746 protein-coding genes, 4 tRNA genes, 16 pseudogenes and 2 riboswitches (2 of these 768 only partly in view) are annotated in these 922,746 nt (G+C 72.9%); of the genes and pseudogenes, 408 read left to right on the forward strand and 358 right to left on the reverse strand.

Going from position 1 to position 922,746, the window contains the following annotated elements; genetic code table 11:
• Positions 1–610 carry the 5' portion of a right-handed parallel beta-helix repeat-containing protein gene (locus AS857_RS08745; protein ID WP_063804207.1) on the reverse strand. Its footprint begins 2,207 nt before the window's first position, so 610 of the gene's 2,817 nt are visible here — the first part of the coding sequence; its start codon is at positions 608–610; the stop codon falls past the left edge of the window.
• Between the two features lie 63 nt (positions 611–673).
• Complete coding sequence (locus AS857_RS08750; RefSeq protein ID WP_144440761.1) at positions 674–9,175, reverse strand: putative T7SS-secreted protein; 8,502 nt, start codon at positions 9,173–9,175, stop codon at positions 674–676.
• A 208-nt stretch (positions 9,176–9,383) separates the two neighbouring features.
• Here AS857_RS08750 and AS857_RS08755 point away from each other — a divergent pair, with 208 nt between their 5' ends.
• On the forward strand, positions 9,384–10,373 hold the full coding sequence (locus AS857_RS08755) for a hypothetical protein (RefSeq protein WP_058044008.1): 990 nt from the start codon (positions 9,384–9,386) through the stop codon (positions 10,371–10,373).
• Between the two features lie 61 nt (positions 10,374–10,434).
• Positions 10,435–10,737 (forward strand): hypothetical protein, encoded by a 303-nt coding sequence (locus tag AS857_RS08760; protein WP_058042560.1) that lies wholly within the window; start codon positions 10,435–10,437, stop codon positions 10,735–10,737.
• Positions 10,738–10,796: 59 nt separating this feature from the next.
• Here the strand turns inward: AS857_RS08760 and AS857_RS08765 are convergent, their stop codons facing one another.
• The 3 genes from AS857_RS08765 to AS857_RS08775 are packed head-to-tail and all read right to left on the reverse strand — an operon-like array spanning position 10,797 to position 18,075.
• Positions 10,797–15,458: an FtsK/SpoIIIE domain-containing protein gene (locus AS857_RS08765; RefSeq protein ID WP_058042561.1), complete on the reverse strand. Its 4,662-nt coding sequence runs from the start codon at positions 15,456–15,458 to the stop codon at positions 10,797–10,799.
• Positions 15,455–17,542, reverse strand: a complete 2,088-nt coding sequence (locus tag AS857_RS39865; protein ID WP_058042562.1) for a hypothetical protein — start codon at positions 17,540–17,542, stop codon at positions 15,455–15,457. The genes AS857_RS08765 and AS857_RS39865 overlap by 4 nt, the downstream gene beginning before the upstream one ends.
• Before the next feature lie 2 nt (positions 17,543–17,544).
• Complete coding sequence (locus AS857_RS08775; RefSeq protein WP_144440762.1) at positions 17,545–18,075, reverse strand: hypothetical protein; 531 nt, start codon at positions 18,073–18,075, stop codon at positions 17,545–17,547.
• 509 nt (positions 18,076–18,584) lie between these two features.
• Here AS857_RS08775 and uriT point away from each other — a divergent pair.
• Positions 18,585–20,045, forward strand: a complete 1,461-nt coding sequence (gene uriT, locus AS857_RS08780; RefSeq protein ID WP_058042564.1) for a uridine transporter UriT — start codon at positions 18,585–18,587, stop codon at positions 20,043–20,045.
• Positions 20,046–20,139: 94 nt separating this feature from the next.
• On the opposite strand, the gene AS857_RS38735 is transcribed toward uriT, so the two are convergent.
• The 10 genes from AS857_RS38735 to AS857_RS08830 are packed head-to-tail and all read right to left on the reverse strand — an operon-like array spanning position 20,140 to position 38,716.
• Entirely contained in the window at positions 20,140–21,309 is a 1,170-nt protein-coding gene (locus AS857_RS38735) for an aromatic ring-hydroxylating oxygenase subunit alpha (RefSeq protein ID WP_058042565.1), read from the reverse strand.
• A 47-nt stretch (positions 21,310–21,356) separates the two neighbouring features.
• Positions 21,357–24,062 carry an undecylprodigiosin ligase RedH gene (gene redH, locus AS857_RS08790; RefSeq protein WP_058042566.1) on the reverse strand — a complete coding sequence of 902 codons (2,706 nt, stop codon included), beginning with the start codon at positions 24,060–24,062 and terminating at the stop codon, positions 21,357–21,359.
• A 38-nt stretch (positions 24,063–24,100) separates the two neighbouring features.
• A complete protein-coding gene (locus AS857_RS08795) occupies positions 24,101–25,171 on the reverse strand; it encodes a class I SAM-dependent methyltransferase (RefSeq protein ID WP_058042567.1) in 1,071 nt (356 codons plus the stop codon).
• Positions 25,159–26,043 (reverse strand): thioesterase II family protein, encoded by an 885-nt coding sequence (locus AS857_RS08800; RefSeq protein WP_058042568.1) that lies wholly within the window; start codon positions 26,041–26,043, stop codon positions 25,159–25,161. The genes AS857_RS08795 and AS857_RS08800 overlap by 13 nt, the downstream gene beginning before the upstream one ends.
• Entirely contained in the window at positions 26,030–27,091 is a 1,062-nt protein-coding gene (locus tag AS857_RS08805; RefSeq protein ID WP_058042569.1) for an NAD-dependent epimerase/dehydratase family protein, read from the reverse strand. Before AS857_RS08805 ends, AS857_RS08800 begins: the two co-directional genes overlap by 14 nt.
• Positions 27,092–27,095: 4 nt before the next feature.
• Entirely contained in the window at positions 27,096–33,962 is a 6,867-nt protein-coding gene (locus AS857_RS37405) for a type I polyketide synthase (RefSeq protein WP_058042570.1), read from the reverse strand.
• An 11-nt stretch (positions 33,963–33,973) separates the two neighbouring features.
• Positions 33,974–35,581, reverse strand: coding sequence for a D-alanine--poly(phosphoribitol) ligase (locus tag AS857_RS08815; RefSeq protein ID WP_058044009.1), 1,608 nt, complete (start codon positions 35,579–35,581; stop codon positions 33,974–33,976).
• 20 nt (positions 35,582–35,601) lie between these two features.
• Positions 35,602–37,446 (reverse strand): aminotransferase class I/II-fold pyridoxal phosphate-dependent enzyme, encoded by a 1,845-nt coding sequence (locus AS857_RS08820; RefSeq protein ID WP_058042571.1) that lies wholly within the window; start codon positions 37,444–37,446, stop codon positions 35,602–35,604.
• Positions 37,443–37,706, reverse strand: coding sequence for an acyl carrier protein (locus tag AS857_RS08825; protein WP_058042572.1), 264 nt, complete (start codon positions 37,704–37,706; stop codon positions 37,443–37,445). Before AS857_RS08825 ends, AS857_RS08820 begins: the two co-directional genes overlap by 4 nt.
• 14 nt (positions 37,707–37,720) lie before the next feature.
• Positions 37,721–38,716 (reverse strand): beta-ketoacyl-ACP synthase III, encoded by a 996-nt coding sequence (locus AS857_RS08830; RefSeq protein ID WP_058042573.1) that lies wholly within the window; start codon positions 38,714–38,716, stop codon positions 37,721–37,723.
• Positions 38,717–39,010: 294 nt separating this feature from the next.
• Here AS857_RS08830 and AS857_RS08835 point away from each other — a divergent pair, with 294 nt between their 5' ends.
• From AS857_RS08835 to AS857_RS08860, 6 genes are all read left to right on the forward strand, one after another.
• Positions 39,011–39,256, forward strand: a complete 246-nt coding sequence (locus AS857_RS08835; RefSeq protein ID WP_058042574.1) for an acyl carrier protein — start codon at positions 39,011–39,013, stop codon at positions 39,254–39,256.
• Complete coding sequence (locus AS857_RS08840; RefSeq protein ID WP_058042575.1) at positions 39,253–40,479, forward strand: beta-ketoacyl-[acyl-carrier-protein] synthase family protein; 1,227 nt, start codon at positions 39,253–39,255, stop codon at positions 40,477–40,479. The genes AS857_RS08835 and AS857_RS08840 overlap by 4 nt, the downstream gene beginning before the upstream one ends.
• Positions 40,480–40,611: 132 nt before the next feature.
• Entirely contained in the window at positions 40,612–41,502 is an 891-nt protein-coding gene (locus AS857_RS08845) for a DUF6206 family protein (protein WP_058042576.1), read from the forward strand.
• Entirely contained in the window at positions 41,489–42,295 is an 807-nt protein-coding gene (locus AS857_RS08850) for a 4'-phosphopantetheinyl transferase family protein (RefSeq protein WP_058042577.1), read from the forward strand. Before AS857_RS08845 ends, AS857_RS08850 begins: the two co-directional genes overlap by 14 nt.
• 11 nt (positions 42,296–42,306) lie before the next feature.
• Complete coding sequence (locus tag AS857_RS08855; protein WP_058042578.1) at positions 42,307–43,491, forward strand: nitroreductase family protein; 1,185 nt, start codon at positions 42,307–42,309, stop codon at positions 43,489–43,491.
• Positions 43,492–43,890: 399 nt separating this feature from the next.
• Positions 43,891–44,553, forward strand: coding sequence for a response regulator transcription factor (locus tag AS857_RS08860; protein WP_058042579.1), 663 nt, complete (start codon positions 43,891–43,893; stop codon positions 44,551–44,553).
• Between the two features lie 21 nt (positions 44,554–44,574).
• Here AS857_RS08860 and AS857_RS08865 read toward each other — a convergent pair whose 3' ends face one another.
• The 7 genes from AS857_RS08865 to AS857_RS08895 all read right to left on the reverse strand — a co-directional run bounded on the left by AS857_RS08865 (position 44,575) and on the right by AS857_RS08895 (position 54,581).
• Positions 44,575–44,892 carry a RedY protein gene (locus AS857_RS08865; RefSeq protein WP_338058262.1) on the reverse strand — a complete coding sequence of 106 codons (318 nt, stop codon included), beginning with the start codon at positions 44,890–44,892 and terminating at the stop codon, positions 44,575–44,577.
• 82 nt (positions 44,893–44,974) lie between these two features.
• The gene (gene redW / locus AS857_RS08870; protein WP_058042581.1) at positions 44,975–46,138 is read right to left on the reverse strand and encodes an L-prolyl-[peptidyl-carrier protein] dehydrogenase; all 1,164 of its coding nucleotides are present in this window, start codon (positions 46,136–46,138) and stop codon (positions 44,975–44,977) included.
• Positions 46,135–48,978, reverse strand: a complete 2,844-nt coding sequence (locus AS857_RS08875) for a beta-ketoacyl [acyl carrier protein] synthase domain-containing protein (protein ID WP_079110185.1) — start codon at positions 48,976–48,978, stop codon at positions 46,135–46,137. Before AS857_RS08875 ends, redW begins: the two co-directional genes overlap by 4 nt.
• Before the next feature lie 141 nt (positions 48,979–49,119).
• Positions 49,120–49,905 carry an AfsR/SARP family transcriptional regulator gene (locus AS857_RS08880; RefSeq protein ID WP_245699708.1) on the reverse strand — a complete coding sequence of 262 codons (786 nt, stop codon included), beginning with the start codon at positions 49,903–49,905 and terminating at the stop codon, positions 49,120–49,122.
• A 306-nt stretch (positions 49,906–50,211) separates the two neighbouring features.
• Positions 50,212–50,940: a response regulator gene (locus AS857_RS08885; protein ID WP_058044011.1), complete on the reverse strand. Its 729-nt coding sequence runs from the start codon at positions 50,938–50,940 to the stop codon at positions 50,212–50,214.
• Positions 50,941–51,108: 168 nt separating this feature from the next.
• Entirely contained in the window at positions 51,109–52,446 is a 1,338-nt protein-coding gene (locus AS857_RS08890) for a sensor histidine kinase (protein WP_058042583.1), read from the reverse strand.
• 26 nt (positions 52,447–52,472) lie between these two features.
• Complete coding sequence (locus tag AS857_RS08895) at positions 52,473–54,581, reverse strand: MMPL family transporter (protein WP_079110187.1); 2,109 nt, start codon at positions 54,579–54,581, stop codon at positions 52,473–52,475.
• A 352-nt stretch (positions 54,582–54,933) separates the two neighbouring features.
• Between AS857_RS08895 and AS857_RS08900 the strand changes: the two genes are divergently transcribed.
• Positions 54,934–55,842 carry a DMT family transporter gene (locus AS857_RS08900; RefSeq protein WP_058042585.1) on the forward strand — a complete coding sequence of 303 codons (909 nt, stop codon included), beginning with the start codon at positions 54,934–54,936 and terminating at the stop codon, positions 55,840–55,842.
• Between the two features lie 809 nt (positions 55,843–56,651).
• Positions 56,652–57,194 carry an inorganic diphosphatase gene (locus tag AS857_RS08905; RefSeq protein WP_058042586.1) on the forward strand — a complete coding sequence of 181 codons (543 nt, stop codon included), beginning with the start codon at positions 56,652–56,654 and terminating at the stop codon, positions 57,192–57,194.
• Positions 57,195–57,213: 19 nt separating this feature from the next.
• On the opposite strand, the gene ssgD is transcribed toward AS857_RS08905, so the two are convergent.
• Both ssgD and AS857_RS08915 read right to left on the reverse strand, forming a co-directional pair.
• Positions 57,214–57,627 (reverse strand): spore wall synthesis regulator SsgD, encoded by a 414-nt coding sequence (ssgD, locus tag AS857_RS08910; protein ID WP_058042587.1) that lies wholly within the window; start codon positions 57,625–57,627, stop codon positions 57,214–57,216.
• A 327-nt stretch (positions 57,628–57,954) separates the two neighbouring features.
• The gene (locus AS857_RS08915) at positions 57,955–59,142 is read right to left on the reverse strand and encodes a sensor histidine kinase (RefSeq protein WP_058042588.1); all 1,188 of its coding nucleotides are present in this window, start codon (positions 59,140–59,142) and stop codon (positions 57,955–57,957) included.
• A gap of 172 nt (positions 59,143–59,314) precedes the next feature.
• On the opposite strand from AS857_RS08915, the gene AS857_RS08920 reads away from it, so the two are divergent.
• Complete coding sequence (locus AS857_RS08920; RefSeq protein ID WP_058042589.1) at positions 59,315–60,433, forward strand: WD40/YVTN/BNR-like repeat-containing protein; 1,119 nt, start codon at positions 59,315–59,317, stop codon at positions 60,431–60,433.
• Positions 60,434–60,460: 27 nt separating this feature from the next.
• On the opposite strand, the gene AS857_RS08925 is transcribed toward AS857_RS08920, so the two are convergent.
• Positions 60,461–60,760, reverse strand: coding sequence for a YciI family protein (locus AS857_RS08925; RefSeq protein ID WP_058042590.1), 300 nt, complete (start codon positions 60,758–60,760; stop codon positions 60,461–60,463).
• 44 nt (positions 60,761–60,804) lie between these two features.
• On the opposite strand from AS857_RS08925, the gene AS857_RS08930 reads away from it, so the two are divergent.
• From AS857_RS08930 to AS857_RS08960, 7 genes are all read left to right on the forward strand, one after another.
• A complete protein-coding gene (locus AS857_RS08930; protein WP_058044012.1) occupies positions 60,805–61,503 on the forward strand; it encodes an endonuclease V in 699 nt (232 codons plus the stop codon).
• 130 nt (positions 61,504–61,633) lie between these two features.
• Positions 61,634–62,569 carry a dihydrodipicolinate synthase family protein gene (locus AS857_RS08935; RefSeq protein ID WP_058042591.1) on the forward strand — a complete coding sequence of 312 codons (936 nt, stop codon included), beginning with the start codon at positions 61,634–61,636 and terminating at the stop codon, positions 62,567–62,569.
• Between the two features lie 101 nt (positions 62,570–62,670).
• Complete coding sequence (locus AS857_RS08940) at positions 62,671–63,048, forward strand: MmcQ/YjbR family DNA-binding protein (protein WP_058042592.1); 378 nt, start codon at positions 62,671–62,673, stop codon at positions 63,046–63,048.
• 189 nt (positions 63,049–63,237) lie between these two features.
• Positions 63,238–64,377, forward strand: a complete 1,140-nt coding sequence (locus AS857_RS08945) for a CaiB/BaiF CoA transferase family protein (RefSeq protein ID WP_058042593.1) — start codon at positions 63,238–63,240, stop codon at positions 64,375–64,377.
• Positions 64,374–65,516 (forward strand): acyl-CoA dehydrogenase family protein, encoded by a 1,143-nt coding sequence (locus AS857_RS08950; RefSeq protein WP_058042594.1) that lies wholly within the window; start codon positions 64,374–64,376, stop codon positions 65,514–65,516. The genes AS857_RS08945 and AS857_RS08950 overlap by 4 nt, the downstream gene beginning before the upstream one ends.
• 43 nt (positions 65,517–65,559) lie before the next feature.
• The gene (locus tag AS857_RS08955) at positions 65,560–66,777 is read left to right on the forward strand and encodes an acetyl-CoA C-acetyltransferase (RefSeq protein WP_058042595.1); all 1,218 of its coding nucleotides are present in this window, start codon (positions 65,560–65,562) and stop codon (positions 66,775–66,777) included.
• Positions 66,778–66,845: 68 nt separating this feature from the next.
• Complete coding sequence (locus AS857_RS08960) at positions 66,846–69,008, forward strand: 3-hydroxyacyl-CoA dehydrogenase NAD-binding domain-containing protein (protein WP_079110419.1); 2,163 nt, start codon at positions 66,846–66,848, stop codon at positions 69,006–69,008.
• Positions 69,009–69,152: 144 nt separating this feature from the next.
• Here AS857_RS08960 and AS857_RS08965 read toward each other — a convergent pair whose 3' ends face one another.
• Both AS857_RS08965 and AS857_RS08970 read right to left on the reverse strand, forming a co-directional pair.
• On the reverse strand, positions 69,153–69,878 hold the full coding sequence (locus AS857_RS08965; RefSeq protein WP_058042597.1) for a MerR family transcriptional regulator: 726 nt from the start codon (positions 69,876–69,878) through the stop codon (positions 69,153–69,155).
• 211 nt (positions 69,879–70,089) lie between these two features.
• Positions 70,090–71,601, reverse strand: a complete 1,512-nt coding sequence (locus AS857_RS08970) for a M1 family metallopeptidase (RefSeq protein WP_058042598.1) — start codon at positions 71,599–71,601, stop codon at positions 70,090–70,092.
• Positions 71,602–71,789: 188 nt separating this feature from the next.
• Here AS857_RS08970 and AS857_RS08975 point away from each other — a divergent pair, with 188 nt between their 5' ends.
• Entirely contained in the window at positions 71,790–73,748 is a 1,959-nt protein-coding gene (locus AS857_RS08975) for a Xaa-Pro dipeptidyl-peptidase (RefSeq protein WP_245699710.1), read from the forward strand.
• A gap of 99 nt (positions 73,749–73,847) precedes the next feature.
• A complete protein-coding gene (locus AS857_RS08980; RefSeq protein ID WP_058042599.1) occupies positions 73,848–75,485 on the forward strand; it encodes an ABC-F family ATP-binding cassette domain-containing protein in 1,638 nt (545 codons plus the stop codon).
• 66 nt (positions 75,486–75,551) lie between these two features.
• On the opposite strand, the gene AS857_RS08985 is transcribed toward AS857_RS08980, so the two are convergent.
• Together AS857_RS08985 and AS857_RS08990 are read right to left on the reverse strand one after the other, a co-directional pair.
• Positions 75,552–77,960 carry a Tex family protein gene (locus AS857_RS08985; protein WP_245699711.1) on the reverse strand — a complete coding sequence of 803 codons (2,409 nt, stop codon included), beginning with the start codon at positions 77,958–77,960 and terminating at the stop codon, positions 75,552–75,554.
• A 137-nt stretch (positions 77,961–78,097) separates the two neighbouring features.
• Positions 78,098–78,973, reverse strand: coding sequence for an SCO6745 family protein (locus AS857_RS08990; protein WP_058042600.1), 876 nt, complete (start codon positions 78,971–78,973; stop codon positions 78,098–78,100).
• 122 nt (positions 78,974–79,095) lie between these two features.
• Between AS857_RS08990 and AS857_RS08995 the strand changes: the two genes are divergently transcribed.
• Together AS857_RS08995 and AS857_RS09000 are read left to right on the forward strand one after the other, a co-directional pair.
• Positions 79,096–80,076, forward strand: a complete 981-nt coding sequence (locus tag AS857_RS08995) for a GlxA family transcriptional regulator (protein WP_058042601.1) — start codon at positions 79,096–79,098, stop codon at positions 80,074–80,076.
• Between the two features lie 50 nt (positions 80,077–80,126).
• Positions 80,127–80,777, forward strand: a complete 651-nt coding sequence (locus tag AS857_RS09000) for a DJ-1/PfpI family protein (RefSeq protein WP_058042602.1) — start codon at positions 80,127–80,129, stop codon at positions 80,775–80,777.
• Positions 80,778–80,804: 27 nt separating this feature from the next.
• Here AS857_RS09000 and AS857_RS09005 read toward each other — a convergent pair whose 3' ends face one another.
• Positions 80,805–81,605: an enoyl-CoA hydratase/isomerase family protein gene (locus tag AS857_RS09005; protein ID WP_058042603.1), complete on the reverse strand. Its 801-nt coding sequence runs from the start codon at positions 81,603–81,605 to the stop codon at positions 80,805–80,807.
• Positions 81,606–81,857: 252 nt separating this feature from the next.
• Here AS857_RS09005 and AS857_RS09010 point away from each other — a divergent pair, with 252 nt between their 5' ends.
• Positions 81,858–82,355 (forward strand): ATP-binding protein, encoded by a 498-nt coding sequence (locus AS857_RS09010; protein WP_058042604.1) that lies wholly within the window; start codon positions 81,858–81,860, stop codon positions 82,353–82,355.
• Here the strand turns inward: AS857_RS09010 and idi are convergent.
• The 3 genes from idi to galE form a co-directional block, all read right to left on the reverse strand.
• Positions 82,330–82,941 carry an isopentenyl-diphosphate Delta-isomerase gene (idi, locus tag AS857_RS09015; RefSeq protein WP_058042605.1) on the reverse strand — a complete coding sequence of 204 codons (612 nt, stop codon included), beginning with the start codon at positions 82,939–82,941 and terminating at the stop codon, positions 82,330–82,332. The two genes, AS857_RS09010 and idi, sit on opposite strands and share 26 nt — an antisense overlap.
• Before the next feature lie 56 nt (positions 82,942–82,997).
• Positions 82,998–83,945, reverse strand: a complete 948-nt coding sequence (locus AS857_RS09020) for a cation diffusion facilitator family transporter (RefSeq protein ID WP_058042606.1) — start codon at positions 83,943–83,945, stop codon at positions 82,998–83,000.
• A gap of 175 nt (positions 83,946–84,120) precedes the next feature.
• Positions 84,121–85,119: a UDP-glucose 4-epimerase GalE gene (galE, locus tag AS857_RS09025; RefSeq protein ID WP_058044015.1), complete on the reverse strand. Its 999-nt coding sequence runs from the start codon at positions 85,117–85,119 to the stop codon at positions 84,121–84,123.
• 289 nt (positions 85,120–85,408) lie between these two features.
• Here galE and AS857_RS09030 point away from each other — a divergent pair, with 289 nt between their 5' ends.
• From AS857_RS09030 to AS857_RS09110, 17 genes are all read left to right on the forward strand, one after another.
• A complete protein-coding gene (locus AS857_RS09030) occupies positions 85,409–87,355 on the forward strand; it encodes a DUF5941 domain-containing protein (protein ID WP_079110189.1) in 1,947 nt (648 codons plus the stop codon).
• Complete coding sequence (locus tag AS857_RS09035; protein WP_058042608.1) at positions 87,352–88,089, forward strand: phosphocholine cytidylyltransferase family protein; 738 nt, start codon at positions 87,352–87,354, stop codon at positions 88,087–88,089. The genes AS857_RS09030 and AS857_RS09035 overlap by 4 nt, the downstream gene beginning before the upstream one ends.
• Positions 88,077–89,138: an iron-containing alcohol dehydrogenase family protein gene (locus tag AS857_RS09040; protein ID WP_058042609.1), complete on the forward strand. Its 1,062-nt coding sequence runs from the start codon at positions 88,077–88,079 to the stop codon at positions 89,136–89,138. The genes AS857_RS09035 and AS857_RS09040 overlap by 13 nt, the downstream gene beginning before the upstream one ends.
• The gene (locus AS857_RS09045; RefSeq protein ID WP_079110420.1) at positions 89,116–89,901 is read left to right on the forward strand and encodes a CDP-alcohol phosphatidyltransferase family protein; all 786 of its coding nucleotides are present in this window, start codon (positions 89,116–89,118) and stop codon (positions 89,899–89,901) included. Before AS857_RS09040 ends, AS857_RS09045 begins: the two co-directional genes overlap by 23 nt.
• Positions 89,898–90,803, forward strand: a complete 906-nt coding sequence (locus tag AS857_RS09050; protein ID WP_058042611.1) for a glycosyltransferase family 2 protein — start codon at positions 89,898–89,900, stop codon at positions 90,801–90,803. Before AS857_RS09045 ends, AS857_RS09050 begins: the two co-directional genes overlap by 4 nt.
• A gap of 78 nt (positions 90,804–90,881) precedes the next feature.
• Complete coding sequence (locus AS857_RS09055) at positions 90,882–91,817, forward strand: ABC transporter permease (RefSeq protein ID WP_058042612.1); 936 nt, start codon at positions 90,882–90,884, stop codon at positions 91,815–91,817.
• On the forward strand, positions 91,810–92,622 hold the full coding sequence (locus AS857_RS09060; protein ID WP_173864738.1) for an ABC transporter ATP-binding protein: 813 nt from the start codon (positions 91,810–91,812) through the stop codon (positions 92,620–92,622). The genes AS857_RS09055 and AS857_RS09060 overlap by 8 nt, the downstream gene beginning before the upstream one ends.
• A 463-nt stretch (positions 92,623–93,085) precedes the next feature.
• Entirely contained in the window at positions 93,086–93,961 is an 876-nt protein-coding gene (gene hpnC, locus AS857_RS09065) for a squalene synthase HpnC (protein ID WP_173864764.1), read from the forward strand.
• Positions 93,958–94,908 carry a presqualene diphosphate synthase HpnD gene (gene hpnD, locus AS857_RS09070; protein WP_058042615.1) on the forward strand — a complete coding sequence of 317 codons (951 nt, stop codon included), beginning with the start codon at positions 93,958–93,960 and terminating at the stop codon, positions 94,906–94,908. The genes hpnC and hpnD overlap by 4 nt, the downstream gene beginning before the upstream one ends.
• An 82-nt stretch (positions 94,909–94,990) precedes the next feature.
• A complete protein-coding gene (hpnE, locus tag AS857_RS09075; protein ID WP_058042616.1) occupies positions 94,991–96,451 on the forward strand; it encodes a hydroxysqualene dehydroxylase HpnE in 1,461 nt (486 codons plus the stop codon).
• 116 nt (positions 96,452–96,567) lie between these two features.
• A complete protein-coding gene (locus tag AS857_RS09080; RefSeq protein ID WP_173864765.1) occupies positions 96,568–97,587 on the forward strand; it encodes a polyprenyl synthetase family protein in 1,020 nt (339 codons plus the stop codon).
• Positions 97,588–97,704: 117 nt separating this feature from the next.
• A complete protein-coding gene (gene shc / locus AS857_RS09085; protein ID WP_058042618.1) occupies positions 97,705–99,738 on the forward strand; it encodes a squalene--hopene cyclase in 2,034 nt (677 codons plus the stop codon).
• Positions 99,738–100,388, forward strand: coding sequence for a phosphorylase family protein (locus tag AS857_RS09090; RefSeq protein ID WP_058042619.1), 651 nt, complete (start codon positions 99,738–99,740; stop codon positions 100,386–100,388). Before shc ends, AS857_RS09090 begins: the two co-directional genes overlap by 1 nt.
• Before the next feature lie 5 nt (positions 100,389–100,393).
• A complete protein-coding gene (gene hpnH, locus AS857_RS09095) occupies positions 100,394–101,416 on the forward strand; it encodes an adenosyl-hopene transferase HpnH (RefSeq protein WP_058042620.1) in 1,023 nt (340 codons plus the stop codon).
• A 5-nt stretch (positions 101,417–101,421) separates the two neighbouring features.
• Entirely contained in the window at positions 101,422–102,588 is a 1,167-nt protein-coding gene (gene ispG, locus AS857_RS09100) for a flavodoxin-dependent (E)-4-hydroxy-3-methylbut-2-enyl-diphosphate synthase (RefSeq protein WP_420823924.1), read from the forward strand.
• A 77-nt stretch (positions 102,589–102,665) separates the two neighbouring features.
• A complete protein-coding gene (gene dxs / locus AS857_RS09105) occupies positions 102,666–104,594 on the forward strand; it encodes a 1-deoxy-D-xylulose-5-phosphate synthase (RefSeq protein ID WP_058042621.1) in 1,929 nt (642 codons plus the stop codon).
• Positions 104,591–106,006 (forward strand): aspartate aminotransferase family protein, encoded by a 1,416-nt coding sequence (locus AS857_RS09110; RefSeq protein ID WP_058042622.1) that lies wholly within the window; start codon positions 104,591–104,593, stop codon positions 106,004–106,006. The genes dxs and AS857_RS09110 overlap by 4 nt, the downstream gene beginning before the upstream one ends.
• A gap of 4 nt (positions 106,007–106,010) precedes the next feature.
• Here the strand turns inward: AS857_RS09110 and AS857_RS09115 are convergent, their stop codons facing one another.
• Positions 106,011–106,799, reverse strand: a complete 789-nt coding sequence (locus tag AS857_RS09115) for a tyrosine-protein phosphatase (protein ID WP_058042623.1) — start codon at positions 106,797–106,799, stop codon at positions 106,011–106,013.
• 228 nt (positions 106,800–107,027) lie between these two features.
• Here AS857_RS09115 and AS857_RS09120 point away from each other — a divergent pair, with 228 nt between their 5' ends.
• On the forward strand, positions 107,028–107,819 hold the full coding sequence (locus AS857_RS09120; protein WP_058042624.1) for an SGNH/GDSL hydrolase family protein: 792 nt from the start codon (positions 107,028–107,030) through the stop codon (positions 107,817–107,819).
• A gap of 48 nt (positions 107,820–107,867) precedes the next feature.
• Here AS857_RS09120 and AS857_RS09125 read toward each other — a convergent pair whose 3' ends face one another.
• Entirely contained in the window at positions 107,868–108,353 is a 486-nt protein-coding gene (locus tag AS857_RS09125; protein ID WP_079110191.1) for an ATP-binding protein, read from the reverse strand.
• Positions 108,354–108,468: 115 nt separating this feature from the next.
• Between AS857_RS09125 and AS857_RS09130 the strand changes: the two genes are divergently transcribed.
• From AS857_RS09130 to AS857_RS09140, 3 genes are all read left to right on the forward strand, one after another.
• Entirely contained in the window at positions 108,469–109,335 is an 867-nt protein-coding gene (locus AS857_RS09130; RefSeq protein ID WP_058042626.1) for a helix-turn-helix domain-containing protein, read from the forward strand.
• 3 nt (positions 109,336–109,338) lie between these two features.
• Positions 109,339–109,596, forward strand: coding sequence for a DUF397 domain-containing protein (locus AS857_RS09135; protein ID WP_058042627.1), 258 nt, complete (start codon positions 109,339–109,341; stop codon positions 109,594–109,596).
• Positions 109,597–109,693: 97 nt separating this feature from the next.
• Positions 109,694–110,527, forward strand: a complete 834-nt coding sequence (locus AS857_RS09140; RefSeq protein ID WP_058044017.1) for an SAM-dependent methyltransferase — start codon at positions 109,694–109,696, stop codon at positions 110,525–110,527.
• Here the strand turns inward: AS857_RS09140 and AS857_RS09145 are convergent.
• Positions 110,524–111,105, reverse strand: a complete 582-nt coding sequence (locus AS857_RS09145) for a carboxymuconolactone decarboxylase family protein (RefSeq protein ID WP_058042628.1) — start codon at positions 111,103–111,105, stop codon at positions 110,524–110,526. The two genes, AS857_RS09140 and AS857_RS09145, sit on opposite strands and share 4 nt — an antisense overlap.
• A gap of 151 nt (positions 111,106–111,256) precedes the next feature.
• Between AS857_RS09145 and AS857_RS09150 the strand changes: the two genes are divergently transcribed.
• Positions 111,257–111,904: an alpha-ketoglutarate-dependent dioxygenase AlkB family protein gene (locus AS857_RS09150; RefSeq protein ID WP_058042629.1), complete on the forward strand. Its 648-nt coding sequence runs from the start codon at positions 111,257–111,259 to the stop codon at positions 111,902–111,904.
• Between the two features lie 301 nt (positions 111,905–112,205).
• The gene (locus AS857_RS09155; protein WP_058042630.1) at positions 112,206–113,381 is read left to right on the forward strand and encodes an MBL fold metallo-hydrolase; all 1,176 of its coding nucleotides are present in this window, start codon (positions 112,206–112,208) and stop codon (positions 113,379–113,381) included.
• 195 nt (positions 113,382–113,576) lie between these two features.
• Here AS857_RS09155 and AS857_RS09160 read toward each other — a convergent pair whose 3' ends face one another.
• Positions 113,577–116,813 carry an amidohydrolase family protein gene (locus AS857_RS09160; protein WP_058042631.1) on the reverse strand — a complete coding sequence of 1,079 codons (3,237 nt, stop codon included), beginning with the start codon at positions 116,811–116,813 and terminating at the stop codon, positions 113,577–113,579.
• 246 nt (positions 116,814–117,059) lie between these two features.
• Here AS857_RS09160 and AS857_RS09165 point away from each other — a divergent pair.
• Positions 117,060–117,133, forward strand: a tRNA-Pro gene (locus tag AS857_RS09165).
• A 59-nt stretch (positions 117,134–117,192) separates the two neighbouring features.
• Here the strand turns inward: AS857_RS09165 and AS857_RS09170 are convergent.
• From AS857_RS09170 to AS857_RS09200, 7 genes and pseudogenes are all read right to left on the reverse strand, one after another.
• Positions 117,193–118,290 carry a PP2C family protein-serine/threonine phosphatase gene (locus tag AS857_RS09170; RefSeq protein WP_058044018.1) on the reverse strand — a complete coding sequence of 366 codons (1,098 nt, stop codon included), beginning with the start codon at positions 118,288–118,290 and terminating at the stop codon, positions 117,193–117,195.
• An 85-nt stretch (positions 118,291–118,375) separates the two neighbouring features.
• A pseudogene (locus tag AS857_RS09175) lies at positions 118,376–119,517 on the reverse strand (FAD-dependent monooxygenase).
• Positions 119,518–119,840: 323 nt separating this feature from the next.
• A complete protein-coding gene (locus AS857_RS09180; RefSeq protein ID WP_079110192.1) occupies positions 119,841–120,278 on the reverse strand; it encodes a DUF2834 domain-containing protein in 438 nt (145 codons plus the stop codon).
• Positions 120,265–121,788, reverse strand: coding sequence for a flavin-containing monooxygenase (locus AS857_RS09185; RefSeq protein WP_058044019.1), 1,524 nt, complete (start codon positions 121,786–121,788; stop codon positions 120,265–120,267). The genes AS857_RS09180 and AS857_RS09185 overlap by 14 nt, the downstream gene beginning before the upstream one ends.
• Before the next feature lie 23 nt (positions 121,789–121,811).
• The gene (locus AS857_RS09190; RefSeq protein ID WP_058042633.1) at positions 121,812–122,714 is read right to left on the reverse strand and encodes a 1,4-dihydroxy-2-naphthoate polyprenyltransferase; all 903 of its coding nucleotides are present in this window, start codon (positions 122,712–122,714) and stop codon (positions 121,812–121,814) included.
• Positions 122,711–123,451 carry a methyltransferase domain-containing protein gene (locus AS857_RS09195; protein ID WP_063804208.1) on the reverse strand — a complete coding sequence of 247 codons (741 nt, stop codon included), beginning with the start codon at positions 123,449–123,451 and terminating at the stop codon, positions 122,711–122,713. The genes AS857_RS09190 and AS857_RS09195 overlap by 4 nt, the downstream gene beginning before the upstream one ends.
• A gap of 166 nt (positions 123,452–123,617) precedes the next feature.
• Complete coding sequence (locus tag AS857_RS09200) at positions 123,618–124,361, reverse strand: AraC family transcriptional regulator (RefSeq protein ID WP_058042635.1); 744 nt, start codon at positions 124,359–124,361, stop codon at positions 123,618–123,620.
• 54 nt (positions 124,362–124,415) lie between these two features.
• Here AS857_RS09200 and AS857_RS09205 point away from each other — a divergent pair, with 54 nt between their 5' ends.
• Positions 124,416–125,699, forward strand: a complete 1,284-nt coding sequence (locus AS857_RS09205) for an MFS transporter (protein ID WP_058042636.1) — start codon at positions 124,416–124,418, stop codon at positions 125,697–125,699.
• Positions 125,700–125,782: 83 nt separating this feature from the next.
• On the opposite strand, the gene AS857_RS09210 is transcribed toward AS857_RS09205, so the two are convergent.
• Positions 125,783–126,574, reverse strand: coding sequence for a helix-turn-helix transcriptional regulator (locus tag AS857_RS09210; RefSeq protein WP_058042637.1), 792 nt, complete (start codon positions 126,572–126,574; stop codon positions 125,783–125,785).
• A gap of 354 nt (positions 126,575–126,928) precedes the next feature.
• Between AS857_RS09210 and sbnA the strand changes: the two genes are divergently transcribed.
• The 12 genes from sbnA (at position 126,929) to ssuE (ending at position 140,497) form a co-directional block, all read left to right on the forward strand.
• Entirely contained in the window at positions 126,929–127,912 is a 984-nt protein-coding gene (gene sbnA / locus AS857_RS09215) for a 2,3-diaminopropionate biosynthesis protein SbnA (protein ID WP_058042638.1), read from the forward strand.
• Positions 127,909–128,979, forward strand: coding sequence for a 2,3-diaminopropionate biosynthesis protein SbnB (gene sbnB / locus AS857_RS09220; protein WP_058042639.1), 1,071 nt, complete (start codon positions 127,909–127,911; stop codon positions 128,977–128,979). Before sbnA ends, sbnB begins: the two co-directional genes overlap by 4 nt.
• Positions 128,976–130,697, forward strand: coding sequence for an amino acid adenylation domain-containing protein (locus tag AS857_RS09225; protein ID WP_058042640.1), 1,722 nt, complete (start codon positions 128,976–128,978; stop codon positions 130,695–130,697). The genes sbnB and AS857_RS09225 overlap by 4 nt, the downstream gene beginning before the upstream one ends.
• Positions 130,694–131,908 (forward strand): acyl-CoA dehydrogenase family protein, encoded by a 1,215-nt coding sequence (locus AS857_RS09230; RefSeq protein WP_079110193.1) that lies wholly within the window; start codon positions 130,694–130,696, stop codon positions 131,906–131,908. The genes AS857_RS09225 and AS857_RS09230 overlap by 4 nt, the downstream gene beginning before the upstream one ends.
• Before the next feature lie 379 nt (positions 131,909–132,287).
• Positions 132,288–132,860 carry a hypothetical protein gene (locus AS857_RS09235; RefSeq protein WP_058042641.1) on the forward strand — a complete coding sequence of 191 codons (573 nt, stop codon included), beginning with the start codon at positions 132,288–132,290 and terminating at the stop codon, positions 132,858–132,860.
• Positions 132,861–132,906: 46 nt separating this feature from the next.
• Positions 132,907–133,140 (forward strand): hypothetical protein, encoded by a 234-nt coding sequence (locus AS857_RS09240; RefSeq protein ID WP_058042642.1) that lies wholly within the window; start codon positions 132,907–132,909, stop codon positions 133,138–133,140.
• On the forward strand, positions 133,133–133,888 hold the full coding sequence (locus tag AS857_RS09245; RefSeq protein WP_160330201.1) for a thioesterase II family protein: 756 nt from the start codon (positions 133,133–133,135) through the stop codon (positions 133,886–133,888). Before AS857_RS09240 ends, AS857_RS09245 begins: the two co-directional genes overlap by 8 nt.
• Positions 133,878–134,741 carry a PAS domain-containing protein gene (locus AS857_RS09250; protein ID WP_058042644.1) on the forward strand — a complete coding sequence of 288 codons (864 nt, stop codon included), beginning with the start codon at positions 133,878–133,880 and terminating at the stop codon, positions 134,739–134,741. The genes AS857_RS09245 and AS857_RS09250 overlap by 11 nt, the downstream gene beginning before the upstream one ends.
• A gap of 138 nt (positions 134,742–134,879) precedes the next feature.
• Positions 134,880–136,226 (forward strand): nitrate/nitrite transporter, encoded by a 1,347-nt coding sequence (locus AS857_RS09255; protein WP_058042645.1) that lies wholly within the window; start codon positions 134,880–134,882, stop codon positions 136,224–136,226.
• 10 nt (positions 136,227–136,236) lie between these two features.
• Positions 136,237–138,321, forward strand: coding sequence for a molybdopterin oxidoreductase family protein (locus AS857_RS09260; protein WP_058042646.1), 2,085 nt, complete (start codon positions 136,237–136,239; stop codon positions 138,319–138,321).
• Entirely contained in the window at positions 138,318–139,874 is a 1,557-nt protein-coding gene (locus AS857_RS09265; RefSeq protein ID WP_063804209.1) for an FAD-dependent oxidoreductase, read from the forward strand. Before AS857_RS09260 ends, AS857_RS09265 begins: the two co-directional genes overlap by 4 nt.
• Before the next feature lie 89 nt (positions 139,875–139,963).
• Positions 139,964–140,497 (forward strand): NADPH-dependent FMN reductase, encoded by a 534-nt coding sequence (gene ssuE / locus AS857_RS09270; protein ID WP_058042647.1) that lies wholly within the window; start codon positions 139,964–139,966, stop codon positions 140,495–140,497.
• 62 nt (positions 140,498–140,559) lie between these two features.
• Here ssuE and AS857_RS09275 read toward each other — a convergent pair whose 3' ends face one another.
• Positions 140,560–141,231 carry a hypothetical protein gene (locus AS857_RS09275; protein WP_245699713.1) on the reverse strand — a complete coding sequence of 224 codons (672 nt, stop codon included), beginning with the start codon at positions 141,229–141,231 and terminating at the stop codon, positions 140,560–140,562.
• Positions 141,232–141,469: 238 nt separating this feature from the next.
• Here AS857_RS09275 and AS857_RS09280 point away from each other — a divergent pair, with 238 nt between their 5' ends.
• Positions 141,470–143,518, forward strand: a complete 2,049-nt coding sequence (locus tag AS857_RS09280; RefSeq protein WP_058042649.1) for an NADPH-dependent 2,4-dienoyl-CoA reductase — start codon at positions 141,470–141,472, stop codon at positions 143,516–143,518.
• Between the two features lie 53 nt (positions 143,519–143,571).
• Positions 143,572–144,129 carry a PadR family transcriptional regulator gene (locus AS857_RS09285; protein WP_058042650.1) on the forward strand — a complete coding sequence of 186 codons (558 nt, stop codon included), beginning with the start codon at positions 143,572–143,574 and terminating at the stop codon, positions 144,127–144,129.
• Here the strand turns inward: AS857_RS09285 and AS857_RS41860 are convergent.
• Genes AS857_RS41860 through AS857_RS09305 form a run of 4 tightly spaced genes read right to left on the reverse strand, consistent with a single transcriptional unit; the run spans position 144,083 to position 154,459 of the window.
• On the reverse strand, positions 144,083–145,156 hold the full coding sequence (locus tag AS857_RS41860) for a DUF6114 domain-containing protein (RefSeq protein ID WP_063278418.1): 1,074 nt from the start codon (positions 145,154–145,156) through the stop codon (positions 144,083–144,085). The genes AS857_RS09285 and AS857_RS41860 overlap by 47 nt on opposite strands.
• The gene (locus AS857_RS09295; protein WP_063804210.1) at positions 145,147–145,761 is read right to left on the reverse strand and encodes a DUF6230 family protein; all 615 of its coding nucleotides are present in this window, start codon (positions 145,759–145,761) and stop codon (positions 145,147–145,149) included. Before AS857_RS09295 ends, AS857_RS41860 begins: the two co-directional genes overlap by 10 nt.
• 14 nt (positions 145,762–145,775) lie before the next feature.
• Entirely contained in the window at positions 145,776–146,891 is a 1,116-nt protein-coding gene (locus tag AS857_RS09300) for an SDR family oxidoreductase (RefSeq protein ID WP_058042651.1), read from the reverse strand.
• Positions 146,888–154,459, reverse strand: coding sequence for a type I polyketide synthase (locus AS857_RS09305; RefSeq protein ID WP_058042652.1), 7,572 nt, complete (start codon positions 154,457–154,459; stop codon positions 146,888–146,890). The genes AS857_RS09300 and AS857_RS09305 overlap by 4 nt, the downstream gene beginning before the upstream one ends.
• A 308-nt stretch (positions 154,460–154,767) precedes the next feature.
• Here AS857_RS09305 and panD point away from each other — a divergent pair, with 308 nt between their 5' ends.
• The 4 genes from panD (at position 154,768) to AS857_RS09325 (ending at position 158,732) form a co-directional block, all read left to right on the forward strand.
• Positions 154,768–155,139: an aspartate 1-decarboxylase gene (panD, locus tag AS857_RS09310; RefSeq protein WP_058044023.1), complete on the forward strand. Its 372-nt coding sequence runs from the start codon at positions 154,768–154,770 to the stop codon at positions 155,137–155,139.
• A gap of 332 nt (positions 155,140–155,471) precedes the next feature.
• The gene (locus AS857_RS09315; RefSeq protein ID WP_058042653.1) at positions 155,472–156,656 is read left to right on the forward strand and encodes a L,D-transpeptidase family protein; all 1,185 of its coding nucleotides are present in this window, start codon (positions 155,472–155,474) and stop codon (positions 156,654–156,656) included.
• Positions 156,657–156,997: 341 nt separating this feature from the next.
• Positions 156,998–158,020, forward strand: a complete 1,023-nt coding sequence (locus AS857_RS09320; protein WP_058042654.1) for a terpene synthase family protein — start codon at positions 156,998–157,000, stop codon at positions 158,018–158,020.
• An 85-nt stretch (positions 158,021–158,105) separates the two neighbouring features.
• Positions 158,106–158,732 carry a trimeric intracellular cation channel family protein gene (locus tag AS857_RS09325; protein ID WP_338058249.1) on the forward strand — a complete coding sequence of 209 codons (627 nt, stop codon included), beginning with the start codon at positions 158,106–158,108 and terminating at the stop codon, positions 158,730–158,732.
• A 34-nt stretch (positions 158,733–158,766) separates the two neighbouring features.
• Here AS857_RS09325 and mtnB read toward each other — a convergent pair whose 3' ends face one another.
• The 5 genes from mtnB to AS857_RS09350 all read right to left on the reverse strand — a co-directional run bounded on the left by mtnB (position 158,767) and on the right by AS857_RS09350 (position 162,729).
• A complete protein-coding gene (gene mtnB / locus AS857_RS09330) occupies positions 158,767–159,378 on the reverse strand; it encodes a methylthioribulose 1-phosphate dehydratase (protein WP_058042656.1) in 612 nt (203 codons plus the stop codon).
• Positions 159,375–160,100, reverse strand: coding sequence for an acireductone synthase (gene mtnC, locus AS857_RS09335; RefSeq protein WP_058042657.1), 726 nt, complete (start codon positions 160,098–160,100; stop codon positions 159,375–159,377). The genes mtnB and mtnC overlap by 4 nt, the downstream gene beginning before the upstream one ends.
• Complete coding sequence (locus AS857_RS09340; RefSeq protein WP_058042658.1) at positions 160,097–160,681, reverse strand: 1,2-dihydroxy-3-keto-5-methylthiopentene dioxygenase; 585 nt, start codon at positions 160,679–160,681, stop codon at positions 160,097–160,099. Before AS857_RS09340 ends, mtnC begins: the two co-directional genes overlap by 4 nt.
• A gap of 105 nt (positions 160,682–160,786) precedes the next feature.
• The gene (locus AS857_RS09345) at positions 160,787–161,575 is read right to left on the reverse strand and encodes a 2OG-Fe dioxygenase family protein (protein WP_058042659.1); all 789 of its coding nucleotides are present in this window, start codon (positions 161,573–161,575) and stop codon (positions 160,787–160,789) included.
• Between the two features lie 167 nt (positions 161,576–161,742).
• Positions 161,743–162,729: a beta-ketoacyl-ACP synthase 3 gene (locus AS857_RS09350; RefSeq protein ID WP_245699715.1), complete on the reverse strand. Its 987-nt coding sequence runs from the start codon at positions 162,727–162,729 to the stop codon at positions 161,743–161,745.
• 318 nt (positions 162,730–163,047) lie between these two features.
• Here AS857_RS09350 and AS857_RS09355 point away from each other — a divergent pair, with 318 nt between their 5' ends.
• The 14 genes from AS857_RS09355 to AS857_RS09420 all read left to right on the forward strand — a co-directional run bounded on the left by AS857_RS09355 (position 163,048) and on the right by AS857_RS09420 (position 179,003).
• On the forward strand, positions 163,048–163,857 hold the full coding sequence (locus AS857_RS09355) for a thioesterase family protein (RefSeq protein ID WP_245699716.1): 810 nt from the start codon (positions 163,048–163,050) through the stop codon (positions 163,855–163,857).
• 104 nt (positions 163,858–163,961) lie between these two features.
• Entirely contained in the window at positions 163,962–165,743 is a 1,782-nt protein-coding gene (locus tag AS857_RS09360) for a fatty acyl-AMP ligase (RefSeq protein WP_245699718.1), read from the forward strand.
• A gap of 13 nt (positions 165,744–165,756) precedes the next feature.
• Positions 165,757–166,722, forward strand: coding sequence for an acyl-CoA desaturase (locus tag AS857_RS09365; protein WP_079110195.1), 966 nt, complete (start codon positions 165,757–165,759; stop codon positions 166,720–166,722).
• Positions 166,723–166,733: 11 nt separating this feature from the next.
• Complete coding sequence (locus AS857_RS09370; protein WP_058042661.1) at positions 166,734–167,681, forward strand: acyl-CoA desaturase; 948 nt, start codon at positions 166,734–166,736, stop codon at positions 167,679–167,681.
• A gap of 106 nt (positions 167,682–167,787) precedes the next feature.
• Positions 167,788–168,087 (forward strand): acyl carrier protein, encoded by a 300-nt coding sequence (locus AS857_RS09375; RefSeq protein WP_058042662.1) that lies wholly within the window; start codon positions 167,788–167,790, stop codon positions 168,085–168,087.
• Between the two features lie 14 nt (positions 168,088–168,101).
• Positions 168,102–169,205: a fatty acid desaturase gene (locus tag AS857_RS09380; RefSeq protein ID WP_058042663.1), complete on the forward strand. Its 1,104-nt coding sequence runs from the start codon at positions 168,102–168,104 to the stop codon at positions 169,203–169,205.
• A complete protein-coding gene (locus AS857_RS09385) occupies positions 169,202–170,065 on the forward strand; it encodes an alpha/beta fold hydrolase (RefSeq protein WP_058042664.1) in 864 nt (287 codons plus the stop codon). The genes AS857_RS09380 and AS857_RS09385 overlap by 4 nt, the downstream gene beginning before the upstream one ends.
• The gene (locus AS857_RS09390) at positions 170,062–170,244 is read left to right on the forward strand and encodes a rubredoxin (RefSeq protein ID WP_372504645.1); all 183 of its coding nucleotides are present in this window, start codon (positions 170,062–170,064) and stop codon (positions 170,242–170,244) included. Before AS857_RS09385 ends, AS857_RS09390 begins: the two co-directional genes overlap by 4 nt.
• A 27-nt stretch (positions 170,245–170,271) precedes the next feature.
• Positions 170,272–171,498, forward strand: a complete 1,227-nt coding sequence (locus tag AS857_RS09395; protein WP_058042665.1) for a cytochrome P450 — start codon at positions 170,272–170,274, stop codon at positions 171,496–171,498.
• Between the two features lie 250 nt (positions 171,499–171,748).
• Complete coding sequence (locus tag AS857_RS09400) at positions 171,749–172,366, forward strand: hypothetical protein (RefSeq protein ID WP_058042666.1); 618 nt, start codon at positions 171,749–171,751, stop codon at positions 172,364–172,366.
• A 183-nt stretch (positions 172,367–172,549) separates the two neighbouring features.
• Positions 172,550–173,953 (forward strand): MFS transporter, encoded by a 1,404-nt coding sequence (locus AS857_RS09405; RefSeq protein WP_058042667.1) that lies wholly within the window; start codon positions 172,550–172,552, stop codon positions 173,951–173,953.
• Between the two features lie 532 nt (positions 173,954–174,485).
• Positions 174,486–175,556, forward strand: a complete 1,071-nt coding sequence (locus tag AS857_RS09410) for a hypothetical protein (protein WP_058042668.1) — start codon at positions 174,486–174,488, stop codon at positions 175,554–175,556.
• 447 nt (positions 175,557–176,003) lie between these two features.
• Complete coding sequence (locus AS857_RS09415) at positions 176,004–177,074, forward strand: hypothetical protein (protein WP_058042669.1); 1,071 nt, start codon at positions 176,004–176,006, stop codon at positions 177,072–177,074.
• Positions 177,075–177,203: 129 nt separating this feature from the next.
• Positions 177,204–179,003: a S9 family peptidase gene (locus AS857_RS09420; RefSeq protein WP_058042670.1), complete on the forward strand. Its 1,800-nt coding sequence runs from the start codon at positions 177,204–177,206 to the stop codon at positions 179,001–179,003.
• Between the two features lie 285 nt (positions 179,004–179,288).
• Here the strand turns inward: AS857_RS09420 and AS857_RS09425 are convergent, their stop codons facing one another.
• The 3 genes from AS857_RS09425 to AS857_RS09435 form a co-directional block, all read right to left on the reverse strand.
• Positions 179,289–180,002 (reverse strand): RraA family protein, encoded by a 714-nt coding sequence (locus AS857_RS09425; protein ID WP_058042671.1) that lies wholly within the window; start codon positions 180,000–180,002, stop codon positions 179,289–179,291.
• Between the two features lie 89 nt (positions 180,003–180,091).
• Positions 180,092–180,403 (reverse strand): AzlD domain-containing protein, encoded by a 312-nt coding sequence (locus AS857_RS09430; protein WP_058042672.1) that lies wholly within the window; start codon positions 180,401–180,403, stop codon positions 180,092–180,094.
• Entirely contained in the window at positions 180,400–181,122 is a 723-nt protein-coding gene (locus AS857_RS09435) for an AzlC family ABC transporter permease (protein ID WP_160330202.1), read from the reverse strand. Before AS857_RS09435 ends, AS857_RS09430 begins: the two co-directional genes overlap by 4 nt.
• 121 nt (positions 181,123–181,243) lie before the next feature.
• Between AS857_RS09435 and AS857_RS09440 the strand changes: the two genes are divergently transcribed.
• The 5 genes from AS857_RS09440 to AS857_RS09460 all read left to right on the forward strand — a co-directional run bounded on the left by AS857_RS09440 (position 181,244) and on the right by AS857_RS09460 (position 185,539).
• The gene (locus AS857_RS09440) at positions 181,244–181,774 is read left to right on the forward strand and encodes a CGNR zinc finger domain-containing protein (RefSeq protein WP_058042673.1); all 531 of its coding nucleotides are present in this window, start codon (positions 181,244–181,246) and stop codon (positions 181,772–181,774) included.
• A gap of 116 nt (positions 181,775–181,890) precedes the next feature.
• Positions 181,891–182,838 carry an ABC transporter ATP-binding protein gene (locus tag AS857_RS09445; RefSeq protein WP_058042674.1) on the forward strand — a complete coding sequence of 316 codons (948 nt, stop codon included), beginning with the start codon at positions 181,891–181,893 and terminating at the stop codon, positions 182,836–182,838.
• Positions 182,835–183,830, forward strand: a complete 996-nt coding sequence (locus AS857_RS09450) for an ABC transporter permease subunit (protein ID WP_058042675.1) — start codon at positions 182,835–182,837, stop codon at positions 183,828–183,830. Before AS857_RS09445 ends, AS857_RS09450 begins: the two co-directional genes overlap by 4 nt.
• 48 nt (positions 183,831–183,878) lie before the next feature.
• Complete coding sequence (locus AS857_RS09455; RefSeq protein ID WP_058042676.1) at positions 183,879–184,265, forward strand: GntR family transcriptional regulator; 387 nt, start codon at positions 183,879–183,881, stop codon at positions 184,263–184,265.
• 74 nt (positions 184,266–184,339) lie between these two features.
• Positions 184,340–185,539 (forward strand): hypothetical protein, encoded by a 1,200-nt coding sequence (locus AS857_RS09460; protein ID WP_063804213.1) that lies wholly within the window; start codon positions 184,340–184,342, stop codon positions 185,537–185,539.
• A gap of 12 nt (positions 185,540–185,551) precedes the next feature.
• Here AS857_RS09460 and AS857_RS09465 read toward each other — a convergent pair whose 3' ends face one another.
• Positions 185,552–186,376, reverse strand: a complete 825-nt coding sequence (locus AS857_RS09465) for an SAM-dependent methyltransferase (RefSeq protein WP_058042677.1) — start codon at positions 186,374–186,376, stop codon at positions 185,552–185,554.
• A 168-nt stretch (positions 186,377–186,544) separates the two neighbouring features.
• Here AS857_RS09465 and AS857_RS09470 point away from each other — a divergent pair, with 168 nt between their 5' ends.
• From AS857_RS09470 to AS857_RS09485, 4 genes are all read left to right on the forward strand, one after another.
• A complete protein-coding gene (locus tag AS857_RS09470; RefSeq protein ID WP_063804214.1) occupies positions 186,545–187,240 on the forward strand; it encodes an RNA polymerase sigma factor in 696 nt (231 codons plus the stop codon).
• A complete protein-coding gene (locus tag AS857_RS09475) occupies positions 187,240–187,929 on the forward strand; it encodes a hypothetical protein (protein WP_058042678.1) in 690 nt (229 codons plus the stop codon). The genes AS857_RS09470 and AS857_RS09475 overlap by 1 nt, the downstream gene beginning before the upstream one ends.
• Before the next feature lie 97 nt (positions 187,930–188,026).
• On the forward strand, positions 188,027–188,575 hold the full coding sequence (locus AS857_RS09480; protein WP_058042679.1) for a cupin domain-containing protein: 549 nt from the start codon (positions 188,027–188,029) through the stop codon (positions 188,573–188,575).
• Positions 188,572–189,723, forward strand: a complete 1,152-nt coding sequence (locus AS857_RS09485) for a serine hydrolase domain-containing protein (protein ID WP_058042680.1) — start codon at positions 188,572–188,574, stop codon at positions 189,721–189,723. Before AS857_RS09480 ends, AS857_RS09485 begins: the two co-directional genes overlap by 4 nt.
• 22 nt (positions 189,724–189,745) lie before the next feature.
• Here the strand turns inward: AS857_RS09485 and AS857_RS09490 are convergent, their stop codons facing one another.
• Complete coding sequence (locus tag AS857_RS09490) at positions 189,746–190,555, reverse strand: ABC transporter ATP-binding protein (protein WP_058042681.1); 810 nt, start codon at positions 190,553–190,555, stop codon at positions 189,746–189,748.
• A gap of 174 nt (positions 190,556–190,729) precedes the next feature.
• Between AS857_RS09490 and AS857_RS09495 the strand changes: the two genes are divergently transcribed.
• Positions 190,730–191,731 (forward strand): ABC transporter substrate-binding protein, encoded by a 1,002-nt coding sequence (locus tag AS857_RS09495; RefSeq protein ID WP_058042682.1) that lies wholly within the window; start codon positions 190,730–190,732, stop codon positions 191,729–191,731.
• Positions 191,732–191,841: 110 nt separating this feature from the next.
• On the opposite strand, the gene AS857_RS09500 is transcribed toward AS857_RS09495, so the two are convergent.
• Entirely contained in the window at positions 191,842–192,975 is a 1,134-nt protein-coding gene (locus AS857_RS09500) for a M20 family metallopeptidase (protein WP_079110197.1), read from the reverse strand.
• Positions 192,976–193,117: 142 nt separating this feature from the next.
• Here AS857_RS09500 and AS857_RS09505 point away from each other — a divergent pair, with 142 nt between their 5' ends.
• The 3 genes from AS857_RS09505 to AS857_RS09515 are packed head-to-tail and all read left to right on the forward strand — an operon-like array spanning position 193,118 to position 201,958.
• Positions 193,118–200,323 carry an amino acid adenylation domain-containing protein gene (locus tag AS857_RS09505; protein WP_058042683.1) on the forward strand — a complete coding sequence of 2,402 codons (7,206 nt, stop codon included), beginning with the start codon at positions 193,118–193,120 and terminating at the stop codon, positions 200,321–200,323.
• Positions 200,324–200,327: 4 nt separating this feature from the next.
• The gene (locus tag AS857_RS09510; RefSeq protein ID WP_058042684.1) at positions 200,328–200,531 is read left to right on the forward strand and encodes an MbtH family protein; all 204 of its coding nucleotides are present in this window, start codon (positions 200,328–200,330) and stop codon (positions 200,529–200,531) included.
• A gap of 5 nt (positions 200,532–200,536) precedes the next feature.
• Positions 200,537–201,958, forward strand: coding sequence for a DHA2 family efflux MFS transporter permease subunit (locus AS857_RS09515; protein ID WP_058044029.1), 1,422 nt, complete (start codon positions 200,537–200,539; stop codon positions 201,956–201,958).
• 198 nt (positions 201,959–202,156) lie between these two features.
• Here AS857_RS09515 and fes read toward each other — a convergent pair whose 3' ends face one another.
• The 3 genes from fes to AS857_RS09530 all read right to left on the reverse strand — a co-directional run bounded on the left by fes (position 202,157) and on the right by AS857_RS09530 (position 206,308).
• A complete protein-coding gene (gene fes, locus AS857_RS09520) occupies positions 202,157–203,386 on the reverse strand; it encodes an enterochelin esterase (protein ID WP_058042685.1) in 1,230 nt (409 codons plus the stop codon).
• 103 nt (positions 203,387–203,489) lie between these two features.
• Positions 203,490–205,685, reverse strand: coding sequence for a Fe(3+)-hydroxamate ABC transporter permease FhuB (fhuB, locus tag AS857_RS09525; protein WP_058042686.1), 2,196 nt, complete (start codon positions 205,683–205,685; stop codon positions 203,490–203,492).
• A gap of 14 nt (positions 205,686–205,699) precedes the next feature.
• Entirely contained in the window at positions 205,700–206,308 is a 609-nt protein-coding gene (locus tag AS857_RS09530; protein ID WP_058042687.1) for a histidine phosphatase family protein, read from the reverse strand.
• 285 nt (positions 206,309–206,593) lie between these two features.
• On the opposite strand from AS857_RS09530, the gene AS857_RS09535 reads away from it, so the two are divergent.
• From AS857_RS09535 to AS857_RS09565, 7 genes are all read left to right on the forward strand, one after another.
• Complete coding sequence (locus AS857_RS09535; protein ID WP_058042688.1) at positions 206,594–206,818, forward strand: CbtB domain-containing protein; 225 nt, start codon at positions 206,594–206,596, stop codon at positions 206,816–206,818.
• A 21-nt stretch (positions 206,819–206,839) separates the two neighbouring features.
• The gene (locus AS857_RS09540; RefSeq protein WP_058042689.1) at positions 206,840–207,604 is read left to right on the forward strand and encodes a CbtA family protein; all 765 of its coding nucleotides are present in this window, start codon (positions 206,840–206,842) and stop codon (positions 207,602–207,604) included.
• Positions 207,605–207,841: 237 nt separating this feature from the next.
• Positions 207,842–208,786, forward strand: a complete 945-nt coding sequence (locus tag AS857_RS09545; protein WP_079110198.1) for a D-alanyl-D-alanine carboxypeptidase family protein — start codon at positions 207,842–207,844, stop codon at positions 208,784–208,786.
• A gap of 515 nt (positions 208,787–209,301) precedes the next feature.
• Complete coding sequence (locus tag AS857_RS09550; RefSeq protein WP_063804215.1) at positions 209,302–211,368, forward strand: ABC transporter ATP-binding protein; 2,067 nt, start codon at positions 209,302–209,304, stop codon at positions 211,366–211,368.
• A gap of 657 nt (positions 211,369–212,025) precedes the next feature.
• Complete coding sequence (locus AS857_RS09555; RefSeq protein WP_058042690.1) at positions 212,026–212,676, forward strand: DUF4360 domain-containing protein; 651 nt, start codon at positions 212,026–212,028, stop codon at positions 212,674–212,676.
• A gap of 353 nt (positions 212,677–213,029) precedes the next feature.
• Positions 213,030–213,563, forward strand: coding sequence for an ATP-binding protein (locus tag AS857_RS09560; RefSeq protein ID WP_058042691.1), 534 nt, complete (start codon positions 213,030–213,032; stop codon positions 213,561–213,563).
• A 223-nt stretch (positions 213,564–213,786) separates the two neighbouring features.
• Positions 213,787–215,895 carry a SpoIIE family protein phosphatase gene (locus AS857_RS09565; protein ID WP_058042692.1) on the forward strand — a complete coding sequence of 703 codons (2,109 nt, stop codon included), beginning with the start codon at positions 213,787–213,789 and terminating at the stop codon, positions 215,893–215,895.
• On the opposite strand, the gene AS857_RS09570 is transcribed toward AS857_RS09565, so the two are convergent.
• The 7 genes and pseudogenes from AS857_RS09570 to AS857_RS09605 form a co-directional block, all read right to left on the reverse strand.
• Positions 215,849–217,108, reverse strand: a complete 1,260-nt coding sequence (locus AS857_RS09570; RefSeq protein ID WP_058042693.1) for a cytochrome P450 family protein — start codon at positions 217,106–217,108, stop codon at positions 215,849–215,851. The genes AS857_RS09565 and AS857_RS09570 overlap by 47 nt on opposite strands.
• A 55-nt stretch (positions 217,109–217,163) precedes the next feature.
• A complete protein-coding gene (locus tag AS857_RS09575; RefSeq protein ID WP_144440763.1) occupies positions 217,164–217,628 on the reverse strand; it encodes a hypothetical protein in 465 nt (154 codons plus the stop codon).
• Between the two features lie 169 nt (positions 217,629–217,797).
• Positions 217,798–218,718 carry a ribokinase gene (rbsK, locus tag AS857_RS09580; protein ID WP_107105609.1) on the reverse strand — a complete coding sequence of 307 codons (921 nt, stop codon included), beginning with the start codon at positions 218,716–218,718 and terminating at the stop codon, positions 217,798–217,800.
• Between the two features lie 25 nt (positions 218,719–218,743).
• A pseudogene (locus AS857_RS41175) lies at positions 218,744–220,638 on the reverse strand (ABC transporter permease/substrate-binding protein).
• Positions 220,628–222,196: a sugar ABC transporter ATP-binding protein gene (locus AS857_RS09595; protein ID WP_058042698.1), complete on the reverse strand. Its 1,569-nt coding sequence runs from the start codon at positions 222,194–222,196 to the stop codon at positions 220,628–220,630. Before AS857_RS09595 ends, AS857_RS41175 begins: the two are co-directional and overlap by 11 nt.
• A 55-nt stretch (positions 222,197–222,251) precedes the next feature.
• Positions 222,252–223,253 carry a LacI family DNA-binding transcriptional regulator gene (locus AS857_RS09600; protein WP_058042699.1) on the reverse strand — a complete coding sequence of 334 codons (1,002 nt, stop codon included), beginning with the start codon at positions 223,251–223,253 and terminating at the stop codon, positions 222,252–222,254.
• A gap of 143 nt (positions 223,254–223,396) precedes the next feature.
• Positions 223,397–225,793, reverse strand: a complete 2,397-nt coding sequence (locus AS857_RS09605; RefSeq protein ID WP_058042700.1) for a phosphoketolase family protein — start codon at positions 225,791–225,793, stop codon at positions 223,397–223,399.
• A 384-nt stretch (positions 225,794–226,177) separates the two neighbouring features.
• Here AS857_RS09605 and AS857_RS09610 point away from each other — a divergent pair, with 384 nt between their 5' ends.
• Positions 226,178–226,984 (forward strand): SigB/SigF/SigG family RNA polymerase sigma factor, encoded by an 807-nt coding sequence (locus AS857_RS09610; protein WP_058042701.1) that lies wholly within the window; start codon positions 226,178–226,180, stop codon positions 226,982–226,984.
• Between the two features lie 163 nt (positions 226,985–227,147).
• On the opposite strand, the gene AS857_RS39870 is transcribed toward AS857_RS09610, so the two are convergent.
• Complete coding sequence (locus tag AS857_RS39870) at positions 227,148–227,312, reverse strand: hypothetical protein (RefSeq protein ID WP_160330203.1); 165 nt, start codon at positions 227,310–227,312, stop codon at positions 227,148–227,150.
• Between the two features lie 94 nt (positions 227,313–227,406).
• Positions 227,407–227,649, reverse strand: coding sequence for a chaplin (locus tag AS857_RS09615; protein WP_058042702.1), 243 nt, complete (start codon positions 227,647–227,649; stop codon positions 227,407–227,409).
• 255 nt (positions 227,650–227,904) lie between these two features.
• Here AS857_RS09615 and AS857_RS09620 point away from each other — a divergent pair, with 255 nt between their 5' ends.
• The 5 genes from AS857_RS09620 to AS857_RS09640 all read left to right on the forward strand — a co-directional run bounded on the left by AS857_RS09620 (position 227,905) and on the right by AS857_RS09640 (position 233,695).
• A complete protein-coding gene (locus AS857_RS09620) occupies positions 227,905–229,398 on the forward strand; it encodes an SDR family NAD(P)-dependent oxidoreductase (protein WP_058042703.1) in 1,494 nt (497 codons plus the stop codon).
• Positions 229,399–229,404: 6 nt separating this feature from the next.
• Complete coding sequence (locus tag AS857_RS09625) at positions 229,405–230,088, forward strand: PhzF family phenazine biosynthesis protein (protein ID WP_058042704.1); 684 nt, start codon at positions 229,405–229,407, stop codon at positions 230,086–230,088.
• Between the two features lie 258 nt (positions 230,089–230,346).
• Positions 230,347–231,627 (forward strand): bifunctional cobalt-precorrin-7 (C(5))-methyltransferase/cobalt-precorrin-6B (C(15))-methyltransferase, encoded by a 1,281-nt coding sequence (locus AS857_RS09630; protein WP_058042705.1) that lies wholly within the window; start codon positions 230,347–230,349, stop codon positions 231,625–231,627.
• The gene (gene cobM / locus AS857_RS09635) at positions 231,624–232,394 is read left to right on the forward strand and encodes a precorrin-4 C(11)-methyltransferase (RefSeq protein ID WP_058042706.1); all 771 of its coding nucleotides are present in this window, start codon (positions 231,624–231,626) and stop codon (positions 232,392–232,394) included. The genes AS857_RS09630 and cobM overlap by 4 nt, the downstream gene beginning before the upstream one ends.
• Before the next feature lie 74 nt (positions 232,395–232,468).
• Positions 232,469–233,695, forward strand: coding sequence for a serine hydrolase domain-containing protein (locus tag AS857_RS09640; protein WP_058042707.1), 1,227 nt, complete (start codon positions 232,469–232,471; stop codon positions 233,693–233,695).
• Here the strand turns inward: AS857_RS09640 and AS857_RS09645 are convergent.
• Positions 233,692–234,876, reverse strand: a complete 1,185-nt coding sequence (locus AS857_RS09645) for a cobalt-precorrin-5B (C(1))-methyltransferase (protein WP_058042708.1) — start codon at positions 234,874–234,876, stop codon at positions 233,692–233,694. The two genes, AS857_RS09640 and AS857_RS09645, sit on opposite strands and share 4 nt — an antisense overlap.
• A 108-nt stretch (positions 234,877–234,984) precedes the next feature.
• Between AS857_RS09645 and AS857_RS09650 the strand changes: the two genes are divergently transcribed.
• Positions 234,985–235,746, forward strand: a complete 762-nt coding sequence (locus AS857_RS09650; protein WP_058042709.1) for a cobalt-precorrin-6A reductase — start codon at positions 234,985–234,987, stop codon at positions 235,744–235,746.
• A gap of 277 nt (positions 235,747–236,023) precedes the next feature.
• On the opposite strand, the gene AS857_RS09655 is transcribed toward AS857_RS09650, so the two are convergent.
• From AS857_RS09655 to AS857_RS09665, 3 genes are all read right to left on the reverse strand, one after another.
• On the reverse strand, positions 236,024–237,538 hold the full coding sequence (locus AS857_RS09655) for a precorrin-2 C(20)-methyltransferase (protein WP_058042710.1): 1,515 nt from the start codon (positions 237,536–237,538) through the stop codon (positions 236,024–236,026).
• Positions 237,535–238,161 carry a precorrin-8X methylmutase gene (locus AS857_RS09660; protein WP_058042711.1) on the reverse strand — a complete coding sequence of 209 codons (627 nt, stop codon included), beginning with the start codon at positions 238,159–238,161 and terminating at the stop codon, positions 237,535–237,537. Before AS857_RS09660 ends, AS857_RS09655 begins: the two co-directional genes overlap by 4 nt.
• A 77-nt stretch (positions 238,162–238,238) precedes the next feature.
• Entirely contained in the window at positions 238,239–239,798 is a 1,560-nt protein-coding gene (locus AS857_RS09665; RefSeq protein ID WP_245699720.1) for a cobalamin biosynthesis protein CobG, read from the reverse strand.
• A gap of 185 nt (positions 239,799–239,983) precedes the next feature.
• Positions 239,984–240,057, forward strand: a riboswitch (cobalamin riboswitch).
• A gap of 112 nt (positions 240,058–240,169) precedes the next feature.
• Between AS857_RS09665 and cobN the strand changes: the two genes are divergently transcribed.
• The 7 genes from cobN (at position 240,170) to AS857_RS41180 (ending at position 249,408) form a co-directional block, all read left to right on the forward strand.
• A complete protein-coding gene (cobN, locus tag AS857_RS09670) occupies positions 240,170–243,847 on the forward strand; it encodes a cobaltochelatase subunit CobN (protein ID WP_058042712.1) in 3,678 nt (1,225 codons plus the stop codon).
• A 168-nt stretch (positions 243,848–244,015) separates the two neighbouring features.
• The gene (locus AS857_RS09675; protein WP_160330204.1) at positions 244,016–244,609 is read left to right on the forward strand and encodes a Crp/Fnr family transcriptional regulator; all 594 of its coding nucleotides are present in this window, start codon (positions 244,016–244,018) and stop codon (positions 244,607–244,609) included.
• Positions 244,610–244,741: 132 nt separating this feature from the next.
• Positions 244,742–245,611 carry a hypothetical protein gene (locus AS857_RS09680; protein ID WP_058042714.1) on the forward strand — a complete coding sequence of 290 codons (870 nt, stop codon included), beginning with the start codon at positions 244,742–244,744 and terminating at the stop codon, positions 245,609–245,611.
• Entirely contained in the window at positions 245,608–247,686 is a 2,079-nt protein-coding gene (locus AS857_RS09685) for a hypothetical protein (RefSeq protein ID WP_058042715.1), read from the forward strand. Before AS857_RS09680 ends, AS857_RS09685 begins: the two co-directional genes overlap by 4 nt.
• Positions 247,683–248,537: a hypothetical protein gene (locus tag AS857_RS09690; protein WP_058042716.1), complete on the forward strand. Its 855-nt coding sequence runs from the start codon at positions 247,683–247,685 to the stop codon at positions 248,535–248,537. The genes AS857_RS09685 and AS857_RS09690 overlap by 4 nt, the downstream gene beginning before the upstream one ends.
• Positions 248,537–248,737 (forward strand): hypothetical protein, encoded by a 201-nt coding sequence (locus AS857_RS38740; RefSeq protein ID WP_058042717.1) that lies wholly within the window; start codon positions 248,537–248,539, stop codon positions 248,735–248,737. The genes AS857_RS09690 and AS857_RS38740 overlap by 1 nt, the downstream gene beginning before the upstream one ends.
• Positions 248,734–249,408 (forward strand): restriction endonuclease, encoded by a 675-nt coding sequence (locus AS857_RS41180; RefSeq protein ID WP_245699723.1) that lies wholly within the window; start codon positions 248,734–248,736, stop codon positions 249,406–249,408. The genes AS857_RS38740 and AS857_RS41180 overlap by 4 nt, the downstream gene beginning before the upstream one ends.
• Here AS857_RS41180 and AS857_RS09705 read toward each other — a convergent pair.
• Complete coding sequence (locus AS857_RS09705) at positions 249,394–249,744, reverse strand: YbaY family lipoprotein (protein WP_107105544.1); 351 nt, start codon at positions 249,742–249,744, stop codon at positions 249,394–249,396. The genes AS857_RS41180 and AS857_RS09705 overlap by 15 nt on opposite strands.
• Positions 249,745–249,829: 85 nt before the next feature.
• On the opposite strand from AS857_RS09705, the gene legP reads away from it, so the two are divergent.
• The 3 genes from legP (at position 249,830) to AS857_RS09720 (ending at position 252,776) form a co-directional block, all read left to right on the forward strand.
• Positions 249,830–250,648, forward strand: coding sequence for a Dot/Icm T4SS effector Zinc-dependent metalloprotease LegP (legP, locus tag AS857_RS09710; protein ID WP_058042719.1), 819 nt, complete (start codon positions 249,830–249,832; stop codon positions 250,646–250,648).
• 86 nt (positions 250,649–250,734) lie between these two features.
• Complete coding sequence (locus AS857_RS09715) at positions 250,735–252,015, forward strand: VWA domain-containing protein (protein WP_058042720.1); 1,281 nt, start codon at positions 250,735–250,737, stop codon at positions 252,013–252,015.
• Positions 252,015–252,776: a hypothetical protein gene (locus tag AS857_RS09720; RefSeq protein WP_058042721.1), complete on the forward strand. Its 762-nt coding sequence runs from the start codon at positions 252,015–252,017 to the stop codon at positions 252,774–252,776. Before AS857_RS09715 ends, AS857_RS09720 begins: the two co-directional genes overlap by 1 nt.
• A 70-nt stretch (positions 252,777–252,846) precedes the next feature.
• Here AS857_RS09720 and AS857_RS09725 read toward each other — a convergent pair whose 3' ends face one another.
• Positions 252,847–253,785: a trypsin-like serine peptidase gene (locus AS857_RS09725; RefSeq protein ID WP_245699725.1), complete on the reverse strand. Its 939-nt coding sequence runs from the start codon at positions 253,783–253,785 to the stop codon at positions 252,847–252,849.
• 200 nt (positions 253,786–253,985) lie between these two features.
• On the opposite strand from AS857_RS09725, the gene AS857_RS09730 reads away from it, so the two are divergent.
• Complete coding sequence (locus tag AS857_RS09730; protein WP_058042722.1) at positions 253,986–254,405, forward strand: hypothetical protein; 420 nt, start codon at positions 253,986–253,988, stop codon at positions 254,403–254,405.
• A 233-nt stretch (positions 254,406–254,638) separates the two neighbouring features.
• On the opposite strand, the gene AS857_RS09735 is transcribed toward AS857_RS09730, so the two are convergent.
• Complete coding sequence (locus AS857_RS09735; protein WP_058042723.1) at positions 254,639–257,803, reverse strand: AfsR/SARP family transcriptional regulator; 3,165 nt, start codon at positions 257,801–257,803, stop codon at positions 254,639–254,641.
• Between the two features lie 235 nt (positions 257,804–258,038).
• Between AS857_RS09735 and AS857_RS09740 the strand changes: the two genes are divergently transcribed.
• Entirely contained in the window at positions 258,039–260,441 is a 2,403-nt protein-coding gene (locus AS857_RS09740) for a tetratricopeptide repeat protein (protein WP_245699727.1), read from the forward strand.
• 24 nt (positions 260,442–260,465) lie between these two features.
• On the opposite strand, the gene AS857_RS09745 is transcribed toward AS857_RS09740, so the two are convergent.
• Both AS857_RS09745 and AS857_RS09750 read right to left on the reverse strand, forming a co-directional pair.
• Positions 260,466–261,023: a hypothetical protein gene (locus tag AS857_RS09745; protein ID WP_058042724.1), complete on the reverse strand. Its 558-nt coding sequence runs from the start codon at positions 261,021–261,023 to the stop codon at positions 260,466–260,468.
• Positions 261,020–262,270: a hypothetical protein gene (locus AS857_RS09750; RefSeq protein WP_058042725.1), complete on the reverse strand. Its 1,251-nt coding sequence runs from the start codon at positions 262,268–262,270 to the stop codon at positions 261,020–261,022. Before AS857_RS09750 ends, AS857_RS09745 begins: the two co-directional genes overlap by 4 nt.
• Before the next feature lie 376 nt (positions 262,271–262,646).
• Here AS857_RS09750 and AS857_RS09755 point away from each other — a divergent pair, with 376 nt between their 5' ends.
• From AS857_RS09755 to AS857_RS09770, 4 genes are all read left to right on the forward strand, one after another.
• Positions 262,647–263,129 (forward strand): helix-turn-helix domain-containing protein, encoded by a 483-nt coding sequence (locus AS857_RS09755; RefSeq protein WP_058042726.1) that lies wholly within the window; start codon positions 262,647–262,649, stop codon positions 263,127–263,129.
• Positions 263,126–263,803, forward strand: a complete 678-nt coding sequence (locus tag AS857_RS09760) for a hypothetical protein (RefSeq protein ID WP_058042727.1) — start codon at positions 263,126–263,128, stop codon at positions 263,801–263,803. The genes AS857_RS09755 and AS857_RS09760 overlap by 4 nt, the downstream gene beginning before the upstream one ends.
• Positions 263,796–265,007, forward strand: a complete 1,212-nt coding sequence (locus AS857_RS09765) for an MAB_1171c family putative transporter (RefSeq protein ID WP_058044034.1) — start codon at positions 263,796–263,798, stop codon at positions 265,005–265,007. Before AS857_RS09760 ends, AS857_RS09765 begins: the two co-directional genes overlap by 8 nt.
• 225 nt (positions 265,008–265,232) lie before the next feature.
• Positions 265,233–266,435, forward strand: a complete 1,203-nt coding sequence (locus AS857_RS09770; protein WP_058042728.1) for a cytochrome P450 family protein — start codon at positions 265,233–265,235, stop codon at positions 266,433–266,435.
• Between the two features lie 199 nt (positions 266,436–266,634).
• On the opposite strand, the gene AS857_RS09775 is transcribed toward AS857_RS09770, so the two are convergent.
• Together AS857_RS09775 and AS857_RS09780 are read right to left on the reverse strand one after the other, a co-directional pair.
• A complete protein-coding gene (locus tag AS857_RS09775) occupies positions 266,635–267,237 on the reverse strand; it encodes a hypothetical protein (protein ID WP_079110203.1) in 603 nt (200 codons plus the stop codon).
• An 11-nt stretch (positions 267,238–267,248) separates the two neighbouring features.
• Entirely contained in the window at positions 267,249–268,811 is a 1,563-nt protein-coding gene (locus tag AS857_RS09780) for an APC family permease (RefSeq protein WP_079110204.1), read from the reverse strand.
• 170 nt (positions 268,812–268,981) lie between these two features.
• On the opposite strand from AS857_RS09780, the gene AS857_RS09785 reads away from it, so the two are divergent.
• Positions 268,982–270,220: an FAD binding domain-containing protein gene (locus AS857_RS09785; protein ID WP_058042729.1), complete on the forward strand. Its 1,239-nt coding sequence runs from the start codon at positions 268,982–268,984 to the stop codon at positions 270,218–270,220.
• 81 nt (positions 270,221–270,301) lie between these two features.
• Positions 270,302–270,518: riboswitch (cobalamin riboswitch) on the forward strand.
• Positions 270,519–270,549: 31 nt separating this feature from the next.
• Positions 270,550–271,668 carry a Nickel transporter NicT gene (gene nicT / locus AS857_RS09790; protein ID WP_058042730.1) on the forward strand — a complete coding sequence of 373 codons (1,119 nt, stop codon included), beginning with the start codon at positions 270,550–270,552 and terminating at the stop codon, positions 271,666–271,668.
• A gap of 96 nt (positions 271,669–271,764) precedes the next feature.
• Here the strand turns inward: nicT and AS857_RS09795 are convergent, their stop codons facing one another.
• Together AS857_RS09795 and AS857_RS09800 are read right to left on the reverse strand one after the other, a co-directional pair.
• Entirely contained in the window at positions 271,765–272,970 is a 1,206-nt protein-coding gene (locus AS857_RS09795; RefSeq protein WP_058042731.1) for an MFS transporter, read from the reverse strand.
• Between the two features lie 111 nt (positions 272,971–273,081).
• Complete coding sequence (locus AS857_RS09800; protein ID WP_058042732.1) at positions 273,082–274,575, reverse strand: alpha/beta hydrolase; 1,494 nt, start codon at positions 274,573–274,575, stop codon at positions 273,082–273,084.
• A gap of 247 nt (positions 274,576–274,822) precedes the next feature.
• Here AS857_RS09800 and AS857_RS09805 point away from each other — a divergent pair, with 247 nt between their 5' ends.
• The 10 genes and pseudogenes from AS857_RS09805 to AS857_RS09855 all read left to right on the forward strand — a co-directional run bounded on the left by AS857_RS09805 (position 274,823) and on the right by AS857_RS09855 (position 287,271).
• Positions 274,823–276,079 (forward strand): ATP-grasp domain-containing protein, encoded by a 1,257-nt coding sequence (locus AS857_RS09805; RefSeq protein WP_058042733.1) that lies wholly within the window; start codon positions 274,823–274,825, stop codon positions 276,077–276,079.
• Positions 276,076–276,894 (forward strand): annotated as a pseudogene (locus tag AS857_RS09810) (Rossmann-like domain-containing protein); the annotation flags it as partial. The gene AS857_RS09805 and the pseudogene AS857_RS09810, both read left to right, overlap by 4 nt.
• 404 nt (positions 276,895–277,298) lie before the next feature.
• The coding region (locus tag AS857_RS09815) for a PLP-dependent cysteine synthase family protein (protein ID WP_144440875.1) at positions 277,299–278,444 on the forward strand (1,146 nt) is incomplete at its 3' end.
• Between the two features lie 375 nt (positions 278,445–278,819).
• Positions 278,820–279,989 carry a dipeptide epimerase gene (locus AS857_RS09825; protein ID WP_079110207.1) on the forward strand — a complete coding sequence of 390 codons (1,170 nt, stop codon included), beginning with the start codon at positions 278,820–278,822 and terminating at the stop codon, positions 279,987–279,989.
• Positions 279,986–281,230, forward strand: a complete 1,245-nt coding sequence (locus AS857_RS09830) for an MFS transporter (protein WP_058042735.1) — start codon at positions 279,986–279,988, stop codon at positions 281,228–281,230. Before AS857_RS09825 ends, AS857_RS09830 begins: the two co-directional genes overlap by 4 nt.
• Before the next feature lie 17 nt (positions 281,231–281,247).
• Complete coding sequence (locus tag AS857_RS09835) at positions 281,248–282,027, forward strand: class I SAM-dependent DNA methyltransferase (protein WP_058042736.1); 780 nt, start codon at positions 281,248–281,250, stop codon at positions 282,025–282,027.
• Positions 282,028–282,405: 378 nt separating this feature from the next.
• Positions 282,406–283,977 carry an ABC transporter substrate-binding protein gene (locus AS857_RS09840; RefSeq protein ID WP_058042737.1) on the forward strand — a complete coding sequence of 524 codons (1,572 nt, stop codon included), beginning with the start codon at positions 282,406–282,408 and terminating at the stop codon, positions 283,975–283,977.
• Positions 283,974–284,918: an ABC transporter permease gene (locus AS857_RS09845; RefSeq protein WP_420823925.1), complete on the forward strand. Its 945-nt coding sequence runs from the start codon at positions 283,974–283,976 to the stop codon at positions 284,916–284,918. The genes AS857_RS09840 and AS857_RS09845 overlap by 4 nt, the downstream gene beginning before the upstream one ends.
• Before the next feature lie 26 nt (positions 284,919–284,944).
• Positions 284,945–285,748 carry an ABC transporter permease subunit gene (locus tag AS857_RS09850; RefSeq protein WP_058042739.1) on the forward strand — a complete coding sequence of 268 codons (804 nt, stop codon included), beginning with the start codon at positions 284,945–284,947 and terminating at the stop codon, positions 285,746–285,748.
• 65 nt (positions 285,749–285,813) lie between these two features.
• Entirely contained in the window at positions 285,814–287,271 is a 1,458-nt protein-coding gene (locus AS857_RS09855; RefSeq protein WP_058044036.1) for an ABC transporter ATP-binding protein, read from the forward strand.
• Positions 287,272–287,284: 13 nt separating this feature from the next.
• On the opposite strand, the gene AS857_RS09860 is transcribed toward AS857_RS09855, so the two are convergent.
• Positions 287,285–287,497, reverse strand: a complete 213-nt coding sequence (locus AS857_RS09860) for a hypothetical protein (protein ID WP_144440764.1) — start codon at positions 287,495–287,497, stop codon at positions 287,285–287,287.
• Between the two features lie 171 nt (positions 287,498–287,668).
• Here AS857_RS09860 and AS857_RS09865 point away from each other — a divergent pair, with 171 nt between their 5' ends.
• The 3 genes from AS857_RS09865 (at position 287,669) to AS857_RS09875 (ending at position 293,479) form a co-directional block, all read left to right on the forward strand.
• Entirely contained in the window at positions 287,669–290,077 is a 2,409-nt protein-coding gene (locus AS857_RS09865) for an excinuclease ABC subunit UvrA (RefSeq protein WP_079110208.1), read from the forward strand.
• Between the two features lie 875 nt (positions 290,078–290,952).
• Positions 290,953–292,110, forward strand: coding sequence for an FAD-dependent monooxygenase (locus AS857_RS09870; protein WP_058042741.1), 1,158 nt, complete (start codon positions 290,953–290,955; stop codon positions 292,108–292,110).
• Between the two features lie 505 nt (positions 292,111–292,615).
• Positions 292,616–293,479, forward strand: a complete 864-nt coding sequence (locus AS857_RS09875; protein ID WP_058042742.1) for an Fpg/Nei family DNA glycosylase — start codon at positions 292,616–292,618, stop codon at positions 293,477–293,479.
• A 9-nt stretch (positions 293,480–293,488) separates the two neighbouring features.
• Here AS857_RS09875 and AS857_RS09880 read toward each other — a convergent pair whose 3' ends face one another.
• Positions 293,489–294,931: an amino acid permease gene (locus tag AS857_RS09880; protein ID WP_058042743.1), complete on the reverse strand. Its 1,443-nt coding sequence runs from the start codon at positions 294,929–294,931 to the stop codon at positions 293,489–293,491.
• 99 nt (positions 294,932–295,030) lie between these two features.
• A complete protein-coding gene (locus AS857_RS09885) occupies positions 295,031–297,358 on the reverse strand; it encodes a GH92 family glycosyl hydrolase (protein ID WP_079110209.1) in 2,328 nt (775 codons plus the stop codon).
• Positions 297,359–297,565: 207 nt separating this feature from the next.
• Here AS857_RS09885 and AS857_RS41865 point away from each other — a divergent pair, with 207 nt between their 5' ends.
• Positions 297,566–298,288 (forward strand): (2Fe-2S)-binding protein, encoded by a 723-nt coding sequence (locus AS857_RS41865; protein ID WP_058042744.1) that lies wholly within the window; start codon positions 297,566–297,568, stop codon positions 298,286–298,288.
• On the opposite strand, the gene AS857_RS09895 is transcribed toward AS857_RS41865, so the two are convergent.
• Positions 298,219–298,917, reverse strand: a complete 699-nt coding sequence (locus AS857_RS09895; protein WP_079110426.1) for a PAS domain-containing protein — start codon at positions 298,915–298,917, stop codon at positions 298,219–298,221. The two genes, AS857_RS41865 and AS857_RS09895, sit on opposite strands and share 70 nt — an antisense overlap.
• Before the next feature lie 277 nt (positions 298,918–299,194).
• On the opposite strand from AS857_RS09895, the gene AS857_RS09900 reads away from it, so the two are divergent.
• Both AS857_RS09900 and AS857_RS09905 read left to right on the forward strand, forming a co-directional pair.
• Positions 299,195–300,517 (forward strand): NAD(P)/FAD-dependent oxidoreductase, encoded by a 1,323-nt coding sequence (locus tag AS857_RS09900; RefSeq protein ID WP_058042745.1) that lies wholly within the window; start codon positions 299,195–299,197, stop codon positions 300,515–300,517.
• Between the two features lie 134 nt (positions 300,518–300,651).
• Complete coding sequence (locus tag AS857_RS09905) at positions 300,652–301,695, forward strand: phosphatidylinositol-specific phospholipase C domain-containing protein (protein WP_058042746.1); 1,044 nt, start codon at positions 300,652–300,654, stop codon at positions 301,693–301,695.
• Between the two features lie 79 nt (positions 301,696–301,774).
• Here the strand turns inward: AS857_RS09905 and AS857_RS09910 are convergent, their stop codons facing one another.
• On the reverse strand, positions 301,775–302,554 hold the full coding sequence (locus AS857_RS09910) for a PaaX family transcriptional regulator C-terminal domain-containing protein (protein WP_058042747.1): 780 nt from the start codon (positions 302,552–302,554) through the stop codon (positions 301,775–301,777).
• A 103-nt stretch (positions 302,555–302,657) separates the two neighbouring features.
• Between AS857_RS09910 and AS857_RS09915 the strand changes: the two genes are divergently transcribed.
• The 4 genes from AS857_RS09915 to AS857_RS09930 all read left to right on the forward strand — a co-directional run bounded on the left by AS857_RS09915 (position 302,658) and on the right by AS857_RS09930 (position 306,850).
• Positions 302,658–304,304, forward strand: coding sequence for an acyl-CoA dehydrogenase family protein (locus tag AS857_RS09915; RefSeq protein WP_058042748.1), 1,647 nt, complete (start codon positions 302,658–302,660; stop codon positions 304,302–304,304).
• Positions 304,301–305,092, forward strand: coding sequence for a crotonase/enoyl-CoA hydratase family protein (locus tag AS857_RS09920; protein ID WP_173864739.1), 792 nt, complete (start codon positions 304,301–304,303; stop codon positions 305,090–305,092). Before AS857_RS09915 ends, AS857_RS09920 begins: the two co-directional genes overlap by 4 nt.
• Positions 305,093–305,291: 199 nt before the next feature.
• Positions 305,292–305,912, forward strand: coding sequence for a hypothetical protein (locus AS857_RS39875; protein WP_058042749.1), 621 nt, complete (start codon positions 305,292–305,294; stop codon positions 305,910–305,912).
• A 182-nt stretch (positions 305,913–306,094) separates the two neighbouring features.
• Positions 306,095–306,850 (forward strand): bestrophin-like domain, encoded by a 756-nt coding sequence (locus AS857_RS09930; RefSeq protein ID WP_058042750.1) that lies wholly within the window; start codon positions 306,095–306,097, stop codon positions 306,848–306,850.
• Here the strand turns inward: AS857_RS09930 and AS857_RS09935 are convergent.
• Complete coding sequence (locus AS857_RS09935) at positions 306,828–308,129, reverse strand: cytochrome P450 (RefSeq protein ID WP_245699733.1); 1,302 nt, start codon at positions 308,127–308,129, stop codon at positions 306,828–306,830. The two genes, AS857_RS09930 and AS857_RS09935, sit on opposite strands and share 23 nt — an antisense overlap.
• A 95-nt stretch (positions 308,130–308,224) precedes the next feature.
• Between AS857_RS09935 and egtA the strand changes: the two genes are divergently transcribed.
• The 10 genes from egtA to AS857_RS09985 all read left to right on the forward strand — a co-directional run bounded on the left by egtA (position 308,225) and on the right by AS857_RS09985 (position 316,663).
• Positions 308,225–309,559, forward strand: a complete 1,335-nt coding sequence (gene egtA, locus AS857_RS09940) for an ergothioneine biosynthesis glutamate--cysteine ligase EgtA (RefSeq protein WP_058042751.1) — start codon at positions 308,225–308,227, stop codon at positions 309,557–309,559.
• A complete protein-coding gene (gene egtB, locus AS857_RS09945; RefSeq protein WP_058042752.1) occupies positions 309,556–310,881 on the forward strand; it encodes an ergothioneine biosynthesis protein EgtB in 1,326 nt (441 codons plus the stop codon). The genes egtA and egtB overlap by 4 nt, the downstream gene beginning before the upstream one ends.
• Positions 310,881–311,636 (forward strand): ergothioneine biosynthesis protein EgtC, encoded by a 756-nt coding sequence (gene egtC / locus AS857_RS09950; protein WP_058042753.1) that lies wholly within the window; start codon positions 310,881–310,883, stop codon positions 311,634–311,636. The genes egtB and egtC overlap by 1 nt, the downstream gene beginning before the upstream one ends.
• Complete coding sequence (egtD, locus tag AS857_RS09955) at positions 311,633–312,601, forward strand: L-histidine N(alpha)-methyltransferase (protein WP_058042754.1); 969 nt, start codon at positions 311,633–311,635, stop codon at positions 312,599–312,601. The genes egtC and egtD overlap by 4 nt, the downstream gene beginning before the upstream one ends.
• A gap of 69 nt (positions 312,602–312,670) precedes the next feature.
• Positions 312,671–313,120 (forward strand): universal stress protein, encoded by a 450-nt coding sequence (locus AS857_RS09960; protein ID WP_058044041.1) that lies wholly within the window; start codon positions 312,671–312,673, stop codon positions 313,118–313,120.
• A gap of 73 nt (positions 313,121–313,193) precedes the next feature.
• Complete coding sequence (locus AS857_RS09965) at positions 313,194–313,436, forward strand: hypothetical protein (protein WP_058042755.1); 243 nt, start codon at positions 313,194–313,196, stop codon at positions 313,434–313,436.
• Between the two features lie 90 nt (positions 313,437–313,526).
• On the forward strand, positions 313,527–313,742 hold the full coding sequence (locus tag AS857_RS09970; RefSeq protein WP_058042756.1) for a dodecin: 216 nt from the start codon (positions 313,527–313,529) through the stop codon (positions 313,740–313,742).
• Positions 313,743–313,932: 190 nt separating this feature from the next.
• On the forward strand, positions 313,933–314,631 hold the full coding sequence (locus AS857_RS09975; RefSeq protein ID WP_058042757.1) for a response regulator transcription factor: 699 nt from the start codon (positions 313,933–313,935) through the stop codon (positions 314,629–314,631).
• A 17-nt stretch (positions 314,632–314,648) separates the two neighbouring features.
• On the forward strand, positions 314,649–316,112 hold the full coding sequence (locus AS857_RS09980; protein ID WP_058044042.1) for an ATP-binding protein: 1,464 nt from the start codon (positions 314,649–314,651) through the stop codon (positions 316,110–316,112).
• Positions 316,109–316,663 carry a hypothetical protein gene (locus tag AS857_RS09985; protein ID WP_058042758.1) on the forward strand — a complete coding sequence of 185 codons (555 nt, stop codon included), beginning with the start codon at positions 316,109–316,111 and terminating at the stop codon, positions 316,661–316,663. Before AS857_RS09980 ends, AS857_RS09985 begins: the two co-directional genes overlap by 4 nt.
• A gap of 18 nt (positions 316,664–316,681) precedes the next feature.
• On the opposite strand, the gene AS857_RS09990 is transcribed toward AS857_RS09985, so the two are convergent.
• The 7 genes from AS857_RS09990 to AS857_RS10020 form a co-directional block, all read right to left on the reverse strand.
• Positions 316,682–317,431, reverse strand: coding sequence for a polysaccharide deacetylase family protein (locus AS857_RS09990; RefSeq protein WP_058042759.1), 750 nt, complete (start codon positions 317,429–317,431; stop codon positions 316,682–316,684).
• Between the two features lie 130 nt (positions 317,432–317,561).
• Positions 317,562–319,829, reverse strand: a complete 2,268-nt coding sequence (locus tag AS857_RS09995) for a heavy metal translocating P-type ATPase (RefSeq protein ID WP_058042760.1) — start codon at positions 319,827–319,829, stop codon at positions 317,562–317,564.
• Positions 319,830–319,985: 156 nt separating this feature from the next.
• A complete protein-coding gene (locus tag AS857_RS10000; RefSeq protein WP_058042761.1) occupies positions 319,986–320,492 on the reverse strand; it encodes a MarR family winged helix-turn-helix transcriptional regulator in 507 nt (168 codons plus the stop codon).
• 72 nt (positions 320,493–320,564) lie between these two features.
• Positions 320,565–322,190 (reverse strand): FUSC family protein, encoded by a 1,626-nt coding sequence (locus AS857_RS10005; RefSeq protein ID WP_058042762.1) that lies wholly within the window; start codon positions 322,188–322,190, stop codon positions 320,565–320,567.
• A 22-nt stretch (positions 322,191–322,212) separates the two neighbouring features.
• Entirely contained in the window at positions 322,213–323,235 is a 1,023-nt protein-coding gene (locus tag AS857_RS10010) for an acyl-CoA dehydrogenase family protein (RefSeq protein WP_058042763.1), read from the reverse strand.
• Positions 323,236–323,299: 64 nt separating this feature from the next.
• On the reverse strand, positions 323,300–324,460 hold the full coding sequence (locus AS857_RS10015; RefSeq protein ID WP_058042764.1) for an acyl-CoA dehydrogenase family protein: 1,161 nt from the start codon (positions 324,458–324,460) through the stop codon (positions 323,300–323,302).
• Positions 324,460–325,353, reverse strand: coding sequence for an enoyl-CoA hydratase (locus AS857_RS10020; RefSeq protein ID WP_058042765.1), 894 nt, complete (start codon positions 325,351–325,353; stop codon positions 324,460–324,462). The genes AS857_RS10015 and AS857_RS10020 overlap by 1 nt, the downstream gene beginning before the upstream one ends.
• A 45-nt stretch (positions 325,354–325,398) precedes the next feature.
• Between AS857_RS10020 and AS857_RS10025 the strand changes: the two genes are divergently transcribed.
• Genes AS857_RS10025 through AS857_RS10035 form a run of 3 tightly spaced genes read left to right on the forward strand, consistent with a single transcriptional unit; the run spans position 325,399 to position 328,022 of the window.
• Entirely contained in the window at positions 325,399–326,214 is an 816-nt protein-coding gene (locus AS857_RS10025) for an SDR family oxidoreductase (protein ID WP_058042766.1), read from the forward strand.
• A 14-nt stretch (positions 326,215–326,228) separates the two neighbouring features.
• Entirely contained in the window at positions 326,229–326,843 is a 615-nt protein-coding gene (locus AS857_RS10030) for a TetR/AcrR family transcriptional regulator (RefSeq protein WP_058044043.1), read from the forward strand.
• 21 nt (positions 326,844–326,864) lie between these two features.
• Entirely contained in the window at positions 326,865–328,022 is a 1,158-nt protein-coding gene (locus AS857_RS10035; RefSeq protein ID WP_058042767.1) for an acetyl-CoA C-acetyltransferase, read from the forward strand.
• 3 nt (positions 328,023–328,025) lie between these two features.
• Here the strand turns inward: AS857_RS10035 and AS857_RS10040 are convergent, their stop codons facing one another.
• Genes AS857_RS10040 through AS857_RS10055 form a run of 4 tightly spaced genes read right to left on the reverse strand, consistent with a single transcriptional unit; the run spans position 328,026 to position 331,496 of the window.
• Positions 328,026–329,084 (reverse strand): NAD(P)H-dependent flavin oxidoreductase, encoded by a 1,059-nt coding sequence (locus tag AS857_RS10040; RefSeq protein WP_058042768.1) that lies wholly within the window; start codon positions 329,082–329,084, stop codon positions 328,026–328,028.
• Positions 329,081–329,851 (reverse strand): CoA-transferase subunit beta, encoded by a 771-nt coding sequence (locus tag AS857_RS10045; RefSeq protein WP_058042769.1) that lies wholly within the window; start codon positions 329,849–329,851, stop codon positions 329,081–329,083. The genes AS857_RS10040 and AS857_RS10045 overlap by 4 nt, the downstream gene beginning before the upstream one ends.
• Positions 329,848–330,696, reverse strand: coding sequence for a CoA transferase subunit A (locus tag AS857_RS10050; protein WP_058044044.1), 849 nt, complete (start codon positions 330,694–330,696; stop codon positions 329,848–329,850). The genes AS857_RS10045 and AS857_RS10050 overlap by 4 nt, the downstream gene beginning before the upstream one ends.
• A 14-nt stretch (positions 330,697–330,710) precedes the next feature.
• Positions 330,711–331,496 (reverse strand): enoyl-CoA hydratase family protein, encoded by a 786-nt coding sequence (locus AS857_RS10055; RefSeq protein ID WP_058042770.1) that lies wholly within the window; start codon positions 331,494–331,496, stop codon positions 330,711–330,713.
• A 90-nt stretch (positions 331,497–331,586) separates the two neighbouring features.
• Between AS857_RS10055 and AS857_RS10060 the strand changes: the two genes are divergently transcribed.
• The gene (locus AS857_RS10060) at positions 331,587–332,420 is read left to right on the forward strand and encodes an SDR family oxidoreductase (RefSeq protein WP_079110211.1); all 834 of its coding nucleotides are present in this window, start codon (positions 331,587–331,589) and stop codon (positions 332,418–332,420) included.
• Positions 332,417–333,331: an SDR family oxidoreductase gene (locus AS857_RS10065; RefSeq protein ID WP_058042771.1), complete on the forward strand. Its 915-nt coding sequence runs from the start codon at positions 332,417–332,419 to the stop codon at positions 333,329–333,331. The genes AS857_RS10060 and AS857_RS10065 overlap by 4 nt, the downstream gene beginning before the upstream one ends.
• Before the next feature lie 52 nt (positions 333,332–333,383).
• Here the strand turns inward: AS857_RS10065 and AS857_RS10070 are convergent, their stop codons facing one another.
• The 3 genes from AS857_RS10070 to AS857_RS10080 all read right to left on the reverse strand — a co-directional run bounded on the left by AS857_RS10070 (position 333,384) and on the right by AS857_RS10080 (position 337,698).
• On the reverse strand, positions 333,384–334,247 hold the full coding sequence (locus AS857_RS10070; protein ID WP_058042772.1) for an ABC transporter permease: 864 nt from the start codon (positions 334,245–334,247) through the stop codon (positions 333,384–333,386).
• Between the two features lie 5 nt (positions 334,248–334,252).
• Positions 334,253–336,979 (reverse strand): alpha/beta fold hydrolase, encoded by a 2,727-nt coding sequence (locus AS857_RS10075; protein ID WP_058042773.1) that lies wholly within the window; start codon positions 336,977–336,979, stop codon positions 334,253–334,255.
• A gap of 134 nt (positions 336,980–337,113) precedes the next feature.
• Positions 337,114–337,698, reverse strand: coding sequence for a DUF1697 domain-containing protein (locus AS857_RS10080; RefSeq protein WP_063804218.1), 585 nt, complete (start codon positions 337,696–337,698; stop codon positions 337,114–337,116).
• Between the two features lie 49 nt (positions 337,699–337,747).
• Between AS857_RS10080 and AS857_RS10085 the strand changes: the two genes are divergently transcribed.
• Positions 337,748–338,836, forward strand: a complete 1,089-nt coding sequence (locus AS857_RS10085; protein ID WP_058042775.1) for an alpha/beta hydrolase — start codon at positions 337,748–337,750, stop codon at positions 338,834–338,836.
• On the opposite strand, the gene AS857_RS10090 is transcribed toward AS857_RS10085, so the two are convergent.
• The 6 genes from AS857_RS10090 to AS857_RS10115 all read right to left on the reverse strand — a co-directional run bounded on the left by AS857_RS10090 (position 338,833) and on the right by AS857_RS10115 (position 348,441).
• Complete coding sequence (locus AS857_RS10090) at positions 338,833–341,856, reverse strand: alpha-mannosidase (RefSeq protein ID WP_058042776.1); 3,024 nt, start codon at positions 341,854–341,856, stop codon at positions 338,833–338,835. The two genes, AS857_RS10085 and AS857_RS10090, sit on opposite strands and share 4 nt — an antisense overlap.
• Positions 341,857–341,869: 13 nt before the next feature.
• A complete protein-coding gene (locus AS857_RS10095) occupies positions 341,870–343,921 on the reverse strand; it encodes an endo-beta-N-acetylglucosaminidase (RefSeq protein ID WP_058042777.1) in 2,052 nt (683 codons plus the stop codon).
• 86 nt (positions 343,922–344,007) lie between these two features.
• Complete coding sequence (locus tag AS857_RS10100; RefSeq protein ID WP_058042778.1) at positions 344,008–345,267, reverse strand: glycoside hydrolase 5 family protein; 1,260 nt, start codon at positions 345,265–345,267, stop codon at positions 344,008–344,010.
• 107 nt (positions 345,268–345,374) lie between these two features.
• A complete protein-coding gene (locus tag AS857_RS10105; RefSeq protein ID WP_058042779.1) occupies positions 345,375–346,205 on the reverse strand; it encodes a carbohydrate ABC transporter permease in 831 nt (276 codons plus the stop codon).
• Entirely contained in the window at positions 346,202–347,137 is a 936-nt protein-coding gene (locus AS857_RS10110) for a carbohydrate ABC transporter permease (RefSeq protein ID WP_058044046.1), read from the reverse strand. Before AS857_RS10110 ends, AS857_RS10105 begins: the two co-directional genes overlap by 4 nt.
• Entirely contained in the window at positions 347,134–348,441 is a 1,308-nt protein-coding gene (locus tag AS857_RS10115) for an ABC transporter substrate-binding protein (protein ID WP_058042780.1), read from the reverse strand. The genes AS857_RS10110 and AS857_RS10115 overlap by 4 nt, the downstream gene beginning before the upstream one ends.
• A 205-nt stretch (positions 348,442–348,646) precedes the next feature.
• Here AS857_RS10115 and AS857_RS10120 point away from each other — a divergent pair, with 205 nt between their 5' ends.
• The 6 genes from AS857_RS10120 to AS857_RS10145 all read left to right on the forward strand — a co-directional run bounded on the left by AS857_RS10120 (position 348,647) and on the right by AS857_RS10145 (position 354,808).
• Complete coding sequence (locus AS857_RS10120) at positions 348,647–349,699, forward strand: LacI family DNA-binding transcriptional regulator (protein WP_058042781.1); 1,053 nt, start codon at positions 348,647–348,649, stop codon at positions 349,697–349,699.
• Between the two features lie 68 nt (positions 349,700–349,767).
• Positions 349,768–351,360 carry an ABC transporter substrate-binding protein gene (locus AS857_RS10125; protein ID WP_058044047.1) on the forward strand — a complete coding sequence of 531 codons (1,593 nt, stop codon included), beginning with the start codon at positions 349,768–349,770 and terminating at the stop codon, positions 351,358–351,360.
• 32 nt (positions 351,361–351,392) lie between these two features.
• Positions 351,393–352,358 carry an ABC transporter permease gene (locus AS857_RS10130; RefSeq protein ID WP_107105613.1) on the forward strand — a complete coding sequence of 322 codons (966 nt, stop codon included), beginning with the start codon at positions 351,393–351,395 and terminating at the stop codon, positions 352,356–352,358.
• On the forward strand, positions 352,351–353,199 hold the full coding sequence (locus AS857_RS10135; protein ID WP_058042783.1) for an ABC transporter permease: 849 nt from the start codon (positions 352,351–352,353) through the stop codon (positions 353,197–353,199). The genes AS857_RS10130 and AS857_RS10135 overlap by 8 nt, the downstream gene beginning before the upstream one ends.
• Positions 353,151–354,146 carry an ABC transporter ATP-binding protein gene (locus AS857_RS10140; protein ID WP_058042784.1) on the forward strand — a complete coding sequence of 332 codons (996 nt, stop codon included), beginning with the start codon at positions 353,151–353,153 and terminating at the stop codon, positions 354,144–354,146. Before AS857_RS10135 ends, AS857_RS10140 begins: the two co-directional genes overlap by 49 nt.
• Complete coding sequence (locus tag AS857_RS10145; protein WP_058042785.1) at positions 354,134–354,808, forward strand: ABC transporter ATP-binding protein; 675 nt, start codon at positions 354,134–354,136, stop codon at positions 354,806–354,808. The genes AS857_RS10140 and AS857_RS10145 overlap by 13 nt, the downstream gene beginning before the upstream one ends.
• Positions 354,809–354,883: 75 nt before the next feature.
• Here AS857_RS10145 and AS857_RS10150 read toward each other — a convergent pair whose 3' ends face one another.
• Together AS857_RS10150 and lysX are read right to left on the reverse strand one after the other, a co-directional pair.
• Entirely contained in the window at positions 354,884–355,825 is a 942-nt protein-coding gene (locus AS857_RS10150) for a DMT family transporter (RefSeq protein ID WP_063804219.1), read from the reverse strand.
• A gap of 102 nt (positions 355,826–355,927) precedes the next feature.
• Entirely contained in the window at positions 355,928–359,287 is a 3,360-nt protein-coding gene (gene lysX / locus AS857_RS10155; RefSeq protein WP_079110212.1) for a bifunctional lysylphosphatidylglycerol synthetase/lysine--tRNA ligase LysX, read from the reverse strand.
• Between the two features lie 154 nt (positions 359,288–359,441).
• Here lysX and AS857_RS10160 point away from each other — a divergent pair, with 154 nt between their 5' ends.
• Complete coding sequence (locus AS857_RS10160; RefSeq protein WP_058042787.1) at positions 359,442–359,636, forward strand: hypothetical protein; 195 nt, start codon at positions 359,442–359,444, stop codon at positions 359,634–359,636.
• A 126-nt stretch (positions 359,637–359,762) separates the two neighbouring features.
• On the opposite strand, the gene AS857_RS10165 is transcribed toward AS857_RS10160, so the two are convergent.
• From AS857_RS10165 to AS857_RS10175, 3 genes are all read right to left on the reverse strand, one after another.
• Entirely contained in the window at positions 359,763–361,169 is a 1,407-nt protein-coding gene (locus tag AS857_RS10165; protein WP_058042788.1) for a family 2B encapsulin nanocompartment shell protein, read from the reverse strand.
• 105 nt (positions 361,170–361,274) lie between these two features.
• Positions 361,275–362,687 carry a family 2B encapsulin nanocompartment shell protein gene (locus AS857_RS10170; protein WP_058042789.1) on the reverse strand — a complete coding sequence of 471 codons (1,413 nt, stop codon included), beginning with the start codon at positions 362,685–362,687 and terminating at the stop codon, positions 361,275–361,277.
• A gap of 134 nt (positions 362,688–362,821) precedes the next feature.
• A complete protein-coding gene (locus tag AS857_RS10175) occupies positions 362,822–364,042 on the reverse strand; it encodes a phosphodiester glycosidase family protein (protein ID WP_058042790.1) in 1,221 nt (406 codons plus the stop codon).
• 248 nt (positions 364,043–364,290) lie between these two features.
• Here AS857_RS10175 and AS857_RS10180 point away from each other — a divergent pair, with 248 nt between their 5' ends.
• Both AS857_RS10180 and AS857_RS37410 read left to right on the forward strand, forming a co-directional pair.
• Entirely contained in the window at positions 364,291–365,175 is an 885-nt protein-coding gene (locus tag AS857_RS10180) for a phosphatidylinositol-specific phospholipase C/glycerophosphodiester phosphodiesterase family protein (RefSeq protein ID WP_058042791.1), read from the forward strand.
• A gap of 92 nt (positions 365,176–365,267) precedes the next feature.
• On the forward strand, positions 365,268–365,693 hold the full coding sequence (locus tag AS857_RS37410; protein WP_079110213.1) for a hypothetical protein: 426 nt from the start codon (positions 365,268–365,270) through the stop codon (positions 365,691–365,693).
• Between the two features lie 33 nt (positions 365,694–365,726).
• On the opposite strand, the gene AS857_RS10185 is transcribed toward AS857_RS37410, so the two are convergent.
• The 3 genes from AS857_RS10185 to AS857_RS10195 form a co-directional block, all read right to left on the reverse strand.
• A complete protein-coding gene (locus AS857_RS10185; RefSeq protein WP_058042792.1) occupies positions 365,727–366,608 on the reverse strand; it encodes a YceI family protein in 882 nt (293 codons plus the stop codon).
• 123 nt (positions 366,609–366,731) lie between these two features.
• A complete protein-coding gene (locus tag AS857_RS10190) occupies positions 366,732–368,012 on the reverse strand; it encodes an SWIM zinc finger family protein (protein WP_058042793.1) in 1,281 nt (426 codons plus the stop codon).
• The gene (locus tag AS857_RS10195; protein ID WP_058042794.1) at positions 368,009–370,891 is read right to left on the reverse strand and encodes a DEAD/DEAH box helicase; all 2,883 of its coding nucleotides are present in this window, start codon (positions 370,889–370,891) and stop codon (positions 368,009–368,011) included. The genes AS857_RS10190 and AS857_RS10195 overlap by 4 nt, the downstream gene beginning before the upstream one ends.
• A 235-nt stretch (positions 370,892–371,126) precedes the next feature.
• Here AS857_RS10195 and AS857_RS10200 point away from each other — a divergent pair, with 235 nt between their 5' ends.
• Both AS857_RS10200 and AS857_RS10205 read left to right on the forward strand, forming a co-directional pair.
• Positions 371,127–372,161: a fatty acid desaturase family protein gene (locus tag AS857_RS10200; RefSeq protein ID WP_058042795.1), complete on the forward strand. Its 1,035-nt coding sequence runs from the start codon at positions 371,127–371,129 to the stop codon at positions 372,159–372,161.
• A 67-nt stretch (positions 372,162–372,228) separates the two neighbouring features.
• Positions 372,229–372,411: a hypothetical protein gene (locus AS857_RS10205; protein ID WP_058042796.1), complete on the forward strand. Its 183-nt coding sequence runs from the start codon at positions 372,229–372,231 to the stop codon at positions 372,409–372,411.
• Between the two features lie 17 nt (positions 372,412–372,428).
• Here AS857_RS10205 and AS857_RS10210 read toward each other — a convergent pair whose 3' ends face one another.
• From AS857_RS10210 to AS857_RS10225, 4 genes are all read right to left on the reverse strand, one after another.
• Complete coding sequence (locus tag AS857_RS10210; RefSeq protein ID WP_058042797.1) at positions 372,429–373,445, reverse strand: TolB family protein; 1,017 nt, start codon at positions 373,443–373,445, stop codon at positions 372,429–372,431.
• Between the two features lie 18 nt (positions 373,446–373,463).
• Entirely contained in the window at positions 373,464–374,750 is a 1,287-nt protein-coding gene (locus AS857_RS10215; protein WP_058042798.1) for an MFS transporter, read from the reverse strand.
• A 2-nt stretch (positions 374,751–374,752) separates the two neighbouring features.
• Entirely contained in the window at positions 374,753–375,649 is an 897-nt protein-coding gene (locus tag AS857_RS10220; RefSeq protein ID WP_476718232.1) for an alkaline phosphatase family protein, read from the reverse strand.
• A 310-nt stretch (positions 375,650–375,959) separates the two neighbouring features.
• Positions 375,960–376,223 (reverse strand): hypothetical protein, encoded by a 264-nt coding sequence (locus AS857_RS10225; RefSeq protein WP_245700065.1) that lies wholly within the window; start codon positions 376,221–376,223, stop codon positions 375,960–375,962.
• A gap of 125 nt (positions 376,224–376,348) precedes the next feature.
• Here AS857_RS10225 and AS857_RS10230 point away from each other — a divergent pair, with 125 nt between their 5' ends.
• A complete protein-coding gene (locus tag AS857_RS10230) occupies positions 376,349–377,263 on the forward strand; it encodes an oxygenase MpaB family protein (RefSeq protein WP_058042800.1) in 915 nt (304 codons plus the stop codon).
• Here the strand turns inward: AS857_RS10230 and AS857_RS10235 are convergent.
• Complete coding sequence (locus AS857_RS10235) at positions 377,246–377,773, reverse strand: PadR family transcriptional regulator (RefSeq protein WP_058042801.1); 528 nt, start codon at positions 377,771–377,773, stop codon at positions 377,246–377,248. The two genes, AS857_RS10230 and AS857_RS10235, sit on opposite strands and share 18 nt — an antisense overlap.
• A 101-nt stretch (positions 377,774–377,874) precedes the next feature.
• Here AS857_RS10235 and AS857_RS10240 point away from each other — a divergent pair, with 101 nt between their 5' ends.
• Positions 377,875–378,645: an alpha/beta fold hydrolase gene (locus AS857_RS10240; protein ID WP_058044050.1), complete on the forward strand. Its 771-nt coding sequence runs from the start codon at positions 377,875–377,877 to the stop codon at positions 378,643–378,645.
• 70 nt (positions 378,646–378,715) lie between these two features.
• On the opposite strand, the gene AS857_RS10245 is transcribed toward AS857_RS10240, so the two are convergent.
• On the reverse strand, positions 378,716–379,369 hold the full coding sequence (locus tag AS857_RS10245) for a class I SAM-dependent methyltransferase (RefSeq protein ID WP_058042802.1): 654 nt from the start codon (positions 379,367–379,369) through the stop codon (positions 378,716–378,718).
• A 125-nt stretch (positions 379,370–379,494) separates the two neighbouring features.
• Here AS857_RS10245 and AS857_RS10250 point away from each other — a divergent pair, with 125 nt between their 5' ends.
• Both AS857_RS10250 and AS857_RS10255 read left to right on the forward strand, forming a co-directional pair.
• Complete coding sequence (locus tag AS857_RS10250; protein WP_058042803.1) at positions 379,495–379,881, forward strand: roadblock/LC7 domain-containing protein; 387 nt, start codon at positions 379,495–379,497, stop codon at positions 379,879–379,881.
• A gap of 151 nt (positions 379,882–380,032) precedes the next feature.
• A complete protein-coding gene (locus tag AS857_RS10255; RefSeq protein WP_245699745.1) occupies positions 380,033–381,019 on the forward strand; it encodes a DUF6397 family protein in 987 nt (328 codons plus the stop codon).
• 27 nt (positions 381,020–381,046) lie between these two features.
• Here the strand turns inward: AS857_RS10255 and AS857_RS10260 are convergent, their stop codons facing one another.
• Positions 381,047–381,910, reverse strand: coding sequence for an acyl-CoA thioesterase (locus AS857_RS10260; RefSeq protein WP_058042805.1), 864 nt, complete (start codon positions 381,908–381,910; stop codon positions 381,047–381,049).
• Between the two features lie 49 nt (positions 381,911–381,959).
• Positions 381,960–384,473: a DEAD/DEAH box helicase gene (locus tag AS857_RS10265; RefSeq protein ID WP_058042806.1), complete on the reverse strand. Its 2,514-nt coding sequence runs from the start codon at positions 384,471–384,473 to the stop codon at positions 381,960–381,962.
• A 134-nt stretch (positions 384,474–384,607) separates the two neighbouring features.
• Between AS857_RS10265 and AS857_RS10270 the strand changes: the two genes are divergently transcribed.
• Positions 384,608–385,399 (forward strand): metal-dependent hydrolase, encoded by a 792-nt coding sequence (locus tag AS857_RS10270; protein ID WP_058042807.1) that lies wholly within the window; start codon positions 384,608–384,610, stop codon positions 385,397–385,399.
• Between the two features lie 37 nt (positions 385,400–385,436).
• On the opposite strand, the gene AS857_RS10275 is transcribed toward AS857_RS10270, so the two are convergent.
• A complete protein-coding gene (locus AS857_RS10275) occupies positions 385,437–387,218 on the reverse strand; it encodes an ABC transporter ATP-binding protein (RefSeq protein WP_058042808.1) in 1,782 nt (593 codons plus the stop codon).
• Positions 387,215–389,038, reverse strand: a complete 1,824-nt coding sequence (locus AS857_RS10280) for an ABC transporter transmembrane domain-containing protein (protein WP_058042809.1) — start codon at positions 389,036–389,038, stop codon at positions 387,215–387,217. Before AS857_RS10280 ends, AS857_RS10275 begins: the two co-directional genes overlap by 4 nt.
• Before the next feature lie 149 nt (positions 389,039–389,187).
• Here AS857_RS10280 and AS857_RS10285 point away from each other — a divergent pair, with 149 nt between their 5' ends.
• On the forward strand, positions 389,188–390,804 hold the full coding sequence (locus AS857_RS10285) for a peptide-N4-asparagine amidase (RefSeq protein WP_058042810.1): 1,617 nt from the start codon (positions 389,188–389,190) through the stop codon (positions 390,802–390,804).
• 32 nt (positions 390,805–390,836) lie between these two features.
• On the opposite strand, the gene AS857_RS10290 is transcribed toward AS857_RS10285, so the two are convergent.
• Positions 390,837–391,277: a MarR family winged helix-turn-helix transcriptional regulator gene (locus tag AS857_RS10290; RefSeq protein WP_058042811.1), complete on the reverse strand. Its 441-nt coding sequence runs from the start codon at positions 391,275–391,277 to the stop codon at positions 390,837–390,839.
• Positions 391,278–391,388: 111 nt separating this feature from the next.
• On the opposite strand from AS857_RS10290, the gene AS857_RS10295 reads away from it, so the two are divergent.
• Positions 391,389–393,215 carry an ABC transporter ATP-binding protein gene (locus AS857_RS10295; RefSeq protein WP_058042812.1) on the forward strand — a complete coding sequence of 609 codons (1,827 nt, stop codon included), beginning with the start codon at positions 391,389–391,391 and terminating at the stop codon, positions 393,213–393,215.
• Between the two features lie 182 nt (positions 393,216–393,397).
• A pseudogene (locus AS857_RS10300) lies at positions 393,398–394,661 on the forward strand (MFS transporter).
• Here AS857_RS10300 and AS857_RS10305 read toward each other — a convergent pair.
• The 5 genes from AS857_RS10305 to AS857_RS10325 form a co-directional block, all read right to left on the reverse strand.
• Positions 394,643–395,839 carry a CaiB/BaiF CoA transferase family protein gene (locus AS857_RS10305; protein WP_245699746.1) on the reverse strand — a complete coding sequence of 399 codons (1,197 nt, stop codon included), beginning with the start codon at positions 395,837–395,839 and terminating at the stop codon, positions 394,643–394,645. The pseudogene AS857_RS10300 and the gene AS857_RS10305 sit on opposite strands and share 19 nt — an antisense overlap.
• 100 nt (positions 395,840–395,939) lie before the next feature.
• The gene (locus AS857_RS10310; RefSeq protein WP_058042814.1) at positions 395,940–396,620 is read right to left on the reverse strand and encodes a LutC/YkgG family protein; all 681 of its coding nucleotides are present in this window, start codon (positions 396,618–396,620) and stop codon (positions 395,940–395,942) included.
• A complete protein-coding gene (locus AS857_RS10315; RefSeq protein ID WP_058042815.1) occupies positions 396,617–398,104 on the reverse strand; it encodes a lactate utilization protein B in 1,488 nt (495 codons plus the stop codon). Before AS857_RS10315 ends, AS857_RS10310 begins: the two co-directional genes overlap by 4 nt.
• A complete protein-coding gene (locus AS857_RS10320; RefSeq protein ID WP_058042816.1) occupies positions 398,101–398,898 on the reverse strand; it encodes a (Fe-S)-binding protein in 798 nt (265 codons plus the stop codon). Before AS857_RS10320 ends, AS857_RS10315 begins: the two co-directional genes overlap by 4 nt.
• Before the next feature lie 35 nt (positions 398,899–398,933).
• Positions 398,934–400,028, reverse strand: coding sequence for an NAD(P)-binding domain-containing protein (locus AS857_RS10325; RefSeq protein WP_058042817.1), 1,095 nt, complete (start codon positions 400,026–400,028; stop codon positions 398,934–398,936).
• Positions 400,029–400,111: 83 nt separating this feature from the next.
• On the opposite strand from AS857_RS10325, the gene AS857_RS10330 reads away from it, so the two are divergent.
• Positions 400,112–400,543: a secondary thiamine-phosphate synthase enzyme YjbQ gene (locus tag AS857_RS10330; protein WP_058042818.1), complete on the forward strand. Its 432-nt coding sequence runs from the start codon at positions 400,112–400,114 to the stop codon at positions 400,541–400,543.
• 91 nt (positions 400,544–400,634) lie between these two features.
• Here AS857_RS10330 and AS857_RS10335 read toward each other — a convergent pair whose 3' ends face one another.
• The 6 genes from AS857_RS10335 to AS857_RS10360 all read right to left on the reverse strand — a co-directional run bounded on the left by AS857_RS10335 (position 400,635) and on the right by AS857_RS10360 (position 407,570).
• Positions 400,635–401,555, reverse strand: a complete 921-nt coding sequence (locus tag AS857_RS10335) for a D-alanyl-D-alanine carboxypeptidase family protein (protein ID WP_058042819.1) — start codon at positions 401,553–401,555, stop codon at positions 400,635–400,637.
• 138 nt (positions 401,556–401,693) lie between these two features.
• Positions 401,694–402,176, reverse strand: a complete 483-nt coding sequence (locus AS857_RS10340) for an Lrp/AsnC family transcriptional regulator (protein ID WP_058042820.1) — start codon at positions 402,174–402,176, stop codon at positions 401,694–401,696.
• Between the two features lie 70 nt (positions 402,177–402,246).
• Positions 402,247–403,881 (reverse strand): ABC transporter ATP-binding protein, encoded by a 1,635-nt coding sequence (locus AS857_RS10345; protein WP_058042821.1) that lies wholly within the window; start codon positions 403,879–403,881, stop codon positions 402,247–402,249.
• Between the two features lie 289 nt (positions 403,882–404,170).
• Complete coding sequence (locus tag AS857_RS10350; RefSeq protein ID WP_058042822.1) at positions 404,171–405,016, reverse strand: ABC transporter permease; 846 nt, start codon at positions 405,014–405,016, stop codon at positions 404,171–404,173.
• Positions 405,013–406,020 carry an ABC transporter permease gene (locus tag AS857_RS10355; protein ID WP_420823926.1) on the reverse strand — a complete coding sequence of 336 codons (1,008 nt, stop codon included), beginning with the start codon at positions 406,018–406,020 and terminating at the stop codon, positions 405,013–405,015. The genes AS857_RS10350 and AS857_RS10355 overlap by 4 nt, the downstream gene beginning before the upstream one ends.
• Positions 406,017–407,570, reverse strand: a complete 1,554-nt coding sequence (locus tag AS857_RS10360) for an ABC transporter substrate-binding protein (RefSeq protein ID WP_058042824.1) — start codon at positions 407,568–407,570, stop codon at positions 406,017–406,019. The genes AS857_RS10355 and AS857_RS10360 overlap by 4 nt, the downstream gene beginning before the upstream one ends.
• A gap of 353 nt (positions 407,571–407,923) precedes the next feature.
• On the opposite strand from AS857_RS10360, the gene AS857_RS10365 reads away from it, so the two are divergent.
• From AS857_RS10365 to AS857_RS10385, 5 genes are all read left to right on the forward strand, one after another.
• Positions 407,924–408,916, forward strand: a complete 993-nt coding sequence (locus AS857_RS10365; protein ID WP_058042825.1) for a TauD/TfdA family dioxygenase — start codon at positions 407,924–407,926, stop codon at positions 408,914–408,916.
• 71 nt (positions 408,917–408,987) lie between these two features.
• On the forward strand, positions 408,988–410,013 hold the full coding sequence (locus tag AS857_RS10370; RefSeq protein WP_079110215.1) for an ornithine cyclodeaminase family protein: 1,026 nt from the start codon (positions 408,988–408,990) through the stop codon (positions 410,011–410,013).
• Positions 410,004–411,461: an alanine racemase gene (locus AS857_RS10375; RefSeq protein WP_063804220.1), complete on the forward strand. Its 1,458-nt coding sequence runs from the start codon at positions 410,004–410,006 to the stop codon at positions 411,459–411,461. The genes AS857_RS10370 and AS857_RS10375 overlap by 10 nt, the downstream gene beginning before the upstream one ends.
• An 88-nt stretch (positions 411,462–411,549) precedes the next feature.
• Positions 411,550–412,575 carry a cysteine synthase family protein gene (locus AS857_RS10380; RefSeq protein WP_058042826.1) on the forward strand — a complete coding sequence of 342 codons (1,026 nt, stop codon included), beginning with the start codon at positions 411,550–411,552 and terminating at the stop codon, positions 412,573–412,575.
• An 8-nt stretch (positions 412,576–412,583) separates the two neighbouring features.
• Positions 412,584–414,044, forward strand: coding sequence for an MATE family efflux transporter (locus AS857_RS10385; RefSeq protein WP_173864740.1), 1,461 nt, complete (start codon positions 412,584–412,586; stop codon positions 414,042–414,044).
• On the opposite strand, the gene AS857_RS10390 is transcribed toward AS857_RS10385, so the two are convergent.
• The 10 genes from AS857_RS10390 to AS857_RS10435 all read right to left on the reverse strand — a co-directional run bounded on the left by AS857_RS10390 (position 414,024) and on the right by AS857_RS10435 (position 423,257).
• Positions 414,024–415,532, reverse strand: a complete 1,509-nt coding sequence (locus tag AS857_RS10390; RefSeq protein WP_058042827.1) for an FUSC family protein — start codon at positions 415,530–415,532, stop codon at positions 414,024–414,026. The genes AS857_RS10385 and AS857_RS10390 overlap by 21 nt on opposite strands.
• Positions 415,533–415,765: 233 nt before the next feature.
• Positions 415,766–416,917 carry a CynX/NimT family MFS transporter gene (locus tag AS857_RS10395; protein WP_058042828.1) on the reverse strand — a complete coding sequence of 384 codons (1,152 nt, stop codon included), beginning with the start codon at positions 416,915–416,917 and terminating at the stop codon, positions 415,766–415,768.
• A 248-nt stretch (positions 416,918–417,165) separates the two neighbouring features.
• Entirely contained in the window at positions 417,166–417,948 is a 783-nt protein-coding gene (locus AS857_RS10400) for an MBL fold metallo-hydrolase (RefSeq protein ID WP_058042829.1), read from the reverse strand.
• A 28-nt stretch (positions 417,949–417,976) separates the two neighbouring features.
• Positions 417,977–419,434, reverse strand: a complete 1,458-nt coding sequence (locus AS857_RS10405) for a catalase (RefSeq protein ID WP_058042830.1) — start codon at positions 419,432–419,434, stop codon at positions 417,977–417,979.
• A 106-nt stretch (positions 419,435–419,540) separates the two neighbouring features.
• The gene (locus tag AS857_RS10410) at positions 419,541–420,359 is read right to left on the reverse strand and encodes an SAM-dependent methyltransferase (protein ID WP_058042831.1); all 819 of its coding nucleotides are present in this window, start codon (positions 420,357–420,359) and stop codon (positions 419,541–419,543) included.
• A 29-nt stretch (positions 420,360–420,388) separates the two neighbouring features.
• Positions 420,389–420,859 (reverse strand): MaoC family dehydratase, encoded by a 471-nt coding sequence (locus AS857_RS10415; RefSeq protein ID WP_058042832.1) that lies wholly within the window; start codon positions 420,857–420,859, stop codon positions 420,389–420,391.
• Positions 420,859–421,098: a holo gene (locus AS857_RS10420; protein WP_058042833.1), complete on the reverse strand. Its 240-nt coding sequence runs from the start codon at positions 421,096–421,098 to the stop codon at positions 420,859–420,861. Before AS857_RS10420 ends, AS857_RS10415 begins: the two co-directional genes overlap by 1 nt.
• Positions 421,070–421,510, reverse strand: coding sequence for a holo-ACP synthase (locus AS857_RS10425; RefSeq protein WP_058042834.1), 441 nt, complete (start codon positions 421,508–421,510; stop codon positions 421,070–421,072). The genes AS857_RS10420 and AS857_RS10425 overlap by 29 nt, the downstream gene beginning before the upstream one ends.
• Positions 421,507–422,340 carry a class-II aminoacyl-tRNA synthetase family protein gene (locus AS857_RS10430; RefSeq protein WP_058042835.1) on the reverse strand — a complete coding sequence of 278 codons (834 nt, stop codon included), beginning with the start codon at positions 422,338–422,340 and terminating at the stop codon, positions 421,507–421,509. The genes AS857_RS10425 and AS857_RS10430 overlap by 4 nt, the downstream gene beginning before the upstream one ends.
• Complete coding sequence (locus AS857_RS10435) at positions 422,337–423,257, reverse strand: diiron oxygenase (RefSeq protein ID WP_058042836.1); 921 nt, start codon at positions 423,255–423,257, stop codon at positions 422,337–422,339. Before AS857_RS10435 ends, AS857_RS10430 begins: the two co-directional genes overlap by 4 nt.
• Before the next feature lie 363 nt (positions 423,258–423,620).
• On the opposite strand from AS857_RS10435, the gene AS857_RS10440 reads away from it, so the two are divergent.
• The 3 genes from AS857_RS10440 (at position 423,621) to AS857_RS10450 (ending at position 426,108) form a co-directional block, all read left to right on the forward strand.
• Positions 423,621–424,568, forward strand: a complete 948-nt coding sequence (locus AS857_RS10440) for a LysR family transcriptional regulator (RefSeq protein ID WP_058042837.1) — start codon at positions 423,621–423,623, stop codon at positions 424,566–424,568.
• A 57-nt stretch (positions 424,569–424,625) separates the two neighbouring features.
• A complete protein-coding gene (locus AS857_RS10445; RefSeq protein WP_058042838.1) occupies positions 424,626–424,934 on the forward strand; it encodes a DUF2180 family protein in 309 nt (102 codons plus the stop codon).
• Positions 424,935–424,998: 64 nt separating this feature from the next.
• Positions 424,999–426,108 (forward strand): lactonase family protein, encoded by a 1,110-nt coding sequence (locus tag AS857_RS10450; protein ID WP_079110219.1) that lies wholly within the window; start codon positions 424,999–425,001, stop codon positions 426,106–426,108.
• Positions 426,109–426,306: 198 nt separating this feature from the next.
• Here AS857_RS10450 and AS857_RS10455 read toward each other — a convergent pair whose 3' ends face one another.
• From AS857_RS10455 to AS857_RS10470, 4 genes are all read right to left on the reverse strand, one after another.
• Positions 426,307–427,245 carry a sirohydrochlorin chelatase family protein gene (locus AS857_RS10455; protein WP_079110220.1) on the reverse strand — a complete coding sequence of 313 codons (939 nt, stop codon included), beginning with the start codon at positions 427,243–427,245 and terminating at the stop codon, positions 426,307–426,309.
• Positions 427,246–427,351: 106 nt separating this feature from the next.
• Positions 427,352–428,398, reverse strand: coding sequence for an N-acetylglucosamine kinase (locus tag AS857_RS10460; protein ID WP_058042840.1), 1,047 nt, complete (start codon positions 428,396–428,398; stop codon positions 427,352–427,354).
• Between the two features lie 79 nt (positions 428,399–428,477).
• Positions 428,478–429,155 carry a uracil-DNA glycosylase gene (locus tag AS857_RS10465; protein ID WP_058042841.1) on the reverse strand — a complete coding sequence of 226 codons (678 nt, stop codon included), beginning with the start codon at positions 429,153–429,155 and terminating at the stop codon, positions 428,478–428,480.
• 212 nt (positions 429,156–429,367) lie between these two features.
• Complete coding sequence (locus AS857_RS10470) at positions 429,368–430,462, reverse strand: NADH:flavin oxidoreductase/NADH oxidase (protein WP_058042842.1); 1,095 nt, start codon at positions 430,460–430,462, stop codon at positions 429,368–429,370.
• 173 nt (positions 430,463–430,635) lie between these two features.
• Here AS857_RS10470 and AS857_RS10475 point away from each other — a divergent pair, with 173 nt between their 5' ends.
• The gene (locus AS857_RS10475) at positions 430,636–431,004 is read left to right on the forward strand and encodes an ArsR/SmtB family transcription factor (protein WP_058042843.1); all 369 of its coding nucleotides are present in this window, start codon (positions 430,636–430,638) and stop codon (positions 431,002–431,004) included.
• 25 nt (positions 431,005–431,029) lie between these two features.
• Here AS857_RS10475 and AS857_RS10480 read toward each other — a convergent pair whose 3' ends face one another.
• From AS857_RS10480 to AS857_RS10490, 3 genes are all read right to left on the reverse strand, one after another.
• The gene (locus AS857_RS10480; RefSeq protein ID WP_058042844.1) at positions 431,030–432,391 is read right to left on the reverse strand and encodes an FAD-dependent oxidoreductase; all 1,362 of its coding nucleotides are present in this window, start codon (positions 432,389–432,391) and stop codon (positions 431,030–431,032) included.
• 119 nt (positions 432,392–432,510) lie between these two features.
• Positions 432,511–433,128, reverse strand: a complete 618-nt coding sequence (locus AS857_RS10485) for a TetR/AcrR family transcriptional regulator (protein ID WP_058042845.1) — start codon at positions 433,126–433,128, stop codon at positions 432,511–432,513.
• 148 nt (positions 433,129–433,276) lie between these two features.
• Positions 433,277–433,972: an HAD family hydrolase gene (locus AS857_RS10490; protein WP_058042846.1), complete on the reverse strand. Its 696-nt coding sequence runs from the start codon at positions 433,970–433,972 to the stop codon at positions 433,277–433,279.
• Positions 433,973–434,349: 377 nt separating this feature from the next.
• Between AS857_RS10490 and AS857_RS10495 the strand changes: the two genes are divergently transcribed.
• On the forward strand, positions 434,350–434,886 hold the full coding sequence (locus AS857_RS10495) for a hypothetical protein (RefSeq protein WP_058042847.1): 537 nt from the start codon (positions 434,350–434,352) through the stop codon (positions 434,884–434,886).
• A gap of 43 nt (positions 434,887–434,929) precedes the next feature.
• Here the strand turns inward: AS857_RS10495 and AS857_RS10500 are convergent, their stop codons facing one another.
• The 3 genes from AS857_RS10500 to AS857_RS10510 all read right to left on the reverse strand — a co-directional run bounded on the left by AS857_RS10500 (position 434,930) and on the right by AS857_RS10510 (position 437,393).
• On the reverse strand, positions 434,930–435,631 hold the full coding sequence (locus tag AS857_RS10500) for a phosphatase PAP2 family protein (protein ID WP_058044053.1): 702 nt from the start codon (positions 435,629–435,631) through the stop codon (positions 434,930–434,932).
• Positions 435,632–435,773: 142 nt separating this feature from the next.
• Complete coding sequence (locus AS857_RS10505) at positions 435,774–436,724, reverse strand: M56 family metallopeptidase (protein WP_058042848.1); 951 nt, start codon at positions 436,722–436,724, stop codon at positions 435,774–435,776.
• Between the two features lie 78 nt (positions 436,725–436,802).
• On the reverse strand, positions 436,803–437,393 hold the full coding sequence (locus tag AS857_RS10510; RefSeq protein WP_058042849.1) for a DUF5134 domain-containing protein: 591 nt from the start codon (positions 437,391–437,393) through the stop codon (positions 436,803–436,805).
• 225 nt (positions 437,394–437,618) lie between these two features.
• Between AS857_RS10510 and AS857_RS10515 the strand changes: the two genes are divergently transcribed.
• On the forward strand, positions 437,619–438,161 hold the full coding sequence (locus AS857_RS10515) for a GNAT family N-acetyltransferase (RefSeq protein ID WP_058042850.1): 543 nt from the start codon (positions 437,619–437,621) through the stop codon (positions 438,159–438,161).
• Positions 438,162–438,268: 107 nt separating this feature from the next.
• Here AS857_RS10515 and AS857_RS10520 read toward each other — a convergent pair whose 3' ends face one another.
• Genes AS857_RS10520 through AS857_RS10530 form a run of 3 tightly spaced genes read right to left on the reverse strand, consistent with a single transcriptional unit; the run spans position 438,269 to position 440,900 of the window.
• A complete protein-coding gene (locus tag AS857_RS10520) occupies positions 438,269–439,039 on the reverse strand; it encodes an amino acid ABC transporter ATP-binding protein (RefSeq protein WP_058042851.1) in 771 nt (256 codons plus the stop codon).
• Complete coding sequence (locus AS857_RS10525; protein ID WP_058044054.1) at positions 439,036–439,905, reverse strand: amino acid ABC transporter permease; 870 nt, start codon at positions 439,903–439,905, stop codon at positions 439,036–439,038. The genes AS857_RS10520 and AS857_RS10525 overlap by 4 nt, the downstream gene beginning before the upstream one ends.
• A 44-nt stretch (positions 439,906–439,949) precedes the next feature.
• Positions 439,950–440,900 (reverse strand): ABC transporter substrate-binding protein, encoded by a 951-nt coding sequence (locus tag AS857_RS10530; RefSeq protein ID WP_058042852.1) that lies wholly within the window; start codon positions 440,898–440,900, stop codon positions 439,950–439,952.
• 379 nt (positions 440,901–441,279) lie between these two features.
• On the opposite strand from AS857_RS10530, the gene AS857_RS10535 reads away from it, so the two are divergent.
• The 3 genes from AS857_RS10535 to AS857_RS10545 are packed head-to-tail and all read left to right on the forward strand — an operon-like array spanning position 441,280 to position 444,541.
• Positions 441,280–442,677: a DUF6421 family protein gene (locus tag AS857_RS10535; RefSeq protein ID WP_173864742.1), complete on the forward strand. Its 1,398-nt coding sequence runs from the start codon at positions 441,280–441,282 to the stop codon at positions 442,675–442,677.
• Positions 442,678–442,700: 23 nt separating this feature from the next.
• On the forward strand, positions 442,701–443,462 hold the full coding sequence (locus tag AS857_RS10540) for an SDR family NAD(P)-dependent oxidoreductase (RefSeq protein ID WP_058044056.1): 762 nt from the start codon (positions 442,701–442,703) through the stop codon (positions 443,460–443,462).
• Entirely contained in the window at positions 443,459–444,541 is a 1,083-nt protein-coding gene (locus tag AS857_RS10545) for a threonine aldolase family protein (RefSeq protein ID WP_107105547.1), read from the forward strand. Before AS857_RS10540 ends, AS857_RS10545 begins: the two co-directional genes overlap by 4 nt.
• Positions 444,542–444,659: 118 nt before the next feature.
• On the opposite strand, the gene AS857_RS10550 is transcribed toward AS857_RS10545, so the two are convergent.
• Entirely contained in the window at positions 444,660–445,391 is a 732-nt protein-coding gene (locus AS857_RS10550) for a lysophospholipid acyltransferase family protein (RefSeq protein WP_058042854.1), read from the reverse strand.
• A gap of 327 nt (positions 445,392–445,718) precedes the next feature.
• Here AS857_RS10550 and AS857_RS10555 point away from each other — a divergent pair, with 327 nt between their 5' ends.
• From AS857_RS10555 to AS857_RS10575, 6 genes are all read left to right on the forward strand, one after another.
• Complete coding sequence (locus AS857_RS10555; RefSeq protein ID WP_338058263.1) at positions 445,719–446,045, forward strand: TlpA family protein disulfide reductase; 327 nt, start codon at positions 445,719–445,721, stop codon at positions 446,043–446,045.
• Positions 446,046–446,123: 78 nt separating this feature from the next.
• Entirely contained in the window at positions 446,124–446,204 is an 81-nt protein-coding gene (locus tag AS857_RS42325) for a putative leader peptide (RefSeq protein WP_372504660.1), read from the forward strand.
• 53 nt (positions 446,205–446,257) lie between these two features.
• Positions 446,258–446,761 carry a flavin reductase family protein gene (locus AS857_RS10560; protein ID WP_058044057.1) on the forward strand — a complete coding sequence of 168 codons (504 nt, stop codon included), beginning with the start codon at positions 446,258–446,260 and terminating at the stop codon, positions 446,759–446,761.
• Between the two features lie 188 nt (positions 446,762–446,949).
• Entirely contained in the window at positions 446,950–447,738 is a 789-nt protein-coding gene (locus tag AS857_RS10565; protein ID WP_058042856.1) for an electron transfer flavoprotein subunit beta/FixA family protein, read from the forward strand.
• Between the two features lie 57 nt (positions 447,739–447,795).
• Positions 447,796–448,758, forward strand: coding sequence for an electron transfer flavoprotein subunit alpha/FixB family protein (locus tag AS857_RS10570; protein WP_058042857.1), 963 nt, complete (start codon positions 447,796–447,798; stop codon positions 448,756–448,758).
• Between the two features lie 202 nt (positions 448,759–448,960).
• Positions 448,961–450,235, forward strand: a complete 1,275-nt coding sequence (locus AS857_RS10575; RefSeq protein WP_058042858.1) for a DUF6986 family protein — start codon at positions 448,961–448,963, stop codon at positions 450,233–450,235.
• A 22-nt stretch (positions 450,236–450,257) separates the two neighbouring features.
• Here AS857_RS10575 and AS857_RS10580 read toward each other — a convergent pair whose 3' ends face one another.
• Complete coding sequence (locus tag AS857_RS10580; RefSeq protein ID WP_058044058.1) at positions 450,258–451,247, reverse strand: LacI family DNA-binding transcriptional regulator; 990 nt, start codon at positions 451,245–451,247, stop codon at positions 450,258–450,260.
• 189 nt (positions 451,248–451,436) lie between these two features.
• Here AS857_RS10580 and AS857_RS10585 point away from each other — a divergent pair, with 189 nt between their 5' ends.
• On the forward strand, positions 451,437–452,408 hold the full coding sequence (locus AS857_RS10585; RefSeq protein ID WP_058042859.1) for an ROK family protein: 972 nt from the start codon (positions 451,437–451,439) through the stop codon (positions 452,406–452,408).
• A 207-nt stretch (positions 452,409–452,615) separates the two neighbouring features.
• Positions 452,616–453,653 (forward strand): NUDIX hydrolase, encoded by a 1,038-nt coding sequence (locus AS857_RS10590; RefSeq protein WP_058042860.1) that lies wholly within the window; start codon positions 452,616–452,618, stop codon positions 453,651–453,653.
• Between the two features lie 51 nt (positions 453,654–453,704).
• On the opposite strand, the gene AS857_RS10595 is transcribed toward AS857_RS10590, so the two are convergent.
• Positions 453,705–455,102, reverse strand: coding sequence for a dipeptidase (locus AS857_RS10595; protein WP_058042861.1), 1,398 nt, complete (start codon positions 455,100–455,102; stop codon positions 453,705–453,707).
• A gap of 176 nt (positions 455,103–455,278) precedes the next feature.
• On the opposite strand from AS857_RS10595, the gene AS857_RS10600 reads away from it, so the two are divergent.
• The 3 genes from AS857_RS10600 (at position 455,279) to AS857_RS10610 (ending at position 458,997) form a co-directional block, all read left to right on the forward strand.
• Positions 455,279–456,508: a geranylgeranyl reductase family protein gene (locus tag AS857_RS10600; RefSeq protein WP_058042862.1), complete on the forward strand. Its 1,230-nt coding sequence runs from the start codon at positions 455,279–455,281 to the stop codon at positions 456,506–456,508.
• Positions 456,509–457,055: 547 nt separating this feature from the next.
• Positions 457,056–458,279, forward strand: coding sequence for a sensor histidine kinase (locus tag AS857_RS10605; protein WP_079110224.1), 1,224 nt, complete (start codon positions 457,056–457,058; stop codon positions 458,277–458,279).
• Positions 458,280–458,307: 28 nt separating this feature from the next.
• Positions 458,308–458,997, forward strand: coding sequence for a response regulator transcription factor (locus AS857_RS10610; protein ID WP_058044060.1), 690 nt, complete (start codon positions 458,308–458,310; stop codon positions 458,995–458,997).
• 71 nt (positions 458,998–459,068) lie between these two features.
• Here the strand turns inward: AS857_RS10610 and AS857_RS10615 are convergent, their stop codons facing one another.
• Entirely contained in the window at positions 459,069–459,968 is a 900-nt protein-coding gene (locus tag AS857_RS10615; RefSeq protein ID WP_058042863.1) for a DUF2797 domain-containing protein, read from the reverse strand.
• A gap of 78 nt (positions 459,969–460,046) precedes the next feature.
• Positions 460,047–461,267 carry an MFS transporter gene (locus tag AS857_RS10620; RefSeq protein ID WP_058042864.1) on the reverse strand — a complete coding sequence of 407 codons (1,221 nt, stop codon included), beginning with the start codon at positions 461,265–461,267 and terminating at the stop codon, positions 460,047–460,049.
• A 17-nt stretch (positions 461,268–461,284) separates the two neighbouring features.
• Here AS857_RS10620 and AS857_RS10625 point away from each other — a divergent pair, with 17 nt between their 5' ends.
• The 4 genes from AS857_RS10625 to AS857_RS10640 all read left to right on the forward strand — a co-directional run bounded on the left by AS857_RS10625 (position 461,285) and on the right by AS857_RS10640 (position 466,421).
• Positions 461,285–462,505 carry an ROK family protein gene (locus AS857_RS10625; protein ID WP_058042865.1) on the forward strand — a complete coding sequence of 407 codons (1,221 nt, stop codon included), beginning with the start codon at positions 461,285–461,287 and terminating at the stop codon, positions 462,503–462,505.
• A 240-nt stretch (positions 462,506–462,745) separates the two neighbouring features.
• The gene (locus tag AS857_RS10630; RefSeq protein ID WP_058042866.1) at positions 462,746–463,036 is read left to right on the forward strand and encodes an SHOCT domain-containing protein; all 291 of its coding nucleotides are present in this window, start codon (positions 462,746–462,748) and stop codon (positions 463,034–463,036) included.
• Complete coding sequence (locus tag AS857_RS10635) at positions 463,033–463,842, forward strand: ABC transporter ATP-binding protein (RefSeq protein WP_058042867.1); 810 nt, start codon at positions 463,033–463,035, stop codon at positions 463,840–463,842. The genes AS857_RS10630 and AS857_RS10635 overlap by 4 nt, the downstream gene beginning before the upstream one ends.
• Positions 463,839–466,421: an ABC transporter permease gene (locus tag AS857_RS10640; protein WP_058042868.1), complete on the forward strand. Its 2,583-nt coding sequence runs from the start codon at positions 463,839–463,841 to the stop codon at positions 466,419–466,421. The genes AS857_RS10635 and AS857_RS10640 overlap by 4 nt, the downstream gene beginning before the upstream one ends.
• A 38-nt stretch (positions 466,422–466,459) precedes the next feature.
• Here AS857_RS10640 and AS857_RS10645 read toward each other — a convergent pair whose 3' ends face one another.
• Positions 466,460–467,026, reverse strand: coding sequence for an ATP-binding protein (locus AS857_RS10645; protein WP_058042869.1), 567 nt, complete (start codon positions 467,024–467,026; stop codon positions 466,460–466,462).
• A gap of 197 nt (positions 467,027–467,223) precedes the next feature.
• The gene (locus tag AS857_RS10650) at positions 467,224–467,556 is read right to left on the reverse strand and encodes a hypothetical protein (protein WP_058042870.1); all 333 of its coding nucleotides are present in this window, start codon (positions 467,554–467,556) and stop codon (positions 467,224–467,226) included.
• Between the two features lie 132 nt (positions 467,557–467,688).
• Here AS857_RS10650 and cds1 point away from each other — a divergent pair, with 132 nt between their 5' ends.
• The gene (gene cds1, locus AS857_RS10655) at positions 467,689–468,864 is read left to right on the forward strand and encodes an L-cysteine desulfhydrase Cds1 (protein WP_245699749.1); all 1,176 of its coding nucleotides are present in this window, start codon (positions 467,689–467,691) and stop codon (positions 468,862–468,864) included.
• An 89-nt stretch (positions 468,865–468,953) separates the two neighbouring features.
• Here cds1 and AS857_RS10660 read toward each other — a convergent pair whose 3' ends face one another.
• Positions 468,954–469,448, reverse strand: a complete 495-nt coding sequence (locus tag AS857_RS10660) for an SRPBCC family protein (protein WP_058042871.1) — start codon at positions 469,446–469,448, stop codon at positions 468,954–468,956.
• Between the two features lie 45 nt (positions 469,449–469,493).
• Positions 469,494–470,354 (reverse strand): DeoR/GlpR family DNA-binding transcription regulator, encoded by an 861-nt coding sequence (locus AS857_RS10665; RefSeq protein WP_058042872.1) that lies wholly within the window; start codon positions 470,352–470,354, stop codon positions 469,494–469,496.
• 306 nt (positions 470,355–470,660) lie between these two features.
• Between AS857_RS10665 and AS857_RS10670 the strand changes: the two genes are divergently transcribed.
• Positions 470,661–472,940: a hypothetical protein gene (locus AS857_RS10670; protein WP_420823927.1), complete on the forward strand. Its 2,280-nt coding sequence runs from the start codon at positions 470,661–470,663 to the stop codon at positions 472,938–472,940.
• On the opposite strand, the gene AS857_RS10675 is transcribed toward AS857_RS10670, so the two are convergent.
• The 6 genes from AS857_RS10675 to AS857_RS10700 all read right to left on the reverse strand — a co-directional run bounded on the left by AS857_RS10675 (position 472,910) and on the right by AS857_RS10700 (position 480,211).
• A complete protein-coding gene (locus AS857_RS10675) occupies positions 472,910–475,339 on the reverse strand; it encodes a right-handed parallel beta-helix repeat-containing protein (protein WP_058042873.1) in 2,430 nt (809 codons plus the stop codon). The two genes, AS857_RS10670 and AS857_RS10675, sit on opposite strands and share 31 nt — an antisense overlap.
• 106 nt (positions 475,340–475,445) lie before the next feature.
• Positions 475,446–476,093 carry an Rv1733c family protein gene (locus tag AS857_RS10680; RefSeq protein WP_063804222.1) on the reverse strand — a complete coding sequence of 216 codons (648 nt, stop codon included), beginning with the start codon at positions 476,091–476,093 and terminating at the stop codon, positions 475,446–475,448.
• 151 nt (positions 476,094–476,244) lie between these two features.
• A complete protein-coding gene (locus AS857_RS10685) occupies positions 476,245–477,078 on the reverse strand; it encodes an MOSC domain-containing protein (protein ID WP_058042875.1) in 834 nt (277 codons plus the stop codon).
• Between the two features lie 138 nt (positions 477,079–477,216).
• Positions 477,217–477,720, reverse strand: a complete 504-nt coding sequence (locus AS857_RS10690; protein ID WP_058042876.1) for a DUF6643 family protein — start codon at positions 477,718–477,720, stop codon at positions 477,217–477,219.
• Between the two features lie 270 nt (positions 477,721–477,990).
• Positions 477,991–479,451: an NADP-dependent phosphogluconate dehydrogenase gene (gene gndA / locus AS857_RS10695; protein WP_058042877.1), complete on the reverse strand. Its 1,461-nt coding sequence runs from the start codon at positions 479,449–479,451 to the stop codon at positions 477,991–477,993.
• Between the two features lie 571 nt (positions 479,452–480,022).
• The gene (locus tag AS857_RS10700) at positions 480,023–480,211 is read right to left on the reverse strand and encodes a hypothetical protein (protein WP_058044063.1); all 189 of its coding nucleotides are present in this window, start codon (positions 480,209–480,211) and stop codon (positions 480,023–480,025) included.
• Positions 480,212–480,355: 144 nt separating this feature from the next.
• On the opposite strand from AS857_RS10700, the gene AS857_RS10705 reads away from it, so the two are divergent.
• Positions 480,356–482,821: a tetratricopeptide repeat protein gene (locus tag AS857_RS10705; protein ID WP_058042878.1), complete on the forward strand. Its 2,466-nt coding sequence runs from the start codon at positions 480,356–480,358 to the stop codon at positions 482,819–482,821.
• A 162-nt stretch (positions 482,822–482,983) separates the two neighbouring features.
• Here AS857_RS10705 and AS857_RS10710 read toward each other — a convergent pair whose 3' ends face one another.
• Positions 482,984–483,259 (reverse strand): helix-turn-helix domain-containing protein, encoded by a 276-nt coding sequence (locus AS857_RS10710; protein WP_063804223.1) that lies wholly within the window; start codon positions 483,257–483,259, stop codon positions 482,984–482,986.
• Positions 483,260–483,864: 605 nt separating this feature from the next.
• Here AS857_RS10710 and AS857_RS10715 point away from each other — a divergent pair.
• Together AS857_RS10715 and AS857_RS10720 are read left to right on the forward strand one after the other, a co-directional pair.
• Positions 483,865–484,662 carry a DUF5655 domain-containing protein gene (locus AS857_RS10715; protein WP_245699753.1) on the forward strand — a complete coding sequence of 266 codons (798 nt, stop codon included), beginning with the start codon at positions 483,865–483,867 and terminating at the stop codon, positions 484,660–484,662.
• 1,163 nt (positions 484,663–485,825) lie between these two features.
• A complete protein-coding gene (locus tag AS857_RS10720; RefSeq protein ID WP_058042879.1) occupies positions 485,826–487,178 on the forward strand; it encodes a glutamate-cysteine ligase family protein in 1,353 nt (450 codons plus the stop codon).
• A 42-nt stretch (positions 487,179–487,220) separates the two neighbouring features.
• On the opposite strand, the gene AS857_RS10725 is transcribed toward AS857_RS10720, so the two are convergent.
• Positions 487,221–487,308: transfer RNA gene (locus AS857_RS10725), tRNA-Glu, on the reverse strand.
• A gap of 228 nt (positions 487,309–487,536) precedes the next feature.
• Between AS857_RS10725 and AS857_RS10730 the strand changes: the two genes are divergently transcribed.
• Complete coding sequence (locus AS857_RS10730; protein ID WP_144440765.1) at positions 487,537–489,390, forward strand: B12-binding domain-containing radical SAM protein; 1,854 nt, start codon at positions 487,537–487,539, stop codon at positions 489,388–489,390.
• Between the two features lie 42 nt (positions 489,391–489,432).
• On the opposite strand, the gene AS857_RS40615 is transcribed toward AS857_RS10730, so the two are convergent.
• Complete coding sequence (locus AS857_RS40615) at positions 489,433–489,585, reverse strand: hypothetical protein (protein WP_216823962.1); 153 nt, start codon at positions 489,583–489,585, stop codon at positions 489,433–489,435.
• A gap of 404 nt (positions 489,586–489,989) precedes the next feature.
• Here AS857_RS40615 and AS857_RS37420 point away from each other — a divergent pair.
• The 3 genes and pseudogenes from AS857_RS37420 to AS857_RS39505 form a co-directional block, all read left to right on the forward strand.
• A pseudogene (locus tag AS857_RS37420) lies at positions 489,990–490,657 on the forward strand (serine hydrolase); the annotation flags it as partial.
• Positions 490,658–490,972: 315 nt separating this feature from the next.
• On the forward strand, positions 490,973–491,707 hold the full coding sequence (locus AS857_RS10745) for a class I SAM-dependent methyltransferase (protein ID WP_058042883.1): 735 nt from the start codon (positions 490,973–490,975) through the stop codon (positions 491,705–491,707).
• A gap of 14 nt (positions 491,708–491,721) precedes the next feature.
• Positions 491,722–491,922, forward strand: a complete 201-nt coding sequence (locus AS857_RS39505) for a hypothetical protein (protein ID WP_144440766.1) — start codon at positions 491,722–491,724, stop codon at positions 491,920–491,922.
• A 3-nt stretch (positions 491,923–491,925) separates the two neighbouring features.
• Here the strand turns inward: AS857_RS39505 and AS857_RS10750 are convergent, their stop codons facing one another.
• Positions 491,926–492,669: a siderophore-interacting protein gene (locus AS857_RS10750; protein WP_058042884.1), complete on the reverse strand. Its 744-nt coding sequence runs from the start codon at positions 492,667–492,669 to the stop codon at positions 491,926–491,928.
• Positions 492,670–492,871: 202 nt separating this feature from the next.
• Here AS857_RS10750 and AS857_RS10755 point away from each other — a divergent pair, with 202 nt between their 5' ends.
• The 3 genes from AS857_RS10755 (at position 492,872) to AS857_RS10765 (ending at position 496,249) form a co-directional block, all read left to right on the forward strand.
• Positions 492,872–494,428, forward strand: a complete 1,557-nt coding sequence (locus tag AS857_RS10755; protein ID WP_058042885.1) for an FAD-binding oxidoreductase — start codon at positions 492,872–492,874, stop codon at positions 494,426–494,428.
• A gap of 134 nt (positions 494,429–494,562) precedes the next feature.
• Positions 494,563–495,075, forward strand: coding sequence for a winged helix-turn-helix domain-containing protein (locus tag AS857_RS10760; RefSeq protein WP_058042886.1), 513 nt, complete (start codon positions 494,563–494,565; stop codon positions 495,073–495,075).
• Positions 495,076–495,229: 154 nt separating this feature from the next.
• Complete coding sequence (locus AS857_RS10765) at positions 495,230–496,249, forward strand: 3-dehydroquinate synthase (protein ID WP_058044066.1); 1,020 nt, start codon at positions 495,230–495,232, stop codon at positions 496,247–496,249.
• A 101-nt stretch (positions 496,250–496,350) separates the two neighbouring features.
• On the opposite strand, the gene AS857_RS10770 is transcribed toward AS857_RS10765, so the two are convergent.
• The 13 genes from AS857_RS10770 to AS857_RS10830 all read right to left on the reverse strand — a co-directional run bounded on the left by AS857_RS10770 (position 496,351) and on the right by AS857_RS10830 (position 511,215).
• Positions 496,351–497,196 (reverse strand): methyltransferase domain-containing protein, encoded by an 846-nt coding sequence (locus AS857_RS10770; protein WP_245699755.1) that lies wholly within the window; start codon positions 497,194–497,196, stop codon positions 496,351–496,353.
• A 103-nt stretch (positions 497,197–497,299) separates the two neighbouring features.
• On the reverse strand, positions 497,300–498,904 hold the full coding sequence (locus AS857_RS10775; protein WP_058042887.1) for a serine hydrolase domain-containing protein: 1,605 nt from the start codon (positions 498,902–498,904) through the stop codon (positions 497,300–497,302).
• 5 nt (positions 498,905–498,909) lie between these two features.
• Positions 498,910–500,043, reverse strand: coding sequence for an LLM class flavin-dependent oxidoreductase (locus AS857_RS10780; RefSeq protein ID WP_144440767.1), 1,134 nt, complete (start codon positions 500,041–500,043; stop codon positions 498,910–498,912).
• The gene (locus tag AS857_RS10785) at positions 500,040–500,759 is read right to left on the reverse strand and encodes an HAD-IA family hydrolase (RefSeq protein ID WP_058042889.1); all 720 of its coding nucleotides are present in this window, start codon (positions 500,757–500,759) and stop codon (positions 500,040–500,042) included. The genes AS857_RS10780 and AS857_RS10785 overlap by 4 nt, the downstream gene beginning before the upstream one ends.
• On the reverse strand, positions 500,750–501,664 hold the full coding sequence (locus AS857_RS10790) for a transglutaminase-like domain-containing protein (RefSeq protein ID WP_058042890.1): 915 nt from the start codon (positions 501,662–501,664) through the stop codon (positions 500,750–500,752). The genes AS857_RS10785 and AS857_RS10790 overlap by 10 nt, the downstream gene beginning before the upstream one ends.
• Positions 501,665–501,750: 86 nt before the next feature.
• Positions 501,751–502,890, reverse strand: a complete 1,140-nt coding sequence (locus AS857_RS10795) for an LLM class flavin-dependent oxidoreductase (protein ID WP_058042891.1) — start codon at positions 502,888–502,890, stop codon at positions 501,751–501,753.
• A complete protein-coding gene (locus tag AS857_RS10800) occupies positions 502,890–504,050 on the reverse strand; it encodes a Gfo/Idh/MocA family protein (protein ID WP_058042892.1) in 1,161 nt (386 codons plus the stop codon). The genes AS857_RS10795 and AS857_RS10800 overlap by 1 nt, the downstream gene beginning before the upstream one ends.
• The gene (locus tag AS857_RS10805) at positions 504,050–504,823 is read right to left on the reverse strand and encodes an SDR family oxidoreductase (protein ID WP_058042893.1); all 774 of its coding nucleotides are present in this window, start codon (positions 504,821–504,823) and stop codon (positions 504,050–504,052) included. The genes AS857_RS10800 and AS857_RS10805 overlap by 1 nt, the downstream gene beginning before the upstream one ends.
• Positions 504,823–507,111 carry an AMP-binding protein gene (locus tag AS857_RS10810; protein ID WP_058042894.1) on the reverse strand — a complete coding sequence of 763 codons (2,289 nt, stop codon included), beginning with the start codon at positions 507,109–507,111 and terminating at the stop codon, positions 504,823–504,825. Before AS857_RS10810 ends, AS857_RS10805 begins: the two co-directional genes overlap by 1 nt.
• Before the next feature lies 1 nt (position 507,112).
• Positions 507,113–508,258 carry a radical SAM protein gene (locus AS857_RS10815; protein ID WP_058042895.1) on the reverse strand — a complete coding sequence of 382 codons (1,146 nt, stop codon included), beginning with the start codon at positions 508,256–508,258 and terminating at the stop codon, positions 507,113–507,115.
• A gap of 26 nt (positions 508,259–508,284) precedes the next feature.
• Complete coding sequence (locus AS857_RS10820; protein WP_079110230.1) at positions 508,285–509,055, reverse strand: PIG-L deacetylase family protein; 771 nt, start codon at positions 509,053–509,055, stop codon at positions 508,285–508,287.
• Positions 509,052–510,050 (reverse strand): glycosyltransferase family 2 protein, encoded by a 999-nt coding sequence (locus AS857_RS10825; protein ID WP_079110231.1) that lies wholly within the window; start codon positions 510,048–510,050, stop codon positions 509,052–509,054. Before AS857_RS10825 ends, AS857_RS10820 begins: the two co-directional genes overlap by 4 nt.
• A 4-nt stretch (positions 510,051–510,054) precedes the next feature.
• The gene (locus AS857_RS10830; protein WP_058042898.1) at positions 510,055–511,215 is read right to left on the reverse strand and encodes an aminotransferase class I/II-fold pyridoxal phosphate-dependent enzyme; all 1,161 of its coding nucleotides are present in this window, start codon (positions 511,213–511,215) and stop codon (positions 510,055–510,057) included.
• A gap of 644 nt (positions 511,216–511,859) precedes the next feature.
• On the opposite strand from AS857_RS10830, the gene AS857_RS10835 reads away from it, so the two are divergent.
• The 6 genes from AS857_RS10835 to AS857_RS10860 all read left to right on the forward strand — a co-directional run bounded on the left by AS857_RS10835 (position 511,860) and on the right by AS857_RS10860 (position 518,589).
• The gene (locus tag AS857_RS10835) at positions 511,860–513,422 is read left to right on the forward strand and encodes an alkaline phosphatase family protein (RefSeq protein WP_160330205.1); all 1,563 of its coding nucleotides are present in this window, start codon (positions 511,860–511,862) and stop codon (positions 513,420–513,422) included.
• Positions 513,423–513,514: 92 nt separating this feature from the next.
• The gene (locus AS857_RS10840; protein WP_058042900.1) at positions 513,515–513,775 is read left to right on the forward strand and encodes an acyl carrier protein; all 261 of its coding nucleotides are present in this window, start codon (positions 513,515–513,517) and stop codon (positions 513,773–513,775) included.
• A complete protein-coding gene (locus tag AS857_RS10845; RefSeq protein WP_058042901.1) occupies positions 513,772–515,187 on the forward strand; it encodes an alkaline phosphatase family protein in 1,416 nt (471 codons plus the stop codon). The genes AS857_RS10840 and AS857_RS10845 overlap by 4 nt, the downstream gene beginning before the upstream one ends.
• Positions 515,187–517,022 (forward strand): B12-binding domain-containing radical SAM protein, encoded by a 1,836-nt coding sequence (locus AS857_RS10850; RefSeq protein ID WP_058042902.1) that lies wholly within the window; start codon positions 515,187–515,189, stop codon positions 517,020–517,022. The genes AS857_RS10845 and AS857_RS10850 overlap by 1 nt, the downstream gene beginning before the upstream one ends.
• On the forward strand, positions 517,016–518,122 hold the full coding sequence (locus AS857_RS41870) for a DUF4346 domain-containing protein (protein WP_058042903.1): 1,107 nt from the start codon (positions 517,016–517,018) through the stop codon (positions 518,120–518,122). Before AS857_RS10850 ends, AS857_RS41870 begins: the two co-directional genes overlap by 7 nt.
• A 29-nt stretch (positions 518,123–518,151) precedes the next feature.
• A complete protein-coding gene (locus AS857_RS10860) occupies positions 518,152–518,589 on the forward strand; it encodes a type II 3-dehydroquinate dehydratase (protein ID WP_058042904.1) in 438 nt (145 codons plus the stop codon).
• Between the two features lie 27 nt (positions 518,590–518,616).
• On the opposite strand, the gene AS857_RS10865 is transcribed toward AS857_RS10860, so the two are convergent.
• Both AS857_RS10865 and AS857_RS10870 read right to left on the reverse strand, forming a co-directional pair.
• On the reverse strand, positions 518,617–519,108 hold the full coding sequence (locus AS857_RS10865; RefSeq protein WP_058042905.1) for a hypothetical protein: 492 nt from the start codon (positions 519,106–519,108) through the stop codon (positions 518,617–518,619).
• Between the two features lie 24 nt (positions 519,109–519,132).
• Positions 519,133–519,897, reverse strand: coding sequence for a phytanoyl-CoA dioxygenase family protein (locus AS857_RS10870; protein WP_079110233.1), 765 nt, complete (start codon positions 519,895–519,897; stop codon positions 519,133–519,135).
• Between the two features lie 119 nt (positions 519,898–520,016).
• Between AS857_RS10870 and AS857_RS10875 the strand changes: the two genes are divergently transcribed.
• On the forward strand, positions 520,017–520,823 hold the full coding sequence (locus tag AS857_RS10875; protein ID WP_058042907.1) for an LLM class F420-dependent oxidoreductase: 807 nt from the start codon (positions 520,017–520,019) through the stop codon (positions 520,821–520,823).
• Positions 520,824–520,888: 65 nt separating this feature from the next.
• Here AS857_RS10875 and AS857_RS10880 read toward each other — a convergent pair whose 3' ends face one another.
• Entirely contained in the window at positions 520,889–521,728 is an 840-nt protein-coding gene (locus tag AS857_RS10880) for an LLM class flavin-dependent oxidoreductase (protein WP_063804224.1), read from the reverse strand.
• Between the two features lie 107 nt (positions 521,729–521,835).
• Here AS857_RS10880 and AS857_RS10885 point away from each other — a divergent pair, with 107 nt between their 5' ends.
• Entirely contained in the window at positions 521,836–523,215 is a 1,380-nt protein-coding gene (locus AS857_RS10885; protein ID WP_058042909.1) for an alkaline phosphatase family protein, read from the forward strand.
• Positions 523,216–523,262: 47 nt separating this feature from the next.
• On the opposite strand, the gene AS857_RS10890 is transcribed toward AS857_RS10885, so the two are convergent.
• The 7 genes from AS857_RS10890 to AS857_RS10920 form a co-directional block, all read right to left on the reverse strand.
• The gene (locus AS857_RS10890; protein ID WP_058042910.1) at positions 523,263–524,777 is read right to left on the reverse strand and encodes an aldehyde dehydrogenase family protein; all 1,515 of its coding nucleotides are present in this window, start codon (positions 524,775–524,777) and stop codon (positions 523,263–523,265) included.
• A 107-nt stretch (positions 524,778–524,884) separates the two neighbouring features.
• Complete coding sequence (locus AS857_RS10895; RefSeq protein ID WP_058042911.1) at positions 524,885–526,303, reverse strand: FAD-binding oxidoreductase; 1,419 nt, start codon at positions 526,301–526,303, stop codon at positions 524,885–524,887.
• 109 nt (positions 526,304–526,412) lie between these two features.
• On the reverse strand, positions 526,413–527,618 hold the full coding sequence (locus AS857_RS39880) for a cytochrome P450 (protein WP_058042912.1): 1,206 nt from the start codon (positions 527,616–527,618) through the stop codon (positions 526,413–526,415).
• Complete coding sequence (locus AS857_RS39885) at positions 527,615–529,036, reverse strand: hypothetical protein (RefSeq protein WP_160330206.1); 1,422 nt, start codon at positions 529,034–529,036, stop codon at positions 527,615–527,617. Before AS857_RS39885 ends, AS857_RS39880 begins: the two co-directional genes overlap by 4 nt.
• A gap of 467 nt (positions 529,037–529,503) precedes the next feature.
• Positions 529,504–529,902: a VOC family protein gene (locus tag AS857_RS10910; protein ID WP_058042914.1), complete on the reverse strand. Its 399-nt coding sequence runs from the start codon at positions 529,900–529,902 to the stop codon at positions 529,504–529,506.
• Positions 529,903–530,097: 195 nt separating this feature from the next.
• A complete protein-coding gene (locus AS857_RS10915; protein WP_058042915.1) occupies positions 530,098–531,429 on the reverse strand; it encodes an alkaline phosphatase family protein in 1,332 nt (443 codons plus the stop codon).
• Between the two features lie 117 nt (positions 531,430–531,546).
• Complete coding sequence (locus AS857_RS10920) at positions 531,547–531,918, reverse strand: MmcQ/YjbR family DNA-binding protein (RefSeq protein ID WP_058042916.1); 372 nt, start codon at positions 531,916–531,918, stop codon at positions 531,547–531,549.
• A 487-nt stretch (positions 531,919–532,405) separates the two neighbouring features.
• Here AS857_RS10920 and AS857_RS10925 point away from each other — a divergent pair, with 487 nt between their 5' ends.
• The 10 genes from AS857_RS10925 (at position 532,406) to AS857_RS10970 (ending at position 543,537) form a co-directional block, all read left to right on the forward strand.
• Positions 532,406–533,446 (forward strand): methyltransferase, encoded by a 1,041-nt coding sequence (locus AS857_RS10925; RefSeq protein WP_058042917.1) that lies wholly within the window; start codon positions 532,406–532,408, stop codon positions 533,444–533,446.
• Positions 533,447–533,500: 54 nt separating this feature from the next.
• Positions 533,501–535,141: a carbamoyltransferase family protein gene (locus AS857_RS10930; protein ID WP_063278419.1), complete on the forward strand. Its 1,641-nt coding sequence runs from the start codon at positions 533,501–533,503 to the stop codon at positions 535,139–535,141.
• A 37-nt stretch (positions 535,142–535,178) separates the two neighbouring features.
• Positions 535,179–536,864, forward strand: coding sequence for an FAD-dependent oxidoreductase (locus tag AS857_RS10935; protein ID WP_058042918.1), 1,686 nt, complete (start codon positions 535,179–535,181; stop codon positions 536,862–536,864).
• Positions 536,861–537,445, forward strand: a complete 585-nt coding sequence (gene cysC, locus AS857_RS10940) for an adenylyl-sulfate kinase (RefSeq protein ID WP_058042919.1) — start codon at positions 536,861–536,863, stop codon at positions 537,443–537,445. Before AS857_RS10935 ends, cysC begins: the two co-directional genes overlap by 4 nt.
• Positions 537,442–538,362, forward strand: coding sequence for a sulfate adenylyltransferase subunit CysD (gene cysD, locus AS857_RS10945; RefSeq protein WP_058042920.1), 921 nt, complete (start codon positions 537,442–537,444; stop codon positions 538,360–538,362). Before cysC ends, cysD begins: the two co-directional genes overlap by 4 nt.
• Positions 538,359–539,633, forward strand: coding sequence for a sulfate adenylyltransferase subunit 1 (locus tag AS857_RS10950; protein WP_058042921.1), 1,275 nt, complete (start codon positions 538,359–538,361; stop codon positions 539,631–539,633). The genes cysD and AS857_RS10950 overlap by 4 nt, the downstream gene beginning before the upstream one ends.
• Positions 539,634–539,785: 152 nt before the next feature.
• Positions 539,786–541,231 (forward strand): MFS transporter, encoded by a 1,446-nt coding sequence (locus AS857_RS10955; protein WP_058042922.1) that lies wholly within the window; start codon positions 539,786–539,788, stop codon positions 541,229–541,231.
• Positions 541,228–541,725: a MarR family winged helix-turn-helix transcriptional regulator gene (locus AS857_RS10960; RefSeq protein ID WP_058042923.1), complete on the forward strand. Its 498-nt coding sequence runs from the start codon at positions 541,228–541,230 to the stop codon at positions 541,723–541,725. The genes AS857_RS10955 and AS857_RS10960 overlap by 4 nt, the downstream gene beginning before the upstream one ends.
• Before the next feature lie 52 nt (positions 541,726–541,777).
• On the forward strand, positions 541,778–542,629 hold the full coding sequence (locus AS857_RS10965; protein ID WP_058042924.1) for a shikimate dehydrogenase family protein: 852 nt from the start codon (positions 541,778–541,780) through the stop codon (positions 542,627–542,629).
• Positions 542,626–543,537: an ROK family protein gene (locus AS857_RS10970; RefSeq protein ID WP_058042925.1), complete on the forward strand. Its 912-nt coding sequence runs from the start codon at positions 542,626–542,628 to the stop codon at positions 543,535–543,537. Before AS857_RS10965 ends, AS857_RS10970 begins: the two co-directional genes overlap by 4 nt.
• A 10-nt stretch (positions 543,538–543,547) precedes the next feature.
• Here AS857_RS10970 and AS857_RS10975 read toward each other — a convergent pair whose 3' ends face one another.
• The 3 genes from AS857_RS10975 to AS857_RS10985 form a co-directional block, all read right to left on the reverse strand.
• The gene (locus tag AS857_RS10975; RefSeq protein WP_058042926.1) at positions 543,548–543,841 is read right to left on the reverse strand and encodes a hypothetical protein; all 294 of its coding nucleotides are present in this window, start codon (positions 543,839–543,841) and stop codon (positions 543,548–543,550) included.
• On the reverse strand, positions 543,829–544,161 hold the full coding sequence (locus tag AS857_RS10980) for an HIT domain-containing protein (RefSeq protein WP_245699757.1): 333 nt from the start codon (positions 544,159–544,161) through the stop codon (positions 543,829–543,831). The genes AS857_RS10975 and AS857_RS10980 overlap by 13 nt, the downstream gene beginning before the upstream one ends.
• Positions 544,162–544,308: 147 nt before the next feature.
• On the reverse strand, positions 544,309–544,704 hold the full coding sequence (locus tag AS857_RS10985; protein ID WP_058042927.1) for a cupin domain-containing protein: 396 nt from the start codon (positions 544,702–544,704) through the stop codon (positions 544,309–544,311).
• A 52-nt stretch (positions 544,705–544,756) separates the two neighbouring features.
• On the opposite strand from AS857_RS10985, the gene AS857_RS10990 reads away from it, so the two are divergent.
• The 6 genes and pseudogenes from AS857_RS10990 (at position 544,757) to AS857_RS11015 (ending at position 549,967) form a co-directional block, all read left to right on the forward strand.
• On the forward strand, positions 544,757–545,749 hold the full coding sequence (locus tag AS857_RS10990; protein ID WP_058042928.1) for a GlxA family transcriptional regulator: 993 nt from the start codon (positions 544,757–544,759) through the stop codon (positions 545,747–545,749).
• A gap of 272 nt (positions 545,750–546,021) precedes the next feature.
• A complete protein-coding gene (locus AS857_RS10995; RefSeq protein WP_144440770.1) occupies positions 546,022–546,516 on the forward strand; it encodes a hypothetical protein in 495 nt (164 codons plus the stop codon).
• Between the two features lie 82 nt (positions 546,517–546,598).
• Entirely contained in the window at positions 546,599–547,144 is a 546-nt protein-coding gene (locus AS857_RS11000; protein ID WP_063804298.1) for a hypothetical protein, read from the forward strand.
• A gap of 681 nt (positions 547,145–547,825) precedes the next feature.
• On the forward strand, positions 547,826–548,281 hold the full coding sequence (locus tag AS857_RS11005; protein WP_058042931.1) for a hypothetical protein: 456 nt from the start codon (positions 547,826–547,828) through the stop codon (positions 548,279–548,281).
• 302 nt (positions 548,282–548,583) lie between these two features.
• Positions 548,584–549,051, forward strand: a complete 468-nt coding sequence (locus AS857_RS11010; RefSeq protein WP_245699759.1) for an anthrone oxygenase family protein — start codon at positions 548,584–548,586, stop codon at positions 549,049–549,051.
• Between the two features lie 129 nt (positions 549,052–549,180).
• Positions 549,181–549,967, forward strand: a pseudogene (locus AS857_RS11015) (Rossmann-fold NAD(P)-binding domain-containing protein).
• Here the strand turns inward: AS857_RS11015 and AS857_RS40235 are convergent.
• From AS857_RS40235 to AS857_RS11040, 5 genes and pseudogenes are all read right to left on the reverse strand, one after another.
• Positions 549,925–550,365, reverse strand: coding sequence for a hypothetical protein (locus AS857_RS40235; RefSeq protein WP_058042933.1), 441 nt, complete (start codon positions 550,363–550,365; stop codon positions 549,925–549,927). The pseudogene AS857_RS11015 and the gene AS857_RS40235 overlap by 43 nt on opposite strands.
• 288 nt (positions 550,366–550,653) lie before the next feature.
• Positions 550,654–552,246 (reverse strand): CATRA conflict system CASPASE/TPR repeat-associated protein, encoded by a 1,593-nt coding sequence (locus tag AS857_RS11025; protein ID WP_144440771.1) that lies wholly within the window; start codon positions 552,244–552,246, stop codon positions 550,654–550,656.
• Between the two features lie 16 nt (positions 552,247–552,262).
• Positions 552,263–552,637: a hypothetical protein gene (locus AS857_RS11030; RefSeq protein WP_058042935.1), complete on the reverse strand. Its 375-nt coding sequence runs from the start codon at positions 552,635–552,637 to the stop codon at positions 552,263–552,265.
• Positions 552,627–555,596, reverse strand: coding sequence for a CHAT domain-containing protein (locus AS857_RS11035; protein ID WP_144440772.1), 2,970 nt, complete (start codon positions 555,594–555,596; stop codon positions 552,627–552,629). Before AS857_RS11035 ends, AS857_RS11030 begins: the two co-directional genes overlap by 11 nt.
• 540 nt (positions 555,597–556,136) lie before the next feature.
• Positions 556,137–556,695: pseudogene (locus AS857_RS11040) on the reverse strand (IS3 family transposase); the annotation flags it as partial.
• A 268-nt stretch (positions 556,696–556,963) separates the two neighbouring features.
• Here AS857_RS11040 and AS857_RS39890 point away from each other — a divergent pair.
• The 4 genes from AS857_RS39890 (at position 556,964) to AS857_RS11055 (ending at position 561,454) form a co-directional block, all read left to right on the forward strand.
• Positions 556,964–557,119 carry a hypothetical protein gene (locus tag AS857_RS39890; RefSeq protein WP_160330207.1) on the forward strand — a complete coding sequence of 52 codons (156 nt, stop codon included), beginning with the start codon at positions 556,964–556,966 and terminating at the stop codon, positions 557,117–557,119.
• 954 nt (positions 557,120–558,073) lie between these two features.
• Positions 558,074–559,171, forward strand: a complete 1,098-nt coding sequence (locus tag AS857_RS11045) for an ABC-three component system protein (protein WP_063804225.1) — start codon at positions 558,074–558,076, stop codon at positions 559,169–559,171.
• The gene (locus tag AS857_RS11050; RefSeq protein WP_058042937.1) at positions 559,168–559,629 is read left to right on the forward strand and encodes an ABC-three component system middle component 2; all 462 of its coding nucleotides are present in this window, start codon (positions 559,168–559,170) and stop codon (positions 559,627–559,629) included. Before AS857_RS11045 ends, AS857_RS11050 begins: the two co-directional genes overlap by 4 nt.
• Positions 559,622–561,454, forward strand: a complete 1,833-nt coding sequence (locus AS857_RS11055) for a hypothetical protein (protein ID WP_058042938.1) — start codon at positions 559,622–559,624, stop codon at positions 561,452–561,454. The genes AS857_RS11050 and AS857_RS11055 overlap by 8 nt, the downstream gene beginning before the upstream one ends.
• Before the next feature lie 913 nt (positions 561,455–562,367).
• Here AS857_RS11055 and AS857_RS11060 read toward each other — a convergent pair.
• Together AS857_RS11060 and AS857_RS11065 are read right to left on the reverse strand one after the other, a co-directional pair.
• Entirely contained in the window at positions 562,368–562,550 is a 183-nt protein-coding gene (locus AS857_RS11060) for a hypothetical protein (RefSeq protein ID WP_144440773.1), read from the reverse strand.
• A gap of 14 nt (positions 562,551–562,564) precedes the next feature.
• On the reverse strand, positions 562,565–563,743 hold the full coding sequence (locus AS857_RS11065; protein ID WP_058042940.1) for a hypothetical protein: 1,179 nt from the start codon (positions 563,741–563,743) through the stop codon (positions 562,565–562,567).
• Between the two features lie 792 nt (positions 563,744–564,535).
• On the opposite strand from AS857_RS11065, the gene AS857_RS37430 reads away from it, so the two are divergent.
• The 4 genes and pseudogenes from AS857_RS37430 (at position 564,536) to AS857_RS11080 (ending at position 567,648) form a co-directional block, all read left to right on the forward strand.
• Complete coding sequence (locus AS857_RS37430) at positions 564,536–566,203, forward strand: mycolysin (protein WP_245699760.1); 1,668 nt, start codon at positions 564,536–564,538, stop codon at positions 566,201–566,203.
• Positions 566,204–566,462: 259 nt separating this feature from the next.
• Positions 566,463–566,628, forward strand: a pseudogene (locus AS857_RS40330) (IS5/IS1182 family transposase); the annotation flags it as partial.
• Between the two features lie 132 nt (positions 566,629–566,760).
• Entirely contained in the window at positions 566,761–567,390 is a 630-nt protein-coding gene (locus AS857_RS11075) for a hypothetical protein (RefSeq protein WP_058042942.1), read from the forward strand.
• 108 nt (positions 567,391–567,498) lie between these two features.
• Positions 567,499–567,648, forward strand: coding sequence for a hypothetical protein (locus AS857_RS11080; protein ID WP_245699762.1), 150 nt, complete (start codon positions 567,499–567,501; stop codon positions 567,646–567,648).
• 72 nt (positions 567,649–567,720) lie between these two features.
• Here the strand turns inward: AS857_RS11080 and AS857_RS11085 are convergent, their stop codons facing one another.
• Positions 567,721–568,806 carry a hypothetical protein gene (locus tag AS857_RS11085; protein ID WP_058042943.1) on the reverse strand — a complete coding sequence of 362 codons (1,086 nt, stop codon included), beginning with the start codon at positions 568,804–568,806 and terminating at the stop codon, positions 567,721–567,723.
• 239 nt (positions 568,807–569,045) lie between these two features.
• On the opposite strand from AS857_RS11085, the gene AS857_RS11090 reads away from it, so the two are divergent.
• Positions 569,046–569,657, forward strand: coding sequence for a DUF6461 domain-containing protein (locus AS857_RS11090; protein ID WP_144440774.1), 612 nt, complete (start codon positions 569,046–569,048; stop codon positions 569,655–569,657).
• A 50-nt stretch (positions 569,658–569,707) separates the two neighbouring features.
• On the opposite strand, the gene AS857_RS39895 is transcribed toward AS857_RS11090, so the two are convergent.
• From AS857_RS39895 to AS857_RS11110, 5 genes are all read right to left on the reverse strand, one after another.
• Positions 569,708–569,854, reverse strand: coding sequence for a hypothetical protein (locus AS857_RS39895; RefSeq protein ID WP_160330208.1), 147 nt, complete (start codon positions 569,852–569,854; stop codon positions 569,708–569,710).
• A 12-nt stretch (positions 569,855–569,866) separates the two neighbouring features.
• Complete coding sequence (locus AS857_RS11095; RefSeq protein ID WP_058042945.1) at positions 569,867–570,637, reverse strand: alpha-ketoglutarate-dependent dioxygenase AlkB; 771 nt, start codon at positions 570,635–570,637, stop codon at positions 569,867–569,869.
• Complete coding sequence (locus tag AS857_RS11100; RefSeq protein WP_058042946.1) at positions 570,621–571,850, reverse strand: hypothetical protein; 1,230 nt, start codon at positions 571,848–571,850, stop codon at positions 570,621–570,623. Before AS857_RS11100 ends, AS857_RS11095 begins: the two co-directional genes overlap by 17 nt.
• A gap of 688 nt (positions 571,851–572,538) precedes the next feature.
• Positions 572,539–573,375, reverse strand: a complete 837-nt coding sequence (locus tag AS857_RS11105) for a hypothetical protein (protein WP_338058264.1) — start codon at positions 573,373–573,375, stop codon at positions 572,539–572,541.
• Between the two features lie 403 nt (positions 573,376–573,778).
• Entirely contained in the window at positions 573,779–574,708 is a 930-nt protein-coding gene (locus tag AS857_RS11110) for an NADP-dependent oxidoreductase (RefSeq protein WP_058042947.1), read from the reverse strand.
• Between the two features lie 98 nt (positions 574,709–574,806).
• On the opposite strand from AS857_RS11110, the gene AS857_RS11115 reads away from it, so the two are divergent.
• Positions 574,807–575,187, forward strand: coding sequence for a winged helix-turn-helix transcriptional regulator (locus AS857_RS11115; protein ID WP_058042948.1), 381 nt, complete (start codon positions 574,807–574,809; stop codon positions 575,185–575,187).
• A gap of 254 nt (positions 575,188–575,441) precedes the next feature.
• Here the strand turns inward: AS857_RS11115 and AS857_RS41210 are convergent.
• Positions 575,442–575,567, reverse strand: a pseudogene (locus tag AS857_RS41210) (hypothetical protein); the annotation flags it as partial.
• A gap of 204 nt (positions 575,568–575,771) precedes the next feature.
• Here AS857_RS41210 and AS857_RS41215 point away from each other — a divergent pair.
• Complete coding sequence (locus tag AS857_RS41215) at positions 575,772–576,641, forward strand: LLM class flavin-dependent oxidoreductase (RefSeq protein ID WP_245699764.1); 870 nt, start codon at positions 575,772–575,774, stop codon at positions 576,639–576,641.
• Positions 576,642–576,789: 148 nt separating this feature from the next.
• Positions 576,790–576,933, forward strand: a complete 144-nt coding sequence (locus AS857_RS41220) for a hypothetical protein (RefSeq protein ID WP_245699766.1) — start codon at positions 576,790–576,792, stop codon at positions 576,931–576,933.
• A gap of 333 nt (positions 576,934–577,266) precedes the next feature.
• Here the strand turns inward: AS857_RS41220 and AS857_RS37440 are convergent, their stop codons facing one another.
• On the reverse strand, positions 577,267–578,583 hold the full coding sequence (locus AS857_RS37440; RefSeq protein ID WP_245699768.1) for a DUF4334 domain-containing protein: 1,317 nt from the start codon (positions 578,581–578,583) through the stop codon (positions 577,267–577,269).
• Between the two features lie 393 nt (positions 578,584–578,976).
• Between AS857_RS37440 and AS857_RS11135 the strand changes: the two genes are divergently transcribed.
• From AS857_RS11135 to AS857_RS11145, 3 genes are read left to right on the forward strand one after another with little or no spacing between them, the layout of a single operon-like run.
• The gene (locus tag AS857_RS11135) at positions 578,977–580,497 is read left to right on the forward strand and encodes a prenyltransferase/squalene oxidase repeat-containing protein (RefSeq protein WP_058042951.1); all 1,521 of its coding nucleotides are present in this window, start codon (positions 578,977–578,979) and stop codon (positions 580,495–580,497) included.
• Positions 580,498–580,500: 3 nt separating this feature from the next.
• Entirely contained in the window at positions 580,501–581,865 is a 1,365-nt protein-coding gene (locus AS857_RS11140; RefSeq protein WP_058042952.1) for a cytochrome P450, read from the forward strand.
• Between the two features lie 32 nt (positions 581,866–581,897).
• Positions 581,898–582,707 (forward strand): SDR family NAD(P)-dependent oxidoreductase, encoded by an 810-nt coding sequence (locus AS857_RS11145; RefSeq protein ID WP_079110236.1) that lies wholly within the window; start codon positions 581,898–581,900, stop codon positions 582,705–582,707.
• 60 nt (positions 582,708–582,767) lie between these two features.
• Here the strand turns inward: AS857_RS11145 and AS857_RS11150 are convergent, their stop codons facing one another.
• On the reverse strand, positions 582,768–584,633 hold the full coding sequence (locus AS857_RS11150; RefSeq protein ID WP_058042953.1) for an RICIN domain-containing protein: 1,866 nt from the start codon (positions 584,631–584,633) through the stop codon (positions 582,768–582,770).
• 191 nt (positions 584,634–584,824) lie between these two features.
• Here AS857_RS11150 and AS857_RS39900 point away from each other — a divergent pair, with 191 nt between their 5' ends.
• On the forward strand, positions 584,825–585,292 hold the full coding sequence (locus AS857_RS39900; RefSeq protein WP_160330209.1) for a helix-turn-helix domain-containing protein: 468 nt from the start codon (positions 584,825–584,827) through the stop codon (positions 585,290–585,292).
• A complete protein-coding gene (locus AS857_RS42330) occupies positions 585,229–585,864 on the forward strand; it encodes an IclR family transcriptional regulator domain-containing protein (protein WP_079110239.1) in 636 nt (211 codons plus the stop codon). The genes AS857_RS39900 and AS857_RS42330 overlap by 64 nt, the downstream gene beginning before the upstream one ends.
• Here the strand turns inward: AS857_RS42330 and AS857_RS11160 are convergent.
• On the reverse strand, positions 585,833–586,594 hold the full coding sequence (locus AS857_RS11160; protein WP_058044073.1) for an oxidoreductase: 762 nt from the start codon (positions 586,592–586,594) through the stop codon (positions 585,833–585,835). The genes AS857_RS42330 and AS857_RS11160 overlap by 32 nt on opposite strands.
• A gap of 101 nt (positions 586,595–586,695) precedes the next feature.
• Positions 586,696–587,187, reverse strand: coding sequence for a Rossmann-fold NAD(P)-binding domain-containing protein (locus AS857_RS11165; protein WP_245699775.1), 492 nt, complete (start codon positions 587,185–587,187; stop codon positions 586,696–586,698).
• 789 nt (positions 587,188–587,976) lie between these two features.
• Here AS857_RS11165 and AS857_RS11170 point away from each other — a divergent pair.
• Positions 587,977–588,711, forward strand: a complete 735-nt coding sequence (locus AS857_RS11170) for a MerR family transcriptional regulator (RefSeq protein ID WP_058042955.1) — start codon at positions 587,977–587,979, stop codon at positions 588,709–588,711.
• Between the two features lie 801 nt (positions 588,712–589,512).
• On the opposite strand, the gene AS857_RS11175 is transcribed toward AS857_RS11170, so the two are convergent.
• From AS857_RS11175 to AS857_RS11185, 3 genes are read right to left on the reverse strand one after another with little or no spacing between them, the layout of a single operon-like run.
• Positions 589,513–590,382, reverse strand: a complete 870-nt coding sequence (locus tag AS857_RS11175) for a hypothetical protein (RefSeq protein ID WP_058042956.1) — start codon at positions 590,380–590,382, stop codon at positions 589,513–589,515.
• A complete protein-coding gene (locus tag AS857_RS11180) occupies positions 590,379–592,244 on the reverse strand; it encodes a GMC family oxidoreductase (RefSeq protein WP_058042957.1) in 1,866 nt (621 codons plus the stop codon). The genes AS857_RS11175 and AS857_RS11180 overlap by 4 nt, the downstream gene beginning before the upstream one ends.
• Positions 592,241–592,714 carry a hypothetical protein gene (locus AS857_RS11185; protein WP_245699777.1) on the reverse strand — a complete coding sequence of 158 codons (474 nt, stop codon included), beginning with the start codon at positions 592,712–592,714 and terminating at the stop codon, positions 592,241–592,243. Before AS857_RS11185 ends, AS857_RS11180 begins: the two co-directional genes overlap by 4 nt.
• A gap of 488 nt (positions 592,715–593,202) precedes the next feature.
• Here AS857_RS11185 and AS857_RS11190 point away from each other — a divergent pair, with 488 nt between their 5' ends.
• The gene (locus AS857_RS11190) at positions 593,203–593,595 is read left to right on the forward strand and encodes a hypothetical protein (protein WP_058042958.1); all 393 of its coding nucleotides are present in this window, start codon (positions 593,203–593,205) and stop codon (positions 593,593–593,595) included.
• 222 nt (positions 593,596–593,817) lie between these two features.
• Here the strand turns inward: AS857_RS11190 and AS857_RS11195 are convergent, their stop codons facing one another.
• On the reverse strand, positions 593,818–594,375 hold the full coding sequence (locus tag AS857_RS11195; RefSeq protein ID WP_058042959.1) for a DUF3291 domain-containing protein: 558 nt from the start codon (positions 594,373–594,375) through the stop codon (positions 593,818–593,820).
• Between the two features lie 596 nt (positions 594,376–594,971).
• Here AS857_RS11195 and AS857_RS39910 point away from each other — a divergent pair.
• Entirely contained in the window at positions 594,972–595,349 is a 378-nt protein-coding gene (locus AS857_RS39910) for a hypothetical protein (RefSeq protein WP_058042960.1), read from the forward strand.
• A 139-nt stretch (positions 595,350–595,488) separates the two neighbouring features.
• Here AS857_RS39910 and AS857_RS11205 read toward each other — a convergent pair whose 3' ends face one another.
• The gene (locus tag AS857_RS11205) at positions 595,489–597,855 is read right to left on the reverse strand and encodes an ATP-binding cassette domain-containing protein (protein WP_058044075.1); all 2,367 of its coding nucleotides are present in this window, start codon (positions 597,853–597,855) and stop codon (positions 595,489–595,491) included.
• 338 nt (positions 597,856–598,193) lie between these two features.
• Between AS857_RS11205 and AS857_RS42335 the strand changes: the two are divergent.
• From AS857_RS42335 to AS857_RS41230, 3 pseudogenes are all read left to right on the forward strand, one after another.
• A pseudogene (locus AS857_RS42335) lies at positions 598,194–598,538 on the forward strand (condensation domain-containing protein); the annotation flags it as partial.
• Between the two features lie 95 nt (positions 598,539–598,633).
• Positions 598,634–599,788, forward strand: a pseudogene (locus AS857_RS37465) (AMP-binding protein); the annotation flags it as partial.
• Between the two features lie 64 nt (positions 599,789–599,852).
• A pseudogene (locus tag AS857_RS41230) lies at positions 599,853–600,478 on the forward strand (NF041680 family putative transposase); the annotation flags it as partial.
• On the opposite strand, the gene AS857_RS11220 reads toward AS857_RS41230, so the two are convergent.
• The 8 genes from AS857_RS11220 to AS857_RS11250 all read right to left on the reverse strand — a co-directional run bounded on the left by AS857_RS11220 (position 600,453) and on the right by AS857_RS11250 (position 605,919).
• Positions 600,453–601,148: a hemopexin repeat-containing protein gene (locus tag AS857_RS11220; RefSeq protein WP_058042963.1), complete on the reverse strand. Its 696-nt coding sequence runs from the start codon at positions 601,146–601,148 to the stop codon at positions 600,453–600,455. The pseudogene AS857_RS41230 and the gene AS857_RS11220 overlap by 26 nt on opposite strands.
• Before the next feature lie 236 nt (positions 601,149–601,384).
• The gene (locus AS857_RS11225) at positions 601,385–602,074 is read right to left on the reverse strand and encodes a class I SAM-dependent methyltransferase (protein ID WP_058042964.1); all 690 of its coding nucleotides are present in this window, start codon (positions 602,072–602,074) and stop codon (positions 601,385–601,387) included.
• Positions 602,075–602,104: 30 nt separating this feature from the next.
• Entirely contained in the window at positions 602,105–602,668 is a 564-nt protein-coding gene (locus tag AS857_RS11230; protein WP_058042965.1) for a class I SAM-dependent methyltransferase, read from the reverse strand.
• 2 nt (positions 602,669–602,670) lie between these two features.
• Positions 602,671–603,945, reverse strand: coding sequence for an MFS transporter (locus AS857_RS11235; RefSeq protein WP_058042966.1), 1,275 nt, complete (start codon positions 603,943–603,945; stop codon positions 602,671–602,673).
• A 16-nt stretch (positions 603,946–603,961) separates the two neighbouring features.
• Positions 603,962–604,990 (reverse strand): ATP-binding cassette domain-containing protein, encoded by a 1,029-nt coding sequence (locus tag AS857_RS11240; RefSeq protein ID WP_058042967.1) that lies wholly within the window; start codon positions 604,988–604,990, stop codon positions 603,962–603,964.
• Positions 604,990–605,145, reverse strand: a complete 156-nt coding sequence (locus AS857_RS39915) for a hypothetical protein (protein WP_160330211.1) — start codon at positions 605,143–605,145, stop codon at positions 604,990–604,992. Before AS857_RS39915 ends, AS857_RS11240 begins: the two co-directional genes overlap by 1 nt.
• Positions 605,142–605,699: a P-loop nucleotide/nucleoside kinase family protein gene (locus AS857_RS11245; RefSeq protein WP_058042968.1), complete on the reverse strand. Its 558-nt coding sequence runs from the start codon at positions 605,697–605,699 to the stop codon at positions 605,142–605,144. Before AS857_RS11245 ends, AS857_RS39915 begins: the two co-directional genes overlap by 4 nt.
• A gap of 25 nt (positions 605,700–605,724) precedes the next feature.
• A complete protein-coding gene (locus AS857_RS11250; protein WP_058042969.1) occupies positions 605,725–605,919 on the reverse strand; it encodes a hypothetical protein in 195 nt (64 codons plus the stop codon).
• A gap of 5 nt (positions 605,920–605,924) precedes the next feature.
• Between AS857_RS11250 and AS857_RS40240 the strand changes: the two genes are divergently transcribed.
• The 3 genes from AS857_RS40240 (at position 605,925) to AS857_RS11265 (ending at position 608,965) form a co-directional block, all read left to right on the forward strand.
• Complete coding sequence (locus AS857_RS40240) at positions 605,925–606,119, forward strand: hypothetical protein (protein ID WP_058042970.1); 195 nt, start codon at positions 605,925–605,927, stop codon at positions 606,117–606,119.
• A 219-nt stretch (positions 606,120–606,338) separates the two neighbouring features.
• Positions 606,339–607,745, forward strand: coding sequence for an MFS transporter (locus AS857_RS11260; protein WP_058042971.1), 1,407 nt, complete (start codon positions 606,339–606,341; stop codon positions 607,743–607,745).
• Entirely contained in the window at positions 607,742–608,965 is a 1,224-nt protein-coding gene (locus tag AS857_RS11265; RefSeq protein WP_058042972.1) for an FAD-dependent monooxygenase, read from the forward strand. The genes AS857_RS11260 and AS857_RS11265 overlap by 4 nt, the downstream gene beginning before the upstream one ends.
• Position 608,966: 1 nt before the next feature.
• Here AS857_RS11265 and AS857_RS11270 read toward each other — a convergent pair whose 3' ends face one another.
• The 5 genes and pseudogenes from AS857_RS11270 to AS857_RS11285 form a co-directional block, all read right to left on the reverse strand.
• Positions 608,967–609,638 carry a response regulator transcription factor gene (locus AS857_RS11270; RefSeq protein WP_058042973.1) on the reverse strand — a complete coding sequence of 224 codons (672 nt, stop codon included), beginning with the start codon at positions 609,636–609,638 and terminating at the stop codon, positions 608,967–608,969.
• Positions 609,635–610,947 (reverse strand): annotated as a pseudogene (locus AS857_RS11275) (sensor histidine kinase). Before AS857_RS11275 ends, AS857_RS11270 begins: the two are co-directional and overlap by 4 nt.
• A 2,451-nt stretch (positions 610,948–613,398) precedes the next feature.
• Complete coding sequence (locus AS857_RS39520; protein ID WP_144440777.1) at positions 613,399–613,812, reverse strand: hypothetical protein; 414 nt, start codon at positions 613,810–613,812, stop codon at positions 613,399–613,401.
• Between the two features lie 521 nt (positions 613,813–614,333).
• A complete protein-coding gene (locus AS857_RS11280; protein ID WP_079110242.1) occupies positions 614,334–614,981 on the reverse strand; it encodes a TIGR03560 family F420-dependent LLM class oxidoreductase in 648 nt (215 codons plus the stop codon).
• Between the two features lie 59 nt (positions 614,982–615,040).
• Entirely contained in the window at positions 615,041–615,385 is a 345-nt protein-coding gene (locus AS857_RS11285; RefSeq protein WP_058042974.1) for an EthD domain-containing protein, read from the reverse strand.
• Positions 615,386–616,009: 624 nt separating this feature from the next.
• Here AS857_RS11285 and AS857_RS42065 point away from each other — a divergent pair.
• The 4 genes and pseudogenes from AS857_RS42065 to AS857_RS41875 form a co-directional block, all read left to right on the forward strand.
• A pseudogene (locus AS857_RS42065) lies at positions 616,010–616,776 on the forward strand (transposase family protein); the annotation flags it as partial.
• 980 nt (positions 616,777–617,756) lie between these two features.
• Positions 617,757–618,422 (forward strand): hypothetical protein, encoded by a 666-nt coding sequence (locus AS857_RS11295; protein WP_144440778.1) that lies wholly within the window; start codon positions 617,757–617,759, stop codon positions 618,420–618,422.
• A gap of 168 nt (positions 618,423–618,590) precedes the next feature.
• The gene (locus AS857_RS11300) at positions 618,591–618,956 is read left to right on the forward strand and encodes a hypothetical protein (protein WP_058042976.1); all 366 of its coding nucleotides are present in this window, start codon (positions 618,591–618,593) and stop codon (positions 618,954–618,956) included.
• Between the two features lie 1,096 nt (positions 618,957–620,052).
• Complete coding sequence (locus AS857_RS41875; protein WP_275477353.1) at positions 620,053–620,178, forward strand: hypothetical protein; 126 nt, start codon at positions 620,053–620,055, stop codon at positions 620,176–620,178.
• 266 nt (positions 620,179–620,444) lie between these two features.
• Here AS857_RS41875 and AS857_RS11305 read toward each other — a convergent pair whose 3' ends face one another.
• From AS857_RS11305 to AS857_RS39525, 4 genes are all read right to left on the reverse strand, one after another.
• The gene (locus AS857_RS11305; RefSeq protein ID WP_058042977.1) at positions 620,445–620,834 is read right to left on the reverse strand and encodes a methyltransferase family protein; all 390 of its coding nucleotides are present in this window, start codon (positions 620,832–620,834) and stop codon (positions 620,445–620,447) included.
• Between the two features lie 217 nt (positions 620,835–621,051).
• Entirely contained in the window at positions 621,052–626,145 is a 5,094-nt protein-coding gene (locus AS857_RS11310) for an SDR family NAD(P)-dependent oxidoreductase (protein ID WP_079110244.1), read from the reverse strand.
• 9 nt (positions 626,146–626,154) lie between these two features.
• Complete coding sequence (locus AS857_RS11315) at positions 626,155–628,575, reverse strand: type I polyketide synthase (RefSeq protein ID WP_160330212.1); 2,421 nt, start codon at positions 628,573–628,575, stop codon at positions 626,155–626,157.
• An 858-nt stretch (positions 628,576–629,433) separates the two neighbouring features.
• A complete protein-coding gene (locus tag AS857_RS39525) occupies positions 629,434–629,808 on the reverse strand; it encodes a hypothetical protein (protein WP_144440779.1) in 375 nt (124 codons plus the stop codon).
• Positions 629,809–629,811: 3 nt separating this feature from the next.
• Between AS857_RS39525 and AS857_RS11320 the strand changes: the two genes are divergently transcribed.
• Entirely contained in the window at positions 629,812–631,464 is a 1,653-nt protein-coding gene (locus tag AS857_RS11320) for an APC family permease (protein WP_058042980.1), read from the forward strand.
• A gap of 644 nt (positions 631,465–632,108) precedes the next feature.
• On the opposite strand, the gene AS857_RS11325 is transcribed toward AS857_RS11320, so the two are convergent.
• Positions 632,109–632,870, reverse strand: a complete 762-nt coding sequence (locus AS857_RS11325; RefSeq protein ID WP_058042981.1) for a MerR family transcriptional regulator — start codon at positions 632,868–632,870, stop codon at positions 632,109–632,111.
• A 341-nt stretch (positions 632,871–633,211) separates the two neighbouring features.
• The gene (locus AS857_RS11330) at positions 633,212–634,627 is read right to left on the reverse strand and encodes an amino acid permease (protein WP_058042982.1); all 1,416 of its coding nucleotides are present in this window, start codon (positions 634,625–634,627) and stop codon (positions 633,212–633,214) included.
• Between the two features lie 333 nt (positions 634,628–634,960).
• Between AS857_RS11330 and AS857_RS11335 the strand changes: the two genes are divergently transcribed.
• The 3 genes from AS857_RS11335 to AS857_RS11345 all read left to right on the forward strand — a co-directional run bounded on the left by AS857_RS11335 (position 634,961) and on the right by AS857_RS11345 (position 638,357).
• Entirely contained in the window at positions 634,961–636,346 is a 1,386-nt protein-coding gene (locus AS857_RS11335; RefSeq protein ID WP_058042983.1) for a radical SAM protein, read from the forward strand.
• A gap of 186 nt (positions 636,347–636,532) precedes the next feature.
• Positions 636,533–637,873 (forward strand): erythromycin esterase family protein, encoded by a 1,341-nt coding sequence (locus AS857_RS11340; RefSeq protein WP_079110246.1) that lies wholly within the window; start codon positions 636,533–636,535, stop codon positions 637,871–637,873.
• 67 nt (positions 637,874–637,940) lie between these two features.
• A complete protein-coding gene (locus AS857_RS11345; protein WP_058042984.1) occupies positions 637,941–638,357 on the forward strand; it encodes a cytidine/deoxycytidylate deaminase family protein in 417 nt (138 codons plus the stop codon).
• Between the two features lie 15 nt (positions 638,358–638,372).
• Here AS857_RS11345 and AS857_RS11350 read toward each other — a convergent pair whose 3' ends face one another.
• The 3 genes and pseudogenes from AS857_RS11350 to AS857_RS11360 all read right to left on the reverse strand — a co-directional run bounded on the left by AS857_RS11350 (position 638,373) and on the right by AS857_RS11360 (position 639,828).
• A complete protein-coding gene (locus tag AS857_RS11350) occupies positions 638,373–638,648 on the reverse strand; it encodes a DUF1876 domain-containing protein (RefSeq protein ID WP_058042985.1) in 276 nt (91 codons plus the stop codon).
• Between the two features lie 26 nt (positions 638,649–638,674).
• Positions 638,675–639,307: pseudogene (locus tag AS857_RS11355) on the reverse strand (phosphoribosyltransferase); the annotation flags it as partial.
• A gap of 95 nt (positions 639,308–639,402) precedes the next feature.
• On the reverse strand, positions 639,403–639,828 hold the full coding sequence (locus AS857_RS11360) for an HIT family protein (protein WP_058042987.1): 426 nt from the start codon (positions 639,826–639,828) through the stop codon (positions 639,403–639,405).
• A 125-nt stretch (positions 639,829–639,953) separates the two neighbouring features.
• Between AS857_RS11360 and AS857_RS11365 the strand changes: the two genes are divergently transcribed.
• The 4 genes from AS857_RS11365 (at position 639,954) to AS857_RS11380 (ending at position 645,600) form a co-directional block, all read left to right on the forward strand.
• The gene (locus tag AS857_RS11365) at positions 639,954–640,718 is read left to right on the forward strand and encodes a DUF72 domain-containing protein (RefSeq protein WP_058042988.1); all 765 of its coding nucleotides are present in this window, start codon (positions 639,954–639,956) and stop codon (positions 640,716–640,718) included.
• Positions 640,719–640,859: 141 nt separating this feature from the next.
• Complete coding sequence (locus tag AS857_RS41245) at positions 640,860–642,521, forward strand: serine/threonine-protein kinase (RefSeq protein WP_058042989.1); 1,662 nt, start codon at positions 640,860–640,862, stop codon at positions 642,519–642,521.
• A gap of 275 nt (positions 642,522–642,796) precedes the next feature.
• Positions 642,797–644,200 carry a DUF6777 domain-containing protein gene (locus AS857_RS11375; RefSeq protein ID WP_144440780.1) on the forward strand — a complete coding sequence of 468 codons (1,404 nt, stop codon included), beginning with the start codon at positions 642,797–642,799 and terminating at the stop codon, positions 644,198–644,200.
• An 80-nt stretch (positions 644,201–644,280) separates the two neighbouring features.
• Positions 644,281–645,600 carry a TerD family protein gene (locus AS857_RS11380; RefSeq protein ID WP_058042991.1) on the forward strand — a complete coding sequence of 440 codons (1,320 nt, stop codon included), beginning with the start codon at positions 644,281–644,283 and terminating at the stop codon, positions 645,598–645,600.
• Between the two features lie 13 nt (positions 645,601–645,613).
• On the opposite strand, the gene AS857_RS11385 is transcribed toward AS857_RS11380, so the two are convergent.
• Positions 645,614–646,783 (reverse strand): glycosyltransferase, encoded by a 1,170-nt coding sequence (locus AS857_RS11385; RefSeq protein ID WP_058042992.1) that lies wholly within the window; start codon positions 646,781–646,783, stop codon positions 645,614–645,616.
• Positions 646,784–646,917: 134 nt separating this feature from the next.
• Between AS857_RS11385 and AS857_RS11390 the strand changes: the two genes are divergently transcribed.
• The 4 genes from AS857_RS11390 to cynR all read left to right on the forward strand — a co-directional run bounded on the left by AS857_RS11390 (position 646,918) and on the right by cynR (position 649,932).
• A complete protein-coding gene (locus AS857_RS11390) occupies positions 646,918–647,715 on the forward strand; it encodes a glutamate racemase (RefSeq protein WP_058042993.1) in 798 nt (265 codons plus the stop codon).
• A 68-nt stretch (positions 647,716–647,783) separates the two neighbouring features.
• Entirely contained in the window at positions 647,784–648,389 is a 606-nt protein-coding gene (locus AS857_RS11395) for a hypothetical protein (protein ID WP_058042994.1), read from the forward strand.
• A gap of 74 nt (positions 648,390–648,463) precedes the next feature.
• Positions 648,464–648,943 carry an NUDIX hydrolase gene (locus AS857_RS11400; RefSeq protein WP_058042995.1) on the forward strand — a complete coding sequence of 160 codons (480 nt, stop codon included), beginning with the start codon at positions 648,464–648,466 and terminating at the stop codon, positions 648,941–648,943.
• An 89-nt stretch (positions 648,944–649,032) separates the two neighbouring features.
• On the forward strand, positions 649,033–649,932 hold the full coding sequence (gene cynR, locus AS857_RS11405) for a transcriptional regulator CynR (RefSeq protein WP_058042996.1): 900 nt from the start codon (positions 649,033–649,035) through the stop codon (positions 649,930–649,932).
• On the opposite strand, the gene AS857_RS11410 is transcribed toward cynR, so the two are convergent.
• Positions 649,880–650,608, reverse strand: coding sequence for a DedA family protein (locus AS857_RS11410; protein ID WP_058042997.1), 729 nt, complete (start codon positions 650,606–650,608; stop codon positions 649,880–649,882). The two genes, cynR and AS857_RS11410, sit on opposite strands and share 53 nt — an antisense overlap.
• A 78-nt stretch (positions 650,609–650,686) precedes the next feature.
• A complete protein-coding gene (locus AS857_RS11415; protein ID WP_058042998.1) occupies positions 650,687–651,055 on the reverse strand; it encodes a hypothetical protein in 369 nt (122 codons plus the stop codon).
• A 613-nt stretch (positions 651,056–651,668) separates the two neighbouring features.
• On the opposite strand from AS857_RS11415, the gene AS857_RS11420 reads away from it, so the two are divergent.
• The 3 genes from AS857_RS11420 to AS857_RS11430 all read left to right on the forward strand — a co-directional run bounded on the left by AS857_RS11420 (position 651,669) and on the right by AS857_RS11430 (position 656,773).
• Positions 651,669–653,021, forward strand: a complete 1,353-nt coding sequence (locus AS857_RS11420) for an MFS transporter (RefSeq protein WP_079110248.1) — start codon at positions 651,669–651,671, stop codon at positions 653,019–653,021.
• 283 nt (positions 653,022–653,304) lie between these two features.
• The gene (locus AS857_RS11425; protein WP_058042999.1) at positions 653,305–654,714 is read left to right on the forward strand and encodes an NADP-dependent succinic semialdehyde dehydrogenase; all 1,410 of its coding nucleotides are present in this window, start codon (positions 653,305–653,307) and stop codon (positions 654,712–654,714) included.
• Positions 654,715–654,880: 166 nt separating this feature from the next.
• On the forward strand, positions 654,881–656,773 hold the full coding sequence (locus AS857_RS11430; protein WP_058043000.1) for an ABC transporter ATP-binding protein: 1,893 nt from the start codon (positions 654,881–654,883) through the stop codon (positions 656,771–656,773).
• A 94-nt stretch (positions 656,774–656,867) separates the two neighbouring features.
• Here AS857_RS11430 and AS857_RS11435 read toward each other — a convergent pair whose 3' ends face one another.
• The 3 genes from AS857_RS11435 to AS857_RS11445 form a co-directional block, all read right to left on the reverse strand.
• Complete coding sequence (locus tag AS857_RS11435; protein WP_058043001.1) at positions 656,868–658,283, reverse strand: NAD-dependent malic enzyme; 1,416 nt, start codon at positions 658,281–658,283, stop codon at positions 656,868–656,870.
• Between the two features lie 90 nt (positions 658,284–658,373).
• Entirely contained in the window at positions 658,374–659,810 is a 1,437-nt protein-coding gene (gene aspA, locus AS857_RS11440) for an aspartate ammonia-lyase (RefSeq protein WP_058043002.1), read from the reverse strand.
• Positions 659,811–659,895: 85 nt separating this feature from the next.
• Positions 659,896–660,915: an asparaginase gene (locus tag AS857_RS11445; RefSeq protein WP_058043003.1), complete on the reverse strand. Its 1,020-nt coding sequence runs from the start codon at positions 660,913–660,915 to the stop codon at positions 659,896–659,898.
• 162 nt (positions 660,916–661,077) lie between these two features.
• On the opposite strand from AS857_RS11445, the gene AS857_RS11450 reads away from it, so the two are divergent.
• From AS857_RS11450 to AS857_RS11565, 24 genes are all read left to right on the forward strand, one after another.
• The gene (locus AS857_RS11450; protein ID WP_058043004.1) at positions 661,078–661,533 is read left to right on the forward strand and encodes an Lrp/AsnC family transcriptional regulator; all 456 of its coding nucleotides are present in this window, start codon (positions 661,078–661,080) and stop codon (positions 661,531–661,533) included.
• 160 nt (positions 661,534–661,693) lie between these two features.
• Positions 661,694–663,220 carry an alpha/beta hydrolase gene (locus AS857_RS11455; RefSeq protein WP_058043005.1) on the forward strand — a complete coding sequence of 509 codons (1,527 nt, stop codon included), beginning with the start codon at positions 661,694–661,696 and terminating at the stop codon, positions 663,218–663,220.
• 294 nt (positions 663,221–663,514) lie between these two features.
• Positions 663,515–663,703, forward strand: a complete 189-nt coding sequence (locus AS857_RS11460; RefSeq protein ID WP_058043006.1) for a hypothetical protein — start codon at positions 663,515–663,517, stop codon at positions 663,701–663,703.
• 41 nt (positions 663,704–663,744) lie between these two features.
• Positions 663,745–664,281: an RNA polymerase sigma factor gene (locus AS857_RS11465; protein ID WP_058043007.1), complete on the forward strand. Its 537-nt coding sequence runs from the start codon at positions 663,745–663,747 to the stop codon at positions 664,279–664,281.
• Positions 664,278–664,991: a hypothetical protein gene (locus AS857_RS11470; protein WP_058043008.1), complete on the forward strand. Its 714-nt coding sequence runs from the start codon at positions 664,278–664,280 to the stop codon at positions 664,989–664,991. The genes AS857_RS11465 and AS857_RS11470 overlap by 4 nt, the downstream gene beginning before the upstream one ends.
• A 259-nt stretch (positions 664,992–665,250) precedes the next feature.
• Positions 665,251–666,921 carry a phage tail sheath family protein gene (locus AS857_RS11475; protein ID WP_058043009.1) on the forward strand — a complete coding sequence of 557 codons (1,671 nt, stop codon included), beginning with the start codon at positions 665,251–665,253 and terminating at the stop codon, positions 666,919–666,921.
• Positions 666,922–666,967: 46 nt separating this feature from the next.
• Positions 666,968–667,492: a phage tail protein gene (locus AS857_RS11480; RefSeq protein ID WP_058043010.1), complete on the forward strand. Its 525-nt coding sequence runs from the start codon at positions 666,968–666,970 to the stop codon at positions 667,490–667,492.
• A 7-nt stretch (positions 667,493–667,499) separates the two neighbouring features.
• A complete protein-coding gene (locus AS857_RS11485) occupies positions 667,500–668,228 on the forward strand; it encodes a hypothetical protein (protein ID WP_058043011.1) in 729 nt (242 codons plus the stop codon).
• A 797-nt stretch (positions 668,229–669,025) separates the two neighbouring features.
• A complete protein-coding gene (locus AS857_RS11490; protein WP_058043012.1) occupies positions 669,026–669,274 on the forward strand; it encodes a hypothetical protein in 249 nt (82 codons plus the stop codon).
• Entirely contained in the window at positions 669,271–670,473 is a 1,203-nt protein-coding gene (locus AS857_RS11495) for a Pvc16 family protein (RefSeq protein ID WP_058043013.1), read from the forward strand. The genes AS857_RS11490 and AS857_RS11495 overlap by 4 nt, the downstream gene beginning before the upstream one ends.
• The gene (locus AS857_RS41250) at positions 670,470–672,707 is read left to right on the forward strand and encodes an ATP-binding protein (protein WP_079110249.1); all 2,238 of its coding nucleotides are present in this window, start codon (positions 670,470–670,472) and stop codon (positions 672,705–672,707) included. The genes AS857_RS11495 and AS857_RS41250 overlap by 4 nt, the downstream gene beginning before the upstream one ends.
• Positions 672,704–673,057: a hypothetical protein gene (locus AS857_RS11505; protein WP_058043014.1), complete on the forward strand. Its 354-nt coding sequence runs from the start codon at positions 672,704–672,706 to the stop codon at positions 673,055–673,057. The genes AS857_RS41250 and AS857_RS11505 overlap by 4 nt, the downstream gene beginning before the upstream one ends.
• Positions 673,054–673,695: a hypothetical protein gene (locus AS857_RS11510; protein ID WP_058043015.1), complete on the forward strand. Its 642-nt coding sequence runs from the start codon at positions 673,054–673,056 to the stop codon at positions 673,693–673,695. The genes AS857_RS11505 and AS857_RS11510 overlap by 4 nt, the downstream gene beginning before the upstream one ends.
• Before the next feature lie 24 nt (positions 673,696–673,719).
• On the forward strand, positions 673,720–674,046 hold the full coding sequence (locus AS857_RS11515) for a hypothetical protein (protein ID WP_058043016.1): 327 nt from the start codon (positions 673,720–673,722) through the stop codon (positions 674,044–674,046).
• The gene (locus AS857_RS11520; RefSeq protein ID WP_058043017.1) at positions 674,043–675,164 is read left to right on the forward strand and encodes a hypothetical protein; all 1,122 of its coding nucleotides are present in this window, start codon (positions 674,043–674,045) and stop codon (positions 675,162–675,164) included. Before AS857_RS11515 ends, AS857_RS11520 begins: the two co-directional genes overlap by 4 nt.
• The gene (locus AS857_RS11525; RefSeq protein WP_058043018.1) at positions 675,161–675,694 is read left to right on the forward strand and encodes a phage baseplate assembly protein V; all 534 of its coding nucleotides are present in this window, start codon (positions 675,161–675,163) and stop codon (positions 675,692–675,694) included. Before AS857_RS11520 ends, AS857_RS11525 begins: the two co-directional genes overlap by 4 nt.
• 9 nt (positions 675,695–675,703) lie before the next feature.
• Positions 675,704–676,042: a hypothetical protein gene (locus AS857_RS11530; protein WP_058043019.1), complete on the forward strand. Its 339-nt coding sequence runs from the start codon at positions 675,704–675,706 to the stop codon at positions 676,040–676,042.
• A 7-nt stretch (positions 676,043–676,049) separates the two neighbouring features.
• Positions 676,050–676,412 (forward strand): GPW/gp25 family protein, encoded by a 363-nt coding sequence (locus AS857_RS11535; RefSeq protein WP_058043020.1) that lies wholly within the window; start codon positions 676,050–676,052, stop codon positions 676,410–676,412.
• Positions 676,409–679,543, forward strand: coding sequence for a putative baseplate assembly protein (locus tag AS857_RS11540; RefSeq protein WP_058043021.1), 3,135 nt, complete (start codon positions 676,409–676,411; stop codon positions 679,541–679,543). The genes AS857_RS11535 and AS857_RS11540 overlap by 4 nt, the downstream gene beginning before the upstream one ends.
• Positions 679,540–682,899: a putative baseplate assembly protein gene (locus AS857_RS11545; RefSeq protein ID WP_058043022.1), complete on the forward strand. Its 3,360-nt coding sequence runs from the start codon at positions 679,540–679,542 to the stop codon at positions 682,897–682,899. The genes AS857_RS11540 and AS857_RS11545 overlap by 4 nt, the downstream gene beginning before the upstream one ends.
• The gene (locus tag AS857_RS11550; protein ID WP_063804227.1) at positions 682,896–685,181 is read left to right on the forward strand and encodes a hypothetical protein; all 2,286 of its coding nucleotides are present in this window, start codon (positions 682,896–682,898) and stop codon (positions 685,179–685,181) included. The genes AS857_RS11545 and AS857_RS11550 overlap by 4 nt, the downstream gene beginning before the upstream one ends.
• Before the next feature lie 50 nt (positions 685,182–685,231).
• Positions 685,232–686,692, forward strand: a complete 1,461-nt coding sequence (locus tag AS857_RS39530; RefSeq protein ID WP_058043023.1) for a DUF6519 domain-containing protein — start codon at positions 685,232–685,234, stop codon at positions 686,690–686,692.
• Between the two features lie 125 nt (positions 686,693–686,817).
• Positions 686,818–688,152 (forward strand): TolB family protein, encoded by a 1,335-nt coding sequence (locus AS857_RS11560; RefSeq protein WP_058043024.1) that lies wholly within the window; start codon positions 686,818–686,820, stop codon positions 688,150–688,152.
• 189 nt (positions 688,153–688,341) lie between these two features.
• Positions 688,342–689,448, forward strand: coding sequence for an alpha/beta hydrolase (locus tag AS857_RS11565; RefSeq protein ID WP_058043025.1), 1,107 nt, complete (start codon positions 688,342–688,344; stop codon positions 689,446–689,448).
• 21 nt (positions 689,449–689,469) lie between these two features.
• Here AS857_RS11565 and AS857_RS11570 read toward each other — a convergent pair whose 3' ends face one another.
• A complete protein-coding gene (locus AS857_RS11570) occupies positions 689,470–690,417 on the reverse strand; it encodes an SMP-30/gluconolactonase/LRE family protein (protein WP_058043026.1) in 948 nt (315 codons plus the stop codon).
• Positions 690,418–690,528: 111 nt separating this feature from the next.
• Between AS857_RS11570 and AS857_RS39920 the strand changes: the two genes are divergently transcribed.
• Positions 690,529–690,672, forward strand: coding sequence for a hypothetical protein (locus tag AS857_RS39920; protein WP_160330214.1), 144 nt, complete (start codon positions 690,529–690,531; stop codon positions 690,670–690,672).
• Here the strand turns inward: AS857_RS39920 and AS857_RS11580 are convergent.
• Positions 690,656–691,870: an MFS transporter gene (locus tag AS857_RS11580; RefSeq protein WP_058043028.1), complete on the reverse strand. Its 1,215-nt coding sequence runs from the start codon at positions 691,868–691,870 to the stop codon at positions 690,656–690,658. The genes AS857_RS39920 and AS857_RS11580 overlap by 17 nt on opposite strands.
• 79 nt (positions 691,871–691,949) lie before the next feature.
• Between AS857_RS11580 and AS857_RS11585 the strand changes: the two genes are divergently transcribed.
• The 7 genes from AS857_RS11585 (at position 691,950) to AS857_RS11615 (ending at position 700,191) form a co-directional block, all read left to right on the forward strand.
• Positions 691,950–692,351: a MerR family transcriptional regulator gene (locus tag AS857_RS11585; RefSeq protein ID WP_058043029.1), complete on the forward strand. Its 402-nt coding sequence runs from the start codon at positions 691,950–691,952 to the stop codon at positions 692,349–692,351.
• A gap of 221 nt (positions 692,352–692,572) precedes the next feature.
• Entirely contained in the window at positions 692,573–694,183 is a 1,611-nt protein-coding gene (gene dacB, locus AS857_RS11590) for a D-alanyl-D-alanine carboxypeptidase/D-alanyl-D-alanine endopeptidase (RefSeq protein WP_058043030.1), read from the forward strand.
• 467 nt (positions 694,184–694,650) lie between these two features.
• Positions 694,651–695,220, forward strand: coding sequence for a GTP cyclohydrolase II (locus tag AS857_RS11595; RefSeq protein ID WP_245699784.1), 570 nt, complete (start codon positions 694,651–694,653; stop codon positions 695,218–695,220).
• A 25-nt stretch (positions 695,221–695,245) separates the two neighbouring features.
• On the forward strand, positions 695,246–696,022 hold the full coding sequence (locus tag AS857_RS11600; protein WP_058043031.1) for a flavin reductase family protein: 777 nt from the start codon (positions 695,246–695,248) through the stop codon (positions 696,020–696,022).
• Between the two features lie 186 nt (positions 696,023–696,208).
• Positions 696,209–698,071: an outer membrane protein assembly factor BamB family protein gene (locus tag AS857_RS11605; protein WP_079110250.1), complete on the forward strand. Its 1,863-nt coding sequence runs from the start codon at positions 696,209–696,211 to the stop codon at positions 698,069–698,071.
• Positions 698,072–698,083: 12 nt separating this feature from the next.
• A complete protein-coding gene (locus AS857_RS11610) occupies positions 698,084–699,352 on the forward strand; it encodes an MFS transporter (RefSeq protein WP_107105557.1) in 1,269 nt (422 codons plus the stop codon).
• A 239-nt stretch (positions 699,353–699,591) separates the two neighbouring features.
• Entirely contained in the window at positions 699,592–700,191 is a 600-nt protein-coding gene (locus AS857_RS11615) for a TetR/AcrR family transcriptional regulator (RefSeq protein ID WP_058043034.1), read from the forward strand.
• A 71-nt stretch (positions 700,192–700,262) separates the two neighbouring features.
• Here the strand turns inward: AS857_RS11615 and AS857_RS11620 are convergent, their stop codons facing one another.
• From AS857_RS11620 to AS857_RS11635, 4 genes are all read right to left on the reverse strand, one after another.
• Positions 700,263–701,852, reverse strand: a complete 1,590-nt coding sequence (locus AS857_RS11620) for an alpha/beta hydrolase (RefSeq protein ID WP_058043035.1) — start codon at positions 701,850–701,852, stop codon at positions 700,263–700,265.
• Complete coding sequence (locus AS857_RS11625) at positions 701,849–703,132, reverse strand: serine hydrolase domain-containing protein (protein ID WP_420823928.1); 1,284 nt, start codon at positions 703,130–703,132, stop codon at positions 701,849–701,851. The genes AS857_RS11620 and AS857_RS11625 overlap by 4 nt, the downstream gene beginning before the upstream one ends.
• A 123-nt stretch (positions 703,133–703,255) precedes the next feature.
• On the reverse strand, positions 703,256–704,806 hold the full coding sequence (locus AS857_RS11630; RefSeq protein WP_058043036.1) for a carboxylesterase/lipase family protein: 1,551 nt from the start codon (positions 704,804–704,806) through the stop codon (positions 703,256–703,258).
• A gap of 513 nt (positions 704,807–705,319) precedes the next feature.
• Positions 705,320–707,188 carry a DUF1380 domain-containing protein gene (locus AS857_RS11635; RefSeq protein WP_245699785.1) on the reverse strand — a complete coding sequence of 623 codons (1,869 nt, stop codon included), beginning with the start codon at positions 707,186–707,188 and terminating at the stop codon, positions 705,320–705,322.
• A gap of 166 nt (positions 707,189–707,354) precedes the next feature.
• On the opposite strand from AS857_RS11635, the gene AS857_RS11640 reads away from it, so the two are divergent.
• Positions 707,355–707,849, forward strand: a complete 495-nt coding sequence (locus AS857_RS11640; protein ID WP_058043037.1) for a macro domain-containing protein — start codon at positions 707,355–707,357, stop codon at positions 707,847–707,849.
• Here AS857_RS11640 and AS857_RS11645 read toward each other — a convergent pair.
• Positions 707,834–708,148, reverse strand: coding sequence for a hypothetical protein (locus tag AS857_RS11645; protein WP_144440781.1), 315 nt, complete (start codon positions 708,146–708,148; stop codon positions 707,834–707,836). The genes AS857_RS11640 and AS857_RS11645 overlap by 16 nt on opposite strands.
• Before the next feature lie 352 nt (positions 708,149–708,500).
• On the opposite strand from AS857_RS11645, the gene AS857_RS11650 reads away from it, so the two are divergent.
• The 6 genes from AS857_RS11650 (at position 708,501) to AS857_RS11675 (ending at position 715,194) form a co-directional block, all read left to right on the forward strand.
• Positions 708,501–709,730 carry a sedoheptulose 7-phosphate cyclase gene (locus AS857_RS11650; RefSeq protein ID WP_058043039.1) on the forward strand — a complete coding sequence of 410 codons (1,230 nt, stop codon included), beginning with the start codon at positions 708,501–708,503 and terminating at the stop codon, positions 709,728–709,730.
• Positions 709,727–710,476 carry an SDR family NAD(P)-dependent oxidoreductase gene (locus AS857_RS11655; RefSeq protein ID WP_058043040.1) on the forward strand — a complete coding sequence of 250 codons (750 nt, stop codon included), beginning with the start codon at positions 709,727–709,729 and terminating at the stop codon, positions 710,474–710,476. Before AS857_RS11650 ends, AS857_RS11655 begins: the two co-directional genes overlap by 4 nt.
• An 86-nt stretch (positions 710,477–710,562) precedes the next feature.
• Positions 710,563–712,134: a GMC family oxidoreductase gene (locus tag AS857_RS11660; protein WP_058043041.1), complete on the forward strand. Its 1,572-nt coding sequence runs from the start codon at positions 710,563–710,565 to the stop codon at positions 712,132–712,134.
• Complete coding sequence (locus tag AS857_RS11665) at positions 712,131–713,186, forward strand: Gfo/Idh/MocA family protein (protein WP_058043042.1); 1,056 nt, start codon at positions 712,131–712,133, stop codon at positions 713,184–713,186. Before AS857_RS11660 ends, AS857_RS11665 begins: the two co-directional genes overlap by 4 nt.
• Complete coding sequence (locus AS857_RS11670; protein WP_058043043.1) at positions 713,183–714,589, forward strand: sugar porter family MFS transporter; 1,407 nt, start codon at positions 713,183–713,185, stop codon at positions 714,587–714,589. Before AS857_RS11665 ends, AS857_RS11670 begins: the two co-directional genes overlap by 4 nt.
• 8 nt (positions 714,590–714,597) lie before the next feature.
• Positions 714,598–715,194: an HAD family hydrolase gene (locus AS857_RS11675; RefSeq protein ID WP_058044081.1), complete on the forward strand. Its 597-nt coding sequence runs from the start codon at positions 714,598–714,600 to the stop codon at positions 715,192–715,194.
• Here AS857_RS11675 and AS857_RS11680 read toward each other — a convergent pair.
• Positions 715,181–717,607 (reverse strand): Orn/Lys/Arg family decarboxylase, encoded by a 2,427-nt coding sequence (locus tag AS857_RS11680; RefSeq protein ID WP_058043044.1) that lies wholly within the window; start codon positions 717,605–717,607, stop codon positions 715,181–715,183. The genes AS857_RS11675 and AS857_RS11680 overlap by 14 nt on opposite strands.
• Before the next feature lie 181 nt (positions 717,608–717,788).
• Positions 717,789–718,709: a hypothetical protein gene (locus tag AS857_RS11685; protein WP_058043045.1), complete on the reverse strand. Its 921-nt coding sequence runs from the start codon at positions 718,707–718,709 to the stop codon at positions 717,789–717,791.
• A gap of 181 nt (positions 718,710–718,890) precedes the next feature.
• On the opposite strand from AS857_RS11685, the gene AS857_RS11690 reads away from it, so the two are divergent.
• On the forward strand, positions 718,891–719,166 hold the full coding sequence (locus AS857_RS11690; RefSeq protein ID WP_058043046.1) for a hypothetical protein: 276 nt from the start codon (positions 718,891–718,893) through the stop codon (positions 719,164–719,166).
• Between the two features lie 95 nt (positions 719,167–719,261).
• Positions 719,262–720,545: an APC family permease gene (locus AS857_RS11695; protein WP_058043047.1), complete on the forward strand. Its 1,284-nt coding sequence runs from the start codon at positions 719,262–719,264 to the stop codon at positions 720,543–720,545.
• 204 nt (positions 720,546–720,749) lie between these two features.
• Here AS857_RS11695 and AS857_RS11700 read toward each other — a convergent pair whose 3' ends face one another.
• Both AS857_RS11700 and AS857_RS11705 read right to left on the reverse strand, forming a co-directional pair.
• Positions 720,750–721,196 (reverse strand): EF-hand domain-containing protein, encoded by a 447-nt coding sequence (locus AS857_RS11700; protein WP_144440782.1) that lies wholly within the window; start codon positions 721,194–721,196, stop codon positions 720,750–720,752.
• Positions 721,197–721,297: 101 nt separating this feature from the next.
• Positions 721,298–722,023: a TetR/AcrR family transcriptional regulator gene (locus AS857_RS11705; protein ID WP_079110252.1), complete on the reverse strand. Its 726-nt coding sequence runs from the start codon at positions 722,021–722,023 to the stop codon at positions 721,298–721,300.
• A gap of 123 nt (positions 722,024–722,146) precedes the next feature.
• Here AS857_RS11705 and AS857_RS11710 point away from each other — a divergent pair, with 123 nt between their 5' ends.
• Together AS857_RS11710 and AS857_RS11715 are read left to right on the forward strand one after the other, a co-directional pair.
• Positions 722,147–723,076, forward strand: a complete 930-nt coding sequence (locus tag AS857_RS11710; protein WP_058043049.1) for a zinc-binding dehydrogenase — start codon at positions 722,147–722,149, stop codon at positions 723,074–723,076.
• 89 nt (positions 723,077–723,165) lie between these two features.
• Positions 723,166–723,933 carry an SDR family NAD(P)-dependent oxidoreductase gene (locus AS857_RS11715; protein WP_058043050.1) on the forward strand — a complete coding sequence of 256 codons (768 nt, stop codon included), beginning with the start codon at positions 723,166–723,168 and terminating at the stop codon, positions 723,931–723,933.
• A gap of 109 nt (positions 723,934–724,042) precedes the next feature.
• Here AS857_RS11715 and AS857_RS11720 read toward each other — a convergent pair whose 3' ends face one another.
• The 5 genes from AS857_RS11720 to AS857_RS11740 form a co-directional block, all read right to left on the reverse strand.
• Entirely contained in the window at positions 724,043–725,308 is a 1,266-nt protein-coding gene (locus tag AS857_RS11720; protein ID WP_079110253.1) for an aminotransferase-like domain-containing protein, read from the reverse strand.
• Positions 725,309–725,602: 294 nt separating this feature from the next.
• Positions 725,603–726,991 carry an erythromycin esterase family protein gene (locus tag AS857_RS11725; protein WP_063804228.1) on the reverse strand — a complete coding sequence of 463 codons (1,389 nt, stop codon included), beginning with the start codon at positions 726,989–726,991 and terminating at the stop codon, positions 725,603–725,605.
• A gap of 115 nt (positions 726,992–727,106) precedes the next feature.
• Positions 727,107–728,303, reverse strand: coding sequence for a cytochrome P450 (locus tag AS857_RS11730; RefSeq protein ID WP_058043052.1), 1,197 nt, complete (start codon positions 728,301–728,303; stop codon positions 727,107–727,109).
• Between the two features lie 174 nt (positions 728,304–728,477).
• Entirely contained in the window at positions 728,478–729,728 is a 1,251-nt protein-coding gene (locus tag AS857_RS11735; RefSeq protein WP_058043053.1) for a threonine synthase, read from the reverse strand.
• A 24-nt stretch (positions 729,729–729,752) separates the two neighbouring features.
• Positions 729,753–730,670, reverse strand: a complete 918-nt coding sequence (locus tag AS857_RS11740; protein ID WP_058044083.1) for an AraC family transcriptional regulator — start codon at positions 730,668–730,670, stop codon at positions 729,753–729,755.
• Between the two features lie 106 nt (positions 730,671–730,776).
• Here AS857_RS11740 and AS857_RS11745 point away from each other — a divergent pair, with 106 nt between their 5' ends.
• Positions 730,777–731,745: an MBL fold metallo-hydrolase gene (locus AS857_RS11745; protein ID WP_058043054.1), complete on the forward strand. Its 969-nt coding sequence runs from the start codon at positions 730,777–730,779 to the stop codon at positions 731,743–731,745.
• Positions 731,746–731,820: 75 nt separating this feature from the next.
• On the opposite strand, the gene AS857_RS11750 is transcribed toward AS857_RS11745, so the two are convergent.
• Genes AS857_RS11750 through AS857_RS11760 form a run of 3 tightly spaced genes read right to left on the reverse strand, consistent with a single transcriptional unit; the run spans position 731,821 to position 733,731 of the window.
• On the reverse strand, positions 731,821–732,240 hold the full coding sequence (locus tag AS857_RS11750) for an arsenate reductase ArsC (protein ID WP_058043055.1): 420 nt from the start codon (positions 732,238–732,240) through the stop codon (positions 731,821–731,823).
• Entirely contained in the window at positions 732,224–733,339 is a 1,116-nt protein-coding gene (gene arsB, locus AS857_RS11755; RefSeq protein WP_058043056.1) for an ACR3 family arsenite efflux transporter, read from the reverse strand. Before arsB ends, AS857_RS11750 begins: the two co-directional genes overlap by 17 nt.
• On the reverse strand, positions 733,336–733,731 hold the full coding sequence (locus AS857_RS11760; protein WP_058043057.1) for an ArsR/SmtB family transcription factor: 396 nt from the start codon (positions 733,729–733,731) through the stop codon (positions 733,336–733,338). The genes arsB and AS857_RS11760 overlap by 4 nt, the downstream gene beginning before the upstream one ends.
• Positions 733,732–733,852: 121 nt before the next feature.
• Here AS857_RS11760 and AS857_RS11765 point away from each other — a divergent pair, with 121 nt between their 5' ends.
• Positions 733,853–734,344 (forward strand): ArsI/CadI family heavy metal resistance metalloenzyme, encoded by a 492-nt coding sequence (locus AS857_RS11765; protein ID WP_058043058.1) that lies wholly within the window; start codon positions 733,853–733,855, stop codon positions 734,342–734,344.
• A 111-nt stretch (positions 734,345–734,455) separates the two neighbouring features.
• Positions 734,456–736,003, forward strand: a complete 1,548-nt coding sequence (locus tag AS857_RS11770; RefSeq protein WP_063804229.1) for an alpha/beta hydrolase — start codon at positions 734,456–734,458, stop codon at positions 736,001–736,003.
• Positions 736,004–736,377: 374 nt separating this feature from the next.
• Here AS857_RS11770 and AS857_RS11775 read toward each other — a convergent pair whose 3' ends face one another.
• Together AS857_RS11775 and AS857_RS11780 are read right to left on the reverse strand one after the other, a co-directional pair.
• Positions 736,378–737,136: an ArsR/SmtB family transcription factor gene (locus tag AS857_RS11775; protein ID WP_058043060.1), complete on the reverse strand. Its 759-nt coding sequence runs from the start codon at positions 737,134–737,136 to the stop codon at positions 736,378–736,380.
• 152 nt (positions 737,137–737,288) lie between these two features.
• Positions 737,289–738,695, reverse strand: a complete 1,407-nt coding sequence (locus AS857_RS11780; protein WP_058043061.1) for an MFS transporter — start codon at positions 738,693–738,695, stop codon at positions 737,289–737,291.
• A gap of 194 nt (positions 738,696–738,889) precedes the next feature.
• Between AS857_RS11780 and AS857_RS11785 the strand changes: the two genes are divergently transcribed.
• On the forward strand, positions 738,890–739,450 hold the full coding sequence (locus tag AS857_RS11785; protein ID WP_058043062.1) for a CGNR zinc finger domain-containing protein: 561 nt from the start codon (positions 738,890–738,892) through the stop codon (positions 739,448–739,450).
• A gap of 15 nt (positions 739,451–739,465) precedes the next feature.
• Here the strand turns inward: AS857_RS11785 and AS857_RS11790 are convergent, their stop codons facing one another.
• The 5 genes from AS857_RS11790 to AS857_RS11810 all read right to left on the reverse strand — a co-directional run bounded on the left by AS857_RS11790 (position 739,466) and on the right by AS857_RS11810 (position 748,090).
• A complete protein-coding gene (locus tag AS857_RS11790) occupies positions 739,466–740,863 on the reverse strand; it encodes an APC family permease (RefSeq protein WP_079110256.1) in 1,398 nt (465 codons plus the stop codon).
• 165 nt (positions 740,864–741,028) lie between these two features.
• Complete coding sequence (locus AS857_RS11795) at positions 741,029–744,541, reverse strand: NB-ARC domain-containing protein (protein WP_063804230.1); 3,513 nt, start codon at positions 744,539–744,541, stop codon at positions 741,029–741,031.
• 220 nt (positions 744,542–744,761) lie between these two features.
• Positions 744,762–746,696 (reverse strand): asparagine synthase-related protein, encoded by a 1,935-nt coding sequence (locus AS857_RS11800; protein ID WP_063804231.1) that lies wholly within the window; start codon positions 746,694–746,696, stop codon positions 744,762–744,764.
• A gap of 24 nt (positions 746,697–746,720) precedes the next feature.
• The gene (locus AS857_RS11805; RefSeq protein ID WP_160330215.1) at positions 746,721–746,927 is read right to left on the reverse strand and encodes a lasso RiPP family leader peptide-containing protein; all 207 of its coding nucleotides are present in this window, start codon (positions 746,925–746,927) and stop codon (positions 746,721–746,723) included.
• A 176-nt stretch (positions 746,928–747,103) separates the two neighbouring features.
• A complete protein-coding gene (locus tag AS857_RS11810) occupies positions 747,104–748,090 on the reverse strand; it encodes an NADP-dependent oxidoreductase (RefSeq protein ID WP_058043065.1) in 987 nt (328 codons plus the stop codon).
• A 160-nt stretch (positions 748,091–748,250) separates the two neighbouring features.
• Here AS857_RS11810 and AS857_RS11815 point away from each other — a divergent pair, with 160 nt between their 5' ends.
• Complete coding sequence (locus AS857_RS11815) at positions 748,251–749,222, forward strand: GlxA family transcriptional regulator (RefSeq protein WP_058043066.1); 972 nt, start codon at positions 748,251–748,253, stop codon at positions 749,220–749,222.
• Between the two features lie 125 nt (positions 749,223–749,347).
• Here the strand turns inward: AS857_RS11815 and AS857_RS11820 are convergent, their stop codons facing one another.
• Positions 749,348–750,172, reverse strand: a complete 825-nt coding sequence (locus AS857_RS11820) for a MerR family transcriptional regulator (RefSeq protein ID WP_338058251.1) — start codon at positions 750,170–750,172, stop codon at positions 749,348–749,350.
• Positions 750,173–750,703: 531 nt separating this feature from the next.
• Here AS857_RS11820 and AS857_RS41880 point away from each other — a divergent pair.
• The 6 genes and pseudogenes from AS857_RS41880 to AS857_RS11845 form a co-directional block, all read left to right on the forward strand.
• A pseudogene (locus tag AS857_RS41880) lies at positions 750,704–750,910 on the forward strand (aminotransferase class I/II-fold pyridoxal phosphate-dependent enzyme); the annotation flags it as partial.
• Positions 750,911–750,996: 86 nt separating this feature from the next.
• On the forward strand, positions 750,997–751,707 hold the full coding sequence (locus tag AS857_RS11825) for an aminotransferase class I/II-fold pyridoxal phosphate-dependent enzyme (RefSeq protein WP_275477354.1): 711 nt from the start codon (positions 750,997–750,999) through the stop codon (positions 751,705–751,707).
• A 50-nt stretch (positions 751,708–751,757) separates the two neighbouring features.
• The gene (locus AS857_RS11830; protein WP_058043068.1) at positions 751,758–752,042 is read left to right on the forward strand and encodes a TauD/TfdA family dioxygenase; all 285 of its coding nucleotides are present in this window, start codon (positions 751,758–751,760) and stop codon (positions 752,040–752,042) included.
• Between the two features lie 50 nt (positions 752,043–752,092).
• Positions 752,093–752,443, forward strand: a complete 351-nt coding sequence (locus tag AS857_RS11835) for a hypothetical protein (protein WP_144440783.1) — start codon at positions 752,093–752,095, stop codon at positions 752,441–752,443.
• Positions 752,444–752,466: 23 nt separating this feature from the next.
• Entirely contained in the window at positions 752,467–753,282 is an 816-nt protein-coding gene (locus AS857_RS11840; protein ID WP_058043070.1) for a hypothetical protein, read from the forward strand.
• Between the two features lie 215 nt (positions 753,283–753,497).
• Positions 753,498–754,472, forward strand: a complete 975-nt coding sequence (locus tag AS857_RS11845; RefSeq protein WP_058043071.1) for an FG-GAP repeat domain-containing protein — start codon at positions 753,498–753,500, stop codon at positions 754,470–754,472.
• Between the two features lie 30 nt (positions 754,473–754,502).
• Here AS857_RS11845 and AS857_RS11850 read toward each other — a convergent pair whose 3' ends face one another.
• From AS857_RS11850 to AS857_RS11875, 6 genes are all read right to left on the reverse strand, one after another.
• Positions 754,503–755,036 (reverse strand): hypothetical protein, encoded by a 534-nt coding sequence (locus AS857_RS11850; RefSeq protein ID WP_058043072.1) that lies wholly within the window; start codon positions 755,034–755,036, stop codon positions 754,503–754,505.
• Between the two features lie 235 nt (positions 755,037–755,271).
• Positions 755,272–755,661 carry an alpha/beta hydrolase fold domain-containing protein gene (locus AS857_RS42340; protein WP_058043073.1) on the reverse strand — a complete coding sequence of 130 codons (390 nt, stop codon included), beginning with the start codon at positions 755,659–755,661 and terminating at the stop codon, positions 755,272–755,274.
• The gene (locus AS857_RS42345) at positions 755,654–755,806 is read right to left on the reverse strand and encodes a hypothetical protein (RefSeq protein ID WP_420823929.1); all 153 of its coding nucleotides are present in this window, start codon (positions 755,804–755,806) and stop codon (positions 755,654–755,656) included. The genes AS857_RS42340 and AS857_RS42345 overlap by 8 nt, the downstream gene beginning before the upstream one ends.
• A gap of 144 nt (positions 755,807–755,950) precedes the next feature.
• Complete coding sequence (locus AS857_RS11865; RefSeq protein WP_338058252.1) at positions 755,951–757,306, reverse strand: MFS transporter; 1,356 nt, start codon at positions 757,304–757,306, stop codon at positions 755,951–755,953.
• Positions 757,303–758,490: a PLP-dependent cysteine synthase family protein gene (locus AS857_RS11870; RefSeq protein WP_079110258.1), complete on the reverse strand. Its 1,188-nt coding sequence runs from the start codon at positions 758,488–758,490 to the stop codon at positions 757,303–757,305. The genes AS857_RS11865 and AS857_RS11870 overlap by 4 nt, the downstream gene beginning before the upstream one ends.
• Positions 758,491–759,037: 547 nt before the next feature.
• The gene (locus AS857_RS11875; protein WP_144440784.1) at positions 759,038–759,499 is read right to left on the reverse strand and encodes a hypothetical protein; all 462 of its coding nucleotides are present in this window, start codon (positions 759,497–759,499) and stop codon (positions 759,038–759,040) included.
• A gap of 359 nt (positions 759,500–759,858) precedes the next feature.
• On the opposite strand from AS857_RS11875, the gene AS857_RS11880 reads away from it, so the two are divergent.
• Positions 759,859–760,965, forward strand: coding sequence for a DNA polymerase III subunit beta family protein (locus AS857_RS11880; protein ID WP_058043076.1), 1,107 nt, complete (start codon positions 759,859–759,861; stop codon positions 760,963–760,965).
• 290 nt (positions 760,966–761,255) lie between these two features.
• A complete protein-coding gene (locus tag AS857_RS11885; protein ID WP_058043077.1) occupies positions 761,256–761,486 on the forward strand; it encodes a hypothetical protein in 231 nt (76 codons plus the stop codon).
• A 118-nt stretch (positions 761,487–761,604) separates the two neighbouring features.
• Here AS857_RS11885 and AS857_RS11890 read toward each other — a convergent pair whose 3' ends face one another.
• Positions 761,605–762,153: an RICIN domain-containing protein gene (locus AS857_RS11890; RefSeq protein ID WP_144440785.1), complete on the reverse strand. Its 549-nt coding sequence runs from the start codon at positions 762,151–762,153 to the stop codon at positions 761,605–761,607.
• A gap of 362 nt (positions 762,154–762,515) precedes the next feature.
• On the reverse strand, positions 762,516–762,644 hold the full coding sequence (locus tag AS857_RS41885) for a hypothetical protein (protein WP_275477355.1): 129 nt from the start codon (positions 762,642–762,644) through the stop codon (positions 762,516–762,518).
• Positions 762,645–762,678: 34 nt separating this feature from the next.
• On the opposite strand from AS857_RS41885, the gene AS857_RS11895 reads away from it, so the two are divergent.
• Positions 762,679–763,872, forward strand: coding sequence for a saccharopine dehydrogenase family protein (locus AS857_RS11895; protein ID WP_058043079.1), 1,194 nt, complete (start codon positions 762,679–762,681; stop codon positions 763,870–763,872).
• Positions 763,873–764,004: 132 nt separating this feature from the next.
• Here AS857_RS11895 and AS857_RS42540 read toward each other — a convergent pair whose 3' ends face one another.
• The 9 genes from AS857_RS42540 to AS857_RS11930 form a co-directional block, all read right to left on the reverse strand.
• Entirely contained in the window at positions 764,005–764,082 is a 78-nt protein-coding gene (locus AS857_RS42540) for a 50S ribosomal protein bL37 (protein ID WP_372504737.1), read from the reverse strand.
• Between the two features lie 85 nt (positions 764,083–764,167).
• Entirely contained in the window at positions 764,168–764,851 is a 684-nt protein-coding gene (locus tag AS857_RS11900) for a DUF899 family protein (protein ID WP_173864744.1), read from the reverse strand.
• Positions 764,852–765,053: 202 nt separating this feature from the next.
• A complete protein-coding gene (locus tag AS857_RS39535; protein WP_420823930.1) occupies positions 765,054–765,230 on the reverse strand; it encodes a hypothetical protein in 177 nt (58 codons plus the stop codon).
• Between the two features lie 89 nt (positions 765,231–765,319).
• Positions 765,320–765,976 (reverse strand): DUF5701 family protein, encoded by a 657-nt coding sequence (locus AS857_RS11905; RefSeq protein WP_058043080.1) that lies wholly within the window; start codon positions 765,974–765,976, stop codon positions 765,320–765,322.
• A gap of 412 nt (positions 765,977–766,388) precedes the next feature.
• Positions 766,389–767,288 (reverse strand): alpha/beta fold hydrolase, encoded by a 900-nt coding sequence (locus AS857_RS11910; protein WP_058043081.1) that lies wholly within the window; start codon positions 767,286–767,288, stop codon positions 766,389–766,391.
• Positions 767,289–767,467: 179 nt separating this feature from the next.
• Positions 767,468–768,451, reverse strand: a complete 984-nt coding sequence (locus AS857_RS11915) for an asparaginase (protein ID WP_058043082.1) — start codon at positions 768,449–768,451, stop codon at positions 767,468–767,470.
• 136 nt (positions 768,452–768,587) lie between these two features.
• A complete protein-coding gene (locus AS857_RS11920; RefSeq protein WP_058044088.1) occupies positions 768,588–768,998 on the reverse strand; it encodes a VOC family protein in 411 nt (136 codons plus the stop codon).
• Between the two features lie 87 nt (positions 768,999–769,085).
• Positions 769,086–769,445: a helix-turn-helix domain-containing protein gene (locus tag AS857_RS11925; protein WP_058044089.1), complete on the reverse strand. Its 360-nt coding sequence runs from the start codon at positions 769,443–769,445 to the stop codon at positions 769,086–769,088.
• A 111-nt stretch (positions 769,446–769,556) separates the two neighbouring features.
• The gene (locus tag AS857_RS11930) at positions 769,557–770,426 is read right to left on the reverse strand and encodes an SDR family oxidoreductase (RefSeq protein ID WP_058043083.1); all 870 of its coding nucleotides are present in this window, start codon (positions 770,424–770,426) and stop codon (positions 769,557–769,559) included.
• A 308-nt stretch (positions 770,427–770,734) separates the two neighbouring features.
• On the opposite strand from AS857_RS11930, the gene AS857_RS11935 reads away from it, so the two are divergent.
• Positions 770,735–772,618 (forward strand): ricin-type beta-trefoil lectin domain protein, encoded by a 1,884-nt coding sequence (locus AS857_RS11935; RefSeq protein WP_079110259.1) that lies wholly within the window; start codon positions 770,735–770,737, stop codon positions 772,616–772,618.
• A gap of 49 nt (positions 772,619–772,667) precedes the next feature.
• Here the strand turns inward: AS857_RS11935 and AS857_RS11940 are convergent, their stop codons facing one another.
• The 3 genes from AS857_RS11940 to AS857_RS11950 all read right to left on the reverse strand — a co-directional run bounded on the left by AS857_RS11940 (position 772,668) and on the right by AS857_RS11950 (position 778,784).
• Entirely contained in the window at positions 772,668–773,063 is a 396-nt protein-coding gene (locus AS857_RS11940; protein WP_058043085.1) for a hypothetical protein, read from the reverse strand.
• Positions 773,060–776,668: a tetratricopeptide repeat protein gene (locus AS857_RS41890; RefSeq protein ID WP_144440786.1), complete on the reverse strand. Its 3,609-nt coding sequence runs from the start codon at positions 776,666–776,668 to the stop codon at positions 773,060–773,062. Before AS857_RS41890 ends, AS857_RS11940 begins: the two co-directional genes overlap by 4 nt.
• 232 nt (positions 776,669–776,900) lie before the next feature.
• On the reverse strand, positions 776,901–778,784 hold the full coding sequence (locus AS857_RS11950) for a B12-binding domain-containing radical SAM protein (RefSeq protein ID WP_058043087.1): 1,884 nt from the start codon (positions 778,782–778,784) through the stop codon (positions 776,901–776,903).
• Between the two features lie 259 nt (positions 778,785–779,043).
• Between AS857_RS11950 and AS857_RS11955 the strand changes: the two genes are divergently transcribed.
• The 4 genes from AS857_RS11955 (at position 779,044) to AS857_RS11970 (ending at position 783,082) form a co-directional block, all read left to right on the forward strand.
• On the forward strand, positions 779,044–780,342 hold the full coding sequence (locus AS857_RS11955; protein WP_058043088.1) for an MFS transporter: 1,299 nt from the start codon (positions 779,044–779,046) through the stop codon (positions 780,340–780,342).
• Positions 780,343–780,389: 47 nt separating this feature from the next.
• Positions 780,390–781,001 carry a PadR family transcriptional regulator gene (locus AS857_RS11960; RefSeq protein ID WP_058043089.1) on the forward strand — a complete coding sequence of 204 codons (612 nt, stop codon included), beginning with the start codon at positions 780,390–780,392 and terminating at the stop codon, positions 780,999–781,001.
• Positions 780,982–781,977, forward strand: coding sequence for a glycoside hydrolase family protein (locus tag AS857_RS11965; RefSeq protein ID WP_058043090.1), 996 nt, complete (start codon positions 780,982–780,984; stop codon positions 781,975–781,977). The genes AS857_RS11960 and AS857_RS11965 overlap by 20 nt, the downstream gene beginning before the upstream one ends.
• A gap of 70 nt (positions 781,978–782,047) precedes the next feature.
• Positions 782,048–783,082 (forward strand): cation diffusion facilitator family transporter, encoded by a 1,035-nt coding sequence (locus AS857_RS11970; protein ID WP_058043091.1) that lies wholly within the window; start codon positions 782,048–782,050, stop codon positions 783,080–783,082.
• A gap of 78 nt (positions 783,083–783,160) precedes the next feature.
• Here AS857_RS11970 and AS857_RS11975 read toward each other — a convergent pair whose 3' ends face one another.
• The 3 genes from AS857_RS11975 to AS857_RS11985 form a co-directional block, all read right to left on the reverse strand.
• On the reverse strand, positions 783,161–784,102 hold the full coding sequence (locus tag AS857_RS11975; RefSeq protein WP_058043092.1) for an amidohydrolase family protein: 942 nt from the start codon (positions 784,100–784,102) through the stop codon (positions 783,161–783,163).
• A gap of 199 nt (positions 784,103–784,301) precedes the next feature.
• Positions 784,302–784,688 carry a peptidase inhibitor family I36 protein gene (locus tag AS857_RS11980; protein ID WP_058043093.1) on the reverse strand — a complete coding sequence of 129 codons (387 nt, stop codon included), beginning with the start codon at positions 784,686–784,688 and terminating at the stop codon, positions 784,302–784,304.
• 94 nt (positions 784,689–784,782) lie between these two features.
• Positions 784,783–785,706 carry a CPBP family intramembrane glutamic endopeptidase gene (locus AS857_RS11985; protein WP_058043094.1) on the reverse strand — a complete coding sequence of 308 codons (924 nt, stop codon included), beginning with the start codon at positions 785,704–785,706 and terminating at the stop codon, positions 784,783–784,785.
• Positions 785,707–785,869: 163 nt separating this feature from the next.
• Between AS857_RS11985 and AS857_RS11990 the strand changes: the two genes are divergently transcribed.
• Positions 785,870–787,156, forward strand: a complete 1,287-nt coding sequence (locus AS857_RS11990) for a sensor histidine kinase (protein ID WP_079110433.1) — start codon at positions 785,870–785,872, stop codon at positions 787,154–787,156.
• A complete protein-coding gene (locus AS857_RS11995) occupies positions 787,153–787,887 on the forward strand; it encodes a response regulator transcription factor (RefSeq protein WP_058043095.1) in 735 nt (244 codons plus the stop codon). Before AS857_RS11990 ends, AS857_RS11995 begins: the two co-directional genes overlap by 4 nt.
• 62 nt (positions 787,888–787,949) lie before the next feature.
• Here AS857_RS11995 and AS857_RS12000 read toward each other — a convergent pair whose 3' ends face one another.
• A complete protein-coding gene (locus AS857_RS12000) occupies positions 787,950–789,254 on the reverse strand; it encodes a phosphatase PAP2 family protein (RefSeq protein WP_058044091.1) in 1,305 nt (434 codons plus the stop codon).
• A 309-nt stretch (positions 789,255–789,563) separates the two neighbouring features.
• On the opposite strand from AS857_RS12000, the gene AS857_RS12005 reads away from it, so the two are divergent.
• Entirely contained in the window at positions 789,564–790,136 is a 573-nt protein-coding gene (locus AS857_RS12005) for a GNAT family N-acetyltransferase (protein ID WP_058043096.1), read from the forward strand.
• A gap of 262 nt (positions 790,137–790,398) precedes the next feature.
• Here the strand turns inward: AS857_RS12005 and AS857_RS12010 are convergent, their stop codons facing one another.
• Positions 790,399–790,809, reverse strand: a complete 411-nt coding sequence (locus tag AS857_RS12010) for an organic hydroperoxide resistance protein (protein ID WP_058043097.1) — start codon at positions 790,807–790,809, stop codon at positions 790,399–790,401.
• 121 nt (positions 790,810–790,930) lie between these two features.
• Between AS857_RS12010 and AS857_RS12015 the strand changes: the two genes are divergently transcribed.
• Positions 790,931–791,413: a MarR family winged helix-turn-helix transcriptional regulator gene (locus AS857_RS12015; RefSeq protein ID WP_058043098.1), complete on the forward strand. Its 483-nt coding sequence runs from the start codon at positions 790,931–790,933 to the stop codon at positions 791,411–791,413.
• 25 nt (positions 791,414–791,438) lie between these two features.
• Here the strand turns inward: AS857_RS12015 and AS857_RS12020 are convergent, their stop codons facing one another.
• Positions 791,439–791,945, reverse strand: coding sequence for an EF-hand domain-containing protein (locus AS857_RS12020; RefSeq protein ID WP_058043099.1), 507 nt, complete (start codon positions 791,943–791,945; stop codon positions 791,439–791,441).
• Positions 791,946–792,135: 190 nt separating this feature from the next.
• Here AS857_RS12020 and AS857_RS12025 point away from each other — a divergent pair, with 190 nt between their 5' ends.
• On the forward strand, positions 792,136–792,618 hold the full coding sequence (locus AS857_RS12025) for a hypothetical protein (protein ID WP_058043100.1): 483 nt from the start codon (positions 792,136–792,138) through the stop codon (positions 792,616–792,618).
• Here AS857_RS12025 and AS857_RS12030 read toward each other — a convergent pair.
• From AS857_RS12030 to AS857_RS12045, 4 genes are all read right to left on the reverse strand, one after another.
• The gene (locus AS857_RS12030) at positions 792,602–793,069 is read right to left on the reverse strand and encodes a PPOX class F420-dependent oxidoreductase (protein ID WP_058043101.1); all 468 of its coding nucleotides are present in this window, start codon (positions 793,067–793,069) and stop codon (positions 792,602–792,604) included. The genes AS857_RS12025 and AS857_RS12030 overlap by 17 nt on opposite strands.
• Before the next feature lie 109 nt (positions 793,070–793,178).
• Complete coding sequence (locus tag AS857_RS12035) at positions 793,179–795,182, reverse strand: caspase family protein (RefSeq protein ID WP_058043102.1); 2,004 nt, start codon at positions 795,180–795,182, stop codon at positions 793,179–793,181.
• Complete coding sequence (locus tag AS857_RS12040; protein WP_063804232.1) at positions 795,179–795,634, reverse strand: hypothetical protein; 456 nt, start codon at positions 795,632–795,634, stop codon at positions 795,179–795,181. The genes AS857_RS12035 and AS857_RS12040 overlap by 4 nt, the downstream gene beginning before the upstream one ends.
• 185 nt (positions 795,635–795,819) lie before the next feature.
• The gene (locus AS857_RS12045) at positions 795,820–796,725 is read right to left on the reverse strand and encodes a LysR family transcriptional regulator (RefSeq protein WP_058044092.1); all 906 of its coding nucleotides are present in this window, start codon (positions 796,723–796,725) and stop codon (positions 795,820–795,822) included.
• A 360-nt stretch (positions 796,726–797,085) separates the two neighbouring features.
• Between AS857_RS12045 and AS857_RS12050 the strand changes: the two genes are divergently transcribed.
• Positions 797,086–798,321 (forward strand): MFS transporter, encoded by a 1,236-nt coding sequence (locus AS857_RS12050; RefSeq protein ID WP_245699790.1) that lies wholly within the window; start codon positions 797,086–797,088, stop codon positions 798,319–798,321.
• 206 nt (positions 798,322–798,527) lie between these two features.
• Here the strand turns inward: AS857_RS12050 and AS857_RS12055 are convergent, their stop codons facing one another.
• The 3 genes from AS857_RS12055 to AS857_RS12065 all read right to left on the reverse strand — a co-directional run bounded on the left by AS857_RS12055 (position 798,528) and on the right by AS857_RS12065 (position 802,755).
• On the reverse strand, positions 798,528–799,649 hold the full coding sequence (locus AS857_RS12055; protein WP_058043104.1) for a barstar family protein: 1,122 nt from the start codon (positions 799,647–799,649) through the stop codon (positions 798,528–798,530).
• A 378-nt stretch (positions 799,650–800,027) separates the two neighbouring features.
• A complete protein-coding gene (locus AS857_RS12060) occupies positions 800,028–801,158 on the reverse strand; it encodes a PP2C family protein-serine/threonine phosphatase (protein WP_058043105.1) in 1,131 nt (376 codons plus the stop codon).
• A 91-nt stretch (positions 801,159–801,249) separates the two neighbouring features.
• Positions 801,250–802,755 (reverse strand): purine-cytosine permease family protein, encoded by a 1,506-nt coding sequence (locus AS857_RS12065; protein WP_079110263.1) that lies wholly within the window; start codon positions 802,753–802,755, stop codon positions 801,250–801,252.
• A 166-nt stretch (positions 802,756–802,921) separates the two neighbouring features.
• On the opposite strand from AS857_RS12065, the gene AS857_RS12070 reads away from it, so the two are divergent.
• Positions 802,922–802,994 (forward strand) — tRNA-Ala (locus AS857_RS12070).
• Between the two features lie 262 nt (positions 802,995–803,256).
• The gene (locus tag AS857_RS12075) at positions 803,257–804,357 is read left to right on the forward strand and encodes a calcium:cation antiporter (RefSeq protein WP_058043106.1); all 1,101 of its coding nucleotides are present in this window, start codon (positions 803,257–803,259) and stop codon (positions 804,355–804,357) included.
• Here the strand turns inward: AS857_RS12075 and AS857_RS12080 are convergent.
• Positions 804,330–805,403, reverse strand: coding sequence for a terpene synthase family protein (locus tag AS857_RS12080; RefSeq protein WP_107105560.1), 1,074 nt, complete (start codon positions 805,401–805,403; stop codon positions 804,330–804,332). The genes AS857_RS12075 and AS857_RS12080 overlap by 28 nt on opposite strands.
• Positions 805,404–805,430: 27 nt before the next feature.
• Entirely contained in the window at positions 805,431–806,465 is a 1,035-nt protein-coding gene (locus AS857_RS12085; RefSeq protein ID WP_079110264.1) for a Rieske 2Fe-2S domain-containing protein, read from the reverse strand.
• A gap of 238 nt (positions 806,466–806,703) precedes the next feature.
• Here AS857_RS12085 and AS857_RS12090 point away from each other — a divergent pair, with 238 nt between their 5' ends.
• On the forward strand, positions 806,704–808,284 hold the full coding sequence (locus AS857_RS12090; protein WP_160330217.1) for a prenyltransferase/squalene oxidase repeat-containing protein: 1,581 nt from the start codon (positions 806,704–806,706) through the stop codon (positions 808,282–808,284).
• On the opposite strand, the gene AS857_RS12095 is transcribed toward AS857_RS12090, so the two are convergent.
• Together AS857_RS12095 and AS857_RS12100 are read right to left on the reverse strand one after the other, a co-directional pair.
• Positions 808,216–809,082 carry an IclR family transcriptional regulator gene (locus AS857_RS12095; protein ID WP_058043109.1) on the reverse strand — a complete coding sequence of 289 codons (867 nt, stop codon included), beginning with the start codon at positions 809,080–809,082 and terminating at the stop codon, positions 808,216–808,218. The two genes, AS857_RS12090 and AS857_RS12095, sit on opposite strands and share 69 nt — an antisense overlap.
• 19 nt (positions 809,083–809,101) lie before the next feature.
• Positions 809,102–810,445 (reverse strand): cytochrome P450, encoded by a 1,344-nt coding sequence (locus AS857_RS12100; protein ID WP_058043110.1) that lies wholly within the window; start codon positions 810,443–810,445, stop codon positions 809,102–809,104.
• Positions 810,446–810,770: 325 nt separating this feature from the next.
• Here AS857_RS12100 and AS857_RS12105 point away from each other — a divergent pair, with 325 nt between their 5' ends.
• From AS857_RS12105 to AS857_RS12195, 19 genes are all read left to right on the forward strand, one after another.
• Positions 810,771–811,865 carry a chitinase gene (locus tag AS857_RS12105; protein WP_058043111.1) on the forward strand — a complete coding sequence of 365 codons (1,095 nt, stop codon included), beginning with the start codon at positions 810,771–810,773 and terminating at the stop codon, positions 811,863–811,865.
• Positions 811,866–812,081: 216 nt separating this feature from the next.
• On the forward strand, positions 812,082–812,753 hold the full coding sequence (locus AS857_RS12110; protein ID WP_058043112.1) for a DUF4097 family beta strand repeat-containing protein: 672 nt from the start codon (positions 812,082–812,084) through the stop codon (positions 812,751–812,753).
• Positions 812,754–812,920: 167 nt separating this feature from the next.
• Positions 812,921–815,197, forward strand: coding sequence for a S9 family peptidase (locus AS857_RS12115; RefSeq protein WP_058043113.1), 2,277 nt, complete (start codon positions 812,921–812,923; stop codon positions 815,195–815,197).
• Between the two features lie 196 nt (positions 815,198–815,393).
• A complete protein-coding gene (locus AS857_RS12120) occupies positions 815,394–816,305 on the forward strand; it encodes a hypothetical protein (RefSeq protein WP_144440787.1) in 912 nt (303 codons plus the stop codon).
• On the forward strand, positions 816,302–816,748 hold the full coding sequence (locus AS857_RS12125; RefSeq protein ID WP_058043115.1) for a VOC family protein: 447 nt from the start codon (positions 816,302–816,304) through the stop codon (positions 816,746–816,748). The genes AS857_RS12120 and AS857_RS12125 overlap by 4 nt, the downstream gene beginning before the upstream one ends.
• A gap of 165 nt (positions 816,749–816,913) precedes the next feature.
• Positions 816,914–819,973, forward strand: a complete 3,060-nt coding sequence (locus AS857_RS12130; RefSeq protein ID WP_058043116.1) for an AfsR/SARP family transcriptional regulator — start codon at positions 816,914–816,916, stop codon at positions 819,971–819,973.
• 144 nt (positions 819,974–820,117) lie between these two features.
• Positions 820,118–821,149 carry an L-tyrosine/L-tryptophan isonitrile synthase family protein gene (locus AS857_RS12135; RefSeq protein ID WP_063804234.1) on the forward strand — a complete coding sequence of 344 codons (1,032 nt, stop codon included), beginning with the start codon at positions 820,118–820,120 and terminating at the stop codon, positions 821,147–821,149.
• 60 nt (positions 821,150–821,209) lie between these two features.
• Positions 821,210–822,136 carry a TauD/TfdA dioxygenase family protein gene (locus tag AS857_RS12140; RefSeq protein ID WP_079110266.1) on the forward strand — a complete coding sequence of 309 codons (927 nt, stop codon included), beginning with the start codon at positions 821,210–821,212 and terminating at the stop codon, positions 822,134–822,136.
• A complete protein-coding gene (locus AS857_RS12145) occupies positions 822,133–823,647 on the forward strand; it encodes a 4-hydroxyphenylacetate 3-hydroxylase family protein (RefSeq protein WP_058043117.1) in 1,515 nt (504 codons plus the stop codon). The genes AS857_RS12140 and AS857_RS12145 overlap by 4 nt, the downstream gene beginning before the upstream one ends.
• Before the next feature lie 33 nt (positions 823,648–823,680).
• A complete protein-coding gene (gene asnB, locus AS857_RS12150) occupies positions 823,681–825,585 on the forward strand; it encodes an asparagine synthase (glutamine-hydrolyzing) (RefSeq protein WP_058043118.1) in 1,905 nt (634 codons plus the stop codon).
• Positions 825,585–826,559 carry a quinone oxidoreductase family protein gene (locus AS857_RS12155; RefSeq protein ID WP_058043119.1) on the forward strand — a complete coding sequence of 325 codons (975 nt, stop codon included), beginning with the start codon at positions 825,585–825,587 and terminating at the stop codon, positions 826,557–826,559. The genes asnB and AS857_RS12155 overlap by 1 nt, the downstream gene beginning before the upstream one ends.
• An 11-nt stretch (positions 826,560–826,570) precedes the next feature.
• Positions 826,571–827,482, forward strand: a complete 912-nt coding sequence (locus tag AS857_RS12160; protein WP_058043120.1) for a DODA-type extradiol aromatic ring-opening family dioxygenase — start codon at positions 826,571–826,573, stop codon at positions 827,480–827,482.
• Positions 827,483–827,489: 7 nt separating this feature from the next.
• Positions 827,490–827,969, forward strand: coding sequence for a flavin reductase family protein (locus AS857_RS12165; protein ID WP_058043121.1), 480 nt, complete (start codon positions 827,490–827,492; stop codon positions 827,967–827,969).
• Between the two features lie 102 nt (positions 827,970–828,071).
• The gene (locus AS857_RS12170; protein ID WP_058043122.1) at positions 828,072–829,235 is read left to right on the forward strand and encodes an AAA family ATPase; all 1,164 of its coding nucleotides are present in this window, start codon (positions 828,072–828,074) and stop codon (positions 829,233–829,235) included.
• A 145-nt stretch (positions 829,236–829,380) separates the two neighbouring features.
• Positions 829,381–829,830 carry a hypothetical protein gene (locus tag AS857_RS12175; RefSeq protein ID WP_058043123.1) on the forward strand — a complete coding sequence of 150 codons (450 nt, stop codon included), beginning with the start codon at positions 829,381–829,383 and terminating at the stop codon, positions 829,828–829,830.
• 254 nt (positions 829,831–830,084) lie between these two features.
• A complete protein-coding gene (locus AS857_RS12180; RefSeq protein WP_058043124.1) occupies positions 830,085–832,121 on the forward strand; it encodes a M6 family metalloprotease domain-containing protein in 2,037 nt (678 codons plus the stop codon).
• Positions 832,122–832,225: 104 nt separating this feature from the next.
• A complete protein-coding gene (locus AS857_RS12185) occupies positions 832,226–832,555 on the forward strand; it encodes a hypothetical protein (protein WP_058043125.1) in 330 nt (109 codons plus the stop codon).
• 248 nt (positions 832,556–832,803) lie between these two features.
• Positions 832,804–833,022, forward strand: coding sequence for a hypothetical protein (locus tag AS857_RS40625; protein ID WP_058043126.1), 219 nt, complete (start codon positions 832,804–832,806; stop codon positions 833,020–833,022).
• A 141-nt stretch (positions 833,023–833,163) separates the two neighbouring features.
• Positions 833,164–834,087, forward strand: a complete 924-nt coding sequence (locus tag AS857_RS12195; RefSeq protein ID WP_058043127.1) for a universal stress protein — start codon at positions 833,164–833,166, stop codon at positions 834,085–834,087.
• A 33-nt stretch (positions 834,088–834,120) separates the two neighbouring features.
• On the opposite strand, the gene bla is transcribed toward AS857_RS12195, so the two are convergent.
• Positions 834,121–835,035, reverse strand: coding sequence for a class A beta-lactamase (gene bla, locus AS857_RS12200; RefSeq protein ID WP_058043128.1), 915 nt, complete (start codon positions 835,033–835,035; stop codon positions 834,121–834,123).
• 151 nt (positions 835,036–835,186) lie between these two features.
• On the opposite strand from bla, the gene AS857_RS12205 reads away from it, so the two are divergent.
• Positions 835,187–835,696 carry a DUF3515 family protein gene (locus AS857_RS12205; RefSeq protein ID WP_058043129.1) on the forward strand — a complete coding sequence of 170 codons (510 nt, stop codon included), beginning with the start codon at positions 835,187–835,189 and terminating at the stop codon, positions 835,694–835,696.
• Between the two features lie 41 nt (positions 835,697–835,737).
• On the opposite strand, the gene AS857_RS12210 is transcribed toward AS857_RS12205, so the two are convergent.
• The 8 genes from AS857_RS12210 to AS857_RS12245 all read right to left on the reverse strand — a co-directional run bounded on the left by AS857_RS12210 (position 835,738) and on the right by AS857_RS12245 (position 843,094).
• A complete protein-coding gene (locus AS857_RS12210; RefSeq protein WP_058043130.1) occupies positions 835,738–836,169 on the reverse strand; it encodes a DUF5955 family protein in 432 nt (143 codons plus the stop codon).
• Between the two features lie 4 nt (positions 836,170–836,173).
• Positions 836,174–837,991 (reverse strand): hypothetical protein, encoded by a 1,818-nt coding sequence (locus tag AS857_RS40335; RefSeq protein WP_058043131.1) that lies wholly within the window; start codon positions 837,989–837,991, stop codon positions 836,174–836,176.
• Between the two features lie 99 nt (positions 837,992–838,090).
• Positions 838,091–838,915, reverse strand: coding sequence for a hypothetical protein (locus tag AS857_RS12220; protein ID WP_058043132.1), 825 nt, complete (start codon positions 838,913–838,915; stop codon positions 838,091–838,093).
• A gap of 96 nt (positions 838,916–839,011) precedes the next feature.
• The gene (locus AS857_RS12225; RefSeq protein WP_058043133.1) at positions 839,012–839,503 is read right to left on the reverse strand and encodes a S26 family signal peptidase; all 492 of its coding nucleotides are present in this window, start codon (positions 839,501–839,503) and stop codon (positions 839,012–839,014) included.
• Positions 839,500–841,539 carry an ABC transporter ATP-binding protein gene (locus tag AS857_RS12230; protein WP_079110267.1) on the reverse strand — a complete coding sequence of 680 codons (2,040 nt, stop codon included), beginning with the start codon at positions 841,537–841,539 and terminating at the stop codon, positions 839,500–839,502. Before AS857_RS12230 ends, AS857_RS12225 begins: the two co-directional genes overlap by 4 nt.
• The gene (locus AS857_RS12235) at positions 841,536–842,090 is read right to left on the reverse strand and encodes a TlpA family protein disulfide reductase (RefSeq protein WP_058043134.1); all 555 of its coding nucleotides are present in this window, start codon (positions 842,088–842,090) and stop codon (positions 841,536–841,538) included. Before AS857_RS12235 ends, AS857_RS12230 begins: the two co-directional genes overlap by 4 nt.
• Before the next feature lie 20 nt (positions 842,091–842,110).
• Complete coding sequence (locus tag AS857_RS12240; RefSeq protein ID WP_058043135.1) at positions 842,111–842,752, reverse strand: MauE/DoxX family redox-associated membrane protein; 642 nt, start codon at positions 842,750–842,752, stop codon at positions 842,111–842,113.
• 144 nt (positions 842,753–842,896) lie between these two features.
• Positions 842,897–843,094 carry a hypothetical protein gene (locus AS857_RS12245; protein ID WP_058043136.1) on the reverse strand — a complete coding sequence of 66 codons (198 nt, stop codon included), beginning with the start codon at positions 843,092–843,094 and terminating at the stop codon, positions 842,897–842,899.
• 904 nt (positions 843,095–843,998) lie between these two features.
• Here AS857_RS12245 and AS857_RS12250 point away from each other — a divergent pair.
• The 16 genes from AS857_RS12250 (at position 843,999) to AS857_RS12325 (ending at position 882,656) form a co-directional block, all read left to right on the forward strand.
• Positions 843,999–844,820: a PLL family lectin gene (locus tag AS857_RS12250; protein WP_144440788.1), complete on the forward strand. Its 822-nt coding sequence runs from the start codon at positions 843,999–844,001 to the stop codon at positions 844,818–844,820.
• 264 nt (positions 844,821–845,084) lie between these two features.
• The gene (gene argC / locus AS857_RS12255) at positions 845,085–846,110 is read left to right on the forward strand and encodes an N-acetyl-gamma-glutamyl-phosphate reductase (protein ID WP_058043138.1); all 1,026 of its coding nucleotides are present in this window, start codon (positions 845,085–845,087) and stop codon (positions 846,108–846,110) included.
• A gap of 91 nt (positions 846,111–846,201) precedes the next feature.
• The gene (gene argJ / locus AS857_RS12260; protein ID WP_058043139.1) at positions 846,202–847,353 is read left to right on the forward strand and encodes a bifunctional glutamate N-acetyltransferase/amino-acid acetyltransferase ArgJ; all 1,152 of its coding nucleotides are present in this window, start codon (positions 846,202–846,204) and stop codon (positions 847,351–847,353) included.
• Positions 847,350–848,285 (forward strand): acetylglutamate kinase, encoded by a 936-nt coding sequence (gene argB, locus AS857_RS12265; protein WP_058043140.1) that lies wholly within the window; start codon positions 847,350–847,352, stop codon positions 848,283–848,285. The genes argJ and argB overlap by 4 nt, the downstream gene beginning before the upstream one ends.
• Entirely contained in the window at positions 848,282–849,478 is a 1,197-nt protein-coding gene (locus AS857_RS12270; protein ID WP_058043141.1) for an acetylornithine transaminase, read from the forward strand. Before argB ends, AS857_RS12270 begins: the two co-directional genes overlap by 4 nt.
• A 148-nt stretch (positions 849,479–849,626) precedes the next feature.
• Positions 849,627–851,045 (forward strand): lysine N(6)-hydroxylase/L-ornithine N(5)-oxygenase family protein, encoded by a 1,419-nt coding sequence (locus AS857_RS12275; protein ID WP_058043142.1) that lies wholly within the window; start codon positions 849,627–849,629, stop codon positions 851,043–851,045.
• Between the two features lie 358 nt (positions 851,046–851,403).
• Positions 851,404–851,652, forward strand: a complete 249-nt coding sequence (locus AS857_RS12280) for a phosphopantetheine-binding protein (RefSeq protein WP_058043143.1) — start codon at positions 851,404–851,406, stop codon at positions 851,650–851,652.
• 45 nt (positions 851,653–851,697) lie between these two features.
• Positions 851,698–852,678, forward strand: a complete 981-nt coding sequence (locus tag AS857_RS12285) for an ABC transporter substrate-binding protein (RefSeq protein WP_058043144.1) — start codon at positions 851,698–851,700, stop codon at positions 852,676–852,678.
• Between the two features lie 78 nt (positions 852,679–852,756).
• On the forward strand, positions 852,757–865,653 hold the full coding sequence (locus AS857_RS12290) for a non-ribosomal peptide synthetase (protein ID WP_058043145.1): 12,897 nt from the start codon (positions 852,757–852,759) through the stop codon (positions 865,651–865,653).
• A 56-nt stretch (positions 865,654–865,709) separates the two neighbouring features.
• Positions 865,710–875,393, forward strand: a complete 9,684-nt coding sequence (locus tag AS857_RS12295; RefSeq protein ID WP_160330218.1) for a non-ribosomal peptide synthetase — start codon at positions 865,710–865,712, stop codon at positions 875,391–875,393.
• A 55-nt stretch (positions 875,394–875,448) separates the two neighbouring features.
• Positions 875,449–875,661, forward strand: a complete 213-nt coding sequence (locus AS857_RS12300; RefSeq protein WP_058043147.1) for an MbtH family protein — start codon at positions 875,449–875,451, stop codon at positions 875,659–875,661.
• A 100-nt stretch (positions 875,662–875,761) separates the two neighbouring features.
• The gene (locus AS857_RS12305; protein ID WP_058043148.1) at positions 875,762–877,774 is read left to right on the forward strand and encodes an ABC transporter ATP-binding protein; all 2,013 of its coding nucleotides are present in this window, start codon (positions 875,762–875,764) and stop codon (positions 877,772–877,774) included.
• The gene (locus tag AS857_RS12310) at positions 877,767–879,479 is read left to right on the forward strand and encodes an ABC transporter ATP-binding protein (RefSeq protein ID WP_058043149.1); all 1,713 of its coding nucleotides are present in this window, start codon (positions 877,767–877,769) and stop codon (positions 879,477–879,479) included. Before AS857_RS12305 ends, AS857_RS12310 begins: the two co-directional genes overlap by 8 nt.
• A 143-nt stretch (positions 879,480–879,622) precedes the next feature.
• Positions 879,623–880,456 (forward strand): siderophore-interacting protein, encoded by an 834-nt coding sequence (locus AS857_RS12315; RefSeq protein WP_058043150.1) that lies wholly within the window; start codon positions 879,623–879,625, stop codon positions 880,454–880,456.
• A complete protein-coding gene (locus tag AS857_RS12320; RefSeq protein WP_420823931.1) occupies positions 880,453–881,541 on the forward strand; it encodes a FecCD family ABC transporter permease in 1,089 nt (362 codons plus the stop codon). Before AS857_RS12315 ends, AS857_RS12320 begins: the two co-directional genes overlap by 4 nt.
• Entirely contained in the window at positions 881,538–882,656 is a 1,119-nt protein-coding gene (locus AS857_RS12325; protein ID WP_107105564.1) for a FecCD family ABC transporter permease, read from the forward strand. The genes AS857_RS12320 and AS857_RS12325 overlap by 4 nt, the downstream gene beginning before the upstream one ends.
• Here the strand turns inward: AS857_RS12325 and AS857_RS12330 are convergent.
• Entirely contained in the window at positions 882,608–883,219 is a 612-nt protein-coding gene (locus AS857_RS12330) for a GNAT family N-acetyltransferase (protein ID WP_063804235.1), read from the reverse strand. The two genes, AS857_RS12325 and AS857_RS12330, sit on opposite strands and share 49 nt — an antisense overlap.
• A gap of 156 nt (positions 883,220–883,375) precedes the next feature.
• Here AS857_RS12330 and AS857_RS12335 point away from each other — a divergent pair, with 156 nt between their 5' ends.
• Positions 883,376–883,588 carry a hypothetical protein gene (locus AS857_RS12335; protein WP_058043151.1) on the forward strand — a complete coding sequence of 71 codons (213 nt, stop codon included), beginning with the start codon at positions 883,376–883,378 and terminating at the stop codon, positions 883,586–883,588.
• Between the two features lie 40 nt (positions 883,589–883,628).
• Here the strand turns inward: AS857_RS12335 and AS857_RS12340 are convergent, their stop codons facing one another.
• A complete protein-coding gene (locus tag AS857_RS12340) occupies positions 883,629–884,687 on the reverse strand; it encodes an aldo/keto reductase (RefSeq protein WP_058043152.1) in 1,059 nt (352 codons plus the stop codon).
• A gap of 125 nt (positions 884,688–884,812) precedes the next feature.
• Here AS857_RS12340 and AS857_RS12345 point away from each other — a divergent pair, with 125 nt between their 5' ends.
• The 5 genes from AS857_RS12345 (at position 884,813) to AS857_RS12360 (ending at position 887,776) form a co-directional block, all read left to right on the forward strand.
• On the forward strand, positions 884,813–885,616 hold the full coding sequence (locus tag AS857_RS12345; RefSeq protein WP_058043153.1) for a maleylpyruvate isomerase N-terminal domain-containing protein: 804 nt from the start codon (positions 884,813–884,815) through the stop codon (positions 885,614–885,616).
• A gap of 363 nt (positions 885,617–885,979) precedes the next feature.
• A complete protein-coding gene (locus tag AS857_RS12350) occupies positions 885,980–886,615 on the forward strand; it encodes a LysE family transporter (RefSeq protein ID WP_058043154.1) in 636 nt (211 codons plus the stop codon).
• Positions 886,616–886,700: 85 nt separating this feature from the next.
• Entirely contained in the window at positions 886,701–886,868 is a 168-nt protein-coding gene (locus tag AS857_RS36710) for a CsbD family protein (RefSeq protein WP_063278420.1), read from the forward strand.
• Positions 886,869–887,054: 186 nt separating this feature from the next.
• On the forward strand, positions 887,055–887,270 hold the full coding sequence (locus AS857_RS12355) for a hypothetical protein (RefSeq protein WP_058043155.1): 216 nt from the start codon (positions 887,055–887,057) through the stop codon (positions 887,268–887,270).
• A gap of 137 nt (positions 887,271–887,407) precedes the next feature.
• Positions 887,408–887,776: a hypothetical protein gene (locus AS857_RS12360; RefSeq protein ID WP_144440789.1), complete on the forward strand. Its 369-nt coding sequence runs from the start codon at positions 887,408–887,410 to the stop codon at positions 887,774–887,776.
• A 19-nt stretch (positions 887,777–887,795) separates the two neighbouring features.
• Here the strand turns inward: AS857_RS12360 and AS857_RS12365 are convergent, their stop codons facing one another.
• From AS857_RS12365 to AS857_RS12390, 6 genes are all read right to left on the reverse strand, one after another.
• The gene (locus AS857_RS12365; RefSeq protein WP_058043157.1) at positions 887,796–890,423 is read right to left on the reverse strand and encodes a SpoIIE family protein phosphatase; all 2,628 of its coding nucleotides are present in this window, start codon (positions 890,421–890,423) and stop codon (positions 887,796–887,798) included.
• A 248-nt stretch (positions 890,424–890,671) separates the two neighbouring features.
• A complete protein-coding gene (locus AS857_RS12370; protein ID WP_058043158.1) occupies positions 890,672–892,729 on the reverse strand; it encodes a phosphocholine-specific phospholipase C in 2,058 nt (685 codons plus the stop codon).
• A 331-nt stretch (positions 892,730–893,060) separates the two neighbouring features.
• A complete protein-coding gene (locus tag AS857_RS12375) occupies positions 893,061–893,339 on the reverse strand; it encodes a hypothetical protein (RefSeq protein ID WP_058043159.1) in 279 nt (92 codons plus the stop codon).
• Positions 893,303–894,010: a serine/threonine-protein kinase gene (locus AS857_RS12380; RefSeq protein WP_058043160.1), complete on the reverse strand. Its 708-nt coding sequence runs from the start codon at positions 894,008–894,010 to the stop codon at positions 893,303–893,305. Before AS857_RS12380 ends, AS857_RS12375 begins: the two co-directional genes overlap by 37 nt.
• 36 nt (positions 894,011–894,046) lie before the next feature.
• A complete protein-coding gene (locus AS857_RS12385) occupies positions 894,047–894,514 on the reverse strand; it encodes a hypothetical protein (protein WP_058043161.1) in 468 nt (155 codons plus the stop codon).
• A gap of 80 nt (positions 894,515–894,594) precedes the next feature.
• The gene (locus AS857_RS12390; RefSeq protein ID WP_058043162.1) at positions 894,595–895,554 is read right to left on the reverse strand and encodes a CapA family protein; all 960 of its coding nucleotides are present in this window, start codon (positions 895,552–895,554) and stop codon (positions 894,595–894,597) included.
• 98 nt (positions 895,555–895,652) lie between these two features.
• Between AS857_RS12390 and polX the strand changes: the two genes are divergently transcribed.
• The gene (gene polX / locus AS857_RS12395) at positions 895,653–897,377 is read left to right on the forward strand and encodes a DNA polymerase/3'-5' exonuclease PolX (protein ID WP_058043163.1); all 1,725 of its coding nucleotides are present in this window, start codon (positions 895,653–895,655) and stop codon (positions 897,375–897,377) included.
• 155 nt (positions 897,378–897,532) lie between these two features.
• Here polX and AS857_RS12400 read toward each other — a convergent pair whose 3' ends face one another.
• Both AS857_RS12400 and AS857_RS12405 read right to left on the reverse strand, forming a co-directional pair.
• On the reverse strand, positions 897,533–898,738 hold the full coding sequence (locus AS857_RS12400) for a serine hydrolase domain-containing protein (RefSeq protein ID WP_058043164.1): 1,206 nt from the start codon (positions 898,736–898,738) through the stop codon (positions 897,533–897,535).
• A 69-nt stretch (positions 898,739–898,807) separates the two neighbouring features.
• A complete protein-coding gene (locus AS857_RS12405) occupies positions 898,808–900,706 on the reverse strand; it encodes an ABC transporter ATP-binding protein (protein WP_420823932.1) in 1,899 nt (632 codons plus the stop codon).
• Positions 900,707–900,977: 271 nt separating this feature from the next.
• Here AS857_RS12405 and AS857_RS12410 point away from each other — a divergent pair, with 271 nt between their 5' ends.
• The gene (locus AS857_RS12410) at positions 900,978–902,030 is read left to right on the forward strand and encodes a trypsin-like serine peptidase (RefSeq protein ID WP_058043165.1); all 1,053 of its coding nucleotides are present in this window, start codon (positions 900,978–900,980) and stop codon (positions 902,028–902,030) included.
• A 68-nt stretch (positions 902,031–902,098) separates the two neighbouring features.
• On the opposite strand, the gene AS857_RS12415 is transcribed toward AS857_RS12410, so the two are convergent.
• The 6 genes from AS857_RS12415 to AS857_RS12440 form a co-directional block, all read right to left on the reverse strand.
• Positions 902,099–902,172: transfer RNA gene (locus AS857_RS12415), tRNA-Lys, on the reverse strand.
• An 84-nt stretch (positions 902,173–902,256) separates the two neighbouring features.
• Complete coding sequence (locus tag AS857_RS12420; RefSeq protein WP_144440791.1) at positions 902,257–902,712, reverse strand: DUF6234 family protein; 456 nt, start codon at positions 902,710–902,712, stop codon at positions 902,257–902,259.
• Positions 902,713–902,815: 103 nt separating this feature from the next.
• A complete protein-coding gene (locus AS857_RS37490) occupies positions 902,816–903,223 on the reverse strand; it encodes a septal ring lytic transglycosylase RlpA family protein (RefSeq protein ID WP_216823965.1) in 408 nt (135 codons plus the stop codon).
• A 186-nt stretch (positions 903,224–903,409) separates the two neighbouring features.
• On the reverse strand, positions 903,410–903,955 hold the full coding sequence (locus AS857_RS12430; RefSeq protein WP_058043167.1) for a TerD family protein: 546 nt from the start codon (positions 903,953–903,955) through the stop codon (positions 903,410–903,412).
• Between the two features lie 67 nt (positions 903,956–904,022).
• Positions 904,023–906,353, reverse strand: a complete 2,331-nt coding sequence (locus tag AS857_RS12435) for an MMPL family transporter (RefSeq protein WP_058043168.1) — start codon at positions 906,351–906,353, stop codon at positions 904,023–904,025.
• Complete coding sequence (locus AS857_RS12440) at positions 906,347–913,930, reverse strand: type I polyketide synthase (protein ID WP_063804236.1); 7,584 nt, start codon at positions 913,928–913,930, stop codon at positions 906,347–906,349. The genes AS857_RS12435 and AS857_RS12440 overlap by 7 nt, the downstream gene beginning before the upstream one ends.
• Before the next feature lie 206 nt (positions 913,931–914,136).
• On the opposite strand from AS857_RS12440, the gene AS857_RS39925 reads away from it, so the two are divergent.
• Positions 914,137–914,532 carry a rodlin gene (locus AS857_RS39925; protein WP_063804237.1) on the forward strand — a complete coding sequence of 132 codons (396 nt, stop codon included), beginning with the start codon at positions 914,137–914,139 and terminating at the stop codon, positions 914,530–914,532.
• Between the two features lie 9 nt (positions 914,533–914,541).
• On the opposite strand, the gene AS857_RS12450 is transcribed toward AS857_RS39925, so the two are convergent.
• The 8 genes from AS857_RS12450 to lanKC form a co-directional block, all read right to left on the reverse strand.
• Complete coding sequence (locus AS857_RS12450; RefSeq protein WP_058043169.1) at positions 914,542–914,916, reverse strand: hypothetical protein; 375 nt, start codon at positions 914,914–914,916, stop codon at positions 914,542–914,544.
• The gene (locus AS857_RS12455; protein WP_058043170.1) at positions 914,913–915,386 is read right to left on the reverse strand and encodes a roadblock/LC7 domain-containing protein; all 474 of its coding nucleotides are present in this window, start codon (positions 915,384–915,386) and stop codon (positions 914,913–914,915) included. Before AS857_RS12455 ends, AS857_RS12450 begins: the two co-directional genes overlap by 4 nt.
• Before the next feature lie 100 nt (positions 915,387–915,486).
• Positions 915,487–916,338 carry a hypothetical protein gene (locus tag AS857_RS12460; RefSeq protein ID WP_058043171.1) on the reverse strand — a complete coding sequence of 284 codons (852 nt, stop codon included), beginning with the start codon at positions 916,336–916,338 and terminating at the stop codon, positions 915,487–915,489.
• 65 nt (positions 916,339–916,403) lie between these two features.
• Positions 916,404–916,787, reverse strand: a complete 384-nt coding sequence (locus AS857_RS12465; protein ID WP_058043172.1) for a roadblock/LC7 domain-containing protein — start codon at positions 916,785–916,787, stop codon at positions 916,404–916,406.
• Positions 916,788–917,002: 215 nt separating this feature from the next.
• On the reverse strand, positions 917,003–918,616 hold the full coding sequence (locus AS857_RS12470) for a M4 family metallopeptidase (protein ID WP_058043173.1): 1,614 nt from the start codon (positions 918,614–918,616) through the stop codon (positions 917,003–917,005).
• A 306-nt stretch (positions 918,617–918,922) separates the two neighbouring features.
• Entirely contained in the window at positions 918,923–919,117 is a 195-nt protein-coding gene (iscX, locus tag AS857_RS12475; protein ID WP_058043174.1) for a Fe-S cluster assembly protein IscX, read from the reverse strand.
• Positions 919,104–920,387 (reverse strand): MFS transporter, encoded by a 1,284-nt coding sequence (locus AS857_RS12480; RefSeq protein ID WP_144440792.1) that lies wholly within the window; start codon positions 920,385–920,387, stop codon positions 919,104–919,106. Before AS857_RS12480 ends, iscX begins: the two co-directional genes overlap by 14 nt.
• A protein-coding gene (gene lanKC, locus AS857_RS12485; protein WP_058043176.1) for a class III lanthionine synthetase LanKC crosses the window boundary here: on the reverse strand, positions 920,384–922,746 show its 3' portion. 265 nt of this gene lie beyond the right edge of the window; only the last 2,363 of its 2,628 coding nucleotides appear in the window; its start codon lies beyond the right edge, outside the window — the gene reads right to left on this strand; its stop codon occupies positions 920,384–920,386. The genes AS857_RS12480 and lanKC overlap by 4 nt, the downstream gene beginning before the upstream one ends.

Raw genomic sequence — 922,746 nt, forward strand, 5'->3', positions numbered from 1 at the left:
CGACGGCGGCGTTCTCCCGCACCCGGATCGCGGAGCCGCTGGTGTCCCGGATATCGGTGCGGTGCAGTTCGACCCGGGTCGACCCGCCCGCGACGATCCCCGTGCCGTCGGTGCCGTGCAGCCGGCAGTCGGTGAGGGTGACGGCCCCGCTGGTGCGCAGCAGCACCCCGGCGAGGGCGGCGCCGCCCAAGGACGTGCCGGTCATGGCGAGCGAGGCGTCCCCGTGCACCTCCAGCCGCCCGCGGCCGATCCGGCCGCCGGACCACTCCGTGTGCCCGCCGCCGAGCACCACGGCGGGCTGGTCGGCGGCCGCCCCCTCGACCACGAGCCCGTCGACCACCACCCGTGCGCCCTCGGCCACTTCGAGCGCGGGCCGCCCGTCGCCGGGAGCGGTCAGGACCACGGCCCCGGGATGCCCGCCCGCCTCCGTGCCGCCGACGCGCAGCGTCACGCTGCGCACGATCCGCACCGCCTCCCGGTAGGCGCCGGGGGCGATGCGTATCTCGTCGCCGTCGGCGGCCGCGGCCAGGGCGGTGGCGAGGTCGGGGTGGGCACCGGGGCCGGCGGTGGCCACCCGGTGGGTGGTGGCCGGCTGGGCGGGGACTGTCACGGGGGCTCCGTCGGACGTACAGGGGTGGGACCGGGCCGTGCCGGTGGTGACGACAACTTCTCATCAGCCGTTCGCGCCGGGTTGAGGGGGTGGCGCGATGCGGGCGCGCGCCTCGGACGCCATGCGCTCCGCCCAGGCGGCGTTGTGGTACTCGCGCAGGAACGCAAGGAGGTTATCCATTCGGAATTCGAACTTCCGGGAGGGCCTCCAGGGTTCCAGAGGCTTGAGTCTCGCGGACCAGCTGTCGGCGTACTGCCCGATCTCCGTCTCGTCGAACTCCGGTATCCGCGTCCTGATGGAATCGGCCAGGTCGGCGAGTCCGGCGAAGTCCTGCTGAGCCAGTAGCCGCGCCTGGAACTCGTCCATGTGCTGCCTGGAGGGGCCGATGAGGGTCTCTTCCAGGAGCTTGTACTGCTCCTTGCTCCAGATAGCCTTGTCGTCGATCTTCGCCAGTGCCACGTCGACCTTCTGCCGGTACGCCGCCGCCAGTCCTTCGTAGATCTTCTTCGTGTAGGTGAGCTCGCCGCCGGGGGTCAGACGGAGCTCACGGCTGAGTTCGTGCGTCTTGGAGAGCCCGAGCCATTCGCCTCGCGAGCCGTAGAGCATGTCGCTCTCCTGGCTGATGATCTTCCATTGCCCGCTCGCCTCGTGGTGCCACAGGATGTTTGCGGCCTGGTACTGCCCCCGCTTCACCGGCGTCTCGTACTCCGCGTCGCCGAACCAGTCGGTCACCTCCCTCTCCGGATCCAGGCGGAAGCGCGCGTCGGCACCCCTGCTGCTGCCGGGGGACTGGAAGTGCCAGGCCGTGAATCCGGTCTCGTCGACGTTCGTGACGGCCAGGGCACAGCCGTTCATGGTGGGGGTCACGACGAGTCCGGACCCGAGCCGGTCGTCGGGTACCAGGGGAACGCGCACGTTCCCGATGCCGACGAGGTCGACGTTTCCGCTCAGGTACGGGAGGAACACCGGGGACAGGTACTCGTCGGCGTCCGCCACGGTGGGCAGACGGCTGTCGCCGCGGTACAGGGCCAGTCCGGCCTGCTCCGCGTTCACCTGGACGTACTTCTCGACGGCCGGGGTGAGCATGACGGTGCTGCCCAGGTCGGACTGGCCCTCGGCCCGGTGGATCACGAACCAGTGCCGGCCCTCCCAACTGTTCATCCTGTCCAGGAACGTGTTGATGGTGCCCCTGTCCATCCAGGGCGTTCGCGCCGCGACGTTCTCGTCGAAGCGTACGGAGACCAGATGTGAGGTGAAGAAGTCCTCGGGCCTGTCGGCGAAGGAGCGCGTGAGCAGTTGCTCCTGCAGTGGGAGCGTCGTCCGCGGCGCGGGGGCCTGCGCGTCGGCGTGGACCGGCGGGGCCGGGGCGGTGGTGTGCGTGCCGTCCGGCACGGTTCCGCCGGGCGCCGGATGCCCGGGCACCGCATCGGAAGGTCCCGCACCGGAGGGTCCTGCGTCCGAGAGGCTGCCGGACGGGGATTCCGCCGGGTCGGTCGACGGCCCCGCTTCGCCGGGTTCGGCCCGCCGCATGCCGCCGGGCAGGCCCTTGCTCTCCTTGCCGCTGCGCGTGATGGTCTCCTCGATCTCCGCCTGTACTGCTCGGGGGTCGACGCCGAGCGCTTCCAGATCCTCCGCGGCCCGGTTCAGCCGTTCCTCGGCGGCCGTGAGCCGGGTCTCCGGCAGCGACGGTCCCGGCGCCGCGGTCGACGGCCCCGCCCCGCCGGTGAACCGCTGGTTCCACTCGCTGAGTTCGAACTGGGCGCGGGAACGGTCGGCGTACGCCTCCGCGTACGCGTCCCGTGCCCGGGTCACCGGCAGGTCGGCCTCGTCGGGGACGGCTGTGGGCTCGGAGATCCGCAGTGTTCCGTTCTCGGGGGCAGGGGCAGGGGCAGGGGCAGGGGCAGGCGTGGGTGCGGGCTCGGGCTCGGGCTCGGGGGCTTGGGCATTGAGCCGGGCCGCGGCCTCGTGCTCCAGCTCACGGGCCCAGCGCGGGTCCTCGAAGCGCTCGAGGATGCCGTCGAGCCGGTTCCTCACCGGGGCGTCCAGCGGGGTGCCGTTCAGGAGCTGCCGGAGGCCGTTCACGGTTTCGAGGCGGCCTCGCCCGAGAGCCCGGGCGGTCTCCACGAGCGCTTCGAAGTCACCGGCCGCCGCGAGCTCGCGCTCTTCGGTCAGCCGCACGCCGAAGAGCCTGTCGAGGACGTTCCTCTGCAGGGACCCCGCCAGTTCGGGGTTGCCGCGGCTGAGCGCCGCCAGGGCGGAGACGAGCTCCCCCTCGATCTGCAGGGCCTCGTCGGCCCGCATGCCGTCGTAGATCCGCCGGGTGTACGCGGGTACGTCGCCGCCGGTGAGGTCGAGCGGGAAGACCCTGGTGTTCCGGCGCAGGGCGATGTCCTCAAGGCCGTTCCCGGCGGCGGTCGCCCGGTACTCCTGGCTCACGACGTGCCACGTGCCGTCCTCCCGGCGCCAGAGGATGTTCGTGGCCCCCTTCCACCGCCGGGAGCCGTGCTCCGGCGTCAAGTACATCGCGTCACCGAACCAGTCCCGCACCGAGCGTTCCGGCGTGGCGGGCCCGTTGAAGCCGTCACCGCTGCGCCCCGCGCGGAACCTCGTGGCGTACTGGTTGGCGGCCTCGCCCCCGGGGGACTGGTAGTGCCAGGCCCTGAAGGTGTCCTCGGTGACGTCGGTGACGGCGATCGCGCAGCCGTTCATCTCCGGCGTGAAGACGAAGGCGGATCCGGTGCCCCTCCCGGGGTTGCGGGGGATGACGGTGTTCCCGAGGTCACCGTCCTTCTTGGCGATGCCCGTCTTGTACGGGATGTAGTGCGAGGCGAGGTAGTGGTCGTCGGGCATGAGCCGGAAGAGCTCGGGGTGCTCGGCCAGGCCATCGAACAGTTCCCGGGTCTCCCGGGGCACGAGGGTGCCCGGGGGGAACAGCGTCCCGTCGTTGAACGCCTGGACGTACCGCTCCACCGCGGGCGTGAGCACCAGGGTCGTGTGGCTGAGCGGGAGGCGGTCGTTCCGCTGCAGGACGAACCAGTGCCGGCCCCAGCCGCCCATCTGGTCCACGAAGGAATTGCTCTGCGCGAGGCTCAGTCCCGGCATCCGCTCCCGGATGCCCCGGGAGAGCTCGGTGGAGACGGGGTGCGCGTCGAGGAAGCGCACGGGATCGGCGGCGAACGTCCCGGACCGGGCGCCCTCCAGCGCGCCGAACGGGTTGTCGACGTGCCCCACGGGCCCCACGGGCTGCGGGGCGGGGGCGGCGACCGGCTCCGGCGTGTGACCGGGGCCGGGGCCGGGCACGGCCTCGTCGAGGGCGCCGGGCAGGGCCTCGTCCGGCACCGCTTCGTCCGGCACCGGCTCGTCCAGCCCGCTCGCGGGCGCGCCGGAGCCCGTCGCCTCGTCGGCGAGGTGCGCCGGTTCCCCCTGCGGCAGATCGGCGGGCGGCCGCTGCGCGCGCCGTGAACCGCCGAGCGCGGTCCCGTCTCCGGTTCGGATCCTCGCCACAGCCACATCGATCCGCTCGCTCGTCAGCCACGGGTCGATGCCCAGTTCGAGGAGCCGGTCCTCCGCGCGGGCCAGTTCGATCACGGCCGTGTCCAGCTGGGACTGCAGGAATCGCTGGTTGTTCGTGGGCCCTCTGGAAGAGCCGGCGAACAGTTCCCGTTCGGCGCGCTCGCTCAGCTCGCCCAGGCCGCTGCGGGCGGTCTCGTACGCGTGCCAGGCGTCGAGCCGGTCCTGGGCCTCCCGACCGGTCGTGCCGCCCGTGATGATGTCCTGCCGGACCTGGGACCGCTCCCGCATGGCGAGTGCCGCATCCCGGGCGCCGGGGCGCCCGTCGGGCGACGGGAGCGGGAGCGACTCCTGTGCGTCGGCCCGCCCCTTGCCCTTGTCGCGGGACGTGGACGTGGACGTGGACGGGGCCGGTTCGGGCGCGTCGTGCTCCGCGAGGTGGGTGGCCGGTGTGCCGGGACCGGCTTCCGCCGGGTGGGCGGCAGGGGGGACGGGGCCGGTCTCCGCAGTGTGAAGGGCCGGGGGGACCGGGCCGGTCCCCCCGGGGCCGGTGACCGCTGCCGGGACGGTGCTGCCCGGCGGCTGGGCCGCTGCCGGGACGCGCTTCCCGGCCTCCTCGCCGGACCTGGTGAGCCACCAGGGCTCCCTGAAGTCGTCGACGAGACCGGTGAGCCTGTGTTTGAGGTTGTCGTCCAGGCTGTCGACGGCCCGCTGGGCGGCTCCAGCCGTGGTCCTGCGCTCCTGCAGGAGGGTGTTCGCCTTCGCAGCGAGATCCTCGAACGTCGTGACGCTCGCGAAGGCCCCGTCCTGGCCGTGGATGGTGCTGGTGATCGGTGCGAGTACCTCCCTCTGCAGCTTGTTCATCGTGGAGTTGTCGACGCCGGACCGGGTCAGGGCCTTCACCAGGTCGTCCTGGAGGCGCAGGTCGGCCTCCTGCCGGGCCACCTCGTATATCTCCTTCGTGTAGGTGACCTCGTTGCCCGGCGTGAGGTTCAGCGGGACGTCGAGGGGTGTGCGGGGCAGGGTGAAGGCGCCGAGTTCCAGCGTGAACGGTGCCCGGTACTCCTGGCTGAGGATCCGCCAGGAGCCGTCCGTCTGACGCCAGAGGATGTTCGTGGCCCCGGGGCGGTGGGTCGCCGACGCCGGCGACGGGCCGAGGTAGCGCGCGTCGCCGAACCATTCGGTGGGGGACCGGGTCTCCCGGAACTCGGCAGCGAAGCCGCGCTGCGAGTACCCGTTGGGGGACTGGTAGTGCCAGGCCCGGAAGGTGTCGTCCGTGACCTCGGTCACGACGAGGGCGCAGCCCGTCATGTCCGGCGTGAACACGAACTGCGAACCGACATGGCCTCCCGGGTTCCGCCGGATCACGGCGTTCCCGATGTTGGCGGTCTGCTGGGCACTGCCCGGCTTGTACGGGACGAACTGCGAGGCGAGGTAGTGCTCGTCCGCCATCGGGCGGAGGAGCTCGTCACGCCGTGCGAAGAGTTCGCCGAACAGCTTCCGGGCATCGTGGGCCTCCCGGGTCGTGCCGGGCCGCAGCAGCGACGGGTTCTCGGCGAACGCCTGGACGTACTTCTCCACGGCGGGGGTGAGCACCAGGGTGCCCTCGCGGGCTGCGAGGTCGCCCGGCCGCACCAGGACGAACCAGTGCTCGCGGGCTTCGCCCATCGCTTTGACGAACCGGTTGACGAGCCGGTCGCCCAGGCCCGGCATGCGTGCCGCGATGCCGAGCTCGAAGCCGGTGTAGACGGGCTGTGCCCCCAGGAATCCCACCGGATCGCCGGCGAAGTCCCGGGTCCGGCTGCCCTCCACCGCCGCGAACCGGTTCTCGACGCTCCCCACGGTGACGACGGGCCGGGCCGGCGGCTCCGGGGTGAGGCCGGGGGCCGCCGCGCCCGGAGCGGGTCCGCCGTGCGGGCCCGCCACGTCGTCCACGTGCTGGTCCGCCAGATCGTCGGCCGTGTGGCCGGCCGAGGACGACGCGGCTCCGTTCGCCTCGTCCGCCTCGTCGGCGAGCACCTTGGAGAGGTCGGGCCGCTCCGAGCCGCCGGGCAGGCCGCCGTTCTCCAGAACCGTGCGGACGTTCAGCGTCCGCACCTCGGTCAGGATCGTGTCCGGGTCGACGCCGGCCTCCCGGAGGCCCTTGCGGGCGTCCTTGACCTCGGTGACGGCGGCGTTCAGCCGGTCCTGCGCGGCGAGCTGCGCCGAGGTCGGCCCGCGGGAGGAACCGGCGCCGGAGGGGTTCGGGGCTACGGCGCCGGCCTCGCGCTGCGCGGTGCGCAGGTCGACGAGGGAGTTCTCGTACGCCAGGTAGCGCTGCATGCGGAGGTCGGCCGTCGCGCCGTCGGCGGCGCCGCCCGTGATGACGTGCCCGACGGAGAGCCGGAGCTGGTTCCTGACGGCGGCCGCGGCGTGCCCCTCGATGCGTGTCGGCATGGGGGTGGCCGGGCCGAGGGGTGACGTCTGCCCGGGCCGCACCGGCGGTCGCAAGTCACCCGGAGCCGCTGGGGAGTTGGTGCGGGCGGCCCCGCCACCGCGAGGCGCGGTGCCCTCTCCCACGGGCCCGGCATGCACAGGCTGCGGCGGGGCGGCCTCCGCGAGCCGGGGAGCCCCGGTCGTGCCGGCGGCGTCGGCCGAGCGGCCCGGCCGGGCCACCAGGTCCAGGGCCTGGGTGTCCACGCGGGTGGGGGAGACCCCGGCCGTGTCCAGGACGGCGCGGGAGGAGACGCCGCCCGCGGGCGTGTGCGCCGAGGCGCTCAGGCCCGCCGCGTTGGGGCGGGCGTCTCCGCCGCCCTTGAGGAGGGCGAGGGCCTGCTCGCGGCTGTTCAGGGCGGACACCGGCTCAGGTGACGGTGCGTCAACACCCTTGGCTACGGGCGACGTCGACGGCGCCGCGTCCTTGAGCGGGGCGGCGTGGGCCGTCGTACCGGGCATCGGCGGAGCGACCTGCGTGGTCGCGAGCGGGACGGGCTTCGCGGGCAGCGCGCCCGGCACCCCGCTGTGCGCCGTGGCTCCGTGCGGCGTGGCCCCGTGCGGCGTCGCCCCGTTCAAGGACACGCCGCCGTCCGGCACACCCGCCGTGCCGGGGAGGCCGCCGGCGTGCGGCACTGCCGCGTTCGATGCCGCCGCGTGCGGGACGCCGCCGTGGGAGCCGGCGGCGAGCGACGACAGGGTCTGGGCGTTGACCGTCACGTCGGTGTCCCGGCCGATGCGGAAGGCGATGCCGTCCGAGGAGATGCCGCGCAGCGTGATCTCGCCCTGCTGGAGGGCCAGGAGTTCGGGGAACTTGAGGTCGGCCAGGTCCTCGGCGTGGCCGAGGGCGCCGCGCGCCAGGCCGGTGCTGTCGGCCACGGCGTCCCCGGCCTTCGCGAGTCCGCCCGGCGCCTCCACGCCGTGCCCCGTGGCGGGGGCGTCCGCTAGGAGGGAGAGCCCGGAGGGGTGGCGGGCGCCGTGGACGACGCCGACGGCGGTGTCGGCGGGGAGCAGCAGGTTGCTGTCGAGCCGGATCTGGCCGAGGGAGGCGTCGAGGTGGGTCAGGGAGGTGACCGCGGAGTCGGCGGCCGCCGTGGGTACGGCCAGGCCGCCCCTGCCGAGCGTGAAGTTCTCGGGCAGGGGCGGTGTGACGAGCCCCTGGACGGCGTGCAGGCCGGGGGCGGCGCCCGTGCCGGTGTGCGCGGCCGCGCCGGCGCGGGGCAGCAGCACGTCGCCGAGCTTGGCGAAGCCCAGCTGGGTGAAGTCCAGGGACGGGGTCCGGGTCAGCGAGAGGTGGAACAGGTCGGTCGAGACCGACCCGAGGCCGGGGCCGGGGCGGAGTCCGCCGAACGGGCCGGTTCCGAGGTGCGCGCCCGCCCGGCCGGGGAACCCGGGGCCGTGTCCCGCCCCGGCCACCCCCGGGTGGACGCCCTTCATGAGGTATTCGAGGTCGCCCGCCCTGGCCATCATCTGGCGGAGGGAGTGCTGCGGGATGCCGAGGACGCGGTCGGCGAAGGCCAGGGCCGCCGCGCCCCGGAAGCCGACGACGCCGATCTCGGCGAAGTTGAGGGGCAGCAGGGCCGCGACCCCGAACCGGCCGAGCCGGCGCAGGGTGACCATCCCGTAGGCGCCGGCCTTGGCCCAGGCGCCGTTGAGGTTGCCGGTGACCTTCGCCCAGTCGTCGAGGCCGGCGCGGCCGAGGGACTTCATGCCGGTCCACACCAGGGGCAGGAAGCCGCGCAGCCCGGCGCCGAGCCTGGAGCCGAGGAGCAGGGGCGCGACCACGAGGCGGCTCGTCCCGGTGAGGCGGGCGATGCGGCCGACGTCGTCCAGGAAGCCGGCGCCCCCCGCCTTGATGCCCTTGCCGAGGGCCTTGAGGGTGCCGCCGATGCCCTTGGTGGACGGGAAGAGGATGCCGAGGAAGGCGAGTCCGAGTTGCAGGCCGTTGGCCTTGCCCTGGCTGAAGTCGACGGCGACCTTGATGAAATTGACGGCGTTCATCGCCCAGGCGAGGATGCCGAGGAGGCCGCCGGTGAAGATGGCGAGGATCGAGACGATGATGGTGAGGATCTCGAAGGCTTCCCAGAACAGCTCGCAGTTGCTCACCGGCATTTGCATCCGCTGGCCCGCCTCCGTGAGCTGGTGGCTCAGCTGGGTGACGGCGGCGTTCAGGTCGCCCCGGGCGTTCGAGACGCGGTCGGTGAGTCCCTGCCGCTGGGGGTCGTCCTGGGCCATCCCCTGGGCGGCGTTCAGGGCCTGGTCGGCCGCCGACTGCGCGTTGGCGACGGCGGTGGCGTAGGCCCGCATCGCCGCCTCGGCCAGGAGGAACGACTCGCGCACCGACCCGGCGAACTTGTTCAGGTGCTCGTCGACCTTGCCGCGCAGCGCCTCCGCGGTCCTGCCGATGAAGCGCTGCCCCTGGGCGGAGGTGTCCTGCAGCGTGTTCAGGCCGTCGTGGATCGTTCCGGCGGTGTCGGCGAGCCGGCGCATGGCGTCGGCCAGGCCGTTGATGACGGAGGGGTCGCCCGGGACCGGGTCCCCGCCCAGCCCCACGGCACTCCAGTCACCGGGACGCGTGGCCACGTCTGATGCCCTCCCCCTCGCGCACCGCGCCGCCCTCCCCGGGCGGGCACACACGGTCAACCTGTCCGATGGGATCGGAGAGCCTTCGGTTCACTCTGTGGAGAAAGTCACCACTGAGACGGAAGTCTCCCCTCGTGCCAAGTGAACGGATTGCGCAGGATGGCCATCTGTCGGTGTGACAGGTTCGTGCGACCGCGAGGAGGCGACCGTGCCGGACATAGCCGTGGACTACGAGCTGCTCTACGACGTGGCGAAGAAGGCCCGCTCGTTGAAGGGGCAGGTGGCCGAGGCGCGCACGCACGCGCCCGACCCCTCCGTCGAGCAGATCGGCCCGGCGGCCGCCAGGACGGCGGTGCGCCAGTACTACGTCCGGTGGGGCGGGGCCTTCAAACGGTCCGAGGAGAAGCTGGAGAAGCTCGGGGAGCTGTACGAGAAGGTGGCCAAGGAGTGGGCCGCCTGGGACTTCAGGCTGGCGGCCGACGCCAACCGGCAGGGCGCCGCCATCGCCGCGGACCTGTGGAAGGGGCGGAAGGCCGCCTACGACGAGTGGCAGAAGCTGGTGGCCGAGGGGAAGGCGGACCCGAACGACCCGGACGCCCCCAAGGACCCGGGGCAGCAGCCGACCACCTGGACCACCACCGACCCCAGCGGCAACTCCACGACCACGACGTACACCTACGGGCCGGACGGCAAGCCGCAGACGGTCACCACGACCATCACCACCAAGAGCGGCCTGACCAGCACCGAGACGACGACGTACCGCCCCGACGGCACCTACGAGTCGCGGGCCACCGACGTGCACGGCAACGTCACGGTGACCAACGGCAACTCCACCACGGTGGACACCGCGCCGAACGCCAGGACCACGACGACCAAGTTCGACAGCACCACCACGGGCACGGACGGCAAGAAGACCGTCACCACCGGCGACACCTCCTCGGTCTTCAACCCGCAGACCGGGCAGCGCACCTCGCACACCACCTACACGACCACCGGGCCCGACAAGGACGGCAAGGAGCGCACCGTCACGGGCACCATCGACACCACCGTGGACGACAAGGGCGGGGAGACGACCACGACCGTCGAGGTCAAGAAGGACGGCAGCGGGACGAAGACGGTCGAGACCCCCGACGGCCGCTCGCAGAAGTGGGTCAGCAGCACCGCCGGCAAGGACACCGGCTGGCGCCTCGAACCCTGAACCGGCCCCGGCCGGAGCAGCAACACAGCACCCCTCACCCGGATCACACCAAGGAGACACCATGCCCCAGGGCAACGTCAGCATCGACTACGCCGAGATCGACAAGGTCGCCAAGACGATGAACGACGCCGTCACGAACATCGTGCCCATGCTGCAGAACACCAAGACGACCGTCGAGGGCCTGCTGGACAACGGCCTGTTCATGCAGCAGAGCAGCCCGGCGATGAAGGCGTCGTACGAGAAGCTGACGCTCTCCCTGAGCGAGGCGATGAAGGGCATCACCGCCTTCGCCGGCCAGTTCCAGAAGATCAAGACCGCCGTGGCGCAGATGGACGCGGAGATCGCCAAGGGCACCAACGGCTGACCGCCCCCGCACAGCACGAGGCGCCCCCGGCCCGCTGGCCGGGGGCGCCTCGTGCGTCCTCACCCCTCCTGCAGCACGGTCTCCGGCACGAGGAGGGAGACCAGGTCCCCCGTCACCGGATCCACCGTCAGCCCGCGCCCGGGCACGGGCCGCGAGCGCAGCAGGTCGTACGGGAGCCGCACTCCGAGCATGTCCCCCTCGCTCGGGGACTGCGGGGCCAGCAGCAGTCCCTTGCGGAGCCTGCGCGCCTGCCCCAGCCAGCCGAACCCGGCGGAGGTCAGCGCCTCCGGAGTGCCCGCGGCCGCCAGGCCGATGCCCCGGTCGCGACCGGTCGCTGCGATGTCGCGCAGCACCTCGTCGGCCGCGGGCATCGAGGACAGCAGGTCCGCGTCGTCGACCAGCACCACGGCCGGGCCGGTGCCCGCGTCGAGGGCGGCCCGCACGTCCTCCTCGGGCGGATCGGCCTGCGCCAGCACGGTCGCCAGCGGGTGCCGGGCCAGCCCGCGCAACGGCGATTCGCGCGGCGTGAGGGCGACCACCCGCGTGCCCCCGGCCAGCAGGGAGACCGCGAGGGACGCCAGCGTCGTGGAACGCCCCGTTCCGGGCGGGCCGCTGATCAGGAACGACGGGGCGTCCGCCGCGAAGTCCACGCCGAGCGGCGCCAGGTCGTCGCCGCTGATGCCCAGCAGGCCCCACAGCGGCCGCCGCTGCGCCTCGGGCACCTTGTCGTACGCGTCGGCGAAGGCGATCCTCGCGGGCAGGGTGAGCACCTTCGCGGGACGCCGCGCGGCCGGCACGGCGCGGTCGCGCCGCTCCGCCCGCGCACCGATCTCCCGCAGCGCCTCCGCCTGGTCGCGGCCGCCGACCGGGGCGGCGGCGCCCTCCGCGGGGCGGCCCAGCAGGGCCACCTGGACCTCGGTGCCGCTGCCGCCGCGCCAGCCCCGGCCCGGCGGCACCAGCTCGGGGATCCGCCGGGCCGCCACGCCCGCGAGCGTGTACTCGGTGCGGTCGGTCAGCCGGAGCAGCAGCCGGTCGTCGTTGAGCGCGGCGGCCTTGCCGGTGAGCAGGGCCCGCTCCGAGGTGGCGACCACATGGATGCCCAGGGGCGCGCCCTCCCGGATGAGGGCGGTGAGCTCGTGGACGTAACGGCCGCCGTCGTGGTCGCCGAGCAGGGCGACCAGCGAGTCCCAGCCGTCGACGAGGACCACGACGTGCGCCGGGCGGTCCTCCGGCCGCAGCAGCGACCGCAGTTCGGCCAGCCCGGAGGCGCCGTGCGCGGCCAGCAGCTCCTGACGGCGGGCCGTCTCGGCCATGAGCCGGGCCAGCAGCCGGCCGATGCGCTCCAGGTCGGCGCGCGGCACGACTGCCCCGCAGTGCGGCAGCGGGTGGAGGGCGGCGAGCGCGCCGCCCCCCGCGTCGATGCCGTACAGGTGCACGTCCGCCGTGGAATGGCGGCGGGCGAGCGCCCCGGCGAGGGTGCGCAGCACCTGGGTCCGGCCCGAGCGCGGCGTCCCGATGACGTAGAGGTGCCCGAAGGCGTTGAGGTCCAGCTCCAGGGCCTCCTGGCACTGGGCGCCCGGGACGTCGGCGAGCGCCCACGGGACCGGGGCGAGGTACCCGTCGGGAAGCCCCGCGGGAACGGACCGGTTCGTCAGGTCGTCCAGGTCGTCCAGGGTGAGACGGTGCGGCAGCGGCGGCAGCCACGGGCTCGGCTGCTGCGGGATGCCGAGGGCCGTGGCCGCCTCCTGGACGGCCTCGACGAGCGCGGTCAGGTCGGTCGCGGCCGAGGGGTCGTCCAGGAGGCCGGCGTCGTCCTCCGCGGCACGGTCCGGGCCCGGTGCGGGCGCCGGGCGCCCGAGCTGCGCCCACGTCACGTCCGTCGCCCGGATGTCGGCGGCGGTGACGGGCCGTTCCGGCTGCACCGGGACCGGCCCGGCCTCCGCCGCCGGCCCGTCCTCGCGCGGCGTGCCCGCGTAGGCGGTCTGGAACGGCAGGACCGACCGGTGCCCGATCCGGGCCAGCGCCCGGCCGGGCGTGCCGGCGGAGATGCCGACGGCGTCGTTGACCTCCAGGACGTCCTGGCTGTCCGCGGCGTCGGTCACGCGCAGGGAGATCCGCAGGTTGGTGTTGGCCCGGATGTCGGCGGTGACCACTCCGGCGGGCCGCTGCGTCGCCAGCACCAGGTGGATGCCGAGGGAGCGGCCGCGCTGCGCGATGGAGACCAGCCCCGGGATGAACTCCTGCACGTCCCGGGCGAGCGTGGCGAACTCGTCGATGACCAGGACCAGCCGGGGCAGCGGTGCGAGGGACGGGTTCCGCCGCCGCATCGCCCGGTACTCGGCGTGGTCCTTGGCGCCGACCGCCGCGAGGACGTGCTCGCGGCGGAGCAGTTCGGCGCCCAGCGAGGTGAGGGCGCGCTCGACGAGGTGGCTGTCCAGGTCGGTGACCATGCCGAGGGTGTGCGGCAGCCGCACGCAGTCCTTGAAGGCGCTCCCGCCCTTGTAGTCGACCAGCACGAAGGTCATCTCGTCCGGCCGGTTGGCCGCGGCGAGGGTGGCCACCAGCGTCTGCAGCAGCTCGGACTTGCCCGCGCCCGTGGTCCCCGCGATCAGGGCGTGCGGGCCGTCCTTGACGAGGTCGAAGGCGACGGGCCCGGAATAGCCGGAGCCCAGCAGCATGCTGGTGGACGCGGGCTGCTGCTCCCACCTGCGGACGAACTCGTCCCCGTGGGGCGGTTCGAGGCCGAGCAGCCGCAGCAGCCCGACCTCGGCGGGGAGGCCGTCCGAGCCGTCGGGGGTCACGTCGCGCACGGGCGCCAGGGCACGGGCGATCCGCTCGCACCATTCGGCGTCGACCAGGTCCGGGCGGGCCGTGGTCACGTCGGTCCTGCCCGTGCGGCGCAGCGTGAGTTCGCGGGCGCCGACGGAGCAGACCGACACGCACTCCTCCGGGAGCATCCGCTCCTCGCGGTCGACGCAGATCAGGAAGACCCGCACGGCGGGCCCCTCCTTGAGGACCTGGATCATGCCGGGGACGTCGCGCAGCAGGCGCGCCCCGTCGAGGACGACGAGCAGGTCGGGTTCGGCGATCAGCGTCCCGCCCAGCCCGGACTCCCGGGCGCGGCTGCGGGACCGGACGGCCGAGACGAGCTCGGTGACCCGGGCGGCGACGGTCTCGGGGTCGTTGCCGAGGGTCACCGCCGGTCCGCCCGCGGCCGGGGCGGCCACGCCGCCCTGTCCCGGGCGGGCGTGCGGCAGCCAGCGCACCCACTCCCAGCCGGCCGCGCCCGCAGCGTCGGTGAGCACGGTGATCCGGACGTCGCGCGGACTGTGCAGGATCGCCGCCTGGGCGACCGCCCAGCGGGCCAGGGCCGCGGTGGCCTCGCGCTCGCCGGCGATGCCGAGCACCCCGTCGCCCACCAGGTCCACCCCGATCGGCATGTCGGGGATGTCCCAGTGGACGGAGCGGTGGTTGTCCTCGCGTGCGGCGTCGTCGATGGTGAGCAGGGACGGCTGCCGGACGGTGCCGACGCGCACGTGGAGGTGGTCGGCGTGCGAGCGCTGGCGCTCCCAGAGCCGGGCGCCCGGGCCGACCGCCCACAGGCCCGCGGTCGCGGGGTCCGGGGCCGCCTCGGTCCGCAACGCGCGCTCGCGGTCCACCTTGGCCTGGACGTCCTCCTCCAGCGACGCCCGGCGCGTCCGGTAGCTGGCGGCGGCGGCCACGTAGTCGCGCCAGCCGGTCCGCTTGCCGCTCCAGTGGTTCGCGAGCGCCAGCACCGGGCTGAAGAGCGCGAACACCAAGTAGTAGTACGACTTGAGGAAGACGACCATGCCGATGCCCATGACCAGGGGCGACAGCATCATCAGCAGCGGGATCGCCCGGTGGGCGGGCGCGACGGGCGGAGCGGGCAGGACGAAGCGCTCCGGCTGCAGCGGCGGCACGATGCGCGGCGGCCGGTTGAAGTCCAGGTGGGCGCCGTCCGCGGACACCGCGAGGGCGGCGTCCGCCTCGGTCGGCTCCGCCACCCGCAGCAGGAACTCCCCGAGGGCGAGCTCGCCGCCCAGCGGCCACACGCACCAGCCCGGCGGGAGCGGCTCGGCGGTGTCGGCGTCCGGATCGGGGAGGTCGCCCGGCGGCGCCGGCGGCAGCGGCGTCGCGTCGGCGCGCGGCCGGTCGGGCGGCGGCACGGGCAGGGAGAGCGCGACGTGCGCGTCCTGCTCGCCGGTGTGGAGGAGGACCGTGCCGTCGGGCCGCACGGTGACCCGCACCCCCGACGGCGGCACGTCCCGCCCCTCCAGGCGGACGGAACCGCCCGGCTGCGGGCCGACACCGTGCGTGCCCGGCGCCAGCGCCCAGACGCGACCGGCACCGCGGCCGCCGACGAGCTGCAGCTCCACGCCCGCGCCGCGCGGCAGGCGCTCGCCGTCGGGAGTGCGGGACGGCGGAGGAAGTTCACCGCGGGGTGCGCCGTAGGCGGCGGACTCCGCGTCGGCGGGGCGGCCGAGCCCCAGCCGGACGCCGTCACGGATCCCCGCGGCGGTGAGCGTGGCGTCGGCCGGGAGCGGGCGGCTGCCGAGATGGAGGACGGGCGGCTCGACGCCGTCCCCCGCGACCCCGCCGAGCTGCGCGGCGAGGGCCCCGACGGTGGCGGCGCCGGGGGCGTCCAGGACGACTTCCCGGTCGGCGGAGGAGGACGAGGCGAGGCTGACGAAGAGTCTCATGGGCGTTCGGGGGTCCGATCCGGGTGAGTACGGGGAGCGGCGGAGACGCCGGAGGCGGGCCGGGAACCCTTCCCGCCCCCGTGCCCCGGCTCGGGCTCCGGCTCGAGCAAGGAGCCGGAAGGACCCGAGGGCGCCGGGGGCGTGGCGGCCGGGGCCGGCACGCCCGGCTCGGCGAAGTCGTCCCCGAGCGGGGCGGGGGCGGCGGGGGCCGAGGATCCGGCGTCGGCGCCGGATGGGAGGGCGGTGGTGGTCGGCCCGTCGCCGGTGGAGTCGCCTCGGCGGGGGCCGGGCGCGGCCGTCACGGGGGCGGTTCCGGCCCCCGTCGTGGACGGGGCCGGGGAACCGGCCCCGGAACCCGCGCCCGGCTCCGGCGCGGCCGAGGCGGAGCCGCCCGGCCCGGACGCTCGGCCGGCCTCCGGCTCGTGGCCCGGGACGGGCACGGCGGACGGCGGGGACCCGGCAGGTCCCGGCACGGGCAGGTGTCCGGCCCCGCCTTCGGCCGTGGCACCAGCACGGGTCCCGGTACCAGCACGGGCACCCGTTTCGCCCCCGACAGCGGCCGAGGCCTCGGCATCAGCACAGGCCTTCGCCCCGACCCCGGCTCCGGCAGCGGCGGAAGCCTCGGCCCGGGTTATGGCCTCGGGTTCAGCGCTGGCCGCGGCTTCGGCCCCGGCGCAAGTGCCGGCAGTGGCATTGGCCCCGACAGCAGTCCCGGCCCCGGCCCCGGCCCCGGCAATAGCCCGGCCCCCGGCACCGGCTTCGGTCCCGGCTTCAGCAGCGGTCTTCGCTTCGGCCCCAACCCCAGCTCCGGCACCAGCACCAGCACCAGCACCGGTTCCGGCACCAGCACCAGTGCCGGCCCCGGCACCAGTGCCGGCAGTGGCTTCGGCCCCGGCTCCGGCAGCAGCCCCCGCTTCGGCAGCGGCAGCGCCACCGGCCCGGGCAGCCGCCCCGGCCCCGGCACCAGCCCCGGCTACGACCCCGGACTCCGTCTCAGGTCGCCCCCGCGTCACCGGTTCCTGACCGCCGCCGTCGCCGCCCCCCGGACCGGTAGGCGGAGCCGGCCGGTCGCGGGCGGTCCACCAGCCCGTGCCGCGGCGGCGGAATTTCTTTATGGCGGTGCCCACCGCCCGGCTCAGCGCGGCGGATTCCACGTCGATGCCGGTGCCCGGGCCCAGGAGTCGTCCGCCGGGCTCGGCGTGCAGGGTCCAGCAGTGTCCCGGCAGGCGGCCGCCGATCAGGGCACGGACCCGGCCCGAGGCGCAGAGGCCGGCCAGTCGCTCCCGCTGGGCGGGTGTCGGGGTCCAGCACACGAGCACCACCGGTTCGGCGTCAGCCGTTCCCGTGGCCTCCAGCTCGTCGAGGATGCGGTCGAGTTCCCGGCCGGGGAAGCGCGGGTGGACGCCCCGGGCGACCTGTACCGCCGGGCCGTCGGCGAGCAGGTCGAGTTGCGCGGCCAGGGCCTGGAGGACGCTGCGGACCACCCGGGCGTCGCCCTCCAGGCTCAGGGCGGGCGGTCCGCTCGTCCAGTCGGCGACGACCGTCGCGCCCGAGAGCCGGTCGACGCCGATGACCAGCGGCAGCGTCGGCCGCGCCGCCGCGTCGGGGACGATCGCCGCGGCCTCGGCCGACCAGGTCCAGTCGCCCGGCTCGCCGCCGGCCTCCCGCCAGGGCGCCGCGGCCTCGGCCGACCAGGTCCAGTCGCCCGGCTCGCCGCCGGCCCCTGCTGCCACGGCCGCGGTGAGCGCCGACCGGCGGCGCGGCCGACGCTGCCGCTGGTCATCGGCGTCGACCGGCTCTCGGGCGCGACGGTCGTCGCCGACTGGACGAGCGGACCGCCCGCCCTGAGCCTGGAGGGCGACGCCCGGGTGGTCCGCAGCGTCCTCCAGGCCCTGGCCGCGCAACTCGACCTGCTCGCCGACGGCCCGGCGGAACCCGCCCTGCCGTGCCACCGCCCGGATCAGCCACCAGAGGAGCGCCACCAGGACGAGGGCCATACCGGTGAGGGCGTTGTCGACCAGGGCGGGGACGGCCGGGTCGGGGACGATCGCCCTGCCCCTGCCCGACCAGAAATCGTCCGTCATCCTCACCGGTGCGGAGCGGGCGGCCGGGGAGGGCTGTCACGCACCGGCGGCCGCGGCGATCGTCCCCGACGCGGCAGCGTCGGCCGCGCCGCCGCGTCGCGGTCGGCGCTCACCGCGGCCGCGCGCGGGCTGCGCCCGGCGACGACGACCGCGACGCGCCGCCGGTCGGCGCTCACCGCGGCCGCCGGTGCGTGACAGCCCTCCCCGGCCGCCCGCTCCGCACCGGTGAGGGCGTTGTCGACCAGGGCGGGGACGGCCGGGTCGGCGAAGAACGACGTCAGCGTGCGGAAACGGCGCCGGTGCAGGCCGCGGGCGCGGAAGGGCTGGGCGAAGGCCCGCCGGGTCACCCGCAGCTCCCACGCCACCCGGCGGCAGGCCCGGCGGAACCCGCCCTGCCGTGCCACCGCCCGGATCAGCCACCAGAGGAGCGCCACCAGGACGAGGGCCATACCGGTGAGGATGACGGACGATTTCTGGTCGGGCAGGGGCAGGGCGATCGTCCAGGGGCCGCCGCCCGGTCTCCCGGTGGTCACGAGCACCGCCGGCAGGCCGTGGGGGCGGCGGGATCCGGGGGGCCTTGACGGGGCGTCACGGCCGGGCGGCCGCGAGAGCCGAGCGAGTGGGTGTGCACGGGAACCTCGGGAGGACGGAGCGGGCGGGGAAGGTGCGCCGGGGCGCACCGTTGACGTCCGTCGGCCGACCGCACCCGCAGTGAGCAGCGCATTCGTGCCGACACCGAGATACATGGCAAATGCAGCCGCCAGGTTGCATGCCCCCGCGCCCGTCCGGCGAACCTGGCCGGATCTCATCGCTCGCCGTCCAGGAGAGGGGTACGGCCACCATGTGCCGAAGCCCTGGGGCCGCGGGCTCGCCGGAGCGGGTAATATGGTACGAAGCGTCCCCTCTCGGGGGGCGTTTCCGCAGGTCAGGGGCCTGTCGGGAGCGCCCGGTGAGGGGGTCGGACACATCCTTGGACACCCTTGAAACCCCAGCCGGGCTGGGGTTTTTCCGTGTGCCCTGAACTATCAGAGATCCACGAGGCATGAACCCTTCCACCACCGAGCGCGCCGGGCGCGCCACCGGTGACCGGTCCGCCGATGTGACGGGCCGCCGTCCCGTCCGGGTGGGCGTGCTGGTCGCCGCGCTGCTCACGGCCTGTGTCGCCTTCCAGCTCAACGCCAGCATGCTCAGCCCCGCGCTGAAGAGCATCGAGGACAGCCTCGGCGCCAGCTCCGCCGAGATCGGCCTCACCCAGACCGCGTTCTTCACGTCGGCCGCCCTGTTCTCGCTCTTCCTGCCGCGCCTCGGCGACGTCATCGGACGCCGCAAGGTCCTGGCCGGCATGCTGGCCCTGATGGCCGTCGGGTGCGTGGTCGCGGCGCTGGCGGAGAGCGTGCCCATGCTGTTCGCCGGACGGATCCTGCAGGGCGCGTCCGGGCCCACCGTCCCCCTGTGCCTGATCATGCTGCGGGTCGAGGTGACCGAGCCGAAGCGCTACGGCACCCTCCTCGGTGTGATCACGGCCGTCAACGGCGGCGTCGCCGGTGTGGACTCCCTCGCGGGCGGCTTCCTCGCGGACAACCACGGCTTCCAGGCCGTCTTCTGGGCGATGGCCGTCGTGGCCGTCGTCGCCACCGTCCTGGTCGCCACCCTGACGCCCGAGAGCAAGGTCGCGGCCGCCGACCGGATGGACTGGCCGGGCGTGGCCCTGCTCGTCGTCTCCGTCGGCTCGCTGCTCATCGCGCTCAACGAGGCCGGCAAGCTGGGCGATGCCCGCTGGCCGATGGTCGCCGGGCTGACGGCCGTCTCCGCCGTCGCCTTCGCCCTGTTCTGGCGCACCGAGGACCGCAGCGGCCACCCGCTGGTCGCCACCCGGCACCTCAAGCAGCGCGGGACCTGGGCCACCCTGCTGACCACCACGCTCACCATGACCGGCGTCTTCGCCGTCATGAACGGCCTCATCCCCTCCCTCGCCCAGGACGCCGAGGCGGGCCTGGGGATGTCCGCCGAGGCCTCCGCGTGGTGGACGCTCACCCCGTACGCCCTCGCGGGCCTCGCCATGGGGCCGGTCGCCGGCCGGCTCGCGGCCACCTTCGGCTACGGGCGCGTCCTGCGCCTGGGTCTCGTGGGGTCGGCGGCGTCCGTCGTCCTGATGATCCTCACCATCCCGGCGCACTCGCGCGTCCTGCTGCTGGTGGCCTCGCTGCTGGTCGGCATCACCTACGCGGGTGTGGCGAACATCGTGCTCAACGGCCTGGGCATCGTGCTGTCGCCCAAGGAGAACCCGGGCTTCCTGCCCGGTCTCAACGCGGGCGCGTTCAACCTCGGCGCGGGCCTGAGCTTCGCCCTGCTGTACGCGGTGAAGACCGCCGTGCAGCCGGCCGACCCGGCCTCGTCCACCGGCTACACCGCCGGCATGATCGCGGGTGTCGTGATCATGGTCGCCGCCCTCGCGACGTCCTTCCTCATCCCGAAGCCGGCCACGGCGGAGGCGCACGGCTGACGCCGGTCGAGCCACAGCAGCAGAACCCCGGCTCCTGAGCCGGGGTTCTGCTGCATTTCCGTGCGGTACCGGACAGGCCCGGCCTCGCACCGGTTCAGCGCGCGGGGCTCGCCGGTGCCGCCCCCGTCCTCGCCGTCCGGCGGCCGTTCGCAGATGCCGGCTTCGCTGCAGGCGCCGGCTGTGCCGCGGACTCCTGCGTGGCCGCCGTCCCGGGCTTCTCGCCCGCCGCAGGCGCCGTGGCCTCCTGGATCAGCCGCGAGCGGATCGCCAAGTACTTGGCGTTCAGTTCGTCGACGGGGATGAACTTGCTGACGCCGCCCTCGCTGATCTTCGGCTCCTGCCGCTCCATGATGCGGACGTCCTGGACGTCCTGGATCCACTTCTCCATGTAGAGGGAGGCCCACGGCAGGATGCGCCGCAGCTTCTCCGCTCGGAGGAGCGGCTTGAACGCCGGGTACTCGTACCAGCGCAGGATGTGCTCGGTGTGCCCGTCGTCGACGGGGACCAGCCACGACGTCGCCTCGAACTGCTCGGTCTGGACGTGGACCTGGCAGGGGAAGGTGAACGTGATGACGTAGTGCGTGCTGTTCTTCGGGTCCGCCTCCTCCTGGTGGTCGAAGGAGTAGCGCAGCGTCTGGCCCTCGGTCTCCAGCTTGTGGTTGACGATCTTCGTCGCCGCGAGGTAGCGCTCCTTGCCGTCCAGGCCCAGCTTGCGCGCCGTCCCGTAGAGGAACAGGTAGTCGATGTAGTTGAACCAGTGATCACGGTGGACGTACGTGACGTGGTAGAACTCGAGCAGGCTTTCGATGTAGCGGGTGTAGTGGACCGGGCGGGTCCAGTGCGTCGTCGAGTGGGCCTTGGGGTTGTCCGCGACGACCGGCGCGATCTGGATGTCCGGCAGGCCGGCCTCGGCCCGCTCCTCGCCCCACCACAGCCACACCAGCCCGTGTGCTTCCCGCACCGGGTGCGTGGGCACCCGCAGCGAGCGGGGTATGCGGGCCCCCGAGCCCATCGCGGGAACGGCCTTGCACGCGCCGTCGGGGCCGTAGCGGAAGCCGTGGTAGGGGCACTCGACGGTGTTGCCCTTCATCCGGCCGTCGGCGAGGTTCGCGCCCTTGTGCGGGCAGCGCGCGCCCTGGCAGACCAGGTTGCCGTCGAGGTCGCGCCACAGCACCAGTTCCTCGCCCATGCGGCGGACGCCGGTGGGCTTGCCGTTGCCTACGTCCTTCGCCTCGAGTATCGGATACCACTGGTTGGGGATCATCTTCGTTCTCTCCTCGGGCAGTTGCTCCTGACGGGGTGGGCGGGTGGTCAGCCTTCGACGACCTCGACCGTCCCCGTGTCGCCGTCGACCATGACCATGTCCCCGGTGTTGATGCGCTGCGTCGCGTACTTGGTGTTCACGACCGACGGCACGTGGAACTCGCGGGAGACGATCGAGCTGTGCGACAGCATCGAGCCGACGTCGGTGACCACGCCGCCGGCGATGGCGAACAGCGGCGTCCACGAGGCGTCGGTGTAGCGGGTCACGAGGATCTCGCCGGCCTCGAACTCGTCGGCCTGCCAGGCGAGGTCCTCCACGATGCGGGCGCGGCCGACGACCCGCCCGGGGCTCGCCCCCAGCCCGCTGAGCCGGGCCCCGTCGGGGGCGGGCCGCACGGCCTGGGTGATGTCGTGCTCGCCGATGAACGTCAGCGGCGGCTCCGGCAGCCGCTTGCGGTACTCGTGGACGCGCCGGGCCTCGTCGATCCGCTCCCGGGAGAAGGCCTCCGGCTCGCCGGCCTCCCCGGCCAGGTAGGCCCGCACGTCCTCGAAGTCGAGGTGGGCGACCTCGTCGAGGGAGTGCAGGACGCCCTTGTCCACCAGGCGCCGGCCCACCTCGTACACCACGTTGCGCACCAGCCAGATCGAGGTGATCATCGACATCCGGGTGGCCTCGCGCAGCTCGCTGCACAGCGCGTACAGCGAGATGACCGTCTCGATCACCTTGCGCTGCGGCAGCGAAAGCTTCGTGAGGATCTCCCGCGAGTCGTCGCGGTAGCCGCTGCTGCGCCTGAGGATGTCGTCGGCGGAGAAGCCGTCGGAGGCGTAGCGCCGGATCATCTGGAAGATGTACGACGGGTCGTCGATCCACCGCGGGTGGGTGATCTCCATCTCCTGGTGGCCGCGGGTGCCGTTGGCGCGCAGGAACGGCTCCATGTGCCGCTCCCAGAACACGGCGCCCTCGTCGTCCGCGCGCAGCGTCTCCTCGACGGACTCCAGCGGCTGCTCGTTGATGATGCGCAGCACCCGGGGCCGGTCCTTGGCGGCCTGGGCGACGGCCCAGATCTCCTTCGCGGACTCCACCGTCCGCAGGCTGGACATGTCCGTCTTGATGCGGTTCTGCAGGTTCTCGCCCTCCTCGCCGAGCCACAGCCGGCACAGCTCGGTGAGGATCCCGTAGAACCCGAAGGCGTTGATGTAGTACGGCATGTAGCCGATGTGCATGTCGTGGAAGTAGCCCAGGTTGCGGGTGAGTTCGGCGTGCAGCTCGCGGCGGCTCATGCGCGAGAGGTCCAGCCGCCGGGCGCGGTCGAACTCGTAGAGCCGCGACGCGACCATCTCGCCCGACCGGGACTTCATCTTCACCGCCTCGGCGGCGGTGAAGCGCAGCCAGTGCGCGGTGGAGCGCAGGTCCTCCATGCCGCCCGGGAACGTCCCGAAGGGGTTCTCGTAGTCGGCGAGCGCCCCTCCTTCGACCTCCTCGCCGACGAACCGCTTGGTGAAGTGGCGCTGGTTGCGCGTCGGCAGGGCCTGGCCGAGGAGGTAGGCGCTGTAGGAGATGTTGAGGTAGACGTGCCCCTGGTAGTAGCCCATGTGCAGGTCGGCCTCGCCGGTGTCGCGGACGCCGAGGGCCGCGGCGCAGTCCAGGTGGACGTTCTTCTGGTAGTAGCGCGCGAAGCTCAGGCCCAGCGGCGTCATCAGCCCGACGAAGATCTCGCCGATGTCCATGCGGGACCACAGGGTGCCCCGCCGGACGGCTTCCGGCTGCTCCGTCACGTACGGGCTGAGCGTCCCGGTGCGCGTCGCGGCGTCGCCGGGGGCGGGCCGGGTGGTGATCGGGCGGGTCTGGAAGAGGTGGAACGCGCCGTCGCGCAGGCCCCATTCGACGTCCTGCTCGCTGCCGTAGTGCTCGCGCACCCGCAGCCCGAGCTTCGCGAGCTCGGCGAGCTGCGCGTGGTCCAGGCAGGGGACGTTGCGGTCGGCGGCGTCGACCTTCGTCATCCCGATCTTCCCGGGTGCCAGCGGCGCCCACTTGGCCACCTTGTAGCGCACCCGCTCCTCGACGACCTCCAGGCTGCCGTCGTCGACGACGAACAGGTCGCTGGAGACCCGCCCGGACACCAGACCCTCGCCCAGCCCCTGGCAGGCCTCGACCACCACGCGGTGCGGCCGGGCGCTGACGGGGTCGACGGTGAACAGCACGCCGCTGACGTCGCAGTGGATCATCTCCTGGACGACGACGGCCATCGCCCCGGCCGTGGCGCCGTCGCGGTAGGCCGTGGCCCGGGCGGACCACAGCGACGCCCAGCACTGCCGCACGGCGTCCAGCAGCGCCGCGTCCCCCGCGACGTCCAGCACCGTGTCGTGCTGGCCGGCGAAGGAGCGCGCCGCCGAGTCCTCCTTGAGCGCCGAGGAGCGCACGGCCACCCGCGGCCGGCCGAGCTTCTCGTAGGCGGCGAGGATCTCGTCGGCGATCGGGGCGGGGATGCGGGTCGCGAGGATCAGCTCGCGGACCGTGCCGCCCTCGGTGCCCTCGATCTTGCCGGCCAGGCCGGTGTCGGCGAGGTAGCGGGTGAAGAGCGCGGTGGTCAGGCAGAAGGCGGGCGGCACCGGCAGCCCCGCCGCGATCATGTCGGCGAGCCGGGCGGCCTTGCCGCCGAGGACGGCGGGGTCGGCCTGCCCGGGGCCGCCGAGGTCGACGACGTCGCCGGTCTGCGCTGCGAGGGTGGCGGTGTCTTGGGGACGGGTTGCCATGTCGGGCTCTCCTGGACGCTCGGGCCTGCGCGGGGGGACTACTTGCTGGTGGCCGTGAAGGCGCGGAACTGCTCGCCCGGGACGAGCCGGGCCGCCTCGACGCCGGTGAACCCGGCGCGCTCCAGCTGCGCGACGAGCTCCTCCTCGCGGGGCAGGGGGCCGCCGAAGTCGGCGTAGGCGAACCAGAGACCGAGCACGTCCAGGCCGATGTTGCCGCCCTGGCAGGACGTGGTGAGCAGGATCCGTCCGCCGGGCGCCAGCAGCGAGCGCACCCGCTCCAGCGCCGCCACGCGCTCGTCCTCGGCGAAGTAGTAGATGTTGTTGTGCATCGTCACGAGGTCGAACTGCGGCTGCAGGTCGAGGGTGCGCAGGTCGCCCTGGCGGGTCTCGACGCGGTCGGAGAGCCCCCACTCGGCCATGTTCTTGGCGGCGGTCTCCGCGACCTCCTGCTGCATGTCGACGGCGAGGGCCGACAGCCGCGGGTTGAGCCGCGCCGCGTGCCGCACGTGGACGCCGCTGCCGCAGCCGATCTCCAGCAGCCGCACGGGGCGCTCCCGGTCGAGGGTGCGCGCGATCGCCGCCTCCACGAACGGCTCGATCACGCGCGTCGAGCGGGCGATGACGAGCCCGTCCTGGTCGCCCAGGGAGAAGCGCTCGCCGGTCGCCGCCATCCGGGGGCCGCCGAGCAGCACCGGCACGTGGAAGCGCAGCACCTCCTCCAGGGCGGCGGCCAGGGCGTCGTTGCCGGCCCGCGCGAGGGTGCGGGCGGCGAGGCTCTTGAGCCGGTAGCAGCCCTCGCGCTTGTCCAGTTCGCCGAGGCGCACCCCGATCTCCAGCCAGGCGCGCAGCCGCTGCTTGTCCTGCGTCGCGCCCAGCTTGTCGGCCAGCGACTCCAGGTCGCAGGGGCGCACGGCCAGCCGGCCCAGCACGCCGGAGCCCGTCGCGGAGGCGAGGAAGGCCGCCCGGTAGACGGGCGTGATGATCCCCTTGGACACCGCGAGCAGCAGGGGCATCCGCCAGTTGCCGACGATCCGCACGGCGGCCAGGGCGTCGCCGAGGGGCTCCCCGACGCGGTTCCCGACGCTCTTGACCAGGCTCAGTACGTCCATGAGGGATCCCTTTGCTCGGAGGGGGGCGTGGCGGCCCCGTCGGTGGTCGTGAGGGCCGCGGCGCGGGGCAGGCGGGCGAGCTCACCGCGCAGCTCCCGCAGCAGCCGCTCCCGCGACGGGCCGTCGGCGGTGAGGAAGAAGTGGTCGCCGGGCACGTGGTGGCGCAGGAACGAGCTCGTCGTGTACGCGCGCCACGCCTCCACCTCCGCGGCCCCGGCGACCGGGTCGTCGCTCGCGGAGAACGCCGTCATCGGGCAGTCCAGCGGACGGCGCGGCCGCCAGCGGTAGCCGTTGCAGACCTGCAGGTCCGCCCGGAGGACGGGCAGCCTCCGCGCGAGGTAGGCGTCGTTGAGCAGGGCCCGGTCGCCGTCGCCGAGCGCGCCGATGCCGGCCGCGAACCGGTGCAGCTCGGCGTCGGGCAGCAGGTGCTCGGTGCGGTCCCCGTACAGGTGCGGCGCCCTGCTGCCGGAGACGAACAGGTGCCGCGGCCCGGGCTCGCCGCGCTCCCGCAGCGCGCAGCCGACCTCGTACGCCAGCAGCGCGCCCATGCTGTGCCCGAAGAACGCGTAGTCGCCGGTCAGGCCCCGGCGCACCAGCTCGTCGGCCACGTCGGCCACGAGCGGATCCGCGGACGTGTACGGCTCCTCGCGCATCCGCAGGCCGCGGCCCGGCAGTTGCAGGGCGGCCACGTCGGCGACGCCGCCGCCGAGGTGCTCGCGCCAGTCGCGGTAGACGGAGGCCGTGCCGCCCGCGTACGGGAAGCAGATCAGCACGGTCCCCGCGGCGCCGGCGGCGGGCGGCGGCGCCCCGAAGCGCGGGAACCACAGGGCGTCCCGGGGGAGGGTGGCGACGAGCGGCTCAACGGGCGACATGCCGGAGCCCCTCCGCCGAGTCCAGCCACGCGATCGTGCGCCGCATGCCCTCCTCGAAGCCCACCGGGCTCTTGAAGCCGAACTCCTCCTGTGCGCGCTCGATTCCGTACGACTGGTCGCGGTCGAAGAGGTGCACCGCGTGTCGGGTGAGGACCGGCCGCGCCTTGATGCCGAAGGCGCCGTAGAGCTTCTCCGAGACCGTCGCCACGAGGGTGGCCACCGGCGTGGGCAGGCTGAGCTTGGGCGGCGGCGCGCCCAGGCCGCGGGCGAGCGCCTCGATGTACTCGCGCCACGTCGTGAGCTCGGGATCGCGCAGGTTGTAGGCGCGTCCCGCCGTCGCGTCGGACGCACACGCGTCGATCATGGCGTCCACGGCGTTGCCCACGTACAGCAGTCCGGCCGGGACGCGGCCCTGGCGGATGTAGACCATCTGCTTGCGCAGCAGCAGGTCCGCGATCTCGATGACGAAGTCCTTGCTGCCGGGCCCGTAGACGGACACCGGGCGGACGACCGTCACCGGCACCCCGGTGCGCCCGGCGGCCTCGCGCACCGCCCGCTCGCCGAGCAGCTTGCTGCGGTTGTAGGGCAGGCCGGTGTCCCGCGGCTCGGTGCGCTCGTCGCAGGGCTGCACGGGGTAGCCGTAGACGTCGGTGGTGCTGACGTGCAGCACCCGCCGCACCGTGCCCGCGTGGGCCGCGGCCTCGACGACGTTGGCCGCGCCGGTGACGTTGATGCGCCGGAAGTCCTCCCAGGCGCCCCAGTCCGCCGACATCCCCGCGCAGTTGTACACCTGCCGCACGCCGACCACGGCCCGGTGCAGGCTCGCGAGGTCGCTCAGGTCGCCGACGACGGCGTCGGTTTCGGAGCCGGCGAAACCCGACCGATCGCTGCCCTCCCGGACGAGCACGCGCACCCGGTGGCCGCGCTCGGCGAGGCGGCGGACGAGGTGGCCGCCGATGAACCCGCTCGCCCCGGTGACCAGGACGTCCGGCTGTTCGCCGGGGCCGGGGGCGGGGGAGCCGGACGTGTCCTTGTTCAGCGTCGACATGGGATCACACCAGAAGGTCGAGGGAGGTTTCGAGGTCGACCTCGGTGTGGTCGACGTTGACGAAGAAGCGCAGCCGGCACTTGTCGCGCTCGACGGCCGGATAGCCGATGGGCATGACGTTGACGCCCTGCTCCAGCAGGGAGTTCGACAGGGCCATCGTCTTCTCCCAGTCGCCCGTGATGACCGGGATGACGGCGGACGCCCGGGAGACCCCGATGTCCAGTCCGCGCTCCCGGGCCCCGGCGCGGAAGAAGTCCGACAGCTCGCGCAGCCGGGCCACGCGCTGCGGCTCCTTGCGGATCACCCGGATCGCCTCCAGGGCCGCCGCCGCGTTCGCCGGCGAGATGCCGGTGCTGAAGATGTGCAGGGGAGCGGTGAAGCGGAGGTACTCGACGATCGGCTCGCGGGCCGCGATGTAGCCGCCGAGGCTGCCGATCGCCTTGCTGAGGGTGCCCATCCACAGGTCCACGTCGGCCCGGTCGACGGGGAAGTGCTCGCCGATGCCGCGCCCGGTCTCCCCGAGCACGCCCACCGAGTGCGCCTCGTCGATCATCAGCATGGCGCCGTGGCGCTGCTTGACCTCGATGAACCGGGGCAGGTCCGGGATGTCGCCGTCCTGGCTGTAGGCACCCTCGATCACCACGAGCGCCCGCCGGTGCCGGCCGCGCAGCGCGGTCAGGATCCGGTCCAGGGCCTCCCAGTCGTTGTGCGGGAACGGCCGCCGCCGCGCGCCCGACAGGACGCATCCGCGCACGGTGCTGTCGTGGCTCCACTCGTCGTGGACGATGAGGTCCTCCGGCCCGAAGAGGTGCCCCACCGTGGCCACGTTGGTGGCGTGGCCGCCCGCGAAGACGATCGCCGCCTCGGTGCCCAGGAACGAGGCGATCTCTGCGTCGAGCTCGTGGTGCAGCGGCGTCTCGCCGAAGAGCAGAGGGGTCGCCGACGCCGACGTCCCGTACTGGTCGATGGCCTCCTTCGCGGCCTGGCGCACCTGCGGATGCCCCGACAGCGCCAGGTAGTTGAAGGCGGCGAAGTTGACGACCTTGCGGCCGCCGATCGTGGCCTCGGCGGAGTTGAAGCCCTCGTGCGAGCGGCCGTACGGGTTCGAGCCGCCGGACCGGGCCTGCCGCAGCCGCCCCTGGAGCTCGGCGTACTCGGCCCACTCCTCGAACGCGTACTCCTGCTTCACCGCCGGCCGCGCGGGCTGCGGCACCAGGGGCGGAACGGCCTGCGCCGGGGCGGGGGCGGGGGCGGCAGGCGCCTGCGGAACGGGTCCGCCGCCGTCGCCCAGCCGGTCCACCAGGTCCCGTACCGTCGGGTCCTCGGGAAGGTCACGTTGCAATTCGTCCATCCGATCGGGGAATTGGGCGGCGATGCTGCGCTGCAGATCGGTCCGCATCAGCGAGTCGAACCCCAGGTCCACGCCGAGGCGGGCGTACGGCGGGATCTGCTCGGCGGGGAAGCCGCAGATCCGCGCGATGTGGCCGAGGACGCTGCCCTCGACACCCGCGTCGCCGGCCGCCGGGGCGTACGGCTCCCGCAGCACGGAGGACGGTGCGGCGGCGGGCAGGGCGGGGCCGGTCACGGCCGACAGCCGGGCGCGCTCCGCAGGGGCCGTGAACCAGTACGACTCCCGTTCGAGGACGGCGTGCGGCACGGGGACGTGCCGCGGCGCGTCCTCCCCGTCGAGCGCGGCCCAGTCCACGGCGCCGCCCGCGCAGTGCAGCCGGCCCAGCGACTGCAGCAGCGACTCCCACGCGTCGCCGCCGCGCCGCAGCGTCGGCAGCCACAGCGGCGCCGGGGCGTCCGCCGCACCGGGCTCGGCCGCGGTCATCGACCGGCCCAGGTTGAGGAGCGTCGGATGCGGGCCGACCTCCACGAACGCGTCGCAGCCCAGCCGGCGCAGCGTCGCGAAGCCGTCGGCGAAGCGCACCGTGCCGAGCATGTGCGTGCGCCAGTAGCCCGCGTCGGGGCGGCCGGTGAGCTCGCCCGTGGCGTCGGAGACCCAGGGGACGGCAGGCTCCGCGAAGGCGATCCGCCCGGCCGCCTCCCGCAGCGGGTCCGCCGCGCCCGCCATCAGCGGGGAGTGGAAGGCGTGCGAGACCACCAGCGGCCGTACGGTGATGCCGCGTCCGCGCAGGGCCTCGCCCGCCGCGGCGATCTCCGCGGCCTCGCCCGACAGCACCAGGTGGTCACCGGTGTTGACCGCCGCGACCGCGACCGAGGCGAAGTCCTCCGCCACCGCGCGGACCGCGCCGGGGTCGCCGACGCACGCGATCATCGCGCCGTCGCCGGGCTGCGCGTCCATCAGCCGCCCGCGCTCCGCAGCCAGGGCCAGCGCGTCCTCCAGGGACACCGCCCCGGCGACGGCCGCCGCCGCGATCGCGCCCGCGCTGTGCCCGAGCACGGCCGCCGGGCGCACGCCCAGCCGTGTCCACACCCCGGCCAGCGCGGCCTCCAGGGCGACCAGGGCCGCCTGGCAGTACCGCGTGCTGCGCAGCTGCGCGGCACCGTCCTCGTCGAAGAGCAGCCGGGTCAGCGGGGTGCCGAGCAGCGGCCGCAGCACGGCGTCGGCGCGGTCGAGCGTGCGCGTGAACGCCTCGTGCGTGCCGTACAGCTCCTTCGCCATGCCCGTGTGCTGGGTGCCCTGGCCGCTGAAGAGGAACGCCACCTTCGGCTGCGGCCGGCCCAGCACGTGGCCGCGGACCGCCGCCGTCGAGGGCCGGTCGCGCACCAGGTCCTCCAGCGCGGCGTCCAGGCCGGCGGCCGACGTGCCGGTGAGCACCGCGCGGTGGGCCAGGTGGGCACGCCCGGTGTTCGCCGAGTGGCACACCTCCCGCAGGTCCGCGTCCGGGTGGGCCGCGAGGTGCGTGCGGTAGTGGCGCGCGAGCGTGGCCAGGGCGGTGGGCGTGTGCCCGGACAGGCACAGCGCGTGCCGCGGGCGCGGGGGTCCCGTGGCCGGGGCGGCGGCCGGGACCTCGGGCGCCGCCTCGAGGACGACGTGCGCGTTGGCGCCGCCGAACCCGAACGAGCTCACCCCGGCCCGCGCCGCGTCCCGCACCGGCAGCGCACGCCTGTCCGTGGCCACCTCCAGGCCCGCGCCCTCCCGGTCCAGGCCCCGGTTGGGCGTGGTCAGGTGCAGCGACGGAGGCACCTGGCGGTACTTGGTGACCAGGGCCGCCTTGATCAGCCCGGCGATCCCCGCGGCCGCCTCCAGGTGGCCGATGTTGGTCTTCACCGAGCCGACCAGGCAGGGCTCCTCCGCGGCCCGCCCCTGCCCGTACACGCCCGCCAGCGCCCCCCACTCGACGGGGTCGCCCAGCGCCGTGCCCGTGCCGTGCGCCTCGACGTAGCCGACCGCGGAAGCCTCCAGGCCGGCCTGGGCCAGGGCCCGTGCCATCACCGTGCGCTGCGCCGAACCCTTCGGCGCCGTCAGGCCGTTGCTGCGCCCGCCGTGGCCCAGGGCGGAGCCCCGGATCACCGCGTGGACGCGGTCGCCGTCGGCCAGGGCCGCGGACAGCGGCTTGAGGAGGACGAGGCCCACGCCCTCGCCGCGCACGTAGCCGTCGGCCGCGTCGTCGAAGGTCCGGCAGCGCCCGTCCGCGGAGAGCATCCCGCCCTGCGCGAACGCCACCGACAGCCCCGGCGTGATCAGGAGGTTCACCCCGCCGGCGAGCGCGGTACGGCACTCGCCCGACCGCAGGCTCTGGCACGCCATGTGGACGGCGGCGAGCGACGACGAGCACGCGGTGTCCACGGCGAGGCTGGGGCCCGCCAGGTCGAAGTGGTACGAGAGCCGGTTCGCCGCCACCGACTGGGCGTTGCCCGTCGCGGAGTAGACGTCGACCGCCTCCAGGTGCGGCATCTGCAGCTCGGCGTAGTCGTGGCTGCTGATGCCGACGAAGACGCCGGTCTCGCTGCCCGCCAGGTGCGCGGGCGTGACGTGCGCGTCCTCGAAGGCCTGCCAGGCGACCTCCAGCAGCAGCCGCTGCTGCGGGTCCATGCGCTCGGCCTCGCGCGCCGAGATCCCGAAGAAACGGGCGTCGAAGGCGTCGACGCGGTCCAGGAACCCGCCGTGGCGGGGGGCGTCGACGAGAGCGGGGTCCCAGCGGTCGCGCGGCACCTCGCCGACCGCGTCGCGGCCGTCCAGCAGGAGCCGCCAGTAGCTGTCCACGTCGGGGGCGCCCGGGAAGCGGCAGCCCATGCCGACGATCGCGATCGGCTCGCCGGGGGCCGGGGCGGCGGGGGCGGCCGCGGGCCGGGGCCGCTCCTGCGCGCCGAGGCGGGCCGCCAGCGCGCGGACGGACGGGTGCTCGAAGACCAGGCCCGCGGGCAGCTCGCGGCCCAGCCAGGCGCCCAGTTCGCCGGTGACGGCCACCGCCTGCCGGGAGTCGAGCCCGAGGGAGGTGAAGGGCAGGTCCCGGTCGATCGCGGAGGCCTGCAGACCGAGCCGCTCCGCGATCCGCGCGGCCAGCCACGCTTCGACGACGGCGGTACGGGGCGCGCTTCCGGGCGCGCCGGGCACGCCCGCGCCGGGTCCTTCGCCGCCGGCCCGGCCCGCATGCGTGCCGGCGCCGGGCCCGGTGCCGGCTGCGTCGGTGCCGTGCACGGATACGTAGCCGGGCACGCCCGCTCGCGGCCCCTCGCCGGTCGCGCCCGCGCCGGGTGCGTCCGCGAACGCGCCCTCGCCGGGCCGGCCGGCGGGCATGCCCTCACCGGTCCGGCTCACGAACGTGCCCGTGCCGGGCCGGTCCGCGGGCGTGCCGGCGCCGGCTGCCCGGATGCTCCCGTCGGCCTCGTCCACGGCCGGGGTCACGCCGTTCGGGTCCGCGCTCCCGCCGGGCCCGGTCGCGAGCAGCAGTTCGACGAGCGTTGCTGCGTGCGGGCGCACCAGCAGCTCTCCCACCGGGACCGCTACGCCGAACTCCCGCTCCAGCGCGCCCACGGCCTCCAGGAGGCCCGCGTAGTCCAGGCCGAGTTCGGCGAAGCCGCGGTCGGCGACGTCGTCCGGGCCGGCCGCCCGGCCCAGCACGCGCGCGACCGCCTCCACCGCCTCCTTGCGGCCCGGGCGGGCCGCGGGGGACGGCCCCGCGTCGTCGCGGACCACGCTCGCCGCCACCACGGACAGCTCCAGGCCCGTCAGGGCCGCCCGGCACGCCTGCCGCTGGATCTTGCCGCTGGTCGTCTTGGGCACCGTCGACCGCTTGAGCAGGACGACGGTGTGCGGGGCGACCTGGTGCTCCTCGGCGATGGCGGTGCGCAGCGCGGCGAGGGCCGCCGCGGGGTCGCCGCCGCCGAACTCGTAGGCCAGAGCGAGCTGTTCGCCCTGCGCGGTGGGGATGCCGAAGGCGGCGCCGCAGCCGGGGCGGACGGCGTCCGTCGCCTTCTCTGCGGTCAGTTCGACGTCGTGCGGGTAGTGGTTGCGGCCCTGCACGATGACGATGTCCTTCGTGCGGCCCACTACATAGAGCTGGCCGTCGCGCAGGAAGCCCAGGTCGCCGGTGCGCAGATGGGCCGTCTCCGCCGTCTCCGCCGTCTCCTCCTCGCCGGCGATGCGGGCGCCGAACGACTCGTCCGTGGCCTCCGGCCGGCCCCAGTAGCCCTCGGCGACGTTCGGCCCGGCCACCCAGATCTCGCCGACGCGGCCCTCGGGCGCCCGGCGGCGGGTGTCCGGGTCGACCACGGCGACCTCGACGTCCGGGACGGGCGTGCCGCAGCCGACGACCCGGGTCACCCGCTCCGCGCCCTCCGCGGCGGGCTCCGCCTCGCCGCGGGCCAGGGCGCCGGTGTCGAACGCGCCGAGGACGGGCGGCTGTCCGGCGCCGATGCCGGTGACCATCAGGGTGCCCTCGGCCAGCCCGTAGCAGGGCAGCAGGGCCCGGCGGTCGAAGCCGCAAGGGGCGAAGCGGTCGGCGAAGCGCTCCAGCGTCTCGGCCCGTACGGGCTCGGCGCCGTTGAGGGCGAGCCGCCAGGTGCTCAGGTCGAGGGCGTCGCGCTGCTCGTCGGTGATCCGGCGCAGGCACTGCTCGAAGCCGAAGTTGGGCGCGACGCTGGTCGACGCCCCCGTCCGGGAGAGGGTGTCCAGCCACAGCAGCGGCCGCCGGACGAAGGTGGCCGGCGCCATCAGGTGGGCGGGGAAGCCTCCGTAGAGCGGGGTCAGGATGCCGCCGATGAGCCCCATGTCGTGGTACGGCGGCAGCCAGGAGACCATGCCGGAGTCCTCGTCGTGCTCCAGGCGCACGTGGATGGAGCGCAGGTTGCGGACGAGGTTGGCGTGGGTGACCATGACGCCCTTGGGGTCGGACGTCGACCCCGAGGTGTACTGCAGGAAGGCGAGGGAGCCGCCGGCCGTGCCCGGCTCGTGCCAGGCCTCCGCGTCCGCGGGCCCGAGGTCGCCGGCCGTCAGCCACGTCAGCCCGGCCAGGCCGAGCGCGGAGATCTCCTCCGGCCTGGCGCGCGCGGCCTCGCGGACGTCGGCGGTGGTGTAGGCGTGCGTGGCCCCGGAGTCCCGGGCGATGGCCGCGAGCCGGGGCATGGTCTGGCCGAAGCGCGCACTGTCCGGCGGATAGGCGGGGACGGCGATCGCCCCGGCGTAGAGGCAGCCGAAGAAGGCCGCGATGTAGTCCAGGCCCGGCGGGTGGAGCAGCAGGACGGGCCTGCCGCCCAGGTTCTCGCGCAGCAGCCGCCCCGCCACGGTGCGGGCGCGCAGGTCCAGTTCCCCGTAGCTCCACGACTCGCTCGCGTCGTCGGCACCGGGGAGAAAGCGGTAGGCGAGCGCGTCCGGCGTCCGGTCCGCGCGGTGCCGGAGCAGCGCCGCCACGGTCTCCGGTTCGCCGCCGGGCCAGGGCTTCCCGATCGGTCCTCGACTCAAGATGGTCTCCGTCATTTGCTGGCAGTGCCGGCAGGCGCTGCGGTGGGCTGGGCCGCCTCGTGGTCAAGGCGCCGGTAGTCGGTCTTGCCGTTGGCGTTGTGCGGGAGCCGGTCGAGGCAGGTCGCCGTCTGCGGCAGCATGTAGCGGGGCAGGACGCGGGCGCAGTGCTGCTTGAGCGCCACCAGGCCGGGCCGCACGGCGCCGGGGCGCAGCGTGTAGTAGAGGGCGATGCGGGGCTGGGCGTCCGCCTCCTGTCCGGTGCGCAGCACGACCGCGGCCTCGGCGACGGCGGGGTGGGAGAGCGCCGCGGCCTCGATCTCGCCGAGTTCGACGCGGTAGCCGTGCAGCTTGACCATGCGGTCCTTGCGGCCGCGGTAGACCAGCTGCCCGTCCTCGTAGCTGACGAGGTCGCCGGTGGGGTGGCGGCCCTGGCAGTGGAAGGCGGCGGCGGGCTCGTCGGGGCGCCGCCAGTAGCCGGGGGTCACGCAGTCGCCCTCGACGACGAGTTCGCCGATCGCGCCGGGCACGTCGACGGGCCGGCCGTCGGCGACGACGCTCACGCGCGCGCCGGTGATCGGCGCCCCGATGGGCACCGGCGTGTCGCGCAGGAGGTCCCCGGGGCGCACCCGGTGGTAGGTGCAGACGTTGGTCTCGGTGGGCCCGTAGAGGTTGTACAGGGCGGTGGCGGCGGGCAGCCGGTCCGCGAGGGCGCGCAGCTGCGGGATCGGGAAGACCTCGCCCGCGAACAGCACGTAGCGCAGGCTCCGGGTGACGTCGGGGGTGAGCACGCCCGACGCGGTGAGCAGGTGCAGGACGGAGGGGACCGAGTACCAGACGGTGATGCCGTGCTCGCGGATGCCCGCGGCCAGCGCCGGGACGTCCCGGGCGGCCGCGTCGGCCACGATCCACACCGAGGCGCCGACGGACAGCGCGACGAAGAGGTCGAAGGTGCTGAGGTCGAAGTTGAACGACGCGTGGTTGGCGAACACGTCGTCGGGCCCCACGTCGAGTTCGGTACGGGCCCAGCCGACGAAGTTGGCCAGGTTCCGGTGGGAGATCCGTACGCCCTTGGGCACCCCGGTCGAACCGGAGGTGTAGAGGATCGCCGCCAGGTCGGAGGGCTGGAGCGCGGGCAGTATCGTCACCCGCCCGGCCCTGACCCGCGCGAAGCCCTCCCAGGAGTGGACGGGCACGCCGGACACGTGGCCGCCCGCCGGAGGCTCGCCGGTGGTGACGATGGCCTCCAGGGAGGACGGCAGGTCGCTGCCCGCGAGCAGGTCCAGGTGGCGGCGGTCGGTGAAGAGCACGACCGGCTCCGCGTCCATGAGGATGGTCCCGGCCCGGCCCGCCGGCTGCCCGCCGTCCAGGGGGACGTACGCGCAGCCCGCCTGCACCGTCGCCAGGATCGCCTCGGCGTAGTGCGGGTGCTTGTCCATCCAGACGGCCACCCGGTCGCCGGTGCGGACCCCGAGGTCGAGCAGCCGGCAGGTGAGAGCATCGACGGAGGCCGTGAACTCGCCGTAGGTCAGGGGGTGTTCGCCGACGAAGGCCGGACGGCCGGCCTGCCCGGCGGGGAGGTCCCGCCGCAGCCGGATCACGCTGGTGTTGAAGGCGCCCATGGTGGTGTGCACTTCCTCGCTCACTCGGATCGCGGCAGGACGCCGGTCTCCGTCGCGGACTCGATGAAGATCTCCGTCGCGAGCTCCAGGTCCTGCGGCGTGTGCTCGCATGTGACGCTGACCCGCAGGCGGGCGTCGCCGAGCGGTACGCCCGGGTAGACCACGGTCTGGCAGAACAGGCCGCGCGCCCGCACGGCGCGTCCCATCTCCATGGCCTTGCGCTCGTCCCCGATGACGATGGGGAGGATGGCGCTCTCGGTCCGCTCCAGGTCGAACCCGGCCTTGCGCAGCCGGTCGCGGAGCGCGTGGATGTTGGCCCAGAGCCGCTTGACGCGCCCGGGCTCGGACTCGATGACGTCCAGCGAGGCGATCAGCCCGGCCGCGACGCCCGCGGGGATGTTGGCGGCGAACACGTAGGAGTTGGAGTAGTAGCGCAGGTACTCGACGACCTCCTCCTCGCCGACGACGAAGCCGCCCATGCCGGCGAGGGCCTTGCTCATGGTGCCCAGTTCGAGGTCGACCTCGCCCTTGAGCCCGAAGTGCTCGGCCGTGCCCGAGCCGCGCGCGCCCAGCACGCCCGTCGCGTGGGCGTCGTCGATCATCACGCGGGCGCCGTAGGTCTTCGCCAGCCGGACGATCTCCGGCAGGTCGCAGACGTCGCCGTGCATGCTGAAGACGCCGTCGGCGACGATCAGCGTGCCGCCGCCCGTGCTGCCCTGCTCCGCCCCGCGGCGCAGCACCTGCTCCAGATCCTGCATGTCGTTGTGCCGGTAGATCCTGCGCACGCCGCCCGACAGCCTGCTGCCGTCGACGATGCTCATGTGGTTGAGCTTGTCGACGACGAGCGTGTCGTAGCTCTTGACCAGGCCCGAGATGGCGCCGAGGTTCGCCGCGTAGCCGCCGGGGTAGACGATGGCGGCCGGGCGCTGCTTGAAGGCGGCCAGGCGCCGCTCCAGCTCCTTGTGCAGCATGTTGGTGCCGCCGATGAAGCGGGAGCCGGTGTGGGTGGCGCCGTAGGCGCGGGTGGCCTCGCACACCGCCTCGACGACCTTGGGGTGATTGGCGAGCCCCAGGTAGTTGTTCGAGGCGAACATGAGGAACTCGCGCTCGCGGCCCTCCAGTTCGTCGTAGATGACGGCCCGGTTCTCGCAGCGGGAGACCAGCGGCATGCCGTACCAGTACAGCCGCTCCTCCTCGCGCCGGCGCCGGTAGGCGCCGAAGCCACGGGCCTTGGCGAAGAGGTCGGGGTCGCGCTGCTCGACGAAGTCCTTCATCGAGCGGTCGTCCCAGGAGCCGTCCCCGGCGCGCCCGGCCGCTCCGGCCGGCGCCGTCAGGGCGGCGAGCTCGGCGGCCAGGCCGCGCAGGGTCTGCGCGGTGACCGCGCCCACCGCGGTCTCCGGCAGGCCCAGCTCCTGCGCGGCCTCGGCGACCAGCGAGGTGAGGATGACCGAGTCGATGCCGAGCTCGCTCTCGAAGTCCGCGTCGAGGGCCAGCTGGCTGCGCTGGTACTGCGTCTGCCGCACGGCGGCGGCCAGCACCGCCTCCAGGACGGCGTCCGCGCCCTCCGCCTCCGCCGGTGCCCCGGCCTCCTCCGCGCCCGGGGGCACGCCCAGCGCGCCCTCCACCCGGGCGACGAGCTCGCGGATCGTGGTGATGTCGCCGGGCAGCCGCCCCTCGATGCCGAACTGCTCGCCGACCGACACCAGGATCGACTCCAGGATGACGGAGTCGATGCCGAGGTCGCCCTCGAAGTGGCTGTCGGGCAGCAGCTGGGACTCGTCGTAGAGCGTCCGCTCGGCGACGATCCCCACGACCTTCCGGTGGATGCGCACGGTCTCCTGCGGTCCGTCCATGAGGTGTGTCATGCGGTCGTCGCTCCTTCCCCTGCCTGCAGCCGGCCGACCAGGGCCGAGATCGCGTTGACGGAACGGAAGTTCGCCGGCGATATCTGCCGCAGCGGAACGGTGACGCGGAACTCCTGCTGCAGGTAATGGACCAGGTCGAAGACGCCCGCCGAGTCGATGATGTTCAGCTCGTCGATGGGCGTGTCCGGCTCCAGCCCGCCGGCGTCGCCGTCCATCCAGACCTCGACGATGTAATCGGTGATCAGTTTCTGAGGGGTCATCGCTTTCCTTGCCGTCAGTCGCGGTCGAGGGCGGGCCAGGTGAGCACCGTCGCCCCCCAGGTGAGGCCGCCGCCGAAGGCGGTGAGCAGCACCCGGGCCCCGGGCCGGAGCGTCCCTCCGGCGTGGGCGTGGTCGAGGGCCAGGGGGATGGAGGCCGCGGCCGTGTTGCCGACCTCGGCGATGTTCCCGGCGCAGCGCTCCTGCGGGATGCCCAGCTCGTCGGCCAGGCGGGCGGTGATTCTGTGGTTGGCCTGGTGGCTGACGAGGTGGTCGACGTCGCTCACCCGCCACCCGGCGCGGTCCAGAACGGTGCGCGCCGAGTGCCCCATGCGCTGCACGGCGAGCCGGAAGACCTGCTTGCCCTGCATCGTGAAGTAGTGGTCCTCCTCGCGCGGCGCGTGCGGGCGCCGCTCGGAGCCGCCCGCCGGCACCGTGATCAGCTCCAGGCCCTCGCCGTCGCTGCCGAGGTCGAAGGGGCCGAGCGCGCCGGTCTCGCCCTCCGTGCCGGGCCGCAGGACCAGGGCCCCGGCCCCGTCCCCGAAGATCACCGCGGTGGAGCGGTCGGCCGGGTTGAGGATCCGGGAGAACGTCTCCGCGCCGATGACCAGGACCCCGTCGGAGGCGCCGCACGCGATGAGGCCCGCCGCGGTCGCCAGGGCGTAGACGAAGCCGGAGCACACCGCGGCGACGTCGTAGGCCGCGACGTGGCCGAGGCCCAGCTTGCCCGCCACGGTGGGCGCGGTCGCCGGGCACGGCCGGTCCGGCGTGGTGGTCGCCACGACCACGGTGTCGACCGGCCGCCCGCCCGCGGACTTCAGCGCCTTGGCGCCGGCCCCCGCGGCCAGGTCGGAGGTCGCCATGGAGTCCGGGGCGAAGTAGCGCTGCCGGATGCCGGTCCGGGAGCGGATCCACTCGTCGGAGGTGTCGAGCGCCGCCACCAGTTCGTCGTTGGTGACGGGCACCGGTGGCAGCGCGCTGCCCACTCCGGCCACGACGGCCGCCCGCGTCACCGGGCACCGCCCCGGCGCCGGGGCCCGTGCTCGGCCCTCCGGAAAGATGTGCGGCTGGGACGGAAGCAAACCACGCGAGCGCTCCTCCGATGCGGACAGCCGGACGGCTCCGGCGTGCCGAGTCTGCTCACCCGGGCTGACCGGACGCTGACGGATGGCTGACCCGGTCCGGGGTCAGCCATCCGTCAGCCCCCCGTCAGCGCGGCCGTCCAGACTTGCCGCACACCGGGCCGGACGGCGTGCCGCAAAAGGCCCGGTGAGGCACCCGACCCCACGGGAAAGGCGGACCGCACCATGAGCCCTGTCTACGACAAGCTGGTGGACCTGCTTGTCGACCGCTTCGCGGTGGACCGCGCGGCCATCGGCCCGGACGTGACCTTCGAGGAACTGGAGATGGACTCGCTGTTCCTCGTCGAGCTGCTGCTCGTCATCGAGTCCGAGTTCCAGGTGAAGATCGGCGAGGAGGCCGCCGCGCCGACCGACACCATTGCCACGGTGGTGAAGGTGATCGCGAACGAGATCGCGGCCGCGGCGCCGTGAGCGCCGCGGCACCGGTCGCCGTCACCGGCCTCGGGCTGGTCACCGCGGCCGGCATCGGCACCGAGGCGACCTGGGACGGCGTGTGCGCGGGCGTCTCCGCGGCCACCCGCAACCCCGCCCTGGAAGGGCTTCCGGTGGACATCTCGTGCACCGTCCCCGGACTGGACCCCGCCCGGCACGTCGGCCGCCGCAGCGCCCTGATGCACGACCGCTTCACGCAGCTGGCGATCGTCGCCGCGCGCGAGGCGGTGGCCGACGCCGGGCTCGACCCCGCGCAGTGGGACGGCGCGCGCGTCGGCGTGGTCGTGGGCTGCGGGCTCGGGGGCGTGAGCACCTGGGAGGAACAGCACCGCCGGATGCTGGAGCACGGCCCGGCGAAGGTCTCCGCGCTCCTCGTCCCCATGCTGGTCCCCAACATGGCCGCCGGGAACCTGGCCATCGACCTCGGCGCCACCGGCCCCAACTTCGTGACCGCCACGGCCTGTTCCTCCGGGGCCACCGCCATCGGCACCGCGGCCCAGCTGCTGCGCGAGGGCGCCTGCGACATCGTCGTCACCGGCGGCGCGGAGGCCGGCGTCAGCCCGCTGATGGTCACCGGCTTCGCGCAGATGGGCGCGCTCTCGCGGAGGCTGGACGAACCGGCCGCCGCCTCGCGGCCCTTCGACGCCGGCCGCGACGGCTTCGTCATCGGCGAGGGCAGCGGCATCCTCGTACTGGAGCGGGAGGCCGACGCGCGCGCCCGCGGCGCCCGGGTCCGCTCGCTCCTCGCGGGCTACGGGGCCTCCGCCGACGCCCACCACCTCACCGCGCCCGAACCGGAGGGCCGGGCCGTCCTCGCGGCCGTCCGCGCGGCCCTGGAGCAGGCCGGCACCGCCCCCGGCGACATCGGCCACGTCAACGCCCACGGCACCTCGACCCGCCTCAACGACGCCGTCGAGGCGGCCACCTTGCGCACGGCGCTCGGCGACGGCGCCGCCGTCACCTCCACCAAGGGAGTGCTCGGGCACACCCTCGGCGCCGCGGGCGCCATCGAGGCCGCGCTCACCGTCCTCGCCGTCGAACGCTCGCTCGTCCCGCCGACCGCCAATCTCGAACAGCTGGACCCGGCCGTCGAACTGGACGTCGTCGCGGGCGGCCCCCGCAAGACGGCCCTCGACGCGGCGCTGTCCACGTCGTTCGGATTCGGGGGGCAGAACGCGGCGCTCGTCTTCGTCGCGGCGTGATGCCGTTCCGGCGGATCCCGGGCACGTGGCGGCGCCGGCCGGGACGGATTCCGCCGGACCCCGCCGCAGTGGTGACCCGCCGTTGCGGCGGGACGAACACCTCAGCAGACCGGAAGCAGGTGACCCCGTCCCATGACGTTCACCGTCCCGGAGGACGACCTCCGGGAACTCGAACAGCAGGTCCAGCACGCGCTCGCCGCAGGCGACCCCCGCGGGCTGACCGTCCTCGGCTACGGCGAGGTCACCCTCGTCCTCGCCCTGGAGACCGCACGCGGCGCCTTCGCCTGCAAGCGGCTGCCCGTCTTCGACGGACGCAAGCGCTTCGAGGCCTACGGGCGCACCCTCGACCGGTACATCGAACGCCTGCGCGCCGCCGGCATCCACGTCGCCGAGACCCGGCTGTGGCACACCGAGCTGCCCTCGGGCCGGATCGTCGGCTACTGCGTCCAGCGGACCCTGCCCGTCAAACGGCTCGTCCCCCACCTCCTGCACAGCGAGGGCGACGCCTGGGCCGGGGACTTCTTCACCCGCTTCCTCGACCGCGTGCACGGCTGCGTCTCCCCGATCCTCGGCCTGGACGCCCAGGCGTCCAACTGGATCGACCTCGACGGCGAACTCGTCTACCTCGACGTCACCTCGCCCCTCATGCGCGACGCCCGCGGCCGCGAACGCCTCGACGTCCGGCTCTTCTTCACCTCATTGCCCTGGCTCCTGCGCGACCCCGTCCGCATCGCGATGTCCAAGTCCATCTTCGACAAGTTCTACACACCGCGCGGCGTCGTCCTCGACTTCCTCGGCAACCTCCACAAGGAGAAGCTGGCCGGCCTGATCCCCGGCTTCCTCGAACAGGCCAACGCCCGCATCACGCCCGCCCTCACCGCCGAGGAGGTCGCCAAGTACTACAAGGGCGACGCCTCGATGTGGGAGCTCATCCAGCGGCTGCGCAAGGCCGACCGCGCCTGGCACCTCAAGGTGCGCCACCGCCCCTACCCCTTCCTGCTGCCGCCCGATGTCGACCGCTGACACCCTCGCCGCGCCCCCGCGGCCCCGTCCGGGCGGCCTCGCCGGGGAGACGCTGGCCCTCGACCCCGCGCGCCCGCTGCACCTGGCCCGGCCCGCCGAGCAGCTCACCGCCGCCGTCGTGTCCATCGCCTGGCTGCGCGCCCAGGGCGACGCCGTACGCGCCGCGCTGGAGGCCCGCCACCTGACCGACGACGAGGCCGCCCACGCGGCGGGCCTGCGCCTGCCCAAGCGGCGCTACGAGTGGCTCGCCGGCCGCCTCGCCGTCAAGCACGGTGTCCTCGCCCACGGCCGACGCCACTGGGGCCGGACCGGGCGCACCCGCGACATCCGGGTCGGCGCCGTCGCCCACGGGCTGCGGGCCGGCAAACCCGTCGTCAACGCCCCCGTCGACGTGGGCCTGTCCCACTCCGGCGACTTCGCCATCGCCGTGTGCGGGCCGCGCCCCGTCGGCGTCGACCTGGAGCACCAGCGCCGCATGCCGCCGATGCTCACCTCGCTCCTGACCGCCGGCGACGACCGGGCCGCGGCCTGCGCCGACCCCGACCGCCGCCGCCTCGCCGGCATGCCCCTGCCGCTGCGCTGGGCCTGCAAGGAGGCCGTCCTCAAGCACTTCGGCTTCGGCCTGCGCATCGACCCCCGCGAGGTCGCCCTGCACGCCTGGCACGACGACCACACCTACACGTGGCGGCCCGGGCCCGACCTCCTGCGCCACGCGCCCTCGGCGGGCGACGGCCGCCTGCACAGCTGGGCCCGGCGGATCGACGGCTACTTCCTCGCCCTGGTATGGACGTGATGAACGGACCCATGACACCGACCACTTCTCGTGCCCCCGGCCTCGGCGCGCCCTTCCCCGAGGCCCTGCGGCACGCCACCGGCATCGCCGCCCTCAGCCCCTCGTCGCACAACTGCCAGCCCTGGGCGCTCGCCCGGCTGGAGAGCCGGCCGGCGCGCCGGGCCGCGGCCGACCTGCTCGGCTGCCCGGACGACGGCACCCACGTCTACCTCGCCCTCGCCGTCGACCGCCGGCGCAGCCTCACGGCCCTGCCCGCCCACCTGCTGGAGATGCGGCTGAGCTGCGCCGCCTACTGGCGGATGCTCTCCCGGGCGCTGGCCGCCCAGGGCTGGGCGCTCGTACGGGAGCGGGCGCACGAGAGCGGGGGCGACGGGGGAGGGGGGCCCGGCGCCGACTCCCGGCTGCCCGGCGGCCCGTGGCCCCGGGACTGGTCGCTGCTGTGGACGGCGGCGCTGCGCCGGACCGGGGAGGCCGCCGAGAGCCTGACCGCCCTGTCGGACGCGGCCCGCGCCCGGCACACCAACCGCGGCCCGTACGACGAGCGGCCCCTCGACCCGGAGCTCCTCGGTGCCCTCGCGCGCCACCCGCCCACCGGGGGACCCGCGACGGAGATCCGTCACCTGACGGGACGTCATGAACGCGATGCCTTCGCCGACTTCCTCGCCCGTCACGGAGGGATCGATTTCAGCCACGCGGCGGCGTGGCGGGAAACCCACTCGTACATCCGCTGGAGCCCGGCGGCGGTGCGCGCCCACGGCGACGGCTTCCCCGTGACCCAGCTTTTCGGGCCAATGTCGGCCCGGCAGCGGCTCGCGAAGCGGATCGCCCTGTCCCCGCCGGTGATGAAATTCCTGTGCCGCTTCGGTTATGACCGGTCGCTCGCCGGAGGCCTGGCCGCCGGGGTCCGCCGCACTCCCGCCGTCGTGCTGATGAACTTCGCGGAGGAAGCCCCCGGGGTGGCCGACGCCTTCCGGGGCGGCGCGCGCATCGCCGACTACTGGCTGCACGCGGCCACCGCGGGGCTGGCCCTGCACCCCCTGAGCGTCGTCATGCAGCACGACCCCCTGCGGGCGATGCTCCAGGAGCAACTGGGCCTTTCCGGCAGGCTCTTCTTCGTCAGCCGTGTCGGCCGGCCCCGTACGGCCTTCCCTCCGGCACCCCGGAGCGCCGGAGCGGCGGATCACCGCACGGTCTGAAAGGGCCTGCTCCGCACTCCGGACCACGTGGCGCAGCAGGGGACAATCCGGGCCGGCCGGCCCGTCCGCGGGCCTGCCGGAAAAGCAGCGGAACATTCCGGCCAGGCCCGGAACCCGTACGCCGCGCGGTCGGGGATACTGCTCCTTGCCGCCGCCTTTACCGTGACATATTTCCCGCCAAAACCTGGCGGGACGCCCGGCCGTCAGTTGCCGCTGGCGTACAGTCGGGTGAGACGTTCAGGGGGATGCCGTGGCCACGGAGATGACGTCAATGAGCCGTCGAACCGCCGGCGGGGGGACTTGGGCGGTCTTCACCCCCACAACCCCGTCGGCCACAATAGCGCCTGCTCCCCGAAGTGACTCCGTTCGGAACCGTTCCGTTAACTGGAAGCAGGCTCGATGAGTATGCGCATACTGCTGTGCTGCGACAAGCTCATCCTAGGCGCGGGTATGCAGGCACTGCTGGGCCAGCACGGCCTGGAAGCACACACGAAAACGTCCGTGCGCAGCACGGTGGCGGCCGCCAAGGAGATGACTCCGGATGCCATTGTCGTCGTGGCCCCGGCACTGAGCATCGACGACACCAGTGAACTCGCCGAACTCTCCCGGATGGCCAAGGTCATCCTCCTCGCCCGGCCCGACACGACCCCCAGGGCCTTCGAGGCCCTGCGCATCGGCGTGCGGGCCGTGCTCTCCCTGGAGGATCCGCCCGAGGAGCTGATCCGCATGATCAAGACGGTCATCGAGGTCGACGCCATGGTCGCCCCGCTGACCGCCCGCAAGGCCCTCGACCAGCTCCGCACCGAGCAGCCCCCGGCCCCCGCACCGCCGCCGGCCGGCTCCCTGACCCCGCGCGAGGCCGAGGTGATGCTGCTGCTCGCGCAGGGCCGGTCCAATGCGGAGATCGCCGAGAAGCTCTCCATCTCCAACACGACCGTCCGCTCCCACGTCCACCACGTCCTGCGCAAGCTGGACGCGGGGACCCGCGCCCGCGCGGTGGCCATCGCCTACGAGACGGGGCTGATAGACGCCATGGAACGGCAGGCGCAGGGCCGCCTCTGAAGGCCCGCCGCGCGGAGCCCGTCAGCCCGCCGCGACCCGGTATCCGGGCTCCACGCGGACTCCGCTCATTTCGTCCACGACCTCGGCCATTCCCTCGAAATCGGCGACCAGCCGGCCGAAGGCGTCGCTTGTCGTGTCCCGTTCGAAATCGGCCCGGCTGCTCACCCCGATGACTTCGAAGAAGTGAACGGGAGCCGCCGGGTCCGCGGATACCCGCTGCACGCTGAATGACAGCACGCTCGGAAGTTCCGGGCAGGTGGCGTAGTCCGTTTCCTTGACCCATGTTTCGAAATGGGCGGGAGTGACGTTCGGGCGGAGCCGAATTCGGTGCACAATCATGTCCACGACGCCGGAAATCCCCTCTGGATTCTCTTGTGGTTCATTGCAGGAAGCCGGTTCGGTATCGGTGGCCGGTACACCGTCAGCGGCGCTTCCGGGAACGGCGTCCGCCCAGGCCCAGCGCCCGGGCCGCATTGTTCTTCTGGATCTCGTTCGTGCCGGAGAAGATGCGGGAGGGAAGGGCGTCCCGCAGAAACGTCTCGGCCTCGCCGCCGAGGATCCCGAGGGCGCCGCGCAACTGCACGGCGTCCAGCCCGAGCTGCACCGCCGCCTCGCTCACCGCGACCTTGGCCAGGGCGGGCGCGACCTCGTCGTCGCTGCCCGCGGCCAGCCCGCACGCGGCCTTGTACAGCAGCAGCCGGGCCGACTCCAGGCGGATCGTCATGTCGACGATGCGGTGGCTGACGGCCTGGAAGCCGCCGATGGCCGAGCCGAACTGCTCCCGCTCCCGGGCGTAGTCCACCGTCGACTCCAGCACGCGCCGCATCGCCCCGACGTAGGTGGCGAACAGGCAGGTGCGCTCCCACTTCATCGAGGACGAGAAGATGCTCGCCCCGGCGCCCTCCTCGCCGAGCACGTTCGCCGTCGGCACCACGCAGTCCGCGAGGTGCACGTCGGCCATCGGCGAGCCCTGCAGGCCGACCTTGTCGTAGCGCGGGCCCACGGTCAGGCCGGGCGTGTCCGCCTCCACGACGAAGGTGGTGAGGCCGAAGAAGCCGCCGCCGGGCGACGTCGCCGCCTGCAGGACGAACACGTCGGCGACGGGGGAGTTGGTGGTGAAGCACTTGCTGCCGTTGATGACGTACGCGTCGTCCTTCCGCACGGCGCGCGTCTGCAGGTTCAGGGCGTCGGACCCGGCGTGCGGCTCGGTGATGGCGTGCGCCGCGATCGCCTCGCCCGAGGCGAGCGGCGGCAGCCAGCGCTGCTTCTGCTCCTCGGTGCCGAACTCGGTGACCGGCATGACGGCGGCGAACAGGTGCGCGGCGACGGAGAAGGCGAAGCCCTGGTCGGCACAGCCGTAGCCGAGGGCCTCCATCAGCGCCGCGGTGGTGACGGCGTCGAGGCCGCTGCCGCCGTACGCGGCGGGCACGCTCGCGCCCACGATGCCCTGCTTCCCCGCGAGCCGCCAGCGGCGCCGGAACTCCTCCGGGTCGTGCGCCGCCGTGCCGTCGCCGAGGTCGCGCCGGGCGAAGCGCACGACCATGTCGCACATCTCCGCGGTCTCGGTGTCGAAGTCGAAGTTCATCGTGGCCCGTCCAGGTGTTCCTCGATCAGCACGTGATAGTTGATGCCGCCGGTGCCGAAGGAGCTCACGCCCGCTCGGCGCGGCCGGCCGGGGGCGGACTCCCAGGGCGCCGTCCCGGTGGAGACGCGCGCGGGGATGCGGTCCAGGTCCAGCTCCGGGTTGACGGCGGTCAGGCCCGCGTTGGCCGGCAGCACCCCGGTCCGCAGGGCGTGGAGCGCCCGCAGCAGCCCGGCGGCGCCGGCGGCCGCGAAGGTGTGGCCGAAGAACGACTTGGCGGAGCCGATCTCCAGCGGGCGCCGCCGGTGCGGGCTCGCGTACACCCGCGCCGCCGCGGCGATCTCGACCCGGTCGCCGACGCGGGTGCCGGTGCCGTGTGCCTCCAGGTAGCCGACGTCCGCCGGGTCGAACCCCGCCTGCCCGAAGGCCTGGCGCATGGCCCGCACCTGGCCGTCCGCGTCCGGCGCGATCAGGGACTTCGCGTCGTTGGACGCCCCGATCCCGCGCAGCAGCCCGTGGATCGCGTCCCCGTCGCGCCGCGCGTCCGCGTAGCGCTTGAGCAGGAAGAGCGCGCAGCCGTCCCCCGGGGTGAAGCCGTCGGCCGCGGTGTCGAAGGGGGTGATGCGCTCGTGCGACAGCAGCCCCAGGGCCGAGCACAGCACCATGTCGCGGGCGTTGCAGGGCAGTTCGACGCCGCCCGCCAGCGCGTAGTCCACGCTGCCGGAGCGCAGCCGGCCCACCGCCACGTCCAGCGCCGCGAGCGACGACGCGCAGGCCGCCTCGACCCCCAGCGGCACGGCGTCCAGGCCGTACTCGTTGGCGATCACCGCGGCGACGCCCCCCGCGAGGGAGCCGTCGAGGTCCTCCGGACCGCCCGGGGCCGGGTCTGCGGCGTAGCGCTCGCGGACCAGGTCGAGCAGGGTGGCCACCCCGGTCGCGTCCAGGTGCCCGAGCGCCGCGAGCCCGCCGACGGCCGCCTCGACCTCGCCCAGGGCCAGGCCGGCCGCCGTGCGCCGCTCCCGGGACAGGCTGAGGTTGGTGCCCATCGCGACCAGGCCCCGGCCGGCTGGCCGCGCGGCCGTGCCCCCGGACCCCGCCCGCCCGCGGCGGGCCAGGAGCTCGCCGGCCACGCACAGGGCCACCCGCTGCGCGGCGTCCATGACCGCGTAGCGGTGCGGCGGGATGCGCAGCCCCTCCGGGGGCGCCGCGGGCACCTCCACCGGTGAGCCCAGGTCGGTGTAGCTGTGGGTCAGGCTCAGCTTGCCCGGCCGGTGGTAGAGCTCCCGGTCGAGCAGGGAATCCGGCAGCGGTCCGATCCGGTCCCGCCCGGCGAGCATGGCGGCCCAGAAGGCGTCGGCGTCGGGAGCGTCGCCGAACCGGCCCCCGAAGCCCACGATCGCGACGGGCTCCGGTGCGGCGGAGGCGCGCGCGGTGCGCGGCCGGGCCGGTGCGGGCGCCGTGCCGGCCGTCTCGTGCTCCTCCAGGACCAGGTGGCAGAGCGTGCCCGTCAGCGAGGCGCCGCTGACGGAGGCGCGGCGCGGTTCCCCGCCCGGCGCCGGGGCCCACTTCTGCGGCTCCGCCAGCGTGCGGAAGGGCGCGGCAGAGAGGTCCTGCGCCGCCCCGGGCGCCTGCGGCAGCCGGGCCGGGAGCCGCTGGTGGTACAGCGCCAGCGCCGCCTTGGTGACGCCGGCCAGACCGGCGTTGGCGAAGGTGTGCCCCAGCCGGTCGCGCACGCTGCCCACCACCACGGAGCCCGGCTCCGCGTCCGCGAACACCGAAGCCAGCGCGGCGAGTTCGGCGGCCGTCTCGCGCGGCACGCCGGAGGCGCCGCACTCCACGTAGCCGACCGTGCCCGGGGAGGCGCCGCACTCCCGGAGGGCGGCCCGGGCCGCCTCCGCGCGCCGCTCCACGGACGTGGAGTAGCGGAAGACGCCCGGGCGCCCCTGGTGGTGCACCGCGCACCCGCGGACCGTCGCGTAGATGCGGTCCCCGTCGCGGACCGCGGACGACAGCCGTTTGAGCAGCAGTGCCCCCACGCCCTCCCCGAGCGCGAAGCCGTCGCCGTCCGGGGCGAAGGGCCGGGTGCGCGGCGCGACGAGGCCCTTGGCCGCGAGCGCCGCCCGCAGGTACGGGCCCTCCTCGCGCTGACCGGTCACCACCAGCACGGCCTCCGACAGCCCGCCGCGCAGGCTGTCGAGGGCGTGCGCGATCGCCAGGAACGACGTCGCGTCGGCCGACTCCATGGCCAGGGTGCGGCCCCGGAGCTTGAACGCGCTCGCGATCCGGGCGGGGATGGTGCTCGCCATCTCCCCGACCCGGTCGTGCGGCGAGGCGCCCAGGCGCCGCACCAGGTCCGTGCGCAGCTCGTCGGCTGCCTGCGCGGCCGTACGGGCCGAGCCGCCGAACTCCGGTGCGGACACGGCCCGTTCGAGCTCTCTGGCGTACCGGCTGCCCTCGACGCGCAGCGCGTTGGCGTACTGCCGGTCCAGGCCGGAACACACCCCGGCCACCACGTCCGTACGCTCGGCCTGCAGCGTCCGGTCGCCGGCCTTGGCGTCCTCCAGGCACTCGCGGGCCGCCTCCAGCATCAGCAGCTGCATGCGCGTGAGCGCCCCGGCCTGCGCGGGCGGTATGCCGAACCGCGCGACGTCGACCTCGATGCCGGCGAGCGTCGGTGCCGGGCCGGCCCCGGGCGCCGGCGGGGGCTCGGTCAGGGCCCTCCAGTACGCGTCGGCACCCCGGATGCCGGGGTAGAGCGCCGCGATGCCGACGATCGCGACGGGTTCGTCCTGCGGTGTGCGCGCGGTGCCGGCGGCACCGCGCGCGTCGAACTCGGAGTGCATGCGGGATGGCTCCAGTTGTCTCGGTGCTGCCGGGTCCGGCAACCTCTCTCCGCCGCCGCGGTGCGGGGCCACGACACCGGCTTCCGGTGCCGAAGCGGGCTGCGGCACCGTGGGGTGCGGTCGAGCCCCGCCCGCAGGGCGCTACGCGCTCGTCGCGAGCGGCTCGCGCCGCCCGTTCCACAGCGCGCCCGGCTGTGCCAGCGCCGGATCCTGGGCGAGGATCTCGGCGTGGCGGCGCTGCAGCCCGGCACCCGGCTGGATGCCCAGCTGCTCGTCCAGCCGCTTGCGGGTCAGGCGGAAGCGCTCCAGTGCCTCGCTCTGCCGCCCGGACCGGTACAGCGCCAGCATCAGCAGCTCGCAGAACCGCTCGTGCAGCGGGTGCTGCGCGACGAGCTGCTGCAGCTCGGCGATCACCTGGGTGTTGTGGCCGAGCACCAGGCGGGCGCTCACCAGGTCCTCCCACGCGGTCAGCCGGCGCTCCTCGAAGAGGGTCGCGGCGCTCGCGCACCGCAGCCCCTCCCCGGCGTCGAACAGGGCCGGGCCGCGCCACAGCCGCAGACCGGTTTCCAGCAGCCTCGCCGCCCGCTCGGGGTCGGTGGTCAGCGCGGCTCCGCCGCGGGAGGCGAGATCGAGAAATCTGTTGGCGTCGACGCACTCCGCGGGCACGTCCAGCAAGTAGCCGTTCGGGACGGCGCGCAGGACGGTCGTGCGGTGCATCGGAGTGTGTGCCTCGAGTACTTTGCGCACCCTGGTGGCCTGGGCCTGCAGGGCGTTGCGGGGATTGCCGAGGGTGGAACCGCACCACAGCTCGTCGACGAGCTCCATGTGCGATACCGCCCGACCCGCCCGGAGGGCGAGGGTGGCGAGCATGGAACGGACCTTGCTGGCCCGAATGTCGCTGCTCCTCTCCGCAACGCTGACGCGCACCGGACCGAGTATTTCAATTTGCACGAATTTCCCCCCACAGCGGTTTCCGCCGGAGATCAGAACAGGAGCTTGGACAGCTTTTCCCCCTTTCGGCGCCCAATCCTTGCAACGTGGAACAACCGGCGTCATCCATCCCCCGGCCCCTTTCCGCCCTCAACGGATGGCGGAGCCGGGCGGGCGCCTCGAACGTTCATTGAGGCGCGTGCCCGCCCGGCTCAACGCGGCGTCAACACACGGATGACGCGGGTCGCCCGCGCCGTTCCGCCCCGTGGCGTAGGGACGGCGTCCGTTCTCTTCAGGGGGTCTTCAGGAAGAGTACGCACCGCCCCCGGCGGGCGGGACCCCCGGCACGGAGCCCGGCGTCACCAGCCCCGCCTCGTACGCGGCGATGACCAGCTGGACCCGGTCGCGGGCGCACAACTTGCCAATGATCCTGCTGACATGGGTCTTGGCGGTGAGCGGGCTGAGCCCGAGCACATCACCCACCTCGGCGTTGTTCAGGCCCCTGGCCACCAGGGTCAGCACCTGGCGCTCGCGGACCGAGAGCACCGCCAGGCCGTTGGTCACGAAGGAGGCCGGGATGTCCGCCCTCGGCGCCCGCAGCACCCGGGCGATCAGGCGCGAGGTCGGGCCGGGCGACAGCAGTGCCTCCCCGGCGGCGATGGTCCGGATCGCCTCCAGCAGGGCCGCCGGGCGCGTGTCCTTCACCAGGAAGCCCGAGGCGCCGGCGCGCAACGCGTCGATGACGTACTCGTCGGTGTCGTACGTCGTCAGGACGAGCACCTTCACGCCGGCCATGTCCTCGTCGGCCGCGATCCGCTGGGTCGCCTCGATGCCGTCCAGGTCCGGCATCCGGATGTCCATCACCACCAGGTCCGCGCGGGAGCTGCGGGCCAGCTCGACGGCCTGCCGGCCCGTGCCCGCCTCGCCCACGACCTCCATGTCGGGGGCGGTGTCCACCAGCATCGCGAACGCGGAGCGGACGAGCCGCTGGTCGTCGGCGAGCAGGACCCGGATCGGCTGCTGCGCGTTCATCGGCCGCCCCTCCCCCCGGGGGAGGGCGGTGCTGCCGGAGTCGGTGCTGATGTCATCGGAGTCATCCTTCGGGGTGGGGACCCGCACCGCGCCCCGCGGCGCGGGTCGTTCACTGATGCGGGCACGGCACGTACGGGCGCACGCGCTCGCCGGCGTCTCACGGCGCGCTCACCGGAGGGCGGTCCCGTCCGCGGGGGCCGACGGCAGGACCGCGGTGACCGCGAACCCGGCGCCACCGGCGCGGGGCCCGGCCTGCAGCCCCCCGCCGACGCTGCGGGCCCGCTCGCGCATCCCGACGATGCCGTAACCGCCGGTGCCGTTCGGCTCGTTCCCCGGCACGGGGTCGCGCGCAGGCGCTCCCGAACCGCCGTCGTCGAGCACGGTGACCCGCAGGGCGCCGTCGTCCCCGCCGCGCGCCACCGTCACCCAGACGCGGACCGAGGGACCGCCGTGGCGGACCGCGTTGGTGAGCGCTTCCTGCACGATACGGTACGCAGCGGCCCCGACTGCCGGGGCCAGGACGGCCGTTGCCGCGGGATCGGCTGCGGGATCGGCTGCGAGATCGACTGCGGGGTCGGCCGCGGTGCCGGGGCCCGCCCCGTTGCTCCCCGCCGTCCCGCCCTGCGCTTCCTGCCCCATGTGCACCTGCAGGCTCACCCGTGCCCCGGCAGCCTCCGCCGCCCGCGCCAGGTCGGGCAGCCCGTCGAGGCCCGGCAGGGGCCCGTAGCCCGCGGAATCGTTCCCGCGGAGCACCTCCAGGGTCGCGCGCAGCTCCGCCCGGGCGTCCCGGCAGGTGTCGGCGATCCCGTCCAGCGCCTTGGCGAGCGCCGCCCGGTCGAGCCGCTCGGGGTCGGCGACCAGGACGTGGGCCGCGACCGCCGTCTGCACCCCGATCAGGGTGATGCTGTGGGCCAGCAGGTCGTGGAGGTCGCGCGCGATGTGCACCCGCTCCTCCGCGACCCTGCGCGCCGCCTCGCGCTCGCGCGTCGCCTCGGCGCGCTCCGCGCGCTCCATGATGGCCCCGACGTAATTGCGGTGCAGGCGCACCGCCTCGCCGATCAGGACGACGTCGGCGATCCAGCCGGCGCTCACCAGCGTCGGCACGATCTCGTGCCCCTTGCCGAACGCCAGCAGGACGACCGTGGCCACGCCGAAGATGCCGCCGAGGGTGAGGAAGCTGCGCTTGGGCGGTCCGACCACGGCGAGCGTGCACAGGGCCACCAGGCCCGCCGGCAGCGCCGCCGTGCGGGGGTAACCCAGCGCGTAGAAAGGGCCGTTCATGCAGGCGACGGCCAGCACCGTGAGCCACGGCGCCTGGCGCCGCGCCGTCAGGACGAGCGCGGCGCCGGTGAGGAGCACCCATCCCGGGAGGTCCGGCGACCGCCGCGTGGTGACCACGAAGAGCACGCTCTGCACGGCGAGGACCGCCAGCGCGATCCCGAAGTCCTGCAGCAGGACGCTGCGCCGTACGGCCGCGTGCCGCGGCAGCAGCAGACGGGCGATCATGGGGGCAACCGGTTCCCGGGACGGCATCACGCTTCCATCGAACCCCGGGAGAGCTTCCCGGGCCACCACATCCACCTCTTCAGCAACAGGCTTGCAGAGGTGACCAGGTAGGTACGGACCAGGAAGGTGTCCAGCAGCACGCCGACCGCGATGATGAAGCCCATCTCGACCAGCGCCACCAGCGGCAGCGTCGCCAGCACGGCGAAGGTGGCCGCCAGCACGATGCCCGCGGAAGTGATGACACCGCCTGTGGTGCGCAGCGCGGTGAGCGCCGCCTCGGACGAGTCCGCGCCCTTCAGGCGCTCCTCACGGGCCCGGTGCATCAGGAAGATGCCGTAGTCGACGCCGAGCGCGACGAGGAAGACGAACGTCAGCAGCGGCAGGCTCGGATCGAGGCCCTTGTAGCCGAGGACCGGGCCGAAGACCAGGCCGCTGAGCCCCATCGCCGCGCCCCAGGAGGCGATCACGGCGAGGACGAGCACCACGGACGCCACGAGACTGCGCAGCAGGGCGATCAGCACGATCAGCACCGCGGCCAGCACCAGCGGGATCACCTTGACCCGGTCGTCGGCGTTGGTGGTCGCGAGGTCCATCTGCTGGGCCGTGGGCCCGCCGACGATCGCCTGTGCGCCCGGCACGTCGTGCACCGCACCGCGCAGCGCGGTGATGGTCCTCTTCTCGCCGTCCGACTCGGGCTTGGCGACGGAGAACACCTGCAGCTCGGTGCGGTCCCCGCCGCTGCGGCCCGGCTGCACCGTGGCGACGCCCTTCGTCGCCTTGATGCGCTTCTCCACCTCGCCCGCCTGCCCGGTACGCGTCACCACGGTGATCGGCAGGCTGCTGGAGTCGGGGAAGGCCTCGGCGACCGTCCGCATCGCGGCCACCGAGTCGGGCTTCTTGAGGAAGGCGTCCTCCTGCTTCAGCGTGCCCGGCAGCTTCACCGCGCCGACCGACAGGGCGACCAGCGCCGCGACGCCGCACAGCAGCACCAGGCCCGGGCGGCGGCCCGCCGAGTTGCCCATGGCCGAGAACAGCGAACGCCGGTGCACGGCCTCCGACCCGTAGGCCGGCACGATCGGCCAGAAGACGCGGCGGCCCAGCAGGACCAGCACCGCGGGCAGCAGCGTCAGCATGGCCGCCAGCGCGCAGAAGACGCCCACCGCGCCGACCGGCCCCAGGCCGCTGCTGCTGTTGAGGTCCGCCGCCATCAGGCACATCAGGCCCGCGACGACCGTCCCGGACGAGGCGAGCACGGCCGGCCCGCAGCCGCGGATCGCGGACATCATCGCGTCGTACGGCTGCTCGGTGCTGCGCAGCTCCTCGCGGTAGCGGGCCACGAGCAGCAGGGCGTAGTCCGTGCCCGCGCCGAAGATGAGCACCGTCATCACCGACGTGCTCATCGTCGTCACCGTCAGGTCGAAGGCCTTGATCAGCCCGTAGACGCCCGCCATGGCCGCCGAGGCCGCCACGCCGACCACGCCCAGCGGCACCAGCCACAGGAAGGGGCTGCGGTAGATCAGGATGAGCAGGACGGCGACGACGCCCGCGGTGCCGATCAGCAGGGTGCCGTCGATGGACTGGAAGACCTCGTTCTGGTCGGAGGCGAGGGCCACCTGCCCGCCGAGCTCGGCCTTCAGCCCCTCGGGCCTGTCCTTCTCGACGATGTCCCGGATGCCGTCGACCGCCTTGCCCTGCGCGGCGGCGTCCGCCAGCCCGGACACCGACAGCGCCGTCATCGACGTGGTGCCGTCCTTGGAGACCACCGTGGGCGGCTCGCCCCCGCCCCGCAGCTCGTACCGCGCCGCGATCCGCTTGATCTGCTCCTGCGCCGCCTTGCGGTCGCCGTCGGAGAGGCCGCCGTCGCGGTGGTACACGAGGATCGCGTCCGAGGTGTTGCCGCCCGGCAGCTTCTGCAGCAGGTGCTCGACCCTGGTGGACTCGGCGCTGGCCGGCAGGTAGTCCACCGGCCGGTCGCGCGCCGCGCCGTTGAGCTTCTCGGCGAAGGGCGCCGTGACCGCGAGCACCACGATCCACAGGGCGATCACCGCCCACGGAAGGGCGCGGCGCCTCGACCTTCCTTCGCGTGCCGGTCGCAGCCGGCCTTCCTTCCGCTGCGTTTCCGCCGCCGGAGCCATGTGTCCCGCCGCCTCCTCCGAGCCGAAATCCACTGACCCTCCCAGGATTCCGGCGCGAAGCGCCCGGCACGTCGGCCCGGAGAGCGAAGCGGAAGCTAATCCGCCGGGTGCAACAGGGGGGTTGTTACTCCCGCGGGAGTAACACCGGGCGGAGTGACCGCACTACACAGCGCGACGACAGGGGCTCTCGGTGACTCGCACGTACGTTCAGGGTCATCCCGTACTCCGCCGGTAGGAGGGCCGGATCCGTCCCCTGGGACGACGACGCGAGCGGCGGCGCGAGGCATGGTGGAGACATGAAGGGCATGAAGGGCAGGAAGCGCTGCCGGTCAGGGCGACGGCGGAGAGCGATGTGAGCTCGCTCCTGCTTCCGGTGCTGCTCTGCCTGGTGTCGGCAGTGGCGTACGCGGTCGCGGCTGTCGTGCAGGAGCGCGTCGCGGCGACGACGCCGGGCGGGCCCTGCGGGCCGCTGCGGCGGCCGGGCTGGTGGGGCGCGGTCGCCCTGACCGCGCTCGGCGCGGGGCTGCACGTGGTGGCGCTCGCCTACGGGCCGCTGAGCCTGGTGCAGCCCCTGGGGGCGCTCACGATCGTCTTCGCGCTGCCCATGGCGGCGGTGTCCGCCCGCAGACCCGTCGGTGCGGCGGGGTGGCGCGGTGCCCTGCTGGCCACCGCCGGGCTCGCCGGGCTCCTCAGCCTGACCGGTCCGCCGCACGCCGAGACCCTCGACACCGCCCAGCGGCCCGGCCTCGCCGCCGTGGCGATCGCCGGGGCGGCGGTCCTCGCGCTCGGTGCGCACTGGGCGCGGCGGGCCGTCGTCCGCGGAGTGGTGCTGGCCGCGGCCGCGGGCGTCGCCTTCGGCATGGCCTCCGTCTTCACCAAGGCCGCCGCGCAGGACTGGACCTCGGGCAGGACGGAATTCTTCGCCTTCACGGCGCTGGTCACCGCGGTCCTCGCCGCGGGCGGCATGCTCCTGTCCCAGGCCTCCTACCGCGGAGCGGGCCTGGCGGCGCCGCTGGCGACGGTGACCACCGTGAACCCCGTGGTGGCGGCTGCCGTAGGGACGGCGGTGCTGGGGGAAACGTTTCGGTACGGGGTCACGGGCGGGCTCCTCGCCGCCCTGGCCGGCACGGTCGCCATAGCCGGCGTGGTCACCCTCAGCCGCCTCGCCCCGCCCCACGCCGCCCCCCACACCCCCGAAGGCACCCGGACCGTCCCACGCGCCCGCCGAAGACTCACCCACGCGGCGACGAAGCAGGACTAGCCCACGGAGCGGTGGCCGACGCCCCGGCCGACTGCGGCTGCAGCGACGGGGGTTACGGGGAGCGCCCCGGGATCCCTTCCGCCGCAGAGGCGATCCGCCGCGACGACGTAGCCCGGTGGCGCGGTTCCGGGAACTCCTCCCGCCGCAACGGCGATCGGCTGCGAAGGCGCAGTCCGGCGGTGCCGTGCCGGGGCTCGCCCGTGGGCGGCACGCGTGGGCGAGGGGTCCCGGGTGCCCGGGAACCCCTTCCGCCGCAGCGGTGATCAGCCGCGACGGCGCAGTCCGGCGGTGCCGTGCCGGGGCTCGACCGTAGAGGCATGCGCGGGCAGGAGGTCCGGGGTGCCGGGAACTCCTCCCGCCGCAGCGGTGATCAGCCGCGATGGCGCGTTCCGGCGGTGCCGTGCCGAGGCTCGCCCCGTGGGAGGCATGCGCGGGCAAGGGGTCCCGGGTGCCCGGGAACCCCTTCCGCCGCAGCGGTGATCAGCCGCGACGGCGCAGTCCGGCGGTGCCGTGCCGGGGCTCGACCGTAGAGGCATGCGCGGGCAGGAGGTCCGGGGTGCCGGGAACTTCTTTCGCCGCAGCGGTGATCAGCCGCGGTGGTGCGTCCCGGCGGTGCCGTTCCGAAGGGGGGACGGGGAAGCCGGTCAGGCTTACCCGGGAGGTCGACGGGTCGTGATGGTGGCGTCGGCCGCGAGCGTGGCGGGCCCGCCGTCGTCCGTGAGCGCCCTCCGCGAGGAGGTATGGCCCTGGCGCGGGAACCACGACACGATGGGCCCGTCCGTCCGGCCCACCCCCTCCGGAGGAGCCCCGTGGACTTCGACGTCGTCGTGGAGATCCCGCAAGGCAGCCGCAACAAGTACGAGATGGACCACGAGCGCGGCCGCATCCGCCTGGACCGGCTGCTGTTCACCTCGACCCGCTACCCCGCCGACTACGGCTACATCGAGCGGACCCTCGGTGCCGACGGCGAACCTCTCGACGCCCTCGTCCTCGCGGGCGAGCCGACGTTCCCGGGGATCGTCATCAGATGCCGCGCCATCGGGATGTTCCGCATGCGCGACGAGAAGGGCGAGGACGACAAGGTGCTGTGCGTCCCCTCGTCGGATCCGCGCCACGAGCACATGAGGGACCTGCGCCACCTCCCCGAGTTCGACCGGCTGGAGATCCAGCACTTCTTCGAGGTGTACAAGGAGCTCGAACCCGGCAAGTCCGTCGACGACGGCACCCGCTGGGCGGACCGCGCCGCCGCCGAGACGGAGATCTCCGCCTCCTACGCGCGGGCCGCGGCGGCCCGCGCCGAGCAGGAGCAGGAGGCGGAGCAGGAGCAGGGGCAGGAGCGCCCGGCGCACTAGCCGCTTGCCCGGGCCGGGCTCAGGCCTCCCGCAGCAGCGCCGCGAGGTCCCCGTCCACGTCCAGGTGGCCGCCCTCGCTGCCCGCCGGCACCAGCGCGTAGGAGCGCGCGAGGAAGCGCCGCAGCTCGGCGGTGTCGATCTGCACCATGGCCACGCCCTCGACGGCGTGGAACTCCAGCACCGTGCGGTCCGGCCCGCACGGCCACACGTGGACGTCGCCGCCCCCGGTGGGCGCGATCAGGCCGCAGGCGAGCGTCTCGCGGGCGAAGACCCATTCCACGTCCGCCCCGTCGAGGGAGGCCACGGGCGGGAAGGCGATGTGGACGGCGAAGGGATCGGAGGGTACGTAGCGCAGCTGCGCGGGGACGGCGCGGTCCTGCGGGGCCGACGCAATGAGCCGTGCCTGGACAGCCTGGTCGATGACAGTGGACAACGCGTGCTCCCTCGCGATCGCTGTGATGTGGTGCGGGTCCTTGCGGTGGTACGGGGTGCCGGTGCGGTGGTGGCCGTGCGGGTCGTGCGGGTCGTGCGGTTTCGTGCTGCTCCTGCCGGCGTCCGGACGCCGACCGGATCCGGGAGGGATCCGCCGACTGGAGAGACGCCGTCTGAAGAGACGGCGGTTCGATCGCTGCAGTGCACATGATTCAAGCGTGACCTGCATCACGATCCTTTGATTGGAAAAGACATAAGCCGTCTCAGCCATGAAATCGCTGCCCGCACGCCACTCTGTTCACTACCGCTCCTGCCGCTCCTGCCGCTCCTACCGCTGCACCGGCAGCACCGCCAGCACCTCCCACCCGCCGCCCGGCACCGGCCCCGCCGTCAGGGACCCGCCGATCGCGTCCGCCCGCTCGGTGAGCCCGACCAGCCCCAGGCCCCCGGTGTCCTCGGGCGCGTGGGGCGCCGGCCCGCCCGCGGGGCCGTCGTCGCGCACGGAGATGAACAGGCGCCGCTGCTCCTCGCGCAGCGTCACGCGCACGGCCGACGCCCCGGGGCTGTGCTTGGCCACGTTGGCCAGCCCCTCGGCGACGATCCGGTGGACGGAGGCGGCCAGCTCCGGGGCCGTCCCGGCGCCGAAGCGGGGGTCGACGTGCAGCTCGACCCGCACGGCGCCCGGCCCCGTCCGGCGGAAGTCGTCGACCAGCGCGCTCACCCCGTCCAGCCCGGGCAGCGGCGCGCGGTGGGCCTGGTCCTGCTGCAGTACGCGCAGCAGCCGCCGGGACGAGGTCAGCGCCTCGTCCCCGGCCGCCTGGATGTCCCGCAGCGAGGCGGCGACCTGCTCGTCCTTGGCGACGGTGCCGGTGGCCTTGGCCAGCAGCGTCATCGCGGCGACGTGGTGGGAGACGAAGTCGTGCAGCTCGCCCGCCAGCTCCAGGCGCTCGGCGTCGCGCGCGGCGGCCACGGCCCGGGCGCGCTCGCCGTCCCGGTAGCGCAGGCACAGGCCCGCCGAGGTGACGCCGGCCACGACCAGGGCGTAGGCGACGACGGCCGCACCGGGCGCGTCCGTGTCGCGCACGGGCGCCACCAGCACCCCGGCGGCCAGCGCGACGCCCGTCGCCACGGCGGCCCGTACCGGCGCCCGCCACGCGACGAGGGCGAGCAGCACCAGCAGGGCCGCGCTCTCGGTCAGCCCCCAGACGGGCAGGTGCTCGCCCGTGGCCATCAGGTACCCGGTCGCCGACCAGGACACCGCGATCGCCGCCGCGGCGCGCGCGGCGAGCGGCCCCCAGGGCAGCACGCACAGGGCGACCAGCAGCCCGGCGGCCCACACCACGAGGTGGGCGTGGTGGCCGCCGGCCTGCCCGGGGTGGACGGCGTCCCGGGTCAGCAGGCGGCCCTCCAGCAGCCACAGGCCGCACAGGCCGGCCAGCAGCCAGCCCCGGCGGCGCCTGGCCCGGGACGGGGCGGCGGTCCCGGCGGGGGAGAACAGCAGGGATGTCGGCGTCATGCGCTCACGCTAGGCGGGGGTGCGGAGCCCGGGGATCGCCCGTAAAGCCACACCCGCCCCGGCCAAAAGGATGAACGTTGGACGGCTTGTGCGGCAGCGGCTCGGCGGCGGGCGGGCGCGGCAGCGGAGGTCCCGTGGACGGCCCGCCCTGCGTCGGCTAGCTTCCCCGGTCATGAGACGGACGGGGAAGACGTTACGCAGACTGTGCGGACTGACGGGGGCGCTCACCGGCGCCGTGCTCGCGCTGGCGGTGACCACCGCACCGGCCCGTGCCGGGAGCGGGGGCGCAGGCCCGGCATGGGAGGGCAGGGGCGCCGGCCCGGCGTGGGAGAGCAGGGACGCCGGCACCGACGCCCGCTTCCGGGGGCTCGCGGCCGTCAGCCGCTCCACGGCGTGGGCCGCCGGCACGAAGGGGACGGTCCTGCTCACCCGCGACGGCGGGCGCAGCTGGCGGAACGTCTCGCCGCCCGGCGCCGACGCGCTCGAATTCCGCGACGTGGAGGCGTTCGACGGCCGCCGCGCCGTCGTGCTGGCCATCGGCGAGGGCGAGGCGTCCAGGGTCTTCCGCACGGACGACGGCGGCAGCACCTGGACGGAGACCTTCCGCAACACCGACCCGAAGGCGTTCTACGACTGCCTGACCTTCTTCGACCCGCGCCACGGCATCGCCCTCGGCGACCCCGTGGACGGCAGGTTCCGCATCCTCGCCACCGGCGACGGCGGCCGCAGCTGGCGCGTCCTGCCCGCCCGCGGCATGCCGGCCGCCCTCCCCGGCGAGGCCGCGTTCGCGGCGAGCGGCCAGTGCGTGGTGAGCTCCGGCCGGCACGACGCCTGGATCGCCACCGGCGGCGCCGCGTCCTCCCGCGTCCTGCACTCCGCCGACCGCGGCCGCACCTGGACCGTCGCGGGCACGCCCGTCCCCGCAGGCGACTCCGCGCGCGGCGTCTTCGGCCTCGCCTTCCGCGACCGGACGCACGGTCTGGCCGTCGGCGGTGACTACCGCACCGGGCAGTCCTCGGAGCGGGCCGCGGCCGTCAGCGGCGACGGCGGCACGACCTGGACGACCGCCTCCCGCCCGCCCGGCTCCTACCGTTCCGGCGTCGCCTGGCTGCCGCACAGCCGCACCACGGCGCTCGCGGTCGGCCCGGCCGGCAGCGACCTCACCACGGACGGCGGCCGCACCTGGCGCGCCTTCGACACCGGCTCGTACGACACGGTGGACTGCGCGCCGGACGGCGGCTGCTGGGCGGCGGGGGAGAAGGGGCGTCTCGCCCGGCTCAGCGGCCGGTAGGCGCGCCCGGGGCGGCGGGAACTGCGGTCAGGACGGCAGTTCCTGCCGGTAGGACTCCAGGGCGGGGGCCGTCTTCGTCGGGATGAACTCGGTGATGGAGTACTCGCACACCCCCGCCACGCTGAACGGGTCGCTCCGCGTGATCTCCTCGATCTTCGCCCGGTCCTCCCCGACGGCGAGGATGACACCGCCGTCCCGGGGCACCTTCCGGCCGGAGGCGATGAAGACGCCGGACGCGTAGTGCGCGTCCAGCCAGGCGACGTGCTCGGCGAGGGCGGCGTCGATGCGCTCGATCGGCGCGATGTAGGTCAGCTCCAGTACGAACATGATCGCCAGGCTACGCGGCGGGTAGCGTGACCCGCACTATGAGCATGGCAGAGGTAACCGACGTACCGCCCGGGTGGCCCACGACCGAGGCGGAAGCGACCGCCCTCCAGGACGACTTGCGGGGCCGCGCCGTCCTGGACGAACCTGGGCCCCCGCCCGGCGAGCCGCTCGTGGCCGTCGGCGTCGACGTGGCCTACGACGACGAGCGGGACGTCGTCGTGGCCGCCGCCGTCGCCCTGGACACCGCCACCATGAACGTGGTGGAGGAGGCGACGGCCGTCGGCCGGGTCGCCTTCCCGTACGTGCCCGGGCTGCTCGCCTTCCGCGAGATCCCCACCGTGCTCGCCGCCCTGGAACGGCTCCGCGTCACCCCCGGCCTGGTCGTCTGCGACGGCTACGGCCTCGCCCACCCGCGCCGCTTCGGCCTCGCCAGCCACCTGGGCGTCGTGACCGGCCTACCGACGATCGGCGTCGCCAAGAACCCCTTCACCTTCCGCTACGACGCCCCCGGGCCGCACCGCGGCGACACCTCGCCCCTCCTCGACGGCGACGAGGAAGTGGGCCGCGCCCTGCGCACCCAGTCCGGCGTCAAACCGGTCTTCGTCTCCGTCGGCCACCGCACCGGCCTCGACAACGCCACCGCCCACACCCTCGCCCTGGCCCCCGCCTTCCGCCTCCCGGAAACGACGAGAGCGGCGGACAGCCTGTGCCGGCGGGCGCTGAAGGGGCTGGTGGCGGGGTGACGGGCTGACGGGCGGTCACGTACCGCCCGGCGGCGGAGCGGCCCCACGGCGGTGCACGGCGCCGACATACTGACCCCGCCCCCTCCCGAAGGCTCGGCGCGGCCCGTACCGCGCCGGAAAGGCGGTCGCCATGGGTCTGCCCGTTCCCCTGTCCGGAGTCGTTCCGCCGCTCTGCACGCCGCTCACCCCGTCCGGCGAGGTCGACACCCGCTCGCTCGGCTCGCTCGTGGAGCACGTGCTCGCAGCCGGTGTCCACGCGGTCTTCGTGCTCGGATCCAGCGGGGAGACGGCCTACCTGGACGACGCCCGGCGCTGCACCGCGCTGCGGGCCGCCGTCGACGCCGTCGCCGGGCGGGTGCCGGTGCTCGCCGGGGTGGTCGACATGACCACCGCCCGCGTCCTGGACCACGCCCGGGCCGCCGCCGCGCTCGGCGCGGACGCGCTCGTCGCCACCGCTCCCTTCTACACCGCCACCCACCCGGCAGAGGTCCGTGACCACTTCCGCCGCATCCGGGCCGGCGCCGGGCTTCCCCTCGTCGCGTACGACATCCCCCCGTCCGTCCCCACCAGGCTGGACGCCGGGATCCTCCTGCCCCTCGCCGAGGACGGGACGCTGGCCGGGCTCAAGGACAGCAGCGGCGATGCCGGCGGGCTGCGCCGGCTCCTCGTCGAACTGCGGCGGCGCGGCCTCGATGACTCGTTCGCCGTGCTGACCGGGTCCGAACTGGCGGTCGACGGGGCCCTGCTGGCGGGGGCGCACGGCGTCGTCCCGGGGCTGGGCAACGTGGACCCGGCCGGGTACGTACGGCTGTACGAGCACGCCCGTGCGGGCCGCTGGGCCGAGGCGGCCGCCGAACAGGACCGGCTCGCGGCCCTGTTCGCGCTCATCGGGACGGGCGACCTCACCGGCATGAGCTGGAGCGCGTCCGCACTGGGCGGCTTCAAGGCGGCCCTGCACCTCCTGGGGGTCATCGACTGCCCGGCGACGGCCGCCCCGCAGCGCCCCCTGCCCGGCGCGGCCGTGGACGCCGTGCGGCACCACCTGGCGGAGGCCGGGCTGCTGTGATCCCGGGCGGAGCCGGAGATCCCCGGTGATGTCAGACCTGCGGGCTAGCGTTGTACGGGCAAGAGGCACAGAGGCGCATGCGCACACCCCGGAGGCATCCCATGACCTTGTCCGCCCCTCTCAAGGCCCGCGCGAAGGTGCGGGAATTCGCGCTCTCGCTGCCCGGCACCGTCGAGGAGTTCCCCTGGGAGGAGGACGCTGTCGTCAAGGTCAACAAGAAGATCTTCGTCTTCCTCGGCTCCGAGGGGAACACCGAGACGCCCGGCATCTCGGTCAAGCTCAAGGACGAGGAGGTGCACGGCCACGCCATGGCCGTCCCCGGCGCGGCGCCCACGTCCTACGGCCTCGGCAGACACGGCTGGGTGTCGGTCCCGCTCACCGGGGAGAGCGCCCCGGCGGAGGTGCTGTGCGACTGGGTGGAGGAGAGCTACCGGACCATCGCCCCCAAGCGCCTCGTCGCCGAGCTCGACGCGGGCTGAGCCGGTCCGAAGTGCGCTGCCGGGGGAGCGATGTGACGCCGCGGCCGGGAGCCGAGGTCTTGTGAAAACTGGAACCTGTTCTTAGCATCGCGAGTGTGACAGCAGTTGTGTCACAGACGTCGTATCGCCGAGGTCGTATCACCGAGGTCGTTTCACCGAAGTCGGGTCACAAAGCCACAGGGGGTCCGGATGACCGGGACAGCCGGCGGTCCGCTCGACGGCGTGCGCGTCGTCGAGCTCGCGGGAATCGGGCCCGGCCCGTTCGCCGCCATGCTCCTGGCCGACCTCGGGGCCGACGTCGTCCGCATCGACCGTCCCGGCGGCCCCGGCCTGCACATCGCCCCGTCCCGCGACGTCACCAACCGCAACAAGCGCTCGGTGACGGCCGACCTCAAGACCGCCGAAGGCCGCCGCGCGGTCCTCGACCTCGCCGCCCGGGCCGACGTGCTGATCGAGGGCTACCGGCCCGGCGTCGCCGAGCGGCTCGGCGTAGGCCCCGACGCCTGCCTCGCCCGCAACCCCCGCCTGGTCTACGGGCGGATGACCGGCTGGGGCCAGCACGGCCCCCTCGCCGACACCGCCGGCCACGACATCGCCTACATCGCCGTCACCGGCGCCCTCGGCCTGTCCGGCCCGGCCGACGGGCCTCCCGCCTTCCCCGCCAACCTCCTCGGCGACTTCGGCGGCGGCGCGCTCTACCTGGTCGTCGGCGTCCTCGCCGCCCTCCACCACGCCCGCGCCGCCGGCACCGGGCAGGTCGTCGACGCGGCCATCGTCGACGGCACCGCCCACCTCACCGCGCTCCTCCACGGCATGCTCGCCGCCGGCGCCTGGCAGGACCGGCGCGAGGCCAACTTCTTCGACGGCGGATCGCCCTTCTACGGCACGTACGAGGCGGCCGACGGCGGCCACATGGCGGTCGGCGCCCTCGAACAGCGCTTCTACACGGAGTTCATGGACCTCCTCGGCCTCGCCGAGCTCGCGCCCGCCCGCGACGACCCGTCCCGCTGGGGCGAGCTGCGCGCCGCCGTCGCCGCCCGCTTCCGCACGCGCACCCGCGCCGAGTGGACGGCCGTCTTCGACGGCTCCGACGCCTGCGTCGCCCCCGTGCTCTCCCTGCGCGAGGCCCCCGGCCACCCGCACCTCGCCGCCCGCGGCACCTTCGTCGAGCACGCCGGCCTCACCCAGCCCGCCCCCGCCCCGCGCTTCTCCGCCACCCCCGGCTCCGTCCGCCGCCCGCCCGCGCGGCCCGGCGCGGACACCGCCGAGGTGGCGCGGGACTGGGACGTCCCCAGCCTCGAGTCGCTCCAGAAGGGCCCGCAGTCATGAAGCGCCAGATCTTCACCGCCGAGCACGAAGCCTTCCGCGAGACCGTACGGACCTTCCTCACCAAGGAGGTCGCCCCGCACTACGAGCAGTGGGAGCGCGACGGCATCGTCTCGCGCGAGGCCTGGCGGGCGGCCGGGCGCCAGGGCCTGCTCGGGCTCGCCGTGCCCGAGGAGTACGGCGGCGGGGGCACCGACGACTTCCGCTACAGCGCCGTGCTCACCGAGGAGTTCACCCGCGCGGGGGCGGCCGGCCTCGCGATCGGGCTGCACAACGACATCGTCGGGCCGTATCTGACGGGCCTCGCCACCGCGGAGCAGAAGCGGCGCTGGCTGCCCGGCTTCTGCTCGGGCGAGATCATCACCGCCGTCGCGATGACGGAGCCGGGCGCCGGCTCCGACCTGCAGGGCATCCGCACCGCCGCCGAGGACCGCGGCGACCACTGGCTGCTCAACGGCTCCAAGACCTTCATCTCCAACGGCATCCTCGCCGACCTCGTGGTCGTCGTGGCGCGCACGACGCCCGAGGGCGGGGCCAAGGGCCTGAGCCTGCTCGTCGTCGAGCGCGGCACGGCCGGCTTCGAGCGCGGCCGCAACCTCGACAAGATCGGGCAGAAGGCGCAGGACACCGCCGAGCTGTTCTTCCACGACGTGCGCGTGCCCAAGGAGAACCTGCTGGGCGAGCTCAACGGCGGGTTCGTCCACCTGATGACGAACCTCGCCCAGGAGCGGATGAACATCGCCGTCGCCGGGATCGCCGCCGCCGAGCACCTGCTGGAGCTCACCACGGACTACGTCAAGGAGCGCGAGGCCTTCGGCCGTCCGCTCGCCAAGCTGCAGCACATCCGCTTCGAGATCGCCGAGATGGCCACCGAGTGCGCCGTCACCCGCACCTTCCTGGACCGCTGCATCGCCGAGCACACCGCGGGCACGCTCGACGCCGTGCACGCCTCCATGGCCAAGTGGTGGGCGACCGAGCTGCAGAAGCGCGTCGCCGACCGCTGCCTGCAGCTGCACGGCGGGTACGGATACATGACGGAGTACCGGGTCGCCAAGGCGTTCACCGACGGCCGGATCCAGACGATCTACGGCGGCACCACCGAGATCATGAAGGAGATCATCGGCCGTTCCCTGCTCTCCTGATCCACCCCCTACCAGCGTCCCCCGCCCCGAAAGGCCCACGACCTTGAGCAGCACCGAAGCGTACGTATACGACGCGATCCGCACCCCGCGCGGCCGCGGCAAGGCCAACGGCGCCCTGCACGGCACCAAGCCCGTCGACCTCGTCGTCGGCCTCATCCACGAGCTGCGCCGCCGCCTGCCCGGCCTGGACCCGGCCGCCGTCGACGACATCGTGCTCGGCGTCGTGAGCCCCCTGGGCGACCAGGGCTCCGACATCGCCCGGATCGCGGCGATCGCCGCCGGCCTGCCCGACACCGTCGCCGGCGTCCAGGAGAACCGCTTCTGTGCCTCGGGCCTGGAGGCCGTCAACCTCGCCGCGGCCAAGGTCCGCTCGGGCTGGGAGGACCTCGTCCTCGCCGGCGGCGTGGAGTCGATGTCGCGGGTGCCGATGGGCTCCGACGGCGGCGCCTGGTTCGCCGACCCCATGACCAACTTCGACGTCAACTTCGTGCCCCAGGGCATCGGCGCCGACCTGATCGCGACCCTCGGCGGCTTCACCCGGCGGGACGTGGACACCTTCGCCGCCCGCTCGCAGGAGAACGCCGTCGCCGCGTGGAAGGACGGCCGCTTCGACCGCTCCGTGATCCCCGTGCGCGACCGCAACGGCCTCGTCGTCCTCGACCGGGACGAGCACCCCCGCCCCGGCACCACCGTCGAGACCCTGGCCGGGCTCAAGCCCTCCTTCGCCGCGATCGGCGAGGCCGGCGGCTTCGACGCCGTGGCCCTGCAGCAGTACCACTGGGTCGAGAAGATCGATCACGTCCACCACGCCGGCAACTCCTCCGGCATCGTCGACGGCGCCTCCCTCGTCGCCATCGGCAACCGCGGCACCGGCGAGCGCTACGGGCTGACGCCGCGGGCCCGGATCGTATCCGCCGCCGTCTCGGGCTCCGACCCCACCATCATGCTCACCGGCCCCGCCCCCGCCTCCCGCAAGGCGCTCGCCAAGGCCGGCCTGACCATCGGCGACATCGACCTGATCGAGGTCAACGAGGCCTTCTCCGCCGTGGTGCTGCACTTCGCCCGCGAGATGGGCATCGGTCTCGACAAGATCAACGTCAACGGCGGCGCCATCGCCCTCGGCCACCCGCTCGGCGCCACCGGCGCCATGCTGCTGGGCACCGTCATCGACGAACTCGAACGGCAGGACAAGCAGTACGGCCTGGTCACCCTCTGCGTGGGCGGCGGCATGGGCATCGCCACCGTCGTCGAGCGCGTCTAGCCTCCGGCGGACCGGCCCCCTTCCCCCTGTCCGGCGACCGAGGACAATCCCCCATGGAGAGCACCGACATGAGCGAGCGCAACACCATCCGCTGGGAGCGGAGCGACGACGGCATCGTCACCCTCGTCCTGGACGACCCCGACCAGTCCGCCAACACCATGAACAACGCCTTCAAGGCGTCCCTCACGGCGGTCGCCGACCGGCTGGAAGCCGAGAAGGAGTCGGTGCGCGGCGTCGTCCTCACCTCCGCGAAGAAGACCTTCTTCGCCGGCGGCGACCTGCGCGAGCTGATCGCCGCGACCCCCGCCGACGCCGCGAGCGTCCTCGAAGGGAGCATGACGATCAAGCGCGACCTGCGCCGGATCGAGACCCTCGGCGTGCCCGTCGTCGCGGCCGTCAACGGCGCGGCCCTCGGCGGCGGCTACGAGATCGCGCTCGCCTGCCACCACCGCATCGCCCTCGACGCCCCCGGCTCGAAGATCGGCCTCCCCGAGGTCACCCTCGGCCTGCTGCCCGGAGGCGGCGGCGTCACCCGCACCGTACGCCTCCTCGGCATCACCGACGCACTGCTGAAGGTGCTGCTGCAGGGCACGCAGTACGACCCGCGCCGCGCCCTGGAGGCCGGGCTCGTCCACGAGCTGGCGGCCGACCGCGACGAACTCCTGGCCAAGGCACGCGCGTTCATCGACGCGCACCCCGAGTCGCAGCAGCCCTGGGACGTCAAGGGCTACAAGATCCCCGGCGGCACCCCGGCCAGCCCGCGCTTCGCCGCGAACCTCCCGGCCTTCCCCGCCAACCTCAGGAAGCAGCTCGGCGGCGCCCCCTACCCGGCCCCGCGCAACATCCTGGCGGCCGCCGTCGAGGGCTCCCAGGTGGACTTCGGGACCGCGCAGCTCATCGAGGCCCGCTACTTCACCGAGCTGGTCACCGGCCAGACCGCGAAGAACATGATCCAGGCGTTCTTCTTCGACCTCCAGGCCGTCAACTCCGGCGTCAGCCGCCCGCGTGACGTCTCCCCCCGCCAGGTGCGCAAGGTCGCCGTCCTCGGTGCCGGCATGATGGGCGCGGGCATCGCCTACGCCTGCGCCAAGGCGGGCATCGAGGTCGTTCTGAAGGACGTCTCCGACGAAGCGGCCCGCAAGGGCAAGGCCTACTCCGAGGGCCTGCTGGCCAAGGCCCTCGCCCGGGGCCGCACCACCGAGGCCAAGCGGGACGAGCTGCTCGCCCGGATCACCCCGACCGCCGACGCGGCCGACCTCGCGGGCTGCGACGCCGTCATCGAGGCGGTCTTCGAGGACCCGGCCCTCAAGCACAAGGTCTTCCAGGAGATCCAGCACGTCGTCGCGCCCGACGCGCTGCTGTGCTCCAACACCTCCACCCTGCCCATCACCCTCCTCGCCGAGGGCGTCGAGCGGCCCGTGGACTTCGTCGGCCTGCACTTCTTCTCGCCCGTCGACAAGATGCCGCTCGTGGAGATCATCAAGGGGGAGCGCACCGGCGACGAGGCGCTGGCCCGCGCCTTCGACCTGGTCCGGCAGATCCGCAAGACGCCCATCGTGGTCAACGACTCGCGCGGCTTCTTCACCTCGCGCGTCATCGGCCGCTTCATCAACGAGGGCGTGGCGATGATCGGCGAGGGCGCCGACCCCGCCTCGGTCGAGCAGGCCGCCGCGCAGGCCGGCTACCCCGCCAAGGTGCTCTCCCTGATGGACGAGCTGACCCTCACCCTGCCCCGGAAGATCCGCGAGGAGACCCGGCGGGCGGCCGAGGCGGCCGGCGAGACCTGGACGCCGCACCCCGCGGACGCGGTCATCGACCGCATGGTCGAGGAGTTCGGCCGCCCGGGGCGCAGCGGCGGCGCCGGCTTCTACGAGTACGCGGACGGCAAGCGCACCGGGCTGTGGCCGGGGCTGCGCGAGCACTTCACGAAGAAGGACGTGGAGATCCCCTTCGAGGACATGAAGGAGCGCATGCTGTTCTCCGAGGCGCTGGACACCGTCCGCTGCCTGGAGGAGGGCGTCCTGACCTCCGTGGCGGACGCCAACATCGGCTCGATCCTCGGCATCGGCTTCCCCGGCTGGACGGGCGGCGCGCTGCAGTACGTCAACGGCTACGAGGGCGGCCTGCCGGGCTTCGTGACCCGCGCCCGGGAGCTCGCGGCGGCGTACGGCGACCGGTTCGAGCCGTCGGCCCTGCTGGTGGAGAAGGCGGAGACGGGGGGCCGCTTCTAGCGGCCCGGACGGTGGTGTCCGCCGCAACGGCGAGTCACCACTGTGAACGTGACCGGCGGTGCCGGGCCCGGCCCGGGCCCGGCACCGCCGGAAGCCCGCCGTTCAGCCTGTTCACCGTGGCGGCGAACGGTCGAACGGCATCGTTCAGGCGCCGCGCGCAGCGTCCTCGTACGCCTCGCGCAGCTCCTCGTTCAGCGAACGCTGGAACGCCGTCACCAGCGCCTGGACGACGAGCGGTTGCATGTGTGCGGACAGCGACTTCATCGCCGCGATGTCCGGCGTCTGCGCCTCCACCTCGTCGCGGAAGAGCCGTGAAAGCTCCCGCGCGGTGGCGCGGGCGTGTTCCACGAGCACCGTGCGGGCGGCCAGGATCGCCTCCGGCGAGATCGGTACGTCCAGCAGCCGGACGCCCAGGTGGAGCAGGGCCGGGTCGACGAGGTAGGAGCCGGCGGTCTCGCCCCGCTGGAGGGCGTTCAGCGCGGCGAGCCGGTCGACGTCCTCCTCGGTGAGGGCGCGGCCCGCCCGCCTCTCCAGCTCCTCGCGGGTGGTCTCCTCGGCCCCGTCGGGCGTCCAGGAGGCCACGAGGGCCCGGTGGATGGCCAGGTCCTGGGGGCTGAGGCCTTCGGGGAGCCGGTTCAGGTAGCGCTCGATGGCGGCGAGCGTGAGCCCCTGGTGCTGCAGCTCTTCGATCAGGGCCAGCCGGGAGAGGTGGCCGGGCCCGTAGCGCCCGACCCGGCGCGGGCCGATCTCGGGCGGGGGCAGCAGCCCCCGGGTGCTGTAGAAGCGCACGGTGCGGACGGTCACCCCGGCCCGGGCGGCCAACTCGTCCACCGTCAGGGTCGCTTCCCCGGTCTCCGTCTCCGCGGCCATGGGCGGCACCTCGCTCTCTGTTCCGCACCTGTCGGTGTCGAACAGTATTGCTGTGCCACCGGCGCTGTGAAACCGGCGGCGGCCCCCCCCCCCCCCCCCCCGCCGTACCGCATGCGCGCGCGGGGCGGCGGCGGTACGGCGGGCCTGTGTGCAGGACCGGTCAGGATCCGTCAGGGCCGGTCAAGGCCCATCAAGCCCCCGTCAAGGCCGGTCAGTGCCGGTGGGCGCGCTCCGCGTCCTGGATCTTCTTCCAGGACTTGGGCGCGGTGACGCCGGCCTTCAGCGACTTCTTCGCCTTGGCGGGGCCGGTGCCGGCCGGAGCCGGCAGCGTGCTCGGCTTCGACGGCTGGAACAGCCAGGTGTCGAAGAGCGGCGCGAGCTTCTTGCCGGATGCCTTCTCGGAGAACTTCACGAAGTCCTGCACGGAGGCGTTGCCGTAGCGGTTCTCCGTCGTCCACTGCTTGAGGATGGCGAAGAACGTCTTGTCGCCGACGGTGTTGCGCAGGGCCTGCAGGGCGACGGCGCCGCGGTTGTAGACGGCGCGGTCGAACTGGCGGTTCGCGCCCGGGTCGCCCGGCTTGACCTTCCAGAAGTCGTTGTCGGCCGGGATGCCGTTGTAGACGTACTCGGCGAGCTCCTGGGCGGTGCCCTCGCCCTCCTTCTCCGACCACAGCCACTGGGCGTAGGTGGCGAAGCCCTCGTTCACCCAGATGTCGCGCCAGTCCTTGACGGAGACGCTGTCGCCGAACCACTGGTGCGCCAGCTCGTGCACGACGATCTGCTGGTTGGCACCGCTCGTGAAGGACGCCGGGCTGTAGAACGGCCGGGTCTGGGTCTCCAGCGCGTAGGACGACTTGACGTTCGGCACGTACCCGCCGACGGCGTTGAAGGGGTACGGCCCGAAGACCGTGCTCGCCCAGTCGGTGATCTCGGCGGTGCGCTCGATGCTGGCCTTGGCCGAGGGGAGGTTCTCGCCCAGGTCCTTGCTGTAGGCGTTGACGACGGGCAGGCCGCTCTCCGTCGTACCGGTGGTGATGTCGAACTTGCCGACGGCCAGGGTCGTCAGGTAGCTCGCCTGGGGCTTGGTGGAGCGCCAGTTGTAGCGCGTCCAGCCGAGCTTGGAGGACTGGGAGGCGAGCACGCCGTTGCTGATGGCCTGGACGTCGTCCGGTACGGAGACGGACACGTCGTAGGTGGCCTTGTCGGTGGGGTGGTCGTTGCTCGGGAACCACCAGGCCGCCGACTGCGGCTCCTGGGCCACGACCGCGCCGTCCGGGGTGCGCTTCCAGGCCGAGTAGCCGTCGATCTTCACGGTGGAGGGGGTGCCGCTGTAGCGCACGACGACGCTGACCGGCTTGCCCTGCTCCAGCGGGCCGGCCGGGGTGACCTCCAGCTCGTGGGCGCCCGACTGCTTGTACGCGGCCTTCCTGCCGCCCACCAGTACCTCGCTCACGTCGAGGGTGAAGTCGAGGTTGAAGCGGGACAGGGCCTGGGTGGGGGTGGCGAGCAGGGTCGCCGTGCCCTCCAGCCGGTCCGTCTTCGGCTGGTACTTCAGCCGGAGGTCGTAGTGGGAGACGTCGTACCCGCCGTTGCCGTCTTCCGGGTAGTACGAGTCTCCGGCACCCGGGGCGCCGGGCGTGGCGTCCGCCGCCGACGCCGGGACCGCGAGCAGCAGGAAGGCGGCAGCGGCCGTGCTCGGAACGATGAGTCTGTGACGACGCACGAGTCACTCCAACTCGTAGAGGAGAACGATCACTCGGAAGCCTATGTACTCACCGAGGAGGGGGGTATGTCCATGGGGCCTTCCGACATGTGATCGACATGCGCGCGTCATGCGGCGGGGCGGCCGTCAACTCCTGAAGCTGCCGTGACCCCTTCTGTTCCGGGCCCCGTCGGCGTTACCGTCCGCCCGTGGTCAGACGCCCGCGGGATGCCCGCACACCCTGGACTTCATTCGTACTGGCGGCAGTTGCCGCCCTGGTGGCGGTGCTCGTGTCACCGCCCGGCGCCGCGCAGGCCGCCCCGCCGCGCGGCAAGGAGAGCACCCCGGTCCATTCGTACGACCGCGCCATACGCGAATCCGTCTGGGTCGACACCCGGGTGGACGCCGACGGGGACGGCAGGTCCGACCGGGTGGCCGTCGACGTCATCCGGCCCCGGGAGGCCGCCGAACAGGGCAGGCGGGTCCCCGTCATCATGGACGCGAGCCCGTACTACTCGTGCTGCGGCCGCGGCAACGAGAGCCAGAAGAAGACCTACGACGCGCAGGGGAAGCCGGCCGGGTTCCCGCTGTACTACGACAACTACTTCGTACCGCGCGGCTACGCCGTCGTGCTCGTCGACCTCGCCGGGACCAACCGCTCCGACGGGTGCGTCGACATCGGCGGCCGTTCCGACGTGCAGTCGGCCAAGGCCGTCGTCGACTGGCTGAACGGCCGGGCCCGCGGCTACGCCACCCGCGCGGGCGGCGACTCCGTCAAGGCCGGCTGGACCACCGGGGCCGTCGGGATGATCGGCAAGAGCTACGACGGGACCGTCGCCAACGCCGTCGCCGCGACCGGCGTCGAAGGCCTGAAGACCATCGTCCCCATCGGCGCCATCAGCTCCTGGTACGACTACTACTTCGCCCAGGGCGCGGCCCTCTACGACGACGGCCCCGACGGCCTCGCCGACCGTATCGAGAGCCCCGAGGCCCGCGGCCGCTGCCAGGCCGTACAGCGCGAGCTCGTCGAGGGCGCCCCGCGCAACGGCGACCGGACGGCCCTGTGGGAGGCCCGCGACTACGTCAAGGACGCCGGGAACGTGCGCGCCAGCGTCTTCGCCGTCCACGGCCTGCAGGACCTCAATGTACGAACCAAGCACTTCGGCCAGTGGTGGGACGCCCTCGCGGAGAACGGCGTCGAGCGCAAGGTCTGGCTCTCCCGGGCCGGGCACGTCGACCCCTTCGACTTCCGCCGCGAGGCGTGGGTGGCCACCCTGCACCGCTGGTTCGACCACTACCTCCTCGGCTACGACAACGGCGTCGAGCGCGAGCCCATGGCCGACGTCGAGCGCGCCCCCGACCAGTGGTCCACCGACCGCGTCTGGCCGCCGCGCAACACCCGCACGACCACCCTGCGCCCCGCCGCCGGCCCCGTCGCGGGCGTCGGCACGCTCGGCCTGAAGCCCGCGCCCCAGGGCGCCACCGCCGAGTTCACCGACGACCCCAGGCTGAACGAGAGCGACTGGTCCGCGAGCATCGACCGCTCCACCCCCGCCAAGGCCGGCTTCATCACCCCGCCCCTCAGCCGCGACCTGCGCCTCTCCGGCTCCTCGGCCGTGCGCCTGACGGTCACCCCGTCCACGGCCTCGGCCCACCTGTCCGCCGTCCTCGTCGACCTCGGCCCCGCCGAGATCCGCGACTACGCCGCCCGCGGCGAAGGCATCCGCACCCTCGACGACCGCACCTGCTGGGGCAGCGGCAACGCCGCCGACAGCGCCTGCTACAAGCGCACCGAGGCGACGAAGGCCCGGGTCGGCCACACGGTCTTCAGCCGCGGCTGGGCCGACCTCGGCCACTGGGACGGCTCCGGCAAGGGCGGCCCCCTGACCCCCGGCAAGCCGTACGCCATCACCCTCGACCTCGCCGCCGCCGACCACGTCGTCCCGGCGGGCCACCGCCTGGCCCTCATCGTCGCCGGCACCGACGCCGGCCTCATCGAGCCCGCCTCCACCACCCCGCACGTAGAACTGGACCTCCGCCGCACCTCCGCAACCCTGCCCCTGGTCGGCGGCCACCCAGCCTTCACCCGCGCCACCACAGGCGGCACCCCCGCAAAGCCCACAGAACCACGCGGCCTGAACGTGCCGCCGCTGGTGCACGTGCCGTAACCGACGCCCCCGGGCAGGGGCGCGCGAGACGCCCCGGCCCGGGGCCGTATCGAAATCCGGTACGACCCCCTCCACCACTCCGGTTAAAGTCGACCCGTTATGAGTGCCACTCTCGTCGCCAAAAGTCTTGCCGCCGGACACGGCGACCGCACCCTCTTCTCCGGGCTCGACCTCGTCGTCGCGCCCGGGGACGTCATCGGTCTGGTCGGTGCCAACGGGGCCGGTAAATCCACGCTGCTGCGGCTGCTCGCCGGGCTGGACGTGCCGGAGGAGGGCGGGCTCTCGCTCAGTCCGCCGACGGCCACCGTGGGGCACCTGCCGCAGGAGCCCGAGCGGCGGCCGGGGGAGACCGTGCGGGAGTTCCTCGCCCGCCGGACCGGGGTGGCCCGGGCCCAGGCCGAGCTGGACGCCGCCACGCAGGCGCTCGTGGACGGCGCGCCGGGTGCCGACGACGCCTACGCCACGGGCCTCGACCGCTGGCTCGGCCTCGGCGGTGCCGACCTGGACGAGCGCGCCGAGGAGGTCGCCGCCTCGCTGGGGCTGTCCGTCGGGCTCGACCGGCCCATGACCAGCCTCTCCGGCGGCCAGGCCGCCCGCGCGGGGCTCGCCTCCCTGCTGCTGAGCCGCTACGACGTCTTCCTGCTGGACGAGCCCACCAACGACCTCGACCTCGACGGGCTCGCCCGCCTGGAGTCCTTCGTCACCGGGCTGCGCGCCGGCACGGTCGTGGTCAGCCACGACCGCGAGTTCCTGACCCGCACGGTGACCAAGGTCCTCGAGCTCGACCTCGCCCAGCAGCAGGTCCGCCTCTACGGCGGTGGCTACGCCGCCTACCTGGAGGAGCGCGAGACCGCCCGCCGGCACGCCCGCGAGGCCTACGAGGACTACGCCGACACGCGCGCCGGCCTGGAGGACCGCGCCCGCACCCAGCGGAACTGGATGGAGAAGGGCGTCAAGAACGCCCGCCGCAAGGCGAGCGACAACGACAAGATCGGCCGCAAGTTCCGCACCGAGTCCACCGAGAAGCAGGCCGCCAAGGCCCGGCAGACCGAGCGGCTCATCGAGCGGCTGGAGGTCGTCGAGGAGCCCCGCAAGGAGTGGGAGCTGCGCATGGAGATCGCGGCGGCGCCGCGCTCCGGCGCGGTCGTGGCCACGCTGCGCGGCGCCGAGGTGCGCCGGGGGTCCTTCGCCTTCGGCCCCGCCGACCTGCAGATCGACTGGGCCGACCGGATCGCGGTCACCGGCGCCAACGGCTCCGGCAAGTCCACGCTCCTCGCGGCCCTGCTCGGCCGGCTGCCGCTGGACGCCGGGCACGCGGCGCTGGGCCCGGGCGTCGTCGTGGGCGAGGTGGACCAGGCGCGGGCCCTGTTCTTCGGCACGGAGGCGCTGCTGGACGCCTTCGGCGCGGCCGTCCCCGACCTCGCGCCCGCCGACGTCCGGACGCTGCTCGCCAAGTTCGGCCTGAAGGCCGATCACGTGCTGCGCCCGGCGGTGACCCTCTCGCCGGGCGAGCGGACGCGTTCGGCGCTGGCCCTGCTGCAGGCGCGCGGGGTCAATCTGCTGGTCCTGGACGAGCCGACCAACCACCTCGACCTTCCGGCGATCGAGCAGCTGGAGTCCGCGCTGGATTCGTACACGGGCACGCTGCTGCTGGTCACGCACGACCGCCGGATGCTGGACGCGGTCCGTACGACCCGCCGCATCGAGGTCTCGGAGGGGCGCCTCACGGAGCGCTGACGGGCACCTTCCCGCGCGGGGAGGCGCCCTCCCGTACGAGAGGGCGCCCGTTCAGCTCGCGGCCTCCTAGCGCAGGCCCGCCCTGCGCAGGGCCTCCGCCATCGCGTCGTTCACCGGCGGCGCGGGCTCGCGCTCGCGGGAGTTGCCGCGGCGCTGCGCGGGCGCCCCCGCGCCACGGCGGCCGGAGCCCCGCTCGGGGCGCGGCCGCCCACCGCCGCCGGCGGCAGCGCCCCCGCCGGACCCCCCGGACCCGCCGGACGGCGCTCCCGCCTCGTCGTCCAGCCGCAGCGTCAGCGAGATCCGCTTGCGCGGGATGTCGACGTCCATGACCTTGACCCGCACGATGTCGCCGGGCTTGACCACGTCCCGCGGGTCCTTCACGAACGTCCGCGACATGGCCGACACGTGCACCAGGCCGTCCTGGTGGACGCCCACGTCCACGAACGCCCCGAACGCGGCCACGTTGGTGACGACGCCCTCCAGGATCATCCCCGGCTTCAGGTCGCCGATCTTCTCGACGCCCTCCTTGAAGCTCGCCGTCCTGAAGGCGGGCCGCGGGTCGCGGCCGGGCTTCTCCAGCTCGCGCAGGATGTCGGTGACCGTCGGCAGGCCGAAGGTGTCGTCGACGAACTGCTCCGGGCGCAGGGAGCGCAGCACGGAGGTGTTGCCGACGAGGGAGGCGACCTCGCCGCCCGTGCTCTTGACCATCTTCCGCACCACCGGATACGCCTCGGGGTGGACGCTGGAGGCGTCCAGCGGGTCGTCCCCGCCGCGGATGCGCAGGAAGCCCGCGCACTGCTCGTAGGCCTTCGGGCCGAGCCGGGACACGTCCTTCAGCGCCCGGCGGGACCGGAAGGGGCCGTTGGAGTCGCGGTGGGCGACGATGTTCTCGGCGAGGCCGGAGCTGATGCCGGAGACGCGCGCGAGCAGCGGCGCGGACGCGGTGTTCACGTCGACGCCGACGCCGTTGACGCAGTCCTCCACGACGGCGTCGAGCGAGCGCGAGAGCTTCACCTCGGACAGGTCGTGCTGGTACTGGCCGACGCCGATCGACTTGGGGTCGATCTTGACGAGCTCGGCGAGCGGGTCCTGCAGGCGGCGGGCGATCGAGACCGCGCCGCGCAGCGAGACGTCCAGCCCGGGCAGCTCCTGGGAGGCGAACGCGGAGGCGGAGTAGACCGAGGCGCCGGCCTCGGAGACCATCACCTTCGTGAGCTTCAGCTCCGGGTGACGGGTGATCAGGTCGGTCGCCAGCCGGTCCGTCTCGCGGGAGGCGGTGCCGTTGCCGATGGCGACGAGCTCCACGCCGTGCTCCCGGGCGAGCCGGGCCAGCGTGGCGAGCGAGGCGTCCCACTTGTTCTGCGGTACGTGCGGGTAGATGGTCTCGGTGGCCGCGACCTTGCCCGTGGCGTCCACGACGGCGACCTTCACGCCCGTGCGGAAGCCGGGGTCGAGGCCCATCGTGGCGCGCGTGCCGGCCGGGGCGGCGAGCAGCAGGTCGCGCAGGTTCGCTGCGAAGACGCGGACCGCCTCGTCCTCGGCGGCCTGGCGCAGCCGCAGCCGCAGGTCGATCCCGAGGTGGACGAGGACGCGCGTGCGCCAGGCCCACCGCACCGTGTCGCCCAGCCACTTGTCCGCCGGCCGGCCGCGGTCCGCGACGCCGAAGCGCTGCGCGATCATCTGCTCGTACGAGCTCGGGCCCGCGGCCGCCCGGTCCGCCTCGTCCGCCGGCTCGGGCTCCAGCGTGAGGTCGAGGACCTCCTCCTTCTCGCCGCGCAGCATCGCCAGCACGCGGTGCGAGGGCAGCTCGGTGAAGGGCTCGGCGAAGTCGAAGTAGTCGGCGAACTTCGCGCCCGCCTCCTCCTTGCCCTCGCGCACCTTCGCGGCCACGCGCCCGCGCGTCCACATGCGCTCGCGGAGCTCGCCGATGAGGTCGGCGTCCTCGCCGAAGCGCTCGGTGAGGATCGCCCGCGCGCCCTCCAGGGCCGCCGCGGCGTCCGCGACGCCCTTGTCCGCGTCGACGAAGGCGGCGGCCGCGGCGAGCGGCTCGGTGCCCGGGTCCCCGAGCAGCCCCTCCGCCAGCGGCTCCAGCCCGGCCTCCCGGGCGATCTGCGCCTTCGTACGGCGCTTGGGCTTGAAGGGCAGGTAGATGTCCTCCAGCCGGGCCTTGGAGTCGGCGGCGCGGATGCGCGCCTCCAGGGCCTCGTCCAGCTTGCCCTGGGAGCGCACGGACTCCAGGACCGCCGTGCGGCGCTCCTCCAGCTCGCGCAGGTACCGCAGCCGCTCCTCGACGGTGCGCAGCTGCGCATCGTCGAGCATCTCGGTGGCCTCCTTGCGGTAACGGGCGATGAACGGCACGGTCGAGCCGCCGTCGAGCAAGTCGACCGCGGCCTTCACCTGCCGCTCCCGCACGCCGAGCTCCTCGGCGATCCTGCCTTCGATCGACGCCCCGGGCGACGCACCAATTGCCGTCACGATCACGCTCCGCTTTCTCTTCGGGCTGCGGTCTGCATTGTGGCAGGTGCCGCCGACACCGCGGTGCGTGAGCCTCGCGGCGGCGCCGCGGCGGCCGCCCGGGGCCCCGCCGGCGGCGCGGCCCGGGGCGCCGGACGTCAGGCGTTGCCGAGCAGGTCCGCGGGGAACGCGCCCGCGAGCATGGCGGCCTTCGCGTACTCCTTGCCCAGGGCGGTCAGGCGCTCGACGCCCGCCGCTCCCAGGTGCTCGTACGGCGCGGCGTCGAGGCGGTCCGTCTCCGCCTCCAGCTCGTCGCGCAGCGCGCCGCCCGCCTCGGTCAGCTCGCCCTCCGCGTCCAGCAGCCCGCGGGCCCGCAGCCGGTCCCGGCCGGCGGCGAGCTCGTCCTCGGTCCAGCCGCGCGTGGCGACGAGCCACTTGGTGGTCATGCCGCCGCCGGTGGCGGTGTGGCTGACGAGCGCCTCGACCGGGTCGAGACCGGCCCGTACGAGCGCCATGATGTGGCCGTCCCCGCGGTGCTCGCGCAGGAGCGTGGCGGCGTGCCAGAGCGCGAGGTGCGGCGTGCCGGGTACGGGCAGGTCGGCGTGGGCGGAGTACAGCGGGCGGCCGCCGCGGCTGCAGCCCTCGGCGGCGCGCAGGGCGAGCTCCGCGGCCTCGGCCATCTCGGGGGCGGCCACGACGTCCTCGCCGAGCAGCCTGCGGAGCGTCGCGTCGGCCGCGCGCAGCCGTGCGGCGAGGGCCTCCTGCGGGGAGACGACGTCCCAGACGCCCGGGACATGACGGGCGATCATTTCGTACTTGGAGTTGTAGTACGCCGCGGTGACCGTCCCGGCGCCGACGCGGCCGAGCGGGGCCGTGCGCCCGGCGATGTTCGCCGCGGTGTCGCCCTCGACGCCCAGGCCCGCCATCTCCCCCAGGTAGTCGGGGGAGAAGTACACCGTCGCGTGGAGGGCGTTGAGCCACTGGTGACAGCGGCGTCCGGCGAGCTCGGGCAGGGGCCCGTTGAGTGAGGTCATGCCCGCACGTTACCGACTGGTCGGTACGGCGGGAAGTGGTCTGCGGGCACCCGCCGGGGGTGGCAGGAAAGGTGGGGTATTCGTCATTGCGGACAAAACCGCGGGCGACCAGCATGGAGGACATGACGCACCACCGCACGCCCGGCCGCACCGTGCTGATCGTCCTCTTCGACGACGTGCAGAGCCTCGATGTCACCGGCCCCGCCGAGGTGTTCGCCGGCGCGGCGCACTGGACCGGCGACCCCGCGACGTACCGCGTGCGCACCGCGACCCTCGACGGCGGCCCCGTGCGGACCAGCAGCGGCCTGCGCGTCGTGCCCGACCACGCGCTCCACGACGCCCCCGCCCCGCACACCCTCCTGGTGCCCGGCGGCGAGGGCACCCGGGCCCCCGACCCCCGCCTGATCGGCTGGCTGCGCGAGCACGCGCCGCGCGCCGAGCGCGTGGTGTCGGTGTGCACCGGGGCGTTCCTGCTCGCCGCGGCCGGCCTGCTGGAGGGCCGCCGCGCCACGACCCACTGGGCGTTCTGCGCAGCCCTCGCCGCGCGCTTCCCGTCCGTGCGGGTGGAGCCGGACCCCATCTACGTACGCGACGGGAACGTCGTCACCTCGGCGGGCGTCACCGCCGGCATCGACCTCGCGCTCGCCCTCGTCGAGGACGACCTGGGGCGCGAGCCGGCGCTCGCGATCGCCCGCAACCTCGTCGTCTTCCTGCGCCGCCCCGGCAACCAGACCCAGTTCAGCGCCCCGCTCGCCGCGCAGACCGCGCGCCGCCCGCGGCTGCGCGACGTCCAGCACTGGATCGTCGAGAACCCCGCGGCCGACCTGTCCGTCGAGACGCTCGCGGCCCGCGCCGGCCTCTCCCCGCGGCACTTCGCCCGCGCCTTCCAGAGCGAGACCGGCATGACGCCGGGCCGCTACGTCGACCGGGTGCGCCTGGAGGCCGCCCGCCGGCAGCTGGAGGACGCCGCCGACGGCGTCGAGGAGGTCTCGCGCGCCTGCGGCTACGGCACCCCCGAGGCGATGCGCCGCGCCTTCGTCCGCGCCCTCGGCACCTCGCCCGCCGAGTACCGGCGCCGCTTCCGCCCCCTGACCCCCGTCTGACCAGCATCCGACACATCTGACACATCCGACCCACCGGAACGAGGACCACCGTGCAGATCGCCTTCCTGCTCTACCCGGGCTTCACCGCCCTCGACGCCATAGGCCCGTTCGACACCCTCGGCCCGCTCCCCGGCGCCGAGGCCGTGCTCGTCGCCGAGCGCCCGGGGCCCGTGCGCAACGAGAGCGGCAACCTCTCCCTGGTCGCCGAGGCCTCCCTCGCCGAGGTCACGGCCCCCGACATCGTCGTCGTGCCCGGCGCGCCCGACCCGAGCGGCCCGATGGCGCCCGGCCCCGTCCGGGAGTGGCTGCAGGAGGTGGACCGCACCACGACGTGGACGACGTCCGTGTGCTCCGGCTCCCTGATCCTGGCCGCCGCCGGGCTGCTGACGGGCCGTCGTGCCACCTGCCACTGGCTGTACCTGGACAGGCTCGCCGCCTTCGGGGTGGAGGCGACCGGCGAACGCGTCGTCACCGACGGCAAGTACGTCACGGCCGCCGGCGTCTCCTCCGGCATCGACATGGGGCTCACGCTCGCGGGCCGGATCGCCGGCGACCGCGCCGCGCAGTCCATCCAGCTGCTCATCGAGTACGACCCCCAGCCGCCCTACGACGCGGGCTCGCCGGAGAAGGCCCCGGCCGACCTCGTCGCCGAGTGGCGGAACGTGGACCTGGCGGAGTTCGCCGGGAAGAACGGCGGCTGAACGAGCGGGGGCCGGGCGGCCGGCGGCCTAGCGGCCGGAGACGGGAAGGCCGGTGCGGGGGTCCGGCCGCCCGTCCCCGGCCGCGGCCCAGGCGAACCGCGGCCGCCTGCGCTCCAGGAAGGCGGCGACGCCCTCCGCGGTGTCGCCGCTGCCGCGCTCCTGCTCCGCCCAGTGCGCGAGCCGCTCCGGGGTCGCGGGGCCCGCGGCGAACTCCTTCGCCGCGGCCTGCGTCAGCAGCGAGCGCGAGGCCAGCACCTGTGCGAACTCCGCCACCCGCTTCTCCAGCGCCTCCGGCGGCCACACCTCGTCCACCAGGCCCGTCCGCAGTGCCCGCGCGGCATCGATCAACTCGCCGGAGAAGAGGAGGTACTTGGCCGCCGAGGGGCCGGTCAGCTCCACCAGCCGCCGCGTGGAGGAGGCCCCGTAGACGATCCCCAGCTTCGCCGGGGTCACCCCGAAGGACGCGTCCTCGGCGGCGAACCGCAGGTCGCACGCGGCCGCCAGCTGGCAGCCGCCGCCCACGCAATGGCCTTGCACGGCCGCGAGCGTGGGCTTGGGGAAGGCCGCCAGCGCCTCCTCGGCCGCGATCGCGAGGTCCCGCGAGCGCTCGGCGCCCTCGGTCAGGGTGGAGATGTCGGCGCCCGCGCAGAACGTGCCGCCCTCGCCGGTGAGCACCAGCACCCGCACGTCCGGGTCGCCGGCGCACCGCGCCAGCAGTTCCGGCAGGGACCGCCACATGTCCGTGGTCATGGCGTTGCGCTTGGCGGGGTTGGCGATGCGGACCGTCGCGACGCCGTCGGCGACGTCCAGGTGAAGTGCGGGTTCCATGCGCCGGATGCTATCCGGGCCCGCCGGAGGCGCCGGCGGGTTCCCCGGGCGCCGGGGTGGAACGAAACGCTCCGGATCGTTCATGGAGCGTGGAACAGGGCGGCCAGGATCAGTCGCGTCAGTGACCGTGGCATACGCACACGATCAAACTCCGTCGATAGCCGCTGATTTGTGGTCACCCCGCCGGTACGGACCCTCATCTTCCCAACACTCGTGGTTGCGGTCGACCATGGTGAGGGGTTGGTATCGGACATGGAAATCCTCGGGAGCGTCCCGCCCGATCCGGGGCAGGCCCCACCCCGGCGCCCGGTCGAGTTCGACGGAGCCTGGCGGTTCACCGCTCCCGCGCTGCACTCCTCAGTCCCCCGTGCGCGGCACGCCGTGCGCGACCTCCTCCGGCACCAGCGCGTGCCGCTCTGCGAGGATCTGCTGCAGGGGCTGCTGCTGATCGTCTCGGAGCTGGTCACCAACGCCGTCCAGCACGCCGCACTGCTCTCGCCCGAGGTGGCCGTGGAGGTCTCCATCGGGCGGCACTGGATCCGGGTGGCCGTCGAGGACGACCACCCCTACCGGCCCAAGCCCCTGGAGGCGGACGACGAGCGCATCGGCGGCCGCGGACTGCTGCTGGTCAAGACCATCTCCGACGAAGCCGGCGGCATGTGCGACGTCGAGCACACCGCGAGCGGCGGCAAGGTGGTCTGGGCCGCCCTGCCGCTCCCCGCGCCTACCAGCCCGCCGCGTCCCCGGTGATCTCGCGCACCACGGGGCGCGCCGCATCCAGCACCGTCATGAACCACGCCGAGAAGGGCAGGCGCGCCCGCAGCGCGTCCAGCTCGGCCGGGGTCACGAACGCGGTCTCCGCGATCTCCTCCGGGGCCGGGCGCGGCTCGGCCCGCACGATTCCCACGAAGAGGTGGTTGTACTCCTGCTCGACCAGGCCCGAGGCCGGGTCGGGGTGGTTGTAGCGCACGGTTCCGGCCTCGCGCAGCAGCGCGGGCGCGATCCCCAGCTCCTCGCCCGTGCGACGGGCCGCCGCCACGAACGGGGGCTCACCGGGATACGGGTGACCGCAGCACGTGTTCGACCACACACCGGGGGAGTGGTACTTCTCCAGCGCCCGCCGCTGCAGCAGCAGCCGGCCCTCGTCGTCGAAGAGGAAGACCGAGAAGGCCCGGTGCAGTCTGCCGGGGGCGATGTGGGCGGAGAGCTTCTCCGCCGTGCCGATGGTTCTGCCGTCCTCGTCGACCAGCTCCAGCATGATCGGTTCGGCTGACTCCTCCTGGGAGGGGGCCGCAGCGGTGTCGGCGGAGAGGCCATTGGCTGGTGTGATCGGCATTGACCATCCTCGTTGTCGGTCTTCGACCCTCAAGTCTGCCGTACCCGGCAGGGGCGTCAATGACAGAGCTTCGCCTCGTGCTCCGCATGGCCGCTGGGCTCCAGCTGGAAGGTGCAGTGCTCCACGTCGAAGTGCTCGCCGAGGCAGCCCTGCAGGTCGTGCAGCATTTTCTCGTGCCCGGTGGAGTCCAGGGCCAGGTGATCGACCACGACGTGGGCGGAGAGCACCGGCATTCCGGATGTGATCGTCCACACATGGAGGTCGTGCAGGTCCTGCACCCCGGGCAGCGCCATGATGTGTGACCGGATCTCGTCCATGTCGACGTTCCGGGGAGCCGCCTCCAGCAGGACGTCCAGCGCCTCCCGCAGCAGCTTGACCGTGCGCGGCACGATCATCACCGCGATCAGCAGCGAGGCGATCGGGTCCGCCTGCGTCCAGCCCGTGGCCATGATCACCAGCGCCGAGAGCACCACGGCGAGCGAACCCAGCGCGTCCGAGAGCACCTCCAGGAACGCCCCGCGCACATTGAGGCTCTCCTTCTGCCCCCGCATCAGCAGCGCCAGCGAGATCCCGTTGGCGACCACGCCCACGAGACCGAAGACGACCGTCTGCCCGCCCGGCACCTCCGTCGGGTTCGCCAGCCGCTCGATCGCCTCGAAGAGGATGAAGCCGCCCACGCCGAGCAGCAGCAGGCAGTTCAGCAGCGCCGCGAGGATCTCGGCCCGGGCGTAGCCGTAGGTGCGCCGGCTCGACGCCGGGCGGTTGGCGAAGTGGATCGCCAGCAGTGCCATCGAGACGCCCACCGCATCCGTCGCCATGTGACCCGCCTCGGCGAACAGCGCCAGCGAACCGGTCAGCGCGCTGCCGACGACGTAGGCCAGCAGCACGGTGAGCGTGATGCCCAGGGCGATCCTGAGCCGCCCCTTGTAGGCCGCGGCCGCCGTGCCGGTCGTGCCCGGCGGGGGTCCTCCGTGCGAGTGACCGTGATCGTGTCCTGCGCCCATGAATGCCGCCTTAAGAAACGGGTGCCCGCCCGGCCGGCTCCTGCCGTCCGGGCACCCAGTGAACTACGGGCGGGGGGTATCGGGCAACGCGGCACTGAACACCGTTGTCATGTGCTCTGACCTGCGACGATGCCCACCTCGCCGACCTGCGGCGATCACCCTTGGGCGGCCCGCGTCAGCCGCGCGGAAGAGCCTGCCGGGCCTCCGGGTGGTGCAGGCACCAGCCCTCCCACGCGGAAGCGACCATGCTGCGCACGTCGTGCGCGGGGCTCCAGCCGAGCTCCTTCGCGATCAGCTCGTTCGACGCCACGACACGCGCCGGATCACCCGGACGGCGCGGCTCCAGCAGGGGCGCCGGCTCCGTGCGGCCGGTCACCTCGGCGATCAGGTCGGCCATCTCCCGCACCGAGACGCCCTGCCCCGTGCCCACGTTCAGCGTCAGGTCGCCCGGCTCCGTCCGCTCGGCCAGCCGGCGGGCGGCAGCCAGGTGCGCGGTGGCCAGGTCCTCGATGTGGATGTAGTCGCGCACGCAGGTGCCGTCCGGCGTGGCGTAGTCGTCACCGAAGATGCGCGGGGCCTCGCCCCGGGTGAGCCGGTCGAACATCATCGGGATGATGTTGAAGATCCCGGTGTCCGCGAGCTCCGGCACCGCGGCGCCCGCCACGTTGAAGTAGCGCAGGCACGCCGTGGACAGGCCGTGCGCCTTGCCGGTGGCCCGCACCAGCCACTCGCCGGCCAGCTTGGTCTCGCCGTACGGGTTGATCGGCGCGCACGGCGTGTCCTCCGTGACGAGGTCCACATCCGGCATGCCGTAGACGGCCGCGGAGGAGGAGTACACGAAGCTGTGCACCCCGGCGGCGACCGCCGCCTCCAGCAGCACGGTCAGCCCGTGCAGGTTCTCCCGGTAGTAGAGGAGCGGCTTCTCCACCGACTCCCCGACCTGCTTCTTCGCCGCCAGGTGCACCACGCCCGTCACGCCCAGCTCCGCGAACGTACGGTCGAGCAGCTCGCGGTCCAGCACCGAGCCCCGCACCAGCACGCAGTCCGCGGGCAGCCGCTCGGCCACGCCCGCGGACAGGTCGTCCAGCACGGCGACCCGCTCGCCGGCCTGCGTCATCGCCCGGGCGACGTGCGACCCGATGTATCCGGCACCGCCTGTGATCAGCCATGTCATGACCGGCACCCTAGTGCAGGCCGGGCGGCCGTCCGGTTTCGTTCACCCGACCCCCGCACCCGCCGTGCGGTCCCTCACGCTCCGGTCCGGAACCACGCGTGCCGCCCGCTCGTCCTGACTGTGGCGGGCCCCCTGTCGTCGGCGGGGTGCACGTGCGGTGAACGGGGCCTTCCGGTGATCCGATAGCCTCTGCCGACGTGCCGCCCCCGCCGGGGTCGCCGGCACGACTGCCGCCCGCCGCGTCCCGCGGCCCCGGGGCGGCCATGTCAGCCGCAAGGAGTGAGTTCGTCTGTCGACCGCCATCCTCACCGGTACGCCGCCCGCCGGCTCCTTCCTTGAGGAGGACCTGCGGTCCCTCGGCTTCGACGTCCGCGTGACGGAGGACGCCGCAGGGGCGCTGGCCGCCGTCCCGGCCACCGAGCGCGTCGCTCTGGTGGACCCCGGCTTCGTGGGTCACGTGCACGCCCTGCGGCTGGCCCTGACCGACCCCCGCTTCCCGGCCGCCGCGGTCGAGGGCGCACTCACCGCCCAGCCGGGCGCGCGTGCGTCACTGACGCACGCGCTCAGGGCGATCACGGGCACCGGCCCGGCCGGCCAGGGACCCGCTTCCCCCGCCGCGGCGGGGGAGCCCACCGACTCGGCCGAGCCCGGGCGCCGCCCGTCCGGGGCGGACGGGCCGGCCTCCGCGCGAGCGGGAGAGCCTGCCGGTTCCGCGCTTTCCGGCGCCGGTCGGGCCCCGGCCGTCGGGAGCCTGCCCGGCATCGTCGCCGCCCGGCTGGAAGCCGACGGCGTGCCCGTGCACCGGCCCGAGCTCGGCGTGCTCGTCGCGGCCGTGCCGGACGGGGACGACGCGCGGGCGAAGACCCTCGCCGAGGTCGGGGCCGTCGACGACGAGGCCGTGCGCCTGCGCAACGCCGTGAAGTCCCGCGACGGGTTCTTCACCACCTTCTGCATCAGCCCGTACTCGCGCTACCTCGCGCGCTGGTGCGCCCGCCGGGGCCTCACCCCCAACCAGGTCACCACCGCGTCCCTGCTGACCGCGCTGATCGCGGCCGGCTGCGCGGCGACCGGCACCCGCGGCGGCTTCGTCGCCGCCGGCGCGCTGCTGCTCTTCTCGTTCGTCCTCGACTGCACCGACGGCCAGCTCGCCCGCTACTCCCTGCAGTACTCCACGCTCGGCGCCTGGCTCGACGCGACCTTCGACCGCGCCAAGGAGTACGCCTTCTACGCGGGCCTGGCCCTCGGAGCGTCCCGCGGCGGCGGCCACGACGACGTGTGGGCGCTCGCGCTCGGCGCGATGGTCCTCATGACCTGCCGGCACGTCGTCGACTTCGCCTTCAACGAGGCGAACCACGACGCCACGGCCAACACGAGCCCGACGGCCGCCCTCTCCGGGCGCCTCGACAGCGTCGGCTGGACGGTCTGGGTCCGCCGCATGATCGTGCTGCCCATCGGCGAGCGCTGGGCGCTGATCGCGGTCCTCACCGCGCTCACCACGCCCCGCACCGTCTTCTACGTGCTGCTGATCGGCTGCGCCTTCGCCGCCTGCTACACCACCGCGGGCCGCGTCCTGCGCTCCCTGACCCGCAAGGCGAAGCGGACCGACCGCGCCGCACAGGCGCTGGCGGACCTCGCCGACTCCGGCCCGATCGCCGAGGCCGCGGCGGGCAGCCTCGGCCGCACGGTGCCCGGCCGCGCCTACAGCGCACCCTTCTGGGCCGTCCTCGCCGCCGCCAGCCTGCTCCTCGGCCCGCTGGTCACCGGCAGCGGCGGGACCTGGCGGGCCGTCCTGCAGGCCGCGGTCTACGCGATCCTCGCCGGCGTCGCCGTCGCCCAGCCCCTCAAGGGCCCCCTCGACTGGCTGGTCCCGCCGATCTTCCGCGGTGCGGAGTACGGCATCATCCTGGGGCTGGCCGCGCAGTCGGGCGCCCCGGGGGCCCTTCCTGCAGCTTTCGGCCTGGTGGCCGCGGTCGCCTACCATCACTACGACACGGTGTACCGCATCCGCGGCGGCACCGGCGCGCCCCCGCACCTGCTGGTGCGGGCGATCGGCGGACACGAGGGTCGCGTCCTGGCGGTCACCATCGCGGCCGCCCTGTGGCACGGCCGAGGTTTCACCATCGCGCTGACGGTCCTCGCGGCCGCCATCGCCCTCGTGGTGCTCAGCGAGAGCATCCGCTTCTGGGTGTCCTCCGGGGCACCCGCAGTACACGACGAAACAGGAGAACCCGCATGATCGGCCTCGTGCTGGCCGCCGGCGCCGGACGGCGTCTGCGTCCCTACACCGACACTCTGCCCAAGGCCCTGGTGCCGGTGGACGGTGACACCACCATCCTCGACCTCACCCTGGCCAACTTCGCCGAGATCGGTCTGACCGAGGTCGCGATCATCGTGGGCTACCGCAAGGAGGCCGTGTACGCCCGCAAGGAGGCCCTGGAGGCCAAGTACGGCCTGAGCCTCACCCTGATCGACAACGACAAGGCCGAGGAGTGGAACAACGCCTACTCCCTGTGGTGCGGCCGGGACGCCCTCAAGGACGGCGTGATCCTCGCCAACGGTGACACCGTGCACCCGGTCTCCGTCGAGAAGACCCTGCTCGCCGCCCGCGGCAACGGCCAGAAGATCATCCTCGCCCTCGACACGGTGAAGCAGCTCGCCGACGAGGAGATGAAGGTCGTCGTGGACCCCGACAAGGGCGTCCAGAAGATCACCAAGCTGATGGACCCGGCCGAGGCCACCGGCGAGTACATCGGCGTCACCCTGATCGAGGGCGAGGCCGCCGCCGACCTGGCCGACGCCCTCAAGGTCACCTTCGAGCGCGACCCCGACCTCTACTACGAGGACGGCTACCAGGAGCTCGTCAACCGCGGCTTCAAGATCGACGTGGCGCCCATCGGCGATGTCCAGTGGGTCGAGATCGACAACCACGACGACCTCGCCAAGGGCCGGGGGATCGCGTGCCAGTACTGACGAGGCTCATCCCCTCGCCGGTCGTCGTCGACATCCGGGCCGGAGCCCTCAACGATCTGGCGAGCGTCCTCGCCGATCAGCGGATCTCCAGCTCCGGCAAGCTGGCCGTCGCCATCAGCGGCGGCTCCGGGGCGGTGCTGCGCGAGCGGCTCGCCCCGGCGCTGCCCGGCGCCTCGTGGTACGAGGTGGGCGGCGGCACGCTGGACGACGCCATCAAGCTGGCCGACGCGATGAAGTCCGGCCACTACGACGCCGTGGTGGGCCTCGGCGGCGGCAAGATCATCGACTGTGCGAAGTACGCCGCCGCGCGCATCGGCCTGCCCCTGGTGGCCGTCGCGACCAACCTCTCGCACGACGGCCTGTGCTCGCCGGTCGCGACGCTGGACAACGACGCGGGCCGCGGCTCGTACGGCGTGCCCAACCCCATCGCCGTGGTCATCGACCTCGACGTCATCCGTGAGGCCCCGGTCCGCTTCGTGCGCTCCGGCATCGGCGACGCGATCTCCAACATCTCCGCTGTGGCGGACTGGGAGCTCGCCGCCCGCGAGCGCGGCGAGGACATCGACGGCCTGGCCGCCGCCATGGCCCGGCAGGCCGGCGAGGCCGTGCTGCGCCACCCCGGCGGCGTCGGCGACGACGGCTTCCTGCAGGTGCTCGCCGAGGGCCTGGTGCTCACCGGCATCGCCATGTCGGTGGCCGGCGACAGCCGCCCCGCCTCCGGCGCCTGCCACGAGATCAACCACGCCTTCGACCTGCTCTTCCCCAAGCGGGCGGCCAGCCACGGCGAGCAGTGCGGCCTCGGCGCGGCCTTCGCGATGCACCTGCGCGGTGCCCGCGAGGAGTCCGCGCTGATGGTCGAGGTGCTGCGCCGGCACGGCCTGCCCGTGCTGCCGCAGGAGATCGGCTTCAGCGCCGAGGAGTTCGTCACGGCCGTGGAGTACGCGCCGCAGACCCGCCCCGGCCGCTACACGATCCTGGAGCACCTCGCGCTCTCCACCGACCAGATCAGGGACGCTTACGCCGACTATGCCAAAACCGTCACTAGCTGAACTCCGCCCGGTCGTCCACCCCGGCGGGCTGAAGGACCGGCGCAGCGGCGAGCACTGGGCCGGGCGCCTGTACATGCGCGAGATCTCCCTGCGCTGCACCCGGGTCCTGCTGAACACCAGGCTCACGCCCAACCAGTACACGGGCCTGATGATCCTGGCCGGCATCGCGGCGGGCGCGGCCCTGGTGATCCCGGGCCTCACCGGGGCGATCCTCGGTGCGCTGCTCATCCAGCTGTACCTGCTGCTGGACTGCGTGGACGGCGAGCTCGCGCGCTGGCGCAAGGTCACCTCCACGACCGGCGTCTACCTCGACCGGGTGGGCCACTACCTCTCCGAGGCGGCCCTCCTGGTCGGCTTCGGCATCCGTGCGGCGGACGTCCTGCACGAGGACGGCGCGGCCACGCAGTGGCAGTGGGCGTTCCTGGGCACGCTGGCCGCGCTCGGCGCCATCCTGATCAAGGCGGAGACGGACCTGGTCGACGTGGCCCGTGCCCGCAGCGGCATGGCGGCCGCCGAGGACTCCGCGGCCACGCCGCGCTCCTCGGGCATGGCCCTGGCCCGCAGGGCCGCGGCCGCGCTGAAGTTCCACCGGCTGGTCGGCGGCGTCGAGGCGTCGCTGGTGATCCTGGTGGCCGGCATCGCGGACTTCGTCCACGGAGACCTGCTGTTCACCCGTGTCGCGGTGGTCCTGCTCGCCGCCGTCGCGGTGCTGCAGACTGTGCTGCACCTCGTGTCCATCCTCGCGTCGAGCAGGCTCCGATGAACGCTTCCTCCGCCCCTTCGGCCAAGGTCGGCGCGGTTGTCCTCACCATGGGCAACCGCCCCGCGGAGCTGCGCGCCCTGCTGGAGTCGGTCGCCAAGCAGGACGGCGACCCGATCGAGGTCGTCGTCGTCGGCAACGGCTCCCCGCTGCCGCCGATCGCCGTCCCCGGCCTGGCCGTGCGCACCGTCGAGCTGTCGGAGAACGTCGGCATCCCGGCCGGGCGCAACGTGGGCATCGAGGCGTTCGGGCCCGCCGGGCGCGAGGTCGACGTCATGCTGTTCCTGGACGACGACGGCCTGCTGCCCGGCCAGGACACCGCCGAGCTGTGCCGGCAGGCGTTCGCCGCCGATCCCAAGCTCGGCATCATCAGCTTCCGGATCGCCGATCCCGACACGGGCGTCACCCAGCGCCGCCACGTGCCGCGGCTGCGCGCCTCCGACCCGATGCGCTCCTCGCGGGTGACCACCTTCCTCGGCGGCGCCAACGCGGTCCGCACCCGGGTCTTCGCCGAGGTCGGCGGGCTGCCGGACGAGTTCTTCTACGCGCACGAGGAGACCGACCTCGCCTGGCGGGCCCTCGACGCGGGCTGGATGATCGACTACCGCTCGGACATGGTGCTGCACCACCCGACGACGGCGCCGAGCCGCCACGCGGTCTACCACCGCATGGTCGCCCGCAACCGCGTCTGGCTCGCCCGGCGCAACCTCCCCGCCCCGCTGGTCCCGGTCTACCTCGGGGTGTGGCTGCTGCTCACCCTGGCCCGGCGGCCGTCCCTGCCCGCGCTGCGGGCCTGGTTCGGGGGCTTCAAGGAGGGCTGGACGACTCCCTGTGGTCCACGGCGCCCCATGAAGTGGCGTACCGTGTGGCGCCTGACCCGGCTGGGTCGGCCTCCCGTGATCTGACAAGCTCTTGTCTATGAGCATCGGGCGCGGACCGGGGCGAGCCCCCGGCAGCGCACCTTGAGGACGAAAGTGTCAACTGTGAGCGAGACAACGCACGACAGTGCGGTCGCCATGAGTGCCCCGCCATCGCCCGACGACGGACTGTCCGCCGCCGAGCTGGCCAAGAAGTACGGTCTCGCGGTCAGCGGGGCCCGGCCGAGCCTGCCGGAGTACGCCCGGCAGCTGTGGGCGCGGCGGCATTTCATCGTCGCGTTCTCCCGGGCCAAGATGACGGCCCAGTACAGCCAGGCCAAGCTGGGCCAGGTCTGGCAGGTGGCGACGCCGCTGCTGAACGCCGGCGTGTACCTGCTGATCTTCGGTCTGCTGATGCAGCAGTCCAAGGGCATGGGGATCGCCACCTACATCCCCTTCCTGGTGACCGGCGTCTTCGTCTTCACCTTCACCCAGAGCTCGGCGCTGGCCGGCGTGCGGTCCATCTCGGGCAACCTGGGCCTGGTGCGCGCCCTGCACTTCCCGCGGGCGGCCCTGCCGATCTCCTTCGCGATGCAGCAGCTCCAGCAGCTGCTGCTGTCGATGTGCGTGCTGTTCCTCTTCCTCCTCGGCTTCGGGCACATGCCCGATCCGTCCTGGGCGCTGATCGTCCCCGTCCTGGTGCTGCAGTTCCTCTTCAACACCGGCCTGGCGATGGTCATGGCCCGGGCGGGCAGCAAGACGCCCGACCTGGCGCAGCTGCTGCCGTTCATCACGCGGACGTGGATGTACGCGTCCGGCGTGATGTACAACATGGTCGAGGCGCTGGAGAAGACCCACGCGCCGAAGTGGGTCATCGACGTGCTCAGCGCCAACCCGGCCGCCGTCTACATCGACCTGATGCGCTGGTCCCTGATCGACGACCACAGCCACATCCACCTGCCGCCGCACGTGTGGCTGCTGGCGGTCGGCTGGGCGGTCGTGGTCGGCGCCGGCGGCTTCGTGTACTTCTGGAAGGCTGAGGAGCAGTACGGCCGTGGCTGAACAGAACCCCACCGCGGACCCCACCGGGAAGTCCGCAGAGACCGCCGCCCGGGTGCCCACCGTGATCGCGGAGGACGTGCACATCGTCTACCGCGTCTACGGCGGCAACACCGGCCGGGGCAGTGCGACCGCCGCCCTGAACCGCATCGTCAAGCGCAAGCCGGGGGCCGGTGTGCGCGAGGTGCACGCCGTCAAGGGAGTGAGCTTCACCGCCTACCGCGGCGAGGCGATCGGCCTGATCGGCTCCAACGGCTCCGGCAAGTCCACCCTCCTCAAGGCCATCGCCGGGCTGCTGCCCACCGAGCGCGGCAAGGTCTACACCGACGGCCAGCCCTCGCTGCTGGGCGTGAACGCGGCCATGATGAACGACCTCACGGGCGAGAAGAACGTGATGCTCGGCGGTCTGGCCATGGGGATGTCGCGCGAGCAGATCCACGAGCGCTACCAGGGCATCGTCGACTTCTCCGGGATCAACGAGAAGGGCGACTTCATCACGCTGCCCATGCGGACCTACTCGTCCGGCATGGCGGCCCGGCTGCGGTTCTCCATCGCCGCGGCCAAGGACCACGACGTGCTGATGATCGACGAGGCGCTGGCCACCGGTGACCGCTCGTTCCAGAAGCGCTCCGAGGCCCGCATCCGCGAGCTGCGCAAGCAGGCGGGCACGGTCTTCCTCGTCAGTCACAACAACAGGTCGATCCGGGACACCTGCGACCGTGTGCTGTGGCTCGAGCACGGACAGCTGCTCATGGACGGCCCGACCGAGGAAGTGGTCCGGGCCTACGAGAAGGAGACGGCCCGCTAGGCGCCGTACGGGCCGGCGCGGGCCGGTTCCCGCGGGCCCTCGCCGGTGCGCTCCGGTGAGGGCCTTGACCTTTCCGTAACGATCAACTGGCTTATTGGCAGGGTTGATTCGTTGCTCGCGTGGCATTGTATGGATCAAGCACCTACCCGGCCGCGCGTCGGACAGGTGTGCGGCGTACGCTGTACCGTGCTGATTTGCGGCGAAGCGTGCGATACCGGTGTATCCGCGGCTCCGGAGACGGCGTCGGATACGGCGGGACAGTGGGTGCCGAAGGGGGAGCAGGGGGCGCCGAAGGGGGTGTCTACCCTGCGGCGTGTCCGAAATAGGATGTTCTGGGTCGGCAGTGTAGAACGGGAGATGTGACGGCAATGGCTACGGATACTCTCCAGCCCCGAGGCGTGCACGCCGTCCCCGGTCCGGGCAGCCCGCGGTGACGGCGGGGACGGACGCGCACGAGCGCGCCGTGCTCGACAAGTCCGCGCACGAGAACTTCCCCGTGGCACCCTTCTTCCTGCCGCGCACCTGGCGGGACGACCTCATGGCCGTCTACGGGTACGCCCGCCTCGTCGACGACATCGGCGACGGCGACCTCGCCCCCGGCGGGCGCGACGCGCAGCTGCTGGGGCTCGCGGGGACGCGGGCCGACACGAGTGAGGACCGGCTCGCGATGCTGGACGCCTTCGAGGCGGACCTGCGGCGCGTCTTCGACCGCTCCGGCACCGGCCCGCGCCACCCGCTGCTGCGCCGCCTGCGGCCCACCGTGCGCCGGTGCGGCCTGACCCCGGAGCCCTTCCTGGGGCTGATCGAGGCCAACCGGCAGGACCAGCGCGTCCGCCGCTACGGTACGTACGACGATCTGCTCGCCTACTGCGAGCTGTCCGCGAACCCCGTCGGCCGCCTCGTCCTGGGCATCACCGGCACCGCCAGCCCCGAGCGGATCCGCCGCTCGGACGCGGTCTGCACCGGGCTGCAGATCGTGGAACACCTGCAGGACGTCACCGAGGACCTGGGACGCGACCGCGTCTACCTCCCGGCCGAGGACATGAAGCGCTTCCACGTCACCGAGGCCGACCTCGCGCGCCCGACCGGCGGCGCGTCGTTGCGCGCCCTGGTCGCGTACGAAGGGCAACGCGCCGGGGAACTGCTGAATGAAGGCACCCTCCTGGTGGGTAGCGTCCACGGCAGGTTGAAGCTGTTGCTCGCGGGGTTCGTGGGCGGGGGGAGGGCCGCGCTCCGCGCGGTCGCCGCCGCAGGACACGACGTACTGCCCGGACCGCCCAAGCCCACCAAGCTCAGCCTGCTGCGCGAGGTGGGAGCGACACTGCGAAGAGAGGGGTGAGCGGGACAGTGAACGGATCGCAGGAAGCGTCCGCACCGGTGCTCGCCGCGTACAGCTACTGCGAGGCGGTCACCGGGCAGCAGGCGGGCAACTTCAGCTACGGCATCCGGCTCCTGCCGACCGCCAAGCGGCGCGCCATGTCGGCGCTGTACGCCTTCTCACGGCGTGTCGACGACATCGGGGACGGGCCGCTGGACGCGGTCGACAAGCACCGCCGGCTGGAGGAGACGCGCGAGCTGCTCGCGCGGATCCGGGAGGGCCGGATCGCGGAGGACGACACCGACCCGGTGGCCGTCGCGCTCAGCCATGCCGCGCGCCGCTTCCCCATCCCGCTCGGCGGGCTGGACGAACTCATCGACGGCGTTCAGATGGACGTACGCGGCGAGTCGTACGAGACCTGGGACGACCTCGCGGTGTACTGCCGGTGCGTCGCGGGTGCCATCGGCCGGCTCTCCCTCGGCGTGTTCGGCACCGTGCCCGGCGCGCGCGACGCCGCGCGCGCCTCGGAGTACGCCGATACGCTCGGCCTGGCGCTGCAGCTCACCAACATCCTGCGCGACGTCCGCGAGGACGCGGCCAACGGCCGCACCTACCTGCCCTCCGACGACCTCGCGAAGTTCGGCTGCGCCGACGGCTTCCACTCCGCCAGGCCCCCGGCCGGCGCCGACTTCACCGGCCTCGTCCACTTCGAGGTCCGGCGCGCCCGCGCCCTCTTCGCCGAGGGCACCCGCCTGCTGCCCATGCTGGACCGGCGCAGCGGCGCCTGCGTCGCCGCCATGGCCGGCATCTACCGCCGGCTGCTCGACCGGATCGCCGAGGACCCCGAGGCGGTCCTGCGCGGCCGGGTCTCCCTGCCCGGCCGGGAGAAGGTCTACGTCGCCGTGCGCGGCCTGTCCGGACTCGACGCCCGCAGCGTCCACCGGCGGACCGCCGGGGGGCGCGCTTGATGCCCCTGTTCCGGGCCGGCAAACGGCGCGCAACCCTCCGCCCTGCGAAAACGTCCCTGAGAGCAGCCGAAGGGGTGGGCACATGACAGCCACGACAACCGGGCCCGGCCGAGGCCCCACCGACGGGGACGGCGCCCCGGCCGCCCGCGCGGTGGTCGTCGGCGGCGGGCTCGCCGGCATCACGGCCGCGCTGGAGCTCGCCGACGCCGGCGTGCGCGTCACCCTCCTGGAGGGGCGGCCCCGGCTCGGCGGCCTCGCCTTCTCCTTCCGCCGCGGCGACCTCACCGTCGACAACGGCCAGCACGTCTACCTGCGCTGCTGCACCGCCTACAGCTCGTTCCTCGACCGGATCGACGCGCTGCACCTCGCACCCCTGCAGGACCGGCTCGACGTGCCCGTCCTCGACGTCGGCCACCCCTCCGGCAGGCCCCGCCTCGGCCGGCTGCGCCGCACCGGCCTGCCCGTCCCCCTGCACCTGGCCGCGAGCCTAGCCACGTACCCGCACCTCTCGCTCGCCGAGCGCGCCCAGGTGGGCCGCGCCGCGCTGGCCCTGCGCGGCCTCGACCCGCAGGACCCCGCCCTCGACGGCACGGACTTCGCGAGCTGGCTGCGGCGCCACGGCCAGTCCGCCCGCACCGTCGAGGCGCTGTGGGACCTGATCGGCGTGGCCACGCTCAACGCCACGGCCGGCGAGTCCTCGCTCGGCCTCGCCGCCATGGTCTTCAAGACCGCGCTGCTCACCGAGCCCGGCGCCGCCGACATCGGCTGGGCGCACGTCCCCCTCGGCGAGCTGCACGACACCCGCGCCCGCGCCGCCCTCGACAAGGCCGGCGTGCGCACCCTGCTGCGCACCCGCGCCACCGGCGTCGGCCGCGCCGCGGACGGCCTCTGGCAGGTCGACGCCGAGACGGGCCCCGGCACGGCCGAGCGGCTCACGGCCGGCACGGTCGTGCTCGCCCTGCCGCAGCGCGAGACCCACGCCCTGCTGCCCGACGGCGCCCTGGACGAGCCGGGCCGGCTGCTGGAGATCGGCACCGCCCCCATCCTCAACCTCCACGTCGTCTACGACCGCAAGGTCCTGCGGCAGCCGTTCTTCACCGCGCTGGGCTCGCCCGTGCAGTGGGTCTTCGACCGCACGGACTCCTCCGGCCTCGCGGCGGGGGGAGAGGACCGGGAAGGCTGCCAGTACCTGGCCGTCTCGCAGTCGGCGGCGCAGGACGACATCGACCGGCCCGTGGCCGAGCTGCGGGCCCGCTATCTTCCCGAGCTGGAACGGCTGTTGCCCGCCGCACGCGGCGCCGGCGTCCGGGACTTCTTCGTGACCCGGGAGCGTACAGCGACGTTCGCCCCCACCCCGGGCGTCGGCCGGCTGCGGCCGACCGCCCGCACGAACACGCCCGGCCTGTACCTGGCCGGCGCGTGGACCGCCACCGGCTGGCCCGCGACCATGGAGGGCGCCGTGCGCAGCGGTGTCCACGCCGCGGGTGCCGCACTCTCCGAGCTCGGCCGACCGCACGAGAGCCCCTTGCGGGAGGCGGTATGACCGAGGCGAGCCATGAAGCGTCGCGTGCCCGGACCGGGCCGCGCACGAGCACGACCACCAGAGGAGAGACCGTGACTTCGGCGATCCCAGCTGTCGACACTGCAGGCGTCAACGCCATGCTGGAGCGGGGACGGACGCTTGCCACGCCGGTGCTGCGTGCCGCCGTGGACCGGCTCGCGCCGCCCATGGACACCGTCGCCGCCTACCACTTCGGCTGGATCGACGCCGAGGGACGGCCGGCGCACGGCGACAGCGGCAAGGCCGTCCGGCCCGCGCTCGCCCTGCTCTCGGCCGAGGCCGCCGGACGCGCCCCGGAGGTGGGCATCCCCGGCGCGGTCGCCGTGGAGCTCGTGCACAACTTCTCCCTGCTGCACGACGACCTGATGGACGGCGACGAACAGCGCCGCCACCGCGACACCGTCTGGAAGGTGTACGGGCCCGAGCAGGCCATCCTCGTCGGCGACGCCCTCTTCGCGCTCGCCAACGAGATCCTGCTGGAGCTCGGCACCGTCGAGGCCGGCCGCGCCACCCGGCGGCTGACCACCGCCACCCGCAAGCTGATCGACGGCCAGGCGCAGGACATCTCCTACGAGCACCGCGAGCGGGTCACCGTCGAGGAGTGCCTGGAGATGGAGGGCAACAAGACCGGCGCCCTCCTCGCCTGCGCGGTCTCCATCGGCGCCGTCCTGGGCGGCGCCGACGACCACACGGCCGACACCCTGGAGGCCTACGGCTACCACCTCGGCCTCGCCTTCCAGGCGGTGGACGACCTGCTCGGCATCTGGGGCGACCCGGAGGCCACCGGCAAGCAGACCTGGAGCGACCTGCGCCAGCGCAAGAAGTCGCTGCCGGTGGTCGCGGCCCTCGACGCCGGCGGCTCCGCCTCCGAGCGGCTCGCGGAGATCCTCGCGGCCGACGCCAAGCTCAGCGACGCCCAGCTCGCCGACTTCGACGAGGAAGAATTCGCCAGCCGCGCGATGTTGATCGAAGAGGCGGGCGGCCGGGAGTGGACCTCCCAGGAGGCCCGCCGCCAGCACGCGACCGCGATCGCCGCCCTCGACCGAGTTGACATGCCCGCAGAAGTCCGAGCCCAACTGGTGGCGCTCGCCGACTTCGTCGTCGTACGAAAGAGATGATTCCTATTCACCCGATCTAGCAGATCGCGGTCGCCGGCCGGCGCCAGTGTTGCGGCGCCGGCCGACGGAGCCCCCAGGAAGGCAGAGAAGGAAGCTCACTGCAAAAAAGGGGAAACCATGACAGCGACGACCGACGGAAGCACCGGGGCCCTGCCGCCCCGCGCTGCCGCGGCCACCGACAGCACCACAGCGCAACAGCACACTGCACAGGGCACGGCACGGCCCCCGCTCCAGGAGGGTGAGGCGCCCGGCGCACTCGCCGCCGCCGAGCGGGCCACGGCCCGCGCGGTCGATCACCTCCTCTCCCGTCAGGACGAGCAGGGGTGGTGGAAGGGCGACCTGGAGACCAACGTCACCATGGACGCCGAAGACCTGCTGCTCCGTCAGTTCCTCGGCGTCCAGGACGAGAAGACCACCCGCGCCGCCGCGCTCCACATCCGCTCCGAGCAGCGCCCGGACGGCACCTGGGCCACCTTCCTCGGCGGGCCCGGCGAGCTCTCCACCACCATCGAGGCCTACGTCGCCCTGCGGCTCGCCGGGGACGCCCCCGACGCCCCGCACATGGCCGCCGCCTCCGCATGGATCCGCGAGCAGGGCGGCATCGCCACCTCCCGGGTCTTCACCCGCATCTGGCTCGCCCTCTTCGGCTGGTGGAAGTGGGAGGACCTCCCCGAACTGCCGCCCGAGATCATGTTCCTGCCGAAGTGGTTCCCCCTGAACCTCTACGACTTCGGCCAGTGGGCCCGGCAGACCATCGTGCCCCTGACCGTCGTCTCCGCGAAGCGCCCCGTGCGCCCCGCGCCCTTCGCGCTCGACGAGCTGCACGCCGACCCGGCCCGGCCGAACCCGCCGCGCCCGCTCGCCCCGGCCGCCAGCTGGGACGGCGTCTTCCAGCGGCTCGACAAGGCCCTGCACCACTACCGCCGGTTCCCGCTGGGCCGCCTGCGCCGCCTCGCGCTCGACTCGGCCGCCCGCTGGATCATCGAGCGTCAGGAGAACGACGGCTGCTGGGGCGGCATCCAGCCCCCCGCCGTCTACTCGATCATCGCCCTGCACCTCCTCGGCTACGACCTGGACCACCCCGTGCTGCGCGAGGGGCTCAAGTCGCTGGACCGTTTCGCCGTGTGGCGCGAGGACGGCAGCCGCATGATCGAGGCCTGCCAGTCCCCGGTGTGGGACACCTGCCTGGCCACCATCGCCCTCGCGGACGCCGGAGTGGCGCCCGACCACCCGGCGCTGGTCAAGGCCGCCGACTGGATGCTGGACGAGCAGATCCACCGCACCGGCGACTGGGCGGTGCGCCGCCCCGGTCTGACCCCGGGCGGCTGGGCCTTCGAGTTCCACAACGACACCTACCCCGACATCGACGACACGGCCGAGGTCGTGCTGGCCCTCAAGCGGGTCCGGCACCCCGAGCCCGCGCGCGTGGAGACGGCCGTCCGGCGCGCCGCCCGCTGGAACCTGGGCATGCAGTCGAAGAACGGCGCCTGGGGCGCCTTCGACGCGGACAACACCAGCACGCTGCCCAACCGGCTGCCCTTCTGCGACTTCGGCGAGGTCGTCGACCCGCCGTCCGCCGACGTCACCGCGCACGTCGTCGAGATGCTCGCCTTCCTCGGCGAGCGGCACGACCCGCGCACGCGGCGCGGCATCGAGTGGCTGCTGGCCGAACAGGAGGAGAGCGGCGCCTGGTTCGGCCGCTGGGGCGTCAACTACGTCTACGGCACCGGGTCGGTGGTGCCCGCCCTCGTCGCGGCCGGCATCCCCGCCTCGCACGCGGCGGTCCGCCGGGCCGTGCGCTGGCTGGAGGGCGTGCAGAACGACGACGGCGGCTGGGGCGAGGACCTGCGCTCCTACCGCGACCCCGAGTGGATCGGGCGCGGCGCCTCCACCGCCTCCCAGACGGCCTGGGCCCTGATGGCCCTGCTCGCCGCCGGCGAGCGGGAGGGCAAGGCCGTGGAGCGGGGCGTCGCCTGGCTGGTGGAGACCCAGCGCGCGGACGGGTCCTGGGACGAGCCGCACTTCACCGGCACCGGATTCCCCTGGGACTTCTCCATCAACTACCACCTCTACCGGCAGGTCTTCCCCGTCACGGCCCTCGGCCGCTACGTGCACGGGGAGCTGTTCACCCCCGACCGCCTGGAGGCGTGATGACGAACGGCACGGGCAGTCCCGGCCCCGCACCGCTGCTGGTCGCCTGCGCGCTCGGCATCGAGCGCCTCGCCCTGCGCGGGGGCGGCCCGGGCGGTGCGGCCGGGCCCGTGACCGTTCTGCGGACCGGCATGGGACCGCAGGCCGCGGACCATGCCGTCACCCGCGCCCTGCGCGACCCGGCGATGCGCGAGGCCGCGGTCGTCGCCACGGGCTTCTGCGCCGGCCTGGCCCCGGGGATGCACCCCGGCGACCTGGTCGTCGCCGACGAGACCCGGGACCGCACGGGCAGCACCGAGTGCTCGGGCGTCGAGCTGCTCGCCAAGGAGCTCGCCCGTGCCGTGCCCCGGCGCGTCATCCACACCGGGCCCCTCGTCGGCTCGGACCACGTCGTGCGCGGCGCGGAGCGGGCCGCCCTGCACGCCGCGGGCGCGCTCGCCGTGGACATGGAGTCCGCGGCCACACTCCGAAGCGCCGTGCGCGCGGGTCCGCGCCCGGTTGCGGCCGTCCGGGTGGTCGTGGACGCTCCAGAGCATGAACTCGTCCGAATCGGGACGTTGCGCGGTGGAATATCGGCTTTCCGGGTTCTGCGCACCGTCCTCCCGGCTTTTATCGAATGGCACCGTTCTTTACTGCTCCCCAGGAGGTGAGCCAGATGGCCATGCCACTCCGCCAGTCCATCCGGGTGGGAACGTACCTTTTTGAACAGAAGCTCAGGAAGCGCGAGAAGTTCCCGCTGATCGTCGAGCTGGAACCGCTTTTCGCCTGCAATCTCAAGTGCGAGGGGTGCGGGAAGATCCAGCACCCCGCCGGGGTGCTCAAGCAGCGCATGCCGGTCGCACAGGCCGTCGGCGCCGTGCTGGAGTCCGGGGCGCCGATGGTCTCCATCGCGGGCGGCGAGCCTCTGATGCATCCGCAGATCCACGAGATCGTGCGCCAGCTGGTGGCGAAGCGGAAGTATGTCTTCCTTTGCACCAACGCCATGCTCCTGCGCAAGAAGATGGACAAGTTCACCCCGTCCCCCTACTTCGCGTTCGCGGTGCACATCGACGGGCTGCGCGAGCGGCACGACGAGTCGGTCGCGAAGGAGGGCGTCTTCGACGAGGCGGTGGAGGCCATCAAGGAGGCCAAGCGGCGCGGCTTCCGGGTCACCACCAACTCGACCTTCTTCAACACCGACACCCCGCAGACCATCGTCGAGGTGCTCAACTTCCTCAATGACGAGCTCAAGGTCGACGAGATGATGATCTCGCCCGCCTACGCCTACGAGAAGGCTCCCGACCAGGACCACTTCCTGGGGGTCGAGCAGACCCGGGAGCTCTTCAAGAAGGCCTTCTCCGGGGGGAACCGGGCGCGCTGGCGGCTCAACCACAGCCCCCTGTTCCTGGACTTCCTGGAGGGCAAGGTCGACTTCTCCTGCACCGCCTGGGCGATCCCCAACTACTCCCTCTTCGGATGGCAGCGCCCCTGCTATCTGATGAGCGACGGCTACGTCCCGACGTACCGGGAGCTGATCGAGGAGACCGACTGGGACAAGTACGGCCGCGGCAAGGACCCGCGCTGCGACAACTGCATGGCCCACTGCGGATACGAGCCGACGGCCGTCCTCGCCACCATGGGGTCGCTGAAGGAGTCGATCCGCGCGGCCCGCGAGAGCGTCGCCGGGAACCGGAGCTGACGGCCGTGGCCTCCGCGGGACCCGTGTCCCTCGGGCTCCCCGGCGTGCCGGCCCGGCCGCTCGCGGTGCGCCGCCCCTCGCGGCGCATCCAGGTCGGGCCGGTCGCCGTGGGCGGTGACGCGCCCGTTTCGGTGCAGTCGATGACCACGACCAGAACGTCGGACATCGGCGCCACGCTCCAGCAGATCGCGGAGCTGACGGCGTCGGGCTGCCAGATCGTGCGTGTGGCCTGCCCCACGCAGGACGACGCGGACGCGCTCCCCGTCATCGCGAAGAAGTCGCAGATCCCTGTCATCGCGGACATCCACTTCCAGCCGAAGTACGTCTTCGCCGCGATCGACGCCGGCTGCGCCGCGGTCCGTGTGAACCCGGGCAACATCAAGCAGTTCGACGACAAGGTCAAGGAGATCGCCAAGGCGGCCTCCGACGCGGGCACCCCGATCCGTATCGGCGTGAACGCGGGGTCGCTGGACCGCCGCCTGCTGCAGAAGTACGGCAAGGCGACGCCCGAGGCGCTGGTGGAGTCGGCGCTGTGGGAGGCCTCGCTCTTCGAGGAGCACGGTTTCCGCGACATCAAGATCTCGGTCAAGCACAACGACCCGGTGGTGATGGTCAATGCGTACCGTCAGCTGGCGGCGCAGTGCGACTACCCGCTGCACCTGGGCGTGACCGAGGCCGGCCCGGCGTTCCAGGGCACGATCAAGTCCGCGGTGGCGTTCGGTGCGCTGCTGTCGGAGGGCATCGGCGACACCATCCGCGTCTCGCTGTCGGCGCCGCCGGCGGAGGAGATCAAGGTCGGCATGCAGATCCTGGAGTCCCTGGGCCTGCGCCAGCGCCGCCTGGAGATCGTCTCCTGCCCGTCCTGCGGTCGTGCGCAGGTGGACGTGTACAAGCTCGCCGACCAGGTCAGCGCCGGCCTGGAGGGCATGGAGGTGCCGCTGCGCGTCGCGGTGATGGGCTGCGTCGTCAACGGTCCGGGTGAGGCCCGTGAGGCCGACCTGGGTGTCGCCTCGGGCAACGGCAAGGGGCAGATCTTCGTCAAGGGCGAGGTCATCAAGACCGTGCCGGAGTCGAAGATCGTGGAGACCCTCATCGAGGAAGCACTGAAGATCGCCGATGCCATGACGGCGGACGGGGCCCTCCCCGGGGCGCCGCACGTCACCGTGGCCTGAGACCGGCGACCCACCACCGTAGGAACAGCGACCGTGCGGCCGCCCGGCCCAGGCCGCAAGACGAGGAGGGGGCCCGCGTGTCGTTGCTGGAGAACATCCGCAGTCCGCGCGACCTGAAGACCCTGGACGCCGAGGAGCTGACCGAACTGGCGGAGGAGATCCGCCACTTCCTCATCCACGCCGTCGCCAGGACCGGCGGCCACCTCGGCCCCAACCTGGGCGTGGTGGAGCTCACCATCGCCCTGCACCGCTCCTTCGACTCACCGGCCGACCGCATCCTGTGGGACACCGGCCACCAGTCGTACGTGCACAAGCTGCTCACCGGCCGCCAGGACTTCTCCAAGCTGCGCGGCAAGGGCGGCCTGTCCGGCTACCCCTCGCGCGAGGAGTCCGAGCACGACGTCATCGAGAACAGCCACGCCTCGACCGTCCTCGGCTGGGCCGACGGCCTCGCCAAGGCCAACCAGGTCCTCGGCCGCTGGAACCGCCACGTCGTCGCCGTCATCGGCGACGGGGCCCTGACCGGCGGAATGGCCTGGGAGGCGCTCAACAACATAGCCGCCGCCAAGGACCGCCCGCTGATCATCGTCGTCAACGACAACGAGCGCAGCTACGCCCCCACCATCGGCGGCCTCGCGGACCACCTCGCCACGCTCCGCACGACCGACGGCTACGAACGCTTCCTGTCCTGGGGCAAGGACGCGATCCAGGGCCTGCCCGCCATCGGCAAGCCCCTCTACGAGTCCCTGCACGGCGCGAAGAAGGGCTTCAAGGACGCGTTCGCCCCGCAGGGCATGTTCGAGGACCTGGGCCTGAAGTACCTCGGCCCGATAGACGGGCACGACGTCGCCGCCGTCGAGTCCGCGCTGCGCCGGGCCAAGCGCTTCCACGGCCCCGTCCTCGTCCACTGCCGCACGGAGAAGGGCCGCGGCTACCAGCCCGCCCTGGAGGACGACGCCGACCGCTTCCACACCGTCGGCGTGATCGACCCGCTCACCTCCCGGCCGCTGGCCCCGCCGGCCGGCCGCTCCTGGACCTCGGTCTTCGGCGACGAGATGCTCGCCATCGGGGCCGAGCGGCCCGACGTGGTCGCCATCACCGCTGCCATGCTCCACCCCGTGGGCCTGACGAAGTTCGCCGAGGCCTTCCCCGACCGCGTCTGGGACGTCGGCATCGCCGAGCAGCACGGCGCGGTGTCCGCGGCCGGCCTGGCCACCGGCGGGCTGCACCCGGTCTTCGCCGTCTACGCCACGTTCCTCAACCGCGCCTTCGACCAGGTGCTGATGGACGTCGCCCTGCACAAGTGCGGCGTGACCTTCGTCCTGGACCGGGCGGGCGTCACCGGCACCGACGGGCCCAGCCACAACGGCATGTGGGACATGTCGGTCCTGCAGGTCGTCCCCGGTCTGCGGATCGCCGCCCCGCGCGACGCCGACCAGCTGCGCGCCCAGCTGCGCGAGGCCGTCGAGGTCGAGGACGCCCCCACCGTGATCCGCTTCCCGAAGGAGAACGTCGGCGAGCCCGTCCCGGCCCTGGCCCGCGAAGGCGGCATGGACGTCATCGCCCGCCCCGCACCCGGCGGGGACGAGGCGCAGGTCCTGATCGTCGCGGTCGGCGCCATGGCCGGCGTGTGCCTGGAGGCCGCCGACCTCCTGGCCGCCCGCGGCACTCCCTGCACCGTCGTCGACCCGCGCTGGGTCAAGCCCGTCGACCCCGCGCTGCCCCCGCTCGCCGCACGCCACCGCGTCGTCGCGGTCGTCGAGGACAACAGCCGTACCGGCGGCGTCGGCTGGGCCGTCGCGCAGGCGCTGCGCGACGCCGGCGTCGACGTGCCGCTGCGCACCTTCGGCATCCCCGAGCAGTTCCTGCCGCACGCCAAGCGCGGCGAGGTCCTGGCGGACCTCGGGCTCACCCCCGCCGAGATCGCCGGCCGGATCAGCGCCGCCCTGGCCCGCAAGGAAGAAGCCGCGAGGAACCCCGCGGCCGTGAAGGAGAACGACGCATGACAGCCGAGACAGCCGGTGCCGCCGCCGACGGCAAGGGCTTCGACCTCACCCGGCTCCTCGCGGAGCGCGGCGGCGAGCGGTACGACCTGCACGCCCGGCACCTCAACCACCAGTTGCCGCGCATGCTGCACACCATCGGCTTCGACAAGGTCTACGAGCGGGCCGAGGGCGCCTACTTCTGGGACGCCGACGGGCAGGACTACCTCGACATGCTCGCCGGCTTCGGCGTGATGGGCGTCGGCCGGCACCACCCCGTCGTCCGCAAGGCGCTGCACGACGTCCTCGACGCCTCGCTCGCCGACCTCACCCGCTTCGACTGCCAGCCGCTGCCCGGCCTCCTCGCCGAGAAGCTGCTGTCGTACGCGCCGCACCTGGACCGGGTGTTCTTCGGCAACAGCGGCACCGAGGCGGTGGAGACGGCCCTGAAGTTCGCGCGGTACGCGACGGGCAGGCCGCGGGTCCTCTACTGCTCCCACGCCTTCCACGGCCTGACCACCGGCTCGCTCTCCGTCAACGGCGAGGACGGCTTCCGGGACGGCTTCGCGCCCCTGCTGCCCGACACGGCGATCCCGCTCGGCGACCTCGCCGCCCTGGAGCGGGAGCTCGCCCGCGGCGACGTGGCGGCGTTCGTCGTCGAACCGATCCAGGGCAAGGGCGTCCACGAGCCGCCCGCCGGCTTCCTGCGCGCCGCGCAGGAGCTGCTCCACCGGCACAAGGCGCTGCTCATCGCCGACGAGGTGCAGACCGGCATTGGCCGCACCGGCGACTTCTTCGCCTACCAGCACGAGGAGGGCGTCGAGCCGGACCTGGTCTGCGTGGCCAAGGCGCTCTCGGGCGGCTACGTGCCCGTCGGCGCCACCCTCGGCAAGGACTGGATCTTCAAGAAGGTCTACTCCTCCATGGACCGGGTCCTGGTGCACTCCGCGAGCTTCGGCTCCAACGCGCAGGCGATGGCCGCCGGGCTCGCGGTGCTCTCCGTGATGGAGGACGAGCAGATCGTCGCCAACGCCCGGCGCACGGGCGACCTGCTGCGCAGCCGGCTCGCCGCGCTCGTCGGCAAGTACGAGCTGCTGCACGACGTCCGCGGCCGGGGCCTGATGATCGGCATCGAGTTCGGCAAGCCGTCCTCGCTGGGGCTGCGCAGCCGCTGGGCCATGCTCCAGGCGGCCCGCAAGGGCCTCTTCGCGCAGATGGTCGTGGTGCCGCTGCTGCAGAAGCACCGCATCCTCACCCAGGTCTCCGGCGACCACCTGGAGGTGATCAAGCTGATCCCGCCGCTGACCATCGGGGAGCGCGAGGTGGACCGCTTCGTGGACGCCTTCACGGCGGTGATGGACGACGCCCACGGCGGAGGCGGTCTGCTGTGGGACTTCGGGCGGACGCTGGTGAAGCAGGCGGTGGCGAACCGCTGAGCCCTCAGTCCGTGAGCAGCCTGCTCTGCAGGTGCTCACGGGCCGCCGGGGCGAGCCCCAGCCCGTCCGTCAGGTAGCGGTCGGCCGAGCCCCACGTCGCGTCCATCTCGTCGAACGCGGCGTGCAGGTACGCGGCGCGCGCCTCGAACATCGGCGACAGCAGCTCCGCGATCTCCCGGTCCTCGGGCCCCGTCGACTGCGGCGCGCGCCGCATCCGGTAGCGCCGGTGCGGCGCGTTCGACTCCAGGTAGTCGGCCTCGATCACGTCGCGGCCGACGCCGAGGGCGAGCAGGGTGACCGCGACGGACAGCCCGGCGCGGTCCTTCCCGGCCGCGCAGTGCATCAGCGCCGGCACGCTGTCGTCGGCGAGGGCGCGCAGGACGTGGCCGAGCTCGGCCGTGCGGCCCGTGACGACCTCCCGGTACGTCTCGGCCATCCGCTCCGCGGCTCTGCCGTCGGCCAGCACGCTCCGCAGGTGCCCGAGGTTGCGGGCGCGCACCATGTTCCAGAACTCGGCGCCGTGGGCCGGGTCGTTGAGGGGGAGGTTGACGTTCCGGACGCCGGTGAGCTCGACGTCCGGCCCGTCGAGCGCGATGTCGGCGTCGTTGCGGAAGTCGAAGACCGTGTGCAGGCCGAGCGAGCCGAGGAAGCGCGCGTCGTCCTCGGTGGCGTGGGCGAGGTGCCCGCTGCGGAAGAGGACGCCGTGCCGTACCCGCCGTCCGCCGGCGGCCGGCAGACCGCCGAGGTCGCGGAAGTTGCGCACCCCCGCCAGCTCGGGCTCGGTGGACGGCATATGCGGCGTCTGCGTCACGGGCGCTCCCAGGGCTGGGCCGCCGGCGCTCCTCGCCGGCGACGCGGTTCAACGACCTTACGACACCGGTTGTACGGGCAACCGCCCCGCTGTGGTAGCCGCGCCGACGTATTCCGCGTACACGGACTTATCGGGGTGGGATACATCACGGCTCGTCAACCCCTGGTTACGGTGGCGTAGGTCACTCCTCGCGAGGAAAGATGTACCAACGTGGCAGACGATTCGAATTCATTCAGCAAGAGCGCGATCGGGTCGTACGCAGCCGTCGGGGACAGCTTCACCGAAGGCGTCGGCGACCCGGGTCCGGACGACACCTTCATCGGCTGGGCCGACCGACTGGCCGTACTCCTCTCCGACCAGCGCGCCGAGCACGACTTCCGCTACGCCAACCTCGCCGTGCGCGGCCGTCTCCTGGACCAGATCGTCGCGGAGCAGGTGCCCCGGGCGAAGGAGCTCGGCCCGGACCTCGTGACGTTCTGCGCGGGCGGCAACGACATCCTGCGCCCGGGCAGCGACCCGGACGCCGTGGCCGAGCGCTACGAGAAGGCCGTCGCCGAGCTGGCCTCCTCCGTGGGCACCGTCCTGCTGTGCACCGGCTTCGACACCCGCGGGATGCCCGTGCTGCGGCACCTGCGCGGCAAGATCGCGACGTACACGGCCCACGTCCGGGCCATCGCGGACCGGCACGGCTGCCCGGTCCTGGACCTGTGGTCGCTGCGCTCGGTGCAGGACCGCAGGGCGTGGAGCGACGACCGGCTCCACCTCTCGCCCGACGGGCACACGCGGGTCGCCCTGCGGGCCGCCCAGGTGCTCGGCCTGGAGGTGCCGGCCGACCCGGACCAGGCCTGGCCGGACGAGGACCACCGCTCGCCCGCCGAGGTGCGGCGCGACAACATCCACTGGGCGCGCGAGCACCTGGTGCCGTGGATCGGCCGCCGGCTGCGCGGCGAGTCCTCGGGGGACCACGTGGAGCCCAAGCGGCCGGATCTCCTGCCGCTGTAGCGCTTTTGCAGTGCCTTTTGCGGTGCCTTCAGGCCGCCGGGATGCCTTTCAGGGGGAGAGCCGCCCGGCGGCGAGGTCGGCCCAGACGACACGGCCCCGGCCGCTGTCGTCGGGCCGGACCCCCCATGCCTGCGACAGCGCGCCCACGAGCAGCAGGCCCCGGCCGCTCTCCTCGTCCGTCCCGCTGCACCGGGCCCGTGGCTCCGTCGGGGTGCGGCCCTGGTCGCCCACCTCTATGCGCAGGTGCGCACCGAGCACCCTCAGCTGACAGCTGACGTTCGCGCTGTCCGTGTGCCGGACCGCGTTGGTGAAGAGCTCCGACACCACCAACTGGGCGTCGTCGCACGCCACTTCGTCGATGCCCCACTCCCGCAGTTGTGCGAGGACCCGTTTTCGCGCGGCGGCCACCGAGGCGCCACGAGCCGGGAAGTGGAAGGCGTCCTGCAGACGTACGGCCATGGAACAGCCGAAGCGCCCGAGCGAAGGTGCGTCATGGGAGGGGACCACGCCGTAACTATGTGCGATACGGCTCATGTGTGGCAAGGTTCAATCTGTAAATTGCAGAATCGTCAGATCAGTCTGTCGGCTCCGGGGGGTGCGTGACAGACTGCGGGCATATGACAACCGGTGGGCATGGAGGGGGAGAACAGTGGCGGAAGCGCGTCCGGCGGGCGCACCGACCGTCCTGCGGGTCGTGCTCGGCAAACGGCTGCACGACCTGAGGGAGAAGGCCGGTCTCTCCTACGAGCAGGCGGGCCGCGCCCTCGACGTCACCCACGCCACCGTCCGCAGGATGGAGAAGGCCGAAGTCGGCCTGAAGCTCCCCTACGTGGAGAAGCTCCTGCGCGTCTACGGCGTGAGCGACGCCGAGGAGGTGGAGGGCTTCCTCGCCCTCGCCCGCGAGGCCAACCGCCCCGGCTGGTGGCACCGCTTCCGGGACGTCCTGCCCGAGTGGTTCAGCGCGTTCGTCAGCCTGGAGGGCGAGGCCAACCTCATCCGGGCCTACGAACCGCACTACGTCCCGGGCCTGCTGCAGACCGAGCGCTACGCACGCGCCGTGCTCCGCGCCGGCATGCCGCACGCCCCGGAGGCGGACGTCGAGCGGGCGGTCGCCGTCCGCCGGGAGCGCCAGTCGCTGCTGACCCGCGAGGGCGCGCCGCTGCTGTGGGTGGTGATCGACGAGACGGTGCTCCGCCGGCCCATCGGCGGGCCGGACATCATGCGCGAGCAGGTCGCCCGCCTCGCCGAGGCCACCGCCATGCCCAACGTACGGCTGCAGATCATGCCGTTCGCCGCCGGGCCGCACCCGGCGATGTACGGACCGTTCCACATCTTCCGGTTCCCGCTCCCGGAGCTGCCGGACATCGCCTACGCCGAAAACCTCGTCGGCGCCTCGTACTTCGACCAGCGCGACGACGTCTCGGCCTTCCTGGAGGCGCTGGACCGCATGTGCGCGCAGGCCGCGCCGGCACACACCACCGAGGCAATCCTGGGTGGGATTCGTAAGGAGATCTGAACCATGGATCGCATCTACAACGGCATGCCCGCCACCGACCTCGGCACCGAGGGGTGGAGCAAGCCGTGGAGCGGCGGCAACGGGGGCTCGTGCGTCGAGGCGCTGCGGCTGGGCGACGGCCGGATCGCCCTGCGCCAGTCCACCGACCCCGGGGGCCCCGCGCTGATCTACACGCGTCACGAGATGGAGAGCTTCATCAACGGGGCCAAGGCGGGCGCGGCGGACTTCCTGCTCGCCGGCTCCGGCGCCGCCTGCGAATGACCCCGCAGGGCACGTGCACGGCACCGCCGGGCGGCCCGGGCCGCCCGTGCGCCGCGGCGTCACCCCCTACCGCGCAACCAACCGAACGGAGCACCGCATGAGCCAGCAGGGCTTCGCGGCCGAGGACATCGACACCAGCCGGCCGCACCCGGCGCGGATGTACGACTACTACCTCGGCGGCTGGGACAACTACGAGGTCGACCGGCAGGCCGCCGAGCACGTCATCCAGGCGCACCCGCAGGTCCGGCTCTCCGCCCGGGCCAACCGGGCGTTCCTGCAGCGCGCCGTGCGGGAGGTCGTCCGCGGCGGCGTCCGCCAGATCATCGACGTCGGCACGGGCATCCCCACCTCGCCCAACACCCACGAGGTGGCCCGGGAGATCGCGCCGGACGTCCGGGTGGCCTACGTCGACAACGACCCGATCGTCGCCACTCACGCGGGCGCCAAGCTCACCGGCACCGGGCAGGCCGGCTTCGTCCTCGGCGACGTGCGCGACCCGGAGGCGGTCCTGGCCCGCCCCGAGGTGCGCGAGCTGATCGACTTCGGCGAGCCGGTGGCCCTGCTGCTCGTGGCCGTCCTCCACTTCGTCACCGACGAGGAGGACCCCGCTGGCATCGTCGCGGCCTTCGCCGACGCACTCCCCGCCGGCAGCCACCTCGTGCTCTCCCACGCCACGGCCGAGCCGTACGAGGGGTACGCGGACGGCTACACCGACGTCAAGGCCCGCGACCGCGTCGTCGGCACGTACAAGAACGCCACCGCCGGTCTCAACCTGCGCGACCGCGCCGCCGTCGAGCCGCTCTTCGGGGACTTCGAGCTCCTGGACCCGGGCCTGGTCCGGGTGCCGCTGTGGCGGCCGGACGGGCCGGTCCCGGGCCCGGCGGAGCTCAACGACACGATCTTCTACGGGGGAGTGGGCCGCAAGGGCTAGCCCGCCGCCGGGGCCGTCTCCGCCTGCGGGCGGGCCGGGACGTCGCAGGTGTCCTTGAAGCCCTGGCTGTGCAGGCCGAGCGCCGCGTTCGTGCGCGAGCGGAGGTTCTCCACCGCGATCATCGCGGTCAGCTCGACGAACGCGGCGTCGCCCAGGCGCAGCCGCAGCCGCTCCGCCAGGTCGTCCTCGACGGCCGGCGGGGTGGCCGTCATCGCCTCGGCGTACTCCAGCACGTCCCGCTCCAGCGGGGTGTACAGGTCGCTGTCCCGCCACACCGGGATGTCGCGCAGCTTCTCCTGCGGCATCCCGTGCCCGCGGTTGACCCAGTAGCCGAAGTCCATGCACCACGAGCAGCCGATCGCCGCCGCCGACGCCATCTCGGCCAGCGCCTTCAGCTGCGGGTCCAGCTTGTTCCAGCGGGCCAGCGACATCTCGAAGCGGGCCGTCGTGAGCAGCACGCGCCGGTTGTGGGCGGCGGCCATGAGCGGCTCCAGCACCTTGCCGTACGTGCGCTTGCTGTACCACTGCACGAGCCGGATCAGGGGGGTGCGGTCCGGGGTGAGCGAGATCCTGGCCATGGCGGGTCCTCCATCGGGACGGTGTGTGCTTGCCTCTGCCCGTACGACGGACGGGACCCGCGGATCCGTGACATCCCGCGCCGCCGTAGCGGTGAGACGGCCGTCACACCGTCCGGCGGGGGCCCGGGGGAGCCGTCCTAGGCTGGGCGGCATGGACGACGAGCTCTTCCCCCGGCCCCGGGCCGAGGTCGCCCCGGGAGCGGTCCACGTCCCCGGCCGGCTGGACCTCGCGGCCCAGCAGCGCCTGCTCGCCGCCTGCCGGACGTGGGCGCGGCCCCCGGCCGGCCTGCGGACCGTCCGCATGCCGACCGGCGGGCAGATGTCCGTGCGCACCGTCTGCCTGGGCTGGCACTGGTACCCCTACGGTTACGCCCGCACCGTCGTGGACGGGGACGGTGCGCCGGTCAAGCCCTTCCCCGCCTGGCTGGGCCGGATGGCCGTGCAGGCCGTCGCCGACGCCTACGGCACGGAGCCGGAGCCCGCCGCGTACGACATCGCCCTGGTCAACTTCTACGACGGCCACGCGAAGATGGGCATGCACCAGGACGCGGACGAGAAGTCGGCGGCCCCGGTCGTCTCCCTGAGCCTCGGCGACAGCTGCGTCTTCCGCTTCGGCACCCCCGGCGGCCGGGGCCGCCCCTGGACCGACGTCGAGCTGCGCAGCGGCGACCTCTTCGTCTTCGGCGGCCCCTCGCGCCTTGCCTACCACGGGGTGCCGCGCACCCGTCCCGGCACCGCCCCCGCCGCGCTCGGCCTCACCGGCCGACTGAACCTCACCCTCCGTGTGAGTGGGCTCTGAGAAGACCGTGCGGGGATTTCGTGGGCTCTCCGGAAGAAGCCCTGCACAGAAGGCCGGTGGCGTTGCTGCACGGGAAAATTCACGTGCATCTGCGCGCGCGACCCTGCACAGTGGATCCCCGGCACTGCGCCGGCCGCGCGTCCGGGCTCATATCACGGGGGTGAGCCCGGAGGCGCGAGCAGCCGGACGTTCACCGGTACCTCGGGAAAAGGCAGCCGGACCGTCGCGCAGGGGCCGCCGCGAGCCCGCCGGGTGGGGGCGGATAATGGCATGACCTGGCCGCATTCGCCCTGGAGGTGCCGTGACCGGCTCCCGCCCGACAAGCTCACCGCTCGACGCCCTGCGCCCGGCCGCATTCGGCGCGGACCCGTCCGGGGAGCGGATGGCGCGCATCCGGCGGTCACCGAACTTCGCCGACGGCGTGTTCACCAACCCCGTCGGCGCCGAGCGCACCCCCTCGGCCGCCCTGCTGAAGTTCCTGCCCACGTACTTCCGCGCGGAGCAGCGGGCCCGCCGGGCACCCGGCGGCACCGTGCCGGTCCACCCCACCACCGTGGCCGACCTCGCCGTCCCCGCCGCCTCCGGGCTGCGTCTGACCTGGATGGGCCACTCCAGCGTCCTGGCCGAGATCGACGGCGCCCGCGTGCTCTTCGACCCCGTCTGGTCGGAGCGCTGCTCCCCCTTCGCCTTCGCGGGCCCCAAGCGCCTGCACCCGGTGCCGGTGCCGCTGAGAGAGACCGGGCCGGTGGACGCCGTGGTCATCTCCCACGACCACTACGACCACCTGGACATGGCGACCGTACGGGCGCTGGCCCGCGGCACCGGCGCGCACTTCGTCGTACCGCTGGGCGTCGGCGCCCACCTCGAACACTGGGGAGTGCCGACCGGGCGGATCACCGAGCTCGACTGGCACGAGACGGCCCGCGTCGCCGGCCTCTCCTTCACCGCCACCCCCGCCCGGCACTTCTGCGGCAGGGCGCTGCGCAACACCCAGCACACCCTGTGGGCCTCCTGGGTCGTGGCCGGCTCCGAACACCGGATCTTCCACAGCGGCGACACCGGATACTTCCCCGGCTTCGCGGACATCGGCGCGCAGTACGGCCCGTTCGACGCCACCATGATCCAGATCGGGGCCTACTCCGAGTTCTGGCCGGACATCCACATGACGCCGGACGAAGGCATGCAGGCCCACGTCGACCTGCAGGGCGACGCCGCCCGCGGAGTGATGCTCCCCATCCACTGGGGCACCTTCAACCTCGCCCCGCACCCCTGGGAGGAGCCCGCCGAGGACTCCGTGGCCGCGGCCGCCCGCCACGGCGCCCGGATCGCGACCCCGCGCCCCGGGCAGCCGTTCGAACCGGTGAACGGGCTGCCGGACGACCCCTGGTGGCGGGCGGTGGCGGTGCGTCCGGTGGCGGCGGCCGCGGAGACGGCGGCGTCCGGCACCGCGAGGCCGAAGGTGTCCCTGCGGGCCTGAGCGGCGGGTGGGCCCGGCCCGGCTCGGCACCGCCGGATGCGTCGCCGGTGGTTGCGCGCCGCTGCGGCGGGAAGAAAGGGCCGGCGCTGCAGCCACACCTCCGCCGCAGCGCTGCGTAACCCCCACGACGTGGTCGGCGGTGCCCGGACCGGCCCGGACCCACGGGTCTGCGCGGCCGTGCGGGGTACCGCGCTCTCAGAAGTGCAGCTCCACGTCGCAGCAGGAGTCGCGCCGGAGCTGCCGCGACACCTCCAGCCACGCGTCGGCGGCGGCCCGCACCCCGGGCGGCGCCGCAGGAACGCCGGACGCGCCGTACGCCTCGACGAGCCGCGCCTGCTCGTAGGGAACCCCGCCGCGCAGCACCGAAGCCGTCCGCACCAGCGCGTCGAAGTCCGTGAACGGGTCGCCGTCCACCACCGTCACGTCCGCGAGCTTGCCGGGCTCCAGCGTGCCCAGGTCCCGGTCCGCGCCGAAGACCCGGGCGGGCAGCACGGTCGCCGTCCGCAGCGCCTGTGCCGCGGACAGCCCGTAGCGGTGCAGCGCGCGCAGCCCCATGTGCAGGGCGAGACCCACGGGCACCAGCGGGGCGTCCGTCCCCAGGGCCACGGCGCCGCCGCCCGCCAGCACCCGCCGGTAGACGCCGATCTCGCGCTCGAGGGTGGCCAGCTGGTCGGCGGTCGGCCGGGCGGCCGCGGTCCGGCGGACGACCTCCACGTCCCACGGCGGCATCAGCTTCGTCACCCGCGGGTCCTGCGCCAGGGCCGGGTTCTCGCCCAGCAGCGGCACCGAGGTGAAGATCGTGGCGACGAGGTGGAAGTCCCCGCGCGTGTAGATCTCCTCCACGTCCTGGTAGGCGCGCCCCGACGCGCTCGTCGCGTGCCCGAACTCCAGCCGCTGCGTGGCCTGCAGATGGGTCGTCAGGTCCTGGCCGAGCTGGACGCCCGGCGAGAGGAGGTGGCTGCCGGCGCGGACCCCGAGCCGCTCGTGCGCGAAGCGGGACGCTTCCTCCATCACCCAGCCGGGCGCGCGGACGTAGGTCTTGACGAAGTCCCAGTCGAGGGCCGCGGCGCGGGACAGCGACCGGTGCAGCCCTTCGCGGGTGCGGTGCGCCCGGCCCATGCTGTACGCGACGCGCGAGCCGTCGAGCAGCTCTCCGGTCGTCAGCATCCGCGGCCCGGCCAGCTCGCCCGCCGCCACGGCCTCGCGGATGCGGGCCTGCTCGTAGGCGCCGCCGCCGAACGAGACCGCGGTGGTGATCCCGTAGGCCAGCTGCAGCGCCGTCTGCCGGCCGCCGTACGTGTTCTGGTACGGGTGGGTGTGGGCGTCCCACAGGCCGGGGATCACCGTGCCGGAGGAGGCGTCGACGGTGCGGACGGCCGCGCGCCGCACCCGGTGGGGCTCGACGGCGTCGATCCGCCCGCCGCGGACCACCAGGTCGACGTCCTCGCGGACGGTCTCCCCGGTGCCGTCCCAGAACCTGCCGGCGTGCACGACCGTGTCGGCGGGGACCGGGCGCCGGTAGTCGAGGGGGATGCGGAGCGTACGGGTGGACGCGTCGTGGACGTCGAGGAGGCGCAGCCGGCCGTCGGCGGCCAGGTAGAGGATCTTCCGGGAGTCCGCGGACCAGGAGGGGTGATCGGCGGCGCCGTCCGTGAGCCGGCGCGGCTCGCCGTCCGGGGTGCCGTCGGGCCGCACCGGCAGCAGCCACAGGGCGGACTCGGAGATCACCGCCATGTGGCGGCCGTCGGGCGACCAGACGGGCCCGCAGTCGTAGCGGTCGGCGATCGAGGCGTGCGGGGCGAGCGCGTGCAGGCGGGCGCTGCCGTCCGTCGTGTCGACGACCCGGATGAGGTTGTACCCCTCACGGAACCGCTGGTTCAGCCGGTTGCGGTCGCACAGGGCGATGTACCGCCCGTCCGGGGACCAGCTCGGTCTGCCCGGCAGCCCGCCGCCGCCCAGGGGGGAGGCGAGCACCCGGTCCGTGCCGGCGGCGAGGTCGCGCACCACGAGCCCGCCGGTCAGGTCCAGGGCGGCCAGCCGCCGGCCGTCGGGGGACAGGACGGGGTAGGCGCGGCCGCCCCCGGCCAGCTCGGTCTCCTCGCCGGAGGCGAGATCGTGACGGCGCGCGGCGAGCAGGCCGCCGCGGTCGTCGGCATAGACCAGGGACCGGCCGTCGGGCGACCAGACGGGCCCGAAGACGTAGCGCGTGGGATCGGACTTCACGACCCGGCGCGGCGGCCGCCCGCCCGCGACGTCGGCGACCCAGAGCGCATTGAGCGCGGCGAAGGCGACCTGGCGGGCGTCGGGCGAGAGGGCCGGGAGGTGCAGGGAGCGGACGCCGTGCACGCCGCCGCCGTCGAGGTCGTACCGCTTGGTGCGGTAGCGCGGCCGGGCGACGGGCAGGCGGCCGAGGAAGGGGATGACGCGGGCGTCCCGCGGCGCCTTCGGGCGGACGACCCGGAACGTGCCGCCGACGGTCAGGAGCAGCTCGTCGGCCGAGACCCAGCGGGGCGGGACGGGCTCGACGTCCCCGTCGACCGGGACGGGCGCACCGTCGACGACCAGGGTGCAGCCGGCCTTGGGCGCGGCGGTCGTCCGCAGGTAGGCCAGGCGCCCGTCCGGCGCGACGGCCGGGGTCATGACCTGCGCGGCCTCGGTCTCGGTGTGCTCGGCCCGCACCGGCCCCTGCCCGTCGGCGGGGACGGACGCGATCGTGCGGGCCTCCAGCGCGGTCCCGGCGACGCGGGCGCGGATGAACAGCAGCCGCGAGCCGTCCGGCGACCACACGGGGTCGAAGTCCTCCCACGCGCCGTCCTGCAGCGGCCCCTCCTGCCCGCCCACCCCGGTGACCTGCGTGAGCGCACCGCTCCGCACGTCCACCACCCACACCCGGTACGGGCTGCCCGCCACCGGGTCGCCGCCCCGCTCGGAGGCGAAGGCGATCCGCGTGCCGTCGGGCGACCAGGCGGGCCCGCGGTCGTCCCACGGCCCGTCCGTGAGCTGCCGCAGCCCGCTGCCGTCGGGCCGCAGCGTCCAGATGTGGAAGCCGCCGCCCCGGTAGGCGCAGACGGCCAGCTGCCGGCCGTCGGGCGAGTGCACGGGCCGGGTCGGCTCCAGATCGGCCGGGGTGATCGCGACGGCCTCCCCGCCCTTGCGGGGCAGGGACCACAGCACGTTCTGCACCTCGGCGACCAGCCGGTCCCCGGCGGGGGAGAGGCTCGCCGCCCCGTTGGTGGCGGCCGTGAAGGACAGCACCCCGCCCCCGCCCCCGGCGGGCACCGCCGCGGCCACCGCCGCCGGCAGCGCACCCGCAACCCCGGCCACCGCCGCGGTACCGGCCGCGGCCTGCAGGAACCTGCGCCGGGAGAGGGCGGAGGGGGAAGAGGGGGAGGGGAGGGGCGAACGAGGAGCCGGAACGTCCGAGGTGGCCAACTGTCCTCCTGAGCCGGGGGAGTTGCAGCGCAGCGCGAGCGGCGTCGGGAGCCCGATGCTCCCACGGGGGGCGGGAGGGTGGTCAACACCGCGCGGGGCGGAAGGGGACGACGGCGCCCGCCAAGCCGCACAAAAGGTGCATTCCACGCCGATCGCCCCATGGAAGCCGTGCGCGATCACCCCGTGAAGTGCGGTATTGTTCTCGTGCGCGGTCGGCAAGGGCGAGAGCCCGGGCCGGGCAAGCACCGGGACGTGGCGCAGTTTGGTAGCGCACTTGACTGGGGGTCAAGGGGTCGTGGGTTCAAATCCCGCCGTCCCGACACGGTGCAACAGCCCGCTGAGCAGGAAGAAATTCCAGCTCAGCGGGCTTTGTCGTGGATCAGGGCCGGCCGGCGCGCAAGCACACGGCCAGGGCGGCGATGTCGTCGTCCAGGCCTCCGTTGCTGAAGCGGAGGAGGTCGCGGTGGAGGTCGTCCAGCAGTTCGCGGGGCTGGGTCGAGGGCTGGTGGCTCATCCAGTCCGCCAGGGGGAAGAAGCTGCCGCTGCGGTCGCGGGCCTCGGTGACGCCGTCGGTGTAGAGGAGCAGCTGGTCGTCCGTGGTGAAGTCGAAGGTGTCGATGCTGTAGCAATCGCCGATCAGGTCCGCGAGGTTGAGCAGCGGTGAGGGTGCGGAGGGGTTCAGGACGCGCACGCCCTCGCGGCTCAGGAGCAGCGGCGGGGGGTGCCCGCAGTTGAGGATCCTGACGCGGCCCTCCCCGTACGGGATCTCGACGAGGACTGCGGTGGTGAAGCGTTCCATCAGGTCGTCGGGGGGAAACGAGGCGTTGTAGCGGGTGCTGCTGGCCTCCAGGCGGCGTGCGACGCCGCCCAGGTCGGGCTCGTCGTGGGCGGCCTCCCGGAAGGAGTTGACCACCGCCGCGGCCGTTCCCACCGCCGCCAGGCCCTTGCCCCGTACGTCGCCGATGAGCAGCCGGACCCCGTACTGCGTGGTGACCGCCTCGTAGAAGTCGCCGCCGATGCGGGCCTCCGCGGCGGCGGCGAGGTAGAGCGCCTCGATCTCGACGCTCCCGAAGCGGCGCGGCATCGGGCTCAGGACCACCTTCTGCGCCGCGTCGGCGACGAGCCGGACCTGGAAGAGGGCCTGCTCCCGCTGGAGCCGGACGTGGCTGCCGTAGGCGGCGGCCACGGTGACCGCGACGATGCCCGCCACCGTGTACCACGCGCCCAGGCCGGGGAACACGAGGCTGAGGCCGATCATGAGCAGGAAGCAGACCGTCCCCAGCAGCACGGTGGGCAGCACGGGCCACATGGCGGCCGCGAGGGCGGGGGCCGCGGGCAGGATGCGGCTGAAGGCCATGTCCGGGGGCGTGGAGTACGCCAGGCCGGCGATGACCACGGTCAGGATCACCGGGGACAGCAGGACGAGGGGCCCCGGGCCGTGGGGACTACGGAGTCGCAGCTGTCCAGGCTTGACCATGATGCACAGCATATCCAGCCAATATGGATATACGGGGCCTTATGGGATGAATCTACCCCCACCTGGGGTATCCGCTCCGCCTGCCTCAGGCCGGCGGAGCGGACAGGGCCGTGCGGTAGCCGGACAGGGCCGACGCGGTGCCGGTGAGGGGGAAGCGGGCGCCGAGGTGGCCGTCCGGGCGGACGAGGAAGCCGGTGGGGCCGTCGGGGCGGTAGAGGCGCGCGAATTCTCCCGCGGCGTCGCGGTAGACCGGCACGGTCAGGGCGCCGGGGGCGGTCGCCGGGGCTTCGCGGGCCAGGACGGCGACGGTCTGCAGGTCGCTTCCGTCGGGCACGACGGCTGCCTCGGCCGCCCCCGCCAGGTCCGCGACCCCCGCCGCGTACAGCAGCAGCACGTGCCCCGTGCGGCCGCGCAGGACGTCGAGCAGGCGCAGCGGGTAGGCGGCGACGGGGGAGCTCAGGCCGGGGCAGTCCGGGGCCCGGTCGCCGGGCCGGGGCGCGTCGGCCGGGCCGTGGGGGCTGCCGGCGAGCGGGCCGCCCCGGTAGCCGACGAGCAGCTGGGCCTCGCGGAGGATCACGGTCCGCGGGTCGTCCGGGTCCTTCTCGATGCCGTGGGTGGCGTGGCGGACGGTCCGGCCGACGACCTCTTCGCCGACCGGGCGGCGCTCGGCGTCGTAGCCCGCGAGCAGGCCGGGGCCCGCCTCGCCGCGGAGGACGAGGGCGAGCTTCCAGGTCAGGTTGCAGGCGTCCTGGATGCCGGTGTTCATGCCCTGGGCGCCGGTGGGCGGGTGGATGTGGGCGGCGTCGCCCGCGACGAAGACCCGGCCGCCGCCGTAGCGGTCGACGATCCGCGTTCGATCGCCGTCCCCAGGCCCGCGACGTACTCCTCCAGGATCCGCTCGGTCTCGTACTGCGGCAGCGCGGCGAATCCGTACGGCACCTCGGGCGGGAGCGTGAGGTCGATGCGCGTCCGTTCCCGGCCGTTCACGAAGGTCAGCTGACCGCGCAGCGGGGCGGCGGCCTCCAGGACGGTGCGGGCCAGGCCCATCCGGTCCCAGACCTCCAGGGTGCGCGGCTGGATGCCGACCGCCTTGGCGTACGGGAGGCGGGCCGGCAGCCGGTCGACGAGCCGGCAGCCCGCTCCGCGGCTGCGGAGTCCGGCGGCCGCGCTCAGCCCGACGGGGCCGGCGCCCGCGATCAGTACGTCGGTCGTTCGCGTGTGCGCCACGGGTGCTACGGGTGCCTCCCCGGGACCGGTCTCCTGACCCGGTCTCCGGACCTGCTCTCCGGACCTGCTCTCCGGACCCGTCCCGTACGTCCCATGGTCGCCCGACGGTGTACGGGCGGCGAGCCGGCAGGGGGACCCGGCGCCCCGCGCGCCGGGAACGGCTCCCGCTCCCGGCGCCCCCCTGCTCCCCGGCGGCGGGCGCCGGTCCTGCAGGTCGCGCGGCCGCCGCCCACCGGGCTTCGGGGTCGGCCTCCCGTTCCTCGGCGGCGGCCCCCGCTCCCCGCTCCGACCGGTCCCGCCGCCGCTGCCCACGGGCTCCGGGGTCAGCGCCCCGCCCCGCTCATCACCCCGCGGGCCGCAGCCCCGGCGGCGGGCCGCCGCTCCTCGCCCGCAGCCGCGATCTTCAGCTGGCGGACGTACATGAAGACCGCGAAGCTCACGCACAGCGCCAGTGCCGGGGCGCCGACGATGTACGCCCACACGTACCGGATCCCCAGCCGCCGCGACTCGACGATCATGAAGGCCGCCAGTCCCAGCCAGATCAGCACCAGGTCCGCGTAGATGAACTGGGACGCCAGGTTCGTCAGTGCGTCGTGGAGGAAGTTCCGGATGACGCCGGCCGGGCCGTCGGCCCCGTCGTCCATGGTCCGCCGTACGAAGGCGACGGCCAGCGCTCCCATGGCGACGAGGCCGACGAGGGCGAACAGGGCGTAGAAGACGCACAGCGTGCGGTCCCTGCCCCGCACTTCACCGAGTCTCATCACGCCGGCCTCCAGGTCGGTCGTAGCGGTAGTCGTAGCGGTAGTCGTCGAGGTCGAAGTGCCTGGCCCGCCAAGCGGCCTCGTAGGTGCTGGCTGGACGGACCGCCGGTGCGTCCCCGCGCTCGTCGAAGTAGTAGCTGTTCGAACGCCGGCAGCTCTCGTGCAGGAAGACCGTGTCCGGCTGCCGCCGCAGCGTCCTGCGGAAGGATTCGTCGTGCTTCTCGGGGCGGACGACCGCTTCCGTGGCGCGCCGCCGCCGGGCCTCCCCGATCACCCGCAGCGCGTGGGTGACCTGGTAGTCGATCATCCCGAACCACGATCCGCCGGTGAAGGAGTACGGCCCGACGATGAACCACAGGTTCGGGAACCCCTTGACCGACGTGCCCTCGTAGGACTGGAAGCGCTCGGTGCGCCAGAACTCCCTGAGCTCGCGGCCGCCCGTGCCGTGCGTGGGGAAGGGCGGCAGGTTCTCCAGGGTCCGGAACCCGGTGGCCAGCACCAGGACGTCGAACCGCTGCTCCTCGCCGTCCGCCGTGCGGATGCCGGTCCCGGTGATCTCCTCGATGGGCTCGGTGACGAGCCGGACGTTGTCGCGGGTGAAGGCGCGCCAGTAGCCCTTGCCGAACGACGGCCGCTTGCAGCCGAGCCGGTACGCGGGAAGGAGTTTGTCCATCAGCTCGCGGTCGCCGTTGACCTGGCGGCGCAGGTAGAGCCGGGACGCCGCCTCGCCGGCCTTCACCAGGAAGGGGAAGCGGCGGTAGTGGATCATGGCGATGACGAAGCCGACCTCGGTCGCGGTGTCGGTGACCAGCCGGATCGCCCGCTGCGTCCACGGAGCCGCCCGGAACAACCGGCGGACCGCGGCGGGGAGCGTGAAGTCCGGCTTGGGGAAGACCCAGACGGGGGTGCGCTGGTAGACGTGGAGGTGCTCCACCCGGGGCGCGATCTCCGGGATCAGCTGGATCGCCGAGGCGCCCGTGCCGATCAGCCCCACGCTCCGGCCGTCCAGTTCCAGGGAGTGGTCCCACGTCGCCGTGTGGACGACGTCGCCCTTGAACCGGTCCAGCCCCTCGATGGCGGGCGCCTTCGGCTCGGTGAGCCAGCCCGTGGCGCAGATGACGAACCGCGCCGTGACCGACGTGCCGTCCTGCAGGAACACCTCCCACAGGTGCTCCGCATCGTCGTAGACGGCCCGTACCACCCTTGCGCCGAAGCGCATACGGGGCCGGAGGCCGTACTTGTCGACGCAGTGGTCCGCGTACGCCTTCAGTTCCGCTCCGGGAGGGAAGGCCCGGGACCACGACGGGAAGGGCTCGAAGGCGAAGGAGTAGGAGAAGGCGGTGATGTCCACGGCGATGCCGGGATAGGTGTTGGCGTTCCAGGAGCCGCCGGCGTCGTCCTGCTCGTCGACGACGGCGAAGTCCTCGATGCCGGCCCGGCGCAGGCCGATCGCCGCGCCGATGCCGGCGAATCCGGCGCCGATCACCAGCACTTCGTGGTCAGGGGCCACCGGGGCGCCCTTCCGGCCGCCGGTCACAGGGACAGGCCGATCGCCAGTACGGCCCCGAACGCGAGCAGCAGCAGGCACGTGTGCTCCAGCGCCGGTATCAGGTCCCTCCCTTGCGCCCCGCTCAGCACCCGGCGCAGCGGGAAGACGGCGGAGGGGACGGCGGCGATCACGAGCGCGGCCCAGGGGCGGGCGCCGGCCAGGAGGAGCGCGGACGCGAAGGCGGCGGCGACGCACAGCACGTAGTACGCGCGGGTCCGCTTCTCGCCCAGCAGCACGGCGACGGTGATCTTCCCCGCGGCGGCGTCGGTCCGGATGTCGCGCAGGTTGTTCGTCGTCAGCAGCGCGCAGGAGAGCAGACCCATGGGGACGGACGCCCCGAGGGCGAGCGGGGGCACGTGGCCCAGCTGGATGCCGGTCGTGGCGGACACCATGACGACGCCGTGGAAGACGAAGATGCTGAGGTCGCCGAGCGCCCGGTAGCCGTAGGGCCGGGGGCCGCCGGTGTAGAACCAGCCGGCGAGTCCGCAGTACGCGGTGAGCGGGATGATCCACCAGGAGACCGTCACGGCCATGACCGCGCCGGTCACGATCGCGACGGCGTACAGCAGCACTCCGGCGCGCAGGACCTGCCGGGGAGTCGCCCGCCCGGAGCCGACCAGCCGGGAGGGCCCCAGCCGTTCGTCGTCGGTGCCCCGGATGCCGTCGCTGTAGTCGTTGAAGTAGTTCGTGCCGATGACGAAGCCCAGCATGAACAGCAGGGTCAGGACGGTGCGCCACCACAGGACCTGGCCGAGCGAGTGCGCGATTCCCGTTCCCACCGCGATCGGCGCCAGGGTCACGGGGAGCGTCTTGAGCCGGGCGCCGGCCACCCAGGTCCGCACGCCGCTCGGGGCGGGCCGCTGATGCGCGGTCACCTGGGCGGTCATCGTTTCGTCCCCACGCCCAGGTAGAGGACGTCGGTGGACTCGGTCGGGATCATGCGAACCTCCTCGCGTCGTCTGACGAGGTAACGGGCCAGGTCGCGCAGGTGCGGGCGGAGTCCCAGCAGCCGGAGCTCCACGCCGTGCGCCCGCGCGACCCCGACCAGCCGCTCCCGGTTGACGAAGAGGCGGTGGTCGTGGGTGCCGCGCGGGGGCCTGCCCGGGAGCGGGAGGTTCTCGGCGAGGGTGATGGCGACCAGCCGGGCCAGGCCGGTGTCGGGGATGGTGTCGACGATCAGCGTGCCGCCGGGGCGCAGGACCCGGCACAGCTCCGACACCACGACGAAGGGCTCCGGAACGTGCTCCAGGCACTGCCCGGCCGTGACGACGTCGAACGACGCGTCGGTGAAGGGGAGTCGGGTGATGTCGGCCCGGAGCACTACGTCGTAGCCGTGCTGCCGCGCCTCCCGGAGCGCCATGGCGGACAGGTCCACGCCGAACACGCGGTATCCCTTGCCTGCCAGGTGCGGGCCGAACAGGCCGCCCCCGCAGGCGACGTCCAGGAGCCGGGGCCGCTCGCTCCCGTCACCCGTCGCCGGGCCGGGGGCGCCCGCGGGGTCGGGGACGAACGCGGCGCGGGCCCGCGCGATCCAGCCCAGCGGTGCGAGCGCCCCGCGCGGATCCCACCACTGGCCGGCGAGACCGTCGTAGTCGGTGATGAAATTTCGTCTGTACCCAGCCACAACCACCGTCCGGGGAGTGGGATCCGAGCCGAAGTCCTCTGGCTCGAAAAGGCTAGGGAGACCGCTGCGGGGCCACCAGGAAGTGCGCCCCGATGCCGGGCTAACCCGTCACCTGTGACCTGGGTCACAGCGGGTCGGGTGGTGTGCCGGTGCGCCCGCCGCTTCGCTAACGGGGCTGGTGGGAGCCCGGGGTGTGGCCGAAGGCGCGGCGGAAGACGTCGATGAAGGCGCTGGCGGACGACCAGCCGCACATGTGGGCCACGGTGGTCACCGGGGTGTTCTCCGCCAGCAGGATCAGGGCGTGGTAGAGCCGCAGTTGGGTGCGCCACTGCGGGAAGGTCATGCCGAGGTCGGACTTGAAGAGCCGGGACAGGGTGCGGTCGCTCGCGCCGACCTCCTTGCCGAGCGCGGCGAGGGTGCGGTCGTCGGTCGGGTCGGCCTGCAGGATCGCGCACAGCGCCTTGAGCCGCGGGGCGGTGGGGGCGGGCAGGTGTACGGGCTCCTGCTGCGAGGCCCGCAACTGGTCGAGCAGGACGGCCCGCAGGCGCCCGCGTTCGGGGCTGTCGTCGTCCGGCGAGCGGGTGTAGGCGAGGATCAGCTCGCGCAGCAGCGGGCCGACGGTCAGTACGGTCGGCTCGTCCAGGCCGAGCGGGTTGTCGGTCGCGGGCAGGCCGACCAGGTGCAGGTCGAGCCCCCCGTGCGCCTGGTGGGCGTGGACGGTCCCGGAGGGCACCCAGATGGCGCGGGTGGCCGGGGCGATCCAGGAGCCCGCGTCGGTGGTGATGGCCAGCACGCCGCGCGCGGCGTAGACGATCTGGTGGTCGTCGTGGCGGTGGGCGTCGATGGCGGCTCCGGGCGCCAGCCACTGCATGCGGGTCGGCGCGACCGGCTCATGGCGGATGTTCTTCATCGATTGGCAGATTATCGGAAGTCTGACACGGTGCCGAGCGGTGAACATGATGAGGTGCCAAGGAACAAAGCGATCCTCCTCCTCTCGGTCGGGCATGCCTGTGTGGACGTCTACCAGGGCGCGGTGGCCGCGCTCGTGCCGTTCTTCGTCGCCGAGCGCGACTACACGTATGCCGCGGCATCGGGCATCGTGCTCGCCGCGTCGCTGCTGTCCTCCGTGGCGCAACCGCTGTTCGGCGTGCTCACCGACCGGTGGGCGATGCCCTGGCTGCTGCCCCTGAGCACGTTCCTCGGCGGGCTGGGGATCGCCCTGAGCGGCCTCGGCGGGTCCTACGCGCTGACGCTGGTGTTCGTGGCCGTCTCCGGCGTCGGCGTCGCGGCGTACCACCCCGAGTCCGCGCGCGTCGCGCGCGTCGCCAGCAAGGGCAGTCACACCGCGATGGGCTGGTTCTCCCTCGGCGGCAACCTCGGCTTCGCCGTCGCCCCCCTGATGGTCGCAGGGGTCATGACCGCCGGAGGCCTGCGGCTCACACCGCTGTTCGTGGTGCCCGCCCTCGCCGGCAGCGTGCTGTGCCTCCTCGTCGTGCGCATGCTGGACAGGACGTCAGGGAGCGGCGCCCGCAAGGCCGTTACGGCGGCGGGCGCCGACGACAGGGCTTCGTTCGTGAAGCTGTCGCTGGCCGTGGTCTGCAGGTCCATCGTGTTCATCGGCCTGAGCACGTTCATCTCGTTCTACACCCAGCAGCGCACGGGCGGCGGTACGGCGGCGGGCACCGCGGCGCTGTGCGTGCTCTACCTGGGCGGTGCGGTCGGCACGGTGCTGGGCGGCAACCTGGCCAACCGGTGGGACCGGGTCACCGTCGTGCGCGGGTCGTACCTGATGACCGTCGCCGCCGTCGCGGGCATCGTCTTCGCCCCCGGCCCGGTGATCTACCTGTTCGTGGCCCTCACCTCGGCCGGGCTCTACATCCCCTTCTCCCTGCAGGTCACCCTCGGCCAGGACTACCTCCCCTCGCGCGTCGGCACCGCCAGCGGGATCACCCTCGGCCTGACCGTGAGCATCGGCGGTCTCGTCAGCCCGGTCATCGGCAGCGTCGCCGACGCCACCTCCCTGCAGACGGCCCTGGCCCCGCTGATCGCCATGCCCGCCCTGGCGTGGCTGCTCTTCCGGACCCTGCCCGAGCCGGTCGTGCAGAAGCCCGGGGCACCGGAACCGGCGGCACCGGAACCGGCGGCACCCGAACCGGCGACCGGACCGGCCTCGGCGCCGGAACCGGTGCAACAGGCCGCCGGAGCCCCCGAGGCCGGGCCCTCTCCCGCCCGGCGGGACGCCCGTTGACGGCCCCCGCCCGCCGGCCGCGGAAGCCTCCCGGCCTTCACAGGTCCCGGCCCGGGCGGTGCCCGGCCGTTCCGGGGCCCGGCTCACGGCGGGGTGTGGCCGGTCTCCGCTGCGGACGCCACCATCCGGTCCCGGTAGGCGCCCGGCGTGACGTGGACGAACTCCTTGAAGCGGGCGATGAACACGCTCGGCGAGGTGAACCCGCACAGGTGGGCCGTATTCGTGACCGACTCGCCGTCGGCCAGGTGGGCCAGTGAGGCGACCAGGCGGACGAGGGTCCGCCACTGCGGGAAGGACATCCCCAGCTCGGCCTTGATCAGCCGGCGCAGGGTGCGCTGGCTGGTCCCCAGGTCCCGCGCGTGGTCGTCGAGACTGCGGCCGTCGGCGGGGGCGTGGATCAGCGAACTGCTCAGCGCCAGCAGCCGCGGGTCACGGGGCGTGGGCAGCGACAGCGCGTTGGACTGGTGCTTCTCGCCGCGGAGTTCGTAGCGCAGCACGTTCTCCAGCGCGGACCGCATCCGGGCCGGCCGGTCCGGTTCGGACAGGGCGGTCAGCACGTGCCGGGCCAGCGGGGTCAGGTTCACCACCATGGGGCGGCCGCCGGTCCGGGCCCGCATCGGCGGGTAGGCCAGCATGATCGTCGACACCAGGCTCCGGGTGTGCGCGCGGTGCGAGTGCTCGAGCCCCGGCGGGATGACGACGGCCCGGTCCGGGGCGGCGACGACCCAGGTTCCCAGTGCCGTGATCACGGCCAGGACGCCGGTGTGCGGGACGACGACCTGCGTCTGCTCGTGCCGGTGCGGGGGGACGGTCTCGTCCGGGCGCAGGACGAAGCGCCGGACGACATCTTGATCATGGCCGTTATGAAGTATCACCTGGCCGATTATTCACTACCGACTGAACAGACGGTTTTGAGAAGCTCCAGGGCAGGGGGGTGCAGAAAGACTTTCGAACGGATTCCACGACTTTCCTCGGGGCGCGATCTCCGCGTCCGTAACGTTTTCCGGACCCGACCAGCCGGATAAACACCCGGGGTGACCGGCGATGCCGCGCCGGCCAAGCCCCTTCCTTTCTCTTCCGAGACCTTCAGCGCGTCCCTTCATCGCCCTTTCCGCACATGCGACACATGATGTGGTCCGGGCTGATCCAGCATGCCCTGCGGACCACGACTCGCTTTGCCGTGGATTGTTTCGGCGATCCCTGCAGAGGAATGGAAGTGAACGCAACGCATGACCTTCATCACGGCTGCCCACGAGCTGCTCGAGAGCGATGTCTACATCGATTTGCGGCCCACTCTCGGCATACCGCTCCACCTCAAATGCGAAGGTTTCAACTTCGCCGGATCCATAAAAATCGTCCCGGCCACGTGGATGGTCGCCACCGCGGAACGCGAGGGCGTCATCGGCCCCGACTCCATTCTGATCGAGTCCTCTTCCGGCAATCTCGGCGTGGCCCTGGCCGTGACCGCCGCGTCGAAAGGGCTGCGCTTCGTCTGCGTCACCGACCCCAACTGCAACCCCGCCACGGTCAACCTCATGCGGGCCCTCGGCGCCGAGGTCGTCATCGTCGGCGAACCCGATGCGACCGGCGGTTACCTGGCCGCCCGCAAGGCCCACGTGCGAAAGCGCTGCCGGGAGGACCCCGCCTACGTCTGGCTCAACCAGTACGAGAACCCGGCCAACTGGGCGGCGCACTACGAGAACACCGCCCCCTTCCTCGCCAAGCAGTTCCCCGACCTCGACACCCTGTTCATCGGCACGGGCACCGGAGGCACCCTCATGGGCTGTGCCCGCTACTTCCGCGAACACCGGCCTCAGGTTCGCATCATCGCCGTCGACAGCGTCGGCTCGGTCAGCTTCGCAGGCACCCCGGGGCCACGGCACATCCCCGGACTCGGCGCCGGCACCCCGATGCCGCTGATCGACCCGGAACTCACCGGCGACCTCGTCGACGAGGTCATCCGCGTCCACGAGATCGACACCATCCGCACCTGCCGCCGGCTCGCCGCGCGCGGGATGCTCCTGGGCGGCTCCTCGGGGACGGTCGTCAGCGCCGCCTCCCGGTGGCTCGCCCGGCACCGCACCCCCGCCCACACCGCCGTCGCCATCGCCCCCGACCTGGGGGAGCGCTACGTCGACACCATCTACGACGACACGTGGGTCACCCATCACTACGGCCACGAAGACGTCCACCCCATCCTGGAGAACCGTTGAGCGACCAGGCAGAAATCCCAGAATTCTCCGTCGTCCCGGGCCGCACGGTGCACCGGGTGCTCGACGGCCGGCAGCGGGAAATCACCGAACTCGTAGAAAAGGCCTACCTCCTGCACGGCGAGGCCCGCACCGTCAATCCGCCCTCGTACTTCCTGCGTTTCCCCGACCGGCCCACCGCCCGCATCATCGCCCTGCCCGCATCGGTCGGCGGCGACCGTCCGGTCGACGGCATCAAGTGGATATCCAGCTTTCCCGCCAACCTGGACCGCGGCATTCCACGGGCCTCCGCCGTCCTCGTTCTCAACGACCCGGTCACGGGGTATCCGTACGCGTGCCTGGAAAGCTCCATCATCAGCGCCGTGCGCACCGCCGCATCCGCCGCGGTCGCGGCCCGGGCCCTTATCGGCGGGCGACCCGCACGCCGCGTGGGATATCTCGGCACCGGGCTCATCGCCCGCTATCTGCACACATACCTGTCCGCACTCGACCTGGCCCCCGAAGAATTCGGCGTCCACGACCTTTCGGCGGATTACGCCCGCAGTTTCGCGGATTATCTGGGCAACAGCACCAGCACCAGCACCGGCACCGCGGCCGTACGGGTCCACGATTCCGCCGAGGAACTCGTCCGCTCCTCCGACGTGGTCGTCTGCGCCACCACGGCGGCCGCGCCGCACCTCCTCGACCCCGCCTGGTTCGCCCACCACCCGCTGGTGCTGCACGTGTCCCTGCGGGATCTCGGCACCGACGTCGTCCTCGACAGCGTCAACATCGTCGACGACGTCGAGCACGTCCTGAAGGCGAACACCTCGGTCCACCTCGCCGAGCAACTGACCGGCGGCCGGGACTTCCTGGACGGCACGCTGTACGACGTCCTCACCGGCAGGACGGCCGTCCCCGACGACCGCACCGTGGTCTTCTCGCCCTTCGGCCTGGGCGTGCTCGACCTCGCGGTCGGCGAGCACGTCTTCACCCGGGCCCGGGAACTGGGCGGGCTCTCCGTGGTCGACGGGTTCTTCCACGACCTGGAGCGCCACGGCAGCCCGGGCACGGAGGCGGTGACCCGATGACGACGTCGCAGGACACGCAGCAGGACGCCGGGCGTGCGGTACGCGTACGCGCCGAACTCCCCCTGGCCCCCGGCACGGTGACCCGGGCGAACGCCCTGGCCCTGCGCAAGGCCCGGGACGCCGACACGCGGACGGGCGTGCTGGAGTACGTCATCCGGCACGCCGAGCAGGCCCCTGACCGTCCCGCCGTCAGCGAGGGCGAACGGACGCTGACCTACAGGGAGTTGCTGGAGCGGGTCGCCGCGATGCGGGACGCCCTGCTCTCCCGGGGCGTGCGCGCGGGCGACGTGGTCGCCGCCGTGGGCCCCCGCAGCACCGGCACGCCCGTCGTCTTCCTCGCGCTGGAGAGCCTGGGCGCCTCCTACCTGCCCATCGACCCGGGCTGGCCCGAGGTCCGGGTCCGGGACGTGCTCAACCGCAGCCGGGCCGCGCTGCTGCTGGACTACTCCGGTGCCGGCACTGCGGGCGAGGCCGGCGATGCGGGCAGCACCGCCGGTGCCGCGACCGCGGCCGCCGCGGCCGAGGGCACCCCCACGCTGCGACCGCCGGCCGAGGGCGCACCGGGGCCCGCCGCGCCCCTGCCCCGGAACACGGCCGACCGCTCCCGCGAAACCCGCTACACCATCTTCACCTCGGGAACCACCGGCCGCCCCAAGGGCGCCACGGTCGAGCACCAGGGCATGCTCAACCACCTCTGGGCCAAGGTCGCCGACCTGTCCCTGGGCCCGGACGACGTGGTGGCCTTCACGGCCCCGCTGGTGTTCGACATCTCGATCTGGCAGATGCTCTGCCCGCTCCTGACGGGCGGCCGGCTGGTGGTCGTCGACGACAGCGCCATGCGCTTCCCGCGATGGCTCGTCGGCACCCTCGACACCGAGGGCGTGACGGTCGTCGAACTCGTCCCCACCGTCGTCGGCTGGCTCGTCGACGAGGCCCGGCGCCTGGGCGGCGGACTGCTGCAGCGGCTGCGCTGGCTGCTGTCCACCGGCGAGGAGCTCCACCCCGCCGTGGCGGCACGGGTCCTCGACGGCCTCCCGCACGTGGCCGTGGTCAACGCCTACGGGCCCACCGAGTGCTCCGACGACGTCACCCACCACCTGGTGACCTCCGCCGACCTCGCACGCCCCCGGCTCCCGGTCGGCTCACCCGTCGTCAACACCGCGCTCTACCTGCTGGTGCACGGCGCGGACGGCACGTGGCGGGCGGCCGAACCGGGGGAGAGCGGCGAGCTGTTCGTCGGCGGGACCGGCGTCGGGCTCGGCTACCTCAACGACCCCGGCACCACCGACCGCGCGTTCTTCCTCGACCCCTTCGACCCGGCCTCGGCGACCGGGCGGCTCTACCGCACCGGCGACCTCGCGCGCTTCGACGAGGGGCTCGTGCACTACCTCGGCCGCGGCGACCGGCAGGTGAAGGTCGCCGGTGTGCGCATGGAGCTCGACGAGATCGAAGCCGTCCTGAGCCGGCACCCCGCCGTCGACAAGTGCGCCGTCACGGTGTCCGGCGAGGGCGACCTCGCCGAGCTGGTCGCCCACTACTGCCTGCGCAGCCCGGTGACGCCGGAGGTGCTGGAGGAAGTCCTGGGCGCGGCCCTGCCCCTGCCGATGGTGCCGCGGCGCTGGCGGGAGTGGGACGCACTGCCCCTCACGCACAACGGAAAGATCGACCACCGGTCGCTGCAGGCGGCCGCCGCCACTCCCCGGAAAGAGGCGCGATGACCACGGCAGCCGTGAAGAAGACGACGTCCCCCGCGGACGGCGGCGGACCGGCGGGCGGCACACCGAGCCTCGCGGAACGGGCCGCCTCCGTGGCCCGCGTCGCCGAACAGGACCTCGCCCGCACCGAACGCGACGCGGTCTTCCCCGAGCAGGCGCTCGCGGAGATGCGCCGGACCGGGCTGCTCGGCCTCCTCGTGCCCGCCGCCGACGGGGGCCTCGGCGGCACCCTCGCCGACCTCGTCGACGTCAGCATGATCCTGGGGCGCACCGACATGTCCGTGGCGATGATCTTCGCGATGCACTGCCAGCAGTCGGAGGCGATCGTGCGCTACGCGGCCTCGCCCCTGCGCGAGGAGCTGCTGCCCCTGCTGGCGTCCGGAGAGCTCTACCTGGCCTCGGTCACCACCGAACCCGGCAAGGGCGGCCACCTGTTCAGGTCGTACGCTCCGATGCGCGAGGCCGGCGGGGCCCTGGAGATCGACCGGACCGCGCCGATCGTCACCGGCGGCACCATGGCGGACGGCTTCCTCATCACGATGCGCAGCCCGGAGGCCACCGCGGACCATCACGTCTCCCTCGTCTACGCACACCGCCGGCAGCTGCGCGTGGAGACCGCCGGGCAGTGGTGCCCGATGGGCATGCGCGCCAGCCACAGCCTCCCGCTGACCCTCACCGGCACCGTTCCCGCCCACCAGGTGCTCGGCGAGCACGGCGCCTTCCACCGGATCGCCCAGGGGGTGTTCGGCCCGCTGGCCCACCTCGGCTGGTCGGCGGCCTGGCTGGGGACGGCCTGCGGGGCCCTGTCCCGGGTCCTGCACCTGCTGCGCGACCCCAAGGTCCGCAAACGGTTCGACCTCGGCTCGGAGCTGTTCCTGACCCGGCTGTCCCGCTCCCGGCAGCGGCTCGACGGCGTCCACGCCCTGCTGCGCCGCACGCAGGAGCTGGTCGCGGGGGAGACGGACCTGTCCGCCCCGGGCATCCAGCTGCTGCTGAACAACCTCAAGATCACCGCCGCCGAGGAGTGCCACGCGGCCGTGAACGACCTCGTCGATGCCGTCGGCCTGCGCCACGGCTACCTCCAGGACTCGCCGACCCGGCTGGAGAAGTCCCTGCGCGACCTGCGCTCGGCGGCGCTGAACTACAGCAACGACCGCCTGCACCTGGCGGACGGGCAGCTGTGCCTGCTCGACCCGGACGTGAACTTCGCCTGATCCGCCCGCGGGCAGCCTGCCCGCGGTGTGCCGGCGCGCCACGGAGCGGCCCGTGAAGGCCGCCCGGACGTCTCCGCGCCCGCCCTTCCCCGTGCGCACGGCGCTCGCCTGCGCCACTTCCCGGCCGTACGCCGACCGGTTTCCCGCACCCCTTGGCCGGCACCCCCTTTCCGCGCCCTCCGCCGCGCCGGAAAGGAAATGCGGCGATGCGGTGATGCGGCGATGCGGAAATGCCGCACCGTCATGCCTTCATGCTGTGCGGTAAATGAAATCGCCGATCCGGTGAAAAGCCCGGATGAAATCCTTGTGCCGGCCGGGGAAATCCCGTTAACTTCGAATCACGAACCCCACCCGAACCGAAATCTTCGAGGGACCCAACATGCCCGGAAGCAGCACGGAAAACTCGACCGAGAATTGGACGACCGCTCTGCGCTACATTGCAGGGCGAAAGGCCGCCGAGGAGTCCCTGGGATTTCTCGCCCACATCGGCGCCACCGTGCGCGGCACGGCCGGCGCGGCGGACGTCGTACCGGCGGCGGCCAAGGCGTGCGTCCCCTTCATGGCCTCGGCGGTCTCGCTGGACGCTCCGGCGACGCACTCCGGGCCCGTCGTCCAGTCCCCGCCCGAGTTCTCGGCGGCGCTGGACGGCGTACGCGCCCTGGCCCTGCAGGGCTCCGGCCCCCAGCTCGTGATCAGCGGGCACGAGGGGCTGGTCAAGCAGGCGGACCCGGCCCACCTCGACCTGCTGCGCGAGTGGCGGGCCGACTCCGCGGTGGCCCTCTCGCTGGACTACCGGGGCGTCCCCGGTGGCCACCTCGTCCTCGTGAGGGGCGAGGCGCACCGCCGGGGCCCGCTCGGCCCGGGCGACCTCGCCCTCGTCTCCGAAGTGGCCGACCGGATCGCGGCGTTCAACGCCTTCGCCACGCACGCGGCGGCCGGGGCGGGCCGGTAATCCCGTACGCGGGTGTCAGACAGTCGAACAGAATAAGGAGCGGTTTATGCCGGCGAGCTGGACAGATGTGCGCTCCTGGATCCTCGAACGCAATCCCGACCTGACGGACCTGGACCAGGAAACCGACATCATCGAGACGCGGATCATCAATTCCCTGCAGTTCGTGGAGCTCGTCCTCTACGTCGAGGAACTGCGCGGCACGATGCTCCAGTCCAACGAGGTCGATCTCGATGCCTTCCGCACCCTCAAGGGCATCGAGAAGAACTTCCTCCATGTCTGAACGGGCCTGTGTCGTGCAGGGGAGCCTCGAAGAGGCCGCCGACGTCGTGGTCTTCCTGCCGCCGGCAGGCAGCGTCACGTCGCCGTACCTCCCGATAGGGTCCCGGCTGCCGGCCACGCTGCCGGCGGTGCACTGCGAAATACCCGGCCGCGGCCGCCTGGTGCACGACGAGGCACCCGCCTCCGTGCACGGCGCCGTGGGCCGCTGGGCCGGCGAACTCGCCGCGCTGCTCCCCGGACGACGGCTCCACGTGTTCGGCCACAGCCTGGGAGCGCTGTTCGCGTACGAGCTCACGGCCCTGTTCGAAGCCCGGCCCGACAGCGGGGCCGAAGTCGCCACACTGCTCGTCTCCGGCTCCCGCGAGCCGGGCAGTGCGCCCCGTTCCCTGGTGGTCCACGCGTTCGCGGCCCTGCGCCGGGAACAGCGGCCGGCGGACCGGGAGGGCGACGCCGAGGGCGCCCGCCTGCTGGAGGACCTCCGGATGCGCCGGGAACACCGGACCACCGGGCAGCGGCTCCGTGCGCCCCTCGCACTGTTCTGCGGACGTGCCGACGCATTCGCCCGGCCCGCGGAAATGCTCGAATGGAAACGCTTTACCGGCGGCCCTTTTCTGGGAATGTTTACATTCGACGGCGGACATGATTACCATCTGTCCGGCCGGCAGGAAATAGCCGCGGCAATCAGCGGAATCGTGAATCGTCATCCGAATTCGAATTCAGAAGACCTGGGAGTCAGAAATGACGGCTGAAAACGTCACCATCCCCTCCACCGACCAGCTGATCGACGTCATCGGGAACAGCTCGGTGGGCATCGCGGTCACCGACGGCTCGGGCGCCGTCGTCCTGCACAACAAGGCGCTCTCCGTCCTCATGGGCGGGGAGACCGCTCACCTCGGCGAGCGGATCCTGTCCGGCGGTGCGGGCGAGGACCTGGCCGGGCTGCTGGAGCGGCTGAAGAAGGACGGCCGGATCGAGCACGCCGCGGTCACCTTCCGCAGCTCCGACGGGAAGGACCGGGCGGCCCGCGTCAACGCGGTGCTGACGGGCGAGGGCGCCGGCACCCGCATCCACTGGGTGAGCCGCCCGGAGCTCGGCGAGCGCCTGCCGGTCTCCAGCACCAGCACCGCGGACGCGGCCCTGTCCGACGCCACGGCCTGGATCCGCGCGGTCGACGAGTGCGCCCACCCGTCCCTGGCCCCGGCCAAGGACAACGAAGCGGTGATGCGCGAGTTCTACCAGGTGGCGCCGGTGGCGATCCACCTGATCGGGGTCAACGGCAACGTCATGCACGCCAACCCCGCGGACGTCGCCCTGGTCGACTACACCGCCACGCCGACCGAGTACGTCGGCGGCCACATCCGCAAGATCTACGAGGACCAGGGCCTGCTCGACGACTTCCTCTCCCGCTGGGACGAGGACTCGCCGATCATCAACTTCCGGGCGAACTTCGTCACCAAGGACGGGGAGCCGCGGCCGGTGCTGATCTTCTCGACGGCGCAGGCCGAGGGCGGCAGCGTCAGCAACACCCGCTGCTTCGTCTTCAACGACCCCGAGCCGGGCCGCGCCCGCGACACCATCAGCGCGTTCGGCTGGCCGGCCTGATCACCGGGCGGGCGGGGCGCGGCATCCCACCGCGCCCCGCCCGCCCGTCCTTTACCGCACATCCGTTGCCGCACGTCTCGATTCGTATGTCCCGATTCGCTTATCACGCATCCCGATCTGTGGGGGAAGGAATATCCGATGACCCAGGTGCAGGACAGGTCACCGTCGTTACTGGCGAATTGGGACCCGGAGGACGAGCGCTTCTGGAGGGAAACGGGCGGCCGGGTCGCCCGCCGCAATCTCGTGGTGTCCATCGTCAACGAGCACATCGGCTTCTCGGTCTTCACCCTGTGGTCGGTTCTCGTGCTGTTCCTCGGGCCGGACACCGGATTCTCCTTCAGCGCCTCGGACAAGTTCCTGCTCATCAGCACCCCGACGGCGGTCGGAGCCCTGATGCGGCTGCCCTACGGATATCTGGTGACCCGGTTCGGTGGGCGCGACTGGACGGTGTTCGCCGGGCTGGTCCTGCTCGTGCCGACCGTGCTGGCGGCGGTGTTCGTCCGGCTGCCCGGCACGCCGCTGTGGGTGTTCGTGCTGGTGGCGGCCACCGCCGGGCTCGGCGGCGGGAACTTCGCCTCGTCGATGTGCAACATCCACGCCTTCTACCCGCGGCACCGGCAGGGCTGGGCGCTGGGCCTGAACGCGGGCGGCGGGAACCTCGGCGTGGTGACCGCCCAGCTGGCCGGCCTCGCCGTGCTCGCGACGGCCGGCGACACGCACCCCGTCTACCTGGTCTCGCTCTACATGCCGCTGATCGTGCTCGCAGCCGTCGCCGCGGCCCTGTGGATGGACAACCTGCCGACGCTGCAGCACCAGGGGTCGGCGCAGCGGGCGGCGCTGCGCAACAAGCACACGTGGATGCTGTCCCTGCTGTACGTGACGACGTTCGGTTCGTTCATCGGCTTCGGGTTCGCGTTCGGGCTGGTGCTGAAGGAGCAGTTCGGCTTCACGGCGCTGCAGGCCGCGTCGGTGACTTTCCTGGGCCCGCTGCTGGGCTCCCTCGCGCGACCCGTGGGCGGGCGCTGGGCCGACCGGTGGGGCGGCGCACGGGTCACGCTGTGGATGCTGCTGGCGATGACGGCCGGGACGGCGTTCCTGTACCTGGCCACGGAGGCGTCCTCGTCCCTGGCGTTCATCATCGCGTCCACCGTGCTCATCACGTTCGCCGGCATCGGCAACGGCTCGACGTACCGGATGATCCCCGAGGTGTTCGCCGGGCGGGCGGACGGCGCGGAGGGCTCCGCGACCGGCTCGTCCTCCCAGGCCTCCGGCGCGGTGATCGCGATCGCCGGCGCGGTGGGCGCGCTGGGCGGAGTGCTCATCAACCTGGCGTTCAGGTTCTCCTTCGCCGCGGCCGGCTCGGCCGGCCCGGCCATCGCGGGGTTCCTCGCCTTCTACGCGGTCTGCGTGCTCGTGGTGCGCGCGGTCTACCTGCGCAAGGACCGGCCCGCCGCAGCCGACCGGACCCGCCCGGAACCGGCGTGAGGAGCCGAGGATGACACGAACCCACTGCCCGTACTGCGCGCTGCAGTGCGGGACCAGGCTGGAGGTCTCGCCCCAGGGGCTGACGGTCTCCCCGGACGAGGACTTCCCCGTCAACGCGGGCCGTCTGTGCATGAAGGGCTGGACGGCTCCCCGGGTGCTGTCCGCACCGGACCGGCTGACCTCGCCGCTGATGCGGCCGCAGCCGGGGGCGGAGCAGCGGCCGGTGTCGTGGGAGACGGCGCTGGACCACGTCGGCGCGGAGCTCCGCAGGATCGTCTCCGCACACGGCCCGGACGCCGTGGCCGTGTTCGGCGGCGGCGGGCTGACCAACGAGAAGGCCTACACGCTGGGCAAGTTCGCGCGGGTGGCGCTGGGCACCTCGCAGATCGACTACAACGGCCGGTTCTGCATGTCCTCGGCCGCGGCGGCCGGGTCCGCGGCGTTCGGACTGGACCGGGGCCTGCCGTTCCCGGTGACCGACCTGGCCTCGGCCGAGGTGGTCCTGCTGGCCGGGGCGAACGTCGCGGAGACGATGCCCCCGCTGATGCAGCACCTGGCCGGAGCCGACCTGATCGTCGTGGACCCCCGGCGGTCGGCGACGGCCGAGCGCGCGGCGCTGCACCTGAACCCGGCCCCGGGCACGGACCTGGCGCTCGCCCTGGGCCTGCTGCACGTCGCGGTCGTGGACGGGCACGTGGACCACGACTACGTCGCGCAGCGCACGACCGGGTTCGACGAGGCGTGGCGGCGGGCCGCCGAGTGGTGGCCCGAGCGCACCGAGCGGGTGACCGGAGTGCCGGTCGCCGACCAGTACGCCGCGGTGCGCATGCTCGCCGCGGCGAAGCGCCGCTACGTCCTCACCGGCCGCGGCGCGGAACAGCACTCCAAGGGCACCGACACCGTCTCGTCCTACATCAACCTGGCGCTGGCGCTGGGCATGCCGGGACGGGAGGGCTCGGGCTACGGGTGTCTGACCGGCCAGGGCAACGGGCAGGGCGGCCGTGAGCACGGCCAGAAGGCCGACCAGCTGCCGGGCTACCGCAAAATCACCGACCCGGCGGCCCGGGAACACGTGGCCGGGGTGTGGGGCGTCGACCCCGGCGACCTGCCGGGAGCGGGCCCCAGCGGCTACGAGCTCCTGGACTCCCTGGGCCGGCCGGGCGGGCCGCGGGCGCTGCTGGTGTTCGGCTCGAACCCGGTGGTGTCGGCGCCCGCGGCCCGGGGGATCACCGCCCGGCTCGCTTCGCTGGAGCTGCTCGTGGTGGCCGACTTCGTGCCGTCGGAGACCGCGCGGATGGCCGACGCGGTGCTGCCGGTGACGCAGTGGGCCGAGGAGGACGGAACCATGACCAACCTCGAGGGGCGGGTGCTGCGGCGCCGCCGCGCGACCGAACCGCCGCCGGGCGTGCGCACCGACCTGTGGGTGCTGCGCGAACTCGCCGGCCGGCTCGGCCAGCCCGCCCACCGCTTCCCCGACGACCCCGGCGAGGTCTTCGCCGAGCTCCGGCGCGCCTCGCAGGGCGGGGCCGCGGACTACTCGGGCATCGAACCGGAGCACCTGGAGGGCCCCGCGGAACCGGTGCACTGGCCGTTCCCCGCCGGCGGCTCCTCGACGCCGCGGCTGTTCCTGGAGCGCTTCGCCCACGACGACGGCCGCGCCCGCTTCCGGGCCGTCGGCCACCGCGACGCCGCGGAGCTGCCCGACGGCGCCTACCCGCTGCACGCCACCACGGGCCGGGTGCTCGCGCACTACCAGAGCGGGGCCCAGACCCGCCGCGTCCCCGAGTCCGTGGAGGCCGACGGGGAGGCGTTCGTGGAGGTCCACCCCGACACCGCCCGCCGCAGCGGGCTGACCGCGGGCGGACTGGCCCGCGTCGTCTCCCGGCGCGGTGCGACCGTCGCACGGGTCCGCACGGTGGCCTCGCTGCGCACCGACACCGTGTTCCTGCCGTTCCACTTCCCCGGCGCCGGAAGGGCCAACCTGATCACCAACCCCGCGCTGGACCCGGTGTCGCGGATGCCGGAGTTCAAGGTCTGTTCCGTACGGCTGGAGCCGCTGGGCTCCGGCGCCGCGACCGGCAGCGGTGCGCTGTGAGCCGCATCGTCATCGTCGGCAACGGCCCGGCCGGGCACCGGCTCGCCGAACTGCTGCGCACGCGCGCCCCCCGGGCCGCCGTCACCGTCCTGGGGGCGGAGGCCGAACCCGCCTACAACCGGGTGCTGCTGCCCTCGGTGATCTCCGGGAAACTCTCCCCCGAGCAGACGTACCTCGCGGGCCACGACAGCGGCACCGTGACCGTCCGCAGGGGAGCCGCCGTGACCGGGATCGACCGGGAACGGCGCACGGTGCGGACCGCCGACGGGCTGCTGCACCCCTACGACGAGCTCGTGCTGGCCACCGGCGCGCGCTGCTTCCTGCCGCCCCTGCCCGGCCTGACCGGCGCCGGGGGCGAGCCCGCCGACGGCGTGGTGGCCCTGCGCACCCTGGCCGACTGCCGGCGCCTGGAGGACCTCCTGCCCCGTGCGGGCAGCATCGTCGTCCTGGGCGGCGGCGTGCTCGGCCTGGAGGTCGCCCGCGCCCTCGGCGAGCGGGGCCACGGCGTCGACGTGGTGCACATGGGCCCGCATGTGATGGAGCGTCAGCTCGATGCGCCCGCCGGGAAGACCCTGGCCGGCGTGCTCGGACGCCTCGGCATCCGCATCCACACCGGCCGGGCGGCCGCCTCGTGGACCGGCGGCCGGCTCGTCCTCGACGACGGGTCCGGCCTGCCCGCCGGCCTGGTCGTCGTCTCCGCGGGGGTCCAGCCCAACACCGAGCTGGCCCGGGCCGCCGGGCTCCGCGTCGGCCGCGGCGTCGTCGTGGACGACCACATGCGCACCAGCGACCCGCGCATCCACGCGCTGGGCGACTGCGCGGAGCACGCAGGGCTGGTCCCCGGCCTCATCGCCCCCGCCTGGGAGCAGGCCGAGACCCTCGCCGAAGCCCTCACCGGGGGAGACCGTCCTTACACCGCCACCCGTACCGTCACCCGCCTCAAGGCCCGCGGCGTCGACCTCGCCGTCATCGGCGACGGCAACCACGACCTCCCCGGCGCCGAGGTCGTCACGCTGGCCGACCCGGCCCGCGGCCAGTACGCCCGCCTGGCCCTGCAGGACGAGCGCGTCGTCGGCGCCATCCTGCTCGGCTTCCCCTCCTCCGTGGCCGCCGTCAGCCAGCTCTACGACGCCGGCGCGCCCACCCCCGTCGACCGGCTCGCCCTGCTGGCCGGACGGGCCGTCGCCGGACGGGCGGACGCTCCCGGGGACCTCCCCGACGAGGCCGTCGTCTGCCGCTGCAACAACGTCACCAAGCGGGCGCTCGTGGCCGGCTGGCGCGGCGGGGCCCGTACGCCCGGGGTCCTGGCCCGTGCCACGCGCGCCTCCACCGGCTGCGGCGGCTGCGCGGGTGCGGTGGAGGGCATCTGCACGTGGCTGAACGCCACGCGCGAGGCGGCGGACGAGGCCGGCGACGCGCTCTGCGGCGGTGCCGGCACCGTGCCCGCCGGTGAGGCCCGTGACGCGTCCCCCGCCGGCGCCGGGGACGCTTTCGTCCCGGCGGGGGCTCCCCGGCAGGAGCGGCAGCCGCTGCCCGAGCTCCTCGCCCGCTGACCGGAACCACCCCGAACCCGTCCGAGAAACCGAACCCGTCCGAGAACCCTTCACCGCGACCTCCGTCGCGACACTTCCAAGGAGCGGCCGTGTCCAAAGTCCTGGTAATTTCCGGCAGTCCGTCTCCGACCTCCAAGACCGAGATGGTCGGCGACCTGGTGGCGGAGCGGCTGGCCGAATACGAGTGGAACGCCGTCCACCTGAGGGTCCGTACGCTGCCCGCCGCGCCGCTGCTCAATGCGGACCGCTCGGACCCGGCGATCGCCGAGGCGGTCGGGCAGGTCGCCCGGGCCGACGGGATCGTCCTGGCCACGCCGACCTACAAGGCGAGCTACTCCGGCCTGCTCAAGGTCTTCCTGGACCTGCTGCCGCAGTTCGGCTTCACCCGCAAGGTCGTGCTGCCGCTGGCCACCGGCGGCAGCACGGCACACGTCCTCGTCCTGGACTACGCGTTGCGGCCGGTCGTGCAGTCCCTCGGCGCCCGGCACGTCGTGCAGAGCTTCTTCCTGCTGGACAAGCACCTGGACTGCAGCAGCGGGAGGGCGAGCGTCCTGCCGGAGAGCACGGAGATGCTCGACGGCGTGATCGAGCAGTTCCGCAAGGCGCTGATCGCGGCGCCGTGACCGGGGGGCGATCCCGCCCGGCGGACGGGGGTGCCGCCGGGCGGGACCGGGTGGGAGGAGGATCAGCGCTGGGCGGTGAACGCCTTGCCGGCCTTGCTGCCGGAGGAGCAGGACGCCTTCTCCGCCGACGTCATCTTGCGGGTCTTGACGACCACCGCGTTGCTCTGGCCGTCCGTGCCGTTCTTGGCGGGGCCGGTGATGGTGTCGGGGACGTACCAGTAGTAGTGGCCCCACTTGGGGCTGTCGTAGTGGGTCTGCCAGGTGCCCGAGACGTTCTGCATCACCTGGGCGCGGGAGATCCAGCCGACCTCGCCGGGCTTGACCGTCATGTTCAGGGAGCTGCTCTCCTCGTGGGAACTCGACCAGGTGTGGCCGTAGTTCGCGGTGACGCTGACGTCCACGATGCCCGCGATCTTGCCGCCGGCCGTGACGGAGACGCCCACGGAGTCGGTCGAGCCGACCGAGTCGGACCAGCCCATCGACTGCGTGGCGTCCGAGGTGCTGCAGTTGTAGAGCGAGTTGGACACCTGGCGGAACTCGCCGAGGAAGGCCTTGCCGAGCACCGGGTCGTTGAAGCTGCACTTCCCTTCGCCCGACGCACAGTCGGCTATGAGCTCCTTGCGGGTGGGCTCGTCGGCGGCGGCCGCCGGCAGGGCCATGGCCGCCATCATTCCCAGTGCGGCCGCCGAAAGCGCCGCCAGTCTGCCGCCGTTGCGCATGACGCGTGAGTTCAACGTGATCCCGTGCCTCTCAACTTGCTTGATGGAACCAGGGGTTCCGGTGTTGATCCAGAGACTGGTGCATGGATTGGGTCAACTACACCAAGAGTTGGTAAAGTTGTAGTTGATCATGAAATGTTCCACTTGATACACATTTCTCCCGGTAACCCATGGAGCTCCTTATGCAACTTGTTGCAAAAGCGGGTCCGGTGTTCTAGAACTGGAGGAGACGACACCGCGAGGAAGGTCCCCGATGAGCCCCTCCAGCCCGGCCGGCCAGGCCACCCCGTACCCGCACCTCCTGCGCCCCCTCGACCTCGGGTTCACCACGCTGCCCAATCGCGTGATCATGGGATCCATGCACGTCGGGCTCGAGGAGGCCGAGCGGGGCTTCGAGCGGATGGCGGCCTTCTACGCCGCCCGGGCCCGGGGCGGAGCCGGGCTGATCGTCACCGGGGGCATCGCCCCCAGCGACCGGGGGCGGCCCTGGGCGGGCGGGGCCAGGCTGGCCACGGCGGCCGAGGCCGAGGAGCACCGGGTCGTGACCGACGCCGTGCACCGCGAGGGCGGCCGGATCGCCCTGCAGATCCTCCACTTCGGCCGGTACGCCCACCACCCCGACCTGGTCGCGCCCAGCGCCGTGCAGGCGCCCATCAGCCCGTACGTCCCGCACGCCCTCACCGACGAGGAGGTCGAGGCGACCGTCGAGGACTTCGTGCGCACCGCGGAGCTCGCCCGGGACGCCGGCTACGACGGCGTCGAGATCATGGGCTCCGAGGGCTATCTGATCAACGAGTTCATCGCGGCCGCGACCAACCGGCGCACCGACCGCTGGGGCGGCTCGTACGAGAACCGCATCCGCTTCCCCCTGGAGATCGTCCGGCGCACCCGCGAGCGCCTCGGGCCCGCCTTCATCCTGATCTACCGGCTCTCGATGCTCGACCTCGTGCCCGGCGGCTCCTCGCTGGACGAGGTGATCACCCTCGCCAAGGAGATCGAGGCCGCCGGCGCCACGATCATCAACACCGGCATCGGCTGGCACGAGGCCCGCATCCCGACCATCGCCACGTCCGTGCCGCGCGGCGCGTACGCCTGGGTGACGAAGAAGGTCATGGGGTCCGTCTCCGTTCCCCTGGTCACCACCAACCGCATCAACACCCCCGAGATCGCCGAGCAGCTGCTCGCCGAGGGCCACGCCGACCTCGTCTCGCTGGCCCGCCCCTTCCTCGCCGACCCGGACTTCGTCGCCAAGGCCCGCGCGGACCGGGCGGACGCGATCAACACCTGCATCGGCTGCAACCAGGCCTGCCTCGACCACACCTTCAGCGGGAAGATCACCTCCTGCCTGGTCAACCCGCGCGCCTGCCACGAGACCGAGCTCGTCCTCGCGCCCACCCGGCGCCGCAAGCGCATCGGCGTCGTCGGCGCGGGCCCCGCCGGGCTCGCCTTCGCGGTCTCGGCGGCCGAACGCGGCCACGCCGTGACGCTCTACGACGCGGCCGCGGAGATCGGCGGGCAGCTCAACGTCGCCAAGCGGGTCCCGGGCAAGGAGGAGTTCGGCGAGACCCTGCGCTACTTCCGCACCCAGCTCGCCCTGCACGGCGTGGACGTCCGCCTGAACACCGCCGTCACCGCCGCGGACCTCACGGCCTGCGCCTACGACGACGTCGTCCTCGCCACCGGCGTCACCCCCCGCACCCCGGACATCCCCGGCGCGGACCACCCCAGCGTCGTCGGCTACCTCGACGTCCTGCGCGACGGGGCCGAGGCCGGCGGGCGCGTGGCCGTCGTCGGCGCCGGCGGCATCGGCTTCGACGTCGCCGCCCGCCTCACCGACAGCGGCGAGGACGCGAGCCTCGACGCCGGGACGTACTTCCGCCACTGGGGCGTCGACACCGGCTACCGCACGCCCGGCGGGCTCGGCGAGGCCCGCCGGCCGGAGCCGCCGCGCACCGTGCACCTGCTCCAGCGCAAGACCAGCAAAGTCGGTGCGGGGCTGGGCAGGACCACCGGCTGGATCCACCGCACCGAGCTCAAGCACCGCGGCGTGACCATGGTCGCCGGCGTCACGTACGACCGCATCGACGACGACGGGCTGCACATCACCGTCGACGGCGCGTCCACCGTCCTGCCGGTCGACACGGTCGTGCTCTGCACCGGCCAGGAGCCGCGGCGCGAGCTGTACGAGGAGCTGCGCGCGGCCGGGCAGTCCGTCCACCTCATCGGCGGCGCGGACGTGGCCGCCGAGCTCGACGCCAAGCGGGCCGTCCGCCAGGGCACCGAACTCGCGGCGGAGATCTGACGGGAGGACGCACCGGGGGACCGCGCGAGGGGCCCGGTCCCTAGGATGCGGGCATGTCCCTCCCGCACGCGATCCTCACCGCGCTCCTCGAGAAGCCCTCCTCGGGACTGGAGCTCGCCCGCCGCTTCGACCGGTCGATCGGCTACTTCTGGTCCGCCACGCACCAGCAGATCTACCGGGAGCTGGGGAAGCTCGAAGAGGCCGGGCTGATCCGGGCCCTGCCCTCCGGCGCCCCCGCCCGCGGGCAGAAGAAGGAGTACGAGGTCCTGCCCGCGGGCCGCGACGCGCTCACCGCCTGGGTCTCCGGGACCGACGACCCCCGGCCCGTGCGCGACCCGCTCCTGCTGCGCCTGCGCGCGGCGGCCGTCGTGGGCACGGGCGGCCTGGAGGAGGAGCTGCGGCGCCACCTGGACCTGCACCGGCGCCAGCTCGCGGAGTACCGGGCGATCGAGGAGCGCGACTTCCCCCCGGAGCGCGACGGCGAGGAGGACCGGCTGCGCCACGCGGTGCTGCGCGGTGGCATCGGCCTGGAGACCTTCTGGACCGAGTGGCTCGCCGGCACCCTCACGGCGCTCGGGGGGCCGGAGGAGGGGGAGCGGAAGGACGGCTAGGCCGCAGCCCCAGGCCGTCGGCGGCGATGGTGCCGCTGGTGACCAGCGCCTGCTCGGCGGTGACGTCCGTCATGAAGACCAACGGCGGCGCCACCGGCGGCACGGGCAGCCGGTCCGGGGTGAAGGTGAGGCACAGGACGCCCTGGACGCAGCCGGTCAGCCGGGTCAGGTACAGCGTCACCTGCCCGCCGAGCCTCAGCTCGTCGGCGGTCAGGGAGAGTTCGGCGCCGCCCCCGTCCCGCGTCCGCAGCCGGTAGTCGGCCAGGGACGCGGCCCGCATGCTCAGCACCATGGCCCGGCGCGGGCCGTCGGCCGTCGGGACGTCGGCGACGCGGGCGAGCGTGAAGCCGGACGGGGCGAACCGGGTCGTGGTCACGGTCGGCGGCGTGCGCGCGACGGTCACGGCGCCGGGGGCCGGCGGGCGGGGGCCGGGCGCGGGGACGCCCATCGCCGCGAGGAGCACCAGGGGGAGGGCCACCGCCAGCGTCTTCGGCGGCTGAACCGTCCCGCCCGGCCTTCCCGTCCCGCCCGGGGGCTCCGCGGGCCTCGGCGCTGGCTGTGGCGCGAGCTCCGGCTCCGGCTCCGGCTGTGGCTCCGGCTGTGGCTCCGGCTGTGGCGCAACCGGACCCGGCTGCCGCGGTGTCCACGCGAAGCCCATCGCCCCGCCCGCGATCCCCAGCAGCATGCCGGCGAAGAACCCGCCCAGGTTCGTCACGGCGAAGGACAGCACCGACAGGATCACCGCGTGCACGCCGACGTAGTGGTGGGTGTGCGGCAGGAACCACAGGAAGAGGCCCGCCGCGACCAGCGCGACGCCGATGCCGAGCGCGGCGACGCCCCCGAGCCCCAGGCCGAGGAGCACCGACAGGGGCGCCAGCGGCATCGCGGCGATCTCGGCGCCGGCGAGGACGAGCAGGGCCCCGGCCCAGAACGGCCGGGTCCGCCGCCAGCGCCGCCAGGCGGACGGCGGCCCGGACGGCCGTGGCCGGGGGAAGCCCCGGAGGGCCGGTCGCGGGATCAGAAGCACGCCTTTCCGTCCAGGCTCACGTTGAGCGCGAGCCCCTTGAGCTTGAAGTCGCCCCCGGTCGCGGAGCGGGCGTGGGACCGCACCCCGGACACCGAGACCTCCGCGGCCTGCAGCCCGAACTGCCCGGGCCTGCCCCGCACTCCGGGGACGGTGTCCAGCGTGGAGGCGTCCCGGCCGATCTCCACCCGGCCGAAGGTGGCGTCGCCGGTCAGGTCCTCGCTGTCGAGGACCAGGTTGCTCGCCCTGACGGCACCGGCCTTCCCGCCGGCCGTCAGCTTGAACACCACCGGCCCCAGCGGCGTCGGGACCTGCGCGGACTGGCAGATGTCGGAGAGCGTGGCGTCACCGATGCCCAGCAGCGCCACCGGATGGCCCTCGCCGTCCGCGGAGCGGTCCACCTCGACGAACGACGCGAGGCCGTTGCTCGACAGCTCGCCCGACGACACCTGGAAGGCCGAGCCGGACACGGCGAACGACGACGCCAGGACGCCCTCCGCCATCCCGACCGCCATCACCGCGACGGCCGCCAGCGCCGGAACGGCGATGACCGCGGCCTTCCTCCACGCCGTCCTGCCTTCGGGGGGCCTGCGGTTGTCATGGTCCACGGTGGGCCTTCCTGTCAGCTGTGCAGGGGGATGCGGACGTTCAGGGCGGCCCGGACGTAGGCACCGTCGACCGGGGCGGGCGGCGGCAGGCCGGGCAGGGCGTCGTACAGCGGGGTCCCGTCGTCGGCCCGGCTGCGCCAGTTGTGCCCGAAGAAGTTCTCCAGCATCGGGTTGACCTGCTGCTCCACGAGGTTGGGGCGGTCGACCGAGGGCCGGAGGACCAGCTCGACGCCGGGCAGCAGCTCGCCGACGGCCGCGACCAGGACCGGCGCGGGCGTGTCCACGGGGTGGACCACCGGGTAGGCCGTGACGCCGGGCGGGTGCGGCAGGCGCGCGAGACGGAGCATGGCGTCGACGGCGTACTCGACGGGGACGATGTTCAGGCGGGAGGCGGAGTCGCCCACCAGTCGCAGGCGCACGCGCGGCACGCCGGCGCGTCTGCGCAGCAGGAGGCCCCGCAGCAGCGGCGGGGCCTGCCCGACGAGGTCGCGCAGGCCCGCGCCGAGGATGGACAGGGGCTGCTGGGCGGCGCCTTCGGGGACGGGCCGGTCGGTGGCCAGGAGGCTCGGGCGCAGGACGAGGGCCGTGCGCCCCCGCCGGCCGGCCCACTCCTGCACGACGCCCTCGGCCTGCCGCTTGGTCCGTTCGTAGCCCGTGACGGCCTCGCCCAGAGGGGAGTCCGTGCCGGCCGGCGTGTCGTCACCGGCGACGTAGGCGGTGCTGACGTACAGGAACGGGGAGCAGGCCGGGGCGCGGTCGGCGAGTTCGGTGAGGTGGCGGGTGCCCGTGACGTTGACGGGCGTGAGCGTGTCCACGGTGCCGATCAGGGACAGGGCCGCGGCGCAGTGCCAGACGGCCTCGGCCTCCCCGGCGAGCCGGTCGTGCTCCGCGGGCTCCAGCCCCAGGCCGGGCCGGGTCAGGTCCACGGGCACGGCGGTCAGCAGCCCGCCTGCCCGGGCCAGTTCGGAGTCGTCGGCGCCGCAGTCGCGCAGCGCGTTCTCCAGCCGGGCGGCCAGGGGCAGGCCGGCGGCGTCGCGGCCGAGGGCCGCCACGGGCCTGCCGCCGGCCAGCAGCGCCCGCAGCAGCCGGGAGCCGAGGAAGCCCGTGGCGCCGGTGATCACGACGGTCACGCGTCACCCGCCTTCCGGCTGCCGGGCAGGGCGGGGAGCGTGCCGGGCAGGGCGGGGAGCTTGCCCGGCAGCGCCGGGACCGCGCCCGCCGTCGTGCCCGCCCGGGCCTGCTTGAGGAGGTGGGGCAGGACGGTCTCGGTGATGCCGTGGACGGAGCCGTCGGAGTGCAGCAGTTCCATGACCGGCACCTCCTGGTTGAGGTGCTTGCGGAACTTGGCGAGCATCTCCATGCCCATGAGCGAGTCCATGCCGTACTGCTGCAGCGGCCGGTGCCGGTCGACCTCCTCCGGCGGCATGTGCAGCGTGTCGGCGACCATGGAGGCGATGAGGTCCTCGACGAGGACCTGGCCCTCGGCGGCGGAGGCGCCGGCGAGCTGTTCGAGGAGCTCCTCCAGGCGCCAGGTGGTGCCTTCGACGGTGGTGGGCAGGATGGCGGCGAAGCGGGGGCCGTTCACGGCCGGGAAGAGCACGGAGGCCCGGCCCCAGTCGAAGCGGGCGAACACGGCCCGTTCCGCCTGCCTTCCGAGCAGATCCTCCAGGGCGGTCAGGGCGTCGCCCGGTTCGACGGGCAGGACGCCGGCGGCGCTCAGGATGGCCGTCAGGTCGTTGCGGGCGACGTAGCCGACGCGGCCGATGGCGCCCCAGGCCACGGCCAGGCCGGGACGGCCCGCCGCCCGGCGCGCCCGCACGAGCGCCTCCATCGCGAGGTTGGCCGCCACGTAGGCTGCCTGGCGCGGGGTCCCGGCGGCCGCGCCGGCCGAGGAGTAGACGACGAACTCCGCCTGCGGGCACAGCTCGTCAAGCAGGAGCGCTCCTGTCCACTTCGGGGCGACGACGGCGCGGAGCCGTTCGTCGGTGAGCTCCGTCAAGGCGTCGTCGTCGAGGTGCATGGCGGCGTGCACGACGCACCGGACGGGACGGCCGTCCGCTTCGAGGCCCGCCAGCAGCCGGCGCACGGCCGGCGCGTCACTGATGTCGACGGCGTGCGCCTGCGCGTCGACGCCCTGTGCGCGCAGTCCGGCCAGCAGCTCTGCGGCCTCGGGCGCCTCCTCGCCCCGCCGGCTGACGAGGTCCAGCCGGCGGGCGCCGCGCGCGGCGAGCCACCGTGCGGTCTCCGCGCCGAAGCCGCCCAGGCCCCCGGTGACGAGGCAGGTCCCGTCGGCAGCGGGACGCAGGGGGCGTGGGGCGCGGTGGACGGGTACCGGCTCGTCGAACGTGATCACGACCTTGCCCAGGTGCTTGGAGTGCTGCAGGAGCCGGAACGCCTCCTCGATGCGGTGGGCGGGATAGGCCAGGTGGGGCAGCGGCACGTAGTCGCCGGCGCGGATGTGCGCGAGGACCTCGTCGAAGACCGCCGCGACGTGGGCGGGGGCCTGCCAGACCAGGTTGGCGGCATCCACGACACAGTGCACGACGTTCTCCGCCAGCGCCTTCTGCAGCATGCGCTCGTTGCCGAGGACGTCCCGCTTGCCGAGCTCGACGAACCGGCCGCAGGGGGCCAGCAGTTCGCGGGTGCGGGCCGCAGCCTCGCCGCTGAGGGAATTGAGCACGACGTCGACGCCGCGCCCGCCCGTGTGCTCACGGACCCGGTCGGCGAAGGCGTGCGTGCGCGAGTCCAGCACCAGCTCGGCTCCGAGGGCGCGCGCCAGGTCCCGCTTGACCGGGCTGCCCGCCGTCGCGATGAGCCGGGCGCCCACGAGTTCGGCGTACTGGCCCGCCGCCATGCCGACGCCTCCGGCGGCGCCGTGGACGAGGAGCACCTCGCCCGGCCGGAGGCGGGCGAGGTGCTCGAGGCTGTGCTGGACGGTGAAGAAGACCGCCGGCAGGGTGGCCGCCTCGCCGAACGTCATGCCGTCGGGGACGGGGCGCAGTGCGGCGGCCGGGATCCGCACGTGGGAGGCGAAGGCCCCGGGGAACAGGCCGAAGACCCGGTCGCCCACGGACAGCTCCGCGACGTCCTCTCCCACGGCGGTGACCACCCCGGCCCCTTCCAGGCCCAGGTAGGCCTCCGAGGAGATGCCGTCCTCGGCCACCGGTGGCAGCAGCCCCGTCGCGACCATCACATCGCGGTAGTTGAGCGCCGCGGCGCGCACCGCGACCACCACCTCCGCCGGCCCCGGGTCGCCGACGGCCGTCTCGGTCCACCGCAGCCCGTAGGCCAGACCCTGGTCGCGGAGGTGCAGCCGGTAGCGGACCCCGCTGTCCGGTCCGGCCGGTTCCGCGAGCGGAGCGGCCCGCTCGAAGCGGTGGACGAACCGGCCGCCCCGGGTCAGGGCGACCTCGTCCTCGTCCTGCTCGCCCTCGGGCGCCGCGGCGAGGAGCTCGCGGGCCAGCCGCGCCGCGTCCTCGGCCGGGCCGGGCCCGCGGTCCAGGGAGACGCGCCGCACGGTGACGGACGTTTCGTTGGCCAGCGTACGGGTCACGCCCCACGCGGCGGCCTGACCGGGGAAGGCCGGCCGTTCCGGCGCGGGCAGCACCCCGCTGGGGTGGGTGACCAGGACGAAGTGCTGCTCGGACGCGTGCTGCAGCGCCTGGTCGGCCTGGGCCAGGGAGCGCAGCGCGGCGGCCCGGCGCACGGCCAGCTCCGTACAGGCGACGGGGTCGCCCGCGGCGACCCGGTCCGGGGCGGAGCTCAGGAGCAGGGCGAGCGCTGCCGACGGTGCCTGCCCTAGGAGGTCCTGCCATCCCTCCGTGCTCTCCGGCAGCGGCACCGCGCGTGCCGCCGTACAGCCCGCTGCGGTCAGCTCCGCCGCCGTCTGCGTGGCCAGGGCGTTCTCGGCGGCGTCCTCGGTGACGAGGAGCCAGGAGTCCCGGGCGGGCGGCCCGGTGGGGACGGGCGGTGGGGCGCCGACCGCCGCCGGGGTACGGGCGAGGAGCACGGAGAAGTGCTCGCTCGCGGGTGCGCTCGCGGCACTCACCTGCACCACGTCCGCGAAGCCGCTTCCGGACAGCACGTCCGGCCACTGCTCGCGGGGCAGCAGGATGGTTTCCGGGCGGAGCGCGGTGTCGCGGGCCGCCCAGAAGTCCTCCAGCGTGCCGAACATCAGGGCCAGGATCCGCGGTTCGTGGACCTCGAGAGCGAGCAGGTGACCCCCGGGGGCGAGCAGCCGGGCCACCCGTTGCAGGCACTCCTTCAGGTCCAGCGCCGTGTGCAGCGCGAGCCCGGCGACGACGACGTCGAAGGAGCCCTCGGCGAGGCCCTGCTCCGCCGGTTCGGTGTTCAGGTCGAAGGCGCGGTAGGCGAGGAGGGAGTCGTAGCGGCCGAGGCGTGCCTGGGCAGGGGCGAAGAACGCAGCGGAGACGTCGGTGAAGACGTACCGGGCGCGGTCGTCCAGCAGCGGCAGGAGGTGCGCGGTCAGCCCGCCCGTACCGGCGCCCACCTCCAGGATGCGCAGCGGCCGGTCGGCGGGCCAGGAACGGATCAGTGCGCCCAGCAGCTCTGCGACCATGCGGTTGTGGGCCATCACCGGAGGGTTGATGTCGTAGTACTGCTGGACCAGCTCCGGACCGCTGTCCTGGAACAGCAGCTCCAGCGGGTCCCGCCGCCCGCACAGCAGCTCCGGCAACTGCAGGGCGAAGCGCAGGTTGAGGGCGTGCGAGGGGAGGTAGTCGGCGAGCCCGGACACCTCCCGCCGGCCCGGCACCGTCCCGGTTCCCAGCAAGTGCCAGCCCTCCCCGGCGGGCGCCAGCAGCCCCTCCTTCTCCGCCATGCGTGCCAGCAGCCGCACCAGCTCCTCGTGCCGCGGCAGCACTCCCGCCGCACGGAGGTCGCCGAACGTGAAGGCGTCCTGACCCGGCAGAAGTTGTGCGAAGGCGTTGGCCGCACTGGCCCCCGTGAGCCGCTGCAGAAAGGTGTGCGCCTCTCCGTACCGCTCGGCCCACGGCCCGCTCCGCAGCCGCTCCAGCCCCTCCTCCGCCGCCGCGGCCACCTCGCCCGGCGACGGCGGCACCCACGCCGGCACCGGCTGGCCGGGCAGCGGCGCGGCACGCAGCACCGTGGTGAACTCCTCGCCCCGGTCCCCGGCCGGCAGGACCAGCCGTTGCAGGCGGCAGCCCGTCAGCTCCAGCGCCACCGCCCCGTCCTCGCCGGTGACCGTGACGTCCCACACGGCCTCGCGCGCGGTGTGCGAGCGCTGCCGTACGTGCACCAGCCCTTCCGCGGGCGGCCGCGCCCACATGCGGACGCCGTCCACCCCCGACGGCAGGTAGCCCGTTTCCGCGCCGGCCAGCAGCGGCGCCCCCGCCTGCAGGGCGCCGTCGAGCAGCGCGGGATGGACCACGTACCCGCCGTAGCCGTCGTCCGGCGGATCGCAGTGGTAGGCCGCGAGGACCTCGCCGTCGCCGGTGTGCAGTTCGCGCAGCACCCGGAACGCCGGGCCGTACGCCAGGCCGGCCGCGGCCAGGGCAGCGTAGTGCTCCTCGCCGCCGGTGCGGCCGGTGAGCCGCTCCCGCACCCGGGCGACGTCCACCGGCTCCGGCCGGGCGGCGGCCGCGCGCCGGACCCGGCCGCGGGCGTGCTGCCGCCAGCCGCCCGTGTCGCCGGTGCGGCTGGCGACGCGGACGATGCCGTCCTCGTCGCTCAGGGACGTCGTCAGGCGGACGTCCATCGCCGCGTCCCAGGCCAGGGGCAGGGCGCGGGTGATCTCCAGGTCGTCGACCTCGGCCCGGCCGCCGAAGGCCTCCCGCCCTGCGGCCAGCGCCAGCTCCACGAACCCGGTGGCGGGCATCACCACGGATCCGGCGACGCGGTGGTCGGCCAGCCAGGGGGTGCGGGTGCGCTCGACGGGCGTGTGCCACGTGGGCTCCAGCACCGGTGCGCGCTCGCCGAGCAGCGGGTGCACCAGGACCCCGTCGCCGCTGGTGCGCACCCAGTGCTCCGGCGTGCCGTGCCAGTACGGCTCGCGCTGCCACGGGTAGGGCGGCAGGTCCGCGACCGAGCCGGGCCCGGGGAACCAGCGCTCCGCCGCGCCGGCGTCACCGGCGGCCAGCAGCCGTGCGGCGGCCCGGCGCACGGCCGCCCCGTCGCACCTCTCGCGGGTCACGGGGGAGACGACGGGGAACGGGCCGCCCGGGGCCTCGGAGGCGATACGGTTCAGCGCGCCGGCCAGCCCCGGCTGCGGGGAGATCTCCGCCACGGCCGCGATCCCGGCGTCCGCCGCCTGCGCCACCGCCTCCGCGAACCGCACCGGCCGGCGGGCGTTGTGCCACCAGTACGCGGCGTCCAGCTGCCCGTCCGTGACGGGCCCGCCCGTCACCGTGGAGTACATCGGCAGCCGCGGCCGGTGCGCGACGAGACCTGCCAGCCCCGCGCGGAGCGGCTCCTCGATCGGGTCCATCGCCGCGCTGTGGAAGCCGTGGTCGACTCCGAGCTCGCGGAACGGCACCTCCCGTGCGGCCAGTTCCCGGCCCAGCGACCGCAGCGCCGCGGCCTGCCCGGAGACGGTCACGTCCCGGGCGCTGTTGACCGCCGCGATCTCCAGCAGCCCCTCGTACGCGGCGATCGCCTCCCGGGCCTCCTCCTCGCCCAGCCCGATCGCGGCCATGCGGCCCGTCCCGGCCGTCGCGGCCTGCGCCCGGCTGCGTTCGGCGATCACCCGCGCCGCGCCCGGCAGGTCGAGCGCCCCGCTGACGTACGCCGCCGCCACCTCGCCGACGCTGTGCCCCAGCACGGCCGCCGGGACGGTCCCGTACTCGGCCAGCAGGGCCACCAGCCCGAGCTGAAAGGCGAACAGCGCGGGCTGCGCGAAGGCGGTGTCCGCCATCCGCTCCACCGTCCCCTCCGGCGGACTCTCCCTCAGCAGCTGTGCCACCGACCAGCCCAGCAGAGGCTCCAGGTGCCGGTCCGCCTCCTCGACCGCCGTACGGAACACGGGCTCATGCGCCATCAGCTCGGCGCCCATGCCCGGCCACTGCGTACCGTTGCCGCAGAAGACGAAGACCACGCCCCCCGAGGGCGGCCGTTCGGTGTGCACGGAGGCGGCGGCCTGAGCCGTCTCGTCCCCGGCCAGGGCCTCCAGCTGCCCGGCCGCGTCCTCCGGGCCGTCGGCCATGACGGCCGCGCGGTGCGGGTGCCGGGTCCGCCGCCGGGAGGCGGTCCAGCACAGGTCGTAGAAGTCCTCCTCCGGCACGTCCCGCACGTGGGCGGCGACCGCCCGGGCGGCCTCGGCCAGGGCCCGGCGGGTGCGCCCCGAGACCACCAGCGGCAGCGGCCCCTGCCGCGCGGGAGCCGCCGGGCGCTGCCGCTGCGGCGCGGAGCCCAGCACCACGTGCGCGTTCGCACCGCCGAAGCCGAAGCTGTTCACGCCCACCACGCCGCCGTCGCAGGCCGCCACCGGCCGCATGCCGCCGACCGGGCAGAGGTTCAGCCCCGCGAAGTCGATCTCAGGGTTGACGGGGTCGCCGTGCAGCGAGGCCGGGATCCGGCCGTGCCGGAGCACCAGCATCCCCTTGAACAGGCCGGCCATCCCCGAAGCGGGCTCCGCGTGCCCCATGTTGGTCTTCACCGATCCGATCGGCAGCGGCCCGTTCGTCCGCGGGACGCCCAGCGCGGCGCCGACCGCCCGGCACTCCAGGGGGTCGCCCACCGGGGTGCCCGTGCCGTGCGCCTCGAAGTACAGCACCTGGTCGGGGCCGGTCCCGGCCCGCTCGTACACCTCCTGCAGCAGCCGCCGCTGCATCTCCGTGCTCGGCACCGTCATCCCCGAGGTGCTGCCGTCGCAGTTGGCCCCGCTGCCCACGATCACCGCGTGCACCCGGTCGCCGTCCGCGAGCGCGTCGGGCAGCCGCTTGAGGACCACCATCCCGCCGCCCTCGGCCCGCACGTAGCCGTCGGCCCCCGCGGAGAACGTCGCGCAGCGCCCGCGCGGCGAGAGCATCAGCGTGCGGGAGAAGCCGACGAAGTGGTACGGGCTGAGGAGCAGGTTCGCGCCGCCCGCGAGGGCCGTGCGGCTGCGGCCCGAGCGCAGCGTCTCGCACGCCTGGTGCACGGCGATGAGCGAGGAGGAACAGGCGGTGTCCACCGCGATGCTGGGGCCCCGCAGGTCGAAGACGTAACTCAGCCGGTTCGCGGCGATCGACAGCGCCGAGCCGCTCATCGCGTAGGCGGTGATCTCCTCGACCCGGGCCATCTGCAGGCCGCCGTACGACATGTCGCTGATGCCGACGAACACCGCCGTGTCGGAGCCGGCCAGGCAGGCCGGGTCGATGCCCGCGTCGTCGAACGCCTCGGCCGTCATCTCCAGCAGCATCCGCTGCTGGGGGTCCATGTGCCGGGCCTCGCGCGGCGAGATCCCGAAGTACTCCGGGTCGAAGCCGGAGACGTCCCCGAGGTAGCCGCCCGCCATCGTGTACGCCTTGCCCGGCCGTTCCAGGTCCGGGTCGGAGAAGCGGGCCGCGTCGATCCGGTCCGCCGGCGGGGCCGGGCTGATCAGGTCTCTCTCCTCGGCGAGGGCGGTCCACAGCCCGCCGAGGTCCGTGATGCCGCCGGGCAGGCGGCAGGCGGCGCCCACGACGGCCAGGGGGACGGAGGGATCGGGGGGTGCGACGGGCCGGGAGGCGGTGTGCTCCATGGATCACTCCTGCACGGGGAGAGGGGCCGGGCAGAGCCGGAACAAGAGGCCTTTCCGGCCTCGCCGCCGATAGTGAACTACCCGCCGGTTTCACTCGTTCGATAGGGAGCGGGGCGCTTCAAGCCGGGGCAGTGGAGCACCGCCTTCCGGCCGTCGGGCTCCTGCGCCCGGCGTGCGACCCCGGCGGGCGGGGGCCCGCGTCCGCCCGGGCGCCGGGCCGTCCGTGCCCACGTGGATCGTTGTAGGGTGCGATGACCGCCCTTGACCTGCACGAAGCAGGCAGGGAGCAGATATTCCGGGAGTTCTCCATGATGCGTGTCATGCTCAAGTCCAAGATCCACCGTGCGACGGTCACCGGGGCCGACCTGAACTACATAGGTTCCCTGACGCTCGACCCCGTGCTGATGGAGCAGGCCGACCTGCTGCCCGGCGAGCAGGTGCACATCGTCGACGTGAACAACGGCTCGCGGCTCGAGACCTACGTGATCGAGGGCGAGCGGGGCTCGGGCGTGGTGTGCATCAACGGCGCCGCCGCCCGGCTCGTCGCCCCCGGCGACATCGTGATCATCATCGCCTACGCCTCGGTCGAGGACGCCGAGGCGCGTGAGCTCAAGCCGCGCGTGGTCTTCGTCGACGGCGAGAACAAGGCGATCAGCGTCGGCGACGACCCGTCGGTCTGACCGCCCGAGCCGTCCGAACCGCCTCCGGGCGGCCGGCATCCTCGCCCGACGGCCCCGGCCCGGGACGTGACAACCCGTCCCGCCGTCCGTCCCGGTCCACTGGCCGTCAACTCCCTGGACAAGAGCGTCGGTTGACCAATTCCGGCATGCCGGCTTCGGGGGAGGCGGGGCCGGGGGAGCGGCGGAGTGGGGCGGCGTCGCCCTTGGGGGCGAACCAGTCGATCAGACCTTCCGATGCACAAATGTTTCTTTTCTTCCTGCAACCGTACAAGCGTATGGATCATCTGTAGAAGCGAAGGCCACATCCAGAAAGCCAGAAAGGTCGTCTCACCGTGCACGTCGGACCGGGTCGTCGCTCCGCCCTGTTGGCATCCGCCGCTCTCGCGGGCTCTCTGGTGCTCACCGCCTGCTCGGGCGGTTCGGGCGGAGGCGGTAATGACGCGGGCCCCGAGCCCAGGATCACCGTCAGCCCCGGCGAGGGCAAGGACGTCAAGCTCGGCTCGCAGATATCGGTCAAGGCCGAGGGCGGGAAGCTCACCGAGGTCGAGGTCAAGGACGCCAAGGGCGAGAAGGTCACCGGGCGGATGGCCGACGACGGCGCCACCTGGACCGCCGACGGCAAGGTCGGCCCGAAGAACACCTACACCGTGCGCTCCAAGGCGAAGGGCGGGAAGGACGGCAAGGGCAAGGAGGCCTCCTCGTCGGCCACCTTCACCACGCAGGCCGCGCCCAGCGTCAACAAGCTCACCAACACCCCGGGCAACGGCCAGACCGTAGGCACCGGCATGCCCGTCTCGATCCTCTTCGACCACCCGGTGGACAAGAGCAAGCGCGCCGAGATCGAGAAGTCCCTGACCGTCACCTCGACGCCCAAGGTCGAGGGCGCCTGGGGCTGGGTCAAGGACTGGTCCGGCCAGGACCGCATCGACTGGCGGCCCAAGACCTACTGGCCCTCCGGGACCAAGGTCAACGTCAAGGGCCTGCTGTCGGGCGTCGACTCGGGCGAGGGCGGCTGGTTCGCGAAGAACTACGCCTGGGACTTCTCCATAGGCGCCGACCACAAGGCCGTCATCGACGTTCCCTCGCACACCCTCACGATGCTCGAGAACGGCAAGGCCGTCGGCACCATCAAGGGCTCCGCCGGCTCCCCGGTGGACCCCACCCGCGGCGGCGTCCACACCGTCCGCAGCAAGAACGCCGACGAGACCATGGACTCCTCCACCATCGGTCACGGCAACGAGTGGATGCTCGACTCCAAGTGGGTCACCCACCTGACCGCCTCCGGCACCTTCCTGCACTCGGCGCCCTGGAACCAGTCCATCGGCGTGGAGAACAACAGCCACGGCTGCTTCGGCATGACGACCTCCGACGCGAAGAAGGTCTACGACTTCCTCCCCATCGGCTCCACCGTCGAGGTCAAGAACACCACCAGCACCAAGGTCACCGACCCGGGCAACGGCCTGTCGGTCTGGCAGGAGAGCTGGGACCAGTGGCAGAAGCGCAGCGCCCTGAAGTGATGCCGGGGGTACGGTGGGCGGCGATGCTTTCCGGCCGTCCGTGAGGGGGCGGGGCGCGTCCGTGGCGACTGCGCCCCGCAATGCCCTGACCTGCGCAGCGGGGCGCGTGGAGCGTGGACTAAGGCCGGTGTCCTATGCAGTGGGCGGTCCGCGCGCCCGACGGCCCCAATGCACCCCATGGAACGTATGGTTGTCGTTTTAATGGCCGTGCCAAGAGGGCAGCACTCTGCCAGGCCCGCCCGGGAACGCAGAGGGGCGGAGCGGATGCTCCGTGCAGGCCGGGCCCGAACCGCGAAAGGATCGAGATCGGCTCAGCACGGCCCTGAAGGAGGCTGGCCTCGATGCCACAGGACATCGCCCTGGACATTCCTTTCCCCAAGCGGCTGAATCCCTACGTGGAGGTGGCGCGGGCGCGCAACGAGCACTGGCTGGTCTCCACCGGTCTGCTCAGCAGCCCGCACAACCTCGAGCGGTACCGCACCTGGCGCATCGAGCGGCTGGCCGCCGGCTTCCTGCCCGGGGTCGGCGTCAACGACCTGACCTTCGGCCTCGCCGTACAGAGCTTCTTCTTCTTTTTCGACGATCTCTTCGACAGCGGGCTCGGCGAGGACCCCGCCGCCACCTACGAGATCTGCCACGAAATGGCGGCCCTCGCCCGCCAGGAACCCGGCTCGGCCGGCATCACCCCCTCCTTCCCGCTCGCCCGCGTCTGGACGGAGCTGTGGCTCCAGGCCCAGCTGGGCATGTCGGCCGCCTGGCGGGCCCGGGCCGTACGGCACTGGGAGGAGTACTTCCTCACCTACGTCTCCGAGGCCGTCAACCGCCGCGCCGGCACGGTCCTCGGCATGGACCCGTACATGAAGCTGCGCCGCCTCGGCATCGGCAGCGAGGTCGTCGTGGACGTCTCCGAGCGCTGCGGGCACTTCGAGGCGCCCCCCGAGATCCACCAGAGCATGTGCGTCCTGGAGGCCCGGACCATCACCGCCGAGGTCGTCACCCTCACCAACGACCTCCACTCCCTGGAGAAGGACCTGGCCAACGGCGAGCTCAACAACGCCGTCCTGCTGCTCGGCCTGGAGCACGGGTGCAGCCGCGCGGAGGCGATCGTCCACGTCCAGCGCATGATCCGCCGCCGCACCACCCGGTTCCTGCAGCTGGAGGCCGAGGCCGACCGGCTCTGCGAGGTCTTCGGCCTCTCCCCCGAACAGCGCGAGAACACCCGGCTCTTCCTCGACACCAACCGCGCCTGCATGCGCGGCAACCTCGACTGGAGCAACGAGAGCGGCCGCTACAGCGAGATCGGCGTCCTGCACGTCAACCGCTCCCGCCGGATAGAGGACGTGGTCGCCCGGACCGCGGAGTGAGCACCGCGGCCCGGCCGGTGAACTCGTCCCTTCGGCCGAGGCGGCTCCGGCCGATCGGCCGAGGCGGCGGGGGAGCCGCGGATGCTTGGCTGGAGGGATGCTGCACCTGCTCTACCTGGCCGGGATCGCCGCCTTCGCGGCCAGCGGCGTCCTCGCCGCGCACCGCGCCCGACTCGACCCCTTCGGCGGGCTCGTCCTCGCCTTCGCCGCCGCCATCTCCGGCGGCACCCTGCGCGACCTCATCCTCGACCGGCACCCGCTGTACTGGACCCACGACTGGATCCTGCTCACCGTCATCGCGGTCACGGCCGTGGCGACCATGCTCTTCCTGCACCACCGCGAACTCCCGCGCCGCTCCCTGATGACCGTCGACGCCGTCGGCCTCGCCGTCGTCACCGTCATCGGCGCAAGGGCCGCGCTCGACGCGGGCGTCACCCCGTTCGCCGCGGTCATCCTCGCCGTCGTCACCGGGGTGACCGGAGAGGTCGTCCGCGACGTCCTGTGCGGGGAGTTCCCGCCGCTGCTGCTCCGCGAGGAGGTCTACGCCACCGCGGCGCTGCTCGGCGCCGTCTGCTACCTGGTCCTGGACCGGCTCGGCACCGGGCCGACGGCCGCCGCCGTCGTATCCGCGTCCGTCGTCTTCGCGGTGCGCATGGGGGCGCTGCACTTCGGCCTCCACCTGCCCCGCCTCGCGGGCCGCCCGCGGGCGTAGGGGCTCGCAGGGCTCGGCAGGCGCCGGCCGGGCCCTACCCCTCCAGGAGCTCCAGCTCCAGCAGCCACTCGACGACCTCGGTCCGGTGCCGGGCCTCGCGCGGATCCGCACCCCACACGTACAGCCCGTGCCCGGCCACGACCACCGCGGGCATCCGCGGCTCGCGGGCGGCCGCCAGCCGGTCGCCCAGCACGCGCATGTCCTGGCTGTTGCCGATGACCGGCAGGACGACCTCCGGTCCGTCGGCCGGGAGCCCGAGCCCCTTCAGCATCTCCAGGTCCTTCAGCACGATGCCCCCCGGACGGCGGCGGGCCATCGCCACCGACGCGACCGTGTGGACGTGCACGACCGCACCCGCACCCGTCAGCCGGACCACCCGCGCGTGCAGCGCCGCCTCCGCCGACGGCCTGCCGCCCGCCACGGCCGCGCCCTCGCCGTCGACCAGCACCACGTCGGCGGCCGTCAGCTCGCCCTTGTCGAGAGCGCTCGCCGTGACCGCCAGGCGCAGCGGCTCCCGGCCGGTGACCACCGACAGGTTCCCCGAGGTGCCGCGCATCCAGCCGAACGACGCGAAGCGGGCCGCCTCCGCGGCCAGCCTCGCACCCGCCTCCGCCAGGTCCGGAAGGTCCGCGCCCGCGCCGGTCACGGCCCGCTCCCCGCCCGCGCGACGTCGATGCCGGCGAAGGAACCCGCCTCCGGGTGCCCGCCCGTGCCCTGCGCGTAGTACGGCTCGCCCGGGCGCCGCACGCCCGCCGTGAGCCAGCCCGCCGTCCGCGCCGCGTCCAGCTCCGCGGGCCGGTCGGAGAGGAACAGGGTCCGGCCCGGCGGCGCCCCGATGGCCTCGGAGATGACACGGTACGAGCCCGGCGACTGCTTCGGCCCGGCGTTCTCCGTGTCGTACAACCCGTCCACCAGCGGCAGCAGATCGCCCTGCACGCTGTGCCCGAACCAGGCGCGCTGCGCCGCCACCGACCCGGACGAGTACACGTGCAGCCGCACCCCGCCCGCCCGCCACCGCCGCAGCGCGGGCACCACGTCCTCGTAGAAGTGCGAGACCAGCTCGCCGCGGGCGAACCCCTCCGACCACACGATGCCCTGCAACGTCTTCAGCGGCGTGGCCTTGCGGTCCTCGTCCAGCCAGGAGTTGAGGGCCTGCACGATGCGCGGGGCGTCCGCGGCCGGCTCCCCCAGGAGCGCGCGGACCTGCTCGGCGGCGCGCCGCACCGCGGGCTCGGCGGCCCGCTCGGTGAGCAGGGAGCCGAACCGGCTGCGCGAGTACGGGTAGAGCACGTCCACGACGAAGCCCGTGGCGCTCGTCGTGCCCTCGATGTCCAGGACCACGCAGTCCGCCGCGAACCGCAGGCTCATGCCACCCGCCCGGCGCGCAGGTCGTCGAAGGAGGGGAATCGGGAGGCGATGTCGCTGCCGGTGAAGGAGGCGCCCCAGCCGTCCGGCACGTGGAAGAAGCGGATCGCGGTGAAGGACGGCACCGTCCCCATGTCGAACCAGTGCCTGGTGCCCCGCGGCACGCCCAGCAGGTCGCCGCGCTCGCAGTGCACCGCGTGCACCAGGCCGTCCACGTGCAGGTAGAACACCCCGGCCCCGGCGACGAAGAAGCGGACCTCGTCGTCATCGTCGTGCGTGTGCTCGGCGAGGAACTTCTCCCGCGCGGCCGCGGCCTTCGCCGGCCAGCCGGGGGAGCCGTCGGGGTGGAGCGCGGCCACGTCGACCGTGGCGAAGCCCTCCTCGGCCGTGAGCCGGGCGACCTCGGGGGCGTAGGCGGCGAGCACGGCCTCGGCGGACGCGCCGGCCGGCACGCCGTCGCGCACGGGCCACCGCTCGAAGCGCACGCCCGCCGGGGCCAGCGCCGCTGCGATCCGGGCGGTCTCGCCCGTGCGCAGGAGAAGGGTGTCCGGGCCGGAGTCCGGCCACGTGGTCAGCAGTGTCATCGCAACTCCAGGGTCCGAACGGCCGGGAGGGACTGCCCGTCCGGATCGTAGTGCGCCGCCGCAGGGCACCCAAGAGGGCGCGGGGGAGCGGGTCCGCGGAGGGGCTCACCCCGGCGAGGCGACGTCCCTCTCCCCGCGGACGTCGTCACCGCCTCCGGGGAAGAAGTCCACCAGCAGCATGTCGCGCATTCCGCAGGACGCGCCCGGCGCGGGCCGGACGGGCGAGACGCCGTGCAGCAGCCGCCGGTCGTCGAGCACGATCGTCTCCAGCGGGGCGGTGAGCAGGGCCCGGTGGACCGGGCGGCTGCGCAGGTCGTACAGGGCGGACTCCGCGCCGCTCACGTCCTCGCGCCGGATCAGCACCTGGGCCACGTAGGAGTGCCCGTCCTGGTGGACGCCCTCCGGGGCCGGGTGGCCCTCGGTGCGGGTCGTGGCCGTGACACGTATCTGGTGGACCCCGCAGGTGTCCATGCCCGCGCGCGGGCCGGGCAGATGACGGCGCAGGGTGTGGACGACGGTCCGCAGCACCTCGCCGCCCGCGACGGCGGCGGAGAGCGGGGCGAACAGGCGCTGCACCCCGCCGTGGACCTTGTTGACGGACTTGTCCTGGAAGAACGCGGTGTGCGGCAGCCGCTCCAGCCGGCCCGGCCGGATCCGGAAGAGCCCGTAGCGGCGGAAGCGGTACGGGGTGTCGGTGCCGAGGTGGGTGTCGGCCGGCAGGTCGTCCCACGATCCCGTGAACTCCTCGACGGCGCCCGCCCCTACCCCGCCCAGGGCGGCCCCGAGCACCTCCGGGCCGAAGTGCACGAAGGGCGGGCCTCCGGGTGCCGCCGGAGCGCCGGCTGGCGTGCGGGTCAGGCGGGGGGCCGGTGCGCCCGGCGGGCTGGAGGTCATGGCGGTGTCCTGCCTTCGTACGGGGAAGCGCTTCGTCTCGACAGTAGGCCGATTGCCGGTTCTGCTGGCCGGAATGCATCGTTCGGCCGCGCGACCGGAAGTGTGTTCCCGTAGGCAGGTGTTGGTGTCGTCGTACCGGCCCCTCACGGAGGCGGCCGGTCCGGTGCTCAGGGCAGGCGGACCACCTGGGCGCCCCACGTGAGGCCCGCGCCGAAGCCGAGGAGCAGCGCGAGGCCGCCGCTGCTCACGGACCCCATCTCCTTCAGGCGCGCCAGGGCGAGCGGGACCGAGGCGGCGGAGGTGTTGCCGCTGTGCACCACGTCGCGGGCCACGGTGACGTGCTCGGGCAGGGCCAGCCGCTGGGTGACGGTCTCGATCATGCGCAGATTCGCCTGGTGCGGCACGAAGGCGTCGAGCTCGCCGGCGCCGATCCCGGCCGCGTCGAGGGCCGCCCGGGCGACCGGCGGCATCTCCTCGATGGCCCACCGGAAGACCTCGGGGCCCGCCATCTTCATGGTGGGCCACTCCCTTCCCGGGTCGTCCCGGAACGCGTCCCAGGCGGCGTCGTGCGCGATGAGCCCCGCACGGCTGCCGTCGGAGCCCCAGACGACCGGGCCGATGCCCTCCTCGTCCTGCGGTCCGACCACCACCGCCCCCGCCCCGTCGGCGAAGAGGATCGCGGCCGACGGGTCCTCCGGTCCGACGATGTCCGTCATCCGGTCGGAGCCGATGACCGCCACGTACTGCGCCGACCCGTCGCGGACCATGGCAGAGGCGAGTGCCAGGGCGTAACAGAATCCCGCGCAGGCGGCGTTGAGATCAAAAGCGGCGGCGCGGATTCCGAGCCGGTCGGCGATCTCCGCGGACCCCCCCGGGCTCTGCTGCAGATACGACATGGAGGCCAGGATGACGGCCCCCAGCTTTCCGGGTGCGATTCCCGCGTCGGCCGCGGCCTTCCGCGCGGCTTCCACCGCCATATCGGTCACCGATTCGCCCGTGCCGGCATATCGGCGCTCGACGATGCCGGTGCGGCGCTCTATCCACTCGGCGGTCCGGCCGGTGCGGGCCGCGACTTCCGCATTGCCCACCACCCGGTGCGGGCGGTACGCGCCGATGCCCAGAATTCCTACGCCGTTCACCGCAGTTCGCTGCATCAATGCGCGCATACAGGCCCCCCCAAGCCACCTCTGATGTGTCGGCGGCGAGACTATCCCCGGGTGGGTTGGAGGACGCAACCCACTGCAGCGCAGAGTGTGCGTGTTGAACGTCACGCCGGGCCGAGGATTCACTTCGGTCGTGATGCGGGTCACAAAATTTATTGCTTGCTTGGTGACGCACCGCCCTTCTACGGTCACTCGTGTGATCCAACTCGGAAGAGTGAATGGCTTGTTGCCAAGGACCGAGCACCACCACAGAATTCCGCCCCTCTCCCGCGTTCCCGTCGCCCGGCCGGCGGCCGGATCGGAGGGGCCATGACCAGTACCGCTTCACCGCTTTCCCCGGTGGCGCTCCTCGGCCGGTCCTCCGGCGAAGAGATCGCCGCCGGAAGTCATCTGCACGGTTTCGGCGGCTTTCACGGCGGCCTGACGCTCGCGCTGCTGGCTTCGGCGATGCAGGATGCCGCAGGGGAGGTGGCACCCGGCCTCCGGCTGCAGAGCGCAACGGCGCGTTTCCTGCGGCCGATCGGCGACGACTTCCGGCTGGAGACCTCGTTGCTGCGCGCCGGGCGCACGCTCACCACGTTCGGTGGCCGCGCGGTCACCGAAAAGGGTGTTCACGTAGAAGGATCGGCCGTCTTCGGAAATCCGCAGCCGGCCGAGTGGCAGTCGTTCGCTCCGGCGGTTCCGGATGCGCCGCCTCCGGAAGAGTGCGACGTCTTCGTCATCCCGCCCGAGTTCGTCGCCATTTCCACCTACCTGGAGATCCGCCCGGTCGGGCCCAGCCGTCCCTACGCGGGCGGTGCCGAGCCCGAACTCATCGCGTGGATCAGGATTCTGGAGGACGAACGTCCGCCGGACGCGCTGCGTTTCGTGTTCCTGATGGATTCACTTGCTCCGTCGTACGCGGCGGTGCTCTCGACGCTAGCGTTGGTGCCCACGGTCGAACTCACGGTCCGGCCCGGCGCGAATCTGGCGCAGGCGTCGTCGCCGTGGATCCTGCTGCGCGCACGGACCCGCTCCGCGACCGCCGAGGGCTGGGTCGACGAGGAAATCGACGCCTGGGGCAGGGACGGGGCCCACCTGGGTTCCGCACAACAGCTCCGCATCGTCCGTACCGGCTGACGAGGGCGACGGCCGACGGTACGGCGCACACCATCTTTCGCGGGCCGCGCACCGGTGACACGGGTGCGGCCCCGCTCACAGAACTGAAACTTCACGGGGGCGTTGTGGACCACATAGCGGGGCGGGCCCGTACCTCATTGCCAGGGCTGCCCGGCATCCTCCGGCAGCGGGCCGCCGGGCCCCGGCGCACGGCCTTTCGCTTTCTCGCCGACGGCACCAGCGACGAGGCCGTCGACTGGACCTACCACGACGTGTACGAACACGCCGGCCGCATCGCCGCGGACCTGCTGGGGCGGGAACTCACCGGGCGCCGCGTGGTGCTGGCACTGGATCCCGGTCTGCACTACATCGCCGCGCTCTTCGGGATATTCCGGGCCGGCGCCACCGCGGTGCCGTCCTTCCCGCCCACCGGGAAACGCGCAGTGGCCCGCTTCGCCTCGATCGTCGTGGACAGCACGCCCGATGTGATCATTGCGGACCGCCGGCTGGAGGGCCGCGTGGCCCAATTCGCCGCGGAACTCCCGGAGACTGTGCGCCCGCCGGAATGGCTGTTCGTCGACGCCGCGTACTTCGGCGGCCCGGCACCGGTGACCGCCGTTCCCGACGCCGTTTCCGATCCGGCGCTGCTGCAGTACACCTCGGGCTCCACCGGCGACCCCAAGGGAATCGTGCTCACCCACGAGAACCTGGTCAGCAACTGCCGCGCCCTGGAACACAACATGGGCCACGAAGCCGACCGCGTCGGCTGCACCTGGCTGCCGCCCTACCACGACATGGGCCTGATGGGCACGATCATGCTCGCGGTGCACGGCGGCTGGCCCTTGGTGCTCATGTCGCCGGCGCACTTCGTCCAGCAGCCGTACCGCTGGCTGAAGGCGATCACCGACCACAAGGTCACCATTTCCGTCGGGCCCAACTTCGCTTTCGACATGTGCACTTCGAGTATCACCGATGACGAGCTGGAAACCCTCGATCTCGGCACACTGCGCCAGGTCTTCTGCGGATCCGAGCCCGTATCCAGGGTAACCCTCGACAAGTTCCGGGAGCGATTCGGCCCCCGGGGCTACGACGAGACGTCCCTCATCCCCTGTTACGGCCTGGCCGAGGCGACGCTCTACGTGTCGGGAAAGCCCACCGGTACCCCCTTGCGGACCGAACGGCTCGACAAGGAAGCCCTGGAGAACGGCGTCGTGCGCCGGTCCGGGGAGGACGGGAAGGACGCCGAGCCCGGCCGGGTCGCGCACATCGTCAGCTGCGGCGCCGTCGCCGACGGGCACGAGGTGACCGTGGTGGACCCCGACACCCTGCTGCCGGTCCCCGCCGGCCGGGTGGGGGAGATCTGGGTGAACGGCCCCAACGTGGCCCACGGTTACCTCGGCCGGCCCGGGCTCACCGCCGCGACCTTCGCGGCGCGCACGGCCGGCGGCGGCGAGGAGGCCCACCTGCGCACCGGCGACCTCGGATTCCTGCTCGACGGGGAGCTGTTCATCACCGGACGCCTCAAGGACCTCGTCGTCATCGCCGGACGCAACCTCTACCCGCAGGACATCGAGCTCAGCGTCCGCCAGGCGCACGAGAAGGTGCGCGGCTGCGCGGCCTTCTCCGTCCCCGGCGAGCAGGGCGAGGAACTGGTGGTCGCGGCCGAGTACCGCGGCACCGCACGCCAGCTGGCCGCGGAGGGGGCGGCCGTGCTGGACGCGGTGATCGCGGCGGTGACGGCCGAGCACGGAGTCCGGCCCGCCGCCGTCCACTTCGGGCCGGTCGGCGCGATCCCCATGACCACCAGCGGCAAGGTCCGCCGGGACGCGACACGGAAGGCCTACGTCCAGGGGACGCTGAAGAAGCTGGCCCTGGCCGCCGACGACATGCCGCAGGCCGTGCGGTGACGGGAGCCCACCAATGACGATTTCGCCCGAGTCACCCGGGGCCGCCGCAGCCGGTGCCCCGCGCACGTCCCGCCCGGCCGCGGGCCCGCAGGCCGCGGGCGGCGACACCGACGCCTCGGCCCGCCGGCTGGCCTACCTCACCGTCGGCGTGCCCACCCTGGGCTTCGCCGGTGCGGTGGTCTTCGCCTGGAACTACGGATTCACCGGGGTCGACCTCGGCCTGCTCATCGGGATGTACCTGCTGACCTCCCTGGGCGTGGAGGGCGGCTTCCACCGCTTCTTCTCGCACCTGTCCTTCGCGGCCAAGCCGGGGGTGACCGCCTTCTGGGGCATCGCCGGCAGCATGGCCGCGCAGGGCCCGGTCGTCTTCTGGGTGGCGACCCACCGCCAGCACCACGCGTTCACCGACCGCGACGGCGATCCGCACTCGCCCCGGCCGATGCAGGACGGGCGCAAGTACCCCCGGCTGCGCGGCCTGTGGCACGGCCACGTCGGCTGGCTGTTCACCGTCCGCCGGCAGAACTGGAGCAAGTACGTCCCCGACCTGATGAAGAACCGGCTCGTGATGAAGATCAACGAGTACTACTTCGTCTGGGTCCTGGCCGGACTCGCCCTGCCCGCGCTGCTGGGCTGGGCGCTCACCGGCGGCAGCCTCCGCGGTGCGGTCGGCGGGCTGCTCTGGGGCGGTCTCGCCCGCATCTTTCTCCTCGACCACGTGACCTGGAGCGTCAACTCGATCGGGCACACGCTGGGCAGCCGCCCCCACCGCACCCGGGACAACAGCCGCAACGTCGCGACGCTCGCGCCCTTCTCGGTCGGTGGCTCCTGGCACAACAACCACCACGCCCAGCCCGCCCTGGCCCACAACCGGCACACCTTCTGGCAGATCGACATCGCCGGCGGGTTCATCCGGCTGCTGGACGTCCTGGGCCTGGTCACCAACGTCCGCTACCCCAAACGCGCACGGTCAGAGAGATAAGGAGCGGCCCCGTGTCTTCCGCAACCGCCGACCCGCTCGCGTCGGCGATCGTCAAGCTCGACCCCGCAAGCCGCCGCATCAAGCGCTTCTCCGCGCTCACCACGATGACGCTGCCGCTGATCGGCACCGCCGTAGCCGCCTGGTTCCTGTGGACCGGCAACTACACCACCACCGACCTGGTCATGTTCGTCGTCATGTACTTCGTGCACATGGGCGGCATCACCATCGGCTTCCACCGCTACCTCTCGCACAAGGCGTTCAAGACCTCGCCGGCGTTCGAGGCCGTCATGATGATCACCGGGTCCATGGGGGCCCAGGGCCCGCTGATGTTCTGGGTCACCACGCACCGCCGCCACCACCGCTTCAGCGACCGCGAGGGCGACCCCCACTCGCCCAACCTGCACGGCTGGAGCCTCAAGGCGCGGATGCGCGGGCTGTGGTACGCGCACATGCCGTGGATGCTCAGCGACGAGACCTCCAAGTGGAGCGTCTTCGCCCCCGACGTCCTGCGCGACCGCCGGCTGATGTGGTACCACCGCACCTACCCGGCCTGGGTCCTCACCGGCCTGCTGATCCCGGCCGTCGTCGGCTTCGCCGTCGAGCAGACCCCGATGTCGCTGCTGACCGGCCTGGTCTTCGGCGGATTCGCGCGCATCTTCGTGGCCAACCAGGCCGCCTGGTGCGTGGGCTCGATCTGCCACGCCATAGGCAGCCGCCCCTTCGACAACAAGGACCGCAGCGCCAACAACTGGCCCGTCGCCGCCTTCACCTTCGGCGAGGGACTGCAGAACAACCACCACGCCTTCCCCGGGTCCTACCGCCACGGCGTGACCTGGTGGGAGCCGGACCTGAGCGGCTGGCTCCTCTTCGGTCTCGGCAAGGCCGGCGTCGTCTGGGACCTGAGGGAACCGGACAAGGCCACCATCGAGCGCAAGCGCGCCATGAAACAGGCCGCGTAACCGCCCGCGCCCCCAGGGCAGTGCTTCACCCGCGGTCCCATCCGCAGTTCCATCCCCGGATCCACCCGCAGTGCTTTCACCCTCGCACCAGCAGGAGCGTAACCACATGTTCGGACGCAAGAAGGACGCCCAGCAGATCTCGGGCCCGCTCACGGAGGAGTCCCTGCGCCAGTGGCTCGTCGAGCACCTGGCCAAGCGGATCGAGGCCGCGCCCTCCGACATCGACACCCAGAAGTCCTTCGAGGCCTACGGACTCGACTCGCGGGTCGCCGTCCAGGTCTCCGGCGCCCTGGAGAAGGTCGTCGAGCGCCGGCTCTCGCCCGGTCTGCTCTACGAGCACCAGACCATCGACGACCTGAGCAGCTATCTGGCCCAGGAACTCAGGCTGTCCCGCCGGACCGGCTGAAGGGAACCACGACGATGGGGGCATACAACTTTCCGTCCGCTCCGGACAAGGCGTTCGAGGACTTCAAGCGCAAGTCGGAGCAGATCGAGGGCGAACGGCTCGCGGGGGCCATCCCGAGGGAGTACTTCGAACCACAGGTGGGCCGTGGCCTGCTCGGCTTCGCCGTCAGCTGGGTGCTGTACATCGGTGCGCTCGTCGGCATCGCGTTCTCACCCCACTGGCTGCTCTGGATCCCGCTGTGGATCGTGGCGGGCCTGGGCGGCTGGGGCCTGCACTGCATCGCGCACGACTGCGGGCACGGCTCCTTCTCCCGCTCGCGCAAGTTCAACTTCGCGATCGGGCACGTCTCGCTGCTGCCGCTGATCTACCCGTTCCACGCCTGGCGCCACGTGCACAACCTGCACCACAGCCACACCAACAACCTGGAGCTGGACACCGACTGGCGTCCGGTCCCGGCGGCGCTCTACGACCGGATGCCGTGGCACGAGAAGGTCATCTACCACGGGACGCGCACCTGGGCGTTCTGGGGCGGCACCATCAACTACTGGCGCGAGTCAGGCTTCCGGCCGAGCTACTTCCCCAAGCGGGAGGCGCGCCGTGACGTCCGCCGGTCGATGCTCTTCGTCCTGGCCGTCATGGTCGCCTACTTCGTCCCGCTGATCTGGTTCACCGGGTTCACGGGCTTCCTGATCTACTTCGTCGCCCCGTGGCTCGCGACCCACGCCTGGTTCAGCGCGACGACGCTGATGCACCACAGCTCCAGCGACATCCCGTACCTGACCAACGAGCACTGGACGCGCAACGCCAGCCGCCTGCTGGTCACCACCGACTTCGTGTACCCGAAGTGGCTGCTGTTCCTCACGCACAACATCTCCATCCACACGGCCCACCACGTCGCCCCGGTCGTCCCCTTCTACAACCTGCAGAAGGCGCAGCGGGCCCTGAAGGACGCCTACCCGGGCATGGTCCGCGAGGAGCGCGTGAAGATCCGCCAGCTGAGCACCATCATCCGGCGGCTGCACTTCTACGACACCGAGTCGGGCTTCTACACCGACTTCAACCGGACCACGATCGCCCCGGCGGACGCCAAGCCGGTGACGGTGAAGTCGCCGTCATGACGCCCCTCGTCCTGAGAAGACTCGCCCACGCGGCCGCCGGCGTCCTCGCGCCCGGACCCGGCGGCCGCTGGGCCACCGACGTCTTCAGCCGGACCCGGGCCATCGGCACCCGGCCCGACAACGTCCTGCCGCTCGGCGCCCGCGGATTCGACATCGCCGGCAACCCCGACGTGCACGGCGGATACCTGTGGGGCGACGACGACCGGCCCACCGCGCTCCTCGTGCACGGCTGGGGGGCCGACAGCAGCAGCATGTACTCGCTGATCGGCCCGCTGCGGGAACTCGGGTACCGGGTGGCCGCGTTCGACGCGCCGGCCCACGGCGTCAACCGCGGCACGCAGGCCACCATGACGCAGTACACGGCGGCCGTACGCGCCGCCCTGGACTCGCTCGGCGGGGCGAAGGTCGTCGTCGCGCACTCCCTGGGCTCCATCGCCGCCGTCGGCGCGGTGGCCCTGGAGGAGCGGCCGGACGTCGACTGCATCGCCCTGGTCGCCCCGACCTGCACCCTGACCGCGGTGCTGGAGCGGTGGTCCAGGAGCGAGCTGATGCTCTCGCGCGCCGTCGTCGACCGCATCTACCGCGAACTGCACCGCCGCAACGGGGTGCCCGTCAGCCACTGGGACGTCGTCGGCCTCGGCCGCGAGCTCGACGTCCCGGTGCTGGCCCTGCACGACCCCGGGGACCCCGTGGTGCCGTACTGCGAAGCCGAGGCCATCGCCGCGGGCCTGCGCGACGTACGGCTCCAGCAGGCCCCGGGCCGTGGCCACATGGGGATCCTGATGTCCCCCGAAGCGAAAAGCGCCATCTCCGTGTTCGTCGCCGAACACGGAACGAGAACTGGAGAGACCATCCCGTGAGCGAAGACGTCGGGAAAAGGGCATGGATGTGCCTCGTCTGCGGCTGGGTCTACTACGAATCCCTGGGACTGCCCGAGGAGGGGATCGCGCCCGGCACGCCGTGGGAGGAGATCCCGGACGACTGGGAGTGCCCGGACTGCGGGACCACCAAGGCCGATTTCGTCATGGCACCGCTGTAGAACCGCTGTAGATCTAGGAGAAGTGACATGAGCACACCGGTGATGGACCCGGGCCGGGCGATGATGACGCTGCTGAGCCCGGCCGGGAAGCGGGACCCGTACCCGCTCTACGAGGCGCTGCGCTCCTACGGGCCGCTGCTGCCGCTCGGCCCCGGCCAGCTGGTGGTCACCGGGCACGCCGAGTGCGCCCGGGCGCTGCGCGAGCCCGGGCTCCTGTCGACCGACGGGGCCGTGCAGGACACGATGATGCCCGGCTGGCGGGAGCACTCCTCCTGGGTGTGGCTCACCAAGAACATGCTCTTCAGCAACAACCCCGACCACGACCGCTACCGGCGGTTCTTCAGCGTCGGCTTCACGCCGCGCCGCATCGCCGCGCTGCAGCCGGCGGTGGAGCGGCTGATCGGCGCACTGGTGGACCGCCTGGGCACGCTCGGCGAAGGGGGCGCTCCGGTCGACTTCATGGCCGAGTTCGCCTTCCGCGTGCCGATGGCGATCATGGGTGAGCTGCTGGGCATACCCGAGGAGGAGCAGGCGGGGTTCCGGGGCCACATCGGCGCCATCACCACCGCCCTGGAGCCCATCCAGGACCTCGACCAGCTCCGGCCCGGCGACGCCGCCATGGAGGAACTGGCCGTCTACTTCGGCGACCTGGTCGCCAAGCGGCGGGCGCAGCCCGGCGACGACCTCGTCAGCGAGATGGTCCGCCAGCTCGACACGACGGGCGGCATCAGCGAGGAAGAGCTCGTCGCCAACTTCATGCTGCTGCTGGTCGCCGGCACCGAAGCGCCGATGGACCTCATCGGCAACGCGCTGCGGCTCGCCGTGGAGCACCCGGAGCACGCCGACGCGCTCCGCAAGGACGACTCCCTCGCACCGGGCTACGTGGAGGAGGTGCTGCGCTTCGACCCCGCGGCGCAGGCCCTCAACCGCATGGCCGTCAAGGACATCGACTTCTTCGGGGTCCCGCTGACCGCGGGCACGAAGGTCACGCTCCTGATCGCCGCGGGCAACCGCGACCCGCGGCAGTACGCCGACCCCGGCACGTTCAACCCGTACCGCAAGGGCAACCACGCCCTGACCCTCAGCGGCGGCGCGCACTTCTGCCTCGGCGCGGGCCTCGCCCGCATGCAGGCGGAGATCGCCCTCCCGGCGGTCCTGCGCCGCTTCCCGGGCCTCGCCCTCGCGGGCGAACCGACGTTCCGCGACCAGCTGGTACAGCGCGGCTTCGCCACGCTTCCGGTGAAGCTGGGCTGAACCCGGCGGCGCTCGGGCCCGGGCCACGGGTGCCCGCACCACGCCCTCCGCCGCGGCGGTCTTCGGCGGTGCCGTTCCTGCCTGAGGCGGGACCGGCACCGCCGGTTGCGTTGTCGGTGGCCGAGCGCCGTTGCGGCGGGATCAGAGGTGCGGGGCACCAGGGGTTGGTACGGGTTCCGTGCGCGCGCCGGTCGCATCGGGTGCGGACCCTGCCGTCGGCGTGCCGCGGGCCGCGGCGGATGATGGCTTTGTGAAGCAAGAACCCGCACGTTACAGCCTCTGGTCGCCGCCCACCTTCGTCACTGCGACCGGGGCACTCGTGGCAGAGGCGACCCTCGCGGCGGGCGTGTTCCTCCTCTGGGCGCTGGTGTACCCGGACGCCGGCGCGGACCCCGGCTCCGGCGATCCGTCCGAGGACGACAGCGGTGCCCTCGGCTTCCTCGCCCTCCCGTTCTTCCTGGTCGCCTGGACCCTCGTCTCGGCCTTCCTGGCCGCCGCGCTGGTCGTCCCCGCCGCCGGGCTCGCCCGGTGGGCGGGGAGCCGGACGGCCCGCGTCGGCGCCCGGTGGTGGGTGCCCGTCGCCGCGGCGTGCGTCGCCGCACCCGCGGTCCTGGCCGGGGTCCTCGTGTCGGGTCACGCCGACTCCCTCTCCGGGCAGCCGGTGACGTGCCTGTGGTGGTGGGCGGGCGTGACGGCCGCCATCGTCCCCGCGGGCCTCCTCACCCTGGTCGCGGACCACCGCGCCGTCTCGGGACGCCCGCCCTGGCGGCTGCCGCTGTGGCTGATGGGCGGGGGCTGCGGGGGGCCGCTCGTCGCCTTCGTCCTCGTGATGGTGGTGGCGGTGGTCGTCCACCTCTTCACCGGCTGACGTACCGCCGTCCGCCGCGACCCGTATCCGACACACCGTCAGTACGGCCGCACCAGGCTCTTTTCGGCCCGGTGCGGCCGTACTGCCGTATGGGCGCCGTGACGCCTACATCACACCGACACGCCCCGGGGGACGCTGTATGCTCACGTGAGTTGGAAAAGCCAACTCACTACGAGGAGAGCGATGACTCAGACTGCCGCCGGACAGGCGGGCAGCGTGACGAAGCCCGCCTTCGGCCCGGTGTTCGCCGTCGTTGTAGCCGGGGTTGCGATGTCCAACCTCGACATGTTCATCGTCAACGTCGCCCTGCCCGACATCGGCGCCCAGTTCTCCGGGTCCTCGCTGGCATCGCTGTCGTGGATCCTCAACGCCTACGCGGTGATCTTCGCCGCGCTGCTCGTCCCGGCCGGCAGCCTCGCCGACCGCACCAGCCCCCGGAACGCCTACCTGCTCGGCATCGCGGTCTTCACCGTCGCCTCCGCGCTGTGCGCCGTCGCACCGGGCGTCTGGCTGCTGGTCGCGGCCCGCGTGGTCCAGGCCGTCGGCGCGGCCATGCTCATCCCCTCCTCGCTGGGCCTGTTGCTGGCCGCCGCGCCGCCGGAGAAGAGGATCCCCGCGGTCCGCGCCTGGACCGCCATCAGCGGCCTGGCCGCCGCCCTCGGCCCCGTGATCGGCGGCCTGCTCACCCAGCTCGACTGGCGCTGGGTCTTCCTCGTCAACCTGCCGATCGGCGTCTTCGCCCTCCTTCTCGGGGCCAAGGTGCTGCCGCGCATCGCGGCCCGCCCGGCCGCGGCCCGGCTGGACCTGCTCGGTGCGGTCCTGCTCACCCTGGGCATCGCGGTCCTGGCGCTGGGCCTGGTCAAGAGCGAGGACTGGGGCTGGACTTCGGGCAAGGTGCTCGGCTCCCTCCTGGTCGCCGTCCTCCTCCTGGCCGCCTTCGTCTACAGCTCTGCGCGCCACGCCTCGCCCATCCTCCCGCTGGGCCTGCTGAGGATCCCCGCGGTCGGGCCCTCGACCTTCGCGAACCTCCTGTTCGCCGTGTCGTTCGGCGCGATGCTGCTCTCGGCGGTGCTGTGGTGCCAGCAGGTGTGGCACTGGTCGCCGCTGAAGACCGGCCTCGCCATCGCGCCCGGACCGGTCCTCGTCCCCGCCTTCGCGATGGGCGTGGGCCCCGTCATCAAGAAGTTCGGCTCCGCGGCGGTCTCCGCGGTCGGCTGCGTGCTCTTCGGCGCCGGCATCGGCTGGTGGATCCACCGGCTCGACACCGCGCACGAGTACGCCGCGGGCCTGCTCCCGGGCATGCTGCTCACGGGCATCGGCGTGGGCATGGTCGTCCCGACCCTCGTGGGCGCCGCCGTCTCCGCGCTGCCGCCGCAGAGCTTCTCCACGGGCTCGGCCGTCGTCACCATGGCCCGTCAGGTCGGCTCCGTGCTGGGCGTGGCCCTGCTGGTGGCCTTCATCGGCGCCCCCTCCGGCGCGGACGACGCCGTCACGGCCTTCGACCACGGATGGGCCTTCATCCTCGTCGCGACGGCCGCCGCGGCCCTCGCGTGCCTGTTCATCCCCCGCCCCAAGCCAGCCGCGTAATGCCCTGACGCTCACAGGACAGCGCGGCACACGAGCCGGGCGGTCCGCGCAGACACCCCCGACTGCGCGTGACCGCCCGGCGTTTTTCTTCCCGGAATCCCTGATTCTGCGTCAGGGGTGATTCACATCACAGTGGGGTGGAGCGAGAAGTTCCGGCCTGTGACCGCCGGTTCTGCGGCCCAGACCTCATGGATCATGGCCGGAACCGTGCGGCGACGGGATTCCGGTTTGCCTCCCGGGCCGGAACCCCACTCCGGATCGGGGTGGGTGAGGGGGTGTTGAGGTGAGGGGTGAAGCGGGCATACGGTCTGTTTCCCTGTGGTGAGGGCACAGTCGGCCCCGGTCTTCATAGATTTATCTGCCGAGAGACGCCCATAGAGTCGGGCAAGCGCGACCAGCCGCCCAAATCGGGCAGACTCCGAGCTCAAACCGGCATATGTTCCGGCCATTGCCCCCCGGCATATTGCGCGGGGTTCGCCGGGTGCTGTTTTCTTGCGTCCAGATAATCAGCCACCTGGGGGTATCGCCGATTATGGCAATCAAGATCAACCCGGCTCGATTCAGTCAGTTCGGCCCGGCCGAGGGAAGCATCTTCTGCCTGATCACCAATCAGGAGATGGTGCAGGAATTTGAAATCGTCAGGGATGCCCCCTACGCGGAGTACCGGACGATCATTCTGAAGCCGGGCGACGACTTCGAGAAGATGCTCGCTGATGAAACGGTTCCGCAGAATTCTCATTCGCTGGTCATCTCGCCCTACCGGTTCTTCGAGTCCCCCTCCGAGGAGGCGCTCGGCCCGCGCCGCAAGCTGATGGGCATGGCGTGCAACTCGACGCCCACGGACCTGGGCATCATCCGCCACTTCATCGGGGTCATCGAGCGCACCTCGGCCCGGGAGCAGGCGGAGTTCAGCGACCGGTTCTTCGAACTCGCCGAATCCACCGACCACTTGGTGTATGTCGACGAGCGGCACGGCACCCGCGCCGTCCTGGACCACCTCGCCGACGACCTGGTCTGGAATCAGCAGGCCGGCCCCCTTGAATGGGGCGAGCAGCAGATCGTACCCTCGGGCGAGATCAGCGTCCTGCCGATGCAGATCGTCGAGTTCGACGAGTCGCTGCACCTCCCGCTGGAAGGCAGCATCGCCTTCCGCGGATTCCCCATCCTGCACAACGGAACGCCCTCGTTCCTCCGCAAGGATCAGGCTCGCCTCCAGGGCAAGCTGGCCGGGCTGGAGCACGAGGCGGTCGTGGCCGACGTGCAGAAGGGAGCGATCACCTCGCTCCGGCCGTTCCGGCCCGCCGGCGCCCCGGTCGCCGAGGTCTTCGAGGCGATGTTCGAGATCGACTCCCGCTACACCCTGGTCTGGGAGATCGGTCACGCCCTCAACACCAGCCTGGACATCGTCCGGGGCAACCACGCGATGAACGAGGTCTACGGCGGCGACCGGGGCTGCCTGCACTGGGGACTGGGGCTCACCCCCTTCACCCAGTACCACCTCGACATCATCTCGCCCGACACCACCGTCTACACCGAGAGCGGTGAAGTGGTGCTCGGCAACAAAGGCGGCGCCCCGGGCGTCCGCATCGCACCGGCCGCCTGAGCGGCCTGCGGCGGACGCGGCGGGAGCGCGAAATCCATACGGACGGGAGGTGATTCCCCATGAAGAAGACCATCAAGGTGCGCAAGAACAGCAACTACCTCGGGACCCTGCTGGGCTAATCGCCCGGTGACCCGGCCGGATCCGAGCCAATGGAGGGTGGTGAGTTCCCGTGAAGAAGACCATCAAGGTCCGTAAGAACAGCAACTACCTGGGGACCCTGCTGGGCTGATAGCCCGCAGCCCATCCGAGAACAATGGCCATTGGCGGGAGGTGAGTTCCCATGAAGAAGACCATCAAGGTGCGCAAGAACAGCAACTACCTCGGGACCCTGCTGGGCTGAACCCGGGTGACGGGCTGAATTGAACAGCCCTGGTGCGAGGCGGGTCGAGGTGCTGACTCGACCCGCCTCGCCGACACGCAACACGCATATCTGGGAGTGGTGTCGCGATGATTATTGTCCGCCCCGAGGCCTACCGCCAGTATCCGGTCGGCCGTACACACTTCGTACTGGTCCTGGAAAAGGCGCTCGCCGACTTCTTCCGCCTCGAGGGCGGCAGCCGTTACGAGCAGTGCGCCACCATGACCGCCGGCCCCGGCCGCACCCTGGGCGACATCCTGCGCACCGAGGTGCCGGACAACAGCGACGTCCTCGTGATCGCCACCGCCGACGCCCTGCTGACCGCTCCGTCCGCCGACGTCGGCCCCGGCCGCACGGTCGCCGTCGTCCGCGCCGGGCAGGGCCCGCTCGCCCTCGACCAGGCCGGCACCGTGCTGACGGCCCTGGAGAAGGCCGACCCCGACGAGGTCCAGGCCCGCGCCGACAAGCTCACCGCGGCCCTCGACGCCTCCGGCGGCCTGCAGATCGAGGAAGCGCTGACCGGCTCCGTCGCCCGGCTCACCTACGACCGGCCCACCTGGTCGCGCACCGACGGCGGCCTCTTCCAGCCGGGCGCGGTCCGCACCGCCCCCACCGGCCGGCTGCGGCTCGCCGCCGACCTCACCGGCACCGCGCTCTCCGGCCAGATCACCGTCAAGGGCTGGCCCGTCGTCCGGGCCCGCAGCGCGAGCGCCGACCGCCGCCACGAGATCTACGAGCAGCTGACCGGCCTCTCGCACTACCCGCTGGTGCTGACCGTGGAGAACGGCGCGGTCACCGACCTCAAGGCCGCCGCCACGGGCTCCGGCACGGCCGCGGCCGAGCTCGAGCGCCTCTTCGCCGAGCACCCCGACCACGCGCTGGTCTCCGGGATCGAGTTCGGCCTGAGCACCGGGACGCAGCCGCTGCCCTTCAACACCGAGGGCAACTCCGCGGCCACCGGCAAGGCCACGGTCTCCGCCTACATTGTTCTGGGCGCCCTGCCGCAGACCCCGTACCAGCTGACGCTGTCCTGCTCCACCAGCACGGTCACGGCCCTCGGCGGCGCCGAGGCGCTCGCCGGAGCCGGCACCGAGAGCGGCGAAGCGCGGCCGAGGCGCCGGATGAACCGGGTCACCTCGGCGAGCTGCGGCTGCCACTGACGCACGCGTCCACCCAGGCGCCCTGCCGCCGGCGCCGCCCGCCGGCCGCCCCGGCCCACCGCCGGCGGCGGCGCCCTGACAGAGGGGCGGGGGCGCACACCTCAGGGAGCCACGGGAGGAACCCCCTCGATGACCACGACCGCCCCCCGCCGGCACCTCGCCGACGGGCCCGTGTGGGAACGGCGCTTCCGCGCCCCCCGCCACACCCTGCCGGCCTGGGCCAAGAGCGCGCCCGACCGCTGCGTGTTCGTCAGCGACCTCTCGGGCATCGCCCAGGTCCACGCCTGGGACCGCGCGGCCGGCACCCTCCGCCGCGTCACCGACCGCCCGTCCGGCACCCAGCAGTGCGCCGTCGAGGCGTCCGGGGAGGCCGTGTGGTGGTTCGACGACGGCGCGGGCGACGAGTACGGCCGGTGGATGCGCCAGCCCTTCACCGGCGGCCCCGACACCCCGGCCGTCCCGTCCGCCGGGCTGTACTGGCCCTCGGGCCTGGCCGTCGGCCTCGACGGGCACGCCCTGCTCGGCTGCTCCACCGAGGACGGCGCGGAGGTCCACCTCGTCCTGCCCGGCGGCGCCGCCCGCCGGCTCTACCGGCACGACGAGCCGGCCTACGCCGTCGACCTCTCCCGCTCGCTGGACCTGGCCGTCATCGCGCACAGCGAGCGCGGCGACCTGTGGGACCTCGGCGTGCGCGTCCTCACCACGGACGACGGCGCGACCGTGGCGGACCTCGCCGACGAGGAGGGCGGCGGCCTGGAGGCCGTGGGCTTCTCGCCCGTACGGGGCGACGCGCGCCTGCTGCTGCAGCACCAGCGCGACGACCGCTGGGAACCGGTCGTCTTCGACCCGCGCACCGGCGAGCGCACCGAGCTGCGCCTCGGCCTGCCCGGCGACGTATCGGTGCAGTGGTTCCAGGACGCCCGCTCGCTGCTGGTCGTCCACGACCACGAGGCCCGCTCCACGCTCCACCGCTACGACCTGGACAGCGGGCGCCTGGAGCGCATCGGCACCCCGCCCGGGGTCATCGCCCACGCCCGGACCCGGCCCGGCGGCGACGCCTGGCTGCTGTGGTCGAGCTCCGCGCGGCCCCCGGAGTTCCGCGGCCTGCTGGAGGACCCGCGGCTGCCCCTCCCGGACGCCCCGCCGCCCCCGGCGGCCGAGGCCCGGGACCTGTGGGTGGACGGCCCCGGCGGCCGGGTCCACGCCCTGCTGAACACGCCCGCGGGGCCCGGCCCGTACCCCGCGGTCTTCCTGCTGCACGGCGGCCCCGACGAGCAGGACGAGGACGCCTTCGACCCCGCCGTCGCGGCCTGGACCGACCACGGGTTCGCCGTCGTGCGCGTCAACTACCGCGGCTCGACCGGCTACGGGCGCGAGTGGACCGAGGCGCTGCGGCGCCGCGTGGGCCTCACCGAGCTGGAGGACGTGGCCGCGGTCCGGCAGTGGACGGTCGACCACGGCGTCGCCGACCCGGCCCGGCTCGTCGTCGCGGGCTGGTCGTGGGGCGGCTACCTCACGCTGCTCGCGCTCGGCACGCAGCCGGGGGAGTGGGCGCTGGGTCTCGCCGGTGCGCCGGTCGCCGACTGCGCCGCGGCACACCACGGCGCGATGGAGGAGATCAAGGCGCTCGACCGCAGCCTCTTCGGCGGCTCGCCCGACGAGGTGCCCGAGCGCTACCGGGAGTCCTCGCCGCTGACGTACGTCGACGCCGTCCGCGCGCCGGTGCTCATCCTGGCCGGTGCCAACGACGCCCGCTGTCCCGTGGCGCAGGTCCGCGACTACGCCGAGCGGCTCGCGCGGCGCGGCGTCGCCCACGGCCTGCACGTCCACGACGGGGGCCACAGCGTGACGGACGTGGACGAGCGCGTGGCGATGTTCCGGCGGCAGCTGGAGTTCGCGCGGGCCCATCTTCCGCAGGCCGCCTCCTGAGCGGTCCTGCGGGCCGCCCCCGGCCGGGCCGGGGGCGCGGCGCAGTGGGCCCGGGTCCGGTCCCCGGCGGCGGGGGTCCACCGGGAACCGGGCCGGAGCCCACTGTGCCTGTACCGACGTCGACGCCATGAGGTGAAGGGGACCTCCTGTGAACCGATCTGCGGACGGACTGGCCGTGCTCACGTTCTCGCTCTGCCTCCGGGACGGGATCCCGGAGCCCCACCCCTGGTCCCGCCGGCACCTGCTGCTGCGGCGGGACCTTCCCTCGTACGTCCCCTGCTCCTCCTACTCCAGCGCTCCGTCGACCTGGGCCAGATGGGAGCGGAACGCATAGCCGGGGTCGGTGCGCCGGCGCTCCAGGAAGCGGTCCCAGCCCAGCTGCTCGCGCAGGCTGACGCCCTCCAGGGCCCGCTCGGCCTGGGCGCGCTCGGCCCGGACGATCCGCTCGGCGACGGCGGCCACCTCGGCGTGGGCCGCCGCCGGGACGATCAGCACGCCGTCGGAGTCGGCCGTCACGCTGTCGCCGTCCCGGGCCGTGAGCGGGGGGAGGGCGGGCGCCGGGGTACGGCCGGGGCCGAGCCGCGGCGAGGCGGGGCAGGGGCCGAGACTGAACACCGGCAGGCCGATGGCGGCGAGTTCGTCGCTGTCGCGGTGGCAGCCCCACACGACGATGCCCGCGAGGCCGGCCTGCCGGGCCTCGATCGCGACGAGGTCGCCCACGCAGGCCTCGTCCGTGCGGCCGGAGTTGTCGACGAGCAGGATGTCGCCCGGGGCGGCCGCGTCGATCCCCGTGAAGATCGAGACCACGCCCTCGGTGTGCTGCACGCGGCGCAGGGGGCCGCTGCAGCGCATGCCCGCCGCCACCGGCGCCAGCGGCAGGGGCGGCAGCGTGACGGCGGCACCCAGGCGGATGCCCGCGTCCCACAGGGCCGTGGTGGGCGGCGTGCCGGTCGGCTGGGCCGGGGCTGCCGTGAGGGGCGGGGCGTCCGTGTTCTCCATGGGTGCCTCCTTCCGGTCGGGGAACGGGGGTCGGGGCGGGTGGCCGGGGGAGCCGCCGGGCCGGGTGCGGGCGCCGCCCGCGGGCCCGGTCAGCCGGTCACCAGCCGGGTCAGGGCCGTGGCCGCGGCCCCGAGCACCACGACGAGGAGGGTGGGCCACTGGCGCCAGACGCCGAAGGCCCCGACGACGAGCCCGACGGCGCGGGCGTCGATGACGAGCGACTTGCCCTGGCCGAACATCTGGGTGGCGATCAGCGCCGCCAGCAGGGTGGGGGCCATGAGCGTGACCACGCGCTGCATGGCCGCGGGCAGCTCCTCGCCGCCGAGCAGTACGGGGCCGGTCGCCTTGAGCGCCATGGAGACGGCGCCGACCAGGAGCACGGCGAGCCACAGTCCGGTCATTTCCTCAGTCCCAACAGGCAGGCGGCGGTGGCGGCGATGAGGGGCACGCCCGGCGAGGCGAAGGGCACCAGGGCCAGCGCGATGGCGACCCCGAGGGCCGAGGCCGCGAGCGCCTTGCGGCTGGTGATCTGGCCCTTGAGGAGGGCGATGAACAGCACGGGCGAGACGACGTCCAGCCCGAAGCGCTCGGGATCGCCGAGGTAGTGGGCGCCCAGCAGGCCGACCGCGGTGCCGCCGACCCAGGCGGCGTAGACCAGCACGCCCGCGCCGAGCAGCCGGCCGCGCGAATAGCGGCCGTTGCCCACGTGGCCCACGGCCCAGGACTCGTCCACCACCAGCTGGGCGGACAGGAAGCGCTTGAGGACGCCGCCGGTCATGGCCGGGGCCACGCTGATCCCGATCGGCAGATAGCGGGAGTTGAGCAGGACGGCCGCGACGATCGCGGCGGCGACCCCGCCGCCGGTGCCGAGCACCGAGGCCGCGGCGAACTGCGCGGACCCCGCGAAGGTGGTCAGCGACATCACCACCGGGGCCAGGACTCCCATGCCCGCCGCGCGAGCCACGACGCCGAAGGAGACCGCGAATCCGAAGACGGCCACGGCCAGGGGCACGGCGGCCCGCAGACCGTAGAGTGCCTCCTCCCGGAATCCGGCGGCGGGGGCGGGTGTTTCCTGCGGTGGCGCCGACTCCTCGGCGGGTAATGCCTCTTGCGAGTCCATCGACATCCTCCGCGGACATGCGGGCAACAGGAAACAGTGCCGCCGCAGGTGATGCGGTGGCGACTACGAGCAGCAATAGTACGGAGTCATGGTGAGGTTTACTAGTTACTCAGACGGTTCGGTGACCCTGGCTGAGGACCTGGTCAATACCTACAACATCGTGCGCAATGTGGAGAAGATGCCCGATGTTGCGGCATTGTCCGCCCTCCTCGACGCCTGCGGCATCCGGCCGCCCGCAGCCCTGACCGAAGCGGACCTCGCCGCCGTGCGCGGGCTCCGGCCCGTGCTGCGCGAGGTCTTCGGCGCCCCGGACGCGGCCACGGCCGTCGCCCTGCTCAACGCCGTGCTCGACGGCCACCGCGCCGTGCCGCACTACACCGACCACGACGGGTCGTGGCACCTGCACGTCGCCGCGCCCGGCGCCCCCGTCGCCGACCAGTACGCGGTCAACGCCGCCATGGGGCTGCTCACCGTGGTCACCACGAGCGGCATGGAGCGGCTGCACGTGTGCGTCGGGAACCGCTGCGCCGAGGTCTTCGTGGACACCTCCCGCAATCTGTCGCGGCGCTTCTGCTCCCCGCAGATCTGCGGCAACCGTGCGACCGCTGCCGCCCACCGGGCCCGCCGGAAGGCGGCGAGCCCGGCCGCCTGAGCAGGGAATTGCGCCTTTTGTGCCTATCTGTACCGGATATTGACAGCGCAAGGGCGTTCTATATGCTCATTCCACTAGCTGACTAGTTAATTAGCCGGTGGGGCAGGTGGGGTGGGATGACGTCAGCCGACGGCGCGAGCCGCTGGGCCGTCGAGGCACGGGAGCTGGGCAAGCGCTACCGCCGCCGCTGGGCCGTGCGGGACTTCTCCGTGCGGATCCCGGCCGGTGCGGTCTGCGGGCTCGTGGGCCCCAACGGCGCCGGAAAGAGCACGCTGCTGGGCATGGCCGGGCGGCTCGTCCGCCCGACGGCCGGGAGCCTGCACGTCTTCGGGGCGCCGGTGTCCGGCACCTCGGGCCTCGCCGACACGGCGTTCCTCACCCAGGACAAGCCCCTGTTCCCCCGGTTCACGGTCGAGGAGACCCTGCGCCTGGGCCGGGAGCTCAACCCGCGCTGGGACCAGGCCGCGGCCGAGCGGATCGTACGGTCCGGGAAGCTGCCGCTGGCCGCGCGCGTCGGCAGCCTCTCCGGCGGCCAGCGCTCCCGCGTGGCCCTCGCCCTGGCCTTCGGCAAGCGCCCCCGCCTCCTGCTCCTCGACGAGCCCATGGCCGGCCTGGACCCGCTCGCCGCCCACGAGATCGGCGGCCTCCTGCTGGCCGAGGCGGCCGAGCAGGGCACGACCGTCGTGATGTCCTCGCACCGGATGTCCGACGTGGCCGCCATGTGCGACCACCTGGTCGCCGTCGACGACGGCCGGGTGCGCCTCGCGGGCGGGACCGACGCGCTGCTCTCCGCCCACCTCCTGGTGACCGGCGTGCACCTGACCGACGGCATGCCTGCGGAGATCGCCCGGCACACCGTCGTCGAATCGCGCGCCGTGGGCCGTCAGTTCACCGCCCTCATCCGGCCCCGCGGCCGGGTCGAGGGCGACTGGAAGATCGTCGAACCCGGCCTGGAGGAGGTGCTGCTGGGCTACATGCGCTCGCCCGCCGCACCGCCCTTGCTCACGGCCGAGACCCGTACCGAGAGCGCACAGAACCAGGAAGACGAAGAGGGGGCGGCATGAGCACGGCCGTGGAGACGCCCGTCGCCGGGAAGGGCGGCAACGGCGAGGACGGCAAGAAGCCGCCGCGCATCCTGCGCGGACTGCCGTGGCTGGTCTGGCGGCAGCACCGCGTGGCCTTCGTGGCCTGCCTGCTGCTGACCGCGGCCGGCTGTGTGCACATGCTCTGGCAGCGCGGCACGATGACCGGCTTCCTCGCCGGTGCCCGGGCGACCGCCTCGGTGGAGCTGGCCGAGCTCTTCGACCAGAAGTACGGCGAGCCGTTCCAGAACGCCACGTGGCTGATGTCGATGGTGCCCGTGGTCGCGGGCGTCTTCCTCGGCGCCCCGCTGATCGCCGGGGACCGCGAGCGCGGCACCGTGCAGCTGGTGACCACCCAGTCGGTCACCCGCGGCCGCTGGCTCGCCGTCAAGCTCGGCATGGCGGTGCTGATCACCGTCGTGTGCTCCGCGGTGCTCTCTGCCGCTTTCACCTCTTGGTGGGAACCCGCGCACGACCTCGTCAACGCCGGCCAGTGGGACTCGGCGAACATCTTCGACAACACCGGCCCCGTGCCCGTGGCGCTGGCCCTGCTCCACCTCGCCGTGGGCGCCGCGCTCGGTCTGGTCGTCCGCCGCACCCTGCCCGTCATGGGACTCGCCCTCGGCTTCTCCTTCGCCTGGGGGCTCGTGTCCGACCACCTCCGGACGGGCTTCACGACGCCGCGCGTGCTCGTCAACCCGGTCGAGCAGGGACAGCCCGATCTGCCCGTGGGCGCCGTGCGTTACGACAACTGGACGGTCGACGCGCACGGCGGGCTCCACGGCTTCGGCGCGTGCTTCAACGAGCGCACCCCCGCGGAGTGCAGGGCCAAGGGCATCGTCGCCGAGCGCCTGGAATACTTCGGGTACGACCAGATGCCCGGCATGCAGTGGACCTACGCGGCGCTCGTGCTGGCCGCGGCCGTCGCCCTTCTCGCCCTGACCCTGTGGTGGGGCCGGCGGCGCCCGCTGTGAGCCGCGCCGGGTCGCAGCACGCAGGGACGGGATGAGGGGGGCCGCACCATGGTCGAGTTCAGAATCGACCGGCAGAGCGGGATGGCCGCCTACCTGCAGATCGTCCAGCAGGTCCAGGAGGCGCTGCGCCTCGGCATCCTCACCGCGGGGGACCAGCTGCCCACCGCGGCCCGCGTCGCCGCCGTCACCAAGCTGAACCCGAACACGACGCTCAAGGCCTACCGCGAGCTCGAGCACCTCGGGCTCGTGGAGGCCCGGCCGGGGGTCGGCACCTTCGTGAGCGCCTCCCCGGAGCGGCCCCGCTCCCTCGCCGACTCCCCGCTGCGCGGCGAGCTTGCGGACTGGATGAGCCGGGCCCGCCGGGAGGGCCTCGACTGGACGGACGTCTCCGCGCTCATCACGGCCGCCCGAGCGGAGCACTACCCGGCCGTGTGACGGACCCGGCCCCCTGCATCAGTCCCACCGCGTACCCACGCCCGTACGCCCGCGACGAAATGGCATGACCGCCCATGACGGCTCTCGTACCCGACTCCTCCACCGCCGGTCCCGGCGCGATACCGGCCCCGCCGGAGCCGTCGGCACGGCAGCGAGCGAAACGTATCTTCCGGTTCCTGCTGCCCGCATGCGCCGTCTACGCCGTCACCACCGCGCTCCACCTGCTGATCCTGTCCGCCATGAGCGACGCGGACGGCCCCGGCCTGCGCAAGCGCCTGCTGGCCTGGGACGGCAACCTCTACGTGGGCATCGCCCAGGACGGCTACGCCCACGCGTACTCCTACACCGACGACGGCAGCCTCACGGGCAACAACCTCGCGTTCTTCCCGCTGTTCCCGATGCTGATCCGCGCCGTCCACGCCGTCACGTGGCTCGACTGGGGCACCTCCGGCATCGTCGCCGCCCACCTCGCGCTGCTCGCCGCGCTGATCGTCGTGCACCGCCTGCTGGCCCGGCTCCACGGCGGACGCACCGCCCTCTACGCGATCGTGCTGCTCGCCGGGGCGCAGCCGATGGCGCTGTCCTTCCTCATGTCCTACAGCGAGTCGCTCTTCCTCGCCCTGGCCGCCGGCACGCTCCTGGCCGCGCACCGCAAGGCCTGGCTCACCGCCGGGACGCTGGCGCTGCTCACCGGCCTGACCCGGCCCGCCGCCGCGGCCGTCGCCGCCGCGCTCGCCGTCGCCGCCCTCCTGCACCTGCTGCGCGAACGCCGCATCACCCCGCGGCCCCTGGCCGCCGTCGCCCTCGGCTGCCTGGGCACGCCGTTCTACCTGTGGTGGGTGGGACGGCGCATCGGCGAACCCGACGCCTGGTTCCGCATCCAGGAGGCCGGCTGGGGCACCCACTGGGACAACGGGGCGGCCTTCCTCGACTTCCTCGGCGAGACGCTGCGCCGGGGCGAGGGCTGGGTCTCGGTGAGCACCGCCGTGCTCCTGCTCGCCCTCGCCTGCGCCACCGTGCTCACCTGGCACCGCGGCACCTGGCCGCCGCTGCTCGTCTACGGCACGGGCATCGTGGTCCTCACCCTGGCCCAGAGCAACTACTCGCACTCCAAGCTGCGGTTGCTCATACCCGCGGTCCTCTTCCTCGTCCCCGCGGCCCGCGCACTGGCGGCGGCCCGCACCCGTACGGCGGTGACCGTGCTGTGCGCGGCCACGCTCTTCGGCTGCTGGTACGGCGCCTTCATGCTCACGGTGTGGAAGTACGCGATATGAGGGGCGCGCGGGTCACGGTTTGCGGGCGAGCGCGGCGCAGCAGACGGCCTCCGCGGCCGTAGGCCGGCCCGGGCCCCCGGGGCGGTCGGGGCGCCAGCGGTGGGCGAGCGTGACGCCCGGCTCCAGCAGCTCCCAGCCGTCGAAGAAGCGGCGGAACTCGGCCGCGCCGCGCAGCTGGAGCGGGGTCCCGGCCCGCGCGTAGACGTCCGTGACCCGGCTCATCGCCAGCGGGGAGAAGTCGGAGGTGCCGTGCGTGATGACGAGAGCGCTGCCGCCGGGCAGCGCGGCCTTGAGGTCCTCGACGACCGCGTGGGCGCGGTCGCAGCCGTCGTCGGGGACGAAGTGCAGCAGGGCGTTGAGGGTGAGCGCCACCGGGCGGCGGAGGTCGAGGGTCGCGCGCAGCTGCGGCGCCTCCAGGACGCTGCCGGCGACGGTGACGTCGGCCTGCACGTACGCCGTGCGGCCCTCGGGGCGGCCGCGCAGCAGGGCGGCGGCGTGCGCGAGGACGACGGGGTCGTTGTCCGTGTAGACGACGCGGGCCGCGGGACTGATCCCCTGGACGATCTCGTGCAGGTTGGGCGAGGTGGGGATGCCCGTGCCGATGTCGAGGAACTGGGTCAGGCCCTCGCGGGCGAGATGGGTGACGGCACGGTGCATGAACTCCCGGTTCATCCGGCAGGCGTCCCCGGCCGCCGGGAAGGCCGAGAGGATCCGCCGCCCCGCCTCGCGGTCGGCGGCGAAGTGGGTCCGCCCGCCGAGGAGCCAGTCGTAGATGCGGGCCGAGTGGGCCCGGTCCAGCCGGAGGTCGACCACGGGCTCCTCGCGGGCCTCGCCCATCTTCTCCGCCTCCCCCTTGCGTTACGGCCGCCCCATACCTGTCCCGCGTCACCGGCGGGTAACCGCTCCGCTGCGGAGAGCCAGATTTTTTGCGGGGTTGTGGCACGGCGGGGGCTGCTTTTCCGGTTCATTGGAAGAACGCAGGAGAAGACGCGACGAGAGGCGCCCATGAGAGACAGCGGTCGGACGCCCGCGCCCGCCGGGACCACCCGCCCGTCCGAGCGCCGGATGGAGATCGCCTTCACGGCCTTCCGCGAACTGCACGAGCACAGGTGGGGCGCGTACGCGTACGTCCACACCGGGGACGCCGAAGCCGCCGTGCACATCACGGAGGCCGCCTTCGACCGGCTGTGCGCGCAGTGGCCGCACGCGCTGCGCCAGCCCTCCGCCGACTCCTACGCCTGGTCGCTGCTCAAGGAGCACGTGGCCGGCTGGCTGGCCCGGCACCGGCGCGGCACGGCGCTGCCGACGGCCGCCCTCCACTGCGCGGCGCACGTCCCGGAGCCCGAGCGCGGCCGGCGGTTCCGGCTCCTGGAGAGCCGGATGGCGCTGTACGCGGCGATCGCCCGGCTGCCCGAGCGGCAGTGCGACGCGCTCGTCCTGAACCTGGTCATCGGCTACACCGTGGCCCAGGTCGCGGACCTGCTGGGCGTCGAGCGGGCGGCCGCGCGCTCGCTCATCGGCCACGCCAAGCGCAAGGTCGTCGCGGCGCTGTCCGCGGTGCCCGCGGCACCCGCGGAGCCCGCGTCGTCGCCGGTACCTGCGACGCCCGCGACGCCTGTGCCGCCGGCGTCAGCTGCGTCATCCGCGTTATCCGCGTCAGAAGTCCCTTTAGAGGCCCAGCATTCCGGCAGGGGGAAGTAATGCCGCGCAGCCACGACACCGAGGGCGACGTCATCGAAGCCATGCTGACCTCGGACGCCCGCGCCATCGCGGTGGCGTTCGAGAACCGGCGCCGCCCGCGACGGCACAGGCCGCCCGCGGAGCCCGCACCGGCCGGCCCCGGCGCCCGCGAAGAGGCCGCCCACGAGCTCGACCTGGCCTGCGTCCTGGTGATCAACGCCGTCGAGGCGGCCGACAGCCTGGAGCGGTTCGTGGACGACCGGGGCATCGACCCCGAGGGCGCCCTCGTCTTCGCGTGCCTGCTGCACGTGGCGGGGCACACCCGCGCGGCCGGCTTCTGGTGGCAGTTCGCCGCCGGCGGCGGCAGCCGTACCGCCGCGTACTGCCTCCACCTCGCGCACCGCCGCGACGGCGAGTTCCGCGACGCCGCGTTCTGGCGCGCCCAGGCCGCCCACGACCCGCAGGAGCCCCCGCGGCCCGCGTCCCGGGTGGACAGCCGCCGCAAGCTGCTGACCGACGCGGCCCGCCACGAACTGCTCATCCAGTGGCACAGCGGCCTGACCCCCCATCTGCCCGCCGCGCTGGAGAGCGTCGTCAACCGTCTCGCGGTCGACGGCGACGACGAGGACTTCGGCGAGGTCCCGCAGCCCGCCCCCGGTCTCGTGGAGCGGCTCTCCCGCGAGGCCGGAGCTGCTGAGCCGTACGGGTGAGAGCACGGGTGCCGTCCGGTACGAACGGGAATTCTCCGGAGTGCCGGACGACGTGGTTCCGCCACGACGTCGAACGCCGCCGGGAAGGACCGCCGCGATGACCCTCATTTCCACCCAGGACGGTCTGGTCGTACCGCCCGGCGGGGGACGCACCCTCGTCACCCCCGCCCAGCAGGTGACCTTCAAGGTCACCGGGGAACACTCGCGCGCGGCCTCCAGCTTCGAGGTCGTCGTCCCGCCCGGCTTCGACGTCGGCGCGCACCTGCACACCCGCAGCGAGGAGCTCTTCTACGTGCTGGAGGGCGAGCTGGACGTCCTCGCGTTCGAGCCGCTCGTGCGGACGCGGGACCACTGGCGGGAGTGGCGCTCGGCCGCCGGGCAGCGGTACGCCCGCGCCACAGCGGGCACGGTGATCCTGGTGCCGCCGGGCTGCCCGCACGCCTTCGCCAACCCCACGTCGGAGCCGGTGCGGATGTTCTTCCAGGCCTCGCCGCCGCCCGACCACGAGCGCTACTTCGAGGAGCTCTTCGAGATCCTCGAGGCGGGGCCGCCGGTCGACCACGAGGCGATCGCCGCCCTGCGCGTGCGCTACGACATCGAGCAGCTCACGCCGCTGCGCACCGCGGGCCCCGCGGCGGGCTCGTGACGGACCTTCACGACGTCCTCGAACCGTACGTCCGCAGCGGTGCGGTGCCGGGGGCGGTGGCCCTGGTGGCCCGCGAGGGGCGGGCGGAGGTGGAGGCCCTCGGCTCGCTCGACGCCGACGGCACGGCCCCGATGACCAGGGACTCCGTCTTCCGCATCGCCTCGCTCACCAAGCCCGTCACCGCCGCGGCCGCCATGATGCTGGTCGAGGACGGCCGGATGGGCCTGGACGACCCGGTCGGGCGGTGGCTGCCGGAGCTGGCGTCCCCGGCGGTGGTCCGCACGCCGGAGTCGGCCGTCGGCGACGTGGTCCCGGCCGCCCGGCCGGTCACCGTGACGGATCTGCTCACCCTCCGCGCCGGCTACGGCTTCCCGGCCGACTTCTCGCTGCCGGCGGTCGCCGCGCTGTTCGAGGAGGTGCAGGGGCATATCCTCGCTCCGCAGGGCAACCTCCCGCCGGACGAGTGGCTGGCGGCCCTGGCCCGGATCCCGATGCTGCACCAGCCGGGCGAGGCCTGGCTCTACCACACCTGCTCGGACGTCCTGGGCGTGCTGATCGCCAGGGTCGCGGACCGTCCCCTGCCCGACTTCCTCGCCGAGCGGCTGTTCGAGCCGCTCGGCATGGCCGACACCGGTTTCGCGGTCCCGGCCGCCGCGCTCGGCCGGTTCGCCAGCCTGTACCGGCCCGTTCCGGACGGCGGCCTGGAGCTGGCCGATCCTCCCGACGGGCAGTGGAGCAGCACGCCGGCCTTCCCGGCCGCGGGCGGCGGGCTCGTCTCGACCGCCGACGACCTGGCCGCCTTCGCCCGGATGCTCCTCGCCGGGGGCACGACGGACGGCGGGCGGCCGCTGCTGTCGCCCGCGTCGGTGCGGCGGATGACCACCGACCACCTGACGAGGGCCCAGCGCGAGGGCGCCGCGCTGTTCCTGGAGGGCCAGGGGTGGGGTTTCGGCGGCTCGGTCGACGTCGCGGCCGCCGACCCGTGGAACGTTCCGGGCCGCTACGGCTGGGCCGGCGGCACCGGGACGGCCGCGCACCTCGTCCCCTCGACCGGCCTGGTCGCCGTCCTGCTCACTCAGGTGCAGATGACCGGGCCGACTCCACCCGAGGTGATGCGGGACTTCTGGCGGTACGCGGCCGGATTCTGATCCGGCGTCCGCTGCGGTTCTCCTACGAGGCGGCTGCGACCGCGGCTGCGGCCACCGGCGCGCGCCGGGCCGGGACGACCACGGGGGAGCCGTCGGCGGGGGCCTCCAGGATGTCGGCCTCGATGCCGTACAGCTCGCGCACCAGGGCGGTGTCGACGACGTCGCGCGGTGCGCCGTGGGCGACGACGCGCCCGTCCTTCATGGCGACGACGGTGTCGGCGTAGCGGGCGGCGCTCGCGAGGTCGTGCAGGACCATGACGACCGTGCGGCCGGCGAGGGCCACCTCGCGGACGAGGTCGAGCACCTCGACGGCGTGGCCGATGTCCAGGGCGCTGGTCGGCTCGTCGAGGAGGACGATCGGGGTCTCCTGGGCGAGGACCATCGCGAGCCAGCAGCGCTGGCGCTGGCCGCCGGAGAGCTGGTCGAGCCGGCGGCCGGCGAGCGCGGCGACGCCCGTGGCGCGCAGCGCCTCCTCGACGGCGCGCTCGTCGTCGCGCGACCACTGGCGGAACAGGCCCTGGTGCGGGTGGCGTCCGTAGCGCACGAGCCCGGCCACGGTGACGGCCTCGGGGGCCAGCGGCGACTGGGGGAGCAGGGCGATGCGGTGCGCGGCCTGGCGCTGCTTCAGCTGCCAGATGTCGGCGTCGCCCGCGTACACCCGGCCGGACTCGGGCTGGTGGAGCCGGGCGACGGAGCGCAGCAGGGTGGACTTGCCGCAGCCGTTGGGACCGACGATCGCGACGACCCGGCCGGAGGGGATGGTCAGGTCGACTCCCGCCACGGCGCGGTGGCCGGGGTATCCGGCGATGAGCTGTTCGACGCGGAGCTCCACAGGCGGGCCTTTCCAGAAGATCGCCGGCTGATATGGACCCTCCCATGGGGAGAGCTTTAAGGTAAGGCTAACCTAATGTCCATTGCGGGCCGGTGCGAGGGGTTCCTCATGCTGCCTGCTGTCCTTTTGCCATTCCTTTCCGTCCCCGTCTTCACCCACGCCCGGAGCCTTCTGATGACCACACCCAACCGCCTCCTCCCCTTCGCCCCGCGCCGCGCGGTGCAGGTGCTCGCCGCTGTGGGGGCGGCCGCGCTGCTGGTCACCGGCTGTGGCTCCGACTCCGACAAGGGCTCGGACAAGAAGTCCGACAACGCGGCCGAGTCGGGCGGCGGCACCCGTACCGTCAAGGACGCGACCGGCACCGCGGTGAAGGTCCCGGCCAACCCCAAGCGCATCGTGACGCTCACCCAGGAGGACCTGGACGCGGTGCTGGCGCTGGGCGTCAAGCCGGTCGGCATCACCAACGGCCAGGGCCTGAGCAAGCCGCCGGCCTACCTCGCCGACAAGGTCAAGGACATCAACGTCGTCGGCAACCTGCTGCAGCCGGTGATGGACAAGGTCGTCGCCGCGAAGCCCGACCTCATCCTGGCCGGTGACATGCAGGACGAGCAGATGCTCAAGCAGCTGCGCGAGATCACCCCGGCCACGCTGGTCACCATGGCCCCGACCGATGACTGGAAGCTCTCCTTCCGTGGCATCGGCAACGCCCTGAACAAGATGAACGAGACCAACAAGGTCATCGGCGACTACGAGGCCAAGGCCAAGAAGGCCGGCGAGGGCCTCGGCGACAACAAGGGCGCCGAGGTCAGCATCGTCCGCTGGAACCCGGACGGCCCCAGCTGGATGGAGAAGAAGCAGTTCGCCAGCGGCGTCGCCCTGGACATGGGCCTCAAGCGCCCCAAGGCGCAGGACAAGGACGGCAACGCCCACACCCCGGCGCTCAGCCTGGAGAAGATCAACGAGATCGACGGCGACTGGCTGTTCCTGTCGACCCTCACCTCCGACGGTGAGAAGGCGCTGAAGGACGTCCAGGAGAAGCCGGCCTACAAGGACCTCGGCGCGGTCAAGAAGAACCACGCCGTGACGGTGGACGGTTCGGTCTGGTCCACGCGCGGCGGCCCGATCGCCAGCACGGTCGTCGTGGACGACATCGTGAAGGCGCTCTCGGCGAAGTAAGCACCTCGCCCTCAATCGCCGGTCACGGCAGTGAAAGAGCCGTCCGGCGATTGAGGACCGGGGTCAGGGCCGGGGTCAGGGCCGGGGTCCGGGGCGAAGCCCCGAAGCGGTCAGGCGCGGCGCGCCGCCGCGAAGTCGGCCGCCGTCCAGGCCATCCCGACCGCGCCGTCGAGCAGCGCCTGCTCGCCGCGGGGCGACACCGCCGCCTCGGCGAACTCCGCCTCGTGCGGGCCGCAGGCCCCGCCGCTGATGTCGAGCACCGGGTGGATCGACGGCACGACGTGCGAGACGTTCCCCATGTCCGTGCACGCGAAGGCGTCCCGCTGCAGCGGCTCGGGCCGGCCCAGCGCCCGGGCGTTGTCCTGCCAGAGCGCGACGAGCTGCGCGTCGGTGCGGAAGTCCAGGTAGTCGGGCTCGGGGCGGGTCAGTTCCACCTCGCAGCCGGTGGCCAGGGCGCCCGCGCGGAAGCACGCCTCGACGCGCTCGCGCAGCTCCCGCAGGTCCTCGGCGGCTGAGGCGCGGATCTCGTACTCGGCCGTGGCGCGGTCGGGGATCAGGTTGGGTGCCGTGCCGGCGCCCGTGGTCACCCCGTGCACCTTCCACTGCGGGGGCAGTTGCTGGCGCAGCAGCCCGAGGGCGACCTGGGCGACGGTGAGCGCGTCGGCGGCGTTGCGGCCCTCGTGCGGGTTGAGGCTCGGGTGGGCGGCCTTGCCGGTGAACGCGACGGAGAGCGTGCCGAGCGCGAACGAGCGGAACTCGGCGACCTCGAACGGGCACGGGTGCACCATCATCGCGGCGTCGACCCCTTCGAAGGCCCCCGCGTCCAGCATGAGGGCTTTGCCCGCGCCGCGCTCCTCCGCGGGCGTGCCCAGCACCCGTACCGTCAGCCCCAGTTCATCGGCGTGGGGCGCGAGCGCGAGGGCCGCGCCGAGGCCGGCCGCGGCTATCAGGTTGTGGCCGCAGGCGTGCCCGAGGCCGGGCAGGGCGTCGTACTCGCAGACGAGGGCCACCGTGACCGGCCCCGAACCCGCCGTCGCGGAGAAGGCGGTGCCGAGGCCGTACGCGGGCGCCGTCACGTCGAAGCCGTGCCCGCGCAGGAAGTCGGCGCACCAGCCGGCGGCGCGGTGCTCGGCGAAGGCCGTCTCGGGGTGCGCGTGGATGCGCCTGCTGAGCGACAGGAGGTCGTCGCGGTGGGCGAGTACGCGCTCGCGCAGGGCTGATTTGAGGCCGTCGGCCGCGGTCATGATCGGTACTCCTGTTCGTTCCCCACCCCGTGGTGGGAGACTCTCACGGTGAGGCAAAAAATAGCTTAGGCTTACCTAAGCTGACATACCGGGGGGTACCGGTGTGGCCAGATCGCTGTCATACAACGGGAGTCCCCACACCATGCGTCACCACGAGGCCGAGACGTCTCCTGTCGAGCTGCCGCTGCTCGCGGCCCAGGCCGGAATCCTGTACGCGCAGGAACTCGCCCCTGACAACCCGGTCTACAACACGGGTGACTGCGTGGAGATCCGGGGCGCCCTGGACGAGGAGCTCTTCGCCCGGGCCCTGCACCGCACCTCCGGCGAGGCGGAGACCCTCTCCCTGCTCGCCGTGCCGGCCGACCCCGCCGCCGACGACGCCGTCCCCGCCCAGCGCCTCGTCACCGGACAGGAACCGGCGCTCCACCGCCTCGACCTGCGCACCGCGGACGACCCGCGCGCCGAGGCCGAGTCCTGGATGCGCGCCGACCTCGACCGCCCGGCCGACCTCACCCGCGGCCCGCTGGTCACCCAGGCGCTCTTCCGCATCGACGACGAACTGCACTGGTGGTACCAGCGCGTCCACCACTTCGCCGTCGACGCCTACGCCCTGACCCTCATCGGCCGCCGCGTCGCCGAGGTCTACACCGCGCTCGCCGCCGGTGAGGAGCCCCCCGCCGCGGACTTCGCCCCCCTGCGCGAACTCACCGACGAGGAAGCCGCCTACCGCGCGAGCGCCCAGCACGCCACCGACCGCGACCACTGGTGCGCCCACCTCGGCGACCGGCCCGAGCCCGCCTCCCTCTCCGCCCGCCCCTTCGCTCCCGCGACGACCGTCCTGCGCCGCACCGCCGTCCTCCCCGCAGGCGCCCGCACCCGCCTGGAGAAGGCGGCCGCAGCCGCCAAGGGCAGCACCTGGGCCGAGCTCGTCATGGCCGCCACCGCCGGCTACGTGCACCGCATATCCGGCGCCCAGGACGTCCTCCTGGGCCTTCCGCTGAAGAACCGGCGCAGCCGCGCCGCCCTGCGCACCCCCGCCATGACCGTCAACGTCATGCCGCTGCGCCTCGCCGTCCGCCCCGGGGACACCGGCGCCGAACTGGTGCGCCGCGTCGTCCTCGCCGTGCGCGCCGCCGGCCGGCACCAGCGCTACCGCCTGGAGGACCTGCGCCGCGACCTCGGCCTCACCGGCAGCGACCGGCCGCTCTTCGGCCCCATGGTCAACATCAAGCCGTTCGAGGACGGCGGCCTGGACTTCGCGGGCCTGCCCGGCACCGTCCGCAACCTCGCGGCCGGGCCCGTCGACGACCTCGCCGTCACCGTCACCCCCGGTCCCGGCGACTCCCTCCTCCTCGGCCTCGACGCCAACCCCGGCCGCTACACCGCCGAGGAGCTCGCCGCCCACGAACGGGCCTTCCTGCGCTACCTCGACGCGCTGACCGACCTCCTCCTGACCGACCCCGACCGGCCCGTGGGCACCCTCGACCTGCTCGACGCCGACGGGATCCGCCGGGCCACCGCCGGCCGCACCGAGCCGCCCGCCGAGCACACCCTGCCCGGGCTCTTCAGCGCGCAGGCCGCCCGCACCCCCGGCGCCACGGCCGTCCGCAGCGGCGGCGAGAGCCTCACCTTCGCCGAACTCGAGGCCGCCGCCAACCGCCTGGCCCACGAGCTGACCGCCGCGGGCGTCACGGCCGAGACCCCCGTCGCCCTGGCCCTGCCCCGCAGCGCGTCGACCGTCGTCGCCCTGCTCGCCGTCCTCAAGGCGGGCGGCGTCTGCCAGCCCCTCGACCTCGGGCACCCCGCCCAGCGCATCACCGCCGTCCTCGACGACGCCCGGCCCGGCTGCCTCGTCGGCACCGCCGACGCCGTGCGCGCACTGCCCCCGCACGCCATCCCCACCCTGCTCCTGGACGACCCGGAGACCCGCGCCCGCATCGACGCCCGCCCGGCGACCGCACCCGCCGCGCCCACGCTCCGTCAGGCCGCGTACATCATCCACACCTCCGGCTCCACCGGCCGCCCCAAGGGCGTCGTCGTCACCCACGCCTCGCTGGCCAACCTGCACGCCGGGCACGGCAGCGACCACATCGCCCCCGCCGTGGCCCGCACCGGCCGCGACCGCCTGCGCATCGGCCACAGCGCCTCCTTCGCCTTCGACGCCTCCTGGGACCCGCTGATCTGGCTGGTCCACGGCCACGAGCTGCACCTGCTGGACGACGCCGGCTACCGCGACCCCGCCGCCCTCGCCGGCTACGTCCACGACGAGCGCCTCGACTACCTCGACGTCACCCCCTCCTACGCCGAAGCCCTCCTCGCCGAAGGGCTGCTGGACGAGGGCCGGCACCACCCGGCCGTCGTCGTCGTGGGCGGCGAGACCGTGCCCGAGCCGCTCTGGCGGCGCCTGGCCGGCACCGAGGGCCTGGGCCCCGTCAACCTCTACGGCCCCACCGAGACCACCGTCGACGCCTACTACTGGCTGGCCGGCGAGGACGGCACCCCCCAGGGCAGACCCGTCCGCGGCTCCCGCGCCTACGTGCTCGACTCCTCCCTGCGCCCCGCGCCCGACGGCGTCACCGGCGAGCTGTACATCGCCGGGGCCTGCCTGGCCCGCGGCTACCTCGGCCGCCCCGACCTCACCGCCGAGCGCTTCACCGCCGACCCCTTCGGCGCCCTCCACGGCGAGCCCGGCGCCGCCATGTACCGCACCGGCGACCTGGTGCGCCGCCGCCCCGACGGCACCCTCGAATTCCTCGGCCGCGCCGACGACCAGGTCAAGATCCGCGGCTTCCGCATCGAACTCGGCGAGATCCAGGCCGCGCTGGCCGCCCACCCCGCGGTCTCCCAGGCCGCCGTGATCGCCCGCGACACCGCCCACGGCAAGCGCCTCCTGGGCTACGCCGTCCCCGCCGAGGGCACCGGCCCGGCCGCCCTCGACACCGAAGCCCTGCGCGCCCACCTCGCCGGACAGCTGCCCGCCCACATGGTGCCCGCCGCGATCCTCGCCCTGGACGCCCTGCCCCGCACCGCCAACGACAAGCTCGACCACCGCGCCCTGCCCGACCCCGAGCCCACCGCCGGCCCGGCCGCCCGCGAGCCCCGCACCCCGCAGGAGGCCGCGCTCTGCGGCCTCTTCCAGGACGTCCTCGGCCTGGACGCCCCGCCGTCCCCCGACGCCGACTTCTTCGCCCTGGGCGGTCACTCCCTGCTGGCCGGCCGTATCGCCGCCCGCATCCGCGAGAGCGCAGGCGAGGGCTTCGGCCTCGCCGACGTCTTCCGCAACCCCACCCCCGCCGCCCTCGCCGCCCTCCTGAGCAGCACCCCCGGCGGCCCGGCCGACGAGCGCCCCGCCCTCGTGGCCGTGCCGCGCACGGAGCGGATGCCGCTCTCCCCGGCCCAGAAGCGGCTGTGGTTCATGCACCGGCTCGAAGGCCCCAGCCCCACGTACAACATCCCCCTGCTCCTCAACCTCACCGGCCCGCTCGACCGGGACGCTCTGCGCCTGGCCCTGCGCGACCTCACCGAGCGTCACGAAACACTCCGGACCGTATACCCGGCCACTGACAACGAGCCCTACCAGCGGATCCTGACGGCCGACGACGCGTACCCCGAGCTCCACACCGCCCCGCTGACAGCCGACGTCACCGCCGCCGTCCGGCACTGCTTCGACCTGGCCGCCGAACCCCCGCTGCGCGTGACCCTGTTCGGCGACGGCGGGACGGAGCACACCCTGCTCCTCCTCCTGCACCACATCGCCGGCGACGGCGCCTCCACCACGCCCCTCGCCCGCGACCTCGCCGCCGCCTACACCGCACGTGCCGCGGGCCGGGCCCCCGAACTCGCGCCGCTGCCCGTCCAGTACGCCGACCACACGGCCTGGCAGCAGGAGCTCCTCGGCACCGCCGACGCCCCCACCGCGCTCGCCGACCGCCAGATGGAGCACTGGAAGCAGGCCCTCGCCGGCCTGCCCGACCAGCTCGAACTCCCCACCGACCGGCCGCGCCCGGCCGTCGCCTCCTACGCCGGCGACACCGTGCCGTTCCACCTCGGCGCGGACGCGCACGCCGCCGTCGAGACGCTCGCCCGCACCACGGGCACCAGCGTCTTCATGGTCGTCCAGGCCGCCCTCGCGACCCTGCTGACCCGCTACGGCTGCGGCACCGACATCCCGCTCGGCACCCCCGTGGCGGGCCGCGACGACGACGCGACCGCAGGCCTCGTCGGCTTCTTCGTCAACACCCTCGTCCTGCGCGCGGACACCTCCGGCGACCCCGCCTTCCGCACGCTGCTGGAGCGCGTCCGCACCGCCACGCTCGGCGCCTACGAGCACGGCGACCTGCCCTTCGACCGGCTCGTCGAGGAGCTCAACCCGCCGCGCTCGCTGGCCCGGCACCCCCTCTTCCAGGTGATGCTCGCCTGGCAGTCCCTGCCCGACGCGACGTTCGCCATGGGCCCGGGCCTGACCGCCGCGATGACGGCCACGCCGTCCGGCACCGCCAAGTTCGACCTCACCCTGAACGCGGGGGAGCAGCCCGGCGGCGGCATCGCAGGCTTCCTGGAGTTCCGCACCGACCTCTTCGACCGCGCGACCGCCGAGCGCCTCTCGGCCCACCTGACCCGCCTGCTGGCCGCTGCCGCCGCCGACCCCGACACGCCCGTCGGCCTGCTGCCGATGCTCGGCGACGACGAGCGCCACCGCCTGCTCGTCGAGTGGAACACCGGCACCCCGGCCCCCGCGCCCTCGAAGCAGACCCTCGTGGAGCTCTACGAGGACGCCGCCCGCCGCCACCCCGGCCGCACCGCCGTCACGTGCGACGGCGCGTCGCTGGACTACGCCGGGCTGTCCGCCCGCGCCAACCGCCTCGCCCGGCTGCTCGCCGCGCGCGGCATCGGCCCCGGCTCGATCGTCGCGCTCGCCCTGCCGCGCTCCCTGGAGCTGGTGACCGGCCTGCTGGCCGTCGCCAAGGCCGGCGCCGCCTACCTCCCGATGGACCCCGACTACCCGGCCGACCGCCTGGCGTACATGCTGCAGGACGCCGCGCCCGCCGCCGTCGTCACCGACACCGCCACGGCGGCCCGCATCCCCGCGCACGACCTGCCCGTCGTGCTCGTCGACGGCGCGGAGGCCGAGGCCTACGAGGCCGCGGACCTGGCCCCGGAGGAGCGCGTCCGGCCCGTGGGCCCGGACGACGTCGCCTACGTCATCTACACCTCCGGCTCCACCGGCCGCCCCAAGGGCGTCCCCGTCACCCACCACAACGTCGTCCGGCTGTTCACCGCCACCGACCAGTGGTTCGGCTTCGACCACACCGACGTCTGGACGCTCTTCCACTCCTACGCCTTCGACTTCTCCGTGTGGGAGATGTGGGGCGCCCTGCTGCACGGCGGCCGCCTCGTCGTCGTGCCCCACCTCGTCAGCCGCGACCCGGCCGCCTTCCTGCGCCTGCTCGCCGCGGAGAGCGTCACCGTCCTCAACCAGACGCCCTCGGCCTTCTACCAGCTGATGGCCGCCGACAAGGAGAACCCGGGCAGCGACCTGGCCCTGCGCTACGTCGTCTTCGGCGGCGAGGCCCTCGAACTGGCTCGCCTCGCCGACTGGTACGAGCGCCACGCCGAGGACGCGCCCACGCTCGTCAACATGTACGGCATCACCGAGACGACCGTGCACGTGTCGTACATCGCCCTGGACCGGGAGAAGGCCGCGGCCGGCGCCTCCAGCACCATCGGCGTCAACATCCCCGACCTGCGCGTCTACGTCCTCGACCCGTACCTGCAGCCCGTGCCGCCCGGCGTCACCGGCGAGATGTACGTCGCCGGCGAGGGCCTGGCCCGCGGCTACCTGGGCCGGCACGCCCTCACGGCGGAACGTTTCGTCGCCGACCCCTACGCCGCCCTCTTCGGCGAGAGCGGCACCCGCATGTACCGCTCCGGCGACCTCGCCCGCCGCCGCCCCGACGGCAACCTCGACTACTTCGGCCGCGCCGACCACCAGGTCAAGATCCGCGGCTTCCGCATCGAGCTCGGCGAGATCGAGGGCGTCCTCGCCGACCACCCCGGCGTCGCCGACGCGGCCGTCGTCGTCCGCGAGGACACCCCCGGCGACAAGCGCCTCGTCGCCTACGCCGTCCCGGCCCGCGAGATCACCCCTGCCGCGCTGCGCGAGCACGCCGCCGGCGAACTGCCCGTCCACATGGTGCCCTCGGCCGTCGTCCTCCTCGACCGGCTGCCGCTGACCGCCAACGGCAAGCTCGACCGCAAGGCCCTCCCGGCCCCCGACCTCGCCGCCGCCGTCACCGAGGGCCGCGCCCCCCGCGGGCCCCGCGAGGAACAGCTCTGCGCGATCTTCGCCGACGTCCTGGGCCTGCCCCGGGTCGGCGTCGACGACAACTTCTTCGACCTCGGCGGCCACTCGCTGCTCGCCGTGCGCCTCGCCGGACGCGTCAAGGACGCCCTCGGCGCCGACGTCGGCATCGGCACCATCTTCCAGGCGCCGACCGTAGCCGCCCTGGACGCCGCACTCGACGCCTCGGAGCGGACCGACGCGCTGGACGTCCTGCTGCCGCTGCGCCCGGCCGCGCCCGGCGACAAGGCCCCGCTGTACTGCGTCCACCCCGCCGGCGGCCTCAGCTGGTGCTACGCGGGCCTGATCCGCCACCTGCCCGCCGACGTGCCGATCTACGGCATGCAGGCCCAGGGCGTCGGCCCGGCCACCGCCGCGCAGCCGCTGCCGCAGACCCTGGAGGAGCTCGCCGCGCACTACGTCGACCGGCTCCGCGAGGTCCAGCCGCAGGGCCCCTACCGCCTCCTCGGCTGGTCCACCGGCGGCATCATCGCCCAGGCCATGGCCACCCGCCTGCAGGACCTGGGGCAGGAGGTCGAGCTGCTGGCCATCCTCGACGCCTACCCCGCCGAGGGCTTCCGCGAGCTGCCCGTGCCCGACCAGGCCGAGGCGCTCGAAGCGCTCCTCGCCATGGGCGGCTACGGCCCGGACAGCCTGGAGGGCAAGCCCTTCGAACTCGCCCACGTCACCGACGTGCTGCGCCGCGAGGGCTCCCCGCTGGCCAGCCTCGACGACGCCACCATCGAGGCCCTCAACCGCACCTACCTCAACACCAACCACCTGGTGCGCGCCTTCGACCACCGGGCGTACGAGGGCGACGTGCTCTTCTTCCGGGCCACCGTCGACACCATCGACGACGAGCTCACCCCCGAGACCTGGACCCCGTACGTGACCGGGCGCATCGACAACACGGACGTCGCCTGCTCGCACAAGGACATGACCCTGCCCGAACCGATCGCGCACATCGCGAGCGTGATCGCCGACCGTCTGCAGAACCTGGAGAACTGACCCCATGAGCGACGCACCCGCCAACCCCTTCGACGGCGACGGCCCGTTCCTCGTCCTCGTGAACGCCGAGGGCCGGCACAGCCTCTGGCCGGGTTTCGCCGCCGTGCCGGACGGCTGGACCGTCGTCCACGGCCCCTGCGAGCGGCAGCAGGCCGTCGACTGGATCACCGAGAACTGGACCGACCTGGCCCCGGCGGCCCAGGGGTGAAGGGCATGAACCCGCGCGTCGCCGTCGTGATCGTGTACACGGCGGCGATGTGCATGAACGGCCTCGACTCCACCATCGTCAACCCGGCGCTGCTCACCATCGCCCGGGACTTCGGCGAACCCGTCTCCGCCGCCAACACCGTCGAGGTCGCCTTCCTGGTGGCGCTCGCCGTCGCCCTGCCGGTCGCCGGCTGGCTCGGCGACCGCTTCGGCACCAAGAAGGTCTTCCTCGGCTCGCTGGCCGTCTTCACGGCGGCCTCGGCGGTCTGCGGCCTGGCCCAGGACCTGCCGACCCTGGTCCTCGCCCGCGTCGTGCAGGGCCTCGCGGGCGGCCTGCTCACCCCGGTCGGCATGACGCTGCTCTTCCGCGCCTTCCCGCCGCACGAGCGGATGAAGCTGTCGAAGGTCCTCATCGTGCCGACCGCCCTGATGCCGGCCCTCGGGCCGCCGCTGGGCGGCTTCCTGACCGAGCACTTCTCCTGGCACTGGCTGTTCTTCGTCAACGTGCCGATCGGCGCGGCGGCGGTGCTGCTGGGCGTGGTGGGGCTGCGCGAGGAGAAGGAGGAGGCGGAGGACGGCGCCGCCCCGTTCGACGTCCCCGGCTTCCTGCTGGCCACCCCCGCGCTCGGCCTGCTCACGTACGCGCTGGGCTTCGGCCCCGCGCACGGCTGGACCTCGCCGTCCGTCGCCGTGGCCGGCCCGCTCGGGCTCGTCCTGCTCGTGGCCGGGTGCGTCCACCTGCTCCGGGCGAAAACCCCGCTGCTGGAGCTGCGGCTGCTCGCGGACAAGGTGTTCGCCTCGGCCACGGCGCTCGCCCTGGTCACCTCGGCCGGCCTGATGGGCGTCCTCTTCGCGTTCCCGCTGCTCTACCAGGCGGCGCTCGGGGCCTCGGCCCTGGACGCGGGCCTGAGCGTCTTCCCCGAGGCGCTCGGCCTGATGCTGGCCTCGCAGGTCGCCGACCGGCTGATGCCGAAGCTCGGCCCGCGGCTGCTCGCCGTGCCCGCCCTGGTCCTGGCCACGGGCGTGTTCGGCGCGCTGGCCGTGCCGGGCGTCGCGGAGAACGCCTGGGCGGTGCGGGCGCTGATGTTCTGCGTCGGCCTCGTGCTCGGCACGGCCGTGCTGACCGTCCAGATCGCCGGGTTCGCGGACGTCCCGCCCCCGGCCATGGGCCAGGCGATGGGCCTGTTCACCATCGTGCGCACGCTGGGCGGCGCGCTCGGCATCGCCGCGACGGCCGCGGTGATCGCGGCCTCCGGCGGCTCGCACGGACAGGACACGGACCCCGGCCCCTACCGGGCGGCGATCCTGGTCACGGCGGGCCTGGTCGCCCTCGGCGCGCTCGTCGCGCTGCGGATGCCCAAGGACGCCCCCGCGCCGCCGCCGTTCGACGACGAGCCGCGGGACGAGGAGATACAGGCCGCGGCCTGACGCACGGGCTGGCCCGGCGGGGCCGTGGTCGGACTGCGCTGCGGCCCGGGACGGCACCGCCGGACAGCTGCGTCGTGGTACCTCGCCGTTGCGGCGGACTTTTCTTTCCGCCGCAACGGCGTTGCACCACGGCAGTGAGGGTTCGGCGGAATGCGTGACCGCCGCAACGACGCGTGCGTCGTGAGCCGCCGGGCAGGCCTACCTTGGTGCCAGCAGGGCCGCCAGCCCCGCGGCGAGCCCCCCGCGCCAGCAGGCGTAGTCGTGGCCCCCGTTGAACTCGCCGTAGGCGACGTCGTAGCCCCGGGCCTCCAGCACGTTGCGCAGGTGGCGGTTCTGCGGGAGGAGCATCCACTCCTGCAGGCCCACCTCCACGCGGAGGCGGACGGGCAGCTTCTCGCTCACCGCGAACTGCCGGGTCAGCCACTCGCTGCCGCCGTCGAACTCCGTCCCGTCCGGCCACCAGAAGGAGCCGGACTGGGAGAGGGCGTTGCCGAACCGCTCCGGCCGCCGGAACGCGGCGAACGCGGCCGTCAGCCCGCCCGCGCTCTGCCCCGCCACGACCGTGCGCGCCGGGTCGCCCGTGGCCCCGTGGGCCTGCGCGGCCCACGACAGCAGGACGTCGGCCAGCCAGTCGACGAACCCCTCGCTGCAGCTGAGGTCCTCCATGCGGCGGGCACGGCCCATGGTGTCCACCATCAGCGTGACCGCCGGCGGGACGCGCCCGTCCGCGTACAGGTTGTCCAGGGCGGTGCCGAAGTCCAGGACCGGCCCCCACATCTCGCCGTCCAGCAGCACGACGACGGGGTACGGGCCGCCGTCCGCCCGGTGCCCGGCGGGCAGGTGGACGTGGACGCGCCGCCCGTCGACCACGGCGTCGGCCCGCGCGCCGCGCGCCGTCCCCGGCCGGGCGGCGGCCCACTCCTGGACCGGGGCGTCCGGGAGCGCCATCACCGACGACGGGTTCCGCCCGTCGCGCGAGGGCAGCTCCGGGAGCGCGCTGAGCGGGTCGGGCACGGCGGAGTCCAGGACGTGCAGCCACGCCTTGCGGTCCGCGCGCAGCGTCTCCTCGCGCGGACCGCGGGCCACGAAGAACTGGTACGACGCCCGGTGGTCGGCCCGCAGCCGGTGGCTGATGGCCCAGACGTCCGTGCCCTCCACCTTGCCCATGAGGTGCGGCGCGAGGTCGCCCGCGTGCCGGTCCTTGTCGGTGACGGTGTGCAGGAGGGCGAGCACGTCGGAGGCGGGCCGGTCGGGCTCGTCACGCCAGAGGAAGGTGACGAGCCGCCAGGCGGGGTCGCCTTCGGGGTCGGGTTCCACGAGGGGCGTGCCCTTGGTGGCGGCGTGCCGCCAGAAGGTGCCGAGGGCGTCGGGTATGCGGTGGCGCACGGCGGCGGCGAGGTCGCGGAGGAGGGGGCTCTGCGGTTCCATGGGCTTCCTTGTCTCAGGCAGGCGAAACGAGGCTGGGACTGGGCATCAATCGATCCCGTCCGGCGATCGGGGACCGGGGTCCGGGGCGGAGCCCCGGGAACGACTACACCCGCGTCGCCGCCGACCGCCCCAGCAGCACCCACAGCAGGAACGGCCCGCCGAGAACGGTGCTGACGATCCCGACGGGAATCTCCGCCCCGTCGAGCGCGACCCGCCCCACGGTGTCCGCCAGGACGACGAGCGTGGCCCCGACCAGCATGGAGCCCAGCACAGGCACCCGCAGCGGCCCGGCCAGCCGCCCCGCGATCACGGGCGAGGCGAGGGCGATGAAGCCGACCGGCCCGCAGATGCCCACCGCGAGGCCGGCGAGGCCGACCGCGAGCAGCATGCACACCAGCCGCACCCGGCCCGGCGCGACGCCGAGCGAGGCGGCGGTGGAGTCGTCGAACCGCAGCACGTTGAGGTGGCGGGCGACGACCAGGGCGAGCGGCACCAGGACGGCCAGGCCGATGAGGACCGGCATGGCCACGGAGTAGCTGCGGCCGTTGAGGCTGCCGGACGTCCACACGTACAGCGAACTGGCCGAGTTCAGGGAGCGGCGGGAGAGGACGACCTGGGTGATCGCCGAGGCGAGCGCCGACATGGCGAGGCCCACGACGAGGACGCGGTAACCGCGCTGGCCCAGGCCGCCGGAGACGGTGGTGACGACGAGCACGGCGGCGAGCGCGCCGAGCGGGCCCGCCCACCACGCGCCGAACGTGCCGCTGAGGGTGGCGGACAGCAGGACGGCGGCGGTCGCGCCGTCGTTGACGCCGAGCAGTTCGGGCGTGGCGAGCCGGTTGCGGGCGAGGGTCTGCGTGAGGCAGCCGGCGAGGCCGAGGGCCGCGCCCGCGGCGAGCCCTGCCACGATCCGGCCGAGCCGGAACTTCTGCACGAGCAGGACGTCGAACCGGTCGCCCGACCCGAAGACGGCGTTGAACGTACGGCTCAGGCTCATCTCGCTCTGCCCGGCGTACGCGGAGAGGACGACCGCGCCGACGAGCAGGGCGGCGAGGGCGAAGGCCGCGACGGCGGCCCGGCGCGGCACGAGCAGCGACAGGGAGCCGCTGCGGACGACGAGGGTGTCGGCGCCGCCGTCCTCTCCCTTGCGGGGACGGGGCAGCCGGGCTCCGACACCGCGCCCGCCCTTCGGGCTCTCCTCCGCGGCGGGGTCGGTCATGCCCATCGAGGCCATCCGCCGTGAGCGGACGATGGCGATGAGAACGGGGGCGCCGAAGAGGGCGATGATGACGGAGACGGGCGCCTCGAACGGCCGGGAGACCACGCGGGCGAGGACGTCGGAGCCGGTCAGCACGCCCGCGCCGATGAGGCCGGCGAGCACGATCTGGGCGGTGAGGCGCGGTCCGGTGACGGCCCGTGCGAGGAACCCGGCGAGCAGGCCGAGGAAGGAGATGGGTCCGACGAGCGCCACGGACGCGGCGGTGAGCAGGGTGACGGCCACGGCCACGACGACGCGGATGACGCCGGGCCGGTGGCCCAGCCCCTTGGCGAGGTCGTCGCCGAGCGCGAGCGCGGACAGCGGGCGGGCGATCAGCAGTGCGACGACGAATCCGGCGGCGAGGACGGGCACCAGGCTGCCGAGCTTCGTGAAGCCCTCGACGCCCGCGAGCGAGCCCAGGACCCAGAAGCGGAAGCGGTCGTAGGTCTCGGCGGAGTTGACGATGAGCACGCTGGTGATGCCGCCGAAGGTGGCTCCGAGCGCGGAGCCGGCGAGCACCAGCCGCATCGGGGAACCGCCGCCGCGGCGGCTCGCGATGAGCAGCACCAGCGCACTGGCCAGGACGGCGCCGCCGAAGGCCCACAGGAGGTAGCCGTAGCCGCTGCTCACGCCGAGGAAGGCGATGCCGACGACGACACCGAGCGAGGCACCGGCGTTCACGCCGAGCAGGCCGGTCTCGGCCAGGGGATTGCGGGTGACGGCCTGCAACAGGCAGCCCGCGGTGCCGAGCGCGGCGCCGACGGCCAGTGCGGTGAGCGTCCGGGGCAGCCGCAGGTCGCCGACGACCAGCGAGAGCCGGGAGCTGTCGCGGGCCCCGTTCCGCCCGAGGACGTAGTCCAGCACGTCCCCGGCCCCGACCTCGCCCGCCCCGACGGACAGGGAGAGGGCGGACAGCACGAGGACCCCCACCACGAGGAGGGCCGAGGCGGTCAGGACGGCCCGGTTGCCGTGCACACGCCCCGCCGGGGCCTGTTGGCCGGCGGGCTGCACCTCCGGGGGGCCCACTTGCGACACAGTCATAAGGTAAGGCTAGCCTAAGGAGTTTGTGTTTCCGCAGGCGAGGCGGTGTCCGTCGTCCCCTGCGGAAGCGGAACGCCGCAGCGCAGGTTCCACCGGCCCGCGCGCCCCGACAGTTCCGTCACCGACAGCGGCAGCACATCGAGGCGCCAGAACGTCTGCGGCGGCAGGGCCAGGGCGTGGACCAGTGCGGCGCGGACCACCGCCGGAGCGGCGACGGCCAGCACCCTGCCGTCCTCCAGGCCGTCGAGCCAGGCGCCTACCCGGGCGACGGCGTCCCGCACCGACTCGCCGCCGTGCGGCGCCGCACCAGGGTCCGTCAGCCAGGCGGCCAGGGCCCGGGGTTCGTCCGTGCCGACCTCGGCGAGCGGGCGGCCGCGCCAGCGGCCCGGATCGAGGTCGCGCAGCGCCGGCTCGGGACGGGCCGCGGCCAGGCCGAGGGCCGCCGCGCTCTCGGTGCAGCGGGCCGACGGCGCGGTCAGCACCCGCCCGGCGGCCGGCAGCGAACCGGCCGCCGCCCTCGTGCGGCGCAGCCCCGCCGCGCCGAGCGGCCCGTCGTCGCCGAACCGGGCCTCGTGCGCAGGGGTGTCGGCGGCGGGTGAGATCAGCATCACACGGACGGTCACGGTGGTCCTCGTCCCCCTCTGTCAACGGGTGGCGTCTGCCGCGAATCAGCAGATCACGGGCGCCGCCGGAGCCGCGCGCCGGGGTGAGCATCCGCACGCCGTAGCGCAGGTCACCCGCGCGCGGTACGGTCGCGTGGCAATGACGACGGTGTGACGGAAGCCCGGTGAGATCCCGGCACGGTCGCGCCACTGTGTACCCGGCGGAGCCCCCGCAGGGAAGTCAGACCCCGCACTGTCGTCCTAGGCCCCAATGATCGGGACGCGTGTTCCCCAGGAGGTTCTGCCATGGCCCAGTCCGCCGCCCCCGCCGCCGGTTCGTCCGCGATACCCGCGGTCGCCCCCATCTCGCTCAAGCAGATCGCCCCGTGGGCGCTCTTCGTGGGCATCCTCATGCTGGTCCTGCTCTACTTCGTCGGCGCCGAGCAGGGCGCCACCTCCCTCATCGCCGGCGAGAACGTGCACGAGTGGGTCCACGACGGGCGCCACCTGCTCGGCTTCCCCTGCCACTGACGAGCCACCAGGGGAACCACCGTGAACTCGATCTCCGTCAGAGCCCTGCTCGTCCGCGGCATGCTCGCGGGCCTCGTCGCCGGCGTCCTGGCCCTCGCCGTCGCCTACTTCCTCGGCGAGCCCCACGTGGACTCCGCCATCGCCTTCGAGGAGGCCCACAGCCCCCACGACCACGGTGAGGGCGGTGAGGACCCGGTCAGCCGCACCATGCAGTCCACGGCCGGGCTGGCCACCGGCATCCTCGTCTACGGCGTCGCGATCGGCGGCATCGCTGCGCTGGTCTTCTGCGTCACCCTGGGCCGCATCGGCCGCTTCGGCCCGCGGGCCACGGCCGCGCTGGTCTCGCTCGGCGCGCTCCTGGCCGTCTACGTGGTGCCGTTCCTGAAGTACCCGGCCAACCCGCCCTCCGTCGGCGACCCCGACTCCCTCGACAAGCGCACCGCGCTGTTCTTCCTGATGATCGCGCTCAGCATCCTGCTGTCGGTCGGCGCGGTAATCCTCGGCAAGCGCCTCGCGCCCCGGCTGGGCAACTGGAACGCGACGGTCGCGGCGGGGGCGGCCTTCGTGATCGCCGTCGGCCTGGCCTACGCCTTCCTGCCCTCGGTCAACGAACTGCCCGACGACTTCCCGGCGGGCCTGCTGTGGAAGTTCCGCCTGTCGGCCCTGGCGGTGCAGGTCCTGCTGTGGACCGGCTTCGGCCTCGTCTTCGGCCACCTGGCCGAACGGCTCCTGGCCCCGCGGGCCGGTGCGCCGGACAAGGCCCGGGCGGCGGCACAGGCGGGCTGATCCCCCGCCGGCGCCCCCGCCGCACCCTCACGAGAAGAGCCCGCCCGGGCCACCGGGCGGGCTCTTCCCATGCCCCCTCCGGCGCCGCTCCCGAGGGCCCTCCCCGTGCCGCCCCGCACGCCCCGTCAGCCTCATAAGTCCCGCTCACCCGTTAGTGGTTCGGATTTCTTTCCGCGCACGGGCTGGTGCGACGATGCCGCTCGCCCCGACCACCGACAGCCTGGGAATGGAGCCTTGATGCAGCGACGTGGGGGAGAGCAGGACCGCCGCCGGGGAGCGTGGGGAGCGCCACTGGCGGCGACGGTGACGGCGACGGCCGCGGCCCTCGCCGCCGCCCTCCCGGCACCGGCCGCGCACGCCGCGCACGGCCCGTCGGTCGACGCGAAGGGCGCCTACCTGATGGACGCCGCCTCCGCGCGCCCGCTGTGGGCCAAGGACGCGACCGTCAAGCGGCCCATGGCCAGCACCACGAAGATCATGACCGCGGTGGTGGTGCTGGACACCCCGGGGGTGAACCTGGAGCGGCAGATCGAGATTAAGCAGTCCTACCGCGACTACGTCCAGCGGACCGGCGCGAGCACGGCGGACCTGCGCACCGGCGACAAGCTCACGGCGCGTCAGCTCCTGTACGCGCTGATGCTCCCCTCCGGCTGCGACGCCGCCTACGCCCTCGCCGACGCCTTCGGCACGGGACCCGACGAGGCGGCCCGCACGAAGTCGTTCGTCGCCAAGATGAACGCCAAGGCCCGGCAGCTGAAGCTGCGCGGCACCAACTACGACTCCTTCGACGGCATCTCCTCCGCGGGCAGGAACTACTCCACCCCCCGGGACCTGGCCGAGCTCTCCCGGCACGCCCTGCGCAGCGCCACCTTCCGCACCGTCGTCTCCGCGCTGAACACCCAGCAGAAGGCGAAGAACGTCAACCGGCTGTACACCTGGTACAACACCAACAAGCTGCTCGGCTCGTACCGGGGCGTGACGGGGATCAAGACCGGGACCACCACGGCTTCCGGGCCCTGCCTGGTGTTCGCCGCGCGGCAGGGCGGGCGGAGCGTCGTCGGGGTCGTCCTCAACGACGCAGCGAACCGCTACCCGGACGCCGCCGAGATGCTCGACTACGCTTTCAAGAAGCGCACGCCCCTGAAGCTGCGCCGGCTTCCCTCCGCGGCGCACGACGACTGACCGCACGCCGCCCGCTGCGCACGTCCTGCGGGCCACCGCACCGCCGAGCCCGGACCCCCGCCGAGGGGTCCGGGCTCGCGTTGTACCAACTACCGCGAAGCAGCGGTCACTTATACCTGAACGAGTGAACAGTCTGCAGGGAACTGCGGGTTGGCGAACTTTCCCGCGGGCCGGGGCGGCTAGAGTCCTCCTGTCCGGAAACGGGCACCGGAAGGCCGCGGAAACCCCGACGGCGTCGGACAGGTCACCGTCCGCCGGGGTCCCGTCCACCACCCCTCAGTCCGACTCCCCGGCACGTCGCCGCGTACCGCAGCCGCGGCGTGCTCCTCGGCCATGCCCTTGGCACGGATCGGTTCACCGACGCGTCTCGCCGCCAAGCACCAGCGCCCTCCTGCCCGCACCCGCCGGCCCGCCCCACCGTCCTCAGGAGGCTTCATGTCCCGCCCCGCGTCCCCCGCGGCGTCTCCCCCCACGTCCGTGACCGGCCCGCGAGCCTACCGCGTGCCGGAGGCACGGTGACGCCCTTCGCGCGGCGCCCGCCGCGCCCGATCCCCGTGTCGGAGAGCGAAGTCCTGCTGTTCGGTGGCGCCTTGCGGCACGACAAGGCCTTCGTCAACCACGAACGGCCGCTGCTGCGGCTGTCGTTCTGGTCGATGGCCCGTCAGCTTCCGGCCATGGTCGCCACCGTCACCCGGGCCGCCTGGTGCGAGGACCGCCCGGCGCTGCTCGCGCTCGTCGGCGCCGAGCTGGGCCAGGGGCTGACGCGCGCCTTCGGGCTGGTCGCCGCCAACCGCGCGCTGACCGCCCTCTTCACCGCCGGACCCACCACCGAGCGGCTGCGCGAGGCCCTGCCGTCGCTGCTGGCGGTCACCTCGGTCGCCGCCGCCACCGCGCTGCTCTCGGCGGTCTCCGTGGCGGCCGCCGGGCAGCTGGAGCCGAAGGTGGAGCGGGTGTGCACCGCACGCTTCTACCGCGGCGCGGTCCGCGTGGAGCTCGCGGTCCTGGAGGACAAGGACTTCCACCGCCTGCTCGACGCAGGCCGGTTCGGCACCGACTCGGTCCGGCTGATGATCGGCTCGTCGGTCACCGTCGTCAACGCCGTCGTGGGGCTGGCCGCCTCCGCCGGGGTGCTCGCCCTGCTGCACCCGTCCCTGGTGCCCATGCTGCTGCTCGTGGCCGCCCCCAAGGGCTGGGGCGCGGTCGTCACCGCCCGGCGGCAGTACGCCTCCCGGCACGCCTGGATCGAGCACCGGCGCGCCATCTCCGTCATCACCTCCACGCTCACCGGCCTCGACACCGCCGCCGAGATCCGGGTGCACGGCGCGGGCCGCATGCTCGTCGGCGCCTACGACGACATGGCCGCCACCGTGGAGAAGGAGCAGCAGCGCCTGGCCCGCGCCGAGGCGGTCACGCGCACCGCCGCTTCCGCGCTCTCGGGGACCGCCGCGCTCGTCGTCTACGGAGCGCTGTGGCTGCTGCTGGCCTCGGGCGGCATGCCGCTGGCCGTCGCCGGCACAGCGGTGATCGCCGTCCGGGCCGCCGGCGCGAGCCTCACCGCGCTGGTGACCCAGGTCAACCGGCTCTACGAGGAGGCCATGTACCTCAGCGACCTGGAGCGCGCCTGCGTGGAGGCGGAGCGGCACGCCATCCCCGAGGGCGGCACGCCGATGGCGCCGGGCGTGAAGGAGATCCGGCTGGAGAAGGTCACCTTCGTCTATCCCGGGGCCCCGGCACCCGCGCTCAGCGAGGTCAGCCTGACCGTCCCGCCGGGCAAGGTCGTCGCGCTGGTCGGTGCGAACGGCTCCGGCAAGACCACCCTGTCCAAGCTCGTCGCCGGGCTGTACCTGCCGACCTCCGGGCAGCTGTACTGGAACGGGGTCGAGATCCGCGACGCCGACCGCGACCTGCTCTTCGACCAGGTCGCCGTGCTGTCCCAGGACTTCCCCCGCTGGCCCATGACGGCCCGCGCCAACATCCACATCGGCCGCCCGGGGACGCCGCCGGACCAGGACCGGATCGAGCGGGCCGCCGCCGAGTCCGGTGCCACCGGCGTCGTCGACTCGCTGCCGCACCAGTGGGACAGCCTCGTGGTCAAGGGCTTCGAGCGCGGCACCCAGATCTCCGGCGGTCAGTGGCAGCGCCTGGGCAGCGCCCGCGCCCGCTACCGCCGCGCGCCCCTGCTGATCGTCGACGAGCCGACCTCGGCCCTGGACCCCAAGGCGGAGGCGGAGGCGTTCCAGTCGCTGCGGTCGCTGACCGACGGCGGCACGACCGTCCTGCTGATCACCCACCGGCTCGCCGCGACCGCGACCGCCGACCTCATCTACGTCCTCGACAACGGCCGGGTGGTGGGGGAGGGGACGCACGAGGAGCTGATGGCCGTCGACGGCGGCCTGTACCGGTCGATGTACGAGCTCCAGGCCGCCCAGTACGGCTTCGGCGCGCCCCAGGCCGCCGCTCCCGGCCAGGCTCCGGCTTCCGCCCAGACCGCCGCTTCCGCTTCCGCCCATACCCCTGCCCATGCCGCCTCCGACCCCGCCCCGCGCAAGAGTTCGCCGCATGCACAGCCCGCCCAGACCTGAGGACAGGGCGGTGTCCGCTCCGCCCGCTCCGCCCGTGCCTCCGCCGGACCCGTTGAGTCCGCTGGCGAGCACCTTGCGCGATGTTCTGGGGTGCCTGGGTGTGATCACGGCCGCGGTTCTCATCTCCGTCCTGTGCGTGCATCTCGGCCAGGCCTTTCCGGGGCTGGCCGCCAAGTGAGTAGAGGAACGCCGTAACCGCCCCCGGGGTTACGGGCCCGAGCCGTATCGAATTCCAGGACGCCTTGCGGGGCTGCCGATTTCTGTGTGGATCACGCCGCCTCCTGTGTTTAGCGGGAGGCGGCTGCCGGGAAAAACGGGGTGAATTCACGGTTCCGGGCAAGTGCCGGGTACGGCCCATTTCACTGTATTGAGCAAGTGTCTACAGGCGTCCGGGGGTTGTGGCTTCCCACCCACCCCGGTCACCTGGGCCTCCGTTCGGACGGGAAAACCGGGGAACGGTTGTCCGACGCGGAGTCTGGCGGACTCGGGTGGCGCCTCCTACCATTCGAACGCTCCCCGTCCCCAGGGGTCGTTCGGATGCGGGGCGTGGCATGTCCATGCCCTAGCGATCCGCGCTCTCACTCATTCCGGTCCGGCGTCCTCCGGGTCCCGGCCCGAAATGAAGCCGCTCATTCGAGGACAACCGATTGGAGAGCCATGCCCGGCGCCCTTATCGCAGGAGCCGCGCTCGCGGCACTGTTCGCCTCGCCGATATCCACGTACGACGCCTCGGTCATCGTCAGCCCGCCACCGGACAAGATCGTGATCGAGATCGCCACGGTCAACGGCTCCGGCTGCCCCGCGGGGACGGCCGCGGTGGCCGTCTCGCCCGACAACACGGCCTTCACGGTCACCTACAGCGACTACCTCGCCCAGGTCGGCGTCGGGTCCAAGCCGACCGACTTCCGCAAGAACTGCCAGCTCAACCTGATCGTGCACGTACCGCAGGGCTTCACCTACGCCATCGCCAGCGCGGACTACCGCGGCTACGCGAAGCTGGAGTCCGGGGCGACCGGCACCCAGAAGGCCTCGTACTACTTCCAGGGGTCCTCCACGACCACGCCGAGCTCCCACGTCTTCCGCGGCTCCTACGCGGACAACTGGCAGGCCACCGACCGCGTCGACGTGGCCGCACTGGTCTGGGCCCCCTGCGGCGAGAAGCGCAACTTCAACATCAACACCGAGCTGCGGGTCAACGCGGGCTCCTCCGACCCGTCCAAGACCAACAGCTTCATGACCATGGACTCCACCGACGGTGACATCAACACCATCTACCACCTGGCCTGGAAGGAGTGCCCGAGAAAGTAGCGGCCCGTCCGCCACGAGGGCGCAGGGGCCGGCGGGGCCGCGGAACGACGCGGGCCCGCCGGCCGGTGGGCGCCCCCCCGCCGGTCCACCGGGCCACAGCGTGAATTTATGCCGTACTCACCGGCTCCCACCTGCGGTGATCGCACTCCGCACGGAACTCGTGACCAACAGGGTATAGACCTCTGGCGAAAAGCAGGCGACTGTGGGGGGAACCACACAGCGAAGTCCCACGGCCCGCACGGCTTCCCAGGACCGTCACGGCGCCGCGGACGAGCTCTCGTCCAGCGCCCTTCGCGCTCACCCGATTGCACTTGAGCCACATGTTTGCAACCAGTCGCGACACCGCGAGTCCCTTGCATTCGGCTGACGCCGTCATCAGCGCCACCGACCCGGTCGCCCTCCGGGCCTCCTCCCCGCGGAAGCTCCCCGGTCCCTGGGGCCACCAGATCCCCCTGTGCATGCACAGCCCGCTCGCCCGGCGGCAGCACCACGCCCTCGCGTCCCCCCACGCCACGCAGGCCGTCTCCCTCCCGGCGACGGAGCGCTCCGCCGCGGCCGCGCGCCGGTTCTGCCGGCGGCTGCTGTCCGAGTGGGGCCTGGACGAGCTGGCCGGGGACACCACCCTCCTGCTCTCGGAGCTCGTCACCAACGCCGTCCTGCACGTCCCGGAGACGCCCGAGGGCATCCGGCTCGTGCTGAGCCGGGGCCAGCGCCACCTCGTCGCCCAGGTCACCGACGCCGGCGGGCACCTGCCGCGGTGCAACGAGGCCGGGCCCGACAGCGAGAACGGGCGCGGGATGTGGCTCGTCGAGCAGATCGCCGCCCAGTGGGGCCACCACGCCTCCGGCAACGGCAAGACCGTCTGGTTCACCCTCCGCCTCCCCTAGCGCCCCCGGCCCGGGAGGCGCCTCTCGTACCGCCCTCGCACCGCCACTGGTCCGGACCTGTGAACCCGCAGCCGGCGCGCCCCGCCCCGCGGGCTGCGCACCCACCGGTTTCGGAGAGACCATGGAAGTCGTTGCGGCAACACGGCGGCGCGAGGACGGGTGGGCCGGTCCGGCCGGCACGGGGCCGCCGCACCACCCCCCGGCGGGCGGAAGGAGGTCCTCGATGGGCGCGACCGATGCATTCCGGGCCCGGCCCGTCCAGCCCGCCGACCGCCCGGCCCTCGTCCCCGGGGGCCTGCTGGACGTCCTGGGCGTGGCCGCCGGAGTGCTGGACCGCGAGGGCCGGATCGTGCTGTGGAGCCCGCAGGCCGAGCAGCTCTTCGGCTGGAGCGCGGCCGAGGCCCTCGGGCAGTACGCGGCCCGGCTGCTGGTCGCCGAGGACGACGTCGGCGCGGTGCTGGAGCTGTTCGCGGAGGTCATGCGCGAGGGAGAGACGTTCGCCGTGGTCTTCCCCGCGCGGCACAAGGACGGCGGCACCCGGCTGGTCGAGTTCCGCAACGTGCGCCTGGAGGACCGGCACGGCGACTTCTACGCCCTCGGCATCGCCACGGACCGGGAGGTCCTGCGCGGGGTCGAGCGGGACCTCGCCCTGTCGCTGCGGCTCGTCGAGCAGTCCCCGATCGGCCTCGCCGTCTTCGACACCGAGCTGCGGTACGTCCTGGTCAACCCCGCCCTGGAGCGCCTCCACGGCCTGCCCGCCGCGGCCTGCGTGGGCCGCACCGTCCGCGAGGCCCTGCCCCACGCGGACGCCGACGCGATCGAGGGCGCCATGCGCCGGGTCCTGGCGACCGGCACCCCGCTGCTGGACGAGCTGAGGATCGGCCGGGCCGGCGGGTCCGCCACGGACGAAGAGGCCCAGCTCGTCTCCTACTACCGGCTGGAGGACCCGGGCGGCAGCGTCCTGGGCGTCGCCACGTCGGCCGTGGACGTCACCGACCGTCACCGGGCCAACAAGGAGGACCGCCGCCGCACCGCCCTGATCGCCGACGCCTCCGTGCTGATCGGCACCACGCTCGAACTGGAGCAGACCGCGCGCGAGCTCGCCGAGGTCGTGGTTCCCCGGCTGGCCGACGTGGCGGCCGTCGACATCCTCGACACCGTCGTCGACGGCGACCGCACCGCCGCCCCGGACGGGCAGCCCGCCGTCTTCCGGGCGCTGGCCGTCGCCGCGGCGGGCGGGGCGGAGTCCTCGTCCGTCGCCGACGCCGTGCGGGCGGCCGACCCGCCCGGGCAGATCGCCAAGTACGACCCCGACCGGCTGGTCGCGCGCTGCGTGCGCACCGGCCGTCCGGTCAGGGTGTCGCACGTGCGCGCCGAGGACCTGCCGGGCATCGCCCGCGACGACGAGGCTGCCCGGCTGCTCGCCCGCGCCGGCCTGCACTCCTACATGGCCGTGCCGCTCATCGCCCGCGGCGAGGTGCTCGGCGCCCTCGACCTCAAGCGCCTCACCGACCCGCGCCCCTTCGACGAGGCCGACGCCGCCCTCGCCGCCGAGCTCGCCGCCCGCGCCGCCGTCTCCATCGACAACGCCCGCTGGTACCAGCGCGAGCGCGCCACCGCCCTCACGCTGCAGCGCTCCCTGCTGCCCCAGCGGCCCCAGGACCCCAAGGGCCTGGAGATCGCCTACCGCTACCAGCCCGCCGGCACCGCCAGCAGGGTCGGCGGCGACTGGTTCGACGTCGTCCCGCAGGACGGGGACAAGAGCGCCCTGGTCGTCGGCGACGTCATGGGCAGCGGCATCAACGCCGCGGCCGCCATGGGACAGCTGCGCACCGCCGCCCGCACCCTCGCCCAGCTCGGCCTCGACCCCGCCCGGGTGCTGCGCCACCTCGACCGCACCGCCAGTGGTCTCGACCAGATGATCGCCACGTGCCTGTACACCGTCTACGACCCGCAGGGCGGCACCTGCTGCGTGGCCAACGCCGGGCACCTCCCGCCCGTCGTCCTGCGCCCGGGCCGCCCCCCGGCCCTCGTCGACCTCCCCGCCGGCGCCCCGCTCGGCGTCGGCGGCATCCCCTTCGAGAACACGGCCGTCGACCTCAAGCCCGGCGACCGCCTCGTCCTCTACACCGACGGCCTGGTGGAGACCCGCGACGAGTCCATCGACACCCGCCTCGAAGCCCTCCTGACCGTCCTGGCCGACGCCCCCGAAGGCCTGGAGGAAACCTGCGACCTCCTCCTGACGTCCCTGCGCTCCGGCAACGACCAGGACGACGTGGCCCTCCTCATCGCCCGCGCCGTCCCGCCGGACCCTGCAGCCCCGCAACCGTGACCGGAAGCTCCGTCAGCGCGTGCGACCGGAAGGAAGGCCGCCACCGCAGCGCGCCGGCGGGCACGGCGAGCGCGATGCCCGGCAGGCGGCGCAGCAGCGTGGCCAGGGCGATCCGGATCTCCATCCGGGCCAGCGCGGCGCCCAGGCAGTAGTGCATGCCCTGGCCGAGCGCCAGGTGGGCCTTGTCCTCGCGGTGGATGTCGAAGCGGTCCGGATCCGGGTAACGGGCCGGATCCCGGTGGGCCGAGGCGAGGCAGAGCAGCACGGTGTCGCCCTGCGGTATCAGGACGCCCCCGATCGCGACCGGTTCGACCGGGAAGCGCCGGACGGCCATCTGATTGGGGTGGCCGTGACGCAGCAGCTCCTCGACGGCGCCCGGCCACAGCGCCGGGTCCGCGCGCACCTCGTCCAGCTGGCCGGGGTGCCCGAGCAGGGTCAGCAGACCGCCGCTGATCAGGTGCTGGGTGTTCTCGGTGCCCGCCATGAGGACGAGGAAGGCGAGGGAGACCAGTTCGTCCTCGCCGAGCCGGTCGCCCTCGTCGCGCGCGGCGATCAGAGCGGACAGCAGGTCGTCCCCGGGCGCGGCCCTGCGCGCCGCGACCAGGTCCAGCAGGAAGCGGTGGATGCGCTCCACCGCCTCCCCGGCCCGGGCCGGGTGCTCGGGCGCGAACATGGTGGTCACGTCCGCGGCGAACGGCTTCCTTCCGGCCTCCGGCACGCAGAAGAGGTCGCCGATGACGGTCAGCGGCAGCGGTGCGGCGAACTCCGCGACCAGGTCGGCGCTTCCGTCCGCGGCGATGCGCGCGGCGAGCGCACCGGCGAGCCGGTCCGCCGCGGCCTGGACGCGCCCGTTCAGCTCCGCCACGCGCCGCGGCGTGAAGCCCTGGGAGACCAGGCGGCGCAGCCTCAGGTGGTCGGCCGCGTCGATGTTGAGCAGGTTGGCGTCCAGGGCGGGCGGCAGGGCGAAGCCCTTGAAACCGGTGCCGGAGTGCGCCTTGTTCACCGACAGCCGCGGGTCGGTGAGGGCGGCCCGCACGTCGGCCTCGCGGGTGACGAGCCAGACGGGCGAGCCGTCGGGAAGGGCGATCCGGTGCACGGGGCCCGCCGCCCGCAGGCGCGCGTGGACGGGGTGGGGGTCGGCGAAGAACGCGGCGTCGAACGGGCGCGGGAGGGCGGCGGTGCCGGTGGTACCGGTGCTGTCGGCGGTGTCCATCGTCCGAGCGTAGGACGGGTGCAGGACGGGCCCTTGCCCAGGTCGACCGCCGAGGTCAGCGCAGCTGTACGCGGTAGAGCGTGCGGCGGTCGTCGATGGTGAGCCGTACCTCGCCCTTGGCGCCCGCGTACGCTCCCGTGCCGCCGACGACGGCCGCATCGGCGCGGTACGGTCCCCGTCCGAAGCGGTTCTCCATGGACTCCAGGACCAGGGTGCCGTCGTTGCCCCGCAGCACGTAGCGGCACTGGGCGACCACGCCCTCGTAGCGCAGGAGCACCACCGTGCAGACGGCGCTGCCGTCGCCGGCGGGCTCGCCCGACGGGCCCTGCAGGTCGGCGTAGACGGACCAGGTGTCGCCTTCCTTGGGGTGCTCGGGCGGGCTGCCGGTGCGGTGGACGGCGGTCCACGCGAGGGTCTTCTCCCCGGCGGCCGCGGCGGGTTGAGGGGACGGCAGGGCGACGGCGACGGCAGTGGCCGCCACGGCGGCAACGGCGGCCACGGCGGCGGCTTGGCGGCGCATCGGGCGCATCGGGCACCTCCGGCTCGTACGGACGGGTCGGGCACCCACGTACCCGCTCCTGGTGCGTTCACCCCACCCCGCGTATGGCGCCCGCACAATTCCCGTCACGAAGACTTCACCCGCCGGGGAAGGGCGTTCATTCCGGCGGGTGAAGGTCACGCATCCGGAATCAGGTGAACTGTCCCGGCTCCGGCGGCAGTTCGTCCAGTGTCGGGTACGAGGGCTGGGCACCCGGCCGGGTCACGGCCGCCGCGCCGACGCGCACCGCGAAGCGGACGGCCTCGGGCAGCGGTGCGCCGGCCGCCAGCCGGGCCGCGAGCGCACCGGTGAAGGCGTCGCCGGCGCCCGTGGTGTCCACGGCCTCGGCCTCGACGCCGGGCACCGCCACCGCTTCCCCGGCCCCCGACTCCAGGACCAGCGCACCCTCGGCGCCGAGGGTGACGACGACCGAGCGGGCGCCCTGGTCGCGCAGGGAGCGGGCCCACGCCTGCGGCGAGCCGTCCACGAGCTGCGTCAGGTGCCGGGCCTCGTGCTCGTTGACGACCAGCGGGTCGGCCGCCGCGAGGAGTTCGGGGTCCAGGCGGTCCGGGACGGGCGAGGGGTTGACCACGACCCGCGTGCCGGCCTCGCGCGCGGTCTCGGCGGCCGCCCGTACGGTCGCCGGGGGGATCTCCAGCTGGATCGAGACGACCGCCGACGCGGCGATCACCTCCCGGGCGGCCTCGACCTCCTCGGGGAGGAGGTGCGCGTTCGCACCCGGCGAGACCACGATGCTGTTGTCGCCGTCCGGCCCGACGACGATCATCGCCGTGCCCGTCCGGGCGCCCTCCTCCACCAGCACGTGCCGCAGCTCCGTGCCGGCCTCGCGCTGGCCTTCCAGCAGCAGCTCGCCGAACGCGTCGTCACCGACCTTGGCCAGCAGGGCCGTCCGGGCGCCGAGGCGGGCCGCGGCCGCGGCCTGGTTGGCGCCCTTGCCGCCCGCCGATTCGACCAGATCCGTGCCCAGGACCGTCTCGCCCGCCCCGGGCCGGCGGTCCACCCGCACCGTCAGGTCCGCGTTGGCCGACCCCACGACCAGTACGTCGTACATCCGCTCGATCCGTTCGCTCTGTGTGTCACCCATCGAAATCCGCCGCGTTCTTCCTGTCGACCAGCACCACCGGCACCTTGACCCGTGCCGGCAGCTTCTCACCCTTCGAGGCCTTGACCGCCCAGTCCACGGCCTGCCGCCCCAGCAGCTTCGGCTGCTGGGCGACGGTCGCGGTCAGCGTGCCCGCGCGCACGGCGGCGATCCCGTCCGGGGTGCCGTCGAACGCGACGACCTTGACGCCCTTGCCCGCCGCGGAGCCCAGCGCCTTGGCGGCGCCGAGCGCCATCTCGTCGTTCGCGGCGAAGACCCCGGCGACGTCCCGGTGCGCCTGGAGCATGTTCGCCATCACGTCCATGCCCTTGGTGCGGTCGAAGTCGGCGGGCTGGCGGGCCACGACCTCGATGCCCGGGTAGGCCCTGATGCCCTCCTCGAACCCCTTGCCGCGCTCGCGCGCCGCCGACGTCCCCGGCTGCCCCTCCAGGAAGGCCACCTTCCCCTTGCCGCCGAGGGATTCGGCGAGCGTCCGCGCCGCCAGCCTTCCGCCCGCGACGTTGTCGGAGGCGATCGTCGAGCCGACCCGGCCGCCGTTCACCCCGCGGTCGATGGAGATCACCGGCACCTTCGCCCGATTGGCCACGCCCACCGCCGGGACGGCCGCGTCGGAGTCCACGGGGTTGATGACGGCCGCCTTGACGTTCTGGCTGGTGAACGTCTCCATCTGGTTGATCTGCTGGGTGGGGTCGTTCTGCGCGTCCGTGATGTTGATCTTCAGTCCGCGGGCCTTCGCCTCCGCCTGGGCACCCTCCTTGATGCCGACGAAGAACGGGTTGTTCATCGTGGACAGGGCGAGCCCGAGGTCGGTGCCGCCGCCGCGGTCGCAGCCGGACAGGGCCAGCGCCGCCGTGAGCGCCGCAGCCGCCGTCGCCGCGAGCCTGCGCCCCCTCACCGGGCGCTCCGGCGGCGCAGCGTGTCGAGCAGCACGGCCAGGGCGATGACGAGGCCGGTGGCGACCTGCTGCCAGAACGCCGACACGCTCAGCAGGTTGAGGCCGTTGCGCAGCACCGCGAGGATCAGCGCGCCGATGAGGGTCCCGGAGGCCTTGCCGGAGCCGCCGGACAGGCTCGCCCCGCCGATCACGACGGCGGCGATGGCGTCCAGCTCGTAGCCGACGGCCGCCTGCGGCTGCGCGGAGGTCAGCCGGGCGGCCAGGACGATGCCGGCCACGGCGGCGAACAGCCCGGAGAGCGCGTAGATGACGAGCTTGCGGCGCTTGACGTCGATGCCCGAGAGCCGGGCCGCCTCCTCGTTGCCGCCGATCGCGAACATCGCGCGGCCGGTGTACGTACGGGCCAGGACCAGCGCAGCGAGCGCCCCCATGGCGACCGTCACGAGGACCGGCACGGGCAGCCGGCCGCCGAGGGTGTCGCCGAGCCGGCCGACGGACGAGGGGAAGGCGATGGGGGAACCCCCGGAGATCACGAGGGCCAGGCCGCGGCCGACCGAGAGCATCGCCAGGGTGGCGATGAAGGCGGGAAGTCTCCCGTACGCGACGAGGGCGCCGGAGAGCAGGCCGGCGCCCGCGCCCACCGCGAGGCCGAGCAGCACGGCGACCCAGACCGGCAGGCCCTCCTTCGTCGCCGCCCAGGCGACGACGGTCGCGGAGAGCGCGGCCACCGAGCCGACGGACAGGTCGATGCCCGCCGACACGATCACGAAGGTCACGCCGAACGCGAGGATCGCCGTCACCGACGCCTGCACGCCCACGTTGAGGAGGTTCTGCCCGTTGAGGAAGTCCCGGGACAGCGCTGCCATCACCACGACCAGGGCGACCAGGCCGCCCAGCGGGCCGTTGCGGAGCACCGCTCTCGTGAACCACTGCCCCGTACTGCTCCCGGGCGCCCGCAGCACCTCAGCCGACATCGGAGCCCTCCATCGCGCTCGCTTCGTACGTGTTCCCGGTGTGCACCGGCCGGACGGCCAGTTCCATCACCGCGTCCTGCGTGGCCCGTTCGCCCGACAGCTCGCCGGCGATCCGGCCCTGGGCCATGACCAGCACCCGGTCGCTCATGCCGAGCACCTCGGGCAGGTCGCTGGAGATCATCAGCACCGCGCAGCCCGCCGCCGTCAGCTCGTTGACGAGCCGGTAGATCTCGACCTTCGCGCCGACGTCGACGCCGCGCGTCGGCTCGTCGAGGATCAGCAGCCGGGCCCCGGCCAGCAGCCACTTGCCGATGACGACCTTCTGCTGGTTGCCACCGGAGAGGGTGCGCGCGGTCTGCTCCAGCCCGCTCATGCGCACCTTGAGCCGCTCGGCGACCTCGGCCGCCCGCCGGCGCTGTCCGCGCCGGTCGACGAACCCGCCCCGGGCGTCCTGCTCCAGCCGGGCCAGGGTGAGGTTGTCGCCCAGCGAGGCGTCCAGCAGCAGGCCCTGGCCCTTGCGGTCCTCGGGGACGAGGCCGACCCCGGCCCGCATCGCCGCCCGCACGTCGCCGCGCGCCGGCGCCCGGCCGTCGACCTCGACGGTCCCGGCGTCGTAGCGGTCGACGCCGAACAGCGCCCGCGCCACCTCCGTACGGCCCGCGCCGACCAGTCCCGCGAGGCCCACGACCTCCCCGGCCCGGACGTCGAAGCCGACGTCGCTGAAGGCGGGTGCGCGGGTCAGCCCGCGCACGCGCAGGAGCGGCGCCCCGGGCTCCGCGGGCCGCTCGCGCGGGTACTGCTCGGCGATGTCGCGGCCGACCATCAGCCGGATCAGCTCGTTCTCGTCCGTCGTGGCGGGCACTTCGGCCACCGAACGGCCGTCGCGCAGCACCGTCACCCGGTCCCCGAGCGCGGCGATCTCGTCCAGGTGGTGGGTGATGAAGATGACGCCCACGCCGCTGTCGCGCAGCTCGCGCACGATGGCGAAGAGCGTGCCCACCTCATCGGAGGTGAGCACCGCCGTCGGCTCGTCCATGATCAGGACGCGGGCGTCCAGGCTCAGGGCCTTGGCGATCTCGACCATCTGGAGCCGGGCGATGCCGAGCCCGGCGACCGGTGCGGCGGGGGAGACGTCCAGCCGGACGCGGCGCAGCAGCTCGGCCGCCCGGGCGCGCATGGTGCGCTTGTCGATCAGCCCGAGTGCGGTGCGCGGCTGGCGGCCCAGGAAGATGTTCTCGGCGACGGTCAGTCCGGGGACGAGGTTGAACTCCTGGTGGATGGTGGCGATGCCGAGCCGTTCCGCGTCGTGCGCGGAGCGGACCGCGGCCTCGCGGCCGTCCATCAGGATGCGGCCCCCGTCGGGCCGGTGGACGCCGGAGAGCATCTTGATCAGCGTGCTCTTGCCGGCGCCGTTCTCGCCGAGGAGGACGTGCACCTCTCCCGCGCGGAGGCTCAAGTCGACCCCGTCCAGGGCGCGGACGCCCGGGAACGACTTGGTGACGCCTTCGACCCGCAGCAGTTCGCGGCCGCCCGGTACGTCGTCGTCGACGCCGGTCATGCGCTGCCCCTCTCCTGTCCTGATGTCAGTCGGCCCGATGTCGGTCGGCCCGATGTCAGTCGGTCGGTGGTTCGCCGCACGAGCGGCGCCGCACGAGGTGCGCGGGGAGCAGCACCGACGGCGCCTCGCGCCCCTCGATCCGCTCCAGCAGCGTGTGCACGGCGGCCCGGCCCAGCTCGCGCGTCGGCTGGGCGACGGCGGTCAGCGGCGGGTCGAGGTGGGCGAACCACGCCACGTCGTCGAAGGCGACGAGTGCCACGTCGGAGGGGACGCGCAGCCCCCGCGCCCGCACCTCGTCCAGGGCGCCGAGCGCCATCAGGTTGTCGGTGGCCAGCACGGCGTCCGGCGGTTCCGCGAGGTCCAGCAGCCGCCGCATCACCTGCCTGCCGCCCTCCGGGCGCAGGTCGGGCGACGAGCCGATGCGCTCGGGCGGCAGGGGGATGCCGTGCGCGGCGAGGGCCGTGCGGAAGGACTCCAGGCGCTCGTCCCCGACGGGCGTGCCGGCCGGCGCGACGATGACGGCCGGCCGGCGCCGCCCCAGCGCCGCAAGGTGCGCGGCCAGCTCCGTCAGCGCGGCCCGCCCCTCCGCCCGTACGCACGGGGCGGCGACGCCCGGCACCTCGCGGTCGAGGAGCACGAGCGGGGTGCCGGCGGCGACGGCCTCGCCGAGCATGGCCGAGCCGGTGCCGGCCGAGCTGACCAGCAGGCCGTCGATGCGCCGGTCGAGGAGGGTGCGGATGTGGTCGTCCTGCTGCTCCGGGCTCTCGCCGGCGTTCCCGATGATCAGGCTGTACCCCAGCCGCCGGGCCTCCTGCTCGACCGCGTCGGCCAGTTCGGTGAAGAAGGGGTTGCGCAGGTCGCTGATGACCAGCCCGAGCGTACGGGTCCGGGCGGTGCGCAGGGCGCGGGCGACGACGTTGGGCCGGTAGCCCAGCTCGGCCACGGCGGCCAGCACGCGCTCGCGGGTCTCGGCCACGGGCGAGCGGCCGTTGAGGACGCGGGAGACGGTGGCGACGGAGACGCCGGCCCGCTCGGCGACGTCCTTGATGTTCGCCATGGCGCTGCGCCTCCCGGTCCCCGATGTGCAATCGATTTCGTGCCGCTGTCGTGCCGGTCAGGTAATCGATTACACGCCCGGGCCGTCAAGGTTTCGCCGGGGTGACGCACGTCACGCGGGTGCACGTCACATGGGCCGTCGTGTCACCCCGGCCAGCTCCAGTCCGCCACCTCCGGCATGTCCACCCCGTGTTCCCGGATCCACGCGTGGTGACGGGTGCGGGCGTCCGCCATGGCCTGGCGCACGGACGCCGCGCGGACGCCGAGGCCGGGCACGCGGTCGACGACGTCCATGACGAGGCGGTAGCGGTCGAGGTCGTTGCGGACGACCATGTCGAACGGGGTGGTCGTGGTGCCCGCCTCCTTGTAGCCGCGCACGTGCAGGTTGGCGTGGCCGGTGCGGCGGTAGGCGAGGCGGTGGATCAGCCACGGGTAGCCGTGGTAGGCGAAGACGACGGGCCGGTCCGTGGTGAACAGCGCGTCGTACTCCGCGTCGCTCATCCCGTGCGGATGCTCCTCGCGCGGCAACAGCCGTGTCATGTCGACGACGTTGACGACCCGTACGGCGAGCTGGGGCAGCTCGTGGCGGAGCAGGTCGGCCGCCGCCAGCACCTCCTGGGTGGGGACGTCGCCGGCGCAGGCCAGGACGACGTCCGGCGGCCGGTCCCCGTTCTCCGTGCCCGCCCACTCCCAGATCCCCGCGCCGCGGGCGCAGTGCGCGCGGGCCTCGTCGAGGCCGAGCCAGTCGAAGCAGGGCTGCTTGCCCGCCACGACGACGTTGACGTAGTCGCGGCTGCGCAGCACGTGATCGGCCACCGACAGCAGGGTGTTGGCGTCCGGCGGGAGGTAGACCCGCACCACCTCGGGGCTCTTGTTGAGGACGTGGTCGACGAAGCCGGGGTCCTGGTGGGAGAAGCCGTTGTGGTCCTGGCGCCACACGTGCGACGTCAGAAGGTAGTTGAGGGAGGGGACGGGCCGGCGCCAGGGGAGCGTGCGCGCGGTCCCGAGCCACTTGATGTGCTGGTTGACCATCGAGTCCACGATGTGGATGAACGCCTCGTAGCAGGAGAACAGGCCGTGCCGGCCGGTGAGGGTGTAGCCCTCCAGCCAGCCCTGGCAGAGGTGTTCGGAGAGCACTTCCATGACGCGGCCGTCGCGGGCGAGGTGCTCGTCGACGGGCAGCACCGCGGCCTGCCACGCCTTGCCGGTGGCCGCGTAGAGGGCGTCGAGCCGGTTGGAGGTGGTCTCGTCCGGCCCGACGACGCGGAAGTTCCGGCTGCCGGCCGTGTCGGCCATGATCTGGGCCAGCAGGCCGCCGAGCACCCGCGTCGGCTCGTGCAGCGACGCGCCGGGCTTGTCGACGGGCACCGCGTAGTGCTCCAGCGGGGGCAGCGGCAGGGAGCGGGTGAGCAGGCCGCCGTTGGCGTGCGGGTTGGCGCCGAGCCGCCGCTCGCCCTCCGGTACGTGGGCGAGGACCTCCGGGCGCGGCCGCCCGTCCTCGTCGAAGAGCTCCTCCGGCCGGTACGAGCGCAGCCAGCGCTCCAGCTGCCGCAGGTGGTCGGGGTTGTCGCGCACCCCGGCCAGCGGCACCTGGTGGGAGCGCCAGGTGCCCTCGACGGGCAGGCCGTCCACCACGTCCGGGCCGGTCCAGCCCTTGGGCGTGCGCAGCACGATCACCGGCCAGTGCGGCCGGTCGGCCACGCCCTCCTCGCGGGCGGCGCGCTGGGCGAGGGCGATGTGGTCCAGGGCCCGGTCCATCGCGTGGGCGAGCGCGCGGTGCACCTCCACCGGATCGTCCCCGGTGACGTGGATCGGCTCGTGGCCGTAGCCGCGCAGCAGCCGGTCCAGCTCGCCCTCGGGCAGCCGGGACAGCACCGCCGGGTTGTCGATCTTGTAGCCGTTGAGGTGGAGGACGGGCAGGACCGCGCCGTCGTGCACCGGGTCGAGGAACTTGTTCGCGTGCCAGGACGTGGCCAGCGGCCCCGTCTCCGCCTCGCCGTCGCCGATGACGCACGCCACGAGCAGGCCGGGGTTGTCGAGCGCGGCGCCGTAGGCGTGGGCGAGGGAGTAGCCGAGCTCGCCGCCCTCGTGGAGGGAGCCGGGCGTCTCGGGGGCGACGTGACTGGGCACCCCGCCGGGGAAGGAGAACTGGCGGAACAGCCGCTCCATGCCGTCGGCGTCGCGGCCGACGTCCGGGTAGACCGCGCTGTAGCTGCCGTCCAGCCAGGAGTTCGCGAGGACGGCCGGCCCGCCGTGCCCCGGACCCCAGATGCAGACGGCGTCCAGCCCGCGCGCCTTGACGACGCGGTTGAGGTGGGTGTGGACGAGGTTGAGGCCGGGGGAGGTGCCCCAGTGGCCGAGCAGGCGGGGCTTGATGTGCTCGGGCTCCAGGGGCACGGTCAGCAGGGGGTTGCTCAGCAGGTAGATCTGGCCGGCGGCCAGATAGTTCGCCGCGCGCCAGTGGGCGTCGAGCGCCGCCAGTTCCTCGTCGGCGGGGCCGTCCGGTCGCGGTCCGGCGGTGCGGTCGGCGTGCTCGGGCATGTACGGCCTCCTCGGGACGCGTGCCGGGTACCCGCCACCGGGCACGGGAAACGCTTCCAGCACCCCGGCCTCCCCGCGTAGGGGCTGTCCGGCCAGTTTGCGGTCCGCCCGGCCCGCCGTGCGGACCCCTCCGGCCCCTGCCGTCCCGCCGCCACCCGGAGCAACGTCACCCTGTGTGCCACCCCCGGCGCTCCGAGTCGCGGGAACGGGCCCGCAGGGTGATCCTTGGAGGACGTGGCCGGCCCCCCGGCCACCGCCCCGCGGCACGGCCGGGGCGATCCGCCGACCAGTTTGCAGGTGCCCCGCGGGGGCAGCCGCAACTACCGGAAGGTGCTTCCGGCCGGCAGGCACTCCTTTTGCTCAGGAGCGAGGAGGACCGTGACCATGGCCCAGACGATGCGCCGGCGCAACCGGGACGCCCCCGACACCGCCGATTCCTTCGACCGCATGGCGGAACTGCCGGCCGGTGCGGAGCGCGAGCGGCTGCGGCAGGACGTCATCGCCGCCTGGCTGCCCATGGCGGAGCGCATCAGCCTGCGCTTCCGCAGCAGCGGCGAGAGCCCCGCGGACCTGCGGCAGGTCGCGGCGCTGGGGCTGGTCAACGCCGTGGACCGGTACGACCCCCGGCTCGGCCACGCCTTCGAGACCTTCGCCGTGCCCACGATCGTCGGCGAGCTCAAGCGGCACATCCGCGACCACGCGTGGTCGCTGCACATCCCGCGCCGCGACCAGGAGCTGCGCACGGCCGTGCGCTCCGCCCAGGCCGCCCTCGGCCAGCGCGGCGCCCGGACCCGGCCGAGCCCGGCCGAGCTCGCCGCGGAGTGCGGACTGTCCGAGGACGAGGTGCGCCGGGGCCTGGCCGCCGAGGGCGTGCACAACACCCTGTCGCTGGACCACCCGGTCCTGGGCGCCGACGACCTCCCGCTCGCCGACACCCTCGGCGGCGTGGACCGGGCGCTGGACCTCGTCGTCGACCGCCAGTCCCTCAAGCCGCTGCTGAGGGCGCTCCCCGAGCGGGAGAAGTACGTCCTGTACTGGCGCTTCTTCGGCAACCTCACCCAGAAGCAGATAGGCGCGCGCCTCGGCGTATCCCAGATGCAGATATCCCGCATCCTCAGCCGGACCTGCGCGCGGCTGCGCGACGAGCTCGGCCCCGCGGGGACGCCGCAGCGCACCCCGGCCCCCGGCTGACCGGGTCTCCTCTTTCCCCGGGACGCCTTTCCCCGGGACCCATTTCCCCGGGACCCCCTTCCCGGGACCCCTTTCCCCGGGCCGCGTCTTTCCCCCGGCCCCCTCTCCCCGGGACTCCCTCTTCCCCCCAGGACCTCCGACAAGGCAGGCACCAGCGATGACCTCAGGGCATACGCACTTGACCCCCGACCTCCCGCCCGTCGTGGAGATACCCGATCTCCCCGGCGCCCAGCGTCCGGGCCGCTCCGCCGCGGACGACGGCGGGGAGGGGCGCGAGGACGCCGGACACGACCGTGGCGCCCACCACGAAGAACGTGATGGGCGCCACGAAAGCGCAGGTCAGGATTCCGGCGGCTGACTGTAACCCTTCCCGCGCCTACCGCGCTGGTGGGTCCGGTGGTCCCACCGGGGCGCGGGGGTCACTAATCGGCGTTGATGCAGGTGTTGCCGAAGGTCGGGTTCAGGAGACCGACGATGTCGATCGAGTTACCGCAGAGGTTGATCGGGATCTGAATCGGGACCTGAATGACGTTGCCGGAGATGACGCCGGGCGAGCCGACGGCCGCGCCGTTCGCTCCGGAACCTGCGGAGGCGACTCCGGCAGCGCCCGTCACGGCGACGCCGGCGGCGACGGTCAGGGCGGCGGCCTTGGCGATACGCGACATGGCTAAACCTTTCTCATGGGTGGTGAGCGGTAATTGTGTCCGGTGTAACTGTGGAGATTGGCCCGATATAGGCGCTGAAGGGCATAATTAACCCGGAAGACCCAATAAGTGGTATGTGATGCATGCGGCGCGGGGGACGGGTGCGTATCCTGTGCCGCAACGCTCGCGCCTGCGGGTTTGGTGACACCACCGCTGTCTACGTACAGTTCCCTGGAAGCTTCATTCGAACAGACGAACTGGGACACAACAGCGGCGATGACGGTCACCGAGGTCACTGAAGACAGCCGCGCAGGCGCAGACGCAGAGGGCGAGTACGGGCCCGGCATCGACCCCGAGCGCATGGCGATCTGCCTGAGCGTGCTCGAGGAGCTCGACGAGCTGCCCGTCGACCACCCCGACGCCATCGCCGTCCGCCGGGCCACGTCCGGCATCTACCGCACGGTCAAGCAGCGCCGCCGCCAGGAGCGCCGGGCCGCCAAGACCGCCCACGACAAGTCGGTCACCGAGGCCACGGCCACCGGTGCCGCCGACCGGATCGACGACGAGACCCGCGGCATCCCGCTCGCCGCCACCGCCACCACCCAGATCGTCGGCATCCTCGAGCGCCCCCGGTCCTGCTACACCTGCAAGGGCCGCTACACCGAGGTCGACGCGTTCTACCACCAGCTCTGCCAGCCGTGTGCGGCGGAGAACCGCGCCCGCCGCGACGCCCGCACCGACCTGACCGGCCGGCGGGCCCTGCTCACCGGCGGCCGCGCCAAGATCGGCATGTACATCGCGCTGCGGCTGCTCCGCGACGGCGCGCACACCACGATCACCACGCGCTTCCCCAACGACGCCATCCGCCGCTTCAAGGCGATGGAGGACAGCGCGGACTGGCTGCACCGGCTCAAGGTCGTCGGCATCGACCTGCGCGACCCGGCGCAGGTCGTCGCCCTCGCCGACTCCGTCAGCGCCGAGGGCCCGCTCGACATCCTGATCAACAACGCGGCCCAGACCGTCCGCCGCACCCCGGCCGCCTACCGCGAGCTCATCAGCGCCGAGGCCGCCCCGCTGCCCGCCGGCGAGCTGCCCGCCTCGGAGGTCTTCGGCGCCTTCGGCAGCGGTGCCCAGGCCGCGCTGCCCGCCCCCGCCGGCAGCAAGCACGACGAGCTCACCCCGCAGGCCCTCACCGAGCTCGCGCTCACCAGCGGCTCCGCGTCCCTCGCCCGCGTCGAGGCCGGCACCGCCATCGACGCCGGCGGCCTCGTCCCCGACCTGGACGCCACCAACACCTGGATCCAGGCCGTCGGCGAGGTCGACCCCGTCGAGCTGCTCGAAGTGCAGCTGTGCAACGTCACCGCGCCGTTCGTCCTGGTCAACCGGCTGCGGCCGACGATGGCCGCGTCGCCTGCGCGCCGCAAGTACGTGGTGAACGTCTCCGCCATGGAGGGCGTCTTCAGCCGCGGCTACAAGGGCGCGGGCCACCCGCACACCAACATGGCCAAGGCCGCGCTGAACATGCTCACGCGCACCAGCGCCGAGGAGATGTTCCAGACCGACAACATCCTCATGACCAGCGTCGACACGGGCTGGATCACGGACGAGCGGCCCCACCCGGACAAGGTCCGGCTCGCCGAGGCCGGCTTCCACGCCCCCCTCGACCTGGTCGACGGCGCCGCGCGCGTCTACGACCCGATCGTCCGGGGCGAGCAGGGCGAGGACCTCTACGGCTGCTTCCTCAAGGACTACAGCCCGGCCGGCTGGTAGCCGTACGTGGACGTCCACGTCCTGCGAGTGTTCACCGGCGGCCCGGACGGAGCGGCCGGGGGCAACCCCCTCGGAGTCGTCGCCGACGGGCCGGCCGTTCCCGACGCGGCGGAACGGCAGCGGCTGGCCGCGGAACTGGGCTTCAGCGAAACGGTGTTCGTCGACGACGCCGGGCGCGGCGTCGTCGACATCCACACCCCGAGCGGGCGTCTGGCCTTCGCCGGGCACCCGCTGGTGGGCGTGGCATGGCTGCTGCGGCAGCACGGGTACGCGGCGGACGTGCTGCGGCCGCCGGCCGGAGACGTGCCGTCCCGGACGGCGGACGGCGTCACGTGGATCCGCGCCCGCGCGACCTGGGCCACGGGCCGCCGCCTCCAGCAGTACGCGACGCCCGCCGACATCGACGCCCTCCCGTCGCCGCCGCCCGGCGAGGGCTGGCTCTACGCCTGGGCCTGGCAGGACGAGACGAAGGGCCACGTCCGCGCCCGCGGCTTCCCGCGCCGGGGTGACGGCATCACGGAGGACGAGGCGACGGGGGCGGCGGCACTGTCCTTGACGGCCGCGCTCGAACGGGATCTGACGATCAGTCAAGGCCGGGCGTCGGTGATCCACACCCGCGACGAGGGAAAGGGCACGATCTCCCTGGGAGGCCGGGTCGCCCCCACCGGGCTCCACACCATCAACACCTGACGCCTGCCGGGCACCGCCGGGGCGCGTCGTGGGGGTTGTTCGCCGTGGCGGCGGGGGTTTCGGTGCGCCGGTTTCCGAGTGGTGGGATGTGCCCGCTTCCTCCGTCGCGGCGGTGATCAACCCCCACCTCGTGGTCCGGCGGTGCCGAGCCGCCGGGCGCCGCCCGTGCCCTAAGGGGGTGGCGGGCACCCGGCCGGGGCCCGGATGGTCGGGCTTCGGTGCTGGTCAGTAGAGTTCCCGTGCCCCTGCCCGTAGCGAATGCCGAGGTGTCAGCCCGTGAGCCCCGCCCCCGTCGTCACCGTCGTAGGCATCGGCGCCGACGGCTGGCCCGGCCTCGCCCCCGTCTCGCAGGAGGCCCTGCGCGGCGCCGAGGTGGTCATCGGCGGCCCGCGCCAGCTGGGCCTGCTGCCCGGCGAGTGCGCCGCCGAGCGCGTCGCCTGGCCCTCCCCGCTGCGCCCCGCCGTCCCGGGCCTGCTGGCCGCGCACGCCGGGCGCCGCGTGTGCGTGCTCGCCAGCGGTGACCCCATGTTCTTCGGCATCGGCCGCACCCTCGCCGACGCCGCCGGCCCGGCGGCCCTCCGCGTGCTCCCGCACCCGTCCTCCGTCTCGTACGCGTGCGCCCGGCTCGGGCTGCCGCTGGAGGAGGCGGAGGTCGTCAGTCTCGTCGGCCGCCCGCTGGCCGCGCTCACCGCGGCCCTGCACGACGGCCGCCACCTGCTCGTCCTCAGCGCGGGCTCGGACACCCCGGCCGAGGTCGCCGCGCACCTGCGCTCGCGCGGCTTCGGCCCGAGCCGGATGACGGTCCTGGAGCAGCTCGGCGCCCCGGCCGAGCGCCGCGTCGAGGGCACCGCCGACGACTGGCCGCACCCGCCGGGCGACGCCCTGAACGTCATCGCCGTCGCCTGCCGCCGCACCCCCGGCGCCCTCCGCCTCCCGCTCACGCCCGGCCTGCCCGACGACGCCTTCGAGCACGACGGACAGCTGACGAAGCGCCACGTCCGCGCGGCCACGCTCGCCGCCCTGGCCCCGGCCCCCGGCGAGCTCCTGTGGGACGTGGGCGGCGGCTCCGGCTCGATCGCGATCGAATGGATGCGGGCGCACCGCACCTGCAGGGCCGTCAGCGTGGAGCGCGACCCCGCGAGGGCGCCCCGCATCACCCGCAACGCCGAAGCGCTCGGCGTCCCGGCCCTCCGCGTGGTGACCGGCGCCGCGCCCGCAGCCCTCGCGGAACTGCCCGCCCCGGACGCGGTCTTCATCGGCGGGGGCCTGACGGCGCCGGGCCTGCTGGCCGCCTGCTGGGAGGCGCTGCCCCCGGGCGGCCGCCTGGTGGCCAACACGGTCACCCTCGAATCCGAGGCGCTGCTCACCGAGTGGTACCGGCGTCACGGAGGCGAGCTGACCCGCCTGGCGGTGGCGCACGCCGTCCCCGTGGGAGGCTTCACCGGCTGGCGTCAGGCGATGCCGGTGACGCAGTGGTCAGCGGTCAAGCCCACCGACCCCGACCCGCACACCGCTCCCGAGGGGAACTTCCAGTCATGACCGTGTACTTCATCGGTGCCGGCCCCGGCGCCGCCGACCTCATTACGGTGCGCGGCGCCCGCACGCTCGCCCGCTGCGGCGTCTGCCTGTACGCGGGCAGCCTCGTCCCGCGCGAACTCCTCGCCGAGTGCCCGCCGGACGCCCGCCTCGTGGACACGGCCGGGCTGAACCTGGACCAGATCACCGAGGAGTTCGTCCGCGCCCACGAGGCGGGCCACGACGTGGCGCGCCTGCACTCGGGCGACCCCTCGGTGTTCAGCGCCGTCGCCGAGCAGATGCGCCGCCTCGACGCGGCGGGCATCCCGTACGAGATCGTGCCGGGCGTCCCCGCCTTCGCCGCGGCCGCGGCAGCGCTCGGCCGTGAGCTGACCGTGCCGACGGTGGGCCAGACCGTGATCCTCACGCGCATCTCGCAGCAGGCCACGCCCATGCCCCCCGGCGAGGACCTCGCGACCCTCGGCCGCAGCGGCGCCCTGCTCGTCCTGCACCTGGCCGCGCGCTACCCCGAGCGGATCGTCTCCGAGCTCCTCCCGCACTACGGCCCCGACTGCCCCGCCGCCGTCGTCGCCATGGCCAGCCGCCCCGACGAGCTGGTCCTGCGCGGCACGCTCGCCGACATCGCCGGGAAGATCAAGGAAGCGGGCGTGGTCCGTACCGCGGTCATCGTCGTGGGCCGCACGCTGGCCGCGGAGCAGTTCCCCGACAGCTACCTCTACTCGGCGGACCGGGAGCGGGACCAGGACCAGGGCGGCCGCTGCGCAAACTGAGGGCAGCCTATGCTTACCCCCAAATGATCATGTGGCCGCTCGTCCGGCCACGCCATTTCCCAGGGGGGAAGCGCATGTCGCAGCACGTATCCAAGGTCCTGAGGGCCACGCTCGTCGCCCTCACGGCGACCGCGGTCGTCGGCACGGCGGTCGTCCCGGCCGCCGCCGCGACGGCGCCGGGCGCGGACAAGGCGCACGCCGCCACGCAGGAGGCCCTGAACGGCCTGGTCGCCGCCGACATGCCGGGCGTGGCCGCCGAGGCCCGTACGCCCAAGGGCACCTGGTCCGGCTCCGCGGGCTACGCGGACACCGCGACGAAGCGCAAGCGCACCGCGGCCGACCACTTCCGCGCGGGCAGCATCACCAAGTCCTTCGTCGCCACGGTCCTGCTGCAGCTGGAGGCCGAGGGCAAGCTCAGCCTCGACGACTCCCTGGAGAGCCGCCTGCCCGGCGTCGTCAAGGGCAACGGCTACGACGCCAACAAGATCACGATCCGTCAGCTCCTCAACCACACCAGCGGCGTGCACGACATGGTGTACACCCCGGAGTGGGACAAGGAGATGAACGGCCCCGGCTTCTTCGAGCACCGCTACGACATCAAGACGCCCGAGCAGATCGTCGCCATGGGCATCAAGTACGGCCCGGACTTCGAGCCCGGCAAGGGCTGGCGGTACTCCAACACCAACTTCGTGCTCGGCGGCATGATCATCGAGAAGGTGACGGGGAAGCCCTACGCCCGCGAGGTCGAGCGGCGCATCGTCAAGCCGCTGGGCCTGAAGGAGACCACCTTCCCGGGCACCGACCCGAAGCTGCCCGCGCCGCACCCCGTCGGCTACTCCAAGCTCTACGTGCCCAACCCGGGCCCGGAGATCCACGACGCCACCGAGTACCGGCCGTCCTGGTCCGGCGCCACGGGCGAGGTCGTGAGCACCAGCGGCGACCTCAACCGCTTCTACAGCGCACTGCTGCAGGGCAAGCTGCTGCCCAAGAAGCAGCTCGACGCGATGCTCACGACCGTCGAGACCGGCGAGCACTACACCTACGGGCTCGGCATCATCTCCCGCAAGCTGTCCTGCGGCGTGCAGGTCTACGGGCACGACGGCGTCGTCTGGGGCTCCCTCAGCGGGTCCGCGGGCACCCGTGACGGCAAGCACATGCTCACCTTCAACATCAACGGTGACTGGCTCAACGAGAGCCCGCCCTTCGAGAACATGTTCGAGGGTGAGTTCTGCGGTGCGCTCCCGAAGCCGGTGAAGGACAAGCCCGCGGCCGCCGCCACGGCGCTCAACACGCTGCGCTAACCCTGGCCGTGAGCGCCGCGCGGGCCTGCGGGCTCCGCGCGGCCCACGATCGTGCCCGCGCGGTCGATGCAGATCACGTCGACCGCGACGGGCGCCCCGCGCAGCACCGCGAGGGCCTCCTCGCGGGCCGTGGCCGCGACCAGGTCGCCGAGCGGGACGCCCGCGGCCTCGCACAGCCGCAGGGCCTCCAGGCCCGTGTTGGCGGAAGTGACCGCGGCCGCCAGCTCCTCGCCGGCGCCGCCGTGCCGGGCCAGCTCCGCGAGGAACCCCTTGTCCACCTGCGAGCGGCCCGAGTGCAGGTCGAGGTGGCCCGCCGCCAGCTTCGACAGCTTGGCGAAGCCGCCCGCGACGGTGAGCCGGTCCACCGGGTGCCGGCGGATGTACTTGAGCACCGCCCCCGCGAAGTCGCCCATGTCCAGCAGGGCGTCCTCCGGCAGGCCGTGCACGGCCACGGCGACCTTCTCCGACGTCGACCCCGTACAGCCCGCCACGTGGCGGCGGCCCGCCGCCCGGGCCACGTCCACGCCCCGCCGGATGCTGTCGATCCACGCCGAGCACGAGTACGGCACGACGATGCCCGTCGTGCCCAGGATCGAGATGCCGCCCAGGATGCCCAGGCGCGGGTTCCAGGTGGAGCGGGCGATCTCCGCGCCGTGATCGACCGACACCTCGACCTCGACGTCCCCCGTGCCGCCGTACCGGGCCGCGACCCCGGCGACGTGGTCGCGGATCATCTGCCGCGGCACGGGATTGATCGCGGGCTCGCCCACGTCCAGGGGCAGCCCGGGGCGGGTCACGGTGCCGACGCCCGGCCCGGCCCGGAACACGACGCCGGAACCCGGCGGGAGGATCCGCACCGTCGAACGGACCAGCGCGCCGTGCGTGACGTCCGGATCGTCACCGGCGTCCTTGACGATGCCGGCCATGGCGGAACGGCCGGCGTCGCCGTCGCCGTCGCGGAGCTCCTCCGCGGCCAGCGCGAACGCGGGCGTCTGCCCCTTGGGCAGGGTGATCGTCACGGGGTCGGGGAACTCGCCCGTGAGGAGAGCGGTGTACGCGGCGGTGGTCGCGGCCGTCGCGCAGGCGCCCGTGGTCCAGCCGTGGCGCAGGCCGGTGTGCTGCAGTTGCGCGGTGCGCCCGCCGGTGACCTTGCCCGGTGCATCGGTGGTGGCGTCGGTCATGGAGTACTCCGGAAGAATTTCCCGCCGCGACGGCGAACGACCACAATGTGGGGGACCGGCGGGGTGGAACGACCGGCCGCGACCCGAAGGCGAACAGAAGGGCACGACGTGGGGGCCGAACGCCACATCCTGATCCTGGGCGGCACGACCGAGGCGCGCAGGCTGGCCGGCGAGCTCGCCGCGGACCCCGGGCTCCGGGTCACCACGTCCCTGGCCGGGCGCGTGGCGCAGCCGCGGCTGCCGGCGGGGCAGGTCCGTATCGGGGGGTTCGGAGGCCCTAGCGGCCTCGCCCGGTGGCTGCGCGAGCAGCAGGTGGACGCGCTCATCGACGCCACCCATCCTTTCGCCGGCACGATCAGTTTCAACGCGGCGCGGGCCGCCGCAGAGGTCCATGTTCCCCTGCTCGCCGTCCGGCGCCCCGGCTGGGTCGCAGGTCCGGGCGACGACTGGCACGACACGGGCTCGCTGGAGGAGGCCGCGGCGGCGCTGCCCGCGCTGGGCGAACGGATCTTCCTCACCACCGGCCGCATGGGCCTCGCCGCCTTCGCCCACCTCGACCGGCTGTGGTTCCTCGTCCGCTCCGTGGACGCCCCCGAGCCCCCGGCACCGGCCCGCATGGAGGTCCTCCTGGACCGAGGCCCCTTCACGGTCGAGGGCGAACGCGAACTGATCCGGCGGCACCGCATCGACGTCCTCGTGACGAAGGACAGCGGCGCGGCGGCAACGTCGGGCAAACTCACGGCGGCCCGCGAAGCGGGCATTCCGGTCGTGGTGGTCCGGCGCCCCCCGACGCCGCCGGGTGTGACGACGGCCTCCTGCCCGGCGGACGCGATCCAGTGGCTCCGCCACCTCCCCCTGCCGGGCGCCTGACGACTACCCGGACTTCGTCTCACCAGCCGGGTGGAAGGGGCCGGGGCGGTCCCTTGAGTCCGCCGCCGCGGCGAGTGACCACGATGGTGGAGTCCGGCGGTGCCGTACAACCCTCGTGTGAGCCCGGCACCGCCGGGTACGTACGTCGTGGCCGATCGCCGTTGCGGCGGAAGGGAGGGCCGGGTCAAGGGGCGGCCCGGCCCCTTGGATCCGCGGCCGCGGCGCGTAACCACCACGGCGGGGCCCGGCGGGGCCGGGCCCCGCCGTTACCCGTGCGTCATCCCTCCGGATACCGCCGCGGCGTCCAGACGATTTCCTCCGGGGAGCCTTCCGCCGTGCGGCGGACCGCGCGGGTCTGGGTCGAGCCCACGAGCAGGATCGTGCGCATGTCGACCTCGGCCGGGTCGAGTTCGCCGAGGCGGACGATGCGTACGCTCTCCTCGGGGCCGCCCACGTCGCGGCCCAGGACGACCGGGGTGTCCGGGGAGCGGAATTCCAGGAGCAGTTCGCGGGCCTTGCCGACCTGCCAGACGCGGCTGCGGGAGCCGGGGTTGTACAGGGCGAGGACCAGGTCCGCGGAGGCCGCGGACCGCAGCCGCTCCGCGATGACCTCCCACGGCTTGAGCCGGTCGGAGAGCGAGATCACCGCGTAGTCGTGGCCGAGCGGCGCACCGGCCCGCGCGGCCGCCGCGTGGGCGGCGGTCATGCCCGGCACGACCCGTACCGGGATGTCGCGGTACGGGCCCTCGGAGGCCACCTCCAGGACGGCCGTGGCCATCGCGAAGACGCCGGGGTCGCCGGAGGAGACCACGGCGACGCGCCGCCCCTGCCGCGCCAGGTCCAGCGCGAACTCGGCGCGCTCGGACTCCACCTTGTTGTCGGACGCGTGCCGCCGCTGGCCCGGCCGCACGGGCACCCGGTCCACGTACGTGCTGTAGCCGACGACGTCCTGCGCGGCCGCCAGCTCGCCGCGCGCCTCGGGCGTGAGCCACAGCGGGCCGGCCGGGCCGAGCCCGACGACCACGACCTCGCCCCGTTCCGCACCGGGCTCGGCGTCCACGCGGCTCGGCAGCACGGCCACCGAGAAGTACGGGACCGACTCCGGGTCCACGTCGGCGAGCCGCCCCGTGCGCTCGCCGCTCATCGTGGCGCGCTCGACGTAGCGCGCCTCGTCGAGCCGCCCCGCCCGCTCCAGCGCACCGCGGACGGCGGGGAAGGTGCGGCCGAGCTTCATGACGACGGCCGAGTCGGTGGACGCGAGCCGCGCCGCGAGCTCCTCCTCGGGCAGGGTGCCGGGCAGGATCGTGAGCACCTCCTCGCCCTCGACGAGCGGCTCGCCGAGCCGTGCGGCCGCGGCGCTCACCGAGGTGACCCCGGGGATCACCTCGGTGGGGTAGCGGTCCGCGAGGCGCTTGTGCATGTGCATGTAGGAGCTGTAGAAGAGCGGGTCGCCCTCCGCGAGCACGGCCACCGTGCGCCCGGCGTCGAGGTGCGCGGCCAGCCGCGCCGCGGCCTCCTCGTAGAACTCCTCCATGGCGCCCCGGTAGCCGCCGGGGTGGTCCGTGGTCTCCGTCGTGACGGGGTAGACCAGGCGCTCCTCGATGTGGTCGGGGCGCAGGTGGCGTTCGGCGATGGAACGCGCGATGGAGCGGCCGTGCCGGGCGCTGTGGTACGCGACGACGTCGGCCGCCGCGATGACCTCGACGGCCCGTACGGTCATCAGCGACGGGTCGCCGGGGCCGAGCCCCACCCCGTACAGCCGGCCCGTCGTCTGCGGATGCTGCTCGCTCACTCTTCCTCGCTCGCTATCGCGTTGATGGCGGCCGCGGCCATGGCGCTGCCGCCGCGCCGCCCCCGCACCACCAGGTATTCCAGGCCCAGCGGGCTGCCGGCCAGGGCGTCCTTGGATTCGGCGGCGCCGATGAAGCCGACCGGTATGCCGAGGACGGCGGCCGGGCGCGGCGCGCCCTCGGCCACCATCTCCAGGAGCCGGAACAGGGCGGTGGGCGCGTTGCCGACGGCCACCACCGCGCCGTCCAGCTTCTCGCGCCACAGTTCCAGCGCGGCGGCGCTGCGCGTGGTGCCCATGCGCCGGGCCAGGTCGGGCACGGACGGGTCGGTGAGGGTGCACAGCACCTCGTTGTCCGCGGGCAGGCGCTTGCGGGTGACGCCGCTGGCGACCATGTTCGCGTCGCACAGGATCGGCGCCCCGGCGAGCAGGGCCTCGCGGGCCCGGGCCACGACCTGCGGGGAGTACGCGAGGTCCCGTACGAGGTCGGTCATCCCACAGGCGTGGATCATGCGCACCGCGACCCGGCTGACGTCCGGCGGCAGCCCGCCGAGGTCCGCCTCGGCGCGGATGGTGGCGAAGGACTGGCGGTAGATGGACGCGCCGTCCTTGTCGTACTCGAACACTCTGCCTCGCTCGCTGATGCTGATGGTGCTTCGTTGATGCTTCGTTTGTTCGTACCGCTGTGTACTGCTGTGCACCGCTATGCCGTTGTCGCAGCTGTCGCAGCTGTCGCAGCTGTCGCAGCTGTCGCCGTCGTGGCCACCTGTGCCACCGTCGTGGCCGGCTCTGTCACCGCCCGTGTCGCCGCCCCTGGCGCCGTCGTGGTCGCCCGTGCCGCCGCCACCGCTCCCCTCAGCCCGCCGGGCGCCACCCTCCGCACCGGACCGTCCGGCTCGCCGCCTCCCCGCAGGGAGACCTCGTAGCCGTCGCCCGTCGCGAGGACGTCGACCCAGCGGCCGCCGCCCGGCCGGCCGCAGCGCCGCTCGCAGCCGGACCAGTACACCGGCAGCGCCGCCGCCGCACCGGCAGGCTGCCCGCCGGCGAGGCACTCCGCCGCATCCGCCCGCACGTCCGCGAGGGACTTGGCGCATCCGGGGCGCCCGGCGCACGCGCCCGCGCGGTGCCAGGCGGACTCCGCGGAGGTGACGAACCCGGCGTCGGCGAGGGCCGCCAGCAGCTGCGGGGCCCTGTGCGCGGGGAGCCCGGGGACGACCAGGCCGCGCCAAGGGGTCACCCGGAGCTCCTGGTTCCCCTCCTCGGCGGCCACGCGGGCGGCGAGCCGCCACTGAGCGCTGGTCAGCCGCCCCAGCGGTGCCGTCACCGACAGCGCGCAGCGGCCGCCGGGGCCCGTCACCAGGCCCGGCGCGGGCGGCTCGCCGAGGGGGAGCCGGGGGAGGGGGAGCGGGGTGCAGGCGATGCCCGCCGCGGTGAGCCGCTCCGCCAGCCCGGCGGCGGTCGGCCGCTGTTCCGGCGGGAGCTCCCGTACGCGCCAGGCCGCACTCCCGTACGCCTCCAGCGCCGCCAGGAACTCGGCCGCCGCCAGGACGGCCGCGCGCGGGGCGTCCGCGGCGGAGATCCGCAGGCCGGGACCGGCCGTGCCGAAGTACAGGCCGGCCCGCCCGGCGCCGCTTGCGATCAATGTCACATCGGGCCGGAGCGCCACGATGTCGCCCCGCCCGTCGTCCAGTCCGAAGAGGAATCTTCCGGAGAGGCCGGTCAGATCGGCGGAGACTCCGGGGACGTCGCCAGAGCAGAGCAGTCCGTCCAGCTCACGGGCCCACGACTGGACGTCGGCCGGGGCCGGACCGGTCTCCGGCGGGGTCGTCCCCGGGCCGGAACCGGAATCCTGATGCCGGCCGTCCGGTCCGTACGGACGCCGGTCGTCCAGCCCGCACAGCGGCGAGGCCGCCACGTTGCGGATCCGGTCGTGCCGGTCCGACGGCAGCAGGCCGTGCAGCCGCAGCCGCCCGGCGACGGCGCCGCCGCAGTCGGCGGCGAGGCCGCGCAGCTGGACGTTGCCGCGCGAGGTGAGGTCGAGGTGCCCGTCGCCCAGCTCGTCCGCCACTCCGGCCAGCGCCTCGGCCTGACGGACCGTCAACAATCCGCCGGGCAGCCGGACTCGGGCGAGCGCACCGTCGTCCGCGGCGTGCAGGCGCAGCGCGCCGGGGCAGGCGTCGCCGCGCTCGCGGACGGGCCCCGCGGCGGGTGTTCCGGCACCGGAGCCGTCCCGGCCCGGGGGAGGTGCGGGGGTGGTGGACATGGCGGCGAGCATACCGACGCCCTTTTCCGGCGCACGGCCCCGTACCGCACGCCCCGCGCTCTTCCGTACCGCACGCCCGCCACTCTCCCGTACCGCCTCCTGCCAGGGCTTTACTATGCTCAGCGGTGGAACAGTGCCCGCTTGCGCGGGCGCCGCTCCGCCAAACGCCAGCGACGGCGACAGGGGAGGAAGCCGGTGAGACTCCGGCACGGTCCCGCCACTGTGAGCCCGGCACTCCCGCCGGGCGAGTCAGGAACTCCCGCCGTCCTCCAACCGCCCGGGGCGCGGACCCCGAGGAAGGCTTGCCGCCGCATGCGCACATTCCGGTGCCGGGCACCCCGGGCGACCCTCGAAGCCCTGGGGAGCGCCGCGTGATCCTTCTCCTGTCGACGTCCGACACCGACCTGCTCAGCGCCCGCGCGGCTGCTGTTCACGGCGGCCCGGTCCCGTACCGGCTCGCCAACCCCGCCCGGCTCGCCCTCGACGACCTCCCGGCCCTCCTGGAGGGCACCGACCTCGTCGTCGTCCGCCTCCTGGGCGGCGTCCGCGCCTGGCAGGAGGGCCTGGACCTGCTGCTCGCCCAGGACCGCCCCGTCGTCGTCCTCACCGGCGAACAGGCCCCCGACGCCCAGCTGATGGAGGCCTCCACCGTCCCCATCGGCATCGCCGCGGAGGCCCACGCCTACCTCGCGCACGGCGGGCCGGCCAACCTCGAACAGCTCGCCCGCTTCCTCTCCGACACCGTCCTCCTCACGGGTCACGGCTTCGAGCCTCCGGCCGCCGCCCCCACCTGGGGCGAGCTGGAGCGCACCCCGCGGGCGGACGACGCCGGCGGCCCGCTCATCGCCGTGCTCTACTACCGCGCCCACCACATGAGCGGCAACACCGCCTTCGTCGACGCCCTCTGCGGCGCCGTCGAGGACGCGGGCGGCCGCGCGCTGCCGCTGTACGTCGCCTCGCTGCGCGCCCCCGAGCCCGAGCTGATCGAGGCCCTGAGCGGTGCCGACGCCGTCGTCACCACCGTCCTCGCCGCCGGCGGCACCAAGCCGGCCGAGGCCTCGGCCGGCGGCGACGACGAGTCGTGGGACGCCGGCGCCCTCGCCGGGCTCGACGTGCCGATCCTGCAGGCCCTGTGCCTGACCGGCCCGCGCAGCGCGTGGGAGGAGAACGACGAGGGCCTCTCGCCGCTCGACGCCGCGACCCAGGTCGCCGTGCCCGAGTTCGACGGCCGCATCATCACCGTCCCGTTCTCCTTCAAGGAGGTCGACGAGGACGGCCTCCCGGCGTACGTCGCCGACCCCGAGCGCGCCGCCCGCGTCGCCGGCATCGCCGTGCGCCACGCCCGGCTGCGCCACATCCCCGCCGCCGAGAAGCGGATCGCGCTCGTCCTCTCCGCGTACCCCACCAAGCACTCCCGCATCGGCAACGCCGTCGGCCTCGACACCCCCGCCAGCGCCGTCGCCCTGCTGCGCCGCCTGCGCGAGGAGGGCTACGACTTCGGCGACGAGGCCGTGCCCGGCCTCGAGTCCGGCGACGGCGACGAGCTCATCTACGCCCTCATCGAGGCCGGCGGCCACGACCAGGACTGGCTCACCGAGGAGCAGCTCGCCCGCAACCCCGTCCGCATCCCCGCCGCCGACTACAAGCGCTGGTACGGGAAGCTGCCGCAGGAGCTGCGCGAGTCCGTCGAGCAGCACTGGGGCCCGCCGCCGGGCGAGATGTTCCTCGACCGCAGCCGCAACCCCGAGGGCGACATCGTCCTGGCCGCCCTGCGCCGCGGCAACCTGCTGATCCTCATCCAGCCGCCGCGCGGCTTCGGCGAGAACCCCATCGCCATCTACCACGACCCCGACCTGCCGCCCTCGCACCACTACCTCGCCGCCTACCGCTGGATCGCGGCCTCCCACGAGGACGGCGGCTTCGGCGCCGACGCGATGGTCCACCTCGGCAAGCACGGCAACCTGGAGTGGCTGCCCGGCAAGAACGCCGGTCTGTCCGCCGCCTGCGGCCCCGACGCCGCCCTCGGCGACCTCCCCCTCGTCTACCCCTTCCTCGTCAACGACCCCGGCGAGGGCACCCAGGCCAAGCGCCGCGCCCACGCCACGCTCGTCGACCACCTCGTGCCGCCCATGGCCCGCGCCGAGTCCTACGGCGACATCACGCGCCTGGAGCAGCACCTCGACGAGTACGCCCAGATCTCCGCGATGGACCCCTCCAAGCTCCCCGCGATCCGCGCCCAGATCTGGACCCTCATCCAGGCCGCGAAGCTCGACCACGACCTGGGCCTGGAGGAGCGCCCCGACGACGACGGCTTCGACGACTTCCTGCTGCACGTCGACGGCTGGCTGTGCGAGGTCAAGGACGCCCAGATCCGCGACGGCCTGCACGTCCTGGGCGGCGCGCCCACCGGCGAGGCGCGCGTGAACCTCGTCCTGTCCATCCTCCGCGCCCGCCAGATCTGGGGCGGCACGGCGGCCCTGCCGGGCCTGCGCGAGGCGCTGGGCCTGGACGAGTCGGCGGCGACGCGCACGACGGCGGACGAGGCGGAGGCCGAGGCGAGGGCCTTGGTGGAGGCGATGGAGGCAGCGAACTGGGATCCGGCAGCCGTACCCACCGTTGTGGGCAATCGTCCCGCAGGGCGGGACGGGTGGGCACAACCCCCGGCGCCGGGCACGGATGGGGCGGACCCCGACCTCATCGCCGCGATCCTGACCTTCGCCGCCACGGAGGTGGTCCCGCGCCTCGGGCGCACCACCGACGAACTCGACCACGCCGTCAAGGCACTGGCAGGCGGCTTCGTCCCGGCCGGCCCCTCCGGCTCCCCCCTCCGCGGCCTGGTCAACGTCCTGCCGACCGGCCGCAACTTCTACTCCGTCGACCCCAAGGCCGTCCCCAGCCGCCTCGCGTGGGAGACCGGCCAGGCGCTCGCGGACTCGCTCCTGGAGCGCTACCGCACCGACAACGGCGACTGGCCGCAGTCGGTGGGCCTGTCCCTGTGGGGCACGAGCGCGATGCGCACGGCGGGCGACGACGTCGCGGAGGCGCTGGCCCTGCTGGGCGTCCGCCCGGTGTGGGACGAGGCGTCGCGGCGCGTGACGGGCCTCGAGCCCGTCGCCCTCGAAGAGCTCGGCCGCCCGCGCATCGACGTCACGCTCCGCATCAGCGGCTTCTTCCGCGACGCGTTCCCGCACGTCATCGGCCTCCTGGACGACGCGGTGCGGCTGGCGGCGTCCCTGGAGGAGCCGGACGAGCAGAACTACGTCCGCGCCCACGCCCAGGCAGACCTCGCGGCCCACGGCGACGAGCGCCGCGCCACCACCCGCATCTTCGGCTCCCGCCCGGGCACCTACGGCGCGGGCCTGCTCCAGCTCATCGACAGCCGCGACTGGCGCACCGACGCCGACCTCGCCGAGGTCTACACCGTCTGGGGCGGCTACGCCTACGGCCGCGGCCTCGAAGGCCGCCCGGCCCGCGAGGAGATGGAGACGGCGTACAAGCGCATCGCGGTCGCGGCCAAGAACACCGACACCCGCGAGCACGACATCGCCGACTCCGACGACTACTTCCAGTACCACGGCGGCATGGTCGCCACGGTCAAGGCCCTGCGCGGCAAGGCCCCCGAGGCGTACATCGGCGACTCCACCCGCCCCGAGACGATCCGCACCCGCACCCTGGTCGAGGAGACCTCCCGCGTCTTCCGCGCCCGCGTGGTCAACCCCCGCTGGATCGAGGCCATGCGCCGCCACGGCTACAAGGGCGCCTTCGAGCTCGCGGCGACCGTGGACTACCTGTTCGGCTACGACGCCACCACCGGCGTCGTCCCCGACTGGATGTACGACAAGCTCGCCCAGACCTACGTCCTGGACCCGGAGAACCGCGCCTTCCTCCAGGAGGCCAACCCCTGGGCCCTGCACGGCATCTCCGAGCGCCTCCTGGAGGCGGAGAGCCGCGGCATGTGGGCCAAGCCGGACGCCGACACCCTGGCGGCCCTCCGCGAAGCCTTCCTGGAGACGGAGGGCAGCCTGGAGGGCGGCACGGACGACGAGTAGCGAGTAGTCCGACAATCACACGGCGCGTGTCGGCCACTTCACCTACTGTGCTGCCCCATGGGTGGGCAGGCGCACGAGGGACGGAAGCGGCCGGCACGTGCCTTGGGAGTGACCTTCGCCGAGCTGATCGGGCCGTCACCCTGGGCCGGGCTGCTCGAAGAAGGACACGTGCGATCGCACCGCGCCGGCGAAGTGCTGCTACGGCAGGGCGACCCCGGCACGCATGCGCTCGCGCTGATCCGCGGGGCCGTCAAGGTGACCCGCGTGGAGCGGGACGGCCGGGTGCGCGTGCTGGCCTTCCGCGGCACGGGTGACGTGGTGGGCGAGGCGGCGGCCGCGCACAGCGGGGTGGCCCGGCTGGCCACGGTCGAGTCGGTCTCCGCGTGCACGGTCGCCGTCGTGGAGAAGGACAGGTTCACGAAGTTCGTCGACGGGAACGGCCTGTGGCCCGCCCTGCACGAGCACGCCCAGATCCGGCTGGCGGAGTCCGACAGCGCCCGGTCCGGCTACGGCGGGTCCTGCCGGCGACTGGCCGGGGCGCTGCTGGCGCTCGTCGCGGCCGTCGGCGAGACGGTGTCCCCCGGCGGCCTGGAACTGGCCGTCACCCGGGCCGAACTCGCCCAGTACCTCGGCGTCTCACGCAACACCGTCAGCAGCAGGCTGGGCGAGATCGGCGCGAGCATCGTCGCCGGACAGCGCAAGAGCATCGTCATCCACGACATCGACGGCCTGCGGGCGGTCGCCGCCGATACGGACGACTGACGGCCGGGTGACGCAGGCCACAAGCGTTGTGCACTCGCGGTGCACAACGCCGCCGGCGGCTCCACGAGCATCTGAGGCACCCGCCCGGCGCATTCCGCTCGCCGGGCAAGCCCTCGGACAGAGGAGTCGCCCATGCCCAGCACCGGACTTCCCCCCGGCGGCCCGGCCCCGTGGAGCATCAGCCGGGACCTGCCGCCCTACCGCGGGATCCTGGCCGTGGACGCCAAGGACTTCACCGGCAGGCCCGCGGTCGAGCACGTCAGGATCACGACCCTCATCCCGCAACTCCTGCAACAGGCCCTCGAGCGCGCCGGCCTGGGACAGCTGTGGCAGGACCAGCGGTTCGCCAACAACACCGGCGACGGATTCGTCTTCGGCTTCGACCCCACGGCCCTCCCGCGAGTGATCCACCCGTTCCTGATCGAACTGCAGGAACTGCTCACCGACTACAACATCCACGCCACGGCCACCGGCCGCCTCCGTCTGCGCGTCAGCCTCCACGTCGGGCCGCTGCCCGATGCCGAAGCACCGGGCGACGGCAACGGCACGCCCCGCAACGACACGCACAGGCTCCTCGACTCCACGCCCGTCAGGGCCATCCTGGCCGCGTCGAGCGAAAGCATCACCCAGGTCGCCGCGATCCTCTCCCAGCGGGTCTTCGAGGACGCCGTCCTCTCCGGCTACACGCGCCGCCACCCCGACCACTTCATCGAGGTGCCCGCCACGGTCGAGGGCAAGAACTTCCAGCAACGGGCCTGGCTCTACGTACCCGCCCCCTCGGGCAACCTCTACGACCGGCGGATCCTGGGCGAACAGGAGCCCGAGCCCCAGCCCGAGGCAGCTCCGGCCGAACCCGGACGGGCACCCGCGCCCGAACCGGACCGGGCACCCGCCGTGACCAACAACTACGGCTTCCTCTCCCACGCCAAGACCGTGCGCGGCGGCCAGCACCAGCACGTGCACGGACCCGGTGCCGGTGGTCAGGACGGCGCCGGGCGATGAGCAACGAACCGAGCGGGCCGGCACAGCCCGCGCCGCCCCCGGACTTCGCCCAGATCTTCGGGGATGCGGGCGGACAGCCCGTCATCTGGAACATGGGCACCGTCACCTTCGCGCATACGGTCGAGGGCGGTCAGCACATGGGCGGCCCCGTCACCGTGCCCGGTGAGACCGTCGAGAGCCGCGAAGGCGACATCGCCGCAGAACAGACCCTCGCGGCCATGAGCGGCTTCGCCGAACCGGACTGGTTCACCGGGGCCCTCGAACAGGCCGGCAGTCGCGTGGTCTTCCTCGTCGGCGCGCCGGGCAGCGGACGCCGGACCGCCGCGCTGAACCTGCTGCAGCGGCACACCGGAAGCTTCGCGCTGCGCGCCGTCGACTCCGACGTCGAACTCGCCACGTGGACCGTCGGTGGCACCGGAGCCCGTGGCTATCTGATCGACGGCCTCCTGGAGACGCGGACCCTCGCCCTCGGGAGCATCGCGCTGGACAACCTGAGGCGGCAACTCGAACGGTCGGACGCCTGCTTGGTCGTCATCACCGAACAGACGCCGCAGATCCTCGCCCACCTGAAGGGCGTCCTGCACGTCGATCCGGTCCGGGCGACGCCACCGCCTGCACGAGCGGTCCTGGACGCCAAGCTGGCCACCGCCTTGCCTGACCCGGCACGACGGCGGACCGTTCTCGCCGAGCTTCCCTCGGGCTTCCTCGACGAGACCTTGCAACGCCGCCCCGGACCGGCCCAGGTCGTGGAGATCGTCTCCGGGATCGTCCAAGTGGCGGATGGGACGACCGAGGCTGCGGCCATCGGCCGGCACCTGAGCTTCCACGCCGCCGACTGTGCTCCCCAGCTGCTGCGCTCAGTCCGTAACAGCCCCGATGACCTCGCCCTCCTTCTCGCCACCTGTGTCTTCGAACACTTCGACCACACCGTGGTCGAGGAAGAGGCCCGGCGGCTGCTGGAGGTCGCCGCCGGACGCCTCGACGCCACCCCGCCCGAGGCGGACGCCGTCACCTCGGTGAAGAACCCCGGTTTCGTCTTCCTGCGTTCCAGGAAGGAGCGCCTGGCCGCCATCGAGGCGGACCGCGGCCCCCGGGAAGTACGAGCCGCCTCCACCCACAGCTATGCCGTCGAACCCGTGGCCTTCACCCGGCACCTCCAAGGCCGGGCCGTACTCGACCTCGTCTGGCGCGAGCACCGCGACGCCGGTGAGCTGCTCGTGGAATGGCTGCAGCAGACGCCGTCGGCTCACCGGGCCCGCGCGGACCGCGCCGGCTTCATCCTGGGCAGGCTGGCGCAGTGGAGCTCGGGCGACCGGGCGCTCGCCCCCATCGAGCAACTGGCCCACTCGAGCAGGCCCGGCGACTGGCGGATGGCCGCCCGGGCCTTCGGCGCCGCCTCGGCCGACCCCGTCCTGGCCACCGCCGTCAAGAACCGGCTGCGCGGCTGGTCCCGGGCGGCTTCCGAGTCGCTGCGCTGCACGGCGGCGCTGACGTGCGCCACGGAGTTCGGCCTGGCCCGCCCGGAGGTGGCGCTGGCCCTGCTGCACACCACGGTGACGGCGCGGGAGGACGGATCCGACGCCGTCGAATCGGCGGTCCGGCGGGCGTTGCTCTCGCTGTTCGCCGAACCCGCGCTCCGGCCACGGGTGGTCGATGCCCTCGTCCAGTGGTCCCGCCCGGCCGGAGCGGCCAGGCGTACGGCGTGCGCGGCCGTCGCCCAGTTGCTGAAGACGGCGGCGGCCGTGAGGGAGCCGGCGGAGTGGTGGAGCGCTCACCTGCTCTCCGGGGACGCGCCCCCGGGGACGGAACTGATCCGCTCCGCGCTCATGGAACCGACGAGCTTCGACACCGCCCGCGCCGCCCTCCTGGAATGGCAGCGGCGCGCAACCACCGACCCCCGCCGCGCACTGGCCGTGGAACGGCTGGTCGACGGGCTGGCCCTGCACCTGCGCGGCGGGGTCTTCCGGCTGTTCACCGACCTGGAACGCGCCGCGCCGGCCCCCGGTGCCGAACGCGCCGGCCTGGCCCTCGCGCAGTGGCGCGGGACGGGCACACCACAGAGAGGCCACGCATGACCACGACCACCTACCACCCCACCCCCGTCCCGGCCGCCCCGCTGTGGACCCGGGGCCGGCGCAGCCCCCTCCGGGAGCTCGTCCGCTTCCGGCTGTCGCACATCGACCACATGGCGCTGGTGCTGGTCGAGACCGGCGGGCGGGCCGGTTCCGAGCCCTCGGAGCGGCTGTCCCTGCTGAAGGCCCTGACGGGTGGGTACGAGGAGGCGTACCTCGTCGACACCGGTCCGCGCACGGGGGTGTGGCAGCTGCCCGTCGGCGCCGAGCCGGCCATGCTGGAGATCACCTGGTGGGTCGCGGACCCGGCGCGGGCGGTCCTGAGCGGCCCCGGCCCCGGCGATCCCTGGGCCACCGTCAGCGGGCACCTGGACCGTCTGCTGCAGACGATGGCCGCGCGCGCCCGGGCCACGGGACAGGACCTCACTCCGCACCACGTCGCCCAGTACTTGTCGCGGCCGCAGCCCCTGGAGGGCACGGGCCTGGCCTGCTGTGCGGAGACCACGGCGCCGGCGTTCGAGCTGCCGGGGGCCGCCGGCGGGGGTGACAGCGCCCCGCCTCAGCTGTGGTCGCCGCAGCGGCGCGAGGAGTACGAGTTCTACCTCCAGGCGGTGCGCACGGGACCCGACGCGCTCGCCGCCCTGTGGCTGCTGCACCATCCGAACGAGGTCCGGCACGTCCTGGAATGGGTCACCGATCATCCGAGGACCGCCGAAGCGCCGCCCCCCGAGCGCGACGTGATCTACGAAGTCCTCGACCGGCTCTCCGCGGAGGAGCGGGAACAACTGGCCAAGGTTGTCGTCGAGCGCATCTACGCCATGACGGCACCGGAAGGACCGGAAGGAGAAGGCTGATGGCCGGAGACAGGTACTACCGGCGCGGGCACTGGGTGCGGGTGCCCGCCCCCAGGCGTCGTACGGGTGGCGCATGGATAGGTCTCGCGCTCGCCGCGTTCCTCGGCTGGGGCCTGCTGAACGGGTGCACCGCGGAAGAGGCGGACACGCCTCACGGTCCCCGGCCCGTGCCCTCGGCGGGCCCGGCGGAGTCCCGGTGATACCGCGGCGGCGGGCCCCGGGCGGGAGGCGGCTCCGGCCGCCCCGTACCCGGGCCGAGACGGCGGCCGCGCTCGTCGCGCTCCTCTTCCTCTCACTGATCGTGCACCGCCTGCTCGGGCTCCTCGCCGGGCTCGGCGCGTACGCCTGGCTCCTCGTCCTGGGCGTCCCGCCGGCCGCGGCCTGCTGGTGGCTCGTCGCCGTCCGGGGGCGGGCACGGCGCCGGGCCGGGCGGGTCCCGGGACTGCTTCGGCTGTCCCTGCAGCACGTGGACGCCCTCTCGCCGGGTCAGTTCGAGCTGGCGGTACGGGACCTGATGGAGCGCGACGGCATCGCCGCGCGGCACGTCGGCAGCCGGGGCGACCAGGCGGCCGACGTCATCGGCAGGGACCGGAACGGGCGGGTGTTCGTCGCCCAGTGCAAGCACACCGCGATCGGCGGGCGGGTGGGTTCCCGCGTGATGTACGAGGTGAAGGGGACCGCCGGTCCCGTACACGGAGCCGACGTGGCCGTGGTGGTGACGAACGGCGGCTTCACCCGCGATGCGCGGGCCTGGGGAGAGCGTCACGGCATCCACTGTGTGGACAGGGACCGGTTGCGCGAATGGGCCGAAGGCCGTCGCACCCTGGCGGCGCTGCTGGGGGTGCGTGACGTCGGGTCAGGGCACGGGTGACAGTTCCACGGTCACGGTCGGGGGTGTTGCCGGGTGGCTTTTCCTGGTGATCCAGTCGCCCGGGGTGATCGTGCCCGAGTCGTCGTGGTCCGCGTGGGCGCGGACGGTGTAGCGGGTGCCCGGGGGTGGTGCGGGGAAGGTCAGGCGTACGCGGGGGTACGGGGGGTGGTCCAGGCGGATGCGGGGGAGGCGGGCATGGGCCACTGTGCGGGAAGGGGCGTCGGCCGTGCTCGTGTCCTCCACGGTGACGTGGAGCGTCAGTGCGGTCCGGGGCGCGCCGGCGCCCGGCGCCAAGGTCACTTCCACTTCGATTTCCGCGGGGTCCGTAACGGACATACGCCTCACCTCTTGTCAGACAGCATATCTCTCAGTATTTTCCGGAATTGAGACCTATAAGGTTGACGGAAGTCGGGGTGGAATCATGTCCCCTGCTGAGACCAATGATGCCGGTGCGGGCCGCGGTGAATTCCGTTCGGCGCCCGCGGCGAAGACGGTGAAGACCGCACTGATCGCCGGCGCGACCTTCGAGATCCGGGCCGTCCAGTACGTGGAGATCGACGGACTGGCCGTATTCGAGGGGGATATCGTCCTCGGTACCGCGGCCGAGGTCGAACGGCGCACGGAGGCGGCGCAATTCCATCCCGAAAGGGGGCTTCCGCAGTCGGCGGTGGTCGTCGTCGGGCCGGGCGTCCGCTGGCCCAACCACGTGGTGCCCTTCGAGATCGACCCCGCGCTGCCGAACCAGCAGCGGGTCACCGACGCCATCGCGCACTGGGAGTCGCGCACGCAGATGCGCTTCCCGCGGCGGGCCGGGCAGCCGGACTACGTGCGGTTCGTGCCGGGCAACGGCTGTTCGTCGTTCGTCGGGCGCCGGGGCGGCCGCCAGGACATCACACTCGGCGGCAACTGCAGCACCGGCAACGCCATTCACGAGATCGGGCACGCCGTGGGGCTGTGGCACGAGCAGAGCCGCGAGGACCGGGACCGGTTCGTGACGATCCGCTTCGAGAACATCATCCCGGGGTTCGAGCACAACTTCGACCAGCACATCGCGGACGGCGACGACGTCGGTCCGTACGACTACGGGTCGATCATGCATTACCCGAGGGACGCGTTCTCCCGGAACGGACGGGACACCATCACCCCCACCGACCCCAATGCCGTCATCGGCCAGCGGATCGGGCTCAGTCCGCGGGACATCGACGCGATCCGCGCCATTTTCGATCCGGCACCCGGGTAAGGGCCCGGCGGAGGCCCGCGCAAGGGCCCCGTAACCCCGGGTACTTCGAGTTGGGCCCCCGGCCGGTGATCACTAGGATCATTCCAATGATCATCAGAAAACGGCTGGCAGCGGGCGCCTGCGCCCTCCTCGCCGCCCTGGCCGGGGGCATCGCGCCGGCGAACGCCGCCGACGGCCCCCCGAAGGATTCCCCGAAGGTCGAGCTGGTGCTGGACGTCAGCGGCTCGATGCGCGCCCAGGACGTGGACGGCGGCAGCCGCACCCGCATGGCGGCCGCGAAGCAGGCGTTCAACGAGGTCATCGACGCGGTGCCGGCGGACGTCCGGCTCGGCATCCGGACCCTCGGCGCCAACTACGCCGGTGACGACAAGGAGCTCGGCTGCCGCGACAGCAAGCAGCTCTACCGCGTCGGCCCCGTCGACCGCACCGAGGCGAAGACCGCCGTCGCGACGCTGCAGCCCACCGGCTGGACCCCCATCGGCTACGCCCTGCGCGGCGCCGACCAGGACCTCGGCACCGACGGCGGCACCCGCCGCATCGTCCTCATCACCGACGGCGAGGACTCCTGCGGCCAGCCGGACCCGTGCGACGTGGCCCGCGAACTGGCGGCCAAGGGCACGCACCTGACGATCGACACCCTCGGCCTGGCCCAGGACGACAAGACCCGTGAGCAGCTCAGCTGCATCGCCGAGGCCACCGGCGGCACGTACAGCACCGTCCGCCACACCAAGGAGCTGTCCGGCCGGATCAAGCAGCTCGTGCGCCGGGCCGAGACGCCCGTCGAGACCCCGAAGCCCGTCCGGGGCGCCGACGCGTGCTCCAAGGCCCCCGAGATCGGCGCGGGCCTGTGGACCGACCGCGAGACGTTCTCCGAGCACCGCTGGTACCGCGTCAACGTGAAGCCGGGTCAGGAGCTGCGCACGTCGGTGAGCATCGGCGCGGACCGGGCCGTCGACCGTGACTACGGCGTGCTCGTGCGCGCCGTGAGCGAAGGCGGCCAGGAGCTCGTCCGCGGCGCGGAGTCCGGGAGCGGGCGCACGGACGTCATCTCGTCCGGCCTCCGCTACCCCTACGGCCAGGCCGGGGACAAGGACAAGGCCAAGGAGGACGGCAAGGAGCCGCGGACCGTCTGCCTGGAGGTCTCCAGCTCCTTCTCCGCCCCCGCCGGCGTCAAGCGCGACCCGGGCCTGCCCGTCGAGCTGGCCGTCGACCTCGTGGACGCCCCGGACGACCCCTCCGACCTGGCCGCCTTCGGCCTCGGCCGCGGCTGGGTGCTGCTGGCCGTCCTGGCCCTGACCGGGCTGATCGCAGGGCTGGTGTGGGGCTGGGTCTCCCGCTGGCGCGTCACGGTGTGGAGGGCGAACTGATGAGGCTCACCCGTACAGCACGCGCGGCCTCGGCCGCCCTGCTCGCCGCCGCCGCGCTCTTCACCTCGGCCGGCGCCGCCGCTGCCGCCTCCCCGAGCCCGGGCGCCTCGGCCGCCGAGGACGGAGCGCCCACGGAGGCGGGGACGGGCTTCCGTACCGCCACCGTCCTCAAGCAGGGGCAGAAGGCGACCGCCGACGCCTCCACCGGTGACTACCTGTACTGGCAGTTCCCCGCCGGAGCCGGCCAGCAGCCGCAGGTGAAGGCCACCGTGAACCTGCCGGAGGCGGCCACGCGGCACGGCTCCGCCGTCTGGCAGCTCGACGTCTACGACGGACTGCGCCGCCGCCAGGCCTGCGCCTCGGGCGAGCCGACGAAGCGTGCCTCCGGGCAGGACGCGTCGGTGACCCTGACCTGCACGCTGCGGACCGTCCGCCCGTGGTCCGAGCGGTGGGCGAACGACCCGCTGCCCGGCGCGTACTACATCCGCCTCACCCTCACCGACGCCCCCGACCGGGACCACGGCCTGCCGGTGAAGGCGGAGGTCGAGGCGACGGCGAAGGACGCGGGCGGCGCCCGCGCCGAGGGCGGCGAGGTGACCCCGCTGCACGCCGCGGCCGTCAAGGAGCCGGAGGACGGCTGGAACGGCAGCTGGTGGTCGGACCGCTGGGCCTGGACCGTCGGCGGCGCCGTGCTCGGCGCGCTCGCGGCCATCGGCGGCTACGTGCTGACGCGCCACCCGCGGCGCCCCGCACAGCAGTAGCGCCCTCGCAGGAGGCCCCTGCGCAGGAGCACCCGCGCGCGGCGGTGAGGCGGGACCGGCCGGTCCCGCCTCACCGGCTCGCCGGAGGGTCGCCCTCCACGGCGGCCAGGTACAGATCCAGCAAGTCTTCCGTGAAGTACGAGCTGTACGAGATGTCCGGGGTGTCGCCCCCGGTGTGGTAGCCGCCGATCACGCCGATCAGCGCGTACCTGTCCGCCCCGCGCACGAGGAACGGCCCGCCCGACGTACCGCCGACGTACCCCGCACAGGCGATCTCCAGGAAGTCGCCCGGGGCGTTCGGGTCGGTGCTGGTGTAGCGGTGCGTGGAGGAGGAGCAGTCCAGCGGCTTGGGGTACTTGGCGTCGCTGCTGCCGGGATAGCCGATGAGCCGCACGCTGCGGTGGGCGTACCCCGGCCGGATCGCGAGGTCGAAGCCGCCGACGACGCTCTGCACGTTCTCGCCGTCCTCGCGCTCGCCGAGCCGGAGCACCGTGTAGTCCCAGCGGGCGCCGCGGTCCGTCCCCAGGTCGTAGTAGCGCTGGTCGATGTAGATGGCCTCGACGGGGAAGACCCCGTGGGGCTTCTGCCCGTCGTGGTACTGCGGCACGAACGTCAGCCGCTTCCTGGGATCCGGCGAACGCAGGCAGTGCGCCGCGCTCACGGCCAGGTCCCGGTGCGGGCTGCGCACGACCGTACCGCCGCAGAACCGGCCGGTGTCGTCCCCGTCGGTCCAGAAGAACGTCCCCACCTGCGGCAGCCCGTCGAAGGGGTGGCTGGGCGGCACGGGCCCGCCACGGGCGCGCGCGCCCTTCCGGTCCGCGGTGGTGGACGGCACGGCGGCCGCCATGCGCTCGGCCGTCCAGTAGGCGTCGGCCTCGGCAGCGGCCCGCTTCGGCGGCCCCCCGGCGGCGACCGCACCCGGCCCGGAAGCGACGGCGGCCGACAGTCCGAACAACAGGGCGGTCAGGCCGCGCACGACGATCGGTCTGCAGAAGCGAGGTCTGTTCACGGACGGATACCTCCTCGGTGCGCGGGGCGCCCGGCAGGGCGAGGGCACGTACGGGGCGAGCGTGTCATCGTCCTACGGGCGGGAGCCGGGGGAACAGGGCAGGACGCGACAGGTTCACAAGGACGTGGGACATGCCGGAAACGTACCGATAGCCTGCGCTGGACAGGGAATCGAACGACCATCGGGCAAGGAGTGGGCCAATGGTTGATCCGGTGTCACTGACCGCCGTCACGACCGCGGTCACCGCCGCTGCGGGCTCCGCGGGGACCGAGGTGGGGCGGCAAGCATGGGCGTCCCTCGTGGACTTCGCCCGCCGTGCGCTCGGCAGGAGGGGAGAGCCGGACGGTGGCGGCACGGTGCCGCTGCCCCTCGACCCGGCAGACGGTGAGCAGGTCAGGTCGCTCGCCGCGTTGCTCTTCGCGCACCTTCACCAGGACCCCGAAGCCGCCGCCGAGTTCGTGCGCTGGGCCGAGCGCGCGCGGTCGGCCGTGACGGTCGACGCCGGCCGGACCGTCAATACGGTCGGAGGCAACGCCCGCACCGGAACGGTGATCCAGGGCAGGGACATCACGTGGAACGGGCCCGCCGGGGCGCCCGGAGGGACGGCCCCGGCGGAGTGAACCTACGGGTGGACCAGGGAGGCTATGCACACGCGGGAAACGGCGGCGGCCGGTGCGGCAGCGGCAATCGGTGCGGCGAAAGCGAGAGCGAGGGTGGCCGCAAGGGCGAACCGGCGTGCTTTGTTCACGTTACTTTTCCTCTGGGTTCTGTGTGATGTGAGGCATGCACATGCATGCAGCCGCCGTAAGGACTATGCGGCCGATGCAGAAGCTAATGCTCCGGTCAGCTCCGGTTAGGCCCCTTGGTCCAACTGATCAAATGTGATCGGAGTTGGCCGTGAAGGATCAGGAAGCGGCTCGCTCAATTTCTCCCGGATATCCGCCGCCTCCCGCCGCGCCCGCCTCGCCCCCGCCGGGTCCCCGCTCTGCGCCCGCAGCTCCGCCAGCGCCTCCAGCGTCGTCGCCTCCTCCAGGTGCGCACCCGCGGTCCGGTGGATGGTCAGCGCGGCCGCCAGGTGCTCGGCGGCATGGCGGAGCCGCCCCGTCCAGAGCTCGGTGAGGGCGAGTTCGCGCAGTGCGTACGCCTCCTCGTGGGTGGCACCGATCCTGCGGGCCAGGGTGAGGGCGGCGGACTGGTGCGCCAGGGCCTCGTCCTCGCGCCCCGCGCGGCGCAGCGCCTGGCCCAGGGTGTTGAGGGCGATGGATTCGTGGCGCCGGTTGCCCATGCTGCGGAACGTGTCCAGCGCCTGCCGGCACAGGGTCAGCGGGTGCTCCACGTCGTGGGAGTCCAGGAGCTCCCGCGCGAGGTTCATGCCGATCGTCGCCCGGTGCCCGCGGCTCCCGATCGCCTTGGCCAGGGCGAGCGCCTGCGTGTAGGAGCGGATCGCCCGTTCTTGGTTGCCGAGGATGCCGTGGATCTCGCCGAGGTTGTTGAGGATCTGGCACTGCCCCCGCCGGTCGTCGACCTCGCGGAAGCGCGAGAGCGCGTCCAGGAAGCACTCCGCGGCGTCGTTGTAGCGGCCCAGGTCGAGCAGCATGATGCCCAGGTTGTTGAGGCAGCGTCCCTGCTGCCGCCGGTTGCCGGTGCGCATGAGCAGGGTCAGCGCCTCCTGCTGGCAGGCGAGGGCTTCGTGGGTGCGCGCGGTGTAGGCGTACGGCAGGGCCAGCCGCTGCAGGGCTTCCGGTTCGCTTTCCGCGTCGCCGCAGGCGCGGGCGAGGGCGAGTGCTTCGTTCGCGTGGCGGATGGCCTCGTCGTAGTCGGCGAGGTGCGTGTTGATCACGCTGAGGTCGTTGAGGGCCCGGGCGTGCGCCTGACGGTCCCCCGCCTCGCGCCAGTAGGCGACAGCATCCTGGTGCGCCTCCTGCGCGACGGCCCACATGCCTTCCTCCTCGAGGAAGCCGCCGAGGGCGTTGGCCAGGAGAGCGGCCTCGCGAGGCGCCCCCTTCCCGCGGGCGTGGTCGAGGACCGCGAGCAGGTTGTTCCGCTCCGTCGCGAACCATTCCTGCGGGCCCGCGGGGTCGATCCACGTCGGTGACTCGTCGGGCGCAGGGACCGACGTCACGTCGATCCGGATGCGGTGCGGGTACAGCACGCGGTCTGCCCGGTCCGCGCAGTGGAGGTGGAAGGCGAGCAGCCGCTGCGCAGCCTGCTCGTCCTCCGCGCGGGCCGCGGGGTCGGCGGTCCCGAGGCCGCGCGCGTACTCGCGCAGCAGGTCGTGGATCCGGTAGCGGTGCGGCGTGGGCTCCTGCAGCAGATGGAAATTGAGGAGGTCCTCGAGCGCCCGCTCGGTGTCGTCGAGCGACAGACCGGTGAGCGCCGCGGCCGCGTACGCCCCGAACTCGGCGCCGATGTGCAGGCTGAGCCTGCGGAAGACGGTCTGCTGGAGGGCGGTCAGGGACCGGTAGGAGAAGTCGAAGGTGCGGGCCAGGTCGCGGTGGCTGTCGCGGATCTCCGGGAGCCGGTCGCTGCGGGCGAGCCGGGTCATCAGGTCGCGCGTGGTCCAGGAGCCGTGCGAGAGGAAGCGGCTGGCGACGATCTCGATGGCGAGCGGCAGGTGGCCGCAGAGGCGGACGATCTCGGAGGTGTCCTCCGCGTTCTCCTCGTGCCCCGACCCGCGCTGCCCGATCCGGTCGCGGAAGAGGGCGACCGCCTCCGACCGGCGCAGGATGTCCAGGGAGATGGGGCGGACGCCGGGCAGGCCCGCCAGCCGGCGCCGGCTGGTGATGATGATCTGGGAGGGCGTGGCGCCCGGCAGGAGCGGCCGTATCTGTTCCGGTCCGGCGGCGTCGTCCAGGATGACGATGGCCCGCCGGTCGGCGAGCATCGTGCGCCACAGCGCGGTCAGTTCGTCGAGCGTGCGGGGCAGTCCGCCGGCCGGTACGCCCAGGAGCCGCAGGAGCTGGCCGAGCGCGTCCTCCGGCCCCATGGGCTCCTGGAAGGTGGCGTGGGCCCGCAGGTTGAGGTAGATGCGGCCGTCGGGGAAGCGTTCGCGCAGCTCGTGGGCGACGTGCACGGCGAGGGCGGTCTTGCCGACGCCGCCCATGCCGTCGATGGCCTCCAGGAGGACGACGGCCCGCGGTCCGTCCGGGCCGGGGGCGAGGGTGGTGGAGAGCCGGTGGAGCTCCTCCGCGCGGCCGACCCAGGGCACGTCGTGGGGCAGGTTGTCGGGTACGGCCGCCCGCTCCTGCCCGGGGCCGGGGCCGCCGGTGCGGGGCAGCAGCTGGATGGCGGGGACGCCGTTCAGCACCCCCTGCTGGACGCGCTGGAGCTCCTCGCCCGGGTCCGTGCCGTGCTCGCTGACCAGGGCGTGGGTGACCCGGCGCAGGAGGCGGCCGGCCTCGGCGGTGCGCCCGCTGCCGTGCAGGGCCAGGGCGAGGAGGCTTGCCAGCGACTCGTCCGTCGGGCAGCGGCGCGCCAGTCCGGAGAGCCCGGCGACGGCGTCCGCGAAGTTGCCCAGCCGCATGGTGAGGACGGCGCGTGTGCGCGTGGCCGAGACGCTCGCGGCCTCGGCGGTGGAGCGCACGTGCTCGGCCCACGAGCCGGACAGCCCGGCCAGCGGCTCCCCCCGCCAGAGCCGGGCCGCCTCGTCCAGGAGCCGGATCGCCCGGTCCGGGTCGCCGCTCTCGGCGAGGGCGCGGGCCCGGGCGGTGAGACCGAGGTAGCGGCGCAGGTCGACGGTCTCCGGGTCGGCTTCCAGGATGTAGGTGTGGGCGTACGAGGTGAGGGCCGGGGCGTCGTCCCCGCCCACCTTCTGCAGGGCGGAGCGGATGCGGGACGCGTAGGTGTAGAGGTTGTCCCGGGCCCGCTTCGGAGGATCGTCGTCCCAGACGCGGTGGACGAGCGTGTCCAGGCTCACCGGGCGGCCCACGTCGTAGGCGAGGGCCGCGAGCGTGCAGCGGGCCTTTGCGGAGCCGAGCCCATTGCGCCGTTCGCCGGCCCGCAATTCGACGGTGCCCAATAGCCGGAATTCCACCTGCGCCCCTTCCGCCGGGACGTCCAACTCGGAGGATGAGCATGACACAGCGTCAAACTCTGGTGCCAGATTGCGCACGAGTGGCTGTGAATCGATTGTGGTTCCCAGGGGGGCGATCGAAAACACACGGGATGGGTAGTTCTTCGGTCAGGCATTGCCAGATGGATAGGCCATGTGCATGCGTCATATCCGCCCGGCGCAGAGGGGAGCGACGGATCCGGTGAGAGAACGAGACCTCGTCGACGTGTTCATGGGGGCCGGACCGGCGGCGGGCCTGCCGCCCGGCGGCGCCGCCTGGCGGTCCCTGGAGCGCCTGACCGCCGCCGCCCGGGAACGGGACGCCGCCCTCGCCGCGGCCTGGAGCGCGGCAGGGCTCACCGGCTCGTACGAGAGCCTGCACGCGCTCGCTGCCGCGCTGGTGGGCCACACCGGGGACGCCCGCCTGGGCGAGGCCCTGCGGCAGTGGTTCCACGCGCACGCCGGGCAGGGCGCCGCAGCCGGAGCCCTGCACACGAACGTCCTTCAGGGCGACACCCGGGTCGAGGGGCCGAGCCTCCAGGCGCGTGACGTCCACGGCGGGATCCACCTGCACCACGCCCCGCCGCCCCGGCGGCCCCCTACTCCGCGTCAACTTCTCCCCGTCCCCGCCCACTTCACCGACCGGACGGACGACCTCCGGACGCTCGACGCGCTGCGCACCGCCCGGCCCGGCTGCGCGCCGCGGCTCGTCGTCGTGAGCGGCCCCGCAGGCGTCGGCAAGACCGCTCTCGTCTCCCGCTGGCTGCAAGCCGCCGCGCCCGAATTCCCGGACGGGCAGCTCTACGCGGACCTCCGCGGCCACGCCTCCGCCGGCCCGGCCCGTGCGACCGAGGCGCTGGCGGGCTTCCTGCGCGCCCTCGGCGCGGGCTCCGTGCCGGCCGCGGCGCAGGAGCAGACGGCGCTGTGGCGATCGCTGACGGCCGACCTGCGGCTGACGGTGATGCTCGACAACGCCTTCTCCGCCGCCCAGGTGCGCGCCCTGCTGCCCGCCGCCCCGGGCAGTCTCGTGGTCGTCACCAGCAGGTACCGGCTCACCGGGCTCGTCGTCGACGGCGCGGGGTTCCACCGCGTCGGCATGCTCGATCCGGCGGCCGCGCTGGAGCTGCTCACCCGTGCCGTCGGCGGCGACCGCGTCGAGCGGGACCGCGAGGCCGCACGCCAAGTGGTCTCCCTGTGCGGCCGCTTGCCGCTCGCCCTGTGCCTCGCCGCCGCCCAGCTGGCCTCCCGGCCGCGGCGCCCGGTCGCGGCGCTGGCCTCCGCGCTGACCCGTGGGCGCGGACCCCTCGACGGACTCAGCGTGGAAGGAGAGGCCGCGGTGCGAACGGCCCTGGACGAGTCCTACGACGCCCTGCCCGCGCGGGCCGCCCGGGCCTACCGGGCCATGGCCCTGCTCCCGGTCCGGCAGTACGACGCGCACCTGGTCGCCGCCGCCTGCGCGGTGGCGCCCGAGGAGGCCGAGGACCTGCTGGACCTGCTGGCCGACGTGAACCTGCTGGAGGAGAACGAAGTGGACAGCTACCGCTTCCACGACCTCGTCCGCCTCCACGCCGCCCGCCGGGCGGAGAGCGAAGAGACGCCCCAGCAACGTGAAATGACGCTCCGTCGGTTCGTGGACGGCTGCCTCGCCGCCGCCACCTCCGCCGAGGAGCTCCTCACACCCAGCCACCGCACCCTGCCGCGCTCCTACGCCCACCCGCCCGCCGTTCCGGCCCCCTTCGACAGCGCCGACGGATGCCTCGCCTGGCTGGACGGGCACCGCTACGACCTCATGGCCGCGCTGCGGCTCGCGGCCGACCGGGGCTGGGACGCGAGCGCCTGGCAGCTCGCGGACGCCATGTGGCCCCTGTTCCTGCGATTACGCCCCTACGACCTGTGGGTGGAGGCCCACGAGACGGGGCTCGCGGCGGCACTGCGGGACGGCCACCGCGCGGGCGCGGCCAGGATGCTGACGTCCGGAGGCGGCGGCCTGTGCAACGCCGGCCGTCCCGACGACGCCGTGCAGTGGTTCACGGACGCCCTCGGCCGGGCTCTGGAGGACGGCGACGAACGGCAGCAGGCCCAGGCCTTGCACGGCCTCGGCAGGGCGCACCAGCTGAAGGACGACCCGGACCGCGCCGAAGGCTTCTTCGCCCGCGCCCTCGCCCTGCGCGAGGCCATCGGCTACCGGCGCGGAGCAGCACTCTCGCGGGTGTGCCTGGGGGAGACGGCCACGGCCCGGGGCCGTGGCCGGCAGGCGGTGGACCACCTGTCCCGGGCCTACGACGACCTGGTGGCCGAGGGCGAGGGCTACGAGGCCTCCCGCGCCCTCGCCCACCTGGGGCGCGCCACCGCACTCGCCGGGGATCCGGAGGCCGGGGCCCGGCAACTGCACCGGGCCCTGCAGGACTTCGAGGCATCCGGATCCGTCCACTGGCAGGCGCGCACCATGGAGATGCTCGGCATGGTGGCCGGGGAGCGCGGCGACGCGGCGGACGCCCACCGCTGGTTCACGCGCTCCCTGGCCCTGTACGCACCCCTCAGCCCCTCCGACGCCGCCCGGCTGAGCGCCCGGCTCGGGGAACTCCCCGGCGCCGGGCCCTCCTAGCCGGTCCGAGGGGCCGAGCCCCCGTCAAGGCCTTCCGGCCGGGTACACCTCCCGCAGCTCCAGTACCCGGCCCGCACACCCGACGGCCAGTCCGGCGAGCCGCTCCAGCGGGAGGCCCGCCACGATCCGGCCGTGTACGTACGAGGCGAGGACGGCGACTTCGTCGGCCCCGGCACCCGTGTGCGGACCGTGTGGCGCCGGTTCGCACTCCATCGTGAGCAGCCGTCCGCCCCGCACCCCGATCACCAGGCCGCCGCCGGCCACGGGTACGGCCGTGAGCAGGCAGCCCGTGTGGCGGGCGAGCAGTCCCATCGCCCGGAACGACGCCGCACCGGGCCCGGGTGAGGGCCGCCCGCACCGCAGCACGTCGGCGCTCCCGGCCCAGCCGGGAGCCGCCCGCCCGTCGGGGTCCACGCTCCAGTGGACGTCCCTGGCGGGCAGTCGCCGCACGCCTCCGTCGTCGGCAGCCGGCGGGCCGGCGGGACCGGGGCGCACCGTCCAGCTGACGCCGTCCAGCAGGACGGTCGCGCCGCGGTGGCGCCTTCCCGGCCGGACGACGGCACGTACGTGACCCGGCATCATGCGCGCGGCCCCGCGGTCCGCCGGGCCGTCCCGCCGTCGAGCGGCGGCGGGACCGCCGCGGGCTCGGTGACCGGAGCGTACGCGGGCTGGCCCAGGCCGAGCAGCCGGTACATCAGCGTCCGCATGCGCCGGTTGAAGCGGCCCGGCTCGGAGGAGATCAGCGCGGCCACCTGCTCGTACTCCCGCTTCCGGTACTCCGCCGCCGCGTACTCCAGCTGGCCCTCCAGCGGGTGCAGCGGTGAGAGCGCGGGCGCGGTCCGGGCGAGCGCGGCCGCCGGGGACGACGGATGGACCTCGTCCTCCGGGAAGCGGGCCACGAGCACCGGGACGCGGGGAGCCACCGTGGCGTAGGAGGTCAGCGAGCCGTGGTCGCCGATGACCGAGTCCGCCGCGACCAGCAGTGCCCGCCAGTCCGTCTCCGGCGGCACGAGCGCGAGCCCCCGCGCCCGGACGCCCGCCAGCCACGTGCGGATCTGCCGGCCGCCGTGCCCCGCCCACACGTTGGGGTGCACGAGCACGGCCACGCGGTAGCGGTCGGACGGCAGCTCGCCGATGAGCCGCGGCAGCAGCGCGTCGAACCGGCCGAAGGAGGAGGACGGCCCCCACGTGGTGGTGGTGACCACCAGATGCTGCCGCGGGCCGACCCCCAGCGCCCGGCGGTAGGCGTCCCGCAGCGGCAGGCTGGAGACGATCCGGTCGTAGCACGGGTCCCCGACCACGGCGGCCGCCGGCACGGCCTCGGGGCACCAGCGCGCGAGTTCCGCCAGGTCGCGTTCGTGGGCGAGCGCGATGGCGGCGGGCACGACCCGGCCGCCCCGGGTCAGGTACTGCCGGCTGAGCATCCCCGTCGGCCGGCCGTCCGCCGGCGCGGGGCGCCCGCCGCGCAGCAGTTTGATGTGCCCGGCTCCGTGCGAGAGCCGCACGAGCGGGCCGCGCACCTTCTCGATGCCGCGCGAACCCGCCGCCAGAGCCAGGTCGAAGCGGGTGCGCACCGCCTCCTGCCAGGGCAGCGCGGCCGCCCCCAGCTCGTGCAGGAAGCCGCCGGTCCCCTCCCCGAGCGCGTGCGGCGCGGCGGTGAAGACCAGCTGGATCCGCAGGTCCCCTTCCAGGAGCGAGAACACGTCGCGCAGCCGCTGCCCGTAGGTGACCGTGTGCACCACGACCAGGACGCGCTTGCGGCCCGGCAGCGTCAGCCACCGGTCCTCGGGCGCCGGCAGCGGACCCGGCCGCCCGTGAGTGTCAGACATGAGAGCTTCCCCCATGAATCCCGGCGCGGCCCCGCCCTCCCCGGCGGGCCCGCGCCTGTCGTCTTCCGGTGTTCTTCCGGTCTTCCTTCGGGCCGGGTCTGCCCGGGGGGTCTGGCGGAATGCTTGCAGCGACCTCGACGCTTCCTTGCCGGGGGCGCGGACCGGCCCGCGCCGGCGCCGCCGGGGCGCGGTCCGGTCCTCCGCGCGTGGTGAGGGCGAGTATCAACTCGTGGTTAAGTCCGTCACCCAGTCGAAACACCGGGCGGACTAGTGCTGGGGGTTCGAGGCGTGACAGGATGCTTCTCGCAGTCACCTCCGGCTTAACTGGCCGTGAGGTGACGTGGGGGAAGAACATCGGCCGGTGAGGACGGAGCGGATGGCAGTCGGGGGCGACAGGTCGGCAGGTGACGCGGGCAGCCCGCTCGCGGCGCGGCTCAACTACCTGTTCGCGAACATGCACCCGCCCGGCGCCCCGTACACCAACGGCCACGTCGCCGACGAGATCACCAACGGCGAGGAGTACGGCGAGGTCGGCCTCACCGAGCAGTATCTGTCGATGCTGCGCAACGGCCGCCGTGCCAACCCCAGCCCGGACGTGCTGCGTGCGCTGGCGAAGTTCTTCGCCGTGCCCGTCGGCTATCTGATGGGCGACCTCTCGGCCTCGCAGGCCGAGCGCGTGGAGGAGGAGGTCCGCTTCCTCGTCGCCATGCGGGACCAGCGGGTTCGGGCCATCGCCCTGCGCTCGGTGGGCCTGCCCCCGGAGGTGCAGGACAGCCTTACGACGATCATCTGCCAGTTCCGGCAGCAGATGAACCTTCCGTCCGACCCGCCCGACGCGGGTGGTGAGGAGCGCCCGTGACCGTTACGGCGGATGACCGGCTCTTCACTTACTGGCGGCGTACCGAGGACGAGGACGGTGCAGGCATGCGAGTGGGGCGCATACGGCGCCGGTGCAAGCAGCTCATCCAGGAGCTCGCGCTGCCCGCGTCCACCGACCTGCAGGGCCTGTGCGACATCGTCGCGCGCCGCGTCGGCCTGCCCATCCGCCTGGTCCCCATGAGCCTCGACGGCGTCGTCTCCGGCATGACCGCGACGACCGACGACGCCTACTGGGTCATCTACGAGCAGAAGACGTCCCCTTGGCACCAGGTCCACATCGTCCTGCACGAGATCGGCCACCTCCTCCTCGGCCACGACCAGGACCCGGCCGTCACCGAGGACGCCCTCAAGGTGTGGACCCCCTCGGTCGACGTGGCCACCGCCATGCGCCGCATGGGCCTGACCATGGGCCTCGCCCGCCACCACTGCTACGACAACCTCACCGAGCGCGAGACGGAGATCCTCGGCACCCTCCTCATGGAGAAGGTCGTGCCCCCGCCGCCCGGTCAGGACGCCCGCCTGGAGGGCGCGGCCGCCGAGCTGGCCGCGTCCCTCGGGCCCGCCCTGCAGCACGTCCGCCGCGGGATCCGGGAGAACGCCGGAGCCGGCGGGGACGCCGGGGCCGGCGGAGACGGTGGAGGCGGCCGTGTTTGACGTCCTCTACCTGACCTTCAGCGCCGTCGCCTGGGCCATCGTCGGCTACAAGGCCCGCGCCTGGTTCCGCGACCGCGGCAACGTCGACCTGGGCCTGACCGCCCTGATGACCTCCGGCGTCCCCGTCGTCTTCCTGTTCTCCGCGCCCAGCGTCTACCGCGCGTTCGACCGGCTGACCGGCGTGGCCAACCTGGCCATGGTCTTCCTGTACTCGGCCGTGGTGCTGTTCGCCTCGGGCGCCACGGTGCTGCTCCTGCGCTGGACCAGCCGCGGCGACGCCCGGGCGCACGCCCGCGCGGCCGTGCGCTCCCGGATCGCCGTCGCCGTCGTGGCCGTCGCCTGGGCCACCGCCATCGTGTGCTTCGCCGTCGGCCGGCCCGACTCCGTGGAGCACCCGCGCGACTTCAGCACCGCCTACGCCCACGCGCCCGGCGTCGTCGCCTTCCTGGTGCTGTACCTGGCCATCTTCGGCACGAGCCTCGCCGGGCTCGGCGCGCTCTGCCCGCGCTACGCCACCCAGCTCGGCCCCTGCTGGCTCGCCAAGGGGCTGCGCACGCTCGCCGCGGGCTGCTGGCTCGGCCTGCTCTACTGCCTGTGCAAGCTCGTCGGCTTCGTGCTGACCTGGGCGGGCCACGACGTCTACTGGCTGTCGAACGGCGTCGCCCCGATGAGCGCCTCGGTGGCCGCACTGCTGGTCCTCCTCGGCTTCTCGCTGCCCGCCGCAGGCCCCCGCGTCTCCGCCTGGCGCCGGCTGCACCGCCTGCAGCCGCTCTGGCAGGCCGTCACGGCCCACGCCCCCGAGGTCACCCTCACCGGGCACCGCCTGACGGGCCGCTGGCCCTTCGCGGACCTGGAGTGGCGGGCGAACCGGCAGATGGCGGAGATCCGCGACATCCAGCGCGGCATCCGCCGCCACGTCGAGCCCGCCGCCCTGGACATCGCCCGGAGCAAGGCGACCGGCGCCGCGCTCGACGAGCGCCGCCTCGCCGCGGTCGTCGAGGCCGCGGCCCTGCGCCGGGGCCTGCAGAACCAGATCACCGGGCACGTCCCCGCCCCGCACGCCGACAGCGTCGTCGTGACCGTCAGCGCCGATCCGGCGGAGGAACACGAACACCTGGCCCTCGTCGCCGACGTCTACCACGACCCGATGGTCGACGCCGTCCTCGAGGAACTACGGGAGATGAGCGCGGCACGCCGTCCCTGACGGCGTGCGGCCCATGGACGAGGCGGCCCTGGACGGGGGTCAAGGCCGCCTGCGCCACAGGCCGGCGCCGGGTCCGTCACCACGACGGATCCGGCGCCGCCCGTGCGCGTCACCTCCGGCGGGTTCGCCGTAAGGCTCCGGTGAGCCCCGTGGCGGGCCCCGGGATCCGCCCCCCGCCTCCGGTCCCCGAGCACCGGACGGCTTGATCTTCTAGAGTCGGGCGCCATGCAGAACTCCACCGCCTCCGGGCTCATGACCGACCCGTACGGCACTTACGCCAGGCTGCGCGAGGCCGGCCCGGTCCACCGCATCACCGGCCCCGACGGACGGCCCGCCTGGCTGGTGACCCGCTACGACGACGTCCGCCGGGCGCTCGCCGACCCGCGGCTGTCCCTGGACAAGGCCAACGCCGCACGCGACAACTACACAGGGTTCAGCCTGCCTTCGGCCCTGGACCGGAACCTCCTGAACATGGACCCCCCGGACCACACCCGGATCCGCCGCCTGGTCGTCAAGGCCTTCACCCCCGGCCGCGTGGACAAGCTCCGCGCACCGGTGCGCAGGATCGCCGACGAACTCCTCGACGCCGTCGAGGCCGACGGCCGTACGGACCTGCTGGCCTCCTACGCGGGCCCGCTGCCCATCACGGTCATCTGCGACCTGCTGGGCGTACCGCAGGAGCAGCGGGTGGACTTCCGGGCCTGGACCGACGCCATGCTCGTGCCCGACCCCACGCGGACCCACCTCATGAAGGAAGCCATCGGCAACATGATGCGCTTCTTCACCACTCTCATCGCGAGCAAGCGCGCCGCCCCCGGTGACGACCTGCTCTCCGACCTCATCGCGGTCCGTGACGGCGATGCGGGGGACGGAACGGACGGTGCCGACCGGCTCTCCGAGGACGAGCTGAGCTCGCTCGCCTTCCTGATCCTCTTCGCGGGCTACGAGAACACCGTCCACCTGATCGCCAACTCCGTCCTGGCGCTGCTGGACCACCCGGCCTTGATGGACTCTTTGCGAGCGAATCCGGCCGGACTCGGAGCGGCCGTCGAGGAGTTCATGCGGTGGGACGGGCCCGCGGCTCTCGCGATCCGCAGGTTTCCGCTGGAGAACGTGGAGATCGGCGGGGTGACCGTGCCGGCCGGGGAGACCGTCCTGCTGTCCCTGGCGTCGGCCAATCGTGACCCTCATCACTTTTCCGAGCCGGATCGGCTGGATCTGAACCGTGATCGTTCCGGTCATCTCGCGCTGGGCCACGGGATCCATTACTGCCTCGGCGCCCCGCTGGCCAGGATGGAGACGGAAACTGCGCTGGCAGCGCTGCTGGAGCGGTTTCCCGGGCTCGCGCTCGACGGGGCGCGGGAGGACGTCGCCCGGCGGCCCTCGATACGTGCGAGTGGCCTGATTTCGCTCCCTGTTCGCTGGTAGTCAGCAAAGCCGAACAGGTTTTTGGTGCATAACCCATCCTTGATGAGGTAGAACTGTCCTCGAGCCCGCCCGGTGTGCATCCCCCGTCGCACCGGGCGGGCCTTCGAACCCTCGGGCCGGATTCTCCGGCGCGCCGGCCGCATCGGCCGTGGCAGCCTCAGCGGCCGGACCGGCTCGCGGTGGATCAGACCGTGGTGGATCAGACCGTGGTGGCAGGGAACTTCAGCAGGGCGACGGCCGCGAGCATCTGTATGCTCACCGCCGCCACCGCCTTGTGCGTGGGCAGGTGGTGCTGACCGCGGATCAGCAGGGCGGCGAAGGCGTAGCCGAAGGCCGAGGTGATCCAGGCGGCCGCCCGTACGGGGAAGGAGTCCCCGGGCAGGCACGCGTCCAGGGCCAGCCGCGGCAGGTCCGTCGCCCAGAACACCACCACGAACAGCGTGACCGTGGGGCCGAACTTGCCGTTGCCGCCGAGCCGGCGGGCGATGGCCTGGGTGGCGATACCCAGCAGCAGGCTGGCCAGGACGAGCACGACGTCGGCTATCGCCATGGCCTCCAGGGCCAGGGCGGGGCCCACCCGCCAGCCCTCCCAGAACGAGTCCTTGCCCAGCGTCCCCAGCGCTCCGCAGAGCAGGCACAGGAACGCCGCCGCCCCCCACACGCTCCGGTCCCGCGCCTCGTCCAGGATCTCGACCGGGCGGTACCACAGCCCGAAGAAGAGGCGGTGCCAGTACAGCCTGCGGCGGGGGGCGGCGGAGGCGTGCGGGGCGGGAGGTGAGTGAGGGGAGGCAGAAACAGGCATGGGTGCAAGTATCACCGCTCGGCGGGCACCCCGGTGTCCGGGTCGGCGTCCGGCGCCTCGCCCGACCTGGCGTCAGGAACCGCGCCCGCGGCGAGGTCGGGGGCTGTTCCGGGGGCCGTCCCGGCGGCGGCGTCCGGGTCGGCGCCGTGCAGGTACTCCTCGCTGATCTCCCGCGGCCCGAACGGCCACACCTTCTCGTAGCGCGACCAGAGCACGAAGGCCACGCAACCGGCCCCGACCCAGGCCAGGGACCATTCGATGGGATGCCGGCCGGGGGAATTCCGGTCCGCGTAGCCGTAGATGACGAGCCAGCCCACCAGGGCCACCAGGCTCGGCAGCGGGTAGAGCCACATCCGGTACGGGCGCGGCAGGTCCGGCTGGCGGCGGCGCAGCACGGTCACGGCGAGGACCTGGGCGAGGGCCTGCACGATCACCATCACGGCGGTGAGCAGCTGGATCAGTGTGGCCAGGTCCGTGTGACGGCCGATCAGGAACCCTGCGCCCGTGATGACTCCCATGGCGGCCAGGCCCAGCGCCGGGAAGCGGTGTCTGGGGTGCAGTCGTCCGAAGGGGCGGAAGAAGACCTTCTCCCGGGCGGCGTCGTAGGGCACCCGGGAGCCGCCGAGCAGCCCGGCGAGGACCGAGGCGACGGCCGTGACGAGGATGAGCACGGTGACGACCCGGGCGGGCCCCTTGCCCCAGGCCTCCTCCAGGACCGCCGAGGCGACGGACGAGGACGCCGTCGAGGCGGGGTCGAGCATCTGCTTCCAGTCGATGACGCCGAGCGTGCCGATCTGCAGGAGCAGGTAGATGGCCATGATGCCGAGGATGGAGAAGACGATGGCGCGCGGCAGGGTGCGCCCGGGGTTCTTGATCTCGGCGCCCATGTACGCGGCCGTGTTGTAGCCGAGGTAGTCGTAGATGCCGATGGTCAGGCCCGCCGCGAAGCCGATCCAGAAGTGGTCCGACGTCAGCTCGAAGGCGCCCGAGGGGTAGGTGAAGGCCCGGTCGGGGCTGAAGTGGGTGAAGGCGGCGAGGATCACCAGCACGACGGAGGCGATCATCACGCACCACAGCACGACCGTGATCCGTGCGATGTTCTCGACGCGCCGCCACAGCACCAGCACGATCAGCGCGATGACGGCCAGTCCGGTCACGTCGCCCTGCATCTGGCCCATGTCCGGCCACAGATAGCCCAGGTACTGCACGAAGCCGATGACCCCGGTGGACATGCCCAGCGGGATGAAGAGCATCGCCGTCCACACGAACAGGAACGGCATCAGCTTCCCGGTGCGGTACTGGAAGGCCTGGCGCAGATAGACGTAGCTGCCGCCGGCGCCGGGCAGCGAGGCGCCGAGCTCGGCCCAGATCAGCCCGTCGGCCAGGGCCAGCACCGCGCCCGCGACGAAGCCGATGACGGCCTGCGGGCCGCCGAAGGCCGCGACCATGAGGGGGATGGTGACGAAGGGGCCGATGCCGCACATCTGGCTCATGTTGATGGCGGTGGCCTGGAACAGTCCGATGCGGCGCACGAAGCCGACGCGCTCGTCCGGCGGTGGATCCGTCTCTGCCATTGAGGTCGGCCCTTTCTCGCGCCGGACGGGGTCCGGCTGACCTGATTGTCCGTCCAATGCACTGGTAGCACCGGCGTGTCGCAACCGTCCACCGTTCCGACACGCCGGTACTGCCGACCGGCCGACCGGGTAGGTTCCGTTCGCAACGGCAGTGACCGAAGGGGTGGGAGATGTCGGCAGGGCGGATAGCGGTCGTGGGCGGGTCCATCGCGGGGTGCGCGGCGGCGCTCGCCGCGGCGCGGGCGGGCGCCGGCGAGGTCGTGGTGTACGAGCGGGCGGCCGGCGGGCTGCAGGACCGGGGCGTGGGCCTGGCCGTCCACGACCGGCGGTACGCGGAGCTGGAGGCGGCCGGATACCTGGACCCGGCCATTCCGTGGGTGCGGCTGACCTCGCGCCCCTGGATCGTCCGGGACGCGGGCAGCCGGGCCGGGCGGCGGGTGGGCGCACTGCCGTTCGGGTTCCGTTCGTACAACTGGGGGTCGCTCTGGAGCGAGCTGCGTGCGCGCGTGCCGTCCTCCGTCGCCTACGAGCGCGGCACCGCGGTCGAGCGGGTGGTGCCCGGGCCGGACGGCGCCGTCCTGCAGCTGGCCGGGGGCCGGGAGGAGCGCTTCGACCTCGTGGTCGGCGCCGACGGCTACCGCTCGGCCGTGCGGGCCGCAACGCGGGCCGCGACCGTGCCCCGTTACTCCGGATACGTGGCGTGGCGCGGCGCGCTCCCCGAGGCGGACCTGCCGGGGCCTGCGGAGGCGTGGGCGCGCGACGAGGCCGCCACCGTCGCCTTCCCGGGCGGCCACATGATCGTCTACCGCATCCCCGGCCCCGGCGGCACCGGCACCAGCGCCAACTGGGTCTTCTACTGCGTTCCCGACGACCCCGCCCACACCTTGTCCCTGGAGGCCGCGGCCGGCCTCCCGCCGAGCCGCGTGCCCGACGGGCTGACGGCGCAGCACCGCGCCGTCGTGGACGCGCACTTCCCGCCGTACTGGCAGGAGCTCGTCCGGCGCACCCCGAAGGACGCCACCTACGTCCAACCCGTTCATGACCTGTGCGTGCCGCGCTACGGGGAGGGCCGGCTCGTGCTCGTGGGGGACGCGGCGGCGGTCGCCCGGCCGCATTCGGGCAGCGGGGCCGTCAAGGCGCTGCAGGACGCCACGGTGCTGGAGCACTGCCTGGCGTCGGCCGGGAGCTGGGCCGGGGCCGTGGCCGCGTACGACGCCGCGCGGGCGCCGGCCGGCCGCGCGATCGTCGATCTCGGCCGCAGACTGGGCCGGGCGCAGGTGCAGGCCACGCCCGCCTGGGCCGCGCTGGACCAGGGCGCGCTGGAGGACTGGTGGCGGCAGGCGGCCGACGGCGGGCGGGACTTCGGCGGGCGGTCGCTCGGGGAGCGGGGCGGGGAGCCGCGCCGGTAGCGGCGGCCGGAGCAGGAGGACGCCGCCGAGCGCCACCGTCGATTGCGAGAGGTTTGCAACTGCAGAACCTGTGCACAACCGCTAGGGTGGCCCGGCCGTGGTGTTCGGGAAGACCGGTGACGGGCCTTCGTGGTCCCAGTCCGGAGCGGCCCTCGCCACTGTGATCGGGGAGTGACCGTCCCGTTCCGCGCGCTCCCAGGGCGCGCGGAGCCACTGGCCGCAGCCGGCTGCCGGGAAGGCGGGGACGGGCGCGAACGGACCCGTAAGCCAGGAGACCGGCCACGGCATCTCGCAAATGGTCCACGAGGTGCTGGAGCGTTCAACCCAAGATGTCCCTTCCCGCTGATTCCCCTGGTTCCCCCGGTCCCGCGCCCGCCTTCCGCTGGCGCCGCGAGGACACCGTGCGGACCGCCGGTCTGCTGGCCGTCATAGCCGCCCTGCACGTCGTCGCGTTCGGCGTGCTCTACCTGCTCGTCGTCCCCAACCACTACACCGTCGGCTCGAAGGTCTACGGGGTCGGGCTCGGCATCACCGCCTACACCCTCGGCATGCGGCACGCCTTCGACGCCGACCACATCGCCGCCATCGACAACACCACCCGCAAGCTCATGGCGGACGGCAAGCGCCCGGTCTCCGTCGGCTTCTGGTTCGCGCTCGGCCACTCCAGCGTCGTCGTCGCGATGGCCGCCCTGGTGGCCGGCGGCACCCAGCTCGCCGGGCGGCTGATGGACGAGGAGTCCACGGCCCACCAGACCCTGGGCGTCGTCGGCACGACGGTCTCCGGCGGCTTCCTCTACCTCATCGCCGCGCTCAACCTCGTCGCCCTCGCCGGCATCCTGCGCATCTTCCGCGCCATGCGCGAGGGCCGCTACGACGAGAAGGAGCTGGAGCAGCACCTGGACTCGCGCGGCTTCATGAACCGCATCCTCGGCCGCTTCACCCGCTCCATCACCCGGCCGGGGCAGATGTACCCCCTGGGCTTCCTCTTCGGGCTCGGCTTCGACACCGCCACCGAGGTCACGCTGATGGTGATGGCGGGCAGCGGCGCTGCCGCGGGCCTGCCCTGGTACGCGATCGTGTGCCTGCCGCTGCTGTTCGCCGCGGGCATGAGCCTGTTCGACACGCTCGACGGCACGTTCATGAACTTCGCCTACCAGTGGGCGTTCTCCAACCCGGTCCGCAAGGTCTACTACAACCTCACGATCACCGGCCTGTCCATCGCCGTCGCCTTCCTCATCGGCACCATCGAACTGGTCGGCGTCCTGCACGAGAAGCTGGGGCTGGACGACGCGGTGACCGGCTGGATCGCCGGCCTGAACCTCGACAACGTGGGCTTCGTCATCGTCGGCCTGTTCGTGGTGGTGTGGGCGGCGGCCCTCGGCTACTGGCGCTTCGGCAAGGTCGAACAGCGCTGGGCGGCCCGCACGCAGGCCGCGGCCGAGAGCTGACGCCGGCGGGCCCGGTCCCGGCGGGGCCGGGCCCGTACCCGATCGCGGCACCGGGCCTGACCGCGGGGCCGTAGCCGATCGCGGGACCGGACCGGCTCAGACGGCGCGGGCGGGCGCCTCCTCGGCCTCCTCCCGCGCCGCCGGGACGAGGTGCGCCTGCCCGGCGAGGATCACCAGGGCGCCCACGGCGAGCCCGGCGACCCCGCACGACGCGGCCCACGTGGGCCCGGCCGTCTCCAGCACCGTGCCGACGACGGCCGACCCCAGCGCCACGCCCGCCGTCATCAGGGTCACCAGCCAGGCGAACGCCTCGGTGACGGTGCCCGCCGGGGCGAGCTCGCCCACCAGCACGAACACGACGGTGAGCACGGGCGCGAGGAACAGGCCGGTGAGGATCATCAGGCCGGCCATGAGCGGCGGCGCGGGCAGCAGGCACAGCAGCCCGTACCCGGCCGTGAGCCCCAGCATCAGCAGCAGCGTCCGGCGCGGCGGCGCCACCCGCCAGTGGCGCACGGCCCCGTAGGCCAGCCCGCCGATCAGCGCGCCGAGGGCGTTGAGCGCGAGGAGCGTGGGGGCGCCGCCGGGCAGCCGGTGGTCCTCCGCGTAGTGGACGACGAGGACGTTGAGCGTGCCGATGGCGACGCCCGCGCCCGTGAGGCCCGTGAGCAGCACGACCAGGCCGCGGCTGCGCAGCGGGCCGAGCCGGTCGCCGGAGCGGGCGGGCGCCTTCCAGACCCGGGCGGGCGGGGCGGTGGCGACGACGAGCACTCCGGCGATGCCCAGGAGCGCACCGGCCCACAGCGCCGCCCCGGGCGAGGCGACGGCCACGCCGCCGGCCACCACCAGGGGCCCGCCGACGAAGACCAGTTCCTGCGAGGCGGAGTCCAGGGCGTAGGCCGCCTCCAGCTTCCCGGGCGCGACGATGTCCGGCCACAGGGCCCGCAGGCACGGCTCCAGCGGCGGCGTCGCCGCTCCGGCGAGCGCGACTCCGGCCAGGACGGCCGTGCGGCTGCCGGGCGCGATCGCCACGACCGCGAAGCCCACGGCCGCCACGAGGGCCGTGGGCAGCAGGACGAGCGGCTGGCCCGCCCGGTCCACGAGACGGCCCAGCAGCGGGCCGCCGATCGCGGAGGCGATGGCGAACACCCCCACGGCCACGCCCACGAACCCGTACGAAGCCCCCGCCTGACGGAGGGCCAGCGGCACGGCGACCGAAGCCATCGCGCTCGGCAGCCGCCCGACGAGGGTCCCCAGGAGCAGCCTGGTCACGTGGGGGCCGCGCAGCAGGTCCGCGTAGCTCATGGGGAATCCTCGCCGCTCGTCGACTCCCTCGGCCACTGGGTGGCCATGTCCGGCGTTGCCGCTCGCGTGGGTGAGATCACGAGGGAATGGTTATACGTAACACGTCGGCCGTCAAGGGATTTCCGGCAGGCCCGGACCCTGGCAGCGCAGATCCCCGCCGGGCACCGTGCCGTCCACCAGATAGGCGGCCACGGCGTCGTCCACGCACGCGTTGCCCCGGCTGGCGAAGACGCCGTGCGAGTAGTCGTTCTCCAGCGTGACCAGCCTGGATCCGGGCAGCACGCGCTGCATGGCCCGGGCGCCCTCGACCGGGGTGACGGGGTCGTGCTGCGAAGCGACGAGCAGGACCGGGGGAGCGGCCGGGCTGCCGAGGCGCGTGCGGCTGTGCGGGCGGTGGTGCCAGTACGCGCAGGCCGACGCCTCGATGCCGGTCAGGACGGGCAGCGGGTCGAGGCGGCGCAGCCGGCGGAGGTCGGCGACGACCCGCCCGGGTGCGGGACCGGGGCCGTCGGCGCACTTCACGGTGCGGTTGGCGGCCTCGTACGTACGGGAGTCCGGGCCGTCGAAGGGGGCCGCGGGGCGCAGGCCGCCGACCGTGCCGTCGCGCAGGTAGGTGCGCAGCCCGTCGCCGAGGGGCGCCCAGCGCTCGGTGCGGCCGAGCGCCCGGTAGACCGCGCGGTCGAACTCGGCGGGCCCGAAGCCGTCCACGGGCCGGGCCGCGAGCCCGGCCCGCACCCGCTCGTACGCCCCGCGGACCGCTCCCGCCGTGCTGCCGAGCCCGAACCGCTCGTGGTGGGCGGCCAGCCACTCCAGCAGGGTCGCGCGCTGCCGCAGCAGGGCCCCGGCCTGGCGGAGGTCGAAGGCGTACCAGTCCTCCGGGCCGACGACGCTGTCCAGCACCATCGGGCCCACGCGCTGCGGGAACAGGGCCGCGTAGGCCGCGCCGAGGTAGCTGCCGTAGGAGACGCCGAGGAATCCGGTGCGCCCCTCGCCGAGAGCCGCGCGGATGGCGTCCATGTCGCGGGCGGTCTCCTCCGTCGAAAGGTGCGGCAGGGCGGGCCCCGCGCCCGCCGCGCAGTCACCGGCGAGGCTGCGCAGGGAGGCGAGGTGCTCCCGCTCGGCGGAGCGGTCGCGCGGGACGGGGTCGGGTGCGGGCGCCGCGAAGAGGCCGCCCATCGCGCCGCAGTCCGCAGGGGCGCTGCGGCCGGTCCCGCGCGGGTCGAAGCCGACGACGTCGTACGCGCGCCGGACCCGCTCGGGCAGCTTGGCGCGCTTGGTGACGGCGTACGGCAGCCCGGAGCCGCCCGGCCCGCCGGGGTTGACGAGCAGCACCCCGCGGCGCTCGGCGGGGGTGCCGGTGGCGCGGACCCGCGAGACGGCTATGGACAGTTGCGGGCCGTCGGGCCGGGCGTGGTCGAGGGGCACGCTCAGCGTGCCGCACTCGACGCGGGCGGGCGGGGCGGGCGCCGGCACGGAGGCGGGGCACGGCCCGAAGGCGATCGCGGCGGCGGGCGGCGCGGCGGCCGTGGCGGCGGAGGGGGACAGGGCTGTCGCAGTGGCGGCGACGGCGCACAGGACGGCGGCCGGGCGGGTGGGACGGCGCATGGATCTCGCAATCGGCGGGGTGGGGGTGTGCAGGGGGGCGTACAGGGGTGTGCAGGGCTGGGGGTGCGCAAGGGCCGGCGGGGGCCGGGGGTGGCTGACGGTTCAGCAGATGACAATGACAACCATTGTCGATAGCGTGTGCGAGGTCAAGACGGGCCGTGCCGCCCCGAGGGCTCCCCCCGGCATGCCCGGGCACGCCCCCGGACCCCCATCGGGACCGCCGACTGCACTACCAAGAGGGAGAGTTGTGGGACACCTGCTGATGGTCGAGAGCTGGGTCGGATCGATGAGCAGACTGCTGCCACGGGCGATCCGCGAAGCCGGCCACGAATTCACCTTCCTCACCCGCGACCTCCATCACTACCTGCGCTCCGCGCCCGAGGGCACCGCCCACCCCCTGCTCTCCGCCCGCAACGTCGTCCAGGCCGACACCAACGACCCCGCCGCGCTGCTCCCGCACATCGAGCAGCTGCACGCCGCCCTGCGCTTCGACGGCGTCCTGACCTCCTGCGACTACTACCTCCCCACCGCCGCCCGCATCGCCGGCCGCCTCGGCCTGCCCGGCCCGCCCGTGCGCGCCGTCACCGACGCCTGCCGCAAGGACGCCACCCGCCGCGCCCTCGACCGCGCCGGCCTCCCCGGGCCGCGCTTCGCCGTCTGCCCCGACTGGACCGCCACCGCCGAAGCGGCCCGCGACCTCGGCTACCCCCTCGTCCTCAAGCCCGTCGACCTGTGCGCCGGCATGTACGTGCGCAGGGTCGACGACGAGGCCGGGCTGGCCGCCGCCCACCGCGCCCTCGCGGACTTCCCCGTCAACGCGCGCGGACAGCTCCGCGCCCCCGTCGTCCTCCTCGAAGAGCTGCTCGACGGGCCCGAAGTCAGCGTCGAGACCGTCTCCTCCGGCGGAACGGCACACGTCGTCGGCATCACCGACAAGAGCGTCGGCGGCGCCCCGGCCTTCGTCGAGACCGGCCACATGTTCCCCGCCGCCCTGGACCCGGCGCAGGCCGAGGAGGCCGCCGCCACCGCCCTGCGCGCCCTCGACGCCCTCGGCCTCGACGACGTCGTCGCCCACACCGAGATCAAGCTCACCGCGGACGGGCCCCGCGTCATCGAGGTCAACCCCCGCCCCGCGGGCAACCGCATCACCGAACTCGTCCGCCACGTCACCGGCGTCGACCTCGCCGCCGCCTGCGTGGACGTCGCCCTCGGGCGCGAACCCGACCTGACCACCCGTACGACGGGCATACGCAGCGCGGCCGTCTCCTTCCTCGTCCCGGAGACCGCCGGCACGCTGCAGCACATCGACGGGGCGGACGGCGTCGCCGGAGCCCCCGGTGTGCTCGAAGCCTCCTTCGCCGAGCCCGGCACCGCCGTCAAGGCGAGCGGCAGCAACAACGACTACCTCGGGCACGTCATGGCCGCCGACCCCGGCGGCCACGGAGCGCGCCGCCGTGCCGAGGAACTCCTCGCCGGCCTCACCCCGAAGGTGGTGGCGCCGTGAACGTTCCCGCCCCCGTCCCCGCCGTCTCCTGTCCCGACCTCGAACAGCGCGTCCTGGCAGGCGCGTACGGGCCCGACCCCCGCACCCTGCGCGCCGACGTCGCCTTCACCACCGCCCAGGCCGTACGCCACGAAGGCCGCCGCGGCGGCTACCGCAACGAGGTGCTCAGCCTGCGCGTCGGCGCCGCCGTCGGCTCCTGCGCCGTCGAACCCGGCGCCCTTCCCGCCGGCGCCGTCGAGGAGTGCGCCGGCACCGACGTCGCCACGCTCCTCGACCACCCCCTGCGGGCCGTACGGGTGGCCGCCCTGGACGCCTACCTGATGCACACCACCCCGCACACCCCCGCCAACGGCGCCCGGCCCTGGGCGCTGCCCGCGGGCGACTCGCTGCGCAAGTCCCGCGCCCGGGCACGCGCCGTCGTCAGCCTGCTGGACGCCCGCCCCGGGCAGCGCGTCCTCGTCGTCGGCGTCGTCAACTCCCTGCTGGAGGCGCTGCGCGAGCGCGGCCTGGCCTACGTGCCCTGCGACCTCAAGGGCGGCGTCACCGAGTGGGGCGAACCCGTGTGCACCGACGCGCACGCGGAACTCGAGGACTGCGACGCCCTGCTCGTCTCCGGGATGACCCTCGGCAACGGCACCTTCGAGCCCCTGCGCGAGCACGCCCGGCGCCACGGCAAGCAGCTCGTGGCCTTCGCGCAGACCGGCAGCGCGATCCTGCCGCGGCTGATCGGCGCCGGGGTGAGCGCGGTGTGCGCCGAGCCGTACCCGTTCTTCTGGCTCGACGGCGGCCCCGGCGTCGTCCACCGCTACGGCGGCCCGGGCACGCTGCACGGCTCCGGGGGGCCGGGTGTCCTCCGGGCTTCGGACGGCCCGGATGTCCTCTGGGCTTCGGGCGGCCCGGGTGTCGTCCAGGGTTCTTCCGGTGGCCCGGGTGTCGTCCGTGGTTCCGGCGGCCCTGGCGGCCTCGGCGGCATAGATGCCTCCGGGGGCTTGGGCTCCCTCCAGGGTTCCGGTGGCTCGGGCGCCGTCCAGGCTTCCGGTGGTCCCGGCGTCCTCCGCGCTTCCGGCGGCCCCGGCGCCTCCGGCGGTACGGGCTCCCTTCACGCGTCCGGTGGCCCGGGTGCCGTCCAGGGTTCCGGTGGCCCCGGCGTCCTCCGTGCTTCCGGCGGCCCCGACGCCTCCCGCGGCCCGGGTTCCCTCCGCCCCTCCGGAGGTCCGCGATGAGCCCCGTCCTGCAGGCCGCGCCCCGCGCCAACCGCGGGCTCCTCGCCCTCCTCGGCCGCACCCCGCTCGCCCGTATCGACGCCGGACTGCCCGGCCCGCACCCCGGGTTCTGGGCCAAGCTCGAAGGGCTCGGCGCGGGCGGCATGAAGGCCCGTGCCGCCGTCTCCATGCTCATGGGCGCCGAGGAACGCGGCGAGCTCCTGCCCGGCGCGCCCGTCGTCGAGTCCACCTCCGGCACCCTCGGCATCGGCCTCGCCTTCGCGGGCCAGGCCCTCGGCCACCCCGTCGTCCTCGTCGGCGACGCCGAGCTGGAACCGTCCATGCGGCGGCTCCTGCGCGCCCACGGCGCCCGGCTCGACATCGTCGACCGCCCGGCTGCCGAGGGCGGCTGGCAGGCCGCACGCCTCGCCCGGCTGCGGCAGCTCCTCGCCGAGCACCCCGGCGCGTACTGGCCCGACCAGTACAACAACCCCGACAACGTCGCCGGTTACGCCTCCCTCGCCGCCGAACTGGCCTCCGGCCTGGACCACCTGGACATCCTCGTGTGCAGCGTCGGCACCGGCGGGCACAGCGCCGGCATCGCCGGGCCCCTGCGCCGGCACTTCCCCGGACTGCGGGTCGTCGGCGTCGACGCGACCGGCTCGACGATCTTCGGCCAGCCGGCCCGGCCCCGCCTGATGCGCGGCCTCGGCAGCAGCATCCACCCGCGGAACGTCGCCTACGACGCCTTCGACGAGGTCCACTGGGTCGGCCCCGCCGAGGCCGCGGACGCCTGCCGGCGGCTGGCGCGCGAGGCGTTCGTCAGCGGCGGCTGGTCCACGGGCGCGGCCGCCCTCGTCGCGGCCTGGGCCGCCCGCGTCCACCCCGGCGCCGTCGTCGCCACCGTCTTCCCCGACGGCCCCCACCGCTACCTCGGCACGCTCTACGACGACGACTTCACCGCAGCACACGGCCTCGACCTCGACGCGGCCGCGCGCCGCCCCCTGGAAATCCCCCACCCACGAGCCGCGGAGGCGACGGGCTGGGCGCGGTGCACGACAGTGGTGGATCCGGTGCGGGACGCGGGCGGAGCGGGGGCGGCGCCCTGCGGGTGGCCGGGTGCCACCGGGGCGGCTCGCGCCGGCGCGCCCGTCGCGGGCCCGNCCGGCCGACGGCGTCACGCCTGCGGCCGGTGGGGCCGGCGGTGACGCGGCCGCCCCCGGGAAGGCCGTGGCCGGAGGCACCGGGGCCGTGCCCTTGGCGGGCTCTGCCGTTGCCGGTGTGCCCGCCGTCGGTGCGGCTGTCCGCCGCGCAGGCGGTGCCGGAGCGACCGGCGTCCGAGGCGGCGGGGTCGGCCAGGCCGCCGGCCGGTCCGGCTGTGACGGCGCGCCCGCCGACGTCGGGGGAACCGCCGCTCCGGGCGCCGGTCCGGGCGTCGCTCCGAGCGGCGCCGGGGGCCGCCACGACGTCCCCGGCGGGCGCTCGTCGCGGAATCGGGCGGACGGCCGTCCTCACTGCCGTACCACCGGAGGCGCCCCGTGAAGACCACCCTGCGCACTGCCCGGCTCCGTCTCGCGGAACCCCTGCGGATCTCCCGGGGCGTCATGGACGCCCGCGACGCCGTCTGGCTGACGGTCGAGCACGGCGGAGTCCGCGGCTTCGGCGAGGCCGTGGCCAGCGCCTACTACGGGCTGGACGCCGGTGCCATCCGGCGGCTGATGTGCCACGCCGCCGTCGGACTCAGCAGGTTCGCGACGCCGGAGAGCGCGCTGGAAGCCGTGGAGGGGGAAACGCTTCTGCCCCGCGACACCCCGCCCGCCGTGGCCGCCGCCGTCGAAGCCGCGCTGCTCGACCTCGCGGGCAAGCGCGCCGGCCTGCCCGTCCACCGCCTCCTGGGCGGCAGCACGGCCGCGCCCGCCGCCGAGACGGCCCGCACCATCGGCATCACCTCCCCCGTACGGGCCGCCCTGACGGCCCGCTGTCTCGCCGACGCCGGGTTCACCGTCCTCAAGATCAAGGGCGGGTCGCCCGACCCCGCCGACGACATCGAGCGCGTACGGGCCGTCCGGCAGGCCGCCCCGCACGCCCGGCTGCTCCTCGACCCCAACGGGGCCTGGACCGTCGCCCGGGCCCGGAAGCTGCTGCCGCGCTTCGCCGCGCTCGGCGTCGAAGCGGTCGAACAGCCCACCCTCCCCGGCGACCCCGAGGGCCTCGCCCGGCTCGCCGAGACGTCTCCGCTGCCCGTCATCGCCGACGAGGACGCGGTGAGCCTCGACGACGCCCGCCGGCTCGCGGGCCGCGTCCACGGCGTCAACGTCAAGCTCGCCAAGTGCGGCGGCGTCCACGCCGCCCTGCGGATCGCCGACGCCCTGGCCGGCAGCGGCACGGAGCTCATGCTGGGCTGCCTGACCGCCAGTTCGCTCGGCATCGCGCCCGCCGTCCACCTCGCCGACCGGGCGCGCTGGACCGACCTCGACGGTCACCTGCTGCTCGCCCACGACCCGTGGACCGGCATCGGCGGCCGGGACGGGACCGTGCGGGCCCCGGGCGCCCCCGGCCTGGGCGTCCGCGCCACCACGCAAAGAACGCAACGTACGCCACGAGGGCGACAGGCGCGACAGGCGCGACAGGCGCAACAAGAGCAACGAGCCCAACAAGCCCAACAAGCCCGACGGGGCCAACGAGGCCAAGGAGACCCCGCACCGTGAAGACCTGGCACGAAATACGCGGCTTCCCGCTCGCGATCCGCCTCCTCCTCGTCAACCAGCTCGGCGTCAACACCGGCTTCTACCTGCTCGTCCCCTACCTCGCCACCCACCTCGGCCAGGATCTCGGCATGTCCGCCGCCGTCATCGGCATCGTCCTCGGCGTCCGCAACCTCAGCCAGCAGGGTTTGTTCCTCATCGGCGGCTCGGCCGCCGACCGGCTCGGAGCGCGCGGCGTGATCATCGCCGGGTGCGCGCTGCGCACCGCGGGCTTCGCCCTGTTCGCCCTCGGCGACGGCCTCACCGTGCTGCTCGCCGCATCCGTCCTCAGCGGCCTCGCGGGCGCGCTCTTCAACCCCGCCGTGCGGACGTACCTCGCCCAGGAGGCGGGGGAGCGGAAGGCGGAGGCCTTCGCCCTGTTCAACGTCTTCGCGACCACCGGCGCGCTCATCGGGCCGCTGCTCGGCAGCGCGCTCCTCCTCGTCGGCTTCCGGGCCTCCGCGCTCACCGCCGCCGCGATCTTCGCCCTGCTCACCGTCGCCCAGGCGCTCGTCCTGCCCGCCCGGCCGGCCGCGCCCAGTGGCGGCGGTGTGCTCGCCGACTGGCGCGAAGTCCTCGCCAACCGGGCTTTCCTGGCGTTCTCCCTCGCCATGGTCGGCATGTTCACCATGGAGAACCAGCTCTACCTCCTCCTGCCCGACGGAGCCCGCCGCGCCACCGGCTGGGACGGCGCCGCGGGGCTCGTCTTCCTCGCCGGGACCCTCGCCAACCTGGGCCTGCAACTGCGCATCACACGGGCCCTGAAGGGCCGCGGCAGCCGGGGGAAGTGGGTCGCGGCCGGACTCGCCCTGATGGGCCTCGCCTTCCTGCCCCCCATGGCGGTCGCGGGCACCGAGGGGAACGTGCTCGGGCTGCTGCCCGTCCTCGGCGGAGCGCTGCTGCTCTACCTCGGCGTCATGGTCGCCCAGCCGTTCGTCATGGAGATGATCCCCGGCTTCGGGCGGCCCGGGCTGACCGGCACGTACTTCGGCATCTTCTACGCCGTCTCCGGCATCGCCGCCGCCCTCGGCAACGCGCTGGTCGGCTGGGCCATGGACACCGGCGGGCGCGACGGGACCCAGTGGCTGCCGTGGGCGTGCTGCCTGGCGCTCGGACTCGTCTCCGCGGGCGGAGTGGCGTGGCTGCACCGGCTGCGGGCACTCCCGGCGGCGACGGCTCCTCCGACGGCTCCCGCGACGGCCTGAAGGAGCAAGGACCAAGGATGAACACCCGAAACCTGCTGACCGACCACCCCGAACTCTACGAAGCCCGCTTCCCCGACCCCGAACGGCTCGCCGCCCGCTGGACGGAGGCCACCCTCGCCGCCCACGGCGCCGGACCACGCGTCCTCGACCTCGGCTGCGGTACGGGGCGGGATGCGGCGTGGCTCCACGGGGCCGGGCGCGAGGTCACCGGCGCCGACCTCTCCGAAGCCATGCTCGCCCACGCCCGGGCCCGGCACCCCGGCCCCGCGTACCTCCGTGCCGACCTGCGCGGATTCGACCTCGGCGAAGGTGCCTTCGACGCGGTCGTCTGCCTGGACAGCGCGCTGCTCTACTGCCACACCAACGAGCAGCTCGACGGCCTCCTCGGCTCCTGCCGGCGGGCGCTGCGGCCGGGAGGCCTGCTCGTCGCCGAGATGCGCAACGGGGCGTTCTTCCTGGGCCGCACGGAGCTGCTGGACGCGCCGACGTCCGGGGAGTTCGCCTGGCGGGGGCGGACGTACGCACACGTGACGACGCTGAGCGTCGACCGCGCGGCGCAACTGCTGCGGCGGCGCCGCATCTGGACGACGGACGGTTCCCCGCCGCTCGAACAGCGCTCGGCGTGGCGCCTGCTGTTCCCCCAGGAACTCCGCTACGCACTGGCCGCGCACGGCTTCGACACCATCTCCCTCCACGACGGCCCGGGCCCCCGCACGGAGCCTCCCTGGCGGGAGGGGACCCCACCGTCGATCACGGCCGACGGCGACCGCCTCCACGTGATCGCACGCCGCCTGTAGCGCCAGACCGGCCACGACCCCGCCCGGCCACGACCCGGCCCGGCACCGCCGGGCTGCACGACGGTGGTTGCCCGCTGCGGCGGCGGTCACGAGGGAGCGGGTTCCGCTGCCACGGCGACCGGCACGGTGCCGTGGCCGGGCAGCGCTGTACCGGCCCGGCTGCCGGCCCGGCCGCGCGCGCCGCGAGGCGTTGAGCGCCGGGAACCGCGTGGCCTTCGCACGCTCCGGCGCCGCCGCTGCGCACCTTCCTATCCGCTGCCACGGCGAGCAACCACGACGTCGTGGTCCGGCGGTCCGTACAGGCCCTGGGCATCCGCCGTCGGTCCCACCCCCACCCCCACCCCACCCACTCCATTCCCTCACCAGGAGGAACCCTCCATGAACACCCCTCACCCCGGCCTCCGGCGGCGCGGGTTTCTTGCCGTCGCAGCCGTCGGCGGCATCGGACTCGCCGGCCTGGGCGGCGCCGGGTGCTCACCCGGCACGGGTACCGGTACCGAAACCCGTTCCGGCGCCGCCCGCAAGGGCGGCCGGCTGCGGGTCGCGTTCGCCGGGGGCGGGGCCGCCGAGACGCTCGATCCGCATCTGGGGAACCTCTTCGCCGACGCGGCCCGGGCCAAGGCCCTCTTCGACAAGCTCGCCGACTACGGGCCCGATCTGACCGCCAGGCCCCGCCTGGCCGAGCGGTGGGAGGCGAGCGCCGGGCTCGACCGGTGGTCGGTCACGCTGCGGGATGCCGTGTTCCACGACGGCAGGCCCGTCACCGCCGAGGACGTCCTCTTCAGCTACCGCCGGATCGCCGACCCGAAGAAGGCCTTCCGGGCCAGGGCGTCCCTGGAACCGATCGACCTGGAGGCCAGCCGGGCCACGGGTCCCCGTACCGTCGAGTTCCGGCTGAAGCGGCCGACGGCCGAATTCCCGAACGTGCTCGCCGCGTTCGGCGCATACATCGTGCCGAAGGACACCCAGCGCTTCGACGAGCCCGTGGGGTCGGGCCCCTTCCGCCACGTGTCGTTCGCGCCGGGGCGGTCCGCCCGGTTCCGCCGCAACGACGCCTACTGGGACGGCGCCCCGCACCTGGACGAGCTGGAGTTCGTCGTCGCGAACGAGGAGTCGGCGCGCGTCAACGCCCTGCTCGGCGGCCAGGTCGACTACGCGCACGAGCTTGCCCCCACCACGGCCCGCGCCCACGAGGGCAAGGGCCGCATCGACATCGTGCGGCTGCGCAACAGCGCGATGCAGGGCTTCGTGATGAAGACGGACCGGCCCCCGTTCGACGACCCGCGCGTACGGGAGGCGTTCTTCCTCATCGCCGACCGCGACGAGCTCGTCAAGGGCGCCCTGTCCGGCGCGGGCGAGACCGGCAACGACCTCTTCGGCAAGGGCTACGCCTATTACGCGGCGGGCCTGCCGCAGCGCCGCCAGGACCTCGACCGGGCCCGGCGCCTGCTGAAGGAGGCCGGGGCCGAGGACCTGAAGGTCACGCTGGACACCTCCCCGGTCGCCGCGGGCTTCACGGAGGCCGCCGGCATCTTCCGCGACCAGGCCGCGAAGGCGGGCGTCACCGTCGAGGTGCGCGTAGGCAACAAGGACAGCTACTGGAAGGACATCCTCGACCACGGCACCTTCGCCAGCTACCGCTCCGGCGCCATGCCCATCGAGTCGCACATCTCCCAGCGGCTGCTGAGCGACTCCACCACCAACGCCACCCACTGGCGCCGCAAGGACTTCGACGAGCTCTACCGGCGCCTGCAGTCGACCAAGGACGCTCAGGAGCGGGCGGGGCTCTACGAGCGCATGCAGCGCATCCTGCACAGCGAGGGCGGCTTCCTTGTGTGGGGCTTCGCCGACTGGATCGTCGGCACGTCCCGCCGCGTGCGCGGCGTGGCCCGCGACGCCCCGGCCAACACCCTGGACTGGGCCCGCTTCGACAAGGTGTGGCTGGCGTGAGCCGCTGGATCGTCCGCCGGATCCTGCTCGGCGCCGCCCAGACCGCCGCGGTCGTCCTGCTCGTGTTCGCGCTCACGGAGGCGCTGCCGGGCGACGCGGCCGTGGCCCTCGCCGGCGACGATCCGGACCCGGCCCGCATCGCCGCGATCCGCGAGGCCCTGCACCTCGACCGGCCCGCGCACGAACGGCTGGGGGAGTGGGCCGCGGGCCTGCTCCACGGCGACCTGGGGGTGTCGCTCGCCTCGGGCCGCCCGGTGGCGGCGGCGCTCGCCGAGGGGTTCGGCCCCACGCTGCTGCTGGCCGCGCTCACCCTCGCCCTCCTGATCCCGGCAGGCGTCGGCCTCGGCGTGCTGGCGGCACGCCGCGAGGGCGGCCCGGTCGACCGGGTGGTCTCGTCGGTGACGCTCGCGGTGTACGCGGTGCCCGAGTTCGCCCTCGGGGTGCTGCTGGTGACTGTCCTCGCCCTGCGTCTGGGCTGGCTGCCCCCGACCGCTGTCGGCTACGGCACCGACCTGCTCGCCCACCCGGAGGCGCTCGTCCTGCCCGTCCTGGTGCTGCTGTCCCGTCCGGTGTGCTCGATCAGCCGGCTGGTGCGGGCCGGCATGGTCGAGGCGCTGGCCTCCCCGTACGCGGCGCATGCCCGTCGCTACGGCCTGTCCGGCGCCCGCGTCCGCTACGCGCACGCCCTGCCCAACGCGGTCGCCCCCGCCGCCCAGCAGCTCGCCCGCACGGTCGACTGGCTGCTGTGCGGGGTGATCGTCGTCGAGGCGCTGTTCGTGATCCCCGGCCTCGGCACCGTCCTGATGGACGCGGTGGCCGCCCGCGACGTCCCCGTGGTGCAGGGCCTGGCCGTGGTCTTCGGCCTGGTCGCCGTCGTCCTCAACCTGGCCGCGGACCTGGTCGCCCACCGCTTCGCGCCGCGCGCGGGAGCGGCGGCATGAGGGGCGGGCGTGCGAAGGGTGGGCGTATGAGGGCCGGGCGCTTCGCGCTCGGCGCGGTCGTCGCCGGGCTGCCGCTGCTCCTCGCCCTGCTCGGCCCGTGGTGCGCGGGGGAGGCGGGCCCGCGCGGCACGTCGTTCACGCTCGGCGAAGGGCACTGGCTCGGCACGGACTTCGCCGGCCGGGACGTGTGGCGCCAGGTCCTCCTCGGCGGCCGCTCGGCGGTCCTGGTGACCCTCGCCGCCACCGCCCTGGCCTACGCCGTGGCCGTGCCCCTCGGCCTGGCCGCGGCGCTCACCCGGCGGGCGTGGCTGGAGGACGTGCTGCTGCGCCCCCTGGACGTCCTGCTGGCCGTCCCCTCCCTCCTCCTCGTCCTGCTGGTGGCCTCGGTCCGCCCGCCGGGCCCCGCCGGGCTCGCGCTGCTGGCGGCCCTCGTCAACATCCCCGATGCGGCGCGGATCGTCCGGGCGCGGGCCGCCGAGGTGGCGTCCCGGCCCTCGGTGGAGGCCCTGCGCATGCAGGGCGAGTCGTGGTGGCGGATCGCGGTCGGGTACGTGGGGCGCTCGATGGCCGGGACCCTCGCCGCCGACGCGGGCGTCCGGCTGACCGGCGTGCTCTACCTCGTGGCCACCGCGGCCTTCCTCGGCGTGGGCGCCGGGCCGGACGCCCCCGACTGGGCCGTGATGGTGGACCGCAACCGCACCGGGCTGTTCGTCCAGCCGTGGGCCGTCGTCGTGCCCGCCGTGCTGGTCGTGGCCCTGTCCGTCGGCACGAACCTGCTGTTCGACGCGGTGCGCAGGGCACCCGCGCGCAAGGAAGGAAGGCACCTGTGAACGGTCCGGAAGGCCTGGAGGGTCCGGAGGATGCCGTGGCCGAGGTGCGCGGGCTGCGCGTGGTGATGCCCGGTGGGCGGGCGATCGTCGACGGCGTGAGCCTGACGGCCCGGCCCGGGCGCGTCACCGCCCTCGTCGGCGCGTCCGGCAGCGGGAAGACGACGACGGGCCTCGCGCTGCTGGGCGAGTACCCCCCGGGCGCGCGCGTCACGGGCGAGGTGCGCGTGGCGCAGGGGCTCGCCGGGTACGTGCCGCAGCACCCCGCGTCCGTCCTCAACCCCGCCCGGCGGGTGAGCGCCCTCCTGTACGACATCGCCCGCCGCCAGGTCCGCGAACTGCCCCGCGGGGCACGGCGCGAGGCGGCACGCGAGCGGGTCCGGGACGCCCTGCGGGACGCGCAGCTGCCCGGCCCGGACGAGGTGCTCGCCCGCTACCCGCACCAGCTGTCGGGCGGGCAGCAGCAGCGCGTCGTCCTCGCCCAGGCGCTGCTGCTCGGTGCACGCGTCGTGGTGGCCGACGAGCCGACGACCGGCCAGGACCCCCGTACGAAGGAACGCGTGGTCACACAGCTTGCGGCGGTGGCCCGCCGGGGCATCGCCGTGGTCCTCCTCAGCCACGACCTGGACGTCGTCCGCGCCCTGGCGGACGAGGTCCAGGTGATGCGCGACGGAAAGGTGGTGGACCAGGGCACGCCCGAGGAGATCTGGGCGGGGGCGCCGGGGGACGCGTGGACGCGGGAGCTGCTGCAGGAAGGCGAGTCAGGGGCGGAAGGCTTCGGGACCGGTGACGACGACGGCGCCGGGGCGCCGGACCGGCCCCCCGTCCTCCAAGCCCGCTCCTTGACCGCCCGCCACCCCGGCGCTCCCGGTGCTCCCGGCGTCCTCCGCGATGTCTCCTTCTCGGTGCACCCCGGCGAGTGCGTCGCGGTCGTCGGGCCGTCCGGCAGCGGCAAGACCACGCTCGGCCGCTGCCTCGCCGGACTGCACCCCGCCCACGAGGGCGTCGTCACCCTCGACGGGGCTCCGCTGCCGCGCAGCCTGAGGCGGCGCGGCAGGGCCGAGCTGGCAGCCGTGCAGTACGTCTTCCAGGACGCGCGGGCCGCCTTCGACGAGCACCGGGCCGTGCTCGGCCAGGTCGCCCGTACGGCGGTGCGGCTGCGCGGCCTCGGCCGGGCCGCGGCCGAGGAGGAGGCCCGGGCGCTGCTCGCGCGCATGGGGCTCGGCCCGGACCACGCGGGGCGGCGCCCCGGCGAGCTCTCCGGCGGCGAGCTCCAGCGGGCTGCCCTGGCCCGGGCCCTGCTGGCCCGGCCCCGGGTCCTGATCTGCGACGAGGTCACGTCCGGGCTGGACGCGGTCACCCGGCGGGGGATCCTCGGCCTGCTGACGGAGCTGGTGCGCGAGCCGGGCGGGCCGGGGCTGGTGCTCATCACCCACGACACCGCGACGGCCGCCGTCGCGGGGCGGACCGTCGTGGTGGAGGCGGGGCGTGTGCGCGAGCGGGCCGCCCGGTCCCCGGGCTCTTGACAGCCGGTACGGGTCAGGGGGCGAGGCAGTGCAGGGCCGGGGCCTCGGCCGGGACCCCGGGGGCGGCCGGGTCGACGAGGCTCGTGAGGTTCGTGAGGTCGCCGACAGCGCAGGTGAGCGCGGCCGCGGGGTCGGGCACGGCTGTGGCAGTGGTCGTGCTCACCCCGAGAAGGCAGGCGGCTCCGAGGACGACGGCGGCGATGCGGCGCATGAAGGGCCTTTCCATGTGCGGGAGTTGACGGTGGCGACACCCTGCCCCGCGGTGCGCCGGGTCATGTGCCGTGTCACCCGTCCGTGAGCGGCTGAATCGATCCCCCGCCGCCGTGTTCGGGTGCCCGTCGGCAGGGCGGCGGCGGGGCACCGGGCCCGGACGGACCGGGCAAATAGAATCGCGCACATGCACGACCCCTACGTCCGCGTCCGCGGTGCCCGTGAGCACAACCTCAAAGCCGTCGACGTGGACGTCCCGCGCGACGCCCTCGTCGTCTTCGCGGGCGTCTCCGGATCCGGGAAGTCCTCCCTGGCCTTCGGCACCGTCTACGCCGAGGCCCAGCGCCGCTACTTCGAGTCCGTCGCCCCGTACGCCCGCAGGCTGATCCACCAGGTCGGCGCGCCCAGGGTCGAGGAGATCACCGGGCTGCCGCCCGCCGTCGCCCTGGAGCAGCGCCGCTCCGCCCCCACCTCGCGCTCGTCCGTCGGCACCGTCACCACGTTGTCGAACTCCCTGCGCATGCTGTTCTCCCGCGCCGGCGACCACCCCGAAGGCGCCGGGCGCCTCGACTCCGACGCCTTCTCGCCCAACACCGCCGCGGGCGCCTGCCCGGAGTGCCACGGCCTCGGGCGGGTGCACCGGGTGACCGAGGAGTCGCTCGTCCCCGACCCCTCCCTGTCGATCCGGGAGGGTGCGATCGCCGCCTGGCCGGGCGCGTGGCAGGGCAAGAACCTCCGGGACATCCTCGACGCGCTCGGGTACGACGTCGACGGGCCCTGGCGCGAGCTCCCGCAGAAGGACCGGGACTGGATCCTGTTCACCGACGAGCAGCCGGTCGTCACCGTCCACCCCGTCCGGGACGCCGAGCGCATCCAGCGCCCCTACCAGGGCACCTACATGAGCGCCCGCCGCTACGTCCTGCACACCGCCGCGGACTCCAAGAGCGCCGCGCTGCGCGCCCGGGCCGAGCGGCACCTGGTCAGCGCCGCCTGCCCGGTCTGCAACGGCAGGCGGCTGCGCCCGGAGGCGCTGGCCGTCACCTTCGCGGGGCAGGACATCGCCGCGCTCGCCGCGCTGCCGCTGTCCGACCTCGCCGCGACGCTCAGCCCCGCCCGCGCGGGCGACGGCGTCGCCGCGACCCTCGCGCAGGACCTCGTCGCCCGCATCGAGGTCCTCACCGAACTCGGCCTCGGCTACCTCGCCATGGACCGGCCCACCCCCACCCTGTCCGCCGGCGAGCTGCAGCGGTTGCGGCTCGCCACCCAGTTGCGCTCGGGCCTCTTCGGCGTGGTGTACGTGCTCGACGAGCCCTCCGCGGGCCTGCACCCCGCCGACAGCGCCGCCCTGCTGACCGTCCTCGACCGGCTCAAGGCCGCGGGCAACTCGCTGTTCGTGGTCGAGCACCACATGGACGTGGTGCGCCGCGCCGACTGGATCGTCGAGGTCGGCCCGGGAGCGGGGGAGCACGGCGGGGAGATCCTCTACAGCGGCCCGGTGGCGGGCCTCGCCGGCGTGGCGGAGTCCGCGACCCGCCGCTTCGTCTTCTCCGAGGAGGCCCCCGCGCCCCGCACGCCCCGCGAGCCCTCCGGCGCGCTGCGCCTGCGCGGCGTCACCCGGCACAACCTGAGCGGGCTCGACGCCGAGTTCCCGCTCGGCGTCTTCACCGCCGTGACGGGCGTCTCCGGCTCCGGCAAGTCCACGCTGGTCGGGCAGGTGCTCGCCGACACCGTCGCCGCTCGGCTGGAAGGCCGGCCACTCGAAGGCCACGGCAGCGGCTTCACGGCCGAGGGCCTGGGGGCCGTCGACCGCCTCGTGCGCGTCGACCAGAAGCCCATCGGGCGCACCCCGCGCTCCAACCTCGCCACGTACACGGGCCTCTTCGACGCCGTGCGCAAGGTCTTCGCCGCGACGGACGGTGCCCGCGAACGCGGCTACACCGCGGGCCGGTTCTCCTTCAACGTCCCCGCAGGCCGCTGCGAGACCTGCCAGGGCGAGGGCTTCGTCGCCGTCGAACTCCTCTTCCTGCCCGGCTCGTACGCCCCGTGCACCGCGTGCGGGGGAGCGCGCTACAACCCCGAGACGCTGGAGATCACCTACCGGGGCGCGAACATCGCCGAGGTCCTCGGCATGACCGTCGACGCCGCCGCGGACTTCCTCGCCGACGTGCCCGCCGCCCGGCGCGGCCTGCGCACGCTCCAGGACGTCGGCCTGGGCTACCTGCGCCTCGGACAGCCCGCCACCGAGCTCTCCGGCGGCGAGGCCCAGCGCATCAAGCTCGCCACCGAACTCCAGCGCACCCACCGCGGCCACACCCTCTACGTCCTGGACGAGCCGACCACCGGCCTGCACCCCGCCGACACCGAACTCCTCATGCGCCAGCTGCACGGCCTCGTCGACGCCGGCAACACGGTCGTCGTGGTGGAACACGACATGACGGTCGCCGCGGGCGCGGACCACGTCGTCGACCTCGGGCCCGGCGGCGGCGCCGCGGGCGGCCGCGTGGTGGCGGCCGGGACACCACGGGAAGTGGCCGGGGCCGCCGGAAGCGTGACGGCGCGCTACCTGGCGGAGGCCTTGGCAGGAACCGCAGGCTGATCCCCGCGCCGCGCGGAGGCTCCGGCCGGGGGAGGCCCGAGTCCGGCCCCACACCGCGTGAAGGCGCCCGCAGGCGACGGCGGTCGGCCGCGCCCGGTCCCCGCGTCCCGGGGACGCGCCGCCCGGCGGACCTCCGCCGATCTCCGCGGCGTCCCGAACGGAGGCCCGGGGCCGGGGAGTATGCGCCGAGGCGCTCTGGGCGCCCCGCCTGCCATCCTGCGGGCGGCGGTGGACGGCCGCGCTCGGTCCCCGTGTCCGGGGGACGCGCCGGTCGGCGGGCGGCCGCTGATCCCCGCGGCGTCCTGAACGGGGGCCCGGGGCCGGGGAGTATGCGCCGAGGCGCTCTGGGCGCACCGCCCGCCCTCTCGGGCCGACACCGCATCTTGCGGGCGGCGGTGGACGGCCGTGCCCGGTCCCCGTGTCCGGAGGACGCGCCGCCCGGCGGGCGGCCGCCGACCCCGCAAGCGCCTCGGACGGAGGCCCGGGGCCGGGGAGCATGCGCCGAGGCACTCTGACGCACCGCCCCCCTCTCGGGCCGACACCGCATCTTGCGGGCGGCGGTGGACGGCCGCGCTCGGTCCCCGTGTCCGGAGGACGCGCCGGCCGGTGGACCTCCGCCGATCTCCGCGGCGCCCCGAACGGAGGCCCGGGCCGGGGAGTATGCGCCGCGGCGCTCTGGGCGCACCGTCCCCTTCCCGGGCCGGCACAGCATCTCTGCGGGCGGCGGCGGTGTGCCCGGTCCCCGTGTCCGGAGGACGTGCCGTCCGGCGGACCGCCGCCGAATCCCGCAGCGCCCCGAACGGAGGCCCGGGGCCGGGGAGTACGGGCCGACGCGCTCTGGACGCACCGCCCCCCTTCCCGGCTACGCTCGGAGCATGACCCACGCCCTGGTCATCGGCGGCGGCATCGCCGGGCCCGTCACCGCAATGGCGCTGCGGCGCGCCGGCATCGAAGCGACCGTCCACGAAGCCCATCCGACCGGCGCGGACCACCTCGGGGCGTTCCTCGTCCTCTTCGCCAACGGCCTCGCGGCGCTGCGCGCCGTCGGCGCCGACGGGCCCGTGCTCGACTGCTCCTTCCCCGCCGACACCGTCGAGTTCCTCGGCCCCACGGGGGACCGGCTCGGCGCCCGGCCCCTGACCGGCGCCGGGGACGACGGCCTGAGCCCCCGCACCCTGCAGCGCGCCGCGCTCTACCGGGCGCTGCGCGACGAAGCCGTCCGCCGGGGCGTGCGCGTCGTGTACGGCAAGCGCCTCGTGGACGCCGCCACCGGCCCCGACGGCGTCGTCGCGTACTTCGCGGACGGCACCCGCGCCGAAGGCGACGTCCTCATCGGCGCCGACGGCATCCACTCCCGCACCCGCACCCTCCTCGACCCCGCGGCGCCCCCGCCCCGCCACACCGGCCAGCTCACGATCTGCGGGCGCACGCAGGACGCCGGGCACGCCGTCCCCGGCCGCACCTACCGGATGATCTACGGGCAGCGCGCCTTCTTCGGCTGCACCAGCGCACCGGACGGCACCACGTACTGGTTCGCCAACATCCCCGCGCCCGAGCAGGCGCGCCCGGCGCTGGCAGCGATCACCCCTGCCGGGTGGCGGCAGCGCGTCCTGGACGCCTTCGCCGGCGACCGCACCCCCGTGGCCGGCCTCGTCGCCGCCACCGGTGACGCCGTCGTCGGCGTGAACGCCTACGACATCCCCACCCTCCCCGTCTGGCACGGCGACCGCGCCGTCCTCGTCGGCGACGCCGTCCACGCCACCGCGCCCAACGCCGCCCAGGGGGCCTCGATGGCCATCGAGGACAGCGTCACCCTCGCCCGCTGCCTGCGCGACCTGCCCGGCCCGCGGCAGGCCTTCGCCGCGTACGAACGGCTGCGGCGCGCACGGGTGGAGCGCGTGGTGGCCCTCAGCGCCGCCATGGCGAGCCGCATCGCCACCCCGCCCGAGCAGCCGCGGACGCCCGCGAACTCCGACGGCGCCGACGACTGGCTGACGTCCTACCGCGTCGACTGGGACGCGCCCGTCAGCTGACGCTGCTGACCGCCGCCCGCCGGACGACGACCCGGAGCGCGCCGTACCGGCTGATCGCCGCTGCGGCGGGAGGGCGCCCTGTCCGCAGCCTGCTGCTGTTCGCCGGGCAGCGGCTGGGGGAGGCTCGCGTGTCCGCTGTCTCCCGCCTCCCGGCGGATGACGGCTGCGGTGGCACCGGCACCGCCGGAGCGCGCCGTCGTGGTTGATCGCCACTGCGGCGAAAGAAGGCCGCTGGCCCGCCACTCCGGGACCGCCCGGCCGGGGCGCGTCGGCTGCGCCGGCCCTCCCGGCGTCGGCGGCCGCGTCGGCAGCCGCGCCCGCCGGCTCGCGGCGTCCGCCCGCTCGGAGCGCGGCCACACTCCCGGTGGTGCGCGTCCGCCGACGGGTCGGGTCACCTCGCCCTGGCCGACCTCGGCCATCCCGGCGCCGGGGGCGCGCCCGACAGCCCGGCCGGCCTCGGCGGCGCCCCGCTTGCCGCCTTCCCCCGCTGCGGCAGACTGGTGCCATGCCGGAGCTGCCGGAGGTCGAGGCTCTTGCCGGGTTTCTCGCCGGGCGTCTTGCCGGGCGTACGGTCGAGCGCGTGCTGCCCGTGGCCGTGAGCGTGCTCAAGACCTATGATCCGCCGCTCACCGCCCTGGAGGGGCGGGAGGTCAGCGGCGTGCGGCGGTACGGCAAGTTCCTCGACGTCGCCACCGGCGACGGCCCGCACCTCGTGCTGCACCTGGCCCGCGCCGGCTGGCTGCGCTGGCAGGAGAGCCTGCCCGAGGCGCCGCCCCGCCCCGGCAAGGGCCCGCTGGCGCTGCGCGTACGGCTGACGGGCGGCGGCGGCTTCGACGTCACCGAGGCGGGCACCCAGAAGCGGCTCGCGGCCTACTGCGTGCGGGACGTCTCCGAGGTGCCCGGCGTCGCCCGGCTCGGCCCCGATCCCCTCGCCCCGGGCTTCACCCTCGACGCCTTCGCCGGCCTGCTGCGCGACGAGCGGCGGCAGCTCAAGGGCGTCCTGCGCGACCAGGGCGTCATCGCGGGGATCGGCAACGCCTACTCGGACGAGATCCTGCACGCGGCCCGCATGTCCCCGTTCAAGCTCGCGGCGAGCCTGACGGAGGACGAGACCGCCGCCCTGTACGGGGCCTTGCGCACGGTGCTGCACGAGGCAGTCGAGCGGGCGCGCGGCCACGCCGCGGACGAGCTGAAGGCGGAGAAGAAGAGCGGCCTGCGGGTGCACGGCCGCACCGGGCAGCCGTGTCCCGTGTGCGGCGACACCGTCCGCGAGGTGTCCTTCAGCGACTCCTCGCTGCAGTACTGCCCCACCTGCCAGACGGGCGGCAAGCCGCTGGCCGACCGCAGGCTGTCCCGCCTGCTGAAATGAGCCGGGCGCTCAGTCCCGCGGAATCCCCCTGGCGTCCGCGTGGGCGAGCTCGGAGTGCTTGTAGGAGTAGGCGAAGTACACCACCAGCCCCACCGCGAACCACATCGCGAACCGCAGCCACGTCTGCCACGCCAGGTAGGTGATCAGCCAGATCGACGCCGCGACCCCGATCCCGGGCACCACGGGCACCCAGGGGCAGCGGAACGAGCGCGGCAGCTCCGGCTGCTTGTAGCGGAGCACGATCACGGCCGCGCACACGACCGCGAAGGCCAGCAGGATGCCGATGTTCGTCAGCTCCGCGGCCTCGCCGATGGGCATCAGGCCCGCGATGGCCGCCGACACCACGCCCACGATCCAGGTCACGCGCGTCGGCACGTGCCGGGTCGGGTGCGTCTTGGAGAACCACTTCGGCAGCAGCCCGTCGCGGCTCATCGCGAACCACACCCGGGTCACGCCGAGCATGAAGGTGAACATGACGGTGAGGATGCCGATGATCGCGCCGACCGCGATGACGTCCGCGAGGCCTTCGAGCCCGACCGACTTGAAGGCGGTGGAGAAGCCGCTGGCCTTGTCGATGTCCTCGTAGTGCTGCATGCCGGTGAGGACCAGGCAGGCCAGCACGTACAGCACCATCGAGATCGCCAGCGAGTACAGGATCGCCTTCGGCATGTGCCGCTGGGCGTCCTTGGACTCCTCGGCCGCCGTGGACATCGCGTCGTAGCCGAAGACGGCGAAGAAGACCGTGGCCGCGCCGGTGAAGGCCCCGCTGACCCCGAACGGGAAGAAGGGCGTGTAGTTGCTGCTCTTGACGTGGAAGAAGCCCACGACGACCACCAGCAGCACGACCAGGATCTTCAGGCCGACGACCACGGTCTCGAACCGGGCCGCGTTCTTGATGCCCATGGTCAGCAGCCAGGCGATCAGCAGGCACAGCACCGCGGCGAACAGGTCCACCCGGTGCCCCTCGCCCGTCCCGGGCGCGCCCAGCATCCAGGCGGGCAGCTCGGCGTTCATCTCCCCGAGCAGGAAGTTGATGTACCCGGAGATGCCGATGGCGACCACCGCGACGATCGCCGTGTACTCCAGCAGCAGGTCCCAGCCGATGAACCAGCCGCCGATCTCGCCGAGCACCGCGTAGCCGTAGGTGTAGGCGGAGCCGGCCCGCGGGATCAGGCCCGCGAACTCGGCGTACGAGAAGGCCGCGGCCGCGCTCGCCACGCCCGCGATGAGGAAGGAGACGAGCACGGCCGGCCCGGCGACGCCGTTGGCGATGGTGCCCGCGAGGCTGAAGATGCCCGCGCCGATGATGCCGCCGACGCCGATCGCCGTGAGCTGCCACAGGCCCAGGGTCCTGGTCAGGTGCTCGCCGTGCGCCTCGGTCTCCTCCGCCTCCTCGATCGTCTCGATCGGTTTGCGGCGCAGCACGCCATGTCCCGTCCGGAGCCCGGCCATGTCATGTCCTCTCGTCGGCGCTGACGGCGGATCATCGCCGACATCATGGCCCGGCGAGGGCGGCGACGGAAGGCGCCGCCCCGCGCCGGCGGGCAGGGTTCAGCCGATGGCGGGCGCCGCCGCCCGGGCTCCGGTGCCCCAGCCCGAGGGGGACGCGCCGACCGTGAAGTCCAGCTTCCCGCCCCCGGTGATCTGGCGCGACGTCAGGTACGTGCGCCCGTACCCCTCGCCGTCGAGGCGCACCGACTGCACGTAGCGCTCCCGGTCGGAGGTCCCCGGGGCGGTCACGGTGAACCGCTCCCCGTCGAGGTTGAGGTCCACCCGGTCGAACACCGGGGTGCTCAGCCCCCACACGTCCGCGCCCGGCTGGACGGGGAAGACGCCGATGGCGGAGAGCACCATCCACGCCGACATCGTGCCCAGGTCGTCGTTGCCGGTCATCCCGGTCGGCGCATCGGTGAAGAGGGTGAGCGCGGCGTGGACCACGTCCGTCGTCTTCCAGGGCTGCCCGGTCGACAGGTACGTGTACGGGGCGATGAGGTCGGGCTCGTTCTGCGGGTTGTACTTGTCGGCGTTGTAGTAGTCGTACGGGCCGTGGACCCACACCTCGCGGGCGGTGCGCGCCGGGTCCTTCAGCAGCCGGTCGTAGGCGAAGAAGGAGTCGAGCCGGGAGTTCGCCGCCGCCCTGCCGCCGATCAGGTCGATCATCCCCGGCAGGTCCTGCGGCACCAGCCACTGGTACTGCCACGCGGTGCCCTCGTGGAAGCAGACGCTCTTCGCCGGGTCGGCGGGGCCCATGAACGCGCCGTCGGCGCCCCGGGCCCGGAAGAAGCCCGTGGCGGGGTCGTGGACGTTGCGGTAGTTCCGGGAGCGGGCCGCGTAGCGGTCGGCGTCCGCGTGGTGGCCGAGGGAGCGGGCCATCTTCGCGAGCATCCCGTCGGCCAGCGCGTACTCCAGGGTCGCCGAGCCGCCCTGGTGGACGTCGGAGTCGCCCGGCTTCTCCTTGGGCCTGCCGGGCACGCAGGGTACGTAACCGTCGCGGATGTAGCGGTCGTTGCCGTCGCGGCCCACGTACGGGGAGTCCTTGGGCGGCACCCCGTCGGCGTTCCTCTTCAGCACCCGGTAGGCCTCCTCCTCGTGGCCCTTGAGCAGCCCGTGCTGGTAGGCGTTGGTGAGGAAGGGGGTGACCGGGTCGCCGGTCATGATGTTCGTCTCGACCGTGCCGTAGCCCCACTTGGGCAGCCAGCCGCCGTCCTCCTCGACCTGCAGCACCGACAGCGCCATGTCCCGCGACTCGTCCGGCGCCAGCAGCGCGAGCAGCTGCGCCTGGGTGCGGTAGGTGTCCCACAGCGACCAGTTCTGGTAGTAGGTGAAGCCGCGGGCGCGGTGGATCCTCCCGTCCCAGCCGGTGTAGCGGCCGTCGGCGTCGCTGCCGACGGTGGGGGCGAGGAAGGTGCGGTACAGCGAGGAGTAGAAGGTGCGGCGCAGCGCCGCCGCGCCGCCCTGCACGCGGACGTCGTCCAGGCGCCGCTCCCACGCCTCGCGCGCGGCCCGGGCCGTGCGGTCGAAGTCGTCGTCCTCCGCGCGCAGGTTGCCGGCGGCGCCGGCGGCGTCGACGTAGCTGATGGCGGTGGTGGCCTCCACCGTGCGGTCGCGGGTGGTGTCGAAGCGCACCCAGGCGCCGTTGCGGCCGGCGGAGGTGGAGCTGCGGGTGCCCTCGGAGACCTTGTCGCCGTTCCAGGTGCCGAAGGTGGTGAAGGGCCGGTCGAAGCGGGTGATCGTGTACACCGTGTACGGGCGCGTGTCCTGGCAGAAGCCGCGGCCGGTGACGGCGGAGCGGACGGTGCGGGAGTCGAGGACCTCGACGGTGGTGGAGACCGTGCGGTGCAGCGACTGCCCGGTGTTGAGCAGCACGTTGGCCTTGCCGGTGGCCGGGAAGGTGTAGCGCTGGTGGCCGGTGCGGCGGCCCGCGGTCAGCTCGGCGGTGATGCCGCCGTAGGAGGACAGCCCGACCCGGTAGTAGCCCGGGCGGGCGCTCTCGTCGCGGTGGCTGAAGGCGGCGGCGTAGCGGGCGTTGTCGGTGCGCGTGACGTCGCCCGTGGTGGGCAGCACGGGCAGGTCCCCGCCGAGGCGGCAGCCCACCCCGGACAGGTGCACGGTGCTGAAGCCGCGGATGTGGTCGTGCTTGTAGTCGTAGCCCGTGCTGTGGCCGGTGTCGGGGGAGAGCTGCACCATGCCGAACGGCACGGCGGCTCCGGGGAAGGTGTTGCCCTCGTTCTGGGTGCCGATGAAGGGGTTGACCAGGCCGGTCAGGCCGTCGGCCGCGGCGGCCGGCCGCGGGGCCGCGAGCGAGCCCCCGCCCAGTACCGCCGCGAGAGCGAGTGCGGCCGCGCAGGTGCGCGAGCGCAGGTGTCCGGTCCATCTCATCGTCCACGCCCCTCGGGTGACGCCACGTAGGATGCCGACATCGTTGTCAGCGCCGAGGGTATCGAGTGCATGACGTGCTGTCATGATGCCCCGCGCGCCAGATGTGGCGACCCCCACCGCCGGCGGCACCCGGGCACCGTGGCCCCCTTGTCATGCCCCGTGTACGGTGGACGGCGCTTCAGCCGACCGAACGGAACCGCCTCGCCCATGCGCCTGACCGGACTCGCAGCCGTAGGACCGTTCTTCGCCCTGCGGACCGAAGAGGCGCCCGAGGCGCCCGGAGAAGCCCCCGGGGAGTACCTGCCGCTCGGCGAGGAGGCCGTGCGCGCACGCGTGGAGACCGTCGCCGGGCGCCTGGGGACGGAGGACCGGCGCGTGGCCGCGTCCGTCGCCTATCAGGGCATCGCCGGGCGGCTGCTGTCCGTCGCCCTGGGCTCGGCCGTGCTCGCCGGAGAGGTCCCCGACCTCGGCCGGCTGCGCTGGCACCCGGCCCGTACCGCGCCGGACGACCTGTGGCTGCCCGGCCCCACGGCCCTGCCGGGCGCCGCCGGGGACCCGGCCGGAGTCATCCGCGAGCACGTCCTGCGCGGCCCGCTGGCGGACCTGCACGCCCTCACCCGCACGGTCGTCCCGGTCTCCGGGCGCCTCCTGTGGGGCAACGCGGCATCATCGCTCGCGGGCTCCCTGCGCGTGCTGCACGCCTGGTGCCGCGACCGGGGCCGCCCGCAGGACGCGGCCCGCGCCCTGGACCTGGCCCGCGCCGTGCTCGCCGACCCGCTCCTGCACGGCACCGGCACCCTCGTACCGGGCCCCGCGCCGCGCTCCGCGCCGTCCTTCGTGCGCAGCACCTGCTGTCTGTACTACCGGGTGCTGCCCGGCGGGATGTGCGGCGACTGCGTGCTGCGGCACGCGCCGCCGCGGGTGCGCTGAGGGTAGGGCGCGGGCGGCCACTCCCGTGTCGAGAGCACGCCGAGGACGTAGGCCTTGGCCACCAGCGCCGTGCGGTTGGGCACGCGCCAGCGACGGGTGAGCCGGGTCAGGTGGTAGTTGACGCCGTCCACGGTCAGCCCGACCGCCTTGCCGATGGCGGCGGTCGTCGCCCCCGCGGCGGCCAGCGCCAGGATGTGCCCCTCCACCACGCTCACCTCGGCGACCGGTTCCGCCGGACGCGGGACGGTGTCCCCCGCCCGCACCCGGAGCACCGCCAGCAGCATCGGGCTCGGCGGGAAGCCGTCCCCGACCGGGTCCACGAGCAGCTCCCCCTCCCGCTCGACGCCCCCCGCGCCCGCCAGCCAGCGCACCTCGATCGGGTGACGGGGCCGGCGGCCGAGCCGCAGGGCCTCGATGTGCCGGTCGAGCCGGCCCGGCAGCCGTGGCCGGAACATCTCGTGCAGGTTCCGGCCGCGCAGGCGGACCGGCGACGTGCCCCACTCGGCGGCCATGGCCGGGTTCGCGACCGTGACCTCGCCGTCCGGCCGGCAGACCGCGATCGGCGTCGGGATGCGGTCGAGGAGCAGCAGGAAATGATTGCGCCAACTGATGTATTCGTCGCTCACCACGATGCCCGGCCCCTCGCTCGTCCCGTGCCCGTCCAAGGGCCTGTCCAGTGCTTGCCCGGCGGGCCGCGCCCGGGAGCGTCACGCCACGAACCACTGCACAATCGTGCAGTTCTGTATACGACCGGAATAAGCGACTTGCAGATGTGTCCGGTTCCCGGCCCCGGCCCCCCGTTTGGGCCTCCGCCGGCCGGTTACGCGGAGGGGGGCCGCTTCCCGCACCCGTACCCCCTGCCCCTCGCCCGTCCTTCCCGGCACACCGGACCCACAGGAGCCACCAGTGAGCAGCCGAGCCCGGATCGTCGTCGTCGGAGCCGGATTCGCCGGCTACCAGGCCGCCCGCGAGCTGTCCCGCACGGCGCGCGGCGCCGCCGAGATCGTGCTCGTCAACCCGCACGACTACTTCCTCTACCTGCCCCTCCTCCCCGAGGTCGCGGCCGGCATCCTCGAGCCGCGCCGGGTGTCGGTGTCGCTGACCGGGACCCTGCCGCGGGTCCGGCTCGTCCTCGGCCAGGTGGACACGGTCGACCTCGACGGCCGGCGCATCGGGTACGCCGACCCCGAGGGCAACCGCGGCACCCTGGCCTACGACCGGCTGCTGCTGACCGTGGGCAGCGTCAACAAGCTGCTGCCCGTGCCCGGCGTCGCCGAGCGCGCCCACGGCTTCCGCGGCCTGCCCGAGGCCCTCTACCTGCGGGACCACGTCGTGCGCCAGACCGAGCTGGCCGGTGCCGCGGCCGATGCGGAGGAGCGCACCGCCCGGCTGACCTTCGTGGTCGTCGGGGCGGGGTACACCGGCACCGAAGTGGCCGCCCACGGCGTGCTGTTCACCGACTCGCTGGTGCGCCGCAACAGCGCCCTGCGGGAAGCGGGTGCCCGCCCCCGCTGGGTGCTCCTGGACCTCGCCCCACGGGTCCTGCCCGAGCTGGACGAGCGCCTGTCGCGCACCGCGGACCGGGTGCTGCGCCGCCGCGGCGTCGAGGTCCGTACGGGCACGTCCGTCAAGGAGGCCACCCGGGAGGGCGTGCACCTGGACGACGGGGAGTTCGTCCCGACGCGCTCCCTCGTCTGGTGCGTGGGGGTGCGCCCGGACCCGCTGGTCGCCGGGCTCGGTCTGCCCACCGAGCGGGGGCGGCTGTGCGTGGACGAGTACCTGACCGTCCCCGGGCACCCGGAGGTCTTCGCCTGCGGCGACGCCGCGGCCGTGCCCGACCTCACCCGGCCCGGCGAGCACACCCCGATGACCGCCCAGCACGCCCAGCGGCAGGGCCGGACCGCCGCCCGCAACATCGCCGCGTCCTTCGGGCGCGGGGAGCGCCGCCCCTACCGCCACCGCGACCTGGGCTTCACGGTCGACCTCGGCGGCGTCCAGGCCGCGGCCGACCCGCTGCACATCCCGCTCTCCGGGCCCCTGGCCAGTGCCGTTACCCGTGGCTACCACCTGGCGGCCATGCCCGGCAACCGCATCCGCGTCGCCGCCGACTGGCTCCTCGACTCGCTCCTGCCCCGCCAGGGCGTCCAGCTCGGCCTCGTCCGCTCCGGGTCCGTCCCGCTCGACACGGAGACGCCGGAGGTGGCCCGCACGCCGTACGACAGGTCGTGACCCCGGCCGCCCCGACCCGTGGCCGCCCATGACCTGCGGTCGCCCGTGATCCGCGGCATCCCGGGACCCGCCCGGCGGTGACGTACCCTACTGCCCGTTCATATCAGCACACTTGAGCGAGAGCAGCGGGGGACATGAGAAGAGCGATACGCACGGCACTGACGACGGCCGTGACCGCGGCACTGACGGCGGTCACGGCCGTCGCGTCCGCTCCGGCCGGGGCGGCCGAGGGGCCGGCCTACTCGGCGACGGCCTCCCCCGGAGTCCACAACGCCTACGAGAGCGCCAAGTACCCCTACTTCGCGGACGCCCTCGACTCCGGCGCCTCCCTGCTCGAACTCGACGTCTGGACCAACGGCTTCGGCGGGCGCTCCTTCCGCGTCTCGCACTCCAACCCCCTGCGCAACGCCAACAACTGCGAGGGCGCCACGTCGCCCGCGGAGCTGCGCACCGGCACCCGCAACCAGCCCCTGGCCGGCTGCCTCGCCGACATCCGCGCCTGGCACGACGCCCACCCCGGCCACCGGCCCGTCCTGCTCAAGGTCGAGATGAAGGACGGCTTCAACGCCGACAGCGGCCGCGGCCCCGCCGAACTCGACGCCCTGCTCACCGAGAAGCTCGGCGACGCCCTCTACCGCCCCGCCGACCTCGCCGGCGGCCGCGCCACCCTCGACGAGGCCGTCCGGGCCGGCGGCTGGCCCGCCCGCTCCGCGATGGCCGGCAAGTTCCTCGTCGAACTCATCCCCGGCACCGTGGAGGAGCGCAACCCCGCCGACCGGCTGTGGACCGACCGGGAGTACGCGCAGCACCTGCGCGACCTCGCGGCCGCCGGCCGGCTCCGTCAGGCCGCCGCCTTCCCCGCCGTCCACGGCGCCGTCCCCGGCGACCCCCGCACCCGCTACGCCGACCCGGCCCTGCGCCCCTGGTTCGTCGTCTTCGACGGGGACGCCGCCACGTACACGGCGGGCGGCATCGACACGGCCTGGTACGACGACCGGCATTACCTCCTCGTCATGACGGACGCCCACAAGGTGGCCCCGGCCATCGACGTCACCCGCCCCACCGAGGCCCAGGCCCGCGCCCGGCTGGCCCTCCTGGCCGGAGCCCACGCCAGTTTCGCGACCGCGGACTGGTACCCCCTGCCCCAAGTGCTCTCCACGGTGCTGCCGCGGGGCTGACCGGAGACCATGGGCCGGGCGGTACGCCTCGGGTACCGACCCGGCTCCGGCGCCGATCCGGCTCTGGCGCCGATCCGGCTCAGATGCCGATGTGGCGCCGCAGCAGGGCCCGGAAGTCGCGGTCGAACGCCTCGTAGCGGCGCCGCAGTTCCGCCCCGGGCCAGTCCGCCGGCAGCAGCTCCCGCGGCAGGACCGGGTCCGACAGCAGGTGCCGCAGGACCGCGGCCGAGACCGTGAAGCGTTCCGCGAGGGCCGCCGTGCGGTCCTCGCGGAGGGCGGACTCCAGGAAGCGGGCGCGCGCGGCCCAGCCGTCCAGGTCCCACAAGGCCGCCGCGAGCCGTGCCGGGTCGCCCTCCGGCGCGCCCGTCAGCAGCGTGCACTGGGCGGTGACGACCGGCGGCCGGTCCCGCAGGAGGTTGGCGGGGCGCATCCAGCAGCCTTCGCGCAGTTCGCCCAGGCGGAGCGCCGCCATGGCCTGGCGCAGGGCGGCGCGGTCGGCCGCGCTGCGGCGCTCGGGGGTGACGACGGCGATCTCCCAGCCGCCGTCCCACGGCCGGGTGCGGGGCGCGCGGCTGTCGTCCTGCCGGGCCTGGCGGGCGAGGAGCCGGTCGGTCAGCCGGTAGGTGCCGTCGTGCTGCTCCAGGTCGCCCGCGGCGACCATCCGGGTCAGGGCCGTCCGCACCGTCCCCTCCGCGGTCCCGAACAGTTCCCCCACGCGGACGAGGGCGCGCGCGGGGAGCGCGGGCGGGTGGTGCCCGAGGAGGGTGGAGAGTACGACCGAGCGCGCGGTCAGGGACCGCAGTGCAGGAGCGGCGGGACCGGCGGGCGCGGCGGGAGAAACGGCAACGGTGTCGTCCATGGCTGGGCCAACCCTATCCATTACAGTCCTTCATCACGCATCATGAAACTGTAATACCGTCCGACGCCCCACGCCCTGCCGAACGGCCCGCCCGGAGGTCGCCATGAGCGCCACGCACGACGTGTTCAACCAGGCCCCGCCCCTGACCGGCTTCACCACCGCCGACGACCCCGCCCTGCTGGAGGCGCTGCGGCGCGACGGCGGCGCGTGGGGCGAGGCCGAGGTCCGCGAGCTCGGCGCCCGGGCAGGGTCGGAGGAGGTGCAGGACTGGTCCCGCATGGCCGAGGCGCACTCCCCGGTGCTGCGCACGCACGACCGCTACGGCCACCGCATCGACGAGGTCGAGTTCCACCCCGCCTGGCACCAGCTGATGGCCGCCGCCGTGGAGAGCGGCCAGCACGCCGCACCCTGGGCCGAGGCCCGCCCCGGCGCCCACCTGGTGCGCGCGGCGAAGTTCTACGCGTGGGCCCAGGCCGAGCCCGGCCACGGCTGCCCGGTCTCGATGACGTACGCCGCCGTCCCGGCGCTCCGCGCCCAGCCCGAACTGGCCGCCGCCTACGAGCCGCTGCTGGCCTCCCGCACGTACGACTACGGGCTGCGCCCGCCGCTCGGCAAGCAGGGCCTGATCGCGGGCATGTCGATGACGGAGAAGCAGGGCGGCTCGGACGTCCGCGCCAACACCACCGCGGCCGTACCGGCGGGCGACGGCTCGTACGTGATCACCGGCCACAAGTGGTTCACCTCCGCGCCCATGAGCGACGTCTTCCTGGTCCTCGCCCAGGCCCCGGAAGGCCTGACCTGCTTCCTCATGCCGCGCGTGCTGCCCGACGGCACCCGCAACGCCATGCACCTGCAGCGGCTCAAGGACAAGCTCGGCAACCGCTCCAACGCCTCGGCCGAGATCGAGTACGAGCAGGCCGTGGCCTGGCCGGTCGGCGAGCCCGGGCGCGGCGTGCGCACGATCGTCGAGATGGTGAACATGACCCGGCTCGACTGCGTCATCGGCTCCGCGGCCGGCATGCGGGCCGGGCTGCGGCAGGCCCTGCACCACGCCGCGCACCGCAAGGCGTTCGGCGCCGAGCTGATCGACCAGCCCCTGATGCGCAACGTCCTGGCCGACCTGGCCGTGGAGTCGGAGGCCGCGACCGCGCTGGCGATGCGGCTCGCGGCGGCCCTGGACCGCTCCGAGGCCGGGGACGCCGCCGAGTCGGCGCTGCGCCGCCTGGGCCTGGCGGCCGGCAAGTACTGGGTCTGCAAGCGCGGCGCCACCCATGCCGCCGAGGCCCTCGAGTGCCTGGGCGGCAACGGCTACGTCGAGGAGTCCGGCATGCCGCGGCTCTACCGGGAGGCCCCGCTGCTGTCCATCTGGGAGGGCTCGGGCAACGTCGCAGCCCTCGACGTCCTGCGGGCCCTGACGAAGGAACCGGCCGCCCTGGACGCCTACTTCGCGGAGGTCGGCGAGGCGGCGGGCGCGGACCCCCGGCTCGACGCGGCCGTCGCGCGCCTGCGGGACCTGCTCGGGGAGCTCTCCGACCCCGGCCGCGCCCAGCTCCTGGCCCGCCGCCTGGCGGAGCAGCTGACGCTCGTCCTGCAGGGCAGCCTGCTCGTGCGGCACAGCACGCCCGCCGTCGCGGACGCCTTCTGCGCCTCCCGGCTGGGCGGGGACTGGGGCAACGCCTTCGGCACCCTGCCGCCGGGCACGGACCTCGGGCCGATCCTGGACCGCGCACTGCTGAAGGAGGCGCTGTGACCCCGGCCGCGGCGACCCCGGCCGCGACCGTGCGCACGGAGCGCCGCGGACCCGTCACCACCGTCATCCTCTCCCGCCCGGAGGCCCGCAACGCCGTGGACGGGCGGACCGCCGCCGCACTGGCCGACGCCTTCCGGGCGTTCGAGGCGGACGAGAGCGCCCTCGTCGCGGTGCTGTGGGGCGAGGGCGGCACCTTCTGCGCCGGGGCCGACCTGAAGGCGTTCGGCGGCGAGCGCGGCAACCGCGTCGAGGCCGGCGGGGACGGCCCGATGGGCCCCACGCGGCTGCGGCTGTCGAAGCCCGTCGTCGCGGCGGTCAGTGGGCACGCGGTCGCGGGCGGCCTGGAACTGGCGCTCTGGTGCGACCTGCGCGTGGCCGAGGAGGACGCCGTCTTCGGCGTCTTCTGCCGCCGCTGGGGCGTACCGCTGATCGACGGCGGCACGGTCCGCCTGCCCCGGCTGATCGGCACGAGCCGCGCGATGGACATGGTGCTGACGGGCCGCCCGGTCCCGGCCGCGGAGGCGTACGCGACAGGGCTCGCCAACCGCGTGGTCCCCACGGGCACGGCCCGCGCCGCCGCGGAGCAACTGGCCGCGGAGATCGCCCGGTTCCCCCAGGTCTGCCTGCGCGGCGACCGCGCCTCCGTGCTCGACCAGGAGGGCCTCACCGAAGAGCAGGCGATGGCGGCCGAGTTCACGCACGGCCGGGCGTCGCTCGCCGGGGCCGTCGAGGGCGCCGCGCGCTTCGCCGCGGGCGCGGGCCGGCACGGGGACTTCACGGACCTGTGAGACGGCCGGCGCGGTCGGTAGGCACGGCCGGCACGGACGGCAGGGTGGACGGAGGGCGTACGGCAGGTTCGCCGTGCGCCTCGTTCGTCCGTCTTGCGGGGTGAACCCCCGCACATAAAACACACAGTTCTTCACCCCTTCGATGGGATTGGCCCCCTCGTAGGGCAGTTGAGGGCTGGACGACCGCGAGGATCTCCCCGTGAGCGGATGGGTGCGCGCCGGGCGCGCGGGGATCGTGGCCTTCGCGGCCGTAATGGCGACGACCGGGGCCGGGCCCTTTCCGGGGGACGACCCCGGCACCGGCGGGCCCGTCCGGGCCGGCGGGGAGCGCCCGGCGCCCGGCCCGGCGGCCGAGGCCCTGCGCGGCGTCCCCCGCATCCGCCCGGGCTCCGCCGGCGTCACGTACGACCCCGGCCCCGACGGCGTTCCCGGGCACGTCGGCCGTCCCGGGCGGCACGGTTTTCCCGTCCCGGGCGGCATCCCCGGTCACGGCCGCGTCCGTGCCGGGACCGGCGGCCTAAGTGGCGACGCGGCCGCCGCGGAGATCGACCACCGGCCCGGCTGCCTGAGGGTCGGGGCCCGTGCCGGTGCCGCCTCCGCGACGATCGTCATCGGATGCGGACGGGCTCCGCGCCCGGTCACCCCGGCCGCCCCGCGACCACCCGCGCCCGCCCCCACGCCGCTCACGTACGTACCGCCGCCCCCGCCGCCCCGCGGCCGCAGCATCGCCGCGGCGAGCACGGCCGGGGTGGTCAGCAGCAGAGTGAGGGTGACCAGGGACGCCCCGCCCTCGGGCGGGGACGCGGTGGACGCGTGGTAGGCGCGCGGCACGATGTGCGGCGGCGCCGGCGGGACTTCGGGCGCGGGCGGCGGCTCGCTGCGCGGGGCGGCGGTGGCGGCGGCCGCCGCGGCTGACGTCCGTACGCCCCGGCGGCGCGGTCGTCCGCACCGCCCGCCGTCCCGTTCCCGGTTCCCCCCGCTCTCGTCTTCCGGAGGTTTCCCTTGTCCGAGTGGCTGGTCCTGGTCCTTGCCATGGCCGCGGCGTGCGCGGTCGTGCTGACCATCACCGTGCTCCGGGAGCGCAGGCGCGGCGAGGACGACGACCCGACCGAGACGCCCGACGTCATCGAGTACATGACGATGATGATCGGCGTTGTCTACGCCATCGTGCTGGGCCTCGCCATCGCCGGCGTCTGGGAGGCCCGCAACAGCGCCCAGGACCAGGTCCGCGCCGAGGCCCAGGCGCTGCACGAGGTCACCGAGCGGGTGCAGGCGTACGCGCCGGCGGCCCGGGACCAGGCGCGCGAGGACGTCAACACCTACGTGAGCTACGTGGTGCACAAGGAGTGGCCGGTGATGCTCAAGCGCGGCGAGCTCACCGACCGCGGCGCCATGCTGCTGGACAAGGTGCGCGAGGACCTCACCTCGTACGAGCCGCGCAACGACCACGAGGGCCAGTCCTACCAGCCGCTGCTGGACCAGGTCGGCGCCGCGGACGCCGCGCGCAACGCCCGGGGGCAGAGCGCGGGCGACACCATGCCGGGCGTGGTGTGGTTCGGCCTGGTCGCGGGTGCGCTGATCGCCGTGGGGCTGATCTTCACGCTGCAGATCCGCCGCTCGCCGCGCGAGCTGCTGCTGGCCGGTCTCTACAGCGCCCTGATCGCCTTCCTGCTCTTCCTGATCTGGGACTTCAACTCGCCCTTCGGCCACTCCGTCGGCGATTCCACCGCGCCGTTCACCGATCTGTTCGCCATCTGACGGGCAGGTGCTTGAGGCCGTTCTGGAAGTTCGACCTCAGGCGCACCGGCTCGCCCGCCCGCTCCAGGCCGGGCCGCCGGTCCAGGACGGCCCGCAGCACGGCGCGCATCTGGGCGCGGGCCAGGTGGGCACCCGGGCAGAAGTGCGGGCCGTACCCGAAGCTGACGTGGTCGTTGGGGGTGCGGGTGACGTCGAAGCGGTCCGGGTCGGGGAAGACGCGCTCGTCGCGGTTGGCGGAGGGGTGGAAGACGACGACCTTCTCGCCGCGCCGGATGAGCCGCCCGCCGAGCTCGGTGTCGCGGGCGGCGGTGCGCCGGAAGTGCACGACCGGCGGCCAGTGGCGCAGCATCTCCTCCACGGCCGAGGGGACCAGCTCCGGCCGGCTGCGCAGGAGCGCGAACTGGTCCGGGTGGTCGAGGAGTGTCAGCAGGCCGCCGGGTAAAGCGTTGCGCGGGGCCTCGCTCCCCGCGACCGCGAAGAGGAAGAACATCATCTCGAACTCGTCCCGGGTGAGGCCGCCTTCGCGCATCAGCGCCATCACGCTGCCGGGCGCGGGCCGCTCGGCCAGGGCGTGGGCGTAGTGGAACATGTCGGCCAGGGCCTCGCGCGAGCGGGGGTTGACCGGTCGGCCGTCGGGGCGGGTCCGCGGGGCGGGGCGGCGGGCGAGGGCCGCGCGCCCCATGGGGGTGAGCCTCTCCCGGGCGGCCGTGTCCGACAGCGCGTAGTCCGCGTCCTGGTAGCCGATGACCCGGTTCGCCCAGTCGTGGATCAGCGCCCCGTCCTCCTGCGGCACGCCGAGGACGTGGGCCAGGGTGTGCACGGGCAGCTCCGCGGAGAGCTCCACGAAGTCCGCCTCGCCGCGTTCCGCGATACGGCCGACCAGCGCCCGGGCCCGCGCCTCGATGACCGCCTCCAGCTCGCGGACGGCGCGCGGGGTGAGGGCCGAGGCGACGATCCGGCGCAGCCGGCCGTGGCCGGGCGGGTCCTGGTTGAGCATCGTGGTCCGGACGAACCGCAGGTCCGCCTCGGTGTCCGGGTCGCGCAGCTGGGTGGCGCCCAGGTGCGAGGAGAACGTCTCCGGGCTGCGCAGGACGTGCTTGACGTCGGCGTGCCGGAAGACCGCCCAGAAGCCCGGGCCCGGCGGCCAGGGGCCGACGGCCGGTTCGCCGATCCGGCACACGGGGCTCTTCTCCCGCAGCTCCCGGAAGCGGGCGTACGGCACGCCGCGGGCGTAGGTGCCGGGCAGGAAGACGTCGGCGGTCACCTGTTCTACGGTCACGCGGGGACCGTAGACCCTCCTCTGGCGGGCGAGTCAAGGGCTCGCCACAATGTGGGGGTGACCATCGGCCGGTACGGCGGACGGAGGTACGGACAGTGACGGTAACCAGGCCCGGCAGGGCGGGCCCGCCCCGCGTCGTCGACGAGGCGGAGGCGGACGCCCTGGTCCGCGGGATCTGTTTCAAGACGGGCCCACCGAGGTTCCTCGGCGTCGAGCTGGAATGGCTCGTCCACGACCTGCAGGATCCCTCCCGGCCCGTCTCCCCCCGCCTCCTGGCAGCCGCCGCCGACCGGCTGCGGACACTGCCCCTGAAGTCCCTGATCACCATCGAGCCCGGCGGCCAGCTGGAGTTCAGCTCCCGGCCCGCGGAGTCCCTCACCGCCTGTGCGGAGGAAGTCTCCGCCGATCTGGCCACGGCCCGCCCCGTGCTCCGCGCCCTCGGCCTCTCCCTCGCCGGCTACGGCAAGGACCCCTGGCACCCTCCGCGCCGCGTCCTCACCACACCCCGCTACCGGGCCATGGAGGACTTCCACGACCACTGGGGCGGCGCCGGGCGCACCGTGATGACGAAGACCGCCTCGGTGCAGGTCTGCGTGGACGCCGGGCACGAGGAGCCGGGGCCGCTCGGCTTCGGCCGGCGCTGGCGGCTGGCGCACCTGCTGGGCGCCGTCCTCGTCGCCGCGTTCGCCAACTCCCCCCTCGACGGGGGCCGCCCCACCGGCTGGCGCTCCACCCGCCAGGCCTGCTACGAGCGCATGGACCCCGGCCGCACCCTGGCCCCGTCCGAGGACCTCGACCCGAGGGCGGCGTGGGCCGCGTACGCCCTGGACGCCCGGATCATGTGCGTGCGGTCCGAGGAGGGCCCGTGGGAGCCGCCCTGGGGCCTGGACCTGCGCGGCTGGACCCGCACGGGACACCCCCGGCCCGCCACCGACGACGACGTCTCCTACCACCTGACCACGTTGTTCCCCCCGGTGCGGCCCCGGGGCCACCTGGAGCTGCGCATGATCGACGCGCAGCCCGGCGAGGACGGCTGGCTGGTGCCGCTGGCCGTCACGGCCGCCCTCTTCGACGACCCCGTGGCCGCCGAGACCTCCTACCGGGCCGTGAAGGCCCTCGCGGACACGGCGGGCCCGGAGCCCGCGCCCCGCAACGCGCTCTGGCGCAACGCCGCCCGCCACGGCCTGGCCGACCCCGAGCTGCACGCGGCCGCCGTCACCTGCTTCGCCGCAGCCCGCGAGGCCCTGCCCCGGCTCGGCGCCGGCCCCCGCATCCTGGACGCCGTCGACGCCTTCACCGCGCGGTACGTCGACCGCGGCCGCTGCCCCGCCGACGACCTCCTCGACCGGTTCACCGGCGGGAACCGGGCCGCCGGCAAGGCCCCGGGCACCGGCGAGGACCACGCCACCGGCAAGGAGAGCCCCGCATGACCGCACCCGGCCCGGACCCCGACGTCCTCCGCCGGCGCGCCACGGACGCCCTGCTCCGCGCCCGTGCGCGCACCGGGCTCCTCACCGGCTGCGTCGACGACCGCGACCTGACCGCCCAGCACTCGCCCCTGATGTCCCCGCTGGTGTGGGACCTGGCGCACATCGGCAACCAGGAGGAGCAGTGGCTGCTGCGCGCCGTGGGCGGGCACGAGGCGCTGCGCCCGGAACTGGACCCGCTCTACGACGCGTTCGAGCACCCGAGAGCCGCGCGGCCCGCCCTGCCGCTGCTGCCGCCCGCCGAGGCGCGCAGCTACGTCGCGGACGTCCGCGGCCGGGTCCTGGACGTCCTGGAGGCGGCCCCGCTCGACGGCCGCCCGCTGACCGCGTCGGGCTTCGCGTTCGGCATGATCGCCCAGCACGAGCAGCAGCACGACGAGACCATGCTGATCACTCACCAGCTTCGCCGGGGCCCGGCCGCGCTCGGCGCGCCCGAGCCGCCGCCGGCTCCGCCGGACGCCGCGTTGCTGCCGCCCGAGGTGCTGGTCGAGGGGGGCCCGTTCACGATGGGTACCTCGGCCGAGCCGTGGGCCCTGGACAACGAACGGCCCGCCCACCACCGCTTCGTGCCGTCCTTCTTCGTCGACACGCTGCCCGTGAGCAACGCCGCCTACCTGCGCTTCATCGAGGACGGCGGCTACGGGGACGAGCGCTGGTGGCACCCCGAGGGGTGGCGGCACGTCCGCGCCCACGAGCTGACGGCCCCGCTGTTCTGGCGGCGCTCGGGCTCCGGCTGGCTGCGGCGGCACTTCGGCACCGTCGAACCCGTACCGCCCGACGAGCCGGTCCTGCACGTGAGCTGGTACGAGGCCGCGGCCTACGCCGCGTGGGCCGGGCGGCGGCTGCCCACCGAGGCCGAGTGGGAGAAGGCCGCCCGCCACGACCCCGGCTCGGGCCGCTCCCTGCGCTATCCGTGGGGCGACGCGGACCCCACGCCCGACCACGCCAACCTCGGCCAGCGCCACCTGCGCCCGGCGCCCGTCGGCGCGTACCCCGGGGGCGCCTCGCCGCTGGGCGTCCGGCAGCTGATCGGCGACGTGTGGGAGTGGACGTCCAGCGACTTCCTGCCCTACCCGGGCTTCAGGGCCTTCCCCTACCGGGAGTACTCGGAAGTGTTCTTCGGCAGCGCCCACAAGGTGCTGCGCGGCGGGTCCTTCGCCGTCGACCCGGTCGCCTGCCGGGGCACCTTCCGCAACTGGGACCTGCCGGTCCGCCGGCAGATCTTCGCCGGCTTCCGCACCGCACGCGACGCCGAGCCCGCCTGATGTGCCGTCACATCGCCGTACTGGGCCCGCAGGAGCCCATCGGCGCGAGCCTCGCCGATCCGCCGCACTCCCTGGTGCGCCAGTCCTGGGCGCCGCGGCGGCAGCGCCACGGCACGGTGAACGCGGACGGCTTCGGCGTCGGCTGGTACGCCGAAGGCGACCCGGTGCCCGCCCGCTACCGGCGCGCCGGACCCGTCTGGGCCGACCTGTCCTTCGCCGACATCGCCCGGGTCGTCCGCACCGGCGCCCTGCTCGCCGCCGTGCGGGACGCCACCGCGGCGGACGCGGACGGCGAGGCCGCCGCCGCGCCCTTCACCGCCGGGCCCTGGCTCTTCAGCCACAACGGCGCGGTGGCCGGCTGGCCGGACACCGCCGCGCCGCTCGCCGCCCTGCTGCCGCCCGAGGCGCTCCTGCGGCTCGCGGCCCGCTGCGACTCCGCGCTCGTGTGGGCCCTCGTCGAGCACCGGCTGCGCGGCGGGGACGCCCCCGGCGGCGCACTGGCCGACACGGTCGCGGAGCTCGCCGAGGCCGCCCCCGGATCCCGGCTCAACCTGCTGCTCGCGGACGGCACCTCCATCGCCGCCACCGCCTGGGGGGACACCCTCTGGTACCTGGCGGACCCGGGCGGCCGCACGGCCGTCGCCTCCGAGCCCTACGACGACGACCCGCGCTGGACCGAGGTCCCCGACCGCACCCTGCTCACCGCGACCCGCACCGACGTCACCCTGTCACCGCTCAAGGAGCCCTGCCCGTGAGCCCGTTCGCCCTGACCCGCACCCTCCCCGCCGACGCGACCGCCGCCGCCCTGCGCGCCGACGTCGCCACGGGCCTGACCCGCACGCCCAAGGAGCTCCCGCCGAAGTGGTTCTACGACGCGCGCGGCAGCGAGCTGTTCGACGAGATCACCCGCCTGCCCGAGTACTACCCCACGCGCGCCGAACGGGAGATCATCATCGCCCGCGCGGACGAGATCGCCGCGGCCACGCGCGCCCGCACCCTCGTGGAGCTCGGCTCCGGCTCCTCCGACAAGACCCGCCACCTCATCCGCGCCCTGGCCTCCCTCGACCACTACGTGCCCGTCGACGTCAGCGAGAGCGCCCTGACCGGCGCGGCCGAGGGCCTGCTCGCCGACCACCCGGAACTGACGGTGCACGCCCTCGTCGCCGACTTCCAGTACGGCCTGCACCTGCCCGCCACCCCCGCGCCGCGCCTGCTCGCCTTCCTCGGCGGCACGATCGGCAACCTGCGCCCGCAGGAACGATCCGCCTTCTTCGCCGCGGTCCGCGCCGAACTCGCCCCCGGCGACGCCCTGCTGCTCGGCACGGACCTGGTCAAGGACGAGCGCACGCTCGTGCGCGCCTACGACGACGCGGCGGGCGTGACCGCCGCCTTCAACAAGAACGTCCTCACCGTCATCAACCGCGAGCTGGAGGCCGACTTCGACCCGGCCGACTTCGACCACGTCGCCCTGTGGGACCCCCGGCAGGAGTGGATCGAGATGCGGCTGCGGGCCCGCGGTGCCGTCGTCGCCAAGATCCCCGCGCTCGACCTCGCCGTGAACTTCGCCCCCGGCGAGGAGCTGCGCACGGAGATCTCCGCCAAGTTCCGCGAGGAGGGCGTGCGCGCCGAGCTGGCGGCGGCCGGCCTGGAGGCCACCCACTGGTGGACGGACGAGGAAGGGCGGTTCGCACTGTCGCTGTCGGTGCCCGCCGCCGGTTAGCCTCCCCGTGTGAACGGAGATGCGAACGGCGGGCTGAACGAAGAGGCGCACGAACCGTGGAGCCGGGGCCTGCCGTCCGGCTTCGAGCGCGGCACGGACGGGCCCAAGGTGATCGTCGCCGGCGTCGACGGCTCCGACACGTCCTGGCGCGCCGCCGCCTACGCGGCGGGCCTGGCCCGCCGCCGGCACGCGCTGCTCGCGATCGTCTACGTCCAGCCGCTCCTGGCGGGCGGCGCGGCGCTGGGCGCACCCGTGTCCGAGATGACGGAGAAGGTGGCCGAGGAGCTCCTGGCCGAGATCCGCGAGGCGACCGGGCGGCTGCGGGGCGAGCGCGGGGTGCGCTGGGAGTTCCACACCTTCCGCGGGGACCCCTACCAGGGCCTCGTCCAGGCGGCCGACGACCTCAAGGCCGACGCGGTGGTCGTCGGCGCCTCCGAGCGCGCCGGCCACCGCATCGTCGGCTCCGTCGCGGTACGGCTGGTGAAGGCGGGACGCCGGCCCGTCACCGTGGTGCCGTAGCCGCCCCGGAGGGGTGTTCCCGCGGTACGGCGGGGGTAGGCTGCGGCTGCCCGGCGACAAGGAGGTCCTTGCCATGTCCGACCAGGAAGCGGAAGCGACGGAGGCTCCCGAGCCGTCCGGGACGCTGGAGCTCACCGACCGGGACGGCGTCCTGTCCCTGACCCTGTCGGGCGGGGAGGTCATCCCCAAGAACATCCCGGTCCTGGACGAGTCCGGCAAGCTCCTCGCGGTCTACACCGCGGGCCCGCCCGTCCCGCCCGCCGCCGAGGCCGCGCCGGACGTCCTGGCCGAGCGCACGGTGGCCGACCTGACGTGAGCCGGGCGCGGGCGCTCGCCTCGCGCGCGGGCGCGCGGTGCGCCACGGTGGTGGGGACCGTACCGGCCCGCACTCCCTGGAGCAGCGCCCATGACGCACCACACCTACCGCGTGACCGAGATCGTCGGCTCGTCCCCGGACGGTGTCGACGAGGCCGTCCGCAACGGCCTCGACCGCGCCTCCCAGACGCTCCGCAACCTCGACTGGTTCGAGGTCACCCAGATCAGGGGACACCTCGTGGACGGCGCGATCGGCCACTACCAGGTGGGCCTGAAGGTCGGCTTCCGGCTGGACGAGGGCGACTGAGGCCGCCGCTGCGGCCCGGCCCGGACGGCCCGGACGTCCCCGGACGGAGCAACGCGCGGCACGGGTGGAGCGACGTGCGGCGCGAGTGCGGCGACCCGCGGCACCGGTGAATATGAGCAATCCGTGACAGTTCTGCCGTTCGGAGGCCCGTGCGGCGCACGAGTGTGCAGAGGGGAACGATACTGTCCGCATGTCACGGGTACTGCTGATCGAGGACGACCGCGCGGTACGGGACGCCGTCACCCTCACCCTGCGCCGCCGCGGCCACGAGGTGGAGGGCGCGGCGACCGGCGGTGCCGGGCTCGCCGCCATGGACACGTTCCGGCCCGACCTCGTCCTGCTCGACCTCATGCTGCCCGACATGAGCGGCTTCGAGGTGTGCCGCCGCATCCGGGCCACCCAGCAGATCCCGATCATCATGCTCACCGCGCGCGGCGACGACATAGACGTCGTCCTCGGCCTCGAAGCCGGCGCCGACGACTACATCGTCAAGCCCGCCCGCGGCGAGGTCCTGGAGGCCCGCATCCGCGCCGTGCTGCGCCGCGCCGCCCCCGGCGACGGCGGCCCGGACCCGGCCTCCCTCCAGCCCGTGGAGATCCACGGCGACCTGACCGTCGACCGCAAGGGCCTGCTCGTCGCCAAGCACGGCCAGGACCTGCCGCTCGCCCCCTCCGAGCTGAAGCTGCTGCTGTACCTGTCCGCCACCCCGGGCCGCGTCTTCAGCCGCCAGCAGCTCCTGGAGCACGTGTGGGAGCACAGCTACCACGGGGACGCCCGCCTGGTGGACGCCTGCGTGATGCGCCTGCGCACCAAGGTCGAGGACTCCACCCGGTCGCCCAAGTACATCCAGACCGTCCGCGGCTTCGGCTACCGCTTCGGACCCCTGTGAGGCGGCCCGCCCTGCGCATGCCGGCCCTGCGCCGGCCGTCCCTGCGCGCCGTCGCGGCCGGCCTGCGCGCCCGCCTCGTCCTCGCGTTCCTGCTGGTCGCCGCGCTCAGCGCGCTCACCACGGCGGCGCTGACCTTCCGCGAGGCCCGTACGGCCATCCTCAAGCGCACCCAGGACACGGCCATCGAGGCCCTGCGCTCCCAGGTCAACTCGCAGGTGCCGGACTACGCCTTCCCGCTCTCCCAGCAGGCCCTGCAGGACCTCCAGCACCGGCTCAACGCCGCCGGCAGCGCCCAGCGCTGGACCGTCTACGTGCGCTACCGCGGCAGCGGGCTCGTGCCCGGCGGCGACCACGGCCGGGTCCTCCCGCGCGGCGTCCAGGAGAAGGTCCGCGCGGGCATCCCCGCCTTCCAGCGCCTGGACAGCGGCGGCGACCCCTGGCTCGCCATCGGGCTGCCGGTCACCTACCGCGGCAGCAATGAGGCCTCCGGCCTGGAGGTGTACGCCCAGATGCCGCTCCGCGAGGACGAGGCGAACGTCCAGGCCCTGGTCAAGGCCGCACAGAGCGGCGCCCTGCCCGCCGTCGCCCTGGCCGCCGTACCGGCCCTGATCGCCGCGCGCGGCGTGCTGCGGCCCGTGCGCGAACTGCGCCGCGCCTCCCGCAAGCTCGCCGCCGGCGAACTGGACACCCGGCTCAAGGTCACCGGCCGCGACGAGCTCGCCGACCTCTCGCGCACCTTCAACGACATGGCCGAGGCCCTGGAGGAGAACGTCGCCGAACTGCGCCGCATGGAGGCCAACTCGCGGCGCTTCGCCGCCGACGTCTCGCACGAGCTGCGCACGCCGCTGGCCGCCATGACCGCCGTCGTCGACGTCCTCGACGACGACGCGGACTCCCTCGACCCCGACACCGCCTACGCCGTCCGCCTCATCAGCGAGGAGACCGGCAAGCTCGCGCGGATGGTCGAGGACCTGATGGAGATCTCCCGCTTCGACGCGGGCGCCGCGGCCCTCCACCTCGACGAGGTCGACGTCTCCGAGACCGTCCGCAAGACCCTCCAGGCCCGCGGCTGGCAGGACAAGGCGTCCGCCGACCTGCCCGAGGGGGTGCGCGCCCGGCTGGATCCGCGCCGCATCGACGTCGTGGTCGCCAACCTCGTCGGCAACGCCCTCAAGCACGGCGGCGAACCGGTGGACGTCGCCGTCCGGGTGGCCGGTGAGGGCGCCGGGCGGAGGCTGCTGATCGAGATCGCGGACCGCGGCGAGGGCATCGACCCCGAGGTGCTGCCGCACGTCTTCGAGCGGTTCTTCAAGGCGGACTCCGCCCGCGCCCGCTCCGAGGGCAGCGGCCTCGGACTCGCGATCACCCTGGAGAACGTACGCCTGCACGAGGGCACCGTGCGGGCCGCCAACCGACCCGGAGGAGGCGCCGTGTTCACCGTGGATCTGCCGCTGCGGCAGGGCGGGGGCGAGACGGCGTGAAGGCGCGACGAGTACGCCGCGCCGCCCCGGCCGCCCTGCTGGCCGCGGCGCTCACCGGCTGCGGCGTCACCACCACCGACGTCATCGACGTGGGGCAGCCCGCGACGGGGGCCAAGCGGCAGGGGGAGGTCAACTCGGCGGAGGCGAGGCTCTTCTTCATGTCGCCCACCGGCGTGACGTCCGTGACGCGGCCGGCCAAGGCCAAGCTCGGCGCCGAGGACGCCGTCGCGCTGCTGCTGCAGGGGCCGAGCGAGGAGGAGCGGGTGCGCGGCCTGTACTCCGACGTGCCCAAGATGAAGGGCGAGGTGCACGTCACGACCGGAACCCTCCGGGTGAGCATCCAGATGCCGTTCAACGTCCTGCGGCTGACCCCCGTCTCCAGGAGCCAGTTCGTCTGCACGGCGGCGGCCAACGAGGTGCCCCGGGGGCGGCAGATCCACGACGTGAAGGTCGAGCTCAGCGGCGGCAGTTACGTCATCACCGACCTGGTCTGCGACAGCAACCAGGCCTTCCCCGCGGCCAAGCTGCCCACCCCTGCCGTATCCCGCTGACCCCCGGTCGGCCGCCGCTCAGGTCCGCGGGAAGCTGAAGGCGTAACCCTCCTGCTTGAGCTCGGGCAGCAGCCGCCCGAGGGCCTCCACGGTCTGGGTGCGCGGGCCGCCCGCGTCGTGCATCAGGATCGTCGGGCCCTTGCCCAGCTCGCGCCGGACGGTGTCGAGGATCTTCTCGACGCCCGGGCGCTCGAAGTCCTTGGTGTCCACGTTCCAGCCGAGCGGGCGCATCCCGTGCTCGGCGGCGATGCGCCGGCTGTCCGGGGTGAACGCCCCGCCGGGGGCCCGGTAGTAGCGCACGGGCTCGCCGCCGGAGGCCTCCTCGATGAGCTTCCGGGCGTCCAGGATCTCCTTCTCCTGGTACGGCACCGGCTTCTTGTCCATCCTGGTGTCGTGCGACATGGAGTGGTCGCACAGCCGGTGCCCCGCCGCGACGACCTCCTTGACGAGGTCCGGGTGCTTCTGCGCGTTGGGCCCCGTCATGCAGAACGTGGCCTTGGCGCCGTACTCCTTGAGCACGTTCAGGACCTTGGGCGTCCACGTCGGGTCCGGGCCGTCGTCGATCGTGAGGTTGACCGTCCTGCCGGAGTCCTCCGACAGGTGCTCGATCTCCTGACTGACCGTCCTGCCGGCGGCCGGCCGGTCCGCCGCCTGGGAAGTGCTGCCGCTCTCGCGGTCGTTGACGGCCACGGCGAGCGTCCCGGCGGCTATCGCGAGGACGGCCGCCGTGGCCGCGATCCGGTTCCTGTGCTTCTTCGGCAGCGCCATGGCGCGGTCCCGCCCTCCCTCTCGGTGTCCCTTACACCGAGTGAGAGGGCGGGGGCGGGGAAGAGCGTTGCGCCTGTTACGAATTGCTCATGTACCCGGCATACGGGGCTCATGCGCGGGGCGGGCGCCGTCAGCCCGTGGGGCGGAAGCCGCGCAGCCGCAGGCTGTTGCCGACGACGAAGACCGAGGAGAAGGCCATCGCGGCTCCGGCGATCATCGGGTTCAGCAGCCCCGCGGCCGCCAGCGGCAGGGCCGCCACGTTGTAGGCGAAGGCCCAGAAGAGGTTGGCCTTGATGGTGCCGAGCGTCCGCCGGGCGAGGCGGATGGCGTCGGCGGCGGTGCGCAGGTCGCCGCGGACGAGGGTGAGGTCGCCGGCCTCGATGGCGGCGTCGGTGCCGGTGCCCATGGCCAGGCCCAGGTCGGCCTGGGCGAGGGCGGCGGCGTCGTTGACGCCGTCGCCGACCATCGCGACCGAACGGCCCTCGGCCTGCAGCCGCTTGACGACGTCGACCTTGTCCTGCGGCAGGACCTCGGCGATCACCTCGTCGATGCCGACCTCGGCCGCGACCGCTTCGGCGACGGCCTTGTTGTCACCGGTGAGCAGGACCGGCGTGAGGCCGAGCGCGCGCAGCCGCCGGACGGCCTCGGCGCTGGTGTCCTTGACCGCGTCGGCCACCTCCAGCACCGCGCGGGCCTCGCCGTCCCAGGCGACGACGACGGCCGTGCGGCCCGCGGCCTCGGCGGCGTCCTTCGCCTCCCGCAGCCCGGCCGGCAGGCCCATGGCCCACTCCGAGAGCAGCTTCTCCCGGCCGACGAGGACGGCGTGGCCCTCGACGACGCCCTGGACGCCGAGGCCCGGCAGGTCGGCGAAGTCCTCCGGCACGGGCAGCGTGCCGACGCGCTCGGCGGCGCCCGCGGCGACGGCCCGGGCGATGGGGTGCTCCGAGGCGTGCTCCAGCGCGCCCGCCAGCCGCAGGGTGTCGGTCTCGCTCACGCCGTCGGCGGTGCGGACGGCGAGCAGGGTCATGCGGCCGGTGGTGACGGTGCCGGTCTTGTCGAGGAGGACGGTGTCGGCCTTGCGGGTGGTCTCCAGGACCTCGGGGCCCTTGATGAGGATGCCGAGCTGGGCGCCGCGGCCGGTGCCGACCATCAGGGCGGTGGGCGTGGCGAGCCCCAGGGCGCACGGGCAGGCGATGATCAGCACGGCCACGGCCGCGGTGAACGCGGCGGTCGCGCCCGCCCCGGTGGCCAGCCAGAACCCGAGGGTCGCGAGCGCGAGGACGATCACGACGGGTACGAAGACGGCGGAGATGCGGTCGGCGAGGCGCTGGGCCGCGGCCTTGCCGTTCTGCGCGTCCTCCACGAGCTTCGCCATCCGGGCCAGCTGGGTGTCCGAGCCGACGCGCGTGGCCTCCACGACGAGGCGGCCGCCCGCGTTGAGCGTGGCACCGGTGACCGCGTCGCCCACGCCGACCTCGACGGGGACGGACTCGCCGGTGAGCATCGAGGCGTCCACGGCGGAGCTGCCCTCGACGACGGTGCCGTCGGTGGCGATCTTCTCGCCGGGCCGGACGAGGAAGCGGTCGCCCACGGCCAGGCCGGAGACCGGGATGCGCTCCTCCCGCCCGCCCCGCAGGACCGTGACCTCCTTGGCGCCCAGCTCCATCAGGGCCCGCAGCGCGGCCCCGGCCTTGCGCTTGGAGCGGGCCTCGAAGTAGCGGCCCGCCAGGATGAAGGCGGTGACGCCCGCGGCCGCCTCCAGGTAGATGTTCTCCGCGCCGCCGCCCCGGCTGACCGTCAGGTCGAAGGAGTGCGTCATGCCCGGCATGCCGGCGTCGCCGAGGAACAGCGCCCACACCGACCACAGGAAGGCCGCCGAGGTGCCGACCGAGATCAGGGTGTCCATGGTGGCCGCGCCGTGCCGGGCGTTGGTGAACGCGGCGCGGTGGAAGGGCCAGGCGGCGTACGTGACGACGGGCGCCGTCAGGGTCAGCGACAGCCACTGCCAGTACTCGAACTGCAGGGCGGGCACCATGGCCAGCAGGACGACGGGGACGGCCAGCGTCACGGCCGTGATCAGCCGCTGCCGCAGCGTGAGCAGCTCGTCGCCCTCCCCGGCGGGCTGCCCCTCCTGCGCACCGGCGGGCGCCGCCTCGGCGGGGGCGGGCGGCTCGGCGGTGTAGCCCGTGGCGACCACCGTGGCGATCAGGTCGTCCACCGAGACGCCCTCGGCGTGGAAGACCCGGGCCTTCTCGGTGGCGTAGTTGACCGTGGCCTCGACGCCCTCCATGCGGTTGAGCTTCTTCTCGATCCGGGCGGCGCAGGAGGCGCAGGTCATGCCGCCGATCGCGAGTTCGACCTCGGCCGTGCCGGTGGTACTGCTCGTCGTGGTGCTCATCCGCGCTCCTCGTGCCGTTCCCCTCATACCCCTGGGGGGTATCTCCTACCTCCATGTATACCCCTGGGGTGTATCGATCGCAAGGGGGAGGAACGACTTCGGGCCGTACCCCTGGGGGGTACGGCCCGAAGCAGGCGGGGCGGGAGGCGCCCGAGGTCAGGGCTGCAGGCCGCCGAGCCGCCCCTCCAGCAGGACGAGCAGCTCGGCCAGCGTCGCGGCGAGATCGGCCCGGCGGTCCTCGCCGAGCCCTTCGAGGAGCGCGCTCTCGTAGCCCAGCTGGTGCGGGATCAGCCGGTCGATGAGCTCCCGGCCCTCGTCCGTCAGGGACAGGTGGGCCACCCGGCGGTCGCGCTCGTCGGCGCGGCGGGCGACCAGGCAGCGCGCTTCGAGCACCCGCAGCCGCTTGGTCACGGCGGCCCCGGAGGCGAAGGTCTCCCGTGCGATCTGGCCCGGGGTCAGCTCCCGGCCCGTGCGCCGCAGGGTGCCGAGGATGTCGAACTCGGCCCGCGTCAGGCCCTCGCGCACCAGCGGGGCGTCCGTGGCCTGCTGGAGCAGCGCCGCGCAGCGGTTGAGCCGGCCGATCACGGCCATCGGCGCGGTGTCGAGTCCGGGGTGGACCTGCTGCCACTGCCGCAGCACGCGCGCGACGATGTCCTCGGTCACGTTGGTGATCCTTTCCAGTCGGTGCTCCGGGTAGATTCTGCCGTCCCGCCGGTGACCGTCCGGAGGGAGCCCTCACATCGGCGCCGCGCCGCCGCCCGGTGCGTGCCCCCGGGCGAGCGAGGCCAGCGCCCGGTGGCCGTCGTGCTCGGCGCGAACCACCCGCTCCCCGGGGACGGTCCGCTGCCGCCACTCGCCGGCCGCGGCGTCGGCCGCCTCCCGCAGGTCGACGAGGGCGGCCGCGAGCCGGTCGCGGGCGCGGTCCGCCTCGTGGGCGCCGGCACCCGCCGCCACGGCGAGGGCCGCGGCGTGCGCCTCGGACACCCGGACCACGGCGGCGTCGACCCGGTCCGCCGCCCGCCGGTTGGTGACCAGCGCGCAGACGAGCAGGCCCGCCGCCGCGCCGACGAGCGTATCGGTCCAGCGGTCGCCGACGAGCTCCCCGGCGGGGCGGCTGCCGCCGAATTCGGTCAGCAAAAGGGCCATCGGGGTGACGCAGACCGTACCGAGCCAGTAGCTGCGGGAGATGAGCGCCTCGGCGCCGGCCAGCAGGACGAGCACGGCCAGGACCATGACCGCCTGGCCGGTGCGCATCAGGGGCGCCAGCGCGGCGAAGAGCGCGACGCCGAGGAGGTTGCCCAGCACCCGCTGCAGCGCGCGCTGCCAGGACGGAGCGCCGCCCGCCTGCACGACCGAGGCGGCACTGACCACGGCCCAGTACGGGTGGCCGACCCCGCAGGCGAGCGAGGCCCAGCCGGCCAGGGCGGAACCGGCGAGCACGCGGGCGCCCGTGGGCAGCAGCAGGGACAGCGGCAGCGGCCCGGGCGGCACCGCGCCCGGGCCGGGGGTGGCAGGCGCGTCCCCGGGCAGGGCGCGGCCCTTGCGCAGGGCCCGGGCCCAGGCCTGCCAGGGCCCGCTGTCCGGGCCGGGGGCCGTTGCGGGGGACCGGCCTGCGTCCGTGCCGCCGCGACCGTGCACGACCGCCTCCCTGCGGACGAGTTCGGCGTGCACGTGGGCGCGCACCGCCGCGGGTGCGCGCAGCAGCGCCTGCCAGGCGGCGTGGCGCGCGCGGTCTGCGTCCCCAGGGTTCGCCGGGTTCGCCGCCTCCGCCGTGTTCGTGCGGGCCAGCCGATCCGCGGCCTCCAGGGCGCGGGCGGCGGCGATGCGCTCGGGGCCGTGCGGGCGGACGAGGGCGGGCGCCATGCAGACCAGCCACGCCCACAGGCCGCAGGCCAGCGTCAGGCCGACGTGGAGCGGGAGGTCCGCGGCGCGCTGCGGCGCGAAGCACGCCGACGCCGTGACGAACGTGAGGACGATGTGGCCCGGCGGGCCGGTGCGGGAGGCGTCGCAGGCCGTCTTCTGCGCGGCGGCGAGCACGGCGGCGACCGCCACCAGGACGGCGGGGGAGGGCGTGAGGGCCGCGGTGGCCAGGGCCGCGCCGACGCCCGCGGTCATGCCGAGCACCACCAGGGCGAGGGTGCGGGCGCGCGCCGCGTACGGGCGATCGTGGCCGAAGAGCGCGCACAGGGCTCCGGCGGAGGTGTAGAGCGCGAGATCCAGCCGGCCGGCGGCGAGCAGGGCGGCGTACGGGACGGCCATCGCCACGACGCCGCTCAGGGCCGACTTGTACCAGATGTCTGCAGGTCGGCCGATCCGGAGGGCGGCCTGCAGGGACCCGGGCAGCGGGGAGCGTCTGAGCATGCTCAGAAGATTAGCAAGTGTTTTACAGAGAAAATAAATCGAGAGTACGGGCCCGGCAGGCCGCCGGCGTTCCCCAGGCCGACCGCAGCGCCCGCGCCTTGCCCAGCCACAGCGACAGGTCGTACTCCGCGGTGTAGCCGATCGCGCCGTGCAGCTGCAGGGCGGCCCGGGCCGCGGCATAGGCGGCGTCGGACGCCGCCGCCTTCGCCGCGGCGACCTCCGCCCCGGCGCCCGGCGTGCCCGCCGCCAGGGCCACGGCCGCGCCGTGCACGAGCGGCCCGGCGAACTCCAGGCCCACGCGTACGTCCGCCAGCCGGTGCTTGACCGCCTGGAAGGCGCCGACCGGCACGCCGAACTGCTTGCGCTGCCGCACGTACCCCACCGTCCGCTCCAGCAGGGCCAGCCCCACGCCCAGCACCTGCGCGGCCGCCGCGAACGCCGCCCAGTCGGCGGCGAGCCGCGCCGCCTCGCGCACCGCCCGCCCCGCGGCCACCGGCTCCGCACCGCACCGCGGCAGGGCGAGCCGCCGCGCCGGGTCCAGCGAGGGCTGGACGGGGCCGTGGCCGGTGGCCAGGAAGAGGTCGTCCGGGCCGCCCGGCGCGACGAACACCCCGTCGCACACGTCCGCGTCCAGCGCGTACGGGCTTCCGCCCGGTGCGCCCGGCAGGGCCGCCGTCACCCGGGCCCCGCCGTCGCACACGCGCGGCAGCCAGGCCTCCGCGAGGACCGGCCGGCCCGCCTCGGCCAGCCGCGCCAGCAGCACCGACACGGCGGCCGTCTCCACGACCGGGCCCGGCACCGCGTGCCGGCCCAGCTCCGTGAAGGCCACCGTCGCCTCCACCGGCAGCGGCCCCGCGCCGCCGAACGCCTCGGGCACGGCCAGCCCGAAGACCCCGGCCCGCGCCAGCCGCTCCCACAGCGCGAGCCCCGGCCCGTGGTCGCCGCGCGCCCAGGCCCGTACGGCCGCCGGGGTGTCCGACGCGCCCAGCATCCGGCCGAGCGTCCGCCCGAACTCCCGCTGCTCGTCGTCGAGTGCGAACCTCATGCCGACCGCCCCCGTACGGCACGCGCCCGTCCCCGTACGGCTGGTGGAACCTCCCGTGCACCCCTCATGCCCGCCGCCCCTTCGGAAGCCCCAGCAGCCGCTCCGCGACGATGTCCCGCTGGATCTCGTTCGTGCCCGCGTACACCGGCCCCGCCAGGGCGAAGACGAAGCCCTCCGCCCAGCCGCCGTGCGCCGGCGCGTCGCCCGCCGGGCCGGCCAGTTCGCCGTACGGGCCGAGCAGGTCGAGCGCCGTCTCGTGCAGCGCCAGGTCCAGCTCCGACCAGAACAGCTTGGTGAGGCTCGGCTCGGCCCCCCGCGGCCCGCCCGCCGCGCACGCGTACCCGTACAGCTGGTAGGCGCGGGCCCGCACCACCGCATCGGCCACCCGGTCGCGCAGCGCCGTGTCCCCGGGGTCGGCGGCCGCCCGCCACAGGGCGACCAGCCGGCGCGCGGCCGCCACGTAGCGGCCCGGGCTGCGCAGGGTGAGGCCGCGCTCGCTGCCCGCGGTGCTCATGGCGACGCGCCAGCCGTCGCCGGGCGTGCCGACGACGTCCCGGTCGGGCACGAACGCCTCGTCCAGGAAGATCTCCGCGAACGCGGGCCTGCCGTCGAGACGGCCGACCGGGCGCACCCGCACCCCCTCCGCGTCGAGCCCGAACATCGCGTAGGTCAGGCCCTCGTGGGGCCGGCCGGCGCTCGCGTGGCTGCGGAACAGCCCGAAGGCGCGGTCGGCGAACGCGGCCCGCGACGACCACGTCTTCTGCCCGCTGAGCAGCCAGCCGCCGGCCGTGCGCACCGCGACCGACCGCAGGGACGCGAGGTCCGACCCGGCCTCGGGCTCGGACCACGCCTGCGCCCACACCGTCTCCCCGCTCGCCATCGCCGGCAGGATCCGGGCCCGCTGCTCCTGCGTGCCGTGTTCGAGGAGCGTCGGGGCGAGCAGGCCGATGCCGTTCTGGGAGACGCGGGCGGGTGCGCCCGCCGCCCAGTACTCCTCCTCGAAGACCAGCCACTCCAGGAACGAACGGCCCCGGCCCCCGTACACGGCCGGCCAGGAGACGGCCGACCAGCGCCCCGCGTGCAGCGTCCGTTCCCACGCGCGGTGTTCGGCGAAGCCCTCCTCGGTCTCCAGCGAGGCGAGCGGCGTCCGGGGGACGTGGCCGGCGAGCCAGGCGCGGGCCTCCGCGCGGAAGTCCTCCTGCGCGGGCGTGAGGTCCAGGTCCATCAGGTGCCGCCCGTCCCGGCCGCCCTCGCCTTCATCGTGCGCACGTCCATCCCGGCGAGCGGGTCGGCGGCGGTCTCGGCGTTGTGCGCGTGCGCGAGGTGGTGCAGGGCGAACGCCGCGTCGAGACCGCCGTGCAGGCCCTGGAGGTCCTCGGCCTGGTTGACGGCGCGCTTGGCGAGGGCGAGGCCCATGCGGGGCATCGCGGCCACGCGCCCGGCGAGTTCATGGGTGCGGGCGGCGAGCCGCTCGCGCGGCACCACGCGGTTGACCATGCCGAGTTCGCGGGCGCGGTGCGCGCTCATCCGGTCGCCTGTGTAGAGGAGTTCCTTCGCGACGCGCGGCGGCAGCACCCAGGGGTGCGCGAAGTACTCCACGCCGGGGATGCCCATCCGGACCACCGGGTCGGCGAAGAAGGCGTCCTCGCTCGCGACGATCAGATCGCAGACCCAGGCCAGCATCAGGCCGCCCGCCACGCAGGCGCCCTGCACGGAGGCGATCAGCGGCTTGGGGATCTCGCGCCAGCGGCGGCACATGCCCAGGTACACCTCGGACTCGCGCGCGAAGCGGCTCTCCGCACCGGCCTTGTCCGAGTGGTCCCACCACAGGCCCGCCCGGCGGGGGTGCGGCAGGTGGGCGTCGCGGCCGGGCGTGCCGATGTCGTGGCCGGACGAGAAGTGATCGCCCGCGCCCGCGAGGACGATCACCTTGACCTCGTCGTCGGCCGACGCCTCGTAGAAGGCCCCGTCCAGGGCGTACGTCATCGCGGAGTTCTGGGCGTTGCGGTACGCGGGCCGGTTCATGGTGACGGTCGCGACGGGGCCGCTGCGCTCGTAGCGCACCACGGGGCCCTCGGGGTCCTGCCGGCCGTCCGTCGGCACAGGGTCAGTGGTCATCAACCATCCTTCCCTAACAAGTGTTTGGTAGGTTAACGTACGGCCATGAGCAGCGTCGAGGAGTCCACCGCTGTCCGGCCCGTCCCGCCGCCCTATCTCCCCGCCCACGAGCTGCTGTCCGGCCGCACGGCCGTCATCACGGCCGCGGCCGGGGCGGGGATCGGCTCCGCCACCGCCCGCCGGTTCCTGGAGGAGGGCGCCCGCGTGGTGCTCGGAGACCGGCACGCGCGCAGGCTGCGCGTCGCCGTCGCCGACCTGAGCGAGGAGTTCGGCGCCCGCCAGGTCGCCGGACGGCCCTGCGACGTCACCGACGAAGCGCAGGTCGCGGCCCTGTTCGAGCTGGCCGAGGAGCGGCACGGCGGCCTCGACGTCGTCGTCAACAACGCCGGTCTCGGGGGCACCGCCGAGCTCGCCGACATGACCGACGAGCAGTGGGACGCCGTCGTCGGCACCACCCTCGGCGGCACCTTCCGCTGCACCCGCGCCGCCCTGCGCCGGATGCGCGACCGGGGCACCGGCGGCGTCGTCGTCAACAACGCCTCCGTCGTGGGCTGGCGCGCCCAGCAGGGCCAGGCCCACTACGCCGCGGCCAAGGCCGGCGTCATGGCGCTCACCCGCTGCGCGGCGGTGGAGGCGGCCGCCTACGGCGTGCGCGTCAACGCCGTCGCGCCGAGCCTCGCCCTGCACCCCCACCTGGCGAAGGTCACCACGCCGGAGCTGCTGGAGGAGCTGGCCCGGCGCGAGGCGTTCGGCCGGGCCGCCGAGCCCTGGGAGGTCGCCAACGTCATCGTCTTCCTCGCCAGCGGCTACTCCTCGTACATGACCGGCGAGACGGTCTCCGTCAGCAGCCAGCGCGCGTGACCGAGAATGGAACCGTGCCGAACAGCAAGAAGACCACCACCGAGCGGCCCGCGCCCGAGCGGCGCGGAGAGCTCCTCGCGACCGCCGCCGAGGTGTTCGCCGCGCAGGGCTACAACGCCACCACCGTGCGCCGGATCGCCGAGGAGGCGGGGCTGCTGGCGGGCAGCCTCTACTACCACTTCGACTCCAAGGAGTCGATGCTGGACGAGATCCTCTCCGCCTTCCTCGACGAGCTGTGGGCCGGCTACGACGCCGTGCTCGCCGCCGGGCTCGGGCCCCGCGCGACCCTGGAGGCCCTGGTGGCCGAGTCCTTCCGGGAGATCGACCGGCACCGCCCCGCCGTCGCCATCTACCAGAAGGAGTCGCGGCACCTCGCCGGCCTGCCGCGCTTCGGCTACCTCGCCGAGTCGCAGCGCAGGTTCGAGGAGGTGTGGCTCGGCACGATCGAGCGCGGCGCGGCCGAGGGGGCCTTCCGCGCCGACCTGGACGCCCGCCTCGCCTACCGGTTCCTGCGCGACACCGTGTGGGTCGCCGCGTCCTGGTACCGGCCGGGCGGGCGGCTCCCGGCGGAGGAGATCGCCCGCCAGTATCTGTCGATGGTCCTGGACGGCATCGCCGTGCGGGAGTGACCGGTTGGAGGAGCAGCAGCCATGCCCGAGGCCTACATCGTCGGAGCGGTCCGCACCCCCGTCGGCCGGCGCGGGGGCGGGCTCTCCGCCGTCCACCCCGCCGACCTCGGCGCGCACGTCCTGCGCGCCCTGATGGCGCGCACGGGCGTCGACCCGGCCGCCGTCGAGGACGTCGTCCTCGGCTGCCTCGACGCCGTCGGCCCGCAGGCCGGGGACATCGCCCGGACGAGCTGGCTGGCCGCCGGGCTGCCCGAGGAGGTCCCCGGCGTCACCGTCGACCGGCAGTGCGGCTCCGGCCAGCAGGCCGTCCACTTCGCCGCCCAGGCCGTCCTCTCCGGCACCCAGGACCTCGTCGTCGCGGGCGGCGTCCAGAACATGTCGCAGATCCCGATCGCCTACGCCGTCCACCGCGCGGCCGTCCCGCTCGGCCTCACCGAGGGCCCCTTCGCCGGCTCGGAGGGCTGGCGGGCGCGCTACGGCGACCGGCCCGTCAGCCAGTTCCACGGGGCCGAGCTCATCGCCCGGCAGTGGGGCATCACGCGCACCGCCATGGAGGAGTACGCGCTGCGCTCGCACCGAAGGGCGGTGCGCGCCGCCGACGAGGGCCGCTTCGACCGCGAACTCGCCCCCTGCGGCGGGCTGACGGCCGACGAAGGGCCGCGCCCGGACACCTCCCCGGAGAAGATGGCCGCGCTGAAGCCGGTGGTGGAGGGCGGCCGGCTGACGGCCGCCCTCTCCTCCCAGATATCCGACGGGGCGGCGGCCCTGCTGCTCGCGAGCGAGCGCGCCGTGCGCGACCACGGGCTGACCCCGCGCGCCCGCGTCCACCACCTGTCCGTACGCGGCGAGGACCCGGTCCGCATGCTGACGGCGCCCATCCCGGCGACCGCCCACGCGCTGAAGAAGGCCGGGCTGACGATGGCGGACATCGACCTCGTCGAGATCAACGAGGCCTTCGCCTCCGTCGTCCTGGCCTGGCTGCAGGAGACCGGCGCCGACCCGGAGAAGGTCAACGTCAACGGCGGCGCCATCGCCCTGGGCCACCCCCTGGGCGCGACCGGCGCGAAGCTGATGACCACGCTCCTGCACGAACTCGAGCGCACGGGCGGCCGCTACGGCCTGCAGACGATGTGCGAGGGCGGCGGTCAGGCGAACGTGACGGTCATCGAGCGGCTGTGAGGGCTACGGGGCGGCTCCGTGCGCCGTGAGCGCCGCCAGCACCTCCTCCGCCTCCGCCATCACGCGCCCGACCAGCTCGGCGCACGTGGGCAGGTCGTCGATGACACCGGCGACCTGCCCCGAGGCCATCACCCCCACGTCCGTGCGGCCGTCCACCATCGCGGCCCGCAGCAGCACCGGCGTGTTCGCCGCCATCAGCACCTGACTCAACGTCAGCTCGCGTCCGTGGCGCATCGCCAGGCCGTCGCGCACCATCGCCGCCCAGCCGGTCCCCGACAGCGCCCGGAAAGCGGCCGCGTGCCGCAGCGACCGGACGAGCCCGCCGAGCCGCCCCGAGCGCTCCAGCCCCGCGACGAAGGGCGTGCGCAGCATTCGGTGGGGGAGGCCGTCGACCTTCGTCGTGACCGTGACGTCCCGCACCGTCGCCGCGAGGTACGCCGCTTTCACCGCGCCGGGCACCGTGCTGTCCGCGGTCAGCAGGAAGCGCGTGCCCATGGCGACCCCCGCCGCACCGAACGCCAGGGCCGCCACCAGCCCGCGCCCGTCGCGGAAGCCGCCCGCCGCGACCACTGGGATGCCCACCGCGTCCACCACCTGCGGCAGCAGGACCGACGTCGCGACCTCGCCCGTATGGCCGCCGCCCTCCGCGCCCTGCACCACTACCGCGTCCGCGCCCCAGGCCGCCACTTTCTCGGCGTGCCGCCGCGCCCCCACCGACGGGACGACGACGACCCCGGCGTCCTTCAGGCGGGCGATCAGCTCCCGGGACGGGGCGAGCGCGAACGACGCGACCCGCACGCCCTCCTCGATCAGGATGTCCACACGCTCCCGGGCGTCGCCCGCGTCCGCCCGCAGATTGACCCCGAACGGCTGCCCGGTGCGGGAGCGCACCTTCCTGATGGCGGCCCTGAGCCCGTCCGGCGTCATCGTGGCCGAGCCCAGGATGCCGAGGGCGCCCGCCTCCGCCACGGCCGACACCAGACGCGGGCCCGCCACCCAGCCCATGCCCGTCTGGACGAGCGGATGCCGTACGCCCACCAGGTCGGTCAGGGCCGTCCTCACCCCCGTACCTCCCGCGCGCGCAACCCGTCCGGGTCGATGACCTCACGGATCAGCCGCAGCTCCTCGGCGGAGGGCGGGCGGGTGCGCGGCACGTCCCGGGGGACCTCCAGGGCGAACCCGGTGGCCGCCTGCAGCTCGGCGGCCGTCACGCCGGGGTGCAGGGAGCGCACCCGCATCGTGCGGTCCGGCGTCTCGAAGTCGAGGACGGCCAGGTCGGTGACCACGCGCGGGATGCGGTGGAAGCGCGTCGCCGACGGCCCCGCGGCCGCCGCCCGGTCGTAGCCGACACCGCTGACCATGTCGACCTTCTCGACCAGGACGCGCGGGGAGTGCCGCGGGATCCAGTAACTCGTCGGGTTGTTCAGGGTGTTGGCCGGTGCCCCGCGCACGCCGAGCAGCTGCCGGTCGGGCCGGTGCCAGTCGCCGACGCAGGAGATGTTCTGGTTGCCGTGCCGGTCGAGCTGGGCCGCCCCCATCATCACGTGCCGCCGCCCGCCCGCGACCACGGCCAGGTGCCGCCGGAAGGGCAGCCACCCCTCGACGGCCCGGGGCCTGGCGCCCAGCGCGGGCACGTCGGCCATCAGCAGCGCCTCCCCGTCCGTGAGCAGCAGGTCCGGGGCGAAGGTGAGCCGCGCGAGCCGCGCACCGATCGTCGGGACCACCCCCATCGGGCTGGCCAGGACCTCCCCGTCGCCGCGCCACGCCTCCGCGCACGCCACGACGCACACCTCGGCGCGCCCGGCGCTCACGCCGCGTCCGCCGCTCACGCCGCGCCCTCGGTGAAGTCGTCGACCGCGGCGCGGTAGGCGTCCTCGTCCCCCGACAGGAAGCGGTCGGCGAACTCCCGCCAGGCCCCCGGGCCCGCCGCCGCCGCGGCGTACGCGGCCTGGAACGCCTCGTCCCGGTCGTAGTCCGGCACGCAGGAGGTGAAGTGCGCCCCGCCCGGCGCCTCGATGACGCCGTTGACGCAGCTGCGCTGCACGAGCAGCGTCTGCGGGCCGCCGCCCTCGGCGAACCCGGCGCTGTCGACCAGCCGTTCGCAGGAGACGTACGCCTCGCGCGCCGCCTCGCAGAACAGGTCGTCGAAGTACGGGTCCGGGCCCAGGTACTGGGCGTTGCCGCGCGCGTCCGCCCGGTTGAGGTGCACGAGCGCCGCGTCCAGCGTGAGCGCCGGGACGGCGACGAGCTCCTCCCCGTCCTCGTACGGCGACGTCACCGTGCGCAGACAGGGGTTGACGGTCATGACGTCCGAGCCGAGGCCCGCCCGTACCGGCAGGAACGGCAGCCGGTGCGCCGCGGCCGTCAGCCCCCACATGAACATCGCCTCGTCCAGCTCGACGAGTTCGACGTCCCCGCGCTGGCGGGCGGCGCGGAAGTGCGGTTCGAGCGGGATCGAGTCGAGCGTCGCGAAGGCCGCGACGAGCTTGCGGACCCGGCCCGCGGCCACCAGCAGGCCGACGTCCGGGCCGCCGTAGGAGACCACGGTCAGGTCGCGGACGTCCGAGCGCAGCAGGGCCCTGACGAGGGCCATCGGCTTGCGCCGGGAGCCCCAGCCGCCGATGCCGACGGTCATCCCGCTCTCCAGGTGCGCCACCGCCTCGTCGGCGGTCATCGTCTTGTCGCCGTTCACGGTTCCTCCCGCCCCTCCCGTTCCTTCCGGTCGCCGCGGCCGCCGCCGGAGCCGAACGCCTCGCGGAGGCGGTCGCCGACGCCGCACAGGCCGGCCTCGAAGGTGAAGCCCTGCTCGTAGCGGTAGCTGCGGTGCACGTCCACCGGGTCGATGCCGTTGAGCGCGGCCTTCGCCAGGCGCAGCAGCGACCCGTCCTTGGCGGCGATCTCCCCGGCCAGCTCCAGGGCGGCCACGCGGAGCCCGTCGCGCGGCACGACGCGCCAGACGGATCCGTGCCGGTGCAGCTCCTGCGCGGTGACCGTGCGCGAGGTGAAGTAGAGCGTGCGCATCAGGTGCTGCGGGACGAGCCGGGCCAGGTGCGTGGCGGCGCCGAGCGCGCCCCGGTCCAGCTCGGGCAGGCCGAACGCGGCGTCCTCGGAGGCGACGACGGCGTCGGCGTTGCCGACCAGGCCGACGCCCCCGCCCAGGCAGAAGCCGTGCACGGCGGCGATCACCGGTACCTGGCAGTCGTAGACCGCGGAGAAGGCCGCCGCGCAGGCGTGGTTGGCGCCGATCAGGGCCTCGTGGCCGGGGGAGTCCCGGATCTCCTTGAGGTCCACGCCGGCGTTGAAGCCGCGCCCGGCGGCGGTCAGCACGACACAGCGGACCGCGGGGTCGGCGCCGGCTGCGCCGACCGCTCCCGCCAGGTCGTACCAGCCCTGCACGGGCAGGGCGTTGACGGGCGGGAAGTCCACGGTGACGACGGCGACGGCCGGTTCGGGGCGTGAGGTGAAGACACTCATCGGAGGATCCGCTACCTTTCCACCAAACGTTTGTTAGGCAGCACGCTCGTTCACGGTAGCAGCGGACGACCCGCCGCGGGAGGTGGCGCGATGCCGGACGGTACGGAGGCGGGGCGGGGCGGTACGGAGGCGGGGCCGAAGCCCCAAGGGGCTCGCACCGTCGTCGTCACCGGCGGCACGCGCGGCGTGGGGGCGGGGATCGCCCGGGCCTTCCTGCGAACCGGCGCGCACGTCGTCGTCTGCGCCCGCCGCCCGCCGGACCGGCCCGTCACGGCCGCCGGGCGCACCGCCCGCCACCTGCCCGCGGACCTGCGCGACCCGGCCGCCGTCACCGCCCTCTTCGAACAGGTGGCCCACGAGTACGGGCGCCTCGACGTCCTCGTGAACAACGCGGGCGGCACGCCCTTCCGGCTGCTCGACGCGGCCGGCGCGGAACGCCACGCGCGCGTCATCGCCCTCAACCTCGTCGCACCGCTGACCGCGTCGCTCGCCGCGTACCCCCTGCTGCGCGCACGGCCGGACGGCGGCTGCATCCTGATGGTCGGCAGCGTGAGCGGCACCCGCCCCTCGCCGGGCACCGCCGCCTACGGCGCCGCCAAGGCCGGACTGCACAGCCTCGCCCGCACCATGGCCGTCGAATGGGCCCCCGCCGTCCGCGTCAACACCCTCGTCCTCGGCATGGTGCGCACCGAATCCGCACACCTCCACTACGGGGACGCCGACGGCCTCGCCGCCGTCGCCCGCACCGTGCCCGCGGGGCGGCTCGCCGAGCCCGGCGAGGTCGGCGCCGCCGCCGTCTTCCTGGCCTCCGCCGACGCCGCCCACATCACCGGCGCCGACCTGCTCGTCCACGGCGGCGGCGAACGGCCCGCCTTCCTTGCCGCCGCCACCGTCAATCACGACCACGAGGAGCCCCCGACATGACCGGAATCTGCGCCGGACGCGTCGCCGCCGTCACCGGCGCCGGCCGCGGCCTGGGCCGGGCACACGCCCTCGCCCTCGCGGCCGAAGGCGCACGGGTCGTCGTGAACGAACTGCCGGGGACCTCGGCGGGCAAGGCGAGGCGCGTCGTCGATGAGATCCGGGAGCGGGGCGGCGAAGCCGTCGTGCACAGCGGCGACGTCTCCACGGACGAAGGCGCGGCGGCCCTCGTCGCCACCGCCCTCGACGCCTACGGCCGGCTCGACACGCTCGTCAACAACGCGGGCATCCTGCGCGACCGGATGCTCGTCAACCTCGGCGAGGACGACTGGGATGCCGTCGTCGCCGTCCACCTCAAAGGCCACTTCCTGCCGCTGCGGCACGCCGCCGCGCACTGGCGGGCCGAGCACAAGGCCGGACGCACGCCGCAGGCCCGCATCGTCAACACCACGTCGGGGGCCGGGCTGCTCGGCAGCGTCGGGCAGGCCAACTACGCCGCCGCGAAGGCCGGCATCGTCGCCCTGACCCTCGTCGCCGCCGCCGAACTGGCCCGCTACGGCGTCCAGGCCAACGCCGTCGCCCCCGCCGCCCGCACCCGGATGACCGAGCGGACCTTCGCCGCGACGATGGCCGCGCCGGAACACGGCTTCGACGCCATGGCCCCCGCCAACGTCTCCCCGCTCGTGGTCTGGCTCGGCTCGGCCCACTCGGCCGGCGTCACCGGCCAGGTCTTCGCCGCGGAGGCGGGCCGCATCACCGTCATGGAGGGCTGGCACCCGGGCCCCGTCACCGACAAGGGCGACCGCTGGACCCCGAAGGAGGCGGGGGAGGCGGTCCGGGGGCTGCTGGCGGGGGCGCGGGTGCCGGGGGCGGTCTACGGAGTGGGGCATCCGGGCATGTGCGACGGCTCGTGAGGAACCCGGCTTCCCCCGCCGCCGGGGAGCCCGGCCGGGGCGGAAGCCCCGGCTACGACACCACGTCCTTCCCCCGGAAGTGGCGGAACGCCAGGGCGAACAGGACCAGCGCGTACGCCACCGACACCGCCGTCCCCTTGATCATCCCGCCCCACTCCAGCCGCGGCTGCAACGCGTCCGCCCACGCGAACTGCCAGTGCGCCGGCAGGAAGTCCCGCCAGTGGCCCAGCGCCGTCACGGCGTCCAGGACGTTGCCGACGATCGTCAGGCCGACCGCACCGCCCACCGCGCCCAGCGGCGCGTCCGTGACCGTCGACAGCCAGAACGCCAGCCCGGCCGTCACCAGCTGACCGACGAAGACGAAGGCCACGACGATCGCGAGCCGCCCCACGGCGGTGGTGCCCGGCAGCGAGCCGCCCGTCGGGATCTGCAGCGGCCCCCAGCCGTACGCGGCCGTGCCCGCCGCCAGGGCCACCACCGGCAGCAGCACCATCGCCGCCGCGCTGAACGCCAGCGCCACCGTCAGCTTGCTGACCAGCAGCCGGGTCCGCGGCACCGGTGCCGCGAGCAGGTAGCGCAGCGAGGACCAGCCGGCCTCGGACGCCACCGTGTCGCCGCAGAACAGCGCGACCGGCACCACGAGCAGGAAGCCCGCCGAGACGAACAGGCACGTCGCGGTGAAGTTCGCCCCGGAGGCCGTGGCGGTGTCGATGAGCGTCACCCGCCCGTTCCGCCCGCTCGGCTGCCCTCCGATCGCGAACGCCGCGATCAGCACGAACGGCAGGACCGCGAGCACCGCCCCGACCACCAGCGTCCGGCGCCGCCGCAGCTGCCGCATCGCCTCGACGCGCAGCGGCAGCGTGTGCCGCGCCCGGTAGCCGGGAGCGGACTCGGCCGCCTTCTCCACGTGCCCCACTGCGCTCACGACGTGCCTCCGATCAGGGTCAGGAACGCGTCCTCCAGGCGGCGGTGCGGACCCACGCTCGCCACCGGGATCTCCAGCCGGACCAGCTCGGCCAGCAGTTGCGGCGCGCTCGCGCCGTCCAGCCGGACCAGCAGGCCCTCCTCGGCCCGTACCGCCGAGGCCACCCCCGGCAGCGCGGCCACCTTGTCCGCCGTCACCTCCGACACCTCGCCCTCGATGCCGACCAGCAGCGTGTCGCCCGAGCCGACGATGTCCCCGACCGGGCCGGCGGTCACCAGCCGGCCCCGGTCCATGACGACCAGGTGCGTGCAGCTCTGCTCGACCTCGGAGAGGAGGTGGCTGGAGACGATGACGGTACGGCCGGCGGCCGCGTAGCGGATCATCACCTCGCGCATCTCCCGGATCTGCGGCGGGTCCAGCCCGTTCGTCGGTTCGTCCAGGATCAGCAGGTCCGGCAGCCCCAGCATGGCCTGGGCGATGGCGAGCCGCTGCCGCATGCCCTGCGAGTACGTGCGCACGGCGCGCTCCAGCGCCGGGCCCAGCCCCGCGATCTCCAGGGCCTCCTCGATGTGCGCGTCCCCGGCCGGCCGGCCCGTCGCCTGCCAGTACAGGTCGAGGTTGGCGCGGCCGGACAGGTGCGGCAGGAAGCCCGCGCCCTCCACGAACGCCCCGACCCGCGACAGCACGGGCGCACCCGGCCGCACCGCGTGCCCGAAGACCCGCACCTCGCCCGCGTCGGGGCGGATGAGCCCCATGAGCATGCGCAGCGTCGTGGTCTTGCCCGCGCCGTTCGGCCCCAGCAGACCGAGGACCTGCCCGCGTTCGACGCGGAAGGACAGCTCCCGCACGGCGTACCGGTCGGCGGACTTGGCGTACCGCTTGCTCAGACCGGTGATCTGCAGCGGCACTCCGGCGAGGGCCGGGTCCGGCGCCGGAGCGGTCACCCGCCGCCGCCCGGTGAGCAGCACGGCGGCCGCGACGAGCACACCGCCCAGCGGCAGGCCCCACGTCCACCAGGGCAGCGCGCCCGAAGCCGTCCGCACCTCGGGCGCCGTCGGCACGCTCAGCCCGCCCTCCAGGGAGACGGAGTACGTGGCGGGCGCGGCCGGCGAGGCGTAGCCGAGGTCGGTCGAGGCGATCACGAGCCGCATCCGGTGGCCGGACTCGAAGGTGTGGTCGATCGCCGGGAGCTTCAGCTCCACCGTCCGCCCGGCCTTGGCGTCCTCGACCCGTACCGGCGCGACGAGCTGCGCGGGCAGCACCTGCTGCCCGTTCGGGCCGACGTCGTACACCTTGGCGAACAGCACAGCTTCGCCCGTGTCGGAGGCGACCTTGACCTTCGCCGTCGGGGAGCCCGTCACCCGGACGCCCTCGGTCAGGCGCGCCGACTCGAACCGGGCGTGCTGTCCGGGGAAGTCGAGCGACAACCCCAGCCCGAACCCGGACAGCTGCGACACCGCGCCCCCGACCCCGGGCACGGCGGAGATCGCCGGGGGCGCCGCCCCCGGCGGGTTGGCGAAGGACTGCCTCCGCCCGGACAGCTCGACCGTCCGCGGGTCGTTGTGCAGACCCGGATAGCTGCTGCCGCTCGCACCGCGCAGCTGCGCCTTGCCGTCGGTGGTGTCGATCCCGCCCGTCCTGCTGACCCGGAAGGCGGGTCCGGTGGACGCGCTGTCGTCGTCCTTGAGGTAACGGTCGAACCACGCGCGCGTGCGCAGCGCCGTCCGGTCGGCCTCACCGAAGCCGGAGTCGTGGCCCCCTGCGACCCAGTCGACCGCGACGGGCGCGCCGTTGCGGCCGATCGCCCGCGCCGCCGCGTCGGACTGGTCCAGCGGGAAGAGCGAGTCGGTCTGGCCCTGGACGAGCAGCGCGGGCACCTTGATGCGGCCGGCGACCGCGGCGGGGCTGCGGCGCTCCAGCAGCTCCCGCGCCTGCGCGTCGGGCTTGCCGGCCACGGCCACCCGTTCGTACATCTCGCACAGCTGCTTCTCGAACCGCCCGCAGCCGAGCGGCCCGGAGGGAGCCGGCGGCGCGCTGCGCGGAGCCGCGGCGGCCTTGCCGCCTGCAGCGGGCCCCGGGGCCGCCGCCGAGCCGGAGGTGAAGAAGATCCCGGCCCAGAGTTTCTTGAACACCCCCTCCGGGAAGAGGGCGTCGGCGAGGTTCCAGTACGTGACCTGCGGGGCGATCGCGTCGACGCGCTTGTCGTGACCGGCCGCCAGCAGCGCGACCGCGCCGCCGTACGAGCCGCCCGCTATGCCGACCGTGGGGTCCTTGTCCCCGTCCAGCTCGACCTCGGGGCGCGCGGCGAGCCAGTCGATCAGCCGGCTCACGTCGGCGACCTCGCGGTCCGGGTCGTTCAGCCCGATCCGGCCCGTGGAGCGACCGAAGCCGCGCGCGGACCACGTGAGCACCGCGTAGCCGGAGCGCGCCAGGTCCTGGGCCTGGCCGCGCAGGTCGTCCTTGCTGCCGCCGAAGCCGTGCGCGAGCAGGACGGCGGGCCTGCGGCCCTCCCCGCCCGCGGTGAAGAACGACGTGTCGATCCGTACCGAACCGCTCGCGCCCGGCGCCTCCGGCACCGTCATGAAGCGGTCCTCGCGGTGCACGGGCGGATCGCCCCCGGCCCCGGAGGCCACGGCCCAGGTGCCGCCGCCGGCGAGCACGACGGCCGCGGCGGCGGTGGCGACGAGCCGTCGCCCGCGCAGGCGGGGAATACGCAGCTTCATGCCCGCATGCTAAGCGGAGACCTCGTCCGGCTGGGCCGGGGGCCGGATTCACCGTCCGGTCGCGGGCCGGAAGCCGCTGCCCGAGCCGCTGTCCGGAGCCGCTGTCCGGTCGCGGCGGGGCCGTCACGCCGGAGTCACTCCCCGGACGCCTCCCCCGCCTCCGCCCCCGCTTCCTTCTCCGTCTCCTGCGCCATGGCGGCCAGCTTGGTGACCGTGTTCCAGTTGCGCCCGGTGCCCGCCGTGCCCAGGCGCCGCTCCGTCAGCACCTTCGCGAGCTTCGCGTCCCGGATCCCCTCCGCGTAGTACACGTACAGCTCGCGCCCGGCCAGGACGAACTCCTCCGGCGCGTACGCCGCCGGGTCCAGGTCCGCGACGGCCGCCGGGTCGGCGGGGGCGGCCAGGAACGTCACCACGAACCGCGCGGGGTCGACATCCCGTCCGGCGAACGGATCGGCGTCAACGACGCGGCGCATGTCACCCACGTCCCGCACCATGCACGCCACCGGGAAGCCCAGCTCGCGCTCGATCGCCTGCTCGAGCCCGCGGGCCAGCTCCTCCGGGCCCGCGCTCGGGTGGGTGAACACGGCGTTGCCGCTGTTGAGATGCGTACGGACGGAGCCGCAGCCCATACCGGACAGCAGCTCCCGCAGGGTCTGCATGGGAACACGCTTCTTGCCGCCCACATTGATACCGCGCAGCAGCGCCACATACGTTGTCACACCCTCACCGTAGTGTGGACGGACATCACCGAGGGTGAGGGGGCGTCACATGGTGGACAAGGCACGCACGCGCGGGGCATTGACGGTGCTCGCGCTGATCCTGACTCTGCTGGGGATTCAGGTCCCCGGCGCCGGTGGCGCGGGTACGGCCCGCGCCGCGGACGATCCGGCCGAAGTCGTCCAGGAAGTACGGACCGGCGACCGGATGCTCGACGTGGCCGTCCGGTCGCCCCGGATCGACGGACTGACGCACACCAGATGGGTACGGCTGCTGCTCCCCGCCGGCTGGGACCGGAACGCGCAGCGCACGTGGCCCACGCTGTGGCTGCTGCACGGCGGTGGCGGGAACCACAAGGACTGGACCGGCAACACGCATGTCGAGGAGCTCGCCGCCGGGCGGGACGTCATCGTCGTCATGCCGGAGACCAGCGGCTGCAGCGGCTACAGCGACTGGTGGAACTACGGCAGGGGCGGCGCTCCCGCCTGGGAGACCTATCTGCTCGGCGAGCTCAGGCCGCTCCTGGAGCGTGCCTACCGCGCCGGTACGGACCGGGCGGCCGTCGCGGGTCTGTCCATGGGCGGCCAGGGCGCGCTGAAGTTCGCCGCCGCGCACCCGGGCATGTTCAAGGCGGCCGCCTCCTACAGCGGCGGCGTCAACATGCTGTACAAGTCGCCCGACGGCGGCTTCAACGGGCCCGACGCGGTCAAGCTCGGCGGCATCTCCTGCCTCGCCGACTGGAAGCGCGTGTGGGGGGAGCCCGGATATCCCTTCGACACCGGCGACCCCGCCGACGTGCGCCAGCGGAGCATCTGGGAACGGCACAGCCCCCTGCACCAGGCCGCCTCCCTCGCAGGGACGCCCCTCTACGTTTCCTACGGAAACGGCACCGACAGCGGGACGGGCTGGCAGTGGGGCGGACCACCGCCCTCCCCGGCCCGCTGCACCGACCCGGCGGCACACGGCGACGAGGCCGTCGAACGCGCGATCTTCGGCATGAACGGGCAGCTCCGGGCCCGCCTCGCCGAACTCCGCATCCCGGCCACGGTGTGCGCCTCCGAAGGCACCCACACGTGGCCGTACTGGGAGCGGGAGCTCGTCGCCTCCTTCCCGATGCTGATGCACGCCGTAGGCGCCTAGCCGCGCCGCTCCAGCCGCAGGGTGAGGACCTGGAACGGCCGCAGTGCCAGCGGGACGACGTCGCCGCCCGTCGCCGCCGTGGCCTGCGGCCGCTCCAGCAGGTCGCACACGGAGGCCGAGGCCAGGGGGAAACCCGTCTTCAGGAGGGCCCGGGCCCGGCCGCCCAGTGACTCGTACAGGCGGACGACGACGTCTCCGCTTCCGTCGTCCGCGAGCTTGACCGCGGAGACGACGACCGCCTCGTCGTCGACGTGCACCAGAGGCCGCACGCCCGAGCTTCCCGGCACCCGCCGCTCCGGCAGGTTGATGCGGTACCCCTCGCGGACGGCGTCGCCGATCGACGCGTTCGGCACCAGCGCGTACCGGAAGCGGTGCACCCCCTGGTCGGTGCGCGGGTCCGGGAAGCGCGGGGCCCGCAGGAGAGACAGCCGGACCGTCGTGGTCGTGCCCGTGTCCTCCGGGCGGACCGTCCGCGTCACGTCGTAGCCGTACGTCGCGTCGTTGACGACCGCCACGCCCCAGCCCGGCTCCTCCAGGTGCACGAAGCGGTGCGCGCACGCCTCGAACTTGGCGGCGTCCCAGCTGGTGTTGGTGTGCGTGGGCCGGTACAGGTGCCCGAACTGGGTCTCCGCCGCCGTACGGTCGGCGTGCAGGTCGAGCGGGAAGGCCGCCTTGAGGAACTTCTCCGTCTCGTGCCAGTCGACCTCCGTCTCGACGTCCAGGCGCCGTGCGCCCGCCGGGAGGGCGATCCGCTGCTCGACGCGCGAGGAGCCGAAAGTGCGCACCACGCGCACCGCCGTCCCGTCATCGGCGAGCTCCACCGACTCGGCGTCCGTCAGGTCGGTCACCGTGTTCCGGTAGAAGTGGTCCACGTCCCAGGCGTCCCACATGTTCGGGAAGTCCTGGTGCAGTTGCAGCAGATTGGCCGCCGCTCCCGGCGCGATCGTCTCCCGCTCCGCCTCGCGGTCGTACACGGACACCACGAGCCCGCGCCGGTCGACCTCGGCCCGCAGCCAGGTGTTCTCCAGGACGAAGCCGCCACCCTCGCGCTGCCGGACCGCCGGCGGTGCGGGTGCGAAGGAACCGCCGTGAACGGCGGCCTGCGCGGGAACACCGCCCCGCCCGTGCGGCGCCGCATTGAACACCACCGCCCCGCCGCCCGCCCCGTCGCCCGCCAGCGCCGCCAGTGCACCCGCGACGATCTCCTCCAGCTCCGCCGCCACCGCCGCGTACGTCGCCGCCGCCTCCCGGTGCACCCACGCGATCGACGTGCCCGGCAGGATGTCGTGGAACTGGTGCAGCAGCACCGTCTTCCAGATCCGGTCCAGCGCCTCGTGCGGATACGGGAAGCCCGTCCGCACGGCCGCCGTCGCCGCCCACAGCTCTGCCTCGTACAGCAGGTGCTCGCTGCGCCGGTTGCCCTGCTTGGTGCGGGCCTGGCTGGTCAGGGTCGCCCGGTGCAGCTCCAGATACAGCTCGCCCACCCACACCGGCGCGTCGCCGTACTCCGCGTGCGCCTTCTCGAAGAACGCCGAGGGCTTCTCGAAGACCACCCGCGCCGAGCCCTCCAGGTCCGCCAGCCGCTTCGCCCGCGCCAGCATCTCGCGCGTGGTGCCGCCGCCCCCGTCGCCCCACCCCGTCGGCGCGAGGGAGCGGGTGGCCCCGCCCTTCTCCTGGAAGTTGCGGACGGCGTGCGCGAGCTCCCGGCCCGAGAGCTGGGCGTTGTAGGTGTCGATCGGCGGGAAGTGAGTGAAGACGCGGGTGCCGTCCAGGCCCTCCCACCAGAACGTGTGGTGCGGGAACTTGTTCGCCTGGCTCCACGAGATCTTCTGCGTCAGGAACCACTTGGCCCCCGCCAGCCTCACCAGCTGCGGCAGTGCGGCGGAGTAGCCGAAGGAGTCCGGCAGCCACACCTCCTCCGTCTCGATCCCGAACTCCTCCAGGAAGAAGCGCTTGCCGTGCACGAACTGCCGGGCCAGCGCCTCCGACCCCGGCATGTTCGTGTCCGACTCCACCCACATGCCGCCCACCGGCACGAACCGGCCGTCCGCGACGGCCTTCTTCACGCGCGCGTACACCTCCGGCCGGTGCTCCTTGATCCACGCGAACTGCTGGGCCTGCGACATGGCGTAGACGAACTCCGGCTCGTCCTCCAGCAGCGCGGTCATGTTCGACGTCGTGCGGGCGACCTTGCGCACCGTCTCGCGGAGCGGCCACAGCCACGCCGAGTCGATGTGCGCGTGGCCCACCGCGCTGATCCGGTGCGCGGAGGCGTGCGCGGGGGCGGACAGGACGGCCGCGAGCCGCTCGCGCGCCGCGGCCGCCGTACCGCCGACGTCCTGCAGGTCGACCGCGTCCAGCGCGCGCTCGACCGCCCGCAGGATCTCCCAGCGGCGCGGCGACTCCACCGGCAGCTCGGTCATCAGACCCTCCAGCACCTCCAGGTCCTGGACCAGCTCCCACACCGTCCGGTCGAAGACCGCGAGGTCCATGCGCGCCAGCCGGTAGCGCGGCTCGCCGTCCGCCGTCTCCCGGTCGCCCAGTTCGGTCGGCACGAACGGGTGGTAGTCGAGGATGACGGGGTTGGACGACGCCTCGACGTGCAGCAGCACCTCCTCGCCGCCCACCGCCCGGTCGGCGATGCGGACCCACTGGTTGCGCGGGTTCAGGCCCTTCACGGGCGAGCCGTCCGGCCGGTGGACGAGCCCCTCGCACTGGAAGCCCGGCATGTTCTCGTCGAACCCCAGGTCGAGCAGCGCCTCGACCGTACGGCCCGCCCAGTGCCGCGGCACGCTGCCCGCGACGGTGAACCAGCTCGTGCCCCACGGCGGCCCCCACGCCGCGCCGGCCTCGATCGGCACGCCCCCGGCGGCGATCCCCTCGGCCACCGGGACGGGCTCGCCGGGCGCGTTCCAGACGGTGACGGACAGCGGCACCGACTCGGGGTACACGGCCGGCCGGATGCGCTCGTCCAGCACGCGCTTCAGCCGGGCTTCGGTGATGGTGCGGTCGTTGTGCATCAGGTCGGATTCCTTACCAGCGAAAGGTGACGGGAGCGGGGGCGGAGACGCTGTACAGCTCGTCCACGGCGCGCACCTCGATGCGGGTGGCCGCCTCGCCGTCCGTACGACGCAGCGCCGGGACGTAGTAGGCATGCCCGCAGGTGCCGCCGAGGAAGCGGAAGCGCCCGCCGGGCAGGGCCTGGCGCACCTCGTACTGGCGTACGGGGACGGTGCGGTGGCCGCTTCCGGCGGGGGCTCCCCAGGCCAGACGCAGCCCGGCCGTGCCGTCGGCGCCCACCCGCGCCGCGGTGATCGCGGCGTGCGCCGGCCGGGCGGGTGCCGCCGGGGCGGCGGCGCGCACCGCCAGCCCGCCCAGGCGCCAGCGCACCGCACCGCCGTCCGCGGCGGTGAGCCGGATGCCGAGCGAGCGGATCGTCCGCCCCTTGCGGCCGCGCAGCTTCGCCCCGGCACGGACGGTGACCGTGGTCCAGCCGCGGCCGCCCGCGCGGAACGCGCCGGCCGGCAGGAAGGCGTACGGCTCGTCGTCCACGGCGACCGCCAGCTCGACGCGGACCGCCGCCGAGCCGGGGTCCGTGCGCTGGGCCAGCTCGACGACCGTGGAGTCCGGGAACGGCAGCCGTGCCGCGTACAGCTCGACCGTCGCAGAGCCGGCGAGCCTGCCGTCGACGAGCAGGCTGCTGCCGCCCCGCCAGGCGTCGGCGAAGTCGAAGCCGACCTCCGGCCGCGGGCCCTCCGTGCGGACCGTCCAGCGCCGGCCGGGCAGCCGGTCCTGCAGCCCCAGGTGGTTCCACGCGGAGTCGCCCGTCCGCCGGCCCTTCTCGTACCAGCCCAGGCCGTGCCCGGTGTTGAAGGTCGTGGCGAACGGGAGCGCGGTGAGCGTGGACCGGTCCGCGACCGACGCGGCCGGTGGCCGCCACGGCCCCGCCTCCGGCGCGGACGGGTCGAGGCCCTGCCCGGACCAGAAGCGGTCGTCGCGCGCGTGGAAGGCGGCCGGGCCGCGCCCTCCGGCGGGCAGGCTCTTCCACGTCCACTCGGGACGGTAGAAGCCGTACGAGGTGACGTGCGGGCCCGCCGCCGGGACGACCGCGTCCCAGTCCACCGGCGTGTCCCAGCCGCGGGCCTCCACGTCGATCCCCGCCCACAGGTCGTACGGGCTGCGCCCCATCCGGCGCGCGAGGCCGGCGGAGGAGACGAGCCCGGAGCGGTCCCAGTTGAAGTTCAGGAACATCGAGCCGGCCGCCTGGAAGAAGGGGGCGTTGTGCTCGTTGAGCCGGTTCTGCCAGTCGATGCCGCCGGAGACGGCCATCGCGTCGTACCAGGTGACCCGCAGGCCCGCGCCGTGCCCCTGCAGGTACGCGATGAAGTCGCGCATGTCCGCGCCGAGCCGCGCATCGCCCCCGTCGGTCTCGGCGTTGACGAACCAGCCGTCGAAGCCGTACGCCCGGGCCACCCGGATCAGCCGGTCGGCCAGCGGGAAGCCGCCGTCCGGTCCGCGCCGCACCAGGTCCCGCGTCCACCGCAGCTGTCCTCCGTAGGCCGCGGGCGGCAGGAACACCGTGCCGAGGACGGGCACGCCGTTGCGGTGGGCGGCGTCCACGACCGGCGCGTTGGGCGCCAGGATCAGCCCCTCGCCCGAGGAGCCGCCCCAGAAGACCAGTTCGTCGAGGTAGGCCCAGTTGGTGAGGGCGTAGTAGTCGGCGGTCGGCGCGCCCTGCGAGGGGTTGCCCGAGGTGGTGGCGAAGGCGGCGAGCGCGCTGACGCGGGCCTGCCCGGCGCGGGCGGTGCCGTTGGGCGGCGGGGGAGCGAAACGGGCGGCGAGCGGCACGGACGCCCGGTTGAACGGCAGGTCGGGATCCTCCTCCGGCTCCCAGGCGGCCAGGCTCCGCCAGACCACCCCCGGCTCGGGCGAACCGGCCGGCAGGCTGTCGGGGAACCAGTAGGAGGCGTACGGCTGGAGGGCGGGGGGAGGGGCAGGGGCCGCCGTCGCTCGACCGCCGGACAGGGCGACGGCCGCGAGGCCGCCGGCGCCGGCGGCGAGGGCTCTCCTGCGCGTGACATTCATGGTGGCTCCTCCAGAATTCAAGCCCGTCCGGCGTTCGAGGACCGGGGTCCGGGGCGGAGCCCGGTTCATGTGGCGGCGGCGCAGCCTTAGGGCACCTGATCGACCGCGATCACTTCCGTGACGCCCCGCGCAGCCAGATGCGCAGCGTCACCGGCCCGTTGGGCCAGCACCACCGCCGGCCGCCCCCCGCCGGAGGCGACCCGCATCCACGCCTCGAAGAACGCGCCGCCCGGCGCGCACACCGCCCGCCCCGGCGCGTCCTCGACGTCCCCGGCGTCCAGGACCAGGGCGGTCCGTCGCGGCGCGGGCAGCAGGGGCGGCTCGGGCGACCCGGACGGCCCGCCGCTCCCGTGCTCCCGGGCGAGGCGGGCGAACGCCTCCCCGGCGGGCTTGACCTCGCGGTCGTTGGTGAGCAGCCCCAGCCCGTACTCCAGCTCGGGGAAGTCGGCCAGCGCCCGGTCGACGTCGTGGGAGCACCACCAGGTGATCCCCCACACGCCGGGGCAGTCCAGGACGTGACGGACGGTCGCCTCGGTGAAGGCGGCGGCGCGGCCGGGCGGAACGTGCGGGGCGGGCGCCCCCACCTCCTGCAGCCAGACGGGGCGCGCCGCGTCGTCCGCCCACGCCTTGGAGAGCTCGACGAGGTAGGCGGCGTGGCGCTCGGCGACGTCACCGGGGCCGTGCCGCTGCGCGGTGCCGTTGAACACCCAGGAGTGCACGGCGGTCATGGCGCCGAGCCGTGCCGAGTGCGCCGGGGTGAAGGGGTGCGCTCCGTCGTGGAAGGCGGCGTCGTACGAGGCGTGCAGGTGGGTCCTGCCCGGGGCCCCCTCCTCGCACGCGGCGAGCATGCGCCGCAGCCAGCCGCCGGCGTCACGGGGCCGGATCCGGTCGGGGTCGGGGTGGGGCGGTCCGGAGAACTGGTTGACCTCGTTGCCGACGGTCATGCCGAGGAAGTGGGGCCGGTCGGCGAGGGCGGCCGCCAGTTCGGTGAGGAGGCGTGCCTGGGCGTCGACCACGTCGGGGTCGGTGAAGAGGTTGCGGCGGTGCCAGGTCGTGGTCCAGGACGGGATGAAGTCGAAGCTGGACAGGTGCCCCTGCAGCCCGTCGACGTTGACGTCGAGCCCGCGCTCCCCGGCCGCGTCCACCAGCTGGACGAGCTGCTCGACGGCGCGCGGGCGGATCAGGGTGCGGTTGGGCTGGAAGAGGGGCCAGAGGGGGAAGACGCGGATGTGGTCGAGGCCGAGCGCGGCCACGGAGTCCAGGTCGGCGCGGACGTCGTCCAGGTCGAAGTCGAGCCAGTGGTGGAACCAGCCGCGGGCCGGGGTGTAGTTGACGCCGAAGCGCATGGGGCGCGGGTGTCCCTTCTGTGAGTGCCTTTCGGGCTCTGGATGCCCCTTCGGGCGGTGGGTGACCCTCCGGGCGGTGGCGGCAGCAGGGGTGGCGGGGCGGGAGATCAGCCCTTGACGGCGCCCTCCTCGACGCCGCGGAAGAAGTACCGCTGGAGGCAGACGAACATCACGACGAGCGGGGCGACGGCGATGACGGTGCCGGCGGCGACGAGCCGCGGGTCCTGCTGGAAGGTGCCGTGCAGGTAGTTCAGGCCGATGGTCAGGGTGAAGCGGTCGGGGTCGGACAGGACGATCAGCGGCCACAGGAAGTCGTCCCACGCCCCCATGAAGGAGAAGATCGCGACGACGGCGAGCGTCCCCTTCACCGAGGGCAGCGCGACGCGCACGAAGCGCTGCCAGACGTTCGCCCCGTCGATGACGGCCGCCTCCTCGGTCTCGTAGGGCAGGGCGGCGAAGGCGTTGCGCATCAGCAGCACGTTGAGCGCGCCGACCGCCCCGGGCAGGACGACGGCGACGAGCGTGTTGTTGAGCTCCAGGTCGCGCATCATCGTGAACTGGGCGATGACGACGGACTCCAGGGGCACCAGCACGGCCGCGACGAAGGCCAGCCCCGCCGCCCGGCGGCCGCGGAACCGCAGCCGGGCCAGGGCGTAGCCGGCCATGGAGGCGCCGGCGAGGTTGGTGAGGACGTTCGCGGCGGCGACCTTGAGGGAGTTGAGGGCGTAGTCCCACACGGGGACGATGTCCGCGACCTCGGCGTAGTTGTGGCCGGTCGGATGCGCCGGCAGGAAGCGCGGAGGGGAGGTGTAGATGTCCTCGGTGGTGCTCTTGAGGGAGGTCGAGAGCTGCCAGAGGAACGGGCCGACGGTGAGGGCCAGGACGGCGAGGAGCAGCACGTAGCGCACGGCCTTCTCCCAGGGCGTCGCGCGGTTCACGCCTGCCTGCCCTTCGGGTCCCGTCCGCCTCGCGCGTCCTGCGGGCCCTGTCCGTCCCTCCGGTCGGCGCGCAGGACGAGCAGCATCAGCACCAGGGCGACGGCGAAGACGATCAGGGAGATCGCGGAGGAGTAGCCGACGCGCCCGTTGAGCCCCGTTCCGGTGCGCTGGAGGAGCATGACGAGGGTGGTGTCCTGGCCGGCCGGACCGCCGGTGGGCCCGGCCAGCAGGTAGACCTCGGAGAAGACCTTGAAGGCGGCGACCGACGACAGGGCGCCGACCAGCACCATCGTGGAGCGCACGGCGGGCACGGTGACGGCCGTGAAGCGGCGCAGGGGGCCTGCGCCGTCGACGGCCGCCGCCTCGTGCAGCTCGCGCGGCACGTTCGCCAGCGCCGCCAGATAGATGATCATGTAGTAGCCGAGTCCCTTCCAGACCGTCAGCGCCATCGCGCTGAACAGCAGCAGCCACTCGTCGCCGAGGAAGGAGACCGACCCGGCCCCGAGGACCCGCAGGATGGCGTTGACCAGGCCGCGGTCGTCGAGCATCCATTCCCAGATCAGGGCCACCACGACGACGGAGGCCACGACCGGGGTGTAGAAGGCGGACCGGAAGAACGCGACGCCCGGGATCCGCTTCTGCACCAGGAGCGCGAGCAGCAGCGGCAGCAGCACGGTGAAGGGCACGACGAGGACGACGTAGAGCCCGCTGTTGCGCAGGGCCACCCAGAACTGCTCGTCCTCCAGCAGCTCCCGGAAGTTGCGCAGCCCCACCCAGCTGCCGGGGGTCAGCGTACGGGCGTCCGTGAACGCCTTGTGGAGCGTGGTGAGGAAGGGGTAGAGGTTGAAGGCGGCGACGGTCCCGAGGCCGGGCAGCAGGAAGAGCCAGGGGCTGGCCGCCCGGTGCGTACGCACCCGCTTCACGCCCGTCAGCCCTGCTTGAGCAGCTTGTTGCTCTGCGCGGCCGCGTCGTCCAGAGCCTGCCGGGGCGACTTCTTTCCCTGGAGCGCCTTGGCGACCTCGTTCTTGAGGACGGTCTTCATCTCCTCGCTGAGCACGACCGGTGTGTAATTCACCGCCCCCTTCAGCATCTTCGCGGAGGCCACCCGCACCCTGCCCTCGTCGGTGCCGTCGTCCTTCGTCCAGTACGGGTCGTCCAGAGATCCCTTGGTGCTGGGGAAGACGGCGACCTTGTGGGCGAAGGCCTCCTGGTTCTTCCTGTCGGTCACGAAGTGCGCGAACGCGACGGCCGCGGCCTTGTGCTTGCTGCGGCTGTTGATACCGAGGCCCATCACGTACATGTTGGGCTTTCCGGTGTTGTTGGGCGCGTCGGTGATGCCGAGGTTGCGGTAGAGGCCGGGGGCGCTCTTCTTGAAGTTCTCGAGGTCGTGGGCGCTGCCCGGATTCATGGCGACCTTCTGCTCCAGGAACTTCTGCCCCGTCTTGTCCGGCGTGTTGGTCAGCGCCTGCGGATCGAGGCCGCCGCGCTCGTAGAGGTTCTTGTACGCGGTGAGCAGTTCCACGCCCTTGGGTTCGTTGTACGTGAACCGGGTCGCGTCGTCGTTCATGAGCTTCACGCCGTAGCGGCCGAAGTCCTCGACGGCGGGGGTGCCCCCGAGCGTCGCCGTCTTCCCGCCCGAGCGCTCCGCGATGGTCCGCGCCGCCGCGAACAGCTCGTCGTAGGTCTTCGGGGGCTTTTCGGGGTCGAGGCCGGACTGCCGGAAGAGGGCCTTGTTGTAGAACAGCGGTCCGGTGTTGAGGTACCAGGGGAAGGAGTACGAGCCGTCCAGTCCCGGCAGCACATTTCCCTGCCAGGCCTCCGGGGTGTACTCGCCCTTGAACTTCGCGGCGGCCGCCTCCTTGTCGAGGTTCATCAGCAGACCGGCCTTGGCCAGCGGGTACGACAGATCGGGGGAGACGTTGACGACGTCCGGCAGGGTCCCGGCGGCGGCGTCCGCCCCGAGCTTGTCCGCGTAGTTGTCGGCCGGCTGGTCCAGCCATTTGACCCGGACGCCCGGGTGCGCCTTCTCGAATTCCGCCACCAGGCCGGTGAAGTAGTCCTTGAAATTGCTGCGCAGATTCCAGGTCTGAAAGGTGATGTCGCCCTCGGGCTTCCCGTCCGCGCCGCCGCCCTCCCCGGATCCGGAGCCGGATCCGCCCGAGCCGCAGGCGGTCAGCGTGAGGGCGGACACGAGCAGCGGAACGGTCGCGGCGAGGGCTCCACGGCGTATCGGCATGGCCGGCGAACTCCTTCGGTCGAGAGGAGGTGACGGTGCGGGGGGGCAGCAGCAAGGAAGTCGGCAGTGGCAGCGGTCCAAAAGGTGCACCCGGAACGGGAGTTAGTCAATACTGTCGTCAACGGCTAATGCGCTTTAGTGTGTTACCGCTCAGACGCTCAGACGCTCAGGAGCTTCCGGATGCCGGCCGAGGGGAGGGTGCGCCGTGCGCCGCACACCGGCCCGCCGCCCGACGATCAAGGACATCGCGCGCCGGGCGGGCGTCTCGGAGAGCGCGGTCTCCTTCGCGCTCAACGGCCGCCCGGGAGTCTCGGAAGCCACCCGCGCGCGCATCCGCCGGGTCGCCGAGCAGCTGGGCTGGCAGCCCAGCACCGCCGCCCGCGCCCTCTCGGGGGAGGGCGCGGCCACCGTGGGCCTCGTCCTGGCCAGGCCCGCCCGCACGCTCGGCGTCGAGTCCTTCTTCCTGCAGCTGGTCTCCGGCGTACAGGAGGTGCTGGCCGGCCGGGGGCTCGGGCTGCTCTTCCAGGTCGTGGAGGACCTCGACGCCGAGTGCGCGGTCTACCGCCGCTGGTGGGCCGAGCGTCGCGTGGACGGCCTGCTCGTCGTCGACCCGCGGGCCGACGACCCCCGCCCGGCCCTGCTCGACCGCCTCGGCCTGCCCGCCGTGGTCGTCGGCGCGCTCGACGGCCGGGGCGCGCCGCACGGCGCGATCTCCACCCTGTGGGCCGACGACACCGGAGCGATGGCCTCGATCATCGGTCACCTGTACGGCCTGGGTCACCGCCGCATCACCCACATCGCCGGCCTGCCGGAGCTCGCCCACACCCGGCGCCGCATGGCCTGCCTGCGCGCGGAGGCGGCCCGCCGCGGCCTGCCGGACGCGCGCTCGGTGACCACCGACTACTCCGACGCTCAGGGCGCCGAGGCCACCCGCAGGGAGCTGGCCGGTGGCCGCCCTCCCACCGCGATCGTCTACGACAACGACGTGATGGCCGTGGCGGGCCTGGCGGTGGCGGCCGGGCGCGGCGTGTCCGTACCCGCCGCCCTCTCGATCGTGGCCTGGGACGACTCGGTGCTCTGCCGCAGCGCCCACCCCGCGCTCACGGCCCTGGTCCGCGACACCGCCGCCTTCGGCCGCCGGGCCGCCCAGCAGCTCCTCGCCCTCCTCGACGGCGGCCCGCCGGTCAGCGTCCAGGACGCCCTTCCCAGGCTGTCCCCGCGCGCGAGCACCGGACCCGCATGCAAAGGCGCTCCTTGACCTGTTGTTTAATTGCGAGTGATTCGCAATAGCAATATGTCGACAGATCTTGAGCAGGGGTGTGGGGCATGACGGCCCGGTCCGTACGGGGAGTGGCCGCCACGGCCATGGCAGGCGTTCTCGCAGCAGGCGCGGCGGCCTGCTCGACACCGGGCGGCAGTGGCGCAGAGGGGCCCAAGGACTCCCTGGTCGTCGGCCTCGCCAACGAGCCCGAGACCCTCAGCCCCCTCCTCGGCTACGGCAAGGACGGCAACTCCAAGATCTTCGACGGTCTGCTCCGCCGCGACGCGGAGATGAAGCTCCGCCCCGCCCTCGCCGACGCCCTCCCGAAGGTCGGCGACGACGGGCGCACGTACACCTTCAAGCTCCGCCACGGCGTGAAGTTCAGCGACGGCAAGCCGTTCTCGGCCAAGGACGTGGTCTTCACCTACCGGACCATCCTCGACGAGAAGACCAACAACGCCGCCAAGGGCGAGCTCGACGCCGTCGAGAAGGTCACCGCCGAGTCCGACGACACGGTCGTCTTCGCGCTCAAGTACCCCTACGCGCCCTTCGCCGAGCGCACCGTCCTGCCCATCGTCCCCGAGCACGCGGCCAAGGGCCAGGACGTCAACACCGGCTCCTTCAACACCGCCCCCATAGGCACCGGCCCCTACGTCCTCACCGGCTGGAGCAAGGGCGAGAAGCTGACCTTCAAGGCCAACCCCGGCTACTGGGGCGGCGAGCCCGAGGTCAAGAAGCTCACCATGGCGATCATCAAGGACGACGACGTGCGCGCCACACGGCTGCGCTCCGGCGACCTCGACGGCGCCATCCTGCCGCCCAACCTGGCCAGGGGCTTCAAGGGCGACAAGAGCAAGGTGACCATCACCGCGAAGACCACCGACTTCCGCGGCGTCACCCTCCCCACCGCGAACAAGGTCACCGGCGACGTCGCCGTGCGCCGCGCCCTCGACCTCGCCGTCGACCGCAAGGCCATGGTCGACAAGCTCCTCGAAGGCGCCGGCCGGGCCGGCCACGGCCCCGTCCCCACCGACAGCGAGTGGTTCGCCAAGGGCACCGAGCGCCCGCACGACCTCGGCAAGGCCAAGCAGCTCCTGGACGACGCCGGCTGGAAGCCGGGCGACGGCGGCATCCGCGAGAAGGACGGGCAGCGCGCCTCCTTCACCCTCTGGTTCCCCGCCGGCGACAAGCTCCGCGAGGAGCACGCCCTCGCCTTCGCCTCCGACGCCAAGAAGGCCGGCATCGAGGCCAAGGTGCAGAGCGGCACCTGGGAGGTCATCGAGCCGCGGATGAAGGAGGACGCGGTCCTCGCCGGCGGCGGCAACCCCGCCGACCCCGACTTCGACCTCTACAACCTCCTGCACTCCTCCCTCGCCCTCGACGGCTTCAACAACATGGCCGCCTACAGCAACCCCGACGTCGACAAGGCGCTCGAGGAAGGCCGGCGCAGCGGCGACAAGGCCGCCCGCAAGGCCGCCTACGACAAGGTCCAGCGCGGCCTCGCCGACAACCCCGGCTACACCTTCCTCACCCACGTCGACCACCTCTACGTGATGACCGACCGCTGGAAGGACCTCTCCACCCAGGTCGAGCCGCACGACCACGGCCTCGGCGCCGGGCCCTGGTGGAACGTCGAGGACTGGCAGCCGAAGAAGTGACCCGCGCTGCCGCCGGGCTCCCGTGGGGGCCCATGGCGCGCATGGCCGGACGGCGGCTGCTGGCCGCCGTCCCCGTGCTCGCCGCCGTCACCTTCGGGGTCTTCGCGATCGCCGCGGCCTCGCCCTTCGACCCCGCCAGGGCCTACGCCGGCAGCGCCGGGCTCGGCGCCCGCCAGGACGTCCTCGACCAGCTGCGCGACAACCTCGGCGCCGACCGGCCCTTCACCGCCCGCTGGTGGGACTGGCTGACCTCCGCCCTCACCGGCGACCTCGGCACCTCCGCGGCGCTCCGCCAGCCCGTCTCCCAGGTCATCGGCGAACGCATCGGCTGGTCCGTGCTCCTGTGCGGCATCGCCTTCGCGCTGGCCGTGACCGCCGGCACCGTGCTCGGCGTCCTCGCGGCACGCCGCCGGGGCGGCCTGTTCGACCGGGCCGTGACCTCCCTGGCGTACGCGCTCGAAGCCGCCCCGCCGTTCTGGCTCGGCCTCCTCGCCGTCTGGCTCTTCTCCCTCAAGCTCGGCGCCCTGCCCGCCGGCGGACTCACCGACACCGGCAGCGACGTCGCCACGCCCGGCCAGGTCGCCTCCCACGTCGTCCTGCCCGCGGCGGTCCTCGCCGTCTCCCAGCTGCCCTGGTTCGTGCTCTACGTGCGCCAGGGCGTCGGCGACGCGCTGGACGAGGACCCCGTGCGCGGCGCCCGCGCCCGCGGCCTGCGCGAGCGGACCGTCCTCCTCGGCCACGCCCTGCGCTCCGGGCTGCTGCCCGTCCTCACCCTCGTCGGCTCCCGCGTCCCCGAGCTCATCACGGGCGCCCTGCTGGTGGAGACCGTCTTCAGCTGGCCCGGCATCGCCTCCGCGACCGTCGAGGCCGCCACCAAGGTCGACTTCCCGCTGCTCGCCGCCCTGACCGTCCTCGCGACGGCGGCCGTCCTGGTGGGGAACCTGCTGTCCGACCTGCTCTACGGGCTGGCCGACCCGAGGGTGGGCTTCGATGGCTGACCCCCGCACGCGTACGGCTGACCCCCGCACGCGTACGCGCGTCTCCGCCGCCGTGACGGCGGCCGTCGTCCTCACCGTGCTGGCCGTCCCGCTCGCCGTGCCCCTGGACCAGCAGGCCGTCGACCTCGCCGCCAAGCTGCAGCCGCCCTCCTGGGCCCACCTCTTCGGCACCGACGAGGTGGGCCGAGACCTGCTGCTGCGCAGCGTCTACGGGCTCCGCGTCTCGCTCCTCGTCGGCGTCGCCGCCGCCCTCGCCGCGACCGTCATCGGCACGGCGGTCGGCGCGGTCGCGGGCGCGCTGGGCGGCTGGACGGACCGCGTGCTGATGCGGCTCGTCGACCTCTTCTCGTCCGTGCCGCACCTGCTGCTCGGCATCTTCGTCGTCACGATGTTCCGCCCCGGCGTCTGGCCGGTGGTCGCCTCCGTCGTCGTCACGCACTGGCTGTCGACGGCGCGGATCGTCCGCGCCGAGGTGCTGTCCCTGCGCTCGCGCCCGTACATCGACGCGGCGGTGTCCGGCGGAGCCTCGCGGTGGCGCGTGGCCGTCCGCCACCTGCTGCCGGCCGTGCTGCCCCAGGCGGGGCTCGCGGCGGTGCTGATGATCCCGCACGCCATCTGGCACGAGTCCGCGCTGTCGTTCCTCGGCCTGGGCCTGCCCACGCACCAGGCGAGCCTCGGCAACATGGTCCAGAGCGCGCGCGGCTCCCTCCTCGCGGGCGACTGGTGGCCGACGCTCTTCCCCGGGCTGTTCATCATCGTCCCCACCCTGGCCGTGGCGGGCCTTGCGGCCGCATGGCGGGAACGGCTCAACCCGCGCCGCCGATCGGAGCTGAGCCTGTGAGTCCCGTGCTGTCCGTGGACGACCTCTCCGTACGGTTCCGGATGCGCGGCGGCCGCGGGGTCGCCGCCGTCACCGGCGCCTCGTTCGAGCTGTTCCCCGGCGAATGCCTCGCCCTCATCGGCGAGAGCGGCTGCGGCAAATCCGTCCTGGCCTCCGCCCTGCTCGGCCTGCTGCCCCGCAACGCCGAGGCCACCGGCCGGGCCCTCCTGGGCGACCTCGACCTCCTGGCCGCCGACGAGCGCACCCTCGCCCGCACCGTACGCGGCCGCCGTATCGGCCTCGTCCCGCAGAGCCCCTCCGCACACCTCACCCCCGTCCGCACGGTGCGCTCCCAGCTGGAGGAGACCGTCCGCGAGCTGACGGGCCTCCGCAAGGCCGGGCTGCGCGAAGCGGCCGAGGCCGCGGCCGAACGGGCGGCCTTCCCCGCCACGCACCTGGACCGGCACCCCCACCAGCTCTCCGGCGGCCTCGCCCAGCGCGCCGCCACCGCGCTCGCCCTCGTCGGCGACGCCCCGCTCCTGCTCGCCGACGAGCCGACGACCGGCCTCGACCGCGACCTCGTCGACCGCACGGTCGACGAACTGCGGCGGCACGCCGACACCGGCCGCGCCCTGCTGATGATCACCCACGACCTCGCGGCGGCCCGGCGCATCGCCGACCGCGTCGCCGTCATGTACGCGGGCCGCATCGTCGAGATCGCCGACGCCCCCGCCTTCTTCGGCGCACCCGGCCCCCGCCACCCCTACGCCCGCGCCCTGCTCGACGCCCTGCCCGAGCGGGCCTTCACCCCCATCCCGGGCATGCCCCCCGAACTCGGCGACCTGCCCGACGGCTGCGCCTTCGCCCCCCGCTGCGCACGGGCGACCGCACGGTGCGGGACGCTCCCGGAGCCCGTCGACGGCGTTGCCTGCCACCACCCGGAGGAGGCCACCGCGTGCTCGAACTGAGCCGTATCACCGCAGGCTACGACCGGCGCGCGCCCGTCGTCCGCGAGGTCTCGCTGACGCTCGGCGCCGGCCGGTCCGTCGGCCTGCTCGGCCCCAGCGGCTGCGGCAAGTCCACCCTCGCCCGGGTGGCCGCCCTGCTGCACCGGCCGGACTCCGGGACCGTCGTCATCGACGGCGCCCCCGTCCGCGGCTGGCGCCACCGCGCCCCGCGCGAGCAGCGCACGGCCTTCGGCGTGGTCTTCCAGCAGCCGCGCCTCGCCGCGGACCCGCGCATGCGGCTCGCCGACCTGATCGCGGAGCCGCTGCGGGCGACGGGCCGCCGGGACGAGGCCGCGGCGGCGGTCGCCGGCCTGGCCGAACGCGTCGGGCTCTCCCGGGAACTGCTCGGCCGGCGCCCGCACGAGGTCAGCGACGGCCAGCTGCAGCGCGCCTGCCTGGCCCGGGCCCTCGTCCTGCGCCCGCGCTGGCTGATCTGCGACGAGATGACGGCCATGCTGGACGCGTCGACGGCGGCGGCACTCGTGGCGGCGGTCGAGAGCTACCGCGCCGAGAGCGGGGCGGGCCTGCTGGCGGTGGGACACGACAGCGTGCTGCTGAACCGGTGGTGCGACGAGACGGTGCGGTGGGGCGAGCTGTTGAAGGAGAGCCCGTCCGGCGTCTGAGGACCGGGGTTCCGGCGGCGCCGGAGACAAGCCCTCCGCGCCGTCCGCGGCGGCGGGGGCGGAGCCCCGTGCGGACTAGCGTCGGCTGTCCACGAGCTCACGCTCAGCCACAGTGGGCTCCACCCGCTCCGGCTCCGGCGCCTTCGACGCCCTCCGCACGGTGGCGACGGCGACACCCGCGAGCACCAGCAGCCCACCTACGACCGCATTGAGCGACGGCAGGTTCCCCAGGAACGCCGCGTCGAGGCCGAGCGCAGCGACCGGCACCGCGTACAGCACCAGCGAAGCCGTCGACGCCGTCGTGGCCCGCAGGGTCCGCGACCAGGTCCAGAAGGCCATCGCGGTGCAGCCCAGGCCCAGCCAGAGCACCGCCAGCGTGCGGTGGCCGTCGGCCGCCGCGATCTGCCCCACCGCTTCGGGGGCGAGCGGCAGCAGCGGCACCATGCCGAACAGGCTGCCGTAGAAGACGCATTCAGCGCCCGAGTACCGCTTGAGCAGCGGCTTCTGCAGGGCGAAGGACGTGGCCTGGGTCGCGGCCGCGGCGAGCACCATGAGCGCGCCCATGAGCGAACCGCTCCCGCCGCCCGAAGTGACGGCGACGGTGAGCGCGCCGGTGAGCGCCACCGCGAGACCGGCCAGGCCCCGCCTGCCGGGCCGGTCGCCCAGGAAGGCCATGCCGAGCACGGTGGTGAAGACCGGGGACGCGGCGATCAGCATGGCCGCGGTGCCCGCGTCCACGCTCTGCTCGCCGGCGCACAGCAGCACCTGGTAGGCCGTCATGCCGGTCAGGCCGAAGGCTGCCATGCGCAGCACGTCGCCGCGGTGCAGCCGGCCGATGCGTCCGAGGAACAGGCACGGCAGGAGGACGGCGATGGTGATGGCCATGCGCAGGAGCGCGACGGAGGCCGGGGAGTAGTCCGGCAGCGCCACCTGGATGGCGGTGAACGCGGAGCCCCACAGCAGCGCGGTCGCCGCCATCGGTGTCCACGGGGTTCGGGTGCGCTGTGCGGAGGTCATATTCGCAAGCTAACAACGGCGGATCTATAAGGCAAATAAAGGATTCTATCGCTTTCTCAAAGCGATCCTTTTAGTGGCCTCTTTGTCATTCGTATCCCGCTGTCAACGCCTCCGCACCAACGGGAACGGCAGAGTCTCCCGGATCGACAGCCCCGTCAGGAACATCACCAGCCGGTCCACCCCGATCCCGAGCCCTCCCGTCGGCGGCATCGCGTACTCCAGCGCCCGCAGGAAGTCCTCGTCCAGCTCCATCGCCTCCGGGTCGCCGCCCGCCGCCAGCAGCGACTGCGCGGTCAGCCGGCGCCGCTGCTCGATGGGGTCGATCAGCTCCGAGTACGCCGTGCCCAGCTCCGTGCCGAAGGCCACCAGGTCCCAGCGCTCGGCGACCCGCGGATCGTCGCGGTGCGGGCGGGTGAGCGGCGAGACGTCGGTGGGGAAGTCCTTGTAGAAGACGGGCAGCTCCGTGCGCTCCTCGACCAGCCGCTCGTACATCTCCAGCACGATGTCCCCGCGCCCGTCCTCCGGCCGGTGCGGCACCCCGGCCGCGTCGCAGTGCCGCCGCAGCGTTCCCACCGGGGTGTCCGCGTCGACCTCCTCGCCGAGTACCTCGGAGACCGCGCCGTAGACGGTCTTCACCGGCCACGGCCCCGAGATGTCGTGCTCGACCGGCCTGCCCCCGGCGTCCGCCCGCAGCGCCACCGCCGACCCGTGGGCGGCGACGGCCGCGGCCTGGATCAGCTCGCGCGTCAGGTCGAGCATCACGTCGTAGTCCGCGAACGCCTGGTACGCCTCCAGCATCGTGAATTCGGGATTGTGCTTGTACGACACGCCCTCGTTCCGGAACGTGCGGCCCATTTCGAATACCTTCTCCATGCCGCCCACGCACAGCCGCTTGAGGTAGAGCTCCGGCGCGATCCGCAGGTACAGGTCGAGGTCGTAGGCGTTGATGTGCGTGGTGAACGGCCGGGCGTTGGCGCCGCCGTGGATCTGCTGGAGCATGGGCGTCTCCACCTCCAGGAAGCCGCGGTCGAGCAGCCCCTGGCGCAACGCCTGCACGGCCGCGCTGCGCGCCCGCACCGTCTGCCGCGCCTCCGTCGAGACGGCCAGGTCCACGTAGCGCATGCGCACCCGTGCCTCGGGGTCGCTCAGGCCGTGCCGCTTGTCGGGCAGGGGGCGCAGGCACTTCGCGGTCATCCGGGCGCTGCTGACGAAGACGGTGAGCTCACCGCGGTCGGTGGTGCCGATCTCGCCCTCCGCCTCGATGTGGTCGCCGAGGTCGACGTGCGTGGCGAAGCGCCGCAGCCCCTCCCGGCCGCAGTCCTCCCGGGTGAAGGTCAGCTGCAGGTCTCCGGACCAGTCGCGGAGGACGGCGAACGCGACGCCGCCGTGGTTGCGGACCAGCAGCACGCGGCCGGTCACCTTCGCCCGCTCGCCCGTGCGGGATGACGGCTTGAGCCCCGCGTGGGCGGCGCGGATCGCGGCGAGGGTGTGCGTACGGTGCGCGTCGACCGGATACGGCTCCACGCCCGCCGCCCGCAGCAGCTCCAGCTTCCGCCGCCGCACCCGCACCTGCTCCGGCAGCCCCGCGAGCCCGTCCCGCCCCGCCTGCTCGGCCCCGGCCTCCAGGCCGAGCTCGGAGAGCGGCGGCAGCCCCGCGGTGGACGCCGGGCTGGTGATGCCCCTGGCCCGCCCGCGGTTCCACAGCTGGCCCAGGCTGGGCACCGCGACGAAACCCTCGGCGATGCCGGCGGCGAGCCCGATCCGCGCCAGGGCGCCCGCGTCCGCGTAGCAGAGGAACCGAGGGTGCCACTCCGGGTTGTACTTCACGTTCGAGCGGTACAGGGCCTCCAGCTGCCACCACTTGGAGAAGAACAGCAGCAGCTTGCGCCACAGCCGCAGCACCGGCCCCGCACCGATCCGCGCACCCTCCTCGAACGCGGAGCGGAACACCGCGAAGTTCAGCGAGATGCGCTTGACGCCGAACCGCCCGGCCTGCGCGCACAGCTGGGTGACCATGAACTCCATGACGCCGTTGGGTGCGGCCCGGTCACGGCGCATCACATCCAGCGAGACCCCGTCCCGCCCCCACGGCACGAACGACAGCAGGGCGATCATCGTCCCCTCGCTGTCGAACGCCTCCACCAGCAGGCAGTCGCCGTCGGCCGGGTCGCCGAGCCGTCCCAGCGCCATCGAGAAGCCGCGCTCGGTCTCGGTGTCCCGCCAGGCGTCCGCCCGGTGGATGACCTCTTGCATCTCGTCGTCGGTGAGCGCCGAGTGCCGCCGGATGCGGACGGTGGCACCCGTGCGCTCCACGCGGTGGACGGCCTGCCGCGTCACCCGCATCTCGCGCCCGTCCAGGTCGAACGAGGCGACCTGCAGGATCGCTTCGTCGCCGAGCTGCAGCGCGCCCAGGCCCGAGCGGGCGTACGCCTTCGCGCCCACCTCGCTGGCTCCCATCACGGCCGGCTGCCAGCCGTAGCGGCCCGCCACCTCCAGCCACGCGTCGATCGCCGGCGTCCACGCCTCCGGATCGCCCAGCGGGTCCCCGGAGGCAAGGCAGACGCCCGCCTCCACCCGGTAGGTCACCGCCGCCTTGCCGCTGGGGGAGAAGACCACGGCCTTGTCCCGGCGGGTCGCGAAGTACCCCAGCGAATCCCGGCCGCCGTAGCGGGCCAGCAGGGCACGGATCCGGGGTTCCTCGTCGTCGTGGAGCGCCGCCTCCAGGCGCTGCGAGCGGAAGAGCGACATGGCGGCGTTGAGCAGCGCCAGCGCGCCGAGCAGCCCGAGCAGGAAATACAGCCAGTGCGGCGGGTGGCCGGTGAAGTGCCGGCCGCTCACCAGCCCGCCGCACACCTTGTTGGCGACGAACAGCAGCCGGTTGCCGCCCCCGGGCTCCAGCGACCCGGGGAACAGCGACACCAGGCCCCAGCCCACCAGGATGGCCACCGTGAGCCCCGCCGCCAGCACGAGCGAGGCCCGCAGGAACGCGCCCCGCCGTGACGCCGCGTAGAACTCCCCGCGGGCCAGGATCAGCAGCGCCATCGCGGCCACGCACAGCACCAGCGAGGGGATCGTGTCCCAGTAACCCACCACCAGCAGGAGGACGTCCGCGACCAGCAGCAGGGTCAGATAGGCGAGGACGAACCAGAGGGTGACCCGCTTGCGGGCCGCCATCGCCGTCGCGAGGAGCAACAGGAAGACGGCGTAGGCCAGGTTCGGGGCGGTGGGGACGGTCAGCGTGTCCAGCGCCTCCGTCAGCGGCAGCGCCGCCCGCCGCAGCGGCATGATCAGGGAAGTGATCGCACAGAACAGGCCGAGGGCACCGAAGAAGATCGCAAATCCGTTCGGCACCCGGTGCAGCAGCCGCCGCCACGCGGACTCGCGCTCCCCGCTCTCCCGGCCCTGCGGAACCGGTGCGGGCCGCTCCGCGGAAGGCCTGCTGTCGGCGGCTGTGCGGCTCATTCCGCCAGCCTAGGCACCCGGCGGACGGCCTGCCTGCCGAGAGCACCGACCCGGACGGCGACGCTCGTACCTGAATGGAGTACACCTGCTGCCCCGGGCCGGGGCGCTGTGTGGGCCAGACTGACGGACAACCGCTCCGCCGAGGAGGTTCGCCATGGCCATTTCGATCTCCGTGGTCCTGTTGTTGCTCGTCCTGGTGGTCGTGTTCATGCGCAGCGGCTCGCTGCGCATGTCGAACGCCCTGGTCTGCGTCCTGCTCGGCTTTCTCCTCGCGAGTACGAGCATCGCGCCGACGATCTCCGACGGCCTGGCCACCACGACACGCATCGTGAGCGGCGTACGGCCCTGATGACGCCCGGGCCGGGCCCCGCTGTCAGGGGGACCCGGCCCGGGGTGCCGCCGTGCTGTGCTCCGGCGCCCGATGCTCCGGACGTCAGATGCTCTTGAGGCCGGATGTTCCTGAGGCCTGCTGCTCCTAGCGCCCGATCTCGACGTCCTCCAGGACGCCCAGGGCGTCCGGCACCAGGATCGCCGCCGAGAAGTAGGCGCTCACCAGGTACGAGGAGATCGCCTGCTCGTTGATGCCCATGAACCGGACGTTGAGGCTCGGCTGGAACTCGTCCGGGATGCCGGTCTGGTGCAGGCCCACCACGCCCTGGTTGTCCTCGCCGGTCCGCATGGCGAGGATCGAGCTCGTCCCCGACTCGCTCACCGGGATCTTGTTGCAGGGCAGCAGCGGCACTCCGCGCCACGAGCGCACCGAGGAGCCCAGGACGTCGATGGACTGCGGGTACAGACCCCGGCTGGTGCACTCGCGGCCGAACGCGGCGATGGTGCGCGGGTGGGCGAGGAGGAACTGGGTCTTGCGGCGGCGCGCCAGCAGCTCGTCGAGGTCGTCGGGGGTGGGCGGGCCGCTGCGGGTGTGGATGCGCTGGCTGATGTCCGCGTTGTGCAGCAGGCCGAACTCGCGGTTGTTGACGATCTCGTGCTCCTGGCGCTCGCGCAGCGCCTCGACCGTCAGCCGCAGCTGCTGCTCGAGCTGGCTCATCGGGTCGTTGTAGAGGTCGGCGACGCGGGTGTGGACCCGGAGCACGGTCTGGGCGACGCTCAGCTCGTACTCGCGGGGGGAGAGCTCGTAGTCGACGAAGGTGCCGGTGATGGCGGGCTCGCCGATGTGGCCCGAGGTGATGGCGATGTCGGCCTCACCGCGCTTGTTCTGCGCCCGCGCCGGGCGGGAGGCGTACGCCGCGACGTGCTCGCGCAGCGCCTCCGACCGCTCGGCCAGCGCCTGGAAGGCCTGCAGGGGAAGGGCCAGGACCGTGCAGCGCGTGACGGCGCGGACGGTGAACCCCCAGGTGCCGTCCGGCTCCAGGGGGACCTGCTCGCCGAAGTAGTCGCCGTCGGCCAGCACGCCGAGCACGGTCTCGTCGCCGTACTTGCCGGTGCCCGTCTTGTTGAGCTTGCCGTGGGCGACGAGGAAGATGTGGTCGGCCGGGGCGCCGGCTTCGACGAGGGTGTCACCCGCCGCGTACTCGCGCTGGACGAAGCCGTCCGCCAGCGCCTCCAGCGTGTCGTTGTCGCCGAAGTCCCGCAGCAGCGGGAGCTCTCCGAGCTCCGGCGGGATGACCCGGACCTCCGAACCGGTGGAGATGAACTCGACCCGGCCGTCCCCCACGGTGTACGTGAGCCGCCTGTTCACCCGGTAGGTGCCGGCGGACACCTGTACCCAGGGCAGCACGCGCAGGAGCCAGCGGGAGGAGATCCCCTGCATCTGCGGTACGGACTTGGTCGTCGTGGCGAGCTGGCGTGCCGCTGTGGTGCCGAGGCTGAGCTGTGCCTCCGTGGCCGATGCGACCTGGCCGGACTCCACTGACGTGGTCATAGCTGGTGATCACCCATCTGTATGCGGTACGGGGCGCGGATTCGCGGTGCGGTGCGTGGTGCGGGGCGGTCCCCGGCGGACTCGGCCGGGGACCGGTGGCCGGGGTCAGTGGCCGATTTCGACGTTCTCCAGAATTCCGAGGGCGTCCGGCACCAGCACGGCGGTGGAGTAGTAGGCGCTCACCAGGTAGGAGATGATGGCCTGTTCGCTGATGCCCATGAAACGCACCGAGAGGCTCGGCTTATATTCATCGGGAATTCCCGTCCGGTGCAGTCCGACGACACCTCGGGATTCCTCTCCGGTGCGCATGAGGAGCACGGAACTGGTGCCGTTCTCGGAAATCGGGATCTTGTTGCACGGGAAGATGGGAATTCCGCGCCAGGCGGGCACGGAGTGGCCGCCGACGGCGGCGGGGTCCGGATAGACCCCCCGGCGGTTGAACTCCCGGGCGATGGCCGCGATCGTGCGCGGGTGGGCCAGCAGGAAGGTCGGGTCCTTCCAGACCGTGGCGAGCAGCTCGTCGAGGTCGTCCGGGGTGGGCGGGCCGCTGCGGGTGTGGATGCGCTGCTTGAGGTCCGCGTTGTGCAGCAGGCCGAACCGGCGGTTGTTGATCATCTCGTGCTCCTGGCGCTCGCGCAGGGCCTCGATGGTCAGCCGCAGCTGCTGCTCGACCTGGTTCATGGGCTCGTTGTAGAGGTCGGCGACGCGGGTGTGGACGCGCAGCACCGTCTGGGCGACGCTCAGCTCGTACTCACGGGGGGAGAGCTCGTAGTCGGCGAAGACGCCGGGCAGCGCCGGCTCGCCCGAGTGACCGGAGGCCACGTCGATCGCGGACTCGCCGTGCTCGTTCTGCGGGCGGGCGGTGGTGGTGCGGAACGCCTCCACATGGGACCGCAGTCCGGCCGCCCCCTCCATGACCTCGTGGAACGCCTGGCGCGGCATGGTCAGCACGGTGCAGGCGGTGACGGCCTTGACGGTGAAGCCCCAGTTGCTCTCCGACGCCGCGGCCAGGGCCCGGTCGCCGAAGTAGCCGCCGTCGGCCAGGACGCCGAGGACGGCCGGATCGCCGTACTCGCCCTCACGGACCTTGTTGAGCTTGCCGTGGGCGATCAGGACCACCTGGTCCGCCGGCTGCCCGGCCTCCACGACGACGTCGCCCGGCCGGAACTCCCGCTGGGTGAAGCGGCCCGCGAGCGCTTCGAGCACCTCCGGGTCGTCGAAGCCGCGCAGCAGCGGGAGCTCGCCCAGCTCCGCCGGGATGACCCGGACCTCGGCGCCGGTCGAGACGAACTCCACCCGGCCGTCGCCGAGGGTGTGCGTCAGGCGCCGGTTGACCCGGTACGTACCGCCCGGGACGTGCACCCAGGACAGCATCCGCAGGAGCCACCGCGAGGTGATTCCCTGCATCTGCGGAACGGACTTTGTCGTGGTCGCCAGATTCCGTGCGGCCTCGGTGCCCAGGCTCAGCCGGCCGGGACCGTTATTGCCGTCGGTGCCGGTCTCCACTGACGTCGTCATATGCGAATGCCCACCCATCCGTTATGGAAACAGGCCGCTGCGGGCCTGCTGAAGAATTCCCCTGGCCGCCCCCGAAGCTAGCAGTGGGATATCGGTGGGCGCAGTCACTCAAAAGGGTGGATTGATCGATGATGTTACGTTCGGAGGAAAACGCCGATGCCGTTTGCCACCGGCCGCTCGGCCCCGCCCGACGGATGATTGCGGACCACCGTCCGGTCGCTGTCCGGATCGCGGGTGACCAGCGTGCTCGAGCCGCCGCCGTCCAGGTTGACGGCGTCGTCCGCGCCCAGGTCGCGCATCAGGTCGGCGAGCTCGGCGACCGTGAGCCCCGTCCGGTAGTCGGCGGCGCCGTCCAGCGCCAGCAGGTAGAACAGCCGCCCCTCGTCGCCCAGGCCCGCGGCGGTCCGCACGGCGGAGGTCTCGCCGTCGAGCCCGGAGAGCGGCCGGCCGTCGCGCAGTACGGGGAAGCCGCCGATGGCGAAGCGCAGCGCGCCCGGGTGCGTCGCCTGCAGCCGGTCCTGGACGCGCACGGCGTCACCGACCTTGAGTCTGCGCAGCTCCCGGGCCCCCGCGTCCCGCCCGACGAGCACGAGCGTGCCGGAGGCGATCGCGCCGCGGCCGGGCTTGTGCGCCGCGGCCGTCACCTTGCCGTGCCGGACGGTCAGTTCGTGGGTTTCGTCCGTGCAGGGTGCGCCTCTGCTGGCGTCCGTGCCGCAGGTGGCGCGGAGCCGTGATGCCGTGCCCCAGGAGGGGGTGTACGCGCCGATGCCGCCGACCGGCAGGGCGTACTGGTTGAGGCCGCGCAGCGGCAGCGTCCTGCCGTTGGCCGTCACGGCGCCCTCCAGGGTGAGCCGGTCCAGCCGGCCCCTGTAGTCGGTGCCGAGGCCGATGACGTCCCGGGTGTTCACGCCGGGGGGCATCGCCGGTCCGAAGCGCTGCCCGTTCGGCACGGCCGCGCCGAGGCGGCGGCCGTTCGCGATGGAGGGCCCGACCGGTGCACCCGTCGCCTCGACCCCCGGGTGCTGGGTTTCCGTGATATTGAAGAAGTCGCCGTTGACCCCGGCCACCGCGTCCCGGGCGGCCGCCATGCGGGAGACCGTCGACCGCGCGGCGACGGCGCCCGGATGGAGCAGGTCGAGCGAGACGCCCGGCCGGCTCAGATCGACCCTCAGCACATGCCCGTACGCCGGGCCGTGGGAGGCCGACAGGGAGAACTCCCGGTACTCCACGCCCGGCGCGACCGGGGCCAGGGACCGGTACTGCAGTACGGGCCGGTCGCCCGCATCCGCCAAAGCGGTGCCTCCGCCGCCGATCAGCGAGGCCCATGCCACCAGAACCGTCAGTACCGAGCGCATGCGTCTTCTGCGTCTCTTCACAGTCACCCCAGAGGTCCCGTCAACTCTGGCACGGCACAGAACAGTTCACCATGCCCCGAAAGAACGACAGGCAACGCGCCGCCGTCGACGCGGGCAACTCTCGGCACATCCCTGCCCAGAGGCCCGTCCGGCCCGGATACTCACAGGTGCCGGCAGGCGCGGACGGACCGCGGCTGCACACTGGCACACACCGACCTGGGAGTTCCTGGAGAACTGGGAGAGCTGCCATGAGCCTTCGCACGCGCCGCGCAGCCGTCGTCAGCCTCGGAGCCGCCCTCGGCGCCGCGCTCACGGGGTCCTTCGCCACCCCGGTCCTCGCCGGGCCGGCGGCCGCGGGGGGCGAGGCGTCCGGCGGGCCGGGCAGGCCGCCCCTGCGCCGGGCGCACGCGCACAACGACTACGAGCACACCCGCCCCCTCACCGATGCGCTCTCCCGCGGGTTCGGCAGCGTCGAGGCGGACATCTGGCTCGTCGACGGGCGGCTGCTCGTCGCCCACGACGTCTCGGGCCTCGACCCGGCCCGCACCCTCGAAGCCCTCTACCTCGACCCGCTGGAGCGCCGGGTCAGAGCCGGTCACGGCCGCGTCTACCAGGGCCACGACCTCTCGTTGCAGCTGCTCGTCGACATCAAGACCGACGGCGCGGCGACCTACCGGGAGCTCTCGCGGCGCCTGCGCCGCTACGGCACGCTGTTCACCTCCTGCGCCGACGGCCGGATCCGCCGCGGTGCCGTCACGGCGGTCGTCTCGGGCGACCGCGGCGCGCGGGGGCCGATGGCGGAGGAGCGGCTGCGGCACGCCTTCTACGACGGCCGGCTCGCCGACCTCGGCGGCGGTTCGCCCGCGTCGTTCATCCCGCTGGTGAGCGACAACTGGAGCGCCGGCTTCGGCTGGCAGGGCGTCGGCCCGATGCCGGCTGCGGAGAGGGCCCGGCTCCGGCGGATCGTGTCCGCCGCGCACGCCGAGGGCCGGCGCGTGAGGTTCTGGGCAACGCCCGACCGGCCCGGCCCGGCGCGGGAGGCCGTGTGGCGGGAGCTGCTCTCCGCCGGCGTGGACCTGCTCAACACCGACGATCTGGCCGGCCTGGAGGCGTTCCTGCGTGCGGAGGACTGAACGCCGCACGGAATGTCCGGGTCCGGGGTGGAACGTGTAGCGGTTCCGTCACCGCCCGCCGGTGTGCGCACGTCCGGCGGGACGCTGGCCGCATGGCCACTCCACCTGGACCGCCGTACGGGCCGCCCGCGGGTCCGCCCCCGGGCGGCTTCGGGCCCGCCCAGCCGCCGTGGGGCACACCGCCGCCTCCGCCTCCTCGCCGGGGCGGCGGCGGGCGGCGTGCCGCCCTCCTCGTCGTCGCGCTGGTGGCGGCGGCCGGGTTCGCCGTGGGGGCGGTCCTGGTCGTCGGCGGCAAGGGCGGGGAGCCGGGAAAGCCGGGTGACGGCGACGAGCCCGGCGGCCCGGGTGCGGTGACGTCGTCGCCTTCGCTCACTCTCCCGAGCGGGTTCCCGTCGCAATGGCCGACCGCCCTTCCGTCCGGTCTGCCCAGCGGTCTGCCCACGTCCTTGCCCACGAGCCTGCCGAGCGGCCTCCCTTCGGGGCTGCTCCCGTTCGCCGGCGACGGCGGCCGGGGCTGACGGCCGGCTCACGGCCACGGGGCGTACGGGGCGTCAGCCGGCCGGCGGCTGCTCCGGAACGGCCTGGATGTCCAATTCGATCCTGATGGTCGCGCCGATCATGGCGATGCCGCGCCGGAGCATGGAGCGCCAGTCCAGGGTGAAGTCCTCGCGGTGCAGCTCGGTGGAGGCCGAGCAGGCCGTGCGGGTCTCGCCCATGATGCCGGTGCCGATCCCCAGGTAGCGGGTGTCGAGGGCGATGTTCCGGCTGACGCCGTGCAGGTTGAGCACGCCCTGCACGGTCCAGTGCGAGCCGCCGCGGTGCACGAAGCGCTCGCTGGTGAACTGCATGTACGGGTAGTTGACGACGTCCAGGAACTCCGGCGAGCGCAGGTGCTCGTCGCGCTGCGCGACCCCCGTGTCGATGCTGGCCGTGTCGATCACGACGTCGATGCGGGAGTGCCGGACGTCCTCCGCGATCCAGAGGGTGCCCTCGAAGCGGTTGAAGCGGCCGTGCACCTCGGCGAGGCCGATGTGCCGGGCGATGAAGCGCACCGCCGTGTGGTCCGGGTCGATGCGCCACGCGCCCGGCGCGGGCATGGGCGGTGCCGGGGCGAGCTCCATCGCAAGGGTCCCGAGCGAGGTGCGGGTCTCCTCGGCGCAGGTGACGGTGCGCAGGACGGGGCGGAAGCCGTCGGCCGTCACGGAGACGCTGTACTCGCCGGGGGCGACGGTCGTCGCGAAGCGGCCGTGCGGGTCGGTCTGACCGTGCACCACTTCACGGCCGCCCGCGTCCCGCACGGAGACCTCGGCTCTGTGCAAGGGCGACTGCATCGGCTCCACGACGATGCAGTCGAGGGCCCCCGCTCCGAGCGGAATCGGCGCGGCCTCCGGGCGGGAGGTGCGCGTGAACCGGCGGAGCAGGGCGAAAGCCATCCCAAAGGGCCTTTCGGTGACGAGAAGGTGATTGAACTGTAGATCACCATAATCTGTCGCTGATAGGCAAAATCCTCGGGGTTGCCTATGAAAGCTCCCTTTTTACCCTTCCTTGCCTTTGAATCACCGGTCGTCGGTGAGGAGTGCGGCGAGCGCGGCCGCCGGGTCGTGGTCACAGGGCCCCGCGGGCAGCCAGCGGCCGCCCTCCTTGCGGTAGGGCCACCACCGGCCGTCCCTTCCGTAGCGCAGCTGCGCGGAGGTGCCGACCGCGGTCCACCGGTTGCGCACGGCCCGCAATTGCGGAGCCTGCTCCTCTTCCCAGGCACCGGCCAGCCGGGCGCGGGCGCGGGCGAGCCCCTCGCCCTCCGGAGTCCACTCCTCCTCCAGTACGGCGAGGGAGGCCGGCCCGCCGTACTCCCAGGCGCGTACCGCCCGCGCGAGCTCGGCCCGCTCCCGCCCGCAGCCCGCCGCGAGCCGGGCGGTGACGCGGTCGTCCGCGCCGGCCGCCGCCAGGCGCACGGCGTCCTCCCACAGCGTGAGCTCCCCGGCGACGGGGGTGGCCTCGTGACCGGTGGCCAGCGCCTCGGCCAGCAGCTGCCGGGCCCGGGCCGCGGCGTCCGCGACCAGGAACTCCAGCGCCGCGGGATCCACCCCGGGCGCGGGCGCCACGTCGCCGCTGAGCACCGGAGGGCGCACCGGTCCCGCCACGGCGGGAGGCGGATCCGGCAGCGGGGCCACGAAGGACGCCGTCGCGAACGCCTCGGCCGCAGGCACCCCGGAGGGCGCTTCGGTGTCCTGTCCCGGTCCGCCGCCGGATCCGCGCGCGGCGTTGCGCGCCTGCAGCTCCTCCAGCAGCTCGCGTTCCCCGCGGCCGCGCATCAGCAGCAGGACGAACGGGTCCTGGTCGAGCAGCAGCGCCATCTGGTGGCACAGCGCCGCCGTGTGCGCGCAGTGGTCCCAGGCCCCGCACGTGCACTCCGGCTCCAGGTCCCCGATGCCCGGCAGCAGTTCCACCCCCGCCGCGAGCGCGTCCTCGGCCAGGTGCGGCGGTATGTCGCGGTCGAGCAGTGCGGCGATGTGTCCCGCCTGACCCGCCACCAGCTCCAGGAGGCGCTCCCAGTCGGCCGTGCCGAACTCCTGCACCACCACGTCGGCGCGGTACGGAGTGCCGTCGCGGTCCCGTACGACGGCCGTGATGCGCCCGGGCCGCACCGAGACCGCGCCCACCGCGCCCGCGCGCGCGTGCCTGCGCCCGGCCTTCACCTGCTGGCCGTCCAGCGCCGTGTCCTCCAGCGCCTTGAGCCAGGCCCGGCCCCACCAGGTCCGTGCGGAGCTCCGCACGCGCTCGGGCGGCAGCGCCTCGAAGGTGCGCTCCGCCCTCTCGGTGGCATCCTGTCCGCTCAACGTCCGTTCCCCCTCAGTGCGACGAGATCCGCCAGCTCGGCGTCGGTCAGTTCGGTGACGGCCGCCTCGGCGGTGCCGAGGACGGCGTCCGCCAGGGCCTGCTTGCGGGTGAGCATCTCGGCGATGCGATCCTCGACCGTGCCCTCGGTGACGAACCGGTGCACCTGCACCGGCTGCGTCTGGCCGATCCGGTACGCGCGGTCGGTCGCCTGCGCCTCGACGGCCGGGTTCCACCACCGGTCGAAGTGCACGACGTGCTCGGCCCGGGTGAGGTTCAGGCCCGTACCGGCTGCCTTGAGCGACAGCAGGAAGACGGGCACCTCGCCGTCCTGGAAGCGGCGCACCATCTCCTCGCGGCGCGGGACGGGCGTGCCGCCGTGCAGGAGCTGCGTGGGGACGCCCCGTGCGCCCAGGTGCTGCTCCAGGAGGCGGGCGGTCGCCACGTACTGGGTGAACACCAGCACGCTCGCGCCCTCGGCGAGGATCGTGTCCAGCAGCTCGTCCAGGAGCTCGACCTTGCCCGAGCGGCCGGCGATCGCCGGGGACTTCTCCTTGAGGAACTGCGCCGGGTGGTTGCAGATCTGCTTCAGGCCGGTCAGGAGCTTGACGATCAGGCCGCGCCGTTCGAAGCCGTCCGCGCCCTCGATCTCGGCGAGGACCTCCCGCACCACGGCCTCGTACAGGCCCGCCTGTTCCTTGGTGAGCGTGACCGCGCGGTCCGTCTCGGTCTTCGGCGGCAGCTCCGGCGCGATGCCGGGGTCGGACTTGCGGCGGCGCAGCAGGAACGGGCGGACCAGCGTCGCGAGGCGCTCGGCCGCGGCGGGGTCCGCGCCGCCCTCGACGGCCTGGGCGTAGCGCCTGCGGAACCGGCTCAGCGGGCCGAGCAGCCCGGGCGTCGTCCAGTCGAGGATCGCCCACAGCTCGGAGAGGTTGTTCTCCACCGGCGTGCCGGACAGCGCCACGCGCGCCTTCGCGCCGATGGTGCGCAGCTGCTTCGCGGTGTCGGAGTACGGGTTCTTGACGTGCTGCGCCTCGTCGGCGACGACCAGGCCCCAGGCGGTGCCGGCCAGCCGCCGTGCGTCCAGGCGCATGGTGCCGTACGTCGTCAGCACGAACTCCCCGTCGGACAGCCCCTCCAGGGACCGTGCCGGGCCGTGGAAGCGGCGTACGGGGGTGCCGGGTGCGAACCGTTCGACCTCCCGCTGCCAGTTGCCCATCAGGGACGCCGGGCAGACCACCAGCGTGGGGCCGGCCCCCTCGGGCAGCGTCTGCCGGTGCAGGTGCAGCGAGATGAGGGTGATGGTCTTGCCCAGGCCCATGTCGTCGGCCAGGCAGCCGCCGAGCCCGAGGGAGGTCATCCGGTGCAGCCAGTCCAGGCCGCGCAGCTGGTAGTCGCGCAGCGTGGCGGCGAGCCCGGCGGGCTGGGGGACGGGCTCCTGGGACCGCTCGGGGTCGGCGATGCGGTCGCGGAGCGCGGCGAGCCAGCCGGTGGCCCGGACGTCGGTCTGCGGGCCGTCCTCGTCTCCCTCCTCCACGGGTGCACGGCCGGTCAGGGCCGCGCCCAGTGCTTCGACCGGCGTGAGCTTGCGGTCCTGCCGCTCGCGGGCGCGGCGCACCGCCTCGGGGTCGACGAGCACCCACTGGTCGCGCAGCCGTACGGCGGGGCGGCCCGCTTCCGCGAGCCGGTCCAGCTCGGCCTGCGTCAGCTCCAGGCCGCCGACGGCGAAGCGCCAGCCGAAGGTCAGCAGCGCGTCGGCCGAGAGCAGGGACGGCATGCCGGACCGCTCGTGGCTCGGCTCCGTGCCGTCGTCCTCCGGGGGTCCTACGAAGGCCCGTGCGGTGAAGTCGCGGACGAGCTCCTTGGGCCAGTGCACCTCGACCCCGGTGGCGTCCAGCGCCGCGGAGGCCGCTCCCAGCAGCTCGCCGACCTCCTCGTCGGCGAGGTCGACGGCGTCGGGGACCGCGGCGGAGAGCAGCGGGGTGAGCGGCGGCCAGGCACGGGCGGCCCTGCGCAGCGCGAGGAGCGCCTTCATCCGGGCGTCCCGGCCGAGCGCGGCGGCCGTGGGCGACTCTCCGGACCACACCTCGGCGGCGTCCGCGACGAGCGTGGGGTCGGAGAGGCTGTGCAGCTGGAGCACGGCCCGGAAGCGGGGGGCCGCGTCCTCTCCGGCGAGGGACCCCAGCACCTCGACGCGCAGCGAGAGCCGTACGCCCGCATCGTGGCCCGCGGCGACGCCGGCGGCCCACGCGCGCTGCTCGGGCATGCGGCGCGGCTCGGGCGTGGCGAAGGCGGGGCCGCCGGCCGCGAGGGCCGCGGCGGGGGAGCGGGGCAGCCCGTCGGCGACGGCGTCCAGGAAGGAGCGCACGAGCAGTTCGGGCTCGGGCAGCAGCAGGGGGCCGGGGCCCGGGAGCGGCACGGCGTGCGCCGCAGGCGGCATCGCGGCGGCCAGCTCGCGCACCCGGCGCAGGTCGTCGGCGGTGAGCGGGCCGACCCGCCACGCGTCGTGATCGGTCTCCGACAGGCCGGGCAGCAGGCGCCCGCGTGCAGCCATCTGCAGGGCGAGCACGGCGGCGGCGCCCCAGAAGGCGGCCGCCTCGTCGGCCCGTGCGGCCCGGGCGCGGGTGAGGACGGGCAGGGCGTCGCGTACGGGCAGCACGGCGGCCCGTACGGTCGTGGTGGTGACGTCGGTGCCGTCCGGGACGGCGATCGTGAGGTCCTCGACGGCGCCGGGGGAGGCGGGCGGTTCGTCGTCCGGGAGCCAGAAGGCCACCCGTCCGGTGCGTGCGGGGTCTCCGGGGAGGAAGACCACCGAGCACCGGGCGAGCCGGGAGATCTCGGAGGGTGTTGCGGCAGAAGGCGGTGTCACAGCGCTGCGCATTCCTCAAATTTGACTAGTCGGGGTCCGAGCGGCCGAGGGTACAGGACGCACGCTCCGGGCGAAGGCCTCCGCGGGGTGAGCCGCGCCACACGCCGGAGGCGAGGTGCACTCAACCCCCCTGTGCGCTGCGGGGGCTTGCCCCCGCAGGAGCCGGGTGGTGACTCCATGGCCGCGGCCCGCTCCGGTCCGTACGTTCGGTGAGGTCAGCCCAGCCTGCCGACCGTCCGGAGACCCCATGCCCCAGGCCACCACGCTGCTCGCGGAACCCGCTGCAGGCAGTGACTTCGCCCCGCTCCTCCGCCAGGTCCGGGGGCAGGGCCTCCTCGAACGCCGGAGAGGCTGGTACGCGCGCAGCATCGCCGTGAACCTCCTCGGGCTCGCCGCCACGGCCGCCGGGATCGTGCTCTGCGGCGACTCCTGGTGGACCCTCCTGCTGGCCGGGCCCGCCGCCCTGTTCTGGGCCCGCACCGCCTTCGTCGGGCACGACAGCGGACACGCCCAGATAACCGGAACCCGGCGCACCGGGCGGCTGATCGGCCTCGTCCACGCGGACCTGCTGCTGGGCATGAGCTACGCGTGGTGGAACGACAAGCACAACCGCCACCACGCCAACCCCAACCACGTCGACAAGGACCCCGACGTCGGCGTCGGAGCACTCGTCTGGACCCAGCGGCAGGCCGCACAGCGACAGGGCTTCACGCGGTGGCTCACCCGGAATCAGGCCCGCCTCTTCTTCCCGATGCTCCTGCTCGAAGGCATCAACCTGAAGATCTCGAGCGTGCGCGACCTCAAACGGCAGAGCCCGGCCGAACGGCGGACGGAAGCCGCACTCCTGGCCCTCCACACGGCCGGCTACGCCACCCTCCTGCTGTCCGCGATGTCCCCGGGCAAGGCCCTCGCCTTCGCCCTCGTCCACCACGCCCTCTTCGGCCTCCACCTCGGCATGGTCTTCGCCCCCAACCACAAGGGCATGGAGATGCCGGATCCGGCCGACGGCGCACGCCGGGGCCACCTCCGCCGCCAGGTCCTCACCTCGCGCAACGTGCGCGGCGGCCCCGTCACCGACTGGCTCATGGGCGGGCTGAACTACCAGATCGAGCACCACCTCTTCCCCAGCATGCCGCGCCCCCACCTGCGCCTCGCCCGGCCGCTGGTCCGCGCGCACTGCCGCGCGTCCGGGCTGCCGTACACCGAGACTGGAATCGTCGACTCGTACCGCGAGGCGCTGCACCACATGCACGCGGTGGGCGCCCCGCTGCGGACCGGGTGAGGAACCAGGCGCCGCCGCCGGGCGTTCTCACGGACAGAGCGGCAGCCGTCGCGAAGGAGGCAGGGACATGAGCAACAGGACCAAGGTCGCCGTCGGAGGCGTGGCGGTCGGAGTCATCCTGCTGTGGCTGCTGCCCTTCTGGGCCGCACTGCTGGTGATGGTCGGGGTGCCGGTCGGCGCGTATCTCCTGCTGGACTCCTCGCAGCGCAAGAGGCTGCGCCGGGTGTCGCGCAAGGAGCTGGGGCGCTGACGGTTCCCCGGTAGGGGTCAGCCGGTGAAGGCCGGCGCCAGCGCCGCGGGCATCGTGACCCGCGGGCTGCCGGATCCGTCCGCCGGGACGGACCACAGATCCGATCCGTAGTCGCCGGGCAGCGCATAGACGAGGGTGTGCCCGTCCCGCCACACCACCTGATCGTCGATGTTGCGCCGCTCGGCCGTCGCGGTCTCGCGCAAGGTCCCCAGATCCAGGACGTACAGCCGCCAGGGCGCGTCGTCGGGCGCGCCCCCGACGCGCTTCTTGTAGGCGATGCGCGTCCCGTCCGGCGAGAGGGACGGGCACTCGACGTTGGAGTGCAGCGAGCGCAGCGTCCGGTCGGTGCGGTCACCGCGCACCAGGTGCGTGCGCCCGCCCGTGGCGAGGGTCGCGTAGAAGTGCGTGTCGTCGGCGAAGGTGACGCCCCAGACGTTGATGTCCGCCGCCTTGTGGAGCCGGCCGTCCAGGAAGAACCGGTAGTCCTCCAGGTTGCGGTCCAGCGTCCGGCTGCCCAGGTCCAGTACGGAGGTGCGGGTGGAGAAGTCCGTCCCCGCGTACGAGTCCCCGCTGACGAAGACGGTCCAGGCGACGGAGCGGCCGCTGGGGGAGACCCGGGCCCTCGTCGGCACGCCCGCCAGGTCGTAGCGGCGCAGCTCGCGCAGCCGGGCGTCCAGGACGACGGCCCGGTAGCCGTCCCGGAGCCCGCCGTGCACCGCCTGCAGGCAGATCCCCGTCCCGCCGGCCGAGTGGAAGCGCAGGCAGCGCACCCCGGACGAGGTGCGGGGCCCCGCCGGGTCGGCGGCGGGCACCGAGGCGATCTCGTCGCGGTGCGGCCCCCAGGCCATGTTCCGGAAGACGCTCCGGCCCGGCGCGTCCAGGACGACCTCGCCGCGGCTGACCCGCGGGCCGCCGGGCCGCGCCCGGTCCTTCTCGGCGGCCCGCCCGGCGGCGTGCAGCGTGGCGGCCAGCGCGACCCCGCCCAGGACCAGCACGGCCGCGACGAGGATCAGGAGACGGTTCTTGAGGTTCATCAGGGCGGTCCTCGTGGTTCAGCGGACGGGCGCCGGAGGGCCGTCCGCGGGCAGGGGTTCCGCCGGGCGCAGCAGCAGTGCGCTGACGGCGGCGGAGACGGCGAGACCGGCTGCTGCCGCCGCCAGCGCCGTGCGGTCGCCCCACGCCGTCCAGGCCGCACCGAAGGCGAGCGAGCAGACGAAGCGGGCGGCCGCCTGCCCGGTCTGGACGACGGCGAGCCCGCTGCCGCGGACGGCCTCCGGAACGGCATCGGCCGTGGCGGCGGCCAGCACGCCGTCCGTGGCCGCGTAGAAGCCGCCGTGCAGGGCGAGCGCAGGCCACAGCAGGACGGGCGAGTCGCCGAGCGGGACGAGGAGCACGGCGTACGCCCCCAGGAGCGCGAGGTGGCCGCAGAGGAACAGCCGCCGGCGGCCGAAGCGGTCGGCGACGGCCCCCAGGGGGACGGCCAGCAGGAGGAAGGTGGTGGCCGTCCCCAGCGGCAGGAGCGGGAACCAGGCCTCGGACAGGTCCAGTCGCCGCTGCAGCGTGAGGTACAGGAACGAGTCGCTGACGGTGGTCAGCCCCAGCAGCGCCGCACAGACGGTCAGCCTGCGGACCTCCGGGCGGCGCGAGACGGCCCGCAGGGGCGCCTTGCCCGCCGGTGTGCGGTGCCCGCGGGAGGCCGCGCGGCCGGGCACGAAGAGCAGGAGGACGAGTACGCCGAGGACGGCCACGCAGCCGCTCACGGTGAACACGGCGTCGTATCCGCCGGCCGCCGCTCGCAGGATGAGGAAGGCGGTCAGGGGACCGAGCAGCGCGCCCGCGGTGTCCATCGCACGGTGCACGCCGAAGGCCCGGCCCCGGCCGTCCGGTGCGCAGGCCAGCGAGATCATGGCGTCGCGGGGTGCGGTGCGCAGGCCCTTGCCCGTGCGGTCGGCAGCGAGCACGGCGCCGATCAGGGGCACGCTGTGCACGACGAGCAGCAGCGGCTTGCACAGGGCGGAGAGGCCGTAGCCGGCGGCGGCCACGGCTTTGTGGCCGCCCGGACCGCGGTCGGCGAACCTGCCGCCGACCAGCCGTACGAGCGCGCTGACGCCGTTGTGGATGCCGTCCAGGAAGCCGAAGCCCAGCGGCGACAGCCCGAGTTCGGCCACCAGGTAGAGCGGCAGGACTGCGGTGACCATCTCCGAGGAGACGTCCGTGACGAGGCTGACGGTGCCCAGGGCGAGCACGGTCGCGGGGACGGCGGCCCGCCGGCCGGGGGAGGGGGCCCGGCCGGCGGTGTCGGGGACGCCCGGGGCGGTGCGGCTGTCCGCGAGGTACACGGTCAGCTGTTCCAGATGCCGGTGATGTCCTTGGCTCCCGCTGCGTGCCCGGCGTGCGCCGTGCCGTACATGTCCTCGATGGTGCGCAGGACGTCGTAGTGGTTGTAGGTGGTGCCGGAGGTGGAACCCGCCTTGACGGGCTGTCCGTAGAAGACGGTCGGGATGCGGTTGCCGCTGAGCCTGTTGTCCTCGTCGAAGGTGATGAGGAGCAGGCTGTTGTGGGTCCTGGCCCAGTCCGCATAACCTTTGAGGTTGTTCTTCAGCCAGGTGTCGCCGGTGCCCACGGAGCAGTCGTGCATGTCACTGCAGAGGTTCGGCACGACGAAGGACACGGTCGGCAGCTTGCCGTAGTCGCCGGGGAAGGCGCTCATGGTGTGCGCGGTGCTGGTGGGCACGTTACTGAAACCGAACCACGGGTTGTGCTTCTGCGCGTACTTGCCGCTCTTGCAGGTGGTGGATCCCTCGGCAGGCAGGGACTCGTTGTAGCTGGCCCAGGTCCTGCCCACGGCGACCAGTTCGGAGGCGAGGTTGGGCTCGTCGCTGAAGCCCGGGGTGACACAGCTGTCGTCGGTGACGCCCTGGGTGTCCCCGGAGAACAGCGCGTAGTAGTTGGGCTGGCTGGGGTGCGTCTCGGCGTACGACGCGGTCAGACTGGCCCCTCCCGCGGCGAGGGAGTTGATGTAGGGAGCGCTGGAGCTGCCCATGACCTGGCCGTAGGCGTGGTTCTCGAAGACGACGACCACGACGTGGTCCGGGGTGGGCACGGCCGCCGCGGCGGAGGAGTGCGGGCCCCACAGGCCGAGGGAGACGGCGGCGAGGCCGAAGGCCGTGGCCAGGGCGCCGAGGTGACGGCGGCGGGGGTGGCGCAGGGCGGGGGCGCGGGTGGGTGCGGCGGGCACGGTGTCCTCCGTACAGGCGGGCGGGCAGGCGGGTGCCTGCGGGGAAGGCGCTGGGCGGGGCGGCAGCCGGAGGGGCGTGAGGGAAATGTAGGGCGGCGCGCATGACATGTACACGCCTTCAAGGTGACGGCTTCGGGAACAACGCCCTGCGGAATGCGGCAGCCCGGCATGCGTGAGGGACGCGTTACGGGGGCTGTCCTGCGTGCGTACGGAGGGCTGTTCTGCGTACGCAGGGAGGGGCGTACGGCGTGTGCACGGAGTCGTCCTGCGTGCCGTGCGTTCCCCGCCGTGTGCGATGTGCGGGCGCGCCTCAGGCGGCGGGCAGGCCCAGCAGTTTGCGTGCCATGTGCTGCGGTGTCTCGTCGTGTTCACGGGCGAGCGCGATGACCGCCCGGCATGCGAGCTCGTTCACTCCGAAGCAGAGCGCTTCGGGGGAGACCCAGCGGGCCGCCTCGGCGCTTCTGTCGTGGTCGTCCTCGGCGCACGCCGCCACATAGACGGCGGCCGCCTCGAAGAGATTGCGCTGCCGCGCGGCGGGCGGCGGGGGCTCCGGCAACTGCCAGGCCTCCTCGATGCGCTTGCGGAGCTTGTCGAACACCGATCGTCACCTGCCTCCGCGAGCGGTCCGGGCCGTGGTCGTTCAAGTGTGCCCGCCACCCGTAGAGTTGAACCTCCGACGAACGAAGGGGCGACCGCCGAGTGAAGCGCTACGACCGGCTCGAGGAGATCCGGCGAATGGATCCCGAGCGGGACTTCTTCAAGATCTACCGGATGATGGCGACCCTGGAGTTCCCCTGGGACATCACCCGCGCGTTGGAACTCGCCCTCTACAGGACCTACGCAGTGCCCAGTATCGGCCGCCTCCTGGCCGGGACGGGCGAGTTCCCCGACCGCACGCAGAAGCGGTACGACGACACGGCCCTCCTGCTCGACGCCGTAGTGGAGCACGGATTCGACAGCGAGAGCGGCCGGTCGGCGATCCGCCGAATCAACCAGATGCACCGCAGCTATGACATCAGCAACGACGACATGCGCTACGTCCTGTGCACCTTCGTCGTCATCCCGGGGAGGTGGGTCGACGCGTACGGCTGGCGCCGGTTCTCCGGACACGAGCGGCACGCCATAGCGGCGTACTACCGCACCCTCGGCAAGCACATGGGCATCCAGGACATCCCGGGGTCCTATGCGGAGTTCGAGCGCCACCTGGACGAGTACGAGGCCGAGCACTTCGGCTGGGACGAGGGCGGGCGGCGCGTGTCCGACGCCACGCTCGACCTGATGGCCTCCTGGTACCCGCGTCCGCTCGCCCCGCTCGTGCGCGGCGCGAGCCGGGCCCTGCTGGACGACTCCCTGCTGCGGGCCTTCCGCTACGAGCAGCCGCACCCCGCCACCCGCGCCCTTGTCCGGGGCGCCCTGCGGACCCGTGCCAAGGCCGTACGCCTCCTCCCGCCGCGCCGCGTCCCTCACTTCGTGCGCCAGAACCCCGAGATCAAGGGCTATCCCAACGGATACGCCGTTGCGGAGCTGGGCACGTTCCCGGGCGTCCGGCGAGGTGCGCGCCCCGGCTCCTGCCCGGTGCCGCACGGACGGGCCCCCTCAGATGCGGCGGAGTGAGCCGATCGTCTCGCGCAGCCAGGTCAGCTCCGCACGGCTGGTGGCGCGGGCGATGGTGAGCACGCCCCGCCGGAAGGGGTCCTCGATCTCCTCGGCGTGCAGCGGCCGGTCACCGGCGTAGAAGAAGCTCGCCGGCTGCTGGAGGAAGGCGAGCCGCCGTTCCAGGACGGCGGCCTGCCCCGCCGGTTCGCCCAGGTGGCGCAGGAACGCGAGCACCGTGAACCAGCGGTTCTCGTCCGTGATGTCGTTGTCGGCCGGCTCCGCGAGGCGGTGCCGCAGCTCCGCGCGGCCGTGCGCCGTCAGGGAGAGGACGTGCCGCGGGGCGGCTCCGGAGCCCGGCCGGGTCTCCCGGGCGAGCAGCCCCGCCGACTCCAGCCGCTTGATCGCCGGATACAGCGAGCCCTCTGCCACGGGCTTGACGTGCCCGGTGAGCGCGGCGATGCGCTTGCGCAGCTCGTAGCCGTGCAGCGAGGCGTCGTAGAGGAATCCGAGGATGGCGAGTTCAAGCATGGCGGTATTCAACCCGACGGCCGGTGTACATCGCTATGGCGGTACATCGAGATCGATGTATGGTGATGATCCAGTACGGAATCGCTGGAGGGGAGAACGGCATGCGACAGGCGGAGTTCGGATCCACGGGGGCCTGTGTGCGATGGACCGAGGCCTCCGGAGGCGGCCCCGCGCGGGTCTACCTCCACGGTCTGGGATCGGCCTCGGCCGTCTACCACGCGCACATCGCCGCCGCCGCAGCGCTGTCCGACCGGCGCTCGCTCTTTGTCGACCTGCCGGGACACGGCATCAGCGACCGCCCCCTGGACTTCGGCTACACGCTCGAGGAGCACGCCGACGCGGTGGCGGCGGCCCTGTACTCGGCCGGGGTCAAGGGGGCCGAGGTCGTGGGCCACAGCATGGGCGGAAGCGTCGCCATCGTGCTCGCCGCGCGACGGCCCGAACTGGTCTCGCGGCTGGTCCTCGCCGAGGCCAACCTCGACCCCGACCCGCCCCGGACGGCCGGCAGCAGCGGCATCGCCTCCTACACGGAGGAAGGTTTCGTCCACGGCGGGGGATTCACGGACACCCTGCAGCGGGTCGGTCCGCTGTGGCGCGCGACGATGCGGCTCGCCGACCCCACCGCCCTGCACCGCAGCGCGATCGGCCTGGTGCGCGGGACCCGGCCGACGATGCGCCGCCTGCTGCAGGAGATGACCATTCCGCGGACATACCTGATGGGGGAGCTCAGCGGTGAGCTGCCGGGGCGCGAGGAGCTGGAGGCCTCGGGAGTGGCCGTGGAGACCGTGCCCGGCGCCGGGCACAACATGATGTTCGACAACCCCGCCGCCTTCGTCGAAGCGGTCGCCGCACCGTCCCTCCTGCCCTCCTGACCCTCCCTCCTGCTTTTCCGTCCCTCCGGACCCTGCCGACCCCTGTCGCCCCTGCTGCCTTGGTGACTCCTCAGCCGCGGGCCGCCGCGTGCGGCTCCGGCCCATCCGTCCGGGTCGCCAGCACCAGGAAACGGGTGTCTTCATCCGTGTACGAGTCCAGGTGCCAGCCGCCGCGCGCCAGCAGGGGGCGCAGGTTGGGCTCGGCGCGCTCGTCGTCGGGCGTCACCTGACGGCCGTGGCGGGCGGCGAGCGCGGCACGCCCGACGGGGTGGAAGAGCGCGAGCCGCCCGCCGGGCCGTACGACGCGGGCCAGCTCCTGCAGGCCCGCCACCAGGTCCGCCAGGTGCGAGATGAGACCCGCGGCGAAGACGGCGTCGACCGAACCGTCGCGCAGCGGCAGCGTGGTGACGTCGGCCAGGAGCAGTTGCCCGTCGTGATGCCGGCCCGCCCGCACGGCGGCGTCCAGCATCGCGGGCGTGAGGTCCGCGCCGAGCACGACGCCCCGCGGGCCGACCGCGGCGCGCAGGGCCGGAAGCGCCCGCCCGGTACCGCACCCCGCGTCCAGGACCGCATCGCCGCGGCGCAGCCCGAGATCGGCGACGGCGGCGTCGTAGGCGGGTCCGTCACCGGGGAAGCGGGCGTCCCAGTCGCCCGCCCGCTCGGTGAAGAACTCCTGCACGTGGGCGGGATCCCGCCACTGTTCCTTGGTCGTTTGCTGTGCCATGTCCCCATCATGTGCCAACTTGCGCACGGACACGTGCCGACGGGCCGGGACGGGTTGCCGACGGCACGCGGGTGAGCAAGGCTGGCACGGCAGTTACGGGGAACAGCCGAACGGGGAGGCGGGACATGGCAGTCGGCAAGGGGCTCGACTGGATGCTGGACGACCTGACCGAGCGCATCGAGCACATACGGCACGCACTGGTGCTCTCCAACGACGGGCTGGTGACGGGGGCCAGTGCGAGCCTGCAGCAGGAGGACGCCGAGCACCTGGCCGCGGTCGCGTCGGGGCTGCACAGCCTCGCGAAGGGCACGGGACGTCAGTTCGGGGCGGGCCGGGTGCGGCAGACGATGGTCGAGTTCGACGAAGGCGTGCTGTTCGTGACGGCCGCGGGCGACGGCAGCTGTCTGTGCGTCCTCGGGGGAGCGGAGGCCGACATCGGCCAGATCGGCTACGAGATGACGCTGCTGGTCAACCGTGTCGGCGAGCACCTGGGCGTCGAGGCCAGGCAGTAGGCGGGGCGGGGGAGCGAGGTAGCAGGCGAGGCGCGTCGGCGAGGCGCGTCGACGAGGGTTATCCACAGGGCGGGCGGGCTGTCGTACTCCGCCGCTATCGTCGTCACTGTCAGTAATCGACAGTGATCGGGCGATGACGGGGGAGGGTTCCATGGCGGTGCAGGAATGCCGGGAGCGGAGCGCGACGGCCACGGTGGCCTGTGGGAGGGCGGCGCGGGAGCTTGGCCTGAAGTCCCGCGAATTCGAACTGGCCGTGCAGCTGGGCCATGTGCGGACGGTGTCAGCTCCCGGCGGGAGGCCGCGGGTCACGCGGGAAGAGATCGAACGACACCGTTCCGGCGAGGGCTTCCCCGAGTCGCTGCGCAACCGCCTGTGGGCGGTGGGCACGGCCGAGGCCGCCCAGCTGATGGGGGTGAGCCCCGCTCGCTTCGCACGCCTTGCCAAAGCGGGCTGCTTCGCCCCCGTGAGGTTCTACGTCAATCGCTACCGGGCGGTGGTCTGGCACTATCTGGCCGCCGACCTCGTGGAGTTCGCCGACGCCAACCCCGAGCTCCTCACGGGGCGCACGCCTCCCGGGCTCCGCCTGGAGCTGGAGGGGCGTGACGACCAGCGGGCCCGGAGCTGGCGCACCCGGCGGCTCGGCCAGCTGACCGGGCGGACGGCGGACCCCTGGGAGCAGGCGGCGGCCGTCGCAGCCGTGCTCGCCCCCGACCAGCTGGCGGATGCCGTGCCCGACCCGTACGAGCGGGCGTACGTCAGTGCGCTGCGCCCGGACCTCGCCGGGATCCGCTCGGACTCGGCGGCGGCGCGGGAGGTCATCGAGAGGGTGACGCTCGCCGTCGACGCCGACGAGATCGGGCGCCACCGGGAACGGCTCGCCCTGGCCCTGGCCGCAGCCCGGGAGGCCCGGACGGCTCCGAGGCCCGATGGGCATGAGCCCGCGGGTCCCGCGCGGGAGCCGGACGGGGGTGTGCGGGAGGAGGGCCGGTCGGACCACCTCGCGGCGGGACCGGGACCGGGGCCGGAGCAGGAGCGGGAGCCGAAGGGGACGGCGGGGGACCAGGAGGCCGGGCGGGACCGGGAGGAGGCTCCGGCCGGTTTGCGGGCGTGGCTGCGCCGGCTGCGGCGCATCGCATGACGCCCGGCCGGACCGGGCCCCGGGCGCTCAGCCCACCTTGCGGAACAGACCCTCCTGCATCACCGACACCAGCAGCCGGCCCTCGCGGTCGAAGATCTGACCGCGGGCCAGGCCCCGGGCGCCCGTCGCGATGGGTGACTCCTGCTGGTAGAGGAACCACTCGTCCGCCTGGAAGGGCCGGTGGAACCACATCGCGTGGTCCAGCGAGGCCATGTCGAAGCCGCGCGGCCCCCACAGCGGTTCCACCGGGATGCGTACGGCGTCGAGCAGCGTCATGTCGCTCGCGTACGTGAGGGCGCAGGTGTGCACGAGCGGGTCGTCGCCCAGCGGCCCCAGCGCGCGCATCCACACCGCGCTGCGCGGCTCCGTGTCCGCCAGCTCCTGCGGGGTCCAGCGGAGCCGGTCCACGTAGCGGATGTCGAAGGCCAGCCGGCGCTCCATGTGGCGCAGCGCGCTGGGCAGCTCGCCGAGGCGCTCGCGGATCTCGTCGGCGAGCCGTGGCAGTTCCTCGGGCGCCGGCACGTCCGGCGCGGGCACCTGGTGCTCGAAGCCCGGCTCGGGTTCGTGGAAGGAGGCGGTGAGATTGAAGATCGTACGGCCCTGCTGGACGGCCACCACGCGCCGCGTGGTGAAGGAGCGGCCGTCGCGCACCCGCTCCACCAGGTACACGATCGGCACTCCCGGCCGCCCGGGGCGCAGGAAGTACGCGTGCAGCGAATGGACCGGGCGGTCACCGTCGGTGGTCCGCCCGGCCGCGACCAGCGCCTGCCCGGCGACCTGCCCGCCGAACACGCGCTGCAGCGACTCGTCGGGACTGCGGCCCCGGAAGATGTTCAGGTCGATCTGCTCCAGGTCGAGCAGACCCACCAGACGGTCGGTCGGTGTGGTCATCGGGCCTCCTTCGCCGCCGGGGCCCGACGCGTGGGCCGTGCCTCGGAGGCTACAGCTGACCGACCTCCACGACGCGGACCACCGCGCGGCCCTCCTCGTCGGAGGCGGTGAGGTCCACCTCGGCGGTGATGCCCCAGTCGTGGTCGCCGTTGGGGTCCGCGAAGGTCTGGCGCACCCGCCACAGGCCGTCCTGCGGCTTCTCCTCGATCCGCAGCAGCTTCGGGCCGCGCGCGTCGGGCCCGGTCCCCAGGTCGTCGTACTCGTCCCAGTACGCGTCCATGGCCTCGGCCCAGCGGTCCTCGTCCCAGCCGGACTCGGCGTCCATCTCGCCGAGCTCGCCCACCTTGTCGAGGGCGGCCAGCTCGACCCTCCGGAAGAGGGCGTTGCGCACCAGCACGCGGAAGGCGCGGGCGTTCGCCGTGACGGGCTTGACCTGGTCGGCGCGGTCCTGCGCCTGCTCGGCCGTCTCCTCCTCGGGGTTGGCCAGCTGCTCCCACTCGTCCAGCAGGCTGGAGTCGACCTGGCGCACCATCTCGCCCAGCCAGGCGATCAGGTCCTCGAAGTCCTCGGACTTCAGGTCGTCGGGGACGGTGTGGTCCAGCGCCTTGTACGCACCGGCGAGGTAGCGCAGGACGATGCCCTCGGTCCGCGCCAGGTCGTAGTGGGAGGTGAACTCCGTGAAGGTCATGGCGCGCTCGTACATGTCGCGGATGACCGACTTCGGGGACAGCGGGTGGTCGCCGACCCAGGGGTGGCTCTTGCGGTAGAGGTTGTAGGCGTGGGTCAGCAGCTCTTCCAGCGGCTTGGGGTAGGTGACGTCCATGAGCCGCTCCATGCGGTCCTCGTACTCGACGCCGTCCGCCTTCATCACGGCGACCGCCTCGCCGCGCGCCTTGTTCTGCTGCGCCGCGAGGATCTGCCGCGGGTCGTCCAGCGTCGACTCCACGACCGAGACCATGTCCAGGGCGTAGGACGGCGACTCCGGGTCCAGGAGCTCGAAGGAGGCGAGTGCGAACGTCGACAGCGGCTGGTTGAGCGCGAAGTCGGACTGCAGGTCGACGGTCAGGCGCACGATACGGCCCTCGGCGTCGGGCTCGTCGAGCCGCTCGACCACGCCGCCGTCCAGGAGGGAGCGGTAGATCGCGATGGCGCGGCGGATGTGCCGCAGCTGGTTCCTGCGCGGCTCGTGGTTGTCCTCCAGCAGGCGGCGCATCGCCTCGAAGGCGTTGCCCGGGCGGGCGATGACCGCCAGCAGCATCGCGTGGGTGACGCGGAAGCGGGAGGTGAGCTGCTCCGGCTCGGAGGCGATGAGCTTCTCGAAGGTGTTCTCGTTCCAGCTGACGAAGCCCTCGGGCGCCTTCTTGCGGACGACCTTGCGCCGCTTCTTGGGGTCGTCACCGGCCTTGGCCAGGGCCTTCTCGTTCTCGACGACGTGGTCGGGGGCCTGGGCGACGACGAACCCTGCCGTGTCGAATCCGGCACGCCCGGCCCGGCCCGCGATCTGGTGGAACTCCCGGGCCCGCAGCGTCCGCACCCGCTGGCCGTCGTACTTGGTCAGGGCGGTGAACAGCACCGTGCGGATCGGCACGTTGACGCCGACGCCGAGGGTGTCCGTGCCGCAGATGACTTTCAGCAGCCCCGCCTGCGCGAGCCGCTCCACCAGCCGGCGGTACTTGGGCAGCATGCCCGCGTGGTGCACGCCGATGCCGTGCCGGACGTAGCGCGAGAGGTTCCGGCCGAACTTGGTGGTGAAGCGGAAGTTGCCGATGAGCTTGGCGATCTCGTCCTTCTCCTCGCGCGAGCACATGTTGATGCTCATCAGCGCCTGTGCCCGCTCCACGGCCGCGGCCTGGGTGAAGTGCACGATGTAGACCGGGGACTGCTGCGTCTGCAGCAGCTCGGTGAGGGTGTCGGTGAGCGGCGTCGCGCGGTACTCGTAGGACAGCGGCACGGGCCGGGTCGCCGAGCGGACGACGGCCGTCGGACGTCCCGTGCGCCGGGTCAGGTCCTCCTCGAACCGGGACATATCGCCCAGGGTCGCCGACATCAGGATGAACTGGGCCTGGGGCAGCTCCAGCAGCGGGATCTGCCACGCCCAGCCCCGGTCCTGCTCCGCATAGAAGTGGAACTCGTCCATCACGACCTGGCCGATGTCGGCGTCCTTGCCGTCCCGCAGCGCGATGGAGGCGAGCACCTCGGCGGTGCAGCAGATGACGGGCGCGTCGGCGTTGACCGAGGCGTCGCCCGTGAGCATGCCGACGTTCTCCGTGCCGAAGATCTTGCACAGGTCGAAGAACTTCTCCGACACCAGCGCCTTGATGGGCGCGGTGTAGAAGGTCACCTGGTCGTTGGCGAGCGCGGTGAAGTGCGCTCCGGCCGCGACCAGGCTCTTGCCGGAACCCGTGGGCGTGGAAAGGATCACGTTCGCCCCGGAGACCACCTCGATCAGCGCCTCCTCCTGCGCGGGGTACAGCGAGATGCCCCGCTCCTCGGCCCAGGTCGAGAAGGCTTCGAAAAGGGCATCGGGGTCGGCATGGCTCGGCATCTGATCGATAAGGGTCACCCCTCCATACTGCCTGGCCCCGGACCGGATCAGGGAACCGGCCGGTCCAATGGTGATCATCCGGACGCTACGCTGAGTCGCCGACCCGGCGTCAGGAAAGCCGGGGCCGGCCGGCACGAGGAGGGGAATCGACCATGATGGGACCGGCGCACTCGCTCTCGGGAGCGGCCGCCTGGCTGGGAGTGGGGGCGGCGGTGGCCGCAGCCGGCCACCCGATGCCCTGGCCGGTGCTCGTCGTCGGCACCCTGATCTGCGCCGGAGCGGCTCTCGCCCCCGACCTCGACCACAAGTCGGCGACGATATCGCGGGCCTTCGGCCCGATATCGCGCGTGCTGTGCGGCATCATCGACAAGCTCTCGCACTCGGTCTACAAGGCCACCCGCGGGCACGGCGATCCGCGCCGCAACGGCGGACACCGCACCCTCACCCACACCTGGCTCTGGGCCGTCCTGATCGGTGGCGGGGCCTCGGCGCTGGCTGTGACCGGCGGCCGCTGGGCCGTGCTCGGCATCCTCTTCGTCCACCTGGTGCTCGCCGTCGAAGGACTCCTGTGGCGCGCCGCCCGCACCTCCAGCGACGTCCTCGTCTGGCTCCTCGGCGCCACCAGCGCCTGGATACTGGCCGGCGTCCTGAACGAGCCGGGCAACGGTGCCGACTGGCTCTTCTCCGACCCGGGCCAGGAGTACCTGTGGCTGGGCCTGCCGATCGTCCTCGGCGCCCTGGTGCACGACATCGGCGACGCGCTCACCGTCTCCGGCTGCCCGATCCTGTGGCCCATACCCGTCGGCCGCAAGCGCTGGTATCCCGTCGGGCCGCCGAAGGCCATGCGCTTCCGGGCGGGCAGCTGGGTGGAGCTCAAGGTCCTCATGCCCGCGTTCCTGTTCCTCGGCGGCCTGGGCGGGCTGGGCGCCCTGGAGTTCATCTGACCCCGGGGCGCCCGGCCCCACGCCCCGCCCGCTTCGGCTAGCGGTGCCAGGAGCGCCACAGCGCCGCGTACGTACCCCCCGCCGCGACCAGCTCGTCGTGGCTGCCCAGCTCGGAGATCCGGCCGTCCTCCGCCACCGCGATCACATCCGCGTCGTGGGCGGTGTGCAGCCGGTGCGCGATGGCCACCACGGTGCGTCCCTCCAGCACCGTCGCCAGCGAGCGCTCCAGGTGCCGGGCCGCGCGCGGGTCCAGCAGGGAGGTCGCCTCGTCCAGCACCAGCGTGTGCGGATCCGCCAGGACGAGCCGGGCCAGCGCGATCTGCTGGGCCTGGGCCGGGGTGAGCGCGAGCCCGCCCGAACCCACCTCCGTGTCCAGCCCGGCATCGAGCGCACGCGCCCAGCCGTCGGCGTCCACCGCCGTCAGGGCCGACCACAGCTCGCCGTCCTCGGCCGCCGTCCGCGCCAGCAGCAGGTTGTCGCGCAGGGACCCGACGAAGACGTGGTGCTCCTGATTGACCAGGGCCACATGGCGGCGCACCCGCTCCGCAGGCATCCGCGCGAGCTCCGCGCCGCCGAGCGTCACCGCGCCCGAGCGCGGTGCGTAGATCCCGGCCAGCAGCCGGCCCAGTGTCGACTTTCCCGCGCCGGACGGGCCGACCAGCGCCACCCGGCTCCCCGGCCGGACCGCGAGGGAGACGCCGTGCAGGACGTCGTTGCCCTCCAGGTAGCCGAACCGCACCTCGTCCGCCCGCACCTCCCGGCCCTCGGGCTCCGCGCCGTCGTCCGCGCCGTCCCCGCCGATCTCGCGGACCCCCACCAGCCGGGCGAGTGACACCTGTGCGATCTGGAGCTCGTCGTACCAGCGCAGGATCAGGCCGACCGGCTCGACGAGCATCTGCGCGAACAGCGCGCCGGTCGTCAGCTGCCCGACGGTGACCCAGCCCTGGAGCACGAAGACACCACCGATGATCAGCACGGAGCCGAAGACCAGCGAGTGGGTCACGTTGATCACGGGGAAGAGGACCGAGCGCAGCCACAGGGTGTACCGCTCCCACTGGGTCCAGGAGGCGATCCGGTGGTCGGAGAGCGCCACGCGACGCTCGCCCAGCCGGTGCGCCTCGACGGTCCGCCCCGCGTCGACGGTCTCGGTGAGCGACGCCGCGACCGCCGCGTACCCCGCGGCCTCCGAACGGTAGGCGCCCGGCGCCCGGCGGAAGTACCAGCGGCAGCCGATGACGAGCACGGGCACCGCGACCAGCACGCACAGTGCGAGCGGCGGCGCGGTGACCGTCAGCGCTCCCAGCAGCAGCGCCGCCCACACGAAGCCGATCGCCAGCTGGGGCACGGCCTCGCGCATGGCATTGGCCAGCCGGTCGATGTCGGTGGTGATCCGCGACAGCAGGTCGCCGGTGCCGGCCCGCTCCAGGACGCCCGGCGGCAGCCCCACCGACCGCACGAGGAAGTCCTCGCGCAGATCCGCCAGGATCTCCTCGCCGAGCACCGACCCGCGCAGCCGCACCATGTGCACGAACACCGTCTGCACGGCGAGCGCGACGGCGAACAGTGAGAGCGTGCGCCCCAGATGAACCTCCCGCGCACCCGCCGCCAGGTCCTCCACCATGCCGCCCAGCAGATAGGGACCCACCATGGAGGCGGTCACGGCGACGGCGTTCACCGCCACCAGTACGACGAACGCCCTGCGGTGCCTGCGGAGCAGCGTGCTCACGTAGGCCCGGACGGTCGCGGGCGCGGCGACCGGGAGGGTGGTCGCCGATTCCGGCGCCGCGGGGTCGTGCGCCGGTGGTGCCACGCCGATCATGCCGACTCCTCGATCTGTTCGCTCTCGCCGAGCTCGGTGAGCTCCGCGTCCAGTTCCCCCGCGGGCCGCGCGACGGGGTCCGTCTCCCGCGTGACCACCGCGCGGTACGCGGGGTCGTCCCGCAGGAGTCCGCGGTGCGTTCCCACCGCCACCGCGCGGCCCTCCTGGACGAACACCACGCGGTCCGCCCGGTCGAGCAGCAGCGGGCTGGAGGAGAACACCACCGTCGTACGGCCCTGCCGCAGCGCCCGCAGGCCGTCGGCGATCCGGGCCTCGGTGTGCGAGTCGACCGCCGACGTCGGCTCGTCGAGCACCAGCACCTGCGGGTCGGTGACCAGCGACCGGGCCAGCGCCAGCCGCTGCCGCTGTCCACCCGACAGCGAGCGCCCCCGCTCGGTGATGCGGGTCCGCATGGGGTCCTTGGAAGCGTCCGGGGAGGCCTGTGCGAGAGCGGTCAGCACGTCACCGCACTGTGCCGCCGCCAGCGCGGCCTCGGCCGGGACGGCTCCGGAGGCCGGCACGTCCAGCAACTCGGCGAGCGTCCCCGACAGCAGCACCGGGTCCTTGTCCTGGACGAGCACCGCGGTGCGGGCCGTCTCCAGCGGCAGCCCGTCCAGCGCGATGCCGCCGAGCAGCGCCGAGGGCACCCCCTCGGCCCCCGCCGCGGCGTGCCCGCCCAGCCGGTCGGCCAGCCGGCCGGCCGCGTCCGGGTCGCCGCACACCACCGCGGTCAGCCGGCCTGCCGGTGCCGACAACCCGCTCTCCGGGTCGTACAGGTCACCTGCCGGCACCTCCGCGGGACCCTCGCCTGCTCCGGTCCGTGCGATACGCCCCAGCGACAGCACGCGGGCCGCGCGCTCCGCTGACGGCCGGGAGAAGGAATAGGCCATGGCGATCTCTTCGAACACCCTGAGCGGGAAGAGGAGGAAGGTGACCAGGCCGTAGACGGTGACCAGTTCCCCGACGCCCACCCGGCCGTCCTGGACCAGCCCGACCCCGTAGCCGACCACCGCGATCAGCAGCAGTCCGGGCAGCAGCACCTGGACCGCCGCGATCAGCGCCCACATCCGGGCACTGCGCACGGCAGCACGGCGCACCTCCTGGGAGGCGCGCCGGTAGCGGTCCAGGAACAGCTCCTCGCCGCCGATGCCGCGCAGCACGCGCAGTCCGGCCACGGTGTCCGAGGCCAGCTCCGTGGCGTACCCCGCCTTGTCACGCTGCTCGTCGGCCCGTCTCGTCGCGGGCGGCAGCAGGGGCAGCACGGCCAGGACCAGGGCGGGCACCGCCAGCGCGACGACCGTGCCGAGGGCCGGCTGGTAGACCACCAGGGCCACGCACACGAACAGCGTCGTGAACAGTGCGGAGCCGAAGCGCGACAGCGCCTCCACGAACCAGCCGATTTTCTCGACGTCACCCGTCGACACCGCGACGACCTCGCCGGCCGCGACCTGACGGGTCAGCGTGGCACCCAACTCGGCCGTCTTGCGGGCCAGAAGCTGCTGCACGCGCGCCGCGGCCGTGATCCAGTTGGTGACGGCCGTGCGGTGCAGCATCGTGTCGCCCAGCGCCACGAGACCGCCCAGCAGCACCATCAGCCCGCCCGCCAGGGCGAGCCGGGCGCCGGAGCGGTCGACCACGGCCTGGACGGCGATGCCGAGGGCCACCGGCAGCGCGGCCACGGCGGCCATGTGCACCACGCCCCACGCCATGGCCTTCGCCTGGCCGGCCAGCTGATGCCGCCCGAGCCAGAGCAGTAATCGCGGTCCCGACCTGGTGTCGGGCCGGCCGGGATCGGTATACGGAAGGTCGCGGATCTGCATGTCATCCCAGGGGTGCGGGCGAGCCGGCAGGAGCTGTGAAAGGTTCGCGCCACTGGAGTGCAGCATTCAACCGGTTTTCGCACTCCGGCGACGGATCAGGCCAAAGGGGCTCTGGCGCACTGGAGTACGAACCGCTTCACTCCTGCCCCATGAGACGACTGTTGCTCGCGCTGTGCGCCGCGACCGCCGGTCTGGTGCTGGGCATGGGCCCCGCCCTGGCCGCGGGCCCGCCGACCGAGTTCGGCACCGACTGGCACGACCCGATCACCGCCGGCCCGCCGGTGGCCACGCCCGGCACCAAGGCCTGCACGGTCACCGTCGCCGACACCGAGTTCCGCGACTACACGCCCTACAAGAGCACCTACCTGCCGCCCAAGGGCTGCGGCGACCGCTGGAACAAGGTCGTCCTGCGGCTCGACGGGGCCGTCGCCGGACGGCAGTACGACCGCCTGGGCTATCTGCAGGTCGGCGGCGTGGAGATCCTGCGCACCTCCACCCCGGAGCCCTCGCCCGAGGGCATCACCTGGCACGTCGAGAAGGACGTCACCCGCTACGCGGCCACCTTCCGGGACAAGCAGCCCGTCGAGATGCTCATCGGCAACCTGGTGAACGAAACCTACACGGGCGTCATCAAGGTCAAGGCGACGCTGACCTTCTACGCCGCCGAGGGGCGGGCCGGGGCGGCACATACGCCGGACAAGGTGCTCACTCTGGACGGCGCGCACACCACAGGTACGTCCTATGAGGGGCTGTTGACCACTCCGCGCAACAGCGAGCGGATCGTGGCCGAGGTGTACGCGACCGGCTCGGGCGGTGGCTGCGAGGAGTTCTGGTACCTGACCGTGCCGGACGCGGCGCCGTACTCGTGCAAGGCCAAGGACGGCCCGTACCGCGAGGTCCAGGTCTCCGTGGACGGCAAACTCGCCGGGATCGCCGCGCCCTTCCCCACCGTATGGACGGGCGGCTGGTCCAACCCCTTCCTGTGGTACGTCATTCCGGGCCCGCGGGCCTTCGACGTCCGGCCGGTGGAGTACGACCTGACGCCCTTCGCGGGGCAGCTGAACGACGGGAAGGCGCACCGGGTCACCATCTCGGTGGCCGGCGTGCCGGAGGGGCAGAGCGGCTGGAGCACGCCGACCAACATCCTGGTCTGGCAGGACGCCGGGGCGACCCGGGTCACCGGGGCCCTCACCGGGCACGAGGCGGGTGCACCCGCGAACACGGTCGCCTACGAACCGGGCAAGGAGCACCGGCTGAAGGCCGACGGCGGGCACTCCCTGACGGTCTCCGGCTACGTCGACACCTCGCACGGAAGGGTGACCACCACCGTCGCCCGCAAGGTCGCCGCGGCGTCCACCCACAGCTGGACCGACGGCGAGTCGAAGGACGCCCTTCAGGCCCGCTGGACCGACGACGAGAACGTCAAGGTGGCCGGCCACGGACCCGCCACGACGACCCGCGCCCACCGGGTCTACAGCATGGACGGCGAGATCAGCATCGGCGCGGGCGACCGGCTGCGGACCGTGATGAGGATGGGGGACCGCTCCGACAGCGTCACCCTGCGCGCCGGCAAGCGGCTCGGGTGGTCGCTGATGGACGACACCTACACCGGCGACGCGGCGTACAACCAGAACGTCCCGAGGGACCAGCGGCACGCCACCGGCGTCTCGCGTGAGCGCTACCGCCTCCTCGGTCCGGGGACCTGCTACGACCGGACCCTGGCCACGGCTCAGGGAGAGCTGACGGAGGACAGGCGCTCCTGCTGACCCTCCTGGCGGCAGCGTGCCGGGCCGCGCCTTCAGCAGGCGGGGCCCGGGCCCGCCATCAGTTCGTCCAGCAGGCTGCCGAGCCGGCTGCGCTGCTCCGCCGAGAGGGGCGCGAGGACGTCCTCCACGGCCGCCCGCCGGGCCTCCCTGAGCTTCCTCAGGATCCTGCGGCCCTCGTCGGTCAGCTCGATGCGGATGACCCGCCGGTTGGACGGATCCGGCACCCGGCGCACCGAGCCGCCGGCCTCCAGGGCGTCGACGAGGGTGGTCACTGCCCGCGGCACGACCTCCAGGCGCTGCGCGAGATCCGCCATCCGCGGCGGGTGGTCGTAGTGCGCGACGGTACGCAGCAGCCGTGACTGGGCAGGGGTGATCCCGACCGGGTCCAGATAGCGCTTCTGGGCCCGGTGGAGCCTGCGGGTGAGGCGCAGCAACTGCTCGGCGAGCTGTCCGGACGTGTCGGGGGCGGTCATGATCAGAGGTTACCAGGACCAAATTCATTGTGAGCTTAGGTAACAGTGAGCTAGGCTCGGTGATCGGCCAATGCGCCTCTGAAAACAGCCACCTCTGAAAACCAGGAGCCCATGCGTCACGACGAAGAGAACTGGACCCCACCGCCCGCCGATCCGGAGCAGCCCGCCCAGGTGCGGCGCATCCTCCGGCTGTTCCGCCCCTACCGAGGCAGGCTCGCCCTCGTCGGCCTGCTCGTCGCCGCCTCCTCGCTCGTCTCCGTCGCCTCGCCCTTCCTGCTGCGCGAGATCCTCGACACCGCGATCCCCCAAGGGCGCACGGGGCTGCTGAGCCTCCTCGCGCTCGGGATGATCGCCGCCGCCGTCGTGAACAGCGTCTTCGGCGTCGTGCAGACCCTGCTCTCCACGACGGTCGGCCAGCGCGTCATGCACGACCTGCGCGCCGCCGTCTACGACCGGCTCCAGCGGATGCCGCTCGCCTTCTTCACCCGCACCCGCACCGGCGAGGTGCAGTCCCGCATCGCCAACGACATCGGCGGCATGCAGGCCACCGTCACCTCCACGGCCACGTCGCTCGTCTCCAACCTCACCAGCGTCGTCGCCACCGTGGTCGCGATGCTCGCCCTCGACTGGCGGCTGACCGTCGTCTCGCTGCTCCTGCTGCCGGTGTTCGTGATGATCAGCCGCCGGGTCGGCCGCGAGCGCAAGAAGATCACCTCGCAGCGGCAGAAGCAGATGGCGGTCATGGCCGCCATGGTCACCGAGTCGCTCTCCGTCAGCGGCATCCTCCTCGGCCGCACGATGGGCCGGGCCGACTCCCTGACCCGGTCCTTCGCCAAGGAGTCCGAGCGGCTCGTCGGCCTCGAAGTACGGGCGAGCATGGCCGGGCGCTGGCGGATGTCCACCATCGGCATCGTCATGGCGGCGATGCCCGCCGTCATCTACTGGGCCGCGGGCATCGCCCTGCAGACGGGCGGTCCGGGCATCTCCATCGGCACCCTGGTGGCCTTCGTCTCCCTCCAGCAGGGCATGTTCCGGCCCGCCGTCAGCCTGCTGTCCACGGGCGTGCAGATGCAGACCTCCCTCGCGCTCTTCCAGCGGATCTTCGAATACCTCGACCTCCCGGTGGACATCGCCGAGCCGAAGAAGCCGGTGCGGCTGGAGAAGGTGCGGGGCGAAGTGCGCTTCGAAAAGGTCGCCTTCTCCTACGACGCCCCGGGCTCGCGCGAGCCCTCGGCCCCCACTCTCAGCGGGATCGACCTGACCGTGCCGGCCGGCGGCAGCCTCGCCGTCGTCGGACCGACCGGCTCCGGCAAGAGCACGCTCAGCTATCTCGTGCCCCGCCTCTACGACGTCACCGGCGGCCGCGTCCTGCTCGACGGGGTGGACGTCCGCGACCTCGACTTCGACACCCTGGCCCGGGCGGTCGGCGTGGTCTCCCAGGAGACCTATCTGTTCCACGCCTCCGTCGCGGACAACCTCCGGTTCGCCAAGCCCGACGCGACGGACGAGGAGATCAGATCGGCGGCCCGCGCCGCACAGATCCACGACCACATCGCCGCCCTCCCCGACGGGTACGACACCCTCGTCGGCGAGCGGGGCTACCGCTTCTCCGGCGGTGAGAAGCAGCGCCTGGCCATCGCCCGTACGATCCTGCGCGATCCGCCGGTGCTGATCCTCGACGAGGCGACCAGCGCCCTGGACACCCGCACCGAGCACGCCGTCCAGGAGGCCATCGACGCGCTCTCCGCCGGGCGGACGACCATCACCATCGCCCACCGCCTCTCGACCGTCCACGACGCCGACCGGATCGTCGTCCTCGACCGCGGGCGCGTCACCGAGCAGGGCACCCATGAGGAACTCCTCGCGGAGGACGGGCACTACGCCGCGCTCGTGAGCAGGGACGCGGGCCGTGCGACGGCCGGTGCCGTGACCGGGTAGGCCGCGCCGGACCGAGGGTCCTCGTACAGGTGTGCGGGAGTATTGCCCGGGGGATCCAAGGGATCATGAAGCGATCCGAGCCCCTGTCCGCCGGCGGCGATACCGATACCGATACCGATACCGGCACCGGCACCGGCGACCTCCGAGCTGCGAACGTCCCCGCGCCGCCGTCCCGTTCCTCGCTGCGCCAGCTCGCCGCGGCATCCGTGGGCAACGCGGCGGAGTGGTACGACTGGTACGCCTATTCGTTCCTGGCGGTCTACTTCGCCGACCAGTTCTTCCCCAAGGGCTCCGGCAACTCCCTCGTGCCGCTGCTCTCGACCTTCGCCGTCTTCGCGGTCGGCTTCTTCATGCGCCCGGTCGGCGGCCTGCTCATGGGCGCGGTCGCCGACCGGCGCGGCCGGCGGGCCGCCCTCACGGTCACCATCCTGCTCATGGGCGCCGGCAGCCTGCTGCTCGCGCTCACCCCGACCTACGCCGCCACCGGCGTCCTCGCCCCCGTGGTCCTCGTGGTCGCCCGGCTGATCCAGGGGCTTTCGGTCGGAGGGGAGTTCGCGGCATCCACGACGTTCCTCGTGGAGTCCGCGGGCCCGGGCCGCAGGGGATTGTTCTCCAGCTTCCAGTACGTGTCCACGACCATCGGCCAGCTCCTCGCCTCGGGCATCGCGGCGCTCCTCGCCCGCCTCCTCACCGAGGGACAGATGGGCGACTGGGGCTGGCGCGTGCCGTTCCTCATCGGCGCGGTCATCAGCCTGGCCGGATTCTGGATCCGGCAGGGCGCCGAGGAGACGCACGAGGTACCGGGGAAGGAGGCCGCGCGCCCGGCGCTCTTCGAAGCCGTGCGACGGCACCCCCGGCGAGTCCCTGCTGATCTGCGGCATCACCGCCGGCGGCACCCTCGCCTACTACACCTGGACCACCTACCTGCCGACCTACGCCCAGATGAACGCCGGATTCGACAAGGGCGACGCGCTGGCCGTCGGCACGATCTCGCTGGCCTTCTTCGCGGCGCTCCAGCCTCTCGGCGGGCTGCTGTCCGACCGCATCGGCCGCAAACCGCTGCTGATCGGCTTCGCGGTGGGGTTCGCCGTCCTGGCCGTCCCCCTGCTGCACGCGGTCGGCAGCTCCTTCGTCTCCCTGCTGCTCGTGCAGTGCGCCGGCATGGTGCTGCTCACCGGATACACCTCGATCGCGGCGGCCGTGAACGCCGAGGTGTTCCCCGCACGCGTACGGGCTGCGGGGATCGGCTTCCCCTACTCGCTGACCGTGGCGCTGTTCGGCGGCACGGCCCCCTACCTCGGCACCTGGTTCAAGGACTCGGGTCACCCGGGCGCGTTCCCCTGGTACGTGGCGGGGCTCTGCCTGGTGTCCGCGTGCGTCTACGTGATCCTGCCGGAGACGGCGAAGCGCCCGCTCGACCGCTCCGTTCAGCCTGCCTGCCGCTGATCCGCCCCGGGTCCGGAGGAGTCCGCAGCAGAGGATGCCTGCTCGGCGAACTCCGCACGGACGGCGTCCGTGTGTTCGCCCAGCGCCGGTACCGCTCGCATGGCCGCCTCCCGCCCTCTCACCTCCACCGGCGGGAGCAGCCCGCGGAGCGGACCGGCTGGGGAGCCGAACTCGCGCCACCGGTCGCGCGCCGCGAGCTGCGGATGGTCCGCGAACTCGGCGACCGTCCGCAGCCGGGCGTTCGCGATGCCCGCTCCGTCGAGCAGGGCCACCACACCGTCCGCGGTGTGGGAAGCGAAGTGCTCCTCGATGACGGCGGTGAGCTCCTCGTCGTGAGCCCGGCGCAGGGGATTGTCCGCGAAACGGGGATCGCGGATCAGCGCGGGCTGCCGCAGCACGCGTTCGCACAGGGCCACCCACTCCCGGTCGTTCTGCACGCTCAGGAACACCTGCCCGCCGTCGCCGCAGCGGTAATGGCCGTAGGGGGAGATGGACGGGTGCCGTGCGCCGCTGCGGGCCAGCGGTGCGCCGCCGTAGGCCTCCGCGAAATACGGCTGCCCCATCCACTCCGCGAGCGCATCGAAGAGCGAGACGGAAAGCGCCGTGCCCTCGCCGGTGCGTTCGCGCTCGTAGAGAGCGGTGAGGATGCCCGTGTAGGCGTACATGCCGCCTGCTATGTCGGCCACGGAGATGCCGGGGCGGGCGGGGGCGGCGGCGTCGCCGGTGAGCGAGACCAGGCCGGCCTCGCACTGCACGAGCAGGTCGTACGCCTTCTTGTCGCGGTACGGGCCCTCCGTGCCGTACCCGGAGACGTCGCAGGTGATCAGGCGGGGATGCCGGGCGCGCAGCACCTCGCAGCCGAGGCCCAGCCGCCCGGCCGCGCCGGGGCCCAGGTTCTGGATGAAGACGTCGGCGCGGGCGAGGAGGCGGTCGAGCAGTGCGCGGTCGGCCTCGGTCCTCAGATCGAGGACGACGCTCTCCTTCCCGCGGTTGACCCACACGAAATAGGCGGAGAGCCCTTTCGTCCTGCGGTCGTAGTCGCGGGCGAAGTCCCCGCGCCCCGGCCGCTCGATCTTGATGACGCGTGCGCCGAGGTCGGCGAGCTGCCGGGTGGCGAAGGGCGCGGCCACGGCCTGTTCGAGGGCGACGACCGTGACGTCGTGCAGAGGCGGCTTCAACTCGGCTCCTTCCGCCGGGCAGTTCATATGACCGGGGTTGTGGACAGTCCGGCGCACCGGGCCTCGGTCCCGGCATAGTGTCGCGGCCATGAACAGCAGCTCACAGCTCGCGTGGATCGCCCGCCACCAGGATCACCTCCAGGGTGCGCGGCCCGTGGACGCCCTCGACCCGCTCCAGCTCGATGTCGCTCGTCGCCGACGGTCCCGAGATCCAGGTCAGGGGCCGTGCCGGGGCCAGCCGCCGGAGGGCCTGCGGCACGGAGGAGACCACTTGGTCGTCGGTCCGCACCACGCAGAGGTGATGGTCCGGTACGAGGGTGATGCGCCGGCTCCCCTGATCCGGGCCCGCATCGAGCACGACGGTCCCGGTCTCGGCGATCGCCAGCGCACAGCCGGTCACCACGCTGTCGATGGAATCCAGTTCACGGGCCGTCAGGGCTGGGGAGTCGCGGACGAGCTCGACCGGGGCCGTGGCAAGCCAGCCGTCCGGAAGGGCGGGCGGTACGACCACCCGGCGCGCGCCCCGTTCGGCGAGCAGGCGGGCGAGGAGCGCGGGCAGGCCGGGCGCTTCCGTGCGGTGGACGCGTGCGCGGTAGTCCGCCAGATTCTCCGCCAGAAGGCCGACGGTTGCGGAATGCGTGTGCTCGCCGTGCTGCGTGGCGTAGTCACGCGGGACCGGGTGTTCCCCCGGCTGCTCCGACGGGGGCACGTCGGCAAGCGCCTGCCGCACCCGGCCGAGGATCCGTTCCCTGCTCGACCCGCTGCTCGGCCCGCTGCTCATGACGGCTCTCCTTTCCGGCCGGAGCCGCCGCGGGTGCGGGCCCACCAGTCGCGGAAGGACTCGGGCGGCACCTCCGGCAGGTCTCGCGCGTCCGACCAGGCGCGGCCCGGCCCCGGCAGCCGCCCGGGGTGCAGCCCACGGGTCCGGGCCAGCAGCCGCTGGCCCCGACGCAGGACACGGGGGTGGTCGAAGGCCCAGCCTGCGGCACGCATCACGGTGCGCTCGGTGGCGTGCCGCTTCGCGGGCTTGATGACGGTGCGCGTGCCACGGAGCGTCACGGTGCCCCCTTCCACGACCCTCTCCCGCAGATGGACGAGGACTTCGGGGATGTCGATGGCCACCGGGCACGCCTCGAAACAGGCACCGCACAGTGAGGATGCGTACGGGAGCGACTCCTCCAGGGGTGAGGCGAGGCCGCGGAGCTGGGGCGTGAGGACGGCACCGATGGGTCCCGGATACGGCGATCCGTACGCATGGCCACCGGCCCGCTCGTACACGGGGCAGACGTTCAGGCAGGCCGAGCAGCGGATGCAGCGCAGGGCCTGGCGGCCGGTCGTGTCCGCGAGGGTGTCGGTGCGGCCGTTGTCGAGCAGCACCAGGTGGAAGGCGCGGGGGCCGTCGCCGTCGGTGGTGCCCGTCCACATCGAGGTGTACGGGTTCATCCGCTCCGCCGTCGACGAGCGCGGCAGCAGCTGGAGGAAGATCTCCAGGTCGCGCCAGGTGGGCACGACCTTCTCGATCCCGACCACCGAGATCAGGGTCTCCGGGAGGGTGAGGCACATCCGGCCGTTGCCCTCGGACTCGACCACGACCAGCGTTCCGGTCTCCGCCACTGCGAAGTTGGCCCCGGAGACGGCCACCTTGGCCCGCAGGAACTTCTCCCGCAGGTGCAGCCGCGCGGCCTCGGCAAGATCGGCGGGCCGGTCGGTCAGCCCCTCGGGAGCCGGGAGCCCCCATTCGGCCATCCGCCGGCGGAAGATGTCGCGGATCTCGGCGCGGTTGCGGTGGATGGCGGGCACCAGGATGTGCGAGGGAAGGTCGTCGCCCAGCTGCACGATCAGTTCGGCGAGGTCGGTCTCGTACGCCCGGATACCGGCCGCCGCGAGGGCGCCGTTGAGACCGGTCTCCTGCGTGGCCATCGACTTGACCTTGACCACCTCGCGTTCGCCGGTGGCCAGGACCAGACCGGTGACGATGCGATTGGCCTCGGCGGCGTCGGCCGCCCAGTGGACCGTGCCGCCGGCCCGGGTCACCGACTCCTCCAGCTGGACGAGGTAGTGGTCGAGGTGGCGCAGCGTCCGGTCCTTGACCGCGGCGCCGGCGGCCCGCAGCTGCACCCAGTCGTCCAGCTCCGCCACGGCCCGGTCGCGTTTGGCGCGAATGGTGTGGGTGGCGCGCCGGAGGTTGGCGCGCAGGCGGTGGTCACGGGTCGAGGCGTCGGCGGCGCGCGGGAAGGAGGGCATCCCCAGGTAGGTGCCGGTCACCGGGCGGCTCCCCGGCCGGCCCCGTCGCCCGCAGGGGTGCCGTCGGCGCCGTCCTCCTTGCTGCCGGCCAGGATCTCGGCGATGTGCACGGGGGTGACCGGTGAACCCTCGCGGGCGAGGATCCCGCCGATGTGCATGAGGCAGGAGTTGTCGACCGTGCACAGGGCGCGTGCTCCGGTCGAGGTGACGGCGCGCGCTTTGTCGGTGCCCATCGCGGCGGAGACGGCCGGGTTCTTCACGGCGAAGGTGCCGCCGAAGCCGCAGCACTCCTCCGCTCCCGGCAGCTCGCGCAGGTCCAGGCCCTCCACGCGTTCCAGGAGGCGCTGCGGCCGGTCACCGAGGCCGAGGACCCGCAGCCCGTGACAGGTGGGGTGGTAGGTGACGGTGTGCGGGTAGTAGGCGCCGACGTCGGTCACCCCGAGGACATCGACCAGGAACTCCGTCAGTTCGTACGTCCTGGCCGCCGCCTCCGCCACCGCTGCCGGGACCGCCCCGGGGCGCCCCTCGGCGGTCGCCTTCGCGGCGATCCGGGGGTAGTTGTCGCGGACCATGGCTGCGCAGGAGCCGGAGGGGGTGACGATGTAGTCGTGGTCGCGGAAGGCGGCCGCGTAGCGGCGCAGCAGCGGTTCGGTGCGGTGCCGGTAGCCGGTGTTGAAGAGGGGCTGGCCGCAGCAGCTCTGTTCGGCGGGGAAGTCGACCTGCACGCCGAGCCGTTCGAGGAGGGTGACGACCGCCCGGCCGGTCCGCGGGTAGAGCGTGTCGTTGACGCACGTCACGAACAGCCCCACGCGCATGGGTCCCTCCTCGCGTCGTGATCATCCGGGGAGCCTCATACTGCCGCAGGGACCCGCGGCTGTGAAGAACCGAGCAGGGCGCGGATCTCCCGTACGGCCGCGCGGCCCGCACGGTTCGCGCCGATGGTGCTGGCGGAGGGCCCGTAGCCGACGAGGTGCACCCGGGGGTCCCGCGCTGCGCGTGTGCCTTCCATGCGGATGCCGCCGCCGGGCTCGCGCAGCTTCAGGGGGGCGAGGTGGTCGACGGCGGCCCGGAAGCCGGTGGCCCAGAGGATGACGTCGGCGTCGACGGCGCTGCCGTCCTCCCACTCCACGCCGGTGGGGGTGACGCGGTCGAACATGGGCCGCGGGGCCAGGACGCCGGCGGCGCGCGCCCGCTCCATGGCCTCCGTCATGGGCAGCCCGGTCACGGAGACGACGCTCTGCGGGGGCAGGCCCTGCCGGACCCGCTCCTCGACGCGGGCCACCGCGGCGCGCCCCCACTCCTGGTCGAACGGGCCCTCGCGGAAGACCGGGGGCCGGCGCGTCACCCAGGTCGTCCCGGCCGCCACCTCGGAGACCTCCAGCAGGTGCTGCACCGCGGAGGTGCCGCCGCCGACCACGACGACGCGCTGCCCGGCGAACTCCTGCGGTCCGGGGTAGTGCGCCGTGTGCAGCTGGCGGCCGCGGAAGGTCTCCTGGCCGGGGTAGCGGGGCCAGAAGGGGCGGTCCCAGGTGCCGGTCGCGTTGATCAGGGCCCGGGCCGACCACAAGCCCTCGGAGCTCTCGACCGTCAGCCGTCCGTCCTGCCCCTCCCGTACCGCGCGGACGTCGACCGGGCGGTGTACGCGCAGGTCGAAGGCGCGCTCGTAGTCGGCGAAATAGCCGCCGATCACCGCGGACGAGGGCCGTGAGCCGTCGGCCCCCGTCAGCTCCATGCCGGGCAGGGCGTGCATCCCGTGCACCTTGCCGTAGGTGAGCGACGGCCAGCGGAACTGCCAGGCGCCGCCCGGGCGCGGGGAGTGGTCCAGGACGACGAAGTCCCGGTCCGGCTCGTACCCCGCACGGCGCAGGTGGTAGGCGGCGGCCAGGCCCGCCTGCCCGGCGCCTACCACCACGACCTCGGTCTCACGCACCACAAGATTGTTCATGATTCTACTAACGTGAGGGGTGGGTCGTATCTTCCCGGCCTTCTCCTCCCGGTCTTCCCCGGGGCCCGTACGAAAATGGAGCCATGGCAGACATCCATGGCACCTTCCGCACGCACGTCCTCGACATCGCCACCGGCTCCTCGGAGACGGTGTACGACCTCACCCACGAGTGTGAGGCCTTCCTGCGCGAGGCGGCCGCCGGCCGCGACGGACTGCTCAACGTCTTCGTCCCGCACGCGACGGCCGGCGTGGCCGTACTGGAGACCGGCTCCGGCAGCGACGAGGACCTGCTGTCCGCCCTCCACGACCTGCTGCCGGCGGACGACCGCTGGCGCCACCGCCACGGCAGCCGCGGCCACGGGCGGGACCACGTGCTGCCCGCCCTCGTGCCCCCGCACGCGACGCTGCCGGTCATCGGCGGGCGGCTGGAGCTGGGCACCTGGCAGTCGGTGTGCCTCGTCGACACCAACAGGGACAACCCCGACCGCCAGGTGCGGCTGACGTTCCTCGGCTGAGCATCCGGCCCCGCCCGGCCGGGAGGCCTGCCGGGACAGGGGCACCGGCTCCGCCGGGCCGTCAGTCCTGCAGTCGTCAGTTCTGCAGCCGTCAGTCCTGCTGTGCCGACTCGGGCAGCTGCCGCAGCTTCACGCTGGTCTTGGTCCGGTAGGCCCAGTCCAGCATCTTCACGGCGTCCGGGTAGCGGTTGGCGCCGTCGTTGAGGATGACACCCACCACCGTGCGGCCGTTGCGCTCGGCGGCGAAGACCAGACAGGCGCCGGCCGCCGTGCCGGTGCCGGTCTTGATGCCGATCGCGCCCTTGTACGAGCCGAGCAGCTTGTTGGTGTTGTCCCAGTAGTACGTGCGGTTGACGTTCGCCGCCTTCTGGCGGGTCGCCGTCGTCCGGACGACCGTCTTGAACGTGCTGTTGCCCAGGGCGTGCCGGGCCAGCTGCGCCGAGTCGCGCGGGGTCGTGTAGTTGGCCCCGGCCCTCGATATGCCGTCGAACGAGTCGTACTTGGTGTTCTTCATCCCGAGGTCGGCGGCCTTCTTGTTCATCTTGGAGATGAACGACTTCGTCCGCGCGGCCTCGGTACTGCCGCTGCCGAAGGTGTCGGCGAGCGCGTAGGCGGCGTCACAGCCCGACGGCAGCATGAGGCCGTACAGCAGCTGACGTACGGTCATCTTGTCGCCCGTGCGCAGATCGGCGGTGCTGGCGCCGTTCCGCGCGACGTAGTCGCGGTACGACTGCTTGATGGTGACCTTCTTGTCGAGGTCCACGCCCTTGGTGTCCAGGACGGTCACCGCGGTCATGACCTTGGTGGTGCTGGCCATCTGCCGCTTGGTGTCGGCGTCCTTCCCCCACAGCTGGCGGTTGCGGTTGCCGTCGAGCAGGAACGCGCCCTTTGCGCTGACCGACGGGCCGCTCGCGGCCTCCGCGCCCGTCGCCGGGAGGACGACGGCGACCGCCGCGGCCGATGCGACCGCGGCCGCGCCCCAGCGGCGGACCGGTCTTCCGGATCGCTCCATGTATGCCTCTGTTTCTCGCGTGTCGAGATGAGCGAGTCGTCTCGCTTGTACTGCTGAGCGAGCCGATAATCGCACCGGTTTCCCGACGGGGAGAACCTGGGGGCGTGTCAGTTGTCCTGCCGCGGCGGGCGGTCCGGTTCACGCACCCCGCTGCGCGGCGCGCCCCACCGCGTCCACCAGAGGCAGGACCCGGTACGGCACCCGCTCGCGCAGCACCATCTCCGTGCGCGTGCGCACGACCCCCGGCGTCTGCACCAGCACCTGGATCACGTCCTCCAGGTGCCCCGCGTCCCGGGCGACCACCCGGGCCATCAGGTCGCCGCCGCCGGTGATCGAGAACGCCTCGATGATCTCCGGGACGTCCGCGAGCGCCTCCGCGACCGTGTCGAGGTGTCCCTGGGTGACCTCGATGTGCACGAACGCCAGCACGGGGTGGCCCAGCGCCGCGGCGGACAGGCGCGGACCCGTGCCCGTGATCACGCCCTCGCGCTCCAACCGGTCCAGCCGGGCCTGCAGCGTGCCGCGGGCGACGCCCAGCACGCGCGCGTACTCGCGCACGCTCGTGCGGGGCTGCTCCAGGAGCAGCCGGAGGATCTTCGCGTCCAGTGCGTCGACGGCCATGGGCCGGCGCCCTCCTCGTGGTCGGCCTCTCCGGCCGGTCACTGTACCAATGGCCCTGTAGCAGGACCTGTCATTGAGCCATTGGAGGAGCGCCGGCCGCCCGGAGCAGGTGCCGGCTCGATCCCGTCCCGGTGACCCGGCCCGCTTCGAGGACGTGGACGGTCTCGGTGCAGGCTGCGACGAGGTGGAGCTCGTGGCTGACCACGACGAGCGTCAGCCTGCGCTCGCTCCTGAGCCGGGTGAGGAGGTCCATGACGGCGGCCGCGGTGCGGGGGTCGAGGGCGGAGGTGACCTCGTCGCACAGCAGCACGTCCGGGTCGGGGGCCAGGGCGCGGGCGATGGAGACGCGCTGGCGCTGCCCGCCGGAGAGCTCGTGGGGGTAGCGGCCGGCGAAGTCGGCCGGCAGACCGACGTCGTGGAGGAGCTCGGCCACCCTGCCGGCGATCTCCGGCTTCGGTGCGGCCCGGTGGAGGCGGAGGGGGCGGGCGAGCGTGGCGCCCACGGTGCGGGCCGGGTTGAGGGCCCCGAGCGGGTTCTGGGGGATCAGCTGGATGCGGCGCTGCTGCGCGCGGCTGCGGCGGCGCGCCCCGGCGGGCAAGGGCCGCCCGTCGAAGGAGAGGACGCCGGCGTCCGGTTGCTGCAGCCCGGCGAGCACGCGCAGCAAGGTGGTCTTGCCGGAACCGGAGGGGCCGATGATGCCGGTGGAGCTGCCCGGGGCCGCCGAGAAGCCGGCCCCGTCCAGGGCCCGGTGCGTCCGTCCGTGCTGGGTGAACGCCACGGTGACGTCCTGGGCGGCCAGCAGGGAGCCGGTCGCGTCGCCCCGGGGAGGCGACGCGCTGACGGGAGCGGCCGCCGGCGACTCCGCGGGAGCCCCCGGCAACGACCCTGCGGACGACTCCGCCGACGTCTCCGCCAACGACTCCGTCAACGCCTCCCCAGGCGTGCCGCCCGATGCGCTTGTCGACGTCCTGAGGGCCGCATCCGCCGCCGAACCCTTCCCCGGCCCGCCCGGTCGCGCCGCCCGGCGCGCCGCCGCCGTGCCGAGGTCGACGACGTCGTCGGCGCAACGGTCGACGAGTCCGGGGTCGTGGCAGGCGAGGACGACCGCGATGTGCCGGGTGGCGGCGAGCCGGATCAGGAGGTCCGAGATCTCGTCGCGCAAGGCGGTGTCGAGCCCTGCAGTGGGCTCGTCCAGCAGGAGGACGTCGGGGCGGCGGGCGAGGGCGCGGGCCAGGGCCACCCTGCGCTGCTGTCCGCCGGAGAGGGCTCCCGGGCGGCGGTCGGGCAGTCCGTCGCCGACCGGCAGGCGGCACTCGGCGAGCAGGTCCCGTACGGCCCGGGGTGAGGGGTCCGCGGCGGTCTCGGCCACGAGCCGGCGGACCCGCATGCGGGGGTCGAGGGCGGAGCCGGGGTCCTGGCCGACGTAGGCGACGTGGTGGCGCCGCAGGTGCCTGAGCCGTTCCGCGGAGAGGGCGAGGACGTCGTGGCCGAGGACCTCGACCGTTCCCGACGAGACGCGGGCGCCGTCGGACAGGTCGCCGATGACTGCGCGCAGCAGGGTGGACTTTCCGGAGCCGGAGGGGCCGGTGAGGGCGGTGATGCGGCCGCGCCGGAGGCCGAGACTGGTCTTGGCCAGCAGGGCGGGGCCGCCGGGTATGCATATCTCCAGGTCGGTGACGCTCACCGCGGTCGGGCCGTCGGTCATGGCCGGGGAGCCTTCCTCTGCGGGACGGGCGAAGGGTCGGACGAAGGGTCGGGCGCGGGGTCGGGCGAAGGGTCGGGCGCGGGGTCCGGCGAAAGGTCGGACGAGGGGGCGAGTGAGGGCTCGGGGCGGGTGGATTCGGCGGCGGATCCGGCGGCGGTTCGGAGCTCCGGCGCCGACGCGGGACGCGGCACGGATCCCCGAAGCGGCCCTGCGCAAGTACGCGGCCCTGCACAAGCACGCGGTCCTGCGGAAGTACGCGGCTCCACGGGAACGAGCCGTTCTGCACGTGTCACCGCACCCCCGCCCCCGCCCGCCGCGCCGCAGGCGTGAGCGCGTCGGCGGCGAGGTTGACGCTCACGGCCAGGAGGCCGATGGCGATGCTGGGGGCGACGACGGCCCAGGGGTTGAGGAGGGCGCCGGGGGCGTTCTCACGGATCATCAGCGCCCAGTCGGCGGCCGGCGGCTGGGGCCCGAGCTGGAGGAAGCCGGCCATGGAGATGACGTAGACGGCGGCGACGAAGCGCAGGCCGAACAGGGCGAGAACGGTGGACCGCAGGTTGGGCAGGATCTCGCGCAGCGCGAGGTGCCACAGCCGCTCGCCGCTCGCGGTGGCCGCCTCGACGAAGCCCGCCGCGGCGACGGGCGCGGCCGCGCTCGCCACCACGCGCACCGCGTACGGCACGCCGAGCACGGTGGCGGCGGCCATGACGGCGAGGCGCCCGCCGCCGGGCCAGGCCAGGGCGATCAGCATCATGCCCAGCACGGGCGGCAGCAGGATGGCGACGTCGGCGCTGCGCTCGACGAGCCGTCCCAGCGCCGGGGTGAGGACGGCGAAGCAGCCCAGCACGGCGGCCAGGGCGGTGACGAGCAGGGCGACGGCGAGCGCGCTGCCGATGAGGGCGCTGCCGCCGTGCAGCATGCGGCTCAGCACGTCCCGGCCGAGCTGGTCGCCGCCCAGGAGCGCGTCCCGGCCGGGCGGGGCGTAGGGCGCGGTGACGGGGGAGGCCTCCGTCCGCGGGGCGTACAGGGGTCCGGTCAGGGCGAGCAGCGTGAGCAGGAGCCCGGGTGCCACGGCGAGCAGGACGCGGACCGGGGGGCGCCGGGAGCGGTACGGGGCGAGGGCGGCGGAGCTCATGGGCGGGCTCCCAGGGTGCGGGCTCGGACGAGGTCGGCGCAGAGCAGGACGAGGCTGATGACGGCTCCGGTGCAGGCCACGACCCCGGCGATGACCGGGGTGTCGCGGTCGGCGACGGCGCCGGACAGGACGGTGCCGAGGCCGGGGTAGTTGAAGAGGGTCTCGACGACGACCGCTCCGCCCAGCAGCATGCCGGTGGAGGTGGCGGCGCCGGTGGCGATGGCGGGCCAGGCGCCGGGCAGCGCGTGGCGGAGCAGCACGCGGCGCGGGGAGAGGCCGTCCAGCCGGGCGGCGGCCACGTGGGGTGCCCCCGCCTGGTCGGCCAGTGCACCGCGGACGATCCGGGCGTTCCAGCCGGCCTGCGGGACGGTGAGGGCCAGGACCGGCATGACGAGCATGGTCCAGGAGGCGGGCGAGCCGTCGGGGGCGGTGAGCGTGACGGCGGGCAGCCAGCCGGTCCACAGGGACAGGACGAGCAACAGGCCGACGGAGACGACGAATTCGGGCAGGGCCAGGGCGATGCCCGAGGTGAAGCCGATGATCCGGTCGACCGTGCCGCCGGGGTGCAACGCCGCCCGGCAGCCCAGGGCGAGCGCCGCGGCGAAGGTGAGGGCGAAGGCGGTGGCGCCGAGCAGGAGCGTGTTGGGGAAGGGGGCGGCGAGCAGACCGGTGACGCGTTCGCCCCGTGCGGAGGTGCCCAGGTCGCCGGTGGGCAGCGCGGTCATCCAGTCCCCGAACCGCTCCCACACCGGCCGGTCCAGGCCCAGCAGGTGCCGCCGGGCCGCGGTGTCGGCGGCGCTCTCGCCGCGTTCGGACGTGGCCGAGGCCGCGTCGCCGGGCAGCAGCTCGATCGCGGCGAACACGACGGCGAGCAGCACGCCCAGCATCAGGGCCCGTTTGGCGAGCACCACGCCGGTGCGGGCGGCCGCCGTCGCGGCGCGGCGCAGGGCCGGGGCCGCCGGCGGTGCGGCGGCCCCGGCCCCTTCTGACGCTGCCTGGCTCAACGCGTCAGCCAGACGTTCTCGAGCTGCACCCGCCCGTAGCCGGGCAGCTTGGGCAGGTTGCGCACCTTGGGCCCGGCCAGGTCGATGCCGTCGGCCATGCCCCAGAGCAGGTAGCCGGACTTGTCGTGCTCGATCTGCTGGAGCTCGCGCAGGGCGGTGGCGCGGGCCTTCTTGTCGGCGGTGCCGATGACCTTGCGGTACACGGCGTCGAACTGCGGGTCCGACCAGCCGGCCTCGCTCTGCCCGGCGCCGGTGACCATGGTCTTGGAGGCGAAGAACACCACGGAGTCGTTGGTGCCCCAGTAGTTGGTGTAGAGCTGCCCCTTGAGCCAGGTCTTCTCGTAGAAGGCGCCCGACTCCTGCTTGACGACCTTGATCTTGATGCCGGCCTCGCGGGCCTGGTCGGCGAACAGCGTCGCGGACTCGGCGAGCCCGGGGACGTCCTCGGTGGTGACCAGCTCGTAGGTCTTGGAGAGGTCGAACTTCGCTTCTGCAAGCAGCTTCTTGGCCTTGGCGAGGTCACGGCTGCGCTGGGGGATGTCCTTGGCGTAGGCGGGGTCGCCGGTGCCCAGGATGTCGTTGGCGACGGTTCCGTAGCCCGAGAGGACCTGTTTGACCATGGCCTCGCGGTCGACGACGAGCTTCATGGCCTCGCGGACCCTGACGTCGGCGAAGGGGCCGTCGGCGGCGCGCATGACGACGGGCATCGCCATGTCGTTGGGGCGGCGCACGAGCTGGATGTCCTTGCGCGAGGCGGCGCTGCGGGCCGCGACCGCGCCGACGTTGGACGCGACGTCGATCTGGCCGCCCAGCAGGGCATTGGCCATGGCCTGGGGGCTCTCGAACATGGTCACCTCGATGGCGTCGAGGTGGACCGGCCCGCCGTGCCACTTGTCGTTGCGCAGCAGGCGGGCGTTGCCGCTGCGGAACCAGTCGAGCTTGAACGGGCCCGTGCCCGGGGCCCCGGCGATCTCCTTGTCGGGGGTGTCCTTCTTCAGGACGAACGTCGACAGGCGGGTGAGCAGGGGGAGTTCGGCGTTGGGCTGGTCGGAGACGAGGACGACGGTGTCCTTGCCGCCGGCGGTGATGTTCTCCGCCTTGATGCCCGGCAACCGGGCTGCTCCGGCGGGGGTGTTGCGCAGTCTGCGCAGCGACCACACGACGTCGTCGGCGGTGACGGGGGAGCCGTCGTGGAAGGCGGCGCCCTTGGCGATGGTGAAGCGCCAGGTCTTCAGGTCGCCCGAAGGCGTCCAGCCGGAGGCGAGGCGGCCGACCGTGTTGTCCTTGAGGCCCGGTGCGGTGAGGGTGTCGTAGACGAGCGCGATGATCAGGTAGTCGCTTTCGTTGCCCTGGGTTCCGTGCGGGTCGCGGGTGGTGGCGGAGGCGCGGCCGAGCGCGCCTATGCGGAGCGTGCCGCCCTTCCGGGGGGTGCCGGCGGAGTCCGCCGGCGAGGAGGCCGCGTCGTTCTCGCCGCCCCCGCAGGCGGTGAGCAGCGCGGCCGCGCCGATGCTCCCGCCGGCCCACAGCGCCTGGCGCCTTGTCCAGTTCACGTCGTCCCCGTTCCGCTGCAGTTACTGGTACTTAGGTTTGCCTACCCTGATATTCGCCATGATCGCAATGTTGCGTGGACGGTGAAGCGAAAGCTGAAGCAATGTCAACCTCCGCTTCCAGTACGCGAGTTGGGTGGAATCGGGAGGAGTGGGGCTACTTTAAAGTAAGGTTTGCCTAACCTAAGTTCGGTGGTACGTTTCTCGGCGTCCGGTCAAGCCAACAGCCGGATTTCCGCCACAAGTTGCCGCCCCCCACAGGCAGCCGTCCGCGCACCGCCATGCCCTGCGGCCGCTTCCCGGGCATGCCCGGAAACCTCTCCTCCGCCCCTGCACACGGAACGGATGACCTTGCCATGAGCACGGGAGCCCCACCCGTACGCCGGCTCGACGCCGCCTCGTCCGCCGAACTCCACCGCACCGCCGGAGAGATCCTCGCCGCCTTCGGCACGTCCGCCACGTCCCCCGAACTGCTGCGAAGGATCGCCGTGTCGGCGGCGGACCTCGCCGGGACGATCCGCGAGCACCTGCGCCCCGTCGACACCGACGACGGCCTGTTCGTGCTGCGCGGCCTGACCGTCGACGACACCCGCATCGGCCCCACGCCCGCGAGCTGGGCCGAGGCCGGGGACAGCGCGGCCGGCCACGACATCGTGATGCTGCTGCTCGCCGCCGCCATGGGCAACCCCATCGCCTGGAAGGGCCAGCAGGGCGGGCGGTTCGTGCACAACATCGTTCCCGCAGTCGGCCACGAGCAGGCCCAGACCGGCGCCAGCAGCGACATCCTCCTCAGCCCGCACACCGAGGACGCCTTCCACCCCGGCCGCGCCCACCTGCTGATGCTCGGCTGCATGCGCAACCACGACAACATCGCCACCACCGCGGCGAGCATTCGCAAGGTGCGGCTGGAGGACGCCGACATCGCCACGCTCTCCCGCCCCGAACTGCCCATCCTCCCCGACGACGCCTACTTCGAAGCGCAGGGCTTCGCGGGGGAGCCGCCGGACGTGCCCACCCTGTGGCGCTCCGAGGACGGCCTCACCCTCCGCTTCGACCCCGCCTACACCCCCCTGGAGAAGGCCACCCCCGCCTACCGCGCCGCGTACGAGCGGCTGGAGGCCGAACTCGCCCGCGTCTCGGTCGCGGTGAGCCTGAGCCCCGGCGAGGTCCTCGTCGTCGACAACGATCTCGTCGTGCACGGCCGCGTCCCCTTCAAGGCCCGCTACGACGGCACCGACCGCTGGCTCAAGCGCGCCTCGGTACGCGTCCCCGGGCGCGGCACCCGGCCCCCGGCCGAGGACGCCGAGCACGGCTACGGCCAGGCCGTCACCAAGGCGTACGCCGCCTGATCACCGTTCAACAGAGAGCAGTGGAAAACCCGGACCGGAAGACGCCCAGCCCCGCAGACGAGGAGCGAGACATGACCCGTACCGCCGCCGACCCCTGCATATCCGGCACACCCGCCGACGACACCACCCTGCGCGTGCTGTCCACCGGCGACCTCGCAGGCATCGACATCACCCTCGCCGACGTCGTCGGCACGGTCGAGGGCGCCTACCGCACCCTGGCCGCGGGCCTCTCGGACAACCCGCGCAAGCTCACCGTCAAGCCCGCCGACGGGCACTCGGTCGCGTACGCCATGCTCGGCCGCGACGGCTCCCGCGACGTCGTCGCCGTCAAGACCTCGTACAAGCACGGCCTGGACAAGGGGCGCCAGGAGCAGCACTACTACACCACCCTCACCCTCTACGACGACGTCACCGGCCTGCCCGTCGCGATGATGGACTGCAGCCGCATCGGCTCCCTGCGCACCCCGGCCGTCTCCGCCCTGCTGGCCCGCGAGTGCGCCGCCCCCGGGGCGCGCAGCGCGCTGGTCATCGGCACCGGCACCCAGGGCCGGCTGGCCCTGCCGTTCCTGCTGACGACGCTGCCCGGCCTGGACCGGCTGATGCTCTTCGGCACCCACCCCGAGGGAATCGAGGCGGTACGGGCGCAGCTGCACGCCCACTTCCCCGACCGCGACGTCGAGGTCGTCGCCGACGTCCGGGCCGCGGCGGGCGACGCCGACGTCGTCGTCGCCACGGCCGGTGCGCACACCCCCGCCGCCGTCGAGGCCGAGGACCTGGCGCCGGGAACGCTGGCGATCCTGGTCGGCCACGGCCTGGACCCCTCCACGCTGCACCGTGCCGACCGCATCGTGGCCACCAGCGAGGCCCAGATGAACGTCACCGGCACCGACATGGCGGACGCCGAAGGCAAACTCCCCGCCGTCGACACCGAGTTCCCCCCGGTCCTGGCGGGCGCGGCGGCGGGCCGCACCGCACCGACCGAGCGGATCTTCGCCTACAACAGCGGTCTGGTCGTCACCGACATCGCCCTCGGCCACCGCTTCGCCCAGCTCGCCCTCGCACAGGGCCTGGGAACGCAGGTGCCGCTGTGGCGGTGAACGGCACGCCTCCGCCCCCTCCGAGCCTGCCCGCGCACCCCGACCCCGCGACGGACGCGGTCCTCGGCAGCGGCCTCCTCCACGAGCTGGCCCACGCCTTCGGCAGCCCCTTCCACTTCCTGCTCCCGCACCGCTTCGACGCCAACCTCGCCGCGTTCCGCGCGGCGCTGGCCGACGCCGGGGTGGACGGGCGCGTGTACTACGCGAAGAAGGCCAACAAGGCCGCCGCATGGGTCGAACGCTGCGCCGCCGCGGGCGCCGGAGTGGACGTCGCGAGCCCCGGCGAGCTCCGCGAGGCCCTGGGCCACGGCGTCCGCGGCGAGAACATCGTGGTGACCGGGCCGGCCAAGAGCGAGGAACTGCTGCGCGTGGCCGCCCTCCAGGGCGCCCTGACCGCGGTCGACTCCCTCGATGAACTCGACCGCCTCACCGCGGCGCCCCGGGCGGGCGGGGCCCCTCCGCCCCGGCTGCTGCTCCGCGTCCTGCCCCCGGCACAGCCCGGCAGCCGCTTCGGCCTGGACGGGGCGGAGCTCGAGGAGGCCCTCACGCACTGCGCACGGGCCGGTGACGCCGTCCGGATGGAAGGCTTCGGCTTCCACCTCTCCGGCTACGCCGTCCAGCCGCGCGCCGACCTCGCCGGCCACCTCGTCGACCTCTGCCTCAAGGCACGGGTCATGGGGCTCCGGGCCGACCGGATCAGCATCGGCGGCGGCTTCGCCGTTGACTACTCGGCGGCCGACGACTGGCACTCCTTCCTCGCGGCGCAGCAGCCCGGGCACTACCACGCGCACAGGAGGTTCACCCCCGCCGACTTCTACCCGTACCACTCGCCGGTCGCCGGGGCCGACGCCCTCCGCGCCGTACTGGCCGCCGTCCCGGCGGGCGGCCGGGACAGCCTCGGCAGCAGGCTCCGGGAGACCGGCACCCTCCTGCTGATGGAGCCCGGCCGCGCGCTGCTGGACCGGGCCGGCTGCTCCGTCTTCCGCATCCAGGGCGTCAAGGACCGCGACGGTTACGCGATCCTCACCGTCGACGGCACGAGCCTGAGCCTGTCCGAGCAGTGGTTCAACAGCGAATTCCTCCCCGACCCCGTGCTGGTCCCCACGGCCGGCCGGGCCGGGAGGACTCGGAGGACCGGGGGGACCGGGGGGACCGGGGTACACCCCGCGTGTGCGGGCGGTGCCACCTGCCTGGAGTCGGACCTGCTCACCTGGCGCAAGATCCCCTTCCCCGTCCGCCCCTCGGTCGGCGACCTGCTGGTCTACCCCAACACGGCGGGCTACCAGATGGATTCGAACGAGTCCCCCTTCCACGACCTGCCGCTGCCCCCCAAAGTCGTGGTCGACACCACCGACGACGGCACCGACGACGGCACCGACGGCACCACCGACGGCACCACGGGCGGCGGCCGGCCGCGCTGGCGCCTGGACCGCCGACCCGCCTGCTGACGCCCTTCCCGCGTCCTGACGCCCTTCCCGCCTCCTGACCCCACCCCGTCTCCTGACCCCCTCCCCACCTGCCACAGGAGTCCCTCCCATGAACGAGGCACTGATGCGCCCCGCCGTGGTCTCCCGCATCTCCGACCTCATCGGACGCACCCCGCTGTTCGAGCTGTGCCGCACCGACAACGGCAGCCGGCTGCTCCTCAAGCTGGAGATGTACAACCCCACCGGCACCGCCAAGATCCGCATGGCCCGTCAGATGGTCCTCGACGCCGAGGCCCGCGGCGAGCTGCGCCCCGGCGGCCGCATCATCGAGTCCACCTCCGGCAACACCGGGCTCGGCCTCGCCGTCGTCGCCGCCGAGCGCGGCTACGCCTTCACCGCCGTCGTCGACCACCACGCCTGTTCCGACAAGCTGCGCGCCATGAAGGCGCTCGGCACCGAACTCGTCTACGTGGCCGACGACGGCACCGAGGAGCTGGCCACCGCCGCGCGCGAGGAACTCGCCGAGGAGATGGCCCGCGGCCGGGACAACACCGTCTTCACCGAACAGCACAACAACCCCAGCAACGGCGTCGGCTACCACCCCGTCGCCCACGAGCTCCACCAGGCCCTCGGCGGCCGCATAGACGTCCTCATCGGCGCCGTCGGCACCGGCGGCTCCCTGTGCGGCACCGCGAGCGAGCTGCGCAGGCTCGTTCCCGGCGTGCGGACCGTCGGCGTCGAGCCCAAGGGGTCGATCGCCTTCGGCGGCCCCGCCCACGACTACTACCAGTCCGGCACCGGCACCCCCGAAGGCGCCGAGATCGGCGCGCTGGTCGACTTCGACCTGATCGACGAGGGCGTCAAGGTCGGCGACGTCGAGGCCTTCGCGACGGCCCGCGCCGTCGCCCGCACCGGCCTCCTCATCGGCGGCTCCGCGGGCGGCGTCGTCCACGAGGCGCTGTCGCGCCTGCCGTCCCTGCCGCCGGGCACCACTATCGTCGCCCTCGTCAACGACGGCGGGGAGAAGTACATGGACACCGTGTTCGACGACGCGTGGATGAACGCCAGGAACCTCACCGATCCCGCCCTGGAGCGCGAGATCGACGAGGCCCTCACCAAACTCCGCAAGGGCTGATGCCCGCCATGGACCCGACCATCCTCCTCCGCGACGGCCGGGCGCTGGCCGGCCTCGCCGTCCCCCTCGTCCTCACCCAGCTCGCCCAGGTGGCCCTGACCACCACCGACACGGTGATGATGGGCCTGCTGAGCACCCGCGACCTGGCGGCCGGCGGCCTGGCCCTCGTCATCTTCAACCAGCTCCGCACCATGGGCGTCGGCCTGGTCACCTCCGTGGGCAACCGGATCGCGGCCGCCGCCGCCCGCGCCGAGACCGCGGACGGCGACCCCGCGCAGAGCGACGCGGAGGTCCGCAGGATCGTCCGCGCGAGCATGGCGGTGGCCACCCTCGCCGGGCTGGCCGGGGCAGTCCTCATGCTCCTCGTCGGGCAGGCCCTCACCCTGCTCGGCCAGGAGGCCGCCGTCGCCGACCGCGTACGGACGCTGCTGCCCGCCCTCGCCCCCGGCCTGCTGCCGTGCCTGTGGTTCCAGGCGGTCCGCCAGTTCACCGTCGGCATGCGCCGCCCCCAGGCCCTGCTGCAGATCACCCTCGCCTCCGTCGCCGTCAACGCCGGCCTCGACTGGGCGCTGATCCACGGCACCTGGGGCCTGCCGAAGCTGGGCCTGACCGGCATCGGCGTCGCCACCTCCGCCGTCTACCTGCTCTCCTTCCTCGCCCTGTACGCCTCCGCGAGGAGGGACCCGGCCCTCGCCCCGCTGCTCAGCCTCAACGTGTTCGCGGCCGACCGCACCACCGTGCGCGAGCTGGTGCGCCTGGGCGTCCCCATCGCCGCCACCTACGGATCCGAGGCCGGGTTCTTCTCGGTCACCGCCCTGATGGCCGGGTCCTTCGGCAGCGCCGCCCTGGCCGCCCACACAGCCGTCAACCAGCTCGTCTACATCGTCTTCCAGGTCGCCGTGGGGCTCTCCCACGCGGCCTCCATCAACGTCAGCCGCGAACTCGCCCTCGGCCGCGTCCACGCCGCACTGCGCATCAAGAACACCGCGCTGGCCTGTGCCGCCGCCGTCATGGCAGCCGTCGGCGCCGTCTACGTCACCCTGCCCGGCCTGGTCCTGCGCCCGTTCCTGGACGGCGGGGCCGCGGGCGACGACAGGGCCGTGACGATCGCGACGCAGCTGCTGCTCGTCGTCGCCGTGCTCCAGTTCTTCGACTGCGCGCAGAACATCGGCGTCGGCCTCCTGCGCGGGCTCGACGACACCAGGAGCGGCTTCCGGATCACCCTCGTCGGCTACTGGGCCGTCGGCCTCCCCGCCGCCTGGCTCTTCGGCTACGCGGCCGGCCTCGACACCCTCGGCATCTGGCTCGGCCTCCTCGCCGGTCTGGCCACCACCGCGGTCCTCCTCCTGCGCCGCTACGGCAGCGGCCTCCGCGCCCGCGTACGGGAGCAGGAGGCCGCTGCCACTGCGTGTCCGGGGCCGCCGGCCGGGCGCCCGCTGCGGAGGCCGTCAGGCGCCGACCAGGGGTGAGGGCCGGGTGCTGCGCAGCGGCGCCGCCAGTTCGGCCAGGGCCCTCTCCAGGTCGTGCAGGTGGGCGAGGGCCGGCTCGGCCGGCAGGTGCTCGGGCGCTGCCGCCGAGGCGGCCGCCGCGTCGCGCGCCTTCCCCGGTGTGGTGAGCGCCTCCACCGCGGTCTCCACGCGCCAGCAGGCGGCGGCGAGCCGGTCGTCGTGGGAGGCCTCCGGGTCGGCGGCCACGGACGCCAGCCCCCGCACTTCGCGGGCGCAGTCGTCGAGGAGCGCGACCACGCGGCGGGCCTTCTCCTTGCGGGCGCGGAAGGGGTTCAGCGGGTGGACGAGCGGAGCGAGGGAGAGCCGGACCCGGCCGAGCAGCAGCTCCAGCTCGGTCACCCGCGGCGCGGGGTCGGCCGTCTCCGAGCCGGCCAGGCGCGCGGCGGCCTCGGCGGCGCAGGCGTGCACGCAGCGCAGGGCGCGCTGGATCCAGGCGTCGGTGGTGGCGTGCGTGGTCACCGGCAGCACGAGGAGCACGGCGAGCGCCGCACCGGCGGCTCCCACGCCGGTCTGGGCCAGCCGCAGCGTGAGCAGGTCCGCGTCCAGGACCCCGAGGAGCCCGTAGAGCAGCCCGGCCATCACCGTCACGGCGAACATCATCCACGTGTACGAGACGGCGGCGGTGTAGAAGATGCCGAAGACGCACACCGCGACGAGGGCCGCTGTGGCCGCGGGCGCCCCGTGCAGGGGGAGGGCGACGACCATTCCGGTGGCGATGCCCATCACCGTGCCCAGGACCCGCCGGAAGCCCCGGACGAGCGTCTCGCCGCGCGACGCGGTGTTGACGAAGATCCACCAGGCGGTGCCGACGGCCCAGTACCAGCGCTCGTCGGAGACCATCTGGCCCACGGCGAGCGCCAGGCCGCAGGCGAAGGCGGTCTGGAAGGCCTGCCGGGTCGTGACGCGCGCCAGCCCGCGCCCGGCGAGGGGCGCCGGGCCCGCGGGCGGCGGGGTGCGCCGCTCGATGCACCAGAACCCGAAGCGGACGGAGCCCGCGGCCGCCAGGGACATGATCATGGCCGTGTACAGGTGCGGCAGCTGTGCGGGGACGGCGTGCAGGAACTGCGTCGCGAAGAACATCATGAAGCCGAAGATCCCGAGCGCGTTGCCCCGCGGGCCCCAGCGGCGGGCGTAGACCCCGCAGAAGACGACGGCGAGGAAGGCCGCGTCGCGCACCAGCGGCAGCCCGTGCAGCCCGGCCGCCAGAGCGAGCACGGGGAAGCCCACGACCGGCAGCAGCGCGGTCGTGTTCACCTGGCGCCGCACGGTCGGGTCGGCGACGGTGAACAGCGCGAGCAGCGCCGTGAGCCCACCGGTGATGGAGGCGGTCAGCGGCAGGCCGGACAGCTGGACCACGGTGACCGCGAAGGTCACGCCCAGGACGGCGCGGACGGCGATCCGCAGCCTGCCCAGGCCCGGATCCGGTGCCATGAACGCCCTCTTCAGCAATGCTCCCGCCCCTTCGACGTCCTGGCCGAGCAGCCGGCAGGAAAGCCGGCGCGAATGCGACATGAAAAAGGCGCCGCGGAGATCCGCAGCGCCATCGACACCCACATCAGACCATTACATCGACTGCTGGCTCAACAGAGGCCGATTTCTCTGGGCCATTGGCCCAGTGGCGGCCTCCCGGGCCGCTCCGGGGGAGGGCCAATGGCACGCACGGCCCTCCCTCCTGCCCTTTCCTACCGTTCGACGTGGCCTCCGCGGCCGGCGAGCGCACCGGTGATCCCCATCGGCACGGCCAGGACCACCAGCGCGATCAGCCCGGCGGTCCACGCCCCGGTCAGGTCGCGGGCGGCGCCGAAGGCGGTCGGGCCCACGGCCGCCAGCAGATAGCCCACGCACTGCGACATCGCCGACAGCAGGCCCGCGTCGTGCGTGCTGCGGACGCACATCGACATGTAGGCGATGCCCAGGGAGAGCACGGCCCCCAGACCGAGCCCCAGCAAGACGGCCCACAGCACCGCCGCCCCGACCGGCGCGGCGATCAGGCCGGCGAAGGCGGCCATGCACAGCACGGTGCCGCCCACCGCCAGGTAGCTCTGCCGCCGGGACCGCTGCGCCCACACCGGCACCAGGAGCGAGGTGACCATGGCGGAGCCCATGCAGACCGCCAGCAGCACCCCGGCGCCGCCCTCGGTGTAGCCGTGGTCGATGTAGAACGACGGCAGCCAGGTGGTCGCGGTGTAGTACAGCAAGGACTGGAACGCGTAGAACAGGGCGACCGCCCAGGCCAGCCTGCTGCGCCAGATCGAGCCGCCCGCCTGCGCCGCCACCCGCGGCTGCTCCCGTCCCCGGCGCAGCCGCGGCGCCCACACCACCAGCGCCGCGAGCGCCAGCACGCCCCAGACGGACAGGCCGCCGGCCCACGACAGCGACAGCGCGTCGCGCAGTGGAACGGTCGCGGCGGCCGTGACCGCGCCCCCGCCGACCAGCATGGTGGTGTGCAGCCCGGACATCAGCCCGACCTGCTGCGGGAAGTCCCGCTTGATCAGCGCCGTGATGACCACGTTCGCGACGGCCACCGCCGTGCCGACCAGGAACGTCCCGGCGAACAGCGGGAACAGCGACGGGACGATGCGTATCGCGGTGCCGCACAGCAGCACCGCCAGCACTGCGACCAGGGTGCGTTCCATGCCCCAGCGGCGGGCCAGCCGGGGCGCGAGCGGAGCGAAGATGCCGAAGCAGATCAGCGGCAGCGTCGACAGCGCGCCGGCGCCGCCGTTGGACAGGCCGGTGACGTGCCGGATCTCGTCCAGCAGCGGGGAGACCGCCACGATGGCGGGCCGCATGTTGATCCCGACCAGCAGCACCGCCAGCGCGTACCAGAGCACGCGACGGCTCCGCGGAGTGCCGTGGGCGGGAACGGAACCGGGGCCGGAACCGGGCCCGGCCGCCGCGCCGGCGGCCGCAGCGGGCGCACCCGCCGTTCCGCGGGGCGAGGAAACCCCGGTTTCCGATTCAGGGGGTGGGGTCACGAACGATCCTTCCGGGGGTACGCGCACCGGGCCGTCGCCTCCGGCCGGCGCCAGGGGCGGAGGGCGCCGGGACGAGGGCCCGGTGGGCATGCACGGCTGCTGGGTCAGGCGGCGGTGGCGAGGGGCACGGGTTTGCCGTCGCCGGGGGCGATGCCGCGGATCCCCCTGGCCCGGGCCGCCCGCAGGAAGCGCCCGCGCACGTCGTGCTGCTCGGTGTAGTACGGCGGGTTGTTGAAGAGGTCGTAGTGGATCGCGCAGGCGGTCGACGCCTGGAGGACCACCGCCGCCTCGACGGCCTGCTCCGGGGTGAGCGTGGCGGGCTGGTTGGTCGGCGTGAGGCCCTCGCGGCGCGCCATCACCCCGGCGATGGGAAGGAACGCGACGTCGAAGGGGCCGTAGTCGCGCGCGATCGACCACCACATGCCGTGCCAGATGGTGTCGCCGAAGTGGATGACGCGCAGGCCGGGGGCCTCGACGATCCAGGCGACCTGGTCGTCGCCGCGCCAGTCGTGCGACGCCACGGGAATGGTGGTGAACGGCCCGATCTTCCGCCGCTCGCCCATCTCCTGCGGCACCGCCGTCACCCCCATCCCGCCCAGGACGTCCACGATCGGCGTGTGGCAGCCCACGCTGCCGCCGTCGCTCGCGGCGACCTCGGCGAGCAGCTTGCGGTCGCAGTGGTCGGGGTGGAGGTGGGTGACGAAGGCGTGGGTCCGTACCCCCGGCGCGGCGTCGATGCTGGGCAGGGGCCGCCGCGGCTGGCCCTGGAACCCCGCCAGGTCCTCGGTGTTCCGGATGGCATCGATGACGACCCGTACGTCCCCGGCCGCCACTTCGACGCCGGCCCAGGCGAGACGCCGGAGGGTGACGCTCTCGGCCGAACTCATGGTCTGCTCCTCGCGACGCTGCTGGTGGTTACTTCCCCTGGACACCCAGGCCCCTGGCGACCTGCAGGCCCAGGTCCTTGTGGACGCTGCGCCAGTAGTCGACGACGCGCTCCTTCGTCTCCGCCGTCACCTCGGGCGCCGAGGCGTGCGCGACGATGTTGGTCACCAGGTGCGCGCGGTCCGTGTCGGTCATGACCTTCTCCCACAGGGCCCGCGCCTGGACGAAGTCGTCGTCCTCGGCGTGGAGCCGGTGGGCGCTGCGGACGATCTCGCCGGTGACCTCGTAGTGCTCGCCGACGAGCAGCATCGGGTCGGCGACCGGGCCGCCGAAGCTGTTGGGCGCGTACACCGGATCGCCCGGGTTTCCGTACCGCATGGACCCGTCGCGGTTGTAGGAGTGCACCGCGTTCTTCGGCCGGTTGACCGGCAGCTGCAGGTAGTTCGCGCCGATCCGGTAGCGGTGGGTGTCGGGGTAGCTGAACAGCCGCCCCTGCAGCATCTTGTCCGGGGAGGGCGCCACGCCCGGCACCAGGTTCGACGGCTCGAAGGCTGCCTGCTCGACCTCGGCGAAGTAGTTCTCCGGGTTGCGGTTGAGGGTCAGGGTGCCGATGTCGATCGGCGGGTAGTCCTCGTGCGGCCAGATCTTGGTCAGGTCGAACGGGTTGAACCGGTAGTCCGCCGCGTCCTCGAAGGGCATGACCTGCACCTGGAGGGTCCAGGTCGGGTGGTCGCCCTTCCTGATCGCCTGGTGGAGGTCCCGGATGTGGAAGTCCGGGTCGTCGGCGCCCGCGGCCGCCGCCTCGTCGTTGGTGAAGTTCCTGATGCCCTGGTCCGTCTTGAAGTGGTACTTCACCCAGAACTTCTCCCGGGCGGCGTTGTACCACAGGAACGTGTGGCTGCCGTAGCCGTTCATGTGCCGCCAGGAGAACGGGGTGCCGCGGTCGGACATCAGGATCGTGACCTGGTGCGCCGACTCCGGCGACAGCGTCCAGAAGTCCCACTGCATGTTGTTGTCGTGCAGGTGGTTGTCGGCACGCCGCTTCTGCGAGTGGATGAAGTCCGGGAACTTCTGCGGGTCGCGGATGAAGAAGATCGGCGTGTTGTTGCCGACGATGTCGTAGTTGCCCTCTTCGGTGTACAGCTTCACCGCGAAGCCGCGCGGGTCACGGGCCGTGTCCGCGAAGCCGAGCTCGCCGGCCACCGTCGAGAAGCGCAGGAACAGGTCCGTGCGCTTGCCGCGGCGGAAGACGTCGGCCTTGGTGTACTGGCTGACGTCCTCGGTGATCTCCAGGACTCCGTACGCGCCGCCGCCCTTGGCGTGCACGACCCGCTCGGGCACGCGCTCGCGGTCGAAGTGCGCGAGTTTCTGGATCAGGTAGTGGTCCTGCAGCAGCAGCGGGCCGTCGGCCCCCACGGACTGGGAGAACTCGTCGCTCGGTACCGGGATACCGCTGTCCGTGGTCGTCACGGGACGACTCTCGGTCATGGCACTTTCCCTTCGGTTGGCGGTTGGTCTGTGCGGCGGACGTCGGCACAACGCCCCTGAGCGGCACAGCCCGTGGGGGCTGTGCCGCTCGGCGCAGGGGCCGTGACTAGGCGAGTTCCGCGCGGAGCAGCCAGTTGCGCGGCACTCCCTTGACCTCGCGGGGCTGGACGGCGTAGGGCCAGCGGCCCTCGCCCGCACCGGGCTCGCCGGGCTCCTTGAGCTCCCGTACGGTCCAGCCGGTGCCGGCCATGAACTCCTCGGGCTCGTCGGTCCCGAAGAGCCAGGGGATGCCGTCCTCGTTGAGGGAGGACAGGAAGATCTGGGTGGCGGGGCTGCGCAGCAGCGTCCTGCTCAGGATGTCCACCGACACCCAGCTGCCCGGGGCGGAGTTGGCCGCGAAGGTGCGCATCAGCGTGGCGGACTGCTCCTCGGTCAGGAAGAACAGCAGGGCCTCGGGGATCCACAGCGTGGGCAGGGAGGGGTCGAAGCCGGCGGCGCGCAGCGACGCGGACCAGTCGCCCGCCAGGTCCGCCCCGACGCGCTGGAGCTTGACGGTCGGCGTGGGGGAGCCGAGCTGGGCGAGGCGCTTCTCCTTCTCGTCGATCAGCGCCTGGTGGTCGACCTCGAACACGGTGACGTCGTCCGGGAGGCTCAGCCGGTAGGCGCGCGTGTCCATGCCGGCCGCGATCAGCACGACCTGCCGGATGCCGCTTCCCACGAGATCGTTGATGGCGTCGTCGAGGTAGCGGGTGCGGACGGCCACGAACTCGACGAGCCCGCCGCCGCCGTAGTGGTCGAGCAGCTCGAATCCGCGCGGCGCGGCGAGCGCCCGGGCCAGCGGGTCGTTGAACAGCGCGTCGCTCCGCTCGCTCTCCAGGGCGCGGGCGGCCGCAGTCCACTGCGACGTGTAGGACACGGTCTCCATGACAGGCTCCGTTCTCGGGATGGTCTGGTTCAGGAGTTCTTGGGCCGGCACCGGAACCGGGCGTTCAAGATCAGGGTCAGCACTTCGGTCCCGTCCGCGTTCAGCAGGCGTCCGCGGTTGCGGACGATGCGGAAGTCGGGCGCGGAGAGGGAGGGGAGGGAGCCGAGGATCTCGCACGTGCCGTTCAGCACGTCACCCGGCCGGACCGGGTGCAGGAAGCGCACTTCGTCCACCCCGGGCGAGCCCTCGACCGTGCCCGCGGCCGCGGCGTCGGGCAGCAGCGTCGTCACGTACAGGCGCATCCAGATCGCCGCGGTGTTCCAGCCGCTGGCGATCAGGCCGCCGAAGGCGGAGGCGCGCCCCGCCTCCTCGTCGACGTGGTACGGCTGCGGGTCGTAGGTGCGGCCGAAGGCGGTGATCTCCTCGGCCGTCACCTTGTGCGTCCCGAGGTCGTGGCGCGTCCCGGTCTCGTAGTCCTCGGCGTGGAGGAAGCGACCCATCAGAAGTACTTCCGCTCGATGGCCTCCAGCGTGCGGAAGTCGGCGAGGTCGATGGCCTCGTGGTCGATCTCCTTCCCGCTGGCCTCCTCGACCGTCAGGACGAACTCGACGAAGGAGAGGGAGTCGACGAGGCGGGAGCCGATGAGGTCCTCGTCCGGGGCGATGGAGGTGCGCTCGGGGTGCTTGGCCAGCAGCCAGTTGCGCACGGCGTCAACGTTGGACGAGGTCTTGCTGGGCATGGAATTCCTCCTCTAGTGGGGGGTGTCCCGTCGCGCCGGCCGCGACGGCGACGGCGAACTGTTCTTCGTGGGAGATGCTGATGTCGATCGCCTCGATGCCGGCCTCGGCGGCCCACCGGCTCGCCGGTCCGGTGAGCCGGACGCAGGGCCATTCGCCGGGGCTCTTCAGCACCTCGATGGACTGCCAGGGAAGCGGCTGGCCGGTGACGTGGAGGAGCTTGAAGACCGCCTCCTTGGCCGCGAGCCGGCCGGCCACTCCGTGGACGTCCCATCCGGAGGTGAACCGGCTCAGCTCCGCTTCCGCGGGGGTGAGCATCAGGTGCAGCAGCCGGCCGTCGTCGGCATCGGCCATGGTCCGTACGCGGGACAGGGGGACGAGGTCCACCCCGACCCGGATCGCGGTTCCGCTCACGAGGCCGCGGCGTTGACGACCGCGCGGGCGCGCTGCAGATCGCCGTCGAACCGGTCGCTCAGCACCGCGAGCCACCGTTCGAGGCCGAAGGCGACGCATCCCGTGAAGGCGTTCTCGCCCGTGCCTTCGACCGTGATGCGGCACCGCTCGCCGAAGAAGTTGCGGTGGGTGTTGACCGAGGCGATGGCCAGGCCGTCGGCCTGGAACTCGTGCTTGACCGGGCTGAGCCGCTGCAGGAGGGCACGGCCGCTGTCGCGCTCGAAGAACGGGTCCGTGGCCGCCTCCTTGTTCAGCTCCAGGCCGAGGTTCTTCGCGAACTCCTCGATCCGGTCCGTGAAGCGGGCGATGACCTGCTGGGTGTGCTCGAAGGAGCCGATGGCCACGATCTCCCGCATCTGGAAGCTGAGCAGCCGCCTCAGTCCCTCGTACTTCTCCTCGTTGCGGAAGCACCGGTTGATCAGGGTGATGGTGGTCTCGGGGGCCACCGACCGGTTCTCGAAGTAGAGGTAGGCGCCGTAGCAGCTGGAGTGCGGCAGGCCCAGGAACGACGGGCCGACGTCGCCGCTGGCGAAGGAGCCCTCCACCGGCGCCGGCGGGGCACCGGTCACGTCCAGCGGACCGCCGACGAACTGCAGGTGCGGGAAGTTCTCGTAGACGTCGAACTTCTCCAGGTCGCTGAGCGGATAGACGGGCGGCGGCATGATCTCCCGCGCGCCGGCCTCGTCGGCCCAGCCGGTGATGGTGCGGTCCAGATCGCGCAGCAGGTCGGTCTGGTCGGGGCCGAGGATGGTGAGGGCACCGCCCTGGGCCGTCGAGATCGTCGCGGTCACGCCTCCCCCTGTCCCACTGACGCCCGGGAGACGTTCAGGTCCCGGTCCTGCAGAATCCCGGTCTTGACCAGGTAGTTCAGGGGCTTGCGGAACACCTGCTGCTGGAACTCCGCGCTGCGCGGGGAGGCCAGCAGGCGCCGTCGTACGGCGAACGGCTCGGGAATTCCGGCGTCCCGGTAGACCTGCGGGTTGAACAGCGACTCGAAGCTGTAGTTCAGGTAGCGCTTGAGGTACTCCCGCACCTGGCGGAGTTCCTCTTCCGAGGCCTTCGCCTTCAAGTCCTTGAAGAGCAGGGAGACCAGTTCGCGGCCGAAGGCGATGTGCCGCGACTCGTCCTGGTGGTGAATGCGGTTGACCGCACGGATGGTGTCGTGCAGTCGCTCGTCGGCCGCCATCGTGCTGTTGAAGTGGTCGACCAGTTCCTCGAAGAGGAGGATGCGGACGAACACCAGGAAGCTGGCGGCCTCGTCGGACCAAGTGTTTCCCTGACCGGCCGGTTCCAGCTGCCGGTAGATCTTCTCGCCGTAGCGCAGACAGAACTCGGCGAAGAACCACATGTGCTCGTTCTCTTCGCCTATGAAGTGGTGAAAGAACTCCGACGGAATCTCGAAGCCCCGGGTGTGGATGCGCCTGGTCACCTCGACGATGAGCTCGCGGATTCCGTCCACATTGAGGCTGTAGAAATTGATGCTCTCGTACCGGGAAAGGCGGTGGAGCTGTTCCTGGTCGAGTTCGGAGGCGACGTCGGTGCCGTAGGTGGTCGTGAGTTCGGGACTCATCCACCACCGGTTCTCCGGCAGGGAATCCGGCCAGTCGAACATCCGGTAGGGGTTGTAGTAGTCCTCGACCGATTTGCGGTTCAGACGTTCCAGGATCTCCTGGAATCGGTCGTCCTTGCTGATCAGCTCGCTGATCATCCTACCTCCTGCTGTCCGGGGGGCGGTTGATCAATGTAGGGCGACAGTTCCACGCGTTCCGTGAACGGTCCAATAAAACCGCTCTATAGATCAAATAGATGATCGCTAAGAGGGCAGGCGGGAGGCCTTTCCGGGGCCCTTCGAGTGGTGTGGGTCACAGGGTGGGGGCGGGTCGGGGGCGGGAAAGTGCCCGGTATGGGCCGATAGGTGAGCCGTGCCGGCCCCGGCCGGGCCTCGCCCGTCAACGGCCTGTATCTGCTGCAGCGTTGTTGACCCGGCTTGGATCACGGTTGCTACACTCGTGAAGCACCCGGAAAACAACTTTCGTATGGCAATGCCCAGTTCAGGCGGGAGGTCGTGTGCGTGCGGGGTGACGAGGAGCCTTTACTGAGCCTCTCCGGTCTGCTGCGCCGCCTGGAGTACTTCGTCGCGGTGGCCGACGAGCTCCATCTGGGGAGGGCGGCCCGGCGCTGCGGGGTGAGCCAGCCCACCCTCTCGCACCAGATGAAGGTGCTGGAGAAGGAGCTGGGCGCCGAGCTGCTGAGCCGCGGCAGCCGCCGGATAGCACTGACCGCGTCGGGCAAGGCACTTCAGGAGGAGGCGCCGCGGCTCCTGCAGTGCACGTACTCGATCAAGGCGCGGATCCAGCAGGCGGCCGCGGAGAGCAGACGCCCTATACGGGTCGTTTTCAGCCGCTCGGGACACGCCCTGCGCCAGCGGGAGATGGTCGCGGAATTCCGCGAGCGCAACGCCGTCCCGGTCTCCGTCGAATCCGGCTGGTCGGAGCGGAACATCAATCTGGTGCGCGCCGGACAGGCCGACTTCGCGTTCGTCAGGCCGCCCGTCGAGGCGGACGACCTGCGGATGGCGGTGGTGGGGGACGTGGAACTGGTCAAGCTCCTTCCGGGGGGCGCCGCCGCCGACCGCGTCGCGGAGGAGCAGGCCGCCGGGGAGCTTCCGCTGATCATGTGGCCCCGGTCGCTCGCCCCCGGGCTCTACGACAAGGTCCTGGACTTCGTCAGCCACGAGCGGTCCCCGCAGGTCGCCTGGGAAGAGCCCGACTACATCAACGTGGCCGCGGCCGTGGCCTCGGGCGCCGGCGTGTCGTACATGGACCGCGGCATCGCCGAATGGATGAGCCTCAGCGCCGACCTGCGCGTGCGTCCGCTGGGACTGCCCGAGCCCCGCACGGACATCGCCGTGGTCTGGCGCTACGACCAGGACCAGGAGCTGGCCTCGCGGTTCGTCGCCGCGTGCTGCCGGATCGGGTACGCCGACAGCGGCGCGGACCGCGGCTGCCTGGTGCGCTGAGGAACCGTCGCCTTTCCTCCGCGGGGCGGAGCCGTCCGAACCTGAAGGAGAACTCCTATGAACTGCTACGACTGCCACGCCGCCGAGGGCGCCGACACCCCTGCGGTCGCCGTCTGCCACGGCTGCAACTCCGGCCTCTGCCCCGACCACCTCCGCATGACCCGCCCGGTGCTGCACCGCCCGAACGGCATGGGCGTCTCCCACGGCCCCACCCCGGCCCGGCAGATCCTGTGCGTCACCTGCCACGCCGCCCGGACCGGCGTGCCCGCCCCGTCGGCGGCGCGGTGCGATGCTCCCGTGCCGGCCGTACCGGGGCCGGGTCCCGCGGGTGCCCGCGGAGCCGCGGAGTGTCCCGCAGAGGCCTGACCCGGGGCGGGCCGGTACCGCCGTGTAGCGTCGGGATCACAGGGTTCGGGGCGGGGAGGACGGCATGGCGGACGGCGGCGGACGGCTCGGGCGGGCCGGAGGGCACGGGCACGCCGGGGAGGCCGGGCGGCTCGGCCGGCGAGGGCTCCTCGCGTACATCGGCTCGTTCACGGAGGCCGGCGGCCGGGGGATCACGGTCGCGCGGACCGACCCCGGCACGGGCGCGCTGACGCTCCTGGGCTCCACGGACGCCGTGCCGAACCCCTCCTTCCTCGCCCTCTCGCCGGGGGCCGACGTGCTGTACGCGGTGAGCGAGACCGACGAGGGAGCCGCCGCGGCGTTCTCCCTGGCCGATCCCGTACGGCCCGAGCTGCTCGGACCGCCGGTGCCCGTACGCGGCGACGGCCCCACGCACCTGGCCGTCACCGGCAGCCACCTGTTCACCGCCAACTACGGATCGGGCAGTGTCAGCGCCCTCCCGGTCCGTACGGGCGGCGGGCCGAGCGCCCCGGCCGCGGTCATGGCCCACCGGGGCGGCGGCCCGGACGCCGACCGGCAGAAGAGCCCGCACGCCCACGCCGTCGTCCCCGACCCCTCGGGCGGCAGGCTCCTGGCCGTGGACCTCGGCACGGACTCGGTGTGGACGTACGCCCTCGACCCGGTGACCGGTCTGCCGCGGCTCCACGGGGAGACGCCTCTCCGGCCGGGCACGGGGCCCCGGCACCTCGCCTTCTCCCCGGTGACCGACCGCGTCTACGTGCTGAACGAGCTGGCCCCGAGCGTGACGGTCTGCCGCTGGAACGGCGCGGAAGGGGTGCTCGAACCGCTCGGCGAGACGCGGGTCCTGCCTCCGGGCGAGGGCGTGCGGACGTACCCCTCCGCACCGGTGGTCTCCGCCGACGGGCGGTTCCTGTGGACGGCCAACCGCGGCCACGACAGCATCTCGGTCCTGACTCTCGACGCGTCCGGGGACATCGTCGGACTCCCCGAGGTCGTCGGCTGCGGAGGCGTCTGGCCGCGGGACCTGACGCTGCACCCGTCGGGCCGCCACCTGTACGCCGCCAACGAGCGGTCCGGCGACGTCACCTGGTTCGCCGTGGACCCCGAGACCGGGACGCCGCGGTTCGCGGGCTCGGTCCCCGTGCCGGCGGCGTCCTGCGTGATCTTCGCCTGAGGCGGCGGCGGGAGCCTCGCCCGGGACGGCGGCGGGCGCGCGGCGGCAGTGGCCGGACGGGCCCGGAACGGCCGAAGAGGGGCCCCGCATCGCGGGAGCCCCTCTTCCGGGAAACAGAGAACAAAGGTGGAGCGGGCGGGCTGAACGGTCAGACAGTCACGGCACGGTCCGATCGCCCGGCCCCGCCGGTCGTACGCGTCAGTGCGCCGGAACGCCCTGGGGCTGCAGGGATATGCCCAGGACCTCCGCGTACTTGGCCAGGACGAGCTTGCCGATCGCCGGGTAGGCGCCGAGCGGCGCGGCGGCGGCGCAGTCCGCCTCCTTGGCGGCGGCGTCCGCGAGGCCCTCGGCGATCTCCGGGCCGATCAGGCCCGGGGCGAGCGCCAGGTTCCGCGAGCCGGAGCCGCGCAGCTGGTCGGCGGCCCGGGCGATGTCGCCCTCGATGTCCAGCGCGGCCGCGAGGACCGGCACGGCGAGGCGGGCGGAGAGCAGCATGCCGCTGATCCCGGCGGCCTGCACGGCCTCCTCGCCGCCGACCGTGGCCAGGATGATCCCGTCCGCAGCCGTTGCAACTGTGAACAGTCGGGCGCGGTCGGCGCGGGCCAGGCCGGCCTCCGACAGGCGCACGTGCAGGGCCTCGGCGAGGAGCGGGTGCGGGCCGAGCGCGTCGGTGAGCTCCGCGGCGCTGCCGCTGCTCATCACGGACTGGCGGACCCGGCGCAGGAGAGAGTTGTCCGGACCGGCCAGGAGCGGCACCACGATGGCCGGGGGCCACTGGTCCCAGGCGTCGGCGGCGCCGTCCTCGGCACCGGCTTCGCGGGCTTCGCTCGCGCGAGCGGTGCGCTGGGCGGCGGCGTAGGCGAGGACGGCCTCCAGCGAGGGGTAGCCCTCGGCGGCGCCGTCGGCGTCCACGTAGCCGATGCGCGCGTCGAGGCCCGGGAGCTCGGAGCGGGCGATGCTGAGGATCTCCTCGGCGAGGGAGCGCGTCTCCGTGTCGGGGAGCCCCGGAACGGCGAGAACCAGCGGCGGCGCGCCGGCGGGGGCGGCCGCCGGCTCCGGCCGCCGGTGCCGTCCGGGCTGACGGGGTCGCGGCATTCGTACAGGCAGGCCAGGCGCGGGCCCTGTGGGGGAGCTCATGGCGCCGCATGTTAGTCGTTCAAGGCGCTGGGCCGTTCGGGTGGGGGCGCTCCCGTGACGTCTGTCCGGATTTATTCGCCCATAAATACGCTCATCGCAGAAGCGTTCAGCAAACGATCCGGAGCATCGGAGGGTCGGCCGGCAGCAGCAGACCGCCCGTCAGTAGGGCCTCCGCCACGCACAACGCACCGTCCAGCGGTTCGCCCGCCGCCGTGACTCGTCGCGCATGAGGAAGTTGCATTTGCAACTCCTCGAACAGGGGTGCGAGCAGGGGAGCGCCCATGCGGAGGAGGCCGCCGGTCAGCGCCACCTCGTACGTCCCACCGGCCCCGGCCGCCTCGTCCGTCCGCGGAGGCGGTCCCGCGGGAGATCCTTCCCGGCCGGGCCGGGCAGGCGGGCACACCGCCGCGGCCGCCTCGGCGATGTGCCGGGCCGCCCGGCGGAGAATTCCGGCCGCGACCGGGTCGGCCGGTGCGCAGCGGCCCACCTCGGGGGCGAAGGAAGCCAGGACGGCCGGCCGGTCCGCCCGGGGGTAGAGGAGGGCCGGGAGCTCCGGCGCCGGGCCGAAGACCGCCTGCAGGCGCTCCAGCAGGGCGTGCGAACCGCCGGCCCGCCCGTCGTGGGCGCGCATCGCCGCCTCCAGCCCGGCACGGCCGATCCACGCCCCGCTGCCGCAGTCGCCGAGCAGGTGGCCCCAGCCGTCGGCGCGCCGCCAGCCGCCCTCCGCGGTCAGGTCCGTGCCCACCGCGACCAGCCCGGTGCCCGCGGCGACGACGGCCCCCGGCCGCTGGCCCAGGGCGCCGGCGTAGGCGGTGACCGCGTCCGAGGCCAGGGCGAGTACGCGCACGCCCAGGGCCTCCCGGAGCGCGGAAGGGAGGACGGCGTGCAGATCGCCGCCGAGGGCGGCCATGCCGGCGGCGCCGACGCAGGCGGCCTCGCAGCGCCGCGCCCCCGCCCCGGCCAGCAGCCCCTCGGCCGCCGGCACCACCTGGGCGAGCAGGCTGCGGGCGTCGATGCCCTTCTCGCCCACCGTGACCGGGACCGCGGAGGACCAGGTCGGGGCGGGGCCGTCGCCGGGGACCCGGCGCAGGGCGACCCGGACCCCCGAGCCGCCGGAGTCGACGCCGAGAACCCAGCCGCCCGCGGGGCTCACCGGGCCGGCCGCAGCCGCAGGCGCTCCGCGGACGGGCCGGGCCCGCCACGGTGCGGTGTCACTGCGGCGGCCGCGGGCCTCACGGCAGCTGCCAGTCCACCGGGGCGGCGCCCTGCCGTGCCAGCAGGTCGTTGGCCCGGCTGAACGGCCGCGAGCCGAAGAAGCCGCGGTCGGCCGACATGGGGGAGGGGTGCGCCGACTCCACGGACGGCACCTGTCCCAGGATCGGCCGCAGGTTGCGGGCGTCGCGGCCCCACAGGATCGCCACCATCGGGCGCCCCCGCTCGACCAGCGCCCGGATCGCCTGCTCGGTGACCTCTTCCCAGCCCTTGCCCCGGTGCGCGGCCGGCTTGCGCGGGGCGGTGGTCAGCGCCCTGTTGAGCAGCAGCACGCCCTGCCGGGTCCACGGCGTGAGGTCCCCGTTGGACGGGCGGGGAAGCCCCAGGTCGGTGTGGAGCTCGCGGTATATGTTCTCCAGGCTCCCGGGCAGCGGCCGTACCTCCGGTGCGACCGAGAAGCTCAGCCCCACGGCGTGACCCGGCGTCGGGTACGGGTCCTGACCCACGATCAGCACCCGGACGTCGTCGAACGGCTGCTGGAAGGCGCGCAGTACGTTGGCGCCCGACGGCAGGTACGTGCGGCCCGCGGCGATCTCGGAGCGCAGGAAGTCGCCCATCGCGGCGATCCGGTCCGCCACCGGCTCCAGGGCCTTCGCCCAGCCCGGTTCGACGATTTCGTGCAAAGGTCGTGCAGCCACAGCTGCCGCCCCTCCCTGTAAACAAACTGCTGGCAGTTGCGCAAGTACGGGATCGTACGCGAAGGAGGGGCCGCATTCGCAGTCCGGTCCCCGGATCCGGACCGTGCGGACGGCCGCGCGGAGCAGGGCGCGGATCCGTGCGTACCCGTACGTATCCGCGCCCTGCAGATTCAGCCGTACGTGTGCCCGGGCGGAGCGTCCGGCCTCGTGCGTCAGACGGCCCAGGCGTACTGGTCGGGGAAGCGCTTCGCCGCGCCGAGTCCGGCCGCCGCGCGGTGGGGCCAGTGCGGGTCGCGGAGGAGCTCGCGGCCGAGCAGGACGGCGTCGGCGTCGCCGTCGGCGACGATCTCCTCGGCCTGCCGGGGGTCGGTGATGAGGCCGACCGCGGCGGTCGGCAGGCCGGACTCCCGGCGGACCCGCCGGGCGAACGGCACCTGGTACCCCGGGCCGGTGGGGATGCGGATGCCGGAGGTGATGCCGCCCGTGGAGACGTCCATCAGGTCCACGCCGCGCGCCCGCAGCTCGTGCGCGAGACGCACGGTGTCGCCCGTGGTCCAGCCGTCGCGCCCGTCCTCGGGGTTCTCCGTCACCCAGTCCGTGGCCGAGACCCGGAAGAACAGCGGCAGTTCCTGCGGCCACACCCCGCGCACCGCCTCCACGACCTCCAGCGCGAACCGCGTCCGGTTCTCGAACGACCCGCCGTACCGGTCGGTGCGGCGGTTGCTGAGCGGGGAGAGGAACTGGTGGATGAGGTAGCCGTGGGCGCCGTGCAGCTCGACGACCTGGAAGCCGGCGGCCAGGGCGCGCCGTGCGGCGTCCGCGAACTGCCCCACGATCTCCTGGATCTGCTCCACCGTCAGCTCGGCCGGGACGCGGTGGCCCTCGTTGTACGGCACTGCGCTCGGGGCGACCGTCTGCCAGGCCTCCTCCGGGCCCACCGGTCCGCCGCCGCGCCACGGCCGGTCGGTGGCGGCCTTGCGGCCGGCGTGGCCGAGCTGGATGCCTGCCACGGTGCCGCGCTCCTTGAGGAAGGAGGCTATGCGGCGGAGGGCCTCGGTCTGGGTGTCGTTCCAGAGCCCCAGGTCGGCCGGGCTGATCCGGCCCTCGGGGCTGACCGCGGTCGCCTCCACGAGGATCAGTCCCGCTCCGCCGGTCGCGCGGGCGGTGTAGTGCGCGAAGTGCCAGTCGTTCGCGACGCCCGCGTCCGGTCCGAAGACCTCGGCGCTGTACTGGTCCATCGGGGCCATCCAGACCCGGTTGGGGATGGTGAGCGAACGCAGGGTGTACGGGGTGAACAGGGCGGTCACGGCAGGCTCCTATGCGCTTCACGGCCACTCACGGCACGTCTTCCCGGCGCGGCGGACTCCGCGGCGGCGACGGTTCATACGATAGTCCTCGTAGTACGAGGGATGTCAAACTACGATGTCTCTCGTACAATGAGGGTGTCGCTGAGCAGCCCGACGTACCTGGAGGAGCAGCCGTGCCAGCACAGCAGAACCGGCCGTCGTCGAGCGGCCGATCCCTGGAGCACCCCGACCGCGCGGAGATCCGCCTGGAAGGCGTGCTGCACGCGCTCTCCGACCCCATGCGCCTGCAGATCGTGTGCGCCCTCGCCGCGGTCGAGGGCGAGTTGAACTGTTCGGTCTTCGACCTCCCCGTGAGCAAGTCGACGACGACGCACCACTTCCGGGTGCTGCGCGAGAGCGGCGTGGTCCGGCAGACCTACCGGGGCACGGCGAAGATGAACGCCCTGCGCCGCGACGATCTCGAAGCGCTCTTCCCGGGCCTGCTCGCCGCCCTCCTCACGGCGGCCGGACACCAGGCGTCCCGCCTCGGCGTCCCGTCCTGACCGGGCCGGGACGGGCGCCCGGGGATCAGCTGCGGGCGCGGGCCGCCGACAGCAGCCCCTCCCAGTCCGGGATCTTCACCGGACCGCGGCCCAGCCCCTCCCCGAGAGCGGCCTCCGCGGCCTCGATCGCCAGCCAGCCCGGCCACTCCACCGGCTCCCGCCCCGCCGCCCGCAGGACGGCGTGCGCGTCCTTCACCGGCGCGGGCCGGCGTGCCGCGAGCGCCCCGGCGTCGGCCAGCAGGGACGTCACCGTCTCCTTCGCGCACGAGCGGTTCGTGCCGATCACGCCCGTCGGGCCGCGCTTGATCCACCCCGCCACGTACTCGCCCGGCGACGGGACGCCGTCCCGCAGCACCCGGCCCGCCGCATGGGGCACGATCCCCAGCTCCGCGTCGAACGGCAGCCCCGCGATCGGCACCCCGCGGTAGCCCACTGAGCGCAGCACCAGCTGGGCCTCGACGTCCTCGAACTCGCCCGTGCCGGCGACGCCCCCGCGCCCGTCCGGCGCGGTCCGCTCGAAGCGCACGGCGCGCACCGCGCCGTCACCACCGGCGAGCAGCGCGGCGGGGCGGAGGAAGAACCGCAGGTGGATGCGGCGCGGGCGGCCGCCGGGCGGCCGTTCGGCCCAGCCCCGCAGCACCTCGACGTTGCGCCGCCCCACCGCGGGCAGCCCGGCGGGATCGTCCCACGCGGGGTCGAGCGCCGCCTCCTCCGCCCGTACGAGCGTCTCGGCGCCGGACAGCGCGCCCAGCTCGCGCAGCTCCTTCGTGGTGAACTTCGCCTGCGACGGGCCGCGCCGGCCGACCATGTGAATGTCCGTCACCCGGCTGGCCGCGAGGGCGGACAGCGCGGCGTGGGGCACGTCGGTCCCGTGCAGTTCGCCCGCGCCGCGCGCCAGCACGCGGGCGACGTCGACGGCCACGTTGCCCACGCCGATGACGACCGCGGAGCGCGCGCCCAGCACGAACCCGTCCGGCGCCGTGTCGGGGTGGGCGCTGTACCACGAGACGAACTCGGTGGCCGAGAAGCTGCCGGCCAGGTCCTCGCCGGGGATGCCGAGCCGCCGGTCGGCCGCGGCCCCGACGCAGTAGACGACCGCGTGGTAGAGCTCCAGCAGCCGCCGCGGCGGGAGGCCGCGCGGGTCGTCCCCCACCGGGACGTTGCCGAAGAACGTGATGGCCGGGTGCTCCATGGCGTCCCGCAGGTTGCCCTGCAGGGACTTGATCTTCTCGTGGTCCGGGGCGACGCCGTAGCGCACCAGCCCGTACGGGCAGGGCAGCCGGTCCAGGACGTCCACCGTCACGCCGGGGACGTCCTGCTGCTGCACCAGGGCCTGAGCGGTGTAGACCCCGCTCGGCCCCGACCCGACCACGGCGATGCGAAGCACGGTGGGCCCCTTTCCGCAGACGTCCGCAGATGTCCCGCAGGTCCCTCCAGGATCGCACCGCGAGCCGCGGTACGGGAGTGCGGCGCGTGCGCGTGGCCGGTTCCGTCGGGCCGGACGGGTCAGGCGCCCGCGGGCGGGGGCCCGGGACCGGGCGGGACGCCGAGCTCCCAGTCGAGGCCGTAGCGCTGGAAGAGCTCCGCCCGCAGCCTCTCGAACGGCATGGGCGCGCCCGGCAGCAGGACCGCCACGACGGCGCCCATCAGCAGGGCGCGCAGCAGCGGGTAGTCCGCGTCGGGGTCGGGGGAGCCGTAGGCCGCCACCGTGTCGTGCAGCAGGCGCGCGAGGCGCTGCTGCTCGGGGCACTGGATGAAGCCCTCCGCCTGGAGGATCCCGGCCATGTGGGTGCGCATCAGCAGGGGGCGGTCCCGCGCGAGCCCCAGGATCGCGTCGATCGCCCGTGCGAGGCGCTCGCGGCCGTCCCGGGCGCACGGGGCGCGCTCCAGGCCCGCCTCGAGCTCCAGATGCATCACCCGGTGCACCGCCGACTGCAGCAACTGCCGCTTGCCGGGGAAGTAGTACGAGACCAGGCCGCGCGCCGTGCCGGCCCGGTCGGCGATGTCGGCGAGCGTCGTCGCCTCGTACCCGTGTTCACCGACGAGCTCGACCGTCGCCCGGAGCAGCCGCTCACGGGAACGGCGGCGCATCTCCTCGTTGGCCGACGCGCTGCGCGGGGACATTCCACAACTCCTGCGTTGACTGGCTCCGGGCCAATATACTCAGGGGGTATCCGGTGCCCTGCCCGCCCCCGGCGTGGTGCGGCACCGGCGTGTCGGCTGGCCTGGGCGGCGCGGGGGACCGCCCAGACCAGCGTGGCAACCGGGCCTGTCAGCCGAGCAGGCCGAGCACCGGGCGCAGAGCGGCGGGCCGCTCCCCGACCGGCAGGTGGTCCACCAGGTGCACCGCACAGCCGAGCGCCGCGGCACCCCCGTCGGCCCGGCGGTCGTCACCCACCATCAGCACCTCTTCGGGCGCCAGCCCCAGCGCCTGACAGGCCACCAGGAAGAGCCGGGGATCGGGCTTCTGCACCCCGTGCTCGAAGGACAGCGCGTAGGCGTCCACGCAGGCGTCCAGGCCGTGCGTACGGAACACCGGCCGCAGGTCCCAGCCGATGTTGCTCACCACGGCCGTTCGTATCCCGCGCCGCCGCAGCTCCCCCAGGACCCCGGGCGCATCGGCGTACGGGCGCCAGGCCGCCGGCTCCATGTGCCGCTCGTACAGCACGTCGTAGAGCTCCGGCCGGGGCAGCGGCACCTCGCGCGCCAGCCCCGTGTACGCGGCGCGGTGCTGCTCCGCGCTGCGGTCCCGCCCGGCCCACAGCCCGGCCAGGTGCGGGGGTACGGAGAGCGGGTTCCCGCCCCCCGGAAGGGCGCCCGCCTCCTCCAGCTGCTCGGCGGTCCGGGCCGCCTCGGCCTCGCTCATGCGTACACCGGCGCGCTCCAGCGCTGCGGCCAGCCACGACGCGGTGGGCTCGACGCGGAAGAGCGTGCCGGAGAAGTCGAAGAGCACCCCCTTGACCGTCATGATCCCGCCCCTGCCGTCGTCGCCTGCCGTGCCGTGGCGACTTCTCGCCGGTGTTGCCCGTGAAGTCCCGTCATGCGCCCAGCCTTTCGCGTATTAGTGGGAGAGACAGCCGTCCCCAGTTTCCGAGGAGGGTCCGTCCGGTGCACGTGAGAGGTCCACATTCGGAAGAGAGTTCCAGCACCGAGGGCCGCGGCCCGGCGGTGGGGACGGCAGGGCCCGCCGCAGCGGGGGCGGCAGCCGTGCTGGGGTTGCACCGCACGGCCGGCAACGCTGCGGTGGCCCGGATGCGGGAGCGGGGGACGGAACCGGTCCAGCGTGTTGCGACGCGTGGCGGGACCGGGAGCCTGCCGTACCCGGCCTGGGACAGACAACGGCACGTGTGGGACGGCCCGCACTACGGCGCGGATGACGGGCGTACGGGCGGGACGTCGGTCGTGGTCGTCATCGGTCCCAGCGTCATGGCTCCCGGGAACACCTATCTCGGGAGCCCGCCGCGGGAGGGCGAGTGCACCATCGTGGACGAGCTCAATCAGCGGGACGGCGGGGGCTGGGTGAAGGGCCACCTGTGGAACGACAACCTGGGAGGGCCCGGCATCTCACGGAACATGACGCCCATGACGAACACGACGAACCGCCGGTTCAACGGAGCCTTCGAAGAGCCCGTCAAGAGGATGCTGCTCAGCTGCGCCCGCCATGCGCAGAGCAGCCAGAGCGCTCCGCACTGGTACGGGGTGCGCTTCGAGGTGAGCACCTACGGGCGCATGTCCGAGGATCCCGCCGCCCTCGAGTACCACGTCCCCGAAGGGGTCGATCACTCCGCTCGCTATGTGACGATCGACAAGCTGACCGGTGCGACAGTCCTGGCAGTGGGGCCGGGTGCAGTGCCACCCGGGTTCGCCCCCGAGCAGCTGTAGCCGTCAAGCCCGTCGCCGTGCGGGCAGGCGACGGGCGGCCCGCTCACGCTCCACTGCCGCCCCGCCGCCGCGTCACCGTGCCGAACAGCCCCACCGAGGCGGCCACGAGCGCCGCGCCCAGCAGCCAGCCGCCCAGGACGTCCGACGCCCAGTGGACGCCCAGGTACAGCCGGGTCAGGCCCACTCCTAGCACCGACACCGCGCCCGCCGCGGCAGCGGCGCGCAGGCCCCGTGCCCGTGCGCCGTACCTCCACAGCAGCCACACCAGCAGCCCGCACGCGACCGTCGCCGACAGGGCGTGACCCGAGGGGAACGCCGCGTAGTGCGCGGTCGCCACCGGGTCCGGCCAGCTCGGACGGTCCTTCCCCACCGCCGCCTTGATGCCCTGCTGCAGAGCGGTGCCCAGGGCCGACGTCCCGGCGATCCAGGCGGCGAGCAGCAGGTCGCGTCGGCGCAGGAGCCACAGGACCGCCAGGGCCAGGGCGGCGCGCATCGTCCACGGGTCCCACAGCCAGTCGGAGAGCACGCGGACGAACCGGGTCCAGCCCCGGTGCTCCACGGCCACCGGATGCAATCCGTTCGCGACGTTCCGGTCCAGCGAGGCGAGCGGCTCCCACGCGCCCGCGACCAGGGCGAGCAGGACGCCGAAGACGGCCGCGAGGACGAGCCCGGCCGGGATCGGCGCCGGTCGGATGAGGGACGGGGAGCGGGGGAGTGCAGGCGAAGGGCGCGGAGGGGCGTTCATCAGCAGATCCTCGCGCATGGGGGCCGGAGGGGCCACCACTCCTGGCCACCGCTCCTGCGGCCCGGTCCGGTCTGCGCCCGGTCGGGCGTTACGACCGGGGCCGGCGCTACGTCCGAGGCGGGCGTTACGACCCGGACCGGTGTTACGACCCGGACCGGGTCAGGACGCTGAGGCCCGGTACGAACGTCACCAGCAGCGGCACCGCGGGCACCAGCGCCGCGACCGCCGACAGCCGCAGCCGCCGCGCGGCCGTCAGCCTGGGGGCTGGGGCCAGCAGACGGTGCACCCGCGTCGGCACCTGGGAGAGCTGCGTCGGGCACGGCCCGAACACCCCGCGGTCCTCGTTCAGTTCCACCAGGGCGAGCGCAGTGGTCAGGCGGCCGAAGCGCCGCGACGCCGAGTCGTCCGCCGCCAGCTCCACCAGATGGTGCACCTGGTCGCGGAACGCGGCGAACACCGGGACCTGGGGGAAGCCGTTGGCCAGGGCCGAGGAGACGTGCAGCAGCCAGTGGTGCCGGGCCCGGGCGTGCCCCTGCTCGTGGGCCAGCACCGCGTCGAGCTGGGGGCCCTTGAGGCGGCGCAGCGCGCCGGTCGTGATCACCAGCTGCGGCGCGGCGCCGCCGGGCAGCCACCACGCGTCGGCGCGGTCGCCCTCCAGCACCACGAGCCGGTCCCCTCCGGGCTCCTCGCCGGGCAGCCGGGGGGAGCGGACGAGCAGTTCCGCGCGGCGCTGCCGGCGGCGGGCGCGCGACCAGCTGATCTCACGGGTCAGCATCGCGGCCGTCCACACGGCGCCGCTCGCCAGCGCCACGGCCAGCGGCGCGGCCCACGCACCGTAGGCGGTGAGGGCGTAGGCCTCGACCACGCCGTGCGGAGCGATACCGAAGACGTGCCCGCGCACGGCCTCCCAGGCCGCCGCGGCGCTCAGCGCCATGGCGAGCAGACAGCACAGCAGCACGGCCGCCACCGCGCACTGCCACACCCACAGGGCCACGACCGGCTCGCGGTCGGGCCAGTCGGAACGGGTCAGCACGCGCGGAGCCATCGCCGCGACCAGTGCGCCGAGGACCAGCAGCGCGAGCGGGACCATCATGGCCGTCAGCCTATGAGCGGGGCCGCACCCACGGGTACGGTCCGGTGCGCGAAGTGATGCATGCCACGGGGCGCGGGCTCACAGCGTCAGCAGCATCGCCAGCATGCCGATGCCCATGGACAGTCTGCAGGCGTGGGTGAGGTCCGGCCGGCCCGGCCAGGAGACCTGCCCGGCGGCCACGGTGACGGGGACGAGCACGGCCACCGTGCGCACCACGTACACGGCGAAGTACACCAGCAGCAGGCCCGTCAGCAGGGGGGTGCCGGCCGGGACATGTGCGGTCGCGGCGTGCGTGGCCGCCGCCGCTCCCGTGTGCTCCGCGCGGCCGCCCATCGGGGGGCCCGCCATCGCGAGCGCCATGTAGACCATGGCGAACGCGCCCACGGCGTGGTGGAGATGGTGGCTGTCCGCGCGGCCCCGCGCCACGCCCACCAGCGCGTGGACCCCGGCCGCGCCGAAGACGACGGCGAACAGCAGCGCGCCCCAGGGCCGGGTGTCCAGAACGGCGGGCGGCACGGCCATGGCCGCCATGCCGAGCCCCATCAGGGCATCGCCCCCCACGGCCCGGCGCTCTCCTCCCGCACCCGCGCGGAGGCGCACCAGGCAGTACGCGCCCGTCGCGGCGCACACTGCCACGAGCAGCCAGCCGATCAGCGGCGGTCCGTGCACGGCGCACCTCCCCGGACGTGCAGATCCACCTCCGGTTGATTCCCCCGGGGGCGCGAGCACATGGGAGCGCACAGGCGCATTGGAGGAGCGCTGGAGTCCATGAAAATGCGCCCGCGCACGCGCGGTGGCATGTCAGGGGCGCGCAAGGGCCCGCTGGCGTACCCCGGGGCCCGGGTTAGTGTGCACGTGGAGCCGGAACCGTACGGAGAGGACCTCAGGAACACGATGGAAACCACCAGCAGCACGGAGACGACCTTCCGGGACGCGACCGTCGAGGACGTGCCCGTTCTCGTCGCCCTCGTCGAGTCGGCCTACCGCGGTGACGCGAGCCGCGCCGGCTGGACGACCGAGGCGGACCTGCTGGAGGGCCAGCGCACCGACCCCGACGGCGTCGAGGCTGTGGTGACGGACCCGGGCAGCCGCCTGCTCGTGGTCGAGCGGGGCGACCGGATAGTGGCCTGCTGCCAGCTCGAACACCGGGGTACCCACGCGTACTTCGGGATGTTCGCCGTCAGCCCGGCGATGCAGGGCGGCGGGCTCGGCAAGGTCGTCATCGCGGAGGCCGAGCGGCTCGTCCGCGCCGACTGGGGCGCGACCGAGATGCACATGACCGTGATCAAGCAGCGGGACGAGCTGATCGCCTGGTACGAGCGGCGCGGCTACCGGCGCACCGGGCGGATGAGCCCGTTCCCGTACGGCGACGAGCGCTTCGGCGTCCCGCAGCGCGACGACCTCGAGTTCGAACTGCTGATCAAGGAACTGGTCTGACGGCCGGCGTCACCCCCGTCCAGGGTGGTGAGTGCCACCCCCGTCAAGGACGGTGAGTAAGGGGCTCTGCTCAATGGGCAGAGCCCCTTACTCATGGTCGGCCTACCTCACAGCCGGCCCGCCTCCACGATCCGCCGCAGGAACTTCCGGGTGCGCTCCTGCCGCGGTGCGCCGAAGACCTCGGCGGGGGTGCCGCGCTCCAGCACGACCCCGCCGTCCAGGAAGCACACCTGGTCGGCGACGTCCCGGGCGAAGCCCATCTCGTGGGTGGCCAGGACCATCGTCATGCCGTCCTCCTTGAGGTCGCGCACGACGCCCAGCACCTCCCCGACGAGCTCGGGGTCGAGGGCGGCGGTGATCTCGTCCAGGAGCAGCAGCCGGGGCCGGCCGGCGAGCGCCCGTACGATCGCCACCCGCTGCTGCTGGCCGCCGCTGAGCCGGTCCGGGTACTCGCCGGCCTTGCCGCCCAGCCCGAGCCGCTCCAGGAGCTCCCGCGCCCGCTCCTCGGCCTCCGCGCGGGCGACGCCGTGCACCCGCCGCGGCGCCAGCGTGATGTTGTCGAGCACGGTCATGTGCGGGAAGAGGTTGTAGGCCTGGAAGACGACGCCGATGCGGCGGCGGACGGCGTCGGGGTCCACGCGCGGGTCGGTGATGTCCTCGCCGTCGAGGAGGATCGCGCCGTCGTCGATCTCCTCCAGCAGGTTGGCGCAGCGCAGCAGCGTCGACTTGCCCGATCCGGAGGCGCCGATGAGCGCGGTCACCGTGTGCGGGGCGACCTCCAGGTCCACGTCGCGCAGCACGACCGTGCCGCCGAAGGTCTTGCGCACGGCCTCCATCCGCAGCACGGGCTCCGGAGCGGTGTCCGTCACGGTGCTCATACGATCCCTCCCTGTGCCCGCCGGCGGTCCGTCCGTGCCGTGACCCAGTCGGTGAACCGGGTCATGGGGATGGTGAGGGCGACGAAGATGAGCCCGGCGACGACGTACGGCGTGTAGTTGAAGCTCTTGCTGGAGAGGATCTGCGCCGCGTAGACGGCGTCCACCGCGCCGGCGATCGAGACGAGGCCGGTGTCCTTCTGCAGGGACACCAGGTCGTTGAGGAGCGGCGGCACGACCCGGCGCACGGCCTGCGGCAGGATGACGTGGCGCAGGGTCTGCCGGGCGCTGAGGCCCAGCGAGCGGGCGGCGGCGCGCTGGCTGGGGTGCACGGACTCGATGCCCGCACGGAAGACCTCGGCGACGTAGGCCGAGTACGTCAGGACGAGCGCGGTCCCGCCCAGCAGCACCGGGTCGGTCGTCACGCCCTGCAGCCGCAGGGCCGGGACGCCGAAGACGACCATCAGCAGGCAGATCACGAGCGGCAGCCCGCGGAAGAAGTCGGTGTAGGCGGTGGCGAGCGCGCGCAGGGGGAAGAAGACGGGGCCGCGCAGCGTACGGGCGACCGCTATCAGCAGCCCGAGGACGAGCACGGCCGCTCCGCAGACGACCAGCAGGCGCAGGTTCAGCCACAGTCCGTCGAGGACCTTGGGCAGCGCCTCGCGCGCGTAGTGCCCGCTGAGAAACGTTTCACGGGTGCGCTGCCAGCCGGGGGAGTTGACGACGGCGAGGAACAGCACGGCGCCCGTGATCAGCGTGCTGGACGCGGCGACGGCCGTGGCGCGGCGTGCCCGGGCGCGTTTGAAGCGCTCCCGCTCCAGGCGGCGCGCCGAGGGGGTGTAGGTGTCCTCGGCGGCTTCCTTCGTCAGGGACGGTGCGGTGCCCTCGGGGACGGCGGCCGCTTCCCCGGGGCTCACTTGAGCACCGGGGCGTCGGCGGCCTCGGAGAGCCACGTCTTCTCCAGCCGGGCGAGCGTGCCGTCCTTGCGGAGGGAGTCGACGGCGCCGGAGACGCACGAGGTGAGGCGGCTGCCCTTGTCGAGGACGAAGCCGAACTGCTCGGGCTTGTCTCCCGCGCTGCCGAACTGGCCGACGATGCGGGCGTCCCGGACCTCGGCGGAGGTGATGTAGAAGGCGGTCGGCAGGTCGACGACGATCGCCTCGACCTGGCCGTTCTTGAGCGCGGTCTTGGCGTAGTCGTTCTTCTGGAAGACGGCGGGCGGCCGGTCGGGCCCGATGACGTCGTTCACGACGTCGAGGCTGGTGGTGCCGACCTGGGCGCCGAGCTTGACGTGCTTGAGGTCGGCTGCGCTCCGGGCCTTGGCGGCGGGGGAGTCCTTGAGGGCGATGACGGCCTGGCGGACGTCGTAGTAGCCGGAGGAGAAGTCGACGGCCCGGCGGCGCTCGTCGCTGACGGAGATCTGGTTGATGTCGAGGTCGAACTTCTTGGCGCCCGGGGCGACGGCCGTGTTGAACGGAACGGTCTGCCAGGCCACGTCGGCCCGGCCGTACCCGAGCCGCTCGGCCAGCGCGTAGGCGACGGCCGATTCGAAGCCCTTGCCGTTGGAGGGGTCGTCGTCCTGGAACCAGGGCGCGTAGGCGGGCTTGTCGGTGCCGAAGGTCAGCTTGCCGGAGGTCTGCGTGGCCAGTTTCTCCTTCGTGCACGCCGCCGCGGACGGTGCGGAGGAGGACTTCGCGGAGCCGGAGCCGGAGCCGGAGGCGGAATCGGTGTCGTCCTGGGGAGCACAGCCGGCGGCGGCCGTGAGCAGGACGGCGAGGCAGGCGGCGAGGGGGGCCGTGCGGCGGTGGGTGGCGGGCGCGGCCGGGGTGGCGGTGCGGCGCGTGGGCCGGGTGACGACGGGCATGGCGGGAGACTGGCAGCGTGATCATGGCCCTGTCCAGGTCGGACCGCCGACCGTCCGCATAGCGGAAGACTGTTGCACTTTCATGAATTCACCGGCGGCGCGGGGGTAGGCCCGGGGGACGGGGACAGGGGCGTCCGGGGGCGGTGCACGGCCGGGTGGACCCGGGGAATGGCCGGATCTCGGCTAGAACAGCTCATGGGGCCTGTGGGACTGCTGTGGCAGAAACATCCCCATGGGTACACATATGGCGGAGGTGTGCAGGAAAAACGGCGGCCCGACCGGGGGTTCGGCAGGATAATTTATGGCCTCCCCTCTTGAGCGGGAGAAGCGCGCACGGATACGGTGTCTTAACACCAAGTTCTCCCGAGGAGGGGCAGCCATGACGGAAATCCTTGCGTCGTCGGCGATAGCGACCGACAATTCGGCCGCCGACCCGGTGATCGATCACCCCGCGTGGGGGGTTCTCAAGGACGCCGTGGAAACGATCCGGCCTTGGCAGTCCCAGGACGGCTCCATCGACCTCACCGCGGAGGGCGCCCCACCGGGCGAGGCCGTCCGGGCCCAGGTGGAGCGGGTCGTGGAGGCCGTCGAGCAGCTCTCGCCGCTCGTCCCGCACGACTCCGCCTACCACACGGCCCTGGTCGCGGACCTGCGCCGCTGGGCCGACACCGGCTTTGCCGTGCCGGACTTCCTCGACTCGCTGCTGGCCTTCCAGCCGGCCGCCCACCGCGAGGACGGCCGCCAGCACCTGGTCGTCTTCCCGATGTACACCCAGAACGGCAACCCCGACCGGAACTTCGAGGCCGTCGTCCTGCGCATGGTCTGGCCCGAGTGGCTCTCCGAGCTGGAGCGCACCCGCTACGACAACCCGCTCTTCCTCGGCATCACCTTCGAGGACTTCACCGCGGGCTACGACACCAACTCCGCCGTGCTCTTCCCGGAGACCATCGCCGTCCGCGAGGCCCCCGAGCGCTTCACCTGGGGCGGCATCTTCTGCGACCGCGAGGCGGCCCGCTTCCGCCGGGTCACCGAGGCGGCCGTCTCCGCCCTCGGCCTGGAGCTCCCCGCCGACATCCAGGAGATGGTCGGCGACCAGCACCGCTGCGAGCAGGCCTTCGTCCTGTGGGACATGGTCCACGACCGCACGCACAGCCACGGCGACCTGCCGTTCGACCCCTTCATGATCAAGCAGCGGCAGCCGTTCTGGATGTACGGCCTGGAGGAGCTGCGCTGCGACCTCACGGCCTTCAAGGAGGCCGTGAAGCTGGAGGCCGAGGGCAACGCGCACGGCCGTGACGTGCAGTACGCCGTCCTCTTCGACCGGATGTTCCGCTTCCCGGTCACCGGCGACCGCGTCCGCAACTACGACGGGCTCGGCGGTCAGCTGCTCTTCGCGTACCTCCACCGGCACGACGTCGTACGCTGGACGGACAACACTCTGCACATCGACTGGGACCGCGCCCCGCAGGTCACCAACCAGCTCTGCGGCGAGATCGAGAAGCTCTACCGCGACGGCATCGACCGGCCCAAGCTGGTCCACTGGCTCGCCGCCTACGAGCTGGTCTCCACCTACCTCGCCCCGCACCCCGGCTCCGTCTGGGCCAAGGGTCCCGAGGCCCTCGACCTCACCCAGCCGCCCCGCAAGCTCGTGGACGACGTGCTGCCGGACGAGTTCCCGCTCAGCATGTTCTACGAGGCGCTTGCCAAGAAGCTGCGTCACGTGATCGCCTCGACCAAGGGGATCACCGCGGCGAAGGCCGAGCAGGTGGCCGCGTGAGCGAGCAGACGAAGGAGACGACCATGAGCACTCCCACCAACGGCAACGGCCGGCTGGACGGCGCCGTCGTGGCCGTGGCGGGGGCCGCGGGCCCCGCGGGCCGTGCCACGCTGCTGCGACTGGCCGAGGCCGGTGCCACGGTCGTCGCCTCCGACGCGGACGCCGCCCGCCTCGCCGAGGCCGTGGACGCCGCCCGCTACGCCCACGGCGGTGCCACCGTCACGGGCGACACCGTGGACCTGCTGGACCTGGAGGCCACGCGCCGCTGGGTGGACCGCACCGAGAAGGAGTTCGGCCGCATCGACGGCCTGGTCCACCTCGTGGGCGGCTGGCGCGGCTCGGCCTCCTTCGCCGAGACCGACCTCGCCGACTGGGAGCTGCTCGAGAAGCTGCTCATCCGCACCGTGCAGCACACCTCGCTGGCCTTCGAGCCCGCCCTGCAGCGCAGCGGAAACGGCCGGTTCCTGCTCATCAGCGCGGCGGGCGCCAGCAAGCCCACCGCGGGCAACGCCGCCTACGCCGCCTCCAAGGCCGCCGCCGAGGCGTGGACGCTCGCCCTCGCCGACTCCTTCCGCAAGGCTGCGGGCGAGGACGCGCCGTCGGCCGCCGCCGCCATTCTGATCGTCAAGGCACTGGTGCACGACGCCATGCGCGCCGAGCGCCCGAACGCGAAGTTCGCGGGCTTCACCGACGTCAAGGACCTCGCCGAGGCCATCGTCGGCGTGTGGGAAAAGCCCGCCCAGGAAGTGAACGGAACCCGTCTGTGGCTGACTCCGCAAGCGTGAGCACGACCCCGTCGGCCGCGACCGACGCGATACGCCGGCACGACCCCGAGGTGCGCGGCTTCGCCAGCGACAACTACGCGGGCGCGCACCCCGAGATCCTCGCGGCGCTCGCCCTCGCCAACGGCGGCCACCAGGTCTCCTACGGCGAGGACGACTACACCGCCCACCTCCAGGACGTGATGCGCGGGCACTTCGGCCCCACCGCCGAGGCGTTCCCGGTCTTCAACGGGACGGGCGCCAACGTCGTCGCCCTCCAGGCCCTGACCGAGCGCTGGGGCGCGGTGATCTGCGCCGGCAGCGCGCACATCCACGTCGACGAGTGCGGTGCGCCCGAGCGCGTCGGCGGCCTGAAGCTGCTGACCGTGCCCACCGAGCACGGCAAGCTCACCCCGGAGCTGATCGACCGCGAGGCCTTCGGCTGGGACGACGAGCACCGGGCGCAGCCCCAGGTCGTGTCGATCACCCAGACCACCGAGCTGGGCACGTGCTACACGCCCGAGGAGATCCGGGAGATCTGCGACCACGCCCACGAGCGGGGCATGAAGGTCCACCTCGACGGCGCGCGCATCGCCAACGCCGCGGCCACGCTCGGCGTGCCGCTGCGGGCCTTCACCACCGACGCCGGCGTGGACGTGCTCTCCTTCGGCGGCACGAAGAACGGCATGGTCTTCGGCGAGTGCGTCGTCGTCCTGAACCCGGACGCGGTGCGGGCGATGAAGCACCTGCGCAAGATGTCCATGCAGCTCGCCTCCAAGATGCGGTTCGTCTCGGCCCAGTTCGAGGCCCTGCTCAGCGGCGACCTGTGGCTGCGCAGCGCCTCGCACGCCAACGCCATGGCCGCGCGCCTGGCCGAGCGCGTGCGGACCGTCGAGGGCGTGGAGGTCCTGCACCCGGTGCAGTCCAACGCCGTCTTCGCCCGGCTCCCGCACGACGTGAGCGAGCGCCTGCAGAAGCGCTACCGCTTCTACTTCTGGGACGAGGGCGCCGGCGACGTGCGCTGGATGTGCTCCTTCGACACCACCGAGGCCGACGTCGACGCCTTCGCGGCGGCGCTCGCCGAGGAGATGGGCCGGCAGTAGGGGCCCGCGCCCGTCCGTCCGGAAACGGCGGGAACGGGCGGAAAAGAGCAGCAAGAAGCCCCCGGCCGCGCTCGCGGCCGGGGGCTTCTCCTTCGGTTCCGTGGGATTTGTACGGGGCCTAGCCGCGCCGGTCCGCGGCGGCCGCCGCGTGCGGTGCGGGCGCCGTGCCGCCGAGGTGGGCCGGGATCCACCAGGTGTCGTTCGCGTCCTTGGGGCGCACGGGATAGGCGCGCTGGGCCGCCTCCAGGAGATCCTGCACCCGGGAGCGCACCCGGTCGGTGACGGTGTCCGCGTGCTCGGCGGGGTCGGCGGTCATCGGCTCGCCGACCCGTATGGTGATCGGCACGTGGTTGCGGCCCAGGTCGCGCTTGTGACCCTTGGTCCACAGCCGCTGGGTGCCCCACAGCGCCATCGGCAGCAGCGGCACCCCGGCCTCCTGCGCGAGCCGCGCCGCGCCGGACTTGAAGTTCTTGAGCGTGAACGACTGGGAGATCGTCGCCTCCGGGAAGACACCGATGATCTCGCCCGAGCGCAGCGCCGAGAGCGCGTGCTTGTAGGCGTCCATGCCGGCCGCGCGGTCCACGGGGATGTGCTTCATCGCGCGCATCAGCGGCCCCGACACCTTGTGCCGGAAGACGGACTCCTTCGCCATGAACCGCACCAGCCGCTTGGCGGGGCGGGCGGTCAGGCCGCAGAAGACGAAGTCGAGGTAGCCGATGTGGTTGCTCACCAGGACCGCCCCGCCCCGCGCCGGGACGTGCTCGGTTCCCTGGATGTCGAAGCGCAGGTCGAGCGCCTTGAACATGGTGCGGGCGACACCGATCACCGGGGGATAGACGAGCTCTGCCATCGGGGGAGGTTCCTTCCGGGCCTGGGGAGGGGACTCCCGGCTGAAGTGCTGCTTCTGTTGCTGATGTACTGCTGTCCCGCCGTACATCGGCGTACCGGCTAAGTTACGCGGCCGTAGGGTGTGGCTTCTGGCAGATCGTGCCTGAATGCCCGGCCCGGGGCCAGCGAGGACGGCCCGGCGGCCGCGAGATCCTCATCACGTAGGCCGGAAACCAGCCGGAAATCACCGGCGGGTGCGGCGGAATTTTCTCCGGTGCCCATGGCGCTGCACCTGGGGACGCATGGCCGGTCGAGGCCTGGACGGAACGGGAAGGCGGGGCGGAGCGTGCTGCGCGAGGGCGACGAGGGGCTGCGGCTGGAGGCCGCCGACATCGGCGGGGAGCTGGGGGAGCGCGCCACGCTCGTGCAGTTCTCCAGCGCCTTCTGTCAGCCCTGCCGGGCGACCAGGCGCACCCTGGAGCAGGTCGTGGCCATGGTCGGCGGGGTCGCCCACGTCGAGGTCGACGCGGAGGCGCACCTCGCCCTCGTACGGGCCCTGGAGATCACCGCGACGCCCACCGTCCTCGTCCTCGACGCCGCCGGCCGCATCGTGCGCCGCGCGGCCGGGCAGCCGCGCAAGGCCGACGTCATCGCGGCGCTCGGCGCGGCGGTGTGAGCCGCGGTGATCGTGATCCCTCTCCCATCTCCCGGGCCGCCCTTGACGCTCCGCACCGCGAATCGTCAGTGTGACGTCGTGTGGCCAGGACCGTTTCTCCACGGACGCGCGCACGTCGACCTGCTGCGGACGGCGAGCGCGTGCTGTCCGGGCGCGTGAGCGACGCGACGACCGTTCGGATCGGCTCGACCCTCCAGCAGAAGGACAGTTCCATGACGGCCATGCCCGGGCTCGGCACCTCCCTCGCCACCCCCGAACTGCTGCGCTCCGTCTTCCGCCGGCACGCCGCCGGCGTCGCCGTGATCACCGCGCAGGGTGCGCGCCCGGTCGGCTTCACGGCCACCTCGCTGACGTCCGTCGCCGCGGAGCCTCCCCTGGTCTCCTTCGGGGTGGGCACCGGCTCGTCCAGCTGGCCCGTGCTCGCCGAGGCGGAACACGTCGGCGTGCACATACTCGGCGAGCACCAGCGGGAGCTGGCCGCGACCTTCGCGCGCAGCGGTGCCGACCGCTTCGCCGCGCCCACGAGCTGGCGTCCCGGGCCGGAGGGCGTGCCGCTGCTGGACGGCGTCCTCGCGTGGCTGGTGTGCCGCGTGGTGGCCCGGGTGCCCGCCGGGGACCACCGGGTCGTGCTCGCCGAGGTCGTCGCGGGCGACTCCGCGGGGGCGGGCCGTCCGCTCGTCTATCACCAGGGGCGCTTCAACGGTCTGCGGGACTGAGACGTCCCGCGTTCCCCGCGTTGGACAGATCACAGCCGACCGGCCTTGCGCCCGGGTGAACGGGTCGGTGTACTGACGAGTAACATTCCGTTCGAGGCGCGGCCCGCCACGGGCGGAATCCGCCCCACAAGGCGCCTATGCTGCCTGCCAAGGCAGCTACGAAGAGACGATGCAGTAGGAGAGCCGGCGTGAGCTTGAGGATCGTTGTCACTGTGAAGTACGTGCCCGACGCCACCGGCGACCGGCACTTCGCCGAAGACCTGACCGTCGACCGCGACGACGTTGACGGCCTGCTCTCGGAGCTCGACGAGTACGCGGTCGAGCAGGCGCTGCAGATCAAGGAGGCGGCCGACGACGACGCGGAGATCACCGTCCTGACCGTCGGCCCCGAGGACGCCAAGGACGCGCTGCGCAAGGCGCTTTCCATGGGTGCGGACAAGGCCGTCCACGTCGAGGACGACGACCTCCACGGCACCGACGCCCTCGGCACCTCGCTGGTGCTGGCCAAGGCCCTGGAGCACGTCGGCTACGACCTGGTCGTCTCCGGCATGGCCTCCACCGACGGCGGCATGGGCGTCGTCCCGGCGATGCTCGCCGAGCGCCTGGGCGTCCCGCAGGTCACCCTGCTCTCCGAGGTCAAGGTCGAGGACGGCAAGGTCACCGGCCGCCGCGACGGCGACGCCGCCAGCGAGCAGCTGGAGGCCTCCCTCCCGGCCGTCGTCTCCGTGACCGACCAGTCCGGCGAGGCCCGCTACCCGTCCTTCAAGGGCATCATGGCGGCCAAGAAGAAGCCGGTGGAGTCCCTGGACCTCTCCGACCTCGGCCTCGAGGCCGAGGAGGTCGGCCTGGAGGGTGCCTGGACCAAGGTCGACGAGGCCACGGAGCGCCCGGCCCGCACGGCCGGCACCGTCGTCAAGGACGAGGGCGAGGGCGGCAAGCAGCTCGCCGAGTTCCTCGCGGGCCAGAAGTTCATCTGAGCTCTCTGATCCCGAACGAACCGTCACCCGCCCCACTTTTTCCGCAGGAGCAACGCCATGGCTGAAGTCCTCGTCTACGTCGACCACGTGGACGGCGCCGTCCGCAAGCCCACCCTCGAACTGCTCACCCTCGCCCGCCGCATCGGCGAGCCCGTCGCCGTGCACCTGGGCGCCGGTGCCGACGCCGCGGCCGCCGTGCTCGGCGAGTACGGCGCGGTGAAGGTCCTCGCGGCCGACGCGTCCGAGTTCGCCGACTACCTCGTCGCGCCGAAGGTCGACGCGCTGGAGGCCGCGTACAACGCCGTCTCGCCGGCCGCCGTGCTGCTGCCGTCCTCCGCCGAGGGCAAGGAGATCGCGGCCCGCCTCGCGGTCCGCATCGGCTCCGGCATCATCACCGACGCCGTCGACCTGGAGGCCGGCGCCGAGGGCCCGGTGGCCACGCAGTCCGTCTTCGCGGCCTCGTACTCCACCAAGTCCCGCGTCACCAAGGGCACCCCGGTCATCACCGTCAAGCCCAACTCCGCCGCTCCGGAGGCCGCCCAGGCCGCCGGCACGGTCGAGCAGCTCGCCGTCGCCTTCGGCGAGAAGTCCACCGGCACCAAGGTCGTCTCCCGCACCCCGCGCGAGTCGACGGGCCGCCCCGAGCTGACCGAGGCCGCGATCGTGGTCTCCGGCGGCCGCGGCGTCAACGGCGCCGAGAACTTCTCGATCATCGAGGCCCTGGCCGACTCGCTCGGCGCGGCCGTCGGCGCCTCCCGCGCCGCCGTGGACGCCGGCTGGTACCCGCACACCAACCAGGTCGGCCAGACCGGCAAGTCCGTCTCGCCGCAGCTGTACATCGCGGCGGGCATCTCCGGCGCCATCCAGCACCGGGCCGGCATGCAGACCTCGAAGACCATCGTGGCCGTCAACAAGGACGCCGAGGCCCCGATCTTCGACCTGGTCGACTACGGCGTGGTCGGCGACCTCTTCGAGGTCGTCCCGCAGCTGACCGACGAGGTCAAGACCCGCAAGGGCTGACCCCGCGGCACCACCGTGCCGAGGCCCCCGTACGCGACGGCGTGCGGGGGCCCCGTCATGCACGGACGGCCCTGCCCGCCGGCGGCCGCCGTCCTGTTGACCCGCCGCCGGGCCGTCGATAGCTTCGCCCGCACGGACGATCGGTTCCGTCTGTGGAGGTACCTTCCGGCACCGGCCGGGAGGCTGTGCGGAGGGGTGTGCCATGGGACAGCACGGGACGGTCGCGACGACCTTCGCGAGCGCGGTGGGGGAGCGCATAGGCGCCTCCCTCGCGGGCGTCGACGCCGAGCTCGCGCGCCGCTACCCCGGCGACCCCGGCACCCGCCAGCCCGTCCACACCGTCTACGTCCCCGCCGACGTCTTCGCCGCCGACACCGTCCGCTTCTGGGGCGGCCGGGCGCTCGCCGCCCTCGACGAGCACGCGCCCGACGCCGCCTCCCTCGCCGCCGTCCTCGGCCTCCCCGAGGCCCTCGCCGGCCCCGTCCACGACCGCGTGCGCGCCAAACTGGAGCGGGAGCCCGTCGAGGACCTCCGCATCGACTTCGAGGACGGCTACGGGCCGCGCCCCGACGACGAGGAGGACGCGGCGGCCGCCCGTGCGGCACGGCTGGTGGCCGGGATGTACGAGGAGGGCACCGCGGCGCCCTTCATGGGCATCCGCATGAAGTGCATGGAGGCGGCCGTCCGGGACCGCGGCATCCGCACCCTCGACATCTTCCTCACCGGCCTGATGGAGGCCGGAGGGCTGCCCGAAGGGCTGCTCCTCACCCTCCCCAAGGTCACCTACGCCGAGCAGGTGGCCGCCATGGCCGAGCTCGCCGGGGAGTTCGAGAAGGCGCGGGGGCTGGAGCCCGGCCGGATCCGCTTCGAGATACAGATCGAGACCACGCAGGCGATCCTCGGGGCCGACGGGCGCGCCACCGTCGCCCGGATGATCGACGCGGCGGGCGGCCGCGCGACCTCGCTGCACTACGGAACCTTCGACTACAGCGCCGCCTGCGGCGTGGGCGCCGCGCACCAGTCGCCCGACCACCCCGTGGCCGACCACGCGAAGGCCGTCATGCAGGTGGCCGCTGCGGGCACCGGCGTCCGCGTCTCCGACGGCTCGACCAACGTCCTGCCCGTCGGGCCGACACCCCAGGTGCACGCCGCCTGGCGGCTCCACCACGGCCTCGTGCGCCGGTCGTTGACGCGCGCCTACTACCAGGGCTGGGACATGCACCCGGGTCATCTGCCCACCCGCTACGCCGCGGTGTACGCCTTCTACCGCGAGGGCCTGGAGAGCGCGGCCGCCCGCCTGGACGCCTACGTCAACCGCTCCGGCGGCGACATCCTCGACGAGCCCGCCACCGCGCGGGCGCTCAGCGGTCACCTGCTGCGCGGCCTGGACTGCGGCGCCGTGGACGCGGCGGAGGTGACGGCCCTGACGGGCCTGAGCCGCGACGGCCTGGAGGGGCTCGCCGGGCGGACGGGCTGAACTCCCGCCCCAGGTTCCTCCCTCAGCCCTCGGTGGGGGGCAGCTCGCCCGAGCCGCGGACGATCAGACGGGTCGGCAGCTCCACCCGCTGCGGCGGCTCCGCCACCCCGTCCAGCCGGCGGAACAGCCGTTCGGCGGCGGTGCGGCCCAGCCGGGCCGCGTCCTGGGCGACGACGGTGACGCCGGGGGAGAGCAGGTCGGCCAGTTCGAGGTCGTCGAAGCCCACGAGGGCGACCGGGCGGGGCGAGCGGGCCAGGACGCGTACGACCGTGGCCGTCACCCGGTTGTTGCCGGCGAACAGCGCGGTCACCGGCTGCGGCCCGGCGAGCATCCGCTCCGCCTCGGCGCGCACGTGCTCGGGAGCCGTGGGTCCCAGGGACACCCAGGACTCGTCCACGGGCAGGCCGGCGGCGGCCATGGCGGCGCGGTAGCCGCGCAGCCGCTCCGTGGCGGTGTGGATGCGCGGGCGGTCGCCGATGAAGCCGATGCGGCGGTGGCCGTGCGCGACGAGGTGGGCGACGCCCTCGCGGGCGCCGCCGAAGCTGTCGGAGAGCACGACGTCGGCGTCGGTCCGGCCGGCCGGGCGGTCGACGAAGACCGTGGCGATGCCCGCCGCGATCTCCGGTTCGAGGTAGCGGTGGTCGTCGCCGGCCGGGATGATGATCAGACCGTCGACCCGGCGGGCGCAGAAGGCCAGCGCGAGCTCCCGCTCGCGCTCCGGGTCCTCCGCGCTGGAGCCGTTGATGAGCAGGGCGCCGTGGGCGCGGGCGACCTCCTCGACGGCCCGGTTGAGGGGCGCGTAGAAGGGGTCGGCGAGGTCTTCGAGGACGAGCCCGATGGAGGCGGTGCGGCCCTTGCGCAGGATGCGGGCGCTGTCGTTGCGCCGGAAGCCCAGGGCCGTGATCGCGTCCTGCACGCGCCGCTCGGTGTCGGGGGTGACGCCCGGCTCTCCGTTCACCACCCGGGAGACGGTCTTCAGGCCGACGCCGGCGCGGGCCGCCACGTCCTTCATCGTCGGGCGGGCGCCGTATCGGGAGGAGGGGCTGCGGGCGGGCTGGGCGCTGCTCGACACGGGTGCTCGTCCTTACCAGGGGCCGGTGCGGGATGACGTCGAGCATAGAGCCTAGACAACGTTGTCAGATCCGGACAGACTGGCCTCCGCAGCGCCCGCACCCCCGCCCCACCAGGAGAGATCGTCCCCATGCGCACCGACTTCGCCGACCTTGTCGCGGCCCTCGACATCGGCGGCACCAAGATCGCGGGCGCGCTGGTGGACGACCGCGGCCGGCTGCTGGCCCGCGCGCAGCGGCCGACCCCCGCGCGCGAGGACGGCGCCACGGTGATGGGCGCGGTGGCGGAGGTGCTGGAGGAGCTCGGGTGCGCGGCGCAGTGGCCGCGCGTACGGGCCGTGGGCATCGGCAGCGCGGGGCCGGTGGACGCGTCCCGGGGGACCGTCAGCCCCGTCAACGTCCCCGGCTGGCGGGACTACCCCCTGGTCGCCGAGGTGGCGCGGCGGGCGGACGGCCTGCCGGTGGTGCTCGTCGGCGACGGTGTCGCGATGACCGCGGCCGAGCACTGGCAGGGCGCCGCCCGGGGGCGCGCGAACGCCCTCTGCATGGTGGTGTCCACCGGCGTCGGCGGCGGTCTGGTCCTCGGCGGCCGACTGCACCCCGGCCCCACCGGCAACGCGGGCCACATCGGGCACATCAGCGTCGACCTCGACGGCGACCCCTGCCCCTGCGGCGCCCGCGGCTGCGTCGAGCGCATCGCCAGCGGGCCCAACATCGCCCGCCGCGCGCTGGATGCCGGCTGGATTCCGGGCCCGGACGGCGACCGGAGCGCCGCGGCCGTCGCAGCGGCCGCCCGGGCGGGCGACGCCGTGGCCCGCGCCTCCTTCGAGCGGGCCGCCCAGGCCCTGGCCGCGGGCATCGCCGCGACAGCGACGCTGGTCGAGGTCGAGGTCGCCGTCATAGGCGGCGGCGTGGCGGGTGCGGGGGACGTCCTCTTCGCCCCGCTGCGCGCGCGCCTGCGCGACTACGCGACGCTGTCGTTCGCGGCGGGCATCGAGGTGCTGCCCGCAGAACTGGGCTCCGACGCGGGCCTCGTGGGGGCCGCCGCGGCGGCCGCGCAGCAACTCGGGCTGTGGACCGCCCGGGAGCCCGGCCCGGCGTAGCACCCGGCGGGGGAAGGACCCGGTTCTGTCGTAGAACGCGCCGGACAGTGGCGGTAGGGGCCGCTGCTGTGATGGACGCAGCCGGAAGCCCCGGCCGGGGCCCGCCCCTTCCTGCGGGCCGGGGACCTCGGCACCGTGCCTCTCACACGCGTTTCCGTGGCAAGGTGTTCCGGGCACTTCACAGGGGTCTACGGAGAAGGGGGAACCGTGATCGTCTGGCTGAACGGCGCGTTCAGTGCGGGGAAGACCAGCACGGCCAGGGAACTGACCGAGCTGATCCCGGACAGCACCCTCTACGACCCCGAGGTGATCGGCGGGGCGCTGCAGTACCTGCTGCCGCCCAAGAGAATGGGCGAGGTCGGCGACTTCCAGGACCTGCCGGTCTGGCGGCGGCTGGTCGTCGACGCGGCGGCCGCCCTGCTCGCCGAGGTCGGCGGGGTGCTCGTCGTCCCCATGACCCTGCTGCGCCAGGAGTACCGGGACGAGATCTTCGGAGGGCTCGCCGCACGCCGCATCCCGGTGCGACATGTGCTGCTGGCTGTCGATGAAACGATCCTGCGCGCCCGGATAGCAGGACGCGAGGAGTTCGCGGACGACCCCGACCGCAGCGAGTCCGTCCGGCAGTGGGCGCTGGACCACATCGCCCCCTACCGCGAGGCGCTCTCCTGGCTCCGTACCGACGCCTACGCCGTCGAGACCGGCCACCTGACGCCGCGTGAGGCGGCCGAGCGGGTCGCGGACGCCGTGCGCAGCGGCGCCGCCGGGCCGTGCGCCATCGTGCAGACCCCCGAGCCGACGGCCGAGACGCTCGCCGCCGGGGTGCTCCTCTTCGACGAGGAGGACCGCTTCCTGCTGGTCGACCCCACGTACAAGCCGGGCTGGGAGTTCCCCGGCGGCGTGGTCGAGCCCGGCGAGGCGCCCGCCCGCGCCGGGATGCGCGAGGTGGCCGAGGAGCTCGGCATCCGGCTCGCCGAGGTGCCCCGCCTGCTGGTCGTCGACTGGGAGCCGCCCAAGCCGCCCGGCTACGGCGGCCTGCGGTTCCTCTTCGACGGCGGGCGGCTGGCCGGGGCCGACGCCCGCCGGCTCCTGCTGCCCGGCTCCGAACTGCGCGGCTGGCGGTTCGTCACCGAGAGCGAGGCGGCCTCCCTGCTGCCGCCCGTGCGGCTGAGCAGGCTGCGCTGGGCGCTGCGCGCCCGCGAGCAGGGGCGCCCGCTCAACCTCGAGGCGGGCGTCCCCGTCGGGTGAGCCTGCGGGCGCCGGGGCCGGGCCGCGGAGCCCGGCCCCGGCCGCGGTACGTCAGCGCTTGCTCTCCGCGTAGTTGCCCAGGAACAGGGCCTCCGCCAGGGAGAGCCGCTCCAGCTCCTCCGGCGAGACGCTCTCGTTGACCGCGTGGATCTGCGCCTCGGGCTCGCTCAGCCCGATCAGCAGGATCTCCGCCTCCGGGTACAGCGCGGTGAGGGTGTTGCACAGCGGGATCGAGCCGCCCATGCCGGAGATCTGCATCTCCTGGCCCGGGTAGGCGATGCGCATGGCGTCGGCCATCGCCGTGTAGGCCGGGCTGCCGGTGTCCGCGCGGAACGCCTGGCCCTGGCCGATCTGCTCCACCGCGACGCGCGCGCCCCACGGGGCCGCCGCCTTCAGGTGCTCGCCCAGCAGCTTCGTCGCCGCGGCCGCGTCCGTGCCCGGCGGCACGCGCAGGCTGATCAGCGCCCGGGCACCCGCGTGGACCGAGGGGGTGGCGCCGATGACGGGCGGGCAGTCGATGCCGAGGACGGTGACGGCGGGCCGCGCCCACAGCCGGTCGGCGACGGTGCCCGAGCCGATCAGCCCCACGCCGTCGAGGACCCTTGCGTCCTTGCGGAAGTCCTCCTCCGGGTACTGCATGCCCTCCCAGCTCGCCGCCGCCTCGGCCTCCAGGCCGGTGACGGTAGTCGAACCGTCCTCGGCGCGCAGCGAGTCGAGCATGCGGATCAGCGCCGCCAGGGCGTCGGGCGCCGCGCCGCCGAACTGCCCCGAGTGCAGATTGCCCTCCAGGGTGTCCACCTTGACGCGGACGAGCGTCATGCCGCGCAGCGTCGCGGTGGCCGTGGGCAGGCCCACGCGGAAGTTGCCGGCGTCGCCGATGACGATGCTGTCGGCGGCCAGCAGCTCGGGGTGCGCCGTGGCGTAGCGCTCCAGGCCGCCGGTGCCCTGCTCCTCCGAGCCCTCGACGATCATCTTCACACTGACCGGCACACCGCCGTGCTCCTTGAGCGCGCGCAGGGCGGTCAGGTGCAGGACCACCCCGCCCTTGCAGTCGGCCGCGCCGCGCCCGTACCAGCGCCCGTCGCGCTCGGTCAGCTCGAACGGGGGCGAGAGCCAGGCCGACTCGTCCAGCGGCGGCTGCACGTCGTAGTGCGCGTAGAGCAGCACGGTGGGGGCACCCGCCGGGCCGGGGAGGAAGCCGTAGACGGACTGGGTGCCGTCGGGGGTGTCGAGCAGGGCGACGTCCTCGAACCCCTCGGCCCGCAGGGCGTCGGCCACCCAGCCCGCCGCCGCCTCGCACTCGCTCTTCGGGAACTGTGCCTCGTCCGCCACCGACCGGAAGGCCACCAGCTCGGCCAGCTCGGTCCTGGCGCGGGACTGCAGCGAGGCAACCGTCGCCGCCAGTTCGGCCGGGACCGGCCGGTGGTGGTGGTTCGAGGACGCTTCCATGGAACGCTCCTTGTGGACGCTGCGTTGTATCCGTACGTATGGGCGATTGTGCCGTCGATCCTCCCACGCCCGCCTCCAGCTGCGCCCACGGGCTTCCCGTGGCGGCGCCGCGGAAGGCTGGCCGTAGGATGCGGGCGGTAGCCGTAGCCGGTGATCGAGCGGGAGTAGAAGCACAGGTGAGCAGCGACAACGCAGCCGAGGGCGCGGAGCGGGACGCGGGCGGGGGCCCGGAGCCGGTGTGGGACGTCGTGGTGGTGGGCGCAGGGCCCGGCGGGGCCTCCGCCGCCCACGCCGCCGCCTCCACGGGCCGCCGGGTACTGCTCCTGGAGAAGGCCGAGCTGCCGCGCTACAAGACGTGCGGCGGCGGCATCATCGGCCCCTCGCGGGACGCCCTGCCGCCCGGCTTCGAACTGCCCCTGCGCGACCGCGTCCACGCCGTCACCTTCTCCCTCAACGGGAAGCTGACGCGCACGCGCCGCTCCAAGCGGATGCTGTTCGGCCTCATCAACCGGCCCGAGTTCGACGCCGCCCTGGTCGAGGCCGCCAAGGACGCCGGCGCCGAGCTGCGCACGGGCGTGACCGTCTCGCGCGTCGAGCAGCACGGCCCGGCCGTGCCCGACCGCCGCACGGTCGCCGTGGTCCTCTCCAGCGGCGAGACGGTCCTCGCCCGCGCGGTCGTCGGGGCCGACGGCAGCGCCGGGCGCATAGGGGCACACGTGGGGGTGAAGCTCGCCCAGGTCGACCTCGGCCTGGAGGCCGAGATCCCCGTTCCCCCGACGGTCGCCGAGGACTGGGCCGGGCGCGTGCTCATCGACTGGGGCCCGATCCCCGGCAGTTACGGCTGGGTCTTCCCCAAGGGCGACACCCTCACCGTCGGCGTGATCTCGGCCCGCGGCGAGGGCTCGGCCACCAAGCGGTACCTGGAGGACTTCATCGCCCGCCTCGGCCTCGCGGGCTTCGAGCCGAGCATCTCCTCCGGCCACCTCACCCGCTGCCGCTCGGACGACTCCCCGCTCTCCCGCGGCCGCGTCATCGTCTGCGGCGACGCCGCGGGCCTCCTGGAGCCGTGGACCCGCGAGGGCATCTCCTTCGCCCTGCGCTCGGGCCGGCTGGCGGGGGAGTGGGCGGTCCGCATCGGCGAGGCGCAGGACGCGGTCGACGCCCGCCGCCAGGCCCTCAACTACGCCTTCGCCATCAAGGCCGGGCTGGGCGTGGAGATGGGCGTCGGCCGCCGCATGCTCGCCTTCTACGAGCGCCGCCCCGGTCTGATGCACGCCGCGCTCACCGGCTTCCGCCCGGCGTGGCACGCCTTCACCAGGATCACCCGGGGCACGACCACCCTCGCGGAGATCGTCCGGACGCACCCGCTGGCCCGGCGCGTCCTCTCCGCGGCCGACCGCCCGTAGCTCCGGGCTGCCGGTAACACCCGCCCGCCTGGAATTCCGGGCACGGCCGTAGCTCTGGGCACGGCCGTAGCTCCGGGCACGGCCGTGACTCTGGGCCGGTCCGTGACTCCGGGCCGGACGTGACTCGCGGTCCGGCCGCGGCTCCCGGTTCGGCCACCGGTCCCGGTCCGGCTATCGATCCCAAGGCGCCCGGCGCGCCCGGCCGTCGGCCGGCATCCGGGCCGCTGCCGGTCTCCGGGATCCGGCCGGTCTCCGGGAGTCGGCAGGTCTTCGGGAGCAGGTCGGATTTCAGGCGCTGGCCGTCTTCGGGCGTCAGCCGCTCCTCGGGCGTTGGCCGGTCTCCGAGAGCCGGCCGCTGCACGGCCGTCATCCGGATTCCGGCCGTCATCCGGATTCCGGCCGTCAGCCGCTCCTCGGGCGTCAGCCGGCCCTCGAGCCCTCCCGCCGCGACGTCCCGGCGTGCCGGGCTCCCTACTCCCGGTGGAGTAGACGCGCCCACCGCGCACGGCTGACGCGGCGGGCGCCGCCGCCGACTAGCTTTGCCCGTATGGGCAGCGAGAGACGGGCGCCGTGGGCGCGGGAGCGCGGCGCCGAGCCGCCGTGGGAGCGGTGGCTCGCCCGCCCGGCGGGCCGCCTGCCGTGGGCCTCCACCCTCGCCGTCGCCGCCCTCCAGCAGGTCGGCAGCCACTACGCCGCGCTCAACCAGCCCGACCGGGCCCCGCTGGACTCCTTCGCGCGGGTGCTGCTCGCGGCCGGGCCGGCCTTCCTGTTCCTGCGCCACCGCCACCCTTCCCTCGCCGTCTTCGGCACCTGCTTCGTCACCGCGCTCTACCTCGGCGGCGGCTACCCCTACGGCCCGGTGTTCGCCTGCGTCGCCGTCAGCTGCTTCACGGCGGTCGTGGCCGGGCGCCGCCGCGCCGTGTGGTGCGCCGTCGGCCTGCTGTGGGCCGGGCACCTCCTCCTCTCCCACTGGCTCTACCGGTGGCTGCCGCCCGGCGGCGACGGGCCGGCCCCCTGGGGCGAGGAGTGGGCGCCCGCGGCCTGGGCCGTCGCCGTCGTCGCCGGGGCCGAGTTCGTGCGCGTACGGCGCGAGCAGTGGGCGCACGCCCGGGCCGAGCGCGCCGCGGCGGAGCGCCGCCGTGCCGACGAGGAGCGGCTGCGCATCGCGCGCGAGCTGCACGACGTCCTCGCGCACAGCATCTCCGTCATCAACGTCCAGGCCGGGGTGGGGCTCGCCCTCATCGACAGCCACCCGGAGCAGGCCCGGGCCGCGCTCACCACCATCAAGGCCGCCAGCAAGGAGGCGCTCGGCGAGGTCCGCCAGGTGCTCGACACCCTGCGCGCCCCCGGCGACGCGCCCCGCTCCCCGGCCCCCGGGCTCGACCGGCTGCAGGAGCTGGTCCGGCAGGCGGCCGGGGCCGGACTGGACGTGCGGGTCACGGCCGAGGGCCCGCGGAGGGGCCTGCCGCCGGGAGCCGACCTCGCGGCCTTCCGCATCGTCCAGGAAGCCCTCACCAACATCGTCCGGCACTCCGGATCCCGCACGGCCGAGGTCCGGCTGCACTACGGGGCCGACGCCCTCGAAGTGACCGTCGACGACGAAGGACCCGCCCTGGCGGGCACGGTCACCGGCGGGGGGAACGGCCTGGTCGGCATGCGCGAGCGGGCCGCGGCCCTGGGCGGCACCGCCGAGGCGGGTCCCCGGCCGGACGGCGGCTTCCGCGTACGGGCCCGGCTGCCGCTCACTTCTTCGCGCAAGGAGACGTCGTGAAGGGGAACCGATGGGCCACGGAGGCGCCATGCACGAAGGAGACGCCGTGACCGGGATCCGGGTGGTGCTCGCGGACGACCAGCTGCTCGTCCGCGCGGGCTTCCGCGCCCTGCTGGACGCCCAGCCCGACATCGCCGTCGTCGGCGAGGCCGCCGACGGCGAGCAGGCCCTCGCCCTCGTGCGCGAACTGCGGCCGGACATCGTCCTCATGGACATCCGCATGCCGGTCCTCGACGGCCTCGCCGCCACCCGGCGGATCACCGGGGACCCGGCCCTGGCGGACGTGAAGGTCATCATGCTCACCACCTTCGAACTGGACGAGTACGTCTTCGAGGCCATCCGCTCCGGCGCCTCGGGGTTCCTGGTCAAGGACACCGAGCCGGAGGAACTGCTGCGTGCGGTGCGGGCCGTGGTGCACGGGGACGCCCTGCTCTCGCCGGGCGTGACGCGCCGCCTCATCGCCGAGTTCGCCGCGCGGTCCAAGGAGCCCGCCGGGGCGGCGGGCCTCACGGAGCTGACGGACCGCGAGCGCGAGGTGATGACGCTGGTCGGCATCGGCCTGTCCAACGAGGAGATCGCGCGGAGGCTCGTCGTCAGCCCCCTGACCGCCAAGACCCACGTCAGCCGCGCCATGGTCAAGCTGGGTGCCCGCGACCGGGCCCAGCTCGTCGTCCTCGCCTACGAGAGCGGGCTCGTGCGGCCCGGCTGGCTGGGCTGACCCCGCCCCTGCACCCGCTCTTCCGTGGCGTGGCGGGCTTTTTCAGGAAGGGGTCTCCGGATCGGCGGCCGTCAGAAGAGGGCCTCCGGGCCGGTGGCCCCGGGCGGGCGTATGTGCACCTCGGCCGTCGTCTCCGCCCCCGGCGCCGCCGCCGTGAGCGCCCACCCGGCCAGCTGCCGTGCGTCGACGAGCAGTTGCCGGCCGTCCGCCGCGTCCAGATACAGGTCGGGCCCCGCCACCGCGGCGACGCTGCCCGATATCGTGCACCCGGGTGCGAGCACGACCGTCCCGCAGCCCGGCCGCAGCCGGTCGAGGTGGAAGACCGCGTCGTGGTGCACGGGGGCGAAGGGCAGCACGGTCAGCGATTCCGGCAGCGTGCCGAGCCCGCACGCCTGGGCGTGCAGGGCCGCCAGTTCGGCCGTCCGCGACTCCTGGGCGGGCGCGGGGCACCGGGCGGCCCGCTTGGCGGCGTAGGGGATGCGGTCGGGAACCGAGAGCGCCGCGCCGAGCACCGCCTCCGCACGGCGGGCCGCCATCAGCGGCCCGCGCCCCAGCAGCGCGTAGGACAGCGCGCCCTGTTCGAGCAGGCGCACCCCTTCGCGCTCGGCCGCGGTGATGCCGACCTTGACCGCTCCGGGCACCGACCACGCCAGGTACACGTCGTACGGGCGGGGGTCGTCGAGGGCGGTGTCGGCGGCGACCGAGTGCGAGCGGTCCAGCCGTGCGCACTCCGCGCACTGCGCCGAGACCGCCGGGGCCGCCACCTCCGCGCCCACCGGGCACGGCGTGCGCCGCCCGGCCCTGCGGACCCCCACGCACCGCCGTGCGCCGCCCGTCGTGAAGGCGATCGGACGCCCTGCGGGCAGCGGGGTGCTGCGCTCGCCGTGCACGGGGTGCAGCCAGGCCAGCGAGGGCCCTGCGGGCCCCCAGCGCACCCCGCCGCACCGCCACTCCCCCTGCTCGATGCTCATGGCCCACCCCTTCCGTCCACGCCTTCGGATTGTGTCAGCTCCCACTGACAACGCCGTCCGCCCGCGGGCGGGCCCGCCTCAGCGGGCCCCGGCGACCGTGCGGCGGGTGACGTAGGCGACGGCCGCGGCCACGGCTGCGAGCGCCGCTACGGTGGTCAGCGCCACGGGCAGGGACGAGGCGTCGGCGAGGAGGCCGATGACCGGAGGCCCGAGCAGCATGCCGCCGTAGCCGAAGGTGGAGGCCGCGGCCACGCCCGCCGGACCGCCCAGCTCCCCGGCCCGTCCGACCGCGACGGGGAAGGCGTTGGCCAGCCCCAGGCCCGTGATCGCGAAGCCTGCGAGCGCGGCCCAGACCGTGGGCGCCAGCGATCCGAGCAGCATGCCGGCGGCGGCCGCGGTCCCGCCGGCGACGAGGGTCGCCGTCTGGCCGAGGCGTTCGAGCAGCACGGTGCCGCTCAGCCTGCCGAGGGTCATGGCGAGTGCGAAGGCGGAGTAGCCGGCGGCCGCGACACCGGCGCGGGCCCCGAGGTCCTGCTGCAGGTGCAGCGCGCCCCAGTCCGCGAGCGCCCCTTCGCCGTAGGCCGTGCACAAGGCGATCACACCGAAGAGGGCGACCGTCCGCCGCCCGCGGCCGGAGGGGTTGCCATCCGCTGCCGCGGCGGCCCCGGCCCGCTCGGTCCGCGGCGCCGGGTGGGCCAGGAGGATGCGCCCTGCGATCGCGGTGACGGCGAGTCCGATGAGGCCCAGGAGCAGCAGGTGGCGGGTGGGGGAGAGCTGTCCGGCGACGAGGCCGCCCAGGCCTGCGCCCAGCATCCCGCCGAGGCTGAACGCGGCGTGGAAGCCCGGCATGACGGGTCTGCGGAGCGCGGCGACGAGGTCGACGGCCGCACTGTTCATGGCGACGTTGATGCCGCCGTAGGCGGCGCCGAAGACGAGCAGGACCAGGCCGAGGGCCGGGGCCGAATGCGTCAGCGGCGGCAGGGCGATCCCCGCGGACATCAGCACGGCGGCGGCGACGGTCACCGGGTGGCTCCCGAACCGGCGGCAGAGCCGTCCGGTCAGCACCATGGTGGCCACCGCGCCCGCCGACACGCCGAGGAGGGCCATGCCGAGGGCGCCCGCGGACGCCCCGGTCTGCTCCTTGATGGCGGGGATGCGGACCACCCAGCCGGCGAAGAGGAAGCCGTCCAGGGCGAAGAACAGGGTGATGGCGATGCGGAGGCGGCGGAGGGCGGGTGCGGCCGGAGCCGGGCGCTGTTCGCCCAGAAGGGCCGTCCGTATTTTGTTTAGCGTCGGCACAAAGTCAGAATAGGGGTGTGACCCAGACTCGGACAACACGTTTGGAGCGGGGCCGCGGCGCCCTCGGCCCGGCCCTGGAGCTCGTACACACCGGCCGCGCCCCCACGCGCGCGGTGCTCACCGCCGAACTCGGGGTGACGCGCGCGACCGCCGGTGCCGTCGCCGCCGAGCTGGAGGCCCTCGGACTGATCACCGTCGACGCCCGCCCCGCGGCGGCCGGCTCCCAGGGCCGCCCCTCGCACCGGCTGTCCGTCGCGCCCGGCGGACCGGTGGTGCTCGCGGCCCAGATCCACGCCGACGGCTTCCGCGCCGCTCTCGTGGGTCTCGGCGGCCGGATGGTCGCCACCGCGCCCGGCTGCATGACCGTCCCCGCCGACCCGTCGCACATCATCGACGCCGTGGTCGAGGCCGGGGCCGGGCTGTTGCGCGAGACCGGCCGCCGCTGCCTGGGCGCGGGCCTCGCCGTCCCCTCGGCCGTCGCCGAGCCGGAGGGCACCGCCCTCAACCCGCTCCACCTGTCCTGGCCCGCCGGCGCACCGGTCCGCGAGCTGTTCACCCAGGCCCTGGCCAAGGCCGGGATCCCCGGCCCGGGGGGTGTCACCGCCACCGGCTCCACCGGCAACGACGTCAACCTCGCCGCGCTGGCCGAACACCGGCACGGCGCCGGCCGCGGCTCCCGGCACCTGCTGTGCGTGGCCACGGGCCACCGCGGCGTCGGCGGAGCGCTCGTCCTCGACGGCCGCCTGCACAGCGGCAGTTCCGGCCTCGCCCTGGAGGTCGGCCATCTCACCGTCAACCCCGCCGGTCTGCCCTGCCACTGCGGCAGCCGCGGCTGCCTGGACGTCGAGACGGACCCGCTCGCCTTCCTCACCGCGGCCGGCCGCACCCCCGGCCCCGAGGTCTCCCTCCTGCAGCAGGCCCGCGACCTGCTCCGCACGGAGTACTCCGACCCGGCCGTGCGCACCGCCGCCGAGCTGATCGTCGACCGCCTCGGCCTCGGCCTCGCGGGCCTCGTCAACATCCTCAACCCCGACCGCATCATCCTCGGCGGGCTCCACCGCGCCCTGCTGGACGCCGACCCCGAGCGGCTGCGTGCCGTCGTCGCCGACCGCAGCCTGTGGGGCCGCAGCGGCAGCGTGCCGATCCTGCCCTGCACGCTCGACTACAACAGCCTCATCGGCGCGGCCGAAGCCGCCTGGCAGCCCGTCCTCGACGACCCGCTGGCGGCCCTGGGCTGACGGACGCCGCCGGCGGTCACGCGTGCGCGCGCACGCGTGACCGCTCACGGACGGCGGAGGGACAGCAGCCAGGCAATCCCGCAGGACACCGCGGAGTACGCGCACCACCCCTGCGTACTCCCCGCGCGGCAGCCGTACGGCAGCCGGCCGTAGGACGACCCGGAGGCCCCCTGCGGCGAGGCTCGGTGGTGGGCGACGACCCGTCGCCGGCATCCGCCACCACCGAGGAGCCGATCCCTCATGAACACCCTCGCCCACGCCCTGGCCGACGGCGGCCCGGGCCCCTGGATCCTCTTCTTCCCCCTCGTCTGGGCCGCCGTCGTCATCGGCGTCGTCACCTTCCTGCGCCGCACCGTATGGCGCGGCGGAAGGGCCCCCTGGCACCAGCGGCAGGCGCGCGCCGAGCACTCGCCGCTGACCGTCCTCGGCCGCCGCTTCGCCGCCGGGGAGATCGACGAGGACGAGTACTGGCGGCGCGTGTCCGTCCTCGAGGAGCACTTCGGCACGCCCGGCAAGCGCGGTGCGGCATGAGCGCCCCTCGCCCCACGCCCGCTGCGCAGGTCCCCGCCGCGCGCGTGGTCGACGCCGTCAAGGTCTACGGCGGCACCGCGCGCGGCACCGGCACCGCCGTCACCGCCCTCGACGGAGTGAGCGTCGACTTCCCGGCCGGCCGCTTCACCGCCATCATGGGCCCCTCCGGCTCCGGGAAATCGACCCTCATGCACTGCGCCGCGGGGCTCGACACCCTCACCTCCGGCTCCGCGTTCATCGGTGACACCGAGCTGGGGGGCCTGGACGACCGCCGTCTGACGCTGCTGCGCCGCGAGCGGATCGGCTTCGTCTTCCAGGCCTTCAACCTCGTGCCGACCCTCACCGTCGCCGAGAACATCTCGCTGCCCCAGGACCTCGCGGGCAGGCGCGGCGACCGCGGCGACGACGAGTGGACCGACGCCCTCGTCGACGTCGTCGGCCTCCGCGACCGGCTGCACCACCGGCCGGGCGAACTCTCCGGCGGCCAGCAGCAGCGCGTCGCCGTCGCCCGTGCCCTCGCCGGCCGCCCCGACGTCGTCTTCGCCGACGAGCCCACCGGCAACCTCGACTCCCGCTCCGGCGAGGAGGTCCTGAACCTGCTCGGCCGCGCCGTGCGCACCATGGGCCGTACGGTCGTCATGGTCACCCACGACCCGGTCGCCGCCGCACACGCCGACGACGTCGTCTTCCTCGCCGACGGGAGGCTCGTCGGCCACTTGAGCGACCCCACGGCGGACAGCGTCCTCGACCGGCTCAAGAGCCTCGACCGGCCGGGCGTCCCCGGGCGTGCGGAGGTGCCGTCATGACCACCGGCACCGCACCCCCGCGCCTGAGGGGCCTCGCCGCCGCCCTGCGCCTCAGCGCCTCCTCCCTGCGCACGCACAAGAGGCGCTTCGCGGGTACGTTCCTCGCCGCGCTGCTCGGCGTGGGCTTCCTCAGCGGGACCCTTGTCATGGGCGACACCCTGCGCGGCTCCTTCGGCACGCTCTTCGCCAATGCCGCAGCGGGCACGGACGCGGTCGTCCGCAGCGCCGACGTCGTCACCGCACCCGACGCGGGCCAGGGCACCCGGCGCACCGTGCCCACCGACCTCGCCTCGTCCCTGGAGAAGGTCCCCGGCGTCGCCGCCGCCGTACCCGAGATCCAGGGCGCCGGGCAGCTCGTCGGACGCGACAGCAAGCCCGTGGGCGGCCAGGGCCCGCCCACCCTGGCGGGCAACTGGATCGACGACCCACGCCTCAACCCCTACCGGCTCGCCGCCGGACGCGCGCCCGCCGCCCCCGGGGAGGCCGTCGTCAACCGCGGCGCCGCCGAGGACGGGGGACTGCGCATCGGCGACCGCACCGTCCTGCGCACCCCGGACCCCCTCGCCGTCACCGTCGTGGGCATCGCGACGGCGGGCGGCGAGGACGGCCTCGGCCGGACCACGTACACCGGACTGACCCGCGCCGACGCGGAGAAGTACCTGACTCCGCAGCCGGGCCGGGCCACCGCGGTCCGCGTCCGCGCTGCCGCAGGCATCGACGGGCAGCAGCTCGTCGAGCGGCTGAAGCCCGTACTCCCCGCGGGAGTCGAGGCCGTCACCGGGCAGGAGTGGGCCGACGAGAACAGGGACGCCATCTCCGGCGGGTTCCTGTCGCTGTTCACGACCCTGCTGCTCGTGTTCGCCGGAATCGCCCTGTTGGTGGCCACCTTCAGCATCCACAACACCTTCGCCGTCGTCGTCGCCCAGCGCACGCGCGACAACGCCCTCCTGCGTGCGATCGGCGCCTCGCGCGGGCAGCTCCTCGCCGCCACCCTGGCCGAGGCCGCCGCCGTGGGAGCCGCCGCCTCGGCAGCCGGGCTGTTGTGCGGCATCGGCATCGCCGCCGGGCTCCAGGCGCTCTTCCCGGCCGTCGGATTCCCGTTCCCGCAGGGCGGCCTGGTGATCAGCGCGCTCTCCCTGCTGCTGCCGCCCGCCACCGGCCTGCTGGTCTGCCTCGGCTCGGCGCTGCTGCCCGCCGTACGGGCAGGGCGCACGGCACCCCTGGCCGCGCTCCGCGAGGCGGCCGTCGACGACTCCGCGGCCTCCCGCGGCCGCGCGCTCGCCGGGGCGGGGCTGCTCCTCGCCGGAGTCGCCCTGACCGCCACCGGTGCTGCGGGGACACCCTCCGTCCTGCTCACCGGGACCGGTGCCCTGCTCGTCCTCGCGGCGTTCGTGGCCCTCGGCCCCGTCATCTCCTCCGTCGCGGTCCGCGCGCTGGGCGCTCCGCTCGTCCGGCTGCGCGGGCTCACCGGGTCGCTCGCGCGCCGCAATGCCCTGCGCAGTCCCCGGCGCACCGCGGCCACGGCCATGGCCCTCGTACTGGGCGTCGCCGTCGTCACCCTCTTCACCGTCTTCGCCGCGTCGTTGAAGGCGACGACGGACCGGGCGGTCGGCCGCGCCTTCGCCGGGGACGTCGCCGTCAGCGTCCCGGCGCTGGGCGCGGGCGGCAGCGGGCTCAGCCCGCGGCTCGCGCCCGCCCTCGCCCGGCTGCCCGAGGTGAGCACCGCGCTGGGCCTGGGCAAGGGCGTCGCCGTCGTGGACGGGGGCGGCCGGCAGGTCACGGTCGCCGACCCCGCCGCCCTCACCGCCGTGCTCGACCTCGGTCCGGTCGACGGAGCGCCGGGCGCCCTCGGCGCCGACGGTCTCGCGGTCTCGCGGGACGAGGCGGACAAGCGCGGCTGGACGGTGGGCAGCACCGCCGAAGTCACCTTCGTCGACGGGCAGAAGCAGCGCTTCACCGTCCGGGCGGTCTACGGGGAGCGCAGCCTCGCCGGCGACTATGTCCTCTCCCGCGAGGCGTGGAGCCCGCACCGGGGCCAGGACGCCGACCGGGTCGTCGCCGTCGCGTTCAAGAAGGGCGTCCCCACCGCCGCCGGCAAGGCCGCCGTGGAGAAGGCGTCCGCCGCGTACGGCAATCCGGAGGTCCAGACCCGCGCGGAGTACGCGGCCTCCTCGGCGAAGAGCGTCGACACGATGCTCACCCTGGTCTACGCCCTGCTGGCCCTTGCGGTGGTCATCGCCCTGCTCGGCATCGCCAACACCCTGACCCTCGCGGTCCGCGAACGCACCCGCGAGCTGGGTCTGCTGCGGGCGGTGGGGCAGACCCGCGGGCAGCTGCGCGCGATGGTCCGCTGGGAGTCGGTCCTGGTCGCCGCGTTCGGCACGGCCGGCGGTCTGGTGCTCGGCGGCTTCCTCGGCTGGGCCCTCGTACGGGCCACGGGCACCGCCGCCTTCTCCGTGCCGGTGCCGCGCCTGGCGGTGGTCGCCCTGGTGGGGTCGGCCGCCGGCGCGCTGGCGGGGCTGCGGCCCGCCCGGCGGGCGGCGCGCCTGGACGTCCTGCGCGCCGTCGCGGCGGAGTGAGCACCGCGCACCCGCCCGGGGTGGGGACCCCCGTCCGGTCAGCCGGGAACGGCGGAGCGGACGGGGGAGCGGTCGAGCACCGCGGCCGGCCTGCGGGCGGCGGCGGGCTCGTCGAACGCGGGCTCCTCCAGCGGCGGGAGGGCCGGGACGGGCTGTTCGAACGTGACCGTCGTCCGGTCGTCGCGGGTCTGCCGGCCGCCGGCGGCCGGCTCGGGGACGGGCAGCGAGAACCAGACGACCTTGCCGCCGTCGTGGCGCTCCTGCACGCCCCAGCTGTCGCTGACGGCCGCGATCAGGGCGAGACCGCGGCCGTGGGTGCTGCCGGCGTCCGGGTCCGCGACGCGGGGCAGCCGCGGGTCGTGGTCGCGGACCGAGACGGTGAGCCGGTCCAGTACGAGGTCGATCTCGACCGTGCAGCGTTTGTCCGGTTCGGCATGCTGGTGCACGTTGGTCAGGAGTTCGGTGACACAGAGCGCCGCGGGGTCGATGAGCGGATCGAGATTCCAGTACCGCAGTTGCGCAGATACGATTCTGCGGACCTGGCCGATCCGCGGCGGAAGAGCCTGGAGCTCTACGGTGCAGTGCTTGTTCGGTCGGCTGATCACGGCTGCGACTCCCTGGAAGAAGTAGGGCTAGCCTGATGCAGAAGGGCGTTCTGGCACGCGCTGGGGCCGGGCCGGCGGAGACGGCTGCCGAGCCGGGCGGCGGCTGATGTCCAGAGCGTAGCCACCGGTGAACCCTCAGTGATGCTGGTACGAATCAAGGGTCGACTCCCACAGCCGGAAGCGCAACTTCTGCACCCTCAGCCCCTGGCGTCACCATGGCGTCCGGAGCGGACGGCCTCCAGAAACCGCCGGACGGCGGCCTCCCCCGACGCCTCCTCCGGCGCGTCCTCCAGCCGGCCCAGGGTGAGCAGGTAGCGCGTGCCGTTCACGGTCGCCCGGGCGCGGTCCCGGCCGGAGAACCACGGCTTGCTCGCGTGGACCGACCCCAGGGGGGCGCTGTCGATCTCCCGGCCGTAGCTGGTGAGCAGCTCCAGCCTGCCGTCCTTGATCTTGACCTGGCCCGCCCGGGTGAGCGAGCGAAGGGATCGCTCGATCCGCACCCCGGTCGCAGTGAACTCAGGCTCCGCCACGCCAACCGCCTCCCCGGCCGATTCGTGTGCTCGTGCGCAGTCTGCCTGTGAGGCGGCTCACGCACCAGTGCCCATTTATGATCGAAAGGTCCGAGTGCTCCGCATGGGCCCGGATGGAACGGGAGGAGCGGCGTGAACGGCACCGTGGACCCGGGGGATGCGGACGGGGCGGCCCTCGGCCGGGGCCCGGCCGCCTCCGCAGCAGGCCCCGCCCCCACCCTCGACGTCGACCGCACCGACCCGGCCTACCGCGCCTGGCTCGCCGAAGCGGTCCGCAAGGTCCAGGCCGACGCGAACCGTTCGGCCGACACCCACCTGCTGCGCTTCCCCCTGCCCGAGGAGTGGGGCATCGACCTCTACCTCAAGGACGAGTCCACCCACCCCACCGGAAGCCTCAAGCACCGCCTCGCCCGCTCGCTCTTCCTGCACGGGCTCTGCAACGGCTGGATCCGCCCCGAAGCCCCCGTCGTCGAGGCGTCCAGCGGCTCCTCCGCGGTCTCCGAAGCCTATTTCGCGAGCCTGATCGGCGTGCCGTTCGTGGCCGTCATGCCCCGCACCACCAGCCGGGAGAAGGCCCGGCTCATCGAGTTCCACGGCGGCCGGTGCCACTTCGTGGACGACCCCCGCAAGATGTACGCGGAAGCCGCCCTGCTCGCCGAGCGCTCCGGCGGCCACTACATGGACCAGTTCACCTACGCCGAACGGGCCACCGACTGGCGCGGCAACAACAACATCGCGGAATCGGTCTACAGCCAGCTGCGCAGCGAACGCCACCCCGTGCCCGCCTGGATCGTTGCCACCGCGGGCACCGGCGGCACCTCCGCGACCATCGCCCGCTACGTGCGCTACATGCAGTACGACACCCGCATCTGCGTCGCCGACCCCGAGTACTCCTGCTTCTTCGAGGGCTGGAAGAACCACGACCCCGCGGTGACCGGCGAGCGCGGCTCGCGGATCGAGGGCATCGGCCGGCCGCGCATGGAACCCAGCTTCATGCCGGGCGTGATCGACCGGATGATGAAGGTGCCGGACGCCGCGAGCATCGCCGCCGTCCGCGCCCTGGAGCAGGCCATTGGCCGCAGGGCGGGCGGCTCCACCGGCACGGGGCTGTGGAGCTCCCTCAAGATCGTCGCCGAGATGGCCGGCAACGGCGCCAAGGGCAGCATCGTCACCCTCCTCTGCGACCCGGGAGAGCGCTACCTCGACACGTACTACTCCGACGCCTGGCTCGCCGAACAGGGCCTGGACATCGGGCCGTACGCCGCAGCCATCACCACGTTCCTGGCCACGGGGCGCTGGCCGGACTGACACCCCCGGCCCGGCGCGCCACTCGCCCGGCGCACCGCCACCCGCCGCGCCCGCCGCCCGTGCCCGCCGCCCGCGCCGGGCACCCGCCGTCAGCGCGTGCCGCCCCGCATCGCCGCCAGGCGCCGGTCGAGCGTCAGCAGCGCGTCACGGAAGGCGTGCCTGAGCCCCGGCCGCCCCAGCGCCACCAGCAGCCGCACCGCAGCGGGAGCGTCCAGCGCGACCGTCCACCGGACCACCGTGCCCGTCCCCGAGGGCAGCAGCTGCCACTCCTCCAGCATCGCCCGCACCCCGGGCACGTTCGTCACGTCGATGCGGTACGCGTACCGGTGCGAGGGCTCGGCCGCCATCACCGTCTCCATGAGGCGCACCCCGCCCAGCAGGTGCACCTCCCGGCCCTCGCACCCGGCCCTCTGCACGGGCCGCGCCAGCGTCACCGCTCGGAACCAGCGCGTCCAGCCCGGAACGTCCAGCGCCAGTGCCCGGAAGACCTCCTCCGGCGCGGCCGCCGTACGGGAGGCCAGAACCACCCGCAACGGTGCGTTCGCGACGAAGTCCAGCCCCACCGGGCGCAGTCGGTACACCATCGAGAGAACCCCCAAAGGGTCGGCGGCCTGCCGGGTGCCGATACCTTAGCCCCGCACGCCGTCGCATGTGGTGGAGTCACCGGAAGCATCCGCCACCACGAGCTCCGGCAGCCTCTCGGCGATCTCCCGCCGCACCGCCTCCGGCAGCCCCGCATCCGTGACGAGCGCGTCCACCTCGTCCAGCAGGGCGAACGAACTGAGCCCCACGGTCCCCCACTTGGTGTGATCGGCGAGGACCACGACGCGCCGCGCCGACCGCACGAAGTGCCGGTTGGTCTCCGCCTCCGCCAGGTTCGGCGTCGACAGGCCCGCCTCCGCGGAGATGCCGTGCACCCCGATGAACAGCACGTCGAAGTGCAGCGAACGGATCGCCGCGTCCGCGACGGGCCCCACCAGCGTGTCCGAAGGCGTACGCACCCCGCCCGTCAGCACCACCGTCGCCGCCCCCGGCCGGGCCGACGGGCCCGCCGCCGTCACCGGCCGCTGCGCGCTGTGGAAGACATCGGCCGCCCGCACCGAATTCGTCACCACCGTCAGATCCGGTACGTCCACCAGCCGTTGGGCCAACGCGAACACCGTCGTCCCGCCCGCCAGGGCTATCGCACCGCCCGGCGGGGCCATCCGCGCCGCCGCCCGCGCGATGTCCTCCTTGGCGGCCAGCTCCAGCGCCGACTTCGCCTCGAACCCGGGCTCGTGCGTCGTCGCCTCCGCGACCGGCACCGCACCGCCGTGCACCTTCTCCACCACGCCCAGCCGGGCCAGCGCGTCGAGGTCCCGACGGACCGTCATGTCCGAGACATTGAGCCTCCGCGTCAGTTCGTTGACCCGCACCCCACCGCGCCTCCTGACCTCGTCGAGGATCAGCGCACGCCGCTGCTCCGCCAGGAGATTCTGGTTGTCGCTCACCCGGCCCGTCCTTTCCGGTCAGCCGCCGGCAGTCGTGCGCGCTCATCCTCCCACGCGAGCCGCTCAGGCGATCGTCTCCGTTCGGCCGGATCACGATTGGGCCTCGCCCACCGGCTGCGGCCGATTGTCAGTGCCCACCGGCACCATGCTGGTGGAGGGAGAACCACACCGGGATCGGGGGACGCGGTGGCACCGGAGGAACGACCGCAGAGGCAAGGTACGGAAGCGCCCGGGCAGGAGCAGGAGGAAGCCTCAGCAGCGAAGGCCCCGCCGGCGAACGCACCGGGGCTCGCCCTGGAGTTGCTCGTGCACGGCGTCGGTGGCGCCACGCCGCAGGCCATGCTGGGCGATCCGCGCACCGAGCGCGTCACGGGGGACGGCATCGCCGGCATCCACCGCCGCGTCGCCGACCTCGACGCGGAGACCCGCCCCGGCGACCACCGCGGCGAACCGGTCCGGGAGGCCTACGTCTGGTCCAACCTCACCTCCGGCGACGGCTCCCGCGCCCTGTGGCTGATGCTCCTGCCCTTCATGGTCATCAACCTCGCCCACTGGATGCGCCCCACCTCCGAGGGCCGCCCCCGCACCGTCCGGGCCTACGGCCTGCTGGTGCGGCTCGTCGCCCTCACCCTCACCGTGCTGCTCACCGCCGCGGCCTGCGAGGTGGCCCTCGACCTGACGGCGTGGCAGTGCGCGGGCACGCACGCGTGCTCCTCGGGCAAGGCCTGGCTCGGCTTCATGTCGGCCGACCGGCACGGCTGGTGGAGCCCGCCCGGCCGCAGGCTCGCCCTCGCCGCCGCCGTGCCCACGGCCCTGACCGGCCTGCTCTGGCTCCTCTCCCGCCGCACCTGGAGCGCCTACGAAGCCCAGGTCCCCGCCCGCGCCGGCTCCGACGAGGACACCCGCACGGCCGGCGGCCGCCCCGCCCTGTGCCTGCCCGGCTTCTGGTACGGGCGGCGCATCGTCGCCCGCCTGCGCGCCGCCCACACGGCCGCCGCCCTGCTCACCGTCGCCGCCTTCCTCGCCCAGGCCGCCTCCCGCCACGACCGCGCACCCGGCGGCAGCGCCGTGCTCGACGCCCTGGGCTGGGCCCTCATCGCAGTCCTGGCCGCTGCCGCCGTGTTCGTCGTCCACGCGGTCTGCCGCCGGGGCCGCAGCGAGGGCGCCCCCGACGACACCCTCGACCGGTTCACCGTCGCCGCCCTGCCCTTCACCGCGCTCGGCCTGCTCCTCCTCGCCGCCGCCTACGCCGCCTGGGACCGGCCCGGCTGGCAGTCCCGCGGCATGCTCCCCGGCGACCGCGTCTTCGGCCTGATCGCCCTCGGCCAGGGCGCCCTCGTCCTCCTCCTCGCCCTCGCCGCCCGCCGCCTGCACCGCGCCGCCCCCGCCGAACGGACGCCCCTCGGAGGGCTCGCGGGCCCCGCCGTCGCCACCCTCGCCTGCGCACTCGGCGGCGTCATGACCGCAGGCGTCGCCCAGCGCGTCGCCGACTGGCTCGACGGCCCGGCCACCCCCGGCATGGGCGACGGCCCGATCGGCGGACCACCGGCCCTGCTCACCTGGCAGGCGTCCGTCATCCCGCCGCTCCTCGCGGTCCTGTTCCTGCTGCTCCTCGTCCTCGTGGTGCGCACCGTGCGCCTGCGCGAGCGCCTGTGCCGCACGGTCCCGGACGGCTATCCCGGCGAGGGCCACGACCGGGCGCGCACCCGCGCCATCGCCGGCACCGTCGCCCGCGCCGGCCTCACCGACGCCACCCCCTGGGTCCTCGGCACGGTCGCCCTGCTCACTCTCCTCCTGGGCGGCGGTGCGGTCGCCGGAGCCTGGAGCACCCACGACGTGCCGGGGCGGGCCGCCGCCGGCACCACCCGCATCGTCGAGGACGTCGCGCAGACCGCCCAGGCGCTCGGATCCTGGTGCGTCGGCCTCGGCTTCGTCCTGCTGATCGCCTGGGGCCGCCGCGCCTACCGCGACCCCGCCGCCCGCCGCACCGTCGGCATCCTCTGGGACGTCGGCACCTTCTGGCCGCGCGCCGCCCACCCCTTCGCCCCGCCCTGCTACGCGGAACGCGCCGTGCCGGACCTCACCTGGCGGATGCGGACCTGGACCGAGCGCACCGGCGGCAGGCTCGTCATCTCCGGCCACTCCCAGGGCAGCGTCCTCGCCGCGGCCGCCGTCTGGCAGCTGCCCGCCGCCACCCGCGGCCGGGTCGCGCTGCTCACCTACGGATCGCCCCTGGAGCGGCTCTACGGACGGTGGTTCCCGGCCTACTTCGGGCCCGTGAAGCTCGCCGCGCTGCACGACGACATCCACTGCTGGTGCAATCTGTGGCGGCTCACGGATCCCATCGGAGGCCCCGTCCGCCTGCCCGGCGAGGTGCCCGCCGCCACCGCCGTGGACCGCGGCCCCCTCAAGGACCCCCTCGCCTACGGCCGTACGGCCGAGCACCCGCTGCCCGCGGCCATCCTCGGCCACTCCCACTACCAGTCCGACCCCGAGTTCGCCCGGACCCGCGCGGCCCTGCTGGCCCGCCTCGCCGCCTGGATACCGGTGCCCCGTCAGGGCAGCGCGGGCAGATCCTCGGCGTAGAGCAGGGTGAGGTCGTCGGTGCTCGGGTCGGTCAGCTGCGCCACCCGGCCCGCGTGCCGCTCGACCATCGCCTCGAACGTCTGCCGGGCCGTACGGCCGTTGCCGAACGCCGGCCCCCTGGGGATGTCCGTGAAGTACTGCAGCAGCGCCTCGGACGCCCCGGCCCCGATCCGGTACTCGTGCTCGTCCGCCTGTTGCTGCACGATGCGCAGCAGCTCCTCCGGCGCGTAGTCGTCGAAGGTGATGGTGCGTGAGAAGCGCGAGGCCACTCCGGGGTTGACCGTCAGGAAGCGGTCCATCTCGTCGGTGTAGCCGGCGACGATCACCACGACCTCGTCCCGGTGGTCCTCCATCAGCTTCACCAGCGTGTCGATGGCCTCCCGGCCGAAGTCCCGCCCCGAGTCCTCGGGGGCGAGCGCGTACGCCTCGTCGATGAACAGCACGCCCCCGCGGGCCCGGTCGAACGCCTCCTGGGTACGGATGGCCGTCGAGCCGATGTGCTCGCCCACCAGGTCCACGCGGGAGACCTCCACCAGGTGGCCGCGCTCCAGCACCCCGAGCGAGGCGAGGATCTCGCCGTAGAGGCGGGCCACCGTCGTCTTGCCCGTGCCGGGAGAGCCCGTGAAGACCAGGTGCCGGCGCACCGAGGCGGCCTTCAGCCCGGCCAGCTGCCGGCGCCGCCCGACCTCGATCATGTCCGTGAGGGCGCGGACCTCCTTCTTGACGCTCTCCAGGCCCACCAGGGCGTCCAGTTCGCGCAGCACCGTCGCCGAGGCCCGCGCGCCCTCCGGGACGGCCGCGGGACGCACCTCCTCGGCCGAGCGCTGCACCGGCACGGCCACCGGAAGCACCGTCGCCCGCGGAACGGCCGTCACGACTGATCTCCCGCCGCCCGCCGGCCCGCAGGGCACCGCAGCGACCGCCGCGGACGTCACCGCCTCGTCGCTCGTACAGCCTTCGCTGACCGGGCCGGCCTCCGCGAACTCGAAACCCGCGCGCTCGCAGCGCTCCGTGCGGCAGCGGGTGAGGGTCGACCGGCAGCCGTCGATGACGTGGAAGCCGTAGCCGCCGCTGCCCGTCACCCGGCACTCGTGGAACGTGCCCCGGCCCCCGGCCGAGACGTAGAAGCCCGCCTCCACGGGCGAACTCACGGTGCACTGCTCGACGCTGGGGTCGGCCCCCTTGGTGACGATGACGCCGGTCGCCGCGGCGTCGATGGTGCAGCCGGCCATGGAGCCGCCGCTGCCGTGGTCGCGGAACCACGCGCCCGTGCCCACTTCGCGGATCCGGCAGCCCGCGAGCCGGGCCGTCGCCCCGTCGCTCACCGACACGGCCGTGTTGCGGACCTGCAAGAGGTCGCTGTCTACCACGTCCACGTGCGAGCCGCGGTCCAGGACGAACAGGGCGTCCGGCACGTCGTGCACCCGGCAGGAGCCGAGGGAGACCGTCGCCCCGTCGCTGATCCACACCGCCGGATAGTCGCCCTTGCTGTCGTGGATCTCGCACAGGTCGGCGTCCACGCGCGTGCCCGGGTCCCACACGGACAGGCCGTTGCGCCCGAACCGGCGCACCGCCGAGCGCGTCATCGACAGCACCGAACGGGACCTGAGGTCCACCCCGTTCTCCGGCACGTCGTGGATGTCGCAGTCGACCAGCGAGAGCACGGCGTCCGTGTCCAGCCTCACCCCGTCGCCGTTCGTGCGGTGCACGCGGCAGTCCGTCAGCCGGCCGGCCGCCCGGGAGGCCACCTGCACCCCGGCCCCGCGCACCTCGTACACCTCGCAGCCGACCGCCTCCAGCGAACTGCCCTCGCCCGTGAGCGACAGCCCCTCGCCCGAGGCGTGGTGCACCCGGCAGCGCTCCAGGCGCGGATGCGCCCCGCCGTGCACCGCGAACCCCGCCTGCCCGGCGGCCACCACCTCGCAGTCCTCGAAGACGCCGCCCGAGCCGTCCACCACGCTGATGCCGACGCCGCCGGGGTTGTCGACGGTGCAGTGGCGCACGGTGGGCCGGGAGCCGCCGCGCACCTCGATGCCCACCGCCGAGCGCGCCACGATCCGCAGGCCGGCCAGCTCCGGCGCCCCGTCCTCGACGACGAGCGCGGGGGCCGCGGCGTCGTGCCCCTCGATGTGCAGGTCCTGCAGCGCCGCGGACGCCCGTACGGTCAGGGCCACTCCGTCGGCGGGCGCGATGCGCACGCTGCCGCGCGAGCCCTCCGCGCCGCGCAGCGTCACCGCGCGGTTGACGACCAGGTTCTCCCGGTAGGTGCCGGGGGCGACGGACAGCACGTCCCCGTCCACCGCCGCTTCCAGGGCCGAGGCGAGGGAGTCGTACTCGCCCGTGCGCCGCCGCCAACGCGACGTGCCGGTATGCGTCACCTGGACGGAGCCCTCTGCCATGGTGCTGCTGTGCCCCCACCTCGTGCGTGCGTTCACCCGGGGCCGGCCGGTAGCGCGCCGGTCACCGTAGCCACCGTAGCGCGCGCGGGCCCCGGGAGTTGACCGGTCAGCTGCCTGCGTCCGCCCGCCCCCAGGTCTGCCCGGCGCGTTCCCACGCGCGGTCCCAATGGGCGTACCGCCGCTGCATGAGCCGCCATACGACCAGCCGCCGCATCGCCTCCACCAGCCCGCAGGCGACGGTGGCCGCTCCGGCGCCCGCCAGCCCGGCGTGGATGGCGGCAGTGTCGTAGTCCAACGGGCGGCCCGAGAGCTGTCCCTGGTCGTCCGTCCACAGCGGGAACGGCTGCCCGGGGCGCGTGGCATGGCGCACCGAGACGACGCCGGAGCGCTCCTTGCCGTCCGGGCCGGGCCACCGGGCGACCACCCGATGGTGTCCGTCGCGGCTCGCGGTGGCCTCGCGGTCGGTCTCGGCGGGCCTGCCGTGCAGGGCCCGCACCGTCGTCGCCGTCACCATGTGCCGGTGCCGGTGCTGTTCGCGGACCGTGTGCCGCAGGGCCTCGTGGGCGAGCGACCCCGACACCCAGCCGGTGACCGGGCCCGCGAGCAGCATGAGCACCACGGCGGCCAATCCCACCCAGGACTCCAGGACATCGGTCCGGCGACGCAGGGGATTGCGCCGCCATCGCCATGCGAGTGCCGTAGCGCGCACCATGCTCACCCCCTTCCGGGTCCGTAAATACCTCACACAGGGCATCGCATGCGGAGGAAGACGGCGGAGAGAGCAAAATCACCCCCTCCGGATGCCGTTCGGGGCCGTGCGTTGACGGGTGGCGGGCGGCGGCAGGGAGGGGAGTGCGCAGCCGGAACGGGAGGGACGGGGGAGCGGAGAAGGAGAGCGTGCGGGCTCAGTCGAGGATCTCGACGTCGTCGCCCACGCGCAGGGTCCCGGTGTGCTCGGGGATGAGGTTCTTGCCGAACACGGCCTTGCCGTCGATCCGGTGGTGCCGGGCGAGCGTGCGCAGGGGCTCCTTGCCGCGCTCGGCCGTGCGCTGGTCGGTCGTGGTGACGACGCACCGGCCGCAGGGCTTGACCGCCCGGAACGTCACCTCGCCGATCCGCACGCGCCGCCAGCCGTCCTCGGCCCACGCCTCGGTGCCGCCGATCACGACGTTCGGGCGGAAGCGGTCCATGGGCAGCGGGCCCTCGCCGGGCAGGTCGCCGTCGGCGACGAGTGCGTTGAGGGCGTCGAGGGAGGCGAGGGTCGTCACCAGCAGCGGATAGCCGTCGGCGAAGCTCACGGTCTCGCCGGGAACGGAAAATTCGGGGTCGATGCCGCGGCGGACCGCCGGCTCGTCCATGTGGAAGAGCCGGGCCTCGAACCCCAGGAACGCACTGGCCCATGCATCGGCGGCGGCTCCGGCGGGAGCCGCCTCGATCTTGTCCCGGAACACCTGCACCGTGACCGTGCCGCCCGCGCCCACGGGGCCGGGCACGGCGACGTCCAGAGGATCCGCCCCGGGCGCGGCGAGCCGGACACCGCCGCCGGGGAGCGGTTGAGCCGAGGCCAGGGCGAGTCTCGGCTGCTGCCGCTGGGTGATCATCATGCCGTCGGCGCCGGCCAGCATCCACCGGCGGTCCCCGGACAGACCCCACGGCTCCACGGCCGCCTCGCGCACGGCGCACCCCGCCAGCGACTTGACGGGATAGAAATGGACCGCGGTCAGCACAGGCGTGGACATACGGTCATCTTGCCACCCAGGTCGGGCGGTTGAACGAATACCTCCGCGCACCGCAGCGGGACCCCCGCACCTGCCGCCGGACCGCGTCGCCGGACCGCCCCACAAAACCCGGCAGAGCAGTCACAGCGGTTCGAACGGTCAGTAACCCCCCTGATTCGGATACTGACGGTTGTACGGATCCTCGTACTGCGCGGCCGCCGGGCGGGGCGCAACCGGGCGCATCGCGTCATAACCGGCCGGACCCGCCGGCGCCGCTCCCGGCCGCTGCTGCTGGTACTGCTGCTGCGGCGGCTGCGGGGCCGGGTAGGCACGCGGAGGCTGCTGCTGCGGGATGTACGGCGCGGCCGCCTGCTGCAGCCCCGAGGGCTGCTGCGGGCCGGGCGCGGGATAGCCGTACGGCGCGCCGCCCTGACCGCCGTAGGACGGCTGCGGGGCCTGGTGGGACTGGGCCCCGGACGGGCCCGAGGGCAGCGCCGGGAGCGCGGGCAGGTTGCTGCCGCCGCCGTCGTACGGGGACGACACGCGGATCGGAGCGATCTGCGGGGTCCCCCGCTCGGCGACGAGGCTGTCGTAAATCGGGGTGTCCGGGAACGACGACGAGGCGTAGTAGCCGCCGCCGTAGGTGCTGCGGGGGGAGGTCATAGCGCATAAGTTAAGCCCACGTCCCTCGCGCGGTCTACGCCAAGGTCGGCACTAACGATTCCCTGACCTGCAAAGACGCAGGTCAGGACAGAACCGACAAGGTCGGACACATCCCTACGTACGGCCATCCGGGGGTATCACGCCGCGTACCCCCTCCAGTTGACCCGATCCCCCCTTTTCGGCCGGTCGGCTTCCGGCTCTTCGGCCGACCGTATTTCCGCTCCTGAGCCGACCGGATTCCCGTTCCTCGGCCGACCGGGATCCCGCCCCTCAGCCGGTCTTCTCCTCGCTGCGGTCGCCGCCCCACAGCGTGTGGAACGACCCCTCGCGGTCCGTGCGCCGGTAGGTGTGGGCGCCGAAGAAGTCGCGCTGCCCCTGGGTGAGGGCCGCGGGCAGCCGCTCCGCCCGCAGGGCGTCGTAGTAGGCGAGCGCGGCCGAGAAGCCCGGGGTGGGAACGCCGCGGCCGACGGCGGTGGCGACGACCGTGCGCCAGGCGTCCTGCGCCCGCCCGACCTCGTCGGCGAACCCCTTGTCGGCGAGCAGGGTGGGCAGTTGCGGGTCGGCGGCGAACGCGGCGCGGATGCGGTCGAGGAACGCGGCCCGGATGATGCAGCCGCCGCGCCAGATGGCGGCCACCCCGCCGAGGTCGATGTCCCAGCCGTACTCGGCGCTCGCCGCGGCGATCATGTTCCAGCCCTGGGCGTACGAGACGACCTTCGACGCGTACAGCGCCTCCTCGACCCGGGTGGCGAACTCCTCCGCGGCATCCGGGGAGAGGGACTCCCGCCCGGGGCCGGGCAGTTCGCGCGCGGCCCGGCGCAGGTCGCCGTGGCCGGACAGGGAACGGGCGAAGACGGCCTCGGCGATGCCCGAGACGGGGACCCCGAGGTCCAGCGCGGTCTGCACCGTCCAGCGGCCGGTGCCCTTCTGCTCGGCCTCGTCGGCCACCACGTCCACGAACGGGCGGCCGGTGGCGGCGTCCGTGTGGGACAGCACCTCGGCGGTGATCTCGATCAGGTACGAGTCCAGGCGGCCGGTGTTCCAGGTGCGGAAGGTCTCCGCGATCCGGTCCGGTCCGTAGCCGGCGACGTTGCGCAGCAGGTCGTACGCCTCGGCGATGAGCTGCATGTCGGCGTACTCGATGCCGTTGTGCACCATCTTGACGAAGTGTCCGGCGCCGTCGGGGCCGATGTGGGTGCAGCAGGGAGTGCCGTCCTTCGCCTTGGCGGCGATGCTTTCGAGCAGCGGGCCGAGGGACTTGTAGGACTCCTCCGAGCCGCCGGGCATGATGGCGGGCCCGTGGAGGGCGCCTTCCTCGCCACCGGAGATGCCGGCGCCGACGAAGTGGATGCCCTTGTCGCGGAGGGCCTTCTCGCGTCGGCGGGTGTCGGCGAAGTGGGCGTTCCCGCCGTCGATGATGACGTCGCCGGGCTCCAGGAGCGCGGCGAACTCGTCGATGACGGCGTCCGTCGGGTCGCCCGCCTTGACCATGATGATGATCCGGCGCGGCTTCTGCAGAGCGGCGACGAACTCCTCGGCGGACTCGGCCGGGACGAAGTCCCCCTCGTGGCCGTGCTCGGCGACGAGCGCCTCGGTCTTGGCGTAGGTGCGGTTATGCAGGGCGACGGTGTGCCCGTGCCGGGCGAAGTTACGGGCGAGGTTGCTGCCCATGACGGCGAGCCCGGTGACGCCGATCTGCGCGGTGGCCTCGGGGGAGGGGGTGCTGGGCATTGCGGGGATCCACTCCTGTCACGTGCGTCAGTGAGGCTGTGGGTAAGGCTGGTGCGAGACGGCAACGCCGGAGGGCATCTGGCTCTTCCCGCCGGTCTGCCGGGTATCACCTGGTCATCGTGGCACGGCCGCGGGGAGGAGGCCGGGAGTGCCGCTGAGGCGACCTCGATCTTGTCACCTTCTTCTCCGGCGGAGGCCTCTGCACCCGGGGCCCGATTGTGTGACTCGGACAAGAGGGGGCTCCAGGTGTGCGGGCGTCGGACCGGAGCTTCGGTGGGTGGGGGAGCGGAGAGGGGTGCGATCTTATGGTCGTGTGATCTTGGCGTTTGCAGGCGGTCCGTGGCGGGTTCCGGCGGGTCGGATGCTGACTTATTGCTGACTTTGCTGACAGATCGTCAGGAATCTGTTGCGGCTCTGGCGGGCTTCGTTGCGTGGGCGGGGCAGCAATGGAGACCGGGCGGGACATAGCCGCTGAGTGTGACAATGGAGTCCATTTGGCGGTGGCGCTTGGTGAAGAATGCCTGGCCAAGCGGGGCCGAGAGGTCTCCAATGGCTCAAGGGCCGAGGGCCATCAGGTCGAGATCGCCCGGACCGCTGTGGTGAGCGTGGCGACCAGCGTGAGAGTGGCCGCGAAGGCGACGGCCGCACGGGTCAGTGCCTGGGCATAGGTGGCCTGGTCGCGACGGGCCAAGTAGCCGGCCGCAACCGAGACCAGGATGGCCAGAAGGGTGGCCAGGGCGCACCCGATGAAGATCAACATGGTCCGGACGGACACGGTGGTGCTCCTTTGCGGCAGGGGCGGCAACAAGTTGGCGGCCAACCTGCCGCATATCGCGTTCAACGGTGTTCGAGGCGCGGAAAAATGAACACTCGTGAACGTGCCTCACGCCACAGGAGAAGAAGCGTGACCTTGGACGGCCGGTTCGACCAGGAGGCGGCTCTCCGCCGGTTGCAGGAAAAGCTCGAAGAGGCCCGGATCGCGGCTCGGCTGAACAAGTCGCTGCTCGCGGGCTTGGCTGGATTGGGCCGCACCACCGTCAGTCAGGCGTTCAACAGCAGGGCGAAGGCGCCCACGCGGCACACCTTGCGCGAGTTGTCCCGCGTCCTGCACTTGGAGGTACAGCCTCTGCTGGACCTGCGTGATGCCGCGGTCGGTGCCACGGTGCCGCGGCCAGGACGACACCGCTCCGGCAGTGGGGGCGTGGTGCGGCGGGACGTGGGCAATCCAGCGGCTACTGGCGCCCTGCCCGAGCCGCAAGAGCCGTCACCCTCGACCCTGCGGCGTTGGCCCCGCGTGGCGGACACGAGTCCGCTGGATGCCGGACTCGCCGTGATCGGGGCGGGAGATGTCCCGGCCTACGTGATGCGTGACCTCGATGGTGCCGTGCGCGAGCGGATACGGGCCGCGGGCCGGTCGGGCGGCGCTGTCCTGGTGGTGGGGGATTCCGTGGCGGGCAAGACCCGCACTCTCTACGAAGGCGTGCGCGCGGAACTGCCCGGTCATCGCTTCGTGCGCCCGGCGCACCCGGCCGACGTTCCCACGCTGATCGCAAGAATCGTCGCGTCCGCAGATCCCTGCGTGTTGTGGCTCGACGAGCTGGACCGCTACCTGGAAGAAGGCTGTCTCACGGAACACGGGCTCACGGAACTCCGCCGCACGCAGGCGGTCCTCCTGGCCACGCTCGATGCCTCGGCGCTCGGGCGCCCGAGTGATCAGAAAGCGGTTCGCCAGATGCAGCCCATCGCGCTCGATCGGCGTTGGAACACAGCCGAACGCCGACGGGCTGCAAAGTCGAAGGATCCACGCGTCGTCCGCGCCGCGACGCGAAGCACCGCCGACCTCGGAGTGGCCGAGTACCTCGCCGCCGACCCGTGGCTCTGGCAGGAACTGAAGCTGGCTGACCGGGCGGGCGGCCAGCCCCGGGGAGCAGCGCTCACCCGGGCGGGCATCGACCTGAGCCGGGCCGGAATCGGCCGCCCTCTGCCCACATCACTGCTGTTCGAAGCCCACCTGCCCTACCTCGTCGACAGCGGCGGCCCCCTTCTACGCCCGGAGCCCGTCGACGACGCGTTGGCCTGGGCCGGAAGAACGCGTTACGGAGTGAGCAGCATGCTGTTGCCTGTCGGAGAGGATGTCTGGAAAGCCCATCCGCAACTGGTCGCCGCAGCCGACGAAGCGGGAGTCCCTGTTCACTGCCTCACCTGGCTCCAGGCCTTCGGCGCGGCAGACAGCCTGGACGAGATCTTCACAGTGGTACTCAACGCCAGTCGCCATGAACCGTCCATCGCCGTGTTCCTATGGCGGGAGCTGGCCGACGCCGGCATCAAAGAGGCCGCCAACAATCTCGGGGTCACCCTGGCCGACCTCGGTCGGCACGAAGAAGCCGAACGGGTGTACCGGACGCAAGCGGACCTGGAGGACCCTATTGTCCTCCTGAACCTCGGAAACCTGCTGTGCAAGACCGGCCGTCACGATGAGGCCGCAGAGGCGTACCGAGAGTCCGGCGAACGAGGACAAGCGAACGCGTGGAACAGCCTCGGCCTGCTCTTCAAGGAACAAGGCGAGTTCGCCCGCGCAGAGGTCTGCTTGCGCAGCGCCGCCCTCGCCGGTGCCCCCGATGCCGAGTACAGCCTCGGGGTACTCCTGGAAGAACGCGGGCGCACCGAAGAAGCCAAGGCTGCGTATGCGCGCGCGTACGGCGCCGGGGACCCGGCGGGGCTGACCAACTGGCGGATGCTGCTGCTCGAAGAGGGCCGACGGTACGAGGCGGAATCGCTGCTGCGGCAAGCCGCTGACGCCGGCGATCAGGATGCGATGCTGAGCCTGGCCAACGCCGCCAAGGCAGCAGGAGATCTGCGGCAGGCAACGGACTGGTATCACCGTGCCATCGACGCAGGAGACACTCGCGCATTCTTCAACTTGGCAAATCTCCTCCGGGACCATGGCCAGTCAGGCCTTGCCGAAATGCTCTACCGGCTGGCCATCGACGCGGGCATCACCAGCGCCGTGTACAACCTGGCTCTCCTTCTCATGGGGCAGGAGCGCTTGACGGAGGCGGAGACCTTCCTTCACCAAGCCGTAGCCCACGGACACAGAAAGGCCATGTTCTACCTGGGCTACGCGCTACGTCAGACCGGCCGACCACAGGCAGCGGCAGCGCAATGGGAATCGGCGGCCGAAGAAGGTGACACTGATGCGGCGATCGCCCTGGCGACGGTGTTGACCAGCCCCTCCGACCAAGCCCGACTCCACAGGGTGCTGCGCCGTGCGGCAGACGCTGGTGACGACGATGCGGCCCTGGCTGCTCTCGGCAATGACTTCCCCCGAAACTGGCCACTGCCTGGGCACTACATGGCACAGGTCGTATAGGCCGTCCACGGGTGTCCAGCAGATCCAGGAGAGGCGCTGAAAGCCAGGTCAGGGCCTTCTTGTCTCGGGGAGCCCGTGCAGTCGGTGACAGCTGTGTGATAGTCCGTGAGACGGCGAACCCCCGCAGGGAGACCTCCCTGCGGGGGTTCGCCGTCTCACGGACTACGACGGTGTGCAGCGTGCGATGCGGGCGCCGCCGTACTCCGGCTCTCCGCTGTCGAGCACGCGAAGCAGGGAGGCGGTGACAACACGCGTCTTACGGCCGATGCGTGTCACGCGGCAGGGGAACTCGCCTTGACGGACCAGGTCGTAGCCCTTCGCCCGCGAGATCCCGAGGGCCTTGGACGCGTCCTCCACGCTCCCCGTCCCGCTCAAGGTGGCGCGGATGTGCGTAGGGCTGTACTGGGCACCCTGCAGCTCGTCAGTCTGCCTGTGCATTGTGGATTCTCCAGTCGCTTTCAAATTGGCGCTGCCTATATGGCGCCAGTAGGTTCCGGAACTGAGCAGAATGGCCTGTGGCTGGTCAGTGGGCCACGGCGCCGGGGCATCGTGGTGGTTGGCATAGGCGAGGCCATGCCGCGTCGCCCTGGGGGATGCACGGATCAACCTCAAGGCCCTCGACTTGCACATCGCGCTTTACCCAGGGTGTGAGACGGTTCTCCACAACGGCGCTGGTGCCTGGAGGGTTGTGCCAGTCCGGGGAAAATTGGCGCGTGGCTGCGGACCTGATTCGCGCGGATTAGGTGGGCGGCGTGAAGCCCTGGCGAAGCGTGTCGGGTTGAATCGATGGCTGTTTCGGCAATGCCTTCCGACGTGCGGGTAGGTAGTGGCGGTGGACTATCAATGATGCGCGGGATCACCGGTTTGGTTAACCGGTGATCCCGCGCTATGTTCCACCCCTTCGAGTCAATCTGATGTGACCACCTGTGTGGACTGCCGTGGCTGGCGCCTCCCGGGGCGGGCTCGATGCCGTGCAGCAAAAGGTGACAGCGTCCTCCTGGCTGGATAGCGGAAATACATCTCCCCTTATTGGCGTTGAGCTCGTGCAGTTGAGGGGGGATGGTGTCGGGACTGAAGCTGTTCCACACGGCGAGTACAGCACGGGGCCCGTCCACGGAGGCCGGATCGACACCCTGGGCATCGATGAGAATGGTGCCCCGGTGGTGATCGAGTTCAAGCGTGCGACGGATGCCGGCGTGATCAACCAGGGGCTCTTCTATCTGTCGTGGCTCGTGGACCACAAGGCGGAGTACGGGCACCTGGTCCGCGACCGGCTTGGGGCAGCGGCCGCAGCCCCGGTCTTGTGGAGCGCACCGAGGCTGATCTGCGTCGCCGGCAACTTCACCCGCTACGACGTGCACGCTACCCGCGAGCACCGGCGCAGCGTCGACCTGGTCCGCTACCGCTTCTTCGGCGAGGACCACTTCGGCCTGGAGACAGTCGCCTCCGTCGCCGCCCAGACAGCGGCCCTGCGCACCCGCCGGGCGAGCGAGACCAGGGCACCCGGTCCCCGCGCGGCCGGGAGTGCGATCGAGGAGCTGCACGCGGAGGTCGACCAGGTCCTGCTCGGCCTCGGCGACGACATCACCAAGATCCGGCGCAAGACCTACCGTGCGTACCAGAGGCTGCGGAACTTCGCCTGCGTCTGCCCGCCGCAGAGGGACAAACTGCTCGTCTACCTCAAGGCCAACCCCAAGGAGGTCGACCTCACCCCCGAATTCACCCGGGACGTGACCGGGCTCGGCCACCACGGAACCGGCGACCTAGAGGTCCAGCTGCGCACGGACCGGGATCTGGAGCGAGCCCAGGACCTGTTCCGCCTCAGCTACAGCGCGGTATAGCGGATTCTGCTTCGGCTCTCCGGCTTGACGGCGGCCGCGTATACCCGGACGTCGTGAAGCCGGAGCTGACGCGGGCACGCGCGATCGTGTGGGGGCTGGCGGCCGTTACCGTCATCGGCCTCGCCGCGTTCTGCCAGCCGCCCTCCGCTGATCCCTAGTGCTGTGACCGCCTGCCTTCGCCGGGTTGGTGGTCGTGGCGGTCGGATGTGCGGTGACGTCCGATCCGACCGTTGGAGGCGTGGTGGCTGAGCCTGTCCGTGCGCGCGCAGACTGACCGATCAGGAGGGGCAGCGGTTTGACCGACAAGGTCATCCGCAACCCGTTTGGCGGCCGGCGGCCGGCGGCCGGCGGCGACCGCGGCCGCGACCCCGAAGTCGCGCAAGGTATCGCTACCATGGAGCGGCACATTCACAACGGGGGCGGCGCCCCAGCAGCAGCCAACGTGATCGAGTCCTTGATGGCCCCTGCCCGCCACCGGCAGTCCGGCCCCGATCCGTTGACCCCACGTGAGCAGCCCCACACTGATCGCCCGCTACAGGTACGCCGGACACCACCGAGAGCCGGAGCTCCCCCTACGGGTCAGATGTGGCTTGGCAACTCTGTCGCCGAACTGCCCAATGCGCCGTCGCTGGCCTGGAGCGTTATGGCGAAGCGCAGTTATACGTCACGCGGGCCGCGGAAGTCCGGAAGCCGCCCGTCCGGGTCGGCGCGCCCGCGGGCATCACGCTCGTAGCGCTCGCAAGGGGCAAGACCCGACGCGAAATCGTCCGATGCCTCAAACGCTACGCTGCCCGGGAAGTCTTCCCCTGATCAGGTCCGCACAGTCATGCCCCCGTCATAGGGGCGGTCGTGCGATGCTCGGTGGTGGTTGCGCTTCGGAATTGGCGGCATCGGTGCCGGCGGCGTGTGGGCCGTAGCAGCGGTGGACATACAGGAACTGGTCGTGACTGCCAGCCGGGTCCCGAGAGGAGGCTACCTGCCTCGGCTCTCGCCCGATACTGGCCCAGCCTGCACATCCGCGGCCTCGAGTCCGCGTCGAACACGGGGCTGACTGGGTGTATCCGTCCGCGGCGGGAGCGATGCCTACTGGCTGCGTCCTGGGTGATGGGGTTCACTGACCGCTGACGTTGTCGTGCGCAGCTTTTCGACGGCTAGGAGGGCTGATGATGGGTATGACCGGGCTGCGTCGGGATGATCTCAGGTCGTTGTTCAATCCGTCGGTGACCGTGTCCGAGAGGGTCGGCCTGGAGACCGAGAGCGGCGTCGTCGACCCGCAGACCGGGCTCGCCGCTCCTTATGCAGGGAAGAATGGGGTAAGGGCCGTTCTTGAGGCTCTGCTGGCGGAGTGGGGCGGGGAGGCGTTGTACGACGCCGGCGAATTGACGGGGGTGAAGCTGGCCGACGGAGGCCTGCTTGGGCTCGAACACGGCGGTCAGATGGAGTACTCCTGTGCCCCGGTCGCCGATGTGGTCACGGCAGTGGACGACATGCGGCTCACTTTGGCACGGCTGTCGGAGCTTCTCAGCCGCTTCGGCCTTGCGCTCCTGCCCGGCGCATACTTGCCTTTCGACCGGATCGATACCATCCCCTGGGTGCCTCTGAGCCGTGGCCGGCTCATGCGTGACCACTTCACCGGCATCGGCGCGGCGGGCGCCGGAGGACCGGGGATCCTGTCGATGTCGACGTGCACACAGGTGCATCTCGACTACCTCTCCGAGGACGATTTCACCCAGAAGCTGCGGATGCAGGCGGCCGCGTCGCCGGTCGTCGCCGCGCTGCTTGTCAACTCACCACTGTACGGGGGGCGGCTGGACGGGGTGCTCTCCCACAGATCGCGGGACTGGCTGCTGACGGATCCGCAGCGCTGCGGCCTCGTGCTGCCGGCGCTGCGGGACGAGGTGAGCATCGACGACGTCATCGACTGGGCGCTGCGCATCCCGATGCTCTACTACGAGGACGGGGCGGGACGGCTCCGGCCCGCTCCCGGCAAACCGTTCGCCTCGGTCCTTCGGGAAGGATTCGACGACGGCTCCCTGCCGGTCCTCGGCCATTGGGTCGCCCATATGACACAGATCTGGACACACGTCAGGGTCCGGCGAACGCTGGAACTACGCGCAGCGGACGGCCCCGCCTACCAGCACATCCAGGTCGTGCCGGCGCTGTGGACGGGGCTCAGTTACCACCCGCAGTCTCGGGCAGCTGCCTGGGAGTTGCTGAGGCACTACAGCGTGGCGGAACAGCACGCGGCGATGGCCAGCCTCCCGACCGATGGACTGCGCACGATGCTCGGCGGCGACCGTGTGCACGAACTCGCGGGTGAGCTCGTCCGACTGGCCCGGGAAGGGTTGCGGGCCCGGGTGGCCGCCGGTCTGGAGCGCCCCGAGGTACTGGACTACCTCGACCCGCTGGACGAGGTACTGCACACGGGGAAGACCTTCGCCGAGCAGTGCGCACACCGTTGGGAGACGGACCTGCGGCGCGACCCGCGCCGCTATGTCGCGGCCTTCCGCGTCTGATCGCACGGCTGAATTCCGAACGTTCACGTCCGAACGGTTCAGTGCCGGGGGAAGGTTTCGAACCTTCACATCCCCTGGGGGACACCCGACCACGAGGGTCGGGCGCGTCTGCCACTTCCGCCACCCCGGCCTGCCTGACTCCGGCAGAAATGAACGCTAACAGCTCTTCAGAGGCGTGTGAAGGACACATCGGAGATCATGGAACGAACGGCCGAAAATCATCTGGATCGACAGATCAATTCCGTGACGTAAAACTGTTCCTGCCGCCTCGGGTCACCACCCGGGCCGCCTTGTCGCAACGGAATTGCCCCCGTACCTTCGACTGTGAGGTTTCCATCGGCGGCAAGGGGATATTCCGGTGCCCAATCAGAGCTCTGTTTTCTTGAGTTATCCGCCGGCTTCCAGCGTCTGGCATTTGCCCATGGGTATTGCCTTTCTCGCAGGAGTGCTGGAAGCACGCGGTCACCACGTCGTACAGCATTACGGCTACATCGATGCGGTCGAGTACGTCCTGCGACGACACGGTGGCGAGCAGGCCGACGAGGCCCTGCGTACCGTCCGCGACCCCGATGCCTCGATCCTGCGGCGGCACGACGCCCGAGTCCTGTTCGAGGAGTTCTCCGCGAGTATCTCCTCGACATTCGAGGACTTTGCTGTCGAACGCAACAACGTCAGGTGCGACTCCCGGCACTTCAAGGGTGACGTCAGCGAACTGCGCTGGGTACTCGAACACCGCGAGGAGCATGTCTTCCACGAGTACTTCGCCGAGTCCGAGATGGCCCGCATCCGTGCTGCGGATCCGGACGTGGTCGGCATCAGCGTCGCCGACGAACGGCAGCTGGTGAGTGCCTGCGTCCTCGCAAGCCTCGTGCGCGAGCACGCGCCGCGCGTGCGGCTGTTCATGGGCGGCAACTACTGGGCCCGCACCATGGACGCCTATCACGATCCCCAGTTCGCCGCCTTGTTCGATCACTGGGACGCCATCGTCTACGCCGAAGGTTTCCGGCCCGTGGTGGAACTGGTCGAGGGCGCCGAACCGGCCACCGTCCCAGGCGTGGTGTGGCGCGACGGCGACACCGTGCGGATCAACCCCCGCACCCTTGCTCCTGTCGACTACGAGACGCTGCCCACCCCGGTCTTCGATCGCGGTATCCGGCAGTGGAGCCCGGACTTCGTGCCTCCCCTCTACACGATGTCCAACTGCCCGATGCGCTGCGGATTCTGCTCGATAGCCGCCGGCAGCGACAGCTTCCTGCACAAGCCCCGGGTAATGTCCGAACGTCGCGTCGCCGAGCACGTGGCCGCACTTGGCATCGAGCGCGTCGACTTCGTCGACGAATACCTCACCGTCCCCCGGCAGCTCAGAATAGGACGGGAACTCGCGCGTATCGGACACCGCGCCACCTGGCAGTGCTATCTGACTGCGAGTGATCAACTGCTGAAGCCGGACACCTGCCAGGCACTGGCCGACGCCGGCTGCCGCGCCGTGCAACTCGGCCTGGAATCGCTTGACCCTTACACCCTGAAGCAGGAAGCGAAACCCTGGAATCATCCGGGAAATTATGGCCGGATTCTCAAAAATCTGCGCAATTCCGGAATCCAGGTCCACGTCTTCATCATCGTCGGCGTGCCCGGCGAACCGATCAACCAGTCGCTGCGCTGGCTGTCCTTCCTAGAGGACTACGGCGAGCACATTCTGACCATTAAATCCGGCCGCTACCGGCTCACCCGCCGCGCCCCGGACGAACGCGCCGCCACCCGCCACCAGATGTCCGGACTCCAGGTGACCGGCGAGGACCACCAGCTGCTCAATCTCAACCGTGACCAGTTCCGCTACACCACCAACGGGCTCAGCCGCAAACGGGTCGAAGCCATACGGGACCTGCTCGAAGAGGCCTGCCGCCGGCACTGGGCCTACCAGATCACCTCCAGCGTGCCCTGGTGGACCAACCGTGGTCGCTTCACCCTGGAGCAACTGCGTGCCGACGCCGAGGTGCTCCGCGTCCACCGTCCCCCCGAACCGTCCATCCCGGCCAGTCACCTCAAACGCGGACTGTCCAAGATCACCAGTGCCCTCCGCGATGAACTCGGTCTGCGCACCGCACCCGCCACCTACGAGGACGCCCGTGACATCGCCACGCGACTACGCGCCGAGGACGGCAACACCGGCACAGATGGTATCGGCCAGCCGTATCCGGCGAGGCGATCTTGACGACAAGACGCCTGCCTTTGTGACAACTGTCGATGCTTCGGCTCAGCCATCGACCTCGACAAGGGCCCTCTGCTCGACGCCGACCACGATGCCGCCCGTAGATCGGCGCTCGATCCGGGCGTGGCTGGCGAGGTGCAGGCCACGCCCGGGTGTGGTAACCCCCAGCAGCCACAGCAGCCGGAACCACCGCAGCACGCCGTACCCGTAGCTCCGGACCGTCAGCGGACTGCAATCGTTCAGGCCAGGTCTCGCAGGTAGGCAGTGGCCGACTCGATCTCGTCGTCGTAGGCGTTGACGACGATGTACGGCGGGTGGACGCCCCGTGCGGGGAGCACAGTCCTTACACGGGGCAGCTCGGCCCGTCCCTCCATCAGTTCATGCCGCAGTTCCACGGTCTCCTCCTCGTTGATCACGTTCACGAGCACGCTGATCAACGAGGGGAAGTAGGTGCAGATAACTGTGCACTGCCTGCGGGTCATCCCGGCCTTGCCGTCTTGATTGAGGATGTAGAGCGGCATGGACGCGAACCGGTGGGCAGGGTCCAGGGCGTCGTTACGGATGTTGCCGGGCGAGACACGTAGAACAGGGATTCCGGCAGGTGCGGCCCCGGCCGCACCCCCGGCCCTACGGGGCTGGCCGCCATGCTCGACGAGGTCCGCCTCTCCCTGCGCGACGCCGCCTACCTGATGATGGCCGTCAGCGACAACACCGCCGCCGACTTCCTCCTCCGGCGCGTCGGCCTGGACGCCGTCAACCACACCACCCGGAGCCTGGGGCTCACTCGTACCCACGCCGTCCACACCTTCGGCGACTTCCTCGCCCTCCTGAAGGAGGACACCGGGCCCCGGGGGCCCTCAGGCACTGACCGACCCCCGCGTCGTCGCCGGGCTCCGCGTGCTCGACCCCGCCGCCACGAACCGCAGCACCCCGCGCGACATGACCCGCCTGCTCGGCGCGATCTGGTGGGACGAAGCCTGCGCCCCCGAGTACGCCGCGTCGATGCGCCGCCTGCTGGGGCTACAGGTCTGGCCCCACCGGCTCGCCTCCGGCTTCCCCTTCGACGACGTCCATGTCGTCGGCAAGACCGGGAGCCTGCCCACCGTCCGCAACGAGGTCGGCGTCGTCGAATACCCCGACGGCGGGCGCTACGCCGTGGCGGTCTTCACCCGCGCCTCCAGCCCCGCCGCGGTCCTCCCCCCCGGCCGACGCCGTCTTCGGCACGACCGCCCGCCTAGCGGTCGACGCCCTCCGCACCCGCACGACCTGACGCGGCGCCCACGACGGCGAGCGCCCCGGCGCCGCCCTGACTTCGGCGCCGGGAAGCACCCGTTGGCGGGCGACGGGGTGCTGAATCGGCCTGTCCTGCGGACCGTTGAGAAACCCGGATCAGCGCGGCCGGCACTGCCCCCGCCACGGCCTTCGACAGGGACGCCGGCAGCGTTGCGCGCCAGCCGTGAGCAAGCGCCGTTCCCGCCTTCCTCCGAGCCCTTCAGGCGGCTGGACAAAGGCTTCGGTCACACCATCTGATCCGGGCTTTTGCCAGGGTCGAGCCTGCGATCGCCGGACACGGAAGGGGGAGCGGATGGACCGGAACATCCGCACTGTGGACGACGTACTAGAGCTCCTGGACAGCCTGTTCGCGCCGGAGGCCGACCGCGGGACAGGTGACGCGGCCTCCTGGTGGGACGGCTTCTACTCGGATCGCTCCAAGCCGGTGCCGTTCTTCGCGGCCAAGCCGGGCGAAAACCTGGTCTCGTACCTCGAACGCGGGCTCGTCACCCGCGGGCGCGCCCTGGACCTGGGCTGCGGCCCGGGGCGCAATGCGCTCCACCTCACCGCGTCGGGCTTCGAGGTGGACGCGGTCGACCTCTCCCCGGCGGCCATCGCCTGGGCCCGGGACCGCGCCCGGGATGCGCGGGCCGGGATCAGGTTCCTCTGCGGCGACGCGTTCACCCTCGCCGGCTCCGAACTGGCCGGCCCGTACGACCTGATCCACGACTCCGGCTGCTTCCACCACCTGCCGCCGCACCGCCGCATCAGCTACCTCGCCCTCCTCGACCGGGTCCTCGCGCCCGGCGGGCATCTCGCCCTCGCCTGCTTCGCGGCCGGCGCGATGGGTTCCGAAGCCGGCGATACCGACCTCTATCGCCACCCCCACCACCAAGGCGGCCTGGCCTGCACCCCGGAGTCCCTGCGCCGGATCTTCTCCGACGGCCTGACCGAAGTGGAACTGCGCCGCATGCATGACGAACCGCCGGAGTCCCCGTACTTTGGTGAACCCTTCCTGTGGACCGCCCTGTTCCGCCGCAACGGGTAGCCGCTGCCGCAGCCGTGGCCGTACCTGTCGCACAGCGACGGAGGCACCAGGGCGTCGCCCTGGTCGAGGACGCGGCCTGTTCCGTGGCGTCCAGCCCCGTGCGGTCCCCGCCCGTGCACGAGTGCGCCGCGACGGAGACGCTGTGCCTGCCCCTGCACCCCGGGCTCAATGACGGCGACGCGCGGAAGGTCGCGGGCCTGGGCCATGCGTCATGACGTTCAGTGGATGCCGCACTTGCCCGGTGTCCAGTGGGGCTGTGTCTTGACCGCGTATCGCGGCCAGCCCCGCTCGGTTACGAAGTGGCGTACTACCGCCCGGCAGGTCGCTGCCTCTCCCGCGACGTAGGCGACGCCCGGTCCCGGCGGCAGTTCCAGTCGGCGGACGGCTGTCACCAGCACCGGTGAGGCGGCGGCCGAGGCGCGGCCGCGGTGCACCCATGGCAGCGTCCGCGCGCCGCCCGGTGCCGGGAACTCGGTCTCCGGGTCCGTCGTCTCCAGTACCCCGTGGGTCACCGCCCCGGCCGGGAGCGCGTCCAGCATGGTGAGCAGCGGCACCGCTCCCGTCTCCTCGCCGACGAAGACGTGGTGGCGGGCCTGCGGGTCGAGGACGATCCGGTTGCGCGGGACGCCGGTCCGTACGCGCTGGCCCGGCGTCACGGCGCCCGCCCACGCGCAGCCGGGGCCGCCCGGGTGGTGCAGCGCGATCCGCAGGGTGAGCGAGGCGTCGGCCGGTGTGTGCCGCCACACCGAGTACGTCCGCAGCACAGGGCCCTGCGCGCCGCCGGGAACCTCCACGGGGAGGTGGGCGCCCGGCTTGCAGGCGGACCGGGCGAAGGCGGGGCCGCGCAGCGTGACGTCCGTCATGCCGGGCACGGCGGACCGCACCGCGGTGACCTTCGCCTCCAGCAACCGGTCGTCCCCGAAGCGCCTGCCGCGATACCCGCTCCGCTCCGCCTGGTACATGTGCTCCGCCCTCCGCCTCCGGCCGCCGCTTCGGCTGCCGCTTCCGGTGTCCCTCCCATTGTGCGGAACGCCAAGTGCCGCTTTCTTTCACCCCGCTGACAGGAGCGGAGGCACGGGTGATCCGGCCGGGCATCCTGGTCCGTGGTTCCCGTGATCGCTTCCCGCGCCCCCGGGCGCTCGGGCCGGCAGATGGAGAGGCAGCATGCTCGACAGGCGGACTGTGCTACGGGCCGGGGCGGTGGCGGCGGCCGCCGCCGCGGGTGCCGGTGCGACCGGCGCGGCGGCCGCGGGCCCGGTGGCCGCAAGCCCGGTGGGTCCGGCCGCGCGGCGCACCGGCGGCGTCGACTGGAGCGAGCTCGGGCGCCGGCTGTCGGGCGACCTCGTCCTGCCCTCGGACAGCGGTTACGAGCGGGCCAGGAAGCTCTACAGCGGCCAGTTCGACGGGATCCGGCCGCAGGCGGTGGCCTACTGCCGCGGCGAGGCGGACGTACGGACGACGCTCGCGTTCGCCCAGGACCACGGCCTGCCCCTCGTGCCCCGCAGCGGCGGGCACAGCTTCGGCGGATACTCCACGGGCGAGGGCATCGTCCTGGACCTCTCGCGGCTGAACACCGTGGCGCTGACGCCCCGGAACACCGTCGTCATGGGGGCCGGCACCCAGCAGGTGGACGCCCTGACGGCGCTGTCGCCGCGCGGTGTCGTCGTGGCGGGCGGCAACTGCCCGGGCGTCTGCCCCGGCGGGTTCGTGCCGGGCGGCGGGCTGGGCTGGCAGACCCGTAAGTTCGGCATGGCCTGCGACCGCCTGGTCTCGGCCCGGATCGTCCTGGCCGACGGGCGGACCGTCACCGCGTCCGCCGCCGAGAACCCGGACCTGTACTGGGCGACGCGCGGCGGCGGAGGCGGCAACTTCGGCGTGATCACCAGCCTGGAGCTGCGGCCCACGGACGTGCCCACCCTCGTCACCTACAACCTCACCTGGCCGTGGGAGGCCGCGCAGCGCGTCGTCGAGGCGTGGCAGCACTGGATCATCGGCGGCCCCCGGGACCTGGGCGCCGCCCTGGCCGTGCAGTGGCCGGACGCCGGGAAGGGCGCCCCGGTGGTCGTCGTCACCGGAGCCTGGCTCGGCGCGGCGGACGCCCTCGACCCCGTACTGGACTCCCTGGTCGCGTCGGTGGGCCGGGCGCCCGCCACGCGGTCGGCCCGGCGGATGTCCGCGCACGACGCGATGATGGCGCAGTACGGCTGTGCCGAGCTGTCGCCGGAGCAGTGCCACACGGTCGGCTACTCGCCCGAGGCCGCCCTGCCCCGGCAGAACTTCTCCATCGACCGCAACCGGCTCTTCTCCGCGGCGATCCCGGCGCGGGGCGTCGAGCGGATCCTGGAAGCCTTCGCCGCCGGCCCCCGGGCCGGGCAGTTCCGCTTCCTGAGCTTCTTCGCCCTGGGCGGCGCCGCCAACCGCCCCGACCGTTCCACCACCGCCTACGTGCACCGCGACACGGAGTTCTACCTCGGCTTCTCGATCGCCCTCAACAAGCCGGACTACAGCCACGAGGACGAGGCCGCCGGCCGGGCCTGGGCCGCGCGCGGGCTGCACACCCTCGACCCGTACTCCAACGGCGAGAGCTACCAGAACTTCATCGACCCCGAGCTGGCCGACTGGAAGACGGCCTACTACGCCGAGAACTACGGCCGGCTGGCCGAGGTCAAGCGCGCCTACGACCCGCACCGCTTCTTCTCCTTCGCCCAGGCGGTCGGCTGACCGGAGCGCGCGCCGCCCGAACGCAGCGTGCGCAGACCGACCGGAGCGCGCCCCCGCCTCCGTGCGCCGTGGACTTCCGTGTGATTGAGTGAAGTCCGTTTCAACGGTGAGTAGTTGAGGTGAAGGGGGCGCGTGTGCCGTTACTGCCGGGTGAGAAGGTGGAACTGATCCGCTGGCCGGCGGAGTCCGCCCGCCGGGAGCGCTGCCGCGACCGGGGAGTCATGCGGATCCTGGTGCTGGAGGCGGGCGCTGAGGCGCCCGCCAGCCCGGACCTTCGGGAGGACTGGGTGCGCGCCCCCATCAGCCCCGGGGACCTCCGGGCCCGCGCCGAGGCGCTGCGCATGCGGGCGGCCGAGGAGGCCCGGCCCGTGGTCGAGCCCAACGGCGTGCTGCGCTTCCGCCGCCGCTCCGCCCTGCTCTCGCCGACCGCCGCGCACCTGGTGGCCCGGCTGGCCGAGTCCTTCACCGAGGTCGTCGCCCGCGACGCCCTGCTCGCCCCGCGGCCCGGCCACCCCGCGCTCAGCTGCAACGCGCTCGACCTGCACATCATGCGCATCCGCCGCCGGCTGACGGCCCTGGACCTGCGCGTGCGCACCGTCCGCGGCCGCGGCTACGTCCTGGAGGCCGCACACCGGGCGGAGCACTGAGTCCGTCCCGCACCGACCGCGCGCCGGCGCGCACCCGTGAGCGTCGGCGTCCCCACGAGCGAGGAGGCCCGCCGTGCCGCAGCCCCGGCCCCAGCCCGAGCCCGAGCCCGAGCAAAACCCCGCCGAACGCCCCAGCCCCGTCAGCCGTGTCGACGTGCGGCTGGGAGAGCGTTCCTACTCCGTCCACGTCGGCCCCGGGGCCCGGAACCTCCTGCCGGACGTCGTGGCGGTACTCGGCGCGCGGCGTGCCGCGGTCGTCACCGCACGGCCGCCCGAGGCGGTGCCCGACCCCGGTGTGCCCTCGAAGGTCATCCCGGTGCGCGACGGGGAACGGCACAAGACCCTGGCCACCGTGGAGGACCTGTGCCGGAGGTTCACCGCCTTCGGCATCACCCGCCACGACGTGGTCGTCTCCTGCGGCGGCGGAACGACCACCGACACGGCCGGGCTCGCGGCCGCGCTCCACCACCGCGGCGTGCCCGTCATCCACCTGCCCACCACGCTCCTGGCCCAGGTGGACGCGAGCGTCGGCGGCAAGACCGCTGTCAACCTGCCCGAGGGCAAGAACCTCGTCGGCGCCTACTGGCAGCCCGCCGCCGTGCTGTGCGACACCACCTACCTGGAGACGCTGCCCGCCGAGGAGTGGACCAACGGCTACGGCGAGGTCGCGCGCTGCCACTTCATCGGCGCGGGCGACCTGCGCGGGCTCGCCGTCCACGAGCAGGTCACCGCGAGCCTGCGGCTGAAGGCGTCGGTCGTCTCGGCCGACGAACGCGACACCGGCCGCCGGCACGTCCTCAACTACGGCCACACCCTGGGCCACGCCCTGGAGACCGCCACCGGATTCGCCGTCCGCCACGGCGTCGGCGTGGCCATCGGCACGGTCTTCGCGGGCCGGCTGGCCCTGGCCCTCGGCCGCATCGCGGCCGGCCGTGCGGAGGAGCACGCCCGGGTCGTACGGGACTACGGTCTACCCGGCGCCCTGCCGGCGGACGCCGACCCGGCCGTGCTGATCACTCTGATGCGGCGCGACAAGAAAGCCGCGGGCGACGGCCTGGCCTTCGTCCTCGACGGGCCGCACGGCGCCGAACTCGTCCCCGGCGTCCCCGAGGACGTGGTCCGGCGCGTCCTCGACGGAATGCCGCGCCAGGGCGGCGGCCCCGCGAGGCTGTAAAGGTGAGGCTGTAAAGGTGAGGCCGTCCGCCCCCGCGCCGCGAGCCGGCGACGCAAGGGCGGACGGGCCGCGGGGCCGAGGCCCCGCTCACCCCTTCCGCGTCACGGGCGCTGTGCCACCAGCAGCAGGTAGCCGAACTCCCTGATGCCGACCAGGTCGCCCGGGTCGAACTGGTCCACCATCTCCTCCCCGAACTCGTCCGAGAGCTGCTTCTTCGCCGCGTTGATGCGCTCGGACAGCAGGACGAAGGTCTTCTCCAGCGTCTGGTCGCTGATGTCCAGGAACTCCTCCAGCCACAGCCCGGCCCCGCGCAGCAGGGGCGGGTACGACTCGGCGGACACCATCGTCATCATGAAGTCGTGCAGGTAGCGCCGTACGGCGGTCTGCCCGGCGGCGGGGATGGGGGCGCGCTCGAAGAAGTCGGTGAGCACCACCCGCCCGCCCGGCCGCAGCACCCGGCCCACGTGCGCGAGCACCTGGGCGCGGTCGGGCATGTGGATGATCGACTCCAGGGCGATGACCGCGTCGAAACTGCCGTCCTCGAAGGGCAGTTCCATCGCGTCCGCCTGTCGGAACCGCGCCCGGTCGGCGACGCCCGAGGACTCCGCCAGCGCGTTGGCCCGGGCGATCTGCTCCGTGCTGACGGAGATACCGGTGACGTCCGCGCCCGTACGGCGGGCGATGCGCACGCCGGGCGTGCCCACGCCGCAGCCCAGGTCGAGGACGCGCGAACCGGCGCCGATGTGCAGCCGGTCGGCCATCATGTCGGTGAGCCGGTCGGTCGCCTCCTCCAGCGACACCTGGCTGTCTGGGGAGTCCCAGTACCCGAAGTGCAGGTTCTCGCCCAGGGAGGCGGAACCCAGGGCGGTGAACCGGTCGTAGAGCGCGCCCACCTCGGCGGACACGGGCGACGGCATGGGCAGTTCGGTCAGGTCGGAGTGCGGCATGGAAACCCTCTCTCGAAGTCGGAAGCCGGAAGTTGGAAGCCGGAACTCGGAAGGCATGGATCCGTAGGCCGTGGATCGGAGGCCGGTACGGATCCGGCGGAGGTCAGCACAGGCGAAGGTCCTCGTACACGGCGTCGGCGATGCGGATGATGCGCTCGCGGTGCCGTTCGTGCTCCACCTTCCCGTTGAGGTGGACGGCCAGGGTGAGCCCGGCGTCGGGGTCCGCGAACGCCACCGCGGTCCACAGCCCGTCGTGCCCGTAGGAGCGGGGGGAGGTGTGGGTGCCGAAGCTGGTGAACTCCTCGCCCAGGTGGCGGCATTCGAGGCGGAACCCCATGCCCCAGTCGGCGTTGCCGTACCGGTCGTACAGGCCGGTGCGGTGCCGGGCGGTCAGCGCGGCGGCGGTCGTCGTCGACATGACGCGCCCGCCGCGGGCGTCCCCGCCGCGCAGCAGCATGGTCAGGAAGCGGCCGAGGTCGCTCAGCGGCCCCCGGGTGTTCACCCCGGGGATGCACCGCGTGGTCGCGGCCTCGGTGGACCACCAGTGGGTGGGCTGGGGATCCGACCCTGGGTTGCTCACGTGGATCAGCGGCAGCCGGTCCCCGAAGGCCGCGAAGTCCTCCGGCGTCAGGTGGACGCGCGTGTCCGCCATCCCGCACGGCCCGAGGATCTCCTCCTCGACGTACGGGCGGTACTCCCTGCCGTCGACCGCGGGAAGGATGCGGGCCAGGACGAACCAGGCCCACCACTGGCTGTAGTTGACGCCCGGAGCCCGCCGGGAATGCGGCGGGACCGCCACGCCGAGCGCCCGGCGCAGACGCTCGCCGTCCGGTCCGGCGACCACGCCGTGCAGCGGGTCGTCGCCGGTCGGTAGCGGGCCCGTGTGCGTCAGCAGGTCCATCGAGGTGATGGACTCCTTGCCCTCCCCGCCGAACGCGGGCAGGTAGTGGGCGACGGGCAGGTACGGGTCGTACGCGCCGGCTTCCCAGAGCCGGCCGAGCGCCGCCGACAGCAGGGGCTTGGCGCAGCAGTACCACAGCGGCAGCGAACGGTGGGTCATCGGGACGCCGGGCCGGGCCTCGCCCAGCCCCGCGTCCGCCAGCGTGACTCCGTCGAGGGAGACGTGCAGCTGGGCCCCCGGCGTCGAGGTGCCCACTTCGCGCTCGATCTCGCGCACGGTTCCGGGCAGGGCCTCGCGGGCCCGCTCGACGGCCTCGGCCGCCTCCTTCGCACCGGTTGCCTCCTCCGCCCCGGCCGCCCCAGTCACCTCCTCCGCACCGACCTTCCCCCGGGCCGCCCCCGCCGCTCCCGCCGCGGCCCGGAGAGCCGCCACGTGCCCCGACCCGTCCCGCCGGAGCGCCGCGTCGATGAAGAACAGCAGGCTGAAGTTGCCCTCGGCGCGCACGTCACCGCGCTCGAAGACGCCGGCGCGCTCCTGCGGCGAACCCAGCAGCAGCGCCCGGGCCGCCGCGTGCGGCAGCGCGATCCGCAGCCCCGGCGGCTCGCCCGAGGCGGCCGCGACGCCCAGGCGCCCGGCGGCCAGGTCCACCGCCACGTCCACCGCCGGCGGTGCCCCGGGCGGCGGATCGGTGAGCTCCAGCCGGAGCGTCACGGTGTCCCGCACGCCGGCGGGCGGGCGTTCCAGCGAGCGGCCGGCGGCGAGCCAGGCCGTGGAAAGGAACGGGTCGGCGGGCTTCGTACCGGGCACCGGGCTCACTCCTCTGCCCTGCCAGTCCTGGCGCCGGGACCGGCGGTCGTGTCGATGCGGGGGGCGATGTCGGTGAGGAGCCGCTCCAGGCTCGTCGTCCGCGGATAGTCGCGGAACCACAGCACGAACTCCGAAACGCCCGCCGCCAGCAGGCTCCGCGCGCGGTCCGCGATCTGATCGGGCGTCCCGTACAGGCTCCGCCGCGCCAGCAGGTCGGGGTGGTGGCTCCAGAAGTGCACCTCGTGCGGGGAACACAGCCACCTGTCGCGCTCCAGCACGGAGTCGAAGACCCGGCACTCGGCCGCCCACGCGTGCCGCACCCCGCCCGGGTCCGCCCCGAGGGCCGTCCTGCGCCGCCCGAACTCCTCGATGGCGCGAGCGATGTCACGCGTCCCACCCGTCCACTGGACGGCGGTGCACTCCCGTACGGCGGCGTCCGCGGGCCGCCGCGCCCCGGCCCCCTCCTCCCCGGCGTCCAGGCGCAGGACCAGGGGCAGCGGCTGCTGGTGCGGCGCCGGTACGCAGTGCGCCGCCGCCAGCCGTACGTGCTCCCCGGCGAGGGTCACCGGCCGGCCGCCCCACAGAGCGCGCAGCGCCTCGGCCGTCTCACCGACGGCGCGGTGACCCCCCTCGTCGCCGAAGGAGCCGCCCTCAGGGGAACCACCCTCAGGGGAACCGCCCTCACCGGAAGAAGGCTCCCCGGCTGCAGGGGCGGCCCCCGTTGAATGATGCTCCGGTAGGTACGCCGCGGCGGTGAGCCCCAGCGACAGCCGCCCGCCGCAGATGTGGTCCGCGCTCGCCGCCCGCTTGGCGAGCAGGGCCGCGTTGCGGAAGGGTGCCGCCGGGGAGAGCAGGCCCAGCTCCAGCCCCGGCACCGCGGCCGCCAGCCCGGCCAGCGCCGTCCAGCCCTCCCACACGGGTTCGGGCGCGCGCCGGGGCGTGGTGTCCGTGCGATCCAGCAGCCACAGCGTGCCCAGCCCGTGCCGCCTGACGGTGCGGGCGGTCTCGAGCAGCAACTGCCAGCCCTCGGCCCCGCCGGCACCGGCCAGTTCACCGGCCGCCCCCTGCGGGGCGACCACGCTCCAGCGCGGGGCGACAGGCGCCTGGCGCACGGCCTCGCGCCCGGGCCCCGCCGTCATCCGCGGCCCCCGCCGCACACCAGCGCGAGCAGGTGCCACGGCTGGTCGAGCAGGAAGTCGGGCTGCTCGGCGCGCAGCCGCTCCGCCGAGCCCTCGCCCCAGGTGACGCCCACCGTGGCCGTGCCGGCGGCGCGCCCGCTGCGGATGTCGATCACCGCGTCGCCGACCATGACCGCGCCTTCGGGCGGCGCGCCCAGCCGGTGCAGCGCCTCGTGGACGATGTCCGGGTGCGGTTTGGGCCGGGGTACCTCGTCGCTGCCCACGACCTCGTCGAGCAGGGGCAGCAGCCCGACCCGCTCCAGGACGGCGCGGGCCCGGGCGCCGGACTTGCCGGTGGCGATGGCGGTGCGCACGCCCCGCTCGCGCAGCGTCGCCAGCAGCTCCGGTACGTGCGGGTAGACCGTGACCCGGTCCATCAGTTCGTGGCTCGCGCGGACGAACGGCCCCTCCATCTCGCCGGGCAGCCCCATCAGCCGCATGATGTCCGGGAAGTAGCGCCCCTGGTGGGTGACGTACTCCTCGAAGGGCGGCTCGCCCGTGCCCACCACTTCGCGGTAGGCGATGGCGAACGCCTCGCGCATGACCTCGAAGCTGTCGATGAGGACGCCGTCGAGGTCGAAGACCACGGTGGCGAAGCGGCCGGGAGCGGGGGCGGCGGCCGGCGGCGGGGCGGCCGGGGAGGATGCGGGGGAGCGGGGCGGGGGAGTCAGGGGCATGGCAGGAGCTCCGTGGGTAGGGAGGCCGGGGCCCAGACCCCGGCGTGGCTGACGACTTTCGTGAAGCGGTCCGTGAGCCGGTGGAAGACGGCTCCCGGGGACGCGGTGGGCGGGTGGGCCGCCGCGTCCAGCCCGCCCCAGGCGGCCATGGCCCGCAGCAGCAGCGGATCGGCCGGCACCCACTGGCCGTCCACCAGGAACTCTGCCCAGCAGTGCGGGGTGGAGTACGGTCTGGCCACGAGCAGCCCGAAGGCGAAGCGGACGCCGAGGCCGCGCCGTTCGCCCTCCGCCACCAGCCACGCGGACGCGCCGCCGCAGTCCGCCATGCGCGTGCGCCACAGGAACTCCGGGTCCCAGCGGACGGCCTCCGGCAGCAGGAAGAAGCCGACCGGCTCCAGGGCGCGCAGCAGCTCCAGGACGGGCGGGGGGAACGCCGGCCACGGCTGCCGCGGCCGTACGGTGAGCCGGTGCGGGCGCGCGTCCGAGGGCGGGCCCGCCACCACGCGGCGCCGCCCGCCGGGCAGCAGCACTCCGTACGGGCAGGGGCCGGCGTGGCCGGGCACGGGGCACGACGCCTTCACGTCGATCAGCAGGGGCTGAGGGTCCGGGGCCGAGGCCGTGCGCAGGGCCGCCGCCCAGGAGCGGATGGCCCGCCGCTGAACCGACGCCAGCCCGAGGTGCAGGGCCGTGTTGCCCAGGTCGTAGCCGTCGAAGAGCCGGCCGGGGCCGTGGCCGGCGTGGGGCAGCCCGGCCGCCGTGAGCTCGTCCAGCAGCCTCGGCCCTATGCGGTGCAGGCGGCGCGCGCCCTGCTCGTCCACGGCGAAGCGGCGGTGCTCGTCGGGGACGAGCAGCAGCCGGTCCACGAGGGGGCGCAGCTCCCGCGCCGAGGGCGGCCGGGTCGGCACGTGAACGCTGATCTCCTCATCCTTTCTCCGGGGCGGGACACGTCTTCTCCGAGGCGGTGCGGGGCGCGACCGCGGGCCGAGCCGAGTCAGTCGAGATAGCCGAGGGCCTGGAGGCGGGCGGCCACCTGCTCCTCGTCGCCGCGCGTGTACGCCGGGCGCGGCGCGTACGGGGAGTGGTCGCGCAGCGCCGGGATCACCTCGCGGGCGAACAGTTCGAGGGACTCGGCCCGGTGCCGCTCCTCCAGCCCGCCGAAGGCGAACTCGCCCAGCACGGTGTTGAAGTGGCCCTCCGCGGCCGCGGCCCGGATCCTCTCGGTCACCGTCTGCGGCGAGCCGACGAAGACGAGGTTGTGGTCGAGGAGGAAGCCGAAGTCGCCGGACCCGGCGAGGATGTCGGGCGTGCTCAGTTTGCTGGCCGGGGCGTGCTGCTCGCCGGAGCGCCGCACGGAGCCGTACTGGAGGGTCTTGGCGAAGGTCTCGGTCATGTGCGCGGCCGCCCGCGCCTCGGCCTCGGCGTCGGTGGGCGCCACGTGGACGAGGGTCCAGTAGCCGATGTCGGGGTCGGTGGCGTGGCCGTGCTCGCGCCACCAGTCGAGGTAGTGGCGGTAGACGACGCCCATGGAGGCGCGCGGCACGATCATCGTCGAGCCCGTGTGGGCACCCACCTCGCTGAGGTAGCGCAGGGTGTTGCGGTTGGTGGTGGGCACCCACAGCGGAGGGTGGGGGCGCTGGAGCGCGGGGAAGGAGAGGGTGACGTCCCGGACCCGGTGCACGGGACCCTCGAAGTCGACGGCGCCCTCGCTGCCGAGAGCGGTGCGCAGCAGCTCGACGGCCTCCCGGGTGAGCGTGTGCCGGTTGTCGAAGTCGGCGCCGAAGGGCAGGAAGGGCTGGGGGCTGACGCCCGAGGCCAGCCCCACCTCCAGCCGGCCGCCCAGGAGGTGGTCGAGGGTCGCGACCTCCTCGACCAGGTGCATCGGGTGACGCAGCGGCGGGACCCAGCCCATCGGCCCGATGCGGATGCGCTCGGTGTGCAGGGCCGCGCCCGTGCAGAACACCGCGGGCGAGGGCATCCAGCTCTCCTGCGGCGTGCAGTGGTGCTCGACGGAGAATGCGTAGTCGAGGCCGAGCCGGTCGGCGTCGCGGATCTCGCGCCAGAGTTCGGCGTAGCGCTCCCCGGGTGTGATGCCGGGCCGGCCCCACACGTGGGTGAAGTAGGCGAACTTCATCAAACCTCCCGCAGGGTCCGGTCGGCGGCCGAGTAGATGTGGTCGATGCAGGAAGCGAGGATGGTCACTTCGGCCATCGAGCCCTCGCCGAGGCCCGAGGCCGGCCGCCCGCCGCCGGGGCCCCCGAGCCGGCGGGCGAGCTCGTCGACCTGCCGCTCGTACTCGATGCCCACGGGCTCGTCCGGCAGCGCCACGGTCTCCTCGCGGCCCAGGCGCAGCACGGTGAGGGAGGACCGCGGCAGGCGGTGCGGGCTGAAGCCGAACGTGCCGCGCAGCGTGGCCACGCCCTCGGTGCCCTCCACCGTGATGGTGGTGACGTCGAGGGCCTGGTGGGAGGCCCAGCGGGTCTCCAGCGAGATGCCCACGCCCGTGTCGGTGACCAGGAAGCCGCGGGCCGTGTCCTCGACGGGCTCCGCGGGCCGGGCCTCCGGGTCGTCCTGGGGGCCCGGCCGCCAGTCGGCCGTGGCGTCGCCGCGCTCCATCCAGTCGGCCGACATGGTGCCGGCCGCCCGCACCACGCGCGGCCAGCCCAGCAGGTGCAGGCCCACGTCCAGCAGGTGCCAGCCCAGGTCGAGCAGGGCCCCGCCGCCCGACAGCCGCCGGTCGACGAACCAGCCGGTGCGCTGCGGGATGCCGGTGGCCCGGATCCAGCTCAGGTCGAGGTTGCGGACGGTGCCCAGGGTGGGCAGGAGCTCCGCAAGGCGGCACACGTCGGTGCGGTGGCGGGCGGCGCTCCACGAATACAGCGTCAGGTCGCCGATGCTGCCCCGGGCCAGGTGGTCGAGGGCGAGCGCCTGGGCCTCGAAGAGGGTGCGGAACACCGGCTTCTCGACGAAGACCGGCACGTCGCGTTCGACGAGCGCCCTGGCCACGGGAAGGTGCAGGTGGTTGGGCAGGGCGATGACGGCCGCGTCCACGCTGTCGGGGCTCAGCTCCTCCGGGCGCCGCAGGATGCGGGTGTGCCCGTCCTCTCGAATGGCCTTCCTGGCCGCCACGGGGTCCTCGTCCACGACGGCGGCGACCCGGAACGCCGGGTGCGCCTCCAGCAGGGGCAGCCACACCTGCCGCGCGACCCACCCCGCGCCCACCACCGCCAGCCGGAGCGGTTCGCGGTCCGCGGGCCGCGCGGACCCGCCGGGTGCCTTGTCGGTGAAAGTCATCAGAAGCGCGCACCGCCGTCGACGACGAGGGTGGTGCCGTTGACGTACGAGGCCGAGGGCGACAGCAGGAACGACACGGCCGCCGCGACCTCCTCGGGCTCGCCGAGCCGGCCGGCTCCGATGAACTTGAGCACCAGGTCGCGTTCGGCCTCGGAGAAGTCCATCACCTCGGCCCGGATCGCCCCGGGCGCCACGACGTTGACGGTGATGCCGTGCCCGCCGACCTCGCCCGCCACGGACGCCGCCCACGGCTGGAGGGCGCCCTTGGTCGCGGCGTAGGCGCCGTGGCCCGGCAGCCCGCTGGTGCCCGCTCTGGAGCCGAAGAGCACGATCCGCCCGTAGCGGGCGCGCATCATCGGCTTCAGGCACGCCTTGGCGAGGTTGACCGCGCCGGCCAGGTTCACTTGCAGCAGCCGTTGCAGGCTCCGCTCGTCGGTGGCCAGGGCGAGCCGGCGGGTGCGCAGGCCCGCGGCGGCCACGCAGCCGTCCACCCGGCCGAAGCGCTGCACGGCGGCGGCTACCAGGGCGTCGGCCCCCTCGGGTCGGCTCAGGTCCGACGCGACGGGCACGAGCGTGCCGCCCTCGCCCTCGGCCTGCTCCTGTAGTTTGCGCGCGGCCTCGGCGCCGGTGTGGTAGCCGGCGACGACGGTGGCCCCGAGCGCGGACAGCTCCAGCGCGCAGGCGCCGCCGATCTGCCCCGACGCGCCCGAGACCACGACCACCCGGCCGCTCAGTCCGAGCCGCTCCACGGCCCGTTCGGTGACGCTGCTCATCAGCTGGCCTCCTTGGCGATGATCAGATGACACAGGGACTCCTCCAGCGGCAGGTGCCTGCTGACGCGGGCCCCTTCCCGGGACAGGCCGGCGATCAGGTCGCCGGCCGTGGGCCACGCGGTGCCGCCGTGCGTGAGCCAGTCCAGGGCCAGTTCGCTGCCCGCCCCGGACGGCGGCAGGAAGACGTCGTCGACCAGCAGCCGGCCGCCGGGGCGCAGGCCGCCCAGCAGCGCGGCGAGCTCGCTGCCCGGGCCGGGGCCGTGGACGGCGTTGGCGACGACGCAGATGTCGGCCGCGCCGCGGGGCGGTTCGGGGCCGGTGGTCACCCGGCCCTCCGTGACGGCCGCGGCGACGGCGGGCGCCGGCGGCCCGGAGAGCCGGCCGACGGTCAGCAAGTGGCCGCCGGCCGTGGGGTCGGCGGCCAGCAGGCGCTCCAGGTAGCGGCCCGGCCCGGCGGTCACCTCGACCATCCGCGCCCCGGCCGCCGGCTTCAGCAGCCGCAGGCCGAGCGCGGCCCGGGCCCGGGCGCTCGGGCCGTTCATGGCGCCCTGGTAGACGGTGACGAGCCGGTCCAGGCCGGCGGGTGGGGTCTGTTCGAAGGGCCGCCGTGCCACTCCGCTGCGGACGGCGGCGGCGATCTCCTCACGGCTGACGGGCCCGCGCGAGAGGTGCTCCTCCAGCCGGATGAACGCGGCCAGTTCGGCGGCCCGCACGCGCGGCTCCGTGTCCCCGGGCGCCGCGGTGGTCAGGACGCCCAGACCGGCGGCCGCCCGCAGCACCCACTCCAGCGCGTCGGCGTCGCACCCCAGCTCCCGGGCCAGGTCCGCCGCCCCGGCGCCCTCCGCCAGCCGGTCCAGCGCGCCCAAGCCGTGCAGGGCGAAGAGGACCTCGGAGGTCTTGTAGGCGCGCGCCGCCTCCGCCGCCCGCCGGGTGAGCCGGTAGCGGGGGGCGGCCCGGACCTTGCCCGCGGCGCTGGTGGGCAGGGCCGTACGGATCACGAACTCGTCGGGGACCTTGTACGCCGCCAGTTCGCGGCGGGCGTGCTCGCGCAGCGGCTCCGGCGTGAGCCCCGGCCGCACGGCCGACACCTCCGCGACGATGCCGTCCTCGCCCGGGTGGCGTCCGCGCCGCGCGGCGACCCGTACGTCGCGCACGTCCGGATGCCCCCGCAGTACCTCCTCGACCTCCAGGGGCGACACCCAGCGGCCGCCCCGGCGGATCGCCCGGTCCTTGCGGCCGATGACGCGCAGGCCGTCCGGCACGGCCACGGCGAGGTCCCCCATGGCGTGCCAGGCGCCGTCCACGCGGACTTGCAGCAGCCCGGGCGTGCCGCCGGGGACCGCCTCGCCGTCCTCGTCCGCCAGCCGGTACACGATCCCGGGCAGGGGAGCGCCGACGCAGAAGGGCTCGATACGGGCCCGCCCGGCGAACACCGCACCCGTCTCGGTGGATCCGTAGTTCCGGGCGAGAGCGGTGCCGAACGCTTCCTCGAAGGCGCGGTCCAGCCGCTCGTCCACCGGCCCGGCGCCCACCATGGCCAGCCGCAGGGCGGGGGCCGGGCTCCCGTCGTCCGGCCCGGGCCGGGAGCCGCCCGCGCGCAGCTTCCTGGCCGCGAGCAGCCGGGCGATGCTGGGCACGAGCGCCACCACCGTGGCTCCGCGGGCCAGTTCTGCCGCGATCAGGCCCAGGGCCGTTGGGGGGACGGGCCGCAGCGAGGCACCGGTCAGCAGCCCCCCGAAGAGCCAGCCCAGCGCGTACGCGTGGGAGAGGGGGACCGGCAGTAGCAGGGTGTCCCGCCCGGTGAGCCCCACGCCGTCGCGGTAGCGGCGGCCCTCCGCGAGGAGGCTCGCCTCGTCGCGCGCGACGATCCTGCTCTCGCCGGTCGAGCCCGAGGTGGGCAGCAGGACGGCGGGCCCGGGTCCGGAGGCTTCTCCGGGCGGGCCGGACAGCACCGGGGGCCGGTCGCCGTCGCCGTCGGGGACGGTCAGCGACCTGCCCCCGCCGGCCGCCCGCAGCAGCCGCCGGGCCTCGGCCTCGGGCGTGCCCGGCTCCAGGAGCAGCGGCCTGGCCCCGGCGGCCAGCAGGGCCAGGAACGCGACCACCCACGCCGGGCTGTTCTCGGCGCACAGGGCCACTGCCTCGCCCTCGGCCGCCCCGGCCCCGATCTCGTCCGCGGCCTTGCGCACCCGGTCGAGCAGCGTGCCCGCGTCCGTGCCCGGCAGCAGGACCCGCCCCGGCGGCAGCCCGCGCACCGCGTCCAGGAGGGTCTCCGGCTCGCCGTCGCCCATGTCACTTCCCCCCGGTGCGGAGGTAGTCGGCCTTGGCGTCGGCGATCATCTTGCGGATGCGGGGCGGGGAGTAGGTGGGCGCGGCGCACAGCTCGTCGAGGGTGATCTCGTCCTCGAAGTACATCGAGAGCGTGTCCCAGGGAGTGAAGCAGCCGTGGCAGGCCGACAGCCGCGGCCGGGGGGCGAGCAGGGCCCGGTAGAGCCCGCTGGTGCCGGCCTTCTCCAGCGTCTCCTCCCAGCTCTCCTCCAGGGCGTTGCCCATGTCGGAGAACCAGATGTTGGGGCACGGGGTGACGACCCCGTCGCTGAAGGTGGAGACGACCAGCCGCGGCAGGTGGCACCGGAAGGTGCGGCGCCCCTCGCGGTAGAAGCTCAGCAGCCGGTCGAAGTAGGGGCGCGGCGGGAGGACGGAGGCGAACTCGTCGTAGCGGTCGGCCAGCTCCTGGACGAGGCCGTGCTGCTCGGGGCGGACCGCGAAGCGCTCCGAGTCCGGGCCGCGCACGGGGAAGGGGAAGTACACCGGGGGCCGGGAGAAGCCCGTCAGCCACTCGGCGAAGGCGCAGGCCTCGGTGACGCTGCGGTCGTTGAGCACCGAGTAGATCTCCACGGGCAGCCCCGAGTCGAGGATGCGGGAGATGGCGTCGACGACCTTGCGGTGCAGGCTCTCGGTGGGCACCCGGTGGCTGTTGCCGTGGTGGAGGTGGCTGTCCAGGGAGACCTGGAGGACGACGTTGCCCCAGGAGCGGAAGCGGTCCAGGTGCTCCTGCCGCACCAGCACGCCGTTGGTCTGGATCACCAGCACCTCGTGCTTGCCGGCCTCCTGCTCCAGGAAGTCCATGATGCCCCGGACCAGGAAGATCTCACCGCCCGTCACCTTGAGCAGGGGCAGCCCGAAGTGGCCCCGCAGCCGGCCGGCGACGGCGTCCAGGCGCTGCCCCAGCGGGCTGCCGGGCTCGTAGCTGTCGCGCCGCGGCGGTTCGAAGATCAGCTGGAGGGAGTGGCCCTCCTTGAGATTGCTCTGCCCCGTGAGGCAGTAGGTGCAACTGAGGTTGCAGGAGTCCTCGTTGACCACGAGGTCGTTGCCGATCAGCGGCAGTTGCTGCCGGGTTCCTGCGGCAGCCGCCGACGGAGGAGTGCGAGGGGACATGAGTGCCCTTTCTACGGTCATGGGGGCTACGCGCGGTGCGGGTCACGGCCTCCCTCCGGCGGCCCGCCGGCCACGGGCAGCCAGTGGCGGTCGGCGAGCCGCTGCCCGTCGCCGTCGCCGTGCCCGCGGGCCCGGGCGAGCAGCGCCTCGCGCAGTGCGGGCACCGAGCCGAAGTGGGCCCGGGCCTGGCTGGTGTACCGGCCCGCGGCGGACAGCCAGCGCTCCACCGCCCCGGCCGGCAGCGGCTCGGTGCGCGGCCGCAGGCCCGCGTGGTCGCGCCCGCGCAGCCGGTAGGGGAAGTCCTCGTACCAGACGGTGCGCCCCGGTGCCAGGGCCTCCACCGCGCCCCGGACCAGCCGGTGGTCGACGTGCCCGCCCGCCGCCAGCGGCGCGTGCACCGTCACCCGCCCGGCGCACAGCGGGTCCAGCGCGGCGCGGACCTCCTCCGGCAGCCGCGCGTCCGCGGGGTGCCGGGGGCCGAGGAGCCGGCGCGGGGCGGGGTAGAGGAAGCCGTCGGGGCCGGAGCGCAGCGCGGCGTCGGTGAAGCCGAGTGGTACGAGGACGGCGCCCAACTCGGTGCACGCGGCCGCGTCCTCGCCCCGCCGCACCCGGGGATCGGCGGCCTCCCGCCACGTGCCGGACGCTTCGGCCGGTCCGGAGGCGGGGCCCGCGAAGACGGTGACGACGGTCGTCCGGCGGCCCTCGGCGGCCCAGCGCGCCAGGCGGCCGCCCACGGACCAGACGGCGTCGTCCGCGTGCGGGGCGAGCACCACGTGACCGCCGGGCTCGGTTGTCATCGCGCGCCACCCCGTACCGGTGCATCAGCCACGGCGGTGACGGCGCGCACGTACTCCCCGGGCGTGCCGTCGGGTCCGAGCAGGGCCTCCAGGGCGCGCACCGAGGCGTGCGGGTGAAGGGCCCGGAAGCGGTCCAGGTTCCGGTGGTGCTGCTCCCAGCGCCCGGGCCGGGCGTGGCTGAGATGGACGCCCAGGGCGTCCGGGACCAGGGCCCTGCGGACGCCTGCCGCGTACAGGCGGAAGCCGAACTCCAGGTCCTCGCAACCCCAGGTGAGCCCGAAGGCCTCGTCGAAGCCCCCTGCCCGCCGCCAGCGGTCGCGGTCGACCGCGGTGTTGGCGCCGACGAAGCCGAGCCAGGGCGCGACGTCCGGCAGGGTGCCGCCGGCCATGGCCTCCACCGTCCGCTCCAGGGCGTTGGCGACGAGCCGCCGGTGCGCGGCGGGCCCGGGAGGCCCCGGCGCCGGCGCGGGCCCCGGCTCGAGGGCGGCCCGGGCCCGCCGGATGTCCTCAGGGCTCCGGCCCTCCAGGCTCCTCAGCAGCCGTGCGGCGGTGGGTAGTTCGCGGGTCCGGCCGTGCGCGAAGGCGTCCGGGTCCGCCGCGCCGGCGTGGGCCGCGAGGAACTCCGGCCCCACCAGCACGTCGTCGTCCAGGAACACCAGGTGGGCCCCGCGGGCCGCGGCCGCCCCGGCGTTGCGGGCGGCGGCCCGCCCCCGCAGCGGCCCCGGGACCACCCGCACCGGCAGGTCGCGGGCCAGCTCCCCGGCCACGGCGGCCGGGGTGGCCCCCGCGCCCGCCGGTCCCGGATCGTCCCGCGCCGGTCCCGGATTGCCGTCCGACGGTCCCGGATTGTCGTCGACCACGAGCACCTCGAAGGGCGGCGCCCCCGGCCCCTGTCCGGCCAGGCAGGCGAGCGTCGCACGCAGGCGCGCCGCGGGCCCGCGGCTGGGCACGACGACGCTCAGCCGCGGATCCGTAGCGCCACTGGGCACCGGCATCGCGTCAGAGCGCGCGGACGAGGCCGGCGAAGACCTCGGCCAGCCGGTCCAGCACCGGCACGTCGGCGAGCAGCACCCGGTGGTGCAGCCACACGCAGTCGCCGCCGATCTCCTCCGCCACGGGACAGTGCGCGGCCAGCTCCTCGGTGCCGCCCGGCACCGGCCCGTGCCGGAAGCCTTCGGTGCGGTAGACGGGCGGGAAGCCGACGAAGGCGGGGACGCCCCGCTCCACCAGGCCGTCCACCAGCGCGAGCCGCTGCTGCGCGGTGATGCCGGGCAGCCGCACCATCGCCATGTAATGCGCGTGCAGAGTGCCGCGCTCGTCCCGGCCCTGGGGCACCACTCCGTCGATCGCCGCGAGCGCCTCGCGCATGTGCGCCCAGCGCTGCTCACGCACCTCCAACTGCCCGTCCAAACGTCCGAGTTGTGCGCGGAGGACGCTCGCGGAGAACTCGTTCATGCGGTAGTTGGAGCCCTGGGTCAGGTGGGCGTAGAGCCGGTCGCCGGGCGGACGGCCGCAGCAGTGCCGCAGATACGCCTCCCGGTGGGACTCCTCGTCGGGCAGCAGCAGGGCCCCACCCTCGCCCGCGGTCATCAGCTTGCCGTTCTGGAAGCTGAAGGCGGCGATGCTGCCGAGCTCACCGACGCGCCTGCCCTGCCACTGGGCGCCGTGGGCGTGCGCGGCGTCCTGGAGGAGGGGCACGCCCGTGTCCACGGACAGCTTCTCCAGCGCGTCCATGTCCGCGAACTGGCCCGCCATGTGCACCGGCATGATCGCCTTGGTCCGCGGCGTGACGAGCGCCGCCGCCGATTCGGTGTCCAGGCAGTAGGTGTCGGGCCGCACGTCGGCGGGGACCGGCACGGCGCCCAGGCGCTGCACCGCCAGGGAGGAGGAGATGAAGGTGAACGCGGGGACGACGACCTCGTCGCCGGCCCGTACGCCCATCACCTCCAGCGCGAGCTCCAGCGCGTGCGTGCCGTTCGTCGTCGCCAGCGCGTACGGCGCTCCGTGATGGCCGGCGAATTCCCGCTCGAAGTTCTCGACCTCCGATCCTCCGTTACGCCACCAGCCTTCCTGCGCGAGTGCCCGCAGCAGGCCGGTGCGCTCCTCCTCGCCGTGCTGCGGCCAGGAGGGAAAGAGTATTTCTTCACCGGAGTCCGGCATGATGAGCAGCCTTTCGGTCTCGCGCTTGTGATGGTCGACGTAAGGCGCCGTTCGACGGGATGGCGGAAGACGGTCCGGGGCCGCGCGAAGCAGCCGCACGGCGATTTACCGCAGCCGTGAGAAAGGGCCGGCCGAAGCGTCCGATGAGCGGCCGGTCACGGGACATGCGATCCGGCCCCCGGTCGTGGGCCGGATCGCATGCCCGAACACGAGCCTCTATCGGGGTAGTTGTCGGCGTCAACACCCCTGCACCGAACCTCTGCGTCGAACTCGCCGACGAGCCACGGGATTTCGCCTCCCGCTATGACCTGCGCGGACGGCCGCGCAGGAGGGGCCGGGTCCGGTCGGGCGGGGTGCCGGAGGCATCTGCGGCCGGTCATTTCGCCGGTGAAGTGGCGCGAATCGCGTGCCTGGAGCCGGCGGCGTGCCTGGCGTATCGTGGAGCGGGTTCCGTCCGGATACGTGCCGTGTGAAATCTGCCGCTGACCCGCCGAATCCGATCAGCCCCGGGGAGAGGTCGCTCCCCGCGCCCGCCGTCCGTACCGTGGACGCTCTGCTCAGGGGCTGTTAATGTCCTCGGGGCCATTGATGACCGGACGATTTCGCCTGCGGTCATGATGCGTCCCAGAGCTGGAGGCAATTTCGTGCCACCTTCTGCTCCTTCTCCCCGCACCCTCGTCATCGGCATCGACGGAGGTACATTCGACGTCATCGATCCCCTCGTGGAGCGGGGCCTGCTGCCCCACATCGGTGCGCTCCTCGGGCAGAGCGCCCGGGCCGTCACCGACTGCACCTGGCCGGCCCACACGGCGCCCGGCTGGAGCACGTTCGTCAGCGCCAGCCGGCCCGGCGGCCACGGCATCTACCAGTTCTACGACACCCAGGACCCCGGCTACGGCGCCCGCGTCACCCGCTCCGCGGACCTGGGCCGCACCAGCGCCTGGGACTGGCTCGCCGCACAGGGCCGCACCCTCGGCCTCGTCAACATCCCCATGTCCCACCCGCCCGCCGAGCTGCCGGGCTATCAGGTGACCTGGCCCCTGGAGCGCACGCTGCGGCACTGCCGGCCGCCCTCCCTGCTGCGCGAACTCGCCGCTGCCAAGGCCCATTTCCAGTCGGACCTCGCGACGATGTTCCGCGGCGACCTGGCCTATCTGGAGGAGGCCGAGCGCAACGTCGCGGCGCGCGTGCGCTCGGTGCGGCACCTGATGACCACCCGGCCCACCGACGTGGTGATGGTCGTCCTCACCGAGGCGGACCGGGTCGGCCACCACTACTGGCACTTCGGCGAACCGGACCACCCCGGCCACCGGCCGGCCCCGGAGGGCAGCGGCTGGGACGCCGCCGTCCCCCGCATCTACCAGGCCGTCGACCGGGCCGTGGGGGAGCTCCTGGAACTCGTCGACGAGGACACCAGCGTCGTGCTCGTCTCCGACCACGGCCTGGGCACCGGGCGCCACGCGCTCGCGCTGCACACCCTCCTGGAGGAGGCCGGGCTGCTGGCCACCGCCCCCGGGGAGCAGCCCGAGGACGGGGCGGCGAGTTGGTTCGCGGGCGCCGGGCGCCACGTCGACTTCCGGCGCACCCGCGTCTACATGCCCGTCCCCGGCAGCTACGGCCTCAACGTCAACGTACGAGGACGCCAGCTGCGCGGCAGCGTCGCACCCCGCGAACGCGAGCGGGTCATGGAGGAGACCGCCGCGCTGCTGGCGGGGCTCACCGGGCCGGACGGGCGCCGGGTGTTCCGGGCCGTCGTCCCCCGGGAGGAGGCCTACCCCGGCCCGCACTGCGGCCGCGCGCCCGACCTGCTCCTGCTGCCGGACGACGAGAGCGTGCTGCCCGTCTGCGACGTGGGCGGCGAGGTGTGGCGGCCCAGCCCCCAGACGGGCCTGCACCGTTACCGCGGCATGTGGGCGCACCGCTCCCCGCGGGTCCGCCCCGGCCGCCTGCCCGGGACCGTCGCCCTGACGGACACCATGCCCACCCTGCTGGCCGACCTCGGCGCCTCGTGGCCGCCGGACGTGCACGGCACCCCCGTACAGGCCGCTCTCGCCGGCGACGTGGACATCCCGCCGGCCGACCCCCGCCTCTCGGCGGTCCGCGCGGACACCGGCTCCGGCGGTGCGGCCACGGCCGCCGCGGAGAGCCCCGCCGGCGCCGAGGACGCGTACACCAGCGAGCGGCTGCGCGAAATGGGCTACCTATGACCTCCACCTCCACCTCCACCGGCTCGCGGCCGTCCCCCGGGCCCCCTGGCACCCCACCGCTCCCACGGAGCTGAGGAGAAAGGTTTCCGCGCATGGAGAAGACCGCAACGGACGAGATCAAGGACCGCCTCCGCAAGGTGCTGGTCGACTCCCTGGAGCTCCCCATGGAGCCCTCGGACGTCCCCGACCAGGGACTCGTGGACAAGCTGGGCCTCGACTCGATCAACACCATCGAGTTCCTCATCTGGGTCGAGAGCGAGTTCGGCATCGAGATCGCCGACGAAGACCTGTCGATCAAGCTCATCGACAGCCTCGACCTCCTGGCCGGCTACGTCCGCGAGCGCATGGCGTGAGCACGCCCGCCGCACGCGCCCTGGTCATCGGGCTCGACGGCATGCCCCGGTCCCTGCTGACCCGGCTCGCCGCCGACGGCACCATGCCCCGCGTCGCCGGACTGCTCGCCGAGGGCCACTGCGCCGAACTCCTCGCGCCCGTACCGGAGATCAGCTCCACCTCCTGGGCCACCTTTCTCACCGGCACCAACCCCGGCCGGCACGGCATCTACGGATTCACCGACCTCACCCCCGGCGGCGGCCGGCACATCCGCTTCCCCGGCCTGCCCGACCTCGCGGAACCCCCGCTGTGGGAGCTCGCCGCCCGGGCCGGCCGGCGCACCCTGTGCCTGAACGTTCCCGGCACCTACCCCGCCCCCGAAACCGGCGGCGCGGTCGTCTCCGGTTTCGTCGCCCCCGACCTCGAACGCGCCGTCAGCCCGCCCCGGCTGCTGCCCCTGCTGCGCGGCCTCGGATACGAACTCGACGTCGAAGTCGGGGACGCCGCCGCCGACCCCGCCGCCTTCCTGGACCGTGCCGAGCGCGCCCTGCGCGCCCGGACCCGCGCCATGGACCACCTCCTGCGCCACGAACCGTGGGACCTCGCGGTCACCGTGCTCACCGAGACCGACCGCGTCTACCACTTCCTGTGGAGCGCCGTCACCGACCCCGCCCACCCCCTGCACGAGCGGCTCCGTACCTTCCACCGCCTCGTCGACGACAGCGTCGGCACGCTCGTCGCCGCCCTCCCCGCGGGCACCGAGCTCTTCCTGATGAGCGACCACGGCTTCGGCCCGGCCGCACACCAGGTCTACGTCAACGCCTGGCTCAGGGAGTCCGGCTGGCTCGTCCCGCTCGACGCCTGCCCGCGCCCGGACGCCCTCGACGCCCGCAGCACCGCCTTCGCCCTCGACCCCGCCCGCATCTACCTCAACCGCAAGAGCCGCTTCCCCGGCGGCGCCCTCACCGACGCCGAGGCGGACGACGCGGCCGCCGAGATCGCCCGCGAACTGACCGCACTGCGCTGCGACGGCACCCGCGTCGGCCCCGACGCCGACGGGCCCCCGCTGCTGCGCGCCCTGCACCGCGCGGCCGACGTCTACCATGGCCCGCTCCTGCACCACGCCCCCGACCTCGTGGCCGTGCCCGCGCCCGGCATCCAGCTCCGCGGCGGCTGGGGCGGCACCGCCACCGTACGCACCGACCACCTCAGCGGCACCCACACCCGCCACGACGCGGTCCTCTACCGCCGCGGCGCGGCCCCGCCGCCCCCCGGGCGGGCCGCCGCGCCGTACGACATGACGGACGTGGCCCCCACCGTCCTCGCGTCGATCGGCATCCGCCCGGACGGCCTCGACGGCACGCCCGTGCTCGGCACGGCGGACCCGCCGCCCGGCGGCCCACCGGCCCCCCTCGACACCAGGGAGCAGTAATGAAGCAGGATCTCGGTCTGGTACCTTCGGCGCCCAAACCGGGAACGCTCGACCTGACGATCGACCCGCGCATCACGGACCCCGCGTCGTTCCGGGTCAGCTTCCTCATCCTCCTCGACGGCGACCTGGTGATGTCGCCCGAGCACCTGGGCGTGGCCTACATGGCCGGCGTCCTGCGCCACACGGGCTTCACCGCCGAGATCCGGGAGGTGGAGCACGGCGACGGCGAGGCGGCCGCCGCGGTCGAAGCGCTCAAGGACTTCCGGCCCGACCTCGTCTGCTTCACCCTCATGAGCCTCAACCTGGGCAGCTGCCTGACGCTGTGCCGGCTCCTGCGGGAGGAGCTCCCCGGCACGGTGATCGCCTGCGGCGGGCCCGCCGGCACCTTCGCCGGCCTGGACGTGCTCCGCAACAACCCCTGGGCCGACGTCGTCGCCGTGGGCGAGGGCGAACCCACCGTCCTGGACCTCGTCCAGCGGCTCTACCTCAAGGAGCCGCTCTCCGAGGTGCGCGGCATCTGCTACCGCGACGCCGGCGGCACGCCCCGCCAGAACCCCGCCCGGCCCCTCATCCACAACCTCGAAGACCTCCCCTTCCCCGCCCGGGACCAGCTCAGCCAGCACGGCAACAAGCTGGAGTACGTCCGGGTGAGCACCAGCCGGGGCTGCGTCGCCAACTGCGCCTTCTGCTCCGCGCCGCACCTGAAGAACCGGGTGCAGGCCGGCAAGGCCTGGCGCGGCCGCGGGCCGGAGCAGATCGTGGAGGAGGTCGCCGAGATCGTCGAGCGCCACCAGTTCCGCACCTTCGACTTCGTGGACTCCACGTTCGAGGACCCCGACGGCGGCCGCGTGGGCAAGAAGCGCGTGACGGCCATTGCCAACGGCATCCTCGACCGCGGCCTGGAGATCTACTACAACGTCTGCATGCGCGCCGAGAACTGGCGCGACACCCCCGAGGACCACGCCGTGCTCGACCTGCTCGTCGCCTCCGGCCTGGAGAAGGTCAACGTCGGCATCGAAGCCGGCACGGCCGGGGAACTCCAGCTGTGGGAGAAGCGTGCGACGGTCGAGGACAACGTCACCATCATCAGGATGCTGCGCGAACACGGCATCTACCTGGCCATGGGCTTCATCCCCTTCCACCCGTACGCCACCGTGGACACCCTCGTCGCCAACGCCGCCTTCCTGCGCGACAACTCCGGCCACAACCTGCGGCGGATGACCGAGCGCCTGGAGATCTACCCCGGCACCGCCATCGTGCGCCGCATGGAGGGCGACGGCCTGCTGAACGACACCTACCTGGACGGACTCGACCCCTACGGCTACGAGTTCAAGGACCCGAAGGTCGGACGCCTGGCCAAGCACTTCGCCCGGCTCTACAACAACGACGACTACCACCGCCACGGCGTCATCACCGAATACTCCTCCGTCTTCGCCTTCGAGACCTACAACGTCGTCCTCCAGACCTTCATCTCGCGCCTGCACCGCAGGTTCGGCCGGCTGCCCGGCGTCAACGACGTGATGGAGGCCTTCAAGACCCGCGTGCACGAGGTCCGCCAGGAAATGGGCCAGTACAACTACGCCTTCTTCATGTCCAACCTCGAAGCCGTCATGAACGACACCCTCGACCCCGCCAAGCAGGCCCGGCAGGTGGTGGACGTCGAGCAGTACTTCCACGACCGGATGCAGCTCCTGCGCGACGAGCAGCTGCGCGTCGGCAAGGCGCTCACCCGCCTCGGCGCCCGCGTCATCGAGGTCAGCTCGACGATCCCCAAAGAACGGCCCGGCGGACTGCCCCGCCAGTACACCGGGGAGGGCAGCGGAGCCACATGGTGAGAACGGGGGAGGGCACGGCGGAGCCCGCCCCGGCACGGGTGGCCGTCTGCACCCTCAGCAGCAGGGAACTCGTCGAACCGCTGGCCCGCCTGCCCGGCGTGGCCCTGGCAGGCACCCTGATGACCGCCAACCTGGGCATCGAGGAGATCGTCCGGGCCCTGGCGCGCGACCGCACCGTCCGCGGCCTGCTGGTCTGCGGCCGCGACTCGCCCCGCTTCCTGGCCGGGCAGAGCCTCGTCGCCCTCTTCCGCCGCGGCCTGCGCCCCGGCAGCGCGCGCATCCCCGGCGCCACCGGCCACCTGCCCGTCCTGCGGTCGGTGACCCGCCAGGAGGTCGAGGAAGTGCGTGCCCGCGTGGAACTCGTCGACCTGCGCGGCGAGCGCGACCCGCTGGTACTGAGCACCGCTGTCGCCGCACTGCTCTCCGCCGTACGCGACACCACCGCGGTCGATCAGTTTCCCGTGGGCGGACCCGACAGCGGTGCGGCTCCGTACGCACCACCGCTGCCCGCCTTCGGGCTCCTGCACCCGGCAGGACGGCGCAAGCCCCTGGCGAACGGCATCGACGGCTTCGTCGTGATCACCGTGGACCGGCCCCGCGGCCGCATAAGGCTGCGCCACTACGGCTCCGACGTGACGCCCCGCCACGAAATGCAGGGCACCCGGGGAGAGACGATGCTCCTCGGCCTCCTGGAGGCCGGCGTGATCGAGGACCCCGCCCACGCCGGCTACCTGGGCGGCGAACTGGCCAAGGCCGAGACGGCGTTGCGGCTCGGCCTGCACTACGAACAGGACCTGCCGCTGCGCCCGCCGGGACGGCCCCCGGGCCGCGGCCGGCCGCGCACGACCGGGAAGGAGCGGACGACCGTGGCAGACGTGCCCGCGCTGGAGGAATTCCTGACCCTGGTGGCCCGGACGCTGGGCGCCCGAGGCACCGCGCTGGACCCCCACACACCCCTCGGCGAGCAGCTGGCGGTGGACTCCGTACGGGTCATCGAGCTCACCGTCGTACTGGAGGAGGAGCTCGGTGCGGAACTACCCGACGACGCCGACGTGGCCCGGGCCACCCCTGCGGACCTGTACAAGGCACTGATGGGCTGACGAGAGACCCGGACGACCGGAGGAGGAGCATGGACAGGGTGTTGTTGCTCAACGGCCCCAACCTGGGGACCCTGGGCAAGCGGCAGCCGGAGATCTACGGGACGCGGACCCTGGCCGAGATCGAGGCCGAGGTCGCGGAGGAGATCCGCGGCCGCGGCTGGAGCCTGGTCGCCGAGCAGCGCAACGGCGAGGGAGAGCTCGTCGACCTCCTGGAGCGGCACCGCGACGTCGCGGGAGCGATCGTGAACCCCGGCGCGCTGATGGTCGCCGGCTGGTCGCTGCGCGACGCGCTGGCCGACTTCGGGCCGCCGTGGCTGGAGGTCCACCTGAGCAACGTGTGGGGCCGCGAGGCCTTCCGGCACGTCTCGGTGACCGCGCCGCTGTCCTCCGGCGTCGTGATGGGCATGGGCGCGCTGGGCTACCGGATGGCCGCCCGGGCCCTGACCCTCATGGTCCCGGAAAGCTGACGGGCGGCCGTGCCGGTCCGTGCCGGGTCAGGCCGGCCACACCTGCAACTCCTCCTTGATCAGCCGTGCGCTCACCGCGTCGCACGCGGCGGGCAGCGGGCAGCCGGGCGGGAGGAACCGTACGGTGAAGGGCCCGTCCGTGAGGCCGCGCCAGCGGTGGGCGGCGGCCCGGGCCGCGTCCGCGTCCATGGGGACCAGCACCGTCACCGGGCAGGACAGCAGCCCGGCGGCGGCCGCCTCCCAGCCCTCTTCCGGCTCGCGGTCACCGGCCCACAGCAGCACGTGCGTGGGCGGCGGATCCGCGCGTACGGCGTCGGCCAGTACGGAGCCCACCCGGTCGCCGGTGGTGAACAGGGCCCGGGGCAGGGCGTCGCCGGGCGGGCCCGCGAGGCCCTCGGGCCCCTGGCCCACCGTCACTTCGGGCGCCAGCGCCCGGCGCCAGCTCTCCGCGCCTTCCCCGGCGGCCCGGCCGGCCACGACGACCAGCCGGGCCACCGGAGCCATGAGCATTCCCGCCATGAATCCCTCCCCTTCCGTGCGCGGCTACGGCAGGCCGTCGGTCATCCCGAGCGAGAAGTAGTTCTCGTAGCCCAGCAGGCGGCGCAGCTCCGGCTCGGCGCGGGCGGCGACCTCCTCCTCCAGGCCGGTGAAGAAGTTCTGCTGCTGCCGGACGTACCCGCGGCAGTAGTAGTTGAGGATGCCGTGGCGCGGCAGGCCCGTGGTGTTGGCGCCCGTCTGGTGCCAGAGCCGGCCGTCGAAGACCATCACGCTGCCGGCCGGCGCGCACACCGGGACGGTCGCGGCATTGCCCTCGCCCCGCTCGTAGTCCGGCTGCCGCCCCAGCAGGTGGGAGCCCGGCACCAGGCGCGTCGCGCCGTTCTCCGGGGTGAAGTCGTCCAGCATCCACATGCTGTTGGCCACCAGGGCGTACGGCGGCCAGGGTGGGCGGGCGAAGGTCTGGTCGGCGTGCAGGTGCATCGGGGCGCCGCCGGGCCCCGCGATGTTGGCATGGGTGCTGGAGAGCAGGAAACCGACGCCCAGCAGCTCCTCCATCAAACGCATGACGGTGGGGTCCTGGACGTTCTCCTCGAATTCCTCGCCCTTGTTGAGCAGGCTGAAGACGCGCTGGTTGCCGCCGTCGTAGAGAAAAGCGGAACCGTCCTTGCGCTCCTGCTCGGCGACATCCAGCAGACGGCCCCTGAGTCTTTCGAACGCGCCCGGCGAAATCGGGCACTCCAACAGGCAGTAACCGTGATCGGCGAGGTCTCGTGCGGCTGTTTCGACGTCATTCGTCAGAGTCGCGCGCATATGGCGAGGCTAGCAGCCGCCATTACCCCGGAACAACACCCCGGAACAGCGCTCCGGAACAACAGCACGGTAATCCCCGCGACATGATTCCCGCAAACGCCGGAAGGGCGGTTCCCACGATGACGTACGCACCCACGCGGCCGGACGGGCGCATCAGGATCGGGGTCTGGCTGACCCCCCAGCACACCTCCGTACGGGAACTGCGCGCCGCCTGGCGCGCGGCCGACTCCCTGGGCGTGGACTCGCTGTGGCTGTGGGACCACTTCTTCCCGCTCACCGGCGACCCCGACGGCAGCCACTACGAGGCGTGGACCCTGCTGGCCGCCCTGGCCGCCGACACCCGCGCCGCCCGGCTCGGCACCCTCGTCACCAACTACGCCTACCGCAATCCCGACCTGCTCGCCGACATGGCCCGCACCGTCGACCACCTCAGCGACGGCCGCCTCATCCTGGGCATGGGCGCGGGCTGGGTCGAACGCGACCTGAAGGAGTACGGGTACCCTGCGCCCGGAGCGGGAGAGCGCGTCGCCGGTCTCGTCGAGGCGGTGGCCCGGATCGACCACAGGCTCGCCCGCCTCAACCCCGGCCCGCTGGGCGCCCTGCCCCTGCTGATCGGCGGCGACGGCCGCAAGCGCCTGCTGCGCTTCGCCGCCGAACGCGCCACCATCTGGAACACCATGGCCTGGCGCTTCGCCGAGGGCAACCGCGTCCTCGACCAGTGGTGCGCCGAAGTGGGCCGCGACCCGGCGGAGATCGAGCGCAGCGCCTTCGTCACCCGGGACCAGACCGACGACGAACTCCACCGGCTGGTGGCCGCGGGCGCCCGCCACCTGATCTTCCAGGTCGGGCATCCCTTCCGGCTCGACGGCGTGGAGCGGGCCCTGCACTTCGCCCGCACGGAGGGACGGGCCGCCCGCACGCCCTGAAGGCTCCAGGGTCTCCGGCATGCCGAAGGCTCCGGGGCAGCAGGACGCCGGCAGGCTCTCGGGCTCTACGGCAGCAGGACGTCCGCCAGCCGGTCCACCTGCGACAGCGCGGCCGCGGTGGGGTGCATGACCACCTCGTTCACCCCTCCGTCGGCCAGCGCCGCGACGACCCGGCGGATCCGGTCCGGCGTACGGGGCGTCTTCGCCACGAACTCCTCGGCCTCGGCGCCCAGCACGGAGAAGTAGTCCCGCACGAACGCGGCCGACTCCCGCTCCACGTCCTCACCCAGCGCGAAGCGCGCCAGCGCCACGATGCGCGGCGCGCCGGAGCGCCCGCCCTCGGACCAGGCGCGGCGCACTCGCGCGGCGAACGGCAGGACCGCCTCCGGCTCCAGGCCCGGCGCGGTCCAGCCGTCGCCCCAGCGCACCACGCGCCGCACGGCCGCGGAGCTCAGCCCGGCCACCAGCACCGGCACCCCCGGACCGGCCCAGGGCCCGCCCGCTCCGCCCGCCGCGCCCCGCCCCAGCAGCTCCAACTGCTCCTCGAACGCCTCGCGGCGCCCCGCGAACGAGCGCCCGGCGGCCTCGAAGTCGTCCTCCCGTACGCCCGGCCCCATCCCCAGGACGAGCCGCCCGGCGGACAGCGACGCCAGCGTCGCCACCGACTTGGCCAGCACCGGCGCGGTGCGCAGCGGGCCGATCAGGACGTTGGTCAGCAGCCCGATCCGGGAGGTCGCCGCGGCCGCGGCCGCGAGCGTGAGCAGCGGGTCGTGGCCCGGGTACACCAGACGCTCCGTGACGGCCAGCGAAGCGAATCCACGGTCCTCGGCCCTTTTCGCCCATTCCGTCAAAAGGCCGCCGTCCGCGCCCGGCACGGTATTCGGCAGCGCAATGCTGATCCTCATCGTCCTCCTGCCCCCTGTCGTATTCCTCCGGCGGCGCGTATGTTTTTCGCGGCGCTCATTTTTCTCCTCGCCCGGTCGCGAGCTGAGCACAGTGAGAGGAATCCCCGATGCCCGCTGCCCGTAAAGTGGCCGTGATAGGCCTCGACTCCGCGACTCCGCAGTACATGTTCGACCGGTTCGCCGATGACATGCCGGTGTTCACCGCGCTGCGCCGCAATTCCCTGTGGGGGCCGATGCGCAGCGTCGACCCGCCCATCACCATGCCCGCGTGGTCCTGCATGATGTCGGGCCGCACGCCCGGCGAACTCGGAGTCTACGGATTCCGGGACCGGGCCGCCCACGACTACGGCCCGCTGAAGTTCGCCACGTCCCACAGCATCCGGGCCCCGCGGATCTGGGACGAGATGACGGGGGCCGGGCGCCCCAGCGTCGTCCTGGGCGTGCCCGGCACCTACCCGCCCGCCCCCATCCGGGGCGCCATGGTCTCCTGTTTCCTCGCTCCCTCCACCCAGGCGCAGTACACCGCGCCGCCCGGCCTCGCCGACGAACTGCACAAGCTCACCGGCGGCTACGCCCTGGACGTCGAGGACTTCCGTTCCCCCGAACTCGGCCGCGTCTCGCAGCAGATCTTCGACATGAGCGAGCAGCGCTTCGAGGTCGCCCGCCACCTCGCGACCACCCAGGAGTGGGATTTCCTCTCCTTCGTGGACATGGGACCGGACCGCCTGCACCACGGCTTCTGGAAGTACTGCGACCCCGGCCACCCCCGGCACGAGCCCGGCAACCCCTATGCCGGCCTCTTCCGCGACTACTACCGCGCCCTCGACCGGCACCTCGGCCGCTTCCTGGAGTGCCTGCCCGAGGACACCGCCGTGCTGGTCGTCTCCGACCACGGGGCACAGCCCATGGTGGGCGGCTTCTTCATCAACGAATGGCTGCGCAAGGAAGGCCTCCTCGTCCTGGCCGAGGAGGTCGCGGGCCCCACACCCGTCAGCGCGGCCCGGATCGACTGGAAGCGCACCACCGCCTGGGCCGAGGGCGGCTACTACGGGCGGATCTTCCTCAACGTCGAGGGCCGGGAGCCGCACGGCACGATCCCCGCCGCGGAGTACGAGAACACGCGCGACCTCGTCGCCGCGGCGCTGGAGGCCGTGCCGGACGACCAGGGGCAGCCGATGGGCACCCGCGCCCTGCGCCCCGGCGAGCTGTACCCGGAGGTCAACGGCATCGCCCCGGACCTCCTGGTCTACGTCGGGAACCTGCGCTGGCGGGCCCTGGCCACCCTCGGCATGGGCAAGGGCCTCTACACGACGGAGAACGACACCGGGCCGGACCACGCCAACCACGGCGACACCGGCATCTTCGCCCTCAGCGCGCCCGGCGTCGCTCCGGGCGAAGCCGCAGGCCTTTCGCTCTACGACGTGGCGCCGACCCTGCGGTCGCTCCTCGGCCTTCCGTCGCAGGGCACCCGCAGGCCCGTTGCCTGACGTCATCCTCCGTATCCGCTCTATCCGCTCTATCCGCTCTGTCCGCCTCATCCGCCGAGCAGCACATAGGGAGTGGGCGGCCCCGCCGGCCGTCCCTCCTCCTCCCCGCCCCCGTGCACGGTGTGCCGCCGCCGGTAGGAGTCCAGTTCGTTCGTCAGCCGGTCCCAGACGGCGGACGCGCCCCGCCCGTCCCGGCCCGGGAGCTCCAGGTCGACCAGGCGGTAGTCGTTGACCCACACCCGGTCCGCGCGCAGCCGCTCGGCGACGGCGCGCGCCCGCGCCGGGTCGGCGGACCAGACGCCCGCGCTGAGCCGGTAGCGGGTGCCGTTGGCGATGCGGACCGCCTCCTCGTCGTCGGCGGCCCGGATGACCGACAGCACGGGGCCGAAGATCTCCTCCTGCGCGACGGCGTCCCGCTCGCCCACCGACGTCAGCACCGTAGGCCTGAAGTACGCGGCGGGGTCCAGCCCTTCGGGCAGCTCGCCCGCGGACGGCGAGCCGCCGCCGCACGCCAGCTGGGCCCCCTGGGACAGGCCCAGCTCGGTGAAGCGCCGGGCCGTGCGCGCCTGGCTGCGCGAGACCAGAGGGCCGAGATCCGTGGCCTCGTCCAGCGGGTCGCCCAGCCGCAGCCGCCCCACCCGCTCGACCAGCAGCCGTACGAACTCGTCGTGGACGGCGGTGTGCACCACGGCCCGGGTGCCCGCCATGCACACCTGCCCGTTGTGCAGGAACGCCCCCCACGTCACACCCGTCACGGCCTGCGCGAGATCGACGTCCGCCAGCACGAGGTTGGGGGACTTGCCCCCCAGGTCCAGGCGGGTGCTCGTGCCTGCCGACGCAGCCCCCTGCCGCACGGCCTCCCCGGTCTCGTCAGACCCGGTGAACGCCACCAGATCCACCCCCGGAGCACGCACCAGGCTCTCCCCGGCCACCGCGCCCGGCCCCGTGACCACATTGACCACACCGGGCGGCAGCCCGCACTCGTGCAGCAGCCGCACCAGGCGCAGCACGGACAGCGAAGCGAACGAAGCCGGCTTGATCACACACGTGTTGCCCGCGGCGATCGCGGGCGCGATCCGCCAGGCGGCGAGCAGCAGCGGCAGGTTCCAGGGCACGATCGCGGCGACGACTCCGGCCGGCCGCCACAGCACGTACGCGCCGCCGCCCCCGGCCTCCCGCTCGGGCACGTGCTCCGCCCACCAGGCGCTCCACTCGAACGCCGCCGCCGCACCGGGCACGTCCGCGCCCCGCGCCTTGCGCAGCGTCGCGCCGTTGTCACGCACCTCCAGCCGCGCGAACTCCGCCGCCTCACCCGCCAGCCGCTCCGCCGCGGCGCGCAGGAGGCGGGCCCGCTCCCGCGCCGGCATCCGCGGCCAGGGCCCCTCGTCGAACGCCTTCCTGGCGGCCGCCACCGCGCGGCGCACGTCCTCGGGACCGCCGCTCGGGACGTCGGCCAGATGACGCCGCGTCGCCGGCTCGAAGGTGCGCAGGACGGCACCGTCGTGAGCCGGCACGGCCAGACCGCCGATGTACATGGGAACCTGCTCGGCCACGCTCTCCATGTGCCTCACCGTCTTCTCGTGTCGTCCGTGAGGTGCCACCCAGGCCGGAACACGCGCGGGCGGCGGCCGCGCCGGAGCACGGGCCCCGGGCGGCCGCCGCGCGCCGGCTACGCGGGAAGGGGCGGGATGTTGGGGTTGAACCGGAAGACGTTGCCCGGGTCGTGCCGCGCCTTCAGCTCCCGCAGCCGGGCGTAGTTCTCCGCCGTGAACGCGCCGCGCGCGACCTCCACCGACGTGTTGTGGCCCGCGAGGAAGTTCAGGCACACCCCGGGCGTCGTCCAGGGCCGCAGCGCGTCGACGAAGCCCTGCTGCGCCCGGTCGACGGACTCGATCGTCTCCGGCTCGATCAGCGAGGCGATGTAGGCGTTGAAGACCGCGTCCGGGAAGTGGCCCACCGCGCTGGGCACCTGCGGGGGCCGGGACAGGGCGCCGCCCAGGTGGCGCAGCTCCACCCCGTGCACCGCGTTCGACCCGGGCCCGGCCAGCTTCAGGATCAGGCTGACGGCCTTCTCGTCGAGCTCCCGCAGCATGAAGGTCTTGCTGTAGCTCGCCACGGGCGACGGCGGGTCGTTGTGGATCTCCCCGGCGCGCGTGTACGGCAAGGACGCCACCGTGTCCATGACGACCGTCCCGGCCGCCCGGAGTTCGGCGAAGTGCTGCTCGGCCTCCTCCGGTTCCCCGAGGTAGGCCAGCCGGATGTGGGTGACGAACTTGCCGCGCAGCGGCTCGGGCAGGCCTTCGGCGTCGGGGTACTCGGTGAAGAACACCGAGGACGCCAGGTCCTCCGGCATCCGGGGCGCCCACGCCAGGTACGTCTTCAGCACCGCCGGCGTCGACTCGGCATCGAAGAACAGCCCGCCCCCGTACACCCGGCTCACGGGGAACAGCCGCACCTCCAGGGAGGTGACGATGCCGAGGTTGCCCTTGCTGCCGCGCACGCCCCAGAACAGGTCGGGGTGCCGCTCGGGGGTGACCTCCAGCAGCCTGCCGTCAGCCGTGACGAGGTCGAAGGAGGTGATGTGGTCGGTCGCGAAGCCGTACTTGCGCGACAGCAGCCCGAGCCCCCCGCCGAGGGAGTACGAGACCGCCCCGACGAACGGCGCCGAGCCGTTCAGCGGCGCCAGCCCGTGCACGGCCGCCTCGTGAATGACCTGCTCCCAGCGGACGCCCGCCTCGAAGCGCGCGGTGCGGGCCTGCGGGTCCACCCGTACACCGGTCATCCGGCGCGTACCGATGAGGACATCGGTGGCGGGCCGGGAGATCCCGTGGCCGGTCGCCTGGACCGCCACCCCCAGGCCGCGCTCCGCGGCGAAGCGCACGGCCGCGATGACGTCGGCCGCCCCGGTGGCGCCGACGATCAACGCCGGGCGGTGCGCGACGGACAGCTCGAAGCCGGCGAGCTCCGCGTCGAAGCCCTCCTCCCCGGGCAGCAGGACGGGACCGGCGACGTGAGCCCTGAGCTCCTCGGCATCCGGTGCGCCGAACGCGACGGGCGCGCCCGGTGACTGGTGGCTTGCTGAATTCACCGATGAACCTTTCTGGAACGAACGGGACGAGCGTCCGCGCCGGGCGGGCCGCGGGTTGCCGGCCACTGGCCGCAGGGCCCGCCCGGCGCGGAGGTGCGGGGCGTGCCGGTCAGTGCCGCGGTCCGAGGACCACCGGCAGCGACCGGACGGCGAGGGGCAGCAGTTCGCTGCTGTGCTCGATCTCCTCGGGCGGCACGGCCGGCGCGATGCCGGGGAACGCCGCGAGCAGCCGCGCGACGCCCACGCTCAGCTCGGCCACGGCGAGATCGGCGGCGGGGCAGGCGTGCCGGCCGGCGCCGAAGGCGATGGCGCGGTCGGCGATCCGGGCGACGTCGAGGACGTCGGGGTCGGGGAAGGCCTCCGGGTCGCGGGAGGCGGCCGCCACCAGCGGCAGCACCGCCTCCCCGGCGGCGATGCGGCCGCCGGAGAGGACCACGTCCTCGGTGGCGACCCGCAGCAGCCCGTCGTGGGTGGAGGGGTAGAAGCGCAGCAGTTCCCACACGGCCACCGGGACGAGGGCCGGGTCGCCGGCCAGCCGGGCGGCGAGGCCGGGGGAGGAGAGCACGCCGAAGAGGTGGCGGGCCAGGAGGTCCCGGATGGTGACGAAGCCGGAGATGATCAGGCCGTGGAGGAGCAGCGTGCGGTCCTCGTCGGTCAGGCTCCCGGCGTCGTCCCGCAGGTCCGAGGCGAGGAGCGCGTCGGCGACGCTGTCGCCGGGCCTGGCCCGCCGGTCGGCGAGCAGATCGCCCAGGGCCTTCCCCAGCCGGTCGCGGGCGGCGGCCAGGTCCTCCTCCGCGGCCCCCCGGGGCAGCAGCAGGAGCTCCACGTCGGAGGTGACGGACCGCCAGCGGTCACCGGGCAGCCCGAGCAACTCACAGGTGACGCGGCCGGCGAAGGGCGCGGTGTACGCCGTGACCAGGTCCACAGTGCCGGCCCCGGCGGGCAGCCCGCCGACGACGTCCTCGGCTATCTCCTCGATGCGCGGCACGAAGCGCGCGGCCCGCTCCGCGCCGAACGCGGCGGCCACCGGCCCCCGCAGCCGGGCGTGCTCGGGCGGGTCGAGGTCCACGATGCCCGAGCCCTGCGAGCGGCCGAAGCCCCGCCCGGGCAGCAGGGCGGCCCGGTGCCGGCTGAAGCGGTCGTCGGCCAGCACGGTCCGTACGTCCTCGTGGCGCAGGGCCAGGCGGATCCGCGCCCCGTCGGCGAGCCGGACCTCGGGAACGGGATCCTCGGCCAGGAGCTTCCCGAACGCGGGCGGGACCGTGCCCAGGGGGCCGGGCGGGAAGGGGAAGAGGGGCGGCACGCGGGAGGTCATGCGGTCCGGCCCCCGTCGCCCCGCGCGACGGTGCGCTCCGGCCCGGGCCAGGCGAAGTCCCGTCCCAGGACGATGTTGTCGAGCTGGTGCTCCACGACGATGTTGCCGCAGCCGTAGTCGTCGGCGATCAGCTCCACGTCCTCGGCGGACACCAGGTGCGCCGGGTCCGACAGCAGCGCGGCGATGCCCCGGGCCGGTGCGAGGACTTCGAGGGCGAAGCCCCGGGCCACGTGCTGGCGGTGGGTGTGGGCGGCGGCGATGAGGAAGGTGTCGTCGGTGTCGCAGATCAGGTGCCACAGGGCCCGGGCCTGGAGGAAGCGGCGGGGGCGGTCGGTGAAGCGGCGGGCGGACACGAGAGCGGCGCCCTCCGCGCCCCGGCGCGTGCCGAGGGCGACCAGCCCGCGGTCCAGGTAGGGGACCTGCTCGGTGCGGTAGCTCATCAGGGGGGCGGGGTCGAAGGGCTGGGTGTCCTCCAGGCCGGCCCACGCGCGGACCAGGTGCGCCACCTCGTAGCCGAGGTGCCAGGGGTTGTCGAGGCGGCCCGGGGCGAAGAACCGGGCGCTGACGTCGGCGCAGGCCTCCCGCAGCTCCGTCAGGGCGGCTGTCTCCCCGGCGCCCTCGGGGGCCGTGCCCATCAGCGTGCGCGCCCGGGCCACCCACTGGAGCTGCTCGGCGATCCGCTCCGGCCGCACGCCGTTGAAGAAGTCCGAGGCCAGCGGCTCGGGCAGCTGCTCGGCGGCCTTGACGATGTCGGCCTCGTACGGTTCGGCCTCGCTGTACGGGTCGAGGCCCAGGCGCGCGGCGATGCGGCAGAACGCGGCCTCCTCCTCGTCGGCGGAGCGGACCGCCGCCCACTCCTCCTGGAGCGGGGTGCCCGTGATCCCCTGCCCGGCCAGGCGGTCCGCGACCGCGTCCACGAAAGCGGCCAGGGAGGCGGTGAACGCCGCGCTCTCCACACAGCTGTTGCCGCGGCTCGCGAAGTGCTCGCCCGGGCGGACGTCGGGCCCCATGTCGGGCATCCACACGATCCGGGTCTCGCGGCCCTCGGGCACGAAGAGCATGTCCGGCCAGCGGAAGCCGTCGCACGCGGCGCGCAGGATGTGGCGGCGCGAGCGGACCCACCACGCCGCGCGGTCGTCGCCGACGCCGTATTTGTAGGCGAAGCGGAGCTGGGATATCTGGGTACCGGGCCGGGCGTCGGCTACGAGCGACCACCAGTTGAAGGCGATCCATTCGGCCATGGGGTAGAGGGAGCCGGTGACGTGCTCGCGGAACCTCCCGGCGGCGGGCTCCCGGATCAGGGTGACGGTCTCGGCGCCCACCGCGATCCGCAGGTCCGCCCAGGTCGCCCGGAGCTCGTCCGGGTCGCCGGCGGGGGCCTCGCGCCAATTCCACTGCAATCGGAACTCAGGAAGCATGGTCCGCCAGCCCTTCCGGCCATTCACTCGGGTGGAGTTCGTATCCGGAGTATTCGCCGGGGCGCCGGCCGGTCAGCCGGAATTCCACGACGATGTCACCGGACCGGTGCCAGACATAGCGCGGGAAGCCGTCCAGCCACGGCCCGCCGAGGTGCCCGGTGAGAATGCCGGAACGGAGCGTGCCGAGCGGGGCGGAGGCGAGGGAGGCGGGTAAGGCGGGGAGCCCGGCCGGGTCCCGGCCGAAATCCCGGGGCGCGAATGCGGCCCTTGCGGAGAGTTCTTCGCGGGTGACACGTGCGGGGAGCGGAGACAGGGCTCGGCGTGGTTCCCGCCGCCGCCCGGGCGCTCGTAAGACCATGGTGCCCACCTTCCGGAGAACGGGGGATGTCCCGGAGAACGGAGTGCTGCGCGGAACGGGGGAGGCGGAGCCCGGTACGCGTCGCCGCACGCCGGGCCCCGCGGACGGGTTATGCGCCGGGCAGGGGCGCGAAGAGGTCGATCACGGTGCCGTCGGGGTCCTTGACGATGGCGTAGCGCTGGCCCCACACGGCGTCCCACGGCTTGAGGTGGCCCTCGTAGCCGGCGTCGACGAGCTCGGCGTACTTGGCGTCCACGGCCGCGGTGTCGGGGAACTCGAAGGCGATGGCGACGCGGTGGCCGCCGGTCGGGGCCTGCCACTGCGGGTCGTACGAGCGGATCGTGGCCGCCGTGTCCCAGGCGAGCCGGACGCCGCCGTCGAGCACCACCTCGACGTGCGGCGCCGCGTCGGCCTCGGCGGGAATCTCCACGCCCAGCAGGCGGTAGAACTCCAGCGACCTGGCCATGTCCTCGACGACCACCGCGAAGAGGGAAATCCTTGCTGACATGCGTTTCCTTCCTGCACCTTCTTGCGCTTTCTTGCACTTTAAAATGGTCCGCCGGGGGACGGCCGTCTTCCGTCCGGGCCGGCCGGGCCGCGAAGTCCGAATGTGCTGGACCCGTGCAGGTTAGTGACCCATCGGCGGCCTTGGCCAATCACTCTGTCGTCCCCGCGTGTCAACGCTGCCTATTGAGGGGCGATTTCAGGACAACGGCACGCCGTCCCAATCCGACGGGACGTCACGCCCCAGCAGTTCGCACACGGTTGCGGGTATGTCGACGGGGGCCGCGATACGGGTCCGCTCGGCGCCGCCGGAGAAATCCGGGCCCAGCGCCGCCCAGTAGGAGTCGCGGCGGTGCCAGCCGCTCTGCCAGTCGCGGTGCACGTGGGAGGCCCACGCGGGATCCCCCAAGGGGAGGTAGCGCCAGTCCGCCGGCTCCAGGACGAGGTCCGGGGCCAGATGGACGGACTCGCCCTCGTAGACCTCCTCCCGCCGGTGCACGGCCGCGAGGAAGGGCCTGCCCGTACGGGGGTTGAGCCGCTCCAGCAGCGCCGCCGCGACCTCGGAGCGCACCGCCTCGTAGTCCCGCTCGGCGACCAGGCCCTGCTTGTACCGTCCCCGCAGGTTGACGTTCACCCCGTGCGTGCCCTGCACCGCCTCGAAGGCCCGGCTGCGCGCCCACTCCGCGCGGCCGTCCGCGGCGTGGGAGAGGAAGCCGCAGGACTCCAGCTCGGCGTTGACGGAGTGGTAGTTGCGCAGCGGCCCGAAACCGATCTCCGAGAAGGCCAGGACGGTGGTGCGGTCGTCCGCCCGCTCCAGGACGTCCTGGATCACGCGGTCGCAGGTGCGGTACGCGGCCAGGACCGCGCTCGACTCCTCGTGCTCCGGCCCCCGTTCCAGCTCCTGCCAGTAGATGTGCGACGTCCGGTCGATGGAGGTGAGATTGACGAGCACGACGTCGTGCTCCTCCAGCAGCGAGAGCGCCGCGCGCCCGCGCTGGACGTCGGCCTCCAGCAGGGAGGGCAGCAGCTCGTCACGGTCCTGGCCGGTCCAGAAGACCGACACGTCGTGGACCGGCCGCACGCCCTGCGCCGCCAGCGTGCGCTGAAGGCTCCGCGGGTGGCAGGCATGGAGGGTGGCGTACATCGGATAGGTGATCAGCGAGCCGTCGAACGGCTCGGGCGGATGGGTGCCGAACAGGCCGATCGAGGCGAACCTGACGCCGGCGAACACCTCCTGCTGCCACAGCACCGGGTAACGGCGGTCCTTCGAGGTCAGCACCTGCGGGGAGTACTCGGGATCGTGACAGGTCCAGTACGAGTAGAAGCCGTGCCGCCCGGCCCGCCGCCCGGTCAGGACGCTCAGCAGGCCCGGCGGCTCGTACGGGGTGCCCTCCGCGCGCAGCGGACCGTGGACACCCTGCGCGCGCAGCCGGGCGAAGCCGGGCAGGAGACCCTTCGCGCACCATCGCCCGAGCAGCTCGGGCGCGGCTCCCTCGGTGATGACGACGACGACACGCTGGCGAAACGTCACGTGCGACTCCCTCGGTCTGCTGGGCAGTTGGCATACCGGTCATCGGAGAACGTGGGGGAGCGAGCGGGGGAGGGGACAAGGGAGGGGACAAGGGGTGGAGACGGAAGAAACGAAGGGTTACGCCGCGCGCAGCAGGCGCAGGCGATCGCGGGTCGCCTTCGGCAGAGCCGACACCACACGGTCGTATGAGTGTTCCACCATCTCCCGCACCTCCTCCACGGGAACGGTCCCGTTCAGGACAACCGTGTTCCAGTGGCGCTTGTTGACGTGATAGCCGGGCTCCACGGCCGCGTACTGCTCCCGCAGGTGCAGGGCCAGATCCGGCTCACACTTCAGCGTGACCTGCGCGGGGCGTTCCTCGGAGGGGTCCTGGAGGATCGCGAACACCTTGCCCTCCACCTTGAACACCGCGGCCCCGGGGCCGAACGCCTCGTCGTCGAACGCCTCCGGCAGCTCCAGCGCGAAATCCGACAGTTCCTGCGGGGTCATGGGCAGTCCTTCTTCCGGTGGCGGGCGGCTGTTCCGCCCGCACGGGGCGGGTGGGGCTGCCGCCAGCGTAAGTCCGCTCCCGGCCCGCGGTGCGCCCGGGCACGGCCGCTGATCCACGATGGCCGAAACCCGGCAGAGGGTTCCGGCCCGTACCGCACCGCCGGCGGAGGCATTCTTGACGCGCCGCTCCGGCCGTTGCGAGAGTTTCCCCGGTCCCGCACTCCTGTCCGGGGCCCGATCGTCCTCCCGGAGCTGCCCGGTCGCAGCCCCGGTGTCCGCGCGCCTGAAGCGTGTCACTCCCTCACCCGAGCGGGCCGCGCCCGGCCCCGGCCGCCCCACCGCCGGTCACCCGGATTCCCCGGGGCTCGCCGGCACACCCCGCGCCCCGGCCCCGCCGGCCCCACGGCCGCCCGGCCCCCGTTCGCCGCCCCCGGCCCCGCCGGGACCCATGCCGCCTGCCCCGAACGCCCTGTGGAGGAACCCCCGTATGACTGCGGAGCGGACGCACGACGACCAGGACCGCGCCGGCGCCGAGGCGACCGTCAACGACATCCTGCAAGGAGCCTGGAAGGCCCGCGCCATCCACGTGGCCGTAGAGCTCGGCCTGCCCGCCCTCCTGCAAGAGGGCCCCCGGACCGTCGCCGACCTGGCCGCCGCGGCCGGCGCGCACGAGCCCACGCTGCGCAGGCTGCTGCGCCTGCTCGCCGCCTCGGGCATCTTCGAGGAACTCGGCCACGACGACCTCTACGGGCACAACGCCCTCTCCGAGGTGCTGCTGCCCGACCCCACCAGCCCGGTCGCCACCGACGCCCGCTTCCAGGCCGCCCCCTGGCACTGGCGGGCCTGGGAACGGCTCGCGCACAGCGTCCGCACCGGTGAGGCCTCCTTCGACGTCGCCAACGGCGTCTCCTTCTGGCAGCTCACCCAGCAGGACCCGCAGGCCCGGGAGCTGTTCAACCACGCCATGGGGTCCGTGTCCCTCGCCGAGAGCCGGCAGGTCGCCGAGGCCTACGACTTCTCCGGCGCGGGCACCGTCGTGGACATCGGCGGCGGCCGCGGCAGCCTCATGGCCGCCCTCCTCGAAAGCGCCCCCGGCGCGCGCGGCGTCCTCCTCGAACGCCCCGAGGTCGCCGGCGAGGCCCGCGCCCTGCTGGAGAGCCGGGGCGTCGGCGAGCGCTGCGAGGTCCTCCCCGGCGACTTCTTCGAGACCATCCCCGCCGGCGCCGACCTCTACCTCATCAAGCACGTGCTGCACGACTGGGACGACGAGGACGTCCTGCGCATCCTCCGCCGCATCGCCGCCGCCATGGCGCCCGGCTCCCGGCTCCTGGTGATCGACAACCTGATCGACGAACGGCCCGCGGCCTCGACCCTCTTCGTCGACCTGCTCCTCCTCGTCCTCGTGGGCGGGGCCGAGCGGTCGGAGAGCGACTTCGCCACGCTGCTGGAGAAGGCCGGCCTGACCGTGGAGCGCTCGCTGCCCTGCGGCTCCGGCCCCCTGCGCATCGTGGAGATCCGCCGCGCCTGACCCGCACAGCGCGCTCGCCCGCATCCGACCACAGCTGTAAGGAGTGTCGACACTATGACGGTGCTGGGTCTGGGGGGCTCCGGACACGACTGGTCCTCCTGCGCCACCGACGGCCGGGAACTGGTCGCGGTCGACGAGGAGCGCCTGGTCGGCAGCAAGTACGGGCTCGGCGCGGACCTCCTGGCGGGCCTCAGCCGCCGCGCCTGCCTCGACGCCCTGGCCACCACGGCCGAGGACGTCGGCCACGTGGTCTGCTGCGAACTCGTGCCCCGCCCCTTCTACCACTCGTTCCGCAAGCGCGCGACGGTCATCAACCACCACCTCGCCCACGCCTACAGCGCGTTCGGCGCCTCCGGCACGACCCGGGCCGCCGTCCTGGTCTGCGACAACTCCGGCAGCCTGGTCACCGGACGGAAGGACGGGCCCGGCCCGCGCGAGGCCGAGACCATCAGCGGCTACACCGCCGACGAGTCCGGGATCCGCCTCGTGCACCGGGTCAGCGGGGCCCACCTCGTCGACGCGGCCTCCGAGAGCGCCTACTACCAGCCGGGCGAGACCGACAACTCCCTGGGCCACTTCTACCGCTCGGCCAGCCTCGCCCTCGGCCTGTCCTACACGGGACCGAAGACCCGCTACCCGGTCAGCGAGGACGGCAAGACCATGGGACTCGCCCCGTACGGCGACGACCGCTTCACCGACCAGGTCGCGGAGCTCGTCACCCTGCTCCCCGGCGGCGGCGTGAGCATCTCGGCCGGCAAGGTCAACCACGTCTTCGAACGCCTCGTGGCATCGGGGGAGTTCGAAGACCGCGCGGCACTGGCCTACGCCGCCCAGGAGGTCCTCGAACGCGCCCTCGTGCACTGCGCGAACGACCTGCACCGCCGCACCGGCCTGACCGACCTGTGCATCGCCGGCGGCGTCGGCCTCAACAGCGTTGCCAACGGCCGCATCCTGCGCGAAACCCCCTTCGAACGCGTCTTCGTCGTACCGGCCGCCGGGGACAACGGCATCAGTCTGGGCTGCGCCTACTACGGCCTCCACCAGCTGGAAGGGAGGCCCCTGACCGGCCTCCCGGCGCTCCGGACGGCCTACCTCGGACCCGAATATCCCACCGCCAGGGCCGACGCCGCCCTCGCCGTCTCGGGCTTCACCGTGGAGACCCCCGACGACCTGCCGGGCCGGGTGGCCGCCCTGCTCGCCGAAGGAAAGATCATCGGCTGGTTCGACGGCCGCTCCGAGTTCGGCCCCCGCGCCCTGGGACACCGCAGCATCCTCGCCGCCCCCTACCCCGCCTCGGTCCGCGACCACCTCAACGACCACGTCAAACACCGCGAATGGTTCCGCCCGTACGCCCCCGTCGTCCGCGAGGAGCGCGCCCGCGACTACTTCGACCTGGACCAGCCCTCGCCCTTCATGCTGATCGTCGCCCGCGTCACCCGGCCGGACGCCGTACCGGCGGCCGCACACGTCGACGGCACCGCCCGGCTCCAGACCCTGGACGCCGGGCAGAACCCCAAGGTGCACGCCCTGCTGGGCAGGTTCGAGGAGCTCACCGGCTGCGGCGTGCTGCTCAACACCTCCTTCAACGTCGCCGGCCGCCCCATCGTCGAGACCCCCGAGGACGCCGTCGAAGCCTTCGCCGGCATGCAACTCGACCACCTGGTGGTCGGCGACCGGCTGGCGACCAAGGCCTGACGGACCGTATGCCGGAGACAGGGAGGAGACCCCAGCGGTGGACGTCCCGGTGCTCGTCGTCGGAGGAGGGCCGACGGGCCTGGCGACGGCGCTCTTCCTCGCCCGCCACGGCGTACGCTGCCTGCTCGTCGAACGGCACACCACCACCTCCGCGGTACCGCGCGCCACCCACGTCAGCCGGCGCTCCATGGAACTGTTCCGCGAGGCCGGCCTGGAGGAGGAGATCCGCCGGGCCGGGTTCGAAGTGGTGCGGGAGGACGACCCTCGGGCCCGGGACCGGCCCGCCCGCTTCCTGCCCAGGGTTGTCCTCGGCGCCGCCTCCCTCGCCGGCCTGCCCCACGCCGACGTGCTGGAGACCGGCGAGGAGGAACTGGCCGTCCCCGGCCCCTGCGCCCCCTTCTGGTGCGGCCAGGACCGCATGGAACCCCTCCTCGCCGCGGCCGCCGCCCGCAACGGCGCCGACGTGCGCTTCGGACACGAGCTCACCGGCCTGCGCACGGGCCCCGACGGCGCGCAGGCCGTCATCCGTGCCGGCGCCACCGGGCGCGCCTACACCGTAGACGCCCGGTACGTCGTCGCCGCCGACGGCGCCCGGGGCGGCATCCCCGAACGCGTCGGCATCTCCCGCGAAGGGCACGGCACCCTCGCCCACCGCGTGAGCATCCTCTTCCGCGCCGCCCCCGGCGCCTGGGACCGGACACGCCGGTTCTTCATGTGCATGATCCGCAACCCGGGGTTCGACGGCGCCGTGATGGAACTCAACACCCCGGACCACTGGTGCGCCGCCGTGGACCACGACCCGGCGCTCGCCGAGCCGGACGGCACCTACGCGGAACGGACCTGCCGCGCACTCGTCCTGGCCGCGATCGGAGACGAACACGCCGACGCGGAGATACGCACCGTCTTCCACTGGCGGGCCCGGCACCGCATCGCGGCCCGCTACCGCGCCGGACCGGTCTTCCTCATCGGGGACGCGGCACACCTCCACCCCCCGTCGGGCGGCTACGGATCCAACGTCGGCTTCCAGGACGCGCACAACCTCGCCTGGAAACTCGCCGCCGTCATCGGAGGGTGGGCGGGCCCCGGACTCCTCGCCACCTACGACCAGGAGCGCAGGCCCGTGGGAACCGCGACGGCACAGCAGTCCATGCTCCTCGACGGCGTACCCCCGCAGACCCTCGGCGGCGCCACCCTCTGCGAGCCCCGGACGCTGATCATGGGATACCGCTACCGCTCCACCGCCGTCCTCGGCGCCCCGCCCGGCCCGGCGTTCCCCGGCACCTTCGCCCTGCGGGCGGACCCCGGCACCCGGCTGCCGCACCTGTGGCTGCGCACCGCCGCAGGCACCGAAGTCTCCACACTGGACCTCTGCCACGGCCGCCTCACCCTCCTCGCGGCCCACCCGGCCTGGGCACGGGCGGCCGACCGCCTCGCCGACGCGGCCGGCCTTCCCGTGCGCGGCCTGCACGTGGCCCCCGCCGGCGGCGACCTCGACGACCCCTCCGCGACCTTCACCGCGGTCTGCGGGACCGGGCCCGCGGGAGCCGTACTCGTCCGGCCGGACGGCATGGTGGCCTGGCGCACGACGGGCGACGTCCCGCCCGGCCCGGAGCGGGCCCACGCGCTCCTCGCCTCCGTCGCGGAACGAATGCTGTCCCTGCCGGTACGGGACCGGGCACACATCGCGTACACCACGACTCGGCGAACCGGGAGCGACGGATGACCACCTCTCATTCCTTCTCGCACTCCTTCCACCCCTTCTGCACGTGCTGGCCGGGCGCCACCGTGTGGCTGACGGGCCTGCCGAGCGCGGGCAAGACGACCATCGCCCGGGCGCTGGCCGTACGGCTGCGCGACGCGGGGCGGCGGGTGGAGGTGCTCGACGGCGACGAGAACCGCGCGGTGCTCAACGCGGACCTGGGCTTCTCGCGCGAGGACCGGTACACCAACGTCCAGCGGGTCGGCCTGCTCGCCGAGGTGCTGGCCCGCAACGGCATCGTCGCCGTGGTGCCGGTCATCGCCCCCTACGCCGACAGCAGGGAGGCCGTGCGCAAACGCCACGAGGCCTCCGGCACCGCCTACCTGGAGGTGCACGTCGCCACCCCGCTGGAGGTGTGCGCGGCCCGCGACGTGAAGGGCCTGTACGCCCGGCAGGCGGCGGGCACGCTGACCGGCCTCACCGGCGTGGACGATCCGTACGAGGCCCCCGTCGCCCCGGACCTGCGGATCGAGGCGCAGGTGCAGACCGTCGAGGAGTCCGCGCACGCCGTGCTCCGGCTCCTGCACGCGAAGGAACTCGCATGAATGCGCATGTCTCTGCCGACCCATATGTCTTGTCGCATCTGGAGGTGCTGGAGTCGGAGGCGGTGCACGTCTTCCGTGAGGTGGCGGGGGAGTTCGAGCGGCCGGTGCTGCTGTTCTCCGGCGGCAAGGACTCCATCGTGATGCTGCATCTGGCGCTGAAGGCGTTCGCGCCCGCGATGCCTCCGTTCGGTCTGCTGCATGTGGATACCGGCCATAACTTTCCTGAGGTGATGGCGTACCGGGACCGGGTGGTGGCCGGGCTGGGCTTGCGCCTGCACGTCGCCTCCGTTCAGGAGGCGATCGATGCGGGGCGGGTGCGGGAGCGGCCGGACGGGACGCGTAATCCTTTGCAGACCGTGCCGTTGCTGGAGGCGATCGGGGCGCATCGGTTTGATGCGGTCTTCGGTGGTGGGCGGCGGGATGAGGAGAAGGCGCGGGCCAAGGAGCGGGTGTTCTCGCTGCGGGACGAGTTCGGCGGCTGGGATCCGCGCCGGCAGCGCCCGGAGTTGTGGCAGCTGTACAACGGACGTCACGCCCCGGGCGAGCATGTACGGGTCTTTCCGTTGTCGAATTTCACTGAGCTGGATGTGTGGCAGTACATCGCGCGGGAGAAGATCGAGCTGCCCTCGATCTACTTCGCGCACGAGCGGGAGGTTTTCGCCCGGGACGGGATGTGGCTGGCTCCCGGCGGCTGGGGCGGCCCGCGCGAGGGGGAGAGCGTGGTGCGGCGGCAGGTGCGTTACCGCACGGTCGGTGACATGTCCTGCACCGGCGCCGTCGACTCCACCGCGGCCACCGTCGCCGAGGTCATTGCCGAGATCACCGCCTCCCGTCTGACCGAGCGCGGCGCGAGCAGGGCCGACGACAGGCTCTCCGAAGCTGCCATGGAAGACCGTAAGCGCGAGGGGTACTTCTGACCGTGACCACGTCTGTGACCGATACGGCGACGTCGCTGCTGCGGTTCGCCACCGCCGGCTCCGTCGATGACGGCAAATCCACCCTCGTCGGCCGCCTCCTGCACGACTCCAAATCCGTCCTGACCGACCAGCTCGAAGCCGTAGCCCACGCCTCCCGCGACCGCGGCACCGGCGCCCCCGACCTGGCCCTGCTGACCGACGGACTGCGCGCCGAGCGCGAGCAGGGCATCACCATCGACGTCGCCTACCGCTACTTCGCCACGCCCCGGCGCCGTTTCATCCTCGCCGACACCCCCGGCCACGTGCAGTACACCCGCAACATGGTCACCGGCGCTTCCACCGCCCGAACCGCCGTCGTCCTCGTCGACGCCCGCAACGGCGTGGTGGAGCAGACCCGCCGGCATCTCGCCGTAGCAGCGCTCCTGCGTGTCCCGTACGTCCTGCTGGCGGTCAACAAGATGGACCTCGTGGGTTACACGGAGGCCGTCTTCGCCGCCATGGCCGCCGAGTTCACCGCCTACGCGCGCGAGCTCGGTGTCTGCCAGGTGACGGCCGTCCCCGTCTCCGCGCTCGCCGGCGACAACGTCGTCACCCCCTCCGCGCACATGGACTGGTACGGCGGCCCCACCGTCCTGGAGTACCTGGAGACGGTGCCGGTCGTCACCGACCCGGCCGCCGAACCCGCACGCTTCCCCGTCCAGTACACGATCAGGCCGCAGACCACCACCCACCCCGACTACCGCGGCTACGCCGGCCGGATCGCTTCCGGCGTCCTGCGCGTCGGCGAGCCCGTCACCGTCCTGCCCTCGGGGCGCACTAGCACGATCGCCGCCATCGACGCACTCGGCCACAGCGCCGACATCGCCTGGGCGCCCCAGTCCATCATCCTCCACCTCGCTGATGACCTCGACGTCTCCCGCGGCGACCTCATCACCCCCACCACCGACACGCCCCACCTCACCCAAGACGTCGAGGCCACCGTCTGCCACCTCGCCGACCGGCCGCTCCTCCCCGGCGCCCGCGTCCTGCTCAAACACACCACCCGCACCGTCCGCGCCTTCGTCAAGGACATCTCCTCCCGCCTCACCCTCGAAGACCTCTCCCAGCACCCCAAGCCCGGCCGCCTCAACGCCAACGACATCGGCCGCGTCACGCTGCGCACCGCCGAGCCGCTCGCCCTCGACCCCTACGCCACCTCCCGCCACACCGGCTCCTTCCTCCTCATCGACCCCACCGACGGCACCACCCTGGCGGGCGGAGTGGCGGAGTGATGGACACTCGTCGAACCTCGTAGCGAATCCCGTGGCGACTCCTGTAGAGACGCTCCGAACGCCCTTTCCGGAAGGCCTAGTTCTGAAGGATGAGCTCATCGGTCCGGTGGTCCGATTGAGTAGTCGGCGCACACTGAGGAGGATGGCGTCCCATGTCACACTTAACTTCCGGGCTGGACTCCCCCCGGACCGGGCGACGCAGTGCAGGGCCGGCATGGGTGGCCGTACTGGCCGCGTGCGTAGGGCAGTTCGTCGTCATCCTCGACGTGTCGGTGATCAACGTCGCCCTGCCGTCCATCCGTTCGGGCCTCGGCATCGGTGAAGCGAGCTTGCAGTGGGTGGTCAACGCCTACGTCATCACCTTCGCCGGGTTCCTGCTGCTGGGCGGCCGGTTCTCCGATCTCTTCGGCCGCAAGAAGGTGTTCCTCCTCGGGCTGGGGGTGTTCACGGCGGCGAGCCTGCTGGGCGGCCTCGCCCAGTCACCGTGGATGCTCATCGTGGCCCGCGCCCTCCAGGGCATCGGGGCCGCCGTGCTGTCGCCCGCCACCCTGACCATCCTCACGACGACGTTCCCCGAGGGGAGCGGTCGTGTCCGGGCCGTCGCCGCGTGGACGGCGGTGGGCACGGGAGGCGGCGCGGCCGGCGGCCTCATCGGCGGCCTGCTCACCGACTACCTGTCCTGGCGCTGGGTCCTGCTCATCAACGTCCCGCTGGGCCTCGTCGTGATCGTGGCGTCGGCGGTGTGGCTCGCGGAGAACAGGAGCGGTGACGCCGCGGCGCGCCGGCTGGACCTGCCCGGAGCGGTGCTGGCGACGCTGGGCGTGGGAAGCCTGGCCTTCGGCATCTCGCAGAGCGAGACGCACGGCTGGAGTTCGGCGCGGTCGTTCGTGCCCCTGCTCGCCGGTGTCGTCGCGCTCCTGGCCTTTATCGCCGTGGAGCGCCGGGCGCGCGAGCCGCTGACGCCCCTCGGCATCTTCCGCGTACGGACGGTGTCCGTGGCCAACGTCATCACCGTGATCAGCGGCATGGCCTTCTACGCGATGTGGTACTTCCTCTCGCTCTACATGCAGAACGTCCTGGGCTACTCGGCCGTCGAGACCGGCCTCGCCCTGCTGCCGCACACCGCCTCCATCATCCTCTCCGCCCAGTTCGCGCCCCGGATCATGCGCCTGGTCGAGGGGCGCGTCCTGCTCGCGCTCGCCGGCCTGCTGACGGCGGCGGGATTCTTCTGGCAGTCCGTCATGGGGGCCGACGGCACGTTCCTGGGCACCCTGCTGGGGCCCGGCATCGCCTTCTCCTTCGGCGCGGGCCTGATGATGACGCTGCTGGCGGTCTTCGCCACCTCCGGCGTCGGCCCGTCCGAGTCGGGGCTCGTGGCGGGGCTCGCCAACACCTCGCGCACCATGGGCGGCGCGCTGGGGCTGTCCGTCCTCGCCTCGGTCGCGGCGAGCCGCACGGCCGGTGCGGGGGGCGGCGCCGAGGCGCTGGCCGAGGGGTACGGGCGCGCTTTCCTCGTGTCCGGGGTGATCATCGTGGTGAGCATGCTCGCCATCGTGTTCCTGCCCAAGTCCCGGCAGACCTCCCAGGAGGTCTCGTGAGCCCTGACGCGCCGCCCGTGCCGGGCCCGCTCACCGGCGAGCAGGAGCACACCTGGCGGAACTTCGTGCACGCCACCCGGCTGGTGGAGGACTACCTGGACCGCTGCCTGCAACGGCAGGCGGGCGTCCCCCACCTCTACTACGGGCTGCTCTTCCTGCTCTCCGAGGCCCCGCGCCGGCGGATGCGCATGACCGAGCTGGCACGCCGCGCCAAGATCACCCGGCCGCGGCTGTCGCACGCCGTCGCCCGCCTGGAGAAGCTCGGCTGGGCGCGCCGCGAGGCCTGCCCGGGCGACCGGCGGGGCCAGGAGGCCGTCCTGACGGACAGCGGCCGGGAGATGGTCGCGCGGGCGACTCCCGGCCATGCCGCCGCCGTGCGCACGGCGGTCTTCGACAGTCTGACCCCGGAGCAGGCGGGCCAGCTGAACAGCATCTGCCGGGCCATCGAGGCGGGGCTGGACCGCGAGGGGGCCGACCTGCCCTGGCTGCGCTGAGGGATACGGGACCGGCCGGCGTCCTGCCGGCCGGGGGAGGAGGGCGAGCAGGATGAGTGATTCCGCACCGGGGCCCGCCCCGGGCGCAGGCGGCCCGGAGATCTCGGGGACGACACGGCTGTTCGCGGTCATCGGGGACCCCGTGGCACAAGTGCGGGCCCCGGGACTCCTCAACCCCCTCTTCCGGCGGCTCGGCAGCGACGCCGTCCTCGTCCCGGTCCACGTCCGCCCGGAGGGCCTCGCCGAGGTCCTCCGGGGGCTCCAGCGGACCGTGAACCTGGACGGCCTGCTGATCACCGTCCCGCACAAGGCGGCCTGCCTGCGGTTCGCCGACGACGTCAGCCCCGCCGCCGCGCTGAGCGCCTCCACCAACGCGATGCGCAAGGACGCCGACGGGCGCTGGCTTGCGGAGAACTTCGACGGGGAAGGCTTCGTCCGGGGCCTGCGCGCGGCGGGGTACGACCCGCGCGGGGCGCGCGTCGCCCAGGCGGGAGCGGGCGGCGCGGGCAGCGCCATCGCCGTGGCGCTGCTCGGGGCCGGGGCCCATGTCGCCGTCTGGGACCGGGACCCGGCCCGCGCGGACGGCCTCGCCGCCCGGCTCGCCGCACGGTGGCCCGGCCGGATCACCGCCACGAAGGGCTTCATGGCCGCCGACATCGCGGTCAACGCCACCCCGATGGGGCTGCGGCCGGACGACCCGCTGCCGTTCGACCCGGCAGGCCTCGCGCGCGGCACGGTCGTCGCCGACATCATCATGAAGCCGCGCCGCACGGCTCTCCTCCGCGCCGCCGAGGAGTGCGGCCTTCCCGTGCACTACGGCGAGCCGATGCTGACCGAGCAACTCCCTCTCTACCGCGAGTTCTTCCGGATCGGCGCCCCCGGCGACCCCACGGGCGCGTCATGAGCGTCCTGGGTATCGATCTGGGGGGCACCAAGGTGGCGATCCGGCTGGAGCCCGGTGCCGGAGCGGAGGCCGCCCAGAGCGTGTTCCGGTGGCCCGCGGTCGGCGGCCCGGCCGCCGACCTGACCGCCCTCGCTGCCGCCGTGGAGGCGCTGCGCCGCGCACCGGCGGATGATTCGGTGACCGCCGTGGGCGTCGCCGTACCCGCGACCCTGGATGCCTCCGGCCGCGTACGGGGCTGGCCGAGCCGGCCCTCGTGGCGGGGCCTCGATCTCGTGCGGGCACTGACGGGCCTGTGGCCGGAGGCCGAGGTGCGCCTGGGGGACGACGGCGACCTCGCCGCGCTGGCCGAAGCCGGAGCGGCCGGCTGCCCGGACCTCGTCCACCTCGGCGTCGGAACGGGCATCGGCGGCGGCATCGTGCTCGGCGGCGTCATCCGCCCCGGCACGGAGCGAGGCTCCTGCGAGGTCGGACATATGATTGTCGACCGGGCGGGGGAGCGCTGCGACTGCGGCCGGCACGGCTGTGTGCAGTCCGTTGCCTCGGGGCGGGCGGTCCTCCGGCGCGCCGCCCGGCGCCGCGGCCACGACGTCGGGTTCGACGCGCTGCGGGAGGCCTGGCAGAGCGCGGAGCCGTGGGCCCTGGAGACGGTCGGGGAGAGCGCCGCCGCCCTCGCCGCCGCCGTCGTGAGCCTGTGCGAACTCGTGCATCCCCGGCTCGTCACGATCGGCGGCGGCTTCGCCGCGGGCCTGCCGGGCTACGTGGAGGAGGTCGCCCACCGGGTCCGGCAGCTCGAACGACCGGAAGGCCCGGAGATCCACCTCCGCCCCGCCGCGCTCGGCGCACTGTCGTCCCTGGACGGCGCGGTGCTGCTGGCCCGCGGACCAGCTCCGTCCGCGCGCTGCGGGTGACTTTGAACGACTACGACCAGCCGTCGGCGGCCTCGCGGCGCCTGTCCTCGACGACGTCCTCCCACGCGGTGTCGTCGGCGGCGGGAGCACCGCTCCACAACTCCACGCGGATGCCGATGTCCCCGTGATCCGTACCCGTGATGATCAGCGCACCATCGGTGCCCGCGGCGAACAGGCCGGTGGCGGCCACCTCGCCGGTGCCGGGAACGCTGTCCTGCGCGCCCTCCGCCTCGGGGCTCAGGATCGCGTACTGGCCCTCGGGAACGGACAAGCGGGCCGTGGCGGCCCCGATCAGGTCCGGCACGACCCGCTCCATCCTCTGAACTGCGGCTGCTCAGGGCTACTCGGTGGGGCTACTTGGTGATCTCCACCCAGCAGGTGCTTCGACTCCTGGTAGCTGCCCAGGTTCGTCGTCACTCGCGCAGCGCCGTGTTCCTCCTGCACCCTGGCCGCCACGTCCCGGGTAACCGTGAGCACCTTCAGAAGCAGCTCCTCGCCGCCGTCGACGAGGTCGACGAGGTCGACGAGAGATGGAGTGTGCAGTTTCGGCACGACCACGATGTGCACGGGGTAGGAGGGCCGCGTGTGCTCGAAGGCCGGCACCGCATCGGTCTCCGCCACCACCGTGACGGGTGTATGGCCGCTCCAGGACCCTTCAAAGCTGTCCGCGGGGATCCGCCGGATTCCGCAGACGAGCTCTGCTGACCGCACGGCCGCCGCCTCGCTGCGAGGCTGATGCCATGGGAAGGGGCATGTTCGATGCCTGTCGGCTCAGGCGTTGAGTGCGTGTCCGGTTGTTGAGTCCACGTGGTCCGGGATCTCGTCATGGCGATCGCCGACGGTCAGTGTCCCAGCGGGCTCGAACATGAGGATTGCGGCGCCGGACGGAGCGTATGGCTTGTGTTCTGTGCCTCGGGGGACGGTGAAGACCGCGCCCTGCGGAAGCAGGACGGTGCGTTCGCCATCGGGCTCGCGCAAGGAGATGTGCAGCTCTCCGTCGAGCACCAGGAAGAACTCGTCGGTGTCGTCGTGGACGTGCCAGATGTGTTCGCCCTCGACCTTGGCGATGCGGACGTCATAGTCGTTGACGCTCGTGACGATGCGGGGGCTCCACAGGGCATTGAAGGAGGCCAGAGCCTTGCCGAGGGGGATGGGTTCGTTGCTCATGACCTCATCCTGGGCCGTTTCGCATAGTTGGCGTGAGTGCTAGGAATTGCACATGGCGAAAGAATCCTCGCACGCAGTTCACACAGCGGGCGTACACCGCGTGGTCGTGATCGTCGACGAGAACTCGAACCCCTTCGAGCTCGGCTGCGCGACCGAGGTCTTCGGCCTGCGCAGACCGGAGATCGGCCGCGATCTCTACGACTTCAGGCTCTGCTCCCCCGAGCCCCGCACCTTGATGCGAGACGGATTCTTCACGCTCACGGGAGTCGCCGGTCTGGAAGCGGCCGACGCGGCGGACACCTTGATCGTCCCCAACCGCCCGGACATCGAGGTGCCCCGCCGCCCCGCCGTGCTCGATGCCGTCCGGCGCGCGCACGCGCGTGGCGTGCGCCTGGTCGGCTTCTGCAGCGGCGCCTTCACACTGGCCGAGGCCGGAGTCCTCGACGGGCGCCGGGCCACTGCGCACTGGCAGTGGGCGGATTCCTTCCGGGCCCGCTTCCCCTCTGTCCACCTCGAATCAGACGTGCTGTTCGTGGATGACGGCGACATCCTCACCGCCGCAGGGAGCGCGGCCGCACTCGATCTCGGGCTGCACATGGTCCGCCGCGACCACGGCGCGGAGATCGCCAACTCTGTGAGCCGGCGCCTGGTCTTCGCCGCGCACCGGGACGGCGGCCAGCGGCAGTTCGTGGAGCGCCCCATGCCTGACCTGCCGGACGAATCCCTGGCGCCTGTCTTGGCCTGGGCCCAGGAGCGATTGGACTCACCACTCACGGTCTCTGACCTTGCGGCACGCGCGGCGGTCAGTCCGGCGACGCTGCACCGCCGCTTCCGGGCACAGCTGGGAACGACACCGTTGACGTGGCTCACGGGGGAACGACTCGCCCTGGCATGCCGGCTGATCGAGCGAGGTGAGTCCCGCTTGGAGATGGTCGCGCGGCGCAGCGGGATTGGCACCGCTGCCAATTTGCGCACGCTGATGCGCCGCGAGATGGGGATCTCTCCGTCGGCATACAAGGCCCGGTTTGGGCCACAGACGAATTGACAGCGGGGCCCGTCGACGGGCAGTTCCTGGCGGCCTTCCTGCAAGAAGGAGGGCGTGTTGGTGGGCTGTTCGCCTCAACAGCTGGCGCCGCCGTTTGCGGCGCCGCGTCCTGTCCCGCCAGGCCTAGCAGCTTGGTAGGAGCTGGGGCGAGTCTGCCGGGTCAGCTGGCTGAGCGAAAGGGGCCTGATGCTGTCGCGAGAGCGACGAATTGAAGACCTGTGGACTCCTGGGTTCTGCCCCCTGGGGCAGGGGTCGCCTCGGATAACCTCTTCTTGTCCGACGCGACGAAAGGGGAGTGGCAGCCCGTCGGCCCGGCGCCGGATCGGAGGGGACAGATCGTGTCGTACGGCGAAGAGCCTGCCCGTGCTTCTTTTTATGGGGCCGATCTCACCAAAGGTGATGTTGATGCCCTTGAAGAGTTCTTCGCCGCCCGGGTGACGCTCCTCGCCGAGCAGCGCTCCCCCGGCAGCGGCGAGGCCCGCATGGCCTGCGCGCTGGAACTGTCCGTCGGCATCTTGATCGACGAGCTGTCCCTGTGGTTCGACGACGGCGAACCCGCCACACTTACCGAGCGCATGCGTGCCTGGAACCGCGTGGTTTTCAGCGCTTGGCCCTCGCAGGGCACCGCCGGCTACGACGAGGATCGCTGGCAGCTGCTCTCGCATGCCAACGCCGATGCCGCCGAGAAACACACTCGATTCCGGCGGAACCTCGCCACGCAACGGCGGGTGCCCCGAGCTGCCCTCGACGACGAGGCGCACCGGTGACCGCCGATCTCGGCAGGCGTGGGTCTTGCGAATATGCGCTGGCCGGTCGAGCTGAAGGACGGGAGACTCAGGTGCTGTGGACATGGGGATCTCTGGTTTCAAGCCGTCCTTCCTGGTCGGGATCGAGGCGGTTCGGCAGGCGCACGGCTCCCGTCTGGCGAGGCTCGCTGGTCGGCGGCTGACGGGGTTCGCGTTGGTGCGCTTCGTCCAGGACGGAGACTGGTTCGCCGACTGCCCGGTGGTGCTGGATTTCGACGGCGTTCAGGTGGAGGTTTGTCACTCGAAGTTCGATGAACTCTCGATCGGCTGGCACACGATCGACACTGCGGCGACCATCACCGGGTGGGAGTGGTCCGAGCTCACGCCTCAGTGGTCTCGCAGTGATGAACGTCTGGAGCTGTTTGTCGGCCAGGAGCTGTGTGAGGCCGCGCTGCTTGAGTGGCGGCCGGCAGACCGTGACCTGGCGGCCGGAACGGTGGCGGTGGAACTCGTCTTCGCCGCCGGGGGCTGTCTGCGGATCGTTAACGGCCTCGACGAGAACCGCATCGAGGTGGGTGCGACCCAGCCGGATTACATTCGGCACCTGCTTCTTCATCATCGGCGGCCGCAACCGTCTGCCATGGGCTGATACCGCCCTGCAGGGCCAGCTCGACCACACCGGCCCCGCAGCCTTGCTGGCCTGGCCCCCAGCCTCCACGGCGCCATCCGCAGTGCGCTGCGCGCCGCCGACGACCACACCGCGGACTGCTGGACCCCCGCCGACTGGCACCGGGCAGCCGAACGCGCCCTCGCCGCCCTCGGCCGGCAGTGGCAGGAGACCCACGCACGCATCCCCGGCCGTGCCTCCTCATCGCGTGCCTGCGTCATGGCCTGCGCCTGGCCCGCGACCACGACCTCGGCTACCTCGCCTGGCTCACCGCCGCCGCCTTCGCTGACACCGAGGACTCCGTCTGGGAGCCCCTCGCCCCGCCCACCCCCATCCCGGCACCCGGCGCCGGCCCGCAGTCGGGCCCGGACCACGCCTGCCGACGCTTTGGCCGAATTCCTCGCCGCCATCGCCCGCCGCCGGCACGAGCACCGCGAGCGGACCGCCGAGCGCCTCACCGCCGTCCTGACCATCGGCCTGCTGCCGGGTGAACTCACCGAACTCGCGCTGTACTACCCGGGCGAAAGCACACAGAGACCTTGGGCTCGCAGAAGACGCCGTCCACGGCATGCGCCAGGTCGCCGACGCCGCGGGCCGGCTCGCACCCACGCGCCCGCCGCCTGGTGTGCCTAGCCCGCATCCACGGCGACATCCCCACCGCCCTTGCCACCATCCCCACCCACCCTGGGCCGGCAAGGCCGCCACCATCGAGTCCTGGGCCGCATCCACCTGCCTCACGGCGACATCGACCGCGCCGTCGTCGCATTCGCGGACGCACGCACCGAGGCCGAGCAACACGACGCCCCGGGCGAGCGGGCCATCTCCCAGACCTTCCTGTCCTTGTCCCTGTCCCCGGCCTGCGCCTTCGCCGACCCCGTCCGTGCCGACGACGAACTCGCCCTCGCCCACCAGCTCCTCGAACCACTCGACCAGCGCGCCACCACCCTCTACGCCGACAACGCCGCCCCCGAACGCGACGCCGGCACCAGCCGCGACGTCACCGACCGCACCACCGTCCTGCGCACCGAGGTCACCGTCACCGGACTCGCCTGGTTCACCCCGCTCCTGGAACTGCCCTCACCTTCCACCACGCTGTACGCGGCGAACAGGACGACCTGACGGCCACCATCGGCCGCCTGCGGGAGGCGACCGCGAACGGCGACTTCGCCTACCTACGTCCATGTCGCTGCTGCCATGGGCGACCTGCCCCAGCCTGCCGACCCCGCCAGCCAGTGGCTCGACGACGAACGCACCGTCCGTGCCCGCCGGCGCGCCCTGGTCACCGCTCGCCAACACCACCTGTGGAACCGACCGGCGACCGGGGCCAGCGGGGGCCGCTCTCCGAGAGCGCCGGGGATCCGTTCCCGGCAATCGCGGAACACCTCTGCGAAGACAGGGGAGGCGCGGCGATGATGACCGGCATGTCGGACACTCTTGAGATCCTCGCCCTCATCTGCACCGGGCTCTACGCCGGATACATGCTCGCCTTTCTGTCGGGTGTCATGCCTGCTATGAAGGAGGTGGACGACCCTGCCTCGTTCACCCTCGTCATGCGGGCGGTGAACCGAAAAGTGCCGGGCCCGCTCTTCCTGCTGCTCTTCCTCGGCTCGCTGGCTTTCCCGGCCGCCTCGTTCTTCGTGGCGCCCCAGGCGCGTGACGGGAGCGGGTCGGTCCTCGTGGGGGTCGCCGCTCTCTGCGCGCTGGTCGGGCACCTGATCACCTCGGGCGGCAACATCCCCCTCAACAACGCGCTGGAGTCCTCGCGCGGCCGGGGTGACGAGCGGGCCGCCCGGACGGCGTTCGAGGGGCGGTGGAACGCCCTGCACGGCGTGCGGACCCTGTTCGCCGTCGCCGCCTTCGTCCTCGTGGCCGCGGCCCTCGCACGCTGAACCTGTGGCGGGGCGCCCTGGCCGAGGCCGGGCAGACCTACGCCTCACACTCGGGCGCCGAGACGATGGCGTATGAAAGTGAGCCGTGGAGCTATGTACCGCCTGCAGTAGGGAGACTTCAACGATGCTATGAGCACTCAAGGACAGAACACCACCCCCATCCTCGTCACCGGCGGCACCGGTAAGACCGGACGGCGCGTCGTCGAGCACTTGCATGCGCTCGGCCGCTCGGCCCGGGTCGGCTCGCGCGGCAGCGAGAGCTCGACGGCGTTTCCGCCGCCTACGTGACCTACCACCCGGACCTCGCCTTCCCCGGTGCGAAGAAAGCGGTCGGGCGGTTCGCCGTGTTCGCCGTGGAGCGGGGCATCCGCCGCCTGATGCTGCTTTCCGGCCGGGACGAGGAGGGCGCCGTGGCCAGCGAGGATGCCCTCAAGGCGTCCTGCGGTGACTGGACCGTCGTCCGCGCCAATTGGTTCAACCAGAACTTCAGCGAGAGCCTATCCCTCGACCCGGTCCGCTCCGGCGGCTGGCGCTCCCCACCGGTGACGCCGTCGAGCCGTTCGTCGTGCCGGTGACATCGCCGACGTGGTGGTCGCCGCCCTCACCGACGACCGGCACATCGGCAAGACTTACGAGCTGTCCGGCCCGCGGCTGCTGAGCTTCCACGACGTGGCCCGCGAACTATTCGGCGGCCACCGACCGGACCGTCACCTACATCCCGGTCGGCGTCGACGACTACCGCGCGGCACTGCGCGAACTGGGCGAGCCGGAGGAGTTCGCGGACCTCTTCACCCTCGTCGTCGACGGCCGCAACGCCAGCCTGGTGCACGGCGTCCGGGAAGCGCTCCGGCGAGATCCCAAAGACTTTGCGGACTACGCCAAGGAGGCCGCGGCCACCGGCGTCTGGGACGCCTGACGAAACGGTGTCCGGTGGCCCTCTGGCCGACCGCTGAGGGCCGGGCGCGTGCTGTCCAGGCGTACCGGGACTCCCGCCGCGCGGAGCAGGCCCGCCACCAGGAGCGGGAGGGCGCCTGGCATGCCCCGCGCAGCGAGTCGGTCCGCCGCCTGGTCGCGGAGGCCTTCGTCTCTCGCCCGCAGCAGCCGTACGAGGACGGCGGCGACGTCGTGGCCGCCGATGCCGTGACCGGCGTCGACGGACTCAGCGAGGACGAGGGGGCGGACCTGGAGGCGAGGGCCCGGGGTGGGTTCATGTGCGGCGAGACAACCCTCGTCACCTCCACGGTCGACGAGTACGGGCGTGAGGCCGCGGAGCGCAGGGTCGTCGCCGGCGGCACGCAGAGTGGACTTCGACATCGGCACCGTCCGCAGCCACGGAGCCGTCACCACGGTCCTCAACAACTACGGCGACCACGGCGACCGCGGCAAGGAAGCCTTCTGACCCTGCCCTCGGGCCCTGCCCAGGTACGCCCGTGAGTTCTCCAAGCCCTATCGGTGGTATCGGGTGTCGCGAAGATCCAGGCCCCGCCGGTCTTGACCCGGTGGACAGTGCCGAACCGCGGGTCATCCATCGCGGCGGTGGCCACAACGCCCGCTCGAGTGGCAAGCCTTGGTGATCGGTCATGGCGCGCCGCGCCGCGCATCCTATGCCCGTCGGCGGTACCGGTCGGCGGCCGCGACCGCAGTGGCGGCAGCAGCGGCGGCCACCAGGGACAGCCACGGCGGCGTTGGCCCGGCGCCGGTGACCATCCGCAGCGCGGTGATAAGCAGCCAGCCGCTCGTTGCGCCCAGGGCGATACCGACCGCCGCATCGACGTTGGCGAGCGGCCCGGACACGGGCGGGGGTGCGGCGCGGCCCGCCGCCACGCGAGAGGCGGCCAGCGGCACGGCTAGGGCCAGGACAGAGAGAAAAGCGATGAGCGGGGTCTGCAGATAGCCGGGCGCTGGAACGTGGTAGGTGAGTGCCTGTACGGCCGCCAGCCCCATCAGTAGCGCCCCGAGGAACGCCGTCTGCAGTAGGGCCAGCCGCTGCTCACGCCGGTTGAGTCGGCTGACGATCGTCGTCTCGGTGATCCGGACGATCTCGCTTACCTGCTCCCGAACGTCGCTCAGATATGCGCAGTCGTCCTCCACTATCCGGCGGAAGCGGGTGCCGGCGCGCCGGTCTGCGTCGAACATGGAGTACGGCCTGACCTCGGCGGGCAGCGCAACGGCCTCTTCCATGGAGTGGAGTGCGATCTCCACGGTGCGCAGCGCCGAACGGCGCAGGGTCAGGGTGCGGACCAGGCCGGTCTCGCCGACCTGGAGGCTCTTGAGCAGGGCCTGGGAGCGCAGCAGTTCTTCGAAGAGTGCGGAGGACTCGTTTTCGATGAACTGCCGGTGCAATCTCGTGAGTTGGTCGCAATGCGTGGTCAGCAGGAGCCGGAGTTCACCGAAGTTGCGGCCTTCGAGATAGACCGTCATCTGACGATGCATCATACCCGCATGGACCAGATACCGCACGAACGGCGCCAGCGTGTGCCGGTCGGGAGGCTGCCAGAGCCACTGGTCCAGCGGGCCTTCCGCCTCTGTGGCGGCAAGCGCGGCGATACGGCGGTCCCGTACCGGGGCCCGGCCCTGCCTACCCGGCTCGGGGTGCCATACCAGTGCTCCCTGGGCGGTCCGCTGCCATCGCCGCTGCCAGGGGCCGTCCCGCAGGCCGGGGATGTCTCGGGCCAGGAGAGTGGCGGTGGCTGCGACGGCGTCTTCGGAAGCCAGGGTGCTGTCTCCGCCCGGGGTGCCGACGGGCTCAGAGGTCAGAGCGTCAGCGAGTGCCGTGTAGATGTGGTGCAGACCGAGCAGCCGTTCGGAGGGGAACTGCCCGAGGTGCTCGGACCACCGCCTGTCCAGGTCTGCCCAGCTGTCGGTCTCGTCCTCGCCGGGGGCCAGCATGGCCATGACCCCCAGCGCATCGTGCTCAACGAACAGGAACGCCTGGTGCACGGAGGGTCTGCCGACGTCAGGCTCCCGGGGACGTTCGCGTGCCCGTATCAACCGAGTTCCGCCGCCCCGGGTGTGGCCGAGCTCCTCGGCGAGCTCCTGTTGGGTCGGGAAGGAGGCGTTGAGGTGCCAGCGCGCCAGTGGGGCGTGCATGGCGAAGCTCTCACAGTTCTCCCAGAGCCGCCGCACCGCGGCGACCGCCCGCGGATCCTCGGGATCGGCGACGGCTAGGACGAGGAGCGCTCGACTGTGCAGCATGAGGCCTGTCACCGGGTCAGTGACCGAGGCCGGGGCCGGATCCCGGGGTGTGCTGCGCGGTGCCGGGTGGGTAGGCGGACACGTCCTTAATGAAGGTGATGGCCAGCGCGAGGGTGTCCGCGGGGGGCTCGGTGAGCTGCTCGGGTTCGGGTTCTCCGGCCAGAGCGGGCTGGGCCATGAGCGGGGACGTGAGCTTCAGCAGACGCGCGTACGCGTCCTGGGCCTCGGGCAGCGCAGCTTTCTTGAAGGCGGACTTCAGACTGCGGATCTCTTCGTTTACGCGGGACCAGGATGCAGCGCCCTGCAGCTTCCAATCCTCCGGAACGTCCAGATAGGTGAGAACCTCGGCGTATAGCGCGTCCCAGGCGGCGGATTGGTCGTCATCGGTCAAAGCAGGACTCCTTCGGTGGGACTTCACGGGTGTCAGTGGACTTCGTGGGCTCCGGGGCAGCGGGCCGTGTCGGGCCGAAGTGGATGTACGTGGCCCACAGCTGGGGCTCGCGCGGTAGGACTTGTCGTATACCGCGCACAGCGTCATGGAGGGCGAGCGCGGGGTCGATCCGGTCCAGGGGGCGGGCACCCGCAGTCCCCGGGGTGAACAGGCGCCGGGCGATGCTCGCCGCGTTGGCAGCGAGTGCAGGCATGAGCGAGCCCAGCACATGAGGGAAGCCCGCGACCTGGAATGCCGCCCCCAGGTGTGCGACCTCGTTGACAAACCGGTGGCCTGCGAAGCCGCCGTGGCAGGTGAGCAGCAAGCATCCGATACGGCCGCTGCCGAAGCGGCGCGCCCTGATCTCGGCGACGCTCAGCCGCGCGTCGTGGAGCAGGAGTTCGGAGTTGCTGGGGTTGTCTGCGGCCGCTTTGGTGTGGGCGGAGATGATGGCCCAGGCGTTCTCGCCGAGCTCTGTTGCCACCCGCTCCGCCTTGGCGGTCTTGTCGACCAGGGGCTTGACGCGGTATGCGGCGGCGATGCTGATGGCCGCCCGGCTGGTGGCTATGAGGGGCTCCTGTTGCGGCGTGTTTTCCATCGCGACGACGGTGATCGACCCGCCGTTCGTATGTGCGCTCTCAGCCAACCGTCGGCGTGCTTGGCGCAGCATGCGCAGTGTTGGAGTGTATGAGGAGACGACCCGGTCGATCGCGCACGTTCCCGTGTTGGGGTTGAGCGCTGCGTGCAGGGGGAGCAGGGGCAGGCGGCCGGTGGGGCACCAGTGGATCCGGGGCCAGCGCGATGTCTGCGGCGTTGCCGGGTCTCCGTGTCCGAGGTGGGCCAAAACGGGGCCGACGATATGCTGCCACAACCACACTTGGACTTCTGCGAGGCGGTCGGTGCGACCGGTTTCGTCGCTGTCCCACCACCGGGCTGCCTGCTCGTCCACCTCCTCGGGTGTGACCCCGGGCAGCGGGACCACCTCGACGTGGTCCTTGCCGCCTTTGGTATGGATGACGAGAGCGTCAGAGCGGTGGCCGCTGACATTGATCAGCACGGTGGGGTCGGGGTCAGGGCCCATCGGAATGCCGGCTGGGGCGGGCAGGCGGAAGAACTCGAAGCCGGGCTTCTGCCGGACGCTGGCGAGTACGTCGAAGTACCCGGCGCACTCCGCGTGTTGCTTGTCCTCGTCTTCCGGGTCAGGAGCCCCGGGCAGGCCGGCCTCGTGCCGTCGGCGGTCCTCGGCCCGGAGGTCCTCTGCCAGGTCTGGGTGGGCGCGGTCGAGGACGTCCATATCCCAGTCGTCGGCTATCTGGGCGAGCAGAATCCCGCGGCCTTCCTCCAGCCGCTCCACCGCCTCCTCGGTCCTGCCGGCTTCGATCGCCGCCGCGGCGGCGTCGGTGACCAGGTCCTCGAAGAGGGTCAGCACCTGCTCGCGGTCGGCGGGTTCCAGGTGGGTCTGACTCATGGCCCCGCGGATCTTCAGAGCCATACGGTAGGCAGTCTCGGAGGTCCGCCAGTCCTCCTCCTCGGCGGCGAGCCGACCCCAGGCACGGGCGGCGGTCAGCCGTACCTTCAGATGCCCGGCGGGGCACGAGACCACCTCCTTCAGGAGCCCGGCGGCCTCGCGCCGGAAGGGCCGCGGGACCTTGGCGACCTCGGCTTTGTACTGCAGCGAGTTCGCCAGCTCGATACGGAAGATGACGCCGTCGGGCGTGTCCAGACGGCTGCCCTCGACGCAGGCCCGTCCGTTGACGATCGCCTCGTCGAGATCCTGGATACGGTGGGACGCGTCATAGCGCATCCGCAGGGCGTTTGTGAGCACCGCCAGGAAGCGGAGATGGCCGGGGCTGCCGGGCGTGCTGATCCGCACCGCCTCGCGGGCGTCGTTGACCGCCTTGGACAGCTCGGCGTCCGAGGCCGGGGCCACGAGCCGCTGTGCATTGGCGCGGTTGGAGAGGGCGGCCGCAGCGTGGTACGCGGTACCCTCAGCGATGTCCACGGCCTGCGTGAAGGCCTTGACCGCGTCGACGATGTCGGGGCGGGTGCCCAAATGCTCGTACCGGCGGAGCAGTGCCGCACCGAGCGTGGTTGCCGCCAGGTAGCGCAGCCGCAGATCCTCAGTCGTGCTTAGGAACTCTTCCGCAAGCTCGGCTTCCTTGACCGCCGTCTGCACGAGGGTGGAGTCACCGACGCGTGCCAGGCGTGCCTGGAGAGCCTGCGCAAGGACGAGGCGGTAGCGGGCGCGCAGGAGGGGGTCGACGTCGGGACGCAGAAGCATCTCGCGGAAGATTTCCACGCCAAGGTCCCGCCGGCCATTCAGGTTCAGCTCGGCGGCGAGCAGCACAGCGTTCCCAAGGTCATCCATGACATCGTCCTGATCGGACCCGCGCCGCGTCATGGGGTGATCGGCCAGGGCGCACAGGGTGCGCAGGAAGCCCTCCAGGAGCCGCCGGTCGTGGAGGCGGTGGAGTTCCGCGACAAGGACGTAGAGGTGGGACCGTAGCGCCGTCACCACATCGGCGTCTGGTGCCCGCGATGGTTCGCGCGAGGCCCGGGCGGAGGTGACGTCCGGCAGAGCGGCCGCGGGGATCCCGGAGTCGGCCCGGTGTCCGAGGGCAGCGAAGCACCAGGACGCGGCCACCCGGTCGAGATGGTGGCCGTCGTCGTCAGCGCGCCCGAGGTACCGGTACCAGTGGAAGAGGCCCAGAAGGTGCAACGCCGCCGTTGACTTCGCTGCTGACGAATCGCTGTCGCCGGGCCGCGAGCCTGCCAGTCCCGAAAGCCCGGTCAAGACCGTCCGGGCCAGTGCCGTGGCTGCGGCGAGTGCGTCCGGGATGGCGAGAGCCGCAGCGTCCTCAGCGGCCAGAGCCGCGTCGAGGCGTAGCCGGAACGCTATTGCAGGGTCCGATGCAGTCAACACGCTCTCCTGTACCAGTGGGAACGAGACGGGGTACGGCGATGAGTAGACCGTCCCCGGGAGGCTCGGTCCGACGAGAAGCGAACCACCACAGCCGCTCCGTGCGCAGGGGCGCACGGTGTCGCACACTGGCGCGTATGGTCGCAGCCGGCGCAGACAGTGCCCCGAGGCCGCTGTATCCCCGAAGCCAGGGCGCGGGCAGGACGCAGAAGTCCTGGCGTGCGACAAACTAGTGCTGATCGACAACTAAATGTTGAACCTACTCGACCGCAGCCGCCCGCGGCGCCGCCATCCGACAGTAACTCCTTGAGATACCTGCCCGGTCGTCGTAGATGCTCTCGGTCACTACGACCACGCGTTCCCTCAACGAGAACGGCGGAACGTTGAGCCGATAGGTCTCTGGGGACCACGGAAAGTCACCAGCGCGCTCAGCAGCGCGGACACCCCGTGACAGTTGAATACGCGGACTGTCAGTAGCAAGGCCGATGGCGGTGGGCGAGCGTCGAGATGAGGTTGATCCCTGGGAGTGGACACCGGGTTTCATGCGGCGAATGGCACCGTACGTGATGTGATCCGTTGCTGTACGAACTCGGCTGGTGTGAGGTAGCCGAGTGCTGAGTGGCGGCAGCGCCGGTTGTAGTACGACAGCCAGTGGAACTGCTCCAGTCGCGTCCGCGCCTTCGAGGTCGAGCGGTTTCCGTGGAGCGACTCGCGCTTGAGTCCCTGGAAGAACGACTCGGCGAGGGCATTGTCGTAGCTTGAGCCGATGTGGCCCATGCTGCGGCGGATGTCGTGCCGGCGGCAGACCTCGACGAAGGCGGCCGAGGTGTATTGCGAGCCGCGGGCCGTGTGAAAGACGCCCCCGTGAACCTGGCTGCCCCGGGCGGACACAGCCATCTCGATCGCGTCGGTGACGAGCTGGGTGCGCATGTGGTCGGCGATCGACCTGCCGATCACCCGGCGTGAGCAGATGGTCGATGACGGTGGCCAGATGAAGCCATGTCGAGCCAACGGCTATGTACGTGATGTCGCCGTACCACTTGGTGTCGAGCGCTTCGGCGGTGAAATCGCGCACTACCACGTCCGGGGCCACAGGTGCGGCCTGTGCCTCCAGCGGGGCGGTTACCGCGCCTGTGGCGAAGAGAGCGAGCGCGCCGATCACCGAGGCGGTCACCCGGGCCATCCGCCGTCCGTGCATCTTCACGATGGTGTTCCTTTCGTGGTGCGCCGAACCCGTCCCCGTGACGCCCGGTCGGGCGGCCGAGCGGCTCGACGACCAGCACTGTTGCCGCGCGCTTGATGACCCGCCACACTTTTGGCTCCCGGTCATTGACCGGTCATCAAGAAGCTGGCTCAAGGAGGACTCATTGGTCAGCAACCAGGGCCGACAGGAGGGGGACATCAACCCCGCGGACGGCCCAGTGGCGGAATTCGCCATCGCACTGCGCAGGTTGCGCGAGCAGTGCGGGCGCCCGACGTACCGCCAGCTGGCGCCCCTGTCGGCGAAGGTCGGCAGCCCCTAGTCGGACACCACCTACACGCCGAGGTCGGAGCCGTGCCCGGTGCCGTGCCCGGCGGTGTGCGGGATGATCTGGAACCGGCGGACCTTGTCCCGGTAGACCTCGTGGTCATAGCCGCGATCGGCGTACAGGTGCTTGACGCGGCGCAGATGCTGGCTGCACTTGCCGCGGATCGACAGGACGGCCTGGATCAGCGGATCAGTCGGGTGACGTCGCTGCGGCTGCCACCGGTGGTGAGACGAGAGATCGTGAGTTCAGTTGTCAGTGAAGGAGACGCAGACTGCGGCAGGATCGAATACCACCTGGTCTTGGGTGTAGCAGTCTGCCTGCCGGGTGGCCACTTCGGCTCCGCATCCCGAGCAGACAAGGTTGAGACCGTCACCGCCAGCGGGGCCCTGGCAGCAGCCGATCAATCGCATGGTGTCGGGGTGCCAATCGGTCCCAAGGACGTCGTCAGGATGGACGACGAAGCCGGGGGGATCGCTATCGAACTCGTCCAGCCGGAAGTTCGGGGCATAGGTGCCGCGGGGCACCCTCGCCGGTCGTGTCCGGACACCGGGGATCTCCGATGGTGGGACTGGTGGCGGGACTTTGATCTTGGTGACCTGTCCGGTGAGGGGCTGTCTGCAGGGGTCACACAAGAAGCGCGGCATGCCGCTGATTCTGCACCCCGAGATATGCCCTGGCCAGCGGTTTTGTGGCTGTTCACGGCTGTAACAGGCGTCCGGGCCTCACGGTCGCCGGGATAGACCTTGTCGCGGATGCCTGATCCGGGTCGAACGGGCGTCCGCCTGAACCAGGCCTGTCATTGCCCTCGACGTCCTCATGAGGACGACATGGACACCCGAGACATCACTGTCGGTGCATTGAAGGTGACTCTTTCGTGATTGATCCATCGGTGATATCGCTTGTCGCAGCCGTTGCATCGGCACTGATCGGGGACTCAAGGGGGGAAACATGTCGGATCAGGCGTGTGCGCCACAAGGAGATCCCGCTGAGCCGGCCCTGGTGCTCAGGGGCCCGGTGATGCAGTTCCCCTCCATGCCGAGCCCCAAGAAGATGGTCTTCGGCTATGACCCGGATGAGTTCGAGGAGTTCGTCAAGGAGTGGGTTCCGGCACTGAATCCGCTGTATGTGCGAGTGGAGCGGCACGGCGGCAGCGGAGACCACGGGATCGATGTGGCCGGCTACCGCACACCGCAGGGCCTGGAAGGGCCGTGGGACAACTACCAGTGCAAGCGCTACAAGAGCGCTTTGGGATGGAGTACTGCCTCGGCTGAGATGCGGAAGATGTTCGCCGGTGTGGTGCTGGGGCACTTCATCCGGCCGACGCAGTATGTCTTCGTTGCCCCCGTGATCGCCCGCACACTACGGCAGGCTCTCGCGAAGCCGAGCGAGGCCCGCGCGACGTTCCTCCAAGACCTGACGGGAACCACCGATGAGGTCATCACCCGGCTGACGGCCGAGGAGCGGCTACGCGTTGCGGAGCTGGCCGGGCAGACGGACTTCTCCATGTTCGTGCCGGTCGACATGGACCTGATGCTCGCCCAGCACAAAGCCACCCCGGCCTGGGCGACCCGCTTCGTCGACGAGATGCACGAGCGCCCTGCCATTCTGCAGCCTCCGGAACAATACGATCCCGGCGAGATCCGCTACGTCCAAGAGCTGGTGAAGGTGTATGCCGAGCGCTGGAAGAACGCGGCCGACACCTTGGAACTGATCGCCCAGCACTCCAAGGCTGGCGATCATATGCGGCGTCAGCGCGAGGCGTTCTACAGCGCTGAATCCTTGCGTCGCTTCGCTCGCGACGCCTACCCCGAGGGACACTTCAACGCGGTTCTGGACGATGTCCACACCATTGCGGTAGAGGTGTCCGACGGACGCTACGAACTTGGCTGGGACCGTCTGCAGGCGGTCCTCGAAGCGGCCGGGGCTGTTGCTCTGACCGAGACAATTCTCAGCCGGTACGTGAGGCCCCTGGACCGCAAGGGGGTATGCCATCACCTGGCGAACGATGGTCGGCTGACATGGTGTGAGGAAGGGGGAGCCGCGTGAACCCGCTCAATAGCCCGCTGGAGATCGGGGTGCGGGCGCTGGTGCTGCTGGCAGAGAGCCACCCCCAGTCACTGGATCTGGCGCAGCTGGCCGTGCTGGACCACGCTGTTTTGCACAGCGGTGACCTCGACGGCCCTCCCAGCCTGCACCCGTCCCTGCCTGGTCACTCGGGCGAGCTGGGCATGAAGCGCACCGTGCTGGAGCAAGCGCTGCTGGTACTGATCCGTGCCGGGCTCGCCGGCGTCGAGGCGGACGAGACCGGCCTGGTCTACCGCGCCACCGAGCGCGGGCCCGCCTTCGTCGACATCCTCGAGGCCCCCTATGTAGGGCGGCTGCGCGAGCGGGCCGAGTGGGCCGTGCATCACTGGGCACCGGAGACCGACGTACGCGCCGCCACAGCGGCTCTGCTGAACGACTCCATGTCCTCATCCACGCCATTCGAGGGCCGTCGTGACTGAGCTGCAACTGACCCATCTCACCTATGCCGGGTCCAATGTTCCCCCGGCGCAAATCGTCTTCGGCCCGGAACTGACCGTTATCTACGGCACCTCCGACACCGGCAAGTCGTTCATCGTCAAGTCGATTGAGTACATGCTGGGCGGCGTAGACTTGACGATGGTGCCGGAGGCAGACGGCTACACCCAGATTCTTCTGGGGCTGCTCATGCCGGATGGCACCCCCCTGACCCTGGTCCGCGCCCCCGACAGCAACAGCATCCACCTGTACAACGAGGATCTGCGCGATCAGGTGTTCCGCACGCCGGATGCGACGGTCACCGCGGTCCACAATGTCCGCAGCAAGAACAGCCTGTCGATTCATCTGCTGCGCGCGCTGGGCCTGGACGAGATCCTGATCCGCAAGAACGAAGCGGGCGGTACCCGCCCTCTCGCGCTGACCGACTTGGTGCACCTGTCCCTGGTCACCGAGAACCGCATGGTCGGTGAGGTGCCGCCGGTGCTGCGTACCGGCACGGCCGCTACCCGCACCGCAGAATTGTCCGTCATGCGGTTCCTGGTCACCGGAGAGGGAGATCCGGCCCTGGACACCGGCCTCAATGCCGGTCAGCGCCGCGTCCACAAGGGAAAGGTGCAGCTCCTGGACCAGCTCGTCCTCGACCTGTCGTCCAAACTCACCAGGCAGGAGAACGGCCGCCAACTGCGCGATCGGCTCATTCGAATCCGCGGAGCGCTGGAGGATCAGGCCGGCCCGCTTCGCCAGGTCAACGAATCCCACCGCGAAGCGGTCGACTCCCGTATGGAAACCGCCCGACAGCTGGCTTCCCTCGACGAGCGACTGACCGAAGTCAGTGACCTGCTGGGCCGCTTTCGGCTGTTGGAGGCCCAGTACCGCTCGGATCTGGAGCGCTTGGCAATGGTCAACGAAGTGGGCAGCATCCTGGGCTATTTCAAGGTAGGCACCTGCGTGTTCTGTGGTGCAGAACGTGAGCATCAACAGCCCAACCACGGTGCGGAGGAAACCACTCAGCTCCACACTGCCGTGGAGGCAGAGGCCGTCAAGACGTCGGATCTGCTCGGCGACTTGCTGCCCACGATCGCCGACCTGGACGGCGAACAGGCAACCCTCGTGAATCGCCGAGTTGAGGCCCAGTCCGACATCGGTGTGTGGGACCAGATCATCACCGAGCTGGAAGGCGGCATCACCCTTCTACGATCGGACGTCGAAGAGCTTGTGGAGGAGCGCTCCACTGTCGAGCGGGAACTCGAGCTGCACGAACGCATCGCAGAGCTCGACGAGAAGCGCTCCCGCCTGGTTGGTGAAGGATCTGTTTCGTCCACACGTCCCACTCAGCACATCTCGACGAGCATCCTGGGCGATTTCGACTCGATCCTCCAACAGACTCTGAACGCATGGCAGGTCCCGGGCGTCGATCACGCGGAATATGATCAGTACTACGCCGAGATCCGCGCGGGCGGACGCACGCGGGCGGGACGCGGCAAGGGTGTGCGATCCGTCCTGCACTCGGCTTTCACCACAGCGCTGGCACGCTTCTGCATGGACCGAGACCTGCACCACCTCGGCTTCGTCGTCTTGGACTCACCGGTGGTCACTTACCGCGATCCAGAACCCGACGAAATCCCCGATGTCGAACTGACCTCCACTGTCGTCGACCGATTTTACAAAGACATGCTGTCCTTTCCCGGCCAAGCCATCGTCATCGAGAACGGCGACCCGCCGACCAAGGTGCTCTCGGAAGCCACCACCTACCACTTCACCGGAGCCAGAGGTCGGCGAGCAGGCTTCTTCCCCACAGCCCTGCACTGACGCCAGGAGAGCATCCGGCCGCAGGTACGCGATTCAGTCAGTCCTGGCCGGGAGGGCGCGATGGGTACTTCTGGCCCGTCTTGGCATCGGTGAGGGGTGTCGTCGGGGTGAGCCCGTCGACCGGGGATTCCGGTGCTCCCCTGTCTCTCTCCACGGGCGGGTTGGCGGGAAGCTCCGGATCTGGTGGGCTGCTCTTGCGGGGCTCACGGGGGCTGGCGAGGCACTCCGTTTCGGCAGTGCACTCCTTCCAAAGGTCCTCCGAGGCTGTGCCGACTTGGTACAAGATCTTCTTCGCCGGACGCTGCAGCCGGAGATCTACCGTCCAGGTGCTGCGGCTTCTGTCCAGGACGGCGTTGGCAACTACCCACCGTTCTCCATTGCCAGCTGCCATCTCAGGCCCCAGGAGACCAACTACGGCCGTTCCAGGCCCGAGGTTCTTGAAAATTCCCTCAAGGCGCACCATCACGGCTGGCGAGGGCAGCTTTGGGTGCGGTCCAGACGACACCTTAGTGATGTATGCCTCCTGCCGGATCTCGGCGGTGGACTCGACGGGCGACGGTTCCGAGTCATCGGACCCTTTTGTGAGCAGGACGCCGATAATTGCTGCCGCCGCAGTAACTACGGCAGCCAACAGAGTTTGCCAGCTCTGCAAACGGTTACCGCGGGACTGGCCAGAACGGCTCTCTCCATCTGGCGCACCCGAACTTGGCGGCGACTCCTGGCCCATGTGCTCTCCCTCTTGAGGATGCCGCCACCTTGCATGGGTTCGTAATCAAACAACCAGTCGCCACGCCGCTGATCAGGTCAGGGCGACCATCCACCTGGCGCCCTCGGTGATATCGGCTATCTCTTGGGGAAGCCGCGGCCCTCGGCGCACTCCGCGCCCTGCCGGGTCTGTAGTACGGCAGTCTCGTCAAGGCCAGCACCGCGCCTTCATCACTGTCGGTAAGCGAAGGGCAACGCGACCGTTCTCCACGGCGGTGCAGAACTTGTCGCGGGTTTGGCTGGCGCGCTGCTGCGCCGCCGTGGTGTCGGTGCGGGCTGAGCGCACGAAGAGGGCCGCGGTGACTGCGATGGTTGCCAGGGCGACCGCCATGATGGCGAGGGGTATCACCTGGTCTCCCCGCGCCGGGCGGTGACCAGGGCGCGCCAGCGGTCGCGGGTGGCTGCTCCCCCGTCGATCCACCGCACCGGGGAGCCGGCCTCGGCCGGGAGGTCGCCCATGAAGGCGGCGATGTCGGCGTAGTAGGCGTAGTCGCCGCCGCGGGTCAGTTCCCTGAGCCGGCTGATCGCGGTGGCCAGGGCTTGGTGCGATCCCCGGACAGCGTGGCGGAAGGCGAGGGCGAGCTCGAGCGTCGCCTGGAGCGCTGCGGTGAGGCCGGCGACGTCGATCTCGGTGCGCAGGATGTGGGCGCGGTCCTCGACGTCGTCGGTGCCGGCGTCGCGGACGAGGGCGGCGATCTGGGTGGTGAGGGTGGTGGCGCGCAGGTCGAGGCCGTCGAGCAGTTGCTGGGCGAGGAGGAGTTCGTCGTCGGCCCGGGTGGGGTCGGCGAAGGTGGTGGCGAGGGCCAGGTGGGCCTGGGTGGTTGCCCGTTCACCGGCGACGCCGTGGTGCTCCGCCTCGGATCGTGCTGCCGTGTACGCGGCGACGGCCTGGTCGGCGTTGCCGTGGGGCCACCAGATGTCACCCCCCCCGTGCCCCGCGACCCCGGTGCCGACCGCGAGGACGGCACATGGCTCCCTCGGCGGCAGCGAGGCCCGTTCGGCGAGCACCTCGACGGACCCGCGGTCCTCCAGCAGCGCGCGGGCGGCGTCCTCAACGAGGCGATCGTCCGAACTGTGGGTACGGTGATGCAGGAGGTGGGCGGCGGCCCTGGCCACCGCGCGAAGGGCCTCGGAGGCGTCGGGCGCCAGCGGCCGGCCGGCCACCGCAGCCACCCAGATCGAGCCGAGCGCCTCCCCGCCCGCCCGTACGGCGCCCACCAGCCGCTCCGGATCCTGCCCGTGGGCCGGCCGGTGCAGTACGTCGTCCCCGGCCCACAGAGCCTGGAAGAACCCTGCCTCTCGCATGGCGGCCACCCGCCACGGCGGGACACGGCGACCGAGGATGGTCAGCCGGCGGTGCTCGTCCACGTTCTCCTCGGTCGACGAGTAGGCGAGCACCCGGGACTCCGTGTCCTCGATGGTCACCGCACCGCCCACCAGAGCCGCCACGGCGTCGGCCAGCGAGTTGAGGTCCCCGAGGCTCGGCCCCTCGAGCCCCGCCGGCTGGTACGCCCGCCGAGGCAAGCCCCGCCCGCAGCACGCCCACCAGATGCGCCCAGGTGCACCAGGCGGTACGGAAGAGCAACGCCGTACCACCGCTCTCGGCGGCCGCCTGAAGCGCTTCGGCCGCACCGGGCTCGGGCCGCCCCGGCCCGAACACCACACCCGTCGCACCCGACTCGCCCGCCCGGCGCACGACGTCACCTCCTTGGGCTGAGCGCGGATCGACCCCCACGGCGAGCAGCAGCTCCCGAGGCCTGATCACGGGTTCCAGCAAGTCCAGCACGTTCACGCCGGTGACTGTGGCCTTCAGGCCTTCGGGCGCCGCGTGCAACTCCACGGCGCCCACGCCCACGACGGAGAGCAACCGCTCCAGTGTCACCCGCGTCTCGCCGCCCGGCCGGACCCTCCAGGTCCGTCACGTCGCCCCCCAGGCTCGTTCCCCCACCGCCCGGTCCGGCACCGGACAGGAGCGTGCACACCCGCCGTCCGCCCTCGGCGGCCGATCCGGAGAACGTACGACATCGCGAACTACCGCCGCCGGCAGGCTGCGTCACGAGGACGGACCGCCGAAACCAGTGACATGCACAAGCCACGAGGTATAGGGTTCCGGCCACTGTTACCCAAAGTATTGCTGTGGCCAATGATTCATCGCCGCAGCACTCCTGGGCCAGTACCCAACCCCCCTCACAGCTCTGCCGACATGCACCGAATCGGCCGTGCACGTCGCAGGAAGGCATGTCGATGTCCCGAGTACGGACCCGAATACGACCCCGCATCCGCATGGGTTTCCCGAGACCCGCCGCTCTGACCGCGATGGCAGGAGCAGTCGCCTGCCTGGCAGCCGTCGCTGTACCGTCCGCGACCGCGACCACTTCGGCGGCCGCCCCCGACCAGGCCGCCGCCTGTACGATCCGCCCCGCGGAGAAGAACTCCGAAGCACCCCTCAGCTGTCTCGGCGTCACCGCCTCCCTCGACCGGCTGCCCGCCGTGGGCGAGCGGGCCACCCTCACCGTGAACCTCAAGGCGCAGACGGACGTCAAGCACGCCGGTCTGTCCGTCCAACTGCCGCCCGCGCTCCGTCTGACGGGCGAGAGCCCCGGTTTCACCGCCCCCACGACGGACGCCTTCGGGCAGCGCACCAGCCGGACGCTCGCCCTCACCCCCGGCACCCGCACCCTCACGCTCGACGTCACGGCGATCGCAGCCGGCCCCGTACAAATCCAGGCGGACATCAGCGACACCGACCGTCCGGACCCGCGCCGCGCCGGGCACGGCTCAGTGGAACTCACCGTCGGCAGGACCAAGGGCTCCTCCATCAAGGGCATCGCGATCACCAAGGCCGCCGCGACGTCGGACGCCCACGGCCCTGTGAGCGACGACCGCAAGGCACGCCCAATCGCCCCCAAGGCCCCTGCACCCGCCCGCACCCCCGGCCTCGCCTCGCCTTCGGCCGGCGTCGCCGCGCAGGTCTGCATCAGCGGCACCTTCCGCAACCGCTTCCAGTCCGCCGAGGGCGGCAGCTGGAACGGCAAGGCCAACCGAGACGAACCGGTCAGTAACGCCAACATCACCCTGTGGGGCCGGCCCACCGCCAACAGCGGTACACAGAAGCTCGCCACGGGCATGACCGGAAACGGAAACGGCGCGTTCAACCTCTGTTACACCCCCACCACCTCCGTCACCTCCAAACTCTGGGTGGAGTTCCAGACGCAGGCGGGCCGGATGTGGTCCGTGATCGACGGCAACGGCCGCCTCTACAGCACCGCCACGTATGCGCTGGACAACGTCTCCCGCAGCACCGGCCTGGGCAGCGTGTACGCCAACGCCGGGCAGAGCCGGGCCTGGCACGCCCTCGACACGCTCAACAAGCTGTGGTGGAACCGAGGATCCACCACCAACTGCTGGGCCGGCAGCCAGCAGGACAACCGCTGCACCCCCATCACCGTCCAGTGGTACCCCGGCTCCACCGACGGGACGTACTGGACCGCCGGCGAGGACAAGATTTACCTCGCGGACAACGACCCCGACTCCGAGCACACCACCGTCCACGAGGCGGGCCACGCCCTCATGGGCAAGCTCTACAACGGCTGGTGGCCGAACGTCACCAACTGCTCGCCCCACTACGTCAACCGCACATCCTCCACCAGCTGCGGCTGGACCGAAGGCTTCGCCAACGCGGTGGCGTTCCACACCTTCAACGACACCACCTACTACTGGGGCAACGGCAGCTCCCTGAACCTCGCCAATGACCGCACCACGACCGGCATCGACCAGGGCGACGCCTGCGAGGCACGCGTGGCCACCGCGCTGGTCGACCTGTGGTCCCAGGTCGACGGAGGCTGGACGAAGAGCAACACCATGATGACCAAGACCTGGCAGTCCAGCTTCCGCGAGTACTTCCTCACCGACCGGCCCGACTACGGCCTGGACACGGGCTCCAAGGCCCGGAACATCCTCTACAACCACACCATTCAGTACTGACCGATCAGCACCTGCCCGGTCCGGGCCGCCGCCCAGCGGCCCGGATTACGCGGACATGCAGTGCGCTCCCGGCGGGCTGGTGTTCCCCACGCGCGTTCCAGCCCCGCGTTCCAGGCACCTCACGTCTCCCCTGGTCATGGGCCGTTCCCCCGTTCGGGCAATGACGAATTCGATCCGGGCTGTACCGGGCACGGCGAAGGATCCGGCACGGCTCTCCAACGGCTGGCAGAATGACGTTGATTGAGGCTGGACATCGTGTCTGCCGGGCGGGTTGAGCGTTGTTCGACTCGTGGGGGCATCGCCGTGGATCGTGTCGGACGCACTGTGGGAGCGGATCGAGCCGCTGCTGTCCGCGCAGGGATCGCAGGTTCCGGCATCCGGGCCGCAAGCGGCTGCCTGACCGGCAGGTGCTGTGCGGCATACTGTCGGCGATCGGCGTGCGTGTCCTGCCGCCCCGGACCATAACGGACGCCACCCAAAGGGGCTGGGACTTCACTCGTTCGTGGGCGAGGTGGGCCGAGCCCGGCGCGGGCGAGCACCTGATTAGGCTGGCGGCTGTGAAATCGAAGATCTTGTCAGTGCTCATAGCCGGTTCGGCGTGCCTGGCCGCCGCGGCGTGCGGGAGCGAGAAGTCCAGCGGGAACAGTGACAGCGCCAAGCCCAAGCCATCGGTCACCATGCTGCCGCAGAGGCTGGAGAAGCCGCCGACCCTGCCCGAGGAGAAGCTGCAGCCGTCCCCGGCTGCCGATGCTCCGTTCAGCGAAAACCTTCAGTACGAGTTGCGCCGCAAGACCCTGGAGATGGCCGGAGCACCGGGAAAGATCACCGCCGAGTGCCCGGCGGACATCTCCTCGAACAGTGGAACGAAGGCGACCTGCAAAACCACCTACGAGGGCCTGGAGGTGGAGTGGAACGTGACCATCGGCGAGAAGTCCCTCTTCAACACGGTGAAGTACAAAGCGATCCCGCGCCAGGGGATCCTCACCCGCGACGGCGTCGCCCGCCTGCTCTACGGCAACTACCGTGACTACATCGACTACGCCCTGTGCAACGACATCCCCAAGGCCGTTCTGGCGCCCCTTGGCACCCAGTCCAAGTACGTCTGCGAAGTGGTCGACAAGGGGGAGAAGCCGTCCGGCTACGGCCAGCCAGTGCGAGCCACCGACTCCGGACCACGGTACTACTGACGGGCCGCAGGCCCGAGAAGTACTCACCAGGCCGCCGTCCGACTCTGCAAAGCGAGCGCCCCGTGTCACCGGGTCGCCATCATCTGGGGAAATCATGCGATGCCAACCGTGACCATGCCTGCGGACGTCGCAGTGCGACATGCACGGGACATCCTGGACGCCGGGCCGCACTTCTGGATCCACCCGCTCGGCGGTTCGGTGCTCATCGAATGCCTCATGGATGGACAGGTGACGGTCGCGACGATTCCGTCAGGCTGAGTACAGAACCCTCTGGAACGCCCCGTCGAGGAATCGGCGGGGCGTTTCGTGGCCTCCACCGAGCAACGCCCGCTAGGACCGCGTAGCCCTCCCGCACTCGTCCCCGGAGGACTCGCTCCGCCCGACCGGTGTGCTGCGGTCGTACGGGTCGATCTCCGTGCCGGTTCCGTCCGCCCGGCGGTCCGTGCCGAAGGGTGGGGTGAAGTAGCCCGTGGGGGCGCCGCAGCCGCCGTTGGTCATGTCGTACTTGTACGAGACGATCGAGAACGTGCCCGGCTCGGTGATCACCTTGCCGGGGTCGTCCCAGTTCAGGACCAGCTCGCGCCGGACGATCGTGCGCACGATCTCGTCGTCGCTGCCGCCCGCGTCCGCGCGGGAGACCGGGTAGACGAAGGTGACGTCGGCGGTCACCTGGAGCGCGCCGCGCTCGCCCTCCCGGTAGGTGAGCCGGCCCTGGGTCTTCACGACGTCGCCGACCAGACGGGTGCGGGAGGGCTGGAAGCGGCTGAAGAGGAGGAGGGGGTCGTTCTTCTCGTCCGGGGTCCGGAAAGCGGTCTTCAGAAGGTCTTGGACGTCCTTCTGGTGAGGGTTGATCAGCGCAATCGCCTTCTCGGGACGCTCGCCCCGCAGTACCCCGCGGTCCAGACCGGACGCGACGAGGAAGTCCCGGCTGCTGGCAAGGGCCCGCTCGACCTCGGCCGCGCTCATCCAACCGACCGCACCGGCCTTCGGCACGGTGATCCCCGCCGCTCCACTCGCCCAGCCCGCCGCCGGCGAGCCGCGGAACGGCTCGTCCACGGTGGGGCGCTGGGCCGCCCCCGCAGGTACCCGGGTCGGGCCGGCCGCCGACGGCGGGGAGTCGGCGCCGGCGAACAAGTCCACTACCCGCCCCGGCGCGATCGCCACCACCAGCAGCACCAGCAAGGCCAGCAGCCCGACCACGTACCAGCCCGTGCGCCGCCTGGGCCGCACGGGTGCGTAGCTGCGCCAGCCCTCCGGGCCGCGGCCGGGCTCCACGCTCAGCCGCTTTGCCACGTCACGGGCCCGCGCCGACGGCTCCTTGGGCGCGTCGGCGGCACCCGCCACCGACTCACGCAGAAACCGCTCCCACTCCTCGTCGGACCTGGACGAGCCGTCCGGCTCCGTACCCGCGCCCATCCCCAGCCCCCTGGCAATCAGTAGTCCGCGGCCCACTCCTCTGGGACGCGTCCGCATAATGACACAGAGAGCTGACAGTGAGATCGGCTGGGCGGACGGTGTGGGCGCGCCACCACCCTCTCAACTGGCCAACTGAAGAGCTCGGTCGCAGTCGGCCGGCCTCATTCTGTTAAGCGCTGAAGGCCCCGATGTGATCACCGTCGCTTCCTCGCGGCAGTGCAGGGCCGTAGCCTCCGCTCATGAATGGTGCGCGTGATGGAGTCACCTGGCTCACCGAGTCCTACAGTGACGGTTTCACCGTCATCTTCTGTGCGGATGAAACTGCCGAGGGACTCTTGCGAAGACTGGGGGCTGATGGTGCGGCGATCCGGTCGATGAGCCGGGAGCAGGCCGAGGCCATCGACTTGTTCAACCACTACCAGGACGAGGACGACCTCGACAGCGTTGGCCTCGATCTGGAGGAGCTCCGGTCCGGCGGATTCGTTGCGGATGGCGGCGAGGTGGCCAGGGCGGGTGAGACCTTCGGGTGGGCTTACGCCATCGAGAGCTTTGGCGCTGCGTTGAACGATGAGGCTCTCGTCGAGCGTGCCTCGGTTGGTACCCGGCTGATCTGCTTTCGACGGAATGTTAATTCGGCTTCGTGGCTGACCTGTGCGGTGGATGGCCGTGTCATCTGTTCATACGACCCGCTCCACCCGGACGGCTATGAGGCTGAGGGTTTCTCCATTGCCGGGTTGCTCGAGGCGGAGGACCGCACGGGGCGTGTGCTCCAGGAGTTGGAGGCTTGGGGGCTTGGCGTGCCGCGGAGCTTGGATTTCGAGGATCTCCCGGCGGTGAGGATCCGGCCCTGAATGCGGCCGGCGGGCCGGACGGAGTGTCCGACCCGCTGGTCATCCCAAGGCTAGTAGACGCAGAAGGGGGAGCCGTCAAGGATGCGGTTCTTGACGTAGTGGCGGGAGAGGCCGCCGCCCGATCTGACCGCCTTGTCGTCTGCCTCCCGGTGCAGGGGCTTGCCGCCGTAGTATTCGTTGCCAGGAGGGTTATTCAAAAGCCCTCAAGGTCAGACGGGCGGCATCAGATCGCTCTCGCTGACGGTGTACGTCAGTTGAGGGTAGATGAAGTCCGTTTCATTGTTCTCACGGCGCCGCAGTCGGTAGAACTCGTGCCTCTGCTCATCGTCGGCCGATATGAGGCGCGCACCCTGCGGGAGGTAAACGTGTCCGTCGCGAAACCGGACAAAGGTCTTTGACGTTCGAAAGGTTACTCCCAACCATTGGTTGTCCGCCGTCCGGCCGGGCGTGTCTAGTACGATCTTGTGCCGGAGTCGCCGATTCGAGTCGACAGAAAACGCGACGATGCTGTTGTGGGTGAGGGGGATCTCGAACTTCTCGGCGCCGGACCCCTTTGATTCGAAGATCAGCTTCCTCGGCGGGCTCGATTCGGGATGCTGGTAGCAGGAGAAGACGGCGATGAACGACTCGTTGGCCAGATCGAGGGCTTGGTCGGAATGACTGCCCATGGTTGTGTAAGCGTTCGTGTAGATCTCGATGAGAGCGTTGTTGAAGCCGACCGGAAGCGCCGCGCGTTCTTGAATCTGTTGCGCCAGCCGTTCGTGCACCGCCTGGAAGCGCTGCGTCGGGCTGCTGTATCGAGTGGTAGTGCGTACGAGAGGCACACCACCCGCCTCGCCAACCTTGGTAAGCACGGCGCCTCGCCGGCCTTTCCCTGCGTCTTCGAAACGAGCCGACGCGGACAGCTCCGCAAAGAGATTCTCCTCGGTTGGCAAAGCGCACGAGAGGACCTCATCCGAGATCCTAGGCGCGGGGGGCAACGTAGTCTCCCGTGTTCATGCTGAAGAGAAATTCGTCGCCGTAATCAATGAAGGACGAGGTCCTGTTCTCCTCGGCGTACAGCCTGCGCAGCTCGTTCATGCCGGCCGGCGTGGGTGGTCCCAGCTTCACCAAGTCTCCGCCCACCTTGAGGAATGTGTGGCCGTTCTTGTGAACGGCTTCGGCGCTCGAAGAGCGCACCACGTATCCCAGGCGGGTCGGGAGCAACTCGGCGTCCAGCGCTGAGGGCCGGATTTCGTGCGTATACAGGCGGTTGGTGGACAGCGGCATGAAAAACACGGAGCCGGGATAGAGAGTCAGGGTGAACTGAGGGGGGAGCGCGACCCCGTCGCGTTCTCCGGTCGGTTCCTTGAGGCGGAAATGGAGTTTGGCCAGCCCGCTGGTACCCCTCACACCGTAGTCGAAGGCATCTTCGGCCAGGGGCTGCAGCCTGTCGAGCCGGTCATAGAAGGTGCAGAAGGCCATGAGGCCATTGACAGGCATGTCCTTGGTCTTGTCGGCGTGGGCCGAGATCTTGGCCTTGGACTGCTTACGCTCGGCCGTGGCAAGGGTGTTGTGGTAGATCTGAGCGAGGACGTGATTCAGCGGTGCCTGGTTCCGGAAGACGGTGGCGGCCTCGCGGTTCAGAGCCTCGACGATGCGCGTGTCGGTCAGGCGAAAGCTCTCGGTCGGCCCCGAGAGATTCGTGGAGCACCGGAGCAGGCGGAAATGTAGTTCGTCACCGTTTCGTGTGACGGGCGTCAGATAGATTCCGCTGCGATGGGCTGTTCCAGGCTTGGTGGACTCCGTCAGGGACTGGAACGCGTGCTCCGCACGGATCCGCCCGAAGTGATCGTCGCCGAGCCCGAAGAAGCGACGGTAGTACACACCGACGCCGTGTACGCGGATGGGAACTCGGCCGAGGTCGACGAGGGCCCAAGGGTTGTCGACGTCCTCGTGGCAACCGTGTGATAGGTCCCGGATGACGAATACCCGGGCAGCCGCATGCAGTTGGCGGCCACTGATCCCGGATATATCCCCACACAGGTAGACGGTCTTCTGAGCGAGGTCGGGTGAACCAGAAGCGAGGTCCTCTGGCGTGATGACGGACCCGAAGAAGTCCCTGATCAAGTCATGATCTTGCAACATCGAAGGCGCAACCAAGATGTTGCTCGCCTCCTCGATGCAGGCTTCTGTCAGCCCTGTTGTGTACATCAAACGGTACCCGCCATTCGCAGATCTTGGTGGATTGCTCAAAACCGTGGACATGGCAACGGCCCGCACTCTTTCATTTGTGTTGCGAAGCGTAAACGAAAGGAGGCGGACCGTTGAACGTTGATGCTCTCATGAGGCTCGAAAGCGGGCAACGGGATACCGTCTCCGCGCACGGTCGCCGGCTGGATCCTGACTCACCCCGACACCCTTGCCGGAGAGCGAGTGCTTGAAGCTGAAATCCGTCCTCGCCGGCTGCCCCGAAGACCCTCCGCCCACGCAGGCTGGTTCCACGAGGCCGGGCTGCTCGCCGTCGAGGAAACCCGCCTCCTGCCGGGCCGGGCTGACCGGGGCCTGGGGGTAGCAATGGGACTGCGACCGCCCGAGGTCTGAACCAGCGTCAACGCGACATCGAGAACGCCAGATACGACGGCCGTCGTACCGCCTTGAAACGATGCCGCAGCGGGTGCGACGCCGGCTGCGAGGCAGGCAATTGCCAAGGGAGCCGGCTCGGGTGCGCCGGAGCGGAGGCGACGGACGCGAAGCCGACGTGGTGAAACTCGCCGGCCTCGACTTGGCTGCACCGGCAGCTGCCGGCCTCATCCTGGAACAGGTCCCCGCCGAAGCTTTCTGCCGGGGCTCACCTGTCGCAGGTGTCGATCCGACGGACGGAAGTCGTAGATCCGTGGCGCTAATCCCGCAACCGCACCCCGTGCCGCTGCCGCAGTCGGTGGATCTCCCACCAGGCCAATGCCGTCACCGACGCCGGGCCACCGAGGAACGCGCAGACCCCGAGTGGCACCGGGCCCGGCGGCAGGCCGCCCGACGACAGGCCGCGGAGGGCGAGCGCCCAGACCAGGACGGTGGTGACCAGCGCGGGCAGCGCCGCGTGCACGGCGGACAGGTTGAAGGCGTGGCGCAGCGCCGGGCCGGAGGCGAAGCAGAGGAAGAAGATCACCCACCAGAACGGCGCCCAGCACACGAACAGCACCGACACTCGTAGCAGCAGCCCGAACAGTCCGTTGGCGCTGCTGGGCAGCAGTCCCATCCCCTTGGCCGCCGCCATGAACAGCAGCGGCACCAGCACCCAGGCGCCGAAGTACCACAGGGCCGACCGGCCGGCCGGCCACAGCTGCGTCCGCATGGCCCGCCGCGTCTCGGGCCTGGCCGCCCAGAAGAGCGGCGCCACCACCGCCACCGCACTCAACAGCGCCAGCCAGGGCGCGAACAACACCCCTTCCAGGAGCTGTCTCTGCGCCTCCCACACGTCCTGCCAGTCACCGAACGCGGCCAGCAGCACCCCCGAAACGACGAGGGCCACCCAGGCCCGCACCCGCTGCACCCGGAGCGCCTCGGGATCCTCGATGTACCCTTCCGGGCGTACGGGGAAGATCCGGCGCGCCATACGGCGTGACGTACGGGCCAGTTGGTAGCCGACCAGCAGCGGCAGGGTCAGCCACCACAGGAACGGGAGGAGCAGCACCAGCAACACCCCGGGGCGCATGTGCTCCCGCCGCCCCTTCAACACCTCACCCAACGGCGGCCATTCGTCCTCACGCAGCCGTCGCCACAGCGGCGTGTACGGCTGTGGCGGGTCGCCCGCGGGCCGCGGCCCGCCGTTTGGCGGCCGCCCGGGCGGTCGGGGTGGGTCCATGCTCATGGGCGTCCCTTCCACGCTCCCCGGAGGGAGACGCGCCCCGGCCTGGCCACGGTTCCCGACCGGACGCCCCGTGCTGCCGGGGCGCGCCGTGCCGGCCCCGGCACCGGGCATGAGGCCGGGCCGTACACACTTGCTCGTGCTCGAACGACCTGGCATTCGCGGAAGTCGTGTTCGCGGTAGCGGCAGGTGTGCCCCTTGCCGGGTTGTCACAGGCGCGAGTCACCAGCCGTTCATGAGTGGAGCCGCGCTCACGCGAGGCCCCACGACGGGATCAGACGGTGAGCACGAGCTTTCCCCGGAGGTGACCGCCATCGAGCAGCCGGTGCGCGTCGGCGACGCGCTCGAACGGGAACGTCTCCTGCACGTGGACCCGGAGCCTGCCCTGTTCGGCGAGTTCGACGAGACCTCGCAGGGCGACCGGATCGGGGTCGACCGCGATGCCGCTGAATCGCATGCCGGCCGCCTCGTACGTGGCGGCGAGCTCCGCATCTTCCTCGGCGACCGCGGTCACCAGGTGGCCGCCTGGGCGGAGCACTTCGAGCGACCGCTCGGCGGTGTCGCCGCCGACCGTGTCGAGCACGACGTCGATGTCGCGGACCGCCTCGGTGAAGTCGACCGCCGTGTAGTCGATCACCTCGTCGGCGCCGAACCCCTCGACGAACTTCCGCTTGGCCCCGCCGGCGGTCGCGATCACGTGCGCGCCGAGCGCTTTCGCGATCTGGATCGCGACGTGACCGACCCCGCCACCACCGCCGTGGACCAGGACGCGGTCGCCCTCGGTCACGCCGCCGAGGTCGACGAGGCCCTGCCACGCCGTCAGCCCGGCGATCGGCAGCGCCGACGCCTCGACGTGCGAGAGCGACGCCGGCTTGCGTACCAGGTGCAACGCCGGCGCCGACACGACCTCGGCGTACGCGCTCGCCGCCCGCGGGAACAGCGGCATCCCGAACACCTCGTCGCCGGGCCTGAACCGCCACGTCCCCGGCGCATCCTCGACCACGCCGCTGATGTCCCACCCGAGGATGAACGGCGGCCGGCCGATCAGCGGGAACTCACCGGCACGCAGGCGCGCCTCCAGCGGATTCAGCCCGATCGCCTTGACGCGGACGAGAACCTCGGTCGGGAGGGGCCGGGGCTCCTGCACGTCCACGATGGTGAGGACCTCGGGACCGCCGAGCGTCTGCTGGGTGATGACTCGCATGACTCTCCTGGCTTGGGAAGGAAGGGGAGGAAGGGAAGGGAAGGGGGAGAGAATCCAGGCTAGGTATCCGATAGGAACCGGCAGGTACCCTTGGCGCCATGAGCGGTTTCGGCCCCGGCGATCCCTTTCTCGCCGACTGTCCGGCCCGTCTGGCGGTCGAGCTCATCGCCGACAAATGGACGGTGGTCGTGCTCTACGGCCTCAGCAAGGGCCCAGTACGCCATGGCGAGCTCATCAAGCTGATCGGCGGCATCTCCCGCAAGATGCTCACCCAGACGCTCCGACGGCTCCAGGCGCACGGACTCGTCCGCCGCCACGCCTACGCCGAGGTGCCGCCCCGCGTCGAGTACGAGCTCACCCCGCTCGGGGCGACGCTCATCGATCCGATCCACATGCTGACCGAGTGGGCGAGGGCGAACGGCGACGCAGTACTCGATGCACTCGACGCCGCCCCCGAGCCGGTTGCCCCTGGCGACTGAGGCCCCGCCAGGGCACTGTGCATCCTCTCGGCCGCTACTCGGCATCGGCCCGGCCGCGCTCGGTCTGCAGGCTGCACTCGACTCGACACGACTCCCACCTCCCCACATGGAGCCCGGCGGGCGGCGCAGTCAGCCGAGCATCGCGTACAGCTGGGCCCTCGACGTGATACCGAGCTTGGGAAACACCTTGTACAGGTGGTAGCTGACGGTCCGGGGCTCAGGAAGAGCCGCTCGGCGATCTCCGCGTTGCTGAGCCCCTGCGCAGCGAGCCTGCTGACCTGTAGTTCCCGGGCGGTCAGGAGCGCGTTGCCGGGGAGGGCCGGTGCCGGACACTGCGCGGGGAGGGTGGCGCCCGCGGCGCGCAGCTCCCTGCGGGCCATGTCCGCCCACGGCGTGGCGCCGATGCCGCGCAGCTCGTTCTCAGCCCGGCGCAGTTGCTCCCGGGCCGCCCTGACCCGGCGGCAGCGGCGCAGCCACTCGCCGTAGAGGAGACGGGTGCGACCGGCGTCGAACGCGGCGAGCGGGCGGGCCTCCAAAGCGGCGGTGAACAGCGCTTGGGCCTCGTTGTCCTCGGCGAGCAGCGCGTGACACCGGTGACGGGCCGCGCCGAGCGGCCCGTCACCGTCGTGGAGAAACCGCGCCCCCGCACAGTGCAGGGCCTCGCGTGCCCGCTGCGGCTCTCCGGCTCGCACGCATGCCTCCACGAAGTCCGGCAGCACCAGCGCGCCCAGCATGAAGTGGCCTGCGGTGCCTCCAGGAGCGCAGACCTCGCCCAACAGGCGGACGGCACGCCTGGGCTGCCCGTCGGCCAGGGCGTTCAGGCCCAGTGCCCAGTGCCCGAGCGTCACCGCGGAGGCAATGCGGCTGGCGACGGCCACCTTCAGGCATTCCGCCGCCAGGGCGCGGCAGGTGTCGGCGTCTCCCTGGGCGGCGGCCAGCCACGCCAGCATGGCCCGCAGATGCCCCGCGGCGCCGAGCAGATGCTGAGGGACTCCGTCGAACAGGCGGTACTCGCCGAAGAGGCCGGGTTCGACCGCGTCTGGGCTGTGGAGCACCACGGACTCAAGGGGTACTCACACATGAGTACGTCCGAGATCTTCCTGACCTGGGTAGCCGCACGGACGTCCCGTATCCGGATCGGTCACGGAGTCGTCACCCTGCCGTTCGGATATCAGCATCCGGTGCGCGTCGCCGAGCGCACCGCGATGCTCGACGTGCTCTCCGGCGGACGCCTCGACATCGGCGCCGGACACGGCGGAAGCCGGCAAGAGCTGGCCCTGTACGGAGTGGATCCGGACACCGCGCGCCAACAGGTGCGGGAAGCACTGGAGATCATCACGGGAATCTGGAAAACGGAGCGGACGGAGCGGTTCGAATGGCATGGTTCCCTCGACATCGGCCCCGGAGAGATCTTCCCGAGGCCACTCCAGAGTCGCACCCGCCCCTTTTCATGAGGACCCGGCCATCGACGGACAGCAGGCTCTCAGCAGGAAGAAGCAGGCAGTCCTGGACGAGATCGCTGCCTGCGGAGTCGCTTTGCGGCCCGAGTATGTTACCGCGTACAACACCGACCACCCTTACGGTACGGCGGATATGGCGGTGATGCGTGTTGAGGAACTGGCGGACGCGGGAGCGGACGAAGTGATCTGCCTGGTCCAGATGGGGACCGTCCCTCACAGCGTGTGTCTGGAGACGATTCGGCAGTGGGGCGCCAAGGTCATCCCGCACTTCCGTGTCCCGCAGTAAAGCGTGTTGCAGAAGGCTGCGGGTGGGCGGGTGGGTGGGCCGGCCGGGCGGTGGCCACGACGACTTTGGCGTCAGAAGCCGTTGTCCTTCCGGATATGAGCCTTGAGTTGCCGCTGTTCAGGCACGGATTCGGTGTCGCTGCGGCGCGGTCGCCGGACTTAGCGTGGCCGCGAGCCGACGGGCGACGTCGGTGATCCCGGCCCCCTCGCCCGCCTCGGGGGTGGTGGCCGGGGCGTACGGCGAGGGTGCACTGAGTCGGACACCGACCGCGCCGCCGGCCTCGATGCGCTCCGGCGAGAGGAGCAGTGCACAGCGCCGAGCGGTCCCGGTCGGCTACCCGCCGTGGCCGGGCGGCCGGGGCGCCGGGACCGGTACGCGGGTGAGGTGGAAGTAGAAGTCCGCGGGCGCTCCCTTCTTGTCCATCAAGCCCAGCAGCACATCGTCGGTGAGCCGCCGGAAGTGGTCGATGATGGGTAACTGGTCATAGACCATCGCCGTGGACTGCTTGCCGCGGTAGACGACCTCGTGGAGCGTCGCGAGGCCCATTTCCTCGTACGAGAAGACGTTCCCCTCCTCGTCGCGGCAGAGCAGCGGTTCCACCTGGCCGGGAGAGGCGAACCGCTTGCCGTACCACCGCATCTTCGCGAGCAGCGCGGCGTTCTCGCTGGTGTGCTCGAACCCGCCGCCCCGCCAGGTGCCGATGAGGAGGTCGGTGTCGACCGGTTCGAGCCGGTCGAAAAGCTCCGCAAGTCGTGCGTTGTCGCACTCCCCTGCGGACGTGATGATGTCCAGAACTTCCTGCACGACGCGTTGGATGCTCATGGGCGGGATCTCCCTTGGCCGGGGGACGGACGGTGTGTGCCGGGTGTCCGTGGCGCCGCCCGCTCCGCCCGGCAGGCGAGAGGCCGCCCTGCCGGGCCGTACAGGGTCGAAGCGGTGGTACATCCGCGCGTGCCAGAGCACCACCCGCTCCAGCGCCACCGCGGAACCGTACCCGGCCGAGCTGAGCGGAGCCAGGGCGCGTCGGCAGCTTTCCAGCCCCGCCTCGGCACGGTCGTGCGCCTCTTGCTCACTCAGGCCGATGGCGAGCGCGTCGGCCTTTCCCTCGGACTGTTCCCGGTGGTGGCCGCGCAGGTCGTTGAGCAGACGAATCGCGATGGCGCCCTCGCGCAGCGCGCCGCGCAGTACGGGGAGCCGCCGTGGCAGATCCGGTTCGTCCAGAAGGGTCCACAGGGCGGTGACCTGCTGTTCGACGCCGATGGTCCAGGCGCCGTGCCGCAGGTAGTCGGTCAGCTGTGGCACAGCGCCACCGGCGTCCGCGGCCCGGGCCGCTGTGCTTTCGTGCTGCATGCCGACGAGGGTCTGATGCATGCTTTCCCGCCAGAGGGCGAGGAGTTCTGGTCGGCCGCTGCGGTGCAGGTCTGAGGCGATCTCCGCCAGAGCACGGGCCATCGGATCGTCGCTGCGGCAGCCGCGGTTGCTGTCGCGATCGGCGCGTCCCGCGAGGACTTGGTGCCAGGACCGGACGCGGGCCGCGCTCTCTCCCGGCCCTGCCTGGTCCGGTGCGTCCAGGACGTTGTCGATCGCCATCAGCCAGACCATGAGCCGGGAGATCTGGTAGCAGGACTCCGAGGGCAACCAGGGTGTCATGAACGCTGTCTGAAGACACATCAGTGGAACGAGCGCGGGGTCCATGGGCAGCCCGTGCCCTTTGAGCCAGATCTCCAGCCGCGGCATGTTCTGCAACGCGGCGGAGCATGTGTCCGCTACGGAGACGATGTCCGTGGGTGGGTGGCCGGTCGGTAGCGAAGTGTCCACGCCATTCAGGCTACGTACGCGCCGGGCGGCGAACCACGCCTACGAGCCACCCGCGTCCCCCGTACGCAGTCGCAACGGATCCAGCGGAACGCGAAGGATTGAGGCCTGATGTCGACAGAATGCCCGATACCGTCCATCCCGGACGCGAATTCATCGCCCTTACCGCCCTTACCGTCCTTGTCGCCTACGCCGGACACGCGCTTGTCGCCCACGCTCGCACCCCGCGTGAACCGTGCGCTCGACCTCGCCACCCAGCACGTCCTCGCCACCCAGCGGCGCAACGGCTCCTGGCTCGCCGCCCCCGCCGCGCGCATCACCGAGACCGCCCTGTGCACGTTGACCCTGGCTCGCTCACCACACCCCGGCGCCCACCGGGCGGCCGAGCGGGGCAGGGTCTGGCTTGCGGGCGGCGCCGCCCCGCAGGGCCACCATCCGGTGGCCCACGCCGTGGAGGCCGCGCTGCTTTCGCTTGCTCTGGAGACCGGCGATCACATAGACGTGAGCCACCCCTCCTTCACGGACCGGGCGCTGTCGGCCCGCGCCCGGTTGCTCCAGGCCATCGCCCTGCACGCCGGCAGAGCGACCCGCGGCGGCACCGGGCCCGCCGCGCTGCGCGCACTCCTGGCCTCCGAACTCGCGGCCCCGGGGCGCCTCAAGCGCTGGACCCGGGTGGAGCTCTGGTCCGCGCACGCTCTGGTGGAGACCCACTTCGGCAACCAGTCGGCTGCCCGGCACGCCACCCGCGTGATCGCCGACGAACAGTCTCCGGCGGGCGACTTCTTCGCCAACCCGGTCACCACCGCTCTCGCGGCGCTCGCACTCCAGGCCGCGGCCCCCGGCACAGCCGCCGCCCGCAGCGCCGCACAGCACCTGATCACCAGCCAACTCCCCGACGGAACCTGGCGCTTCCCCACCAGCGACGTATGGGACACCGCGCTGACCGTACGCGCCTTTCACGGCGCACCGGTCTTCGGCCGCCGCGGCCTGCCCGCCGCCGTCGCGTTCCTGGTCGCGGCGCAGAACCCGGACGGCGGCTGGCCGTACCGCTCGGGCGTCGAGTCCGACAACGACACCACCGCGGCCGTCCTGATCGCGCTGGGCGGCCCGCGCGGTGTGCCCGGCACGACGATCGGGGCCGGATTACGTCACTTGGCAGGGCAGCAGACGTCCGACGGACTGTGGCGGACCTGGCAGTCCGCCGGGGACCCTCCGGTGGACGATGTGATCGCCCATGTCGTCACTGCCCTTGACCGCCACTCCGGCCGTCACCGGGTACGGCCGGCCGCGGCACGCCGCTGGCTCACCGAGCGCCTCGGCACCCAGGGGCGCTGGCACGCCGGGTGGTACCGGGGCCTGCCGTACGCCACGGCAGAGGTCCTGCCCGCCCTCGACGCCGCGGCAGCACCCGTGGCCGGGCACCCCGCCGCCAGGACGCTCGCCGAGACCCGTAATCCCGACGGAGGCTGGCCCGTCGAGCCGGGCGGCCCCAGCGTTCCCGCCGCCACCGGCCTGGCGCTCGCGGCCCTGGAACGCGGCGGCCTCCACGACGCGAACCACTGGGCCGAGGGGCTCACCTACCTCGTGGAGACCCAGCGCGCCGACGGCACCTGGCCGGGCGTCCCCCTCATGTACGGTCCACGACCGCTGCTCACCCACTACCCGACCCACACCCAGGCCTTCGCCGCGGGCGGCCTCTTCGCCGGGCAGCGCCGCCTGGGCGCCGCCCGAGTGCTGAAGGAGGGTTGACCCGTGCGGCCCGACAGGGTGCCGGAACGTTTCCCCCTCGAAGCTCCCGTCGTCCCCGGCCGGGTGCCGCTGGCCGGGCACGCCGCACGGCTCCACCGCGACGCGCTGCGGTTCGTCCGCGGGCTGCGGCAGTACGGACCGGTGACGAGGATCTACATCGGCCCGCGTCCGGTCCATGTCGTCAACTCCCCGGACATCGTCCGGGAGGTGCTGACCTCCCAGGCACGTTCCTTCGACAAGGGCGCGATGTTCGACGCGCTGCGCGTACCGCTCGGCGACGGCCTGATCACTGCCGCAGGCGACCGTCACCTCCGCCACCGCCGACTGGTTCAGCCCGCCTTCCACCACGCCCGGATCGCCCGCTACGCCCACGTCATGTCCGAACGCTCCCTGGCCCGGGCCGCCGCCTGGAAGCCCGGAACCACGGTCGATCTGGTGCCGGAGATCCACCGCCTCACCCTCGACATCCTGCTCCGCACCCTCTTCGCGGACCCCCAGGACCCCGAGCTGCACACCGCCGTCGAAGACTGGCTGTCCGTCAAGTACCACTCGATGCGCCTCGCCCTGTCCCCGCTCAACGCCTGGGCGGAACGCCTCCCGCTGCTGCCCGGATGGCGGCCGCCCGACGCCGGCCCGCTGCGCCGCCTTGTGGCCGTCCAGCAACGGATCATCGGGGCGTACCGCGCCGCGGGCCAGGACCGGGGCGACCTGCTGTCGATGCTCCTGCTCGCCGGCGGCCCGGACGGCGCCCTGACCGATGCCGAGGTGACCGACGAACTGATCACGCTCTTCCTCGCCGGGACCGGTACCGTCAGCGCGGCGTTGGCCTGGGCGCTGTACGAGATCTCCCGTCGCCCCGACGTCCAACGACGGATCCACGACGAGCTGGACACAGCTCTCGCCGGACGTCCCCCCGGCTTCGACGACCTGCCCGCACTGGTCTACACCCGACAAGTACTGACCGAGGCGATGCGGCTGCACCCGCCGTCGTGGCTGCTGATGCGCCGCACGCTGCGGCCGGTCGCCCTCGGCGGCGTACAGCTCTCCCCGGGCTCGGAGGTGTTCTTCAGCCCCTACGCACTGCACCGCGATCCGCAGCTGTACGAGGACCCGGACCACTTCGAGCCCGAACGCTGGCCACCCCAGGGTGCGGCGAAGGCGCCACGCCACACCTACCTGCCCTTCGGGGCGGGCAGCCGACTGTGCGTCGGCGAGGACTTCGCCTGGACCGAACTGACCATGGCGCTGGCCGCGTTCACCGCCCACCGACGCCTGACACCGGCCGACTCCACCCCCGTACGGCCGCTGGTCGGCACCGTCCTGCGGCCGGACCGCCTGCCACTCACAGCCCATGCCCGCCCGTCCTGATCCGACCCCGTTGCGATGGCGAGGAGCCACACATGATCGACAAGGAGACGCGCACGCCGGCGCACGCACAACCGTCGGCCGACCCGGTCCCGCAGCCCGGTCGGCTGCGCGACCGGGTCGCCCTGGTCATCGGCGGCGCCTCCGGGATCGGTGCCGCGTGCGCGGAACGACTGGCCGCGGAGGGCGCCATGGTGATGGTCGCGGACCTCGACGAGGACGGCGCGCGGCGGGTGGCCGGGCAGATCACCACGGCAGGTGGCGCCGCCCTGCCCCGCCGGATCGACGTCACCGACCCGGACAGCGTCGGCCTCGTCGTCGCGGAAGCCGCCAACCTGCGCGGCGGCCTGCGCATCGCGGTCAACAGCGCCGGCGTCATGGGCCCTCTGAACCCACTGGCCGACCTTTCGCCGGCCGACTTCGACACCGTGATGAAAGTGAACCTCTACGGCGTCTTCCACGCCCTGCGCTGCCAGCTCGCCTCGATCGCCCCCACGGGCGGCGTGATCGTCAACCTTGCCTCCATAGCGGCCCATTCGGGCTTCCGCGGCCACGCCGCCTACGCTGCCGCCAAGCAGGGCGTCCTCGCCCTCACCCGGACCGCGGCCCGCGAATACGCCGACCACGGAGTGCGCGTCCTGTCCGTTTCACCAGGCATCGTGGACACGCCCCTGCTCGCCGAACTGCCGGCCCATGCCACCGACGCTCTCCTCAGCTCCCTTCCCCTGCGGCGCACCGCCCAGCCGACCGAGGTCGCCGCCCTCATAGCGTTCCTGGTCTCCGACGACGCGGCGTACGTCACGGGCAGCGACCATGTGGTCGACGGGGGCTACCTGGCCAAGTAGCCCCCGCTCGGTGCCGCGGGGGTGCCCCCTGCGACTTTGGCCAAGGGGTGATCGGGGTCGTCAGTAGCCCCGCGACCACCACTGCAGGGAGACGGAACTCGCCGAGCACTCGTCCACGGTGACTCTGCCCTCGGCGCTGGGCGTTCCGTCTGCCGCCTTGGGGGCAGTGAGGCAGAGATGGGTCGCCTCGTTGCGGAAGCGGATCCTGCCGGATTGATCGGTCTCCGCGCGCCAGCGCCGGCCGGTGTTGTCGTTGTTGGTCCGGGGGTCTTGGCAGCGGAAGACCACTGATGGGTCTCCGGGGCGGGCGTGATCGCTGGCACGGACGTCCATGCACTTGCCGCTGCGGAGGTCGATCAGCCGGACCAGGTTGTCGCTGTAGTCGGTGTACTGGAAGTACCACCGCTGCTGGTTGTTGGGGGAATCGCTCTGCTGGATGACGAGGTTGGTCCGGTCGCCGGTACCGCTTGCCTCGGTGCGCAGTATGGAGCCGTTGGGGGCCAGCAGGCGCTGGTTCTGTGTCGAGGGCCCGTCCCATTCGCGGGGCCGGACGTTGCGGGACTTCTGGTACCACAGCTGCTGGTCACCGTCGGCGCAGGCACGGCCGCGCATGGGCCCGGGCCTCTGGGTCTCGACGGCCAGACACAGGGCCGGGTAGGCCGCGTTGCGCCAGCGCACGGGGCCGCCCTCCTCGCTGTCGGCCTCTTCGTCGACGTCGACCGCGGGGTCCTCGGGGTGCCACTGGGCACGCGGGTCGCTGCAGAGGATCATGGTGATCTCGCTCTCCGTGGACAGGTTGATCCCTGGGCAGCGGTCGTCGGCGGCCGTGTTCCGATCGCTCGTGCCACCCGCGCTCCGGGCTCCCGGTCCTCCCCGTGGGGTCGGTCCGAAGGAGTACCAGTAGCCCTTGTCCGTGGCGGTGGCGAAGACCTGAGTCGGGCGCCTGAAGTTCTCCCGCTGGGCGATGACCCGCCTGGAGGCGGGGAGCGTCTCCACGGCATTGCCGGTGGCCACGTTGATCAGCGACATGTGGGCGGTGACCGCGGGGCGTCGGCCCGGCGGCGGAGGTGGCGGCACGGCCGGTGGGTTGAACTCGACCGGGGCGTGGTCCGAGCCGCGTCCGGCCGGGATGGTGGCCACCATGCGCGGGGTGCCGCGCATGAGGGCGTAGTCGATCTCGCCGCCGTTCTGGTGGGTGGGCCGGTCGGGCCGGGCGAGGAACTCACTGGGATCGGCGGTGACTATGGTGCGTGCGGTGTTGATGGGCTGGCCGGCGATGTTGCGGTTGTAGTCGCCGAGGATGACGTAGTTCTCGCCCGGGCGGACGTCGGCCCGGATCGCGGCGAGAAGCTGCGGGGTGTCGTTGCCGCGGGCGTGGATGTTGTAGTAGACGGTGTTGCCGAGCCGGACGCCCAGGGCGCGGCGGGCACGGTAGTCGTTGTTCGTCGAGTTCGCGTTGAAGACGGGGTTGTTGACCACCCGTACCTCGTCGGCGTGTTCCTGCGTCACGACGGCAAGGTTGTTCCGCCCGCCGCCCCACGTCAGGGGGCTGGTCGGGGCAGGCCGCTCGACGTGGGTCTCCAGGAAGTACACCGTGTGGAAGCGGCCGTTGTACTCCCACGGCGACCGGTTCACGGTCATGGGCATGTTCGGGTGCGGCTGAGGCCCGGGGATGGGGATGGTCCGGCTGTCGTTGTACTGAAGGGGCACCGGCGGCGGCCCCGAGCCCGCCTCCTGAAGCGCCACCACCGGGTACCGCTCGGCGAGCGGCCCCACCTCGGAATTCCATTTCCGCCCGCCGTCGCTGCCGTACATGTTGTTCGTGGTGAAGGGACGGGACGGGTTATCGGGTGCGGCCGGCGCGGACGGGGCCACCGCGACGATCGCGCCGACCGCTGCCGTCACCAGCGCGGTCAGTGTCGCCACAGGGCGTCTGGCCCATCCGGGTGGTCTGCGAAACGCTGAACTCATGCTGGGTGTCTTCCTGCGGGGTGACATCGGTGTGCGATCAGGCGGTAGCGGTATCGGATCTATCGGATCCTCGCCGCTCTGTCGGCGGCGGGTCACCCCTGGTTTCATTGAGTGGACCCGTCCGGTGCGATCCGCGGAGCTTTGGCGTGAACAGCTCGCACGATGGGCAGTGGCGCGCACAGGCACGACCCCGCGTCCGAGGAAGCTGCCCGGCCCACGGCGAGCCCCTCTTGGACCGGGCGTTTCGTGTGCTCGGCTGTTGCGGGCCGGATACTCCGGTGCTTTCGTTGACCGCCCTGACCGTACGGGCGGATCTGCCCAAGGCCACCGCGCTGCGCATCGCCCGCAAATTCACCGAGCAGGGCGCACTGGAACGTACCGACTCCGGTCACTGCACCATCGGCCTACGGGTCCTGGAGATCGCCGCTATGGCACCGCGCGGCCACGGCCTGCGCACCATCGCCATGCCCTGTCTGCAAGTCTGCAAGTCTGCAAGTCTGCAAGTCTGCAAGACCTCTGGCACGCCACCCTCCAGCATGTGCAACTGGTCGTGCGTGAGGGCCTGGAGCGCGTCCTTATCGAGCGGATCTCCGCGCCCGATGGCCGGCGCGTGATGTACCGGGTCGGCGGCCGGATGCCGCTGCATGCCACCGCTCCAGGGCTCGTCCTGCGGGCCTTCGCGCCCGCCCAGGTGCAATCGGACTTCCCTGCTGCTGACCGGTCGGCCGACGAGGACGAGTCGACGGGAACGGCCGAAGGTCTGCGGTCCCGGCTCGCGGCCCTCCGCCGTGACGGGTACGCGCTGTACTCACGCCTCCAACGGGACACCCTCATGACCGGTGTCTCCGCCCGCATCGATGACCGGCACCAGACCGCCATGGCTGGTTCATCGACTGCACCGAGAGTCGTCCCGAGGAACTCGTGCACGACGTCGACCTCGTTGCGGGCCTGCTGCAGGAACGGCGGCATGACCGCCGCAGAGGCCCGCGAGTTGCGGAGGTCGCTGAACACCCTCCGTTGGCCGATCGGTCCCCAAGGCCGGAGCTGCGCGGTCACAGCGGCTGGATCCTCGGCTGAGGTTGAGGTTGAGGTTGAGACTGAGGCGGGCCGCAGGACGGGGCCGCGGCCGGGATCAGGCAGGGGCTGGGGCGGGGTCAGGGTGCGCGCAGCATTCCGCCGTCGATGACGTGGTCGGCTCCTGTGATCCAGGCGGCCTCGTCGGAGGCGAGGAAGGCGACGAGCGCGGCGATGTCCTCGGGTGTTCCGGGGCGTTGCAGCGGGATGCCGCCCAGTCCGGCCACCCATGTGTCCAGGGCCGTCTCGCGATCCGAGCCGTCCCGTGCGGCGGCGCGCTCCAGCAGTTCCTCGGCGGCCGAGGTGATCGTCAGCCCTGGGGAGATCCTGTTGACGCGGACGCCCCGGGGGCCGAGCCGGTCGGCGAGGTTCTTGCTGTACGCGGAGAGGGCGGCCTTGGCGGCCGAGTACGCCGCAGCCTCCCCCATCGGTTCGTGCGCGGCGGTCGAGGAGATGTGCACGATCACCCCGGCGCCCCGGGCGATCATGCCGGGGAGGACGGCCCGATCGAGCCGGACGGCGCCCATCAGATTGGTCTCCAGGTTGTGGAGCCACTCCTCGTCGTCGGTGTCCAGGACACTGTCGGGACGGGTGACCGTGCCGCCGGCGTTGTCGACCAGGATGTCGACGCCGCCCAGCTTCGTCTCCGCCGCGCGGGCCACCCGGGCCGCGTCGTCGGCCACGGCGGCGTCGGCGGTCACGAAGTGCACCCCCTCGGGGAGGCTGCCGCCGGGGCCGCGCGCGGTGGTGAGCACCGAGGCGCCCTCGGCGACCAGCCGCGCCACGATCGCGGCGCCGATGCCCCGGGTCCCGCCGGTCACGACCGCACGCCGCCCGGCCAGACGCCCGGCCAGACGCGCGGCCCCGCCGGTACGGGCCGTGACGCCGGTGGCGGTCGTGCTGTCCGTGAGGGTCGTGCTGTCCGTCGTCCGCGTTCCGGTACTCACCGGACGACCTCCTTCGCGTGCTGCGCCAGCCAGTCGGGGAGCGACTGGAGACCGGGGTTGAGCGCGCGTACGGCGTCGAGGTCGCGGTCCCCGGTGAAGGTGTCGGCGGCCTGGACGTAGTAGGCAAACATGTTCGCCACCTCGTCCGCCGCGAAGGCGCCGGAGGCGCGGTACTCGTCCAGGCTCGCCGGCCGGTAGACGACCTTCTCGCCCAGGGCCGCCGTGAACAGTCCGGCGATCTCCGCGCCGGTGTGGTGGGCGCCCGCGATGCTGACGGTTTCGCCGATCAGCTCGGGGTGGCGGAAGACGCCCAGCGCGGTCCGGCCGATGTCCTCGGAGGCGATCGCGGCGAGCCGGGCGCCGGCCATCGGCAGGGGCCGTTGCCGCCCGGACCCGGACGGCGAACCCGTCCGCGGGAGCCCGGGAGCCTGGGAGCCCGGCTCGCCGTGCCGCTCGCGCGGCGCGGCGGTCGCCGGGATCCGCCACACCGGCCGGTTCAAGAGGGTGCCCCGGCTCGCCAAGATGCTCCGGGTGCCGACGCCGGCCGACCGGGGTACCGGGGCGGCCGTGGCAGCCCGGCACCCCGCCCCAGGCCGCCCGCGAGACCCAGACCCACGCCCCGCACTGCCGGGTCGTCTTCACGGTGTACGAGATGAAACGCCTCGGCCCTGAACCGGGATGTGCGACCCTCCGGGCCCGGGCGCCTGCTGTGCGCGTTCTTCGCCGCCACGGCGGCGACCGAACGGGAGTACATCCGCAGACGGAAACCGGCCGGGCACCTGGAAGGGTGCCCGGCCGGCCACAACCGCGTATCAGACCCGAACCCGCGCTCCCGACACCTACCCGGCGCTCCGGATGTGGGCCCGTGTGGCCCCTGCATCCGGGATACACCTGTCAGGCGCGGTCAGTTGCTGGTGAGAGAGGTCAGCTTGGTTCGGCTGTCTTCGTCGGCAGGAGGTAGGACGACCAGGCACTGGTCGGGGTCCTGGGTGATAGTGAGGATCTGCCAGGGAGGGCGTGGGCGAGTGTGTCCAGGACGCCGCCGGAGGGGGCGGGCAGGCGGCCCTGTTCCAGGCGGGTGTCGTGGTCGACGCTGATCCCGGCCCGGTGGGAGGCTGCGCCGCACCGCACCCTCGGACCTGCGGGGATGCCCCCATTGCAGGCGACACCCCGGCGGGTCACCACGGCTGCAGAAAACACAGCCGCATTCTCAGGGTCCAGCCCACCACACATCCGGCGCTTGACCTTGACGCGGCGGCAAGGTCTCTACTGAGGTCATGAGGATCGGAGAGATCGCCGCGCTCGTCGGGGTCACGACCCGGGCGATCAGGCACTACCACCATGTCGGGCTGGTCCCGGAACCGGAACGGCGCCCCAACGGATACCGGGCTTACAGTGTCCGCGACGCTGTCCTGCTGGCCCGCGTACGTCGGCTGACCGAGCTCGGGCTCAGCCTCGACGAGGTGCGGGACGTCCTCGCGGACGATGCGGGGCGCGACCTGGCCGAGGTGCTGGAGGAGCTGGACACCGACCTCGCCCGGCAGGAGGCCGAGATCGGGGAGCGTCGGCGGCGGCTCGCGGTGCTGCTGGCCGCCGAGCCGGGGGAGACCGAACCGCTGTCCCCCACGCTCGCCGCGCTCCTTGCGAAGGCGCCGGACACGGCCTCGCCCACCGCCGCGAAGGACCGCGAGCACCTGACGCTGCTCGACGTCGCGGGCTCCGGAGGCCAGGAGCTGTACGCCGTGCTCGGACCGTTGGCGGCAGACCCGGCGCTGCTCGCGCTGTACGAACGCCTCGACGCGCTCGCCGAAGCCCCGACGGACGATCCGCGGATCCCGGCGCTGGCAGCCGAGCTGGTGGCGGCCGTCCCCGACGAGGTGTTCGCCGCGATCCCCGCCGAGGGGCAGATCGTGGCCGGATTCCAGGAGGCGCTGCTCGCGGAGTACGCGCCCGCGCAGGCGGAAGTCGTACGCAGGGTCATGGAGGCGTTCATGCACAGGAGCCGGGGATGAGCGGGGCGACCGCTGGGCTTCCCCCGCCCGCGCGGCGGCAGAGGGGAAGCACGGACCGTCCGCTTCCACGCCGACGACCCGCACGCGCTGATCGGCGCCCTGCGCCAGCCTGCGCTCACCTGAATCCCCCCCCGAGAACCCCGAGAACCCCGAGAACCCCGAGAAAGGGCACCTGATGAACACCGCCACCGAGAAGAACCTGGCCTTGCTGCGCACCGCTTATCAGAGGCTGCAGAGCGGCGACCTCGACGCGTGCGTCGAGCTGCTGACAGAGAACTTCATCGCCAACCTCCCCGGGATACCCGAGCGATGGCGGCGTGCAGGGCAGTACGTGAGTGATCCAGCTCGGGGAGGCGGCAGATTCAGACGTAGCGGCCCCGCGAGCGCAGGAATGCCGCCGCGCTGCTGCTGGGGACCTGTCGGCCGCCGCCGACCGCCAGTGGTCCGCCGCACGGGCCGGCCTACCGCCCTCCGCAAGGCCGCCGCGCCCGTGAGACCGCTCGACTGGACGAAGGGTTCGCACAGTGGGGCGCGACAGTCAAGAAGGCACGGAACGCGCCTGCTCGACGCGGGTACAGTCCGCGTCGCGATCGACAGCACAGGTGCGCGCTCGCGGGGGGCCCGAGCCGCGCACGAAGGCGCCGCCTGGTGACCTTCACGTAGTTGAGCTCCAGCCCGTCTTCGGTGAAGGCCGGGTGGATGAGGCGGGAGAGGTAGGAGAGGTCCGGTGCGGCGGCTTGGGCGAAGGCGGGCGTGGCGATGAACGGGTCGGGGTCCGCTCGCGCCCTTGAGGGCCGGCCGTCAGGGACGTGGCCGCGTCGGCAGGTAGTAGGGGCGGTTGTGGGCGGCCACCGGGGGAGACTGGTACGTCCAGGCGCCGACAGCCGGTGCTCCGGCGCCGAGGAGGGCGCGGATGTCGCGGCCGAGGGGGCTGTCCGGGGTGCGGACCGTCAACCGCGTACGGCTGGAGTGTTCACGGGCGGACAGGTCGTACCAGCGGTACGGCTGGTAGACGTTCATGGGGCCGGCGAGCAGGCGTCCCTCGCGGTCGGTGCCGTAGCCGGTTACCGGGGCGGAGTTGGCGGCGACGGCGGTGAGGCCGTCCAGGTCCGCCGTGATGTCGAGCAGCGGGTCCGGGTCCTTTTCCAGGGTGGCGTCGGGGGCGATCGTGGCCGACTTGCACCGTATGGTCCAGGTCTCGCCCGCGGGTCCGTTGAGGGACGGCAGGCCGACCTCGAACCAGCCGGGGTACTTCGGTTCCGCGTAGAGTTCGCGCCCGGCCCTGATGGCGAACGGGTTGTCGCACACGACGTGGAGGCGGGCGATGCCGAGCAGTTTCGTCTGGTCCCAGCCCTGTGCGTACTGGGCGTAGGTCAGGCGCGGCAGGCGGCCGCCCTCGTCCGTCGGGAACGCGATGGCGCTGAACTCGATCTCCTGGGTGATGCCGCCGCCGAACGGGTACTGCGCGAAGTACAGCTGGTAGTTGAGTGATACCAGTGCCTGCCCGTCCTCGAAGGTGGCTGCGGTCAGATCCGGATGGTGTTTGGCGAGCAGCTCGCGGATCGGGTCCGGAGCGACCAGCCAGTCGATGCCGATCTGATGCAATGCCCCGTAATGGAAGGGGAGTTGGAAGGGATCGGGTACGGGCGGCAGGGGCAGGGGGGCGGTCATGCCGAGGCTCCTCGGATCGGTGACGGCGCGATGGCGGCGGGGGACGCCGGGGGTGGGACGAGAGACGCCGGGCGGTCGCGGGCCGCCAGGTCCGCCTCGATGCGCTCAGTGCTGCGCAGGGCGAGCGCGGCCATCGTCAGCGTCGGGTTGGAGGTGGCCACCGAGGGCATGCTGCCGCAGCCGATCGCGTACAGGCCGGGGTGGTCCCAGCAGCGCTGCCAGGCGTCCACCACCGACGTGGCCGGGGAGTCGCCCATGATGTGGGTGCCGGCGGCATGGCCGGCGCCGCGGTAGCCGTACGTGCGGCCGCCGTGTTCGAAGCGGCCGGGCCAGGCCGCCACAGGGGTGTAGTCCGTGTGGTCCTCGGCGCCGAGCAGCGAGAAGATCTGGTCGGAGACCGTCCGGGCCGCCGCCATACCCTCCTTCACATGCTCGTCGAGGTCGTAGGTGACGAGGGGGCGGGGCAGGCCCAGCGGATCGCGCTCGTGCGGGTGGAGGGTGACCCGGTTCGCGGGGTCGGCGCTCTGTTCCATCTCGAATTGGAGGGTGAACTGGCGGCGGATCCGGTCCCCGACCGCCCGCCGTAACTCCGCCCCGAAGAGGCCCCGCTCGGTGAGGAAGTGGTGCACGTCCGCATCGACGGATCCCTTCGCCCAGGCCCAGCCCCACGCCCCGAGCTCGACGCGGAACGGCGCCCGCAGCCGGCGTGCCGTGCCGGTGCGGAAGCCCTCCAAGCCGGAGACCGAGCCGGGACCCCGGTACGGCCCGGCGTCCTCGGGCAGCAGGCCCCAGGTCAGCAGGACCGGGTGATCCATCAGATTGCGGCCGACCTGACCACTGCGGTCGGCGAGCCGGGAGAGGAGCAGCAGCCGGGCGTTCTCCACGGCGTGTGCGGCGAGCACGACGACATCGGCGTGGGCGACGGACACCTCCCCGCCGTACGAGCGGTACTTCACGCCCGTGGCGCGCCCCCGCCCGTCGACGAGCACGCGGCTCACCACGGACCGGTCCCGGAGCGTGACGGTCGTGCTCCAGCGCCCCTGGGTCTTGAGCGGGGTGTACTTCGCATGCGAGGGGCAGTGCGGGACACAGCTCGCGTTGCCCACGCACCGGCTGTCGGGAGCGGGCCGGCCGTGCCGCCCGCGCGGCACATAGCCGCGGCCGCCGTCGTACCGGGGGTCCGGAACGCTGTTGCGCGCGTGCGGGGTGCCGACCACTCTCAGTTCGACCTCGTGCAGGGTGACGGGGTCCTTGACGCGCCGCCCGTCGAGGCGGGCCGCGAGGAGACGGTCCACACGCGAGGCGGGCAGGGCTCGCATGGGGAACACGTAGTCGTCGGGGAAGGGCAGCCCGACGTGCTCGCGCTGTTCGTCTGCATCGGCGGCCACGCCCAACTCCTCCTCGGCCGCCCTGTAGTGGCGCTCAAGGTCGTCGTACGTGAGTGGCCACCGACGTCCGTACCCGAAGGACTCGGTGTCGAAGTCCTCCGGGAGCATGCGCGGCGCGAGGCCGGTCCAGACGTTTCCGGTGCCGCCGTTGACACGGACGTATCCGCTGGCGTACGGGAGAGGGCCCTCCTGCCGCAGGTGGCCGACCGCCCGGAAGCCAGGGATCCCGTCCGCGCCGGAGAGGTCCGTGACCTCGGGCCAGGGGGCTGCAGGATGGGCCCGGTAGGGGGAACCGGGCACCTTGGCGGCGGCCGTCAGGTAGGTGATGAGCGGGTCGGCGGACGGTTCGTGGTCGCCGGGAACACCGGCGCCCGCCTCCAGGACCAGGACCCGCCGGCCGTGCCGGCCGAGCCGGTGCGCGACGAGCGAGCCCGCGACACCGGCGCCGACGACGATCACGTCGTACCGCGTCACCGGCCGCCTCCCTCGACCCCGTTGCCCGGGCCGGACCCGTCGCGTTCCTCGCCCCAACTCCCGTACCCGCCGGGATCAGTGGCGGGAGCCTTGAGACCGGCCGCCTTCCACACCAGGCCCTCGCCGTAGGCGCGCGGGGACACCACGGTCGGCGGGGGCCCCGGCCAACTGCCCGTGTACCAGAGGTAGGTCACCGCCCGGGCCGCTGCCCGCAGCTCGCCATCCATGGCGCCGTCCGGCTCCGGCAGCTCGCGCAGCAGCCGCGCGTACCGCTCCGCGCCGAGCCGTTCCGCGGCGACCGCCCGGTACACCTCGGCCAGCCCGGTGGCCTCCAGAGCCACTCCATCGAAACCGGTCAGCCGCGCCGACAGTTCGGTGAAGCGATGCAAGTCGTCAGTGATGGGCACGCGGGCATCGGTGCCCAGCTGCCTGCCGGTCCATGCGCCGCGCTCCTGGAAGGGCTTGTTCACGACTCCGGGCGAGCCCGGATCTTCGAAGGATGCAACGCTCATAAGGGGTTCGGCCTCGATCCCGAGGGAGCCGAGTCGTGCGAACCAGCTCCGGGTTCGGGGCTCTTCCGGCTCCGAGTCGATCTCGACGTGGCGCCCGGCGAGATGCACGGCGCCGGCAGCTCAGTGACCCGCACCCGCCACGGCCAACCGTGCACGAGATCGTAAGGGTGACGGCAGGGCCGACGAACGAAGAGTCGATTGGCACGCAGCGGTGCCCGGTCACGCTGGATGAGCCGGAATGACCACGCTGTGGGTGGTGTGATCACGGGGCCGCCAGGTTGACGCTGGACGCCCTGTTCACCGGGTTCCGAGGGAAAGCAGCGTCACCTGAACGAGTGATTTCGGCCCGTTGTTCGCCAGTGCACACTCAGAGGAAGAGCGATACGCACCTTCTGGCGTTGACGCCTCTGAGCGGATCTCGCACCCATGGGAAGGGGAACGCGAAAATGACGATCGAAACTCCCGGCGAGGTCGTCAACGGCCCCGGCGAGGCCTTTAACGGCCCCGCAGCAGCGAGCTCGGACAGCGCGGCAGCACTGGCTCAGCAGATCGAGCGGGCCGTCGTGGCAGCCGACGGGACCCTCGTTGCCGGGCAGAGCTCCGGTGCCACGTCGGCGACAAAGCTGAGCGTCGGCACCTATCAGGTCTGCTTCAATGTACCGATCACCAACGGCACCTATGTCGCAAGCATCGGCATTCCCGGCAACGTCGGCACTTCGGCACCCGGTGAGATCACCGTCGTGGGCCGGTTCAACACCAATAACTGTTTGTTCATTCGGACGTTCAACTCGGCAGGGGCGCTGGAGGATCGCGGCTTCCACGTGCACGTGGCGCACTAGAACAGCGACGACGGCGACGACGGTTAACGGATCACCGGACGTGCCTGCGCCTCGCTTCCTGCCTCCGGCTCGCCGGGCTCCTCAGCCGTTCCTGCGGGTGGTCGACGCCTTGACCACCCGCCTCGGTCGTCTTGGGGGCGCCAGGGTACGGGCTGGAGAGGCCGGGGACCTCCTCCTGCAATCGCGGCGTCGACAGCGAACCCAGTCGTTCAGGCTTCCTTGTCAGCGAACCTGGTCGCTCTTCGGCCCGATGTCTTTGATCCTGGTCGGCGTTCCGTCCGGGGCGAACGAGTGGTGGAAGGTGAAGGCGTGCGGTGCGGAGCCGTGGCCGTGGAGGTGTTCCAGCCTGGAAACCCCGTCCTGCCAGGTGGGTATCACGTCGTCGGAGACCCACCAGCACACGTAATTCGGGTGTTCTGTCCTCTCGAACCAGTCATAGCGCCTGTTGAGCGCCTCACGGTGCAGACCGGCGTAGACGGCGTCGAGGGCGGGGCGCAGGTCGGTCCAGAGTGAGAGGGTCGCGGCCAGGGCGGTGGTTTCCACAGTGCGGCCCTTGCCGTACCAGGTCGGTACGGCGAACTCTCCCCATGCACCCCAGTCCGCCCCGAAGAGCATGCCCCGGTCACCGTCTGCCGATTCAGCACGCGCGAGGTATCCGGGGTGCTGGCTGATCTTCCGGTAGACGGCCTCACCACGCTCGTAGAACTCGTTCGTGAGAGGTGCGGGATCGGCGAGAGGTGACTTCAGGACTCCGAATGTGTACAGCGCAAGATGGGGCATGCGTCTCTCCCTGGTTGGGGGTGCCTGGTGTGGACCCGGTTCGGTGGCTCGGGCATGGGGGCGAGGATTCCTGGGGCGTGACCAACTCATCCCGTCGCGGGTGGCTCAGCCTGAAGGAACTCCTCTGCGACCGTGGGCGATCGCCGAAGACCAGGTGAAGGTAGCCGCCTCTGCGGGCCATGTCGAAGTTGCGTTTTCCTTGCCCAAGTGGCCTCCTGTACCGGTCATTGCGGGGGCTGGGCGGTGACGGGCGGGGCAGGCGGCGGGGTACCAGTGATCCACTTCGGCCGCACGCCGCGCGTGGACGCTCCAACGCATCAGCGTCTCCTACGGCACCCCTCGGGCCCGGCAACTCCCTCCAGGTCCTGCCTTCGGCAGGGGGCAACAGTCATACGGGGCCCGGAGGCCAGCGGCCCTCTTGCAGGACTGCCGGGGTGGCGAAGGTATTGGGCATGGCGATGGTTCACTCCTGTCGCTGTACGTCGAAGGCGGATGCGAGCGCTGACTTATCGGGGCCCGAGGTCACTTCCTCACCTGCGGCACTCGACGAGGCCCGGCGCCCCGGACCGCCGTGCAGGCCGTGACCTTGCAGAGCCTTGGCAGCCGTCGACCGCCTCGACTCCACCGGGGACTGGACGACCGGGCCGGCGGCGTACGAGCACGCGCGGATCGAGGACGCGGCCGCGATCTCCTACCTGTCCTACCAGCACTACCACACCATGGCCAACCCGCCGCAGGAGGAGACCGCCGACGCCGGGAATGAGCTGCGGAGGCGGCTGCTCGACCTGTTTCCGGACCGGTTCGCACCCCTTTGCGAGCAGTGCGCCTTCACCGAGCAGAGCTACGCCTCGGTGCTGAGGAACGACCGGCACCTGGACCGCCTGGTCGGCGACCTGCTCAGCAGGTACGGAGCGGACATCGTCTCCGCGCCGGACGGATGGGCCGCGAGAAGTGGTACTCCTCCTATGAGCTGACCGTCGCGGAGGTGGTCCGCATCAGTACCGGCGGTGTGGACGCCGAGGCGGGGCCGGCGGACGGACCGAACGAGGGCGGTGCGTCGTTGTGCGGGTCCGAGGACCCGCACAACGACGCACCCCGCAAAGGGCGTGCCGCTCAGCGGCCGACGTAGTCGGCCAGGTGCCGGCCGGTGAGCGTGGAACGGGCGGCGACGAGGCCGGCAGGCGTCCCCTCGAAGACGACCCGGCCGCCGTCGTGGCCCGCGCCCGGACCGAGATCGATGATCCAGTCCGCGTGCGCCATCACCGCCTGGTGGTGCTCGATCACGATGACCGACTTGCCCGCGTCGACGAGCCGGTCCAGCAGGCCCAACAGCTGTTCCACGTCGGCGAGGTGCAGACCGGTGGTCGGCTCGTCGAGCACGTACACGCGGCTGTCCTCGTCGGCCAGGTGAACGGCCAGCTTCAGCCGCTGCCGCTCGCCACCGGACAGCGTCGTCAGCGGCTGGCCGAGGCTGAGGTAGCCGAGCCCGACGTCGAGGAGCCGCCTGAGGACGGTGTGCGCTGCGGGCGTCCTGGCCTCGCCCCTGCCGAAGAACTCCTCGGCGTCGGCGACCGGCATCTCGAAGACGTCGCTGATGGTGCGGCCGCCGAGGCGGTGGTGCAGCACCTCCTGCTGGAAGCGCTTGCCCTCGCACTCGTCGCAGGTGATGGCGACGCCCGCGATCATCGCCAGGTCGGAGTAGATGACCCCGGCGCCCTTGCACTCCGGGCACGCGCCCTCGGAGTTGGGGCTGAACAGGGCGGGTTTGACCCCGTTGGCCTTGGCGAACGCCTTGCGGATCGGATCGAGCATCCCGGTGTAGGTGGCCGGGTTGCTCCGCCGGGAACCCTTGATGGGTCCCTGGTCCACCGTCATCACACCGTCCAGGCCGGCCACCGAACCACTGATGAGCGAGCTCTTGCCGGAACCGGCCACCCCGGTGAGCACCGTGAGCACCCCGAGCGGGATGTCGACGTCCACGTCCTGCAGGTTGTGGGTGCGGGCGCCGCGCACCTCGAGCTTGCCGTTGGGCGTGCGCACCGACGGCTTGAGCGAGACCCGGTCGTCCAGGTGCCGACCGGTGACCGTCCCGCTGGCGCGCAGTTCGGCCACCGTGCCCTCGAAGACCACCGCGCCACCCTTGGTGCCCGCCTCGGGCCCCATGTCGACGACGTGGTCGGCGATCCCGATCGTTTCCGGCTTGTGCTCGACCACGAGGACGGTGTTCGCCTTGTTGCGCAACTGGATCAGCAGGTTGTTCATCCGCTGGATGTCGTGCGGATGCAGGCCGATGGTGGGCTCGTCGAAGACGTAGGTGACGTCGGTGAGCGCGGAGCCGAGGTGGCGGACCATCTTGGTGCGCTGGGCCTCGCCACCGGACAGGGACGCGGTGGACCGCTCGAGCGAGAGGTATCCCAGCCCGATCCCGGTGAAGGAGTCGAGGTTCTGTCCGAGCACCTTCTGCGTGGTCGAGACCGCCGGGTCGTCGATGGCGCGGACCCATTCGGCCAGCTCGCTGATCTGCATGGCGTTGGCGTCGGCGATGCTGATCCCGTCGATCTTCGCCGACCGGGCCAGCTCGCTCAGCCGGGTGCCGTGGCACTCGGGGCACTTCGCGAACGTCACCGCCCGTTCCACGAACGCCCGGATGTGCGGCTGCAGCGTCTCCTTCTCCTTGGACAGGAAAGCCTTGCGCACCCGTGCCGGCAGGGACTCGTAGGTGGTGTTGACGCCCTTCACCTTGACCTTGGCGGGGTCACGGTGCAGGAGATCGTGCATCTCCCGGGCGGTGTAGTCGCGGATCGGCTTGTCCGGGTCGAAGAAGCCGGACTCGACGAACGACTGCACCACCCAGCCCTCGGGCTTCCAGCCCGGAACGGTGATCGCGCCCTCGGCCAGCGACCTGGAGGCGTCGTAGAGCTGGGCCGGGTCGATGTCGGTGACGGTTCCGAAGCCCTCGCAGCGCAGGCACATGCCGCCGACGACGCTGACGTTCCTCTCGATGGCCTTGGCGCCGATCCACATCGTTCCCGAGGCGTTCGCCGACGCGACGTTGAACGCGAACGCCTTCTGGGTGCCGATGTGCGGCTCGGCGAGCCGGCTGAACAGGATCCGCAGGAGCGCCCCCGCATCGGTGGCGGTGCCGACCGTTGAGCGGGGATGGCCGCTCAGCGGTTCCTGGTCGACGATGATCGCGGTGGTCAGCCCCTCCAGCATCTCGACGTCGGGCCGCCCCATGGTCGGCATGAAGCCCTGCACGAAGGCGCTGTAGGTCTCGTTGACGAGCCGCTGCGACTCGGCGGCGATCGTGTCGAACACCAGCGAGCTCTTGCCCGAGCCGGAGACCCCGGTGAACACCGTCAGCCGGCGCTTCGGGATGGCGAGGCTGACCTCGCGCAGGTTGTTCTCCCGCGCGCCGTGCACGCGGATCCAGTCGTGCTTGTCGACTATTTGTTGTTCGATCTCCTGGTGGTTGGGCATCGCCGTCACGGTGAAATCAATCCTCCCAATATGTGGGACTCGGCGTGTCTTCGCGATCGGGTCGGAACCGATTCAATCAGTTCCGTGCGTTGCCGTGCGGCGCGGACTTCCCGCACGGTCAACGGCGGCTCCGTTCAGCGATCTTGGCGTGACGGGGTGGAGTCCCGGCTCGCCGGCTGCCACATGACAGCCCCGCCCACCTGCTTGATTGCTTCCCTCCTGGTTGCATCTGCTTGTTTCTGGCTAACTTCTTTCACCTGGGTGGCTAACTGCCGCTTACGCGCCAACCATTGGGTGCGAATGCTCTCCCGGTGTCCGGATACAACGTGTGCAGGGGGATGCCTGGATGGGGTCGACGGGCGTTACGGCCACGCAGGAGGCAATGTGGCTCGCGCAGCAGTTCGCACCTGCCCAACCCAACAACGTGGTGCGCTGTGGAACGTGGAGGGCGATCTGGAAGGAGCGGCGCCGACGACCCGGCCGCCGCGGCCCGCACCGCCGTTGCGTCGCTGGCGGGCGAACCGTTCGACCTGGGGGAGGACGTGCTCCTGCGGGTCGGCTCGATCCGCCTGGGTGCGGCGAGACACCTCGTGGTCCTGATCTTCCACCACATTCTCACCGATGCGTTCGGTGTGCTCACGCTGCTGTCCCAGCGGATCGCGGAGGTCTACCGGGCACTGCGCGAGAAGTCCGCCGATCCCCCGAGCGCCCCGCGGTCGGCGGACCGTGCCGCCGAGGCGGATGCGGCGTACCGGCCGTCCCGGCGTTCGCCGCCGCCGAGCGGTTCTGGCAGGACTACCTCGCCGGGGAGCCGGCAGCGGCGCGGCTGCCCACTGGCGTCCGCCCGCCCGCCGGCTCACCCACGGCGGAGGGCGGGCCCTGGGACTTCCTCACCCGGTCACTGGGAATGACCACGCGCACCGCGACGGTTCCCGCTGCCGAGCGCGCGTCCTGGGAGCACACGGCGCGGGGGCTGAGGACGAGCGTGCCGGACCTGCTGGCCGCGGCCGCGGCGGCGTACCTCCGGCTCATGTGCGGCTCGGCCACGCCACTGCACACCATCACGGTCAACCATCGCACCGGTGCCGTACGGCAGTCGCTGGGCCTCTTGTCGAACCTGGTGCCGATCAAGGCCGAGGTCGCCCCCGGGGCGACTCTCGTGGAGCTGGCCGAGAGGCTCCGCCGGGAGCGCAGAGCCGTGCTGCGGCACTCCAGGCACGAGCTGTCCCTGATCAAGCGGGCCACCGGGCGGGCGGCCGAGTCGCGCAGCCCGTTCGGCGCCATCGTCAACGTCATCCCGTTCGTCGAGGCGCTCGACCTCGCGGGCAGTACGGCGCGGTTCGCGGGCGGTACGTTCGGCCTGGTCGACGAGGTCATGGTCGCCCTCTACACCGACGGCACGGCCGGCAGCGACCTGTACGTCCGCTTCGACGCGCCGGCCTCACAGTACGGTGAGCAGGACATCGCCGGCCTGAGCGAGAGGTTCGTCGCGTTCATCCGCACGGCGATGGCCGACCCCGCCGGACGGGTGGCGGACGTCTGCGCGCTCGGCGCTGCCGAGCAGCGCGCGCTGCTGACCGCCTGCGCCGGTCCCGCAGTCCTCGTTCCGGAAGTCACGCTGACCGAGCTGCTCGAACGGCAGGCCCGCGCGACCCCCGACGCGATCGCGGTGACGTTCAAGGACACCCACCTGACCTACCGGGAGCCGGCCGACCGGTCCGGCCGTCTCGCCCGCCTGCTGATCGACGGCGGCGCAGGGCCCGAGCGTTTCGTCGCGGTGGCGATTCCGCGCTCGCCGGACCTGGTCGTGGCACTGGTCGCGGTGCTCAGAACGGGTGCGGCCTACGTTCCGGTCGACCCGGAATACCCGGCTGCCCGCGTGGAGTACATGCTGGCCGATGCGAAGCCGGCTCTGCTCCTGACCGCCGGGCGCAATGCCGTGAACCCGCCCGCCACCGGCATCCCCGTCATCGCGGTCCGATCGGCACGCCGATCCGCCGAGGGGCGGCCGGCCGCCCAAGCACGGACCGGATTTCCGCCTGGCGAATCCGGGCGCCTGGCCCGAGCCCGCCGTGGTGACCCTGAACGGCACACCCCGCTACGGCAAGGCCGAGGCCCGCGCGTGAGACCGGGTCCACCCCCGGCTCACCCACCGCTCGGCCTGGATCGACCTGGACGGAGAACTTCCCCTGGTTGAGGGCACGCTGATCCGCCTCAAGGTCGATCACCTGCCCGGCGACCCTGATGCGCCACCGGTGTGGCTGTGGTCCTCCGCCACCGGAGCGAGCCCGGCCGACGTTGACTTCATGTGGTCGTGCTACCTGCGGAGATTCGACCTGGAGCACACGTTTCGCTTGTTCAAGCAGTCCCTGGGATGGGCCCGGCCGCGGCTGCGCGACCCGCAGGCGGCGGACCGCTGGACGTGGCTCGTCATCGTCGCGCACACCCAGCCTTCGCCTCGCCGTCCCTCTCGCCACCGACCAGCGCGAGCCTTGGGCGAAGACCACCCGCCCCGGCACCGCGCTCACTCCCAAGAGAGTGATCGCCCGATGTCAAGGAACAAGGTGAGCGAAGAATGCGCGTACCGCAGGGTCGGCTCACTCAACCTCGCCCGCCAGGTACATGGCCATGAGACGGCTCGGGCCCAGCGTGGCGAGCGGGTTCCAGTAGTTGATCGTCTTCCTGGGGGCCTGGTCGACTTTGTTGGTGGGGATGTGGAAGCGGATGTACTGGTCGCCCTTGAAGGCGTAGGCCCGGTCGGTGTCCCAGCGGACGAAGGCGTCGATGCCGCTGTCGAAGCCTGCTTCCTTGAATCCCGGCCAGTAGAGGGCGATCGATTTGGGGTAGCCGTCGTCGACCTTGTTGGTTTCGAGGTTGTAGCGCACGTACTGGAGGCCCTTGAAGAGGTACACCGTCTTCTCGTCCCACGACAGGATCGCATCGATGTCGCGGTCGAAGCCCACGGCCTTCAGCCCCGGCCAGTACGAGCTGATCGACTTCGGAAACCCCTCATCGATCGTCATCGTCTCCTGCGTGCACCGCACATACGTATCACCACACAGGAAGTAGACCTTTCCCGTCTTCGCAACGTAGAGCGAAGGCATGCTCCGGTCCGAGGCCACAGCCGCCGCAAACCAGCGCCTTTGCTCAGGCGTGCCCTGGAAGGCTCCTTCGAAGCTCCGATCGATTTCCTTGTCGGCGACGTCTTCCGAGATCCAGTGCCACTTCACGTAGTGCCAGTCGCCCGACGTCTGCCGGAGTGGTCGGGTGATGGTGTGGACCTTCTTCGCCATGGCGCTCCCTGCCGTTGTTGACGGTGTTGTGTGGCCGGCCTTACGATCCCGGGCTGTCCGTCGCGCAGGCCGTGCCCCCGACAGCGTCACGTGCCCCTGGGCCGTCGGCACTCCGTGTGCTGAGCAGTGCGCCCATACGGGTGACCTGGGTGGAGGAAATCCGCAGTGCGGAACAACAGTCTTGGCAGTCGGGCGTTGTGTGCCTGTGTCCGGGCGCGGGAACCCGGTCTTCTCGGTCACCGCCTCCGAGCGGCAAACAGGGTGCAGGCGACCGGATTGCTCGGCTCAGGGGCCTGCAGCACGGTGATGTGATCCACGAGAAAGCCTGCCTCGACCAGGAGGTCCTCCCACAGCACAGGGCTGAGCACCCACATGCGCACGGTCAGCTCGCCCCCGCCGGCCAGGGGGAGGGTCTCGTCCCGTGGGACGAGCGTGACCTCCGGCCCGACCCCGTCCGAGTTCGTGTGCAGCACCGAAAAGACAAGGCTTCCGCCCTCCCGCACGCGGGGTGCCAGGGCGTCCAGGAACTGGTGTGGGTCGATGTATCCGAGGCCGTGGACCGAGTACGCGACGTCGTAGACCGGTGTCGTCTCCCGTCGAAGGAAGTCCACGGCGTCGGCCTGGACGAAGCGCACGCCGGGGACGTCGCGGTACCGGGCTGTGGCGCGCAGGTACTGGGTGGGCGAGGCTTCGACCGCGTCGACGACCGCCTCGTGGGTGCGGGCGAGATATGCGGGGTAGCGGCCCGTGCCGGGACCGATGTCGAGCGTGCGCTTCCCGGCCAGGTCGCCCAGGACCTCGGCCCCGGGCCCTGTGCCCCAGAACCCCCAGTCGAGCCGCTCGGGCTCCGACAGGTGTGTGCCGCGCTCAAGGTGGTGCTTCCCGTATGCGGTCCACGCCTGCTCGTTCCGTGCTGCATCATCCATCGCAGATTTCCCCTTTCCTCACGCTGGAGTTCACGGTCTCAGAGCGAAGCAGCGAATGTTGTCCATGTCCGCGGCACACGCGACGGACCACCCGCTGACCAGCAACTCCTCCTCGGTGATGGTGATTCCGATCGACGCACGGTCAGGGGGAACCCGGTCCGCCATGGGCGTGACGACCCAAAGCAGTCCTCCGGGGGCAAGCAGGCTGCGAACCCGGTCGAGGAAGGCGGGCTTGTCCTTGATGAAGGCGTAGACCAGCCGTGCAGTGATCAGGGCGTAGGCACTCTCCGGCAAGGGCGGTGGATGCGGGGCCTCGATGTCACCGCAGCAGAACGTGACCGCTTCCCCGGCCATCTGGTCGGCGGCGAGGGCGATCGCGGTGGGTGCGCAGTCGAGGGCCGTCGTGCGGTAGCCGAGCCGGGCAAGGTGGCGAGTCAGGGTGCCGTCGCCGCTTCCGATGTCGAGCGCGTACCGGCCCCGGCCGGCTCCGGCGTGCCGGTCGAGGAGAGCGGTCTCCGTCTCGTCGAGCGGCCGGTAGCGGTGCCCGGCGGACCACAGGCCGTCCCAGTAGGGGACCGGTTCTTGAATCGTCACCTCTATGCCTCCTTTCCGAGCGCGGTGGCCGGGGCTGTGGGGACCTCGTGCATGGAGCGCAGGGACGAGGTGAACAGCACCAGGAACGGGATGGTGAGAGCCAGCGTTCCGAGGGTCAGGGTGGGGCGCAGCCCGATCCAGGTTCCCGAGGCGCCGGCCAGCAGGGCTGCCAGGGGGCGGGAGCCGAAGGTGATCCACTGGCCGGTGGCCATCATGCGGCCTTGCATGGCCGGGGCGCAGACCGACTGCCGGATGGATCGCTGTGTCGACCCTTGGGCGATGGCGCAGGCCATCTGGAGGAACAGGCCTGCGGTGATGGCGATCTGGCCTGGGAGTCCGGGGGAGGCGAGCAGGAGGGGGAGCTCGGTGATGGGCATGGCGGCGAGCGCGGTGAGCATGACCCGAGCCGGCCCCCACCGGGCGACGACGTTGCGGACCAGGAGCGCACCGAACAGGCCGCCGAGACCGGCCACGCTCATCGCGGTACCCAAGGCCAAAGCCGAGAAGTGCAGGTCGCGCAGGAGGAACAGGGCCCACAAGGTGTTGAGGAACGCGAACGCGGCTGAGAACGCGGTGCCGGTGAGCAGGAGCGGGCAGATCGTCGGGTGGGACACCACGTAGCGGACTCCTTCAGCGATCTCCTTCCTGTGCGTACTGCCCTCCCTGCGCGGCGCGGAGGCGGGCTCCGGTGTGCGGATCCGTCCCAGAAGCACCGCGCACGCCACGTAGGAGACCACATCGACGTAGATGGCCCGGGTCGCCCCCAGGACGCCGACGAGCGCGCCGCCGAGCTGGGCACCGGCACTGTCGGACAGCGAGCTGACCCCGCCCAGCTTCGAATTGGCCTCCAGGAGCTGCCCCGGAGGCAGGAGCGCAGGCAGGTAGCTGATGCGGGCGATGGACCCGAAAACGGTCGCGGTGGACCCGACGAGCGCCACCACGTACAGGTGCCCGAGCGTCAGATGGCCTGCCGCCTCTGCCACAGGGATCGTGGCGAAGGCGGCGGCGTTGACCAGCGCGGCGCCGATGGTGATCGGCCGCTTGCGGTGCCGGTCGGCCAGGGCCCCGGCAGGAAGGGCCACGAGGAGGGGCGGCAGCTTCTCCGCGAAAGACAGCAGCGCCGCCTCCATGACGGTGGCGTGCAGCACCACCACGGCGATCAGCGGGATCGCTACCGAGGTGATGCTGTTGCCTGTGACGTCGACGGCCTGCGCGTGCCAGTAGCGGCGGAAGTCCCGGTGCCGCCACAAGCTCTCCTCCGCCGGGGCTACGGTCACCGTTCCTTCCCCTCCTTCACGCTTTCTGCCCGCTGGCGCTGTCCCGGCACTGCGGAGTCCTGGAACTGGGCGCGCTGCATCTCGTACAGCTCGCGGAAGACGCCCGCGGCCGGCTGGTGGAGCAGTTCTTCGAAGGTGCCGCTCTCGCGCAGCTGACCGTCCTCGAGCACGTGGATGAGGTCCCGGCGTGCCGTACGGAGGCGAGGCGGTGGGTGATCAGGACGACGGTCTGGCCGCCGTCGGCGAGTTTGCGGATCTGGTCGAAGACCTCCAGCTCGGCTTTCGCGTCGAGGGCGGAGGTGGGTTCGTCGACGATGAGGATCCGGGCGTTGCGGTAGCGGACGCGAGCGATGCCCAGCTTCTGCCACTGGCCTCCCGACAGTTGCCGGCCGCCCTTGTATCTCTTGTTCAGCAGGGTGTCCCAGCCCCGGGGGAGTTCGGCGACGACCTCGTCGGCTCCCGCGTACGCGGCGGCCTCCTCCAGGGCCTCCTCCTTCAGGGGGCGTTCCGCGCGGCCGATGGCGATGTTCATGCGGCAGGTGAATGGCCACCGGTGAAAGTCCTGGCTGACCATCGCGATCTGGTCCCACAGCTGGGCGCGGTCCAGTGCGCGGGCGTCGACGCCGTTCCAGCGGATCACGCCGTTGTCCGGGTGGTAGAGGCCGGCCAGGAGTTTGGAGACGGTGGTCTTGCCGGAGCCGTTCTCCCCGACCAGCGCCACGATCTTGCCCAGAGGAATGTCGAGCGTGACGTTCTTCAGCGCGGGCCGGTCCGGGGTGGGGGATTCCTCCGGTTCGTCGTCGGCATCGCTGTCCTCGGGGTAGTGGAAGGTCACGTTCTCGAAGCGGATCAGCGCGAGGTCGTCAGGAACGGGCGTGCCTCCGACGGGGATTGCCCGGCTGGCGGCCTCCTGGAAGAGGCGTTCGAGATCCTGCACGTAGCAGGCCTGTTCGTACAGATCGTTGACCCGCAGGACCAGGCTGGACAGGCTCTGTCCTCCGGTGCGGATGGCCAGGACGGCGGTTCCCGCGACCGACAGCGCCATCAGGCCCGTGGCCAGCGCAGCTCGGGAATGCCGGGCAGCTCGGCAAGGTCGAGACCGAGTTCCTCCCTGAGCTCGCGGGCCAGAGCGGCTGGTACCTCTTCATCGGCCAGTCCCTGAGCGTGGGCGGCGGTGTTGTCGACGGGGGCCGGAGTCATGGGGTGGAGCCCAGGGCGAAGGAGACGATGTCCTTGAAGCCTGGCTCGTAGCCGTCGGAGGTGTCGACCTTCAGCGTGGGGACGTCCAGTGAGATCGGCACGAAGGAGTCGAGAGAGTGCTCGCCGGACGCGATGGCTTCGAGCAGGTCGTGATCGGCGTGCGCGGCGCGGTGGCCGCTCTCCTGTACGCGGTTGACGATTCGATCGTGCGCGATGTCCGTGGGGGTGGTGCAGCGGATGACACGGATGTGTGCGAGGGCGACGAGCGGTTCGAGGTTGGGCCGCCACAGTCGGTCCTGGAACGCGGCTTCGATGACGATGCTCACGTTGGCCCTCAGCAGTACCTGCGTGACCTCGAAGAACGCGTCCAGGGTCGGATAGTTGAGTGGGTCGTCACCTCCTGCCCGGTATCCAGGGGAGGCGAGCACCATTCCTTGCTTGATCTCGTCCCGGATGATGGCGGGGCATCCGAGCTCGCGGGCAAGCTCGTGGGCAAGGGTGGTCTTGCCTGTGCCGGGCGGCCCACTGACGACCGTCAGCGTTGGTGAGGTCATGGCTCTTCCCAAAGTTGGGTCTGGGTCATGGTGCTGTGCGTTTGGCGAGCTGGAAGGCGATGAATCCGGGCTCGCGGACGAGTCTGGCGTATATGGCGGGATGCTCGCTGGACATCTCGGGGGACGGACGGTGCTCGACTGCTCGTTCGATGGCGAGCCCGGCGGCGGTGAATTCATCGAACCAGCGTTGAAGGGGCTGCCGCCAGTAGCGGTGCACCATGCCACATGCTGGTGCGGCCCCGCCGGGCCCGCTTCTCCTGCCCACTGGACCGGCTCAAGGCCGTCTCGCTGCCGCTGACCGCCGCCATCTGCTGGCTGCTCGCCCTGCGGATCGGCGAGTGGGGCCACGTCCCGGGCGTCGTCTCCGCCCTCGCCGCGCCCGGCCGCCCCGCCACTTCCCCCCCCCCGCCAGGGGCGTGACAGTCCGGCTGTAGCCCAGATCATTGAACTCCAGGGCAAGCCCTCTTGAAACCCAAGTCGGCCTGTAGTGCATAGGCACCAGGACACGTGGGTGGCTGGTCCGGGGGCACCAAGAGGAGACGGTAGCGGGGGACGATGCCCGTCGAGGCGCCGGAGGGAAGGGTTGGAGGCGCGTGAATCCCGCGTATTCCCCTTGCCTCACGGTGTCTGGAGTTGCCCATGTCCGAAGCCGTGCTTTCCCTTTCCCCGGTTCGCATCGGGAGGCTGTCGATCGGTGCCCTCGGTGTCCTGGCGCTCGCCCTCGGCACCCTGCAGTCAGTGGTGGAGCCTGCGCTCCCGCTCCTGCAACGTGAGCTGGGGGTCAGTCCTGCCGAAGGGGCGTTGATCGGCAACACGCTACTAGTCACCGGCGCGGTCGTCGCACCCGTCGCAGGTAAACTCGGCGACCGCTACGGCGCAAAGCGGGTGCTGGTCCTGCTGATGGCCGTGGTGTCGGCCGGTGGTCTGTTGGCCGGCCTGGCGCCGAACCTGCCGGTGTTGTTGCTCGGTCAGGTATTGCAGGGCGTCATGGTGGGTGCGCTGCCCCTCTCCTTCATCCTGGTGCGCGAACACCTCCCCGCACGGGAGTCACAGGTGGCGATCGGGCTGGTCATGGCGCTGTTCACGGGCGGCGGCATGGTGGGGATGCTGTTTGCCGGGCCGCTCGCGGAAGGTCTGTCCTGGCATTGGATGTTCGCGTTGCCGACGATCGCGATCATCGCGACGACGTTGGTCGTGATGCGGCTGATGCCGCATGATCGGCCGGTCCCGTCGGACGACAGGATCGACTGGCCTGGTGTGGTGCTGCTGAGCGGCACGTTGCTCGCGTTCATGCTCGGGCTCGTGACGGTGACGAGGGACGGCGGCCTGCCGCCATTCGCGGTTGGTGCCATCGCGCTGGTCGTGGCCGCCCTGGCGACCGGGTGGATCGCCGTCGAGCGCCGGGCGGCCTCGCCGATGGTCGATCTCCGTATGCTGGCAAAGCCTGCGATGTGGCACTCGTGCGTGCTCACCTTCGTCATCACCACCAGCTTCGGAATGGTGGCGTTTCTGCTCCCGCAGCTGTTCGGGGTTCCGGCCGGCGGGTACGGCTTTGGAGTCAGCACCACCGAAATCGGACTGTTCCTGCTGCCCGGCGCCATCGCCGGGGCGGTGAGCGATTCGGTCGGCGGGATCGTGGCGCGGCGTTTCGGTCTGCGTGCCGTGCTCGTCGTCGGCGCCGTCGTCACGGCGGCCACGATGATCACCCTGGCGGCGCTGCACACCGCGGCATGGCAGCTCGCCCTCGCGAAGGTGCTGACCGCGATCGCCGCGGGCGTCGCCACCACGGCATTGCTCACCCGAACCGCAACCGCCGTCGAGACCAAGGACACCGGCATCGCCACCAGCCTGCTCGTGGTGACTCGCGTGATCGGTATCGCCCTGGGCGCCCAGGTGGCCGGCGCGATCCTCGACGCCGGGGCCGACCCGGCGACGGGCCTGCCGGCCGAATCGGCCTTCGCCACAGGTTTCGCCGTCGCCGGCCTCGTCGCCGCACTGTCCCTGCTCATTGTCCGTATGACGAAGGAAAAAGGAGCCCGGGCATGACACCTACCAGTCTGTCGATGGACGTGAGGGCTCCCGCGATGCGCAGAGTGCTGATCTCCGGGGCCAGCATCTCCGGCCCCGCTCTGGCGTACTGGCTGCACCGGTCCGGATTCGCGGTCACCGTGGTGGAGAAGGCAGGCGCACTGCGCGACGGTGGATATCCCATCGACGTTCGCGGTACCGCGGTAGAGGTGGTCCGGCGGATGGGCATACTGCCACAACTGCAGGATGCGCACATCGACTTGCGGCGTTGCACCTTCCTCGACGCGGATGGCAGCAAAGTCGCCTCGGTCGCCCCGAGCGCAGTTGCCGGCAGTGTCGAGGGACAGGACCTCGAGGTGCGTCGCGGGGATCTGGCCGCGGCTCTCCACGCGATGGTTCGCGACGACGTGGAGTTCCTGTTCGGTGATTCCATCGACACCCTCGACCAGTCGGAACAAGGGGCCGACGTGACTTTCCACAGTGGGCAACAGCGCACGTTCGACCTGGTAGTCGGCGCCGACGGCATGCACTCGCGTACCCGGGAGTCCCTGTTCGGCCCCGAAGAACAGTTCCACCACTACCTCGGCTACTGCTTCGCCATATTCACCATGCCGAACACCTTCGGGCTCTCCCGCGAGGTCATGCTGTGGAACACCCCGGGGAAAGCCGCGGCCCTCTACGCCGTCGGGGACGACGACGAGCTGCACGCCTTCCTGACCTTTCACCAACCAGAACCGCCGTTCGATGTCCTCCGGAACCCCGATGCCCAGCGGAACCTTGTCGCTGCGGCTTTCGCAAGCGCGGGATGGGAGGTACCCGGCATGGTCAACGCCATGCGCGACGCGAATGACCTGTTCTTCGACACGGCCGGTCAGATCCGCATGCCCCACTGGTCCAGCGGCCGCGTCGCGCTCGTCGGCGACGCCGCGTACGCACCCTCGTTCCTTACCGGGCAAGGCTCAAGCCTTGCGCTGGCCGGTGCCTACCTGCTCGCCGACGCCCTGGCCACGGACCGGGACCACGCTGCCGCCTTCGCCGCCTACGAACGCGGCGTTCGCGAGTTCGTAGCCATGAATCAGGCACTGGTCGACAACGGTGCGGCCACGCTCTTCCCCATCACGGTGCGGGCCCTGGAGCAGCGCAACACCATGCTGCGCGGCCTCGTCACCATGCCCTCCGCGCCGGCACGACCGGCCCACTCGGCGCTTGCGCTGCCCGAGTTCACACCGAGGCCGTGAGCTATTCGGGGGTGGCGTGGGCCAGGCCCGTCCGGTAGGCGATGACGACGAGTTGCGCCCGGTCGCGGGCCTCCAGCTTCGTCATGGCACGCTGCACGTGGGCGCGGACGGTGAAGGGGCTGAGGAACATCCGCTCGGCGATCTCCTGGTTGGACAGGCCGGTCGCGACCAGAGCCACCATCTCGCGTTCGCGCGGGGTGAGCACGGCGAGCCGTTCGGGGAGGTGCGGCGGGGCGTCGTCCGGTGTGGCCAGGAAACGGGCCACCAAGGAGCGGGTCGCGGCCGGGGACAGAAGAGTGTCGCCGTCGGCGATCGTCCGCACGGCGTCCAGCAGGGCCTCGGCCCCGATGCCCTTGCCGATGAAGCCGCCGGCCCCCGCGCGCAGCGCCTGAGCGACGTACTCGTCGGTCTCGTACGTGGTGAGGATCAGGATGCGGCTGGCACGCAGTTCCGGATCCGCGCAGATCTCCGACGTGGCGGTGAGACCGTCCACCTCGGGCATGCGGATGTCCATGATCACCACGTCCGGGCGCAGCTCGCGGGTGAGTCTGACCGCTTCCCTGCCGTCGGCGGCCTCGCCGACCACGGTGATGTCGTCGGCGGAGTCGAGGAGCAGCCGGAAGGCCTCGCGCAGCAGAGCCTGATCGTCGGCGAGCAGCACCCGGAGCGTCACGGCGCACCCCCGGTCTCTCCGCCGTCCGTCGCTCTGTCGGCCATCCGTCCCTCGTTGGATGTTGCTCCGTCAGTCCTGCGCGTCGTGTCCTTTGCGGGCGGGAGAGGCAGCTGGGTGGATACGAGGAAGCCGCCTTCCGGGCGGCTGCCCGCGGAGAGGTGTCCCCCGACCGCGGTGGCACGTTCGCGCATTCCGATCAGACCGTATCCGGGCGGGCGGTCCGCCGCCGTGGACGCGCTCTGTCCCGTGGGTGCGGTCGGCGCCGTACGGGCGCCTTTCCGTCGTCGGCGACGGTGATGGTCACGTGATCGCGGTTCCAGGCGAGGCGCACCCGGGCGCTACCGGTGCCGGCGTGTTTGGTCACGTTGGTCAGGGCCTCCTGGATGATGCGGTAGGCGGTGAGGTCCACTCCCGGCGGCAGCGGCCTGGCCGTGCCCTCCTGGTGCACCGACACCTTCAGGCCCGCACGGCTGAAGGACTCCAGGAGCGTGGGAAGCCGGGAGAGCCCGGGTACCGGTTCGGCGGGCGCGGCCGCGTCCCCGGACTGGCGCAGCAGACCGACTGTGGCCCGCAGTTCGTCGAGCGCGTCGGCGGTGGTCGCGACGAGCTCGTTCAGGCTCTTGCGGGTCTGCTCCGGGCGGGCGTCGAAGAGGTGGGCGGCGACCGTGGCCTGCGCGTTGGCCAGGGTGATCTGATGGGCCACGAGGTCGTGCAGTTCCCGGGCGATGCGCACCCGTTCCTCGGCCACTCTCCGGCGCGCCTCGCTGTCCCGGCTCTGCTCGGCACGCCGGGCCCGCTCCTCCACGGCCGCCAGGTAGGCCCGGCGGTTCTGCACCGAGTGTCCGAGTACGCCGGCGACCAGCGGGAACGCCGCCACCGCTGCCAGCCTGCTCGCGTCCTGCCACGAGAGGGCCCCGAAGAAGGGAATGGAGGCGACCGGCAGTGCCGCGGAGGTGAGCAACACCGCGCTCGCCGCGCGCCGTTCGTCGCGTGCGGTGAGCGCGTAGGAGTAGGCGGTGATCACGGCGGGGGCCACGACGAGCGGGCTCAGCAGGAGACCCAGGGGCGGCACCAGCGCGCCGCACGCGGTCGTGGCCGCCATGGTGGCAAGGGGCGCCCGGTGCCGCAGCGGCAGCACGGCACAGGAGATCACGGCGATGAAGTAGGCGGCAGCAGGCGGCGGTGACAGCGTGCCGTCGACCTGCACTACGCCGCCGAGCAGACAGAGCGCGAGCGCCGTCCCGGTGATCACTCCCTCCCGCCACCACGTGCCGCGTGGTGGCGGGCCACCGCCACCCGTGCTCGTCATGGCCGGCTCGGTGCCGGCCGACGGGGAAGCCGCGGCCTCGTTGCGTCCGGCTCGGTCGCGAAGGCCGGGACATGCCTGCTCGGTGCCTCGCCCTCGATATCCGCATTCGACAGCACACGGTTCAGGGTACGGGGCAGCCGCCGGGCCCGGTGGGCGAGTACGCCCGCCGGGGTCGACCGCCGGAGCCCGCGCACCGCCCTCGCTCTGCCGAAGCTCACGCCGCGCGGCGCCGGACCAGCTCAACTGGCTCGTCTGGCCTACGCGGAACGTCTCACCGGAGCGCGGCGCATTCCTACAACCAACACACGTTCCCATGACGGCGATCGACGTAGTCCGTCCCCTGAGGCGATGAGCTCAGCGCTCTCCCTCTCACGCGCCGCGGAGAACTCAAGTAGACGTGGGATAGACCATGTTGCCCATCGGCGGCGGCGCTGATGTACCAGCTCCGTAGAGGCTGAACAACGCTGTACAGCACACGATCCTGTCCTGGTCGCGGAGGCTGTCGACGGAAGCGTCCAGCATTCCAGGGAGAGGCCAGTGGCCTGGGTGAGCATGCGTCGGCCCTCCCGCCGGGGAGGCCGGGAGGGGCGGCGCAGCCCTGCCACGGGGCAGCCTCCGGGCGGGGCCTGTGGGGATCCTGCCGAGGAGGGAGGCGGGGATCACCGTTGCTGCAGCATGGCACCATTTCCAGCCATGCAATAGGGGTGTGACCGGTTTTCGTCGGAGAGACGGATGGGGTGGTTCTGACCTGACCCTCGACCCCCGGCATGTGATCAACGTCTGGCGCCGCCGCAATGACCCGCCCCCGCCCCCGCCGCGTCCCCCTCCGGTCAGCGTCACCCGACGGGAGAGCGGCGACGCGCAACCTGCTCGAGGCCACCGCCCGCCCCACCCGCTACGCCGTCTCCCTGCTCCCCGAAGGTCACGTCGACTACCAGCTGGTCGTTGCCACGGTCGAGGACCGTGGGCCAGATCTCCGTCCTGCCGCTCACGTCCCTCGTCGGGCGCGGCACCCGAGCAGCACCCCGCCGAGGCCGACCGTGACCGGTCCGTCGTCCAGCCCCCGGGGCGAGCAGACGCCCGCCCCGGGACGCACCTGGCAGACCCAGCCCGTACGTACCGAGGCAGTCGTCGAGGAAGACGCCACGGACCCATCCCCGCCAAACCGGGCCGCCCGCCGTGCGAGCCGCTGCCCGCACGCGACGCAAGGCTCATCGACACCAGGCCACTCAGGCAATCGAACCCCGAGAAGGGCCTTGAACAATAGTTGCGACGCCTTCGGGGCTGCCTCATGCCTGTCTACGGGCTTCAGGTTCCTCAGCACCACTTGGTGGGTGCGGGCGAGCCGTCAATGGGGAACGTGACGTTGCCGCTGTACACCCAGCCGGCCCAGTCGGAGGAGTAGTACCACAGATTTCCAAGGGAATTTACGTAGCGGCAGGTGGCAACTGCCCAGCCCTGGTTGGGCGTCTTGTACCCCGAGCACTCCGCATAGGGACCGGTACGGAAGTATGCACCCGCCTTGTAATGCATGCTGACGGGTCCCGTGACCTGATCGCCGTTCCAGCCGCAGCGAGCCGCTTGCTGGGGTGCGGAAGCGGGTGCCGCGGAGACAGTCGTAGTCAGCGCGGTGAAAGTGAGGCCGACGACGAGGGCTGCGGCGGACAAGGACCGAGATACGCGCATGAGTTACCCCTTCTCACCTGAATCTGGGGCGCCTGAGACAGCAAGGTCTGCAGGCGGTCGGTCGACTCGACTATCGGTGGCTTCGGACCACCTGTCAGCCCTCGGCAAAAGGAATGACCGGAAAGGTACGCGACGTCCAAGAGTGCGCCCTGGAAGCTCCATGTCGCGGCCGGTCAGAGAGCACACAGAAGGCGATCTCAGCGCCGCACTCGCCGCGACGCAAACCTCGGACTCTCCTCGGCCCAGAACGTTCCTCAGGAGTGAATTCGGCCATCTGCGACGTCGCCAACGGTGTGTGGCCCGACGGCACCGCATGCATCCGCTGGCGCGGCCCCCCCGGCTCTCAACCGTCCACTGGGACAGCCTCGCCGACGCCGACGCCGACGCCGAGGCCGTCCACGGACACGGCGGAGCCGCCCGCATCATCTGAACGCACACCCGCGCAACATGTAAACAGCCCGCGGCTGGACTCAAACTGAGCCCGTGATCCGTGACCTCTACTGCCAATGTGGCTCGAAGGGCAGGGACGCCCCAAGCACCGCAGCCAGGCTGGCGAGTCTCCGCCCGACAGTCCGAACTCGGACTAGGTCGGCCCTACCTGGGCGTGCAGATGCGGCGCATGGGCCTCGCGGCCGCGCTTCCCCGGAATCGGATCCGAGGTGGGGTGGTCGGGTGACATGACCGAGCTCTTCTCTCCTGGCGTCGTCGGAGGGCCTGGGGCGAGGGGGTCTGAGTGCGGTCCTGATACTGCTCGGCGAACCACACTCAGAGGGCGAAGAAGAAGGTCGTCACGACCGTATCGGCAGACAGGATGCCCAAGTCGTCGACGGCGGCAAGCCGGTACGTCAGCCAAGGCACGGTCCCGGGCGGCCACTGGGGGAGGAGCTTGCCCGGCCGGTCCGGAGCCGGCACCGGCCGGCTTCCCCAGTGGTCGAAGACGTGAACGTCCCGTACCACTCCACCGGACGCAATGCGGACACCGACGAAGTCGATGGCGCGGCTGGCGCGGCTGGCGAGGTGGCAGTCGGATGTCGCTCCCGTTCCACTGATGCCGGAATGGCGGACTTCGCTGACGTTCCACTCCGAAGACAGGAAACCGCGCGAGCCGTACCAGTCCTGCGGCGTGCCGGATATCCAGGAGGGCGAGAGCGGCCACAGAGGAGCCGACGGCAAGGTCACGCACCGCGGGTTTGGGTGTGAATCGGAAGGTCACGCCCGCGATGGTGGGCTTCAACGTGAAAGGGGAACAGGGGAGGGCGCCGTCACCCCGCCAGCCGCGTCCAGGGCCAGTGGAGGCGACATCACGACATCGCCCGACAGATGATGACCGGCAAGTTCCCGGTAGGCCATCTCCGGAGTCAACGCACGCACCAGAGGCGGCGACGGTCCGAAGAGCACAACGGAGGGCAGCATCAGAGGCTGTCCCGCCACGAAGGCTGCAGCCTGCTCCGCCGGCCATCGGGTACCTGCCGCGAGGACGCACTGCCCGTCGACTACCGCAGTATCGTGTCGCTCCCCGTGAGCCCGAGAGGGATCCAGGTTTCGCCGAGGTTCTGATGGCGTGCCGCAGACCGTCGCGAGCCTTCTGCTCGCGTCCTTCTTGGCATGGATCTCGATCAGTACGGTTACTACGTTGAACTCTGTGGTCGTGTGTCTCCCCTGTCAGAATCTCGTCCCTGTGCGGGAGCAAGCGTTGCGGGTCAGAGGGGCGCTGCTCGGGGAATCAACTCCGCTGCCCGCTCGGCAGCGGCCGGATCGTGGATCGTCGTGAGATCGAGTAGCGAAATACCCAGGTTCGCGTACTGTTCTGCGGCCGCGAGGAATACGTCGTGATCGTCGATGGGTTCGATGTAGGTGGCCGTCTTGCGGATCGTGTCGTAATCGCGGCCCTCCGCGTCGCAGTGCCTGCGCAGCACGTCGAGCTTGTGCGCGACATGTTCGGGGCCGGCCGCGTACAGATTGCAGGCGTCGGCGTATCGCGCCACCAACCGCAGCGTTCGGCGCTCGCCGTCGCCGCCGATCAGGATGTCCGGCCGAGGCCGGGTCAGCGGTGCCGGCACACACAGGGTTTCGTCCAGCTGGTAGTGCTCGCCGTGGAACGGTCCGTTGTCCTCACCCCACATCTGCAGGCAGATCCGCAGGGTTTCCTCCAACCGGTCGAACCGTTCGCCGAGCGGGACCACCGGTACCCCCAGTCCGCGTTGCTCGCGCTCGTACCACGACGCGCCGATCCCCAACTGCGCGCGGCCACCCGAGAGCACATCCAGGGTGGCCACGATCTTCGCGAGCAGTCCCGGATGCCGATACACGACGCCGGTCACCAAGGTCGCCAACCGCTCTCCAGAAATGCAGGCTCAGATCCATGACGTCGCTCCCCTCGCGAGTCGGTGTACCTCGACGTTGGTGCTCAACCGACGATCGCGGTTTCGGTGGTGAAGAGGAAGCGGGTCAGGTCGCGGTCGAGGAACTTCTCCTCGTCGGCGGCGATGGTCGTGGTGAAGATGTCGGAGGTGAACCAGCGGGTGGCGTCGGCAATGTCGTCGAACCAGACCTCGACGACGCCGTCGTAGTAGGTGCTGCGCAGGCCGGGGATCTCGTCGTCGGTGGGTAGGAGCAGGACATGGCGCCGGACCGGTATCGCTCCGTCCGTCACGCTCGCGATCAGCGGCAGGTGTTTGTGCGTCCAGTGCTCCACGAACTCCTCGTGGGTGAGGTCCGCGCGCCGGGTCAGGAAGATGCTGATCTTGATCACGGGGACTCCTCAAGGCAGGTTCGACTTTCCTGAGTAACTCCTATGCTATCCACGTGCCTTGAACCGCGGCCGGGGCGATGGAGTGGAGCCCGAGACGCAAGGCCGCCCGGTCGGGAAGGTGCCCGTCGCATTACCCATTGAGACCCGTGCATCGTGAATTTCGCAGGTCACGGGGCTGGTGTGAGGGGTGGGCGGGATGCGCGCTGGTCGTGGGCCGGCGTGCATGGTGAAGATCATCCGGCTTGCCGGCGGGGGGCTGTTCTCGGGTTCTGCCGCGCCCGCCGCGACGGGGCTCCTACGGTCCGTCACCGGGCCGGTACGCCGGGAGAACGTGGGAGGCCACGGGGATGCAGGAGTGGGAGCGGATCACGGCTCGCGGGAGTGAACTGGACGCGCTGGCCGAGGAGTTGACCAAAGTAGGTCGAGGAGGTCGGCCTTCGCGGGCGGCCAGGCCGAGCGCGAGGAACTGGTGATCGCCGAGCGGGTCCTGAACCGGCTGGCCGAGCGACCGGGGCCGAGGCCGAGGCCGCCGCGGTCGCCGCTCCGTCCCCGATCCAGGTCAGGGGCGTCGGCGAGAAACTGGGCCTGGAGACGGCTGTCCGCGGCAAGCTGGAGCCGCTGCGCGCGAAGCTGACCAGGCTCGCCGAGCTGATCCGCGGCCACCTGAAGAAGATCGACTCACGGTGGCGGGCCCTGTCTCCGGGGCAGATCGCCACTCTCCTGCCGGCAGTCCTGCGCTGTGACCAGCGGCCGGGCGACCTGGCCGGCGGCAACGGAATACACCGCACCACCGTCACCCGGTGGGTGCGCGAAGTCGTCGGCCTGCTGGCCGCCCGCGCCCCACGCCTGGACCGCGCGCTGAAGAAGATCGCCCGAAAGGGCGGCGGGATCGTCCTCCTGGACGGCACCCTGATTCGCACCCGGCGACGCACCGGGAAGGAGAACCGGAAGGACTACTCCGGCAAGAGTAATTCCAAGGCCTGCTCGTGATCGCGCTCACCGACGACCGCGGCCGACTGCTCCGGGTCTCCGCAGCCCGGCCCGGACGGACCTCGGAGATCACCGCCTGCCGACACGACCAGCTCACCGCCAAGCTGCGGGCGGCCAAGCTCGGAGCCAGCGCCGACCTGGGGTTCGTCGGACTGGGCGACAGCGATCCCGACGCCGACCCGTACGTGATCATCGGCTACAAGGCCACCCGGAACCGGCCCTTGACCCGCGTTCAGAAACTCTCCGACAAGGCCCTCGCCGCCGTTCAGGCCCCGGCCGAGCACAGCTTCGCCCACCTGAAGAACTGGCGGGTCCTCGGCAAGGTCCGCACCGACCCAAAGCGGGCGACCAACCTGCTCAGGGCCCTGCTGGTCCTGACGAACCGCGAAGTTGCCCGGTGACCGGTGATCTACACCGAATCCATCCGTCGAAGAGGCGATCGCCTTGGCCGAAGCCGACCCACGCCCCTGGACCGACCCCCGAATCGTCAAGGCCGACCTCCTCGACATCATCACCGGCCATCCCGACGCCGACGCCGCTGAACTGCGAGCCCTCGGCACGATCAGGGCACGTGAGGAACTGTGCGGGGTCCTGGTCCGGCAGGGGCAGGCGGCCGAGGCGATCGCCGTCCACCCCACGGCGGCCGACAGCGAGCCGCCAAACCAAAGCCCGAGCCCGTCCCTCTGGGCGAGAACGGGTACGCCTTGGAGTCCCCCTTCCAGGGTGTGCGTCACCGTCAGAGCCGCGGTCCGGGAGGGCAGACGTGCGGAAGCGTCCGCCAGGTCGATCGTCGATCCCGGCGGTGTCCGGGTCGGCGTCACACAACACCGGCACCAAGCCCTGCGGCACAGCCTCCGTTGTCGACGTCCTGCTGATCACCATGGTCGGTCGGCTCTGCGGCGTCTCGCTGCCCGCCTCGCGTCGCACACCGGCGAGGCCGATCCGCGCTGGTCCGGCCGGCACACTACCGACCCGTAGGATCCCGCCTGGCTCGGCGACTTCCTCCTGGCCCCACCTGAAGAACCCGCCATGGAGGGGGTCGCATGACCGGATGCCACGGACCGGCCGGGTCCTGCGTGCCGGGCCGGGCAGCGCCGTCAAAGAATGGGCGTGGCCGCGGTGTAAGCACCGGTCCTCGGGCTTGCTGAGTGCTGGTCTTTCAATCGGGCAAGAGGCCGGGTTTGCGCCCCTGGAGGACATCGACACAACGCCTGAATTAGCCGATTTCACGTCGTTTGGCGATAGCTTCACGCCCATCCGAACAGAAGCGGAGAGGTCAGTGAAGCGGAGAGCCGCGTCCATCTGGTTCACCCCCGCCCTGCGTACACTCACGGCTCTCCTGGGCGCGGCGTCATTCGGCGCAGGGGCGCTTGCGGTCTTTGTGACCCAGAACGGGACCGGCTCGGCGGCGCTGATCGTATTCGGGGGTGTCCTGGTTCTCCTCGCTCTGCTCGGCAGCCGCATCGAGAGCCTGGACTTCGGAGGGGCTACGTTGAGGATGCGGGCCGACGCAGCGGAGAGGTTTGCCATGGCGGAGGAGTCCGAGCGCCAGGGAGACATCGCCACGGCCAACGAGCTGCGTGCAGAGGCGCGGACCCTGATGGACGCTGCACGGCCTATCGCCACCGACTATGGCTCAGTACGCCGCTCGATGCGCCCCGGTGCCTCGCGCCTCCGGGCGTTGGAAGAGGTCGTTGCTCGTGCGCGCCGCTTGGCACAAGAGCAGTCATTCGAGCCGGCCGAGGTCTCGCGCTGGTTGCGGGAGGGCACGGACGAGGAGCGCATCACCGCCTTGGCCATGATGCAGGCCAGCCCCGAACTGTGGAACTTCGAAGCCACCCTCGCCGCCATCACCCACTCGCACACCCCCTTTGAGCAGTACCACGCCTTGCGGCTCGCGGCGCAAATGGTCGATGTGCTCGACGCGGGCCAGGCCAGGAGGCTCGCCGAAGCGGTAGAAGCGCAGCGCTTCGGGCCGGACGCGGACCGCAAGCTGCTGGGCGAGGAGATTGTGAGAAAGGTGCGCAGGTGCTCGCACGAGCGGTGACAGCCCTGCTGTTCCGCGTCCGCATAAGCTGACAGGCTCGGTACCAGGGCCAAACGGCGTTGTACGAATGCTAAGGACATACGGGTCCTCCGCGTGAATCCTCGAACACTACGGTGAAGCACACTGTGATCGAGGCGAAGGAACAGCTGTGGCGTTCGGAAGGAACAAGTGGTCCGGGACGGCCAGGGTCTGCTGATCGGGGCGGTCCGCCATGTCGCCCCGTCGAAGCGCTTCTTCAAGCACACGTGGCGTATCGATCAGCCCGGACAGCCGGAGATCGCAGGCCGCAGCGAGCGGGCGACCAGCGACCCCAAGGAACTGGCCGGGCTCGGCGCCACCAAGGTCGTATTGGCCGCCTTCCAGGCTGTCGCGGACCTGGGCGCGGAGGGCGGTGACCAGCGCTCGAAGCCGCGGACCCTGGAATGGAAGGCCGACGGAAAGCTGGTCATGACCTCCGAGGGCAGTCAGTCGGTCACGATCAAAGCCGACTGGCTCGACCGCCGCCTCGCCTTCGCCCTCCTCGGCGATCGGTGACTTCCCCCTCGGCGACCCGGCCCACGGGCGGACTCCTAGGGCAGAGGCCGTCGCAGGTCACCGGCGGGCTGGGCGGTGTTTTCACCATGGTGCCGAAACTCGGGGTGACCAGCAGGAATAGCGAACTGCAGCTGGAGTGCTAGGCCGCGATTGGCGCGGCCCTGGGCGTCAGCGACGACGCCGCGGCCCGCCCTACCGCAGCAGCCAGCGCTGACAGGACGCCAGGAGCCGTGCTCACCCCGGCGAATAGCGTGGGCCCGATGTTAGTGAGCGGGGATGTTCTCGGCCCCTTCCACGCGTGACCCGTGATCAGGGGGAGGCGCGCTATGCGCAACGAACTGCACGAGACGGCATTCGAGGCAGGTTCTCAGCTCGTCCACAACAGTCGTCATTGGTGCCTCCGTTCGTGCGGCGGCCAGGGTTGAGGCTGGCCCTGAGCAACTGTCTACGGGACGTCCTCGGACTTCCTGCCGCACACGCCGGGCGGTCGCCCGGATGCCCGAGCCGATGCCGGGACCGCCGCGGCCCAGTGCTGCCGCCACCCTCGGGGGCAGCCTGGCGTCGGCGAGCGCGGTGCGTGACCGCATGAGGCGGACGTAGACCAACCGCTCGACCACGGCGCGGGCACCGGTGAGAATGCCGCGCAGCTGCTCGGCTCCCTCGTCATCCAGGGCCGGGCGCCAACTTCGATCCGGCCCGGTACAGCGCGGACGGGAGCGTGTGTGCTGGTGCGAGTGTCACGTCGAAGCCACCCCATTCCGGCGCGGTGGCGCTCCCCGGCGGTACGACCTTCTGCTCGGCTTCTTACCGCAGCGCACAAACAGGAATCCGGCGTGCAGGGGCGCACAGGAATCACACAGGAAGCACACAGGCGTACGCACGTGCGCCCTGCCTTCGGAGGCCCGCCGGACCGCCCTCATGCACCGCTGCTCGTCAGGCGCGGCCGACAGACCAGTGCGGGTGGGCACCCCGAACCTCGCTCTGGGACGCGGCCGTCGCGCCCTCATCCCCGCCGACGTCGACACCGGCCTGCAGTCGCCGACCGCCCGCGCCGCCTCGCTGCCGCCCAGACCGTCAGACCGTCCCCATCCCCCTGGTGGTCCTCACCGGGATCGCCGGCCTGCTGGAAGAACTGGAACACCTCGCCGAGGAGGCCGAGGAGGACGGTAACCCGCAGGCTGCCGGGGAGGCCGGGGCCTACCTGGGTGCTCTCACCGGCTGACGCACTGCCCCGAGCAGGGCGGCGCCCGCCCGGGCACACGCCTGGGCGGGCGCTGTCGGTGGCCAGACATCCCATCAGGCCCAGTCGAGACCCGTCTCCGCTGGCACCTAGCCACTACCCCGTGCTGCTGGAGGCCATGAGTGCAGCTTCCTCGAGAGGCCCCCGGTGCCGACCGGACGTTGAAGCTCACGGCCCTGTCCGTCCTCCGGACACCGCGGCTGGCCGTCCTGGCAGCCCTGGCCGCCCTGTCCGGAATGGTCGTCTGCCTATTTTCTGCGCCCCAAGAGGGGGAGGAACCGGCCGGTTCGCGCTGTGTACTCCTGGTAGGCGGTGCCGTGGATGCCCATGAGGTAGGGCTCTTCGACGTGGCGTACCTGGAGCTCGTTGCCGATCAGCACGGCAGCCGTGCCTGCCAGGGCGAGGGCGTTGGGGACGGTGAGGGCCAAGGCGCCGGTCATGACGGCGAGTGTGGTGAGGATGGGGTTGCGTACGAGGCGGAACGGGCCCGTGGTGATCAGGAGGGGGTGCTCACCCGGGTCGGGTGCCAGGCGCCAGGAGGCTCCCATGGCCTGCTGGCAGGCGAAGACCACCCCGGTGCTCAAGGCCGCCAGCGCCGCCCCGGCCATCCGCAGGGCGGAGTGGTCCAGTACGGGCAAGGGCCGCAGGCCGCCGCCGAGCTCTGCCAGGGGGCTGCGATGCCGGCGAGCAGGATTCCCCCCCCCGCGGTGATGAGCCACGCGCACCAGTGGAGGGTGCCGGAGGGCCATCGCATTCCGCTCTCGCCGGTGCGGTGTCGCTGGAGAAGGGCGCGGGCGGCGACGCCTGTCAGCCCGAGCAGGGCGGTCACTGCCAGAGATGCGATGGGCACGGGCCTCACGTCCCCCGGATGTGCTGCGTGCCTGTCGCCCTGCGCGGGATGTGGACTGTCGAGGCTTGGGTGTGTGCCTGCCGCAGGAGGTGAGGCAGGACGATTTCGGCGATGCCGTGGGTGGAGCCGTCGGAGTGGAGAAGTTCCATGACGGGGACCTCTTGTTTGAAGTGGGCACGGCACTTGGCGAGGAGTTCCAGGCCCATGAGCGAGTCCATGCCGTACTGGATCAGGGGGCGGTGCCGGTCCAGTTTGTCGGGCGGCATCTGGAGGATTTTCGCGGCCATGGCGGCGATGAAGTCCTCGACCAGGGTGAGAGCTTCGCCGGCCCCGGCAGTGGTGAGCCGCTCCATGAACTCCTCGAGCTGCCAGGCGGATCCTTCGACCGGAGCGGGGAGCACGGCTGCGAACCGGGCATGTTCCCCGGGGCCGATCAGTGCTGAGAAACGCTGCCAGTCCAGGCGGGCGAAGACCGCCCGTTCCACGCGCCGGTGGATGAGACCGTCCAGAGTGGTGAGAGCCTGCAGGGGGTCCATCGGTGGGGATCCCATGGCCATGACGTGGGCTGTGAGTCCGTTGCGGGCGACGTAACCGACGCGGTCGATGGCGCCCCAGGCCACGGCCAGTGCGGGACGGCCGGCCGCGCGGCGGTGACGTGCGAGGGCTTCCATGGCGAGGTTCGCGGCTGCGTAGCTGCTCTGCCCGGGGCTTCCGAGCAAGGGGCTGATCGAGGAGTAGAGCAGGAGGTCGGCGTCAGGGCAGAGTGCGTCGAGTACGAGGGCGCCGCCCCATTTCGGTGCCAGGACGGAGCGGATGCGGTCGTCGTCGAGTTCGGCGAATGCGCCGTCGTCCACGTGCATGGCGGCGTGGACGATGCCGCGCACCGGGTGCCCCGTAGAGGCGATCTCCTGGAGCAGTGCGCGGATGGTGGTGGCGTCGGCAATGTCGGCGGCGTGGGCGCGGGCTTGTGCGCCGCGTGCGTGGAGGTCTGCCAGCAGCTGCTCGGCTTCGGGGGCTTGGGGCCCGCGGCGGCTGACCAGTGCCAGGTGGCGGGCGCCGCGTTCGGTGAGCCAGCGGGCGGTTTCAGCACCGAACCCGCTCAGTCCTCCCGTGACCAGGTAGGTCCCTTTGCCGTCCAGTTGCAGGGGCTGGGGTGTTGTCCTGTGGACGGGTACGGGATCGTCGAATCCGATGACGATCTTGCCGATGTGCCGGGAGTGCTGCATGAGGCGGAAGGCTTCGCTGATGCGGTGGGCGGGGTAGGTCTGGTGGGGCAGTGGCAGGTAGGTCCCCGCCCGGGCGAGTCCGGCGACCTCGTCGAAGACGGTGACGGCGTGGCGGCGGTCCTGCCAGAGCAGATTGGCGGCGTCCACGATGAAGAGTGTGGCGTTCTCCGCCAGGGCCTTTTGCAAGAGGCGCTGGTTGGAGTAGATGTCGCGTTTGCCGAGTTCGACAAAGCGGCCGCGCAGGGCGAGCAGTTCCCGGGAGCGTGCGGCCGCCTCGCCGCTGAGGGAGTTGAGGATGACGTCGACACCGCGTCCTTCGGTGTGGCGGCGGATCTCGTCGGCGAAGTCGAGGGTGCGGGAGTCCAGTACCAGCTCGGCTCCCAACGTGCTGGCCATGTCCCGTTTGGCCGGGCTGCCGGCGGTGACGATGAGGCGGGCGCCGACGCGGTGGGCGTAGCACAGCGCCGCCAGCCCGACGCCACCGGTGGCCCCGTGGACCAGAAGGGTCTCGCCGGGCTGGAGACGCGCGAGGTGTTCCAGGCTGTGGTGGACGGTGAAGTACGCCACCGGCATGGTCGCCGCCGCGGTGAAGGACATGCCGTCGGGGATGGGGCGGACCGCGGCCGCGGGCACGCGTACGTGTGAGGCGAAGGCACCGAGGAACAGCCCGAATACCCGGTCACCGGGCGAGAGACCGGTGACGCTTTCGCCCACGGCGGTGACCACTCCGGCGCCCTCCAGCCCGAGGAAGGTCTCCGAGGGCAGGCCGTTCTCGGCCACGGGTGGCAGCAGGCCGGTGGCCACCATGACGTCGCGGTAGTTCAGCGCCGCGGCGCGCACCGCGATGACGACTTCCTGCGGGCCCGGTTGCCCTGGGGTGGTCTCGATCCAGCGCAGACGGAAGGCCGGACCCTGGTCCTGCAGTTCCAGCCGGAACGCACTCCCGCTGTCCGGCCGGGTGGGCCGCGTGCTGGAGGCCGACCGTTCGACGCAGTGCGCGAAACGACCGCCGGAGGTGAGGGCGACCTCGTCGTGCACGGGCCCCTGATCGGCGTCGGCGGGCTCGCCGGCAAGGAGCTCCCGGGCCAGTCGGGCGGCGTTGAGCACAAGGTCGGGGGTCCGGTCCAGGGAGATGCGCCGCATGGGGACGGCATGTTCGTGGGCCAGTGTGCGGGAGATGCCCCAGGCGGCGGCCTGTCCGGGGAACGCCGGACGTTCCGGTGCGGGCAGGGCCCCGCTGGGGTGGGTGACCAGCACGAGGCGACGTGTCAGGCTGCCTGCCCGTTGTTGTTCGGCATGGACCAGGGACCGCAGCAGCCCGGCTCGTCGGACGGCCAGCTCGACTCCGGCCTCGGGGTCGTCCGTGGCCTGGAGGTCGCCGGTGCTGCTCAGGATCAGTGCGATGTCGGCGTCCGGGGCATGTGCGAGCGCGGCCTGCCAGGCTTGGTCCTCGCGCAGGCACCACGGGGCGTCTGCTGCCGGACGCCCGGCGGCGATCAGTTCCTCGGCCACGAGGCGGGCGAGTTCTGCTTCGTCGGCGTTTTCGGCGAGCAGGATCCACGAGCGGCCGCCTTCTGGTGTTGCGGGGGGAGCGGCAGGTACGCGTTCGGATGAGGCGGACGTCCGGGTGAACAGTACCGAGAAGTGCTCGCTCATGGACGGATCGTCCAGTTCGACCGTGGACTCGAAGCCGCTGTCGGCCAGGACCTGCGACCATTGCCGGCGGGGTAGCAGAATCGTGTCCGGCCGCAGGTCGTGGTCGCGCGGGTTCCAGAAGTTTTCGATGACCCCGAACATCAGCGCGAGCAGTTGGGGGTCGTGGACTTCCAGTGCCAGCAGGTACCCGCCGGGCGCGGTGAGCCGGGCCAGCTTGGGCAGACAGGCCCGTAGGTCGGCTGCCGCGTGCAAGGCGTATCCGGCGACGAGGACGTCGAAGGAGCCTTCTTCGAACCCTTGTGCAGCGAAGTCGGCGTCCAGGTCGAGGGTACGGAAACTCATGCGCGAGGCGTGCGCCTCGAAGCGTGCTTGGGCGGCGGGGAAGAACGCGGCGGAGACATCGGTGAAGACGTATGTGGCGCGGTGGTCCAGCAACGGCAGCAGATGTGCGGTCAGCCCGCCGGTTCCCGCGCCGACCTCCAAGATGCGCAGGGGCCTGTCGCCCGGCCACAGGCGCAACAGGGATGCCAGCAGCTCCGCGGCGATGCGGTTGTGGAACCGGGTCGGTGGGTCGAGGTCGTAGAACTGCTGGATGAGCTCCGGTCCGCTGTCCTGGAACAGCAGATCCAGGGCGAATCGGTGATTGAGACAGCCCGTGGCGGTCCATGAGGCGAGATCGGACAGGACACTGATGGCCGGCGGTTCCACCCGAGCGTCCTCGCGCAGGCGCCGCCAGCAACCGTTCCCGCGGGCCAGCAGCCCCTCCGTTTCGGCCATCCGGGCCAGCAGATGCACCAGCCTCTCGTGCCGCGGCAGCACGCCGGCCGCAGCCAGGTCATCGAACGTGAAGGTCTCATGGCCAGGCAGCAACGAGGCGAAGGCTTTGACCGCGTACGTAGCAGTTGTGGACCTGAGGAGCGCGCATCCCGCCACGAACTGATTCGTGGCAGCCGACCCCTGCAGCCTGAGCAGCCCTTCCTCCGCTGCTGCGGCCACCTCGCCCGGGGACGGCGGCGCCCACGCCGGCACCGGCTGCCCGGCCAGGGGCGCGGCGTGCAACACCGAGGTGTACTCCTCGCCACGGTCGGTGGCGCGCAGGCCGATGCGGTGCAGGCGACAGCCGGTCAGCTCCAGTGCGACCGTGCCGTCGGTGTCGGTGACGGTGATGTCCCACACCGCTTCCCGGGTTGTACGTGAACGCTGGCGCACGTGCACCAGGCCGTCCGGTCCCGGTTGTGCCCACTGGCGAATGCGGTCGATCGCCGCCGGCAGGTAGCCGGTCCCGGTTTCCATCAGCAGCGGTGCCCCGGTCTGCAGAGCGCCGTCCAGCAGGGCGGGATGGACCACGTACCCGCCGTAGCCATCATCCGGCGCTTCGCAGTGGTAGACCGCCAGGACCTCACCGGCTCCCACGTGCAGCTCGCTCAGCACCTGGAAGGCCGGACCGTAGTCCAGCCCCTCCTGAGCCACCGTGCTGTAGAACGTGTCGGCGTCGATACGACGGGGCAGCCGTTTGAACAATGCCGCGGTGCCCGCCGGGTCCGGCGGTACGGCGGCCAGACGCCGGACACGGCCGCGGGCATGCTGCCTCCAGGCGCCGGTCTCGCCGGTGCGGCTGGCGATATGGAAGATGCCGTCCTCATGACTTAGGCAGGTCTGCAGCCGGATCTCCAGGGCCGCATCCCAAGGCAGCGCCAAAGCTCGGGTGATCTGCAGATCGTCGATCTCCGCCGGAATACCGGCGCCGGACACTTCCCGGGCGGCGGCCAGGGCCAGCTCCACGAACCCGGCAGCCGGCATCACTACCGTGCCGCCGATGCGATGGTCGGCCAGCCAGGGGGTGCGGGTGCGCTCGACAGACGACTGCCACAAAGGATCCAGAGCCGGCAGGCGCTCGCCCAGCAACGGATGCACCAGCACCCCGTCACCACTGGTACGGATCCAGTGCTCCGGTGTTCCGTGCCAGTACCGCTGGCGCTGCCACGGGTAGGACGGCAGGTCGGTGACAGTACCGGCGGTGGGGAACCAGCTGTCCACGGCGCCCTGTTCGGCGGCGGCGAGCAGGCGCGTGGCCGTGCGGCGAACGCCCTCCGGCGTGCACTCGCCCCGGTGCACCGCGGAGATGACAGGAAACGCACCACCGCCGGGGGCCTCTGCGGCGATGCGGTTCAGTGGCCCGGACAGAGCCGGCTGCGGGGCGATCTCCACCACTGTCACGAGCCTGTCCTATACAGCGGCGGTCATCGCATCGGCGAAACGGACCGGACGGCGGGCATTGTGCCACCAGTACGCCGCATCCAGCTCCCCGCTCCGTACCGGCGCACCGGTCACCGTGGAGTACATCGGCACCCTCGGCGCCTGGGGGGACAGTCCGGCCAGGGCCCTCCGCAGCGGCTCCTCGATGACATCCATCGCTGCGCTGTGGAAAGGGTGGTTCACCGTCAGCTCCCTGCACGGTACCCCCCGGCGATCCAGGTCACGCTGCAGGGCTCGCAGCGCCTGTCCGGATACGGTCACGTCCCGCTCGCTGTTGACCGCGGCGACCTCCAGCCGGCCGCCGTACGCGGCGAGCGCCTCCTGCGCCTCGCGCTCACTCATCCTGACCGCGGCCATGCGGCCCGAGCCGGCCGTCACTGCCTGCAATCGGCTGCGTTCAGCGGCCACGCGCGCCGCCTGTGCAAGATCCAGCCCCCCACTCACGTATGCCGCTGCCACCTCACCGAAGCTGTGCCCCACCACAGCGGACGGGTGCACCCCGTACGTGCCCAGCAGCGCGGTCAGGCCGACCTGGAAGGCGAACAGAACCGGCTGTGCGCGCTCGATGTCCGTCATGAGCTCCATGCCCGGCCCACCGGGATCCTCCGACAGCAGGGCCGCCACCGACCAGCCCAGCACCGGACGCAGGCACGTGTCAGCCTCCACGACGGCCGCGCGGAAGGCCGGTTCCTGCGCCATGAGAGCCGCACCCATGCCCTGCCACTGGGTGCCATTGCCGCAGAAGACGAACACCACGCCCGCCGACGACGACCCCTCCACATGGACCTCGGCAGCGGTCAGCGACGCCTCGTCCTCAGCCAATGCCTCCAACTGCCCGGCCGCTTCCTGCGGGCCGCGGGCGAGGACAGCCATACGGTGCGAATGCCGGCCTCGCCGCGCGGAGGCGGTCCAGCACGCGTCGTAGAAGCCTTCCTCCGGTACGTCGCGAAGACGGGCGGCGACCACCCGGGCCGCTTCGCCCAACGCCTTGCGGGTACGCGCCGAGACCACCAAGGGCAACCGCTGCCCCGCTTCCGGGGGCACCGAAGGCTGCCGAGAGGGGGGAGCCGCGCTGAGCACCACGTGCGCATTCGCGCCGCCGAAGCCAAAACTGTTCACCCCCACCACGCCGTCCACGCCCTCCGTGACAGGACGCATGCTGCCGACGGGGCTGAGATTCAGTCCAGCGAAATCGATCGCAGGATTCGGCGGCTCACCGTGCAAGGACGCCGGGATCACACCGTGCTGGAGGACCAGCATGCCTTTGAACAAACCGGCCATGCCCGACGCCGGTTCCAGATGCCCCAGGTTGGTCTTGACCGAGCCGACCGGCAGCGGCCCGGCCCCACGCCGCACCCCCAGCGCCTCACCCACCGCCCGGCACTCCAAAGGATCACCGATCGGCGTGCCTGTCCCGTGCGCCTCGAAATACAGCACCTGATCCGCAACGACCCCGGCCCGGGCGTACACATCCTGAAGGAGCCGCCGCTGCATCTCCGCGCTCGGCACCGTCATCCCTGATGTACTGCCGTCACAGTTCGCGCCGCTTGCCGCGATCACCGCGTGCACCCGGTCGCCGTCCGCCAGAGCATCCGGCAACCGCTTGAGGACCACCACACCGCCGCCCTCGGCCCGCACATACCCGTCAGCCTCGGCTGAAAATGCTGCAATGCGCCCGCGTGGCGAGAGCATCATCGCCTTCGAGAACCCGACGAAGTGGGAGGGGCTCAGCAGCAGGTTCACCCCGCCTGCGACGGCCACCCGGCTGCGGCCTGCACGCAGCGCTTCACACGCCTGGTGCACAGCGATCAGCGACGAGGAGCACGCCGTGTCCACCGCCATGCTCGGGCCACGCAGATCGAAGACGTAGGACAGCCGGTTCGCTGCGATGGACAGAGCCGAACCACTCATCGAATGGGCAGAGATCTCCTCCACCCGGGCCATCTGCAGCCCACCGTAGGACATGTCACTGACCCCGATGAACACCGCGGCATCCGACCCTGCCAGGCCTGCCGGGTCGATGGCCGCATCGTCGAACGCCTCCGCCGTCATCTCCAGAAGCATCCGCTGCTGCGGATCCATGTGCTTCGCCTCACGCGGCGAGATCCCGAAGTACTCCGGGTCGAACCCCGACACGTCCCCCAGATACCCGCCCGCCATGGTGTACGCCCGGCCCGGCCGCTCAGGATCGGGATCGCAGAAACGCGCCGCATCCACACGGTCTGCGGGCGGCTCCGAAGTGATCAGGTCCCGTTCTTCGGCCAACGCCGTCCACAGCCCGCGGAGATCAGTGATGCCGCCCGGCAGACGACATGCCGTACCCACCACAGCCAAGGGAACGGACGGCCCGGACGATGACGCTGCTACCGGCCGGGGAACACGGTTCTCCATAACCACCTCCTGCACGGCAGACAGACCGGCCCTCACAGCGGTATGGCGGCGAGGACCTGGCCGGTGACAGCCGGAACCCACCGCAACCAAACAAAGGCATCTCCGTCCCTCCGCCATCTAATGGGCCAGGCCTAGTGATCACCCATTTGATACAAAATGATCAAGAGTGGCTCGAAACCCCGAACGATCCGGTCGGAGGGGCGGGCACGCGGACGGCGTGACACAGGTACGGCCTGGAACTGCACGAGGTGCACGAGGTGCACGATGCTGATGGTGGGCGGGTGCGCCGCCGCCGGGAGTGCAGTGTGTGCGGCGAGGGCGTCCCCTATGGGCACGTGGCCCGGCCTTCGACGTGCCCACGGTGTGGACCAACCGCCGCTACGCGGCCCGCGACACACAGATCGTCGCCACCGCCGAGCGCGCTCGGCGACCTCCCCGCCGGTGCGGCGACGAGGCGGCCGCCCGCGAACTGGACGAACCGGTACTGCTCGCCCAATCCGCCCGCGGCTGCGGGGGACGGACTCCACGCCGGCCTTGGTCCGGAGCTGGTGGAGCGACCCCCCCCCGTGGGTGCAGGGACAACCGCCGCGGCCGTCTCCGCGTCATCGAACGCGCGGCACTCCCCGCTGGTGCGGGGATGGTCCCGGCACGTACTTGGGCGCGGTTGTCTCCCGGGCGTCGTCCCCGCACCCGCGGGGTAGTCCTGGGAGATGGACGACAAGGGTGCCGTCCGGGTCCTCGTGCGTCTGCCGGGCGAGATCGGCGCCGTGGTGCCTGCGATGCGATGCCGTTCCGGAAAAGCATTTCCGCTGTTCGCTCGGTAAAGTCACGGAAAGCACGTGCTCGGTCACTCGGCAATTACGAAATGGTGTGCTTGCGCTGGAAATAAGGGCTGACCAGCGGCGATTGGAGACGTTCCGTCGATTGTCGTACGATGGCGGGCGTCGCTATTGCGTCCTCGGTGATCTCGTCGCCAGTGAGCCCGGACCACCGCTGATCGAATTCCTCAAGGTTCGTCGTGCGCAGCCGCCCGGTGTCCGCTCCCGGGGATGATTTCGGCAGAGCCGCCGGGCCGCTTCTCGCTGTGCGCGGCTGAATTCCGTCCGGTTCGGAGGGTTCGGCCCGGAAGACGATGTCTGCTGCGGCGCGAGCCGACGAAAAAGGCGGCAGCCGCAGGGCCTGAGAGGTGCACGGGCTGCCGTCGGACTTTGTCTCCGGCAGAACGGAATGCACGTCGTGGATGTGAGCGCGGCCAATCGAAAAGGCCTCAGCCTCTTCGCCCTGATCATGATCGGGCTGGGGTCCATTTTCGGCTCCGGCTGGCTCTTCGGAGCCGGTCAGGCGGCTCAGGTCGCGGGCCCGGCCGCGCTGGTCGCCTGGGTGATCGGCGCGATCTTCATCGGCATGATCGCCATGTCCTACGCCGAGGTCGGCGCCGCCTATCCGCTGCCGGGCGCCATGGCCCGGTTCGGCTCCATCTCGCACGGACCGGTGCTCGGCTTCATCACGGGCTGGGCCGTGTGGATCGCGACCGCCTCGCTGATCCCGATCGAGGCCATCGCGGGCACCCAGTACATGTCCTCGTGGAGCTTCGGCTGGGCCCGCGGGCTGGTCGCCGACGGGAGCCTCACCGGCACCGGCATCGCGATGGCCCTGTTCCTGACCGTCGCCCTGTGGCTCGCCTGCTACTGGTCGGTCGAGCTGCTGGCGCGGGCCAACAACCTGCTGACCCTGGTCAAGTTCGCCATCCCGGTCCTCGCGGTCGGCGCGCTCATCGCCTCCGGCTTCCACACGGACAACTTCACCGCGCACGGCGGCTTCGCCCCGAACGGCTGGTCGGCTGTCCTGACGGCTGTCACCGCCTCCGGCGTCGTCTTCGCCTTCAACGGCTTCCAGGCCGTCGTCAACCTCGGCGGCAACGCCAAGAACCCCGGCCGGGCCATCCCGCTCGCCCTCGTCGGCGCGCTCTCCCTCGGCCTGGTGATCTACCTGGCCCTCCAGGTCGCCTTCCTCGGCGCCGTCCCCCCGGAGAAGCTCGCCGAGGCCGGCGGCTGGAGCGGCGTCAACTTCGCCTCCCCCTTCGCCGACCTCGCCAAGCTGCTGATGCTGCACTGGGTCGTCACCATGCTCCAGTTCGGCGCCTTCATCTCGCCCAACGGCGCCAACATCGGCAACGTCGCCTCCTCCGCCTACCTGGCGCAGAACCTCGCCGACACCGGCTTCTTCCCCAAGAAGATCGCCGAGGTGCACCCCCGCTACGGCGTCGCCCGCCCCGCGATGTGGCTCAACCTGGGCTTCTCCGTCCTCCTGCTGCTGACCATCGGCCACAGCTGGGAGGCCCTGGCCAGCGTCGTCTCCGCCGCGATGGTCGTCTCCTACCTGATGGGCCCGATCGCGGTGGGCGTCTTCCGGCAGACCAAGCCGGAGCTGCCCCGCCCCTTCCGGCTCCCCGCCGCCAAGGTCCTCTGCCCGCTCATCTTCGCCTTCGCGGCCTGCGCCCTGTACTGGTCGAAGTGGCCCAACACCGGCAAGGTCACTCTGCTCACGCTGGTCTCGGTTCCCATCGCGGCGGTTGTGCTGCGTCGCCGTGGCGAGAACCTGCGCCGCCAGTTCGCGCCGGCGTGGTGGATGGTCGGCTTCCTGCTGTGGCTGTCGCTGCTGTCGGCTCTCGGTAGCCCCGAGTTCGGCGGCCACGGGGTGATCCCGGGCGGCCTCGACACCGCTCTGGTCGGCGTCTCGGCCCTGGGCTTCTACTTCTGGGCCGTGCGCGCGGGCGTCCAGGCCCACCGCGCGGGTCTGCCGGGGCCGGACCCGGTGCTCGGTGGCGCGGGCGGGGCGGTCCCTGCCCAGTCGCGCCACGAGGAGCCCGCGCAGGCCGCGGCCTCCTGAGCGGCGCCCCGCACTCACAGCGGCAGGCCGGCCCCGGACGTTCCGGGGCCGGCCTGCTGTTTGTACGGCGCCGACGCGCGGCCGGGCGCCCCTGGGGCGGGGGACCGTCAGCTCGGGGCGGGGCCGGAGTCAGTGCCCTGGAGCAGGTGACGGCCGGGCCGGTGAGCACGGGCTCATGACCGTCGAGCCCGTGACCGTCCCTTCTGTGACTGCTGCCGCCTGCCCCCTGGGCCCGTGCCATCCGGCCCGTGGCGGGCGGGTCCGGTGACGCCCTGGCCGCCCACGACTGCCGAGACGGCGACCGTTGTCCCCGTGTCGGCTGCTCGGTGACTACGCGCTCCATGGCAAGCGGCTGGGCCCCGGCCTGTGACCGCTGGCCTCGTGGGAGCCCCTGGCCGCGAGCGTGACCCCTAGCTCCAGTACCGCCGAACTCATGCCTCCACGGGGTCCGTGACAGCCAGGCCGCCCCCCCGGCCCCTGACAGCCGAGCCGCACTCACGGGCCCTGTGAGCGTCGAGCCCGCTCTCCTGGGGCCCGTGAGCGCTGAAGCCCGCGCCCCGCTGTGAACCCATTGCCGGCAGAACCGGCAAATGGCCCGACCCGGCCGGGCCGCCGCACCCCCGTGGCGGCGGCCCTGTTCCGGCTCAGCTCAGCCGGGTCGTGGCGTACGCCTCGATGGCGGCCCGCTGGTACGTGGCCAGGCCCGGCGCGATCGACTCGTACACCGCGTACCAGTGCTCGTTTTCCACGCAGGTACGCCCGATCGCGCGGTACTCCTCGGCGGTGGCTGCCCGGATCCTGGCCAGCGTCCGGTACTGGGTGTCGATCTCGGCCTGCACCGCGTCGGCGTCGGCGGGCAGACCGGTGGTCAGCAGGTCGGCCAGCCGGATCATCTGCGCCGTGCGCTCGCGCTCGTCGGCCTCGATCTCGTCCTCGCTCCATGCCGAGGTGTGCCGTTCGATGGCCCCGACCAGCTCCGGGAAGTCGCACAGGACCTTCATACACCGGGCGGGCCCGATGCCCTCGAACAGGTTTTCCGGTCGGCTGATGCTGATCATGTCTGTGCCGTCCTTCCTGGACTGCTCCAGTTCGGTGATCGTGCGGGCGACGGTGCCGGCCAGGGCGTCCAGCCGGTCGCGCTCGGCGAGCAGGCGACGGTGGTGGCCCCGCAGGGCCTTCAGCTCGTCGACCTGCGCGGTCAGGATCCGGCCGATTTCAGGCAGTCCCAGGCCCAGTGCCCGTAGCACGAGGACCTGCTGCAGCCGCAGCAGTTGGCGCTCCTCGTAGTAGCGGTGGCCGTTGGTGCCGATCCAGGCCGGCGGCAGAAGGCCGATCTCGTCGTAGTGCCGCAGTGTCCGGGCCGTCACACCCGACATCCGGGCGACCTCCGCGATCGGCCAGGCCATCGCCGCCTCCCCCACGGATTGCTTCACAGGGCCGGAATATCCGGCCCTGTTCAGGACGGCAGAGGCTTCCGCTGCGGCAGTTTCAAGCCCAGATCGCAGGTTTCCGGGTCGCGCGCCGATCGGCGATCGCCCACCTTCTCGTGGACAGAGCCAGGACGCGCGACTCCAAGCCTCTGCCCCGGATGCTCGGGCCTGGTCCCGCGCACGCCCCGGCCTCCGGCCGCTCGGTCCCGCGGCCACCCCGCCCACCCCGCACCCCCGGGCGCAGTTACGGCGAAGGCCGGCCCCGTCCGTCGGGACGGGGCCGGCCTTCGCCGTTATACGGGTGCGCGGTGCCGGGATCAGTCGCTCGCAGAGCGGGCTGCCGCGGCCGCCCGCTGCTGCACATAGCCGACCACGGCCAGTGCCAGGGCCAGGCCGCCCGTGGAGTACAGCTGGACGCGGGTGTCGGTTTCCAGGCCCATCAGGACCAGGGCGCCCGCCACGCCGGCCAGTGTCACCCAGGTGAGGACCGGGAAGGCCCACATCCGGACCACGAGCCGGTCGGGTGCCTCGCGCTCCAGGCGGCGGCGGAGGATCAGCTGGGAGGCGGCGATGAAGCCCCAGACGATGAGGACGACGCCGCCGACCATGTTCAGGAGCCAGGCGAAGACGGTGGTCGGGTACCAGTACGACAGGAGGACGGCGAAGAAGCCGAAGGCGGAGGAGGCGAGGACCGCGCGGCGCGGCACGCCGCCGGAGACCTTGCCCAGCGCCTTGGGGCCCTGGCCGCGCGAGACCAGCGAGTAGGCCATGCGCGAGGAGCCGTAGATGTTGGCGTTCATGGCGGACAGCAGGGCGATCAGGACGACGACGTTCATGATCTGGCCGCCGCCGGGGACGCCGAGGCGGTCGAGCACGGCGGCGTACGGGCCGTTCTCCGTGACGGACCCGTCGTTCCACGGGAGCAGCGTGACGATCACCATCATCGAGCCGACGTAGACGATGCCGATCCGCCACATGGTCGTCTTCACGGCCTTGGCCACGCCGCTGACGGGGTTCTCGGACTCGGCGGCCGCGATGGTCACCGTCTCCAGGCCGCCGTAGGCGGCGAGGGAGGCCAGGAGGCCGATGAGCAGGCCGTCCATGCCGTTGGGCAGGAAACCGCCGTCGTGCAGGAGGTGTGCGGTGCCGGGGGCGTCGTTGCCGGGCAGGACGCCCAGGATCGCGAGAGCGCCCAGGATCAGGAACAGGGCGATGGCGCCGATCTTCAGGGCGGCGAACCAGAACTCGAATTCGCCGAAGTTCGAGACCGCGGCCAGGTTGCTGCCGCAGAAGACCGCCATGAAGACCAGGACCCACATCCAGGACGGGGTGCCGGGGAGCCAGCCCTGGACGATATGGGCCGCGCCGATCGCCTCGATCGCCACGCCCACGACCAGCAGGGTCCAGAACATCCAGCCCGCGGTGAAGCCGGCCCACGGGCCGATCGCGCGGTCGGCGTGGACGGAGAAGGAGCCGGAGGCGGGGTTGGCGGCGGACATTTCGCCGAGCATCCGCATCACGAACATCACGAGGAGGCCGGACGCGGCGTAGGCGAGCACGATCGAGGGGCCCGCGGCGGCGATGCCGGCGCCGGATCCTACGAAGAGGCCCGCGCCGATGACGCCGCCGAGGGCGATCATCGACAGGTGCCGCTGCTTGAGTCCGTTCGACAGCGGCGAGCCCTGCGGGGCGTCCTCCGTCTGCGGGGGAGGTGTGGTGGTTGTCCGGCTCATGGTCGTGCCTGTCCAATATGCGAGATCGGGAGTGTCGAGTATGAGCAGGCGGCCGAAGATCCGGTTAACTCGTCCGTTATCCGGACAGTCACTTCACGGAGCGTGATCGTTTCGCAGCAGCCCCGTATGTACGGGGGCGAAACGCCGCAACTGCGGACCCGGTTGATTCTCCTGCGCCGGGCAGGACTAGCGTCAGTGATCACGAAGCGAGTCTGCCGCAGAGATCGCGCCAGGCCCACAGGGGAAGCAGAAGAAGCTGACGCCCGAGTAAGCAAGCGGGCCACGCAGAAGCGGACGCCGCGAAGAGCGGACGCACGGAGGGGGAGCACCGAGATGACCGGCCGTACCCACCTGATCGAGAGCCTGATGGAGCGCTTCCCGCACATCCCGCGGGAAGCCGTGATCAAAGAGGACCTGCTGCGCGGAGGCATGGCCTTCGACGACTCCGCCCTCAGCGACACCACCAACGAAGCGACCGGCGGGATCAAGCCCAAGTCGTACTTCATCTTCTCCTTCGACCACCGCACCCTTCCCGAGCTCGGCGCCGCGGCCCTGCGCCGCCCGCCCGAGGAGATCGTGCTGACGGGCGGCCCCTACGAGCTGCGCCGCACGGTCGTCTCCGTGCGTGTCAACCCCGCCTCGCCCTACCGCGTGCAGGCCGGGCCGGACGGCACGCTGGGCCTCTACCTCGACGGGCGGCGGATCTCGGACGTGGGCCTGCCGCCCATGCCCGACTACTACCGCGAGACCCTCCCCAACGGGAAGTCCGTGATGGAGGTCGCCCCGACCATCCAGTGGGGCTACCTCGTCTACCTGACCGTCTTCCGCGTCTGCCAGTACTTCGGCGCCAAGGAGGAGTGCCAGTACTGCGACATCAACCACAACTGGCGCCAGCACAAGGCCGCCGGCCGCCCCTACACCGGCGTCAAGCCGGTCGAGGAGGTGCTGGAGGCGCTGGAGATCATCGACCGGTACGACACCGCGCGGGCCTCCCAGGCGTACACCCTGACCGGCGGGGCCATCACCTCCAAGGTCGCCGGGCACACCGAGGCCGACTTCTACGGCCGCTACGCCCAGGCCATCGAGGAGCGCTTCCCTGGCCGCTGGATCGGCAAGGTCGTCGCGCAGGCCCTGCCCAAGGCTGACGTGCAGCGCTTCCACGACTACGGCATCCGCATCTACCACCCCAACTTCGAGGTGTGGGACGAGCGGCTGTTCCAGCTCTACTGCCCGGGCAAGGAGCGCTACGTGGGCCGCGCCGAGTGGCACCGGCGGATCCTCGACTCCGCCGACGTCTTCGGTGCCCGCAACGTCATCCCCAACTTCGTCGCGGGCGTGGAGATGGCGACCCCGGACGGATTCGCCACCGTCGACGAGGCGATCGCGTCGACCGCGGAGGGGCTGCGGTTCTTCATGTCCCATGGCATCGTCCCCCGGTTCACCACTTGGTGCCCCGAACCGACCACGCCCCTGGGCAAGCTGAACCCGGAGGGCGCGCCGCTGGAGTACCACGTGCGGCTGCTGGAGGTGTACCGGGCGACGCTGGAGGAGTACGGCCTGGCCTCGCCGCCCGGGTACGGGCCGCCCGGACCGGGGCGGGCCGTCTTCTCGGTGAGCTCTTTCATGGACAGCCTCCCGGCGATGGACGACCTCCCGGCGATGGACGACCTCCCGGCCACGGACGGCCTCCCGGCCGGGGAACCGGAAACGGCGGCCTAGCCGTCGGCCGCTCTACGGACGCCCGCGAAATCCCTTTGCCCGCCGTCCGTCGCGACCGTTAGGGTTGGATCATGGTTCCGGGCACTCTCTTCCGCTGACGCTCTCTCCGGGAGCCGCCCCTGCGGCGCGCTCCCGCATCGGTGATCTGTATCTGCACACCACTCCACCGAGAGACGAGCCTTCAGCATGCCTTCTCAGCCCCAGCCTCAGCCTTCTCAGCGCTCTCAGCCTTCGGACCGTCAGTCGTCCGCCGACCGCGCCCCGTTCACCCGCTGGCTGCGCGAACACGCCACCACCCTGACCACCCTGACCACCCTCGACCCCGACGCCCCGCTCGATGACCTGGAGCCGCTGCGGGACCTCATCGGTGACGCCCGCGTCGTCGGCGTCGGCGAGAACTCGCACTTCATCCACGAATTCGCCCTCGTGCGCCGGCGCCTCCTGCGCTTCCTCGTCGAGCGCTGCGGCTTCACCGTCCTCGCCTTCGAGTACGGATTCAGCGAAGCCTTCGCCCTCGACACCTGGGTCGGGGGCGCCGGCCCGGACGACGACCTCGAACGGCTCACCGGAGCGGCGCTCCCCATGGGCATGCAGGAACCCCTGCACTCGCTGCGCCTGCACAACCGCACGGCGGCCCGGCCCGTACGCTTCGCCGGCATCGACATCCCGGCCGCGGGCGGCTCGCTGCTGCCCGCGCTGCACCCGGTCGCCGACCACCTCCTCGAGGCCGACCCCGAGTCGCTGCCGCTGGCGGAGACGGCCATCGGCATCGCCGGGCGGTTCGCCGGCGAGTCGGGCGCCGCCGCGGCGCCCGCGTGGGCTCGCCTGGACGCCACCGAGCAGGACGCCCTCACGGCCGCCCTCGCCCGCCTCCTCGTCCGCTTCCGCGCCACCGAGCCCCTGCAGGTCGCCCGCACCGGGCGGTACGCCTACGAGGTCGCCCTCCGGCGCCTGGAGGCCGCCTCCCAGGCGGACTACACCATCCGGGCGATGGCCGCCCTCTTCGCCGGCACCGGGCTCCCGGCCGACACCTCGTCCCGCGAGATCTACATGGCCGGGTCCGTCCTGTGGCACCTGGAACGCGCCGAGCCGGACGCCCGCGTCGTGCTGATGGCCCACAACGGCCACCTCCAGAAGGAGCCCGTCGCCTTCGACGGATACCCGACGGCCCTGCCCATGGGCCAGTTCCTCCACCGCGCCCTCGGTGACGACTACTTCGCCCTGGGGGTGTCGTGCGTCGGCGGCCGCACGGCGGAGATGCGGCTGGAGGAGGGTGCCCGGTTCGGCTTCACCGTCGACGACACGGAGCTGGAGGCGCCCGAGCCGGGAAGCATCGAGGCCGCCTTCGCCGGTGCCGTTCCGGCCGGCGCCATCGGTCTCGCGGGGCTGCGCTCGGCACCCCGGGGCGACGGCATGCCCGACCGGACCCGGATACAGAGCGCGTACATGCACACGCAGGTGTCCGACGCCTTCGACGGGATGCTCTGCGTCCCGTCCTCCCGGGTGGCCGACGGCATCGACATCTGACCGCGGCGCCGACATCCGACCGCGGCGTCGGCGTCCGGCGCGTCGGTCGGCGGTAGCCTCTCGCCCTGTGACACCTGATCTTGATCACGAGCTGATCGCGGTGGCGGCGGAGCTCGCCGCCACCCGCGCCAAGGGCGACGTGCACACCATGGCGGCGGCCGTCCGCAACCGGGACGGCCGCATCGCCACGGGCCTCAACGTCTACCACTTCACCGGCGGCCCGTGCGCCGAGCTCGTGGCCGTCGGGGCGGCCGCGGCCGCGGGCTCCTACGACCTCACCACCGTCGTCGCCGTCGGCAGCGACAACCGGGGCGTCATGCCGCCGTGCGGCCGCTGCCGCCAGGTCCTCTTCGACTACTTCCCGGGGATCGAGGTCATCGTCAGGACGGGAACGGGCACAGGTGACGACACCGACGCCTTGCGCGCGGTGCCGGTGCGCGAACTGCTGCCGCACGCCTACGGTTTCGCCGAGCGCAACCCGTAACGGCAACGGCGCTGATCAGTGGCTCAGGCGCGTCGGGGTGTGCGTGGTCTCCTCGATGTCCACCCCCGCCTTGTCCAGCAGTTGCTCGGACAGGTCGCGCAGCGCGCGTGCCGCCGCGACCTCCTCGCCGACGCGCTGCTGGGAGGGGTCGGCGGGGTTGCGGTTGCTCCTCCCGACCGCAGTGAAGTCCGTGCCGTCGTGCATGTGCAGCCGTACCGCCGCCTGCGTCAGCGCGCCGGCCTCGCGGAACTCCATGTCGATGGGGCTTTCGACGATCTTCTCCGTGGTCATCACACACCTCCCGGGTCCGTCACTGCCGCCCTGTTGCGCTCCAGCAGGTCGATCACTTCCTCGTCCGGGGTCTGGGAGAAGTCCTGGTACCACTCGCCGACCGCGAAGAAGACGGTCGGAGTGCTGAGGCAGACCAGCTCGTCCACCTCCGCGCGGAGCGCCTCCGCCGCGTCCGGCGGCGCCACCGGCTCGGCGAGCACCACGCGGGCGGCGTCCTGGGCCCGGACCACCCGGCAGGCGGCCGACGCCGTGGCGCCCGTGGCGATGCCGTCGTCGACCACGATCGCCGTGCGGCCCTGCAGGGGGATGCGCGGGCGGCCGCCGCGGAACCGCTGGGCCTGGCGGACCAGGTTCGCCTCCTCGCGCTGCTGTATCTCGGCCAGGTCGTCCTCGTCCACGCGGCCCATCCGGACGATGTCGCTGTGGACGACCCGCACGCCGCCCTCGCCGATGGCGCCGAAGCCCAGCTCCTCGTGGAAGGGCACCCCGAGCTTGCGCACGAGCACCACGTCCATCGGGGCTCCGAGCGCCTGCGCGACCTCGTAGGCCACGGGCACGCCGCCGCGCGGCAGGCCCAGGACGACGGGGTTCTCGGCGCGCAGGTGGCCCAGCTGCTCGGCCAGGCGGCGGCCGGCGTCCACGCGATCGCGGAATCTCATGATCCACCTCTTCTCCCGGGGCTCCGGAGAACGAGGGAAGCCATACATCCAATATGGTCAGATTCCCGCCGATAGTCCACGCCGGGGCGGGCGGCTCAGCCGGCCTCCAGCGCCTCCCGCACGCGCGCCGCCACCTCCGCCGCCTCCTCGTCCGACGCGTAGCGCCCCCGGGGCCAGAAGAAGCCGCGCAGGCCGTCCTTGCGGTTGCGCGGCACGACGTGCACGTGGAAGTGGGGCACCGACTGGCTCACCCGGTTGTTCGCGGCGACGAACGACCCGGCGGCACCCGTCCCGCGCTCCACGGCCCCTGCGATCCGCTGCACCCGGGCGAAGAACGGCCCCACCTCGTCCGCGGAGAGGTCGGTGAGCGTCTCGGCGTGCCGCCGGGGCACCACCAGCACGTGACCGGGGAAGAGCGGCCTCGAGTCCAGGAAGGCGACCGCCGTCCCGTCCTCGAAGACCCGGTGGGCGGCCGTCCCGCCTCCGGCGATCGCACAGAAGATGCAGGCAGCCTCGTCCATGCCCCCAGTCAACCGCAGCCACCGGCCCCGGCCGGCCGGCGCACCGCCGATCCGCCACACCGCCGATCCGGCGTTCCTCGCGGCCCGCCCGTGAGGCGCCCGGGGACCCGGGGCAGGGATCACCCATGCCCCTCCACGTCGGCACCTCGGGCTGGCAGTACAAGGACTGGCGCGGCGTCCTCTACCCGGACGGCTGCCCGCAGCGGCTGTGGCTGGAGGAGTACGCGAGTCGGTTCGCCACCGTCGAGAACAACAACGCCTTCTACCGGCTGCCGCCGCCCGGGACCTTCGGCGACTGGCACGACCGCACCCCCGCGGACTTCGTCATGGCGGTCAAGGCCAGCCGCTACCTGACCCACATCAAACGCCTCCGCGACCCACAGGAGCCGGTCGGGCGGCTGATGCGGCACGCCGCCGCGCTCGGCGACCGGCTCGGCCCCGTCCTGCTCCAGCTGCCGCCCACCCTGCGCGCCGACCCCGGCCTCCTGGACACCGCGCTGGGCTGCTTCCCCGACGGCGTCCGCGTGGCCGTCGAGCCCCGCCACGACTCCTGGTGGACCGACGAGGTCCGCGCCGTGCTGCGGGGCCACGGCGCCGCACTGTGCTGGGCCGACCACGGTTCCCGGCCCATCACCCCGCTGTGGCGGACGGCCCCCTGGGGATACGTGCGCTTCCACAGCGGGCGAGCCCGGCCCTGGCCGCGCTACGGCCGGGCGGCGCTCGCGAGCTGGGCCGGGCGCATCGCCGACACCTGGCCCGACCGGGCCCACGTCTACGCCTACTTCAACAACGACCCCGGGGGAGCGGCCGTCCACGACGCGGTCGCCTTCGCCCGTACCGCCGCCCGCCTGGGGCGCACGGTGAGCCGCACTCCGGATACGCACGCCTGAGCCCGCACCGATGCGCCGTACACCCCGCTTCCGGCGGCCGCGGAACCGGGAACGCCGGACGGGGCTGCCCCGTCCCAGCCAGTGTGGCCCGAAACGCGCACGGCTGGGGGTGCCGTGCGTACGGGGAGGGGGGCGCACGGCGTGGACGGCGAGCAGCAGCGACATCGCTTACTGGCCGGGCGGTACCGGCTCATCGACCAACTGGGCAGCGGCGGCATGGGCGTGGTCTGGCGCGCCGTCGACGAGCTCCTCGACCGGGAGGTCGCCGCCAAGGAGGTCCGGGCCCCGGAGCACCTGCGCGAGCACGACGTCCGCGTCCTCTACGCACGCCTGAAGCAGGAGGCCCGCGCAGCCGCCCGCGTCAGCCACCCCAACGTGATCACCGTCCACGACGTGGTCGAGCAGGAGGGCCGCCCGTGGATCGTCATGGAGCTCGTCCGCGGCCGGTCGCTCGCCGAGATCCTGCAGCACGAGGGCGTGCTCACGCCCAAGGAGGCAGCCAAGGTCGGCTCGATGGTGCTGCAGGCCCTGCGCAGCGCGCACTCCTCCGGCGTCCTGCACCGTGACGTCAAACCGGCCAACGTCCTGCTGGAGCCCAGCGGACGGGTCGTGCTGACCGACTTCGGCATCGCCCTCGTGGAGGGCTCCGGCACCCTCACCCGCACCGGCGACCTCGTCGGCTCGCCCGACTACCTGGCGCCCGAGCGCGCCCTGGGACAGCGGCCCGGCACCCCGTCGGACCTGTGGTCGCTGGGCGCCACGCTGTACGCGGCGGTCGAGGGAGTCTCGCCCTTCCGCCGTACGTCGGCGCTCAGCACCCTGCACGCCGTCGTCCAGGACGAACTGCCCACACCGCGGCGCGCCGGGCCCCTCATCCCGCTCCTCGAAGGGCTCCTCCGCAAGGACCCGCAGACCCGCATGGGATCGACCGAGGCACAGCGCCTGCTGGACGCCGTCGCCTCCGGCCGGACGCTCACGCAGCCCGACCTGGCGGGCCCGGAGCCCGCCGGATACGTACCCACTGCGCGCGCCACGCCCACCCCGCAGCCTCCTCCGCCCACCGACCCCAGGACCACCTACGGCTCGGGCTACGCGTACGGCTCCGGAGCCCGCCCGCACGGGGGGCCGGCGCCGTCGGGCGCACGCGCGGGGACGCCGTCGGCCGCACCCGGAGGGAGGTCGCCCGGCCCACCTGTCGGGACGCCGTCCGGCACACCTTCCGGGACCCCATCCGGCGCGCCCGCCGGGATGCCGTCCGGCACGCCCGGTGGTGCAGTCAGGAGCCCGGCCTACGGATATCCGGTGCCCGCACCAGGACTGGCGCACGCCCCTTTCCCGACGCCGACTCCCGTTCCGAACCCCGCCCCGAACCCCGCCCCGAACCCGGTTCCGAACCTGGCCCCGAACCCGGCGCCTGCCTCAGCCCCCGGCCCGGCCCCGGCCCCCGGCCCCGGCACCCCGCGTCGCGGCTGGCCCGTTTACCTTGGCCCGCTGCTGGCGCTGCTCCTCATCGTGGGCGGCACCGTGGCCGGGGTCCTTGCCGCCGGCGGGCCGGGGAATCAGGACGACGGACATCAGCCGGGCGGCGGGACCACGGGGACCGCGCGCCCTCCGGACAACTCCCCTACGCCCGACGGCTCGGGCGGTACCGGTGAGTCCGGCGAACCGGGGACGCCCTCGCCGCACCCCAGCCCGTCGGGCCACGCGACGGACCCTGCGACGACCTATCCCACCACCGAACCCACGAAGAACCCGCCCGGTACGTGCAACGGGGGCTGGGTCACGAAGTGCGCAACACGCTGACGAGAAAGAACAACTGACGAGAAAGAACAAACGGCAAGGAACAAACAACAAGGAACAACCGGCTTTCGGGGGGTATACACATGCAGCTGGTGTCCGATCCGTTCCGGGAGAGGCGGCGGGAATCCGCCCGGCCCCGGACCCGGCGTGCGCTGTCACGGCGCCGCCGGATCCAGGCCGTCGCCCTCTTCACCGTGCCCGTGTTGATAGGCGGCGCGAGTCTCGCCGGGTGCGGTTCATCGGGGAAGAACAAAGCGGTCAAACTGGTCCTGGAAGCAGTGGGGGAAGCCGGAGCCTTCCCGTTCACCGAACACCCGGACACCGACCTGCGGAACGTCGTCTCCGCCTCCCCCGGCGGGGGCGAGTGGCAGGGCGACGCGCGGGGCGCGTTCGGCGGGGTCCAGGGCACCACGCGGTGCGACAAGGCCTCGCTGATCAAGCAGATCACCGAGGACCCCGACAAGGCCCGGGCCTGGGCGGCGGTGAAGAAGATCGACGAGGGCAGCATCGGCGAGTACATCAACAAACTCACCGAGACCTACCTGGAGTTCGACACGCTCGTCAAGAACCACGACTTCCGGGACGGCGAGGCGGCCGAATACCTGTCGGTGCTGCAGAAGGGCGTGCTCGTCCTCGTGGACGACTACACCGCGCCCGCCGTCAAGTGCAACTGCGGCAATCCGCTGGAGGAGCCGGACCGCGCGGTGGACGTGAAGGAGGCGTCGTACTCGGGCACCCGCTGGAAGTCGTTCTCCACCACGGAGGTCACCGTCATCAAGGCCCGCACCAAGGAACAGGGCCCGGTGAAGCAACTGCCGCTGGTCGACCCGTTCCAGGGCGAAAAGGCCTTCGACCGCAGCGTCGGCAGTGACGGGAGCAAGGACAGCAAGCCCTTCCGGTGGGATCCGCCGAAGACGCGCCCCACTCCGGGCACGGGCGGGACCTCGGTGCCGTCCGGCGGTCAGGGCAAGTCCTCGTCCCCGGCGGCCGGTTCGCCCGGTGCGGGTTCGCCCGGCGCGGGCTCGTCCGGCCCGGGTTCGTCCGGCGCCGGGTCCGGGGATCCGTCGGGCGGTTCCTCGGCGCAGGGAGTCCCGGGCAGCGGGTCGCCCTCGGGGGCAAGTGCCGGGTCCGGCACGGGCGGTTCGTCGCAGTCGCGCAAGCCGGGCAGCGCGGTACCCGGAACGGGTCGGCCGACGCCCTCGCGGACCAAGCCTCCGGTCACCACCCCGTCGAGGGCGGTCGTACCGCCCACGACGTCCAAGCCGGTGACGCCGACCGCCACCAGGCCGGTCGTGCCGGCCTCGCCCAAGCCCGTGACACCGACGGCGGCCAAGCCGGTGACGCCCACGGCTGCCCGCCCGGTGACGCCCACTGCGGTGAAACCGGTGACGCCCACGGCTGTGCGCCCCGTGACGCCTACCGCCGTGCGCCCTGTGACGCCCACGGCGGCAAAGCCGGTGACACCGACCGCCGCCAAGCCGGTGACCCCGACCGCAGCCAGGCCCGTAGCCCCCACGGCCGCCAAGCCCGTCGCACCCACCGCGGCCAGGCCCGTGGCGCCGACCGCCGCCAAGCCCGTCCCCCCGACCGCCGCCAAACCCGACGCGCCCACGCATCGCCCACCGGCCACCGGGCCGAAACCCCCGCCGGCCACCCACGCACCTGCACCCCAACCCTCCTGATCCACGGCAAGCAGGGACAAACGGCCGTCACGGTACGTTGTCCCTGCAAGCAAGAGGCCGTCCATATACAGGGGTGCAGCATGGGGATGATGAAAGGTGCCAATGTCCGGGTTCCGGCGCCGGCGGTGCGGGTCGAGCTGGGGTGGCACGCGGCTCCCGGGGTGCCGGACGTCGACGCCTCCGCCCTGCTGCTCGTGGGCGGCAGAGTCCGCTCGGACGCGGACCTCGTCTTCTACAACCAGGCGGTGCACCCCTCGGGCGCGGTCCGTCACGAGGGCAAGAAGCCGGCGGGAGCCGGTGTGACGACCGACAGTCTCACCGTGGACCTCGCCGCGGTCGAGCCCGCCGTCGAGACCGTGGTGCTCGCCGCCTCGGCCGACGGCGGGGCCTTCGGGCAGGTGCCCGGCCTGCACATCCGCGTCATGGACGCCTCCGCCGGTACGGAGCTCGCGCGGTTCGACAGCACCGACGCCACGGTCGAGACGGCCTTCGTCCTGGGCGAGCTCTACCGGCGCCAGGGCGAGTGGAAGTTCCGGGCGGTGGGCCAGGGCTACAGCAGCGGCCTGCAGGGCCTGGCGACCGACTTCGGCATCACCGTCGACGAGCCCCAGGCGGCCGCCGTACCGGCCCCGGCGCCCGCCCCCGCCTCGCACTCCGTCGCGGCCGCCATACCGGCGCCGCCCGTCCAGGCGCCCGCGGCGCCGCCCGTGCAGCCGGTCGCCCCGCCGCCCCCGCCCGTGGCGCCGCCCGCGCCCCAGCCGGTGCGCCTGACGAAGGTCACGCTCACCAAGGAATCGCCGACGGTCTCGCTCACCAAGCAGGGCGGCACGTCCGGTTCGCTGCGCGTCAACCTCAACTGGGGCGTGCAGAAGCAGTTCAAGGGGTGGGCCCACAAGTTCGGCAAGGCGATGGCCATGCACTCGGACCTGGACCTGGACCTCGGGTGCCTCTTCGAGCTGCGCGACGGCTCCAAGGGCGTGGTGCAGGCGCTGGGCAACTCCTTCGGGTCGCTGCACAGCCCGCCGTTCATCCAGCTCGACGGCGACGACCGCACGGGCGCGGTCGAGGCCGGTGAGAACCTCACCGTCAACCTCGACCACATCGCCGACTTCCGGCGCATCCTCGTCTTCGTGACGATCTACGAGGGCGCCCGGAGCTTCGCCGGGCTCCACGCCACGGTCACGCTGCAGCCGCAGCACGGCGCCCCCGTCGACTTCTCGCTCGACGAGTGCACCGTGCTCTCCAACGTCTGCGCGCTGGCCCTCATCACCAACAACAACGGGGACCTCGTCGTCCAGCGCGAGGCCCGCTACCTGGTGCCGGACCGCGGAGTCAGCCCGCAGCGCACGCTCGACCACGCGTACGGCTGGGGCATGAACTGGACGCCGGGCCGCAAGTGACCGGCGGGGGCGCTCAGGGCGTGGCCTCGGGGCGGGCGTACGTCCGCCCCTTCCAGGCCGCGCCCCGGCCCCGGTAGTGCTGGACCGCGGAGTCCACGGTCATCAGCAGGTAGAGCAGGGCGGTGAACGGCAGCAGGGGCGCCAGCACGAGGGGCTGCCGGTAGTAGCGGAGCATCGGCACGTAGGTGCCGGCCATCACCGCCCAGGCGGCGGCCCCTGCCGCCGGCAGGAGGGTCTCGCCGGTCAGGGCGCCCGCCACGACGGCCACCGGCGGCGCCAGGTAGACCACGGCCAGTCCGGCGACCGTCCCGGCCAGCAGCAGGAGATTGTGGCGCAGCTGTGCGTACGCGCTGCGGGAGACCATCCGCCACAGCTGCCCCAGGCGCGGGTACGGGCGCACGCTGTCCACGCGGTCCGCGAGGCCCAGCCAGATCCGGCCGCCCGTGCGCCGTACGGCCCGCGCGAGCGTCACGTCGTCGATCACGGCCTGGCGGATGCTGTCGGGGACGCCGGCCCGCTCGGCCGCCTCGCGGCGCAGGAGGACGCAGCCGCCGGCGGCCGCGGTCGTCCGCGCGCCCGGCCGGTTGATCCACCGGAACGGGTACAGCTGTGCGAAGAAGTAGACGAAGGCCGGCACGATCAGCCGCTCCCAGACGGTCGCCACGCGTAGCCGGGCCATCTGCGAGACGAGGTCCAGGCCGCCCGACCGGGCCGCCGAGACGAGCTCGCGCAGGCTGTCCGGGGCGTGGGCGATGTCGGCGTCGGTGAGCAGCAGGTACTCGGCGTCGGTGCGGGCGCGGGCGAGCGCCATGCCGTGCCGCACCGCCCACAGCTTCCCCGTCCAGCCCGGCCCGGGCTCCCCCGGGGAGTCCACGGTCAGCGGCAGACCGCCGTGCTCCGCCGCCAGGGCCCGGGCCAGGTCGCCGGTGCCGTCGGAGCTGCCGTCGTCCACCAGGAAGACCTCGGCCCGGCCCGGGTAGTCCTGGGCGAGCAGGGAGGGGAGGCTGGAGGGGAGGACTTCGGCCTCGTCCCGGGCGGGCACCACGATCGCGACCGACGGCCATTGCGCGGGCGGTGTGCGCCCGGGCAGCCTGACGTCCGTCCGCCAGAAGAAGCCCTGGCCCAGCAGCAGCCACACCCACGCGGCCAGGGAACCCACAGTGATCCAAGTCAGCGCGCTCATCCGCTGAAGTCTGCCGCACACGAGGCTTTCGTTCCGGGAAACGGAGCGAACCCGGCCCGGGCGGACCGGCCGTTCGTGGCCGGGTGTGGCGCCCGGCGGGCCGTCCGCCTCCGGCCATCGATTAAAGTGATCGGGTGAAGATCGCGCTCATGGACTCCGGCAACGGGCTGCTGGCGGCGGCCGCCACTGTGCACCGGCTGCGGCCCGATGCCGATCTGGTCCTGTCCTCCGACCCCGCCAGCATGCCGTGGGGACCCCGTACGACCGAGGACATCATCGCGCGCGCCCTGGGCTGTGCCCGGGCCGCGGCCGCCCAGGGCCCCGACGCGCTGATCGTCGCCTGCAACACCGCCTCGGTGTACGCGCTGGCGGCGATAAGGGCGGAGCTGGAGCCGGAGCTGCCGGTCATCGGCACCGTGCCCGCGATCAAGCCCGCTGCGGCGGCCGGCGGCCCCGTGGCGATCTGGGCCACCCCGGCCACCACCGGCAGCCCGTACCAGCGCGGCCTGATCCGGGACTTCGCGGCCGGCGTCGAGGTCACGGAGGTGCCCTGCCCGGGCCTGGCGGACGCCGTCCAGCACGCCGACCTGGCGGCCGCGGACGCGGCGATCGCCGCGGCGGCTGCGCTCACGCCCCGCAATGTAAGAGGCGTCGTCCTGGGCTGCACCCATTACGAGCTCGTCGCGGAGCGTATCCGCGCGGCCGTCGAGTCCCGGCTGTCGCCGGCGGTGCCGCACCTGACGCTGTACGGGTCGGCGGAGGCCGTCGCGGCCCAGGCGCTGCGCCGGATCGGGGCCGCTCCCGCCCCCGACGCCGAGCCGTCGGGGCGCCTGACGGTGCTGCTCGGCGGCCGTGAGGGCGCCATGGAGGCGGCCTCCCTGACCTACCCCGAGGGACGCTCCCTCCTCGAGGCCGCCGCCGTGCGTCCCTGACCACCCGATCCGGTGCGGTCCGCGCATCACCCCTGCCGTGGTGGCGGAAGGTGAGTAGGCTGCGTGGTATGAGGGACCATTCCACGGGCCCGCAGGGCCACGAGGGCGACGAGAAGACGGACGCGGCCGGACCCCCTTCCCCGGCCGACGACGCCGAGGACCTCGCCGTCTGGACCGGTCGTGCGACGAACCGCGTCCAGTGGCTGCTCGCCGCGGCCGGCGCAGCCTGCCTGGCGCTCGGCGTCGAGCTGGCCGTCGACAGCGCATGGAGCTCGGGTCTGGCCCCTCTCGTCATGGCGGTCGTCGGCTGCGTCGCGGCGGGGCTGCTGATGCTCTACGGCACGCTGGCGTTCGTCCATGTGGCCGTACGGGTCGACAAGGAAGCGCTGGAGGTGCGCTGCGGGCACATCGGAGTGCCGCGCACCCGCATCCTGCTCGCCCATGTGGTCGATGCCGACTTCGCCCCCCGTGTCACGCCGCGGCAGTGGGGCGGCTGGGGCTATCGCTGGCGCCCGGAGAAGGGCACGGCCGTCGTGGTGCGGCGCGGCGAGGGGTTCGTGCTGCGCCTGGGCGATGGGCGGACGTTCACGGTCACGGTCGACGACGCAGAGTCCGCCGTACGGGTGATCCGTCAGGCCCTGCGGCTCGCCCCTGGGCGCAAGGCTCCGGCCTGACCTGGGGTTTTTCCGCCGTCCCTACCGCCACCTGGGTGAACGGCAGACCCCCGCGGCCCACTAGGCTCCTGCGTATGCCCACCCCCGACTTCATCCGGGACCTGCGCACGACCGCGGGCCATCAGCTCCTCTGGATCCCCGGCGTGAGCGCCGTGGTCCTCGACGCCGAGGGCCGTGTGCTGCTCGGCCGCCGCTCGGACAACGGGCAGTGGGCGATCATCGGCGGCATTCCCGATCCCGGCGAGCAGCCCGCTGCGGCCATCGTGCGCGAGGTGTACGAGGAGACGGCCGTCCACTGCGTGGCGGAGCGCGTGCTGGTCGTGGAGGCGCTCGATCCCGTCACCTACCCCAACGGCGATGTCTGTCAGTTCATGGACACCTGTTTCCTGTGCCGGGCGGTGGACGGCGAGGCGTGCGTCAACGACGACGAGTCCCTGGAGGTGGGCTGGTTCGAGCCGGACGCCCTGCCGCCGATGCAGGAGTTCGCGGTGCGGCGCATCAAGCACGCGGCGGAGGCCGGGGCCACTTGGTTCGCGGGGATCGGGGAGGGCTGACCGCGGCACCCGTGCTCGGCCGAGCAGCACCGATAGATGGATTCCCGCGTGATCCGTAGTCGCCATCGGTGCTGTCTATAGTTGCCCGCATGGAACTGCGCCACCTCCGGTACCTGCTGGCCGTCGCCGAGCACGCGAACTTCACCCGCGCCGCGGAGGCCCTGCACGTCTCGCAGCCGACGCTGTCGCAGCAGATCAAGCAGCTGGAGCGGTCCCTGAGGGTCCAGCTGCTCGACCGGTCCGGGCGCACCGTGCGCCTCACCGACGCGGGCGAGGCGTACACCCGGTACGCCCGCCACGCCCTGCAGGACCTCGCGGCGGGCGAGCGCGCGGTGCTGGACGTGCAGGACCTCTCGCGCGGAAGCCTGCGGCTGGCCGTGACGCCGACGTTCACCGCGTATCTGATCGGGCCGCTCGTGGCGGAGTTCCACGCCCGGCACGCGGGGATCGCGCTGGACCTCCGCGAGATGGCGCAGGACCGGATCGAAGCGGCTCTCCTGGCCGACGAGCTGGACCTGGGCATCGCGTTCAGCGGGGCGCATCTGCCGGGGGTCGCCGGCACCGACCTGTTCACCGAGACGCTCGGCCTCGTCGTCGGCCCGGATCACCCCTGCGCCGGCCGGAGCGAGCCGTTGCCGGTGGCCGGGCTCGGTGACCATCCGCTGGCCCTGCTCAGCCGCGACTTTGCGACCCGGGGGCACATCGACGCCTTCCTCGCCGAGCACGGCGTCACGCCGCGCATCGCCGTCGAAGCGAACTCGATCAACGCGCTCGCCGAGATCGTCGGCAGGAGCGCGCTGGCGACCGTGCTGCCCGAGGCCATCACCCGCGGGCCGTGGCGGCTGCACCCCGTGCCGGTCGCGCCGCCGCTTCCGGCGCGCACGGTCACGCTGCTGTGCCGGGAGGCGGGCTACCGGAGCGCCGCGGCGCGGGCGTTCACGGCTCTTGCCGGGCGCTGGGTGCGGGAGCAGGGCTGGTCTCCGGCGTGACGGCCCGGCGCCGCCCGCGGCTGCGCAGCAGTTCGAGGGCGACGGGCAGCAGCGACAGCGCGACGACCGCGCCGACGACGGGCAGCAGGTAGCGGTCGATGTCGGGCACGACCGAGCCCAGCCCGTAGCCCGCGAGGACGAGGCCCACGGTCCACACCAGGCCGCCGGTCACCTGCCAGAGGGCGAAGGTGCGGGGCGCGACGCCCAGGGCCCCGGCGAGGGGGTTGAGGACGGTGCGCACGACGGGGACGAAGCGGGCGAGGACGATGGCGCGCGCGTGCCCGTAGCGGGCGAGCAGTTCCTCGGCCCGCTCGGCGCCCTCGTGCAGCTTGCGGCTGCGGGAGCGGGTCAGCAGCGCCCGGCCGCCGCGCCGTCCGAGGACGTAGCCGACCTGGGCGCCGGCGAGGGCGCCGGCCACGGATGCGGCCAGCACCTGGATGAGGTCCAGGTGCGGTCCGGAGTGGGCCCCGCTGCGGGCGAGCAGTCCGGCGGTGAAGAGCAGGGAGTCCCCGGGGAGGAAGAAGCCGATCAGCAGGCCGGTCTCGGCGAACATCACCACGGCGATGCCGAGGGCGCCGAAGGCGGTCAGCAGGGAGGAGGCGTCGAGGAGGTTGACCGCCAGACCGGTGGTCAGGTCGGCGGCGGGCGAAGCGGGCACGAGGGCGTGGCCTCCCATGATCGGGTTCGGGGCGGTGGCCCCGCCGCCCGCGGCCCTGCGGACGGCGGACGAGACTGTAGACGATGCACCGGCCCGTTACGGGTGCATGCCACTCGCCCGGGCGATGGCGTCGACCTCGCGCCGGTCGTGGTCGCCGGAGCCCGCGCCGCCCGGCGGTCCGGAGTCCGCGGAGGTGCCGTGGGTGCCGACGACGACGTGCATGCCGTGCGGCCCGAGGAATCCGGCGAGCCTGGTGAGGACCCGGCCGAACTCGGGTGTGAACAACTCTTTTTCGCGTGGGGAGAAGGGAATGTCGACCCCGCGCTCCCGGTGCACGATCGCCTCGTTGAAGCCCTTCAGAATCCGCAGCAGCAGTGCGTAGGACTCCGGGTCGAGGCTCGTCTGGAGCTCGGCCAGGTAGAGCGCGAACTGCTTGGTGCGCTCCAAGAAGTTCCGGTCGTTCATACGGACATCGTCGCGAAGTTGCCCGCGGCACGTGGGTCTTTCGGCATCTTCGGGCGGGCTGTGGTCTGAAGAATGGATTCGGCGGAGAATCCGTGTTCTGTTTACGGGAATTCAGTCGCGGTTTTCACCCGTGCGGGGGAATGCCGGTTGCCCCGGGGGAGTGGCGGGCCGGGACCCGGGGATCCGGGGGCCGGCGGAAGGAGTGCCGGCGCGGTGGCACGGGTTCGGCCAGTATGCCGTCGCGTGCTCGCCGAGGCCGTCCGTCCCGTGAACGGAATAACGGGGCACGAGAGTTCCAGCTCTCGAAGGAAGAGCCGGGCGCAATTTCCTTGTGCCGGTGTGCTCCGGGCGCTGCCACCGCCCGGAATCTCACCCTGTTGATAACAGGTCGGCTTTGCTAACGTATCGCTGAGTACCCTTCCGAGCGCGGCCGGGGAGCTGCCGGGCACAAGTCGACCCAAGCATATGATCGGCCGCTCCGCCAAGTCACCGAGTGCGTCTGCTCCCGTGCGTGGGAACCCGGGCTGACAAGCCATTCGCTGGGGCGTACCGGCCTGCGACCGGGGCCGGAACCCATGATGTCCCCTCGCTCGGGCTGACTGCAGGGACGCACATGAGAACTCTTCGGGCGGTCCGCGAGTGCCCTCTCGCATTGCGATTGCTATTCATCAACCAGTGCGGCATCGACGCCGGTTTCTATCTGCTGATTCCCTTTCTGGCGACCTATATCGGGCATGATCTCGGAATGTCGGCGGCCGTCGTCGGACTGGTCCTCGGAGTGCGCAACCTCAGCCAGCAGGGCATGTACATCATCGGCGGCACCGCGGCCGACCGGCTCGGGCCGCGCGTGGTCATCATCGCCGGGTGCGCGCTGCGGACCGTGGGCTTCACGCTCTTCTCCTTCGGCAACTCCCTGCCCCTGCTGCTCGCCGCCTCCGGCATCAGCGGTCTCGCCGCCGCGCTCTTCTACCCTGCCGTGCGCTCCTACGTCTCGCACGAGTCGGGCGAGCGGAAGGCCGAGGCATTCGCCCTGCTCAACGTCTTCGCGACCATCGGCTCGCTCGTCGGGCTGCTCGCGGGCAGCGTGCTCTACCTGACCGACTTCCGGATCTGCGCCCTCACGGCGGCCGGGCTGTTCGCGGTACTGACGGTCGCTCAGGCGTTCGTGCTCCCGGCGCGCGAGGTCGACGCGGAGCACGATCCCATCCTGCGGGAGTTGCGCGAGGTGCTCGGCAACCGCCGGTTCCTGTGCTTCGCCTTCGCCACCACCGGCATGTTCATCATGGAGAACCAGCTCTACATGCTGCTGCCGGACGGTGCGCAGCAGGCGTCGGGCTGGGGCGGGGCGGAAGCGTTGCTGCTGAGCGCCGGGGCGGTCGCCAACCTGCTGTTCCAGTTCCGGATCACCCGGAGCCTGGAGCAGCGCGGCGGCGGCATGCGCTGGGTGGGGGCCGGGATCGCCGTCATAGGGCTCGGCTTCGTCCCGCCGCTGCTGGTGTGCGACGCGGCGCCGCCGGAGGGCGCGGGCGACGTGGTGCCGCGGCTCCTGGTCATGATCTCGGCCTCGCTGCTGCTGTACTTCGGCGGGATGGTCGCCTATCCGCCGGTGCTGGGGCTGATCCCGCGGTTCGGCCGCGAGCGGCTGACGGGGACGTACTTCGGCCTGTTCTACGTGCTCTCCGGGGCGACGGCGGCCGGCGGGAACGCCGTGATCGGCTGGGTGATGGACGTCGGCGAACGGACCGGGCGGGCCTGGCTGCCGTGGGTGTCGTGCCTGGCGTTCGGGCTGGCCTCCGGCTGCGCCGTGGCCTGGATGTACCGCTGCCGTGCGCTGCCGTGCCCGTACCCGGCGGCCGGGGGCGCAGGGGCGGAGAGCGGGGCGGGTGCCGGGGCGCAGGAGGCGATGCGGATGCTGCCCGGTCAGCAGCGGGTCGCGGACGATGCGGGGGAGCGCAGGACGGGGTGAGGGCACAGGGCGGGTGAGGGCGTAGGACGGGGTGAGAGCCGTAGGGCGGGGTGAAGGCGCGTAGGACGGGGTGAGAGCCGTAGGGCGGCGGTGAGGTCCGTACCGCCGAGCGGGTCCTCACCGGATGGGTCAAACGGTTCCCGCCGCCGGATTGACCCGCGCCCGGCGTGGTACAGGACGGAGGGGGCACGCCCCCGGGGTACGTACGCCCCTGGGTGCGCCCCCGGGCACGTCCCCGTCGAGGCGCACAGTGGTCGAGGCATCGAGCTTGAGGAGGGCACCCATGCCCATCGCAACGGTGAACCCCGCGAACGGCGAGACGCTCAGGACGTTCGAGGAGATGGGAGCCGAGGAGATCGAGCAGTGCCTGGCCACGGCCGCTTCGGCGTTCCGCGGCTACCGCACCTCGGACCCGGCCGAGCGGGCCCGCCTGCTGAACCGGGCCGCGGACCTCCTGGAGCAGGACCGGGACGCCGTCGCCCGCACCATGACCACCGAGATGGGCAAGCCGCTCGCCGCGGCCCGCGCGGAGGCGGCGAAGTGTGTGAAGGCCATGCGCTGGTACGCCGGGAACGCGGAGGAACTGCTGGCGGACGAGCGTCCGCCGCAGCCCGAGGTCGACGACTCCGGGGCCTCGCTCGCCCGCGTCCGCTACCGCCCGCTGGGCGTGGTCCTCGCCGTCATGCCGTGGAACTTCCCGCTGTGGCAGGTGATCCGCTTCGCCGCCCCCGCCCTCATGGCCGGCAACGTGGGCCTGCTCAAGCACGCCTCGAACGTGCCGCAGACCGCGCTCTACCTCGGCGACCTCTTCCGCCGCGCGGGCTTTCCCGAGGGCTGCTTCCAGACCCTGCTCGTGGGCTCCCGCGCCGTCGAGGGCATCCTGCGCGACCCCAGGGTCGCCGCGGCGACGCTCACCGGCAGCGAGCCCGCCGGGCGCTCGGTCGCGTCGATCGCCGGTGACGAGGTGAAGAAGACCGTCCTCGAACTGGGCGGCAGCGACCCGTATGTCGTGATGCCGTCGGCCGACCTCGACCGCGCCGTGCGGACCGCCGTCACGGCCCGCGTCCAGAACAACGGCCAGTCGTGCATCGCCGCCAAGCGCTTCATCGTCCACGCCGATGTCCACGACGCCTTCCTCGAACGCTTCGCCGCCCGGATGGCCGCGCTGACCGTCGGCGACCCCATGGAGGAGACCACCGACGTCGGCCCCCTGGCCAGCGAGCAGGGCCGCGCCGACCTCGAGGAGCTCGTGGACGACGCGGTACGGCGCGGCGCGACGGCCCTGTGCGGGGGCGGGCGGCCCAAGGAACACCCGAAGGGCTGGTTCTACGAGCCGACGGTCCTCACCGGCATCACCCCCGACATGCGCATCCACCGCGAGGAGGCCTTCGGCCCGGTGGCGACCGTCTACCGCGTGGCGGACGTCGACGAGGCCGTCGACCTGGCCAACGACACCCCCTTCGGCCTGAGTTCGAACGTCTGGACAAGGGACGAGGCGGAACAGGAGCGCTTCGCCCGCGACATCGAGGCGGGCGGCGTCTTCTTCAACGGCATGACGGCCTCCCACCCCGCCCTGCCCTTCGGCGGCGTCAAGCGCTCGGGCTACGGCCGCGAGCTGTCGGGCCACGGCATCAAGGAGTTCTGCAACGTGACGACGGTGTGGCACGGGAAGGAGCCGGCGGGAGGGGCGTAAGGAGGCGTGAGGAGGCGTGAGGGACGGGCCTGAAGGGGGCTTCCCGGGGAGCGCCTTCCGAGGCGGGAGCGGGGCGCCGCACGCCGGGGCGTCACGCGGCGCTTGATATCAAGTTTGGTTGAGGTTCTAGCGTGTCAGGCATACGACGACACCGAGGAGCCCCCCCATGAGCATGGAAATCACCGCCTGGAACTCGCTGCACAGCGCGATGAACGCCAAGGACGCCCGGGGGCCCTTCTCCCGGGCCACGCTGCGCCGCATCGGCGGCTTCGCGCGGCCGCACCGCAGGAGAATCGGGCAGTTCCTGTTCCTGAGCGTGGCCATGGCGCTGCTGGCCGTGGCCACGCCGATCCTGGCCGGGCGGGTGGTCGGCGCCATCGTCAAGGGCGGCGACTCCGGCACCGTCACCCGGCTCGCGCTCCTCATCGCCGTGATCGCCGTCGCCGAGGCGGGCCTGGGGCTGCTCACGCGCTGGCTCTCCGCCACCCTCGGCGAGGGGCTGATCCTCGACCTGCGGACCGCCGTCTTCGACCACGTCCAGCGGATGCCGGTCGCCTTCTTCACCCGTACCCGCACCGGCGCCCTGGTCAGCCGGCTCAACAACGACGTCATCGGCGCCCAGCGCGCCTTCAGCAACACCCTCTCCGGCGTCGTCTCCAACACCGTCACCCTGCTCCTGACGCTCGGCGTGATGCTCAGCATCTCCTGGCAGATCACGCTGCTCGCCCTCGTCCTGCTGCCCGTGTTCGTCCTGCCCGCCCGGAGGATGGGCTCGCGCATGGCCGGGCTGCAGCGCGAGGCCGCCCACCACAACGCCGCCATGAGCAACCAGATGACCGAGCGGTTCTCCGCGCCCGGCGCCACCCTCGTCAAGCTGTTCGGGCGGCCCGCGGAGGAGTCGGCCGAGTTCGCCTCCCGTGCCCGCGCGGTGCGTGACATCGGCGTACGCACCGCCATGGCCCAGTCGGCGTTCATCACCGCCCTCACGCTCGTCTCCGCCCTGGCACTGGCCCTGGTCTACGGACTCGGCGGCTTCTACGCGCTGCACGGCCGGCTGGAGCCGGGGGCCGTCGTCGCGCTCGCCCTGCTCCTCACCCGCCTCTACGCCCCGCTGACCGCCCTCGCCGGTGCCCGCGTCGAGGTGATGAGCGCCCTCGTCAGCTTCGAGCGCGTCTTCGAGATCCTCGACCTCAAGCCGCTGATCGCCGAGAAGCCGGACGCCCGGCGGGTGCCGGACGGGCCGGTCTCGGTCGAGTTCGACGACGTCCGGTTCGGCTACCCGGCCGCAGACAAGGTCTCCCTCGCCTCCCTGGAGGACGTCGCCGGCCTGGACACCCGCGGCGGCACCGAGGTCCTGCACGGCATCTCCTTCCGCGCCGAGCCGGGCCGGATGGTGGCCCTGGTCGGCTCCTCCGGCGCGGGGAAGTCGACCATCGCCCAGCTGCTGCCCCGGCTCTACGACACCGACGCCGGATCCGTACGCCTCGGCGGCGTCGACGTCCGCGACCTGAGCGCCGAGTCCGTCCGCGAGACGCTCGGCATGGTCACCCAGGACGGCCACCTCTTCCACGACACCGTCCGCGCCAACCTGCTCCTCGCCCGGCCGGAGGCCACCGAGGAGGAGGTCTGGGACGCGCTGCGGCGGGCCCGGCTCGAAGGGCTCGTGGCCTCCCTGCCCGACGGCCTGGACACGGTCGTCGGCGAGCGCGGCTACCGCCTCTCCGGCGGCGAGCGGCAGCGGCTGACCATCGCCCGCCTGCTGCTGGCCCGCCAGCGCGTCGTCATCCTCGACGAGGCGACCGCCCACCTCGACTCCACCTCCGAGGCCGCCGTCCAGGAGGCGCTGGCCGAGGCCCTGGAGGGCCGTACCGCCGTGGTGATCGCCCACCGGCTGTCCACCGTGCGGGCGGCCGACCTCATCCTCGTCGTCGAGGACGGCCGGGTCGTCGAACGCGGCACCCACGGCGAGCTGCTGGCCGCGGGCGGACGCTACGAGGAGCTGTACCGCACGCAGTTCGCTCGCGCGCAGGCGGACGGGGAGGCGGAGCCCGTCCGCTGACCGGCGGCGCCGGGCAGCCCACTTGCCGAACGAGCGGCCTCCCGGCCGGCGGAATGCCGGCCGGGAGGCCGCTCGTTTCATGTGGGACGCGCCGCTACTCGCCCTGGCGGAGCGTCAGGGCCGCGCGCTTGACGGCTGCGGCGACGGATTCCGTGGCCTTCGGGTTGAAGACGCTGGGGATGATGTAGTTCGCGTTGAGTTCGTCCTCGGCGACGACGTCGGCGAGGGCGCGGGCGGCGGCGAGCATCATGTCGGTGTTGACCGTGCGGGACTGGGCGTCGAGGAGTCCGCGGAAGACGCCGGGGAAGACCAGGACGTTGTTGATCTGGTTGGGGAAGTCGGAGCGGCCGGTGGCGACGACGGCGGCGGTCTTGCGGGCGATGCCGGGTTCGACCTCGGGGTCGGGGTTGGCGAGCGCGAAGACGATGGCGTTGTCGGCCATGGCGGCGACGTCGTCACCGCCCAGGACGTTGGGGGCGGAGACGCCGATGAAGACGTCGGCGCCGCGCACGGCTTCCTTGAGGGTGCCGGTGATGCCTTCGGGGTTGGTGTTGTCGGCGATCCAGCGCAGGGCGGTTTCGGGGCCGGCGTCGACGAGGTCGGGGCGTGCGGCGTGGACGACGCCGTGGATGTCGGCGACGACGGCGTGCTTGACGCCGGCGGCGATCAGGAGCTTGAGGATGGCCGTTCCGGCGGCGCCTGCGCCGGACATGACGACGCGTACGTCGCCGATGGCCTTGCCGACCACGCGCAGGGCGTTGGTGAGGGCGGCGAGGACGACGATGGCGGTGCCGTGCTGGTCGTCGTGGAAGACGGGGATGTCGAGGGCTTCGCGCAGGCGGGCTTCGATCTCGAAGCAGCGGGGGGCGGAGATGTCCTCGAGGTTGATGCCGGCGAAGCCGGGGGCGATGGCCTTGACGATCTCGACGATGGCGTCGGAGTCCTGGGTGTCCAGGCAGATCGGCCAGGCGTCGATGCCCGCGAAGCGTTTGAAGAGCGCGGCCTTGCCCTCCATCACCGGCAGCGCGGCCTTGGGGCCGATGTTGCCCAGGCCCAGCACCGCGGAGCCGTCGGTGACCACGGCGACGCTGTTGCGCTTGATGGTCAGGCGGCGGGCGTCCTCGGGGTTCTCGGCGATGGCCATGCACACGCGGGCGACGCCGGGGGTGTAGATCATGGAGAGGTCGTCGCGGTTGCGGATGGGGTGCTTGGACGCCATCTCGATCTTGCCGCCGAGGTGCATCAGGAACGTACGGTCGGAGACCTTGCCCAGGACGACGCCTTCGATGCCGCGGAGCTTCTCGACGATCTCGTCGGCGTGCTCGGTCGAGGTCGTCGCCATCGTGACGTCGATCCGCAGCTTCTCGTGACCGGAAGCGGTCACGTCGAGGCCCGTCACCGAACCGCCCGAGGATTCCACGGCCGTGGTCAGCTCACTGACCGAGGTCCCGCTCGCGGGAACCTCCAGCCGGACCGTCATCGAGTACGAGACGCTGGGCGCCGTTGCCATGGGGGTGCTTCTTCTTTCTGGTGCTGGTGGTTGCTGTGCTTGAGGGGGCCGGGGCCGGGGGACGGCCTGCCGCCGGTGGTTCCGGTGCGGTCAGGCCTCGACGGTCGCCGCGGCCCGGGTGTGGGGGCGGGCGAGGTTGTCCGGGTGGAGGATCTCCCGGAGCCGCTCCTGGGTGAGCAGGCCCTTGGCCAGGACGAGGTCGTGCACCGAGGCGCCCGTGGTCAGGGCCTCCTGGGCGACGGCGGTGGCCTGCTCGTAGCCGATGTGCGGGTTGAGCGCGGTGGCCAGGCCGATGGACTGGCCGACGAGGCGGGCCAGGTGCTCGCGGTTGGCGGTGATGCCGGTGACACAGCGCTCGGCCAGCGTCAGGCAGCCGGCGCTCAGGTGACCGATGCTCTTGAGGAGGCTGTGGGCGATGACCGGCTCGAAGGCGTTGAGCTGGAGCTGGCCGGCCTCGGCGGCGAAGGTGACGGTGACGTCGTTGCCGATGACCTCGAAGGCGATCTGGTTGACGACCTCCGGGATCACCGGGTTGACCTTGCCGGGCATGATGCTCGAACCGGCCTGTACGGGCGGCAGGTTGATCTCGGCGAGGCCGGCGCGCGGGCCGCAGGACAGCAGGCGCAGGTCGTTGCAGGTCTTGGAGAGCTTGACGGCGATCCGCTTGAGCACGCCGGAGAGCTGGACGAACGCGCCCATGTCCTGCGTGGCCTCGACGAGGTCGCCGGCGACCGCGAGCGGGATGCCGGTGATGATGCTCAGGTGGCTGCAGGCCAGACCCGGGTAGTTGGGGTGGGCGTTGAGGCCGGTGCCGATGGCCGTGCCGCCGAGGTTGATCTCGCGGATGAGGGCGCAGGCCTCGGCCAGGCGGGCGCGGTCCTCCTCCAGCATGACGGCGTAGGCGGCGAACTCCTGGCCCAGCGTCATGGGCACGGCGTCCTGCAGCTGGGTGCGGCCCATCTTCAGGATGTCCGCGAACTCCTCCGCCTTGCCGGCGAAGGCCTCGCGCAGCACGTCCATGGCCTGCAGCAGCCGCTCGGCGGCGAGCTGCAGCGCGACCTTGACGGCGGTCGGGTAGACGTCGTTCGTGCTCTGCCCGGCGTTGACGTCCTCCAGCGGGTGCAGGTGCTTGTAGTCGCCCTTGTCGTGGCCGAGGAGTTCGAGCGCGCGGTTGGCGATGACCTCGTTGGCGTTCATGTTGGTGGACGTGCCGGCGCCGCCCTGGATGACGTCGACGACGAAGTGGTCGTGCCACCGCCCGGCGCGGATCTCCTCGCAGGCCTGGACGATCGCGCCCACCTTGCGGTCGTCGAGCAGGTCCAGGTCGCGGTTGGCCAGGGCGGCGGCCTGCTTGACGGAGGCGAGGGCGGTGACGAGGTCGGGGTAGGCCGAGATGGGGGTGCCCGTGATGGGGAAGTTCTCCACGGCGCGCAGGGTGTGGATGCCGTAGTACGCGGCGGTGGGGACGTCGCGTTCGCCGAGGAGGTCGTGCTCGTTGCGGGAGGAGCCGGGGGCGGAGGCCGACATGGGGGGATCCGATCGGGGTGCGGTGGGGAAGCGGAGGGGGAACGGACCGCGGGGGAAGGAGAGAGGGGGGCCGCGGAGGAAACGTTTATGCGGATACGGGCGCGGACGCGGTTCCGGCTGCGGGGGCGGCGACGAGCTGCCGCAGCACGCGCGTCCGCTCCTCCGCGTCGGGGGAGGCCAGCGCCGCGCTGAGCACGGCGATCCGGGTCTGGCCGGCGCGGAGGGTGCCGGTCAGTACGGCTCCGGCGGCCGCGAGGTCCACGGCGCCGCCCTGGGTGTAGATCTCGGCGACGGGGCCGGAGGGCACCCGGGTGGTCAGGGCGACGAGCACGCCGCGGGAGACCGCTGCCTCGACGGCGGCGGCGACCTCGGGCGTCGCGTTGCCCGCGCCGGTGGCGACGAGGACCATGCCCTGGGCGCCCGCCTCGACGGCGGCGTTGAACAGCAGCGGGTCGGCGTCGCAGTGGTGCATGACGACGTCGATCCGCGGGAGGGGGGCGTCCGCCTGCGGCAGGGGGAGGGGCGCGGGGCGCTCGGGCTGCCGGCGGACGAGGACGCGGCCGTCCTTGACGTCGGCGACGGGGCTGCCGGACGGGTCGGCGAACGCGTCGGCGGCCAGGGTCTGCACCTTGATCGTGCCCCGGGCGGCGTGCACCTGCCCGTCGAAGGCGACCAGGACGCCCAGGCCGCGCATGGACGCCGTGTCGGCCGTCAGCAGGGCGTCGTGCAGGTTGCGCGGGCCGTCGCCGTCCGCCGCTTCGAGCGGGAGCTGGGCGCCGGTGAAGACGACCGGGCGGGGGTCGTGGTGGTGGAGGTCGACGAAGAAGGCCGACTCCTCCAGCGTGTCGGTGCCGTGCGTGACCACGATGCCGTCGACGCCGGGGTCGGCGAGGACCTCGTGCACGGTGCGCAGGAGGGCGAGCTGGTCGCGGGTGGTGAGCCGGGCGCTGTTCACGCTCATCAGGTCGACGACCCGCACGGATATGCCCGCGGGCACCGCTGCCGTGGCCAGGACGTCCCCGCCCCGCGCGTCGGCGGCGAACCCGGAGCCCTGCCAGCGGCTGGCGATCGTTCCGCCCGTGCTGATGACGACGACCTGTCCCACGTCTGCCCGCCCTTTCTGAAGATCACTGCTCTGAAACCTGAAGATCACGGCGCTCGTCCACGGGGGAGCGGCGGCCGGAGGGCAAACGATAGGACGAATCGGACGCAATTGGATCGCTGATTTGAGCGCGGAAAGCGGACGAGCGTGGTGGATAATTGCGCCATGGACGGAATCGACAGAAATATCTTGCGCGAGCTCCAGAACGACGGCCGCCTGACCATCCAGGAGCTCGCCCATCGCGTCGGTCTGACCCCCTCCCCGTGCATGCGCCGCGTCCGCCAGCTCGAACAGGACGGGGTCATCCAGGGCTACCGGGCGATCATCAATCCCGAGGCCGTGGGACGGAGCTTCGAGGTCCTCGTCTCGATCGAGGTCAAGCGCGACCGGGAGGCCGTCGAGGCCTTCGAGGCGGCGCTCCAGGACATCCCGGACGTGATCGAGGCCTACCGCCTCTTCGGCAGCCCCGGCTGCCTGCTCCGCATCGCGGTCGCCGACCTCGCCGCCTACGAGCGCCTGTGGATCGAGCGCCTCACCGCGCTCTCCGGCATCACCGAGGTCAACTCGCAGATCATCATGAAGCGGATCAAGGAGCCCCGGGGCCTGCCTGTGGGGCGCTGAGGGGGCGCCGAGGCGCTGCTGAGGGGCTCTGGGGCCGGGCCGGGTGATTCCGATCGCCCTTGAATCTCCCTCTGGGGGAGTTCTTACCGTACCGGCGAGCGCGGACGGCCCATGCGGCCGGTTCCGCGGAGTGCGGTATGCGGTATGCGAGGAGGCGATCATGACGGCGTTCGTTCTGGTGTCGGGCCCTTTCACCGGGGGCTGGGTGTGGCAGGAGGTGGCCGACCGGCTCGGGGAGTCGGGAGCCGAGGTGTACCCGGTGACGCTCACGGGCATGGGGGACCCCCGCCGTCCGGCCGGGCCCGGCACGGACCTGGAGACGCACATCGAGGACCTGGTCCGGCTGATCGACGGGATAGTCGCCTCGGAGGTGGTGATCGTCGGCCATGACTACGGCATCCACCCGGTGCTGGGCGCCGCCGACCGGCGACCGGAGCGGATCTCCCGCATCGTCTACCTGGATGCGGGCCTGCCCCAGGACGGTGACGCGGCCGTCGCGCTGGTGCCCGACCAGGCGGTCCGGGAGGGGCTGTCGCAGCAGGGCGGGCAGGGCGAGAGAGACTGGCGGATCCCCGCGCCGCAACACGACGAGTGGCAGCGATGGGGCAGCACCGACGGCGTCCCCGCGGAGGCGCTGGCGCGCATGGACCGCCTTGCCGTGCCGCAGCCGGCGGGCACGCTCACCCAGCCGCTCCGGCTGTCCGGCGCCGGCTCCGGACTGCCGACGACCGGCGTCCTGTGCACCGCCAACGGGGCGAGCATCGAGATGGTCGAGTTCCTGGTGACGTCGGGTCCGCCGCAGTTCCGGTGGCTCGCCGACCCCCAGGTGACCTTCTTCGAACTGGGCACCGGCCACTGGCCGATGCTCTCCACCCCCGACGAACTGGCCGACGTACTGCTTCGCGCCGCCGCGGGCGAAGGGCACCGGGTGACCGCGGCGCCGGGCGAGCAGCCCGGACATCTGCGGCCCTTCCTCCTGGACGTGGAGGAGCGGCCGCGCGAGCGGGTGGGCGAGGTGGATCTCTACTTGCCGGATCCGCCGGGCGCACCGGACGCCGACCGGCCTCGTCCCGCGGTGGTGTTCGTCCACGGCGGCCCGGTCGCCCCCGACGAGCGGCCCACACCGCGGGACTGGCCCGGCTACGTCGGCTATTGCCGGTACGTGGCGAGTCTGGGTGCGGTCGGGGTGATGCTGGACCACCGGCTGCACGGCCTCGCCGACTACGCGCGTGCCGCCGAGGACGTCGCGGCAGCGGTCGAGCGCGTACGGGCCGATCCGCGTGTCGACGGGGATCGCGTGGCGCTGTGGTACTTCTCCGGCGGCGGGCTGCTGTCTGCGGACCCGCTCGCGGAGCCGCCGCCGTGGTTGCGGTGCGTGGCGATGACCTATCCCGTGCTGGCGCCGCTGCCGGGCTGGGGGCTGGTGGACGCCCGGTTCCGCCCCGTGCAGGCGGTGAGCTCGGCCGGGCGGCTGCCGGTCGTGCTCACCCGGGTGGGGCTGGAGAACGCGGCGATCGCGGCGACGGTCGGGGAGTTCCTGAGCGCCGCGGAGGACTGCAAGGCCGACGTCGAAGTGGTCGACGTGCCGCTCGGCCACCACGGGTTCGAGACGACCGACCACAGCGAGGAGGCGCGTACCGCTGTGGACCGGGCGGTGCGGTCGGTGCTGGGCCACTTGATGGGCTGAGCCTGAGCTGAGCCGAAGCTGAGCCGAGCCTGACGCCGATGACGCGCCCGGCCTCCACGGGGGAAGGCCGGGCGCGTCATCGCGTCATCGGGGCGTCGGCACCGGACTACTGGACGATCATCTTCCGTAACTCTTTACGTTCTGCCGTTGCACGTTCCGGCCGCGGCGGTCGCCTTTATGGGCGGAGGACGAAGAAGGGTTCCTCCGACAGGGGCAGCAGGCGGCGCCCGGGGGAGCGTGCGCCGCCGGTGCGCCCGAGCCGCTTGTCCGCCGACCGGAGGGATCCCTGCTTCCGTGAAATCTCAACTCGCCGGCGACCTGCTCACCGCAGCGATGGTCGCACGCGTATTCGCCGGTGACGCCTGGCACCTGCTGCGGCGCGCCGCAGCCGCCACGGTACGCATCGGCCTGAACCAGCAGCCCGCGCCGCCGCGCCGCCCCGAGGGCGCACCCCGGCGCCGGCGGGTGGGAGGGATGCGATGAACCCCGGCCCCTCACGCTCTCCCCGCACAGGCGTCATTCCCGTGACCGGACTCCCCGCCGACTACCGCGCCTTCCACGAGCTCTACCGCGGCATCTACATCCACTGGGCCGAGCTCTACCTGCGCCACCGCCACGATGCCGAAGAAGCCGTCGACCAGGCCTTCGAAGAGCTCTACTTCGCCTGGTCCGAAGTGCTCTCCCAGGAATCCCCCAACGCCTACGCCTGGGCGGTGGTCCGCCACCGCACCGTCGACACGGCGCGGGCCCGGGGCCGGCGGCCCGCCGTCATCGACACCGCCGCCTTCGAGACCACCGCGCTCCACCACGCGCTCGACCCCATCGGCGAGCTCGAACACAGCCTGGCCGTCTACGACGCCATCCACGCCCTGCCCGAACGCCAGCACGACGTCATCGTCCTGCTCCACGTCCTGGGCCACTCCACCCGCGAGGTCGCCAGCATCATGGGCATCACCCCCGCCGGCGTGCGCTCCGCCGCACGCTTCGCCCGCCACCGCCTCCAGCACGCCCTCGGCATCGACCAGGGCCCCTCCGGCGACGAAGGGGGGACGGACAGGTGACCGGCCACACCTCGCTGGAGCTGGCGCTGGCCCGGGTACGGCTCGTCCGGCCGCCCTACACCATGGCCGACACCCAGGCGGCCGAAGCCCGGCTCGCGGCCCGCATCACCGCCCGGATGCTGCACGGCGCCCTGTCCTTCGACGACCAGATGGAGCCCGCCCGCACCGCGGCGGCCCGCACGGCCGAGCGGAGCGACCTGCCCCACCGGGCCTTCCGGCGCCAGCTGCAGGCACTGTGCCGCACCGTCGTCACCCGCAACCTCCACGAGCTCGGCGGCTTCCTCACCTGCCGCATCCTCGAACCCGCGGGCGCGCTCGTCCTGGGCTGCGTGCTGCACCTGGCCGAACGCGGGGACTCCGCCCAGTTCTGGTGGCAGTTCGCCGCCGGAGCGGGCAACCGCGGCGCGGCCTGCTGCCTCTACCTGCACCACATGGCCCTCGGCGAGCGCAGGGAAGCCGAACTGTGGCACGAGCAGGCCGGGCTCGAACACCTCATCCCCAAGACGCCCGAGACCATCGACCGCACGGACCTCAACGCGGTCCTGAGCCTGCTCGCCCACCTCCGCGGCACCAGCGTCTTCTCCGCCGCCACCAACGCCGTCATCGCCTACGTCCCCCACGCCCTCGACGACAACGACGCCCTCGACCTCCCCCTACCCGACCCCGACTTCGCCGAACGCATCGAGGAGTTGACGTCCATCGCGTCGTGATCCGTGAACGGCGCGGCGTTCCCTCCGGGGGGAGGGGGACGTTGCGCCGTCGTGTTCCTGGATCACTTGGACGGTGGGCGATGCGACAGCGGTCGCCGAACGGGGCCGCCCCGGCGGCAGCCGCTGCGCTGAACGGCCCTGACGGGTCCCCTGACCGGAGGAGACACGCGCCGCTCGGCCGTCTCCCGCCCGGCATCGGTTCCTACGGTGGAACCCGTTCCGCTCCGTAGCCCCCGTACCGTCGGAGAGAAGAGGCGTCATGCCGGTGAAGGTCAGCTACCCGGGCGTCTACATCGACGAGGTCAAGGGCTCCGTACGGACCATCACCGGGGTCCCGACGTCGATCGCCGCCTTCGTGGGCTGGGCGCCGCGGGGGCCGGTCGACGGGCCGGTGCACATCACCTCGTGGGCCGACTACGAGCAGCAGTTCGGGGGGCTGCACAAGGACAGCGCCATGAGTTACGCCGTCGAGCAGTTCTACCGCAACGGTGGGGCAGAGGCGGAGATCGTGCGGGTGGTGCCGAGCCAGGAACCGCTGAGGCTGCCTGTCGGGAAGAAGAAGTCCGGCAGACCCATGCTGGCGCCCATCGGCCCCGGGGCCTGGGCGAAGAGCCTACGGGCACGTGTGGAGGCGGTGCGGGAAGAGGGGGACGAGACGAAGACGGTGGAGGGCGTCTACAACCTCACGATCCGTGACATCGCCAGGGACGTGGAGGAGAAGTATCTCAACGTCAGCGTGGATGCGGACAGTCCGCGTAGCCTGCGCCGGGTCCTGACCGGATCACAGCTCGTCACCTGGGTCGAAGACGGGACCGCGCCCCCGGACATGAACGAGACGGTCGGGGAAGGCAACCAACTGGGTGACGAGGAGACCCCCGACGAGCCCGACGAGGGGTCTGCCGACGAAGGCGAAGGAGGGGAGCGACCGGCGAGGCCGCCGCGAGCGGGAGGCGAGGACAAGCGCTTCACGAAGATCGACAACGTCCCTGACGACAAACCTCCCGCCGCTGAGGACTACCTGGGCAGCGAACTCGCGAAGTCGGGTCTCTACCAGTTGCTCAAGACCGACATCTTCAACATCCTGTGCCTTCCCGATGTCACGGTGAACACGGGGCTGAAGCCCCCTGAGCGCAAGAAACTGCTGACCGAGGCTGCGGACCTCTGCGTCAAGCGACGGGCCATTCTGCTCGTCGACCCTCCTGACGAATGGACTGCCAAGAACACGGCCGACGACGTTGTCAAAGAGGCCCGGAAAGAGCTGCCGCTCCGCGGCGACGACGCCCGCAACGCCGCCGTCTACTTCCCCCGCATCCTCGCCTCCGACTCCCGTCGCGACGGCCTCGTGCGGGACTTCCCGCCCTGTGGGGTCATGGCCGGTGTGATGGCCCGTACCGATGCGCAGCGTGGTGTGTGGAAGGCACCGGCCGGTACCGACGCGTCGCTCAACGGGGTTCAGGGACTGGAGATGCCGCTGACCGATCTGGAGAACGGCCGGCTCAACCCGCTCGGGGTCAACTGCCTGCGCGAGCTCCCCGCCGTGGGCCCGGTCGCCTGGGGCGCCCGCACCATGCGCGGGAACGATCAGCTCACCGACGAGTGGAAGTACCTTCCCGTGCGCCGGCTCGCCCTCTTCGTGGAGGAGAGTCTGTTCCGGGGCACCCAGTGGGTGGTGTTCGAGCCGAACGACGAGCCGCTGTGGGCCTCGATCCGGCTGAACATCGGCGCCTTCATGAACTCCCTCTTCCGCGAGGGGGCGTTCCAGGGCAGGACGCCGGCCGAGGCGTACCTCGTGAAGTGCGACCGGGAGAACAACCCGCAGAACGACATCGACCGCGGGATCGTCAACATCCAGGTCGGGTTCGCGCCGCTCAAGCCCGCGGAGTTCGTGATCATCCACATTCAGCAGCTCGCCGGCCAGGTCCAGGTCTAGTTCCAGGCCCGGTTCCAGGTCGCAGGAGGCAGGAGGAGCGAGGACGATGCCGGAGATCACGCGCCGGGACCCGTACAAGAACTTCCGGTTCCGGGTGAAGTTCGGCGGTGGTACCACGTACATCGCCGGGATCAGCAAGGTCAGCGGTCTGAAGCGGACCACGGAGGTGGTCAAGCACCGGGACGGCGGTGATCCGGGGACCAGCCGCAAGCTGCCGGGCCGGACCGAGTACGAGGCCATCACCCTGGAGCGCGGCTGCACGGCCGACACCGCCTTCGAGGAGTGGGCGAACAAGGTGTGGAGCCTGCGCAAGTCGGCCGGCGGGCTGGAGACCTCGCTGAAGGACTTCCGCCGCGACCTCATCATCGACGTGTTCGACGAGGCCGGGCAGCAGGTGCTGTCGTACTCCGTCCACGACTGCTGGGTGTCGGAGTACCAGGCCCTCCCCGACCTCGACGCGAACGCGAACGCCGTCGCCTTCGAGCACATCAAGCTGGAGCACCACGGATGGGTGCGGGAGCCCACCACGCCGCCGCAGCTCCCGCAGTTCACCGACACCGCATCGGGGTGACGGCGTGGTGGCCGAGCTGACCGAGGCACAGCTCCTGTCGGTGTGGGAGTCCGGGAGCGGGCAGGGCCCGCAGGACCGGGCCCTGCTGCTGGCCAGGACCGCCGCCGGGGACGCGGAGCCCGTCGCCGACCTCACCCTGGCCGCTCTCCACGCCCTGCTGCTCGGTTTCCGGGAGCGGGCGTTCGGCAGCTCCCTCCCGTGTGCCGCCGACTGCCCGGCGTGCGGGGAACCCCTCGAAGTCGCCGTGGAGACGGCCGAACTGCGGCCGCCGGCGCCGGCGGCCGTTCCCGGGGCGCGGACGGCGCCGCCCACGGGGAGCTTCCGCGCGGCCGGCCGCGACGTCACGTACCGCGCCCTGACCCTGCGCGACCTGCTGGCCGTCGCCGGCGCCCGTGGCGGGTGCGACTCCCGCCGGGCCCTGCTGCAGCGCTGCGTCGTCGGCACCAACCCGGAGGCGGGCTCTCTGCCGGGCCACGTCCTGGAGGAAGTGGCCCGGCGGCTCCCCGGCGTCGATCCGGGAGCGGAGACGACGGTGGCCCTGGAATGTCCCGGGTGCGGGCACACCTGGTCTGCGGAACTGGACGTCGCCGGGCACCTGTGGGCCGAGATCGAGGGGTACGCGCGCCGCCTGCTGTACGAGGTGCACGCGCTCGCCCGCGCCTACGGCTGGACGGAGCAGGACGTCCTCGCGGTCAGCCCCGCGCGCCGCCGCTTCTATCTGGAGGCGGCCGGGTGAGCGACTTCGTGGACCGTCTGCTGGGCGCGCCGGGCCCGCGCCTCCGGCCACGGCTTCCGTCGTTGTTCGACCCGGAGCCTCCCCGGCTGCGCGAGCCGGAGACGGAGGGGTCTGCGGCGGAGGGCGAAGGCCTTGCCGTTCCGGGTGGGCGTGGCGGGCGCGGCGGTAGCGGCTCGGACGGCGGAAACGCCGGCGGGCCCGGCAGTGGACCCGACAGTGAACCCCGCCGTCCGTCCGCCGCGCCGCCGGCGCCCGGCCTGCCGCCCACCGAGCGCACCTACGAGGCGGACGTCGCACGTACCCGTCCTGCTTCCCGTGCAACGGCACCGTCCGGGACGCGGCCGGCGGGCCGGCGGTCGTCCGGCACGGGAAGTCCCAAGGCGAAGGCCTCCTCGGGCAGCGCCCCGGACGGTCGGCTCACGGACGGGAAGCGGGACTCCGACGAGCCCGCCGCACCCGTCTCCGTCCGCCCCCACAGCCTCACCGTCCCCGAAAGCGAACAGCCCCGCCCGTCGGCGACACCCTCCGTTGCCCCACCCGCCCTACCCGCCTCAGCCGCAACCCCGGCGCCACCTCCCGCCCCACCCCGGTCGGTTGCCGCCCACCCGGCGACGGCCGTCGGCACCGAATCCCCCACGCCGCGGCACTCGGGGGAGCCCCCCGCCGCACCCCCGCCTCCGCCCCGCCCCCAGGCACCCGCCGCGGCCACGCCTTCTCCCGCACCCGGCGCCTCGCCGGTTCCTCCCGCGGCCCACCCCGTCCGGCCTGTCCGGTCCCCCGTCCCCCCGGCCATCCCCTTGTCCGTCCGCACCGGGCCGCCGGAGTCCGTTCCCGCCGGGCGGCCACGCGCGGAACCCGGCCGGACCGGGCTGCGGCAGCCCGCCCCCGGCGCGCGGGACGCCGAGACCGTCGTCCGTATCAGCATCGAGCGGCTGGAGGTCCGGGCGGCGTCCCCGGCGTCCCCGGCCGCGCGCCCGCAGGAGGACGCGGGGCACGCCCGGAAGGCCGGCCCCGGCCTCGACGAATACCTGCGGGGCCGGACATGAGCGACTCCGCCGCCGTCGCCGCCGTCACCGACGCCCTGCATCAGGTCCTGAGAAAGGCGCTCACCAACACGGTCCAGGGGCTCAAGGTCACCTCGACGACGCCGGACGAGGCCGCGTCCGGCCAGCACCAGCCGGCCCTGAACGTGTTCCTGTACCGGATGACGATCGACGGGTCCTGGCGCAATGCCGATCCGCCCGGGATCCGTCCGGGAGAGACCGGCCGGCCCGCCCTGCCCGTCGTCCTGCACTATCTCCTCACCCCGTACACCGACGACGACCCGCACAGCCGGGCCGCCCTGCGGATCCTCGGCGCGGCGATGGCGGCCCTGCACGACCACTGCGTACTGGGGCCGGAGGACTACGACAAGTCGGCGGAACTCGGCGACGCCCACCTGCAGCCCGAGCCCGTACGGATCACTCCGGCGGACCTGTCCGTCGACGACATGTCCAAGCTGTGGAGCGCCTTCCAGAGCCAGTACCGGATCTCGGTCGGGTACGAGGCGCGCGTCGTGCTGCTCGACAGCGCGCGGCTCGCCCGTACGCCGCTGCCGGTGGTGCGGCGCGGGGCCGAGGGGCGGGGGCCCGAGGCCGCCGCGGACCCGGCCGATCCGTCTCCCGCGCTGACCGGCGTGACCCCGGAGGTCGCGGCGGTCGATGACGAACTCGTCCTGACCGGCAGCAAGCTGGACGCCGGGACACCGGTCGTCCACCTCACCCACCCGCTGTTCGGCGCCGTCCCCCTGACCACGACCGCGGTGAGCGAGCGCGAGGTGCGGGCCAAGGTCGGAGGGGACGAGCTGGTGCCCGGACCGTGGTCGGTGGCGGTCGTCCTCACCGGTGACGACGGCACGCGGCAGGTCACGCGGACGCTCCCGCTGGCGGTCGCCCCGCGCATCACCACGTCCCCCCTGCCGCTGAAGGGACGGCGCGGCTCGGACGGCAAAGTCAAGCTCAAGGTGGACTGCGAACCGTCGGTCGCGGTCGGCCAGCGGGTCCAGCTGCTGGTCGGGGACCGGCCCGTGACCGTCACGGCCTTCCGGGGGCCGCGCGAGAAGAAGCTGACCTTCTCCTTCCCGTTCTCCGGGCCCGGCCGCCATGTGCTGCGGCTGCGCGTCGACGGGGTGGACAGCTCCGTCGTCGTGGACGGCGAAGCCACCCCACCGCGTTTCAACGACGACCTGGCGGTGGTGGTGACATGACCTCCGTCAAGTCGGACCGCGCCTCCAAGCGCGCCGTCGCCGTCACCCCGGTGGACAGCGCGTCGAAGAGTGCGTCGAAGAGTGCGTCGAAGGGCGCGCCGGAGACCTGGGACGACGTCAACGAGCGCTATCTGGAGGCCGGGCTCGCGTGGCTGCGGCTCCTGCTGCGCGCCCGGGCGCAGACGGCCGGGAGCCATCCGGCCGCCGGGAGCCATCCGGCGCCCGGGCGGAACGCGGCCGATGCCCCTCTCGGACCGGACACCGCCGGCGCCCCGAGCGGCGCAGGGGCGGCGCAGTCTCGCGTCACCGACAAGCAACTCGCCTCGGCCGCCGCGGCCATGGAGCGTGCCGCAGCCGCCGACCCGCCGCCGGCCCTCGTCTCCCTCGGCGGGCTGCTGGGGCTGTCCGTGTTCGAGCGGCACACCCTCCTGCTGTGCGCCGCCCCGGAGCTGGATCCCGCGTTCGCGGAGCTGTGCGCGGCCGCTCAGGGCGACCCGGGCCTGCCCTGCGCCACCTTCGCGCTGGCGCTGTCGGTCCTGCCGGAGCCCGCGTGGGACGTGCTCTCCCCGTACCGGGGGCTGCGCTACTGGCGCCTCGTCGACGTCGACCGCGCGGCGGGCAGGACGCTGGTGACCAGCCCCCTGCGCGCCGACGAGCGGATCGTCAACCACCTCAAGGGGCTGGACTACCTCGACGAGCGCCTCGAATCGCTGGTGACCCTCCTGCGGCCCGCACCCGGTGCGGCGCGCTCCGGCCCCTCAGGCTCCGGCACTCCGGGCTCCGGCGCCGCGAGCTCCGGCTCCGGTCATCCGGCGGCCGAGGAGATCGTCGGCCACTGGCAGCACGTACCCGCGTGGTCCGGCGGCCGCATGCCGGTCGTCCAGCTCCTGGGCCCCGACCGGGAGACGAAGCGCGCCGTGGCGGTCGAGGCCGCCGCCGCGGCGGGGTTGCTGCTGTACGGGATGCCGGCCGGCCTGCTGCCGGGAGCGGCGGCGGAGCTCGACACGGTGGCCCGGCTCTGGCAACGGGAGTCCCGTCTGCTGCCCCTGGCCCTGTGGCTCGACGCCGACACCGCCGACGAGGCGTGCGCCGACGGGGACGTACACGCCGGGGGAGAGGCGGCCGGCCGGCTCGGCCGCTTTCTCGACCGTATCGGCGGGCCGTGCCTGGTGGCGACCAGGGAGACCCGGTCCGATGTGCCGGCCCCGACCGCGGTGGTGGAGGTCGTCCCGCCGCCTGCTGCGGAACGGGCCGCGGCGTGGCGCACGCTGCTGCCCCCGGCGGATGCGGACCGGCTGGCCGGGCAGTTCGCCCTGGACCTGCCCTCGATCCACGAGATCGGGGCCGCCGCGGGCGGCGACCCGGACGCGGCCTGGCGGGACTGCCTGGTGCGCACCCGCCCCCGCCTGGGCGGGCTGGCCCAGCGCCTGGAGCCGGGAGCCGGCTGGGACGACATCGTGCTGCCCGCGCAGGAGGCGGAGCTGCTGCGGCAGATCGCGGCCCAGGTGGCCCAGCGCGACACGGTTTACCGGAACTGGGGCTTCGCGCAGCGGACCGGCCGCGGGCTGGGGATCAGCGCGCTGTTCACCGGGCCCAGCGGCACGGGCAAGACCATGGCGGCCGAGGTGCTCGCCCGGCACCTGGGCCTAGACCTGTTCCGGGTGGACCTCTCCGCGGCGGTCAGCAAGTACATCGGGGAGACGGAGAAGAACCTGCGCCGTCTCTTCGACGCCGCCGAGCCGGGCGGCACCATCCTCTTCTTCGACGAGGCCGACGCGCTCTTCGGCAAGCGCAGCGAGGTCAAGGACTCCCACGACCGGTACGCCAACATCGAGGTCGGCTACCTGCTGCAGCGCATGGAGTCCTACCGGGGCCTCGCGATCCTGGCCACCAACCAGCGGCGCGCGCTGGACACGGCGTTCCTGCGGCGGCTGCGCTTCATCGTGCCCTTCGACTTCCCCGGCCCCGCCGAACGCCGCCTGATGTGGGAGCGCGCCTTCCCGGACGCGGCGCCCGTCGACGCCCTCGACGCCGGCCGGCTGGCGGAGCTCCCGCTCAGCGGCGGGATGATCCGTAACATCGCGCTCAACGCGGCCTTCAGCGCCGCCTCGGCGGGCACCCCCATCGGCATGCCCGCCGTCCTGGCCGCCGCCCGTGCCGAACTGCGCAAGGCCGACATGCCGCTGCCCGCAGCGGACTTCTCCTGGGACGGTCAGCCGGAGGTGACCCCGTGAAGGTCGAACTGTCCATCGAGCGGCTGGTGCTGGAGGGCGTCCCCGGTCACCGGGCCGCCGCCCTGAGCCGGGCGCTGGAGGCGGAACTCGGCGCCCTGCTCGCCGCCGCGCCGCCCGGCGGGCAGGCGGGGCTCGCGCATCTCGCGGACGTCCACCTGTGCCGCGCCACGGCGGCCCCGGTACGTGCCACCGCCGACCCCGCCGCCCTCGGCCGGCGCATCGCCCGCGCCGTTCACGGAACCCTCGCCACGGCGCGGCCGTTCCGCCGCGATCCCGGCCCCGCCGGGTCCGCGGGCGCGCCCCTGTCCCCTCCGGCGGCCCCGGCCGCGCACCGGGAGGCGGCCCGATGACGACCCCCCTCGCCCTGCGCGGCGGATTCGTGTTCCTCGACCCCGAGCAGGGCCGCGTCCTGCGAGTGGCGCCGTTCCAGTACAACCCCGACACCCTCACCCGCAGCCTGCAGCCGCGCGGTACCGGATCGGGGGGCGGGGACCGGCTGGAGGCGCTGCGGCTCAGCGGCCCGCCGCAGGAGACGTTCCGGTTCGATGCGGAGTTCGACGCGGCCGACCGGACCGACAAGGGAGGCCGTCCCGACCCGGCGGTCGGCACCGGGCTCTTCGCCGTGCTCTCCGCGCTGGAGAGCGCCATCAACCCCACGGGGGCGCAACTGCGCGAGAGCGACCGGCTGTCGTCCATGGGAATGATCGAGATCGCCCCGGTGGAGGCGCCGCTGACCGTCCTCGTGCTCGGCCGGCGCAGGGTCGTACCGGTGCGGATCACGGAGATGTCCGTCGCGGAGGAGGCGTACGACAGCGCCCTCCAGCCCGTGCGGGCCAAAGTGACCCTCTCCGTGCGCACCCTGACCACCGACGACGTCGGCTTCGACCACCGGGCCGGAGCGCTCTACCTCCGCTACCACCAGGGCAAGGAGAGCTTCGCGGCCCTCGGCGCGTACGGCTCCGACGCCGTCGGCCTGACCGGGATCTGAGCGCGGGGAACCGAGGAGACGCCGATGTTCGAGTCCACCAGCCGCTACCGCGGGCTCCCCACCGCCACCTGGACCGGTCCGGACGGGCGGACCGTCACCTACGTCCGGCGCCGCTTCCCGCCGCACCCCGAGGACCTGGTGACCGTCCGCGAGGAGGCGGTGGGCGCCGGCGACCGGCTCGACGCGTTCGCCGCGCGGCACCTGGGCGACCCCGAGCAGGACTGGCGGATCGCCGACGCCCACCGGGTGCTGCGCCCCGACGACCTCACCGCGGTGCCCGGGCGGCGGCTGCGGATCACCCTGCCCGCGGGGGTGCCGGGCACGTACGCGGTGGGGGAAGCCCCGGGATGACCCACAGCCTGCAACTGATGCTGCTCACGGGGAAGTACGTGCCCACACCGGCGCCCCCTTCCCTCATCGACGCCCTGCGCTCCGTGCAGATCACGGCCGCGACCGAGGGGGCCAGCGGCTTCCAGCTGACGTTCGCGCTCGGCAAGCGGTCGGCCGTGACGCGGGAGATGCTCCCGCTGGGGATGCTGGACCCGGAGACCCGCATCATCGTGATGGCCGTCGTCGGCGGCATGCCGCACGTCCTGATGGACGGGCTGATCACACGTCAGGACCAGGCGTGCGGGTCGTCTCCGGGGAGCTCCACGCTCACGGTGACGGGCCAGGACATCTCCATCGTCATGGACCAGAAGGCGAAGCTGACCTCCTACCCGGCCCAGGCGTCCGCGCTGCAGGTCATGACGGTGTGCGCGGCCTATGCGCGGTACGGCATCCTGCCGTTGGCCATTCCTCCCCTGTTCGACAATCTCCCGAACCCGCTCAAGACGCCGCCGGTCCAGTGCGACACCGACCTGGTGTACCTCAAGTCCCTCGCGACGAGCGTCGGCTACGTCTTCTACATCGATTCCGGCCCCCTCCCGGGGGCCAACATCGCCTACTGGGGGCCGGAGGTGCGGGTGGGCGTGCCGCAGCCCGCGCTCACCGTGGACTCGGACGCCGCGACCAACGTCGAATCGCTGAGCTTCGGCTACGACGGCACCGGGCGCACCGCCTATACGATCGGCGTCACGGAGCCCCTCAGCAAGCAGGTGATCCCGGTTCCGGTCCCCGACGCCAGCCCCCTCCGGCCGCCCCTCGCCGTACGCCCGGCACCGGCGTTCAAGGAGGAGCCGCTGCTCGGCCTGACGAACCGTTCGCTCCCGGAGATCCTGTTGGTGGGTCTCGGCAAGAGCGCCCGGTCCAGCGACGTCGTCACCGGCCAGGGCCGGCTGGACGTCCTGCGCTACGGGCACGTCCTGAGCGCCCGGCGCCTGGTGGGCGTCCGCGGCGCGGGCCTGGCCTACGACGGCCTGTGGTACGTGCGCAGCGTCACGCACGAGATCAAGCGCGGCGAGTACAAGCAGAGCTTCAGCCTCGCCCGCGAGGGCCTCGTCTCGAACACACCGGTGGTGATCCCATGACAGCCTCGACCACGAAGCGGTTCCACGGCCTGCACCAGGGCGTGGTCGTCTCCAACGTGGATCCGCTCCAGGAAGGCCGGCTGCTGGTGCGCGTCCCCGAGGTGCTCGGCAACACGCCCGGCATCTGGGCCTCGCCGCTCTCGCCCGTGGCGGGCGTCGCCAGCGGCATGTACGTCGTACCGCTGGTCAACTCGGGCGTGTGGGTGCAGTTCCTGGAGGGCGACCCCCACCGGGCGGTGTGGGTGGGGTTCTGGCGCGGTGGCGCGGGGGACGTGCCCCCGGCGGCCCGCACCACCCCGCCGGGGACCCCGCAGATCGTGCTGGCGACCCCCGGGCAGAAGGCCCTGGTGATCAGCGACGCGCCGCCGCCGATGGGCGGCGTCAAACTGCAGTTCCTGGGCGAGGCCGGGCCCTACATCAAGATCACCGCACTGGGAATCGAGCTCTCCTGCGGGCCGGGGCTCGCCAGCATCAAGCTGGAGGGGCCGGTCGTGAGCATCAACGGCACCTCGCTGCAGGTCGTGGGGTGAGGGCGGGTCATGCCCGGACTGGTCCTGCACGCCGGAGCCGTGATGATGTGCGCCCACCCGCCGGGCGTCGTGACCCTGCCGGCGCCCACCCAGCAGAAGGTGCTGGTCAGCCTGCAGCCGGTCGCCACCGTCTCGGACGTCCTCGTGGTCGCGGGCTGCTCCCTGACCAGCACACCTCCTTTCTGCGCCACAGTGCGCTGGTTCCAGTTCTCCGCCCGCGTACTCGCCGGCGGCCGGCCCGTCCTCGTACAGCCGACCCCGCCCCCCGGTCCGGGGCCCGGCACCGGGGTGCCGGCCCCCGGACCGCCGATGGTCCAGGCCATGCAGATCAAGGTGAGAGCGAGCTGAGCGGACCGTGGACATCGACTTCCCCTACCGCATCGACGAGCGCGGCCGCACCGCGGAGACCGGCCACGCCGACCACGTCCGCGACATGGTCGAGATCGTGCTCTTCACCACCCCCGGGGAGCGCGTCAACCGCCCCGACTTCGGCTGCGGGCTGCTCGACCTGGTCTTCGCTCCCAACGGCCCCGAGCTCGCGGCCACCGTGGAGCTGACCGCCCAGGCCGCACTGCAGCGCTGGCTCGGCGACCTCCTCTCCGTCGAGTCCCTCGTCGTCACCGCCGAGGAATCGGCCCTCACGGTCTCGCTGAGCTACCGGCTCGCCGCGACGGGGCAGCGCCACAGCGTCGTCGTCGACGGGGGGACCGCGGCATGAACCCTCCGGGCCTGCCGGTCTGCGACGACGAGCGGCGCCGCGCCTCCGTGCGCCGGGCCGGGCTGGCCGGCATCGACTCGGTGGCCGTCGACGCGGACCAGCGCGGCCTCACCGTCACGCTGTTCGGCACCGTGCCCCCCGGCATCGACCGGCACAGCTTCCGCATCGAAGGCGGCCGGCGGGTCACCGGCATCCGGGTCGTCGGCGCCACGGTCCACGGCTGCGCCGACGGGGATCCCGCCACCGACGTGCACCTCGCCCTCGACCGGCGCGGCGACGCCTCCACGTACCGCCTGCTCGCCCTCGGTCACGCCTTCGACTCCCGTTACGCCGCGTACGAGTTCGGCTTCCGGCAGCACTGCCCCACCGGCCTGGACTGCCGGCCCGCCGACGCCCCGCCCCCGCCCCCGGCCCGCCCGGCTCCGGCCATCGACTACCTGACCAAGGACTACGCGGGCTTCCGGCGCCTGCTCCTGGACCGGCTCGCCCTGACCATGCCGGACTGGCACGAGCGGCACGTGCCGGACCTCGGCATCACCCTGGTGGAGATCCTCGCCCACGTAGGGGACCGGCTCAGCTACCAGCAGGACGCCGTCGCCGCCGAGGCGTACCTGGACACCGCCCGGCTGCGGACCTCCGTCCGCCGGCACGCCCGCCTGGTCGACTACCCCATGCACGACGGCTGCGCCGCCCGGACCTTCGTCTGCGTGGAGACCGACACGGACCTGAACGACGCCGACCCCGGGGAGTTCGCCTTCGCCGTCGTGCCCCCCGGGCGGCTCCCGGACGCAGGGCCGGTGATCGCCGGTGACGTCCTGCGGGCCCAGGGGCAGGTCTGCTTCCGGCCCCTGGAGGACCGCAGGATCCGGCTACGCGCGGCCCATAGCCGTATCGAGCTGTGGGCCTGGGGAAACGAGCAGTGCCACCTGCCCGTGGGCGCCACCGAAGCCACCTTGCGGGACGGCGAGTTGAAGAAGGAGCGCGCCCACAGGGTCCTGGATCTCAGCCCCGGTGACATCCTGATCCTGGAGGAGGAGCGCGGCCCGGCCACCGGCGCCTGCGCCGACGCCGACCCCGCCCACCGGCAGGCCGTCCGCCTCACCCGCGTCACGCCGCGCATCGACGCCGTCGAGCAGGTTCCCGTCGTCGACGTCGCCTGGGATCCCGAGGACGCCCTGACGTTCCCCCTGCACCTGACTGCTCGCGGCAGAACCGCCCCCCTGGCCGTGGCCCGCGGCAATGCCGTCCTCGTCGAACACGGCCTGGACAACACCTGGGGAACGGTCGCGATGGGGGCAACGGGCTCCGCCGCTCCGGTGTTCACCGCGCCCGGCCACTGGGCGGGCGGGAAACCCTTCGCCCCGGTCCTGCCCGACACCGGCATCACCTGGTCCGCCCCCTTCCCCGATCCGGCCCACGTCGCCGCCGCGCAGGCGCGGCAGCTCACGCTCCTGCCGGAACGCGCGCGCGACAGGATCCGCAATCTGCTGGACGCCGAGAACGCGGCGGGGAAGGACACCGGGGGCAAGTACGGCGGCAAGGCCGGGAGCGATGCAGGGGCCGAAACCCGGAGCCCTGGCGGGAGCGATGCAGGGGCCGAACCCCGGAGCCATGGCGGGGACGACGCGGGCGCCGACCCCGAAAGGCATGGCGGAGGTGACGCGGGGGCCGGCTCCGGGGACTACGGCGGGGATGAGGCCGGGAACGGCTCCGGCAGCTACGGGGGAGGCCGGCGGGGTGACTCCGCGTCCGGCGACAACGCCGCTGCCGACGACGACGAGCGCGCACTGAGGATCCTCTTCGGGGAGCGGACCCTGCGGGCGGTCGGCTTCCACGAGGACCGCCGGCGTGCCCTCGCCACCCTCCTCTCCCGCTTCGCGCACCTCCTGGACGCCGAACTCCGGCGCCTGGACACGCTGGTCCAGCAGGCCCGCTCCGGATACATCCTGCCCAAGGAGGACGTCGACGGGGAGCTCGCCCAGAGCTGGGGGCCGGACGCCCGGCACGTCCTTCCCGACTCCCCGCTCCTCCACGGGCCGGCCGCCCGCGCCCTGCGGACCGATCCGCGCGCCGCGCTGCCCCGGCTGCTCCTCCAGCCGGTGGCTCCCGCGGGAGGGGACGGACCCGGGCACGGCAAGAAGCAGAGGCCCGCGGAGGGCCGTACGCAGCAGGCCGTCCGCGGGCAGGCCGCGGGCTCCGCCCCCTGGACGCCCAGCCGTGACCTGCTGAGCTGCGGCCCCCGCACCCGGCACGTCGTGGCCGAGACCGACGACGAGGGCGTCGTCACCCTGCGGTTCGGCGACGGGCGGGCGGGCTGCCTGCCCGTCCCCGGCACGAAGCTGCGGGCCGAGTACAGCGTCGGCAACGGCCGCGTGGGGAACGCCGGCCCCGGGGCGATCAACCGGGTCGCCTTCCGCACCCTCCGTCCCGGCGGCATCACCCGCGTCCGCAACCCCCTGCCCGCCACCGGCGGAACCGACCCCGAACCCGTGACCGACGTACGCCGCGCAGCGCCCCGCGAACCCTTCCGCAGGCTCCTGCGCGCCATCACCGCCGACGACTACGCCGCACTGGCCCAGCAGCAGCCCGGCATCCAGCGCGCGGCCGCGGCCCTGCGCTGGAACGGCAGCTGGTACGAGGCCGACGTCGCCCTGGACGCCCAGGGGACCGCGGACGTGCCCCGGGAGCTGCTCGACGGCGTCCGGCTGGCCCTGCACCGTTACCGCCGCATCGGCCACGACGTCGTCACCGGCCAGGCCGTCCAGGTGCCCCTCGACGTCGCCCTGACGGTGTGGGTGGACCCCCACCACATCGCCGGACACGTCAAGCAGGCCCTGCTGAGCGCGCTGCGCCCCGGCCTCCTGCCCGGCGGCGGACGGGGCTTCTTCGACCCCGACGCCCTGTCGTTCGGCACCCCGGTGCCCGCCAGCCGGCTCATCGCGGCGACGGTCGCCGTCCCCGGCGTGCGGCATGCGGAAGTGACCCGCCTGCGCCGGCTGCACGGCACCGGCCCCGCCGTCCCGGACGACGGGGTGCTGCGGATGCGGCCCCTGGAGATCGCCCGGCTCGACGACGACAGCGCCCGGCCGGAGAACGGCCTGCTGGACCTCACCCTCGAAGGAGGACGATGAGCAGCCCGATCTGCCGCTGCGGCTGCCGCACCGCCACCGGCCCGGCCGGTCCGGCGCGCATCCGGAACCGGCCCGGACTGCCCGAGCTGTCCTGCCGCGCCGGCACCCACGGACAGTTCCTGGACGCCATGCTCGCCCGGCTGCCGGCCGCGGACCGCCGGCAACTCGCCCGCCTCACCCACCGGGAGACCGACGACCCCTCCGTCGCCCTGCTGGACGCCTGGGCCGTCATCGGCGACATCCTGACCTTCTACCAGGAGCGCATCACCAACGAGGGCTACCTCGGCACGGCCACCGAGCAGGAGTCCCTGACCCGGCTCGGCAGGCTCGTCGGCCACTGCCCGCGCCCCGCCCTGGGCGCCGGCACCTTCCTCGCCTACACCCTCGACCCCGGCGGCCGCGCCACGATCCCGGCCGGGTCGCAGGTCAAGAGCACGCCCCTGCCGGGCGGTCTCCCGCAGACCTTCGAGACCTCGGAGGACCTCCACGCCCGCGCCGAATGGAACCAGCTGCCCGTCCGCCGGACCGAGCCGCCCGACCTCAGCGCCGACCGCCTGAAGACGGTGCGGGCGCTGGAGCTCTCCGGCATCCATGCGGGCCTGCGGCCCGGGGACCGGATGCTGTTCTCCTTCCCCACCCTCCAGGAGCCGGAGCCCGAAGAGCCCGCGGGCTTCGTCGTCCGCACCGTCCACGACAGCAAGGCCGACCCGGAGCACCAGCGCACCACCGTCTACTTCGCGACGGCGACGCCCGAGGACGAGTACGCCGACGCCGCCGCGGCCCTGGTCGAAGCCGTCGACGAGGCGACGGGCGGGTCCGGCAGAGAGGTGGTCGACGCGCTGCGGGAGACGGTGCTCGATCCGATCCGGGAAGCCGGCTCCGAACGGGAGTCGCGCTTCTTCGCCGAGCTCTTCGACCCGCTCAACCGGCTCGACGAACACCTCGCCATCGCCAGGAAGAAGGGCGACCGGGCGATCGTGGAGCTGCTCGAACCGGTCGCGGCCGCGGCAAGAACGCTCCGGGTCGCGGCGGCCCGGGCGACGAACTCCCCGGAACTGGAGGCCCTGATCCACCTTGGCGAGCCGCCGGCAGGGGGCAACGGCAACGGGACCGGGGACGGCGAGAAGCGGCTCGACAGCAAGGTCAGGGACGAGGCGGGCGATGAGACGGGCGACGCACACAGGGAAGAAGAGGGCGAAGAAGACGGGGACGGAGAAGACCAGGGAGCCAAAATCGGCGAGAGCGAGCGCAAGCGCCTGAACGGCCAGGTGCTGCTCGGCCTCACCCCTGTCCTCGCCGCCCTCGCACGGCCCCCTTCCCGTCCGCCCGCCGGCTCGCGCGACCTGACCACGCCCATCACCGACCTGTACGGGGCGGGCTCCGACGCCCTGACCAGGCTGCTGGCAGCCACCCGCCCGCAGCTCGCCGGACAGCTCTACCAGGCCCTGGGGACGGCGTCGGTGACCCCGGTCGAAGAACTCCGGGGGATCCAGTGGCTCCGGGTCAAGGCCACCCCCTACGGCGCGACCATCGGCAAGAAGCAGGACGAGAATGCCATCAAGGAGGACGACAGGAACCCGAAGCAACTCACCCTCGACGCCGTTTACGACGCGATCCTTCCCGGTACGTCGATCGTTCTGGAAAAGGGGGGTTCCCCTCCGCTGGTGCGCACGGTGGAGACGGTGACCCAGTGCGCCTTGCGCGCCGGTGAGAACCTGGCCTTCCCGGTCACCCGCCTCACGCTGACGGAGGAGCTCCCCGAGACGGGCTACACAGGCGAGAACCGCGAGCGCATCACCGTATGGGCCGCCGGAGAGCCACTGGCGGCAGCCGAAGTGCCCGTCACCGGCGACATCATGGGCGATGAGATCACCCTCGACGACACCCGCGAGGGCCTCGCCCCGGGACGGTGGCTCGTCGTCTCCGGCGAACGGACCGACGTCCCCTACACCACCGGCGTGCGCGGCACGGAGCTCGTCATGCTCGGCGGAGTGCACCAGCGGACCGACATCGAGCGCCCGGGCGACCGGCTGCGCACCACGCTCGTCCTGACCACCGAACTCGCCTACAGCTACCGGCGGGAGACCGTCGTCATCCAGGGCAACGTCGTCCCCGCCACGGCGGGCGAGAGCGTGGGGGAGGTGATCGGCAGCGGCGACGCCGCACAGGCCGGGCAGACCTTCCCCCTGCGCCGCACGCCCCTGACCTGGCTGCCCGCGGCGACGCCCACCGGCGCCGGCGGCACGCTGACCGTCCGGGTCGGCGGCGTGGCCTGGCACGAGACCGACGACCTCGCCGAACTGGGCCCCGAAGACCGCGGATACCGGCTGCGCACGGGCCCGGACGGCGAGGCCGCGGTCACCTTCGGCGACGGCGTCCACGGCGCGCGGCTGCACACCGGGACGGAGAACGTCACCGCCGCGTACCGCGTCGGCGGGGGCAGCGGCGGCAATCTGCCCACCGGCCAGGTCAACCAGGTCGTCAGCAGGCCGCTGGGCGTCAGCGCCGTCACCAACCCGCTCCCCGCGACCGGAGGCACGGACGCGGACGGGCCGGGCGACACCCGCAGCCGAGTGCCCCTGCGCCTGCGCGCCCTGGACCGGATCGTGTCACTGCGCGACCACGAGGACTTCGCCCGCGCCTACGCGGGCATCGGCAAGGCCTCCGCCCAGTACTGCCAGGACATCGGGCGCCGCGTCGTCCAGGTCACCGTCGCGACCGTCGGCGACACCCCCGTCGGGCCCACCTCGCCGCTCCTCACCTCCCTCGAAGCCGCACTGAACCGCTACGGGGACCCGGCGCTGCCGGTCGTGGTGGCCCTGCGCGAGCGGGTCCTCCTCGTCGTCTCCGCAAACGTCCGCGTCCTGCCCGACCACAGGTGGGACGACGTCGAACCCGCCGTGCGCCGGGCCCTGCACGACGCCCTCGGTTTCGCGCGGGCCGAACTCGCGCAACCCGTCCACCTCAGCACCGCCATCGCCGCGGCCCAGGCCGTCCCGGGCGTCGACCACGTCGACGTGGACGTCTTCGGGGGCATCCCGGACGACATCGACACGGTGGGGCTGAAGGGCCTGGCCGAACAGCTCACCCGGGCGGCGCCCTGCGTCCCGGCCCGCCGCGCCGAGTACCGGGAACTCCCCGCCCACATCTTCCAGGGCGACACCCTCACCTCCGTCGCCCTGCGCTACGGACTGAGCCTCGACCGCCTCGTCGCCCTCAACCCCGGTGCGGTGCCCAGCGGCGATCTCGGACAAGGCGGGACCGGGCTCATCGTCGGCCGCGGCCTGCGCGCCGCCCAGCTCGTGGTCCTCGACCCCGCGGTGCCCGAAACCCTCGTCCTGCGGAGGATCCAGTGAACCCCGACCGGCTCTACGCCCTCCTGCCCGCCGTCCACCGCAGGATGGACGAGCGGAACGGCGGGCAGTTGCGCGCGCTGCTGTCCGTCATCGCCGAACAGGCCGGCGTCGTCGAGGCCGACATCGAGCGCATGTACGACGACTGGTTCATCGAGACGTGCGACGAGTGGGTCGTCCCCTACCTCGGAGCCCTCATCGGCTACGCCCTCCCGCCCGGCGCGGCCGCCCTCGCCGGGGGCACGGAGGGCGGCGACCGGCTCCTCGCCTCCGCCGTGCCGCGCCGCGAAGTCGCCGACACCATCGCCAACCGCCGCCGCAAGGGCACCCTGGCCCTCCTGGAGGACCTCGCCGCCGACGTCGCCGGCTGGCCCGCGCGCGCCGTCGAACACCGGCGGCTGCTCGCCCTCACCCAGCCGGTGCGCCGTTTCACCGCCGACGACCACGGCAGCGCACGCCGGCTGCGCCGCGGCGGGCTGGCCGACCTCCGCCGGACCGAGCCGCTCAACCGGGCCGACGGCCCCTTCGACGAGCTCGCGCACACGGCCGAGATGCCGCGCGCCTGCGGGACCCGGCGGGCCGGCCGGTACGGCATCCCCGGACTCGGGCTCCACGTCTGGCGGTTGCAGGCCCACTCCCAGACCCGGGCCCCCGCCTTCTGCCTGGACCGGGCCGCGTACCGCTTCACCTTCAGCGTGCTGGGCAACGACACCCGGCTGTTCACCCTTCCGGTGCCCGAGCCGTCGCCCTGTCACATCGCGGGCGAACTCAACGTCCCGGCGCCCATCGGCCGGCGGTCCCTCACCGAGCGCCTCCACGACTACTACGGCCCCGGCAAGAGCCTGTGCGTGTGGGAGGGAGACGGCGACGGGCCGCCGGTGGCGCTGGAGCGGATCGTCTCCGCCGACCTGTCCGGCTGGGACTACCGGACGCCGGAGGGAAAGGTCGCCGTCGACCCCGTCCTCGGCCGCATCGCCTTCCCCGCCCGGCAGGCCCCCGAGCAAGGCGTCCGGGTCACCTACCACCACGGGGCCGCGAGCGACCTGGGAGGCGGCGAATACCCGCGCCCGTACGCGGTGGTGCCCGAGGGCGAAAGCCGGCCCTACCGCGTCGGCCCCGGCGAGCCGTTCGCCCGGATCACGGACGCCATCGAGCAGTGGCGTGCCGACCACGACCGGTGGCGCGCGGACTACCAACGATGGCTTGCCGCGTCGGGGCGGAAGCAGGCCGATCGGGGCGGGAAGCACGACGCTCCGGACCGTCAGCAGCAGGACACCGGACCGCACCAAGGCCGCCTCCGGATCGCGCAGCGGACCGCCCCGCCACCGGATCCCGGGCCGCGGCCCTCCGACGTCGTCGAGATCAATGGCAACGACGTCCACCAGGACGTCCTCGACATCTCCCTCCACCGGGGCGACCGGCTCGTCCTGCGGGCCGCCGACGGCGCGCGCCCCGTCCTCCGCCTCCTCGACTGGTCCGGCAGCCGCCCGGACGCCCTCCGCATCACCGGCACCGGCACGGGGGAGGGGCCCCCGCCCTCCGTCACCCTGGACGGCCTGATGGTCACCGGGCGCAGCATCCAGATCCACGGCGACGTCGGCGACCTCCTCATCCGGCACTGCACCCTCGTGCCGGGCTGGGACCTCGACGAGCGGTGCGGCCCGCGGGAGCCCGAGGAGCCGAGCCTGGAGCTCGTGGACACCCCCGCCGACGTCCGCGTCGAGCACAGCGTGCTCGGAACCGTCGTCGTCCGCCGGAACACGCCGGCCGACGAGCTCCAGCGGATCCACCTCTCCGACAGCGCGCTCGACGCCACGGCCCGGACCTCCGCCGCCCTGACCGGCCCCGAGGACCGCCACGCCCTCGCCGTCCTCACCGCCCACCGCACCACCGTCATCGGCACCGTGCACGTCCACTCCGTCGACCTGGTGGAGAACTGCCTGTTCGACGGGGACATGAACGTGGTGCACGGGGCGGGCGGCTGCGTCCGGTTCTGCTGGCTGCCCCGCGGCTCCCGCACCCCGCGCCGCTTCCACTGCGAACCCGAGCACTCCGGCCCCGCCGCGGACACACCGCTGCGCTTCACCAGCACCCGCTACGGAACCCCCGGATACCTCCAGCTCGCCGACGGCTGCCCGGACGCGATCCGCCGCGGTGCGGACGACGGGTCCGAACCCGGCGCGTTGCACGACCTCTTCCAGCCGCAGCGAGAGGACAATTTGCGCACGCGCCTCGCCGAGTACGCCCCCGCCGGCTGCGACCCGGCCCTCGTCTTCGTCACCTGACCCCCACCCGACCTGACCCCTCGCGGTTCAACCAGGGAGCCCGAACACCCATGCAAGGCGACTTCTCCCGCGTCACGTTCGACAAGGACCGGCGGTTCTCGGCCGTCCTGGCCCAGCAGGGACGCGTCCAGCTCGATGCCGACCTCAACGAGCAGACCGCCATCCTGATGCACTACATGCGCACCCTCGTCACCGACCTGTTCGGCCGGACCGTCTACCCCGCCGGCCCCGACGGGAATCTGGCCGGGGGCTTCAAGGTCGCGTTCGAGAACGGCACCTTCTCCGTGACGAAGGGCCACATGTACGTCGACGGCATCCTGTGCGAATGCGAGAAGGGGACCGACTACCAGAGCCAGCCTGACGGTCCCCCCGACCCGGACCGGGCCGAGGAGCTCCCCCCGACGATGTTCCTGGTCTACCTGAGGGTCTGGGAACGGCTGGTCACCGCGGCCCAGGAGCCGTCCTTGCGCGAGGTCGCCCTGGGCCTGCACGGCCCCGACACGAGCGCGCGGACCCGCGTCGTCTGGCAGCTCGACTGGATGCCGGCCGACGACTCCATCTTCCGCCTCAAGCCGGGCCCCTTCCTGGAGGCCAAACTCGGCGAACGGCTCAGCCCCCGCGGCACGCTCGCCGCCAAGGTCGCCCGTCCCGAGGAAGGCACCGACCCGTGCGACCTGCCGCCGGAGTCCGGCTTCCGCGGCCCGGAGAACCAGCTCTACCGGGTGGAGATCCACCAGGGCGGCACGGAGGGCAAAGCGACGTTCAAATGGTCGAGGGAGAACGCCTCGGTGCTCCTCCCGATCAGGTCGGCCGCCGGCACCACGCTGGAGCTGGAGTCCCTCGGCCGGGACGGACGGCTGGGCGTGGAGACCGGCGACATCGTCGAGATCGTCGACGACGCCACGGTCCGCCGCGCCGCCGCGGACGAGATCGTCAAGCCGTCCACCAGCCTGTACCGCGTCGAGGAGGCCGACCACACGGCCCGGCAGGTGGTCCTGAACGCCGACCCTTCCCAGGATCGCCACCAGCCGGGCCTCGGCGCCGACCCCACGCTGCACCCCGTATTGCGCCGCTGGGACCACCGCCCGGAGCCGGCGAAGCCGAAGAAGGCCCGGGAGGGGGCCGAGGGGGCCGAGGGCCGGCAGCACGCGAGCCGGCAGACGCTCCCCGTCGAACAGGGCCGCTGGATCGACCTCGAGGACGGCGTCCAGATCCGCTTCGGCGCGGACGAGGACGAAAAGCCGCCGCAGCAGTACCGGGCCGGTGACTACTGGCTGATCCCGGCGCGAGTGGTCACCGGTGACGTGGAGTGGCCGAAGGACGACCAGGGGGAGCGGAGCCAGGAGGAGCCGCACGGGGTCGACTACCACTACGCCCCGCTGGGGTTGGTGAGGGGACCCAAAGGCGCGGACAAGCGCGACGTGAGCGACCTCCGCACGCCTCTCCGGCAACCGCCCCCGCACCCCATGGGCCCCGGCGAGCCCGATCAACCCGACGAGCCCGACCAGTAGGCCGCGGCGCCCGGACGGGCGCCCGCCCGTTTCGGCTCACATCCGGATGGCAGCCGGAGGCGGCGGCACGGCATGCTGCCTCCACCGGCACGGACTCAACCCCCGCATCCGATGGGAGCACGAGCATGGCCGTCAACGGACGCATCAATGGACGCTTCAGACGCACCCTGTTAGCCGTCACCACGCTCACCGCACTCACCACGACCACCGCCCTCCTCACCGCCGCACCACCGGCAACGGCCCACACCCATCCCCCGCGTACGGAACGGGTCAGCACGGCCGCCGACGGCACCGAGGCCGACGGCCTGTCACAGTCGCCCGCCGTCAGCGCCGACGGCCGCTACGTCGCCTTCGAATCGGGGGCGTCCAACCTCGTGCCCGGGGACACCAATGAGGCCGGCGACGTCTTCGTACGCGATCTGCGCACCGGCGTCGTGGTCCGCGCCGGTCTGGGCGACGACGGACGCCAGGCACAGGGCGGGAGCTGGTGGGCGAGGCTGAGCGCGGACGGCCGTCACGTCGCCTTCTCCTCCCGCGACGCCACTCTCGCACCGGGCGAGCGGCCCTCCACGGGCACCCACCACGCCTACGTGCGCGACCTGCGCACCGGGCGCACGGAAGCGGTCAGCATCGGCGTGGACGGCGCGCCCCGGCCCGACGCCCATCCCGCCGCCATCAGCGCCGACGGCCGCTACGCCGCCTTCATCGCATCCGTGCCCCACCACGACCCGCACCTGGGCGGCTCCGAGCTCTACCTGCGTGACCGCGAGCGCGGCACGACGGAGGTGATCAGCCAGCCGCTGGAGGAGCGCATGAACGCGCCGGCGGTGCGCTCGGTCTCCGTCAGTGCGGACGGCCGGTACGTGGCGTTCGGAGTGGACGCGCCGAGGATCTCCACGCGCAGCGACGCGTACGTGCGGGACCGCGTGACCGGCGAGCTGCGCAAGGTGGACCGGTTGCCCGGCGACCAGCGCCCGGCCAGAAAGTGGATCATGCAGCCCTCGCTGAGCGCGGACGGCCGCTATCTCGCCTACCTGAGCTACCGGGAGGGCGGGGAGCGGCCCACTCCCGTCACGCTGTGGGAGGTGTTCGTGCACGACCTGCGCACGGGGCGGACGGTCACCGCGAGCACCGCGCCCGACGGCGGCCGTCTCGACCGGACGGCGGGCGAGCCGCAGATCAGTCCCGACGGGCGCTACGTCGCCTACAGGACCGGGGCGTGTGCCACCGCGGAGCCCGGCTGCCGCTCCGCGCTGTACCTGCGCGACCTGCGGCGCGAGGGCCCCGGCGCGACGCGCCGGATCAGCGTCGCCGTGGACGGCGGCTTCCCCGACCGGTCCCCCGAGTCGCCCGCGCTCGCCCTGGGCGGGCACGTGGTGGCCTTCGCTTCGTACGCCACGAACCTCGTGCCCGGTGACACCAACGGGGTCACGGACGTCTTCGTGCGGCACATGGACTGAGCTGCCGGAGCCGGGCTGCGCCGTGCCGGGCGGGTGTGCCCGCCCGGCATGGTCATCATCATGGTCAGGTAAAAATGTCATCATTCTGTGAGAATCGGAACCCTTCGCATCACCCACCTCATCTCTCCAGGCGCCACTGAAACGACGAGGGCCCGCGCGGGCCCCCGGCACCGGAGTGAGGTCCGTTCGATGACATACAGCCCGCCGACCACCAACCGGACCCGGCGAGGAAGGCCGGCCCGCGCCAAACGCTGGGTCGTCGCCGCGGCTTCCGTCGTCACCCTCGGCCTGGTCGCCTGGCCGGTCATGTCCTACTTCGAGATCCCGCCGTTCACGGACAAGGGGGACCCGATCTCCTTCGGCAAGGGGGCGGACGGGAAGGGCGGCGGCGACCGGACGCCGGGCTCGAAGGCCCTGATGCCCCTGGGGCCGGACGCAGGTTTCAAGGTCTCCGGCACCGTCCCCGAGGACGGGTCCAAGGTCGCCGTGACGACGTACGAGGGCAAGAAGTCCGGCTTCAAGGGCAAGGTCTGGGTCTGGGCCCCCAAGGAGTACGACGACCCGAAGTACGCCAAGAGCGGCTTCCCGGTGCTGATAGCCCTGCCCGGTGGTGCGGGCTTCCCCAACAACTACTGGATGGGCTCGGACCTCAAGCTCCAGGCCTCCATATCCAAGTGGGCGAAGGAGGGCAAGAGCCTGCCCTTCATCATCGCGATGCCCGTGCTGAACCCCGAGAACCACGACAAGGACCCCAAGGACCCGAAGCTGGGCCAGTACTGGGACGGCAGTGACATCCCGGGCCAGCCGAAGATGGGCACCTGGCTCACCGAGGACGTCCCGCAGCTGATCAAGGAGAACTTCCGGACCATCAAGTCCCGCGACGGCTGGGCCTTCATGGGCTCGTCCACCGGTGCCTCCGCGGGCCTGAAGTCCGTGCTCCAGAAGCCGGACAAGTTCAAGGCCGTCATAGCCTCCGGCCCCGACATCGTCCCCGACTCGCGCCTGTGGGCCGGCCACGCGAAGGAGAAGGCGGACAACAGCTCCGACGTCCTGGCCCAGCGGCTCATCGCGAGCAAGGGCCCGGACGTCTACCTGGGTCTCCAGGTCGGCTCCAGCGAGCCGGTCAAGCCGCCGATCGACCGCTTCGTCGACAAGTACGGCAACAAGGGACCGGTCAAGACGAAGTACCACGTGATCCAGGGCGGGGAGCACAACGCCGCCAGCTACGTGCCCAACATGGAGACCGGGGGACTCATCCAGTGGATCAGCGAGCACATGCAGGGCCCCACACCCTGACGCTTCCAGTGCCGGCCTGACTCAGCGGAGAGTCACCTTCAGGATGCGGCCGGAGGCCTCCACCACGAACAGGGCGTGCTGGGCGCTGTGTTCGCCGAACCCACGGGCCACCCGGACGCTGCTGGGCATGTGCAGCCCGCTCGCCAGGACGCAGGAGCGGCCGGTGTCCGGGTCCACCCGGATGAGCCGGCCGTCGCGGAAGGACGCGACGACCAGGCTCCCGTCGACGTACGTGAGGTCGTCGAGGAACTTCATGTCCAGGAGGTTCCTGCTGAGGTGCGTGACCGTCGTACGGCGTGCCGGGTCGTTCAGCGGGATGCGGTGGACCGGGGAGGAGGTGTCGGTGATGGCGCTCGCGTACAGCTGGTCGCCGACGATCTCCAGGCCGTTGGCGCCGAAGACGTCCGCGGCCCGGGTCCACTCCTCGTCCTTCGTGCCGTCCGGGCGGACCTTGACGATTCCGGTGGCCAGCTCGCGGCTGAGGTAGAAGTTGCCCGCGGCGTCGACGGCCAGGCCGTTGATGCCCCGGATCCCGCCCACGACCTTCTCGGGCTTCGGGGTGGCGGCGGCCGGGTCGAAGCGCATGATGCCGCCGTCCGTCGCCAGCGGGTTCACACCGTAGTTGACGTACATCATGCCGTCCGGGCCGCGCCGGAGACCGCCGGGGCCGCTCACCGGGAAGCTCGTTCTGAGCGTGCCGTCGGGGGCGTATCCCTCGACCCGGTTCTTCATGATGTGGGCGACCCAGAGGGTGCCGCGGCCGTCGAACTCCAGGTTCTCCCGCCAGTCGAGGACCGGTATGCCGCCCTTGCGGAAGACTTCCACGCCCGCCTGCTGCTCGCACGACCCGAGGGCGGTCCCGGCCGGGGCCGGTGCCCCCGCGGCGGCCGCCGGCACCTGCGAGCCCCCCGCCAGGAGCGCGGAGACCAGGCCCGCCGCGAAGAACACCTTGCGTATGCGCATCGTCATCGCCTCTGCTGCCCCATCCTGTGTCGGATTTACCTGCTCAACTGTCAACTGACGGTACCTTGCTGATCGTGCGCGAGCTCCTGCTCGGGTAGCGGCGCTACACCGACCTCAGTGCAGATCAGTCGGACGTTCGATACGCGCGGGTTCCCCTGGACGGCCGAGGACACCGTCACGGTCCCGCTCAAGGACGACCCCAGTGGCGGGGCGACGACGTACATCGCGAACACGAGCCCGGCCTTCACCTCCTGCGTGTGAGAACTCCCCGAGGGTGGGACCGGTCGTCCTGCCGCCGGGCGGCAGGACGGCGCCCGGCGTTGGCACGGGGCAGGACCGCGTAGGTCAGGGCCAGGCCGGCCGCAGTCATCGAGGCTCCGGCCAGGCCGGTCCAGCGCAGTGCGCCCGCGGCGACCATCAGCCCGCCGAGGGCGGACCCGGCGGCCGCCCCGAGGTTGAAGGCGCCCGCGTTGACGGCGACGGCCAGGGTGGGCGCGGCCCCCGCGTGCCGCAGGATCAGTCCCTGCAGCGGGGCGATCGTGGCCGTGGCGAGCAGCCCGAGCCCGAGGACCGCGAGCACGGCCGTGGGCTGCCACAGGACGGCGAACGGCACGAGGGCCAGCACGCCAGTCAGGCCGCCGAACACGCCGCGTACGGTCGTGGACAGGGACTTGTCCGTCAGTTTTCCGGCCGCCAGGTTTCCCAGGACGCTGCCCGCGCCGTAGGCGAGGAGGAGTCCGGAGACGGCAGCCGGGGAGAAGTGCGCGATCCGGGCGAGGAGCGGCGTGAGGTAGGTGAAGACGGTGGTCACGCCCGAGAAGCCGACGGCAGTGGCGGCTATGGCCAGCAGCACCGGCCTGCGGGTGACCACGCGCAGCTCGTCCCGTACCCGCGTGGCGGGGGCCGGCTGCTCGGGCATTACGGCGGCGAGCAGCGCGGTCGCGGCCAGGGCGAGCACGGTCAACGCCCAGAAGGGGGCGCGCCATCCGGCGCTCTGGCCCAGCAGGGATCCCAGCGGTACGCCGAGCAGGGTGGCCACGGCGAAGCCCGAGGCGACCGTGGCGACGGCCGTTCCGGTCTTCTCCGGAGGGACCAGGCCGGTCGTGACCACCATCGCCACCGCCAGGAACGCGGCGTGGCTGAGGGACGAGAGCACGCGCCCGGTGAGCAGCACGCCGAAGGCGGGCGCCAGGGCGCAGACCGCGCTGCCCGCAGCGAACAGCAGCATCAGCCCCACGGCCAGCCGTTTGCGGGGCACCCGGGACGTCAGCATGGTCATCACCGGGCCGCCGATCACCACGCCCAGGGCGTAGGCGGTCACGGACTGCCCGGCCGTCCCTTCCGGGATCCCGAGATCCGCCCCGACCTGCGGCAGCATGCCCGCGATCAGGTATTCCGCCGTGCCGACGACGAAGACGCTCGTGCTCAGGGCGGCGAGGGGGAGGAAGATCTTGTTCATGCCGCGGACGCTAAACTCTGACATCTGTGTCAGAGTCAAGCCGCCGGGCCCGCCCCGTGCGGCAGTTACGGGGGACGGCATGAGGATCGGCGAACTGTCCCGGAGGACCGGCGTCCACGAGCGGCTGCTGCGCTACTACGAGGCCCAGGGCCTGCTCCACCCCGCCCGGCTCCCCAGCGGCTACCGGGAATACGCCGAAGGGGACGTCGCCGCCGTGCGCCGCATCCGCAGCCTGCTCGCGGCCGGTCTGAACACCGCCACCATCGCCGCGATCCTGCCCTGCCTGCGGGAGGAGGGCGAACGGCTCGTTCCCACCTGCTCCGACCTGGTCGCGGACCTCTTCAGGGAACGCGACCGGATCACGCGCGCCATCACCGACCTGCAGTCCTCCCGGGCCGCGCTCGACCACGTCATCGCCGCGGCCCCCGCCGAGGTGGCCGACCGGGCGTTCGCCACGCTGGAGATGCCCGTACATGCGTGACGGTCCGTCAGCCAGATTCGGTCGCGCTGACGGACGCGAACCCGGCACCCGGTACCCGCTGGGCTGAACGTGTTCCCCGTCCCGCCGGGGCTGGCCCGCGCGGGTGAAGGTACCGGCCGGGACGTTCGGCGGGGGTGCCCCGCGCGGTACGGCTGCCGCAATCGGCACGGACACGGGCCGTGGCGGACGGCGGGGCGACCCGGAGCGGAACAGGTGGCGCGATGACAGGCTTCACGCGGGGATGGCGGGCACGGGCGGGCATTGCGGTCGCCGTGATCACCGCGTTGACGGCGGCGTCCGCGGGCCCCGCGGCGGCGGTGCGCGAGCGCGGGCCGGGCGCCGCCATCGAGGCGGTCATGAAGAAGCCCGGGTACGAGCACGCGCGGTGGGGCCTGCTGGAGGTCGACGAGAAGGGGCGCACCGTCCGGTCGAAGAACGCCGGCGAGTTCTTCATCCCCGGCTCCGCGGCCAAGCTGTTCAGCGTCTCGGCCACCTGGCGGACCATCGGCGGCGACCACCGGTTCACCACGCCCGTGCTGGCCGTCGGGCACCGGAACCACTCGGTGCTGGACGGCCACCTCGTGCTCGTCGGCCAGGGCGACCTCAGCCTGGGCGGGCGGACGGGCCCGGGCGGCACCATGGAGTACACCGACGTCGACCACACCTACGCCAACGACGTCCCCGGCGCGACGCTGACCCCGCAGAACCCGCTGGCGGGGATCGACGAACTGGCCCGCCAGGTGCGGCACTCCGGCATCACCGAGGTCAACGGGGACGTCGTCGTCGACTCCCGGCTCTTCACCTCGTCCGCGAACCTGGACCCGGGCCCGACCCCGCTCATCGTCAACGACAACGTGATCGACCTGCTGACCACCCCGACGTCCGCCGGCCACCCCGCCAAGCTCGACTGGCGCCCGCACGTCGCGCCGTACCAGGTCGACTCGCACGTGCGCACCGTCCCGGCGGGCGGCACCACCGACATCTCCGTCACCGCCTCGCCGGACGGCACCCGCATCACCCTCACCGGGACCGTCGCCGCCGGGGCGAAGCCCGTCCTGAGGGTGTCCCCGGTGCGCAACCCCGACGCCTTCGGGCGGACCGCCCTCATCGAGGCGCTCGGCCGTGCGGGCGTCACCGTCCACGCGCACGCGACCGGCCCCAACCCGGCCGGCCTCCTGCGGCAGGAGCGGCACGCCACGGAGCGCGTCGCGGCGTACGTGTCGCCTCCTTACGCCGAGTACGCCAAGGTCATCCTCAAGGTCAGCCACAACCTCGGGGCCAACCTGGGCATCTGCCTGATGGCCGTGCACACCGGGAGCCACAGCTGCGACGACGGCTTCCGGCCGCTCGCCGAGTTCGTCCGCAAGGCCGGGGCCGACCCGCGGCAGCTGCAGCTCCTGGACGGGCGCGGCGGCAACCCCGTGGACCGCATCGTCCCGACGGCCTTCCCGCGCCTGCTGAGATTCTGGGAGCGGACCCCCGACGCGGCCCGGTTCCGCAAGGCCCTGCCGATCCTGGGCGTCGACGGCTCCCTCGCCGGCTCCTGCACCCGCGCGGCCACCTGCCCGGCCCACGGCAAGGTCTTCGCCAAACCCGGCACGGTCGCGGGCTTCGACGCCGTCAACAACCGGCTGGCCGTGGGCGGCGACACCCTGGCCGGCTACTTCGACACCGGCCACGGCCGGCACCACACCTTCTTCATCGGCGTCAACGGCGCCTCCGCACCGGACATCAAGGGCCTCCTGGCCATCATCGACGACCTCAACCACATCGCGGCCCTCCTCCAACAGCAGGCAGCCGCCCGCGAACACGGACAGCGGCGCGGGCACTGAGAGGCACTGAGGGGTAACGGGGGGCGGGGTGGCTCCGTGAACGGGCGTCGCGCTTCCGGCGAGGCATGAGAAAACGTCAGTCCCGGCCGCCGCCCGGCTCGGATGTCGATCTCCGAGACGTCCTCGGGATTCCCTCCTGCCTCAGGAGTCACAACCCCATACCGGACCAACCGGAGTAGAGCTCCCGAAAAGCGTCACTTGTTTGACTCGTGTTTGACCCGTGAACTCTGGCGCATTTGCGCGAGGTTCAGGGGAAGGGCATTGGCTAGTGTGGGCGGTGGTGCTCGGGGTGGGAGTGATTCACGTAACTGTCCCTGTGATGCGGTCGGATGGGGCAGTTGTGTCAGTCACGTATCGGGAGGGGCATGATGGCGTCAGAGCGACCGGGGCATTTCCCTGATGAACGCGGCGGAGCCACGGTTCGCCGAACGGTGGTCGTCCCGCTGGACATAGGGATCGGCCGGCCCGTGGAAGCGACCGTCACCTCGTTCGACGCTCTTTCCCACAGCGGTGAGCACGTGCTGATCAGTATGGGGACGCCGGGGGACATCCCCTTGGTCCGCGTCCATTCCGAGTGCCTGACCGGCGACGTCTTCGGCTCGTTACGCTGCGACTGCGGCCCGCAGTTGCGCGAGGCGCAGCGCAAAATACATGAACGCGGCGGAGCGCTCGTCTATCTCCGGCAGGAGGGGCGCGGCATCGGTCTCTACAACAAGATCGACACCTATGCCTTGCAGGACACCGGCATGGACACCTTCGCGGCGAACACGGCCCTCGGCTTCGCGCCCGACGCCCGCGACTATGCGGTGGCGGCGCAAATGCTCCAGGCGGTCGGAATGCACCGGATCGATCTCTTGACGAACAACGCCGACAAGTCGGAACAGCTGCGCCGGAACGGCATCGAGGTCGTCCACGAAATACCTACCGAGACGTACGCCAACCCCCACAACATCCGGTATCTCGCGGCGAAATCCACGGTCACCCGGCACGGGCTCACCCTCGATGCCGACCGGGACGTCAAGGAAGCGCTGTCGTGACCGCGGCCACCGAGGGGGTGCAGGGATGATCAGCCAGGACCTGGTCGAGCAGCTGATGCGGTACGGGACGTCGACCGTCGGCATCATCACCGCGGCCGGACGGAGCGGCGTGAACCTCATGTCCGCGGAGTGGACCTACCTCGTGGCCCGGCGGCCACCCCACTTCGCCGTCGGCTGCCAGATCAAGAACCACACCACGGGGCTCATCCTGGAGCGGCGCGAGTTCGGCCTCACGCTCTGCGACGCGTCCATGGCCTCCCTGGCGAACTTCGCCGGGACCTTCACCGGCGCCGAGATAGACAAGAGCTCGGCGTCCGGCCTGCGGCTGCGCGAGCCGGCCGTGACCGGCACGCCGACCGTCGAGGGCGGCACGCTCAGCGCCGAGTGCCGCGTCCGGTCGGTCGTGGACCTCCCCGACTACGCGCTGATCGTCGGAGAAGCCGTGTGGATGGCGGTCGATCCGGCGCGCAACGCCACCCCACTGGTCAAACACGGGGGCATGTACGAGCTCGGCGAGCGGATCCTCAGCCGGGAGGTGACCGGCTCCGCCACCGCCTTCCCCGACGGCACCGTGCGCCTGTGCGCCTCCGCGCAGGGCGTCGACGACCCCGAGCAGCCGGTGCCGTGGACCGTCACCCTGTCCCCGGGCGCCGGCGGCCCGGAGGTCCCCGTCGGCACCGTGCGCGACGGCGAGGACCTGGACGTCGTCATCGAGCTGCCACGAGCCCCCCTACCGGGCGACGCACTGATCGTCGCCCGCCCCGACTGCCGGCCCGTACGCGTCGCGCTGCCGACGACGTGACCGGTGGACCCCTGTCCGACATCGCGCTGGAGGGAGGTGAACAGTATGCGTAAGGCAGTCCGCCGCTACACCCTCTCGGTCAAGTAACCGGGAGCAGGCACCGCAGAGCGATGAAAGGCCCGGAAGCCCCCTCGTCCGGGGCTTCCGGGCCCCCTCCGCCGACGACCGCCGGGAGAGAGCACACTCATGAAGCTTACTCAGCGCGCCGCCAGGGTGGTCTGGGTCGAGGGGCACGGGCTTCTCGTCACGGACATCCGCGGCGGCCTCCACCTGCTGGACGAGGATTTCGAGCTGATCCGCTCCGGCCGCAATCCCGAGTCCGTCGCGCCGGTCTACGCGGTGACCACTTCGGGCGACTTCGTCTACACCAAGGACGCCCGCGGCACGGTGACCCAGTGGAGCCTGCATTCGCTGCTCCCGGTCAACTCGCTCGACGCGCAGCACCTGCGGGGTGACGGCGAGTACCTGGAGGGCGAGGAACCCTCCACGCTCATCAACCGCGGCATCTGCGTCTGGCAGGACAAGCTGTACGTCAACAACGGCTACATGGAGATCGCGGTCATCGACGCACGGACCTTCGACCTGATCGAGGTGCGGCCCTCCATCACCGACCACTTCCTCGAGTGGTTCTGCACCGAGCGGCCCGGCGAGCAGTGCGTCGCCGACAAGCACGGCAACCTCTACATCGGTGACCTCGCGGCCTTCGACTTCCCGGTCCACGTGCGGCTGGACGACAAGCTCAACCTGCACCGGGTCCGCTACGACCGCCGCCACGACCGGTACTGGGTGACGCAGGACGCCGGCGAGGACGACGCCCTGTACGTCGCCAACGGGGTGGTGGTCATCAGCCCGGACGGGCGGATGCTGCACAACTTCAAGTTCGCGGCCGACGACGTCGAGGCCCTGGAGTTCGACGACACCTTCTCGTTCGCCTTCTGCGCGGGTTTCGAAGGCGAGATCACCGTCTTCGACAACCGGGAGAGCGAGCCGCGCATCGTGCGGACCATCGCACCCTTCCGCCACCAGATCACCGACATGACGATCACCTCCCGCGGCCACCTGGTGGTGCTCACCCAGGACGGGCAGATGGAGCGGGTCTCCCCGGAGGGCGAGCGGCTGGCCCGCCTCGACTTCGACAGCCGGTGCGTGTGGGACATCCAGCCGGACCCGCTCACCGAGGACGGCTACCTCGTCGCGACGGACACCGGGGTGCTCGCCGTCGAGCTGACGGACGTCGAAGCTTCCCACCCGAACGTACGGGTCACCCGGCGGTGGGACCTCGGCCTGGGCTTCGTCCGCCGGGTCCGTCCCCTCGCGGACGGCACGTTCCTCGGCGTCACCCGGTCGGGAAGGCTCTTCCGCCACGGCCGGGACGGAGAGTCCCTCTGGCAGGTCCCCTTCGCCCCGCACCTGCACGACCTGAGCCCCGACGCCGACGCCGAGCGCGTGCTGGTGGCGGCCAACGAAGGCGCCTTCGAGCACGACGCGCGCACCGGAGAGCGGTTGCGCACGCTGGACGTGGCCGGGCTGGTGGCGTGGACCTGCGCCTACGGGCCGGCCGGAGAGCTGCTCTTCGCCACCCGCAACGGAGTCGTCTTCTGCTTCGAGCCGTCCGGCGAGCAACGCTGGCGGGTGGAACTCGGCGGCTACTGCAAGCGGATGCAGCTCCACGAGGACGCGGTCCTGGTGAACGGCGGCGAATTCGCCGTCAAGGCCATCGACGTGGCCACCGGCAAGGTGACGGGCCACTGGTTCGACATGCTGGAGAACACCGTCGAGAGCGCCACGGTCATCGGCGACCGGGTGTACGCCACGTCCTACGGCCTGCAGATGGCGGTGTACGAGACGCGGTCGCCCGAAGTGCTGGGCGTCGTCGAACCCTTCCAGGACTTCCCCAAGGCCCTGGCCAAGCGCACCGGCCGCGAGGGCTCGCCGCGCAACCTGCTGCTGGTGGGAGGGCGCGGCGGCTTCCTCCAGATACGGGACGTCACCGAGGAGGGGCCCCTGCTCCTGCGCACGGTCTATCTGCCCGCCGGATACGGGAAGTGAGACGGTAGTCGGGTGAGCCTGCAGACCGAGCCGAGTCCATGGCGGGATTCCCGGTTCCGGGTGTTCGCGGCGGGGAATCTGGCCAACAACCTCGGCGAGGGCATGTACGGCTTCGCCCTGCCCCTGCTGGTGCTGAGCTACACGGGCTCCCTCGCGACGATGGCCCTGCTGGTCGCGGTGTCCCCACTGGTGATCACCGTCGCGGGACCGTTCCTCGGCCACGTGGTCGACCGCTACGGCTCACGCGTCCTGGTGGTGCCCGGACTGCTGCTGCAGCTCGGTGCCTCGCTGGCCCTCAACTTCGCGCTGCTGGGCGGGCCCGCGCCCGTGTGGAGCCTGTACGTGGCGGAAGCGCTCGTGCAGATCGGGGCCGTCTCCTACCGGGCCGGCTGGCTCGCGGGGATCCCCGCCATGTTCCCGGACAGCACCGGGCGGTCCCGGGGATCGCTGACCGTGCTGTTCCAGACGAGCCTGATCCTCGGGCCGGCACTGGCCTCCCTGCTCGTCGGCCCGCTGGGCTACACCGGGCTGCTCTGGCTCAACAGCGCGACGTTCCTGGCCCCGCTCGTCGTGTGGTTCCTCGGGGTGAACCCGGTGGCCGGCCAGAAGCGGTACCAGTCGGCCCCGGTCTCCTTCGTCGCATCGCTGCGTGCCGGGCTGCGCATCTTCTCCCGCGGGGAGAAGATGGGCACGCTGCTGCTCCTGATGGTGCCCGCGAGCTTCACGTTCTCGACCGGCACCACCGCGCTCTTCGTCTTCCTGGCCCGCGACGTGCTGGACGCGTCGCCGAGCTCCATCGGCGTCGCCCTGGCCGTGGCCAACGTCGGCGGGCTCACCGGGGCCCTGATCACGGCCGAGATCCCCCGGTGGAAGATCCGCACCGTCACCGTGCTGGGCCTGGCCAGCGCCGGCGGGGGGCTGCTGCTCATCGCCTCCGGCGCGGGCCTCGTGGCGGCGACGGCGGCCCTCACCGTCTTCTTCGTCTGCGAGAACGTCATCGCGGTGGCCACGGAGATGGAGATGTTCAGCTCCGTACCGCCCGAGCTGATCGGACGGGCCACCGGGATGTGGCGGCTGGCAACGGGACTTCCGACCGCCGCGGCCCCTTCGGCGATCGCGGTCCTCGGCGGATTCCTCGGCCCTCGGGCGATCTTCGTGGTTCTCGCCGCGGTCACCGTCGTACCGCTGGCCTGGCTGCTCGGCCACCGCTCGGCGCTGCGCTACGAGAGCCCGGACTCCGGGGCCCCCGCCGAATCCGCGGTGTCCGACAACTCGGTGTGAAGCTTGGGCAAGTGCCCTTTCTGCGCCGCCTCCAGTGCTGACGGGGGCGGCGCTTCCGCGTGTCACCGGCCGTGCGGCGAGTATGGACCGGGAGGCGCGTGGTGTGGATACTTTTTCTAGAAATACGTTCTAGTTGATCTGTGTCGGCCCGGAGGGTGGATACGATCGCGGGGCAGGCCCGCCGGACGGCTTCGGCAGGCACGGGCACCACACCTGAGCGAGCGAAGGCAAGGCGGGCGATGTCTCCCAAGCAACAACGTGGCGAAGCGACCGCCGACCTGCTGCTGACCACCGCGTTGCGCGTGTACGCGGAGGCGGGCCGGCAGGGCTTCACGGTCAACGCCGTCACGGCCGCCAGCGGCGTCAGCCTGGGCAGTCTCTACCACCACTTCGGCAGCTTCGACGGACTGGCGGCCGCGCTCTACACCCGGTGCATGGAGCAACTGCTCGACGAGATCGTAGGCGCCGTGAAGCGCTCGCGCACCGCACGCACCGGCGTCCGCGCGCTCGTCCTGGCCTACCTGCGCTTCACCGAAGAGCACCGGGACGCCGCGCTGTTCATCCACGCCTCCGCCTACTCCGGCTACCTGGCGGCGCACGCCGAGGAGATCCGTGCGGCCAAGGCCGCCAAGCTGAGCGGCCTCGGCGAGTGGCTGCGGCCGCGCATGGAGGCCGGCGAGATCATCACGATGCCGCCGGCCCTGATCGAGGTCCTGGTCATGGGCCCGGTCGCGGAGGCCGCGCGCCGCTGGCTGGCCAGCACCTACGACGACATCGACCTGGCCGAGGCGGCACGCATTCTGCCCGACAGCATCTGGCGTTCCTTGCGCCCGACCTGAGGAGGACAGCCGGGGGCGCTCGCTCCGGCCGGGGGTGAGGGCGGTCGTGACCGCCCTGGTCAGCCGTTCCGTCAGCCGTTCGTCTTGAGGCACGTCCGGTCGCCCGCCGGGAGCTCGCCCGTGGCCAGGTAGGCGTTGACCTGCCGGTCCACGCAGGCGTTGCCGTACTCGAGGTAGACCCCGTGCTGGTTGGCGCCCTTGAGCGTGATGAGCTTGGAGCCGGGCAGCATGCCGTGGAGCGCGCGCCCGCCCTCGTAGTCGGTACGCGTGTCGCCGGTGGCGGCCACGATCAGCGCCGGGGCGTCGTGCTGCACCCGTGTGGGCTCCTCGCGCGGGCGGTCCCAGAAGGCGCACGGGCCGATGTTGTTCGTGAGCGGGCCGAACAGCGGGTGGGCGGCGCGGCTGCGCTCGATGTCGCGCCAGTAGGTCTCGGGGTCGCGCGGGGCGGCCCCGTCCCCGCAGAGGATGGCCGTCTGCGCGCTGCCGTACTGCGAATTCTTGTCGGTCAGCATCTCCTGCAGCGTCTTCTTGAGCTCGGGGGAGAGCGGCGCGGACTGGTTGTCCGCCGCCTTGGCCAGGGTGGACACCAGGTCGCCGAGCTCCGCTCGTGCGCTGTCGCTGTCCGACGAGAGCCCGCCGAAGAGCAGGGTCGGCACCTGGGTGTCGTCGAGCGGGAAGGAGTCGGGGGCCGTGCCGAGGGTCAGCCCGCGCGCGGACGCCTTGACGATGCGGTCGACGGTGGAGAGCACCTGGGCGCGGGTGCGGCCGAGGCCGTAGGCGTCGTGCTTCTTCGCCGCCCAGGTCGCCCAGTCGGCGAGCGCCTGCTCGTTCTCCTTCTCGACGCCCCGCAGCAGCCGCGGGTTGTAGCGGCGCGGGTCGATCGCCCCGTCGAGGACCATCCGGTCGTAGCGGCCGGGGAACAGCTGGGTGTAGACGGTGCCCAGGTAGGTGCCGTACGAGTAGCCCAGGTAGGAGATCTTGCGTTCGCCGAGCGCGCCCCTGATGACGTCCATGTCGCGGGCCGTGTTGCGGGTGTTGATGTGCGGGAGCATGGAGGCGTTCGTGGCGCGGCACTTCGCGGCCAGGTCCTTGTGCAGGGCGACCTGCCGGTCGAAGCCTTCCCGGCCGAGGCCGGCCGAGTAGATGGAGTGGCCCACGGGCCAGTGGCAGTCGAGCGGGGTGCTGCGGCCGACGGCGCGCGGATCCATGCCGATGATGTCGTAGCGCGCACCGACGTCCTTCATGGCCTTGCGCATGTCCGGCGGGTCGCCGAGGGCGGGGCCGCCGGGACCGCCGAAGTTGATCAGCAGGGGGCCCACGCGGTGGCGGGTGTCGGTGGCCTTGAGCCGGGATATCGCGACGGTGATCGTACGGCCGCGGGGGTCGGCGTAGTCGAGCGGCACGGTCACGTCCGCGCACTGTGCCCCGGCCTTGTCCAGGTCACGGCCGGTGGTGTCGTCGGGGCCCTTGATGCAGCTGCGCCAGTCGAGACGCTGCTGGTAGTAGCGGTCGAGACCGGCCTCGGGCGGTGCCGCGGAGGGCTGCGCCACGGGGGCCGTGCGCGCGGAGGCGAAGGCCGCCGGGGCCGCGGTGAGGCAGGCGGTGAGGGCGAGGCCCGCGGCCGAGGCGCGGCGCGCGGCGACGGGGCTGAGAAGGGTCACGGGGTCTCCTTGATGTGGCTCGTGGGACCTGTGGTGTTGACGGAGCTTGTGGTGTGGGCAGAGCCCGAGGGGCTGACGGAACCTGTGGTGCCGGCATAGCGCGAAGAGCTGACGGAACCCGAGGGATTGCTGCGGTCGGCGCAGAACGCGGTGTTCACGACGGCACGGAAGTCCTCCTCCGCCCGGTCGGTACCGGGCACCTGGTTGAGAACGAGGGCCACGCTCCGGCCGCCGGGCCCGACCGCGCCCAGCGCCCGGTGGCCGCCGGGCACCGTTCCGCCGTGCCCCCACCACCAGCCGCCGCACTCCAGGGGCGAGGCGATCAGGCCCAGCCCGTAGCGGGCGCCGGGCCAGAGCCGGTCGGGGTCGGCGGGCACGGTGCGCTTCATCTCGTCGAGCCACCGCGCGGGCAGCAGCTTGCCGCCGAACAGCGCACCGTAGAACCGGTTGACGTCGGAGGGCGTGGAGATCAGCGCGCCGCCCGCGCCGCCGAAGGTCACGTTCCACTCGGTACCGTCGATCCGGGGCGACGGCGTGCCGTCCGGTGCGCCGGGGCCGGTGAAGTAACTGCGCGAATGCGGGCCGCGGATGCGCGTCTCGTCGCCCGGCCAGTACGTGTCGCGCAGGCCGAGCGGTTCGAGGATCCGGCGGGTCACCTCCGCCTCCACGCCGCGTCCGGTGACCTTCTCGACGATGAGCCCGGCGATGAGGGTGTTGGTGGTCGAGTAGTGCCACTTCTTGTCCGGGCGGGGCAGCTCGAGCGCGGTGGCGATCAGTTCGCGGGGTTCGAAGTGACGGTAACGCCACTGCTCCACGGGCCTGTCCACGATGGCTTCCGAGTGGTCGGGAAGTCCGCTGGTGTGCTGGAGCAGCCGGCGCACGGTGATCCTGCGGCCGTCGTGGCCGTTGCCCCGGATCAGCCCCGGCAGGTAGCGCTCGACCGGGGCGTCCAGCCCGATCCGGCCCTCGGCGGCGAGCTGCACGACGACCGTGGCGGTGAAGGTCTTGCTGATGCTGCCGATCCGCAGCCGGTCCTGCGCGTTCATCGGCCGACCGGAGCCGAGGTCGGCCACGCCGCGGGCGACGTTCCACTTGCCGCACCGGCCGTCGTCCACTTCGACGGCCGCGCCCGGAATGCCGTGGCGGTGCGTGAGGGTGTCCAGGGAGGCGGCCACCGCGCTGCGTGCGGTGTCGCATCCGGGGGAGGGAGCGGGGCGGGGCACGGTCCCCGCCGCGGCGGCCGAGGGGGTGGCGAGGCCCGTCAGAGCGATCGCCGCCACGGCGAACGATGCAGCACGACGGCTGCGCAAGCGGCCTCGTAAGCGACTTCCTACGGTGGTGTTGCTCTCGCTGTGCCGTACGCGTGTCATACACCAAGACGCTAGTGAGGCGCCCGCCCGGGATCACTCCGGCTGGCCCCCGTATTCCGTCGGGGGTCTGCTCCACCACGGGCTTCCGGCGGGCTGGGCGAGGTCGAAGGGGGCCGGGGCACGGCCCTCCCAGATCCGGCGGGAGGCCTCTTCCGGATAGGGCACGGTCTTCGATTCGGCGTCCAGGACGCGCGTCAGCCGCTGACCAGGGAGGTAGGCGGGCCATCCTGCGTCTCCGGTGGTGACGAAGCGGACCCACGCCTGCTGGAGTTCGCGCGATACCGCGACGGCTCCGGGGGTGGACCCGTCGCCGAGGAGTCCCCTGCCGGCGGGGCTGTCCGGCGTGCCGAACGCCAAGGGGACGTCGAGGCTGTGGCAGGCGCCCAGGGCCCCGCCGAAGGCAGGGGAGGACAGTTGCAGCTCGAACAGGAAGGAGGTGCCGCCGGCCGCCGCGTTCGCCTCGGCCAGCTGCAGCGAGGGCATCCGGAACAGGGCGTCGGAGTAGACCGATTCCAGCAGCTCCTGCGCGGTGGCCCGGGGGAGGGCGGCCCGGTAGGCGTCCGCGCCGTCCGGTGCCGGGGCGAACAGGTCCAGGGCCGTACGGGCGTCCTCGTCGGTGAAGGTGCCGTGCCGCCCGCTCATGATGCTGAACAGCCGGAACTCGTCGCGGGTATGGCCTACGAGGAGCTCGGTCGCGCTCGCGCGGCCGCCGGTGAGGGCGGGCCAGGGCGTTTCGGGAAGGACTTCTCCGTCGACGACGGGGCCCATGGCGACCCCCGTCCGGGCGAGCCGTCCCCAGCGCGCGCGGAGGCCGGGCAGGCCGGCGCTGAGGGAGGTGAGTTCGTCGGCGAGGAGCCCGGGTTCGATTTCGGCGAGGGCGGCGGCGGTGGGCGCCGTGCCGAGCCGGTCCGCGAGCGCTGCAGCGACCTCTCCGGCCAGGGCGCGGGTGCAGTAGTTGCCCGGCACCGAGTGGGCGACGGCCCGAAGGAACAGGCCGCGGGCCGGCTTCATCGTCAGCAGGGCGGCGACCGACCCCGCCCCGGCGGACTGCCCGGCGACGGTGACACGGCCGGGGTCCCCGCCGAAGGACGCGATGTTCCGCTGCACCCACTGCAACGCCGCTATCTGGTCGAGGAATCCGCGGTTGGGCGGGGCGCCCTCGAGGAGGGCGAAACCCTCGGCACCGATCCGGTAGTTGATGCTCACCACGACGAGCCCCGCCCCGGTCAGCGCCGCCGGGTCGTACAGCGGGTCACTGGAAGCCCCCGCGACATAGGCACCTCCGTGGATCCACACCAGCACCGGCAGACCCGCCGCGCCCGGATCCGGAGTGCTGACGTTGAGCGTCAGCCAGTCCGTGCCTCCCCCCGGGTTCGCACGCACAGGGCCGGACTGCGGTGCCGCGGGCCCGAACTCCGCGGCCTGCCTGGTCCCTTCCCAGGGCAGGGGAGGGGCGGGCGCGGCGAACCGGAGCGCTCCCACCGGCGGCCGGGCGTAGGGGACGCCGCGGAACACTGCGTGTCCCTGCCGCCAACGGCCCTCCAGCAGACCATCGGTGGTGCGCACGCTGGGCTGTTCGGGCATGTCGCTTCCTTCCTCCGCGAGGGCCTCCCGGCGTTATCGGCCAAAGGCTGTACACGGGAAACGAGTAGGGCGGGACAGGCCGGCACGGCCTTGGGTCCGGTCAGGCTCCGGTGGGCTCCGGTGGGCTCCTGAGCCTGTAGGGCCTGCGCCACCGCCTTCTGCATTCCGCCGGTCGTCCGGGGAGCCGACGGCGCCAAGCGGCCGACCACGCGCCTCAGCCGTTCCACGTCGGCGAGCCGGTGCACGTCGCCCGCGGCGACGGTCTGCCCCAGCGGATCACATGCTCCGCAAACCGGGCCTGAAGGGGCGGTCGCCGGACCCGTGGTTACGGATTCGGCCGCGGGTGTGGGTGCTGTGCACGTGCGTCTCCTCTCCGGCCGGGGCCACCGGGCGCGGTTCCCGGACTGCATGCTCGCTCGGAGCCGCGCCGCACGTCTACGGGCCCGATCCGGCCTGTGAACCCGGCCTGCGACCCCGGTGCGACCCCGGCCTGCGACCCCGGCCGGGCGGCCGTCAGGGCCACGGGTAGCCGAGCGCCTCGGCGGACTCGCGGCTGCCGCCCCTGACCTCCGCGTAGCCCTTCGGGTCCTCCGTCGAGAGACGGTGCAGCGCCGCGGCGGCCTGCTCCTCCGGCGGTGTGCCGTCGTCCTGGAGGTCCCAGATGAACTGCAGGTAATGGCCGTCCTTGTCCTGGCGCCCGGCGGCGGTCCCCGGCCGGAACGTGAAGGACACGGCGATCGTGTCGGGCTCGCCGAAGTCGGTGCCGGCCCAGTCCAGGCGGGCGTCCCACCGGGCGAGGATGCCGGGCCGGTCACGTAGTCCTGCAGCAATGAGCCGCGCGGCGTTCCGGGCCGGCCAGGCCCAGGAGCGGTCGGTCTCCGCACGCGCGATCTCGGCGTCGTAGGCGGCGGCGTCGAAGCGGTACTCGGGGAGCTCGGGTGCGGGCTGCCGGGTCGGCAGGGTGTGCGGGCGGCGCCAGTCGCGCCACACCACCTGGTCCCCGTCGCGGCAGATGGTGACGTGGAGCGCGCCGCAGCAGCCCTCGGTGCAGTACGCCTCGGCGAGCTGCACTTCCCGGGGTTCGGCCGCGGCCCGTAGGCGGCCGGTGTCGAGCAGGTACTCGGGGGAGTGGGCGGGGCCCCGGCCGAAGGCCTCGGGCACCAGGGGGCGGCCGTCGATCAGGAGCCGCGTCTCGACGGATTCCGGGACCGCCGGGTCGCGTACGACGACTTCGACGCGGAGCCGGCCCGGAGCCGCCGGGCGGGTGAAGGGCTGCCGTGCGGCGCGGCGCATCCAGTGGAGCCGGCGGCGCTCGCCGGGGTCGGTGGGTTCGCCGGCCGGTACGGCGGTCCAGGCAGGTGAAGTCAGTACGGACTCCAGAGTCTCCAGGAGCGCTTCGCGCTGTCCGGTCCGCCAGTCGAGGAGAACGCTCGGCCCGCTGTGCAGATCGAGGGCGACGGAGAGCAGGATCGCGTAGTGGTCGAGGCCGGGAGGCAGCCGGGAGGCGCGGGTGACGAAGGCCTCGTACGCGGCGACGGCCCGGTCGTAGGCGAGGACCTCGTACTGGTAGTCGTCCGCCCGCGCCATCCTGACCAGGAGGCGTCCTGCCTGGGCCAGGGTGGGGGCGTCGACGGGATCGTCGCCGATGATGTCGTCGAGCATGACGGCCTCCGCGATTCTGCGGGCGGTTTCGGACCCCACGGCACGGGGGTCGAGGGGGACGGTCAGCAGCCCGTCGCGGGCCGCCCGGTCGTCGCGGGCGAGCAGGGCGTCGACCAGGTGGCGCAGCTCCCGGCCCTCGGTGTAACGGCTCAGCCACACGAGGGCGCCGGTCGGGCAGTCGATGGCGGTGAGGGCCGCGACGACCGGGCGGGTGAACGTCCGGAAAAGGCCGAGGACCGTGAGGCAGGGGATGTCCTCCGGCTCGCCGAGGCGCGCCAGGAGGCCGAGACCGACGCTCACGGCCGGTGCGCTCGTGCCCGTACGGACCAGGCGGCGGCCGAGGGCGCGGGCTGCCGCTTCGTCCTTCAGGGGCAGCTCGGCGAGGGCGTCCCGGAGGGGGGAGACCCGTGTGCCGAGTGCGCGGAGGCGACGGTGCACTTCGTCGGCGGCCCGGAGGGTGTCGGGGTCGCTCAGCAGCGGGGCGATGGCGTCCGTTGCGGCGGCTCGGGCTTCAGCCCAGCCGAGGTTGCCGGGCTGCGGGGTCGCAGCCGGTGCTGCCGAGGGCGAAGCCGGGGCCGTATCCGGGGCCGTATCCGGGTCCGGCAGGCGGTAGCCGCGCCGGGGAGGGCGGTCGTCGGGCTCTGCGTCCCGCAGGCGCAGGGCGTAGGCGTACAGGGAGGTCCGAGGGGTGAGCGCGGCGCGCTCTTCCTGCGGGCTCACCAGGCGGGGTGGGACTCGATTCCGTAGGTCATGCGGAGGATCCTGCCAGGCCCGCAGGGCCTCCTGCCAGGGATTTTCCCGGGACCGGTGACGGCCTCGTGCGCTTCGGCTCTGCGCGACGCGCCGCCGCGGCCGATTGTCAGTCCCCGGTCATAAGGTGCGCGACATGGCTTCAGAGATCGTCTACGAGCACGGGGACGCGACGGCCCCCAGGGGCTCCGGCCCGCGCATCATCGCTCACGTCTGCAATGACTCCGGCGGGTGGGGGAAGGGCTTCGTCCTGGCCCTCTCCCGGCGGTGGAGCGCTCCCGAGGCCGCCTTCCGCCGGTGGTACAGGGACCGGCAGCGCAACGACTTCGGCCTCGGGGCCGTGCAGTACGTCGAGGTCGAGCCGGGTCTGTGGGTGGCCAACATGGTGGGTCAGCACGGCATATGTACCGCCGCGGAGCGCGCGGCCGGCGTCGGCGTCCCGGTGCGCTACGAAGCGATCGACACCGCCCTGGCCTCCCTGGGGGACAAAGCCCTCGCCCTCGGGGCCTCGGTGCACATGCCCCGGATCGGCTGCGGCCTGGCCGGTGGCCGGTGGGACACCGTGGAGCCGCTCGTCACGCGCAGGCTGACCGGCCGCGGGGTGCCGGTCACCGTCTACGACCCGGCCTGACCGTCCGCATCCCCGGGCTCCCCGGGCTCCCCGGCGCCCTCCGCATCGCCGCACAGGACGTTGGCCGTGCGCACGGTCTGCCAGCAGGGGGAGCAGAGATCCAGCCAACGCGGCCCGTGCGTGTCGGAGTTGACGACAGCGGCGCACCGGGCGGGCTGCCCGCAGCCGAGGCACAGGTGCCGTCCCTCGCGCACGCGGAGGTGGAGGTCCGACTCGTCCGGGTCGGCGGGCGCGCTCGCGAGCAGCGTGGGCTCGGCGGCGATGAGGTGGAGCAGCCCTGTGGCGGTCGCGGCGTTCACCCGGCGACCGTACGGCACGCACACTTCGGGACGCCATCCTTCACATAGTGAACACAAGCCCTCCAGGGCGGCGGTGCGGCGCGTTCGCCGACTTTGACAGGTTCACGCAGGTAAGGGGAATCGGCACCCTCGCCCGCCCCTTCGCGAGTGATTGATCTCTTGAACCTTTCGCACTCCGGAACCCTTGCTTCACCTTGAGCGACGGTAGTAGCTTCGTATTGAAATGATCTTGAACGCCGCTCGGTAGCGGCCGATACGCACGTGCGCCCGCGGCTGCGACCGCAACCGCCGGCCGCCCGCCGCCGGTGCCGCCGATCCCGCCGAGCCGAGCTCCGAAAGAGAGATTCGCTGCATGGTTTTCGCTTCCCGCAGTCAGACCTGGCAGGTACGGAGTCAGCAGACGATCGCCTACGAGATCGTCGAGACGCGGGGGCTCCTGGACCCGCGCAACGACGGCCTCTTAGCGGTCCCGGGCGGCGGCCGCGCGGCCGGCACCCGCCTGGTGGTCCTCGACCACAGCATCGACGCCCTGTACGGCACCCGCATCCGCGACTACTTCGCGCACCACGGCGCCGAGGTCGAGTACCTGACGATCCAGGGCGCGGAGGAGAACAAGAACATCGAGCAGGTGATGCAGGTCGCCGACAAGCTCAACGAGGTCGGCACGCACCGCCTGAGCAGCCCGCCCCTGGTCATCGGCGGCGGCGTGGTGGCCGACGTCGTGGGTCTGGCGGCGAGCCTGTACCGGCGCGGCATACCGTACGTCCGCGTCCCCACCACCCTCCTGGCCCAGGTCGACGTGAGCGTCGCGGCCAAGACCGGTATCAACTACGGCGGTTACCGCAACCGCCTGGGCAGCTACAGCCCGCCTCCCCGCACGCTCATCGACCGCGAGTTCCTCGCCACGGTCCCCGAGCGGGAGCTGAGGAACGGCATGGGCGAGATCTTCAAGATGGCCCTCATCAAGGACCGCCGCCTCTTCGAGCTCCTGGAGACGTACGGCGCAGCGCTGATCAGCGCGCGCTTCCAGGACCCGGCCGCCGGTGACGACGGCGTGGAGGGCGTGGCCGGCGAGATCGCCGACGAGGTGATCGGGCGCGCGATCGCGGGCATGGCCGAGGAACTGGAGCCCAACCTCTGGGAGAAGAACCTCGAGCGGTCGGTCGACTACGGGCACTCCTTCTCGCCCCTGGTGGAGATGCGCGCCATCCCCGAACTCCTCCACGGTGAAGCCGTGGCCATGGACTGTGTGTTCTCCGCGGTGATCGCCGCGAACCGCGAGCTGATCCCCGCCGCGGACCTCCAGCGCGTCGTCGCCGCCGCGCGCCGCCTCGGCCTGGCCCCCTCCCACCCCCTCTTCTGCGACACGGACCTGGTCCTCGAAGCCCTGGAGGACACCGTCCGTCACCGCGACGGCCGGCAGAACCTCCCCATGCTGACCGGCATCGGCCAGGTCCGTTTCCTCAACGACGTGACCGAGGTGGAGATCAAGCAGGCCTGCGAGGCCATGGCGGACCTGCTGGACGCAGTTCCTGCCTCCTCTACCTCCCCTGCCTCCCCCGCCGCCGAGGGCCGCCGGTGAGCGGCGACCGGGTCGTCCTCGTCACAGGAGCCAGCGCCGGCATCGGCCGCGAATCCGCCGCGGCGTTCGCGGAAGCGGGTATGACCGTGGTCCTCGCCGCCCGCAACGAAGAGCGCGGCCACCGGGCCGCCGAAGAGATCCGCGCCGGGGGAGGCGACGCGCAGTTCTTCCGCTGCGACATCACCGAACCCGACGACGTACGCGCGCTGTTCGCCCGCATCACCGCCACCTACGGGCGCCTTGACCACGCGTTCAACAACGCCGGCGTGCCCGGCGACGGCCGCCTCGTCGACGTGTCGGAGGAGGACTTCGACCGCGCGTTCTCCGTCAACACCCGGGGACTGTGGCTCTGCCTGCGCGAAGAACTGCGGCTGATGGCGGAGCAGGGTCACGGAAGCATCGTGAACAACACCTCGGTCCACGGGCTGCGGACCGTGTTCCCCGGCATCGGGGCGTACGTGGCGTCCAAGCATGCCGCCGTGGCCCTGACGCGCGTCGCGGCGCTGGAACACGCCCGCGACGGCGTACGGGTCAACGCGCTGGCGCCGGGCCCCATCGAGACCGAGATGCTCGCCGCGTCCGAGGCGGCCGTGGGCGGGGCGACCACCTGGCGGGGCCTGATCCCGTCGGGCGAGATCGGCACCCCGCGGCAGGTCGCCGACGTGGCGATGTGGCTGTTCTCGCCGGCGTCCTCCTACGTCAACGGTCAGACCATCGGCGTCGACGGCGGCTTCCTGGCGGTCTGAGCCGCCGGCCTCCCCCCCGATCTCTTCGCTCTCTTCGATCTCTTTCTGCAGATCTCTCTCTGCTCTCCCCCAATGGAAGTGGTTCCATGAAAACCGACGGTGTCCATGGTGCCGGTGGCACCTATGACGTCATCGTTGTCGGCGCAGGCGCAGCCGGAAGCATCGTCGCGGCCCGGCTGAGCGAGCAGCGCGACAGATCGGTCCTGCTCCTGGAAGCGGGCCCGGCGGACGACGACCCGGCAATCGCCCGCCCGGCGTCCTGGCCGTTCCTGCTGGGCGGCGAACTGGACTGGAAGTACCGGACGGTTCCGCAGGACGCGCTCGCCGGCCGGCGCCTCGCCTGGCCGCGCGGCCGCGTCGTCGGCGGGTCGGGCGCCATCAACGCCATGGTGCACGTCCGCGGCGCGGCCTCCGACTTCGACGCGTGGGCCCGCTGGGGCGGCGCCATGTGGGACGCGCAGCACGTCATGCCGTACCTCGAAGCCCTGGAGGGCCCGGCGGGCGCGCCGCAGTACGGGCGGATCCCCGTCGCGGAGAACACCGCCCCGCACCCCTTCGCGGCCGCGTTCGTCGCAGCGGCGGAGAAGTACGGCCTGCCATCCAACCTCGACTTCAACTCCGGTGTGCAGGAAGGCGTGGGCCTCTACCGCACCACGCGCACCGACGACGCAGAACCCGGCCCCGGTCGGACGACGCCCGCGACGCCCGCCCGCCGCGGCAACACCGCGCACACCCACCTCCGCCCGGCGCTCGACCGCCCCAACCTCACCCTGCTCACCGGCGCCACCGTCACGGCCGTCGAGGTCGAGGACGGGCGGGCCGCGGGCGTACGGATCCTGCGCGACGGCCGCGTCACCACCGTGCGCTGCGCGGGCGAGGTGATCCTGTGCGGCGGCGCCGTCGCCAGCCCCCAGCTGCTCCTGCTCAGCGGCATCGGCCCGGCGGCCGCTCTGGCCGCGCTGGACATCCCCGTCGTCACCGACCTGCCGGGCGTCGGGGCCAACCTGCACGACCACGTCCAGGTGTCCCTCGCCTACGACACCACCGAGGGCCGTCCCGTCGCGGACTTCTCCAACCTCGGCGAGGCGGGCGGCTTCGTCACGCTGTACCCCGGCTCCCCGGCCCCGGACGTCCAGCTGTCCTTCGCGCCCATGAAGGACCTGAACAACGGCTCCGAGCTCGGCCGCGGCTTCACCGTCGGCCCGGGCGTCACCCGCCCGCGCAGCCGTGGCAGCCTCACCCTGGCCTCCGCCGACCCCACGGCCCACCCGCTGATCGACCCCCGCTACCTCTCCGACCCGCACGACCTCGACACCCTGGTGGAGGGCGTGCGCATCGCCCGCGACATCGCGGCGACGGCCCCGCTGTCGGACTTCGCCGCAGGCGGCCCGCTGAGCCCGGCGGCCACGCGCCGCGAGCTGGAGGACTTCGTCCGGGCGAACGCGCAGACGCAGTTCCACCCGGTCGGCACCTGCCGGTTCGGGCAGGAGGCGGACGGCATGGCGGTCGTCGGCCCGCGCCTGGACGTCAGGGGGGTCGCCGGGCTGCGCGTCGCGGACGCCTCGGTCATCCCGAACATGATCACCGGAAACATCCACGCCGCAGTGGCCGCAGTCGCCGAGCGCGCGGCGGAATTCGTACAGGAGGACCTGGCATGAGCCCTGCACCCACCCCCGCACCCGCCCCCCTGCGCTGGGGCGTGCTCGGCGCCACGTCCTACATCGCCACGCACCTCATGCCGGCCGTCGCCGGGACCCCGGGCTGCGAGCTCACCGCCGTCGCCAGCCGCCCCGGACGGACCGAGCAGGCCGCGACGGCCGGCGAGCCGTTCGGCGCCGCCGCCCACCGCGACTACGCGTCCCTCCTCGCCGACCCCGCCGTCGACGCGGTCTACATCGCCCTGCCCAACACCGACCACGTCGAGTGGACCGTACGGGCCCTGGAAGCGGGCAAGCACGTCCTGGTCGAGAAGCCCATGGCCATGGACGAGAAGGGCTGTGCGCGCATCGAGGCGGCCGCGGAGGCCTCCTCCCGTACGGTGATGGAAGCCTTCATGTACCGCTTCCACCCGCAGCAGGCGCGCGCCGCCGAGCTGCTCGCCTCCGGCGCGGTCGGCGAACTGCGCGTCGTCCGTGCGTCGTTCGCCTTCGCCATCGAGACCGGAAGCGGCAACATCCGTCTCGATCCGGCGCTCGGCGGCGGCGCCACCTGGGACGTCGGGTGCTACGCGATCGACGTGCCCCTGTTCTTCTTCGGGCAGGCCCCCGAGCGCGTCTCGGCCCGCTTCGGCCGGCGGCCGGGCCTGGAGGTCGACACCAGCGCGGTGGCGACCATGGACTTCGGCCGGGGCCGCAGCGCCGTCGTCGACTACAGCATCGACTACGGGCCCCGCGCCTGGTACGAGCTCCAGGGCACCCACGGGACCATCACCGTGCGGAACGCCTGGGCCATGAGCGGGGAGGACGGCGTCATCACCGTGCTCACCGCGGACGGCGTCCGGGAGGAGACGGTGCCGGCCGCGAACCACTACCAGCTGCAGGTGGCCCACTTCGCCGAAGTCGTACGCGCGGGCGGCGGCGCGGGCTCGGGCGTCCGCGTCCCGCTCGCGGACTCCCGGCGGACGGCGCGGGTGGGGGAGTCCCTCGTGGCCTCCGCGGCTGCGGACGGCGCGCCGGTGCCCTGCGGTGACGAAGGCCCGGCGCCGCAGTGACGCAGACGCATGTCCGGTCGTCGCCGCTCCGGGCCTTCACGGTGCTGCTGACCTCGCTCGGAGGGCTCCTCTTCGGCTACGGCACGGGTGTCATCGCAGGAGCCCTCCCGCTGGTCTCCCGCACCTACGACCTGTCGTCGTGGGCCCAGGGCGCGGCGGTGTCGGCGGCGCTGCTGGGAGCGGCCCTGACCGCTCCCACCAGCGGCCGGCTGGCCGACCGCCTCGGCCGCCGGCCGGTCCTGGGCGGCGCCACCGCCTTCTACGCCGCGGGCACGCTGCTGTCCGCGACCGCGGAGGGCCCGGCGTCGCTGCTCGTGGGGCGCCTCCTGGTGGGGCTCGCGCTGGGGGCGACGTCGTTCGCCGTTCCCCTGTACATCTCGGAGATCGTTCCGCCGGCCCGCCGCGGTGCGCTGGTGACGGTCAATCAGCTGATGATCACCGTGGGGCTGCTGCTGTCCTACGTCGTGGCGTACGTCCTGGAGTCCTCCGGGAACTGGCGCGCGATGTTCGCGCTCGGCGCCGCCCCGGCCCTGATCCTGCTGGCCGGGCTCCCCTTCGTCCCCGAGTCCCCGGAGTGGCTGCACAGCCGGGGGCAGGCGGACCGCGCGGCCCGCGAGGCGCACCGCCTGGGCCTGCCGGTCCGGGCCGCGGACGACGCCCCGTCCGCCGCCCGGGGGTTCGGCCTGCGGGCGGCCGCGGCGCACGCGGGGCCGCGCTGGGTGGCACTGGGCCTGGCCATCGCCGTCCTCGTCCACCTCACCGGGCTGAACACGGCCATCTACTACGCCCCCACCATCCTCGCCGACAGCGGCCTGACGTCGAGCGGGGGCGTCGCCGGTTCGGTGCTCGTGGGCTCGTGCAACGTCGTGGCGACCGTCTTCACCATCGTCTTCCTCGACAGGTGGGGGCGCAGGCCCCTCATGCTCGGCGGGCTGGCGGTGATGGCCGCCGCAGCCGTGGCGATCGCGTCCGTCCAGAGCCTCGGCGACCCGGGCGTGGCCACGGCCGTCCTGCTGTGCCTGTTCATCACGGCCGGAGCCGTCGGCCCGGCCGCGGTGTTCTGGGTCTACATCGCCGAGATCTACCCCGCCCGCGCGCGGGGCGCCCTCATGAGCCTGGCCACGGCGGCGCACTGGGGCGCGGACTTCGTCGTGGCGACGACGTTCCTGCCGCTGGTGCAGGGGCTGTCGCTCGAAGGCGCCTTCCTCGTCTACGCGGTGATCACGGCCGCCTCGGCCGTGGGGCTGGGGAAGTGGATGCAGGAGACGAAGTCCGCACCCGCAGCCACTGCCGAAATCGCAACCGTATCCGTGCCCCCGGCCCCTGTTGCCACAGCTCCCACCGTTCCCATCGTTCCCACCGTTCCTGCTCGTTCCGACCATCCGCTGGAAACAGAGAGGTGATGTCCCCCATGCATCCCGACCTCGCACCCCGCAACGCCGCCTGCCTGCTCTTCGATTGGGACGGCACACTGGTGGACAGCCAGTACACCAACTACCGCGCCATGGCCGCCGCCCTGCAGCAGGAGGGCGTCGACCTCGCTCAGGACTGGTTCGACGCCCGTACCGGCCTGTCCTCGGCCGAGATGATCCGCGCGCTGCTCGACGAGCGCGGGCTGGGCCTGGGCCGCCCCCTCGAGGAGGTCGTCGCGGCGCGCGACGCGCTGTTCCTCGAGGAGGCGCACACCGTACGCCCGCACGCGGCCGTCCTGGCCGTGGTGGAGGCGATGAAGCACCGCCTCCCGATGGCGGTGGCCTCGGGCGGGGCCCGGCACATCATCGAGACCACGCTGAAGCACCAGCCGTTCCACGACGCCTTCCAGGCCCTCGTCACGCGTGACGACGTCGAACGCGGCAAGCCCGCCCCGGACATCTTCCTGGCCGCGGCCGAGGCGCTCGGGGCGCACCCCTCGCGCTGCCTGGTCTACGAGGACAGCGACGAGGGGATCGCCGCTGCCCACGCTGCGGGCATGCCGGTGATCGACGTGAGGCCGTTCACACGTCGTTGACCTGCACGGACGAAGCTGCCGTCTGCCCGGCCTGCTGGGCCGGGATGCGGCGTACGCATTCGATGAGGTAGTCGCCGCTGTCCGGGTCGAGGGTGACGCCGTGGGCCTCGCTGTGGAAGCCGGGGAAGCGCCGGTCGAAGGATTCCAGGGCCTTGAGGTAGCACAGCAGCGGGCCGTCCTGCGTGCCGGTGTTCTCGCCGGGCATGAGGACGGGGATGCCGGGCGGGGTGACGGTCACCATGGCGGCGGCCACCCGGCCCGCCGCCTCGGCCAGGCGCACCCGCTCGGTGCCGCCGCGGATGAGGCGCTGGTAGCAGTGCTGGGGCGGGGTGACGGGCTCGGGCAGGTCCTGGAAGGCGGTGTCGAGCAGTTCGACCAGGTCCGTCTCGCGCAGGTGGTCGTGCATCTCCTGGCACAGCCCGCGCAGGGTTCCTCCGGTGTAGCGCTGAGGGTGCGCCTCGACCAGCTCCGGCAGGACGCGCTCCAGCGGCGCGTCCTCGTCGTAGAGCGTCTTGAAGTCCATCAGGGCGTCCATGAGCGTGCCCCACTTGCCCTTGGTGATCCCCATGGAGAACAGGATGAGCGTGGTGTAGCTGTCGGTCTTCTCCACCACGATGTTCCGGGTGGCCAGGTAGGCGGTGAGGACGCGGGCCGGGATGCCCCAGTCGGACATCCGCCCCGAGGCGTCGATGCCCGGGCAGGTGAGGGTGACCTTGACGGGGTCGAGGAGGCAGTAGCCCTCGGTCAGGCCGGGGAAGCCGTGCCAGTCGGCGCCGGGCTCCAGCTGCCAGCAGGACGGTTCGGTGCGCAGCAGTTCGGCGGGGGCGTCGGCGAAGGACACCTGCTCGCCGGTGGCGGGGTCGGTCACCGCCTCGGGCTGCCAGACGCCGAAGAACCAGCCGGGCCGGTCGCCGGCGGCCGCGATGCGCCGGCCGATGCGGACGACCGTCTGGCGGAAGCGGACGGCCTCGGCGACCGCCTCGTCGATCAGCCAGCGGCCCTGCGGCCCGTCCATCATCGCCGCGGCCACGTCCAGGGAGGCGATCATCGGGTACAGCGGCGAGGTGGTGCCGTGCATCATGAACGCTTCGTTGAACCGCTCGTGCTCCACCGGCGCCCGCGGCGCGGGCTTGACGTGCACCATCGCGGACTGCGACAGCGCGGCCAGGAGCTTGTGCGTGGACTGGGTGGAGAAGACGGTGGGCCGTTCGGCCCCGGGGAAGGTGTCGGGGCCCACCGCCATGCCGTAGCGCCCCGCGTAGAGGGGGTGGAACCGGGCGTAGGCGAACCAGGCTTCGTCGAAGTGGAGCCGGGGCGTGCTGGGCGCGAGGGCCCGGGCGACCTGCAGCGCGTCGTAACACAGCCCGTCGTACGTGGAGTTGGTGAGCACCGCGTACTGGGCGTCGGGGGAGACCGCCCCCTGGGTCAGCGGGTTGCGGGCGATCCGCGAGGCGACCGACTGCGCCTGGACCTCGGCGGGCGGCAGCGGGCCCGCCAGCCCGTATCCGTTGCGTGTGGGCACCAGGTAGACCGGCCGCGCGCCCGACAGGACCAGGCCGTGCAGGACCGACTTGTGGCAGTTGCGGTCCACCAGCGCGATCTCGTCGCGCGTGACGCTGAAGTGACCGACCATGCGGTCGCACGTCGAGTCGCCGTGCAGGACGAAGTAGGTGCGGTCGGCGCCGAAGATGCGGGCGGCGTTGCGCTCCGCCGCACCGACCGGGCCGGTGTGCTCGAAGAGCGACCCGAGCTCCTCGACCGAGATCGACAGGTCGCTGCGCAGCAGCCGTTCCCCGAAGTGGTCGTAGAAGGCCCGGCCGACCGGGGACTTCAGGAAGGCGACGCCGCCGGAGTGGGCGGGGGTGTGCCAGGAGTACTCGTGCGTGTCGTCGAATTGCCGCAGCGCCTTGAAGAACGGCGGCAGCAGGTCCTCCTGGTAGCCGCGGGCGGCCCGTGCGATCCGCCCGGCGATGAAGGGCGCGGTGTCCTCCAGCGGCCAGATGTAGCCGACGACGGTCTCGGCCACCCACAGAGGCAGGTGGTCGAGGTCCTCGCCGGCCGTGATCAGGAAGACCGGCAGGTTCCGGAAGCGGCGGCCCACCTGGCGCAGCACACCGGCGCCGCCCGGGTCGCCGCCTTCCGTGCCGTCCTCCTTGCCGCCTTCCTTGGCGTCCGTCTTGCCGTCGGCCTTGCCGCCCTCCCCGTCGGTTCCGGGAAGCCCCCAGTCGACGACGGCGGCGGCCAGCCCGGCCTCGGTGCGCAGCACCGCCCGGGCGTCGTCGCTCGTGGAGGCCCAGCGCACTTCGTAACCGGCTGCCTCCAACTCATTGTGAATCCGGCGTAGTTGCTCGGCTCCGGTGCCCCCGTCCCCGGAGTTCTCCCGTACTGCGAACAGAACCGTCCCGTCTGTCATGGCGCCCCCCTGCTGCTCTGCTGCGATGTCTGCTGCGGTGTTCGAGAGGTAATCGCAAGAACAGGGGGAGCGGCGCCGCGACCGGGCCGAAACCACCCCGATGAGGGAAACGCCGACTCCGGCGGTGAGCCTTGGACTTGGACTTGGACTTGGACTGCTGCGGCTACGGCTACGGCTAGGGCTACGGCTCGAAGTGCAGGGCGCGTAGGAGCTCGCCGTCGTCGGCCCGGTGCGCCCGCTCCAGCATGCGGCGCAATTCCGGGCCGGGCACGGGTTCGTACACGGTGACGGTGAGGGTGACCCCGTCGCGCTGCAGCGACAGCCCGTCGGCGGTGCTCCCGTCGCCCAGCTTCCGGGTGACGGAAGTGAAGCCTCCGCCGAGGTCCTTGCAGGTGGCGGGGCCTGGCAGGGTGTGGTCGGCGCAGGGGGAGGTGCTGCCGGGCGACACTTCGTACTGGAACGGCTGCCGCTGCGGGTTCTTGCCGGAGCCGGTGTGGCGGTAGCCGAGGCGGAGCCCCCCGGCCGAGATGCTGCCGTTGCCCGCGTCGATCTCGTACCCGTCAGGGGCCTCGGGCAGCAGAAGGTGCTCCCGGGGGAGCGGCGAACCTTCGAGCAGGGAGGCCAGCTCCTTGCTCCGGTCCGCCTCGTACCCGGACCACACCAGGAGGACCGCGGTGGTGGCCATCACCGTTCCTGCAGTGGCGCGTACGGCCCGGGCGGGCACGGACAGGGCCGCGCACAGGGCGTACGGCACGCCGCACCACAGGAAGAGCGTCGAGTCACCGCCCAGGCCGATGTCACCGGACTGCCGGGCGAGGTATCCGAGCGCAACCCCGGCGCTCCCTCCCAGGAACACGGCGACCGCCCATCCCACTTGCCCGGAGGTCGTGCGGCGCACGGGCGGGGCGGCAGGGCCTGCCCTCATGTCCCGGACCGGCAGCCCGGCCGCGAACAGCGCCGCCACCATCACCGCGCTCCCGGCCACGAGCGCGCCCACCGCACCGGGCAGGCCCCCCGCCCACGCCCACACGACGCCGACCTTCCACGCCCAGGGCACCACGAGCGCCCCGGCGAGCCATGCCGTGCCGAGGAGGAATGCCACCGGTGCCCACCGTGTCCACCGTCTGTCTGCTTGATCCATAGGACGATCGTGCGCAAACACTCCTCGGAGCACCTGAGTACGCGTACTCAGAACGACGTGACAGGCCCCCTGTGAGGGGCCCACCGGAATCCGGCGGCGAGCGCAGCGGGCCCCGGGCCGGTTCCGGCCGCCGGGCCCGCTGGTGGAAGGCGCGATCCTGGCCCTGGCCGGCAGCGACCTGCTGGCCCGGCTGGTCTCGCGCATCGAGCACCCGGGCGTTCTCGGCCTCTCGCTGCTCGCCCTCGCGGGGACCTTCTTCGGCGGCCCGTTCCCCGAGACGGGCAACTGGCCACGGGTGGAGGTCCACTGCGCCCTGGTCGGCGCGGGTCCCGTGGTCCTCGGCCGGCTCATGCGCTCCCGGCGGGAGATCGCGGAGCAGTTCGGGAACCGGCACGGTCCCGACCCGGCCGTGTCGTGACGTCACCGCGGCCCCGGCCGGGCGTCCCGCTCCGGTACGGTGCGCCGGTACTCATGACTCGTGGGGCCCGCCGGGGCTCCGTGGAGGGGTGAAGGATGAATGCGGCGGCGGACCCGGACCCGGACCCGGCTCCGGCGAACACAGGCGGGTTGAAGCGGCGGCTGGGTGTCTTCGACGCCGTGGTCATCGGCCTGGGGTCGATGCTCGGGGCGGGGATCTTCGCCGCCCTCGGACCGGCAGCCGGCGCCGCCGGATCCGCTCTGCTGCCCGCCCTTGCCCTGGCCGCGCTGGTGGCGTACTGCAACGCCACCTCCTCGGCGCGGCTGGCCGCCCGCTACCCGGCCTCGGGCGGAAGCTACGTCTACGGCCGCGAGCGCCTCGGCGACTTCTGGGGCTACTTGGCCGGCTGGGGCTTCGTCGTGGGCAAGACCGCCTCCTGCGCGGCCATGGCCCTGACCGTGGGGACCTACGCGTGGCCCGGCCGGGCCCACGCGGTCGCGGTGGCGGCCGTTGTGGTGCTGACGGCGGTCGACTACACGGGGGTGCAGAAGTCCGCCCGGCTGACCCGGGCGATCGTCGCCGTCGTCCTGGCGGTCCTGGCGGCGGTGGTCGCCGCCTGCCTTGCCGGCGGAACGGCAGAGGCCGGGCGCTTGCACATCGCCGCGGACGCCGGCGCGGGCGGGGTGCTGCAGGCGGCCGGACTGCTGTTCTTCGCGTTCGCCGGGTACGCCCGCATCGCGACCCTCGGCGAGGAGGTCCGCGACCCGGCCCGTACCATCCCCCGTGCGATCCCGCTCGCCCTGGGCATCACCCTCGTGGTGTACGCGGCCGTCGCCGCCGCGACGCTGTCCGTCCTCGGCCCCGACCGGCTCGCCGAGGCCACCGCACCGCCGGCGGAGGCCGCGCGCCTGTCCGGCGCCCCCGCCCTGGTGCCTATCGTGCGCGCCGGTGCGGCCGTCGCCGCCCTCGGCTCCCTGCTCGCCCTGATCCTGGGCGTCTCCCGCACCACCCTCGCCATGGCCCGCGACCGCCACCTGCCCCACGCCCTGGCCGCCGTCCACCCCCGCTTCGCCGTCCCGCACCGCGCCGAACTCGCCGTCGGTGCAGTCGTCGCGGTGCTCGCTGCGACGGTGGACGTACGGGGCGCGATCGGCTTCTCCTCCTTCGCCGTCCTGGCGTACTACGCCATCGCCAACGCCGCCGCGTGGACCCTCGCCCCGGAGGAGGGACGCCCGCCGCGACCGGTCCCGGTCATCGGCCTGACCGGCTGCGCAGCCCTGGCGTTCGCCCTGCCCGTGACGTCGGTCGCGGCCGGAGCCGCGGTCCTCGCGACGGGAGCGGCCGCCTACGGTCTCCGAAAGTTCGTGTCCCGCGCCTGACAGCAGGCGGTGACCCACGGCTCGACTCGAACGGGTTTCCGAACGGCGGAGTCGGCCGACTCCCCGCGATGCTCGGACCGTTGGTGCCGGACTTCCGGGTCTCGCGGGCGGTGGCAGGAGTGGCGGCAGGAAGCGGAAGCGGCGGCGCAACGGCTGTGACACGTCGTACGCCCACGGAATGGTCGTCCTCGAACTCGCCCACCGCTAGGGGCGGTAGTTGACGACCCGGTCTCCGGGGTTGTCCGGCTCCGGGTCGGTGTAGAACGTGCTGACGACGGTGAGCCACTCGTCGAGCGTGATGCTTCCGTCGCCGTCCGAGTCGATCCGGTGGAACGCGTCCTCGGCCGGGTGGGCAGGAATGCCGTTCACGGCTTGGGCCCGGACGAACTCCGACCGGTCCACCACGCCGTCGCCGTCCGTATCCACGAGGTCGACGTGGGCGGCGATCACCGGTTCGAAGATCTCCATGATCGTCCCGCTGGCGCAGGCCGAGGACAGGGCGGCCACGAATCCCTGCCGGTCGAGGGGCTTGTGGTGGGCGATGCCGGCCCGGTCTGCGATCTGCTGCCAGCAGCTACGGGAGGCGGCGTATCCGGCGGCGGCCTTCGGTGAGTCGGGGCTCAGGCCGAGCCCTTCGAGGAGCCGTTCCACGCACGCCGCCCGGGTGCCCTCGCTGGAGAACCGTGCCCCGCTGAAGCCCCGGACCAACGACGTGGACGGCGCGTCAGCCGTCCGGCTCGACCGCGGCGCGGTCAGCGCGCGGAATCCGCCGGTGCCGCCTTGAGCGTCAGGGCTTCCGGAATCGCGGCGAAGGCGGTGCCGAGTTCGGCGGCGAGGGCGCTTCGGCCCGGATCGCCCGGGAGGGACACCCACGTGTCCATCGCGTAGTGACAGGCGGCGACGAGGAAGTCGAGGGCCAGGCGCAGGCGCAGGTCGTCGCGGGGGTCTTCGATGCGGAGCCTGTGCCGGAGGGTCTCGGCGGCGCTACGGGCCGTACGGTCGCAGAAGTGCAGGCCGTGGGCGTCCATGGACGGCGTCCCGGCGGCCAGGCGGCGGCTGAGGCGGACGCGTCGCGTCCATCCCTCGTCGGTCATCCGGTCCAGCGCCGCGAACACCGATGCCTGCAGCATCTCCAGGACCGTTTCGCTGCCTGGTTCATCCCGTTCGCCTGGTTCACCCGGTTCGCGCGTCTCCAGGTCGCCGAGGAACACCGCCCACAGGTCCTGGGTCGGCGCCATCGCCACGTCTTCCTTGCTGGCGAAGTTACGGAAGAACGTGCGCTTGGAGACCTCGACCGCGTCACACAGCTCGTCCAGCGTCGCCCCGTCGAAGCCCCGTTCCGTGAACAGCTCCAGGGCGGTGTCGATCAGCGCCTGACGGGTGCGCAGTTTCTTGCGCTCGCGCAGCGGGAGGCGCTCTGCGGGCGTGGGTGCGCCCGTGGGTGCTTCGGGAGCGCCAGGTGCGTCGGTGGTTGCCATCACGGTCAGTGTAGCGGGGGCGCCAATGCCACCTGTAGGTTAATGCCACCGAGTGGCACAATCTCATCGGCATAGTCGATCTCGAAGCCGATCTCGAAGCCGATCTCGAAAGGGCTGACCTCCATGCGCGCACTCCTCGTCGATCCCGCCGCCCCCGGCCGCCTGCGCCTGGGCGAGGCGCCGGACCCCGAACCCGCCCCGCACCAGGCGATCGTCCGCGTCGCCGCGACCTCGCTCAACTTCGGCGAGGTCCAGCACGCCCTGGCGGAGGCGCCCGCCGGAGCCGTACTCGGCTGGGACGCCGCCGGTGTCGTGGAACGTGCCGCGGCCGACGGCTCCGGCCCCGCCGCCGGCACCCCCGTGGTCACCCTCGCCCCCGACGGCGCCTGGGCGGAACTGCGCGCGGTCGACACCGATCTCATCGGCACCGTCCCCGTCGGCACCGACCTCGGCGTCGTCAGCACCGTCCCCGTCGCCGGCGCCAGCGCCCTGCGCGCCCTGCAACGACTCGGGCCGATCCTCGGCAAGCGCGTCCTGATCACCGGCGCCACCGGGGGAGTCGGCCGGTACGCGGTCCAGCTCGCCCGCCGCGGCGGGGCGCACGTCATCGCCTCCACCGGCGACCCCCGCACGCACGGCGACGGCCTCCGGGCCCTAGGCGCACACGAGATCGTCACCGGCCCCGAAGTCCTCGCCGAACCCGTGCACGGAGTCATCGACATGGTCGGCGGACGACACCTGGTCGAGGGCTACGCCCGCCTCGCCGAACACGGCACCCTCGTCTCGGTGGGCCGCGCCGCGCAAAGCCCCGACACCTTCCCGCCCGGCGCCTTCGGCGGCGCCCCCGCCGGGCACGACCGCTCGCTGACCAGCTTCTTCCTGCTGCGCTGCACGGGCCTCGGCCCCGACCTGACCCTGCTGGCCGGCCTCGTCGCCTCCGGAGAACTCGACGCCCAGATCGCCTGGCGCGGCCCGTGGAACGCTGCCGCCGACGCCGTCGGCCTGCTCCTCGAACGCCGCCTGCACGGCAAGGCGGTCGTAGACCTCGCCTGACTCCCCTGCCCAGGCCTCAGGGTGGTGGTGACAGACCCAGGATCAGCTGACCCTTCCGACCGGGACCGGCCCGCTCCAAGATCGTCGGCATGAAGCGATTCACCGACAAGACGGTCCTGATCACCGGCGGCACCAGCGGCATGGGCTTCGCCACCGCACGACGGCTCCTCGACGAGGGCGCGTACGTCGTCATCACCGGGCGCGACCAGGCGCGCCTCGACGCCGCCGTCGCCCGGCTCGGCGCCGGCCCCGAGCGTGTTCTCGCCGTCCGCGCGGACGTGGCCTCGCAGGCCGACCTCGATCACCTCATGCGGCGGACGGAGGCCTGGCGCGGTCACCTCGACGCGGTCTTCGCCAACGCGGGCGTCGGGGTGTTCAAGCCGAGCGCCGAGATCACCGAGGCCGACTTCGACCACGTCGTCGACGTCAATTTCAAGGGCGTCTTCTTCACCGTCCACAAGGCGCTGCCGCTGATGCGGGACGGCGGTGCCGTCGTCATCAACGCCTCCTGGACCCTGTACCGCGGGCTGTCCGTGGCGTCCGTCTACTCCGCCAGCAAGGCCGCCGTCCACAACCTGGCCCGTACGCTGGGCGCAGACCTCGCCCCCCGCGGCATCAGGGTCAACTCCGTCAGCCCCGGTTACATCGACACCGAGATGTACCGGGAGGCGAACCCCGCCCCCGACGCCGAGGCGCGCAACGCCGCGGAGGTGCCCCTGGGCTCCCTCGGTCGCCCCGGCGACATCGCGGCGGCCGTGGCATTCCTCGCTTCGGACGACGCCTCCTACATCACCGGCCAGGACCTCGTCATCGACGGCGGCCTCGTCGGTTCCGTGCCCGCAGCGATCCAGGGGTGACGCACGGGGCACGAGACGCTCGCGTCTCCCGTGGCCGGGCGCGCGCGGCCTGCACGCGCTGCCCACCGCGAGCGGTCGGTTCGCCGCCGATGCCGGTGACGGAGGAACGTCAGGGCAGTTCGGGGACCGGAGCCCGTCGGACGGGGGAGTGGCCGGGGCGTACGCCGCCACCGGTGTCGAGGGCGTCGGCGAACGTGTCCCGGAGCGCGATCTCATCGGCGATGACGACGCCCAGCCGCCGGACCCCTTCGCGGATCCGCTCCGGCGGCGGGTAGCAGAACGACAGGCGCATGTTCGCCCGGCCGCTGCCGTCGGCGAAGAAGCCCGCGCCGGGTACGTAGGCGACGCGGGCGCCGGTCGCCCGCGGCAGCATGGCCTTGGCGTCCAGCCCCAGCCCTTCGGGGAGGGTGGCCCAGACGAAGAAGCCTCCGGCCGGGGTCGTCCAGGTCACGCCCGGGGGCATGTACGCGGTGAGGGCGTCGAGCATGGCGTCGCGGCGTTCGCGGTACATCTCCCGGAACACCTTGATCTGGTCCGGCCAGGGCTGCGTGCGCAGGTAGCGGTCGACGGCGAGCTGGGTGAACGGGGACTGGGACAGGATCGCGGACTCGGCCGCCAGGACCAGTTTGTCCCGGACGGCGGCGGGCGCGAGGGCCCAGCCGACGCGCAGCCCCGCGGCGAAGGTCTTGGAGAACGAACCGAGGTAGACCACGTCGTGGCCGCGGGCCGCGTCGGCGCGCAGGGCGCGCACCGGCTCGCCGTCGTAGCGCAGCAGCCCGTACGGATTGTCCTCCAGGATCAGCACCCCGGCCCGGCGGCAGACTTCGAGGACCTGGTGCCGCCGCGCGGCCGAGAGAGTAACTCCGGCGGGGTTCTGGAACGTCGGCACGGTGTAGAAGAGTTTGGGGGCGCGCCCTTCGGCGTGCAGACGGGCGAAGGTGTCGGCCAGGGCCTCGGGGACGACTCCGTCACCGTCCATCGGGACGTGGGCGATACGGGCCTGGTACGCGGCGAAGGTGTTGATCGCCGTCACGTAGGTGGGGGCCTCGGTGACCACCGTGTCGCCCGGGTCGAGGAAGATCCTGGCGACCAGGTCCAGGGCCTGCTGTGAGCCGCTGGTGACGACCACGTCGTCCGGTGCGGCGGTGATGCCTTCGAGGGCCATGACGTCGCAGATGCTCTCGCGTAACGACCGGACGCCTTGCGCGGAGCCGTATTGAAGGGCGACCGTCCCCTGCTGCAGGACGAGGTCGGCCATCACGGCGCTGACGGTCTCCAGCGGCAGCGCGGCGACGTTCGGCATCCCTCCGGCCAGTGACACCACCTCCGGTCGGGCCGCCACGGCGAACAGGGCCCGCACTTCGGAGGCGATCATTCCGTCCGTGCGGGCGGCGTAGCGGCGCCGCCAGGGGTCGAGCGCGGGAGGTTTCTCAGGTGAACCAGGTGAACCAAGTGAATCAGGTGAACCTGGTGAACCAGGCGATTCGGGTGAATCAGATGAATCCGGCGAATCTGATGGTTCATCGGACTGCGACTGCATCGGCCGTCTCCCTCACCGCACCATGACCTCGGGACGGACCCGAGAGTAGTGAGGCGGGCGGGTGACATCTTCCTTCCGTCACCCAGGCGGGTGACGGGAGGAAGACGGCGAAGCAGCCGCAGCCGGTGGTTACTTCGGCTGCGGCGGCACGGCCACGGACGCCCGTACGTGGTGCAGGTGCACCACGACGTCGAAGGCGCGTCCGAGAGCGAGCGGCGGCGTCGGGTCGTTGGGGTACCGACCGGGGACGACGAACGTGGGGCGCTCGGTGTCCAGCCAGCTCTTGACGGCCGGGTTGCGGCCGGCCGCGCGGAGGTCGACGTAGAAGTCGCGGTGGCGCACCTTGTCGAGGGTGTACTCGTTGCTGCCGGGCGCGGCCGGGCCGACGCTGTAGGTTCCCGACTCGCCCGTCGCCGTCTTGGCGCGGTAGTCGCCGCCGTAGAAGGAGGTGCCCACGGCGAGGTAGTCGCGGCCCGCGAGCTCGCGCAGGTCCGCGCCCATCGTGACCGGGTAGTACTCGGGCACCGCGGACTCGTAGGAGACGTGACCGTTGTGGGCCGAGACCACGATCCGCTCGCCGGTCTGCCGCTGCCACCACACGGCGGTCTCCGCCATGGTCCGGTCGCGGTGGCGGCTTGCGGCCTTCGCCTGGGCCGGGTCGCTCCAGTCCACGGTGTACTCCGTGGCCATGTGCGAGATGACCCGGGCCTCCTGCAGCACCCGGGGATCCTGCTTTCCGGCCTTGGAGAGCAGCTGGTACGCGGCCTCCGCGTCCTTCGCGATCGCCTTCCGTTCGGCGAGCGGCAGGGCGTTGTACGCGGCCATGCGCGCGGCCACCCCGGTGGGCAGGGCGCGCAGTGCGGCGTAGTGGCGGCGGAGTTCGGGGGCGAGGGCGGGCTCGTTGCCCTCCGCCCAGGTGAGGATGCGCTCGTACTGCTCCGGGTCGGCGTCGGAGAAGTCCATGCCCACGACCCGGATCTTGTGCGAGCCGGTGCGGTTGTACTCCCGCATCCAGTCGAACAGCTGGGCGAGCTCCTCCGTGTTGAGCAGGGAGTATCCGTCCTGGAACTCCTCACGCATGATCTGCCGGACGTCGCCCTTGCCGGTGAGGAGGTACGTGTTCAGCCGCGTGGCCGCCGACCAGCTGATCTCCATGGCGTAGGCGGAGAAGCCCTCGCGCTGGACCAGCTGCCTGAACAGCCGGTCCTTCACCGTGAACACTTCCTTCGAGCCGTGCGAGGCCTCGCCGAAGCCGACGATGGACGCACCGCGGGTCATCGTGGCGAACGCGGCCAGGTCGCCCGCCGGCCCGCCGGGCTCGGCGGTACGCAGCGGGTGGGCGTAGCGCTCCAGACCGGCGACCACGTCGCGGTCCGAGGCGGTCGGGCGAACGGCGGCCTGCCCGGCGGGGGAAGCGGCCGCGGCCGCGCCGGCGGCGGCCGGGCCCAGGAGTGCGGTGAAGGCGAGGGTCAGGGCCGCTGCCGGCGCTATGGAACGGCGCAATGATGCGTGTGTCATGCAGGGATGTTATCCACGGGGCTGCAGGGGCCTTCAGTGACCTCCAGTGACCTCCAGTGACCTCCAGCGACCTCCAGGGACCTTCAGGGATCATGGGGGTCTTCGGAAGTGCCGGCTACCAGGTGACCGGCAGGTCGACCGGCCCCCGGATCAACACCTCGGTCTGCCACCGCACCTGTGTCTGCGGCGTGGCCAGCCGCATCGTGGGCAGTCGGCGGGCCAGGGTGGCCAGCAGCAGCTCCGACTCCATGCGGGCGAGCATGGGGCCTACGCAGAAGTGCGGTCCGTGCCCGAAGGCGACGTGCGGCGGGCCTTGACGGTCCACGTCGATGCGACCGGGATCGGGGTAGACCTGCTCGTCCCAGTTGGCCGCGACGTAGGAGACGTAGACGAACTCCCCCTGACGGATCAGGACGCCGCCCACTTCGACGTCCTCGGTGGCGATCCGCGGCTGCCCGACCCCGTGCTTGTGCGGGATCCAGCGCAGCAACTCCTCCACCGCCTGCGGCACCAGCGCGGGTTCGGACTGCAGCCTGTCCAGCAGTCCCTTCTCGGTGAGCAGCGCGTACACCATGTTGGAGGCGTTGTTGCGGACCGCGTGCCAGCCGTTGAGCCCCATGAGGGTGGCCAGCGCAAGGAGCTCCTCCTCGTCGATGCGGCCTTCGTCGACGGCGGCCACCATCGCGCTCATCAGATCGTCCCGGGGCTCGGCCCGGCGCAGGGCGGCCAGTTCGCGGAAGTACGCCCTGGCCGCTTGCTGCACCTGCTTGGCGCGCTCGGCCGCTGCGTGGTCCGACGCCCTCGACAGCAGGATCTGGGCCCAGTCCCGCACGCGGGTACGGTCGGCCTCCGGGATGCCGAGCAGCTCGCTGATCACCTCCAGGGGAAACGGCGAGGTGACGTGGCGAATGACGTCGGCGGGCCGACCGGCTTCGAGCAATCCGTCGACCAGGCGGTCGAGGACGGCCTGGGCGCGAGGGCGCAGCAGGTCCATGCGGCGCTGGGTGAAGGCAGGGGCCACCACCGCGCGCACGCGTGCGTGATCGGGCGGGTCCACGAAGCTGACGGCCCTGTCGAGCGGGATGAAGTGCTTGGTCATCTTCGGGACGGACCGCCCGACGATGTCCCGGCTGAACCGCCGGTCCGAGGTGACGAACCGCACGTCGGCGTGCCGGGTAACGAGCCAGCAGTCACCTTCGCCGTGCGGTAGCCGGATCCGGGAAACCGGGGCGTCTTTCAGCGATTTCCAGAGGAAGGGGTCGAATTCCAGTGCCGGTAGATCGGTGACGTCGTACAGCCGCGGACATTCCATGTCACAGCCTCCTCTCCGTCATGGCTGCCCGCGGATTCCCTCGCCATACACATCCGGCAGGAGTGACGCGCACGTATCGCTTTCGCCGAGGGTGCAATTCAGAAACTCGGACACCCCGTCCCCGTCGGCGCATACACAAACCTGCACTACTCGTGTGCGGCAAAGAGGTTACGGTCAGTCACGGATTCCTGCGGCGCGCAGCCGCCGGGACACCTCTTCCCAGGAGGGGTCGACGGGCGTGGCGAGTTCCGGCGATGCACCCACGCCGCGATCCTTGAAGCCGCTGGACGTGGAGATGCAGACGACCGGCCCCTCCCGCTCCACCCCCGGCCCCGCGCTGCGCAGGCCGGCGAGCCCCGCGGCGGCCGAGAGCTCCGCCCACAGGCCGTGGCCGGCCAGCTCCGCCTGGGCGGCCCGCATCTGCTCGTCGCTGACCAGCAGCGCGCTGCCGCCGCTCCCGCGCACGGCCAGTACGCCCCGGATGCTGCCGACCGCGCAGTCGATGCCGTACGCGTCCGACTCGCCGACGTCGACCCGGACGGCCGGGACCCCTTGGCGCAGGGCGGCGTGGAGCGGGCCGCCGAGGGCGGGCTCGCAGGCGTGGATGCGCGGGACGCTCTCCGCCAGGCCGAGGCGGTGCAGTTCCGTGAACCCCTTCCAGACGCCGAAGAGCAGTTCGCCGTAGCCGGTGGGCACGAACACCGCCGAGGGGACGCCGAGGTCGGCGAAGATCTCGTACGCGACGGTCTTGTAGCCCTCGGCGCCGAAGGGGTGACCGGTGTGGGTCACCGCGAGGTTGCTGACCGGATGCAGGCCGGTGCGGTCGACGATGAGCCGCATCAGCGGCCAGCGGTCGGCAGCGGGCACAGGCAGGACCACCGCCCCGTAGGCGTTGAGGAAGGAGGCGACCGCGGGCGGCATGTCCGCGGATGCGAGCACGACGCAGCGCAGCCCGGCACGCGCCGCGTACGCGGCGGCGGACGCGCCGTGGTTTCCGGAGGAGGCGACGACGATGCCGCTCGCCCCGACGCCGACGGCGGCGCCGGCGGTGACCCGGTTGAGCCGGTCCTTGTGGCTCCATGTGGGGTTGCGGGACTCGTCCTTGACGAAGACCCCGTCCCCGATGTCGATCAGCGGGGTGCCGCCTTCCCCGAGTCCGGGGGCCAGCAGCGGGGGCAGCAGCGGGGCCCACCGGTTGTGACCTGCGCCGCGGCTGGAGCCGGTGTTGGAGTCCGCACCGGTGAACAGCGCCGGACTGGCCTTGTCGTATGCGTAATCCACCTCCAGCGGGTGGGCGATCGTGTCGGTGCTCGTGGTGGGGCACCCCGCGACCAGCGGCGGCCACAGCGGGTGGCGGACCTCCGGGTCGCCCAGGGATCGTTGGCTGGTGGCTAGCGAATCTCCTGCAGTCATCGACGTGGTCATGGCCGGGAGTCTAGAACCGGACGCTCAACGACCACCCTGTAGTTGTTCCCGATACCGGCCCGGCGTCGTCCCGAACTCCCTGTTGAAGGCGTGCGAGAGCGCGTACGGGCTGCCGTAGCCGACGCGGCGGGCGACGGTGGCGAGCGTATCCGGGGTGTCGCGGAGCAGGGTGGCGGCGAAGGTCAGGCGCCACCACGTCAGGTACGCCATCGGCGGGCGGCCGACCATGGCGGTGAACCGGCGGGCCAGGGTGGGCCGGGAGACGCCCGCCGCGGCGGCCAGGCGCTCGTTGGTCCACGGCGCGGCCGGGTCCGCGTGGAGCGCGCGCAGGGCGGCGGCCGTCACGTCGTCGCTCAGTGCGCCGGGCCAGGCTCCGGTCGTGCTCTCGGCCATCCAGGAGCGGATCATGTAGACGAGGAGGAGGTCGAGCAGGCTCGGCAGAGCCGTGTACGAACCGGGCCGCCGTTCGTCCAGCTCGCCGCCCAGCAGGCCGATGGCGGCACGGAGTTCGGGGTGGCTGCCCGCGCGGTTCGGCAGGTGGACGACCTTCGGCAGTTCCGCCATCAGCGGGTGCACGCGGCTGCGGTCGAGCCGGTACTTGCCGCACAGCATCTCCATGTCGCCGCGACCGGTGCCGGCTCGCGCACCGGGTCCGTCGCGCCACTGCTCGAACGGCACCGCCTTCTCCACGGCCGCCGCATCGAGTGCGGAATCGGCGAGCACATGGCCCGTACCGTGCGGCAGCAGCACCGCGTCACCGGCGCCGAGGGAGATCGGGGAGTCTCCGTCGGCCAGCAGCCAGCAGGCGCCCTCCAGGACGACGTGGAACCCGGCCCCGTCGTACGGCGGCATGCGCACGCACCAGCTGCCGCTCGCCCGCACCCGGTCGGAGAAGGGGCGTCCGAGGCGTACGGCGGAGAGTGCGTCGCTGACCACGTCCATGGCCGTCAGGGTATCGCCGGCGGGCATCAGGCGTGAGACGCCGACGTATTCAGGTGAGCAGAACAATCATTGAGGAGCTCAGGTCCCTCTCCCTAGGGTCGGGGACATGAAGAGCGAGGATGCGCAGAGCGAGAACGTGCAGGGCGAGAACGTGCAGAGCATGGTGCTCGGGGATGTCGAGGTCATCCGGGTCGTCGAGTGGCAGGGCCCGCTCCTGCCGGCCCGCGGCCTCGTCCCGGAGTCCGCCGCCGGGACGTGGAAGGACAACGAGGACTGGCTGGCGCCGGACCACTGGGAGCCGCACAGCGACAGAGCGGTATCGGCGCTGCAGAGCTGGGTGCTGCGCAGCGGCGGGCGTACCGTCCTCGTCGACACCGGCGTGGGCAACGGGCGCGAGCGGCCCGACTCCCCGCATTTCCACCACTGGCAGGGCGACTTCCTGGGCCGGCTGGCACAGGCCGGTATCCACCCGGAGGACGTCGACGTCGTCGTCAACACCCATCTCCACGTCGATCACGTCGGCTGGAACACCACGGGCGTGGGCGTGGGCGCAGGCGTAGGCGCCGAGGGGGAGTGGATACCGACCTTCCCCAATGCCGAATACCTCATCCCGGCCGCCGACGACTTCCACTACGGCCCGGACAACGGATACGGGAACGGGCTGCGGGAGGAGGACCGGCTGCTCTACGAGGACAGCATTGCGCCCATTCACAGGGCCGGCCGGGCCGTGCTGTGGGAAGGCGCCCACCGCATCGACGACCACCTCACGCTGGAGCCCGCGCCCGGCCACACACCGGGCTCGTCCGTCCTGCGGCTGACCTCCGGGACCGACCGGGCCGTCTTCGTCGGCGACCTGCTGCACAGCCCGGTGCAGATCCTCCAGCCCTCCTGCAACAGCTGCTTCTGCCTCGACCAGGACCAGGCGGCGGCCAGCCGCCGCCGAATCCTGGAACGGGCCGCAGCCGAACGCGAACTGGTCCTCCCTGCGCACCTCGGCGGGGCGGGTGCCATGGAAGTCCGCAAGGAGGGTGACGGGTTCGCTCTGGAACGGTGGGCGGTCTACGACAAGGCGTAGCAAAGGGGGCCGGAGGGTCTCCGAGTCCCCGAGTCCCCGAGTTGCCGATGGCCATGGCGCCGGTGGCGCCCGTGGTCATGCGCGGGCCTGGACGCCGAGTTCGGTGAGCAGGACCCGGACGCGGTGTTCGATGTCGTCGCGGATCGGGCGGACCGCGTCGACGCCCTGGCCGGCCGGGTCGTCGAGCTTCCAGTCCAGGTAGCGCTTGCCGGGGAAGTACGGGCAGGCGTCGCCGCAGCCCATGGTGATCACCACGTCCGACGACTGCACCGCCTCCACCGTGAGCACCTTCGGAGTCTCGGCCGAGATGTCGATGCCGACCTCCCGCATGGCTTCGACGACGGCGGGGTTGACGGTCTCGGCGGGCGCCGAGCCGGCGGAGCGGACGTCGACGCGGCCTGCGCCGAGGTGGGTGAGGAAGGCGGCGCCCATCTGGGAGCGTCCGGCGTTGTGGACGCAGACGAACAGCACCGAGGGCTTACGGGACTCGGACACGGGCGGAACCTTCCGGGGCGGCGGCCGACGGGCCGGTGGCAGGGTGGGGGAAGCAGCGGCGGCGGGCGGCCAGCGCGACGTGGACGAGGCCGATGAGGACGGGGACCTCGATGAGGGGCCCGACGACCCCGGCGAGGGCCTGGCCGGAGGTGGCGCCGAAGGTGGCGATGGCGACCGCGATGGCGAGCTCGAAGTTGTTGCCGGCGGCGGTGAACGCCAGTGTCGTCGTCCGCGGATAGTCCAGGCCGACGGCGCGGCCCAGGGCCATGGATCCGGCCCACATGACGGCGAAGTAGACGAGCAGCGGCAGCGCGATCCGGGCCACGTCCCAGGGCTGCGAGGTGATCGCCTCGCCCTGGAGGGCGAAGAGCACGACGATCGTGAACAGCAGTCCGTAGAGGGCGTACGGGCCGATGCGGGGGATCAGCTTCGCCTCGTACCAGGTGCGGCCCTTGGCCTTCTCGCCCAGGCGGCGGGTGAGGTAGCCGGCGGCGAGCGGGATGCCGAGGAAGATCAGCACGGAGCGGGCGATCTCCCATACGGACGCGTCCAGGCCCGTGCTCTCCAGCCCGAGCCGGTCGGGCAGGAAGGAGAGGTAGAACCAGCCGAGCGCGGAGAACGCGATCACCTGGAAGACGCTGTTGAGCGCGACCAGGACGGCGGCGGCCTCGCGGTCGCCGCAGGCAAGGTCGTTCCAGATGATCACCATCGCGATGCACCGGGCGAGACCCACGATGATCAGGCCCGTGCGGTACTCGGGCAGGTCCGGCAGGAACAGCCAGGCCAGGGCGAACATCACCGCCGGGCCGACGATCCAGTTGATCACCAGCGACGGGACGAGGAGGCGGCGGTCGCGGGTGACGGCGTCGAGGCGGTCGTAGCGGACCTTGGCCAGCACCGGGTACATCATCACGAGCAGGCCGAGCGCGATCGGCAGCGAGACGCCGGTGACGGTGACCTTCGCCAATGCGTCCCCCAGCCCGGGGACGAGGCGGCCCAGGCCGAGACCGGCACCCATCGCGGCCAGGATCCACACCGCGAGGTAGCGGTCGAGGAAGGACAGCCGGGCCGCCACGGGGGCGGTGCTCGCGCGGGTCACGAGAGAGCTTCGGCCGGCTCGGGCAGGGGCTGCCCGGCGGGGCGGGTGAGGATCCCGGCGAGCCGGTCGGTCATCTCCGGCAGCAGCCGGTAGAACACCCACGTCCCGCGCCGCTCGGAGGCGATCAGGCCGGCCTCGCGCAGGAGCTTGAGGTGGTGGGAGACCGTCGGCTGGGACAGGTCGAACGCGGGGGTGAGGTCGCAGACGCACACCTCGCCGCCCGCCCGGGAGGCGATCATCGACAGCAGCCGGAGCCGGACCGGATCGCCCAGGGCCTTGAAGACCTTCGCCAGCTCGGCGGCCTGGTCCTCGGCCAGCGGGGCGGTCAGCAGGCCGGGGCAGCAGCCGTCGGGGCCGTCCTGCCCGAGCACCACGAACTCTTGATTCGACATATCTCTATGTTGACGTCTGTCGATCCAAGGCGCAAGCTTGTATCGAAGATGATCGATACAAGAGGATCGATACGAGAAGGTCGAGAAGGTCGAGAAGATCGAGAAGGTCGAGGAGATCGCCATGCCCCGTATTCAGCTGGCCCTCAACGTCGCCGACCTCGAAGCGTCGGTGACCTTCTACTCCAAGCTCTTCGGCGTCGAACCGGCCAAGCGCCGGCCCGGCTACGCGAACTTCGCCATCGCCGAGCCCCCGCTGAAGCTCGTCCTGATCGAGGGCGAGCCCGGTCAGGACACCCGCCTGGACCACCTGGGCGTCGAGGTCGAGAGCACCGAAGCGGTCACGGCCGCCGCCGATCGCCTCAAGGAATCCGGCCTGGCCACCTTCGAGGAGAACGACACCTCCTGCTGCTACGCCCTCCAGGACAAGGTCTGGGTCCACGGCCCCGGCCGCGAACCCTGGGAGGTCTACGTCGTCAAGGCCGACGCCGCCACCCTCGGCAAGAGCCCCGGCCCGAACGACGGCGACGCCTGCTGCGCGGGCTCGGAGGCGAGCGAGAGCAGCAAGGCGGAGACGGAGACGGAGGCGTCTGTCGGCTGTGGCTGCGGCAGCTGACCCTGTGGCCGACCGGGAAGTGGCGTGGCCGGGAAGGTGGCGTGGCCGGGATTGGTCGTCCGGGAGGAATCCGCCTTGCCCTCTTGATCGCGACGGGGCTGGGATGGGCGTATGACCAATCAAGACCGGCGTACGCCACGTGCCGTACGACACGGCGTGGCCCTGGGCGCCAGCGCCCTGGGGCTGCTCGCAACCACACTCTCCCCTACTGCTCATGCGGCTTCCCCAGCCCCGGCGACCCAGGCGTCGAGCGCATCCTTACCGGCCGCCTCCCCCGTCGCCTGGAAGCCGTGCAGCGAGGGATCCGCCGTTCAGTGCGGCACGATACGTGTCCCGCTGGACTGGAAGGAGTCGAAGGATCCGGCGGGACGAAAGATCGACGTCAAGGTCGCCCGGGTTCCTGCGCGCGACCAGGCCCACCGCGTCGGCGCACTGTTCTTCAACCCCGGCGGCCCCGGCGGCCAGGGGGCGACGATGCTCCAGTACGGCGCCGCCGACACGCAGTTCCGGGGTCCGCTGCGGGAACGGTTCGACATCGTCAGCCTCGACCCCCGGGGGACCGGCGGCAGCCAGGCCCTGGACTGCGGCCCGGTCCTCGACCCCGGCCAGGTCGTCTTCCCCAAGGGCCCCCGCGAGTACGAGGAGATGAAGCGGAACAGCCGAGCCCGTGGCGAACGCTGTCTGGCCCGGCACGGCGACCTCGTCCGCAACGTCGACACCGTCTCAGTCGCCCGCGACATGGACGCCTTCCGCGCAGCGCTCGGCGAGCAGCGCATCAACTACCTCGGCGTGTCCTACGGCACCTTCCTCGGCGCGACCTACGCCCAGCTGTTCCCGCACCGGATCCGGGCCATGGTGCTGGACGGCCCCGTCGACCACGCCTCGGGCCCGGCCCGCTTCCTGCGCGAGGAAGCCGCCGCGATGGAGGGCGAGTTCGATCGCTTCGTCGCCTGGTGCGCGAAGGACAGCGCGTGCGCGCTGCACGGCGAGGACGCGGGCGCGGTGTACGACCGGGTCGTGGCCCGCGCCGACCGCACCCCGATCCCGGCGCCCGGCACGAAGGTCGCAGCCGTCAACGGTGACTGGATCCGTATGGCCCTGCCCGAACAACTCCTGCGGTTGCGCCTGCTCGAGGACGCGATGGGGGTGAACGCCTGGGTGAAACTGTCCGAGCGGCTGGCCGCCGCAGACCGCCACGACGACGCCTCCGGTCTCGTCGAGGGCGGCAGTTACGTCGGCAACCCGGACAGCCCGTACACGGTCGTGTCCTGCCTGGACTTCCCGCCGCAGTTCACCGGCTACACCGACGCCGCGGCCCGGCTGGCCCGAGCCCGTAGGGCCGCCCCGCGCACGGGTGCGGCCGCGGAGGCGTGGATCATGTCCGCTTCCTGCGCGGACTGGCCCGTCAAGGCGACCAACCCGTGGCAGCCGACCACCGTGCGCGGAGCCCCGCCGATCCTCGTCGCCGCCAACACCCACGACCCGGCGACGCCGCTCCCGGGCGCCCGCCGCCTGGCCCGCCAGATCTCCGGCAGCCGGCTCCTGGTCACCGACGTGAACGGGCACGTCTCGTACTACAACTCCGCCTGCGCGCGGGAGCGCGAGACCGCGTACCTGATCAGCACCAAGCTGCCGGCGCAGCTCACCTGCCGGGGCTGACGGTGGGCACTCGGGCAACACCCATCTGCGGTAACCGGAGTCGTGGGGCCGGGGAAGCGCTGCTCTGATGGACACGGGTGGGCACGTACCCGTTCGGATGAGCAGGAGGCAAGGCATGATCGGTGGCCGACGTGAGGACGAGTCCGGGAAGGCTGCCCGAGGTGAGCGGTCGCCTGGGCGCGGGCAGGCGGATTCCCCTTCGCGTGAGGACGCGATGAGCAGGCGTCTGGCCGACTGGGAGGAGGAGGGCGGGGCGCTGCCCGAATCCCAGCCCCGGTCGAAGGGACCTGCTCATCGCGGCGGCCGCTGACGGTTCCGCCCTCGTCCTGGTTCGGCGTCCGCGCTCCCTCGCCCCTGGTGCCGCGGGCCGGGGCTCAGCCCCGGCCCCACAGGTCCACGGGCAGAGGGCTGCCCGTCTCCAGGTACGTCTTGAGGTTGGACAGGACGGTCGACCAGCCGCCGGCGGCCAGACGCTTCTCGGCCTCGTCGCGGAGGTTCTCGTGGGTGACGGTGAGCCGGACGACGTCGCCGAGGGCCTTGATGTCGAAGGTGACCTTCGAGGGGCCGTCCGGGCGCTCCTCGTCGGGGCCGGCCCAGGTGGTCACGAGGCGCTTGGGCGGATCGCTCTCCACCACGGTGCCGACCACGTCTGCCACGCCCGAACCGTCGATGCGGACGTGCTCCCAGGAGGAGCCGACCTGCCAGTCGGAGACGTTGCTGTGCCCCCAGTAGGCGGCGGTCGCATCGGCGTCGGTCAGGGCATCCCAGACCTTCTCGGGCGTGGCGTGGATGTAGGTGGTGTAGACGAACTCGGGCTTGGTGCTCATGGCTGCTTCGGCTCTTTCCTTCAGCGCGCTCAGGGCCCGGAGGCGCGGGCGCTCGAACTTGTCGATCCACCGCTCCTGGATCTCGTGGAGTGGTACGGGGTTGAGGTAGTGGAGTTTTTCCCGGCCCCGCCTGACGGTGCTGACGAGGTTCGCGGCCTCCAGGAGGCCCAGGTGCTGTGTGGCGGACTGGCGTGACATCGCCAGGCTCTCGCACAGCTCTCCCAGGGACTGGCCGTTGTTCTCGTGCAGCCGGTCGAGCAGGTACCTGCGGGTCGGGTCAGCCAAGGCCTTGAAGACCTTGTCCATATCGCTGCTCACACCTCCATCATGCAGGCATTTACCTGCATGTCAATCGAAGGCCGGCCGGTGATGCGATGGCGCGGCTTCGTGGAAAGTGCTCTGACCTGGGGAAATACCTCTGCTGGAGAGCCCCCGCAGCCTCTCGCAGGCCGCCTCGATCACCCTCGACGCGGGCGCGGGCGCGGACCGAGGCGGTGGTGGGCCGGCGGGTCCCCGGCCTCCGTCGCGTCGGCGAGGACGCGGAGGCGGGCCAGGGGGGAGCGGACGACGAACAGCAGCGCCGTCAGGGTGGCGAGCCCGGCCGCGGCGAGGGTGGCGCGCAGGCCGATCACTCCGCCCAGCCAGCCGCCGAGGAGCGCGCCGAGGGCGGCGGTGCCGGTGACGAGGAAGCGGTAGCCGGCGTTGGTCCGTCCCAGGAGCTCGGGGGGTACGACGGTCTGCCGGAGGCTCACCACGTGGATGTTGCTGATGGCCACGCCCGCGCCGTTGAGCACGAGCGCGACCGCGATGACGGCCACGGCGGCGGCACGTCCGCCGCTTCCGTTCCCGTCCCCGTTGCCGCCGGCGATCGGGATGAGCAGCGGTGCGGCGCAGGCGAGTGCCGTCGTGGCCACGATGGTGCGGCCCAGTCCCCATCGGCGCGCCAGCCGTCCGGCCAGCACGCTGCCTGCGAAGGCACCGACTCCGCTCATCGCCAGCATCGTTCCCAGGAGGAGGGCGGAGAAGTGCAGCTCCCGGGAGAGGTGGAGCACGAGGACGGCCCAGAACGCCTGGTTGAAGAGGTTGTAGGTGGCGGCTTCGCCGGCGATGGCGCGGAGGTGGCGGTGGTGGGCGACCAGGCGCAGTCCCGCTCCGATCCGGGTGAGGACCGGCCCTGGATCGGTGGCGGTGGCAGTGGCAGTGGTGGAGGCAGTGGCAGTGGCAGTGGCAGTGGTGGCGGTGGTGGAGGCGGTTGCGGGTCCGGCCTCGGGGCGGCGGATGAACAGCAGGGCGATGGCGGAGACGAGGTAGGTGAGAGCGTCCAGGAGGACGGCGACGGGGGCCGTCGCCAGGCCGACGATCAGACCGCCGATGCCGGGGCCGCCCGCCTGGGCTATGGAGCGGCTTCCCTCCAGTTTGCCGTTGCCCTCGATGAGCTGATCCCGTTTCACCAGGGAGGGCAGATACGCCTGGTAGGCGAGGTCGAAGACCACGGTGAGGGTGGCGGCGGCGAAGACGATGGCCGCCAGCAGCTCGACGCGCAGCAGACCGAGAACGCTGGTGAGGGGGATCAGGGCCAGCACCGCCGCGCGGCCGAGGTTGGCCCCGATCATGATCGGCCGCCGCCGTCGCTGATCGACCCACACCCCGGCGAGGAGGGTGAACAGCAGATAGGGCAGGAACTGTGCGGCGTTGATCAGTCCCATCTGGAACGGGCCGGCGTCCAGGACGGTGACGGCGAGAAGGGGGATCGCCAGCATGGAGATCTGCGTGCCGAACATCGACAGGCTCTCGGCGCCCCAGAACTTCAGGAAGTCGGCGTCGCGCCACAGCCCGCCGCGCTTGACCTCCGGTTGCTCGAGCACATCCGTGTCCTGGGATGGCATGGCGCTCCGATCTCCGTAAGCCTTCGTAACCTGTGTCTTCGTTTTACCGGTGTCTCGGCTCGACCGGGGTAACCTGTCACGTGGGTTTGGTGGTGTCAATCGGATGGGCCCAATCAGATAGGTCAATCGGATGGGCCAATCGGATGGGCCAATCGGAGTGGAGAGGGGCGGTCATGCCGCAGCAGTCGGGAGTGCGGTCGCAGCCCGCGTCGGCCCCGGGAGCGCTGGAGGTCGTGCAGGACTTCTGCAACTCCCTGCATGTCGAGCGAGGAACGGACGCCCTGGCCGACCCCGTCACGGCTCCGGGCCGGCTCCGGGACATCGGCCTGCCCGCCGAGGACGGGATGCGCGATGAGGAGCTGGCGGAGCTGGTCCGGCTGCGCACGGCCCTGCGCGACCTGGTGCATACGGGGAGCGATGCGGGGGCGAGGGTGCGCGCGGTCGAGTGCGTCGCGGAGGTGGCGGCCGGGCTGCGTTACGCGCTCAGGGCGGACGGAGCCGGTCGGCTCGGCTTCGAGCCGGTCGGCTCCCCGGCCGAGCGGATCGCCGGCATGATGCTGAGCCGGGTGCACGACGCTCAGCGGGACGGCACCTGGGAGCGATTGAAGATCTGCCGCAGCGACGCGTGCGCGTGGGTGTTCTACGACCACTCACGCAACCACTCCGCCGTGTGGTGCGCGATGGGGGTGTGCGGGAACCGGCAGAAGGTCTCGCGCTATCGGGGCAAGCGGTAGCAGCTGCCGGACCGCTCACGCCGCTTCGGCGCGGGCCTCGGCGTCGTCGATCCCCGTGGGGCGGCCCGCCCGGACCCAGAGGAGATGGAGCGCACCGGCGACGAAGAGCGTGGCGGTGAGGGAGAGCGTCGGCCAGCCGCGGAGGAGGTTCACCGCGAGGGTGAAGGCGACGGCGCCGGCGGCCGCACCGTTCAGCCACGCGAGGGCGGTCTTGCGTTCGGTGCGGGCGAAGCGGGTCATGGCCATGAGGCCGACAAGGAAGCTCACGAAGACGGCGACCGCGTAGAAGAGCACGAGCTCCTGCTCCTTCCCGGCGGCGGCCACGATGATCAGCCCGGCGGCGGCCAGGTGGACGACCACGGCCCAGTACGGGGTGTGGTGGCGGTTGGTGCGACCGAAGGCCGCGGGCAGCACGCCGGGGCGCTCCGCCGTGCCCGCGAGCGCCTTGAACAGTCCCGGACCGGCCTGGAAGGACGAGCTGGCGGCAGCGAGCAGCAGCAGGGAACTGGTCAGCTGGAACGCGCCGTACAGCCGGCCGGATCCGGCCGCCGCCCGGGCGATCCCGGCGATCTGGGTCGAGTCATGGCCGGGGATGCCGATGCGCAGACGTACGGCCAGTACGGTCAGGGCCAGCGTCAGCCCGCCGACGATGACCAGGAGCAGGGCCAGTGTGCCCCGGCCGAAGCGTCGGCGCCGGGCGTCGTCGAGCCGGCCGAGCTGCGCGATCGCCGTCGCGGGCGCTTCGACGCCGGTGGCCAGGGCCATCGCCACGGGAAACGCCAGGACGACCGCCAGGGCCGCCGACCGGCCGGGATCGGTGGCGGGCGGCGCTTCCCCGATCGCGTGCGGCGAGACGAAACCGAGCACGAGGACGGCGACGGAGACCAGTACGAACAGCAGCGTCATGACGGCGAACAACAGCCTGCCGCCGTGCCCGAACCACGTCAGCCCCGCCACCACGAGCAGCAGGAGCAGCGCGAGCGGGATGCGGAACGCCGCCAGCCCGGGGAAGAGCGCGATGACGGCGCTCGCGGCGGCGGCGATGGAGATCCCGATGGTGAGCACGAAGTCCACGACCAGCGCCCCGATCGGCACGAACGTCCAGCGCGGCCCGAAGGCCCGCCCGGCCGCGGCCGCGGCCCCGCCGCCCTGGGGGAACCGGCCCACCAGCTGCCAGTAGTTCGCGGTGACGACCACGACCAGGCCCACCACCAGGGCCATCGTCGGAAGGAGCAGGGCGAGGTCGCCGTGCAGCGCACGCAGCGCCGCTTCGATCGCGTACGCGACGGAGGACACCGGATCGGCGATCACGGCGAAGGAGAAGGCGAAGAAGAGGACCGGGCGGCGCGGCCCGCGGCGGCCGGCGGGGGTTGCAGTGACGGCGGCGGGAGCACCCGGCTCGGAGGTGGTCATCGCGGGGGCCTTTCGCGGCGAGAGCCGGAACTCATGGAAGAGCCCATGCGCCTCCGGCCGCCGACCAGGCTTCCCGGCACTCCTGACGTCAAGGGTACGTTCGGATCCCGTCAAGGAGAGGCTCAAATGCGTTTGATCTCAAGGGATTTGTAGGGCCCGGTCTCGTCAGAAGCTGCTCGCACCGGGGTGGTAGTCGTAGCCGAACAGGCCTCCCCGCCCTCCGGCGAACAGGACTCTGCCGTCGGCGCTCCAGGCGCAGCAGCGCAAGGGGCTGTCGGTGCGCATGAGGGTCAGTGCCGCTCCGGAGGAAGGGTCCCAGATGCGCAGGGTGCCGTCCTCGCTCACGGTGGCCAGCCGCCGGCCGCTGAACGCCAGTGCCGTGGCGCGGCCTTCGCGGTGGAGGAGCGGGCGGAGGACGGCGCCTGTGCCGGGGTCCCAGATGTGCACGGTCCCGCTGCTGCTGACGGTGGCGAGCATGGTGCCGTCCGGGCTGAAGGCCACCGACTGAAGGGCGCCGATGCTGTGGTGGGTGAGGGCGCGGCCTGCGGTGCCCGCGGCGAGGTTCCAGAGGGCGGCGGATCCCTGGTCGTCGACGGTGGCGAGAGTGCCGCCGTCCGGGCTGAAAGCCATGGCACGCACGTGGCGCAGGGCCCCGCCTGCGGGCAGGGTGCGCCGGACGGTGCACCCGGGCAGGTCCCAGAGATCCACCACTCCGCGGCTGTTCGCGACGGCCAGCACGGTCCCGTCCGGGCTGAAGGCCACGGCCTGTACGTCGCGGACGCCCTCCTCGGGGAACGCGCCGGAGGGCATGCCCGTCACCCGGTCCCAGAGCCACATCTGCCCGTCCTCGCCGACCGTGGCGAGCATGGCCCCGACGGGTCTGAAGGCCACCACGTACGCTCCCCTGATGTAGTCCGTGAGAGTGCGCAGGGGGGCGCCGGTCGCCGGGTCCCGCAGCCGTACTCCGCCGTCGTCATCGGTGGTGGCCAGCCACGAGCCCGCGGCGACGGCGACCTCGCGCACACCCATGGCGCCGCCGACGAAGGTGTCGGCCGCCGGATCCCGTAGCCGTACGGCCCGGTCGGAGCCCGCTGTCGCGAGCAACGCGCCGTCGGGGCTGAAGGCGAGCGCGTTCACGTAGCCTTCGTGACCGGTGACGGTGCGCACGGCGGCGCCGGTCACGGGATCCCACAGCCGCACGGCCTGGTCGTAGCCCGCAGAGGCGAGGAGAGCGCCGTCGGGGCTGAAGGCCAGCGCGTTCACATAGCCCACGTGGCCCGTGAGGGTGTGCAGGGCCGCACCGGTGACCGCATTCCACAGCCGTACGCGCCGGTCCTCACCCGCCGTGGCGAGCAGGGCGCCGTCGGGGCTGAAGGCCATCGCGCGGACGCCCGGCACGCGCTCGGGCAGGGACCTGACGACCCGATCGGTGGGATCGCTCCAGATCGTCACGCGCCCCTCGCCGTCGGCTGCGGCCAGCAGGACGGCATCCGGACCGAGGGCGACCACGCGTACTCGGCCGGAGGAGATTCTGTCACCGGTGGGCCTGGCGTGACTGGTGGCCGGATCCCAGCGGCGTATGAGCCGGTCCTCGCCGATGGTGACGAGGTCGTCGTCGGCACTGAACGCCACTGCTCTCACGAGACCTTCGTGACCGCCCAGAATCTGCACCGCCGCGCCGGTCACCGGGTCCCAGAGCCGGACCCGCCCGTCGCCGTCGGCCGTGGCGAGCAGCGTTCCGTCCGGGCTGAAGGCCAGCGCCCGGACCCTGCCATTGCCGCTGAGGGTGTGCAGGGCGGCACCCGTGACGGGGTTCCACAGCCGCACCTGCTCGTCGTCGGCGGTGGCGAGCACGGCCCCGTCAGGACTGAAGGCCACCGTCCGTACCTCCCCGGTGCTGCCGGTGAGCGTGCGCAGGAGCGACGGGTCGGGCAGGTCGGGGGGCGGCCAGCGGTTGGCCAGGGTCGGGTGGAGGGCGGCGTGCGGCTGATCGCTCCACTGCGGCAGGGCGGTCAGCCGGCTGCGCAGCACCGGGCCGAGCGCGTGCGGCGGGTCGGTGGGGGAGAGGAGGTGGGCCGCGCGGGCCACGTCCCTGGCGCGCGTGCGAGCGATCGGTCTGTCGATCTGGTCGAGGTCGCGCCAGACGCTCGTCGGGCCGCGCTGGCCCAGCCGTGCCTGCACCCATCGCAGGTCACCGGCCAGGGCCTCGGCCTCGGCAGCCCATCCGGCCTCCAGCAGGTGCTCGATGAGGTGGTCCTGCAGGTACCCGTCGGTTGTCTGCCACCACGCCACTTCCGCCGCCGGGGTCACTGTGGTCACCGCGCTCCCCCCACTGCCGACGGGCTGCAGCCTCGTGGCGACCGCGTCGAGGAACGCCCTGTTCACCCCGGCCCTGTCGGCGGCGAGTTCGGCGCGCAGGTAATCGCGTACGACGTCGTGCAGGGCGATGGTGCCGCCGTCGACCGACCCGTCGAGCCGGAGCAGCGACAGGTCGGCCATCTGTGCGCACAGCGCGCGGGCATCGGGCTCGGCCAGACCGCCGGTCGCCCGCCACAGCAGCGCGACCAGCGGCAGCGGAACCACTTCGTCCTCCGCGAAGATCCCGAGCTCGGCGAACCTGCGCCCGCCGTCGTGCGGCAACAGCGCCGTGGCGGCCCGGACACTGGCGCGCACCGCCGTGTTCCTCCGGGCCGAATCGTCCAGGTCCAGCGGCCGGTCGGGCTGGGGGTCCGCGCCGGCCGGACCGAGGGCGCGGAGCCGTTCGAGGATCGCCTGCGCCACGGCGCCGGCCGGCATCCCCGTGGCGGCCTGCACCACGATCAGCTGGTTGACGAGCCGCAGGAGCAGGGCCCACCGCCCCGTCGCCTTGATCAGGGCCTCCACGAGCGGCTCCGGCAATGCGGGGTCCAGCCGGTACGTGAGAACGGCGCGCGCCTGGGCCGGAGACATGCGATCGACCACGGCCCGGATCGCCTGGGGCGGCAGGGCAGCGGGCTTGCGGGTCGTCACCAGCCGTACGCAGCGGTCCTGGGCGCCGCGCAGGAACGGCTCCAGCTGCTCCGGCTCCCACACGTCGTCGATGACGAGGAGCGTGCGCGGGCGCTGGGCGAGCAGACGGCCCAGGTGGTCACCCGCCCGGCCCGGGTCGTCGCCGGACTCGAGCGTGTCGCCGGTGATGAACCGGGTTGCCTCGGCCACCTTCGCCGCGATCGCCGCCCGGCTGCGCACGTTGCGCCCGACGGTGACGACGTACACGCGCCCGCGGAAGGCGCGACGCACCTTCGGGTGGGCGCACACCATGTGCGCGAGGGTCGTCTTGCCGAAGCCGCCCGCCCCGTGGAGCCCGGTGGTGATGCCGACGGCGGCGTGGCGGCCCCGGTCGCGTCCCTGTCCTTGTCCCTGTCCCTTCCCTTGTCCCTGCCCTCGTCCCTGTCCGTGCCGGTGGCCGCGGCTTCGGAAACGGAGCCACGCCCGGGAACGGAGCCACGCCCGCACCCCGGCCTGCGCGCACACGGCCGCGACGACCTGCTCCGCCTCGGCGCGGTCGACCACCCACTCGGGGATCGCCGGCGGGGGAGGCGGGGGCGGATCGTTGGACACCGCGCCGCCATTCGGGCCGTACCCCAAGCCGACGAGCAGGGCCACGATGCCCGCGCCACCGCCGAGGACGCTCGCCACCGGATCGGCTTCCGCCCATCCTCCGCGTATCACCGTCACCAACAGCCAGACCCCGGCGGCCGCACACACCCCGACTGCCGCCTGACCCGACCGCCGCCCCCAGTTCCCCATGGTGATGGATGATCCCGGCGGTACGGGCCACCTGTCAGCCCTTCCGCCGTGCCGACACCGAACCGGGACGGTGGGCGGCCGCCGTCCCCGAACGCGGCCGGGGTGACGGTCATCCACCGCCTGATGGAACGCCCGGACGAATGTCTGGACGAATGCCCGGACGAACGTCGGCGCGGAGCCACGTCTCGCAGGCGACCGTCTGGGACAACGACGTGAGGATGTGGGTCGTGGGGTGCAGACCGAGCAGCGCTGCGCGCAAGGGTGCGGGGTCGATGAGCCCCATGCCCGCGAGCAGGGAGTCGTCGAAGAGGTCCAGGAGTTCGCCGCGGTGGCGGCGCAAGGCGGCGTAGAAGTCGGCGCTGTAGTCGCCCTTGGTGGTACGGGCCAGGAGCGGATCCGGGAGGATGCCGCGCATCGCGGCGATCAGGATGGGCTTGCCGGATGAGGGTGAGGCCCCGTGCCCGGCGGCCCGGTCGTGCAGGCGGACCGACAGGGCAGCATCCATCACCGCATCGTCCAGGCACGGCGCGGCCAGGGGCAGTCCGGCCCGCCCGGTGGCCTGGCCGAGGCGGCGAACCGCGCTTCCCGTGGCCCGCGCGTAAAGGATCGCCGCATGTTGCGCGCGCTGCCGGGCCAGGGGCTCGGTGGCACCGGCGGTACCGGGGACGGCCTCATCTGCCTCATGCATCTCATGCATCTCGTGCATCTCGTGCATCTCGTGCAGCAGTTCTTGGACGTACCGGACCGCCTCCGCAGTTGCCCACGGCGGCATGCGCAGCACCGGCCCCCATGCCATGGAAGGCATGGCGGCGGAGGCGTCGGGCAGAGTGGTCAGTCGATCGGCGGCGCGCGCAAGCCAGTGCGCGTACGTGGTGTGCTCGGTGAGCGCGCGCAGCAGCGGTGCGAGTGGCTGCCGCAGCCGCAGGCGGTGGGCACGGATGTAGGCGGGTGCCTTGAGCGGGTGCTCGCGGACCAGGTCGTGGAGGTAGCGGGGGGTGAGCGTGAAGAGTTCGTCGCCGCCGTAGCCGGTCAGGTGCAGCCGGGAGCCTGCGGCGGTCATCCGCTGGGTGAGGTCGTCCAGGCGTGCCCTGTCGCGCACCCAGGTGCCCGGCTCCTCCCACGGCGGATACGGGCCGTTCACCCTGGCGAACCACAGCGGGATCCGCTCCCTGCTCACCTGCTGGTGCTCTGCACCTGGCAGGGCGGCCACGGCGCGCCGCGTCCAGTCGGCGTCGTCGTTGCAGGGGTCGGTCGCCTCCCGGTGCAGGGTGACCAGCCGGGCCGGGCCGCGGGCCGCCAGGAGGCACAAACTGGTGGAGTCCAGCCCGCCGGACAGGTCGGCGCTCACCGTACCGCCGTCGGCAGTGCAGGAGTCGACGGCGGCCGACAACGCCTCTCGTAGCGTGGCAGCTCCCTCCTGCAGGGGGAGGGTCGGCTCGGGCGCCCGCCACCAACGCCGCACGACCGCCCGGCCGTCGGGCTCGATCAGCAGACAGTGGTCGGGTGGCACCGCCGTGACGCCCCGCCGGATGCTCCTGCCGTCCAGCGAGTGAACCGCTCCGGCTGCCAACAGCCGGGCAGCCAGTACCCTTTCGTCCACAGGAGCGCCGATCACCTCGGCCAGCATGTCGCAGCGGTCGGATGCCACCGTCACTCCGCCGACCCGGGCGTGAAAGACGCGGCGGACCGCGGAGGCGCTGCCGCGGACTCGTCCCCGTCCCCCTGCCCAGACCACCAGGTGGAAGCTGCCTGCCAGCCCGTCGACGATCTGTTCGACCTCGTCGATGTGGTTCGCCTCGGCAAGACGGGCCGCGCGCGACGAAAGCCCGGTCGTGGTCACCGGACACCGCCCGATCACCGCCACGCGCACCGCCCCGGCCTCGGCGACCGTCACATGCCCGTCAGGCCAGCGTCCGAGCAACCACGGCCGGCCGGACCCGTGCAGAACGACTCGATCGGCCGCCGGGCGCAGCGCACGTGCTGCTGCCGTGCAGGCGGCCGCTTGACTGTCGGGCAGGACGGCGAACCACACGTCTTCCGGCATCAGCAACTTGTGCGCAGAACGGCCCTACCTCCACCACCGCAGCCCTTCGCCGCCCTCCTCGAGGACGTTTCCTTCGAACCAGCCGAGTGTCAGGGCGGAGAAGCTCCCGACCTCGACCAGCGCCGGAGGCTCGTAGACCGGCTCGCGCGTCGGCGTCGGCTCGTGCACCGGCTTCTGCACCGGCTCGCCGGAGCCGGGGGCCACGGATCGAGCCGCTTGGAGGTCCGCCATCGTCGGGTTCCCTTCTGCAGTGAAGGTGTTCGGCGTCGGCATCCCTACCCATGGGGTGACCCGAGCATCTCCGTGCACCCTCCGGAGCCGGCGGCTCGATGGCGCACACGGCGCGCAAAGGGGCGCAGCACCTCTGCCGGCTTGTCCGGGGGCAGCTGGGTGAAGGCGCCGGTCCTTTACTGCTTCTCCGGTGCAGGGGTAACGGCCAGGACGATCTTTCCGGTGGTGCGGCCGGTCTCGCCCAACCTGTGGGCCTGCGCGGCCTGTTCGAGCGGGAAGACCGTGTCGACGAGCACGCGCAGGCGGCCCTCCTCCACCAGTGCACTGATCTCGCGCAGCCCCTGCCGGTCGGGCTCGACGAGCATGAAGACCGCTCGTACCCCGGCTTCCTCGGCCTGGCGGGTGGGGAAGGTGTCGTCCAACGGGAGAATCGATACGAGAGTGCCTCCCCGGCGCAGGGTGCGCAGGGAGCGTGCCCAGTTGGGGCCGCCGATGCTGTCGAGGACGACATCGACATCGCGGACGGTGTCGGCTACGTCCTGGGTGCGGTAGTCGATGAGCTCGTCGGCGCCGAGCGTGCGCAGCAGGTCGTGCTTGGCGGCGCTGGCGGTGGCGATGACGTACGCGCCGCGGGCCTTCGCGATCTGCACGGCCAGGTGGCCGACGCCACCGGCCGCAGCGTGGATCAGGACGCGCTGCCCGGGCCGGATGCGCGCGGTGTCGACCAGGGCCTGCCACGCGGTGAGCGAGGCCAGCGGCAGGGCACCGGCCCGGATGTGGTCGAGGCCGTGCGGGCGCGGGGCGAAGTGGCGGGCCGGTGCGGTGACGTATTCGGCGTACGCGCCCGCCGGATGCGGGAAGCGCGGCATCCCGAAAACTTCGTCGCCGGGCTGGAAGATCGTCACCCCTGCGCCGACGGCTTCGACGACTCCGGACACGTCGAAGCCGAGGGTGAACGGCGGCACCGCTCCGGAGGCGAACACTCCGCGCTCGCGGGTCTTCCAGTCGGCGGGGTTCACGCCCGCCGCGTGCACACGGACGAGGACCTCGCCGCGGGCCGGTTCCGGGCGGTCCGTCTCGACGACCTTCAGGACTTCGGGGCTTCCGGCCGTGTCCTGGGAGACGGCGCGCATGGTCGCAGGGGTGGTGACGGGACGGGGCATGAAGCGTTCCTTCTCAAGGGGGTACGGGCTCGGGCGCGTACGGGCTCAGGCGCGTACGGGGTTCGCGTGCCGGCGGTGCTGCCGGGCACGTCCCCAAGGCTGCCCGGGCGGCAAATCCCCTGGTGGCGGCGTGATGGCCACGTCATGAAAGGATCCGGCCATGCACCACGTTGGCGTCCTGGCCCTGGACGGCGTCGTCCCCTTCGAGCTCGGCATCCCCGCCCGCATCTTCGACGCCGCCCGCGACGGCGACGGCAAACCGCTCTACTCCGTGACGACATGCAGCCTGGACGGCGGCCCCGTGCGAGCCGATGCCGACTACGACCTCGCGGTCTCCCACGACGCCTCCCTGCTGGCGACCGTCGACACCGTCGTCGTCCCGCCCTCCCACCGGCTGGGAGCGATACGGGAGGAAGGCCGCCTGCCCGGCCCGCTGCGTGATGCCCTGGCCGCCATCCGCCCCGGCACGAGGATCGTCGCGATCTGCACCGGCACCTACGTCCTGGCCGCCGCGGGACTCCTCGACGGGCGTCCCGCCACCACGCACTGGCGCGAGGCCGACCGGCTGCAGCGCATGTTCACCACCACCCGCATCGACCCCGGCGTCCTGTACGTGGACGACGGCGACATCCTCACCTCCGCCGGAGTCGCCGCGGGCATCGACCTGTGCCTGCACATCGTCCGCCTCGACCACGGCAGCCACGTGGCCAACGAGGTCGCCCGCTCCTGCGTCGTACCGCCCTGGCGCGACGGCGGACAGGCCCAGTACATCCGCCGCCCCGTCCCCGCCCCGTCCGACGGCAGCACCGCGGCCACCCGGGCATGGGCCGTGCAGCACCTGGCCGAACCGCTCACGCTGTCCGGCCTCGCCGCCCACGCCAACATGAGCGTGCGCACGTTCAGCCGCCGCTTCCGCGACGAAGCCGGCAGCACGCCGGGCCAGTGGCTGACCCGGCAGCGCGTCGACCTCGCACGGCACTTCCTGGAGACGACCGACTGGCCCGTCGACCTGGTCGCCCTCCGGTCCGGATTCGGCACCGGCGCCTCCTTGCGCCAGCACCTCCGCACGGCCATCGGCGTCAGCCCCCAGGCGTACCGCCGTACGTTCCGCTCCGGGCAGACGGCCGTGTGACAACCCTCGCCGGGAACAGCGGCGGGTGAACCGCACCCTTCCATGGGCGAAGGTGCGGCAGCCGCCGTGCCTGTGCACCGGAGGCTGCCGCACCTCAAGGGGCCGTGCCGGACGTGGCGCCGGCTCTACGCCACGGGTACGGCGATGTCGCAGACCTCCGTGGCCGGGCCGGCCGGTATCCAGTCGGCGAAGTAGACCTCCCGGCTGGGGCCGGTCTCACGGCCGTCGTTCTCCTCGATCCGCCGGTACACCGCGTCGTACGCCGAGAGGATCTGCGGGTATTCCACCTGCGCCTTGGTGAGCGTCGTGTACACCTCGCGATGGGCCGGCTCGGTCCGGACGGCCGTGGTGACCTCCCCGGCCCGGGCCGGGTCGATGGGCACGCAGACCTCCACCGGGCCGTCGCTGTCCTCGTTGACCTGGCCGTGGTAGACGACGAACGGCGCCGCGACCACGCCCCCGTAAGCCTTGGCCTTCTCCTCGAGGCGGGAGCAGGTCTCCGGGATCCACACGGGCAGGTCCTCCGGCCGTACGTGGCGCTGTTCGGTGAGCACCAGCTGCTCCGGCACGTCACGCTGCTTGATCTCGTAGCTGTCCAAGTCCTCTGTCCCTCCTGATAGTTGGATACGAAGGTGGACGGCGAGTTCCCGCTGCGCGGCGATGCGCCGCTCGACGCCTTCCCAGTACGCGGCGACCAGGCCGGCTGCTTCGGGCTCCGGCACGGCCAGCACTTCTGCGATGCGAGCGAGCGGCATGTCCAGGCCGCGCAGCCGCACGATCAGCCGCGCGGTGGCCAGCCGGCTCTGCCGGTAGTACCGGTAGCCGGTCACCGCGTCGACCCGGTCCGGGGTCAGCAGCCCCTGCCGGTCGTACACGCGCAGGGCCTTGGGCGAGAGCCGGGCACGGCGCGCGAACACGCCGATGCTCAGCAAGGGGTCGTCGTCCTCCATGCCCATCACGCTCCCGTCTGCCCCAAGGGCAAGGTCAAGACTGGCTGACAATCGTGGCAAATGCCTGCGCGCTCGGCCCGTCCCGGGCCCTCTGACGCGCACTTGTGCCGCCTTTACACCTGTTCGGCGCCCTTTGTCCATACTTCATGTCTCTGTGTTGCGTGTTCATGCTTCCCGTTCCGCCTTTCTCGGCGAAAAAGCGCGGCGCTCGCCGCGACGGTGCCGGCGGTGCTCGCCGTTTCCATGGGCAGCGGTTCTCAGTCGCCGCAGGAAAAGGCCGATGCGGTCACCCCGATTTCCTCTGCTCCGATTTCCTCTGCTCCCTTTGATCCCCTTGCTCCCCTTGCTCCGCAGTCCGTCTTCGGCGGGATGCGGTCGAAGCTGGCCGAGCTCAAGGAGTCGGGGCTGTACCGGGAATTCACCCCGTGCTCGTACCTGGCCGAGGAGCCGGGGACGGCGCTCCACCAGGGGCGGCGCATCCAGGTCTGGTGCACCAACGACTACCTCGGGATGAGCCAGAACCCGCAGGTCATGCAGGCGCAGATCGCTTCCACGCTGCGGCACGGCACGGGTAACGGCGGGTCCCGCAACATCGCGGGAACCAGCGAGGCGCACGTTGCGCTGGAGGCCCGGTTGGCCGCCTGGCACCGCAAGGCGCGCGCCCTGGTCTTCACCAGCGGATACGTCGCCAACTTCGAGACGCTGACCACGCTGCTCCAGGCCGTGCCCGACATGGTGGTCTTCTCCGATGCGCTCAACCACCGTTCGCTGATCGAGGGCATCCGGGCGACGAAAACCGGAAGCACATATTCCCGCACAGTGACGTGGCCGCGCTGGAGGAATTGCTGGCCCAGTACGACACCGAGCGGCCCAAGCTCATCGTCTTCGAGTCCGTCTACTCGATGGACGGGGACATCGCGCCGATCAGTGCGATCTGCGACCTGGCGGACCGGTACAACGCCATGACGTATCTGGACGAGACGCACGCGATCGGGGTGAACGGTCCCACCGGCGCGGGGATATGCGAAGAGCTCGGCGAAGAGCGGCCCACCTTTGTGCAAGGTGTCTTCGGAAAAGCGGTGGGAACGACCGGCGGATACGTCGCAGGGCCCGACGAAGCGCTCGACTACGTGCGCTCGCACGCCCCGGGATTCATCTTCACGACGACCATCCCGCGATCGAGCCTGGACGCCACCCGGCGGAGCCTCGACGTCGTCCAGAGCGGGGAGGGCGGCGAACTCCGCCGGAAGCTGCGGGAGAACGCGCTGCGCATGCGCGCCGCCCTGCGCGCCGCCGGCATCGACTTCATCGACGCCGAGAGCCACCTGGTCCCCGTGCTCGTACCGGGAGGCGAGCGCGTCAAGCGCGTCTCGCGACGCCTGCTCGACGAGTTCGACATCTACGTACAGCCCATCAACTACCCGTCCGTGGCCAAGGGCGGCGAGCGGTTCCGCGTGACCGTCGCACCGTTCCGCACGCAGGAGCAGATCGACGCCTTCGTCGGCGCCCTGCGCACCTGCCTCGACGACGCCTGAGCTCTGAGCTCTGAGCCCGCCACGTCCGACACTTCCAAGGAGACACCTTCGTGCAGATCGAGAACATCACCCCCTTCATCGGTGCCGAGATAACCGGCGTCGACTACGAGGACCTCCGGCGCCCCGAGGTCTTCCAGCAGCTGGTCGAGCTGGTGCACCGGGACGAGCTCGCCGTGATCCGGGGCCTGGACATCACCCCGAAGCAGCAGATCGAGCTGGCCTCCCGGCTCGGCCGCGCTCGTCATCCATTTCCATTCCGCTGTTCCCCCCCCCCCACACACCGGACCGGAATCCCGTCGGAATCCTCGCACGCACAGGCCGCCCGTCTATGCTGAATGCCGCCTATCAGTAGGTGAGTTGGGTGCGTACGGGGGAGAGGGGAAGGGTGGACGAACGCTCGGCGCTGGGTGAGTTGTGCCGCTTGCTGCCGGAAATACGCGACCTGTGGAGCGGTCCCCGACTCGAACTCCTAGAACAGGGCGTGGCCGGACTGCGCGCCCGGACCGCCTCCGCCCTCGACGTATGCGCGCAGGTCGGCATCCCCCTGCAGCACACCCACCGGGGCCCGGACGCTTACAGTCCACTGCCCGGACTGGAGCAGCCCCGCATCCCCGTCAGCTCGTACGAGTGTCCCCAGCGGTCGTGCTCGCGGCGCGAAGGCCGCAACGCGGAGGGGCGAGTTCCGGCGTGCGTGCTCTTCGAGGCGCCGTTGCGCCTGCGCACCGCCGACGGCTGAGGGATGAGCAGAAGGGGCGGGCCGTGGGCGGATTCCTGACCCACCTGGCCGACAAGCTGGCGGAGAAGTGGCTCAGCCTGCTGGTCATGCCGGGCCTGCTCTTCCTCGCCACAGCGTCCTGCGCTCGCGTGCTGCCCCACAGCGACCCGTTCGACCACCAACCCGTGGTCACCGCCCTGCGCCACCTCAGGCCGAGCCTGCACGACCCGGCCCTCGTCGCCCTCGCCCTGGCCGGCCTGCTGCTCGCCGCGGCCGGGGTGGGCCTGGCCGCGCGCTGCCTGGCGACCCTCGTCCAGCAGGTGTGGGCCGGCCCCTGGCCGTCCTGGACCGGCCCGCTCGACCGGGCGCTCACCCGCAGGCGCCGCAGCCGCGCCGAACGATCGCCCGAACCCCCGGCCGTCACCCGCTACCTCCCTGCGCGTCCCACCTGGATCGCCGACCGCCTGCGGCTGGTCGACGACCGCGTACACGCCGAGTACGGACTGCGCATCGCCCTGCTCTGGCCACGGCTGTGGCTGGCCCTCACACCGGAGCAGCGAGCCCCCATCGAGGCGGCCCGCGTGGCGTTCGCCGACGCGGCCGCCCTCACCGCGTGGGGACTGCTGTACCTGCCCCTCGGTCTCGCCTGGTGGCCGGCCGCACTGATCGGGCTCGTGGCTGTGGGGGCAGGCATCCACCGAGGTCGATGCGGCGCGGCGTCGTTCACCGACCTGACCGAGGCGAGCGTCGACGTCAACCAACAGCTGATCGCCGACCTCTTCGGTCGCACGCTGCAGGACGGGCGTATCACTCCGGACGACGGCGCGCGCATCAACGACCAGCTGAACAAAGGCGCTTGAAGAGCGGCATGATGAACGGCCTGAGGTGCCGCTTGATGTATCGGGCGGAGGGCCTACGGCCCCCCTGACGGCTGGAACAGAGTCCCAGTACAACGCCTTCCGGACACAAGCAGCCGACCGAGCCCGCCCCACGAGTCGGACCACTAGCCGCGGGCCCCACCCTGCGCCATTCTCGGGCGCGGAGATGAAGGGCTACGAATCCAGGAGGCTCGCTGATGAAGGCGCGGAGAACCCGAAGACTTGGGCTGCTCACGGCAGCCGGTGCGACGGTACTGGCCACCCTCACCGGAGGTGCCACGAGCGCGTGGGCAGGGGCTGAGGGCGGCGAACCGTCGAATTCCCGTGACGGCGGCAGCGCGGCGGCACAAAGGGTCAGAGCCGATTTCGACGGTGACGGCAAGGCCGACTCCGCCGTATGGCGCCCTTCGAGCGGTACGTGGTACGTCCTGCGGAGCAGCGACGGCGGGCAGACGATTCGGCAGTACGGTCAGACGGGCGACGTGGCCGTCCCGGCTGACTTCGACGGCGATGGCAAGGCCGACTTCGCGGTGTGGCGCCCTTCGAACGGTACGTGGTTCGTCCTGCGGAGCAGTGACGGCGGCCAGACCATCCAGCAGTACGGGAGTTTCGCGAATGACGTCGCGGCCCCTGCTGACGTCGATGGTGACGGCAAGGCCGACTTCGTGATCTGGCGCCCGTCGAACGGCACGTGGTATGCGCTCAGGACCAGTGACGGCGGGCAGACGGTCCAGGTCTACGGTCAGACGGGCGACGTGGCCATACCAGCAGATTTCGACGGTGACGGCAGGGCCGATTTCGCTGTGTGGCGTCCGTCGAACGGTGTCTGGTTCGCTTTGCGGAGCAGCGACGGCAAGGAGATCATCCGGCAGTACGGTCAGACGGGTGACGTGGCCGTCCCGGCAGACTTCGACGGTGACGGCAGGGCGGACTGGGCCGTGTGGCGCCCGTCGAACGGCACGTGGTTCGTTTTGCGGAGCAGTGACGACGGGCAGTCCATCCGGCAGTACGGTCAGACGGGTGACCTGGCTGTCCCGGCGGAATTCGACGGTGACGGTAAGGCGGACTTCGCCGTGTGGCGCCCGTCGAACGGTACGTGGTACGTCCTGCGCACCACTGACGGCGGCCAGACCATCCGCCAGTACGGCCAATCCGGCGACGTCCCGGTCTGACGGCGGCCGGCCCGGACGGCGGAGGGCCTCTCACCGGGGCGGGCCGAAGGCGTCGAATTCCGGGAGCATGCGGGTCGTCGTCAGATACGCATGGATATCGCTCACGGAATCAGTCACCATCAGCATGATCCATGAGCCGTCATGAAACCGGATCCGGAGCTGGTCGGTGGCGAACCTGCCCTGCATCGGGTCCTCGACGACCGCCCGGTCGGCCTTCAGAACGTCAAGGATCTGCGCCTTCTTGTCCTGCCCCAGCGTCACCCGGCGCGGAGGACCGGCGAGGACTATGCGGTCGGGGCCCAGGATGACGAGCCGGCTCGGGTGCGAGGACTGGCTGTACCACCGCAGGAGCAACTGGCCGGCTTCGGCCTGCCAGTCACCGTCGAACACCTCCACGGGCCGATTCCCGGGGAGCTCGGTGTCACGTCGAAGTCGTTCCTTGCGCGCCTTCTCGTCCCGGAGCGCTTGCCGCTCCTTCTTCGTGCGCAACAGGGGCCCGAGAACGGCCTCGGCGGTCGCCTCCAGGGCGGCGTAACCGATGGCGAGCAGCATGAAGGGGGACACCGCGATACATCCCAGAATCCCGAGGGGACGCATCCAGCCCGGCCGCAGCCGCGGACGTCCGGCCGCCGCGTAGACGTCCTTCGGAGGCTTCGGGACGGGCCCGAGCTTGCACCATCCCACGGCGACAGGGCGCTCTCCCAGCAACTCTGCGGCCTTCCGCCGGGCACGCTTGGATGTCACGGGTTACGAAACCCCCTCGTGGACTGCAACTGATCGGTTCAGGAAGGCAAGGAGATCACACCCGGTCGAGGGGCCGGGCGGGGACGGCTTCCAGAACGTCGGCTTCTGACCCAAACCCGACGCTACGGCTGCTGACCACCGGATCCCGGTGAGCAGCCGCAGCGTGTGAGGCCTGGTCTCCTGCCAGCCGGGCGCCCGAAGTCCGCAACGTCACCGCTGCCGCGAGCCCCGCGCCGGCACTGTGGCCACCGATCGCGATCCGCTCCGGGGCGATGCCGAGCTCGGCTGCGTGCTCGGCCACCCAGGTCAGCACGGCGTAGGCGTCGTCCAGGGCGGCCGGGAACCGGTTCTCGGGGGCCAGGCGGTAGCCCACGGAGATCACCACCGCACCGGCGCCGTCCGCGATCCTGGCAGCCCACGGGTGCTCGGTCTCCAGGTCACCCATGACGAATCCGCCGCCGTGCAGCCAGAGGATGGCGCCCTGAGCCCCGTGCGGCGGCCAGGGCGGCGAGGTTCTTGCGCTCGGTGACCGGGTCGGTCAGGTCGGCGCGGGGGAACATCGGGATGAATGCTTCCAGTTCAGGGTCCATGTCAGCCATCCTCACGGCCACGGCCCCCGCATTCATCCGCCATCCGTCGGGCATCCCACCCGGACCGTGCACCGATCGGCGCCCGTACTCCTGCTACGGAGGTACGGGCGCCGCGGGGCCGACGGCCAGAGCTGAGCCGTCGGATCAGAGTTTGGTGGCGGGTTGTCTGTCGGGCTTGTCGGGCCTGTCGGGCCCCTCGGGCTCTTCGGGTGCGGCCGGAGTCAGGCGGCCCGTGCGGTGCAAGGCGAATACGGCCAGGGCGCAGCCGCCTCCCGTGGCCGCGAGAGCCAGCCATGGGAGCGCCGGGGTTCCGGCGGAGTGGGCGGCGTCCAGTGCCGCGCCGGTGAGGAGGTTGCCGAGCGTGATGCCGATTCCGCAGATGGTGTTGTAGAGGCCGTAGTGCGTGGCCACGTACCGGTTCTCGGCGAGGGCGACGATCGTGTCCATCTCGAAGGGGTAGGCGAGCATGGTGCCCAGGGCGATGAGGAGCGCTGAGAGCAGGGGTGGGCCGACGGCCAGGGCCCAGCGGGCCGGTCCGTCCGAGGGCGTCGGAACTGCGGTGGCTGCCAGCAGTGGCAGGAAGGCGGCTCCTAGGGCTGCCAGTCCGGCGATCAGCGACCTTCCGGAGCCCCAGTGCTGTTTGCACCAGGCCGTGAGCCGGGTCTGGCCTGCGATGGTGGCGAGACCGGAGGCGGCGAAGAGCAGGCCTACGCCGACCGTCCCGACTTGCTCGTCCCCGGCCATGCGGCGCACCTCCAGGGGAAGCGCGAGGTAGACCTGGAAGGACAGCGCGTACGAGCCGATCATCGCGAGGGAGAACAGCAGGAACGGCCGGTTGGACACCACCGTGCGCCACTGGGAGAGCACCGACGTCACCGACCTGTCGGCCTCGTGCGACGGTGTCCGGGCCGGTAGCGCCCGGATCTGTACGATCGACAGCACGGTGAAGACGCCGGCCGCTACGAGGCAGGTGAGGCGGAAGCTCACTCCCGTCAGCGCCACACCGACCAGCGGGCCCAGCAGGATCCCGGCCTGGTAGAAGACGTTGAAGAGCGCGAACGCCTCCACGCGCCGCTCCCGGGCGTCGTGGGCGAGGTAGGCCCGTACGGCCGGGTTGAACAGGGCGCCTGCCAGGCCGGTGGCCGCCGACGCGGCCAGCAGGGCGGGCAGGGAGTCGACGAGTCCGAGCACGGCGAAGCCGACGATGCGCAGCATCAGCCCGGTGATGATCATGGGCTTGTAGCCGAACCGGTCGGCCAGAGTGCCGCCGAAGAAGAACATGCCCTGCTGGCTGAAGTTGCGCACGCCCAGGATCAGCCCGACCGTCCAGGCGGCCATGCCCAGGTTCCCGGACAGGTACTGGGCGAGGTAGGGCATGAGCATGTAGAAGCCGAGGTTGATGGTGAACTGGTTCGCCATCAGCAGCTGCACGCTGCGGTCGAAGGTGCGGGCTTGCGACAGGGGGTTGAGGCGGTTCCGGGGGGCCAGGGGGCTCTTCACGGCCGGCCCTCGTCGTTCGCGTCGGCGCCGCACTCCCGCTGCGCGGCGAGCGGATCGACGACGGTGGCGCACCTCGTCCAGCGGGTCACCTCCTTCTCGTCCGGCCTCCCCACGACCTCGGGTTCGGCGGCCGGTGGTGCGTCGAGGAGGCCGTGGGCGGCGCAGTAGTCGTCGTCGTAGACCGTGCCGAGGTAGCGCTGTGGTCCGTCGGGGAAGACGGCGGCGATCCGGGTGTCCGGGGGGAGGGTGCGTGCGAGCCAGCCGGCTACGAGGGCGACCGCGCCGACGCTCCAGCCGCCGGTGGCGTAGTGGGAGGAAGCCAGTTGGCGGCAGGCCCACACGGCCTCGGCGGGGGAGACCCAGTGCACTTCGGAGAAGTTCCCGTAGGCGACGTTGCGCGGGTAGATGCTGGAACCGAGGCCGCGCATCAGCCGGCTGCGGGCAGGCTGCCCGAAGATCGTGGAGCCGACGGTGTCCACGCCGACCAGCTTCAGGCCCGGGTAGAGCTGGCGCAGTACGCGGGAGACGCCCGCGGAGTGGCCGCCGGTGCCGACGCTGCACACCAGGACGTCGATGTGGCCGAGCTGCGCGGCCAGTTCGAGCGCGAGCGGGGTGTAGGCGGCTACGTTGTCGGGGTTGTTGTACTGGTCCGGCACCCACGCGCCGGGGTGCTGCTCCCGCAGCCGGTCCACGCGGTCGCAGCGGGCCTGCTGCCAGCCGCCGGTCGGGTGGGGCTCGGAGACGACGTTGACCTGTGCCCCGTAGGCGGTCAGCAGCCGGGTCATGGACGACTCCAGGCCGGGGTCGGTGACCAGGGTGACCGGGTGCCCGTGGACCATGCCGGCGAGTGCCAGGCCCAGTCCGAGCGTCCCGCTGGTCGACTCGATGATCATGCCGCCGGGAGTCAGGTCGCCGCGGGCGCGGGCCCGCTGCACCATGTGCAGGGCGGGACGGTCCTTGATGCCACCCGGGTTGAAGCCCTCCAGCTTGGCCCAGAAGCCGTGCCCGGTGGGGGCGAGGGGCTCGGACACCCGCAGGACCGGGGTGTCGCCGACGAGGCCGGATATCCCGAAGGTGCTGGAGGAGTTGGGGGTGGTGGGGGAGCTGGAGGTGATGGGGGTGAAGGGGGTGGCGGGGGAACTTGAGCGGGCGGAACCGGTGCCGTTGGTCGTCAAGGGGTCCATGGTTCGTTCGCCTTTCGGTGGGTCAGTGCGCCGGTGAGGGGGGCTCGTCACGCGTGGTCGGCGCGCCCCTATTTGCGCCACCGACAGAGAAGGGCGAGCGTTTCCCGCCTCGGCCGTTCGGTGTCCGCCTTGCAGGGATCCGGGGTGGCAGAGGCGGCGCGATGGCCGGGGAAGCCGTGCGCCCCACCTGCCTCGTGCGGAACGCCGTGAGGATGGCCGGTTCCGTACGCAGGCAGGGGGCGGCCGACCAAGGGAAGAAGCGGGAGTGGGAGCGGGTACGGGAGTGGGTGCGGGAGCGGGCTCCCCGGGACGGCACCCGGAAGGCAGGCGGATATCCGGGAGAGTGGTGTCGAATTGCGCGGCACAGACACTCCGTACGACGGCCACGTGGCCGGAGTTCTCCGGACAAGTGGAGGCGAGTCAGACGGGCGGCATGACGGCGCCGGGGCAGGGCTCGGTAATTCCCCTCAAGGGAACAGGGGAAAGGAGATGCAGGCGCCAAGGCCGGGCGGGAGCGGAATCCGACCGGTTTCGGAGTGTCCGACTTCTAGATTCGCAGGATGCGTGAAGCCGCTGAGTGTGCCGCTTCCGGCGCGGCGGGAGAGGGCCGTGCGCTCGTCCAGGGCTGCGAGCTCAGTGCCGACAGCGCGTCGAACAGCGCAGAGCAACTGGGAGTGAAGAGGGCCGGGCCGTCCTGGGGCTTGCCGGCCGTGCAGTTCTCGGCGCCGTGAGAGGACTCGTCCTCGTGGTGGTCGGCAGCGTGTGCCTGCTCCGTACCGGGAGCGGCGACCGGGGCCGACTCGCCGTGAGCGTGGTGCTCGTCAACGGCGTGCGCGAAGGCGGACAGCGCCACCGGCCTGCCGGTCGCGTGACTGACCGCGCTCTCCCCGCTGATGCCGTGGGTGTAGAGCACGCCGAACAGCAGCAAGGCCAGCCACAGCAGACGCGACGGACCCGACACCGAGCGGTGGGTCCGTCGCGCATGGAATGCGAGCTGAGCCGAGACCATGACGTGATCGTAGCGGAATGCAGGGCCAGTTATGTCAGGGGCGTCGTATCGAGGGCATGTAATTCGGCCAACGCGAGTGTTTTCTTATGGACGTTGCTTAATGGTGCGGGTCCGCTATCCGTGCGCAAACGGAAGCCGTTTCGCCTCTCCAGGGAAATGTGCCGGGATTGTCCGCGGTCAGCTCAGGGGCAGCTCAGGTCAGCTCGTAGGCGAAGGCGTACGGGACGGACGGTGCGCCGGGCTCGGCCGAGAAGCTGCCGCGCCGCCGTCCTGATCGAGTAGTGCCGCGTCCACGCGTCCATGCGTCCGCGCTTCAGCGCTTTGACCTTCAAGCTGCTTGAAACCCGAGAATCGCTGTCATGGACGACACCGACACATTGATGAGCATCGGCGCCTTCGCACGCCTGGTGGGGCTGGCGCCGAGCGCCTTGCGGTTCTACGACGACTGCGACGTGATGCGCCCCGCCTACGTCGACGACGCGACCGGATACCGCTACTACGCCCCGGAGCAGCAGGCCCGTGCAGCCCTCGTTCGGCGGCTGCGGGAGGCCGGGGTGCCGCTCATCGATGCCGCGGTGGTGCTGGACGGCACCCGCGAGGAGGCCCGTGCCGTCCTGCAGGGGCACGCGACAAGGGCGCGGGAAACGGCTACCTCGGCACAGGTGGCGATTCAGGAGATCCTCCGCACTCTTCCTGACGGAACGCCCTGGACCTCCAAGGCCAAGGTCTGCGTCGGTGGGGCGGAGCTGGCCAGTGCCGTACGGCAGGTCGCACCGGCGGTGGCGTCCGGCCCCGTACGGGAAGAGTTCCCCGTACTCGGCCACGTCCTGATCGAGATCGGCGGGCAGGAGGTGTGCCTGGTGGCCACGGACCGCTACCGCTTGGCAGTCCGCACCTTGCGGGCCACGTCCGCGGAGGGCGATTCCTGGCACGCCCTGGTGGCAGCATCGGACATGAAGGACGTCGCATCCTGGGCCATGCGCATGCCGGACGTCAGCATCGAGGCGGGCCGGGACGGCGCGCGACTTCGCAGCGGAGCTCACTCACGGACTCTGCCGACCGCCGACGAGACGGTCCTGCCCTTCCCCGACTACCAGATGGTCCTGGACAACTTCCCGATCACTCGGCACCGGGTCATCACGGAGCGGGCTGCCCTGCGCACGGCACTCGCCGAGGCCGGGTACGCCGATGCGCCGATCGTCCTCCGCACCGACGAACAACAGCTCACCCTCACACCTGCCGAGCGAGAACCGGACCAGATCACGCTCCCCGCCATCTGCACAGGGCCGCCCCTGCGCATTGCCTTCGACCCGGAGGTACTCCTCGCGGTGATCGAGGCCGGCGTCGGCCCTGACGTGCTGCTGGAGATTTCGTCCCCGGACCGGCCCGTCGTGGTCCGCTCCGCGGATCAGGGCAGCTTCACCACTCTGGTCATGCCGGTCCACGACGCAGCGGCTGACAAGTGAGCACGGGCGGCGTCGCACCACGGCCCGCCGACGACATGCTGAAGGCCCTGTTCACCCGCTTCTGCGAACGCCGCGACTTCAAAGCCCTGGGGCCCACAGGAAGGAGGTGGGGGCTGCCGGGGGCGCCTCGCGGGGGCGGGGTCTCACGTATGGGTGACATGACGTTAGGCCGTATGACAAGCGGGAAAGCCTCTTACCGGATCCATTGCACCTCAGGGCGCCCTGCCCAAGAGATCACGCGGCCGCGGCCGGATACAGCCGCTGCCGCGTACGGACTGAAAGGGCCTGCCTTGCCGCGCTGTCTCCGTACCCTCACCGCCGCCACTGCCCCGCTGACCCTGCTGACCACCGCTCTGGCCGCCCCCGCCCAAGCCGATCCGGTCACCGATACCGTAAGCGGCGCTGTCGATACGGTCACGGGCACCGTCGGCAGCTTGCCCGGCACTGTCACCGGCACCCTCGGCGGCCTCACCGAACAGCTTAGCAACACCCTCAACGGCTTCCTCGGCGGTAGCCAGTAGCTCCAGCTGCACCGGCCGGGCCTCCGGGCCCGGCCCGCCCCGCACAGTAGGTGGCCCCACTGACAGGAGGATGTGTGCCAATGGGGCCTCCGGTGGCGCTGGCGGCCGGGGTTGAAATCTAGGACGCTATCGTCCACTTCAGCGGCGCCGGTGCCGACGCAGGGCTTCCCGTGTACTTCGTGGTGTACGCGGGCGCCTTGCCGTAGTCGTCGCCTCCGGTGCCCAGGTACCAGCCGTTTCCTTCGTTCTTGACGAGCTTGGTGCTTGCGTCGTAGGACCACTTCAGCTGTGGGGGAGCGGCTGCCGGGTCTCCGGTGTATTTCGTGGTGTACGCGGGGGCTTTGTCGGACGAGGAGTCGCCGCCGCTGCCGAGGTACCAGCCCTTCGCCTCGTTCTTGATGAGTTTGGTGGCGGGGTCGTAGGACCACTTCAGGTTGCCGGGCGCCGACGCGGGCTCGCCGGTGTATTTGGCGGTGTACGTGGGGGCCTTGGCCGAGGAGGTCTCACTGCCGCCGTCGAGGTACCACCCTGCCCCCTCGTTCTTGATGGGCGCCGGGGAGGAGGCGGCGGTGTGGCCCACGCCGGGGGCCAGGGCCACCATGGTTGCGGCGGCTACGAGGATCGCGGACCGCCGGGCGAGCGGGTGCACGAGCGGGTGCACTGGCATGGTTGTCCTGCCGTTTCTGCGCGTGGTTCCGAGAAGGCGAACGGTTCGCCTCAGAACCGCACTGTCCGCAATGAGCATGAGCCAGCGCCCGTTTGCGCACCCACCGGAACCGTTCCCCACCACCGGTTCGTGCATGGGCATACGGCTCGGGCGAGTGCGCAGCCGCGGCGCCGCGCGTTCGGGGGCGCCCGGCGTACGCGCGAGGCGGTGCCTGCCCCGCGCGGCGCGTATCAGGTCCGCCCGCGCGTGAGCGCCGGCACGGCCGCGGCAGTCCCGCCTGCGTGGCGGAGTTTCGACACATGGCCGGGGGACACGCGGACCTACGGCGGCTATGTGCCCGTAGCGGCCGGACGGACGGAGAATCACCCGAGGGCGGACGGACACGGAAGGTGTTCCGGCCGTCCGGTGACCTCGATACCGATCTCGATCTCGACCTCGATACCGATCTCGATACCGACCTTGACTTCGACCTCAGCAGCCGGAGGCTCCATGAACCGCTCTGTGAATAACCCTCAGAGCACCACGATGAACCGGCAGACCGGCCCGGAACGCCCGTACGACGTCGTGCTCTTCGGGGCGACGGGGTACGTCGGGGAGCTCACCGCCGAGTACCTGCTGGAGCACGCACCGGAAGGGTGCCGGTGGGCGCTCGCCGGGCGCAGCCGCGCCAAGCTGGAGAAGCTGCGGGACCGGCTGGCGGCGCTCGACTCCGTACGTGCGGCAGATGTGGCTCTGGTGACCGCGGATGCAAGCGACAAGGCCGCGATGCGCGCGCTGGCCGAGTCCGCGCACGTCGTCGCCTCGACCGTCGGCCCGTACATCTGGTACGGCCAGGAACTGGTGGCCGCGTGCGCGGAAGCGGGCACCGACTACACGGACCTCACCGGAGAGCCGGAGTTCGTGGACCTGACGTACGTACGGCACGACGCGCAGGCCCGCAAGTCGGGCGCGCGCATCGTCCACGCGTGCGGCTTCGACTCGGTGCCGCACGACCTCCTCGCGTACTTCACCGTGCAGCAGCTGCCGGAAGGGGTGCCGCTGACGGTCGACGGGTTCGTGCGCGCGTCGGGGATCATCTCCGGCGGCACACTGGCCTCGTCCCTGGCGATCGCCTCGCGACAGCGCCAGGCGAAGGCGGCGGCGGAGGAGCGGAGCCGGTACGAGCCGCAGCCGGCCGGGCGCCGGGTGCGGGCGCCGCTGGGGGCACCGCGGTTCAGCAAGGAGACGGGCATGTGGGCGCTGCCGCTGCCCACGCTCGACCCCCAGGTCGTACGCCGCTCGGCGGCCGCACTGGAGCGTTACGGGCCCGATTTCCGCTACCGCCACTACGCGTCGGTGAAGAGACTGCCCGTCGCCCTGGCCGGGCCGGTCGGTCTGGGGGTGGTGTGGGCGGCTGCGCAGGTGTCCCCCGTGCGGACGTGGCTGATGAGCCGCTACGAGCCGGGGAGGGGGCCCAGCGCGGAGCAGCGGGCGCGCGCCCGGTTCCGGGTGCGGGCCGTCGGCGAAGGGGGTGGCCGGCGCGTGTTCACCGAGGTCACGGGCGGTGACCCGGGCTACGGGGAGACGGCGAAGATACTGGCCGAAGCGTCTCTGTGCCTCGCCCTGGACGACCTGCCGACGACCGCCGGGCAGGTCACGACGGCTACGGCCATGGGCGATGCGCTGATCGGGCGGCTGCGGGACGCCGGCATGCCCTTCCGGGTCTGTCACGCCGACTGACGAGGACGAGGCGCGCTCTTTCCACCGGCCCACCCCGCCGGCGGCCGTCAGGCGGCGGGCGGGGCAACGGGCGCGGTCAAGGTCAAGGCCAAGGCCAAGGCCAAGGCCAAGGCCAAGGCCAAGGTCAAGAGGTCAGCACTGGGGCCGCTTGCCGTGGTTGGCCGCCTTGCTACGGCGGGCCCTCTTCTTACGACGCCGCTTCGAGGACATGCGGTCTCCTCTCCCGTAGATCTTCGACCAATTTATACCGTTCTGGTGTGATGTGCTTGGTGAGCGCAGTTGCCGGTGCCGGACCTCAGTAATCGAGGCCGGCGAACCAGTCGCCGCGGCCCTGCGGAGTCAGGTCGAGCAGGTGCCACACAGGGGCCAGGAGGTCGATGCCGCGCTGGTCGATGTCGTCGGCCATGCGGGGGTGGGCGGAGTAGAAATGGCGGATCGTGCCGTCACCGTCGCGCGTGAAGACGGAGACGGTGGAGTCCTGTACGCCATCCTTGTCCTCGCTGCCCAGGTCGTACTTGAACGTGCTGTCGCCGCAGCTCAGGAGCCGTAGCCCGTGCCAGCCGCGGTTGCGGGCGTGCTGCCGCAGGGCAGGCGGGTCGGCGGCCGCGGCGATGACGAAGTCGGCGTTGCGGGCGATGTGGCGGGCGATGCCGTTGAAGCCGTCGATCCACAGGGTGCACATCGAGCAGGGTTCGGTCTGCAGCTTGCCGTACATCAAGTGGTAGACGATCAACGGGCGGTCCGGGGCGGTGAACAGCCCGCTCAGGGTGACCTCGCCGACCGGTGTGTCACCGGCGTCCAGATCCGCGGGGCCTTCGACGAAGACGTAGTCGTCGACGGGCGGCCCTTGCGGGAGCGCCCGTCGCTGAGCCGCGACCTTCTCCCGATGGCGCATGAGCTCGATCTCGGCCAGGCGCAGCTCTTCGCGGGCGGCGAGGTAGTCCGCTGATTCCCCGGCCAGTCTGGTGTGCCGCAACATCGCGTCCTCCTAGGGTGGCACCCCCCTGGGTCGTCGGCCCGGACCCCGGGCGCCCAACCCCCGCGTCCCCGAACCAGCGCTTCAAGTCTATGGCGGCTCCAAGGCTCGCCGACACTTGAGCAGGGCGTTCGGCTGGTGTGCTGACCTGCGACCCACCGGCCGGCCCTGAGAGCTCCGAGCTCAGCGCCTCGACGTCACGACGTCACGACTGGTCAGGCCGGCCGAGGCGTTCCGTAGGGCCGGCGAAGGACAGGAACGTGGTCCGGGTAGCGAGCAGCCAGGTGCCGTCCACCTTGCGGAACGTGTCTTCGTAGCGTCCCACTTGAGCCGGGGGCCGGGGCGGGACCATGCCCTCGGAGTAGCCGTCGACCCGGTACATGGCGCCCGGATCCCCGAGGTCGAGCCGGTGGACGAACCCTGGGTGACGCGCCCTTGGCGACGCGAAACGAAGCCGTCCTCCTGTGGAACCTAGTGCCTTCGGCCCGCGGCGGAGGCGAAGCCGAGCCAGGTGTGGCGGTTGCCCCACCAGCACCAGCCGACCTTCGGGGCGTTGCGCCGCTCGCGGCCGTCCCGCCCGGTGCCGTTGCTGATCCAGATCGCCGGCGTACGGGCGTCCAGGGAACCGTTCGCCTTGCGCAGCCGGGAACCGATGGTCATGAAGCAGCGGTTGCGCTCCAGGACCGCCGGCTGCTGGAGCACCCAGTGGATTCCCTCGGTGAGCAACAGCGGGGTGCGGCCCTGCTCGGCGAGGGCAGGCAGCGCCTCCTCCGGGCTCCAGTTGGACATGTGGTCGCCACGGTCGACGTCGGTGACGAGGTAAAGAGGGGCGTCGGGCAGCTCCACGGTGCAGGGGCCGAAGTGGTCGACGTCGGGCATGTCGGTGACGACGAAGCCGGGCTTGCCGTCGTGTCGGAGCAGCGGTGCGAGGGCGGAGGCGGGGGCGCGGTCCGGGTGGACGGCGAGCAGGGCGCCGTCGGCTCCGCTCCCGGCGTCCGCGGCGAAGGCGCGCAGCTCGTCGGCGGGTATCCCCGCGAGCTCGTGCACCCCGAGCTCGATCAGGTGTTCCGCCTGGGCGGCGAGCGACGGGAGAGGGGTCACGGTGGCGGAGGACGAGATCTCGGGCAAGGCACTCCTCGGTTCGGGCCTACTGCAGGAGCAGTAGGCCCGAGCTCAAACGAGGAGGCCTGCCGGAATGTTCCCGGCGCGGCGGTCCCGCGACGGGCGAAGCGCCCGGGACGGACTCCAGGAGCCCCTCGGTCCCTGGCACCGGCCCCGCCACCGGAGCCTCCGCCGTCCAGTTCCTCCCCGAAATCCAGCCCCGGGCGGGCCGCGTCGACGTCTTCCAGAGCACCGCTCCCTGGGTGCTCCCCAAACCGGACCACGCCCTCCCGCCGGCCGTCCACCGATTCCTGACCCAGGGCCGGTCCGGTCACCAGGTCACCCACGCCTCGTGGAGCCCGGGAGCCCGTAGGCGGCGGTGGCGTCCGCTTCGGCCGCTTCGGCCGACGGGGCGGCACCGGACGCGGGCTCCGGTCCGTCAGTGTTCCGGGGAAGGGTCGGCAGCGGCGTCGACGTCGAGCAGGCGCTCCGTTTCGGTGACGACGATCGCGGGTTCGGCCGTGGGGACCATGTGGTCGGCCTGCTGTGCGAGGACGTGGCGGCCGCGTGGCGACTGCCGTGCCCGGTACGTATGGGAGGCGTTCACGGACTTGCGGGCCTGTGCGCTCATGCCGGGGGTGGGCCGGGTCGCGGAGATGACCGTGACGGGGATGTCGCCGAGTTTCGGCGGCTGGTCGAGCAGGGCGCGCAGGTCGGCCTCGACGGAGGCCTGTTCGGCGCCCATCGTGCGCACGGCCGCGACGGTGAAGGCCTCCGCGCGCATGTCGGCGGCGGCGTCGGGCGGCAGGGCGCTGGTGACCTTGCGGAAGAGGAAGCCGAACACCCCGAGGCGGGCGAGCAGCATGGATATGCGGTAGCGGTTCTTCTCCAACTTGCGGATGGAGGGCTCGAAGAGCAGCTCGCAGGCCTCGTCCGTGGGGTCGACCAGCACGAGACCTGCGATCCGCTCGGGCCGGGCTGCCGCGGCGACGCGCACGATCAGGCCGCCCCAGCTGTGTCCCACCAGGATGAAGGGCCCCGGCCCGAGGTGGTCGAGCAGGTCGCTCAAGTCGTCGGCCAGCCGGGTGAGGTTGCGCCGGCCCGACGGGTCGGGGGCGCTGCGGCCGAGGCCGCTGCGGTCGTAGACCACCGTCCGGGCGGAGCCCGCCACGGCCTGCTGGACGGGCGCCCAGTACGAGCGGGTCGCGGCCAGGCCTCCCTCGAACACCACGGTCGCGCCCCCGCCTCCTGCCGGCCCCGGCTGTTCCATGAAGAACAGCTCGCGGCCGTCACGGGTCCGTGCGGTGCCGGGTGTGCCCTGACTGTGCTGTCGCTGCATGGTGACCGTCCTCAGAAGCGGATCCGGCAAGCCGTTCGACCGAAGGTGGAGTTAGGTTAGCCTAAGTCTCCGGCGGGGTGGTCGGAAGTCGCCTGACCCCGAGCCGAGTAGCCGCTGCCCCTGTAACGTCAACGCGCCCGCTATGTCAGCGTGTCCGCCATGTCAGCGTGTCCGCAACGTCAGTGGCCGTGCTCGGCGAATGCCGCGGCCACCTCGTCGCGCCCAGCCCCCGCCGTGAGCAGCAGCCGCAGCAGCACCCTGGCCTTGTACGGGTCGAGCAGCCCGCCGTTGATCAGCCCGCGCCGCTGCAGGTCGGTCTCCCAGCCGGGCGCGGTGTAGGTGTGCCGCAACACCGGGCCGCTGCCCGTACGGGAGGTCAGGACGACCGGGATGCGGTCGGCGAGTGCACCCAGCACGGGCGCGAGGGAGGCGGGCACGTGCCCGACGCCGAAGCCCGCGACCACCAGGCCGCCGTACGTATCGGCCAGCCCTTCGAGTTGAGTCCCGTCGTCGTCGAGCGTGACGCAGTGCAGGGCCACGCGGGCGGCATCGAGCCGTGCTCTGTCGAACCCGGCCTGCAGGATGGCGGTACGGCGCGGCGGCGCGGCCAGGATCCGCACCTCGCCCTCGATGACGTGACCCGTCGGCCCGGCGTTCGGTGACGCGAACGTCGCCGTGCTCGTGCTGTGGGACTTGCGGACCCATCGCGCCGCGTGCACCTCGTCGTTGAAGGCGACCAGCGCGCCCAGCCCGCGCGCCGCGGGCGAGGCGGCGACGCGCGCGGCCGCGAGCACGTTGGCCGGCCCGTCGGCGCCGGCCATGCCCGGCTGCCGCATCGCGCCGGTCAGCACGAACGGCGCTTCGTGCCGCCAGACCAGATCGACGAGGAACGCGGTCTCCTCCAGCGTGTCGGTGCCTTGCGTGACGACGACACCGACCGCCCCTTCCGCCACGGCCCGCGAGGCGGCCTCGACGACGTCGAGCACCTGCGCAAAGGTCAGGCTCCCGCTCGGCACGGCATGAATGTCCTGCGCGTCCAGCGCCGCCCCGAGCCCGTCGAGCCCGGGCACGGCCGCGGTGATCTCGGCCCCGGTCAGTCGCTCACCCTTGGCGCGCCCGGACACCGAGATCGTGCCCCCGAGCGCGAACAGCGCGATGTTCACGTTCCCCCCTCGTCACGGCCAACAGGCGCCAGACTACGTGCCCCTGTATCGGTGACAGGCGGCCGGGACCGGTGACCGGCGGCCGCGCCCCGGTCCTCGACTCCGCCGAGGACCGGCAAGCGAGCGGGGGTCTCCCTCAGCCCCTCGGCTGGGTGAACCGGATGCGGTTGCCGAACGGGTCGCGCAGGCCGCAGTCGGTTCCGTACGGGCGGTCCGTGGGTTCCTCGGTGAACTCGACACCCCTGGCCAGCAGCGTCTCGTACGTCTTGCGGCAGTCGTCCGTGGTGAAGATGAGCCAGCCGCCCATCGCACCCTTGGTCACCAGCTCGCGGACCTGCTGTGCCGTCTCCTCCGACATCGCCGGGGCACCCGGCTTCTCCAGCAGGATCTGGCGCTCCGGGTGGCCGGGGATGCGGACGGTCAGCCAGCGCATGAAGCCCATGTCGACGTCGGCGGCGACCTCCAGGCCGAGCTTGCCTACATAGAAGTCGAGGGCCTCGTCCTGGTCGAGAACGTATATCTGCGATTGCGTGATGGCGTTGAACATGTGCATCACGCTACTGGGCGGTCCGGACGGAAACTTATCCAAAACTGCTCAGTCGATGCCGCTCAGCCGTCGCGGCCGGCCGGACCGTCAAGCGCTCGGCCGCGTCCACGCCATCGTGAAGCACGTCGGTACGCCTGCGGACACCGATTCCTTGCGGTACGTCCTCGGTGACCGGCCGACGATGTCGCGGAAGGTACGGCTGAACGTCCCCGGGCTGCCGAAGCCGACCTCGAAGCAGATGTCCGTCACGCTGCGGTCGGTCTCGCGCAGCAGGAACATCGCCCGCTCCACGCGCCGTCGCTGCAGGTAGCGGTGCGGCGTCTCGCCGAACGTGGCCCGGAACGTGCGCGTGAAGTGGGCCTCCGACACATGGGCGATCCGGGCCAGGGCCGGGACGTCCAGCGGCTGCGCGTAGGCCCGGTCCATGGCGTCCCGGGCCCTGAGCATGCGGCGGTTGGAGTCTTCGGTGGCGGTGGCGGTGGCGGTGGCAGCAGCGGCAGCAGTGGCAGTGGCGGTGCGGTTCACGGCGCCATCACATCACGGCCGCCTCAGGCCCGGTCACCCTTGAGGCCGCGCCTTCGGGGCCGGGCGCGGGCCCGCCATGGACTCGGCCTGCTGGACGAATTGCGGGAGCCACTCCTCGTAGGAGACGCCACGCGTGAACTCCAGTGCCATCTCCGCCTCCTTGCCGATCACCGTGTGGAGCGGGGTGGCGGGGTTCTCCACGGCGGCGACGATCGCCTCGGCGGCCTCGCGGCTGTCCCCGGCGCCCTCACCCATGCGGGAGAGGAAGCGCGCCAGCCAGGCCTCGTCCGCCGCGTACGGGTCGTCCTCGGAGGACACCCGCTTCGCGGCGTTCTCGTGGATCTGCGAGGCGAAGGCGCCCGGTTCGACGCACACCACGCGGATGCCGAACGGCTGCACCTCCGCCGACAGCGCCTCGCTCGCGGCCCCGAGTGCCACCTTGCTGGAGGTGTAGAACCCGCCGTACGGCACCGCCCAGATCCGGGCCGCCAGGGAACTGACGTTGACGATCACACCGTTGCCACGGGCCCGCATGGCGGGAAGGACGGCGCGGATGGTGCGCAGCGCGCCCCAGTAGTTGGTCTCCATCACCGCGCGCGCCTGCTCGAAGGACGCGGCCTCGACGGCGCTGGTGTAGTCGACGCCGGCGTTGTTCACGAGGACGTCGATAGCGCCGTGCCGTTCTTCGACCGTTCTCACGGCGGCGGTCACGGACGCGTCGTCGGTGACGTCGAGCGTCAGCACCTCGATGTCCAGCCCCTCGGCACGCGCGCGCTCGCGGAGCCCGTCCGCCTTGGCCGGATTCCGCATCGAGGCGTGGACGCGGTCCCCCTTGCGCGCGAAGGCCAGCGCCGTCTCCAGGCCGATGCCGCTGCTGCAACCGGTGATGAGGACTGCCGCCACGGCCGATCGCCTGCCTTCCGTTGATGACGCATCGATGACGCCGAGGTTCCGGATCCGTCGGCAGACTACGCGCCGCCCGGGGAAGGGCTGCAGCCCCTACACCCCCCTACCCCGGGAGCCGCAGGCCAGGGCGAGGGCGTGACCGAAGACACGTTCCTTCTTCAACGGGTCGCCTGGAAACGCCGCCCCGGATTCCGATAGACCGGCTTCCGGAATCTCCAACTGTCCTCGTGCCGAGGTGAGTTGGATCGCTCGAAGCTCGGCGCGCGGTAGCGCGCCACTCGACCGTACGGGAGAGTCATAGAGACATGAGGCGATTGATCCGCTCCTTGGCGAAGCAGCGCGCGAAGCCGCCGGCGCACCCCGCGAGAATGCCGCGCCCCGCGAGAAAGCCGCGCCGCCGGCCGTTCGCCGGCCTCACCGCCCTGGTGACGGTCGTCGCGTCGGCAGCGATCGCGGTCCTGCCGACAGCACCCGCGCAGGCCTCGCCGCTCCGCAGCACCCCGCTCATCACGTACAACATGCTCGGTGCCACCAGTGGCCAGGACAGCAAGTGGACGACCACGATCGGCAATTACATCCAGGCCGCCGAGATCGTGACCCTGCAGGAGGCAGGTCCGACGCCGCCCGGCAGGTTCCAGAGCACCACCCCCGTTGCGGGACTGCCGCAGGTCGGCCGGGCGGGATACATCCAGCACCACCGCTGGACGTACAGGTCCGCGGACTACGAGGTCTACTTCCTGCAGACCGACCGCATGGGCGGGCGCTACGAGGGCGGCCGCAACAACGTCGCCGTCGTCACGCAGCGCACACCGGAGGAGGTGACCGCCGTGCCCAGCCCGATCGCCGACGGGCGGGCCGCCCTCGGGGTGCGGTTCGGCGACGACTGGTACTTCACCTTCCATGCCCGGCCCACCAGCAGGAACAACCCGACCAACGAGTCGGACGTGATGCTCGCCCGCATCGCGGCCTTCGTGAACCAGACGCCCGGCCGGTCGTGGACCGTCGGGGCCGACTTCAACAACGAGCCGGGCAACTTCGCCCTGCCGCCCGGCGCCCACGCCTACGCCACCGGTCTGCCCACCCACGAGGGCCGCCGCGAGCTGGACTACGTGGTGGCGTCCGTCAATATCCCGGACCACCCGAGACGGCGGCTCAACGGCGCCTCTGCGGACCACTGGGCCGTCGCCGTCGCCGTCGGCGGCATGCGCGCGGGCGGCGAGCCGCAGCCCCTGTTCACCAGCCCCCGCCACATCGAGAACATGGAGAGCGGCGGGACGCTGGAGGCCCTGGGCGGGGGCGCGCTCAACGGCATGCCCGCCCTCACCAACCAGCGCAACGGAGGGTTCGCCCAGCGCTGGGACCTCGAATTCAACGGGACCGAAGCCGTCCGCATCCGGCTCCCCAAGGGCAGGTGCCTCAGCAGCCTGCAGGACCGCCGGGACCACGGCAAGCCCCTTATGTTCGACTGCGGAACGAGCAGCATCCAACGCTGGCGGCTGCTGTCGTTCGGCAACGAGCAGTACCAGATCCGCAACATCGCGCTCGGGCTCTGCCTGGACGCGGGCACGGCGACCGGCCCGCGTGACCTCTACGGCCTCGAGCTGAACCCCTGCAAGGCGAAGGACAGCCAGCACTGGTTCCTCGGTCCCCCCGCCGACTCCGACCCCAGGGCCAACTTCTTCGCAGGCGACCTGTCCATCGCCCACCCCGGCCCCTTCGGGCTGGAGAACGTCCGCACCGGCCGGATGCTGGCCGGCGAACCCCGCGGGCTCAGCGGCACCCGCGTACGCGCCCACCCGCACCGCACCGAGCCCACGCCCAACGAGGAGAAGTGGATCCCCGAATGGGTCGGCGCCGAGCGGCTGCGCATGCGCGACGCGGCGACCGGCCTCTGCATCGAGACGGACGCGAACGTCCCGAACAGCGGGATCCTCGGCCTCGACCTGCGGGCCTGCAACGGCTCCCGCGCCCAGACCTGGCACGTGGAGCCGGCCGCCGAGAACACCTTCCGGCTCCGCAGCGAACAGCGCGTCCTCGGCACCGAGCCTTGCCTGGACCTGGACCAGCTGGCCGCCAACACCGGCTCGGACATCGTCAACGTCAATCAGTGCGAACGCGGCCGCGCCTCCCAGCGCTGGTTCTTCGCCCCCTTCGACGCCTCCGCCGGACCCGACGAGACGGGGGAGTGACGCGCGGGGCCCCTCACCGATGCCCGGCGGCCGGCGAGGCCGCCGGGCATCAGCCTTGTTCCCCGTCCTCCGCGTCCCTGGTGACTTCCTCCACCACGATGTCGATGATCCTGTCCCGCTCCTCCGGACCGGTCCCGCCGTCCGCCGGCAGTTCGATCCGTACGCGGCGGGCGATCACCGACCGGGACGGCGACGGCGTCCTCGTACGCAGGTCCTGGTAGACGCTCCAGGACAGGGAGGCCACGCTGACGATCAGCGAGCCGAGCGCGACCGGATCGACGTCGAGGTACTGCTCCGCGCGGGCATCTGCACCGGCGCCCCGCGCGTGCAGCGCCGCCTCGACCTGGGCCTCCAGTTGCGTGCCGTGCGTGGCCGCCATCCGCCGTGCCGCCGCCCGCGCACCCCGGTCGGCGGGGTTGTCCGTCGCTGCCGTCTGCTCGCTCATCGTCTCTCCTCGGAGCCGTGTGTCTCGACCCACCGACGTACGTCAGCGGGCAGTGGGGTGCCGGTGACACGCACCCAGCACTGTTCCAGCGCCGCCATGCCCAGCCGTCCGGTCAGGCGCGCCAGGTCGCGGGGGCGCGAGCCTGCCGACGGGTGCGGGAAGCGGTCGAAGAGGGTCGCGGACCGGACCGCCCACTCCAGGGCCTCGCCGGTCCTGCCGCGGGACGCGGCCAGCCCGCTCATCTCGTGGTAGGTGAGCGAGATGGAGCGCTTGTCGCCCAGCGCCTCCTCGATGGTGAGACACCGCAGGTACCACTGCTCGGCCTCGTCCAGCCGTCCCTTCGCGTGCGCCACCCGGCCGAGGTCGCTGCAGGTGCCGGCCATGGCGGACCGGTCGCCCAGCTGCTCCTCGATGGCGAGGGCCTCGCGGTACCACTGCCCGGCTTCGTCCAGCAGGGCTCCGCCCATCGCCAGCAGGCCGAGCTTGTGACACAGGTGGGCCTTGCGGCGCGGGTGTTCCGCCGCCGCGCTCTCCTTGGCGGCGCGGAGCCGGTGGTACCACTGCTCGGCCTCGTTCCCCCGGCCCCGCAGCACCGCGACGACGCCGAGGTCGCTGAACAGGTCCGTCATGGCGCGACGGTCACCTGCTTCCTCCGTGACGGCGAGGGCCCGGCGCAACCACCGCTCGGCCTCCTCCCACTGTTTCCGCTCCTGCGCCGCGAGGCCGAGTTTGCGGTACGCCTCGGCCTCGCCGGACCGGTCGCCCGAGCCCTTCCTGAGCGCGAGGGCCCGGCCGAACCACTGCTCGGCCTCGTCCAGCCGGTCCCGTACCTGAGCCAGCTTGCCCAGCTCGTCGTAGGCGGTCGCGAGCTGTTCCCGGGGCGGCTCGCGATGTGCCTTGAGCATCGTGAGGATCTCGGTGTGGACGGCCTCGGCGGCGTCGAACCGGGCCTGGATCTGCAGCATCCCCGCCTGCAGCCGTGCGACCAGCAGCCACAGCTCCCCGCCGGGGTGGCCGAGCAAGGGCGGGGTGCCGTCCGGCCCTTCGAGGGCCAGCCTGGCGCGGTCGCTCCACGCGAGGATCTCCTCGCTCAGCCCGCTGCGCTGCCAGTAGAGGTACAGGGGCTGGATGAGGTACTTGGCGTTGATCCACAACTGGCCGGCCAGGGAGTGCCCCAGCAGGTGCCCCAGCGTGCGCAGGTGCAGTCCGAGGGTGCGGTAGGCCCCCGAGGCGCCGTCGGCGTGCAGCTCCCGGCGCAGCCACTCCGCGAAGCCGGTGAACGCGAACAGCATCGCCTCCTCGGCGTCGGCGCGCTGCGCCGCGTAGGCCGCGGGGTCGTCGGCGCGCCACCGTTCGGTGAGGTAGGCGGGCAGCGCGGGGTGGGTGCGGTACATGCCCCGGCCCAGCCCGGTGAGCAGCCCGACCTGGGCCGCCCGGTCCAGCACCCTGTCCCACGCGCGGCTGTCGACGCCGCGGAAGCGCTGCGGAGTCCGCTCGTGGCGGGAGAACTCGGCCAGCACCCTGGCGTCGGCGACACCCTGGAACAGGCATACGGCCGCCAGCAGCCGGCGCTCCACGGCGTCGAGGTGGGCGAGGGAGTAGCTGATACTGGCCGGCAGGGACGTGGTGCGGTCACCGCCGGGCGGCGCGGGCAGGGTGGTGCCGCCGTGCAGGCCGGACAGGAGCGCGGCCGGGTCGGTGGTGTCCAGGTGGGGCAGGATCAGCCGCATGCTCAAGGGGTGGCCGTCGAGCCACTCCAGCAGTTCGGCGAAGGAACGGTCCGCGCGGCGCGGGGCTGCGGCGGGGAACGGCTGCAGCACGTGGTCGGCGTACTCGACGGCTTCGTCGTGGGAGAGGCCGCCGACGGTGACGCGGCGCAGGTCCCCCAGCCAGTGCTCGGGCGTGCGGCTGGTCACCAGGACGACGCTGCGGCCGCCGGCGGCGACCTCGGTGAGGAAGTCCTTGAGCTCGCCGCGCGCGGCGTCGTCCAGCGGGGGAGCGGCGCCGGCGGGGTCCGGCATGGACGCGACCGACTCGAAGTTGTCCCAGACCACCAGCAGCCGGTGCTCGCGCAGCAGGTCGCGTACGAGCTCGCGGCGGGTGTCCGCGTTCTGCCGGGCGAAGTCCGCGCCGTACGCGCGCAGGCCGGTCGCCGAGACCACGCCGTCCAGGCCGAACGAGGCGACGCCGGGCTCGAAGGAGTGCCAGATCACCCACTCGGGCCGGCCGACGCCGCCGGTGTCGCGCCACCAGCGGCCGAACGCCTTGGCCAGCTCGGTCTTCCCGGTTCCGCCGGGGCCGTGCAGGACGACCACGCGCCGGTTGCGGGCCGCGGCCTCCAGGGTGTGGAACAGCGCGTCGCGGCCGACGAACTCGCCTTCGGGGGCCAGCGGATCGTCCCGCTCGCCCTGGCCCCGCTCGCGCAGCCGGTCCAGGGCGGCCTCCAGGGACAGCTCCGGCCGGGCGGACGCGGGCGCGGACTGCAGCTCGGGGAAGCGGACCTCGCGGCGCAGGTAGTGCACCGGGACCGCCCAGTCCTCCAGCGGCAGCTCGCCCTTCGGGCTCGGCCGCCCCGGACGCCGTGCCATCTGCGCCCGTCCCGCGCGCACCGCCTCGCCGATGGTGTCGCCGGCGAACAGCCGCTCGTAGAAGGCCGTCATGAACTCGGCCGCCGCCACGGCGTACACGCTGTAGGACATGGCCACCACGGCCGAGGCGCCCCCGGCCAGCAGTCGGGTGGCCACGGCCGCCTCCAGCTGCTGGCCCACCGCCCCGGACTGGCAGGCGTTGAGCACCACGACCGGCACGCGGGGGTCCGCCAGGACGCGGGCGATGCGGTCGGCCCCGACGTGGTCCGCGCCGCCGCCGGGCTCCTCGAAGACGAGTACGCCCTCGTCCGTCAGCGCGCCGTGCCCGTCGAAGTGCACGATCTGGAACGGCGCTCCGGCGTCGCGAGCCGTCCGCAGCCGCTCGGCCAGGGCCTCCAGCGTCGGCGGCCGCAGCACCTCCACCTCGACGCGGCCGCGCACCGCCTCCAGGCGGCGCAGCAGCGGGCGGGCGATCATCCGGTAGCCGACGTCGCGGGCGCCGTCGGGCCGGGAGATCACCATCAGGACGCGCAGCTGCCGGCCGCCGACGTCGAAGGCGTTGCCGAGGTTCGCCGCGGGCAGGCCGCGGCTCAGCCCCACCCCGTCCAGCGCCAGCGGCGTGGGCAGGCGCGGGTCGCACAGCAGCTCCCACGGCAGCCCCAGCCAGGCCGGCGCGGCCGAGCGCAGCACGATCTCGGTGGAGCCGGGGTGAGCGGCCCGGGTGCGCACCTGGACGTAGGCGTCGCGGGCCGGCCCCGAGCCGAACAGGGCGGTGAACATGGTCCGGCCCCAGCTGGGTATCCGGCGGGCTATCCGGCTGCCCCGGTCCTCGTACACGCCGAAGGGCGCCCGCAGGTAGTCCTCCAGGTACCAGCGCAGGTCCTCCAGCTCGTCGGAGGTCAGCGGCCAGTTCAGCGTCACGGGCTCGCCCACGGGGCCCGGGAGGTCCCCGTCCAGCCACGCCGACACCGACGCGCGTCCCGACGCGTCGAGATCAACCAGCAACCGGTCCGCCACTGCGCATCAGAGCCCCTCTCGAACCCCTGCTCTCACACCCTGCCGTCGTGAACTTACCGATGACGGGGGCCGGATGCCGCCGCAGCGGCCGGATTGGGGGTGTGAGGTAGGAGACCGGCGCGAGGTGGGAGACCGATTGCCGCCGGCAGGCTCCCGGGCCGTCGCCGCTGCCTGCGCAGTGCCCGCAGGGGACGAACAGCGCCGCTGACCCGGCCCGCGTCCTGCCGCCCTGCTATGGAACCGAAGCACCCACCACCTCCTGGCCGGGCTCGCGCCGCGTCGCGTCCAGGCGGTCGAGGAACACCGCGGTGATGGACGCGAGCGGTTCGGCGTTCGTGCGCCGCACCTCGAAGGTGCAGCCCTCGGCGTCGCCCGCCGCGGCCGAGGTGCGCTGGGCCGCGGTGTGCGGTACGCCCGTGTACCCGGCCAGGGCGGCGGCGATCACGTCACCGGAGTACAGGCACAGTTCGGGCGCGTCGGCGGCGGCGCGCCCGTCCCCGACCACCCGCTGCGTCGCGCAGAAACAGCTCTCTGGGTCCGTACGCACCAGCGCGGTGCCCCCGGCCGTGATGCGGGCGTCGCGCACGAGGGCGGGCACGTCCATGCGACGTCCCGTCGCCAGCAGAGCCCGGCTGTGGGCGGCCAGGCGGTCCACAGCCTCTGCGAGCGGCGCCTCCCCGCCTCGCTCCCGGCGCAGGCTGCCTTCCTCGAAGTAGCGCGGCCACAGCGCCATGGCCTGGGTGACCGACCATGCCCAGTACATCTCCTCGGGCGACACCTCCCCGTTCCCGAAGGCGAAGTTGAACTGGTCGAAGAGGGCGGGCTCGGTGAGGCTGTCGATGAGTCCGGACGTCAGGCAGGTCCGGTAGTCCGCGGAACCGGGGATCGGGTAGAAGGGGTTGGTGTAGAACCGCACGCCGGCCAGTGCGCAGTTCACGGAGTCCTGGGCCATGTCGGCGAGGGTCTGGCCCGGCAGGCCGACGATGAGCGAGCCGTTGACGTCCAGGCCGTGCCGCCGGAAGAGTGACGCCCCGGCGGCCACCTTGGGGAGCGAGGTGAATCCCTTGCGCATGCGACGGAGCCGGGCGGCGTCGGTCGTCTCCAGGCCGAAGAAGAGGCTCTCGAATCCGGCGGCGACCATGTCCCCCACGAGTTCGTCGGAGAGTTTCAGCACGGTGATTCCATTGGGCAGCCGCAGTTTCACCTCCAGCTGCCGCTCCCTGATGATCCGGCATATCGAACGGACCCGGTCCATGTCGAAGGTGAAGTTGTCGTCCTCGATAAGGAATCGGTGCACTCCATATCGGTTGACATAATGCTCGATCTCGTCGACGACGTTTTCGGGGGACCGCGCCCGGAACTCCTTGCCCACGGTGGCGTGCACGGTGCAGAACGTACAGCTGAAGGGGCAGCCGCGGCTGGTGATGAGCGTGGTCGTCCCGTCGTAGCGGGAGAAGTCGAGCTGATCGGCGGCGGGTGGCGGAAGGGCGTCGAGATCGGCGGCGAACGGAGTCCGCGGACGGATGTGCGGAGCGCGGCCCGGCTCCGTGCACCCGCAGAACCCCTCGCCGCACCGGAAGGCGATCCCCGGCAGCCGGTCCAGGCGGCGGGCGCCCGTCAGCTCCGCGATGAGCGGGCCGACCGTCGCCTCGGCCTCGCCGAGCACCACGACGTCGATCTCCGGCACCTGCAGGGCGTGCGGGAAGCTCACCGTGCCGTGCTGGCCGCCCAGCAGGACGACCGCCTGCGGGTGGATGCGCTTGGCCAGCCGCGCCAGGTCGTAGGCGGCCTCGTAGAAGGGCGTGAACATGCAGGAGATGCCGATGACATCCGGCCGGCAGCTGCGCAGCGCCTCCTCCGTCCGCTCCCGGCGGGCGCCCCAGTGCAGGATGTGGCGCCAGCGCGGATGGTGCCGGAGCTTCTCCTGCTCCTTCGCGGTGAGTTCGTCCTCGGGAACGACGTGGTTGTCCTCGACGAAGGAGAGGGCGTCGAAGATCGTCGTCCGGTGTCCTGCCTCCCGCAGCGCGGCCGAGAGATAGGCGAGCCCGATCGGCACGTGCCGGCCGACCTCCACCATGCAGGCCCGTATCGGCGGCTTCATCAGCAGAATGCGCATGGCTCCTCCTCAGGGGATCGCACAGCACCCCTGAACGCATGCGCACGCTCCCGGCAGGGTGCCTGAAAGTCGCGGGTCGATCCGCCCCATTCTGTGCCATAATTCCGGCTCGGAACAGGCGGTTTTACGCCCCATGACACCGGCGGGGAAATTCGCTCAGGAAAGGGGTGCGGGAATGGGGTGCTGGACGCTGCCCGGACACCGGCCCGGACGCCCCGGCGAATCGGCAGAGTTACGCAGGTTACGCAGAGGGCTCTATGTGTTCTCCGCGCTGAACGACTTCGTCCCGCTCGTCCCCGTGGTCGCCCTGCGCTTCTCGGACGCGGGCCTGGGCCCCGTCGAAGTCTCCTCGCTGTTCGGTCTGCTGGCCGTCTCGGCGCTGCTCCTGGAAGTGCCCTCGGGAGCCTGGGCGGACGTCGCCTCGCGCCGGATGCTGCTCGCCCTCGGCGCCGTCCTGCGCGCCGGCTGCTTCGTCCTGTGGGCGCTGGCCCCGTCCTACCCCGCCTTCGTCGCCGGAGTGCTGCTCTGGGGCGCCTGCCACGCCCTCACCTCGGGCACGCTGGAAGCCCTCGTCTACGACGAACTCTCCGCCAGGGCCTCGGCCGCGAGCTATCCACGGCTGCTGGGACGCTCCCGCGTCGGCGCCCTGGCCTCCAACGTGCTCGCCACGCTCGTGGCCGCCCCGCTGCTTGCCGTCGGGCACTACGTCCTGGTGGAAGCCCTCAGCGCGGCGGTCTGCGCGGCCACGGCCGGGGCCGCGCTGTGTCTGCCGGAGGCGCGCGACGCACGGCGCGGGCGCCCTGCCGCCGAGGGGCGCCTTGCCGGTGACGGACACCTCGCCGCCGACGGTTGCTCCGTCACCGATGGCAGGGCAGCCACCGGCGCCCGCCCGTCCGAACCCGCCGTCGCACGCTACCTCGCGATGCTCCGCGCAGGGCTGGCCGAGGTCCGCGGCGACCCGGCGGTGCGCCGGGCGGCCGCGGTGGCCGCCGTCCTCCCCGCGGTCCTCGTCATCGACGAGTACCTTCCCCTGCTGGTGCGTTCGACGGGCATCTCCACGGCCTTCGTACCACTGCTGGTGATCCTCGCCGTGGTGGGCAAGGCGCTGGGCGGCTGGCTCGCCGGACCGCTGGCCGGGCTGCGCGCCTCGCGGCTGGCCGCCGCCCTCGCGGCCGCCGCGGTGCTGCTCGCGGCGGGCTCCCTGGGGCGGCACCCGCTGGGCATCCTGCCCGTGGCCCTGTGCCTGGGAACCGTCCAGCTGGCCATCGTGCTGTCGCAGGCCCGCCTCCAGGACGCGGTCCGCTCCGACGCGCGCGCCACGGTCACGTCGCTGGCGGGGCTGGGCACCGACGCCGTGGCCATCGCCTTCTACGTCGCCTACGGCGTGGGCTCGTTGTGGGGGAACGTCTCCGTGGTCATCGCCGGTTTCGCCGCCGTCCCGCTGCTGCTCGCCCTGGTCGTGCCGCGCTGGCTCCCCGAGCCGGGCATCGCGACGGGTCCGGGCCGGCGAGAGCCTGCCGCGGTGAGGGCGGAGGCGGAGGCCGTGGACCCGGGCTGAGCCGCCCGGGGCTTCCCAATGGTCTATTTAGACCATAGTCTTCGATCATGCCGCGCCGCGTCCTCGACAACCCGATCGTGCTCGCCGTGCTGGGACTCCTGCTGGAGCAGCCCTCGCACCCGTACCAGATGCTCGCCGAGCTGCGCACGCGCAGCGACAACCACGCAGCCGCGGTCAACCGGGGCTCGCTCTACAACGTCGTCGCCGCCCTGACCGAAGCCGGCTGGGCGACGGTGCAGGGGCAGCAACGGTCCGGCAACCGCCCGGAGAAGACCGTCTACGCCCTCACCCAGGCCGGTTACGAGGAGCTCGTACGACGCCTGGACGCCCACATCCGCCACCCGGAACGGGAGTTCTCCCGGTTCCTGGGCGCGGTCGCCCACCTCGGCGCCCTCGGCCCGGGCGGCGCCGTGGACGCCCTCTCGGAACGGGCCCGGCGCCTCCAGGAGCGCACGGCGGCCGACGAGGAACGCCTCGCGGAAGCCCGCAAGGCCGGCGTGCCCCGGCTGCACGTCATCGAAGCCGAATACGCGATCGGCCTCGCCCGCTCCGAGACGGCGTGGATCGAGGCCGTCATCGACGACATCCGCACCGGCGCCCTGACATGGCCCGCCGAGAGCGAAGGGAACCGAACCACCGATGCCCACGAAAACGTGTGACGGACTCGTCTTCGGGATCTACCCGGGCGGAGTCACCGGTGACGACACCGGACACCTGGCCGACGGCCCGCCCGACGACCCGGCCCGCATAGCGACCGCACTCGACCTCCTCCAAGGCCGCCCCGACCGCCCCTTCCTGGTGCGCGCCTACACCGCCTTCGACGACACCACCCGCCCCGGCGGGCCGCACGCGACGGCGGCACCGGCCGCTGCCGAGCAGTACGCGGTACGGGGCCGCCGCCTCGACCTGGTGGCGCAGTACCGGTCCGCAGCCGGAAACGTCGACGGCTACTGCGCGTTCCTGCGCGACCTGGTCGACCAGTACGGCGCGGTCACGGACACCCTGCAGGTGACGGAAGAGCCGAACGTCACCACGGTCCCCACGCTCGACGGCTTCTACCCCCGGGTGAACGAGGCGATCGCCCGCGGAGTCTCCGCCGCCAAGGCGCGAGCACGGGAACTCGGGCACGCCCACCTGCGCGTCGGCTTCAACACCACCCCCCTCTTCGGCCCCGCCGCCTCCTTCGTCGCCGACCTGACCGACCACGGAAAGGCGGACTTCGCCGGCGACCTGGACTACGTGGGCCTGGACTTCTTCCCCGACGTCTTCCGGCCCGTCGCCGCCCCCGACCTCGCCGCCGCCACCGAGGGACTGCTGCGCCACCACCGGGACGCCGTACTGGCACCCGCCGGCCTGGCGCACCTGCCCCTGCACATCACCGAGCACGGCTGGCCCACCGGCCCCGACCGCCCCCCGCACCGCCAGGCCGACGTGGTCGAGACCGTCGTACGGACCGTCGCGGCCCACGCGGACGAGCTACGGATCCGCGCCTACGCCCACTTCGCGCTGCGCGACGCCGACAGCGCCGTTCCCGGCCTGTTCCATCAATTCGGCCTCACCGCCGACGACTACACCCCCAAACCGGCCTTCGACGCGATGCGGGCACTCGTCGCGGAGCTGAGCGCACCTGCATAGCCATCGCACCTGGTCACGGGACGTATGACGGTTGTAGCCGCAATCGGATCAGCGTGCCATCGTGGGTGCCATGGACGGGAACCGGCACGGGCACGGGCACCGACATGGGCACGGGGAGGGCCATGGGGACGGGCATGGGCACAGGCTCGGCCACTTCCTCACCCCGCACCGCCATGAGGCCGTGGACAAGGTCGACGCGGCGATGGAGGCCTCCCGGGAGGGCATGCGCACGCTGTGGCTGTCGCTCGGGATCCTGGGGGCGACGACGGTCGTCCAAGCGGTGGTCACGGCACTCTCCGGATCGGTGGCACTGCTCGGCGACACCCTCCACAACGCCGCCGACGCACTGACCGCCGTACCGCTGGGCATCGCGTTCGTGCTCGGGCGACGGGCCGCCAACCGCCGCTACACCTACGGGTACGGTCGCGCCGAGGACCTCGCAGGCGTCGCGGTCCTCGTGACCATGGCGGCCTCGTGCGCCCTCGCGGCGTACGAGGCCGTCGACCGGCTCCTGCACCCCCGCGACGTCACGCACCTGTGGGCCGTGGCCCTGGCCGCGTTGGCCGGCTTCATGGGCAACGAGTGCGTGGCCCGCTACCGCATCCGCACCGGCCGGCGGATCGGCTCCGCGGCCCTGGTCGCCGACGGCCTGCACGCCCGCACCGACGGATTCACCTCCCTGGCCGTCCTCCTCGGCGCCGGCGGCGCCGCCCTCGGCTGGCGCCTCGCCGACCCCCTCGTCGGCCTGCTCATCACCGCCGCGATCCTCCTCGTCCTCAAGGACGCCGCCCGGGAGGTCGGCCGCCGCCTGATGGACTCCGTCGAGCCGGAACTCGTCGACAGCGCCGAGAACGCCCTGCGCGGCGTGGACGGCGTGCGCGACCTCGGGCAGGTGCGCATCCGCTGGGTCGGGCACTCCCTGCGCGCCGAGGCCGACATCGTCGTCGACCCCCACCTGACCGTCGTCCAGGCCCACCGCCTGGCCGTCGCGGCCGAACACGCCCTGATCCACGCCGTACCCCGGCTGACCGCCGTGACCGTGCACACCGACCACACCCCCGTGGGCGGCGACCCGCACGCGCCGCTCGCCCACCACGGTGTCTGACACGACCGGTGACCGACGGCGGCGGTGGCGAATGACGGGCGAACCGTCACCGCCGGCATGGGAACAACTGGTGGCCGCTCACAAGGTGATCAGCTGGGTGACGTTCTCTTCGAGGATCGCGGTCGCCTGGGCGTCGGGCAGGCCCGAGTACCGGATGTAGCCGGTGGCGGCCAGGAACTGCTCGCCGGCCTGGTAGGGGAAGTCGGTGCCCAGGACCAGCCGGTCGGCTCCCAGTGACTCCACGGCCGCCCACAGCGCCGGCACGTGCCCGTGTCCCACCGTGTCGTACCACATGCGGCGCGCCGCGAGGCTCGGCCTCTCCGGGATGTCCGGCGCCTCCCAGAGGTACTGGTCGTCCGCCCGGGCCAGCACCATGGGAAGCGCTCCGCCCAGGTGCGAGATCACGATCTTCAGCCGGGGGTAGCGGCTGGGGACGCCTGCCAGGATCAGGTGCATCGCCGCGACGGTGTCCTCGACGGGGGCGCCGATCGTCCACGTCAGACGGTGGCCGGCGATCAGCGGCGACTCGGCTCCGGTTCCCGCGGGGTGTACGTAGAGGACGCTGCCGCGCCGGTCCAGTTCCGCGAAGACCGGCTCGAACGCCGGGTCCGCCACCGAGCGGCCCAGGACAGACGTCGTCGTGCACGCCCCCGCCATGTTCAGCTCGTCGAGCGCTCGCGCCAGCTCCTCCAGCGCGGCGTCCGTGTGCGGGAACGGCAGCGCGGCGAACGCCCGGAACCGGTCCGGCCAGCGCTGCACCACATCCGCGTAGAGGTCGTTGGCCGTACGGGCGGCACGTACGGCGTGCTCACGGTCGGTGAAGTGCGGTGACTGAGGCGTGACCGACAACACCTGGAGCGTGATGCCCGCCGCGTCCATCAGGTCGAAGCGCGCCTCCATGTCCGCGTCTGAGACGTCCGCACCGAGGCCGCGCTGCGTTGCGGTGTCGGCCTTGCCGTACCCCTGGAGCAGATCGAGGTAGGCGTCCGTCCATGCATGCGCGTGGATGTCGATCGCCATGGCGGCCCTCTCATGAAACTCAAGAAGCCCCTGGCCCCACCCGACCACCGTAGGCGCATTTCACGTGAACGGCGATCGGTGGCGATCGGTGGCGGTCGATGGCGATCGGTCTCGATCGGGGGGGGGAGAGAGAGCCGCGAGCCGGTGGCTGGGGTCAGCCACCGGCTCCGTCGTTCCGGGCGGTCGGCGGGGCGGGGTTCTACTGGTTCTTGAAGGAACGGATCTGGTAGCTGCCCTGCAGGTTGCCGCCGGAGCCGGCGTTCGTGGATCCGACGCGCTTGTTGTGGTTGGTGCCGGTGTAGTACTGCACCCGGTGCCCCGTTCCGTTCCATACGGAGCGCACGTTCTGGCCCCGCTGGATGAAGGAACAGTCGTCGGCGGTGTTCGCCTTGCTGTCCTGCGACCACTGGCAGCGGGTGCCGCCGCCGTTCCAGCCGCTGTAGATGCAGAAGTGTCCGGGGGCGCAGTTGAAGGCCGCGGCCAGCGGGGCGGGGGCGGCGGGGGCTGCGGCGGACACGGAGGGTACGGCGCCGAAGGCGGCCACCAGGGCGGCCGCTGCGACGGCGAACGAGTGGATGCGACGCATGGCAGGAGCTCCTCTTCATCGTCGGCTGTACGGAACGCCGAGCCGTACCGGGCAGCCTCGAAGGACGGGGGTGAGCGGGTGGCCGGGCCACCGGTCAGTCCAACGAGGCGTCCGTGGCCGGGAAACGGGTCGGCCGGACGGCCGGCTGCCGGCCCTGCCCCGGCATGCCGCCGTCGCGGGGCCGCAGCTTCCCCCGCAGGGCCAGCACGGCACAGACGACGGCCATCGGGGCGGTCATCAGGAGGGTGACCGGTGTGACCTCCAGGCCCGCACCCTCGGACAGGAGGATGCCCGAGACGAGGGAGAGGACCATGTTGTTCCCGGCGTGGGCGAGGCTGACGACCCAGACGCTGCCGCTGCGTACGTACAGCCATACCAGGAGCGCCTCCTGGAACTGGAAGGAAACCGTCCAGGCCAGCAGGCCGATGAGGACGCCGGGGAATTCGATGTAGCCGGTGAACGCCAGCGGGTAGTGCCAGGACGCCCAGATGAGTCCCGTGAGGGCGGTGGCCTTCGCGGACCGGCCGGGGGAGAGGCGGGGGCGCAGATAGCTGGTCCAGCCGAATTCCTCCCCGCCGTAGATCGGCGTCAGGAGCGGCAGGACGAGCATGAGCACCACGACGAATGCCCACACCGGCATGCCACCGGCGAATTCCTGGAGCGGGGCGAAGTCCGGGGTCCACAACCCCAGTGCCGCCGCCAGCCCCATGGTGGCCGCCGTCAGCGCCAAGGGGCCGAGCCAGGCCACCAGGTAATAGGGCCATGCACTCCGCAGACGCAGGCGCAGGCCGGAATCGGCGAAGCCCTCCTTGGTGACCCAGCGGCGCACCACGGTCGCCGCTATGGCCGGCATGACGCCGAAAGGCAGCTGCACCAGCGGATTCTCCAGCGACAGGCCGCATGCGAAACGGGCCGTGAAGACGTAGGCCCAGCTGGCCCCGAAGCAGATGACGAGGAACGCCGCCACCCCCTTCCTTCTCGTCCCGCCGGATTCCGGCAGCAACGTCTTCGATGCCATGAATGCACCCCCGCTTTCCCGATGTTGCGATGTCGTCTGCAGTGCCCGGCAACCTTCGCCGGGCAGGGGCGGCCGGCACATCCCGGTAGCGGGGGAATCCGCATCTGGCTCTTGCGGGGGAGGTTTCGGGTGAGACGCGGGTGCGATACTCCGCGGCGTGCGCATGCTCATACCTCCGCGTTTCACCGCGGATTCCCGGAAAGCCTGGCTCTCCAGCCGGCTCTCAAGCCGGCTCTCAAGCCGGCTTTACGCGCTGCTCGGTGCCGCCGTCGGCCTGCTGCCGCTCGCGGTGGCCGTACCGGCAGTTGCGGCGACGGCAGCCGGCTGGCCGGGACCCGCCCGCGCGGTTCTCCTCCTGGTGCTCTGGGCGGCGCTGTGTGCAGCCGCGGGCCGTTCGCGCTTCGCCCGGTCCGCATCCGTACGGCTCGCCAACCGCTTGCTCGGTACGGCTCTTCCGGCACCCGCCCCCGACCGGCCGCACCGCCTGCGTACGGGAGCGTGGCTGATCCTGCACGCGCTGCTGGGCGGGGCGTCCGTCGCCGTCTCCTGCCTCCTCCTGATGGCGGCCGTCGCCCTGCCCGCCGTCTGGCTCAGGGGCGGGGACCGGATCACCTTGCTCCTGCCGGTGGACGTGGCCGGTGGCGGGTCAGGAGCATGGACGCTGCCGGCCGCCGCCCTGCTCCTTGCCCTCGCCTACTGTGCGGGCACGGGCACGAGCGCCCTCTTCAGGCGGCTGGCTTCCCCTCTGCTCGGTCCGCTTCCGGCCGAACGGCTCGCCGCGCTCGAAGGGCAGGTGCGCGTGCTGGCGCAACGGAACAGGCTCGCCCAGGAGTTGCACGACTCCATCGGCCACACCCTGACCGCCTCCACCATCCAGGCCGCCGTCGCCAAGGAGCTCATGGGCACCGACCCCGACGCCGCCCGCCGCGCCCTCACCGGCCTGGAGGAGGCCTCCCGCGCGGCCATGGACGACCTCGACCACGTCCTCGGCATCCTCCGCGAGGGCCGGGCCCCGACGTCGCCGCCGTTCTCCCTGACCGACCTGCACGCCCTGGTGGACCGGGTGCGCCGGACCGGGACGGACGTCGACACCGACATCACCGGCGACCTGGCGGCCGTACCGGCGACCGTGTCCCGGGAGGCGTACCGGATCGTCCAGGAGGGCCTCACCAACGCGCTGCGCCACGGGGGGCGGCCGACGCCGATCGGCTTGCGGGTGGCGGCCGCGGGAGGGTGGCTGGAGTTGGAGGTGGCCAACCGGATCAACCGGATCGCCCCTTCGATGACTCACCCGCTCGCCGACCGTGCCCGCCGCCGCAGGAGCGGACAGGGTGTCACCGGCATCACCGACCGCGTGCACCTGCTCCGCGGCGAGGTCTCCGTAGGCCCCGACGCCTCCGGAACCGGCTGGCTGCTCGCCGTCCGCATCCCGCTACGGTCGACGCCATGACCACGACCACGACTACGAACGCTGCCACCGCCACGGCCACCGCCGCCACCGCCGCCGTCACCGTCCTCGTCGCCGACGACGAGGAACTCACCCGCACCGGCCTGCGCACCCTGCTGTCCGCCCGGCCGGGCCTCGACGTGATCGGCGAGGCCGCCGACGGCACCCAGGCCCTGGCCCTCGCCACCGAACTCCGGCCCGACGTCGTGCTGATGGACGTACGCATGCCCGGCATCGACGGAATCGAGGCGACCCGCCGCCTGCAGGCCGCCCTCCCCGAGCCGCCCAAGGTCGTGGTGATCACCACCTTCGAGAACGACGAGTACGTCTACGACGCCCTGCGCGCCGGTGCGAGCGGCTTCGTCCTCAAGAGGGCTTCCTCGGAGCAGATCGCCCACGCCATACGCCTGGTCGCCACGACGGACTCCGTCCTCTTCCCGGACGCCGTCCGCAGACTCGTCGCAGCGCGGCCCGCGCCACCGGCCCGCCCCGCGCGCGGCGTCCCCGCGCTCACGGGCCGCGAGGTCGAGATCCTCCGCCTCATGGCGACGGGCCTGTCCAACCCGGACATCGCCGGCCGCCTCGTCGTCAGCCTGGAGACCGTCAAGACCCACGTGAGCAACCTGCTGGCCAAGCTGGGCGCCCGCAACCGCACGCAGGCCGTGATCCTCGCCTACGAGTACGGGTTCGTCGTGCCCGGTGCGGGAATCCCCTTGGGCGTCACGGCTTACTAGAGATTGTCCGACGGGGCCGTAGCTCGCATGGTCGGCTCGCATCGTCGGACAAGTCTCATGACTCAAACCAGTTCGGGTTGCGGTTCCGGCTGCGGCACCGGCGCGGCCTTCGGTGCTCGTTCCCACAGTTTGGTGGTCCGCACGTAGCCGTAGATCACTGAGGCCATCGCCAGGATGACGAGCGGTCCGAACACCCACGGATGCTCGGCCATCTCCATCGGCAGATAGCGGTAGGAGACCAGGAGCGCAGCGAAGACGACCGTGCCGTGGGCGACCTGCTGGATTCCTGCCCGGTCCCAGCCACGGTCCTGCGAGCGCAGCGCCGCCTCGATCGTGAGCGCGAACACCACACCGGCAACGAGATCCACGCCGTAGTGGTAGCCGAAGCCCAGCGTCGCGCCGAGCGTGGCGATCAGCCAGAACGCGCCTGCGAAGCGCAGAAGCCTCGGGCCCTTGCGGGAATGGATGAAGATCGCGGTAGCCCACGCCGTGTGGAGGCTGGGCATGCAGTTGCGAGGGGTGATCCCGTCGTACGGCACCGGGTGCGGGGTGGTGATCGGCACCGGCGTGTGCGGCCACAGGTTGGCCGCCGCCCACTCCACGCCGCCGGTGCCGGAGGTGCCCGGGCCGTAGGCGAAGATCGGCCCGACCACCGGGAAGGTCATGTAGATGGCCGGCCCGAGGAGGCCGATGACCAGAAAAGTGCGCACCAGATGATGGCTCGGGAAGCGGCGCTCGGCCGCCACGTTGCGCAGCTGGTACAGCGCGACGACGATCGCGGCCACCGCGAGCTGGGCGTAGACCAGGTCGAGAAGATGGGTGGGGATCGGGCCGGCGGCCTTGAGGATCCGGCCTGCCAGCCACGACGGGTTGCCCAGTGCGTGATCGGCGGTCGCCAGGTACGGGTCGAGCACCTCAGGGCGGGTCTTCGCCGTGATGAGCAGCCAGGTGTCGCCGGTCTTGCGGCCGGCCACCAGCAGCAGGCCCAGGCCGACGGCCTGCAGCAGCAGGACGCGTTCCCGGCCGGTGCGGCGCGTGACGGCGATGACCGCACAACCCAGCATCACCCACAACGCGCCGTTGCCGAAGAAGTGGCCGTCGGGAGTCTCGGCGTCGGCCGCCCACCGCGCCAGCACGAAGACGATGTCGATGCCGATCGCGGCGCCGGCCGCGATGAACCGTTCCCGCCAGGTGAGCGCCACCATCATCAACGCCAGACCGCCGTACAGCGGCCCCGGTTTGGGGGCGAATATCACCTCTCTCGCCTGGGCGGTCAGCGGCCCCGGCTGGCCGGTGAAGCGACGCGCGGCGATCTCCAGCGTGATGAGGAATCCGAGGGTCACCACACCCGCCGTGGCCCACAGGATCGCCCGTGGCTGACGCCACGCGGCGAACGTAGTTCTGCAGCTTATTCGCGAAAACACCCGGCGATACTATAGGTATCGATCGTTTGACTGATTTGTGGGGTTTTGTTTAAAGGGGTCATACTTCGTGCTGGATGGTGTTGTTCACCAGCGGACGGGCATCGCCAGCAGCCCTCCTCCGGGGAGCCGGTCCGTGCGTATCCGGTCACGGCCCGGACCAGGCCGCCGCCGGGCAGGCGCATCCGTCGCATCCCAGGGGAAACCGGAAACTCGATTGCCGCTCCGATTCCGCCGTGGGTAGCGTCACCGCCCGTGACACCGACACCGACACCGACACCGACACCGAACCCGGCACCGGCACCGGCTCTGCGCACCGAACGCCTCCTCCTGACCCCCTACGCACCCGAGGACGAAGAGGCCTTCCTCGCCCTCTTCCAGGACCCGCAGGTGTCGCGCTGGATGGGTGACGGCCCCTCCAGCGAGGAGGACGACCGGGCTCTCTTCGGGCGGATCTTCACCAAGGTCTACGCCCGGAACCTGTTCGACGTCTGGGCCGTGCGCCGTCCGGACGGGCGCTTGATCGGGCACGCGGAGATCAAGCCGACCGAAGAGGTCCGGGGTCACGAGATCATTTACGCCCTTGCGCCCGAGGCGTGGGGTTCCGGCCTCGGGACCGAGGTGGCGGAGGCGCTCGTCGCCCACGGCTTCGGCACGCTCGGGCTGACCGAGGTCCATGCCACGGTCGCCGAACCGAACAAGGCCTCGCTGGCCGTACTGGAGCGGCTCGGTTTCGAGCACGTACGGGACATCGCGGAGGACGACGGCAGCACCACGTGCGTGCTGACGCGCTGCTCCGGTGGGGTGGCAATGCGCGCCGGACGGTGATCGTCGGCCGACCCTGAGGTCATGGCCTTCGGCAAGACCCCGTCAGGGGACCGGCCCGATGACGTTCCCCGGCCGGGCGTGCCCGCCGAGGCGAGCCCCGGGAGGCGCTACGAGCAGGCGCATGCCTGGGCGGCCGCTGCCACGACCATGCAGGGTGCCGGGCAATACATGTTCCACGACTTTCGCGACGATGTAGGGCGGCTACACGGTCGAGCACGCGGAGCTGCCGCCGGTGCCGAAGCACTGATCCCGCCGTTGCCCGTTACTCGACGACGAGCTCGACGGGGATGTTGCCGCGGGTGGCCTTGGAGTACGGGCAGACCTGGTGGGCCTGCTCGACCAGGCGGGTGCCCGTCTCGCCCGCGAGGCTGTCCGGGAGCTCGACGCGGAGGACGACGGAGAGGCCGAAGCCGGAGTCGTCCTTGCCGATGGAGACCTCGGCGGCGACCGAGACGTCCTTGGTGTCGACCTTCGCCTCGCGGCCGACCAGGCCGAGGGCGCTGGCGAAGCAGGCCGCGTAGCCGGCGGCGAAGAGCTGCTCGGGGTTCGTGCCGGCGCCGTTGCCGCCGAGCGGGGCGGGCATGGCCAGCGCGAGGTCGAGCTGCCCGTCCGAGCTCACGGCACGGCCTTCGCGGCCGTTGGCGGTGGCGACGGCGGTGTAGAGCGCATCCATGGGAGGTCCCTTCGATTGGTTCGGGCTGGGGGCGGTGGCTGGTCGGCCGCCGCACAGGAGTAATGGTTGCACACGATTAAGTTGTGCGCAATTGAATGGGGGTGCGGGATACCCTGGGGGCATGACCACTCCGCCGCCCTTCCCCCTCCCGGACGACGCGGAGCTGCTCCGCCTCGATCACCAGATCTGCTTCTCGCTGAACGCCGCGGCGCGGGCCTTCGGCGGCGTCTACCGCGACGCCCTCAAAGATCTCGGCCTGACCTATCCGCAGTACCTGGCCATGCTCGTCCTCTGGGAAGAGCCCGACCCCCAGCCCGTCAAGGCCATCGGCGAACGGCTGCGGCTCGACTCCGGCACGCTCTCCCCGCTGCTCAAGCGGCTGGAGGCGGCCGGCCTGGTGGCACGCGAGCGCAGTGCGGAGGACGAGCGCTCGGTCGTGGTCCGGCTCACGGAGGCGGGCGAAGCACTGCGAGAGCGCGCGCTGTCCGTGCCCCGCCGGATCGTCACCGCGACGGGGCTGTCGCTCGAGGAGGCCCTCACCCTGCGGGCGCTGCTGGAGAGGCTCACCGGGAACCTCGACGCGGCGCAGGGCGGGGGCCGGTAGCGGGGCCGGCGATGAGTGGGCCGGCTCAGCTCGTGTAGAAGCGCTTCACCGCCTTCAGGAACTCCTTGGGGCTGAGCCGCCCGCTGCCGTCGGCGTCGAGCTCTGCGAAGTACGACCGGGCCTCCGCTTCCGACATGCACAGGAAGTCCGCGGCCCGGAGGAACTCGCCCTCGTCGAGCGAGCCGTCGTCGTCGCGATCGAGCAGATCGAAGAGCGTCCGGCACACGTCCCCCTTGCCGGGGCGGTCCGCGGAGCGGAAGCCGGGGGAGGTGCGGGCGGCGATGTACTCGTCGGCCGTCAGGACGCCGTCGCCGTCGCCGTCACCGAGGGACAGCAGGAACTTCCACTGGGTCTCGTTGGCGTCCAGGAGAGCCCGCCCCTTCGCTGACTCCTCCGGGATGCCGAGCTCGGCGAGCAGCCTGTGGGGCGCCCGCAGGAAGTCGCTCCGGTCGACGGCTCCGTCGCCGTCCGCGTCCATGCGCTGGAACTCCTGGGCGGGGGCGAGCTGGGCGTTCTTGATGATGTCGGTCATGCTCCGAGAGCGTGCCAGTGCGGCCTGCACGGACCGGCGAGCCTTCGGTGGCGTTCCCTCTCACGGGTGAACACACCCGCCGACTGCGGCCGTCCGCCCTGCACTCACCGCGTCATGAATCCAGGAGAGGTGACCGCTCCGACGCTGCAGGTATCCGTCAGAGGGCCGTAGCTCTAGGCATGATGAGGGTATGGGCAACAGCGAGAGCGCGTCTTTCATACTGCCGCGGGGTGCGACGGGGTTCTTCCGGTCTGCGGAAGGCCCGCTTCCCGATACCGATTTGCGGGGATTCCGCACCGCTCTGTATGAGGCAGCCCGCCTCGCGGGTGGGACAGTCGGCGAGGTGGAGGAGCGGGCCTACCCTCGCACGTTCCATTCCGCGTCGATCCTCGACGGCACAGGCGAGGGCGAGACCGTCGTTCTCTGCCACGCCCATCACCCCTGGATCGCGTTCGCCCAGGAGCGCAGGGATTGGTACGACCAGGAGTTCCTCGCGCCGCCGCCGTGGGCCCACGTATTCGCTCACGCGGGGTTCGTGGTTCTCGAACGCGAGCAGCTTGTTGCGCCGCTCTCCGCCGTGGACACTTCCGCGCTCACCAAGAGTGAGTGGCGCGATGTCCGTTACTACGGCATCACCGCGCTGGGCGGCCTGCTGTTCAACGCATGGGACTGACGGGCGGCGACGCGCCATCTGCTCCCGGTGCGCCGGGCGGCAATGGCTCGACGCCCTTCACGCGGTGAATGCGGGACGGCTCGATCAGGACGACGACGCGCTGTTCGCCCGGGACGCCCCACTCGAATCGCTCGGTGCCCACGTAACGACGCGCCAGCCGGTCCATGTTCCGGTCCGCTTCCGGGCCCTCCACGAAGTGGACGGCGCGGCCGCGGATCTGTACGCGGTCGTAGGCGTCCGCCGGGTCCGCGTGGGAGAGGCACACGCGCGGCTCGCGGCGGAGGTTGCGTTCCTTGATCCGTCCGATGGACGTGTTGAACAGCAGCAAGTCCCCTTCGAGCCCCAGCCACATGGGGCTCACGTGCGGCGAGCCGTCGGGGTTGACCGTGGCGACGTACCAGATGTGCGGCGCTTCGATCCTCGCGCGGATGTCGTTCGGTATCGCGACCATGGGGTGGTCCTGCCCCGGCGTGAGGCAGGTGATGCTTCCTGTCGCCCGCCTGCAAGCTCACCCGAGCCGCTGCTGCCACGGGGCGCCCCGGCGACGATAACGGGCCGACTCAGGCGTAAATCCTCGCGACGAGGTACACGAGGAGGATCAGGACGGCCAGGACCAGCGACGGGATGGCGATGCATTTGGCCGTCCGCGTGAGGACTCTGGTGGCGTGGGCCGGGCCTTCCGCGTAGTTCGTTTCCGACGCTGCCGACGATCCGAGGCTGTTCCGGGCGACCGATACGACGACCAGCGCCAGTATTGCCGTGATCAGGGAGATGATGAGCGGTTCCATCATCCCGGCACGGACGACTCCCACCTCAAGGGACGCCCCGGGGATGTACACCCGGGTCTCCACTGCATCGATCGCCGCCACCGCGGCCAGGACGAGCGTGATCAGTGAGGCGACGGACAGGCCAAGGGAGACGGCCGCCAGGGCGGGGGCGCGTTGGGTGCGGGCAGGGGTTGTTTGTGGGGTGGGACGCTGCGTGGGGCGCTGCGCAGGGCGGTGCGTTGCTCGTGGGGCGGGGCCTGCAGCAGCGGCGGCGGCTGTTGCTGGGGGTCCGGCCGTTGGGGGCGGCTTGCGGGGCGGCGCGGGCGTGCTCGGTTCGTGCGTGCTTGGTTTGTGGGCGACCGGCTCCCGCCTGCCCGGCGCCTGCCTGCCCGGCGTTTGTGCGACCGGGGTGCGCGTCGGTATCGGCCGGTGGGCCGCAGGCGGTGGCGGGACCGGCGGTCGTACGCGGGCGGGTGGTGGCTTGCCCGCCGCCGGCACCACCGCCGTCGGACCCTCCGGGGACACCGGCGCCCGCCCCTCGGCCGCCGGCAGGACCTCCGCCTCCACGTGGACCAGCCCTTCCCCGACGGCGCCCTTGAGCACGATGTCACCGCTGAGACGTCCCGGCCCCGCGGAGGTGTCGACGCTGATGTCGAGCCCGTCGGGGGTCTCCGCGGCCCGTAGCCAGTCCGTCTTGGGGTGCGCGGCGCAACTGCGGGCCAGCGGCGGCCCGAGGAGCCGCACCTGCTGGTGTGGCGGCGGCGCACCCCGCCGCACCGGGCCGAAGTCCAGCCGGGTCGGGTACGGGTTGACGGTCACCTCGCTCAGGGCGCGGCCGGCTTCGTCGGCCACGGCCCGGATGTCCTTGCGCGCGATCTCCGCCAGGGCCTCGCGGGCTCCCACGGCGACGGACAGGTCGGGGTTCTCCATGCGGGCCCGCAGTTCGGCGATGGCCCCGCGGCGGGTGTAGATGTCGGGGCTGCGCATCGCGGCCTGTACGTCGTCCGGAACGGGGGAGGGGGCGATCCGCCGCCGTTGGCTGCGCGCCAGGTACAGGTCTCCCTGCATGTCGACGCTGCGGCTGGGGGTCTGGTTCGGGTTCTCCTGCCGTACGCGGTCGAAGACGTACTCGTACAGCTCGTCGAGGGAGATCCGGCCGTCCTCGTCCAGGTCGGCCTCTCCGGTGGCGAGGCCGGAGACGAGCGCGCTGGTGAACACCGAGGGCCGCGGGCCGGCCGTCTGCGTGAGCTCGGCGCCTTCGAAGGCGTACTCCATGGAGTTGGAGGCGGTGATGACGGCCCAGCCGCGCCCGCCGCCGAGCTTCTCGCCCGCGAAGGACTCCAGGACGTTGACGTCGCCGGCGGCGCGGGCGACCGCGCCCTGGGGGAAGGCGCCGCCGTAGCAGCAGTCCAGGAAGAGGGCGATGCTGCGGGCGCGGGTGCAGGACATGCAGAGGCGTACGAAGTCGGCCGGCACGGCGGTGGAGGCCAGGCGCCGGGGCAGCGTGTTGCTGGCCGCGAAGTACAGTTCGCCGGACTCGCTCTTGAGCCCGTGGCAGGAGAAGTGGACCACGAGGGTGTCGCCCGGCCGCCGGTCGGCGAAGAAGTCGTCGAGTCGCATGGAGATGGCGTGCGAAGGCTCGTTCCGCACGATCTGGACGTCGAATCCGCCGATCCGCGGATCGCCAAGGACGTCCGCCAGCGCCTCGGCGTCCTGGGCCGGGGACATCAGCTGTCGGAGTCCTTGGTCCTGGTAGCTGTCGTTGGCGATGATCAGCGCGTACCGGGACTCCGTCATGGCGGCACCTCGCCCTTCGGCACCTCGCCCGTCGGCACCTCAGCGGGCGACGCTGCTCCGGACGGCGCCGCACCGGGGGAGTGGCGGCGGACGAAGAGGTCGAAGGCCTCGGTGACCTGCTCCGGTGTCGCCTCGGAGACCTCCAGGACGTCGTCGCCGAGGGCCAGCCGCATCGAAGGCCGGGAATCCCGGCAGCGGCCCCACCACTCTCTCACGACGCCGACGACCTCGCGCAGCGCCGTGGCGGACGTTCCCAAGGTCACCAGCAGGGCTCCCACCTGGGTGACGTCCACGGCCCGCGCGCCCGGCGGCACCTCTGCGTCGGCCGGGAGGGACGTCACGTCGTCCACGTCGAGCTGGAGCAGCTCCCGGCGGAGGTAGCCGGTCAGCTTCTCGACGTGCTCGGCTTCCGTCCCCTCCTCGGACAGGAGGATCTGCAGTCGGTTCTCCACCGTATTCGCCCCTTCATCCGCCCCTTCGCGCCCAGTCGCGCGTCCTCGCGCTCACAGCTCACAGGGGCGACGCGGAGTCGGACCGCGGTGGCTCCACGTGCCTCACTTCCAGTCTGTGATCCCTCCTACCCCGCCGCAACCAGGGTCCGTGACCAGGGCACACACGACGGACGCCGACGTGTCCCTCACGCGCTGATCCGTGGCCCCATTTCCCGTGCCAGCGCCAGGGCCAGCGCGCGGAAGATCTGCACCTCGGGGTTGCGGTCCCGGGCGCGAACGGCCAGGTAGCTGCTCTCGTGAGGGGCGTCGAGCACCGGGACGAAGACCGCGCCCGGCCATGCGTAGTAGCGGGCGAACGACTTCAGCCCGGAGCCGGCCGCGCGCCCGGTGACCACGCCGGTGAGGACCTCCTGCGGCGTCAGCGCCACGTGCGGGCTGCGGCGCCGGGCCGCGCAGTCGAAGTACAGGTAGTCGGTGAAGGTGCGGGGCGTGTGGCCGGGGACCGTGAAGAACGGCAGGTCGGCGATGTCCGCGAGCAGGGCGCCGGTGTCACGGGCGTCCGCCAGCGGCGACGACTCCGGTACCGCCACGATGCGCTGCTCGGTCGTCATGGCGTCCGCGGTGATCCGCTCGTCGGCCGGGGTGGGCCGGACGAAGGCGACGTCCACGCGGTCCTCGACGAGCGCGGAGACGTGCTCGGTGAAGTCGAGCTGCCGCAGCTCGACGGGGACGTGGGGGCGGGCCCGCCGGAAGGCGTTGATCGAGGCGGGAGTCAGCTCCGCCGAGCCGTGGCCCATGATGCCTACGCGGAGCGGTCGTTCGGCGGCGGGCGCGGCCTGAGCGGCCTCGGCCACGTCGTCGAGCGCGGCGTTCGCGGCGGCGAGCAGCGTACGGGCGTGGCCGGCCAGCCGCTCGCCGGCGGGCGTGGGGGAGACGGGGTTGCGGTGGAGCAGGCGCGTGCCGAGGTCGCTCTCCAGCCGCCGGACGTGCTGGGTGACGGCGGGCGGGGAGAGGAAGAGCCGTGCGGCTGCCCGCGCGAAGTGTCCTTCCTCGACCACCGCCAGGAAGGACGCCAGCAGACGGAGATCCATGACGGCCACGATAGACACCTCCGCCGCCCGGTTCGCATGTGTATTCACAAATCGTGAATGCGGGCGGCGGGGGCGGGGCGGAGGCCCGTAGGACTGGCGGACGTGAGTATTCCTGTCGAGCACACCGCCCCTGACGCCGCTGGTGCCGTTGGCACCCCTGAGGCAACCGCTGGTCCCCCCGGTACCCCTGGCGCCGTTGGCATCCCCGGCGACCCCGGTGGTTCCGTTGCCCTCCCGCCCACCGACCCCGCCGGGACGAGCCCGCCGCCCCGGCACCGCGCACGGGCGCGGGCGGGTGGGATGCGCACCGGCCGGCCGCGCACCGGCCGGCCGCGGTCCAGGTGGATGCGGTCCGGGTGGATGCGAACGGGCTGGATGATGACGGCCTCCGGCTGGAGCGCCAACCAGTTCTCCGCCCTGCTGGGTGCCTACCGCTCCGAGCTCGGCCTGTCCGAGTCCGCGGTCACCGGCCTGTTCGCGCTGTACGTCGTCGGCCTGATCCCGGGCCTGCTGATCGGCGGACCGCTGGCCGACCGGCGCGGGCGCCGGCCGGTGGCGCTGACCGCCCTCGCCGTCAACCTGCTCTCCACCTGCCTCTTGATGGCCGGTTCGGCCGCCACGGCGTGGCTGCTGCCCGGCCGCTTCCTGACCGGCATCAGCGCCGGCGCTCTGCTGGCCGCCGGAAGCGCCTGGGTCAAGGAGCTGTCCTGCCCGCCCTACGCTCCGGAAGGGGTACCGGGGGCGGCGGCCCGGCGCCCGGGCCTGTTCGTCTCGGCGGGCTTCGCCTCGGGTGGCCTGGTGGCCGCGCTGATCGCCCAGTGGCTGCCGTACCCGATGGCGACGGCCTACGTTCCCCATGTCGTCCTGGCGGCACTCGCCTGGGCGATCGCGTACCGGGCACCGGAGACCCGCCGGCCGGCTGCGCGGGACGGGCGGGCTGCAGCGGCCGGTCACGGGGCTGATGCCGCCGCCCCTGATGGCGCCGTCGACTGGTCCCGCTTCCGCCGTGCCGTACTGCCCCTGGCCCCCTGGGTCTTTGCCGCCCCGGCCATCGGCTTCGCCACCCTGCCCGGGCTGGTCGACGACGGACTGACCGGCTGGCGCACCGTCTACGCGGGCATCGCCACCGCCGTCGTCCCCGGCTGCGGCCTGCTCGTCCAGCCCCTGGCCCGCCGCCTGGCCGTACGGAACCGCTTCGCCACCGCGTCGGCCGGGCTCGGCGCGATCACCGTAGGGCTCGCCCTCGCCGTCCCTGCGGCGGCGGCAGCGCAGCCGGCTCTCGCACTCGTCGCGGCGGCCGTCCTGGGGGCCGGTTACGGTTTCGCGCTGTCCTTCGGGCTGACCGAGGCGGCCGCGGCCGCACCGCCGGCGCGGCTGGCCATGGTGACGTCGCTGTTCTGGACGGCGGCCTACCTCGGCATGCTCGTTCCGTACGCCCTCGCCCTGCTCTCCCGCTGGTGGAGCATGCCCGTACTCCTCGCTGCGGGAGCCGTACTGGCGGCAGTGACCTGCGGTGTGTTCGCTGCCGTCGGTGGGCGCCGCAACGCACCCGCCGCACTCCACCGCACGGCGGAGCCGGACCGCCCTCGCGCGTGATCCCTAACGTGGCGAGCAGGCGGAAGAGTGATCGCATGGCAGCGAGCGTGAGCGCAACACCCGAAGTTCCCGGTGTGTCTCCGTCGTGGTGTGGTCCAGCCCTGGGGCGAGGTCGTGCCCTCTGTGGGGGCCGTTGGCGCCGGCCGTGACGTACGCCTGCCACCGGCGCCGCCGGGCCGGCTGCTGAAAGGCCCGGCGGCCCGGGATCAGGCCAGGGTGACGTGCATCCCGCCCTCGGCGAGGGAGTCGAGGACTTCGGCGAACAGGTCGTAGGGCCGGCCGTCCGGCGTGAGGGCGTGGGACAGGTGCTCGCGCGCGGTCGCGGCGTCGCGCCAGAGCAGGGTTGCCGGGGCCGTGTAGCCGAAGGTGCCGCGCAGGCAGTCGTCGAGGGCGCTCAGGCAACCACCGAAGTAGCCGCCCGGCCCGTTCACCGCCTCGCCCAGCGCGAGGTAGAGGCCCGGGTCGTCGGTGATGTGCCGGCCGTCGAGCTCGTATGCGTGGTGGGCCGGCCGGTCCTGACGCTTGAGTCGGCAGCCTCGTTCCCGGACGATGTCCAGCCATGCCAGGCGTTGCCGGCTGTCGAGGCCGACCCAGGCGCCGGGGCTGTTCGGCGGCCCGGCGAGCCACCGGTCCCGGATCGGCCGGGCGTGTTCCGGGATGGGCGGGTAGAGGCTGCTGCAGTCCAGCTCCAGGTCGATCAGATCCGTTCCGAGGGCGGACGGCCGCCAATCGCGAACGGTGGGCCACAGCAGCCGATCAGTGAGTGGCTCACCCCGGTCGTCCCGTATCTCCAGGGCGGTCTCGTCCAGATCCAGTGCCCGCCGAGTCCCTGTCGCCAGTACCCGCCGCAGTTCTTCCCCCGCTGCGAGCCCGCGCAGGACGAGCAGGGGCGCCGCTTGCTCGGGTGTCAGGACGCGGGTGAACTCCCGGCAGGAACCCAGCCACCGGTGCCCGTCGTGCACCCGGACGGTGCCCCGGTAGCCCTCCGGCGGGCCCTCGTAGTCGTCCTGGCCGGTGAGCACCAGACCGTTCGCCCCGGGGCGCCGACCGGGGCTCTCCACGTCAAGGCGCTCCACGTCTTCGAGGAGCCAGGCGTCAAGCTCCTCGTCCTCCGGCACCAGCCACACCCTGTTGCCGACCCAGTCGCGTACCTCGGGTCCCTCCGGAACCCAGCCGAACAGTTCGTACGTCCCGCGCTGGAACTCCCCGAACAGGCCCTCCACCTCGTCACAGGTGCCCCAGACGTGGCCGTGCTCGGTATCGGTCAATGTGTAGCGCGCCCACCCGCGGCCGTTCGCATCGTCATCCTCATACACGGTCGGAATCATGCCCTGACCAGCGGCGGACGATGAAGGTGGGCCTTCGGCGGCGGTCGTTGCCGCGCCGCCGAGCGCCGGGCTCGTCGGCACCAACGGCACCGGCAAGTCCACTCTGCTGCGGCTGAAGCCGGAGACGCGAGCGAGGAACGGGCCCTCGCGACCCGGGGCGCTCGGGCTCGGCGGCTTCGGACCGGACCGCACCGTGGGCCGGATGTCCGGCGGCGAGACCGTCCTCCGCGCCGTCCTGCACCTGCATGAACTGCGCCCCAGGACCGGGGCGTTGCGCGAAGGCACCCTCCACGTGCACAGCGCTGGCGGGTGGCTGAGCGGTCGGTCGGCCGGTCGGCCGGTCCCGTGAGGAGCGAGCCCCTTCCTCAAGGGTGGGCGTCACGCGGAGTCCTGCGGGTCTTCGCGGGGAAGGCGTTCGAGGGCCATCACGGCGACGTCGTCGGCCATCGCCCCTCCCGCGTACGCGAGCAGGTCGCGGTGGAGGCGCTGGACGAGCCGGTCCGGGTCGGTCTCCTGCCAGGCGGCGACCCGGTCGGCCAGCGGGTAGAAGCCTCCGCCGGCGTCACGGGTCTCGATGACGCCGTCGGTGTAGAGCAGGAGGACGTCGCCCGCGCGGTAGGGGAACGACTCGGACTCGTAGTCGTCCTCCGTCAGGCCGCCCGCCAGGCCGAGCGGCAGCGCGGGGTCGGCCACGGTCAGGGTGGTGACCTTGCCGTCGCTCAGCACGAGCGGGGGAGGGTGTCCGCAGTTGATGAGCCGGAGCACCGGCTGGTCGTCCGGGATGTCCAGGACCGCGGCGGTGATGAAGCCCTCGCCGGTCGTCCGGTCGTCGGCGGGCTCTGCCATGTCCCAGTACGTGGCGTTCTGCAGGTGCGCGACCAGCCGCGGCAGCGGGGGGTTGCGGTGGGCCGCCGCGCGGAAGGCGCCGAGCAGGGAGGCGGCGTCCCCGATCGTCGGGAGGCCCTTGCCGCGCACGTCGCCGATCATCACGCGCGTGCCGTGCACGGTCCGCGCGGCGGCGTACAGGTCGCCACCGATCCGGGCCTCCGCCTCGGCCGCCACGTACATCGAGGCGATCCGCAGGGGACCCAGACGCGTCGGGACCGGCCGCAGCAGTACGCGCTGGGCCACCTCCGCCACCCAGCGGGCCTGGCTCAGCTCCTGCTCGCGCTGCTCGCGGGCGCGGCGGAAGAGGACCAGGAAGACGGAGATGAGCAGCAGTGCGGCGATCTGGGCCTGGTGGTTCGGGGTCTCCAGGCCGCCGTGGAAGATGCCGATCACGACCTGGGCCGTCACGGCGAGGGCCCCGATGACGGCCGTGAGCACGGGTCCGCCGATGGCCGCGCTGATCGCCGGCGCGGCGACCAGAAGGGGGCCCAGGTGGATGTCAGGGGGTGTCAGGAGGTCGACGAACATCACCAGAGCGATGAGCCCCAGCGGCACGGCGACCAGGGACCGGCCGGTGTGCCACCACCGGCCGAATCCGGGCACACTGCGCGGAAGGGGCATGAGTACTGCTTACCTTCTCGGTGACCTCCCTGCACAGCTGCCACATCGGTGGTGTCGCCCCCGGCGGCGTTAGGGCGTGTGTGCGAATGGCTCAGTTCTCGGCGGTGGCCGGGTTGCGACGGTTGCTGTCGCTGTCGCTGTCGTCCTCCGGCTTGTCCTCCGGCTCGTCCTCCGGTTCGTCCGCCGCCGGGTGGACGGTCTCGGCGGGCGGGTCGGCGGTGTGCCGGGCCCAGGGAAGGTAGACGGCCGCGGTGAAGACCAGCCCCACGATCCAGGAGACGTCCGCACCGCCGAGCCGTTCCGTCAGCGGACCGGTGTAGAGCTTCTGGGCCAGGAAGGGGATCTGGGCGAGGACGCCGAGGGCGTAGCTGCTCAGTGCGGGGACGTTCCAGCGCCCGTAGCGGCCGTCCGGGTCGTACAGCGCGGGGATGTCGACGCGTTCGCGCGAAACCAGGTAGTAGTCGGTCAGGTTGATGGCGCTCCAGGGCGTGAACACCATGAGCAGCAGCAGGACGAAATTCTTGAAGTTGTCCAGGAAGTCCGCGCTCGCCGCGACCGCGACGACGGTGGCCGCCGCCGTGAACGCGGTGATGTACAGCGCGCGGGCGGCCGGCGTGATCCTGGACCGGCCGTCGAACGCGGTCACCGTCGTCAGGATCGACATGAAACCGCCGTACGCATTGAGGCAGTTGACGGTGAGCTTGCCCACCAGCACCACCAGGTGGACGAGGAACCCGACGGCCGCCGGCCCCGCCAGCTCGCCGACGAACCCGACCTGGTCGGACAGGAAGGACTCGCCGGCCACGGCGGCGATCAGGGCTCCCAGGCTCATGGCCCACTGCGCCCCGAGGACGCTGCCCGAGAAGGTCGACCAGAAGGCCGCCCGGGCGCTGGTGGTACGGGGCAGGTAGCGCGAATAGTCGGCCACGTAGGGGCCGAAGGTGAGTTGCCAGCCGGCGCCGAGCGAGACGGCGAGCAGGAACGTCGCGGCGTCGAAGGGCTGCCGGCCGACGTGCGCGCCGACGTCGTACCGGGTGAACACGGCGACGAGGAGATAGCCGAGACCGATGCTGCCGACGACGGTCGCGATCCGGCCCGCGAGGTGGATGAGGCGGTATCCGGCCAGGGCGACGACGGCGGTCAGCACGCCGAAGACGAGGATTCCGGGGGTCGTGCCGGGCAGGTGCAGGATCCTGCGGACGGCCTGCCCGGCCAGTACGGAGCCGGTCGCCGCGAAGCCCAGGTACATGAGGATCACCATCACGAGCGGCACCACTGCGCCGAGGACGCCGAACTGTGCGCGGCTCGAAATCATCTGGGGGATCCCGAGCCGCGGGCCCTGGGCGGAGTGCAGAGCCATCACCACCCCGCCGAGGACGTTGCCCACGAGCAGCGCCGGGATCGCCCACAGTGCGTCGGCGCCGAAGACGACCGCCAAGGCGCCGTCGACGACGGCGGTGATCTGCATGCTCGCGCCGAACCAGAGGGTGAACTGGCTGTGCGGGGCGCCGTGCCGCTCGGCGTCCGGGACCACCTCGATCGTCCGGCGTTCCGGGGCGAGGGGGGATCGGGACGACGGCTGCTCGGGCGACGTCATGGGTGCCACACTCCTGGCTCGACTCCGGCTCGCGCGATGTTGCGCAGAATCTGGCACGGGGCGAAAACCGGAGTCAACGGGTCGGTCGCCGTCGTGTAATATTGCCGATGTCGCCGGGGAAACCGGGCGAAAAGCGGAACAGATGAACAACTGAACAGCTGAACAAGGGGCTATAGCTCAGTTGGTAGAGCGCCTGCATGGCATGCAGGAGGTCAGGAGTTCAATTCTCCTTAGCTCCACAGTGAACGAGATGGAGGCCACCCGGGTCGGGTGGCCTCCATCTCGTCGTGCGCTCCCCGATGGAGGGAGTTTGCGCACCCGTCCGGGTGACGGGCGTTTCTCGGATCATCGGACGGCGAAGATCCTTCATGACAGCGGCACGCTGCCCTTGCCCAGTCCTACCAGCCGCGGACTGGGCAAGGGCGAGGACGGCCGGCCGAGGCGGCGGGTGCGAAATCTCCAGTAAATGGGACATCGCCGTCAATCTGCGAAGCTTTCCGTATGAACTCTCGGCTCCACTTCCTTGCTGCGCGCTGGCCCGCCCTCGTGCCGGCGCTCGCCGCCGTCGTCCTGGCCCTGACCTGGGGGCGGTCACTGTCCGCCGGAACGGTGGCCCTGGTGAGCTGCTGCCTGGCCGGCGCCGTGCTCGCCGCCGTGCACCACGCGGAGGTGATCGCGCACCGGGTCGGCGAACCCTTCGGGTCGCTCGTCCTCGCCGTCGCGGTGACGGTCATCGAAGTGGCCCTCATCGTCACGCTCATGGCCGACGGCGGCGACAAGAGCGCCTCCCTGGCCCGCGACACCGTCTTCGCCGCAGTCATGATCACCTGTAACGGCATCGTCGGGCTCTCCCTCCTCGTGTGCGCCCTCCGGCGCCGCGTGGCCGTCTTCAACGCGGAAGGCACCGGCGCCGCCTTCGCCACCGTGGCGACGCTCGCCGGACTGAGCCTGGCCCTGCCGACCTTCACCACCAGCACCCCCGGCCCGCAGTTCTCCCCGGCCCAGCTCGTCTTCGCCGCCGTCGCCTCGCTCCTCCTCTACGGCCTGTTCGTGGCGACCCAGACCGTACGGCACCGCGACTACTTCCTCCCGGTGACCGCCCAGGGCGAGGTCATCGACACCGACGACCACGCCGAGCCGCCCACGGCCCGGACCGCCCTGACCAGCCTCGGACTGCTCGCCGTCGCCCTGGTGTCGGTCGTCGGCCTGGCCAAGGGAGTCTCCCCGACCATCGAGTCCGGCGTGGCCGCCGCCGGCCTCCCCGCCTCCGTCGTCGGCGTCGTCATTGCCCTGCTGGTGCTGCTCCCCGAGACGATCGCCGCCCTGCGCGCCGCCCGCCGCGACCGCGTCCAGACCAGCCTCAACCTCGGCCTCGGCTCGGCCATGGCCAGCATCGGCCTCACCATCCCCGCCGTCGCGGTGGCCTCGATCTGGCTGGACGGCCCCCTCCTCCTCGGCCTCGGCGCGACGCACATGGTGCTCCTCGCCCTCACCGTCGCCGTAGGCACCCTGACGGTGATCCCGGGCCGCGCCACCCCGCTCCAGGGCGGCGTACACCTCTCGCTCCTGGCGGCCTACGTGGTGCTGGCGGTGAGCCCCTGAGGGACACGGGCGGGGACGGGGGCGGGGATACGGGCGGGGACGCGGTGCGCATCGGTCATCCAGGCGGCGGTGTGCCGGCTGGCAGGCCGGGGACGCTCCTCGTAGCGCGGCGAGATGAGGTGGTACTCGATGTTGCCGCTCAGCCAGGAGCGCAGCCCGCGGGTCAGGTGACCGATGCACTCGCGTTCTTCGGGGGTGACGTCGAGGTGGGCGCAGAGGTCGGGCAGCGCGCGCTCGAGGGCCAGGAAGGAGTGCATGCGCTGGTCGGCCATCGTGACGGCCCGGGCGATCGCCTCCTCCTGGGTGCACCGGTACTGGCGCTGGATGAGGGGAACGACGTTGATGTGGTCGTTCCAGGAGGCTTCGCGGTGGACGCCGGTGATGTCGTTGACGAGGGCGATGTGGTCGCCCGTGGCGCGCTGCATGGCGTGGAGGACGGGGTGCATGACGATGTCGTCGCTGAGCTCGCAGCGGTGCTCCAGGTCGTTGAAGCACATGTTGGCCAGGGCGGCGGTCGACCAGATCCGGTCGTCCAGGTAGTGCTCGACCGTGGGCCAGACACCGTCACGGCGGTAGACCGCGTCGCGGAGGTACGAATCCAGGAAGCGACTGAACCGGTTCGCGGTGCGGCGCTGCCAGCGAACTGACATGCCGTGGGCCTGGGTGCGCCGCCACAGGTCGGACAGGGCCACGGTGAACGGCCCGGCGCAGGCACCCGGCGCGTCGGGGTCATTGGTGTCGAAGATCTGCTTCATTTCGTCGACGGTGTCGCGGATGAGCTCGGGATCGTGGACTTCCAGGACGTCGTCGAGCATGACGCCCCACGTCCCCCAGTCGGTGACGAGGTCCAGCAGGTCGCCGGTGCAGTACCACCAGACGCACGAGCCCCAGAGGTCCAGCCGGTAGGCGTCCCAGAGGGCTGCCGCTTCCGGAGAGGCCGCCATGCCCGTCTCCTGGCACCATTCCCAGGTATGGGCGCGGGCGCGCTCGGCATCGGGGCTGATCCGCAGGGGAAGCGGGCAGAAGAACAGATTCAGTCGTCGCATCTCCGTGCCTCCGTTCCGGGCGATCGATCAGGGGCTCGGCTCGCTGTAGAACTGACCGGCCCAGCGGCGGTATTCCATGATGGGGCCGTCCCCCTTGGTCAGTTTGGGATGGGCTACGTACGCCTTGTTCTGCCACACGGGGAAGTCCTTCGCCATATCGAGACCGATCAGCGGGGCGAGCACTTTGCCGATCAGCCGGGTCGTGCGGCCCGGGGCGGTGAGGCCCAGGCATTCCTCCACGTTCACCGCGAGCCTGATCTCCACGCGCAGCGGATCGACGGGCACCGGCAGGACCCAGAAATGGACGTGGGTGCGGAGCCGCGGAATGCGAGCGTCGACGAACAGCCAGCCGAGCCCCTGAAGACGCAGACTGTAGTGGACTTGATGAGATACCAGGAAGCCCCCGGAAGAGCCCTTGGCCGGAGTCGTGGCCAGATCGGCTTCCATCACGGTCCCTGAAAAGCGGAGGCCCTTGATGTCGATGGCCATGCCGTGAATGGGAGGGCCGTGTGCGGTATCGACGGAGTTCTCCATGACGTCCTGCGGGTGGTCGGCCAGCGTGTAGGAGACGTGCCCCGCCGGACAGAACTCCGCGGGCTTGGAGGAGCGCACTTCCCATGCGGCCGGGTGACCGCGGGAATGGTGCCAGACCAGCACGATGCCGTCCGTCTCGCGCACCTCCAGCAGCCTGAGCCGGGCTTTGGGCGGTGGTGAGCCGCACCCCGTTCGGACGCAGTCGCCGGAGGGCGAGAAGGCGAAATGGTGAAACGGGCAGACGATGTTCTCCCCGTCCACCCGTCCGCCGTGGCCGAGATGGGCCCCCAGGTGCGGGCAGAACGGGCGTACCGCTCGCACCAGGCCGGACCGGGTCCGGTACAGCACGACGTCCTCGCCGGTGAGGTGCCGGGTCAGCACCCGGCCGGCAGGCAATTCGTCGCGGAATGCCACGGCGTACCAGCCGTCGGGATAAGGCAGCCGGGGAGTTGCCCTGTTACCCGTCACCAATGGGGTTTCACCCGTGCTGCGCGCGAGGTGAAACCTGAAGGCGGAGGGTATTTTCATGAGCGATACCGTCCTCGTCGACAGGGGTCAACTGCCGTTGGTCGATCTACCGCACCATGGTGGGACCTGCAGGATGACGTTCCGCGCCGAAACCGGCAACCTTTCGGTTCGCCCAGCGGACCACTCGCTTGAGCGGAAGGCAGGATGCCGCGTAAAAGAGGGGGCCATGTGCTCCGATCAGCCGGGCGAGAACTCTCCTGTGCCAGCCGGTATGACGACCGGATCGACGACCGATGCAATGACCCGAACAACGGCCGGTGGAGCGAGCGGCCCGGATCGGCCGACCGCGCGCCGTATCCGGGAGGCGGTGGGCCGGCTCATGGCCGGGCTCGGGGACACGGGGACCTGTTCGGACAGTTACAACACGGCATTCGTCTCCCGGGTCCGTGACCCCGACGGATCCCCGCGCTACCCGCGCGCGCTCCAATGGCTGCAGGAGCGCCAGCACCCGGACGGTTCCTGGGGAGGCCGGATAGCCCTGCCCGCCGACCGGCTCACGTCCACATTGGCGGCCGTGCGCGCACTCGTGGACTACGCGGAGACCACGCCGCCCGGGCCGTACGACTGGGTGGCCGGAGCGCTGAAGAGGGGAACCGGCCACCTGAAGTCACTGGCCCGCGAATGGCGGGCCGGGCCGCACGAGCCGATCGGATTCGAATTCGTCGTGCCGGAGCTGACCCGCCGGCTCCGTGCCCATGGCGTGGACCTCCCACCGCAGGCATGGCCGGACATCCACGCCCTGCGCCGGGACAAGATCGCCAGGATGGCAGCCGCTTCGGCGGGCTCGCTCTCCCCCTCGCTCTCCCCTTCACTGCGGTACTGCATGGAGGTCGCTCCGGACGAGGCCTTCGCGGGAGTGGCACTGACACTGCAGTCACCCGGAGGGTCGGTGGGCTGCTCCCCCGCGGCTACGGCTGCCTTGTGGCAGAGCACGGGTGATGCGCGGGCACTCGCCTACCTCGACCACCTCGCCCACCGCTCGCGCGACGGCGGGGCGCCCGAGGTGCACCCGGTGGAGGCCTTCGAGACCGGCTGGTCCCTCTACCACCTCGGACGTGCGGGCCTGTTGCCTCCCGGTGCCGCGCAGCACCTCGATGCGCTGGCGGGTGAGCTCGACCGCCGCGGCTGGGTCGGTTTCAGCAGGGAGTTTCCCGCGCCCGAGGCCGACACCACTGCGATGACCATCAACCTGCTGTCCCACCTCGGCGTGGAGGCCGCATCCCGGCTCGGCCTCCTCCTGCGCTACGAAGCAGACGATCACTTCTTCCACTACCCGGGCGAGCGGGGCGCGTCGGTGAGTGTGAACGCCCGGCTCCTGGAAGCCTTCAACCACGCGCCCGGCATGTACGGCCCGCAGCGCCGTAAGCTCATCCGCTTCCTCCTCGAGAGCCGTGCGGCGGACGGCTCCTGGCTGGACAAGTGGCACATGTCGCCCTACTACGCGACTGCCCACGTCTGCTTCGCGCTCGGCCGGTCCGCATCCGCCGAGGGCCCCTTGACCCGCACCCACGAGTGGCTCCTCGACACCCAGCATCCGAACGGCTCCTGGGGAGCCGGCGGGGGACAGCCGGAGGAGACCGCCTACGCGATCCTGGCGCTGGACGCACTCGCCGGAAGCGGCCTCCCTCTCCCGGCTCGTACGTCACACCTGGCCCACCGCTACCTCGTGCCCCATCTCGATGCCGGGCCCGACGCCTTCGCCGAACTGTGGCTCGGCAAGTCCCTCTACACGCCGACCGCGGTCGTGCAGTCAGCCGTCATCGCCGCCGCCCATCTCACGCGGCTCCGCCTCACCACGCCGCGGGCGCGCGGCGACTGACTCCGCCGGCGAGGGCAGGGAGTCGGTGTTCAGCCGGCGCAGGGCGATGGTGAGGGCGAACGCCGTGCGCCGGAGTTCACCGACGGCCCGCTTCAGCGCGGTGCGGCCCGTGGTGTCACCGATGACCACACCGGCCAGGACGAGACGGTCCGGCCCCAGGACGGGCGCGGCCACCGTCAGCATCCCGGACGCGTACTCCTGACGCTCGACGGCGATGCCGGTGTGGCGGATGACCGCGAGTTCGTCCTCCAGTTCCTCGTGGGGCGGCCAGTCCGCTGCCTGCGCATCGTGTTCGAAGGCGAGCAGCAGCTTGCCGATGGCGGTCGAGGACGCCGGCACCGTTTCGCCGGTGCGGGAGAGCAGAGGCTGCAGGCGGCGGCCGTGAATGCGCTCCACGTAGCGGACCTGCCGGCCTTCGTGGACTCCCAGGCCCACGAAGCCGCCCAGGGAGTCGTACAGGTCGAGGAGGAACGGCATTGCCGTGGCTCTCAGGACGCTGAGCTGGTTCCGGCGGGTGACGCGCTTCGACGCCAGCTCGGCCAGCCGCTCGCCCGCCACGTACTTGTCGTCCCAGCGGCCGATCATTCCGTGTGCGCAGAGCGCCGTCAGGATCCGGTACGTCGTGGCCTTCGGCACGCCCGTCTCCCGGGCGATCTCACTGAGCCCGCGCGGCCTGGCGTCCTGGCAGACCATCTCCAGCACGCGCAGCGCGCGGCCGACCGCGCCGCGTTCGAAAGTCGCTTCCGGGATCGTCCTGACCTCCGCGGGGGTTTGCGGGTCCCACCTTGTCTGCGTCATTCCGGACAACCCCTACTGGTCAGGCACGGCGGGCGATGACGCGCATCCGCAGTCCCCGGGGGCCCAGGGTGACTTTGGCGGAGGGCCGTACGGGGCGGCCGGAGAGCGGGACGAGACGCCAGCGGGCGTTGATGGCGGTGAGGGCCAAGGTGGCCTCGGCCACGGCGAAGCGGGCGCCGATGCACTTGCGGGCACCGGCCCCGAAAGGGAGGTAGACGGTGCGGTCGGGCTGCGGCCCGCGCCACCGGTCGGGGTCGAAGCGGTCGGGGTCCTCGTACAGGTCGGGCCGGCGGTGGATGAGGTAGGGGCTGAAGGCGATCAGGGTTTCGGCCGGGAGCGTGACCCCGCCGAGCTCGGTGTCCTCCACCACTGTGCGCGTGAGCAGCCACGCGGGCGGATACAGCCGGAGAGCCTCGTGGACGACGTGCCCCGCCTCCTGCAGGGCGGGCAGGTCGGCGAAGGCCGGCGAGGCGCCGCCCAGGACCCTGGCGGACTCCGCGTGCAGGCGTTCTTCCACCTCCGGGTGTTCGGCGAGCAGGTACAGGGCCCAGGCCATCGCGTTGGAGGTCGTCTCCGCTCCGGCGAGGAAGAACGTGAGGACCTGGTCGGCCAGTTCGGCATCGGTCAGTGCCCGGGCGCCGTCGGCGAGGCTGTCGGGGTCGGTGGCACTCTGCAGGGACGAAAGGAGGTCCCGGTGGTCGGTGGAATCGGCGCTGCGGCGGCCGGCGACGCTGGAGGCCGTGTGCTGCAGCCGCTCGCGTGCCCGGAGGTAACGCCGGTTTCCCGGACTCGGCAGCCGGTTGAGGAGCGCAGGCCTGATCATCCGCCGGAACGCGCCGTTCACCACGGTGTTGATGTCGCCGACCGTCTGCTGCGCGGCCTCGGGCGGCAGGGCGGCGGTGAACATCGTCTCCACCGCGACCCGGGTGGCCAGTTTCGTCATCTCGGTCGTCACGTCGACGACCTGGCCGTCGTGCCAGGAGCGCGCCACGCCCTCGGCCGCGGCCACGAACACCGCGGAATAGTGGGGGAACCTCTCGGGGTGGAAGGACGGCTGGCACAGCCGCCGCTGGCGCCTGTGCCTGCTGTGCGGGCACGAGATGAGGCCGTCGCTGACCACTTCGCGCACCCGCTCGTACATGGGACCCCCCTTGTCGAACACGTGGTCGTTCAGGAGGACCTGCCGGGTCAGGACCGGGTCGCACACCATCACGACCGACCGCGGCCCCATGCGGATCCGCACCAGTTCTCCGCGGGCGGGCAGGGACGACAGGAACGCCAGCGGATCGCGGACGAGGGGCAGCACGTGCCCCAGGAGCGGCACGGCATTCGGTGCCAGTGGAATCGACGCAGCCGTATCCATGCCCACCCCTTCCGGGACGAGTCGCCGGGACGCCGGGACGCGTAGGGACGCCACCAGCATGTTGTCCACCCTGCACGGCTCGTGAATCCCCGGTCGTGCGGTGCACGGGAGCACACCCGGCGGACTGAAAAGGCGGAGGTGCGCCGCGCACTTCATGTGCGCGGCGCCGTAGCGAAACGGAGGAGGAGCCGGGGCGGTGGTGACAACCGGCAGCGTTCAGGCCCTGGGTTTGGTCCAGACCTATTGACGGTTCAACGGGGCGGTCCTAGCGTTCGACACCTTCAGCGACCGGTGGCGGGCAGCCACGGCCCGAAGGGAGCCGAGCATGATCGGTCGGATGGCGCGTCTGCTGGCGGGGGCGGCCGGGGTCTGCCTGGGGACGGTCCTCGCGGGCCCTGCGCCCCTGCAGACGGAGAGTCAGGTGGCGTACGGGACCGCCGCCGCGGTGAGCGGGCCGGGGGCGGACACCTGTCCCGTGCAGTCGAGGCCCTCGGGCAAGGTGCTCCAGGGCTACTGGGAGAACTGGGACGGAGCGGCGAACGGCGTGCACCCGCCGTTCGGCTGGGTGCCGATCACCGACGCGCGCATCGGCGAGCACGGCTACAACGTGATCAACGCGGCGTTCCCCGTCATCCGCTCGGACGGCACCGTTCTGTGGGAGGACGGGATGGACGCGACCGTGAAGGTCGCGACGCCGACCGAGATGTGCCGGGCCAAGGCGGCCGGGGCCACGATCCTGATGTCGATCGGCGGCGCGGCGGCGGGCATCGACCTCGGTTCCGGCACGGTCGCCGACCGGTTCGTGGAGACCGTCGTGCCGATCCTCAAGACGTACAACTTCGACGGCATCGACATCGACATCGAGACCGGTCTCACCGGCAGCGGCAACATCAACACGCTGTCCGCCTCGCAAGCCAACCTCATCCGCATCATCGACGGCGTACTCGCCCGCATGCCCTCGAACTTCGGCCTCACGATGGCCCCCGAGACGGCCTACGTCACGGGCGGCAGCGTCACGTACGGCTCGATCTGGGGCGCGTACCTGCCGATCGTGAAGAAGTACGCCGACAACGGCCGGCTGTGGTGGCTGAACATGCAGTACTACAACGGGAACCTTTACGGCTGCTCCGGGGACTCGTACTCCGCGGGGACGGTGAAAGGGTTCACCGTACAGACGGACTGCCTGAACAAGGGGCTCGTCGTCCAGGGCACGACCATCCGCGTCCCTTACGACAAGCAGGTCCCGGGCCTTCCCGCCCAGCCGGGCGCCGGCGGGGGCTACATGTCACCGGGGCTCGTGGCGCAGGCGTGGAACACCTACGGCAACGGGCTGAAGGGCCTCATGACGTGGTCGGTCAACTGGGACGGGTCGAAGGGGTGGACGTTCGGGAACAACGTGCGGGCGCTGCAGGGGCGTTGAGCCGTCGCAAGGCCCCGGTGCCTCCGGCATAGCGTTCACTCTCAGTTCATTGCAACGAGAGAGGTGGCTTTCGTTGCGTTACGTTCAGGGCTGTTGCAACGATCTTTACGCCCTGACCTGCGGTGATGTTGTTTTTGCGCAACGAAGTCGTTGCGGAGCTTTGGAATGCAACGTAGCGTTTCCCTTGTTCGAAACAACGAGTCGCAGGAGAACATCATGCAGAAGTTCCACACCCCCGCCGCCGTCGCCGCCGTCCTCGACATCCCCGCCGGACGCATCCGCTTCATCGCAGCCGACCGCACCGACACCACCGTCGAGGTCCTGCCCGCGGACGCCTCCAAGGGCCGCGACGTGAAGGCCGCGGAGCGGACCACCGTCGAATACGGCGACGGCGTCCTGCGGATCGCGGACCCGGCGGCGGAGACCCGGACCCTCGGCAACCCCGGATCCGTCGAGGTGACCATCCAGCTGCCCGCCGGCTCCCGCATCGAGGCGAAGACCGCCACCGCCGAGATCCGCGGCGTCGGACGCCTCGGCGACGTCACCCTCAACAGCGCCCACGGCTCCATCAAGCTCGACGAAACCGCAAACGCCCACCTCACCCTCGCCGCCGGCGACATCACCGTCGGCCGCCTGGGCGGCCCCGCCCAGATCAGCACCCAGAAGGGCAACCTCCACATCACCGAAGCCATGCACGGCACCGTCACCCTGCGCACCGAGGCCGGCGACATCACCATCGGCGCCGCCCGCGGAGTCTCCGCCTCCCTGGACGCCGGCACCTCCTACGGCCGCATCCACAACGCCCTCAAGAACACCGACAGCACCGACACCCAGCTCGACATCCACGCAACCACCGCCTACGGCAACATCACCGCCCGCAGCCTCTGACCCACAGCCTCCGACCCACAGCCCTTGCCCCGCAGCCTCTGACTCACAGCCTCCGACCCGGTGCGCGGCCCGTTCGCCGCCCTCCCATACCCTCATCTCCCCTGCCGTGAGGGCACCACCGCGGCATCGCAAATACCTATGAGCAACACCGAAGAAGGACAAGAAAAATGAGCACCACTCAGGACTACCAGGCCGCCGAGCAGCTCCTCCGCCGCCCCGCCCGCCCTGGCGAGCTCGTCATCGGCGACAAGGTCAGGCCGCAGTGGATCGACGGAGGCGCCCGGTTCTGGTACGCGGTGAGCAATGGCGTCGGCAGACGGTTCGTGCTCGTCGACCCGGCGGCGGGTACCCGTGAGCCGGCCTTCGACCACGCCCTGCTCGCCGACGCGCTGGCCGCCGCCTCCGGGCAGCAGGTCGACCCCGAGGCCTTGCCTTTCATAGGCATCGAACTGGCCGGGAACGCCGTGGAGTTCCACGCGTTCGGCGAGTACTGGCGCTGCCGCCTGGACGGCTACGCCTGTGAGCGGGCCGAGTTCACGCCGCCGGGCAGCCCGCTGGACGTGCTGTCACCCGACAAGAAGGTCGCGGTGTCCCAGCGGGGGCACGACCTGTGGGCGCGCTCGCTATCCGACGGCCGCGAGTGGGCGCTGACCACCGACGGGGAGCCCGACCACCGGTACGGCTCCGGCCCGGACTGCACGAGCAACGGCACCCTGCTGCGCAAGATCGGCCTGCCGCACCTGCCGCCCGCGGTGGCCTGGTCGCCCGACTCGACGAAGGTGCTGGCGCACCGGACCGACGAGCGCGGCGTCCGGCAGACCCACCTCGTGGAGGCCAGGCCCGCCGACGGCGGCGCGCCCCTCCTGCACACCCAGCGGTACGCGTACCCCGGGGACGAGCAGGTGCCCCAAGCCGAGTTGGTGGTGCTGGACGTGCAGGCGGGCACCATGGTCCGCGCGCAGGCAGCGCCGCTGCTCATGCCGCAGCTGTCGCCGATCACGACGAAGTGGGCGTGGTGGGCCCAGGACGGCTCGGCCGTGTACTACCTCAGCCGGCCCCGCGACCTGCGCACGCTCACGCTGCACCGGCTGGATCCGGCCACCGGCGAGGTCACCACCGTGCTCAGCGAGACCGGGGCCACCCGCGTCGAGCCCAACCAGTGGATGTACGAGGCGCCGATCGTGCGGGTGCTGGCCGACGAGGTGCTGTGGTACTCGCAGCGGGACGGTTGGGGCCACCTGTACCGGTACGACCTGCGCACCGGCGAGCTGCTCGGGCAGGTCACCTCCGGGGAGTGGGCGGTGCGGGAGATCCTGCGCGTCGACGAGGCCGAGCGGGTGGTGTACTTCACCGCCGTCGGGCTGGTCGACGAGGATCCGTACCGGCGCACGGTGTGCCGGGTCGGTCTGGACGGCTCCGGCTTCGCCAAGGTCACGGACGACGAGCTGGACCACGTCGTCACCATGCCGGACGACCAGGAGTACTTCATCGACTCCGCGTCCACGGTCGACACCCCGCCGGTGACGACGGTCCGTGACCGGACCGGGCGGGTGCTGGTCGAGCTGGAGCGCGCCGACATCAGCAAGCTCACTGCCACCGGCTGGACGCCGCCGGAGCGGTTCCGCGTCAAGGCGGCCGACGGGGTGACGGACATCTACGGGGTGCTGTACCGGCCGCGGGGGTTCGACCCCGCCCGGCGCTACCCGGTGGTGGACAACCTCTACCCCGGCCCGCAGGTCAACCGGGTCGCCCCGTGCTTCGACCCCGGCGGGATGGGCCTCGACGCGGAACCCCTCGCGGCGCTGGGCTTCGTGGTGGTGGCGCTGGACGGGCGAGGCACCCCGGGGCGGAGCAAGTCCTTCCACGACGCCTCCTACGGCCGCTTGGCCGACGCGGGCTGCCTGGCCGACCATGTCGCGGCGCTGCGGCAGCTGGCCGGGACCCGGCCGTGGATGGACCTGGACCGGGTGGGCGCGTTCGGCCACTCCGGAGGCGGATTCGCCGCAGCGCGGGCGATGCTGGACTTCCCCGAGGTGTACAAGGCCGGAGTCGCCCTCTCGGGCTCGCACGACGCCCGCTGCTTCAACCTGGGCTTCGTGGAGACCTACGACGGCGCGGCCAATCCCGAGGCCTGGGCCCGCTCCTCCAACGTGGACCTCGCGGACCGGTTGGCGGGCAAGCTGCTGCTCGTCCACGGCGAAATGGACGACCAGGTCCACCCCGACCACACGCTGCGGCTGGCCGACCGGCTCATCGCCGCCGACAAGGACTTCGAGCTGCTCATCGTGCCCGGGGCCGAGCACACGTTCATCGACTGCCTGGCCTACGTCCGCAAGCGCTGCTGGGACTTCCTGGTGCGCGAGCTGATGGGCACGCAGCCGCCCGCCCACCGCCCCGCCCCCATCGCCATCGGCCCCGAGCTGCTCGGCGAGCTGTTCGCCTGAGCGCGACACCCATTGAGGCGGGGGCATCGGAGAAAGGAGATGGGCCGGTTGGGCCGGACTGCGTAAGGGTTCGGTCATCCCCGGTCATCGGCCGCCGCCGTGCGTGGCGTGCCCGAGGTCTCCCGCCGGGTGGGCCCAGAATCTCCGTGTTCGTCATCCGGAACCCGGAACCCGGGAGCCCACCATGGTCCTGAAGGTGCTCGCTCGCACACTGGCTCTGGCCGCGCTGCTCGCCGTGCCCGCGGGGGTGTGCACGGCGGCGCCGGCGCCCCCCGCCCCGTGGGTGCCTCCCGCCCCACTCGTGCCTCCTGCCCCACTGATGCCTCTCGCCCCCGCCCGCGCTCCCGCCCCCGCACCGGAAGCGGCCGTGACGCAGCGCTGCGCCCCCGCCGCCGTGCTCAAGGGAAAGGGCACGGGCAAGGGCGGGCAGTCGGCGAAGGCCGGCGTGTGCGTGACGCTCGACAACGCGTTCATGACCGTCACCGCACCCGCCGAGTGCGGCCGGGGCACCTGTGACACGTCAGGGACCTGGCGGATGAGGCGCGGCGGCCGGGAAGTCGCCTCGGGGGAGCTCGCCCGGCGGGCGGGGTATCCGGGGCCGGGGACGTACGAGATCACCACCACGCTACGGGTGCGCTCGGTCCCGGCGGGCGTCGACTTCCGGGCGGAGAGGACCGTCAGGGTCACCTTGTCCTGGCCCCGCCCCAAGGCGACGCACCGCATCGACGTCAGCCCGCGCACGGTCAGGGCGGGCCGCACCACGACCGTGACGTACACGGTCAGCCGCCTGGGGCCCGACGGTGACAGCAACGCCCGCCTGGGCCTGATCGGCGTCGAGAAGACAGGGGTGCAGCTGACCTCCTCCGATCCCCGGTGCAGCAACCCCCTGTCCGGCGCCTACCCCTCCGAGGCCCGCCACCCGTACGTCCTGAACTGCGACTTCGTCGAACTCCAGCCCGGACGGCCGGGCGTGGTCAAGGTACGGGTCCGCATGGGCGAGGCCTGCTCGCCCGTCGTCTCCAAGATGGGCTACTGGCTGCCGAAGGGGCAGGAGACCTACACGGGCAACATGCTCGTGGGGCCGACGGTCGGGTGCGTGAAGGGATGAGCGCGGGCGGCGAGGGTGTTCTGGCCCGGGCGCACGTGGCGACCCGGCTTCCGGCCCGGGACCTGGACCGGGCGCGGCGCTTCTACTCCGAGCAGCTCGGACTGGAGCCCGTCGACGAGCGGCCCGGTGGGCTGCTGTACCGGTGCGGAGGCGTGGACTTCGCCGTGTTCCTGTCGACGGGGGCCTCGTCCGGTGAGTTCACCCAGATGGCCTGGGAGGTAGACGACATCGAGGAAGCCGTGGCGGAACTGAAGCGGCGCGGCGTGGTGTTCGAAGACGTGGAGCTGCCCGGGCCGCCGGGGGCGCCGGCCGCCGGGCGGACGGAGGACGGGATCGTCGACATCGACGGGAACTACCCGAGCAAGGGTGCGCGGGGCGAGCGCGGAGCCTGGTTCCGCGACAGCGAAGGGAACATGCTGGGCATCGGCCAGCCGGTCGTCTGAGGAGGACGGCCCGCCGCCCCGCCGCCGACGGCCCGTCCCCCGCCGACCACGGCCCGCCCCCGCCGTGGCGTGAAACCGTAAGCGGAAGATCTCACCCCGCGCAGCGCCTATGGTTGTCGGATTCGCCGATGTTCGAATCTTGCACAGCTGAAGGGCGGTCGTGCGGTGGTGCTCGCGCGTGTCGAGTTCAAGGTGCTGGGGCCCCTCGCGGCCGTCGCCGACGGCCGCGTTCTCCCGCTCGGAGGGCCGAAGCAGCGGACCCTGCTCGCCATGCTCCTCGTCAACGCCAACACCGCCGTCTCCGCGGACCGGCTGTGCGACGCCGTCTGGGGCGAGGCCCCTCCGGCGTCGGCCCAGGCCAACCTCCGCAGCTACGCCGCCGTCCTGCGCAAGGTGCTCAGCCCCGCCTCCGGCCCGGAGGACGGCCGCGACCGCGGTGGCCCCGCGCCCGGCAGCGGCGAGGACCGGCTGAGCCAGGGCAACGGCGGCTACTGCCTGCGGGTGTTCCCCGGCGAGGTGGACCTGCACCGGTTCGAGGTCCTCGTCGCCCGCGGCCGCGTCGCCCTCGGAGCGGGCGAGCGCCGGGCGGCGGCCGACGCCCTGCAGGAGGCGCTGGACCTGTGGCACGGCAGCCCGTTCGAAGGGGTGGCGCACCACGACGTCCTGCTCGGCGAGGTCGCGCGGCTCGAGGAGTCGAGGCTGGCCGCCTTCGAGGACTACGCCGAAGCCCGCCTCGCACTCGGCGAGCCCCGCGAGGTGGTGGGCCTCCTGCGCGCGGAGACCGCCCGCTACCCGCTGCGCGAGTCGCTGTGGGCCAAGCTGATGACCGCGCAGTACCGCTGTCACCACCCGGGCGACGCGCTGCAGTCCTACGCCCTCGCCCGCTCCGCCCTGCGCGACGAACTCGGCATCGAACCCGGCGACGAACTCCGCAGACTGCATCACGCGGTCCTCACCAGAGACCCGGAACTGGGCGCGCCCCCGCCCCCCGCGGCACCCGCACAGCCCGCCCGCCCCGCGGACCTCTGGCAGCCGACCGTCCAAGTCCCCTCCGACGACTCCGACTTCGTCGGACGGAGCCGGCTGATCGAGCACGTGGCCGGGCTGCTCAGACCCGGGCCCGAACGGCCCCGCACCACGCCCTGCGCCGTGCCCGTCGCGATCCTCACCGGCCTGCCGGGCGTCGGCAAGACCGCCCTGGCCACCCGCCTCGCCCACCACCTGCGCAACGAGTTCCCCGACGGCCGGCTGTTCCTGCACCTCGACGGCACCCGCGGCCCCCAGCGCCCGCCCGGCGTCATCCTCGCGGACCTGCTCCTCAGCCTGGGCGTCGCCGGGTCCTCCATCCCCGAGGCCACGGAGGACCGGGCGGCGCTCTACCGCTCGCTGCTGGCCGACCGCAAGGTGCTCGTGCTGCTCGACGACGCGCGCGACGAGGCCCAGATCCGCCTGCTGCTCCCCGGCACCCCGGGCAGCGCGGCCCTGGTCACCAGCCGGGCACGGCTGGCCGGGCTGACGGACGCGCGCCTGATCGACGTCGACCCCTTCGACGACGAGGAGTCGCAGGACCTGCTGCGGCGCATCGTCGGCCCGCAGCGGCTCGCGGCGGAGCCGGAGGCCACCGGGCGGATCCTCGCCGCCTGCGCCGGCCTGCCCCTGGCGCTGCGCGTCGCGGCGGCGCGGCTCGCCAGCCGCCCGGACTGGCAGGTCCGCAGGCTCGCCGACCGCCTCGCCGACGAGCGCGGCGTACTGGCCGAGCTCACCGTCGGGGACCTCGCCGTCCGCACCTGCGTCGCCGCCAGCTACCACGGCCTGGCACCCGACGCAGCCCGCGCCTTCCGCGCCGTCGGGCTGCTCCCTTCACCCGAGTTCCCCGGCTGGGCGCTCTCCGCCCTGCTCGACGCCGACGGCTCCGCGGCAACCGGCTCTGCGGGCGGCTCCGAAGGCGGCTCCGCGGCGGGCTCCTGCTCCTCCGCCGTCGTGGCGGCCGACCGCGCCACCGACGCGCTCATCGATGCCAACCTCGTACAGATCGAGTCGGTCGGCGCGCACGGGCAGCCGCGCTACCGCATGCACGACCTCCTGCACGCCTACGCGGCCGAGCGCGCCGGCGCCGACGAGCCCCGGTCGTGGCGCCGGGCCGCGGTCGCCCGGGTCCTGGACGGCTGGCTCGCGCGCGTGCGCACGGCAGGGGGCCAGCTCATCCGCAGAGGCACCGGCGGGCACCGGCCCGGCGAGGCGGGCGACCTCGTCGGATGGCTGGAGAGCGAGCGGACGAACCTCGTCACCGCCGTCGGGTTCGCCGCGGGCGCCGGATACGGCCCGCAGACCGCCGGGCTCGCCGCCGCCCTGGAGGACGTGTGCCACCTGCGGAACTGGTGGGACGAGTGGGAGCAGGTCGCCCGGGTCGCACTCGACCGTGCCACGGCGGACGGCGACCCCGTCGCCGCAGCCGTCGCCCAGGGCTCCCTCGCCCGGGCCTGCGCCGTACGGGGCCGGGTCGACGACGCGATGACCCGCTACGCTTCCGCCATCGAACAGCTGGACGCGCTGGGCGAGGAGCACCACGCCGCCCGCCTGCGCATCCACCGCAGCTTCGCGATCGCCGACCGGGGCATGGCCGGACTCGCCCACGACGACGCCGCCTCCGCCGCGGCCGTGATGAACCGGCTGGGCGACAAGCACGGCCAGGTCATGGCCCTGCGCAGCCTGGCCTTCGCGCTCGCCTGCCAGGAGCGCGAAGCCGAAGCCGTCGACGCCCTCGAACCGGCGGTCGCGACCGCCGAGCGCCTCGGGCACCCGCTCGCCCTCGCCGACGTCCTGCAGCTGCTCGCCTGGGCGGAGATCGGCCACGGCCGCGCCGAACGGGCCGCCCGCCACCTGCACCGGGCCCTGGCCGAGTACCGGGCGGTGCGGCACCGCCCCGGCGAGGCGTACGCACTGCTGGCCCTGGGACGGATGCACACCGAGCTCGGCGGCCCCGGCCAGGCCGCTTGGGCGCTCGCCCCGCTCGACGAGGCCGCGGCCGTCTTCGCCGAACTCGGCGAACGCCGCGGCGAGGCGCTCACCGCCCTGTGGCTGGGCAGCACCCACGCCGCACTGGGGGACACCGGGCGGGCCGTGAGCCACCTCACCACCGCACTGAGCGGATTCCGCAGCCTGCGCATGCCGTTCTGGGCCGAACGCGCCCAGCAGGAGCTCGCAGGCCTCACACGGGATGCCTGACCCGCCGAACCCGGTGACCTGCGCCACGCCGTGACGGCGCGCGCCCCTGTCCGGACGCCCTTCAACGCCTCCCTTGTGCGCTTCTCATGCGCTTCTCATGCGCCCGCCCAGCACGGTGGTGAGCAGTCCACGAAGGGAGGCGCGGTGTCCGAACTGGCCGCACCCGATATCGAACTGGCCGCCGTAGAAGTCATCCGGGAGGTCCTGACCCACCAGCGCAGAATGCGGGAGGGCGGATGCACCGGGCGGGTCTGCCTGCGGTGTGTCAGACATCACCTGGACGCGGTGCGCAGTGCCATGGAGGCCGGCCGGCGGATCGAATTCGTCCTTCCGGCCTTCCCCACGAAGTCCCCGAACCCGGCCAAGGTGCTCGGCCCCCTGCCGGACCTGGCCGAGGAACTCGCCCTGCGCTTCCTGAACTCGCTGTGCGAGCGCATCGGCGAGGTCCACCCGCCGGGGGCCGCCATCCTCATCTGCTCCGACGGGCGGGTCTTCAACGACCTGCTCGGTGTGAGCGACGAGAACGTCACCGCCTACGCACGCGCACTCGACGCGATGATCAAGAGGATCGGCGCCACCCACCTCGAACAGTTCAGCCTCGACGACGTCTACCGCGGCGCCGGGCACGAGGACATGCGCAGCATGCTCTCCGCCGGCCACGCGCCGACGCCGGAAGAGCTGCGCGAGGAGGTACGGGCCGGGGGCGCCCCGCTCGCCATGTACCGGGGCATCACCCGCTTCATGCTGGAGGACCTGTCCGGCCCCGGCTACACGGGCACCCGCTCCGCCCTGCAGCGCAAGTGCCGCGACCTCGCGTACCGCGTCATCCAGCGCAGCCGGGCGTGGGGAAACCTGCTGGACCAGCTCTTCCCCACGGCGATCCGCCTGTCCATCCACCCGCAGCCGTGCAGCACGGGAAAGATCGGCATCCTGCTCGCCGACACCCCCGACACGTGGCTGACGCCCTGGCACAGCGTCGCGGTCGCCTCCGGCGGGCGCTTCACGCTCATGAAGCGCGCGGAGGCGGAGGAGGCCGGCGCCGAGCTCGTCCTCGCCGCGGGAATCCCCAGCCACTACGTGCTGGAGCCGGCCGTCGAGCCCGCCGTCCCCCGGTCCGCCGCCGTTCCCGGGCCTCCGCCCGCGCACCGCGACCCCTGGAACCAGGCCTGCGCATAACCGCCCGGCGCACCTCCGGCGTATCCCCCTCATTCCTCTCACCCCCACAGGAGAGCTCCCATGACCGCTGAGCACGTGACAGCCGAGCACGACGCGGACACCCCCCGCACGGCCGCAGCCGACGCGGCCACAGCCGTGGACGACGTCCTCACCGACCTCCGCTACGGCGTCGCGCCGATCGAACCCTTCGGCCTGGCGATACAGGCGCTGGAGCCGGGCCTGCACGTCCGCGACCTGCCCGTCGCACCGCTGCGCTCCCTCGTCCGCGAGCACCACCTCGTACTGCTGCGCGACTTCGACTCCTTCGACGGTCCGGACGAGCTCTCCGCCTACTGCGAGCGCTGGGGCGAGCCCAGCGTGTGGCCCTTCGGCACCGTGCTCGAACTCGTCGAGCAGGAGAAGCCCGAGGACCACATCTTCGACTCCAGCTACATGCCGATGCACTGGGACGGCATGTACCGCGAACAGATCCCGGAGTTCCAGGTCTTCCAGTGCGTGAACGCCCCCGGAGCGGAGAACGGCGGAGAGACGACCTTCTCGCACACCACCGCCGTGCTGGAGCGCACCGACCCGCGGACCGTCGGCCGGTGGTCGCAGGTGACCGGCACCTACCACCGCGCGATGGAGTTCTACAACAGCGTCACCGTCTCGCCGATCGTGACCGCCCACCCCGTCCACGGCGCCCCGGTCATCCGCTACAACGAGCCCACCGCCGCCGACGACGCCGGATTCGTCAACCACCCCGACCTGCAGTTCACGGGCCTGCCCGACGACGGGATCGCCGAGATGCACCGCAGCCTGCGGGCCGCGCTGTACGACCCGGCGCACTTCTACGCCCACAGCTGGCGGACGGGCGACATGGTGTTCGCCGACAACTACACGCTGCTGCACGGCCGGAACGCCTTCACCAGCGGCGCCCCGCGCCACCTGCGCCGCGTCCAGGTGCTCGGCACCCCGGCGCTGGACAACCCGGGGCTGGTGCGATGACCACCACCGGCAGCCTGATGACGGGTGACGAGTACCTGGAGAGCCTGCGCGACGGCCGTCAGGTGTATCTGAACGGGGACCGCGTCAAGGACGTCACCCGCCACCCCGCCTTCCGCAACTCCGCGCTCTCGGTGGCCCGCCTCTACGACGCCCTGCACGACCCGGCAACCTCCGGCGTCCTCACCGGCGTCGACGAGGCCACGGGCATCCGTACGCACAAGTTCTTCAAGCCCAGCCGCTCGGCGGCCGAGCTGGTGGAGGCACGGGAGGCTATCGCCACCTGGGCGAGGATGAGCTACGGCTTCCTCGGGCGCACCCCCGAGTACAAGGCCTCCTTCATGGCCGGCCTCGGCGTCAACGCCGACTACTACGGCCCGTACGCCGCCAACGCCACCGCCTGGTACGCCGAGTTCGCCCGCAAGGCGCTCTACCTCAACCACGTCATCATCAACCCGCCCGTGGACCGCAAGCGGGCGATCCACGACATGGAGGACGTGTTCGTGCACGCCGTGCGCGAGACGGACGCGGGCGTCGTGGTCAGCGGGGCGAAGATGCTGGCGACGGGGTCGGCGATCACCAACGCGGGCTTCGTCGCCCCCGTCGGATCGGCGGCCCTCGCGCCCGGCAAGGCGGAGGCCTTCGCCCTGGTCTTCTTCGTCCGCATGGACAACCCGGGCGTGAAGCTCGTCTGCCGCACCCCCTACGCGCAGCACGCCACGAGCCCTTTCGACGCCCCGCTCAGCAGCCGCTTCGACGAGAACGACAGCGTGCTCCTGCTCGACGAGGCGCTGATCCCTTGGGAGGACGTCCTCGTTTACCGGGACGTCAAGCGCGCCACCGGCTTCTACGCCACGTCCGGCTTTCCGAACCTGTACAACTTCCAGTCCGGCGTCCGGCTGAGCGTGAAGCTGGAGCTCATGGCCGGGCTGCTCGCCCGCGGCACCCGGGCCAACGGCACCGACGGGTTCCGCGGGGTCCAGGCCGCCGTGGGCGAGGTCGTCACCATGCGGGACATGGTGTGGGCCCTGACCTCGGCCATGGCCCACGACCCCGAGCCGGGCAGCGGCGGCACGGTCGTGCCCCGCCTGGAGCACGCCTCCGCGATGCGGATGTACAACGCCCAGGTGTGGGACCGCGTCCACGAGCTGTTCGAGACCACGCTCGGCGGAGCGCCCCTCGCCGTGCCCTCCAGCGCCCGCGACCTGGCCAACCCCGAACTGCGGCCGCTCATCGACCGCTTCTACCGCGGCGCGGACACCTCCGCCCTCGACCGGATCAAACTCCTCAAGCTGGTGTGGGACGCCATCGGCACCGAGTTCGGCGGCCGGCACGAGCTGTACGAGCGCAACTACTCGGGCAACGGGGAGCAGGTCCGCCTCGACGCGCTCCGGTGGGCGACCGGGCGCGGCAGCCTCGCCCGCTACGAGGCGCTCGTACAGGACTGCCTCGACGACTACGACACCGACGGCTGGCGCCGGGGCCCCTGGCGCGACCCCGCCCACACCGACTGACCCGCCCACACCGACCGAGAACGGAGCACGACCATGTGCGGCATCACCGGCTGGGTCGCCTTCGGCCGCGACCTCACGGCCGAACAGCGGACCGTGGACGCCATGACCGACACCCTGGCCCCGCGCGGGCCGGACGCCCGCGGCGTGTGGCTGGACACCCACGCCGCCCTGGGACACCGGCGGCTCGCCGTCATCGACCTCGAGCACGGCACGCAGCCCATGCGCACCCCGGAGCCCGGCCCCGGGGACCGGCCCCGCGCCGTCATCTCCTACGGCGGCGAGATCTACAACTTCCGCGAGCTGCGCGAGGAACTCGTCCTCCTCGGGCACCGGTTCGCCACCCGCAGCGACACGGAAGTGGCCCTGCGCGCCTACCTGCAGTGGGGCACGGACTTCGCCCGCCGCCTCAACGGCATGTACTCCATCGCCATCTGGGACACCGCCCGCGAGGAGCTGCTCCTGGTACGGGACCGGCTCGGCGTCAAGCCGCTCTTCTACCACCCCACGGCCGACGGCCTGCTCTTCGGCTCCGAGCCCAAGGCCGTCCTCGCCAACCCCCTGGCCGACGCCTCCGCCGGCGCGGAGGAGCTGTGCGACGCGCTGCTGTTCCTGCGCACCCCCGGGCGCGTGCCCTTCCGCGGCATGCGCGAACTGAAGCCTGGCCACCTGCTGCGGGCCGGCCGCGACGGGATCACCGAGGAGCGCTACTGGGCCCTGGAGTCCCGCCCGCACACCGACGACCTGCCCACCACCGTGGCCACCGTCCGCGAGCTGCTCGACGACATCGTCCCCCGGCAGATGGTCGCGGACGTGCCCCTGGTCTCCCTGCTGTCCGGAGGGCTCGACTCCAGCACCGTCACCGCCCTCGCGGCCCGGGCGCGCGCCGCCGACGGCGACCGCCTGTCCACCTTCTCCGTCGACTTCGCCGGCCACACCGAGAACTTCCGGGCCGACGCCATCCGCCCCACCCCCGACGGGCCGTACGCCCTCGAAGTCGCCCGGCACGTAGGCAGTGACCACCACGCGATCGTCCTCGACCGCACCCGCCTGCTCGACCCGGCCGTCCGCCGCACCGTCCTCGGCGCCTGGGACCTGCCGTTCAACTTCGCCGACCTCGACGTCTCGCTGTACCTGCTCTTCGCCGCCGTCCGGCAGCACGCCACCGTGGCGCTCTCCGGAGAGGGCGCGGACGAGGTCTTCGGCGGCTACCTGTGGTTCTCCGACCCCGAGGCGCGCAAGGCCGAGACCTTCCCCTGGCTCAAGCTGGGCGCCCACCGCGGCCTCGATCCGCGGTCGCTGTTCCACCCCTGGTTCGTCGACGGGATCGACCTGGCGGAGTACGAGGCCGACCTCTACCGCACGGCGCTCGCCGAGGTCCCCGTCCTGGACGGTGAGAGTTCCGAGGACCGGCGGACCCGCGAACTGGGCTACCTGACGCTGACCCGCTGGCTGCCCATCCTGCTCGACAAGAAGGACCGCATGGGCATGGCCAGCGGCCTGGAGGGCCGGGTGCCGTTCTGCGACCACCGCCTCGTCGAGTACGTCTTCAACATCCCCTGGGAGATGAAGACCTTCAGCGGCCAGGAGAAGGCGCTGCTGCGGGAAGCCGCCTCCGGCCTCCTTCCGCAGTCGGTGCTGCGCCGCAAGAAGGCCGCCTACCCGTCCATCCAGGACCCCGCCTACGACCGGTCCCTCATCACCGGCCTCGCCACCGCGGCGGGCGACGGGGACGCACCGCTCAGCCCGTTCCTCGACGGCGACGCGGTACGGCGGATGACTGCCAAGACGGCCACCGGCAGCCTGTCCGAGTTCGAACGGATCCTCGTGGAGTCCACGGTCCGGATGGACGACTGGATGCGCACGTACGACGTCGAGCTGACCGATGTGGCCGGGCCGACCGATGCGGTCGGACCGGCCGATGTGAAGGGAACGCACTGATGCACGCCATCGAGATCCGCGAGACCGGCGGACCCGAGGTCCAGCTCTACGTCGAGAAGCCCGACCCGGGGCAGCCCGGCGAAGGGCAGATCCTCGTCGAACTCGCCGCGGCCGGAGTGAACTTCATCGACCTCTACCGGCGCGAGGGCCGCTATCCGCTGCCCGTCCCCTGCGTGCCCGGCGAGGAGGGCTCCGGCATCGTCCTGGCCGCCGGCCCCGGGGTCACCCGCTTCGCGCCCGGCGACCGCGTCGCCTGGACGACCGTGCTCGGCAGCTACGCCGAACGGGTCCTCGTACCCGAGGACAAGGCCATCGTCGTGCCCGACGCCATCGACCTGCGGACGGCCGGCGGCGTGCTCGTCCACGGCATGACCGCCCACTTCCTCGCCCACGACTCCTACCCGGCCCGGGAGGGCGAGACGGTCCTCGTCCACGCCGCCGCCGGCGGTGTCGGCCTCCTGCTCACCCAGATGCTCAAGCGGCGCGGCGTCCGCGTCATCGGCACGGTGTCCACGGAGGGGAAGGAGCGCACCGCCCGCGCCAACGGCGCCGACGAGGTCGTCCGCTACACCGGGACCGACGACCTGGCCGCCGAGGTCCGCGCGCTCACCGGCGGGGAGGGCGTCCACGCGGTCTACGACGGCGTCGGCGCCGCCACCTTCGACGCGAGCCTCGCCTCGCTGCGCACCCGCGGCACGCTGGTCCTCTTCGGGGGCGCCAGCGGCGCCGTGCCGCCCGTCGACGTGATGCGGCTGCTGTGGGGCGGCTCGCTGACTCTCACCCGGCCCTACCTGGAGCACTTCCGGGCCACCGTCGAGGAGTTCGAACGGCGGGCGGGCGAGGTGTTCCGGGGGATCGCCGACGGCACGCTGACGTTCACCGTCGCCGGCACCTACCCCCTCGCCGAGGCGCACCGCGCGCACACCGACCTGGCCTCCCGCCGCACCTCCGGAAAGCTCCTCCTCATCCCGTAAAGGAGACGTCCATGGGCGACATCGCCGGTGCGGGCCTGCTCTCGCACGCGCCCGTCATCATGTTCCCCGAACCCGCCCGGATCGAGGCCAACGGCGGCCGCGACTTCACGCTCGCGACCGGCCTGGAGCAGCTCCGGCGCGAGGTGACCGACCCGGCGGAAGGCGCGCTGGAGTACGACACCGTCGTGGTCTTCGACTCCCACTGGGCGACGACCACCGAGGCCGTCATCACCGCCCACCCGCGCCGTACGGGCCTGTTCACCTCCGACGAGATGCCGGGCGCGATCAGCCGGCTCCCGTACGACCTCCCCGGCGACCCGGAACTGGCCCACGCGGTCGCCGGGCTGGCGGAGGAGCGGAAGGTGTGGATCGCCGCCAACGACGACCCGCACCTGCCGATCCACTACGCGACGCTCAACCTCTGGACGTACCTCGGACAGGGCGCCGGCGCGGGCACGGCCGGCGGCAAGGCCTGGGTGTCCGTCTCCGTCTGCCAGACGGCGACCACCGAGGACTTCCTCGGGATCGGCCGGATCGTGGGGGAGGCCGTCGGCGGCCTCGACCGCAAGGTGCTGCTGCTCGCCTCGGGCGGCCTCTCCCACCGCTTCTGGCCGCTGTCCGAACTGCGCAACCGCATGGCCGGGGACCCCGCCAACATCGTCACCGCCGAGGCACGGGCGGCGGACGAACAGCGGATCGCGTGGCTGGAGGCGGGCCGGCACGACCAGGTGATCCGGACCATGCCGGAGTACCTGCGGTACGCACCCGAGGCGCGGTTCGGCCACTACCTGATGCTGGCGGGTGCGCTGGGCGGCGAGGCGTGCGCGGCGCGCGGCCGCCGGTTCGGCGCGTACGAGAACGGGATCGGGACCGGCCAGGTCCACCTCTGGTTCGACCTGCCGGCCGGCGACGGGGGAAGGTGAAGGACCGGTGCTCACCGACGAACGGCTGCTGCGGACCTGCCTGGGGCACTTCGCCACCGGCGTCACGGTGGTGACGTGCGACGTCGACGGCGCCCCGCACGGGGCCACCGTCAACGCCTTCACGGCGGTCTCGCTGGACCCCGCGCTGGTGCTGGTCTCCCTGCACCGCCGCAGCAAGGCCGGCCGGCACCTCGCCGGCGGGCCCGAGGGCAGGCCGTTCACGGTGAACGTGCTCGGCGAGGACCAGAAGGACCTCGCCGAGCACTTCGCGGGCCGGCGCACGGCGGCACCGCCCCGGTGGGCACCCCGCCCGCCCACCGGCCTCGCACCCCGCCTCGCGGGCTCGCTCGCGACCCTCGCCTGCACGCCGTGGGCCGCGTACGACGGGGGAGACCACGTGCTCGTCGTGGGCCGGGTCGAGGAGGCCGGGTACCGGGAGGGCGGCCGGCCGCTGGTCTTCTACGAAGGAGAGCTCAGGGGGCTGTAGCCAGGAGGCGGGCGCAGGGGCGCAGGGGCGCGGCTTCGGGGCGATGTCAGAGCCCCTTGGCACACTGAACGAAAGATCCACCGCGATGCGCCGAGAGGTCCCATGCTCACCACTGTCGCCGTCGAGAACTACCGGTCCCTGCGCCGGCTGATCGTCCCCCTGGGCCGGCTCAACGTGATCACCGGGGCGAACGCCACCGGGAAGTCCAGCCTCTACCGGGCCCTGCGGCTGCTCGCCGACTCGGCGCGCGGGGGTGCGGTCGCGGCGCTGGCGCGCGAGGGCGGGCTGGCCTCGACGCTGTGGGCGGGGGAGCGGAAGGGCAGTGGGCGCTCCCCGGCGGCCAGCCTCCGGCTCGGGTTCGCCGGGGACGAATTCGGCTACGCGGTGGACTTCGGGCACCCGATACCGACCTCCGGCAGCACGGGCGCGCCGTCCATGTTCAACCTGGACCCCGAGATCAAGCGGGAGTGCACCTGGGCCGGCCCCGTGCTGCGCCCGGCCGCACTGCTCTCCGACCGCTCCGGGCCCGCCGTGCGCACCCGCACGGCGAGCGGCAGCTGGCACGACTCGGTGAACGCCGTCCGCCCCTACGACAGCATGCTCAGCGAGCTCGCCGACCCGCAGCTCGCCCCCGACCTGCTGCGGCTGCGCGAGCACATGCGCTCCTGGCGGTTCTACGACCACGTGCGCACCGACGCGCACGCCCCGGCCCGCAGCGCACAGATCGGCACCCGCACCCCGGTGCTCGGCCACGACGGAGCGGACGTGGCGGCCGCCCTGCAGACCATCCGGGAGATCGGCGACCACGAGGCCCTGGACGCCGCCGTGGACGCGGCGTTCCCCGGCAGCAGGGTGGAGATCGTCAGTGAGGGCGGCCGGTTCGAGCTCAAGCTGCACCAGCGCGGCCTGCTGCGCCCGCTCGGCGCGGCCGAGCTCTCCGACGGCACGCTGCGCTACCTGCTGTGGACCGCAGCGCTGCTCACCCCGCGACCGCCCGCGCTGCTCGTCCTCAACGAGCCGGAGTCCAGCCTCCACCCCGACCTGCTGCCCCCGCTGGCCGATCTGATCCTCACCGCGACCCGGGACACCCAGATCGTGGTCGTCACCCACGCCCCGGAGCTGGCCGACGCCCTCCGCGCCGGCGCCCGGGGCCACCGGCTGGACGTCAACTCGATCGCCCTGGTCAAGGACGCCCTCGGACAGACGGACGTCGCAGGCCGCGAAAGCATGCTCGACGAGCCGCTGTGGCACTGGCCCAAGCGCTGACGCCTCGCCAGGCCCCGTAAGGGGCCTGGCAGGGAGCCCCCGGCCGGGGGAGCGGTCGCTGTCAGTCCCCGCAGCTAGAATGCGGCGTTTGTTCGATTGGGTGGGCCGCGCCGAGCCGTGAGCCCCGAGCCGTGGGGGGATCCACATGAGGGCGAGACTGAGAGAGACCGCAGAAGAGCTGGCCGGTCTGCTGTGGCGGGAGTACATCGTCTACCGCGACCGGTCGGGGGAGGTGGTGATCCGGGGCGAGCACGTCCAGCGCTGGATCAGCCTCGCCCCCGCGGCCGGCGCCGACGAGATACTCGTCCGCGCGGGCCGCATCCTGGACGGCGGCACCACCGCCCCGGCGCGCTCGGAGGCGGTCGTGGCGCTGTCGGCGGGCACGGGTGAACTCGCCGCCGCCTGCCGCCGTCTCCTCGCCGACACCGCCGCGGCCCCCGCACCCCCGGAGCCGGGCAAGGCGAAGGGCCGCCGCCCCGCGAAGGCCCGCCCCGGCCACGGGAGCCGCCGCCACACGGGCCTCGGTTCCTGGGTGGTGATCGCCTGCGTGCTCGGCGTGGTCGGGCTCTGCGCCTACCGGATCGCGGTGCCGTAAGCCCGTGGGAGGCGGGTGACCGTGCCCGGGGCCGTCGTCGGCGCGGCCCGGCCGAGGCGAAGGCGGCGGCCGGGCCTGCGCGGCGGGAGCCACCGCCCGCGCGGCCCCGGTCCGTACGCGCAGACGCCACGAGGAACCCGCAGGCACTCTGGCGGCGCTGCTGTCCCCGGCTCTACCGTGGCCCCGGTAGGCACACTCGAAACAGCGCTTGCCATGAGCGCTTGTCATGAACTTGCCAATTCAAGAGGTGAGCCGTGTTCCTGCGCCGCAGACGCGTCCGTCGACTGCGTCGACTCAGCGTCGTCGCCCTCCTCCTCGGCGTCGTCGCCGCCGTCGCCGCGGGCCCCGCCCGGGCGACGCCCGATGCCGAATCCCGCAAGCCGCACCCCCTCGTCCAGCCGATCGATCCTCAGCACTGGCGCAACCCCGACGACATGACCTGGGCCGAATACCGCTCGGTCCCCGGCACGAGCTGGGCCGACCCGGACCGCAAGCCCACGCAGCGCAAGTTCAAGGGGGCCCTGGTCCTCCTGGACTACCCCGACGAGGAGTTCTCCGTCAGCAAGCCGCCCGGCGCCGCGCGGTTCGGCAATCCGCTGCCCGCCGCGTCCGGCATACCCCGCGCACAGGTCCCCAAGTTCTACGAGGACTTCCTCAACAAGCCCGGTGCGCTCAACCGCGGCCACACCATCAACGAGTACTGGATGGAGGACTCCGGCGGCCGCGTCGGCGTCGGACTGACCTCCTTCGGCGTGTACCGCATGCCGTGGAAGTCGTACCAGTACGGCATCGAGCCCGGCATGAACCCCGGCGCGTGCCCCGTGGGCGACACCTGCGGCAAGGACATCCGCGCCGACGGCAAGCGGGCCTGGGTCGACGAGGTGGGCGCCGACAAGGCCGGCGAGTTCGACTTCGTCTTCTACCTCACCGCCGGCGTGGACGAGTCGTCCGCCTGGCAGGAGTTCGGGCAGATGAAGTTCCGCTCCGAACGGGACGTGCCGGCCGCCTGGGGGCCGCCGTTGCCCATCGCCTCCGGCCTCAACTCCGCCAGGACCCGCTACGTGCCCTGGACGTCCTGGCAGGCGGCCGCCCGCATCTGGCCCAACGCGGCGAACGGCTCCTCCACCCAGGCCGAGAGCTCCGGCATGGCCACGTTCGCCCACGAACTCAGCCACATCCTGGGCATCGGCGACAACTACAACAACCCCTACGGGACCCCGCTCAGCCGCGCCTACACCGGCATCTGGGGCATGCTCTCCCGCGGTTCGTTCAACGGCCCCGGCGGGCCGCACACCCGCTGGCAGATACCCGCCACCGCCGGCGGCTCCATGGGTGCCCAGCATGTCCTGCGGGACAAGATGAAGCTCGGCATCGTCGACGAGAAGAACGTCCTGCGCCTCGACCGCGACGCCCTCAAGAACTCCGGGCTCGTCGTCGCCCGCGTCACCGCACGCTCGGCCCCGCCCGGCGAGAAGGGCCTCACCGGCGTCAACATCACCATGGGCCGCGACCTGTCCCCGGCCTGCGACCGCACCACCGACCCCCTGTGCGACGGCGGCGGTTACGACAACTACACCGTCGAGGTCGTCGACCGCATGGGCATGGACTCCTTCACCCCGGACAGCGGCGTCCTGCTCAGCAAGACCAAGAACGCGGACCGGGCCCCGTTCGCCTGGGTGATCGACGCGCACCCCGAGGACATCGGCCTGCTGGACTTCACCCGTCCCGACGGCACCCCGCAGAAGATCACCATGGGCGACTACCGGCAGCTCAGCGACGCGCTCTTCCACGCGGGCGCCGACTCCGGCAGCTCCTACGAGTACGTCGACCGGGCCAACCGGCTGCACTTCTACGTCCTGAACGTGCAGCGCGACGCCACCGGCGTGCTCTCCTACGACATCGGCGTCAAGTCCCTGGACGGCGCGGGGCCGCAGGCCCGCGGGCTCGCACTCGGCCGCGGCACGGTGAAGAGCGACCCCGCCAAGGGGCGGGCCGTGTGCACCTTCGGCCTCGCCAACACCGGCAAGGCCGCCCCGCAGAGCGAACCCCTGCTGTCCTCCGACGTCTACCGGCTGTCCGCCACCGCCTCCGGGCGCGGCTGGTCCGCCTGGCTCCCCAACCGCCTGACCACCGCGGCCGCCGGCTCCTCGGTCCCCGTCGACGTCGCCGTCACGGCCGGGTCGGGCGCGGACCGGAAGGGCACCGTCACCCTCACCGCGCGCTCGGAGAGCGACCCGAACAGGACGGCCAGGGCCACGTGCTCGCTGACGAACCCGGGCAGGTCCACCTGATCAGGCGAAATCTCCCCTGAAAAGGGATCTGCCTGCCGGGCGCCCGGTCTACTGGGGCCGATCAACCGCACAGGAGCGTGCGGTGACTTCGGCAAGGGGAAGTGATGAGGAAGATTGCGACCGTGTTCGCCGCCCTGGCCTTCGGGTTCGTCGCGGCGTCGCCTGCGAACGCGGCGGTGCACAGCCAGTGCGGCAAGTACATCTGTGTGATGACGGCACATCACAACCGCTTCGTCCAGGACATCACGGTGCGGACCAAGGACGGCCTGCCCGGGGCGCTGCGGTCCTACTGGGGCAACTTCCACTCGCCGAAGGTCAACGCGGCGTCCCACCGGTGGGAAGTGGGTTACGAGCAGGCGCAGTCGAAGCTCGTGTGCGGCGGGCTGGAGCGCGACGGCCGCAGCATCGAGGACGGCATCTGCGTGACGATCTGACCCCGGCCCGACCCCGACCCTGCCCCTGATGCGGACGACGGTGGCCCGCCCGGTCCTTCACGGAACCGGGCGGGCCACCGGTGCGTGGAGCGGCGGCGGGGCCGTTCGGCCAGGTGGTCGGGGACCGTTGGGGCCGCGCGCGAGGCCCGGCTGCTCGGGCTGCCGCTGACGCTGCTGCACGCGCTGGAGGACTGGTCGCCCACCTACGGTGTCGATGTCGGTCCTCGCCCGCGCCGGCTCGGCCTGGCGTGCTCGTACGGGCGGGGGAGCGGGCCGGGGGAGAGCAGGAGGCGTACGGCCGGGAGACGTACGGCGACGAGGCGTACCGCGAAGTGGTCCTCGGCGTGGACCTCGCCCGCCCGTGTGACGAACTGTTCGCCTACGCCTTCGAGGCGGCCGCGGCCCGCGGCACCCGCGCCGTGCTGCACCACGCCGCCGCCCCCGTCGCGGTCGTGCCGCACAACTGACGTGCGGGGATCCGCACAGGGCCGTGCCGTCCGGACGGAGTCACTCGTCCGTGTGGCCGCGGCCTCCGGTCCCTGCCACAGTGGCGGACAGGCCGGACAGTGGCCACAACGAGAAACCGTCGCCCGCCCCATGGAGGCCCTGTGTCCGGCGTGATCACCGTTGGCGTGGACGGAAGCGAGCACGGCAAAGCCGCCGCGGACTGGGCCGCCGCCGAGGCGGAGCGCCGGGGCATGGAGCTGCGCCTCGTCCACGCCTGGGTGTGGCAGCCGCTGGACCTGCCCGTCACCGCGGACACCGAGGTGCAGCAGCGCTGGGCCGAGACGCTGCTGCGCGAGGCCCGGGCCCGGGTGACCGCCCGGTGCCCCGGGGTGCCGGTGACGGCCCGGCTCCTGCCCGCCGATCCGGTCCCCGCCCTGGTCGCGGAGGCGACCGAGGCCGACATGCTCGTCCTCGGCTCGCGCGGGCACGGAGCCCTGATCGGCTATCTGATCGGCTCCATCGCCCTGCACGTGCTGCGGCAGGCCAGGGGGCCGGTCGTGCTCGTGCGCAGCCACGGCGACCCGGCCGGCGACCGGGGGGAGCAGGTCGCGGGGCCCGGAGAGGCGGCCGCCGGGCCGCCCGTTCCCGTTGCGGACGAGGTGGTGGTGGGCGTGCCCGGGGCGGAGGAGGAGGCCGGAGCCGTCCTGGAGTTCGCCTTCGCGGCCGCGGCCGCGAAGGGAGCGAGCCTGCGCGCCGTACGCGCCTGGTCGATTCCCCCGGTGTTCGCCTGGAGCCCGGCGTCCATGCGGCTGGCCGACGAGGCCGGCGGCCTCGAACCGCTTGAGAGGAAGCGGCTGGCCGACGCCCTCCAGCCGTGGCGGGAACGCCATCCGCAGGCCCGGGTCGTCGAGCACGTCGAACTGGGGAGCGCGGCGCAGGTGCTGCTCTCCGCCTGCGAACGCGCCGCTCTCCTGGTCGTCGGGCGGCACGCCTCCGGGCCGCACGTCCCCCAGCGGATCGGCCATGTGGCCCATGCGGCCCTGCACCACGCCCCGTGCCCGGTGGCGGTGGTCCCGCAGCCCTGAGGCGGGTGCGGGACCCGGCCGGCCGTCGGGCCGTCAGGCGAGGGCGGGAGCCAGGAGCTCGGCGGCCTTGCGGACGAGCGCGTCGTCCCCCGCCGCCTTGGGCTCGTGCTTGGTCGTGAGGACGGAGACGACGACCGGCGACCCCTTCGGGGTCCAGACGACGCCCACGTCGTTGCTGGTGCCGTAGCTCCCGGAGCCGGTCTTGTCCGCGACGGTCCAGCCCTTGAAGCCCGCGCGGAACTTCTGGTCACTGGTGGTGTTGGCGAGCAGCCATCCGGTCAGCCGCTTGCGGTCCGCCGGGTCCAGGGCGTTGCCGAGGACGAGCTGCGCGTAGGTCCGTCCGATGGCGCGGGGGGTCGTGGTGTCGGTGATCCGGTCCGGCTCCGCCGAGTTCAGGTCGGGCTCCCACCGGTCGAGCCGGGTGGTGCCGTCGCCGACCGAGCGGCAGAAGCGGGTGACGGCGGTGGGGCCTCCCAGCTCGGTGAGCAGGAGGTTCGCCGCGGCGTTGTCGCTGTAGGAGATGGCGGCGCCGCAGAGTTCCTCGACGGTCATGCCGTTGGCGACGTTCTCCGCCTTGCCGGTGATCTTGTCGTAGCCGGAGGCCTTGGCGTAGTCGGCGGTGTAGTGGATGCGCTTGGCGAGGAACGTGCCGTCGTGGTCGAGGTCCCGCAGGACCGCCGCGACGGCGAGCGTCTTGAACGTCGAGCACATGGGGAAGCGCTCGCCGGCGCGGTGGACGACGGTCCTGCCGGTGGCCATGTTGCGGGCGAACACCCCGAGGCGGGCGGAGTGCTCGCGCTCCAGCTCGCGCAGCTGACGGGAGACCCGGTCCCCTGCGGGCGTCGATGCGTAGGCCGTCCCGCCCGTGGACATGGCGGCGGCCAGCGCCGTGCCGGCACCGAGGGTGAGAACCGTGCGGCGGGAGGGCTGTGCACCTATGCTCTTCAAGATCGTATTCTCCTTGTGTCCTGCATGGCGTGACTTGCACGGCCTGGTCGACAGTCAATACGCCACTGATGGTGCGGTTGGTTCCACTTAGGTGCCGTTCAGCCTCATTGGTGGCCACTGATACGCACTTGTACGCACGAAGGAGCGCCCGGTGCAGCAGCCTTGGACCCGCGGGTCACGTGGTCTGCCCGTCGTCGCGGCGGCGCTGCTCGTCGCCGCCGGATCGTCGTCCACGAGCGGTGCCGCGGCCCGTGCCGCGCCCAGGCCGACGGGGCAGCAGGCCGCTCATTGCCGCGCGCTGCACGCGGAGCTGCCCACCGCGCTGGCCGGGCTGGAGCGGGGGACGTCCCGTCCCGTCCCGGAGTTCACCGCGGACTGGGGCGACCCGGCGGTCGTGCTGCGCTGCGGGATTCCGCGCCCCGAGGTCCTGACGGTGGGATCCAAGAGCTTCGACCGCTACGCCCCCGTGTGGGAGACCGGCGGCATCAGGTGGTTCGTGGAGCAGCTGCCCGGTGGCAGTGTTCGCTGCATAGCCGACCACCGTGCCGCCTTCGTGGAGGTGTTCGTGCCGAAGGAGTACGGCGGTGACGGGACCGGGCAGACCGTCCTCAGCGAGCTGACCGCGCTCATCGCTGCGACCATCCCCGAAGGGTATGTCTGACCCTGGACCTGAGGTTGAGGGTTATGGGGCGGGCCGTGCCCTCAGAACCATGGAGCTGCTGCCTCCCGCAGTGCCCTGACGCCCTCGGCGAGCGACGCCGCCGAGGCCAGGGCCCCGGTCACCGCGTACACCGCCCGCTGGATCCGACCCCGCGCCGGCTCGTCGGCCGTCGGCAGCGCGTCGTCCACCTCGTCCAGCGCGGACTGCGCGGCTTGAAGGGCGGGTGACGGCAGGGGCGCGCTGCCGGCCGGCAGGGACGCGAGCTGGGCGCGCAGGGCCTCCACGGCCTGCCGCAGCTCCCGTACCTCGGCGGACTCCTCCTTCCGGCCACCGGATCCCGCCGCGTGGTGGACGTACTCCGCCCGGGCGTGGTCACCGGTCTGCGCGTTGCCGCTGAAGGTGCCGTGGATGACGATGCCGCGCGCGTGGTCCCGCGGCTCGTCCCCGTTCCCGTCCTGCTGTGTGGAGGTCATCGCGTCAACTCCCTGAAGAAGCGCCGCCGGGGCTCGGGCCGACGTGGGGCTGGGGGGTGGTGACGGTCTGGTGCGTGGCGTTCGCGCCGTCACCCGTCTGGACGTTCCCGGTGACCGTTCCGTGCACGTGCACCGAGCGGTCGAAGACGACGTTGGCGCGCGCGTCGTACTCGTCCGTGCGGTATCCCGCGTCCCGCAGGCTGCCGCGCACCGCCGTCAGCGTGCGGGTCTTGATGCTCTTGAGGAACCGCTGGGCGTCCATCTCCTGGAACAGCTGCTGGTACTCGGGCTCCGCGGCCAGCTCCCGGACCGAGTACCGGGGCCCGTGGTCGACCACGCGGTCGGTGCGGCACATCCGCCCGTACCAGTTCCGGTTCCGCGCGGTGCGCGAGGCCGTCCGCGGGATGGCGACGAGGTCGCGCGGGGCGTCCCCGGCCAGCCGGAAGGCGGCCGCCAGGGCGTGGCCCGCCAGGGAGAGCCAGTCCCCGGCGTCGGACGGCGGCATCATCTTGTCGATCTCGTGGTACGCGCGGGCGATCGGCGGCAGCAGGAAGGCCCGGGACTCCAGGAACAGCAGACCGCCCTGCAGCTGCACCCGGCTGAAGACGGTGAGGACGACCTCGTCCTCCCAGCTGCCCACCCGGGTCGTCAGGTAGTGCCGCAGCCGTTCCTCGGCGGCCAGGTCCAGGCTGTCCGGCCACCACGTCGGGGGAGCCGGCACGCCCGGCGCGAGCCGCAGCCGTTCGGCGGCCGAGCGCCGGGCGAACGGCGCCATGCGCGCGAACGCCGTGCCGGGCCCGGTGCCGCTCCAGTCCGCGGCCGGGCCCAGTCTCAGACCGCCCTTCATCACGTAGTCGTCCACGTGGATGCCGTGCAGCCGGTCGCCGGGGTAGTCCCCGCCCGCGCCGAGCCGCAGGAGTTCGGCCCGGATGCGGGCGTGCACCGCGGGGACGGTGAAGCCGGCGGCGTCGGGTGCGGCACCGGGGCCCGCAGGGGCGGCCCCGGGCTGCGCGAAGCGGAGCGTGGGCACGGTCGCGCCCCTCCGGGGGATCAACTCGATCGCGAAGGACCAGGAGTCCACCTCGACCCCCGCTCCCACGAAGGGCGCGTAGTCGCTGTAGATGACGTCGGGGTCGGCCTGCTGGCGCCGCAGCTGTGCGATGCGGGCCGCGGTGGAGCCCTGCCCGTCGGGGTGCTCCGGGGCCCGGCCGGTGGCGAGGAGGTGCAGCAGGGACATCCTGAGGTACGTGTCCACTGTCGCGATCGCCGCCCAGAGGGCGAAGAGCAGGAGTGCGGCCGGGAGATGAGGCCACACGGCTTCGGACAGCAGCGGGCCGACCCCGCTCAGGAGCCGGGCGCCGAGGAAGACGACGATCGCCAGCCCGATGATCCCCGTCAGCAGGCGCGTGACAGGGCCTGACCGGTCGCGCCCCGCCGTGCCGGTGCCGCGCTCCGTGGCACCCGCCATCGCGCGGGCCGCGAGCTGGAAGAGGCGTACGACCAGCACCAGGCCGACGCACAGGAACACGCCCGCCGCGTCGACCGGGAGCAGGAGCACCGGAACGGCGAGCATCAGCGCCCCGCGGAGCGTGGCCCGGCGCCGTGCCACGAAGCACTCCTTGAGCACCGCCACGAGGTCCACCCCGTAGGCGGGCGGAGGGACGCGGTACGGGTTCTCGGCGAGCTCCGCGATCACCGCGTCGCGGAAGTCACGGTCGAGGTGGGCCGCGCCGCGCAGGTAGGCGGTGGCGTCACCGGGGCGGCTGCCCGCCTGCGCCTCGATGAGCTGGCGGAGCGGGCTCTGGGGATCCTGCTGGCTCATCGTCGGGAAGACCCTTCCGTCGGGGTGGACAGGGGTGAGATGGCTGGAGGAAGGAGGCTGGAGGAAGGAGGGTGCGGACGGAGGCGGGCTGCCGGACCGTCAGATACGGGTGTGGTCGCGTACCTGCAGCCCGTACCGGCCGGCGATCGGCGCCCACCTCCGCAGGAACTCCTGCTTGGCCTGCGTCGCGAGGCCGCTGCTCGCCACCCCGCGGTCGTACGCGGAGCCGTGGGGAACGCTGCCGGAGGAGCAGCCCGCGGCGTCCTGCGCCCACCGGGCGAACGCGCGGTCGGCCTCCGCCGAGCGCCGCCAGGCGGTCCGCAGCTCCTCCGCTGCGGCGCGGCCGCCCTCGATGTCCTGCACGGCGATACGCGACAGGTCCTCGATCAGCCCGTCGCGCCGGACGGCGGCCGCGTCCAGATCGGCCCCGGCCGCTGCGACGGCCGCACCGGAGGCACACGATTCGACGGCGTTCACGGCGTCGGTGACCTTCTCGCGGTCCGCCGCGCTCTTCGTCAGCAGCGCGTCCAGGGCCGCGGCCTGGGACCGTCCCGAGGCGGGCGGTTCCGGTGCGGGCGAGGAGGTCTGCGGCCCCTCGGGCTGTGCCGCACCCCGCGTCGCGCTCTGCGCTGCCAATGAGGCCGACGGGCCGCCGGGCGACGGCTCGGCGCCGGCCTCGGAGCCCGAGAAGAAGACCTTGACCACGACCAGGGTGACGACCGCCGAGGTCACCGCCCCGACCGCCGCCAGCAGCACGAATCTTCGGGACGCGGACGACCCGCGGTCACCCGGCGGCGCAGGACCGCCGCCGTCCGCCGTGCCCCCGGCCCGTGCGGAACCCCTGGACGCCGGTACCCAACCGCCTGCGCCCCGGCGAGCCTCGCTGTCCCAGCGCATCGGTGCGCCGTCGTCGTCCTCGGCCATACCGTTCCCCCGTCGCTCTTCCGCACTGTCGTGCGGTTGGCGAACACTGTCAACTCCCGGGGCAATCCGGCAGACCGGCCTCCTGTTGTCGTCCCGTCACCGCCGGCGCAGCACCGTTCCCAGGACGCGCTCCAGCGGGAAGTAGCCGACCTCCCGCGAATCGAAGCTCACCCTGCCGTTGTCGCCGAGGAGGACCACCTGGCCGGGCGGTACGCGCTCCTCGGGCGCCGTGGCCAGGGCGGGGACGCAGTCGAGCGGGACGAGGTCGCCGGGGAGCGCGGCCACGCGTTTGATCAGCCAGTCGCGGCCGTGGACGCCGGCCGCGCCCGCCTCGGCGCGCACCGGCGGCCGGGGCCACATGCCGCCGCTCGCGGGCCGCTCGGCCACCACGACCTGTCCCACGGCCGGCCGCGGGCCGCGCCGGACCAGGACGCGGTCGCCGTCCCGGAAGGCCGGCGCCATGCTCGTGCCGCGGACGGTGACCACGACCAGGCCGCGCGCCAGGCACACGGCCGCACCCAGCGCCGCGCCCGCCGCGACCGCAGCCGCGCCGCGCAGCCGCCGCCGCAGCGCGGACCCGGCCGTCACCGGGGCTCCCCGGTGAACGCGGGCTCGCTCCCGGCGTCGGTGTCCGTGCCGGCCTGGTAGCCGGCCGCTTGGAGGGTGAAGAGGCGCGCGTAGCGGCCGCCGGAGCCGATCAGCTCGGCGTGCGGGCCCTGTTCCACGACGCGTCCGTCCTCCAGGACGGCGATGACGTCGGCGTCGCGCACCGCGCCCAGGCGGTGGGAGATGAGGAGGCTGGTCCGCTCGCCGCGGTGGCGCCGCAGCGCGGTGTGGATCTCGTGCTCCGCCTCGGCGTCGAGCCCCGCCGACGGCTCGTCGAGGATCATCAGGTCGCGCTGGTCCCGCAGGAACGCGCGGGCGAGCGCGAGCCGCTGCCGCTGGCCGCCGGAGAGGACCACACCGGTCTCCGGGTTGTCCTTGTCGGACTCCATGAAGAACCTCCGCGACAGCAGCGTGTCGTACCCGTACGGCAGACCGGCGAGCTTGGCGTGGATGCCCGCGCGCTCCGCGGCCGCCTCGATCCGCGGGCGGTCGCCGAGCGCCGCGAGGTCGCCGAGGGCGATGTTCTCCGCCGCCGTCATGTCGTAGTGCATGTAGTCCTGGAACACCGCGCCGATGCGCCGCCGCAGCTCAGCCACGTCGACCGTACGGATGTCCACGCCGTCCCACAGGATCGCGCCGCGCTCGGGATCGTAGAACCGGCACAGCAGCTTCACCAGCGTGGACTTGCCGGCGCCGTTGAGCCCGACGAGCGCCAGCACCTCGCCCCGGCGCAGGTGCAGGCTGGCGCCGCGCAGCACCCACGGGTGCTCCTCGGAGTACCGGAACCACACGTCGCGCAGCTCGATGCCGCGGCCCAGCGGCGGCAGCGCGGCCGGCTGCAGGGGCACGGGCAGGTCCGGCCCGGCGCCCGCGACCACGAGGTAGTGGTCGAACATCAGCAAGGCCTGGTGCGAGCGGGCCACTTCGCTCGCCAGGGTGGCCAGCGCGCCCTGGATGCCGGCCACCGCCGCCACGAACATGACGACGTCGCCGGCCGACAGGGTGCCGGCGTGCGCGGCGCCCACCGCCCACAGCAGTCCGCCGCCGGAGACGAGCGCGGCCAGCAGCCCGAGCCCGGACTGGACGACGGCCTCCCGCCGGTCCACCGCGCGCTTGGCGGCGTCGGCCGTACGCCGGTCGGCCAGCATCCGGCCCCGCAGGAACGCGCCGGTGCCGAAGAGCCGTATCTCCTTGGCCGCTTCGACGCTCGACAGCAGCTCGCTGTAGAACATCTGCCGGCGCTCGACCGGGCCGACGTCCCACAGCGTGCGCGCCTTGCGCCGCGCCATGGCGACCTCGGAAACCAGCGTGGGCACCGCGGCGACCAGCACCAGGGCGGTCATCCACGGGCTCAGCAGGGAGAGCGAGCCGAGGAACCCGCCGATGGTGAGGGCGCTGCGGGCGATGCCGACGGCTCCGTCGACGGCCTGGTTGGGCATGCCGCCGCCGGAGCTCTGCGCGAGCCGCAGCCGGTCCAGGAAGCGCGGGTCCTCGAAGCGCCCCAGGCCGGCGAAGCCCTCCACGGCCCTGAACAGCCGGTCGTCGGCGAGCAGCCCGACCCTGCGGTCGAGTTCGCGCCGCAGGTACTGGCTGATCTGGGGTACGACCGCGATGACGGTCCCGGCCGCGGCGAGCCCTGCGCCCAGGCCCACCAGCGTGCCGAGGGAGGCGCCCGAACCCAGCCCGTCGAGCATCAGCTTGGTCAGCCAGGCGGTGACCACGGGGAGGGCGCCGGCCATCAGCGTCAGCACCAGGTAGCACGCGAGGGCCGCGGGAGCCGCGCTCGCCACCAGCGCGGTGGCCGCGGCGATCCGCCGGGTGGTGGCCAGGAGGCCGCCGGAGGGTGCGGGCGGGAGGCCGGCGGCGTCGGCAGGGCCGGAGGCCGGCCCGGGGCCCGGGCCGGCCGGTGCCCCGGGGGAGGATGCGGGGCCCGGTCCAGGGCCCGGGCCGGGACCCGGTGCGGGACCCGGGCCCGGGCCGGGGGCCGCCTGCCGCCGGCCGTGGTCCTGCCCGTTCATGCGGCTACGACGGGGGAATCCAGGTTCACGTTGTTGCGCGCGATCACGGGCCTGCCGGCGCCGTCCGAGGCGACCTCGAGCAGCGTCGGGAACCCCATGATCTGGAAGGCGTCGGTCATGACGGGCTCGCTGCCCTGCACCACGACGCGGGCGACCGGGCTCAGCTCGGCGACCTGCCCCTTGGCGCGCTCGGGCGTGCCGACCACCACGGCCAGCACCTGCTTCCGGCCGCCGGGCAGCGTCCGCGCGTACTCAGCGAACTTCGGCAGCATCTCGTGGCACGGGCCGCAGCTGGGGGAGAAGAACGCCACCAGGGTGTCGCCCGACAGCGACTCGCGGGTCAGCACCTCGCCGTCGACGGCGACGGCCTGGAACTCGCCCACCTCTTCGCCGACCTTGATGACGGGCGGTCTGCCGGGCGCGTTGCCGTCGGCCATCTTGGACAGCATCGCGGTGTGGTCCCGCAGCCGCTTGATCACCCCCAGGGTGAGGATCAGGTCCAGCGTACAGAGCAGTCCCACCAGGACCACCGCCGCGATCAGGACGGGCATGGAAGTCGTCTCCTCTGGGATCACTTGGAGTCGGTCCGGAGCCGGTTCGGAGCCGGCCGGGAGCCGGTTCGGAGCCGGTTCGGAGCCGGTTGGGAGTCGGCCGGAACCACCGGCCGCGGGGCGAGGCCCGGGGCCTCGCCGATGGGCCGGAACAGATCGAGGATGTCGTCGAGCGCGGCGACCAGCCCGCCCAGGAGCAGACCGCCGAGCACCGCCACAGTGGCGCCGCCCGGGGTGGTCGCCCCGGACACGGCGACGGCCGCCGCGCCGGTGACCGCCGCGGCCGTGAGGGCGAGGTTGCGCACGATGTGTCTCGGCCCCAGCGGGCTCGCCGAGGCGCCGAAACACCGGCAGGGCGTGCGCACTCCCCGCCGTACGGAGACCGCGATGGCGGCCGTGAAGACCGCCAGCAGCCCCGCTGCGATCACCAGTCCCGCCACCGTGGCGGCCGTCACCGGCACGGCGAGGCTCACGCACACCGCGCACTCGGCGGCCACCACGGCCCGGGCCACCGACCGGGCCCGGTGTGAGGGCATGATCCGCATGCCCTCCACCGAGACCACGAAGCGGTCGAACGCTCTTCGCCCCGTTGACTTGCCGAGGGACGAGGCGAAGAAGACCACGCCGATCAGACAGTGGATGCCGATCGCCAGATAGCCCACCTGGTTTTCCTCCTCCGGCTGTCGTCGTGGCGTTCCCGGTCGGGGCGGTTCGTCATCGCCGGCCGGGACTTTCATCCGGTCGGCAGGAGGGTGCTGTTCTCAGCGCCGTTCTCACTGCTGTTCCCGGTGCTGTGTTCGCGATCGTCAGCACTGACAGACGATCGTCGGACAGCCGTTGGAGTTGCAGCAGGCCCAGCAGGGTGCGTTGTAGCCGCACTTGCCGCTGCACTGCCAGCAGGCCGGGTAGTTGCGGCAGGCCAGGAGCTCGGCCGCCGCGGCATCGATCTCGGGCACGAACTTCCCGAGCAGGCGACTGCCCAGCTCGGTGAGCTTTGCGTACATCGACACACTCCTCACGTGATCAGAACTTGACCGGATGTGACCCGGGCTTGATCGGATCGGGTGTGAACCGGGTTGGGGCCCGGTGCTTACGCCGGTTGAGTCTCATCGCGCCGTGGCGGGGCGGATAGTGCAGTTTCCGCCGAGTGGACGCACCGGCCGGGACGGCCGGGCCGATCTCCGGGTGGCCCGAAGCGGCTCTTGCGGAGCGCGGGAGTTGTGGTTCCGGTGCGCGGGACCGCGGAGCGGGGCGAGCAGCCGGGCCCGGTGCACCCCTGCCCGGACCGGCACATTCCTCCGCCGGGGCTGAATCCGGGCCTCCGTGTGGACCGGGAGTGCGCGCACTGGCCAGCGTCGGTGCGCGCCGTGCATCTCCGCCACCGGCGGGCGGCGGCCGGGGAAGTGGAAGAGGCGCGTTCCGGCCGACGGTTGCGCACCGGCGCACAAGGGGCCGAGGAGGTGGTTCCGCTTCCCGGCGGGGCGTGGTAGGCCCGGCGCCCAGGCTTCGTTCAGGACTTCGTTGCAGCCCTCGCGCCGGGTGCGAAGGCGCCGCTGCGGACGGCATGTCGACGTCCGGCCCCTGTTCCTCGTAGTCCGTGCGGACGCACGTGCCGTTGTCATGTCCGGGTGCGGCGGTGTTCGTGCCGGGAATCGGGTTCCTGCCGGGCGGGCGCGACCGGGGCGCGGCGGGCCGGACGGCCTCCGGCTCCGGCGTCCGCAGCGGCGGTGACGTCGCGTTCTGCCCGGCGGCGCGGGAAGGCGGGCGGGCGGTCGTACCGAGGCCGGTTCTGTCCGGCCGGTCGCGTGGGCCGTGCCCGGGGCGCATCCGTGGGGTGGTGCTCCCGCGCCGGGTGAGCGGAACGCGAACGCATGTGTGAAGTGGCCTGCGTGGGGTACGTGTTCGCTCATGGGGAGAGCCTTCCGGAGTGTCACTCGTGCTGCTGTTGCGCTCGCCGTCGCCTGTGCAGGAGCTCTGGCCGCCGCGCCTGCGGCACCCGCGGCGCAGACCGCCGCCTCGGTGTCGGGCGGCTGCAGCATGGACCTCGGCGCGCAGGGCAACGCCACCGGTGCGTCCGGCAGTCCGGTCTCCGTTCCCCGTGCCGACGGCCGCGTCGATCAGTTCCAGGTGTTCCACGACTCCACCGCCACGCGAGGCCTGCCGTTCGTCTGGCACCGCGCGCAGTCGGCGCCCGGAGGCTCCTACGGGGCCTGGGAGCGGGTCAGTGCGGGTACGGTCGGCCCCAAGGCGGGCTTCGTGACCGCCGTCGAGAATGCGGCGGGCGGGCTGGAGGTGTTCTGGCTCGACCACGGAGGCTTCTGCCACTCCGTGCAGGGGCCGGCGGGCGGGCAGTGGTCCACCCCGGAGGACTTCGGTCTCCAGCCGTCCCCGTACCACGGCTTCCTCGCGCTCTTCAAAAGGTCGAACGGCACGCTCATAGCCATGGCCTCCTCCGGCAAGCCGGACCGCTCCATGGAGTCGCGCACCCAGCTGAGCTCCGACGGCGTCTGGCGCCCGGCGGTGGCCATGGGCAAGGTGCCCGAGACGGACGTCGGCCTGGGGCAGCCGAGCACCATCACCGAACTGCCCGACCGGCGGCTGAAGGTGACGGCCCGTGAGTGGAACCGCGACCGCTACTGGCAGACCACCGAGGTGGCCCCGAACGACGGGATACCCAGTGGGTGGTGGTCCTCGGAGTGGCAGCTCTGCGCCACGCCGCAGTGCGACTGAGGCGGGGCTCCGCCACCGTACGACCCCGCCGATGTGATCTTTCCGTCGAACGAAGTCGATCACTTGCCCGATGCAGGTTAGGTTAGCCTAAGCTAAGTCCCGCTTCGGGTGTCGTCCTGCACTCCTCGAGACCGCCTTGCCCTGCACGGCGGTGGTAGTGCTGCACGGAATCCGATGCCGGCTCGGCCTTTCTTCGGCAGACGGATTTGTGCACATCTGTACAGCTCCGTCCTGCCCTGGCAATGAACGATGCAAGGACGGAACATGGTGCGCACAGCTGTGGCGGGCGCGAGTGGATACGCGGGCGGTGAGTTGCTGCGGCTGCTGCTGGGGCATCCCGGCGTCGAGATCGGCGCGGTGACGGCCGCCTCCAATGCCGGACGGCCCGTGGGGGAGGTGCAGCCCCACCTCGCCCCGCTGGCCGGAAGGACCTTCGAGGAAACCTCCCCGCAGGTCCTCGCCGGGCACGACGTCGTCTTCCTCGCCCTGCCGCACGGTCAGTCCGCGGCACTGGCCCGCGAATTGGCCCCGGACGTCCTCGTCGTCGACTGCGGTGCGGACTTCCGGTTGAAGGACGCGGGGGAGTGGGAGCGGTTCTACGGTTCGGCGCATGCGGGCACGTGGCCGTACGGGCTGCCGGAGCTGCCCGGCGGGCGGGATGCGCTGAAGGATGCGCGGCGCATCGCTGTCCCCGGCTGTTACCCGACCGCGGTGTCGCTGGCGCTGTTCCCGGCGTACGCGGCGGGGCTGGCGGGGCCGGAGGCGGTGATCGTGGCGGCGTCGGGGACGTCGGGTGCGGGCAAGGCGGCCAAGCCGCACCTGCTCGGCTCCGAGGTCATGGGCTCGGCCGCTGCCTACGGCGTGGGCGGCTCCCACCGGCACACGCCCGAGATCGCCCAGAACCTCTCCGCGGCCGCCGGACGGCCCGTCAGCATCTCGTTCACCCCGGTCCTCGTGCCCATGCCCCGCGGCATCCTCGCCACCTGCTCGGCCCCGGCGCTGCCCGGAGTGACCGCCGACGCGCTCCGGTCGGCCTATGCGCAGGCGTACGCGGAGGAGCCCTTCGTCCACCTGCTGCCGGAAGGGCAACAGCCCACCACCGGAGCCGTGGTCGGCTCCAACACCGTGCTGGTGCAGGTGGCGCTGGACGAGGCGGCCGGGCGGATCGTCGTGGTGAGCGCGATCGACAACCTGACCAAGGGCACCGCCGGCGGCGCGGTGCAGAGCATGAACATCGCCCTCGGCCTCCCCGAGGAGCTGGGCCTGCCCGTCACCGGGGTGGCCCCGTGAGCGTCCGCCGGCTGATCGCGACCGTACTGGCACGACTGGTGCCGTGCGACCCCCTGGACGTCCGGGCCATGGGCGAGAACGAGGAGAAGCAGTGAGCGTCACCGCAGCGAAGGGATTCGCGGCCGCGGGCATCGCCGCCGGGATCAAGGAGAGCGGCAGCCCCGACCTGGCCCTGGTCGTCAACCGCGGCCCGCGCCTGACCGCCGCCGGCGTCTTCACCGCCAACCGCGTCAAGGCCGCGCCCGTGGTGTGGTCGCAGCAGGTCCTGGAAGGCGGCCGGGTCTCGGCCGTGGTCCTCAACTCCGGCGGCGCCAACGCCTGCACGGGACCGGACGGCTTCCGGGACACCCGCGCCACCGCCGAGAAGGCGGCCGAGGCGCTGGGGCACAGTGCGGGAGAGATCGCCGTGGCGTCCACGGGACTGATCGGCGTGAGGCTGCCGATGGACCGGCTGCTGCCGGGCATCGGCATAGCGGTCGGCGAACTCTCGGAGCTCGGTGGTGAGAAGGCCGCCATCGCCATCAAGACCACGGACACCGTGCACAAGACGGCCGTGGTCCAGGGCGAGGGCTGGACCGTGGGCGGCATGGCCAAGGGTGCGGGCATGCTCGCCCCGGGCCTGGCGACCATGCTGGTGGTCCTGACCACCGATGCTGACGTCGACGCCGCCGGTCTCGACGCCGCTCTGCGCGCCGCGACCCGGAAGACCTTCGACCGGGTCGACTCCGACGGGTGCATGTCCACCAACGACACGGTGCTGCTGCTCGCCTCGGGCGCCGCCGAAGTGACCCCCGCCCAGGACGTGTTCGCCGAGGCCGTCCGGGCCGTCTGCGACGACCTGGCCCGTCAGCTGATCGGTGACGCCGAGGGCGCCAGCAAGGACATCCGCATCGAGGTGATCAATGCTGCCACCGAGGACGACGCGGTCGAGGTCGGGCGCTCCATCGCCCGGAACAACCTCCTCAAGTGCGCCCTCCACGGCGAGGACCCCAACTGGGGCCGGGTGCTCTCGGCGATCGGTACGACGTCCGCCGCCTTCGACCCGGACAAGCTCAACGTGGCCATCAACGACGTCTGGGTCTGCCGGAACGGCTCCGTCGGCGACGACCGCGACCTCGTCGACATGCGCTACCGGGAGGTGCGCATCACCGCGGACCTGGCCGAGGGCGGCGAGTCCGCCGTCATCTGGGCCAACGACCTCACCGCCGACTACGTCCACGAGAACAGCGCGTACTCCTCATGAACAACAAAGCCCGTACCGTCATCGAAGCCCTGCCCTGGCTCCGGCGCTTCCACGGCAAGACCGTCGTCGTCAAGTTCGGCGGCAACGCCATGGTCGACGAGGAGCTGAAGGCCGCCTTCGCCCAGGACGTCGTCTCGCTGCGCTACGCGGGGCTGCGCCCCGTGGTGGTGCACGGCGGCGGTCCGCAGATCAGTGCGCAGCTGGACCGGCTGGGCCTGGAGTCGGAGTTCAAGGCCGGCCTGAGGGTGACCACGCCGGAGGCCATGGAGGTCGTCCGCATGGTGCTCGCCGGGCAGGTGCAGCGCGAACTCGTCGGCCTGATCAACCGTCACGGACCCTTCGCCGTAGGCATGACGGGCGAGGACGCCCACACGATGACGGCCACCAAGCGCTACGCCGACGTCGACGGCGAACGCGTCGACATCGGGCTCGTCGGCGACATCGTCGCGGTGGAGCCGGAGACGCTGGAGGCGCTCCTGGCCTGCGGCCGCATCCCCGTCGTCTCGCCCGTCGCGCGCGGCGCGGACGGCGAGATCTACAACATCAACGCCGACCTGGCCGCGGCCGCCCTCGCGGAGGCCCTGGGCGCCGAGAAGCTGATCGTCCTCACCGACGTCGAGGGCCTCTACGCGGACTGGCCCCGCAGCACGGACGTCATCCGCAGTCTGACGGCCGGTGAGCTGGAGGCCCTGCTGCCGCGCCTGGCCAGCGGGATGGTGCCCAAGATGGAGGGCTGCCTGCGGGCGGTGCGCGCCGGGGTGCGCACGGCACACGTCCTGGACGGGCGGGTCCCGCACTCCCTGCTGCTGGAGGTCTTCACGGGCGAGGGCGTCGGCACGGCCGTCGTCCCCGATCCACCACCGCCTGCAGCGGCCCTCGTCGCAGGGCCTGCCGGCCCCGCCGGTGCCGTCCGGGAGAGGGTTTCCGCATGAGCGGGCGACAGGCCCCGGCCCCGGGGCGGAGCGGCGCCGCACTGGCGGGCCGGTGGAAGGGCGCGCTGATGGACACGTACGGCACGCCTCCGCTGGCGCTGGTGCGCGGCCGGGGCGTGACCGTCGAGGACGCGGACGGCCGCACGTACCTCGACTTCATCGGCGGCATCGCCGTCAACGCACTGGGCCACGGGCACCCGGCGGTGGTGGAGGCGGTCGGCCGGCAGCTCGCCCTCCTCGGCCACGTGTCCAACCTGTACGTGGCCGAGCCGCCCGTACGGCTGGCCGAGCGGCTGCTGGAACTGGCCGGCCGCGAGGGGCGGGTGTTCTTCTCCAACTCGGGGGCGGAGGCCGTCGAGGCCGCGTTCAAGATCGCGCGGCGGACGGGGCGCACCCACATGGTCACCGCCGTCGGCGGCTTCCACGGCCGCACGATGGGGGCCCTGGCGCTCACGGGCCAACCCGCCAAGCAGGAACCCTTCCTGCCGCTGCCCGGCGAGGTGAGTCACGTCCCGTACGGGGACGTGGCGGCGCTGCGGGCCGCGGTGAGCGAGCGGACCGCGGCGGTGGTCCTGGAGCCCGTACAGGGGGAGAACGGCGTCGTGCCGGCGCCACCCGGATACCTGCGGGCCGCCCGGGAGATCACCGAGGCCGCCGGGGCGCTGCTGGTGCTGGACGAGATCCAGACGGGCATGGGGCGCACCGGGCACTGGTTCGCCCACCGGGCCGCGGAAGTCGAGCCGGACGTCGTGACCCTCGCGAAGGGGCTGGGCGGCGGGCTGCCGATCGGGGCCACCCTCGCCTTCGGGCGGGCCGCCGGACTGCTGACGCCCGGTCAGCACGGCTCCACGTTCGGCGGGAACCCGGTGACGTGCGCGGCTGCGCTCGCCGTGCTCGCCACCATCGAGGCCGACGGCCTGCTGGAGCACGTCCGGCGCGTGGGCGAGCGGCTGCGGGCCGGCATCGAGGCGACGGGCCATCCGCTGCTGCGCGAGGTGCGGGGAGCGGGTCTGCTCCTGGGCGTGGTCCTCACCGAGCCGGTGGCGGCACGTGCCCAACTCGCCGCCCAGGAGGCCGGGTTCCTGGTGAACGCGCCGGTCCCGGACGTCCTGCGGCTCGCTCCGCCGCTCATTCTCGCCGAGGAGCAGGCGGACGCCTTCGTGGCGGCACTGCCGGGGATTCTGGGCTCCTGACGCCCCGACTTGACACCCCACCTGGGCGGAAAGTTAGGTTAGGCTAACCTAAGCATCAAGTTCTTGGGTTGCCCCCACCACGCCCCTGACCTGCACAGCAGGCAGGCGTCGGCCTCGTGGGAACGAGCAACACAACGAAAGGATGAGCATGTCGGTACGGCGCGGGGACACCGCACACACGGGGTGCGGCCCCATCGAGGACCTGGTCGGCATAGGCTTCGGCCCCGCCAACCTGGCCCTCGCCATCGCGATCGACGAGCACAACCGCCGTAACCCCGGCAGTGCGATCCGCGCGGGCTTCCTCGAGCGCCAGCAGCGGTTCGGCTGGCACCAGGGCATGCTCATCGAGGGCGCCACCATGCAGGTGTCCTTCCTCAAGGACCTCGTCACCATGCGGGACCCCGGCAGCCGCTTCTCCTTCCTGCACTACCTGCAGGAGCGCGGTCGGCTCGCCGACTTCATCAACCAGAAGACGTTCTTCCCCACCCGCGTCGAGTTCCACGACTACTTCGAGTGGTGCGCGGGCGAGTTCGCCTCCGCCGTCGACTACGGCCGGACGGCCGTCGCCCTGCAGCCCGTACGGAACGACGGCGTCACCGAGTCCGTGGACGTCGTCTCCCGCAGCGTGCAGGACCCGGCCGACGAGAGCGTCCGCCGCACCCGCAACATCGTCCTCGGCACCGGCCTCACCCCGCGCCTCCCCGAAGGCGTCTCCCTCGGCCCGCACGTCTGGCACAACCGCGACCTGCTCTTCCGCGCCGCGGAGCTCACCGGCCGGCCGCACCGCCGCTTCGTCGTCGTCGGCGCCGGCCAGTCCGCCGCCGAGAGCGCCGAATACCTCCACCGCACCTTCCCCGACGCCGAGGTCTGCGCCGTCTTCTCGCGCTACGGCTACAGCCCCGCCGACGACAGCCCCTTCGCCAACCGCATCTTCGACCCCGCCGCCGTCGACCACTTCTACGACGCCCCCGAGGACGTCAAGCAGGCGCTGCTGGACTACCACGGCAACACCAACTACTCCGTCGTCGACGGCGAGCTGATCGAACAGCTCTACCGCACCGCGTACCAGGAGAAGGTCCAGGGGCGCGAGCGGCTGCGCATCCTCAACACCAGCCGGCTCACCGCCGTCGAGGACGTCCGCGGCGGCGGAGCGCGCGCCGTGATCCGCTCGCTCGCGTCCGGCGAGGACTTCACCCTCGACTGCGACGCCGTCGTCCTCGCCACCGGCTACCGGCCCGCCGACCCGCGCGAACTCCTCGGCGAGCTCGCCGAGGAATGCCTCACCGACGAGCAGGGCCGGCTCCGCATCGACCGCGACCACCGCGTGATGACCACCGGCCGGATCCGCGCCGGCATCTACCTCCAGGGCGGCAGCACCGAGCACACGCACGGCATCACGTCGACCCTGCTGTCCACGCTCGCCGTCCGCTCCGGGGAGATCTGCGAGTCGCTGGTGCGCGGTGTCCCGGCGGGCGCCCTCGCGGGCGCCGGTGCCGGTGTCCTTGCGGACGGGGGTGCCCGGGCGGACGGGGCGTCCGCCGACGAGCTGGCGGTCCAAGTCGGCTGAGCCGCGGGGGCGGTGGGGCTGGTGGGGCGTCCGGCCCGCGACCGCCGGGGCCGTCCCCCATCCGGCCCCGCCGGTCCGGCCGATCCGGCTGAGGCATCTGCTTCCGCCGCGACGGCGATCAGCGCCCTCGGCGCGTACCGGCGGTGCCGGACCGGCCGGGCCCGTGGGGCACCGCCGGGATCCGCCGTCGTGGTCGCGCGCCGTTGCGGCGGAGGGGAATGCCCAGGCGGTTTGGAACCGCCTGGTCCATCCCCACCCCGGCCCCGCCGACCCCGCTCACCCCGTACCCCCTCCGCGAAAGCCGCCCGTCCGCTCCGTCGTCCCTCCCCTCTTTTCTGTCTCTCCCGAAGGGATCCCCGTGCCCTCCCCGACCCTTTCCCTCGACTCCGTTCGTCTCGACGTCGCCGCCGTGCTCGGCGAGGAGCCCGCGGACGTTCCCGTCGACGAGAACCTGCAGGACCTCGGCCTCGACTCCATCCGCGTGATGACGCTCGTCGAGCGGTGGCGCGCCCACGGCCATGCCGTCGAGTTCGCCGAACTCATCGAGGCCACCCCCACCGTCCGCGGCTGGTACGAGCACCTGTCCGCCTCCGCGCCCGCCTCCTGACCTCCCGCCCGCCCCCTCACCCACGCGCACCGCCCTAGGAGAACCATGAACCCCCGTGCCGCCCGCGGCCGTACCGCCGTCGCCCTCGCCGGCGCCGCCGCCCTGCTGACCCTGACCGCGTGCGGCGGCAACAGTTCGAGCGCCTCCGAGGCCGGGGGCGGGGGCAAGGACGGGAAGGGCCGGGTGATCGAGGCGACCAACGGCAAGGTCACCGTGCCGGCCGCGCCCAAGCGCGTCGTCGGCATCTCCTACGCCACCGGCGCCCTGCTGGACCTCGGCGTCGAGCCCGTCGGCACCAGCGCCATCGACGAGAACAACCCCGTGGAGCTGCTGCCTTCGCAGACCGAGCGGGCCAAGAGGATCACCTCGATCGGCTCGGGCATCGAGACGAACATCGAGAAGGTCGCCTCGCTCAAGCCCGACCTGATCGTCGTCGAGGGCGCCACCGCCTTCGACTGGAACGTCAAGAAGCTCGAAGGCATCGCGCCCACGCTCTACTTCGGCATCAAGACGCCCGTCGACCTGCTCAACGCGCAGGAGAAGATCGCGCAGGCCGTCGGCAAGGAGGACGCCTTCACCAAGCTGAAGACGGACTACCGGCAGAAGGCCGAGAAGATCAAGAACACTTACGGGGACAAGCTCAAGTCCGTGAACTGGGCCGTCGCTTCCTCCTACGGCAACGGCGAGTTCATCGTCGACACCCGTACGTCGTGGGTGGGCCGCATCCTCGCCGACGTCGGCGCCAAGTTCGCCAAGGCGGCCGACGACGGCAAGGAGCACGAGGTGACCTACTCCCAGGAGAAGATCGAGGTCCTGTCGGACGCCGACGTGATCCTCGTACCGCGCGCGGCCGCCACCGGCGAGGTGTCCAAGGAGGTCAAGGAGCTCCAGGACAAGCCCTCCTGGAAGCTGCTGAAGGCGTCGAAGGACAACCGCGTCCTGCCGGTCACCTACGCCACCGCCGACCGCTACGGGACCTCGATCGACGTCCTCGACCAGATCGAGAAGGTCCTCAAGGGCCTCTAGCCCTCCCGGATCCCCCCGCCTCACTCCCGTACCACCACCCCCAACCTCCCCGTATCACGAACGACCCGGAAGGCCGGCATGTCAGAGGTGACCAGCGACGCAGGACGGATCCTGGAGCTCACGCGAGCCCAGGAGGGAGTGCTGGCGGCGCAGCGGATCGACCCCGACAACCCCAGCTACAACGTCGGCCAGTACGTGGAACTCCGGGGCGCGGTGGACACCGCCGCCCTGGAGGAGGCCCTCCGCCGCACCCTCGCCGAGGCCGACGGCCTGCACGTCCGGCTCGCCGAGCGCGACGGCCGCACCGTCGCGCTCCCGGTCCCCTTCGACGCCGCCGCCTGGCACCTGCCCCGCCTCGACACCACCGGCGCGGCCTCCCCGGTCGACGCCGCCGTGGAACTCGTCCGCGACCAGCTCGCCTGCCCGCCGCGCCTGGAGCCCACCGACGGCTCCGGCGCGGCTCCGGCCCTGACCGGCTCCCTGCTGGTGACCGTCGCCCCCGACCACCACCTGTGGTTCCAGTACTTCCACCACCTCGTCGTCGACGGCTACAGCGTCGCCCTCTTCACCCGGCGCGTCGCCGCCGTCTACACCGCCCTCGTCCGCGGCGAGGAGGTGCCCGCCTCCCCGTTCGAGCCCGTGGCCCGGCTGGCCGACGCCGACGCCGCCTACCTCGCCTCCGGAAAGCCGGACGACGACCGCGCCTACTGGACCGCCCGGCACGCCGGCCGCCCCCGCGTCACCGGTCTGACCGAGCAGACCGCGCAGGCCTCCCGAACCTCCTTGCGCCACCGCACCAGCCTCGGGGCCGAGCGCTCCGCCGCCGTCCTGGACTGCGCGGCCGCCGTCCGCGGCACCTGGGCGGAGGCCGCCACCGCCGCCGTCGCCGCCTATCTGCACCGCATGACCGGCACCACCGACGCCGTCCTCGGCATGCACTTCATGGCCCGCAGCGCCCCGGGCACCATGCGCGTGCCGGGCATGGCCGTCAACGTGCTGCCCGTCCGCCTCGCCGTCGAGGGCGCCGACACCCTCCCGGACCTGATCCGGCGCGCCGCGGGCGAACTCAAGGACGCCCGCCGCCACCAGCACTACCGCGGCGAGGACATCCGGCGCGATCTCGGCCTCGTCGGCAGCGACGAGCGGCTCCACGGGCCGATGCTCAACCTCAAGCCCTTCGACCTCGACCTGGACTTCGCCGGCATCCCCGGACACACGGTCAACCTCGCGTCCGGGCCGGTCGAAGACCTGTCGGTGTCGGTCAGCAAGAGCCCCGACGACGTCCTCCACCTGGAGTTCGACGCCAACCCCGCGCTCTACGACGCCGCCACCCTCGCCGCGCACGCCGAGCGCTGCACCGACCTCATGGGGCGCCTCGCCGCCGACCCCGCCCTCGCCCTCGACCGGGCGCGGCTCCTCGCCGACGGCGAGTACGAGAACGTCCTGCACACCTGGAACGCCACCGGCCACGCCGTCGCTCCGGCCACCCTCCCCGGGCTCATCGCCGAGCGGGCCGCGGCCGACCCCGGCGCGACCGCCGTCGTCTTCGAGGACGAGGAGACCAGCTACCGGGAACTGGAGGCGCGGGCCGACGCGCTGGCCCGTACGCTCACCGCCGCGGGTGCCGGCCGCGGCGCGATCGTCGCCGTGGCCGTGCCGCGCTCGGCCGAGCTGATGGTCGCCCTCCTCGGCGTCCTGAAGTCCGGCGCCGCCTACCTGCCGCTGGACACCGACTACCCCGCCGAGCGGCTCGCCGCCATGGTCGAGGACGCGGCCCCGGTCCGCGTCGTCACCGTCCCCGCCGTCCTCGACCGCCTCCCGCAGGCCGCCCGCGAGGCCGCGCTGCTGCTGGACGACGCGGCCGACGGCGCCCCCGGCACGGACGTCACGGCCCCCGGGCCGGACGACGCCGCCTACGTCATCTACACCTCCGGTTCCACCGGCCGCCCCAAGGGCGTCGTCGTCACCCACCGCGCCATCGTCAACCGGCTCGCCTGGATGCAGCACGCCTACCGGCTGCGCCGGGACGACCGCGTCCTGCAGAAGACCCCCGCCAGCTTCGACGTCTCCGTCTGGGAGTTCTTCTGGGCCCTGTGCGAGGGCGCCACCGTCGTCCTCGCCCGCCCCGAAGGCCACAAGGACCCCGCCTACCTGGCCCGGCTCATCGCCGACCGGCGCATCACCACCCTGCACTTCGTCCCGTCCATGCTCCGCGCCTTCCTGGAGGAGCCCGCCGCGGCCGCCGCCTGCGGGGGACTGCGGCGGGTCTTCTGCTCCGGCGAGGCCCTGCCCGGCGACGTCGTCGACCGCTGGTACGCCGCGCTGCCCGACGTGCCCCTGCACAACCTCTACGGCCCCACCGAGGCCGCCGTCGACGTCACCTACCACCGCACCGAGGCGGGTTCGGGCATCGTCCCCATCGGCCGGCCCGTGTGGAACACGCGCCTCTACGTCCTGGACGCGGCCCTGCGGCCGGTGCCGGTCGGCGTCCCGGGCGAGCTGTACCTGGCGGGCGACCAGCTCGCCCGCGGCTACCTCGGCCGGCCGGGCCTGACCGCCTCCCGCTTCGTCGCCGACCCCCACGGCGGCGACGGCGAACGCATGTACCGCACCGGCGACCTCGTCCGGTGGGCCCCCGGCGGCGTCGTCGAATACCTCGGCCGCACCGACGACCAGGTCAAGATCCGCGGCTTCCGCATCGAACTCGGCGAGATCGAAGCCGCCCTGGAGGCGCTCCCCGGCGTCGCCCAGGCCGCCGTCACCGCCCGCGAAGTCACCCCCGGCGGCGCGCGCCGCCTCGTCGGCTACGCCGTCCCGGCCGCCGGCGCCGGCCTCGACCCCGAGGCCCTGCGCACCGGCCTGGCCGCCACCCTGCCCGAGCACATGGTGCCCCCCGTCGTGATGCTCCTGGACTCGCTGCCCCTGAGCCTCAACGGCAAGCTCGACCGCAAGGCCCTGCCCGAGCCCGCCCCCGCCGCGGCCGCGGCATCGCGCCCGCCGCGCACCGAGGCCGAGCGGGTGCTCGCCGCCCTCGTCGCCGAGATCCTCGGCCTGGACGCCGTCGGCGCCGACGACAACTTCTTCTCCCTCGGCGGCGACAGCATCTCCGCCATCCAGCTGGGCAGCCGCGCCCGCCAGGCCGGCTGGGGCATCACGCCCCGCGTGGTCTTCGAACGCAAGACGGTCGCCGCCGTGGCGGCCGTCGCCGAGCGGCTCGACGGCGACGCCGCCCCCGCGGACCTCCGCGAGGACGCGACCGGCCCGATGCCGGCGACCCCCATCACGGAGTGGCTGCGCGCCCGCGGCGGCCCGATCCGCCGCTTCGCCCAGACCACGGTCGTCACGCTCCCGCCCGGCCTCGCCCCCGAGCGCCTCACGAAGGCTCTCGCCGCTCTGACGGAGCGTCATGACGCGTTGCGGATGCGACTGGTGCCGGGCGGTGGCGGTGACGATGCCGCGCCGGAGTCCGCTCCCGCGGGCGACACCGCCGTACGCGGTGCCCTGGCCGGAGCGACGCCCGCCGCCGACCTCGCAGGGGCTGCTTCCGCCGACGGCGGCCGTAGCCGGTCCGCGGCCGGTCCGGAGTCCGCCGCCGAGGGCCGTCCCGGCTCCGGTGGCCACGGTGGGATCGCCGATGCTCCTGGCGCCGGGGTCCCCGTTGCCGCAGGGGCCGCCTCCGTCGGCGCCCGCCGCCGGTCCGCCGCCGGGCCGCAGTCCGCCCCGGCCGTAGCTGCAGTCCGTCCCGACTCCGGTGGCTACGGCGGCATCGACGGTGCCCCCGGCGCCGGGGACTGGGTCACCGAGATCCTCCCCCTCGCCGCCGCCCCCGACGTCGTCCTTCGCCGCGCCGACCTCACCGGCACGCCCGCCGACGGGATCGACGACGCCCTGGGCCGCGAGCGGGACGCCGCTGCCGACCGGCTCGACCCCGCTGCCGGCGTCGTCCTCGCCGCCACCTGGTGCGACCTGGGCCCGGACACCCCCGGGCGGCTCGTGCTCGCCGTGCATCACCTCGCCGTCGACGGCGTCTCCTGGCGCATCCTGCTGCCCGACCTGCGCGACGCCTACGAGGGGCGCGAACTCGCCCCCGCGAGCACGCCCTTGCGCCGCTGGGCCCTCGGCCTGAACGCCGCCGCCACCGGCGACGCCGTCCGCGCCCAGCTGCCGCTCTGGCAGGAGATCCTCGCCCCGGGCGCCGGGCCCCTGCTCGGCCAGCGGGCCGTCGACCCGGCCCGGGACACCGTCGGCACCAGCCGCACCCTCCGCCTGACCCTGCCCGCCGAGCGCACCGCGCCGCTCCTCGACCGCGTGCCCGCCACCCGGCGCGCAGGCGTCGACCACGTGCTGCTCACCGGACTGGCCCTCGCGTTCGCCGGCCGGCAGCGCGACCTGCTGATCCGCATGGAGGGCCACGGACGCCAGGACCACCTCGTGCCCGGCGCGGACACCGCCCGCACCGTCGGCTGGCTCACCAGCGAGTTCCCCGTACGCCTGAGCCTCGACGGCATCGACCTCGCCGACGCCGCCGCCGGCGGCGAGGCCGCGGGACGGGCGCTCGCCCTCGTCAAGGAACAGCTGCGCGCGCTGCCCGACGACGGCACCGGTTACGGCCTGCTGCGCCACCTCGACCCCGCCGCACGCACCGTGCTCGCCGCGTACCCCGCCCCGCAGCTGCTCTTCAACTACCTCGGCCGGTTCACCACCGACGACAGCCCCTGGAGCACCGCGGGCGACGCCTTCGCCGCGAGCGCCGACCCGGAGCTGCCCGCCCTCCACGCCCTGGAGATCGGCGCGTTCGTCCACGACCGGCCCGCGGGCCCCGAGCTGACCGCCGTCCTGACCTGGCCGGAAGGCGTCCTCGCCGAGGACGCCGTGCACGAGGTCGCCGACCGCTGGTTCCGCGCCCTCGACGCCCTGACCGCCTACGCCGCGCGCCCCGGCGCCGGCGGGCTCACCCCCTCCGACGTGCCGCTCGCCGGCATCGGCCAGGACGCCCTCGACCGCGTCCTGGCCGCCCGCCCCGGCACCGCGGACGTCCTGCCGCTCTCCCCGCTCCAGGACGGGCTCCTCTTCCACTCCCTCTACGAGACCGCCGCCGACGACCTGTACACCTCGGTCACCGGCCTGGACCTCACCGGCCCGCTGGACGAAGCGGCCCTGCGCCGGGCCGTCGACGCCGTCGTGGAGCGCCACCCCGCCCTGCGCGCCGGATTCGACCACACCAGCGCCGACCGGCCGCTGCAGACCGTCGCCGGGCAGGTCACCGTCCCGTGGACCGTGCACGACCTCACCGGCACCCCGGCCGGCGACCTCGACGCCGCCGTGGACGCCGTCGAGACCGCCGAGGCCACCGCGCCCTTCGACCTCACCCGGCCGCCCCTGCTGCGCTGCGCCCTGCTGCGCACGGGCGACGAGCGGCACCGCCTCGTCCTGACCCGCCATCACATCGTGATGGACGGCTGGTCCACGCCCGTCATGCTGCGCGAGATCATCAGCGCCTACGCGGCCGGCGGCGACGCCTCCGCCCTGCCGCCCGCCGCCTCCTACGCCGACCACCTGGCCTGGCTGGCCCGCCAGGACGACACGGAGCACGCCACGGCCTGGGCCGGGGCCCTGGACGGCCTGACCGCCCCCACCTTGCTCGCCGAGACCCTGGCCGCCGAGGCCCCTATGGACAGCGGCACGCGCGCCGGCGAGGTGGACCTGCCGCTGCCCGCGCAGACCGCCACCGCGCTGACCGCGCTCGCCCGCAGCCACGGCCTGACCCTCAACACCCTCGTGCAGGGTGCCTGGGCCGTCCTGCTCAGCCGTCTCACGGGCCGCACGGACGTCGTCTTCGGCGCGACCGTCTCCGGCCGCCCCGCCGACGTGCCCGGCGTCGAATCGATCGTCGGCCTGTTCAGCAACACCGTCCCCGTGCGCTTCGCCCTGGACGAGGACGAGACCGTCGCCGCCGCGCTCGCCCGCCTCCAGGAGCAGCAGTCGCGGCTGCTCGACCACCAGTACGCGGGCCTCGCCGGGATCCAGGCGCAGGCCGGGCTCGGCACGCTCTTCGACACCCTGCTCGTCTTCGAGAACTACCCCGTCGACCCCGACGAGCTCACCGCCGCCGACCCGGCGGGCCGCCCGGGCCGCCTGCGTGTCACCGGCATCGGCAACCGCGGCGCCACCCACTACCCGCTGACCGTCCTCACCCTCCCCGGCGACGCGCCGCGCATCACCGTCGAGTACCGCCCGGACGCCTTCACCGCCGACCGGGCCGCCGACCTCGGCCGGCGCCTGCTGCGCCTGCTCGCCGCCATGGCGGACCGCCCGGGGGCCACCGTCGGCTCCCTCGACGTCCTCGCCCCGGCCGAGCGGCACACCCTCCTGCACACCTGGAACGCCACCGCGCGCGACGTGCCCGAGGGCACCGTCGTGGACGCCTTCGAGGCCCAGGTGGCCACGACCCCCGGCGAGACCGCCGTCGTCTGCGGCGACGAGCGCCGCACCTACGCCGAACTCGACGCCCGCGCCGACGCTTTCGCCCGCCGCCTCGCCGCCCTGGGCGCAGGCCCGGACACGGTCGTGGCCCTGGCCCTGCCTCGCTCGGCGGAGCTCGTCGCCGCCGTCCTCGGCACGCTCAAGTCCGGCGCGGCCTACCTGCCCGTGGACCTCGACCACCCGGCCGAGCGCGTCGCCCTGATGCTGGAGGACGCCGCCCCCCTCGCGGTCCTGACGACCCGTCCGACCGCAGGGCGCCTGCCCGTCCTGACCGGGGACGGCTTCACGACGCTGTACGCGGAGGACGTCGCGGACGGCACCACGGACGACGACGCGGACGTCACGCTGCAGCGGCCCGCCCCCGGCGACCTCGCCTACGTCATCCACACCTCCGGCTCCACCGGCCGCCCCAAGGGCGTCCAGGTGCCGCACCGCGGCCTGGTCAACATGCTCGACCACCACCGCTCCACCGTCTTCGCTCGCGCCGTCGAGGCCGCCGGGGGCCGCCGCCTGCGCGCCGCGCACACGGCCTCGTTCTCCTTCGACTCCTCCTGGGAGCAGCTGCTCTGGCTCATCTGCGGCCACGAACTCCACGTCTACGACGAGGAGCTGCGCCGCGACCCGCAGGCGCTGGCCGCCCGCCTGCGCGCCGACCGCATCGACACCCTCGACGTCACCCCGTCCTTCGGCCGGCAGCTCGTCGAGTGGGGCCTGCTCGACGGCGAAGGCGAAGGGGAGAGCGACGGCGACGGCCACCGACCCGTCCTCTTCCTCCTCGGCGGCGAAGCCGTCGACGACGCCCTGTGGACCCGCATCCGCGAGACGGAGGGCGTCATCGGCCACAACTTCTACGGCCCCACCGAATACACCGTCGACACCCTCGGCGCCGCACTGGACGACAGCCCCACCCCGTTCGTGGGCCGTCCCATCGCCAACACCCGCGTCCACGTCCTCGACGCCCGCCTGCGGCCCGTCCCGGCCGGCGTCCCCGGCGAGCTGTACATCGCCGGCCCCGGCCTGGCCCGCGGCTACGGCGGCCGCCCCGCGCTGACCGCTTCCCGCTTCGTCGCCGACCCGTTCACCGGCAGCGGCGAGCGCATGTACCGCACCGGAGACGTCGTCCGGTGGCGCGCGGACGGCACCCTGGACTACCTCGGCCGCGACGACGACCAGGTCAAGATCCGCGGCTTCCGCGTCGAGACCGGCGAGATCGAAGCCGCCCTGAACGACCTGGAGACCGTCGCCCAGGCGGCCGTGCTCGCCCGGGCGGCCGACAGCGGCGTCAAGCGCCTCGTCGCCTACGTCGCCCCCGCGCCCGGCGCCTGCGCCGACCCCGCCGCGCTGCGGGCCGCGCTCGCCGCGCGCCTGCCCGAGTACATGGTCCCGTCGGCCGTCGTCGTCCTCGACGCGCTGCCCCTCAACGTCAACGGCAAGCTCGACCGCCGGGCCCTGCCCGAGCCCGGTGCCGCCGACTTCGCCGCCGGCGGCACCGGCGGGCGCGCACCGCGCGACGAGCGCGAGGCCCTGGTGTGCGGCGCGTTCGCGAGCGCCCTCGGCCTGCCCTCCGTCGGCGCCGACGACGACTTCTTCGCCCTCGGCGGCCACTCGCTGCTCGCCACCCGCCTCGTCGGCCGCATCCGCACCGCCCTGCAGCGGCACACCACGGTCCGCGACCTGTTCGAGGCCCGCACCCCCGCGGCCCTCGCCCGCCGCCTCGACGCCACCGGCGCCGACCGCCCCGGACCCGCCGCCCGGCCCCGCCCGCAGGAGGTGCCGCTGTCACCCGCCCAGGCCCGGCTGTGGTTCCTCCACCAGCTCCAGGGCCCGAGCACCGCGTACACCATCCCCTGCTCGCTGCGCATCGACGGCGCGCTCGACGCCGGGGCGCTGCGCACCGCCTTCGCCGACGTCGTCGCCCGCCACGAGGCGCTGCGCACGGCCTTCCCCGAAACCGACGGCCGCCCCCGGCAGAAGGTGCTGACCCCCGAGGAGGCCCACGTACCGTTCGAGGTGCGCGAGGTGGCCCCGGAGCGGCTGGAGGAGGCCGTCGCCGAGGCCGGCGCCCGCGCCTTCGACCTCGCCGCCGCACCCCCGGTCCACGCCACCTTGCTGACCGCAGGCGCCTCCACCCACGTCCTGTGCGTGGCCCTGCACCACATCGTCGGCGACGAGTGGTCCGAAGGGGTGCTGCTGCGCGACCTCGACACCGCCTACGCGGCCCGCCGCCGCGGGAACGCCCCCGTCTGGCCTTCGCTGCCGGTGCAGTTCGCCGACCACACCCTCTGGCAGCAGGAGCTGCTGGACGACCCCGCGGGCGCCGAGCGCCTCACCGCGTACTGGACCGAGCGCCTCGCCGGCCTGCCCGACGAGCCGGCCCTGCCCGCCGACCGCCCGCGTCCGGCCGAGCCGAGCGGCCGCGGCGGCGCCGTCCGGCTGCGCCTGCCCGACGCCCTGCACGGCGCGCTGCGCGACTACGCGCACCGCACCGGCGTCACCCCGTTCATGGTCACCCAGGCGGCCGGAGCGCTGCTGCTGGGCGCCCTGGCCGGCAGCACCGACGTCGCCCTCGGCACCCCGGTCGCCGGACGCGCCGACGAGGCCGTGGAGAACGTCGTCGGCTTCTTCGTCAACACCCTGGTCGTGCGCCACGACCTGAGCGCGCCCGAGGGCGGCGCCGCGCCCACCTTCGACCAGCTGGTGGAGCGGGCACGGGAGACCGTGCTCGGCGCGCTCGCCCACCAGGACCTGCCGTTCGACCGCCTGGTCGAGATCGTCAGCCCCGAGCGCTCGCTGGGCCGCCACCCGCTGTTCCAGGTGATGGTCCAGCACCGCAAGGAGGCCGCGGGCCTGGACGCCCTGCTCGGCGCCCGCACCGAGCTGCTGCCCGACCCGCTGCACGCCGCCCGCTTCGACCTGGCGTTCACCTTCGTCGAGTCCGCCGACGGCGCGCACACCGACCTCACCGTCATCCACGCCGCCGACCTGTACGACCGCGGTACCGCCGAGCTGCTCGCCGACCGGCTGCTGCACGTGCTGGACCAGGCCCTCGCCGCGCCCGGCCGCCCCGTGGACCGCGTCGAGGTGATGAGCCCGGGCGAGAGCAGGGCCCTCGCGGAGGAGTGGAACGCCACCGGGCGTACGGTGCCGGCCGGCACGCTCGTCACCCGGTTCGCCGAGCACCTGGCCGCCACGCCCGACGCCACCGCCGTCCTCCACGCCGACCGCACCCTGACCTACCGTCAGCTCGACGAGCAGGCGGGCGCGCTGGCCGCCGAGCTCGCCGCGGCCGGTGCCGGACCCGACCGCATCGTCGCCGTGGCCGTGCCGCGCTCCGCCGAGCTGATGGTCGCCCTCCTCGGCGTCCTCAAGTCCGGCGCCGCCTACCTGCCGCTGGACCTCGACTACCCCGCCGAGCGCCTGACCATGATGGCCGAGGACGCCGCACCGGTCTGTGTGGTCACCGTCGGGGGCGAGCGCGGCAGGCTCCCGCACCTGGACGGCGTGCCCGTCGTCCTCGCCGACCGGCCCCGTACGGCACCGGTCCCCGCACCGGCCTCCGCACCGGCCGCGGCCGGGCCGCAGCACGCCGCGTATGTCATCTACACCTCGGGTTCCACCGGCCGCCCCAAGGGCGTCGTCGTCACCCACCACGCCGTCGTCAACCGCCTGGACTGGATGCGGGAGACCTACGGCATCCGCCCCGAGGACCGGATCCTGCAGAAGACCCCGGCCAGCTTCGACGTCTCCGTCTGGGAGTTCTTCCTGCCGCTGGTCAGCGGCGCCGCCGTCGTCCTCGCCCGGCCCGGCGGGCACCGCGAACCCGACCACCTCGCAGAGGTCGCGGCGCGCACCGCCGTCACCACCGCGCACTTCGTCCCCTCCATGCTCACCGCGTTCACCGCGGCCGCCGAGCAGGACGAGGCGATCCGGGCGGGCTTCGCCGGCGTCCGCCGCGTCTTCTGCTCCGGCGAGGCCCTGCCCGCCGCCGCCGTCGACCGCTTCGCCGCCCTGTGGCCGCACATCGAACTGCACAACCTGTACGGGCCCACCGAAGCCGCCGTCGACGTCACCCACCACCGGGCCGAGCCCGGCGCCGGCGTCGTCCCCATCGGCCGCCCCGTGTGGAACACCCGCCTGCACGTGCTGGACGCGGCCCTGCGCCCCGTCCCCGTGGGCGTGCCCGGCGAGCTCTACCTCGCCGGGGACCAGCTGGCCCGCGGCTACCTCGGCCGCCCCGGCCTGACCGCCTCCCGCTTCGTCGCCGACCCCTCCGGCAGCGGCGAGCGCATGTACCGCACCGGCGACCTCGTCCGCCGCCGGGCCGACGGCGCCGTCGAATACCTCGGCCGCACCGACGACCAGGTCAAGGTCCGCGGCTTCCGCATCGAACTCGGCGAGATCGAGGCCGCCCTGAGCGCCCTGCCCGCCGTCGCCCAGGCGGCCGTCACCGCCCGCCCCCTGGCACCCGGCGGCGCCCCGCAGCTCGTCGCGTACGCGGTCCCCGCCCCGGGCGCGGACCCCGGGCCGCAGCACCTGCGCGACGCCCTCGCCGAGCGGCTGCCCGAGCACATGGTCCCCGCGTCCGTCACCCTCCTGGACGCGCTGCCGCTGAGCGTCAACGGCAAGCTCGACCGCAAGGCCCTGCCCGAGCCCGCCCGCGCCACCGCCCGCCCGGCCGTCCCCGCGCGGCACAGCGGCAGCCCGGCCGCCGCCATGGCCGAGGTGTTCGCCGGCATCCTCGGCCTGCCCGAGGTCGGCGAGGACGACAACTTCTTCGCCCTGGGCGGCGACAGCATCGTCTCCATCCAGCTCGTCAGCGCCGCCCGCAAGGCCGGCTTCACCATCGCGGCCAAGGACGTCTTCCAGCACCCCACCCCGGCCGCCCTGGCCGCCGCGGGCCGCCGCGAGGACGACGAGCCGGCCGGCACCCAGGCAGCGCCTGCGATCGAAGAGGACGGCGAACTGCCGCCCCTGCCCGTCGTGCACTGGCTGCGCGAACGCGGCGGCCCGATCGACCGGTTCAACCAGTCCGTCCTCCTCACCGTCCCTGCCGGGCTCCGGACCGGGCCGCTCCGCGAGGCGCTCGCCGACCTCGCCCGCAACCACCCCGCCCTGCGCCTGCGCCTGGACCGCACCGGCGGCCTGTGGACCCAGGAGGTCCTGCCCGCCGCCCAGGCCCCCGCCGTCACCGACCCGGCGGTACTGCGCCGCGCCGACATCACCGGCCTGGACACGACCGCCCTGCACGACCTGCTCACCAAGGAGGCCGACGCCTCCGCCGCCGCACTCGACCCGGACACCGGAACCGTCCTGCGCGCCCTGTGGTGCGACGCGGGGCCCGCGGCGGACGGACGGCTGCTCCTGACCGTCCACCACCTGGCCGTCGACGGCGTCTCCTGGCGCATCCTGCTCCCCGAGCTCGCCGACGCCTACGCCGCCCGCGCCGCGGGCCGCGCCCCCGCCCTCGACCCCGAGGCCACCGGGCCGCGCGCCTGGGCCGCGCAGCTCCTGCAGCACGCCCACACCCGCACCCGCACGGCCGAAGCCGCCTACTGGCGCACCGCGCTGGCCGGGCCGCAGGCCCCGCTCTCCCGCACCGCCGCCGACCCGCGCCGCGACACCACGGCCACCCTGCGCACCCTGCGCAGGACCCTGCCCGCGGACCGCACCAGGCCGCTCCTGACCGCCGTCCCGCAGGCCTTCTCGGCCGGAGTGGACGACGTGCTCCTCGCCGCCCTCGCCCTGGCCGCCGCCGACTGGCGCCGCACCGGCAACCCCGCCCTGCCCGCCGCGTACACCGGCGCCCTGCAGATCGACCTGGAGGGCCACGGGCGCGGAGGCAGCGACACGGCGGGCCTCACCCCGGACCTGTCGCGCACCGTCGGCTGGTTCACCACCGTCCACCCCGTCCGCCTGGACGTGAGTGCCGTGGACCTCGCCGACGCCCTGGCCGGCGGCCGGCAGGCCGGGGCCGCCCTCAAGCAGGTCAAGGAACAGCTGCGGGCGGTCCCCGACCGCGGCCTCGGCCACGGCCTCCTGCGCCACCTCAACGCCCAGACCGCTCCCGCCCTGGCGGCCCTCCCCGGCTCGCAGCTGCTGTTCAACTACCGCGGCCGCACCGACCGTCAAGCCGGCGCAGGCAGCTCCCGTCACTGGGCCTTCGCCCCGGACGCCGAGCGGGCCGCCGTCGCCGAGGGCGCCGCCCCCGACGCCGCGATGCCCGCGCCCTACCCGCTGGAGATCGACGCCGTCGTCGTCTCCGGCGCCGACGGCCGGCCCGAGCTGGCCGTCGAGTGGAGCTGGCCGCACGCGCTGTTCGCCGAGGAGCAGGTCGCCGCCCTCGCCACGCGCTGGTTCGACGCCCTCGACGCGCTCGCCCGGCACGCCGAAGGCCCCGGCGCGGGCGGCATCACGCCCTCCGACGTCCGCCTCGTCTCCCTGGACCAGGCCCGCATCGACCGCCTGGAATCCCGCCTGCGCAGGCGCCGATGACCGGCCGCCGCACCCACGAACCGACCCCTGCCGACTCCCCGACCGAGAGCGCCACCATGACTGACTCCACCGACCTGAACCCGGCAGACGACTCCGGCGCCGGATCCGCGCTCGAGGACGTCTACCCCCTGTCCTCCCTGCAGGAGGGCCTGCTCTTCCACGCCGTCTACGACGACGGCTCCCGCGACGTCTACGTCGTCCAGTCCCACCTCGACCTCGACGGCCCCCTCGCCACAGCCGACCTGGCCGCCGCCACGGACGCGCTGCTGCAGCGCCACGCCAACCTGCGCGCCGGCTTCTGGTACGACGACGGCGAGGACCCCGTCCAGTTCGTCCAGCGCCACGTCGACACCCCGCTCCGCGAACTCGACCTCACCGCGCTCGCCGCCGACCGGCCGGTCCAGGAGGAAGCGGTCCGCGCCGCCATGGAGCAGGACTGGAACCACCGCTTCGACCTCGCCGAACCGCCGCTGCTGCGGCTGACCCTGCTGCGGCTCGGCCCGGACACCGCCCGCCTCGTCGTCACCTGCCACCACCTGCTCCTCGACGGCTGGTCCATGCCGATCCTCGTCCGGGAGCTGCTCACCCTCGCCGGCTCCCGCGGCGACCTCGCCGCCCTGCCGCCCGTACGCCCCTACCGCGACCACCTCGAACTGCTCGCCGGCCGGGACACCGACGCCGCCCGGCGCGCCTGGACCGCCGCCCTCGACGGCATCACCGAGGCCCACCCGGTCGCCCCCGGAGCCGGCCTCGGCACCCCGGTCGAACCGGCGGACGTGGAGGCCGAGGCCGACCCGGACCTCACCGCAGCCCTCACCGTCGCCGCCCGGACCCGCGGCCTGACCCTCGGCAACGTCCTGCACACGCTGTGGGGCGTCCTCGTGGGCTCCCTCACCGGCGCCACCGATGTCGTCAGCGGCACCACCGTCTCCGGCCGTCCCGCGGACCTGCCCGGCGCCGACGCCATGGTCGGCCTGTTCATCAACACCCTGCCGGTCCGCGTCCGCCTGGCACCCGGCGCCACGCTCGCCGCCACCGCCGCCGCCGTCCAGGCCGAGCAGGCCGCCCTGATGGACCACCAGCACCTCGGCCTCGGCGGCATCCAGCGCCTGACCCCCGTCGAAGGCCCCCTCTTCGACACCCTGCTCGTGGTGGAGAACTACGCCGGCAGCGACGACGTCCACGGCGTCCTCGGCGCGGCCGCGGCCACCGGCGGCCTGCGGGTCACCGGCCTCGGCGCCCGCGACGCCACCCACTACCCGCTGACCATGCGCGTCCTGCCCGGCGACACCCTGCGCCTGGAGCTCGGCTACCGCCCGGACGTCTTCGACCGCGCGGCCGCCGAGCGCATCACCGACCGCTTCCTGCACCTGCTCACCCTGTTCGCCGACGCCCCCGAGACGCCGCTGGCCCGGCTCGACCTGCTGCTCCCCGACGAGCGCCGCTCGCTGGCGGGGGAGTGGAACGCCACGGACCGGCCGGTGCCCGGCGGCACGCTGGTCACGCGGTTCGCCGAGCAGCTGGCGGCGACGCCGGACGCGACGGCCGTGGTGTACGAGGGCCGCGAACTGACGTACCGGCAGCTCGACGAGCTGTCGGACGGCCTGGCCGCCGAGCTGGCCGCCGCCGGTGCCGGAGCGGACCGGATCGTCGCCGTGGCCGTGCCGCGCTCCGCCGAGCTGATGGTGTCCCTGCTGGGCGTGCTGAAGTCCGGCGCCGCCTACCTCCCGCTGGACCTCGACCACCCCGCGGAGCGCCTGGCCGGGATGGCGGACGACGCCGCGCCCGTGTGCGTGCTGACCACCGGGGCCGAGCGCCCCCGGCTCTCCTGGCTGCAGGACGTGCCCGTCCTGTTCGCCGACGCGCCCCGCGCCGCCGCCCAGCCGAAGCAGCCCGCGGCGGGCCCGCAGCACGCCGCCTACGTCATCTACACCTCCGGCTCCACCGGCCGGCCCAAGGGCGTGGTGGTCACGCACGAGGCGATCGTGAACCGCCTGGACTGGATGCGCGACGCCTACGGGATCGGCGCCGGGGACCGGATCCTGCAGAAGACCCCCGCGAGCTTCGACGTGTCGGTGTGGGAGTTCTTCCTGCCGCTCGTCAGCGGCGCGGCCGTCGTCCTGGCCCGGCCCGGCGGCCACCGCGAGCCGGACTACCTGGCCGCGCTGGCCGGGCAGGCCTCCGTCACCACCGCGCACTTCGTCCCGTCGATGCTCACCGCCTTCACCGCCGCCGCGGAGCAGGACGAGACGATCCGCAGCGCCTTCCGGGGCGTCCGTCGCGTCTTCTGCTCGGGCGAGGCCCTGCCCGCCGCGGCCGTGGACCGGTTCGCGGCCCTGTGGCCGGGCACCGAGCTGCACAACCTGTACGGGCCGACCGAGGCGGCCGTGGACGTGACGTACCACCGCGCCGAGCCCGGTGCCGCGGTCGTCCCCATCGGCCGTCCCGTGTGGAACACCCGCCTGCACGTGCTGGACGCGGCCCTGCGCCCCGTACCGGTGGGCGTGCCGGGCGAGCTCTACCTCGCCGGCGTCCAGCTGGCCCGCGGCTACCTCGACCGCGCGGGGCTGACGGCGTCGCGCTTCGTGGCCGACCCGCAGGGCCCGGCCGGGACGCGCATGTACCGCACGGGCGACCTGGTCCGCCGCCGGGCCGACGGCGCCGTCGAGTACCTGGGCCGCACCGACGACCAGGTCAAGGTCCGCGGCTTCCGCATCGAGCTCGGCGAGATCGAGGCCGTCCTCGCCGCCCAACCCTCCGTCCGGCACACCGCCGTCCTCGTCCGCACCACCGCGGCCGGCGCCCAGCACGTCGTCGCCTACGTCGTCCCCGGCACCGGCACCGGCGCCGACCCCGACGCCCTGCGCGAGGCCTGCGCCGCCCGGCTGCCGGAATACATGGTCCCGTCCGCCTTCGTGACCCTCGACGCGCTGCCGCTGAGCGTCAACGGCAAGATCGACCGCAAGGCCCTGCCCGACGGCACCCCCGAACTCACCACGGCCGGCGGCGACCGCGAACCGGCCACCGAGACCGAGGCCGCGCTGTGCGCCCTCTTCGCCGAGGTCCTCGAACTCCCCGGCGTCGGCGTCCACGACGACTTCTTCCGCCTCGGCGGCGACAGCATCGTCTCCATCCGCCTCGTCGGAGCCGCGCGCGCCGCAGGGCTCACCCTCAGCCCGCGCGACGTCTTCGAAGGCCGCACCCCCGCCGGACTGGCGGAACGGGCCGGCCACGGCGCGCCCGCCGGCGACACCACCGGCCCGGCGGCCGCCGCCGAACTGCCCGAGCCCAGTGCGCAGGACGCGGCGGCCGTCCGCGCCGCCGTCCCCGGCGTCACCGAGATCTGGCCGCTCTCCCCGCTCCAGCAGGGCCTGCTCTTCGAGGCCCTCTACGACGAGGACGCCCTCGACGTCTACACCTCCCGCGACGTCGTCACCCTGCGCCGCCCGGTCCCCGCGGAGACCCTGCGCACCGCGGTGACCGCCGTCCTCGACCGGCACCCCAACCTGCGCGCCGGTTTCCTCCACGACGGACTCGACCGGCCCGTCCAGTTCATCCCGGCCGGCACCACCGTGCCCGTCACCGAGACCGACCTGCGCACCCTCGCCCCCGAGGCCGCCGACGCCGAGCTGCGGCGGCTGCAGGACGCCGAGGCCCGCACCCGCTTCGACCTCGCCGACCCGCCCCTGGTGCGCCTGTCCTCCGTCCTCACCCCCGACGGCCGCCAGCACGTCCTCGTCACCCACCACACCCTGCTGTGGGACGGCTGGTCCACCGGCCTGTTCCTGCAGGAGCTCCTGGCCTGCTGCCACACCCTGGTGGCCGGCGGAGCCCTCCCGCAGCCCGGCCCGGCCGACGACCGGCCCCTGGCCTACCGCGACTTCCTCGCCTGGCTCCACACCCAGGACACCGCCGCCGGCGAAGTGGCCTGGCGCTCCGCCCTCGCGGGCGTCGACGAGCCCACGCTCATCGCCCCGCAGGCCCGCGAACGCGCCGCCCTGCTGCCCGAGGAGCACGTCACCGAGCTGACCGCCGCCCTCAGCTCCCGCATCACCGGCTACGCCAGGACCCACGGCCTGACGCTCAACACCGTCCTCTCGGGCGTCTGGAGCCTGCTCCTGGCCGGGCTGACGGGTCGTCAGGACGTGGTCTTCGGCACCACCGTCTCCGGCCGCCCGGCGGAGCTGACGGGCATCGACCGCACCATCGGCATGTTCCTCAACACCGTCCCGGTCCGCGCCCGTCTCGACCGGCACGAGACCGTCGCCGCCTACCTGTCCCGCCTCCAAGGCGAGCAGGCGGCCCTCCTTCCGCACCACCAGCTCAGCCTCGGCACCATCCAGCGCGCCGCCGGAGCGGGCCGCCTCTTCGACACGCTCCAGGTGCTGCGCAACACCCCCGTCGACCAGGACGAGCGCGACCGCATCGGACAGGCCCTCGGCGTGGACGACGTCACCGACGTGGACGCCACCCACTTCCCGCTGATCTTCGCGGCCAACCCGGGGGACCGGATCGGCTTCGAATGGAAGTTCCGCCCCGACGTCTTCGGCCGCGCGACGGTCGAGGAGCACGCGGACCGCTTCGTCTCCCTCCTGGAACAGATCACCTCGGACGCCGGCGTGCTCGTCCGGCACCTCGACGTGCTGACGGAGACGGAACGCGGCACGGTCCTGGGCGAGTGGGCCGCCACGGAACGCGAGCTGCCGGAGGCCTCGGTGGCGGACCTGCTGGCCGAGCGGGCGGCGGCCGTGCCGGACGCGGTGGCGCTGGTCGAGGGCGAGCGCGTGTGGACCTTCGCCGAACTGGACGCCCAGGTGAACCGCCTGGCCCGCTTGTTCCTCGCCCGCGGCGCCGGACCGGACCGGGTGGTGGCCCTGGGCCTGCCGCGTTCGCTGGAGATGGTGGCGGCGCTCTTCGCGGTGCTGCGCGCCGGTGCGGCGTACCTGCCGCTGGAGCTGGACTACCCCGTCGACCGGCTCGCCTACATGGTCGAGGAGACCGCACCCGTCGTCCTGATCACGGACTCCTCCGTGCGCGACCGCATGCCGGACGTCGACGGGGTTCCCCGCGTGGAGCTGGACGACGCTGCCGTCATGGCCGAGCTGGCCGGTCTGCCGGACAAGCCGGTGGAGGCGCGGGTGGATCTCGACGCCGCCGCGTACGTCATCTTCACCTCCGGCTCGACGGGCCGTCCCAAGGGTGTCGTCACGCCCTACCGCGGTCTGACCAACATGCAGCTGAACCACCGCGAGGCCATCTTCAACCCCGTGGTGGAGGCGGCCGGCGGCCGGACGCTGCGCATCGCGCACACCGTCTCGTTCTCCTTCGACATGTCGTGGGAGGAGCTGCTGTGGCTCGTCGAGGGCCATGAGGTGCACGTCCTGGACGAGTCGTTGCGCCGTGACGCCGAGGGGCTGGCGGCCTACTGCGCCGAGCAGGCCGTCGACGTCATCAACGTGACGCCCTCCTACGCCCAGGCGCTCGTCGAGTGCGGCCTGCTGGACGAGGACCGCCACCGCCCCGTCCTGGTCCTCCTCGGCGGCGAAGCCGTGCCGGAGTCGCTGTGGCAGCGGCTGAAGGACACGCCCGGCCTGATCGGCTACAACCTCTACGGCCCCACCGAGTACACGATCAACACGCTCGGCGGCGGCACGCTCGACAGCGACACCGCCACCGTCGGCCGCCCCATCCGGAACACGCGGGCCCATGTGCTCGACGCATGGCTGCGCCCGGTCCCGGTCGGCGTCCCGGGCGAGCTCTACGTCTCCGGCGTCGGCCTGGCCCGCGGCTACCTGAACCGTCCGGGCCTGTCGGCGGGCCGCTTCGTCGCGGACCCCTTCGGCGAGCCGGGCGGGCGGATGTACCGCACGGGCGACGTCGTCCGGTGGCGCAGGGACGGCCTGCTGGACTTCCTCGGCCGCGTCGACGACCAGGTCAAGATCCGCGGCTACCGCGTCGAGCCCGGCGAGATCGAGGACGCCCTGGCACAACTGCCCACCGTGGCGCAGGCCGCGGTCGTGGTCCGCGAGGACGCCCCCGGCGTCAAGCGCCTGGCCGCCTACCTCGTGCCCGCCGGAGATGTTCCCACCGCCGCGGACGTCGACGTCGCCGCCGTCCGCCGTTCGCTGGCGGAGTCCCTGCCGGAGTACATGGTCCCGTCCGCGTTCGTCGTCCTGGAGGCGCTGCCGCTGACCGTCAACGGCAAGCTCGACCGCAAGGCCCTCCCCGCACCGGACCTCGGCGCGACCGGCACCGGCCGCGCTCCCGCGAACCCCCGGGAAGAGCAGCTGTGCGCCCTGTTCGGCGAGGTGCTCGGGACCGGCCCCGTGGGCCCCGACGACCACTTCCTCGACCTGGGCGGCCACTCCCTGCTGGCCACCCGCCTCGTCAGCCGGATCCGTACGGCCCTCGGCACCGACCTCGCCATCCGCGACCTCTTCGAGGCGCCGACCCCGGCCGCCCTCGCCGAGCGCACCGCCGGGGCCACGGACGACCGGCCCGCACTCGTACGCCGCGAGCGCCCGGCCGAACTGCCCCTCTCGCACGCCCAGCGCCGCATGTGGTTCCTGCAGAACCTCGACGCCTCCGGGGCCACGTACAACGTCCCGCTCGTGGTCCGGGTGAGCGGCGCGCTCGACACGGACGCGCTGCGCCTCGCCGTGGCCGACGTGACCGCCCGCCACGAGAGCCTGCGCACCGTCGTGGCCGAGCACGAGGGCCGCGTCGTCCAGCGCATCCTCGACGCGCCCGCCCCCGCCGACGCGCTGCACGTCGTCACCACCACGGAGGAGGCGCTGGAGGCCGACGTCCAGGCGGCCGTCCGGCACGGCTTCGACCTCTCGCGCGAACTGCCCCTGCGTGTCACCGTGCTGGACATCGGCCCCATGGACCACGTCCTGGTGCTGCTCTTCCACCACATCGCCGGTGACGAGTGGTCGATGCTGCCCTTCGTGGACGACCTCACCACGGCGTACACAAGCCGTGCCGGCGGCACCGCCCCCGGCTGGCAGCCGCTGCCCGTCCAGTACGCGGACTACACGCTGTGGCAGCGCGACCTGCTGGGCGACCCCGCGGACGGGCAGAGCCTGCACGGCCGCGAGGCCGCGTACTGGAAGCAGGCGCTCGCCGGGCTCCCGGAGGAACTGGCCCTGCCCACCGACCGCCCGCGCACCCCGGCCACCGGCCTCCGCGGCGACACCGTACGGGCCCAGGTGCCGCAGGCCGTCTACCGCGGGCTGCGCGACGCCGCCACCGCCACGGGCACGACGACGTTCATGGTCCTGCAGGCGGCCGTCGCCACCCTGCTGCACCGGCTCGGCGCCGGCGACGACATCCCCCTCGGCGCCCCGGTCGCGGGCCGCTCGGACGCCGCGCTCGACGGGCTCGTCGGCTTCTTCGTCAACACGCTCGTCCTGCGCAACGACCTGTCCGGCGACCCGGCGTTCACCGAACTGCTCGGCCGCGTCCGGGAGCACGACCTGGCGGCCTTCGCCCACCAGGACCTGCCCTTCGACAGCCTGGTCGAGGCCGTCAACCCGCCGCGCGTCCCCGGCCGTCACCCGCTGTTCCAGGTGATGCTCGGGTACCGCAACAGCGACGGCGAGGCCCGCCGGCTCCTCGGCCTGGAGAGCCGCATCCTCCCGTTCGAGCTGGGCGCCGTGAAGTTCGAGCTCGACTTCAACTTCGAGGAGACGCCGAGCACCGAAGAGATCGACATCGCCTTCGAGTACGCGGCCGACCTCTACGACCGCTCCACCGCCGAGGCCCTCGTGGAGCGGCTCCTGTCCCTCCTCGCCCAGGTGGCCGAGAACCCGGCCCGCCGCATCGGCACCCTCGACGTGCTCACGCAGGAGGAGCGGGACGCGGTCCTGGGGGAGTGGGCGCGGACGGGGCACGAGCTGCCGGACGCCTCGGTGGCGGACCTGCTGGCCGAGCAGGCCGCTCGCACGCCGGAGGCGGTGGCCCTGGTGGCGGGCGGCCGCGTCTGGTCGTTCGCCGAGCTGGACGCCCGGGTGAACCGTTTCGCCCGTCTGCTGCTGGCGCGCGGCGCAGGCCCGGAGAAGGTGGTGGCCCTCGGCCTGCCGCGTTCGCTGGAGATGGTGGCGGCGCTCTTCGCGGTGCTGCGCACCGGAGCCGCGTACCTGCCGCTGGAGCTGGACTACCCCGTCGACCGGCTCGCCTACATGGTCGAGGAGACGGAACCCGTCGTCCTGCTCACCGATTCCACGGCGCGCGCCCGGATGCCCGAGGTCGACGGGGTCCCGCGCGTGGAGCTGGACGACGCTGCCGTCGCCGCCGAGCTGGCCGGACTGCCGGACGGGCCGGTGGGCGCGCGGGTGGATGCCGACGCCGCCGCGTACGTCATCTTCACGTCGGGTTCCACGGGCCGTCCCAAGGGTGTCGTCACGCCCTACCGCGGTCTGACCAACATGCTCCTGAACCACCGCGAGGCCATCTTCAACCCCGTGGTGGAGGCGGCCGGCGGCCGGACGCTGCGCATCGCGCACACCGTCTCGTTCTCCTTCGACATGTCGTGGGAGGAGTTGCTGTGGCTCGTGGAAGGACACGAGGTGCACGTCCTGGACGAGTCCCTGCGCCGTGACGCCGAGGGCCTGGCGGCCTACTGCGCCGAGCAGGCCGTCGACGTCATCAACGTGACGCCGTCGTACGCCCAGGCACTGGTGGAATGCGGGCTGCTGGACGAGGACCGCCACCGCCCCGTCCTGGTCCTCCTCGGCGGCGAAGCGGTCCCCGAGTCGCTGTGGACGCGGCTGTGCGAGACGCCCGGCCTCATGGGCTACAACCTCTACGGCCCGACCGAGTACACGATCAACACGCTCGGCGGCGGCACGCTCGACAGCGACACCGCGACCGTCGGCCGTCCCATCTGGAACACGCGCGCCTACGTGCTGGACGCGGCGCTGCGGCCGGTGCCGGTGGGCGTTCCCGGTGAGCTGTACGTGTCCGGCGTCGGCCTGGCGCGCGGCTACCTCGACCGCCCCGGCCTGACCGCCGGCCGGTTCGTCGCCGACCCCTTCGGCGCGGACTTCGGCGAGCCCGGCGCGCGGATGTACCGCACGGGCGACGTCGTCCGGTGGCGCAGGGACGGCCTGCTGGACTTCCTCGGCCGGGCCGACGACCAGGTCAAGATCCGCGGCTATCGTGTGGAGCCCGGGGAGATCGAGGACGCCCTGACCGGCCTGCCCTCGGTCGCCCAGGCCGCCGTGGTCGTCCGCGAGGACACCCCCGGCGTCAAGCGCCTGGCCGCCTACCTCGTGCCCGCCGGAGACGTTCCCGCCGCCGGGGACGTCGACGCCGCCGACGTGCGCCGCTCGCTGGCCGCGTCCCTGCCCGAGTACATGGTCCCGTCGGCCTTCGTCGTCCTGGACGCGCTGCCGCTGACCGTCAACGGCAAGCTCGACCGCAAGGCGCTCCCCGTACCCACCGCCGCCGACATGGCCGCCGGCGGCACGGGCCGCGCCCCGCGCGACGTGGCGGAGAAGACGCTGTGCGACGTCTTCGCCGACGTCCTCGGGCTGCCCGAAGTCGCGGTCGACGACAGCTTCTTCGAGCTCGGCGGCCATTCGCTGCTGGCCATGACACTGCTGCACCGCATCCGCGAGGCCTTCGGCACAGGCGAGGACGGACCGGGCATCGGCGACCTGTTCGCCGGGCCCACCGTCGCCGAACTCGCCGCCCGCTTCCGGGAGGCCGCACCCGCGGCTCACCGGCTCTCCTGACCCTCTCCCACCTCACCTGCACAAACCGCACCTGCACAAAAAGGAGCACTCCCTCATGAGCAACACCACCAACCCGTTCGAGGACGACGACGCCCGCTACTTCGTTCTCGTCAACGCCGAGAACCAGCACTCCCTGTGGCCCGCCTTCGCCGAGGTCCCCGACGGCTGGACCGCCGTCCACGGCGAGGACTCCCTGCAGGCCTGCACCGACTACGTCGACGCCCACTGGACCGACATGCGCCCGGCGAGCCTCGTCGCCCGGTCCTGACCGGCCCCTCCCGAAGACCCGCCGCGGCGGGCGGACCGGGCAACCACCCGGTCCGCCCGCCGCGGCCGAGCCGACCTGCTGAGAGCGGATACCTGACGTCGTGAGCACCCAACACGCCAAGCCGGAGCACCACCCCGGCACCGCCGACGAGCCCCCGGGCCCGCCGACTGCCGAGGAGGTCCCGCCCGCCGAGGACGCCCCGGAGGAGGGCTCTCCGGAGGGCTCTCCGGAGGAGGAAGAGCAGAGCCCACGGGACCTCTCGCCCGAACGACGGCGACGGGCCCGCGCCCTGCTGCGCGGCGCCCTGCGGCCGCACTGGGCGACGGTCGGCGCGGCCATGGCCGCCGCCGGAGTCCGGCAGATCGCCTTCCTCGCGGTCCCGTGGTGCATCCAGAAGGCGCTGGACGACGGCGTCACGGCCAGGGACAATCACGCCCTGCTGGTGTGGGCCGCCGCCACCCTGTGCGCCGCGGGCATCCAGTTCGCCGGGCTCTACGGCTGGCAGTACTGGGCCGGTTCCGCCGACGCCAAGGTGGGAGCCGACCTGCGCTCCCGGCTGCTGCGGCACCTGGCCGGCCTGGACCGCGCCGCGCTCGCCTCCCGCGGCCACGGCGACCTGGCCATGCGCGCCGGCCGGGACACCGACCTGGTGCGCGAGTGGGTGCACGGCCTGGCCATCTGGGTCGTGCTGGGCACCACCTTCGTGGGCGTCCTGACCGGCATGGGCGTGCTCGACGTGTCGCTGCTGCTCGTGACGCTGGGCATGCTGCCGTTCCTGGTCTGGGTCAACCTGTACTTCCCGCGCCGCTTCGGCGCGGCCAGCGGCGCGCTGGCCGAGGCGCACGGCGTCCGCGCCGAGGCCGTCGCGGACCTGCTCCAGCTCGGCACCGGCCTGCGCGGCACGGGCGGCCACCGGCCGCTCGTGGCCCGGCACGACGCGGCCAGCGCCGCCGTCACCGACCGCACCGTCAAGGCGGCCCGGATCGAGGCCTCCTGGGCGTCCGTCGCGCCCTTCGTGCCGCGGATGGCCGTGGCGATCGGCGTGGGCTTCGGCGGGCTCGCCGTCCTCGACGGCCGGCTGACCATCGGCGGCCTGGTCGCCTTCACGTCCTGGATGGCCAGCATCACCCTCGCCACCCGCGTCCTGGTCGACCGGCTCCTCGCCCGCGGGCAGGCCGACGTGGCCGCCTCCCGCATCGACGAGGCGCTGTCCATCGAGGCCACCGTCACCGACCCGGCCGAGCCGGTCGCGCTCACCCCCGGCGGCGACCTGGAGCTGACCGGCGTCAGCGCGGTCCGCGACGGCGTCACCGTCCTCGCGCCGCTCGACCTGACCGTCCGCGCCGGGGAGTTCGTCGCCGTGAACGGCGCCACCGGCTCCGGCAAGAGCACCCTGCTGCGCCTGCCCGTCCGGCTCGACGACCCCGGCACGGGGGTCGTCCGCTACGGCGGCACGGACCTGCGCGAGGCCGCGCTGGACGACATCCGCGGCCGGATCGCGTACGTCGCCCAGCGGCCGATGCTGCTGTCCGGCACGGTCGCCGAGAACCTGCGCCTCGGCCGCGACCTGCCGGACGAGGCCCTGCACGCCGCCTGCGCAACCGCCGGCATCCACGACCAGATCGCCGCGATGCCCGACGGCTACGACACCGAACTCGGCGAGAGCGGCACCGCCCTGTCGGGCGGCCAGGTCCAGCGGCTGGCCATCGCCCGCGCGCTCCTCGGCGAACCGGAGGTGCTGATCCTGGACGACTCCACGTCCGCCCTGGACACCACCACCGAGCAACTGATCCTCGACCGCCTGCACACGTGGGCCGCGGACCGCACCATCGTCTTCGCCACGCACCGCACGGCGGTCCTGGAGGCGGCGGACCGCGTCGTGACACTGACGGCTGCGGGCCGTGAGGGCGACCCCGCCGGTACGGTTGCCACCTCCGAGGCCGCCGCCCCCGCCGCCGGCTCTGCCGCGCCCACGGCCGCGGGCCGCGCCGGTGACACCGGCACCACAAGCAAGCGCACCGGCACCCAATCCGGTCCCGGAGGCGGCCCCGCCGCCTCCGGACCCGCACCCGCATCCGTCCCCGTCACCACCCCGGAGGGCCCCCGTGGCTGAGCCGGTTCTGCTCGACGAGCAGCCCGACGAGCGGCGCGTGCTGCGTCGCGCCGCCCCCTATCTGCGCCCGCACCGGCGCGCGCTCGTCGTCGCCCTCGTGGTCGGGCTGGCCGACTCCGCCGCGCTGGTGGCCGTCGCCCCGCTGATCGGGCGCGCCACGGACGCCCTGCTCGACCGGGACCGCGGCGGGCTGCTGACCGCCGCCGTGGTCCTCGTCGTCCTCGCGGTCCTCCAGCTGGGCCTCGCCCGTGCGGGCGAGCTGCTGCTGGCGAAGGCCGGCGAGAACGTCGTGCGCAGCCTGCGCGAGAAGTGCGTGGAGAACCTGGCGTCGGCGCCGCTGCGGTTCCTGGAGTCGCACCGCACGGGCGACCTGCTGCGCCGTACGACGGGCGAGGTGGCCGCCCTGGCCTCCTTCGTGCGCATGCACCTGCGCAGGCTGGTGTCGGCGACGGCCACGCTCCTCTTCACCCTTGTCGTGCTCTTCGGCTACTCGTGGCAGCTGGCGCTGGTGCAGATCGCCGTCTTCGTGCCGCTGACGCTGCTGGTGATGCGCTGGTTCCAGCGGTCCGCGCCGCGCGCGTTCGGCGGGAAGGCGGCGGCGGAGGCGACGGTCGCGGCGACGTTCACCGAGACCCTGAACGTGCGGGAGGCGCTGCAGAGCGCCCGCGGCCTGCCGGGCTGGCTGCGCCGGTTCGACCGGGAGAACACCGCGGCCGTCGGCGCGGCCCGGCGCGCGATCCGGGTGGAGAACCGCATCGACCTGGTCGGCCTGATCGAGGGGTTCGCGCTGGTCGTGCTGCTGCTCGCCGGTGGCTGGTCCGTCTCGCGCGGCGCGATGGGCGTCGGCACCGTCGTGGTCTTCGTCCTGGCGAGCCGCAACCTCTTCGACTCCTTCTCGGACATCTCCCAGCTCGTGGGCGAGGTGCAGACGGCGCGCACGGGCCTGGCCCGGCTGCTGGACCTGCTGGCGGCCACCGACCGGGCCGCGGACGACAAGCCCCGGGAGGACGGCCCGGCCGCGGAGCTGCCCCTGCGCGGCGAACTCGCCTGCGAGGATCTCGGCTACTCCTACCGCGACGGCACGGAGGTGCTGCGCGGCGTCTCCCTGGGCTTCCCGGTGGGCGACCGCAGCGGCGTGGTCGGCGAGACCGGCTCGGGCAAGACGACGCTGTCGAAGCTGCTGTGCGGCCTCTACGTGCCGGACCGGGGCGCGGTGCGCTTCGCCGGCGTCGACGTGCGGGAGATCCCGGAGGCGGAGCTGCGCCGCCGCGTGGTGCTGGTGCCGCAGGAAGTCCGCATGGTGACGGGCACGGTGGCGGCGAACCTGGAGCTGGTGCACAGCGCGCCGGGCCGGGCCGAGATGGAACGGGCCGTGGCCGAGCTGGGACTTCAGGAGTGGATCCGCGACCTGGGTGGTCTCGACGCCGAGGTGGGCGTGCGCGGCTCGCGCCTCTCGGCGGGGGAGCGGCAGATCGTCGGGCTGCTGAGGGCCGCCCTGGCCGACCCGGCGGTGCTCGTCCTGGACGAGGCGACCGCCGACATCGACCCGGTGACGGCGGGCCGGCTGGAGCACGCCCTGGACGGGATGCGCAGCGACCGCACGATCATCGTGATCGCGCACCGGCCGGCCACCATCGCCCGGCTGCCGCGGGTGATCGCGCTCGACGCAGGCCGGGTGGCGGGAACGATGGCATCTACACGATGAGTTAGGTTAGGGTTGCCTAACTTCGGTTCGGAGGGGTCCTCCGGCCGTACACGTGACGCCCGGTGGCCCTCGCGCGCCCGCGCGGGGGCCACCGCAACGCGGTGCCGGTCCCGCGGCACACCCCGGCCAGATTGGGATGATCGATGACCATTGAGACGCTCCCGCCGCGCATGCGCATCGTCCGCCATCCGCTCAAGTACCGCCTGCTGGAGGTGCGCAGGGTCGACCGGCTCACCCCCTCCACCGTGCGGGTGACGTTCGCCGGCCCCGCGCTGGAAGGATTCTGCGAGCAGGCGCCGACCGACCACGTGAAGCTCTGCTTCGCCGAGCCGGGCGCCGCACTGCCCGTCGAGCCGGTCATCAGCAACGACACCTGGATGGACGCCCCCGTGGAGCCCATCACCCGGGACTACACCGTCCGTTACTACCGCCCCGAGGCGCAGGAGCTGGACGTCGACATGGTCCTGCACGGCGACGGCGTGGGCTCGGCCTGGGCCGCGCGGGCGGAGCCGGGCATGCGGCTCGGCGTCCTCGGCCCGCGCGGCTCCGAGATCCTGCCGATGGTCCACGACTGGTACCTGCTGGCCGCCGAGGAGACCGCGCTGCCCGCGCTCGGCCGCTGGCTGGAGATGCTGCCCGCGGGCGTCCGCGTCCTCGCCTTCGCCGAGGTGCCCGGCCCGCAGGACGAGCAGCACTTCACCACCGCCGCCGACTGCACCATGACCTGGCTGCACCGCGGGGACGCCCCGGCCGGCACGAGCGACCTGATGGAACGGGCCATCCGTACCGCCGAACTGCCCGCCGAGGGACTCGGCCACGCCTGGATCGCCGGCGAGGCCGGCACCCTCAAGCCCATCCGCCGCTACCTGCGCCGCGAACTCGGCATGGCCAAGGAGCAGGTGGACATCGACGGTTACTGGAAGCGCGGCGTGGAGAACCACGACCACCACTCGGACGAAGAGCACGAGCACGCGTGAGCACCACTGCCGCTCCCACCACCACCGACGGCCCCCGTCCCGTGCGGAACGCCGCAGGCGAGGGGCGGCCCCCGGCCCGCCGCGCTCAGCACGCGCGGCGGGCCGCCGGGCTGCTGGCCTGCACCGCCCTCGTCGCCGTCCTCGCCGTCCTGAGCATCGGCATCGGCGCCAAGACGATCCCGCCCGGCGACGTCCTGCACGCCCTCCTGCACCCGGACCCCGGCAACGACGACTGGATCGTCGTGCGCACCTCCCGGCTGCCGCGCAGCCTCCTGGGCATCGGCGTCGGCATCGCCCTCGGCCTGTCCGGCGCGCTCATGCAGGCGCTCACGCGCAACCCGCTCGCCGACCCGGGCCTGCTCGGCGTCAACGCCGGCGCCGCTGCCGCCGTCGCCGCCGCGACCGCCCTGCTCGACCTCGGCAGCTTCAGCGCCTACGTGTGGTGCGCGCTGCTGGGTGCGGCCGTCGCCGCCGCGGCCGTCCACCTGCTGGGCACCCGCGGCCGCTCCCGGGCCACCCCCGTGCGCCTCGCCCTCGCGGGCACCGCCGTCACCGCCGTCCTCACGGCGGTCGTCAACGGCCTGATCCTGCTCGACCCGCTCACCCTCAACCGCTTCCGGTTCTGGCAGATCGGCACCCTCGGCGGCGTGGACGGCGCCCTGATCCGGCAGGTGCTGCCCTTCCTGGCCGCGGGCGCGCTGCTGGCCGCGCTGCTGGCCCGGCCGCTGAACGCCGTGGCCCTGGGCGACGACACCGCCCGCGCGCTCGGCGCCCACCCCGGCCGCACCCAGTTCGCCACCATGCTCGCCATCACCCTGCTGTGCGGGGCCGCCACCGCGGCCGTCGGCCCGATCGCCTTCGTCGGACTGGCCGTTCCGCACGTGGCACGGCTGATCGCCGGGCCCGACCAGCGCTGGGTCCTGCCCTACAGCGCCGTCCTCGCCGCCGCGCTGCTGCTCGCCGCCGACATCCTCGGCCGCGTCGTGCTGCGCCCGCAGGAGCTGGAGGCGGGAGTCGTCACCGCGTTCCTCGGAGCGCCCCTGTTCATCGCACTCGTCCGCCGCAAGAGGATCAGCGAACTGTGACCAGCCGTACCCCGCTTGCGCGCCCCCGACCGGCGTCACGGCCGCAGAGCGCGCCCCCGCGGATCACGCGCCTGCGCGCCCTGCACCTGCCCCTGCCCGGCGGCCGCCCCGCCCTCTCCGTGCGCTGGGACCCGCGCGCCGCCGCCGTCTGCCTCGCCCTGCTCCTGGCGGCGGCCGCCACGGGCGTGTGGACGCTCACCACGGGCGACTTCCGCATCCCCGTGCCCGACGTCCTGCGCGTCCTCGCCGACGACGGCAACCCCGCGTACACGTACATCGTCGAAGAGCTGCGGCTGCCCCGGCTGCTGACGGCCCTTCTGGTCGGCGCCGCACTCGGCCTGTCCGGCGCGCTCTTCCAGAACGTCGCCCGCAACCCCCTCGGCAGCCCGGACGTCATCGGCTTCACCGTCGGCTCCGCCACCGGCGCCCTCGTCACCATCCTCGTGCTGGGCGCGGGCACGGCCTCGGTCGCCGCCGGTTCGGTCACCGGCTGCGCGGTCACCAGCGCCGCCGTGTACCTGCTCGCCTGGCGGGGCGGCGCGGCCACCTTCCGCCTCGTCCTCGTCGGCATCGGCGTGAGCGCACTGCTCTCCTCGGCCAACGCCTACCTGATCGCGAAGGCCTCCTTCACCGACGCGCAGAGCGCCCAGGTCTGGCTCACCGGCAGCCTCAACGGCCGCGGCTGGGAGCACGCGGGCACGATGGCCGCCGCACTCGCCGTCCTCGCCCCCGCGGCCCTGCTCCTCGCCCGGCCGCTGCGCATGCTGGAGATGGGCGAGGACACGGCGTCGGCGCTGGGTGTACGGGTCGAGCGGGTCAAGGCCGCGGCGCTCGTCGTCGGCGTGGGGCTCACCGCCCTGGCCACGGCCGTCGCGGGCCCCGTGCCGTTCATCGCCCTGGTGGCGCCCCAGGTGGTGCGCAGACTCACCCGCTCCCCGGGCCCCAACCTCGCCCCGTCGGCCGTCCTTGGCGCCCTGCTGCTGGCGGCCAGCGACCTCGCCGCCCAGCGGATGCTGGCCCCCACGCAGCTTCCCGTGGGGGTCCTGACCGGGGTCGTCGGCGGCTGCTACCTGGTGTACGTGCTCGCCCGGCAGTGGCGCGCCGGCCAGGGCTGAACGGGAACGCTCCCGCTCTCCTCGGAGAGCGGGGCCCCGGGCAGGGGCCGGGCGAAGACGCGGGAGCCGCGGGCGGGATCGAGGGCGGCCACCCACGTGCGCGGCGCCCGCGAGGCGTCCGTCTCGCGGAAGCCGCTGCGGAGGAATGCCTCGCCGTCGCCGGTCGTCGCCGCGAACACCTCGGCCACCGACCGGTCGGAGGCGTGGAGCAGCAGCGCCGTCAGCAGCCGCGAGCCGATGCCGCGGCGCTGACGGCCGGGCTGCACGCAGAAGTTGTGCAGCACGCCCGCCGCCCCGGTGGCCGACAGGCCGTCACCGGGGAACGCCCGCAGGGCCACGCACCCTTCGAGGGCCCCGTGGGCGTCCTCCGCCACGAAGAACTCGGCGAACCGCGCCGCGTAGACGTGCGGTGTGCGGCGGCGCAGCGCACCGGTCCGCATGAAGGGTTCCGACAGGGCGTACAGCCCGGGCGCGTCGGCGGCCCGCGCCGTCCGTACGCCGCCCGCTGCCGGGAGGACCGGACGGCCCTCTCCTGTACGGACCGTCGGCGGACCCAGCCTCATAAAGGGCTCCCGGTTCTCACGTCACCTGCAGAAAGTGAGGTAAGCCTAACCTAACTAGATCTTGGCTTCGGGAGGGGGTTCGGTGGCTGGTTTAGGCAGGAGAAGTCCGGGCACCCGACAGGTTCCAGCACCTCTGATCAGCAGGAGGCACGAACGATGGACCGGGGAAGCAGCAAGCACGGCGCCAAGCGGGACGACGAGCTGAAGAAGGAAGTGCAGGAGCTGACCCGGTCGGGACGGCCCACCCGGACCGAGGAGTGGCGCGACGCGGAGCCCCTGGCTCCGGAGGAGCCGGGCGCGGAGCCCGGGGCGGGGGAGCGGAGCGCCCCGGGCAGGGAAGGGGCCCGGCCCGGCCGCCCCCGGTCGTAGCTCCCGGCCGTGGAGACTCCCCGGGCCCCTGCGGCCGGGGTCAGAGGATCTCGTTCGCCGTGCGCCGGTACGTGGAGCGGCGGTTGTCGATGGCCGGCCAGCGGTCGCCGTAGACGTTCCGCGTGATGGCCGGCTCCCGCAGGAAGTCGTGCGGGAAGCCGAGCGGCACCGCGCTCACCTCGTCCAGCCGTGCCACGGCGTCGGCGTCGAGGGTGACGTCCACCGAGGCCAGGTTGTCGGCCAGCTGGCTCTCCTTGGTGGCCGCCACGATCGGGACGATGTTGCCGGGCCGGCCGCGCAGCCACGCGAGCGCCACCTGCGCCGGGCTCCAGCCGCCCTGCTCGGCGACCTCCAGGACGGCGGTGACGATCGCCTCCTCGTTGCTCCCCGGCGCGTTCTCCGGGCTCTCCGCGGTGAGCCTGCCGCTCTCGCCGCGGCGGTACTTGCCCGTCAGCTTGCCGGCTGCCAGCGGGCTCCACGCCAGGACCGCCTGGTCGAAGGCGCGGGCCTGCGGGAGCAGTTCGCGCTCGGGCGTGCGGTCCAGCAGGTTGTAGCGCAGCTGCGAACCGGCGAAGGCCGTCCACCCGCGCAGCTCGGCGAGCGTGTTCGCCTGCGCGATCTCCCACGCGGGCCAGTCGGAGACGCCGACGTACAGCACCTTCCCGCTGCGCACGACGTCGTCCAGGGCCCGCATCACCTCCTCCACGGGGGTGAAGTTGTCCCGCGCGTGCACCCACAGCACGTCCACGTGGTCCGTGCGCAGCCGGCGCAGGCTCGCCTCCACCGACTGCACCAGGTTCTTGCGGTGGTTGCCCGCGGAGTTCACGTCCCCCTCGGCGGTGGCACAGCTGTACTTGGTGGCCAGGACGAAACGCTCCCGGCGGCCTTCCAGCAACTCGCCGAGGATGCGCTCCGACGTGCCCCCGGTGTAGGTGTCGGCCGTGTCGACGAAGTTGCCGCCGGCGTCGGCGTAGGCGTCGAGAATCCGCCGGCTGGTGTCCTTGTCGGCACCCCAGCCCCAGTCGTCCCCGATGGTCATGGCCCCGAGGCTCAGCTCGCTGACCCGCAGGCCGGTCCTGCCGAACAGTGTGTAACGCACGAAGTTCCCCTTCGGTCCGGTCGTGTGCGATCCGGTCGCGGGGCCGACGTTACGAGCTGGAGCGCGCTCCAGCGCAAACTCCGCGGTGGTGTGTCCCCCGCCGGCCCCGTGCGTACCGTGGACTCATGAGCCCCCTGAGCTTCGACCGCTTCTGCGCCGAAGTCCTCGCGCAGACCGGCCTGTTGAGGTCGTGCGTCAAAGGCGCCGACACGAGGGCCCCCGTCCCCTCGTGCCCGGGCTGGAACCTCGGCCGGCTGCTCCGCCACGTCGGCGGCACCCACCGCCGGGTCGAGGAGGCCGTGCGCACCAGGGTGACGGAATCCGCGCCCGGCCCTCTGCGCGACGGCGTCTCCGGCTGCACGGACGAGAACGGCGAGGTCCTCGACGCCTGGCTCGCCGACGGCGCGGCCCGCCTGGTGCGTACGCTGCGCGAGGCCGGCCCCTGCGCGGAGGTGCGGACCGCCGCCGGGTCGCAGTCCGCGGCCTTCTGGGTCCGCCGGACGGTCCACGAGACGGCGATCCACCGCGCCGACGCGGCGCTTGCCGCCCGTGCCGGCTTCGACCTCGACGAGGAGCTCGCGCTCGACGCCCTGGACGAGTGGATGACGTTCGCCTCGCTCCCCGAGGCCGTCGACGCGGCCCCCGGCCGGCCCTCCCTGCTCGGGCCCGGCCGCACCCTGCATTTCCACGCGACCGGCCCGGCGCCGGACGCCACCGCGGGGGAGTGGCTGGTCGACCTCACCGGAGACACCGCCCGCTGGCGCCACGCCCACGCGAGGGCCGCCGTGGCCGTACGCGGCCCCCTGACCGACCTGCTGCTGTTCGTCCACCGGCGCCCCACCCCCAGCGGCAGCGGCGGAATCGAGATCCTCGGCGACGAGCCCCTGCTCGACCTCTGGCTGGAACGCTCCGGGTCCCGGCTGCGGTAGTGAGCAGGGGCCCGGGGTGCCCTATGGGCGAGGCGCGGACGGCAGCACCGCCCGTATCGCAGGCAGCGACAGCACCACGGCCACCGCCACGAGCTGCCGGCCCGCGCCGAACCCCAGCACCCCCGAGGTCCCCACGAGCACCGACAGCGGCCCCGGGTAGTTCCAGCGGCGGAGGCCGCCGGTTCGGCGAGGACGGGCGTGCGGTGAGCACGAAAACCCGTTGCCCGGCCGCCCCCGCCGCCGTCACGATCGGTTCATGACCTCACGCACCACCCTCCCGCCGCTTCCGTCCGCCCCCGCCGTCCCGGCGCGTGGCCGACAGCAGCGGCCCGGGTCCGTGGGGAGTCCGACGCCCGTCCTGACGTGAGCGGCGCGCTGGTCGCGGGGCTGCTCGCCGGTTACGGGATCGCCGTGCCGGTCGGCGCCGTCGGGGCCTACCTCGTCGCCCTGTCGTCCCGGACGCCGTGGAGGACCGGCGCGTGCGCCGCCCTGGGCGTCGCGACGGCCGACGGCCTGTACGCACTGATCGCCGTGGTGGGCGGCAGGGCACTCGCCCCGGCCGTCCGGTCCGCCGAGACGCCCCTGCGCTGGGCCTCCGCGCTCGTCCTCCTGGCACTCGCCGCCCGCACCGGCGTCACCGCCGTCGCCCGGTACCGCGGACGTCAGCCGTCCGGGCGAGCCGACGGGCCCCCGTCCGGCCCTCTCCACGCGTACGTCACCCTGCTGGGCATCACCCTGCTGAACCCCGCCACCGTCGTGTACTTCACGGCACTCGTCCTCGGCGCCCGCGCCTCGGCCGCCGCCGCGACCGGCCCGGACGAGGCGGTCTTCGTCCTCGCCGCCTTCGCCGCGTCCGCCACGTGGCAGCTGCTGCTCGCGGGCGGCGGCACGGTCCTCGGACGGTTCCTGGCCGGCTCGCGCGGGCGGCTCGCCACGGCGCTGCTCTCCACGGCCCTCATCGCGGCCCTGGCCGTACGCCTGCTGGTCACGGCCCCGTGAGGCTGCGGTTGCGGACCCCGTGGACCCGCCACAGGGTGGATTCCGGGAGAAACCCCCTTCACTGCACACACAGGGAGGCCCGGTCATGGGCAAAGGCAAGGCGAAGGCCAAGCAGGTCAAGGGCAAGCTCAAGGAGACCACGGGCAATGTGACGGGCGACCGGCGCATGGAGGCCGAGGGCCGCGCCGAGAGGGTGACGGGCAAGGTCCAGGAGTCCGCGGAGAACGTCAAGAAGAACCTGCGCGGCCGCTGACCGCGTAAGACCACCGGCAGAACCAGGACGGGCTGGAGGCACCAGCCCGTCCTGAGCTGCGCCCGGACGCCGCGAAACCGGTCAACTTTCTTGAACTTCACAGCACTTGGGTTCCCGGGACTCCCGGATCGGCTGAACCCGGGGCTTCCCCGCGCGTTCCCCGCTCACCGTGGGTAGCAACGGCCCATGCGGAAACGTCTCAGTGCCCGTCTGTCCGTCGCGCTGGCCGGTGTGTTCCTCGCCCTCCTTCCTGCGGGGACGGCTCACGCGATCGATCCCAGCAGAATCACGATCCTCCCGCCCCCGAAGGTGGGCGACGTCGTCCCAGGGGTCGGGGTCATCGCCGACCACATCGTCCCCGGCGCCGGCGGGCTCGTCGCCGGCCCGAGCGCAGTCGTCTGAGGGGGAGAACAATGCCTGCATGCCCCTTCGTCCGCCGGGCCCTGTCGCGCTTCGTGGCCTGTGCGGCCGTCGTGGTTCCCGCCGTTCTCGGAGGGATTCCGGCCCCGACGGCTTCCGCGGCGACAGCATCGGCCTACGTGTCCTACAGCAGCCCGACCGACCCCGTGACCACGAACAGCTACGACGTCAGAATCACTGTGACGGTCACGAGCACCGGCAACCGGTACGACCTGACCGCCTATATGAGCGGATCGTGCCGGCGAGGCTCGTTCAACTCGCGCGAGCCGGACATGGCTCTCCAGTTCGGCTCCACCTCGGAGCCGTGGAAGGAGGTCCAGCGACCGTGCGGGACCGGGAGCGCAGGCCGTACGACGGAGTCCTCCTACGAGGTGACCGGGTCGGGCACGCTGGCCGCGGACCGGCGGGTGCACCTCAGAGCCGGCGCTTGGGGTGGTTTCGTCATCGGCACCTGGGGGTGGGGAACCCGGACCTACGTCGTCGTCTGACCGCCCGGCCTGCTCCTCTTCACGCCAGCGGCTGCTCCGCCCAGATCACCTTCCCCTCCGGGGTGTACCGCGTCCCCCACCGCTCCGCCAGCTGGGCGACGAGGAACAGGCCGCGGCCGCCCTCGTCCTCCGCGGCGGCGTAGCGCAGGTGGGGCGAGGTGCTGCTGCCGTCGGCGACCTCGCAGATCAGGGCGCGGTCGCGGACGATGCGGACGCGGACCGGGCCCGAGGCGTGGCGGATGGCGTTGGTGACGAGTTCGCTCAGGATCAGCTCGGTGGTGAACGCGGCCTCGTCCAGGCCCCACTCGGTCAGCTGCCGGGTGACGTCGGCGCGGGCGCGGGCCACGACCGCGGGGTCGGAGGGCAGCTCCCACTCGGCGGTCCGGTCGGGGTCCAGGATGCGGGTGCGGGCGACGAGGAGGGCGATGTCGTCGCGCTGCCGGGCGGGGAGCAGGGCCTTGAGCACCTCCTCGCAGACCTCGTCCGGCGTCCGGCCGGCGTGGGCGAGGGTGGAGGTGAGGATCGCGAGGCCGGCGTCGATGTCCCGCTTGCGGTCCTCGATGAGGCCGTCGGTGTAGAGGACGAGGCTGCTGCCCTCGCGCAGCTGCAGCTCCCCGGCCTCGAAGGGCAGCCCGCCCAGGCCCAGCGGCGGCCCGGCGGGGAGCTCGGGGAACTCCACCGTCCCCTCGGGGTGGACGACGGCCGGCAGCGGGTGGCCGGCCCGGGCCATGGCGCAGACGCCCGTGGCCGGGTCGTAGATCGCGTACAGGCAGGTCGCGCCCGCGATCGCGTCCTCCCCGCCCATCCCCGCGGACTCCATGTCGATGCGCCCGACCAGCTCGTCGAGGTGCCCGAGAAGCTCGTCGGGCGGCAGGTCGAGAGCGGAGAAGTTCTGTACGGCGGTGCGCAGGCGGCCCATGGTGGCGGCGGCGTGCAGACCGTGGCCGACGACGTCGCCGACGACCAGGGCCACCCGGGCCCCCGGCAGCGGGATCACGTCGAACCAGTCGCCGCCCACCCCGGCCTGGGCCGGCAGGTAGCGGTAGGCGACGTCGAGGGCGTTCTGCTCGGGCAGGCCGCGCGGCAGCAGGCTGTGCTGCAGGGTCACGGCCATGGCGTGCTCGCGCGTGAAGCGCCGGGCGTTGTCGATGCACACGGCCGCCCGCGCCGCCAGCTCCTCGGCCAGGGACAGGTCGTCCTCCTCGAAGGTGGCGTTGTCCCCCGTCCGCCAGAAGTTGGCGATGCCCATGAGCACGCCGCGCGCCTTGAGCGGCACGGTGATGAGGGAGTGGAAGCCGTAGTCCAGTATGGCCTGCGTGCGCTCGACGTCCTGGGTGCGCCAGCCGGAGGACGCCGCCAGGTCGGGTACGAGGACCGCCTGCCCGCTGAGGAAGCCCGTCGCCTGCGGGGTGGGCGCGGCGAACCGGTGGAGCTCGCCCGCCCGGTACAGCGGATGGTCGTCGCGGACGCCGCTGAGCGCCACCCGCCGCAGCTCGGGGGCGTCGCTGCCGACCCCCGCCCGCGGCTCGTCGCCGCGCAGGACGGGCTCGGCGAGGTCGACGGTGGCGTAGTCGGTGAACCGGGGGGAGGCCACCTGGGTGAGCTCCTCGGCGGTGCGCTGGACGTCGAGCGTCGTCCCGACGGCCACGCTCGCGTCGTACAGCAGCTTCAGCCGCTCGCGCGCGGCCTCGGCCTTTCCCGCGAGGGCGCGCAGCTCGGTGGAGTCCCGCAGGGTCGCCACGCTGCCGGGCGGCCCGCCCCGGCGGTCCGTCGGCCGGTTGTTCACGGCCAGCAGCCGGTCCCCTACGGGCAGCACCACGTCGTTGGCGACGCGCCGGGACTCCAGCAGCTCGGCCATCCGGGGTTCGAGGTCGAGCTCGGCGACGGCCCGCCCCTCCACGTCCGCCGGCAGGCCCAGGAGCCGGCGCGCCTCGTCGTTGGCGAGCATCACGCGGCCGTCGCCGCCGACGATCACGACGCCCTCGCGCACCGCGTGCAGGACCGCGTCGTGGTGTTCGTACATCCGGGTCATCTCGGCCGGGCCGAGGCCGTGCGTCTGGCGCTGCAGCCGCCGGCTGACCAGGGCCGCGCCGCCCGTGGCGAGGGCCAGCGCGGCGCCGCCGGCGGCGAGCACGACCGGCAGCTGCCGGTCGACCGCGCTGCTCACGGCGCTGACCTTCACCCCGGAGGAGACGAGGCCGACGACCGTGCCGTGGTCGTCCTGCACCGGGACGACGGCCTGCACCTCCTCGCCCAGGGGGCCGTCGACGCTCTCGATGGTGACGTGGCCGGCCTGCGAGGGGCCGATGGTGCCGATGAACTGCTTGCCGATGAGCTCGGGCCGGGGGTGCGTGTAGCGGACGCCGTCCCGGTCGGTCACGACGATGAAGTCGACGCCCGCCTCCTTGCGGGCTGCCTCGGTCAGCGGCTGGAGCACCTTGCTGGGGTCGGGGCCCTGCAGGGTCTCCACGAGACCGGGGCTGTGGGCGAACGCCTGTGCGGCGGCGAGCGATCGGTCGCGCGCCGCCTGGAATCTGTCGCTCCGCGCCTGGAGCACCAGCGTGACCACCGCGGCGACGACGAGCAGCAGAACGATCAGCAGCTGCAGCAGGAACATCTGACCGGCGACGCTGCGGCTGCGCACCATCGACCGGAGACGTCCGGCCGACGGCGCCCGTGAGCCGTTGCGCGACTGCCCCGGCTCACGCCTGCTGTCTCGGCGCCGACCGGTGAACCAGCGGCCCGAGGGCCCCGAGGAGCGGTCCCGGTTTCGGGCCATATCCCATGTCTACCCCGCTCTCTTCCGCGGCGCGAACGGGAGCCGCCGCCGTGGCGGCCCCGTCCCCCGGCCGCGCAGGGCCCCCGGGGGCGGGCCGGGCGTGCCGGGGGCCGGGCTCAGACCGTGGCGATGGCCGGGTCGCTCACCCCCGTACCACCGGTCTCGACGTGCCCGGCGAAGCGGCGCAGGAAGGTGCCGTCCGTGTCCGACACCACGGTCAGGTCGTACCAGCGCCTGCTGCGGCGCAGGTCCACCGTGTGGACCAGCCGCCCGCCCGCCCGTACCGTGAAGGTCTCGCGCTTCCCGCCGTACGCGTCGGTGACCGTCAGGTGGCAGTCGGTGCCGCCCGCGTTCGTCATCGTCAGGCCGAGACCCCCGGTGCGGGCGTCGTGGCGGGCGGTCACCTCCGGGCCGGCGGCCCTGCCGGGCCCGCGGAAGGTGCGCAGGAAGCCGTTCGGGCCGAAGACGGACAGGTCGTAGACGCCCTTCGAGTAGGCCGTGTTCCAGGTGTCGGAGAGCTTCTTGCCGGCTCCGGCCGTGTACGTCCAGGGGCCGTCCGTGCGGTTGCCGGACGTGACCGTGAAGCACACGCCCGCTGCGTCGCCCCCGCCGAAGGTGAGGGTGAAGCGCCCGGTCGAGGGGGTCGCGGTCCCGTCCACCAGCGGGGCGTACGGCAGTGGGCGCGTGGGCCGCGAGCCCTTCTCCTGCTTGGGCAGGGAGGGGTCGGACGGCGGCTTCGGCACGTAGTCCGGGTGCCGCTTGCGGTCCGGCGGCTCGTAGGCCGCGGTGTCCGGCAGCGCTGCGGGCCGCGCGTTCGCAAGGCGGAAGTCGAAGGCCGAGGTCAGGTCGCCGCAGACGGCACGCCGCCACGGCGAGATGTTCGGCTCGCGCACCCCGAAGCGGCGCTCCATGAAGCGGATGACGGAGGTGTGGTCGAAGACCTCCGAGCACACGAAGCCGCCGGTGCTCCACGGGGAGACCACGAGCATGGGCACGCGCTGGCCCAGCCCGTAGGGGCCGGCGCCGTAGCGCGCGTTCCCGGCGAAGACGTCGAGCGCGGTGTCCACGGTGGAGGCGCCACGGTCGGCGGAGGCCGGCGGGAACGGCGGCAGGACGTGGTCGAAGTAGCCGTCGTTCTCGTCGTACGTGATGAACAGGGCCGTCCTGCTCCACACCTCCGGGTCGGAGGTCAGGGCGTCCAGGACCCGGGAGATGTACCAGGCGCCGTAGTTGACCGGCCAGTTCGGGTGCTCGGAGAACGCCTCCGGCGCGGCGATCCAGGAGATCTGCGGCAGCTTGCCGGCCTTGACGTCGGCCTTGAGGACGTCGAAGTAGCCGCCGCCCTTCTTGACGTTCGTGCCGGTGCGCGCCTTGTCGTAGAGGGGGTCGCCGGGCTTGGCGTTGCGGTAGTTGTTGAAGTAGAGGAGGGAGTTGTCGCCGTAGTTGCCGCGGTAGGCGTCCTCGATCCAGCCCCAGGAGCCGGCCTTGTCCAGGCCGTCGCCCTCGTCCTGGTAGATCTTCCACGAGACGCCGGCCTTCTCCAGCCGCTCGGGGTACGTCGTCCAGTCGTAGCCGGCCTCCTCGTTGCCGAGGACCGGCCCGCCGCCCTTGCCGTCGTTGCCCGTGTGCCCCGTCCACAGGTAGTAGCGGTTGGGGTCGGTGGCCCCGATGAACGAGCAGTGGTAGGCGTCGCACACGGTGAACGCGTCGGCGAGCGCGTAGTGGAACGGGATGTCCTGCCGCGTCAGGTAGGCCATCGTCCCGGTGCCCTTGGCGGGCAGCCACTGGTCGTACCGGCCCTGGTTCCAGGCCTTGTGCCCGCCCGCCCAGTCGTGGTTGAGGCCCGCGATGAACTGCATGCCGAGGTTCCCGGCGTCCGGGTGGTAGGGCGGCACCTCCTTGGACCCGTCCGACTGGTACCACACCGGCTTGCCGCTGGGCAGGGACACCGGGCGCGGGTCACCGAAGCCGCGCACGCCCTTCATCGTGCCGAAGTAGTGATCGAAGGATCGGTTCTCCTGCATCAGGACGACGATGTGCTCGACGTCCTGGATCGTGCCGGCACTGCGGCGGGCGGGGATGGCGGCGGCGCGGTCGATGCTGCTCGACAGGGCCGCGTAGCCCGCGGTCGCGCCGGCGATCTGGAGGAATCGCCGCCGGTTGAGTTCAGGCATGAGTCTGAGAACCTCTTGGGGAGTCGGGGCTGGAACCGGGTGTTCCAAGAGCAGCGAGTGCCGGGGAAGGGGCCGTGTCGTCGGTGTGACGGGGCGTGGTACGCGAGGCGAACGTAGAGGGGAACGTAGCGGACGGCGTGGCAGAAGGGGAGCCCTGCGAAGGGGGAGAGGCGGGCTGGAAACAGGGGCGCCGGGTGGCGACGTCGGTCACCACCCGGCGGGGACGCGCCCGAGGCAGTGGAGCACGGACCGCACCGACGCCCACGGGAACTTCCCATTCAGCCGTTACGAGCGGTGTGCAGACGTGGGTGTGGGTGGCGCGGCGGCAGGCTTACCGCGCCCCTTCTTGTACGCGCCGGAAACTGCCCTTCCAGTCGCTCAGCGAGCGGGGCCCCTGCACCTGCTTGTCGGCGTAGCTCCCGTCGGCGACTTCGACCAGCACGTACTGGTCTCCGGAGAACACCCGGTACTGGTTTCGGTCGTCCGGCGCCTGCATCACCTCGTCAGGTGCCACGGGCGGCCGTTCGGGTGCCGTGGCCGGCGTCGTTGCGCGCTGTTTCGCCGGACCGGTCATCAGGTACGCGGTGCCGGCACCGGCCGCGAGCAGCACGACGGCCAGCGGTATCGCGGCCCGGCGCAGACGGCTGCGCCGGCGCCGCGGCCGGAGACCAGGACGCACAGCGTGACGCCCAGCGAGAACAGGTCGCCGGCCGGGCCCGCCGGCCGGTTGTGCAGCCGTTCGGGGGCGATGAAGCCGAGGGAGCCCATCACCTCGCCGGTGCCGGTCAGCGACTCGCCGTCGGCCAGGGAGGCGATGCCGAAGTCGGTCAGCGCGACACTGCCGTCGCCGCGCAGCAGCACGTTGGCGGGCTTCACGTCACGGTGCAGGGCACCGGCGGCGTGCACCGCCCCGAGGGCGGCGAGAAGCTGCAGACCGATCTCGGCCGCCCTGGCCGGGGGCAGCGGGCCGGCGGAGGCGAGGTGATCGGCGAGCGACGGGCCGTTCACGAGCTCCATGACGATCCACAACCGGTCCTCGTACTCGACCAGGTCGTAGATGTCGACCACGTTGGGGTGGGAGACGCGGGCGATGGTGCGTGCTTCCCGCAGCGCCCGCCGGTGCCCGCCGCCCTCGTCCCCGAGGTACAGCTCCTTGACCGCGACGGTGCGCTGCAGCAGCTGGTCGTCGGCCCGCCAGACCGCGCCCATGCCGCCGCGTCCCAGCAGGTCGGTCAGGAGGTACCGGTCGGCGATCAGCCGCTGCTCGTCACTGGGAATCACCGGGTCAACCTACGTTACGCACCGGGCGGCCCCCAGCTACCCCTGCCCGCCCGCGGAATCGCTCCAGCAGTTGCGCTCCCGGTCGTAGGAGAGCGTCCGGTCCGTGCAGGACTGCAGGTCCAGTTCGAGGAGCTGCTGAAAGGCGGTGACGGGCAGGTCCGCCTCGACGAGGATCCGGGTGGCCGAGCGCGTGTCCTCCAGCAGCAGCGGGCGAGGCGGCGCGGGCGGCTCGCCCGGGGAGCGCCGCAGCGCGCCTCCCAGGATCCGCTTGAGCGCGGTGCAGGCGTCCTGGGCGAGGATCTGCCCGACGTTCTGCAGGAAGCCGCTGAGCGGCAGCACGACGAGCACCAGCCAGGTGAGCGTCTCGCCGCGGAATGCCCCCAGCGTCGCGCTGTACGTCTCGACCCCCAGCCCTGCCAGCCCGTCGGTCAGCGACCTGCGCTCTTCCTCGCCCGTGTCGGCATCGAAGTAGAGGTGTGCGGTCATGGGCGGGAGTTCGGCCATGCCTGATGCTAGGGCTTCGCCCGCGAGGGAAGCAGGCGCTCCGGGCTTCTCGGGCCTCTGCCCGCGCCCGGTGCCGGCCTCTACGGCTTGGTCCACTCCACCACCAGACGGCCGTCCTCCTCCGCGACGTCCGTGCCGAAGGCCGCGCAGGCCCGCCGGAACCTGCGGGTGATCCACCCGGTCTCCGCCTCGTCGGCGAGCCGCGTGCGGCAGAAGTCGAGCGCGAGGGGCACCGCTTCCACGCGGACGGGGCGGGCGCCGTCGAACGAGACCAGGAAGAGCAGGCCGAGGTCGTTGCGCAACCGGTCGTCCGTCGCGTAGTCGTCGATGAAGTCCCCGAGGTCGTAGAGCACGCGGTCCTGGACGCCGTGGAAGACGTGCGCGGAGTGCCCGGCGACGAGGGTGGCGCCCGCGGCGAGGAACTGCTGCGCCGCCCGGCGGATGTAGTCGGCCGGGCCGGAGGTCATGTTCGGGCCCCAGTGCGGCGTGACGAGGGTGATGTCCGTGCCCAGGGCGGTGACGGTCCGCAGGAGCCAGGCCGGGGCGCCGGCATCCAGGGGCGCGTAGGCGACTCCCGGCCGGTCGGGGCCCGCCGCGAAGTCGTGCGGGTGGTCGGTGACCCCGACGACGCCGAGCCGCAGCCCGCAGCGATCCAGGACGGCCGGCCGCCGCGCCGCCTCCTCGTCGCGGCCGGCCCCCGCCCAGGCGATCCCGGCGTCGGCCAGATGGCGGACGGTGTCGAGCAGGGCCTCGGGGCCGTAGTCCAGGGCGTGGTTGTTGGCCAGGTTCACACAGTCGACGCCGAGGTGCCGCAGGGTCTCCGTCGCCACGGGCGGCGCCCGGAAGAAGAACGGCTTGAAGGGGTCGCGCCAGCGCTCGCCGCGTGCGGAGACCGCGCACTCGAGGTTGAGGACGAAGACGTCGGCCTCGTGCGCCACGGCCACGACCTCGTCGGCGAACAGGCTCTCCGGCGGGTCCGTGGCGAGGCGTCCGGCGACTTCGCGGCCCAGCATGGTGTCGCCGGCGAGTGCGAGCTTCATGGTTCAACCACCTCCTCGCCCCACCCGTTTCATTGTAGGAACAGTGAGTTTTGGGCCGGAAATGTGTCGTATTCGTACTGACGGGGAACAGCAGTCCCATGGCCCGGCCCAACGAAGAGGTCGAGGCGCTGCTGCAGGAGTACGCCGACCTCGTCACCATCACCGGCGGCGACGCCTACAAGGCGCGCGCCTACGAGAAGGCCGCCCGCGCGATCGGCGGCCACCACGCCGATGTCTCCCGCCTCGACCTCAAGGGGCTGCTCGACATCCCCAACGTCGGCAAGTCGATCGCCGAGAAGGTCCTCGAATACCTGCGGACCGGCCGGCTCTCCATCGTCGAGGAGGCCAGGGCCGTCATCCCGGCCGGAGTGCGCGAGCTGATCGGCATCCCCATGCTCGGCCCGAAGAAGGCCATGCTCCTCCACGAGGAACTCCACATCTCCTCCGTCGACGAGCTCCTCGACGCCATCCACGACGAGAAGCTCCGCGACCTCAAGGGCTTCGGCGCCAAGACCGAGGAGAACATCCTCCACGGCATCGCCCTGATGCAGCAGGCAGGCGACCGCATCCTGCTGAACGCCGCCATGGACGTCGCCGAACAGATCGTCGCCGACCTCTCCGGGGTCGACGGATGCGAGCGGTGCACGTACGCGGGGTCGCTGCGCCGGATGCGCGAGACCATCGGGGACGTCGACATCCTCGTCGCGGCCGCCCGGTCGGGCCCGCTCATGGAGGCGATCACCGAGCTGCCGATCACCGCCGAGGTCATCGCGCACGGCGAGAAGAAGACCTCCATCCGTACGACGAAGGGACTCCAGGTCGACCTGCGCGTCCTGCCGGCGGACGCCTGGGGAGCGGGACTGCTGTACTTCACCGGTTCCAAGGCGCACAACATCCGCGTGCGCGAGATCGCGGTCCGCCACAAGTACAAGCTGTCCGAGTACGGCCTCTTCCACGCCAAGAGCGGCAAGAAGATCGTCTCGGGGACCGAGGAGGAGGTCTACGCGCGGCTCGGCCTCCCCTGGATCCCCCCGGCCCTCCGCGAGGACCGCGGCGAGATCGCCGCCGGCCTGCGCGACGAACTGCCCGAGCTCATCGAGGAAAGCGACATCCGGGGAGACCTCCACACCCACACCGACCTCACGGACGGCGTGGCGACGCTGCAGGACATGGTGACCGCGGCCGCCGGGCGCGGCTACGCCTACTACGCCGTGACGGACCACGCCCCGAACCTCTTCATGCAGCGCATGACGGACGCCAAGATCCTCGCGCAGCGAAAGCGGGTCCGCGAGCTCGACGGGAAGCACCGCAGAATGCACCTGCTGCACGGCACCGAGCTCAACATCGGCCCCGACGGCGAAGTGGACTGGCCGGACGACTTCCTCGCGGGCTTCGACCTGTGCGTCGCCTCGGTGCACTCGCACTTCAACCAGACCCGCGACGAACTCACCCGCCGCCTGCTGCGCGCCTGCGAGAACCCGCACGTCAACATCATCGGACACCCCACGACACGGCTCATCGGCAAACGCCGGGGCATCGACGCCGACTTCGACGCGGTCTTCGAAGCCTGCGCCCGCACGGACACCGCCCTGGAGATCAACGCCCACCCCGAACGGCTCGACCTCTGCGACGAGGACATCCTGCGCGCCAAGCGTCACGGCGTGAAGTTCGCGATCAACACGGACGCCCACTCGGTGACCCACCTGCCCTACATGCGCTACGGGGTGGGCACGGCGCAACGGGGTTGGCTGACGAAGGACGACGTCATCAACACATGGCCGCTGCAGAAGCTACGGCGGTTCCTGCGTCCCGGGAGCCGATGAGCGCCAAGAAGCACGGGCTGCGGATCGTCGACGCCCACCTGGCGGCCTCGGGCCTGACCGCCGCCCTGTCGGCACGCGAGGTTCTCACCAACGCGCGCGTGCCGACCGGGGCGTGACGCGAGCCCTGCAGCCATTGCGGGAGGCCGGCCCGGACCCTACTGCGACGCGGGGCAGAACTCCGCCTTGAAGACGTCCCCCGCGGCGTCCGTGTTGCTCAGGGTGTCGGTGTTGAAGTTGAGGACGAGGCTGTGCCGGGTGTCCGCCGAGACGAAGGCGATGCTCTGCGTCCCGACGAACAGGCCGGTGTGCCCCCAGACTTCCGTCCCGCAGAGCGTGTACCGGAACAGCCCCAGGCCGTACGCCGCGCCCGGGTCCTCGCCGGTGGGGACGGTCGTCCTCAGCTCCCGCTGCTGCGCCGGCGGCAACAGCCTGCCCTGCAGCAGGGCGGTGAGGAAGCGGTCGAGGTCGGCCCCGGTGCTGATCAGGTCGCCCGTGGCCCGGATCAGGGAGGGGTCGAAGTCGGTGACGTCGTGCATCCTGCGGTCCGGGTCGTCGGTGAACCAGCTGTAGCTGCGTCCGGCGGGGGCCGGGACCGTGCGCTCGTGGCGCGGCAGGCGGGTGGAGTGCAGGCCGAGCGGTGCGATGATCCGGCGCTCCACCTCCTCCTCGTAGGACCGTCCGGTCGCCTTCTCCACGACGAGGGCGGCGAGGACGTAGCCCGTGGGGGTGTACGCGTAGCGGGTGCCCGGTGCGAAGCCCGGCGCGTGGGCCGTCGCGGTCCGCACGATCCGCCGGGGTGTCCAGCGGTCGTAGCGGTGCTTGAGGAACGCGGTGGTGGTGAGGTTCCTCAGGACTTCCGGGTCCCCGGTGTAGTCGAAGAGCCCGCTGGTTTGCTGGAGGAGATGGCGCAGGGTGATCCTGCGGCCGTCGTTCCCGTGCCCCCGCACCATGCCGGGCAGCCACTTCTCGACGGTGTCGTCCAGGTTGAGCCGGTGCTCGGCCTCCAGCTGCAGGAGGACCGTGGCGGTGAAGGGCTTGCCGATGCTCCCGGCGCGGAAGCGGTCCCCGGCGAGCCTCGGCCGCTTGGTGTGCAGGTCGGCGAGGCCGGCGGAGCCGTTCCAGGTGCCGTGCGCGTCGCGGACCCGCGCCAGGGCGCCGGGGACGCCCGCCTTGACGGCGGCGTCCAGGGCGGCCTGGGTGCGCTCGTGTCCTCCGCCGCGCGCGGCGGGCCGGACGTGCACGGTGGCGCCCGCCGGAGCGGGTGCCGGCGCGGCCCCCGCCATCGCGGTGGCCGTCAGGAACGCGGCCAGTACGGCTCGCGCCGTACGGACCGTCCTCGGTGAACGCGGACGCTTCGTCATGACAGCCCTCCTTCAGTGGGGGTCGGGGGTCGGGGATCGGGATCGGGATCGGGGTCGGTGGTGGCGCGGTCAGCGCACGGCGCCGCTCACCTCCTCCGGCGCCGTGGGGAGCCCCCGGTCGTTCTGCAGGGACCACAGCTCCCGGAAGAGGCCGGGGGCCTCGACGAGTTCGGCGAAGGTGCCCAGCTGGATGACCCGGCCGTGGTCGAGGACGACGATGCGGTCGGCGACCGCGACGTTGGCCAGGCGGTGGGTGACGAGGACGACGGCCCGTTCCTCGGCGATCTTGCGCAGTCCGGAGAAGATGCGGTGCTCCGCCCGGGCGTCCAGGGCGCTCGTGGGTTCGTCCATGACGAGCAGGCCCGCCGGGCGGTAGAAGGCCCGCGCGATGGCGATGCGCTGCCACTGGCCGCCGGAGAGCTCCACCCCGCCGTACCACTCGCGGGCCAGGAGGGTGTCGAGCCCGCTGCGGAGCTCCTTGACGACTTCGTCGGCGCCTGCGTGCGCGGCCGCCTGGAGGACGAGGCCGTCCCCGTCGTGCACCTGTCCGAGGGTGATGTTGTCGCGCGCGGACAGGGGCCAGTGGGCGAAGTCCTGCGGGACGACGGCGGTCTGCCGCCACATGGCCTGCGGGTCGAGTTCGCCGGAGTCGACGCCGTCCCAGGTGACCCTGCCCTCGGTGGGCAGGTACAGGCCGGTCAGCAGCTTGCTGAGGGTGGTCTTCCCCGAACCGTTCTCCCCCACCAGGGCCACGACTTCGCCGCGCCGGACCTCCAGGTCGACCTCGTGCAGCGCGGGGCGGTCGGAGCCGGGGTAGCAGAAGGTGAGGGACTCGGCGCGGACGGCCGCGGGGGCCGCGGGGGTCCGGGCGCCGCGCTGCATGCGGTGCCCGCCGGCCTCGTCGATGAACTCGGCCCAGTCGTCGAGGTAGAGGCCGGTGCGGAAGAGGCGGGCGCCGTAGGAGACCATGCCGCGCAGGGACGAGCCGACCGACCGCAGGGCGAAGACCGCCGTGCCGGCCGAGGCGAGCGACATGTGCCCGGTGCCCAGCAGCAGGGCGAGCGCGGCCCACACCAGGCCGGAGGCGAGCCCGCCGGCCACGGCGCCCGCGAGCGCGTACCGCGCGCCCCGGTGGACCGCCTTGTCGGTGGTGGTGTGGATGCGGTTGCTGATCGAGCGGTAGCGGCCGAGGAGGAACTCGGCCATGGTGCCCGAGCGCAATTGGTCGGCGAAGAGCTTGTCGGTGACGTGCCACCGCAGGTGGTTGAGCACGCGGCGGTCGCCGCTCAGGGCGCGGGAGGTCTGGTAGTGGACCCGCGCCCCCTTCACGCTCGCGATGCCCTGCGGGAGGGTGGCCAGCAGGAGCAGCGGCAGCAGGACCGGGTGCAGGAGCGTGACCACGCCGGCCGCCGCGATCAGCGACGCGAGGCAGGCCATGAGGTCCTGGGATTCGGTGAGCAGGTCCTGGGCGACGTCCGCGCCGCGGTCGGCGGCTTCGCGCTTGTCGTTGAAGCCGGGGTGGTCGTAGGCGGCGAGCTCGGCGTTGATCGCCGCGTCGAGCATCTGGAGCTCGGCCTCGCGGGAGATCCGGGGGGCCAGCCGGCTGGAGATGTTGGCGACGGCGATGGCGAGCAGGGCCCGCGTCCCGGCCGCCCCGGCGAGGAGGGCGAGCGAGGGCAGCGCGTCCACGAGCCGGTCCTCGATGTGGCCGGAGGTGATCAGCGCGGTGATCGTGCTGCTGGTGGCCAGCAGGCCGAAGGCCTCGAACACGCCGGACAGCACCTGGCAGACGAGGAGCGTCAGGACGGCCCGTCTGTCCACGCGCCAGGCCAGGTTCAGTGCCTTGCGGACGAGCTGGGGCAGGCGCCGGCTCATCGCACGGGCGGTGAGCGGGCTCTTCTCGAAGGCGGTCAGGGTCGGGGAGCGGAAGCGTAATTCCTCATGTACCTCGGTGGTCTCGGCGGGCAACGTGATTCCCCTTGGTTGCGGGTGTCGACGGTCCGGTTCCGATGGTGAGCGCCTGCACGATGCCGTATGACGCGGGCGAGTTACGGCTGAACGCCCTTAATCCACTCGAAGGTGGGCCTTTTGGCTGACCGCTTCGGAGTGAGCGCAACGGCTCCTTGACGCGCCCCTGTCAATCCGCGGGGCCGCGTGGCACTCTGCACCCCACGCACCGTGCATCACGGCATCACGGCACCACGCAGCTTCCGGCACCTGCCGTATGCGCACCTGCCGTATGCGTACCTGCCGTATCCGCACCGCAGAAGGAGTACGCGTGAGACGATCCCGCCGTACGACCGCAGGTGTGCTGCTGGCCGCCTGCGCCCTGGTCGCCGCAGGCGCACAGGCCGCGACGGCCGGCCCCGCTCGGGGCGGAGCCCCGGCCCCGGCCCCGGCCGTGCACACCGCCGCGGCCTCACCGGACGCGCAGCAGGCCGTCGCCGACTACTGGACGCCCGAACGGATGCGCACGGCCGTCCCGCTCGACCCGCCCTCCGTCGCACCCGGCACGCTCGCGGCACCGGCGGCCCGCGGCGAGGCGCCGGTGGCCAGGGGTGAGACGCTCACCGTCGCCGCCACCCTCCCGGCCGCCGGGTCCCTCGCCTCCTTCCCGCAGCAGGGAGGCCCGTGGACCGGTGGCGGCGCGGTGGCCAAGACCTCGGGCCGGGTGTTCTTCACCATGCAGGGCCGCAACGCCTCCTGTTCGGCCGACGCCGTCACCAGCCGCAACGCCAGCACCGTGATCACGGCCGGGCACTGCGTCAAGTACCAGGGCAACTGGCACACCAACTGGACCTTCGCCCCCGGCTACGACGACGGGAAGACGCCCTACGGAACCTGGGCGGCGACCAAGACGCTGGCCACGCCGCAGTGGACGGCCAGCGAGGACATCAACTACGACATCGGCGCCGCCGTCGTGGCCCCGCTGGGCGGCAAGCGGCTCGCGGACACCGTCGGAGCGCAGGGCCTGCAGTTCAACGGCGCCTACAACAAGCCCATGTACGCCTTCGGTTACCCCGCGGCGTCCCCGTACGACGGCAAGAAGCTCATCCACTGCAGCGGGAACTCCACCAAGGACTTCCTCCTCACCAAGGACCACGGGCTGAGCTGCAACATGACGGGCGGCTCCAGCGGCGGCCCGTGGTTCGCATCGTTCGACGAGGCGACCGGCACCGGCCTGCAGGCGTCGGTGAACAGCTTCGGGTACACGTTCCTGCCGAACACGATGTTCGGCCCGTACTTCGGCGACGAGGCCAAGGCCCTCTACGAGCAGGCGCAGACGACCTGACGCAGACGGCCCGACGCAGCAGATACGCGAAAGGCCCCCGCCGTCCGGCGGGGGCCTTTCCTCACAAGTGCGCCACCAGGGACTCGAACCCCGGACCTGCTGATTAAGAGTCAGCCGCTCTGACCAACTGAGCTAGCGGCGCGAAATGAATACTACCGTACGAATGACGGTGCATTGCCCGCGGTCCGGAGCGGCCCGGGAGGGACCGGCAGCGCCTGAGCCGGTGTCAGTGACGGCCGTCGTGCCACGGCATCGCTGCCGGAGCCTGGACCGGCCGGGCGCCGCTGTCGGTCCTGCCGTGGTCCTCGACGATCGGGATGGCGAGCAGGGCCAGGCCGAGGCACGCGGCCACCAGCCCCTGGACGACGACGGTGATGAAGGCCCGCGCGAAGGCCAGGCCGACGGCCGCGACGAAGGCGAACGCGGCGAGGACGGCGACGCACGTCATCAGCTGTCCGGAGGTGTCCGGCGGCGGGGGCGCATCCCGGCGTCCGCCGTAATCGGCGTTGTACGCCCAGCCTTCGATGCCCACGGCGTACAGGCAGCCGACGGCCGCGACGACCTCCAGCGCCAGGAGGCCGAGGGCGATCAGCAGATCCGCGTACCAGGGGACGCCGGCGCTTCTGCCGGCCCCGGACCGGTGCGGGACCACGGCAGGGGGTGCCACGGGGAGAGGTGCCATGACCTCAGTGTTTCCCCCGGACCGCAGTGGCGGCATGAGTACGCGTACTCATGCTCACGCACCTCACGCACCTAACGAACCCGCACTCGCCGCACACTCGCGCTCAGGCGACTCCGCCGAGGGTTTCGAGGCTCACCCGGACCAGGCCCTGGTCGGTGTCGGCGATCTCCTCGAACGCGGCCCGCGACAGGTCGATGCAGCGGCTCGTGTCCCTCGGGCCCCGGTCGTTGATCCTGACCATGACCTCGTCACCGGTTCCGGCGTTGGTGACCCGTACGCGGGTGCCGAACGGCAGGTCCCGGCTGGCGGCGGTCATCGCCTCCGGGTCGAAGGGCTCCCCGCTGGCGGTGGGCCAGCCGTCGAGCATCTCCTCCGGCGCGCCGTACCACGAGGCGATGCACGTCCGCGGGCCGCGGTGGTCCGCGCCGACGAGGAGGGGGACGGCGCAGGCCAGGACCGCCGCCAGCGCCACCCTGGCAGGGGCGCGGCCGGGCGTCCTGGGGTGCGTCATCGGGGTCCTCGGTCCTCGCTCCTCTGATCCTCGGGTCTGGAAGATCGTGTCCGCTGCGGACGGATTCCAGTCCTCGGGGCAGGACGGAGCAGCCGATCGGCGGCATGCCGGCATGCCGGCAGGACCGGGGCGGGGGAGTGCCGCCCGGGCGCGCGGTGAGCGTGCCGTGCGGCCCTCCCGCCCCGGTCAGGCGCGGCCCATCACCGCTGCGAAGGCGGCCGGGTCGGTGTCGAACCCGCGGACGGCGGGACGGCACTCCCACGCGCCCTGCCCGGTGCGCACGAACTCCACGACCGTCGCCGCCGTGGCCCCGGCGACCGCCGCGAAGTCGTCCGCGGCCAGCTCGGTGTACCCCTCCGTGACGCGGACGCCGGTGTTGGCCACGTCCCCGAAGGTCTTGCGCCCGCCGCCCTGCTGTATGGCCACCCCGACGACGACCCGGGCGTACGCGGGCGCCAGCCGGTCGAGCTCCAGCGTCATGACCTCGTCCGAGCCCAGCCCCATGCCGGTGCGGCTGTCCCGGTTGAGGAGGATGGTGCCGTCGGGCGACCGGCTGTCGAAGTGCACGAGATAGGCGGGCTTGCCGTACGGCTCGTCCGCGGTGTACGTGGCCGCGATGAGGTCGAGGTCGTTGTCGGCCAGGCCCATCGGGCTCGGATCCCATCTCAGCGACACCTGGACCTTGCCGAGCCCCTTGCTGAGGCCGTCCGCCCCCTTGTTGAGTCCACTCACCGGACATCCCCTCCCACTTCCGTGTTCCTGGTGCACTCCCACCTTGCCGCCGGAACCGCCGGTGCCGCTACCCCGGGTGGGTGGGCTCGACCGTTTCGGGCGAAGGCGAAGACGAAGGCTGCGGCAGGACGGTGCGCGCGCCGCGCCGGGGCAGTGCCGGCAGCCACCAGTTGGCGCGGCCCGCCAGCCGCATCACCGCGGGCACCAGGAGCGGGCGGATGACCGCGGCGTCGAGCACGACCGACAGGGCGGTCGTGACGGCGAGGAGCTTCATGAGCGCGACCTCGGCCGTCGCCAGGGCGAGCAGCACCGTCAGGACGAGCGCGGCGGATGCGGTGAACAGCGGCGCCGCCGCCTGGAGTCCGGCGGCGGTCGCCCGCACGGTGTCGCCGGTGCGGGCGTGCGCCTCGCCGATGCGGGCCAGCAGCAGGATCTCGTAGTCCAGGGACAGCCCGAAGGCCAGGCAGAAGGCGACGACGGGCATGACGACGCTGACCGTGCCCGTGGCCGTGAAGTCCCCCACCAGCCATTTCATATGGCCCTGCTGAAAGATGAACACCATCGCGCCGAAGGTCGCGGTCAGGCTGAGCAGGTTGAGCGCGAGTGCCTTCAGGGGCAGGAACACGCTCCGGGTGAAGGCCAGGAGGAGCACGAACGTGGCGACGGCCATCGCCCCCAGCGCCCACGGCAGCCGCTGCGCGAGGGTGTTCCGGGCGTCCCGGAACTGGGCCGTGGGGCCGCCGACGAGCGGCGGCGCCGGTGCCCGGGCCTCCTGCAGCCGGGTGATGAGGGCGGTGGACGCGGGGGCGTACGGGTCCGCCTCGCCGCTGACCGCCAGCCAGGTGCCCGCCGGCGAGGTGAAGTGCCGCAGGGCCGGGCAGCCCGGCAGCGTGCCGCGCGCGGGGGAGGCCTCGGCCGGGCAGGCCAGAGGGGCGTCCTTGCCGAGCACGTACGAGCCGGTCGCGGTCCGCACGCCCAGGACGCCGGGGAGGGCCGACAGCCGCCTCGCGTACGCGTCCAGCTCCGTGATGCGGCCGGGACGGTCGGGCCGCCACCCGGGGAGGGCCACCTCGACGGGGTTGCGCAGCTGGGGGAAGCCTTCCCGCAGGGCCTGCGTCGCCTGCACCTCAGGGGCGTCGCGGGGCAGGACCCGGTCGTCGCTGAAGCCGAAGACCACCTGGCGGAAGGGGAGCGCGAGGACGAGCAGCACCCCCGTGGCGAGCGCCGTGACGAGCAGCGGGCGGCGCATCGCGCGCAGGGCCAGCCGCCGCCACCCGGCTCCGGCGCGGCCCGGCGCCCTGCGCCAGCGCGCGAACAGGTCGCCCCGGCCGATCGCCCGGGGGAAGCAGGCCAGCGCCGCGGGGACGAGCACCAGGGCGGCGAGCGCCGCGAGCAGCACCACGCTGACCCCGGCGTAGGCCATCGACCGCAGGAAGTACAGCGGGAACGCCAGCAGGCCGAGCAGGCACAGGGCCACGGCCGCCGCCGAGACGACGACGATCCGCCCGGCCGACCGGACCGCACCCGCCAAGGCGTCCTCCGGCGGGCTCCCGGAGGCGATCTCCTCGCGGTAGCGCGCCACCAGGTAGAGGCTGTAGTCGACGGAGAGCGCGAGCCCGACCGCGCCGGTGAGGTTCAGGGCGAACGTCGACACCTCGGTCACGGCGGTCAGGCCGCGCAGCACCGCCAGGGTGCCGGCCACCGCGACCGCGCCCACCGCGAGCGGCAGGCAGGCCGCGGCCACGCTCCCGAAGACGAACACGAGCAGCAGCAACGTGGCGGGGAGGGCGATCAGTTCGGTGCGCAGCAGGTCCCGCTCGCTGTAGCGCTCCAGGGCGCGGTCGAGGACGGCGTGCCCGCTCGCCCGGACCCGCAGGGGACCTTGCGGCGTGGTGGCGACGGGCAGCAGGCGCTCGACGGTCGCCCGCCCGGCCCGCCCGTCCCCGTCCAGGCGCACGGTCACGAGCGCGGTGCGGGCGTCGTACGAGCGCAGCGCGGCGTCGTCGACTTCGGCGCCGCCACCCGGCGCCCTGCCGCCGCCCGCCGCAGGGCACGAGCCGCGGGAGACCGGGCCGGTCCAGTACGAGTCGACGCCGGTCACCCCCGGCTCGTGGCACAGGCGGCCGACCAGGGCCAGGCCCGCCGCGCGGGCCGTGGGCGCGTCCACCGAGTCCGGTGCGCGGGCCAGCAGCACGACATCGGGCGCGCCCGCGTGGAAACGGTCCGTCAGCAGGGCCTCGGCGCGGGCCGAGGGGGAGCCCGGCGCCGTCCAGCCGCCGCTCGCCAGCCGGGCCGCCACCCCGTGCCCGAGCAGCGCGCAGGCCACGGCGGCGAGCGCGGCCAGGGCGAGGACGGGCCGGCGGTGGCGGGCGCTGAAGCGGGCCAGGGACGTCAGCACGGCGCCTGGCCCGCCGGGTCCGCGGCCGGGCCGGGCTGCGAGGGCACGCCGGGGTGGGGCGCGGGCCCGGCTCCCGGCACGGGCTGCGGGGCGGCCGGGTCCGTCCCCAGGCCCAGCCGCAGCTGGACGATGCGCGCCATGTCGAGGATCGTGCCGCCGCTGCGCATGAGCTCCATGGGCGGCACCTGGACGTCGAAGCGGCGCCGCAGCGTGGCGAGGAGCTCGGCGGCCATGAGGGAGTCCACACCGTAGTCCTCGAGCCGCCGGGCCGGGTCGATGCGGCCGGGGTCGAGGTGGAGGATGTCGGCCAGGATCCGTACGAGGTTCCCGGCCAGCGCGTGCAGGGCGTCCGCGGGGCTCATCGACAACAGGGCCTGCACGATCTCCTCGTGGGTGCGGCCGGTCTCCTCGTCGGGCTCGGGAACCAGCTGCCGGTACCTGGGCGCGCCGAGCGAGGGCAGGCAGGCGCGCAGCCGCGCCCAGTTGTAACGGCCCACCCCTGCGACCTCCGTGCCGTCGCTCAGCAGCACGCCGGCCGCGTCGAACACCTCGCGCGGGGTGAGCGCCTCCAGGCCGCCGCTCTCCAGGGCGCGGGCGAGGCCGTTGCGGGCCACGTAGCCGGTGCCGCCGAGGGCGCCCCACCCCACGGCCAGGCCCGGCTCGCCGTCGCGCCGGCGCCGGCGGACCAGCGCTTCGAGGAAGAGGTTGCCCGCGGCGTAGGGGGCCTGGGTGACCTGGCCGACGCGTGCGGCGACGGAGGAGAACATCAGGAACAGCTGCAGGTCCTCCCGGCCGCGCGTGAGCACGTCGAGCACGGCCGCGCCCCCGGCCTTGGGGGCCAGCACGGCGCGGAACCGTTCGTCGGTGAGCTCCTCCAGCGGGGCGTCGTCGAGGTGCATGGCGCAGTGCACCACGCCGCGCAGCCGGTGCCCGCCCGCGTCGACCTCCTCCACGACGCGCCGCATGGAGGGCAGGTCGGCGACGTCCGCCGCGTGGGGCACGGCGCGCACCCCGCGCCGCTCCAGGTCCGCGAGCAGGGTCTCGCAGCCGGGGGTGCGTTGCCCCCTGCGTCCGACGAGGGCCAGGTGGCGCGCGCCGTGGTCGGCGAGCCAGTGCGCGGTGGCCGCGCCGTAGCCGCCGAGGCCTCCGGTGACGAGGTAGGTGGCGCCGGCGTCGAGGTGCGGGGCGCGGGAGCGGGGTTCGACCAGGGCGGGTTCGTCGAGCGGGTCGAAGGAGACGACGACCTTGCCGATGTGCCGGGAGTGCTGCAGGAGGCGGAAGGCCTCCTCGGCGCGGGCGGCGGGGAAGACCGTGTGCGGCAGCGGCCGGTAGTCGCCCGCCCGGACGCGCTCGGTGACCTCGGCGAACAGGGAGGCCGCCCGCCCGGGGTCGGCCAGCAGGGCGAGGAGGTTGACGCCGAAGAACGCCAGATCGCGCTCGAAGGGGCGCAGCAGCAGCCGGTTGTTCTCCAGGATGTCGCGCTTGCCGAGCTCGACGAAGCGCCCGCCCGGCCGGAGCAGCTCCAGGCTGCGGGAGACGGCCTCGCCCGCGAGGGAGTTGAGGACGACGTCGACCCCGCGCCCGCCGGTCAGCTCCCGCACCCGCCCGGCGAAGGCCAGGCTGCGCGAGTCCAGGACGTGCTCGACGCCCAGGGCGCGCAGCAGGTCGCGCTTGGCGGGGCTGCCGGCCGTGGCGATGACGTTCGCGCCGTGCAGCCGCGCGTACTGCAGGGCCGCGAGTCCCACGCCCCCCGCCCCGCCGTGCACGAGCACGGTCTCCCCGGCCGCCAACCCGGCCTGCCAACCCAGGCCGTAGTGGACGGTCAGGAAGACCGCGGGCAAGGTGGCCGCCTCGGCGAAGCCCGTCCCGTCGGGGATCCGGGCCACGGCGTCCGCGGAGGTGACCATGTGCGAGGCCAGGCAGTCCGAGCCGCTGGCGAACACCCGCTCGCCCACGGCGAACCCCGTGACGCCCGGCCCGACGGCCGCGACCGTCCCGGCGCACTCCAGCCCGTACACCGCGTCGAAGCGCCCGTCGGCGGAGTCCTCGCCGGCCAGGGCGCCGGTGGCCAGGACCACGTCGCGGTAGTTCAGCGCGGCCGCCCGCACGGCGACCAGGACCTGCCCGGGGCCCGGCACCGGCCGCTGCGTCTCCACCCAGACCGGCCGGAAGGACAGCCCGGGGTCGCGGACCTCCAGGGCGAACGCGTCGACCGTGGGGGAGGGGACGAGGGGCCGGGGGAAGTCCCGGTCGCGCGGGACGAACCGGCCGCCGCCGCGCGTCAGGACGACCTCGGTCTCCTCCGACGGGGCGAGGAGCTCCCGGGCGAGGCGCTCCGCGTCGGCCGCCGTGTCGCCGCTGCGCGCCAGGGAGAGCCGGCGCGTCGTCAGCGACGCCTGCTCGTTGGCGAAGGACTGCGCCATGCCCCACGCGGCGGCGTCCGCGGGAGCGGGCCCGGGCGAACCGGGCTCCGGGACGGCTCCGCAGGGCCGCGTCACCAGCCACAGGGAGACGCTCTCGCTGCCGGCCAGCCGCCCGCACGCCACCGCGAGGGCACGCAGCACCGCGCTGCGCCGGGTCGCCCGCTCCACCACGTCGCCCGGGTCGTCGGCGCCGGCGGGCGCCAGCACCAGGACGATCACGGTCTCCCGGGACAGCAGCGGGGCCCACGCGCCGGGGTCCTCACGGGCCACGGTGGTGTGCACCTCGACGGCGTCGGCCGCCCGCAGGAGGCCCGCCGTGGTCCTCGCCAGCGCGTCCTCCTCCGGGGTCTCGGACGCCACGACCCAGGCGGTGCCGATGCCCGCGGCGGGAAGCGCCGCGGGCCGCACCGGCCCGCCGGCGCGGGCGGTCAGGAAGACGGAGAAGTCCTCGCAGGCCGGCTCGGCGTCGTCCCCGGTCCGTACGGTGCCGGTGAATCCGCACCGCGCGAGGAGCTCGGCCCACTCCTCGCGGCCGAGCAGGGGCGAGCGGAGCCGCAGCCCGCTGTCCGTGCGGTTCCAGAAGCTCTCCAGCGTGCCGAAGAAGGGCAGCAGGAACAGCGGGTCGTGGCTCTCCAGCATCAGCAGCAGGCCGCCCGGGGCGGTCAGCGACGCCACCCGGCGCACCGCCGCCTCCAGATCGGCGCTCGTGTGCAGGGAGTTGGCCGCCACCACCAGGTCGAACCCGCCGCGGGGCAGATCCTGGCCCGTGGGGTCGGCGTCGACGTCGAAGGTGCGGTAGTCCACGAAGTCGTACGCGGCGAAGCGCTGCCGGGCCCGCGCGAAGAACGACGACGACACGTCCGTGAAGAGGTAGCGGGTCCGGTCGGCCGGCAGCAGGGGCAGCAGGGCCGCGGTGGCCCCGCCGGTGCCCGCGCCGATCTCCAGCACCCGCAGCGGCCGGTCGGCCGGCAGGCCTGCGACGATCTCCCGCACCAGGGTCTGCGCGACACGGTTGTGGAAGCGCAGCACCGGCGCCACGTCGTAGAGCTGTTCGAGGGACGACGTGGCGCCCTCGACCCCCAGCAGGTCCTGCGGGTCGCGCGCGCCCCGCAGGACGTCGCCGAGGTGGAGGAACTGGCGCACGACCAGCGTCAGTTCCGTGGAGAACGCCGGCTGCTCCCGCAGCGCCTCGCGCAGCATGCCGATCGCGCACCCGGGCGCGGCCTCCCGCAGCCAGCGGCCGTCGGGATCCTGCCGCGCCAGCCCGTACTGCTTCATGGCGGTCAGCATCAGCTCCATCGCCTGCCGGTGCCCGGGCAGCATCCCGCCCGCCACCAGGTCGCCCACCGTGAACCAGCCCTCCCCCTCCGGCAGCAGGCCGTCGAGCGCGGCGGCGTAGGCGTGGGCCGCCGCCTCCTGCAGCCGGGCGGCGAAGCGCGGGTAGCCGGCCGAGCGCCAGTCGCGGCGCAGGGCCAGGATCCGGCCCGCGGCCCGCTCGGCGATCTCCTGCGGGGCCGCCACGGGCCCGGGCTCCAGCGGGGCGCCGGGGCGCGGGGCGGCGCGCAGCACCGTCTCCTGGCGGGTCACCGGCGTCCGCCGCGCCCCGGTCAGGCGCCGCATGCGGCACCCCTTCAGCTCCACCGTGACCGTGCCGTCCTCGTCGGTGACGGTGATGTCCCAGCACACCTCGGTCGCCGTCCGGCCCCGCTCGCGCAGGTGCACCGCACCCTTGGGCGCCGGGCTGCGCCACACGCGGACCGCATCCATCGCCGCCGGCAGGTACGTGTGCCCCGCGAGGACCTCATCGTCCAGCAGGGGCGCCCCCGTCTGCACCGCCCCGTCCAGCAGGGCCGGGCTGATGTCGAGGCCCTCCAGCGGCCCGGGGTCGCTGTAGAAGGCGACGACCTCGCCCTCGCCCGCCCACAGTTCGCCGAGCACCCGGAAGGACGGGCCGTAGCCGAGACCGGCCTCGCCGACCTGCCGGTAGTGCTCCTCGCCGCCGACACGGCGGCCGCACCGGGCCCGGGCAGCGGCCAGGTCCACCGGCGCCGGGGGCCGCCCCCACCGGGCGCGCACCCGCCCGCGCGCGTGCCTGCGCTGCGCCGTGACCTGGTCGTCCGTGCTGCTGATCAGCACCACCCCGTCCTCGGGGTCGAACGACACCTGCGTGTGCACCCTGCCCGGCTCGCCCCACGGCACGAACAGCGGCCGGACGAACTCGAGATGGTCGGCCTCCACCGCGGTGTCCAGCACCCGGCGGCCCGCCGCCAGGGCCATCTCCACATAAGCGGTCGCGGGCATGACGACGGACCCGCCCAGCCGGTGGTCGGCCACCCACGCCAGCCGGGCCGGCTCGACCGCGCCGTGCCACACCGGCAGCGGCGCCGGCATGCGCTCGCCCAGCAGCGGGTGCTCCGTACGGCCGTCCCCGCTGCTGCGCACCCACGACTCTGGGCCGCCGCTCCAGTGCCGTTCGCGCTGCCATGGGTAGGCGGGCAGCGAGGCCACCAGCCCCGGGCGCGGGAAGCGCGCGCTCCAGTCGGCCTCGGCGCCGGCCGCGAGCAGGGCGGCCACCGCCGTACGCATCGCCCGCACGCCGTCGTCACCCTTGCGCAGGGTACGGGTGACCGCCCGCAACCCGGGCGCCTCGTGGGCGGCGGTGATGCGCCGCAGGTAGCTCTGCAGCACCGGCTGGGGGCCGATCTCCAGGAAGACGTCGGCGCCGCGGCCGAGCGCCTGCTCGACGGCGTCCGCGAACAGCACCGGTTCGCGGACGTTGCGCCACCAGTACTCCGCGTCCAGCTCGGGCCCCTCCAGCACTTCGCCGGTGACCGTGGAGAGCAGGGGCACGCGCACCGGGGACGGGCTCAGGCCCGCGAGGGCCTCGTGCAGGGGCGCGCGCAGCGGGTCCATGGCGGCGCTGTGGAAGGCGTGGTCCAGGTCGAGTTCGGCACAGACCACGCCCTGCCCGGCCAGGTCCCCCAGCAGCCGGTAGAGCTGGTTGCGGGGGCCGGCGACCGTGACGTCCCGCCGGGTGTTGACCCCCGCGATCTCCAGCCCCGGATATCCGGTCAGCAGCTCCGCGGCCTGCTCCCGGGACATGCCGACGGCCGCCATCCGCCCGCAACCGGCCACCGCCGCCTGGGCCCGGCTGCGTTCGGCGATCACCCACGCCGCCTGGTCGAGGGTCAGCGCCCCGGCCGCGTAGGCCGCCGCGACCTCGCCGACGCTGTGGCCCAGGACGGCCGACGGCGTGATGCCGTGGGCGCGCAGCACGGCCACCACGCCGGTCTGCAGCGTGAACAGCAGCGGCTGGGCCACCTCCGTGGCCGCCAGGCGCCCGGGTGTGGGCTCCGCCAGCTCGCGCGCGACCGACCAGCCCAGCCGCGGGGCCAGCACCTCGTCCACCGCTTCCACGGCCGCGCGGAAGGCGGGTTCCGCGGCGAGCAGGTCGGCCCCCATGCCCGCCCACTGGGAGCCGTTGCCGGAGAACGCGAACGCGATCCTGCCCTCCTGCACCGCCTCGCCGGTGACGGCCTCGACGGCCGGGCCCGCCGGAGCCGGCTGCGGGGGCAGCGCCGAGCGGCGGGCCAGCCGCCCCAGGGCCTGCGCCGCCTCCTGCGCCCCGTCCGCCAGAACGGCCGCCCGGTAGGGGTGCTTGCCGCGCCGCGCGCAGCTGGTGTGGGCCAGGTCGTAGAACTCCTCCGGCCCCGCCTGCCCCAGCCGCTCCGCGGTCCGCGCCGCAGCCTGCGCGAGGGCCTCGGGCGTACGGGCGGAGACCACGAACGGCAGCGTGCGCGGCCCGCCGGCCGCATGCCGGGCGCGCCGCGCGGGAGCCGGCGCGGCCGCGACGACGGCGTGGGCGTTGGCGCCCCCGAAACCGAACGAGTTGACGCCCACGACCGGACGCCCCTGCACCTCGCCGACCGGACGGGCCTCCGTGGCCGGGGCGAGCCCCAGGCCCTCGAAGTCGATGCCCGGGTTGAGGGGCAGGGCGTGCAGGGAGGCGGGGATCCGGCCGTGCCGGAGCACCAGGAGCGCCTTGAACAGCCCCGCCATCCCCGAAGCCGGTTCGAGGTGGCCCAGGTTGGACTTGACCGAGCCGATCGGCAGCGCCCCCGTGCGGCGGCGCGTCCCCAGCGCCCGGCCGATGGCCTCGCACTCGACCGGATCCCCGGCGGGCGTCCCGGTGCCGTGCGCCTCCAGGTAGACGACGTCGTCGGGATCCACGCCGGCCTGCTCGTACACCGACGTCAACAGGGCTTCCTGCGCCCGCGGGTTCGGCAGCGCCAGCCCCGCCGTCCTGCCGTCGCTGTTGGCCGCCGACGCCAGGATCACCCCGTGGATGCGGTCGCCGTCGGCGAGTGCGTCGCGCAGCAGCTTCAGGACGACGACCCCGCCGCCCTCGGCCCGTACGTAGCCGTCGGCCGCGGCGGAGAACGACGCGCACCTGCCGTGCGGCGAGAGCATCGACGCCTGCGAGAACCCGACGTACGGGTAGGGGCTGAGCAGCACGTTCACGCCGGCGGACACGGCCGTGCGGCTGGTGCCCTCGCGCAGCGTCCGGCACGCGCGGTCCAGCGCCACGAGCGCCGAGGAGCACGCGGTGTCGACGGCCATGCTCGGGCCGCGCAGGTCGAAGGCGTACGAGATCCGGTTCGCCGCGATCGACGCCGCGCCGCCCGCCATGGTGTAGGCGTCGACCCCCTCGATCCGCAGCATCTGCTGTGCGCCGTAGGAGGCGTCGGAGACCCCCACGTACACGGCGGTGTCCGAGCCGGCCAGCGTGACCGGGTCGATCGCGGCGTCGTCGAGGGCCTCGGCCGTCATCTCCAGGAGCATCCGCTGCTGGGGGTCCATCTGCGCGGCTTCCCGGGGCGAGATGCCGAAGTAGCCGGCGTCGAAGCCCGCGATGTCGTCCAGGAAGCCGCCCGCCGCCGTGTAGCTCTTGCCCGGCCGCCGCGCCGACTCGTCCACGAATCGGGCCGTCTCGAAGCGGTCCCCGGGCACCCGGGTGACCAGGTCCCGGCCCTGGTCCAGGGCCTCCCACAACCCCGCTAGGTCGCTGATGCCCCCGGGCAGACGGCAGGCCGCCCCGACGACGGCCACGGCCCGGTCGTTCTCCGCCGAACCCTCTGAGCCCTCCGGATGCACGCGTACGACCTTTCCTGGCGGACCGGGCTCCACCGACGAGCCCGCACGGTTGGTGACGCACCGCATCTTGTCGACTACGCAACGTGAAGGCAAGCGGCCCGGGTCGGGCGGAGGTCGAATGGGTGACAAGACGGAACATTTACGGCATCGGGGAGTTACCCAGTGCGCGCTCCTGCGGGAACGCGGACTGAGCGAAAGGTGCGGAAGTGCTCAAGAAGGTGATGGCCGCAACGGCCTTGACGGCCTCGGCGGTCGGCATGATCGCCGGACCCGCGGCGGCCGTCGGCGACGGCCGGGACGTGGCCAACGCCAACGGCGCGCGAACCGGCTCCGGTGAAACGCTCACCGGCGGTTACATGAGCCCGCAGACGACCGCGGTGCAGGACACGCTCAACGACCTCTGCATCGGCGTCGGCAAGCTCGGCGTGCAGTCCCTCCTGCTGCTCATCAACGTCGGGTTGCAGGACATCCCGGTGCTCACGTCGCAGGAGCAGCAGCAGTGCACCAAGGGCTCGATGATCGACAACGGCAACAACGCACTGTCGCACATCGCGGAGCGCATCTCGCTCGTGGACCGCAACGGGACGGGCAACCGCCGCTAGGCCCCGCTGCTACACCTCCAGTTCCGCCTCGATCCGCTTGAGCTGGTGGCGCGCCATCGCCAGGTTGGCGCGCCGGGCGTCCAGCACCAGGTACAGGAAGAGGCCGTTGCCGCCACGGCCGGACAGCAGCCGGATCAGGTGGTACTGCGAGCCGAGCGTGATGAGGATGTCCTCGATGGCGTCCTGGATGTTGAGCATCTCCATCGTCCGCAGCTTGGCCCGGACCACGTCCGTGTTGCCCGCGGCGGCCACGTTGAGGTCGAGGGACTGCGACCCGCCGAGGGTGCCCAGCGCCATGCCGCTGCCGTAGTCGACGAGGGCCACGCCGAGGGCGCCCTCGATCGAGCTCATCGCGTCCTTGAGGGCCGTTTCGGTGTTCGTCATGAGGTGATTCCGCTCTGGTTGTCGGGACGGGGCGTATCGGGACGGGGTGCGTCGAGGCGGGATGCCTCGGGCGGGGCGGGGGCCTGGCGCGGACGCTCCAGGGCTCCGTCGATCAAGGGGGCGATGCGGGCGCCGGCTCTGCGGGCCTCCAGGTTCAGCCGGCCGACGTTGGCCTCGGCCGAGGCCAGGAGCGTCAGCACGCAGGAGGACCCGGCCGCGTACGTCGCCACGTAGCCGCGCTCGCCGCTGACGAGCAGTTCGCGGAAGCCGCCGTGGCCCACGGCGTCCGTCAGCCGCGCGCCCACCCCGAGCGCCGCCGCCGTCAGCGCGGCCACGCCGTCCGGCTCCATGTCGGTGACCAGGTGCGCGATCACCAGCCCGTCGGTGCTGGCCACCATCGCCCCGGTCAGGTGCGGGACCCGGGCGCGTAACCCCTGGAGCTCGGTGAGCACCTCGGGTGCGGCGGTCATCGGCTGTCTCCTTCCGGCGAGCTGTCTGAAGGCGCGCCTCATCATGGGATCGGCAGGTGCAGGCAGGCGTACGGCCCGGTCGTGCAGGTCGGACAGGGAGTCACAGGGCCTCCAGGGCGTCGCGGATCCGGTACAGCAGGGAGATCTCCGGAGCGGTGGGAGGCGGCGGTCCCGGCAGGGCCGGAGCGTCCGCGCGGGGCGTGCGGACCAGGCCGGCGGCCGCCAGCCGCCGCACGTCGAGGAGGGTGGCGAAGGCCGAACGCCCCAGCGCCCGCGCGATCTGCAGCGGCGTACGGACGCCGTCGGCCGCGGCGAGCACCGCCTGCCGCCCGCTCGCCGGGCCCGGGCCGCCGCAGCCGCCGTCGCCGACGGGCACCACCGGCGCCGCATCCACCTCCGGGCAGGGCCAGGCCCGCTCCAGCAGCCTCCGCCGGCGGCCGACCTCCCGCTGGAGCACGGGCACGGGGACGGGGCGGATGGGGCCCAGCCAGTGCCGGGCCTCGCCGAGGAAGCGGTCGGGCGCGTGCTGGGACCGGTCGAGCGGGGACAGGACGAAGTAGGCCGCGTCGAACAGCGCGCTCAGGTGGCACAGTTCCAGCTCGCCGCGGCTGAGTCGGCCGCGCTCCACCAGCAGGCTGCCCGCCCGGTAGCCGGGCCCGCCCTCCGCGACCGCTTCCTCCCAGGCCTGCGGGGACAGCCGGCCGCGGGCGGTCAGCCGCCACCCCATGTCGGGCACGACCGGGCTCTCCGCGTGCACCACGGCGCCGTCGGTGAGGTAGAGCGCGCCGACGCGGCCGTGGAGGGCGCCGGTCGCTCCTTCGGCGGCGAGCCGGTCGAGCGTGGGGGCGGGGCGGCCCGGGGCGGGGGCGGGCCGGTCCGGTGCGGAGGCGGGTAACTCCGATACGGGTAACTCGGGTACGGGTAACGCCGCTGCGGGTGACGCCCCAGGCATGGACGCCGCAGGTATGGACACCCCAGGTATGGACACCCCAGGTATGGACGCCGCAGGTATGCCGCTCACGCCAGGACCAGCCGCTCGGCGAGGCCCTTGAGCCGGAACAGGGCGACGGCGAGATTCGCCTCGTCGCGATCCAGCCACAGGTAGAGGCAGACGCTGCTGTCGAACTCCGTCTCCACGAAGCGGAGGAGGTGGTAGCTGCCGCGCGCGGTGACGATCAGGTCCTCCACGGGCCCGGTCCGTGCGGTCGCCGCGGTGAACGCGCTGTTCTCGAAGGCGAGCCGGGCCAGCTCGGCGGTGTCGGCCGCCGCGCTCTCGTGGTCGCGCCCGGGACCCTCGCCCGCCTCTCCCAGCGCGAGCCCGCTCGTCCAGTCCACGAGGCTCGCGCCCCGTGCGCCCGGGATGGTCATGGCCTCGGCCAGGCACCCGTCGATACCGGTCACACGATCCTCTCCAGCCCCCCGTGCCCGATTACCAGTGGCGTCTTCGCTGCGACGGAAGGTAATCGATGTGAGTGCTGTGAGGGGAGAGTTTTGGCATTTTCTCTCGGCACATGTGAAGCGGGTGTATGGCGGGATCCGGACGGTGTGCGGGCAGGGGAACGGGGCCCGCCCCGTGGAGGTGGGCGGGCCCCGGAACGAGCGGGACGGACGCGGGTCTACTTGACGTTGACCGCGCTCCAGGCCGCTCCGACGGTCTTGTACTCGGTGCTCGTGGTGCCGTACAGCGCACCGGCGGCCGACAGCGTCGCGGTCCGCGCGGCCTTGTAGTTGGTGTTGGACGTCATGTACGAGGTCAGGGCCTTGTACCAGATCTTGGCGGCCTTGTCCCGGCCGATTCCGGTGACCTTGGAGCCGTCGGACGTCGGGCTGTCGTACCGGACGCCGTTGATCGTCTTCGCGCCGCTGCCCTCGGACAGCAGGTAGAAGAAGTGGTTGGCGACGCCCGAGGAGTAGTGGACGTCCTTGCCGCCCACGCCGCTGTACCAGCTGTCGACGGAGTTGCCGTCCTTGGACGGCTTGTCCATGTAGCGCAGCGGCTTCCCGTTGCCGAAGATGTCGATCTTCTCGCCGATGAGGTAGTCGCCGACGTCCGAGGAGTTGTTGGCGGAGAACTCCACCGCGGTGCCGAAGATGTCCGACGTCGCCTCGTTGAGCCCGCCGGACTCGGCGCTGTAGATCAGCTTCGCGGTCGCGGCGGTGACGCCGTGGGTCATCTCGTGGCCCGCGACGTCGATGGCGGTGAGCGGCTTCTTGTTGCCCGTCCCGTCGCCGTAGGTCATGCAGAAGCAGGCGTCGCTCCAGAACGCGTTGACGTAGCCGTTGCCGTAGTGGGCGCGGGAGTAGGCGGCCTTGCCGTCGTTGCGGATGCCGTTGCGGCCGAAGGCGTTCTTGTAGAAGTCCCAGGTCACGGCCGCGCCGTAGTGGGCGTCGACGCCCGCGGTGAGTCGGCCGCCGGCCCAGGTGTCGGTCGCGTTGGAGTAGAGCGTGCCGGTGCCGGACGTGCCCTGGTTGAGGTCGTAGGTCTTGTGGCCGCCGCGCGCGCCGTCGTTGAGCTGGTAGCTGCTGCCGCTCTTGGTCGTGGTCAGCGGCACGGTCCCGCTGTACTGGCTGGTGCCGGTGCCCGTCTCGATCGCCTCGTGGCGGAAGAGCTCGGCTCCGGTCGCGGCGTCGGTGATGACGTGCAGCTCGCTGGGCGTGCCGTCGCGCTGCACGCCCTCGACGACCGTCTCGTAGGCGAGGACCGGTGTGCCGGAGGAGGCCCAGACGACCTTGCGCGGCGTGCCCGCCGAGGGCTTGGAGGTGTTCGCCGCGGTGGCGGCCGACAGGGCGGTCCTCGCCGCCGCGGACGCGGACTGCGCCGCATCGGTGGAGGTGAGGGAGATGGCTGCTTCGGTGGACTTGGTGACGGAGGTGCGGCCGCTCGACTCCTGGTGCACGACGAGGTCGCCGCCGAGGACGGGGAGCCCGGCGTAGGTGCGCTCGTAGCGGGTGTGCACGGTGCCGTCCGCGTCCTTGACGACGTCCCGGGCGACCAGCTTCTCCTTGGCGCCGAGACCGATCTTCCCGGCCGTGGCGGCGGCGTTGTCCTGCGCGCCGCGTATCTCGGACGCCCGCTGGTCGGGGCTCATCGGGACCGCCATGGCGCTCGGGCCGCTCTCGGCCTGGGCACCGGCCACGCCGGTCTGCACGGCTACTGCGCACAGGGCGGCGGAGGCGAGGAGGGCGGTGGTGCGGACGGTGTGGCTGCGGGGGGTGGTGAAGCGTCTCAACTCTGTCTCCTAGCAGGGGCGCCGGGCCGCGGCCCGGCGAGGGATCGGACATCCCAGGGCGGACTGCCCGTTGATGCAGGAGTGAATCGAGAGGATGGTGCCAGCTCGCGCTCAAAGTTGACAGGTGCGCGACAAGAATGTGGCGCGGAGTTTTCCTACGATGTCCGGTTCGGTGCCGTCGCCTCCGCCGGAGAGGTGGTATCGGCGGCCCGGCCGGCCCGGGCCGCGCGACCCCTGACCACTGTCCCGGCGCGCGCCCCATCCGCCGCCCCACCGTTCACGGAGGGGCGGACGGGGCAGCGAGGATCAGCTCTTTCTGTCGCTCCACGCGAGTTGTATGGATTCCAGAATGCGGACGTTGTAGCGGGCCGGGTCGTCGCCGAAGCCGTCCAGCCCGACCACCAGGTCGCGGACCTCGGGGAATTCGACGGCGAGCGGCTTGCGCTCCGGGTGCTTCGCGGCGAGTTGCGCCGCGATCTGCTGGATGTCAGTCCATCGCATGCGCCCGAGTGTGACCTACACCGTTCGAACGGTCCAGGGAGTCCGCCGTGCCGAGCGCGGCGTCGCGCGGGGAGGCGGCGGCGAGCGCGGCCAGGAGCGCGCCGAAGAGCAGGAAGAGGACGTGGCCGGGCAGTTCGTCGAGGAACAGACCGGTCAGGGACGAGCCGAGCGGGGGAGCGGCCATGAACAGCAGCCCGATGGCACTGTTCGCCCGGCCCTGCAGATGCGCCGGGGTACGCACGAGGCGGGCGACCGTCAGCACCGAACCCGAGACGGCAACCGCCAGGGTGCACCCCGCCAGCAGTACGGCGAGGACCGGCGCGCTCGCCGTGCAGGCCATCGCGCCGACGAGCAGCGCGCACAGCACGCCGGTGGCGGACAGGACCCGGGAAGGGGAGAGGAGCCGGCCCACGCGCGGGGCGAGGACGACCCCGGCCATCGCCCCCACCGCCGACGTCGCCGTGAGCATCCCGACGGACAGCCCCGACGCTCCCTGCCGGGCGCTGATCACGACGATGGCCAGGTACACCCCGTCGAAGACGAAGTTCTGCGCCGACGCGACGAGGGTCAGGCGGCGCAGCAGGCGCTCGTTCCACAGGAAGCCGATGCCCACGGTGAACGACCGCCACAGGCCCTCGCGCCCGGCGTCCGGCGGGGGCGGCCCCGTCCGCGTACGCAGCGCGCCGACGCATCCGGCGGAGACCGCGTAGGAGACGCTGTCCAGCCAGAACGGCCAGCTCGCCCCCGCCTCGAACAGCGCACCGCCGACCACCGGCCCCAGCAGGAACGCGAACTGGCCCCGTACCTGGTTGACCGCCAGGGCGGTGGCCAGTCTGCTCTCCGGCACGACCTGCCGGACCGCCGGCAGGACCGCGGCGTTGAACGGCGCCGTCAGGAACCCCAGCACCACCCCCGCCGCCAGCAGGACCGGCAGCGGCGAGAAGCCGGTGAGGACCGCGGTCGCCAGGGCCGCACTCGCCGCCGCCCGGCCGGTCTCGCAGACCAGCAGGACCGTACGGCGGTCGAAGCGGTCGGCGACCGGGCCCGCCGGCAGACAGGCCAGCGCCAGCGCACCGGTCCACACCGCCTCCACCAGCCCCACGTGCAACGGCGAGTGCGTGGCCTGCAGGACCAGCAGCGGCAGCGCGATGGCCGAGGCGCCCGAGCCCAGCATCGACAGCCCCTGCCCGGCGCACAGCAGCTGGAAGTCCCGGTTGCGGCGCAGGCTGTCGGAGGGCGGCCCCGGCCGCCCGGCCGCCCGGGGCTTCACGGCCCCGACCCCGGCGGACGCCCGCACGGCGCCGGTGGCGACGACGGCGGCGGGAGCAGCGGCAGGGGCGGGGGCGCCATCCGTGCCGGGCCGCCGGCCAGTGCGGTGTGCACCGCCAGCAGGACGCCCGCGGCGCCGGTCGCGAGGTCCATGGACAGTCGCAGCAGCCCGTCGAGCGCGAAGGCCCGCCGGCCCTGGAACCGTACGCAGTGGAGGCCCAGACTCCGCAGGTGCGGGACCAGTGCGGAGTCGGGGCCGGCAAGGTGGGCGAGGCCGTACAGCAGCCCCGCCTGGCCGTCCAGGAGGCCGGGGGAGAGGAGCAGTTCGGTGCCGAGGCCGTCGCGCATGCGGTCGCGGAGGAGCGCGAAGTGCGGGTCGTCGGGGCGGTGCTGCAGGTACGCGTCCAGGGCGAGCGCGATGCCCGCGCTGCCGCGGTCCAGGGTCGACAGCCACCGCTGCCCCTCCCGGACGTGGACCTGACCCGCGCGCGGCGCACCGCAGCGGCCGAGGTCCCTGGCCAGCGCGTTCTCCGCGTGCCGCAGCCACTCCTGTTCGCCCGTCCTCGCATACAGCCCGGTGAACAGCAGCGCCGGTCCCGACCAGCCGTGCGTGAGGCCCACGGCGTCCGGCTTGCCCGCCACCTGCTCACGGCCCGCGAGTGCGCGGGCGAGCCGGTCGGCGAGCCGCGCCGCCTCGTCCGCGTCACCGAAGTGCAGGCGGGTCAGCCCGATCCCGGCGAGACCGCCGAACAGGCCCGCACCACACCCCTGGAGGCCGATCCCGCCCAGCCGCACGAGCACCTCACGGGCTTCGCCGGGCCGGCCCAGCTCGTCCAGGACGTAGGCGATTCCGGCCAGCCCGTCGTACAGCCCGGGCCGCGGCCAGCGGGTGCGCTCGCAGGCCCGCACCAGCCAGTCGACGTGGTCGCCGAACGCGGGGTGGTCCGCCCGCCCCGTGACGTACAGGGCGTGCAGGACCCCGGCCGCGCCGAACGCCAGCGACGCGCCCTGATCGTCGAACTGCCGCACGTCCCCGGGGAACAGCCGGTCCGCCCGCTCCGGCGTCGCGCTGAGCAGGATGCCCTCGCGGAGGGAGTCCAGAGCGGCCCGCCCGTCGGCCGTACGCTCCTCAGGCCAGGGCGAGTCGTCCGGTGCGGCGTCCGCGAAGGGTTTGTCCGCGAAGGGTTTGTCCTCGATCCGTACGGAGGCCGGCGGCGCGAGCTCCCTGCGCAGCCGGTCGCCGAAGCCGGGCGGCACCGGGAACCGCCCCTCCACCCAGCCCGCCAGCTGCGCGTACTTCGCCCGGGCGAAGCGCAGCAGCGGCGTCAGCGGGCAGAACAGCGCGAGGGTCAGGGCGGCGAGCGCGTACGTGTCGACGGCGCGACCCGACCGGGCCCACGCGGCGGTGAACCCGGGCGTGCCCAGGACGGGCCGGAGACCGGCGTCGTCCTGCGCGGAAGCCGTCTCGCAAGCCGTCTCGAAGTCGACCAGGCAGACGCTGTCGTCGGGGCGCACGATGACGTTGCCGGGCTGCAGGTCCCCGAAGACGATGCCGCGCGCGTGCAGTTCGGCCACGGCCTTCTCGACCCGCCCGAGGACGTCGCAGGCCCACCGCGTGTACGAAGCGACCTCCTCCTCGCCGGAGCCGTGCTGGAACAGCGGGTGACGCCTGCCGACCGCCTCCTGCAGGGTCTCGCCCTCGACCAGCTCCTCCACGAGGAAGTGGTGCTCCCAGTGGCGCGTCCGCGCGTACACCCGGGGCACGCAGTCGAGGCCGGCCAGCCGCTGCAGCACCGCGTGCTCGCGCTCCAGGCGCGCCACGGCGTCCAGGCCGCTGTCGTCCAGACCGGCGTGCGGCCGCGCTTCCCGCAGGACGACCCGCCTGCCGGAACCCTTCTCCACGGCGCGGTACACACCACCGCCGTTCGAGAAGTGCAGCGCCTTCTCCACCCGGTACGGAAAGCCCCCGGGCGTGCCCGCCTTGGCCGCCCGGATGCGGGCGCCCAGGAAGGCGGGCGCCTCCACCCACGGCGGCACCCGGAACGACGTACCCCGCACATCGGGCACGAGGACGCCTCCCGGCCCCTCCATCGCCGGCACGTATTCGCCCTCGGGCGAGAAGCAGTAGGCGAGGCTGAAACCGCCGTAACGCACGTACAGCGGGCCTTCGTCCCAGCGCAGGTCGCTCAGGACGTACGGGCCTTCGACGCCGCGCAGCAGCGCCGAGAGGTCCGTCAGCGTCCGCTCCAGCTCCTCCTCGCCGCCGGGGTAGACGGTGACGAGCTTGCCCCCGGCCGAGCGCGGCGCCTGCTTGCTGTTGACGTGCTTGAACACGGTGGCGCTCCGGAGGAACTTGAAGC

It is taken from the genome of Streptomyces roseifaciens, from assembly GCF_001445655.1.
GTDB classification, from domain to species: domain Bacteria; phylum Actinomycetota; class Actinomycetes; order Streptomycetales; family Streptomycetaceae; genus Streptomyces; species Streptomyces aureoversilis.

What these genes read in the sequence shown, in the direction of transcription:
- AS857_RS08760 (WP_058042560.1), top strand. Translation starts at nt 10,435, where the DNA reads ATGCCCCAGGGCAACGTCAGCATCGACTACGCCGAGATCGACAAGGTC.
- AS857_RS08765 (WP_058042561.1), bottom strand. Translation starts at nt 15,458, where the DNA reads ATGAGACTCTTCGTCAGCCTCGCCTCGTCCTCCTCCGCCGACCGGGAA.
- AS857_RS39865 (WP_058042562.1), bottom strand. Translation starts at nt 17,542, where the DNA reads ATGACGGACGATTTCTGGTCGGGCAGGGGCAGGGCGATCGTCCCCGAC.
- uriT (WP_058042564.1), top strand. Translation starts at nt 18,585, where the DNA reads ATGAACCCTTCCACCACCGAGCGCGCCGGGCGCGCCACCGGTGACCGG.
- AS857_RS38735 (WP_058042565.1), bottom strand. Translation starts at nt 21,309, where the DNA reads ATGATCCCCAACCAGTGGTATCCGATACTCGAGGCGAAGGACGTAGGC.
- redH (WP_058042566.1), bottom strand. Translation starts at nt 24,062, where the DNA reads ATGGCAACCCGTCCCCAAGACACCGCCACCCTCGCAGCGCAGACCGGC.
- AS857_RS08795 (WP_058042567.1), bottom strand. Translation starts at nt 25,171, where the DNA reads ATGGACGTACTGAGCCTGGTCAAGAGCGTCGGGAACCGCGTCGGGGAG.
- AS857_RS08800 (WP_058042568.1), bottom strand. Translation starts at nt 26,043, where the DNA reads ATGTCGCCCGTTGAGCCGCTCGTCGCCACCCTCCCCCGGGACGCCCTG.
- AS857_RS08805 (WP_058042569.1), bottom strand. Translation starts at nt 27,091, where the DNA reads ATGTCGACGCTGAACAAGGACACGTCCGGCTCCCCCGCCCCCGGCCCC.
- AS857_RS08815 (WP_058044009.1), bottom strand. Translation starts at nt 35,581, where the DNA reads ATGGGCGCCTTCAACACCAGCGTGATCCGGCTGCGGCGGGACCTCCCC.
- AS857_RS08820 (WP_058042571.1), bottom strand. Translation starts at nt 37,446, where the DNA reads ATGACACACCTCATGGACGGACCGCAGGAGACCGTGCGCATCCACCGG.
- AS857_RS08825 (WP_058042572.1), bottom strand. Translation starts at nt 37,706, where the DNA reads ATGACCCCTCAGAAACTGATCACCGATTACATCGTCGAGGTCTGGATG.
- AS857_RS08835 (WP_058042574.1), top strand. Translation starts at nt 39,011, where the DNA reads ATGAGCCCTGTCTACGACAAGCTGGTGGACCTGCTTGTCGACCGCTTC.
- AS857_RS08845 (WP_058042576.1), top strand. Translation starts at nt 40,612, where the DNA reads ATGACGTTCACCGTCCCGGAGGACGACCTCCGGGAACTCGAACAGCAG.
- AS857_RS08850 (WP_058042577.1), top strand. Translation starts at nt 41,489, where the DNA reads ATGTCGACCGCTGACACCCTCGCCGCGCCCCCGCGGCCCCGTCCGGGC.
- AS857_RS08855 (WP_058042578.1), top strand. Translation starts at nt 42,307, where the DNA reads ATGACACCGACCACTTCTCGTGCCCCCGGCCTCGGCGCGCCCTTCCCC.
- AS857_RS08860 (WP_058042579.1), top strand. Translation starts at nt 43,891, where the DNA reads ATGAGTATGCGCATACTGCTGTGCTGCGACAAGCTCATCCTAGGCGCG.
- AS857_RS08865 (WP_338058262.1), bottom strand. Translation starts at nt 44,892, where the DNA reads ATGATTGTGCACCGAATTCGGCTCCGCCCGAACGTCACTCCCGCCCAT.
- redW (WP_058042581.1), bottom strand. Translation starts at nt 46,138, where the DNA reads ATGAACTTCGACTTCGACACCGAGACCGCGGAGATGTGCGACATGGTC.
- AS857_RS08875 (WP_079110185.1), bottom strand. Translation starts at nt 48,978, where the DNA reads ATGCACTCCGAGTTCGACGCGCGCGGTGCCGCCGGCACCGCGCGCACA.
- AS857_RS08885 (WP_058044011.1), bottom strand. Translation starts at nt 50,940, where the DNA reads ATGAACGCGCAGCAGCCGATCCGGGTCCTGCTCGCCGACGACCAGCGG.
- AS857_RS08890 (WP_058042583.1), bottom strand. Translation starts at nt 52,446, where the DNA reads ATGATCGCCCGTCTGCTGCTGCCGCGGCACGCGGCCGTACGGCGCAGC.
- AS857_RS08895 (WP_079110187.1), bottom strand. Translation starts at nt 54,581, where the DNA reads ATGGCTCCGGCGGCGGAAACGCAGCGGAAGGAAGGCCGGCTGCGACCG.
- AS857_RS08915 (WP_058042588.1), bottom strand. Translation starts at nt 59,142, where the DNA reads ATGACGCCGACATCCCTGCTGTTCTCCCCCGCCGGGACCGCCGCCCCG.
- AS857_RS08920 (WP_058042589.1), top strand. Translation starts at nt 59,315, where the DNA reads ATGAGACGGACGGGGAAGACGTTACGCAGACTGTGCGGACTGACGGGG.
- AS857_RS08925 (WP_058042590.1), bottom strand. Translation starts at nt 60,760, where the DNA reads ATGTTCGTACTGGAGCTGACCTACATCGCGCCGATCGAGCGCATCGAC.
- AS857_RS08930 (WP_058044012.1), top strand. Translation starts at nt 60,805, where the DNA reads ATGGCAGAGGTAACCGACGTACCGCCCGGGTGGCCCACGACCGAGGCG.
- AS857_RS08935 (WP_058042591.1), top strand. Translation starts at nt 61,634, where the DNA reads ATGGGTCTGCCCGTTCCCCTGTCCGGAGTCGTTCCGCCGCTCTGCACG.
- AS857_RS08940 (WP_058042592.1), top strand. Translation starts at nt 62,671, where the DNA reads ATGACCTTGTCCGCCCCTCTCAAGGCCCGCGCGAAGGTGCGGGAATTC.
- AS857_RS08945 (WP_058042593.1), top strand. Translation starts at nt 63,238, where the DNA reads ATGACCGGGACAGCCGGCGGTCCGCTCGACGGCGTGCGCGTCGTCGAG.
- AS857_RS08950 (WP_058042594.1), top strand. Translation starts at nt 64,374, where the DNA reads ATGAAGCGCCAGATCTTCACCGCCGAGCACGAAGCCTTCCGCGAGACC.
- AS857_RS08960 (WP_079110419.1), top strand. Translation starts at nt 66,846, where the DNA reads ATGAGCGAGCGCAACACCATCCGCTGGGAGCGGAGCGACGACGGCATC.
- AS857_RS08965 (WP_058042597.1), bottom strand. Translation starts at nt 69,878, where the DNA reads ATGGCCGCGGAGACGGAGACCGGGGAAGCGACCCTGACGGTGGACGAG.
- AS857_RS08980 (WP_058042599.1), top strand. Translation starts at nt 73,848, where the DNA reads ATGAGTGCCACTCTCGTCGCCAAAAGTCTTGCCGCCGGACACGGCGAC.
- AS857_RS08990 (WP_058042600.1), bottom strand. Translation starts at nt 78,973, where the DNA reads ATGACCTCACTCAACGGGCCCCTGCCCGAGCTCGCCGGACGCCGCTGT.
- AS857_RS08995 (WP_058042601.1), top strand. Translation starts at nt 79,096, where the DNA reads ATGACGCACCACCGCACGCCCGGCCGCACCGTGCTGATCGTCCTCTTC.
- AS857_RS09005 (WP_058042603.1), bottom strand. Translation starts at nt 81,605, where the DNA reads ATGGAACCCGCACTTCACCTGGACGTCGCCGACGGCGTCGCGACGGTC.
- AS857_RS09010 (WP_058042604.1), top strand. Translation starts at nt 81,858, where the DNA reads ATGGAAATCCTCGGGAGCGTCCCGCCCGATCCGGGGCAGGCCCCACCC.
- idi (WP_058042605.1), bottom strand. Translation starts at nt 82,941, where the DNA reads ATGCCGATCACACCAGCCAATGGCCTCTCCGCCGACACCGCTGCGGCC.
- AS857_RS09020 (WP_058042606.1), bottom strand. Translation starts at nt 83,945, where the DNA reads ATGGGCGCAGGACACGATCACGGTCACTCGCACGGAGGACCCCCGCCG.
- galE (WP_058044015.1), bottom strand. Translation starts at nt 85,119, where the DNA reads ATGACATGGCTGATCACAGGCGGTGCCGGATACATCGGGTCGCACGTC.
- AS857_RS09035 (WP_058042608.1), top strand. Translation starts at nt 87,352, where the DNA reads ATGATCGGCCTCGTGCTGGCCGCCGGCGCCGGACGGCGTCTGCGTCCC.
- AS857_RS09045 (WP_079110420.1), top strand. Translation starts at nt 89,116, where the DNA reads ATGCCAAAACCGTCACTAGCTGAACTCCGCCCGGTCGTCCACCCCGGC.
- AS857_RS09050 (WP_058042611.1), top strand. Translation starts at nt 89,898, where the DNA reads ATGAACGCTTCCTCCGCCCCTTCGGCCAAGGTCGGCGCGGTTGTCCTC.
- hpnE (WP_058042616.1), top strand. Translation starts at nt 94,991, where the DNA reads ATGACAGCCACGACAACCGGGCCCGGCCGAGGCCCCACCGACGGGGAC.
- AS857_RS09080 (WP_173864765.1), top strand. Translation starts at nt 96,568, where the DNA reads ATGCTGGAGCGGGGACGGACGCTTGCCACGCCGGTGCTGCGTGCCGCC.
- shc (WP_058042618.1), top strand. Translation starts at nt 97,705, where the DNA reads ATGACAGCGACGACCGACGGAAGCACCGGGGCCCTGCCGCCCCGCGCT.
- AS857_RS09090 (WP_058042619.1), top strand. Translation starts at nt 99,738, where the DNA reads ATGACGAACGGCACGGGCAGTCCCGGCCCCGCACCGCTGCTGGTCGCC.
- hpnH (WP_058042620.1), top strand. Translation starts at nt 100,394, where the DNA reads ATGGCCATGCCACTCCGCCAGTCCATCCGGGTGGGAACGTACCTTTTT.
- AS857_RS09110 (WP_058042622.1), top strand. Translation starts at nt 104,591, where the DNA reads ATGACAGCCGAGACAGCCGGTGCCGCCGCCGACGGCAAGGGCTTCGAC.
- AS857_RS09115 (WP_058042623.1), bottom strand. Translation starts at nt 106,799, where the DNA reads ATGCCGTCCACCGAGCCCGAGCTGGCGGGGGTGCGCAACTTCCGCGAC.
- AS857_RS09125 (WP_079110191.1), bottom strand. Translation starts at nt 108,353, where the DNA reads ATGAGCCGTATCGCACATAGTTACGGCGTGGTCCCCTCCCATGACGCA.
- AS857_RS09135 (WP_058042627.1), top strand. Translation starts at nt 109,339, where the DNA reads ATGGATCGCATCTACAACGGCATGCCCGCCACCGACCTCGGCACCGAG.
- AS857_RS09140 (WP_058044017.1), top strand. Translation starts at nt 109,694, where the DNA reads ATGAGCCAGCAGGGCTTCGCGGCCGAGGACATCGACACCAGCCGGCCG.
- AS857_RS09145 (WP_058042628.1), bottom strand. Translation starts at nt 111,105, where the DNA reads ATGGCCAGGATCTCGCTCACCCCGGACCGCACCCCCCTGATCCGGCTC.
- AS857_RS09150 (WP_058042629.1), top strand. Translation starts at nt 111,257, where the DNA reads ATGGACGACGAGCTCTTCCCCCGGCCCCGGGCCGAGGTCGCCCCGGGA.
- AS857_RS09170 (WP_058044018.1), bottom strand. Translation starts at nt 118,290, where the DNA reads ATGGTCAAGCCTGGACAGCTGCGACTCCGTAGTCCCCACGGCCCGGGG.
- AS857_RS09180 (WP_079110192.1), bottom strand. Translation starts at nt 120,278, where the DNA reads ATGAGACTCGGTGAAGTGCGGGGCAGGGACCGCACGCTGTGCGTCTTC.
- AS857_RS09190 (WP_058042633.1), bottom strand. Translation starts at nt 122,714, where the DNA reads ATGACCGCCCAGGTGACCGCGCATCAGCGGCCCGCCCCGAGCGGCGTG.
- AS857_RS09200 (WP_058042635.1), bottom strand. Translation starts at nt 124,361, where the DNA reads ATGAAGAACATCCGCCATGAGCCGGTCGCGCCGACCCGCATGCAGTGG.
- sbnA (WP_058042638.1), top strand. Translation starts at nt 126,929, where the DNA reads ATGACCTTCATCACGGCTGCCCACGAGCTGCTCGAGAGCGATGTCTAC.
- AS857_RS09225 (WP_058042640.1), top strand. Translation starts at nt 128,976, where the DNA reads ATGACGACGTCGCAGGACACGCAGCAGGACGCCGGGCGTGCGGTACGC.
- AS857_RS09230 (WP_079110193.1), top strand. Translation starts at nt 130,694, where the DNA reads ATGACCACGGCAGCCGTGAAGAAGACGACGTCCCCCGCGGACGGCGGC.
- AS857_RS09235 (WP_058042641.1), top strand. Translation starts at nt 132,288, where the DNA reads ATGCCCGGAAGCAGCACGGAAAACTCGACCGAGAATTGGACGACCGCT.
- AS857_RS09240 (WP_058042642.1), top strand. Translation starts at nt 132,907, where the DNA reads ATGCCGGCGAGCTGGACAGATGTGCGCTCCTGGATCCTCGAACGCAAT.
- AS857_RS09245 (WP_160330201.1), top strand. Translation starts at nt 133,133, where the DNA reads ATGTCTGAACGGGCCTGTGTCGTGCAGGGGAGCCTCGAAGAGGCCGCC.
- AS857_RS09250 (WP_058042644.1), top strand. Translation starts at nt 133,878, where the DNA reads ATGACGGCTGAAAACGTCACCATCCCCTCCACCGACCAGCTGATCGAC.
- AS857_RS09255 (WP_058042645.1), top strand. Translation starts at nt 134,880, where the DNA reads ATGACCCAGGTGCAGGACAGGTCACCGTCGTTACTGGCGAATTGGGAC.
- AS857_RS09260 (WP_058042646.1), top strand. Translation starts at nt 136,237, where the DNA reads ATGACACGAACCCACTGCCCGTACTGCGCGCTGCAGTGCGGGACCAGG.
- AS857_RS09280 (WP_058042649.1), top strand. Translation starts at nt 141,470, where the DNA reads ATGAGCCCCTCCAGCCCGGCCGGCCAGGCCACCCCGTACCCGCACCTC.
- AS857_RS09285 (WP_058042650.1), top strand. Translation starts at nt 143,572, where the DNA reads ATGTCCCTCCCGCACGCGATCCTCACCGCGCTCCTCGAGAAGCCCTCC.
- AS857_RS09305 (WP_058042652.1), bottom strand. Translation starts at nt 154,459, where the DNA reads ATGGAGCACACCGCCTCCCGGCCCGTCGCACCCCCCGATCCCTCCGTC.
- panD (WP_058044023.1), top strand. Translation starts at nt 154,768, where the DNA reads ATGATGCGTGTCATGCTCAAGTCCAAGATCCACCGTGCGACGGTCACC.
- AS857_RS09320 (WP_058042654.1), top strand. Translation starts at nt 156,998, where the DNA reads ATGCCACAGGACATCGCCCTGGACATTCCTTTCCCCAAGCGGCTGAAT.
- mtnC (WP_058042657.1), bottom strand. Translation starts at nt 160,100, where the DNA reads ATGAGCCTGCGGTTCGCGGCGGACTGCGTGGTCCTGGACATCGAGGGC.
- AS857_RS09340 (WP_058042658.1), bottom strand. Translation starts at nt 160,681, where the DNA reads ATGACACTGCTGACCACGTGGCCGGACTCCGGCCCGGACACCCTTCTC.
- AS857_RS09345 (WP_058042659.1), bottom strand. Translation starts at nt 161,575, where the DNA reads ATGACCTCCAGCCCGCCGGGCGCACCGGCCCCCCGCCTGACCCGCACG.
- AS857_RS09350 (WP_245699715.1), bottom strand. Translation starts at nt 162,729, where the DNA reads ATGCAGCGAACTGCGGTGAACGGCGTAGGAATTCTGGGCATCGGCGCG.
- AS857_RS09355 (WP_245699716.1), top strand. Translation starts at nt 163,048, where the DNA reads ATGACCAGTACCGCTTCACCGCTTTCCCCGGTGGCGCTCCTCGGCCGG.
- AS857_RS09365 (WP_079110195.1), top strand. Translation starts at nt 165,757, where the DNA reads ATGACGATTTCGCCCGAGTCACCCGGGGCCGCCGCAGCCGGTGCCCCG.
- AS857_RS09375 (WP_058042662.1), top strand. Translation starts at nt 167,788, where the DNA reads ATGTTCGGACGCAAGAAGGACGCCCAGCAGATCTCGGGCCCGCTCACG.
- AS857_RS09380 (WP_058042663.1), top strand. Translation starts at nt 168,102, where the DNA reads ATGGGGGCATACAACTTTCCGTCCGCTCCGGACAAGGCGTTCGAGGAC.
- AS857_RS09385 (WP_058042664.1), top strand. Translation starts at nt 169,202, where the DNA reads ATGACGCCCCTCGTCCTGAGAAGACTCGCCCACGCGGCCGCCGGCGTC.
- AS857_RS09395 (WP_058042665.1), top strand. Translation starts at nt 170,272, where the DNA reads ATGAGCACACCGGTGATGGACCCGGGCCGGGCGATGATGACGCTGCTG.
- AS857_RS09405 (WP_058042667.1), top strand. Translation starts at nt 172,550, where the DNA reads ATGACTCAGACTGCCGCCGGACAGGCGGGCAGCGTGACGAAGCCCGCC.
- AS857_RS09410 (WP_058042668.1), top strand. Translation starts at nt 174,486, where the DNA reads ATGGCAATCAAGATCAACCCGGCTCGATTCAGTCAGTTCGGCCCGGCC.
- AS857_RS09415 (WP_058042669.1), top strand. Translation starts at nt 176,004, where the DNA reads ATGATTATTGTCCGCCCCGAGGCCTACCGCCAGTATCCGGTCGGCCGT.
- AS857_RS09420 (WP_058042670.1), top strand. Translation starts at nt 177,204, where the DNA reads ATGACCACGACCGCCCCCCGCCGGCACCTCGCCGACGGGCCCGTGTGG.
- AS857_RS09425 (WP_058042671.1), bottom strand. Translation starts at nt 180,002, where the DNA reads ATGGAGAACACGGACGCCCCGCCCCTCACGGCAGCCCCGGCCCAGCCG.
- AS857_RS09430 (WP_058042672.1), bottom strand. Translation starts at nt 180,403, where the DNA reads ATGACCGGACTGTGGCTCGCCGTGCTCCTGGTCGGCGCCGTCTCCATG.
- AS857_RS09435 (WP_160330202.1), bottom strand. Translation starts at nt 181,122, where the DNA reads ATGGACTCGCAAGAGGCATTACCCGCCGAGGAGTCGGCGCCACCGCAG.
- AS857_RS09445 (WP_058042674.1), top strand. Translation starts at nt 181,891, where the DNA reads ATGACGTCAGCCGACGGCGCGAGCCGCTGGGCCGTCGAGGCACGGGAG.
- AS857_RS09450 (WP_058042675.1), top strand. Translation starts at nt 182,835, where the DNA reads ATGAGCACGGCCGTGGAGACGCCCGTCGCCGGGAAGGGCGGCAACGGC.
- AS857_RS09455 (WP_058042676.1), top strand. Translation starts at nt 183,879, where the DNA reads ATGGTCGAGTTCAGAATCGACCGGCAGAGCGGGATGGCCGCCTACCTG.
- AS857_RS09460 (WP_063804213.1), top strand. Translation starts at nt 184,340, where the DNA reads ATGACGGCTCTCGTACCCGACTCCTCCACCGCCGGTCCCGGCGCGATA.
- AS857_RS09465 (WP_058042677.1), bottom strand. Translation starts at nt 186,376, where the DNA reads ATGGGCGAGGCCCGCGAGGAGCCCGTGGTCGACCTCCGGCTGGACCGG.
- AS857_RS09470 (WP_063804214.1), top strand. Translation starts at nt 186,545, where the DNA reads ATGAGAGACAGCGGTCGGACGCCCGCGCCCGCCGGGACCACCCGCCCG.
- AS857_RS09475 (WP_058042678.1), top strand. Translation starts at nt 187,240, where the DNA reads ATGCCGCGCAGCCACGACACCGAGGGCGACGTCATCGAAGCCATGCTG.
- AS857_RS09480 (WP_058042679.1), top strand. Translation starts at nt 188,027, where the DNA reads ATGACCCTCATTTCCACCCAGGACGGTCTGGTCGTACCGCCCGGCGGG.
- AS857_RS09495 (WP_058042682.1), top strand. Translation starts at nt 190,730, where the DNA reads ATGACCACACCCAACCGCCTCCTCCCCTTCGCCCCGCGCCGCGCGGTG.
- AS857_RS09500 (WP_079110197.1), bottom strand. Translation starts at nt 192,975, where the DNA reads ATGACCGCGGCCGACGGCCTCAAATCAGCCCTGCGCGAGCGCGTACTC.
- AS857_RS09505 (WP_058042683.1), top strand. Translation starts at nt 193,118, where the DNA reads ATGCGTCACCACGAGGCCGAGACGTCTCCTGTCGAGCTGCCGCTGCTC.
- AS857_RS09510 (WP_058042684.1), top strand. Translation starts at nt 200,328, where the DNA reads ATGAGCGACGCACCCGCCAACCCCTTCGACGGCGACGGCCCGTTCCTC.
- AS857_RS09515 (WP_058044029.1), top strand. Translation starts at nt 200,537, where the DNA reads ATGAACCCGCGCGTCGCCGTCGTGATCGTGTACACGGCGGCGATGTGC.
- fes (WP_058042685.1), bottom strand. Translation starts at nt 203,386, where the DNA reads ATGGAACCGCAGAGCCCCCTCCTCCGCGACCTCGCCGCCGCCGTGCGC.
- fhuB (WP_058042686.1), bottom strand. Translation starts at nt 205,685, where the DNA reads ATGACTGTGTCGCAAGTGGGCCCCCCGGAGGTGCAGCCCGCCGGCCAA.
- AS857_RS09535 (WP_058042688.1), top strand. Translation starts at nt 206,594, where the DNA reads ATGGCCCAGTCCGCCGCCCCCGCCGCCGGTTCGTCCGCGATACCCGCG.
- AS857_RS09545 (WP_079110198.1), top strand. Translation starts at nt 207,842, where the DNA reads ATGCAGCGACGTGGGGGAGAGCAGGACCGCCGCCGGGGAGCGTGGGGA.
- AS857_RS09555 (WP_058042690.1), top strand. Translation starts at nt 212,026, where the DNA reads ATGCCCGGCGCCCTTATCGCAGGAGCCGCGCTCGCGGCACTGTTCGCC.
- AS857_RS09565 (WP_058042692.1), top strand. Translation starts at nt 213,787, where the DNA reads ATGGGCGCGACCGATGCATTCCGGGCCCGGCCCGTCCAGCCCGCCGAC.
- AS857_RS09570 (WP_058042693.1), bottom strand. Translation starts at nt 217,108, where the DNA reads ATGGACACCGCCGACAGCACCGGTACCACCGGCACCGCCGCCCTCCCG.
- AS857_RS09575 (WP_144440763.1), bottom strand. Translation starts at nt 217,628, where the DNA reads ATGCGCCGCCAAGCCGCCGCCGTGGCCGCCGTTGCCGCCGTGGCGGCC.
- rbsK (WP_107105609.1), bottom strand. Translation starts at nt 218,718, where the DNA reads ATGTACGACGTACTGGTCGTGGGGTCGGCCAACGCGGACCTGACGGTG.
- AS857_RS09595 (WP_058042698.1), bottom strand. Translation starts at nt 222,196, where the DNA reads ATGACCGGCGTCGACGACGACGTACCGGGCGGCCGCGAACTGCTGCGG.
- AS857_RS09600 (WP_058042699.1), bottom strand. Translation starts at nt 223,253, where the DNA reads ATGGCGAACATCAAGGACGTCGCCGAGCGGGCCGGCGTCTCCGTCGCC.
- AS857_RS09605 (WP_058042700.1), bottom strand. Translation starts at nt 225,793, where the DNA reads ATGCCCGAGCACGCCGACCGCACCGCCGGACCGCGACCGGACGGCCCC.
- AS857_RS09610 (WP_058042701.1), top strand. Translation starts at nt 226,178, where the DNA reads ATGGCCCAGACGATGCGCCGGCGCAACCGGGACGCCCCCGACACCGCC.
- AS857_RS09615 (WP_058042702.1), bottom strand. Translation starts at nt 227,649, where the DNA reads ATGTCGCGTATCGCCAAGGCCGCCGCCCTGACCGTCGCCGCCGGCGTC.
- AS857_RS09620 (WP_058042703.1), top strand. Translation starts at nt 227,905, where the DNA reads ATGACGGTCACCGAGGTCACTGAAGACAGCCGCGCAGGCGCAGACGCA.
- AS857_RS09630 (WP_058042705.1), top strand. Translation starts at nt 230,347, where the DNA reads ATGCCGAGGTGTCAGCCCGTGAGCCCCGCCCCCGTCGTCACCGTCGTA.
- cobM (WP_058042706.1), top strand. Translation starts at nt 231,624, where the DNA reads ATGACCGTGTACTTCATCGGTGCCGGCCCCGGCGCCGCCGACCTCATT.
- AS857_RS09640 (WP_058042707.1), top strand. Translation starts at nt 232,469, where the DNA reads ATGTCGCAGCACGTATCCAAGGTCCTGAGGGCCACGCTCGTCGCCCTC.
- AS857_RS09645 (WP_058042708.1), bottom strand. Translation starts at nt 234,876, where the DNA reads ATGACCGACGCCACCACCGATGCACCGGGCAAGGTCACCGGCGGGCGC.
- AS857_RS09665 (WP_245699720.1), bottom strand. Translation starts at nt 239,798, where the DNA reads ATGTCCACCACCCCCGCACCTCCCCCGGGCCGGGACGGCTCCGGTGCC.
- AS857_RS09680 (WP_058042714.1), top strand. Translation starts at nt 244,742, where the DNA reads ATGCCCAGCACCGGACTTCCCCCCGGCGGCCCGGCCCCGTGGAGCATC.
- AS857_RS09685 (WP_058042715.1), top strand. Translation starts at nt 245,608, where the DNA reads ATGAGCAACGAACCGAGCGGGCCGGCACAGCCCGCGCCGCCCCCGGAC.
- AS857_RS09690 (WP_058042716.1), top strand. Translation starts at nt 247,683, where the DNA reads ATGACCACGACCACCTACCACCCCACCCCCGTCCCGGCCGCCCCGCTG.
- AS857_RS38740 (WP_058042717.1), top strand. Translation starts at nt 248,537, where the DNA reads ATGGCCGGAGACAGGTACTACCGGCGCGGGCACTGGGTGCGGGTGCCC.
- AS857_RS09705 (WP_107105544.1), bottom strand. Translation starts at nt 249,744, where the DNA reads ATGTCCGTTACGGACCCCGCGGAAATCGAAGTGGAAGTGACCTTGGCG.
- legP (WP_058042719.1), top strand. Translation starts at nt 249,830, where the DNA reads ATGTCCCCTGCTGAGACCAATGATGCCGGTGCGGGCCGCGGTGAATTC.
- AS857_RS09715 (WP_058042720.1), top strand. Translation starts at nt 250,735, where the DNA reads ATGATCATCAGAAAACGGCTGGCAGCGGGCGCCTGCGCCCTCCTCGCC.
- AS857_RS09720 (WP_058042721.1), top strand. Translation starts at nt 252,015, where the DNA reads ATGAGGCTCACCCGTACAGCACGCGCGGCCTCGGCCGCCCTGCTCGCC.
- AS857_RS09730 (WP_058042722.1), top strand. Translation starts at nt 253,986, where the DNA reads ATGGTTGATCCGGTGTCACTGACCGCCGTCACGACCGCGGTCACCGCC.
- AS857_RS09745 (WP_058042724.1), bottom strand. Translation starts at nt 261,023, where the DNA reads ATGATGCCGGGTCACGTACGTGCCGTCGTCCGGCCGGGAAGGCGCCAC.
- AS857_RS09750 (WP_058042725.1), bottom strand. Translation starts at nt 262,270, where the DNA reads ATGTCTGACACTCACGGGCGGCCGGGTCCGCTGCCGGCGCCCGAGGAC.
- AS857_RS09755 (WP_058042726.1), top strand. Translation starts at nt 262,647, where the DNA reads ATGGCAGTCGGGGGCGACAGGTCGGCAGGTGACGCGGGCAGCCCGCTC.
- AS857_RS09770 (WP_058042728.1), top strand. Translation starts at nt 265,233, where the DNA reads ATGCAGAACTCCACCGCCTCCGGGCTCATGACCGACCCGTACGGCACT.
- AS857_RS09775 (WP_079110203.1), bottom strand. Translation starts at nt 267,237, where the DNA reads ATGCCTGTTTCTGCCTCCCCTCACTCACCTCCCGCCCCGCACGCCTCC.
- AS857_RS09780 (WP_079110204.1), bottom strand. Translation starts at nt 268,811, where the DNA reads ATGGCAGAGACGGATCCACCGCCGGACGAGCGCGTCGGCTTCGTGCGC.
- AS857_RS09785 (WP_058042729.1), top strand. Translation starts at nt 268,982, where the DNA reads ATGTCGGCAGGGCGGATAGCGGTCGTGGGCGGGTCCATCGCGGGGTGC.
- nicT (WP_058042730.1), top strand. Translation starts at nt 270,550, where the DNA reads ATGTCCCTTCCCGCTGATTCCCCTGGTTCCCCCGGTCCCGCGCCCGCC.
- AS857_RS09795 (WP_058042731.1), bottom strand. Translation starts at nt 272,970, where the DNA reads ATGAGCTACGCGGACCTGCTGCGCGGCCCCCACGTGACCAGGCTGCTC.
- AS857_RS09800 (WP_058042732.1), bottom strand. Translation starts at nt 274,575, where the DNA reads ATGCGCCGTCCCACCCGCCCGGCCGCCGTCCTGTGCGCCGTCGCCGCC.
- AS857_RS09835 (WP_058042736.1), top strand. Translation starts at nt 281,248, where the DNA reads ATGAACACCCGAAACCTGCTGACCGACCACCCCGAACTCTACGAAGCC.
- AS857_RS09840 (WP_058042737.1), top strand. Translation starts at nt 282,406, where the DNA reads ATGAACACCCCTCACCCCGGCCTCCGGCGGCGCGGGTTTCTTGCCGTC.
- AS857_RS09850 (WP_058042739.1), top strand. Translation starts at nt 284,945, where the DNA reads ATGAGGGCCGGGCGCTTCGCGCTCGGCGCGGTCGTCGCCGGGCTGCCG.
- AS857_RS09855 (WP_058044036.1), top strand. Translation starts at nt 285,814, where the DNA reads ATGCCCGGTGGGCGGGCGATCGTCGACGGCGTGAGCCTGACGGCCCGG.
- AS857_RS09860 (WP_144440764.1), bottom strand. Translation starts at nt 287,497, where the DNA reads ATGGAAAGGCCCTTCATGCGCCGCATCGCCGCCGTCGTCCTCGGAGCC.
- AS857_RS09865 (WP_079110208.1), top strand. Translation starts at nt 287,669, where the DNA reads ATGCACGACCCCTACGTCCGCGTCCGCGGTGCCCGTGAGCACAACCTC.
- AS857_RS09870 (WP_058042741.1), top strand. Translation starts at nt 290,953, where the DNA reads ATGACCCACGCCCTGGTCATCGGCGGCGGCATCGCCGGGCCCGTCACC.
- AS857_RS09875 (WP_058042742.1), top strand. Translation starts at nt 292,616, where the DNA reads ATGCCGGAGCTGCCGGAGGTCGAGGCTCTTGCCGGGTTTCTCGCCGGG.
- AS857_RS09880 (WP_058042743.1), bottom strand. Translation starts at nt 294,931, where the DNA reads ATGGCCGGGCTCCGGACGGGACATGGCGTGCTGCGCCGCAAACCGATC.
- AS857_RS09885 (WP_079110209.1), bottom strand. Translation starts at nt 297,358, where the DNA reads ATGAGATGGACCGGACACCTGCGCTCGCGCACCTGCGCGGCCGCACTC.
- AS857_RS41865 (WP_058042744.1), top strand. Translation starts at nt 297,566, where the DNA reads ATGCGCCTGACCGGACTCGCAGCCGTAGGACCGTTCTTCGCCCTGCGG.
- AS857_RS09905 (WP_058042746.1), top strand. Translation starts at nt 300,652, where the DNA reads ATGAGAAGAGCGATACGCACGGCACTGACGACGGCCGTGACCGCGGCA.
- AS857_RS09910 (WP_058042747.1), bottom strand. Translation starts at nt 302,554, where the DNA reads ATGGACGACACCGTTGCCGTTTCTCCCGCCGCGCCCGCCGGTCCCGCC.
- AS857_RS09915 (WP_058042748.1), top strand. Translation starts at nt 302,658, where the DNA reads ATGAGCGCCACGCACGACGTGTTCAACCAGGCCCCGCCCCTGACCGGC.
- egtB (WP_058042752.1), top strand. Translation starts at nt 309,556, where the DNA reads ATGACCGCACCCGGCCCGGACCCCGACGTCCTCCGCCGGCGCGCCACG.
- egtC (WP_058042753.1), top strand. Translation starts at nt 310,881, where the DNA reads ATGTGCCGTCACATCGCCGTACTGGGCCCGCAGGAGCCCATCGGCGCG.
- AS857_RS09965 (WP_058042755.1), top strand. Translation starts at nt 313,194, where the DNA reads ATGTCCGACCAGGAAGCGGAAGCGACGGAGGCTCCCGAGCCGTCCGGG.
- AS857_RS09970 (WP_058042756.1), top strand. Translation starts at nt 313,527, where the DNA reads ATGACGCACCACACCTACCGCGTGACCGAGATCGTCGGCTCGTCCCCG.
- AS857_RS09975 (WP_058042757.1), top strand. Translation starts at nt 313,933, where the DNA reads ATGTCACGGGTACTGCTGATCGAGGACGACCGCGCGGTACGGGACGCC.
- AS857_RS09980 (WP_058044042.1), top strand. Translation starts at nt 314,649, where the DNA reads ATGCCGGCCCTGCGCCGGCCGTCCCTGCGCGCCGTCGCGGCCGGCCTG.
- AS857_RS09990 (WP_058042759.1), bottom strand. Translation starts at nt 317,431, where the DNA reads ATGGCGCTGCCGAAGAAGCACAGGAACCGGATCGCGGCCACGGCGGCC.
- AS857_RS09995 (WP_058042760.1), bottom strand. Translation starts at nt 319,829, where the DNA reads ATGAGCACCACGACGAGCAGTACCACCGGCACGGCCGAGGTCGAACTC.
- AS857_RS10005 (WP_058042762.1), bottom strand. Translation starts at nt 322,190, where the DNA reads ATGCTCAGACGCTCCCCGCTGCCCGGGTCCCTGCAGGCCGCCCTCCGG.
- AS857_RS10010 (WP_058042763.1), bottom strand. Translation starts at nt 323,235, where the DNA reads ATGAGGTTCGCACTCGACGACGAGCAGCGGGAGTTCGGGCGGACGCTC.
- AS857_RS10015 (WP_058042764.1), bottom strand. Translation starts at nt 324,460, where the DNA reads ATGGACCTGGACCTCACGCCCGCGCAGGAGGACTTCCGCGCGGAGGCC.
- AS857_RS10020 (WP_058042765.1), bottom strand. Translation starts at nt 325,353, where the DNA reads ATGACCACTGACCCTGTGCCGACGGACGGCCGGCAGGACCCCGAGGGC.
- AS857_RS10025 (WP_058042766.1), top strand. Translation starts at nt 325,399, where the DNA reads ATGAGCAGCGTCGAGGAGTCCACCGCTGTCCGGCCCGTCCCGCCGCCC.
- AS857_RS10035 (WP_058042767.1), top strand. Translation starts at nt 326,865, where the DNA reads ATGCCCGAGGCCTACATCGTCGGAGCGGTCCGCACCCCCGTCGGCCGG.
- AS857_RS10050 (WP_058044044.1), bottom strand. Translation starts at nt 330,696, where the DNA reads ATGACCGCCGACGAGGCGGTGGCGCACCTGGAGAGCGGGATGACCGTC.
- AS857_RS10055 (WP_058042770.1), bottom strand. Translation starts at nt 331,496, where the DNA reads ATGAGTGTCTTCACCTCACGCCCCGAACCGGCCGTCGCCGTCGTCACC.
- AS857_RS10060 (WP_079110211.1), top strand. Translation starts at nt 331,587, where the DNA reads ATGCCGGACGGTACGGAGGCGGGGCGGGGCGGTACGGAGGCGGGGCCG.
- AS857_RS10065 (WP_058042771.1), top strand. Translation starts at nt 332,417, where the DNA reads ATGACCGGAATCTGCGCCGGACGCGTCGCCGCCGTCACCGGCGCCGGC.
- AS857_RS10075 (WP_058042773.1), bottom strand. Translation starts at nt 336,979, where the DNA reads ATGAAGCTGCGTATTCCCCGCCTGCGCGGGCGACGGCTCGTCGCCACC.
- AS857_RS10085 (WP_058042775.1), top strand. Translation starts at nt 337,748, where the DNA reads ATGGTGGACAAGGCACGCACGCGCGGGGCATTGACGGTGCTCGCGCTG.
- AS857_RS10090 (WP_058042776.1), bottom strand. Translation starts at nt 341,856, where the DNA reads ATGCACAACGACCGCACCATCACCGAAGCCCGGCTGAAGCGCGTGCTG.
- AS857_RS10095 (WP_058042777.1), bottom strand. Translation starts at nt 343,921, where the DNA reads ATGAATGTCACGCGCAGGAGAGCCCTCGCCGCCGGCGCCGGCGGCCTC.
- AS857_RS10100 (WP_058042778.1), bottom strand. Translation starts at nt 345,267, where the DNA reads ATGCGCTTCGGCGTCAACTACACCCCGGCCCGCGGCTGGTTCCACCAC.
- AS857_RS10115 (WP_058042780.1), bottom strand. Translation starts at nt 348,441, where the DNA reads ATGCCGATACGCCGTGGAGCCCTCGCCGCGACCGTTCCGCTGCTCGTG.
- AS857_RS10125 (WP_058044047.1), top strand. Translation starts at nt 349,768, where the DNA reads ATGACGGCCCGGTCCGTACGGGGAGTGGCCGCCACGGCCATGGCAGGC.
- AS857_RS10130 (WP_107105613.1), top strand. Translation starts at nt 351,393, where the DNA reads ATGGCGCGCATGGCCGGACGGCGGCTGCTGGCCGCCGTCCCCGTGCTC.
- AS857_RS10135 (WP_058042783.1), top strand. Translation starts at nt 352,351, where the DNA reads ATGGCTGACCCCCGCACGCGTACGGCTGACCCCCGCACGCGTACGCGC.
- AS857_RS10140 (WP_058042784.1), top strand. Translation starts at nt 353,151, where the DNA reads ATGGCGGGAACGGCTCAACCCGCGCCGCCGATCGGAGCTGAGCCTGTG.
- AS857_RS10150 (WP_063804219.1), bottom strand. Translation starts at nt 355,825, where the DNA reads ATGACCTCCGCACAGCGCACCCGAACCCCGTGGACACCGATGGCGGCG.
- lysX (WP_079110212.1), bottom strand. Translation starts at nt 359,287, where the DNA reads ATGAGCCGCACAGCCGCCGACAGCAGGCCTTCCGCGGAGCGGCCCGCA.
- AS857_RS10160 (WP_058042787.1), top strand. Translation starts at nt 359,442, where the DNA reads ATGGCCATTTCGATCTCCGTGGTCCTGTTGTTGCTCGTCCTGGTGGTC.
- AS857_RS10165 (WP_058042788.1), bottom strand. Translation starts at nt 361,169, where the DNA reads ATGACCACGTCAGTGGAGTCCGGCCAGGTCGCATCGGCCACGGAGGCA.
- AS857_RS10170 (WP_058042789.1), bottom strand. Translation starts at nt 362,687, where the DNA reads ATGACGACGTCAGTGGAGACCGGCACCGACGGCAATAACGGTCCCGGC.
- AS857_RS10175 (WP_058042790.1), bottom strand. Translation starts at nt 364,042, where the DNA reads ATGCGCTCGGTACTGACGGTTCTGGTGGCATGGGCCTCGCTGATCGGC.
- AS857_RS10180 (WP_058042791.1), top strand. Translation starts at nt 364,291, where the DNA reads ATGAGCCTTCGCACGCGCCGCGCAGCCGTCGTCAGCCTCGGAGCCGCC.
- AS857_RS37410 (WP_079110213.1), top strand. Translation starts at nt 365,268, where the DNA reads ATGGCCACTCCACCTGGACCGCCGTACGGGCCGCCCGCGGGTCCGCCC.
- AS857_RS10185 (WP_058042792.1), bottom strand. Translation starts at nt 366,608, where the DNA reads ATGGCTTTCGCCCTGCTCCGCCGGTTCACGCGCACCTCCCGCCCGGAG.
- AS857_RS10195 (WP_058042794.1), bottom strand. Translation starts at nt 370,891, where the DNA reads ATGCGCAGCGCTGTGACACCGCCTTCTGCCGCAACACCCTCCGAGATC.
- AS857_RS10200 (WP_058042795.1), top strand. Translation starts at nt 371,127, where the DNA reads ATGCCCCAGGCCACCACGCTGCTCGCGGAACCCGCTGCAGGCAGTGAC.
- AS857_RS10205 (WP_058042796.1), top strand. Translation starts at nt 372,229, where the DNA reads ATGAGCAACAGGACCAAGGTCGCCGTCGGAGGCGTGGCGGTCGGAGTC.
- AS857_RS10210 (WP_058042797.1), bottom strand. Translation starts at nt 373,445, where the DNA reads ATGAACCTCAAGAACCGTCTCCTGATCCTCGTCGCGGCCGTGCTGGTC.
- AS857_RS10235 (WP_058042801.1), bottom strand. Translation starts at nt 377,773, where the DNA reads ATGCTTGAACTCGCCATCCTCGGATTCCTCTACGACGCCTCGCTGCAC.
- AS857_RS10240 (WP_058044050.1), top strand. Translation starts at nt 377,875, where the DNA reads ATGCGACAGGCGGAGTTCGGATCCACGGGGGCCTGTGTGCGATGGACC.
- AS857_RS10245 (WP_058042802.1), bottom strand. Translation starts at nt 379,369, where the DNA reads ATGGCACAGCAAACGACCAAGGAACAGTGGCGGGATCCCGCCCACGTG.
- AS857_RS10250 (WP_058042803.1), top strand. Translation starts at nt 379,495, where the DNA reads ATGGCAGTCGGCAAGGGGCTCGACTGGATGCTGGACGACCTGACCGAG.
- AS857_RS10255 (WP_245699745.1), top strand. Translation starts at nt 380,033, where the DNA reads ATGGCGGTGCAGGAATGCCGGGAGCGGAGCGCGACGGCCACGGTGGCC.
- AS857_RS10260 (WP_058042805.1), bottom strand. Translation starts at nt 381,910, where the DNA reads ATGACCACACCGACCGACCGTCTGGTGGGTCTGCTCGACCTGGAGCAG.
- AS857_RS10270 (WP_058042807.1), top strand. Translation starts at nt 384,608, where the DNA reads ATGATGGGACCGGCGCACTCGCTCTCGGGAGCGGCCGCCTGGCTGGGA.
- AS857_RS10275 (WP_058042808.1), bottom strand. Translation starts at nt 387,218, where the DNA reads ATGATCGGCGTGGCACCACCGGCGCACGACCCCGCGGCGCCGGAATCG.
- AS857_RS10280 (WP_058042809.1), bottom strand. Translation starts at nt 389,038, where the DNA reads ATGCAGATCCGCGACCTTCCGTATACCGATCCCGGCCGGCCCGACACC.
- AS857_RS10285 (WP_058042810.1), top strand. Translation starts at nt 389,188, where the DNA reads ATGAGACGACTGTTGCTCGCGCTGTGCGCCGCGACCGCCGGTCTGGTG.
- AS857_RS10290 (WP_058042811.1), bottom strand. Translation starts at nt 391,277, where the DNA reads ATGACCGCCCCCGACACGTCCGGACAGCTCGCCGAGCAGTTGCTGCGC.
- AS857_RS10295 (WP_058042812.1), top strand. Translation starts at nt 391,389, where the DNA reads ATGCGTCACGACGAAGAGAACTGGACCCCACCGCCCGCCGATCCGGAG.
- AS857_RS10310 (WP_058042814.1), bottom strand. Translation starts at nt 396,620, where the DNA reads ATGAGCAGCGGGCCGAGCAGCGGGTCGAGCAGGGAACGGATCCTCGGC.
- AS857_RS10320 (WP_058042816.1), bottom strand. Translation starts at nt 398,898, where the DNA reads ATGCGCGTGGGGCTGTTCGTGACGTGCGTCAACGACACGCTCTACCCG.
- AS857_RS10325 (WP_058042817.1), bottom strand. Translation starts at nt 400,028, where the DNA reads ATGAACAATCTTGTGGTGCGTGAGACCGAGGTCGTGGTGGTAGGCGCC.
- AS857_RS10330 (WP_058042818.1), top strand. Translation starts at nt 400,112, where the DNA reads ATGGCAGACATCCATGGCACCTTCCGCACGCACGTCCTCGACATCGCC.
- AS857_RS10335 (WP_058042819.1), bottom strand. Translation starts at nt 401,555, where the DNA reads ATGGAGCGATCCGGAAGACCGGTCCGCCGCTGGGGCGCGGCCGCGGTC.
- AS857_RS10340 (WP_058042820.1), bottom strand. Translation starts at nt 402,176, where the DNA reads ATGGCCGTCGACGCACTGGACGCGAAGATCCTCCGGCTGCTCCTGGAG.
- AS857_RS10345 (WP_058042821.1), bottom strand. Translation starts at nt 403,881, where the DNA reads ATGACCGACGGCCCGACCGCGGTGAGCGTCACCGACCTGGAGATATGC.
- AS857_RS10350 (WP_058042822.1), bottom strand. Translation starts at nt 405,016, where the DNA reads ATGAGCTCCGCCGCCCTCGCCCCGTACCGCTCCCGGCGCCCCCCGGTC.
- AS857_RS10365 (WP_058042825.1), top strand. Translation starts at nt 407,924, where the DNA reads ATGAGCACGGGAGCCCCACCCGTACGCCGGCTCGACGCCGCCTCGTCC.
- AS857_RS10370 (WP_079110215.1), top strand. Translation starts at nt 408,988, where the DNA reads ATGACCCGTACCGCCGCCGACCCCTGCATATCCGGCACACCCGCCGAC.
- AS857_RS10380 (WP_058042826.1), top strand. Translation starts at nt 411,550, where the DNA reads ATGAACGAGGCACTGATGCGCCCCGCCGTGGTCTCCCGCATCTCCGAC.
- AS857_RS10385 (WP_173864740.1), top strand. Translation starts at nt 412,584, where the DNA reads ATGGACCCGACCATCCTCCTCCGCGACGGCCGGGCGCTGGCCGGCCTC.
- AS857_RS10400 (WP_058042829.1), bottom strand. Translation starts at nt 417,948, where the DNA reads ATGAGTTCGGCCGAGAGCGTCACCCTCCGGCGTCTCGCCTGGGCCGGC.
- AS857_RS10405 (WP_058042830.1), bottom strand. Translation starts at nt 419,434, where the DNA reads ATGACCGAGAGTCGTCCCGTGACGACCACGGACAGCGGTATCCCGGTA.
- AS857_RS10410 (WP_058042831.1), bottom strand. Translation starts at nt 420,359, where the DNA reads ATGGAGACCGTGTCCTACACGTCGCAGTGGACTGCGGCCGCCCGCGCC.
- AS857_RS10415 (WP_058042832.1), bottom strand. Translation starts at nt 420,859, where the DNA reads ATGGGTCGCTTCCTCCACGCCGAGGACTACGAGACCGGGACGCGCCAC.
- AS857_RS10420 (WP_058042833.1), bottom strand. Translation starts at nt 421,098, where the DNA reads ATGCCCAGCAAGACCTCGTCCAACGTTGACGCCGTGCGCAACTGGCTG.
- AS857_RS10435 (WP_058042836.1), bottom strand. Translation starts at nt 423,257, where the DNA reads ATGATCAGCGAGCTGATCAGCAAGGACGACCGATTCCAGGAGATCCTG.
- AS857_RS10445 (WP_058042838.1), top strand. Translation starts at nt 424,626, where the DNA reads ATGAACTGCTACGACTGCCACGCCGCCGAGGGCGCCGACACCCCTGCG.
- AS857_RS10450 (WP_079110219.1), top strand. Translation starts at nt 424,999, where the DNA reads ATGGCGGACGGCGGCGGACGGCTCGGGCGGGCCGGAGGGCACGGGCAC.
- AS857_RS10455 (WP_079110220.1), bottom strand. Translation starts at nt 427,245, where the DNA reads ATGAGCTCCCCCACAGGGCCCGCGCCTGGCCTGCCTGTACGAATGCCG.
- AS857_RS10485 (WP_058042845.1), bottom strand. Translation starts at nt 433,128, where the DNA reads ATGTCCCCGCGCAGCGCGTCGGCCAACGAGGAGATGCGCCGCCGTTCC.
- AS857_RS10490 (WP_058042846.1), bottom strand. Translation starts at nt 433,972, where the DNA reads ATGACGGTCAAGGGGGTGCTCTTCGACTTCTCCGGCACGCTCTTCCGC.
- AS857_RS10500 (WP_058044053.1), bottom strand. Translation starts at nt 435,631, where the DNA reads ATGAACGCCCCTCCGCGCCCTTCGCCTGCACTCCCCCGCTCCCCGTCC.
- AS857_RS10505 (WP_058042848.1), bottom strand. Translation starts at nt 436,724, where the DNA reads ATGATGGTCCCGCTCGCGCTGCTGGTCCTCGGCGCACTGGTCGCGGCG.
- AS857_RS10515 (WP_058042850.1), top strand. Translation starts at nt 437,619, where the DNA reads ATGGAAACCACCAGCAGCACGGAGACGACCTTCCGGGACGCGACCGTC.
- AS857_RS10520 (WP_058042851.1), bottom strand. Translation starts at nt 439,039, where the DNA reads ATGAGCACCGTGACGGACACCGCTCCGGAGCCCGTGCTGCGGATGGAG.
- AS857_RS10530 (WP_058042852.1), bottom strand. Translation starts at nt 440,900, where the DNA reads ATGCCCGTCGTCACCCGGCCCACGCGCCGCACCGCCACCCCGGCCGCG.
- AS857_RS10535 (WP_173864742.1), top strand. Translation starts at nt 441,280, where the DNA reads ATGACGGAAATCCTTGCGTCGTCGGCGATAGCGACCGACAATTCGGCC.
- AS857_RS10540 (WP_058044056.1), top strand. Translation starts at nt 442,701, where the DNA reads ATGAGCACTCCCACCAACGGCAACGGCCGGCTGGACGGCGCCGTCGTG.
- AS857_RS10550 (WP_058042854.1), bottom strand. Translation starts at nt 445,391, where the DNA reads ATGGCAGAGCTCGTCTATCCCCCGGTGATCGGTGTCGCCCGCACCATG.
- AS857_RS10560 (WP_058044057.1), top strand. Translation starts at nt 446,258, where the DNA reads ATGACGGCCATGCCCGGGCTCGGCACCTCCCTCGCCACCCCCGAACTG.
- AS857_RS10570 (WP_058042857.1), top strand. Translation starts at nt 447,796, where the DNA reads ATGGCTGAAGTCCTCGTCTACGTCGACCACGTGGACGGCGCCGTCCGC.
- AS857_RS10575 (WP_058042858.1), top strand. Translation starts at nt 448,961, where the DNA reads ATGGGACAGCACGGGACGGTCGCGACGACCTTCGCGAGCGCGGTGGGG.
- AS857_RS10580 (WP_058044058.1), bottom strand. Translation starts at nt 451,247, where the DNA reads ATGAAGGACGTGGCGGCCCGCGCCGGCGTCGGCCTGAAGACCGTCTCC.
- AS857_RS10585 (WP_058042859.1), top strand. Translation starts at nt 451,437, where the DNA reads ATGCGCACCGACTTCGCCGACCTTGTCGCGGCCCTCGACATCGGCGGC.
- AS857_RS10595 (WP_058042861.1), bottom strand. Translation starts at nt 455,102, where the DNA reads ATGGAAGCGTCCTCGAACCACCACCACCGGCCGGTCCCGGCCGAACTG.
- AS857_RS10605 (WP_079110224.1), top strand. Translation starts at nt 457,056, where the DNA reads ATGGGCAGCGAGAGACGGGCGCCGTGGGCGCGGGAGCGCGGCGCCGAG.
- AS857_RS10610 (WP_058044060.1), top strand. Translation starts at nt 458,308, where the DNA reads ATGCACGAAGGAGACGCCGTGACCGGGATCCGGGTGGTGCTCGCGGAC.
- AS857_RS10615 (WP_058042863.1), bottom strand. Translation starts at nt 459,968, where the DNA reads ATGAGCATCGAGCAGGGGGAGTGGCGGTGCGGCGGGGTGCGCTGGGGG.
- AS857_RS10630 (WP_058042866.1), top strand. Translation starts at nt 462,746, where the DNA reads ATGAACACCCTCGCCCACGCCCTGGCCGACGGCGGCCCGGGCCCCTGG.
- AS857_RS10635 (WP_058042867.1), top strand. Translation starts at nt 463,033, where the DNA reads ATGAGCGCCCCTCGCCCCACGCCCGCTGCGCAGGTCCCCGCCGCGCGC.
- AS857_RS10640 (WP_058042868.1), top strand. Translation starts at nt 463,839, where the DNA reads ATGACCACCGGCACCGCACCCCCGCGCCTGAGGGGCCTCGCCGCCGCC.
- AS857_RS10660 (WP_058042871.1), bottom strand. Translation starts at nt 469,448, where the DNA reads ATGGTGTACCGACTGCGCCCGGTGGGGCTGGACTTCGTCGCGAACGCA.
- AS857_RS10675 (WP_058042873.1), bottom strand. Translation starts at nt 475,339, where the DNA reads ATGGCAGAGGGCTCCGTCCAGGTGACGCATACCGGCACGTCGCGTTGG.
- AS857_RS10680 (WP_063804222.1), bottom strand. Translation starts at nt 476,093, where the DNA reads ATGCCCTGTGTGAGGTATTTACGGACCCGGAAGGGGGTGAGCATGGTG.
- AS857_RS10685 (WP_058042875.1), bottom strand. Translation starts at nt 477,078, where the DNA reads ATGTCCACGCCTGTGCTGACCGCGGTCCATTTCTATCCCGTCAAGTCG.
- AS857_RS10690 (WP_058042876.1), bottom strand. Translation starts at nt 477,720, where the DNA reads ATGACCTCCCCCCGCAGCACCTACGGCGGCGGCTACTACGCCTCGTCG.
- gndA (WP_058042877.1), bottom strand. Translation starts at nt 479,451, where the DNA reads ATGCCCAGCACCCCCTCCCCCGAGGCCACCGCGCAGATCGGCGTCACC.
- AS857_RS10700 (WP_058044063.1), bottom strand. Translation starts at nt 480,211, where the DNA reads ATGTTGATCTTCATCGGGTGCGCCCTGGCCACCCTTCTGGCCATCCTG.
- AS857_RS10710 (WP_063804223.1), bottom strand. Translation starts at nt 483,259, where the DNA reads ATGCACAGGCAGACTGACGAGCTGCAGGGTGCCCAGTACAGCCCTACG.
- AS857_RS10720 (WP_058042879.1), top strand. Translation starts at nt 485,826, where the DNA reads ATGATGGGTATGACCGGGCTGCGTCGGGATGATCTCAGGTCGTTGTTC.
- AS857_RS10745 (WP_058042883.1), top strand. Translation starts at nt 490,973, where the DNA reads ATGGACCGGAACATCCGCACTGTGGACGACGTACTAGAGCTCCTGGAC.
- AS857_RS10750 (WP_058042884.1), bottom strand. Translation starts at nt 492,669, where the DNA reads ATGTACCAGGCGGAGCGGAGCGGGTATCGCGGCAGGCGCTTCGGGGAC.
- AS857_RS10755 (WP_058042885.1), top strand. Translation starts at nt 492,872, where the DNA reads ATGCTCGACAGGCGGACTGTGCTACGGGCCGGGGCGGTGGCGGCGGCC.
- AS857_RS10770 (WP_245699755.1), bottom strand. Translation starts at nt 497,196, where the DNA reads ATGCCGCACTCCGACCTGACCGAACTGCCCATGCCGTCGCCCGTGTCC.
- AS857_RS10780 (WP_144440767.1), bottom strand. Translation starts at nt 500,043, where the DNA reads ATGACGGCGGGGCCCGGGCGCGAGGCCGTGCGCCAGGCGCCTGTCGCC.
- AS857_RS10785 (WP_058042889.1), bottom strand. Translation starts at nt 500,759, where the DNA reads ATGCCCCTGACTCCCCCGCCCCGCTCCCCCGCATCCTCCCCGGCCGCC.
- AS857_RS10795 (WP_058042891.1), bottom strand. Translation starts at nt 502,890, where the DNA reads ATGAAGTTCGCCTACTTCACCCACGTGTGGGGCCGGCCCGGCATCACA.
- AS857_RS10800 (WP_058042892.1), bottom strand. Translation starts at nt 504,050, where the DNA reads ATGACTTTCACCGACAAGGCACCCGGCGGGTCCGCGCGGCCCGCGGAC.
- AS857_RS10805 (WP_058042893.1), bottom strand. Translation starts at nt 504,823, where the DNA reads ATGAGCAGCGTCACCGAACGGGCCGTGGAGCGGCTCGGACTGAGCGGC.
- AS857_RS10810 (WP_058042894.1), bottom strand. Translation starts at nt 507,111, where the DNA reads ATGGGCGACGGCGAGCCGGAGACCCTCCTGGACGCGGTGCGCGGGCTG.
- AS857_RS10815 (WP_058042895.1), bottom strand. Translation starts at nt 508,258, where the DNA reads ATGTCCCCTCGCACTCCTCCGTCGGCGGCTGCCGCAGGAACCCGGCAG.
- AS857_RS10820 (WP_079110230.1), bottom strand. Translation starts at nt 509,055, where the DNA reads ATGACAACCGAGCCCGGCGGTCACGTGGTGCTCGCCCCGCACGCGGAC.
- AS857_RS10825 (WP_079110231.1), bottom strand. Translation starts at nt 510,050, where the DNA reads ATGCCGGTGCCCAGTGGCGCTACGGATCCGCGGCTGAGCGTCGTCGTG.
- AS857_RS10830 (WP_058042898.1), bottom strand. Translation starts at nt 511,215, where the DNA reads ATGCCGGACTCCGGTGAAGAAATACTCTTTCCCTCCTGGCCGCAGCAC.
- AS857_RS10840 (WP_058042900.1), top strand. Translation starts at nt 513,515, where the DNA reads ATGGAGAAGACCGCAACGGACGAGATCAAGGACCGCCTCCGCAAGGTG.
- AS857_RS10850 (WP_058042902.1), top strand. Translation starts at nt 515,187, where the DNA reads ATGAAGCAGGATCTCGGTCTGGTACCTTCGGCGCCCAAACCGGGAACG.
- AS857_RS41870 (WP_058042903.1), top strand. Translation starts at nt 517,016, where the DNA reads ATGGTGAGAACGGGGGAGGGCACGGCGGAGCCCGCCCCGGCACGGGTG.
- AS857_RS10860 (WP_058042904.1), top strand. Translation starts at nt 518,152, where the DNA reads ATGGACAGGGTGTTGTTGCTCAACGGCCCCAACCTGGGGACCCTGGGC.
- AS857_RS10865 (WP_058042905.1), bottom strand. Translation starts at nt 519,108, where the DNA reads ATGGCGGGAATGCTCATGGCTCCGGTGGCCCGGCTGGTCGTCGTGGCC.
- AS857_RS10870 (WP_079110233.1), bottom strand. Translation starts at nt 519,897, where the DNA reads ATGCGCGCGACTCTGACGAATGACGTCGAAACAGCCGCACGAGACCTC.
- AS857_RS10875 (WP_058042907.1), top strand. Translation starts at nt 520,017, where the DNA reads ATGACGTACGCACCCACGCGGCCGGACGGGCGCATCAGGATCGGGGTC.
- AS857_RS10880 (WP_063804224.1), bottom strand. Translation starts at nt 521,728, where the DNA reads ATGAGGATCAGCATTGCGCTGCCGAATACCGTGCCGGGCGCGGACGGC.
- AS857_RS10885 (WP_058042909.1), top strand. Translation starts at nt 521,836, where the DNA reads ATGCCCGCTGCCCGTAAAGTGGCCGTGATAGGCCTCGACTCCGCGACT.
- AS857_RS10890 (WP_058042910.1), bottom strand. Translation starts at nt 524,777, where the DNA reads ATGGAGAGCGTGGCCGAGCAGGTTCCCATGTACATCGGCGGTCTGGCC.
- AS857_RS39880 (WP_058042912.1), bottom strand. Translation starts at nt 527,618, where the DNA reads ATGACCTCCCGCGTGCCGCCCCTCTTCCCCTTCCCGCCCGGCCCCCTG.
- AS857_RS39885 (WP_160330206.1), bottom strand. Translation starts at nt 529,036, where the DNA reads ATGCTTCCTGAGTTCCGATTGCAGTGGAATTGGCGCGAGGCCCCCGCC.
- AS857_RS10910 (WP_058042914.1), bottom strand. Translation starts at nt 529,902, where the DNA reads ATGTCAGCAAGGATTTCCCTCTTCGCGGTGGTCGTCGAGGACATGGCC.
- AS857_RS10920 (WP_058042916.1), bottom strand. Translation starts at nt 531,918, where the DNA reads ATGACCCCGCAGGAACTGTCGGATTTCGCGCTGGAGCTGCCGGAGGCG.
- AS857_RS10925 (WP_058042917.1), top strand. Translation starts at nt 532,406, where the DNA reads ATGACTGCGGAGCGGACGCACGACGACCAGGACCGCGCCGGCGCCGAG.
- AS857_RS10930 (WP_063278419.1), top strand. Translation starts at nt 533,501, where the DNA reads ATGACGGTGCTGGGTCTGGGGGGCTCCGGACACGACTGGTCCTCCTGC.
- cysC (WP_058042919.1), top strand. Translation starts at nt 536,861, where the DNA reads ATGACCACCTCTCATTCCTTCTCGCACTCCTTCCACCCCTTCTGCACG.
- cysD (WP_058042920.1), top strand. Translation starts at nt 537,442, where the DNA reads ATGAATGCGCATGTCTCTGCCGACCCATATGTCTTGTCGCATCTGGAG.
- AS857_RS10955 (WP_058042922.1), top strand. Translation starts at nt 539,786, where the DNA reads ATGTCACACTTAACTTCCGGGCTGGACTCCCCCCGGACCGGGCGACGC.
- AS857_RS10965 (WP_058042924.1), top strand. Translation starts at nt 541,778, where the DNA reads ATGAGTGATTCCGCACCGGGGCCCGCCCCGGGCGCAGGCGGCCCGGAG.
- AS857_RS10970 (WP_058042925.1), top strand. Translation starts at nt 542,626, where the DNA reads ATGAGCGTCCTGGGTATCGATCTGGGGGGCACCAAGGTGGCGATCCGG.
- AS857_RS10985 (WP_058042927.1), bottom strand. Translation starts at nt 544,704, where the DNA reads ATGAGCAACGAACCCATCCCCCTCGGCAAGGCTCTGGCCTCCTTCAAT.
- AS857_RS10990 (WP_058042928.1), top strand. Translation starts at nt 544,757, where the DNA reads ATGGCGAAAGAATCCTCGCACGCAGTTCACACAGCGGGCGTACACCGC.
- AS857_RS11000 (WP_063804298.1), top strand. Translation starts at nt 546,599, where the DNA reads ATGGGGATCTCTGGTTTCAAGCCGTCCTTCCTGGTCGGGATCGAGGCG.
- AS857_RS11010 (WP_245699759.1), top strand. Translation starts at nt 548,584, where the DNA reads ATGTCGGACACTCTTGAGATCCTCGCCCTCATCTGCACCGGGCTCTAC.
- AS857_RS40235 (WP_058042933.1), bottom strand. Translation starts at nt 550,365, where the DNA reads ATGTCGAAGTCCACTCTGCGTGCCGCCGGCGACGACCCTGCGCTCCGC.
- AS857_RS11025 (WP_144440771.1), bottom strand. Translation starts at nt 552,246, where the DNA reads ATGCTGCACAGTCGAGCGCTCCTCGTCCTAGCCGTCGCCGATCCCGAG.
- AS857_RS11045 (WP_063804225.1), top strand. Translation starts at nt 558,074, where the DNA reads ATGTCGGATCAGGCGTGTGCGCCACAAGGAGATCCCGCTGAGCCGGCC.
- AS857_RS11060 (WP_144440773.1), bottom strand. Translation starts at nt 562,550, where the DNA reads ATGGCGGTCGCCCTGGCAACCATCGCAGTCACCGCGGCCCTCTTCGTG.
- AS857_RS37430 (WP_245699760.1), top strand. Translation starts at nt 564,536, where the DNA reads ATGGCAGGAGCAGTCGCCTGCCTGGCAGCCGTCGCTGTACCGTCCGCG.
- AS857_RS11085 (WP_058042943.1), bottom strand. Translation starts at nt 568,806, where the DNA reads ATGGGCGCGGGTACGGAGCCGGACGGCTCGTCCAGGTCCGACGAGGAG.
- AS857_RS11090 (WP_144440774.1), top strand. Translation starts at nt 569,046, where the DNA reads ATGAATGGTGCGCGTGATGGAGTCACCTGGCTCACCGAGTCCTACAGT.
- AS857_RS11100 (WP_058042946.1), bottom strand. Translation starts at nt 571,850, where the DNA reads ATGTACACAACAGGGCTGACAGAAGCCTGCATCGAGGAGGCGAGCAAC.
- AS857_RS11110 (WP_058042947.1), bottom strand. Translation starts at nt 574,708, where the DNA reads ATGCGAGTCATCACCCAGCAGACGCTCGGCGGTCCCGAGGTCCTCACC.
- AS857_RS11115 (WP_058042948.1), top strand. Translation starts at nt 574,807, where the DNA reads ATGAGCGGTTTCGGCCCCGGCGATCCCTTTCTCGCCGACTGTCCGGCC.
- AS857_RS41220 (WP_245699766.1), top strand. Translation starts at nt 576,790, where the DNA reads ATGCGTGTTGAGGAACTGGCGGACGCGGGAGCGGACGAAGTGATCTGC.
- AS857_RS37440 (WP_245699768.1), bottom strand. Translation starts at nt 578,583, where the DNA reads ATGACACCCTGGTTGCCCTCGGAGTCCTGCTACCAGATCTCCCGGCTC.
- AS857_RS11145 (WP_079110236.1), top strand. Translation starts at nt 581,898, where the DNA reads ATGATCGACAAGGAGACGCGCACGCCGGCGCACGCACAACCGTCGGCC.
- AS857_RS11170 (WP_058042955.1), top strand. Translation starts at nt 587,977, where the DNA reads ATGAGGATCGGAGAGATCGCCGCGCTCGTCGGGGTCACGACCCGGGCG.
- AS857_RS11175 (WP_058042956.1), bottom strand. Translation starts at nt 590,382, where the DNA reads ATGACCGCCCCCCTGCCCCTGCCGCCCGTACCCGATCCCTTCCAACTC.
- AS857_RS11190 (WP_058042958.1), top strand. Translation starts at nt 593,203, where the DNA reads ATGACGATCGAAACTCCCGGCGAGGTCGTCAACGGCCCCGGCGAGGCC.
- AS857_RS11195 (WP_058042959.1), bottom strand. Translation starts at nt 594,375, where the DNA reads ATGCCCCATCTTGCGCTGTACACATTCGGAGTCCTGAAGTCACCTCTC.
- AS857_RS11205 (WP_058044075.1), bottom strand. Translation starts at nt 597,855, where the DNA reads ATGCCCAACCACCAGGAGATCGAACAACAAATAGTCGACAAGCACGAC.
- AS857_RS11220 (WP_058042963.1), bottom strand. Translation starts at nt 601,148, where the DNA reads ATGGCGAAGAAGGTCCACACCATCACCCGACCACTCCGGCAGACGTCG.
- AS857_RS11225 (WP_058042964.1), bottom strand. Translation starts at nt 602,074, where the DNA reads ATGGATGATGCAGCACGGAACGAGCAGGCGTGGACCGCATACGGGAAG.
- AS857_RS11240 (WP_058042967.1), bottom strand. Translation starts at nt 604,990, where the DNA reads ATGGCGCTGTCGGTCGCGGGAACCGCCGTCCTGGCCATCCGCACCGGA.
- AS857_RS39915 (WP_160330211.1), bottom strand. Translation starts at nt 605,145, where the DNA reads ATGACTCCGGCCCCCGTCGACAACACCGCCGCCCACGCTCAGGGACTG.
- AS857_RS11245 (WP_058042968.1), bottom strand. Translation starts at nt 605,699, where the DNA reads ATGACCTCACCAACGCTGACGGTCGTCAGTGGGCCGCCCGGCACAGGC.
- AS857_RS11250 (WP_058042969.1), bottom strand. Translation starts at nt 605,919, where the DNA reads ATGGTGCACCGCTACTGGCGGCAGCCCCTTCAACGCTGGTTCGATGAA.
- AS857_RS40240 (WP_058042970.1), top strand. Translation starts at nt 605,925, where the DNA reads ATGCTGGTGCGGCCCCGCCGGGCCCGCTTCTCCTGCCCACTGGACCGG.
- AS857_RS11260 (WP_058042971.1), top strand. Translation starts at nt 606,339, where the DNA reads ATGTCCGAAGCCGTGCTTTCCCTTTCCCCGGTTCGCATCGGGAGGCTG.
- AS857_RS11265 (WP_058042972.1), top strand. Translation starts at nt 607,742, where the DNA reads ATGACACCTACCAGTCTGTCGATGGACGTGAGGGCTCCCGCGATGCGC.
- AS857_RS11315 (WP_160330212.1), bottom strand. Translation starts at nt 628,575, where the DNA reads ATGGAGAACCGTGTTCCCCGGCCGGTAGCAGCGTCATCGTCCGGGCCG.
- AS857_RS11325 (WP_058042981.1), bottom strand. Translation starts at nt 632,870, where the DNA reads ATGGCCTGGCCGATCGCGGAGGTCGCCCGGATGTCGGGTGTGACGGCC.
- AS857_RS11330 (WP_058042982.1), bottom strand. Translation starts at nt 634,627, where the DNA reads ATGAGCCGGACAACCACCACACCTCCCCCGCAGACGGAGGACGCCCCG.
- AS857_RS11335 (WP_058042983.1), top strand. Translation starts at nt 634,961, where the DNA reads ATGACCGGCCGTACCCACCTGATCGAGAGCCTGATGGAGCGCTTCCCG.
- AS857_RS11340 (WP_079110246.1), top strand. Translation starts at nt 636,533, where the DNA reads ATGCCTTCTCAGCCCCAGCCTCAGCCTTCTCAGCGCTCTCAGCCTTCG.
- AS857_RS11350 (WP_058042985.1), bottom strand. Translation starts at nt 638,648, where the DNA reads ATGACCACGGAGAAGATCGTCGAAAGCCCCATCGACATGGAGTTCCGC.
- AS857_RS11360 (WP_058042987.1), bottom strand. Translation starts at nt 639,828, where the DNA reads ATGGACGAGGCTGCCTGCATCTTCTGTGCGATCGCCGGAGGCGGGACG.
- AS857_RS11365 (WP_058042988.1), top strand. Translation starts at nt 639,954, where the DNA reads ATGCCCCTCCACGTCGGCACCTCGGGCTGGCAGTACAAGGACTGGCGC.
- AS857_RS11380 (WP_058042991.1), top strand. Translation starts at nt 644,281, where the DNA reads ATGGGGATGATGAAAGGTGCCAATGTCCGGGTTCCGGCGCCGGCGGTG.
- AS857_RS11385 (WP_058042992.1), bottom strand. Translation starts at nt 646,783, where the DNA reads ATGAGCGCGCTGACTTGGATCACTGTGGGTTCCCTGGCCGCGTGGGTG.
- AS857_RS11395 (WP_058042994.1), top strand. Translation starts at nt 647,784, where the DNA reads ATGAGGGACCATTCCACGGGCCCGCAGGGCCACGAGGGCGACGAGAAG.
- AS857_RS11400 (WP_058042995.1), top strand. Translation starts at nt 648,464, where the DNA reads ATGCCCACCCCCGACTTCATCCGGGACCTGCGCACGACCGCGGGCCAT.
- cynR (WP_058042996.1), top strand. Translation starts at nt 649,033, where the DNA reads ATGGAACTGCGCCACCTCCGGTACCTGCTGGCCGTCGCCGAGCACGCG.
- AS857_RS11410 (WP_058042997.1), bottom strand. Translation starts at nt 650,608, where the DNA reads ATGGGAGGCCACGCCCTCGTGCCCGCTTCGCCCGCCGCCGACCTGACC.
- AS857_RS11415 (WP_058042998.1), bottom strand. Translation starts at nt 651,055, where the DNA reads ATGAACGACCGGAACTTCTTGGAGCGCACCAAGCAGTTCGCGCTCTAC.
- AS857_RS11420 (WP_079110248.1), top strand. Translation starts at nt 651,669, where the DNA reads ATGAGAACTCTTCGGGCGGTCCGCGAGTGCCCTCTCGCATTGCGATTG.
- AS857_RS11425 (WP_058042999.1), top strand. Translation starts at nt 653,305, where the DNA reads ATGCCCATCGCAACGGTGAACCCCGCGAACGGCGAGACGCTCAGGACG.
- AS857_RS11430 (WP_058043000.1), top strand. Translation starts at nt 654,881, where the DNA reads ATGAGCATGGAAATCACCGCCTGGAACTCGCTGCACAGCGCGATGAAC.
- AS857_RS11435 (WP_058043001.1), bottom strand. Translation starts at nt 658,283, where the DNA reads ATGGCAACGGCGCCCAGCGTCTCGTACTCGATGACGGTCCGGCTGGAG.
- aspA (WP_058043002.1), bottom strand. Translation starts at nt 659,810, where the DNA reads ATGTCGGCCTCCGCCCCCGGCTCCTCCCGCAACGAGCACGACCTCCTC.
- AS857_RS11450 (WP_058043004.1), top strand. Translation starts at nt 661,078, where the DNA reads ATGGACGGAATCGACAGAAATATCTTGCGCGAGCTCCAGAACGACGGC.
- AS857_RS11455 (WP_058043005.1), top strand. Translation starts at nt 661,694, where the DNA reads ATGACGGCGTTCGTTCTGGTGTCGGGCCCTTTCACCGGGGGCTGGGTG.
- AS857_RS11475 (WP_058043009.1), top strand. Translation starts at nt 665,251, where the DNA reads ATGCCGGTGAAGGTCAGCTACCCGGGCGTCTACATCGACGAGGTCAAG.
- AS857_RS11480 (WP_058043010.1), top strand. Translation starts at nt 666,968, where the DNA reads ATGCCGGAGATCACGCGCCGGGACCCGTACAAGAACTTCCGGTTCCGG.
- AS857_RS11495 (WP_058043013.1), top strand. Translation starts at nt 669,271, where the DNA reads ATGAGCGACTCCGCCGCCGTCGCCGCCGTCACCGACGCCCTGCATCAG.
- AS857_RS41250 (WP_079110249.1), top strand. Translation starts at nt 670,470, where the DNA reads ATGACCTCCGTCAAGTCGGACCGCGCCTCCAAGCGCGCCGTCGCCGTC.
- AS857_RS11510 (WP_058043015.1), top strand. Translation starts at nt 673,054, where the DNA reads ATGACGACCCCCCTCGCCCTGCGCGGCGGATTCGTGTTCCTCGACCCC.
- AS857_RS11515 (WP_058043016.1), top strand. Translation starts at nt 673,720, where the DNA reads ATGTTCGAGTCCACCAGCCGCTACCGCGGGCTCCCCACCGCCACCTGG.
- AS857_RS11520 (WP_058043017.1), top strand. Translation starts at nt 674,043, where the DNA reads ATGACCCACAGCCTGCAACTGATGCTGCTCACGGGGAAGTACGTGCCC.
- AS857_RS11525 (WP_058043018.1), top strand. Translation starts at nt 675,161, where the DNA reads ATGACAGCCTCGACCACGAAGCGGTTCCACGGCCTGCACCAGGGCGTG.
- AS857_RS11530 (WP_058043019.1), top strand. Translation starts at nt 675,704, where the DNA reads ATGCCCGGACTGGTCCTGCACGCCGGAGCCGTGATGATGTGCGCCCAC.
- AS857_RS11540 (WP_058043021.1), top strand. Translation starts at nt 676,409, where the DNA reads ATGAACCCTCCGGGCCTGCCGGTCTGCGACGACGAGCGGCGCCGCGCC.
- AS857_RS11545 (WP_058043022.1), top strand. Translation starts at nt 679,540, where the DNA reads ATGAGCAGCCCGATCTGCCGCTGCGGCTGCCGCACCGCCACCGGCCCG.
- AS857_RS39530 (WP_058043023.1), top strand. Translation starts at nt 685,232, where the DNA reads ATGCAAGGCGACTTCTCCCGCGTCACGTTCGACAAGGACCGGCGGTTC.
- AS857_RS11560 (WP_058043024.1), top strand. Translation starts at nt 686,818, where the DNA reads ATGGCCGTCAACGGACGCATCAATGGACGCTTCAGACGCACCCTGTTA.
- AS857_RS11565 (WP_058043025.1), top strand. Translation starts at nt 688,342, where the DNA reads ATGACATACAGCCCGCCGACCACCAACCGGACCCGGCGAGGAAGGCCG.
- AS857_RS11570 (WP_058043026.1), bottom strand. Translation starts at nt 690,417, where the DNA reads ATGACGATGCGCATACGCAAGGTGTTCTTCGCGGCGGGCCTGGTCTCC.
- AS857_RS11580 (WP_058043028.1), bottom strand. Translation starts at nt 691,870, where the DNA reads ATGAACAAGATCTTCCTCCCCCTCGCCGCCCTGAGCACGAGCGTCTTC.
- AS857_RS11585 (WP_058043029.1), top strand. Translation starts at nt 691,950, where the DNA reads ATGAGGATCGGCGAACTGTCCCGGAGGACCGGCGTCCACGAGCGGCTG.
- dacB (WP_058043030.1), top strand. Translation starts at nt 692,573, where the DNA reads ATGACAGGCTTCACGCGGGGATGGCGGGCACGGGCGGGCATTGCGGTC.
- AS857_RS11600 (WP_058043031.1), top strand. Translation starts at nt 695,246, where the DNA reads ATGATCAGCCAGGACCTGGTCGAGCAGCTGATGCGGTACGGGACGTCG.
- AS857_RS11605 (WP_079110250.1), top strand. Translation starts at nt 696,209, where the DNA reads ATGAAGCTTACTCAGCGCGCCGCCAGGGTGGTCTGGGTCGAGGGGCAC.
- AS857_RS11615 (WP_058043034.1), top strand. Translation starts at nt 699,592, where the DNA reads ATGTCTCCCAAGCAACAACGTGGCGAAGCGACCGCCGACCTGCTGCTG.
- AS857_RS11630 (WP_058043036.1), bottom strand. Translation starts at nt 704,806, where the DNA reads ATGCCCGAACAGCCCAGCGTGCGCACCACCGATGGTCTGCTGGAGGGC.
- AS857_RS11640 (WP_058043037.1), top strand. Translation starts at nt 707,355, where the DNA reads ATGGCTTCAGAGATCGTCTACGAGCACGGGGACGCGACGGCCCCCAGG.
- AS857_RS11650 (WP_058043039.1), top strand. Translation starts at nt 708,501, where the DNA reads ATGGTTTTCGCTTCCCGCAGTCAGACCTGGCAGGTACGGAGTCAGCAG.
- AS857_RS11660 (WP_058043041.1), top strand. Translation starts at nt 710,563, where the DNA reads ATGAAAACCGACGGTGTCCATGGTGCCGGTGGCACCTATGACGTCATC.
- AS857_RS11665 (WP_058043042.1), top strand. Translation starts at nt 712,131, where the DNA reads ATGAGCCCTGCACCCACCCCCGCACCCGCCCCCCTGCGCTGGGGCGTG.
- AS857_RS11675 (WP_058044081.1), top strand. Translation starts at nt 714,598, where the DNA reads ATGCATCCCGACCTCGCACCCCGCAACGCCGCCTGCCTGCTCTTCGAT.
- AS857_RS11680 (WP_058043044.1), bottom strand. Translation starts at nt 717,607, where the DNA reads ATGACAGACGGGACGGTTCTGTTCGCAGTACGGGAGAACTCCGGGGAC.
- AS857_RS11695 (WP_058043047.1), top strand. Translation starts at nt 719,262, where the DNA reads ATGAATGCGGCGGCGGACCCGGACCCGGACCCGGCTCCGGCGAACACA.
- AS857_RS11705 (WP_079110252.1), bottom strand. Translation starts at nt 722,023, where the DNA reads ATGGCAACCACCGACGCACCTGGCGCTCCCGAAGCACCCACGGGCGCA.
- AS857_RS11710 (WP_058043049.1), top strand. Translation starts at nt 722,147, where the DNA reads ATGCGCGCACTCCTCGTCGATCCCGCCGCCCCCGGCCGCCTGCGCCTG.
- AS857_RS11715 (WP_058043050.1), top strand. Translation starts at nt 723,166, where the DNA reads ATGAAGCGATTCACCGACAAGACGGTCCTGATCACCGGCGGCACCAGC.
- AS857_RS11720 (WP_079110253.1), bottom strand. Translation starts at nt 725,308, where the DNA reads ATGATCGCCTCCGAAGTGCGGGCCCTGTTCGCCGTGGCGGCCCGACCG.
- AS857_RS11725 (WP_063804228.1), bottom strand. Translation starts at nt 726,991, where the DNA reads ATGACACACGCATCATTGCGCCGTTCCATAGCGCCGGCAGCGGCCCTG.
- AS857_RS11730 (WP_058043052.1), bottom strand. Translation starts at nt 728,303, where the DNA reads ATGGAATGTCCGCGGCTGTACGACGTCACCGATCTACCGGCACTGGAA.
- AS857_RS11735 (WP_058043053.1), bottom strand. Translation starts at nt 729,728, where the DNA reads ATGACCACGTCGATGACTGCAGGAGATTCGCTAGCCACCAGCCAACGA.
- AS857_RS11740 (WP_058044083.1), bottom strand. Translation starts at nt 730,670, where the DNA reads ATGGACGTGGTCAGCGACGCACTCTCCGCCGTACGCCTCGGACGCCCC.
- AS857_RS11745 (WP_058043054.1), top strand. Translation starts at nt 730,777, where the DNA reads ATGAAGAGCGAGGATGCGCAGAGCGAGAACGTGCAGGGCGAGAACGTG.
- AS857_RS11760 (WP_058043057.1), bottom strand. Translation starts at nt 733,731, where the DNA reads ATGTCGAATCAAGAGTTCGTGGTGCTCGGGCAGGACGGCCCCGACGGC.
- AS857_RS11765 (WP_058043058.1), top strand. Translation starts at nt 733,853, where the DNA reads ATGCCCCGTATTCAGCTGGCCCTCAACGTCGCCGACCTCGAAGCGTCG.
- AS857_RS11770 (WP_063804229.1), top strand. Translation starts at nt 734,456, where the DNA reads ATGACCAATCAAGACCGGCGTACGCCACGTGCCGTACGACACGGCGTG.
- AS857_RS11775 (WP_058043060.1), bottom strand. Translation starts at nt 737,136, where the DNA reads ATGGACAAGGTCTTCAAGGCCTTGGCTGACCCGACCCGCAGGTACCTG.
- AS857_RS11785 (WP_058043062.1), top strand. Translation starts at nt 738,890, where the DNA reads ATGCCGCAGCAGTCGGGAGTGCGGTCGCAGCCCGCGTCGGCCCCGGGA.
- AS857_RS11790 (WP_079110256.1), bottom strand. Translation starts at nt 740,863, where the DNA reads ATGACCACCTCCGAGCCGGGTGCTCCCGCCGCCGTCACTGCAACCCCC.
- AS857_RS11800 (WP_063804231.1), bottom strand. Translation starts at nt 746,696, where the DNA reads ATGCCGGAAGACGTGTGGTTCGCCGTCCTGCCCGACAGTCAAGCGGCC.
- AS857_RS11805 (WP_160330215.1), bottom strand. Translation starts at nt 746,927, where the DNA reads ATGGCGGACCTCCAAGCGGCTCGATCCGTGGCCCCCGGCTCCGGCGAG.
- AS857_RS11810 (WP_058043065.1), bottom strand. Translation starts at nt 748,090, where the DNA reads ATGCCCCGTCCCGTCACCACCCCTGCGACCATGCGCGCCGTCTCCCAG.
- AS857_RS11815 (WP_058043066.1), top strand. Translation starts at nt 748,251, where the DNA reads ATGCACCACGTTGGCGTCCTGGCCCTGGACGGCGTCGTCCCCTTCGAG.
- AS857_RS11820 (WP_338058251.1), bottom strand. Translation starts at nt 750,172, where the DNA reads ATGGAGGACGACGACCCCTTGCTGAGCATCGGCGTGTTCGCGCGCCGT.
- AS857_RS11845 (WP_058043071.1), top strand. Translation starts at nt 753,498, where the DNA reads ATGAAGGCGCGGAGAACCCGAAGACTTGGGCTGCTCACGGCAGCCGGT.
- AS857_RS42340 (WP_058043073.1), bottom strand. Translation starts at nt 755,661, where the DNA reads ATGGGTGACCTGGAGACCGAGCACCCGTGGGCTGCCAGGATCGCGGAC.
- AS857_RS42345 (WP_420823929.1), bottom strand. Translation starts at nt 755,806, where the DNA reads ATGGACCCTGAACTGGAAGCATTCATCCCGATGTTCCCCCGCGCCGAC.
- AS857_RS11870 (WP_079110258.1), bottom strand. Translation starts at nt 758,490, where the DNA reads ATGGACCCCTTGACGACCAACGGCACCGGTTCCGCCCGCTCAAGTTCC.
- AS857_RS11875 (WP_144440784.1), bottom strand. Translation starts at nt 759,499, where the DNA reads ATGGTCTCGGCTCAGCTCGCATTCCATGCGCGACGGACCCACCGCTCG.
- AS857_RS11880 (WP_058043076.1), top strand. Translation starts at nt 759,859, where the DNA reads ATGGACGACACCGACACATTGATGAGCATCGGCGCCTTCGCACGCCTG.
- AS857_RS11890 (WP_144440785.1), bottom strand. Translation starts at nt 762,153, where the DNA reads ATGCCAGTGCACCCGCTCGTGCACCCGCTCGCCCGGCGGTCCGCGATC.
- AS857_RS41885 (WP_275477355.1), bottom strand. Translation starts at nt 762,644, where the DNA reads ATGGAGCCTCCGGCTGCTGAGGTCGAAGTCAAGGTCGGTATCGAGATC.
- AS857_RS11895 (WP_058043079.1), top strand. Translation starts at nt 762,679, where the DNA reads ATGAACCGGCAGACCGGCCCGGAACGCCCGTACGACGTCGTGCTCTTC.
- AS857_RS42540 (WP_372504737.1), bottom strand. Translation starts at nt 764,082, where the DNA reads ATGTCCTCGAAGCGGCGTCGTAAGAAGAGGGCCCGCCGTAGCAAGGCG.
- AS857_RS11900 (WP_173864744.1), bottom strand. Translation starts at nt 764,851, where the DNA reads ATGTTGCGGCACACCAGACTGGCCGGGGAATCAGCGGACTACCTCGCC.
- AS857_RS39535 (WP_420823930.1), bottom strand. Translation starts at nt 765,230, where the DNA reads ATGTACCGGGTCGACGGCTACTCCGAGGGCATGGTCCCGCCCCGGCCC.
- AS857_RS11910 (WP_058043081.1), bottom strand. Translation starts at nt 767,288, where the DNA reads ATGCAGCGACAGCACAGTCAGGGCACACCCGGCACCGCACGGACCCGT.
- AS857_RS11920 (WP_058044088.1), bottom strand. Translation starts at nt 768,998, where the DNA reads ATGTTCAACGCCATCACGCAATCGCAGATATACGTTCTCGACCAGGAC.
- AS857_RS11925 (WP_058044089.1), bottom strand. Translation starts at nt 769,445, where the DNA reads ATGCTCAGGGCCCGGGACGCCATGGACCGGGCCTACGCGCAGCCGCTG.
- AS857_RS11935 (WP_079110259.1), top strand. Translation starts at nt 770,735, where the DNA reads ATGAGGCGATTGATCCGCTCCTTGGCGAAGCAGCGCGCGAAGCCGCCG.
- AS857_RS11940 (WP_058043085.1), bottom strand. Translation starts at nt 773,063, where the DNA reads ATGAGCGAGCAGACGGCAGCGACGGACAACCCCGCCGACCGGGGTGCG.
- AS857_RS11950 (WP_058043087.1), bottom strand. Translation starts at nt 778,784, where the DNA reads ATGCGCATTCTGCTGATGAAGCCGCCGATACGGGCCTGCATGGTGGAG.
- AS857_RS11960 (WP_058043089.1), top strand. Translation starts at nt 780,390, where the DNA reads ATGCCGCGCCGCGTCCTCGACAACCCGATCGTGCTCGCCGTGCTGGGA.
- AS857_RS11965 (WP_058043090.1), top strand. Translation starts at nt 780,982, where the DNA reads ATGCCCACGAAAACGTGTGACGGACTCGTCTTCGGGATCTACCCGGGC.
- AS857_RS11970 (WP_058043091.1), top strand. Translation starts at nt 782,048, where the DNA reads ATGGACGGGAACCGGCACGGGCACGGGCACCGACATGGGCACGGGGAG.
- AS857_RS11975 (WP_058043092.1), bottom strand. Translation starts at nt 784,102, where the DNA reads ATGGCGATCGACATCCACGCGCATGCATGGACGGACGCCTACCTCGAT.
- AS857_RS11980 (WP_058043093.1), bottom strand. Translation starts at nt 784,688, where the DNA reads ATGCGTCGCATCCACTCGTTCGCCGTCGCAGCGGCCGCCCTGGTGGCC.
- AS857_RS11985 (WP_058043094.1), bottom strand. Translation starts at nt 785,706, where the DNA reads ATGGCATCGAAGACGTTGCTGCCGGAATCCGGCGGGACGAGAAGGAAG.
- AS857_RS11990 (WP_079110433.1), top strand. Translation starts at nt 785,870, where the DNA reads ATGCTCATACCTCCGCGTTTCACCGCGGATTCCCGGAAAGCCTGGCTC.
- AS857_RS11995 (WP_058043095.1), top strand. Translation starts at nt 787,153, where the DNA reads ATGACCACGACCACGACTACGAACGCTGCCACCGCCACGGCCACCGCC.
- AS857_RS12010 (WP_058043097.1), bottom strand. Translation starts at nt 790,809, where the DNA reads ATGGATGCGCTCTACACCGCCGTCGCCACCGCCAACGGCCGCGAAGGC.
- AS857_RS12015 (WP_058043098.1), top strand. Translation starts at nt 790,931, where the DNA reads ATGACCACTCCGCCGCCCTTCCCCCTCCCGGACGACGCGGAGCTGCTC.
- AS857_RS12020 (WP_058043099.1), bottom strand. Translation starts at nt 791,945, where the DNA reads ATGACCGACATCATCAAGAACGCCCAGCTCGCCCCCGCCCAGGAGTTC.
- AS857_RS12025 (WP_058043100.1), top strand. Translation starts at nt 792,136, where the DNA reads ATGGGCAACAGCGAGAGCGCGTCTTTCATACTGCCGCGGGGTGCGACG.
- AS857_RS12030 (WP_058043101.1), bottom strand. Translation starts at nt 793,069, where the DNA reads ATGGTCGCGATACCGAACGACATCCGCGCGAGGATCGAAGCGCCGCAC.
- AS857_RS12035 (WP_058043102.1), bottom strand. Translation starts at nt 795,182, where the DNA reads ATGACGGAGTCCCGGTACGCGCTGATCATCGCCAACGACAGCTACCAG.
- AS857_RS12045 (WP_058044092.1), bottom strand. Translation starts at nt 796,725, where the DNA reads ATGGATCTCCGTCTGCTGGCGTCCTTCCTGGCGGTGGTCGAGGAAGGA.
- AS857_RS12050 (WP_245699790.1), top strand. Translation starts at nt 797,086, where the DNA reads ATGCGAACGGGCTGGATGATGACGGCCTCCGGCTGGAGCGCCAACCAG.
- AS857_RS12055 (WP_058043104.1), bottom strand. Translation starts at nt 799,649, where the DNA reads ATGATTCCGACCGTGTATGAGGATGACGATGCGAACGGCCGCGGGTGG.
- AS857_RS12060 (WP_058043105.1), bottom strand. Translation starts at nt 801,158, where the DNA reads ATGCCCCTTCCGCGCAGTGTGCCCGGATTCGGCCGGTGGTGGCACACC.
- AS857_RS12065 (WP_079110263.1), bottom strand. Translation starts at nt 802,755, where the DNA reads ATGACGTCGCCCGAGCAGCCGTCGTCCCGATCCCCCCTCGCCCCGGAA.
- AS857_RS12075 (WP_058043106.1), top strand. Translation starts at nt 803,257, where the DNA reads ATGAACTCTCGGCTCCACTTCCTTGCTGCGCGCTGGCCCGCCCTCGTG.
- AS857_RS12080 (WP_107105560.1), bottom strand. Translation starts at nt 805,403, where the DNA reads ATGCGACGACTGAATCTGTTCTTCTGCCCGCTTCCCCTGCGGATCAGC.
- AS857_RS12085 (WP_079110264.1), bottom strand. Translation starts at nt 806,465, where the DNA reads ATGAAAATACCCTCCGCCTTCAGGTTTCACCTCGCGCGCAGCACGGGT.
- AS857_RS12090 (WP_160330217.1), top strand. Translation starts at nt 806,704, where the DNA reads ATGACCCGAACAACGGCCGGTGGAGCGAGCGGCCCGGATCGGCCGACC.
- AS857_RS12095 (WP_058043109.1), bottom strand. Translation starts at nt 809,082, where the DNA reads ATGACGCAGACAAGGTGGGACCCGCAAACCCCCGCGGAGGTCAGGACG.
- AS857_RS12100 (WP_058043110.1), bottom strand. Translation starts at nt 810,445, where the DNA reads ATGGATACGGCTGCGTCGATTCCACTGGCACCGAATGCCGTGCCGCTC.
- AS857_RS12105 (WP_058043111.1), top strand. Translation starts at nt 810,771, where the DNA reads ATGATCGGTCGGATGGCGCGTCTGCTGGCGGGGGCGGCCGGGGTCTGC.
- AS857_RS12110 (WP_058043112.1), top strand. Translation starts at nt 812,082, where the DNA reads ATGCAGAAGTTCCACACCCCCGCCGCCGTCGCCGCCGTCCTCGACATC.
- AS857_RS12115 (WP_058043113.1), top strand. Translation starts at nt 812,921, where the DNA reads ATGAGCACCACTCAGGACTACCAGGCCGCCGAGCAGCTCCTCCGCCGC.
- AS857_RS12125 (WP_058043115.1), top strand. Translation starts at nt 816,302, where the DNA reads ATGAGCGCGGGCGGCGAGGGTGTTCTGGCCCGGGCGCACGTGGCGACC.
- AS857_RS12140 (WP_079110266.1), top strand. Translation starts at nt 821,210, where the DNA reads ATGACCGCTGAGCACGTGACAGCCGAGCACGACGCGGACACCCCCCGC.
- AS857_RS12145 (WP_058043117.1), top strand. Translation starts at nt 822,133, where the DNA reads ATGACCACCACCGGCAGCCTGATGACGGGTGACGAGTACCTGGAGAGC.
- asnB (WP_058043118.1), top strand. Translation starts at nt 823,681, where the DNA reads ATGTGCGGCATCACCGGCTGGGTCGCCTTCGGCCGCGACCTCACGGCC.
- AS857_RS12155 (WP_058043119.1), top strand. Translation starts at nt 825,585, where the DNA reads ATGCACGCCATCGAGATCCGCGAGACCGGCGGACCCGAGGTCCAGCTC.
- AS857_RS12160 (WP_058043120.1), top strand. Translation starts at nt 826,571, where the DNA reads ATGGGCGACATCGCCGGTGCGGGCCTGCTCTCGCACGCGCCCGTCATC.
- AS857_RS12170 (WP_058043122.1), top strand. Translation starts at nt 828,072, where the DNA reads ATGCTCACCACTGTCGCCGTCGAGAACTACCGGTCCCTGCGCCGGCTG.
- AS857_RS12175 (WP_058043123.1), top strand. Translation starts at nt 829,381, where the DNA reads ATGAGGGCGAGACTGAGAGAGACCGCAGAAGAGCTGGCCGGTCTGCTG.
- AS857_RS12185 (WP_058043125.1), top strand. Translation starts at nt 832,226, where the DNA reads ATGAGGAAGATTGCGACCGTGTTCGCCGCCCTGGCCTTCGGGTTCGTC.
- AS857_RS12210 (WP_058043130.1), bottom strand. Translation starts at nt 836,169, where the DNA reads ATGACCTCCACACAGCAGGACGGGAACGGGGACGAGCCGCGGGACCAC.
- AS857_RS40335 (WP_058043131.1), bottom strand. Translation starts at nt 837,991, where the DNA reads ATGAGCCAGCAGGATCCCCAGAGCCCGCTCCGCCAGCTCATCGAGGCG.
- AS857_RS12220 (WP_058043132.1), bottom strand. Translation starts at nt 838,915, where the DNA reads ATGGCCGAGGACGACGACGGCGCACCGATGCGCTGGGACAGCGAGGCT.
- AS857_RS12230 (WP_079110267.1), bottom strand. Translation starts at nt 841,539, where the DNA reads ATGAACGGGCAGGACCACGGCCGGCGGCAGGCGGCCCCCGGCCCGGGC.
- AS857_RS12235 (WP_058043134.1), bottom strand. Translation starts at nt 842,090, where the DNA reads ATGCCCGTCCTGATCGCGGCGGTGGTCCTGGTGGGACTGCTCTGTACG.
- AS857_RS12245 (WP_058043136.1), bottom strand. Translation starts at nt 843,094, where the DNA reads ATGTACGCAAAGCTCACCGAGCTGGGCAGTCGCCTGCTCGGGAAGTTC.
- AS857_RS12250 (WP_144440788.1), top strand. Translation starts at nt 843,999, where the DNA reads ATGGGGAGAGCCTTCCGGAGTGTCACTCGTGCTGCTGTTGCGCTCGCC.
- argC (WP_058043138.1), top strand. Translation starts at nt 845,085, where the DNA reads ATGGTGCGCACAGCTGTGGCGGGCGCGAGTGGATACGCGGGCGGTGAG.
- argB (WP_058043140.1), top strand. Translation starts at nt 847,350, where the DNA reads ATGAACAACAAAGCCCGTACCGTCATCGAAGCCCTGCCCTGGCTCCGG.
- AS857_RS12270 (WP_058043141.1), top strand. Translation starts at nt 848,282, where the DNA reads ATGAGCGGGCGACAGGCCCCGGCCCCGGGGCGGAGCGGCGCCGCACTG.
- AS857_RS12275 (WP_058043142.1), top strand. Translation starts at nt 849,627, where the DNA reads ATGTCGGTACGGCGCGGGGACACCGCACACACGGGGTGCGGCCCCATC.
- AS857_RS12285 (WP_058043144.1), top strand. Translation starts at nt 851,698, where the DNA reads ATGAACCCCCGTGCCGCCCGCGGCCGTACCGCCGTCGCCCTCGCCGGC.
- AS857_RS12290 (WP_058043145.1), top strand. Translation starts at nt 852,757, where the DNA reads ATGTCAGAGGTGACCAGCGACGCAGGACGGATCCTGGAGCTCACGCGA.
- AS857_RS12295 (WP_160330218.1), top strand. Translation starts at nt 865,710, where the DNA reads ATGACTGACTCCACCGACCTGAACCCGGCAGACGACTCCGGCGCCGGA.
- AS857_RS12300 (WP_058043147.1), top strand. Translation starts at nt 875,449, where the DNA reads ATGAGCAACACCACCAACCCGTTCGAGGACGACGACGCCCGCTACTTC.
- AS857_RS12315 (WP_058043150.1), top strand. Translation starts at nt 879,623, where the DNA reads ATGACCATTGAGACGCTCCCGCCGCGCATGCGCATCGTCCGCCATCCG.
- AS857_RS12330 (WP_063804235.1), bottom strand. Translation starts at nt 883,219, where the DNA reads ATGAGGCTGGGTCCGCCGACGGTCCGTACAGGAGAGGGCCGTCCGGTC.
- AS857_RS12335 (WP_058043151.1), top strand. Translation starts at nt 883,376, where the DNA reads ATGGACCGGGGAAGCAGCAAGCACGGCGCCAAGCGGGACGACGAGCTG.
- AS857_RS12345 (WP_058043153.1), top strand. Translation starts at nt 884,813, where the DNA reads ATGAGCCCCCTGAGCTTCGACCGCTTCTGCGCCGAAGTCCTCGCGCAG.
- AS857_RS36710 (WP_063278420.1), top strand. Translation starts at nt 886,701, where the DNA reads ATGGGCAAAGGCAAGGCGAAGGCCAAGCAGGTCAAGGGCAAGCTCAAG.
- AS857_RS12355 (WP_058043155.1), top strand. Translation starts at nt 887,055, where the DNA reads ATGCGGAAACGTCTCAGTGCCCGTCTGTCCGTCGCGCTGGCCGGTGTG.
- AS857_RS12365 (WP_058043157.1), bottom strand. Translation starts at nt 890,423, where the DNA reads ATGGTGCGCAGCCGCAGCGTCGCCGGTCAGATGTTCCTGCTGCAGCTG.
- AS857_RS12370 (WP_058043158.1), bottom strand. Translation starts at nt 892,729, where the DNA reads ATGCCTGAACTCAACCGGCGGCGATTCCTCCAGATCGCCGGCGCGACC.
- AS857_RS12385 (WP_058043161.1), bottom strand. Translation starts at nt 894,514, where the DNA reads ATGGCCGAACTCCCGCCCATGACCGCACACCTCTACTTCGATGCCGAC.
- AS857_RS12390 (WP_058043162.1), bottom strand. Translation starts at nt 895,554, where the DNA reads ATGAAGCTCGCACTCGCCGGCGACACCATGCTGGGCCGCGAAGTCGCC.
- polX (WP_058043163.1), top strand. Translation starts at nt 895,653, where the DNA reads ATGGCCCGGCCCAACGAAGAGGTCGAGGCGCTGCTGCAGGAGTACGCC.
- AS857_RS12400 (WP_058043164.1), bottom strand. Translation starts at nt 898,738, where the DNA reads ATGACGAAGCGTCCGCGTTCACCGAGGACGGTCCGTACGGCGCGAGCC.
- AS857_RS12410 (WP_058043165.1), top strand. Translation starts at nt 900,978, where the DNA reads ATGCGTACCTGCCGTATCCGCACCGCAGAAGGAGTACGCGTGAGACGA.
- AS857_RS12420 (WP_144440791.1), bottom strand. Translation starts at nt 902,712, where the DNA reads ATGGCACCTCTCCCCGTGGCACCCCCTGCCGTGGTCCCGCACCGGTCC.
- AS857_RS37490 (WP_216823965.1), bottom strand. Translation starts at nt 903,223, where the DNA reads ATGACGCACCCCAGGACGCCCGGCCGCGCCCCTGCCAGGGTGGCGCTG.
- AS857_RS12450 (WP_058043169.1), bottom strand. Translation starts at nt 914,916, where the DNA reads ATGACGAACACCGAAACGGCCCTCAAGGACGCGATGAGCTCGATCGAG.
- AS857_RS12455 (WP_058043170.1), bottom strand. Translation starts at nt 915,386, where the DNA reads ATGACCGCCGCACCCGAGGTGCTCACCGAGCTCCAGGGGTTACGCGCC.
- AS857_RS12460 (WP_058043171.1), bottom strand. Translation starts at nt 916,338, where the DNA reads ATGCCTGGGGCGTCACCCGCAGCGGCGTTACCCGTACCCGAGTTACCC.
- iscX (WP_058043174.1), bottom strand. Translation starts at nt 919,117, where the DNA reads ATGCGATGGACTGACATCCAGCAGATCGCGGCGCAACTCGCCGCGAAG.